Raw genomic sequence first — 922,746 nt, 5'->3', positions numbered from 1 at the left:
TCGTAGTACCCGGCCCGGTCGCAGCCCTCGTGGACGGTCGCGCCGAACAGCCAGGTCGGGCGCAGCTTGTCGTCCAGCGGGATCATCGGCGCGGCGCCGCTGAGCTGGTGGAGCAGGTAGACCAGGGTCTCGGAGAAGTTGTCGGGCTGGATCGGGCAGCCCGGCACGCAGACGATCGGCAGACCGGCCTTGGAGGTCCAGTCCCAGCCGAGGTAGTCGGGCACGCCCATCGCGCCGGTCGGGTTGCCGGCCATCGCGTGGATGCCGCCGTAGGTGGCGCAGGTGCCGATGGCGACGACGGCGGTCGCCTTCGGGGCGAGCCGGTCGAGCCACTCGCTGGTGGTGATGGGCTGGCCGGTGGCCGGGTCGTCGCCGAACCCGCACCAGTAACCCTCGGGCTTGATGGACTCGTTGGGGATGGACCCCTCGACCACCAGCACGAAGGGTTCGAGTTCGCCGCGGGCCGCCTTGAAGAACCACTCGACGAAGTTGTCCGCGCCCTGGACGGGCCCGCACTCGAAGTCGATCAGCGGCCAGTGCACCGCGACGGGCGGCAGACCGGGGATCTCGCCGGTGACGATCTGCTCGATGCTGGGCTGCATGGCTGCGGTCAGCGACACGGAGTCGCCGTCGCAGCTCAGGCCCGCGTTGATCCACAGGATGTGTACCGGCGCCGGTTCCTGGCCGGGCTGCGACGCACCGCTCCCGGCGGCGTCGGAGGTGACTGCTGTTGCACCCATGAGGATGCCTCCTCAAGAAACTGGGACGAGCCCGACATAACAGGCCCAGAATCTTCATACCAGCGATCCCGCGAGCCGGTTCGGCAAGCGCGGCCGGACACACCCCCGCAGCGCCCCTCTCCCACCGGTCGGCCGAACCGCCACGGGCCCCGGGAGGCCGGGGAAACCCACGGCCACCGGGCAGCCCGATCGGGTGACCGGCGGGCAGGGGCCGGCTACCCCGGCGCCGTCCAGCGGGTGTGCTCGCCCGCCAGGTGGGGCGGGGTGCCGACGGCGGGGGTCTTGCAGACGAAGGCCGAGCGCAGCGCGTGGTACGGCGCGCCCGGGGCGAAGTCGCGTCGCATCAGGGCGAGTTCGGCCGCGCGGTGGTCGGCGAGCGGGCGGTGCGCCTCGTCGCGTTCGCGGGCGGCCTTCTTCTCGCCGATGCGGCGTCGCAGCCCCTGGGCAGTGGCCAGCTGCCCGGCCAGCCGGGCGACCTCCGCCGGGAAGGCGCCGGGGGCCGCCGTGACCACCCGGTCGACCAGCCCTGCCCGCTCGGCCCGCGCGGCGGTGACCGGGAGGGCCTGCCCGGTGAGCCGGGCGGCCATCGCGGGGCCGACCCGGCGCGGCAGGGTGTAGGTCCAGTACTCCGAGCCGTGCAGGCCCATCAGGCGGTAGTGCGGGTTGAGCACCGCACCGTCGCGGCACCAGACCTCGTCGGCGGCCAGCGCCAGCATCGCCCCGCCCGCCGCCGCGTTGCCGCCGAGGGCGGCCACCACCAGGCGGTCGGTGGTGGTGAGGACGGCCTCCACCAGGTCGTTCATCGCGTTGATGTTGGCCCAGGACTCCGCCGACGCGTCGGCGGCGGCCTCGATCACGTTCAGGTGGATGCCGTTGGAGAAGAAGTCCCGGCCGCCGCCGAGCACCAGCACACCGGTCGGGCGGGCGCAGGCGTACCGGTAGGCCGCCAGCAGGCGGCGGCAGTGCTCGGTGCTCATCGCCCCGCCGGGGAAGGAGAACCGGAGGAAGCCGACCGGGCCGTCCTCGCGGTAGCGCAGGTCCGTCCAGGTGCGGCGCTGCCCCGGCAGCTCCAGCGGAGCGGGCACCTCGGGCAGTTCGGGCAGCGGCGGCAGTCCGGACGGGCGGCTGCCGAGGGCGAGGGTCGCGGGCAGCTTGAACGTCGCCGGGCCGTCCGGGCGGCGGCGCTCGCGCAGCTCGGGCAGCCAGACCGCGCCGTCCACCGTCGCCCGGCAGACCGCTCCGGCCCGGGTGGCCAGCAACTCGCCGGGCTCTCCACGGAGTTCGTCCTCCGGGTGGCCGCCGTGCAGGTACCACTCGCCGTCGAGCAGCTCGTCGAGCACACCGGGCTGCGAATCGGCCGCCCGGAGCCTGCGCAGCACCGTCGCGGTCGGGTCGGCGGCCCAGTCGATCCGCCGCACCGGCTGGCGCAGGTAGGGCCTGGTCCGCTCGGTGACCGGCCACTGCGGGCCGGCCTGGCGGCGCGGGCGGAACCGGCCCGAGGCAAAGCGCTCCACGGCGAGCCGGACGGCGCGCAGCGCGGCGTCCGAGACCTCGTTGCGGTAGAGGTCGCTCTTGCCGACGGGCGGCACGGTGAGGTGCGCGGTGGCCCAAACGTCGCCGCCGTCCATCACCTCACCGGCCTGGAGCACCGTCACTCCCCAGCGGCCCGCGCCGTCGTGGATCGCCCAGTCCAGCGAGGACGGCCCCCGGTCGCCGAGCGGGCCCGGGTGGACGATCAGGCAGGTGTGCGCCGACCAGACGTCGCGCGGCAGCGCCGTCCTGAGCATCGGGGCGACGACCAGCTCCGGCGCGAACGCCCGGACGGCCGCCCGGAGCGGGTCGTCCTCGCCGTGCAGGTGGACGGCCAGGGTGTGGCCGTGTTCGCGCAGTTCGGCGAACACACGCTGGGTCAGGCTGTTGAACGCGCTCGCGACGAGCAGGATCCGCATCGCACCCTCCCGGACGGCGCGGGCCTGCGCAGGCGTGCCGGCCCGCCGGTGCCGCGATCCTCCCCCCGCCGCCGGGCAGACCGGGCGCAGGCACTCCGACGGGTCACCCGGTCGGCCCGGTATGACCGCGATCACACTCCTCCGGTGGGTCGCCGGTGCAGCCCCGACGCGTCTGTGTGTACGAAGGGATCTGCCCCACAAGCGAATCGGAGACCGGACTGTGCGAGCTCACGAGAGTGACGGGGCCGAGGCGGAGAAGCCCGGACGGCGCCGGTGGCGTCCGTGGCAGCGCGTCGACTACCCGCGGAAGGGGCGGCGCGGGCTCCGCCGCTGGCTCCCGTCCTGGCGGCAGCTGCTCCTGGTGGCGAGTGCCGGGGCGCTGGTGCTGACGGGGTGGCTGACCTGGTTCTTCGTCACCACCCACGTCCCGGACGACCTGAACGCCTTCGCCACCCAGCAGAACAACGTCTACTACTGGGCGGACGGCACCGAGATGGCCCGGGTCGGCGAGATCAACCGGCAGGAGGTGTCGCTCGACCGGGTGCCGCAGTCGGTGCAGTGGGCCGTGCTGGCCGCCGAGAACGAGACCTTCTACTCCGACCCGGGGATCTCCTTCACGGGCATCACCCGGGCGGTCTACCGGATGGGCTCGGGCGGCGACACCCAGGGTGGTTCGACCATCACTCAGCAGTACGTCAAGAACAGCTATCTGAACCAGCGTCAGGACGTCTCCCGCAAGCTGCGCGAGATCGTCATAGCGGTCAAACTGGACCATCGGATGACCAAGCAGGACATCCTGGCCGGGTATCTGAACACCAGTTGGTTCGGGCGGGGCAGTTACGGCATCGAACGCGCTGCGGCGGCGTACTACGGCAAGGACGTCTCGCAGCTCAACCCGAGCGAAGGGGCCTTCCTGGCCGCCCTGTTGAACGGGGCCGGGCAGTTCGACCCGGCGCTCGGCCCGGAGAACCACAAGCGGGCCGAGGACCGGTGGTCCTGGATCCTCAACCGGATGGTGAAGGTCGGCAAGCTCTCCGCCGCCGAGCGCGCCACCTACACGGTGTTCCCCGAGCCGAAGCCCCAGCCGAAGGGGGTGGGGCTGAGCGGCCAGGTCGGGTACCTGGTGGACATGGCCAGGAACTACGTGGAGAGCCACACCGACATCACACCGGCCCGCTTCGACCTCGGCGGTCACCAGATCTGGACCACCTTCGAGAAGCCGAGGGTCAACGCCCTGGCCGCCGCCGTGCAGGACGCCACCAAGGACATCGACCCGCACAGCCGCGATGCCGACAAGCTCCTGCACGTCGGCGCAGCGTCGGTGGCCCCCGACGGGAGACTCCTCGCGCTCTACGGCGGCCCCGACTACCTGAAGCAGGGCTTCGACAACGCCAACACCTCGACGGTGCCGGTCGGTTCGGCGTTCACCCCGCTGGTGTACGCAGCGGGGCTCAGCCAGGGCGTGCAGCACAAGCGGGGCGGCGCCCGTACGCCGGTCCTGCCCAGCACCAGCTACGACGGCGACAACGGCGTGAACGTGATGACCCCGGAAGGACCGTACTGGGGGCGGGACGGGAAGATCGTGAAGACCGCCAACGACGGCAGGCGGAGCCTGGGCAGCGTCACCCTGCGGAGCGCGGTGGAGGACTCGGTCAACGGGCCGATGATGCAGCTCGGCATGGACGTCGGCCTGGACCGGGTGGTGAAGACCGCCACGGACCTGGGCCTGCTCCCCAGCAGCATGGGCGAGTTGGTGCCCGCCTTCGGGGTCGGGAACTCCACGCCGAGCGCGATCAGGACGGCCGACGCGTACGCCGCCTTCGCCGCGGGCGGCCGCCACACGGACCCGTACTCGGTGCTCAGGATCACCCGGAACGGCGCGCCGCTCGCGCTGCGGCTGCCGGCCACCGTGCAGGCACTGCCCGCAGCTGCCGCCGGGGAGGTGGACGCGGCGCTCAAGGGCGCCGTCCGCACCGGGAGCGCCACCTCGGCGGCGGAGGCCGGCCCCGGCCTGGCCGGGAAGCCCGGCACCACCACGGACCGTACGGCGGGCTGGTTCGTCGGCTACAGCGGGCAGGTGTCCACGGCCGTGACGGTCTTCCGGGCGGACCTGAAGGACCTGAAGCTGCTCTCGCTGGAGGGGCTGGGCGGCGCCGCCCCGGATGCTCCGGACTCCGCTCTGCCCACCCGGATCTGGACCTCGTACATGAAGACGGCCGGCGGCCAGGACAGGTGAGATCCGTCGGGGGTCGAGAGGCTGCGGGGGCCGCAGCCTCTCGGCCCTCGGTCACTTGACCAGGCGTGACCAGTCGGCGGGCTGGGCCGGGTCCAGCCCGCGCAGCTGGTCGAGGACCTTCGGGTCCTGGGCGTCCAGCCAGTCGGCGACCTGGCGGAAGGAGACGCAGCGGACGCCGTCCCGCTTGCACACGCTCTTCATCACGTCCTCGATGGCCTGCATGTAGATGCCGCCGTTCCAGGTCTCGAAGTGATTCCCGATGAACAGCGGGGCCCGACTTCCGTTGTAGACCCGCTCGAAACCGCTGAGATAGCTTTCGCGGGTCTGCTTCTCCCATTCTGCGTACTTCTTCGGATTGCCCTCGGTGCTGTCCCCGGACTGCCCTGCGAGGAAGTTGAAGTCCATCGAAAGGCCCTGGGTCGACTTGCCCGGAAAGGGCAGCAGTTGGAGCGGGAAGTTCCAGATACCGCCCTTCTTGCCGGGCCAGACCTGGAATTCACCCGGTGAACTGGCGTCGTACCGGAAGCCGTCCGCCTTCTCGGCCGGGAGCAGGTTCTTCTGCCCTTCCAGGCAGGGGGCACGGCCCCCGACGAGCTCCTTGGTGTAGTCGAAGGGCAGCGGCGGGAGGTCCTTGAAGCCGGTGTTGGTCTTCCAGTGGGTGACGAAGGAGACCGCCTGGTCGAGCTCGCTCTTCCACTCCTCGGTGCTCCAGTCGCCGCCGCCCTTGGCGCCGCAGAAGTGCCCGTTGAAGTGGGTGCCGATCTCGTTCCCGGCCTGCCAGGCCAGCCGCAGCTGCTCCAGGGTGTCCTTGACGTGGGCATCGGTGGGGAAGTCGATGGCGGCGGAGCCGACGTCGTGCTGCGGCGGGTGGTAGAGCGTGCGCTTGGACTTGGGCACGGTGTAGATGCCGCTCAGGAAGAACGTCATCTGGGCGTTGTTCTCCTCGCCCAGCTCGCGGAAGCGCGAGAACAGGCCGTCGTCGTTCTCCAGCGCCCCGTCCCACGAGAACACCACGAACTGCGGCGGCTTCTCACCGGGCTTCAGCTTCTCGGCCCTGGACTGCTTGGGCTGCGGGCCGGTGTCGGAGGTGGAGCCGTCGCCGAGCGCCTTCACCTGGCCGTCCCAGGTCGGCGACGGGCTGGGGCTGGGGCTCGCACTGGGGCTGCCGGACGGTGTGCCGCTCCGGCCGGCCGAGGAGCTGGCCGGAGCGGCCGCGGCCGGCCCGCTCTTCGAACCGGGGACTTCGGTGGCCAGGGCGAAGGCCGCGACGACCCCCACTGACAACAGGACGGTCACGCCGCGAGCAACCCGCACGATTCCACCGTTTCTCCGACATTCAGTCAGAACTCGTTCGAACACCAAGTCCTACCGCGACTTTATGAGAGAAATATGATCGGTTCGTGTGCTCGCACTGGGCCGGATGGGGGCAGTCTGAGCCCTTTCGGCGCAGCCTGCCTCGTGGTGGGGGCTTCCGGTTCGCAGACTCTAAGCCGGGGGCGGACCGACACTGGAGGCATCCTGATGAATGTGGTTCTGCGCCGTACCGTCCTGGCGACGGCCGTGACCGCCCTTGCCCTGGGCGCCGCCGCCTGTGGCAGCGCCAAGCAGTCGAGCGGCGGTGGGAGCAGCGCCAGCGGCTCGACCACCGCGCTCAAGATCGGGCTGCTGCTGCCGGAGTCAAAGACCACCCGGTACGAGCAGTTCGACCGGCCGCTGATCGAGGCGAAGATCAAGGCACTGGCCCCGAACGCCACGATCGACTACTACAACGCCAACCAGGACGCGACGCAGCAGCAGACCCAGGTCGACACCGCGCTCACCAAGGGCGACAAGGTGCTGATCCTGGACGCGGTGGACGCCAAGGCGATCCAGTCCTCCGTCCAGAAGGCGCACGACGCGGGCGTCAAGGTGGTCGCGTACGACCGCCTGGCCCAGGGGCCGGTGGACGCGTACGTGTCGTTCGACAACAACAAGGTCGGGCAGCTCCAGGGCCAGGCGCTGGTCACGGCGGTCGGGAGCAAGGCGGCGAGCGGGCAGATCATCATGATCAACGGCTCGCCCACCGACCCGAACGCCGCCCAGTTCAAGGCCGGTGCGCACAGCGCGATCGACGGCAAGCTCAAGATCGGCAAGGAGTACGACACCCCGGCCTGGGACCCGAACACCGCCAACCAGGAGGCCAGCGCCGCGATCACGGCGATCGGCGCGCCCAACGTCGTCGGGGTCTACTCGGCGAACGACGGCATGGCCGCCGGTATCGCCACCGCCCTCAAGGCCGCCGGGCTGAGCGTGCCGCTGACCGGTCAGGACGCGCAGCTGGACGCGGTGCAGCGGATCGTCGCGGGGACCCAGACCATGTCCATCTACAAGCCGTACAAGCCGGAGGCGGAGACCGCCGCCACCATGGCCGTCAACCTCGGCCTGGGCAAGGAGATCGACTCCTCGGTGGCCCCGACCACCGCGACCAGCGGCAGCGGCACCGCCGTCAAGTCGAACCTGATCACCCCGATCGTGCTGAACAAGGACAACATCAAGACCACCGTGGTGGCCGACGGCCTCTACACCGTGGCGCAGATCTGCACCCCGGACTTCGCCGCCGCCTGCACCGCCGCAGGCCTCCAGTAGCCGGGGGCGCGCGATGACATCCGGTCCGGTCCTGGCCCTGCGCGGGGTCTCCAAGCGGTTCGGCGCCGTCCAGGCGCTGACCGACATCGAGTTGGAGGTGAACGCCGGCGAAGTCGTCGCCCTGGTGGGCGACAACGGCGCGGGCAAGTCGACCCTGGTCAAGTCGATCGCCGGGGTCAATCAGCCGGACGAGGGTGTCATCGAGTGGCAGGGCAAGCCGGTCAGCATCCACCGGCCGCAGGACGCCCAGCACTTGGGCGTGGCCACGGTCTACCAGGACCTGGCGCTCTGCGACAACCTCGACGTCGTCGGCAACCTCTTCCTCGGCCGGGAGATCAAGCGCTTCGGCGTGCTGAACGAGGTCGAGATGGAGAAGCGCTCCCGGGCGCTGCTCGACACCCTGTCGATCCGCATCCCGAGCGTGCGCATCCCGATCGCCTCGCTCTCCGGCGGCCAGCGGCAAGTGGTCGCCATCGCCCGGTCGCTGATCGGCTCGCCCAAGGTGGTCATCCTGGACGAGCCGACGGCGGCGCTCGGCGTGGAGCAGACGGCCCAGGTGCTCGACCTGGTCGAGCGGCTCCGCGGCCAGGGCCTCGGCGTCATCCTGATCAGCCACAACATGGCCGACGTGATGGCGGTCGCGGACCGGATCGCGGTGCTGCGGCTCGGCCGCAACAACGGGGTCTTCGACCGCCGCTCCACCAGCCAGGAGGAGATCATCTCGGCCATCACCGGCGCCACGGACAACGCCGTGACCCGCCGCAAGGCCCGTGGCACGGAGGACACCCAGTGACCGACGACCCCGACTCCCCGCGCACCGAAGGCCGCTTCGACGACGGCTCCCGGCCGCACCACCTGCCGGAGGACTCGATGCCCACCGGCGGCGTCAACGCGCCGGTGCCGGTCGCCGCCGAGGCCACCCCGGCGGTGGACCCGCGCCTGATCGTCCGCCAGGAGGGCGTCAAGGGCTACCTCGGCGAGTTCAAGCGCCGGATCAGCAGCGGCGAGCTCGGCTCGCTGCCGGTGGTGCTGGCGCTGATCGTGATCTGGGCCGTCTTCGGGAGCCTGAACAGCAGCTTCCTGTCGGCCCAGAACCTCTCCAACCTGTCCCAGCAGATCGTCGGCACCGGGATGATCGCGATCGGCGTGGTCTTCGTCCTCCTGCTCGGCGAGATCGACCTCTCGGTCGGCTCGGTCAGCGGGCTGTGCGCCGCGATCTTCGCGGTGATGGACGTGACCCACGGCGTCAACCAGTGGGTGGCCCTCGTCTGCGCCATCCTCGGCGGCACCCTGGTCGGCCTGGTGCACGGCTTCTTCTTCGCCCGGATCGGCGTGCCGGCCTTCGTCGTCACCCTGGCGGGCAACCTGGGCTGGAACGGCCTGATGCTCCAGGTGCTCGGCGCCAGCGGCACCGTCAACCTGAGCGGCAAGGACATCGTCTCGCGGCTCTACAGCACCATCTACGGCCAACAGGCCGCCGCGTACGGGCTGGCCACGGCCGGTGTCGCGCTGTTCCTCGGCGCGGCGCTGTTGGACACCCGACGGCGGCGGGCCGCCGGGGTGCCCTCCCGGCCGGCCACCGACATCGCGCTGCGCACGGCGGTGCTGGCCGTGGTCGCGTACCTGGCCGCGTACACCCTCAACCAGTACAAGGGGCTGCCGCTGGCGCTGCTGGTCTTCCTCGTCTTCATCGTGGTGTTGGACTTCGTGCTGCGCCGCACCGGCTACGGGCGGAAGGTCTTCGCCCTCGGCGGGAACATCGAGGGGGCCCGGCGCGCCGGCATCAACGTGCCGTGGACCCGGACGACGGTCTTCATGATCTGCTCCACCATGGCCGCCGTCGGTGGGCTCTTCCTGGCCGCCCAGATCCAGTCCGCCAGTCAGACCTCCGGCGGCGGCAACCTGCTGATGAACGCGATCGCCGCCGCCGTCATCGGCGGCACCAGCCTCTTCGGCGGGCGCGGCTCGACCTGGTCGGCGCTGCTCGGCGCGCTGGTGATCAGCTCGATCCAGTCGGGCATGAACATCCAGGGCCTGAGCAACGCCATCCAGTTCATGATCACCGGCGCGGTCCTGCTCGCCGCCGTGGTCATCGACTCCCTCGCCCGCCGCACCCAGAAGGCCGCCGGCCGCGCCTGACGCAGCCGTCGCGCACGCGGCCCCGCCGGTCTCCGGCGGGGCCGCTCAGCAGTTGGTGGTGAGGACGAGGCAGACCACGCTGCCGTCGGGGGCGTACAGCTCCACCCCGTCCGCGTCACAGGCGCCCCAGACCCGGAAGGCGAGCAGGTTGGCGCCGGTCTCCTGGTCGGCCACGACCTCGACCACGTTCGGCACCCGCCCGGCCGCCTCGCCCTCGGCGAGTGCCGCCTCCAGCGCGTCGAGGTCGTGCCGGGAGCCGGCGCCCTCGCCCCACAGCACACCGATCTCCGGCCCGAACGGCTGGTAGTCCTGGTAGACCTCCTCGTACCGCCCGGCCTCCAGTGCCTCGGCGATCACCTCGGGCTCGGCCAGCGGAACGACCGTCAGACTCGTCCAGGACGGCGGGCGCCCCGCCGCACCACCCGGCTCCGGCTCCTCGACCACGCCCATGAACACCGGGTACCGGCCCCGGGGCACCGTGTCGTGCTCGTGCCACTCCGGTGGCGACGGAGCCGTGAAGGCCAGACTGCCCGTCACCGTGATGTCGCCCACCCGCCGGAAGCGGTGCCGCTCCCGGCTGCACGAGTGCTCCGCCAACTCGCCCCAGCCTCGCGCCAACTCGGTGATGCCGTCGAGTACGTCCTGTATCTCCATGTCCGGGGATTCTGCCTGCTCCCACCGACACACCCGCACCCGCCCGGCCGCCGGAGGCTCCGACGGCCGGGCGGGGTGACGCCTTACGGCGCGGTGATCTCGCGGGTCAGCTTCGAGTGCCAGGGGCACCAGGTCGACTTCGGCAGCAGGGCGCCGCCGACCTCGCCCAGGTGGGTGTTGACGTAGGAGATGCTCGCGTCGCAGACCTCCATGGCCATGCCGAAGAACTTCACCGAGTTCGGCGCGAGCTGGTAGCTCCACGGCTGGTTGTACGGGGCGGGCTGCTTGACGACCGTACCCATGACGCCGACGTTCTCGGTCTCCACGCCGCTCAGGATGTCCCGAGCCTGCTGGATCCTGACGGAGTCGGTGAGCTGGAAGACGAAGGTGTTCTTGCCGTCGGTGAACTCGAAGTAGGCCGCCGGCGCGGCCACGGAGATCGCCGCCTGGTCGGTGTTCTGCACCGCCTGCGCGGCCTGCGCGGGCTGGGCGAGGGCCAGCGCGACTATCGAGACCGCCGCGAGACTGCTGAGCTTGGTGATGGTACGTCGCATGTCCGGAACCTCCAGTGCCTGTCGGGCCGCGTCCACGGCCCGTCTGCAACGAACGCTAGCCAGAAAGCTAACGAAATGGTCTCCGGTACGCCAAGGGTGCCCCAAAGATCTCCCATGACATCACCAAGCCTGCCCCATAGGGCCGTTGTGGACCCGATGACCAGCGGAAACGCCGCACACGAGCTGACGGGCGGTCAGTTCGAGGTTTGCGGCGATCCTCCCAGGTCAGCGCCTCGAGTGCCCTTCCGGACCAAGATCGGCCCGGCCTGGCGGCGGCGCGGCCGGGCCCGATTCGTCGGATCCGCCCCTCGTCGGAAAAAATGTCCGCGACGAGTGCCTCCGGACCGGGTTGCTGGTCCGTGTAGAGGTGCAGAGCCCCGCCGATCGAGCGGGTCCGCATGGCCGGCGTGCGGTTGACATCAAGAGGACATCAAGTGTCGTCAGAGGACAACACCATGATCGACGAGTTCCGATCCGTACTGGATGACGAGCTGTCGTTGCTCAGCCAGCCGCCGTTGGGTGACCTGGTCGGGACGGCGGCCCGCCGTGGCCGCCGCGTCCGGCACTTCCGGATGGCCGCCGGGGCAGCCGCCTCGGTGGCCGCGCTGAGCCTGGTCACCGCACTGGTGACCGGCTCGGGTAACTCCCCGACCCAGCCGGAGCCGCTCGGGGTCGCCGCCGCACCGAGCGCCGCGGCCGGTGCGACGTCGGGCGCCAGCCAGGCTCCGGCCGACCGTGCGCCTGCCGTGGCGTCCGCCAGCGCCGGGGCCCAGGTGGACACCACCTCGGCCGCGCTGCTCGCCGCCGTGCTCGACGCCCTGCCAGGCCAACCGAAGACGGACCACTACGGCGTCGTCTCCGGCACCCGACCCGGGGCCCAGGCCTATCTGAACAGCTCGCGGGGCACCGGGATGCTCCGGGTCTTCCTGGCCGGCAAGTCCGGCAAGCCGCTGTCCTGCGATCCGCAGCCACTGCCCGGCAAGCTGGTGCCCGTCTGCTCCACCGACGCCCGCGGCCAGCAGGTCGTCGTCGTCACCATCCCGGACAACTGCGTCGAGAACGTCTCGGTGGAGGTCCGGCACACCGACGGCACCATCGTCCAGGCCGTCCTGAGCAGCTGCCTGGAGTGGGACGGCCGGACCAACCCCCCGGGCGTCCGCCCGCTCACCACCGAACAGGCGATCGCCCTGGCCGGTGACCCGTCGATCAGCACCCGGATGGACTCCGACTACGTCCAGGCGGCGGCACAACGCTTCCCGGCCCTGGCGACCTTCCACTGATCCACCACCATCGCCGCGGCCCCGTCGACACGGGGCCGCGGCTCCCCTCGTCACCGCCCAGCAACGACCAGCACAGACCGGGAGCACCACGGGTGCGCAACGAAGCAGACTTCACGGCGTTCGCCGAGGCATCCGCCACACGCCTGCGCCAGATCGCCTATCTGATGTGCCGCGATTGGCACCTGGCACAGGACCTGACCCAGACGACCCTCACCAAGATGTACGTGGCCTGGAACCGGATCACCCGCCGCCAGGACCACGACCCGTTCGTCTACGCCCGCAAGGTGCTGCTCAACTCCCTGCTCGACCACCGCCGGCTCCGCCGCAACACCGAGACGGCCGTCGACCGCTTCCCGGACATCCGGGCCGACGACGACCCGACTGCCGTCCGCATGACGCTGCTCGACACCCTCGCGCTGCTCGCCGAGCGCGACCGCGCGATCGTCCTGATGCGCTACTGGGAGGACCACAGCGTGGAGACCACCGCCGAGATCCTCGGCATCACCACCGCCGTGGTGAAGTCACAGAGCAAGCGCGCCCTGGCCGTGCTCCGCGCCCACCTCGGCGAACACCGCGAACTCCTCCTCCAGTCGGCGGACGGCCGGGCCCGGGAGTACTGAGGCACGGACGCCACTCACAACGGCAGCGTCGGCTCGGGCGTCGGCTCGGGTGCCGGTTCGGGTGCCGGTTCGGGGAGTGCCTCGGACAGGCCGAGGGCCTCCAGCAGCAACCGGCAGTCGTCACGGTCCCTGGCGTGGGCGGCGACCACCCGCTGGACGCGGGCACGGAGCGCTGCCGGAGCAGGCTCGGCCGCCGACTCGACGATGTTCCCGAGGGTGAGCAAGTCCCGGGAGGCGGATGCCATGGAGAACAACTCCCGACGCAGTCGCGAAATCCAACCGGACCGTCCAGGATACGTCCGCACCGGAGGACCGGTCCACAACCGGCCTCAGCCCGCACCTTCACCGAGGTAGGCGGCCCGGACCCGGGGGTCGTCGATCAGCGCGGCGGCGGTGTCGGTCATCACGATGACGCCCGTCTCCAGGACGTAGCCCCGGTCGGCGAGCCGCAGGGCCTGGGCGGCGTTCTGCTCGACCAGCAGCACCGTCGTGCCCTGCTGGTTGATCTCCCGGACGATGGCGAAGATCTGGGCGACGATCAGCGGCGCGAGGCCCATCGAGGGCTCGTCCAGCAGCAGCAGCCGGGGGCGGCCCATCAGGGCCCGGCCGATCGCCAGCATCTGCTGTTCCCCGCCGGAGAGGGTGCCCGCCTGCTGGCTCCGCCGCTGCGCCAGCACGGGGAACAGGTTGAGGACGCGCTCGAGTTCGCCCTTCGGGACGCGCCGGAAGCGGTAGGCGCCCATCTCCAGGTTCTCCAGCACCGTCATGTCGGGGAAGACCCGGCGCCCCTCGGGCACGTGGCCGAGCCCCAGGCCGACCACCTCGTGCGGGGGCACGCCGTCGATCCGGCGGCCGTCGAAGAGCACCTCCCCCTGGCGGGGGGTCAGCAGGCCCGAGATCGCCCGGAGCGTGGTCGTCTTCCCGGCGCCGTTGGCCCCGAGCAGCGTGACCACCTCGCCCTCCCGGACGACCAGGTCGATGCCCTTGAGGGCCTCGATCGCGCCGTAGCCGACGTGCAGGGCCCGCAGTTCGAGCAGCGGGGACGCGGACGGCGAGGCGGACGGGGATGCGGACGGGGACGCTGTTTCGCCGGTCACTGCTCGCTCCCGTCGTCCGGCGCGCCGAGGTAGGCCTCGATCACCGCCGGGTCGCGTTGGACCTCCGCCGGGCGGCCCCCGGCGATCACCTTGCCGAAGTTGAGCACCGTCACGCGGTCCGCCACCGACATCACCAGCTTCATGTCGTGTTCGATCAGCAGCACCGTCACCCCGAGCTCGGCGTTGATCCGTCGGATCAGCGCCTCCAGTTCGTGCTTCTCGGTCGGGTTGGTCCCGGCTGCGGGTTCGTCCAGCAGGAGCAGCCGGGGGCCGGTGGCCAGCGCGCGGGCGATCTCCAGGCGGCGCTGCACCCCGTACGCGAGCGAGGAGGCGAGTTCGTCCCCGACCCGGCCGAGCCCGACGAAGTCCAGGAGTTCGTCCGCCCGCTTGTCGCTCTCCCGGTCGTTGCGCCGGGCGTTGGGGGTGCCGAGCATGGCGCCGATGGGGCCGGTGCGCTGCCGGGTCTCGGCCGCGATCTTCACGTTCTCGAAGGCCGTGAGCGCCGCGAACAGCCGGATGTTCTGGAAGGTGCGGGCGATGCCGGCCCGGTTGACGTCGTGCGGTTTGCGGCTGCGGCGGCGCCGCCCCGAGCCGTGCACCAGCTGGGTGGTCGCGCCGTCCGCCGTGACCAGGCCGATGGTGCCCAGCTGCGGGACGTACACGCCGGTCAGGCAGTTGAACAGCGAGGTCTTGCCGGCGCCGTTCGGGCCGATCACGGCCATGATCTCGCCCTGGCGCACCGTCAGGTCGATCTGGTCGAGGCTGGTCAGGCCGCCGAAGCGCAGCGTGAGTCGCTCGACGGTGAGCAGCGTGCCGCCGGGGACGGGTGAGGTGATCGGGTCAGTCACTGGGCCCGCCCTTCGGCCGGGCCGGAGACGGCGTCCGCTCCGGCGATGCCGGCGGCGGCCAGCTTCAGCTCCCGCTTGCGGCGGCGGGACGGGATCAGGCCCTGCGAGCGGAAGATCATCATCACCACCAGGATCGCGCCGGTCCACATGGTGATGTCCTGCTGGTTGACGATCTCCTGCTCCTGGAACACGGCAGGGAGGAACGTCAGCACGGCCGCGCCGACCATGACGCCGATCAGTGAGCCCATCCCGCCGAAGATCACGTACGAGACGACGCTGATCGACAGCACGACGGGGAAGCTCGCCGGGTTGATGTAGCCGATCCGGGAGGCGTAGAGCACGCCGGCCATCCCCGAGGTGGAGGCGCCGATCGAGAACGCCATCAGCTTGTACTTGACGGTCGGCACGCCGTTGGCGGCGGCCGCGACCTCGTCCTCCCGGACGGCCGCCCACGTCCGGCCGACCTTGGAGTTCTCCAGGCGGCCGAAGAGGAACACGACCACCGCGAGCAGCACCAGGAAGAGGTACCAGTACGGCAGCGAGGAGAGCGTCCAGGTGTAGTGCACGCCGAAGAGGTCGATCGAGAAGTGCGGGATGCCGAAGGCGCCCTGGTTGCCGCCCGTCCAGTTGTCCTTGTTGACCAGGAAGAGCTGGACGATCTCGTGGAAGCCGAGGGTGACGATCGCCAGGTAGTCGCCGCGCAGGCGCAGCGTCGGCGCGCCGAGGAGCAGACCGGCGATCAGGCAGACCACCACCGCGACGGGCAGGATGACGAAGGGGTTGAGCGCGAACGGCGGCTTCACGGGCAGCACCCGGGTGAAGTAGCCGGTGGTGTAGGCGCCGATCGCGAAGAAGGCGACGTAGCCGAGGTCGAGCAGGCCGGCCCAGCCGACCACGACGTTCAGCCCGACCGCGAGCAGGATGAAGATCGCCACCTGGTCGACCAGGACCCGCTGGTAGAACTCGCTGAGCAGCGGCGGCACGGCGACGGCCAGCGCGACCACCACCAGGACGAGCGCCCGGCGGGCGAGCGGCCGCTGTGCGACGTCACTCCCCCGCCGCCGGACGGGGGCCGTGCGGGTGGCGATCAGCTCGCCCACGCCGCGTGCCCGGTAGGCCTCCAGCAGCGCCCAGACGGCGGCCCCGGCCGCGAGCCACCCCAGCAGGGCGGCCGAGCCGAGGGCCTGCCGGAGCACCAGGGTGTGGTCGGTGGGGGTGCCCTCGACGGTCGAGGTCATCACGCAGAGCAGCGCGGCGAGCACCAGCCAGCCGGCGAGCCTGGCCCAGGGGCCGCCGAGCCGCCGTCGGCGCGGCTTCCCGGGGGTGGTCGGGTCCTGCGGGTCGGTGCTCATGCCGCCCGCCCGAGCTTCTGCCCGAGGATGCCCGTCGGCCGGAACATCAGCACGAGGACGAGCACCACGAAGGCGACCACGTCGATCCACTGGCTGGACAGGCAGGACTGGCTGAGGCTCTCGACCACGCCGAGCAGCAGGCCGCCGACCATCGCGCCCCGGATGTTGCCGATGCCGCCGAGCACGGCAGCCGCGAACGCCTTGATGCCGGGCAGGAAGCCCATCAGATAGTGCACGTTGAGGTAGGAGCCGAAGAGGAATCCGGCCGCACCGCCGAGCAGCCCGCCGATGACGAAGGTCTGCGAGATGACCCGGTTGATGTTCACGCCCATCAGGCTCGCGGTCTGCGCGTCCTGCGCGACCGCGCGGATGCCCGCGCCGAGCCTGGTCCGCGACACCACCCGGTCCAGCACCACCATCATCACCAGCGCGGTGCCGATCAGGACCAGCTGCTGGACGCGCACCTGTGCCCCGAAGAGGGTGAACACCACGCTGTCCTGGTAGAGCGTCGGGATGTTGGTCCGGTCCCGGCCGAACAGCTTCCCGGCCAGGTTGTAGAGGAAGAGGGACGCGCCGATCGCGGTGATCAGGTACACCAGCTTGGGTGCGTTGCGGCGGCGCAGCGGCCGGTAGGCGACCCGCTCCAGCAGGAATGCCACGCACGCGCCGATCACGGCGCCGCCGACGAGCCCGAGCAGCCAGTAGAGCACCGAGCTCGCGCCGTGCGGCGTGGTGCCGGTGGCGACCAGGGCCTGGGCAACGAAGAGCCCGGCGAACCCGCCGGACATGAAGACCTCGCTGTGCGCGAAGTTGATCAGCTGGAGCACGCCGTAGACCAGGGTGTAGCCGATGGCGACGAGTGCGTAGAGCGAGCCGAGGGTGAGCCCGGGGACCAGGAACTGCCAGAAGTGCTGGGTGAGACACATGCGGCGGGGAGTCCTCCTCTGCGGGAGCGGTGTACGGCTGCGGGGGCCGCACGCTCCCGCAGAGGGGGGCCTGCGGCCGCCGTCCGGAGCGTCGGGTCAGCCGGAGATCAGCTTGTCCACCGTGCCGAGCTCGGCGATCTGGCCGTTCTTGACCTCGTAGACGAAGATCCCCTTCTCGGTGACCTCGCCGTTCGGCTGGAACTTGATCTCCTTGGTGAGGCCCTTGTAGTCGACCGTCCGCAGGCCGTCGACGACCTTGGCCCGGGTGACGTCCTTGCCGATCGACTTCATCACCGAGATGATCGTGTTGGCGGTGTCGAAGCCCTCGGGCGAGTAGGTGCCGGGCGGCTGGTTCGCCAGCTTGGTGTACGCGGAGACGAAGTCCTTGGCCGCCTGGTCGGTCGAGGCGGCCGCCGACAGGCACGGGCAGGTGAACTGCCAGCCCTCGGCCGCCGCACCGGCCAGCTGGACGAACTTCGGGTCGTTGGTGCCGTCGTCGGACATCATCTTGCCCGCGTACGAGGTCTGCTTCAGGGACTTGGCCAGCGGCGCGGCGTCGGCGTAGTAGCCCGCGTAGTAGAGCGCTTGGGCACCGGAGTTGGCAACCTTGGTGGCCACCGCCGAGTAGTCGTTGGTGCCCGCGGCGACGCTGTCGGTCACGACGGTCGCGCCGTCGGCCGCCAGCTGCGCCTTGATGTTCCCCGCCAGGCCCACCCCGTAGTCCGACTTGTCGTCGATGAGGTAGACGGTCTTGGCGCCGAGCTTCTTGACCAGGTAGTCGGCGGCGGAGGTGCCCTGCGCGGAGTCGGGCGGCACGATCCGGAAGAAGGTCTTGAAGCCGTTGGCCGGGTCGGTCAGCGAGGTGTTCGTCGCCGAGGCGCTCACGGACGCCAGCCCGGCCTGGGTGAACAGCGGTTCGGCGGCCTTGGTGGCGCCGGAGAAGGTCGGGCCGACCACGCCGACGACGCTGCTGTCGCCGATCAGCTGCTGGGCCGCCGTGGGCCCCTTGGACGGGTCGCCCTGGTCGTCGGCCTCCTTGACCGCCAGCGTGAACGGCAGGTCGCCCTTGTCGTTGGCCTGCTTGACGGCGAGCTTCAGACCCCAGTCGATGTTGATCCCGAGCTGGGCGTTCGGCCCGGTCAGCGGGCCCTGGAAGGCGATCGTGTAGGTCGGCTTCCCACTGCTGCCGCCACTGGACTTGCTGCTGCTGCACCCTGCGATCACCAGAGCTCCGGCGACCACCGGCAGACCGGCCCTGAGAACGGTTCGACTGAGCACGGCGATCCCCTCGGCGTTGACGGCACAGCCCGGCCTGCTGGGACGGGCGCCGCCCACTGAAACACCTCCGCCCGCTGCCGCTCGCCCCGCCACGCTCCGGCCGCCGCACGGTCCACCCGTACGGCCCCGTAAGGCCCCGTAAGGCCCCGTTGGCGCTACTCCGCTGCGGCGTCCACCCCGGCATCCACCGCAGCCACTGCGGCCTCGACGGTCGGGAAGATCTGGAAGACGCCGGCGGCGCCGGTGATCTCCAGCATCCTGGTGACGATCGGCGAGGGCTCCACCAGAACGGTCCGGCCGTCGGCCAGCTCGGCGGCCTCCCGGGCCCGGAGCAGCAGGTTGAGGCCGGTGGAGTCGCAGAAGCCGAGGCCCGAGCAGTCGACCACGAGCTGGGGGGCGGGCCCGGCCAGCACCGCGTCCACCGCCTCGCGCAGCGGGCCCACGCTGTCGTGGTCGAGTTCGCCCTCGGGTCTGACCACCGCCAGCTGCCCGAAGAGGCGGGTGGTGACGGTGAGTTGGGCCTCGGTGTCCATCGGTAGTGCTCCTCCCGTGCGGCCCGCGTCCTCCACGATAGATCGGCGCCGGACGGGCTGCCCGAGCGGGCCCGTCGGGCCTCACCCCAGGCGCAGGCCCACCAGGCAGGTGTCGTCGGCCGGGTTCGGTGCGCCCAGCCGCCGGAGCAGGTGGTCGAGCAGGCCCTGGAGGTCGGGTGCGCGGTACTCCTCGGCGGCCCGGAGCAGCCGGGCGACGCCGTGGTCGAGGTCGTCGCCCCGCCGCTCGACCAGCCCGTCGGTGTAGAGCAGGAGGGTCTCGCCGGGCGCCAGCCGGAGTTCGGCGGGGCCGTAGGCGGCGCCGGCGGTGGCACCGAGCACCTGGCCGGCGGGGAGGCCGGCCGTGCGGGCGGTGCCATCGTGGGTGAGCACCGGCGGGAGGTGCCCGGCGCGGGCCCAACTGAGCCTGCCGGTGCGGGGGTCGAGCAGCCCGCAGATGGCGGTGGCGATGTAGTCGCTGCGCTCGTGGCAGAGCATCCGGTTGAGCCTCCGCAGGATTTCCGCGGGCGCCAGCCCGGTGTACGCCATGCCGCGCAGGGAGTGCCGGAGTTGGGCCATCCCGGCGGCGGCGCGCAGGCCGTGGCCGGAGACGTCGCCGACGACGACCAGCACCGGGCCGTCCGGCAGGGCCAGGATGTCGTACCAGTCGCCGCCGACCTTGTTGGCGCGCTCGGCGGGCAGGTAGCGGACGGCGCAGTCCAGCCCGGCGACCTCGGGGCCGCCGGGGACGTCGGTCAGGGCGTGCTGGAGGGCCTGGGCGGCGCGGTGCTCGGCGGCGGTCCGGCGGCGCTCCTCGGCGAGCCGGTCACGGGCGCTGGAGAGCTGCTCCTCGGTGCGGCGCCAGGCGGTGACGTCCTGGACGACGCCGCGCACGGCGAGGACCGAGCCGGGGGTCAGGCCCGGGACGGTCTCGGCCATCGCCCGCAGGGTGCGGCGGTTGCCGCCGGGGCCGGTGAGGCGGAACTCGGCGGTGGTCGAGCTGCGCCCGGCGAGCAGCAGGGCGGCGGCGGCCCGTACGGCGGGGCGGTCCTCGGGGGTGATCGCCGCGAGGGCGACCTCCAGCTCAAGGCCGGTCGGCTCCTCGGGCAGGCCGAGCAGCCTGCGCAGCCCGGACGAGCACTCGACCTGCCCGGAGCCCGCCTCCCAGCTCCAGAGGCCGAGCCGGGCCAGCCGCTGGGCCTGCGCCAGCTGGGTCTCACGCTGTTCCTGCTGGTCGTGGGCGCGCCAGCTGACCATCACGCCGTCCAGGAACGGCGTCGCGTGCAGGGTCATCGCGGAGGCGCGCACGGTGCCGCCGACGACCTCGATGAACTGCTCGACCTGCCCCTCGTACGGGACTCCGGTGGCGGCCACGTCCAGCAGCTGCTGGAAGGTGCCGGAGAGCACCATGCCCGGGTAGAGCTCGGTGACGCGGCGGCCGACCAGCTCCGGGCCGGTGCGCCCGGCGAGGTCGACCGTCGCCGCGTTGGCGTGCTCCACCCGCAGGTCGGTGACTTTGCCGCCGCTCTCGCGGACGGCGGCGAGGATGACGACCGGGTCGAGCAGTGCGTCGAGCACCGCGCGGAACCAGGGCTCGGTCACCGGCTCCAGCACGCCGAAACCCTCGCCACCGGCCGAGACGATCCGGAGCAGCTGGGCGGCGGTGAGGCGGGCGAGTGCGGACAGGTAGCGTTCGGCGGCCGGGTCGAGGTGGTGGTCGTCGGCCCAGCCGAGCTTCATGCCGCCGATCAGCCGTCGGCCGGTGCGCAGCGGGAGGGCGCAGACGGTGCGGCCGGGGATCAGGTCCTCGCCCGTCAGGTCGGGGTAGCGGACGGCGAACTCCGCCCGGCTGTGCACCCAGACGGTGGTGCCGAGTTGGGCGGCCTCGGTGAGGGGCACGGCGGTCTGCGGGGGGATGCGCTGCCACTGGCTCAGTTGATGGGCCGGGACGCCGTGGCTGCCGACCAGGCGCAGGGCGCCGTCGGGTTCGAGCAGGGCGAGCACGACCGCGCCGACGCCGAGCGGCCGCAGGGCGTACCGGTGCAGCAGACGGGCCAGGTCGTCGGCGGTGTCGGCGGAGGCGAGGGCGGAGGCGGCGAGGTGGTAGCGGGCGGCGAAGCCTTCGGCAGGGGCCTTCGCCACCTCGCCGGGCACGCCGGTCGGGCGGGCTGCGGCTGCGGACGCGGACGCCTGGTGCTCGGGCGCCGGGCCGCTGGGGAGGAGCGGTTCGTCGGCCTCGGCCGGTGCTGCGGCGGCGATCAACTCGGCGGCGATGTCGACAAGTTTGCGGTTGTCCTGCTGGGAGCGGCGGACCAGCTCGTCGAATGCGCGCTCTGGTGTGCAGACGAGCCGCTCGACCAGCAGGCCCTTGGCCTGTTCGATCAGGCCCCGGGTGTGCATGGCCGTGCGCAGCCCCTCGACCTCGGCCCGCAGGCGGTCGACCGCCTGCTGGAGCACCGCGCGTTCTGTCAGGCCTTCGCTCATCGACCGATCGCCCTCCGGGGCGCCGAGCCCCGTCGCGTTCAGAGACTGGCACCAGGGTAGGACGGATTCCTCCACCCGGGCGAGCGGCCGGACGGTCGCTCCGCCACGACGGCCTGCACGATCTTGCCCCGGGCGGTGCGGACCACGTGGACGGCCTCGCTCAACCGGGCGACGACGAGCAGCCCGTAGCCGCCCGGACCACCGGGCGGGGGCGCCCGGAGCAGCGCACGGCTGGTGTCCTCGACGCTGACCTCGACGCCTTCGCGGCTCGCCGACACGACGAGCGCGCACGGTCCGGGCGCGTGCCGGCAGGCGTTGGCGACGAGCTCGGAGACGATCAGTACGATGTCGCGGCAGGTCGCCTGCCGGTACCTGGGACCGCCTGTGGAGTCCAGGTCACGGAGGAACCTCTCGACCTCGCTGCGTGCCGCTCGGACCGAGCCGACGCGGCCGTCCAGGTCGAGGGCGATGGTGGGGTTCTGGCTCACCGCTGCACACCGTCCCGGCTGGGGATCAATCGGGTGGTAGTAGGTGCCTGCCCGGTCCTGCGCGGCTCAATCACCCGCCGCCGCGCTGCCCGCGACCTGCTCGCGGAGGCGGCCCAGCGTCCCCGAGAGGATGCGGGAGACGTGCATCTGGGAGACGCCGATCCTGGCCGCGATGTCCGACTGCGTGCAACCGCCCCAGAAGCGGAGCAGCAGCACCCGGCGCTCGCGGGCGGTGAGGGTGGTCAGGAACGGCCGGACGGCCTCGCGCATCTCGACCAGCTCCAGCCCCGGTTCGCGGGCGCCGAGCCGGTCGAGCAGGGCCCGGCCGGGTTCGACCGTGCCGTCGTCGCGCAGCGAGTCGAGCGAGTCCGGGTGGTGGACCCGCCCGACGGCCAGCCCGGCGGTGGCCTCCTCCCGGCTCAGCCCCAGGCCCTCGGCGAGTTCGTCGAGGGTGGGGCGCCGGCCCAGCTGCTGTTCGAGCCGGTCGGAGCCGCGCGCCACCAGCAGGTACAGCTCCTGGAGGCTGCGCGGCACCCGCAGCGGCCAGGAGGTGTCCCGGAAGAACCGCTTGATCTCACCGCTGACGGTGGGGATCGCATAGGTCACGAACTCGACCCCGCGCCCCAGGTCGTAGCCGTCGACGGCCTTGATCAGACCGATGGTGCCGACCTGGAGGATGTCCTCCATCTCCTCCGGACGGTGCCGGAAGCCTCCGGCCACGAACCGGACCAGCGGCATGTTGAGCTCGACCAGGGTGCCTCGGACGTAGCTGAACGCCTCGGTGCCGGGCTCCAGCTCGGCGAGGCGGCGGAACAGGGCGTCACTGAGCGCGCGCGCCTCCGTCTTCCCCATCGCCCGCATCTCGCGCGGACTCGGGGCCGGTGGCACAGCTGTGGACGAGGAGGGGTACGAGGACGGGGAAGCGTGGGCCGAGCATGCTGAACGGGCGGTCGAGGTGGCCACGAGGTCATCTCCCTGAGCGTTCCGACTGTCGCACCGGTACGACACACGCGTCGATCGGACACACGCACGCGTCGTCGTACACCGGTGGGAGGTGGGAGACCGCTCGGCCCGACTGCTTCAGGCGACGGTTCCCGGCACAGGCCGTGCCGTGAAATCGAGGGCGGCCGACAGAGCCGCCGGAGTGGGCCCGGCCCGGCGGGCGGCGGGGCACTCCGCAGCCTTTGTACCCACCCGTCCGTCTTTCAACCGTTCCTGCCGGTACAGACCTGTCCATCCCGATGCCTTGCCTGCCTACACTGCTCGGAGTCCACCACCCGACCATCCGCGTACCGGAGGCCATGTTGACCCCGACCACAGCACCCGGTTTGCTCGCCCACCTGGACGAGCTGGTCAGGGCGGCCGCCGCGACCGACGGCGGTGCGCTGTGGCGGCTGTCGGCGGAGGGTCGTCAGCTGGACGCGAACGTGATCCGGGTGCTGCCCGGCGCGCGGGTCGCCGAGCATGTCGAGCCGGACGTGGACGTGCTCCTCCACGTGGTCAGCGGCAGCGGCCGGCTGGAGACGGCGAGCGGGCTGCAGGAGCTGACGCCCGGCAGCGTGGCCTGGCTGCCGCGCGGGGCACGGCGGAGTCTGTCCGCGAACGCGGACGGTCTCGTCTACCTCACCGCCCACCGACGCCGCGCGGGGCTGGCCATCCGATCAGCCGCAGTCGGGCTGGAGGGCGGCGAACCGGCCTGCCTGCTGGACCGGGTCTGCGTCAACTGCGGTCGCCTCGCGCAGGAGAGCGACGCACGCTTCTGCAGCAGGTGCGGTGTCCCGCTGCCGAGCGCGAGTTGAGCCCCTGAGGGGGCGTTAGGCGCCGGGGTAGGATCGACAGATGGCACTGGAATGGGAACAGGTAATCGTCGAGTCGGTGGATCCGGCGGCGTTGGGGCAGTGGTGGGCCGAGGCTCTCGGCTGGGTCGTGGTCCACTCCTCCGCCGACGAGTTCGAGATCCGCCCGGCGCCGGATCGCATGCCGGGGTTGGACTTCATCCGGGTCGACGAGGGCAGGACCGTGAAGAGCCGGCTGCATCTCGACTTCAGGCCCGATGATCAGGACGCCGAGGTGGCCCGTCTGGTGGCCCACGGCGCCAAGCACGTCGACATCGGCCAGGGCGATCAGTCGTGGGTCGTCCTGGCGGACCCCGAAGGCAACGAGTTCTGCATCCTCGGCCGACGGCGTCCGTAGCAGGTCAGCCGAGTGGGGCCGCGAGGCCCCAGCCGGTGACCAGCAGGCGGTCGACTGCCGCGAGGGCCTGGCCGAGGCGGTCGGTGCGGTCGCCGGTCAGTTCCAGCCACGGGGTGCGGCCGGTGGTGAGGACCTCGCGGAAGCGGTCGGTCATCCACGGGCGGAGGTGCTCGCCGTCGCGGAGGCCGTCGTCGTCGAAGGGCACGCCCTGGTCGGAGGTCAGCAGGTAGAGGGCGCGCGGCGGGAGGGCGGCCGCCAGCTCGTGGACGGCTGCGGTGGTGGCACCCCGGTAGCGCTCCTGCCAGACCGTGGTGGCGAGCGCGTCGGTGTCGCACACCAGCACCGGGCCGCCGGCTCGGGCCGCCCGGTCCTCGTCGGCGGTCTGCCGCCGGGCGACCAGCTCGAAGTCCTCGTCCGTCCACTCCAGGTCGAAGACGGTCGGGGCGGGGCCTGCCGGGTCGGCGACGGCGCGTGCCACGGCGAGCTTGGCGATCGTCAACTCCCTGCCGTACTCGGGCACCCAGCCGGTCGGTGCGTGCGGGCCGCCGCGCGCCCGGAGGGCCTCGGCGAGATCCCGGGAGAGGGTCGTGGTGCCGGTCGACTCGGCGCCGAGGACGACCACCCGGCGGCTGAACCAGGCCCGGACGGGCGGCTCCAGCGCCGCCCAGTGCGCCACCGGGTCGGCCCGGACGGCCGTGCCCGACACCGCGAACGTCTCGCGGGCCTGGTCCAGCACCACGGGTGCGGCGTCGAAGCGCCGGGCGAGCTCGACGCCGTACGGCTCGGAGCTGAACACCGCGTCGACGGGCGGGGCGGTCGGCGCGGCGGCGGTCACCCCCTGCCGCATCAGCGCGACGTGGCCCGCCCAGACCTCCGCACTGTCGTAGTCCACCTCCAGGTTGTCCGTCACCCCGGCCACCCGGACGTGCGGGTGGCCGGCCCAGGCCTCGGTGAGCCACTGCACCCGGCTCGCCAGCGGCACCGACTCGACGTCGGCGGCCATCGCCACCACAGTCACCCGCTCGCAGGCGTCGGCGGCCGTACGGATCAGGAAGTGGTGGCCCGCGTGCGGCGGGTAGAACTTGCCGATCACCAGCCCGTGCCGGAACCGCGCGCTCACAGCGCCACCGCCGGGGAGGCTGCGGACCGGCCGGACAGCTCGCGGCGCCAGGCCCGCAGACCGACCAGGCAGAGCGCGAGGAACAGCACGTAGACCAGGCCGGTGAGATCCAGCCGCTTGGAGAAGTACAGCGGGATGTAGACCAGATCGGCCGCGATCCAGAAGTACCAGTTCTCGTACTGCTTGGTGTTGAGCAGCCACTGGGCCGCGAGCGACAGCGCCGTGGTGAGCGCGTCCCAGAACGGCGAGCTGTCGTGGGCGCGGCCGAGCACGACCGTGAGCCCCCACGTCACGGGGACGATCAGCAGCGCGAGGGCGGTGAGCGTACGGCCGTCGGCGCGGCGCAGGGTGCGGGCGGAGTGCTTGTCGCCGCCGCGCAGCCACTGCCACCAGCCGTGGACGCCGAGGGCGAGGAAGACGACTTGGAGCGCGGCGTCGGCGTAGAGCCGGGCGCCCCAGAACAGGACCAGGAAGAAGACGTTGTTCGCGATGCCGACCGGGAAGTTCCAGACCTTCGCCCGGACGGTGAGCCAGACCCCGACCGCCCCGGTCGCGAAACCCAGCAGCTCGGCCCAGCTGACGGCGTCCTGCCCGAGCTGGAACAGCACGGTGTTGAGCGGCTCGGTCAGCCCGCTCAGGAAGTCACTGACGGCCATGGGCCACCCCTCATCGCTTAATGTCAGAGTGACGATAACGAGGAAGGCCCCCGAGCGCAATGCCCTGACCTGGGCGGGGGTCGGATGTGGACGCGCGCGGCCCAGCCTGCGGACGGGGCGAGGACCACCGGCCGGGCTTTGGCATGATGGCCGGGTGACTGATCGGGTGATGAGCGAGCCGCCCTGAGCGGCCGAGGATCGGAGCGTGCGCGGCCCACGGGGGCTCACGGGACACCGGGCGGGATGGCACGCCGTGGTCCGGACGCAGGTGACCGAGGAGTGCGCGCAGCACGGCAGCCAGGCCGCCATGCTGCGCGAACACCTCTACGGAGCCTCCGGGGAGTAGCCCGGAGACATCCACCGGCGAGGCCCGCCCCCGTCAGACACTGTCTGCTTTTCGGGCCCCGCCGCTTGAGCACAATCTTGGCCGATTCCGAGCGGCCGCTCCATGGCGTTCGTATGGCGTTGCCTTGTCGTTTCGGAGGTCGCGGACCCGCTACGGTCTGCGCAGGTGGTCCGGTCGTCGGTCCGGGGAGAGTGAGTGGCTGTGGGTTTCGGTGCGCTGCTGCGGGAGTTCCGGTTGAAGGCCGGGTGGACGCAGGAGGAGCTGGCCGAGCAGTCCGGGGTCTCGATGCACGCCATCAGCGTGCTGGAGGCCGGACGGCGTACGCCACGGCTGTCCTCGGTGAACCGGCTCGCCGCCGCTCTCGGCCTGGACGCCGACGCCCGCGAGCAGCTGGTCGCGGCCGTCCGGGCGGAACCGGCCACCGATCGGGCGGCGGACCAGGAGGCTGCCGAGCCCGCCGCCGACGAGGCCCCCGCGCCGGTGGTGCCGCGCCTGCTCCCGTACGACGTCGCGGACTTCACCGGGCGGGACGCCGCGCTGACCGACCTCACCGAGCTCATGGTCGGCGGCTCGCGGCCGGGCATGGTGGTGATCTCCACCATCGCCGGGATGGGCGGCATCGGGAAGAGCACGCTGGCGGTGCACGTCGCGCACCGGTGCGAGACCGAGTTCCCCGACGGCCAGCTGTACGTCGAGCTGCGCGGCACCACCGCCCCGCGCGACCCGGGCGAGGTGCTGGCCGACCTGCTGCGCGACCTGGGTGTGCCGCCGGGTGCGGTGCCCGTCCAGGCCGAGGCCCGTGCCGCGCTCTACCGCAGCACGCTGGCCGGGCGGCGGGTGCTGATCGTGCTGGACGACGCGCGGGACGCGGCGCAGGTGCGGCCGCTGCTGCCCGGCGCCCAGGGCTGCGGTGTGCTGATCACCAGCCGCTCGCGGCTCGCCACGCTGGCCGGGGCCACCCGGCTCGACCTCGACGTGTTCGAGCACGACGAGGCGCTGGCCCTGCTGACCGCGCTGGTGGGAGCGGAGCGGACGGCGGCCGAACCGGCCGCCGCCGCGCAGATCCTGGTGCACTGCGCCGGGCTGCCGCTGGCGATCAGGATCGCCGGAGCCCGGCTCGCGGCCCGGCCCGCCTGGACGCTGAGCTCCTTCGCGGAACGCCTGGCGGGCGCCCGCCCGCTGGACGAGCTGGCGATCGAGGACGCGGCGGTCCGCGCGAGCTTCCAGGTCAGCTACGACGCGCTCAAGAGCTCGACGGCCGCGACGGACCGGGACGCCGCCCGCGCCTTCCGGCTGCTGGGCCTCTGGCCCGGCCCCGACCTCGGGCTGGGCGCCGCCGCCGAACTGCTCGGCGCGACCCCGGGCGAGGCCGAACGGGCCCTGGAGAGCCTGGTCGACGCCCACCTGCTGGAGAGCCCCGCATTCGGCCGGTACCGGCTGCACGACCTGCTGCGCGCGTACGCGGGCGAGTGCGCCGAGGCCGAGGAGACGCCGGACAAGCGCCGGGCCGCCGCCGACCGGGTGGTCACCTGGTACCTCTTCTCCGTCAGGTCGGCGGCCGACTGGTTCAACCGCGAGCGGGTGCAGCTCGACGTCTCCGGCCTGCCGGCCTGCACCACGGCGCCGGTCTTCTCCGGCCGGGACGCCGCCCGGGAGTGGTGCCGCCAGGAACGGCCGAACCTGACCGCCGCCGTCTCCCTGGCAGCCGGTCAGCCCGAGCCGGTCGCGGCCTGGATGCTGCCCGCCGAGCTGTTCCACATCTTCACCCAGACCAGCTACTGGACGGACCTCCGGGTCTGCAACACCCTCGGCCTGGAGGCGGCCCGCCGGCTCGGCGACCGCGTCGCGCAGACCCGGATGCTCACCGGCCTGAGCGCTGCCCAGCGGAGCCTCGGTGAGCTGCCCGAGACCCTGGAGACGGCCCGTCAGGCACTGGAGCTGGCCGAGAGCTTCGAGGGCCACCCGCACACCCACTTCACCGCGATGAGCCACTACGCCTCCACCCTGCACGTGCTCCAGCGCTTCGAGGAGGCCATCGCCGCCTACGAGCATGCGCTCGCGAACAGGCGCGGCCCGATCACGACCGGCGTCCTGGCGGGCATGATGAACAACCTCGGCTTCGCCTACCACGCGCTCAAGCGCTACCCCGAGGCCATCGAGCGCTACCTCCCCGCCCTCGAACTCGCTCGCGAGACCGCAGCGCACTACGTCGAGGCCGCTCTCCTCGACGGTCTCGGCCAGGCCCACCACGGCAACGGTGACACCGGACGCGCCGTCACCTGCCTGACCGAGGCGATCACCCTGCGCACCACCCTCGCCGACCGCGCCGGTCTCGGCTCCAGCCTCGACCACCTCGGCGACGCCCACCTCACCGCCGGACGCCCCGCCGAGGCCCGCGAGGCCTGGCAGCACGCCCTGGTGGAGCTCGAAGCCGTCCGTCACCCGGCGGCAGCGGCCGTCCGAAGCAAGCTGGCCCAGCCGGCTACGGGTGCCTCAGGACGGTGATGCCGTCCTGCTCGGCGACGGTCCGGTAGCCCGCCGCGCGGTAGGCGTCGAGCATGGCGGCCGTGGTGGCCGCGGCGCAGGGGGTCTTGACGGTCGGGTCGGTGCGGTCCGCGACCACCCAGACCGGCGCGGTGGCGGTGGCGGGGCCGCCCTCGCAGACCAGGCTGACGGTGGTGCGGGCGACGAGCAGCGGGGCCAGCCGGTTGCTCGCGGCGACGGTGACGCCGTCGGGTATCGCGTCGAGCAGGCGGTGGGCGGTGCGGACGTGCGGGGAGGTCTGCCAGGTGTAGGGCATCGCCAGCTCCCGCAGCGGGTACACCAGCGTCGTCACGGCGGCGAAGGCCGCGCAGCAGGTGAGCACGCGCTTCAGCGCCCGGGGTGAGCGCAGCTGCGGGCTGCGGTCGAGGGTGTCGAGCAGCCCGGCGAAGAGGATCGGCATCAGGATCGCGCTGTAGTGGTAACTCGGCTGCCAGTAGTGCACGTTGTCGGCGAGCAGCCGCCAGCCGAGGGTCGGGACGCAGAGCAGGACGAGCGGCGAGCGCAGGCCGACGAAGGCGACGGGCGCGGCGAGCATGAGGAGCAGCAGCCACTTCACCGGCGGCCAGCCCAGCTTGGCGAGCATCGCCAGCGCGCCGCCGACCGAGGGTGCCGGCCCGGCTGCGGCGCCGGGCATCTGGTGCCAGTAGTCGAAGACGCCGTGCGGGTTGGCCATCGGCAGCAGGACGGCGGTCTCCAGCGTGGTCGCGGCCAGGCCGAGGACGAGCACGGCGAGCCCGAGCCGGCGGACCCGTCGGGCGGCGCCGTACCGGGCGAGGTAGGCGCCGACGGCGGCGACGGTCAGGCCGAGATCCTCCTTGACCAGGACCAGCGGCAGGCTCCAGAGCACGGCGGCGTGCCAGCGCCGGGCGGCGAGTGCCTCGGCGCCGAAGGCGAGCAGCGGGACGGCGAAGCAGATCTCGTGGAAGTCGAAGGCGACCGCCGAGACGATGCCCCAGGAGCTGCCGACGGCGAGGCCGACCACGAGTGCGGCGCGCGGACCTGCCGTCCGGTGCGCCCAGCGGGTGAGCGGGTAGCAGGCGAGAGCCATCAGGGCGGCCTGGGCGACCAGCAGGGTGGCCGGGCCGGGGAAGAGCCGGTAGGCGGGGGCGAGCAGGACGAGCACGGGGTGGAAGTGGTCGCCGAGCAGGTTGAAGCCGGGGCCCTTCAGGTCGACGACCGGCGCGCGGCCGTGGGCGTAGGCGCGGACGGCCTGTTCGAAGATGCCCAGGTCGTACGCGGCGCTCTGCATCCGCTCGTGCCGACGGACCGACAGGACGGTGTACAGCGTGAAGAACAGCCCGGTGAGGGCGAGGGCGAGCCGGTCCGGGCCCGGCCAGGCACGCGGGGGGCGGGGGGCGGCCGGCAGGTGGGGTTCGGCGGCCGAGGGCCGGAGGCCCGGGAGGGCCTGGGGGCTCTCCACCAGGTTGTCGATCATCTGCACACCATTCCACTAGTTAACTAGTGGAATGGTGTGCAGTCGCTCCGTCCCATGTCAAGGCCGGGGCTTGACGCGGGCACAGCTGACTGGGCAGGATTTACCTAGATAACTAGTGGAATGGTGGTGAGCATGGTCGAGTACCTCATCGACCGGCACAGCGGCCTCTCCCCGTACCTCCAGATCATCGAGCAGACCAAACGCGCCCTGCGGCTCGGCGTCCTGCGCCCCGGAGACCAACTCCCCACCGCACGCGAGGTGGTGGAGGCCACCGCGATCAACCCCAACACCGTGCTCAAGGCGTACCGCGAGCTGGAGCGGGAGGGGCTGGTCGACAGCCGCCGTGGGGTCGGCACCTTCGTGCGGCGTTCGCTGGCCAAACCGCAGACCGTCGCGGACTCCGCCCTGCACACCGAACTGGCCGCCTGGGTCCGCCGGGCCCGCGAGGCCGGGTTGGACCGCGAGGACGCCGCCGCGCTCATCACGACGGCCCTGGACAAAGGGTTCTCCGCCCCGGCCGCCACCGACACCATCAGCACAGCCGACGAGGAGCCCGGGTGAGCCACCCCATATCTGCCCCCGCCCCCAGCCCCGAGGAGGCCCCCGCACTGGAGGCGGTCGGCCTGGGGCTGAAGTACCGCAAGGCCTGGGCCCTGCGCGACTGCGACTTCCGCCTGCCGGCCGGCCGGATCTGCGGGCTGGTCGGCCCGAACGGCGCCGGGAAGAGCACCCTGCTGGCCCTCGCCGCCGATCTGCTCACCCCGACCACCGGCACCGTCCGGGTGTTCGGCGGCTCCCCCGGTGCCCCCGCGACCCGCCCGCGCGTCGCCCTGCTCTCCCAGGACAAGCCGCTCTACCCCCGGCTCACCGTCGCCGAGACGCTGCGCGCGGGCTACGAACTCAACCCGGGCTGGGACCAGGCCGCCGCCGAGCAGATCGTCGCCCAGGGCGACCTGCGGCTGTCGGACCGTGTCGCCGGGCTGACCGGCGGCCAGCGCACCCGAGTCGCCCTCGCCCTAGCCCTCGGCAAGCGCCCCGACCTGCTGCTGCTCGACGAGCCGCTCTCCGACGTCGACCCGGTCTCCCGCCAGGAGCTCACCGGTCTGCTGCTCGCCGAGGCGGTCGAGCGCGGCATCACCGTGCTGATCTCCTCGCACGTGCTCGCCGAACTCGACGGCGTCTGCGACTACGTCCTGCTGCTGGGCGACGGGCGGGTCCGCCTGGCCGGGGACGTCGACGAACTCCTCGACGCCCACCGCCTGATCGTCGGCGCCCACGAGGGCGACGGACCACCGCCCGAGCTCGCCCGGCACGAGCTCGTCGAGCTCCGCCGCACGGGCCGCCAGGCCACCGCACTGATCCGCCCCTCGGCGGAGATCGACCCGTCCTGGGACGTGGTCGAACCCACCCTGGAGGAAGTCCTGCTCGCCTACCTGCGCACCCCCCAGGCCCCGCCGCTGCTCACCCCGAGCGCGCGCCCCGCCGTGGCGGTGGCCGCCTGATGGCCGCTCTGCTCACCCCCTCCGCCTCCGCCTCCGTTTCCCTGCCGCGCCGCCGCTGGCTGCGCGGCGTCAGCTGGCTCAGCGGGCGCCAGGAGCGGACGGCCTTCGCCGTCGCCGGAGCCGTCCTGCTCGTCGTCTGCGGATGGCTGCTCTTCCTCGGCGGCGTGATCGGCGACTACGTGACCACGAACCATCTGGAGCACTGCAACATCGTCTACTTCCCGCCCGAGTGCCAGAGCGTGAACGCCATGGCCGCGGGGCTGGACATGCGCTGGCAGCTCGCGGTGGAGATCACCGGCTGGCTGCTGCTGGCCCTGCCCCCGGCGCTCGGCCTCTTCCTCGGGGCACCGCTGCTGGCGCGGGAGTTCGAGACCGGCACCTACCGGCTGGCCTGGACGCAGTCCGTCTCCCGGCGGCGCTGGCTCGCCGCCCGGCTCGGCGTGCCGCTGGCCGTGACGCTGGCCGGGTCGACGGTGCTGGCCGCCGTCTCCACCTGGTGGGTCAGCACCGTCGAGGGCCGCCTCGCCGTGCCCGGCTACTACCACTGGTTCACCTGGCTGAGCCGGACCACCTCCGGCCCCGCCGTGGTCGGCTTCTGCCTGGTCGGGCTCGCCCTGGGCGCGGCCGTCGGCCTGGTGGTGCGGCGGGTGGTGGCCTCGATGGCGGTGACCGCCGCCCTGACCCTGGTGCTGCGGCTGCTGATCGACAACTTCCGCTTCCTGCTGACGCCCGCGAAGGAGTCGGTGGGCGCCGCCCACGTCGCCGTCATCCGGCCGAACGCGGAGATGCTGCACATCTTCGCCGGCACCTTCCCCACCAGCACGCCGCTGGAGTCCCTGCTCCTCGGCGACAGCTACATCACCACCGACGGGACGCGCATCCCCTCCGAGTACGGCTCGGCCGGGTTCCTCTCCGACGGCCGCATCCTCTGTCAGAGCCCGGAGTGCCTGGCCCACCCGGACATCGTCCAGGTGGTCACCCGGTACCAGCCGCCGTCGGCGCACTGGCCGATGCTGTGGACGGAGACCGGGCTCTGCCTGGCCGCGACGGTGGTGCTGGTCGCGTTCTGCTTCCTCTGGATCCGCCGGGTGCGCTGACGCACCGTCGGCCTCATTCGGTGACGAGGGCGAGGGTGCCGTCCAGGAAGCGGCGGACGACGGCCAGCTCGGCCGGGTCGAAGGTCTCGGCATGAGCGAGCATGGCGGCGATCAGCGGGCCGAAGAACGACTGACCGAGGTCGACCGCCGCCGGGGTGACGCTGAGCAGCACCCGGCGGCGGTCGGCGGTGTCCCGGTCGCGGCGGACGTGACCGAGCCGTTCGAGCCGGTCGACGAGGGCGGTGGTGCCCGCCGAGTTCAGGCCCAGCCGGGTGGCGAGCAGCCCCGGTGTCGCGGGGGTGTCCGCGCGGGCGGCGTCGAGCAGGCAGATCAGCGCGCGCAGATCGGTCGGGTGCAGGCCGTTGCGCCGGGCGAAGGTGCCCGCGAGGGCGTCGAGTTCGACGGTGATCGCGCGGAGCCGGTGCACCAGGACCATGGGGGGTTCGTCGGCTTCGTCGTGCGGATCGTCGTTGGGTTCGTCGTGGACGGATTGCATGACATGAGTCTATTCTCTCGCTGAACGAGATACTTGCCGAGTGAGAGACTCTGGACCGGAGGCTCCAATGCCAAGCTCATTCTCGGGCGTCGACGCCGCGTTCCTCGCCGCGTACGACGCCGTGCTGGCCCGCTGGCCGGCGCCCGTCGAGCCGGTCGACCTCCGCTAGGAGTTCGGCACCACCCGGGTCAACGTCACCGGCCCGGTGGGCGCGCCGCCGCTGGTCCTGCTGCACGGCGGCTCGGCGACGGCGGCGGTCTGGTACGCCAACATCGCGGCGCTCAGCCGCACCCACCGCGTGCACGCGGTGGACCGGATCGGCGAGGCGGGCCGCAGCCTGCCCGGCCCGCGCCAGATCCGGCGCGTCGCGGATCTGACGGCGTGGCTGGACGGCGTCCTCGACGGCCTCGGCCTGGACGACACCGACCTGTGCGCCCACTCGTACGGCGCCTGGATCGCCCTGACGTACGCGCTCCGCTCACCGGAGCGGGTGCGGCGGCTGGTCCTGCTCGACCCGACGCAGTGCTTCGCCGGGTTCCGCCCCGGCTACCTGCTGCGCGCGCTCCCGATGCTGGCCCGGCCGACCGCCGCCCGTGCGCTGGCCTTCCTGGACTGGGAGACCGGCGGCGCCGTGACCGACCCCGCCCACCACACCCTGCACGGCCTCGCCGCCGAGTACCCGGCTGCCAAGGTGGTGACCGGGCGTCGGCCCCGGGGGCGGGACCTGACGGTGCCGACGCTGGTGCTGCTCGCCGAGCAGAGCCGCACGCACGACAGCCGCCGGGTTGCGGCGGCGGTCGAACGGCTCGGGGTGGCGGAGGTCGGGCTGCTGCCCGGGGTCTCGCACCACGGGCTGCCGTTCACGGGGGCGGCGGAGCTGGACCGGCGGATCACCGCGTTCCTCGGCGCCGCTCAGGGCGGGGTCACCGGGAGGGTGGCCGTCACGCGGAAGCCGGAGCGGTAGGGCGCGGCGGTCAGTTCGCCGCCGAAGACCGCGATGCGTTCGGCGAGCCCGAGCAGCCCGTGGCCGGTGGAGAGCTCCTGGCGGGCGGCCAGGCTGCGCCCGGCGCCGTCGTCGACGACCTCCAGGTGCAGCCGGTCGGACCAGCGGATGCGGACGGCCGCGTGGCTACCCGGCCCGGCGTGCTTGGTGATGTTGGTGACGGCCTCCTGCACGAGGCGGTAGGCGGTCAGGTCGACGCTGGCGTCCAGCCGGGCGGGGGTGCCGGTGACCTCCAGGTCGACCAGGATGCCCGCGCGCCGGACGCCGTCCAGCAGCGGCTGGAGATCGGCCAGGCCGTGCCGTCCGGTGGCGAAGACCGGTGCGTCGGCGCGCAGCAGGCGGAGCATCCGGCGCAGCTCGGCCATCGCGTCCCGGCCGAGGTCCTCGATGTGCGCGAGCGCCTCGGTGGTGCCGACCGGGTCGAGGTGCTTGGCGGTCTCCGCCCGCATGACCATGACGGCAACGGCGTTGGCGACGATGTCGTGCAGTTCGCGGGCGATCTGGGTGCGCTCGAGGACGACCCGCTCGCGGGCCGCCGCGAGCTCGCGGCGGTCGTGCTCGGCGGCCGCTCGGGCTGCTCTGCCCCAGCGGGCCAGCCCCCAGGCGGCAGCGGTGATCGACAGCATGAAGGCGAGGGTGGAGACCAGCGCGGCCGTCCGGAAGGGGTCGACCGCGACCTTCCCCGCCACGTAGTAGGTCTTCAGCCCCGCCGGGACGAGGGTCAGCGCCAGGGCTGCGAGCGCGGTGGGGAGGCGGCCGCGCTCGGCCGCCGTGTAGAGCGCGATCAGCAGGCCGAAGTACGGGGTGAAGGCGAGCACGCCGGCCAGCGTCAGCGCGACGGCGGCCGTGGCCGCCGCCCAGACGACGGCGAAGACGAGTATCGGCCGCCGCCGCCGGAGGACCAGGGCGACGGCCTGGGGCATGACGAGCGCGAGCACCTGGAGGTGGCTCGACCAGGGGGTGCCGGGGACGGTCGGGTTGCCGTAGAAGAACACGTCCGAGACCGTGACGGCCGCCGACAGGGCGAGATCCTGCAGCCACTCGGACTGCACCCGCCGCCGCTGGCCCTCCTGACCCGCTGGGCCTGCTGGGCCTGCTGGCTCTGCTGGCTCTGCTGCGATGTCCACCGGAGCACCCCTGCTCTCCTCGTCGTGCCGTCCCGGTCGGTCACCCCGTGCAGGCGCAGGTGTGCGGGACGGTCTGGCAGCAGATGTCGCTGACAAAGTACCCGAGCGACTTGGTGGCGGAGCCGAGCCACCAGGTGTCGACGGGCGGAAGACCATCCGGCCGGGTGATGGGGAAGCCGAGCTCGGCGTACGCGTTCCAGAGGTCGCCCTCGTTGCGCCGGACGCTGTCGGTGAGCGCGCGCCGGGTGGTCGGCGGCACGGCGTCGGTGTGGCGGCTGGGCCCGGTGAGGGTCAGCAGGGCGAAGGCGCTGGTGAGGCCGTCACCGTCGAGCGCCGAAAGGCTGATCCCCGAGACGGCGATCGTCTCCGGTCCGCCGTCGAGATCGGGGTCCTGGACGATGCGGACGACCAGCCGCGGCCACGGGTCGGCCAGCAGCTGCGTCGGCAGTGGCACCATCACGCTCTGCAGGCTGGCCAGGAACCCCTGGGCGACAGACTCCTCGAACGGTACGGGAGTGCCCGCGCGGTAGACGATGGCACCGATCGTCGGTACGGAGGTGGTCGGTACGGAGGTGGTGGGTTGGGCGGTCATATCAGATCCTCGTGAGGCAGAGGTGTCGAACCGTGCTGGTCCGTCCCTTCCGGAGTCCGGGCGCCCGGCCCGTCCGCGCGGGCGCCTCTGAACCTCACCGTCCTCCGTGGACCGTCCCGGTCACATGAGCCTCAGGTCCCGCTCCCGTCCCACACTCCCGGGAGTGACGTGCCTACATGCCTACGCGCCTACGCTCCCGTGAAGGTGGTGGTCGGGGAGCCGGCCTCGCGCGGGTAGGAGCCGGTGCCGTCGCAGGTGCGGCAGATCTCCTCGCGCAGGAGGGTCTGGTTGCCGACCGCGTCGATCCGGTAGCGCTTGTAGACGCCCGTCCCGTCGCACAGCATGCAGTTGCCGCCCGCGTCGATGCTGCGCGTACCGGTGCCGCTGCACAGCGTGCACTGGAGGCCGCCGACTCTGCCCGTGCCGACCCTGCCGGTACCCGAACAGATCTGGCAGACCACCGTAGCCATGACTCTCCCTCGTTGACTCAGGTACCGGGCTGCTTGCCGGTGCCGCCGCAGCTCTGACACTGCTGGCCGTTGTAGATGCCGGACCCTGCACAGAGGGTGCACGGCCAGGCCCGCTCGATCCATCGCACGATGCGCCTTGCAGTTGTCATCTTGCCCGTTCCTCCATCTTGAGTATGTCGGAGCCGTCCGGTGACCGGACCCGGCCGGTGGCTTCGCCCGGGGGCCAGGAGCCTAGCCCGGAGGCCGACGGCGGGTCGAGGAGCGCGGGGCGGCGGACCGCTCCTGACGGAGAACGCCGGTGATCGGTCATTTTCTGTCATGACTCTTTCAATACCGGAAGTTTACTGTCAGGCTTCCTCCTGGCCTCAGGGGTGGGAGCGCCTCTCTGCGGTCGACCCGCCAACCGGCTTCCGCGCCAGGTGACCTGACGGTCCGGTGCTTGACGGGCCATCCGGCGCTCCGTGACCTCGGAGGGAACGATGAGAAGAAGAATCCCCGCGCTCGTCACCGCCGCCGCCGCGCTGCTCGCGGCCGCCGGTGCGACGGGCCTGGCCACCACTCCAGCCGTGGCAGCCACCCCGGCTGCGATACCGGCGGCGGCTGCGGCCTGCACCCCGACGGAGGTGGTCACCGACGGCGGGTTCGAGAACGGCAGCACCGCCTGGACCGGGTCGAGCGGGGTGGTCGGCAGCGCCTCAGGCCAGTCGGCGCACTCCGGCAGCAAGTACGCCTGGCTCGACGGGTACGGCTCGGCCCACACCGACACCCTGTCGCAGTCCCTCACCGTGCCGAGCGGCTGCACCACCGCGACCCTGACCTTCTGGCTGCATGTCGACACCGCCGAGACCACGACCTCGACCGCGTACGACAAGCTGACCGCGAAGCTCGGCAGCACGACCCTGGCGACGTACTCCAACCTGGACGCCAAGACCGGCTACGTGCAGAAGTCGTTCGACGTGTCGTCGTTCGCCGGCCAGACCGTGCCGCTGTCGTTCAGCGGGGTCGAGGACAGCAGCCTGCAGACCAGCTTCGTGCTCGACGACGTCTCCCTCGCCACTTCGGGCGGCGGCACTCCCCCGCCGCCCACGGACACCACCCGGACACCGGTCTCCCCCGCCTACACCGTCAATCTGACCAGCGACGCCACCGGCGGCGTCTGGAACGGGCACGAGAGCGTGAGCTTCAGCAACGCCTCGCCGACCCCGCTGACCGAGGTGTACCTGCGACTGTGGGACAACTGGCACGGCAGCTGCCCGACCACCCCGATCACCGTCAGCAAGGTGACCGGCGGCACCCCGGCGGCCCTGTCCGTCGCCTGCACCGCGCTCAAGATCACCCTGCCCGCCCCGCTCAACCAGGGACAGAGCGGCACGGTCGCCTTCGACCTCGGCATCACCGTGCCGAGCGGCGCGGACCGCTTCGGCCGCGACGGGTCCTTCAACTTCATCGGCAACGCCCTGCCGGTGCTGGCCGTCCGCGACGGCTCGGGCTGGCACCTCGACCCCTACACCAACAACGGTGAGTCGTTCTACTCGCTGATCTCGGACTTCGACGTCACGCTCGACCACCCCACCGGCGTGCTCGTGCCCGCGACCGGTACCTCGGTCGACTCCCCCGGCACCAGCGGACGGACCGTCACCCGGGCGACTGCGGCCAAGGTCCGTGACTTCGCCTGGGCGGCCGGGCCGTTCAGCAAGATCTCCGGCACCTCCAGCTCCGGCGTGGCCGTCAACATCTACTCGGTGAGCGGCATCAGCGCCGCCAACTCCCAGTCGATGCTGACCACCGCCAAGTCCGCGATCGACGCGCACGCCCAGCGGTTCGGCGCCTACCCGTACGGCGAGATCGACGCCGTCATCGACAACAACTTCTGGTTCGGCGGCATGGAGTACCCCGGCTTCGTGCTCGACCTCGTCAGCACCACCGCTCTCACCCACGAGCTCGGCCACCAGTACTACTACGGCATCGTGGGCGACGACGAGTACAACAGCCCCTGGCTGGACGAGGCGTTCACCGACTACGCGACCGACCTCGCCCTCGGCAGCACCGGCTCCGGATGCTGGAACAGCGTCTCCTGGGCCTCCACCGCCGAGAAGATCACCAACTCGATGGCCTACTGGGACGCCAACTCCAGCCGGTACTCCACCGTCGTCTACGGCTACGGCAAGTGCGCCCTGCACGACCTCCAGCGTCTGCTCGGCGACACCGCGATGGCCAAGCTGATGCACGACTACACGCAGGCACACTGGTACGGCGTCTCGACCACCGCCGAGTTCAAGGCCGCCGCCCAGGCCGCCACCAGCACCGACCTGACCTCCTTCTGGAGCCAGCACCGGATCGAGGGCTGAGCCCCGGCCCGCACCTCGTGACGCCCCGCCGCTGCATCGGCGGGGCGTCACCCCACCGTGAGCGTCCGCCTGGTGGCGACCACCGCGTCACCGACCACGTCCTGGCGCCTCGGACGGGTGGTCAGCGCGGCCCGGATGTCGACCGGCTCGCCCGCCACCCACGCACGCTGCTCGGCCCCGTTCCCGCCGGGGACACCCCACGTACCCGTGTGCGGGCGCCCGTCACAGGTCACCGGGAGGTCGGGCCTGAGGCCCTCCGTCGCCTTCCCGTCCTGCTCCGCCCGGATGAACCCCGTCCGCACGGTGCTGTTGGCCGGGCAGCTGTAGGTCAGGCTGACCTCCAGGCTCGACCCCGACGGAGCGGCCACCGCCTTCGCGGAGTCGACGGAGATCGACCCCGGGGAGCCGGCTGCGGATGCGGGCACCGGCAGCGCCGCACCCCCGAGGACGAAGGCGGCGGCGCCGGCCGCGGCCGCCGCGAGAAACGCGCGAGGAGTAGTCACACCCAGGTCAACGACCCGACGGCCGGGAGGGTGCTGCCGACATCTGGCAGGCTGGCGGTCATGAAGTACATGGTGCTGATGTACGCCGACCCCGCGGCCACCGCGGCGATGTCCGCCGACGACCGCGCCGACGTCTTCCGCAGACACGAGGCCCTGCACCAGGACCTGGCAGGCACCGGCGAGATGCTGAACGGCGCCGGGCTGTCCTACCCGAACGAGACCACGACCATCCGGCGGCCCGACGGCCGCCCGGAGAGGACGGACGGGCCGCTCACCGGAGCCACCGAACAGCTGACGGCCTACTACGTGATCGACTGCCCCGACCTCGAGCGCGCCTGCGCGATCGCCGAACGCGTCGTCGACTTCCACGTCGTGGCAGTCGAGGTGCGGCGCATCCACGACTCGTTCGGCATGGGCGAGACCTGACCTATCGGCCCCCTCCCCCGGTCGAACCGACGCCCTCGGTGCGCGTCGGGTTCTGGGTGATCCAGGCGATGTGCTGAGTCATCCGGAGTCGGTCCTCGGGGAACCAGCCCTGCCAGTCCGCATCCAGCGGGAGCCAGGCGGCCGGCTGGCCGTCCTCCGGGGTGAGGGGTGTCGAGCGGCCGACGACTGCCACGAAGGTGAGGCCCAACGTGGCCGACAGGTCGGGGCCGTAGGAGCGGACTGTGACGGCCGCCGGTACGGCGAGGAGCTCCGCCCGGACTCCGGTCTCCTCGAAGAGTTCCCGGGAGGCTCCCTCCCGGGGTGTCTCGCCCGGCTCGACCGCGCCGCCCGGGGAGACCCACCCTCGCCACCGGTGGCTGACCATGAGGACGTGGGTCAGTTCGGTGTCGAACACCCAGACCTCGGTCGCCAGCGGCTCGGCCTCCGACGCTTCGGCAGTGCGAAGCCACTCTCGGGCGTTGTCGAACTCCGCCACCGCCTGGTGAGCGTCCGCGACGGCGGCTTCCCAGGTGCGTGGCGTGATCATGTGATGCGTCATCCGCGCAACGTACGCCGGGCCACTGACAAGTCTCGGCGACTGCGTACGTGCCGTGATCGGTCAGGGTGGGGCGAAGGCCAGGACGGTGTTGTGGCCGCCGAAACCCGCGGAGTTGCTCAGGGCCAGCCGGACGGGGTGCCGACGGGCGGTGCCGGTGACGAGGTCGAGGGCGGCGGCCTCCGGGGACGGATGGCGCAGCCCGGCGGTGGGCGGGGCGAGACCGTGCTCGACGGTCAGGACGGTGAGGGCGGCTTCGATGGCCCCGGCTGCGCCCATGGTGTGGCCGAGCGCGCCCTTGGCGGAGGTCACCGAGGGCGGCACCCCGTCGAAGAGCCGGCTGAGCAGCCCGGCCTCGGCCCGGTCGCCCGGTGGTGTGCTGGTGCCGTGGGTGTTGACGTGGTCGACGTCGGCGGGGGTGGCTCCGGCCGCGAGCACCGCTTGGCGGGTGGCCTCGCCGAGCCCGCGAGCGCCCGGGTGCGGGGCGACGGCGTGGTGGGCGTCCGTCGCCGTGCCGTGACCGACCAGGAGGGCGTGCGGCCGGGCGTTGCGGGCGCGGGCGTCCGCGTGGCGTTCGAGGACGAGCAGGGCGGCGCCCTCGCCGATGACGAACCCGTCCCGGGCGGCGTCGAACGGCCGGGAGGCGGCGGCCGGATCGCGGCTCCGCGACAGCGCGCCCATCTGGGCGAACCCCGCCACGCAGAGCGGCGTGATCATCGCGTCGGTGCCCCCGGCGATCGCCACGTCGCAGGCGTGGGTGTGCAGGAGCAGCGCGGCGAGCAGCAACGCCGTCGCGCCGGACGCGCAGGCGGTGGCGGTGTGCAGGACCGGGCCTCGGGCGTTCAGGTCGATCGCGAGCTGACCGGCCGCCATGTTCGGCAGATAGGCGGGGAGCAGCGTCGGCGAAACGGCGGCGGCGCCTTTGTGCTGGAGCACCGCTGCCTGTTCCTCGAAGCTGCCCACTCCCCCGGCGGCCGACCCGAGGAGGACGGCGACTCTGCCCCTCGCCCAGGCCGAGCTGTCCAGCCCGGCGTCGGCAACGGCCTCGCGCGCGGCGGTGAGGGCGAACTGCGTCGCCCGGTCGTACTGCCAGGGCCGACGGCCGCCGAGGTGCCGGCGGGGGTCGTAGCCGGGGACGCGGCAGGAGAGTTCGACCGGGAGCCCTGCCAGGACGGGGTCTCGGGCGGCCGTTGGACGGCCGGCGAGGACGCCCTCCCAGGTCGGGCCGACCCCGATGCCTGCCGGGGTCACCAGGCCGATGCCGGTGACGGCGATGGGCGGGTAGCCGTGGGCGGGGGCGTGGACGGGGGCGGGCGGTGTGTTCACTACGGGCTTTCGGGGCTGGTGGCGGCGATGAGAGTGCAGAGCGTGTCGGCGAGCTGGGACAGCGTCAGCTCGGCGGAGGAGTCGTCGTCGGTGAGCGGGATGTTCCAGTGCTCCTGAAGGGTGAGGAACAGCTCGACACGGGCGAGGGAGTCGAGATCCAGGGCGCTGAGGGTCGCGTCGGGCTTGAGTTCGGCGGGCGGGACGTCGAACTTGCCGCTGAGGACGGTCATCAGGTGCTGGTGGACCGCTGCTCGGTGGGCGGTGTCGTCCATGGGGATCTCCTGGGTCAGCTGGTGCGGTCGTCAGCGCGGTCCGGAGCGCGGTCGCGCGTGCGGTCCGGCGTGCGGCGGGGGCCGGGGAGTGCCGTACGGGCGGCGGCCTCGGGCCAGTTGAGGGTGACGGAGGCCCAGGTCAGGCCGCCGCCGAAGGCGGTGAGCAGCGTGCGGGCGCCTGGCCTGACGGAGGCTTGGGCGACGGCGTCGGCCAGGGCGATGGGGATGGACGCACCGGCGGTGTTGCCCACCTCTCGGATGTTGCCGATGCGGCTGCGGACCGGGACGTCCAGGCGGTCGGCGACGGCGTCGAGGATGCGCTGGTTGGCCTGGTGGCCGATGAACGCCTCGACCTCGCTCCCGGGCCAGCCGGTGGCGGCGAGCACGGCCCGGGAGGACTCGGTCATTCGCACCACCGCCTCCAGGTAGACCTCGCGGCCCCGCATCCGGAAGAAGCGTTCGCTGCGGGGTGGGGACGATTCGTCGAGGTTCGGCGCGCGGGCTCCCCCGGCGGCGACGGCGATCAGGTCTGCGCCGTCGCCGTCGCTGCCCCAGTCGGTGCGCAGGATCGCCCCTGGCTCGGCCGTGCTGCCGGGGGTGAGGAGCACCGCCCCGGCTCCGTCGCCGAACAGGGCGGCGGTGTCGCGGTCGTACGGGTCGATGATGGCCGAGTACTTCTCGGCGGCGACGACGAGGGGGGCCGCGCAACTGCCGACGCGCAGCAGGGCGGTCGCCGTGATCAGCGCGTAGAGGAAGCCGGAGCAGACCGCCGACAGGTCGAAGGCCGGTACGGTGCCCAGCCCGAGCCGGTGGGCCACCTCGGGAGCGGTGGCCGGGCATCTGCGGTCAGGGGTGGTGGTGGCGAGCAGAAGCAGATCCGGCCGCACGTGTGGGGCGGCGGCCAGTGCGGCGGTGCACGCGGCGACCGCGAGATCGCTCGGGTCGACCTCGGCGGCGGCTCGGCGACGGCGGCTGATGCCGGTGCGGCTGACGATCCAGTCGTCGGTGGTGGTCAGTCCGCCGAGCGCGATGACGTCCTGGTTGGTGACGACCTTGGGTGGCAGGGCGGCTCCGATGCCTCGGATGACGGCGGTGGCAGGGCCAGGGGTGGAGGGGTCGGCGGAGTGCGGGGTCATGGTGGCTGCCTCCGCTCTGGCGGGAGGAGGGGGCGAGGGTGGGGGCGAGGGTGGGAGGGGGTCAGGCCGGGGCGAAGGGGGAGGGCGGTTTGGGGATGCCGGCCAGGCCGCCGTCGGGGACGGAGACTCCGCCGTCGACCAGGAGCGTCTGGCCGGTCAGGTAGGCGGAGGCCGGGGAGGCGAGGAAGAGCGCGGCTGCGGCGATCTCCTCGGGGGTGGCCCAGCGGCCGAGCGGGACGTGGGCGAGCAGCCAGTCGCTGAGCGGGCCGTTGTGGTGGGCGAAGGCCGTCATGTCGGTGCGGGTCCACCCCGGGCAGAGGGCGTTGACCCGGATGCCCTGGCGGGCCCAGCCGGCGGCGAGACTGCGGGCCAGGGATATCTGGGCGGCTTTGGAGGCGGCGTACGACTCCATCATCGGAGTGCCGATCACCCCCGCCACGGAGGACATCAGCACCAGGCTCGGGCTGCGCGAGGCGGCGAGGTAGGGGTGAGCGTGCCTGCACAGCGCGGCCGTCGCGTTGAGGTTGACCGAGATGACCGACTCCCAGTCGGGCTGCGGCAGGTGCTGCAGCGGCAGCAGGATCGGGCTGCCGTCGGGCTGGGAGGGCAGCACACCCGCGTTGTGGACCACGACGTCGAGACCGCCGAGTGCCTCGGCCGCCTGGTCGACCACCTGGCCGGCCCGGCCGGGCTCGCCGAGATCCCCCGGCACCGCGATCACCGTGCGGCCGAACTCGGCCACCTGCTCGACGGTGCTCTTGAGCGCCTCGCTGGTGCGGGCCGAGAGCACCAGATCGGCTCCGGCCTCGGCGAGGGCCAGCGCGACGGCGCGGCCGATGCCGCGCGAGGCTCCGGTGACGAGGGCTCGGGAGCCGTCGAGCCGGAAGGAGGCGAGGGTGCTGGAGGTGGGAGTGTTGGTGGCGGGGGTCGTGGTGGCGGGGGTCGTGGCGGCGGGGGTCGTGGCGGCGGCGGGGGTGCTCACGGTTGTGCTCCTCGGCTGGTGGTCGGCGGCGGATGGTGGGCAGCAGAGTCGGCGAGGCCGCCGACGAGTTGGACGGCCGGTGCCCCCGACCAGGTGAGCAGTGCGCTGCCCCAGGTCAGCCCGGCGCCGAAGACGCAGAGCAGGACCCGCCCCTTGACCGGGAGCAGCCCGCGGGCGGCGGCGTCGGTGAGGGCGAACGGCGTGGAGGCGGCGCCGATGTTGCCGACCTGGTCGCCGGTGATGTGGAGGCGCTCGGGCGGTATGCCCAGCTCCTGGCCGAGGCGGCGCAGGAGGACCGGGTTCGGCTGGTGGGTGATGAAGAAGTCGATGTCGAGCAGGTCGAGGTGGTGGCGGGTGAGGCTCTGGCGGACGAGCTCGGGGAAGATCTCGACGATGAAGTCGCGGACCGCGCGGCCGTCCATCCGGATGCGGTGGCCGCCGTCGGCCAGTGTCTCGGCGCTCGCCGGGCGTCGGCTGCCACCGGACGGGATGAGGACGTGGTGCGCCCCTCGGCCGTTCGAGCCGAGCTGGATGTCGGCGAAGCCCGTCCCGTTCTCGACCGGCCCGAGGATGGTGGCCGCCGCGCCGTCCGCGAAGAGCACCGCCGTCGAGCGGTCCGCCGGGTCGACGAACTTGGAGTACGCCTCCACTCCGACCACGGCGGCGTAGCGGGTGCTCGGTGTGCAGCGCAGCCAGTCGTGGGCGACTCGGGTGGCGAAGAGCCAGCCGGAGCAAGCGGCGCTGACGTCGAGGGCGACGGCGTTGGCCGCGCCCACGGCGGCCTGTACGCGGCAGGCCGTGGAGGGGCCCAGTTCGTCAGGGGTGGAGGTGGCGAGGACGAGCAGGCCGAGTTGGTCGGGAGTGAGACCGGCGGCCGTGCAGGCGGCCCGGACCGCGCCCGCGGCGAGGTCGGAGGCGGCCTCGGTGGGGGCGGCCGCATGGCGGCGGACGACACCGGTGCGCTCGGTGATCCACTGCGCCGTCACCCCCGCTGCCGGGGCGACGACGTCGTTGCCCCGTACGGCGCCGGGTAGGTAGCTGCCCAGCCCGAGGACTCCGATGGCCGACGGCGGTGCAGGCGGTGAGGGTGGCGGCGGCGGGAGGTGAGTGGTCATCCCGGGCCTCGGCGCCAGGTGAGGGTGCTGGTGAGGGCACGGGCGTAGTCCGGGGCGTCCATGGGGGTGGGGTTGTGGCCGGTGTCCGGGTCGAGGGCGTCCGCGAGCATCGGGAGGTCGGGGCCGAGTGCGTCGCAGAGGCTGTCGAGGTGGGTGGGCAGCCTGCGGACTGCGGCCGGGTCGAGCAGCCCGGTGCGCAGCAGGAGACCGGCGTGCCGACGGGCCTGGACGAGGCCGTGGAGTGCGGCGAGGGTGCGCAGGGCCTGCTGGAGCTGCGGGTCGGTGATGCCCTTGAGGGTCTCGGTGACACTGTCGGCAGCCAGCCGGTGGGCGTAGCTCTCGCCGAGTTCGAGCGTCTGGGCGAGGAGTGGGTTCCACAGGTCTAGCCCGGTGGTGGCGGCCTGGGAGCGCTCGTCCAGGGCGGCCCGGAGCTCCTGGGTGAGGCGGTGTTGGAGGGCCTGTGCCATGAGCGGCCACCACGCCGGGTCGGTCGGCGCGACGCCCGGGAGGAGGGCTGGGGGCTCGGACGGCTTGTCGGTGGCGAGGCCCCTCCCGGCATCGAGGAGGATCAGCGTGTTGTCGCCGCCCGCGTTGTCGAAGGCGTGGGCGAGGCCGTGGTACGCCTGGAGACGGTGCAGCCGGTAGAAGCCGGCGACTCCGCAGCGGTGCTGACACTCTGCCAGCAGATCGGCGGTGGCACGTGTGCTGAGCGCCTTGTGGACGGCGAGCGGCCGGTCGACCGCCGCCCAGGGCGAAAAGGCCATCTCGGTCGGGCCCTGCCGTGCGGCGTCGGTGCGGAGCCTGGCGGCGTGCCAGGTGCGGCGGGCCTCGGCGGCGGCGCAGGTGAGGGCGAAGGCCTCGGCGAGGGCGCCGAGGACGGCGTGCTGCTGGGTGCGGTACGCGAGGACGGACCTGCCCGGTGCCAGGCGGCCGTGGGAGCGGCGCTGGGCGCAGTAGCGCCAGGTGAGGACGGCGCTGCGGCTCGCCACGGCGGCCATGGCGGAGGGCAGGGTCGCCCAGAGGGTCTGACCGACGCTCAGGGTGCGTTGGAGGCGGGCCTCGTGGCTGCCGAGCGGGTCGTGGAAGCTGCCGTCGGCGTCGATCCGGGCGGAGTCGCCCAGCCAGGCACTACGGGCCAGCCGGACCTGGTCGAAGCGGACCACGGCGTACGGCAGGGGCACCGCGTCGACCGCGACCGGGCTGGAGATGGCCACTCCCTGGGCCGGGCGGCCGCGCTCGTCGGTGATGTCGACGAGGAAGGAGAACACGCCGTGGTCCGCACCGCCGGTGATCAGCCGAGCCAGGGCGACGGCTTTCTGCGGCAGGCCCTGGGCACCGATGCTGGAGAACTTCGAAGCTCGCTCGTCCGGCGTGTGCAGGACGAAGCCGCCGTCGGCCGGATCGAAGGTGGCGGTGGTGCGGGTGCCCAGATGACTGCTCGCATCGCCGATCTCCGTGACCATGAAGACGCCCTTGGCGTGGGCGTGGGCGAGCTCGGCGCTCGCCGGCGGGAGGTCGGTGCCGTGCCCGCCGAGGGTGACGACCGAACCGACGCAGAGGATGTAGTGGGAGAGGAAGCTCTGGTAGAGCGAGGGGTCGGCGAGGGCGGTCGCCGCGCTGAGGGCGGCGAGGAGGTCCGTGTCGGCGAAGACCTCGCCCGCTGGCGGGAGATGCTCGGCGAGGCGGCGCAGCGCTCGGTGGTCACGGTGGTCACGAGTGAGCGCATCCGGCTCGGCGGGGAAGGGGCGGTTCGCGAGCACGGCGGCGAGCCGGTGGCGCAGGGCGGGCGGGCAGGTGCCGTGGCGGAGGTGGTCGAGTGCCGGTACGGGCGCGGCGGGCCCGTCGGGCATGGCGGAGGCGTCGGGCACGGCGGAGGCGGGTGACCTGGGCGACCTGGGCGACCTGGGCGACGGCTTGGGTGTGGGCGTCATGTCGTGCCTCCTGACGGTCGCGGGCGCGGCTGGGGCGAGCTGAGGCCCGCGCTCCAGGGGAAGCCTCGGGTGCCCGGGGTGGCGGGGGAGCCCGGAGAGGTGAAGGGTGCTCGGGCGTTCACCGTCGGGAGGGTGCGCCGAGCGTTGTCGGTCAGGGCATGACCGGTGCCGGCCTCCCACAGGGCGACCTCCGACGCAGTGGCCCGGCCGACTGCCTGACGCAGGGCCGGTGGGAAGTCCGCCGGGTCGGTGAGGCAGGCCGCAAGGGCCCGGGGCAGGTCGGTGTCCGCGGTGTGCATCGACCCGGCGACGGCCGAGTGGACCGGCAGCCGGGGCGGAGCGGTGGGCAGGGTGCGGGCGTAGGAAGCGAAGGCCTGGGCCTGCGCGGAGAGCTTCGGGTGGTGGGAGAGGAAGGGCAGGCGCAGCCGGTGTGCCACCATGCCTCGCGCCTGGGCGGCCAGCTCGACGTCGAGGAGCTCGGCGATCGGGCCGGAGAGCACTCGCTCGCCAGGGTCGTTGACACAGGCGATCACCACGTCTTCGTGGCCCACCTCCTGGAGGAGTCGGTCGCTCTGCCCCTCGGAGGCCCGGAGCAAGGTCAGGCCGCCGTCGGCACTGTGCAGCAGCTGGGCGAGGCGACAGGCAAGGCGGGCGCCGTCGGCGACGGTGAAGCAGCCGGCCGCGACGAGGGCGGGAATCTCGCCGAAGCTGACGGCGATCAGGCGATCCGGCGGCGCACCGGATCGCGCCATGGCACGGTGGATCGCCAGGCAGACTCCGTACAGGGCGAGTTGGGTGGTGCCGACGGGCTCGGCGGCCAGCGCACGGGCGCTGGGCGGGGCCCTGCCGAGCAGCCGGGGGCCGAGGGCGGTCAAGCCGAACTCGACTCCGGCGCGATCTGCCTCCGTGAACACCTCGGCGAGAGCTGACCGCAGCGCGGGAACCGTTCCGACGGCGGAGATGAGCGGGCTGAGCGCGAAATCTCCCTGGCCGGGAAAGAGATGGACGATCATGGCGGGGTACCTCCCCAGGCGGAGAAGCCTACTGAGGATGAATGAAGGAAATGGGAGGCTGGTGGTCAGTCCACCGCCGAATTCCTATGAATATCCACTGGTCAGAGAATCACAGAAGGCCGAGCCAGAGCGCAGTCCCGGGAACGGACACCGGGATGACAGGCACAATTCTCGAACGCCCACCACCCCTTGTCAATGGGAATTTGAAATCCCTTTCGAGCGACAGGGAAAGAAATATGTATGAATATCAATCGGGGGCCGGTACAGGAGCAGACACCGGAGGCACCACAATGGAGGCATGTCACGACGCCCCGCCAAGCCGCGCCTCTCGCCCACCGCCGCCTGTCCGTGCGGGCTGCCCGGCACCTACGCCGCCTGCTGCGGTCGCCTGCACCAGGGCCAGGCCGAGGCCACCAGCGCCGAGCAGCTGATGCGCTCGCGCTTCAGCGCGTTCGCCGCCCACGACGAGGCGTACCTGCTGCGCAGCTGGCACCCGGACACCCGGCCGGCCGCTGTCGAGTTCGACGACGGGCTGGTCTGGCAGCGCCTGGAAGTACTCGGATCCACCGAGGGCGGGCCGTTCCACTCCGAAGGCACGGTGGAGTTCCGGGCGCACTACCTCGACGGCAGGGAGACGGGCGCCATGCAGGAGAACAGTCGCTTTCTCCGGTACGAAGGCGCCTGGGTCTACCTCGACTCGCTCTCCCTCGACTGATCCGAGCCCAAGCACCCCCGACCCGGCCCCCGGCGGTCCGGAGCCGACCCGGCGGGCGGTGGAGCTAGGCTCAGGGGATGGTGGCGAGCGAAGAGACGGTGCGGGTGGACAGCTGGATCTGGTCCGTCCGGCTGACCAAGACCCGGGCCCTCGCGGCGACGGCCTGCCGGGCCGGACACGTCCGGGTGAACGGTGAGCGGGTCAAGCCCGCGCACTCCGTGCGCCCCGGCGACGAGGTGCGGCTCCAACAGGGCGGCTACGAACGGATCGTCGTGGTGCGGCAGACGGTGCGCAAGCGCGTCGGAGCCGGACCGGCGGCGGAGTGCTACGTCGACAACAGCCCGCCGCCGCCCGAGCACGGGGCGGTGGCGCCGCTTGCCCAGCGGGATCGCGGCACCGGCCGCCCGACTAAGCGCGACCGGCGCGAGGTCGAGCGCCTGCGCGGTGCCTGAGCCACCGGCACCGCCACCGCCGCCCGCGGATTCACCTGTCGACCTACCGGCGCACCGCCGTGCAGACCACGTACCCCTTGGGGTCGCGCCAGGGCCCGGAGTTGGCCGCGAACCACGCCCGGACCTGCTGGTCGATCCCCGCCGCTATGGCTGCGCGCTCCGGGAAGGCGCTGTCCACGCCATAGCTGCTCATCAGGGCCTGGCCGAAGGCGATGACCGGCTCGGGCGCGTCGAAGACCAGAGCATTGTCGTGCGAGACGATCACCACCTCGGGGGATGCCGGACGGGAGGGCCGGCCCGGCTGTTCGCCGAAGACCCGGGCGAGTTGCGCGGGGAGCGTGCCGGAGTGCACGCCGCTGTCGACCGACACGGGCACGGCGACTCCGTGGCGCTCGGCCTGTTCCCGGACGACGGCCCCGACCCTCGGCACCGGGTCAGGGTGGTTGACCACGGCGACCAGACGGCCGCCGGGGCGCAGCACCCGCCGGGCCTCGCGTAGGGCCGCCGGTACGTCGGACACGTGATACAGCATGTGCCGAGCCGTGACGGCGTCGAACCGGCCGTCGTGGAAGGGCAGTTGCACGGCGTCGGCGACCACCGTTCCGACTTCGGGCAGTTGGGCGCAGGCCAGGGCGGCGGCGGGCGAGGAGTCGAGGCCGATGAGCGTGCCCTGGTGACCCTCGGCCCGCAGCCGGGCCAGGAACGAGCCGGTGCCGCTGCCGATGTCGAGCAGGGACTCGCCTGCCCGGAGGCGCAGTTGGGCGATCGCGGCCTGTTCGACGTCGTCCGGGTGCTGGCTGTGACGTCGGTGGGTGTCGATCCGGGTCTGCAACGGGTCGAGCCTCAGGTACTCGTCGAGTGCGACAGCCATGGTCACCGTCCTGATGAGTGCGGTCGGAACATCCCCGCAGCCTACGTCCCGTCAGCCCGGTCCGGTCCGGTCCGGTCCGGTCAGACCAGTCCGGTCGGCGCGGGCTGCACGCGGCTCCGGAGGCACACGTACCTGCCGAGGCGCAGACTGGAGGTACTACAGGTGGGGGTCGGACGCAACCGGTGCCGACCCCGACACCGGTGGTGGCCGACGGCGAAGGTCGACGGATGTCGATGCTGCCCGCTGTGGGTCGTCGCCGTTCGGACCCCGAGGAGCAGCACATGTCCGGCCTTGTCCGTAAGAGTCTCGACACTCCGGAGGAAACCCGTCCGTTCGAGGACGGCAAGGGGAGGTTGGACATCGTCAACCTCGAAGGCAGCGGGGTGGGACGGTCCACCTTCGAGCCCGGCTGGCAGTGGTCGAAGCACGTCAAGCCCATTGCGGGGACGGACAGTTGCCAGGCGTCGCACGTCGGGTACGTCGTCTCCGGCCGGATCCGGGTGGTCATGAACGACGGCGACCAGGCGGACTTCGGCACAGGTGACTTCATGATCATCCCGCCTGGCCACGACGCCTGGGTCCTCGGTGACGAGCCCTGCGTGACCCTCGACTGGCAGGCGTACGCGGACTACGCGAGGAAGTGAGACGACCGCGACCGAGCGCCCGGGGTGATCGAAATAGCGGTGACCGAGAGAGCGTCGAACGGGTCCGAAATCCTTCGGGTTCCCAGTCTAGCCTCTGACGCGGAATCGGCCGGGAACCTCGAAGTCGTGGGCATGTCGTCCCGGGAACGGCACTACTCTCACCCCTCGAGGTCGGGAGCGCCGACCTCTCCCTGACTCCCGGAGGCTCACCGCCATGCCCACGCCCGACGACCGGCCGCCACTCCCCCACGACTTCCTGAGGCCCGTGCCGTCCTTCTCGCTCTCCAGCGAGGACGTGCCTGACGGCGGCACTCTCTCCCAGGCGCAGGTCCACGCCGGTGGCAACGTCTCACCCCAGCTGCGGTGGGCCGGCTTCCCCGCCGGGACGAAGAGCTTCGCCGTCACCTGCTTCGACCCGGACGCACCGACCGGCAGCGGCTGGTGGCACTGGCTGCTCTTCGACCTCCCGGTCGGGACCACCGAGCTTCCGGCGGGGGCGGGCAGCGGCGACTTCCCGGGCCTGCCCGACGGCGCCGTCCACGGCCGGAACGACTACGGCACGAAGGACTTCGGTGGCGCCGCCCCGCCGCCCGGCCACGGCCCGCACCGGTACGTGTTCACCGTGCACGCACTCGGTGTCGACAAGCTCGGGCTGGACTCCGACACCTCGGCCGCCGCGATCGGCGGCACCCTCGGCTTCCACGCCCTCGCGCGGGCGAGCGTGATCGCGGAGTACGAGAACAGCTGACCGCAGCACCAGCAGGACGCCGCGTGCGGCCCCGGGGCGATCATTCCGGGGCCGCACGCAGATCGACCGGCTCAGGCACAGATCGGCCGACCCGACTCAGGCACAGATCGGCCGGCCCGGCTCAGGCCAGCGTGCGCGGGCCGGTCGGACGGACGGCCCGGAGGGCGTGCCGTCCCCCGGTACGGCTATGTCGGCGGAGCACGCCGGGTCCGGCGCCGCGATGGGTGCGCTCGGCGCTTTCTTCGGCTTCGGAGTTGGAGTGCGCCAGGGCTGCGGCCAGTAGCGGCGGAGTGGTCAGCAGGACCAGGGTGAGCATCATGGGCGAGAACCTCTCCGTGAACGGACGATCCTCAGCCAGTCTCGCCAGATCGGCGGCGGGGAAACCACGAGCACGGCCGTCCGGCACGCAGCGTCACCCGCAGGAATGGTGACGCTGCGTCACTCGGCGTACCGCGCTGGGCCGTCCGGATGAAGCAGCGGTCGGTCGGCCTCAGTCGGGCAGCCCGGCGCGGCGGCGGGCGGTGAGTGCCACGGCCGACCAGTCGAGGTCGGCGCCGCCGTGGGCGATTTCCCGGCGGCGAGGATGTTGAGCCGTCCGGCCGCTGCCACCGCGGGTGACGGCGTGGTCGTCGGCGAGCACGGAGACGACGGTGTCCTGCTGGAACACCTCGGTGAGATCGGCTGCCCGACGGTACGTCAGCTCCGGTGGTCAGGCACTCAGCCCGCCGGGCGGGTCAGCCGCCGGCCGGGCCGTGGACGGCGTGGTGGGCGCTCTCGCGCAGGCTGGCCAGGACGTCGAGGAGGGCGGCGAGCGGCTGGTACTCGGGGCGGACGGCGGGCCGCTGGCCCTGGAGCTTGAGGGTGTCCCAGATCTGTTCGAGGTAGTCGTGCAGCGTCTCGCGGGCGAGCAGCTGGGCGTTGGTGGCGTCGGCGCCGAGGCGGGCGAGCGTGGCTCGGTCGAGGCGTTCCACGGCGTCGGCGATCGTCAACGCGGCGTGGCGGATGTGTGGTTCGTCCGTGGACATCGAAGACGCCCTCCCCCTGGTGTCGGTGTCGCCGTCGTGCCAGTTGTCCGCGCCGGTCATGGACGGGCTTCCGGCCGATGTCCGCCGCAGGTGCTTGTCATGGACCGGCTCGGGGACGATCTTAGAGCCCCCGTGCTCGCCCCGGGGCAAAGTTCGGGAAGGTCGGCACCAGCAGGCCCAGCACGGCCGACGAGCCGTCGGACTGGTGTCCGACGGCTCGTCCCGCACTGGTGCGACGGAGCGTCAGGAGACGTTCAGCGCGGTGTCGTCGATGACGAACGAGGTCTGCTTGGTGTAGTCCTCGGTGCCGGTGAACTTCACCGTGACGGTCTGCCCGGCGTAGGCCGAGAGGTCGAAGGAGTGTTGGGCGTAGCCGGCGGCCGCGTTGACGTTGGAGTAGGTGGCGAGGGTGGAGAGCACGGTGCCGGAGCTGTTCAGCACCTGCACCTTGAGGGTGTCGAAGGCGGTGGTGGTCGACGCGGCGGAGTCGACGTGCAGCCAGAAGCTGAAGGAGGCGCTGGTGCAGCCGGCCGGGATGGCGACCGACTGGGCGAGGGTGTCGGTGTTGGCGCTGCCGTAGCCGTCCAGCCAGGCGTCGTAGCTGCCGGAGCGGGCGGGCTCGCTGCTGCTGTTGCTGATGGCGCTGCTGCCGCTGGTGTCGGTCTCCGTCCAGGGGGAGGCCGTGCCGGTCTCGAAGCCGGGGTTGCCGAGCAGCTGGGCGGGGGTGCAGCCGGTGCCGCCGGAGCCGGAGACCGTCCAGGTGAAGGTGGCGGAGCCCGAGGGGCCGGTGGAGTCGGTCGCCTTCACCGTGACGCTGTACGTCCCGGCGGTGGTCGGGGTGCCGCCGACCAGGCCGGTCGCGGAGTTGAGGGTGAGGCCGGCGGGCAGGCCGGTCGCGGACCAGCTGAGGGTGCCGCCGGCGGTGTCGGTGGCGGCCAGCTGGAGGCTGGTGGCGGTGCCGACGGTGGCGGTGCGGTTGCCGGGCGCGGTGACGGAGACGCTGCCGGTGGTGCCGCCGCCGGTGCCGGTGGCGAGCCACTCGGTGGCGTTGAGGGCGAGCGCGGCGTCGGTGCCGGCCGGGTCGTCCCAGCCGTCGAAGAGGGTGTTGCTGGGCTGTCCGGTGCCGTCGTCGATGGTCGAGCTGTCGCCCCAGATGGCGACCTTGCCCTTGCCGAAGGTACTGGTGACGAAGAAGGCGTTGGTGTTGCCGCCGCTCGGGCCGGTGCTGAGGTAGAGCAGGCCCTTGACGGCCGGGTTGTCGGCCGGCTTGAGGGTGAAGGTGGTGCCGTTGCGCAGGATGCTGCCGGTGACGGTGCCGAACGGGCCGTTCAGGACGGGGTCGGCGGAGTCGCTGACGGCGCGCGGGTTGTCGGTGGTGATGTTCTTGAGGTCGACCGAGAAACCGAACGGGTCGTTGTTGTTGACGCCGTTGCTGGTCAGCAGGTCGTTGATGATGGCCGGGGAGTCCCAGCCGTCGTTGTTGCGGTCGCTCTGGGTGTGGTCGGAGATCAGGAAGAGACCGCCGCCGTTCTGCACGAAGGTCATCACCGCGGCCTTCTCGGCGCTGGAGAGCCGGATGTTGGGCTCGGGCAGCACGAACGTGTCGAAGTTCGACAGGTCGAGCGGGTTGCCGGTGTTGCCGTAGGTGATGGTGCCGGTGCTCGGCAGCGTCTTCAGGCTGTACCGGCCGGTCTTCTGCAGCGCCACGCCCCAGGCGGAGAGGGCGCCCGTCCAGGACGACTCAGTGCTCGGGTTGGCGTTCTGGCCGAGCGGGTCGGGCTGGCTGGTGCTGATGATCCAGTCGGCGTTGCCGGCCGTCTCGGCCTTGCTGTTGTCGAAGAGCACGCGGTGCTGCGCGGTGGCGGCGGCCTGACTGCCCGCGACGTCGGCACGCTGCGGGGCGGCGAGGGCCGGGTGGCCCGCGCCGAGCAGGGCGACGGCGGCGAGAGTGGCGGCGGCGAGGGCCGCGCGGCCGCGCCGGGGGGTCGTACGGGGTGCGGACACCTGGTTCGTGATCATCCGTCAAACTCCTCGGGTCGTGGGGAACTGAGGTTGCTACGCGCGTAGGCGTACTGCCGTGAAGCAGCATGGGGGCGCCCTGCGTCGTATGCACCCATGGTCGGGCAACGATCACTTGAACGGAACACGTCGAACTGATTCCATGCCTCAGCCGCCGGACCTCCCCACAAGCCCCACCGCGACCCGCCGATTGTTTGCCTCCTCTTGACGCCCTGCAGAGCCATCGCACACCTACCGTTGTCAGCACGCAGTCAAAGTGTCTGGCATCGCCACGGTCTGATGACACGTCTGCACACGCCAGGCACTCCCCCGCACCCCCACCCTCGGAGTAGCCCATGTCAGCAGCACCCCGTCGCCGTCTCCTCGCCGTCTCCGCCGCTGCCGTCACGGTGCTCACCAGCGCCGCACCGGCCCTCGCCGCCCCCGTGCTCCCGGCCCTGGTCCAGGCGCCGATGATCACCACGGGCACCGCGCCGCACCTGGCCGGGCAGCCCGCCGACGCGCGCAACAGCACCAGCAGCAACTGGTCCGGCTACGCCGCGACGGGAGCCCGCTTCACCAGCGTCAGCGCGAGTTGGGTCCAGCCCAGTGCGAGCTGCACGGGCACCGACACCTGGTCCAGCTTCTGGATCGGCCTCGACGGCGACGGCAGCAACTCGGTCGAGCAGACCGGCAGCGAGGTCGACTGCTCCAGCGGCTCGCCGCAGTACTACGCCTGGTACGAGATGTACCCGGCCTACCCCGTCAACTTCAGCAACACCGTCCGCCCCGGCGACCACTTCACCTCCACCGTCAGCACCAACGGCAGCGGCACCTTCACCCTCCAGCTCTCCGACACCACCCAGGGCTGGACCAGGGCGGTCAACAAGACCCTCCGCAACGCGGCCCTCGCCTCCGCCGAGGTGATCGCCGAGGCGCCGTCCAGCTCCTCCGGCCCACTGCCGCTGACCAACTTCGGCAAGGTGAGCTTCAGCAACGCCACCGCGAACGGCCAGCCCATCGGCAGCTACTCCCCCGACAACATCACCATGGCCGCCGGCTCCACCACCAAGGCGACCACCTCCGGCCTCTCCGGCGGCAACGCCTTCTCGGTGACCTGGAAGCACACCTGACAGACCCTCCGGACGGGCGGCCGGGCCCGGTGGCCCGCAGCATGGGAGGCGTGACACCTTCCCTGAACCGGCGTGCACTGCTGGCCGGGCTCGGCAGCGCCTGTGGTCTCGCTGCCGCCGGGTGCTCCGGCCGCTCCTCCGGCGGCGGGACGCCCTCACCCGCCGCGTCACCTGCCTCTGCCTCCACGTCGGCCTCCGCCCCTGCCTCCGTTCCGGTCTCCCCTCCTGCCACCGTTTCGGCATCCGTCTCCGCTTCCGAATCCGCATCCGCCGTGCCCTCGGCCGCCGCACTGCCGACGACGACGGTGTGGGCACCCGGTCCCGGCGAGCTCGAACCGGACGTGAAGCTGCGGGCCGTCCAGCTCGTCGAGGCGCTCGGCTCCTGGCCCTCGGGGGGCGGCGGGGACGCCGCCAGCCGGGCCCGGGTCGAGGCGCTCGGCCTCGACCCGGCGCTCACCGCGCAGGCCGGAGGCCTGCGCCCGCCGGGCAACCGGGCCACGATCCGGATCGTCGACGCCCAGTACGGCGGTCTGCTGGCCGACTCCGCCAGCGTGCTGGTCGTCGCCGAACAGTGGACGGCGACGGGGGCGGCCGTCACCGCAGGGGGCACCACCGTCGACGTCCGGCTGAGCCGGGCCCAGCCACGGTGGACGGTCACCGAGCTGCACCCCGCCACGCCCGGCCCGGCCACCGACCGGCCCAGCTCGGCGGCCCGGCAGGTGCTGACGGGCGGCCGCATCCAGCTCCCGCCCGCCGCGCGGGCCGACATCGCGAGCGGCGCCGTCCACGACACCGTGCTGCAGGCGATGCTGAGCCTCGCCGGCACCTACGCGTTCGCCGTCAGCGTGGTCCGCTCCGGGCACCCGTTGGACGTCTTCGGGACGACCCGCCCGAGCGACCACCCGCTGGGGCGGGCCTTCGACGTCTGGCAGATCGACGGGCACGCGGTCGTCGACCCGGCGACACCGACCACGCTGGTCGACGGCTTCATGCGGGCAGCCGCCGCTGCCGGCTCGTACAACGTCGGCGGGCCGCGCCAGCTCTCCGGCGGCGCGACCGCGAACCAGTACTTCTCCGACGACACACATCATGATCATGTCCATGTTGGATTCCGGAGCTGACCTCGGGATATTCCCTGGACAGCGGGTGCGGCCCGTCCCCACCATGAGGCTGTGCCAAGTACTCTTCTCACCTTCCTCGGCGCCTGTGCTCTGATCGCTGCCTCACCCGGCCCCAGCACCATGCTGATCATCCGACAGTCTCTGCACAGCCGGCGGTCCGGCTTCCTGACCGTGCTCGGCAACGAGACCGGCGTCTTCGTCTGGGGCGTCGTCGCCGCCTGCGGGCTGACGGCCCTGCTCGCGGCCTCGCAGCTGGCGTACGACGTGATGCGGATCGTCGGCGCGGTGACCCTGATCGTCTTCGGCGTGCGGACGCTGCTGGCGGCCCGGCGCAGCCACGGGCCGGACGGCGTCGAGGCGGCGGCCGCCGTCCGCTCCGGCTGGTCGTCCTACCGCGCGGGCCTGCTGATCAACCTCGCCAACCCCAAGGCAGCCGTCTTCGCCATGTCCTTCCTCCCGCAGTTCGTGCCCACGGGCGCGCCGAAGCTGGCCACCATGATCGGGCTGGCGGCCGTGTGGGCGGTCTTCGAGATCGGCTACTACGGGATGTACGTGTGGTTCGTCGCCCGGATGAAGGCGGTCGTCTCGCGGGCCGAGGTGCGCAGGCGCCTGGAGCAGGTCTCCGGTGGGGTGCTGCTCCTGCTCGGCATCCGGATGGCCGTCGAGAGCTGACCGTCCGGCCCCCGAGACCGTCCGGACCGCGCGCTCAGGCCAACGTGATCGGGCGGGCAATGGTGACGATCTCGCGGCTCGCTCCGGTCACCGGGCCGCAGTGCCAGTCGCCGTACTGGGCCTCGATCGCGAAGCCGGCTTCGTTGAGGAAGGTGTTCAGGGCCGGGACGTCCAGGAACCGCAGGCTGGAGCGGTCGACGCGTCGGACGGTGCCGGCCGGGTCGGTGGTGGTCTCGGTCAGCGTCACGACGTCGTCGACCACCGAGTCGAGGTGGTACGTGGTGCGGAGTGTGCGGCCGGCCGCGTCCACGACCTCGGAGGGTTCGGCTGCCGCCCAGCTCTCCCAGGCGCGGGCCCGGGGGTGGCGGGTCTCGAAGGCAAACCGGCCGCCCTCGCGCAGCGCCGCCCGGATCGCCGTGAGCGACGCCCGCAGCTCGTCGTCGCCGACCAGGCACTGGAACGCGTGGCTGACCATCGTCACGAGGTCGAACTCCCCGGCCCAGGAGGCCTCGGCCGCCACTCCGGCCACCCACTCGACATCGGTCCGGCGCCGTGCCCGGTCGAGCGCCGCCCGGTCGGGGTCGAGGCCGACGAGCCGGCCGGTGTGCCCGGTCTCGCGCGCGTGGCGCAGCATGCTGCCCGTGCCGCAGCCGACGTCCAGGACGTCGCTCGCGGCCCGTACGAGTCCGTCGTAGAACGCGTCACTCGGGTAGCTCGCGGCGTCCCAGGGGTTCAGCAGGTCGTACAGGGCGGCCGCGTCGGCGTCGGACAGCATGGCGTCAGTCTCCCCGGGCCGCCGCTGCCGTCCAACCGATTTTCGAATCGGCCGCCAACCGGCGGATCAGTGCGGGATGGTGTCGATCAGTTCGCGGGCGCCCTGGCGCAGGAGGGCAACGGCCACGGAGGTGCCGAGGGTCGCCGGGTCGAGCGGGCCGGCCCACTCGTGGGCGTCGAGCACGGTCTTACCGTCCGGGGTGAACACCCGGGCCCGGAGGGAGAGTCGGCCGTCGCGCTCGGCGCGGGCGTAGCCGGCGATCGGGGAGTTGCAGTGGCCTTGCAGGACGTGCAGGAACATCCGTTCGGCCGTGGTCTCGCGCCAGGCGTCGGCGTCACCGAGGCCGGTGACGGCCGCGATGGTCTCGTTGTCGTCCTCGCGGCACTGGAGCGCGAGCACCCCGGCCCCGATCGGCGGGCACATCGCCTCGACCGAGAGGATCTCCGAGATCCGCTCGCGCTGGTCGATCCGCTCCAGCCCCGAGACGGCGAGCAGCAGGGCGTCCGCCTCGCCGGCTGCCAGCTTCTCCAGGCGGCGGTTCGCGTTGCCACGCATCGGCACGCAGACCAGATCCGGGTGCGAGACCGCGAGTTGGGCGATCCGGCGGACGGACGAGGTGCCGATCCGGGCCCCGGGCGGGAGCTCGTCCAGCGTACGGCCCTCGGGGTGCACGACCGCGTCCCGGACGTCGTCGCGCTTGAGGAAGGCGGCGAAGACCGTACCGGCGGGCAGCGGGCGGTCGGCGGGCACGTCCTTGACGCAGTGCACCGCGAGGTCGGCCTCGCCCGCGAGCAGCGCCGCGTCGACCTCCTTGGTGAAGGCCCCCTTGCCGCCGAGCTTGGCGAGGTCACCCATCCAGCGGTCGCCCGAGGTGGTGACGGGCACCACCTCCGTCCTGATCCCGGGGTGCAGGGCGGCGAGTTCGGCGCGTACGCGCTCGACCTGGGCGAGTGCCATCGGGGAGGAACGGGAGACGATCCGGATCAGCTCGGTGGAGGCCATGACGAAACGATAGACCGTCAGTTGCGTTCCCTCCCAACCGCCCTGGAGTGTTCGCGAGGTGTCGGGGCTCCAGGCAGGCCGAACCGGACCGGCACCCCGGGCGAGTACAGGACGCTCACCGGCGCGGCGGCGGGCGTGGCCAGCCCGGCGGCGACCAGCAGGTCCTCCTCGCAGTCGACCAGTTCGGCCCGGTGCAGCGGCCAGCGCGGATGCGTGTTCGGGAGGTACAGCTCGCGCCCGAAGTACCCGGCATGAAGACCCCAGCGGGCGGTCAGGAAGTGTTCCAACTCGGTCGGTTCGTCGATCGGCTCGCCGATCCGCACTGTGATCCGGCTCCGCGCCCCACGCGGGCCGGGCCAACGGCGGGTGCTGGCGTATCTGATGGTGTCGCCCGCCCGCCGGACGTCCATCCGCGACCAGACGTACGGCAGCCGGAAGCCCGCCCGCGCGACCAGCACGGGCAGCAGACGGGTGGCGTCGAGGGAGCGGAAGACCACGCCGCGCCGTCCGGACGAATCCACCGAGTACAGCCGAACGTTGGTCTCGGGGAAGCTGCCCAGGTAGGGCAGGCCGGGTAGGCCGAGCCAGCCGATCCGGTGCATCCGGAAGGCGACCAGACCGACGTAGCTGACCCCGTCGACGGTGTCCGGGCGGGTGCCGGGCGGCAGCAGCGGGGCGACGGCGGCCGGGTCGACGGGCCAGTGCAGGAAGGCGAGGTCCAACCAGGACTGCGTGAGCAGCGGGTACGGAGTGGCCCTGGGCGCGTCCGGGGTGACCGGCTCGGCCGGCTCGGCCGGCTCGGGATTCTGGGGCTGGGGCTGGGGCTGCGGCGGCGGCACGCCCGTCAGGATGGCAGGCGGCGGGCGCGGCGCCAAGGGCCCGGCGGGGTGGCGGCTCCCGGCGGGCCCTCGACGGGTCGGGGGGAGGTCAGAGACCGAGGCGGGCGACGGCCGTGGTCCAGTCCGTCACGAGTGCGTTCTGGGCAGCGGCGAGGGTCACCTTGTGGGCGCACACGGCGTACTTGAGCTTGGTCTCGACGCCGTCCTTCTGCGAGGAGGTGGCGGTGCCGCTGTGCGGCTCGGGCCACAGGTTGGCCGGGTCCGTGGGGTTGCCGCCCAGCTCCAGCGGGATGAAGTGGTCCTCTTCGTAGTCCGAGAGGTTGGTGTCGCTGTAGCCGTAGGCGATGATCTGCTGCGCCTTGAGCTTGTTGGTGTACGAGGTCGACGGGCGGACGGTCGCCGTCCAACCGGACACGCATATCGTCGAGCCGATCGTGCTCTGGGTGACGCTCGGGTTGAGCGTGCCCGGCGTACAGGCTGGGTCGGGCAGCGGCAGGTACGCCTGCGAGCAGGACGAGAGGAGGGCGGTGGCTGCCGGGTGCGCGGCAGCCTGGGCACCGGCGGAGAGGGCATTGGCCGTACCGGCGACGAGACCGCCGCTGGCGAGGACGAGCGCGGTGGCGGTGACGGCGATGCGCTGGTGCACGGATCTCATCTGGCACTCCAGGGAGTTGGTCCGGCGGGGTGTGGCCGGGCGAGTGCGTCCATGACAGCACCGGATGCGGATCGCCCAGAAGTACTGTGCGGTGAACATCTCGTGACGCGCGTAGACACAATCGTGGCGAGGCGCCGGTTCGGTCGGCCGGGCCCGGCGGTCCGTCAGAATGAACCTCATGAACACGAGCGATCCGAGCGAGCCGACCGGGCGACCCGTCCTCCAGGAGCCCGCCTGGCGCAGCGTCACCGAGGGTGAGCAGCGGTGGGCCGCGATGGCGGCGGTCCTGACCGCCGTCGGGTTGCAGATCTTCCTCCCGCCCCGGCTGACGGTGCATCCGCACTGGATGCTGCCCGCCCTCGAACTCCTGCTGCTCGCCGCGCTCTTCGTCTTCAACCCGCACCGGCGGCTCGACCGCAGCTCACGCCTGCTGCGGGCGCTCAGCCTGAGCCTGGCCGCCGCGATCAGCCTCGCGAACGGCTGGTCGGCGGTGAAGCTCGTCCGCGAGCTGCTGCACAGCACGGGCGCGCCCAACGCGCTCGGCCTGCTCGGCACGGCCGGCGCGGTCTGGGCGACCAACGTCATCGCGTTCGCGCTCTGGTACTGGGAGTGGGACAGGGGCGGCCCGGCCGCGCGCGCGGCAGGCGTCGAGGACTACCCGGACTTCCTCTTCCCGCAGATGCAGACCGAGGGGATCGCCCCTCCCGAGTGGGAGCCCGGCTTCCTCGACTACCTGTACGTCGCGTTCACGAACGCCACCGCCTTCAGCCCGACCGACACCATGCCGCTCTCGGCCTGGGCGAAGCTGCTGATGACCCTCCAGTCGGCGGTGTCCCTGCTGACGGTGCTCCTGGTGGTGGCCCGAGCGGTCAACATCCTGCACTGACGGCCGAGCGGCGGATCAGCCCAAGTAGCCGAAGAACAGAGCCCGTTGCCGCGCCAGGTAGGCGATGTCGGCGAGGTAGCGAAGATCGTGCCCCGCCGCGAGGTGGCGGGCGAAGGCCGCGTCGCCGGCTGCGGCCTGTGTGCGCATGAAGGCTACGAGCGCGTGCAGGCGGGTGGCGACGGTGTCGACCAGTTCGGCGCGTTCGGCCGGGTCGAGCCCGTAGTGGTCGCAGAAGACCCGGGCTCGGCGGCCCTGTTCCTCGACCGTGCCGAAGCCGTCGGGGTTGCCGGGTGCTGTGAGGGGCGCCCAGCGGTAGACGGCGTACGCGACGTCCCAGAGTCGGGGGCCCGGGTGGGCTGTGTCGAAGTCGATGATCCCGACCGCCGTGGTGCCGTCGAGTACGCAGTTGTGCGGGCCGAAGTCGCCGTGGCAGACGACCTCGGCGGGCGTCCGGGCAGGCAGCAGCCAGCCGTCGGTGACGTGCAGCAGCGCGCTGCCGAGCGTGCTGTCGTGGTACGCCCTGAGCAGCCGGGCCGCGCTCTCCAAGGCCTCCGGGGACGCGGCGGCGGGCGTCGCCGGGTAGCCGCTGACCCCACCCGGGAGGTAGTCCAGGATCTCGAAGCCGTCCTGCGTCACCCCGTCCTGCGCCACCCCGTGCACGGCGGGCGTGGCCGTGCAGCCCTGCGCCCGCAGCTGCCGCAGCAGCTCGTGCACCAGCGGCGACCACGAGCCGGTCGGCCGCCGCACGGTCGCGCCGACTCGCACCACCTCGTTCACGCCGCCGCCGAGGAGCTTGACCTCCATGGCGGGCGCCTGGTCAGGCCGGGTCGCCGGGCGGGCGGTGGCCGGCGGGAAGGGCCTTGGCGTGGACGGTGGAGCTGCGGCGGACGGTCATGCCGACCCGTTCGTAGAGCGAGAGTGCGCCCGTCCCGGAGTGCGTCCACAGGGTGCAGGCCTGCCTGCCCTGCTGGTGGAAGCCGTCGAAGGTGCGACGCAGCAGGGCCCGTGCGATGCCCCGGTTGCGGTGGTCGCCTCGTACGGCGACCCGTTCGATGTACCCGTCGCCGGTGCCCGGGACGTCCAGGGCCAGCGCTGCACCGACCATGAGGTCACCGTCGAAGGCGACGGAGGAGACGGCCGGGGCGAAGGTGGCGCGCTCGACCGTGAGCAACGCCCACTCCTCGTACGACTTCCGGCGCTGCTGCCACTCGTCGAAGGCGTCCTCGGTGAGCTGGTGCGCCGCGTGTTCGTCACCGGGCCGGAACGGCCGGATCACGATGCCTGCGGGCAGCTCCGGCTGGACCGGTTCGGCGGGCAGGGCGATCTCCAGCAACCAGGCGATGGCGTACGCCCCGTAGCCACGGGACCGCAGCAGTGCGACGGCCGCCAGGTCGTTGTCCGACACCGTCTGGACGAGCCGCTCGGTGCCCGCCTGCTGGGCGCGGGCCTCCACCCAGTCGAGCAGCGAGGCGCCCAGCCCGAGCCCCCGGTGGCCGGGGTGGACGTCGACCTCGCTGCGCCGGTCGACCCAGGCCCACGCGACCGGCTGCCCCGCCGGGTCGAGCACCAGCCGGGTGTCCGAGGCGAGTTGGAGGCCGGGCCGGGCGAGGTCGGCGGCGACGGTGTCGAGGTCGGTGTCCACGCAGCCGAGCAGGTCCCGTTCGCAGTCCGCGACGAGGCGGTGGATCGCGGGGACGTCCGCGGGAGTCGCGGGCCTGCTGCGGTATCCGGCCGGCACGCGTGGCGGAGGAAGATCGGTCATGCCCCGAACCTTCCCCCGGCCACCTGGGCGGTGTCCAGCCGTATTCCTTTCCGGCCGGCCGACTCCCGCATCGCTCGTTCCGGTGATCATCGACCGGATACCTGGCGTGGCGGCCGAGGACGCATCAAGGATGGGTGGTCGGCCGCAGCTTCGGCTCGAAGGGAGCCCCCCGATGACGCATCCCCCCACCGCCACACCCGACGTCAACACCGACCGCACCGCCTCCCCTGCCCAGTTCGGTGAGGACATCCCGGTCGACTGGATCTACCTCCGGGACACCATCCGGGTCAATGACGCCCTCCTCCAGGAGATCCGCGCCGAGGTCACGGTCCGCAGGCTCGCCCCGACGGCGACACTCGCCCTCGTCGCCCGCGAGATCGTCCACGACCCTGGTTTCGTCCTCACCGGCCTTCTCGGTCACCCCCTCGTCCTAGTCGCCGAGACCTACCGGGGCAACAACGGCGCCGTGGACGCCAGTGCCCCCGTCGGCGGGACCGGCTTCAGGGGCGACGCCGGTGCCGCCGGACAGGGGCAGTCCGGTCAGTCCGGCGGTGCCGGCAGGCACGGCGGGGACGGCGATCCGGGGAGCGCTGCGTCCACCGTCACCGTCCTCGCGCACCGGATCAGCGACCTCACCATCGCCGCACGCGGCGGCCGGGGAGGCAGGGGCGGCGCCGGGGGATCCGGCGGACATGGCTACGACGCGGCCCGCGGACCGAACAAGCCGGGCGAAGACCGCCCGGAGCCGGGCCAGGGGGGTCCGGGCGGTCCTGGCGGCAACGGCGCGGTCGGCGGCCCGGCCGCCCTGATCATCGTGGACACCACCGCCTGGACCAACCTCACTCTCGACGGTGCGGGCGGCCTGCCCGGCGACGCCGGAGCCGCCGGCCAGGGCGGCCGCGGCGGCATGGTCGGCGGGGTCGGCCCGGTCGGTGACCCCGGCCCCGACGGGACGCCGGGCGTGGCCGGCCCCGGCCCCGGCCCGGCCGTGCAGCCGGTTCTCGCCGTCCACGGCAACGACGACTGGTGGGCCCTGGTCCGGCTCCGGCTCGGCGGGCATGCGAAGGAATGGGCCGCGTACCGTACGCGCGTCGGCGAATTCCTCTTCCGCTCCTACGCCCCCGGGCTCGCCGACCGGAAGGGCCTGCGCGAGACGGCGTCCCTGGAGTTCCTCCGCGCGCTCGATCTCGACGCCGGGCAGGACCGCGCCGGCGAGCTCTCCCGCTGGATCGCCACCAACCTCTCCCCGATCGGGCAGCCCTACAACCTCGATCTGATGCCGGACTTCCCGCACTTCGAGCAGGTGGTCACCGACTACGACAACATCGTCAAGAGCCTATTCGACAACGCGCTGAGCCTGCTGCTGGCCTCCGTCGACACCGGCCAGAAGAACGACCGGCTGACCGCCGACGTCAACCGGGTCAACGACATGCGGCCGGTACTGAACCTGGAGGACCGAGCGGCCCAGCTGGCACTGGAGGAGGCCAAGGGCCGGGCCAAGGTGATCGACCAGCAGATGGAGGAGGTCAAGGCACAACTCTCCGCGGTCCAGGACGAGATGACCCTGGAGCGGATGGAGTTCCCGCCGGGGAACGACCTCGGCCCGCTCATCGGGGCGGCCATTGCCGTCGCCGCCGCAGTCTCCGCCGTCTACACCGGCGGGGCGAGCATCGTCGCATTCCTCGCCGCCGCCCAGCTGATGGCGAAGACCGGAGACGCCCTGGGGGCCTTCAACGCCACCACCGGTGAGAGCAAGGACGGCGGCAAACTCATCGAGTGGTGGGACTGGTCGGATGCCGGCAACCCCAGACTGAAGGAAGAGGACAAGGGCAAGGCAGGCGGATTCAAGGAACTCGTCGAAACCGGCGGCAAGCTCATCGACGCGGGCCGGGCGGTCGCCGAGCTCTTCCAGACGAAGATCGACGGCAAGCTGCAGAACCGCCAGCGCGATCTGGTCGCCCGGCAACTCGACCTCACCCGCCAGCGCGGCCTCCAGATCCTGGACGTCAACCAGAAGGGCGCGCTGCAGGTCGCGACCACGGCGAAGATCGCGGCCAACCAGCGCGATCTAGACCGGCTGCGCAACCTCCAGGCCGACTGGGCCTCCGACATCGCCGCCCTCGGCATGATCTCCCGCACCCTGATCGACCAGACCCAGGCCTACGTGGACGTCCTCATCCGGTACGCCTTCTACGCCTACCGGGCCCTGGATCTCTTCACCGTCAGCAGCGACCGGTCCGCCGGGTTCAGCTTCGACCTCGGCCACCTGCACCCCGACGAGGTCGAGAACGCCTATCTCGCGCTCTCCCGCGGCGAGGACTCCCGCGTCATCCCGCTGCTCCAGAGCTACCTGTCCTCCTGGGGCCGGATGCCCGAACTGCTCGGCCTACGAAGCTTCTACGACCAGTACCAGTCCGAACTCCAGCACGCCGTCTCCTTCATCACCCTCACCTCGCCCGACGTCCTGGACGGCCTGCGCAGCAGCGGCACTGCGACCTTCGCCGTCCCGCTGACCGAGTTCCCCGAGGCATGGTCGGAGCTGAAGACCGAGGAGGTGTACGTCGCCCTCCTCGGCGCCCGCGCCGACGAACCGGCCGTCAACGTCTTCGTCCAGCACGGCGGTCAGGCCACGAACCGGCTGCGGAACGGGACCCTGCGGGACACCGGCGGCCAGCCGGTGTCGACCACGGCCGAGGCCGTCTTCGACAAGCGCACGCCCGGCAGCACCCCCGCCAACCGCCCCGCCTTCTGGGGCCGCAGCCCCGTCACCACCTGGCGGGTCAGCATCGAACCGCTCTCCGCCCAGCAGACCGGTCTCGACCTGACCGGGCTCACCGAGCTCCACCTCACCCTCCGGTACGCCTTCTACGCGGTGCCGTCCGTTGCCGCGCCTGCCGTCCCGTCCATGCCGGTACACGCCGACTACGACGGCGACAACCTGCCCGACGCCGCCACCTGGGACTCCGTCACCGGCGCCTGGACCGTCCAGCCGTCCTCCGGCGCCCCAGCCCGGACCGTACCGTTCGGGCAGGCCGGGGACATCCCCGTGCCCAGCGACTACGACGGCGACGGCCAGGCCGACCTCGCCGTGTTCCGCCCCGCCGGCCGCACTCTCTACTCCCGTCCGTACGCGGGCGGCCCGACAGCGGTCCACCTCTGGCGCACCCCGGACTACGATCCCGTTCCCGAGGACTACCCGGGCATGGACCGGCTCGCCAACGCCTTCGACGTCCGCGCTGCGGATCTGACCAATGCCGGCCGGCACGAAGAGGCCGTCGACGTGCAGCTCCAGGCCCGTGACGCGTACGCGCAACTCGCCGACAAGGCACCCGTGTACCGCTCCGCGCTCGCCCAGACCCTGGTGATGCTGGGCGTCTACTGCACCCGCGCCGGCCACCACGACGACGCGGTGGCAGCCTCCCGCGAGGCCACGAACCTCTACCGGACCATCGGCGACAAGCCACAGTGGGCCTGGGCACTCGGCAACCTCTCCGCAGTACTCACCGCCGCCGGTCGGCAGGACGAGGCGGTCGCCACCCAGAACCAGAGTGTCTCCGTGTACCGGGAGCTGGCGTCGGCCGATCCCGCGTACCGCTCCGCGCTCGCCCAGACCCTGGTGATGCTGGGCGTCTACTGCACCCGCGCCGGCCGCCACGACGACGCGGTGGCGGCCTCCCGCGAAGGCGCGAACCTCTACCAGGCCATCGGCGACAAGCCACAGTGGGCCTGGGCACTCGGCAACCTCGCCGCAGCGTTCAGCGCAGCCGGACGCCCGTCCGACGCCGCCGACAGCCAGCGTCAGGCATGCGACCTCTACCGCGAACTCGCCGCGGCGGACTCCGCGTACCGACCCCTGCTCGCCCAGACCGCGTTTCAGCTCGCCCAGTACCTCGTGAGCGCGGGGCGTCGCCCCGAGGCGCTGACAGCCGCACAGGAGGCGGCGGCGGTCTACACCCAGTTGAACGCCGCCGAATCCGGCAAGTACGCCGCGCAGTTGGACGCGGCGGTGAGGCTCCGGGACTCGCTCGCCGGAAGCTAGCCGGTGACTTCGGGCGGCGCCGCCGAGCCGGCGAAGGCCGGGTAGAGCGGGAGCGGGTCGGCGCGCCAGCCGGTGGCGACCGCGTCGAGGAGCAGCCGCATCGTCCGGGCGAAGGCCGGGAGTTCGGTCAGGGTGGCGGCCATCGTCCAGCGGTGGGTGAGGAGTTCGCGTCTGGTCGGGACGGGTCGGCGGGTGGGGTGCATCGGTGCGTCCTCGGCGAGGGCCCGGGGCAGGTGGCGGATGGTGACGTCCACCGTCCAGACCGCCATCGCCTGCTGCATCCCCGCCTGCCAGACCTCGTCCTGGGCGAGCGCCGGGTAGAGCGGCACGACCTCCGCCCGGTAGGTCTGCTCGACCTGGTGCGCGAGGTCGGCCGGGAGGCTGAAGGTGCACCAGCAGGTGGAGAACGGCATCCGGCAGTACGCGGCGGTGAGGAAGACCGACCAGAAGCAGGCCTCCTCGAAGTCGATCAGCCGGAGGCCGTCGGGGGTCAGCAGGTTGTTGTCGGGGCAGGTGTCGCCGGGGGTGAAGGTCGGGAAGTCCTCCCCGCCGGCCGTACCGATCCGGGCCAGTTCGGCGGCCAGTCCGTCGGGGGCGGTGACGCCGACGGTGGGGAGGAGGGCGAGCAGCTCCGTGGCGTTCCGCTCGCACCAGGGGTCGTCCTGGGACGGCATGACGCCCGGCCCGAAGTGGGCCAGCTGCCGGTCGAGGTCGGCGCGCTGGTGAATCGAGTCGGCGGCCAGCCTGCCGAGCCCCCTGGCCCAGGCGAGCAGACCGTGGGCGGCAGCCTCCGGGTCGGCCCCGAGCAGGGTGTCGGCGAGCGTCGGCGCAGCGCCGAGGTCGGCCATCACCAGCAACCGGGCACCCACGTCCACCCCCAGGAGTTCCGGGCCGCCCGCGCCGAGGGAGAGCCCGGCCGCCTCGGTGGCGAAGGCCCGCCGGGCTTCGGGCTCGTCGGCGAACGCCTTGACGATCACGCTGCCGCCGGTGGCGACCCGGCAGCGCAGCACGGTGCTGCGGGTACTGCCCGCCAGGTCCACCGGCTCGAGGAGGTCGGCGCCCAGCAGCGCCCCGGCAGCCCGCATGATCGATTCCATTCGGGCATCCTGTCGAGAACTGCGCCGGTCCGCATCCGAATTGACGCTGCTACGTGCCGGCGTACGAGGTGACAGCAGCGGCGCCGACGCTGCGCCGTCATGTGCGAAGGCCGTCGGTGCTACTGTCCCGCCATGTCCAAGAGCGAAATTGACGCGGTGACGGCCGAGTTCTTCGGCGCCTTCGACAACCGGGGCGGCAAGCCCGCCGACGTGGCCCGGATACGTCGGCTGCTCCTGCCGAGCGGTGTGATCGTCTGCACCCGGCCGGAGCTGACCGTGTACACGGTCGAGGAGTTCGTCGAGCCTCGGGAGAAGCTGCTGAACGAGGGCCGGCTGGTGGAGTTCTCCGAGTGGGAGACCTCCGAGCGGACCGAGATCGCGGGTGACATCGCCTCACGCTTCGGCGAGTACGCGAAGTCCGGTCTCCTGGACGGTGAGCCGTACGAGGGCCGTGGGACCAAGACCATCCAGTTCGTCCGTACCTCGGAGGGCTGGCGGATCACCGCGTTCTCCTGGCACGACCAGGACTGAGCTCCGACGGGCCACGCGGCCCGGAGTGGCGAGCAGTGCGTTACGGTGTGGCCATGCAGCTTTCCTCGTGCCTGAACTGGTGGCGCTCCTCCTAGGAGCGGCCACCTCTCATGCACGACCGGGCCGTTCGAACGAACGGCCCTTCTGCGTTTCCTGGATCAGGGTCGTGTCGTCCGACGGCGGTACTGACCACCCACCAGGAGACCCTCATGAACAGCATTCCTCCGGGCATCGACACCGCCCTCACCGACACTGCCCCCACCGACACCGCCCCCACCGCCTCCGACTCCGCCGCCGACACGCTCGGGATGTCTGCCGCGCAGGCCCGCAGCGCGGAGTTGGAGAAGCTGATCCAGGCGGATCCGGGCCGGTTCCGCGTGCTGACCGGCGACCGCCCCACCGGCCGGCTGCACCTGGGCCACTACTTCGGCACGCTCCACAACCGAGTCCGCCTGCAAGGCCTCGGGGTCGAGATGTACGTGATCATCCCGGACTACCAGGTGCTGACCGACCGTGACGTCGCGGACAACCTGACCGGCCACGTCGAGGACCTGGTCCTGGACTACCTCGCGACCGGCGTGGACCCGGCCCGCAGCACGATCTTCACCCACAGCTCCGTCCCCGCCCTCAACCAGCTCCTGCTGCCCTTCCTGAGCCTCGTCTCCGTCGCCGAGCTGAGCCGCAACCCTACGGTCAAGGACGAGATCGCCCACTCCCGCCAGTCCTTCGTCAGCGGTCTGATGTTCACCTACCCGGCGCACCAGGCCGCCGACATCCTCTTCTGCAAGGCCGACCTCGTCCCGGTCGGCCAGGACCAGCTCCCCCACCTGGAACTCACCCGCACCATCGCCCGCCGCTTCAACGACCGTTACGGGAACGGCACTCCGGTGTTCCCCCAGCCCGATGCCCTGCTGTCGAGCGCACCCCTCATCCTGGGCACGGACGGCACCAAGATGAGCAAGAGCCGGGGCAACGCAATCGCGCTGTCCGCCGACGCCGACGAGACCGCCCGGCTGCTCAAGGGCGCCAAGACCGACTCCGAACGCCACATCACCTACGACCCGGCCGGCCGCCCCGAGGTCTCGTCCCTCCTCCTGCTGGCCGCGCTCTGCCTGGACCGGACCCCGCAGCAGGTCGCCGCCGACATCGGCTCCGCCGGAGCCGCCGCGCTGAAGAAGACCGTGACCGAGGCCGTCAACGAGTACCTGGCACCGATCCGGGCCCGCCGCGCCGAGTACGCGCAGGACCGCGCCTATCTGCGCCAGATCCTGCGGGACGGCAACGAGCGGGCCAGGGCCGTCGCCGACACCACGCTGGCCGAGGTCCGCGCAGCGATGAACAGCCACTACTGACCCGCCGCCCCCCGCTGCCCGCGAACGCGCCGGTACGGTGGGCGGAGGTTGAGCGTCGGGCAGTACGGCGGGAACCGCGGGAACGGCTGGGGAGGCACAGTGGGGCTGCGAGCGGCAGGACTTGGGACGGTGGTTCATCCCAGGGCACCGGCGTTCGCGCTGTGTGCTTCGGGTGCCCGTCCGCGTGCCTGGGCCAGCTGCGCAGCCCGGGATCAAATGTCCTCTGGTCACAAATTCATCAGCTCCGCCAACGAGGCGATCACCCGGATTCCGGCGTCCACGGCCCCGGAATCTCCGGAGGCCGAGCGGTCCAGCCAGATGGCCTGCAACCCAGCGTCCCGCGCCCCGACCGCGTCCTTCTCGTAGTCATCACCCACGTAGGCCACTTCGGCGGGCGCCAACTCCAGGGCCTCGCAGCCCGCCAGGAAGATGCTCGCCGCCGGCTTGGCGGAACCGTGTTCCTGGGAGCAGACCAACGGCTCCGTGAAGTAGCCGAGCAGCCCGATCGCATCCAGCTTCGCGCGCTGGTGTGCGGTCACCGAGTTCGACACGACGCCGAGTCGGAATCGACCCGCCAACGCGCCCAGCGCCGGCTGGGCATCGTCGAACGCCCGTCGGCCCACATCCCTCCGCAGCGCATAGCTCGCGAACCACGCCGTAGCCGCCTCGTCCGTCAACTCACGTGCGCCGACCACCCCGGCCTGTGCGAGAAACCGCCGTATCCGCGCGGCCTTCTGGGCGGCGAACGTCAACTCGCCGCTCAGGAACCGCGGGTACTCCTCCTCCCTGACCGCCCGCCACACACGCAGCGCCTCCGCCGGCGATGCGAACCGGTCGGAGAGCCCTTCGGCCACCAAATGCTCGTGAAGACCGGCCTCCTCGGCCGCCTCGTACGCGTACAGGGTTCCATCGACGTCGAACAGCACTCCACGGATCGTCATGCCGATGATTCTGGCGGGCAACGCAGATCCGGAACAGTTCCTTGATCAAAAGCGGTTCGAGAGAGCGCACGGACCCCTGGAAGCTCTGCACCACCGGCCCGGCTCGGCCGCCCGAGGCCACCACCTCCCCTCACCCCGCCGTGACGGCGGATACGACGTTGCGATGCCGAGCGGCGCCGTGTGCGAAATCGGGTACGTGTGACGTGCCCTCGCGCAGGTAGTCCAGGAACTGCCGGTAGGCGTGGACAACTGCATAGGCCGACGCGTCGGCTCGTGGGTCCAGTCGCGGGACGCGGAGGTACCATTCCGGCACCATCAGGGGAGCGAGTGCGGTGGACGTGCCTCGGCCGCCTTCCAGGGTGACCAGGCTGAGCTGCGGGTGGCAGATCGGGGCGGTGAGGACGAGAAGCCTCCGGAGCACGATTCAGCGGGTCTGTCCGAGGCGGGCCGCGAGTTCGTCGATGTCGGCGACGAACCAGACGTGGCGCCCTTCGTTCGACTCTCGGACCAGGTCGGGCAGGGCCGCACTGGCGCGCAGCTGCTCCGTGAGGTCACCCATGACGACCAGGTGCAGGCGGTAGTTGACGAACTTCTGCATGATCGCACCGGCCAGGCCGCTGCTGAGGTCGAAGAAGCTCGGGTCCAGCCGGGCCGCCGGGACGGCGACGACCTCTGCGTCCTGGAAGGCTCCGCCGATCAGTTGGTCGAGGGCGTCCTGCACGGTGGCGACCGGCGGGCCGTCGGCCGCGCAGACCAGGACCGGGACGCCGTGGTGCTCGGCGAGCAGGTCAGGCATCGTGGCCCTCCCGCCCGGCGCCCGGCAGGAGCAGGTCGTTGCCCGGCCCCAGGACGTCATGGACCAGCCTCAGCAGGTCGGCGGTGGCGGCAGCGTCGCCGAGGATCACGATCTTCATACGGGCTCGCTCCTTGTCGTGGACGGTCTGGATGCGCAACGGCTCCGGGGTGTCCCGCGCGAACTGTGCGGCGGCGGTGACGAGGGTGCTCAACCGGCTCGCCGCAGCGGGGCCGATCGAGTCGATCTGGACGATGCTCGACACCTCTACCAGCCCGCGCGGAGCCGCCGAGGGCGGCGGGGTCGCCGGGGACGGTGAGACCGCCGCGCCCCGAGCAGCGGTCAGCGCCTCGAAGTCCTCCCGGCTGATCCGGTACTGCTTGCCGATCCGGACGGCCTTGAGCCGCCCGTCGCGGACGTAGTTCCGGACGGTCCGTACGTGCAGCCCCAGCCGTTCGGCCACCTCGCCGACCGAGTACAGCTCACGGTCTTCGCTCTCCATGACTCCGTATCCTACCCTTAATGGTCCTAGGGAGGGAGTGATAGGGAAGTTTACGGCAGTCACCGAGCCGCGCAGCGGCGGACCGACCCGAGTTGTCAGTGGGAGCTGAGAGCCTGTCAGGCATGGGGAACTCTGCTGCCATCACCGAGTACTGGGACGCTGCGGCCGCGTCCTTCGACGACGAGCCCGATCACGGTCTGCGGTCCGTGGCCGTCCGGGCGGCCTGGGTGCGACGGCTGGCCGGGTGGCTGCCGCCCGCCGGGGAGCGGCCGTTGAGCGTGTTGGACGTCGGCTGCGGCACGGGGTCGCTGTCGCTGCTGATGGCCCAGGCCGGGCACCGCGTCGTCGGGGTCGACCTCGCACCCGAGATGGTGGCGCGGGCCCGGGGGAAGCTGGGCGCGGCGGCACAGCCCGCGTGGTTCCTGGTCGGCGACGCCGCCGCGCCGCCGACCAGGGCCGGGCGCTTCGACGTCGTGATTGCACGTCATCTGCTGTGGACCCTGCCCGATCCGGCCGCCGCACTCGAAACGTGGGTAGGGATGCTGCGGCCGGGCGGGCGGCTGGTGCTGGTCGAGGGGCGCTGGCGGGAGAGCGGGCAGGCCGCGACGCCGTACGTCGCCGGTGCCGAGCAGCTGCCCTGGCACGGCGGGGTCGGCGCCGAGGCGCTGGCCGAGGCCGTCCGCCCGCTGGTCGCCGAGCTGCGGGTCGAGTCCCTGAGCGACGAGCCCGCGCTCTGGGGGCGCAGCGTGGACGATGAGCGCTACGCCTTGGTGGCGATGGTCGCCTGACGGCGCCTCGGACGGCCGTCTTCCCGGCGCCGGGGGGCGCCGGGAAGACGCAGCCTCACAGAGGGAAGGTCGGTCAGTCGGTGAGCAGGTGGGCGTGCAGGGCGGTGACCAGGGCGGCGTCGGCGCCGAGCCGGTCGGTGGCGTAGGTGGCGGCGGAGCCGTACCGGGTGGTCAGGTCGGCGAGGAACCGGCGCATCAGGTCGGCGGGGGCCTGCCCGAAGCCGGGCCAGTGGGGTGCGCGGCCGTTGACCCGCCCCCAGTCGGCGACGAAGCGGTCGGTGGCGAGGCCGGTGAGGGCGAAGTCCTCGATGATGGCCTCCTCGTCGACGCCGAGCAGGCTGAGGACGAGGGCGGCGACGATGCCGGTGCGGTCCTTGCCTGCGGCACAGTGGAAGACCAGCGGCGCGGCGTCGGCCTCCGCTATCAGCCGCAGCACCTGCCGGAGTTCGGCGACGCCGTCCTCGGCGACCTCGGCGAACTTCCCGGCCAGGAAGGGCGCGACCTCGATGTCCGTGCCGAGGGCCTCCTGATCGTACGGGCGGTGCTCGATGCTGAGGTTGTGGTAGTCGACGGCGTGCCGTTCGGGGACGCGGCCCTTCGCCTCGATCTCCCACGGGTAGCGCAGGTCGACGACGGTGCGGATGCCCAGCTTCTCGAAGGCCTGCTGGTCCGCCTCGGGCGCCCCGACCAGCTTGCCGAGGGAGTCCGAGCGGTAGAGGCGGCCCCAGCGGACCGACCGGCCGTCAGCCGCACGGTAGCCGCCCAGGTCTCGGAAGTTGTGCAGCTTCTGGAACTCGATGTGACGGATCATGGCCCGACCCTAAGGGATCGTGTGCTGCGCGGTCACGGGGTGGTCGGCGCCGACTGTGCGGATCGGCGAAGAGTGAGTACGGATACTCAGGACGGGCGGCCGGTGGGGCGGGATGCTTCTCGTACGTGACGGGGAGCGGGACGGACGGGGGTACGTGATGGCGGGGTGGCCGGGACGGCTGGGGCGGCCGGAGGTGTGGGTGCCGGGTGGCTACCTGCTCCTGGTGGCGGCGGTGCAGGTGTGGGTGGAGATCGTCAGCCGGACGGTCACGGACGGGGGCTTCGCCGCGATCTGGTCGTTGCTGGTCACGGCTCCGGGCAGCATGCTGGCGCTGGTCCTCGCCGCGGTGCCGGGGCCGGACGGCGGGGTTGGCGCGCTCCTGGGCTTCTACGCTGCCCTGGTGTTCGGGGCCTCGGTGAACGCGGCGCTGCTCTGGGGGCTCGTCCGGGCCGTCCGCAAGCTGGCCCGCTACTTGAGCGTGGGTGGGACGGTCCGTTCGTAGCTGGTCCTGCCGGGAACGAACCAGCCCGCCTTCTTCCCGAACGGCCGGGGAAGTCCGACCGCTACGGGGCCTGGGGGCTGGGTTCCAGTCTGCTCGGGCTGGGGGCCGGCTCGATGCTGCGGCGGCGGGCGAGCAGCACGATGATGAGGCTGACCTGCAGCAGGATGAGCAGGACCATGCCGACGGAGGCCGCGGCCTTCGTGCCTGGGTACCCTGGCCGATGGCGTTGCTGATGTGGGGCAGGCCGAAGACCACCGATGACCACAGGGCGACCTTGCCCTTGCTGAACCCGGCGCGCTTGAACACGTGTACGCCGGTGCCGCGGAGCATCAGCTCCTCGCCCACGCCGACGAACACGCCGAGCAGCAGCAGACACGCCACCAGCACGGCGCTCTGGTCGGAGAGGTGTCCGTAGTTGAGGCCGACCAGGGCGGCGAGCAGCATGGAGACCGGCACCCAGCGCACCCAGCGCCGCGCCGGCGCCCGGTAGCGCAGGACCAATCCCCACCAGCCCAGCCAGGTCACCACGGCCGCGACGAAGAGGATCGAAGCGCCGATCGGGACCAGCGCGTTGCGCACGATCGACTCGGTGGTCGGGGACTGGCTGTCCGAGGTCATAAGGGCGACTTGTCCAGATTTACGACACGCGCTCGACGGCAACCGTCGCGACGCCGCCGACCCGGATCTGCGGGCTTGCTGCCCCGGGCGTGCCGGGGCGGGCGACGGCGGTGATGGTGGCGGGGCTGCCCAGCGAGTCGCCCATGTCGACGGTGACGTCTCCGAGGTGGGCGGCCAGGCAGGCGGTGCTGTTGGCGTTGGCGATGTCCTCCGGGACGCCGATCGACGGCGCGAACATCCGTGCTGCGGTGCGCCCTTCGGCCGTCGGCACCGAGTACACGTAGCACCCCAGCAGCCCGAGGCGGTCGCAGGCTGCCTCGAGTGCCCCGAGATCCGGGGTGAGGGCGGCGAGCATCGGCCGGGTGGTGACGGGGAGAAGCAGTCTCGGCCGCCCCAGCGAGGCGACGCGGGCACCGTCGGCGACTTCGTCCGGCTGCAGGCCCAGAGCTCCGAGCAGGAGGGCGAGTTCACCCGCCGAGGGTTCGCGAAGGTCCACCGTGCCCGGGTCGAAATCCGCCGCGTACCCGGCGCCCTGCCGGACGGCCCGGCCGGTGAAGACCCGCTCTGCCGCCCGGAGCGTGACCTCGCAGTCGGACACCCCGGCCTGCTCGGCCAGGTAGGCGAGGGCCGCGACCGTCCCGTGGCCGCAGGCGGGCAGTTCACCCTCGGCGGTGAAGAAGCGCAGCGACGCGTCGAGGACGCCGGGCCAGCTGTCGTGCACCGATACGAAGACGGCGTGCGAGGCCCCCGTCCGTCCCGGCACACTCCGGCGCTCGTCGTCGCTGAGCGCCGTCTCGGGCAGGACGGCGGTCGGGCTGCCGCCACGGCCGTCACGGAGGCAGGCGTTCACCAGGACAGCACCGGGCCGGGCAGTTGTCTCGGACACGCACCGATCGTAGTACGGCCGAAACCCGAGCCGAACCCCGAGCCGAACCCCGGGCCGGAGGGCGACTCGGAGGCCAACGGCCCGGACGTTACAACGACTTGGCGTCTCCTACCCCAGCCGGCCGACCAGGGTGCCGAACAGGCCGGGCAAGCGGGCGGCGGTCGGGACGATGCGGGTGGCCGTCCGGGGGTGGGTGCGCAGGTGGAGCAGGGCCTCGGTGAGCAGGCGGTGGCGGCGGGTGGCCCGGAGCCAGGCCCGTTCGTAGCCGGCCGGGCGGCCCGCGCGCAGCGCCTGGACGAGGGCCGCGGCGGTGCTGAGCGCCAGCGAGATGCCCTCGCCGGTGAGGGCATCGACGTAGCCCGCCGCGTCGCCGACCAGCAGCACCCGGCCCGCCACCCGGGCCCGGACGCGCTGGCGCAGCGGCCCCGCGCCGCGCACGGCGGAGCTCGGCGGGGTGGTGAGCCGCTCGCGGAGGGCGGGGAAGTCGGCGAGCTGGTCCTCGTACGGGGCGCGGCGGTCGGTGAGCACGGCGACGCCCAGCTGGCGCGGTCCGAGCGGGGTGACGTAGGCCTCCGAGTGGGTCGACCAGTGGACCTCGACGCAGTCCGTCCACGGTGCGAGGGTGTAGTGGCGGCGCAGCCCGTAGCGGGGCGGGCGAGGGTCGGGGAGGTCGAGGCCGAGCTGGCGGCGGACGGGTGAGTGGAGGCCGTCGGCGGCGGCGAGGTAGCGGGCCGTCAGCCCGGCGGCGCTGACGTGGTCGGCATACTGGCTGACGGTGGTGGCCTTGACGGGGTGGACGGGCACGCCCAGCGCGGCGGCCTGGGCGGCGAGGGCCTGGTGCAGGTCGGTGCGGCGGACGCCGAGGCCCGGGTGGGTGCGGAAGAGCGCCTCGGCTCGGTGGTGGGCGTCGAGGTAGCGGATGCCGTGGATGGGACGGCCGGGCGCGGTGATGCCGAGGGCTGCGAGTTCGCGGACGGCGGTGGGCATCAGGCCCTCGCCGCAGGCCTTGTCGATGGGTGCGGGCCGGGGTTCCAGGACGGCGACCTCGAGCCCGGCGCGGGCGGCGTGGATCGCAGTGGCGAGCCCCGCCGGGCCGCCGCCGACCACGAGCAGGTCGAGCCGGGAGCGGCTCACCCCGGCACGCTCCGCCCGAGCGCGGCGTCCTCGCAGCGCAGCCGGACGCCCAACAGCGGCAGGTTGAGCAGCGTGAAGGCGGTGGCGGTGAGCCAGGCGGAGTGCACCAGCGGCAGGGCCACCCCTTCGGCGAGCACGGCGACGTAGTTCGGGTGCGCCAGCCACCGGTACGGTCCGGCGGCGACCAGCGGCAGGCCGGGGACGACGATCACCCGGGTGTTCCAGCGCGGCCCGAGGGTGCGGATGCACCACCACCGCAGGCCCTGCGCGGCGAGCACGAGAGCGAGCATCGGCCAGCCGAGCTCGGGCACGAACGGCCTTGTGGCGAGCAGTGGTTCGGCCAGGCAGCCGAGCAGCAGGGCGGTGTGCAGCAGGACCATCGCGGGGTAGTGGCCGGTGCCGTGCTCGACGCCGCCCCGGGCCAGGCTCCAGGCGGCGTTGCGGCGGGCGACCCGGAGTTCGGCCAGCCGCTCCACGGCGGTCAGCAGTACCAGCAGGGTGTACGGGGTCATGGTGACTACCAGCGCAGGAGGACTAGTTCGGAGCAGAAGCCGGGCCCGAGCGCGATCATCAGGCCGGGTGCTCCCGGGGGCGGTGGGCGGAGCGCCAGGGTGTCGCGCAGGATGTGCAGGACGGAGGACGAGGAGAGGTTGCCGACCTGGGCGAGTGAACTGCGGGACGGGGCGAGGTCGTCGGCGGTGAGCCCGAGGCTCTGCTGGAGCGCGTCCAGCACCTTGGGGCCGCCGGGGTGGCAGATCCAGGCGGCGACGTCTGGGGGCTTGAGGTCGTGCTCGGCGAGGAAGGAGCGGGTCTCCTCGCCGACGTGCAGGCTCACCAGCTCCGGGAGTTCGGCGCCGAGCACGATCCGGAAGCCGGTGTCGCCGATCCGCCAACCGAGCGCGTCCTCGGTGCCGGGGTAGAGGCGGCTGCGGGCGGCGACCACCTCGGGGCCGGGCTGCGGCCGGCCGGCGCCGACGGCGACCAGGACGGCGGCGCCGTCGCCGAACAGGGCGCTCGCGATCAGGCCCTGGGTGGTGCGGTCGGCGCGTTGCAGGGTGAGCGAGCAGAGCTCGACGGAGAGCAGCACGGCCGTGTCGTCGGGGTGCCCGGCCAGGTGGTCGTGCAGCCGGGCCAGCCCGGCGGCCCCGGCGGCGCAGCCGAGGCCGAAGAGCGGCAGGCGCTTCACGTCCGGGCGCAGGCCGACGCGGGCGGCGAGGCGGGCCTCCAGTGAGGGCGCGGCGATGCCGGTGACGGAGGTGGTGATGATCAGGTCGACCTCGTGCGGTGCGATGCCTGCCGCGTCGAGGGCGCCGGTCAGGGCCTGTTCGGCGAGCAGCAGGCCGTGTTCGAGGAAGAGGTCGTTGGCCTGGCCGAAGCCGCGCACCTTCGGGTAGGCGTCCAGCGGCAGCACGAGGTGGCGGGTGGACACCCCGGCGGCGGCGTGCAGGCGTTCGAGCAGCGCGCGGTCGCCGGGGGCCGGGTCGGAGTCGGGGCCGGGACCGCTGCCGTCGGGGAGGCAGAGGGCCGCGAGCGCTTCGGTGATCTCGTACTGCTGGTAGCGGTGCGGCGGCAGGACTCCGTGGACAGCGGCGATTCGCGTCATTCGGGCAGAATACGGGTGGATTGGGCAAGTATCGGTTCATGGCGACTACCCGGCATTTCGTACGAACCGGCGGACTCGGCGCACTGCGGGGCCTGCTGGCCGCCGCGCACCCGGCCCCGGCGGCGGCCGTGACGGTGGTGATGACGGCGCTGGCGGCGGGTTCGGGCCGCGGGGCGGCGGGCAGCGCGCTGACCGGATGTGCGGTGCTGGCAGGCCAGTTGTCGGTCGGCTGGTGCAACGACCGGGTCGACCTGCGGCGGGACCTGGCCACCGGGCGGGCCGACAAGCCCCTGGTCACGGGCGCGGTGCGGCCCGGCACGGTGGCGCTGGCGGCCGGGTGTGCGCTGGCGGTGTGCGGGCCGCTCTCGCTGGCGGCCGGGGCGGGTGCGGGCGCGGCGCACCTGGCCGGGGTCGCGGCGGCGTGGGCGTACAACCTGGGCGTGAAGCGCACGGTGTGGTCCTGGCTGCCGTACGCGGTGGCCTTCGGCCTGCTGCCCGCCTTCGTGACGCTGGCGCTGCCCGGCAGCCCGTGGCCCGCGCCCTGGGTGACGGCCGGGGGCGCGCTGCTCGGGGTGGGCGCGCACGCGGCCAACGTGCTGCCCGACATCGCGGACGATCTCGGTACGGGCGTGCGCGGCCTGCCGCAGCGGCTGGGGGCGGGCGGGGCGCGGGTGCTGGCCGCCGGTGCGCTGCTCGCCGCCTCGGCGGCCCTGCTGCTCGGTCCGGCGGGGATGGCGGGGACGTCCGGCGGGCCGGGGGCGGCGGGGGCGGTAGGGGCGGCGGGCTGGTCGGTGCTCGCGCTGCCGGGCGGGCTGGCGCTCGCAGTCGCCCTGCCGTCCGGCGGGCGGCGGCCCTTCCTGGCGGCGCTGGCGCTGGCGCTGCTGGACGTCGCACTGCTGCTGGCCCGGGGCGGTTCCCTGACCGGAAGCTGAGTGGCCCCTGACATTTCCTCAGGGTTGGTTCGGGGACGGACCAGGGTGTTTCCCGATCGCGGGCGAACCGCTCCGGCAGCCACGATGGACCGGAAAGCCGACGAACAGAGACCGGAGCACGGAAACATGAGCAAGCGTCACCTCCGCCCCCTCGGCCTGGCCACCGCCGCCGCACTCGCCGCCGCACTCGGCGCCTCGCTGGCGGTCGCCGCCCCGGCGGGCGCCGTCGGCGGCCACCCGGCCTCGACCGTGCCGCCACTGAACCCCGAGGCACTCAGCGCCGCCATCGCCCTCCGGCCGACGGACCCGGCCGCCGGGGTGGTCGCCCGGGTGACCCGCGACGGCGAGGTGTGGCGCGGCGCATCGGGCGACGTCGTCACCGGCACGCCCACCCCCGCCGACGGGAGCTTCCACATCGGCAGCATCGCCAAGACCTTCGAGGCGACGGTGCTGCTCCAGCTGGAGGCCGAGCACCGCGTCGACCTGGACGGCACCGTCCAGCACTACCTGCCCGGCCTGCTGCCCGACGGCTACCCGCCGGTGACGGTGCGGCAGCTGCTCGACCACACCAGCGGCCTGCCGCAGATCGGCGGTGACGGCCCCGAACTCCCGGTCGACGAGCTGATCGCGCACCGCTTCGACTACCGGACGTTCGACGAGATCATCCAGGCCACCCTCCGCCCGCCCGGCGGCACCCCCGCGATGCACTTCACCCCCGGCACCCGGCAGGAGTACAACTCGCTGGGCTACCGGATCGCCGGGCGGGTCATCGAGCAGGTGACCGGCCACTCGTTCAAGCAGGAGGTCACCGCCCGCGTGCTCGCCCCGCTGCGGCTGGCGCACACCACCGTGCCCGAGAGCGACACCCGGATGCCGCGCCGGCACCTGCACGGCTACCTGACCGACAGCACCGGCCGGCCCGTCGACGTCAGCGAACAGGGCGGCAACCCCTCCAACATGATCTCCACCCCCGCCGACCTGGACCACTTCATCACCGCCCTGGTCTCCGGCCGCCTGCTCCCCCCGGCCCAGCAGACCGAACTGTTCGCCCTCCCACAGGTGCCCTATTTCGACGGCACCAACTGCTCAGCAGGCCCCGACCACGGCAAGGCCTGCTTCAGCGCCGGCCTGATGAAGATCCCGCTCCCCGACGGCTCCGCCCTCTGGGGCAAGACCGGCCACGACTTCGGCTACGCGAGCGGCGTCTTCACCACCCGCGACACCACCCTCCGCGCCGTCTACTCCGTCGGCACCACCACCCTCGACGACGGTCAGGCCCCGGCCGTCGCCAACCGCCTGGAGCAGGCCATCCTCACCGGTCACTGACCGCCGGAGACGGCCCGCCCCAGCGGGAGAGACCGGCCTCGGCGACCAGGACGGTGCCGAAGTCCTCACAGCGGATCCGCCGGTCGACGTACAGCAGCCCGTGCGCCAGCGGGGTGAGCGGCATGGCGAGCGCCAGGCCGAGGGTGACGCCGAGGCCGGTGACGGCCACGAAGAGGACCGGGCCGACCAGGCTCGCCTGCCCGCCGCCGTCGGTCACCGAGGCCGTGAGGAACACCAACCCGACCAGGGCGAAGGGGAAGGCCAGCAGCTGCGCCGCCGTGGACCCGACCAGGCCGATCACGTACGGGATGCCCAGGCTGCGCCACCAGGCACCCTCGTTGAGGGACCAGGCCCGCCGGATCGCGCCGACCGGTGAGAGGTTCTCCAGGACCAGGACGGGGATCAGCAGCGCCAGCCGCACCTGCACGTACCCGGCCGCCAGCAGCCCGGGGACGGCGAGCAGGGCGGCCACCCCGGCGACCGCTGTGCCGCCGGTCACCGCCGCGAGGACGGCGGCGGGGAGCAGCGACACCACCAGTACGGCCACGCCGGCCAGCCCGGCGAGGAGGTGCGCGCCGAGTACCCGCCAGAGGAACGGCCTGGCCTCCTGCCAGATCTGACCGGGCGTCACCTCCCGGCCGACGACGGCGTGCCGCACGACGGTGGTGGCCGTGGCGCAGGCGACGGTGTGGAGCGCGGCCAGGCAGAGCAGTGCGAGCAGGGCGGTGACGGTGACCGCAGTGACGAAGTCGGTCACCTCACTGTCCGTCAGGCGGTACTCGTGGGCCTGGCTCTGGAAGTCCGCGTACTCGTCGCGCAGTGACACGGCCGCTCCCATGAGTACGAGGCTCAGCAGCCCGACCGCTCCCCCGGCCACCGCGAGCAGCGGCAGGTAGACCGCCTTCGTGCATCTGCTGACCGTACTGAACACCGCGCCGATGATGTCGGTGACTCCGAGCGGGCGCAGTGGTATCACCCCCGGTTTGATGTCCGGCACCCGGAGGGGCGTGGGCCCCCACCCTGCCCCCGGCAACTGCCATCCCCCGTCGACACTCATGTCCGTTCGCGCCTTCCGTTCCTGGGCTCCGCACCGGAGCCTCCAGAGCGTACGCGAGGGGCGCCGGGCGATCCGCGCTGGCCGGGGCCTGTTCGACCGGTTCGGACCGCGCGGCCGCCACCGCCTGCTGCGGTGGCGGCCCCGGATGGTCAGGCGCCGATGGCGGCGAGCACCTCCCCCGCCGTGCGGATGCCCTCGGTGGCACCGCCGTTCATGTAGCCCTGGTAGTCGTAGGAGGTGTGCTCACCCGCGAAGTGCAGGTTCCCCTGGGCGGTGCCCTCGTAGCCGGCGTAGGTGGTGAGGTAGCCGACGGGCCAGTAGGAGTAGGCGCCGTAGGAGTACGGGTTGAGGTGCCAGGCCGAGAGGGTGGCGCGGCCGTTCCAGACGGCCTTGGTGCCGGGCCAGAGCTGGTCGATCTGGGTGAGGTAGCGGCCGACCAGGTCGCGGGTGTACGGGGCGGTGGCGTCGGTGAAGGCGGTCGGGGGCTTCAGGCCGCCCGCCAGCGAGCCGCCACCGTACTGGACCAGGATGCCGTTGCCGCCGGCCTGGCCCCGGGTGACGTCCCAGGCCTGCTGGAAGGGCAGGTCGGCGAAGCACTCGCTGTTGGAGACGCCGGGCCAGGGGCCGGTGCCCTGCCAGGGGCGGGTGGTGAACTGCATGTTGAGCTTGGTGCAGTAGCCCATCGTCATGTGGGCGAGCACCCCGCGCATCATCGGGTCGAGGCCCGCGCGGGTGAGGTCGATCCGCCGTTGCAGGATCGGCAGCGGCACGGCGAGGATGGTGTGGTCGGCGGTGACCGTCCTGGTGCCGCCGCCGTCGAGGTCGAAGCTGAGGGTCTGGGTGCCGTCGGCGTTGCGGACGACGGCGGTGAGCGTGCAGCCCTGTTGGACGGTGCCGGGCGGGAGTGCGGCCGCGACGGCGTGCGGGAGTTGGTCGTTGCCGCCGGTGATGTGGAAGCGCTCGTCGGAGCCGCCCCAGATGTTGAAGCTGCCCGGGTTGGCCTGCGAGGAGATCATCTGCAGGAAGGCGTACGAGGACTGCGCGGTGGTGTCGGCGCCGTACTCGACGTTGTAGGCGACGTCGAGGAAGGCGCCGAGCCTGCTGGAGACCCCGCCGGGCACCCGGGAGTTGATCCAGTCGCGGATCGACATGTTGTCCAGGGCCACGGCGGCGGCGTTGTGACTGTTCCAGGTCGGCGCGGAGCCGCCCGCCTGCACGTCGTTCTTGATCAGCTGCCAGATCCCCTTGAAGTCGGCGTCCGCAGCCGCGCGCGGGTAGTAGCAGCCCTGGAACAGCAGCGTCTGGTCGGCGCCCGCCGGGGTGTCGGCGTACACGTCGGTGGTGCCGATGCCGAAGCGTTGGCAGAGCTGGCGCACGGCGTGGTGCCCGGTGTCGATCAGCTCGCCGCCGTACTCGGACACCTGGCCCTGTGCCCAGAGCCCGGGGTTGGACGGGCTGCCGCCGGAGTACATCCGGCCGCCGATCCGGTGGGGGTTGGCCTCGTAGACGGTGGAGCTGATGCCCTTGTCGGCGAGGGTGAGGGCGGCGGTGAGGCCCGAGATCCCGGCGCCGATGATCGCCACCCGGGGCATCGGGCCGGTGAAGCGGGTGACGGTCGCGGCGCGGGCGCTCGGGGCCCGGACGGCGGTGGCCGCGAGGCCGAGGCCGAGGGCGGCGGCGCGGCCGAGCAGGGCCCGGCGGGAGGGGCCGTCCGGGTCCTTCCGGGCGTCGTCGCGCAGGCCCCGGTACTCGTCGGCGGGCAGGCCGAGTCGGTCCGCGGTCGCCTGGTCGGTGAACAACTGCTTTATCTGCCAAGCCTGCTGGGAGCGTGCCATGTGGGGGATTCCTCTCAGGCAGAACGGATGGAGAAGGAGGTCAGGCGTCGGCGCGTTCCTGGGCGTCCTCGACGACCAGGCGGCCCATCACCTCGTACTTCTCGGGGTGGCGGGCCCGCATGTAGAGCGCGAGGGCGATGCCCCCGGCGAAGACCAGGCCGACGATCCAGGGGATGAGCTTGAAGAAGAAGATCTTCGAGGCCGCGCCCGCCGCCGTGTCCAGGTTGACCACCAGCAGCACGATCGCGGCGAGCATCCCGAGCCCGCCGAGCAGTGGCGCGGTGAACGTCCGGAACCAGTGCCGGGATTCGGGGTGGTTGCGGCGGAAGTACACGATCACGGCGAACGAGCAGAGCGTCTGCACGACCAGCAGTGCGAGGGTGCCGAGGATCGCGGTCAGGGTGTAGAGGCTGACGTACGGGTCCTGGCCCGCCGCCCAGAAGCCGCCGACGACGGCGAGGGCGACGGCGGTCTGGGCGAAGGAGGCGATGTGCGGGGAGCCGTGCCGGGGGTGGGTGCGGCCGAGCGCCGGGTGCAGGAAGCCCTCGCGGCCGATCGCGTAGAGGTAGCGGGCGGCGCACTGGTGGAAGGCCAGGCCGCAGGCGAAGGCGCTGGTGCACATCAGCCATTGAAAAGCGGTCACGGCCCAGTGGCCGAGGTAGGTCTCGGCCGGCCCGAGGAAGAGGTCGAGCGGGCTGCTGCCGGTCGCGATGCCTATCGAGGCCTCGGGCCCGTTGGCGGAGAGCACCATCCAGGTGACGAAGGTGTAGAGCACGCCGAGGATGAGCACGGCGAGCAGCGTGGCGCGCGGGATGATCCGCTTGGGGTTGCGGGACTCCTCGCCGTACATCGCGGTGGACTCGAAGCCGATCCAGGACCAGAAGCAGAAGAACAGCCCGACGCCCGCGTTGACCCCGGCGAACGCGCCGGTGGGGTTGAGCGTGCCCACGTGCAGCCCGCCGGGGCCGCCGCCGTGGGCGAGCACCGCGCCGCCGAGCAGCGTCAGCATCACCACCTCGCCGACCAGGAAGACGCCGAGCACCTTGGAGGCGACCTCCAGGTCGAAGTACGACAGGATCGCGGTGATCGCGAGCATCGCCAGGGCGAACACCTGCCAGGCCCAGTGCAGGCCGAACTGGGCGGCGAAGGCCTGCTGGGCGAAGTACGCGAAGATGCCGACGATGGACGCCTCGAAGACGACGTACGCGAGCACGGCGAGCAGGCCGGAGGCCATGCCGACGACCCGGCCGAGGCCGTGCGAGACGAAGCCGTAGAACGCCCCGGCGGTGGTGATGTGCCGGGCCATCGAGACGTACCCGATGGTGAAGACCGTGAGCACCACGGTGACGAAGAGGAAGCCGGCGGGTGCGTGCACGCCGTTGCCGCCGCCGATGATCACCGGCAGGTTGCCCGTCATCGCGGTGATCGGTGCGGCGGTGGCCAGCGCCATGAAGACCACCCCGGCCAGGCCGACCGAATTCGCCTTCAGACGCTGGACGGTGGGCGGAGCGGAGCCGGCGGGGGCGACCTCGACGGAGGACGGCGGGACGGGCATGGGTGAGCTCCCCTGAGCACTGGGCGACACTGGGACGCTCTGCCATCGCAGAGTTGGCCCAGTGTGGGGCCCATCACACCGCCCGGGGCAGGACCATGCTGTAGCACGGCCCGTTAAAGGATTGACGGCCTGTCACCCGTGCGCGTACCGGTCGTGGCCGAATTGCGCCGCTATGACGGGAGTTGACCCGCCATACCCGCCATACCCGCCATGCCCGCCATGCCCGCCAACTGGCCGGCCACCTGCGCCTCGGCCTCGGCCGCCGCCTTCTCGACCGCCGCCCGGTCGGCGGCCAGCGAGCTGACCAGCCGGTCGAGCAGCAGGTGGAAGTGCGCTCTGTCGGCGGGGCTGAGCGGGCGGGGCGAGGCACTGTGCGACATGGTCTGCTTTCGGCGGCGGGCGGGTCGTCCGGAACAGCGCCATCCTGGCCACCCCCGCTCAACGCTCGATAAACGCCCGGCGCCGGCCGCCGGCCAGTTACGCGCGGCCGAGGGCCCGGTCGACGGCGATCTCGATGACCACGCGCTCCGGGTTGACCCGGGGCTCGCGGTAGCGCTCGGTGTAACGCCGGACCCCTTCGGCGACCGCTTCGGCGTCGTCGCGGACCACGGCGACGCCTTCCAGGGTGGCCCAGCGGGCCCGGTCGACCTGACAGAGTGCCACCCGCAGCCCGCCCGGCCCGGCGGCCAGCACGTTGCGCACCTTCCGGCTCGCGCCGTGGCTGATCACCCGCGCCGTCCGGGTCTCGGGGTCGTACGTCGCCCCCACGGGCACCACGTGCGGGGTGCCGTCGGGCCGCAGCGTGGTGAAGGTGCAGAGGTGGTACTCCCGCCAGAAGGCGAGGTACCCGTCGTCGAGCGCGCTGAGATCGTTAGCCATGGCGGCAGCCTATGTCGGCGGCCGCCGACGGTAGCGTGCAGCCTGGGACGATGTGCGGCGGAAGGGGCCGGGGATGGCTGGTCGTCGGGAGTTCGGAGTGCCGGGGTTCGCGGTGCCGGGGTTCGCGCCCTGGCCGAGGGAGGGCGGGGAGCGGCGGCGGGGCAAGCTGCTGCGGTCGAAGGTGCCGCGCGAGACGCACGCCGCCTTCGAGCCGCCCGCGGACCGGCCCGACGTGGTGCGGGCGGTGGAGGAGACGAACGCCGGGCGGCTGCCCGAGCTGGTACCGATCCGGGTGGGCCGGATGACGGCCTCGCCGTTCGCCTTCCTGCGCGGCACCGCCGGGCTGATGGCCTGCGACCTGGCGGCGACGCCGGTGAGCGGGGTGACGGCGCAGCTCTGCGGCGATGCGCACGCCGCGAACTTCGGCCTCTACGGCGATGCCCGGGGCCGGCTGGTGATGGACATCAACGACTTCGACGAGACCGTGCCGGGCCCGTGGGAGTGGGACGTGAAGCGGCTGGCCGCCAGCCTGGTGCTGGCCGGACGCGAGGGCGGCGCGGGCGAGACGGCCTGCCGGCAGGCGGCGTTCGACGCGGTGGGTTCGTACCGGCGGACGCTGCGGGTGCTGGCCCGGATGCCCGCCTCGGAGGCCTGGCACGCGGTGCCGGATGCGGAGCTGGTGACCTTCGCGGACGCGCACGAGCTGACGGAGGTGCTGCGCGGGGTGGCGGCGAAGGCGCTGCGCAACACCGGCGCCCGGTTCGCCGCGAAGTCCACAGCGCGGGCACCGGACGGGAGTTGGCGGTTCACGGCGGCCCCGCCGGTGCTGCGCGAGGTGAGCGACGTGCAGGCGCGGGCGGTGGCGGCCTCGCTGGCGGCGTACCGGGACACCGTGCCGGCGGACCTGCATCCGTTGCTGGCCCGGCACAGCGTGCACGACGTGGCGTTCCGGGTGGTCGGCACCGGCAGTGTGGGCACCCGGAGTTACGTGGTGCTGCTGCTCGACCGGCGGGAGGAGCCGTTGGTGCTCCAGGTGAAGGAGGCCAGGCCCTCGGCGTTGCTTCCGCACCTGGCGCGGGCCGGGTTCGCCGGGCCGGGGCCGGTCGCACACGAGGGGCGGCGGGTGGTGCTCGGGCAGCAGCGGATGCAGGTGGTCAGCGACATCCTGATGGGCTGGACGACGGTGGACGGACTCCCCTACCAGGTACGGCAGTTCCGCAACCGCAAGGGCAGCGTCGACCCGGCCGCACTGCTGCCGGGCCAGCTCGACGACTACGGCAGGCTGGCGGGCGCGCTGCTGGCGCGGGCGCACGCGCGCACCGCCGACGCGGCGCTGCTGTCCGGCTACTGCGGCCGGAGCGAGGCGCTGGACGAGGCGCTGGCGGCCTTCGCGGTGACGTACGCCGACCGGAGCGAGGCCGACCACGCGCAGTTGTTGGCGGCGGTGCGGCGCGGGCGGCTGCCCGCCGAGACGGGGGTCTGACCGCGGAGACGGCCGTCCGGCCGGAGGAGCGCGCGCGACTGACCGGTACGCGCCCTCTGATGGCCGGTTCGCGCCCTTCCTACCGGCAGCGACCGGGCCTACGGTCGGGTACGGGCCCTGCCGTCGCGGGGCGCTCCCGGCCGAACACGAGGAGTGGCAGATGACCACCGAGCAGAGCCAGGCACCAGCCGGCGGCCCGCTCATCCCCCTGCACTGCCTGCGCCAGGCCGAACCCGGGCCGCCCCGGCTCGCCGTCCTCCAGACCGGCACCCCCGTCTGGGTCGCCACCCGGCACGCCGACGTCCGGCAGGTGCTGACCCATCCGCAGATCAACCGTGCCTCGCTCTACGCCGAGGACGCCCCGCCGCTGACGCTCATCCCGAACATCCTCGACGACCCCTCCGCGCTGCTCAACCTCGACGGCGCCGAGCACCAGCGACTGCGGCGCACCGTGCAGCGCGCCTTCACCCCGCGAGCTATCGCCCGCTGGCGGCCGTGGGTCGCCTCGGCGGTGGAGGACCTGCTCGACGGGCTGGAGGCGTCGGGCTCCCCCGCTGACATCGTCTCCGCCTTCACCCGCCCGCTGCCGGTCGCGGTGATCAGCCGTCTGATGCGCCTGGAGGGGCTCGACCTGGAGCGGCTCGGTCACTGGAGCGACCACGCGCTGTCGGCCACCGCCTACACCGCCGAGGAGATCCAGCAGGCGATGCTGGAGTTCGGCACCTTCGCGTACGAGCTGGTCTGCGAGCGGCGCAAGAATCCGGGCGACGACCTGGTCAGCAGCCTGATCCTGGCCTGCGACGAGACGGACGGCGTCACCGAGCTGCAACTCACCACGCTGGTCCTCGGGTTGGTGGTGGCCGGGCACGAGACGACGATGACCACGCTCGGCAACGCACTGGTCTACCTGCTGGACGAGGCGCCCGAGGCGTGGGCCCGGATCGGCGCCGACGAGGCGAGCGCGCAGCACGCCACGGAGCAGGCCCTGCGGCGGATACCGCTCGGTGACGCCAGTACGGCGCCCGGGATGCTGCGGCGGGCGGTGGCCGACGTGGAGATCGGCGGCGTCACCATCCCGGCAGGCAGCATCATCGCCGCCGACGCGGCGGCCGCCAACCAGGACCCGGGCGTCTACCCGCCCGGGATCGACCTCTTCGCCCCACTGGAGACGCCGGGGCTGGCCTTCGGCGCGGGCCCGCACCACTGCCTCGGCGCCTGGCTGGCCCGGATGGAGCTGGAGCTCGGCCTGCACGCCCTGGCCCGGCGCTTCCCCGGCCTCCAGCTGACCGACTCGGTCGAGGCGATCTCCTGGCGCACCGGCCTGCTCACCCGCAGCCCGCTCACCCTGCGGGTCGCCTGGTGAGCGCCGAAGACCTGGTCGTCCGCGTCGACCAGACCCGCTGCATCGGCTCCGGCCACTGCACGAACACCGCCCCCGACGACCTCGCCCTCGGCCCCAACGGCCGGGCCCGCCCGCTCCGTCCGATCTCCACCGACCGCGACCTCCTCACCGACGCAGCCGACCTCTGCCCGGTCGAGGCCCTCACCGTCCACCTCGCCACCACCGGCGAACAGATCGCCCCGGCGGACTGACCCTCCGGGGGCCACAGGGGGCGCGGGGAACTGCGCGAGACCGGAGGATTCGGCGCTGTCGCTTGGAATGCTCACCGAACTTGCACTGCCCAGGGGCGTGGTCCCGCTGTCCGTAGCGGGACCACAGGAAGTCTCTGAGCTCCCCGACAGGTAAACACCTGCTTTTGAGAGCCGGCTGGGCAGCGAGAACGAGAGCCACCGGTTTCGACAGTGTTGGCTCCTGTCATCGACGGAGGCTGAAACCGCCCTGGATGACCCAGGTGTCGGGCTCGGTGGGCCGGCACTTGGTGGCCTTGGCCGGGGCGCTGTAGTCCAGGGCGTTGGCGCCGGCCAAGCCGACCCGGCGCCCGCCGTTCCCGTCGGCGGGGTAGAAGGTGAGGCCGGTCTCGGGGTGCCAGGTGCTCGGCGCCGCGGGCGGCGGGGTCTCTCCCGCGGGGACGGTGAAGTGGATCGAGTCAATCGGTCCGGTCACGGTGACGGCGCCGCCGTCGGCGGTGAGGCAGTCGATGCTGAACTCGACCCGCACGATGTGGTTTCCCGGGAAGACGTGCTGGACGGTGGCGTGACCGCGCGCGCGGCCGTCGGTGTTGCGGGCGTCGACCAGTGCGGTGAGCCGTTCGCCGGGGTTGGGGCCCGGACCGTTCTCGTTGAGGAGGGTCCAGGCGTGCAGGTTCTGATGCCGGGTGGTTTCGGCGGCCGGGGCCGCTGAGGCCGCGGTGGTGGTAGCGGCGGTCACGGCGGTCGTGAGCGCGATGGCGGCGATGAGCTTTCGCATGGTTGTTCCTCGGGTGGGCCGATGTGGAGGTGGAGACGGCGGGTGTGCGCCTTCCGCTGCCTCAAAGATCGCAGTCAGCTGAGGTCCGGACGTCCGCCGCAAGGAGGGACCGGCTCTCCCCCGCGCGGGGGAGAGCCGGTCCAGCCAGGGTCGGATACCGCACGCCGGCACGTGTGTGAGCTGGAAGCAAGGGCCGGCGTGCTGCCAGAACTCGGCAACACGGTTCAGCCGCGCCGGAGAGTGCTCTCGCCGACAAAGCCAGTGAGCCTGGACGTCACACTCCTGCCGTGAGTCCGTTGATCATGCGGTCGAGGAGACGGTCGAAGACGGCTTGGGGGCCAGGAGCGTTGGCCGTGGCCGTCAGGACCTGAGCGAGTTGGGGATGCCGGCCGCTGGCAGCGACGGCCCGAAGGTAGCGGTCCTGTGCTTCAAGGAGTTCGTCGGAGGCGCGGCAGGCGGCCTCGGTCGCCTGTTGCTGGGCGATTTCGTACGAGACGTGGCTGGCGACGAAGCCGGTGAGCAGGGTGAAGCTCTCCAGCCGTGCCTGGGCGTCCAGGCCGGTGGGTTCGAGGACGGCGAGTGCGTACTCCAGAACGGCGAGCGTGTTCGGACCGAGCGTCTGCCGTGCGGGCAGCGCTGCGGGCAGCCAGGGGTGGTTCCGCATGATCGCGCGTTGTGCGTGGGCCAGCTGCCGCAGGTCGGCGCGCCAGTCACCGGAGGGCTCGGGCGGCAGCCGGTGGTCACCGCTCACCTGGTCGACCATGAGTTCCAACAGTGTCTCCTTGTTGGAGACGTAGGTGTAGAGGGACATCGTTCCGGCTCCGATACGGGCCGCGATCGCGCGCATCGTGACGGCGGTGAGCCCCTCGGCGTCAGCGATGGCGACAGCCTCCGCGGTGATCGCGGCGCGGCTGTGTGCCGGCGGCCGCCCCCGTCGCGGGCGTTCGGCCAGCAACCAGAGCAGCTCCGGATCCACGCCGGTATCGCGACCGGACGGGCCTGTGCGGGCCACGGCAACCCTCCCTCTCTCCTGGTGTCCATCCAACCATCCGCTATTCTCGTACAACGTACGGAAAGTACGGAGGATCCCGCTCCAGGAATCGAGGCACCGTGACGACGGCGACGCACCACTCACCCGCGATGAAGCCGCCCCTGCACGCCCGGGTCATGAGGCGCTCCCTGCGGGGAGTGCCCCCCAAGCTCCACGACATCGCCTACGAACCCGGCCTCGTGGTAACCGCCGCCGACGGCAGTGCCTTGCTGACCGATCACTACTTCCCCCTGGCCGACGGTGACTTCCCCACCCTCCTGGTCCGCTCGCCGTACGGCCGGGGCTTTCCCTGGGCGCCGATGTACGGCGTACTCCTGGCCGAGCAGGGCTTCCATGTCGTCCTGCAGAGCTGCCGCGGCACCGGCGGATCGGGCGGCGAGTTCGCGCTGTGGCACAACGAGGCCGCCGACGGCCAGGCCACCGTCGCCTGGCTGCGCGAGCAGCCCTGGTTCTCCGGCGTGCTGGGGACGATCGGTGCCAGCTACCTCGGCTACGTCCAGTGGGCGCTGGCGCTCGACGCGCCGCCGGAGCTGCGCGCGATGGTGGTCCAGGTCGGCCTGCACGACCCGTACCCCTTCTTCTACCGCCAAGGCGCGTTCTGTCTGGAGGACGCCCTTGTGGTCGCCATGGGCCTGACGAGCCAGCACCGAGGCGTTCCGCGCTTCCTGCGGGCCGCCCTGCGGCTGCAACGCCACCTCCGGAAGATCACACGGACCCTCCCCCTCGGCGAGGCGTACGTACCCGGGCTGGGCACACGGGTGCCGTTCCTGGAGGAGGCGATCGCTCATCCCGACGCGGACGACGCGCACTGGCAGGGGTCCGACGCAGGCATTTCCGCTGAACGCCTTGCGGTGCCGACCTGCCTGATCACCGGCTGGAGCGACGTGAACCTCGACCAGACCCTGCAGCAGTACGACAGACTGCGACGCGCCGACTGCGACTCCGCCCTGCTCGTCGGTCCTTGGTCACACAACTCCGCACTGCAGCAAGGCTGGCCCGAGGTCTTCGCCGAGAGCCTGGCCTGGCTCCGGGCCCATCTGTGCGATGACCCGTCCGGCCTGCGGAAGACGAGGGTGCGGGCCCACCTGGGCGGCCGACGGACGTGGCACGACCTCCCCGACTGGCCCCCGGCCACGACAGGCCACCGCTGGTACCTCGACAGTGGCGGCGCATTGAGCACCCAGGCCCCCGAAGACACGTCGGCGCCGCTGTCCTTCCGCTACGCCCCGGCTGATCCGACCCCCTCGGTCGGTGGACCCTTGCTGTCCCACAAGGCCGGGGCGCGGGACAACACCGCTCTGGAGGCCAGGGACGACGTGCTGACCTTCACCACGGCCCCGCTCACCGAGCCGATCCGCATCCTCGGGCCGGTCAGCGTGGACCTACGGGTCAGCACGGGCACCGGCCACGCCGACGTCTTCGCCCGACTCTGCGACGTCGACGACCGGGGCCGCTCGACCAACGTCTGCGATGGGCTGCGACGACTGGAAGCCACCGGAGCCGCCCAGGCCACCGTCACGGTGGCGATGAGCTCAACCGCCTACCACTTCCCGGCCGGACACCGGATCCGACTGCAGGTCAGCGGCGGCGCACACCCCCGCTTCGCCCGCAACGTCGGCACCGGCGAACCCCAGGCCACAACCACCCGACTCATACCGGTCGAAGTCTCGCTCCACCACCCGTCCGCGCTCCTTCTCCCCACAGCCGACGAGGAACCCGCAAACCCGGACACCGCGCAATAGCGTGTTCGGTCAGCGCTTCAGATGACGCCGAACTCTGTGCTGCCATCACCGGCCAGACCGGCTCGTCAGTTGACCGGGATGACATAGACGTTCACGAAATACGGACCTCCGACCTCGGCTGCTGCAAGGTGGCCGGACAAGGCTGTACCACCGTCCAAGCCGCAGGTGACGTGGATGTTCGGAACACCGCCAACGATCTCCCCGTTGCCGGACAGCTCTGCCAGGCGGCCGGAGGTGAGGACCGGCTCACGCGGGTTGTCAGCTTTCATGTTCGAGAGCGTGAACAACCGGACCGCACCGACCACTGACTCGACAGCGGCGTTGGAGATGCCGCGCGCCTCGGCCTCTGCCGTCAGGGCTTCGATCATGTCGCCCTTGGCGGTGATCTCGATCAGTTCCACGGTCGCTCTCCGTTCAGTGCCAACCCGATAGCCCGGAGGTTCTCCCGGCTGCTCTCCGTCCGCAGAGCCTCCGCCAGCAGAGTCCGTGCGGGCCGAGAGCCGCCTTCGACAGCTTCCCCCAGGTACACGGCAGAGCACCAGCGATTCGAGGCATCCGCTGGGTCACGGAGTAGCGTGCCCAACGCCTTGATTTGATCTGCTGGTGCTTGGACGGCTGAGTAGGTTCACGCTTTCGGCCATGCCAGCCCGAACGTACGGCGGGTGAAGCATCGTAGACACCGGGCTCGGGTCTCCTCGTCATGTCGCATGGACAGCTCCGCCCGCTCCACCAGGGCAGCATCCTGCGTCTTGAACAGGGTTGCCTGACGTTACCCCTGAGCAGCGACGTGGACCCGTTATCGAGCCAACGGGAAAGCCTCCGCCTCGTGCCTTGATCACGGTTCGTCAGGTTGGCCAGGGTCATACCCAAGTCGTACGGACTGATGTTGTGGGACAGCCAGCGCTCATCACCCCCAGCGACCGCCGAGAGCATGTCCAGCAGCTCTGCCCGACGTGGCCCGGCAATGGCCACGCCCGTCGCGGCGAGGAAGGTTCGGCGTTGCGCCGTGGCTGTGCGTGCCGCCGCGTCAAGTTCGGCTCGTGTCAGGTCCAGCACAGCAGCGAGCCCGCCTCGCCAGTACGGGCCAGGAGTTACCTTGCCGGACTCCCACCGCTTCACCTCGTCGCGGGTGGGCTTCCCGTCCGGATTACCGGATTCCAGAGCGAGCAGGGCGGCGAGCTGCGCTTGTGTGAGCCCGAGGTCTACACGTCGGGCACGGATGAGCGAGCCAATGTCCACATCGCCAGAATGCCCCCTGCGCTGCCCCTCCGTGGCCGGATTCCAGTCGGTACACCTGTACCAGCGACGGAAGCGTGCAGTTGCAGGAGACAGGAGGCCACCATGCCGACGCTACTGAGCGGGGCCAACACCAAGGCTCTGCCGACCAGTAAGACGATGCGGTACGAGGTGGTCGAGGCGGCGGGCTCTCACGTCCTCAGAGATGTGCTTCTGGACGAGTTCTGCACCCTGCCCGACCAGGCCGGCCGCAGTGTGCTTGGCCTTCCCGAGCGCCTACCAGGCCCGTCTGTGGCTGATGATGGCGGACACCCACAGGGCCCACGCGGCGTCCGAGGTTCGGATCAGGGCGGAGCGGCGGAAGCGGCCGACGAAGGTGCAGGCCGCGCTCTTGCTGTTCGAGCTGTACATGCCGCAGGAGACCACCGCTACGTGAGTGAGCAGCGAAGCTACGAAGAGGCCCGGGAGATGGCGCGGCTGATCGCCGACCGTCTGAGTCGGCTCACGGGAAACCGGGCGTCGATCACGTGGGCCGAGCAGCCGAGTATGAGGGTGTCGGTACAGCTGAGTCCGACACAGGCGCGCTCTGTCCTGGGCCTGGCGGTGCTTGATCTGCTGAGTACCGGTGACCGGTTCGAGCACCGGTACTCGGACCTTTCCGAGCGGCCCAACTGGGTAGCACTGGAGATCGACTACGTGATGCCGGAAGGCCCGAAGCAGAAGAAGGGCAGGAAGCGTTGAGCGTGCTGGAGTTCTTCCCCCGCAGGTACCGGGGAGCACACTGGGAGGCTGCGGCTGGGCCGGAGGTCGAGGTGCCGCAGGGTTTCGTCATGGCGGAGCTGGAGCCCGGTCGGGTGGCCGTGGCCAAGGCCAACAATCCGAGGACGGTACTGGTTGGCACTCCCGCCGATCTGGCGGAGCTGAAGAAGGCGTTCGCCGACGGCCGGTTCGACTTCCTGATCGCTCGGGAAGTACCGGAGGAAGCGGGCTAACAGTGCGGGGGTAACGCTCCCGGGGCGTGGCCGTAGCTTCTGAGGAGCAACCACATGACTCACGCCTAGGCCTCTGCTTGGGCCATCGCCCTGTTCCTGGCTGCCGCGCTGGCGTGGGAGATCCCTGCCCCAAAGCAGCCTCAGGGGCACCACCGCGCTGCCCAAGTCGAACCGAGCAAGATGGAGCTGGCCGGGCTGCACATACCCCGAGCTGCCGGGTGGCCGGACCCCGGGTACACCTACCGCGGCGCACACGCTCGCCAGCTGGCCCCGCTCAGTACATCACCTCACGATCACTACGTTTAAGGGGAGCACCCAGGGGCGCGAGGAACTGCGCGATTGCGGAAGGCACCGGACCGCTGCTCCCGACTTCGCGCAGTTCCCCGCGCCCCCATGGCTGATGCCCGATCACACCTGTCGGGACGTCACGGCGACGTACGCGACCCGCATCGGGTGTCCCGGTTCGGGCGTCGGTGCGGCCGGGGCGCCGTAGGCGGTGGGGAGGCCGCCGCCTACGGCGAGGTTGAGCAGCAGGAAGTACCCGTGGTGCAGCGCCTGGGCCCAGCTCGCCGGGTCGGTGCGGTCGGCGGTGACGCGGTGGTACTCGCGGCCGTCGAGGGACCAGCGGATCTGTTCGGGGCTGGTGGAGCGGTCGACCTCCACGGTGTAGGTGTGGAAGGCGCCCTGGCAGTCGGGGCAGGGGTGTTCGCCGGAGCCGAGGCCGGTGGGCTCCTGGCAGGGGCCGCCGGTGGCGGTGCCGCAGTGCAGGGTGCCGAAGACGGTGCCCCGGCCGTTGACGGACTCCATCGCGTCGATCTCGCCGGCTGCGGGCCAGCCGGCCGAGCCGTCCCGGACGCCGGAGCCGAGGGCCCAGAACGCGGGCCAGTACCCGGCCGCCTTCGGGCCGGTGACGTCGGGCAGCGCGATCGACGCCTCGATCCGCAGCACGCCGCCGGGCGGGGGCGTGAAGTCGGCCCGGCGTGACTCGATCCGGCCGGAGCTCCAGCGGCCGTCGGTGAGGGTGGGCAGGATCTCCAGGCTGCCGTGGCCGTCGAGGCGGACGTTGGCGGTGGAGTCGGTCATCGTCTCGATCTCGCCGGTGCCCCACTGCGCGGCCGGGCAGCCGGGGTAGCAGGTGCCCAGGTCGTACTGCCAGAGCGCGGCCGAGGGCCGGGCGCCGGCCGGGCCGTCGAAGTCGTCGCGCAGCAGCGTGTTCCAGCCGCCGGGCGCGGTGAGCAGTTCAGCCGCACCGAGCAGGTGCTCCAGGCGGGGTGCGAGGACGACGACGGCGGTGTTGGTGAGGTGGGCGTCGTCGCGGTAGAGCAGGATGCGTTCGAGCACCGCGGGGCAGCTGCGGCCAGAGCCGGGGCAGAGTACGGAGTTCAACTCGACGGCGCTGACGCCGGGTTCGCGTCCGGCGGCGATGGCGTCGGCAAGCGGGTCGGGCCACTGGGCGGCGGCTCGGGGGAAGTCGCAGGCGGCCGGGTCGTCGGGGTGGCCGGAGACACAGGCGGGAGTGTCGGTGCCGGGAATCGGCGTGTCCTTGAGGTAGACGATCGGCGCCCCGATCGGCCGCAGCTGGGCGAGGGTCTTCTCCCAGGCCCGGGTGAGGAGTTCACGGTCGTCGGTGTAGCGGTTGAGGGAGGCGATCACGATCAGCCGGGGCCTGGCCTCCTGCTTCAGCCGGTTCAGGCTGTCGGCGCGCCAGGTGTCGCACTCGCGGTAGGTGCGGCCCAACTGGGGGTTGTCTACCGTGAGTTCCGGCAGTGGGCAGCCCTGCTTGACAAGCTCCTCCAGGCCGAGGTGGCGCGCTGCGGCGATGCCGAGCAGGGCGGAGTACCACTGCCCGGCGTGCGAGTCGCCGAGCAGCACGATCCGGTCCGCGCCGCTGCCGGGGCCGCTGAGGCAGGGCGGGCTGGTGACGGTGGTGGGCGCGACCTCGCAGGCGCCGTCGGGCGGGAAGTCCTTCCGGGCCTGCACCGGATCGGGCACCACCGGGCCGCCCTGGGTGAATGCGGCGCCGTGCACCAGCAGCGAGGTGCCGTCGGGTGAGCCGGGCGGCAGACCGGCCAGGTCGACGGGGGCGGACGGGCCGAGCAGTCGCAGGGTGCCGGTGCCGACCAGGAGCGCGATCACCACCGGGAGGACGATCGCGCCGAAGCCCAGCGAGAGCCCGCGCCTGGGCAGTTCGGCGACGGTGTGATTGCTGCGCAGCGGCCGTTCGACCAGCCGCATCGCGGCGTACGCGGGCAGGGCGGCGGCGGCCGTGAGCGCGGCCTTCGCGGGCCAGCCCAGGGTGCCGAGCCGGGCCTCGGCGAGGACCAGCACCGGCCAGTGCCAGAGGTAGAGGCTGTAGGAGAGCCGGCCGATCGCCCGTGGCACCTTCAGGCTGAGCAACCTGCCTGCTCCGAACCGGAGTTCGGGTGCGTCCGCCAGGATGACCGCCGCTGTGCCGAGCGTGGGCAGCAGGGCCGCGTACCCGGGGTAGGGGGTGGTGGCGTCGTAGCGCAGCACGGCCCAGCCGATCGCGGCCAGCCCGGCCCAGCCGCAGAGCCGGCGCAGTGCCCGGAGCCATGGCTGCGCCTGGAGCCTTGGCTGTGCCCGGAGCTGCCGGGGCAGCACGGCGACGAGTGCCCCGACGGCGAACTGCCAGACCCTGGAGGGGGTGCCGAGGTAGGCGAGGGAGACCGAGCCGTGCGTCCAGCGCAGCGCGAGGGCGAAGGAGGCGAGCCCGGCGACGGCGGCCAGGGCGGTGACGGCGAGCCGGACGGCGCGGCCGCGCCGCAGGGCGCGGCAGGCCAGGTAGGCGAGCAGGGCGACGACCGGGCCCCAGACCAGGTAGAACTGCTCCTCGACGGCGAGCGACCAGAAGTGCAGCAGCGGGCTGGGGTCGCGCCCGGCCGCCAGGTAGTCGGTCTGCTGGGATATGAAGCGCCAGTTGGCGAGCGAGAGGGCCGCGGCGAGGACGTCGTACTCGACGTCGGTGCGGTGCAGCGGGGCGGTGAGCCAGACTCCGGCGAGTGCGGTGACGGCGAGGACGAGGCCCGCCGAGGGCAGCAGCCGCCGGGCGCGGCGGGAGAAGAACTCGCTGAGCCGGATGCGGCCGGTGCTGACGGCCTCGCGCAGCAGTTGACCGGTGATGAGGTAGCCGGAGACGACGAAGAAGACGTCGACGCCGACGAATCCGCCCGCGAGGCCGGGGACGGCGGCGTGGAAGCCGAGCACGGCGAGCAGCGCGACGGCGCGCAGGCCCTCGATGTCGGGCCGGAAGGACGGGGCACGGCGGACCGCCGGTTCGGCGTTCACCTGTATGTCGGACGGGGACAGTTCGGACGGGCGCAGTTCGGTGGTCACGGTCATCTCTCAGCCCAGCCAGGGCAGCATCGGGCTGACCCACCCGGAGGCGAGCAGCGCGGTGAGGACGAGCAGCGCGGTGACGGCGAGGCCTTCGGGCCAGCGCCGGGGCAGCATCCCGGCCGGGCGGGCGGCGGGGCGGCGGGCCCGGCCGCGCAGTTCGGCGGTCAGGTCGCGGACCAGTGGCAGGCCGATCTGGCACTGCACCAGCAGGTAGAGGGCGAGCCCCCAGTTCGGGCCCCAGCCCTGGGAGTTGATGTCCAGGGCGAGGCCTGCGGCGGCGGCGCCGAGGGAGAGGCAGAGCCAGCCGAGGGCGACTTGGACGACTCTCCGGGCGAGGCCGCCGGGCTTGGCGCGGCCCGCGCCGGTGGGCACCCAGGCGGCGCTGTGTCCGCGCAGGGTGTGCAGGAAGGCGGCTCCGGCGGCGATGCTCATCAGGACGTTGGCGCGGATGACCTCGACCCGCCAGCGGGTGCGGCTGATCCGGGGCAGCAGGACGTGCCAGAGCCAGAGCGGGGCGAGCAGCGGCAGTACGTGCCAGGGCCGGATCTGCTCCGGGTAGCAGTACATCATCACCAGCGGCGGCAGCGGCGCGGCGAAGATGTTGACGGCCATCGTGAGGTATCCGACGACGCCCTCGTAGAAGCACAGGCGCATCCGCCAGGGCGCGCGCATCCGCTTGAGGTCGGGGCTGCCGAGCAGGTGCAGGTTGCCCATCGCCCAGCGGTACTGCTGGTTGACGAAGGAGGCGAGGCTGTCGGGCGAGGTGCCCTTGGCGACCAGGATCGGTACGTAGAGGGTGCGTTGGCCGTGCTCGTGGAGGGCGAGGCCGGTGTACATGTCCTCGCTGTGGTCGAGCCGGGCGAAGCCTCCGGCGGCGTCGAGTGCGCTGCGGCGGTAGACGGCGTTGCTGCCGCAGCAGATGGCGGCGTCGCTGGCGTCCCGGGAGGGCTGTATCCAGCGGAAGAACCACTCCTGGGAGGCTCCGGCGGCGCGCTCGATCCAGCCCATGGTCTCGTCGGTGTCGAAGCACTGCGGGCTCTGCACGATGCCGATCCCGGGGTCGGCGAAGTACGGCACCAGGTGGTGCAGGAAGTCGGCCCGGGGTGCGAAGTCGGCGTCCAGGATGGCGAGGTACTCGGCGCTGCTCAGGGTCAGTGCGTGGTTGAGGTTGCCGGCCTTCTTGAGGTGGCCCCGGTCGGGGCGCACCACGTACTCGAAGCCGTAGCGGGCGGCGAGTTCGGCGACCTCGGTGCGGTCGGCGTCGTCGAGCACCCAGACGGTGAGTTCGCCGGGCCATTGGACGCGGGCGGCGTAGGAGTAGGCGTTGTCGAGGAGTTCGAGCGGTTCACCACAGGTCGGCAGGTAGAGGTCGACGCTCGGGGCCTCGGCGGGTTGCCAGGCGTTGACCAGCACCTCGTGCGACTGGCGGGTGAGGCGGCGGGTGCGCAGGCTGTTGACCGAGGAGAGCACCAGGGCGCCGAGATTGAGCGCGAGGACGGCGAGGAAGGCCCAGAGGGCGGGAGTTCGCAGGGCGAAGGTGAGCATCGTCACTGCGGTGAAGGAGAAGGCCAGCGAGGTGCAGACGAGGACCCAGCGTCGTTGCGGTCCGAAGTACCAGTAGAGCTCCTGGTCGTTGGGTGGTGCAGGCAGGTGATCGGCAGTCATATGGCCCCCACAGCCGTGTCCGACAGCTTCCGGGCTCACCGTACCGCAAGTGGTATAGACCATTCACCAGTGGTCCAACCACTGGTTGGACCACTCTGTCCGGGAAGGCCGACCTACTGGGGAGTTGGCAGGTCACCCGGGGTGAACAGTGATCCAACTCCGGGGATCGGGAGACGCCGGGGGCCGGGAGATGCCGCAGGCGGGCCGGGCTCACGCGTAGCAGCGCCGGGCCAGCCGATCCCGCGCGGCAGGGGCGACGGCGAGGCCGAATCCCCAGCGCTCGGCCTCCCGGCGCACCTGCTCCGCCGGGAGCGAACCGTGCCGCTCCAGCACCAGCCGGGGGCGGCCCACCTCGTCTGCGCCCTCGGTGCGGTCGAAGGCGAGCACGCTCGTCGACATCGGTTCGTGCAGCGGGTAGTTGCGGCGCGCGGCCTCCTCGTCCGGGTGCTCCAGCAGGTGGACGCCGTCGGCCGGGCCGAATTCCGCGCGCAACGCCGAGGCCTGCCAGTGGGCGGGCTCCTCCGGCGCGCCGGCCCCGGGCCGGGAGCGGCTGGCCGAGGTGATGAAGAGCACGTCCGATTCGACCAGCGCCATGCTGTGCGAGAGGAACTCGTTCGACGGGCAGGAGTACCCGGGGGCGATCACCTGCACGACCGGCGGGCCGCCCGCCGTAGCCGTCGTCGCCGTCGCCGTCGTCAGGTGGGCCGGCACCGAGGCGGCGGCCGGGCCACGAAAGCCGAACGGGCCCAGCGTGTACAACCCGTCGATCAGTGCGGTCAGTTCGCGGTGGCCGACCCCTGCGGGCAGCGCCGCCCAGTCGAAGACCAGCGGGATCCGCGCCGGGGTGGTCGTCACGCTCCCGACCTGCCCGGCCGGGCGGCCCTTCAACAGGTTCACCCGGCGCACCACCGGCTCCTCCGGACGGGCCGTCAGTGCGTAGAAGTTCCCGAACCCGTGCGCCACCGCCAGCCCTTCGGCCACGGCGGAAGCCGCCCGGCGGACGTCCTCCCCCCGGCCCAGACAGGCCCGCCCGCCGCCACCGACACACCCGTTCGCGATCATCCCGACCTCCGTACGCAGCACACACCCCGTCAACGCCCCGGAGCCCGGGAGGTCACCCCCGGGCATCGGCGGATGCCCGGGGGTGCGGAGCCGGTCAGCGCGGGTGGACCTCCAGGAATGCCCGGACGGCCGACTCCAGCGCCCCTTCGATCCAGGCGGGCTTCAGGCTGGTGTGCTCACCGGCGAAGTGCACCCGGCCCTCGACCGTGCGCGCCGCCGGGTGCAGCTCGTGCAGCTGCCCTGGGGTGAACATCACGGCCTCGCCCAGCGCGTACCGCGCCCGCGCCCACGACTGCGTCGCGCCGACACCGGTGAACTCGGCCCGCACCCGGGGCCCGAAGAGCCGCTCCATGTCGTTGAGGGCGAAGGCGTACCGCTCGCCCGGTGTCAGCGAGTCCCAGCGCATCGCGTCGTCCGACCAGGTGTACGCGGCCAGCACCACGCCGCCGGGCGAGCCGTCCGGCGCGTGCGAGGGGAAGTAGGTGAAGCGGCTGGCGCTGTCCGAGACGCAGCCTCCGCCGGTGAAGCCGTTCGGCCCCTCCTCCCAGAACCGGGTCTTGAACTCCAGCAGCACCTTCGTCGCCGAGTCGTAGTGCAGCTCGGTGACGGCGCGCCGCTTCGCGTACGACATCTGCGGCTCGACCTGGCAGAACCGCAGCGCGCTGAACGGGATGGTGACGATCGCGTAGTCGCCCTCGAACACCTCGACCGGGTCGGTCGGCGCGCCGTCGAAGGACTCCTCGTCGCCCGTCTCGGCGGTGGTCTCGATCCGCACCCCGCCCGCGGTCTGGGTCAGCTTCGTCATCCGGCGGCCCATCCGCAGCTCGCCCTTGAGCGGCCCGGCGAGCGCCTCGGTCAGCACGTCGGTGCCGCCCTCCAGCTCCCAGTACCGGTTGGTCGGGCTGATCACCGCGTGGTCGATCAGCGTCGGCACCAGCGAGTAGTGCAGCCGGGAGGTCATGTTCTCCAGCGTGCCCGCGGCCTGGATGCGGTTCAGGTCCCAGCCCGCCTCCTCCACCAGGTAGCGGTGGGTGGAGTAGCCGTCGTACTTCTGGAAGATCTTCGACCAGGCGGCCAGCCGGTCGGCGATCGGCCCGTCCGGCACGGTCACCTTCTCGAAGGCCTTGGTCACGGCCGCCGAGACGGTGGTGTCGAGGTCGCAGCCGAAGCTGCTGTTGATCGCCCTGGGCGACTGGGCGTAGGCGGCCCGGGAGGACTGCGCGCCGTTGACGGCGATCTTCGTCCGGAAGTTCGCCGTCGGGGCCTGGAACGGCCCGCCGTCCGACCCGTTGCTCCAGCTCTCCCCCGTGAAGGAGTGGTGCACCACGGGCGGCAGCGCACCGGTCGGCATGGCCTGCGGCGTCACGTCGGCGTTGTAGAAGAGCTGACGCTTGAGACCCAGTTTGTCGGCCAGCGCCAGCACCATCGGGTGGAAGTCGGGAAGCCGCATCGCGCCCGCCTCCGCGTGCAGCTGCTTGTCCTCGAAGATGCCCCGGAAGGTCTTGACCCGGCCCCCGACCCGGCTGCCGTTGGCCTCGATCACCAGCACGTCGTGCCCCGCCTGCTTGAGCAGCCGGGCCGCCGTCAGGCCCGCCACACCCGCGCCGACGACCAGCACCTTCTTGCGCGGCGCCCGGGGCGGCAGCTTGCCGTCGATCAGGATCCGCAGGTACTCCAACGTCAGGTCGGTCTTCTCGTCCTCCCCGACCATCAGCATCTTGCGGGCCAGATCCCGGCCCTCGGCCTCGTCGGCGCCCCCGCCATGGGTGGCGGCGGGCACGGAGATGGCCGACCGCCCGGCGAACCCGGCGGCGCCGGCCACCGCCGTGACGGCGGCCACCGAGCTGATCAGCGTCCGACGGGCGACCTTCGGCCGCTCCTCGTTCGGCTCAACGGCCGTGTTCTCACTGGTAGGCAGATCCACAAGTACTCCCTGACATATGTGCTCGGACAACATGTCAGGCAACTGACCTGCTCCGCCGAGGACACGTTCCGGCCGATCACTCCACCTGGACGAGCGATGACGGACCGACAGGTTGACGGAGCCGACCGGTCAGGACGGGTGAGCCCGGCGGCGCAGTTGCCGTGCGCGCACGCCCCCGGTCGCTAGTGTGCTGATCATGCCCACCCCCTCCCCCAGCCACGAGGCGCGGCTGCGCCGCCTCACCGAGAGCCTCGGCGCACGGCACCGGATGACGATCGAGCTGCTGCACGATCCCGAGCGGCGCCACTGGACGCTCCGCTGGTACGACGGCCCGACGGTCGCCACCGTGCGGGCGGCACTGGACCGCGAAGGCCCGGCGGGCACCGCGACCGCCGCCCGCCGCGACCTGAGCACCCGGGCCCTCGCCCTCGCTGCCATCCGGGAGACCCGGGCCGGGGCGATGCGGCGCTGGGTCGGCAGCTGGGGCCAGCGCTACCATCTCGAACAGCTGCTGCACGACCGGCCGCACCCCGAGCGGACGGCCGACGCGCGCGAAGCCGCGATGCTGGACCGCCTGCTGCGGACGGCCACCACCGGCGCCGGACGCTGGGCCGTGCCCGACGAGAGTCGGGCCTTCGAACTCGTCGCCCGCGACGGCATCGCCTGGCTGCTCCCGCAGCCCGCCCTCCCGCAGCACCGCCTCGCCGCACCCGGCGACACGGACGGCCTGGCCCTGGACCCACTGGAGTTCCTGACCGCCCGCTACGCCACCGGCGTCCACCGCACGGCCTGGGAGACCGCCCTCACCACCATGCCGCTGCGCGCCGCGATCGAAGCCGCCCGTGCCGACCCGCACCCCACCCGGGAGACCGCCGAAGCCGCCCTCACCCTGCTGCCCGCGCTGCACGAGCAGCTCACCGGCGAGCTGGACGCCACCCGGACCGCACTCACCAAAGCGGCCGCGCAGACACGTTGACACTCTCTCAGGGACGTACTTGACGCCGTCGCGGGCCCGGCCTGTGATGAGACCGGGCCGCACCGCGGGGGCAGGCGGCCGACGGAGCAGAGGGGGGCTGATCCGCGATGAACCGCGATGAAGCAAGCTGGCTGACCGTACGTCAGGTGAGCACACTCTGGCCGGGGGTGACCTCGGTCGACGCGACCGCCCGAGCCAACGGCGTCCGGCGGCGCCGACACGACCCGGCCAGGCCGACGCAGTACCACGCCGACGACGTACGCCGCCTGGCCCCCGTCGTCACCGCCGCCACCGAAGACCCACCCGGCCGCCCCGGCCTCGCCGCCGTCCTCCTCGTGCTGGCCGTCCTGGTGGGGCTGGCGGCGGCGCTGGCCCTCTGGTGCTGGTGCCAGGGGCCGGACGGCCAGTACTGGCACTAGGGATTGCCGACCGGCATCAAGTCCGGTCGGCCGCAGGTAGACCAGCCAAGGGCTGTCCAGAACGGCCCCGCCATGCGCGTCGCTGAGCAGCATCCACCGGGTCTCGCTCGACCGGCACCGCGACCATCCGATGACCCCGTCGGCCGTCTTGACCTTGCCGTTGGCGGCAGGGTCCGAGGATCCCTCCCATGAACGATTCTCTACAAGACCGAGTGGTTGTCGTCACGGGCGCTGGTACGGGCATCGGTCGTGCGACAGCGCGCATGTTCGCAGGACAAGGTGTGCGGGTGGTGGCAGTGGGGCGGCGCCCCGAACCGCTGGCGGAGACTGCCCTCGGCCATGACAACGTCTGTCCGCTGGTCGCCGACGTCACCTCCGAGGGCGCCCCGGAGAAGATCGTGGATGCCGTCATCGCGTCACACGGTCGGCTGGACGTGCTGGTCAACAATGCTGGGATCGTCCGGACCGGGGCGCTCGGGACGCTTACCCGAGACCTGATCGAGCAGCAGGTGGAGACGAACCTGCTCGCCCCGATCCTGCTCGCCCAGGCCGCATTGTCGGCCCTGGAGACCACTGGTGGGGTGATCGTGAACGTGAGCACGTCGGTCGGGCAGCGTGCCTGGCCAGGCAGCTCGGTGTATGCAGCAACGAAGGTCGCCCTGGAGCTCCTGACCCGCAGTTGGGCGGTGGAGCTGGCACCCCGTGGGATCCGGGTCGTTGCGGTGGCGCCAGGCGCGATCGACACCCCGATCGGCGAGCACCAGGGACTGACACCTGCTCGGATGGCGGCGGTCCGGGAGTGGCAACTGGCCCACACGCCGCTGAGGCGCATCGGCCGGCCCGAGGAGGTGGCATGGGCGATCACGCAACTGGCTTCACCGCAGGCATCGTTCGTGACCGGGATAGTGTTCCCGGTGGACGGCGGCGCCGTGGTCGCGTGATTAGGACTGGCACCGGAGGTGAAGCGGTTGCGGATAGGCGAGTTGGCACAGGCCACGGACACGACTGCCCGTGCTCTGCGGCACTACGAGCACGAGGGCCTGCTCACCTCCCGGCGGGCGCACAACGGTTATCGGATCTACGACGAGCACGCGGTCGTGCGGGTCCGCAACATCCGCTATCTGCTGGCCGCCGGTCTCACCCTGGAAGACGTCCGCTCGTTCCTGCCCTGTCTGGACGGCGACCTGGCCGCCACACCACCGTCCGACAAGGGCATCCGGATCGCACTTGAGCGACTTGCAGTCCTCGATGAGCGCATCGCCGCCCAGACCGAGGCACGTGACCGTCTGGCGGAGGCACTGCGCCCGGTGATCGGGCGAAAGATCCATCCGGTGGCCTGACCCCGCAATGCGACCGTCGTGGGACAGCGTGCGCAGCGAGGCCGGGTGTATCGGCGGCGTAGTTGCTCGGAGGGGAACAGGAGGCAGTTGGGTCCGTGGTGTCCGCGGCTGGCCGGGGATGTCCGGCATGGGACGTGGACGTATGCGGTCGACGTCGCGAAGGATGAGGGCCGGCGGCGGGTCCGGCGCCGGGGTGGTTTCGCGAGCCGTGCGGAGGCGATGCGGGAGATGAAGGCGGTGTTGGACGGTGAGCTGCGCGGGGTGTACGAGAACCGCTGCACCACGGTCGCCAGTTACCTGCGCGAGTGGCTGGTCACCAGGCAGGTTCACCTGTCTGCGAACACCTGCGCCGGCTACGCGGCGTGCGTCGAACGCGACCTCATCCCAGCCTTCGGTCGCCTACGGCTGCTCGACCTTCGGCCCAAGCACATCTACGAGTGGATCGTCGCCCAGCTGGAAGCCGGGCAGGGCCGGGTCACCGTCTACAAGGCCGCATCCACCCTGCGCAACGCGCTGAACGCCGCCGTCCGCCCGGGGCGGCTCCGCTACAACCCGGCCAAACACTCCGTCCCGCCCAAGCCCCGCGCCGCCGACCGCACCTGCTGGACCCCGGAAGAGGCCGCGACGTTCCTGCGGCACAACGCCGAGAAAGTACGCCGACCAGCTCACCCCCTGGATCAGCCTCTCCCCCAGAGAACGGGAATTTCGGGGCCACGCCGCCCGACAGCCTATGATCGCTTCCTGGGCCTGCGGACCTGATCCCCGGCTCACCAGGTACGGAGAGGCGTCACCCGGCCTGCTGCCGATGCGTACCCGAGGAAACACGTGAGCACCGTACAGTCAATCCCCGTTCCGCAGGTCCTTCATGAGGCCGGCCGCCGTCGGACCTTCGCTGTGATCAGCCATCCGGACGCGGGCAAGTCCACGCTCACCGAGGCTCTGGCGCTGCACGCGCGGGCGATCACTTCTGCCGGTGCGGTGCACGCCAAGGGTGACCGACGCGGTGTGACCAGCGACTGGATGGAATTGGAACGCGAGCGCGGTATCTCGGTGACCTCGGCCGCATTGCAGTTCGGCTATCGCGGCCACGTGATGAACCTGGTCGACACTCCCGGCCACGCCGACTTCTCCGAGGACACCTACCGGGTGCTGGCCGCCGTCGACTGCGCGATCATGCTGGTCGACGCGGCCAAGGGCCTGGAGGAGCAGACCCGCAAGCTTTTCGCGGTCTGCCGCCATCGCGGCGTCCCCGTGATCACCTTCATCAACAAGTGGGACCGGCGCGGCCAGGATGCACTCACCCTGCTCGAGGACATCGAGACGCACCTCGGGATCACCCCCGTCCCGGTCGTCTGGCCGGTGGGCAGCGCGGGCAACCTGCGCGGCCTGGTCGAAGCGGGGAACACCGAGCAGATGCTGCGCTACACCAAGGTGCCGGCCGGCACGCACGCCGCCCTCGAGGAGCAGCTCACCTCCGAGCAGGCCGCCGAGCAGGAGGGCGAAGCCTGGACGACCGCACTGGAGGAGCTGGAGCTGGTGCTCTCGTCCGGCCCCGGCTACGACCAGGAGGCCTTCGAGGCCGGCAAGATCAGCCCGGTCTTCTTCGGCGCCGCGCTGACCAACATCGGTGTGAAGCTCCTGCTGGACGCCGTGGTCGACCTCGCTCCGGCTCCCGGGCCCCGCCCGCTGGCCAAGGGCGGCAGCCGCGAGGTCGGCGAGGAGTTCTCCGGCCTGGTGTTCAAGATCCAGGCGAACATGGACCCGGCCCATCGCGACCGGATCGCCTTCGTCCGAGTCTGCTCCGGCGTCTTCGAGCGCGGCATGCACGTCACCCGGGCGGCCAGCGGCCGCTCGTTCGCAACCAAGTACGCGCACACCGTCTTCGGAGCCGAGCGCACCGTGGTCGACACCGCGTACCCCGGCGATGTGGTCGGCCTGATCAACGCGAGCGCGCTGCGGGTCGGCGACACCCTCTTCACCGGCAAGAAGACCGAGTTTCCCCCGCTGCCCGCCTTCGCCCCCGAGTACTTCGCGGTGGCACGGCCCAAGGACATCAGCCGGTCCAAGCAGTTCCGCAAGGGCGTCGCCCAACTCGATGAGGAAGGCGTGATCCAGGTGCTGGTCTCCGACCGGCGTGGCGACCAGGCGCCGGTCATGGCCGCGGTCGGCCCGATGCAGTTCGATGTGATCCTGCACCGGATGGAGCACGAGTTTTCTTCCCCAATCGCCCTCGACCAGCTCTCCTACCGCGTGGCCCGGATCACTGACGCCGACGGCGCCGCTGCCCTGGCCAAAGCCCGCCTGATCAACGGCGAGGTGCTCACCCGCCGCTCGGATGACGTGCTGCTGGCCTTGTTCGCCGACAAGTGGCAGCTGAACGCCTTCCAGCGCGCCCAACCCGACATACTGCTCCAGCCGCTCATCGCCACGGCGGACTGATCGCGGACCTCTCGGCCCGGCGGCGCCGCTTGGCACGACGGACGACGGACGGCGCACGTGCGGCCCCTGCCGGGGGTCTTTCGGCGGGCACCGCCCCTGTGGGTGCCGACAAGTCTGTCCGTACAGGTCATGCCGCATGTCGGTGCTCGTGGAGGGTGCAGCCGAGACGGTCGCGTCCGCAGACGTCCAGCCGGGCGATCCGCCCAGTGCCGGTGATCGGGGCGGGCCGTGGTGTCAGCGACGTGTCCTGGTGGAGTGCGTGATGTGGGCGTTGGGTGTTTTAGTGATCCTCGAACTCCCGCAGTACGTGCAGGAGATGGCGCTGGTTCCAGATCAGTGTCCGGTCGAGGAGTTCACGTCGGCAGGTGAGTGCCCGGCGTTCCACTAACAGTGTTAGGTGCCAGAAAAACGTCCGTGCTGGTCAGTTGACGTATGGGCACTGTCGCGAGGCCGGCCGGTCGAGTGACGGCGGAGGTCCCGCTCGGTGATTGCCAGCTGGCTCCGGTCGGCTCCAGGATGGTCCGGTGTTCCTGCGACTGCCCTACCTGGCCCTGACAAGTGTGTTCACCTTGATACGGCAGACCCGCCTAGCCCTGGTCACGGCGTTCGCCGATCCAAACCGGGCCATCGAGGAGATCGAGCTCGCCCGCCAGCTCCTGGAGCGGCTCGACCAGCGCGCCACCGTGCTGCTCACCCACGTCGCCGCCCTGGTCGCCGTCGCCGGTACCGACGACCGTGAGATCGCCGACCGCGTCGCCGTCCTGCGCACTCAGATCGATGTCGCCGGCCTGCCCTGGCTCACCCCGCTGCGGGAGACCGCCGTCGCCCTCCACCACGCCGTCTGCGACGACCAGGACGGCCTGGCCGCCGCCCTCGACCGCCTGCGCGAAGCCACCGCGAACGGCGACTTCGCCTACTACCTGGACGTCGCCCACTACATGGCCGACCTGCCACTGCCCGTCCCGTCCACCACCCACTGGCTCGGTGACGAGGCAGCAACCCGCTCACGCTGGCGCTCCGTAGTCACCACCCGCCAGAACCTCGCACCCTGAACGGAGCCCGATGACCCTGCGACCCCGACCTCTGGAATGGCGGTCGCGGTGATGGTGCTGGGTGGGTCTGATGAATCGGGTCTCGATCACAGTGGTGGCGTCCTTCGATGCAAGGTGCGTGATCAGCGGTAGCCGTTGCGGCGGTTCTCGTTGTGGATCATCACGGCGTACACCGCGTTCCCGATGCCCGCCGTGAGCAGGAACAGGAAGACGTGGACGGCTACGGACTGGTGGCGGTAGTGGTGCCCGTGGCAGTACCCGCCACCCGATCGCGCCGAGGAGCTGGCGGACGACGAGTTGTTGATGACGATCGGGGGAAGCGGGTACTGCTGGTGGGATGGGTTGGGCTGGCTCACGGTGGCGTCCTTGCGGGTGGTGGCTGTGCTGGGCCGGTGGCGTGGCGCCACCGGCCCAGCCGGTCAGAAGTGCCGGTCAGTACGCGAGGACCTGGCCGCTCAGGTCCTCGGGTGCCAGTACGCACCCGGTGGTGTGGTCGCTGATGTACGCCTCCATGCCCAGCTGGGTCGGCAGGCCGGTCAGGGAGGCGGGGCCTCCGGTGTGCGCGCTGTCGTGCGCGTCGGCTTCCGCCTTCGCACCGGGGGCGAGCTTGAAGTCGTAGCCGACGTACGCGGAGGCGTCACGGGCCCGGAACTTGCCGCCCTTGGCGTTCACCAGGTTCGGGTAGGCGCTGGGGGCCAGCACGGTCTTGCCGCTCAGGTTGGTGTAGACCACGTGCACGGACCAGACCTCGAACATGTCGGTGACGTTGCGGTCCGGTCCCTGGTCCACGCACGTGGTGATCTTCGCGTACAGGCCGGGAACGTCCTTGGACTCCGTACCGAGATCCCTGCGGCCCGTCTGCAGCGCGGTGGACGGGGTGGGGGTCGGCTGGCCCGGCAGCACAGGGGCGGGGCAGCCCTGGCCCGTCTTGACCACGCCCAGCACGGCCTTGACACCCTTGCCGGGGTTGACCGGCACACCCGCGGCCGGTTCCTGGGTGCAGACCTTCCAGCTGTCGTAGTCCCACACGTACACCCCGCGCGGACCGGCGGCGCCCGGCAGCAGATCGGTGAGCTTGTCGTCGTTGCCGTCGGCTATGTACGCCCCGCCGCTGTGCTTCTTGTCCTCCAGGACGTCGTTGGCCTTGCTGACGGTCAGCCCGGCCAGGTTGGGCATCGGGGTGCCGTCGGGGGCGGCCTTGCAGCCGGTGAGCACCAGGGCGGCGCCCAGGGCGGCCGGGATGATGAGCGTGGAGCGCTTCACAAGGGGTCCTTCGGGGTTGGCGTCCGTCGTTGTGCTGTCGTGATCAAGGGTCTTGGCGGGACCGCTGGTCAGGCACGGTGCGGGCAAGGTGGCCGCAGCACCTGGAAGGCCAGCCGGGAGTGTGGTGCTCCCGGCCGGCCTCTGGTGGGGTGTCAGGACGCCATGGGACTGGGGGGCGCGGTGGTGGGTTTGCACAGGAACTGGGCGATCGCCTGGTGGCGGAACTGCCAGAACGCGTCGGCCGCCCCAGCGCCGCCTATGTCCTTGAAATCCAGGCGGCCCTGGTCGAGCGTGGCCCCGCTGGGCATATCGTCGCCGGTTCCGCACTGCTTGCGGCGCAGGGCGATGGAGGCGGCCAGCTCGTCCGGGGTCTCGTTGCCCATCTGGGTGACCAGGGTGGTCAGGCCGTTCTTGACCACGTAGTCAAGCAGCGCGGCGGCGTACGCCTTGCCGTCGGCGTCGAGCCGCTCCACGTGCATGCCCCCGGTGTACGGGGCCACAGGCGGCATGGACGCGGTGGGGACGGTGGTGCTGACGGTCGGCGCGGGCACCGAGGCGGACGCGGTGCTCCTGGCCGGGGCCGCGCCGGAACAGGCGGTGAGCAAGGCGGCGGCCAGGGCCAGGCCGACCGGGATCGTCAGACATGAGCGAGTCATGCGGGTTAGCGTCCTTCGGGGTCGTGATCGTGCCAGGGGCAGTGTGCCGGGGCATGCAGGGTCAGGGCTGTGGTGTCCGCCCGTTGGTCGGGTGGGTGGCCCCACCCGCGTGGCGTGGGGCCACTCGTGGGCCCGTCAGAGGTCATAGGCGTCGCGGTTCGAGAGCGTGCGGGCTGCTCCGGGGTGAGCGCAGGGCGGTCGTGGTCCCAGCAAAACGGGCAACAGCAGTCCTCACACACGGGCGGTCTCCCCCGCGTCGATCAGCTCGACCCTGGCCCAGTGAGTTGAGTTCAACCTGAGGTTGCAGGTCATGGGGCTGGCGTGGGTCGCGTCTGGGGTGCTCGGGCTGGTCGGGAGTGTGATCGGTAGCAGGTGATCGTCCGTCGTGTGGCCGGTTCGTCGGAATCGCGGCGCCGGTCGTCGCCGCCCGGATCGAGGACCTGGTCCAGCGCGACCCGGCTGCGCCGATCTGGCACCCGCTCAGCCCTTGGCAGGGGAGCGGCGGCGGCTTCACCGGCGTGGATGAGGCACCCGCTCAGCGTCGCGCCCTGGCGGCGCCCGGTGGCGCGAGCGACACGACCGGATCAAGGGTGGGCCCCAAGAAGGGCACCTCCGCCCAGGCCGAACCTGACGCACCGCTCGCAGATGTCCAAGGAGGAGCTCCAGGACGCTCGAGCACGTCGGCAGCGGTCGCGGCCAGCGCCGCAGCGCCAGAGCATGGCTTGGCCGCCGCACGGCCAGGCCTGTTGTGCGGCGACCTGAGTAGAGCAGGGGTCAGGAGAGGCCCCGGCCGGTGACGAAGTCGCGGGGGGATCGACCAGGCCGACGCCGGGGGCCAGAAGCTTGTTGGCGGGCGGGGCGGCGGCGTTGATGGCCGTCTCGTCCCAGATGATCGTGAAGCTCAAGCGGCGGGTCCCAGACCGAGCTGGGCGCAGACCTGCTCGTGCGGCGCGGCAGCCCGTGGCCTCGCCGGCGGCCTGCCGGACTCGGTACTGGGCCAGGGCCAGGGCGAGGGCCTCCTCGAGGTCGGCCAGCTCCTGGGGGTTGTGGGAGGCACGCCGGACCAGCGAGCCGAGGCAGGCCCACTCCGTTCAAGTTCGTACCAGGGCCTCAACAGCCACGGTGACTGGTGCGGACGAAGTCCGGGCGGGCATGGTGGTGCGATGTCCGAACGCCGCAACCGCCGCCGCCTGCAAGCACGAGCTCTCGCTCTCGGGGTCCCCATCGAACACGTCCCCCGTCGAGGCACCCCGAAGGGGTGGTCGGGTCGCTCGCTCTCCGGTTCTTCCGAAGGCGTGCCGCAGTGGCGGGAAGCCGAGACCCCGGACCGGGACGTACAGGTCCTTCAGGATGATTCGGACGACCCACGCGTCTGGAACAGCCTCGAACCCCGTCGGTCCCCGACCGCAAACTGCTGCGACGTCGTCCTCACGCGCAAGGTCATGGACGGCGGCACGGTCATCATGCTCAGCACCCACAGCACCTACTGCCCGATCTGGTCGTCACGCCCGTAACGGTGGCTGCGGCAACAGCCCGGTGACCCGGTCAGACTGGTGGGTGCGCCGCGACAGGTCAGCGGTGACGAAACAGCTGCTGGAGCCGGAGGATCTCCTGCTGCCACTGCGCACGAGCCGCCGCGTCGTCAGGAGGCACCCCCCGCCCAAGGCGCGCGGCCAGAACCCGGTACATGGCCAGGGACCTGGCGCCATCCGCGGCCAACAGCGAGGACAGCAACGGTTCGCTCGCCGAGGTGTTCCTCTCCACCCGCAGCAGCACCTCCACCCGGTCGTCCGGGTGCAAGGCGGGCAACGCGCTGCCCAGTTGGCGGCGCAGCTGCGACCAGGAGGTGATGGAGCGCTCCCGGGCGGCCTTCTTCAACGCTTCGCCCACCGCAGCCGCTACCTGGTCCACCGATCCGGCCGGCAGCCGGGGCGGGCCCGTTGGCACCATCTTCTGCTTTGTCTGTCCCTGCGGCTCGGCAGACGTGCTACGCCGGGCGGCGGGCACCGCCTCCGCCTTCCCCTTGCTCGTGCCCTCCCCGGCCTGGACGGACCGGCGCTAAACCTCCCTGGCCTGCGGACTGCGCGGTGAGGCCGGAACGCCGGCCGCCTTCCTGGGCGCTGCCGCAGCTTGGGTGGCGGTCGCGCCGCGCAGCCGCCGGCCGCGCGAGAGCCACAGCTCGGCCTCCTCACGCTGCGCGGGGGTCACCCGGTTCCCCGCGCTTTTCAGCGCCGTGGCCAGCGCGTCCAGCAGGTACAGCAGGTACAGCAGGTACAGCAGGTACAGCATGGTGCGGGGTCCCGTCCGGTCCCCGAGCCGCCGCAGGTCGCCGAGGATGCCCCCCAGCCGCTGGTGCGCGACCTCCGTCGGATCAGCCCTCACCTTGCGGGGCTCAGGGGTCGGGGCGGGCTGCGCCCGGCGGGACCTGGTGCTGACGCGTGCACCCTTCGCCGCGGCTGCTTGAAGGGCCCGCTGGGCTTCACGAGCCTGGCGCTTCTGGTCTTTGAGGAACGCCGCGGCCCGGGAGGCTATCTCGTGCTGCGTGGCGGTGCGGTCGCGGGCGGCTTTGAAGTTCACCTGGACGAGCAGGGAGTGGACCGCCTCGGCCTCGCCTTCGCGCAGTGCATGCGCAAGACGCCCGAACAGGTCCTCACTCAGTTGCTCCTGCTGGTTCAGCCACAGATGTGCGCGCTCCAGCATTCCGGCCACGGCCTGCGCTTCGGGTTCCTCGTACGGTCCGCCGGCCTCGACCGTGCGGCACTCGGACCGCACGATCTCCAGGGAGCCGAACTTCAGGGCCCCCTCCAGGCGCTGCAGGACGGTCGGTTGCCGGTTGTACGTCGGTGCTGGGGGCCGCCAGGTGGTGCGCTGCGCGGAGAGGATCTCCTCGACGGCCGGTGTCCGGAAGCCGTCCGCAGACATGTGGCACTCGTCAAGGCCGAACCACTCGGTCTCCCGGGAGGGCGCCTGGGTGCAGATGCGGACCTTGCGGGAGGTTCCGACGCCGTCCAGACGGACCCAGTGCACGTACCGGCGCCGAACCAGCGTGTCGGGATCGACCGGTACCGCCGTGCCGAGGACCGGTTCGACCAGGTCGTTGTCCCAAGCCGGGAGCACCGCGTCGTCCAGGTGCAGGCGCAGCCCGCGGGTCCCGTGCTCCCAGGCGATGTCGACGACGGATCCGAGCGGCTCGCGTAGGTGGATGGCGCCCTGCTCCTCCTCGTCGAGCTCGTCACCGGTGTCCCAGCAGGAGTGGGTGAGGGCGCCGACCGGGTTGGACCGCGTTGCGGCGAACGGTCCCAGTTCCTCGCGGGTGAACGGGGCGCCCTCCATAACGGTGCCCATGAGCAGCAGCATCGTCATCGTGGGACGGATCCTCGATCAGCCTCCCCGTGCGGTGCGGCGCAGCTGCTCCCCGCGCATCTCGTCCGACCAGTCCGTCAGCGAGGCCGTCTCGGCCATGGTTCCCCACAAGATCGTTGGTATGCTGCTTTGCCCGTAGGCTACGCCGCTTCCGACGTCGGCCGCCTCACCGGTTGATGGTGCTGGTGGAGCGGGTGTGTGTGGCGGGCGGGGTGGTCCGAGGCCGCCGCAGTCGGAGGCAACTTCACACACTGCCCTCGACGTGAACAGGGCCAGGTGGTTGGTCAGTCGCAGTCCTGGCAGATGGGCTTGCCGTCCTTGAGGCGCGCGAGCCGGGTGCGGTGGTGGACGAGGAAGCAGCTCGAGCAGGTGAATTCGTCGGTCTGCACGGGTTGGACGGCGATGGTGAGTTCCTCGCCCGAGAGGTCAGCCCCAGGCAGTTCCACACCGTCGATGGACTCGAGCTGATCGACAGCGTCGATGGCGGAGGATGAGGTGTCGGTGCGCCGGGTCTTCAGCTCTTCGATGCTGTCGTGCGCCCCGTCCTCATCAGTTTTGCGCGGTGCGTCGTAGTCAGTTGCCATGGGTTTCCTTGTCATCAGTGGGTTGTGCGTCTACCGGCCGCTAGGTAATGCCGGGGCGGTCTGCCGCGCCGAAAGGGCTGCGCTGTCTTCGGCAGCACTGAAGGCTACGTCCCGCGCGGCGTGGTTCGACTCGCAGCGGCGTGAGCGGCGCTCGTGCCTGGCTCACTCGTGCTGGGGTTGGCGTAGTGGTGCGGCGCTTTCGTCAGCGCCGTCGGCCCGGCGCCCTCCATCGGTTCGGCGGGGCCCCACACGCCCGGCGCCCGTTGCGGCCCGATCCCGGCCAGGACGAGCCGCTCGCACTCGGAGGGAGGTGTGGTTCAGCCGGCGCAACGGGGTGTCGACCTCGGGGCGAGCTGGCCGGGGTAGCCGAGTCTGCGTGCTCCACCGCGAGCAGCGCGGCCGCGCACACGACCGGTCGCGCACCCACGCCTCCTCCTCCAGCGGGCCGCCCGGCGCAGCTGCAGCCCGCGAGGTGCGGGGGTGATCCCGGCGGGTGCCCGTCGCGCGGTTGCTCGACGGCGAGCCCGAGGGTGCGGAGCAGCAGGCGGTCGTGGCCTGCGGTGGTGGCCACGACCGAATCGAACGAGGTTCAGGGCGACTGCGGCCCGAGGAGCAGTCGGCAGCGGATACCGTGGTGTCGAAGAGCCAGGAGGTCCAGCAGATGAGCGTCCACCCCGTGTACCAGCAGCCGCAGCCCCGCGTGCCGCGCACTCTGGACGGCATCGCCGCCGCGCTGCAGGGCGGCCGCCGAATGGAGTTCTACCGCGAACTCGGCCAGGCCTCCATCGACCAGGCCGAGCAGGTTCTCAACCGCTGGTGGTGCGAAGCCGAGATGGACACCGACCCCGAGCAGGACCGCATCATCGCGGCCGCCCGCACCGGCGCCCTGCCCACCGTCACCATGGCCGACGTCGTACGACTGCGCCGTGAGCGGGGCGGAGACCTGCCGGAGTGAGCGAGGAAGAGCCGGATGACCTGTGGCCGGTCGAGCCGTCCGAGTCCGTCCAGGACGCCTTGGCCGATCCGAAGCTGCCGGTCGACTTGTTCAGCGCGATCGTCGCACTCACCGTCGCCATCGCCGAAGACCCGTGGCTCGAGGCCAGCACCGCCCGCGATAGTGCCGGCGACTGGCGCAGACTCCCTATCCCGCACGGACGCGGCCTGGTCGAGTACGTCATCGACACGAACAATCACGTCGTGAGGCTCACCCGCATCATCCCCCTCTGAGCCCCGCCACGCCCCGTCGGCAGCGACCGGTCAGCAGCTGCACGCATCATGCGGCTCCGCATCTCTGGGGGACGGATGCGGGGGCGACCGCCATTTCCAAGTCGGTCACCGGACCGGTGACGTTGTGCCCATTGTCGGCGGCCAGCTTTGCCTGGCGCAGCCGCTCGAGGAACGGCGCCGGATCATGACTGGCCTGCCCCAGCTCTATGTCCTGGATGCCGTTCCCGGGTACATCGCCGAACGGGACGCCGAGGTGGTGCTGCACGCCCTCAGCGAGGAGATCCGCAGCACCACCCAGGTGGCAGCGCATCAGGTTCTAGGCCTCGACGAGCAGCGGGCGGTCGACGATGGCGATCGACCGGAGGGCAGGAGCGGCGGGTAGGCGATCTTGAGGTGGTGCAGGGCGTCGCCGAGCGGGGTGAGGTCGGTGTCCCAGAGGGCAAGGTTATAGCCGCGCAGTTGGGCAGCGGCGCTCGCCCGCATCGGTCTCGGCCTGCTTGACCCAGGCCCGCGCCGCCGTCTCGGTCAGGTCGAAGTCCTTGGCCACCTGGCCGACCGTGCGGTCGCCCTGGCAGCACAACGCGACGATCTCGGACTTGAACTCCGGTGTGAACGACCGGCGAGGCCGAGGCTTCTACTTCGCCATGCTTCCCACGATGGACATCCTCCCCGGGGGACCAAGGCCCCCGATCTCAGGTGTCCGTTCAAAGCGGGGCAGGGCCAGTTCCCCCTGCTCCGCCACCGCATCCTCCTCCAGTGATCACCACACAGCGCCACCACCGATTTCGGGACAGGGCCGCCGCGGCATGGATTCGGCCGATACCGAAGAGGTGCTGGCGCCGTACCAGACGCCATCCTCACCAAGGACCCGCTGGCGTGCCGCTCCATACGATGGTTGAGGTTCCGTCCGTCCTGCCCCCGAGGGCCGTGGCTGGCGCTAGGGGCGGGACGGGACCGGTCGGCACCGTCCGGACGGAATCTAGCTGCCGGTACCGGGTCGCAGCATCAGGGCGAGCCACGCCGCGACGATGCGCATGGAGTTGAAGGTGACCCCGTTGAAGGTGACAGGGTTGGCGGGGTGGTGCTCAGCCTGTGCCACCCCGTAGGCGGAGATCGATCCCCACTCGTTCTCCATGCTGACCTGCCGCGGCGTCAGGGTGGCCGGGTGGTGGTTGTTGATCGCCGTGCCGATGACAACCTCGATGGGGTTGAACCGGGCCGCCTCGGATGTGGCCGAGATCAACCGCAGGAGCGCCCTGGCCGCCTGTGCGTTGTTGCCGCCCGGGGCGAATCCAGTCAGCGTCCGGAGGTCCTGCTGGAGGGACTCGGTGCCGTAGACAAAGCCCGCGCGGTTGGTGCCGGCGGTGTGCTGGAGATCGATGTAGGAACTGCCGAAGGAGAGCGGTGTGTAGCCGGGCACGTCGATGTGGTTCTGCAGCGGCCAGTCGTTGAACCCGTAGACCATGTCGCCGTTGGTCAGGCCGAACCCTCGCAGGTAGAGGTTGTTCCGGGTGAAGTAGAGCGTGAGCTCTCGGCCGACACCCGTGATGTTGACGGCGATGAGGCCCTCGTCGGTGCGGGGGTAGGTGACGGCCACGCCGCCCTCGGTCCCCTCGGTAGCGGCCTGGCGCAGGTTGATGATCATCGTCCCGTATGACTGGGGATTGTCGAGGTCCCAGTTGACGGTGCTGCTGACGGCCCGGCTGACCGACTGGACGGCCGCCACGGCGTGGCTTTGGGACGGGGTGGCGGCTGAGGCTGAGGCCAGCGGCGTCAGCAGGCTGACGGCGGTGGCGAGGGTGACGACGGATGCGGCGAGTTTGCGGCTCATCGGCTGTGCTGCTCTCTGTGGGTGGGCGCGGGTGGCGGACGGCTCGGTGAAGTCGGCAGCGATTAGTAGATGTTGAAGGTGACGCGGGCGTTGTTGTGGTTGTCGCCGCTGATCGAGCAGGAGTGGCCGCCCGGCGGGGTGCAGGTGTAGCCGTTGTGGCCGGAGTAGGGGTTGTCCCACGTGATCGTGACCGGGCCGACGCCGGCCATGAAGTAGTCCGCAGAGCCCTCGGTGCCGGTCATGAAGCCGGCGGACTCGCTCGACCAGACCGCCCTGGTACCGGGGTTGATCAGCGAGGGCGGCAGCTGGCTGCCGGACCAGATGCCGTGGTCGAGCCCCACGCTGGTCCGGCCAAGGATGTGCCCGCTGTTGTTGTACACGGTGACCTGGGTGCTGCGGGCCGGGGAGCCATCGGATACGGGGATGACTGCGCTCGCGTTGCGGACCGCGTTGGCGGGGCCGGTGAGCGTGAGGGTAAGGGTGGCGTCCTTGCCGTCGCCGCCGCTCGGGGTGCACTTGTAGGCGCTGTTTGAGGAGGTGCAGGTGTTGTGGTTGGCGCCGGAGTAAGGGTTGTCCCAGCCGATGCTGAGTTGGGTGACGGCGTTGCCGGTGTTGACGTCCACCGCCGTGAAGGTGGCCTGCCCCTGAGTTCCCGTCAGGAACCCGCAGGAGTGGCTTCCCCAGCCCCCGGTGTGGCCAGGGGGGATGGAGCCGGGCGGCAGGTTGTTGTTGTCCCAACAGCCGTGCGAGAGCGAGGCCTGGTTGTAGTCCAGGCGCACGCCGGAGAGCTTGTTGACGAGGTAGACCTGGGTCGTGCGGGCGGAGGCCAGCTGCTTGGGAGGCTGGGCCGTCGCCGCGGCGGGCGTGTCGGCGGCCTGCGCGAGGGGGGCCGCGGCGAGCGCGGTGCCGCCGAGCAGGATGGTACTGACGAGCGCGCCGGCGAGCCGGGCCGCGGCGCGGCCCCGGGTCCGGGCAGGCTTGGTGGTGGGCATGGTGTTCGCGGTCATGCGGAAGTCCTGATCTCTCGTGGGCCGATGAGGGGCCCGCGGCCGTGGCTGAGCCGGTGTCGGCTAGCGGTAGTAGAGGTTGTAGTTGGCGCCGCCGGGGATCGGGTCGCACTCGTAGTGGGAGTACAGACCCATGCCGAGGCCGAGCGAACCGGAGCTGACGCAGTCGTTGTAGCTGGCGTACCTGCCGCCGAAGACTCCCCGGTAGTCGCTGACCGAGCGGGGAGTGGCGGCGAAGGCGGCCGAACCGGTGCCCAGTAGGGCTGCGGTGATCAGGGCCGTGCCGATGATGTGGTGACGCAAGGCGGTCCTCCTGGAAAAGGGCAGGGCGAAGCCCTGGAGCGGGTTGGTGTGGGGCTGGGGTCGTCCGCCGCCGCGGGGCTGCGGACAGGGCCACCGGCCGTGGCGGGCCCGTCGGCAGGCGCCCAGGGCCGGCTCACTCGGCTGGCGAGCGGTCGTGGCAGGTGGCGCCCGAGCTGTGCTCAGGGGCGCGGCGACGACCGCGGCCGAACTGGCCGTGGGTCGGCCGGACGGGGCCCGGGGCCGAGCAGGGCCGGCCATGGGGGCGCGGGTGTCCCGTCGGCGCGGCGGCACCCCGGCGCCGCACGACGTTCTCCGTTCTCAGTCCTGGGTGTGGGTCCGCATCCACCCACCCGGCAGCGGATGGATCCCGCTGCCCCCGCACCCGGCACTGCTCCCGGGGGGTCTACAGGGACCGCTGCCAGCTGCAGGGCCAGTGGTGGCGGTGGTCACCGCCCCAGGCTGTGGTGTCGGCCGGAGGGCAGAGGAGGCCGGAAGCGGAGCTCTGCCCCGAGTCCCAGGCGGTCGTGCGGTCTCCCGCAGCCGCAGCCGCAGCCCCGGCCCCGACCACCGCGCCTCCGGCGGCCACGACCAACCCCAGTACGACGGCGGCCATCCGCCGTGCGAACCTCTTCTTCACGGGATCTCCCTCCCTGACAGCCCGGCACCGACCAGGTCCCGGGTGCCGCATCTGCGGCGTTCCCACTGAGAGAACAGTGGCAGCAGCGAGCAGGTCGGCGCGAGCGTCCCCATGCCTCATCTGCGCGCCATGCACGTTTAGGAGGTAATCGTTGGCCTACGAGCTGCCGCTGCCGGTCCTGGGTGAGCAGGCCCAGACCCTCTACCGCTGGACCCTCGTCAACGGCCCCTTGGCCGAGGCAGCCGTGGCGCGGGCCGCCGACGAGAGCCAGTTGTCCGAGGCCGAGTGCCGCTCGGCGATCGAGACCCTGGTTGCCGCCCGTCTCCTCCAACCTCTCGGCACCCCGGCCGCCGCCGACCGGGCCTGGCAGGCGCAGAGCCCCCAGACCGCAGGCGCGCAACTGCTGTCCGAACGTGAAACCAGGCTGCAGCACCAGGAGGCGGAGCAGCGGCGTGAACGCGAGCAGCTCCAGTCGCTGCGCGAGGCGTTTGCCGCGCTGATGCCGCTCTACCTGGACGGCCGGCGGCTGGCCCATCCGCACGGCGCGGTCGACCTGCTCACCGACAAGTTCGCGGTCCGGGCCATTCTCACCGAGGCGGTCGGGGCCAGCCGCAGGGAGCTGCTGATATCCAAACCGGGTGGTTCGTTCCCCCCTGGGGCGATGCGCGAGGCGCTGCCGCGCGACCTGGAACTCCTGGCCTCGGGTGTACGGATGCGCAACCTCTACCAGCACGTCACACGCTTCGACCAGGCCACCCGGGCCAACGCCGAGCAGCTCATCGCGGCCGGCGCCGAGATCCGGACCCTCACCGACGTGCTGCCCCAGATGATCGTCATCGACGCAGAGCTGGCCTTCCTGCCCGCCGGCCCCGACGGCGCCCTGCTGGTGCGCGAACCATCCCTCCTGGCCTTCCTGACCAGAACGTTCGAACGCGACTGGGAGAACGCCACCCCGTTCACCCTCGGCCCACAGGCCGCCCACGACATCTCCGAGGACCTCAAACAGAACATCCTCCTCCTGCTCTCCAACGGGCTCAAAGACGAAGCCATCGCCCGCCGCCTGGGCATCTCACTGCGCACCTGCCGACGGCACATCTCCGAACTCCTCGAAGCCCTTGGCGCCGACAGCCGCTTCCAGGCCGGTGTCATCACTGAACGCCTGCGCGCTGCCGCACCCCACGCCGCCGACGAGGAGCCCATCCAACCGGCCGACGACCCGACACCTCAGGCTTGTTGCACCCACTGCGGCGACCCGATGCCTCCAGCCAGCCCCACTGGCAGGCGCCGCCTCCACTGCTCAGCACGCTGCCGCCTACGTGCCCACCGCGCCCGTCAGCAGTCCCACACCGGAGCACCGTCGGAAACGAATCCTGCGGCCCCTGAAACGGAAGGAGGGGGCCACTCCGACCAACAGAAGTTGGCATATCCGTCTAAGTCATGACAAGCGAGTCTGTGAACTGAAACGAAAGGACACGTTTCTGCGCCTGCGGGCTTGGCTGGCAGCCATGGAGCCTCCAGGCGGCTGATCGGCGGTACCGGTCCGAGGCCAAGCGTTACGGGCCGTGACGTTTCCGAGTCGTCAGAGCGCACTCGACCTGTAAGCCGCCTGGCACCGGTCGCAGGCGGCGGCGCAGCGCTCGCCGTAGCGGCGGATCAGGGTGGAGCAGAGGTCGCAGGTGGAGCTACCCCGTGATCCTGGACACTCGTTCTTATGCTGCGAGGGTGTGTCGTTGTCGGGTCTCGTGTGGGGTGAGGTAGCCCCATGTGGGGTGTTTCCGTAGGCGTTGGCGGTTGTAGAAGGTCTCGACGAAGGCGAAGACGTCGGCGCGGGCGGCGGCCCTGTTCGGCCATGTCCGGGTGCCGATCTCGGCCTTCAGTAGCGCCCAGAAGCTCTCGGCTGCGGCGTTGTCATAGCACGATCCGGTGCGTCCGGTGCTCGCCCGGACGCCCAATTTGGCTGCTGTGGTGCGGAATTGGGTGGACGTGTATTCGCTGCCGCGGTCGCTGTGCGCGATGCAGCCCGGTTCCAGTCGGCCTCGCCCGTGGGCCATGTGCAGGGCGTCGACGACCAGGTCGGCGCGGTAATGGTCGGCCATCGCGTAGCCGACGACCTCGCGGGTGGCCAGGTCCAGCCAGTAGGCGAGGTAGAGCCAGCCCTCTCCGGTGGGCAGGTACGTGATGTCACCGACCAGGCGGGTTCCGGGCCGGGTGGCGGTGAAGTCACGGCCGATCAGGTCCGGCGCGGGGCGGGACTGCCGGTCCGGGCGGGTCAGCGAGCGGCGTCGGCGTCGGGTGACCCCGGCGATGCCGTGTTCGCGCATCAGGCGCTCCACCCGCTTGTGGTTCACCGCATGGCCCAGCCGCCGCAGTTCGGCGTGCACGCGGGGCACGCCGTAGGCGCCCCTGGACGCGAGATGCACCACGGTGATCTCGTGGGTGAGCGCGGCATCGGCCCGTGCCCGCTCGCGCCGGGCCTGCTGCCCGTCGGCCCAGGCGTAGAAGGAGGAGCGGGGAACGCCCAGGACGCGGCACAGAAAGGTGACCGGGTAGGTGGCCTTCTCCGCCGCGATGAACCGGTAGACCTCGCTCACCGGTCGCTCTCCCGCGCGAAGAAGGCCGTGGTGAACTCAACCGGTCAGCGCAACAGTGCTGTGAGCCTATCGGCTGGGGTGTCGTAGTCGAGGGTCTTGCGGGGTCGGGTGTTCAGTCGTTCGGCGATCCGGTCGAGGTCTTGCTGGGTGTGTCCGGCCATGGTGGTGCGTTTGGGGAAGTACTGGCGCAGGAGGCGGTTGGTGTTCTCGTTCGTGCCGCGTTGCCAGGGGCTTTGCGGGTCGGCGAAGTAGACGGCCAGGCCGGTGGCCGCGGTGACGTCCTTGTGGGCGGCCAGTTCCATGCCCCGGTCCCAGGTCAGGGTCTTGCGCAGGTGGGCGGGCAGAGCGAGCATCGCCGCCGAGATGCGGGCGGTGACGGTGGCCGTGTCCCGCCCGTCGAGCTGGACGAGCAGGGTGAAGCGGGTGGTGCGCTCGACCAGGGTTGCCATCTGGGTGACGCCACTGCCCATGACGAGGTCTCCCTCCCAGTGTCCGGGCACCAGGCGGTCGCGGACCTCGGTGGGGCGCTCGTGGATCGGAACGGCTTCCTTGATCTGCGAACGCCACTGGCCGGTAACGGTGTTGTGGACGTTGCGCCGCGTCGGACGCCCCGAGCGCAGGTGTTGCTGCAGGGTCTTCGCCAGTACGCCGCGGGCCTGCATGAACAGGGACTTGTAGATGGTCTCGTGGCTGACCCGCATCCCGGGCTCGCCGGGGTGGGTCTTGGCGAGGTGGCCGGCTATCTGCTCAGGCGACCAGTCCTCGGCCAGGCGGGCGGCGACCAGGTCCCGCAGCGGCTCGTTCAGAGCCAGCAGGCAGGTTTTGCGCCGTCGCGCCCGCTCCCAGGCCCGGTCCTCCGCATCGAGGGCCCGGTAGTGCCGAGGTCCCTTGTTCCGTGCGATCTCCCGGCTGATAGTCGACGCGGCCCGCCCCAGCGACCGGGCAATCGCACGCATCGAATCGCCCCGGGCCAGACCCCGGGAAATCGACTCGCGTTCGCCATCGCTCAGGAACCCCGGCCGACGCGACCGAACGGCGGGGACGTAGCCCCCGTTCGACTTGAGGATCGTGAAGACCGACCCCGGCGGCCTGCCCAGGGCCCGGGAGATCACGCTGATCGACTCGCCAGCCTTCCACCGGTCCCACAACTCACGCTTCTGCGCGTCCGACATCCCGGGACGACCCATCCTTGCCATACGCCACACCCTCTCCTACCTCGGGTGTTGCGCTGACCGGTTGAGTTCACCGTCGCTTTTTTCAGGACCTCGATGGTCTTCTGCTGTTCGAGGTTCCGCCGGCGCAGGCCACGAAGTTCCTCGCGCTCGGCGCTGGTCAGCTCACCCGAACTACCCTCGCCACGGTCGGCCTGGTCCTTCTTGACCCAGCTCCGCAGACCCTCGGGGCTCACTCCGAGGTCCCGGGCCACCTCCGTGACCGTCTTACTGGAGGAACGGACCAACGTCACGGCGTCCCGCTTGAACTCGTCCGAGTACCGCTTGCCCTGCTTGTTGCTCACCTGGCTCTACTTCCTCTGGGACCTCACGTCCCAGTCTCCAGGTGTCCAGGTCTACGGGGAAGCTTCACAACTTCCCCTCCACCGTCTACGTGTACAGCGTGACAATCCTCAACGGCTAGAGCCCGCCCTGGTGATGACCCGAGGACGAGCCTGGCGCTGCCACGGGCAGCGCCAGGCAGCCCCGCGACCTGATGCGCTGCCCACTCCCGCCTGCTTCTGCCCAGGTGTCAGAGCTGTAGCGGGCGGAGCTGGGCGGGGTCGAGGGCCGTCAGCAGCTCGACCAGGCGCCGGTTCTCATCCTCGATGCGGGTCAGCCGCTCCTTGAGCCTTCCCCGGGACGACTCTGCTGGCCAGTTCATAGGGACTGCTGCAGCGATCGTTCGGGCCGTGGGACTGTGTTGATACGTGCGCGTCCTGAGTTCGGTTGCGGTGGTCCGTGGTGTGAGGTTGCCCCGCTTTGACGGACAGGTTCGGTGCGGTGGTCAGGCTACTTGAAGGGCTTCGTATTCGGCGGGGCTGCGGTAGTCGAGGCTGCTGTGGAGCCGGCGGAGGTTGAACCAGGACTCGATGAACTCGAAGATCGCGGCGTGGGCGGCAGCCCGGGTCGGCCAGGTCCGGTGGCCGATGAGCTCGCCCTTGAGGGTGGCGAAGAACGACTCCGCGAGGGCATTGTCCCAGCACTGACCGGTGCGTCCGACCGACAGTCGAATACCGAACTCGCTTGCCAGATCAGCGAATTGGCGGCTGGTGTACTGGCAGCCGCGATCCGAGTGGAACACCACCCCGGGCGCTGGGCGCCGCCGGTGGCAGGCCTGGCGCAGGGCGTCGGCGACCAAGTCGGTGCGCAGATGGTCAGCGGTGGCCCAGCCGACGACCCGGCGGGAGGCGATGTCGATGACGGTGGCCAGGTAGAGCCAGCCCTCGCCGGTGGCGATATACGTAATGTCGCCGCACCAACGGCGGTCGGTGGCATCGCTGTTGGGCGTGAAGTCGCGCCGCACGAGGTCGGGGCGCGAGGGTGCACCGGGGTCGGCGACCGTGGTGACCTGCCGGCGCTTTGGGCAGCGGCCCTTAAGGCCGGCGACGCGCATAAGGCGGGCTATGCGCTTGCGTCCGCAGGCAGCGCCGTCACGCCGAAGGGCAGCGTGGACGCGCGGTGCCCCGTAGGTGCCGCGCGAGTCCTGGTGCACCCGGGCGATCTGGTCACCGAGTTCCAGATCGCGGGCCCGTCGGGGGCCGACAGTGCCGGTGCGACGGGTGTAGAAGGCGGCACGGGAGACCTGCAGCAGCTCGCACGCGCGCTTGACGCTGTGTCCGCCCACTTTCTCCGCCTCGATGAACGGGTGCACGTTCACCGGGTCTCCTTCGCGAAGAAAATTGTCGCGCGCTTGAGGATCTCCACGTCTTCGCGCAGGCGCCGGTTCTCCCGGCGCAACGCCGCCAGCTCCTCGCGCTCGATACTGCTCAGGCCGGCCCGGTCACCGGCGTCGACCTCGGCCTGCCTGACCCACTCCCGCACCGCCGTCACCGTCAGGTCGAAGTCCTTGGCCACCTGGCCGACCGAGCGGTCGCCCTGGCGACACAACGCGACGATCTCGGCCTTGAACTCCGGCGTGAACGACCGGCGAGGCCGAGGCCTCTTCTTCCCCATGCTCTCCATGATGGACATCCTCCCGGGGGACACAAATCCCCTGAGCTCAGGTGTCCGTCGAAGCGGGGCAGGGCCAGGTGTCGATGTGGCCGAGGTCGGGCGGCGAGGTGCCGCCGCTGACAGCTCAGGTGGCGCACGCCGTGTTCCCCAAGGGGTGCTTGGCGATCCGGGTGCGGGAGGAACTTGGGGAGGTGTTCATCGACGCACAGTTCGCCGAGTACTTCGCGGTGCGTGGGCACCCGTCGATCTCGCCGGCGCGGCTGGCCATGGTGCTGGTGCTGCAGTTCGCCGAGGGGATGACGGACCGCCAGGCGGCCGACGCGGTGCGGGCGCGGGTGGACTGGAAGTACTGCCTGGCCATGGAGTTGACCGATCCGGGCTTGACGCCTCGGTGCTCAGCGAGTTCCGCGCCCGGCTGGCGCAGGGCAACCGAGCCGAGCTGCTCCTCGCGCGGCTGCTCGATGTCTTGCGGGAGCACGACCTTCTGGCCAAGGGAGGCCGTCAACGCACCGATGCCACACACGTCCTGGCAAGTGTACGGATACTGAACCGCCTCGAGCTTGCCGTGGAGACGATGCGCGCGGCGCTGGAGGCCTTGTCCGTGGTGGCCCCGGGATGGCTGGTCGGCCACGCGCCGTCGCCTGGTGGGAGCGGTATGCCCAGCGGGCGAGTGACTACCGTCTGCCGCGGGGGGAGAGCGCTCGTGCCGTGTTGGCGGTCACGGTCGGTACGGACGGGTACGAGCTGCTGGAAGCGGTCCATGCCGCCGGTGCGCCCGCGTGGCTGCGGGAGATTCCCGCGCTTGAGGTCCTGCGGATGGTCTGGGTCCAGCAGTACTACCGCGATCACGACGGACCGCGCCTGCGCGGGAAGGGGGAGCTGCCGCCCGGGGCGGTGGCGATCAGGAGCCCGTACGACACCGATGCCGGCTACGGGGTCAAGCCCGGTGTGGGCTGGAGCGGATACAAGGGCCACTTCACCGAGACCTGCGAAACGAGCCGCCCGCACGTCATCGTCCACGTCGCCACCACGCCGGCGACAACCTCCGACGTGGAGACCGTCGCCGCCCGGCACGCCGACCTCGCTGCCGCGGACCTGTTGCCCGAGCAGGAATATGTCGACGCCGGCTACGTGAGCGTGGACCACATTCTCGATGCCCGCACACAGTACGGACTCGAACTGATCGGTCCGCTGCCGCCGGACTCGGCCTGGCAGGCCCGCGATCCCGAGGCGTTCGACCTCACCCGGTTCACCATCAACAAGCTCCCGGGCTGCGTCCGGGCGGTGTCGGCGGGCAGTATGGCGGGGTGCCGGATCTGCTGTGGGACGACGTCAAGGACTTCTTCGACCCCGACCTGATGGGTGCTCTGCCGGACGTGTGCGTGGCGGGTACCTCGGTCGAGGGCTGGCAGGCGGTGTTCGATCTGGTCCGGTCGAGCGGATGGACGTGGGAGTACTCGGAGGGTGGCGTCCCCGGAGCGTTGCCGTCTGCCGCGGAGGTGCTGTCGCATCCCGCCGGTGCGGAGACGGTCGATCTGCGGGTCTGGCCGGTCCCGGGCATGTTGGCGATCTTCCGTCCGATGTCTGCCGACGAGATCGACTTCGCCGTCGACCTTCGCGAGTTGCAGGGCCAGACGGGTGTGGACAACCTGTGCGGCTTTCTGTGCGCGGTCGGCCGCCGACTGGGCAAGCCGGTGGCCATGACCGCCGAAGGCGACTACGGGAATCCGGTGCTCGGGTTCGACCCCGCCGCCGACTGCGTGGTGCTGCTGGCGGAGCCACGGCTCAGCTGACCGCATCGGCCGGGCGGGAGGGGCGCTCACCGGGTACGCCCCCCAGCGCAGGGGGGCGCTGTCCCAGTTGCTGTCCCAGTTGCTGTCCGAGGAGTCGCCCCCGGATGGTGCCACCGGGCGGCTCGGGAGGGACGGGATTCGTTCGGTTTCGTTGCCCAACTGGTCCGGATTCTTCAGGTTTAGTCGGGTAGATCTGTTTTTTCTGATTCGTGCGGCGGTGAGGTTTCGTCTCCCCGGCCGGCAGGTTTCGTTGCGGTCGGTGTCGGGGTGGGCCGCCCTGGAGGTCCGGCAGGGTTGCTCCGTCGCCCAGGGATTGCCTCCTAAACGTGCATGGCGCGTAGCTGAGTCCTGTGGGCCCTCCCAGCGGCGAGCCGCTGCTGCCACTGTTCTTTCATGCCTTCATGTGGCAGTAAGTCGGGCGGGGGGAGACTTGATGGCAATTCAATTGCCGGACGAAGTAGCGCAGTTCCTGCAGTTCATCGGAGTGAACTGGCCTCAGGTGAATGAAGACTCGGTGCGGACATTCGCATCCCACGTGCGCGACTTCGCAACGAACATCGACGACACCCACCAAGAGGCCAGCGGTACGATCCGGGCGATGGGCGCCTCGTACCAGGCGAACTCCTACGAGCTGCTGGTGTCCAAGTGGGCCCACCTCTCGCAGGGTCATATGCACGGCCTGCTGGACGCCTGCCACCTGCTCGCCACGGCCCTGGACGCGGCGGCCGAATACATCGTCGCGATGAAGCTCGAGTGCATCGCCGAGCTGATCGCGATGGCGGTCGCCTTCGTCGCCGACCAGGCCGCCGCCGTGGCCACCCTGGGCCTGGCCGAGGCTGCCATGGCCCTCATCGTCAAAGCCGCCGAAACAGCCGTCGACTTCCTGGTGCAGCAGCTGGTCCAGTACATCATCTCCAAGGTCGTCGAAGCCGCTCTCACCCCGCTCCTCGCCCTCATCGAGAAGGCGGTGGCCGGGATGACCTACTCGGCGCTGGAGGACATGCTCGGTGTCTCCGGGAGTGACGCGGGCGGCGGGTTCATGATCCATCCCGACGAACTGCTCGCCCACGCCGAGGTGCTGGCCCGGCACGCCGACACCGTCGAGCAGCATGCCCAGACCTTCGCGGCGAACATCGAGGGGTTGAACTTCGCATGACCAAGCAGGTCGCCCATGCCCTCACGAATGTCGCCAAGAAGTCCGGAAAAGCACTGTCAGAGGACTTGGCGGGTTCCTACAGGGGTGTCCTCAACGAGACCGAGCACGGCGCCCGCCAGATCGCCAAGAACACGGCGAAGAACGAATCCGAGACGGCCGAGATGCTCGGCTCCGTCAAGAAACCCCCGCCCAACGCCTGGAACAAGCCCCTGCCCGGCACCTCGGCCCCTCCCCGTGTCCCGGCCCCACCCGCGACCCCGCACGGGGCCGGGAACAAGCCGTTCGAGAGCAGGTCGGACGGTGGCAGCTCCAGCTCCGCGCCTCCCAAGCCCGCGCTCGCGCCAACACCCCCGCCCAACGCCTGGAACAAGCCCCTGCCCGGCACATCAGGCGCTCCCGGTGCCCCCAGGCCGACCTCATCCAACCTGCGGGAGGGCGCGACCAAACCCAAGGAGACCTCCACCCCCGCGCACAACCGCAACACCAAGAGCGATCCGGTCGACGTCGCGTCAGGGGACATGGTGCTCACCGCCACGGACCTTGAGCTGCCGGGCGTGCTCGCACTGATACTGTCCCGGACCCACGTGTCGTCCTACCGCTGCGGCGGCTGGTTCGGCCGCTCCTGGGCCTCCACCCTGGACCAGCGGCTGGAAGTCGACGACCAGGGCGCCGTGTTCGCCACCGCGGACGGCATGCTGCTCAGCTACCCCGTCCCCCGGCTGGACGAGGAAGTCACCCCGGTCGAGGGCCCGCGCTGGTCGCTGCGCTGGGACGGGGAGCCGGGTGGAGCCATGCGGATCACCGACCCGCACACCGGCACGTCCTGGTACTTCGCGGCGGCGGTCGGCCCGCACGCGCAGGAGGAGGGCGCGCTGCAACTGCCGCTGATCGCCGTCACCGACCGCAGCGGCAACTGGATCGAGGTCGTCCGCACCGCCGACGGCGCGCCGTCCGAGGTGCGGCACAGTGCCGGCTACCGGGTGGCGGTCACGACCGCGGACGGCCGGATCACCGGCCTGCGGCTGCTCGGCACGGCCGACGAGAGCGGCAACACCGAGGGGATCCCGCTGGTGGCCTTCGGCTACGACGGCAACGGCAATCTCGACGCCGTCACCGACTCCTCCGGCCTGCCGTTGCGCTATACCTACGACTCCGCTGCCCGGATCACCGGCTGGACCAACCGGACCGGACACCAGTACCGCTACGTCTACGACCGCGCCGGACGTTGCGTCCAGACCCGTGGTGACGGCGGCTTCCTGGACGCCGTCTTCTCCTACGACACCGAGCACGGCACCACGACGGTGACCGACTCACTCGGCCATTCCACCGTGTTCCACCTCGACGACCGCGGCCGGACGGTCCGCGAGAGCGCCTCCACCGGCGCGGTGGCAACGACCACCTGGGACCGGTACGGCCGACTGCTGTCCCGGACCGACCCGCTCGGTGCCGTCACCGCCTTCGAGTACGACACCGACGGCAACCCGACCCGCAGCACGCTGCCCGACGGCACCGCCAGCAGCATGGCGTACGACGACGCGCACCGCATGGTCGAGGTCGTGGCCCTGGACGGCACCCGATGGGAGTACGAGTACGACCACCACGGAAACCTGACGGCCACCGTGGACCCTCTCGGCGCCCGGACCACCTACACCCACGGCGAGCGGGGCGAACCGCAATCCGTCACGAGCCCGCTCGGCCACCGCACCGAGGTGACCACGGACTGGGCGGGCCTGATCCTGACGATCACCGACCCGCTGGGCGCCGTCACCCACTGCACCCGCGACGTCTTCGGCCGGGTGACGTCGCTCACCGATCCGCTCGGCGGCGTCACCCGCTACGGATGGACGGTCGAGGGCCGCCCGGCCTGGCAGGTGGGCCCCGACGGCGCCCGCCAGGAGTGGGCGTACGACGCCGACGGGCATCTGATCGAACACCTTGACCCTGTCGGTGCCCGCACCCGCTACGAGTACACGTACTTCGGCCGGCTCGCCGCCAGGACCGAATCCGACGGTGCACGTTACACCTTCACCTACGACACCCAACTGCAGCTGGTGGCGGTCACCAACCCGGCAGGCGCGCAGTGGACCTACCGCTACGACGCCGTCGGCGGGCTGGTCGGCGAAACCGACTTCGGCGGACGCACCGTCGCCTACACCCGAGACCTGACGGGCCAACTGGTGGCACGCACCAACGGCGCCGGTCAGACCCTGACCTTCAGCCGGGACGCGCGCGGACAGACCGTCGAACTGGCTGCGGCCGAGCAGACCATCCGCTTCGGCTACGACCCGGCGGGCCGACTCCTGGAAGCGACCGACGGCACCAGCCTGCTGCGCTACCGCTACGACGCCACCGGCAGGCAACTGGCAGAGGAGTACGACGGCGCCGAGCTCACCCACACGTACGACCCGAACGGCCGGCGCGTGCTGCGCCGCACACCGGCCGGGGTGGAGAGCCGGTGGACCTACGACGCGGCCGGTCAGCCGACCAGCCTGGACACCGCGTCGGACACGCTGACCTTCGAGTACGACCACCGGGGACGGGAGACGGTGCGCCGCTTCGGTCCGACCGCCCTGCACCGCAGCTGGGACGCCGTCGACCGACTGACCGGTCTGTCCGTGCTGGCCGACGGACAGCCAGTGCTGCAGCGGTCCTTCGGCTACCGGGCCGACGGAGCACCCACCAGCAGCATCGACCCCGCCCGCGGCCCGCTGGAGTACCAACTCGACTCCCGTGCCAGGGTCACCGCCGTGACCGGTGCGAACTGGTCCGAGCACTACGCGTACGACCACCTGGGCAACGTCAGCATCGGGTCGGGCGCCGGCCGGCCGACCCCGCCGACCGACCCGGACGTGCGGGGCCTGCCCCGCGCCGACCGGCGGGTCTCGTACGGGTACGACGGCCAGGGCCGGGTCGTCCGCCGGACCCGCCGACTGCTCTCCGGCGGGCGCCTCACCTGGCAGTACCGCTGGGACAGCCACGACCAGCTGACCCAGGTCACGCTGCCCGACGGTACGCACTGGCGCTACAGCTACGACCCGCTCGGCCGCCGCACGGCCAAACGCCACCTCGCCGCCGACGGCGCCACCGCCCTCGAGGAGACCACCTTCACCTGGGACGGCGCCCACCTCGCCGAGCAGCGGCACACCCGGGCAGGCGCGGCCGAGTACCGCACGACGACCTGGGAATGGAGCATCGGCGGTCAGCTCCCGCTCACCCAGCTCGACCGGACCGTGCCCATGACGGCCGAGCTCTCGCAGGACGAGGTCGACCGGCGCTTCCACGCCATCGTGACCGACCTGGCCGGCGCACCGACCGAGCTGGTCGACCGGACCGGTGCCATCTCCTGGCGCCGCTGGGGCACCATCTGGGGACAGGACGCGACCGACCCCACCGGCCAGGACGACTGCCCGCTGCGGTTCCCGGGCCAGTACCTGGACCGCGAAACAGGCCTGCACTACAACGTGCTCCGCTACTACGACCCACAGAGCGGCCGCTATCTCAGCCCCGACCCGCTGGGCCTGTCACCGGCGGACAATCCCTACGGCTACGTGCCCAACCCGCTGGTCGAGGCCGACCCGCTCGGCCTCGATCCGGAGATGGTCGACCTCTACCACGGGACGAACCGGAGCGGTGCGGACGGGATTATAAAGGGCGGCATCAATTCCAACTATTCCAATCGTGCTATGGATTTCGGAAAGGGTGGCTTCTATGTCACCAAGTATCTCAAGCAGGCAGAGGACTGGGCAGCCAAGAAAACCGCCCCGGCGGTCCTGCACTTCAAGGCACCGAAGAACGAACTCGACTCCCTATCGGTGCGACGGTTCGGCCCGGACGACGACGCGGCACTCGAGAATTTCATCCGCCACCACCGGGGCGGCGGCAAGATGCACGACTATGATCTGGTCGAAGGAAAGATGCTGAGGAATATGCCTAGTCTCGAAAATCCGAATGTAAGGATGCGTCTGAGCGGTCATCAGATCTCGATCCACACAGAGGCCGGCGCCAAGGCGCTCGGCAAAGGACACATTCTTCAAGGAACGTAATGGTCAGCGAATTCATCATGCCCGCGGACGCAGCGATGCAGATGTTCTTCTCGGAGGTCGCCGAGTTCATGCAGGCCCACTTCTCGATGGACCGGGCGGAGGCGGTCGCGCGGGTCAACGGGTTCTGGGGCGATGTCGCCTTTTCCCCGTACCCCGATCTGGTCTGCCACGAGTCGAGCGAGTACTGGGCGTACAGCATCGTCTACGGCGACGTGCCGTTCTGGGACGACACCGCCGACCGCACGAGCTGGCAGGCGCGCGCGGCTCCGCCGACCGACTCGCCCGCCTGGACGCTTCCCGGAGCGGGATCGAATTAGGGGGCCGTGCGGTAGTCAGGACACCTGGCCGCGCAGCGAGGTGAGCAGGAGGGCGACGTCGTCGGCGCGGTGGGCGAGGTGGCGGGCGCCGCCGAGGAGGCGGTCGGCGAGGGATTCGAGGGTGGGTTCGACGGCGTGGGCGAGGGTGGCGCGGAGGTGGTCGATGCCCGCGTCGATGGAGCTGCCGGGCTCCTCGACCAAGCCGTCGGTGTAGAGGGCGAGGACGGCGCCGGGGGCCAACCGTAGGTCGGTGACGGGGTACTCGCTGCGGTGGTCGACGCCGAGCAGTGGGCCGCCGGGGAGGTCGAGGGCCTCGGTGCGGCCGTCGGGGTGCCGGACGAGTGGGGGCAGGTGCCCGGCGCGGGCGGCCTGGAGCGAGCCGTCGGACGGGTCGAGGCGCAGCAGGCAGCAGCTGGCGAGCAGGCCGGGGTCGAGGTCGACGAGCAGCTCGTTGGTGCGGGCGAGCACCTCTCCGGGCGGCCTGCCGGTGGTGGCAAAGGCGCGGACCGCGCTGCGCAGCTGGCCCATGATGGCGGCGGCGCCGACGCTGTGGCCCTCGACGTCGCCGATCACCAGGTAGACGCCCTCGGGGGTGACGACGGCGTCGTACCAGTCGCCGCCGATCTCCATGCCCTGGGTGCCGGGCAGGTAGCGGGCGGCGATGGTCAGGTCGGGGATGTCGGGCAGCCGGTGCGGGAGCAGCGCCTGCTGGAGGCCCCGGGCGAGGGTGAACTCGGCGTCGTAGAGGCGGGCGCGCTCCAGCGCTTGGGCGATGAGGCCGCCAAGGCCGGTGAGCACGGCGCGCTCCTCGACCCCGAAGGCGTGGTTCTCGTCGAAGCCGAGGATGCAGCTGCCGACGGGGTGGCCGGAGGCGATCAGCGGGAGGAAGGCCCAGGCGCGCATCTCGTCGAGCGGGATGCCGGGGTAGGCGGCGAGCAGTTCGTGTTCGGTCTCGAAGAAGATCGGCGCGCCGTTGCTGAGCGCCTGGGTGCCGGGCAGCCGGGCCCGCAGCGAGGCGCCCTCGAAGCCGTCGAGGAAGCCCTCGGGGTAGCCGTGCTGGGCGACGAGGTACATCCGGCCGTCCCGGGAGAGGTAGATCGCCAGCTCCTGGCCGCCGAAGCCGGGCAGGATCTGGTCGGCGACGGCGTCGCAGACCTCGCGGACGGAGACGGCCTCGCCGAGGGCACTGGCGAGCTGGAGCAGGTGGTACATCGCGCCGGGGCCGGTGCGCAGCAGGGCGGAGGTCTCGGCGGTCGGCTCCGCCTCGGGCTGCGGGGTGCGGCGTTCACGTGGCGGGCCGGTGGGGGCGACCCGGCCGGTGAGGCCGTTGGCGTCGGGGTAGAGCGAGAAGCTGAGCCACTGGTCGGGCGGGCGGCAGGCCAGGAAGGCGGTGGGCCGCTGGGAGAGCATCGCGGCGCGGTAGCGGTCCTCGTACTCGGGGTCGGCGAGCCAGGGCAGCACCGTCCAGGGGTGGTGGCCGAGCAGGCGTTCGCGGGGGGTGTCCAGCAGGAGTTCGAGGCTTCGGTTGGCGTAGTCGACGCGGCCCTCAGGGTCGAGGGCGAAGACGCCGTCACGCAGCCGTTCGACGGCGGCGACGGCGGCCGCGCCGTGGCCGGTGTCGAGCACGGCGCCGATCAGGTGCGTCCGCGCGGGCCCGCCGGGGCAGCGGCCCCAGATCCGGACGGGCCGCAGGCGGCCCTGGCCGTCGGCGACCCGGACGGTGCGGGCGGGCAGTACGCCGGTGCGGGCGGCGGCCAGCACGGCGGCGCGCAGCGGTTGGACGTCCGCGGGGGCGACCAGCGGGGTGAGGGAGGCCGCGCGCCCGTCGAAGGTCTCGGGGGCGAGGCCGAACAGCTCGCAGAACCCTTCGTCGGGGCTGATCTCGCCGGTGACCAGATCCCAGTCGAAGAAGCCGACCTGGACGGCGGGCCCGGACGGGCCGGGCAGGTCGACCTCGACCGGCGGGCCGCTGCCCTCGACGGCGTGTCCGGCGGCGGCGAGCGCGGCGAGGGCCGCGCCGAGCCGGTGTGCGGCGGTTCGCAGGTGGCGGCGGGTGGCCGGGGGGATGGCGATGCCGGTGCTCGGCCAGAGGGTGGCGAGCACGCCGTACGACTCGCCGCCCTGGGCGGCGGGGGCGACGACGGGCACGCTGGCGGAGGCGAAGGCGTACGGAAGCCCGACGGCGAGCCGGGGGAAGCGCCGCATCGTCTCCTCGGCGCCGGCCAGCGAGACGGTCCGGCCGGTGCGGTACGCCACCGAGGCGGGCAGCTGCCCGGCGACGGGGACCCGCCGGAAGCCGCTGAGCAGGGGCAGCGGCACCCCGGCGACGGCGCTGAGCACCAGGGAACGGCGGTCGGGCGAGCGCAGGTAGACGGTGCCGCCGTAGGCCGCGACGTGCTGCACGGCGCGGCGCAGGCCGGTGGCGAGCACCTCGTCCCTGCTGGTGACCGGCTCGGTGACCCCGTCGGTGACCGCCTCGGCGCCCGGGTCGGTGCCCGGACGGGCGGCCGTGCTCCGCGTCGCCTTCGTACCGCTGGTCACGTGCGGGCCGCGTCGGCCCGTCGGCACACCCTGCCGCATTCTCTCTCTGTACGCCCGCCCCGGAGGGCCTGTCAACCTGGGCCGGACGGGTGAACCCTGCGGCATGGCTCGGGCATTCCCGCAAGCGCGGCGCGGATGATCAGCCGATATGCAGGTGCGACGAACAGGCCGCCGTCTCATCGCCCTGGACATCGCCCTGGACATCTCCCTTGCCGTCGTCACCGTCAGCGTCATCGCGGCAGTCGGGGGCTGCGCCGGCCCGGCCGCCGAGCACGAGACGCCGGCCCCGCCCGTCGCAACCGCTCCCGCCACAGTGCACGCCACCGCCCCCGCCGCCGTGCACGCCGCCGAGCCCGCCGTGGCCGAGGCGGAGCGCACGGCCGCTGAAGCCGACCGTAAGGGCTGCCGAGGCCGCCCGGCTGGCCCTCGAGACCGCCCGGCGCTGGGGGCTCGACGCAATGCCGCCGGCCGCCCCCGCGCCGCCGGCCGACCGGCCCGAGCTCACGGCGCAGCCGGGCGTCACGGTGCGGGGCTCGCTGCCGCCGCTGGTCCAGCGGGTGCCGACCACCGACCAGGTGGTCTTCCTGACCGTCGACGACGGCGCCGTGAACGACCGCGACTTCAGCCGGATGACCCGCGAACTCGGCGTCCCCTTCAGCGCGTTCGTCTCCGACTACCTCTGACCCGGCGGCCCGGCCGCCGGGTCAGGGCCGGTGGGTTCCAGGCTGCGGAACCGACTGCCGTGGAAAACCAGTGGCGCCACTGCAGGGTCGGCATCGAGCCCGTGGACCCGGAGCAGCACGATGTCGTGGTCGCCCGCCGGGATGTGCCGCTCAATGCCGCAGTCGAACCTGGCGACCGCGTCCTCGACCAGGACCGCCCCGCCCGGGGTGGCCCGCCAGTCGAGGCCCGCGAACCGGTCGCCGTCGCGTGCGGCGAGCCGACGGCAGGCGTCCTCCTGGTGGGCGCCGAGCACGCTGACGCCGATCCGGGCCCGGTCGCGCAGCAGGGGCCAGGTCTCGGAGGTGTGGGCCACGCAGACCGAGACCAGCGGCGGGTCGAGGGACACCGACGTGAACGAGCTGAGGGCCAGGCCGACCGGCCTCCCGTCCACCAGCGCGGCGACCGCCGTGACGCCGGTCGGGAACCCGCCGAACGCCCGCCGCAGCTCCCCCGGCTGCAACCCGGAGGACGGCAGCGCCTCGGCAGAACGGCTCCGGGGCACGGTCGCGGTCGCGGTCGCGGTCATGACGCTGCCCTCTCGTTGTGGGCGTCGACGCCGGGGTGGGCCAGGCCGAGGTGGTCGCGCAGAGTGCTGCCCTCGTACTCGCTGCGGAAGACGCCGCGCTCCTGGAGCAGGGGGACGACGGTGTCGGCGAAGTCGTCCAGGCCGCGGGGCGTGATGTGCGGGACGAGGACGAACCCGTCGGCGGCGTCCGTCTGGACGAGGGAGTTGACGGTCTCCGCCACGGTGGCCGGGGAGCCGACGAACGACGCCTGGCTGCCGGTCTCGATGACCAGCTCCCGGATCGACCACTTGTTGGCCGCCGCGAGCTCCCGCCACTCCCGGGCGGTGGCCAAGGGGTCACGGTACAACCGTAGTTGGGCGCGTCCTCGGGCGATGGAGTGCTCGCCGGGGGCCGGGTCGACGTCGGGGAGCGGGCCGTCCGGGTCGTAGCCGGAGAGGTCGCGGTTCCAGACGAACTCGAGGTGCTTGATGGCGGTGGCGCCGCTGACCTGGCGGCGGCGCACCTCGCGGGCCAGCTCCTGGGCGTCGGCGTCCGTGTCGGCGAGGACGAAGGTCGCGCTGGGCAGGATCAGCAGCTGGTCGGGGGCACGGCCGTGCCGGGCGAGGCGGCCCTTGACGTCCGCGTGGAACGCCCGGCCTTCGTCGGGGGTGCGGGGGCGGCTGAAGATGGCGTCCGCGCTCGATGCGGCGAACTCACGCCCCTCCTCGGAGTCGCCGGCCTGGAGGATCACCGGCCGCCCCTGCGGGCCGCGCGGCGTGTCGAACTGCCCGGCTATGTCGAAGTGCCGCCCCCGATGGGTGAACGCACCGGCCCGTGCATCCCGCAGGAACGTGCCGGACTCCTTGTCGGCCACCACCTCGTCACCGCGCCAGGAGTCGAACAACTCGGTGGCGGTGGAGAGGAATTCCTCCGCCCGCGAGTAGCGCTCGTGCTCCGGAAGGAAGCCGCCCCGGCGGAAGTTCTCACCCGTGAAGGCGTCCCAGGAGGTGACGACGTTCCAGCCCGCGCGGCCGTCCGACAGGTGGTCGAGGGTGGCGAACTGCCGGGCCACCTCGTAGGGCTCGTTGAAGGTGGAGTTGATCGTGCCGGTCAGGCCGATGCGTTCCGTGACGGCCGCCAGGGCGGCCAGCACGGCGAAGGTGTCGGGCCGCCCGACGACGTCCAAGTCGTATATCTCGCCGCCCTGTTCGCGCAGCCGCAGTCCTTCGGCGAGGAAGAGGAAGTCGAACTTGGCCCGCTCGGCGGTCTGCGCGAAGTGCACGAACGAGCTGAAGTCGATCTGGCTGCCCGCCTCGGGGTCGCTCCAGACGGTGGTGTTGTTGACGCCGGGGAAGTGGGCGGCGAGACGGATCTGCTTGAGTGGCTTGCTCATGGTCGTGACGTCCTTCGGCCCGGTTCAGACTGCGGCGGCGTAGCGGTTGGCGGGGCGGGGCAGGCCGAGCAGCCCGCGCAGGGTGGCCGCACCGTAGCTGGTGCGGAAGGCGCCCCGGCGTCGGAGTTCGGGTACGAGGTGGCGGGTGATCTGCTCCAGGTCGTGCGGCAGAGCGGCGGGCCGCAGCCGGAAGCCGGACAGCCCGGCCACCTGCAACTCCTGTAGCAGATCCGCGAGTTGCCCGGGAGTCCCGGTGAAGACCGGTGCGTCGCCGGTGTACTCGGCGCCCGCGAGTTCGTCCAGGCGGGAGCGCCGCCGGGCGGCGGTGCCGGAGTCGGCGTCGAGCAGGACCAGCAGGTCGCCGAAGACGTGCACCGTCTCGTCGGCCCGGCCCGCAGCAGCCTGCTCGGCCCGGATCTCGGCGACGACCGACCGGGCCTGCGCGGCGTCGTGCGGGGTGACGAAGCCGAGGTCGGCCGAGCGGGCGACCAGCCGGTACGGCACGGTGTCGTGCGCCAGCGCGGTGACCAGGGGCTGGCCCTGCGGCGGGCGCGGCGTGACGGACGGCCCGCGCACGCTGAACCGGCTGCCCTCGAAGTCGATGTGGTGCAGCTTCCGCCGGTCGACGAAGCGGCCGGTGGCAACGTCGCGGATCTCCGCGCCGTCCTCCCAGCTGTCCCACAGCCGCCGCAGCACCTCGACGTAGTCACCGGCCTCGTCGAAGAGTTCCCCGGCGGCCGACTGCGGGACGGTACGCCGCCCGAAGTGTGCGGCCTCGTCGGCGCGGCCGGAGACCTTCACCCGGACTCCGGCCCGCCCGCTGCTCACGAAATCCAGGGTCGCGATCGCCTTCGAGAGGTGGAAAGGCTCGGTGTGGGTGACCACGGCCGTCGGGACGAGCCCGATGTGCCTGGTCAGCGGTGCCACCCGGGCGGCGATCAGCACCGCGTCCAGCCGGCCCCGGACCTGGTCGGTCCGGCCGTCCGACCCGGCGAGGAGGGAGGACTGCGGGCTGAGCGAGTCCTCGATGGTCACGAAGTCCAGCAGGCCGCGCTCGGCCTCGGCGACCAGCCCGGCCCAGTACCGCGCGGTGAACAGTTCGTCGGGGCGGGCGCCGGGCTCCCGCCAGGCAGCCGGGTGCCAGCCGGCGCCGTCGAGGGCGACGGCGAGGTGGAGAGGTGCGTGCTGAGGTCCGGGCATGGGCGTACTGCTCCCTGTGGGCGTGCCGAACCGCGTCCGCACCCGCACATCGGTCGGGTCGGGAGGCTCGGCGTGAGGGACGGACGGGGCGGGACGAGCGAGCGGAGCGACGAGGCGGGCGGCGAACCGCAGTTACGCCGGACAGAGGTCGGCGGCGACGCGCTGCAGATCGATGTGCCGCCGCGAGTACGTGACGGCGGCGCAGCCCTGCGCCATGGCGGCAGCGGCGGCCCTGGAGCGCTCAGCAGCTCCCCGCACTGTCACCACCTCCGCCCCCGATCGGCTCTCGCCTCTTCGAGCTCGCGCTTGCGGTGCCGTCTTCGACTCCGCCCGGTCCTCACCTGGAGCACCCCACCGCGCAGGAGGGTTGCCGTGCAGCAAGCCAGGGCTTTTCGCTGACACTCGTGACCTGGCCTCACCGTAGCCCGGCACCGCCGTCGAACACAATCCCCGTCCGGCCCGGCCCGTGCCGGGAGCCTGGGGCCGGACAGTGCTCAGCCGAAGTCGGGGATGGGGTGGTCGGGGGTCAGGGCTGCGGCGATCCGCTGGGTGATCGTCTGCGCGGTGTGGCCGTCCGGGGTGTTGGGGCCCTTGGTGGTGGAGACCGCGATCGCCAGGTGCTCGCACGGGAGGTAGGCCTGGGCGGCGGTGTAGCCGAAGAAGAGCGGGTGCTGGGAGATCCAGCCGTTCAGGACGAGCAGGCCCATTCCGTAGTGGGTGGCCTCGGTCTGCGCGATGCAGATCGTCTCCGGGCAGGTCTTGGTCGGCGTGCCCAGGCCGACCGTGCCCGGGTTCAGCATCTCCTGGTAGGCGGACGGGGAGAGCAGCTCGCCCGAGCCGATGCCGACGGCGGAGGTGGCGAGGTCGCAGATGTCGGTGGTCTGCACCGCGCCGGGGGCGGTGCTCCACGACGGGTTCCAGAAGCTGGACTCCTCGTACGTCCCGCGTTCGGCGGTGAAGGCGTGCAGGACGGGTGTCGGGATGTCGGGCGTGAAGCTGTTGCGGGTCTCGCTCAGGCCGAGCGGGCCCATGACCTTCTGCTGGAGCAGGGCGTCCAGCGGCTTCCCGGTGATCTTCTCCAAGGCGGCGCCGAGCAGGACGAAGTTGGCGTGCGAGTAACTCCAGTTGGTCCCCGGCTCGTACAGGAGATCCGCACCGAGGGAGATGGCCAGCAGCTCGTCCGCCGTCCACTGGCGGAACGGGTCCGCGTAGATGGAGGGGCCGAAGGCGGGGGATTTGACGTAGTCGATCAGGCCGGTGGTGGAGGCGCCGAGCATGCGCAGGGTGATCCGGTCGCCCAGGCCGTTCGGGAGGTCCGGCAGCCAGCGCGAGACGGGGTCGTCCAGACCGACCACGCCCTCGTCGACGAGGCGCAGGAGCGCCGTGCCCATGTAGGCGATCGCGATGTTGCCGTTCCGGAAGTGCATGGCCGGTTCGGCGGGGACTCCGGTCATCGACTCGCCCAGTGCGGTCGTGATGACCTCGCGGCCGTCGACGGTGACCCGCAGGATCACCGACTTGAGGTCCATCTCGGTCTTGGCCTGCTCGGCGATCCGCAGGATGTCGAGGGCGGGGCCGCCGTCGGGGTGCGGCGAACTGACGCAGGGTCGGTGGCGAGGGCCGTCGACCGCCGCACCGCTGGCGGTCGTGACCGGAACGCTGAGGGTCATGAGGGCGGCGAGCACGGTGACTGCGGCCCGGCGCGACAGTGAGGAGGAGCACGTGGGTCTCATGGCCGCAGTATCGGCCGGGTGCGCCCGGCCCTTGGCCCGCGAGAGCGCCGACCCGCACAACATCACCCGTCGGGCCCGCACCCCCGGTAGGGTCGTCGCGCCGGACAAGCTCCGGGCCCCCGGCCGACCTCACGTGACGTGCCCTGACGAGGAGAAAGCACCACCCCATGACGGACCTGACCACCCTGCTCTCCCGCAACCCGTACCCCGGGCGCGGCGTGCTCTGCGCCCGTACCCTCGGCGGAGCCGTCCTCGGCGGGTACTTCCTCACCGGCCGCAGCGCCGCCTCCAAGGACCGTGCGCTGCGCCTGGCCGGCGACGAACTGATGGTGGGGCCGGTGGCGCCGACCGAGCACGACCCGCTGCGCCACTACGCCGCCGCACTCGGCACCCCGGACTGGCTGGTGTTCGGCAACGGCGAGCAGGTCTCCGAGGTGACCGCGCGGCTGCTCGCGGGGGCCTCCGCCGCCGACTCGCTGGGCGGCCTGGAGTACGAGCCCGACCCGCCCATCCGCACCTCGCGGATCACGGCGCTGCTCAGCCGGGACGGCAGTGGCACGGCGGTGCTCGGCGCGGCCCGACCGAGCACCGGCACCCGGCTGACGACCAACGTCATGACGCTCGCCCTGCACGGTCTGGAGCCGGGCGAGGCCGTCCTGCTGACCACCTACCGCTCGGACGGGCAGACCGTCGCGGTCGCCCCGCCGTACCAGGAGACCTCCGTCGGCGCCGCCGACGGCGACGAGCTGCTGGAGGAGATCTGGGCCGCCCTCGACCCCACATACCGGGTCGCCGCCGCCGTCCTCGACCCGGTGCTCGGCCCGAGCTCGGCGATCCGCCGCGCGGCCTGACACGCCGCCCGCCAGGCGTGAAGCTACCCCGTGACCCGGACCGTGACGGTGAAGGTCCGCTGGTCGGCGGCGCAGGGCCGGGCCTCGCCGCAGCTCGTCCGCTCGGCGGTCAGCTGGGCCGGGCCGGGCGCGGCGGCCCGGAAGGCGGAACTGACGGTGCCGCAGCCGCCGCCGGGGTGGCAGCCGGGCGAGGGTGAGGTCGAGGGGGCGCCGACCGGCTGGAGCAGCTGGGGGGCGGAGCTGGTGACCCCGGACCAGTAGGTGCTGTGCAGGTCGATCCGGACCACCGTGCCGACGGCGACGTCGACGGTGGTCCGGTCGGCGTGCTCGTCGAGCGTGACCACCGCCGGGGCGGACGTGCCGCCCGAGGCAGTGACGCCCGAGGGCGTGGGCCCCTGGGGTGTGGCGGTCGAGCCGCAGCCGGCCAGGGCCAGCAGGGTGAGGGCCACTGCAGCGGTTCTTCTCATGCTCATGATTGTCTCCGTCTTCTCCCGGCGGATCGCCCGCAACGCGCCCGCGTGGTTGGGACGCAGCAGGGCGCCGTCCGGATCCCCGGACGACGACACCGGGGCGGGCGCTCGGCCCACCCCGGTGCTCAGTGCGTGGATCGTCAGGAGACGGTCACGTCGTCGTAGTAGGTGTAGGTGGCGTCACCCGCGTAGTTGTCGTCCACGTTGGTGAGGGTGAGGGTGTAGTTGTGGCCCGCGACGAGGGTGCCGGTGGCGGTCTTCCAGCCGGCGTTCAGGGTGCAGGTCTTGGCGAGGACGGTCACCGTGGTGCCGGTGGTGTTGTCCTTGAGGGTGGCGGTGGCCCAGTCGTACGTCACGGTGTCGTTGCAGGTGACGTTGTAGCCGAACGAGACCTTGGTGGCGCCGGTGGGGGCGGTGAAGGTCTGGGCGACGGAGGAGCTGGTGGTCGGGTTGGCCGAGCCGACCATCGCGCCGTAGCTGCCGGTGTGGGCGGCGGCCGTGGCGGCGGAGGTCGTGCCGGTGGCCGTCCAGCTGCTCAGGCTGCCGGTCTCGAAGCCGCCGTTGACGACGCCGCCGGTGACGGTCGAGGAGACCGTCCAGCTGAAGGTGGCGCTGCCGGTCGCGTTGGTGGTGTCCTTCGCCGTCACGGTGACCGAGGAGGTGCCGGTGGCGGTCGGGGTGCCGGTGATCAGGCCGCTCGCGGAGATCGACAGACCGGCGGGAAGGCCGGTCGCCGAGTACGTGAGGGTCTGGCCGGAGGCCGAGTCGGAGCCGCTGATCTGCAGGCTCACCGCCGTGTTGACGACGGTGGACTTGGCGCCCGGGTTGGTGACCGTGACGGTGTTCTGGCCGCCGTGGTTGACGATCGGGTGCGAGATGGCACAGGAGTTGGTGTCGTTCGACCAGCTGGCCTGCTCGGCGTAGGTGCCGAAGCTGCCGAAGTTGATGTTGGCCGCGCCGCCGGTGGTGCCGGGCTTCAGCCAGGCGCACTCGTCGGAGTTCTCCTGACCGTTGTAGGAGCTGCCCGAGACGTGGTTGGTCCAGCCGCCCGCCGGGTTCTGGTCGGACATCATCTCGTGCCACTCGTGGCCGAGCGTCATGGTGTAACCGTCGAGGGTGCCGGGCGAGTTGACGAAGCCGACGCCGCAGTTCGCGCCCTGGTCGACGTTGTACGGCTGGTTGCTGAACGCGAGGTCACCGTACGGCGAGGAGGCCGCGCCGCCCGTGAGGGTGGTGTCACCGTTCCAGTCGTGCCACGCGCAGTACCCGGTGGAGGGGTTCTGGTAGTCGTCCGGGTTGGTGCCGTGGGGCGAGAGGATCACGTAGTAGGCGTCGCGGTTGTCGGCGGCCGTCGTGTTGCCGAAGTGGGCGGCCGCGTTGACGGCCTCCACGCCGAGCTGGTGACCCGTGGCGGCGCTGGGGGAGGCGGCCGCGTTGTCGTACCAGACACCGGAGAGCACGCCGCCGGCCTGGTACGGGATGAAGTTGGCGTTCGCGGGGCAGCTGGTCGCGCCGGCTACCACGTTCGGGCCGTCGCACCACTGGGTCAGCTCGGCGGACCACAGCTCGTTGTTGGTGCCGATGCCCTTGAACATCTGCTGCGTGGCGCCCGCGGCGCCCGCCGAGTCGCCCGAGAACTTCGCGTTCCCGTTGGCGTCGGTGGTCTGGGTGCCCCACTGGGTGCCGTAGAACACCAGGTAGACCTTGGAGTGACCGCTCTGGACGCCGATGCCGTCGACGCCGCCGCCGTAGGACAGCGTCTGCTGGCCGGTGGCCGCCGCCGTCGCCTGGTGCGCGATGCGGTCCCGCTTCATGGCCTCGTACTGCTGGATGCCCGGGATCGTGCTGCGGGTGAGCTTCGGGCTGAAGGGGTTGAACTCGTTCGTTATGCCGGAACCGGACAGGGCGGCACCGTGGTGGGCCTGGCCGGAGACCGCCGGGGCGGCGGGCGTCGCGGCCTGCGCCGGACCGACCAGCAGGCCGGCGGCTGCGACCGCGACGGAGACCGCGCCGGTGAGCACGGCTCGCTTCGCGTGGCGGGTGGTGGGGGAACTACCCATGGTGTGGGGGTACCTCTCTCATGCTGACCGCCCGGACGCCGATGGGCGACGGGTGGTCACTTGCGTGGACAGGAGCAGGCGGAGACGTCACCCGGGAATTCAGGAGAATCCGCGGGACGACTCGGCTGAATTCATTTCCGCCCCTTGGCACAAGGGGCGGGCCCGACTGTGGGCGGGCCGGTGATATTGACATCCCGTCATCAGGAGTGGCTGGTCAGCCGCCTGCCGTGCTGAAGCAAAGCAGAAGCGGTGAACAGCGGTCAACGGGTAAGACTCAGGAAATTTTCAGGTAACTCTCTTCACCGCCCGAGCACGCTGGTAAAGAGAAAACCAACACGTCCGGGTATTCACTGAATACGCGGTGAGAACTGTTTCGGGGCCGCTCGGCGGCAATTCCGGGTATTCCGGCGGGCCCTCCGTGCACGGCATGCACATGTTGACCGTGCGAAGGCGCTCTCCCTATGCTCGGTCTCCGCTCTGTCCTGGCCGGGAAGGAACCCCGCTCATCAGTACTTCTGCCTCCCCACGGCCGGTCGGCCGGCGGCGGTTCCTCACCTACCTGGTCGCGGCGCCCACACTCGCCGTCGGCGTCCGGCTCGCCACCGACGTGCCTGCGGCCGAGGCGCTGCCGGGGGTCACCGACATCGTCGACCTCGGCGACGCGCTGATCCTCGCCGGGCTGCCGACCTCGCACCTGCTCGTGCTGGAGGTCACCGAGGCGGGCCGGGTGGTGCTGCAACTGCCCCGGGTGGAGGTCGGCCAGGGGCTCACCACCGCGATGGCGATGATCGTCGCGGACGAGCTGGACTCGCGACTGGAGGACGTCGACGTGCCGCTCTCCCCCGCCCGGCCCGAGCTGCTCTTCAACCAGCTGACCGGCGCCTCGAACTCCGTCCGGTCGCTCTACGACCCCGTCCGGGCCGCCGCCGCGGCGGCCCGCGCCCGGCTGGTGACCGTCGCGGCCCGCCGCTGGGCCCTGCCCGCCGACGGCCTGCGGACGCAGGGCAGCGCCGTCCTGGCACCCGACGGCCGCAGCGCCTCGTACGCCTCGCTCGCCGTCGAGGCCGCCGCCGTGCTGCTCCCCGCCGTCCCCGGCACGCCCAAACTCCCAGCCCAGCAGAGCCTGGTGGGCCGCCCGACGAACCGGATCGACGCCCGCGACATCGTCACCGGCCGGGCCAGGTACGCGGGCGACCTCGACGTGCCGGGCGCGGTGCCGACGGTGGTCTCCCGGCCGCCGACCGTCAACGGCACCGTCCGTGACTACGACGCGACCGCCGCGCTGGCGATGCCCGGCGTGCTCGGTGTCGTCCCGATCCCGACCGGCGTCGCGGTGCTGGCCGAGACCTTCGACCAGGCGATCAAGGCCAAGGCCGCGCTGAAGGTCGACTGGCGCCCGGGGCCGATCGACACGCTCTCCGACGCGGACATCCGCACCAAGCTCCGCAACGCCCAACCGCCCTTCCTCATCCCGCCGTTGCTGACGCTGCACCTGGACGCCGAGTTCGACTTCGCGTTCGTCAGCCACGCGCCGATGGAGGTGCTGACGGCGGTCGCGGACGTCCGGCCCGACCGCGCCGAGCTGTGGTTCGCCGCGCAGTCACCGATCGTCGCGCAGCAGACCATCGCCGCGACGCTGGGGCTGCCGCAGAGCGCCGTGACCGTCCATGTGGTGCGCGGCGGCGGCTCGTTCGGCCGTCGGCTGTTCTTCGACGCCGCCCTGGAGGCGGCCCAGGTCTCGCAGGCTGCCGGGCGGCCGGTCAAGCTGATGTGGACCCGCAACGACGACATCCGGCACGGCCGGATGCGCCCGGCCAGCCACCACCGCATCCGCGCCACCCACCTCCTGGGCCAGGTGCTGACCTACGAGCACCGGGTGTCGACGGTGCAGACCGACTTCCGGCACGGCGTCGGCGAGGCGCTGACCGCCGCCGGGGTGTCGCTGCCGGTCGGCGGCGCGGTCTTCTCGCAGGCCTTCTTCGCCCTCACCCAGAAGCTGCCCTACGACCTCGGGCTGAGCACCCAACTGCTCGCCGAGGTGCCGCTGGAGATGCACACCGGCAGCTGGCGCTCGGTCTACTCCGGGCTGGTCCGGACGGCCGACGAGATCATGGTCGACGAGCTGGCCCGCGCCCTCGGGCAGGACGAGGTCGCCTTCCGCCGGGGCCGCCTGTCGAGCGCCGCCGCGCGGGCCGTGCTCGACCAGGCCGCGCAGTCCGGCCGGTGGGGGCGGCCGATGCCCGCCGGGCAGGCCCAGGGCTTCGCCTTCCACGAAGAGCACCGCTCCAGCGTCGCCTGCCTGGTCGAGATCGACTGCACCGACCGCGCCAACCCGCGCGTCACCAAGGCCGTGGTCGCGGCCGACGTCGGTCTGCCGGTCAACCCCCGTGGCCTGGAGGCGCAGCTGATGGGCGCGGTGATGGACGGCATCTCGGTGACCCTGCAGGCCGGGCTGCACATCGACCACGGCGCCGTCCGCGAGGGCAGCTACGCCGACTTCCGGTACGGCCGCCAACGGCACAGCCCGCCCGCCTTCGAGGTGCACCTGATGCCGCCGACCGGCGACCCGGGCGGCGCCGGCGAGCTCGGCGTCCCCGCGGCGGCCGCCGCCGTGGCCAACGCCTACGCCCGCGCCACGGGCACCTCGCCGCGCAGCTTCCCGATCTCCTTCCAGCCCTGAGATCTCCGCTCCTGACGCTCTTCCAACCCTAGGGACGACCCGGCTCATGCCCAGTTACACCTTCGTGCTCAACGGCCGGTCCGTGCAGGTCGACGCCCCGGTGGACATGCCGCTGCTCTGGGTGCTGCGCGACAAGCTCGGCGTCACCGGCCCCAAGTACGGCTGCGGCGTCGGCGTCTGCCGGGCCTGCACCAGCCACCTCGACGGCGCCGAGATCCAGCCGTGCACCGTGCCCGTCCAGGACTGCGCCGGGCGCAGCGTCACCACCATCGAGGGCCTGGCCGACGGCGAGCAGCTGCACCCCGTCCAACAGGCCTGGCTGGACTGCGACGTGGCGCAGTGCGGCTTCTGCCAGCCGGGCCAGATCATGGCCGCCGTCGCCCTGCTGCGGCGGACCCCGAACCCGACCGATGCGGACATCGACCGGATCGAGAACGTCTGCCGCTGCGGCACGTACTTCCGCATCCGCGAGGCGATCAAGCAGGCGGCGGCCGCAGGGGGCTGAGGTGGGCTGAGGGGCCGGTAAAATCAGCACGTGAAAGAACACCTGACGACAGTGAACCCGAGCATCCTCCTCCTCCCCGGCTACCAGAACTCCGGCCCGGAGCACTGGCAGAGCGCATGGGAGCGGGAGGACGCCACCCTGCTCCGGGTCGAGCAGGCCGACTGGGACAACCCCCGGCTGGACGAGTGGGTCGCCGCCTTGGACGCGGCGGTCGCCGCGCAGCCCGGCCCGGTGGTGCTGGCGGCGCACAGCCTCGGGTGCATCACCGTCGCGCACTGGGCCGCGACGCACGACCGCCCGGTGCTGGGCGCGCTGCTGGTCGCGCCCGCCGACATCGACACCGCCGACGTCGCGGAGTTGAGAAACTTCCGCCCGGTGCCGCTGAGCGCACTGCCCTTCCCGAGCACGGTGGTCGCCAGCAGTGACGACCCGTGGTGCTCCCCGGAGCGCTCCCGGCAGTTCGCTGCCGCCTGGGGCTCACGGTTCGTCGAGATCGGGGCTCACGGGCACATCAACAGTGCTTCCGGCATGGGGAGCTGGCCCGAAGGGCGGGCCCTGCTCGACGAGTTGGCCGAGGTGCGCTGACCGACCGCGCTGCACCAACTGCCGGGCCCGGCGGGTGACCGGGCTCGGTCAAAGCCTGCGTAAAACCCTGTCCGCTCCGTTGACCCTTCTTCGCCACGCCTGCTTTGCTTCAGCGCAGCGAACGGGCGTGGCGACCGCTCTCGACTCTCCTCTCGCCAACTCCTCCGTGTACCACGGCAGTTGATCCCCCATCAGCTCACTGTTCGTAGTACCCGGCGTGCCCGTACGCCCCCTGTCCAGGCGAACGACCACCCGCAGCGGACCAGCATGCGGGTGGTCGGCATGAGAGAGGAACCCTCACCCATGGGTAACCCCCACAGCAGAGGCACGGCTCGGACGGCCCTGGCCGGTCTCGCGTCGCTCGCCCTGGCGACCGGCGCCCTGATCGGTGCCGCCGCTCCCCAGGCGTCGGCCGCGCAGGCGGCGGACCACGCGCCGAGCAGCTCGGTGGCCAACTCGGTGGCCAACCCGTTCAGCCCGGCGTACCAGCACCCGTACCGGCACGGGGTGCTGCCGACCATCGCACAGACCAGCAAGATGAAGGCCTGGGCCGACGCCCAGCCGGCACCGCAGGTCGCGACCGGGCCGGAGACGCTCTCGTACGGCGGCGGGATCGACGGCATCGGTGTGCAGAGCGGGCACTCGAAGGTCTACCTGGTCTTCTACGGCAGCCAGTGGGGCACCCAGACGACCGACGCCAACGGGAACGCGAAGTTCTCGAACGACTCGGCGGGTGGCGCGGGCGCCGCGCAGCAGATGTTCAAGGGCATCGGCACCGGCAACGAGCTGTGGTCGGCCGACCTGACCCAGTGGTGCGACGGGCCGAACGTGGCGACGGGCGCGACGAGCTGCCCCTCGAACGCCAGCTTCATCCCGTACCAGGCCGGCGGTGTGCTCTCCGGCGTCTGGTACGACAACGCGGCCGCCTCCCCGCAGACCGCGAGCGGCCACCAGCTGGGCGTGGAGGCCGTCAACGCGGCCGCCCACTTCGGCAACACCACGGCCGCCGCCAACCGCGACGCCTACTACGTGATCCTCTCGCCGCACGGCACCAACCCGGACAGCTACCAGAACCAGTACTGCGCCTGGCACGACTACAACGGCGACACCACGCTGACCGGTGGCGCGGTGAACTCGCCCTACGGTGACATCGCGTTCAGCAACCAGCCGTACAACATGGACTCGGGCGCAGGCTGCGGCGTCGGCTTCGTCAACTCCCCTGGTACGCTCGACGGTTGGACGATGACGCTCGGCCACGAGTGGCACGAGATGATGTCCGACCAGAACCCGGCCGGTGGCTGGACGAACAACACCGGCAGCTCGTACAACGGTCAGGAGAACTCCGACGAGTGCGCCTGGCTCAACCCGGGCACCTCGGGCGGCGCGGCCAACATCACCTTCGGCAGCTTCGGCACCTACGCCGAGCAGGCCAGCTGGTCGAACGACACCAACTCCTGCGCCATCTCGCACCCGATCGTCGGCGGCCAGCAGGGCAACACCGTGACGGTGAACAACCCCGGCAGCCAGAGCACGATCGTCAACACGGCGGTGAGCCTGCAGATCAGCGGCTCCGACTCGGCCTCCGGCCAGACCCTCACCTACTCGGCCACCGGCCTCCCCGCCGGTCTGTCGATCTCCGCGAGCGGCCTGATCACCGGCACCCCGACCGCCACCGGCACCTCCTCGGTCACCGTGACGGCCAAGGACACCACCAACGCGACCGGCAGCGCCACCTTCAGCTGGACGGTCAGCACCTCCGGCGGTGGCGGCGGCGTCGTCAACGGCGGCTTCGAGACCGGCAGCCTGAGCAGCTGGACGGCCACCGGCACGGCGAGCGCGAGCACCGCCGCCAAGCACACCGGCAGCTACGGCGCGATGGTCGGCTCGGCCAACCCGAGCGCCACCTCCTCCATCGCCCAGACCTTCACCGCCCCCACCGGCGCCACCAAGGTCTCCTTCGGCTACAACGTCACCTGCAACGACACCGTGACGTACGACTGGGCCACCGCCACCCTCAAGGACAACACCACCGGCACCACGGTGACCGTCCTCGCCAAGACCTGCACCCTGAACGCCGGCTGGAAGACCGCCACCGGCACCCTCGTCGCGGGCCACAACTACACCCTCACCCTCACCAGCAAGGACGACAACTACCCGGGTGACCCGACCTACACCTACTACGACGACGTGACCGTCTCCTGACGATCCACCACCGTCGCTGACCGCGAAGGCCGTCCCTCTCCGGAGGGGCGGCCTTCGCCGTCGGCATCTGCACCGGGGTACCGCGCTACGGCTTGAGCACCCCGCCCGTGCTCGTCTCGATGCACTTGCTGTCGTCGCCCGTGTGCACGGCGACATTGGTCGGGACGGCGGTGGGCACGGACGCGGGTGCGGGCACGGCCGGGGAGCCGGTGGTGGCGGGGTGGAAGTCGGCGCCGAGCGTGACGACCAGCGCGCGGCCTGAGCCGGCGGCGGCGGCCGTGACGGCCGAGTCGGGCAGGCCGAGAGCCCTGGCGACGGCCTCGGCGGCGCTCTTCCGGTCCGCCTGCCCGTACTTCACCGTGCTGACGGCGACGTTCGTGGGGGCACCGCTGCCCGGCGAGGCCAGGTACTTGAGACCCTGGAGCGTCTCGGCCGTGGTGGTGGCGAGCTTCGGCTGCTTCGTGCCGTTGAGCACCGTCACGACGACCGAGGCCGGATCGACGGCCGGTGCCGGTGGAGTGGCCGGAGCCGCCGGGACGGCCGGTGCCGGTGGGGTGGCGGGCGCAGTAGGAGCGGGCGTGCCCTGGTCCGCGCCGCCGGTGAGCGACTTGTCCGCGAGGATCAGCGCGAACAGGTCGTCGGCGCCGGGCTGGACGAAGCGGTCCTTGGACTGGAGCTCCTTGGTCGGCTCGTCCTGGGTGTATTCGGTCGGCGGCTGGACGAAGGCGATCTCGGCCGGCTTGATGTTCTTCAGCTCGGTGGCCAGACCGACCAGGCCGGTGGTACCGGAGATCGGGTCGTCGACCGTGATCGACTTGGTGGCGGCCTCGATCACCGGGAACGCCTTGGTGGGGTCGAGGAGGGTGCCCTGGGCGGTCAGCTTCCGCACCAGCGCCGACAGGAAGGCCCGCTGCATCGAGAACCGGCCCACCGCGCTGCCGTCCTGGACGGCGTGTCGGGTGCGGACGAACGCCAGGCCCTCCTCACCGTTGAGGGTGTGCGGCCCGGCGGGCAGGTCGAGGTGGGAGTCCTTGTCCTTGACGGCCGTGCAGAGGTTCACGGGCACGCCGCCGACCGCGTCCGTCAGGTCCTTCACCCCCTGGAAGTTGACGACCGCGAAGTGGTCGATCCGCAGCTTGGTGACGGCCTGCACGGTGTCCTGGACGCACCCCGGGCCGCCGCGTCCCATCGCCTCGTTGAGCGGCCGGTGGCTCCTGGCCTGGTACACCTTCCCCGTCACCGGGTCCTTGCACTGCGGCAGGTCGATCAGGGTGTCCCTGGGCAGGTCGAGGGCCACGGCGGTGTGCCGGTCCGGGTAGACGTGGAGCACGATGTTGACGTCGTTGTTGCCCTCCCCGACGTTGTCCCGGTCGCCGTACCCGCCGTCCAGGCCCTTCCTGCTGTCGGTGCCGATGATCAGGATGTTCATCGCGACCCGGCCCGAGGCGTCGGCCCCGCCCGCAGGCGGCGGGGCGTTGCCCGCGCCGAGCGGGGCGTGCTTGATGTTCGAATCCAGGTGCCTGATGTAGAGATAGGCGCCGGAGCACCCCGCCAGCACCACGAGCCCGGTGGTCAGCGCGACGGGCCGGGCCCAGCGCCGGACGCCGGTCCGTCTCCGCCGACGTCGGCCGCTCGCCTTCGCGGCCTGCCGGACGGCGGCGCGGCCGGCGCCACGTCCTTGATCCACGAAGTCGTCGACCGGATCGCCTGTCACTGTCATACCTTTCAGGACGCACCGGAGAGCCCAATGGGTGGCACGACAGCGAAAGCGTGACGTCGATCACAGCACGGCCGCTGTGACCACCCCCGGCCGCACCACCCCCGGCCCGCTCGGCTACGCTCCCCCGGCCGATCGCTTCCGCCGGAAACTCTCCGACGGATTTCTGTTATCCGCCGCCGACCGCCGGATCTCCCATCAGGACAGGGCAGACGGGCAGGCCGACGGAGAAGGTGGACCACGATGGACAGGGACTGCGGCGCAGCAGTGGTGGCACGGGCGCAGACCGGCGACCAGCACGCAACGAACGAGCTGATCAGGGGCCATCTCCCATTGGTCTACAACATCGTCGGCCGGGCCCTCTCGGGGCACCCGGACACCGACGACGTGGTGCAGGAGACCATGCTCCGCGCGGTGCACAGCCTGCCCTCGCTGCGTGACCCGGCCAGCTTCCGGTCCTGGCTGGTGGCGATAGCGATGAACCAGATCCGGCAGCGCCACCAGGCGCAGCAGCTCCGGTACGACCAGGGCGGCCCGCTCCACGAGGGCACCGAGGCGGCCGACCCGGGCGCGGACTTCGTCGGTCTGACGATCATCCGGCTCGGTCTGGCCGGGCAGCGCCGGGAGGTCGCGGAGGCGACGCGCTGGCTGGACGAGGACGACCGCGAGCTGCTCTCGCTCTGGTGGCTGGAGGCGGCGGGCGAACTGGGCCGGGCCGAGCTGGCCGCCGCGATGGAGCTCTCGCCGCAGCACGCGGCGGTGCGGGTGCAGCGGATGAAGACCCAGCTGGAGACCGCCCGGGTGGTGGTGCGGGCGCTCGCCACCACGCCGCTCTGCCCGCAGCTGGACGAGCTGACGGCGGCCTGGGACGGGCAGCCGAGCGCGCTCTGGCGCAAGCGGCTCGCCCGGCACGCCCGCGACTGTGCGCACTGCTCGCGGCACTGGAACGGCCTGGTCCCCGCCGAGGGCCTGCTCGCCGGGCTGGCACTGCTGCCGCTGCCCAGGACCTACTCGGGCCTGCCTGCCATGCATCACACCGCTGCCGAGCAGGCCGCACCCGGCCCGGCCTCCGGCTCCGGCTCCGGCTCCGCGCCGGGCTCTGTTCAGGGCTCAGCCCAGGGCTCTCAGGGCTCTGCGCAGGCCGTCGCGCGGCACCGGGCCGGGAACGGCGGGCACCGGCGGCGGGTCAAGCCTGCCCGGCGGCGGGTCGTGGGGGCGGCGGTCGGCGCGGCCGTGCTGTCCCTGGCGGCGGGCGGCCTGGTGATGGCCGAGCAGGAGACGCCCGGCCCGTCGGCCGTCCGCGCCGACACGGCGGCGGTGCCGCCGCCGGTCGCGGTCGTGGCGGTCTCCAGTGCGCCTGCCGCTCCCGTGAGCGCACCGAGCACGCCGGCCGGATCGGTGTCCCCCTCGCCGTCCGCCTCCCTCTCCGCCTCGCCGTCACCGTCGCCGAAGGTCACGCCCTCGGCGAGCCCCAGCCGGAGTCCGCGCCCCACCGTCAGCTCGGCCGCGCCACGGCCGGCGACCGCTGCCGCGACGGGCGAGGTGCAGCAGGTGATCGATCTGGTCAACACCGAGCGGTCCAAGGCCGGTTGCGCCCCGGTGAAGTCCAACGCCCTCCTCCAGAAGGCGGCACAGGGGCACTCCGACGACATGGCGGCCCGCAACTTCTTCGACCACACCAACCCGGACGGTCAGGGCCCGCAGGCCCGGATCGACGCGACCGGCTACCGCTGGAGCACCTGGGGCGAGAACATCGCGCAGGGCCAGGGCGACCCGGCCGCCGTGATGGACAGCTGGATGAACAGCTCCGGCCACCGGGCCAACATCCTCAACTGCGCGTTCACCGAGCTCGGTGTCGGCATCCACCACGGCTCGGGCGGCCCGTGGTGGACGCAGGACTTCGGCGCCCCGAGCTGACGGCCGACCGGCCCGCCGTGGAGCTCTGGTCAGAAGATCAGATAGGCGGGCCGGTGCCCCTCGTCCGCGAGCTCGCCGTCGGCCTGCGCCCGCAGCCTGGCCGAGAGGTCGTCGAGGGCCCGGGAGGCAGCCATCTCCTCACCGATCCGGGCCAACGGCCGGTCCGCCACGCTGCGCACCGACTCACCGTGCCCGGCCAGGCCGGGCGCCCGCGCGCCGGCCAGGCGGGCGTCGCACGAGGTGTGCACGCCGTCCTCCTCGAAGGTCAGCTGCACGTCCCACTGGTTCTGCATCACGCACCTCCAGGTGCCCGGATCCCGCTCCCACCAGCGTGCTCCCGGCCGGGCCGGGCGGCAAGGGCGGCCGGTGCCGCCGGCCGGTCGTTCAAACTGTTGATCTGATGGGGTGAAAGCACGACCGGCTCGCGCGTCCGAGCGTCTCAGCGCCGCCACTCCGAGTGACCGTGGCAGGTACCGACCACACTGCCGCACAGCCCCGGAGGCCCACCCGTGCCAGCCAACGACCAGACCACTGCCGCGTTCCCCGTCGGCGGGAGATTCCCCGACCGCACCGAGCTGCTGCGCCTCCAGGACAGCTGGGGCGTGTCCCCGCTGCTCGACCCGGAGGTGGTGGCCGTCCGCTTCGACCGGCACATCGCCGCCCTGCCGCCCCGGCCCGCCGGGGCCGACCCGGGCCTGGTGCCGGTCGGGGCCGCCCGGGAGTTCGTCGTCCAGCTCGCGGCCAGCCTCGCCCGCGTCCGCGCCGACCATCGCACCCTCGACTCTGCGGCCAAGGACCGCTTCAACGAGGCCCTCCAGGCGGCACACGCGAGCGGCGCGTACGGGAAGCTGGCCGCAGCCCACGCCGACATGAGCCACCGGATGCACTCGATGAGCGGCCCGATCGGCGCCCAGCGCTTCCTGCCCTGGCATCGGCGCTACCTGCTGGAGCTGGAGAACCTGCTGCGGGCCGGCACCCCCACCCTGACGGTGCCCTACTGGGACTACGCCAACGACCACGCCCGGCCCGACTGGGTCTGGCAGCCGCCGCAGGTCGTCCGCGACACCCCCGGTGCGAATGGCGGCTCGCTGCCGGACCAGTCCGTCATCGACGGCCTGCTGGCCCGCTCCCGCTACACCCCCTTCACCAGCCACCTGGAGACGGACGCCCACAACCAGGTGCACAACTGGTGCAACGGCACGATCAGCGACATCATGGCCTCGCCGCACGACCCGATCTTCTGGCTGCTGCACGCCAACGTCGACCGCATCTGGGACCGTTGGCAGCTCAACCACTCCGGCCACCCCAGCCTGACCGGCAAGGACGCCACCCTCGACCCGTGGACCAGCACCGCGACGGACGAGCGCAGCATCACCACGCTCGGCTACTCCTACGCCTGATTTGCCGTCACAGCCGCGCCACCACAGGACTATTGACCTGGACAGTGCACGAGTGAATACTCGTGCCTGCCTCATTCATTTCAGCTGGTATCAGGCGGAGTGCAGGGCTGTACGGCGGCGGAGCCCGTGGTCGGTTGTGGGGCCGATCAAGGGCTCCGCCGCGTTCGAATCGGCTCCGTCTGCCGGGCGCCTCCCGTATCGTCGCGGAGTGACCAGGACACTGCGGTTGGCCGTCGCACAGAGCACCGTCCCCACGGACCCGTCCGACGTGGCGGCGCTGCGGGCGAGCGGCGCGGAGATACGGGCGCTGGTGCGCCGGGCGAGCGAGGCCGGGGCACGGCTCGTGCAGTTCACGGAGGGGGCGTTGGTCTACCCGGACAAGCGGGTGATGTCCTCCGGCAGGCCCGGCGGACTCGGTGGGCCCGGCGAGCTGCTCGAGGCGGACTGGGGCCGGGCCGCCTGGGACGCGCTGCGCGAGGAGGCCGAGGCGGTGGCCGAGTTGGCGGGGCAGCTGGGGATATGGGTGGCGTTCGGCTCGGTCCACCCGCTCACGCCGCCGCACCGCCCGCACAACAGCCTCTACGTCGTCTCCGACCGGGGCCGGCTCGTCGCCCGCTACGACAAGCGCTTCCTCTCGCACGCGGAGGTGTCCCTGCTCTACACGCCGGGGACGGAGCCGGTGGTCTTCGAGGTGGACGGCTTCCGCTTCGGGGTCGCGCTGTGCATCGAGGCCAACTTCCCCGAGCTGTTCGCCGAGTACGAACGCCTGGGCGTCGACTGCGTGCTGCTGTCGGTGATGGCCGACGACGCGCCGCGTGCCGTGCTCGGCCAGGCCTACGCGACGCTGCACGGCTACTGGGTCGGCTATGCGATCCCGGCGCAGTTCAGCGCCACCGTGCCCTCCGGCATCGTCGCGCCGGGCGGCCGGTGGCTCGCCCGCTGCCCCGGCGACGGGCAGCCCGCGCTGGCCGTCGTGGACCTCGATCTGGACTCGCCGGACCCGGACATCGACGTGATGCTCCGGCTCGCCCGGCCGTGGCGACGGTCCGCCCGAGCCGGGCTCTACGAGGACAGGATCGTCCGGGGCGACCCGAGGAGCGACGCCCGGACGGCCTTCTGAGCCGGGAGCGGCCCGCTACGCCAGGGTGCGGGCCCGTTCCAGCACCTCGGCCGGGGCCTTGGCCACCGAGCCGGTGTCGTACGGGGGCTGCGGGTCGTACTCGGTGTAGAGCTGGATCGCCTGGGCGGTGGTGTCGTCGCTGAGCAGGGCGGCCAGCCGGATCGCCATGTCGATGCCCGAGGACACCCCGGCCGAGGTGATGATCCGGTCTTCCCGGACGACCCGTTCCGGGGTGTATACGGCGCCGTACGCCTCCAGCTCGTCGATCACGCCCCAGTGGCTGGTGGCGGTCAGGCCGTCCAGCAGGCCGGCCGCTCCGAGCACCAGGGCCCCGGTGCAGACCGAGGTGGTGAACCGGGTGCCCGCGTGGATGCGGCGGACCCAGTCGAGGAAGTCGGGGTCGGCCGCCAGGGTCCAGGCGCCTCCCCCGCCGGGGATCAGCAGGACGTCGCAGTGCTCCACCTCGGAGTACCTGGTCGGGACGTGCACCGGCAGGGCGCCCAGCACGTCCTGCACCAGGCCGGGTTCGGGCGCGACGAAGCGCACGGTGGCGCCGGGCACGTGCGCCAGGATCTCGTACGGGCCGATCGCGTCGAGCGGCTCGAAGCGGTCGAAGAGCGGGATCACGATGTCCATGCGCCGTATCCTAGCCAGAAGTTGATCAACCATCTCGGGGCAGGCCCAGAGGGTCGGTGAGGGCGGACGCTAACCCTCCCGGCCCTGCCAGGTCGTCACGCAGGCCTCGTTGCCCTCGGCGTCCGCGAGCACCCAGAAGGCCGGCGCCCGGAGTGCGGACAGCAGACGGCCACCGGCGACCAGCGCGGCGGCGATCCGCCGGGGAGCCTCGTCGTGCGGGACGCTGACGTCGAAGTGGATGCGGTTGCGGTCCGGCCGGGGCCGGTCCATCTGCTGGAACCAGACCGCCGGGCCCTGGCCGAGCGGGTCGACCAGCGGGTCCGTCGGCCCGTCGGCGCCCGCCTCGTCGGCGTAGCCCAGCACCGCCTGCCAGAACGGCCGGATCGCCGCGATGTCGAGCGCGTCGATCGCGATCTCCAGGAGTTGGACCGACCGTGGTGCGTCCGCGCCGAACCCGGGCTCCGTCCGGGCCCCGGCCTCGCGCACAACGCCGGAGATCCGCTCCGCGAGGTCGACATCGCGGGTGGTCACGGCGGCATGGTCCAGCGACTGGAGGGTGAACACGACCTGCTCGGGCCGGAGATCGACCCGCAGGTGCCGGTCGGCGTGCTCCCCGCACACCGCCACCGCCCTCGTCGCCAGCGCGGCCCCCTCCGCCAGCGACCCGACCGGGACGGAGGTCCGTACCGTGCCCACCAGGAAGCGCCAGCCCAGCTCACCGACCGCGTCCGAGGCTGCCGGTCCGTTCAACGTCTGCTGTTCCATGCCGACATCCTCGCAGCCCCCGCCCGGAAAGGTCCTCAGACCGGCGGCCCCGCCGGGGCCGGGCCGAGCGTCGTGGTGCCGGGGGTGGCGCGGTGGGCGAGGCCGGTGCGGTAGGTGTCGAGGGCGTCCTCGGGGCGGCCGGTGCGGCGCAGCAGGTCGCCGAGGAGGCGGCAGAGGTCGGCCAGGTCGGCTGCGGCGCCTGCGTGTTCGAGCAGGGTGAGGGCGGAGCGGTAGTGGTGTTCGGCGGCGGGGAGGTCGCCGCGTTCCTCGGCGATCAGGCCGAGCAGGCGGTGGGCGCCGCCGCCGTGGACGGCGCCGCGCTCGGGGGTGAGCTCGTCGAGGAGGTCGGTGAGCAGCTGTTCGGCCTCCTCGGGGCGGCCGCCGCGCCGCAGTACGTCGGCGAGTTCGACGTCGATCTGGCGGGTGTAGAGGGTGGCCCGGCGGTGGGCCAGGATGCCGCGTGCGGTGCGCAGTTCGTGCTCGGCGCGGTCCAGGTCGCCTTCCTGGGCGCGGAGGTAGCCGCGCATCCAGTGGCAGTGGGCGAGCTCGGTGCGGATCTGCAGCTGCTGGTAGAGCTCCTGAGCGCGGGCGAGCGAGGCGTCGGCCTCGGCGGCCCGGCCCTCGGCGAGCAGGGTGCGGGCGACACCCCGGTGCATCCGGGCGACGAGGGCGGGGTCGGCGACCTGCGGGGCCAGGGCGAGGGCGAGTTCGGCGGCGCGGGCGGCGCGGGGCTGGGCGCCGAGGTCCATGTACGGGGCGATCACGGCGGAGTAGAGCAGCAGCAGCGCGTGCGGATCGTGCAGGCCGCTCGCGTTGAGCTGGTCGATCGCGGTCTCCAGCAGGTAGCAGGCGTACCGCAGGTCTCCGGCGAGCAGGTGGGCGACGGCCCGGCCGCGCAGCGCGGGCACCCGCTGCGGGAGGGGCTGGTCGGCGAGCAGCCCCTCGGCGGCCTCGAAGTGGCCGATGGCCTCGGTGAGTTCGCCGGTCTCCAGGGCGCAGTCGCCGAGGCCGGTACGGGCTGCCGCCTCCTCGGCGGGCAGGGCGAGCTGTCCGGCCTCCTCGGCGAGGGCGGCGTACTGGGCGGCGGCCTCGGCGGGCTCTCCGGCGGCCAGCGTCTGGCGGGCGTCGGTGAGCCGCAGCCGCAGGCCGGTCGCCAGGTGGGCGGGTCTGCCGGTGGACAGCTCCTCGAAGCTGACGCCGAGCCGGTCGGCCAGGTAGCGGAGCGCGGCCTCGGAGGGGCTGACCTTGCCGGCCTCCAGGGTGGAGATGTAGGCGGCGGTGTAGCCGGGCTCGGCGAGGGCGCGCTGGGTGAGGCCACGGTCGGTGCGCAGCCGCAGCACCCGGGCCCCGATCTCGGTGCCCGCACCGCGCGTGGTCCGCTCCGCCATGGCTCTCCTCCTGCTGCTCACCCCGCCGACGGTCGCTCAGCGTAGCGGCTCCGGGCTCTTGTGCCGTCGGGTACGGCAGGACTAGCTTAACCCTCGCCATAAACGGAGTTACACCCCCACTCAACTCGTCTCCCGGGAGCCCCCACATGCGGATAGGCCGCACGATCCTCAGTGGCACCACCACCCTGCTCGCCGCCCTCGGCCTCCTGACGGCCACCACCCCGGCCCAGGCCGCCACCCTGGCGCCCCGGCCCCCGGCCGCCACCGCGGGCACCGGCCCGGTCTGCTGGTTCGGCGCGTGCTACGACTACGTGTCCGGCCGTCAGATCACCGACACGGCGGGCGCGAGCGTGCGGATGCTGCAGAGCGCCCCCGAGATCAAGCCCGGCGACACCGAGTCGCACTCGCTCCAGGAGCTGGCCCTGCAGTCCGCCGACCGCAAGTCCACCGTCGAGATCGGCTGGACGGTGGACCTCGGCCTGAACGGCGACACCCGCCCGCACCTCTTCGTCTACCACTGGGTCGACGGCGCCGAGAGCTGCTACAACGGCTGCGGCTTCGTGCAGGTCTCCCGGTCGGCGAAGGCCGGGATGACGGTCGGGGCCGGGTCCTCCGCGCGGTTCGCGATCCAGAACGTCAAGGGCGACTGGTGGGTCTTCTACAACGACCAGGCCGTCGGCTACTTCCCCGGCTCGCTCTGGAACGGGGCGTACAACCGCGCCCAGGTCGTCACCGCCTTCGGCGAGGTCGCCCACGCCGCCGGCGCGACCTGCGAGGACATGGGCGACGGCTGGGCCGCCGACTCCCGGCGCTCCTCCTGGATCGACTCCTACTACCTGGTCGGCGCCACCGACTCCCCCGCTCTGACGGTCAGCGCCACCAGCCCCGAGCTCTACTCCTCGGCGAGCCCCACGGCGACCTCCTTCCACCTCGGCGGCGCGGGCTCCGGCAGCTGCTGACCCCTCATCGGGCCGACCTGACCCTCCGTCGGCCGCTGCCACCGCGCCGTCGGCGCGCGCTCCTGCCACCGTGGGAGGGAGCACCCCCACAGCTCTCCCACGGTGGAAGGAACACGCATGGCAGCGGCAGGCGGTTGGCACGTCCCGGAGGCGGCAGGAAAGTCGGCGGAGTGGCTGCCGACGCTCGACATCCCCGAACCCACACCGCAGCGCAGGCTCACGGTGCTGCTGCGCTGGCTCCTGCTGCTGCCGCACTTCCTGGTGCTGCTGGTGCTCTCGGTGGTGGCGACAGTCACGGTCGTGCTCGGCTGGTTCGCCGCCCTGGTGCTGGGCCGGCTGCCCGATCCGTTCGCCCGCCTCCTTACCGGCTACGTCGGCTACGTCACCCGGCTCGGCGCGAGCGCGATGCTGCTCGTCGACACCTACCCGCCGTTCGCGCTGCACGCCCCGGGCTACCCCGTGCAGATCGAGCTGCGTCCCGGCCCGCTCAACCGGCTCGCCGTGTTCTTCCGGATCATCCTGATCTTCCCGGCGGCGGTCATCCAGAGCCTGGCCACCACCGGCTGGGGCGTCCTGGCAGTGCTGAGCTGGCTGGTGGTGCTGATCACCGGGCGGGCACCCCGGCCGCTGTTCGAGGCGACCGCCGCCACCCTGCGGTACTCGATGCGGTACAACGCGTACGGGCTGCTGCTCACCCCCGCCTACCCGAAGCGGCTGTTCGGCGACACCGAGCCGTACGCCCCCGAGGAGATCCGCTCGGCAACCCGCCCGCTGCGGATGAGCACGTGGGGCACCGCCCTGCTCGTCGTCTACCTGGTGGCGGGGGTCATGGGCAACATCAGCTACTCGTTCACCACGGACGAGAGCGACCACGGCTACTCGGCGCACCCGGCCCCGGCCGCACGGCGCTGACCCGCCCGACTGCCGCTGCCTCCTTCCCCGGTGACGGTCGGTCGGGCAGCTGAGATGGATTCGGTACTAGCTCCATCCGCGGCAGCTGACATAGTCTGAGCCCCGACACCGTACGGCCCCTGACGGGAGGCCCCGGTCCGACCGCCGGTGAACCCCGGCAGGCCGGTCCACCCGGCGCCTCCACTCGGCCCGCCCCGCCCCGGCGATCCCACCCGGGCAGGGCGGGCCGCTCCCACTGCTTGCGCAGGCTACGACCGCAGCTCCGCGCGGACTCGGCGGCGCACCTCCGCCACGGCGGTCGAGCCGGTGAACGCCGCGGCGATGAGCAGCAGCCTCGCGGTCTCCTCGGCCAGTTCGGCGCGGACCTCGGGCGCCCGGTAGCCGGCCCCCGGGAAGCGGTGCCCGGCGGTGGCGGCCTCCACTGCGGCCGCTATCACCGCGGCCTCCACCTCGGCCGAGCGGGCTTCGCCACCGGCCCACTCCACCGCTCTCGGGTGCACGTAGGAGCGGAGGGCGAGCTGCCCGTCGCGGATCTCTATCACCCGGCGGTAGAGCGCGAACTGGACGCTGCGGCCCCAGGGTGAGGCCTCGCCGTCCAGTGCGATCTCCGGGCGGACGGCGTGCAGTGCCGCCCAGAGCGGCCCGAGCCGCCGGTAGCTGTGCCAGGCCCGCAGCCAGCGCACCGGCGCGGCCGCCTGCCGCCCCCAGGCCGTCAGCGTCGCACCGCCGAGCCCGAGCGTCAGGGTCAGCACCGCGAGTGGCGCCGACAACACGTCCTCGGCGGTGTTCTGACGGCCCGTCATGACCAGCCCACTGAGCTGGATGAGCTCGGCCAGGGCCCACAGCAGCCCGCTCGTGCCGCCCGCCGCGACCAGCCGCAGGCCCGTCCGCAGCAGCCCCGGCGGCACCTGCCGGGCGGAGCGGCGGACCACCAGCGTGAACAGGCCGACGCACCAGAGGGTGTAGGAGACGAAGGCCCCGTCGTACGCCACCAGCGCCGCCCGCCCGGCCGGCCCGTGCGCGATCAGCACGCTCCCTGCCTGCGACGCACCCGACGCCAGGTAGCAACCCGCCTCGAACGTCAGCAGCCCGGCAAGCAGCGCCAGTTGGGGCCTGGTCGCGCCACCGCCCCGGATGTCGTACGCCATCGCGGCCAGGCAGGCGACCGCGATCAGCCGGGACTCCGTGCCGAGCAGCGGCAGGGCCCGCCAGAGCGGCGGCCAGTCGGCGGCCGCCGCGACCGTGGCCGGGGCGAGCAGCGCGGCCGAGGTGCCCATGCTGGCGGCGAAGCCGACCACAAGCCCGCCCCGGGAGCCCCCACTGCCGGAGAGCCCGCCGCCGGACCAGAGCCGGCAGAGCACGGCCAGCAGGGCGACCAGGCTGGTCAGCAGCCCGGCGACGTCGATCACGCGCCGTGCCGGGGCACGTCGAAGAACGAGCCAAGCCGGGCCACCGTGTCCGCCTCCCCGCCCGGTTGGGCGACCGGCAGCTCGGCGACCGGCCCGCCACCGAGGCTCACCCGGTGCATCACCAGCGAGGCGAACAGCTCCGCCTCGCGCTCCTGCACCTCGGTGTACGCGTCGCGACCGAGCACCCGGCGCACCAACTGCCCGGACAGGTGCGGCAGCAGAGTCTCCGTCACACCAGGCCCCAGACCCGCGCCGCCTTGGTGGCCGCAGAGCAGATGGCCGACCTCGTGCAGCACGATGTGCCGCTGGTGCAGCGGCGTGGTGTCGGCCGGGTACCCGATGTACTCAGCCTGGTCGGTACTCACCAGCACCCCGCACGGGCCGAACGACCCGGCGGGCAGCGGGATGAACTCGACCGGGCGGCCCATCCGTTCGGAGAGCGCCCGCGTCAGCTCCGCCAGCTCGAACGGCTCCGGCAGCGTCAAGGTCGCCGCCATCCGGCGGCACCGCCGCCACAGCGCGTTCCGGCCCCACCCCACACCCCACCACCTCGAACGTCGACCGATCTGCCGCCATCACTCCGCGCGCCGGGCCGCCGCCTCCCGCTCACGGCGCGCGATCGCCTCGATCATGTCGGTGATCGTGCCCAGGCCGTCCGGCGAGAGCGTCACCGCGCGGAGCGCGACCTCCCGGACGCCGGCGTCGCGCAGGGCGCCCAGCAGCGTCAGCTCCTCGGCGATCCTGGCACCCTGCTCGTCCTCGAAGAAGTACGCCGGCGGCACCTCGAAGAACTGGGCCAGCGCCTCCAGATGACGCTTCGTCGGGTTGTCCCGGCGGCCGGTGCGCAGCTGCCACAGGTAGGTGGTCGAGAAGCTCTCGCCGCTCGCCTCCCGACAGGACCGGGCCACCTCCTCGTTGCTGAAGGAGTCACCGCCCGGCCGCCGCACGATCCGGAACAGCCGGTCGATCCGCTCGGCGAGCGAATCCCCCTCGGTCACCTCGGTCACCACCACTCTTCTCCCCGCTTCCTGTTGCCCTCATCGTAGTCCGCCAGGGCACCCCGGACTGCCCTCACGGACCTGCTCTGCGCCGTAGCCTACGGCCCCCGGCGCCGGTGCCGACAGGCCGGTCCGGCCCCGGCCTCAGCTCTCGTACGGGACGGCCGTGCCCGTGACGGCGATGCCGGTGCCCGGGGCCTGCGGGATCGTCACGGTGATGGTGCTGGGGCGGCCGAGGTCGTACCCCTGGTGGACGGTCAGCACGGCCGGGGCGAGCCCGAGTTCGCGGAGGTAGCCGCCGAGGGCCGCTGCGGCGGCGCCCGTCGCCGGGTCCTCGACGACGCCGCCGGGCGGGAAGGGGTTGCGGGCGTGGAACAGCGTCGGCGACTCACGGTGGACGAGGTCCACGGTCGTCCAGCCGTGGCGCTGCATCAGGGTGGCGAGCGCGTCGTAGTCGTAGTCCAGCTCTGCCAGCCGGGCCCGGGTGGCGGCCGCGACGACAGGGTGCCAGGCCCCCGCGTACGCGACGCGCGGCGGCAGCTCCGGGTCGAGGTCGGCGGCCGACCAGCGGAGGGCGGCGAGGAGTTCGGCGAGGTCCCCGTCGGCGAGCGGCTCGGTGCGCGGCGGCACGCTGACCAGCGTCGCGCCGACGGTGCCGTCCGGGGAGGCGCTGGTGGAGACGGCGATCTCGCCGGCCAGGGTGTTCAGCAGCAGCTCGCCGACGCCGTGGCGGTGGGCGTGGGCGACGGCCGTCGCGATGGTCGCGTGCCCGCAGAACGGCACCTCGGCCAGCGGGCTGAAGTAGCGGACGTCCAGGCGCCCGCCGCCGCGCGGCACCACGAAGGCGGTCTCCGAGAAGCCGACCTCGGCGGCCGTCGCCTGCATCGTCGGCTCGTCGAGGTGCTCGGCGTCGAGCACCACCCCGGCCGGATTCCCGCCGGACGGGTCGTCGGTGAAGGCCACGTAGCGCAAAAGATCCATTCCAGGACGCTACCGGGGCGGCCGACGGGGCGTCAAAGCCCCGCCGACCGCCCCGCACGGCCTCACCGGCCGGCGCCGGTCAGCCGTGGTCGTCGGAGTGGTCGTCGGGGTGCACGGCGATGTGGTCGGCCGCCAGGTCGACGGCGACCCGGTGCTCCATCCCCAGCGCCGCCAGGAACTTGGCGGGCAGCTGGACCCGGCCGGTGCGGTCCAGCATCACGTACTCGCGCTCGCTCACCGACTCCTCGCCGTGCTCGTCGGTGACGGTGCGGCGCAGCACCTCGCTGCTGGTGCGGCCGTCGCGGATGGCGACGGTGCGGCGGACCTCGCCCGCGACCATCGGGTCGTGGGTGACGATCACGACGGTGGCGCCCATCTCGCGGTTGACGGTGCGGAAGGCGTCGAAGACGCCCGCCGCGGTCTCCGAGTCGAGCTCGCCGGTGGGTTCGTCGGCGAGCACGACGGCCGGGTTGTTGGCCATCGCCACGGCGATCGCCACCCGCTGCTGCTGGCCGCCGGAGAGCTGGGCGGGGCGGCGGTCGGCGAGGTCGCCGATGTCGAGGGCCTCGAGGAGTTCGGCGACCCGGGCCGTCTGCCTGGCGGCGGCGCCCCGGCTGCGGCGGTCCCCGCGCAACTGCATCGGGAGGGCGATGTTCTGACTGGCCGTCAGGAATGGGAACAGGTTGCGGGCGGTCTGCTGCCAGATGAAGCCGACCACGTCGCGGCGGTAGCGCAGGCGCTCCTTGGCGGTCATCGCGAGCAGGTCCGCCCCGGCGACGGTGGCCCGTCCGGCGGTGGGGCTGTCGAGGCCGGCCAGGATGTTCAGCAGGGTCGACTTGCCGCTGCCGGAGGCGCCGACCAGTGCGACCAGGTCGCCCGGGTCGACCAGCAGGTCGAGGCCCTGGAGGGCCTGCACCTCGATCCGCTCGGCGGTGAAGATCCGCACCAGGCGGTCGCAGGCGATGACGGCGTCGGCGCCGTAGGCGCGCGGCGCGGCGGCGGCGAGCGCCCGGTCCTGGAGCTCCGCCAGGGTGGGGGTGGCAGTGGGGGTGGCGGTCGGGGCCGTGACGGCGCCCTCGGGCTGGCTGTTCAACGGCTGTCTCCCGCTCTCAACTCGGTGGTGATCTGTCGTCGGCCGAAGACGGCGGCTTCGGCGAGCACGCCCAGGGCGATCAGCGCGGCGAGGCCGAGCGCCTGGGTGAGCACGGGGAGGGCTGCGGGTGACAGCCCGGTGGCCACGGCGGTGCCGACCATCGCGGAGAGGTCGACGGCGGGCCCGAGCAGGGCCACCGAGCCCGCCGCGACCAGTGCGCCCACGGCGGTGGCGGTGAAGGCCTGTGGCAGCGCCTCGACCAGGATCAGGGCCAGGCCCTCGCGGGGCCGCAGGCCCATGGTGCGCAGCCTGGCCAGCAGCGCGGCGCGGTCGGGCGCGGCGCGGACGAGGGCGAGCAGGACGGCCAGCAGGGCGAATCCGGCAGCCGCGAGGACGGCGGACCAGAAGAGCCGCTCGGCGTTGTGCTGGAGCGGGTCGCGTCCGAGCTCGGCCGCCTCGGCGCCGCTGGTGCGCAGCTGTGCCTGGGTCTTGCCGAGCAGCGCGCGCAGCCGGTCCACGTCGGGGTTGCCGAGTGCGAACCACTGGGTGGGCTTGCCGACTTCGGCGAGCTGGGCGGTGGCCGGACCGGCCGGGACCATCACGACGGGGGTCTTGGAGCCCACCACGGTGGGCGTGTCGGCGATCGTCCCGGCCATCCGGGCCCGGAGTTCGCCGCCGTCGTTGAGCTGGAGCTTGAGGGTGCCGGTGAAGCTCGCGGCGACGTCCGGGGTGACGAGGGCGGGCAGCACGCCGTCGGCGCCGGGGGCGCCGCCGAGCACGGCCGGGTCGATGGCCGCGTGGCCGGTCGAGCGGGCGATCGCGGCGTAGCGGACGGGGTCGACGGCGAGCACCGTGATGCGACCGTTCGCCAGGTTCTCGGAGCCGGTGGCGAGGACCTCGTCCTGCGTCCAGACGGCGGTGGCGTCGTGGGCGCCGGGCAGTGCGGCGGCCGCGGCGGCGAAGCCGTCGGGCAGTGGCAGGCCGTCCTTGGTGACCACGGAGACGTCGGCGCCGACACCGTGACGGGCCGCCTGGTGGCGGGCGGTGGTGATGGCGCCGAGTGCGGTGGCGCCGAATCCGGCGGTGGTGACGGCGAGCACCAGGGCGAACAGCGGTAGTACGGAAGGCCGGGGGTTGGTGCCGGTGCCCCGGGCGGCGCGGGCGAGGCCGAGGAAGCCGATCAGGCCGGGGCGGCGGCCCGTCCAGCGGGCGAGACCGCCGACCAGCGCCGGTTGGATCCGGGCCAGTGCGAGCGCTCCGGTGAGGGCGAGCAGCAGTGGGGCGCAGACCAGCAGGAGGTCCAGGCCCTGCCCGGCGGGGGCGACGCCTCGGCGCCGGAGCTCGAACACGGCTGCCGAGGTGGCGGCCAGGACGAGGAGCTCGGCGACCGGTCGGCGGCGCCCGGCGGCGCGGCCCGACAGGAACTTCGGGACGGTGACCCGCAGCGGGAAGGCGCACAGGGCGAACAGGCCGGTCGCGGTGGCCGCCAGGGCGGCGGCGCCCCAGCGTGGCGTGGGCAGCAGCAGGAGGGCGAGCGCGGCGGCTCCGAGGGCGGCGGGGAGGGTGGTGACGGCGCTCTCGGCGAGGAGTCTGCGCAGGACGCCGGTGCGTGAGCCGCCTCGGGCGGAGAGCAGCTCCAGCTCCGCCTTCCGTCGGTCGGCGGCGAGCGCGGCGGCCAGGCAGAGCACCACGACGGCGACGCCGATGGCCCCGGCGGGGCCGATCGCGGCGAGCGGGGCCGCGGCGGCCTGCCGGGCCCTGGCCTGGCCGAACAGTTCGGGGAGTTGGGAGGTGATCCGCAGGTCGGCGCGGCCGGTGGCGACGACCAGCGCACTGGCGTCCGGCCCGGCGATCAGCCCGGCCGCCTCGTGCTCGGTGTCGGCGAGCTGGTCGGCGCGCAGGGCGTCGGTGTCCACGGGCAGGCGCCAGAAGTCCTCCGCCTGTTCGCCCCAGGAGGCCAGGGCGGCGAGCGAACCGGGGCCGACGACTCCGGCGGTGCGCCAGTAGAAGAGCGGGGGCTCGCCCTTCTTGGGGTCGGTGTGGGCCGCGCAGGCTCTGGCGAGGCAGGGCAGGTCCGCCCAGAACGGGTCCGCCGTGTCGTTCACGGTGTAGAGGCCGACGATGGTGACGCGCTGCGGGCCGTGCAGCCCCGAGCCGCCGTCGAGCACCGCGCCGAGCTTGGTGCCCAGGGTCCGGGCGGCGGCGTCGGAGATCGCGATCGGCACCGTGCCGTCGCTGACGCTGCCGGTCGGCCACTGCCCGGCGACCAGCCGGGCATGGGCGGCGACGTCGTGCAGGTAGAGCAGGTCGAGCTTGGGTGACACGAATTCGGGGCGGGCGAGTTCGGGGTTGCCGAGGTCGCGGGCCTTCATCGCCCGGGTGCCGTAGACGGGGCCGCCGGGTGCCAGCCGCAGGGTGCCGTGGACGCGGTCGACGAGTTGGCCCGCGATGTGGTCCAGGTCGGCGGCCTTCGGATCCCAGAACGACGGGGCGGTCGCCAACAGGCTGCCGGCTGCCGGGCCGCTGTCCCGCAGGTACTGGCGCAACGCCTGGTCGGCGCCACGGTCCAGGGCCCGGGGCAGCGCGGCGGCGAAGAAGACCAGGCCGAAGGCGAGTGCGGCGGCCAGCAGCGCTGCGGCGCGAGCCGAGCGCAGTCTCGTCCGGACCCAGGGGGCGGTGGGGCTCGGGCTGGTCACATCTCCTCCACGTACCGCAGGCGGGCGACGAGGTCACGGCTTCGGCGGCCGCCGAAGAAGGCGGACAGCAGGGGGACCGTGGCGGTCGCGGCGGTGAGCGCGAGCGCCTGGCCGAGCGGGAGGGTGATGACGGCCTCCGGGACGGGCCGCTGAGCGGCGGAGGTGAGCATGACCAAGGGGATCACCAGGTGGACGAGGAGGGCGCCGAGCCCGAGCCCGACGGCCGAACCGAGGCCGACCAGCAGGCTCTGTTCGAGGGCGACGGTGCGGGTGAGTTGGCGCCGTGGGGCGCCCAGGGCCAGCAGCACGGCGAACTCGGCGGCCCGTTCGGCGCGGGCGGCGGCCGAGGCGGCGGCGAAGCCGATCGCGGCGAGCAGCCCGGCGACGGCGGTCAGCGCGGCGAGGGCGCTCTGCGGCGCTGCGCTCAGCGGGTCGTCGAGCAGTGCGGTGGCGGTCTCGTCGCGCAGTTGCAGGCTCTGCGAGGCGGCCGAGGCGCGCAGGGCGTCGGCCGCCTTGCCGGGCACGGGGTCGGTCGGGGAGTCGGCGGGCAGCCACCACTCGCCGGGGGTGGGGCCGTCCTGCCCGGCTGCCGTGAGCAGTCGCCCGACGGTGGCGTAGTCGACGACCAGTGCGGTCGTCCCGGCGACCGGCAGGGCGTCGACGGCGGCAGTGATCCGGGCCTTCAGGAGGCCGTTGCCGAGCGGGAGTTTGACGGTGTCGCCGATTGAGGCGCCGATCGCCGCCAGATAGCTCCGGGTGGCGAGGGCGGGCACCACGGTGTCCTCGTTCGCCGTGGGGGTGATGGTCGAGCTGACGCTGGCCGAGATCATCGCGTCGGCCTGGTAGCGGACCTTGAGCAGCCGCTGCTGGTCGGCCGGGGCCGGGTCGACGTCGACGGCCTCCGTGGATCCACCGCGACCGGCCTGGGCGGTGCCCTGCCAGGTGAGCCCGGTGGGCGGGTTGGCGGGCGTGCCTGCGCCGTCGGGTGTGTCGGAGACGGTGATCCGGCCGAGCGTCAGTTCACCGCCGATGGTCTCGCCGTTGTCGCCGCCGGCCGCGACCACGACTCCGGTCAGAGTGAGCGGGAATGCGGCCGAGCCGAGCGGTGCGTCGGTCAGCGAGCCGAGGTCGACGGAGACCTTGCCGACCCCCTCGTCGGCCGGTGGCGGGGCGAGCACCCGGTAGTTGACGCCGTACCGGTCACGCAGCAGGAAGGCGAGCGAGGGGGCGGGCGCCGGGCCGGGCAGCGGCACCGGCCCGCCGGGGAAGGTGAGCACGCTGTGCATGGTGGTGTGCACGCCGACCTCGGCGTCCAGCCGGACGGGGTGGCCGGGCAGCGGGATCCCGGCCTTGCCTGCGACGGGCCGGGCGAGCGGGCCGAAGAGCTCCCGGGCGGTACGGCCGCCGATGAGGTCGCCCCGGATGGAGAGGTGGTCGGCGGCAGCGGCCGCGTCCAGTGCCATGACCTGTCCGGTGGTGCCACCGGGCAGCACTTCCGGGGCTTTCGTCACCGGTATCAGCCGGTCGCCGCCGGGCAGCGCGCCGAAGAGCCCGCCCTGCCCCATCGGGGCGACGGAGGAGCCGGAGATCCGCAGGCCGCCGGCGGTCGCGAAGTCGGCCTGGTCGTGCTGCGAGGCGGTCCAGGCGGAGCGTTGGCCGAGCGCGAGCACGCCGGTGGCGACGGCCAGCACCAGCAGCAGGACGGGGCCCGAGGCCCTCCCCGGGCGGCGGGCCAGCTGCCAGCCGACCAGAGCGCCGGTCAGGCCCCGGCCCCGGGCGGCGAGCAGCCCGCCGAGCCTGGCCGCGTACGGGAGGACCCGCAGCAGCAGGACAGTGCCCGCGCAGAGCGCGAGGGTGGGGGCGGCGATCAGTACGGGGTCGACACCGAGCTCTCCGGAGGCGTCCGCCGAGAGGCCGCCGCCGCCGTAGTGGGCGAGTTGCTGGTAGGCGAGGACCGCCAGCACGAGCAGCGCGAGGTCGGCGCCGGAGCGCGCTGCGCCGGCGACCAGCGCTTGGCGCCGGCCGGCCCGGCGCAGGGTGGCGGTGCCCGCGTTGCGCAGCAGTGGGGGCACCACGGTGAGGATGACGCAGGCCAGGGCGCAGGCCGCTGCGACCGGCCAGGCGACGGCGGGCAGCGAGGTGTCGAGCGGCACCTGGGCGAGCGGCCCGAGGCTGCCGAGCAGCCGGATCAGCAGTGGGGTGAGCAGCGGCGCGAGCACGGCGGCGGGCAGGGCGAGCAGCACGGCCTCGGTCGCGGTGAAGGCGCCGAGCCTGCGGCGGGCGGCGCCGCGTGCGGTGAGCAGCGCGTTCTCGCCCGCCTGACGGTCCGTCATCAGGTGGACGACGAGCAGCAGGGCGGCGGCGGCGAGCACGGCGAGCTGGAGTGCGCCGATCAGCAGGGCGGAGCGGGCGACCAGCGCGCCCGACTTGAGGTCGCCGAGCGCGCCGGCGATCTCGCTGCGGACCTGGAGGCCGGTGCTGCCCTGGAAGGCGTGTTCCTCGGCGGTGTCCTGGGCGCGGAGTGCGTCCGCCTGGTCGGCGGTGACGGTGGCGAAGTCCGTGTCGACCAGCCAGCTCCGGCCGCCCTGCGGCAGGCGGCCGGTGGTGAAGGCGGTGTCGTCCACCAGCATCGGGCCATAGGTGGTGAAGCCCATCACCTGGACGCCGTGCCCGCCGAGCGGGTCGAGCCGCCAGTAGTCGGCGGCCCGGTCGGCGGGTCGGTAGACGCCGGTGATCCTGACGGTCACGGGGGCGCCGCCGTAGCGGTCGTCGAGGCGCAGTTCGGCGGGCAGGGAGGTGGCGGTGAGGCCGAGTCGGCCCAGGGTGCTCTGCGGTACGGCGACCTCGACCGGCGCTCCGGGGGCTCCGGCGGCTCCTCCGACGGTCTGCGGCCAGGCGCCTGCGGCGAGCCGGACGCGGCTGTGGTCGAGGGAGGCCAGGATGGTCAGGTCGGCGCTCTTGCCCGGCTTCTTCGGGTCGGCGGGCAGGCCGTAGGAGTGGCTGCGGGCGACGCTCTGGACGGTGTGCGGCAGGCGCCCGAAAAGACCGTCGGCGAATTGTGCGACTGCTTCGTCGTCCTTCGGACGGGCCCCGAACTCGTGGTCACCACTGATCAGCACGGTGGTGCGCGAATGGCTGGAACCTTGCAGTGCCTGGCGCAAACCCGCCTGACCCACCGTCCGGTTGAACGCCACCAGTGCGGTCAGTACGGCCGTCGTGATCAAGGCTGTGAGCAGCACGGACGCAGCCAACGGCAGCCGTCCGCGTAGGCGGCGCAGCACAAAGCCGAGCATCCGACACCTCCCCCGTTCCGGTCTTCTGTGACCGAATATCGGACGATCCTGTCAGAACCGATCAGGTCACGGAAGACTCTTGCGCTCACCCTGTACGAGGTGAGCAAATCTGAATTGCTCAATACACGCCGCTCGGCAACAGGGGGTTGCACCATGACTCAGACCAGTTCCACCGCACCTTCCACCACACCGTCACCGATGGTCGTCGTCGAGGACGTCCGGCGTACCTTCGGCGACGGTCCGCGTGCCGTCCACGCCCTGCGCGGCGTCTCCTTCACCGCCCGCCGGGGGGAGCTCACCGCCCTCAAGGGCCGGTCCGGCTCCGGCAAGACGACGCTGCTCAACCTCGTCGGCGGGCTCGACACCCCGACCGGCGGCAGCGTCACCATCGACGGCACCACCCTCGCCGAGCTGGACGAGGGCGGGCGGCTGGCCCTGCGGCGGGAGCGGCTCGGGTTCGTCTTCCAGTCCTTCGGGCTGATCCCCGTGCTCACGGCCGCCGAGAACGTCGGCGTGCCGATGCGGCTGCGGCACGTCCCCGGGAAGGAGCGCGAGGAGCGCGCCCGCGCCCTGCTCGCGCTGGTCGGCCTGGCCGACCACGCCGATCAGCGCCCCGGCGAACTCTCCGGCGGACAGCAGCAGCGCGTCGCCATCGCCCGCGCGCTGGCCAACCGGCCCGCACTGATCATCGCGGACGAGCCCACCGGCCAGCTCGACTCCGAGACCGGACGCTCCGTCATGGAGCTGCTCCGCGCAGTGGTCCGCAGCGAGGGCGTCACCGCCCTGGTCGCCACCCATGACCCAGCCCTGATGGAACTCGCCGACCAGATCGTCGAGTTGCACGACGGGCAGACGGTGAGCGCGGAGAACTGACCCGTCCGGGAACCGTGCGAGGGCGGAAGGTGCACCACCTCCCGCCCCTTCGCGCAGCCCCCTGTTCCCCTCCGGTCAGTGGTCCGCGACCAGCGGGAGCAGCAGCGCCGCCGACCAGCTGAAGTTGGTCGAGTTGAGTGCCTGCCCGGTGACCGGGTCGTAGTTCTCCATGATCGGGCCGCTCCCGGCCAGACCCCCGGCGTCGGCCAGCAGCCGGTCGGTGAGCGTCGCCGCCTGCCGGTCGTAGCCGTAGCGCCTCAGGCCCGCCAGGGCGAAGTACGCCTGGTCGAGCCAGACCGGCCCGCGCCAGTAGGCCTGCGCGGAGAAGTAGGGCGAGCTCTTCGCGACGGTCGGGAAGGGCACCGGAGTGCCGAACTCCGCCGGGTCGGCGAGCCGTGAACTCACCGCCGCCGCCTGCTCCTTGGAGGCGACGCCGGTCCAGAGCGGGATGACGCCCTCGATGCCGCGCCCGCGCCCGGTCAGCGGGGCGCCGGTGCCGAGGGCGGTGTCGTAGAACCACTCCGTCGCCGGGTCGTACATCCTCGTCCGCACCGCCGAGGCCAGCTGCTCGGCGGCCGCGCCCCAGCGGGCGGCGTCGGCGTGCAGGCCGAGCCGGTCGGCGATCTTCGCCAGGTAGCGCCGGTCGGCCGCCAGGTAGGAGTTCAGGTCGACCGACTCCTGACCGAGCGAGTACCCGACCAGGGCACCGCTCGCGTCGTGGTTCTGCACCGTCGCCGCACCGAGCGCTGCGTCGAAGCGCGGCGCGTTGTCCATGCCGCTCTCCCAGGCGGCGGCCTGCCGGACGTCCTCCGGGCTGCCGTTGGCCGGGTCGACCGTCGCGCCGTACTCGGCCAGGCCGTTGCCGTCGTGGTCCCGGGCCCTCCCCCACCACTGCTGGTAGGCCACCAACTCGGGGTAGAGCTCCCGCAGGAAGCCGGTGTCCCCGCTGCGCTGGAAGACCTGCCAGACCGACCAGGCGGCCAGCGGCGGCTTGGAGTTGCGCTCGTTCCAGTTGCCGCCGCCGTGCTCGGGGTCGTTGTAGAAGACGCAGTCCGGGATCATCCCGGCGTCCTGCGGCCGGTCGGCCGCACCGGGTCGCACCTGGTGGTCGAAGACGGACCGGATCTGCGACTGGGCGAGGGCGGGGTCGAACCGGGCCGTGCCGACGGCCTGCTTCCAGGTGTCCCAGGCCCAGAACCCCCCGGTGAACCACTTGTACGAGATCGACGGTGTGATCCCGTCGTGCTTCAACTCCCCCGCTGCACTCCGCCAGTTGGTGACGAGCGTCTGCACCGCCTTGACGGCGAGCCGCCGCCGGGCGGCGGGCACCCCGTCGGTCGCGGCGACGACGTACCCGCGCCAGCGCCGGTCGGTGGCGGCGACCGCCTGCTGCGGGTGGCGCAGCAGCTCGGCGACGGCCGCGCGCTCCCGGGCCTGCTCGGCGGCGGTGAAGGTGTAGGACTCGGCCCAGCCGAGAGTCTGCCCGCCGCCGGGCCGGAGGGCGAGCGGCGCCGCCAGGTCGGTGCGGTAGCTGTCGCCGTCGACGCTGGTGCGCACGGGCTGGTCGTGGGCGACCTCGAAGTGCTCGGTGCCGTCGGTCAGGTAATCCCAGGTGCTGCGGACCTTCGCGAAGCCGACCGCGACGCCCCGGTCGGTCGCGGAGAGCGCGGGGGCGCTGTGCATCGGTTCGGCGTCGGGCCGCAGCAGAGTGCCCGTCCAGCTGACGGCCAGTTCGCGGCGCTCGGAGCCGTGGTTCTCCACGGTGGCCTGGACGAGTGAGGTCCGGTTGTCGGTGAACCTCAGCTCCAGCGTCAGCCGCAGCCCGCCACCGAGTCGGTAGCGCTGGCGCAACAGGCCCGGCAGCGACGTCAGTTCGGGCACTCCGCCGGCCGCGAGGTCGAGCGGGCGGCCGTGGTCGGTGAGCTGGATGCGGCTGAACTCGCGGCTCAGCCACCAGGGGTACTCCTGGGCGATGTGGAGCGGGCCGGTGAACCCGCCGTAGCTGCTGGGGTCGTTCGCGGCGGGCAGGGCGTAGGCGTGCCAGGCGCCCTGGTCGGCGAAGACGTTGATCCGGTTGAGGTCGCCGGGGTCGGCAGCGCCGGGCACGCCGTGCAGGTCGAGCACGTCGGCGTAGGAGACGACCGGCTCCGCCGCGCGGGCGGCGGGGGCGCCGGTGACGGCTGTGGCGAGGAGCAGCACGGCGGCTGCGGCGCGCAGGGGTTTGGGCACGGGATCCTCTACTCGGTCGGGGGTGTCGGGCGTTGCAGGACGGCCACGCCGAGCGGGCCGAGGGTGAGCGCCGGGCCGGGGGTGCGGGCCGGGTCCAGCAGGTCGGTGGCGGTGGCCCACTCCTCGGGGAGGTCGATCTCGGCGGGGTGGTCGCCGTGGTTGAGCAGGAAGAGGTGGCCCGGCCCCCGGCGGGTGGCCTCGACGCCCTCGGGGGTGTCGAGCACGGGCCTGACCCTGGCCTCGGCGAGCACGGTGTCGAGCACCGCGCCGGTGTCCGGGCCCAGGTCGCAGCCGAGGTACCAGGCGGTGCCCCGGCGGGTGACGGCGGGGAGCCCGGTGAGCGGGCCGGAGGCGTAGCGGGCGACGGGCTGGGCGTCGATGGTCTCCAGCCACTCCGTCCAGCGGGAGGCGGTGAGTTCGCGGCCGTCGGCCAGCGTCACGGTGGTGGTGGCGCCCTCGGGCAGCGGCCAGTACTCGTCCACGACGACCCCGAGGGTCTCGCGCAGCGGCGCGGGGTAGCCGCCGAGGTGGATGTGGTCGTGCTCGTCGACGACTCCGCTGAACGGGCCGCAGACCAGGTGGCCGCCGGTCGCCGCGTAGGCGCCGAGCCAGTCGGCGGTGGTCTGTCGCAGCAGATAGAGGTTGGGGGCCAGCACCACGCGGTACTGGGCGAGTTCGGCCCCGGGCGGGACGAAGTCGACGGCGATCGAGCGCCGGTGCAGGGCGGCGTACCAGGGGCGGAGCAGCTCCGGCCAGCGCATCCGGGCCGAGGGGCGGTCGTCCAGCTCCAGCGCCCACCAGGAGTCCCAGTCGAGCACGATGGCGGTCTCGGCGCGTGTACGGCCGCCGGCGACGGCCGCCAACTGCCGCAGCTCGGCGCCGAACCGGACGCTCTCGCGCCAGCCGCGCGAGTCGGTGCCCCGGTGCGGCAGCATCGCGCTGTGGAACTTCTCCGCTCCGGCCCGGGAGGCCCGCCACTGGAAGTACATCACCGCGTCGGCGCCCCGGGAGACCGCCTGGAGTGACCAGAGTCGTTGCAGGCCAGGGAGCTTGGGTACGTTGACGGGCCGCCAGCTGACGGCGGAGGGGGCCTGCTCCAGCAGCAGCCAGGGGGCGCCGCCCTTGAGCGAGCGCATCAGGTCGTAGTTCAGCGCGGCGCCGACGTACGCCTGCGGATCGGCCGGGTCCGGGTAGGCGTCGTCGGAGACGACGTCCTCCTCCGCCGCCCACTTCCAGTAGTCGAGCGCCTTGAACATCGACATGAAGTTGGTGGTGACGGGTGTGCCCGGCGCGAGCTCGGCCAGCACGGCCCGCTCGGCGCGGTAGCACTCCAGCAGGGCGTCGGAGCAGAACCGCCGCCAGTCCAGCAGCTGGGTCGGGTTGACCGGGCCGGGGGCGGTCCGGGGTGGCTCGACCTCGTCCAGCGTGCGGTAGTGCTGCGACCAGAAGCCGGTGCCCCAGGCGGCGTTGAGCCCGTCGGCGTCGCCGTACCGGCGGCCGAGCCAGCGGCGGAAGTCGGCGGCGGATTCGGGGCAGAAGCACTCGGTGACGTGGTCGCCGTACTCGTTGTGGACGTGCCAGAGGGCGACGGCGGGGTGCCCGGCGTAGCGCGCGGCGAGGGCGCGGGTGAGCCGGACGGCGGCGGCGCGGTAGACCGGCGAGGAGGGGCAGTAGTGCTGGCGGGAGCCGAACTCCAGCCGTACGCCGTCGGCGGTGACGGGCAGCAGCTCGGGGTGGGCGCGCACCAGCCAGGCCGGCGGGGAGGCGGTGGCGGTGGCCAGGTCGACGGCGACGCCGTGCGCGTCCAGCAGCTCCAGCAGCCGGTCGAGCCAGCCGAAGTCCCACTCCTCGGGCCCGGGTTGGAGCCTGGCCCAGGCGAAGACGCCGACGGTCGCCATGGTGACCCCGGCCTCCCGCATCAGCTTGGCGTCCTCGGCCCAGACCTCCTCTGGCCACTGCTCGGGGTTGTAGTCGCCGCCGTACAGCAGGCCGGGGACGCGGGTGAGGTGCTGCCGCTCGCCGCTCACCCCTTCACCGCCCCGCCGAGCAGGCCGGCGACGAACTGCCGCTGGAAGAGGGCGAAGAGCAGGATCAGCGGCAGGGTCGCGAGCAGCGAGCCGAGCATCAGCCCGGAGTAGTCGACCCGGCTGAGGCCGGTCAGGGTGTTGAGCGCCACGGGCACGGTGTACTTGTCCTCGGTGTTGAGCATGAGCAGCGGCCAGATGAAGCTGTTCCACTGACCCATGAAGGTGAAGATGACGAGTGCGCCCAACTGCGGTCGGACGCACGGCAGTACCACACCGTAGAAGATGCGGAGATCCCCCGCGCCGTCGATCCGGGCGGATTCGATCAGTTCGTCGGGGAAGTCGAGGAAGGCCTGCCGCATCAGCAGCACGCCGAAGGAGTTCGCGAGGAAGGGCACCACGATCGCCTGGTAGCTGTCGATCCAGCCGAGGCTGGCCATCATCTGGAAGAGCGGCACCAGCAGCACCTGGAAGGGGATCATCATGGTCGCCAGCACCGCGCCGAGCAGCAGACCCCGGCCCCGGAAGCGGTACTTGGCGAGCCCGTAGCCGCACATCGCGGAGATCAGCGAGCTCCCGGCGGTGTAGACGAGACCGGTGCCGAGGCTGTTGAGCAGCACCCGGCCGATCCCGACGGTGCGTTGCAGCCCGGCGAGGTTGTGCAGCAGGCGGCCGCCGGGGAGGAACGGCGGTGGGGAGCGGAAGAGTTCGGAGGTGTCGTGGGTGGCGGCGACGGCCATCCAGAGGAACGGCAGCAGGCTGGCGGCGGCGCCCAGCGCGAGCAGCAGCAGGACGAGCGCACGAAGGACGGTGGCACGCGGGGGGACAGCGTGCGGGGGGACGGCGCGCCGCATCAGCTGCGCCCCCGTCCGAACAGCCGGAACTGGGCGAGCGAGATCAGCCCGGTGAGCGCGACGACCACCCAGGCGATCGCGGCGGCGTAGCCGAAGTCGCTCTGCTGGAAGCCGACCTTGTAGAGGTAGAGCACCGGGGTGAGGGTGGCGTCCGCCGGGCCGCCCCGGGTGAGGGTGTAGTTCTCGTCGAAGAGCTGGAGGGTGCCGATGGTGGAGGTGATCACGCAGAACAGCAGCACCGGCCGCAACTGCGGCAGCACGACCGAGAGATGGGTGCGGACGGCGCCCGCGCCGTCGACGGCGGCGGCCTCGTACTGCTCCCGGCTGATCGCCTGGAGCCCGGCGAGCAGGATGACGGAGTTGTAGCCCGTCCAGCGCCAGGTGATCGAGGCGATCAGCGCGACCCGGGCCCAGACCGGGTCGTTCAGCCAGTCGACGGGGTGCAGGCCGAGGGCGCCCAGGGCCTGGTTGGCGAGGCCGCCGTCGGTCTTGAGCAGCACCTGGAAGACCACGGCGTACGCGACCAGGGTGGTGACGGCGGGCAGGAAGTACACGGCCCGCCAGGTGCCCCGGAAGCGCAGCCAGGACTGGTTCAGCAGGAAGGCGAGGGCCAGCGCCAGACCGGTCATCACCGGCACCTGGACGGCGAGGACGAGTGCGGTGTTGGTGAGCGAGCGCAGGAAGGCGGGGTCGCCCGCCAGCCGGCGGTACTGGGCGAGGCCGACCCAGCTGGTGACGCCGTCGGCCTGGGTGGTGAAGCTCTGGTAGAGGCTGGCGACCAGCGGGTAGGCGAAGAAGGCGGTGAGGAGCGCGGCGGCCGGGCCGGCGAAGACCCAGGCGCGCGCGGTGCGTCGGGCCACCGCGTCAGCCGAGGGTCGGGCGGCCGGTGGCGGCGGCGATCTGCCGGGCGGCCGAGCCGAGGGCCTTGGCCGGGTCGTCGCCGTGCAGCAGCACCCCGGAGACGGTGGTGTTCATGATGTCGGCGGCCTTGGCGCCGTCCTTGGTGTACTCCACCGCCGGGATGGACTTGGCGAGTTCGGCGAAGACCCGGAAAGCCGCCTGGCCGCCGTAGTACTCCTGCGGGGAGCCGAGGAAGGGGTCGTCGAGGGCGGGCAGGTAGGCGGGGAAGAGGCCCTCGGTCTTCAGCATGGAGACCTGGTTGGCCCGGTCGGCGAGCAGGAACTCGGTGAACGCCCAGGCGAGTTGCGGGTTCCTGCTCTGTGCGGTGACGGCGAGGGTGGAGCCGCCGTCGTTGGAGGTGCGGGGGCCGCCGGGCTCGAAGGCGGGCAGCGGCATGACACCGAACCTGCCTTTCAGCTCCGGCATCTCGCCGGTCAGGGTGCCGGACCACCAGGCTGCGGTGGGCGCGGTGGCGGCCTTGCCCGCCTTGGTGGCGGTGACCAGGCCGTCCCAACCCTTCTCGTAGTCGACCAGCCCCTTGTCGGCGAGGGTCTTGAGCAGGGTGAGCGCCTTGACGGCCTGCGGGGTGTCGACGGCGACTTTTCCGCCGCCCGCGAAGTAGGACTGCCCCTGCTGCTGGAGCAGCATCGCCATCGTGCTGTCCTTGACGGAGTCCATGACAAGCAGCGGGCGGCCGGTCGCGCTCTTCAGCCGCACTCCCGCGTCGACGTAGTCGTCCCAGGTCAGCAGGGTGGCCGGGTCGATCCCGGCCTGCCGGAAGAGGTCGGTGCGGTAGAACAGCCCGCAGGGGCCGAGATCCCACGGCAGTGCTCGCACCCGGCCCCGGGTGTCGGTGACGGTGCCCCAGGCGGCCGGGGCGAACTCGCCCTGGTGAGGCCCGGCGAGGGTGGTGAGGTCGTAGAACCCGGCGGGGAAGTTGCCGAGGTAGCCGGGCAGCCGGGAGCCCTCGACGGTGAGCAGGTCGGGCAGGCCCGTTCCGGCCTGGAGCCCGACGGTGATCTTGTCGTAGGCGCTGTCGTACCCGATGTCGACCACCTGCACGGTGGTGCCGGGGTGCTGCTGCTGGAAGGCGGGCGCGAGGCGCTTCATGGCCTGCGCGGCGACGTCCCAGGACCAGACGGTGACGGTGCCGGCCAGCGGCGCCGAGGGGGTCCGGGCGAGACTGCGCACCGGCTCGGCTGCGCCGCCGGTGGCGCAGCCTCCCAGTGCCAACACGCCTGCGGTGGCGGCGAGTCCGGTGGTGAGGAGCGAGCGGCGGGTGGGTCCGGTGAGCACTCTTGCCTCCGGGGGTCGTGATACTGAATGCTGTATACAGCACACTGAATCCCGACCTTGGCCGTCAAGAGTTGTGCGCCAAGAAGCTTGAGAAGGCGGGAAGATGACACCGACGGACCCGACCGTCCACCCGTACATCCCGAACTCCGTCCCGGCCGTGCGAGCGGCGATGCTCGGCGCCCTCGGCGCCCAGGGCGTCGAGGACTTCTACGCCGACATCCCGGCCGCGCTGCGGCTGGGGCGCCCGCTCGACCTGCCCGCACCGCTCCGCTCCGAGGCCGAACTCGTCCGGCACATGCGGCAGTTGCTCGGACGGAGCACCACCACCCGGCAGGCCCTGAGCTTCCTCGGCGCGGGCTGCTACCAGCACCACGTACCGGCCGTGGTGGACGAGATCGTCAACCGCAGCGAGTTCCTGACCGCGTACGCCGGCGAGCCCTACGAGGACCACGGCCGCTTCCAGGCGCTCTGGGAGTACCAGTCGCTGATGGCCGAGCTGCTGGAGACCGACATCGTCAACGTGCCGGTCTACGACGGCTACCAGGCCGCCGCCACCGCGCTGCGGATGGCCGGGCGGATCACCGGGCGGCGGCGGCTGGTGGTCGCCACTGCCGTCGACCCGGACAAGCTCTCCAAGATCCTCGACTACGTCCGCCCCGACCACGAGCTCACCGTCGTGCCCGTCGACCCGGCGACCGGCCGGGCCGACCTGGCAGCCGTCCGCGCCGCGCTCGACGACGGCACCGCCGCGCTCTACGCCGAGAGCCCCTCCTACCTCGGCATCGTCGACCCGGCCCTGCCCGAGCTGGGCCGACTCGCCCACGCCGCCGGTGCGTTGTACGTGGTCGGCTGCAACCCGGCCTCGCTCGGCGCGCTCACCCCGCCGAGCGGCTACGGCGCCGACCTCACCTGCGGCGACATCCAGCCGCTCGGCCTACCGATGAGCTTCGGCGGCAGCAACGCCGGGTTCATCGCCTCCCGGGACGAGGAGCACCTCGTCGCCGAGTACCCGTCCCGGCTGTTCGGCCTGGTGCCGACGGAGGTGCCGGGCGAGCTGGGCTTCGGTGACGTCGCGTACGAGCGCACCTCCTTCGCCGTCCGCGAGCAGGGCAAGGAGTGGGTCGGCACCGCCGCCGCCCTGCATGGCATCGCCGCCGGGGTCTACCTCGCCCTGATGGGCCCCGCCGGGATGCGCGAGCTCGCCGACGCGGTGCTCACCAACACCGCGTACGCGATGCAGCGCCTGGCCGGGGTGCCCGGCGTCGAGACGCCCTACGCCGGTTCGGTGCACTTCGCCGACTTCATGCTGCGCTACACCGGCGCGCTCGGCGCCGCCGAGATCGACGAACTGCTGCTCGCCCGGGGCATCTTCGGCGGCAGGCCGCTCAACGCGACGGACGCCCTCTACTGCGTCACCGAGCTGCACGCCAAGGCCGAGATCGACCGGCTCGCCGAGACCCTCCAGGAGATCGTCAAGTGACCATCCGTCACGTGCCCGCAGCCCCGGGCCGGATCGCCTCCAAACCGACGCTGCGCCGCTTCCAGCAGGCCCGCTGGGACGAGCCCGCCGTCTTCGACCTGCACACCCCCGGCAGCCGTGGCGTGCTCGTGCCGCTGCCCGAGCCCGAGACGGCCGCCACCGTCGGCGACCCGCTCGCCGGGCTGCCCGCCGCACTCCGCCGGGCCACGCCCCCCGAGCTGCCCGAGATCTCCCAACTGCACGTGCTGCGGCACTACCTGCGGCTCTCGCAGGAGAACCTCGGGGTCGACCTCAACATCGACGTCGGCCAGGGCACCTGCACCATGAAGTACAGCCCCAAGGTCAACGACACCTTCGTCCGCGACCCGGCCGTCGCCGACCTGCACCCGCTCCAGCACGAGTCCACCGTGCAGGGCGTGCTGGAGCTGGTGCACCGGCTGGAGCAACTCCTCAAGGAGATCTCCGGCATGGACCGGGTGTCGCTCCAGCCCGGCGCCGGCTCGGCGGCGATCTGGACGAACGTCGCGATGATCCGCGCCTACTTCGCCGCCCGGGGCGAGCTGGAGCAGCGCGACGAGATCATCACCACCGTGTTCTCCCACCCCTCCAACGCGGCCTGCGCCGCCACCGCCGGTTTCAAGGTCGTCACGCTGTACCCGGACGCCGACGGCTACCCCGACATCGAGGCGCTGCGGGCCGCCGTCGGCCCGCGAACCGCCGCCCTGCTCATCACCAACCCCGAGGACACCGGGATCTACAACCCCCGGATCGCGGAGTTCGTCGCGCTCGTCCACGAGGCCGGCGGCCTCGCCGCCTACGACCAGGCGAACGCCAACGGCATCCTCGGCATCACCCGGGCCCGCGAGGCGGGCTTCGACCTCTGCCACTTCAACCTGCACAAGACCTTCTCCACCCCGCACGCCTGCGGCGGCCCGGCGGCCGGAGCCTGCGCCGTCACCGAGGCACTCGCGCCCTACCTGCCGCGCCCCACCGTCGAGTTCGACGGCGAGCGGTACCGCCTGGACGACGACCGGCCCGAGTCGGTCGGCAAGATCCGCCCGTACTACGGCGTGGTGCCGAACCTCGTCCGCGCCTACGCCTGGATCATGACGATGGGCGCCGAGGGCCTGCGCACCGCCGCCGAGACGGCCGTGCTGAACAACAACTACCTGATGCACCAGGTGCTCCGCATCCAGGGCGTCTCGGTGCCGTACGCCGAGGGCCGCCCCCGGCTCGAACAGGTCCGCTACAGCTGGCAGCGGCTGAATGCCGACACCGGCCTGCACAGCGAGGAACTCGGCTACCGGGCCGCCGACTTCGGCACCCACTACTGGACCAGCCACCACCCGTACGTCGTCCCCGAGCCGATGACGCTGGAGCCGACCGAGTCCTACTCCCGGGCCGACCTGGACGAGTACGCGGCGATCCTCGCCGAGATCGCCCGCGAGGCGTACGAGGACCCGGAGACCGTCCGCACCGCGCCGCACCGCGCCGCCGTCCACCGCATCCGCCCGGAGACCCTGGACGACCCGGCGCGCTGGGCCGTCACCTGGCGGGCCTACCGCCGCAAGATCCTCGGCGAGGAGGTGTGACGACTCCCCGGGTCGGGCTGGTGGTCAACCCCGTCGCCGGGGTGGGCGGCGCGGTCGGCCTCAAGGGCAGCGACGGCCCGGCGGTGCAGGCCCTGGCCGCACAGCTCGGCGCCCGGCCGCACGCCGTGGAGCGCGCCGCGCTGGCCCTCGCCGAGCTGACCGCCCGCCACCCCGGCGGGTTCCAACTCCTCACCGCCGGCGGGCCGATGGGCGCCGACTCGGCCACCGCCGCCGGGCTGCACCCGCAGCTCGTGCACGACCCGGGCCGGCCCACCACCCCGGCGGACACCCGCGCCACCGTCCGGGCGCTGCGCCGGGCCGGGGTGCGGCTGCTGCTCTTCGCCGGGGGCGACGGCACCGCCCGCGACGTCCACGATGCCGAGCCCGGCTGCCCGGTGCTCGGGGTGCCGACCGGCGTCAAGATGCACTCCGCTGTGTTCGCCGTGCACCCCCGGGCCGCCGGTGAGGCCGCCGCCGCCCATCTCCGCGGCGCCGGCCTGCCCGTGCACGACCGCGAGGTGCTGGACCTCGACGAACAGGCCCTGCGCGAGGGCCGGTTGGGGGCCAGGCTGCACGGCCACCTGCCCGTCCCGGAGCTGCCGCTGCGCCTCCAGCAGCGCAAGACCGGCAGCACCGCCCTCGACCCCGCCGCCGTCGGCGGCATCGCCGCCGAGCTGCGCTCCCGCCTCGCCGAGGGCGAACTGCTGGTGCTCGGCCCCGGCACCACCACCCGGGCGGCCGCCGCCGCGCTGGGCGCCGGGACCACCCTGCTGGGCGTCGACCTGCTCACCCGCAGCGGCGACGGCCTGCGGCTGCTCGCGGCCGACCTCGGCGCCGCCGAGCTGCACACCCACCTGCGCGGCCGGGTGCCCTGGGTGGCGCTCTCCCCCACCGGCGGGCAGGGCTTCCTGCTCGGCCGGGGCAACCAGCAGCTCTCCCCCGCACTGCTCCGCGCCGCCGGGCGGGGGCGGCTGCTGGTCCTGTGCACCGAGGCGAAGCTCGCCGCGCTGGGCGGGCGGCCGCTGTTGCTCGACACCGGCGACGAGTCGCTCGACCATGACCTCGCCGGCCACCTCCCGGTGATCACCGGCCACGGCCGCCTGGCGCTCTACCGCGCCGTCCACTGACCCCACAGGAGCTCACGTGATCAACCTCGAAGGCAAGCGGGCCGTCGTCACCGGCGGAGCCTCCGGCATCGGCCGGGCCACCGCCGCCCTGCTGGCCGAGCTCGGCGCCGTCGTCGTCATCGCCGACCTCGACCGCGAGCGCGGCGAGGAGGCCGCGAAGGAGACCGGCGGGGTGTTCGTCCGGTGCGACGTCTCCCGCCGGGAGGACTGCGCCCGGGTGGTCGACACCGCCGTCGCCCTGCACGGCGGGGTCGACGTGCTGTTCAACAACGCGGGCATCATCCGCCGTTCGACGGTCTGCGAGATCACCGACGACGACTGGGATCTGGTGATGGCCGTCAACGTCCGCTCGGTGATGCTGCTCAGCGGCCTGGTGGTCCCGCTGATGGCCGCGAGCGGCGGCGGCAGCATCGTCAACACCGGCTCCGGCTGGGGCATCAAGGGCGGGGCGCGGGCCGTCTCGTACTGCGCCTCCAAGGGCGCGGTGGTCAACCTGACCCGGGCGATGGCGATCGACCACGGGCCGGCCAACATCCGGGTCAACTGCGTCTGTCCGGGCGACACCGCGACCGGCATGCTGGCCGAGGAGGCCCGCCAACTCGGCGAGAGCGTCGAGTCCTTCTACGCCGACGCCGCCGACCGCCCGCTCGGCCGGATCGGCCAGCCGCAAGACATCGCCCGCACTGTCGCCTTCCTGGCCAGCGACGCCGCCGCGTTCGTCAGCGGCGCCGTGATAGCCGTCGACGGCGCCGGCACCGCCTGACGCCTGCCCGCCGAGTCCACCACCCGAGCCCCCTGGGATACTCAGCTCAACGAACGAGGAGAGGGCCGCACCATGCCGATCGAGCGTCGTCCCCTGCGCGAGCAGGTCAAGGACGAACTCCTGGAGCGCCTTGCCAGGGGCGAGTTCGTCGCCGGTGAGCCGGTCAACGAAGTCCACCTCGCGGCCGAACTCGGCGTCAGCCGTACGCCGTTGCGGGAGGCGATGATCACCCTCGAACGGGAGGGCATCATCACCAGCGAGCGCGGCAAGGGCTTCCGCTTCGCCCTGCTCAGCGCCCAGGAGTTCCGCGATCTGACCACCATCGTGGCCGCCATGGAGTCGCTGGCGCTGGAGCTCTCCGACCCGGGGCACCTGCGCGACATCGCCCCCCGCCTGCTCGCCGAGGCCCGCGCCTTCAACGCACCGCAGGCGCCGTACGACGTGATAGAGCGCTACGACGACGCCTGGCACGACCTACTGCTCTCCGGCTGTCGCAACGAGCGGCTGATGGATCTGATCACCAGCCTCAAGCTCACCATGCACCGCTACGAACGCCTCGCCGTCGGCGATCAGGACGTGCTGGAGCGCACCGCCGAGGAGCACGAGCGGATCGCCGAGTGCCTCCTCGGCGGCAGCGTCGAGGAGGCCGCCGTCGCGCTCCGGCACAACTGGACCAGCGGGATGGAGCGCATCCTGGAGCGCCTCCAGGCCTGATCGGACAGGGCCGGGCGGGGAGGGGCGTTCACTCGCAGAGCCCGGCGATCGAGTGCTCCAGGGCAGCCTGCCGCTGCTCGTAGTGCCGGGCCCAGCCCACCCAGGACGGGTGCTCCAGCAGCAGCGCGAGCACCTCGCGCGGGCCATGCCGCTCACGGCCCAGCAGCTCGCGCACCACCACGACGGCGGGCAGCAGCGGCGCCTCCGCACGGGCCAGCGCCGCCAGCACCGCGGGCAGACCGGCCTGCTCCAGGAGCGCGCGGTAGCGGGCCACCAGCGGCGCGACCAGGCGAGCCTTCCGCTCGTACTCGCTCCCCTGGGCCGAGCTGCCCACCGGCCCCCGGAAGGTCGGCTCCAGCGCCACCATCAGCCGGAGCACGTACTCCTGCGCGTCGCCGGTGACGGACGGGTACTCGGCCGCGAAGTGGTCCCATTCCACCTCCGCCGCCAGCTGCTCCAGGCCGTCCAGCCCGTAGGGGAGCGTCGCCGCCCGCAGGTCGGCCTCCAGGTACGCGGCGTGGAAGACCTCCGGGCGCAGCGGGTAGCGCTCGGCGAGGAGCACGGCGTCGTAGAGGTCCTTGCCCTGGGCGTGCAGGTCGGTCAGCAGCCAGCAGAGCTTCCAGGCGAGGGACAGTTCGGGGGTGGCGGCGTTCAGGGTGACGCCCTCGGCGACGGTGGTCGGCTCGGGGTCGGTGTGCAGGTACTCGTTGAAGACGAAGTCGAGCTGGACGGTGCCGCCGGCCGTGCCGGGGGCCGTCCAGGGGAGCACCAGGCGGCAGCCGGGCACCCGGTCGTACGTCCAGATCTCCTCGCTCACAGCCTCCGCCGCGCTGATCCGGATCTCACCACCGAGGCTCAACTCCTCTGCTGCCAAGGCGATCTCGGTCAGCATCCGGGCCGTCCGGGGCTCCGGCATCGCCCAGCTCTCGGGGACGACGACGAAATCCAGATCGCCCGGCTCGCGGGCCTCGGCGCCGATCCAGGCGGCGAGGGCGACGCTGCCGCGCAGCACGAGGTGTGCGGCCCAGGGCGTGCCGGCGAGGGCGGTGAGCACCAGCTCCATGGCGGCCCGCCGGGCGGTGTGCCAGGCGCGCTCCACGGCCGGGTCGGCGTACTGCGGGTCGCCGGCCCGGTAGGCGTTCCGCAGGTGCTTCAGCGCGGGCTCGAAGACCGGGCGCTGCACGGCGAGTTCGTCGGCCACCGGGCGCAGCGTGAGCGGCACGCCCAGGCCGGGCCGCCGCTCGTCGGGCAGTGGGGTGCGGGGCACCTCCGTGCTGTACGGGCCGAAGCTCTCCCAGCTGCCGGTCATCCTCGGTTCTCCTCCGCCATTACCGCCGGTGATCTCTTCTGCCGCATTCTCGCACTGTTCCGGGCCGGAACGCATCGATTAAAGGCTGCTTCCACCCCATATCCAGGGATCGGGTTTGTTGCTAGGCTCCAAGCCGCTCGATCCCCAACACCCCCGTCAATTACCAGGGTTGGAGGTGAAGGAACATGTTGAGCTTCTCGAGCCAGATCGGCAGCACCGCCACTGGCGGCGCGTTCGTCCAGGTCGCCCCGGGCGCCAGCACGACGTGCGGCGGCGGCAACTGCTGTTGCAGCTCCTGCTGTTCCTGGTAGGTGCAACTGCCGGGCGGGGCTTCTTCCGCCCGCCCGGTGGCCGTCGTCAACCACCGGGACGCCGACGAAAGGCACTCAGGCAGAAGATGTCGTTGAAGGATTCCGAGGAAGCCGTCTCCGGCTATCTCGACAGGCACCCCTATCTCGCTTCGGTGGCCGGCTTCAGCCAGCAGCACACCTCCATCTCCACGTACAGCGCGACGACGGTGGTCCGGGCCCCGGAGGCCGTGGTGCGCGGGCGCTGGAGCCCTGCGGTCGAGGGCTTCGCGGGCGAGGAGCTGCTGCTCAACCACCGCCGCAGCAACCGGGATCTGGGCATGCAGCTCGGGGTGTCCCGGTACTACGCGCACGACGCGGTGCTCTCCACCGCGCACAGCGACCTGCGTGAGCGCCTCGACGCCGCGATCGCCCTGCCGGAGCACCGCCGGCTCAAGACCGGCCTGAGCTCCACCGTCATGTCCCGCCGCAGCGGCCGGGGCTTCTCCGGGAAACCCGCCACCCTCGACGAGCTGGCCACCGTCCTCTGGCACGGCCAGGGCATCTCCGGCAGCCTGCCCGTGCCGACCGCCCAGGACCCGGACGCGGCGGTTCCGCTGCGCAACTCCCCCTCCGGCGGCGGTCTCTACCCGATCCGCCTAGGTGTCCTCGCCCAGCACGTCAAGGGCCTGGCCCCGGGCGCGTACGAGTACCAGCCGCACAGCCACACCCTGCACCCGGTGCGCCCGACGCCGACCCCGGTCGGCCTCGCCGATCACCTGTGGACGGCGGACGTGGAGCTGGACAAGGTCGCCTTCGCGCTCGTCTACCTCTACGACATGTACGTCAACACCCAGAAGTACGGCGACAGCGGCCTGGTGTACGCGCTGATCGAGGTCGGCGGCATCTCGCAGAACGTGCACCTGGCCCGGACGGCGCTCGGCATGATCGCCTGCGACCAGGGCGGGTACGACAAGCAGCAGCTCGAAAAGACCATGGGGTACGACGGCACCTCCCGCCATGTCGTGCACTTCACCCTCGTCGGACACGGAGAGGTCTAGCCGTTCATGACCGTTGCACCGACCGAGCCCCGGCTCGGGCTGGCCACTTCGGTGCGCCTGCTCGCCGTGGAGCCGCACGTCATCCGACTCCGCTGGGGCATCTGGAACTTCCAGGAGGTGACGATCGACCTGCGGGCCGAATCACCGGCCGTGCAGGGCGCGATGACCTCCTTCTTCGCCACCCTCGCCTCCGGTGGGACGGCCGACGGATCGTTCGAGGGCGCCGACGGGCTCTCCCCCGTCGAGCGGGCCAACCTCGGCATGGTCCTCACCGAGCTGCGCCAGGCCGGCTTCCTGGCCTTCGACCGCGCCTTCGAGCGCGGCGCGGACATGGCCCGGGTGCTGCTGGGCAATCTCGACCTCTACGGCTCGGCCGAGTCCGCCGAGGCGGGTGTCGGCTTCGCCGCCGACTCCCCCTCGGCGACGGCCTACGTCGCCGGGCAGGCCGAGGCGCTCGGCGCCGAAATAGAGCTGCTGCCATCGGAGTTCATGCGCGAGCTGCACGGCGCCGACCTCACCTCCGGCATGGGCGGCCTGGGCGCCGCCGACGCCCTCAAGCGGCTCGGCGGCTACGTCGAGCACTGCGACTCGCTGGTCGTCAGCATCAGCCAGGCGTCGATCCTCACCCTGCGCAATCTCAACCGGCTGGCCTGCAGCCTGGAGAAGCCCGTCGTGGTGGGCCTGGTCGACGGCCCGTTCGCGACGGTGGTCGGCACCCAGAGCCCGCGCACCGGCTGCCTGGAGTGCTTCGAGCAGCGCTCGCTGGCCCGCCTGGAGGACCACGTCGGCTACCACGCCTTCACCGGCGCGGGCGCACCGGCAACTGCCCACCGCGCCAACGGCGTCGAGGCGATGCTCTGCGCCTTCCTGGTCAACGAGGCGGTGCTGCTGCGCTCGCTCGGCACCTCGCGCTTCCTCGGCCGGGCGTTGAGCATCTACCTGCCGACGTACGAGATGCAGGCGCAGGACGTGCAGCGGATCGCCACCTGCCCGGCCTGCGGGCACGTCTCGCGGGACATCGTGCAGGAGGTCAACTTCAACAGCCGGGTGGTCGTGGACCGCCACGTCCGGGGCGCCCTCGGGGAGCCGCGATGAGCGGCCTGCCGATGCGCGGCTACCCGGGCATGACGGCCGCGCTCGGCCGGTACGCGAAGCTCGGCGGCAACCAGGGCGGCATCCTGCCGGGCATGCTGGTCTCCGTCGCCGCGGTGGAGGGCGAACCCTTCCTGCGCTCGGCGACGGCGGCGATGCCGCAGTACCACCGGCTCGCGATGGCCGACCCGCACATGAAGATGCAGTACCACCTGGCGGGTTACGGCCCGACCAACGAGGAGGCCGTCACCCGGCTCACCGGTGAGGCGGTCGAGCGGTACGCCGCGATCATGGCGATGACGCTCTTCGAGCACCGGGTGGAGTACGCCTCCTACAAGGCCCTCTCCTCCCGGAACGCCTGCATGCCGCTGGAGCTGCTCGGCATCTTCACCGCCCGGCAGCAACAGCAGCTGGCCCGGATGATGCACCGCTACTCCCCCGAACTGCCCACCGAGGACGACGTCATCGCGTGGATCGCCTGCCCGTCCCTGACCCGGCCGGGCCAGGACGTCTACGTGCCCGCCCAGTTGATGTTCCTGGGCTTTCGCAGCAGCACGACGTACCAGGACAAGATGTTCACCCCGTCCTTCTCCACCGGCACGGCGGCCCACGTCTCGCTCGACAAGGCCCTGCTCGGGGCGCTGGTGGAGGCCGTGCAGATCGACGGCTTCGTCCTCAACTGGTACACCGACGCCAAGGCGCCGGTCGTCGAACTCGGCCCGGCCGAGCACGAGTTGCTGGCCGTCTCGGGCCTGGCGCCGGACGGCCCGTACGAGGTGCGGGTCACCCAGCTCAGCCGGCCCGAGCTGCCGCTGCCGAACATGGGCGTCACCCTGGTGCGCCGCGACCGCAAGCTGCCGTACATCGCCTTCGGCCTCCAGGCCGACCCGGACCCGCGCTACGCGCTGCTGCGCGGCTCGGCCGAGGCGACGGCGATCCTCGGCATCGGCATGTTCAGTACCGTCTTCGACCTCCCGAGCGTGCACTTCGCCCAGAACGGCTCCGCCTACACCGATCTCGACACCAACGTGCTGTACTTCGCGGCCCCGCACGACGCCGAGCGCAAACTCGCCGCCGTGGAGAGCCGCACCTCGGGCCGGATCGGCTTCGGGTCGGTGCCCGCCTACGCGGACGACGACCAGGCGGCGATCCGGCGGCTGATCGGTGATCTCGCGCAGGTCAGCGAGTGGGCGAGCTATCTCGACATCACCCCGCCGGAGCTCGCGGACACGCCCTGGAAGGTCGTCCGGGTGCTCATCCCGGAGCTGCTCAGCATGTGCCTGCCCGGGTTCCCGGCGAGCGGCCACCCCCGGATGCGAGGCTACGGGGGCGTGACCAATGTGGTCCCACACCCGCTACCTTGAGTGCCTGACGGTGGCGGCGACCATCGCCCCCGCCGAACTCGTCCGGGTGGCCACCTCGTTCGCCACCTCGGTAGCCACCCGGGGCGCCGCTGCGGCGCGGGCCCGGCTCGGCGTCCCGGCGGCCTACCTGGCCGTCGGGGCGCTGGCCCTGGCCGTGGCGGCGGCCGGGCACTTCACCCCCGGCTACCTCACGGCCTGGCGGGCGGACCCGCGCTGGCTCGCGCTCGCCGTCGCCGCCGGAACCGCCCTGGTGGCGGTGGAGTTCGCCGTCGGCGCGGTGCCGAAGCTGCTGCGCGGGCAGCGTGGCCTGCGGCTCGCCGTCACGGCCGTCACACCGCTCGGCGCCGCCTACCTCGGCTCCATCGCGGTGACGGCCGTCGCCGAGGAGGTCCTCTACCGGGGGTTGTGGATCGGGGTCCTGCACGAGCGCCTGCTACTGCCCTCCGGCGTGGCGATCGCCTTCGCGGCGGTCGCGTACGCGCTCGGGCACCTCTTCTTCGGCGGCCCGGCGGTCGCCCAGAAGGCGGTGTCCGGGGCGGTGTTCGGCCTCGCCCTCGTCGCGTCCGGCAGCCTGCTCGTGCCGCTGGTCGCCCATCTGAGCCAGAATCTGGCCGTGTTCGCGCTCGGGACACGCGGGTCGAGGCAGGCCGCCGCCACGTGAACCCGCTCGCGTACGCCGCCGCCTGCACCGGAGCCGTCGCCGTCTGGCTGGCGCTCTACCGGCTGCCCTTCGGCGACCCTGCCGTCCGCCGACGCCTGGCGCTCCACCTGGGCGACCTCACCGGCGGGCACCCCGACCGGGCGTTCGCGGTCTTCGCAACCGCGCTCTACCTCGCCCTCGGCGGCGCGGTGCTGCTCGCGCTCACGCCTCTGACAGATCTGACGCTCAGTCAGATTCTGGGCACGCCCTCCCTCGCGGGCGGCTTCGCGCTGCTCCTCGCGATGGCCGGCACGTCCAGCCTCAACACCCTGTGCGTCTCCCTGCTCTACCGCTGGAAGCCGGGCGTCGACGTACCTGGCGAGATCGCCCGCATCCAGTGGATCTCCTCGATCCTGACCCTCCCCCGCCACTACCGCTGGGCCGTCCCGGCGGTCGCCGCACTGGTGGAGGAGGTGGTCTTCCGAGGCATCGTCTTCCTGGGCATCGGCTCACTCGGCGGCGGATTCCTGCTCGCCGCCGGAGCCAGCACCCTGATCTTCGCCCTCGGCCAGGTCGTCCTGGTAACGACTCCCGTACAGGCGTACGTGATGGGGACGTCGAGCGTGATCCTCGGAGCGGCGGGCACCACCCTGATCGCGGCCACCGGCAGCATCGTGCCCGCCGTGCTCCTGCACATGTCGTTCGCCGGGTTCTACACCACCATGAGCGCCGCCTCCGCCACCAGCCAACCCAGGAGGGTCAACCTATGACGGTGGTCCTTGACGTCGACCGACTCACCATCACCTACGGCTCGTTGACCGCCGCGCGGGAGATCTCCTTCCAGGTCGCCGCCGGGGAGATCGTCGGGCTGGTCGGGCCGAACGGCGCGGGCAAGACCTCGATCGTCGAATCGGTCGGCGGCCTCCGACGGGCCGTCACCGGCGGGTCGATATCGCTCTGCGGCGTCGATCCGCAGCGCGACCGCAAGGCGGTCGGCCACCTCGTCGGCATGCAGCTCCAGGAGTCGCTCTTCCCCAGCCGGGCCCGGGTCGGCGAGCTCTGCGACCTGTACGAGGCGATCTACCGCGCACCCGGCGCCGCGCACGCCCTGCTGGAGACCTTCGGCCTGGCCGACCGGCGGCGCAGCCTGATCTCGACCCTCTCCGGCGGCCAACGCCAGCGGCTGGCACTGGCATTGGCTCAGACCGGTGACGTCCGGCTGGTCGTCCTGGACGAGCTGACCACCGGCCTCGACCCGCGAGGGCGCCGGGACACCTGGAGCTGCGTCCTCGACCTGGCCGCGCGCGGCGTGGCCGTGCTGCTCACCTCGCACGACATGGAGGAGGTCGAGACGCTGTGCGCCCGGGTCGGCGTGCTGCGCTCGGGCGAGCTGCTCGCCTTCGACACCCCCGCCCGGCTGACCGCGGCGCACGGCGGCCAGGCGGCCTTCCGGGTCGATCTGGACAGCACCGGCCCGGACGCCGACCTCGCGCACCAACTGGACTGCCTCGGTCTCGCCAAGCGGCCCAGCACCGTGCCCCGGCGGCTGAACTACACCGGCCGCTTCCCCGAGGACTTCAACCGGCTCACCGACCTGGTGCGGGCCGCCGGGCTGCCCGCCTCTGCCGTCCAGCACCGTTCACCGGCCTTCGAGGACGCCTACCTCGGGCTGGTCGAGGGTGCACCCAGCCCGGAGAGGAGCCGTTGACGTGACACTGCTGTTGCGGGTGGTCCGGTTCGAGAGCCTGCGGATGGCGCGGAACTTCGCGCCGGTGTTCTTCGCGCTCGCCTTCCCCGTCCTGCTGCTCTGCATGTTCGGCGGCATCTACGGCAACAAGCCGTCGAGCCAGTTCGACGGCCGGGGCACGGTCGACATGTCCGTCCCGGCGTACCTGGTGCTGGTGGTCGCCGTCACCGGGCTGATGAGCTTCCCGCTCGGGCTCGCGGAGTACCGGGACCGCAAGATCCTCAAGCGCTTCCGGGCGACCCCGGTCGACGCCTCGGCCTTCCTGCTCGCCCAGGGGCTGGTCAACGTGGTGCTCAGTGCGCTCGGCGCGCTGCTGCTGGTCGTGGTCGGCTACGCCGCGTTCGGCCTGCACGCCCCGCAGGCGGCGCTCGCGGCGGTCGGCGCGCTGGCGCTGGCCACGCTCGCGCTCTACGCGATCGGCGGGGTGATCGCGGCCGTCGCCCCGTCCGAGCGTGCGGCGGTGGCGATCGCGAACCTGGTCTACTTCCCGATGATCTTCCTCTCCGGGGCGACCATCCCGCTCCAGATCTTCCCCCCGGCGATGCGCGCGATCGCCGACGTCCTGCCCGCGACGTACGCCGTCCGGCTGCTCCAACACGCCTGGCTCGGCAGCCCCACCGATGTCGCCCTGGACGTCAGCGTGCTGGCCGCCGTCGTACTGGCCGGAGCGGTCGCCGCCGTACGCCTGTTCCGCTGGGAGTGACCTCCATGGACAGCCCGACCACCGACGCCCACGCCCACGCCCACCTCCCGGCCACCGCCTACCTCACCGCGCTCGCCCGCGCCGAGGCCGGCCCGGCGCTGGACGACCCGTACGCGCGCCGCTTCGCCGAGCGCTGCCCGGACTCCGTCCGGGGCATCACCCACCACACCGCCGGGCCCTCGGTCGTGGTGGCCCGCACCCTCCTCCTGGACCGGCTGCTCACCGAACTCCTGCACGAGGGCTCGGCGGAGGTCTGCGTCAACCTCGGGGCAGGCTTCGACTCCCGCCCCTACCGGCTCGACTGGCCCACCGGATGCCGGGCCGTCGAGGTCGACACCGCACCGGTGCTCGACGTCAAGGACGCCCTGCTCCCGGTCGGTGATGCCCCCGTCGAACGGCTGCGCTGTGACGTGACCGACCTCGCCACGCTCACGGCGCTGCTCACCCCGCGTACCGCCGGGCGCCGGGTCACCGTCCTGGCCGAGGGCCTGCTCACCTACCTACCACCACGCCAACTCCAGGCGCTGGCCCGTACCTTGGCCCCTCTCGGCAGCTCAGTCAGCTGGCTCTGCGACGTCGTCTCCGTCGACTCCGCCCGGCTGCTCACCGCCACCGCACGGGCCGCCGGCGCGCCGCTGGAGCTGCACGGCCTCGCCGACCTGACCCCGCTCGAAGCCGCCGGCTGGCGCTGCGAACGGCTCGAACTCCTCCCCTCCGCCCGCCCCGCACGCGGTACCTCCGCCGTACCGGACAGCGTCCTCCTACTACGCCGTGCCTCCCCGCTAGGCTGAAACTCCCGGGCGGGCGCGCGGCCCCGCACCGGCCGTCAGTGGATCGGAGATGCACGGGGTATGACCAGTCAACTGTTCGCGATCTGCTTCAACGCGACCCGGCCTTCGGGCCTGGCCCGGTTCTGGTCCGGGCTCCTGGGCTGGGAGTTGGCGGACGGCACCGATCAGGGCACCGTGATCCTGCCGCCGGATGCCGCCGGGTTCCGCATCCGCTTCCTGCCGAGCCAGGAGCCGAAGACCCGTCAGAACCAGGCGCACTTCGACCTGACGAGCGCCACCCCGGAGGACCAGCAGCAGACGGTCGCCAGGGCGCTCGGACTCGGCGGGAAGCACCTCGACGTGGGCCAACTCCCGGAGGAGGGGCACGTGGTGCTCGCCGATCCGGACGGCAACGAGTTCTGCGTCATCGGGGCGGGCAACAACTTCCTCGCCGACACCGGCTCCATCGGTGCGCTGGCCTGCGACGGCACGCAGCAGGTCGGCTACTTCTGGAGCGAGGCGCTGGGGTGGCCACTGGTCTGGGACCAGGACGAGGAGACCGCGATCCAGTCGCCGAACGGCGGCACCAAGATCACCTGGGGCGGCCCTCCGGTGGCACCGAAGACCGGCCCGAACAGGCTGTACCTCGAACTGGCACTCCCCGCCGACGCCGACCGGGAGGCGGAGATCGCCCGCCTGGTCGCCCTCGGCGCGACCCGCACCGACGTCGGCGACAGTGACCGGGCGCTGATGCTCGACCCCGACGGCAACGAGTTCTCCCTACGGCGCCCCCGGTAGCTCAGCCGCTGTCAGCCGTGCTGTGCTTTCGCGGCGAACGTCTGTGAACCTGCCGTGACTGCCGCCGCCGTGCGGTCGGCTTCGCGGGTGGCCGGGCGGGGCCAGGCACGGGCCGCCAGGACGGCGGCGGCCAGGGCGAGCGCGCCCAACGCGGCGTCGGCCGCGCCGAGCCCGGCAGTCGCGCCGAGCCAGCCGGCCAAGGGGTAGGTGAGCAACCAGCAGCCGTGCGAGAGGGAGAACTGCGCGGCGAAGACGGCGGGCAGGTCGTCGTCGGCCACGGCTTCGCGCAGGACCCGGCCGGTCGGGGTGAGGACGAGCGAGCTGACCGCACCGAAGGCCGCCCAGAGGGCCAGCAGTACGGGCCAGCGCCAACCGGCGGGGCCTGCCACGGTGACGACGCCGAGCGCCGCGAACAGCGGGGCGACGGCGAAGCCCGCCGGGATCATGATCGTCCGGTCCGGGCGTCGGTCGCTGAGCCGGGGCAGCAGCAGTGCCACGGCGATCGATCCGGCGCCGTAGGCGCCGAGGGCGACGGCGACGTCCCCGGCGGGGCGGCCGAGTTGGTCGCGGACGTAGACGACGGTGTTGACGATCACCATCGCCCCGGCGGCGGCGACCGCCAGGTCGAGCGCGAGCAGGGCGCGCAGCCGTGGCACGGCGAGGAAGAGCCTGCTGCCTCGCGCCGCGCGGGCCGCGACGCGCCCGTCATGCTGGGCTGCACCTGGCCTGGGCAGGACGACCGAGACGACCAACGTCGCCGAAGCGAGGAACCCGACGGTGGTGCCCCAGAACAGCCAGTGGTAGCCGACCACGGTGAGCAGCGCGGCCGCGAGCAGCGGGCTGGCCAGGCTCTCCAGGTCGTAGGCGAGCCGGGAGAGCGAGAGCGCCCGGGTGTAGTCGCGCTCGGCGGGCAGCACCTCGGGGATCACGGACTGGAAGGCCGGGGTGAAGGCCGCCGACGCGGACTGCAGGACGAAGATCAGCGCGTAGACCTGCCAGACCTGGCCGACGAAGGGCAGCAGCAGCGCGACGCCCGCCCGCGTCAGGTCGGCGGCCACCATCAGCGTGCGGCGCGGGATGCGGTGGGCGAGTGCGGTGACGAGGGGGGCGATGCCGACGTACGCGATCATCTTGACGGCGAGCGCGGTGCCGAGGACGGACCCGGCGTGGCCGCCCGCCAGGTCGTACGCGAGCAGGCTGAGGGCGACGGTCGCCAGGCCGGTGCCGATCAGGGCGACGACTTGGGCGGCGAAGAGGTGCAGGTAGGTGCGGTCGCGCAGGACGGACAGCATTGCGGTACCCCCGCTCAGGTGCCGTGGACGCGACCATCATAGGACGACACGTGCATACGTGTGCACATGTCGGCAGAACTGCTCCCCCGCCCAGGTACCCACGGGGGATCAGTCGTGCGGGGGCAGCGCGCCGATCTGGTGGTCGGCGACGCTGAGCGCCTCCTGGACGAGGCGGCGCAGATGGCCGTGGCGCAGCGCGTAGACGACGTGCCGGCCGTCCTTGCGGGTGGTGACCAGCCCGGCGAGGCGGAGCTTGCTCAGGTGCTGGCTGACAGAGGTACGGGCGGCGCCGCAGGCCTCGGTGAGCGTGGTGACGTCCGCCTCGCCCTCGCCGAGGCGTTCGAGCAGGGCGAGGCGGGTGCGGTCGGCGAGCAGCGTGAGGATGCCGGCCGCGATCTCCAGCCGCTCGCCACCCTCGCGCTCCTGCACATGATGGGCACCTGAGACCTCGACGCTGGCAGTCATGGCCTCATCGTAGAGCGCGCCGCCGCCCGCCCCCGCCCGGCGGTTCAGCCGACGTGCACGCGCGGGCGGCGCCGCCGGTCCGGCTCGGCCTCGCGCAGCACCTCGCGGGTGACCGGCGCGACCTCGCCCTGACCGAACAGGAAGAACCGCAGGAACTGCGCGAAGGGGTTGCCCTCCGTCCACTCGAAGTAGATGTGCGGCTGCTGGCCGCTGCTGTCCCGGATGTGCAGCAGCAGCGCGGCGAGGGCGTTGGGGATGCTGGAGTGCTCCAGCGTGAGCACCCGGTAGCGGTCGTGCAGGACCTCGCCCCGGACTTTCAGCCCGGCCTCGAAGTCCGAGGCGTCCAGGACGGTGACCTCGACGAAGACCAGGTCGTCCTCGGTCGGGATGTCGTTGTCGGCCCGGATCTGCTTCACCTTGTCGCGGTACTCGGCGAGATCGCGGCTGTTGGGCTCGTTGGCGATGAGGCGGATCGTCCGGTGCGAGGTGTCCCGGACGAAGCGCTCGGCGACGTTGTCGAGCTGCACGTCGGTGACCCGCAGCTCGAAGGCGCGGGCGAGGCGGGAGAGCAGCGAGATCAGCACGATCCCGGCGATGAAGCAGGCCCCGATCTTGACGCCGTCGGGGCGCTCGGCGACGTTGATCACCGTCGTGTAGAGGAAGACCACCGAGATCGTCGCGAAGCCCAGCCGCCAGCCGCGCTGCCCGGCCTTGTGGGCGGCGATGGTCACGGCGATCGCCGCCGAGCTGATCAGCACCAGCACGCCGGTCGCGTACGCGCCGCCCTGGGCGTCGACCGAGGCGTCGAAGAGCCACGTCACCAGGAAGGCGATCGCGGTGAGCACCAGCACCATCGGGCGGACGGCGCGGGCCCAGTGCGGTGCCATGCCGTAGCGCGGGAGGTAACGCGGCATCAGGTTGAGCAGCCCGGCCATCGCGGAGGCCCCGGCGAACCAGAGGATGGCGATGGTGGAGAGGTCGTAGACGCTGCCGAAGGCGCCGCCGAGGTACTGGTGCGCGAGGTAGGCGAGCGCGCGGCCGTTGGCGGCGCCGCCGGGCTTGAACTCGTCGGCGGGGATGAGCAGCGTGGTGATGAAGCTGGTGGTGATCAGGAAGACGCTCATGATCGCCGCCGCCGTGGTGAGCAGCTTGCGCGCACCTCGGATGCGCCCGGTGGGGCGCTCCTCGGTGTCGTCGGGGTCGCCCTCGATGTGCGGCATGACGGCGACGCCGGTCTCGAAGCCGGAGAGGCCGAGCGCCAGCTTGGGGAAGACCACCAGGGCGACGGCGATCATCGCGACAGGGTTGCCGTGCTCGGCGGTAAGCGCGTGCGACCAGTCGGTGATCACCTGAGGGGCGGTCAGCACGTGCCACAGGCCGTCGGCGACGACGACCACGTTCAGCGCGAGGTAGACGGCGACCAGGAAGACGGCGAGGCCCATCGCCTCGCTGAAGCCCTTGAGGAAGACCCCGCCGAGCAGTGCGACCAGCAGCAGGGTGATCAGCACCTGGTGGCCGCCCAGGGCGCCGGTGAGGTGCGGGTTCTCCACCAGGTGGGCAGTGGCGTCGGCGGCCGAGAGCGTGATGGTGATCAGGAAGTCGGTCGCGGCGAAGCCCAGCAGGGCCAGCACGAAGAGCTTGCCCTTCCAGAACGACAGCAGCCGTTCCAGCATCGCGATCGACCCCTCGCCGTGCGGGCTCTCCTGCGCGACCCGCCGGTAGACCGGCAGCGCACCGAGGAGGGTGACCAGCACCAGCACGATGGTCGCGACCGGTGAGAGCAGCCCGGCGGCCAGCGCGGCGATGCCCGGCTGGTAGCCGAGCGTGGAGAAGTAGTCCAGGCCGGTCAGACACATGACCTTCCACCAGCGCTGCCCCGAGTGCGCGGCGGGGGTCTGGGCGTGCGGCCCGGGGTGCTGCTTGGCCATGTCCGACAGACCTTCGAGCAGCCACGCCCGGAACCGCTGCCGCGTCGTGCCGGCACCGGCCGGTGCCGCACCCGAAGCAGGGGCCGGAGCTGAACCAACCACCGTCGTACTCCCGTCGCGATCACGCTGATTCTCCTGACCGTCAGCGAGACGGCCACGTCAGACTATGTGACAAGCCGTCTCCTCCCCTGGAGGCCGGGGCCGTGATCACCTCGTACGGCGGAGGGTGTAGGTTCTCGGGCCGCCACCGCCTCAGCTCCTGCCGTGCACTGTTCAGAAGCGCGGTCTTGATGTTCACCTCCGGGCAGCGTTTCATCGTCGGAGGCGTCGGCGCGGCAGCCGCCAGGGCTGCCCACGGCGGCTTCCCCGCTTCCCTGCCTCGCACCTCACCCTCCGAGGGAGACCCCCGTGACACCCAGGCCCCGCCGGTACCTACCGGTCGCCGCCGCCCTCGCCGCCCTGCTCCTCGGAGCGGGCGGCGGAGCCGTCGCCGCCACCCCACTGCCCACCGCCGCCGGTCCCGTAGCCGTGCCGCTGACGGGCCCCCAGCTCGCCGCGTCCTGGACGGGGCCGTTGAGCACCCGTGGCCGGTACGTGGTCGACGCGAACGGCAACCGGTTCAAGCTCCAGTCGGGCAACTGGGAGGGCGCCCAAGGCACTTGGCTCGGCAGCGGCAGCGCCGACGACCCCGCGAACAACGAGCACGGGTCGCCCTCGTACAACCTGCCGCTCGGCCTCGACCGGGTGCCGATGGCGCAGATCATGGCCGGGTTCCACAGCCTCGGGATCAACAGCATCCGGCTGCCGTTCTCCGACGAGCTGATCCACAACACCACCCCGGTGCCGGACGTCGCCGTGACCGCCAACCCACAGCTGCGCGGCCGGACCCCGCTCCAGGTGTACGACGCTGCGGTCGCGGCGCTGACCGCCGACGGCTTCGCGGTGATCCTCAACAACCACACCACCACGGCCCGTTGGTGCTGCGGCCTGGACGGCAACGAGCGCTGGAACAGCGGCCAGAGCGCCGAGCAGTGGGTGGCCGACTGGGTGTTCATGGTGCACCGCTACCAGGCCGACAAGCGCGTGGTCGGCGCCGACCTGCGCAACGAGGTCCGCCGCGACGTCCTGGACAACCCGAACTGGGGCTGGGGCGACTCGCACGACGAGAACGCGGCCTTCGAGACGGCGGGCAACCAGATCCTCCAGGCCGACCCGGACATGCTGGTCATCATGGAGGGCATCAACTGGTCCGGCATACCGCTCGCCGGGTTCGACCACGGCCGCCCGATGCTCACACCGGTGCAGAACCTCTCCAACACCCTGATCCGCTCCGACAAGCTGGTCTACTCCGCCCACTTCTACGCCTACACCGGCCCCGCCAACAGCGGCGCGGGCAGCGGCCTGGGCGCCACCTCCGACCCGCGGTACGAGGACTTCACCCCCGCCCAACTCGCCCAGGTGGTCGACCAGGAGGCGCTGTTCGTCACCGCCTCCGGCCAGCACTTCACCGCGCCGGTCTGGGTCAGCGAGTTCGGCGCCGCCGGGCGCGGCTCCACCGACGCCAAGGAACAGGCCTGGTTCCACGCCTTCACCGACATCCTGGTCGCGAACGACACCGACTTCGCGATCTGGCCGCTGATCGGCTGGACGCAGAACGGCGCCCAGCTCGACAACTGGGCCCTGCTCTCGTACGACTCCGCCGGGCAGCGCCAGAGCGTCAACGACCCCGGCGACTGGCGGGCCGCCGACTGGAACCGGCTGGTCGGCTCGCCGGGCCGCACCGGACAGGTCGCGCCCACCACCCGGTGGAACATGCTCAACCTCGACCACGCCGACTACGACGTCTCGGCCCGGATGCTCGTCCTCCCCGACTGGGACGCCGGCGCCCGCAAGGGCAACTGCCCCGACGGCCAGCGCCTGACCGGCCTGGGCCGCAGCGACAGCCGGGGCCTGTGCACCGACGCGGCCGAGCCCGCCACCACCGGCGGCCCGTACCTGGCGGTCACCGACGAGCGCTACGTCACGGACGGCGACTGGGCCCCCGGCTACAACAAGCTCCAGTGCCCGGCGGGCCGCCTCGCGGTCGGCTACAGCGTGCGCGGCAACGCGATGTCCGCCCTGCTCTGCGCCCCCGCCACCGGCGCCCTCCCCACCGGCGGCCGCAACGTCTGGTTCGACCACGCCGACAACCGCCCCACGACCGGCGGCGCCACCGCCGCGGACTGGGCCCCCGGCTACTACAAGGGCCAGTGTGGCGACAACGAGTACCTCGCCGGCGTCGCCTTCACCTGGCGCTGGAACCACGGCGGCGTCCCCGACGCCCTGCTCTGCCGCCCGCTGGGGTAGCGAGCAGCGGTATGTAAGGTGCGGGGGGTGGAGACCGAACCCTTTGTGCCCGAGGACAGTGACCAGGACGTGTGCTGGTTCTGCCCCGCGCTGCGGGTCGGCGCGGGCGGCTTCGACGTGGTGGAGCGGCCGAGCAGCGAGTGGCCGTTCGACCCCGCCGACGGGTTCCGGTACACGGCGGCCGGGGTGCCGGTCTGCGTGCACCCGTACAAGGTGGGCCTGCCGCCCGGCCGCTACGGCAGCGACGGCCTGCCGGCCCCCGCCCGGGAGGCGCTGCCCGCCCGCGCGGCGACGCCGGGCGCGAGCACCGGCCCCAGGGCCGAGCCCGTCCGGCGCCTGCTCCGCGCCGAGCGCCCCCGGCGGCGGAAGGCTCCGCCGCCGACAGTGCGGACGGCGGTGCTGCCGCCCGGCCTGCCGGAGGAGCCGGCCGGGCTGGGGCCGTGGGTGCACGGCCTGGCCGGCGGCGCGGCTCCGGAGGAGCTGGCGGAGGTGCTGGCCGGGGCCGAGGCCGCCGCGCTGACGAGATTCCCTGCGGAGCAGGTGCTCGCCGTGCTGCGCGACGTACTGTCCGCCGGATCGGCCTTCAGCGGCTGATCGCCGCCGGAGGCCGATCCGGCGGGTGCGTCTCAGGACGTGGTGGCCGAGCCTTCGGGCTTCGCCTCCGGCGGGCACAGGTAGGAGCGGAGGTACTCGGCCGTCGGCGTGCCGACCCCGGTGACGTCGTCGTAGCCGGTGGTCGCGGAGAGGGACGAGTCCTTGCCCAGGGTCCGCAGCGACGTGGTGGTGCCGTCTGCGGCGTCCACCCCGTTGACGAAGTCCACCCGCACCTCGGCGAGTTCGCTGCCCGCCCCGAACGGGTGGTCGGTGACGTCGTGGTAGGCGGCGGTGCCGTAGCGGGCGTAGACCGCCGGGTTGGCGAAGCCGAGCGGGAAGCCCTGGGCCTGCTGCGCCAGCGCCTGGATGCCGGCCGTCACCGGGCAGGCCAGGCTGGTGCCGCCGATCCGGTACTCGCTGTAGCGGACCGTGCCGTCCGGGAAGGCCTGGGTCTGCCCGACCAGGAAGCCGGTGTTCGGGTCGGCCACGGCGGCGATGTCCGGGACCACCCGCTTGTGGCCGCCGTTGGCCGTCGCCAGAGCCTTCGGCACGACGCCCTTCTGGTACGCGGGCTGCGCGCTGCGGGCGCTGGTGCCGCCACCGGCTCCGCTGGTGAACGGGCCGGGGAAGTTCGTCCAGCTCTTCCCGTCCGCCGACAGGGGCGCCTTCTCGGTGCCCCAGCCGGTCTCGAAGCGGTACGCGTCGGCCGGGTCCAGCCCGAGCGAGGTGCCGCCGACGGCCGTCACCCACGGCAGCGAGGCCGGCATGTCGGTCTGCTTGGTCTTGGTGTTGGCCAGCTCGTCGCCGTCGTCGCCACTGGAGAAGTAGAAGCCGATGCCCTCGCTGGCGCCACGCTTGAAGAGGTCGGTGTACACCGCGTCCAGCGCCGGGTCGCTCGCGTTCTCCGGCGTGCCCCAGGAGTTGGAGACGATGTCGGCCAGGTGCTCGTCGACGACCCGGTCCAGCGAGTCCAGCAGGTCCGGGTCGTTGCAGGAGGCCGCCCCCACGTACGCGATGCCGGCCTCGGGCGCCAGGCCGTGGACGGCCTCCACGTCGAGGGTCTGCTCCCCGTACCAGCCCCGCGCGCCGCAGCCGCTCGGGTCGGCGTCGGACGGGTCGGCGGTGTTGGTCCACTCCGGCGCGTCGTAGTGCCGCAACTGGCCTGCGGTGTACGGCGCGTCGCCGTGCGCGGCGGCGTAGCGGGCCACGTCCGCGTCGAGGGTCGGCGAGTCGAAGGCGTCGACGACCGCGACGGTGACGCCCTTGCCGGTCAGCCCGCTCGCCGCTGCGCCGTACGCGGAGCGCAGCTGGCTGCCGGTGTAGCCCTCGAGGGCGTAGGGCTGCACGGCGCCGTACGCCTCGGGGGTGCCGGTGGCCGGGTTGGAACCGTAGTAGCTGGAGAACGGGCCGGAGTTGACGAAGGCCGGGGCCGGGCCGGGGAGGGTGTCCTTCGGGGCGGCCGTGCCGGGACGGACATGGCTGGGGGCGGTGCTCAGGCCACTGACGCTGAGCACGTCCGCGGCGACGTCGGCCGGCACGGTCACCTCGGAGACCGGGGCCTGGTAGGTGTGGCCGTTCTTGGCGAAGGCGTGCAGCTCGGTGCCGAACGCCCGCTGGGCAGCCGCGACATCGCCCCGGGCGGTCACGTAGTGGTCGTTGCCCCCGGTGACCTCCAGGCCGGCCGAGGCCAGCCACTGGCGGACCCGGCCGCGCTGCTCCTCGGTGGTGCCGAAGCGCTCCGCCAGCTGCTGCGGGGTCAGGTAGTGGCCGTAGGAGGCCGACTGGGGGTCGGACACCTCGGTGGCGAGGGCGGTGAGCCCGGCGCGGTCCCGGCCTGCCAGGTAGATCCGGGCGGTGACCTTCGCGGAGTCGGCGGCCGGTCCTCGGTCGGCGTCCGGCACGGCCCAGGCAGGCTTGGTGCCGGTGATGACCGACCGGCCCTGACGGGGGGTCGGGGTCTCGGCCCTGGCCTGACCGCCCGCCGCGACCGCCGCGAGCAGCGGCAGTACGGCGGCCAGCGCGAGTGCGCTCCGCCCAGGTGATCCGTTGATGCGCATACAAGCCCTTCCGGAACGAGCCGGGCGACCGGCCCTGAGTAGAGGTCCGGGGCGACGCTACGTTCGACGGGGTACGAACCGGCGTCGCCACCGCCGCGCCCCGGGGAGCTTCACCCGGCGGACGGTACGCATCCCCGCCGGATGGGCTCGTGAGCTAAGGTTAGGCTTGCCTTACTCAACCGGGAGGCCTGATGCACCGTCCGCTGGAGCCGACGCTCCCACCCACCCCCGCCGAACGCGCCCGGACCTTGCTGGCGCACGCGTCCTCGGCCGTGCTCGACGTACCGGGGCTGGACCTCACCGCGCGGCCCGCACCCTGGCCGCCGCTGACCAGGGTCGTCCTGCCGGACGGCACCCTGGTGATCCTGCTGCCCGACTCCTCCCCCGTGCTCCGCTGCGTCCAACTCGCCCACCGGCAGGCCGACAACCTCCGGGCCGTGGTCGAGGCCACCGACGTGGCACCGGTCGCCGTCCGCCACCGCATCCGGGGCCGGGCCTGGGCCGCCGGGTGGCTCACCCCGGCGCCCGCCGCCGACCGGAGCCGGTACCTTTCGCTGCTCGCCGCCCACCTGCCGGCCGGCGTCGAGGCGCCGGGCACACCGGTGCTCCTGGAGGTGGCGGACGCCGTCACCGACGACCTCTGGGGCTCCGCGTACGTCGAGGCGGACGCCTTCGCCGCCGCCCGGCCCGACCCGATCGCCCCGCACGAGGCCGAGCTGCTGCAGCACCTCGCCGCCGACCACCCCGCCCAACTCGAGCTGCTGACCGACCTGATCGCCGAACGGCTCGGCGACCTCCCCACCGGACCTTCCGCCACCACCCCTGGGGTGACCGCCGTACCGGTCGCCCTCGACCGCTTCGGCCTGCGGGTCCGCTTCCTCGCGGGCGAGCGCGTCGCCGACGCCCGCTTCGACTTCGCCCGCCCGGTCGACGGCCCGGAGCAGCTCCGCACGGCGATGCACCTGCTCTTCCACCGCGCCGCGCACCGCAGCCACTGACGGGGAGCCGATGACGGCGCTCCTGACGGCGCTCCTGATGGCGCTCCTGATGGCGCCAACCATCCTCGTACGCACGGTCCTTCGGAAAATCCATAGCACGTACGGGGGCTTCTCCTCTTGATCCCCGGCTGTCAGGCTGGCCGGGTTTGCAACGACCGAGGAGGCTCCTTGTTACGCATACCGACCCTGGCCGCAGCACTCGCCGGCGCGTTCGCCCTGCTGACCGGCACCGCCGTCACAGCGTCCGCCGCACCACTGACCCCACTGACCGCACTGACCGCACTGACCACAACCAGTGCCACCGCCGACCTCAAGGTCGACCCGGTCTCCTGGACTCCGTGCAACCCGGACCCGACCAAGCCGGACCCGAAGATCTACGACTGCGCCGTCTACCCGGTGCCGCTGGACTACGCCCACCCCTCCGGCGCGAAGATCGGCATCGCCATGATGCGCCGCCGCGCGGGCGACCCGGCCCGGCGGATCGGCTCGCTCTTCCTCAACCCCGGCGGTCCCGGCGGCAGCGGGTACCTGTGGGCGACCACCACCCGCTTCGACCCCGAGGTGCAGGCGCGCTTCGACCTGGTCGGCTTCGACCCGCGCGGCGTAGCCCGGAGCAACCCGCTCCAGTGCTTCACCAGCAACGAGGACGCCGACGCCGTCTTCAACCGGATGACCGGAGTGCCCGTCACACCCGCCGAGATCACCGGGACGCTGGCCGCCACCAAGGACTACACCGACGCCTGCGCCCGTAACGCGGGCGCGCTGCTGCCGCACATGTCGACCATGAATGTGGTCCGCGACCTCGACCGGATGCGCCGGGCCGTCGGCGACGCCAAGCTCACCTTCGCCGGGTTCTCCTACGGCACGCTGATCGGCGCCACCTACGCCAACATGTACCCGGACAAGGTCCGCGCGGTGATCGTCGACGGCAACGTCGACCCCCAACTGCGGCTGAGCAACGGCCTGGAGTACGACCGGCAGCGCGCCACCGGCGGCTTCGAGGTCTCCCTCGCCGAGTACCTGAAGCGCTGCTCGGCGGCGGGCGCACCGCGCTGCGCCTTCGCCGGCGGCGACACCCGGGCCCGGTTCGACGCCATCCGCGACCACCTGCGCACCAGCCCGGTCACCCTCCCGGACGGCTCGACCGTCACCCTGAGCACCTTCACCAGCCAGGTCTCCAACGCCCTGTACTCGCAGAGCCGGCAGGCGCCGCTGGCCAGGTCGCTGCAGGCCCTCGACCAGGTGATCCACCCGCAGCAGTCCGTGAGCCCCTCCGTCGCGCCGCTCTCCCCCTCCGAGGCGAGCGCCCTGGCCGTCGCCGCACCTGCCGCCCTGCGGGAGGCCCCGGCCGACACCCCGTACACCGCCGACGACTCGTACTACGGCGTGAACTGCGAGGACAAGCCGTACCCGTCCAACCCGCTGGTCTTCGCGTTCGCCGCCCGCGCCTGGGAGTTGACCGCCCCGACCTTCGGCCGCTACCAGGCCTTCGACGCCCCCGCCTGCGCCACCTGGCCGGCCCCCGCCCGTCAGGTCGAGCGCTACACCGGCCCGTGGAACAGGCACACCGCGAACCCGGTCATGGTGATCGGCAACACCTTCGACCCGGCCACCCAGTACAAGTTCGCCCAGAACATGCAGCGTGAACTCGGCAGCGCCGTCCTGGTCACCGTCGACATGATCGAGCACTGCGCGGTCGGCAAGAGCAAGGCCCTCAACGCCCTGGTCACCTCCTACCTGGTCGACCAGACCGCCCCCGCCCCGGGCCAGCTCCTCAAGCCCGACGCCGACCCCTTCCCCGCCACCTCCTGACCCCTCCTGCCCGACCCAGCGCGGCTCACCCGGGCCCCGGAAGACCTTCACGGTCCTCCGGGGCCCGTTTCGCTCTCCGCCTACTCCCCGTCGCCCTGCCCCAGCGCGCCAACTCGCCGACGCCGAACGGGATTCGCCCTGATCGAGTGAGACCCGCCGGGACACGTCGAGCGGGCCTCCCACACGGTGCCAGGATCGGCCCACACCCCGCCCGACCCGAGGGAGCAATGTGACCGAACAGAGCGTGCAACCGGACCAGCAACCCGCACCGCAGGCGGAGCAGGAACAGCAGCAGCACGACGAGGAGTTCCGAGCCCGCTTCCCCGGCGACAAGCGGGCCACCGTCGCCGAGTCGATGTCCACCCTCGCCATGGTGCGGCGGCTGCCCCAACTCGTCCGCCGCGCCCTCTCCCTGGCCTGGTCCGCCGACCCCGCCGCCACCGCGCTGCTGCTCGCCTGCCAGGCACTCTCCGGGGTGTTCGGCGCACTCGCGCTGTACGCCACCACCGGCACCCTCGCCGCGCTGCTCGCGCCCGGCGCCCTCGGCCCGCACCTCAGGACGGCCGCGCCCTCGCTGACCGTGCTGGCCGTCTCCGTCGGGCTGCGCGCCGTCCTCGCCATCACCGTGACCAGCCTCTCCACCAGGGTCGCGCCGAGGATCAACCGGGAGGCCGACCTCGCGCTGATCGCCGCCGGGTGTGCCGCCGAGCTGGCCGCGTACGACGAACCCGCCTACAACGAGCGCTGGGAGGCCGCCGACCGGGGCGCGGCCACCACCCCCGACCTGCTGTCGAACGCCCAGGACGTCATCGCCTCCACCGTCTCCCTGCTCGCGGCGGCCGGGGTCCTGGCCGGCTTGCACCCCTGGCTCGTCCCGCCCCTCCTGCTCGGCTCGGTCCCGACCGGCATCGCCGCCGTCCGCACTGCCCGAATCCACTACCTCGCCTCCGTCGCCACCAACGAGGAGCGCCAGGCGCTGCGGATCTACCGCTGGTTCCTGATCGACAAGGGCCGCGCCGACCAGGTCCGCTCGGACCAGGTGCCCCCGTTCATGATGGCCAAGTACCGGCAGACCGAGGCCCGGATCGTCGCGGCCACCGACACCGCGAGCCGTCGGGCCGCCCGGGTGTCGCTCGCCGCAGCCCTGGGCACCGGCGTCGGCAGCGCGCTGGTCTGGGGCACCCTGCTCTATCTGGTCGCCAGCCGCCGCATCGACCTCGCCGCCGCCGGATCGGCGACGTTCGCGCTCCGCACCGCCTCCGGCGGCGTGCAGGGCGTGATCGGCAACGGCGCCCGGCTCTACCGGATGGGCCTCTACCTGGACGACTTCTTCACCTTCCTGGACGAGGCAGGCGGCCACCGCATCCGACGGGGTGAACTCGTCCCCGAAGCCCCCGCCATGGTCGAGGTCACCGGCCTCACCCACACCTACCCGGGCGACCAGCAGCAACCAGCACTCCAGGACGTCCACTTGACACTGCGGCGGGGCGAGATCGTCGCCGTCATCGGCCAGAACGGCTCCGGCAAGTCGACCCTGCTGCGGCTGGTCTCGGGCCTCTACCTCCCGCAGGCCGGGCGGATCACCTGGGACGGCGTACCCGTCGAGCAGCTGGACGCCGACGCCATGTGGGACAGAGTCGCCCGCGTGCCGCAGGAGTTCGCCCGCTGGCCGCTCAACGCGGCCGAGAACGTCCACCTGGGCCACCTCACCGACGACCTGATGGCCGACGTGCAGCGCGCCGCCGAGCAGACCGGATTCGACGAGATCGTCGACCGGCTGCGTTCCGGTTGGCGCACCCTGCTCGCCCAGGGCTGGCTCGGCGGCGCCGAACTGTCCGGCGGGGGCTGGCAGCGCGCCGCCGTCGCCCGCGCCCTCTACCGCACCGCCCGCCACCCGGGCCTGCTGATCCTCGACGAGCCGACCTCCGACCTCGACCCCCGCGCCGAGCACCGCATCCTGCACTCCCTACGCGCACTCGCCCCGGGACGGATCACCCTCCTGGTCACCCACAACATCGCCAACGCCGCCGTCGCCGACCGGATCGTCGTCATGGACCAGGGCCGCATCACCCAGACCGGGACCTGGGCCGAACTCGCCGCCCAGAAAGGCCTGTTCCGCGAGCTCCTGGAGCTCCAACGCGACCGCCCGATCCCGGCGCCACGGGCCGGGACACCGTAGCCGACCGCACGCGTCCCGACGGATTCAACACCGCCGCGCTTTCAACACCCGCGCTCGGGCGGCGGGTTCCGGGTGCGGTGCGGGCGGGGTTGCACTGGACCGGTAAACCGGCGGTGAGCCTGTAGGTACGCAGGGATCAGGGATCAAGAATCAGGGATGGAGCGACACCGATGTCCCCGTTCGACAGCGCCCTTGCCAACAACCTTCCACCGGAGGCCGTCCGACGGCTGCTCTCCGGGCCGACCGGCCTCGGCACCTCGGCGGCCCGTCCGGGCCCTCCGACCCGACCGGAGGTCTCCTCCCCCGTCCGGGTGCCGCCGCTGTACTGCCCCGACGCCGTCCGTGACGATCCCGTACTCGGGGAGGTGGTCAACGACCGGCTGGTCGCGTGGGCGGAGGAGATGGGGCTGTTCACCGGGCGGCTGGAGCGGCTGCGGTCGCACCAGTTCGGGCGGCTCTTCATGCTCGCCCACCCCGACTGCGACGACCCCGACCGGCTGCTGGCGGCGGCGCGGTGCGGTCTGGCCGAGTGGGCGGTCGACGACCACTGGGTAGACGAGGGCGAGGACACCACGCCGGAGCTGCTCGGCCCGCGCCTGGCCCTGGCCCACGCCGTGGTCGACCCCGTCCGCCTCCCCACCCGCTACCTCCCCGAGTTCGAGCGCGTCGTCCGGCGCGAGCCCGTGCTGCGGGCCTTCCGCTCCTGCCTCGACCACCTCTCCCGGATCGCCAGCCCGACCCAAGTCGCCCGGCTCCGGCACGAGCTGGCGGTGATGTTCGTGGGCTACTCCCAGGAGGCCCAGTGGCGCGCCTCCGGGCGGACGCCGGCGGTCTGGGAGTACCTCCTGCACCGGTACGAGAACGGCTTCTTCCCCTGCATGGTCCTGACCGACCCGGTCGGCGGATACGAGCTGCCCGTCGCCGAGTTCGCCGACCCCCGGGTGCGGCGCACCTACCTGTACGCGGGCACCGCGAACGTCCTGCTGAACGACCTGTACTCGATGGGCAAGGAGGACCCGACCGACACCAACCTCCCCAACGTGATCGCCGCCGAGGAGGGCTGCACCCTCCAGGAGGCCGTCGACCGCGCCGCCCTGATCCACAACGAACTCATGCACACCATCGAGGCCGAGGCAGCCCTGCTGAGCGCCGCCGGCTCCCCCCAGTTGAAGCGCTTCCTCACCGCCCTGTGGGGCTGGATGGGCGGCAGCAAGGAGTGGCACGCCACCAGCTCCCGCTACCAGGAGAGCGCCCCGGGATGAAGCCCCCGGGATAAAGGCCCCCACCTCCGCCGTCCGTGCACCAGAATGCCCGGACGGGCGGACGGCGACCCGGCCCGCGCCGCCCAACTGGCCCTGAACGCTGCGTCAGAGGCTCGGTAGCGGTGTCGGACGAAGGACCATGAGCGAGTCCTCCAGGGTCGCGACCATGGCGAAGGGGAACCGGTCGAGCTCAAGACAGAGTGCGACGTCGTCAGGGTGGACTCCCTGACGTACACCCTCCGCCAGCTCGGCGGCGGCACGCGACTCGCCGGCACGGCGGAGGAACTCAGCCGCATCCGTTCCGTCCTCGGTGGCCCGGCGAGCGATGTACTGAGCGCACGCCAGATCTTCGTCGGCGCGACCGTCCTCGCCGGTGACCACGAATGTGACGCTGTCGCACTCCCGCGTCCGCAGGAGCCGAGCCGTCGCCTCCGCCACCACGAAGCCGGCACACAGCACCAGCGACGCCTCCTTGACCGCGAGGGCGCCGACCGTCCCTGCCGTGGTCTTCTGCACGACGGTCCGCCCCCCGAGGTCGACAGACCGCAACATGCCCGGCGAGTTGACGGCGTCGAACCCGGGCGCGGGCGGACCGTCCTTGAGCGCCACCCACCCCCGGTGGCGAGTCTTGAGTGCCAGGGCCTCGTCCAGCGACTCAGCAAGAACGATCTTCTCCGCCCCCTGGGCGAAGGCCCAGGCAGCCACGGTGAAGGCACGCATGACGTCGACCACCACCGCCACGGACGGGGCTTCGACCAGATCAGCAATGCCAAGGAATCGAGTGTCCATCCGATCATGATCGCAGAACCCCCTGCCTTGACTCATCCCCACCCAGCACCCGCACCAAGAAGCAGAGTTCGCCCTACACTGCGTCCACAGCACGCTGAGATCAGCGTCACCAGGGGGGTTCAGATGAAGGACGCTCTCCATCGATTCCTGGCCAGATACCTGCGCAGATTCCGGTCGGCCAACGGGCTGGACCAGGACCCCGACCGCTTCTCCCACCCCGACGCCCACCTCAAGACCCCGGAACGCGACCCCCGAACCTGGAAGCACCCCGGCGCCAGCCGAGGCCCTTTCGGCACCGGCGGGAGGAACTGACAGGTCGGATGTGCGGTCCTCTGGGGCGGACGGCCCTGCGCCACGCCGCCTCAAGCCCTCAGAGCGATGACTGCACGAAGACCTGCTCACCCTCTCCCTTCGGTTCCTCGAAGTTCGCCAGATAGCGAAGGAACAGCTTCCCGTCCACGGTGACGGAGTTGGCGCCTTCCTCGCCGTTCCGGGCCTTGAGGCGACGCTCCAACGTGCTCCGGTCGGCCCTGAGGTGGACCAGCTCCCACCGGCAGCCGTGGCGCTCAATAAGCGCCTTGTAGTCATCGCGGGCAGCGCGGCTCCAGAAGCTGTAGTCCACCACCACGTCACGCCCGGCCAGCATCAGCTCGACCAGCTCCTGCCGCTGCTCGCGGCGAACCTCCTCCTTGAGCTGGTCGAACGCCTCCGCCTCCAACACCAGGCCGGCATCCCGCCGCCCGAGCCGTTGCCACACCGCCTCGTCGATCGAGAGCCGAACGTAACCGCGTCGCACCAGTTCCATCGCGTAGGTGGTCTTGCCCGCTCCCGGAAGACCGCACATCAGCACCACCGTGCCCATTTGCTTCGCCACGGAGCCAGATTAGCCTCGGGCTTTCCTGACGGTCGTCTGCGCCGGCCGGCCGACCGGCCAGCGGGTGGCCGACATCCCCCACAACGAACTCGTCGAGATCGTCAGCGAGGCACTCGGCTGTCGCGCGATCGCACTCTGAGGGAGCCGGGAAGGACGGTCGCCGTTACCCGGATCGACGACGCGCGAGATGGACGATGATGTCGGCGTCGATCTCGACTGTCTCGGGCAGGACCCGCGTGATCGCGTCGTACACCTGCCGGCGCCTCGACTGCGGCAGTTGAAGGTATGCCGAGACGGTCGACAGGTGGCCGACGTAGTCGGGAGCGCTCATCGTCAGGCGCCGACTGATGACGGCCTGCTGGACGTCGACGAACAGCGCAGACCGCTGCAGCTCCGTGCCCGGCCACCGCATCTCCTCAGCCGGAGCAGTCCCGTCGGGAGACGGCATCTCGTCGCTCTCCAGGAACGGCGCCCGCGCCGCACGCACGGACTCCTCGACAGCTGGGTCAGCCAGCTGAACCGGACCACCGAACGAGGCGAACACACCCTCCGGCTCCAGCAGCGCGGCCACCCTCGACCACCGGTCCTCCGAGCATGTCCAGTGCAGGGCTGCCGCCGCATAGACAAGCCCGTAGGTTTCACCTGGCCGCAGGTCCTCGAACGCGGCCCGCACGGTCGTCACGTTCGCGGGCACTGCCTTCTTCAGCTCGGCGAGCATGGCGGCGTCGGGCTCCGTCGCCGTGACCGTGACCCCGTGCTCGGCGAACAGGCGGGTTGCCTTGCCCGTCCCCGCACCGATCTCCAAGGCCGTCCGAACCGGTCGGCCCGCGTACGTCATCACCAGGTCGAAGAGCTCCTTGGGATATCCCGGCCGGAACCTCTCGTAGGCTTCCGCGATTGCGCCGAAGCTCAGAGCGCGAGCAGACATGCCGAGCATTCTGGCACGACCGGGGGCTGAACGGAGCACCCGCCCGCCACCCGGGAGGGGCGACGGGGGCGGTGCTCCCGACATGCGCAAACACCCTACCGATGATGGACTTTGGGGCATCTGGCCGAATGCGCCGATGGAGCGGCGTGTGCTCCGGCGGTTCTCGGCCCCTACCCGATACGGGCGCGAAGCGCTCGTGAGCGAGGAGCCCACCATGTCCAGCGCAGCGCCCGGCAGCAGCCGCCCGACCTCCGCCCGATCCTCCCGCAGCAGTGGCCTGGCTGCCGGTGGGACGGTCTTCGCCGGCGTGATGATGCTGGTCGACGGTGTGCTCGGCGTACTCCAGGGCATCATGGGCCTCGCCAAGAACCACGTGTACGTCAGCACCCCGAGCTACGTCTTCCGGTTCAGCCTGACCACCTGGGGCTGGATCCACCTGCTGCTCGGCGCGCTCGTCGCCCTGATCGGTCTGGCGGTCCTGACCGGTGCTGCCTGGGCCCGGTGGACGGCCGTCGGGCTGACCGCGCTGTCGGTGGTCGCGCAGTTCATGTTCCTGCCGTACTACCCGCTCTGGTCCCTGGTGACCCTGGCCATCGACGTCTTCGTGATCTGGGCGCTCAGCAGATACCGCGACTGATCGGGCGCCGTCCGGACGGGCCGTCACTCGTACGGGCTGCCGCCGTTTGGCCCAGCGGATCTTGGGGAGGATGCTCCTGCTTCGGGCGCCGTCAGGTGTGCTCGATCCGATCGCCGGAGGTCGTCATGGCGCAGGGCACCGTGAAGTGGTTCAACGGGGAGAAGGGCTTCGGCTTCATCAGCCCGGACGAGGGCGGCCCAGACGTGTTCGTCCACTTCAGTGCGATCCAGGGCAGCGGCTTCCGGAACCTGGAGGAGAACCAGCGAGTGGAGTTCGACGTCACGCAGGGTCAGCGAGGGCCGCAGGCCGAAGGCGTACGCGGTATCTGACCAGCTCCGGTCGGGCCTGCCGTGACAGCGGCGCGGCAGGCCGTAGGCATGTCCACCCTTGTTCTTGAATGGCCATTCATATACATTGGCGGCATGCCACGACCACGGGAGTTCGAGCCTGAGCAGGTCCTGGACGCGGCCATGCTGCGCTTCTGGGAGCGGGGGTACCGAGCGACGTCCATCGAGGATCTGGTGAAGGCCACCGGAGTGAAGCCCGGCAGCATCTACAGCGCGTTCCCCGGGGGCAAGCACGCCCTGTTCCTGAAGTCGCTGGAGCGCTACGCCAAGCTCGTCGTCCCGCAGAAGTTGGGCGAACTGGACGCCCCCACCGCCTCGGTGGGCGAGATCCGTGGCTACTTCGACGGGCTCGTCCGGGACCTGATGAGCCCCGAGGGCCGCCAGGGCTGCCTGCTCGTCAACACCGCGATCGAGAACGCCGCCGAGGACGACGAGGCTGCCGCCGTGGTCCGCGGCCACCTTGCCAGACTCGAACGGTGCATGACCCGGGCGCTGGAGACCGCACTCCGGCACGGCGAGGTCCGCCCCGGACTGGACCCGGTCGGCGGTGCCCGACTGCTGGTCGCCACCGCACAGGGGCTGATGGTCGTGGGGAAGGCCAATCCGGACGAGACCCTGCTGCGCGCGATCGTCGAGAACGCCTTCGCGGGCCTCGCCCCACCGCAGTCCTGACGCACTTTTCCGGGTCGCCGCGAGCAGCGGCGGCCCTTTTTTCGGCCCATTAGTTGAATCACCATTCAAGAATGGAGGATGGCCATGCGCGCCATCGTCATCTCGGCCTTCGGCGGCCCCGAGGTCCTCACCGTCACCGAGCTTCCCGATCCGCGGCCCGCCGAGGGCGAAGTGCTGATCCGGGTCATGGCGTTCGGCCTCAACCACGCCGAGACCTACATGCGCAGCGGCGCCTGGGGCGAGGTCGCCCAGGTGACCGGGATCGAGTGCGCCGGTGTCGTCGCGGAGGACCCGAGCGGCCAACTGGCCGAAGGGACAACCGTCGTGGCGATCCTCGGCGGCATGGGCCGGACCAGGAACGGTAGTTACGCCGAGCTGGTGACCGTCCCGGCGACCAACGTCGTTCCCGTCCGGGCGGCACTGCCGTGGGGCGAGCTGACTGCCGTCCCGGAGGTATACGCGACCGCGTGGAGCGGCCTGCACGGCAACCTCGCCCTTCAGCCCAGCGAGACCGTCCTGGTGCGGGGGGCCACCTCCTCGCTCGGCCAGGCTGCGGTCAATCTGGCGGCCGACCACGGTGCGACCGTGGTCGCCACCACCCGTGACCCGGACCGGGCCGGGCTGCTGAGGGAGATCGGGGCCCACGAGGTCCTCGTCGACGACGGCCGGCTCGCCGAGCAGGTCCGGGCGCGGCGGATCGAGGTGGACGCCGTCCTCGACATCGTGGGCAACAGCGTGCTGCGCGACTCGCTGGCCACCGTCCGGCCGCGCGGCCGGGTGTGCCAGCTCGGGTTCCTCGGCGGCCTCGCCCCGGTCCAGGACTTCGCTCCGCTCGCCGACCTGCCCAGCGGTGTCCAACTCAGCTTCTTCGGCAGCGCCTTCGTCCTGGGTACGGCTGAATTCCCGCTCTCCGCAATCCCGTTCGAGGCCATCTACGCGAAGGTCGCCGACGGGACCTACCGGGCCCGGCCCACCCGGCAGTTCGCCTTCGACGAAATCGTCGAGGCGCACCGGGTCATGGCGGCCGGCCAGGCCGTGGGCAAGATGGTCGTCACGCTGGACTGACCACCCACCACCGGCCAGGCTGGTGATCCAGCCCGGCCGGTGGACACATCAACGCCCCTGGAGGGACTTGACGTTGTCGCCGAAGGTCCAGCCCTTCGAGCCGTCCCAGTTGACCGACCACGTCATGAGCCCCTTCAGCGCACCCCCGAAGGCGTTCCACGACTGGCCGACCAGGCTCGGCGCCATGTAGCCGCCGCCCGCTCCGGCCTGGGCCGGCAGGCCGGGCACCTGCTTGTCGTACGGCACCTTGACGGTGGTGCCCTGGATGGTCAGGCCGTTGTTGAGGCACGTGGTCTGCACGGTGAACCCCTGCACGGCGCCGGCCTGGTAGGAGTCGCCGGAGCAGCCGTACATGCTGCCGTTGTAGTACTGCATGTTCAGCCACCACAGTTGCCCGTTGTCGGCGTACTTCTTGATGATCGGCAGGTAGGCACCCCAGATCGACCCGTAGGTGACGCTGCCACCGGTCACGTACGCGGTCTCCGGCGCCATCGTCAGGCCGAAGCCCGCGGGCATCTGGGCCAGCACGCCGTCGATGATGCGCACCAGGTTGGCCTGGGAGGCGGACAGCGTGCCGATGTTGCCGCTGCCGGCCAGGCCGGTCTCGATGTCGATGTCGATCCCGTCGAAGTTGTACTTCTTGAGGATCGGGACGACGGTCGCCACGAACCGGTCGGCGACCGTACTGGAGCTCAGGTCGATGCCGGCGGCGGCACCGCCGATCGACATCAGGATCGTCGCCCCGGCCGCCTTGGCCTGGCACATCTCGGCGGGAGTCGAGACCTTGACGTTGGCGTCCATGCCGTCCTGCCACAGGACGGTGCCGTCCGAGAGGATCACCGGGAAGGCGGCGTTGATGACGTTGTAACCGTGCGCAGCGATCCGGCTGTCCGTGACGGGCACCCAGCCCATGCCGGGGTGGACACCGTTGGCGGCGCCGTCCCAGTTCTCCCAGTAGCCCTGCAGGACCTTGCCCGACGGCCTCCGCTTCGTGGGGCAGCTGTCGCCGCCCGGCGGGGGGCTGGTGGACGGGCTGCTGGACGGGCTCGTGGAGGGACTCGTCGAAGGACTGCTGGACGGGCTCGTCGAAGGGCTCGTCGAGGGGCTCACGGAGGGACTTGCGGACGGGCTGGGGCTACTGCCGCCGGGGCCGGTGAGCGACACGTCGTCCGCGTAGTACGTGGGCTGCCCGTACCAGCCGTGCAGGTAGACCGTCACCGAGGTGGTGGTCGATCCGGTGGTGAAGCCGACGCTGAGCTGGCCGTACGACGGGCTGTTCGGCGTCCAGGTGGACGGGGCGCTGCTGAGGCCAGTGCCGGTGGCGCCCAGGTAGACGTAGCTGCCCTGGACGTAGGCGCTCAGCGTGTACTGGGAGTTGGGCTGCACGCTGATGGTCTGGGCGCACTGGGCGTTGTCCTGGCCGGTCGGCGTCGCCTTGAGTGCGGAGGCGCCGGAGTGCACCGGGCTGCTGACGGCCGTGCCGGAGCCGCCGGAGCAGGTCCAGCCGGAAAGTCCGTTCTCGAAGCCGGGGTTGGCCACCAGATTGGTGGTGACGGCCCCTGCCGTGACGGAGCCGGCCACCGCGAGACCGGCGGCGATGACGGCGGCGGCACCCACCCCGGCGAGGGAGCGGCTCAGGACGGTCGGTCCGGGCTCGGCGTGGGTGGTCCGGTTCGGTTGCGCCGCGCGTTCGACGGTCGCCCGTTGCGGGCGAGGGGAGTGCGACCTCCGACGGAACATGCTGTGCTCCCTTCCCGCCGGACGCCGTGGACAGGACCGGCGCGTGGGGGCGTGACGCCCGGCTCTGGGGTGAGGTGGGGGGACAAAATCGAGGCTGTGCCGGTCCGGATCGTAGGAGGGGCGGCGAGGCCCGTCAATAGGTCTGGACCAATTGCAAGGGGTGCCGCCGGGCCGGGCAAGGGTGCAGGTCCCTGGAGACCCGAGCCGTTGCGAATATGATCGACAGCGGTCGAAAGGGGGGCCGGATGGACCGGACCGTACGCACCGTCGAGGATCTTCAGGACCCGGCGTTCTTCCAGAATCCGTACCCCACGTACGCGGCGCTTCGAAGCGCGTCCCCGGTCCAGAAGGTGCCCGCAGGGGGAGGCCGGTCCAGCTACCTGGTGACCGGATACACCGAAGCCCGACAGGCGTTCACCGACCCGCGGCTGTCCAAGGACACGGCTCGCTTCTTCGCCGGCAAGGACACCGGGCGCAACCTGCATCCGGCGGTGTCCCGGAGCATGCTGGCCACCGATCCGCCGCAGCACACCCGGCTGCGGAGTCTGGTCACCAAGGCATTCACCCCGGGAGCCGTCCGACGCCTCCGCCCCTACATCGAGAGCCTGGCCGGCGAGCTGCTCGATCAGTGGGCCCCCGGCGAGCAGACCGACGTCATCGAGAGCCTCGCCGTCCCGCTCCCCGTCACCGTGATCTGCCAGCTGCTGGGGGTGCCCGAGGCGGACCGCTCCTCGCTACGCGCCTGGTCGAACGAGCTGTTCGCGGCCGGGCAGCCCGAACGGATCGACGCCGCGTCACATGCCGTCGCCGGCTACCTGGCCGACCTCGTCGCCGCCAAGCGCCGTGTGCCCGACGACAACCTGCTCAGCGACCTGATCCGCGCCCGCGACGGCGAGGACAAGCTCAGCGAGGACGAACTCGTCTCGCTCGCGGTGCTCCTTCTCGTCGCCGGGCACGAGACCACCACCAACCTGATCGGCAACGGCCTCCTGGCCATGCTCCAGGAGCCGGACGCGCTTCGCCGCATCCGCGAGCACCCCGTCCTGGCCGACGTGGCCGTCGACGAGCTGCTGCGGCTCGACTCCCCCGTCAGCATGGCCACCTTCCGATTCACCACCGAGGCCATCACCCTCGGCGGCACCGACATTCCCGCAGGCTCACCCGTCGTGATCGCGCCGGGAGCCGCGAACCGCGACCCCGCCCGCTTCGTCGAGCCGGACCGGCTCGACCTCGACCGGGACACCAAGGGGCACCTCGCCTTCGGGCACGGCATCCACCGGTGCCTCGGGGCACCGCTGGCGCGCGTCGAGGGCGAGATCGCCTTTCGCTCCGTCGCCGAGCGTTTCCCCCGGCTTCGGCTCGCTGTGCCCAGTACCGAACTGCGATGGCGGCACACGCGGCTGATGCGGGGTCTTGAGTCGCTACCCGTCCTGCCGTAGCCGTCGATCACCCGGCCGGGCCCCGCCGTGCTTTTCGTGGCGGATCCCTGCGCGCCCTACCGCCGACGACCCGTCTGACGTGGGAAGCTGCCCGTCATGGCGCCCCAACCCGCTTGACCGACCAGGAGGGCTGTCCGGGCATGAGCATCACATGGCGCGGCGTGGAGCTGGACCAGTCCACGGTCGACAAGCTGAAGTTGGCCGAGGCATGGCTGGAGTTCCAGCTGGAGTTCCCGCAGGGGTCGTATTCAACCGCCGTCGCTGCATCCGGGGGCACGCATTCGGGCGGCGGCGCGGTGGACGTGCACTGCAACGACTACCCGAGAGCGAAAGCCGTCAACGTCGTCCACTGGCTCCGTGCGGTCGGCTTCGCAGCCTGGCACCGCCCACCCAACTGGGACGGCGCCGGCGGCAGCGAGCACGTCCACGCCATCGAAATCGGCAACCCGAACCTGGCGGACGCCGCCGCGGATCAGGTCACCCAGTGGAACCTCGAGGAGAACGGCCTGGCGGGTCACGACGCCGACACCGGGGAACTGGACAAGCTCGCCGGGCGCCCCGCCCTCGTCACGACCTTCCCGACCCCTGCCGCGGACGGACGACGGCGTGACGAAGAGGTGCAATGACCGGAAAGAAGCTGAGGGTTGACGGCCGGGAAGGTGTTCTTCAGCGTGTCGATGTCGCTGGACGGGTTCACCGCGCCCGAGCCAGCGCCCGTTGAGGACCTCTTCGGCCCGAGATGTCGGCAATCATCCTGGAGCACCTGAACGTCGGCCTGGTCGACGAGTTCTCGATCACGCTGGCACCCGTGCTGTTCGCCTCCGGCACCCGCCCCTTCGAGGGCGTGGACGCGTCCAGGGTCGCGCTGGAGCCGACCCGTTCGGAGCCGTCGTCGCGGGTGACACGCCTGACGTACGTCGTGAACCCCCGGAAGTCGAGCCTCTGCCCGACGACTCGCAGGCCGGGGCGGCCGAACGGACGTCCCGCGCCCGCTACTTCGGGCAGGACGGCCGGACGTACCACGTACTGCTCGGCGAGCAGGCCCTGCTGACCGGGATCAGCGGCGGGCCCGAGCTGATGCGCGCTCAGCTTGACCCTGTCGGCGATCTTGGGGTTCCCCGAGTTGAGCAGCGTGATCAGTGGGCAGATTCGTGACTGTGGTGCAGGCCGACCCAGTGGCGAGGTGCGCGTTGTCCGTCCGTCCCCGTTCCGGTGAGCAGGTTCCCGCTTTGACTGTGCAGCCGCGCCGCGTTGGAGCTCAGCGTTCCCCAGCGGGTGACCGCCAGGCCGCCCACACCGTGGAAGACCAAGGCGAAGCAGCTGGTGTGGACGGAGTCAGGTACCCCGTGCCGCGCGCTGAGCGCCGCGACGGCCCGCCGGCGTGAGCCGGCGGGCCGTCAGAGGAACGTCGATCAAACGTTCTGGATCGGGGCGCTCGCGCCGAAGACAACGCCCATGTTGTAAACGACGAGCAGGTCCATCCGGTACTGCCCGCTGCTCTTGGCGACCGGGACTGCGACCGGGTGCGTATTGGTACAGGAACCAGTGGTCTGCTTGACGATGCTCCAGCCGGTGGTAGGCGTCTTGTGATAGAGGTTCAATTCGATGAAGCATCCGGGCCACGACCCGCCGTACTTCAGCTGGTAGGCGTCTCCACGGACCATTCCGCCGCCCGTGGATACGCAGACTCGGTACTGGTAATTGTTCTGAGGTGCGGCGGTCGCGCAACCGCCGCCGGTGTCCATCGGGGTGACCGTGGCGGCCCCGGCGGGAGTTGTAGCACCAAGGGCGAGGACAGCAACCCCGAGCGCGGTTGCCGACCTTCCTATGAGTCGAACGGGAAGACGGTCGAATCGGGTCATGAGATTCCCTTTATTTTATGATGGCATGTTAAATCGCTGATCATTCTTGCGGGCCACGCACGAGCCGTGTGGGCCTGGCCATCCATGAGCCGCGAGTGTGCACAGGGGGAAAAATCGGACACGATGCCCGAACTACCCCTTTTCACATATGAGTTGCCTGCTCGGCGGACACTATAGCTGGATTAAGTCACCGAGACGGAGCGCCGACCCAGAAGGCACCGGTCCGCCAGATCAGATACAGGGCCACCGACGCCGTGGTCCCGTCGGACAGATTGACGCCCAGGACAGGACCGGAGCACCGCCGCTCACGCGGTTGCGTCCGGTTGATGGGACATCAGGCGGCTGGCAGGATCGATGACGGCTCGAAGCCAACCCCGGACCCCGCCACCGCACTCGAACCAGCACCGGCAGAGCTGTCGGAATTCGTCCGCAGCTGGGACTTCCGCCACGGCGGCTGGCCACAACCTCCCGCCGACTACGGGTGCGGGCCGATCACCAGCACGGTGACGACCCCGCGGTCCCCACAGTCCTGGTCGTCGGTCTCGGCCGGGCCCCACGTCCAGAACAGGCGCCAGGCGCCCGTGCCCCGGTCGACATAGGAGTCGAAGACCCGCTCGCCGAGGTGGCCGGGCCGGGCGTGGTAGCGGTGAAAGAACCGTCCACCGCGCTGGGATGACCCGGAACCGCAGGCCATCTCACCCAGCTGTTCGAGGCCGGGCGTTAAATGGCAAGCTCAGCTGGAACACCTGCTCGGCGCCCTCGACACGCCGGGCCTGCGCCTGGGGATCATCCCGGCCCGAGCCCGCCTGCGCGTCCATCCCGGGGACGGCTTCGGGATCCACGACGGCACCCGGGTGGAGGTGGAGGGCTACCGCGACTGCGAGACCATCACCGACCCCGACCGTGTCGCCCTCTTCCGCCGGGCGTTCGGGCTGCTCCAGGAATCCGCCGTCTACGAGCAGGACGCCCGCGCTCTGATCGTCGAGGCGCTGCGCGGCTGGTGACCGACCCCCGCGGCGATGGTCACGCGGCTCGGTTCACGGGAAGAACACTGCCCACCTCGGTGAGCCGAGGCGGGCAGTGTGCGGCGGGGGTCAGCCTTGGGCGACGGACCACTGCTGTGCGGCGCTGCCGTTGCAGCCCCAGAGCTGGAGCCGTACGCCCTGATTGCGGCTGCCGTTGGGGACGTCGAGGCACAGGCCTGACTGCGGGTTGTAGAGGGCGCCGTTCCTGAACTGCCACTCCTGCGAGCCGGTGCCGTTGCAGTCGTACAGGTCGACGGTGGCGCCCTGGGCCTTGCTGCCCTGCCAGACGTCCAGGCACTTGTTCAGGGCCGAGTAGCTGTTGCCGTTGCGCGTCCACCACTGCGAGGCGGTGCCGGTGCAGCCCCAGGTCTGGATCGGGTTGCCGTTGGCCGTGCTGCCATTGCTGGAGTCCACGCAGACGCCGAGGCCGTTGTTGATGATCGGGCCGCCGGCCGGGTTGCTGAAGTCCACGTACCCGCCGTTGCGGTTGAACCAGCCCGCGAACGCCCAGGGCGATATCACAGGCGTGCTTCCTGCCGCAGTACCGTTGATCGGTGGTGGCGGTGCGCGCCTGGCGTTCCGGTGGCCAGCAGGCGGCATTCGCCTGGCGTACACGCTGTTTCAAGGTTGTGTCACCAGACTTCGGCCTCGTGCCTACCTCACACTCGCGCGCCGGCGTCGCCTCCGTATGCGCCGCAGCTCTGTCGTTCTCAGGACTCGTCGTCACCGGGATACTTGCCGCGCAGCCTGCGGCCGCCGCGGACCCGGCCGGCTACCAGAACATCCGGATCAACGAGGTCACCTCGTCGAACAACGACACGGTGGAGCTGTACAACACCGGCTCGACCGCGGTGAGCATCAGCGGCTGGAAGATGTCCGACGACAGCTTCTCACCGCAGGCGTTCAGCCCGTCCTCCGGCACGATCGCGGCCGGCGGCTTCGTCACCTTCAACTCGCCCAAGGGGCTGGGTGACTCGGACAAGGTGGTGATCTACACCGCCGACGGCACCGTGGTCGACCGGGTCGAATGGGCGACCACCGGGGCGAAGCCGGCGATGGCGCGCTGCGGCGGCGACGGCACCGGGGCGTGGGTGACCACGACCGTGGCGACGACGTTCGGCGCGGCGAACGCCGGGGGCTGCCCGACGTCGCTCCCGGCCGCGAGCCGGGTGCGGATCAACGAGGTCACCTCGGACGGCGCGGACACCGTCGAGCTGTACAACGGCGGCACGAGCGCGGTCGGCATCGGGTCGTGGAAGTACGTCGACGGCGACACCACGCACGCCCCGGTGTCGGTCTCGTCCTCCTCGCCGAGCGCGACGAGCATCCCCGCGGGCGGCTACGTCACGTTCAACTCCACCCTCGGGCTGGGCGACGGCGACTCGGTCTTCCTCCTCGACGGCAACGGCAGCACCGTCGACTCGGTGACCTGGGCGACCAACGGCGCCAAGCCGTCGGACGAGCGCTGCGCGAACGGCACCGGCTGGTTCCAGACCTCCGTGACCGCGACGCCCGGCAGCGCCAACTCCTGCTCGGGCAGCGGCGGTGGCGGCGGCCAGGCGGGTCACCTGCTCGGTGGCGGCGGCTCGCTGACCAGCGGCTGCACCCCGGAGGCGCCCGGCGGTACGGGTTCCGCCCCGGCGGGCACCCTGGCGTGGCCGGGCGGGCTGGACGTCACCATCGCCGACAACGTCTGCGCGTTCACCACGTCGACCGGCCCGGAGGGCCGAGACGTGAGCGGCCTGGCGTTCGACCCGGCGAACCCGTCGGTGCTGTGGGCCGCCAAGAACAAGAACTGGCTCTACAAGCTGGTCAAGAGCAGCGGCAAGTGGATCCCGGACGCGACGTGGAGCGCGACCGGCAGGCAGATCCACTTCGCGGGCGGCTCCGGCCAGCCGGACTCCGAGGGCCTGACGGTCGGCGGCAACGGCCACCTCTACGTGACCTCCGAGCGCGACAACGCCAACAACACGGCGCCCAAGGACACGATCATGGAGTTCGACCCGGCCGCGACCGGCTCGACGCTCACGCCGATCCACCAGTGGGACATGACCTCGCAGTTCCCGCAGCTGAACACCGGCAGCAAGGACGACGCCAACCTCGGCTTCGAAGGCGCCGCCTACGTCCCGGACAGCTGGCTGACCGCCAACGGCTGGGTCGATCCGCTCACCGGCGCCGCCTACAACCCGGCGAACTACCCGCTGCACGGCTCGGGCCTGTTCTTCGCCGGCCTGGAGTGGGACGGCACGCTGCACGTGTACGGCCTGAACTCCGACGGCAGCTTCACCACGTTCGGCACGATCGCGACCGGCAAGGTCTCCGTGATGGACGTGACCTTCGACGCCGGGACGCAGCGCATCATCGCGACCTGCGACAACACCTGCGGCGAGACGCACACCCTCATGAAGGTCAACGCCGCCGGCGCGATCGTGCCGGACGTGACCTACACGAACCCGGCCGTCATGCCGGTCGACAACCTGGAGGGCTTCGCGGTCGCGCCGACCTCCACCTGCGTCAACGGCTTCCGCGAGGCGGTCTGGAGTGACGACGGCATCTACGGCTTCGGCTCCGGCAGCTCCTCCTACGGCCACTCCCTCTACAGCGGCACCTTCCCCTGCTGATCCCTCCGACCGCCCGTCTCCCTGTCGGTGGGTCTCGCTACTGTTCCTCACCTGATCAACCGTTCGGGGAGAGGGCAGAGCTGTGCAGCGCTGGAAGTTCGCCGACGAGGACGTCTTCGTTCTGGCGAACGCCTGGCGGGGCTCCCTGATCCCCCGCCGGGGTGGCGTTCCCCGTCCTCCGGCCGCTCCGGCGGAGGACGCGGTGGGCGAGTACCACGCGTCGCTGCGGTCCATGGACGCCTGGCTGGAGCAGGCCCTCACCTCGGACCGCAGCGACGCGAGTCTGGTCGCGGCCGCTCGCGCCCACCACTCCGGCCGCCCGGACCCGCTCGGTGCGGCAGTGCTGGCCGCCGCGTTCGCCCGCTCCGGCGACAACGAGATCCGGATGGCCTGGACGCCTGGGTGGCGGAGTTCGGCCTCCCGTTCGCCGCCAAGGCCGTCGCCGAGCTCTCCACTCTCGTCGTCGAGACCGACTGGCAGGGCTCACACACCGTCAACCCGCGCATCCGGCGCCCGCCCGGCCGACCGGAGGTCACCGCGCACCGCCCCGCCGCGGATCGAGTGCGGTCCCTGCTCGCGGTCTGCGACGACGACACCCATCGAGCCGTGGTCGAGGCGCTCTCACCCTGCCGCTCGGACCTGCCCCGCCGCATCGTGACCTGCTATCTGGTGCCCTCCGAGACCGACTGGGCGGAGCAGTGCCTGGAGAGCGAGGCGTGGCTGACCTCGACCGAATGGTCGTTGCTGCTGTGCTCGCTCTCCTCGGCCGAACCGCTGCGGCAGCTGAAGACCGTCCCGGACGTGGGCTGGAGCGGCTGGTCCACCGAGCTGATCGCCACCGTCGCCGAGGGCCTCGGCGGCGGCGCCGCGCCGCTGCTGCTGCTCGCCCTGGACCGCACCCGGGCTCGCACCGGAGCACGGCATCGCGGTCGGCATGCACGACGTCCATCCCGAGCAGCGGGTGGAGACGGTGTGGCTCGACAGGCGCCCGGGTGACTACTGGACCCACCACCGGACCTTCCCGACCTTCGCGGAGCTCGACCCGGTGACCGCCTCCGAGCTGATCGCCGACCTCACCGAACTGACCACGCCGACCGCGCCGTGACGACGTACCACCGCACCGACAGCCACACGTACGACCCGGCCGAGCGAGCGGCCGAGCCTATCCGGTCACCGGCTCTGCCCGTAGGCGGTGGCGATGACGTCCAGCAGACCCGGGAAGCGGGCTTCGAGATCGGTGGTGCGCAGGGTGGTCAGCCGGCGGTTGGCCTCTTCGCGTTGGTGGATCACCCCGGACTCGCGCAGGACCTTGAAGTGGTGGCTGAGGGTGGAGGGGGCGACGTCGACGGGGAAGGTGCCGCAGGCGCGTTCGGGGTCGGCCCGCAGGGTGCGGACGATCGTCATCCGGGTCGGGTCGGCGAGCGCGTGCAGGACGTCGAGCAGGTCGATCTCCTCCCGGTCCGGGTGGGTGAGCGGTGCGCGGCCGTGGCGTGAGCGCGGCATGACGGGTCCTCCACGTGCCATGTTCGACATTCGTCGAAATAGGGTGTATGAATTTCGATGTTCGTAGAACATCGTAGGTCGTTGGAGGGGGAGAAGGACATGCGCGCACTGCAGATGGCCCGGCCCGGGGGCGCCGAGCACACCACCGTCCAGAACATCGCCGTACCCGAGCCCGGACCGGGCGAGCTGACGATCGACGTCAGCCACGCCGGGGTGAACTTCGTCGACGTGATGGCCCGCCGCGGCGACGCCGGCTATGTGCCGGCCTGGCCGTACCGGCCGGGCAAGGAGGTGGCGGGGACCGTCCGGGCACTCGGCCCCGGCGTCACCGGCTTCGCGATCGGTGACCGGGTCGCCGCCGCCACCGTCGACGGGGGCTTCGCCGAGGTCGCGGTGGCGAGCACTGCCGCCACCGTCCCGGTGCCCGAGGGCGTGCCGTCGGTGCAGGCCGCCGCAGTGCCGCTCGGCCTGGCCACCGCACTGCTCCTGCTGACCGACGCGGGCCGATTCGAGCCCGGCGACACCGTGCTCGTCCACTCGGCGGGCGGCGGGATCGGAGGCGCGCTGGCCCGGCTCGTCCCGCTGCTCGGCAGCGGCACCCTGATAGGCACGGTCGGCCGGCCCGACCGGGTGGCCGCAGCCCAGCAGGCCGGCTACCCACTGGCCTTCGCCCGCAGCACCGACCTGGCCGAACAGATCCGCACCGCGACCGGCGGCCGCGGCGTCGACCTGGTCCTCGACCCGCTCGGGACCAGGACGCTCGACCTCGATCTCGAAGTGACCGCCCCCGGCGGCCGGGTGGTCCTGTTCGGCAACGCCGACGGCGGACCGCTCGACGCCCTGCCCCCGGTCGGCCGGCTCCTCGGCGGCAACCTCACCGTCACCGGCTTCAGCCACCGAGGCCTGCTGGCCGCCGCCCCCGCCCGGGTGGCCCGCGCCCAGCAGCGGGCCCTCGACCTGCTCGCCGAGGGCAAACTCGACGCCCCGGTGGTCGAACTGGACTCCCTGGAGGACGTCGCCGCCGCCCACGACCTGCTGGCGGCAGGCCGAGGCGCCGGCAAGTACGTGGTCAGGGTCACCGGCTGACGGAAGGCAGCCGCGCCCGCGCCTCCTACCCGGTCAGCCCTGTTCGGGGTTCTCCCTCAGTGCGCGGAGTTCCGCCTCGAGCTCGGCAATGCGGCCTTCGAGCTGCTGCAGGTCGCGGGTGGCATCGGCGTACGCGTCCTTGTGGCGCTTGGCGATGTGACTGAGGGTGTCGACGCGGTCGGCGAAGGCGTCCCGTTCCGCCGTGATCGGCTGCACGATCGTCTGCGCGACCGCTTCGGCGATCCAGTCAGCCCACTCGTTGATGCGCTGGGTGCCGACAGGGCCGTGGAGCTCGGCGTCCTGCAAGCCGTTGAGCATGGCGGGGCGGATGGTGGCGGCGATCTGCTGCGCGTGGGTGGGTGGCGTGGTCATTGCTGTTGCTCTCCTGCGGCGAGGTCCCATGGCGGCGGCGAGCGCCATCGCCGCGTACTCGCCGCCGGACAGGGCCACCGTCGCCCCATGATCCATCATCGCCCGGCTGCTTCAGGCCTGCGGAGCGTCCCACGCGTAACCGAAGGTGTACGGCACCGAGGGCTCACCGTGCCTGGCGACGTAGCTGCCCGTGCCGGTCAGCCCGGCCAGCTCGCCGGAGCCCGAGCCGGGGACGACGGTGAACGCGCAGTGCACGGTGCCGTCCTGGTGGAAGGTGCCGCGCTGCTCAACGGCGAAGGAACCCTTGCGGCCGCCGACGGTGGCGGTGAGCAGCTCGTAGCCGGCGAAGGCTCCGGTGTGCTCGGTGACGTAGGTGAAGGCGTACTCGCAGGTGGTGGCGGTGGCCTCGATGCCCCCGGTGAAGTTGTTGACGACCGTGGCGCGGGCGAGCCGGGGGTGGCCGGCCTCCGGGCCGACGGGGGTCTCCTGCCAGTCGGTGAAGGTGAACTCGCCGGTGGTACGGGTGACGGGCATGACTGTCTTCCTTTCGTGGTGGTGCGCGGGCCGGTGGTCAGCCTGGCGGGTATTCATGCCATCTGCTGTCAGGTACGGCAGACACAATGGCGGGCATGCGCGCCGACCGACTCCTCTCGCTGCTCCTGCTGCTCCAGAACCGCGGCCCGATGACGGCCCGGGAGCTGGCGGCCGAGCTGGAGGTGTCGGTGCGGACCGTCCACCGGGACGTGGCTGCGCTGGGCACGGCCGGGGTGCCGGTGCTCGCCGACCGGGGCCCGGCCGGCGGCTTCCGGCTGCTCGACGGCTACCGCACCCGCCTCACCGGCCTGACCGCCGCCGAGGCCCGCTCGCTCGCCCTGGCCGGGATGCCGGGCCCGGCCGGTGAACTGGGTCTGGGCGCCGGCCTTGCCACCGCCCGGCTGAAGCTGGCGGCCGCCCTGCCACCCGCGCTCGCCGAGCGCACCCGCGAGCTGGAGGGCCGCTTCCACCTGGACGCCCCCGCCTGGTTCCGGGAGGCCGATCCGGTGCCGCACCTGGCAGCGGTGGCCGGGGCGGTGTGGGAGCAGCGGGTGCTGCGGGTGCACTACCGCCGCTGGAGCGGGGAGGTGCGGCGGGAGCTGCATCCGCTCGGGGTCGTGCTCAAGGGCGGCATCTGGTACCTGGTCGCGGAGGTGGGCGGGGAGGTGGGCGGGGAGCTGCGGACGTACCGGATCGCGCGGCTGCTGGAGGTCTCGGTGCTGGAGGCCGGGTTCGAGCGGCCGCCGGGGTTCGAGCTGGCGGCGTACTGGGCGCAGAGCTCGCGGCGGTTGGAGGAGATGCGGCGCCAGGGGGTGGCGCGGGTGCGGCTGTCGCCCGCGGCGCAGCGGCTGCTCCCGGCCCGCTTCGGTGCCGAGGGCACCCGGGCGCTCGCGGTGGCGGGCACGCCGGACGCGGCGGGCTGGGTGGAGACCGACCTGAGCGTGGAGTCCCTCCCGGTAGCGGTCGGTGACCTGCTCGCCTTCGGACCGGAGGCCGAAGTCCTCGGCCCGCCCGAGCTGCGGGCGGCCGTGGTCGCGGCGGTCGCTGCCCTGGCGGGGGTCTACGGCGGGGCCTTTCGGGCAGGGTGAGCGGATCGGTGCGACCCGGGAGCGGGGGCGGGACGTCAGTGAGGGGTGGGTGGCCGGTGGGCCGCCCGATTCTGCTGATCGTTTGACGGAGGGTGGGACCTTGGACCGCCAGTACTTTCCGGTGGCCGTAGCTGCGGCCGCACTGGTCGTGACGGGTGTGGTGGCACCGGCTGCCGAGGCGGCGAGCCCGGCGCGTACCGCGTTGGCCTCGCCTGTGCCCGGATGGATGACGGCCACGGGCGGACCGGCGGACACCGGGCCGGCGCCGGGCAACTGGGGCCTTTCGCTGCGGGTGTACCTGGCGAACCAGGACCCGGCGGGGATGGCCGCGGCGGCACGGCGGGTCTCGGACCCGGCAGACCGGGACTACGCGCACTACCTGACGCCCGCCCAGTTCGCCAAGCGCTACGGGTCGACAGCGGCCCAGGCGGCGAAGGTGAAGGGGTGGCTGACCGGTCTCGGGATGCATGTCACCGGCGGCGACGCGCACTACGTGGCGGTCACGGCCACGGTGGCCCAGGTGCAGCAGGCGTTCGGCACCACGCTGCACGCCTACACCCGGCAGGCCGACTTCCCGCCCAGCCTGCTCGCCCCGGTGGGCGGCATCTCCGTGCCCGCCGCGCTCGGCCATGACGTCAGCACGGTGCTCGGCCTCGACAGCATGAACCCTGACATCCCGTACGACCAGTCCGGGGCGCCCGCACTCAAGGCTGCCGCCCCCAAGGCCCCCGCGTCCAGGGTCACCGCGCCCAAGGCTGCTGCGCCCAAGGACGGTGCCGCGACCCCGCCGTGTTCGAAGTGGTGGGGCGAGAGCAGCTCCGCGATCCCGCCGGTCGACGGCCGCACCAGTGCCGTAAACGGCGTCTGCGGCTACACCCCGCAGCAGCTGCGCGACGCCTACGGGGTGACGAACAGCCCGTACACCGGCAAGGGCCGCACCGTGGCCGTGGTGCTGGACGGGGCGCTGCCGACGATGGAGACCGACGCCAACCGGTTCTTCGCCGCGCACGGCCTCCCGGGATTCGCGCCGGGTCAGTACAGCGAGAACTTCGGGCCCAACTTCGCCGCCACCTGCCGGGGTTACGCCAACGCGCCGGAGGAGCCGCTGGATGTGGAGACGCTCCACATCGCCGCGCCGGACGCCAAGGTGGTGTACGTCGGGGCCGACTGCGACACGGGCGCGGGCGGCTCGGTGGCGTACCTGGACGCCCACACCCGGATCGTGGACCAGCACCTGGCCGACGTGGTGACCGACTCGTTCCCCACCCGGGAGGATTCGGACTCGCCCGCCACGGTGGTGGCCTGGGACCAGGTGTTCCAGCAGGGCGCACTGGAGGGCATCGGCTTCAACTACGCCTCCGGCGACGAGGGTGACGGCGCGGACGGCGGCGGCGCGGGCCTGGCGATCTTCCCGGCCTCCGACCAGTGGGCGACTGCGGTCGGCGGCACCACGCTGGAGATCGGCAAGACCGGCAAGGTGGTCGGCGAACTCGGCTGGGGTGCGAACGCGGCGCAGATCAACCCGGAGGGCACCGGCTACCTGACCCCGCCGCCCGGGTCCTTCTTCATGGGCTCCGGCGGCGGTCGCAGCAGCCTGATCGCCCAGCCCTGGTACCAGAAGGGCGTCGTCCCCTCGAAGTTGGCGACGGCCGGTGGCAGCGGTCCGGCGCACCGGATGCTGCCGGACGTCGCCGCCAACGGCGACCGCCTCACCGGCTGGCTGGTCGGATTCACCACTCCGAAGGGCGAGTACCACGAGGAGCTGGGCGCCGGCACCAGCGGCTCCTCCCCGCTGATCACCGGCCTGGAGGCGGACGCCGCCCAGGCCGCGGGCCACGCGCTCGGCTTCGCCAACCCGCTGCTCTACAAGATCCGGAACACCCCGGCGATCCACGACGTGCTACCCGTGCCGCCCGGCCAGGCGCCCACGGCGCTGAGCTACCTGCCGAGTTGGAGGACGAAGGGCACGTTCGACGCCTACCTGGCCCAACTCGACCAGGACAGCAGCCTGAAGACGGCGCCCGGCTACGACGACGTCACCGGCGTCGGCTCGGCCACGCCGGACTTCGTCCGGTACTTCGCCCGCAAGTGACGGATGCCGGGCTGCTCCCGCCTGGTGGCGGGAGCAGCCCGGCGGGAGCAGGTAGGCGGCGCTCAGCCGAGGCTGAGCGCGTCGGCTGCCTGGGCGGCCATGGCGGCTTCGCCGAGCGCGTTGGGGTGGACGGGGACGTAGTTGGTGCCGAACAGGACCGGCTCGATCCAGCGGGTGCCGATCGGCTGGCAGGCGTCGTGGCCGTCGGAGGCGGCGGACATGTCGACGTAGGTGGCACCGGTGTCGGCGGCGGCGCGCTGGACGGCCGAGTTGAGGTGGGTCTGCAGGTCGCGCAGGTACGGGATGTCGCCGGAGGCGATCGGCATCTTGGCGAAGCAGCCGGGCACGGCCTGGCTCGGCACGATCCAGGGGTAGCCGAGGATGGCCACCTTGGCGTCGGGGGCCTTGGCCCGGACGGCGGCGAGGGCCGACTTCAGCGCCGGGTAGGTGGTGTTGTCGATGGTGTTGTCGAAGCTGGAGCCGTAGATGCTCCGGCAGGGGTGACCGAAGCCGAGGGTGGCGACCCCGGCGGAGCCGCAGGCGAGGATCGCGTCGATGAAGGTGCTGCTGTCGTTGCCGCCGATGGTCATGGTGACCAGGCCGGTGCTCGGGCTCAGAGCGGCCAACTGCGGTGAGACGCCCGGGTACTGGGAGCCCGCGAAGTCCTTCGTCTGGGCGCCGCCGCAGGTGACGTCGGTCAGGTTCAGCCCGGCCTGCGCGGCCAGGTCGTGCGGGTAGTTCACGCTGGAGCGGGCGCACAGCAGCGGTGCGCCCAGGTCGAGCGGCAGCACGCCCGAGCCGGCGCTGTAACTGTCGCCGAGGGCAACGTAGTTGACCGGCGAGCCGGCCTGCGCCTGGGCCGGGAGGGCGAGGCCGATCCCGGCGAGGGTGGCGGCGGCGGTGACGAGGGATGCCAGGCGGCGGGTGCGGAGCGACATGCGGGGACTCCTTGCAACCAGGGGTGGGGGGCGTGCCAGAGCGGGCCCTGGGCCGTGGGGGTGGCCGGGCCGTGTTTCCGCGAAGTTACTCGCCGGGAAGTTACCCACTGGTCAGTGCCCGGTCAACGACTCCGGCACGATCTGTCACAGAGCCGGAGCCGGTGAGTATGAGGAGGCTGGTCAGGAGTCGTAGGGCCAGGTGAACCGAGCTCCTCTGCGCGTCCCAGCGGCTCAACAGTTCGGTCGCCGCCCGGCCCGGTCCCCTACCCCTGCCCCTGCCCCTGCCCCGGTGGCGGATGATGGGGGCAGAAGACGTGAGGGGCGGCGCCGTGACAGACAGTGCATTCATCGGGTCGGAGGCAGACCTCCGACCGGACCATGAGGTGGAGATTCCGGAGGAGCGGGCGAGGCGCGGGCGGCCTCGGTGGCGGCGGCTGGCGGTGGTCCTGCTGGTGCTCGCGGTGCTGTTCCTCCCGCCGTGGTGGATGCTGTTCGCCTCCGGGGTCGACTGGCCGTTCCCGGTCTTCGTGGGCGGGACGGTGGTCTTCGGCGGCTGGCTCGTGTCGTTCCCGTTCCTGATGATCGCGGGGCACGGGCGACGGCAGGACGACCGGGCCGCTCGGGTCGCGGACACCAGCCTCGGGGTGATCTGGGTGCTGTTCACCTGGTCGGTGCTGGGCGGGTTGGTGGATCTGGTCCTGATCGGGCTGGACGTCGGCGGGAGCGGCCGGGCCAGGGCGGTGGCCGGAGCCGTCGCGGTGGTCTCGGCCGGGCTGCTGGCCTGGGGGCACCACGAGGCGATGCGGGTGCCCCGGGTCAAGCGGATGGAGGTCCACGTGCTGCGGCTCGGCCCCGGCCTGGACGGAACCAGGGTCGTGGTGATGGCCGACACCCACTACGGGCCGATCGACCGGGCCGACTGGTCGGCGCGGGTCACCGAGGTGGTCAACGCGCTCGACCCGGACGTGGTGGTCCATGCCGGGGACATCGCCGACGGCACCCCGGGCCGGCGGCGGGAGCAGTCCGCGCCGCTGGGTACGGTCCGGGCCCGGCTGGCCAAGGTGTACGTCACGGGGAACCACGAGTACGGCGGGGAGGCCCAGGGCTGGCTGGACCGGATGGCCGAACTGGGCTGGGAGCCGCTGCACAACCGCCACGTCGTGGTGGAGCGCGGTGGCGACGCCCTGGTGCTCGCGGGCGTGGACGACGTGACCGCGGAGCACTCCGGTCTCGCCGGGCACCGCGCCGACCTGGGCGGCGCGCTGACGGGGGCGGACCCGGACCAGCCGGTGCTGCTCGTCGCCCACCAGCCCAAGTACGTGCCCCAGGCCGCTGCCGCCGGCATCGACCTGCAGATCTCCGGGCACACCCACGGCGGGCAGATCTGGCCGTTCAACTTCCTCGTCCGGGTCGACCAGCCGGTGGTGCACGGGCTGAGCCGGCACGGCGAGCGGACCCAGCTCTACACCAGCCGGGGCACCGGCTTCTGGGGCCCGCCCTTCCGGATCTTCGCCCCGAGCGAGATCACGCTGCTCACTCTGCGCTCAAGTGGCACGACGGCCAGGTCGTGATCAGGCAGCTGCCGACGCGACCGTAATTGGTGCGAGGGCCGTGTTGGTGTACACGGCCCTCGCACCGGATGCGGGGCGCCCCGTTCCCGCCCTCGTCGTCCGGATCTGCACGTGGTAGTGAGCTGTGCGATGTGCTCTGTCACCTGTACGCGGTGCTGAGCTGCACTGTCGGTGAGGAATTGAACCCCTGCGTTGCTCTTCACGCGCCGTGGGCCGGATAAACCGCCGGCCCGCGGTGTGTGCACGCCTCCGTGACGACTACCTGCTCCCCGCACCCAGCTTGTGAGGGTCAGTCCTCCATCAGGTCGATCTCCCAGTTGGTGCGCTGGATCAGGGTGTCCACCTCGCGGACCTCCTTGGCCACGACGTCCGCCTGGGCACGCAGCTCGGCGACCGGCAGGGCGGAGAGGATCCGCAGTTCGGACCGCATCTGCCGGACGGCTCCGCGCTGGTCACGTCCGGAGGCGGCGTCTGCGGCCGCGGTGAGCACCGAGTGGCGCAGCCGTAGGACGTCCCGGCGGGCGAGGGCGTCGGTCAGGGTGCCGCCGCCCTCGATGACCACGGTGGAGTTGGTCCGGTTGATCTGACGGATCAGCCGCTCCAGCTCGTCCAGCACCTCTCCGGCCTGGGCCAGGACCTCCGCCGCGTTCTCCGCCGGCTCCTCGCCCTCCTGGTAGCGGGCGCTACCGACGACGCGCGCCCGCAACTGCTCCACCCGCCGCACCGCAGCCGCGCGCTGCGCGAGCGCTTCAGCCAGTTTCACCGCGTCATCACCTCTACGTCCCACTGATCGTCCGGCAAGTATGCACGTCGGTGCCTGACGGCACGGTGCATGACGCGGAGCACGGCGCGGAGCCGGCCGGACCGACCTCTCCGGGCCGAGTGCCGAACATATTGACGCGTGCAGATCATCGTAGGAGGCTGTGGCCCGCCCCACCCGGCACCCCCACCGCGCACAGTCACAGGGAGACCCCCATGGCACGAGCCACCTCCGTCTGCGTACTCGCGATCGCCGCCAACATAGCCCTCCTGGCGAGCCCCGCCGCCCATGCAGCAAGCCCGCTGTCCGGCGCCACCTCCCTCGCCCGCCAGGGAGCCGACTCACCGTCACCCGTACTTCACCACCGCGTGGTCCGTCACGCGGGGGCGGACAGCAACTGGGGCGGCTACGCCGTCACCGGCGGCACCTACCACTCCGTCACCGGCAACTGGACGATCCCGGCTCTGAACTGCTCGGCCACCGCCGGCAACGTCTCCTTCTGGTCCGGCCTCGACGGCTGGTCCAGCAGCTCGGTCGAGCAGATCGGGCTGGACGCGGTGTGCACCAAGTCCGGCCAGGTGCAGTACAACCCGTGGGTCGAGATGTACCCGGCCAACTCCATCTACTTCTCCGAGCCGGTCAAGGCAGGGGACACGATGACCTCGAGCGTCACCACCACCGGCAACGGCACCTTCACCCTGGTACTGGCCGACCCAACCCAGGGCTGGACGAAGACCTACACCAAGACCCTGAAGTCCGCCCCGCTGAGCTCGGCCGAGGTGATCGTCGAGGCGATAGGCAGCCAGAACATCCCACCCTGCCCGAACTTCAGCACGGTCAAGTTCAGCAACGTCACCGCCAACGCCACCTCGTTCGCCACCGCAGGCAGCCTCCAGACCACCAACCTCGAACGCAACGGGGTGCAGTTGACCCAGGACGGGCCACTGACCGGTACCTCGTTCGCGGTCAACTGGCTGCACGCCTGACAACAGAGCTGCGCACCTTCCGAGTACAGGCTTCCGCCCCCGCGCCCGCCGTCCCTTCGGCGGGCACGGGGGCGTCCACGCGGGTTGAAGGTAGCCCCGGGAGTGCCTGGGCGCCGAGCAATGTCAGTGCCGAGCACTAGGGTCCGAGACGCGACCGTCACCCCGCCCTCCGGTGGGCACGTCGGACACCTCGTCAGGGCACCCCAGGAAGGCAAGGCCGTGAAAGCTCTCCTCACATCGTCCGGGATCCAGAACCGCAGCATCCGGGACGCGTTGGAGGATCTGCTGGGCAAACCGATCGCCGAATCCAACGCCCTGTTCATCCCCACCGCCGTCTATCCCTTCCCCGGCGGCCCCGGCATGGCCTGGCGAGCGCTGGGCGGCCGGAGTTCGTCCCTGCTGGCCGATCTGGGCTGGAAGTCGTTGGGGGTCCTGGAGCTGTCCGTGCTGCCGAGCATCGAGGAGGCCGCCTGGGTGCCGACGGTGCGGGACGCCGACGCGCTGCTGGTGTGGGGCGGCGACCCGCTGTTCCTGGCCGACTGGATGCGCCGCTCCGGGCTGACCGGCCTGCTGCCGTCGCTGCGCCCCGAGGCGGTCTACGTGGGGGTGAGCGCCGGGAGCATCGCCGCCGCCACCACGTTCGTCGAGACCTACTCCGAACCGCCCCGCGGGAACGAAGCGCCGGTGAGTTCGCAGGAGGTCGTCTTCGCCACGCCCGACGGCGACGTGGACAGACTCCTCGTCACGGGCCGGGGAGCGGGGCTCGTCGACTTCGCGGTGATCCCGCACCTGGAGCACCCTGACCATCCCGACGCCTCCCTGGCCAACGCCGAGAAGTGGGCGGCACACATTCCTGTCCCGACGTACGCGATCGACGATCAGAGCGCTGTCAAGGTGGTCGACGGCACCGTCGAGGTCGTCTCCGAGGGCCGGTGGAGGCTGTTTCAGCCCTGAGGGCGGGTCAGGCGCCGACGCCTGATCCCGGGCTGCTCATGCGGTTCGGCCCTGGCGGTCGGGGATGTTCCGGGAGAGGGCTGCGGTGAGAGCTGCGAGGACCGGGATGGCACAGAGCACGCTCAGGCTGCCGGTGTCCGTGGCGACCCGCGCGGCGGCGGCCGCGCCGAGCGCGGAGCCGCCCTGCATGACACTGCTCAGCCACCCCTGGGTCTCGGTGGCGCAACCCTCGGGTGCGAGGTCTCCGCCTGCGGTGAACAGCGCGCCGAAGGTCGATCCGTAGGCGAGGCCGGCGACCGGACAGGCCGACGCCAAGGCCAGCGGGGACAGTTGGGAGGCTGCGGCAAGTACTGCCGTGCCCGCCGCGAATGTCCCCATCAGGACGGCGATCTTGGGACCGCGAGCCAGGAGGCGGGGCGCCGCGCCCAGGGCGAGGCTGCCGACGATGCTGCCGACCGAGAGCGCTGCGATGTCGAGACCGTTGTACGCACCCGTGCCGCGGTGCGCGTTGAGGACGGGGATGACCACGTCGACCGCGGTGATCATCGAGCTGAACGCCGCGTGGACGACCAGCAGTCGGCGCAGCGCCGGGGAGCGCAGCGGGCCCGCCCAGTGCCGGGCTCCGGATCGGCGGGCAGGCAGCGGCACCGGCGGGAGGCTGAGGACCAGCAGGACGGCGGTGATCATCAGCAGCCCGAACAGGACGAACGGCATGACGTCCCAGACGTTCAGGAACAGCCAGGCGGCCACGGCCGGGCCGGTGATGAAGGAGATGTCGCTCACCGCCGACTCGAGCGCCATCGCGGTGACCAGCCGGCGCTCGCCGGCCACCGATCGCCACAGCGTCCGCATCATGATTCCCACCGGTGGCATGGTGATCCCGCTCAGCGCTGCCAGCACCAGAAGCAGCACCGGCCTGCGAGAGCCGGCCGCCGCCACCAGCGCGGCGAGCACGAGGAGGTATGCCGCAAGACAGCCGGTCACGATCAGCCGGGAGGAGCAGCGGTCCATCAGGCGGCCACGGATGGGGGCGGACAGGCCCTGGCCGATCGCCATGCAGCTGACCGCCAGGCCTGCCGTCGCGTAGGAGTGGCGCGCCCCGATGAAGAGCAGCAGGCTCAGCCCGATCATGCTGAGCGGGAGCTTGGACAGCAGACTGACGATCACCATCCGGCTGACGCCCGGGAGTGCCAGCAGTTCACGGTAGTCGGACAGTAGGCGCCGGGGCGGCGAGTCTGTGTCCGCTTCGACGGTGATCACTGTCCGGACCGGCGGAGGGCTTCGAGTGACCAGTCGAGCATCGGCGCCAGACTCTCGGGAACGGGCCGGCCGTTGATCACCGCGAGCAGTTGCAGATACCGGTCCTTGCGGGGGTCGTCCATGCTCTCCAGCCGGGCCACCAGCCGTCGGTGGACCTCGGCGTCACCGGACCGGCCGAGGACGCCCGCGTAGTAAGCCGTGATCGCCTCGACGACCGGCCCGGCCGCCGATGAGGCCGGGTCGATGCCGGCTTCCAGGGCGGGGACGACCTGCATCCGGACACAGTCCGCAAGGACACGGGGCAGCCCCGTGGCATCACCCGGAGCGCGGTCGGCTGCCATCTCCATCGCAAGTCCCCGGGTGCTGGACCGGAATTCGGGGTCCTGGAACAGCTCGGCCAGCTCCACCCACGCCTCGACCTGCCCGGTGGTGGGATCGTCGGGCAGGCAGGGGGTCATCGACCGCGTGACCGCCGCGAATGCGGGATGGTCGTGCAGGCCGTCGAAAACGGTGCCGAGAAAGTCGTCGGTCATGCGTCGGCGTTCGTCGTGGGAGAGCTTGGCGAGCCTGTGCAGGAGATCCATCTCCTCGGGGGTGGACCCGCGCCGGGCCACCGCCGTCAGCACCGCGCGCCGCTGGCGAAGCGCGCGGATCTGCACGTCCAGTGCTTCGGCGTGCGCTGCGGCGACCTCGGGAAGCGAGACCTCCCGGTCCACGACCCTGCGGATCGTGGGGAGGTCAAGTCCCAGGTCGCGCAGAGTCCGCACGAGGTCCAGCCGTGCCACGGCGTCGATGCCGTACCGGCGGTAGCCGGCCGGGCTGCGATCGGTCGGCGGCACGATCCCGGAGTCGGAGTAGAAGCGGATGGCCTTGACCGTCAGCCCGGTCCGCCGTGCAAGGTCGCCGATAGAGAAGAGCGTGTCGCCGTTCATGCCCCCACCTTCACGTCTCCCCTTACGGGAGACTCAAGCCCGTTCGCCTGCCGGTGGCAGACCCCCCGAGAAACCGCTGTCGTACCGATCCTGGCGGACGCGGGCGCGAGTGGATCGCGTCGGGTGGGTGATCTCGCCGCGTGCGGGCAGGTACGCCATCGCGGATCCGGCGCAGCTGGTCACGGGCCTGACGGTGGAGTCGGGTATCGGTACTGTCCGAATGCGTCAGCCACAGCGGACCCAAGCGGTGAAGGCGCCGGCGAGCACGGGCGGATTGGTCGGTGAGTTCGGCCAGGATTCGGTGGAACTCGGAGTTCAGTTCATCCGTGCTGTGGTGAGCCGGTGGGTCGCCGACGCGGCGATGGCGACTGAGCCGCCCGCGAGCCATCTCAGGCCAGAGCATCCGGAAGGCTTCCGCGAAAGAGCACGCGCCAGTGCATGTGCTTCGACTCCTGGTACGCGCCCTCGTTGGTCACCACGCAGGCCGCCCTGTGCTTCTCGCGCACGCTCGCTGCGACCCCGCGGACCACCCGAAGGGCCTCCATCAGTAGGTCATCACCCCCCTCGCCCATATCCACCAGCGAGGGGATGTGCAGCTTCGGGACGACGACGATATGGACCGGATCGTCGGATGAGCGGCCGGCTGGCCAGGTTGGCCCACTGCAGATCTCCGTGGCTGGTGATCCGCTCGACCTTGGCAGGGCCCGGAGTGGGGACGCGGCGGGCCCCGCACGAAACGGGAGGTCAGTTCACGTGCGGGGCCGCGCTCGCGGGGTGTGGGCCGTCAGACTCCGGTCAGGGTGTACGTACCCGTGCCGTCCTGCCTGCCGCTGGAGTACTGGCGGATCAACTCACCGTCCGCGTAGCGGTCGTGGCCCATCATGGAGCCGGTGTACTTGTTCTGCACACCGATCTTCGAGCTGCCGGGTACGTCACGGTAGATGTAGAACCGCTGGAGGTCGTCCTCCCCGCAGGTGGCCGTCGTCAGGTAGGCCTGCTCCAGGTTGGCGATGTTCGCCGGGATGGTCGCGCATCCGCCGTTGCCCCAGTTCCACAGGGACGCCTCAAGGACTCCGTTGTTCTCCGTCACGTTGCACAGCCGCCAGTTGTCCAGGTGGGCGCTGAAGAACGTCGATTCGCGCAGGCGGATGCCGTCGTTGGCCAGGAGCGGTGCGCTCCAGTTCAGGGGCCTTCCGGGGACGTCGATCCGGTAGGCGCCGGGCTGGCAGTTGAGCGCGGCCAACGCGCTACGCCCGGTGGCCTTGGGCTGTTCGGCGGACGTGCCGGTGGTGGTGGCCGGGTGCTGCCCGAGGCGGTCCTGCGTCTGCTTCGCTGTCGGCGCTACCGCACCGGCCGGGTGCTCGGCCCTCACGGCGGGTGAGCCGCAGTCGAGGAGGCCTTTTGCCTTGGCCATGATGCTGTTGGCGGGCACCGTGTCCTCGCAGCGCACCGCACCTTCCTCAAGGGTGGTGTAGGTGGTGAAACTGCCGCTGCCAGGCCCCTCGATCCACTTCAACGCCCAACTGCCGTCGCCCTGTTGGGTGCGGTTGCAGTTGAGGCTTCCGTACGTGCCGGTGACCTCCTTGGTGCCCTTGTAGACGCCGTAGTAGCCGGGCCGGCCGAAGTTCCACGTGACCGTGTTCGACTCACTGCTGGTGGAGGTGTAGTTGACCTGGACGCTCAGGCCCAGCATCGCGCCGACGGTGCCGAGGGTCTGGACGGCGAAACTGCCCTGGACACTGCCGTTCAGGCCCACGGAGACCGAGATGGTGTCCTGGGTGCTGGTGGTGACGCTCTGGTAGCCGGTGGTGCCCTGGGTGACGTACCAGCCCTTGAAGTGGGTGATCGCCGGGGAAACCTCGGTCGTCTTGATGTACGGGTGGCGGGTGCCGAGGTCGGCCGCCGTGCAGGTGTCGCCGGGCGCGGGCGTCTGCGCCGTCGTGGCGGTCGGTGCTGCAGCAGCCGGTGAGACGGCGAGGCCCATGACAGTGACCGCCACGGTGGCCGCCGTAGCGGTCACCGCCATGAGTGATTTGCCGATGTGGCCGACGGGTCGTACGGGGCGCATCATTATCTATTTCCCCCTTGCCATGTATATGCCAGGTCAAGAGTGAATTTAGCGGCCGCGAGGCCGTGGCGTGAGACCGGAACCGGCCAAAGAAGTTCGTGGAGGGGCCTATTCCGCCCTCTTGTGCACTCCGCTGCCGGGCCGGTTCGATCCTCGGTGGACCGTACGTCATCGAACAGGGGGACCATTCTTTGAAATGCGCCAGGCACCCGCTAGCGGCCTTAGCCGCACTCGCCCTGACCACAGCCCTCCTCGCCGTGGGGGCGTCACCGGCCGCCGCCGCACCGCCGACGGCCGGCCGGGCGGGCCCAACGGGCCACGGCACCTGCACGCCCACCACCCCCGGCTCCGGGGCGCAACGACAGGGCGCGGCATGGACCTGTACCCGACAGGCCCCCGTCTCCGCCCAAGGTCTCGCCCGCATCCGCGCCACCGCCACCGCCACCGCCCGCGATACCCGCGCCGTCCCGCCCGGGTACGAGGGTGCGGCGGCCCTGTGCGCCTCCGACAAACACCAAGACGTCGTCTCCAACCGCCACGCGTACTGCGTGCGGCACAACATCATCTACGCGCTCATCGACCCCAAGGGCGACGTGATCGGCACCGCCCCGCTCACGGTCACCGCCGCGTCCGAGCCGAGCCCCACGAGTACGCAGTGGCAGGAGAGCATCTCCGTCTACGCCGGAGCGTTCTCAGAGACCATTCCCAGCTTGCAACTCTCCCTGGCATCGGACTGCACCCAGTGCACAGCGGGCCCGCCCGCCTGGGGCGGCGGGAGCATCGAGCTGGTCCAGGACGGGGAAGACCACACCGGCACCCTCTCCTACGACTCCACCGTCCGGGGTGGCGGGATGCAGCAGCGCACACAGATCGCCTACCGCAGCCAGACGCTGAGCACCGACGCCGACCCCGTCATCGCCCAGGGCACCTGGGCCGGGCCCTCGCTGCGCTGTGACGGGCAGGTCGGCGGGAACCCCGGCTGCATAGTCACCGAAGACCTGGCAAAGGTGACCATCAGCAAGGCCGCCTACGGGGCCGCCGCGGTGGCCTACGAGTGGGCGCAGAAAAACCTGAGCGACAACAACAGCATGGGCACCGAAAAAAGGCCGCTCACGCGGGACGCCGACGACAAAAGGGCGGACAGCAGGCGTTACTACAGCTGTGACGCGCCCCCTATGCCCTTCGTGAAGGACCCTACCGTCCAGGACGATTCCTGCGACGAGTTCCCGTTCGCCAAAACCCGCCAGGGCGGCACACTCGGCTCCCTCTGCACCGAGATCACCCCCCGCAACGTGGGCGGCGTATGGAGCGTGCAGGTCGTGCGTGACGAACCGGTCGCGCCCTGCATCAGGGCCCATGTCCCCAAGGGCGAGAACACGGGCGCCGGGGGGAAACTGGGGCGTGACGTCCAGTCCGAGCGCATCCTCGACGGCGAGGCGTACCAGGTTGTCATCACCCCCTAGCTAGACGGCGGGCCTCCCTGACCGGCAGCGCCTTCGAGTGACCCGAGGACGCTGCCCGGACGCCGCGAAGCCTCAGCCGACCGTCAGGACGATCTTGCCGATGGCGCCGCCGTTCTCGCCGTGCTGGTGGGCGTCGGCTGCTTTCTCGAGGGGGAAGGTGGGGCCGACCTGCGGGCGCAGCATGCCGGATTCCACGAGCTCGGTGAGGTGGAGCAGGCCGGTGCGGTCCGGCTGGACGAGCATGAAGCCGGCCCGGATGCCTCGCTCGGCGGCCTCGGGGATGACGGCGTTCTCGTCCGGGCCGGGCAGCGAGACGAGTGTTCCGCCGTCCTTCAGGGTGGCAAGGGCCTCGAAGGTGTTCCGGCCGCCGAGCGAGTCGAGGACGAAGTCGACCTCCCGGGCGGTGCTGTTGACGTCCACCTCGGTGTAGTCGATCAGTTCGTCGGCGCCGAGCCCGCGCAGCGTCTCGTGGTGGACGGCGCGGGCGGTGCCGATGACGTGGGCGCCCAGGGACTTGGCGATCTGGACGGCGAGGCGGCCGACACCGCCTGCGGCGGCGTGGATCAGCACGCGCTGTCCCGGCTGGACGTTCCCGGTGTCGACCAGGGCCTGGCGGGCCGTCAGGCCGGCCAGCGGGAGGGAGGCGGCCTCGACGTGAGTGAGGCCGGCCGGCTTGGGGGCGAAGTCGCGGGCCGGGGCGGTGACGTACTCCGAGTAGGCACCGGCGGCCTCGGGGAAGAGCGGCATCCCGTAGACCTCGTCGCCGGGCTCGAACAGGCGCACGCCGAGACCGACGCCCTCGACCACACCCGAGACGTCCCAGCCGAGGACGAACGGCGGCTCGCCGAGGAAGACACCGTGCTCACGGGTCTTCCAGTCGATCGGGTTGACGCCGGCCGCGTGCACGCGCACCAGGATCTCGCCGACGCCCGGCTCGGGCCGCGCGGTCTCGGTGACCCGCAGGTTCTCGGGGCCGCCGAGGGTGTCCTGGGTGATCGCTCGCATGGTGTTCTCGCTCATCTGTCACTCCTCCAAGGAGAGGTCGATCGGGTGCAACGAGATCCAATCTCGGACAAGTCGGACCCGATTCCTACTGGCCGGGGAGCCATGATGTGAAAGGATCGGGCCATGCACCGCGTAGCCGTCCTCATCCTGGACAGGGTCTATCCGTTCGAGCTGGGTATCCCCCTGCGGGTGTTCCAGATGGCCGCCCACCCGGACGGCACCCCCGCCTACGAGCTCCTGACCTGCACCATCGACGGCGAGCCGGTGCAGACCAACACCGCGCTCCGGGTCGCGGGCGACCATGCCGCCGACATCCTGGCCACCGCGGACACCGTGGTCATCCCGCCCTTCGCGCCGCCCCACTCGATCTACCAGGACGGCCTGCTGCCCGCCGAGATCCGGGAGGCGCTCGCCCATGTCCGGCCGGGTACCCGGCTGGTCACCATCTGCGCCGGCACCTACGTGCTGGCCGCCGCCGGTCTCCTCGACGGCCGCCCGGCCACCACCCACTGGGCGTTCACCCGGGACTTCGCGATCCTCTTCCCGCGCGTCCGGCTCGACCCGAAGGTCCTCTTCGTGGACGACGGCGACATCCTCACCTCCGCCGGCGCGGCGGCCGGCATGGACCTGTGCCTGCACATCGTCCGTCGCGACCTGGGCAGCGACGAGGCCAACCGCGTCGCCCGCCGCTGTGTCGTGCCCCCGTGGCGCGACGGCGGCCAGGCGCAGTACATCGAGCGGCCCGTCCCGACGCCGTCGGTCGCCAGCACCGAGCCCGCGCGGGCCTGGGCCATGACACAGCTCGATCAGCAGCTCTCCCTGGCCGATCTGGCCGAACGGTCCGCCATGAGCGTCCGTTCGTTCACCCGGCGCTTCCGTGAGGAGGCCGGGCTCAGCCCGGGGCAGTGGATCGCCCAGCAGCGCCTGGATCTTGCCCGATCCCTGCTGGAGAGCACCGATCTGTCGGTGGACGCGGTGGCCCGCCGGTGCGGATTCGGCACCGGTGCCTCGCTGCGCCAGCACTTCCAGGCGTCGGTCGGCGTCGCTCCCGCCGCCTACCGGCGCACGTTCCGCGCGACGGCCCAAGCTGCGCCGCCCCGCTAGGCTCGGGGCTCTTCGACCGACCGATCAGGAGTTCTCCGATGAAGGTGGCCCGACTGCGTGGGCAGTGTGCTGCGGGGGCGTTCCGGCGAGGGGCGGGGCTCCTCGTGCTGGCGGCCGTCGTCGTAGGGGGTGCGGCCGGGTGCGGGCCGAACTCGGACGCCTACGTCAACCTGCAGAACGCGATGAAGTCCCAGCTGGCCGACGTGGACCACCGGCCGGTCACCTCGGTGGCCTGCACCCCGCACGTTCACGGCACGGTGCGCGGCGCGACCGCCCGCCTGCGCTGCTCGGTGGCCTTCGAGGACGGGACGTCCTACACGGCCGACGCGCAGATCCAGAACCAGAACTCCGGGGGAAGGCACAACATGCCCGACCGCTACAGCTGGGACAGCCCGCCCCCGAAGTGACAGGTCAGCGGCGGAGCCAACCGGCCAGTGCGGTCCACCAGCTGCGGCGCTGCCGGGGGACGGTGGCAGCGACGGGCTCGGCGGGCGGTGGTGCGGGGGTGGCGGCCGGGCCGTACGGGGGCTCCGGCTCGGGGTTCGTCCGTGGGGTGAAGCGCACCGGCAGCTCCACCAGGTGCCGGGAGATCCAGGCCGATGTCCAGCTCAACTCGTCCTCGGGAACGGCGAGATGGAGGTCGGGCAGCCGGGTCAGCAGGATGTCGATGCTGGTCTCCGCGATGGCCCGGCCGATGTCCTGGCCGGGGCACTCGTGCGGGCCGCTGCCGAAGGCGAGGTGGGAGCGGTTGCCGTGCAACGGCTTCGCCAGGTCGGGGCGGACGGCCGGGTCGACGTTGCCGGCCGCGAGGCCGAGCAGCAGCATGTCGCCGGTCCTGATCTGCTTGCCGCCGAGTTCGGTGTCGCCGGTGGCCCAGCGCCCCGCGACCAGTGACATCGGTGCGGAGTCCCAGAGCACCTGGTCCAGGGCGTCGGGCAGGGTCATGTGGCCGCCGGACAGGTGGGCGCGGAAGCGGTGGTCGGTGAGGACCATCTTCAGGGTGTCCGCGATCAGGTTGACGGTCGTCTCGTTCGCCGCGAGCAGCACCACCCGCAGGTGCTCCAGCACCTCGTCGTCGGTGAGCCCGGCCTCGTGCTGCATCAGCCAGGAGACCAGATCGGCGCCGGGCTCGACCCGCTTGCGTTCCATCATCCGGCGCAGCGTCGCCACCACGTAGTCGTTGCTCGCGACGGCGGTCTCGGTGCCCTTCATCAGATCGCGAGCGGCGTTGACGAGTTGGGGCCCGTACTCCTCGGGCATTCCGACCACCTGGGTCATCACCAGCATCGGAAGGTGCTCGGCGAACTGGGCCACCAGCTCGGCCTGGCCGGTGGGGCCGAACTCCTGGATCAGCTGATCGGTGAAGCGGGTGACGTAGCGGCGGATACCGCGCCGGTCGAAGCGGTTGAGACTGTCGGTGACGGCTCCGCGCAGGCGCCTGTGCTCCTCACCGTCCGCGAACACGCAGAGCGGCTGCCAGGCGATGACCGGCATGAGCGGGGAGTCGGGGGTGACCAGACCCTCCTGGAACGCGGACCAGCGGCGGGAGTCCCGGGAGAACCGGGAGGGCGTACGCATGGCAGTGAGATTCGCGGAGTGACCGAGGATCAGCCAGGCCGGGAGGTCTCCGTGGAGCAGCACGGGTGCCACCTCGCCGTGCTCGGCGCGTAGCTTCTCGTAGAGGCCCGCCGGGTCGGGCTCCGCCTCCGGGCCGTAGAGCCGCCGAAGGCCGACGGCGTCGAGGCCGGGTGAGCCGGGCCCCTGATCGCTGCGCCGGTGCGTGCCGAGCCCGTGGGCGGGGCAGCCGGGCGGCGGGGTGGGTGAGGCGTCGTCAGGGTACGGGGCGGTCACGGTGTCTCCGGGGTGGTCGTCGGGAGAGAGGGAGAGCGGCGGATCACTGGGACGGTGCACTCGGCCGGTTCACTGCGCGGCGGGGGTCGAGAGCCGGTACAGGTAGCGCATCAGGGCCATCAGGACGTCCCGGCTGGACTCGCGGGTCCGGGCGTCACAGGTGACGATCGGCACCTCGGGCGGCAGGTCCAGGGCGGCGCGCAGTTCCTCGGTCGGGTAGGTCGGCGATTCGGGGAAGGTGTTGGCCGCGACGACGAAGGGCACGCCGCGTTCCTCCAGCCGCCCGATGACGTCGAAGCTCACTTCGAGCCGACGGGTGTCGACCAGCACGACCGCGCCGAGGGCCCCCTCGAACAGGCCGCTCCAGAGGAACCAGAACCGTTGCTGCCCGGGGGTGCCGAACACGTACAGCACCAGTTGGTCGCTGATGCTGATCCGGCCGAAGTCCATCGCGACCGTGGTGGAGGTCTTGCGTTCGATCCCGGCGATGTCGTCGACGCCGGCTCCGGCCTGCGTCATCGTCTCCTCGGTGGTCAGTGGGCGGATCTCGCTCACCGAGCCGACCAGGGTCGTCTTGCCGACACCGAAGCCGCCCACGATCACGACCTTGACCGCCATGGCGGCCGAGTCCGGGAGCAGGTCCGCCTGCTGCGGTCCCACCATCGGCTCAGAGCTTCTGAAGTCCACTGATCACCGCCTCCAAGAGGGCACGGTCGGGAAGTAACGCCTTCGGAACGGCGGCGCGGGCCTCGATCCGGCCTTCGGCGAGGAGGTCCGCCAGCAACACGGTGATCACGCTCACCGGCAGCCGTAGGTAGGCGGAGATCTCGGCCACGGACAGCGGAGAATCACAGATCCGCAGGATCGCCGCGAGTTCCGGCTGCATCGATGGTGCGGGTTCCGAGCGGGAGACGATGAGGGTGACCAGGCCGAAGGTGTCCCGCTCGGAACTGCGACCGCGCGTGATCACGTAGAGACGTTCCGGGCTGTCCTCGCCCCAGCCTTGGTCGGCTGCGCTCACGCGACCTGCCCGCCACTGCGCGGAGGAGTGCTGAGGTGCTCGCCGATTCTGGCCACCAGGTCCCGCATCCGCTGGCCGATCAGCCCGGCGTCGACGCCCTCGTCGGCGAGTACCGCGAGGTAGGCGTGGCTGCCGGCCGCCATCAGGTAGAAGAAGCCGCCGCCCATCTCGATCACCACCAGCCGCATCCGGGTGTCACTGTGCGGGAACTCCTGCCCCACCGCGGCGGCCAGGCTCTGCAGGCCGGCGCAGGCGGCGGCGAGCCGGTCGGCGGTGTCGGTGTCGGTGCCGAACTGGGCCATCCGCAGGCCGTCGGCGGAGAGCACGACGACGTGGCGGGTGTGCGGGACGCTCTCCGCCAGCTCCTTGAGCATCCAGTCCATGTTGGTCCGCTGCTGAATCACTGCTCGCCCTTCCCGGCCGACTGTTCGTTGGTGTGGCCGACCGCAGCTGTGGACGGCGCGTGGCCGTTCACCCCCTCGGTGAACGCAGCCAGCCACATACCGGGCTGGACCGGCGCCGGGGCCGGCTCGGGGGCCTGGGCAGGACTCGGAGCCCTGGGCGGCTCGGGAGCCTCCACCCGGTACGGGGTGGCGTGGCGGCGCCGCTGCGGCAGGCCGTTCGGGGTCCGCTCGCTCACCACCGGGGCCTCATCGTCCGCCGCAACCGCCGTTGCCGGGCTCGGGAACGAGGTCGCGGAGTACGCGGGCACCGCCCCCGACCTCCAGGGTTGAGCGCCGGCCGGTGGCGAGGCGTCGGCTCGGGCGGACCGGGGGCCGGAGGCGATCCCGATGCCGTGGGCCAGGCCGGTGGCGGGCGCGGTCGTGATGAGTTCCTGCGGCACGATCAGCACTGCCCGGACGCCGCCGTAGGCGGAGGGCCGCAGCGAGACCTGGAAGCCGTACGCCCGCGCGAGCCGGCCGACCACGGCGAGGCCGAGGCGGGGGGTCTCGCCGAGGTCGTTGAGGTCGATGCCCGCCTGGGCGTCCTTGAGCATCCGCTCGGCGCGGGCCCGGCCCTCCTCGCTCAGACTGAGGCCGCCGTCCTCGATCTCGATGGCGATGCCGGTCTGCACCTCGACGGCGGTCAGGTGGACCCGGGTCTGCGGTGGGGAGTAGCGGGTGGCGTTGTCGAGCAGTTCGGCCAGCGCGTGGATCAGCGGCTCGGCGGCGGGGCCGACGACGGCGACCTCCGAGACCGGGTGCAGTTCGACCCGCCGGTAGTCCAGAATCCGGGACATGCCGCCGCGCAGCACGCTGTAGAGCGGCACCGCGCGGCTCCACTGGCGGCCGGGGCGGGCACCGCCGAGGACGGCGATCGAGTCGGCGAGGCGGCCGACGAGCGCGTTGCCGTGGTCCAGGCGGAGCAGGTCGTCGAAGACGGCGGGGTCGTTGCCGTGCCGGTCCTCCATCTCGCGCAGGTCCTGGGCCTGGCGGTGGACGATCGCCTGCACCCGGCGGGCGATGTTCACGAAGGCCCGCTGGGCGGACTCGCGCATCCCCTCCTCGTTCTCGACGGCCTCCAGCACGGTGCGCAGCACGTCCTGGCGGGCGGCCCGGTACGCCGGCCCGAGGACGCCGTCGTGGGACTCGTACGCCTTCAGCACGTCCTGGATGAACTCACCGCGCTGGAGCCGGTCGACCGCCTCGGGCAGCGCGGTCCTGGCCAGTTGGACGGTCGCCTCCTCCTGCCTGGTCAGCTGACGGCGCAGCGCCCGGTCCTGCTGCGCACTCTGCTCGCGCAGCGCCACCAGTGCCTGCCCCCGTTGCACCGCCACGGCGGCCACCGCCAGGGTGCTCACGACACCGCACCAGGCGAGTCCCACCCAGGCGCCGGCCGTGGCCAGCACTGCCGCGGCGACCGCGGTCACGACCGTGGGCAGGAGCCATCCGAGAACTGGAACGGAGGGCCGACCTCCGGGTGACGATCCATCACGAAGCATCAGCATCCTCAAACGATCGAAGTACGGAAGGGCGGACAGGTACTGCGGCCGGCCGATGTCGTTCTGATGCAGCCTCAGCAGTGCTGTGTTGTCGGCACCTTGGGTGGTGCTGGCCCCCGATTTTCGTCGCAACCGGCATATGGCATGGGCATCCCGGGTCCCGTTCACTCATGAGAAGGCAACCCCGGGGAACCCCCGCGTGGTGCGGCGATTCGTGGTAGGTCGAAGGCCGTCGGCGCTGCGGAAGGCCGCGCCCCGATCGCTCAGCCGCCGGCCTGGTTGCGGTGCAGCAGGTAGGCGCCGGCGGCGGCCGCCAGTACGCTCATGCAGGCGGTGAAGACGAGGCCGGCGTGGGCGAGGCCGAGTGGTCCGCTGAGCAGCCCGACGCCGATGACCGGGATCGAGATGCCGAAGTAGGCGACCACGAAGAGCGCGGAGAGGGCGCCGCCGCGACGTTCGGCGGGAGCGGCGTCGGTGACCTCGCCCACCGCACCGCGCAGGCCCATGCCCTGGCCCGCGCCGCCGACGAGGGCGCTGAGCACCAGCGGTGGCAGGGCGGTCCACGCGAGCGCGGCGGCGAGCAGGGCCAGTCCGGCGATCAGGACCAGGCAGCCCAGCGGGACGGCCCGCGCAGTGCCGAGCCGGGGCACCAGGAGCTGGCCGAGGGTCGAGGCGAAGAAGGCCGCGAAGACGATGAGACCGACGACCGCGTGACTGTGGACGCCCAGGCTCCCGGCGAGGAACGCCGGACTGACCGAGGTGAGGACACCCAGCAGGGAGAACCCGGCGAAGGCGGCGATCCCCGCCGGGACGAACACACCCCGCACCTCGGGTGGCAGGGCGGGCCGCTGCGGGCGGGCGGTGCGTAGCGGGCGGGGCCCGGGGACCGTCTCCGGCAGGTACCAGGTGACGGCGAACGATGCGGTGAGCAGGAGCAGGTGCACGACGAAGGGCAGGACGAGGGGGCCGGGTGCGTACTCGGCGAGCAGGCCGGACAGCAGCGGTCCGCAACCCAGGCCGCCCATGTTGGCGGCGATCGCGACGAAGCCGGCACGGGCCCGGTGCCGGGGTGGGGCGAGCTCCAGGACGTACGCGGTGGCGGTGCCGGTGAAGAGCCCTGCGGACAGCCCCGACAGCAGGCGGCCCAGGCAGAGCAGCGGCAGGCCCTGCTCGGCGAGGAAGGCGACGGCGCTGCCGGCCGCGAGAGCCAGCCCGCAGAGCAGCACGGGTCGGCGTCCGACGGAGTCGGAGACACTGCCGACGAGCAGGAGGACACCGATCACGCCGAAGGCGTAGATGGCGAAGACGACGGTCAACGTCAGTTCGGAGAAGCCGATCTCCTCCTGGTACAGGCCGTAGAGCGGGGTGGGCAGGGTGGTGCCCGCCATGCAGACGGCGAAGGCGGCGGCAGCCCCGAGGTAGCCCGGGTGCCCTGTGGCAGGACGACCGGTCCGGCGATCCGTCATCCGGCCACGGTAGAGGACCGGCCCGGTGGGCCCGGCCAGGCAGGGCCGGAAGCCTACCGAACGGCTGTACAGTCCGTGTCCTGCTCCGCCACGCTGTCATCCGGATTCTGACGGATCAACAGGGGTTGCTCAGCGGTGCTCGGGGTTCTCGAAGTCGAAGCGGCAGCCGGCATCCCACTCCGAGCGCTGGTTGCCGTGGGCGGGGATGCCGCCGGCGTCCTTCAGCATCCGGGCCAGGTGCAGCTGGTTCCAGGTCATGAAGGTGGTGTTGCGGTTGGTGAAGTCGTTCTCCGGACCGCCGGATCCGGGGTCGAGGTAGGACGGTCCCGGGCCGGCCGGGCCGACCCAGCCCGCGTCGGCCTGCGGCGGGATCACGTACCCGAGGTGCTGGAGGCTGTAGAGGACGTTCATCGCGCAGTGCTTCGCACCGTCCTCGTTGCCGGTGATCAGGCAGCCGCCGACCCGGCCGTAATAGGCGTACTGACCACGCTCGTTGAGGATCGACGAACAGGCGTACAGCCGCTCGATCACCGTCTTCATGACTGACGAGTTGTCTCCCAGCCACACGGGCCCGGCCAAGGTGAGAATGTCCGCGGCCATCACCTGCGAGTAGATGACCGGCCACTCGTCGGTCTCCCATCCGTGCTCCGTCATGTCCGGCCACACACCTGTCGCGATGTCGAGATCCACAGCCCGCAGCACGTCGACCGCTACGCCCTGGCGCTCCATGATCCCGGTGCTGATGTCGATCAGCCCCTGCGTGTGGCTTCGCTCCGGCGAGCGCTTGAGGGTGCAGTTGATCACCAGGGCACGGAGATCACGGTAGGAGGAGTCGGCGTCGGTCATCGATGCGTCCCTTGCGAACGAGTGGGCGGTGGGCGGCGCAACACGCCCGGCTGCCGACGTCGATACGGCCCCGGGTTGGTCCGGCCGAAAATCCCGTCCACTGTCTCGCCTCGTTGAGCGGAATGACCGAACGCCACGCCAACGGCAGTAAGGTCGCCTCCCTATCACCCTCATGGCCTGCAGCGATGACAGAGGTCAAGGGTGCCGATGGCAGAGCACCGAGGTCGTTCAGCACCTCGAAGTCCTGGCCGAGTCCAGCCGGCCCTACCACGGCAGCCGGCTCCGCTGCTCCTCGGTGGCAGCGGCCCCGACGCCCACGCCGTCGAGGACGTGATGCGCAGAGTTGCCGACGCGACGGCGTCCGCTGCGTCTCCTTCCGCCAACTCACCGAATGACTCGCCGCCCAGGCGGTCCAGGCGACTTGTGGGCCACGTCCGCTCAGGCATGGCCCCGCTCTGCCGCGAAGTGGCAAGCCGAGCGGTGCAGCGCCTCCCCCGCCATCCCCTCGGGGTTGGCGAGCAGGGGTTCCTCCTCACCGCACCGCGTCTGGGCCTTCCAGCATCGCGTACGGAACCGGCAGCCGGACGGCGGGTTGGCGGGAGAGGGGAGTTCGCCGGAGAGGATGATCCGCTGCCGGTCCTCCCGTCCGGTCGGGTCCGGGACGGGGACGGCGGACAGCAGGGCCTGGGTGTAGGGGTGGGTCGGGTGCTCGTAGATCTGTTCCTCGGTGCCGATCTCGACCATCTTGCCGAGGTACATCACGCCGACCCGGTCGGAGATGTGCCGCACGATCGAGAGGTCGTGCGCGATGAAGACGTAACTGAGGTTGAACTCGCTCTGCAGCTGATCCAGCAGGTTGATCACCTGGGCCTGGACCGAGACGTCCAACGCGGAGACCGGCTCGTCGCAGATGATGATCTCCGGTCTGAGCGCCAACCCCCGGGCGATGCCGATGCGTTGGCGCTGCCCGCCGGAGAACTGGTGCGGATAGCGGTTGATGTACTCGGGGTTGAGACCGACCACCTCCAGCAGGTCCTGAACCGCCTTGCGACGACTCCCCTTCGGCGCCACCTCCGGGTGGATCTCGAACGGTTCGCCGATGATGTCGCCGACCGTCATCCGGGGGTTGAGCGAGGTGTAAGGGTCCTGGAAGACCAGCTGAATGTTGCGGCGCACCGCTTTGAGCGCCTTGCCGCTCATGCAGGTGATGTCCTGGCCCTTGTAGTGCACCTGCCCGGCGGTCGCCCGCTCCAGGTTCATCAGGACCTTGGCGACGGTGGACTTCCCGCAGCCCGACTCGCCGACGATGCCGAGCGTCTCGCCCTTGTGCAGTTCGAAGGAGATCCCGTCGACCGCCTGCACCGCGCCGATCCGGCGCTTGAGGACGATGCCCTGAGTCAGCGGGAAGTGCTTGACCAGGCCGTCGACCTTCAGAATGGGCTCAGCCACTGTGGGTCTCCTTCCAGAAATGGCAGGCGCTGTGCCGACCGGGCAAGTCGTTGCCGTCCTCGTCCAACACCCGCTGGAGCAGCGGGAGTTCGTCCCGGCATCGATCGGTGGCCTGCTCGCAGCGCGGGTTGAACGCGCAGCCAGCAGGGATCTGCAGCAGGCTCGGCGGCAGCCCCTTGATGGCGTACAGGTCCTGGCCGCGCTGGTCGAGCCGGGGGATCGAGCGGAGCAGGCCCTTGGTGTACGGGTGCGCGGGCCGGGCGTACAGCTCGTACACCGGGGCGGTCTCGACGATCCGTCCGGCATACATCACGGCGATCTTGTCCGCGACGTCCGCGACCACGCCGAGGTCGTGGGTGATCAGGATCAGACCCATCCGGTACTCGGACTGCAACTCTGCCAACAGGTCCATCACCTGGGCCTGGACGGTGACGTCGAGCGCCGTGGTGGGCTCGTCCGCGATGATCAGGTCCGGCCCGAGGGCGAGCGCCATGGCGATCATGATGCGCTGGCGCATGCCGCCGGAGAACTGATGCGGGTAGTCACCCACACGCTGCCTGGCCGCCGGGATCCGGACCCGGTCCATCAGCTCGACCGCCTTGGCGAGGGAGTCCCGCTTCGACATCCCCTCGTGCACGCGGAAGACCTCGCCAAGCTGCCAACCCACCGAGAAGACCGGGTTGAGCGCGGAGAGCGCGTCCTGGAAGATCATGGCGATCTTCCGGCCCCGGACGGACCGGCGCTGCTCCTCCGGCATGGTGAGCAGGTCCTCTCCCCGGTAGAGCACCCGGCCGCCGGTGATCCGCCCCGGCGGGGTGTCCAGGATGCCCATGATGGCCTGCGCGGTGACCGACTTCCCCGAGCCGGACTCACCGAGCACCGCCAGCGTCTCACCCGCGTCGACGCTGTAGCTGACCCCGTTGACGGCCCTGGCGATGCCGTCTCGAGTCTTGAACTCCACCTGCAGGCCGTCGACTTCGAGCAGCGGCCGCTCATCCCGACCTGACGGGCGCAGCTCGACAACCGAACCGTTCTGCACTGACTTGCTCATCGCCCGCCCTCTTCCGCCGTCGCTGCCACAACCGTCAACTCCATCCCGGTCACCGGAGCTTGGGGTCGAGGGCGTCGCGCACCCCGTCGCCGACGAAGATGAAGCCGAGCGTGGTCAGCACCACCGCGAGCGAGGGGAGCATCCACATGTAGTCGTCCACGCCGATGAACCCGCGCCCGGCCGCGAGCATGTTGCCCCACTCCGGCACCTCGGGACTCACGCCGACGCCGAGGAAGGACAGCGAGGCCTCCGCGACGACCGCCGTGCCGACGTTGAAGGTGCCGTAGATGATCACCGGGGCGATCGAGTTCGGCAGGATGTGCCGGACGATCACCCGCAGGTGCCCGGCCCCGAGCGCCCGCGCCGCGTGCACGTAGTCCATCTCCCGGGCGGAGAGCACCGAACTGCGCAGCAGGCGCGCGACGGTGGCCCAGCCGAAGACCGCGAGCGAGAGCACCACCGGCCAGATGCCACGGCCGGTCACGGTGATGATGATGATCGCGCCGATCAGCAGCGGGAAGGCGAAGAAGATGTCCGCACCCCGCATCACCACGGTGTCGTAGAACCGACCGAAGTACCCGGCCACCGCGCCGAGCGCGATGCCGATGATCAGGGTCAGCAGGATGGACACCAGGCCGACGATCACCGCGATCCGAGTCCCGTAGACGACCCGGGAGAGCTGGTCACGCCCCAGCGCGTCGGTGCCGAACAGGTGCGCACCGCTGGGGGGTTCGATCGTGTGCATGAGGTCCTGCTTGAGCGGGTCGTACGGTGCTATCCAGGGCGCGAAGGCCGCCGTCACCAGCAGGGCGACCACCAGGACCAGACCGAGCAGCGCCAGCCGGTTGGCGGCGAAGCGGTGCCAGACCTCCTGCCACTCCCGGACCACACGGATCGCGGGCTCGCCGGAGGCTTCCGTACTTCCCGTGCGGTGCCGCGCAGTTGTCGTCTCATCAGTCATGTCTGCGCGCCCTCAGCTCAGCCGGATTCGGGGGTCGAGCATCGCGTACATCAGGTCGACCACCAGGTTGAGCACCACGAAGATGCCGACACCCCAGGTGGCCACCCCGACCACGATCGGATTGTTCTGCTGCTGGATCGCGGTGGACATCGCCATCCCGACGCCGTCCCAGTTGAAGATGGTCTCGGTGATGATGGCGCCGCCCAGCAGGCCGCCGAACGAGATTCCGATGTAAGTGACCACCGGGATCACCGAGTTGCGTAGTACATGCTTGAGCAGCACCTGCCTGCGCGGCACGCCCTTGGCGATGGCGGTCTTCACGTAGTCGGCCCGCAGGACCTCCAGCATCGTTCCGCGCATCAACCGGGCGACGAGCGCCGCGTCGATGATGGCCAGCGTGATCGCGGGCAGGATCACCTGCACCGGATCACTCGCGTCGCCGATCACCGGCACCCATTTGAGCTGCACGGCAAAGAGGTTGAGCAGCAGCATCCCGATCACGAAGGTCGGGAAGCCGACCAGGATGGTGGTGACGAGCGTGACGGCGGTGTCCCAGATCGAGTACCGCCGCAGGGCCGCGAGCGCACCGACCCCCGCGCCGATCAGGACATCGAAGACGATCGCCGCGACGGCCAGCTTGGAGGTGTTGACCAGTTTCGGGCCGAGGATCTCGGAGACCGGGCGGCGCTGGATGTAGTCCTCACCCATGTCGCCCTGGACGAGATGCCCGATGTACGTGACGTACTGCACGGCCAGCGGCTTGTCGAGCCCGTAGTGCTCGCGCAACTGCTTGACCACGGCGGGGTCGCGGGCGCGCTCACTGCCGGCCAGCGAGCCGACCGGGTCGCCCGGGATGACGAACAGACAGGCGAAGAGGATCAACGTTGCGCCGAGGAGCACGACAATCATCTGGCCGAGCCTTCGCAGCAGGTACCTTCCCATCTCTCTCCTTGCTTGGGTATCCCCGGCTTCAGCCGGGGAGGAAAAAGCATCTTTGTGCCCGGAGCCGCAAAGCGGCGTAGTACGGCTCCGCATCTACTTCGGTAGCGGTCAGGGCTTGGCCGTCATGAGGGTCTTCGGACCCAAGTGAGAAGCCCCTTCGTTCACGAGGGGGAGGAGTCACGGTTGTGCCCTCTCTGTGGGTCACGACAGAGTGGCGTCGTCCGCCCCGGCCACGCCGCCGTTTCCGTGGTCGCCCCGGGGGCGACCGGCCCTGCCTGGTCGAGGCAGGGCCGGCAGCGAGGTTGCGTCTGGGGGCCAACCAACCGGCAGACTGAGCCAGTTGCAAAGGCGCGCTATCTCTGCGAGACCGTCGCCAGGGTCGGGTTCTCGCTGAAGTCGTAGCTCAGGTTGGCCCACTTCTCGTTGTTGGCGACGCGTTGCTGGCTGCGGTTCCAGAGCGGGATGAGCGCCAGGTCGTCGCCGATCGCGATCTTCTCGGCCTGCTGGTAGAGCTTGGTGCGCGCGGCCAGGTCCTTGGTGGCGGTGGCCTGGTGGAGCAGCGCGTCGAAGGCCGGGTTGCTGTAGCGGCCTCGGTTGTCACCCTGGACCTTGTGGGTGGCCGGGTCCTCACCGATCGAGCTGGCGGCCAGCAGCGGGTTCAGGAAGTTGCCGGGGGTCGGGTAGTCGGCGCCCCAGGCAGCCCGGTAGATCCCGGTGGCGTCCGGGGTCTTCTCCTTGTCCAGGAGCTGCGAGAACGGAATGCCGTCGATCTGCACGTCGAGGCCGAGTACGTCCTTGAGCTGCGCCGCCACGGCCTGCACCCAGGCCTCGTGCCCGCCACCGGTGTTGTAGCCGAAGTAGAGCTTGGTGCCCGGGGTCAGCCCGGCCTGGGCGGCGAGCTGCTTGGCCTTGTCCTTGTCCTGCTTGCCACAGCTGGCGCAGACCCCCTTCTGGTAGGCGCCGGTGAAGACCGGTGGCACCAGCGAGTCGGCCGAGGTGCGGAAGCCCTTGAAGACACCCTTCGCGATGGCGTCGCGGTCGATCGCGTAGGAGATCGCCTCTCGCGCCTCCTTGCTCTTCATCGGGCCGTTGAAGACCATCGGCAGCAGGTAGTTCATGCCGTTGGCGTCCCACTGGTACCAGTCACCCTTGGGGTTGTACGTCGCCTTGGCCGCCGTCAGCTGCTCGGTGGGCATCCGGGCCCAGTCGAACTGGCCCGCCTGGAAGCCCTGGTACTCCAACTGGTCGGCGTTGGCCGCGTTGAGGATGGAGATCTCGATCCGATCCAGGTGGGCCTTGGTCAGACCGTAGCTGTCGTTGCGGACCAGCGTGATCTTGCTGTTGTGCTGCCAGGAGCCCTCCATCTTGAACGGGCCGTTGCCGATCGGCTGGTCGTTGTACGCCTTGTTGGAGGCCGCGCCCGCCACCTCCGGCACCGGGCTGAACACTGTGTGGAACGTCCGGACGTCGAACTCGCAGTCAGGGATGGCCATCTTGACCACCAGAGTGGTGGCGTCGGGCGCCGAGAGACCCCGGAACGTGGTGGCGGTGCCCGTGTTGAGCTCCTTGAACCCGTCGATCTCACCCAGGTGGTAGGCCACGTCGGAGGCCGAGACCTTGGCCGCCGCCCGGGTCCAGCCTCGGATGAAGGCCGCCGCGTCCACCGGATCGCCGTTGCTGAAGGTGGTGCCACCCTTGATCTTGAACGTCCACTGCGAGCAGTCGTCGTTCGGCGTGCGGCTCTCCGCCAACGCGTTGGAGATCTTGCCGTCGGCGGAGACGCTGGTGAGCCCGGTGAACAGGTTCTGGGTGACGAGGGTACCCTCGGACTCCTGGGTGTTGTACGGGTCGATGGCCGTGGGCTCGACGATGCCCAGCCGGAACGTTCCGCCGTCCTTGGCGGCCGCGCTGAGGTTGGGCTTGGTGCCGTGGCCGGCACTGCCGCTGCTGCAGGCGGACACGGCCAGGGCGGTGGCCGCTGCCACCGCCGTCCACTGCAGAGCCTTGGTGAGCTTCATTCAGCTGCCTCTCGATTCGGGGCGTGGGAACGAAGTGGCAACCCCGCAGTCCGGCGTTCCGGGCACACAGGGATGGCAACGTCAGGGCACACCCGCAGAGTTGGCGTTGTGGCCACTGGCCCGCGCAGAGCCACTATCGATCCGTCGACCCCTCCCGTGGAATCACCTGGTTCATCTCTTTTCAGTTACGCGCGTCGGCCGACCGGGACAATGCTTGCCAAATTCCGGCATTCCGGCCGCGGAATTCGACAATCCATTTCCCCGATATCAGATGATCACTTTCGCAGGATCGGCATTCGCCCGGCGAAACCTGCAGCTGGAACTGGTTCCCCGATCGTTACTCGGAGAATTGTCACTGCTCAAACAATATGCCGGCCCAGAGGTGGGGTGATGGGGCCTTCACCCTGACTGGTGGACACGCTGATACTGGATCTGCTTGATCCGGAGGAAGCGAGAACACCGCCGATGGCGATGAAGGACTGCGACCAGGACGACGTGTCAATGATCTGCAAGTCCTTGGCGCACCGCTGAGGCACACACCCCAATTCAGCAACCCCGGACGGCCCTGCACGGCCGACTGCACCAATAGCCGGTTCGGGCAGGCCCGGTGACCTCCGAGGCTGGGGCGGCAAGGCCGGCAGGGTGACGCCGAGCTGTGATCAGCGGGTCCAGGGGGTTGGGGTGGAGTACCGCGCGCTCGTCGTGGGGGTCGAGGGGAAGGCCACAGACCCGGCCGCCGGCCACGCCGACGAACCCGCCGACGACGGACGACTCAGCCTCGCCGTGCACCAGGTGCTGCGCGGCTTCGCCGACGGCCGGTTGCCGCTGGACGGGACCTGGGAGTACCTGCCGATCGAGCGCTTCTGCCGCGAAGTGGCCGGGCGGGTCGCGCAGTTAGGTGCGGGCAAGGCCCAGCAGCAGGTGCCGCTGCCGCTGGCCGCGCTCGGCCGCGAGCTGACCGGCCTGCTGCTGGACGCCCTGGACGAGGCCGAACGCCCCGCCCCTGACACTCGTCCGCAAAGGGTTACCGGGCCTGGCGACCCTCGTCCCGGCACACCCCTCGAACCGTCACGGCGTGCAGTGGGCGAGCACCAGAGTGTTCCCCCAACCCAGACCGGCCCCGCCAGGACGAGGATGTCGGCGGCGATCACCTTCGATTAGATGACCGGCCGCTCGTCGGTCTCCCAGCCGTGCTCGGTCATGTCGGGCCAGACGCCCGTCGCGATGTCGATGTCCGCCGCCCGCAAGACCTCGACCGCCACTCCTTGGCACTCCATGATGCCGGTGCTGAGGTCGATCAGCCCCTGGGTGTGGCTGCGTTCGGGTGAGCGCTCGAGGGTGCAGTTGTCACCAGGGCGCTCAGGTCTGGTGGGACGCGGGGGTTTCCGGCATGTCGGGCTCCTCCTGTGAGGTGAGGTCCGTCGTCCAGCTCATCAGGGGCTGGGGGGCGCTGCCTCCTGGGCTGGGCCGCCGGGCTGGGAACACCCGGGGGCTCGCCGCCGTTGTGGGGCTCGGTGACACCCACCGCCCGACTCCTTCCGAAGGGGAACCCTCCGTGAGCCTGTACGACATCCCGCTCCGCACCCTGAGCGGCGAGCCCGCCTCGCTGGCCGACCACAAGGGCAAGGCCCTGCTGATCGTCAACGTCGCGTCGAAGTGCGGCCTGACGCCGCAGTACGCGGGCCTGGAGCGCCTGCAGCAGCAGTACGCCGATCGCGGCTTCACCGTGCTGGGCTTCCCCTGCAACCAGTTCATGGGCCAGGAGCCGGGCAGCTCGGAGGAGATCCAGACCTTCTGCTCGACCACGTACGGCGTCTCCTTCCCGCTGTTCGAGAAGATCGACGTGAACGGTGACGACCGTCACCCGCTCTACGCGGCGCTGACCGAGACCGCCGACGCCGAGGGCGCGGCGGGCGACGTGCAGTGGAACTTCGAAAAGTTTGTCATTCGTGCCGACGGGACGGTCGCCGGTCGCTTCCGCCCCGGCACCGAGCCGGAGGCCCCCGAGCTGGTCGCCGCCATCGAGACGCTGCTGGCCGCCTGAACCGGTGGGCCGGCCCGGTAGCATCCGGGCCATGACCGACACTCCGAGTGAGCTGGCCGAGCTCCGGCAGCTGCTGCGTACCCGTCCGCCGATGGCGCGTGAGCTGCCGGGCTTCGACACCGGCACGGCGCCGGAGGACCCGGCCGCGCTGCACGTGAGCTGGCTGCTGGAGGCGCTCCGGGCCGGGGTGCCGGACGCTCAGGTGGTGACGGTCGGGACGGTGGACGGCGAAGGGCGGCCGGATGCTCGGGTGCTCACGCTGCGTGACATCGAGCCGGGGCGTGGGGTGTGGGCATTCCACGCCGATGCCCGCAGCCCGAAGGGGCGCCAGCTCGCGGCCCGGCCGTGGGCGGCGCTGACCTCGTACTGGCCCGCGCTCGGCCGCCAGGTGCGGCTGCGCGGGCCGGTCGAGTGGTCTGATCTCTCGGGGGCCGCACCGGGCGACCGCGCGCTGAGCCCGGCCGGGCAGCTGGCGACGCTGGTCGGCCGACAGAGCCTGCCGCTCACCGGCGACGGGGAGTACGGGCAGGCGTGGCGGGCGGCGGAGCAGGCACAGCGGGCGGGCTCCACCGAGGCTCCCGGCCACACCCGCTACTCGGTGGTCGCCGAGGAGGTCGAGTTCTGGCAGGGCGACGCGGGCCGGCGACACGTCCGGCTCGCCTACCGCCGCGAGAACGGCGGAACCTGGCGGCGGACGCTGCTCTGGCCCTGACAGCTCACTGACGCCATGTCGGCTGGTGGCGGCTCAGGCCTCGCCGGGGTGCCAGGCGGGCCACTCCCAGGGGCGGTCGGCCCAGTGCACCGCGACGGGGTCGTGCGGGTCGACGTCGGGGAAGAGCTGCTTGATCCGGGGTTCCAACTCCTCGGGGGCCAGCGGCTCCCAGCCGGTACCCCGGAAGTGGACGAGCCGGTACCGGCTGTCGGTGCGGTACTCGGCGATCTCGACGGGAGGCTTGGTCCCGGGCTTGCTCTCAGCGGTGGTGTCCATGGTTCTCAGCATGTGGCGCGCGCTTCGGGGCCGCACCCCACGACGGCCGTGCGGAGGCGTTCCGCACCCGGGCGGTGGCTCGTTGAGCACCGGGGCCCGCCGCACTCGCGGGCCCGGAGTGCGCGGGAGGACGAGCGTGGACGAGCAGTGGCAGGCGCCGTGGCAGTACGGCTGGGAGCAGCAGGCGCCGCCCCCGACCCCCTGGGAGCCGCCGGTCACGCCGCTGCCGTCGCCGCGTGCGCGGCGGCGCCGCCGCTGGGCCTGGGCGGCGACGGCGATCGGCGGGGCGGTGGTGCTGGGCGGGTTGTTGGCCACCTGCGGGGCCTCCGAGGGTGACCCGGCCGCGCCCGTGGCCGCGCCGTCCTCGGCCGGCCCGACAGCGTCGCCGTCGCCGTCACCCTCGGTGTCGCTCTCGATGTCGGCCTCGGCCACGCCCTCGCCCGGCCTGTCGTACGACCCGTCAGCCGTGGCCGCCGCACCGGCGGACAGCCCGGCCCCGCGTCAGAGCAGCCGCAGCGGCGGCTCCGGGAGCCGCAGCCCCCGGCCACACGCAGCGCCCTCGCACCGGGGCGAGAGCGGCACGGCGGCTCCGCAGCCGGGTGGCCCGAGCGAGCTGGTGCCGTCGATCAAGGTCTGTTCGGAGGCGGAGCGGCTCGGGCAGTTCGCGCCGGGCTCGGAGCAGGCCAAGCTCTGCCACAGCCTGTACGGCGGCTGATCGTGGCAGCCGCCCCGGGTGTCAGGCCCGCTCGTCGGCGAGGAGGCCGAGCACGACCTCGTCGACGAACGCACCGTTGACCCAGGCGGCGCGCCGCAGGGTGCCCTCCAGGGTGAAGCCGGCCCGGCGGGCGGCGGCGATCATCGGGGCGTTGTCGGTGAGCGTCTCCAACTGGAGGCGGTGCAGGCCCCGGGTGGTGAAGCCGTAGTCGCAGAGCGCCCGGACGACCTCCGTCCCGAGACCTCGGCCACGGAAGGCCGGGCGCAGCGAGATGCCCAGGTGCGCGAGGCGGTTGTGGGTGTCGATACCCCAGAGCAGGGCCTCGCCGACCAGCTCGCCGGTCGCCAGCTCGACCACGGAGAAGCAGGCGGCCTCGTCGGACGGGCCGCTGACGACGTAGGGCGAGTCCGAGGAATCGGGCGAGATCGGCCGCCAGGGTCGGGAGTCGGCAGCCGATCGCGTCACCACGTCGTCGTACAGCTCTGCTTGAAGGATCGGGACATCGTCCGTGTGCCGGGCCCGTAGCCCGATCGTCTGACTTTTGATCACGCGGCATTGGTATCGGAGCCGGTCTCCCCCGGGCAACCGAATTAGACCGACCGGCAATTGGGGGGTGGGTGAAGGAGCGGGGTGAGGGCCGAGTCTGGGCGGTGCCGACGAGGGAGTGGCAGCGGAGCTGCGGCGACTGAGGAGAAGCCGTCCAGGGGAGAGCCATCGGCACGCGACGCCGCCCCCCAATTGCCGGTCGGTCTCAGCCCTCCGGCGGCATCGGGGTGACGAGGCCGAGCTCCCCGAGCAGTTCAGCGATCAGCGGGTAGGGGTCGCGGAGGGTGCCCTGAGCGATCAGCCGCTGCTGGCGGAGGCTGCCGGAGCGGGCGAGGGAGCCGGGGGTGGCGATCGTCGGTCGGTAGTGCCGCCAGGTGACGGGCTTGGCCTTGGCGGGGTAAGTGATCTCGACCAGCTCGGGCCTGCGCCAGAGCAGCAGTGCCCAGGCTCCGTCCGGTCCGATCGCCCAGGCGCCGGCCGTCGGTTCGGCACCTCCCCGGGTGGACCGCAGTTGGCCGACGGCCCTGAGCGCGGACGGGCCGAGGCCCGCCCCTCGTGCCTCGACCGAGAGCAGCCGGGGCCCGTACCGCCTGGCGGTCCATCCCTCCTCCTCGAGCTGCTCGACGGCGTCGGCCGCGGCGTCGTCCTGCACCAGCCGCTCGCTCAGCTCGAGGACGTGGCCGGGCTCGCAGGCCGGGCCGAATGCTGCGTGCAGCTCGGGCGAGCCGTACCCGGCTATCCGTTCGGGGGTGGCGGCGGCCAGCAGGTGTTCGACCGCCTTGGCCGTCCGCGCCTGGGAGAGTCGGTCGGCCTCGTCGGTGCCTTCGGCCGCCGTGACGGCCAGCGCCAGCGCGGCGAGGCTTCCGGCCGACTCCTCCAGCTCGGCGGGGAAGTCGGTCTCGCCGAGGGCGGCGGTGAGGCTGTGCAGGTCGCGCAGCCAGCTGCGGTCGTCGAACCGCCAGACCCGACGCGCGACCATGTCGAGCAGCATCCTGGTCCGCAGCAGCTGGGATTCGGGCGGCAGGCCCTCCATCCGCAGCAGCTTCGCCGCATGCGCCCGTGCGTGCTTGCGCCAGGCTGCCCGCCGCACGGCGTCGTCCAACGCCGGTTCGGGTTCGGGCTCCTCCACGGCGGCGGCCTCGTCGACGGACTCGGCACTGTCACCGTCCAGGCCGGTGCTCTCCTCGTCCTCACCGAAGGACTCGAACCAGGGCCGCTCCTCCGCTCCCCCACCGGTGTCCGGCCGGGGCGCCTGCTCATGCTCCTGTTCGTGTTCCTGCGGCTCGGCCGGTTGCCCGAGTGCGTAGCGTCCCATCGGCAGGCCGAAGCGCTGGTACACCTCCTTTTCGACGCGACGCCCGCCCGCCGGGCCTCCCGCTCCGGTAGCGGCTGGGGTGACGGCTGGAGAGCCTTCGCCCAGGGACCGGAGGAAGTCCGCCAGCAGGCCCTGGTCGGCGAACAGGTCGGTGGGGGTGACAGCCCGCCTGGCCCGGGTCTGTGCCGCTGGTCGGTCCGTCACGGCCGTCAGGTCGGTCACCGGCACCGGCCCACCCGCGCCCCGGCCGGTGTCGGCGAGCCGGACCCGGTCACCACCGCCGAGCTGCCGGGCGAACGCCGCGGTGGCCTCGCCCGCCGGGACGGTGCCGAGCGGCTCCCACCGCTCCGGCGGCCACGCGTACTCCGAGCACTCCACCGCCAGGTCCTGCCCGGCCGCCCGCGCGAGCCAGACCCGGACCCCACCCCCGGCAGCGGGCAACGCGGTCGCGCCGAGCAGCATCGGCGGCGTCGGGCCGTCGGTCGGGGTGTCGGCGGAGCGGCGCGGCGGGGTGAGGTGCAGGATCGCCGACGGGTCGACCGGCGTGCCTTCGGGGGCGAGTGAGTGATCGATCGGGGCGATGACGCCGATCTCGCAGTTGCCTCCGCCGCCGACCCGGCGCAGCAGTGCGGCGGCCGAGAGGTTGGGGCTGCCGGTGAGCGCCCAGCGGCGGCCGCCGACGGACCATTCGACGAGCTTGCCGTGCCGGTAGCGCTCACTCGCGGGCTCCTGGCGCAGTTCGGCGTCGGGCAGTTCGGCCAGCAGGGCGGCCACGGCGGGGCCGTCGAGTTCGGTGTGCTCCGGCTGGTGGCAGACCGTCAGTCGGCCTGGCCGCAGCCTGCGGACGAGGGCGGCGAGGGCGGTGGCGCCGGGGTCGTGGAAGGGCGCGGAGACGAGGAGTTCGTCCACGGGCCCGTCCGGGAGCTGCTCGATCAGCGGCTGGTGGAGCGAGGAGACGAAGCGGGCCTCGGGTTCGGTGGCGGGGGCGGCAGCCACCCGGTGGTCGAGCAGGTCGGCGGTGCGGTGGAGCGCCTTCGCCACGTCCGGTACGAGGCCGACGGCGCTGTCGGGCAGGGCGCGCAGCCACCGGGCCAGCTCACCGAAGAGTGCGGGGGTGCCGTCGGCGTCCGAGCGCAGCACCGTCCAGAGCTCGTGGTTGGCCTGCCAGCCGGCCAGGGTGGCGTTGCCGGAGCCGATCGCCACGGTGGCGCGCTCGGGCCCGGCCAGTACGAAGAGCTTGGGGTGGAAGGCCCGGTCCAGGGCGGCCAGCCCGGTGAGGTAGGTCCGCCCCGGGCCGCGTACCGAGCGGGGGTCGAAGACGACCATGCCCGCGTCGCCGACGAGCGTCACCCGGGCGCCGGCCGCCCGCGCCGGGCCGACGGCGTAGCGCTCCAGGAAGCCGAGATCGGCCGTGTAGCTGAGCAGCAGCAGTTCCTGGGCCTGCCGGTCACCGTGGCTCTCCTCCTGGTGGACGAGCTCCAGCGGCGAGGCGATCGTCTCGGACAGGTGGTCGGGCACGTGGTCGGTCACGGTGTTCCCCTCGGGCGGATGGTCGGTCACGGTGTTCCCCTCAGGCGTGCGGACGGTGACGGCACCGCCCTCAGGCGCTCGGTCGGCCACAGAGCTCCCTGCCGAGGTCGGTGGGCTTCCAGCCCGTCTCGCCGTACGCGAGGACGCCGCAGCCGGCCAGCACCCCGGCCAGGTTGTCGAGCCGCAGGGCGACGTCACCCGAGCCCTCGGACCCGCCCTTGGTGAAGAGGTAGGAGTCGCGCTGCTGGAGTCGGGAGGGCAGGCGTACGGTGCCGTCCTTGCGCCGCTCGGACTTGGCGAGCGCGACGTCGTGGGCGCGGCGCAGCAGCACGGCGGCGAGTTCGCGGGCGAAGTCGCGCAGCGGGCGGGCGTGGTGGTCGTCGAGGCGGTCGGCGAGCCAGCGCGGGTGCAGGCGCTCGTGCTCGCCGTGGCCGGGGCCGTTGAAGGCGGCGGCGACCGGGCCGGTGAGCTCGCGGGCGCGGACGGCGCCGAGGGCCAGTGTCCGGAAGGCGCGGGCGGGTGGCGGTTCCTCGCTGCCGCGCCGCCGGAGCTCCGGTTCGACGGCGCTGGGGGTGCCGTCGGGCTCGGTGGTCCGGGGCAGTTCGGCGACGTAGTGGCCGACGGTGGTGTCGTCGAGCGCCTCGGCGAAGCGGTCGGCCCAGTCGTCGGCGTGGATGCCCTCCCGGGCCTGTTCGACCAGCCAGGACCAGAGCCGCCGCCAGGCGCCCACCGAGTAGTTCCGCAGCGCCAGGCCGCGCCATTCGGCGCTCGGCCCGTTGCCGGCCGACAGCGCGGGGCTGAAGGCGAGGGCCTGCCAGACGTCCCGCTCGACGTGGTGGACGGTGTGCCGGTCGAGGACGTTGAGCAGCAGCCGGACGGTCTCCCGGCGCTCCTGGGCCGCGCCCGGCCCGCACAGCAGCCCGGCCAACCACTTGCCGTCGGGCTGCGCGGCGCCCCGGCAGACGCACAGCTGGTCGGCGGCGGCAGCAGCGTCCTCGATGCGCAACTCCGGTTGCCGGGCCAGCTCCAGTACGGGCCCGAGGCCGGCCCGGACGGCGGCCCGGTCGTAGTGGGGGCCGGGGGCGGGTAGCCGCGCGCCGCGCCCGACGATGCCGAGTTCGCGCTCGGAGGCCTGGTACGGCCCCCAGAAGCCCCGGTTGTCGACGGCGTAGTCCTCGGCGGCGGCGCGGAGGTCCAGGCTGGGCCCGGCCAACCGGCCGGCGAGCTTCTGTTCGCCGTGCGCGAGCGAGAGCCTGGCCAGGGTGTGCGGGCGGTGCTGGTGCGAGGCGGCGGCGAGCACGACCTCGCTGCGCCGCAGCAGGGCGCGTCCGTCGGCGGCGTCGAGCCCGAGGCGGTCGATCTCGTCCGCGACCAGCCCGTGCAGGGCGTAGTAGCGGGCGTGCGGCGTCACCGTCGTCACGCCGGGCACCAGCTCGCCGACCCGTCGCATCGCGTACCGCTCGACGGCGAGCGGGAAGCGGCTCGTCCCCAGCCTGAGCCCGCTCGCCGACCAGCCCGGTCCTGTCCTCACGCCGCCCCCGTTCTCCGTGCTTCCGGTCTTCGGCCGCCCCCGCGGCCTGGCGTCAGAGCGCCTTGGTTCAGAGCGCCTTGGTGAGCTTCTCGAAGTAGAGGTCGGCCTGGCGCGGCACGCCGAAGCGCTCCTCGCCGTAGGGGAACGGCGAGCGGACGCCGGTGCGGCGGTAGCCCCGGCGGACGTACCAGGCGATCAGGTCCTCGCGCTGGCCGATGACGGTCATCTCGACCTCGGCGGCGCTCCACCGCTCGCGGGCGACCAGCTCGGCGTGGGCGAGCACGGCCCGGCCGAGGCCGCCGCCCTGGCGCTCGGGGCGGACGGAGAACATGCCGAAGTACGCCGCCGTGCCGCGCCGCTCCAGCAGGCAGCAGGCGAGCAGTTCGCCCGCCGCCTCGGCGAGCAGGACGAGGGTGTCGGGCCGGGTGAGGGACTCGGCGACGGCCTCGGCGTCCGTCCGCTGCCCGTCCAGCAGGTCGGCCTCGGTGGTCCAGCCGACCCGGCTGGCGTCGCCCCGGTAGGCGGACTCGACCAGGGCGACGAGCGCGGGGACGTCCGCCTCGGCAGCCGGGCGGAAGGTCAGCTCAGGGGTCTCTGACACCATGCGGGTTCGCTCCAGTTCTCTCCGGCCGGTCAACACCTGAATCGTGCCACAGGCCGATCCCCGCCCGCCGCTATGGTGCTGTCCCACACTCCTGGGGCCCGACTGATGTGGAGTCAACACCGTGGCGGCGCTGTCGGGTTCATGACTAGCCTCCTCCGTACACGGCTCCGCCGACCGGCGGCAGCCGTACCGGATCAAGGAGCGCACATGCCAGGCACCGCACCGTCGTTCCACCTCGGATCTCTGCACACCGTCCGCCGGGCCGCCCTGGCCCTCGCCGCGAGCGCCCTGCTGCTCGGCGGCGCCGCCGTCCCCGCCTCAGCCTCAGCCGCTCCGAAGGCGTTCCACCCCGAGCGGGACTTCGCCGGTTCCACCGTCGCCGCCCACGAGGGCAGACACGGCACCCCCGCCCTCCAGCCGCTCGTCGCGCAGACCCTCGGTAACGACGTGTCCAGCTGGCAGGGCAGCGTGAACTGGAGCAGCGCCGCCGCCAACGGCGCCAGGTTCGCCTACGTCAAGGCGACCGAGGGCACCGGCTACACCAACCCGTCGTTCGGCCAGCAGTACAACGGGTCCTACAACGCGGGTCTGATCCGGGGGGCGTACCACTTCGCCCTCCCGGACAACTCCAGCGGTGCCACCCAGGCCAACTACTTCGTCAACCACGGCGGCGGCTGGTCCGCCGACGGCAAGACCCTGCCGCCCGCCCTCGACATCGAGTACAACCCGTACGGCGCGACCTGCTACGGGCTCAGCCAGAGCTCGATGGTCAGCTGGATCCGCGACTTCAGCAACACCGTGCACAGCCGCACCGGCCGGTACCCCGTCATCTACACCACCACCAACTGGTGGAGCAGCTGCACGGGCAACAACGGCAGCTTCGGCGGCACCAACCCGCTCTGGATAGCCCGCTACTCGAGCAGCGTCGGCACCCTCCCGGCGGGCTGGAGCTACCAGACCATCTGGCAGTACGCCGACTCGGGCACCCTGCCCGGCGACCAGAACCTCTTCAACGGCGCGTACGACCGCGTCCAGGCCCTCGCCAAGGGCTGACCCGCCCGACCCGGCGGCCCGTCCACACCGGTGGGCGGGCCGTCGGGCCACAATGGGCGCCATGAAGTGGATCTACACCCTGGCCGGCGCCCTGCTGCTGATCGTCACCATCGGCAGCATCCTGCGGACGCTGGTCGTTCCGCGCGGCCTCTACTCCGCGCTGGTCGCCCGGCTCTGGCGCATCCTGCGGTCGGTGCTGCGGCACCTCGCGCCCGCCTCCGGCGGCTACCACGCGCAGGACAGGGCGCAGACCTGGCTCGCGCCGCTGATCCTGGTCGGCATGCTCGGCACCTGGCTGGCCGCCATGCTCGCCGCCTACACGCTGCTGCTGCGCGGCACCTCCGACCTCGGCTGGGCGATCGCCTTCCGGGAGGCCGGGTCCAGCCTCTTCACCCTGGGCTTCGCCTCCGGCGACCGGCTGCACCTCTCGGCCCTGGACTTCCTGGCCGCCGCCACCGGCCCGCTGATCACCGCGCTGCTGATCGCCTACCTGCCGACCCTCTACGGCGCCTACAACCGCCGCGAGGTGGAGGTGACACTGCTGCAGACCCGCGCCGGGGAGCCCGCCTGGGGGCCCGAACTGCTCGCGAGGCAGTCCCTCGTCGACACCACGACCGCGCTGCCGCAGCTCTACCGGGACTGGGAGCGGCTGGCCGCCGACATCGGCGAGGGGCACTCCAACTACCCGGTGCTGCTCTCCTTCCGCTCACCCCGGCCGAACCGCAGCTGGGTGGTCGGCCTGCTCGCGGTGCTGGACGCGGCCGCCATCCAGCTCGCCGTCAGCCCGCGCACCGCGCCGCCCGAGGCCCGCCTGGTGCTGCGGGCCGGCTTCACCGCCCTGCGGGACATCGCCCGCACCCTGAAGCTCGACTTCGACACCGACCCCGAGCCGGACAGCCCGATCCGCCTGACCTTCGAGGAGTTCGACGCCGCCGTGGCGATGGTCTCCGCGAGCGGTTTCATCATCGAGCGCCCGATCGCCGAGGCCTGGCGGCACTTCCGGGGCTGGCGGGTCAACTACGAGGCGCTCGCGTACGAGATCGCCCGCCGCACCGACGCCGTCCCCGCGCTCTGGACCGGCCCCCGCGACTTCCCCGCCACGCCCATCCCCCCGAGCCGCCCCGCCGACCGCCGGCCGAAGACCGGCTGACCCGGGCCTTACCGGCCTCAGCTGCTGGAGACCTTCTCCCCGGCGACCTCGGGGTGCTGCTCGGCATGCTTGGCCGCGCGCCGCTTCATGATCCAGGCGGAGCCCGCGCCACCGAGGGCGGCGAGGATCAGGCCGATCCAGGAGAAGCTCTTCAGCCACTGCTCGGCGACCTTGCCGACCTGGTAGACCAGCAGCGTGGTGCCACCGGCCCAGCAGACGCCGCCGAGCACGTTGGCGATCAGGAACTTCCAGTACGGCATCCGCAGCGCACCCGCGAGCGGGCCCGCGAAGATCCGCAGCAGGGCGATGAACCGGCCGAAGAAGACAGCCCACATGCCCCACTTCTGGAACGACCGCTCGGCGCCCGCCAGGTGGTCCGGCCCGAAGTGCTTGGGGAACTTCCGCCCGAGCTTCTCGAAGAGCGGCTTACCGCCCTTGCGGCCGATCGAGTAGCCGATCGAGTCGCCGATGATCGCCCCGGCGATCGCGCAGAGCGCGACCGTCCACGGGTTCACGGCACCGGTGGTGGCGGCCATCACGGCGGCGGTGACCAGGGCGATCTCACCGGGCAGCGGGATGCCGAGGCTCTCCACACCGATGATCAGCCCGACCAGCACGTAGACCAGGGCCGGGGGGACGCTCTCGATCCAGACGTCGATGTGCAAGGCCGGTAACCTCCGGGGCAGTAGGGAAGGCGGGCGGCAACCACCCTCAGGGCAGCCTAACCCGCCCCCGTAACGGCCCGTGCCCGCCGGAGGTTCCTCAGACCAGCCGGGGTGCGGCGAACCTCACGGCCACCACCGAGGGCCGCCGGGGCAGGCGCGCGAAGTACGGAAGGATCGCCTTCACCAGCCCCCGCCCGCCGACCGGCGCGACATCGCGGACCTCGGCGATGCCGGGGTGGGCGGTGGCGAGCTTCGGCTGCTCGGCTCCGTTCATGCCGAAGTGCATCGCGGGGACCTGGTAGCCGCGACTGTGCAGCTTGCCCGCGGCGGCCTTGCGGGCCAGCCAGCGCGGCACGGTGTCGAAGACCAGCGAGCCGCCCGGGAAGTGCTCGGCGCAGGCGGCGAGCAGGTCACGGACCTCCCCCGGCCGCAGGTACATGAGCAGCCCCTGCGCGGTGATGAGCACGCCCTGCGCGGGGTCGACCTCGTCCATCCAGCGCGGGTCGGTGGCCGAACAGGCGAACAGGCGCTGGCGCGGACCGGTGGGCAGCAGCCGCTCCCGCACCGCGACGGACTCCGGCAGGTCGACGGTCAGCCAGCGCACCCGGCCGTTGTCGACCCGCCAGAACTGGGTCTCCAGCCCCTCGCCGAGCGCGACCACCTGCCCGCGCGGGCAGCGCGCGAGGAAGTCCTCGACCTCCCGGTCGAAGCACCCGGAGCGCAGCGCCTGGAACTGCCCCTGCGCGCCGTCGCCCGGCCCGAACCGCTCCGCGAACGGGTAGTCGATCCGCTCCACCAGCTCGACGGCCATCGGGTCGGGCAGCAGGGTGTCGGGGCGGCTCGCCTCCGCCGCCCGGTGGTACAGCGTCCACAGCGCGGTCTCGGGGACGTCGTCGAGCTGGACAGGTACCTTCTCGTTGCTCACCACCGCATTCTGACACCCCACCAGCCGCACGGCCCGCAACCGCACCAGGCGGCACCAGTCTGCTCAGCCGAGGCTGAACGCACCGGCGGGCGGCGGCGGCGAGTCCTCGGCGGAGGCGTCCAGCACCGGCGCGACCCCGCGCACCAGGGCGGCGAGCTCGTCCGGGTCGCAGAGCCGGGCCGGGAAGGGATCGGCGGCGAGGCGGCGGCTGAGCTGCTCGACCGGCAGCGGCCGGTCCGAGCCGATCAACAGGACGTTCCCGTACCGGCGGCCCCGCAGCACCGAGGGCTCCGCCGCGAGGCAGACCTCGGGGAAGACCGCGCGCAGCGTCGCCGCCTGGGCCTTGGCGAAGGCCAGCGGCGGGCCGTCGGCGATGTTGGCGGCGTAGCAGCCGCCGGGCCGCAGAGCGGCGGCCGCCAGGCGCAGGAACTCGACGGAGGTGAGGTGCGCCGGGGTGCGCGAGCCGTGGAAGACGTCCGCGACCAGCACGTCCACCGAGCCGGGCGCGGCCTCGGCGAGCGCCGCCCGCGCGTCGCCGACGCCGACCTCGATGCCCTCGGGCCAGGGCAGCTGTTCGGCGATCAGCTCGGTCAGCGGCCCGTCGATCTCGACCACCCGCTGCCGCGAGCCGGGCCGGGTCGCGGCGAGGTAGCGCGGCACGGAGAGCGCGCCGCCGCCCAGGTGCAGCGCCTCCAGCGGCTGCCCCTCCGGCGCGAGGGTGTCGAGCAGGTGGGCGATCCGCCGGGTGTACTCGAACTCCAGGTACGTGGGGTCGGCGAGGTCGACGTACGACTGCGGCGTCCCGTCGAGGGTGAGCAGCCAGCCGTGGTCGTTGTCGAGATCGGGCATCAGCTTCGCCGTGCCGAGCGCCACCCCCCGCTCCACCGGCCGCCGCTCCTCGGCGCTCACCGGGCGGCCGGGCGGCGTGGCGGGCAGGGGGCGGCGGCAGGGGTTCTGGGCATGGCAGCAGCTTAGACGGGCGGCGGCGGTGCCCCGGATGGAGCTCCGTCAGGACGGTACGTCGTCGAAGCGCGGGGTGAGCCTGCCGAACATCGACCTATCGACTCCCCCGAGCCCCCAGGGTCGTTCGCGACAAGGCTACTGACCGGTATGGTCGGAGGCCCTGAGGCCGTGCAGCCTGTCACTGCAGGTCACGGCAGGTCTGAGAGCTCCGAGAGCAGAGAGTGGGAACGCCGGGCATGGAGTACCGCGAAGACATCCTGGGTGCGCCGTACGAGGCGGCCGAACTGCCGCTGGCCGCCGACGAGGAGGGCGCTGTCAGCGCGACGCTGGTCCGGCGGCCGGTGCCCGGAGCGCGGCAGGCGGTGCTCTACCTGCACGGGTACACCGACTACTTCTTCCAGACCAACCTGGCCGACCACTTCACCGCCGCCGGGTTCTCGTTCTACGCGCTCGACCTCCGCAAGTACGGCCGCTCGCTGCGCCCGCACCAGTCACCGAACTTCGTCCGCGACCTCGCGACCTACGACGAGGAGATCGACGAGGCCGTCCGGATCATCCGCGAGGTGGACGGCCACACCCGGCTGTTGGTCAACGGGCACTCCACCGGCGGTCTGGTCGCGGCGCTCTGGGCCTCCCGGCGGGCCGGGCGCGGCCTGGTCGACGGGCTGTTCCTCAACAGCCCGTTCCTCTCCATGCCGACCAGCCCCGCCCTACGGACCCTGGGCGCACCCGCCGTCCAGGCCCTCGGCCGCCTCGCCGCCACCCGCAAGCTCCCGGCGCCGCTCAACCCGCACTACGTGCACAGCCTCCACCGCGCCCACAAGGGCTCCTGGGACTTCGACCTGGTCCTCAAGCCCGCCGAGGGCTTCCCCCTGTACGCCGGCTGGCTCGCCGCCATCCAGCGGGGCCACCGTCAGGTCCGGCACGGCCTGCGGGTGGACTGCCCGGTCCTGCTTATGGCCTCCACCGCGAGCACCACCACCGACAAGTGGACCCCCGCGCTGCACCACACCGACGCCATCCTGCGAGCCGACGACATCGCCGCCCTGGCCCCGCGCCTCGGCCCGCACGTCACCACCGTCCGGATCGAGGGCGGCATGCACGACCTCGTACTCTCCGGAGAACAGGCCCGCACCCAGCTCTTCACCGAACTGGACCGCTGGCTGGCCGCCTACTTCCCCCCGCCGGCCGCCTGAGCGAGCCGCACCCCGGCGAGCCGCACCCCCGGCCGCAGCAGCGGGTACGGGTCGAGGTCCTTGAGGCGCATCGCGGGCCGCTCCACCACGTGCCAGGAGAGCGCCGCCGCCACACCCGTACCGATCACCGCCAGCGCCAGGTAGACCGGCAGGCCCCACCGTGTCCACCCGGCCACGGCGAGGGCCTGCTGCACCACGAAGCCGTAGATGTAGACGCCGTAGGAGTAGTCGTGCGTGCGGCCGATCCGACGCAGCGGCGCGGGCAGGCGGATCGCCAGCCAGACCAGCAGGTAGGCGAGCGCCGGGAGCCCGACCACGTAGAAGTAGCCGAAGTGCAGGCCGCAGACCAGGACGGCGGCGGAGAGTGCCGCCAGTGCGCCGTCGACCGGCACGCTGTCCCGGTAGATCTCGATGGTGGCGCCGAGGGCGAAGGCGAAGCCGAGGTAGAGCACCCAAGCCACCGCGAAGCTGCCCGTCAGCGGGCGTTCCTGGGTGCCCTGCAGCGCCGTCGAGTAGACCCCTGACCCGTAGCGGTGGGGCAGCGCGTCGGTGATCACCAGCCAGCCGAGCGCCACGGTGACCACGGCGACCGCACGCCGGGCCCGAGTCAGCACACCCGTCGCGCCGAGCAGGGCGACGGCGAAGTAGCAGAGCACCTCGAACCGCAGCGACCAGAGGGAGCCGTCGAAGCTGCCGTTGTGCGCCCGGTGGGCGCGCCCGGCGTCGGCCATCACCCCGGAGACGTCCCACTGGCTCATGTCCAGTGCCCAGTCGGCGCGCAGGTAGGCCACCGGCCCGGCCGGGTGATGCCAGAATCCGGCGGTGGTGCCGTGCCGGGCCAGATACAGCCCCGGCGCGACCACGAAGGCGGTGACCAGGAGGCAGACCCAGAACCCGGGGAGCAGCCGCAGCGCTCGGTGCCACAGGAAGCGGCCCAGCCCGAGCCGGGCACCGCTGCGGGTCACCAGCACCCCGGACAGGACGAAGAACCCGTACACCGCGATCGTGCCGATCGCGGTCTGACCGTGGCTGAACCCGAGCCCGACGTCCTTGGTGCCGTACCCGAGCACGGTGGAGTGCGAGACCATCACGGCGGCGGCCATCCCCAGCCGCAGCGCCCCGAGGCTGTTGTCCCGCCCCGAGAGCAGGCTCCCGACCGTGCCGCCGACACCCCGCGCCCCACCCCGCACACCTCGCATGCCGGGCACAACGACCCATCCGGCCCACGGGAAACGGCCACCGCCCGACGATCCCCCAGGGCCCTCCGCCGTCCACGAGTGGGCCCTGTACATGTCCCACCTGAGCACGGGTCCGGCGCGGATCTCGTCGTCACCTCTCAGCGCCGAGGCGATCGCCGCCCTGCTCGGCTGGGCACCCTGTATACGCAGACCGCTCGACCCGAGCAGGCGCTCCGGCACCTGCGGGGCGCGCTGGACATTCGGCGGCGGGTCGGCGACGGCCGGGCCGAGGCGCTCACCCTGACCAGCATCGGAGCGACGCTCGGCACCTTCGGCGACTCCAAGGGAGCGGTCGAGTCGCAAACGCTGGCTGCGGAGGCGGCCCGACGGGTGGGCGACCAGTACGTGGAGGGCACCGCGCTCAGCAAACTGGGCGAGGAGCTGAGGAGGCCGGGCCGTCTCGACGAGGCGGCCGACCGCCAGCACCAGGCGTTGGCGATCTTCCGGACGATCGGGGACCGCAACGGAGAGGCGCACGGCCTGGACATGCTCGGCGAGGTGGCCCGGAACCAGGGTCGCCACCACGAGGCGCTTGAGCTGTACGACCGGTCGCTCACCCTGCGCCAGGAGCTGGGCGACCGGCACGGCCAGGGTCTTGTACAGAACAATGTCGGCCTGACCTGGTCAGCACTGGGCGACGCTGAGCGGGCGACGAAGCACTGGCACCAGGCGCTGGACATCTTCGAACAGCTCGGTGCACCCGAGGCCGCCCAGGTACGCAGGCACCTCGGCGCTCCGGCCTGACCCGGCGGCAGAGACGGGCCGGGTCAGGCCGGAGCGCCAGGCAGGCCGTGGAGCCCTCGGTCAGCTGGCGGGTGAGGTGTAGGGCTGCACAGTGACGCAGTGATTGCCGAGGCTGGCCTCGGTCGCGCAGACCGTGACGGAGCCACCGCCGGGGCGGCTCTTCGTGATCTGCTGGCCGGGCCAGATGAGGAACGAGGGGTTGGACGGCACAGTGACCCGGAAGTCGGTCGAGGCGCCACCGTACTGGATCCAGACCGTGATGGAGGTGTGGCCGTCGATGTGGGGGTAGTACGTGGCGCTGGCGCAGACCTGGTAGCTCCCGCCGCTGCTGCAGGGGCTAGACGCGTGGGCCGGGGCCGCGATGGCGATAGCGCTGGCGGCCATCGCAGTGGCCAGCAGGGACGCCCGTACCGCTCGTGCTGTGCGCAAGTGACTCTCCTGGGTACCGAAGCCTCCGAGGAGGCGGCCGATCCGTTCGGCTGATCGCCACTCTGGCAGCGGCGGCTTTCAGCGGGCTTTCACCCGCCATTCACCGCCGACAGCCCCAAAAAGGGAAATTGAATTTCGAATTCAGGGCACCCTGATGAGTTCGGGCGCGAAAGCGGATAATCGGGGCGGTGTCGGCGCAGCGGCCAGGGCCTCGGCGATGAACGGGCCGGCACCGCGCACGTCGGCGGCCTTGCCCCTGCGCAGCCTCACCGCCGCGACAACCGGCCGGGCGATCGGTGTCGACACAGTGGCCAGGATCGGGTGCAGCGTGCGCTGACCCTTGAGCCGGCCCACCTCGGCGCCCTGCGTCTGTCGTGACCGCGCTCCGTTCTTCGCGAGGGCGCCAGCCTCGGGGCGCCCTTCGCCGCCTACCCGCCCTGGGACCCAGCGCAGAACCTCGGCCTCTACACCGACATGGTCACCGGCGAGTGGCGCACGCACTTCAGCGCGTTCTCCATGGGCGAGTCCACCACCCGCACCACCCTCGGCAACCCCAACACCACACCCGACTCGACCATCGCCGCACTGCACTTCTCCACCGGCATCACCCGCGAGTTCCCCAGCCCCCTGCTCGACCGCCTGATCCCCCTGATCGTCATCACCCTGCTGGTCTTCGCCTCCCTGTTCGTCGTCACCATCGACTCCGACCGCCGCTCCCTGGCCGGCTTCTCCACCTGGACGGTCATCGGCCTCTGCGGCGCCATGATGCTCGTCGTCGCCGTCCAGCACAGCTCACTGCGCTCCACCACCGGCTCCACCGGCGTGGTCTACGCCGAGTACTTCTACTTCATCCTCTACCTGGTCATCGCCCTGGTCGCCTTCAACGTCGTCGAGCACACCTCCACCAAGCGGTTCCGGCTCCTCGACTGGAACGGCAACATGGCCGCCCGACTCCGCTACTGGCTCGTCGTCACCACGCTTCTGCTTGCCACCACCGGCGTCGTCTTCCTGCGCTGACCCCTACCGACCCCGGCACCCCGCCACGACGGAGCCCCTGCTCCGGCCTTCTCGGGCCGGAACAGGGGCTCCGTACTGTCCGTACCGCCGGTCGAGGTCAGTTGGCGAGGCTGAAGTCTCCGCCGACAGGGGCGGCGATCTTGTCGACGCCGGTCAGCGCGGTGAGGCTGGTGACCGGCGTGGAGCTGTCGGTGGTGGTGCCGTTGGCGAGCTGGCCGGAGCCGTTGGCGCCCCAGGAGCGGACGGTGTTGTCGCCGAGCAGGGCGAGGGTGTGCTCGCGACCGCCGGCCACCAACTGGACGCCCTTGATGCCAGGGACGGTGACGGGGGTGATGCGGTAGTCGGTGGTGCCGTCACCGATCTGGCCCGAGGTGTTCTGGCCCCAGGACTTGAGCTTGTTGTCGCTGTCGGTCACGGCCATGCTGTGGTTGCAGCCGGCCGCGATCTGGGAGACCCCACCGAGCCAGATGCCCTGGGTGTCGACCGGGGCGTAGCGGTTGATCGTGCTGTTGTCGCCCAGCTGGCCGGTGGCGTTGTAGCCCCAGGACTTCAGCGAGTTTCCGCTGGTGGGCTTGGTGCCCCCGCTCGGCGGGCCGACCAGGGCGAGGTTGTGGTTGCACCCGGCCGCGATCCGGGTGACCCCGGTCAGATTGGTGACCGGGGAGGGGACGTTCCGGCTGGCCGAAGTGCCGTCGCCCAGCTGGCCGTTGATGTTGTAGCCCCAAGCCCAGACCGTGCCGTCCTCGCGGAGCGCGATGCTGTGGTTGAGCCCGGCGGCGATCGCGATCACCTTGTTGAGGCCCTCGACCCGGACGGGCACGCTGCTGTCCATGTTGGTGCCGTTGCCGAGCTGGCCGTAGTTGTTCTTGCCCCAGGAGACAACGGTCTGGTCGTCCAGCAGGGCCAGGCTGTGCGCGCCGCCAGCCGCGATGTCGGCGGCGTTGGAGAGGTTGACGACCTGTCCGGGCGCGTTGTGGCCGAACACCGAGCCGTCGCCGAGCTGACCGGACCCGTTGGCACCCCAGGACTGCACCGTACGGTCCGTCAGCAGCGCCAGCCCGTGGCCGTTGGTGGGCCCGCCGCCACCGGCGGCGATCTTCACCACCTCGGCGCTGGTCAGCCCGAGCACGGTGGTGGCCGTCGTGCGGAAGTCGGTCCAGGTGCCGTCGCCGAGCTGGCCCGAGCGATTGTTGCCCCAGGACTTGAGCCGCTTCTCCTGCGCATGTGCGGTGCCGACCGGCACGGCGGCCAGGCCGAAGGCGGTCAGCGCGGCCACGGCGGTGGCGAGCACCGGGCGCAGGCGCGCGGTACGGGAGTTCGTCATGTGGTGCCTTCCTGCGGGAGGGTTGGAGGGTCAGCGCGCCAGGATTCGGCGCGCGGGGCTTCAGCGGGCAAGGCTGAAGTTGCCGTTGGAAGGCGCCGCGACCGTGGAGACGTTGCCGGACTTGGCAAGCACCTGGACCGGGTTGTTGCGCTGGAGGAGGGTGCCGTCGCCGAGCTGGCCCTTGTCGTTCAGGCCCCAGGCCTGGACGGTGCCGTCGGCCAGCACGGCCAGGTTGTGCGAGGCACCGGAGGCGATGCCGACCACACCGGTCAGACCCGGCAGCGGCACGCTTGTGGTGCGCTGGGTGACGGTGCCGTCGCCGACCTGTCCCTTGTCGTTGGCACCCCAGCCGCGCACGGTGCGGTCCTGGAGGAGGGCGATGGTGTGTCCGGCACCCGCCGAGAGCTCGGTGACGTTCTTCAGCTCCTGGACCAGCACCGGGTAGGGCTTGTTGGCCGTGGTGTCGTCGCCCAGCTGGCCCTTGTCGTTGAGACCCCAGGACATCACGGTGCCGTCCGCGAGGATCGCGAGGGCGTGCGAGGCTCCGGCGGCGATGCCCTTGACGGTGGTCAGCTCGGGGATCGCCATGGCGGTGGTGCGGGTGGCCGGGGTCGCGGCGGGCACGGCAGCGGTCGAGCTGGCCGGCTTCGCGGTGACGCCGAGCTGGCCCTTGTCGTTGTTGCCCCAGGTCTTCACCGTGCCGTCCTTCAGCAGGGCCATGCTGAAGGCATCACCGGCCGCGATCGCCTTGACGTCGTCCAGCCCGGCCACCGTCACCGGCAGCGAGGTGGCGGCCGCATTGGTGGTGCCGTCGCCGAGCTGCCCCTTGTCGTTGGCACCCCAGGCCTTGACCGTGCCGTCCTTCAGCAGGGCCAGCGCGTGCGCGCCACCCGCCGCGATCGCGTCCACCGCGCCCAGACCGGCCACCAGGCTCGGTACGGCGAAGTCGTCGGTGGCGCTGCTGGTGCCGTTGCCGAGCTGGCCCTTGTCGTTGCGGCCCCACGCCTCGACGGTGCCGTTGGCGAGCAGGGCCAGCGCGAAGCCGGTCGTCCCGCTGCCTCCGGCGACGACCGTGTTGAGCTCGGCCCCCGACAGGCCGACCACGGAGACCGGGGTCTGCCGCTGGGTCTTGGTGCCGTCGCCTAGCTGGCCGTTGGTGTTCAGGCCCCAGGCGCGTACCCGCAGGTCGTACGCGGAGGCGACGGAGGTGGGCAGTGCGACGGAGCCGAGCAGGGCCAGGCTCGCCACCAGGGCGGGGGCGGCAGCGGCGGGCAGGCGACGGAGCTTGCGGTGCAGCAGGTGCATCTCTGTCCTCAGGTAGGGGGTGTCCAGCGGCGGACGGGCTCACCGTGGGCGTAGCCCGGGTGCAGTGGCGCGGAGTGGTGGGGTGTGGTGATGACGGCCGGTCGGTGCTGGGCCGAGGCGGGCTGGGCGGTGCCCAGTGCGGTCAGGGCCGCGAGGAGCAGCCCGGAACAGGGGCGGAAGAGCGGTGGCATGGCGTCCCTCGGGACCGGGCCGCACGACGCCGGCCGCGCGGCCGCAGCTGGAAATGAAAGTCGGTTCGAACGGATTCATGCCCTACGACCAGAACGACTGTGCGTTTTCGAACGGCTTTCCACACCGTTGGCCCACCTTGATCGTTCACCTTCGCCCCATTGGACTGCCAGCGGTTGCAGATAGTGACCAGGGTCCGAAGCATGGGCGAATGAGGTGACTTCCACTCAGCTCACAAGTTCACAAGTTCCGCAGTTCTGAGCCGACTTCAGCAGGAGAGACCGTGCTGCGAGCACAGCGAGCCAGACTTCTCGTCGTAACCCTCAGTTGCACCATCGCCCTGACGGCCCCGACGTCGGCGGGGGCCGAGGACACCGATCCGGTGGTCGTGGCGAACGGGACGTTCTCCTCCCCCACGGTGTCCAACGGCAAGTCATTCGAACAAGGGATCGACAACTGGACCGGCGGTGGGCGTGCCACGGCCACCCGCGCCGCCCACCCCCAGGGCTTGCAGGCGGCCGGGCTCGGCTGGAACGGTGCGATCAGCACCCGGCTGCGGGGCGTGCGGTCAGGCGCCACCGTCACGCTCAGCTGGGACGACAACCCGGACGGCTGCGTGGCCGAGGGCAGCGCCAAACGGCAGTACACCGTGACCGTCGCGGGCGCGGCCAACCAGCCGGGCCTGCTCGCCACCAACACCCCCACCGGGAAGACGAACTGGTTCATCGGCCGGAGCTACTCGTTCACCGCTGCGGAGGACTCCCCGCAGCTCACCTTCACGGCAGGCTCCGGCGAGAACATCTCCGGCTGCCCCGTACTGATCACCAATGTCTCGGCCAGGCAGACCGCCCCACCGCCGAAACAGAACGACCCCTGCGCGGGCGAGTCCGCGAGCAGCCCGGCCTGCAAGGACGTCGCCGCCGACAAGGAGAAGATCGACAAGTGCCCACCCACCGACCGGGACTGCCTGGCCGGCGTGGCGGGTGACGGCAAGGCGGAGAAGGACGGCATCGCCAAGGAGACCCAGGCCGTCGACGACTTCGGCAAAGTCCCCCGCGAGCAGGACCCGAACACGGCCGCCTCCGAACTCTGCACCCTCCCCAACGCGTTGACCTCCGGGCTCAAACCCGGCGACGCCGTCGTGCCGCCGAGCGAGTGGTGGTTCTGCTGATGAAGCGCCAACTCCTGCGCCGTATCGGCTGCTCCGCCGTGACGATCGGTCTGGCTCTTGCCGCCGCGCCGCCCGCGCGGGCCGCCGACACCGTGGACGTCCAGGTGCCCAACGGCACCTTCGCCCAGCCCGTCGCGCCCGACAACGGCACCGCAGCCGGGCACACCGACTGGGCGCCGGACAACAACACCGGCGCCGTCTTCGGCAAGTCCCTCGCCCAGCACCCCCTCGGCTACCAGGCCGCCACCCTCAACTGGAACGGCGCGGCGCTCTCGCTGCGCACCCGCCTCTGGGGCGTGAAGGCCGGCTCGGCCGTCACCCTCAGCTGGGACGACAGTCCGGGCGTCTACCGCCAGTGCACCCCCGAGCAGCTCAAGGACGGCCAGACCTACAACGTCTCGCTCGTCACCACCGGCCCCGCGCCCGATCCGGTGGTCACCACCAAGGGAACCGACACCGTCGGCACCGCCAACTGGACCACCGGCCGCAGCTTCGAGTTCACCGCGACCGAGGACAACCCGATGGTCTCCTTCGACTCGCGGGAGAAGCGCGCCTCGCTCTCCTGCGGTCCGCTGATCACCAACATGACCGCCAAGCAGACACCCGCCCCGGTGGACCAGAAGGTCACCAGGGAGCAGCTGCCCGGCCCCAAGGCCTACCGGGGCAACGACCCGCTGGAGCCCGGTGTGGCGGTGGACGACTGCGAAGGGTCCGCGACCAACTGCACGTTCACCGTGGACAACCGGTACTCCTACCGGTACTACGGCCGGACCAGGGTCGTCGGCGAGGCGTACGTCAACTGCAGCCGCAACGCGGTGGTCGACGACCGGCGGATCGAGGTCACCGAGCCGCCGTACGACAACCTCACCCAGTACTACGCGCTCAAGGGCGCCCCGCTGGTCCCCAGCCGTTCCGACATCTCGCAGAGCCGCCCCAACCTGGCCGCCCAGGCAGCCGCCGGGTACGCCGCCGGCGGCGGCAACGCGGCGGCCGTCTCCACCAGCAACCCGCTCACCTGGAGCCGGACCACCACCAAGGCGCTCAACCCCACCATCCAGCCGGGCGAGGTGAGTTGGATCGAGGTGCAGCCCGCCCGCGAGCGGGTGGTCGGCAGCTTCACCAACCCCCGCAACAAGTACCGCCTCGACGCCACCTTCGACGTCCCGGCCGTCGCCCTCCCGGACCGGTACTTCCAGCGCACCGGACCGCTCACCGAGGCCGAGCTCCAGCGGTGCGGCACCGCCCGGCCCACGGCGGGCACTCCGGACAACGGCGCGAACCCGGACAAGCGGCTGCTCACCTTCGACACCCCGCCCGCCGGGGTGCAGACCAGGACGGTGCCGCTCAAACCATAGCCCGCCAACACCCTTCCAGGGCAATCTAGTTGGCCATGATCGCGGCCCCCGCCTTCGAGGCGGGGGCCGCGATCATGGCCCATCGGCGTGGGCACCGGCGTGGGCACCGTCTCTGCGGCCGGCGTTGCCGGGGCCTGCGCGATGTCGCCGCCCACCATGCCCGTCCTCGACCGCGAGGCCCCCGGGGCCCCGGACCGGCCGTACGCACCCCCGACCGGTACCTGGACCACGTCCGGGCCACCTACTGCTGGACCCAGCGCCCCTCGGCCCCCAGCTGGTACCGCTCGACCGGACCGGCCGGGGCAGCGCTCGGCGCCACCTCGATGAGACCACCGGAAGCTGCCGAGCGGCCCGGTGGGCGGAGCGACAGGCAACGATCCGAGGCGCTGAAGGTCTGCGCGACGACCGAGCTGACGTTGACGGTCGAGGGGCTGTCCACCACGACGTTCTTGATGAGCTTTCCGGTGCCGTCCACGCCCAGCACACCCACGGTGCGGGTCATCGCGTTCAGCACGCCGAACTGCAGCTCGTCGTTCGACTTCACGGTGAACCTCACCGCAGTGGTCTCGGTGCTGGTCCGCTTCCACTCGTGCGAGAAACTGGCCCGGAACGCCAGGGCGAAGGTCGCCTTGGCGCTGAGCTTCAGCTGGGCGGCCCCCGTCACCGCGCCGGCGACGGTCACGGAACCGCCGTTGGCGATGGACGTGTTGGGGCCCTTGTCGCTCGGCGCGGTGATGTCGGTGTGGGTGCCGGTGGTCGTGTTGCTGATCCCGGCACTCCCGGAGACGTCCGTGGTGTTGTCGATCGTGCCCTCCAGCGTGGCGCTGCCGGAGATCTCCCCCGCGATGTTGTCGGTGGTGCTCGACTCCAGTGCCACCGTGCGCTCGATCGTGATCGGCTTGTTGGTGCAGTTGACCGCCGCGTTGCCGAGCGAGACCACTGCGGTGGTGAACTCCCGGGACAGGCCGGGCAGCACGCGGAAGCTGCACCCGTACTCCTGCCCGCAGCCTCGCGCGAGCGCGGGGGCGTCGGCGAGCGGGGCGTCCCCGTCGAAGGCCTGCGCGGCCACCGGGTTCACCGATCCGTCCTCGGCCAGGGCGGGCCCGGTGGACAGCAGCAGGGCGACGGCCACGGCGGCGGGCAGCACCGCCCGGCGCTTCACTTCCGCTCCCAGGTGCCCAGCGCGGTGCGGACGTACACCGCGTCCGGCGCCCGGCCGGAGCGCTCCGGCGCGAGCTCGATCAGCCCGCCGCCGAGTGAGCCGCCCAGCGAGCGGCCCGGTGGGCGCAGCGAGAGGCACTTGTCCCGGGCGGCGAAGGTCTGCGCGACGATCGAGCTGGCCGTGACCGAGGAGGGGCTGTCCACCGTCACGTTCTTGATCAGCTTGCCGGTGTCGTTCACCTTCAGCTCGCCGGCGGCGCGCGACATCGCGTTCACCAGGCCGAACTGGATCTCGTCACCGGAGCTCACGGTGAAGGTCACCTTGGTCGACTCGGTGCTCTGCGCCTGCCAGGTGCGGGCGAAGGACGCCTTGAAGGCCAGCTCGAAGGTGGCCTTGACCCCGAGGTGCAGCGCGTTCGAGCCCGCGACCGTCACCGGGGCCGTAAAGGCGTTCGACACCAGGTCCTCGGTGGTCGGGCCCTTGTCCTTGTTCGGCCCGTACTGGGTCACGCTGTTGGTCATGCCCGGCGTCAGGGTGCCCGTGGCCGAGGCGGTCACCGTGGTGTCCACCCCGCCCTCCAGCGCCGCGCGCCCGGAGATCTCGCCACCGATGTTGTCGGTACTGCTGGTCACGAAGGTGACAGTGCGATCGATCTCCATCTCCCCGTCCGTGCAGTTGATCGCCGCGTTGCCCACCGAGAGCACCCCGCTGCTGAACTCCCGTGGCGCCCGGTCGTACATCCGGAAGCCGCAGGCCGCAGCCTTGGCGCACTGGCTGGTGACCTCCCGGATCGAGGCCAGCGGCTGCTCCCCGTCGAGAGCCTGAGCAACCGGCGGGCGCGGCATCGAGGTGTCCTCGGCCGCGCTGCCCAGGGTGGCGAGCGGGCCCAGCAGGGCTATCACGGCCCCGGGGGCCAGCAGGGCGTACCGGGCGGTGCGCCGCCATCGCGGCGGGCAGGGGTGAACGACCACGGGTGCTCTCCTCGTGCGTCAGGTGCGGTGTTCTCCCATCCTCAGCGAACGACGCATCGCGGGCGAACCGTCGTCTCCTGACAGTGCGCCATTCGGCGAGCGCCGCCTTGCCTACGGACCGGGCAGCTCCCACGCTTGGCCCATACCCCGGGACGAACACGCAGCGCCCACCATCAGCCCCACAGCACGGGAGCGCGACCTCCCCGTCACCACCCCGTACTTCGAGATGCCGTCGTACAGCTCGATGACCTCCTGGTAGAGGTCCTGCTCCCGGTCCGTGGTCAGCTCACCTCGGCCCCACGCCTCGAGGTCGCGGGTGCAGTCGTCCCGGCTCCGGGAATCGAGCACACACGCGAGCCTGCCAATGCGCTCGAGGCGAGCACGCAGGGACTTTCGAAGGACCGTCGTCTCCCACACGGTCACTCCGAGAGTGCGCCGGCACTCCCCGCATTGCGCAGAGGTCGACCTCGGGGCGGTGGCCATTGGTACAGCCTTCTTCTCCCGGCTTCGCACCACCGGAGTCTTGAGTTCGCGGTCATGGGCACGGCACAGTCGTGCGAGTCGGTGTCGAGGATCAGGCCGAGGCCGGCGCGGGTGTCGTTCAACGCCTGGGCAATGCGGGGGTCGTGGACCGGCTGGCCCGCTCGTTGCGGCGCTACAGGTACCAGTCCTCCGCGGTCGGCCTCACGTACTTCGGTGCGGCGACCACGTCGCGGAGTCCGAGGGCCGGCCCGGCCGCCGGGCACTGACCTGCGACGAGCTCCGGACGGTCTTCGACGCCACCGACGACCTGGTCGAGGTCAGACTCAAGCGCCGCGGGGAGGCGTCCTGGGCGTTCCCGGAGGTGGCGACGGGGTCTCGGGGCGGCTGTTTCTGACCAAAGCCTTGACACAGGGGTGGACGGAGCCGTTCGATGTCACTCGCCGTGTTCGATATCGTCGAGTTCTGGCTACTAATGTTTGTTTTTGGTACCTGCTGGTGCCTCACTTCCTGTTCGCCATAAGAGGTCCGGGAGGTTCGGTGGGCCGGCGTCAGGGATTGGGGAAGCGGATGGCAACAGGGACGAAGCGGTCTTCGCGGCTGCGGCGGGCAGCCGTGGCGGCGGGGGTTCTGGTGGCAGGGGTCGGCGCGGTCCCGACCGCGGTCGCCGCCACTCCGACGCCGCTGCTCCAGGTACCGCCGATGGGTTGGAACGCGTGGAACACCTACGGGTGCGGCGCGACCCAGTCGCTGATCGAGTCGGTGGCGGACAGCCTGGTCGCGAACGGCATGCGGGACGCCGGGTACCGGTACGTCAACGTCGACGACTGCTGGATGACCCGGGACGCGAACGGCAACCTGACCGGCAACTCCCACTACCCCGACCTGAAGGCCCTCGGCGACTACCTGCACGCGCGCGGCCTCAAGTTCGGCATCTACGAGTCGCCGGGGGCCAAGACCTGCGCGGGATACTCCGGTAGCGCCGGGCACGAGGTCAACGACGCCGACACGTTCGCGTCCTGGGGCGTCGACTACCTCAAGTACGACTACTGCGAGAGCGCCTCCTCGCTGTCCGCCCAGGTCACCGACTTCACCAAGATGCGCAGCGCGCTGAAAGCCACCGGCCGACCGATCGTCTTCAGCATCAACCCGAACAGCGGCACCAACACCGGTGCGGGCGTCACTCGGGACTGGGGCGACGTCTCCGACCAGGCGCGCAGCACCGAGGACATCGGGAACCAGTGGTGGGGCCAGAGCTGGCCCAACGGCATCGCCAACATCGTCACCGAGAACGCCACGCTGGCCTGGCGGGCCAAGCCGGGCTCGTTCAACGATGCGGACATGCTGGAGGTCGGCAACGGCGGGCTCAGCACGATCGAGGAGCAGACCCACTTCGCCATGTGGGCGATGATGGCCTCGCCCCTGATCGCGAGCGCCAACCCGGCCAGCGTGAACGCGACCTCACTGGCCCTGCTGAAGAACCCGCGACTCATCGCGATCGACCAGGACACCCTGGGTCTCCAGGCGCGGGTCATCGGCGGGAGCCGGCTGATCAACTCCTCGGGCTCGCTCGTCCTCGCGAAGCCGCTCAGCAACGGGGACGTCGCGCTCGCGCTCTACAACGGGTCGGACAACGCGCAGACCATGAGCACCTCCCTGGCCGCGGTGGGCATCCCCGGCACGGGGACCTGGACCGACCAGTACACGGGCGCCGTCGCGCAGAGCGGCGCCGCCGCCATCACCACCCAGGTCCCGGCCCACGGCACCGCGGTGTACCGGGTCACGGCGCCCAGCGCGCCGGCCTCCTGGTACGCCGCGTTGATCAACCCCAGTGCGGGCGCCCAGAGTTACGAGGCCGAGGACCCCGCCCACTCGGTCGTGGCGGGCCGCTGGACCAACAACTCCGGCGCGGTCTTCGCGGCCTGCTCGGCCTGCTCGGGCAGCGAGAAGGTCAGCTGGGTCGGGGGGACGAACAAGCTCTACCTCAACGGTGTCTACGCCCGGAACGCCGGCACCTACCCGGTCACCGTCCAGTACGTGAACGGGAGCGGCGATCGCTACGCCTCGATCTGGACCAACGGCGGGAACCTGCAGAAGGTCTCGTTCCACGGGAACGGCAACTGGAACTCGACCCAGACGGCGACCGTGGCGCTGACGCTGAACGCGGGCTACAACGTGATCACCTTCGGCAACGAGTACGGCGGTTGGGGCCCCGACATCGACAAGATCTCGGTGCCCGCCACCGGCTGACCGCGGCACGAGGCGGGCACGACTCGCGCCCGACTGGCCGTACCCGTGTGCGAGCCCCTAGGCTCGCCCACCATGCCGATCTTTGGACGACGTCGAAGTGCCGCCCCGCGGCTGGCTCCTGAGCTGGACGATGCCGAGCTGGGCCGGGTGTGCCGTCAGTTGACGGCTCCTCGGGTGCAGGGGCAGCTGGATCTGTCGGCGGGGCTGGTCGAGCAGGTGCTGAAGGGGGCGGGGCAGGACTGGGACCGCCGTACGCACCGGTTCGGGGTGTTGGCGGGGGCGGGCTCGGTCGCGCTGGCGAAGGTGTGGCGCAGGCAGCGCCCGCAGGATGCGGACGCGCTGCTCTTCCACGCCTGGACCGAGCTGGCCCACGGCATACCCGACGGCCCGGCCGGGACGGTCGAGAAGCTGCGCCGGGCGGCCGACCTGCTGCCGGGCGACCCGCTGCCGTGGCTGGGCCTGCTCCGGCTGGGGCGGCTGCTCGCGCTGCCGGAGCGGGAGATCTACCCGCTCTGCCGGGAGATCGGCGCCCGGGACGCCTGGAACCGGACTGCGCACCTGGAGCTGCTCGGCTACCTCTCACCCGAGGAGTGCGGGTCACACGCGCAGGTGCTGGAGTTCGTCGAGTCGGTCCGCGTCTCGGCCCCGGCCGACTCCCCGGTCGCCGGGCTGGAGCTGACCATGCTGGTCGAGCGCTACCGTGCGGCGGTGGCCGCCGGCGGCGTGACCGCGATCGGTGCCCGGCACCGCTGGACCCGCCCCGATGCCGAATCCGCCCTGGCCCGCGCCGTCGCCGACTGGCCCCGGCCCGGGTACCTCACCCACTCCGCCGCCGTCGCCGACCTCAATCTCCTCGCCTACGCCCTCGTCCAGGCCAACCGCGCTCCCGAGGCCGCCGAGGCGTTCGCCGCCATCGGCACCACCGTCACCACCTGGCCCTGGACCCTCCAGGGCGACCCGCTCCAGGAGTTCGGCTACTGGCGCGACCAGGCACTCTGACCACTCACCTGCGCTGGCCGGCACCACTCACCCACGCCGGCCGGTGCCGGCTGCCCGCAGGACGGAGACCACCCCGAGCCCTGCCGCGCAGACCGGTACGGCCAGCAACGCACCGAGGATGCCCGCGATCCCGGCACCTGCGACGACGGCGAACATGATGGTGGCGGGGTGGAGTTCGACGGTGCGGCTCTGGATGACGGGCTGGAGGATGTTGCCCTCGACGGCCTGGACGGCGAGCACCACGCCGAGGGTCCAGAGGGCGGTGCTGAGCCCGCCGTCGGCGAGCGCGACCAGGACGGCGACCGTGCCCGACAGGAAGGCGCCGATGAAGGGGATGAACGCACCGAGGAAGACCAGCGCCCCCAGCCCCGCCGCGCCCGGCACCCCGAGGACGACCAGCCCGACGGTGATGAAGGTCGCGTCGATCAGCGCGATCAGCGTGGTGCCGCGCATGAAGCCCGCCATCGCGGTGAACGCCTGTTGCCCGCAGGCGACGACCGTCTCGCCGTGCCCGCCGGGGACCACCGAGCGGACGAGGTCGCCGGTGCGGTTGCCGTCCCGCAGGAAGAAGAAGACCAGGGCGAGCGCGAGCACCCCGCCCGTGACCAGCTGGGTGATGATGCCGAGCCCGGAGAGCACACCGCTGGCGAGCGAACCGACCAGCGAGCCCACGGCGGAACCGCCGGAGCCCGCCGTGTCGGAGAGGGCGTGCTGGATCTTGGCACCCGCCGGGCCGAGCCAGTCGCTGAGCTGCTGACCGGCCTGCTGCAGCGACGCGGCGATCTGCGGGGCGCTGTGCACGAGCGAGTTGGTGAGCACGGCGAGCACCCCGCAGACCACGGCGACCAGCACCACGCAGGTCAGCCCGGCAGCCAGCCCGCGCTTCAGGCCGCGCCGGACGAGCCAGGGCATCACGGGGTGCAGCAGGGCGGTGCCGAGCAGGGCCAGGACCATCGGGATGGTCGCGGCGCGCAGCGCGACGAAGGCGTAGACGACGAGCGTGGCGACGCCGATGAAGAGGATCACCGCCGCCGACCAGGCGGCGGCGGCCCGGACGGACGGTGGCAGCATCAGGTGCGGTGGCCTGCGGTCCTCGGGAGCGGCCGGCTCCGTGGGCTCCACCGACATGCCGCCTCCCGCCGCGACCGGATCACTCCTGACTGATCATTATCACCATAAATCTAACGATCTGTCCGTTCTGCACGGAAGGTGACCCCGAGGAAGCGCGCCAGCCGCTCCCCCTCCTCCGCGATCTCCTCCTCGATCCCGCCCACCACCGCCCGGTCCCCCGTCCCGGCGAACCGACGTACCGTCAGCACGCCGCCGTCCGCCGTCGCCGAGGTCCGCCACACCCCCGCCACCAGCCCGTCGACCAGCAGCGTGCCCGGCACCAGCCCGTTGGGCGTCATGACCTCGTGGCGGTACTCCTCCGGCAGTACGCGCGAGCGGTCGGCGTAGGAGAGCAGCAGGTTGTCGAACGGCGCGAGCAGCCGTACGGGCGCCGGGGTGTCGCCACCGGGGCGCGGGGCGTCGGGCAGGTCGTAGAGGGTGCGGCCCTGCTCGTCGCGGAAGACTGCCAGCTCCGGCGCCAGCCGGGCGAGCACCTTGCCGAGGCCGGTCAGACCGCACCACTTCTGCACGTCGGCCGCACTGGCCGGCCCGAACGCGCCGAGGTAGCGCAGCACCAGGTCGTCCAGGGAGGGCGCGGCCTCGGGCTCGCGGCCGAGCCAGTGTTCGGCGGTGGTGTGGGCGGCGGGGCCGCTGCGCCCCCAGAGCCCGCGCGGCGGCACCTGCACCAGCGTCAGCACGGCCCGGACGGCCTGCGCCAGGGAGGCAGGGTCGTGCTCGGGCCAGTGCGGGCCGAGCCGCTCACCGAGCTGCTGGAAGGTCATCGGCTGCCGCTCGACCAGCTCCCGCCCGCGCGCCGCGACCTCGGCCACGTCCAGGCCCGCCAGCTGCCTGCCGTACGAGCCGCGCAGGCCCCGGTCCAGCACGGGCTGGAGCAGCGGGCGCAGGGCCAGGCAGTCGGCGGCCGTCACGAGGTGGATCGTGCCGCGCTGGAGTGCGACCCGGACGACCCGGCGCTGCTCCAGCAGCTCCGTCAGCTGCTCGGGGCGGAAGTCGGCCAGCCGCGACCAGAGCCCGAGGTAGGGCGGTTCGGGGGCAGCCTGGGCCTGGAGGCCGACCAGTCGGCCGATCATCTCGTCCGCCGGGCCGGCGCCGCGTACGAGCAGCTGCTGGCGGGCCAGCACCGCCCGGCCGAGCTCACGGCGGGTCAGGACAGCCGTCACGGCCTGGCGTCCACGGTCTTCCGCAGCAGGGAGATGCGGTTGCTGGTGAGGGAGTCGACCCCGGCGGCGAGCATCCTGGCCATGGTGCGGCGGCGGTCGACCGTCCAGGTGCTGACGGCGAGTCCGGACTCGTGCGCGGCGGCCGTGTACGCGGCGTCGACCAGCCCGAACGGCGGGTTGACGAAGCGTGGCCGCAGGTCGTCGAGCAGGGCCCGGCCGGGCAGCTGCGGCAGCTTCCAGGTCAGCGACAGCTCGGCCTCGGGTGCCAGCGCACGGACGGCGAGCATGGCGCCGACCGGGCCGCAGAAGGCGACCAGGTGCTCGGCGCCGAGGCCGGTGACGGCCTGCCAGGTGGCGGCGGCCGGGCCGGGCGTGTCGAGGTCGATCAGCAGCCTGGCGGCCGGGCCGACGGGGCGTTCGGCGACGGCCTTGAGCGCCTCGGCGAGGGTCGGCACCCGTACTCCCGGGCTGCCGACGGCGCTCAGCTGCTCGACGGTGAGGGCGCCGACCGGGCGCGGGTCGCGCCAGAGCCGGTTCAGCGTCAGGTCGTGCAGCAGCACGGGCACGCCGTCCCGGGTCAGCTGGACGTCGACCTCGACGGCGTCGGCCCCGGCCGCGAGCGCGGACTCGACCGAGGCCAGGGTGTTCTCCCGGTACCGGTACGGGTCACCACGGTGGGCGACCGCGAGCACGGGCCGGAGCAGGGCGGGGCTGGACACGGACATCCTCACATTTCGTTTCGGCGACGCTTCGGTGCGTCAGCTCCGCTCGATCACCACGTTGGTCGACTTGATCACGGCCGTCGCCGGAGCACCGGGGACGAGACCGAGCTCCTCCGCCGAGTCCCGGCTGATCAGCGAGACCACCCGGAACGGCCCGGCCTGGATCTCGACCTGCGCGGCGACGTCGCCGAGCACCACGTCGGTGACGATGCCGGGGAAGCGGTTGCGGGCGGAGGACGGGCGGCCCTCGGCCTCGGCGTTCTCGGGCCTGGCCAGCTCCCGGGCGAAGGCGGCCAGCTTGGCGCCCGCGATGATCCGGTGACCGTGCTCGTCGCGCTCGGCGGCGAGCCGCCCGGCGTCGACCCAGCGGCGCATGGTGTCGGCACTCACGCCGAGCATCGCCGCCGCCTCCCCGATGCGGTAACGGTTGACCGACCGGTCGGGCTGGCCCATGGGACGCTCCTGGCGGGTTGGCTCCTGATGTTGTCGCGGCCATCCTGCCGTACGGCGGGGCGCCGGGGCGAAGCGGACCGGCCGGGCTGACGCGAACTCAGAAAATCGTTCGACTGAATCGGGCGGAACCGGGCATGCTCGGGCGAGTCGGTACGATTCATGCCGAGTACCCGCACGTACCCCCACCTTCCGGTTGAGCAAGGAGCAGTCAGATGGCCCACGGGGCAGAGTCCGTCCCGTTCGCGTTCGTCGCCGAGGCGGAGCGCTACCAGAGCAACGTCACCCCGCCGGAGCGGCCGGTCTCGGTCAGAGGCGTCTGCACCGGCCTGCTGATCACCGCCCTGCTGGCCGCGGGCCTGGCCACCGCTGTCGTCCTCGGCACCCCGGCGCTCAGCTCGGCGGCGTAGGCCGGTCAACGCGGGTCGGCAAGGTCGGAGCGGCCCAGCAGGTCAGAGCGGATCGCCGAAGAGCTCCCGCCGCACCGCGTCCCCGGCCGTCAGCACCGCACCCGCCAGCACCGCGCCGCCCCCGGCCGTACCGGCCCGGACCTCGGTGCGCAGCGGTGAGAGGGGCGCCAGCCGCCGGGCCACCAGCCCGGCCAGCACCTCGCCGCCGGCCCGGCCGATCTCGCCGCCGAGCACCAGGCAGCCGGGGTCGATGACGACGCAGACGGCGGCCGCGCCGATCGCGATCCGCCCGGCGAGATCGTCCAGGAAGGCCAGCCCTGCGGGCCCGGCGGCCAGGGCCTCCCGGACGACGGCCTTGGCCGCCGGCGCGGGGCCGGGCTCGGGCGCCGGGTCGGGGAGTCCGTGGTGGCGGGCGAGTGCGCAGATCGCCTCGCTGCCGACCAGGGAGTGGAAGCCGCCGTCGTAGCTGCTGGAGCTGGGCATGTCGCCGGTGCCGGGCACGGGTAGGAAGCAGATCTCGCCGACGCCGCCGGAGACCCCCCGGCGGAGTCGGCCGTCCAGCACCAGGGCGGCGCCGACGCTGTGGCTGAGCCACATCAGTACGAAGGTGTCCTGGTCGCGGGCGGCGCCGAGGCGGTGCTCGGCGATGCCGGCGAGGTTGACCTCGTTCTCCAGGATGACGTCGGTGCCGGGGGTGGCCCGCAGGGCGGCGAGCAGGTCGGCGTGCCAGTGCGGCAGGCCGTCGGAGCTCTGCCGTTCGCCGGTGCGCGGGTCGACCATGCCGGGGGCGCCGACGGCGACGGTGTGCAGCTGCTCGGCCCCGGCGGCTCGGGCGGTGGCGTGCAGGGCCTGCACCGTACGGTCGACGAGGCCCTCCTCGCCGGGTTCGGCGACCAGTTCGGCGGCGGCCAGCGTACGGCCCGTCAGGTCGGCGATGACGATGCTGACGCCGGTGGAGCGGACGTCGATGCCGGCCAGGTGCGCACGGTCGGCGACGAGGGCGTAGAGCTTGGCGTTCGGGCCACGGCGCTGTTCGCCGCTCTCCCCCGCGATCCGGACCAGGCCGCCCCGCTGGAGGCGTTCCAGTAGGTCGGCGACGGTCGGGCGGGAGAGGCCCGTCAGGTCGCGCAGCTCGGGCGCAGTGAGGGGCCCACGGCTGAGCAGCAGGTCGAGCGCCAGGCGGTCGTTGATGGCGCGGGCGGTGCTCGGGGTGGCCGGGCGCGCGGTGGTCATGGTGGGGCGTCCTCCTGGGCTTCTCCTGCCGGAGTGTATCGGTGCTGTATCTATCAGGGTTCCTTCCTGATAATTTATTGCCACGACATACCGGTGACACACTGCCCAGGAGGGGACGCCACCGCATGCCCACATCCACCGCATCCAACGCCTCCGCCGCCGATCGGCACCGGCCCGTCCGCAGGGCGCGGATCGCCGTCTCGCTGGTCTTCGCCGTGCACGGCTCGGTGACCGGTACGTTCGTCACCCGCATCCCCTGGCTCCAGCACCACCTCCAGCTGAGCCCGGCCCAGCTCGGCCTGGCGCTGCTCTGCCCGGCCGTCGGCGCCTCCCTCGCGATGCCGCTGGCCAGCAGGGTCGTCCACCGATATGGGGGACGGCTCGCCGTCCGGGGGCTGCTCACCCTCTGGTGCCTCTCGCTGGCCCTGCCCGCGCTCGCCAGCAACCTCGGCGTCCTGATCCTCGCGCTGCTGGTCTACGGCGCGACGGCCGGGATGGCCGACGTCGCGATGAACGCCCAGGGCGTGGACGTCGAGCAGCGGCTCGGCCGCTCGATCATGTCCGGGCTGCACGGAATGTGGAGCGTCGGCGTACTGGCCGCCTCGGGCTTCGGCGTGCTCGCCGCGCAGCAGCAGTTCGACCCCCGGATCCAACTCCCGCTCACCGCGCTCGTCCTGGCCCTGCTCGCGCAGACCGTCTGCGGCGGCCTGCTGGAGCTCTGTCCGGCGGAGGCCCGGGAGGCGGCCCCGCCGCGCTTCGCCCTGCCGCCGCGCTCGGCGCTCGCGCTCGGGCTGGTGGGCTTCTGCGGGGTCTTCGCCGAGGGGGCCAGCCTCGACTGGAGCGGCGTCTACCTGCGCGACATCACCGGCGCCTCGGCCGGCACGGCCGCCGCCAGCTCCACCGTGTTCGCCGCCACCATGACCATCGCCCGGCTCACCGGCGACCTGGTGATCCGCCGCTTCGGGCCCGTCGCGACCGTCCGGGCGGGCGGCGGCGTCGCCACCCTCGGCTGCGCCCTGGTCGTCCTCGCCCGCACCCCCTACCTGGCCATCCCCGGCTTCGCCCTGATCGGGATCGGCATCGCGACGGTCGTGCCGGTCGCCTTCGCCGCTGCGGGCCACAGCGGCTCCAACCCCAGCCAGGCCATCGCGGGCGTCGCGACCATCACGTACATCTCCGGCCTGGTCGCCCCCGCCGCGATCGGCGCCATCGCCCAGGCCACCTCGCTCTCGGTCTCGTTCGCCGTCGCCGGTGTCCTCGCCGCTTTCCTCGTTCCCACCGCCGTCGCCCTCCGCCGCAAGTCTTCTCCCACCCCGGCCGCCGACTTCGCGCCGCTGCTGACCCGGGACTTCCCCCGCTGACACCCCGCCGCCCGGCGGCAGACCGCCCGCCGTCCGCAACTCCCTCAGCCCGGACCCGTGCGGCTCGGGGCGTTACGCCGGAACGGCGCGGGCCCCGGGCCTGCCCGAAGGCTGGTCCGGGGCCGTGTCACCCTGGGGCAGGTGCGGTCAGCTGCCGTCCTCTATCCACCAGCTCTGCATGGCGTACGGGTAGCAGTCGATGCCGAAGCGCCAGTAGCCGACGCCCACCCAGGACCCGGGGTGGACGTTGCCGTCTCCACAGGCCGCCATGGCACGGGAGTGACCGCTGGTCACGCGGCAGTTGGCCCACCAGCTGAAGCTGTTGGAGCCGAAGCCGTCACAGCTGGCCACGTGCGGGGTGACGACCTGGGCGGTGGCCGTCCGCACCGCCGGTGTCACGGCGCCGGCCGGGCCTGCGGTGGCGACGCCGCCGGCCACGGCGAGGCCGATCGCGGCCAGTGAGACGGCCATGCGGCTGGTCCTACCGATGATGCTCATGTGCTTCCTTCCGTCGGATGTCCCGTGGGATGTCCGGGATGTCCCGTGGGATGTTTCGCAGGCGGAGCAAGCATGTGACGGGGCTTCACTGGAGGCAATGACTCCGTTACGCAGAGAAACGATCCGGCCATAGCATTGTCATGCCTCAATCCATCAGGACACGAACCAGCCGGACGCCCCAGCTCCGCCATGAACCGTGAGGTCTACACCACTGGACGTCCTCAAACCTCCACTCCGTCGCCGCCCCGCACGCCCACCGCGCCCTTCGCCGCACGACCGCCCCGACCTGCGCAGCTGGACACCGTCGACGCCCACGAACTAAGGCCGGATCGGCCCCCTCCCCCTGGCCCTCCCTTGCCCTGGCCCTGGCCCGCAGCGCGCCGCATGGCATCCTCGGTGCCATGAATGCCGCAGCTCAGCCCACCTCCCCCGACCTCCGCAACCCCGTCGGCGCGCACGTGCCGGTCGCCGGGCGTGGGCTGGTGGGCACCGGGCTGGCGTACGCCCGGCGGGTCGGGGCGGAGGCGGTGCAGGTCTTCGTCGCCAACCCGCGCGGCTGGGCGACTCCGGAGGGCGACCCGGCCCGGGACGCCGAGTTCCGCGAGGCGTGCGCGGCCGAGGGCATCCCGGCGTACGTCCACGCGCCGTACCTGATCAACTTCGGCTCGGACAGCGACGCGACGCGGGAGCGCTCCGCCGAGTCACTGCGGCACTCGCTGCTGCGGGCGCACCGGATCGGCGCGCTCGGCGTCGTCGTGCACACCGGTTCGGCGGTGGGCCGGGCACCTGACGGGGGCTCCCGGTACGCGGCCGCGATGGCCCAGGTCCGCGAGGACGTCCGGCCGCTGCTGGACGAGTTGGACGCGCTCGGCGACGGCGCGCCCTGGCTGCTGCTGGAGCCGACCGCCGGTCAGGGCAGCTCGCTCTGCTCCCGGATGGAGGACCTCGCCGCCTACGCGGACGCCCTCGACCACCACCCACGGGTCGGCGTCTGCCTCGACACCTGCCATGCCTTCGCCGCCGGTCACGACCTCGCCGAGCCCGGCGGCGCGACGGCCGCCCTCGACCTCCTGACGGCGGCGGTCGGGCCGGGCCGGCTGCGGCTGATCCACGCCAACGACTCGATGGACGTGGTGGGCGCCCGCAAGGACCGGCACGCCAACATCGGCGCCGGTCACATCGGCGCGGCCGCCTTCGCCGAACTCCTCACCCACCCCGAGGCCGCCGGGGTGCCGCTGATCATCGAGACCCCCGACGGCCGCCACGACCCGCACCGCGTCGAGGGCGCCCGGCACGCCGCCGACATCACCCTCCTCAAGAGCCTGCGCCCCTGAGAACCTGAACCCCTGACCGGGCCCCGCCTTCCGCCGCAGGCACGCCGTGCGGAGAATGGGCAGCTCAGATCATCTCCACGGGAGGTCAGGTGTTCCACCGCTGGTGGTTCGTCAGGCTGCTGCGCAGCGCCGAGGCCGAGCCGCGCAAGCCGCGTCGTCGACTGTCGAAGGAGCAGCAGGAGCTCGTCCTCCGGGAGTGGGAGGTGCTGCGCGAGCGCCTGTCGGGGTACGCCGCCGGGCGGGTGACGGCGGCGGGTGAGCTGTTCCGTGCGGCCGAGCTGGAGTTGGTGCCCGAGGAGGCCGCCGCCCGGCGGGACTACCTGTGGGCGCTGGAGGCGTACGAGGCTGCCGGTCGCCTGCTCGACGAGGCTGCGGACCTGCCCGATCTGGCGGCTGCCGTGGTGCTCGCCGAGCGGGCCGTCGAACGGCTCGCCGCCGCCCACGCCGAGCACGCGGGCCACCGCCCCGGGCCGGCCGCCGTCCGCTGCTTCTACAACCCGCTGCACCCGCCCGTCCCCCGTACCGCGACCCGTGGCCAGCAGAAGGCCCGGCAGAAGGCGCAGCAGCGGCCACACCTCGGCGCCCGCGAGGCGGCCGCCGACCGGCGGCCCGCCTGCCCGGACTGCCGGAAGGCCATCCTGGCGGGCCAGCAACCCGACATCCTGCCCGCCCTGCTCCCGGCCGGTGCCGCCGGACGCCGCTCGCCCCAAGTCCTGGTCCCGTACTACTCCGTGCCCCAGCAGTGGTCCCCCTGGGCGGCCACCACCTGCGGCTCCTACGACGACGAGGCCCCCGCCCTGGTCCTGCGCGGCGAACACCGCCGCCGCAACGCCAACCGCCCCTGAACGGGCACCGCCTGATGCCATCAGTTGCCGGCGCCGTTTGATGACACCGCCTTCGGGGGTCGTTGGAGCCTGTGGTTGGCGCTGAGACAGATCTTGGCTGTCTTGCGCTGGGCCGGGATGCCGCGTCCGGCGGCGGTCAGCGCAGGTCGAGCAGCATCACGTCATGGAGGTCCGCGCCCGTCCCCCACGGCCGCGCCTCGCCGATCTTGCGGTACCCCCAAGCCCGGTAGGCAGCCGACGCTGCCTTGCCGCCCGGGTGGACGTTCAACAACACCCGCTCGGCTTCAAGGCTTTCGAGCAGCGTCTCGTGCAGCCGCCGCGCGATGCCCTGCCCGCGCCACGGTCCGCGCACGGCGAGTTCCATCAGCCCGAAGGTGCGGTGTCCGTCCTCGCTCCGCATGTCGTCGGGCACCGGCTCGGTCAACTCGTCCCACCAACCCGTGTCAGGGCCGAGCGGGAAGCCGTACGCCATACCGACCGGCTCGCCGTCCTCGGTACGGGCCAAGGCGGCGCGGAAGGTGTGCCTACGCGTCTGGGATGGGAAGCGGCGGAAGGCGGCGGCGACGTCGTCCTCGGTCTCGTTGTAGGGAGGCTCCGCGAACGCGTCGGCATAGATCAGCCTGAAGGCGTCCTCGGCCTGTGCTGCTGCTGATCCGTCCATGCCCTCTGTCGCGATGGCCCCCTGCTGCGTCATGTGATGTCCCCCCGGTCCGCCTCGCCGATGTGTTCGCCACACTCTAGAGAGGACCGAGCCGCCGGCAAGATCAATTTCAGCGCCAGGCACCGTCCCATTGCTCCAGGTGCTCGGCTGCGGCCAAGCGGGCCGGCCGCTACGAAGGCAGGTCCACGGCGATGTGCGGGGCGAGCGCGCGGAGGAAGTCGGGTGCGTCGAAGATCTCGCCGGCGGAGGCGACGCCGGTCGTCGTGGTCCGTCCGGTGAGGATGCGGTCGAGGGCCTCCACGACGAGGGGCGCGGTGACGGCGTAGATGTCCTGGCCCCTGGCCACGGCGCGCCGTTCCACACCGCCGGAGCGGACCAGGACGTCGACCAGGAAGGTCTGCACGGACCGCCCGCGCTCGTCGGCTGCGGCCGGGGCAGGTGCGTCCGGGGCCGACAGGTCTTCGGCCGCCTCGGCCGTCATGTAGGTGCGCACCTCGGGGATGGCCAGATGGCTGGGGACGGTGACGACGTCGGCCATCGTGAACTCCCCGATGACGGCCCGCGTGCCCATCGGCTCGGGGAAGGTCCAGTCCAGGGTCGGCGGGGCGTCCGTGCGGTACTCCAACTGCCCGTTCGCGAAGCGGACGCGGCGGCCGCCCCGCCGCTCCCGCGAGACCGCGCCGGCCAGCCGTGTCCCGGCGGTGGGGTGCCAGCTGTTCAACCCGTATGCGATGTGCGCCTCGTCGGCTTCCTTCCAGTCGCCCATCGCGGCCGTGGTCAGCAGGTCGCCGAGGCCGCCGTAGAAGGCCATCGCGGGGACGATCACCGCTCCTGCGGCGCGGGCGCGGTCCGCGAAACTCGCGAAGGTGTCGAGGTTCGCCTCGATCTCGGCTGCCACGTCCAGGTACGGCACGCCGGCCCGCAGCGCCGCCTCGATCAGCGGGGCGGCCGTGACGGCGAAGGGGCCGGCGCAGTTGATCACGGCTGCCGCACCGGCCAGTGCGCGGTCGAGCGAGGCCGGGTCGTCGACCGACGCCGGTCGGGCGTCGAGTCCGGGCTCGGCTGCCGCCATGGCTTGCAGCTTGGCGGCGTCACGCCCGGAGAGCACCGGGACGAACCCGCGCTCCCTGAGCTCTGCCACCACGAACCGCCCCGTGTGTCCGTACGCCCCGAATACCGTCACCGTCTGGCCCGATTCCATGAGTCTCTCCCCGTCTTTCGAACATCTCTCGCGCGGCTTCCGCACGTCTTTCGGCGTCTCTCGAAGATCCGTTGTGGAACATCCTGACAAGGGCGGCCGCCCGGCCGTGAGTGGCTGGAACGCCACGGTGCGTACAATTCCGGACATGGGATCTGTCGCACTGGCCGTCACCGACGGGATGCTGCATTTCGAGCTGTCCGTCGCGTACGAGATCTTCGCCGCCGCCCCGGCTGCCGTGGCGGGCCCCTGGTACGACGTCACCGTCTGCGGGGCCGACGCCGTGCAGGTCGGACGGTTCCGACTGGAGCCCGATCACGGGCTCGACCAGCTGCGGCATGCAGACACCGTGATCGTCCCCGGCTGGGCCGACGTCGACCAGGCCCCGCCCGCCGAGCTCGTCGACGCGGTACGCGCGGCCCACGACGCGGGCGCGCGGGTCGCCTCGCTCTGCACGGGCGCGTTCGTGCTGGCCGCGGCCGGACTCCTGGACGGGCGGCGCGCGACCACGCACTGGGCCCACACGGAGGCTCTCGCCAGTCGCTTCCCGCACATCGAGGTCGACCCGGACGTGCTCTACGTGGACAACGGCACCGTGCTCACCTCCGCCGGCAAGGCCGCCGCACTGGACCTGTGCCTGCACCTCGTACGCCTCGACCACGGCTCGGCGGTCGCCAACACCGTCGCACGCCGCCTGGTCGTGCCGCCGCACCGGGACGGCGGCCAGGCCCAGTACGTCACCACGCCCGTCCCCGCCCCGGACAACCACCCGCTCGCCTACCTCCTCCCCTGGGCGATCGAACGGCTAGACCACCCCCTGACCGTGGAGGACCTGGCCCGCCAGGCACGGATGAGCTCGCGGAACCTGGGCCGCCACTTCAGGTCCGTCACCGGCACCACGCCGCTGCAGTGGCTGCTGACCCAACGCATCCGCCATGCGCAGGAGTTGCTGGAGACCACCGACGACAGCATCGACGCGATCGCGACGGCCACCGGCATGGGCACCGCCGCCACGCTGCGCCGACACTTCAACCGCACCGTCGCCGTGCCACCGGACACCTACCGCCGAACCTTCCGCACCCGGACCCGCCCGGCCGGCTCAGCTGACCCCGTCGGCTCAGTCAGCTCAGTCGGCCGGAGCGTCTAAGCTCACCGGGTGTCCGTGTTCTCCCGTAGCCCCGACGAGTCGGCCGTCGCCCGTGCGGCGTGGCCGCGTCTCGCGCTGCTGGTGGTGATCCTCGCGGCTGCGGCCGGATCGCTGCTGCTCTGGGACCCGGCCTCACTGCTGGCCGCCGGGGGCTCCGGCCCGTGGCGGCTGCCCGCGTTCCTCGCGGTCTACGCACTGGGGACGCTCGCCTTCGTACCGAAGCCCGCGCTCAACGCGGCGGCCGGGCTGCTGCTGGGTGTGGCGCTCGGGCTGCCGCTCGCGGTGCTGGGGACGACGCTCGGCGCACTGCTCGCCTTCGTCCTCGGGCGGGTCCTCGGCCGGGAGGCCCTGCGGCCGTTCCTCAAGGCCAAGGCGTTCACCGCCCTGGACCGCCGCCTCACCGACCAGGGATTCCGCAGCGTCCTGCTGCTGCGCCTGATCCCCGGCGTCCCCTTCCAGGCTGCCAACTACTGCGCGGCCTTCTCCGGCGTCCGCCCCGCACCCTTCACCGCCGCCACGGCCCTGGGCGTCGTCCCCGGCACCGCCGCCTACGTCGTCGCAGGCGCCAACGCGACCTCGCCCGGCTCGCCCGCCTTCCTCCTCTCCAGCGCGGTGATCGCACTGATGGGCGGCCTCAGCCTGTTCTCCCTCTGGCGCGCCTCGCGCCGCTCCGCCCCGCGCGTTCCGGCCCTCGCGCAGCGCCAGTAGTCGGTCACGGCCTGAGTCCGCACGAATGGTGAGCACGAGCTGTACCTCCTGGTGGGCAGGGTTGTGGTGGCCCGACCGCGTGGCTTCGGGTTGCGGGGGCGGTGTCGGCTAGCCTCCTGACCAGCCGAGTCGGGCGGTCTGCCCGGCGTCCGGCCGAGCTGTCCCCTTACGAGGAGTTGCCCGGTGCGCACTGGTATCTGCCCCGCTTGGGACTCCGGCGGTTGGGGCTCGTGCGGCCAGGGCACAAGGGGCCGGGTCTCCGGTGGCCGGGTGGCTGCCGGGCGGTGCAGCTGATGCGGGGCGGGGTGCTCCTGGAGGCCGACTGGCGGCGCGAGACGCTGCGGACGAATCTGTGGCTGCTCCCAGGGGTCGAGGCGCTCGGGGCCATCGCGCTCTTCGTCCTGACCCTCCGGCTGGACCGGGCCGCCTACGACGGCCGGTTCCAGTTCGTCGCCTGGGTGCTGAGTGGCACGGCCGACGCGGCACGGCAGATCCTGACCACCATCGCGGCGGCGATCATCACCGTGGTCGGCCTGGTCTTCTCCATCACGATCCTCGCCCTGACGCTCACCTCCACCCAGTTCGGCCCCCGGATGCTGCGGAACTTCATCCGCGACCGTGGCACCCAGCTGACTCTGGGCACCTTCGTGGCCACCTTCTTCTACACCGTGCTGGCCCTGGTGTCGGTCAGCCCTGGGCCGCACGGGGACTTCGTCCCGCACCTGTCGATCACCGTCGCTCTCGGCCTGACTGTGGTCGACCTGGGCGTGCTGATCTACTTCATCAACCACATCGCCACGATGATCCAGCTCCCCCAGGTCATCGCAGGCATCGCCCGTGACCTCGCCCGAGCCATCGAGGACCAGGGCGGCGCCGACACCGAGGCACCTCCCGGGCAGGATGTCGGCCCCGGCCGGGACGAGTTGCTCCGCCGGATCGGCGAGTCCGGCGCAGCTATCCGGACCCCAGCCAGCGGGTACCTCCAGTACATCCGGCACGAGCGACTGGTCCGGATCGCCGCCGAGTCCGACGCCGTCCTCCACCTCCCGTACCGACCGGGCCACTTCCTCGTCCAGGGGCAGCCGCTGGCAGTGGTCTGGCCGCCCGAGGCCGCACCGCACGTCGCCCATCATCTGGCCCGCAGTCAGGTCACCGGCCCTTACCGGACGCTGACCCAGGACGTCTCGTTCGGCGTCGACCAGCTCGTCGAGATCGCCCTCCGCGCGCTCTCGACCGCCGTCACCGACACCTTCACGGCGATGACCTGTGTCGACTGGCTCGGCGACTGCCTGTGCCGGATCACCACGGGTTGGCACCCGCAGCGCGTCCGCCGAGACCCCCACGGCCACATCCGGGTGATCGCCTACCAGCCCGACTACGAGCGGCTGGTGCAGCGTGCATTCGAGAAGATCCGCCAGTCCGCAGCCGGCATGCCCGCCGTGATGATCCGCCAGTTGGACGCGCTCTACAAGATCATGGCGCAGACCTCGATGCCGGACCGCCGCCAAGTGCTCCTGGACCAGGCCGCCATGATCCAACGATCGTGCGAAGCCACCGTCCCCGAGGAGGCCGACCGGCAGGACGTGCTGCGCCGCTGTCGCGCACTCCTCGCCCTCCACGAGGGCACCGACCAGGCGGCAGCCGACCTCGAAGCGGACGACTGAGCCGAAGTGCCGGGGCGTCCCGCTCCCGATCCGCCGGGCGGGCAGGTGACGGCCCGACGCAGCACCGATGTGACGCGTCATCAGCCCTCCTGTCAGTCCTCGCCGGCAGCGATGATCGCCACGGCGTGGCCGTTTCCGATGCCCACCACCGCCGCGTCGAAGGTGGCTTCCGTGACCGGGGCCCAGGAGACGTTGCGGCCGCCTCGCCCCTCCCGGTAGGCGGCGTAGCCGTTCGCCCGCCAGTCCGCGTCCGGCCCGAGGAGGGCCACCAGCTCCTCGCCGAGGGCGTCGGCGACGGGTCTCATCGGCCCGTCGCCACCGGTGCGGTACACCAGGTCACGGACGAGGGTGGCCGCGATCCACGGCGGTGCCTCGGCGGGTGGAATCCGTCGGGCCAGCGCAGCTTCGGTCTGCGCGGGGCTCCGGGGCCCGCCGTGCCCGTGCCTGCAGTGCCCGCAGCCCGGCGCGAGCAGCCCGGTGGGCACCAGCACGTCCCAGCACAGCTGCCCATGGCTCCGGCCGTCGTCCGGACCCAGGTGGACGATCCGGTCCGCGTACTCGCCGAACTCCGCCAGCCATGCACCGAGGTCCGGCTCCGGCCCGAGGCTGTACGGCGGTGGAGCCTTGAAGGAGAGAATCATGGTGTGCCACCTCTCCAGGTCGGTCGCCACAATGGTCGCGCTGCGCTGCGTCACCGCAACAGCGTGCCAGCACCACTCTTCTGCACCCTTTCTGGGTCGTGGTAGCCACACCTCGGACGAAAATCCCTGTCACCGGCTACCGAACTGCGCCAGGATGGCGGGCCATGACGACTTCTCGGATCGACCCCGCCCAGTCCGCCGACGAGACCACGATGCTGAAGCAGTGGCTCGACTACCACCGTGACACCCTCGCGCTGAAGTGCGAGGGCCTCGGCGTGGAGCAGCTGCGGCTGCGCTCGGTGGCACCCTCGAACCTCTCGCTGCTCGGCCTGGTCCGGCACATGGCGGAGGTCGAGCGGTTCTGGTTCCTGCAGATCCTCGACGGCCAGGAGCTGGGCGAGGACGGCCTGTACTGGACGAAGGACGACGAGGACGGCGACTTCGACAACGTCGACGACGCGAGCGCCGACGAGGCGTTCGCGACCTGGCGGACGCAGATCGCGCTGGCCGACGCGGTGGCGGCCGGGGTGCCGCTGGAGACGGCGGGCCGGAAGCAGCGCAGGGGCGTGGATGTGACGCTGCGCTGGATCATGGTGCACATGATCGAGGAGTACGCGCGGCACAACGGGCACGCCGATTTGCTCCGGGAGAAGATCGACGGCGCCACGGGCGAGTGAATCTGTTACATGCTCGTTGACCAATCGTCAACTCCTCCCTGACGTACGCCGATAGTGTCTACGCGCGGAACCGTCCACCGACCTGCGACGTCCCAGCCAACACCCCGGACAGCCCGGGGAGGCGGCTCGCCACAACTCGTACGGGGGTCGCGAGCGGGCACCGGAGCGGTGATCAATGCGATACTCGGACAGTTCCGACGAGTGGATGACGTGTCAAAAGGACACCAACACCCGGCAGAACGAGTACGGGACGAGGCAGGGAGGCGCGGCATGGGAGCACTTCGCGACGAGCACCACAACGGGTGGCTGATGCCCTCCGGAAACTACCCAGCCGCGGTGTACGACGATCCGTGGGCGACTCAGGCGACGGCCCCGGCCGTCCAGGCCGCCCCCGCTCCGGCGAAGATCGTCTCCCTGAAGCCCACCGGCTTCGAGGCGGCCCGCGCGGTCGGCGAGCACATCCGGGCCGCCACTCCGGTGGTCATGGATCTCACCGAGATGACGGACGCCGAGGCCAAGCGGATGGTCGACTTCGCCTCCGGGCTGGTCTTCGGCACCTGTGGCGGTATCGAGCGGATCGCCCGACGGGTGTTCCTGCTCACTCCGGCCGATGTCGAGGTGACGGTCATCGACCGTCCGCTCGACGACACGGGTTTCTACAACCAGAGCTGAGCAACACCGGAGCAGCGACACCGGAGCAGCGACACCGGAGCAGCAGGGCCGGGAAGGCAGAACCGGTCACGACCGGGGACGACACCGTCGTCCCCGGTTTTTTGCTGCCCGGAACCCCGACGCGGCGTCTCGAATGAGAAACAGAGAAAAAGATTGAGACACCAGTGTCTCATCTGATCTACACTCGACCCATGGCTACTGACCGCGACTCCGTCCTCAATGCCGCCGTCGGGGTGCTCTCCCGCCGTCCGACGGCGCACCTCGACGAGATCGCCCGCGCGGCGGGCATCAGCCGCGCGACGCTGCACCGGATCTTCCCCGGCCGCGACGCCCTCATCCGGGAGGTCGGTGCGACCGGCCTGCGCCGCTTCGCCACCGCCCTGGACACCGCCGAGATCGAGAGCGGCGACGCGCAGGCCGCGCTGCGCCGCCTGATCGACGCCGTCGTGCCGGACGCCGCGCTCTGCGCCTTCCTGGCCGGCGAGAACCAGCTCTACGACGACCCGGAGATCAACGAGCTGTGGGAGTTCCAGGACGCCCGCGTCCGCGCGCTCTTCCTCCGTGGTCAGCAACAGGGCGTCTTCCGGGTCGAGCTCTCCGCGGGCTGGCTCAGCGAAGCCTTCTTCGACCTCGTCGCAGGTGTCGGCTGGGCCGTCCAGGACGGACGCCTCGCCCCCCGTGACAGTGCCTACTCACTTGCCGAGCTCTTCCTCGGCGGTGCCCTCAGGAGCCCCGACCAATCGTGAGCACCACCAGCACCACCCTCACCCGGCCCACCGACTCCCGTCGGTGGATCGGGCTCGCTGTCCTCGTCCTCGCCGTCAGTCTGGTCGCCATCGACGCGACCGTGCTCTCGCTCGCCCTCCCGTCGATCAGCGAGACCCTGCACCCCAGCGGCACCCAGCTGCTCTGGATCGGCGACAGCTACTCGTTCGTCCTCGCCGGACTGCTCGTCAGCATGGGCGCGCTCAGCGACCGGATCGGCCGCAAGAAGCTGCTGCTGCTGGGCTCCACCGCCTTCGGCGCCGCCTCCCTGCTCGCCGCGTACGCCCCCGGGCCGGGCTGGTTGATCATGGCCCGTGCGCTGCTCGGCGTCGCCGGGGCGACGATCATGCCGTCCACCCTGTCGCTGATCCGCAGCCTCTTCCCCGACGACCGTGAGCGGGCGACCGCGATCGGCATCTGGGGCGCCGGGGCGACCGCCGGGGCGGCGCTCGGCCCGCTGGTCGGCGGTGTGCTGCTGGAGCACTTCTGGTGGGGCTCGGTCTTCCTGCTCAACTTGCCGGTGCTCGCCCTGCTGCTGGTGCTCGGTGCCTGGCTGCTGCCCGAGTCGAAGGACCCGAACCCGGGCAGCTGGGACGTGCTCAGCGTCGTCCTCTCGTTGGCCGGGGTGATCGGTGTCGTCTACGCGATCAAGGAGGCCGCCGCCGGACACCTGGGGCACTGGTACGTCCCCGCCGCGTTCGTGCTCGGCGCGGCCGCACTGACCGCCTTCGTCCACCGCCAGCTGCGGCTGCCGACACCGCTGCTCGACGTCCGGCTCTTCCGCAACCCCCGCTTCACCGCCGCCGCGCTCGGCTCGCTCACCGCGCTGATCGGGCTCTCCGGCGTGATCTTCTTCATGTCGCAGTACCTCCAGCTGGTCCGTGGCTACGCGCCGCTGGCCGCCGGGATCGCCGAGCTGCCCGCCTTCGCCGGCGCGGTGGTCGGCGGCCTGCTCACCGCCCGGCTCGCCCGTAGTGCCGGTGCGCGGGCGACCCTGACGGGTGGTCTGCTCGCGATGGGCGCCGGCATCGCCCTGCTCGGCTGGGTGCACGAGGACAGCGGGTACCTGCTGCTCGGCATCGCCTTCCTCGCCGTCGGCACCGCCGAGGGCGTCGTCTACACGCTCGCCGCCGACCTGGTGCTCACCGCCGCACCCGCCGACAAGGCCGGCGCCGCCTCGGCGGTCTCCGAGACGGCGTACGAGCTCGGCACCGCCCTCGGCATCGCCCTGGTCGGCTCGGTCGTCACCTCGATCTACGCCGGTACGCTCGCCGTCCCCGCCGGGACGGACCCGGCCGTGGCCGCCCAGGCCAAGGAGTCGATCGGCGGCGCGGTCGAGGCCGCGGGCGCCCTGCCGCCGCAGCTCGGCGAGCAACTGCTGGCCGGGGCCCGGGACGCCTTCGTGCACGGCATGAACATCGCCGCGGTGCTGGCCGCCGCGCTGCTCCTCGCCTCGGCGGGCGCGGCGTACTACCTGCTGCGCAGGCGCTGACTCGCGTTTCCCGGACCTGCCCCCGGTGGCAGGTCCGGGGCAGGTCCCGGGGAACGCTAGGTGCCGAGCGGGAGCTCCAGCTCGGCCCAGACGACCTTGCCGTCCCGGGTCGGGCGGGTGCCCCAGCGGTGGGCGAGTTCGCTCACCAGGTGCATGCCCCGGCCGCCCTCGTCCTGCTCGGCCGAGCTGCGCAGCCGGGGTGCCTGGGCGCCCGAGTCGGCGACCTCGACCGTGAGCGTCCGGTCGCGGAAGAGCCGCAGCCGGCGCGGTGCTCCGGCGTGCAGCAGGGCGTTGGTGACGAGTTCACTGACCATCAGCTCGGCGAGGTCAGAGAGCCCTGGCAGACCCCAGGCCTTCAGGGTGCTGCGGGTGAAGCGGCGCGCCAGGCCGGGCAGCGATCCCTCACCCTCCAGGGGGAGGGTGGCGATCCGGTCCCCCGGCACCGGCAGGGCCCGCGCCATGATCATCGCTATGTCGTCCTCGGTGCCGTCCGTGACGAGAACGGCCAGCGCCGCGTCACAGCTCTCCTCCAACGTGCGGGAGCGGCCCGCAACGGTCTGGCGGAGCAGCCCGATGCCCTGGTCGATGTCCTGACCGCGACGCTCGACCAGGCCGTCGGTGTAGAGGGCGACGATGGCCCCCTCGGGGAGCGTGAACTCGGTGCTCTCGAAGGCCACCCCGCCGACGCCCAGCGGCACGCCGGGCGGCACGTCGACGATCCGCGAGGTGCCGTCGGCGGCGACCAGGATCGGCGGCAGGTGCCCGGCGGCGGCGACCGTGCAGGTACGGTCGACCGGGTCGTAGACCGCGCAGATACAGGTCGCGAACTGGCCCTCGCCGATGCCCATGGCCGTCTCGTCCAGCCTGGTCAGCACCTGCTCCGGCGGCAGGTCGAGCGTCGCCAGCGTCCGCGCCACGGTACGCAGCTGACCCATCGTGGCGGCGGCCCGGATGCCGTGGCCCATGACGTCTCCGACCAGCAGGGCGACCCGTCCGCAGGAGAGCGGCACCACGTCGAACCAGTCGCCGCCGACCTCGCTGACCACGCTGCTCGGAAGGTAGCGGTAGGCGATCTCCAGGCCGAGGGTGCGGTGGATCTCCTGCGGCAGGAGGCTGCGCTGGAGCGTCAGCGCGGTCTCCCGCTCGCGGCGGTAGAGCCGGGCGTTGTCGAGCGCGATGGCCGTGCGGGCCACGAGCTCCTCGGCCAGGGCCACGTCGGCGGTGCTGAACGGCTCGGGGTTACGCGTCCGGACGAACTCGGCGCCGCCGAGCACCATGCCCCGGGCCATGATCGGGACCATCAGGTACGAGTGGATGCCCGCATCGATCCCCGGTTTGACCCGGGTCTCGTCGGAGACCAGGGCGCTGAGGATCTGCTCGTCCACGTGGCTGCGCACCAGCGGGCGGCCGCTGCGCAGGCACTCGGTGTAGACCCGGCGGGAGTCGTACTCGGTGGTCTCCCCCACGCTGTCGGCCGCTGAGGAGAGCCCCGACTCGTACGCCTCGCCGACCGCCACCGCGCGCAGCTTGACGCCCCGGTCGGGGGCCAGCTCGGCGGGCTCCTCGCCGCGCAGGACGGGCTCCAGCAGGTCGACGGTGGCGAAGTCGGCGAACCGCGGGACGACGGCCTCCATCAGCTCCTCCGCGGTGCGCTGGAGGTCGAGGGTGGTGCCGATCCGGGCCGTGGCCTCGGCCAGCAGGGCGAGCCGCTCCTGCGCCCGGGAGGCGCGGGCCTCGGCCTGGAAGCGCTCGGAGACGTCGATGATCGAGGAGCTCACGCCGAGGACCCGGCCGGCCGGGTCCTCCAGGCGGAAGTACGAGGCGGACCAGGCGCGGTCGCGGCGTGGGTCGCCCGGGGTGCGGCCGTGCGACCGGGCGTCGACCACGGGCCGCCCGGTGGCCAGCACCTGACGCATCACCGCCTCGATCTCGGCGCTGTTGATGCCGGGCAGCACGGCGCTGATCCGGCGTCCGATGTGGTCGGCGACGGGCACGCCGTTGATCCGGGCGAGGGCGTTGTTGAGCCGGACGTAGCGCAGCTCGGTGTCGTACACGGCCATGCCGATCGGCGACTGGGTGAAGAAGCCGTCCAGAACGGCGAGATCGCCCTCCACCTGACGGACCGCCTGCACGTCGGAGGCGGTGGCGAGCAGCATGGGCGCGTCACCCGGACCGGTGATCGGGTAGGTGCGGAACTCCAGCTCGACACGGTGCCCGTCACGGTGCTGGACGGCGAAGACCCCGGACCAGCGGCGGCCGGCCATGATCTTCGCGAACATGCCGATCACCTCGGCCCGCTCGGCCTCGGGCACCAGCAGTTGCGCCGCGTAGGCGCCGACGGCCTCCTCTGCGGTGTAACCGGTCAGCGCCTCGGCGTCCTCGCTCCAGTGCAGGATGCGGCCCGCGCCGTCGACCAGGGCGGTCGCGAGCGGGACGAGCCGATGGCCCTCCAGGCGCGGCGGGGCCGCCTGGCGGGCTGTGTCGGCGGCATGGGACCGCTGAAATCTGTGCATGATCAGGACATCACCTGCCGGTTACCTTCCCGGTCCGGGCCGGGCGAAATCCGGCTCCCCCAAGACTGCACGGAGCAGCCTTGCACGGCTACTCCTTGCGTCCGATCACTTTCCGATCTCTTTCCCGTCCGGTGTCCACTCCGTTGCAGACGGCGGGGCTGTTGCTGACGGGTCGGGGGCGACTGGTGGGTCCAGGTCTAGGCCGATGTCGGCGTGGACAGGGTGAGGTCGAGGATCTGGGCCCACTGGCGGACGACGTGGGAACGCCGCGGGCCGTCGTCGGTGAGGAGGTTGGCGAGGCCCAGGCCACGGGCCATGTCCAGCGTGGCCTGGACGGTCTCCCGGACGCCTGGGGTGGTCTCGTCGGCGCCGAGGAACTCGACAGCGGCGCGGTGCGACTCGCGCCCGACGTGGTTCTCCAGGGCGACGATCCGCTCGCGCAGCACCTCTTCCGTCGCGGCGGCCACCCACAGGTGCAGGGCGGCGCGGAAGAGCGGGCCGGTGTAGAGGCGGACGATCAGCTCGACGACGGCCTCCGTCCTGGCGGGCCCGGCGGGTGGCAGCTCCTCGGCGGCTGCCTGGACGGCCGCCAGCCGCTCGGCGGCCACGTGCTCCACGGCGGCCGTGAAGAGATCCTCCCGGGTCGGGAAGTGGTACTGGGCCGCTCCCCGAGTCACCCCCGCGCGCTCGGCCACCACCGCGACGGTGCTTCCGTTCCAGCCGAGCTCGGCCAGGCACTCCACGGCCGCCTCCAGCAGCCTGCGGTGGGTGGCGCGGCTGCGGCTCTGCTGCGGGGTGCGGGCTGTGCCGTGGGGGACGGCACGGTCGGCGGCCCGGTCCTTGGCAGGGTCTGCGGCAGGGTCTGCGGCGGGGTCGGAGGCGTGGTCGGCGGCGTGGGTGGTCATGGCTGCTTTCGGGTGGTGGTGCTGGGGTCGTCAGATCTCGCCCGACGGGTTAGATCCTCCCAGACTGCGGTCGGGCACCGTTCCGAAGCTCCCGGCGGAGGATCTTGCCGCTGGCCGACTTGGGGACGGCCGCCAGGAACTCGACCAAGCGGATCTTCTTGTACGGGGCGACCAGAGCCGCGACGTGGTCCATCACCTCCTGTTCGGTCAGCTCGCTGCCGGGTGCCCGCACGACGTACGCCTTCGGCCGCTCGACGCCGTCGTCGCCGGTGACTCCGACGACGGCGGCGTCGGATATCAGTGGGTGGGCGAGCAGCAGGGCCTCCAACTCGGCGGGCGCGACCTGGTACCCCTTGTACTTGATCAGCTCCTTGACCCGGTCGACGACGAAGAGATAGCCCCGCTCGTCGACGTACCCGATGTCGCCGGTGTGCAGCCAGCCGTCCTCGTCGACCATGGCGGCGGTCTCGGACGAACGGGCGAAGTACCCCTGCATCACCTGCGGCCCCCGGAAGAGCAGCTCGCCCCGCTCGCCGACGCCGAGCTCCCGGCCGGGCTCGTCGAAGGAGGTGATGCGGAGCTCGGTGGAGGCGACCAGACGTCCGACGGTGCCACGCGGCGGGTCGACGTCCTCCAGCGGAAGGACGTGGGTGGTGGGCGAGAGCTCGGTCATGCCGTAGCCCTGATGGACCCGGGGCAGGCCCAGGCGGCGGGCGCAGGCGTCGGCGAGGTCCGCGTCCAGCGGCGCGGCGGCGCTGAGCAGGTACCGGATGGACGAGAGGTCGTACTGCTCCACCAAGGGGTGTTTGGCCAGGGCGAGCACCATCGGCGGGGCTGCGAAGACCCCCTCGATGCGCTGCTCCTGGATGGTGCGCAGGAACTGCTCCAGGTCGAAGCGGGGCAGCACGACGACCGTCGCGCCGCAGCGCAGGGGCTGGTTGAGCAGGGCAGTCAGGCCGTAGATGTGAAAGAAGGGCAGAACGGCGAGAATGCGCTCGCCGATCGCGGGCCGGCGTACCGAGTCCGTCTGGAGGAGATTGCTGGCGATGTTGCTGTGGCTGAGCATGACCCCTTTGGGCAGCCCTGTCGTGCCGCTGGAGTACGGGAGCACGGCGATGTCGACGGTGGGATCGAAGGCAGGGGTGGGCTCGGGGGCCGTGGAGGAGAGCAGGTCGGCGAGGGAGCGGTGCTGCGGGCTCCGGTCGCAGACCAGGATCTCGCGCAGCGGGCTGCCCTCGGCGGCGAGGGCAGCGGCGGCCGCCGTGGCGACCGGCAGGAACGGGGAGACCGTGATGAGCCAACGGGCGCCGCTGTCCCGGAGTTGGGCCGTCAGCTCCCCTGCGGTCGCCATGGAGCTGACGGTCGTCACAGTCGCCCCGGCGCGGGTGGCTCCGTAGAACGCGACCGGGTAGCCGATGGTGTTGGGGCTGTGCAGCGCGAGCACGTCCCCCTTGGTGAGGCCGGCCTCGGCGAGGCCGGCGGCCACCCGGCGGCTGGCTGCGTCGAGCTGCGCGTAACTGAGGCTCTCGCCTGTGACGCCGTCGATGAGCGCAGGGATGTCCGGATGGCTGCCCGCCGCGCCGAGCACCGCCTCGTGGATCGGCAGGTCGAGCGGCGTGATGTCGGGGAAGTCGCTGCGGAACACCATGGATGCCTCCGGCTCGGGGTCAGGTACCAAGAGTGGCGGTTGTGACCGGCTGGGGACAGGGGGCCAGCACGAGAGTGCTGGCACGAACTCTTCCGGCTGCTCCGGCTCGTCCGGCTCGTCCGGCTGTTCAGACGCTCCCCGATGCCGCCTCGCTGCTCGGCCCCCTGCGGGCGGGCCCTCTCAGTACGACTTCGGCAGGCCCAGGGTGTGCTGGGCGACATAGTTGAGGATCATCTCCCGGCTGACCGGCGCGACCCGGCCCACCCGGGTGGCGGTGAGCAGCGCGGCGAGGCCGTACTCCTGGGTCAGGCCGTTGCCGCCGAGGGTGTGCACGGCCTGGTCGACGGTGCGGCAGGCGGCCTCCCCCGCCGCGTACTTGGCCATGTTGGCGGCCTCCCCGGCGGCCACGTCGTCGCCTGAGTCGTACAGGTGGGCGGCCTTCTGCATCATCAGGCGGGCCAGTTCGACCTCGATCGCGCACTGGGCGAGCGGGTGGGCGAGCCCCTGGTGGGCGCCGATGGCGGTGCCCCACACGGTGCGGGTCTTCGCGTACTCGACGGCGGTGCCGAGGGCTTGGCGCGCCATGCCGAGGGAGAAGGCGGCGGTCATGATGCGTTCGGGGTTGAGCCCCGCGAAGAGTTGGAGCAGCCCGGCGTTCTCGTCGCCGACCAGGGCCTCGGCGGGCAGTCGGACGTCGTCCAGGAAGACCTGGAACTGCCGTTCCGCGGTGATGAGTTCCATCGGGATGGCCCGGTACTCGAAGCCCGGGGTGTCGCGCGGGACGACGAAGAGGGCGGGCTTGAGCTTGCCGGTGGCGGCGTCCTCGGTGCGGGCGACGAAGAGGGTGGCGTCCGCCCGGTCGACGCCCGAGATGAAGACCTTGCGGCCGGAGAGCAGCCAGTCGTCGCCGTCGCGGCGGGCGACGGTGGTGATGCGGTGGGAGTTGGAGCCCGCGTCCGGTTCGGTGATGCCGAAGGCCATGGTGCGGGTGCCGTCGGCGAGTCCGGGCAGCCACTGCTGCTTCTGCTGGTCGGTGCCGAAGCGGGCGATCACGGTGCCGCAGATCGCCGGGGAGACGATGAGCATCAGCAACGGGCAGCCTGCGGTGCCGAGTTCCTCCAGCACGATGGCGAGTTCGGCGATTCCGGCGCCGCCGCCGCCGTACTCGGTCGGGAGGTTGACGCCGAGGTAGCCGAGCTTGCCCGCGTCGGCCCACAGTTCGTCGGTCGCCTCCCCCGCACGGGCCTTGGCCTGGAAGTAGGCGGGGCCGTAGCGGCGGGCGAGGTCGCCGACGGCGCGGCGCAGCGCCTGGCGTTCCGGGGTTTCGACCAGGGGGCTGGTGGTGCTCGGTGCGGACATGAGGGTGGTCCTTTCCGTGCGGGGCGGTGAGATGCGCGGCGGTGGGAGTCGGCGGGTGGTGGGCGGGCGTCGGCGTGGACCAGCCACGGCATCGCGCCCGCGTTACGGGCCGGGTTGGACGACGGCGAGGAGGGTGCCCAGGTCGACCTGCTGGCCGGGGGCGACGCGGAGTTCGGTGAGCAGGCCGTCGGCGGGGGCGCAGACCTTGTGCTCCATCTTCATCGCCTCCAGCCAGAGCAGCGGTTGGCCGGCCGTGACGGTGTCGCCGGGGGCTGCGGCGGTGCGGACGACCGTGCCGGGCATCGGCGCGAGCAGGGCGCCCGGGTCGGTGTGGACGGTCGGGTCGGGGAAGCGGTCGACGACGGTCAGGGCGACTGCGCCGAGCGGCGAGTCGACGTGCACCAGGTTCCCGTAGCAGGCGAGTTGGAACGTGCGGGTGAGGCCGTCGGTGCGCAGGGTGACGCGTTCGGCGGTGGCAGCGAGCAGTTCCGTGCCCGGGTGGCCCTCGGCGACCAGGCCGTCGCGGGTGAGGCGGTAGCGGACTTCGTGCTCGGTGCCCTCCGAGTCGCGGTAGCGCTTGATCTGGGGCTGCGACGGCAGGTTGCGCCAGCCGGACGGGACGCCGCCCCGCCGGGTGGCGGAGTCGGCGAGGGCGGCGGCGAGGGCCGACTGCGGGGCGTGTTTGACCGGCCCGGGTGCGCCGATCTCGGCGAGCAGGCCGGTGTGCAACTCGGCTGTCAGGAAGGCTGGGTGGCGGAGTGCGGCGATGAGCTCGGGGCGGTTGGTGGTGAGACCGTGGATCCGAGCCTTGGTCAGGGCATCGGCCAGCCGCCGGACGGCTGCGGCCCGGGTGGGCGCCCATGCGATGACCTTGGCGAGCATCGCGTCGTAGTGGATACCGACGGTGCTGCCCGCGTCGACGCCGGAGTCCAGCCGCAGGCCCTGCGAAGGGGTGAACTCGGCTTCTGTCCCCGGGATTTCGAGCAGGTGCAGAGTGCCGGTCTGCGGCTGCCAGTGCTGGTCCTCGGCGTAGAGCCGGGCCTCGACGGCGTGGCCGTGGATCTCCGGCTGCCGGTCGGGCAGTCGGCCGCCTTCGGCGACGTGCAGTTGGAGGGCGACGAGGTCGAGGCCCGTGACGGCCTCGGTGACGGGGTGCTCCACCTGGAGGCGGGTGTTCATCTCCAGGAAGTGGAACCGGCCGTCCGGCCCGAGCAGGAACTCGGCCGTACCGGCGCCGGTGTAGCCGATGGCGCGGGCGGCGGCGACTGCGGCGCGGTGCAGCTCGGCGCGCAGCGCTTCGTCGAGGCCGGGTGCCGGGGCCTCCTCGATGACCTTCTGGTGGCGGCGCTGCAACGAGCAGTCACGCTCGCCGAGCGCCCAGACCGTACCGTGCGTGTCCGCCATCAGCTGGACCTCGACGTGCCGCCCGGTGGGCAGGTACGGCTCGCAGAAGACCTCGTCCGATCCGAAGGCCTTCGCCGCCTCGGCGCGGGCTGACGCCAACGCACCTGGGAGTTCGGCGAGTTCACGGACCACGCGCATACCTCGACCGCCGCCACCGGCGGCCGCCTTGACCAGTAGCGGCAGGTCCGTCTCGGTCGGCTCGGCGGGCGCCGTGAGGACGGGCACTCCGGCGGCTGCCATCAGGCGCTTCGCCTCGGTCTTCGAGCCCATCGCGGCGATGGCCGCCGGCGGCGGCCCGACCCAGACGAGCCCGGCGGCCAGGACGGCCTCGGCGAACTCCGCGTTCTCGGACAGGAATCCGTACCCGGGGTGGACGGCGTCGGCCCCGGCCTCCAGGGCTGCCCGGACGATCAGATCGGTCCGCAGGTAGGTGTCCGCAGGGGCCGCCCCGGGGAGGCGGACGGCGGTGTCGGCCTCCCGCACGTGCGGGGCGTCGGCATCCGGGTCGGAGTGCACGGCGACGGTGGCGATGCCGAGTTGGCGGCAGGTGCGGAACACCCGGCGGGCGATCTCGCCCCGGTTCGCGACCAACAGTGTCGTGATCATCAGTCAGTACCCCTACATCCGGAAGACGCCGTAGCCGCGCGCGCCCTCGACCGGGGCGCTGTGGATCGCGGAGAGGCAGATACCCAGCACGGTGCGGGTGTCACGGGGGTCGATGACACCGTCGTCGTAGAGCCGGCCGGAGAGGAAGACCGGCAGCGACTCCGCCTCGATCTGCTGCTCGACCATGGCCCGGATCGCGGCGTCGGCGTCCTCGTCGTACGGCTGCCCCTTGGCGGCGGCCGACTGGCGGGCGACGATCGAGAGCACTCCGGCGAGTTGCTGCGGGCCCATCACGGCCGACTTGGCGCTCGGCCAGGCGAACAGGAAGCGCGGGTCGAAGGCCCGTCCGCACATACCGTAGTGCCCCGCACCGTACGACGCGCCCATCAGTACGGACAGGTGCGGCACGGTGCTGTTGGCCACCGCGTTGATCATCATCGCGCCGTGCTTGATGATGCCGCCCTGCTCGTAGGCCTGGCCGACCATATAGCCGGTGGTGTTGTGCAGGAAGACCAGCGGGATGTCGCGCTGGTTGGCCAACTGGATGAACTGGGCAGCCTTCTGGGACTCGGCGCTGAACAGCACTCCCTGGGCGTTGGCGAGGATGCCGACGGGGTAACCGTGCAGATTCGCCCAGCCGGTGACCAGGCTCGGGCCGTAGCGGGGCTTGAACTCGTCGAAGTCGGAGCCGTCGACCACCCGGGCGATCACCTCTCGCGGGTCGAACGGCACCTTGAGATCGCCGGGCACCACGCCGAGCAGCTCCTCCTCGGCGTACTTGGGCGGCTCCGAAATGCCCGGCGTCGGGCCGGACTTGCGCCAGTGCAGCCGATGCACGACCCGCCGGGCGATCCGCAGCGCGTCGGGCTCGTCCAGCGCGAAGTGGTCGGCCAGACCGGAGACCCGGGCGTGCATGTCCGCACCGCCGAGCGACTCGTCGTCGGACTCCTCGCCGGTGGCCATCTTGACCAACGGCGGACCCCCGAGGAAGACCTTGGCCCGCTCCTTGACCATCACGGTGTGGTCCGACATGCCGGGCACGTACGCGCCGCCGGCGGTGGAGTTGCCGAACACCACGGCGACAGTGGGGATTCCGGCGGCCGAGAGCCGGGTGAGGTCGCGGAAGAGCGCGCCGCCGGGGATGAAGATCTCCTTCTGGCTGGGCAGGTCGGCGCCGCCGGACTCGACCAGGTTGACCAGCGGGAGCCGATTGCGCAGGGCTATCTCGTTGGCTCGCAGGGCCTTGCGCAGCGTCCACGGATTGCTCGCCCCGCCGCGCACGGTCGGGTCGTTGGCGGTGATCACGCACTCGGCGCCCTCGATCACGCCGATGCCGGTGACCAGCGCGGCTCCGACGGGGTGGTCACTGCCCCAGGCGGCCAGCGGGGAGAGTTCGAGGAACGGCGAATCCGGGTCGATCAGCAGCTCGATCCGCTCCCGGGCCAGCAGCTTGCCCCGACTGCGGTGGCGCTCCACGTACTTGGGGCCGCCGCCGGCCAGGGCCTTGGCGTGTTCGGCGTCCAGCTCGGCGAGCCTGGCGAGCATCGCGGCCCGATGGCCCGCGTACTCGGCCCCGGAGACGTCGAGTTGGGTGGGCAGCAGCGTCACAGCAGGGCCTCCGGTAGGTCGAGATGGCGGGCGCGCAGCCACTCCCCCAGGGCCTTGGCCTGTGGGTCGAAGCGCTCCTGGGCGGCGACGCCCCGGCCGAGCAGGCCGGTGAGAGTGAAGTTGACCGCGCGCAGACCGGGGAGAAGTTGCCTGCTGATCTCCAACCCTGCTGCTTCCGGCAGGAGTTCGCGGATCAGGTCGACGGTGAGGGTGTGCGCGAGCCAGCGCCAGCCCGCCTCGGTGCGGGCCCAGACCCCGAGATTGGCGTCACCGCCCTTGTCGCCGCTGCGGGCACCGACCACCCGGCCGAGCGGGGCCCGCCTGGTCGGTCCCGGCTCCAAGGGCGTTGGCAGTGGCGGCTGTTCGGCCTCGGCCAGGACCCTCGTGGTGGCGGGCGCTGGGATCAACCGGGTGCTGCCGTCGGGCAGGGCAGCCGTGTGAGCGACCAACTCGGCTTCGACGTATGCGGCTTCGAAGACCCCGTACGGGGCCCCCGGACCCGGCAGTGCGGCGAGGTGAAAGCCCGGGTAGCTGGCCAGGCCGAGTTCGACGGCGGCGGCGCCGACCGCCCGGCCGACGGTCTGCTGGTCGACATCACGGACGGCCAGGTGCAGCAGCGCGGACGCAGTCTCCTCGGTGGGGGCGTCGGAGTGGTCGGTGCGGGCGAGCGTCCAGCGGACGTCGGCGGGCGCCGGGTCGAGGGCGGCCGTGAGCTGCGCCTGCACCAGCTCGGCCTTGGCCTCGATGTCCAATCCGGTGAGCACGAAGACGAGTTCGTTCCGCCAACCGCCGAGCCGGTTGAGCCCGACCTTCAGCGTGGGCGGCGGGGCCTCACCGCGTACGCCGTCGATCCTGACCCGGTCGGGCCCCTCCTGGGCGAGGCGGACGGTGTCGAGGCGCGCCGTCACGTCGGGCCCGGCGTAGCGGGCCGGGCCGGTCTCGTACAGGAGCTGCGCGGTGACGGTCTCGGTGGTGACGGCTCCGCCGGTGCCGGGGTGCTTGGTGATCACGCTGCTGCCGTCGGCGTGGAGTTCCGCGATCGGGAAGCCTGGGCGGCGTACGTCGTGCTCGCCGAAGAAGGCGTAGTTGCCGCCGGTCGCCTGCGCCCCGCACTCCAGCACGTGCCCGGCGACGACCGCACCTGCGAGGGCGTCCAGATCGCCGGCGCCCCAGCCGAAGTGGGCGATCGCGGGGCCCGCCACGAGCGCGGCATCGGTGACCCTGCCGGTCACCACGATGTCGGCGCCGCCACGCAGGCACTCGGCGATCCCGAACGCCCCGAGGTAGGCGTTCGCGGCGAGCAGCCCTCCCGGGAAGCCCAACTGCTCTGCGCGAGACAGCAGATCGTCCCCCTTGACGTGCCCGACAGCAACGGCGATGCCCTGCTTGTCCGCCAACTCGCCGATCGCAGTGGCCAACCGCTCGGGGTTGAGACCCCCTGCGTTCACCACGACCCGGACACCGCGCTCGACCACGAGCCCGAGGCTCTCCTCCAGCTGCCTCAGGAACGTTTTGGCGTACCCGAGTTGGGGGTCCTTGAGCCTGTCCCGGGCGAGGATCAGCATGGTGAGTTCGGCGAGATAGTCCCCGGTGAGGACGTCCAGCGGCCCGCCGGTCAACATCTCCCTGAACGCGGAGAACCTGTCCCCGTAGAACCCCGAAGCATTGCCGATCCGCAACACCGCACGCCTCCCCAGCCGCCCGCCTTCGGGCAGCAGCCTGGCACCGGCCCACGAATAAAGCAAGCATGCATGCTTGTTTCTTCCAGAAGGCGGACTGGCGCCTTCTGCGCATGGCTGTGACCGGAATCGATAGTTGGCCCTTGGAAGAGCTTGTTGGCCACTGCGAGGGTCGGACTACAGCGGGTAGTCAACGTGAGGCCGGCCCCAAGGGGTGACGGCGGGGAGCTGGGGCCCTTGCAGTGCCCTACCAAGCCCGCCCGGAGTCCGCACCGAGTTCCGGAAGTCTGCCGTACGTTTCCTGACGGCATGTCATGATCGCTCCACGCTGGCCTCCGGGCCGTGACACCCACGATCATCGCCAGAGAGATGGAGCCGACCATGGCAGACCCGACCGCCGGCAAGGAATACGTCGCACTCTCCAACGCGGTCCCGGTGAGCGTTCCCGGCAAGATCGAGGTCGTGGAGCTGTTCTGGTACGGCGCCCCCCACTGCTACCACTTCGAGCCCACCATCAACCCCTGGGCGGACAAGCTCGCCAAGGACGTGAACTTCAAGAGGGTGCCGGCAATGTTCGGCGGCCCGTGGGACGCGCACGGGCAGATGTTCCTGACCCTCGAAGCCATGGGAGTGGAGCACAAGGTCCACGCCGCCGTCTTCGACGCGATCCAGAACCAGCGCAAGCAGCTCGTCAAGCCCGAGGACCAGGCCGACTTCCTCGCCACCCAGGGCGTCGACAGGGACAAGTACCTCGCCACCTTCAACTCCTTCACCATCAACGGCCAGGTGCGGCAGGCCAAGGAGCTGGCGAAGAAGTACGAGATCACGGGCGTCCCCTCCATGGTCGTCAACGGGAAGTACCGCTTCGACCTCGGCACGGCCGGCGGCCCGGAAGGTGTTCTGAACGTGGCAGATGCTCTGATCGCCAAGGAGCGCGCCGCCAAGGCATGACACCCGACTCCGGAGGCAGCGGGTAGTCGGCCTGCCTCCGGCTTGCCGGGCCCCGGCAGGGTGCAGGCGGCAGCGCCCTCGAACCGGACCGCTTCGCAGTCGGCGGGGCCCGGCCGCACCGTCCGACACTTCGCCCGATCTTCACTCGAACGGGTGAAGATCGGGCTTCTCGGCCAGCTCATGTCAGCGGGGATGCTGGGCTTGTCGCATGAGCGTGTGGACCGGGCCCGGCATTCGTTCGGACCAGTGCGATCTCACCGCGCTGGCCGAAGGCTTCACCCTCGGTGACGACCACCGCGCCCGGCTGCTGCTGGGCGAGGACTGGCCCCGGCGCTGGGCGACGACCTGGCTGTTCGACGGCAGCTCGGTCGTCTGGCCGGTCAGGGACCTGGGCTCGGTGCCGGTGCTGGATTCGCAGCCTTGCCGCCGGTTCACCTGGCGGGCCCGGCAGCGGCACCGGCCGGGGTTGGAGTTCATGGTCTCCACCGGCCGGCAGCACGGTTTTGAGTCGTTGGAGGAGCGCGAGCTGCTGCGGGCCTTGGACTTCGTGCGGGTCCGGGAGGTGCTGCCGCAGCCGTTCCGCCTGGATTTCGAGCACAGCGGCGGCCGCTCGGCCCACGTCCCGGACTTCCTGGCGCTGATGCCGGACGGCATCTGGCTGTTCGACGTCCGCCCGGCCGACTTGGTCCGCGACGACGACGTGCTGAAGTTCGCCGCGACTCGGGAGGCCGCCGCGGCTGCGGGCTGGCGCTACACCGTGGTCACCGGCTGGCACCCGCACGTCCAGGGAGTGCTGGACGCATTGTCGGCCCGGCGGCGCCCGCGCAAGGACCCTCTCGGCCTGCGCGCCGAGCTCCTGGCGGCCGCCGGGAAGGGGCCGTTGCCGTTCGGGGAACTGGTACAGGCCACTGCTTGGCCGGAGCTGGCGCGGACCGAGGCGGTCCATCTGCTCTGGCACCGCCGGCTCGGCCTGGACCTGGCATCTCCGCTCGGTGACCGTTCCCTGGTCTGGCCGGCCGGGCGGCGGTCGTGAGCCGCGGCGTCCTGGTGCTGGCGCCCGGGGTCGCTCTGGAGCTCGGCGGCGTCCGCTTCACCGTCGAGGAGCTGGAGCCGCACCTTGGCCGGGTGACCCTGAAGGACGCCGACGGAACGCTCAGCCGACGGTCGCTTCGGTGGCTGGCCGCCCGCACCGACGTCCGTCCGCTCGCACCGGAAGGCGGCGCCGGGCGGCCGTCCCGGGACCGGCGGGGCACGGTGGGCTCCGACCTGACGCCCGAGCAACTGCGGCGGGCCCGGATCCGGGCCGAGCACGTGCTGGAGACCGAGACCGGGTTCCGGGCCGGGCATCCCGAGCGGGCCCTGCCCGGAGAGCCCCGGCCGGGCTTCGATCCGCGGACGACCACCGTCACCGAGCGGCGCCGGGCCAAGGCCGCCGAACTGAAGGCGATGCCGGCGCTCGAAGCGGAAACGCTGGGGCTGCGGTTCATGAGCGAGCGCACGCTGCGGCGCCTGGCCGTCCGCGACGGGGAGGACCTGGTGCTGGCCTGCGCGGACGGCCGCTGGCTGCGCGAGGGCGGCGGCCGACCCAGCGTCACGGCGGAGATCCGGGAGGGGATCTTCGCGGTCCGCGAGGAGTTCCTGCGCCGCTCGCGGATGACCATGGCGGCCCGGCACCGGCTGCTGCACCAGTGCGTCCACGAGGTGTTCCCGGACTTCCCGGCCGAGAAGGTGCCGTGCGGCAAGACGCTGGCGGCGGTCTGGCGGGAGTGGTTCGGCCCGGACGGCTCCCGCCAGCGCTACGTCCGCACTGCCGAGATCGCCGAGGCCGGGCGGCGCCTGGTGGTCCACCGGCCCGGCCAGGTCGTCGCGCTGGACTCGACACCGCTGCCGGTGAAGGTCCGCGAGCACGTCTTCGGCGAGCCGGTGTCCGTGGTGCTGTCGCTGGCGCTGGACCTCTACACCCACTCGATCGTGGCGTTTCGCCTCACCCTGGTGTCGGACACGTCGGTGGACATCGCGATGCTGCTGCGGGACGTGATGATGCCGCTGCCGATGCGCGCGGGCTGGGGCGAGGACATGGAGTGGCCCTACCCCGGCGCCCCGGCCACGCTGGTCGCCCAGTTCGCCGGGCACAAGGTCGCGGCCCTGCCGTTCTTCGCCCCGGAGACGGTCACCACCGACCACGGCGGCCCCTACAAGAGCCACGAGATCGTCGCGGCTGAGCGGGCGATCGGTTGCTCGATCCTGCCCGCCCGCACCCTGCGGGCGCACGACAAGTTCGCCGTCGAGCGGGCGTTCTCCTCCGTCAAGACCCTGCTGCTGGAGCACCTGCTCGGCTTCACCGGCACGGACGTCGCCGACCGCGGCGAGGACCCGGAAGCGGACGCGGTGCTGACGATCGAGCAGATGGAGCACCTCGTCGCGACCTGGGTCGTGAGGGTCTGGCAGCGGCGCGAGCTGGGCGAGTACGCGCCGGCCTGGGCACCGGGAGAGAAGCACAGCCCGAACTCGCTGTTCGCGGCCGCCGCCACGCAGGGCGGCCTCGACCTGGAGATCCCCTCCCCCGAGCTCTACTACAAGCTGCTGCGGAGCCACCACGTCAAGATCCACCCGGCCCGGGGAGTGAAGATCCTCGGGCTCTACTACCACCACCCGGTGCTGGAGGAGGAACGATTCCGCGGCCGTTCCTCCCGCGGCGGGCAGCACAAGGGCGAGTGGGTGGTCCGCAGTGACCGAAGGGACCGGCGCCAGGTGTTCTTCCAAGATCCTGACCGCCCCGACGACTGGCACACCCTGCGCTGGAACGGGCTGCCGCCCGAGGGCGAGGTTCCGGCGTTCTCCGACGTCAACGCCCAGGCTCTGCTCGCCGAGGTCCGCCGCCGCGGGCTCGCCCCGCGCACGGACGCCGAGCTGCTGCCGGTGCTGCTGGACATCCTCGGCTCCGTGATCCCCGTCTCCCAGTGGCCCTCACAGATGCCGAAGCGGGAGAAGACCGCACGCTCGCGTCAGGCCGCGCAGGCCGCGCAAGCCGTCGCCGACCGGCCCCGCCCTCCCGCATCCGCACCGGTCGAGGAGGCGAAGGTGGTCGCCTGGCCCCGGCAGGCGGAAGGCGTCCGGGACGCGGTGGACGCCGAGCGACGCCGCCGGCGCGAGGCCGCCGTCACCGGGCGGCCCACGCCGCCGCCCCGCCTCGGCGAGGGCCTGCGGCGGCGGAACCTGTTCCTGCTGCCGGACGAGGAAACCGACGCCGGGACGAACCGGGAGGAGAACGCGTGAGCGAGCCTCTCAGCTCGGTCGAGGTGCTGGCCAGGCTGATGCGCAAGCCTCCCAGGCGGGACACCTTCCCGGGCTGGCAGCACTTCCGCACCACCCGGCGCGACTTCGTGCCCGCACCGAGGATCACGATCGACCAGTGGCGCACGATGAGCCCCGCCGACAGGGCGTTTCACGACATGCACCGCACCGCGACCCACGTGAACCTGCCCTTGCAGGAGACGCCGATGGCACTGAAGGTCTCGCGCCTGGTCAACCGCAGGATCAACAACAACACCTGGAAGCAGACCTCCCCGACCCTGTCCGGGGTGATGGTCAACGGCCTGGGCTATCACGGCAAGACCGAGACGATCTGCGAGGTCACCGCCGCGTTCGAGGACCAGTGGCTGGCCCTGCACGACCGCGTCAACCCCAGCGCCCGGCCCGGCAGCCGGGACCTGCACGCCCCCGTCGCCCATGTCCAGACCCCCGTCACCGCGAAACCGAAGAGCACCTGCGAAGCGATCCTGAACTTCTTCGGCGCCCCCACCAAGGGCCTGACGCTGCCGCAGCTCGTCAAGACGGTCGCCGACTCGCTGGACGACCACGGAGTGCGGGCCCTGGTCCTGGACGACATCACCCGCCTGCGCATGCACCGCCTCGACGACCAGGACGTCCTCGACCTCATCCGGGCGTTCATGAGCATGAACGTCACCCTGATCCTGGTCGGCGTCGACATCCCGGGCTCCGGCCCGCTGCGGGAGGCCAGCTGGGACGCCGAGCACCGGCAGTGGGTGATGCCGCCCGCGACCCGCGCCCGCAGCTTCGGCCGGGAGCCCACCCAGACCGAGCACCGCTTCGACCTGGTCGACCTCGACCGCTTCCGCTACACCACCCCCCAGCAGATCCAGGCGTTCCAGGACCACCTCGTCGGCATCGAGGACGGCCTTCGCCTCTTCCGAGCCGAGCCCGGCATGCTCACCACCGGCTCCATGCCCGAATACCTGATGCGCCGCACCGGCGGCGTCGTCGGCCTGCTCGCCCGCCTCATCGAGGACGGCGCCCAGGAAGCCATCGACAGCGGCCACGAACGGATCGACGAGTCCCTGCTGGACGAGATCGTCCTCAGCCTCGACGACCCCACCCGCGACCCGGGCGCCGGTGAGATTCCCGCCATCGACGGCCTCGACCACCAACCCGCTCCCGCCGGCCGCAAGAAGAGCCAATGGCGCCCGCGCAACACCGTCTTCGACGACGCGGGCCCGGCCGCAGCCGGAGCGGGGGCCTGATGGCGGCCGGTGACGACTGGCCGGACGTGCTGCCGCGCAGTCTCGTCCCGCTGTCGGCGTACGGCTGGAGGTGGCTCTGGCGAGATTTTCGTAGCTGGAGATCATCCAGGGTCATTAGCAGGTCGGGTCGCGTACCGGCGGCGTAGGCGGGCGAGCAGGACGACCCGATGTCGGAGCAGTGGGACGCCCGCGCGGCCTCCCATCATGCGTTTCTGGAGCTTCACGTCGGTGATCCGACCCTCGTTGACCCCGGAGTTGTGTGGGGTGGTGATGCCTTGGGCAACGGCGTGCTGGTCTTCGCGTAGGGCTGCGGCGATGCCGGTGAGGGGCGCCAGCCCGCTACTGGCAAGTCGCTCGAGCCAGTCCGGCAGTGGTGTGGCATCGCGGGTGTCGAGCATGGCGGCGAACTCGCGGACCAGGCCGTGGGTGAGCCGGAGTTCCGGGCAGTGTTCGAGCAGTCGATGCAGACGTTCGGCGGTCTGGAGGCCGTGCCGGTCGGGACCGGTGATGATCCAGCGCGCGGCTTCGCGTGGGGAAGGCGGTCGTTCGCGGGGCTCGTCCAGGGGCAGGCCGCGCCTGAGGGGTGCGAGGGCCATCTTCACGCGCTGGTAGTGGCCCAGGTAGCCCTTGCCCACGAGTTCCTGATGAAGGATCACCGCGTTGCGCTCGCCCTCGTCCCAGCGTTGCTGCAGGTAGTCAAGGTAGGGGTCAAGAGTGGACGGGCGCCGGGGAGCCCGCCGAATGATCTCCTGCCAGGTACGGGCCCGGACGTACTTGCGCACCGTGCGGCGGTCCAGACCGAGCTCACGGGCCACGGAGCTGTGGGAGCGACCGGTGCCGGCGAGTGCCTGCACGGCTTCGAACAGCCGCCGCGCGTGTTGCACGGCCGGACCGTCCACCTCCCCAGCACCGACCTCCCCCGTTCCAGTGGGCTCCGGCCCGGCGGAATCAGGCGCGGGCAGCGCGGCGGTCAGGCAGCCGCGGTGAGCGGCGGCGATGTCCTGGACGCGCCGGGACAGGCCCTGCCAGAGATGGAAACGGTCGCTGACCTGGACCGCGTCGGGGGCGCCGGCGGCGATTCCCTGCCGGTAGGTTAGCGATCCGTCCCGGCAGGCGACCTCGACACCGGGATGCTCGCGCAGCCACCGGCTCAGCTGTTCGGCGTCCCTGCCCTCCCAGAGCGTCAGCGGGAGCCGTGTCGTTGCGTCGACCAGGAGGGTGCCGTAGGTGTCGCCGTAGAGCGCGAAGTCGTCCACCCCCAGCACCCGAGGCGTGACCAGCGGTGGCAGCGGCACCCGCATCAGCTGGGAGAGCACGGCGGACCGCGAGAGTGCGATGCCCAGGATGCTCAGCATCCGGGCCCCGCCCCGGCCGGCCAGCACCACGCCGACCGCCTCGACCAGCTCCTGCAGCAGCGGGGTCCGCCGCTGGTAGCGCATCGTCAGCCCCGGCACCTGCTCGGCGAAGGTCACCTTCGAGCAGGCCGGGTTCTGGCAGTACAGACGCCGCACGCCCAAGTCGATCCGAACCGGCCTACCGCCGACCGTCGTGTCGGCCAGGTGTCGCACGTACCGGCTGTGAACCCACTCGCTCACCGCCCCGCATCCCGTACACGGCACCGGGTTCCGGGACCGGGTACGGGCCTGGACCAGCACGACGGGACCAGAAGTATCGACCGAGACCACCGACACCCCGGCCAAGTGCGGCAACAACGCCGCAAGTTCAACGGAACACCATCACAGGCTGCCCGCCGCCAAGACGAAACGATCTCCGGCTACGAAAATCTTGCCAGAGCCACTCTGACGGGTACGCCGACACCCGCTGCCCGACGAGAGCCTGCCCGGCTTCGTCCTTCGGCTCTCCCACCGCCTGGACCTGGTCCCGGGCCGGCTGCTGCGCAAGGCCCGGCTGACCGGCCTCGGCGTCGTCTCCTCGAACGGGGCGCCGACCAGGCACCTGCTGGTGCTGGAGCCCGGCCCGCTGGAGGCATTCGCCCGCCTCACCCGCCTGAGTACCGAGGAAGCGCAGGCACTGACCCTGGCGAAGTTCGCCGGCCGCCACCCGGCCGTCGGCGAGGCACTCGCCCGCCCCGGCGCCGTCCGGCGTCCCGTCACGACCGTCAGGCCGGGGCTCTGGCTGGCCTCAAGCCGCTACTGCCCGCGCTGCCTGGCGGGCGACGGCAGCCAGGTCCAGCAGCGCCACGGCGGGCCCTGGAAGCTCCACTGGCGGCTCGCGACGGTCTTCGCCTGCTCGACCACCAGGTCCTTCTGGAGCACCTCTGCCCCGACTGCGGGCAGCACGCCTTCGGCGCGGGCCGCTGGTCGAACACGCAGCGCCTGCTGCCCGCCCTGGGAACACCCGGCATGCACCCGGCCCAGTGCCGGGCGGGCCTGGACCGCGACGGGGCCATCGCCGTCTGCGGCAGGCGCCTGGACACCGTCACCTCTCGCCCGCTCACCGGCCCTCTCGCCGCGTTGCAGCGCAAGATCCTCGGCTTCACCACGCCGGAAGGCGGCCCCGCCCGGCCCGATGCGATCGGCGACTTGCAGATCATGGCCGCGATCGCCGCCGGAACCTGGCCCCTCGCCGCCGTCCGCTCGCCCGTTGATCTCCCGCCGGGCCTGGACCAGCTGCTGAACCCTCCCGACACCGCCGAGGGCGCCACCCGATGCGACGAACTGCCGGCCGACGCCGAGGCGACCGCAGCACTGCTGGCCATCGCCGACGCCATCCTGGACCAGCCCCGCGCCGTCGTCCGGCAGGACCTCGACCACCTGCTGCGGACAGCCGGCCCTCGCAGTGACCGGCAGTGGGGCACGACCTGGACCCGCCTGCCGACCCGGTGCTCGAACGCGGTCCGCCAGGACGTCCTGCTGGTCACCGACCACCTCCGCCAGCCTCCCCGAAAGCAGTATCCCGAGCCGCCCGCGGCCCCTGTCCTCGCAGTCGCCCAACGCGGCTACCTGCCCGAACACATCCCCCAGCGCATCCCCGGCAGCTGGGTGAACATCCTGTTCGAACACGGCGCGCAGAGATCCTTGCGGGCCTGCCAGGACCGGAGGTTCCGCCGCGCGGTCTCCGTCCAGCTCGTCCAAGCCGCCACCGGCCTGTCCTTCGAGAAGGCCACCAGATTCCTGGGCATCCCCGCCGCCTGGCTCCCCCAGAACGACCTCATGCTGTCGGCGACCGCCTACCAAAGCGGCCAGAAGGCCCGCCGGACAGCACTCGCCAACGCCTTCGAGGCACTCGCACGACATGTCTCCCGCACTCCCGCCCCCACCGACTACCACCGGCGCAGGACCAGCTTCTCGTTCTGGCACCTGCGCGCGAACGAGTGGCAGACCGTCCTGGAGCACCTCCCACCGCCCCCTGAAGAGCTCCCGGTCCACCCCGGCAGCCCGCTCCATCTCGGCGCGTCAGCACACATCTGGTCAGCGCTCACCGGCAGCGAATGGGACCTCGCCCCCTGCTTCAGGCCCCCGTTCTCCTCCGAGCGGCCCCTGCCGCTGAACAAGGCTGATCGGCCGCAGCAGGCCATCCTCGAACTCATTCACGACCCCGCCGACGACGCCTTCTGGACCCGCCTGCGGCAGGCACTCAACGAGTGCACCCGCAGCCATCTCCAGCAGGCCGACCAGGCGCACGCAGGCCCAGCCACTGACTCTGCGTGATGAATCAGGGCCGGACTGGCCAACTACGGACTCCCAGGATGGCCAACTAGCTATTCCAGGTCGGTCACGACCGGCCCGGAGCAGCAGCTCTGCGGCCAACTATAGATTCCGGTCACAATGGCAGCCGAGCAGCCGAGCGCCCAACTCCCTGTACCTCGAGCTCACGTCGTGATGAGCGTGCCCAACACATCCTGAGCGCAGGCGGTCGCGGCGGCTTCGGCGGTCGCAACCGGGACGTCTTTCAGGGTGTAGCCCGACCTGGTGAGAGCGTCGTAGCGGATGGTGATGAGCGCGTTGCGCTGGAGCACCAGGAGATCGACGTGCCCGAAGCCGCTCACGGTGGTGTAGAGCAGAGTCGCCTGGTCACCGAGGCCGGGAACGACCCGGTCGTCAGTGATCTTCATGCCGGTGGTGGTGGCCATCGTCCGGTCAGTGGTCAGCATCTGCTGGTAGACGCCTTCCGCGAGCGGGGAGAGTATGACGCTGACCCTCATGTCGGTCGAGCCGGAGCCCCTGCTCACCCAGTTCCCACCCGAAATGGTCGTACCTCCGACCGTCGTCTGCTCGAGGCAGGTGGCGCCCTTGGCGTAGCGGTCGACCGTCTCCGGGCGCAGCAGCGCACAGCCTTTGACCAGAGTGGTGTAGGCCGCCGTGGCAGGGCTCTCCGGACCGGAGGACGACGGCGCGGCCGAGACGGTCGGCGTGACGCTCGCCGTGGCGGTCGGTGCGGCCGTCGCCGGGTGGACGAGGTTGGCGACCAGGCTCAGTGCGAGCGCTGCGGTGCCCGCGCCGGCCGTGATGCCTCCGAGCAGCCAGGTCCACCGCCGGGCGGGACCGGCCGGGCGCAGGTCCGCCGGGTCGGGGAGGGTGGCCGGAGTGGCCTGTCCCGGCAGGAAGCGGGTTGCCGCGACGGTCGGCAGTGGCTCTGTTGCGGGCGGGGTGTCCTCGATGTCGGCCATCTCGTGGTGAACCCTTCGAAGAGTGTCAGCTGCTGGGCAGGTGGTAGGCGGTCAGAGTGCTCCCGTAGCCGACCAGTAGGGCCGAGTCCTGGGCGAGGACCTGTGGGTCTCCTGGCTGCCGGGCGAAGGTCTGGTGCCACTGCGGGGTACCGGCGGCGGCGGTGAGCGCCTGCAGGGTGATACCGCCGGTGGCGGTGGGCACGGTGGCGAGGACCAGCTTTCCGGCGGCGCCCCGCACCGTGGCGGTGCCCTGGGCCGGCCGCCAGGTCCATGCGGTGCGCCCGGTGCGCAGGTTGACACCGGAGGCGCCCTGCGGCCCGCCGGTCACGACCACCCCTCCTGCGTCCGTGCACCCGGTGATGGAGCCGGTGTGTGAGCCGCTCCAGAGTCGGGTGCCCTGGACTGTGTCGAAGGCCGCCGTGGCGACCCTCCCGTCCGTGGCCGTCGTCGAGACGACCGGAAGGCAGGTGACCACTCCTTGGCGGAGCGAGAGCGAACCGTTGTACCCACCGGAGAGCATGGTCGCGGAGGCCGACGGAAGACCGGTGGGACGGCTCCAGAGGGTGGCCCCGTCCCGGCCGTCCACGGCCAGGAGGGCGAGATCCGCCGCCAAGGCGTACAGGCGGGTACCGGTCGGCGGCGCGTACAGGTCCTGGGCGTCGAGCGACCAGCGCCGCCGCCCGGTCCCGCTGTCGAGCGCCACGAAGTGGAACGCGCCGTTCGCGGTCCCGGTCGGGCCGTTGAGGAGCATGACGACCAGCAGTCCGGCCGAGGCCATGCCCTGGAGACGGTAGGAGGTACCGAGCGCGGCTCCGGTCCACAGCTGGCCCCCGGTGGCCGCGTCGTAGGCGCGCGGTGCTCCGTCCTCCCCGGTGACCAGCAGCAGGCCGGGCATCGGCAGTGCGACGGACTGCGCGCCGGGAACGGTGTCGGTCGAACGCCAGAGCGTGCCGCCGCTGCGCGCATCGCGCGCCTGCACCGAGCCGTCGGAGTCCACGGTCCATACCCGGGTGCCGTCGCCGACCGGGAGGATTCCGGTCTCTGCGGTGCTGCTCCACAGCGTCCGACCGTCGGTGCGGGCGTAGCCGACCAGGCCCGTGCGGTCCGCGCACACCACTGCTGCCGGTCCACAGGCGACAGGGGCCATTCCGGCCCGCGGAGGCGTGACCGACCAGACCGTCGGGGGCGTGCCTCCGGCCGGGCCGGGCCACAGTGCCCGGGTGACACCGCCCGCAGCAGCCGTGGCCAGCAGGGCTCCGCCGAGGACGACCAGCCGACGCCGGGTGCCGTTCGGATCGTTCAGCACCCGGGTCAGTTCGCGCTCGCGTCGGCGTACGGTCAGCTCGGCCCCGCCCATCCAGTCGGTGCCGACCGCCGGACCGTACCGGAAGGCTGCGGCGAGTTCGGCCGGGGCGGGCCGCCGGGCCGGGTCCCGGTCCAGGCAGCGCACCAGCAGTCCCATCAGTTCCGGCGGTACTCCGTCGAGGTCCGGGGGTTCCTCGGACGCGCGGTAGACCAGCACCGCCGGTGGTCCGTCGCCGAAGGGTGCGCGGCCGGTTGCCGCGAACGCCAGTACCGCGCCGAGCGAGAACAGGTCGCTGGCAGGGGTGAGATCCTGGCCCGCCGCGTGTTCGGGTGACATGAACCCGGGTGTGCCGATGATCTCGCCGCTCGCGGTGGGCAGCACGTCGGCCATCGGTTTGCTGATGCCGAAGTCGATGACCCTCGGGCCGTCCCGGGTGACCAGGATGTTCGAGGGCTTCAGGTCCCGGTGGATGATCCGGGCGCGATGGATCGCGGCGAGTGCCTCCACCAGCCCCGCCCCCAGCGCCTGCAGCGCGGGCCCGGCGAGTGCGCCGTGCCGTGCGACGGCTTCGTGCAGCGACGGACCGGCGACGAACTCGGTCGCCAGCCAGGGGAGTTCCGCTTCGGTGTCGGCATCCACCACCGCCACGGTGTAGGCCCCGTTGACCGCCCTGGCCGCCGCCACCTCCTGGGTGAACCTGCGGCGGAACTCGGCGTCGGCCGCGTACTGGTGTTGCACGGTCTTCACCGCGACGGGGCGTCCGCTGTCGGTGGCGGCCAGGTAGACGTCGCCCATGCCCCCTGCACCGATCCGTCGCAGGATGCGGTACGGACCGACCGTCTGCGTGCTCATGCTCCGCCGGCCCGGAAGGCGCGCAGTGTGGTGGCCGAGGCACAGTAGAGCGTCCCGTCTGCGGCCGCAGTGGTCCACTGGCCCTCGTCGGAGGCCGCTCGCGCCACCCAGCGGATCGCGCCGTCCGCGGCATCCAGCACGGCCGCTCCTGACGGTCTGGCCATCAGGGGGACGCCGAAGAAGCCGTCTCCTGCGGACGGTGCCCGGAAGTCCATGCCTGTCCCCGGATCGGTCGTCGTCTCCACGACGGTGTGCCACAGCCCCTTGCCGGTCGTGACATCCAGGCAGAAGGCGGTACCCAGGGCCCCGGACAACAGCAGCTTGCCGGTACCGAGCGCGCAGCCGAAGACCACCTGCGGAACGGACGGAGACGTCCAGCGTTGCTGGCCGGTGGCCGGGTCCAGGGCGACGACCGCCTGGCCGTGGACGACCAGCAGCAGTCCACCCGTGCGTAGCAGCCGCGCGGGCACCCCGGTGTTTCCGGAGGTGACGCCGGTGGCCTGCCATTGGGACGCGCCGGTTCGCAGGTCCACAGCATGTACGGCGCCGCTGACCTCGTAGTAGCAGCGGCTGTCGGCGACCAGACCCATCGAGCTGCCGGAGCCGCTCAGCAGCGACTCCATGTCGCGGGCCGTGTTCATCGCCATGTCCTGGGCGACCTCGTGCTGCCACAGCACGTTCCCACTGCCCAGGTCGGCCCCGACGACGACTCCGCCGCCGGTGAGGGACGTCTGGTGGGCGAGTACCACCGTCCGGCTGTCCGCACCGAACACCCGCATGCTCATCGCGGCGTAGGTGCGTTGCGCGGTGGGCACGGTGAGCGGGCTCCGATGGCCCTCGTCCTTGGCGTTCAGCCACACCAGGCTTCCGAAGTCCATGGACGTCCCGTAGATCAGGTCGTTCTGCACCTGGAAGAACTGGATGTCCTGCTGGGACCAGACCTGACGCCCCGTCGAACCGTCGAAGCCGAGCGCGCCCATCCCCTGCGTCCACCACACCGGGGTGGACCCGAGAAGGGACAGCTGGTGATCCAGCGTCAGACCACTGACCGGATGGCTCCACAGCGGCGCCGGCGCGACGGGCGACGAGCTCGCAGCTCCCGCTTCAACTCCCCACGCGCTCAACGGCTTTCCTACCGTCGCCGCGCCACCGGCCACCTGTGCCCGACGGGTGAGCAGCAGCGGCACGCCGATCGCGGCAGCCACCCCCACGCCAAGCCCGGCGCCGAGGCCGAACAGGCTGCGGCGGTTGAGCGACTGCCACGTCCGCACCGGCAGCGCGGGCGGATCGGCGGGCGGAGCAGCCAGGTCGACATCGGCCTGCCTCTCCCGGGCATCGAGGTCGGCGAGCAGCCCCGGGCTCAGCATCGCCGCCGGATCGGCCGGGGCCAGGGCGCCCAACACGGTCGTCGCGGTGGGTCGTCGGGCGGGATCCTTGTCCAGGCACGCGGCCACCACGGGGCGCAGCGTGGCGGGCACTCCGGAGAGGTCGGGCTCCTCGTACACGACCCGCCAGTTGATCTGCGCGGGCTCGCCGCCACCGAACGGGGTGCGGCCGGTAAGTGCGTACACCAACAGGCAGCCGAGCGAGAACATGTCCGCTGCCGCTGAGGTCACGGAGGCGGAGACGATGCGCTCGGGGGCGATGTATCCGGGTGTGCCGCACACCATGCCGGTCCGGGTCAGGTGGGTGGCCTCGAAGGCGCGGCTGATCCCGAAGTCGATGACGCGCGGCCCGTCCCGTGCGATGAGCACGTTGCCCGGCTTGAGGTCGCGGTGCACCACTCCCGCCGCGTGGATCGCCGCCAACGCCTCGGCGAGAGCGGCTCCCAACGACCGTGCCCCCGCCTCGCCCAGGGTGCCGAACCGCATGACCACCTCGCTGAGCGTCGGCGCAGGTAGGTAGGACGTGGCCATCCAGGGCCGACGGCCGCGCGGCTCCGCATCCACCACAGGTGGCGTATGAAAACCGGTCACCCGCCTGGCGGCCTCGACCTCTTGCTGGAATCGACGCTGGAACTGCGGGTCTTCGGCGTACTCGCGCCGGATGACCTTCACCGCGAGCAGCCTCAGACCCGGCGAGCGGGCGAGGTACACCTCCCCCATCCCGCCCTCGCCCAAGGGCCGCAGCAACTGATGCGGGCCGACGAACACAGCCTGCCGCCCCCGCGTGCCCTCGGCGTCCCCGTCGGCAGCCACCAAGCCTCCCCAAGTGTGTTGCCATCACCGCAGACAGACACAGTGACACGTACAACTCATCTGGCGGTCGCCTTTCACACAATGGTCCGGCCTTCAAGCGATTCCGGTTTCATTTAGCGGTGGTGCACCGCGACGCAGGCCGGACCGGCTCGTCCGGACCTCCTACTCGTAGCGCAGACCCGCCGGCTTGGTCCGGCGCCAGAGCACCGGCAGGCTCAGGGCCGTGATCAGCAGCACCACTGCCGCGCCCGCGCCGGTCATCAGGGCGATGTCGCCCCAGCCGAAGGCGATCGGCAGCTTGGCCAGGAAGAGCAGTGCGGTGCCGAGCGCCAGGCCGGAGGCCACGGCGAGCGCGAGGCCGAGGGCGACCGGGACGATGCTCTGGCAGAGCAGGGCGCAGGCCAGTGTGCGGGTGCGGGTGCCGAAGGCGGTGAGTATCGCCAGGGTGCGCCTGCGCTCGCGCAGTTGCTCCAGGAGGCCGACCAGCATGCTGGCGCCGATCAGGGTCAGGATCGTCACCGTGCCGGCCGTCAGGGCGTTGCGTACGCCGACGAACTGCGGGTCCGGCAGGCCGCTCGTGGGGTTGTGCACGCTGCTCTCCACGCTGATCAGCGCCGCGTCCGTGCGGATCCGGTCCTCGGCGTCGGGCGTGCCGGGCAGCGGGTGCACCTCGACTCGGGCGTTCTGGGAGCGCAGCAGGGCGGCCGGAAGCACGGACGGTGTGGCCAGGACGGTGTCGGAGTAGTGCGGGCGGCCGTCGCCCGTGGACCGTTCGACCGTGGCGCGGGAGGCCGGCAGCTGCCAGGTGCTCTCCGGTTGGCCGAAGGACTCCAGGTGTACCTGTCCGCCGGCCGCGAGCGGGCTGTGGCCGGCCGCGGCGGACTGCAGGCCCAGGGTGGTGAACACGTCACCGTCGGCGCAGTCGGTGATGTGGTTCGTGGCTTTCAGGGTCGCGCAGTCGGCCACCCGGATGGTGAACAACTGGTCGCCCGCGCTGGCGTAGATGTCGGTGTAGCCGGTTGCGTCGGCGACTCCGGGGCTGTGGCGCAGCCGGTCGGCGAGTTGCCCGGCACGGTCGCCGGCTGCTTCGAAGCTGACGGACAGCAGTGTGCGGTCCATGGTGGCGAGTTCGGCCGGAGCCGGGCTGCGCGCGGCGGCGAGCGAGCCGAGCAGGGTCTGCAGGGCGATCGCGCCGGCCACCGTCACCACGATGCCGGTCACCGGCCGGGCCGCGCTCTCCGGGCTGAACCGCAGTCGGCCGAGCGCCAGTTGCCAGGCCGGCGGCCCGCTGACCCGGCGCAGCGCGCGGGAGGCCAGCGCGACCAGCGGCGGCAGCAGCAGGGTCGCACCGACCAGGAGCAGGAGCAGGCCGACGATCAGGATGGCCAGGGCCTGGTTGCTGTCGAGCGAGACGAGCTTGCCGCGCTGGGTGAAGAGCAGGCCGAGGCCGAGCAGTGGCAGCAGCACGCGCCACCAGGTCGCCGGTCGCCGGGTCTCGGCGCCGCGCAGCACGCCGAGCGGTTCGGCGGCGATCCGGCGCATGGTCAGCATGGTGACGGCGACGGCCAGCAGCGGGACGGCGACGAGTACCAGGGCCGCCAGCACCGGCTGCGGTCGGATGTCGTCGGCGAAGATGCTCAGCCCCGCGATGGTCACCTTCGCCACCAGCTGACGGCCGACCAGGAAGAATACGGTGCCCAGCCCCAGACCGATCAGCGCGCCGGCCAGCGACTCGCCGGCCGAGATCCGCGCGGTGGTGGAGCGGTCGGCGCCCGCCAGCCGCAGGGCGGCCAGCCGGCGGTCGCGCGCCTCGCTGCCGAATCGGGCTGCGGCGGCGACGAACACGGCCACCGGGCTGAGCAGGATCACCAGGCCGGCCACGGTGAGCAGCAGCAGAATCGGGTCGGTCGGCTTGGGCGGCAGCTCGTCCTCGAAGTGGTCGATCCGCAGCGTCGACGGATCGGTGTCGGCCAGCTTGTCGCTGCCCAGGTAGAAGGCGTAGTCGCCGGGCCCGGCCAGGCCGGCGGGGCCGATCGTGCCGGTGATCGGCTGGGGGTAGCGCTCGCGCAGCAGCGCTGCGCCGGGCGAGCGCAGCAGCTCGGCGAGGGCCGGCGAGACGGCGATCGTGCCGGGGGCCGGGTAGGCGCTCAGGCCCGGCGGGAGCGGGGAGTTCGGCCCTTCGGGCTGGACGATCCGGCCGAAGAAGTCCTGGCCGTGGTATCGGCCGCGGGCGTTGTGGATCAGCAGGCTGTGGTCGGAGCGCGGTGCGATGTCGGCGGAGACCACCGCGCCGCTCTGGGTGCGCAGCTTGTCGTCACGGTGCTCGCGGACGGTGGGGAAGGAGGCGGCCAGCAGCAGCGTCGCCACACCGAGGCCGACGCCTATCGCGGTCAGCGCGGTGCGCAGCCGGCTGTCCCGGCCGCCGGTGAACGCCAGTCGCAGGCCGAGCGCCAGGTCGGTGACCAGACGGGAGAGCGGACGATCGGTCATCGGTTGTCCCCCAGCTCACGACTGCCCCCAGGCTCACGGGTGCACCCGTCGCGCACCACGATCTCGCGGTCCGCGTAGGCGGCCACCCGCATGTCGTGGGTGACCAGCAGCACGGCCGCACCGGACTCCCGGGCGGCGGCCATGAGCAGCGCCATCACCTGCTCGCTGCGCAGCGAGTCGAGCGCGCCGGTCGGCTCGTCGGCGAAGATCACCGCCGGCTCGGTGACCAGCGCGCGGGCGATCGCGGCCCGCTGGCCCTGGCCGCCGGACAGCTCGCCCGGCCGCTTGTCGGCCAGGTCGGCCACGTCCAGCCGCTCCAGCCACTCCCTGGCCCGCTCCTCGGCGGGGCGCCGACGCATGCCGTTCAGCCGCAGCGGGAGTGCCGTGTTCTCCAGGCAGGAGAGTTCGGGCACCAGCTGGCCGAACTGGAAGACGAAGCCGAAGTCGGCCCGGCGCAGGGCGCTGCGGGCGCCGTCGGAGAGGGTGGCCAGATCCTGGCCGCGGTAGCTGACGGTGCCGGCGTCGGGCCGGATCAGGCCGGCCAGGCAGTGCAGCAGGGTGGACTTGCCGGAGCCGGAGCTGCCCAGTACGGCGACCAGCTCGCCGGGGCCGATCTCCAGCGAGGCGCCGTTCAGGGCCTGGGTGAGTCCGAAGCTCTTCCGGATGTCGGTGGCGGCCAGCAGCGCGCCTTGGGCAAGCGGTCCGGCGCTGCAGGCGGTGGCGGCGGCGGTAGCAGCAGGGGTGGACATCAGGTGCGCACCTTCCTGGCCAGGTCGTCGAGCCGGGCCGCGGTCAGCTCCAGCCAGCGGAGGTCGGCCTCCAGGTGGAACAGCGCGTGGTCGCAGAGCAGTTGGTCGGCCAGGTCGCCGGCCAGCTTGCGGCGGGTCAGGTCGCGCATGTGGCGCAGGTGTTCGGTGCGCTGGGTCTCCAGCACCTCCTGGGCCGGGCGCCCGGTCAGCAGGGCCAGCACCACCTTGGTGTAGAGGGTGCTCTGCAGGTAGGAGGCGGGGCTCTCGGGCTCGGCCAGCCAACGGGCGACGTCGGTGATCCCGGCCTCGGTGATCACGTACCGCTTGCGCTCGGGGCCCTCGCCCTGCTCGGGGTCGCACGCCTCGACCAGGCCGTTCTTCAGCAGCCGGGAGAGCGTCGCGTACACCTGGCCGTAGGGCAGCGAGCGGGCCTGGCCGAACTGCTCGTCGTAGGCGCGCTTGAGGTCGTAGCCGTGGCTCGGACGGGACTCCAGGAGCCCCAGGATGGTGTGACCTAGTGACATACGGGTCACTATACACACGGTGTATACACCGAAGGCAGAGTGGGGCGACCCCGACTGACGCCATGTCCGGTGCGGTGGCGAGGGGCTGCGGTTACCGTCGGACTCAGGCAGGCTGTTGCTGCTGCCGCAGCTGCGGAGGCACGGCCGATGATCGGCGCAGGCCTGGTGTGGTGGCTCCCACCAGGGCGACGGCGCAGATGCAGAGCAGGCCACCGGTGACCAGGGCGACGGCACCTGACGTGGCGTCCGCGAGGAGGCCGCCGCGCATGTTGCCGATGTCGGGGCCGGCCTGCCCGACGATCTGTTCGGCGGCGCTGACGCGGCCGAGCAGGTCGCCGGGGGTCTGGGTCAGGACGATCGTGCTCCGGGACACCACGGCAACGGTGTCGGCGGCGCCGGCCAGGGCCAGGAGGGCCAGCCCGACCCACGGGCTGGGCGTCAGGCCGAACAGGGCGAGGGCCGCTCCCCAGGTGGCCGATCCGCCGAGCATGACCAGCCCGGGGCGGGGAAGCCGGGCAAACGTCCCGGAGAGGAGGGACGCGGCGACGCCGCCGACCGCGAGCGCGGTGAGGAACAGCCCGAGGGTGCGTGGGTCGCCGCCGAACCGCTCGGCGTTGACCAGGGGGAACAGGCTGATCGGCATCGACAGCACGGTGGCGGCCAGGTCGGTGAGCAGGGCTCCGCGAATGACGGGGGTGCGGACCAGGAAGGCCAGGCCGTCCGCGACTCCTCGCAGGCCGGGCCGGGCGGGCTCGCCTCCGGGGCTCAGCCGGGGCAGGCCGAACGCGCCGTAGAACGCGGCGGCGAAGCTGAGCGCATCGATCAGGTAGCAGCTGCCGACGCCGAACCGGCCCGCGATCAGCCCGCCCAGTGCGGGGCCCAGGAGCATGGAGCCCTGAAAGGCGATCCGCCTCAGCACCAGCCCGGCGGCCAGCTGATGTTCGGGCAGCAGGTGCGGGATGAAGGTGCGGGAGGCCGGAGCGCCGCCGGCCGCGAAGCAGGACTGTGCGGCGACCAGCGCCAGCACTCCCACGGTCGGAAGGCCACCGAGCAAGCCCTGAAGGGCGAGCAGCAGCGAACACGCCGCCTGCCCACCGGTCGTGACGAGGTAGCACATCCGCCGGTCCACCCGGTCGACCAGCGATCCGGCGAACAGCCCGAGCACGACGAGGGGAATGGCCTGGGCCAGGCCGACAGCGCCGGTCCACGCGGTGCTCCTCGTCTCCTGCCAGACCTGGAACATCACGCCGACGAGCGTCATCTGGCTGCCGAACCCGGAGAGCCCCTGGCCGATCCACAGCCGCCGGAAGGCGGGCGACGAACGCAGCGGAGCGACGTCCAGCAGCGCACCCCTCAGCCCCATTCGGGGTCCTCCGCCAGCTTCTCGGCGATCCGGTCGTGGAAGCCCTTGCGCTCCAGGGCCCGCTCGATGTCGGCGGTGACCCGGCTCAGCGGGTACGGGATCTCGGCCTCGATGTCGGCGAGGGCGGCCTCCGTCGCCCGCCACTCCGCCGCCAGGCGGCCGACGATGCCGCGGGCCTCGTCCGTGAGCGCCACCTTCTTGCTCCGCGCGTCATCCCCGGCGACGGTGTGGACCCAGCCGGCCGCGCGCATCGCGGCCACCTTCTGGCTGAGCGCCGAGTGCGTCCGCTCGACCGACTCGGCCAGCTCGGTGATGCTCATCGGCCCGCAGGCGTGCAGCCGGAGCAACTCCATGACGAAGCTCGGCTTCAGCCCGGGGATCGGCGCATTCGCGTAGATCCGGCCGATATCCGCGTCCATCGACGCCTGGAGCAGCCGCAGGGGCCGCCAGAGGCTCTGCCGGGTGGGATCGAGGGCGGGGTCCGGGGCGGGGTCTTCGGCCATGGCCGTATCGTAACAGGGCTTATATAAGCACTGTTACGATACGGGCCATCGTGGCCGGGTCACGGCCGGTAGTACTCGTCGATCGGGATGCGCGCCTCGGCGAACAGGGCCGGGCCGTCCTGGGTGGGCGTCGGCCAGGCGCCCGACTGCGGGTTGAGCTCGACGAGTTGCTCGGTGGAGAGCGCGTGGACGACGCGGCCGAGGCCGGAGCGGAGGATGCCGCCCGCGCACATGCCGCACGGCTGGCAGCTGGTGTACATGGTGGTGCGGGCGGCGGTGTCGGCGTCGAGTTCGCGGGCCGCCCAGCGGGCGAGCTTCAGTTCGGGGTGGGAGGTGATGTCGTCGTCGCGCCGCACGGTGTTGTGCGCCTCGGCGAGGATCGCGCCGTCCGGGCCGACCAGCAGGGAGCCGTACGGTGCATCCCCGAGGGTGACGGCGTGGGCGGCGATCTCGATCGCGCGTCGCAGCAGAGCCTCGTCGGCAGCGGTGATCACGGCGTTGTCCTCCAGTGGGTGGCCACGGCGGTGAGCGCCTGCCAGGCCGCTTGCGGCCGACGGGTCTCCTCCGGGTCTCCGTGGTACGGGTCGAGTACGACGGTTTCGGCACCGAGGGCCCGCAGTTGGCCGAGATCGCCGAGGATCTGCTCGAGGCTGCCGGTGCCGAGGGCCCGCTCGGGGTCGTCGATCGGTGCGGCGGTCAGCCTGAGGGCGATGCGGGGCGCCAGCGCTGGAAGCGCGTGATCCACCACGGCCGCGCGCAGCCTCGGGAGGGTGACCCGCAGCGGGTGCCAGGCGTCGCCGTACCTGAGGGTGCGTCGGATCGCGGCGTCGCTGTTGCCGCCGACCCAGACCGGAATCGAACCGGCCTGGTCACCCGACTCCTCGCGCCAGGCCTCCCGCAGGGTGGCGAGGTACTCGTCGGTGAGCCTGCCGCGTGCGGTGAACGGCACGCCGAGCGCCTCGTACTCCTGGCGCGCCCAGCCGACCCCCACGCCGAGCACGAGCCGACCACCGCTGAGCCGGTTGAGACTGACGGCCATCCGTGCGACCAGCAGCGGGTGCCGGTACGGCAGGATGAGCACGGTGGTGCCCAGCCGCACCTTCGTGGTGAGGCCGGCCAGCCAGGAGAGCGTGGTGAACGGGTCGTAGAACGGCGCCGGGTACCGCTCCGCCACGTCCGGGGTGTTGACCACGTGGTCCGACACCATGAGGAGGTCGAAGCCGAGCCCCTCCACCGTCCGCGCCCACTCGCGCAGCACGCCGGGATCTGTCCCGGGCCCGAAGTTCGGTACGTTGACGCCAAGTTGCATGCCTTGAGGCTATCCCGGCGATCAAGGAGACCGGAACAGCATTCTCCCGGTACTCACCGCCTCCTACCGTGGTTCTGCCGGTAGAATCGCGTCATGACCGCGAATCTTGACGACGTCGACTGGGCGATCATCGACCAGCTCCAGCAGGAGGCGCGCATCTCCCTCAGCGAGCTGGGCCGGCGCGTCAGCCTCAGCTCCTCGGCCACCACCGAACGCGTCCGCCAGTTGGAGGCGGCCGGGGTCATCTCCGGCTACCACGCCGTGATCGACCTGTCCAAGGTCGGCTACCCCGTCCTGGCGGTCGTCCGGCTGAAGTACCCGGGGAACCACCACCAACCGCTGCGCCGCCTGCTCGCCGAACGGCGCGAAGTACTGGAGTGCCTGCGCACCACCGGCGACGACTGCTACACCCTGAAGGTGGCCGCGACCTCCATGGAGCACCTGGAGACGCTCATGGACGAGCTGGCCGGCTTCGGCAGCACGACCACCAGCGTCGTCTACAGCCAGACCCTCCCCTACCGCGGGCCCACCAGGCCCTGACCCGGCCGGTCTAAGCCACCCCGACCTTGCGGCGCGCGCGGGCGAGGGCACGTGCCGCCAGGGTGAGGGCGGCGGCCACCAGGAGCGCTGCGAGGGCGAAGGTGGCCCGCATGCCGGTGGCGACGGCAGCGGGGCGGGCCGTGGTGATGTCCGTCGTCGCCGAGGCGAAGGCGAAGACCGCGCCCATGACCGCCGTGCCGGTGATGAGGCCGAGATTGCGGGACAGGTTGAGCATGCCGGAGACCACGCCGCGCTGCTCCGTTCCGACATCCGCCATGACGGCCGTGTTGTTGGCGGTCTGGAACACCGCGTACCCGGCGGTGACGACGACGATCGGGCCGAGGTAGCCGACCAGGCCGAGACCGATCGGCAGTACGGCCAGACCTGCCGCACCGGCCGCCATCGCGGCGAGGCCGCCGACGGCCATCCGGTGGACCCCGTACCGGTCCGCGACCCGGCCCGCCGGGACGCTGGTCAGTGCGGCGACCACCGGGCCGACCGACAGGGCGAGGCCGACCCCGGCCGGGGCGAGCCCGAGTGCCCGGGAGAGGTAGAACGGCCCGACGACCAGCGTCGCCATCATCACCGTCGAGACGAGCGCACTCGTCGCAAGGCCCGAACTCAGCACCGGATCACGGAACATGGCCGGTCGCACCAGCGGCGACACCGCCCGCGCCTCCGCCCGGACGAAGAGGCCGACCCCGACGGCGGCCGCGGCCAGCAGGGCGAGGTTGAGCGGGCCGAGACGCCCGTGCCCGAGCGTCATGGCGAGCGCGTACGCCGCCAGCGTCAGCGCGAGCAGCAGGGTGCCGACGTGGTCGAAGCGAGTCCGGCCGGGGCTCGAACCCGAACGGTCGGCGGGCAGGTGGCGGTGCGCGAGCAGCAGAGTCAGCACGCCCAGTGGTGCGTTGACGAGGAACAGCGCCCGCCAGCCGAAGCCGGAGATCAGCACCCCGCCGAGCGAGGGGCCGAGAGCGGTGCCGATCGCGGACATCGTCCCGAGCAGCCCCATCGCACTACCGGTCCGCGACTTCGGCACCGCCTCACCGGCGAACGCCATGGTGAGGGACATCATCACCGCCGCCCCCAGGCCCTGCGCGGCGCGGGCGGCGATCAGCAGCCAGAGCGTCGGTGCGAGACCGCAGAGCACCGAGGCCGCCGTGAACAGCGAGATCCCGGCCAGCAGCAGCCGCCGACGGCCGGTCAGATCACCGAGCCTGCCGACGCTGACGATCAGTGCGGTGATCGCGAGGAGGTAGGCGAGCACGATCCACTGCACCTCCTGGAAGGAGGCGTCGAAGGCCCGCGCCATGGTCGGCAGGCCGACGTTGGCGATGCTGGTGCCGAGCGAGGAGAGCATCATCGAGAGTGCGAGGCCCGCGAGCACCCAACGCACCGACGGTGGGCCCTCCGAGCTGTCCGCCGTTCTCCGGCCGGGTTCTGCTGCTGTCGATTTCACCGGTCACTCCACTTCTCTGGTCCCGCCCCTCCCGTCGTCGGAGCGTTCATGCCTCAGAGCGTGGACCGGCTGCACAGGTCCGGCAAAGTCTTGTTGCTGTTTCCGGGACGGCGCAGTGGAATGCCCCCATGGACGAATCCCTGCCCCACCAGACGGTCCTCGACGAGGTCGGCCCCCGGCTGAAGCGGCTGCGTACCAAGCGCGGCCTCACCCTGGCCGCATTGTCGGAGTCGACCGGCATCTCCAAGAGCACCCTTTCCCGGCTGGAGTCCGGGCAGCGCCGTCCCAGCCTCGAGCTCCTGCTGCCGCTCGCCTCGGCCTACCGGGTGCCGCTGGACGACCTGGTCGGCGCACCCGAGGTGGGTGACCCCCGGGTGCGGCTGAGCCCTCGCAGTCTGCCGAACGGGGGGACGTTCGTGCCGCTGACGCGGACTCCGGGCCCGCTCCAGGCCTACAAGCTGGTCATCCCGGACCGGGGCGCCGAGCCGGCCCTGCGCACCCACGAGGGCTACGAGTGGCTGTACGTGCTGGACGGCCGCCTGCGCATCGTCCTCGCCGAGCACGACTTCGTCCTCGGTGCCGGCGAGGTCGCCGAGTGGGACACCCGGGTGCCGCACTGGTTCGGCAGTGCCGACGGGCGGCCGGTGGAAGTCCTCAGCCTCTTCGGCCGGCAGGGCGAGCGCATGCACGTCCGCGCGAAGTCCCGTACCTGACCGGCCGGAGGGGCTGAGGCGTCAGGGCGCGTCCGCCGGGTCGGCGGCGCTGACGGGCACGTCGGGGTGACGGAACCAGGAGCCCTGCACCGCCCACTGGATCAGCATCAGCACAGCGCCGAGCAGCAGGGCTCCCAGCCCGATCACGGTCACGCCGCCGGTGCGGCCGAAGACCGGGAGGTCGATCGAGGTGGCGCCGTAGTCGGGCTGGGCGTAGACGTCGAAGGCGCCGTAGCAGAAGAAGTAGAGCAGGCTGAGCCCGCCGAGCAGCGGCAGCAGGCCCTTGAAGAGGAAGTCGCGCGGGCTGCGGGTGAGGACACGGCGGTAGTACCAGACGCAGGCGAAGCCCGTCAGGCCGTAGTAGAACGCAATGCCCAGGCCCACCGATGCGATCGAGTCGGTGAGCACGTTGCCGCTGATCGCGGTGAGCAGCACGTAGAAGGCGATCGAGGCGATCCCCATCCCGATGGTCGACCAGGTCGGGGTCTGGTGGCGCGGGTGCACCCGGCCGAACTGCTCGGGCAGGGCCCGGTGGACGGCCATCGAGAAGGAGGTGCGGGCGGTGGGCAGGATGGTGGTCTGGGTGGAGGCGGCGGAGGAGGTCAGCACCAGGAAGATCAGCAGTTTGGTGAGGAACCAGCCGAGCCCGGTGCTGCCGAAGACCGCGCCGCCGAGGCCGGAGAGCACGTCGCCGGAGTTGTCGGGGTTGGCCAGGCCGATGCCGTCGGTGCCGACCCCCGCGAAGCTCTGCGCCGAGGTCGAGACCAGGGCGTAGATGACCAGCAGCAGGACGGTGGACATCACGGCGGCCCGGCCGGGGGTGCGGGCGCTGTCAGCGGTCTCCTCGTTGACGGAGACGGCGGTGTCCCAGCCCCAGTAGATGAAGACGGCGGAGAGGATGCCCGCCGTCAGCGCGCTCGCCGACGGCACGTCGAAGGGGTTGAACCAGGAGCCGGTGATGTGGATCGCGGTGGGCGGCGGGTGGCTGCCGTAGGCCTTGACCAGGGCCGTCACGGAGAACAGCAGGAGCACCGCGATCTCGATGCAGAGCAGCCAGCGCTGGAGGGCGGCGGAGATCTCGATCCCGACGTAGCAGATGAGGGTCATGACGACGATCCACAGCACCCCGGCGATCGTCGTCCAGGTGCTGTTCGCGGCCAGCGACTCCAGGCCGACCAGCCGGAAGCCGTAGATGCCGGCGATCTGGGCCAGGTTGGCCATCACGATGATGTCCGCGACGATGATGCCCCAGCCGCCCATCCAGCCCGTCCGTGGGCCGAACGCGCGCGCCGCCCAGGTGAAGGTGGTGCCGCAGTCCGGGTCGGAGGCGTTCAACTCCTTGTAGGCGTAGGCGATCAGCAGCATCGGGATGAACGCCAGGATGGTGACGATCGGCGCCTGGAGGCCGACCCCGGCCACGATCAGGCCGAGCGTCGCCGCGAGGCTGTAGGCGGGCGCCGTGGAGGCCAGCCCGATCGCCACCGAGGAGAACAGGCCCAGGGCGCCGCCCTTGAGGCCCTTCTCCCCCGCGCCGGAGCTGATCACCGTCGGCGCGGCCGGTACCGGTCTCTTCGACGGGGACACTTCCGCCACCCCGCTCTCTCCCGCACATCCCGGCACGCCCGGGTCTGCCCAGGTCCGCTCGGAGCCCGTCCCTGGTCCGCGGACTCCCGAGCTGCCGAGTCTGCAAGATCCCGGGCGCCCGGGGCGGTCAACACCCGAACTCCTGCGACAAATAGCACCTTTCAGCCTACCGCTTAGCGCCGATGGCGGAAGATCGGCGCCGCAGACGCCTCCGGGCGGGTGAAACCTCGGTGCGCCGACGCGCCGCGCGGCGGGTCGTGAGCCAAAACTTGCTCCGTGGTCACCTCGGGTGCCTTCCGGCACGAGGTGACCGCTGCATGACCAGGCACCATCCCCCTCAGGAATGGAGAAGACCATGAAGGACATCCGCAAGGCCATCGCGCTCGCTGTGGCCGCCGGAGCGCTCGTCCTCGGCTCTGCGGGCGCCGCCAGCGCCGACGCGACCGCCGAGGCCGTCGTCACCGGATCGCCGGGAGTCCTCTCGGGCAACAACATCCAGATCCCGATCCACATCCCGATCAACGTGTGCGGCAACAGCATCAACGTGATCGCCCTGCTCAACCCGGCGTTCGGCAACACCTGCGTCAACGCCTGACGTTCCAGCTGAGAGGGGCCGGCGCGACGCGTCGGCCCCGTGGCTTGTCACGGCCTCCGCTTGTCATGGCCTTTCTTAGATTTCCCTGACACGGCTGTGGTGCTCCTGTGAAGCTGCGCCCCTTTCATCCGGTTTCCTCCGGTTCGGGCCGCAAGTTCTCATGTCGAGGGGCAGCTTCCACTCGAACGGCATTGCTACGGTGACCCGGCCCGAATGTCGTTGCCCCACGAAGGAAGCGCCAGCGTGAGCCGTCTGTCACCCTCGGCCGAGGTCCATCGCACCGCCGCCACCCCCGCCACCACCAACATCAGCACCGCGACCGGCAGACCCACCGCCGTGTCCCGGCTGCGCCTGCTGGCCTGGCCCGCGTACGCCGCCGCCCTGGTCTGGTACCTGCAGACCAACGGCCTGCCCTACGCCAACGACATCGTCTTCTGCTGGCTGATCGGCGCGCTGATCGCGATGGCCGTGCACAGCGGCCACCGGGGCGGCTGGCTGCGGGTGCTGCGGGACTGGGTGCCGGTGATGGCCGCCGTCTGGACGTACTCGCTGCTGCGCGGCTACGGCGCCCACACGCCGTGGCCGGTGAAGTACCGGCCGCAGCTGGTCCTGGACCAGTGGCTCGGCGCGGGGCAGACCTGGACGGTGCGGCTCCAGCACTGGCTCTGGCAGCCCGGCCATCCGCACTGGTACGACTACGCGGCGACCACCGTCTACATGTCGCACTTCTTCGTGGTCTTCGTGCTGCTCGCGGTCTTCTGGAAGCGCCAGGACAAGCGCTTCCACCGCCTGCTCGCGCTCTACCTGGCCGTCACCTTCGCGGGCTTCGCCACGTACGTGCTCTACCCGGCCGACCCGCCGTGGCTCACCGCGCTGGACGGGCACATGCCGGCGGTCAGCCGGATCGTGCAGGAGGTCTTCGAGCACAGCGGCCTGCACCGGGCCGGGTCGGTCTTCGAGAACGGCAGCCGCTTCGACAACGACGTGGCCGCGATGCCCTCGCTGCACGCCGCCTACCCGATGCTGCTCGCCTTCTTCCTCTGGCCCACCGCCGGGCGGCGGCTGCGCGTGCTGCTCGCCGCGTACCCGCTGGCGATGGGCTTCACCCTGGTCTACGGGGGCGAGCACTTCGTCACCGACGTGCTGGTCGGCTGGCTGTACGCGGCGGTGATCCACCGGCTGCTCACCCGCTACCTGGACGCCAGGGCCGCCCGGACCCGCTGAGCACGGGCATCGGCGCACACGGGCGGCCGCACCGGAATCCCGGTGCGGCCGCCCGCCGAGCAGAGACGTCAGGTCAGCCCGAGATGCCTCCGGCGCCGGCCAGCAGCATCGAGAAGCCGCTCGCGGTCGGCAGTTGCGCGGTCTTGACGTGCACGACGCCCGCGGCGGCGTCGTAGCTCCAGCCCGCCGACGCCGCGTCCAGCTGCGCCTGGGAGGCGTAGCCGCTCAGCGGCCGCTGGTTCAGCAGCACCGTGGCCGGAGCCGCGCCGACGTGCACGGTGAACTCGTACGACCGCGCCGCCGGCTTCCCGGTGTAGCTGCCGACGCTCGGGCCGACCGTCACGAAGGTCGCGCCGTGGCCCTGGCCCACGGACCGGACGGAGACCTGCTGGGTGGCGCTGGCCCCCTGCTGGTAGGCGCGGGTGGTGCCGTCGTCCTCGTAGAGGGTGTAGTCGTGCTGCCCCTGGGCGTAGATGTCGTAGTCCAGCCGGGCGGTGTCCCGAGTCTGCCAGGAGAGCGTGCCCTTGGGCCACATCGGCACGATGGCGCCCGCCTTCACGAAGAGCGGCAGGGTGTCCAGCGGGGCGTGGTAGCCGTTGACGGTGGTCGGGCCCTGGTAGGTCTTGCCCGTCCAGTAGTCCACCCAGGTGCCCTTGGGCAGGTAGATGCCGTTGCGGGTCTCGGAGTTGTCGTAGACCGGGGCGACCAGGAAGTCGCTGCCGCTGAGGAACTCGTACTTGGCCGCGTCACCCCAGGTGTTGGGGTCGTCCGGGTACTCCAGCACCAGCGGCCGGACGGCGCCGACGCCGTCCTTGTGGGCCTGCGCCGCCAGCGTGTAGAGGTAGGGCAGCAGGCGCTCCTTGAGCTGCAGGTAGCGGTTGTTGACCGAGGTGTACGGCTCGCCGGAGGCCCACGGCTGCTTGTCGCTCTTGGCCCAGCCGTCCATCGTCATGATGGTCGGGATGAAGGTCTTCGCCTCCAGGTCGCGGGTCTCCACCTTGGGGTCGCTGCCGAAGATCCCGCCGACGTCCCCGGTGTTGTAGGCGATGCCGGACATGGTCGACCCGGCGTAGGTGGGGATCTGCCAGCGGACGTAGTCGTAGGTACCGGTCTGGTCACCGCTCCAGAGCACGCCGCAGCGCTGGGCACCGGCCCAGGAGACCGGCAGCCAGACGAAGCTGCGGGCGTCGCTGTTGTTCTCGATGCCCGCCTTGGCCTGGTCGCAGGCGTCGAGCGCGAACTGGTAGCCGGGGCCGACCCAGCCGACGTCCAGCTTGCGCACCCGCACGCCTGCCTTGACCTCCTCGTCCTGGTTCGGCAGGCCGGTCGAAGTCCACAGGCCCAGCTGCATGTTGTGGTTCCGCAGGGCCTGGCCGGTCTGCTGGAGGTCCTCGTAGCCGCAGCCGTAGCCGTCGTTGACCAGCATCCAGCCGAGCGGCGTCTGGTTGGCGGTGTAGTTGTCGGCGACCTTCAGCGAGTCGGCGGTGTGCCGCTCGCCCCGGTTGGCGTTGTGCAGGTAGCAGTCGGAGTCACCGGGCTCCAGGCCGTAGACGGGCGGCATGAAGGGCTTGCCGACGAGGCCGGTGTACTGGCCGATGACCTTCTTGAGGTCACCGTAGAAGTAGTAGCCGTCGAAGCGCCGCTCCTGTGCGGAAGTGTGCACCGGAGCACCGAAGTTGTAGACGCCGGGTGCGAAGGTGTTGCGCAGCACGCCGTAGCCCGCGGTGGAGAGGTAGAACGGCTGGGAGTTGTTGTAGCCGCCCTCGTTCCAGTTGAAGCTGTTGGCGACGTGGACGGTCTTGTCACGGTGCGAGAAGCTGCCGTTCTGTTCACCGGCGCCGAAGAACTGCTCCTGCGGGCCGCGCTGCAGCGACTGCGACATGGCGTCCTGCGTCCAGGTCAGCCCCCTGGTCTCCTGCCAGACGGCGGTGCGGTTGTCCGCGGTGTAGAGCGCGAAGCGCAGCGGGGTCTTGTAGGCGCGCAGCACCAGGCTCTTGGAGGCGATGGCGAAGTAGTCGCCGGCGTCGAACTCCCTGACGTCCGCGATGGTTGACGGTGCGTCATGGATGATCTCGCGCCCGGCCGGGTCGGTGAAGGTCCCGTCGGGTGCGAGCTGGAGCCGGAAGACGTCCTGCGAGGTGAAGTCGACCCGGGCGCGTGCGGCGCCGGCCTCGATGAGGTAGCCGTTCCCGGAGCGGGAGATCGCGGTGGCGTTGCCCACCGTGCTGGTCTCGGGGATCTGGGCGGTGGCGGTGTAGCCGGAGTTGGTGACCGCGTACGGCACGACCAGCACGTGGTAGGTGCCGGAGGCGTTCGGGATGACGGTCGCCTCGGGGTCGGTGGAGCCGGCGCTCTCGGCGACCTCGTGGCCGGTGCTGTCGTAGATGTAGAGGTCGAAGTCGTTCGACGGGTCGGGCCAGTTGATGGATACCGGCACTCCGCCGTCGGGGTTGTCCTGCCAGTAGTCGGCCGGGACGTCGACGGTGAGATCGAAGTGGTCGCAGGTGAGGCCCTGCGGGTCGTTCGCCTGGGTGGGGCAGTGCGCCGGATCGGCGACCGAGCCGGCGGCGTAGGTCTGGCCCTGCCAGGTCAGTGACCGGTTGCCGGTCAGGGAGAGGGTGCCGGCCGACGGTGTCGCCGCGTGTGCGGCGGGCTGTCCGGCGATCAGGGCACAGAGCACCGCAGCGACTGCGGTGACGGCGGAGCTACGGGCGCGCCAAAGGCGCGACCCGGCGATGCGCGGGGTCCTTCTCATGCTGCCGCCCAACTGATGAGGGGTGAGTGACGGTCGCGCAGCCGGTGCGACCGTCACCCGGATGCCTCGGGCATGACAAGGCACAATCCGGGACAACAGGCGCACCTAGCGTGACTCTTGAGGACCCTAGCAGTCCATTTCTGCGCGCTCAATGGCTAGTTGAGGCATGAATGAGCATTATCGCGCAGGATTTCCGTACAGGTATCGGCACATGGCAAAGCAGAGGCGGCCCCCGCGCGGGGCCGCCTCTGCGGGAGGGGCAGGGTCAGCTGTTGGCGAAGCCGAGGGGGGCGAGTTCGGCCGCGCTGGTCCAGGGGCCCCGGTTGCCGGCTTCGGTCAGGGCCCGCAGGCGCAGGTAGCGGGCCGTGGTGGGCCAGCACCGGGTGGTCTGGCGCGCTGCCGTGTCGGCGAAGGTGCCGGTGGCGACCGGTGTGCCCCAGGTGGTGCCGTCGGTGCTGAGGTACAGCTCGTACTGGCCGATCCGGCCGTTGAGGCCGCCGTCCTGCCGGGGGAGGTACGACAGGCCGGTGACGGTCCGGAGGCCGCCCAGGTCGAGCTGGATCTCGTGCGGGAGCGCGTCCGTCCCGGTCGACCACCTGGTGTGCCAGATGGTGCCGGGGTTGCCGTCGACGGCGTTGACGGCGGCCCCGTTCTCGGCGGTTATCTCCTGACTGTCGAAGTACTTGACGGTGACGGCGAGTTGACCGGAGCCCATGACGGGGTCGCTGATGCTCTCGGAGCCGTTCTCCAGGTGCCCGGCGAAGCGGCGCAGGAAGCCGTCGCGGGTGTCCGCGGTGGCCGTCAGGTCGTACCAGCCGCCGAGGCCGTAGGCGGTGGAGAAGTAGTCGCTCGCGGTGCCGCCGGGGGCGAGCGGGTAGGTCCAGGGGCCGTCGCCACGGTTGTTGGGGCGGACGGTGAGGGTGCACGCGGCGGTGCCGGTGTTGCGCATGTCGAGCCAGACCCGGTTGGCGGCGGGGTCGTGGCGCAGGGTGACCTCGGGGTTGGCGTTGCCGGAGGTGGTGGCCGTGACGCGGTTGCCGGTGAAGCGGCGGACGAAGCCGTTGGGGCCGATCGCGGTCAGGTCGTAGGCGCCGGTGGGGGTACCGCCCTGCCAGGTGTCGCCGAGGGTCTTGCCCGACTCGACGGTGTACCGCCAGGGGCCGTCGGTGCGGAAGGCGTTGGCGTAGACGTAGAAGTGCGCTCCGGCACTGCCGTTGCTGGCGAAGGTGAGGCCGAAGGAGCCCGCGGTGACGCTGCCGGAGACGGCCAGGTCGTACGGAAGCGGGCGGGCCGGGCGGGTGCCGGGCTCCTGGACCGGCATGGTCTGGACCGTCGGCGGGGCGGGGTTGGTGCTTCGCGGGCCACCGGTGAGCACGGGCGGCGGCAGGGTGGGGTAACTGACGTTCGCCGTGGTGGTGTCCAGCGCGGCGGTCAGGTCCCCGCACACCGCGCGGCGCCAGGGCGAGATGTTCGGCTCGGCGACGCCGGTCCACTTCTCCAGGAACTGCAGGACGGAGGTGTGGTCGAACACCTGGGAACAGACCTTGCCGCCCCGGCTCCAGGGGGAGACCACCAGCAGCGGCACGCGCATGCCCAGGCCGATCATCTCGTTCTGGTAGACGTCCTCGGTGGTGGCCGCCGTGGAGAGGCCGTCGGCGGCGCTGACCGGCGGGGCGGGCGGCGGCATGTGGTCGAAGAAGCCGTCGTTCTCGTCGTAGTTCAGCAGGAAGAGGGTCTTGTTCCACACCGCCGTGTTGGAGGCCAGCGTGTCCAGGACCTGCTTGACGAGGTCGGCCCCGGTGTTCGGTCCCCAGTCCGGGTGTTCGGACTGGTTCTCGGGAGCCACGATCCAGGTCACGGCCGGGAGCTTGCCGGCGGCGACGTCGGCGCGGAAGGTGGTGGCGAGCTGACCGGGCTGCACGCGGGCCAGGCCCCGGTCGTAGAGGCTGCGTTCGGCCGCGCTGAGGGTGGCCAGGCCCTGGTTCAGCTGACCGAGCAGCTGCGTCTGGCGGGCGGCGGTGGCCGCCTGCACCGCGTAGTAGAAGTACTCCAGCTTCGGGAAGGGGTTGCCCTTGTCGTCCCGGGCGTAGGCCAGTGCCTTGTTGCCCACAGCGAGGAAGGAGGTGAAGAAGTCGAGGCTGTTGTCGCCGTAGTTGTCCCACTCCTGGTAGACCTTCCAGCTGCGGCCCGCGCCCTCCAGGCGCTCCGCGTAGCTCGTCCAGGTGTAGCCCGGGTGGCTGGGGTTGCCCCACGCGTCGTTGCCGATCGCGCGGACGGTGGTGCTGCCGGGCTCGTAGCCGAGCTTGCCGGACCACAGGTACAGCCGGTTGGGGTTGGTGGGCCCCAACTCCGAGCAGTGGTAGGCGTCGCAGATCGTGAAGGCGTCGGCGAGCGCGTGGTAGAAGGGCAGGGCGGAGCGGTCGAAGTGGGCCATCGTCTGGGTGCCCTTCTTCGGCACCCACTGGTCGCTGCGGCCGCCGTTCCAGGCGGCGTGGCCGGAGGTCCAGTCGTGGGCGGTGCCGGAGAGGAACTGGTCGTCGACCCGGAATGGCAGCACGTACCCGGAGCCGTTCGGCTGCTTGAAGACCGGGTCGCCGTTCGGCAGCTTGACGGCCGCCGGGTCGTTGAAGCCCCGGACCCCACGCAGGGTGCCGTAGTAGTGGTCGAACGACCGGTTCTCCTGCATGAAGATGACGACGTGTTCGATGGTTCCGAGATCGCCGGTCGGCGCGTCCAACGCCAGGGCGTTGCGCACGCTCAGCGGCAGCAGGGCGAACCCGGACGCCAGAGCGCCCGCTCTGAGCAGGTCACGACGCTTCATGGATGACTCCTCGTCAGATGGGGAATTCGGCAGGCAGTGCGTCGGTGCGGAGGTGCTACGGAGCGGGCGGGGTGTCGAAGGGGGCGGTCCAGGTCTGGTTGGGTTGGTGGGTGCCGCAGGCGTAGGTGTCGACGACGGCGTTGGGGTCGGCGAAGTTGCTGCCGGTGATGTCGATGCAGGCGCCGCTGTCCTGGCGGAGCTGGCCCTGCCGGTTGTAGGTCCACCTCTGCTTGCCGTCGGCGCTGTTATCGACACCGGCGGTGGCGGAGGCGCCTGTCCGGGAGGCCAGGGGATGCCGCCACTGTCATTCCAGCGGCGGCCAGAGCGGTGGCGGACACGAGCCCGGCCAGCCGTCGGTGCAGTCTCATAGGGGCTCCGAACAGAGTGTGGGGGTGTTTAAAACTGCTTGATAGAGCCGCTATCAATGCAGATTTGCGCAAACCGTGCCAGCTTGACCGGACGGAGTCAAGAGGTTGGGAGCCGTAGCCTCACGCGGACTCGATGCCCATGGCCACTCGGACTTCACGACCCCACGGCCCCTGCCGGATCTGTACCGAGGCGGCGAGGCAGTCCACGATGGCGAGCCCACGGCCGCACTCCTCCTCGGCCCGGCCGTCGCCCGCGCCGGAAGCCGGGAGTGCGGGATCCCCGTGGTCGGCCACCACTATCCGCAGGACCGGGCCGTCGAGGGCGAGCCCGACCGTCATGGTGTGCCGCCCGTGCACAGCGGCGTTGGCGGCGAGTTCGCCGACGACGAGCACCGCCGAATCCCGGTCGGCCTCGGCGACACCCCAGAGCGCGAGAAGGCGTTCGACGAAGTGCCGGGCCTCTCGGACGTACGCCGCCTTCGCGGGCATGGCCGCTTCGGCGCGCCGCACCGGCACCCCGCCGGACGCGGGCAGCGCGGCGGTGCGGACAGCGGGAAGAGAGGGGGTGATCGTCATGGCGCGGCCCTCGGGGTTCTCCGGACGGAGTCCGGCTCGCCCCCCTTGGCAGGCTTGCAGGTGAAGTCTGATGCTTCAAGCTGCAGCTTCCTGGACACTTTGGTGCTTGTTCCGTCATCGGTCAACATCTACCGAGCGGTACTCTTCAGCACCGACAGAGACGTGAGGAGTGGCCATGGGGACGCACGAGAGGTGGACACGACTGCTCGAGATCCTGGGCGATCAGGGCCGGATCGAGGTGGGCGAGGCCGCCGAGCTGCTGAAGGTCTCCTCCGCGACCGTCCGGCGCGACATGGACGAACTCGCAAGCCAGCAGCTGCTGGTGCGCACCCGCGGCGGCGCCGTACTGAGCGGTGTCGCCTACGACCTGCCCCTTCGCTACAAGACCGCGCGCCAGGCCGACGAGAAGCACCGGATCGCCAGGGCCGCCGCCGCGATGATCCCGCCGGGGGCGGTGGTCGGCCTCAACGGCGGGACCACCACCTCGGAAGTCGCCCGCGAGCTCGCGACCCGCGCCGACCTCGCCCAGCACAGCGGCGGCACGGCCCTGACCATCGTCACCAACGCGATCAACATCGCCAACGAGTTGGCGGTGCGGCCGTACGTGAAGACCGTGGTGACCGGCGGCGTGGCCCGCCCGAACTCCTACGAACTTACCGGCCCGTTGGCCACCATGGTGCTCCAGGGGATCTCGCTCGACTACGCGATCCTCGGCGTGAACGCCGTCGACCCCAAGTCCGGCGCAGCCACCCACGACGAGGGCGAGGCCAGCGCGAACCGCGCGATCGCCGAGCGGGCGGACAGGGTGATCGTGGTGGCGGACTCCACCAAGATCGGCCGTCGCGCCTTCGCCCAGGTCTGCGCGATCCACGAGATCGCGGTGCTGATCACGGACAAGGGAGCCCCGGAGGAGATCGTCGAGCAGCTCGTCGCCCAGGGCATGGACGTGATCTGCGTCTGACCCTTCGCAGGTACACCTGCACGCCAGGACCCATGTCGGCGGTGACCGAGGCAGCCCCTCGGTCACCGCCGAAGTCATGCCCGGCCGCAGCAACCGTTGCAACATACTGTTGTTGACTGCGCAAAGATGCTTGAATATGCGTCATACAGATCAGCTTTCATCATGTGATCATGAGAGGGACGAGCGAATGACGCACGTAGAGACGACGCACGTGGAGACAGAGATCGCCAGCCAGCCGGAGTGCTGGGGCCGGGCGGCGGAACTCGCCACAGCCGGGCACAGCGCCCTGCCCCAGACAGGCGAGCGGGTCGCCATCGTCGGGTGCGGGACCTCGTACTTCATGGGTCAGGCGTACGCCTCGCTGCGCGAGTCGAGCGGGCAGGGGGTGACGGACGCCTTCGCCGCATCCGAGTTCCCCGGCGTCCGCTCCTACGACCGCGTGATCGGGCTGACCAGGTCGGGGACCACGACCGAGGTGCTGGACCTGCTCGAAAGGCTGCGCGGCAAGGTCCGGACCGCCGCCATCACGGCGGACCCGAACACACCCGTGATGTCGGCGGCCGACGACGTCGCCGTCCTGGCCTTCGCCGACGAGCAGTCCGTCGTCCAGACCCGGTTCGCCACCACGGCGCTCACCTTCCTGCGCGCGCACCTGGGCCTGCACACCGCGTCCGTGGAACGGGACGCGCACCGCGCGCTGAAGGAGCCGCTGCCCGAAGGCCTGGTCACCTCCTCGCAGTTCACCTTCCTGGGCCTCGGCTGGACGGTCGGCCTGGCCAACGAAGCCGCCCTGAAGATGCGCGAGGCCACTCTCGCCTGGGCCGAGGCGTACCCGGCGATGGAGTACCGCCACGGCCCCATCAGCATCGCCGCCCCCTCCACCGTGACCTGGATGCTCGGCGACGCGCCGGGCGGCCTCGCCCAGCAGGTGGAGGCGACCGGCGCCGCCTGGATCGAGGGCGGGCTCGACCCGCTGGCCGAGCTGGTGCGCGTCCACCGTCTCGCCGTGGCGCTGGCGGCGGCCAAGGGCCTGGACCCGGACCGGCCGCGCAACCTGACGCGCTCCGTGATCCTCGCCGACGCCTGACCCCCATCAGCCGGCACCCACCACCCAGTACCCACCTCACCTACGTGTCCCCTACCCACCACCTACGACCGGTGCGCTCCGTTATCTCGCCGTGATGCCCCGGGCGCCCGCCGGGGAGCCTCCGGAAGGCCTGATGGAAAGGACGAATCGGACACGGTCGAGGCCGAGGAAGACCGGCCCCCTCCCCCGAGAAGTTCGAGGAGGCCCTCTTGTACGCCATCGCCACCCCGCTCGCCGAGGCATCCGCCGGCCCGATCCTCCCCCGCCAGGCCCAGGTCTCCCACGTCTGGCGGCTGCCGCACCGCCCCGAGTCCGCCGGCGTCGCCCGCCGCGTGACCCATGCGGCTCTCGGCGCCTGGGGTGTCGGTGGCGACACCGTGGAACAGGCCGTACTCGTCGTGTCCGAACTCGTCACCAACGCAGTCGAGCACGCTCTGCCGCCGGTCGCCCTCCACCTTTCGCGCCCCCTCCCCGGCGGCACCCTCCACATCGAGGTCGACGACGGCGGCCCCGCCCCGCAGGAGGGCGCCTGGGCCTCCAGCTGCGCGCCGGAGGAGCGCGGCCGCGGCAACACCATCGTGGCCATGGTCGCCGCCACCCACGGCCACCGCCCGCTGCCGGGCGGCGCCGCGCACTGGGCCGACCTGGCCACCGGCTGAACGCCGCGCGGCCGCCCTCCACACACATTCACAACAGTCTGGCAACGAGGGCTGGACCAGCGCGGGCGCCTGATGAACACTGATGCGTGAAGTTGATTCAAACCTGCTAGCTTTGCGCATCTTCGCTCACTACTCTCCGGCGTCGACCGGGAGTCCAAGGAGGTCCTTGCCATGAAGAAGCGAATGATCACTCTGCTGTCGATCGGCACGATCGGCGCGCTCTCGCTCACCGCCTGCGGCAGCAGCGGTGGCAGTGGCAGCACCTCCGCGGACGGCCCGGTGACCCTGAAGCTGGTCGCGGCCGATTACGGTGACAAGGCGGCCAACAGCTCGAAGGCGTACTGGGACGGTGTCGCCCAGGCCTTCCAGGCGGCGAACCCGAACATCAAGGTCGATGTCCAGGTCGTGAACTGGAATGACATCGACAAGCAGGTCAAGACGATGATCCAGAGCGGCAACCAGCCGGACATCCTGCAGACCGGCGGCTACGCCGACAAGGTCGCCGACGACCTGCTCTACAAGGCCGGTGACGTGCTGTCGATCGGCGTGCAGGCCAACTTCATCAACACCTTCGCCAAGGCCGGCCAGGTCGACGGCACCCAGTACGGCATCCCGTTCGTCTCCTCCGCCCGCGCGTTCTTCTACAACAAGGCGATCTTCGCGCAGGCCGGCATCGCCGACGCCCCCAAGACCTGGGACGACGTCAAGACCGACGCCGCACTCATCAAGGCCAAGGTCCCCGGCGTCACCCCCTACGCACTGCCGCTCGGCCCCGAGGAGGCCCAGGGCGAGTCGATGATGTGGGAGCTCGGCAACGGCGGCGGCTTCACCGACGCCAACGGCAAGTACAGCCTCGACAGCCAGGCCAACACCGACACCTTCAACTGGCTCAAGACCAACCTCGTCGACCCCGGCCTCACCTACCCCAACCCCGCCACCACCGACCGCAAGACCGCCTTCGCGGACTTCGCCGCCGGCAAGGCCGCCATGCTCAACGGCCACCCCTCACTGATCCAGATGTCCAAGGACGGCAAGGTCGACTACGGCGTCACCGCCATCCCCGGCAAGGCCGGCGCCCTCAAGAACACCCTCGGCGTCGCCGACTGGGTCATGGCGTTCAAGAAGAACGGCCACCGCGAACAGGTCAAGAAGTTCCTCGACTTCGCGTACTCCAAGGAGAACACCCTCAAGTTCGACGAGCTCTACAACCTGATGCCCGTCACCCAGGACACCCTCCGCGACATGACCGGCAACCCCGCCCACAAGGACCTCGCCCCGTTCTTCGCCCTCCTGCCCAGCGCCTCCTTCTACCCCCTCGGCGACACCAGCTGGGACGCTGTCTCCGCCGAGATCAAGAAGAGCGGCGGCAGCGCCGTCAAGGACGACCCCGCCAAGGTCCTCGGCGACCTCCAGAAGAAGGCCCAGGCCGCAGCCGCCAACAAGTAACACCCGCTCCTCCTCCCCCACCACGCCGTCGTACCCGTACGGAAGGCACCACCGGTGTCCCTCACCTCCTCCCGCACCAAGGCCACCCGCTCGCGCGGCCTCGATCGGCTCGGCCCGCTCCCGTGGATCGGCCCGGCCGTCCTGCTGATCGTCCTCGTCGTGCTGTGGCCGGTCTACGAGATGATCCACACCTCGTTCCAGCGGATCAGCACCAGCGGCTTCGTCCGTGGCTCGGCCGGCCTCGACAAGTACCGCAAGCTCCTCGACGAGGCCGACCTCGGGCACGTCCTGACCGCCACCGTCGTCTGGACGGTCGTCGTCGTCAGCGTCACGATGATCGCCTCGCTGGCCCTCGCCCAGCTGTTCAACCAGCAGTTCCCCGGCCGTCGGCTCACCCGCTGGGCGCTGATCGCCCCCTGGGCGGCCTCCGTCCTGATGACCGCCATCGGCTTCAAGTGGATGCTCAACCAGACCGCCGGCGTCCTCAACACCGCCATGGTCGACCTCGGCGTCATCGACAACCCGAAGGACTGGCTCGGCGACCCGTCCACCGCCTGGCCGTGGATGATGTTCGTCGCGGTCTTCGTCTCCCTGCCCTTCACCACCTACACCCTGCTGGCCGGTCTCCAGACCGTCCCTGCCGAGCTCTACGAGGCGGCCGAGGTCGACGGTGCGGGCACCTGGCGCACCTACCGCCTGATCACCCTGCCGCTGCTGCGCCCCGCCTTCCTCGTCGGCGTGGTCATCAACCTGATCAACGTCTTCAACTCCTTCCCCGTCATCTGGGGCATGACGCAGGGCGGGCCCAGCAGCGACACCGCCACCACCACAGTCTTCATGTACCAGCTGAAGGACACCGACATCGGTGAGAGCGCGGCCATGTCCGTCCTCAACTTCGCCCTGGTCGTCATCATGGTGCTGCTCTTCCTCAAGGTCAGCCGCTGGAACGAGGAGGACAACTGATGACCCAGCAGACGCTCGACCGGCCCCGGGCCCGGCAGGGCCGGCACCGGCCGGTCACCACGGCCCGGCCCGCCACCCGCCGCCCGAACCCCCGCCGCCTGAGCCCCCGCACCCTGGTGATCACCGCCGTCGCCTGGCTGCTGGCCGCCGTCTTCCTCCTCCCCTACGCGCAGATGGTGATCACCGCCCTGCGCCCGGCCGACGAGCTGCGCGACGCGACCTTCCTGCCCAGGCACTTCGCCTGGTCCAACTTCATCGACGTCTGGCGCGAGTCCAGCCTCGGCGGCAACCTCCGCGTCACCCTGCTGGTCGCCACCGGCTCCACCCTGCTGGTGCTGGTGGTGGCCCTGCCCGCCGCCTACTACACGGCCCGGATGAAGTTCCGCGGGCGCAAGCTCTTCCTGCTGCTCGTCCTGGTCACCCAGATGTTCCAGCCGACCTCCCTACTGGTGGGCCTCTACCGCGAGTTCTACCAGCTGGACATGCTCAACTCGGTCTGGACGCTGGTGCTCTGCAACGCCGCCTTCAACCTGGCGTTCGCGATCTGGATCCTCAGCGCCTACATCGGCTCCATTCCCGTGGCGCTGGAGGAGGCCGCGATGATCGACGGGCTGAGCCGGTTCCAGGCCCTGATCCGCGTAACGCTCCCGCTCGCACTGCCCGGGGTGGTCACGGCCGTCATCTTCACCTTCATCGCGGCCTGGAACGAGTTCGTGATGGGCCTGACGCTCTCCACCGTGCCCGACAGCCAGCCGCTCACCGTCGGCATCAACAACTTCATCGGCAACTACACCGTCCAGTGGAACTACCTCTTCGCCGGGTCGATCGTCGCCATCCTCCCGGTGGTGGTCCTCTTCGCCTTCATCGAACGCCAGGTCGTCTCCGGTCTGACCGCCGGCTCCGTCAAGTAACCCGCCGCCGCACCCGAGGATCCCCGTGCCGATCGACACCCACCCGGCCGCCCGGCGGCCGGACCGCAACCTCGCCCTCGAACTGGTCCGGATCACCGAAGCCGCCGCGCTGGCCGCCGGCCGGTTCGTCGGGCGCGGTGACAAGAACGGCGCCGACGGCGCCGCGGTCGCGGCGATGCGCTCGCTGTTCTCCACCGTCGCGATGGACGGCGTCGTCGTCATCGGGGAGGGCGAGAAGGACCAGGCCCCGATGCTGTTCAACGGGGAGCGCGTCGGCGACGGCACCGGCCCGCGCTGCGACGTCGCGGTCGACCCGGTCGACGGCACCACGCTCACCGCCAAGGGCATGGACGACGCGATCGCCGTGCTGGCCGTCGCCGAGGCCGGCACGATGTTCGACCCCAGCTCCGTCTTCTACATGGACAAGCTCGTGGCCGGCGCCGAGGCCGCCACGGCGGTGGACATCACCGCGCCGCCCGAGGTGAACGTACGGGCGGTGGCCAGGGCCAAGGGCGTCGCGGTCGGCGACATCACGGTGGTCGTCGTCGACCGCCCCCGGCACGCCCAGCTGGTGGCCGCAGTCCGCGCGGCGGGCGCGCGGATCAGGCTCATCTCGGACGGGGACGTCGCCGGTGCGATCATGGCCGCCCGGGACGGCAGCGGCGTCGACCTGCTCCTGGGCATCGGGGGGACTCCGGAGGGCGTCATCGCCGCCTGCGCCGTGCGCTGCACCGGCGGCGTCATCCAGGGACGGCTCCGGCCGAGGGACGACACCGAACGACGCCGGGCCCTGGACGCCGGACTCGACCCCGACCGGGTGCTCACCACCCACGACCTCGTACGCGGCGACGACGTCTTCTTCGCCGCGACCGGCATCACCAACGGCGAACTCCTCCCCGGCGTCCGCTACCACGGCGCGACCGCCACCACCAGCTCACTGGTGATGCGCTCCCGCACCGGCACGATCCGCCGGATCGACTCCGAGCACCGCCTGCCACGGACGAGCCCGACCCCGTGACCAGACGCCTCGCCTGCGCCTACCTGCTGAGCTGCCTCGCCCCCGTGGCCGCCTGCGGCGCGCTCGGCCGCTCCCAGGCTCCCCGGCCCCGGCTGGGGCGGAACCGGGGCCGGAGCCGGCCGCCGCAGGCCGCGCCGGACACCCGACGGGAGCCCTGAACCCGCAGGAGAGAGGAGACACCGTGCACCAGGCGCAGACCCCGGCGTACGTGATCGGGTTGGAGGTCGGCGGTGCGCGGATCAGGGGCGTCGCGATGGACTCGGACGGCACCCTCGTGCACACCGGGTACCGGCAGACCCGGGTCGGGCGCGGCCCCGACGCCGTCCTGGAGACCGTGCTGGAGTACGCCGCCGACCTCGCCCGCCGCTACCCGCCGGCCGCGGCGGGCATCGCCGTACCCGGCCTGGTCGAGGAGGCGGCCGGGCTGTCCGTCTTCTCCGCCCACCTCGGCTGGCGCCAGATGCCGGTACGCCGCTGGCTCGCGGAGGAGCTCGGCGTGCCGGTCGCCTTCGGCCACGACGCCCGCGTCGGCGCCCTCGCCGAGGCCCGGCTCGGCGCGGGCCGCAAGAGCCGCTCCTTCCTCTTCGTCCCGGTCGGCACCGGCATCGGCGCCTCGATGGTGCACCAGGGACACGCCCTGGCCGACCCGGACGGCCGCACCGGCGAGCTCGGCCACGCACTGGTCCGGCCGGGCGGCGACCCGTGCCCCTGCGGCAGCCGGGGCTGCCTGGAGACCGTCGCCTCGGCCGCCGCCATCGCCCGCCGCTACCGCCTGCTCACGGGCGGGACGGGCATCACCGCCCGCGAGGTCCAACGCCGGGCCGAAGCCGGTGACCCGGCCGCCGCGCGGATCTGGCGCGAGGCCGTCGAGGCGCTCGCCGACGGGCTGAGCCCCGTGGTCGACCTCCTCGGCCCCGAGCGCATCGTCATCGGCGGCGCCCTGGCCCAGGCCGGGAAGAGCTACTTCGACGCGCTCCGGACCGCCCTGGCCACCCGGCTCGCGCTGCGCAGACCGCCCCGGCTCGTCGCCGCCCGCTTCGGCCGACAGGCCGGTGTCATGGGCGCCGCCCTGCTCGCCCGGCAGCTACGACCGTCTCGGCCCGGCCCGCCCAGGCCGCAGCTCAGTTGACCGTCCAGTGCTGCAACGCCGAGTTGGTGTCGGGCTGTTGGGTGACCAGGGCGCCGTCGGCCGTCGAGGCGGTGGTCAGGAGCAGCCCGCTCCGCACCGAGGCGAGGGTGTAGCCGCCACCGGGGAGGGCGGTGGCTCGCCAGCGCTGGTTGGGGGTGGCGGCGCAGGTGTACTGGATGACGGTGGCGCCGGCCGAGGTCGAGCCGCCGTTCACGTCGAGGCAGAGGTGGGAGGCTCCGTTGGTGAGGGTGTAGGAGCCGTCGGTCTGCTGGGCGAAGGTCCACTGCTGGTTGCTGCCGCCGTGCAGGGCCCAGGTGTCCAGCTGGGTGAGGGTGGCCGTGGAACTCGCCGGGTCGTCCAGGGCCTGGCTGCCGGTGGTCACGGTGTGAACGCCGTTGAGGGAGCCGGGAGTTCCGCCGGCGGGCCAGGTGATGTCGGGGGCGGCGTAGAAGCCGATGCCCGCGGCCGTCCAGCGCGGCCCCTGGGTGGCGAGGCGGCGGCTGAAGTCCGTCCAGTCGTGGGTGGACCGGGGCGACCAGCCGATCTCGGCGATGGCGGGCAGACGGGGGAAGCTCATGTGGTCGGCGTAGACGGACGGTTCGGGGAACTGGCCGGTGGAGGTGGGCAAGCTGGTGCTCCCGGCGTAGGCCCGGTCGGCCCAGAGGGCGGCCTCGACACCGGCGATCCGGTCGGCCGGGACGACGGGCGAGCTGCCGTCCGTCGCGGCGACGGTGGTGGCCGGGTCCCAGTCGTAGGCCTTCCGGACCGGGACGTAGCCCTCCCAGGACAGGCCGTACGGGGTACCGGCGTCGTACTTCATGTCCAGGTAGGCGTGGTCGCCGGGGGACATCACGAACGCCGCCCCCTGCGCGACGCCGGAGCGGGCCTGCCGGATGCCGGCGGACTCCTGCGCGGTGCCGACGGTGGATTGGTCGCTCGCGTCGCCCCAGTACTGGAGCAGGCTGTTCGCCGGGAGGGTGCCCTGGCCGAGCTGGTGCCAGCCCATCACCCTCTTGCCCTGCGCGGTGACCGCCGTGGTGGCCGCCGAGACGTAGGCGGCGTACTCGGCGGCCGTCGCCTGGGGCGTCTCGTCGCCGCCGATGTGGAGGTAGGGGCCGGGGGTGAGTGCCGCCACGGCGCTGATCACGGTGTTCAGGAAGGTGCTGACGTTGCCGACGTGCTGCGGGTCGCCGAGGCAGTACAGGCTGATGCCCACGTCGAAGCCGGAGTACGGCGCCCTCGCCCGGTCGTCGCAGTTCAGGTCGGCTGCCGAGGCGAGCGCGGCGGAGGAGTGGCCGGGGCCGTCGATCTCCGGGACGACGGTCATGTAGCGCGACTTCGCGTACGCCACGAGGTCCTGGTACTCGGCGGCGGAGTAGTACCAGGACGTGCCGCCGGTGAAGCCGCTCTGCGTGCTCGCGCCCACGGCGGTCAGGTTCGGCAGAGCGCCGACGGCTATCCGCCAGCCCTGGTCGTCGGTCAGGTGCAGGTGGAGCGTGTTGATCTTGTAGGCAGCCGACTCGTCGATGTAGCGCTTCACTTCGGCCACGGGGTAGAAGCGGCGCGCCACGTCGAGCATCACGCCCCGGTAGGAGTACCGGGGAGAGTCGGCTATCCGGACGGGGGCGACCGTCCACGGCCCCGGCATGACGGTGCCGGACTCCACGGCTGCCGGGAGCAGTTGGCGCAGGGTCTGGACGCCCCGGAACAGCCCTTCGGCCCCGTGCGCAGTCACCGTCACGCCACCGCTTCCCGAGCTGAGGGTGTAGCCCTCGGCCCCGAGCGAGGACGGGCCGGTGGGGTCGAGGACGACGGCGCCACTCCGGGGTTGGGTGGAGCTGACGACCGGCAGCGCGTAGCCGGTGGCCGGGGCCAGCAGGCCGGCCAGGTACCCGGCGACGCCGAGCGCGGCGGGGTCGGTCGACAGCACGTCGACCGGAGTCCGGGCGGCCAGGGTGAACCCAGCGCCCGTGACGGCGGATTCGGACACCGGCTGGGGCACGATCGCCGGCAGGCCCGGGGCCACCGGAGCGGCGGTGACGACCGTCGCTCCCGACAGCAGGGGGACTGCGACGGCGAGAGTGGCGAGAAGGGCGAGACCACGGCCCCGCTGATGGAACAGACGCATCGGTGACTCCATTCAGGTGAACAAGTCCGCGCCCGGCCGATGCGCAATTCTGCATGCTAGTGCGGGAAATGGAACAAGTACAAGCATCCACCGCCTACGCGGACTCCCGGTAGAGGAACGCCACGGAGCCGGCCAGCACCGCCGCGGCCACCAGAGCCCAGACGGTCTGCCCGTGCAGCACCAGGAACGCGCCCGGTGCGGCACCCGCCACCATGGCGGCGACCGCGAGGATCCTGCGCCGCTGGCGCAGCCCGGTGCCGCCGCCCGGCCGGGAGTCGGCCGCCATGCCGGCCAGGGTGAGGGTGAGCACGGTGGTGGTGAGGTCCGGCACGCCGAAGCTGCGCACGGTGCCGTTGCGCAGCCCCATCGCCACGGCCACCAGCGCGATCGCGGCGAAGCGCGCGCCCCCTTCCGTCCCCCCGGCGATGACGACGGCAGCGGCCACCCCGTGCAGCACGACCTCCAGGAGCAGGGCTCTCCGCAGCCGCCGACCCCGGCGGGCGACATCGCGCTTTCCCACGAGGCGACCGGCCAGCGTCGCACCGAACAGGAAGGCGCCGAGCGAGGTCGCCGAGCCGAGGACGGAGAAGCCGGGGGCTCCCGCCAGGGCGAACCCGATCACGACGACGTTGCCGGTCATGTTCGCCACGAAGACGTGCCCGAGGCCGAGGTAACTCACGGCGTCGACCAGGCCGCTGACCGCCGTGAGGGCGAACAGCGCCAGTGCCAGCGGATGGCTGTCACGGACCTTCGGCCCGGGGACCAGTGGCACGGCGTCAGCCGGGGGTTCCGCTGCCGGCGTGGTCACGCTGCCTCCTCGTGGCGCGGCGGGAACACGGCAACGAGCACCACTCCCGCACAGCGGCGGCCCACTGCTCCTGACACCGTGCCAGAAGAAGCAGCCGTCCGCCGGAGCCGCGCCCTGGCCGACGGGAACCGGGTCAGCCGTGGGCGAGTTCCAGGACGGCGATCCCGGTGAGCACGGTGGCGCTGGCGGCCAGGCGGACGTGGCCGAGTCGCTCACGGAGAAGCAGGACGCCGATGAGGGCGGCGATCACGATGCGAGATGAGCCCGCCGGTCAGCGCGGTCAGGGTGCCCTGCCGCAGCTGGCCGCCCAGCACGGGCGCCCCTGACGGGCCAGCGCGCCGAATCCTAGAATGAACAGGTAGCGCTGCGAGGGCGAGCCGCCGGTGGATCGGAGCACGCGATGGCCTTGGATCTCAGGAACCGGCGGAAACCCCCCGGCCCGCACCGGCTGGTCTTCGCCGGCCGGGACCGCGAGCTGCAGACCCTGCTCGGCGCGGCCCGCCTGCGGCCCGCCGTGGTCCTGGTCGAGGGCGAGGCCGGCATCGGGAAGTCGCGCCTGGTGGCGGAGGCTGCGACGGTGCTGCGCGCCGACGGCATCCGGGTGGTCACCGGGGGCTGCCACCCGCTGCGCGAACCCCTCCCGTACGGCCCGGTGACCGACGCGCTGCGCGCGGTGGGCCCCTGGCTGCCACCGGCCGACCGGATCGGCCGGCCGGTGGGGGTGCTCGCACCGCTGCTGCCCGGCCTCGCCGACCGCCTGCCCGCGCCGCCCGCCGAGGAGATCGCCCCCGGCGAGCTGCGGCACCGGATCGTGCAGGGCGTACGGGAGTTGCTCACCGTGATCGCCCCGGCGGTGCTGGTGGTCGAGGACCTGCACTGGGCGGACGAGGCCACCCTGGAACTGCTCCTGCTGCTCGCCCGGGACCTGCCGTCCGACACCGCGCTGGTGCTCACCTACCGAGGCGAGGACCTGCCCGGACAGCGGCCGGTGCTCGGTGCCGCCTACCGCCGCCCGGCGGGCACCGGGGGCGCCGAGCTGAGCCTGGGCCCGCTCGGCGAGCACGACCTGCGGGAGATGGCCGACGCCGTCCTGGGCGACCAGGTCACCACGGAGCTGACCCGGACCCTGCTGGCCCGCAGCGGCGGCCTCCCGCTGGTCGTCGAGGAGGACCTGATCACCCTCGAAGGCCGCTCGGTCCGTTCGGTCCACCGCCGGGGCGCCGGGCCCGGCGGCATCGAGCGCCGCAGCCTGGCCCGCCAGGCGGCGGGCCTCGCGGTGCCGCGCAGCCTGCGGGAGTCCATGACGGAGCGGATCGGCCGGCTCGCCCCGCCCGCCGCCGCGGTGGCGTACGGCGCAGCCGTCCTGGCCGTGCCCGCGAGCGAGGAGCTGCTCGCCGCCGCAGCGGACCTGGACGAGGACACCTGCAGCCAGGCCCTGACCGAGGCCCTGGCCGTCGGAGTCCTGCGCGAGACGTCCTCCGACCGCTACGGTTTCGCGCACACGCTGGCCCGCCAGGCGGTGTACGACGCGATGCCCGGCCCGCTGCGGACGCGCGGCCACCGCCGCGCCCTGCGGGTGCTGCGCGCCCTGCCGGTGCCGCCCCTGGTGCAGATCGCCCACCACACCCGCGCGCTGGGCGACACCGAGGCCTGGCTGCGGCAGGCCGAGGCCGCCGCCGAGCAGGCCAAGGCGGTCGGGGATCTGGGCACTGCGGCCACCCTGCTGCGCGAGGCGCTGGACGTGCCGGGCCTGCCGCCCGACGAGTTGGGGCAGGTCGCCCTCGCCCTGGCCAGGATCGCCCGGCTCAGCGCCGAACCGGCCGGGATCGTCGCCACGCTGCGGCGGATCCTGGCCACCCCCGGCCTGCCCGGTGCGGCGGGCGGGGAGATCCGCTACCTGCTCGGCCTCGTGCGGGTCGACCTGCTGGGCGACGTGGGCGGCTACGAGGAGGTGGAGGCGGCGCTGCCGGACCTCCTGCGGTACCGTCCCGCCCTGGCGGCGCGGGCCATGTCGATCTTCGCGGTCTGGGGCGGCGAAGGCTGTCCGGCGGTCAGGCAGCGGGCCTGGATAGCGAGCGCCCGAGCCCTGGCCGCACAGCTGGACGACGCGGGGGCCCGCGCCATGGTCCACTGCAACCACATCACCGCCCTGGCGATCTGGGCCGACCCGGCGGTCCCCGGCCTGATCGACGAGCTCGTCCGCGACGGCCCCGACCCCGACGTGGTCAGGGCCGCGGCCATCGTGCTCAACAACACGGCCGAGACGGCGCTGTGCGTCGGCCTGGACGAGCGCTGCGCGCGGTACGCCGACGAGGCCCTGGCCGTCGGCGCCAGGGCACACATGCCCCTGCTGGCCGTCTACACCGACTCCTACCGGATGCTGCTGGACTGGGCGGCAGGCCACTGGAACGACTTCGACACCGACCTCGCCGCCTACCGCAGCCGCTACCCCGACAGCCCACTGACCGACGCCGGGCTGCTCGGCACCGTCCAAGGCGTGATCGCCGCCGCCCGGGGGCAGGTGTCCAGGGCTGCGGAGCACTTCGACCGCGCCTTCGACCCGGAAGCCCTCGACGCCAACGCCCTCGGCGCCGCCGCCGGGCTGGCCGGGCTGCACCTCACCCGCGGCGACACCCGCGCCGCCTGGCAGATCGTCACCAGGCCGCTGGAGTTCGTCCGGCTCAAGGACACCTGGCCGTACGCCTGGGGTCTGCTCCCCGTCGCGGTGGAGACGGCGATGCTGCGCGGGGACCGGGCCGGTGCCGAGCGGCTCGCCGACGAGCACGCGGCGGGGATCGGCCCCTGCGAGGCCCCCGGCGCGGTCGCCGAGCAGTACCTGTGCCGTGGCCTGGTGCTGCGTGAGGACGATCCCGTGGCGGCCCGCGACCAGTTCGAGCGCGCCCGCGACCAGTGGCTGGGCATCGGCCGCCCGCACCACGCCGCACTGGCCGCCGAACGCGCCGCCCTCATCGACCCTGCGGGCGCCGCCGGTCAACTCGCCGAGGCCGCCGACGTGTTCGAGCGCCTCGGTGCGACCTTCGACGCCGCCCGCTGCCACCGGGTGCTGCGCGAGCTGCACCTGCTGCGGCCGGCTCCGCGCGGCCGGCGCAGCTGGGGCGAGGAGTTGTCGCCGCGCGAGACGCAGGTCGCCCGGCTCGTCGGCGAGGGCGCCACGAACAAGGAGATCGCACAGTCGCTGTTCCTGTCACCGCGGACCGTCGAGCACCACGTGGCCCGCATCCTCAAGAAGCTCGGCGCCTCCCGCTCGGCGGTCGGCGCCGCTCTCGAGGGGCGCGGCCCCTGAGCGGCGCGACCGGGGGCGGCTCAGGCGGACTCGATCCGTTCGACGATCTGCTCGCACAGCTCGTGGGTGCGCAGCGCGTCCCGGGCGTCGACCGTCCGCCCGGAGCGGACGGCGTCCAGGAAGTGCAGGACGACCTGCTCGATGCCGCGCTGGCGGGCGACGGAGACCCAGTCGCCGCGCCGCCGCACGGTCGGCTGGCCCTTGTGGTCGATGACCTCGGCGAGGTTGACGACGACGCGCTTGGAGTCGGCGCCGGAGACCTCGAGGATCTCCTCGGTCGAGCCGCTGCACCGGTTCATCACGCCGAGCGCCGTGAAGCCCTCGCCCGCCAGGGTCAGCACCAGGTGCTCCACCAGCCCTCCGCGCGTGCGGGAGCGGACGTCGACGTGCTGGATCTCGCCGGGCACCAGGAAGCGGAGCGAGTCGACGACGTGGATGAAGTCGTCGTAGACGAGCGTCCGGGCGGCCTCGGGCAGGCCCTCGCGGTTCTTCTGCAGCAGGATCAGATCGCGCGGGCGCTCCTTGGCCAGCAGGTAGCCGGGAGCGTGGCGGCGGTTGAAGCCGACCAGCAGCGATCGGCCGGTGCGCTCGGCGAGGTCGACCAGGCGCCGGGCACCGTCGAGGGTGTGGTCGAGCGGCTTGTCCACGTACACGTCGACCCCGGCGGTGAGCAGCTGCTCCACGATCGGGACGTGCTGGTCGGTGGCCGCGTGCACGAAGGCGGCGCGCAGGCCGCTGTCGATCAGTTCGCCGAGGTCGGTGTAGCGGTGCTGGAGGCGGTACTGCTCGCCGATCCGGTCGAGCTTGGCCTTGTCCCTGGTCATCAGGCGGAGGTCGAGGCCCGGCTGGGCGGTGAGGACGGGCAGGTACGCCTTCTGCGCGATGTCCCCGAGGCCGATCACGCCTACCGGGATCGTCTCGGTACGGAGGTCGGGGTCGTGGTCGGTCATCGGGCCGCTCCTGCCGGGTCTGGGGGCCGCCCCGCTCCGTTGCGGGGCTCGGCCGCGTCAGCAGCATATGCCAGAAAGGCTGCTGATCAGTCAGAATGCGCGCACCCTCGGCACGGTACGGCCGGCCGGGCACAATGGGCGCATGGCCACTGCGCGATGGAACGGCGAGACCCTCGCCGAGAGCCCGGACACCACGATCGTCGAAGGCAACCACTACTTCCCGCCCGAGTCGGTGCGGATGGCCTTCCTGCGGTCCTCGTCGACGGTGACGCGCTGCCCGTGGAAGGGCAGTGCCTCGTACTACACCGTCCGCGTCGCCGGGGAGGAGAACCCGGACGCCGCCTGGTACTACGCCGACCCGCTGCCCGAGGCTGCGCACCTGGCCGGGCACGTGGCCTTCTGGCGGGGCGTCGAGATCACCGCCTGACCGCCGTACGGCCGTGGTCTACTCCGAGACACCGCTCGCGGCCTGCGTCAGGGCCTCCAGAACGGGCCTGATCAGCGGGTGCTGCTCGGCCCCGGTGCGGACGGCGGCGAACACCTTGCGAGTGGCGAGTTCGCTGTCGACCGGGCGGACGGCCACGGCGGAGAGGTCGGCTCCGCGCAGCGCCGAGCGCGGTACGAGGGCGACTCCGGCGCCGGCCGAGGCGAGGGCGACGACGGCACGGAAGTCGTCGGAGGAGTGCACCAGGCTGGGCTGGAAGCCCGCGTGCTCGCAGGCGAGCAGCACCACGTCGTGGCAGGGGTTGCCGGGGTAGGGGCCGATCCACGGCTCGGCGGCGAGATCTGCGACGGCGACCGGGCCCTCGGCGGCGGCCAGCGGGTGGCTGAGCGGCAGCACGGCCTGGAACGGCTCGGCGTAGAGGGGCACCCGGGTCAGCCGCCGGTCGTCTGCGCGGGGCGCGCCCCGGTACTCGACGGCCACGGCGATGTCGGCCCGGCTGTCGAGCAGCATCGGGAGGCTGGCGTCGCCCTCCGCGTCCAGCACCTTGAGCCGCAGGCCGGGCGCGGTGGAGGCGAGGGCGGTGATCGCCGGGGCGAGCACCAGGGTGATGCCGGTCGCGAAGGCCGCGACCGTCACTTCGCCCGCCGCACCGGCGCCGTACGCGGCGAGATCCGCCTCGGCGCGCTCCAGCTGGGCGAGCACGGTGTCGGCGTGACCGAGCAGGATCTCCCCGGCGGCCGTCAGGCGGACGCCGCGGCCGTCCCGGGTGAGCAGGTGGTGGCCGGTCTCCAGCTCCAGGGCGGCGAGCTGCTGGGAGACGGCGGAGGGGGTCAGGTAGAGCGCCGCCGCCGCGGCCGTCACCGTCCTGTGGTCGGCCACGGCCCGCAGGGTCCGCAACCGTCTTGCATCGATCACCAGCCCATTCTGCCAGCCCCACGGGGGCCGGACGGACGGTTTGCGAGGCACGCCGGTTGCGCCCGGTCGCGGCCCGTCAGGGTCTGACGGGCCGTGCGGTCAGAGCTTGACGAGCTTGGGGAAGGGGCTAGCGCAGCGGAGCCGCTGGGCGCCGAAGTCGACGATCACGGCGGCCTCGCCCTCGACACCGGTGATCCGGCCGAGGCCGTAGCGGTCGTGGTTCACTCGGTCGCCGACTTCGTACGTCTCGATCGGGGCCACCGGCTGGGCCTTGAAGGGACTGGTGGGCAGGGTGTGCCGGGCTGCGGCTGTCCTGGTCATTGAGTCAAGTATGCGCCCGAAAGCCGCCCATGAGACCGGTCGTTCCGATACCGACTCTGTATCGGATCGGTCTACGACCGGCCTCCGAGCTGTTTCCGAGGCCGCAAAACGCCTGGGATTACTCGCCGAGAGCGGCCCGTGCGTCGACGAACGCTGCGATCGCGCGCTCGACATCCTCGGTCGAGTGGGCCGCCGAAAGCTGCACCCGAATGCGCGCCGCACCGTGCGGGACGACCGGGAAGGAGAAACCGATCACATAGACGCCGCGCTCCAGCAGCAGCTCGGCCAGCCGCCCGGCCTTCGCCGCGTCGCCGATCATGACGGGCGCGATCGGGTGCTCGCCGGGCAGGATCTCGAAGCCCTCGGCCGTCATCCGGGAGCGGAACAGCGCGGTGTTGGCGGCGAGGCGCTCGCGCAGCTCGTTCGACTGCTCGACCAGGTCGAGCACCTTGAGCGAGGCGGCGGCGATCACCGGGGCGAGCGAGTTGGAGAACAGGTACGGGCGCGAGCGCTGGCGCAGCAGGGCGACGATCTCGCGGCGGGCGGCGACGTAGCCGCCGGAGGCGCCGCCGAGGGCCTTGCCGAGGGTGCCGGTGATGATGTCGACCCGGTCCATCACGCCGTGCAGCTCGGGGGTGCCGCGGCCGCCGGCGCCGACGAAGCCGACGGCGTGCGAGTCGTCGACCATGACCATCGCGTCGTAGCGGTCGGCGAGGTCGCAGATCTCGCGCAGCGGGGCGATGTAGCCGTCCATCGAGAACACGCCGTCGGTGACGATCAGCCGGCGGCGGGCGTCCTGGGTGTCCTGGAGCTGCTTCTCCAGGTCGGCGAGGTCGCGGTTGGCGTAGCGGTGGCGGCGGGCCTTGGAGAGCCGGATGCCGTCGATGATGCTGGCGTGGTTGAGGGCGTCGGAGATGACGGCGTCCCGCTCGTCCAGCAGGGTCTCGAAGACGCCGCCGTTCGCGTCGAAGCAGGACGAGTAGAGGATCGTGTCCTCCTGGCCGAGGAACGACGAGAGCCGGTCCTCCAGCTGCTTGTGCACGTCCTGGGTGCCGCAGATGAAGCGGACGGACGCCATGCCGTAGCCCCAGCGGTCGAGCGCGTCCTTGGCGGCGGCGAGCACCTCGGGGTGGTCGGCGAGGCCGAGGTAGTTGTTGGCGCAGAAGTTCAGCACCTCCCCCGGGCGGCCGCCGCCGGTGACGGTCACGGCGGCGTTCTGCGGGGTGCCGATCACGCGCTCGGGCTTGAACAGCCCGGCCTCGGTGATCTCGACGAGGGTGGCGGCAACATCGTCACGGACGGATTCGAACATCGCGGGAGGCTCCTTGCTGGGGTGTCGGGAGGAAGGCGGGCTCAGGCGTCCGGACTCAGGCGGTCCAGTCCAGGATGATCTTGCCGCAGCGGCCGCTCGCAGCCTCGTCGAACGCGGCGTCGAAGTCGTCGGCGGCGTACCGGCCGGTGATCACCGGGCTGAGGTCGAGGCCGCCCTCCAGCAGCACCGACATCGCGTACCAGGTCTCGAACATCTCGCGGCCGTAGATGCCCTTGAGGGTGATCATCGAGGTGACGATCCGGGCCCAGTCGACCGGGAAGTCCTCGGCGGGCAGGCCGAGCATGGCGATCTTCCCGCCGTGCGTCATGTTGGCGATCATCGACTGGAGGGCCTCGGGGCGGCCGGACATCTCCAGGCCGACGTCGAAGCCCTCGCGCAGGCCCAGCTTCTGCTGGCCCTCCTCGATGGTGTGGGTGGAGACGTCCAGGGCGAGCGAGACGCCGACCTGGCGGGCCAGGTCGAGGCGGTACTCGCTGACGTCGGTGATCATCACGTGCCGGGCGCCCGCGTGCTTGGCGACGGCGGCGGCCATGATGCCGATCGGGCCGGCCCCGGTGACCAGCACGTCCTCGCCGACCATCGGGAAGGAGAGCGCCGTGTGCACGGCGTTGCCGAACGGGTCGAAGATCGCGGCGACGTCGAGGTCGACCGGCACCCGGTGCACCCAGACGTTCGAGGCGGGCAGCGCGACGTACTCGGCGAAGGCGCCGTCCCGGTTGACGCCGAGGCCGATGGTGTTGCGGCAGAGGTGGCGGCGGCCGGCCAGGCAGTTGCGGCACTTGCCGCAGACCAGGTGGCCCTCGCCGCTGACCAGGTCGCCGATGTTGATGTCGGCGACGGCCGCGCCGATCTCGGCGACCTCGCCGACGAACTCGTGACCGAGCGTCAGCGGGGTCTTGATCGCCTGCTGCGCCCAGCCGTCCCACTTGCGGATGTGCAGGTCCGTGCCGCAGATACCGGTGCGGAGCACCTTGATCAGCACCTCGCCCGGCCCGATCTCGGGCTTCGGGACGTCCATCAGCCAGAGGCCGGGCTCGGCCTTCTTCTTGACGAGTGCCTTCACGGCGATGGCTCCTGACGCATGGTGGGGCCGCCGGTCCGGTGCGGGGAGTCGGCGGCCGAAGGAGGGCAAGCAGGCATCCCGGCCGTACGACGCTGGTCGCACGGCCGGGGCACTGTGCAATCTGCCTGGTGGGAGGGGGTGCGGTCCATCGAGGAATTCTTAACGGCGGCCACAGCTTGGCTTCACGATCCTGCCCGACCTGCACCGGGCGTCGCGCGCGCCGTGCCGACCGTCACCCGTTCGGGCGGCGCCGCCGGGCCACTTCGTCAGGACGGAAATCGGGTTGCCCGGCCGGAGGCCGCCCGAGCAGGATCACCGGATGGAGCGACCACTGCACGTCATCGACCTCGGCGACCTCACCCTGCGACGCTGGGAGCCCGAGCAGGACCTCGACGAACTCGTCCGCGTCATCGACGAGTCGGTGGAGCACCTGCGCCCGTTCATGCCCTGGGCGGCCGAGCACAGCCGGGAGGCGACCGCCGAGTACCTGGCCGGCACCGTCACGGGCTGGGCGTCCGGCGAGGCCCACAACTACGCGATCGTCTCGGGCGGCCGGGTCGTCGGGAACTCCTCCTTCTTCCGCCGCGACCCCGCCGACGACCCGGCCCGCCGCGAGATCGGCTACTGGCTGCACCCCGCCGCGACCGGCCGGGGCCTGGCCACCCGCGCCGCGGAGGGCCTCGTCCGGGAGGCCTTCGCCCTGCCGGGCGTCACGTACGTCGAGATCGTCCACGACGAGGCCAACACCGCGAGCGGCGCGGTGCCGCGGCGGCTGGGCTTCACCGAACACCGGCGGCGCGCCTGCGAACCGGCCGCGCCGGGCGAGTCCGGGACGGACGTGATCTGGCGGCTCACGCGTCAAGGCGGCTGACCGTCAGAACTGTGGAGGGACACGGCAGTTACTGGACAGATCTGCCGACCGCCGGGCACTCGCCCTCCACCCCGGGCCGGGCCATGATGGCGGCGAGCCGCCGCAGCGGCGGCCGTACCGACCCGACCCGGGAGGACCTCATGATCCCCGCACGCCGTACCGCCGCAGCCGCGCTCCTCGCCGCCGGCCTGCTCACCGCCGGTGCCACCACCGCCTCGGCGGCCACCGCCCCGGCCGAGCGGATCAGCACCACGGCCCAGCTCCAGGCGCACCTGGCCAAGGCCGTCGCGCTCGACGCCCACAAGATCGTCGTGGGCACCGACACCCGGACGGCCGGCAAGGCGGCGGACGTCATCGCCGCCACCGACGGGGTGAACACCGCCGCCTGCTGACAACCGGCTGAATCCGGCTGAATCCGGCTGAGCCCGGTCGAAGGAGAACCATGGACACCGAGGACGTACTCGACGCCCCGTCCGCTGCCGTACCCGCACCGCTGTGGTGCCCGAGCGGAGAAGCCGAACAACCGGAGTCGGTCGTCCTCGGCGTCCGCTCCCAGGACGACGGCGGGCTCACCTACCTCGCCGAACCACTGCCCGCCGCCGAGGTGCTGCCGCTGGTACCCGAGGGCATCCTGCCGACCCGGGTGCTGCGCTTCGCCTCGCACTGCGTCAGCGACTGCGCCCACCGCGCGGGCAACGAGTGCACCCTGATCTCCAAGATCAGCCAACTCCCGCCCGTCGACGAGGCCAAGCTGCCGCACTGCCACCTGCGCGCCCGCTGCAAGTGGTGGCAGCAGAGCGGCGCCGACGCCTGCGGCCGCTGCCCCGCCGTCTCCACCACCCTGCTCGCCACCGACACCCTCGGCGGCCGCGCCGCCGACCCGACCGTCACCCCCGCCCAGCTCCAGGAGTGGATCACCGCCAACCCCGACGGCCCGGGGGTCACTCCGGCAGCAGCTCCGTGAGGTCGTAGCCGACCGGCTCCTCCAGCTGCTCGTAGGTGCAGGTGTCCGGAGTCCGGTCGGGGCGCCAGCGGCGGAACTGCGTGGTGTGGCGGAAGCGGGTGCCCTCCATGTGGTCGTACCCGACCTCGCAGACCAGCTCGGGCCTCAGCGGCACCCAGGAGAGGTCCTTGCCGCCCGTCCAGCGGCTCTGCGCGCCGGGGAGCCGGGCGGTGGCGTGGGCGCTCTCCTCCGCCCAGGCGGCCCAGGGGTGGCCGGAGGCGTCGGCCAGGCGCAGCGGCTGGAGCTGCTCGGCGAGTTCCCGGCGGCGGGCCATCGGGAAGGACGCGCAGACCCCGACGTGCTGGAGCTGCCCGGCGGCGTCGTGGAGGCCGAGCAGCAGCGAGCCGACGACCGGCCCGCTCTTGTGCTCGCGGTACCCGGCCAGCACGCAGTCGGCCGTCCGGGCGTGCTTGATCTTGAACATGGTCCGCTGCCCGGCCCGGTACGGATGGTCGAGGGGCTTGGCGACCACCCCGTCCAGGCCCGCGCCCTCGAACTGGTCGAACCACTGCCGGGCGAGCGCGAGATCGGTGGTGGCGGGCGCGGTGAAGACCGGCGGCCGGGCCGAGGCGAGCGCCTCGACCAGGGCGACGCGGCGTTCGGCCAGCGGGCGCGGCGCGTACGCGGTGTCCCCGAGCGCCAGCAGGTCGAAGGCCACGAAGGAGGCCGGGGTGCGCTCCGCGAGCGTGCGGACCCGGGAGGCGGCCGGGTGGATGCGCTCCAGCAGCTCCTCGAAGTGCAGCCGCCCGTCGTGGGCGATCACGATCTCGCCGTCCAGCACGCACCGCTCCGGCAGCTCGGCCAGGAAGGCTGCGACGAGTTCGGGGAAGTACCGGGTGAGCGGCTTGCCCGTCCGGCTCCCGATCTCGATCTCGGGCCCGTCGCGGAACACCACGGCCCGGAAGCCGTCCCATTTCGCCTCGTAGTGCAGGCCCGGCGGGATCTCGGGCACGGCCTTGGCGAGCATCGGTTCGACCGGCGGCATGACGGGCAGCTCCATGCCTCCACGCTAGGGCTGACCGGGCCCGCGCGCCGGGCGGCGTCGGGCGGGGCGGCCTAGCGTGAGGGGTATGGCTGGAGCTATCGAGCTGGACGTGGACGGCCGGGCGGTGCGGCTGTCGAACCCGGACAAGGTGTACTTCCCGGCGCGGGGGATCACCAAGCGCGAGGTGGCCGAGTACTACCTCGCGGTGGCACCCGGCGTGCTGCGGGCGCTGCGGGACAGGCCGACCACGCTGCAGCGCTTCCCCGACGGCATCGACGGCGAGTGGTTCTACCAGAAGCGCGCGCCCAAGAACCTGCCCGACTGGCTGCCGACCGCCCGGATCGCCTTCCCCAGCGGCCGGACGGCCGACGAGATCTGCCCCTCCGAGGCCGCCGCCGTCCTGTGGGCCGTCAATCTCGGCTGCCTGACCTTCCACCCCTGGCCCGTCCGCCGCACCGACACCGAGCACCCGGACGAGCTGCGGATCGACCTCGACCCGCAGCCCGGCACCGACTTCCGGGACGCCGTCCGCGTCGCCCACGAGCTGCGCGAGCTGCTGGACTCGTACGGGCTGCGCGGCTGGCCCAAGACCTCCGGCGGGCGGGGGCTGCACGTGTACGTGCCGGTCGAGCCGCGCTGGACGTTCACCGACGGGCGGCACGCGGTGATCGCGCTCGGGCGGGAGCTGGAGCGGCGGCTGCCCGGCAAGGTCACCACGGCATGGTGGAAGGAGGAGCGCGGCGAGCGGATCTTCGTGGACTACAACCAGATGGCGCGCGACCGCACCATCGCCGCCGCGTACTCGCTGCGCGCGCGCCCGGAGGCCACCGCCTCCACGCCGCTGCGCTGGGAGGAGCTGGACGAGGCCACGCCGACCGACTTCGACATCCGGACGGTGCCGGCCCGCTACGCCGAACTCGGCGACGTGCACGCGGACATGGAGCAGCACGCGTTCAGCCTGGAGCCGCTGCTGGAGCTGGCGGAGCAGCAGGCCAGGGACCACGGCGTCGGCGACCTGCCCTACCCGCCGGACCACCCGAAGATGCCGGGCGAGCCGGCCCGCGTCCAGCCGAGCCGGGCCCGGAAGGCCTGAGGCCCTGGTGCCGCGCAACTAGGCTGGGGCCATGCTCGCGAAGATCTTGGAACAGGCAGCCGTCGGAGTGTTCCCGCCCGCCGACGGTTCGGTGACGGTGGTGCCGCAGGTGTCCGGCCGGGAGGTGGGCGTGCTGTCGTTCACCGCGCACGCCGTGGTGTTCACCGACGAGGACCCGGCGTGGGTGCGGGCGGCGATCGCCGGCGCGCACAGCGACCCGTACTCGGCGCCGCTCTCGCCGCCGTTCCTGACGGCCCTCGCCGAGCGCACCGGCCGGGTGGTCAACAACATCGATCTGCTCACCGTCACCACCCGGCTGCCGGGCGGCCCGCCGCTCCCCCTGGAGCCCGTCACCGACCGCGAGCACCCCCGCATCCAGCGGGCGCTGCGCTACCGCGACGACGTCCGGGCCTGGACGGCGCCCGGCGGGGTGGTCATCCTCGGGCGGGGCGTGGCCGGGCGGTGGGAGGCCGCCATCGAGGTCTCCCCCGAGGCCCGGGGCCGGGGCCTCGGCCGGGCGCTGGCCACGGCCGCCCGGCACCTGCTCCCCGAGGGCGACACCCTCTGGGCGCAGCAGGCGCCCGGCAACGCGACCAGCGTCCGGGTCTTCCAGGCCGCCGGTTACCGGCCGGTCGGCGCGGAGGCGCTGCTCGTCCTGGGGTGAGCGCGGCCGATCCGGGTGACGATGAGGGTGGGGACAGGCTCGGGGGGCCCAGCCGGGAGGAGGCCGGTGTGCAGCGGAGCGGCCTTTTCTGGCTGGTCGTCGGCGCCTACCTGCTGATCGCGGTGGCGGTGCTGGTCGACCTGGTCACCGGGCCCGGTTCGACCGTCTCCCCGGTGCTGGCGAGCGTGCCGGTGCTGGCGGCGCCGGGCACCCGGCGCGTCCGGGTGCCGCTCGTCGCGGGGGCGCTGGCGCTGGCGACGGCCGCGCTGCTCTCGGTGACCAACACGGGCCTGCCGCCCTCCGTCCATCTGGCGGCGTTCGCCGCGATCGCCTCGACCACCCTGGCGAGCGCCGCGCACGTCGTGGTGGTGACGGCCCGCGAGCAGGAGCTGCGGGAGGTGCGGTCCGTCGCCGAGGCGGCCCAGCTGGCGCTGCTGCGGCCGGTGCCGCCGAGGCTCGGGCCGCTGCGGATCGCCGTCCGCTACCAGGCGGCCGCGCCGGAGGCCAGCATCGGCGGGGATCTGTACGAGGCGCTGGAGACCCCGTACGGGGTGCGGGTGCTGCTCGCGGACGTCGAGGGCAAGGGGCTGGGGGCGGTGGACACGGCCGCCGAGGTGCTCGGCGCCTTCCGTGAGGCGGCGCGAGCCGAGCCGGAGCTGGCGAAGGTCGCCGAGCGGCTGGACGCGGCGGTGCAGCGGCGCGGCGCGGACGAGCGGTTCGCCACCGCCGTGCTGCTCGGCGTGCCGCCGGAGGGCGAGACGGCGGAGCTGGTGACCTGCGGGCATCCGCCGCCGCTGCTGCTGGACCGCTCCGGCCACGTCCGGGCCCTGGACCCCGACGGCTACGCACCGCCGCTCGGCCTGCTGGCCCTGACCGGGTCCGGCTACCGCTCCGAGCCCTTTGAACTGCGGCGCGGCGATCTGCTGCTGCTCTACACCGACGGCCTGTCGGAGTCCCGGAACGCCGAGGACCGCTTCTACCCCGTCGCCGAACGCCTCGCCGGCTCGCCGGCACGCAGCCCCGACGCCCTCCTCGACCACCTGCTGACCGACGTCGACCACTGGACCGGCGGGCGGCCGACCGACGACTCGGCACTGCTGGCGATCCGCCGCGACGGCTGACGCGACGGCTGAGCGGTCACCGTGGGGTGATGATGCGCGGGTCCGGGTCGGGGTCGGCCGGGGGTTCGGGGAAGGGCGGGGCGGGCGGACGGCTGAGGCGGCGGGTGGGGCCTCGGGTGCCGCGGCTGCCGCCCGGCCAGGAGGGGGCGGGGGTGCCCGGTGGGGGTTTCGCACTCATCTGCGACGCCTTCCTGAGAGTGCGGCCGATGCTACGCCCCGGCGGGGGCGGTGGCGGCGATGACGCGTACGGCTTCGGTGATCTGGCTGTCGGTCAGATCGCCGCGCGCGGTGAGGCGCAGGCGGGAGATGCCGTCCGGGACGGACGGCGGGCGGAAGCAGCCGACGGCCAGGCCGGCGGTACGGCAGTCGGCCGCCCAGCGGACGGCGGCCTCGGGGCCGGGGGCTCGGACGGAGACCACGGCGGCGTCGGGGGCGCTGGCGTGCAGACCGGCGGCGGTGAGCCGGGCCGAGAGCGTCAGGGCGACCTCGCGGGCTCGGTCGGCGCGCTGCGGTTCGGCCCGCAGCAGGCGCAGGGCGCCGAGGGCGGCGCCGACTGCAGCGGGGGCGAGGCCGGTGTCGAAGATGAAGGTGCGGGCGGTCTCGGTGAGGTGGCGGATCACCCGGCGGGGGCCGAGGACGGCGCCGCCCTGGGAGCCGAGGGACTTGGAGAGCGTGATGGTCGCAACGACGTCCGGCTCCCCCGCCAGCCCGGCAGCGGCCAACGCGCCGCTGCCGCCCGGCCCGAGCACCCCGAGGCCGTGGGCGTCGTCGACCAGCAGCGCGGCGCCGTGGGCGCGGGCGGCAGCGGAGAGTTCGGGCAGCCGGGCGGCGTTGCCGTCGACGGAGAAGACGGTGTCGCTGACGACCAGCGCCCGGCGGTGCACCCGGGTGCCGAGCACCTCGCGGACGGCCTCCGGGTCGTCGTGCGGGGCCCGGTGGACGTCGCTGCGGGAGAGGCGGCAGCCGTCGATCAGCGAGGCGTGGTTGTAGGCGTCGGAGACGATCAGGGTGTCCGGGTCGGTCAGCGCGGTGAGGGCGGCGAGGTTGGCCGCGTACCCGGAGGAGAACACCAGTGCGGCCTCGACGCCGCAGAACTCGGCGAGCTCGTCCTCGAGTTCGGTGTGCAGCGCGGTGGTGCCGGTGACCAGGCGGGAGCCGGTGGCGCCGCCGCCCCAGCGCAGCGCGGCGTCGGCGGCGGCGCAGGTGACGGCGGGGTGGTGGACCAGCCCGAGGTAGTCGTTGCTCGCCAGGTCGAGGACGGGATCGTCGGCCGGGCGGCTGCGCAGCGTCCGGGTGAGACCGGCCCGGGAGCGGAGTTCGGCCGCTTCGTCGAGCCAGTCGAAGACGGCACCGGGGGCGGGGGTCTGCTCGGCGGGGAGCGCGGGGAGCGCAGAGGGCTGGACCATGCCCGAACTCTGTCACCTGCGGCGCGGGCCGGGCAATGTGCCTCTGGGCACACCGGCCGCCCGGTCCGTGGGGGGGATTCTCGGGTGTCAGCGGGCCGTCCGTGGGGCGAGGCGGCGCTGCGAGCGGGAGGTGTCGGCGAGCTTGGCGGTCTTCTTCCACTCGGGGTAGACCTCGCCGAAGTGCTGCTGCTCCTTGCCCTCCGTCCGGACGACCACGTAGCCGCCCTTGGTCATCTGGAACGGGGCGGTCACCTTGCCGAGCCAGTCGAACCTGTCGGTCAGGTCGGCCTGCGGGTCGAACCAGTGCGGGGTGACGAAGCTGGACACCGCCACCGGGCCCACGCCGTGGACGGTGATCTCGTAGGAGTCGGATTCGACCGGGTCGCCGACCTCGTACGCGTACGCGTGCCCGCGGAGGTCGTCGGCCCAGAGGTTGATGTGCGGGTCGACCAGGGTCTCCAGCACCTCGTGGCTCAGCACGGCCGAGACCGAGAGCGAGCCGCTGAGCACCGTGCCCTGGTGGTCGAGCACCGGGGCGGCGAAGACCCGGCCGAAGATGAGGTCGCCCTGCGACTGGGTGTGCCAGCCGAGCGCGCCGGCCTGGTCGGAGTCGTCGAGGACGGCGATCACCCAGCTCCCGGGGGGCGCCGTGCTCTCGTCCGCCGCGTAGACCACGGGGATCGGTAGCTGGCCCCAGACCGGGGCGGCGTGCAGCTGCACCTGGGTGGCGCAGGCCCGGGTCATCGTCCTGACGTCGGCATCCGTGACGCGTGTCGATTTGTTGACAACTGTGATCACTTGATTCACTTCCCAACGCTGGCCTGCACGGCCGCGCACCGGTGCAACGGCCGCGCACCTTCCATCCTCCCGGCACCGCGCCGCCCTGGCTCGCCGAGATGGGACGCGAGGCGTTACGCCTGCTGGGAGCGCAGCCGGTCGGGTATCCAGGAGCCGTGGATCATCGCCGGGACGCGCCGGGGCAGGTGGACAGTGGCGATCGGCCCGGCGGAGAAGTCGGCGGCGTCCAGCACCAGCAGCTTCGAAGCGTCGGAGACGCTCGGGCAGGCGCGGGCGGCACTGGGCCCGTTCCTGCCGGTCTTCGAGGCGGCGCAGCCCAGCCCGGCCGTGCTGCCACTGCGCGAGCAGCTCACCGACTGGGCGCGCCGGACGAGGCGGTCGCCGCCTGGGTCGCCGAGTACATCAGCGCCGACACCGGCAGCAGCACCGGCACGGGCACGGGCACAGCGGGAGACCCGGAGCGGGCGGGCGGCGCGCTGGCCGGGGCCGTCATGGCGTGGTCACGGCTGCACGGCGTGGTGAGCCTGGAGGCCGAGGGGCACTACAACGGCATGCACACGCTCGCCGACACCTTCGGCCTCGGCTGAGCCGCCCCTCGACCGCCCTTCCGGGTCAGTTCAGCCGGGGGATGATCTCGGCGCCGTAGGCGTCGATGGTCGGCTCGATGGCGTCGTGCATGGCGTAGACGGCGAACTGGTCGACGCCGAGGGCCCGGAGCTGGGCGAGCTTGGCGAGGTGGGCCTCCGGAGGGCCGATCAGGCAGAAGCGGTCGACGATCTCGTCGGGGACGAAGGTGGTGTCGGGGTTGCCCGCGCGGCCGTGGTGGGAGTAGTCGTACCCCTCGCGGCCCTTGATGTAGTCGGTCAGGGCCTCGGGGACGAGGCCGGAGTGCTCGCCATAGCGGGACACCAGGTCGGCGACGTGGTTGCCGACCATGCCGCCGAACCAGCGGCACTGCTCACGGGCGTGGGCGAGCGCGGCGGGCGAGTCGTCGGCGGTGACGTACGCCGGGGCGGCGACGCAGACGGTCACCGAGTCGGGGTCGCGCCCGGCGTCGGCGGCGGCGCTGCGGACGGCCTTGACCATCCACTCGGTGAGGAAGGGGTCGGCGAGCTGGAGGATGAAGCCGTCGGCCTGGCGCCCGGCCAGCGCGAGCGCCTTCGGGCCGTACGCGCCCATCCAGACCGGGAGTCGAGCGCCGGGCCGGACCCAGGGGATCTGCATCGTGGTGCCGTCGATCTCGGCCTCGCGGCCCTCGGCGAGCTCCTTGACGGCGTGCATGGCGGCGGAGAGCCGGTCGAGGGTGGCCGGGCGGCGACCGGCGACCCGCTGCGCCGAGTCGCCGCGCCCGATGCCGCAGATCGTGCGGTTGCCGAACATGTCGTTCAGGGTGGCGAAGAGGGAGGCGGTGACCTCCCAGGTACGGGTGGCGGGGTTGGTGACCATCGGGCCGACGGTCAGCGTGCTGGTCTGCGCCAGGATCTGGCTGTAGATGACGAAGGGCTCCTGCCAGAGCACCGCCGAGTCGAAGGTCCACCCGTGGGTGAACCCGGCCTGTTCGGCGCGCTGCATCCGCTCCACCAGGAGCCGCGCGGGCGGGTCGGTCTGGAGCACGAGGCCGATGTCCAAGGCTGGCTACTTTCCTGTTGGTGGGTCAGCTGAGGTACTGGCAGGTGGCGCGCGGCTGGAAGCGCCCGTGGCCGGGCCGCCCGAGGTACTGCCCGGCGTCCACGACGACGGTGCCCCGGGAGAGCACGGTGCGGGCCTTGCCGGTGAGCTGCCTGCCCTCGTACGCCGAGTAGTCGACGTTCATGTGGTGGGTGGCGGCGGAGACGGTCTGCGTCGCCGTCGGGTCGTAGACGACGAGGTCGGCGTCGGCGCCGGGGGCGATGGTGCCCTTGCGGGGGTAGAGGCCGAACATCCGGGCCGGGGTGGCGCAGGCGATCTCGATCCAGCGGCGGCGGGTGATGCGGCCGTCGACGACGGCCTGGTGCAGCAGGTCCATCCGGTTCTCGACGCCGGGCAGGCCGTTGGGGATCTTGGAGAAGTCGCCCCGGCCCAGCTCCTTCTGCCCGCTGAAACAGAACGGGCAGTGGTCGGTGGAGACCACCTGGAGGTCGTTGGTGCGCAGCCCGCGCCAGAGCGCCTCCTGGTGCTCGCGCGGGCGCAGCGGTGTGGAGCAGACGTACTTGGCGCCCTCGAAGCCGTCGGCCCCGCGCTCGGCGAGGTTGTCGGTGGAGAGGAAGAGGTACTGCGGGCAGGTCTCGCCGAAGACGTTCAGCCCCTGGTCGCGGGCGGTGGCCAGCTCGGCGAGCGCCGAGGCGGCGGAGACGTGCACGACGTAGAGCGGCGCGCCGGCGACCTGGGCGAGCTTGATCGCGCGGTGCGTCGCCTCCGCCTCCAGCAGCTCGCGGCGGACTTCGCCGTGGTAGCGCGGGTCGGTCTTCCCGGCGGCGAGGGCCTGTTCGACCAGGACGTCGATGGCGATGCCGTTCTCGGCGTGCATCATGATCAGGCCGCCGTTGTCGGCGCCGCGCTGCATGGCGCGCAGGATGCGGCCGTCGTCGCTGTAGAAGACGCCGGGGTAGGCCATGAAGAGCTTGAAGGAGGTCACGCCCTCCCCCACCAGCTGGTCCATCTCCTTGAGGCTGCCCTCGGTGACGTCGCCGAGGATCATGTGGAAGCCGTAGTCGATCGCGCAGTTGCCCTGGGCCTTGGCGTGCCAGGTGTCCAGGCCCTCGCGGAGGCTTCGGCCGACCGACTGGACGGCGAAGTCGACGATGGTGGTGGTGCCGCCCCAGGCGGCGGCGCGGGTGCCGGTCTCGAAGGTGTCGGAGGCCGAGGTGCCGCCGAACGGCAGCTCCATGTGGGTGTGTGCGTCGACCCCGCCGGGGATGACGTAGTGGCCGCTCGCGTCGATGGTGCGGTCGGCTGTCCATGCCTCGGCGGCGCTGCTGCCGGTGGCGGCCAGTGCGACGACCTGCTCGCCCTCGATCAGGATGTCGGCGGCCAGCTCCTCGGCGGCGGTGATCACCAGGCCGCCGCGAATTACCGTACGGTTCACGGGGGTTCTCCCTTACGCCTCGGTCATTCCTCGGTCATGCCTCGGTCAGCGGGCCATAGGCCTCCGGGCGGCGGTCGCGGTAGAAGGCCCACTGCTGGCGGACCTCCTCGATCCGCCCGAGGTCGAGGTCCCGGACGAGCAGTTCCTCGTCCTTGTCGGAGGCGACCTCGCCGACGAACTGGCCGCGCGGGTCGACGAAGTAGCTGGTGCCGTAGAAGTCGTTGTCGCCGTACTCCTCGACGCCGACGCGGTTGATCGCGGCGACGAAGTACTCGTTGGCGACGGCGGCGGCGGGCTGCTCCAGCTGCCAGAGGTAGGAGGACAGGCCCCGGCTGGTCGCCGAGGGGTTGTAGACGATCTCGGCCCCGGCCAGGCCGAGCGCGCGCCAGCCCTCGGGGAAGTGCCGGTCGTAGCAGATGTAGACGCCGACCTTACCGACGGCGGTGTCGAAGACCGGCCAGCCGAGGTTTCCGGGCTTGAAGTAGTACTTCTCCCAGAATCCCTTCACTTGCGGGATGTGGTGCTTGCGGTACTTGCCGAGATAGGAGCCGTCGGCGTCGATCACGGCGGCGGTGTTGTAGTAGAAGCCGGACTGTTCGACCTCGTACACCGGTACGACGATCACCAGGTGGAGTTCACGGGCGAGATCCTGCATCCGCCGCACCGTCGGGCCGTCCGGCACGGGCTCGGCCCAGGCGTAGTGCTCGGGCTCCTGCACCTGGCAGAAGTACGGCGCGTTGAACACCTCCTGGAAGCCGATGACCTGCGCCCCTTGGGCGGCGGCGTCCCGGGCGGCCTGCTCGTGAGCCTCGATCATCGACTCCTTGTCGCCCGTCCACGAGGTCTGGAAGAGGGCTGCGCGCACGACTCGGCTCATCGGTCTTCTCCTTCGGTGAAGGCAGTCCAGACCGTCGAGAGTAGGAGTTCGGAGCCGTTAGGAGTAGTACTACGCGCGGATATCGGCCGCTCTGTTTTAAATGCCCTCCGGGGTGTTAGATCATCATTTCTTGCGGGAATAACACCTCGCCACCATGACTCACCACCATGGACGGAATGCCTCGACCGCCGCGCGGTCGTTGCCGCCGTCCCGGTTGATGCCGAAGGTGAGGGCGGTGCCGCGCGCCATCCAGCGGGCCTCGGGCGGCCGGCCGGTGAAGTCCCCGAGCTCCGCCGCGTCCAGGGCCGCCTGTCGCCGACCGCCTCCGGCTGTCGAACAGCCGGTCCAGCTCCATGCTCCCCCTCGTCCGCGCCCCGCTCTGTGCCGTCCTTCCCGATCGCCCCGGCCGCAAACGCCACGCCACGCCACGCCACGCCACGCCACGCCACGCCACGCCGTGTCAACTGCCGGTCGGCTCCTGAGAGTTCCGGATCAGGACGTCGACCTCCTGGGCCATGTTGTTGCCCATGCCCTGCCGGTTCCACGCCTGCCCGGTCGGCTGGGTGCGGCCGCTCGCGTCGCTCGCCCGGACGGCGAGGTGGTGCAGCCCCTCGGCCGGGGCCGGCCAGCGGTAGCGCCAGGCGCGCCAGCCGTACGTGTCGGCGGGCGGGCCGAGCTCGGCGCGCTGCCAGCTCACGCCGCCGTCGGTGCTCACCTCGACGGCCGTGACGGGCGGGCGGCCCGTCCAGGCCCGGCCGGTGAGCAGCTGGTCGCCGGGGGCGGCCACCCGGGCGCGGCTCATGAAGTCCGGGAAGCCCGGCGGGATCATCAGCGCGCGCGGCCCGATCCGGGTGACGGGCTCGCCGGGGTCGTCCGCCTGCTGCTTGTAGCGGTAGGCGGTGGTCTGCTGGAAGCCGTCGTACGGCTCGGTGAGCACAGTGACGCGGCTGAGCCACTTGACCTGGGCCATGCCGTACCAGCCCGGGACGAGCAGGCGCAGCGGGGCGCCGTGCTGCGGGGGCAGCGGGCCGCCGTTCATGGTGTCGGCGAGCAGCACGTCCGGGCGCAGGGCCTCGGCGAGCGGGAGGCTGCGGGCATAGGTCTGCTCGACGCCGCGTTCGAGGCCGTGGTCGGCGCCGGTGAAGAGCACCTCGACGGCGCCGGGCCGCAGCCCGGCCTCGCGCAGCAGCGGGGCGAGCGGGGTGCCGCCCCAGCGGGCGGTGCCGACCGCGCCGTCCAGCCAGGGCTGGCTGAGCGGGCGCGGCTCCAGCAGGGCGCGGCCGTTGCCCGCGCACTCCAGGGTGACGGTGTGGGCGGCCCGGGGGCGGACCCGCAGAGCCTTCGCGTCGAGGGTGAGCGGGTGGTCGACCGCGCCGTCGACGGCCAGCCGCCAGGCTGCCGGGTCGTGGTCGGGGATGTCGTAGTGCACCAGCAGGTAGTGCAGGCCGACGGGGGTGATCTCGTAGCGCAGGGCCTCCAGCGGCATGGCGTGGTTGCGGGCGGCGAGCCGGAGTTCGTCGAGGGTGATGCCCTCCCCGGGCTCGGCGATCCGCGCCGGGAGGCTGACCTGGTCGGTCGAGCCGTTCATGTCTCCAGTCTGCGGCGACTTGCGGTCGGGCACGACTCACCGGTGTCAGTCCGCTCGCCGGCGCGGGGGCGCTGGAAGACTCGACCGCATGATCGTCGAGATCCGCAGGTGGACCACCTTCATGCCCGTGCTCGCGGCCGTCCTGCTGGCGCTGACCTGGGGCAGATCCCTGCCCACGGCGCTGGTCGCCCTGGTCGCGGTGTTCCTGGCGGGGGCCGTGCTGGCGGCCGTCCACCACGCCGAGGTGATCGCGCACCGGGTCGGCGAACCGTTCGGCTCGCTGGTGCTGGCGGTGGCGGTGACCGTGATCGAGGTGGCTCTCATCGTCACGCTGATGGCCGACGGCAGCGCGAAGAACGCCACGCTGGCCCGGGACACCGTCTTCGCCGCCGTCATGATCACCTGCAACGGGATCGTGGGCGTCTGCATCCTGGTCGGCGCGCTGCGCCACCGCGTCGCGGTGTTCAACCCGGAGGGGACGGGGGCCGCGTTCGGCGCGATCGCCACCCTGGCGGTGCTCAGCCTCGTCCTGCCCACCTTCACCACCAGCAAGCCCGGACCGCAGTTCTCCTCGACCCAGCTGGTCTTCGCGGCCACCGCCTCGCTGATCGTGTACGGGCTGTTCGTCGCGACGCTGACGGTGCGCCACCGGGAGTACTTCCTCGCCCCGGCGCCCGGCGCGGCGCGGCCGGTCGCCGCTCCCGCCGGCGGGAGCTCCTATCCGACCCCCGACGCCTACCCCGACCCGGCCACCCCCCGGCCGGCCCCCGCCGAGGACGCCCACGCCGCACCGCCGTCCGCCCGGGAGGCCTGGCTGAGCCTGGCCCTGCTCGGCGTCGCGCTGATCGCGGTGGTCGGGCTGGCCAAGGGCGTCTCCCCGACCATCGAGCGGACGGTGGCCGACGCCGGGCTCCCGGCCTCCGTGGTCGGCGTGGTGATCGCGATGCTGGTGCTGCTCCCGGAGACCATCGCGGCCGTCCGCTGCGCCGCGCGCGACCGGATGCAGACCAGCCTCAACCTCGCCCACGGCTCCGCGCTGGCCTCCATCGGCCTGACCATCCCGGCCGTCGCCGTCGCCTCCACCTGGCTCTCCGGCCCGCTGGTGCTCGGCCTCGACCCCACCCACATGGTGCTGCTGGCCCTCTCCATCGCCGTCGGCACCCTCACCGTCATGCCCGGCCGCGCCACCCCGCTCCAGGGCGGCGTGCACCTCACCGTGATGGCCGCCTACCTCGTCCTGGCCGTCAGCCCCTGACCAGCTCCCCTCTCCGCCGACGGCCGCCGCGCGGCTCCGCCCGTACAACAGCTTTGCCCCCACTCCGTCCGAACAGGCAAGATAGCCCGGTGACCCTCCTGGACCTGATGCCGAAGCCCGCCACACCCGACTCGCTGTTCGAGACTTTCGCCGAGTGGGCGATGGAGCGCGGCATCACGCTGTACCCCGCCCAGGAGGAGGCGCTGATCGAGCTCGTCTCGGGCAACAACGTCATCCTGGCGACGCCGACCGGGTCGGGGAAGAGCCTGGTCGCGGCCGGTGCGCACTTCGCCGCACTGGCCGAGGGCAAGCGGACCTTCTACACCGCGCCGATCAAGGCGCTGGTGTCGGAGAAGTTCTTCGACCTGTGCAAGATCTTCGGCACCGAGCAGGTCGGCATGATGACGGGTGACGCCAGCGTCAACCCGACCGCGCCGATCATCTGCTGCACGGCCGAGGTGCTCGCCAACATCGCGCTGCGCGACGGCGAGCAGGCCGACATCGGCCAGGTCGTGATGGACGAGTTCCACTTCTACGCCGAGCCGGACCGGGGCTGGGCCTGGCAGATCCCGATTCTCGAACTGCCGCACGCGCAGTTCCTGTTGATGTCGGCCACGCTCGGCGACATGCGCCGCTTCGAGGAGGACCTGAAGCGCCGGACGGGCCGTCCGACGACGGTCGTCCGCTCGGTGACGCGGCCCGTCCCGCTGTTCTACGAGTACCGCCGCACCACCATGCACGACACCCTGGAGGAGCTGCTGACGACCGGTCAGGCGCCGGTCTACGTCGTGCACTTCACCCAGAAGGAGGCGGTGGAGCGGGCGCAGTCGCTGATGAGCATCAACATGTGCTCGAAGGCGGAGAAGGATGCCATCGCCGACCTGATCGGCCGCTTCCGCTTCACCACCAAGTTCGGCCGCAACCTCTCCCGGTACGTCCGGCACGGCATCGGCGTGCACCACGCGGGCATGCTGCCGAAGTACCGCCGCCTGGTCGAGCGCCTGGCGCAGGCCGGCCTGCTGAAGGTCATCTGCGGCACCGACACGCTGGGCGTCGGCGTCAACGTGCCGATCCGCACGGTGCTGTTCACCGCGCTGTCGAAGTACGACGGCATCCGGGTGCGGACCCTGCGGGCCCGGGAGTTCCACCAGATCGCCGGGCGCGCCGGGCGGGCCGGGTACGACACCGTCGGGCAGGTCGTCGCGCAGGCGCCCGAGCACGTGATCGAGAACGAGAAGGCCGTCGCCAAGGCCGGTGACGACCCGAAGAAGAAGCGCAAGGTGGTGCGCAAGAAGGCGCCGGAAGGTTTCGTCAGCTGGACGGAGGAGGGCTTCGAGAAGCTCATCGGCGCCGACCCTGAGCCGCTGGTCTCCCGCTTCAAGGTCAGCCACGCGATGCTGCTCTCGGTGATCGGGCGGCCCGGCAACGCCTTCGAGGCCATGCGCAAGCTGCTGACGGACAACCACGAGGAGCGCTCGGCGCAGCGCCGCCACATCCGCAGCGCCATCGCCATCTACCGCTCGCTGCTGGACGGCGGCGTGGTCGAGCGGTTGCCGGAGCCGGACGCCGAGGGCCGGATCGTCCGCCTCACGATGGACCTCCAGGAGAACTTCGCGCTCAACCAGCCGCTCTCCACCTTCGCGCTGGCCGCCTTCGAGCTGCTCGACCCGGCCTCGCCGAGCTACGCGATGGACGTCGTCTCAGTGGTCGAGGCGACGCTCGACGACCCGCGCCAGATCCTCGCCTCGCAGCAGAACAAAGCGCGCGGCGAGGCGATCGGCGAGATGAAGCGGGACGGCATCGAGTACGAGGAGCGGATGGAGCGGCTCCAGGACATCACGTACCCGAAGCCGCTGGAGGAGCTGCTCAACCACGCGTACGACGTCTACAGCCGGGCGCACCCGTGGATCGGCGACCACGCGCTGGCGCCGAAGTCGGTGGTGCGTGACCTGTACGAGCGGGCGATGACCTTCACCGACTACGTCGGGCACTACGACCTGGCGCGGACGGAGGGGATCGTCCTGCGGTACCTCGCCGGGGCGTACAAGGCGCTGGAGCAGACCGTCCGCGAGGAGATCAAGACCGACGACCTGAAGGACGTCATCGCCTGGCTCGGCGAGCTCGTCCGCCAGGTCGACTCCAGCCTGCTGGACGAGTGGGAGCAGCTGGCCAACCCGACCGATCCCGAGTCCCCCGAGATCACGCTGGACGACCGCCCGACGCCGGTCACCGCCAACGAGCGGGCCTTCCGGGTGCTGGTGCGCAACGAGATGTTCCGCCGGGTCGAGCTGGCCGCGCTGGAGAACCACCACGCGCTCGGCGAGCTGGACGGCGAGTACGGTTGGGACGCCGACCGCTGGGCCGACGCGATGGACGCGTACTGGGACGAGCACGACGACCTGGGCACCGGGCCGGACGCGCGCGGGCCGAAGATGCTGCTCATCGAGCAGGATGAGGACTCCTGGCAGGTCCGGCAGATCTTCGACGACCCGGCGGGCGACCACGACTGGGGCATCTCCGCCGAGGTCGACCTGCACGGCTCCAACGAGGAGGGCCGGGCCGTCCTGCGGGTCACGGCGGTCAACCGCCTCGACGGCTAGCACGTACTGGCGCGTCAACCCAGGGGCGCGGGGAACTGCGCGAGATCGGAAGGTGCGGCGCCGCCTCTCCCCTTTCGCGCACGCAGTTAATGAGTAGGGCCCCGCGCCCCTGTCCGTGGCTGGCGCTTTACGGGTTACATCCAGGCGAAGGGGGCGCCCGCGACGTAGGAGACGGCGCGGGTGGCGGCGTCGAGGTCGGGGTCGGTGGTGCGCTGGTCGGCGAAGTGGAGGACGGTGACGGTCAGGTAGTGGCCGACCGTCTCGATCCGGGTGCCGGCCAGGGCGTGGGGGTTGGGGGCTGCGGCGGCCGGGTCCGCCGTCAGGAAGACGAGCGCGGAGGGGTCGACGGCGCGCTTGGCCTTCTCGGCGGTGGCGGCGTCGGCAAAGCGGAACACCGTGACACTGGCCAGGAGTTGGTTGTCGCTGCGGGTGAAGCCGACCTCGACGTACCCCTGGCAGCCGGTCTGCTTCAGGATGTCGTGGGCGCGGTCGCGGAGCGTCTCCGCGCAGTCCGGGCCCTGCTTGCCGACGGTGCGGCGGCCCTTGAAGTCGTCCTGGTCGACGGCGCGCAGGGCGGGGAAGTACCGGTCGGCGGTGAAGCCCTGGGCCTCGGTGGCCGGCTGTGCGGGGGTGGCACCGATCACGGGGGCCGTGTCGACGGGGTGCGTGCTGGAGGGGCCGAGGCCGGGCATCCAGTCGCCGGGGTGCGGGCTCTTGACGACCCAGCCGACGCCGACGGCCAGTACGGCGATGGCGCAGCCGGCCAGCACCCGGCGCGGGCGGCGGCGGGCCCGATGGGCGGCTGTGGGCGCGGCGTTCGGCGCGGCCGCGGGTGCGGCGGTGTGCGGGTGGCCTGCCGGGCGCGGGTCGCGCTCCCCCTGCGTGGTCATGGCGCAGATTGTATGCACATCTGCTGATCATCAATTGCTCGGGATTGATGATCATCCACTTGACCAGCAGTCGGACCTCCGCGCTACAGTCAGCGCCGGGACTGTGACAACTCGCACACCCTCGGGCCGATCTTCTGGCGGGTTCCCTCTAGCCGTGGTCGAGGTCGCCCAGGCAGGATCAGGCTCATGGATCTGCTCGACACCCTCACTGCCAAGGGCCTCCGCCGGGAACTCCCCACCCGCGAGGAAGCGCTCGCCGTACTCGCCACCACCGACGACGAGCTGCTGGACGTCGTCGCGGCCGCCGGGCGGGTGCGCCGGCAGTGGTTCGGCCGCCGGGTCAAGCTCAACTACCTGGTGAACCTCAAGAGCGGGCTCTGCCCCGAGGACTGCTCGTACTGCTCGCAGCGGCTCGGGTCCAAGGCCGAGATCCTCAAGTACACCTGGCTGAAGCCCGAGCAGGCCGCCGAGGCCGCCGCCGCCGGGCTCGCGGGCGGCGCGAAGCGCGTCTGCCTGGTCGCCAGCGGGCGCGGCCCGACGGACCGTGACATCGACCGCGTCGCCGACACCATCGCCGCGATCAAGGACGCCAACGAGCAGGTCGAGGTCTGCGCCTGTCTCGGGCTGCTCTCCGGCGACCAGGCCGAGCGGCTGCGCGCGGCCGGCGCCGACGCCTACAACCACAACCTCAACACCTCCGAGGGCACCTACGGGGGCATCACCACCACCCACACCTACGCGGACCGCGTGGACACCGTGAACAAGGCGCACGGCGCGGGCCTCTCGGCCTGCTCCGGCCTGATCGCGGGCATGGGCGAGAGCGACGAGGACCTCGTCGACGTGGTCTTCGCGCTGCGCGACCTGGGCTCCGACTCGGTGCCGGTCAACTTCCTGATCCCGTTCGAGGGCACCCCGCTGGCCAAGGAGTGGAACCTCACCCCGCAGCGCTGCCTGCGCATCCTGGCGATGGTCCGCTTCGTCAACCCGGACGTCGAGGTACGGATCGCGGGTGGCCGCGAGGTGCACCTGCGGTCGATGCAGCCGCTCGGCCTGCACATCGCCAACTCGATCTTCCTGGGCGACTACCTGACCAGCGAGGGCCAGGCCGGGCAGACCGACCTCGACATGATCAAGGACGCCGGCTTCGAGGTCGAGGGCGCCGGCGAGGCGACCCTCCCGCGTCACCGCGCGGAGCTGGCCGAGAGCGCGGGTGGTTGCGGCGGCGGCAGCTGCGGCCCCTGCGGCGAGCCCGCAGCGGCCCCCGAGAGCGCCCCCGAAGCAGCCCGCGAGGCCGCTCCGGTCGAGGACGGGCTCCGCAGTGATCTGGTGAAGGTCCGCAGGCGTGGCGCCGGCACCGAGCTGGCCCCGAACGCCTGATGGACTCGCAGGCCCTGCTCACGCTCGACCGGGCGCACGTCTGGCACCCGTACGGCCCGATGCCCGGCACCGTCACCCCGTACGTGGTCGAGTCCGCCTCCGGCGTCCGGCTGCGGCTCGGCTCGGAGGCCGGTGGCCACCGGGAGCTGATCGACGGCATGTCGTCCTGGTGGGCGGCGATCCACGGCTACCGGCACCCGGTGCTGGACGAGGCCGTCCGCGACCAGCTCGGGCGGATGAGCCACGTGATGTTCGGCGGGCTCACCCACGAGCCCGCCGTCCGGCTCGCCGCCCGCCTGGTCGAGATCACCCCCGAGCCGCTGCGGCACGTCTTCCTCAGCGACTCGGGCTCGGTCGCCGTCGAGGTCGCGCTGAAGATGTGCCTGCAGTACTGGCAGTCCGTCGGGCGGCCCGCCAAGCGGCGCGTGCTGACCTGGCGCGGCGGCTACCACGGCGACACCTTCCACCCGATGTCGGTCTGCGACCCCGAGGGCGGGATGCACCAACTCTGGGGCGGGGTACTGCCCCGGCAGCTCTTCGCCGCCGAGCCCCCCGCCGGGTTCGACGCCCCGGTCGACGAGGCGTACGCGGCCTCGCTCGCCGACCTGGTCGAGCAGCACGCTGACGAGCTGGCCGCCGTCATCGTCGAGCCGGTCGTGCAGGGGGCGGGCGGCATGCGCTTCCACTCCCCCGCCTACCTGCGGCTGCTGCGCGAACTCTGCGACCGGTACGGCGTACTGCTCGTCTTCGACGAGATCGCCACCGGCTTCGGCCGCAGCGGCTCTCTCTTCGCCGCCGACCACGCCCAGGTCTCGCCGGACGTGATGTGCCTGGGCAAGGCCCTGACGGGTGGTTACCTGACGATGGCCGCCACCCTGTGCACCGGCGAGATCGCCGACGGCATCAGCCGGGGCGAGGTGCCGGTGCTGGCCCACGGCCCGACCTTCATGGGCAACCCGTTGGCCGCCGCCGTCGCCAACGCCTCGATCGACCTACTGCTCGAACAGGACTGGCAGTCCGAGGTCAAGCGGATCGAGACCGGCCTGCGGGCCGGGCTGGCCGGGGCGCTCGAGGTGCCGGGCGTCGCGGACGTGCGGGTGCTCGGCGCGATCGGCGTCGTCCAGCTCGACCACCCCGTCGACATGCGGGCCGCGACCGAGGCCGCCGCCCGGGAGGGCGTCTGGCTGCGGCCGTTCCGCGACCTCGTCTACACCATGCCGCCGTACGTGACCGGCGACGACGACCTCGCCCGGATCGGCGCGGCCGTGACCGCTGCGGCGGTGGCCGGATGACCGTCCTCTTCGTCACCGGCACCGGCACCGAGGTCGGCAAGACGGTCGTCACGGCGGCCGTCGCCGCCCTCGCCACCGGCCCCGTCGCCGTCCTGAAGCCCGGTCAGACCGGCGTCGCCCCCGGCGAGGCCGGGGACGTCGCGGAGATCCGGCGGCTCACCGGCCGTGAGCTCACCACCGTCGAACTGGCCCGCTACCCCGAGCCGCTCGCCCCCGACACCGCCGCCGCGCGCGCCGGGATGCCGACGGTGGCACCCGACCAGGTCGCGACGGCCGTCGCCGAACTCGCCGCACGGCACGACCTGGTGCTGGTCGAGGGTGCGGGCGGCCTGCTCGTCCGCTACGACGCGGCCGGGCGCACCCTCGCCGACATGGCCCTCGCCACGGTGGCCCTCGGTGTCCCGGTCTCCGTCCTGCTGGTCGCGACCGCCGGGCTCGGCACCCTCAACACCACCGCCCTCACCGCCGAGGCCCTCCGCCACCGCGGCCTCCCCCTGCACGGCGTCGTCGTCGGCTCCTGGCCGCAGCACCCCGGCCTCGCCGACCGCTGCAACCTCACCGACCTCCCGTCGGTCGCGGGCGCACCCCTGCTCGGGGCCCTGCCGCACGGCGCAGCGGCCTCCGGCGGCCCGCAGTTCCGGGCCGTCGCCCGCAGCGGTCTCGCCCCGGCCCTGGGCGGCGACTGGGACGTCACCCGCTTCACCGCCCAGTGGTCGGCCTGACGCCTGTTCAGGCCGACTCGGGCCGGCTCGGGCCGACTCAGGACGGCTCGGGCCGACTCAGGACAGCTCGGGCCGACTCAGGACGTCTGGCCCGCCGTGTCCCGGACCAGGCAGAACGGATGCCCGGCCGGGTCGGTGAGCACCCGCCACCTCGCCTCGTCCAGCTGGTGGTCCGGCCTGCCCGCGCCCAGCAGCAGCAACTCGGCCTCGGCCGCATCCAGGTCGGCGACCGCGAAGTCGAGGTGCAGCTGCTGCGGCACGGTCTGATCGGGCCAGCTCGGGGCCCGGTAGCCGTCGACCCGTTGGAAGCCGATGAACAGCCCGTCCCCACGCGTGAGACCGGCGAATTCGGCGTCCGACTTCGGGTGCGGTTCGAGGCCGGTGGCCTGTTGGTAGAACGCGGCCAGCGCGAGCGGGTCGGCGCAGTCGAGCGTTATCGCGGCCAGCTTCATCTTCAGGGGCACAGCGTCTCTCCCTCTCGGCGGTCCGGTTCTTGCCGGTCTGGTTCTCGGCAGTCCCTCAGAGCGGCTTGACCCAGCGGGTCCACTGGGGCTCGGGGCCGTAGCCTGCGGCCTGCTAGGTGTGTTGGCCGAGCTGGTTGTGGTCGAGGACCATCGCGTCGGCGCGGCGCCCGCCGAGGGTGCCGAAGCGGGATTCGGCGGCGGCGAGGAGGGCGGTGCCGATGCCCTGGCGGCGGTGGGCGGGGTCGACCGCGAGGCGGTAGAGGTGGCAGCGCCAGCCGTCGAATCCGGCGATGACCGTGCCGACGATCGTGTCGTCGCGGGTCGCGACGATCAGGGCGTCGGGGTCACGGTCGATCAGGCGGACCAGGCCGTCGGGGTCGTCCGTGATGCTGGTGCCCTCGGCCGCGCGGGCCCAGAAGGCGAGCAGGCCGGGTATCTCGTCCACGGTGGCGGGGCGGGTCTCGATGTCCGTCATGGCATCTGTCTACAACGGGTCCGCCTGCGGAGACAGCGAATTTCACCCCTCGGACGGCGCCGGGACGAGCCGCCAGACGGTGGTGGTCTTCAGGGCGGTGTCCTCCAGGTCGGCGACGACCGGCACCTCGTACGCGGCGAGGGCGGTGAACCGCTCGCGCGGGAGGTAGGCGCGGCCCGGATCCCCGACGATCACCAGAGCGCCCCGCGCCTGGGCCCGCTCCAGGAATGGGAGGAAGCGGGCGGCCATCGCGCGCTCGTAGAAGACGTCCCCCGCGAGCACCACCTCGGCCGGGCCGCCGTCACCGTCGAGCAGGTCCGCCACGGCGGCGTCGACCCGGACGCCGTTCGCCTCGGCGTTGATTTCGATCGCGGCGACGGCGAAGGCGTCGATCTCGGCGGCCCGGACGGCGGCCGCGCCGCAGAGGCCCGCCGCGATCCCGATCAGCCCCGAGCCCGCCGCCAGGTCGAGGACCGTCCGGCCCCGGACCAGCTCGGGGTGGTCCAGCACGTACCGGGCGACGGCGACCCCGCCCGCCCAGGCGAAGGCCCAGAACGGCGGCGGCAGCCCGATCTCGCCCCGTGCCGACTCGGTCGTCTCCCAGAGCGCGATGGCGTCCTCGGCCATGTGCAGCCGGATCTCGGGGACGAAGGGGACGGGTGTGAGGCTGGTCTCCTCCCGGACAAATGCCTGATCGGACAGTGCCGTTGTGGCCGGCGGGAGGGTGTGGGTCATGCCCGCAGCATAGAGGCCCGGGGGCGCGCCCAGGCACCACCCGCGACTCCGCCGGTACGTACCGTTTCGATACCGATGGCGTTTTGAGCTGCGGAAACGCTCGCAGGCCGACAGGCCCCCGAGTACGATCCGGCTCATCGCCCGTCGGCGCGTTACCCCTGTGCCGCGACCCCCGGTGGGCCCATCTCGCGGGGGCATCGGAGAGGTCGCCGCGCACTCGGCACCGCGCGCCAAGGCTGTCGCGCGATCTCGGAAGGGCAGCGTCTTGGCGGATCGGCTCACCGGAGGGGACTCCTCGCTGCTGCGGCGGATCAACGCCGCCGTCACGCTGCGCGCGCTGCGCGACGGTCAGTCGCTCACGCTCACTCAGCTCGTCGGCGACACCGGGCTCTCCCGGCCGACGGTCGAGGGCGTGATCGAGGGCCTGATGGAGGCCGGGCTGGTCGCCGAGGTCGAGCAGAGCCAGGAGAGCAGCCGGCAGCGCGGGCGCCCGGCGCGCTGGTTCCGCTTCCGCGCCGAGGCCGGGCACATCCTCGGCATCGAGATCGGCGTGCACGAGATCCGGGTGACGCTGGCCGACCTGGCGGGCCGCATTCTCGGCGTCGACGCCAAGCCGGTCGAGGAGACCCGGGAGGCCGAGGCTCGGCTCGGCTGCGTACGGGCCACCGTCGCCGAGGTGCTGCGCAAGGCCGGGGTCTCCCGCGACAGCCTCTGGTCGGTCGCCGTCGGCACCCCCGGCATCGTCGACCGGGACGGCACCGTGCGGCTCAGCACCGCGATGCCCGGCTGGACGGGCCTGGACCTGGGCGCCCGGCTGCGCCGCTCGTTCCGCTGCCCGGTGGTGATCGAGAACGACGCCAACCTGGCCGCCATCGCGGAGCACTGGCAGGGCGCGGCCGTCGGCAAGGGCGATGTCGTCTTCGTGATGGCCGGGTTGAGCCCCGGCGCGGGCTCACTGATCAACGGACGACTGCACCGGGGGTTCGGCGGCGCGGCGGGCGAGATCGGCGCGCTGCACCTGCTCGGTCAGGAGGCCACCCCCGAGCGGCTGCTCTCCACCACCGGCAAGCCGCTCGACCCGCTGGACGAGGCGGCCGTCGCCCGGGTGCTCCGGCTCGCCCGCGAGGGCGACGAGGTCGCCCAGGGTGCGACCGACCGCTTCCTGCGCCGGCTGGTGCACGACGTCGCGGCGCTCGTGCTGGCCCTCGACCCCGAACTCGTGGTGGTCGGCGGCTGGGCGGCCGGGCTGGACGGCGTCCTGGAGCCGCTGCGTGAGCAGTTGGCGCAGTTCTGCCTGCGTGCCCCCGAGGTGGCCCTCGCCGCGCTCGGCGAGGAGGTCGTCTCGATGGGCGCCCTGCGGGTCGCCCTCGACCACGTCGAGGAGCAGCTCTTCGCCGTCGACTCCCCCGGGGCGGGCAACCGCCCGTAGCCCCCTCCGCGCCCCGGGGCGCGGAGGGGGCTAGGAGGCGGAGCGTCAGGAGGCCGCGCTGCGGGCCTCGACCGGGGTCACCTCGACCAGACCGGTGTCGCCGAAGGTGAGCTTGCAGGTGTCGGCGCGGTAGGTGGAGACCGCGAGGGCGACCAGGCGGCCGGTGGCGGCGTACTGGGTGGTGACGACCAGGACCGGCGTGCCCGGGGGGCGCTCCAGCAGGGCGGCCTCGCCGGCCTCGGCGACGCCGAGCTCGACGGCCCGGGATTCGCCGTCGACGCCGAGGCGCTCCAGCTGCCGCAGCACCGAGCGGGCCCGGTCAGGCTCGGCGGAGCCGCCGATCAGCTGCGGGAGGGCGGGCAGGTGCGGCACGGCGGAGTCGGGCACGTGCAGCGACTCGACGGCCATGATCTGGCCCTGCACCAGGCGCAGCCGGCGGACGGTGTGCACGGTCTCGCCCTCGGGGATGCCGAGCGCCTGGGCGAGTTGCGCGGTGGCGGGCGCGCTCACGCAGTCGACGCTGCGCCAGGACTGGGTGCGGCTGGTGCTGCCGGGCCAGCCCTCGTCACGGCGGCCGACCGGGACGCCGACCCGAGGCGCGGCGATCAGCGTGCCGATGCCACGGCGGCGGACGAGCCTGCCCTCCAGCTCCAGCTGGTCGAGCGCCTGCCGGAGGGTGGCGCGGGCGACGCCGAAGCGGGCGGCGAGCTCACGCTCGTTCGGAAGCACCTGGCCGGTGGAGAACTCCCGGTCGATGGTGCGGACCAGCACCGTGCGCAGGTGCCAGTACTTCGGCTCCTGCGGCGTTGCGGGGGAGGCCGTGGTCGTCACCGGCACCGCCATGAGCTGTCCTTGTCCCACCGGGTCCTCCACCCTGAAGGACTGCGGGCCGACCCCGTGCCCCGGTCTTGCGGCAGGTGGGAGGGGCGGGCTTTATCCGTCCTTCTTTATTAAAGGTCTTTGCAGTAACGGACACTAGGGGGTGCCGCCAGAGATGGTCAAGACCAATGACCCGGCCCGGTCGTTGGCCCGTGCGACGCCGCGCCGGTTAGGCTGCCCCGGTGATCGTGACGACGGTGAATGTGAACGGAATCCGGGCCGCTGCCAAGAAGGGCTTCATCGAGTGGCTGGCCGCCACCGAGGCGGACGTCGTCTGCCTCCAGGAAGTCCGCTCGGAGCCGGAGCAGCTCCCGGCCGAGCTGCGCGAGCTGCCGGGCTGGCACGCCGTCTGGGCTCCGGCGGCGACGAAGGGCCGGGCCGGGGTGGCCGTGCTGTCACGGAACGCGCCCGAGCGGACGGTGATCGGATTCGGGTCGGACGAATTCGACAATTCCGGCAGGTACGCCGAAATCGACCTCCCCGGGCTGACGGTCGCCAGCCTCTACCTCCCCTCGGGCGAGGTCGGCACCGAGCGCCAGGACGAGAAGGAACGCTTCATGGCGGAGTTCCTCGTCCACCTCACCGAGCTCCGCACCCGCGCCGCCACCGAAGGCCGCGAGGTCGTCGTCTGCGGCGACTGGAACATCGCCCACCACCCGGCCGACCTCAAGAACTGGAAGGCCAACCAGAAGTCCGCCGGCTTCCTCCCCGAGGAGCGCGCCTGGCTCACCCAGGTCCTCGACGAGGCCGGCTACGTCGACGTCGTCCGCCGCCTCCACCCCGACCAGGAGGGCCCCTACTCCTGGTGGTCCTACCGGGGCCGCGCCTTCGACAACGACAGCGGCTGGCGGATCGACATGGCTCTCACAAGCCCCGCCATCGCACAAAAGGCCACGTCAGCGGTAGTGGAGCGGGCCGCCACGCACGCGGAGCGCTGGAGCGACCACGCGCCCGTCACCGTGGCGTTCGACTTCCCGTAGCCCCGCCGCAGCAACGTCGATCCCCCGCCGCAGTGTCCACGGCGGGGGCCCGTGTGACGATCAGGGACGCAGCGCTCACCTAGGCAGGGATCGCCTCTAGCAGCTCACGGATCTCGGCTTCCTTAGTCCACATCCGATGGAAGCCAAGCCGATCGACGGTCAGGTGGTCCGCTTCGGACACTTCTCCGGAGATGGTGAGTACCTGGGCGAGAACTTCACCTGGGACCAGTCGGTTGCAGCCCTGTGTGCAGGCGCCTTCGAAGCCGTGTGGGCTCGCGCTACCCCGCATGAGAAGTACTCCGTCTGACGCCTCGAACAACCGGATAGCCACCCATGTCCCTCTCCCCGTCATCAAGTGCTCAGGCCGCCCGTGAGGCCGTCGCAAAGAGACTCCGGGAGCTGCAACTTGATGCCGACTTTCTGGGCATGCGGTGGCTATCCGCACCGGCTGGAGCGAGTCGAAGGTGTCGCGTATCGCGCATGCCAAGACGCCGCCGGCTGACTCAGACATTCGAGTGTGGTGTGCCGCCTGCGGAGCGGACGACCAGGCTGCCGACATCATCGCGGCGAGCCGGGCAGCCGACTCCATGTACATGGAGTGGAAGAAGGTACACCGGCACGGAATGCGCCGGTCTCAGGACGACTTCATGACCCTGTTGAAGCGCACTGGCCTGTGCCGGGTCTACGTCTCGAACGTCGCCCCCGGCATCCTCCAGACCCGTGAGTACGCGATGGCCCTCATGGGCACCATCACGGACTTCCAAGGCACTCCGAACGACGTTGCTGAAGCCGTTGACTCAAGGCTTGAGCGTGGCAGTCTCCTCACCGAAGGCACCACCAGGTTCGCCATCGTGATTGAAGAGACCGTTCTGCGCTACCCGATCGGCGATCGAGACGCCATGAAGACACAACTGGCGCGCATCGTAGAGGTTATGAAGCTCCCTCATGTGAGCGTGGGCGTCATCCCCTTCTCAGCCCCTCGGAAGATGTGGCCGCTGGAAGCGTTCACCATGCTTGACGACACCCAGGTCACGGCCGAAACGCTCTCGGCGATCCTCAACATCACGGCTCCTGGTGAGATCGCCGTCTACGACAAGGCGTTCAAGATCCTCTCTTCAATGGCTGTCTATGGACCTTCCGCCGGTGAGCTGGTCAGTGAGGCTCTCGCCACTTTCGGCTGAATCTGTGCAAGACCATGCAAGACGCTGGAGAGCGCTTGCGTGCAGCTTCTACGGTCTAGTCCGCACCCCGCCGCATCGGCGAACGGAGGACGGACCGATGGCGACCAACGACACACCGCTGCAAAGCCCCATCACGCCCGCTGCCCACTCGGACAGGCTCACCGGGCCGCGAGAGGATCGACCCCCGGGTCTCTCTGCCAAAGGCGCCAAGCGAGCGAACCGCGCCGAGTTCGCGCCGATGAGGGCCGACTACCTCCGAGGCGAGGAGGAGCGGCGCAAGAGGGGCGTGCGCTACGTGGACCCGGGCGCATCGGGGGTGACTCATGTCCTCGCCTGACCCCAACCTGCCGGAGTGTCCGGAGTGCGACTGGCACGACGCGATGGAACAGGCGATCGCCGCCGGCACCACCAGCGTGGCGACGCCTGAGATGGTGGCCAAGTTCCGGAAGCAGCACACTTTTTGTGCACGGGCCCGCCGGGAAGAGCTGAAGCCGGTGTTGGAATCGGACACCCTCCGCCTCCTCCGGGAGCGGAACCGGGCCATCATCCACCGTCCGGCGTGGACTCGGCGGGATGCCGGGTGATCGAGGACCCGATGGCCGAGTATCGCGAGGCCGCAGAGCGGCGCGCGGAAGGCAGTACGACCCGAGTGGAGACCTGGGCGCACATAGTCGCCGGAGCGGCGGCTGTGGGCGTGCTCCTGGGTCTGCTGTGGGCCCGCTGAGCCCAACCCCATGAGAGTCCGCCCGAGTGTAGGCCGGGCGGATCAGCCGGAGCTGAACCGGCGCACAGGGGCCCCGAGGAGCAGAGCCTCGGGGCCCCACCCAAGAGGAACGGAGCGTCAGGCACTTGGCTGGCAAACAGCGAAACCCGCGCACCCCGAAACTGCTGCGCGCAGTGGCCGAGGCGCACATCGAGTACGCGCACATCAAGCACGACCGAGGCGAGAGCGCACACAAGCAGATCGGGACAGCCAACCGCGCTAACCAGTGGGCCGCCGACACCGAGCGATCCGGCGCGGCCGAGCCCGACCCCGACCCCTTCGCACTGTAGCCCCCAAAGCTCCCTCGCGGGCCCCGGACGGGTCAACAAGGGCCGCACCACCGCAAGTTGCAAAGCCCCGCACCACGGTGGCCGGGGAAGCATCGAGAGGTGAGCACATGTCCAAGATCGACCTGTACAAGTCCGAGGTGGAGGGGCCGTACAAGCTCCTGTGCGGCGGCGGCGACAACTCCAGCGGAACCATGGAGGACTGCCTCTCCATCGCCCCGCTGGTCGGCGGCGGCTTCTCCGTGAAGGACAGCAAGCTCGCAGCGGCACCAAGGTTCACGTCACCGTCGTACTCTGTCCGTTCCGCTGGCCGGACGACGACGAACCCATGCCGTGCCCGCAGCCCCCACGCTGATCGCCGCCAGGGCCCCTCTCCCCTACTCTTCGACCAACCAGACTCGGTGCGTCGAAGCTCTGCTCCTCGGGCTCGGCCTGGTACGTCCGCCACACACGGACTCCGTAGCGGCTGGCGGCTAGTGCGGACGTTCGATAGTCGGATGGATGTGCAGGTGTGGGATCTCGATGGAGTGAGGCTCCGGCGGTTCGTCCGTATACGGCTGGGCTGGCGACGGTTGAATACGACTCGCCCCGTAGTGCGCGGCGCCCTGGCGGTGCCGCCTACCAGAGTGGAGTCGACCGTGGCATCCGTACCGAACGGCGTTTACGCCATCACCAAGCGCAACGAGCAGATGATCACGCTCATTGACCCGAAGGACCTCGCGACGCTGCTGCCGCCCACCGGGGAGTCCGGCCAGCAGGAGTGGCAGGTGGAGGGCCGCGCCGACGGCAACGTGACCATCAAGAACCTCGCGCACGGAACGTACCTGACCTACGACAGCGACCCGAACGTCAACGAGATGATCATGGGGAGCACCGAGCCCCGCCCGTGGGCGCTCTACCAGGCGGCGGAGCCTTTCGCCTTCCACGTCGTCGTCCCTGGCGGCCCTATCGAGGGGGACGAGCTGGCGCTGGACCTCAGCCTGCTGCGGATCTTCCCGCCTCGGCTTGCTCTGCGGCCGCTGGAGGTTAACGACCAGCGGCAGGTGTGGAGGTTCGAGAGCCACGAGTAGGCAGCCGGGGCCAAGAGCACCTGGCCGCCGTCGCCGCCGAACTCAACGGCCGCCCACGCAAAACGCTCGGCTGGGAAACCCAGCCGAGCGCCTGCACAAACTGCTCGCGGCCTGATCAAACCGACCACGTGTTGCGACGACCCCTAGAAACCGCCGTGAGGCCGATGGGGGTCTTCTGCTGTCTGGTCAGATCTCGCTGGGCTCCAACTTGCCAGCCACCTTCGCGGCGTTGTACTGGTCCACGATGGCCGCCGGGACAGCCGGGACACCAGGTGTTCGTCGCCGTGTGGACGTCGAACGAAACTCATCCCTACCTGGTTGACAGCGGGGCCCGGGTCGGGCCGGGCTCCTCCCCTCCTCGGGCGACCTGTCGGCCTTCAAGGCCGAGCGATCCGGCTTGTAGGCTGCCGGGAAACAGTTCTGACTCTTTGGGGATGGCCCGGGTGCGTGTCGGTCGGTTGATAAGTGTGGCTGCTGGAGTCGTCGCTCTGAGCAGCCCGGCTGTCGCGTATGCCCGTGGTGGGGGCGGTAGTCACGGGTTCAGCGGGGGTGGGGGCGGGGGCAGCCATGGTGGCGGCTCCCACGGATCGACCGGTGGGGGCTTCGGCCACGGTTTCGGAGCCGGCTTCGGCGGCGGCTTCGGCGGCGGTGGGATCCTGGCGTTGGTGATCGTGGCGGCCGTGCTGCTCCTGATCTTGTGGCTCTGGTCCCGTCGCCGGAAGGCGGCACGGGCAGGCGGTCTGAACACAGCGTCGGACGGTGTGGCGCACCGCGCGGACGCGCAGGCACGCGAACGCGCCGCCCAGGTCGGGGCCCGGGTCGATGCGCTGGCCGACACCGATGCGAGCTTCGATCGCGCGGCGCTCGAGCGCCGCGCGGTCCAGCTGTACGTGACGGCCCAACGTGCCTGGACGGAACACGACCACGCCGCTCTGCAGGACATCATGTCCCCGGTGCTCTACGGCAAGTGGGCCGACGAGTTGCGCGACTACGAGTCACGTGGCGAGGTCAACGTCGTGGAGATCGTCTCGGGCCCGGTGGTCGAGTTGGTCGACGTCGCCAATCGTGCGGGCGAGGTGAACGACACCGTCACCTTCCGCGTCACTGCGACGCTCAATGACTACGTGCGCCACGGCGATGGCCGGGACACCGCGCGGAAGGACCGATCGACGCACCCGGTCGAGTACTGGACGCTGCGCAAGAGCGCGGCTGGAGAGTGGATCGTGTCGTCGGTGGAGCAGGCGGCCGAGGGGGCACACCACCTGACCAACGCCGTCGAGACGGACGGCTGGGACCAGAAGGAGGTCGCTCGAGAGGCGGTGCTCGAGGTCGCCGGGAAGACCGCGGTCACAGGTGCGAGCGACATTCTGTCGCTCACCAACATCTCCTGGAGCACGGATGCCGACGCCGCCGTCGGCGATCTGAGCGTGCTCGACGGCCGGTTCGACAGATCAGTTCTCGAGGTCGCCGTCGAGCGGTTCCTCGAGGAGTGGGTCATGAACGACGGCAGCCTGGACTTCACGGCTGTACGCACGGTCGATCGAACCGTCATGCGTAACGCCGTCGTCACGTCGGTCAAGGTTCGCTCACTGGTCGCGCGCGACCCGATCGTCTTCCGTATCGCGGCCGACGCAGAGGGTGTCTACTACGAGGTCGACCGCCGAACCGAACAGGTGCTCCAGGGTGACGCGCACCAGCGCAGGCCGATCACCCTCGCGTTCGATCTGCGGCTGGACGACACGTCGTCCGGAACGTGGACCGTGATTGCCGCCAAGGTGGAGTAGCGGCGCCGGTCGGAACCAGTACCGCTCGCCGCAGAGCCCAGCCGTGCCTGAAGGCCTGCCAGTCCGACATCCACACGCGTGGGTATGACCCGCGTCAGCGGTCGGCAGGAGTGCCACTCGTAGTTGCGTGGTCGCGGATGTCCTGCCGCAGGCCGTCCGCGAGGGACTGGACGATCGGGTAGCGCAGGAACGAGTGGTGGTCGCCCGGGGTGCTGCGCAGTTCGAGGGCGGGCGCGAACGGGAGCCAGGTCTCCTTGACCGTCCCCACGACCCAGTCCGGCAGCACCCGGTCCACCGCCTCGTACAGGGTGACGGGGAAGCCCACCGGCGAGGGGACGTAGGCCCTGATCGCCGTGCCGATCCCCCGCATCACGGTCAGATGCTGCACCAGGTCGTCCCCGGCGACCTCGTAGAGCTCCGGGGGGATGTTCAGCGAACGCAGCTCGGCCAGCACGTCGTCCGGCAGGGTGCGGGCAGGGTCTTGGCCGGCGGTCAGATGGGCGAGGATGCCGTCGATGGTCGCGGTGGTCCCACCTGAGGCGGCTCGGTACTCCGCGCCGGGGAAGAGGGTGTCCAGCGCGATGACCCGCACGGGCTGCCCGGCCGACTCGAGGATCCGGGCCGTCTCCGTCGCCAGGACGCCGCCGAACGACCATCCCACCAGCAGGTAGGGGCCCTCGGGCCGGCTGCCGCGGATCGCCTCCGCGCAGCTGCGGGCCATGGTCGGGATGTCCCACTCGACCGCGTCCGGCCTGTCCCACCACGAGAGTTCGACGCCCAGCACCCTGGCATCGGCGCTCAGCGCGCGAGCCAGCGGGACGTAGCCGGTGACGTTCCCGGCGATCACCGGGAAGCAGAAGACGGAGCTCTCGGCGGTGCTCTCGTTCAGTGGCGAGAGGACAGCGCGGCCCGCCTCGAGGGGTATGCCGTCGGGGACGTCCCGCCCGAGGTGAGCGGTGAGCTGCGCGATGGTCTGGTGACGGAACATCATCTTGGGCGTGAGGTGGATACCCAGGCGGCCGGCCCGGAAGACGGCCTGGATGCTGAGGATCGAGTCGCCACCGATCTCGAAGAAGTTGTCCTCGGCCCCGACCCGGTCCACGCCCAGCACCTGCCCCCAGACCCGCGCGATCGCCCGCTGCACCGGCCCCACCGGCGCCACGTACGCCGCACCCGTGACCGGCCGCGACCCGTCCGGCACCGGCAACGCGCCCCGGTCCACCTTCCCGTTCACCGTCAGTGGCAGCGCATCGACCACCACCACCAGCGACGGCACCATGTACTCCGGCAACCGCTCCCCCACCCGCCGCCGCAGGAGCGCCACATCCACCCCCGCACCAGGCACCACCGGCACCACGTACCCCACCAACCGCTGATCCCCCGGCACATCCTCACGCGCCATCACCACCGCATCCCCCACCAATGAACTCCCCCGCAACGCCACCTCCACCTCCCCCAACTCCACTCGGAACCCCCGCACCTTCACCTGATCATCCGTACGCCCCAGAAACTCCAACACCCCGTCCACCCGCCAACGCCCCAGATCCCCCGTCCGGTACATCCGCTCCCCCGAACCACCGAACGGACACGCCACAAACCGACCCGCCGTCAAACCCGCCCGCCCCCAATACCCACGAGCCAACCCCACACCCGCGACATACACCTCCCCCGGCACCCCCACCGGCACCGGATTCAACCAACCGTCCAACACATGGATCCGCTTGTTCGGCACCGGGCGGCCGACCAGGTCCTCGGCCCGGTCCGCCCAGTCCGCGTCGGCGGGCCAGAAGGTGCAGGTCATGGTGGATTCGGTGGGGCCGTACTGGTTCACCAGGCTGCCGCGCAGCGCGTCGTGGCCGCGCAGTCCGGCGAGGCGCAGGCTCTCCCCGCTGACCGCCGTCAGCCGCACGGACTCCAGGTAGTGCTCCGCGCCGGGGACGGACATGATCTCCCGCAGCTGCGACGGGACGGCGCTGAGCAGCACCTCGACCTGGTGCCGGGCGATGCACGTGACGATGGCGACGGGGTCGAACGGCCCCTCCTGCTGGAACAGCACGGCCGTGGCGCCGCAGGTCAGCGGCCCGAGCAGATCCCGGACCGAGGCGTCGAAGCCGATGGAGGCCAGCTGGAGCACCCGCGTGCCGGGGGTGATCCGGTACTGGGAGGCGACGAACCAGAGGTACGCCGAGACGCCTCCGTGCTGGATGGAGACGCCCTTGGGGCCGCCGGTGGACCCCGAGGTGTACATCACGTAGGCGAGGTTGGCGGGCCCGGCCAGTGGCGCCGGGTTGTCGCCGGGCCGGGCGGCGACGGCCTGCTGGTCCTGGTCGTGGTCCAGGCAGAGGGCGGGGATGCCGGCGGCGAGCCGGTCCCGCAGGTGCTGCTGGGTGACGAGCAGGGGTGCCCCGGTGTCGGCGAGGATGTGCAGCAGCCGCTGGGTGGGGTGGGCGGGGTCGAGGGGCACGTAGGCGGCACCGGACTTGAGGATGCCGAGCAGTCCGACGACCATCTCCGCCGACCGCTCGACACAGAGCGCGACCGGCGTCTCGGGGCCGGCGCCACGGGCCCTGAGGTGGTGGGCGAGCTGGTTGGCCCGTCGGTTGAGCTCGCCGTAGGTCAGCACGGTGTCGCCGATGACCACCGCGAGGGCATCCGGCGTGCGGGCCGCGTGGTCCTCGAACAGCTCGTGCACGCAGCGGTCGCTCGGCGCGGGCGCGGCGGTGTCGGTCCAGCGGCCCAGCAACTCCTGCCGCTCGGGCCCGGTGAGGACGGGCAGCCCGGAGAGCCTGCGGTCCGGGTCGGCCGCGATCCCGGTGAGCAGAGTGGTGAGGTGTCCCGCCAGCCGCGCGACGGTGCCGGGCTCGAACAGGTCCGTGCTGTACTCGATCAGGCAGTCCAGCTGCCCGCCCCGCTCCCGCACCGACAGCGTGAGGTCGAACTTCGCCACCGGCGCCTGCCAGTCCACCGGCGTCACCGTGGCACCCGTGAGCTCGAAGGGCACCACGGGGGTGTTCTGGAAGATGAACATCACCTGGAACAGCGGGTTGCGGCTCAGGTCGCGCTCCGGGCGCAGCTCCTCCACCAGTCGCTCGAACGGCAGGTCCTGGTGGTCGTAGGCGGCCAGCGCGGTCTCCCGGACCTGCGCCAGCAACTCGGTGAACATCGGGTCGCCGACCAGGTCCGCACGCATGACCAGGGTGTTCACGAAGAAGCCGACGAGCCCCTCCGTGTCGGCGTGGTTGCGGTTGGCGATCGGGGTGCCCACCGCGATGTCCTGCTGACCGCAGTAACGGGCGAGCAGCACCTGGAAGGCGGCCAGCAAGGTCATGAACATGGTGGCGCCGACCCGGCGGGAGAGCTCGGCCAGCACCGAGGCCACCTCGGGGGGCACCGTGAACTCGTACTCGGCGCCCCGGCCGGAGCGCACCGCCGGCCGCGGGTGGTCGGCGGGCAGCTCCAACGCCGCCAGGCCGCCCAACTGCTGTCGCCAGTAGCCCAGTTGCCCGTCGAGCACGTCGTCCCGCAGCCACTCCCGCTGCCGCACCGCGAAGTCGGCGTACTGGATCGGCAGCGGTGCGAGCGGCGACGGCCGACCCTGGCGCTGCGCGGCGTACAGCGCGGCGAGCTCCCGGGTGATCACGCCCATCGACCAGCCGTCGGCGGCGATGTGGTGCACCACCAGGACCAGGACGTGCTCACCGCCCGGCAGTCGCAGCAGCCGGGCCCGCAGCAGCGGTGCCGTGCCCAGGTCGAACGGCCGGGTGCCTTCGGCCGTCACGGCTGCCGCCAGCTCCGCGGCCGCCTGCTCGGCCGGCAGCCCGCTCAGGTCGGTCACCGCCAGCACCAACCCGGTCGGCGGCTCGATCACCTGCACCGGGGCGCCGGCCACGGCCTCGAACCTGGTGCGCAGCACCTCGTGCCGGGCGAGGAGCTCCGTCAGTGCCCGCTCCAGTGCACCCGCGTCCAGCTCCCCGGTCAGCCGCAGCGCCCGCATGAGCAGGTACTCGGTGCTGTCGGGGGTGAGCTGCTCCAGGATCCAGAGCCGTTCCTGCGCGAAGGACGGCCGGAGCGCACCCTGCCGGGGCACCGGCCGGATGTCCGGCATGCCCGGTGCGACGGTGCCGCCCGCCCGCACGGCGTCCGCCAGTCCGGCCACGGTCGGGGCCGCGAACACGCTGTGGACCCCGAGCCCGGCGCCGAACTCCTTCCGCAGTCGGGAGATCACCCTGGTCGCCAGCAGGGAGTGGCCGCCGATCTCGAAGAAGTTGTCCTCGGCCCCGACCCGGTCCACGCCCAGCACCTGCCCCCAGACCCGCGCGATCGCCCGCTGCACCGGCCCCACCGGCGCCACGTACGCCGCACCCGTGACCGGCCGCGACCCGTCCGGCACCGGCAACGCGCCCCGGTCCACCTTCCCGTTCGACTTCAACGGCAGCGCATCGACCACCACCACCAGCGACGGCACCATGTACTCCGGCAACCGCTCCCCCACCCGCCGCCGCAGGAGCGCCACATCCACCCCCGCACCAGGCACCACCGGCACCACGTACCCCACCAACCGCTGATCCCCCGGCACATCCTCACGCGCCATCACCACCGCATCCCCCACCAACGAACTCCCCCGCAACGCCACCTCCACCTCCCCCAACTCCACCCGGAACCCCCGCACCTTCACCTGATCATCCGTACGCCCCAAAAACTCCAACACCCCGTCCACCCGCCAACGCCCCAGATCCCCCGTCCGGTACATCCGCTCCCCCGAACCACCGAACGGACACGCCACAAACCGACCCGCCGTCAAACCCGCCCGACCCCAATACCCACGAGCCAACCCCACACCCGCGACATACACCTCCCCCGGCACCCCCACCGGCACCGGATTCAACCAACCGTCCAACAGATAGACCTGGGCGTTGGCGAGCGGGCGGCCGATCGGCACCACCGCGGCCGGGGCGTCCCCCGGTTCGAGCTCCGTCCCGAGCACCCAGATCGTCGTCTCCGTCGGCCCGTACACGTTGTTGAGCCGCCGGACGAGCGGGCGGGTGGCGGCGGCGAGATCCGGGTCGAGGGCTTCGCCGCCGAGCAGGAGGTGGAGGCGGTCGGACAGGTCGGGGATCTCCTCGACCACCAGCCTCCACAGCGAAGGCGTGGCTTGCAGGACGGTGATGCCGTCGTCGGCGAGGATCGCGGCGAGCCGGGTCGGCGAGGTGACCTCGGCGTGGGTGGCGAGGTGGATCCGCGCGCCCTGGATCAGTGGCAGCAGCAGGTCCACGGTGGAGATGTCGAAGGTGTACGGGGCGAGGGCCAGCAGCCGGTCCTCGGCGCTCAGCCCCATCAGCTCCTGCATGGCGAGCAGACCGTTGGTGAGGTTGTCGTGCCGGGTCTGGACGCCCTTGGGGGAACCCGTGGAGCCCGAGGTGTAGATGAGGTACGCGAGGTTGCCGGGGGCGGCCCGCCGCGGCGGGGCGGTGACCGGCTCTCCGAGGTGGCCGTCGTCGTCCAGGCACAGCACGCTCCGGCCGTCCCCGGCGGGGATCCGGTCGGCCAGCCGGCGCTGGGTGAGGACGACCGGGGCCGCGACGTCGTCCAGCACGAACGTCAGCCGTTCGCGCGGGTGGGCCGGGTCCAGCGGCACGTAGGCGCCGCCGGCCTTGAGGATGCCCAGCAGTCCGGTGAGCAGCTCGGGGCCACGCTCCACGCAGAGGCCGACCAGGGTCTCCGGCCCCACCCCGGCCCGGATCAGCCGGTGCGCGACCTGGTTGGCCTGCTCCTCCAGCTCACGGTAGGACAGCCGGCGGCCGTCGCAGACCACCGCGGTCCGCTCCGGCGTCGCGGTGGCCTGCCGGGAGACCAGCTCGTGCACGCAGGCGGCCGGGACGGGCACCTGCGTCCGGTTCCAGTCGGTGACCAGCCGGTGCTGCTCGGCGGCGGTGAGCAGCGGGAGCCGCGACACCCTGGCTGCCGGGTCCGCCACCACGCCGGCGAGCAGGGTCAGGAAGTGAGCGGCCATCCGCTCGACGCTCGCCCGGTCGAACAGCTCGGTGGCGTACTCGAGGACGCCGGTGAACCCCGTCCCGGTCTCGGCGAGGTCCATGGACAGGTCGAACTTGGCCACCTCCCCGGCCGTGGGCCGGGCGTCGACCCGGATCCCGGGCAGCTCCCAGCCGACGGCGCCGGACCGGCTGTCCCGCAGGTTGAACATGATCTGGAACAGGGGGGTGCGGGACAGGTCGCGGGCCGGGGCCAGGTGCTCGACGAGCCGCTCGAACGGCAGCTCCTGGTGGTCGTAGGCGGCCAGCGCGGTCTCCCGGACCTGCGCCAGCAGCTCGGTGAACGTCGGGTCGCCGGTCAGGTCCGCACGCATGACCAGGGTGTTCACGAACAGCCCGACCAGTGCCTCGGTCTCGTCCTGGCTGCGGCCCGCCACCGGGGTGCCCACCGCGATGTCCCGCTGCCCGCAGTACTTGGCCAGCAGCAGCTGGAACGCCGCCAGCAATCCCATGAACGGCGTGACCCGATGGGCGGTGAACAGGTCCTTCAGCTGCCCCGACAGGGCCGCCGGGATCTCGAAGGACAGGGTCGCACCGCGCACGGACCGGATCGCCGGCCGGGGCCGGTCGGCGGGCAGTTCCGTGGGCTCCAGACCTTCCAGTTGCCCGATCCAGTAGGCGAGTTGCTCCGCCAGGACCGGCCCGTCCAGCCAGCTCCGCTGCCAGATGGCGAAGTCGGGGTACTGGATGGGCAGTTCCGGGAGCTCTGGCTTCCCGCCGGCGCATCGGGCGGCGTAGCACCTGCCCAGCTCCGCGGCGATGATGTCCATCGACCAGCCGTCGCAGACGATGTGATGGATCGTCAGGACGAGCAGGTGCTCGTCCGGCCCCTGGCGGTGGAGCGAGGCCCGGAACAGCGGACCGCACTCGAGGTCCATCGGTGCCATCGCAGCCGCAGCCGCCCGCGCCGGATCAGCCGGCCCGTCGACCACCCGCAGCACCTCCGGGTCGGCCTCCCGCACCAGCTGGACCGGTCGGCCGTCGCGCTCGCCGAACACCGTCCGCAGCGACTCGTGCCGGGCGGTCAGATCCGCCACCGCGGCGGACAGCGCCGCGAAGTCCAGGGCGCCGGTCAATCGCAGCACGACGGGGATCAGGTACTCCGTGCTCCCCGGCGAGAGCTGGTCCAGGAACCAGAGCCGCTGCTGGGCGAACGAGACCGGCAGCAGGACATCGTCTGACATCTGTTACCCCTGATGCTAGGAGGAGGATCCTGTCTCGGTGCGGCTGCCGAGGAGCGCGGCCTGTGCGGCGATCGTCCGGTGCCGCAGGAGGTCCGCGATGCTGATCTCCGCGCCGGTCCGGTCGAGCAGGGCCCGCTGCAGCTTGATGGCCCGGATGGAGTTGCCGCCGCAGGCGAAGAAGTCCTGCTCGGGATCGGGTGGGAGAGCCCCGAAGACGTCCTCCCAGGCCGCCCGTACCTGCTCCGGTGTCCGACGGTTCAAAGCGAGCCCTGCCAAGCACGCCACAGCCCCGCGTAGGCGCCGTCCTTCGCGAGCAGTTCGTCATGGGTGCCGAACTCGATGATCCGGCCGTCGTCGAGGACCGCGATCCGGTCGGCGTCCTTGGCGGTGTGCAGCCGGTGCACCACGGCGACCACGGTGCGGCCCGTCGTGACGGCGGCCAGCGACCGCTCCAGCTGCCGGGCGGCCTGGGGGTTCAGCAGCGAGGTCGCCTCGTCCAGGACGAGCACGTCCGGATTCGCGAGGATCAGCCGGGCCAGGGCCAACTGCTGCACCTTCGCCGGGTCCAGCGCCGCGCCCCCGCTGCCGACCACGCTGTCCAGCCCGGTGGCCTGGGCCCAGTCCCACGCGCCGACGGCGGTCAGCGCGGCGGCTATCTCCTCGTCCCCGGCGTCCGGTCGCCCGATGGTCAGGTTGTCGCGCAGCGTGCCGCGGAAGACGTGGTGCTCCTGGGTCACGAGCGCAACCGTGCCGCGCCGCTCGGCGGTCGGCAGGTCGCCGAGGTCCCGGCCGCCGATGGCTATGCCGCCGGTGTGCGGCTGGTAGATCCCGGCCAGCAGCTTGGCGAGGGTCGACTTGCCGGCGCCCGAGGGCCCGACGACGGCGAGCCACTCGCCCTGCCGGACGGTCAGGTCGATGCCGCGCAGCACGTCCTGTCCCGGTTGGTAGGCGTAGTGCACGTCCCGGACCTCGATGTCCCGCACCCGCGACCCGGTCGCGACGGCGGGCCGGGCGGACGGCGCCGGGTCGGCCGCCCGGAACCGCGCGAGGCCCAGCAGGCGGGCCAGCGCGGCCCCCGCCGACTGGAGCTCGTCCATCCAGGAGACCAACTGGTCCAGCGGATTGAGCAGTTGCGAGGCATACAGGGTGCCGGCCGTGACGGCGGCCAGGGACACCACGCCGTGCAGGTAGAGCGTGCCCCCGATGACGAGCATCGCGGCCACCGGCAAGGAGTAGCTGGCGTCGCACAGCGGGAGGAGGACGTTGCGCAGCCGCAGCGTGTGGCGCTCGGCGGCGTAGGAGTTGTCGATGTCCTCGTTCAGCCGGTCCAGCCGGCGGTCGGTCAACCGCAGCGCCTCGACGGTGCGGGCGCCCTCGACGGTCTCGGCCAGGCTCTCCGTCAGCCGGGAGTAGGAGGCGGCCTGGCGCAGGTAGCCCTCGTGCGCCCGGCGCAGGTACCAGCGGGCCGTGGCGAACAGCACCGGCACCGAGAGCAGGCCCGGCAGCAGCAGAACCGGGCTGACCAGCAGCAGGGCACCGAAGGTGAAGCCGACCACCGCGAGCGAGGTCATGGTCGTCGGGATCGCGGCGCGCACGGCGTTGGACATCAGGGAGACGTCGCGGGTGGTCCGGGTGATCAGGTCACCGCCGTCCGCGTCCTCGACGACCTCCGGTTGCAGCGCCAGCAGGTCCGCGACGAACTCCTCGCGCAGCCGGGCCAGGATCTTCTCGCCGACCGAGGCCGCCGCGTACCCGGCCAGCCGGACCAGGACGGCCTGGGCGGTCAGGCACACGAGGATCAGCAGGACCGCGCGCAGCACCGTGTCGTGGCCCCGGGCCACGTCCGCGACCAGGTTGCCGAGCAGCCACGGGGCGAACAGTCCGACGACCGCCGAGAGCGCCTGGAGACCGACCACCAGGGCGAACTCGGCGCGGTGCATCCGGACGGTGCGCCACGCGTAGGCGCGCAGCTCGCGGTTGGTGGCGACGGGCAGCGCGCTCATGCGGCGGCCGTCCAGCGCTCGACCAGGGACCGGTAGCGCGGATCCGCCAGCAAGGACTCGTGGGAGCCCTCGGCCGCGACCGCCCCGTCGAGCACCAGGGCCACCCGGTCCGCCTGGTTCAGCAGCAGGACGCTGGTGGTGAAGACGACGGTGGCGCGCTCCCGGCGCAGCCTCGCTATTCCCTCGGCCATCCGGCTCTCCGTGTTCGCGTCGACGGCACTGGTCGGGTCGATCAGGATCAGCACCTCCGGATCGGCCCGCAGGGCGCGCGCCAGCCGCAGGCGCTGCTGCTGGCCGCCGGAGAACTCCCGGCCGCCGGCGGCCATGCCGGTGTCCAGCCCGCCCGGCAGTGCCTCGACGATGTCCCGGGCGGCGGCCGCGTCGATGGCTGCCCACAGCCGGTCGTCCTGGTCCGGGCCGCCCGGCCGGTCCGCCGGGCCGAGCTCGCGGCGCAGCGGCCCGGCGAACAGGTGCGCGTCGGCGGGGGTGACGAGGATGCGCTCGCGGACTTCGTCGGGCGGCAGGTCGGCCAGCGGCAGGCCGGCGTACGTCGCGGCGGAGTCGGCGTAGCGTCCCAGCCGGTCGGCCAGCGCGATCGCGTCGGCCGCGGAGCAGACGACGGCGGTGAGCCCGTGGGCGGGCACCAGCAGGCCCGACCCGGGGTCGGCCAGCACGCCGGGGCCGGGGGGCAGCACACCCGTCGCCGGGGCCGGTGTCTCCCGGCCCGGTGCGCCGTCGGGTTCGGTGCCGAGCAGCCGGGTGACGTTCGCGGCGGCCACGTGGCCCTGCATGGCGGTGGAGACGGCGAAGGTCATCTGGCCGAGCGGGATCGTCAGGTAGCTGGCGTATCCGTAGAAGGCCACCATCTGTCCGGCGCTCAGGTGGTCGGTCAGCACCAGTTCCGCGGCGAGGGCGACCACGCCGGCGAGCAGCAGGCTCGGCAGGAAGGTCCTGGTCGCGCCCAGCATCGCCGAGGCCACGGCCTGGCGCAGTGCGGTGGACCGGAGCCGCTGCGACCCCTCGCGGTAGCGGGCGGCGAACAGCTCCTCGCCGCCGATCCCCCGCAGCACCCGCAGCCCACGGACGATGTCGACCGCCTGGTCGGTGAGTTCGCGCTGCTGCGTGCGGAGCCGGCCCTGCCGGGTGCGCAGCACCCGGGACAGCCGGGTGGTGACGACCAGGATGACCGGCACGGCGATCAGCACCAGCAGGCCGACCTGCCAGGACCCGACCAGCATGAGTACGGCGACGAAGCCGAAGCCGACCAGCCCGCCCACGCCGCGAGCTCCGAACTGGAGCGTCTCGCCGATCAGGTCGATGTCGGAGACGCCGACGGTGACCAGATCACCGGCCGAGACCCGCCGGTCGACCGCCGAGCCCAGCTCGCAGGTCCGCCGGGTGACGAACTGCATGGTCCGGTAGCCGGGTTCGACCTTGACCCTGAGTTCGAGGCGCTCCACGGCCATGGCGGAGAGCGCCGTGACGACGCCCAGCCCGAGCACCGCCAGGCCCCAGCCGACCAGGGCCGTCTGATCCCTCGCCACCAGGCCGTGGTTGATGGTCTGCCCGATCACGGCCGGGGTCAGCGCCAGACCGCCCGCCCACATCATGTTGAAGACGCAGTCGAGGACGAGGACGCGCCGGTGCCCCGCCGCCAGCCACAGCAGATATCGCCACGGGCCGCGAATGTCCGGCACCCCGGGATCCGTATCGGAGAAGTTCCGCGCCACTCAGTCCTCGACCTCCGTTGAATCCCGCGTCAGTTTCGGCAGCGTAATTAACCGTGGAGAGCGCACGATCTGTCCATCCCCGGACCTGCGCGCAGACATCCGCCGTCATCATGACACACCGTCAGTTGTCCGTACTCCCACAGCTTCCCGGCCCCGGAGGCACCGGCCCGCGTGCAACTGTCAGAGCTTGCCGGTTGCACGGCCACGGCCACGGCCGGCTCGGGTCGGTTCGGCTCGGGTCGGGTCGGCTCGGGTCGGGTCGGTTCGGGTCGGTTCGGGTCGGGCGTCGGATACCCGCCCTCCTCACCGGCCGATCCACGGCCGCCACAGCTCGTCGTCGAACAACTGCGGCCGCCGCTCGGCCTGCTGCCGCCAGTACCGGCGGGCCCCGGAGCGGGCGGTCGGCGCGGCCGGGTCGGCACCCGCCGCGCCCGCGGCGGGCAGCGCCACGGAGGCGAGCGGGCTGATCCGGGCTCCACGGCCGCCCTTGGCATCGTGGGACCCGGTGCCCAGGTGGAGACCTCGCAGACCGGCCTCGTAGCAGTGCCGGAGCAACTCGTAGATCACCACGTTGAAGTACGCGTAGGCACGGGCCGGCACGGCCTGGTCGAACCCGGCCATCCGCACGTGCAGCCAGTCCCCCCAGCGGTAACCGAGCGCCACCCCCAGGACCGTCCGCCCCCGTCGGCCCTCGACCAGCACGCCCTGCCCGCCGAACACCGCGCACTGCCGCTCGAACCGCGTCCGCAGCCCGGCCTCGCTCTCCACGATCCCGTACTTCTCGTTACCGAGCCGGGCGAACTCCACCACCAGGTCGAGCCGGTCCCGCGGATCGGTCCGGACGGTGTGCAGACCCTCCTCGGCGAAGCACCGGATCTCCTTCCGTACGGTCCAGCGCCGGCCGGCGCTGAGCGCGGCGAGGTAGTCGTCGAAGACCCGGCCGGGAGCGTCGAGCCAGGCGTCGGCGCTGTAGCCGAGCACCGGGGCGACGTCCTCCGCGTAGCCCGTGACCTGGCTCAGTCCACGCTGGTTGAGGTAGAGGAGGAAGGCGTGCTCCTGCCCCTGCGCAGCGGCCAGCGCGGCGAGTTCGTCGAGCAGCGCTGCGGCCGTGGCCCGCTGCCCGGCCTCGCCGAGCCGGTCGGCAAGCAGCAGCTCGTTGCTGTAGCCGCTGCGGCTGCCGGCCACGCAGTACCGCCCGTGCCGGCCCGGCACGGCGGCGCGGAACACCGACTGCGGGTCGTAGTACGGGTTGGGCTCGTCGGCGGCCAGGTAGACCGGCAGGGCGCCCACCAGCCCGGCGTCGTCGTGGGCCAGCAGGTAGCGGCAGAGCCCGGGGGTCTCCTGCTCCACGAGCGTCAGCCACTCGTGGGAGGAGTACAGCCCGGCCCCGGCCGCCACCGGCGCCCAGCTCGCCGCCGGCACCGCCGCGAGCGTCTCGCACACCTGCACGGTGGGCCGCTGCCTCGGCAGCGGCCCGGATGTCGGTTCGGTCATGGACCCGCACCTCCCTGACGGAATTCCGCGGAAATCGCTTTGCACACCTCGTACATGGCGCAGTCGGCAATCCGTGCCGCTTGCACGCCGGACCGTTTGTGGCATCATCCCGCAGGGCGGGTTTCGAGCTGACTGGTCCTCACCCGCCATGGTTTCCAAGGAGGGGCTGAGATGGCAAGAGTCCTCATAGGCAACGACTGGGACGGCAATCTGGGCGGCCACAGCGAAGGAGCCGTCTGGTGGGTGAACCATTTCGTCTGGTTCGCCCGCGACCATGACGTCCTGGTGCTCCCGGAGGTGCCCGAGGAGTCGTTCCTGCGGTACGTGACCGAACACACCGGCGTCGACCGGCGCACCCTGAGCATCGTCGTGCCGCCCGCCGCCGGGTCGTCGACGTCGGGCATGCTCACTCCGGACCAGGTCGCCGATCCGCGCCTGGCCACCGAGGTGCTGGCCGCGCTCGGCGGCCGCCCGCCGACGGAGCTCGTCCCGCTCTGGCCGGACGTCTCGGTGGCAGTGCTCGCCGAGCAGTTGGGCGCGCTGCCCGCACTGGCCGGGCACACCTTCATCAGCCAGCGCGGCGGCGCCGTGGTCAGCAGCAAGGCGGTCTTCCGTGCCGCGGCGGGCGGAGCGGGCGCTCCGCTCTCCCCCGGGGCGGTGTGCGCCGACGCCCGAGCCGCCGAGGAGGCGGTCACCAAGCTGATCGAGCAGGGCCACAGCGTGATGGTGAAGCTCGAGTACGGCGCCGGCGGCGCGGGCAACGAGGTGCTCAGCCCGGTGGCGGGGATGCGGCCGGTCGGGGCCCGGCGGACGGTGCACCTGACGGACCGCGCGGCGGTGCGCGACTACCTGGCCGCGAACTGGCACTGGCTCACCGACGGCGGGGCGCACCTGGTGGTGGTCGAGCGGTACTTCAACGACAGCCGCGCCTACTACGCCGAGTTCCACATCGAGGACGACGCAATCGTGTTCGGCGGCATCGGCGAGCTGATGCACGCGCCGCGCTACGTCAACGAGTTGACGCCCCCCGGGCTCGACGCCGACCTCCAGGCCGAGCTGATCGAGGGCGGACGGAAGGTGTGCGCACCGCTGCACGCGATGGGCTACCGGGGCTGGCTCAGCGCCGACGCGATCATCACCCCGGACCGCCAGGTCCTCTTCACCGAGTGGAACGGCCGGATCACCAGCTCCACGCACTCCTACCACGTGCTCGGCGAGGTCGTGGTGGGTCCGGGCTACGACAAGGACCGGGTGCTGCTCACCAACGTGTGGCCGCGGGGCTGGGCCACCCCATCCTTCGAGGCGATGCGTGCGGCCGTCGCGGGCGCGGGGCTGGCGTACGACCCGGCCACCCGGACCGGGGTGCTGATCGTGAGCGGCTACGACGCCGTCCGGCAGGGGGCGACGTACTGCACCGTGGCACCCGATCTCGACGAGGCCTGGGAGGTCAACCAGCAGCTCGGCGAGCTGTTCATCCCCGCCTGACGGAAGCCCACCACGAGCAGGAGAGCAGCATGACGCGCAATCCGACCGACCCCGGGCCGCCGGTCCCCTCCGAGGAGACACCCGTCCGGCGGTTCCGCGCGGTCGTCGCCCGGTCCGGCGACCGGCTCGCCGTGCACGGCCCCACGGGCAGCTGGACGTACCGCGAGCTGGACGCCGTCTCCGATGCGCTGGCCACCCGGCTCCGGGCGGCGGCCGCTCCCGGGGCGCGGATCGCGCTCATGTACGGCCCCGGCATCGAGCTGGTGGCGGCCGTGCTCGCGGTGCTGAAGGCCGGCTCCGCCTACCTGCTGCTGGATCCGCAGCAGTCCCCCGCCCAGCTGTCCGCCACCGTGGCCGCGACCGGTCCGGCCCTGGTCCTGGCCGATGCCGCGCACGCCGGGGCGGCCGAGCGGCCGGCCGACGGACGCCCCGTGCTGGCGGCCGACGACGACGGGCCCGCCCCACCGTCGCGCGAGCCGTCACGCGAGCCTGCGGACTCGCCCGACGCGCTCGCCTGCCTCCGCCCGCCCGGCGGGGCCGGCGGTGCGCCGCAGGGCCGGACCAACCGGGACGTGCTCGCCCAGGCGCTGCGGTTCGCCGACCGGCTGGGCCTCACCCCCGAGGACCGGGTGCCGCTGCTCACGCGCGCCGCCTTCGACGGCCCGGCGCCGGAGCTGTTCGGCGCGCTGCTCAGCGGTGCGAGCCTGCACGTCGTCAACCCCCGGGCGGCCCCGCAGGCCACCATGCTGGGCGAGCTCGTCCGGCACCGGGCGACCGTACTGCCCTGCACCCCCGCCCTGCTGCGGCTCTTCCTGGTCCAGTCGGCGGCCGGCGCACCGGTGCCCGAGCTGCGGGCCGTCGTGCTCGGCGGGGAGGAGCCGACGGAGCGTGACATGGCGGGCGTGGCCCAGCACTTCGCCGGGGCCGACCTGGTCAACACGTTCGGCAGCGAGGCGTCCGGCACCGAGTCCGGCCCCGACGAGGGAGCGCCGGCCGAGGCGGAGGTGCTGCTGCGCGCCCACCCGACGGTCCGTCACGCCGCCGTGCTGGCCGACCCGGACGGTCCGCCCGGCCACCGCCTGATCGGGTACCTCACCTCGCCGGGGCCGCAGGCCGCCGCCCCCGAGGAGCTGCTCCGATACCTGCACTCACTGCTTCCCGAGTACGCGGTGCCGACCCGGCTCGTCGTGCTGCCCAGGCTGCCGCTCGACCCGGCCGGCCGGCTCGACCGCGCGCGCCTGCCCGCACCTGTCCAGGCGGAGCACGACGGCACCCCGCGGACCGCGCGGGAACGCCGGCTCGCCGCACTCTGGTGCGAGGTCCTGGACTGCCGGACCGCCACGCTCCGGGACCACTTCTTCGCCGGCGGAGGCGATTCGGTCAGGGTCATGAAACTGCTGGAGCGGGTCAGGACGGAGTACGGCGTGGCCGTCCCGCTCCCGGCCTTCCTGACCGATCCCACCCTGGCGACCCTGGCACGGCTGGCCGCCGGGCCGGCCGCGCCGCAGCGTCCGTACACCACAGAGGAGGCAGGCTCATGCGCCTGAACAGCTATGACGGTTGGTCACCCCTCCAGGAAGTGATCGTCGGGTCGGCCGAGAACTACACGACGCACGAACAGGAACTGTCGTTCCGGCTGTTCTTCTACGACAACCTCGCCACCCAGCGGTCGTTCTACGACCAGCAGTACTACCCGGTGGTGTCCGCGCCCGGCGAAGGCAGCCGCCCGGCGGCGGGCCCGCAGTCGCCGATCAAGAAGCGGTACGTCGAGGAGCTCAACGAGGACGTCGAGGGCATCGTGCAGACCCTCGAATCCCTCTCGGTCACGGTGCACCGGCCCATGCCGCTGGCCGAGGCGACCCGGGTCGAGACCCTCGCCTGGCCCGCCGCGGTCCTGCCGCCGCTGAACATCCGGGACAACACCCTCATCCTGGGCGACGAGATCGTCGAGACCCCGCCGCAGGTCCGCTCCCGGTACTTCGAGACGCAGCTCCTGAAGAAGGTGTTCCAGGGGTACTTCCAGCAGGGCGCCCGGTGGACGGTGATGCCCCGGCCGGTGATGACGGACGCCTCCTTCGACCCGTCCTACGCCGAGCGGTCGCCCGGGAGTCCGGCGGAGTTCATCACCGAGCCGAAGTCGTCGCCCTACGACCTGGGCTTCGAGATGATGATCGACGGCGCTCAGTGCCTGCGCCTCGGCAAGGACCTGATGGTCAACGTCTCGACCGCGAACCACGCCCTGGGGTGCGACTGGCTGGAGCGCCACCTGGAGGGCCGGTTCAGGATCCACCGGGTCGCGCTGACGGACAACCACATCGACAGCATGGTGCTCGCGCTCCGGCCGGGGACACTCCTGGTGCGGACCCCGCAGGTGGCGGAGCTGCTGCCCGAGCCGCTGCGCAAGTGGGACATGATCTTCGCGCCCGAGCCGGAGGTCAACGCCTTCCCGACCTACGACGACGACGATCTGGTGCTGACCAGCCCGTACATCGACCTCAACGTCCTGTCGATCGACCAGGAGACGGTCCTGGTGAACGAGGCGTGCCCCGAGCTCCGGCGCACCCTGGAGCGGCACGGCTTCACCACCGTCCCGGTCCGCCACCGGCACCGGCGGCTGTTCGGCGGCGGGCTGCACTGCTTCACCCTGGACACCGTCCGCCGCGGCTCCGGCCCGGAGGACTACCTCAGCTGACCAAGGTGGCGCCCGGTCCGAGGACCGGGCGCCACCTTGCTCCGCACCACCGCCGGGCCGGGCTCAGCGCGGTTCGTCCTGCCGGTCGCCCAGCGGCGCCAGGCAGCGGACGGGTTCGTGCCCGCGCGGGATGTGCGGCACCCGTTCCAGCCCCGACCGGATCCGCAGCCACGCCCACAGGTCGAGGTGCGGCTTGCGGCTGCGGTGCCGGAAGGTCTCCCCCGCGTCCTCCTGCACGACGGTGCGCAAGGCCGCCTGCCCGCCCTCCAAGGCCGTGAGGATCTCGACAAGGCGGTCGATCGCCAGGTGCACCGACCGGTCGTAGAGATGCTCGTCGTTGTCCTGCGGCCGGATCTCCGGGTGCACGACCTCCAGCAGGTCGCCGCCGTCCAGCTTGGCGGCGACCAGGTGCAGGCTCGCGCCGATCCGCTGGTAGTCCTTGCGCAGGAAGGCGAAGAAGACGCAGTGGTTGCCCTTGTAGTGCGGCAGGTGGCCACCGTGGATGTTGATCATCAGCCCGCCGGCCGCGATGGTCGCGGACCTGAGGTAGGTGGTCCCGCAGACCACGGTCACGTCCGGGCGCAGCTGCTCCAGGTGCGCCGTGGCCGCCGCCGAGTTGATCCAGTCGACCCGCCGCACCCGCTCCGCCGGCGGGGTCACCCCGGCGGTCAGCGCGGCGAAGTACCGTCGCCGGTAGGCGGACCGGCCGGTGAGCCGCTGGCGCCGGACCTGGTAGGCGCGGGCGACCGCGTCGACCCAGGCGCGCCTGGCCCAGAGCCGCCGCTGCTGCGCGGCACCCGGCTCGACGACGACCCCCACCAGGTCCAGCTCGCGGGCGAGGCGGGACACCAGGTAGGTGTGGTGCGGGTCGTCCGAGCAGAGCACGGCCACCCGCAGGCGCTCGCCGGGTGCGGCAGGCCCGGCGTGCCACTCGTTCCCGTTCCGCCGGATCAGGTTCATCGCGGCACCCCGCTGCCGGAGCAGGCCGCGAGGGCGGGGCGGGACGGCTCGGTGCCGCGCTCCGCGGCGGGCCGGAGGAAGCGGTCCAGGCGCTGGGGGTCGTAGAGCTCGTGCATCGGGTGCGGCCGGCCCGCGAGGGCCGCGACCACGGCCTCGGCCACGCTCGGCGCCTGGGCGAAGCCGCCCGTGTTGTGGCCGCCGGTGATCACCCCGACGCCGCCCGCCGTGGTCGGCAGTGCCTCGAAGATCCCGAGGTTGGCCGGTGTCCAGGGCCGGACGCAGACCCGGCGGCTGCGCTCCAGCGAGCCGTCTCCGGACGCCTGGGCGTACGCCTTGGGGAAGAACTGCCGACAGGTGTCCTCGACCGCGGCGAACATCTTCGCCAGTTCGGCCGGATCGGCCCCGGCCCCCTCCGCACCCAGGTACCCGTAACCGGAGCCCACGACGAGGGTGGGGCGACCGCGGTCGTCCGTCCCCAGGGTCACGTTGGCGTCCTCGGTCAGGTGGCCGCGGCGGGCGATCTTGAGCGAGTGCCGCAGCTCCGGCCCGAGGTTCGGCAGGGTGAGCCACACGCCCAGCACGCCATGGATCTTGTCGGCGGAGCGCGTGCCGGCCAGCAGCTCCCGGCCGTGTGTCCCCGGGGAGAGGACGTAGTGATCGGCCGTCACCAGCTCGCCCGCGACCCGCAGGCCCTGCAGCCGGCCGTCGTCGGCCCGCTCCAGCCGCTCGACGGGCGTGGACCAGCCGAACACCGCCCCGGCCTGCTGCAACCGGGAGATCAGCCGCGCGATGAAGGCGTGCACGTTGACCGTGAACCCGGGCACCTCCAGACCGCCGGCCAGCTCGTCGGTCGCGTCGGCGAGCCCGGGGTGGCGTCGGCGCAGCTCCTCCGGGTCGAGCACGCGTTGCAGGGCGCCGAGGCCGGTGTGGCGCAGCACCGACTGCTCGAACTGCTGCCGGTGCGTGTAGAGCCGCAGGATTCCCGGCCGGTGGCCGACGTCCTCGAACAGCTCCGGGCACTCCTCGATCAGGGATGCCCAGAGCCCGCGGCTCTCGCGGTTGAAGGAGAGGATGTCCTCGTCGTAGATCCGGGCCAGCCAGCACGGCACGCTCTCGAAGTCCGACACCCAGCGCTCCTCCGCGCCGGTGAAGGGCGCCGACCTGACGTTCCAGCCCCCGTCGTCGAGCGAGCGGCGCAGGACTCCGTTGACGGTGAACCGGTCGCCGGCGACCTTGGCGTGGTAGTCGTCCGCCTCGGTCAGGGTGAACATCCGGGCGTCGCCGCCGGCCCGGCTGCAGCCGTAGGCGGACCAGTGCAGGGCCGTCCTCGGGTCGGGCCGGGCGTCCAGGATCCGCAGCCGGTGGCCGGCGCGGGCCAGGTACCAGGCGGTGACGAGGTTGACGATCCCCGCGCCGACCAGCACCACGTCCCGGCCGGCGGACTGCGGCAGCGGCACCCGCGGGCCGCTCGCGCGGCACCGTTCCTCGGCGTGGCGCAACGCCGTCAGGAACCCCCGGGCGGGCGGCCCGACGACCTCGACGAGGGGCTTCGAGACCGCGATCAGGCCGAGCGCGGTCCTCCGCGCCCGGTGCGCCCGCACGGTCACCGTGTCCTGACCGGCGCGGGGGTGCTCCCGGCCGTGGAGCGAGTGGTCGTCGGCGACGACCACGGCCCGCCGGGGATCGGTCACGAACCCGGCGGGGCCGGGTGGCCCCGTCCCGTCCGCGACGAGGTCCAGTACCTCCCGGTCCACCGGACCGGTGACGACGATGGGCATGGCAGGTCCCCCAGTTGGTTCGGGCGGTCAGCCGAGCCGCTCGACCGCGAGCGAGGTCCAGGAGTTCGGGCCGTCCCCGAACGCCAGTACGTGGTCTCCCGGCCGGATCTGCCCGGTGTCCGCGCAGTGCGCCAGGGACACCAGGACGTCTGCGGAGAAGCAGTGCCCGAACTCGGCCACCGGGCCGACCAGCAGCCGGTCGACGGGCACGCCCATCGCCGAGCAGAGGAACTGCTGGCTGATGGTCCGGTAGTTCGGGAAGAGCAGGTGGTCGAAGTCGGCCGGCTCGCGTCCGGTCCGCCGGGTGACCGCCCCGGTGGCCGTGCCGGAGAGCGCCACCGTGCCCAGGATCCGGTCACCCTCCTCACCCGCTGCGGCGGTGGAGTCGGTGGCGGTCGACACCGCGTGCACGGCGTACCGGGCACCGGCCACGTCGAGCGCCTCGGCGGTGACCAGACAGGCCGCGGCGCCGTCGCTGACCACGGAGAGCGTGTCGGCCTGGCTCCGGTCACCGTCCAGCACCCGATCGGCCAGCAGGACCAGCACCCGGCGGTGCTCGCCGGCGGCGATGGCCTGCTCGGCGAGCAGCAGGGCGGGGCCGAGGTTTCCGCAGTCGTGCCCGGACACCCGCAGGTACGCGGTGGCGGGGAGGTCGAGCGAACTCACCAGGCGCACCAGGGAGTCGCTGCTCCCGTGGTCGTTCTCGGTCACGTAGACGAGCAGGTCGGGCGGCTCCGGGCAGTCCGCGAGGGTACGGGCGGCGGCCGCCCGCGCGAGCTCCCAGATCTCCCGGTCGCTGGCCCGGTACCAGCACAGGCCGGTGTCCGGGCCGAGCAGTTCCGCGTCCAGCTGTCCGGACAGTTCGGCGATGCTTCGTCGTTCACCGTGCTCGTACGCCACGGCAGAGAGGTGGAGCTCAGTCATGTCGGGAAGGCTCTCCGTCAGCGGTCAGCGGTCAGCGGTCAGGTCCAGCTGACGACGGTGCGGTCGTCGATGAACCCCATCAGGAAGGACAGGTTGGTGCGGTTGCCCGTGCTGGCGTCCACGGCGTGCACGTAGGAGCCGTTGAACACGTAGACGTCGCCGGGCCGGACGTCGATGCGCAGCTCGTCGAAGCCGTCGAGGGCGTCCGCCGGGTAGGAGAATCCGGTGTGCTCGATCCCCAGCCGTCGCCGGCTGGCGGCGTCGGGGCGGATGTTCCAGATGACCAGCCGCCCGCCCTCCTCGTGCTCGACACACATGTTGACGGCGCAGACCTCGTGGTCCAGCACGGCCTGGATCTCGAAGCCGGCCTGTCGCGGGTCCGTGCACTGTGCCGCGTCCTCGTGGGGTTCGAGGGCGAACCTGCCCGCCTTGTCCCAGGCCCGGATCAACGCCGGGCAGGCCTGGGCGCCCTGGTGCTCCGCGATCCGGATCACGGCGTCCTGCCGGGCGAGCTCCTCGGCCAGCTGCGACCTGAACGACCGCCACGGCGAATCCGGTACGTCGAGCACGCCCCGGACGTGCGCCACCACCTCCGCGGTCTCACCGAGATAGGTCTCGGTCGACTTGTTCCAGTGGTAGGAGCCGACGTAGTGGGAGGGTTCCCCCTCACGGTGCCGGCGGGCGGGGCTGGCCCAGAACCTGGCCACCGACTCCTTGCGGGCCGCCTCCGGGATCACGTCCCGGAAGATCACGCCGAGCCGCCTGCCGTGCAGCACGTCCACCACCAACTCGGGGGCGAACTCGGCCCGTTCCTCGAGGCGGAAGAAGTCGGGAGCCGCCCGGGTGCCGGCGAGCGGTCGCCGCTGGTCCGGCCTCACGCGGCCGGCTCCCGCCGCACCGCGAACGTGTCACCCACGACGTAGCCGTCCAGGCCGTGCTCCTCGCCGTACTTGATCAGGTCGCTCGTCCGGTTGATGAATCCGCGCCCGGAGAAGTTGAGCGAGGTGTTGCACAGCACGCTGAAGCCGGTGTTCTCGCGGAACGCCGTGAGCAGGCGGGCCATCTGCGGGTTCTGTTCCGCCGTCACCGTCTGCGCCCGAGCCGTGCCGTCGACGTGCGTGACGGCCTGGAGATCCTCGGACACCACCTGGCTGAAGTAGAGCATGTAGGGGTCGGGGATCGAGCCTCGGAACCAGCGGTCGGCGTCCTCCTCGAGGCAGATCGGCGCGATCGGCCGGTAGCCTTCACGCTGCTTGATCCGGTTCAGCCGGGCCGTGGTCTCCGGGCTGAAGGGCGCCGCCAGGACGGATCGGTTGCCGAGCGCACGCGGGCCCATCTCGCAGCGCCCCTGCGCCCAGCCGAGCACCTTGCCGTCGGCGAGGCAGGCGGCCACCTCGGCGTAGTCCAGCGGTCGCACGTCGTACGCCACCGGGTCGAAGCCGGCGTCCTCGACGAAGGCGTCCCCGGCGTAGACGTCCCAGGAGACCGCGGCCGAGCCGGTGTAGTGCAGCTGGGCGTCGATCGCCGTGCCCAGGGCCGAGCCGCTGTCGTTCGGGCAGGGCGGCACGAACACCTCGGGGAAGAGCCCGCACTCGCGCCAGCGCCGGTTCCACTCGCAGTTGAGCGCGCAGCCGCCCGAGATCAGCAGCGGGTAGCCCTCGGTGAGCGCCCCCTTGGCGTACTGGTAGAAGCGGTCGAAGACGGCGTCGGACAGCTTCGCCGCCAGGTTCCGGTACTCCTGGGAGTCCACGCCGATGTTGTGGAACGGCGTCCAGGTCATCTCGTCCTTCGCCAGGCGGAGGATGATCTCCTCCTGGTCCAGGATGAAGTCGATGAGCCGCTGCTCGTCCCCGGTCATCGCGGTCTGCTGCGCGAAGCCGGTCAGGGCCATCTGCTTCCCGGCGTCCTGCAGCCGGAGCAGGCCCTTGTTCGCCGGGAAGTGCGGATCGGCGAGCGCGAACAGGTACGCGTACTTGTTCCCCGGGTCGGCCAGGACGTGGCGCAGGTGGGTGACCGCGCCGACTTCGTCGATCAGGTAGAACGACCCGATGTTCCCCTCCCAGACCAGGCAGTAGCAGGGCTGCCCGGGTGGGAACGGGGAGAGGCCGAACGCGGACATGATGTGCGACCGCTCGTGCGTCGAGGAGAAGACCCGGACGTCCCGGCCGAAGAACCGTGCGGCCTCGTCGGAGACCGCCCCCGGCCCCACCCCGAAGTAGCCGGTCCGGGAGGGGGGCTCCACGGAGTGGTTGCCCTTGACCCACCCCCCGACCGCCAGGGCGTCGGGTAACCGCCCCAGCCGTTCCGCCGCGACCAGCAGCACTTCGGCGGTCAGCCGGTCGTAGCGCGGGAACGAGTCCTTCTCCGCCTCCAGGGAGAAGAGGAGCCGCCCGTCCTCGATCGCGGCGATCGCGCCGTCGTGACCTTCTTTGAATCCGAGTATCAGCATTCCTGCCCACCTCCGAGCGGCCGGCCCGCTTCGCAGCTGACCAGGGCCGTGCGATCGAGCTTGCCATTGTGCGTCAGGGGGAACTCGTCCAGCAGGACGAACCGGGAGGGCACCATGAACTCCGGCAGCCGCCCGGCCGCATGGGCCCGGAGGTCCTGCCCGGTGGCTGCGCCGCCCGGTTCCCGGTGCGTCGTCAGATAGGCGATCAGGTGCCGGTCCGCCGGATCGTCGCCGGTGGCGACGACGACTGCCCTGCCGACCGCCGGATGTGCCGCCAACGCGGCTTCCACCTCGGCGAGTTCGACCCGGACGCCGCGGATCTTCACCTGCCCGTCCGCCCGGCCGACGAACTCCAGGGGCTCGTCGGCGTGCCACCGCACCAGGTCGCCGGTACGGTACATCCGCCCGCCCGGACTGCCGAAGGGGTCGGCGACGAACCGCTCGGCGGTGGCCCCGGGCCGGCCGAGGTATCCGTGGGCCAACCCCTCCCCGGCGGCGTACAGCTCGCCCACCTCCCCGTCGGGCACCGGTCGCAGGCGCCCGTCCAGCACCCGGACGTGCTTGCCGCCCAGGGCGCGGCCGATCGGCACCGAGGCCCGCGCCGCGCTGTCCGGGGTGACCCGGTGCGTGGTCACGAAGATCATGCACTCGACCGGTCCGTACCCGTTGACGAACCGCAGTCGCGGGAAGGCCCGGACCACCTGCGCGGCGTGCTCGGGCGAGAGTCGCTCACCGCCGACGAGCAGGTCGGTGAGGCCCGCGAAGGCGGCCGGGTACGCGTCCGCGATCACGTGGAAGAGGACGGTCGGGAGGTTCATGGTGGTGATGCCGTGCCGCTCGACGAGCTGCGCCATGCGGATCGGATCGGGGCTGCCCGGGTGGAGGACGCAGGCGCCGCCGGAGAGCAGCGGGCCCCAGAGTTCCAGGGCGAACGCGTCCCAGGAGACCGGCGCGCACTGCAGCCAGACCGTTTCGGGGCCGAAGCGGGTGTAGCTCTGTCCCTCGATGGTGGCGACGATCGCCCGGTGCGGAGCGGCCACGCCCTTCGGCCGCCCGGTGGAGCCGGAGGTGAAGATGACGCAGGCCGGGTCGGCGGGCCGGGCGCCCACGGTGCCCCGGGGCAGCGCCCGGCCGTCGCCGCCGGTCGGCGCGACGAAGCGCGCCGAGGTGCCGAGCCGCCGCACCTGCGCCGCGTCCTCGGCCACCACGACCGCAGGGCGGGTGTCCTCGACCATGCCGCGCAGCCGGTGCTCCGGGAAGTCCCGGTCCAGCATCACGTAGCCGGCCCCGGCCTTCAGCGTGGCGAGGATCGCCACCACCATCCCCGGCCCGCGCTCCAGGTGGATGCCCACCAGGGAGCCGCGCCGCACCCCCGCGTCGACGAGCCGCTGGGCCAGTCGGTCGGCGCGGAGGTCCAGCTCGCCGTAGCTCAGTTGCTCGTCCTCGGCGGCCACCGCCGGCGCACCGGGCGCGGCGGCGGCGCGGTCCTCGAAGATCTCGTGCAGGCACCGCATGAGCGGCTCCGGATCACCCGGACCCATGGCGACTCCCCCGTCGGCTAGACATCCTGACCTGCCGTCACGACGCCACCGTCCGGCCCCGCGGGCCGGCGGGAGATCGGCGGCAGCGGATTTGGCCGGGCGACCGCGCCGATCCTGCGGGCGACTCCCGCCGCGGTGGGTTCGTCGAAGAACTCCCGGATCCCGAGCCTGACGCCGAGCACCGAGCGGATCCGGCTGACCAGTCGGGTCGCCGCCAGCGAATGCCCGCCGAGCATGAAGAAGTCGTCCTCGGGCCGCACCGAGGTCCGCTTGAGGACCTCGGAGAACAACTCGCACAGTGTCTCCTCGAGCGGCGTGCGCACCCCCGGCTCCACCGGCGGGGACACCTCGCCCCGGGGCGCCTTCGCCGCGCTCACGGCGGTGCCGTGGTGCGGCAGCGGCCTGGTCCGGTCGAGGGGGAAGCCGATGTCGGCCCGGTCGAGCGGCGCGTCGGGCAGCTCGACCACGGCTTCGAGGAGCCGCACCAGACTCCTGGTCAGCAGGGCCGCGGTCTCCGGGTCGAACAGGTCCACGGCGAAGGCCAGGGTGCCCTCGATGCCACCCGGCCCGCCCTCCGCCGTGTGGGTCTCGTTCAGGTCGAAGATCAGGTCCAGCACCCCGGCGTTGGTGTCGATGCTCTCGTGCCGGGCCTGGACGTCCTTGAGCCGCAGCTCGTTCGCGAGCCCGTCGTAGCAGGCGATCGCGACCTGGCAGAGCGGGTGCCGGTCGAGCGAGCGCTCCGGGTTGAGCGCGTGCACGACCTTCTCGAAGGGGAGCTCCTGGTGCTCGTAGGCGGCCAGGTCGGTGTCCCGGACGCGGCCGAGCAGCCGACGGAAGCTCGGGGCACCGGCGGTGTCGACCCGTAGCACCACGGTGTTCACGAAGAAGCCGACCAGCTCGCCCAGGGCGTCGTCGGGGCGGTCGGCCACCGTGGTGCGCACCGGGATGTCCGTCCCCGCCCCCAACCGGGTCAGCAGGGCGACGACTGCCGCGTGCAGCACCATGAACATGGTGGCCTCGCTGCTCAGGGCCAGCTCACCCAGCCTGCGGTGCAGTTCGGCCGCCACCCGGAACGGTGCCGTGCCGAGCACCAGGCTGGGCGCCGGCAGCCTCGGACGGTCCGTCGGCAGCGCCAACTCCTCCGGCATTCCGGTGAGTTCGGATCGCCAGTAGGCCAGGTGCCGGGACATCGCACTCTCCGGGTCGTCCTCGTCCCCGAGCACCGCGCGCTGCCAGACCGCGTACTGCGCGTACTGCACCGGCAGCGGGTCCCACTGCGGTTCGGCGCCGGCGAGCCGGGCTTCGTAGGCCAGGGACAGGCCCTGCCAGAACGGCCCGGCCGACCAGGCGTCCCACGCGATGTGGTGGAGCACCACGACCAGCAGGTGCTCCGCCGGCCCGACGACGAACAGCCAGGCGCGCAAGGGCGGATCCACCGTCAGGTCGAACCCGCGCCCGGCGGCCTCGGCCACCGCCGCACCCAACTCCCGCTCGCCCGGCTCGACCACCACCAGCTCCGGCCGGCCCTGCGCCGGGGCGAGCACCTGCTGGTGCGGGCCGGCGTCGCCCATCGGGAAGACCGTGCGCAGGACCTCGTGCCGGACCGCCACGTCACCGAGCGCCGCCTCCAGCGCCCCGGCGTCCAGCGGACCGGACAGCCGGAACGTCTCGGCCGAATTGTGGGCCGCCGACAGCCCCTCCACCTGGTTCAGGAACCACAACCGCTCCTGTGCGAACGACAGCGGTGCCGCAGCCACGTCCCCTCCATTTCCTGCTTCCGATGTCGGGCGGGACGACTAGGGTGCGGTGGTTCGGGCAGCTCGCACGAGACTCGCCGGCCTCATGTCCGTCCAATTCCCCTCGATGAACTCGATGCAGGTCGCACGGGCCGCTGCCCGATGGGCAATCCGCCAACCGTCCGGGACCTCGGCGAACTCGGGCCACAGGGAGAACTGCCCCTCGTCGTTGACCAGCACCACATAAACGGCTCCAGGGTCATCGAACGGATTCATCGTCCACCTTCCCGAACTCCCAGCTATCCAGGCCACTAGAACCGACCGACCCGGGCGTGCACAAGCGGTGTTCAACCGCCAGGATCTGTCAGTTGCACATCGCCGTCGGGAAGGACGGTGCAAGCGACCGGAGTTGACCCCGGGGCGCGCAGGCTACGATCGGGGAATTCGATCCGGGCCTCGGGGCCGTTCCGGAACTTCCGTGCGCACCCGGCCATGTCCAGTCGAGGATTGGGGACGATGGTGATCAGGATCGGCCTCGTGAACATGCCCTTCGCCGATTGGCGGCGGCCGTCCTTCGCACTCAGCCAGCTGGCTGCGCTGACCCGACAGGAATTCCAGGACGAGGTAGACGTCAGCGTCCGCTACCTCAATCAGGACTTCGTCAGCTACTTCGGCGCCGAGGCCTACGCCGAGCTGTCGCAGGACGTCGAGCACTTCACCAGCGGCGTGGGTGGCTGGCTGTTCCGGGATGTTGCCTTCCCGGATTCACCGGACAACACCGAGGAATACTTCCGCCGCTACCACCGCCGGGACCACTGGCAGGATTTCCGGGAATACCTGGTGGACCGGCGGCGCGGCATCGCGGACTTCTGCGCCCAGCTGGTGGAGCGCCATCACCTCGATGCGATGGACGTCGTCGGGTTCACCTCGAGGTTCACCCGGAACACCGCCAGCATCGCACTGGCACGGCTGGTCAGGCTTCCCCGGCGAACCCGCCTCGGTGTACGAGAAGTACGAGCAGGACATTCCACTGCTCGCCCACCTGCCGCCGCCGTCGGGCGCCCACCTGATCCGCTTCGACCGCTACAGCCCCTATTTCATGGACCCGGACGGGTTCGGCCTGCAGCTCCAGCCGCTGGACTTCTACCAGCTCGTCTAAGGGCTGTCCCGTAAGTGATCTTGCTGTGCGATGATCTTGGTCGTGGCTGGTGTGATCACGGCGTCCGTGCCGTCCTGGATAGAGCCGTTTACCGGGCTGAGCCCGCGCACCTTCGGCAAGTTGGTGACCCAACTCCGCCGCGAGGGCGCCGACGCTCCGGGCCGGGGCCGGCCGTGGAAGCTGCCGCTGGAGGACCGGGTGCTGCTGGTCGCCGCCTACTGGCGGACCAACCTGACGCTGCGCCAACTGGCCCCGCTGTTCGGGGTGTCGAAGTCCCCGCCGACCGCGTCATCGACCATCTCGGGCCGAAGCTGGCGCTGCTGCCCCGTAAGCGGTTCGCGAAGGACACGGTGCTGATCGTGGACGGCACCTTGGTGCCGACCCGCGACCATAAGGTGGCCGAGCAGTCGAAGAACTACCGCTACTCCACCAACCACCAGGTCGTCATCGAAGCCGACACCCGCATGGTCGTCGTGGTCGGCCGGCCGCTGCCGGGCAACCGCCACGACTGCCGGGCGTGGGCCGAGTCCGGCGCCAAGGCCGCCGTCGGCAAGACCACCACGATCGCCGACGGCGGCTACCCGGGCACCGGGCTGGTCATGCCGCACCGCCGCCGCAGGGGCGAGGAACTGCCCGACTGGAAAACAGGCCCACAACAAGTCCCACAAGCAGGTGCGCGCCCGCGTCGAGCACACTTTCGCCCGCATGAAGACCTACAAGATCCTGCGTGACTGCCGCCTGCGCGGCGACGGCGTCCACCACGCCATGCTCGGCATCGCCCGCCTGCACAACCTCAACCTCGCGGATAGGCGAGCAGACCGAACCTCAGCCGACCACATCCTCACCAGCCCCAAGATCATCTACGGGACAGCCCTTAGAAGCGAAAGCTCCTTCTCTGGCAGGCGCCCGCGCGTTGAGCGGGTCATCGTGACGGCACCCCAGTACGGGACCCAGGTATCCCGGCCGTGTCACCCAGCGGAACCCTGCATCAGCTGCGCGTCCCCTCGCGGTATCCAATAACGGCTGCATCCGGTACAACGAGCAGCTTGCCGGTGGTACGCCGAGCCTCCAGATCGCTGTGGGCCTGGGCGGCCTCGGACAATGCGTAGCGGCCCGTTACGGTGACCTCGAGCGCCTTGGAGCGCACCCACTCGAACACATCGGCAGCCCGTCGGAGCAGTTCGGACCGATCGGCGATGAAGTCCCCGAGGCTGGGCCGGATCAGGGTCAGCGAACCGCCCTGGGCGAGCCGAATCGGATCAAACGGCGGCACGACACCACTTGCCGCGCCGAAGAGCACGAGATGGCCGCGGGTTCGCAGGCTGGCGAGGCTCGCATCGAAGGTGTGCGCGCCGACGCCGTCGAAGACAACCGGCAGTCCCTGACCGCCGTTGAGCCGCCTCACCTCGGCTGCGAGATCGTCGACTGCGGAGGAAAGGATCACCTCAGCGGCCCCGGCACGCTTCGCCACCTCGGCCTTCGCCGCGGTCGACGTCGTGCCGATCACCCTGCCGCCGAGGTGGGTGATGAGCTGGGTCAAAAGGAGCCCCATGCCACCAGCAGCCGCATGCACGAGTACCGTGTCGCCCCGCTGGACCGGGTAAGCGTCTGTGACGAGATAGTGCGCGGTCATCCCTTGCAGGAGCACGGCGGCGGCGGTCTCGAAGCCGATATCGTCGGGCAGCGGCACCAGCCGCGAGGAGTCCACGACGGCCCGCTCGGCATAGGTGCCGGGAATCTCCACCCAACCGACCCGGTCCCCCACGGCGACGTCAGCCACGTCCGGTCCAACTTCGACGACCGTGCCAGCGCCCTCAGTGCCCGGGGTGAAAGGCAGCGGGAGGACATATCGACCCTCGCGGTGGTAGACGTCGAGGAAGTTGACCCCGGATGCGGCGACCTCCACGACCGCCTCGCCCGGACCCGGCCGCGGCTGGTCCACATCGGCCTCCTGCAGCACCTCGGGACCGCCCACTTCGTACACCTGAATCGCTCGCATGACCCTCCAATAACGGCTCTCATCCGCCACCAACTCCGTTGATGGGGGTCCGATTCCCGGCATGCAGATCAACGCCCGTCGGCGCCACACGCCACGACCAAGATCATCGCACAGCAAGATCACTTACGGGACAGCCCTTAGCCGTTCGGCGATGACAGCATCGCGAAGCTCGCCTACTTCTTCTCGGACGAGAACCTCTCGCCCTACATGCTGGACGCGATCGAATGGCTGGAGCCGATCAACCGGCTGATCGACAGGTGGCAGGAGCAGTGGAACGGCGACGGACCGGTGCCGCAGCTCTCACTGTCGACCGGCCCGCACGGCGCACCGGAGGTGCTCGACACGCGCACGGGCACGCCGCGGACCTACGAGCTCGACGACCCGGCCGCGTCGGTCCTGCGCAGGCTCTCGTCGCCGATGCGCACGGTCCGCCTCGCCGCGGCACTGGGCAGCGAGGCGGACCGACGCATGGCGTTCCTGCGGGAGCGGGGCCTCCTCTTCGAGGAGGGGGACCGGGCGATGAGCCTGGTGGCCGTCGAGCCCGTCGGACGAGCAGGCGGCGGCCGGGCTGGACGTCATCAACTGAGCCGAACACCCCTCAGGTCTGCGGCCGGACCGCCACCGGCCGGGCCGCGCAGTGCACCTGCCCGGCGGCCACCACGAACCCCCGGACGACGTGCTCGTGGTGGGCGAAGGCCTGCTCGGTGATTGTGACCTCGACCCGCAGCCGGGCCTGGCTCCCCGGCCGGAGCCGCACCCGCTGCGGCTCCGGCCCGATCAGGCCGTGTGCCGCGGCCTTGGCGACCTGCACCACCACCGCCGCCGTGCCGCACTCCGCGTCTTCCGCCGCCGTGACCGTCAGTTCGACGGCCACCGTGCCCGGACGCGGCCAGACCTCCGGGCAGTCGATCGTGATCATCCGGATCGGTGAACCGGCGGGCAGGTCGAGCACCGGCCCACACCGGTGGCAGGCCAGGACCTCCCGCTCCAGCCGGGGATGGGCCGGGTGACGGCCGGTCACCACGGCCGTCGGCCCACCGCAGTAGGGGCAGTGCCCGCTGCCCGGCACGGCCGTGGTCTCCAGGATGTCCTCCCAGACCTCGCTCGGCGGCGACTCGCTGACCTGCGCGAAGTCGTGGAGGTCGAGCGCCACGTCGAACTCCGCGTCCGCCACCAGCTCCAGCAGCCGCTCGACCGGGGCACCGTCGGCAGCCGTACCGGCGCCGGACGGATCCCGCCGGAGACCGGCCACCACCTCGCCGACCCGGGTGTCGAGGTCGGCCAGGCCGCCGACCGGCAGGAACCCGGCCAATGGCAGGTCCCGCAGCCCCTGGATCGCCCGGCCGGCCTGCCGCAGCCGGGCCCGGACGCCGTTCTCCCCACCCGGCTCGGCCCCGGCGAGCAGCGGAGCGAGCCGGTCGAGCCCGACCGGCCCGACCGCCGGCACGGGTGCCACCCACGGCAGGCCGAGCAGCAGGTGGTGCGGCACTTCACGTCCGGCGGCCTGCTGGTTCAGCAGGACGCAGAGCTGACCCACCGTGGCGCCGGCCGCCGCTGCCCGGTGGGCCAGCCGGTTGAGCCGGACGTCGGGGACCATCTGGTGCACGGCGCCGATGAAGGCCGCGGCGATGCCGTTCCGGAAGGCGTTGGTCAGCTGGTGGTCGGCGGCCACCAGGCCGTGTCCGGGCCGCCAGGCCATGCAGCTGTTGGCGAAGACGGCATCGGCCCGGATGTCCCGGGCCAGGAGGACGTCGGCCGAAGCGACCCCCGCCCGGAAGCACTGCCCCGAGAACGTGCAGCCGGGCGCACCGGCGGACGGCACCGCGGGCCCGGCCGGGTCCGGGTCGGCTCCGCAGACCACGGTGTCCCGGAGGATCAGGCCGTGCTCCCGGCCCGCGGTGGCGAACGACACCAGGCCGTGCCGCTCGGAGAGCAGCGGTGCGATCACCTCGGCCCGAGCGTCGTCGCCCACCACCCAGCGGGTGCCGGGCGGGTCCGCCTGCTCCCGGCCGCCCCACGGGGCGACACACAGCTGCGGGTGGGCAGGCGGCTCCCGCAGGGCGCAGCCGAGCCCCTTGGCGATCAGCCAGCTCAGTTCGGCCGCGTCCCGGCCGAGCAGGACGCCGAGGGCGGCCGTGCCGCGACCCTCCCGGCGCAGTGCGGCCGTCGCCGCGAGGGTCGCGAGCACCAGCTCCAGCGACAACTCGTCGGCGAGACCTGCCAGTACGACGTGCTCCGCCTCGGCCGCGCCCGCGCGGACCTCGCGGGGCCCGCCCGCCAGGAACCTCCCGCCGACCCGCTCCGCGAGCGCCGCGCCCACCGGCGCGGCGGCGGAACCGAGCGGTACCACCACCAGCACCCCGCCCGCCGGCCCCGGCGGCGCCCCGGCCGGCCCCTCCCCCAACAGCTCGCGGAGTTCGCCGACCCGGCCGGCCGCCGCCCCCAGCAGCGGGATCCGGGCCGGGTCGCGCAGCGCGTCCAGGTAGTCGGGCAGGTGCTCGTGGGTCGAGAACGGCCCGGCGGCCGTCATCGCGGCACCGGGACCGGGGCCGGGTCGATCGTGAAGCCTCCCGGCCGCCCGACCCGGGAGGCGATCCGCCGCACCTCGAGGTGGTCGGCCCGGACCTGGGCCGGATCGGTGTGGCCGAGCACCGCCACGCCGAGCTTGTGGGAGTCCATCAGGTCGAGGGTCTCGGGCACCTCGTCGCCGTCCGCGACGTTGATCTTGAGATGGCAGCAGGACGGCAGCTCGGTGATGGCGTTCAGGCCGTCGATCCCGCTGATCCGCCCGGCCGAGCCGACCGCGAAGAAGACCACCAGGACGGTCATCTCCAGGTCGTAGTCGGGGCGGATCGCGGCCTCCCCGCTCAGGTGCCGCACCGTGCGGTCGATGAGGTTGTCGCCGGTGGCCAGCTGGCAGGCCCACGGCTGCGCGCCGCCCGGCGGCCGGGCGTTCACCTCCATCAGCAGCGGCCCACGATCGGTGAGCATGACCTCGGTGTGCGCGACGCCGAACCGCACGCCGAGCGCGTCGAGCACCCGCTCGGTGTACCGCAGCAGTTCGGCGTGCCCGGGGGCGTCGAACGGCACGAACTCCATGCTCTCGTAGATCGCCATCCGGCCGCCGGTGGACCGCTTGCGGTACCGGACGATGTCGGTCACGGAGTGCACACCGTCGTGGCTGAAGGTGTCCACCGCGTACTCGACGCCGGCGACGTGCTCCTGCACGACCACGTCGGTGAGCCGGATCCCGTGCCGGCTGACCGAGCCGGCCAGGCCGGTGACGGCCTCCCGCCAGCCGGCCCCGCCCGGGTGCCGGGTGACGCCGTCGGTGCCGGAGGCGTTGGCGGGCTTGACCACGAGGTCGCGCCCGGTCAGGCCCTTGGCGCGCAGCCAGTCGGCGACCTGGTCCGGATCGCGGGTGCACAGGCCCTCGACCACCGGCAGCCCGGCGGCGGCCACGGCGGCGTACATCGCCCCCTTGTGCCAGCGCGCTGCCGCGAGCGCGGGCAGGTTCGCGCGGTCCGGGGTGAGCTCCGCGGCCAGGCGGTCGGCGAGCCGCACGCCGTGCTGCTCGCCGGGGAGGATCGCGACCGGCGCCAGCTCGCGCAGCCGGTCCAGTACCGGGTCGAGCAGGTGCGGGGTGATCGGTACGGAGTCGTCGGCGCCGTACTCGAGGTGGTGGTCGAAGTCCGCGGCCCGGAAGGAGGCGGCCAGCGGGGCGGCCGACCGCAGCGTGACCCCGCAGGTCGAGAACCCGGCCCGGCGGAGCGCCGGTGCGTACATGTTGCCCGAGGAGTAGGGCTCGACGACGACCACGACCGGCCTGCTCATTTCGCCCCCCGCAGCGCCGCCCGGCCGGTCGACTCGTCGATCCGGGCCGCGAGCAGCTCGATCGTCGGGCACTCGAAGATGTCGCCGATCAGGACCCGCCTCCCCAGCTCGGTCCGGACCTTGGCGATCACCCGGGTGGCCAGCAGTGAGTGCCCGCCGAGCTCGAAGAAGTCGTCCGTGAGCCCGATCCGGGGCACCGCGAGGACCTCCCGCCAGATGCCGAGCAGCAGGGTGGCCGTCGCTGACGGCGGCTCGGTTGGCGGTGCCTCGACCGACGGCCCGGCATCGGCGGAGGCCGGCCCCGGCACGCCGAGCGCGGCCCGGTCGAGCTTCCCGGTCGGGGTGAGCGGCAGTGCGGGCAGCGGCACGAACCGGGCGGGCACCATGTGCTCGGGCAGCAGGCGGGCGGCGTGCTCGCGCAGCGCCCGGTCGGTCGGCGGCCGCGCGGCGTCCCGGGCGACGACGTACCCGACCAGGCTCCGCCCGGTGGCGTCCTCGTACGGGGTGACCGCCGCTTCGGCCAGCTGCGGGTGCTCCAGCAGCTTCGCCTCGACCTCGCCGAGCTCGACCCGGTGCCCGCGGATCTTCACCTGGTGGTCGGCCCGGCCCAGGAACTCCAGCACCCCGTCCGGCCGGTGGCGGGCCAGGTCACCGGTGCGGTACATGCGGCTGCCGGCGACCGGGCTGAACGGGTCGGCGACGAACCGGTCGGCGGTCTGCCCGGGACGGCCGGCGTAGCTTCGGGCGAGGATGTCACCGCCCACGTAGACCTCCCCGGTCACGCCGATCGGAGTCGGCTGCAGCGCCTCGTCGAGGAGGTGGACCAGGGCGTCGGTGATGGGGCGTCCGATGGGCGGCAGCTGCGGCCAGTCGGCCGGGTCCCCGCGCAGCCAGTGCGTGGTGGCCACGCTGGTCTCCGACGGGCCGTAGCCGTTGCGCAGCGCGCAGCCGGGCAGCTGCGCCAGCCAGCGCACCAGGTCGGGCGCCATCAGCAGCTGTTCGCCGCCGGTGACGAGGGTGCGCAGCCGCAGATCCCGGGGCCGATCCTGCCGCACCGCCCAGTGCGCGATGTTCAGCAGGCCGGAGTAGGGGGCCTCCAGATGGTCGATCCCTTCGGACTCCAGCAGGTCGAGCAGCGCCTCCGGGTCACGCCGTACCCCCTCGTCGGGCAGGAGGACCACCCGGGCGCCGGCGTGCCAGCCGCCGAAGATCTCGCAGAACGAGGCGTCGAAGCTGAGTGCGCTGAACTGCAGCACGTTCGCCTCGGGCGCGATCGCGGTCTCGGTCGCGTACCAGTCGGTGATCCGGACCAGGGCGCGGTGCGGCATGGCCACGCCCTTCGGGCGGCCGGTGGAGCCGGAGGTGTGCATCAGGTAGGCCAGGTTCTCCCCGTGCACCGCCGTGTCGGGGTTGCCGGCGGGCCGGTGCGCGAGGTCGCAGGCCGCCAGGTCGTACACCTCCCACCCGCCGCCGGGCAGCTCCGCCAGCCGGTCCGTGAAGGCGCCCTCGGTGAGCACCAGTCGGGGGGCGCAGTCGGTGAGCACCTCGGCGGTCCGCGCCGGCGGCGCGGTGACGTCCAGCGGCACGTAGTACCCGCCGGCCTTGAGCACGGCCAGCATGGCGGTGAGCATGGCGATGGTGGAGCCGCCGTAGAGTGCCACCGCGACCTCCGGCCCGACCTGCCGCTCGCGCAGCCAGTGGGCCAGCCGGTTGGCGTCGGCGTTCAGTTCCGCGTAGCCGAGCGTGGTCCCGCCCTGGGTCAGGGCGGCTGCCTCCGGGGTCCGCCGGGCCCAGGTCTCCACCATCCGGTGCACCAGTGCGACGGTGGGGACGGAGGCCGAGGTCCGGGACCAGTCGCCGAGCAGCAGGGCTCGTTCGGCGGGCGGCAGGACGGCGAACCGACCGACCCGGGTGGCCGGTGCGGCGACGACGGCGGCGAGCAGGGTGTGCCACCGCGCCGTCCAGCGGTCGGCCTCCTCCGGCTGCCGGCCGCCCGGGGCCAGCTCGTCGATGCGGGTGTGCAGGCCGTCGGCCGCCTGAACGATCGTCAGGACCGGTCCGTGGCCCGGAACATCGGGCTGCGGTTCGCCCGGCGCTTGCCGCCGCAGCCGCGCCAACAGCTCGGCGAACGGCGGGTCGTCGGTCAACTCGCAGTGGAACTCCCGGATCCGGGCCGGGTCCCCCGCCGTCACGGTCAGCGTCCGCTCGCGCTCACCGCCGTGCCGGACCGCCAGCACCGCGCAGGCGGCGAGGAGCGTCAGCTCCAGCGGCACGTCGTGCGCACGGCTCAGCCGGGCCAGCCCGTCGGCCAACTCCTCGGGCAGTCGGACCGTGTTCCTGGGCGTCGTGGGATCCGGGCCAGCGGCCATGTCGCTCCTTCACGTGTGGCGTCGAGGGTTCCTGACGAGAAGTCGAGAGTTCCCGGCGAGGACCGGACCCCGAATCCCGCCCGTCCATCAGCCAGAAGCCAGTAACGGCCAGGGCCTGAGCATCCGTCAAGGTACTTCGGGAGCAGCCGACTTCGCTCGTACGACTGAGAACATCTGACAGTTGCACACCTCGCCCGAGCAGCACCGGCCGACCGGCATCCGTGCACCTTGACAGGGCCTCGCCGGGCCATGAGCCTGGGCACAATGACCATGCCAATGTTTTCGTTCGGCAATGTGCGCGAAGATCTGCACTGGAACTGCGACGACGACTGGGAAGGCTTCGGCCGACTCTGGGAGAGCCTCCCCCTGGACCCGCACATGGGGGACGGGGGAACCTACCGGCGCCGGAAGCACTCCGCGATTTCCTACACGTTCGACAGCGGCGCCATCCACCTGCTCGACCACGAAGGGTTCCTGCAGAGCAGGGAGATCAACCGCCTCAACGGCGGCGTGGTGCGCCGGTTCGAACCGGTCGACCCGGCCCTGCTGGACACGTCGGTGATGCACCGGCTGCTGGCCCACTTCACCGGACACATCGCCGACACCGCTCGGCCCACCCGATCCGGGGCGCCCGGCGGCAGGGTGAACATCCACCAGCACCGCATCACCGCCAGCGGGAGGCAGCCCGGCAATCCGACCCCGGAAGGGATCCACCGGGACGGCGTCGCACACATCGTCATGATGCTGGTCGCGCGGGAGGACATCTCCGGCGGCTCCAGCACGCTCCACGACAACACCGGAACGCCGGTGTTCACCCGCACCCTGACCGAGCCCGGCGACTACATCTTCCTCGACGACCGCACCTGCCTGCACTCCACCACCCCGGTGACGGTGGCCGCACCGGCCGCGCAGGGATACCGCGACATGCTCTTCCTCGAGTTCTGCTGACGGAGACCAGATCCCATGAGCCCGGCCCACCCGACCCCCACCCCCGAACTCCTGCGCGAGATCTGGCGCGAGATCCTCGAGCTGGACCAGGTCGACGACGAGGCGAGCTTCTTCGCGCACGGCGGCAGGTCGATCGACGCCCTCCGCCTGATCAACCGGATCCGGAGCGTCTTCGGGCTGGAGATCACCGTACGGACCGTGATCGAGGCACCGACGGTGACCCGGCTGACCCTGGCCCTCCGTCAGGCTCCACCGACCGCTCCCCGGCCGAGCCTGACGGGGGAAGCGGGGTGACCACGCGTCAGCAGTCCCGGCCGGCCGCGCCCGCGCGTTCCGGCCTCGGTCTCGCCTACCGCGAGCAGTTGGCGCGGGACGCGGTCCGGATCGAGGACCTCAACCGGGACGCGGCGGCGGACCGGCTGCTGCGGATCGCCTACCCCGGGGACTTCCTCCCGACGCCGGTGTTCATCTCCGCCGCCGAGCGGGCCGCACTGCTGCGGGACTGCGGGACGGTCTACCGCCTGCTGACCGAACTGCCGCAACGGCTGTTCGACGGCGATCCGGGCGCCTTCGCCGAGGCCCTCGGCCTGACACCGGTCCAGGCGCGGCTCGCATGCCGCGCCACGGCCGGCCCCCCGATGATCCGCCTGGCCCGCGCGGACGTCTACCGCGACACCGAGGGCTTCAAGCTCCTCGAGATGAACATCTCCAGCTCCATCGGCGGCGGGGAGATCGCCACGCTCAACCGCGCCATGCTCGGTCACCCGGCGCTGGCCCGCTTCACCGCGACGCACGGGCTCGGCTACGTCGACACCATGCAGCACTACGCCGCGACCGTCCGCGCCGCCTGCGGGGGCCTACGCGACAACCCGGTCGTGGCACTGGCCGAGTGGCCGGAGACCTTCCCGGACTTCGAGCTCTGGCTGCACGTCACCGCGTCGCTGCTGGAGGACATGGGGATCGAAGGCGTGCCCTGCCACGTCGGGGAGTTGGTCGTGCACCCGGACCGGGTGGAGGTGCAGGGCCGCCCGGTCGACGCCGTCGTCCGGTTCTTCCTGCTCGACGAGATCCGCACCCCGGAGCAGGCGGCCCTGCTCGAACCGCTGCTGCGCGCCGTCGAGTCGGGCACCGTCCGGCTGCTCAGCCGGATGGACACCGAACTCTACGGCAACAAGGGGGCGTTGGCCCTGCTGTCGGACGACCGCCACCGCGCCACCTGCACCCAGGACGAACGGGCCTGTCTCGACCGCTTCCTGCCCTGGACGCACTTCGTGCGACCGGCCCTGCGCCTGCCGGACGGCGCGGTGGTCGAGCTGGAGCAGTACGCACGGGCCGAACAGCGGGGCCTCATCCTCAAGCCGGTGCTGTCCCACCGGGGCATCGGCGCCGTGCCCGGGTGGACCGTCCCGGCAGAGCGGTGGCTCGACGAGGTCCGGCGCGCCGTGGGCGGCCCGTACGTGCTCCAGCGGCGCGTCGTTCCCACCCCCGAGGTCTTCCCGGCACCGGAGGGCAGCGAGCACGAGCTTTACCTCAACTGGGGCGTGTTCGTCACCGATCCCTCGATCACCGACTCGGACGGCTACGGCGGGTGCTACATCCGGGCGAGTGACGACCCACAGATCGGTCTGCTCAGGACGGGCACGGACACGAAGTACGCATGCGCCTTTCACGAAAAAAATGTCGCACCCGAAGTTTGAAAGAGATCCGTCCGCGATATACCCGACCGGCTGGATCGTCCGCCTCCCTGAACCCACGAGTACCCACGGGTATCACTCTTGACATGATCCAGTCGACAAAATACGCTCACCGGTTGTGGCGGCCAATCGCACACTGATCAACCGCTTCGAATCGCTCCCGCTCCACCACATATTGCACGAATTTGCCACCGGCCAATTGTCGGACAGGCAACCACCCCAGCCTCATCCTGGGGTTTCCATTCGTCCTGTGAAGGTGAACTTGCCCAGCGAAGAGCGCTCGACCTCCCCCACAGACAGTGCCACACAGGTCGCTCGTCGTTCCTGGAACATGACGGTGGACACCGTCCCGATCGTCTTGCTGAGACCCGCCGACTCCCCCCGCCTGCACGGCGAGGACGCCGACCACGTCCAGGTCCTCGCCGAATCCGACGCCACCCTGCCGCCGATCCTGGTCCACCGCGGGTCGATGCGCATCGTCGACGGGATGCACCGGCTGCGGGTCGCCCAGCTGCGCGGCGACACCGAAGTCCGGGTCCAGTACTTCGACGGCACCGAGTCCGAAGCCTTCATCCGCGCCGTCCAGCTGAACGTGACCCACGGACTGCCGCTCAGTCTCGCCGACCGGGAGGCCGCGGCCGCCCGGATCGTCGTGTCCAACGACAGCTGGTCGGACCGGTCCATCGCCCGGATGACCGGGCTGAGCGCACCAACGATCGGCCGGATCAGGGCTCGCTCACTGCCCGACCATGCCGCCGAAGCCCAGGCCAGGATCGGCCGCGACGGCCGGATACGGCCCCTGAACAGCGTGGCGGGTCGCCGGCGCGCCGGCGAACTCATCGGCACCGAACCCGGTCTCAGCCTTCGCGAGTTAGCCAGACGCGCAGGGATCTCCGTGGGCACCGCGCGCGATGTCCGCAATCGCCTGAGCCGTGGCGAGGACCCCGTCCCGGACAGGTTCCTCCACGGACCCGCCACCGCTCCGGCCGTGGCCGGCGGACTGCACGGCCACGCCCTGGGCGCCGCCGCCCCGCCCGCCCACGCCATGACCGGGACGTACGCCTCGGATCTCGACAGCCTGAAGAGCGACCCCTCGCTCCGCCTGACCAGCACCGGCCGGTTCCTTCTCCGCTGGCTCAGCCTGCACTCGCTCAGCCAGGAGAAACGGGATGTCCTCATCAAATCCCTGCCGCCGCACAGCAGGGCCCGAATTGCCTACATGGCGAAATACTGCAGCCGCTGGTGGGCCGAATTCGCAGAGAACCTGGAAGAGGAGAAGGAATACCTGGAAATCCCGAGGACCGGCTGACTTCCGGTCGGTTATCGTCGTCCGGCTGGACGAGGTATGAGAGCGGAGCAAGGAGCGAGGGGAGACGGCTGATGATCGTGGTCACGGGTGCGACGGGGAATGTCGGCGGCGAGCTGGTGTCGGCGCTGGCTGCTCAGGGGCGGCCGGTCCGGGCGGTGGCCCGCGAGCCGGAGCGGGTCACGCGGCGGGCGGGGGTGGAGGTCGTTGCGGGTGATCTCAACCGGCCGGACAGCCTGAAGGAGGCGCTCACCGGGGCTCGCTCCCTGTTCCTGCTGGGTGGATTCCCGGACATGCCAGGGGTGTTGGCGCAGGCCAGGGCGGCCGGGGTGGCGCATGTGGTGCTGCTCTCGTCCCGCTCGGTGGTCGGCGGCCGCCCGGACAACGCCGTGGTCGCGATGCACCTGACCGGCGAGGCGGCACTCCGTGAGTCCGGTCCGGGCTGGACGGTGCTGCGGCCCAGCGGGTTCATGTCCAACACGTTCGAATGGCGCGAGCCGCTGCTGCGCGGGGACGTGACCATCCGGTCGCCCTTCGCCGACGTCCCGATCGCGGCCATCGATCCGTTCGACATCGCCGCGGCCGCGGCGGCGGTGCTCGGCGACGAGGAGCACTTCGGCCGGGCGTACTCGTTGAGCGGGCCCGCCGCACTGCTCCCCGCGGACCGGTTGGCGGTGCTGGCCGAGCTGCTCGGCCGGCCGCTCCGGCTGGAGGCCGTCCCCGACGACGTGGCCAGGGAGGAGATGAGCCGGACCACCCCCGCCCGCTACGTGGACGCCTTCTTCCGCTTCTTCTCCGACGGGGAGTTCGACGACACCGCCGTCCTGCCCACGGTGGCCGAGCTGACCGGTCGGCCGCCGCGCAGCTTCCGAGGCTGGGCGCGGGAGCACCTGGCGGAGTTCCGGCGCTGAACCGGCAGTAGCGGTGGCTCACCAGCGGAGGAGGTGGCGGGCCAGCGGCGCGCTCTCCGGGGGCATGTCACGGGCCCGGCTGCCCATCTGGTCCCAGAACCGGCGCAGTTCCGCGATCGGGGTCCGGCGCTGCCAGCGCGCCTTTCGCCGGAAGCGAAGTTGCAGCCACGAGTAGGGCTGCCAACGCCGGAGCAGGCTGCGCTGGTTCATGCAGAAGACCTCGCCGAGCTCCACCCGCAGATCGGGGATCTTGGGCGGGTGCGGGCAGAGCTCGAACCGGCAGCCGTCCGCGCAGTTCGAGCCCGGCTGCGAGGACAGGGCCTGGGTGATCCGCCTGGTCGGGTCCAGACTCGACCGGTCGCGGGTGAGGCAGGGCGGCAGCTCGGGCGGGACGTTGTCACGGTCCCGATCCAGCCGACGGAAGAGCTCGCGCGGGCGGTCCGCCCGTTCGGCGAGCACCATCAACAGGGTGACGTCGGCGAGGAGTTGCTGCGCGTCCGGGTCCAGCGTGCTCCAGCCGGTGGAGTGCGAGATCCAGAGGTTGTGCTCACGCGGTTCGCCGAGCCAGCCCGTCTCGGATCCGACCTGCGAGGCGACTCGCGCCTCGTCCAGCCAGAGGAACCGCTCGGGGCGACGGGTCTGCAGCGCCCGGACGGCGAGCCTCCCGGCCGCGCTCACGAACGGGTGGTCCACCTCACCGGGCGGCAGTTGCAGCCACCGCCGTACCTGCTCCTTCGGATCGGCCCCGTGCCCGTGCTCCGGCTGCGCCTGCGTCACGTCGTCCGGCAGGGCCCAGAGGGTCAGCGCGTGCAGCAGAGTCAGCCGGGTGAACCAGAAGCGGGTGGACTTGAGCAGCTCCCAGGCCTGTTCGGCCAGGAACTCCCGGGCCTGCCCCCGGGCTCCCGGGAGGGGCCGGCGGTTGGCGGCGTGCTTGAAGCCGTGCGCCAGGGCGACCTCCAGACCCTGCCGGCCGAGCCGGTCCTGCTCCTCGCCACCGGCCGGGGCCGTGCCGAGGATCTTCATCCACTTCTCCAGGTCCTCGTACGGGGTGCCCTGATGACGCGTCAGCGAGACCGAGTCCACCAGCAGCGGGATGAGCCGCGCACAGATCGTGTTCCGGTACCACTCGCGCTGCTCGGCGGTCGACTCCTCGCGCTCCAGGTCCTGCTCGCACTTCTCCTGCCGGACCCGCAGGGCCCGCTCCTGCTGACGGCGCTCCCGCTCACCGTCCGGCTCGGGGGACGACGGGCTCGCGACCGGCCCGGCACCGGCGAGCGCCGCCGGCCCGGAGGCGGTGAGCGTGTCGGTGGGCCGCCGCAGCTCCTCGCAGAGCGCGCCGTACGCCGGGTCGCCGCCGGCCCCGATCTCCTGGGCGATCGCCGTCCTGATCCGGTAGCTGTTCTCCTGGCGGCCGATCTCGAACAACTCCCGGTACGCCGGGTGGCCACCGCAGAGCGTGGCCCGGCGGGAGGCTGCGCCGATGCGCAGCACGAGCGCCAGCTTGGCGGCCTTGAGCTGCTGCGGATCGCGCTCGCGCAGCTTGGCCCAGCCGGCGCAGATCTCCCTGGTGATGGCCGCCGGGTCCGGATGCCGATCGGCGCTGTCGATGTCCAGCGCGGCGCCGTACATCTCGAGCACCTTGGAGTGCATGCTGCGGACCTCGATGCCGACCGGTCGGTGCTCCCCGGTGTCCAGGGCCAGCGCGGCCTTGGCCTCCCCGACGACGAGCCTGCGCATGGCCCCGATCGGGCAGGCCGGGTCCGTGCCCGCCGCCCTCGGGCAGGTGCACCTCGCGGCCTCGTGCAGCGAGCGCGAGTGGAAGACCAGCGCCATCAGGATCTCGCGCCCGGGGTTGCGCAGCGCCGCCGGGAAGAACGCGGTGTCGGGGAGGGCGGTGTCCAGGAAGCGGGAGCCGAGGAAGGCCTGCATGATGCTGTGCTGGAAGCGCACGTAGTCGCCGCACTCCTCGACCAGTCCCATCCGGGTGCCCCAGGTGGCGGCGAGCCTGACGTCGAGGGAGGTCGCCCCCCGGCCCTTCTCGACCCACAGCCGCTCGGAGACGTGTGGGAACGGCTCGGCAACCGCCTTCCCGCTCTCGCCACCGTCCGCATCCGCGCTGGCCTGCTGGGGCTCGATCCTGCTGAAGCTCACCTGTGCGCTGTCGAACTTCAGACCGATGCAGGCCAGTGCGGACATGTACTCGACCGTCATCTGCCGATCGTCGCGGTCCAGCGGCAGCTCGGGGTGCAGGACGTCGTCGACGAGTGCGTCCGTCCAGGCCGTCAGCAGGTCGAACTTCAGCTCCCAGCTGTCCAGTTCCGCCGAGCTGCCGTTGTCGCCGACCCAGACCTGGTCGAGCAGGCCCTTCCGGTGCAGATCCCGCGCGATCTGGAGGTAGAGCGGCGAGTCGGTCACGTTGGCGATCTCCACGATCCGGTCCAGGCGCCGCTTGTCCGCGCGCCAGTCGCCGTCCGTGGAGATGTACTCGAGGGCGGACTCCTCGCTCAGCGGCTCGAGTTCGGTGACCGCCGCCTCCATCGCCCGCAGCGGGTCGTGCGGCCGGGAGGTGATGACCAGCGGAAGCCGCCGTTCACCGGCTGCGCGGATGGCCTGGCGGATCATGTTGTCCCGGTCGGCCACCATCCTCTTGCCGCTCAGGGCCTCCTCGAGGCCGTCGGCGAGCACGACGACCTTGTCCTGACGCCGGAGCCGCCGCCAGATCTTGTCGGCCTCGGCGGCGGTCCTGGTCCGGGGCTCGACGACGGCGCAGAAGCGTCGGTAGGCCATCGCGGCGAAGTCCAGCTCCTGCTGTGCGTCCCGCAGCCGGATCGGCACCGGGAAGGCTCCCCGCCTGGCCAGCAGCTCCGTCAGCCGGACCACCAGCGCCGTCTTGCCCGTGCCGATCGCACCGACGACGACGTGCGGGCGCCGGGCCGAGCTGTCCCGCAGGTTGTCCATGAGCGCGATGCAGAGCTGGTCGCGCCCGACGACCCGGCCCATGATGCTGCCGGCCGTCTCGACCAGCGCGCGGGGCTCGTGCCGCGCCCTGCGGAGGTAGTACCGGCGGACGGACGTCATCCAGACGCTCAGGAAGACCACGGTGGTCAGGGCGGCGGTGAGCACCGGCAGCACCGCGCTGTTCACCACGCCGCAGGAGTAGCCGGTCGATCTGCAGGCACTGTCCGGGTCCACGCCCCAGGGCCAGGCCTGGGCCTCGCCCCGCACGATCTCGTACACGGCCCGGCCCAGCCAGAACAGCAGCCCGGCGGCCAGTACCCAGGTGACGACCATGAGGACCGAGCTGAACAGCGGTGGCCGCCAGCGTCTCGCCGGGGTGACACCACGGCGTAACAGCCAACGCAGCCTGGCGCGGCGCACCACCGACAGGACGGGCCGCCGCACCCGCGCCGCTGCCCGCCGGAACACTCCGGCGGCAGGCAGTTCGGGCGGTCGCACCACGATCCGTTGTCGCGGCGAGCTGGTTGCGCGACGCATGGTCTGCTCCCTCCACCGACGGTGGACGGACGCAGGAAACCGCAACCTGCCCTGTCTGACCTGGGAACCGTCAGTCCCGTCGCATGCCGGTGCTGTCCACGGTTGCTTTCAGGCTAGGCACCTCGCGGTGGTCGTCGCCAGTCGATGAGGTCCACCGCCCGCTCGGTTCGACGCGGTGGTGTCCAGATGTCGGTGGCGCCGAGTTCGGTGCCCATTCAGGCCGACGCCACTGCCCGTACAGAAGCTTTCGGGGACGTTGCCGCTCGGTTAATGTCCGGAGTAGTTCAACTCGTTCGGCTTTCGGAGTGGAAGCCGAATTACCGGAATGGAGTGACCATGAAGATGATCAAGGCTCTCGTGAACAAGTTCAAGCGCGACGAGGACCTCGCCAACCACGCGTGGATCCTGCACGTTATCTGATGCACCATCAGTGGGCGGAGGAGGCGGCCTTGCCGCTTCCTCCGCCCGCTGCGGAGAAAGCATCCGATCGCTATGCCAGTGGAGGCGGGATTATCGTGGAAGAAATGGCACCGGCAGCGGTCCGCGACAATTCCGTCGTGTTCGCCCCGCGAATTCAGGAACTGCTGGCCAGGGAAGAGAAAGTATTCCGGATCGACGCGACCACGGTCGGCGTCTCCGACAGTCGCCTGGTCGCCGAAATCGTCGCGGCACGCCCCGTGCTCTCCACGGAGCGCTCGGTCTTCAAACCCGCCGCAGGCGCCGAGATCCACCACGACAGCGCGACCCGGACGATCCGCGCACTCGGGCAGGACGTCATGGCGGGCATCCGGACTCCGCCGCCCCCGGCCCGCGGGCTGTCCGGCGCCTGGCCCTACGCGGCCACCTCCTACCTGCGCCGATGGCTCTTCTCGTCCGACCCGCTGCCGGTCTCCCTGCTGTCGAAGCGCGGCGTCACGCGCTCCGACGCGCTCTCCCGGATCGCCGACCGCACCGTCGCCGGCTGGCCGGGACTGGGCGGTGGCGAGGGCCGGTCCACCGCGCTGGCCGGGCAGATCCACGGCGCCTCCGGGGCCCAGGAGAGGATGCAGGCCATCGCGCTGTACCGGCGGGCGACCGCCACGCTCTGCGACGGCGTCGCCGCACTGGCCGGGAACGCCCTGTGGCTCATGGGGCCGGGCCGTCCGCCGGAGGACGTCCGCACCGACCTCACCGCGGCCCTGTGGGAGACGCTGCGACTGCTCCCGCCCGCGTGGATGCTGTTCCGCATGAGCGGCGACGCGTACACCGCACTGCACCCCGAGATCCGTCCCGAGGACCGCATCGCGCTTCTCCCACTCCTGATGCACCGCCATCCGGACTACTGGCCGGACCCGTTGGAGTTCCGGCCCGAACGGTGGGCCGGGGTGGCGGACCCGGAGAACGCGCCAGCGTTCATGCCGTACGGGTTCGACGGTGCCCGCTGCTGGGCCAAGCACCTGATCGTGCCGCTGGCCGAGCGCCTGCTGACCGCCGCCTTCGACCACCGGCTCGTCATCCGCAGCCCGCAGCAGCAGGCACACGTCCCCCTGCGCTCCCTGCTCTCCGTACGGTTCGACGCGCAGACCGGGGCATGACCGCCGCCGCCACACCAGGACGCCGCCCACCGCCCACCTGACCCCCTGACCTCACGGGAACCGCCATGGAATCGCCCACGCTGGCCGGCTGGGTCGGCGACGTCGAGAGCTTCACCGGCCACCAGTGGCAGCGCGAGCCCGCGGTCTTCAGGCCGGAGACACTCGTGTCGCCGTTCGACCTCGACGAGTTGGACGCCGCCTTCGACCGGGGCCTGCTGCGCACCCCCTACCTGGAGATGGTCCGCTCCGACAAGGTCGTCGTCCCGCCCGACGCCTACACCACGTCACGCGTGGTCAACGGTACGACGCACCACGGCTTCGCCGACCGCGCGAAGGTCGTCGCGCTCCTGCACGGCGGGGCGACGCTGCTCCTGCGGTACGTCGACCAGTGGCACGGCCCGACGGCCGAGCTGGCGGCGCGGCTTTCCGAGGAGATCGACCGGCGCGTGGAGGCGTTCTTCTTCCTCACGCCCGCCGGCCGTCAGGGTCTCGCGGTGCACCGGGACGACGCCGACGTGTTCGTCCTCCAAGTGGCCGGACGCAAGACCTGGTACGTCCACGACGCGCCGACGGTGACCGACTGGTCACTGGGAGAGCTCCCCGACGACGAGCACTCGCCGCAACTCCTGCAGAGTGTCCTCGAACCCGGCAGCGTGCTCTACGTCCCGCGCGGTTTCGCCCACCGCGCGGTGGGCGAGACCGGACTCTCCGCCCACCTGTCGCTCACGGTCCGCGACATCTCCCTGGAGGACCTGCGGACCGCCCTGGCACAGCGCCTCGCCGACGGGCTGGACCTCCCCGCACGCCCCCTGGGCGAGGCCGCGATCGCCGACGCCTCCGCCCTGCTGCTCGATCACGTCCGGGCGAAGCTCGACACCATCGCACCGGCGGACCTGCGGCTCGCCGCACGGGCCGCACAGACGCGGCAGCCCGCCACGGCGCAGCCGGAGACCTTCGCCGAGACGGCCCGGAACTGGGAGACCGCCGGCCCCCGCGCCAGGCTCACCGGGCTCGCGTCCGTCGGCCGTACCTGGCGCAGACTGCGCGACGTCACGGGCACCCCGCGCTGAGGCCGAAGGGGTAGGTGTCGCGCGACGCGCGAGAATGGGTGGGAGACAGAAGCACGGCGACATCCGAGGTCGACGGATGAACTCCCTCACACAGTGGCTGGCAGGCCTGTCCGGCCCGCTCGTCTACGCGGTCGTCACAGCGCTGGTCTTCGTCGAGGACGGGTTCCTGGTGGGGCTCGTCCTACCCGGGGAGAGCGCGGTGGTGGTCGGGGGTGTCATCGCGCGCGAAGGGGCGGTCTCGGTCTACTGGCTGTCCGCGCTGGTCGTGCTCGCTGCCATCGCGGGCGACTTCGTCGGCTACGAGATAGGCCGGCGCAGCGGCCCGTTGATCACCAGGTCGCGGTTCCTGCGGCGCCGCACCGATCAGGTCGAAGCCGCCCAGGATCTCCTGCGGCGGCGCGGACCGGCAGCGGTGTTCTTCGGGCGGTTCATCGCCTTCGCCCGCACGCTCGTCCCCGGGCTGGCCGGGATGGCCCGGATGCCGTACCGCCGCTTCGTCCGCTACAACGCCCTCGGCGCGCTCCTCTGGGGCGTCGGCTTCACGCTGCTGGGTTACTACCTGGGCGACGCGTACGTCCGGATCGAGCAGGCGTGGGGGCCGTACATCGCCGTCGGGCTCCTCGGCATCCTGCTCGTCGGCCTGCTCGGCCGGCGCGCACTGCGCCGCCTCGGCCGTCGTCACGCAGCGCACGCCGCCCAGGCTGACGACGCCCGGCCCGAGGAACGCGAGGCCCGCTCCGACGCCCACACCGAAAGCGGGCCGTAGCACGAAGGTGCGGGTCGGGGTTGTCCTCGACCCGCACCTTCGGTGTGCCCGGTGATACGTCCGCCCGAAGGTCAGACGGCGATCTGCTGGCCGGTCAGGCCCGGCACGAACTGGTCGAGCTCGGCACGCCAGTAGCGGCCGATGTTGAGCCGGGTCGGCTTCTCGTCGCCGGGGAACTGGAAGCGCAGCGAGCTCCAGAGGGTGGCGCGCTTGACCTGGGTCACCAGGCCGCGGGCCTGCTCCAGCGGGATGGCGTGGACGAGCTCCTTCGGGCGGTTGGCCAGGCGGCCGGCGCGGTGGACCACCACGGCCTGCTCGGTCAGGGTGACGAAGTAGTACTTCACGAACAGCTGGCCGATCAGGCCGAGTTCGTTCATGATCCACGGGCTCGGGCCGCTGATCGTGTGGAAGGTCACGATCGGCCGGTCACCGGGGTTGATCGCGGCGATCGCCTGGGCGACCTGCTCCTGCATCGTGGACTTGAGGATCGCCATCTGACGTGTGCTCCTGCGCTGTTCGAGTGTCGGACGAGAGTCCTGGAGCGCGGACCGTATCGGCGATCGAGTAGTCGATCCAACGCCCAAAGCGGGCATCTCGACATATTGTCAGGAATCTTCATCCGATCGAGACGCACCCCCGGTCGGTAACGGAGGAGGGTCGGCGAGGCTCGGGGGGCCGCTGAGACCGTGTCACTTCAGCGACCAGACCTGGTTGGGCTGGGTTCCGCTGCCGTAGCAGTCCCAGATCTGCAGCAGGGCGCCGTTGCCGGAACCGCCGGCGTCGAGGCACTTGCCCGACTGCGAGTTGGTGACGGTGCCGTTGGGGTGGGTCTGCCATTGCTGGGCGCCGGTGCCGTTGCACGTCCACAGCCGCACGTGGGTGCCGTTCGCCGTACTGCCGCCCGCCACGTCGAGGCACTTGCCGGTCTGCGGGTTGACGACGGTGCCGTTGGCCGTCTTCCAGGCCTGGTTCCACGCGCCGGAGCAGTCCCACAGCTGGACGGGGGTGCCGTCCGTCGTGCCGAATCCGCTGATGTCCAGGCAGCGCCCGCTGCCCTGCCCGACGATCGGGCCGGACGTGCCACCACCGCCGCCCCCGCCCCCGCCACCGCCGTCGGAGGTGTAGGAGAAGGAGTTCACCGCCAGGCCCGGACCGCCGACCCAGGGCTCGAAGCCGAACTGCACGCTGGTCAGGTACCAGGCGGGTTGCAGATAGCCACGGCCGATCGAGTCGTCGGTGAAGTCCTTGATGTCCACCGTGATCGCGTTGGTGGGCTGCTCGCGGACGTAGGAGACGGTGTTCCACGAGGGGTTGCTGCCCTGGGAGCCGTACCACACGGCCCAGTTGGCGCCCTCCAGCCAGACGGTGCCGACCTGCTTGCCGTACGGCGTCGGAGGACCGGAGTGGTTGGCCCAGATCATCAGCTCCTCCCCGTTGTTCTGGCCGCTGGGGTGGGGGCTGGTGTCGAACCAGATGTCGTACGAGGCGTCCCACTGGCCGCCGTTGGTGGTGAAGTCCACGCTGGACCGGGGATCGGTGAACGACGAGACCTGCTGCGGCAGCCCGTTGCCGGTGGAGCAGTTGCCCCAGTGGCAGCCCGCGTAGATCGACGGGTAGGCCGCCGGTGCGGGGTGGCCCGCCAGGTTGTGGTAGCCCGTGGTGACGTTGAAGCCGTCGTCGGAGACGTCGAGGCACTGCTGGATCGAGTCGCCCCACTCGTTGTTCTGGACGACGTACTTTCCGCCCGAGACCGCCATGCTGCCGTACTTGTCGCAGACGGTGGTGCCGGCCGACGCCGACGGCGCCACCACCAGCGACAGCGTGCTCAGCAGCAGGGTGACGAGCAGGATGAGGAAGCGTTTCACCGGTAGTCCTTTCAGCACCCGGACACGAGCCGTCGCATCCGGATCGTCGAAACTTTCGGAAACTTACTGTACTTATGGAGACGGTAAGAGCTCCGGCAGTCGCCGTCAACAGGTCCGGCGGAGATTCCCCGAGTCCCCACCGGGCCTGTTGACGCACGCTCAGAACTGGCTCTACCGTCCGGTTAATCCTACGGAAACAGCCTCAGAAAGTTTCCGTCCCAGAGAAGGGACCACAGGTGACTCGTTCCGCTCGTACATCACTGATCGCATCGCTGCTGTGCGCCACCGCGCTCAGCCTCCTTCCCGCCGCCGCAGGCCCGGCCGCGGCCGACACCACGTCGCTGAAGTCGGCGGCGGAGGCGAAGGGCATCTACTTCGGCGGGGAGATCACGCAGGATCTGCTGTCCAACTCGGCGGCCACCTCGCTGGCCGCCGCCCAGTTCGACATGATCACCCCGGGCAACGAGATGAAGTGGGACACCACCGAGGCCTCGCAGGGGAACTTCAACTTCGGCCCCGGCGACGCGATCGTGGGCTTCGCTGGGGCCCACGGCATGCGGGTGCGCGGCCACAACCTGGTCTGGTACAGCCAACTCCCGGGCTGGGTGGGGAACCTGCCGACGAGCCAGGTCAAGGCGGCGATGGAGAACCACATCACCACCGAGGCGTCCCACTACCGGGGCCAGGTCTACGCCTGGGACGTCGTCAACGAGCCCTTCGACGACGGCGGCAACTGGCGCAGCGACCCGTTCCACAACGCGATGGGCGACGGCTTCATCGCCGACGCCCTGACCACCGCGCACGCGGCCGACCCCAACGCCAAGCTGTACATCAACGACTACAACATCGAGGGCGTCAACGCGAAGAGCAACGCCCTGTACAACCTGGCCAAGTCGCTCAAGAGCCAGGGCGTGCCACTGGACGGCATCGGCTTCGAGAGCCACTTCGTGGTCGGCCAGGTGCCGGCCGACCTCCAGGCGAACATGGCGCGCTTCACCGCACTCGGCCTGAACGTCGCCGTCACCGAGCTCGACGACCGCATGCGGGTGCCGGCCGGCAGCGGCGACCTGGCGCAGCAGGCCACCGACGACGCGAACATCGTGCACGCCTGTCTCGACACGAGCGGCTGCGTCGGGATCAGCCAGTGGGCCGTCGCCGACCCCGACTCCTGGGTCAGCTCCCCGTACGCCCCAGCGGAGTTCCACGGCTTCGGCAGCGCGACCCTGTTCGACCTGAACTACCAGCCCAAGGCCTCGTACAACTCCGTCGTCACCGCGCTCGGCGGATCGGGCGGCGGTGGCGGGGGCACGCCGGTCGGCGGCTCGACCTCGTTGGGCGCCGGGACGTGGCTGGTCGGCGCCGGCTCCGGCCGGTGCCTGGACGGCCCGGCCGGTGTCGGCGACGGCGCCCAGATGCAGATCTGGGACTGCTCGGGGGCGGCGAACCAGGCGTTCGTGCTGGGCGCCGACGGCACCGCCCGCACCCAGAACAACGAGTGCCTGGACGCCCCGAACGGCGCCGGGAACGGCGCCCGGGTGCAGCTCTGGTCCTGCTGGGGCGGGGCCAACCAGAAGTGGAGCCTCAACCTCGACGGTTCGCTGGTGAACACGTCGTCCGGGCTGTGCGCGAGCACCTCGGGCTCGGGCACCGGCAACGGCACCGCCGTCATCCTGTGGCAGTGCTGGGGCGGGTCCGGTCAGCACTGGGGGTTCAACGCGCACCCCCTCGTCGGGGCCGGTTCGGGCCGCTGCCTGGACGAGCCGTCAGGCGCCGGGAACGGCACGAAGCTCCAGATCTGGGACTGCTGGGGCGGCGCCAACCAGAACTTCACGCTGGCGGCCGACGGCACGGTCCGTGACCGGAGCGGCCGGTGCCTCGACGCCCCGACCGGCGCCGGGAACGGCGCCCGGCTCCAGATCTGGGACTGCTCGGGTGCGGCCAACCAGAAGTGGGTCCTCGGCGCCTCCGGCGCGGTCACCAACCCGGCCTCGGGGCTGTCCCTCGATGTCACCGGCAACGCGACCGCCAACGGAAGCCCGGTCCAGCTGTGGGCCTCCTCCGGCGCCGTCCAGCAGAAGTGGAGCATGCGGTAGCCGCATTCCTGCCCCGCCTGCCTGAGCCGGGTGCCGGTGCGCCGGCGCCCGGCTCAGGTGCGCTGCTCAGGTGCGCGGCCGGTCGGGCGCGGGCCCGGTGCTCTCCCGGACGACCAGCCGGGTGGCCAGCTCCATCCGCTGCGTCCCCATCGGGAGCACCGCCTGAGCGCCCTGAAGGACGATCCGGGTGGCCATCGCCGCCATCTCGCGCAGCGGCTGGTGCACGGTGGTCAGCGGCGGCGAGGCCCAGGCCGCGCTCGGTACGTCGTCGAAGCCGACGATGCTGACGTCATACCCGACCCGCAGCCCGGCCTGGCGGACCGCCTCGTACGCTCCGAGGGCCATCAGGTCGCTGCTGGCGAACACCGCTGTGGGCGGCTCGGGGAGTGCCAGCAGGTCGCGCATGCCGGAGTAGCCGGTCGTGTAGTAGAAGTCGCCGGGCCGGATCAGCGCCGGATCGATCGCGATGCCGGCCGCCTCCAGGGCGGAGCGGTACCCGTCCAGGCGGGCTCGCGCGCAGAGGGCTTCCTCCAGGCCCTGGAGGATCGCGATCCTGCGGTGCCCGAGCTCGATCAGGTGCTGGGTCGCGGTCATGCCGCCCTGCCAGTTGGTCGCGCCCACCGACGGGATGCCGGGGTCGTGGCTGCCGACCGGGTCGACCACGGCCAGCGGGATGCCCAGCGGCGCGACCCGCTTGCGCTGCGCCGGCGTCAGATCGGTGACCGCGAGGATGATGCCGTCCGATCCCCGGCGGGTCACGTTGTCCAGCCAGCGCAGGGTGTCGGCCGCGGACCCGTGGGTGGCCCACACGACCACGCCGAGACCGTGCTCGGCCGCCTCGCGCTGCACGCCCTGGACCACCTCGGCCGACCAGAGGTTGTCCACCTCCCGGATCGCCAGGTCCACCAGCCCGACGGTCTCCTTCGGCCGGGCGCGGCGGCGCAGGTAGTTGTGGCTCTGCAGGAGTTCCTCGACCCGGGCGCGGGTCTCCGGTGCCACCTGGCTGTGGCCGTTGAGGACCTTGGAGACCGTGGGCGTGGACACGCCGGCCTCGCGCGCGATGTCGGCGATGGTGATCCGCGAGGCGTCGCCTGGCATACACACTCCGTCTCTCTGCCGACGTCTCGTGCCGTCGGATTGGTTGAACACTCTAGCAAAGAGTTTCGATCAGTTTCGGCCCTGTTTCCGGCCCATGACTCCCGTAGTCATTGACGCAGTCGCACCCAGCCTCTAGGTTCGCTCCGAAACATCCTACCGCAACAGACAGAAAGTTTCCGTCGCCCGAAAGAGGACCACTCGATGAGATCTGGCACAGCATCGCGTTGCGCCGCAGCCGCCGTAGCCTCGGTGCTGGCTCTGACCCTGACCGGCTGCGGCGGGTCCGGGGGCCCCGGCTCCGCGTCCGGCTCGGCGGCGATGCAAGTATGGGTACTGCAGGACGACACCCTCGCCCCGGTCCTGCACGGCGTCGCCGACGCCTACAACGCCGGGAAGCCCGCGGCGAGGGTGTCCGTCCAGGCCTTCGCGAACGACCCGTACAAGCAGAAGCTGCAGACCGCGCTCGGCTCCCCGAACGCTCCGGATGTGTTCCTCAACTGGGGCGGCGGCAACCTGAACACCTACGTCAAGGCCGGCGGCGTGGTCGACCTGACCGCCGCGCTGGACGCGAACGCGGCGTTCAGGGACTCGTTCCTGCCCAGCGTCCTGGACGGCGGGAAGATCGACGGGAAGTACTACGGCGTGCCGATGGAGGGCGTGCAGCCGGTCGTCCTCTACGTCAACAAGGACGCCCTCGCCAAGGCCGGCGTCCCCGCCACCCCCGCCACCTGGCACGACATGCTGGCCGACGTCGACCGGCTCAAGGCCGCCGGCGTCACCCCGATCGCGCTGGCCGGCTCACAGTCCTGGACCGAGCTGATGTGGATGGAGTACCTGCTCGACCGCGTCGGCGGCCCGCAGGTGATCGCCGACATCGAGCAAGGCAAGCCCGGCGCGTGGGCCCACCCGGCGGTGCTCACCGCCCTGAGCATGATCCGGGACCTGGTCGACCGAGGCGCGTTCGGCTCCAACTACGGCTCGGTCTCCCAGGATTCCGGCGGCGCCGACGCCCTGCTGGCCAAGGGCCGGGCCGGGATGATGCTGATGGGCTCCTGGGAGTACGCCGGGCAGCTGTCCTCCGCGCCGGACTTCGTCAAGAACGGCAAGCTGGGCTGGGCACTGTTCCCGACCGTCGAAGGCGGCAAGGGCGATGCCAGGAACGTCGTCGGCAACCCCTCCAACTTCTTCTCCGTCACCGCGAAGTCCGCGCACGCGAACGACGCGATCGACTTCATCGAGAAGACCGTCACCGCCCCGGACTACGTCAGCAAGCTGATCAAGATCGGCCAGGTCCCGGCCGTGGCCGGACTGCAGAGCCAACTCGCCGCCGGGCCGAACGCCGACTACACCACCTTCGTCTACGGCATGGTCCGGAACGCCCCGTCGTTCACCCAGTCCTGGGACCAGGCCGTCGATCCGGCGACCGCGCAGAAGATCCTCACCAACCTCCAGCAGGTCTTCAACAAGCAGATCACCCCGCAGCAGTTCGTCTCGGCGATGGGCTCGTCGTGAGCACAGCATCCCTCCGCCTCACCACGTCCGGCGGCGACGGGCGGCCGGGCCTGAGCTGGGCCGCGCCGGCCGTGCTGTACTTCGCCGTCCTCGCCGTCTTCCCCATGGTCCTGGTGGTCGCCCTGAGCTTCTGCTCGTGGAACGGCCTGGGCGACCCGCACTGGATCGGCCTGGGTAACTGGCACCGCCTCGCGGACGACCCGCAGCTCCTCTCCTCGCTGCGGCTCTCCCTGGAACTGTCCGTGGTGACCTGGCTGGTGCAGACGCTGATCTGCCTGCCGCTGGGCGTGTGGTGCGCGGGCCCGCAGCGCTCCCGGGCTGTGCTGTCGACGCTGTTCTTCGTCCCGCTGCTGATGTCCAGCGCCGCGATCGCCCTGGTGTTCAGCGCGCTGCTGGACCCCAACTTCGGCCTGGCCGGCCTGGTCGGCCCCTGGCTCGGCGTCGACGACGGCAACTTCATCGGCCGCCCCGATCTCGCGATCTGGGCGGTGACGGCCGTCGCCACCTGGCAGTTCGTGCCGTTCCACACCCTGCTGTACCAGGCCGCGACCCGGCAGATCCCGACCGTCCTGTACGAGGCAGCGACCGTGGACGGGGCCGGGCGGTGGCGGCAGTTCCGCTCCATCACCGTGCCGCAGCTGCGCAACAGCATCATCACCTCCTCGGTGCTGATGCTGGTCGGGTCGCTCACCTACTTCGACATCGTGCTGCTGCTCACCAACGGCGGGCCCGGCACCGCGACCCGCACCCTGCCGCTGCACATGTACCTGACCGGCTTCAGCAGCTTCGACATGGGCTACGCCAGCGTGCTCGCCACGCTGCTGCTGATCGCCGGAACCGCCTTGTCCCTGCTGGTCGTCCGGGTCACCGGCTTCCGGCGGATGGCCAGCGAACGGGAGGGCCTTTGACCACCGACACGCGCGCCCCCACCCCGGCCCGGCGCCGGTCCGACACCACCACCCGGCACCCGCACAGCACCGGCCCGCGCAGCCGACGGACCGTCACGCGGCGGACCGTCCGGCGCCGCCCGAACCTCGCCGGTGGCACGGCCGCAGCCGTCTGGCTGGTCGTGGTCGTGGTCCCGCTCTACTACGTGGTCGGCTCCAGCCTGCGCACCCGCAGCGACTACCTGGACGCGGGCCCGCTGGCGCCGCCCACCCACCCGGTGGCGGCCAACTACGGCACCGTCTTCGCCTCCGGCTTCGGCCACTACCTGGTCAACAACGTCCTGGTCACCGCCGCGATCGTGACGATGGTGCTCGGCCTGGCGACGCCTGCGGCCTACGCCGTCGTCCGCTCCCGCAGCCGCCTGGTCTCCGCCGGGTTCTCGGTGATGCTGATGGGCCTGGCCATCCCCGCGCAGGCGACGATCATCCCGGTGTACCTGATCATCACGCGGCTGCACCTCTACGACAGCCTCGCCGCGATCGTGCTGCCCTCGGTCGCGTTCGCCCTGCCGATGGCGATCCTCGTACTCTCCTCGACCCTGCGCGACATCCCCACCGAGCTCTACGAGGCGATGACCGTCGACGGCGCCGGGGCGGCCCGCATCTTCCGCACCCTCGTCCTGCCGCTCACCCGGCCCGGACTCGTCACCGTCGGCATCTACACAGCGCTCGGGGCCTGGAACGGCTTCCTCTTCCCGCTGGTGCTCACCCAGTCCGACGCCGAGCGCACGCTCACCCTGGGCCTGTGGAACTTCCAGGGCCAGCACGGGGTCGACGTGCCGGCCACCATGGCCGCCGTCCTGCTCTCCATGCTGCCGCTGCTCGGCGCCTACCTGGTCGGCCGACGCCACCTGCTGTCCGGCCTGACCGCCGGATTCGGCAAGTAGCGCCGTGGCCCTGCGAATTGACATGACAACCACCCCGTCGACCCGAGAGGCCGCCATGACCACCGAGCGGATCCGCAATCCGGTCCTGCCCGGATTCCACCCCGATCCGTCCGTCCTGCGCGTCGGCGAGGACTACTACCTGGCCACCTCCACCTTCGAGTGGTACCCCGGCGTTCGGCTGCACCACTCCCGCGATCTGGTCAACTGGCGGCCGCTGCACGGCATCCTGGACGGGACGCGGCTGCTGGACCTGTCCGGTGTCCCCGACTCCGGCGGCGTCTGGGCGCCGTGCCTGTCGTACGCACACGGCCTGTTCCACCTCGTGTTCACCCGCGTCGACAACCACCACGGCGGCTGGTGGGACTCGCAGAACTACCTCACCACCGCCGCCGACCCGGCCGGGCCCTGGAACGATCCCGTCCCGCTGCACGCCCGCGGCTTCGACGCCTCGCTGTTCCACGACGAGGACGGTGAGCCCGGAGCCTGCTGGCTGCTGTCGCTGACCGCCGACTGGCGGCCCGGCCACGACCCGTTCGGCGGCATCCAGGCCCAACGCTTCGACTGCGCGACCGGCACCCTGACCGGCGACACCCACCAGATCTACTCCGGCACCAGCATCGGCGTCACCGAGGGCCCGCACCTCTACCGGCGCCACGGCTGGTACTACCTGGTCACCGCCGAGGGCGGCACCGTCTGGGACCACCAGGTCACCGTCGCCCGCTCGCGCACCGTGCTCGGGCCGTACGAGACCGACCCGGCCGGGCCCACCCTCACCTCGCGCCACCGGCCCGACCTGGAGCTGCAGAAGGCCGGACACGGCAGCCTGGTCGAGACCACCACCGGTCAGTGGTACCTGGCGCACCTCGTCGGCCGCCCCACCACCGAGCGCGGGCGCTGCATGCTCGGCCGTGAGACCGCGCTCCAGCCCGTCAGCTGGACCGACGACGGCTGGCCCCGCGTCGAGGGCGGCACACCCGCCGCCGACGTCCCCGCTCCCGCTCTGCCGCCGCACCCCTGGCCCGCCGAACCGGCCACCGACACCTTCACCGCCACACGGCTCGGCCCGCACTGGAGCACCCTGCGCCGACCCGCCGACCCCGGCTGGGTCGATCTCGGCACGCCGGGACGGCTGCGCATCCGGGGCGGACAGTCCCCGCGCGGCAAGCGCGCCCCCAGCCTGGTCGCCCGCCGGGCCACCAGCCTGCGCTGCGCCCTGGACACCACCGTCGACTTCACCCCGGCCACCCCGCACCAGTTCGCCGGTGTCACCGCCTACTACGACACACTGAACTGGCACTACGCCCAGCTCCGCCCGCACCCCGACGGCCGGGCCCTTGCCGTGCTCACCTGCGACAGCGGCGACCTCGTCGACCACCCGGACGCGCAGGTCGTCCTGCCCGCCACCGGCCCGGTCCACCTGCGGGTCGCCCTCGACGGCGACCGCGTCCACTTCTCCTACTCCCTCACCCCGGAACGGAGTTGGACCGAGCTGGACGCCGTCTGCGACGCGACGATCCTCTCCGACGAGTACGCGGGCGAGCGGAACCCGCCGGACGGCCGGGCCGGCAGCCCCGCCTTCACCGGCACGTTCCTCGGCCTCTGGGTCCACGACCTCGGCGCCGACGGCGGCCACGCCGACTTCAGCCGGGCCACCTATACCGCCATCACGAACTAACCGTACAGGAGCTCAAGTTGACCACCGCTGCTCTGACGCCGACCCCGGCGGACAAGTTCACCTTCGGTCTGTGGACGGTGGGTTGGCAGGCCCGCGACCCCTTCGGCGACCCGACCCGGCCCGCGCTGGACCCGGTCGAGACCGTGCACCGGCTCGCCGAACTCGGCGCCCACGGTGTCACCTTCCACGACGACGACCTCATCCCCTTCGGCGCCGCCGAGCCCGATCGCACCAAGCACATCGAGCGCTTCCGCACCGCGCTGGTCGAGACCGGCCTCGAAGTCCCGATGGCGACCACCAACCTGTTCACCCACCCGGTGTTCAAGGACGGCGCCTTCACCGCCAACGACCGCGCCGTCCGCCGCTACGCGCTGCGCAAGGTGATGCGCAACCTCGACCTCGCCGCCGAACTCGGCGCCCACACCTACGTGTTCTGGGGCGGCCGGGAGGGCGCCGAGTCCGACGCCGCCAAGGACATCCGGGCCGCCCTCGACCGCTACCGCGAGGGTCTGGACACGCTCGCCCAGTACGTCACCGACCGCGGCTACGACCTCCGCTTCGCCATCGAGCCCAAGCCCAACGAGCCGCGCGGCGACATCCTGCTGCCGACCATCGGGCACGCGCTGGCGTTCATCAACACCCTCGAACACGCCGACCTGGTCGGCGTGAACCCCGAGGTGGGCCACGAGCAGATGGCCGGGCTGAACTTCGTCCACGGCATCGCACAGGCACTGTGGCACGGCAAGCTGTTCCACCTCGACCTCAACGGACAGCGCGGGCCGAAGTTCGACCAGGACCTGGTGTTCGGGCACGGCGACCTGCTGAACGCGTTCTTCCTCGTCGACCTGCTGGAGAACGGCCCGGACGGCGCACCGGCCTACGACGGCCCGCGCCACTTCGACTACAAGCCCGCCCGCACCGAGGACATCGCCGGGGTCTGGCACTCCGCCGCCGCGAACATGCGCACCTACCTGCTGCTCAAGGAGCGCGCCGCAGCCTTCCGTGCCGACCCGGAGGTGCGCGAGGCGCTGGCCGGGGCCCGGACCGCCGAACTCGCGGCGCCCACGCTGGCCGACGGCGAGACCTACGCGGGTCTGCTCGCCGACCGCTCGGCCTTCGAGGACTTCGACCCCGACGCGGCCGCCGAGCGGGGCTGCGGCTACGTGCGCCTCAACCAGCTGGCCGTCGAGCACCTGATGGGGGCCCGGTGAGGCTGGTCGCGGGCGTCGACTCCTCGACGCAGTCGTGCAAGGTCGTGATCCGGGACGCCGCGACCGGAGCCCTGGTGCGCCAGGGCTCCGCCCCGCACCCGGCCGGGACGGAGGTGGACCCCGAGGCGTGGTGGGACGCGCTGGGCGCAGCGGTGTCGGCGGCCGGAGGGCTGGGCGACGTGTCGGCCGTCTCCGTCGCCGCCCAGCAGCACGGGATGGTGTGCCTGGACGAGGACGGCCGGGTGGTCCGCCCCGCGCTGCTGTGGAACGACACCCGCTCGGCGCCGTCCGCGCGGCACCTGGTCGCCGAACTCGGCGCCCAGGCCTGGGCGGAGGCGGTCGGCAGCGTACCGGTCGCCTCGTTCACGGTGACCAAGCTGCGCTGGCTGGCCGAGCACGAACCGGCGCACGCGGCGCGGGTCGCGGCGGTGTGCCTGCCGCACGACTGGCTGACCTGGCGCCTCACCGGCAGCCGTGACATCGGCACGCTGACCACCGACCGCAGCGACGCCTCCGGGACGGGCTACTGGTCGCCCGCGACCGGCCGCTACCGGCCCGATCTGCTGGAGCGGGCCTTCGGCCGGACGCCGGCCGTGCCGCAGCTGATCTCCCCGTCCCAGTGCGCCGGTTGGCTGCCGCCCGGCGTGTTCGCCCCGGCCGGGCCGCCGGGCGCCGCCGCCGGGAGGCCGCCGATGCTCGGGCCCGGAGCGGGCGACAACGCGGCCGCCGCGCTCGGCCTGGGCGTCCGGCGCGGGGATGTCGTGGTGTCGCTCGGCACCTCCGGCACGGTCTTCGCCGCGGCCGACGCGCCGAGCGCGGACCCGTCCGGGGCGGTCGCCGGGTTCGCCGACGCGACCGGGCAGTTCCTGCCGCTGGTCTGCACGCTCAACGCCGCGCGAGTCCTGGATGCCGCCGCCGGGATGCTCCGCATCGGCCTCGGCGAACTCTCCGACCTGGCCCTCGCCTGCCCGCCGGGTGCCGACGGCCTCACCCTCGTCCCGTACCTCGAAGGCGAACGCACCCCCGACCGGCCCGACGCGACCGGATCGATCCACGGCCTCCGGCTCGCCAACGCCACCGCCGCGCACCTGGCGCGCGCAGCGGTCGAGGGCATGCTCTGCGGCCTGGCCGACGCCCTCGACGCGCTCACCACGGCGGGTGTGCCGGCCGAGCGGGTGCTGCTCGTCGGCGGCGGTGCCCGCTCCGAGGCCGTCCGCGCCATCGCCCCGGCGATCCTCGGCCGCCCGGTGTGCGCACCCCCACCGGGCGAGTACGTCGCCGACGGAGCGGCGGTCCAGGCCGCGTGGGTCCTCGGCGGCGGTGAGGAACCGCCGAGGTGGGGCGAGGGTGACGTCCGGCGGTACGAGGCCGAGCCGACGCCCTGGCTCCGGGAGCGGTACCGCGAACACGCGAGGCCGACGGACAGGCGGCCGACAGACGGGCGGCCGACAGACGGCTGACAGACGTTCGCCTGTACGAAAGCTCCCCTTGGTCGGCTGCACGCCCCGCCCGGGAACAACGGTGGCATGCGTGTCGTCATCGTCACCGAATCCTTCCCTCCTGAGGTCAACGGCGTCGCCCACAGCGTGCTGCGGACGGCCGAACACCTGGTCCGCCGTGGCCACCAGCCACTGGTCATCACCCCGGCTCCGGCCCGGGGTGCCCACTGCCCTCCGCACTCCTTCGGGCCCGCCGACGCGTCGGCGGGCGGGGCTCCGTTGCCGGTGGTGCGGATACCCTCCGTGCCGCTGCCCGGCTACCCGCAGGTGCGGATCGCCCTGCCCAGCCGTCGGCTGGCCTCGGCGATCGCCGCCCACCGCCCCCAACTCGTGCATCTGGCCAGCCCGTTCGTACTCGGCGCACGGGCGGCGCAGATCGCCGGACAGCTCGGCCTCCCCACCGTCGCCGTCTACCAGACCGACCTGGCCGGGTACGCCCAGGCGTACCGGGCGGGCCGGGGGCTGGGCGAGGCCGTCGCCTGGCACCGCATCCGCTCGATCCACCGCGCGGCCGCCCGCACGCTCGCCCCCTCGACCACCGCCGCCCACGACCTGACCGCGCACGGCGTGCCACGGGTGAGCCTCTGGCCACGCGGGGTGGACTCCGTCCGCTTCCACCCGCGCCACCGGGACGAGGCACTGCACCGCACGCTCGCCCCCGGCGGGGAGGTGCTGGTCGGTTACGTCGGCCGCCTCGCGCCCGAGAAGCGGGTCGACCTGCTCGCCGGGGCCGCCGCGCTACCAGGGGTGCGGGTGGTGGTGATCGGGGACGGCCCGAGCGGGCCGGCCCTGCGCAGGGCGATGCCGGGCGCCCAGTTCCTGGGCCGCCGCACCGGCGCGGAGCTCGCCCGGTACTTCGCCACCCTCGACCTCTTCGTGCACACCGGCCCGTTGGAGACCTTCTGCCAGACCATCCAGGAGGCGATGGCCAGCGGCGTCCCGGTCGTCGCCCCGGCCGTCGGCGGCCCGCTCGACCTGGTCGGCCACCTGCGGACCGGCCTGCTCGTGCCGCCCCGCGACGGCGCAGCCGTCACCCGGGCCGTCTCCGCCCTCGCGGCCGACCCCGCCCTGCGTGGCGCGTACGGCGGCGCGGGCCGGGCCGACGTGACGGCGCGGACCTGGGAGGCCGTCGGCGACCTGCTGCTGCGGCACTACCAGGAGGTCCTGGCCGGGCACCACGGCACTCCCCTGCCCACACCGGTCACGCCCGAGGCGGTGCCCGCCCCGGCCAAGGTCGAGGAGCAGCCGGTATGACCGCCTCAGCCGCCTCCACCGCCTCAGCTCCGTCCCTGTGCATCGTGCGGATCGCCAACTTCGTGACCCCGGTCTCTGGCGGTCTGCGCACCGCGCTGCACCACCTGGGGGCGGGCTACCTCGCTGCCGGGCACCGGCCGGTGCTGGTGGTGCCCGGCAGCGGGTACCACGACGAACTGACGCCCCAGGGCCGGGTCGTGACGCTGCCGGGCCGGCTCGTGCCGGGCAGCGGCGGGTACCGGGTGCTCACCGACCGACGGGCGGTCGCCCGGCAGCTCGCCGCGCTCGCCCCCGACCGGCTGGAGGTCTCGGATCGGACCACGCTGCGCTGGACGGGAGCCTGGGCACGGGCGCACGGAGTCGGCTCGGCGATGGTCTCGCACGAGAGCGCGACCGGCGTGCTCGGCACCTGGGGGCTCCCCGGGCCCGCCGCGCGCGTGCTCGCCGACCGGCTCAACTCCCGTACCGCCGCCGCGTACGACACGGTGGTGTGCACGACGGCCTGGGCCGCCGCCGAGTTCGAGCGGATCGGGGCGCCGCGCCTGGCGCTCGCCCCACTGGGGGTGGACCTGGCTCTGCTGCACCCGAGCCGGCACGATCCCGCCGTACGAGCCAGGTACTGCGCCCCCGACGAGGTGCTGTTGGTGCTCTGCTCCCGGCTGTCCGCCGAGAAGCGGCCGGAGCGGGCGCTCGAAGCCCTGGCCGAGCTGCGCGGGCGGCACGGCGTACCGGCGGTGCTGGCCGTCGCCGGGGCCGGGCCGCTGCGGCAGCGCCTGACGGAGCTGGCCCGGCGGCAGGGGCTGCCGGTGCACTTCCTCGGGCACCTGGCCGGGCGGGAGGAGGTCGCCGCGCTGCTCGCGAGCGCCGACGCCGTGCTCGCCCCCGGGCCGGTCGAGACCTTCGGGCTGGCCGCTCTGGAGGCGCTGGCCTGCGGCACGCCGGTCGCGGTGAGCCGCTCCTCCGCGCTGCCCCGGATCATCGGTGCGGCGGGGGCGGTGGCTGCCGACAGCGGGGCCGGATTCGCCGATGCCGTACGGGAGTTGCTGGATCGGCCGCCCGAGGAGCGACGGGCTGCTGCGCGGGCTCGGGCGGAGGGGTTCGGCTGGGGCGCGGCCGTCACGGCGTTCCTCGCCGCGCAGGGCGTCCCGGCCACGGCTGGGCGGTCCTGATGCGCGCCCACCGGGAAGCCCTGCTGCCGGTGCGCTTCGCCGCGCTCGGCGACTCGCTCACCGAGGGGGTGGGCGATGCGGTGCCGGGCGGCTGGCGGGGGTGGGCGGCGCTGCTCGCCCCCGCGCTGGCCGACGGCCCGGTGGAGTTCCGGAACCTCGGCCGGAGCGGTGCCCTCAGCGGCAGCCTGACGGCGGAGCAGCTGCCCGTTGCCGTGGCTCTGCGGCCGCACTTCGCGGCGGTCGTGGTCGGCGGCAACGACACCCTCCGGGCCGGCTTCGACATCGGCCGGACGGCGGAGCACCTCGACACCGCCATGCGCGCGCTGGACGCGGCGGGAGCGGTGCTGCTGACGGCCTGCCTGCCGGACGCCGGGCAAATGCTGCGCCTCCCCCAGCCGCTTGCCCGCCCACTGGCCCGGCGGACGGCGGCGGTCAACTCCGTGGTGCACGCGCTCTCCGAGCGCCACCGGGCCGTCCACCTTCATCTGACCGGCCTGCCCTGGCTGGCGGAACGCCCACTGCTGAGCGTGGACCGGCTGCACCCGAGCCCGGCGGGCCACCACCGGATCGCCCACGAGTTCCACCGCCTGCTCGCCGAGGCGCAGCACCCCGTCGGCCCGGCGCCGGTCGCCGAGGACTCGGCCCCCGCGCCGGGCCGGGCCGCCGACCTCCGGTGGATGGCGACCCAGGGCACCCGCTGGCTGGTCGCGCGCTGCACCGACCTGCTCCCGGGCCTGCTCGCCCTCGCCGCCGTCGAGACCCGGCACCGTCTGCGCGGCACCACCGCGCTCCTCGACGCCCGGTCGGCCGACGCGACGTCCGCCGCCCTGCACCGGCTCGGCCTCGACGCGCCGCCGTCCGCTGCCGCTCAGCGCGCGTCGCCGTGCCCGTTGCCGGGCCCGCCACGGTGTCGGGCGATCAGCTCGGCGTAGCGGCGGCCGCTGGACTTCACCGTCCGCCGCTGGGTCGCGTAGTCGACGTGGACGAGGCCGAAGCGCTTGTCGTAGCCGTACGCCCACTCGAAGTTGTCGAGCAGCGACCAGGCGAAGTACCCGGCGAGCGGCGCGCCGCGTCCGACGGCGCGGGCGCACGCGGCGAGGTGGTCCTCCAGGTAGGCGGTGCGCTCGGGGTCGTGCACCTCGCCGTTCGCGCCGACGGTGTCCTGGTAGGCGGAGCCGTTCTCGGTGACGTAGAGCCGCTGCGCGCCGTACTCCTCGGTGACCCGGAGCAGCAGTTGTTCGAGCCCGGGGGCGTGCACCTCCCAGTCCATCGCGGTGTGGCCGCCGTTGGGGCCAGGCACCTGGCGGGCGTAGGGGGCCGGGCCCGAGGGGTCGTCGGTGACGATCTGGCGGAAGTAGTAGTTGACGCCGAGCCAGTCGAGCGGCGCGGCGATCAGCTCCTGGTCGCCGTCGCGGACGGGGAGGTCGACGCCGTAGAGCTCGACCATGTCCTCGGGGTAGCCGCGGCCGTGGATCGGGTCGAGCCACCAGCGGTTGGTGTGGCCGTCCGCGCGGCGGGCGGCGGCGTGGTCGGCCTCGCTGTCGGTCGCGGGCTCGACGGGGCTGAGGTTGTTGACGATGCCGATCCTGGCGCCCGGCGCGGCGGCCCGCAGGGCCTGGACGGCGAGGCCGTGGCCGAGGTGCAGGTGGTAGGAGGCGCGGACGGCGGCCGTCAGATCGGTGACGCCTGGCGCCATCGTGCCGTCGAGGTGGCCGATCCAGGCGGAGCAGAGCGGTTCGTTGAGCGTCGCCCAGTCGGTGATCCGGTCGCCGAGGCGCTCGGCGACGGCGGCGGCGTACTCGCCGAAGCGCTCGGCGGTCGACCGCTCCGGCCAGCCGCCGCGGTCCTGCTGGGCCTGCGGGAGATCCCAGTGGTAGAGGGTCGGGAAGGGCCTGATGCCGGCCTCCAGCAGCCGGTCGGTGAGCCGGTCGTAGAAGGCGAGGCCGGCCTGGTTGACCCGCCCGTCGGCCTGCGGCACCACCCGGGGCCAGGCGATCGAGAACCGGTAGGCGTCCAGGCCGAGTTGTCCGGCGAGGGTGAGGTCCTCGGGCCAGCGGCGGTAGTGGTCGCAGGCCACGTCGCCGGTGTCGCCGCCCGCGACCCTGCCCGGGGTGTGGGAGAAGGTGTCCCAGATGGACGGTGCACGGCCGTCCTCCGTCACGGAGCCCTCGATCTGGTAGGCGGCGGTGGCCGCACCCCAGAGGAAGTCGTCGGGGAAGGCGCTGAGTTCGGTCACGCTGGCGGCCTTTCGGGGAGACGGGCGGTGTTGTTCCATCCTGACGGTGCGTCACTTGACGGCGCCGGCGGTGAGCCCGGCGACGAGGTACCGCTGGAGGAGGAGGAACCCGGCCACCACGGGCACGCTCACGACGAGTGAGGCGGCCATGACCTGGTTCCAGTAGACGTCGTTCTGGGTCGCGTAGCCCTGGAGGCCGACGGCGAGGGTGCGGGTGGTCGCGTTGGTCATCACCGAGGCGAACAGCACCTCGCCCCAGGCGGTTATGAAGGCGTAGACGCCGACCGCGACGATGCCGGGGACGGCGGCCGGGACGATGATCCGTACGAGGGTGTGCAGCGGGCCGCAGCCGTCCACCGACGCCGCCTCGTCCAGGTCGCGCGGGATGGAGTCGAAGTACCCGGCCAGCATCCAGATCGAGAACGGGAGCGAGAAGGTGAGGTAGGTGAGGATCAGACCACCCCGGCTGCCGAGCAGTGCGACGCCGGTGCTGTTGCCGATGTTGACGAAGAGCAGGAAGAGCGGCAGCAGGAAGAGGATGCCCGGGAACATCTGGGTGGACAGCACCGTGACGGTGAACGCCTTGCGGCCCCGGAAGCGGTAGCGGCTCACGGCGTACGCGGCGAAGATCGCGATCAGCACCGAGAGGGCGGTGGCGCCGACCGAGACGATCAGCGAGTTGGTGAAGTACTTCGCGAGCGGGACGGTCGTCCAGATGTCGAGGTAGGGCTGGAGGGTGAGCGTGCTCGGTATCCAGTGGAACGGGCCCTGGACGTCCTGGAGCGGCTTCAGCGAGGAGCTGACCATGACGAACAGCGGCGTGAGCGTGAAGACCGAGAGCAGGGTCAGGAAGATCCGTCGGGCCCACCGGAAGGAGCGTCCGGGGCTAGGCATCTGCGTCCCTCCGGCGTGAGGTGAGGAAGAGGTAGACGGCCGTCACCACGAGCAGGAACAGCAGCAGCAGGACCGACATCGCCGAGCCCGCGCCGAAGTTCCAGGTGACGAAGGAGGACTGGTAGATGTGGATGGAGATCAGGTCGGCCGCCTGCGGGGCCGACTTGCCGAACAGCACGTACGGCGTGTTGAAGTCGTTGAACGTCCAGAGGAAGAGCACCAGCACCAGCACCTGGTTGACCGGGCGCAGCGCCGGCAGGGTGATCCGGCGGATCTGCTGCCAGACCCCGGCGCCGTCCATCGCGGCCGCCTCGTAGAGGTCGCGGGGGATGTTCTGCAGGCCGGCCGTCACGGTCAGGAAGGCGAACGGCCAGGACTTCCAGACCGAGACGGTGACCAGCGCGGTGAAGCTGTTGTCCCCGAGCAGCCAGAACGGCCTGCCGGAGGTGAGGTGGAGCTGGTCGTGCAGCACGTGGTTGATCAGCCCGGTGTCGTGCTGGAACATGAACGACCAGGTGATGACGGCGGTGTAGACCGGCAGGGCGTACGGGACGAGGAAGACCGCGCGCAGCACGCCCCGGCCCCGGAAGTTCTCCTGCATGAAGATCGCGGCGGCCGTGCCCAGCAGCCAGGAGATGCCCACCGACAGCGCGGTGAAGCGGCAGGTCGTCCAGAACGAGTTCAGCAGCGACTGGCCGACGGGGGCGCTGAAGTCGACCGCCAGGCGGTAGTTCCCGAGGCCGGTCCAGGGTGCGGCCGACCAGTCCCGGATGAAGAACTGGGTGAGCTGTCTGAAGCTCATCACGGTGCCGACCGCCATCGGGACGAGGTGGATCAGCAGCTCCAGCGCGAGGGCGGGCAGCAGGAGCAGGTACGGCAGCCCTGCGCGGCGCAGGCGCGGGGGCACGCGGCTCGATCGCTCTCGCACGTCAGGAGGCCGGCATCTGCTGCTGGGCCTTGGCCAGTTCGGCCTTGACGCTCTCGTCGGTGACGGGCTTTCCGGCGGCGGCCGCGGCGAAGAGGTTCTTCACGGCGGTGCCGACGAGGGTCTCGAACTGGCTCTCGTTCGGGACCTGCGGGAGCGGGGCGGCGCTGGTGCCGAGCACGCCGGAGAGCATCTTGAGCTCGGGGGTGGAGAACGCCGTGTCGCTCTGCGCGTCCTTGACCGGCGGGATGGAGCCGTAGGCCTTGTTGAGAACGACCGACTCCTCCTTGCCGGTCATGAACTTCACGAAGTCCAGCGCGCCGTCGAGGTTCCTGGTGTTCCTGAAGACGGAGAGGTTGATGCCCGCGACCATCGAGCTGGTGGCGGTGTCACCGGCCGCGCCGGCGGGCACCGGGACGGGGGCGACGCCGTAGTCGTCCTGGCTCATGCCGTGCGACTTCAGGGTGGCACCGGCGGCCTGCCACATCAGCATCGCGGCCTTGCCGGTGGCGAAGTCGGTGACGGACTGGTTGTTGGCGTACTCGGCGTTGCCGGGTGCGGCGATCCTGTCCTGCGCGATGAGGTCGACGTACTGCTTGACGGCGGCGACCGCGCCGGGGCTCTCGAAGGTGGGCTTCCCGGCGGCGTCGAAGAAGTCGGCGCCGTGCTGCTTGCCGAGGGTGAAGACGTGGTGCACGTTCTCGGAGACGTTGCCGCCCTCGACGGCGATGCCGTACGTGCTGCCGGTGGTGAGCTTGCGGCCGTCGGCGAGCAGTTCGTCCCAGGTGGCGGGCGGGTTGGCGAGGCCGGCCTGCTGGAAGAGCTTCTTGTTGTAGTAGAGGCCGTACGCCATCGAGTAGAGCGGCACGGCGGCCGGGTCCTTCCCGGCGGCGCCGGCCGAGGCGATGGCGGAGGGGAGGAAGCGCTCCTTGCCGCCGATTTTGGCGAAGGCGGCGGAGTCGAACGGCAGCAGTGCGCCGGTGGCCTGGAGCGAGGCGGACCAGGTGTTGCCGATGTTGAGCACGTCCGGCCCCTGGCCGGAGGCGGTGGCCGCGAGGATGCGGTTGAGCAGGTCGGACCAGGGCACCACCTCGAGTTCGACCTTGATGCCGGTCTGCTGCTCGAACTTCTTCAACTCGGGCTCCAGCACCTGCCGGTCGTTGTCGAGGCTGGTGCCCTGGTTGCTCGCCCAGTACGTCAGCGTCCTCGGGCTCGTGTTGCTGCCGCCTCCGGAGCCGGTGGAGGAGCCGCCGCCGCAGGCGGTGGCGGTGAGGGCCAGGGTGGCGATGAGTGACGTGGCGGCGGCGATCCGGTTGATGCGCATGACCGGGCCCCTCTCAGGGGTGTGCTGGAGCATCGACGTGGGGGGAAGTCGGCATCCGCAGTGCTTACTTCAGGCCGTGATTTAACTGGTGGGAAAAGCTGGCGTCAAGACCTCGCGGCGGGATAGATTCCGAAGTAGCCGAGGGAGGCCCATGTCGGAGCGAAGTGTCCAGACGGTCCGTGACCTGCGCCGCAGCAGCAGGTCGACGCTGCTGCGGCGGCTGTATTTCGAGGGCCGGACGAGCAGGCAACAACTGGGCCACGCCACCGGGCTCAGCGCCGGGTCGATCAGCAACGTCATCGGCGAGCTGATCGCCGACGGCGTGGTGGAGGAGGCCGGTTCGGTCGACTCCGCCGGGGGCCGCCCGCGCATCCTGCTCCAGGTGAACCCCGGCAGCGGGTACCTGGTGGGCGTCGACGTCGGCGAGACCCAGGTCAGAGTCGGTCTCTTCGACCTGACCCTGACCGAGCTGGCCGCCCGCGACCAGCCGCTCTCCGACCACGGCCACGACGTGGACCACGTCGTGCGGCTGATCCTCACCGGGCTGGCCGAGGTGCTCGCCGAGACCGGGACGGACCGCGCGAGCGTGCTCGGCGTCGGGGTGGGCGTACCCGGCATCGTCGAGCAGGGCGACCCGGCCGCCAACGGCCACGGCATCGTCGTGCACGGCCCGACCGTCGGCTGGGACGGGGTGCCGCTGGGCCGGCTGCTACGGGCCGGCACCGACCTGCCGCTGTACGTCGACAACGGCGCCAAGACGCTCGGCCAGGCCGAGATGTGGTTCGGCGCCGGGCGCGGGGCGGACCACGCGGTGGTCGCGCTCTTCGGCTCCGGCGTCGGCGCCTGCGTCATCGCCAACGGCGTGCCCTTCCGCGGCGCCACCAGCAGCGCCGGCGAGTGGGGGCACACCAAGGTGCACGTCGGCGGGCGGCTCTGCCGCTGCGGCGCCCGGGGCTGCCTGGAGGCCTACGTCGGCGCCGAGGCACTGGTCGAGCGCTGGGGCGGGGCGGCGGCCGGCTCCACCTCCAGCGCGGACGAGAAGGCCGGACTCGCTGCCCTGCTCGCCGCCGCCGACCACGACCCGGCCGCCGCCGAGCTGCTCCGCGAGACCGCCGACTACCTCGGCGCCGCCATCGCCGACCTGGTCAACCTCTTCAACCCCGAACGCATCATCATCGGCGGCTGGGCCGGACTCCTCCTCGGCCCGCACCTGCTGCCCGCCATCCGCGAGTCCGCCGCCGCCCACGCACTGCGCTTCCCCTACGCCCAGACCTCGATCGAGCTCGGCCTGCTCGGCCCCGACGCCGTCACGGTCGGCGCCGCCACCCTGCCACTGGCCCGCTTCCTGGACTCCGGCGGCGAGGCTCCGCAGCTGACCTGACGTACCGTCAGATCAGTTGCGGAGCAGCCGGGATCAGGCGGGAGACCGCAGCCGGGCGGGGTAGGCCGTAGTGCTCGCGTAGGGTGCGGCCGGTGTAGTCGGTGCGGAAGAGGCCGCGATCCTGGAGGATCGGGACGACCTGGTCGGCGAAGGTCTCCAAGCCGGACGGGAGGACGGCGGGCATGATGTTGAAGCCGTCCGCCGCTCCGGCCCGGAACCACTGCTCGATGGTGTCGGCCACCTGCACCGCCGTCCCCGCGAAGGTCCGGTGGCCGCGCCCGCCGCCGAGCCGGGCGATCAGCTGACGAACCGTCAAGCTCTCGCGGCGGGCCAGCTCCACGACCAGGGTGTACCGGCTCTTGGAGCCCTCGACCTCGTCCTCCTCGGGCAGGTCGGCGGGCAGCTGGCCGTCCAGCGCGAGGCGCTCCGGGTCGACCCCGAGCAGCACGGCGAGCTGGCGCTGCGCGTACTCGGGCTGGATCAGCCGGTCGAGCTCCGCTTCCAACTCGCGTGCCTCGGCGGCTGTTTCGCCGATCACCGGGACGATCCCGGGGAGGATCTTCAGCCCGTCGGGGTCGCGCCCGAGCGCGGCCGCGCGCCGCTTGAGGTCGGTGTAGAACGCCTGTCCTTCGGCCAGCGTGGGCTGCGCCGTGAACACGGCCTCCGCGTACCGGGCGGCGAAGCTCCGGCCGCTCTCGCTCGAACCGGCCTGCACCAGCAGCGGGTGCCCCTGCGGCGAGCGCGGCACGTTCAACGGCCCCTCCACCCGGAAGTACCGGCCGACGTGGTCGATCGGGCGGACCAGCCCCTCCACCGCGTGAACGCCCCGGGCCTTGTCGCCGACGACGGCGTCGTCCGCCCAGCTGTCCCACAGCAGCGCGGACACCTCCAGGAACTCGGCCGCGCGCTCGTAGCGGTCCAGGTGCGCGGGCTGGCCCGCCAGCCCGAAGTTGCGGGCGGCGGCGTCCCCGGCCGTGGTGACGATGTTCCACCCGGCGCGGCCGCCGGAGAGGTGGTCAAGCGAGGCGAACCGGCGCGCAAGGTTGTAGGGCTCGTTGTAGCTGGTGGAGGCGGTGGCGATCAGGCCGATCCTGCTGGTGGCCCCGGCCAGCGCGGCGAGCAGCAGGGTCGGCTCCAGCCGCCCGCTCGGCCGACGCCCCGGATCGCCCCAGAGCGAGGGGCTGTCCGCGAGGAACACCGAGTCGAACTTCGCCTCCTCCGCGCGGCGGGCCAGCCGCTGGTGGTGGGCGAGGTCGATGTGGGCCGCCGGGTCGGACTCCGGCAGCCGCCAGGACGCCTCGTGGTGACCGGTGTCGTGGATGAAGAGGTTGAGGTGCAGTTGGCGCCGATCCGTGGTCATGTGCAGCTCCTTCGTGAGGGATGGCGGGTAGTCAGGGCCGGGGCGGGAGGGCGTGGTAGCGGCCGTCGTGGTGCACGAGCGGCCGGTGGCTCCGGGCGAGCCAGGACTCCTCGACCCGGGCGACGACGATCCGGTGGTCACCGGCCGTCACCCGCTGCTCCAGCCGCACCCGGAGCCAGGCCGGTGCCTCCTCCAGGACGGGCGCACCGTCGGCGAGCCGCCGCCAGCGGGTCGGCGGGGCGAACCGGTCGATCCCCCGAGCCGCGAACTGCCGGGCCAGCAGCTCGTGTTCGGCGCCGAGGAAGTTGACCACCGCCGTCGAGGCGTCCCGGACGTGCGGCCAGCTGGACGAGGTGGCCGAGACGGCGAAGGACACCAGCGGAGGGTCCAGCGAGAGCGACGTGAGCGAGGTCGCGGTGAAGCCGGCCGGGCCGCGCCCGGCGTCCACCGTGATCACGACCACGCCGGCCGGGTGCCGTCGGAACACCTCGCGGAACCGGTCCGCCGAGACCGGCGCGGGGCGCGCGGGGAAGGTGGGGAGATCAGGCAGCAGGTCGGTCATGGTCGGCTCTCTCGGTGGGTGTGGGCTGCTCGGTGGCGTCCGGGTCGTCCGTCACACCGAGCTCGGCCAGCAGGGCAGTCCGGAGGGCGGTGAAGCCCGGGTGGGTACGGGGCCTGGCGTCGGGCAGGTCGATCTCGTGGTCGGGGCCGAGCCGCCCGTCGGTGAGCACCACGACGCGGTCGGCGAGCAGGACCGCCTCGTCGACGTCGTGGGTCACGAGCAGCACGGCGGGCCGGTGGCGGCGGCAGAGCTCACGCAGCAGGGCGTGCATCCTGATCCGGGTGAGTGCATCCAGGGCGCCGAACGGCTCGTCCAGCAGCAGGAGTTCGGGCTCACGGACGAGCGCCCTGGCGAGCGCCACCCGCTGGGCCTCGCCGCCCGAGAGGGTGACCGGCCAGTCCTCGGCGTGCGCGCGCAGGCCGACCTCCGCCAGCGCAGCCAGCCCCCGGGCGCGGGCCGCCGGGCGCGGCCCGGGTAGGCCGAGGACGACGTTGTCCAGGACGCGCTTCCACGGTTGGAGCCGAGGGTCCTGGAAGACCACCGAGCGGCGGCCGGGCACCAGCAGCTGTCCTCGGAAGTCCGGGTCGAGCCCGGCCATGGCGCGCAGCAGGGTGCTCTTCCCGGAGCCGCTGCGGCCCAGCAGGGCGAGGAACTCCCCTTGGCGGAGCCGTAGATCGACTCCGGCGAGCACCTCGCGGCCTTCGAAGGTGCGGTGCAGGTCGACGGCCAGGACGGCGGTGTCGGGCGCAGCGACGGCAGCGGTAGCGGTAGCGGTCATGACGGGTTCCCTCCTTCGGGCACGGCAGGTCTCAGGCGCCGTCGAAGCCGCGCCGCCAGACCAGCAGGCGGCGTTCGAGCAGGCGGACCAGGGCGTCGGCGGCGAGGCCGAGCAGCCCGTAGACGAGCAGGCCGAGCACGATGATGTCGGTGCGGTACCAGGCCTGGGCCTGGTTCATCAGGTAGCCGATGCCGCTGGTGGCGTTGAGCTGCTCGGCGATGATCATCACCAACCAGGCGCTGGTCAGTGCGAACCGGAGGCCGACCAGGAAGCCGGGCACCGCGCCGGGCAGGACGACGTGCCGGATCAGACCGGCCCGGCCCAGGCCGAGCACCCGGGCCGACTCCACCAGGCGGTGTTCGACCCCCCGGATGCCGGCATAGGTGTTGACGTAGACCGGGAAGACCGTGGCGAAGACGACCAGGGCGATCTTCGGCTCCTCGCCGACGCCGAACCAGATGATCACCAGGGGCAGCAGGCCGAGCGCGGGCAGCGCCCGGAGGATCTGCAGGGTGGAGTCGAGCAGTTCCTCGGCGAGCCGGAACAGCCCGGCAAGCACGGCCAGCACGACGCCCAGGCTGACGCCGATCGCCAGGCCCTCGACGACCCGCTGCAGCGAGGCCAGCAGGTTGCTCGCCAACTCACCGTTGCGGCCCAGCTCCAGAGCCGCCGAGAGCACCTGGCCGGGGGTGGCCAGCACCCGGGGGTTGACGGCGCCGAGGCTGCCGAGCAGCTGCCAGAGCAGGACGAGCAGTGCGGGCCCGGCCAGCCGCCGGAGCGGTCGCGGGAGCGCCACTCGCACCCGGCGCGGGCGGCTCAGCCCGGCCGCGTCCACCAGCACGAGGGGTGGCGGGTCGGCGGGGGCCCGTACGGCTTCGGGCGGTGGCTGGTCGACGGTGACGGCGGCGACGGTGACGGTGCTCGCCATGCCGGGCTCCTTCCAGGGGGCGGCGGCCCGCCGCGATCGGGCGGGCCACCGGGGTTGGACAGACTGGGACGGACGGGACGGAGCGTCAGGACGCCACGGACACCCGGTGCTCGGACGTGAACGGGCGCCCGGCGATCAGTTCGGACTGCTGCCCGTCGGTGCCGACCGGGATGTCGCCGATCAGGGTGACGCGGTGCAGTCGGCGCTCGACGTCGAGGTGGTCCAGGTCGCGCGGGGCGAGGTGGGCGGTGGCGCGGTTGTCCCAGAAGGCGACGTGCCCGGCCTCCCAGCGGAAGCGGACGGTGTACTCGGGCCGGGTGATCTCGGCGTGGAGCAGGTCGAGCAGCCGCCGGCTCTCGCTCGCCGACAGGCCCACCAGGTGGCTGGTGAAACCCGGGTTGACGAACAGTGCGCGCTCCCCCGTCACGGGGTGCACCCGGACCACCGGGTGGACCGCGACCAGGAGGTTGTCGTTGACGCGCTTGGCGTAGTCGGTGCCCGCCTCGACGGGTCGGCTGCCGCCGTAGCGGTGCTCGGCCCGCAGCGTGTCCACGAACGCCCGGAGCGGAGCGGACAGGCCCTCGTACGCGGCGACCAGGTTGGTCCACTGGGTGTCGCCGCCGATCTCCGGCGCGGTCTCGGCCCGCAGGATCGACCCGGCGGGCGGGTTCACGGCGGCGGTGACGTCGGTGTGCCAGCCGTCGAAGTAGCTGTACTGGCGCTTGCGGTACTCGTCGAGGAAGCCCGCGCCGTACCGCTCCTCGAAGCGGCGCGGGTCGATGGTGAAGATCTCCGGGTGGTCCTCCGGCGGGGTGTCGTCGTGCGGGTGCGCGTACGTCAACTCACCGAACTGGCGGGCGAAGGCGATCTGCGTCGTGTGGTCGAGGGTCTGTCCTCGGAAGAAGACCACCTTGTAGCGGTGCAGGGCCTCCCGGATCTGCCGGACGGTGTCGGCAGGCAGCGGCGCGGCCAGGTCGACACCGTCGATGTCGGCGCCGATGTACCCGGCGACGGGGCGGATCGTGAGGGCGGGGCCGGTCGGGCTCATGAGTGGGTCCTTTCGAGGGGTGGCGGTGCGAACTGGAGGGGGTTCAGCTCTGGTTGGCGGCGACGACGGCGCTGAACGCCGCCCGCACGTCGGCCGGGAACTCGCCCGACACGTCGGCCCGGCCCGGGAGTTGGCCGTTGCCGAGGAAGAGGTCGGCCTGCCGCTGCTGCGCCGCGACGATCCGGTCGTCCAGCGGCGCGTACGAGGTCTCCCCGGCGGCCTGCCAGATCAGCTTGCCGACCTCGGGGCGCTGCTTGTTGACCTTGACGTAGTAGGCGTCGATCCAGGCGTCGGGGTGGGCCCGGTTCCAGCTGTTCGCCTTGACGACCCGGCCGACCAGATCCAGCAGCGCGCTGCGCCGCGCCGGGTCGCCGAGCGCCTTCCGGGTCGCCAGCAGGAAGCTGTAACCCGAGGACACCTGCTGGCCGTTGATGAGCTGCCCGGCGCCGGGGTGCGCCCCGGTGTAGGTGACCAGATCCTGGGCGGAGGCCGTGGCGGCGTCCACGGTGCCGGATTCCAGCACCTGGCCGATGTTCTGCAACGGCACGTCGACCGGTGTCACGTCCTGCTGCCGGAGGTTCACCGTCGCCAGTGCCTGGATCAGGAAGCCCTGGTTCGCGGTGCCCTTGGAGTAGCCGATCTTGCGCCCCTTGAGATCGGCCAAGCTGTGCACGCCGGAGCCGGCCCGCACCACCAGGGTGTAACCCGGCCCGACGGTGTGGCTGGCGGCGACCACATCGACCGGGATGTTCGCGGCGGCGGCGAAGATCGCGGGGGTGTCGCCCATCACCCCGAAGTCGACCGCCTCGGCGGCGAACGCCTGGTTGACCAGCGGCCCGCTGTTGAACTGGTCGAAGACCACCTGGTAGCCGAGCCCCTCCAGCTGGCCGGAGGTCTGCAACAGCGTCTGGAGGTACTTGCCCTGGTCACCGACGTGCAGGGTGACGGGCCGGGCGGCGCCAGGGGTGTCGGCCTTGGCGGTGGCCCCGCAGGCGGTGGCCAGCGGCAGCAGCGCCGCCAGGGCGAGGAGGGCGATCGGACGGGGCCTGCTCGGTCTCATGGGATTCCTCGGGTACGGGGGGTGGCAGGGCGTGGCGACGCGCCGGGGCTGCGGGCTCGGTCCGCCCGGGAAGGGGCGACGGCAGGCAGGGGGCGCGGAAGGCAGGACAGGCAGCAGCGACGACGTCAGCGGCTGCGGCGGGCGGCCGAACAGCGCAGGCCCGCGAAGTGGTGCACGCGGAAGGCGTTCACGAGGTGCCGACCGGCGGCTCCTCGGATCGTGGCCCTGCGCTGTGCGTCCATGACTGGAGTCTGCCGAGTACGACCCCGGCGGGCAATGGTTTGTGACGGTATGGAAGAAATGCCCCTCACCTGGAACACCCTCACCGAAGCGCGCCGACCGTGCGCAGCGAGAGCGGGTCCTGGTGCACCGCGCCGAGCACGGGAGCCCCGGCGGCGACAGCCAGCGCCTCCCGGCCGAACGAGCTCGGCCGCACCAGGCCCCCGGGCTCCCGCCGGGTGTGCCGGGCGACCTCGTCGCGCAGGACGGGGAACAGCTCGGGCAGGTGCAGGGTGACGGCCTCGGTCACCACCAGGACATGAGGGCTCATCATGTCCAGCAGCAGGGCCACGGCGTGCGCGACCAGCCGCAGCCGGGTGCGGCACAGCTCCAACGCGGCGGGGTCGCCGCTGCGCGCGGCGGCGAGCAGCAGCCCGAGCTCCGGGCGCGGGGTGATCCCCTCGGCGGCGGCGCGCTCGGCGAAGGCCCGGTCGGAGACGGTCGCCTCCAGGCAGCCGGTGCCGCCGCAGGGGCAGCGCAGCGTGGAGGACGGCACGGGCAGGTGGGCGATGCCCCCGGCGCCGCTGCGCCGTCCGCGCAGCAGCGTGCCACCGGCGACGATCGCCGCGTCCACCACGTTGCCCACGACGAGATGGACGAGGTCTCCGCTGCGGCCGGCGCCGAACAGCACCTCCGCCCGCGCCAGGGCCCGCGCGTGGCTCTCGACGTGCACGGGCAACCGGGTGGTCTCCTGGAGCACCTGCCGGAGCGGCACGTCGGCCCAGCCGAGGGCGCTGTTCTCCACCACCGTCCCGAGCACCGGGTCGACCCAGCCGCCGGTCACCGCGCCGAGGCCGAGCACCGAACGGCCCTGGGCGTGCCGGCGCAGGAAGCCCGGCAGCCGGTCGGCGATCTCCGCGACGTCCCGGTACGCGTCGCGCTGCGGCTGCCGTCTGGGCAGCTGCTCCTGGGCGACCACCCGGCCGCGCAGGTCGGTGAGCGAGAACGTGAGCCTCGGTACGGCGATGTGGACCCCGGCGGCCAGGTGGTACCGGGTGTCGATGTCCAGAGGGATGCTCGGGCGGCCGGGCCCCGCCCCGGCCTTCGGCCCAGGGGGCTCGTGCACCAGGCCGAGGGCCAGCAGCTCGGTGGTGTGGCGGGAGACGGCGGCCGGGCTGAGCCCGGTCTCCCGGCTGATGCTTCCCCGGCCGAGCGGGCCCCGGTGCAGCGCGGCCCGCAGCACGGCTGCGGCGCCGTCGGGCTTCTCGGGGGCGGGTGGTGGTACCGGTGTGGCGACCAACGCGAGCGGCATCGGCGGTCCTCGCTGGGAGCGGCCCGACCAAGGGCCTGAGCTGGTCAGGGGCAGCGGCGCACCGGCAGCCCGGGGAGGGGCTACCGGTGGCGAGGACAGACCGCTGGGGTCGCTGAGGTCATGCGCCGATGGTCGCAAGGCCCGTCGGGCCGGTCAATGGACGGGTGTTGCACGCGTGTGGCAGTTCCGCTACGCCCGGTCGGCCGCAGATCCGTCCAGGCCGAGCCAGGGCTGTGCGGCGGACCGGCCGGTGCCGACACCGTCGGCGCGGAACAGCCGGCCGGAGGCGGGGGCGTCGGCTGACGTCGCGGTGGTGACGTACAGGGTCGTCAGGTCGGGGCCGCCGAAGGTGCAGCTGGTGACGCGGGGCACCGGAAGGTCGAGGGTGGCCAGGCGGACGCCTGCCGGGGAGAGGCAGTGCACGGCGGCGCCGTCCCAGAAGGCGATCCAGAGGTTGCCGTCGTCGTCGAGGGTCATGCCGTCGGGGACGCCCGGAAGGCCCGAGACGTCGAGGGAGCGGATCCGGCGGCCGACCGGGCCGTGTTCGGGGTACTCGTAGAGGTCGACGCGGCGGGTCGGGGTGTCGATGTGCCAGAGGCGGTCCGGCTCGGGCCAGGCGAGGCCGTTGGGGATGCTGAGGCCGTCGAGCACGGGGTGCACGGTGCCGTCGGCTTCGAGCCGGTGGAGCGGGCCGGGCTGCCGGGGTTCGGTGAGCTGCATGGTGCCGGCCACCAGGCGGCCGTACGGGTCGCACTTGCCGTCGTTCATCCGCCGGTCCGGCCGGTCGGCCTCCACCGGGGCGATCAGGGTGGTGGTCTCCCGTGCGGTGTCGAGGAGTTCGAAGCCGCGCTGGGTGGCGAGCACCACCTGACCGTCCCGGTGGGGCGCCAAGGTGCCCGGCATGGTGTCGAGTTGGCAGGAGCCGGAGCGGCCGGTCGCCGGGTCCAGCCACTCGACCCGGCGGTCGGGGATGCCGATCCAGTGGAGGCGCTGGGCGGCGGCGTCCCAACTGACGCCTTCCCCGAGAGTCAGGCGGGTGTCGGTGACGGGTTCCGCGCGCAAGAGTGACTCCTTCAGCTGAGTGACTGGACCAGGACGTCGTCGGCGGCGAAGTCGGCGGGGGTGGCGCCGCTGCGGGCGAGCAGCCTGAGCTGGGTCGCCGCGCCCGCTCCGGCGGTGAGCCGCCCGCTGCCCTGCGGTACGTCGTCCACCGACACATCGTAGGTGCCGGTGGAGGGGTGCAGCACCAGCGAGACGCGCAGCCAGACCCCGGCCGGGTAGGCGAACGCGCTGTCCGTCCAACTGCCGTTGTCGCTGTACGCGGCGTAGCCGTCGGCCGCCAGGCTGAACTGGGCCACCGCGGTGCCCGAGGCGTCGAGCAAGTGCAGCCCGAGCGGCGCGGTGGTCTGCCCGGCCCGGAGCCGGGCGTCGACCCGCAGGTCCCCGGTCGCGGCGGTGAAGGGGCGGACGGCGCTCACGTCGGCGGTGCTCTGCCGGGGCAGCAGCAGGGCGGAGCCGTAGCCGCCCGCCGGGTCGACGCCGACGGCCGCCGGGGCACCCGCGCCGAGGGCGGAGGAGACCCCCCTGGGAGAGCTACGCTCCGGGCGCCCACAGCAGTTCCGCAAGTCAGTCGGGCCGCCGTCGGCCGACACACGCCGACACATTCGCGCAACACCCGCTCCCACCAGGCGAGATGGCGATTGACAGCGGGAGGTGGGAGTCCCCACGATGATCGAGTACCCGACGGCGACCGGAAGAAGGGATGTCGACCGCCATGCGCTCTGTCCACCTCCCTGGCTGTCGCCCCCGCTGCCGCTGTCGCGGCTGCTGACGCGCGCTCTGCCGCGTCCGCACCACCCGCCTCACCCCGCACCGACCGCACCACACACGCACGACCGCACGGTGCCCGGCCGCGCTTGAGCCCCGCTTCGGCGGCCCTTCGGCAGACCCGTCCGCGCCGCCCGCGAAACCCGATCCCCAGAATCTGAGGTCCCCTCATGTCTGCTGTCCCCACTCAGCTCCGCACCACCCCGGCCGCCGGGCGGATCGGCGCGGTCGTCCACGACGTCCGGCTCAGTGGCGAGTTGCCCACCGCGGCCGTCACGGCGATCGAGTCGGCGCTGCACCGGCACAAGGTGCTCTTCTTCCGTGGCCAGCAGCACCTGGACGACGCAGGGCACGAGGCGTTCGCCCAACTGCTGGGCCACCCGGTCGGCCACCCGACCGTGCCGAGCGCGGACGGCCGGTACGTCTTCGAGCTGGACGCCACCAAGGGCGTCCGCGCCAACAACTGGCACACCGACGTGACGTTCGTGCCCTCGTACCCGAAGGCCTCCATCCTCCGGGCGCTGGAGGTGCCCCCGGCGGGCGGCAGTACGGTGTGGGCCAACACCGCTGCGGCGTACCAGGATCTGCCCGAGCCGCTGAAGGTGCTCGCCGAGCAGCTGCGGGCGGTGCACACCAACGACTACGACTACGCGGCGAGCCTGGCGCTGCGTCCGGAGCTGGCGGACAACAAGGAGGTCGCCGAGCTGTTCCGGCAGGTCTTCGTCTCCACCGCGTTCAAGACCGAGCACCCGGTGGTGCGGGTGCACCCGGCGACGGGTGAGAAGAACCTGCTGCTCGGCGCGTTCGCGCAGCGCATCGTAGGCGTGTCGGGTGCTGACAGCCGGGCGCTGATCGAGCTCTTCCAGCGGTACGTCGAGCGGCTGGAGAACACCGTCCGCTGGGACTGGCAGGTCGGCGACGTGGCGATCTGGGACAACCGCGCCACCCAGCACTACGCGGTGAACGACTACGGCGACGAGCCGCGCCTGGTGCGGCGGATCACCCTGGACGGCGACCTGCCGGTCGGCGTCGACGGCGAGCCCAGCCGCCTGCTGGAGCCGGCCGAGCCCCCGGCCGTGCCGGGCCTGGTGCCCGCCGAGCAGCTCGCCGTCGCCGCCCGCTGACCCGCCCGCGCGCCCCTCTCAAGATCTCAGCACTCCTCGAAAAGGCAAGCCATGACTGCGTTCAACTCACCCATCTCCGCTGGCGTCTCCCGTCGCTCCCTGCTTCGCGCCGGTCTCGCCGGAGCCGGTCTGCTGACGCTCGCGGCCTGCCGTTCGGCCGCCGACACGACGGCCTCCGCCGCCGGGGCGGCCACCCCGCGCCGGGGCGGGACACTGACCGTGGCGGCCGGGATCGACTTCACCCCGAGCCTGCTCTTCGCGCAGAGCGCCAACACGCTGGTGCAGCGGCTGGTCTTCAACACCCTGACCCGGTACGACGACCAGCTGAAGCCGCAGCCCGAGCTGGCCACCTCCTGGCAGCTCGGGCCGGACGGGAAGAGCATCACCTTCAAGCTCCGCGAGGACGTGCTCTTCCACAGCGGGCGGAGGTTCACCGCCGACGACGTCGTCTTCGCCGTCAGGAACCTCCAGAACCCGTCCCGGTCCTCTCAGTTGAGGTCGACGGCGGCCACCGTCACCGACTTCCGGAAGAACGGCGACCACGAGCTGACGCTCGTCCTCGCCCACCCGGTGAGCAATCTCTTCGACCTCTTCGAGTTCATGATCATCGCCGACCCGGCCACCGTCGAGGACGCACTGGCGGGCCGGCAGCTGATCGGCACCGGCCCGTTCACCTTCACCCGGCGCAACCCCGGCTCCTCGATCAGCCTCGGCCGCAACGACAAGTACTGGGCCCCCGGCCGCCCTTACCTGGACGGCGTGGAGATCCGCATCATCTCCCAGGCCGACGCCCTGCTCTCCTCCCTGAAGACCGGGCAGAGCCAACTCTCCTACGGCGTCCAGGGCAAGGACGTGGCCGCGCTCAAGGCCGACCCGCAGTACCGGATCACGCCGTACGACACCGGCGCGGGCGCCTACTACATCGGCGTCAACGTCACCGCCGAGCACGTGGGCGACAAGCGCGTCCGGCAGGCGATCGCCTGGGCCGTCGACCGTGACCGGCTGGTGCAGCAGGCCCTCGGCGGCTACGGCCTGCCGACCTCCGCGCCCTGGCCGAAGTCCTCCCCCGCCTACTCCGACGCGAACGCCGCGCACTACACCCACAACCCCGACAAGGCACGGGAGTTGCTCAAGCAGGCCGGGGTGGACAGGCTCACCCTGCCGTTCGCGCACTCCTCCGACCCGGGCAACACCGCCGTCGCCCAGATCCTCCAGTACGACCTCAAGCAGGTCGGCATCGAGACCGTGCTGCAGCCGACCGACTCGCCGACCATGCAGAAGCAGCTCATCGCCCAGTCCATGCCGGCGCTGTGGACGCTCAGCCACGGCTTCGCCCAACTCCACCCCGCCACCCTGGCGGTGAGCGCCTACCCGTTCAACGAGGCGAAGAACAGCTCGCGCTTCACCTCCCCCGCCTACACGCAGATCGTCCAGCAGGCCTGGCAGCGACCGGACAGCGACAGCGCCGAGGCCAAGGTGCTCTACCAGCAGATCACCGACGTGCTGCTGGACGAGGAGTTCGTGATCGACCTCGCCATCGCCGGGGAGGTCGAGGTCGCGGCGGCCAAGGTGCGCGGCGCGACCCTCAACAAGTTCAACTACCTGAATCTCGACGACGCCTACCTGACGGCCTGACACCATGCGGACCTTCCTGACGAGACGACTCCCGTCCGCACTGCTGGTGCTGGTGCTGGCGTCCTTCCTGATCTTCCTGATCCTCCGGCTGATCCCCGGCGACCCTGCCACCAGCCTGGCCGGGCCGGACGCCGGGCCAGGCGCCGTCGCCGCGCTCCGGGCCACGCTCGGCCTGGACCAGCCGGTGCTCACCCAGTACCTGCACTGGCTGGGCGATCTCCTCGGCGGCCACCTCGGCGCCAGCTACGCCATCGGCGGCCAGGTCTCCGACCTGATCGGCAACGGCCTCGGCAACACCCTCGAACTCACCCTCGGCGCCCTGCTGCTGGTCGTCGTGCTCGCCCTGCCACTCGGCGTGCTCGGCGCGACCGCCCGGCGCGGGCCGGTGGCGGCGGCCGTCCGGGCGCTCACCACGACGGTGCTCGCCGTGCCGCCGTTCGTGACCGGGGTGCTCCTGGTGCTGGTCTTCGCCGTCACCCTCCGGCTACTGCCCTCCGGCGGCCACGAGTCGATCCTCGACCAGCCCGACATAGGCGTGCAGTACCTGCTGCTGCCCGCCGTCTGCCTCGCCCTCCCCAGCGCCGCCGTCCTGGCCCGCTACCTGGAGGACAGCCTCGCCCGAGCGCTGAGCGAGGACTACGTCCGCACCGCGACCGCGCTGGGCGTCTCACGCCGCCGGATCACCTGGCGGCACGCCCTGCCCAACGCGCTGCCCTCGGCGATCACCGTGCTTGGCCTCCAGACCGGCCAGCTCCTCGGCGGGGCCGTCCTGGTGGAGGCCATCTTCGCCTGGCCGGGCCTCGGCCAGCTCGCCGAGCAGGGCGTCGTCCGCCGCGACTACCCCGTGGTGCAGGACCTCCTCCTGCTGCTCGTCACCGTCCACGTCGCCGTCCAGCTGCTCACCGACCTGGTGTACGCATGGCTGGACCCCCGGATCAGGTGGGAGTGACCCCTGTGACCGTCACCGCAACGGCCCGACCGGGCACCGCGCCCGCCCGCCCCCGCAACCCCTACCTCACCGGCCTGCTCACCCCGCGCGGCCTGACCGGGCTGGCCCTGGTCACCCTCGTGGCGCTGGCCGGGCTGCTGGCACCCGTGCTCAGCGGCGACCCGACGGCGCAGAGCGCCGAGGCACTGGCCGGCCCGAGCGCCGCGCACCCGTTCGGCACCGACGACCTCGGGCGGGACCTCCTCAGCCGGGTGCTGCACGGCATCGGCACCGACCTGCTGATCAGCCTCACCGCCGTACCGGTGGGCGCCCTGCTGGGCTGCTCGCTGGCCGTGCTGGCGGCCTCCTCGCGCTGGGCCGACCTCGCCGTGCAGCGGGTCTTCGACCTGGTGCTGGCCTTCCCGGGCCTGATCCTCGCGCTCGCCGTCACCGCCGTGCTCGGGCCGGGCCGGTGGCCGGTGGTCATCGTCATCGCGCTGGCCGAGGTCCCCGGCTTCGGGCGGCAGTTGCGCGCCGGCATCCTCGTCCAGCGCGAGCGCGAGTACGCCGTCGCCGCCCGGGTCGGCGGGGCCTCCCGGCTGCGGGTGCTGCTGCGGCACGTCCTGCCCAACGCCGTCGACCCGCTGATCGTGCAGAGTGCGATCGCGCTCTCGCTCGCCGTCTTCATCGAGGGCGCGATGAGCTTCCTCGGCGTGGGCGTGCGGCCGCCGGAGCCCTCGCTCGGCGGCATTCTCAGCCAGTCGATGGCCTACCTCGCCACCCACCCCACCTTCGCGGCCGCTCCGCTGGTCGCCGTCACCGCGCTGGTGCTCGGCTTCTCGCTGATCGCCGAGGCACTGAACCGGGGGATCCGCCGATGAGCGCCACCGCGAACGCCGCCGAAGCTGCACAGACCGTCCTCGAAGTCCGGGATCTCACCGTGCAGTTCGGGAGCCGCACGGCCGTCGCCGGAGTGAGCTTCGAACTCGCCGCCGGGGAGACGCTCGGCGTGGTCGGCGAATCCGGCTCCGGCAAGTCCACCACCGCACTCGCCCTGCTGCGGATGCTGCCCGCCGGGGGCCGGATCACCGGGGGCTCGGTACTGCTGGACGGCCAGGATCTCGCCGCCCTGCCCGAGTCCGCCCTGCGGGCCGTCCGGGGGCGGCGGATCGCGATGATCTTCCAGGACCCGATGTCCTCGCTCAACCCGGTGCTGACCGTCGGCACCCACCTGGACGAGGCGCTGCGGGCGCACGGCAGCCGAAGCAAGGCCGAACGCCGCCTGCGGGCCGTCGAGTTGCTCGACCTGGTCGGCATCCCGGACGCCGCCGCCCGGCTGCGCGACCACCCGCACCAGTTCTCCGGCGGCCAGCGTCAGCGCATCATGATCGCGCTCGCCCTCTCCGCCGACCCCGAGGTACTGGTGGCCGACGAGCCGACCACCGCGCTCGATCCGACCGTCCAGCAGCAGATCCTCACCCTGCTCAGCCGGATCAACCGGCAGACCGGCACCGCCCTGGTGCTGATCAGCCACGACCTCGGGGTGATCTCCCGCACCTGCGCCCGCCTGCTGGTGATGCGCGGCGGCGAGGTGGTCGAGCAGGGACGCACCGAGGACATCCTCTCCACACCCGAACACCCCTACACCCGTGCCCTGTTGGCGGCGGTGCCGCTGCTCTCCGAGCCCTCGCGGGCCGCCGCCAACAGCACCCCCGGCCCCGAGCCGGTGCTCACCGTCACCGGCCTGCGCAAGACCTACGGCCCGCGCCGCCGCCAGGTCACCGCGCTGCACGGCGTCGACCTGGTGCTGCACCCCGGCGAGACACTGGGCCTGGTCGGCGAATCCGGCTCCGGCAAGTCCACCCTCGCCAGGACGTTGGCCCGGGTGCACCCGCCCACCGGCGGCAGCGTCCGCTTCCACGGCGCCGACGCCCGCCGGGAGATCCAGATGGTCTTCCAGGACCCGTACTCCTCCCTCAACCCCCGGATGACCGTCGGCCGGATCCTCGCGGAGCCGATGATCGCCCACGGTCTGGACGACCGGGAGGCCCGGACCGCCCGGCTGCTCCGGCAGGTCGGGCTGGAGCCGGAGGCGGCCACCCGCACCCCACGCGAGTTCTCCGGCGGGCAGCGCCAGCGCATCGGCATCGCACGGGCACTGGCGCCCGAGCCGAGCGTGCTGATCTGCGACGAGCCGGTCTCCGCACTGGACGTCTCGGTGCAGGCCCAGATCGTCGAACTGCTCGCCGGGCTCCAGCGCGAACTCGGCCTGGCGATCCTCTTCATCGCCCACGACCTCGCCGTCGTGCGGCAGGTGAGCCACCGGATCGCCGTCATGCACCAGGGCCGGATCGTCGAGACCGGGCCCGCCGACCAGCTGGTCACCGACCCCCGGCACCCCTACACGGCCGAACTCCTCGCCGCCGTACCGCACCTCACCCTCCGGAGCACCGTATGACCACCCGCCGTGACCCGTACGAGGGCTTCGCCGGCACCGTCGGCCGCACCTTCCGCGAGTCCACCGCCGCCTGGCCCGCCCGGCAGCGCCCACGCGAGGGCGCGCCCAACATCGTCGTCGTGCTGATCGACGACATGGGCTACAGCGACATCGGGCCGTTCGGCTCCGAGATCCCCACCCCGACCCTCGACCGCCTCGCGGCGAACGGCGTCCGGCTCGCCAACTACCACACCATGCCGCTCTGCTCACCCGCCCGCGCCGCACTGCTGACCGGGCTCAACCCGCACCGCGTCGGGTACTCCTTCGTCGCCAACGCCGACCCCGGCTTCCCCGGCTACGGCATGGAGGTCGCGGGCGACATCCCGACCCTCGCCGAGCTGCTGCACGACAACGGCTACGCCACGTACGCCGTCGGCAAGTGGCACCTGACCCGCGACTCGGCCTCCAACCCGGCCGACAACCGCGTCAACTGGCCGCTGCAGAAGGGCTTCGACCAGTACTACGGCGTACTGGAGGGGCTGACCAGCCTCTTCCACCCGCACCAACTGGTGCGCGACAACAGCCCGCTGGCGATCGACGAGTTCCCCGACGACTACTACTACACCGACGACATCACCGACCAGGCGATCGCCATGGTCAAGTCGCTGCGCGCGCACGACGCCGACAAGCCCTTCTTCCTCTACCTGGCGCACAACGCCGTGCACGGCCCGCTCCAGGCCAAGCCCGCCGACCTGGCCCGGCACCGGGGTCGCTACGACCAGGGATGGGACGAGCTGCGCCGCACCCGCTTCGCCCGCCAGCTGGCGGCCGGGCACTTCCCCGAGGGCACCCGGCTGCCGGAGCGCAACTCCGAGGCCGGGTACGACGTCGAGCCGTGGGAGACCCTCACCGAGGGCCAACAGCGGCTCTACGCCCGCTACATGGAGGTCTACGCCGCGATGGTCGACAACGTCGACCAGAATCTCGGCCGACTCACCGACACTCTCGCCGCGCTCGGCGAACTCGACAACACCATCATCGTCTTCACCTCCGACAACGGCGGCACCGGCGAGGGCGGCCCCGAGGGCACCCGCAGCTACTTCAGCCGCTTCGTCCACCACCCGGGCCTGCCCGCCGACTGGGACCCGGACGTGGCCCGGGAGATCGAACTGATCGGCGGCCCGCAGAGCCTGGTGCACTACCCGCGCGGCTGGGGCATGGCCTCCAACACGCCCTTCCGGTTCTACAAGGGCCAGACCTACGCGGGCGGCGTCCGCGTCCCGTTCGTGCTCTCCTGGCCGGCCGGGCTGCCCCGCGCCGAGGGCGACACCGGAGTGCGCCCGCAGTACCAGTACGTCACCGACATCCTGCCCACCCTGCTCGAACTCGCAAGCCTGGAAAGGCCGGAGACCCGCCACGGGAAGCCCGTCCAGGAGCCCGACGGCATCGGCTTCGCCGACGTGCTGCGCGACCCGGGCAGCGACAGCACGCACCCCGAGCAGTACTGCGAGATGACCGGAAACCGCAGCTGCTACCGGGACGGCTGGAAGCTCGTCACGCTGCACCGCCCCGGCTCGCCCTACGACGACGGCGAGTGGGCGCTGTACGACCTGAGCGCCGACCCCACCGAGATCGACGACGTGTCAGCGCAACACCCGGCCCTGGTCAAGGAGTTGTCGGAGGCGTGGGAGAACGCCGCCTGGCGCAACGGCGTCTTCCCGCTGGCCGACGGCAGCGGCGCGCTCGCGCTGCGCCACCCCGAGGACGCCCGGCTGCGCCGCCCCGTGACGCTGCTGGCCGGCACCCCCGAGCTGGAGCGCTACCGCTCCTCCCGGCTGATCTCCTTCCGCTCCTTCGACATCGTCGCCGAACTGGCCGAGCACGGCGCAGCCGACCAGGGCGTGCTGGTCTCGCACGGCGACCAGGGCGGCGGCTACAGCCTCTACGTCGAGGAGGGCAGGCTCCGCTTCGTCTACAACGAGTACGGCAAGCTGTACGAGGCGGACGGCGGCCCGCTCGCTCCCGGTGCCCGGACGGTGACCGTGGAGGCCACCGCCGTCGCCGACCTCAAGTGGGAGTTCCGGCTCCTCGTCGACGGCGCCGAGACCGGCCGCCTCGGGCCCGTCCACCAACTCATCGGCATGGCACCGTTCCAGGGCATCAGCGTCGGCATCGACCGCAAGTCGCCGGTCTCCTGGCCGCTCTTCGAGCGCCACCGCAGCTTCCGCTACACCGGCACGCTGCACGCGGTGACGTACGTCCCCGGTGAGCCCGCGCCGTACGACCCCGAGACGGTCGTGCAGGCGCTGCGCGAGGCTGCGGCGGCGTTCGAGTAACGGAGGCGGCGGAGGCGGCAGAGGCGGCGGAGGGCGCCGGGCCCTCACCGCCCGCCGGCCGCCCAGCTCTGCCAGCCGCCGCCGATCACCAGCTCGGCCAGCCTCCCGAAGCCGCCGGCGCCGGGGTGCGCGCCGTCGCCCGCCGAGGCCTCGGCGACCCAGACCGGGTCGGCGGCGAGGGCGGCGGTCACGTCGACGAACGGCACGCCCTGCGCGGCGCAGACCGCCGTCATCTCCTCGGCGAGCTTCAGCAGGCGGTCCAGGTGCCCCCGGCCCCCGATCACCACGGGGGGCGGCCCGACCACCAGGGCGCCGATGCCCCGCCGGGCGCTCTCCGCCAGTAGTGCGGCGAGGTTGTCCAGGCAGCGGGCGGGCTCGACCCGGACGGCGCCGTCCTCCACCACGGCGTCGTTGCTCCCGAAGGAGAGGACGAGCCGGTTGTCGGCCTCGGGCAGGGTGCGCGGCACCACCTCCTGCCAGCAGCGCCGCGCGACGTCCTCGGAGGTGTTCCGGCGGATGCCCAGGTTGAAGGCGGTGATGTCCGCCACCGCCGTCGCCTGGAGCACCCGGCCGACCCAGCCCCGGTACTCCGGGTCGCCGATCCCCTGAGTGAAGGAGTCACCGATGAAACTGACACGCAGGTTGTTGGCCATCGCGCCACCCTAGGGGTACCGGCGGGCCGGGCAGCTGCGCGTCTCATTCCTCGGGCCGCCGCTGCCGCAGCCGCCGAAGTCGCCCTCTCTGCAAGCGGCCTGACCACCGCTACCGTGGTGCGGTGACCACTGCGCGTACCGAACTCGACGACCAGGGGACGCCCGTGCGGCTCGCCGCCGTGCACCGGGTGGTGTCCCTGGTGCCCTCGCTGACCGAGGCGATCGCCGCCACCGCGCCCGAGCTGCTGGTCGGGGCCACCGACTGGTGCTCGCACCCGGCGGAGCTGCCGGTGACCCGGGTCGGTGGCACCAAGAATCCCGATCTGGGCCGGATCGCCGCGCTCGCCCCCGATCTGGTGGTGGCGAACGAGGAGGAGAACCGCGCGGTCGATCTGGCGGCCCTGCGGGCGGCCGGGGTGCCGGTCTGGGTGACGGAGATCCGCTCCCTCCCGCAGGCGCTGCGCTCGCTGGAGCGGCTGCTCGGCGCGGCCTGCGCGCTCGCCCCGCCGCCGTGGCTGGCCGCCGCCGAGCTGGCCTGGCGGTTCACCACCACCGCGACGCCGGTCCGGGCGGTGGCACCGATCTGGCGGCGGCCGTGGATGGTGCTGGGCCGCGACACCTTCGCCGGTGACCTGCTGGCCCGCCTGGGCGTCGAGCTGATCCACGCCGACCACAGCGAGCGCTACCCCGTCGTCCCGCTCCCCGACCTGCTCGCCACCCGGCCCGGCCTGGTGGTCCTCCCCGACGAGCCGTACCGCTTGCCCGGAGGCCTTCCCCGACCTGCCCTGTGCCCTGGTCAGCGGCCGTCACCTGACCTGGTACGGCCCCTCCCTGGCCGAGGCCCCCGCCGTCCTGGCCGGGCAGCTGGCTGCCGCCGGCTGACGCGTCCTCGACCTGCATCAGACGACGTACGTCAACTACCGTAAGGCGGGCCGAAATCAAGAGAAATCTGGGTATCACGGGCTGAAAGCCGCCCTATGATGACATAAGGGACACCTAAGTCCCCGTTCGCACTACACGCACCTGTGAGGTATCAGGTGACGATCACTCGCGCCACCATCATCCAGCGCGCGCGGACCTGGGTCGACATCGGCCTGAAGTACAACCAGGCGGGCTCGCACGCCGGCTACCGGACCGACTGTTCGGGCTATGTCTCCATGTGCTGGCAACTCGACCGCTCCGACGACACGACCGGCTTCGTACCGAGCGGCGAGGCCGTGTTCATCACCAAGGCCGCACTGCGGGCGGGGGACGCGCTCCTGAACGACGCACCGGGGAACGACGGCCACATCGCGCTCTTCGAGAGCTGGGACGACTCCAGCCAGGACAGTTACACGGGGTACGAGTTCAGCGGCTCGGGCGTGCACCACCGGTCCATCCCCTATCCGTACTTCTCCGGCCACGGCACCTTCCTCCCGGTGCGTGGCACCAAGACGGTCGACTCTCCGGAAGGCGGTCCCGTACCGCCACCGCCGAACCGACGGAAACTCGAGGAAGAGGTGGTCTGATCATGGCCTACGCAGTGGGTCAACTCCCGGCCGGTTTCGGGGCGAACGATGCCGGCGACGCCACCGACCTGGCCAAAACGGTGGTCGTGCCGGTCCCCGAGTACCCCGGCCCCAACCAGATCCCCTGGGCCCGCACCTGGTTCTCGCTGGCCGCCGAACACGGCTCCGCGAAGATCCGGTACGCGATCTACAACGAGACGACGCACGGCTGGAAGGTCGGCTTCACCTCCGTGGACAACAAGCAGGGCATGGTGGGCATCGACATCGCCCCCGCCGACAGCATCATCTCGCTCGCCCGCATGCCGCAGGCACCCGGTGACACGGCCGACCAGACGCCCGTCGCGTGGATCGTCCAGGCGGTGCTTCAGGCATGATCTGGGCGCGCGACGAGGAAGTCCTGCGGCCCGTCCGCACGTTCGACCCCTCGGCGACAGCGGGCCGACTCGACCCGTCCGAGGTCGACTTCTCCGGCGCCGGCCAGTCACCCAGCGGCAAGAGCGCCTGCACGGCGTACATCACCACTGCCTGCGAGGCGGTGGGCGTCCCGGTGGACGGCTGGATGCCGGGCATGCTGACGATCGCGCTGCGCGAGTCGAGCTACAACTCCCCCGCCTCGCAGATCAACCTGGACGACAGCAACTCCCGCATCGGAGCGCCCGTCCCGGGCGACTCGGCCCACCCGGGTGCCCGCTTCGGCTGCTCCCGTGGCGGCTGGCAGTGCATCCCGACTACCTTCGCCGGCTTCCACGCCGCCGGCACGTCCACCAGCATCTACGATCCGGTGGCCAACTGCGCCGCGGCGATCAACTACATCATCCACGACTACAAGGTCAGCCGTGACGGCCACGACCTGATGGCCAAGGTCGCCCAGGCGGACCCGAACGGCCCCGGAGGTGGCTACTGACACCGGCTCACCCCGCCGCTACGGGTAGCGGTCGGCGTCGCGGTACCAGAACATCAACAGATCTTCGCTGTCAGGATGTTGCAACGACCCGCACCCGTCGGCCCCTACCCGTCGCGATCTCTCGCTGACACCCTGGTCGGCGTCGGGACACCTGGACAGTGGGTGTCCGGCCGAGCTAGTGGAGGGTGCGGCGGATGCTCCTGGTGCAACAGTGACCCGGACGGAGACCCAGGCCGGGAGCACCGGCCCGGCGCCCTCAGCGACCCGGCGGGATCTGGCGGTGTTCCTCACCGCCAAGACCGTCTCGGACGTCGGGTACGCGCTGGACTTCATCTGCCTCTCCGTCTTCGTCTGGGAGCGAAGTCACTCCGCCCTGGCCACCGGCCTGTTGAGCACCGCGCTCTACGCGGGCGCGATCGCGGGCGGGCGGCTGGGCCACCGGTACGGAGACCGGTGGGACCGACGCCGCGTCATGATCGGCGCCGACCTGGTGCGGATGCTGATGCTCGGCCTGCTCGCCCTGCTGCCGGACTCGGCACAGACCTGGTGGCTGTACGCCGCGGTTGCCCTGGTCGGCATGGGCCGCTCGGTCTTCGAGGCGACGCTCTCCGCCGCCACCCCGGTGCTCGCCGGGGGGCGGACGCAGGCGGTCAACAGCGTGCTGGCCGGGCTCAAGGGCGTCGCCTTCATGGTCGGCATGGGCCTGGCCACCGTGATGGTGCCGCTGATCGGCTACCGGGGGGTCTTCGCGCTGGACGCGAGCACGTACGCGCTCTCCGCGTTGGTGCTCACCGGCCTGCGGCTGCGGATGCGCGAACCGGGTGCGGCGGGCGCAGCCTCCCGTGACCGCACCGGCGCCTGGCCGCTGCTGGTCGGGGCGGGGCTGGCGATGCTGGTCGTGCTGCGCGGCCTGGACGCCTTCGGCAGTGCCTCCCAGCACGTCGGGCTGCCGATCCTGGGCGGCCAGTTGCGGCCGGATTCGCCGACCTTCGTCTCCGGCGCGGTCTGGGGCTGCTGGGCGGCGGGGCTGCTGCTGGCGAGCTTCGTGCTCCGGCCGGTCGCCAAGCGGATCATCGAGCACAACCCGATGGTGGTCTTCTGCCTGGCCACCATGGTCATGTCAGCCGGTTTCATCGGGATCTTCTGGCTCTCCGGCTGGTGGCCCCGGCTGCTCTGCGCGGTCGTCGCCGGGCTCGGCGACGCGCTGAGCGAGATCACCTTCAAGCAGGCCATGCAGCGCCTGCCGGACGACCGGCGCGGCCGGGCGTTCGGCCTCGGCCAGATCGTCGTCAACGGCGGTTTCATGGCGGGCCTGCTCGTCACCAGCCTGGTGCTGAAGCCCGACTGGGTGCCCCAGTGGGTGCTGCTGCTGCACGGCGTCCCGCTGGCGGTCGCCGCCTGGACGGCGGCCACGGCACGGACCAAGGGCGTCCCCGTCCCCGCACGCTGAGACCGGAGGAGACCGTCGGATGACGGAGAGCGCGTATCTGGACCATGCCGGGTTCGGCCGGCTGCGGCCCGCCGCGGTGAGCGCGATGTGCGCGACGCTGCAGGAGGTGATGCCGCACGGGAGCACCGTGTTGAGCCAGATCTTCGGGGCCCGGAACGCCGCCCGCAGGTCGATGGCGGGGCTGCTCTCCTGCGCCCCGGAGGAGCTGGCCTTCGTCCCGAACACCTCGACGGGCGTGCACCTCGTCGCCGACGGGCTGGACTGGCGGCCGGGCGACGAGGTGGTGGTGTTCGATCGGGACTTCCCCGCCAACGTGCGCCCCTGGCAGCGGCTGGCGCGGCACGGCGTGAAGCTCTCCTGGGTGCCGATGCGCGGGGGCGGCTACCGCACCGAGGACATCGCGGCGGCGATCGGCCCGGCGACGCGGCTGGTCGCCGTCAGCCACGTCAACTTCGCCACCGGCTTCCGGGTCGATCTGGACGTGATCTGCGCCCTCGCGGCGGAGGTGGGAGCGCTGGTCAGCGTCGACGCGGTGCAGAGCCTCGGCGCCCTGCCGCTCTCACTCGCCGACACGCCCGTCGACTTCCTGGCGGCGGGCGCGCACAAGTGGCTCAGCGGCCCTCCGGGCACGGGCGTCTTCTACTGCCGGGCCGAGCGGCTGGAGCTGCTGCGGGCGACCCCGACCGGCTGGTTCGGCTTCGACGGCGCGGCGGGGCTGATGAAGGGGCCCGGCCCGTTGAGCTACGACCTGCCCGAGAAGGCCGGCACCGCCCGGGTCGAGGGCGGCATGTTCGACCTGGTCGGCATGGTGGGGATGGCCGCGACCCTGACCGAGCTGGAGACGGTGGGCATCGACGCGGTCTCGGCCCGGGTGCTCGCGCTGGCGGAGCGGATCAGGGCGGGGATATCCGATATCGGTTTCACCCAGGCGACCAGGCCGGACACCGCCGCAAACTCCGGGATTGTCAGTTTCTCCTGTCCACAAGTGGACAGCTCGGAACTGGTCGACGCGCTTGTCGGATCGGGGGTCCAGGTATCCGTTCCGGCGGGCCTGGTACGCGTTTCTCCGCACTATTGGACAACGGACGAAGAGGTCGACCTCTTCCTGTCGAAGATTGCCGAACTGAAGCCTTGACGCTGCTGACGCAGTGTCATAACTTCCATTTCAGCGGACCTGGCAATCAGGGCCCGCATTCGACGAAGGGAGTGCGAAATGTCGTACGAGTCCTGGGAGACCCTGGCGGACGAGGCCGAGATCACGACGGGCGAGGCCGACTGCTGGACCTGCCTGATCGACACCAACGTCTGATCCGGCGTTTCCCTGCCACGCCCTGCGGCCCTTGGCCGCAGGGCGTGGTTCGATTTCCCTTTTCTGCATTTCCGGGGCCATCGCACATTCGTCCGTGAATTCTCCGGAGGGCCTTGACGGTGCGAGACCGACTGCCATAACTTTCCATTCACCAGCACCGGCCGAATATAGCGGCCGGTCATTCGGTGAAGGGAGTGCGAAATGTCGTACGAGTCCTGGGAGTCCCTGGCGGACGAGGTCGAGATCACGACGGGTGCAGCTGACTGCTGGACCTGCCTGTTCGACGACGCTGCCTGATCCGTCCCACTGGTGATGCGCTCTGCGGCCCACGGGTCGCAGGGCGCATCTCCGCTCCCCGAGAGCACTTCGAGAACGATGGGAATGACGCCGTGGACCGCTGGGAGTTCAGTCACGGAACAGTCGGGGTGAACGCCCCGAGCTGGTTGACGTTCGAGGTGCACCGACCGTACTTCGACGGTGCCGAGACCCCGTCGACCGTCATCCAGGCCAGGGCCGCCGTCCTCGCGGCCCGGCGGTTCGAGAAGCGCTCCCCGGGCGCGCTGCGCTTCGGCATGACGATGCCCGCCAGCTACCGGCAGCTGCTGGTCGAGGAGTCCCGGCTGCACTCCTACCGGGCGGCGAACCCGGCGGAGCTGCCCGAGGAGCTGGCCTCCCCCGCCTGGCGGCGGATGACGGAGGCCTACCGGCACCGGGCCGATCTGGACACCGTGGACCGCGCCGGGCTGGCACACTGGCTGGTCGCCGCCTGTCTCTTCCCCGCCGTGCTCGACGTGGTGCCGGAGGACCTGCCCGAGTCCTCCTGCCAGGACGGCGTGACGGCCGGCCTCCAAGCGGCCCGCGCGATCGCCCTGTTCGGCCTCGAGGGCCTCACCGAGCGGACGACGGCCGCCTACCGGCCGCTGGTCGAGCACCTCGCCCCCACCGTCACCCACGTGCAGTCGGTCGCGGGCTGGGGCTACCTGCTGGCCCGCCACGGCAACGACGACTCGGCCGTCCCGCACCACCTCGGCCAGGCCCGTGCCCTGCTCGCCGACGTCGCCCCCGGGCTGACCGGCTTCGAGCGGACGATCCTGGACGCCCGCCTCGCGATCCGCGAGGCCATGTACGCCGAGCGGCAGAAGGACTTCGCCGGGGCGGCCGCCCGGCTGGCGGAGGCGCAGCAGGCCGTCGTCGAGCTGACCGCGCCGGACGAGGACGATGCGATGGTGCTGCTGGAGACCAGGCGGCGGCTGATCGACCGCCGGGTGGAGATGGCCGTCCGGCTCGGCGACACCGCGGCCGAGCAGCAGGCCATCGGCGAGGGCGTGGCCATCGACCCGACCTGCGTGAAGATCCGGATGCAGGCCGCCCAGGCGCACCAGCGCGCGGGCGAGACCGAGCAGGCCCTCGCGGGCTACCTGCACGCGGCCCGGCTCGGCCCGTACGGCACCGCCTACGCACTACTGGCTGCGGCCGACTGCGCGAAGGAGCTCAAGCAGGGCGAGTTCGCCCGGGTGCTCACCGAGCGGGCCTTCCGCGCCGCGCCACGGGCGAGCACCACCCGGGACAGGCTGGTGGCCAGCTGCCTGGACGCCGGTGACGAGCCGCTGGCCGAGGTCGTCCGGCTGGCCGCCGCGCGCGATCCGCAGCGGCCGTACGAGAACAACTGGCACTACCGGATGCACGCCGCGTACTTCAACCTCGGCGAGTCGAAGTCCCCCGGGCTGTACGCCAATCTGCCCACGATGGCCTTCGAGTTCGCCGAGCGGGGCACGCCGCCCGAGGTGAACTGGCAGCGGCTGATGCCGCCCGCCTTCCGGACCAACCTGATCCGCGAGTCCGGCCTGCGCGAGTTCGCCGTCTCGCACCCCGCCGAGCTGCCCGCACACCTGCGCACGCCCGCCTGGGACACCCTGTGCGGGTGGGTGGAGGACTTCGCCTCGTACGACGCGGAGCGGCAGCACCAGGTCGCCGGGGTGCTGTTCCGGCTCGGATTCATCAAGCTGGTACAGGAGTTGCTGCCGTACACCCCGGCCGCCGAGCTGAGCACCCCGGCCGAGCTGCGGATGCACCACTGGCTCGACGTGGTCCGCTGGGTCGGCTCGGTGGGCCGGGCCAACGTCGCGGCGCCGGCGAACTCGCGGGCGATCGTGGAGCACCCGGCCTGTCCGACCCAACTGCGGTTCCACGTCGCGGTCTTCTCGGTCATCTTCGAGGCCCGCGAGACGCGTGCGCTGGAGACGGCGCTCGCCTGGCGGGAGATCGGTGAGAAGGCGCTGGCCGAGCTGCTGGCCGATCCGCAGCACTCGGAGTTCGAGAAGATCATGTGGGAGAGCCGGTTCTACCGTAGCGTCAGCTACGTGCCGTTCCTTCAGAAGGACACCGTGCAGCTGGCCGCCGACATGGACCGCGCCGAGGAGTTGGCCCGTGCGGTGCCGGCCGTCGGCGAGTACCAGGAGTTCCTGAAGCGGGAGAACCTGCGGGCCTGCGTCGAGAGCCGCTCGAAGGAGTTCTACGCCTTCGGCGAGAACGAGCGGGCGCACCGGCTGGTCGCCGAGGCGCTAGCGATCGACCCGTACGAGCCCAAGACCCACATCGAGGTCGCGGAGGGCCTGATGAAGGAGGGCAAGCCCGAGGAGGCCGCCCGCAGTTACCTGCGCACGGCCCGGCTGGGCCCGGTCTCGACGGCCTTCGGCTACGCGGCGGCGGGCGACTGCTTCGCGCGGGCCGGGCAGCCGCTGCTCGCGGAGGACTGCTTCTTCCAGGCGCTGCGGATCGACCCGCACGCGATCTCGGCGGCCCGGGGCTGGGCCTCCGTCGGCGCGGCCGGCGGCATGGGCGAGCTGGCCGGGCAGTACCTGGACGACCTCGAGGCGTGGGGGGCGGCCCGCCGCGCCGCCCGCGCGTCATGAGCGCCGAGTGGCGGCTGACGCCGCAACGGGCCTCGGACGTCGACGCGGTGGTGGTGCCGGTCTGGGCCGGTGAGCTGCCCGCCGAGCTCTCCCCCGCCTTCCTCGCGGGCAGCGGCTTCTCCGGCGCGGCAGGGCAGACCCTGCACCTGCCGGGCGATCCGGTCACCGTGCTGCTGGGCTGCGGCCCGCGCGCCGCGTACGGGCCCGACACCGCCCGCACGGCGGCGGCCCGCCTCGCCCGGGGCGTCGGGGGCTACCGGCGGCTCGCCGTGCAGGCCCCGGACGCCGACCTGCGGCCGCTGGTCGAGGGCTACCTGCTCGGTGGGTACCGCTTCAGCGGGTACTTCACCGCCGCGCCCCGGGTCGACCAGCGGATCGACCTGGTGGCCGAGGACACGCCGGAGGCCCGCGCCGCGCTCGCCACCGGTCTGCGGGTCGGCGGGGCGGTGCTGCTGGCCCGTGACCTGGTCAACGAGCCGGGCGAGGCGCTCACCCCGCCGGAGTTCGCCGAGCGGGCGTTGAAGATCTCCTCCGACTCCGGCCTGGAGTGCGAGGTCTGGGACGCCAAGCGGATCTCGCACGAGCGGCTCGGCGGGCTGCTCGGGGTGAGCCGGGGCTCCCTGGTGCCGCCCCGGCTGGTCCGGCTGCGCTACCGGCCGGCCGAGCCGGCCGCCCGGCGGATCGCCCTGGTCGGCAAGGGCGTCACCTACGACGCGGGCGGTCTCGCGCTCAAGCCGAACGCCGAACTCGCCACCATGAAGGCAGACATGGCCGGGGCCGCCACCGTGCTCGCCACGATGTCCACCCTCGGCGCACTGAACTGCCCGATCGCGGTGGACGGTTGGCTCCCGCTGACCGAGAACATGCCGAACGCCGACCCGATCCGGGTAGGTGACGTGCTGCGGATGCGCAGCGGCGCCACCGTCGAGGTCCGCCACCCGGACGCCGAGGGCCGCCTCATCCTGGCCGACGCGCTGGCGCTGGCCGGGGAGACCGGACCGGACGCGATCATCGATCTCGCCACCCTGACGGACGCGGCGGCCGTCGCACTCGGCCGCCGGATCACCGCCGTGATGGGCACCGACGAGGCCCTCTCGGAGGCCGTCCGGGCGGCCGGGCGGCGGGCCGGTGAGCAGTTCTGGCCGCTGCCGCTGCCCGAGGAGTACCGCACTCAGCTCACCTCCCGGGTCGCCGACCTCGTCAACTACACCATCGGCGTCCGGCACGGCACCGCGCTGCTCGCGGGGCTCTTCCTCCGCGAGTTCGTACCACCGGGCATCCCGTGGGCGCACCTGGACATCCAGGGCACGGCGCTCTCCGACACCGACGACGGCGAGTGGGTGCCGGGCGGCACGGGCGTCGGTGTGCGGACGCTGGTGGAGCTGCTGGTCTCCGGAGGTCACTGACCCGGCCCGGTTGCCGACGTACGATCAGGAAGTATGAGCGGGAAGCGGCGGTACTGGCGGACGGCAGGGGCCCTACTGGCGGTCGGGCTGCTGGGGTGCGGCTGCAAGGCCATCCCCCGGTCGTCCGAGGCCACCACCCCGGCGGCCGCCCCTTCGCCGAGCGCCTCACCCAGCAGTTCACCCAGCAGTTCGCCCTCCCCGGGCAGCGTGGGGAGCAGCTCGTACGACCCCGCCCACTACGCGCCGCAGGTGCGCGAGCAGGCCGGGCGGGCCGGGGTGAGCCCCCGGCTGCTGATGGCGATCCTCTACAACGAGGCGTACAAGCCGCACGACCCCGAGCTGGAGCGGGCCTGGCAGCGACTCAAGCCGGACTCCGCGTTCGGGATCGCCAACATGCACCGGGCCGCCTTCGACGAGACCAAGCCGGGGCACTTCGCGGACCGTCGGTGGGAGGAGCTGCCGGACGACCCGGGGCTCGCCGTCCAGGCCGCCGCCTGGTACCTGAACGGGCTGGCCGACCAGCTGCCGGGCAAGTTGTCGGGCTCGTACACGAAGGACGAACTTCTCGCGCTCGGCTACAACACGGGCCCGGGGAACATGCTGGCCTTCGCCCGTGGCGCCCGGCCGGGGTCGCAGGCGCAGGCGTACCTGGATCATCTGCATGCCAACCTGCCGAAGGCCGACCAGGCGCTGGCCGCGCACGGCTGAGCCGAGGGGCCGACGAGGCTCGTGATGATTGTGTGATGTTCGGGTTGCCGGGTTGTTATCGAGCTGATCCTCCCTCTAGTCTCCGAGCAGCCCGCCAGCGCGGGCCCCGGACGCGGCACGCCGAACCCTGCCCACCGCTCCCCCGGGACGACACAGCTGACCCCTGGGCAGGGACGGGGGAACCAGGTACCTCGCCGTGGCCCCCACGGCTCGGGGTGAAGCCGCACCAGCGGCCGGGCCACCTCTCGGTCCGAACCCGACAGCTCACCTCGCAGGCGTGCGGAGAGGGACAACTGATGGTCTTCTCGGGCCCCGGACGACACCGCCGCCCCACCCAGGCCGACCGCGCGGTCGCCGCCGCCACCGTCACGGGCGTCGGCCTGGCGCTCCCGCTGCTCACCGCAGCCGCAGCACACGCCGCCCCCGTCACCGCCTGGGACACCGTCGCCCAGTGCACCAGCGGCGGCAACTGGACGCAGAACACCGGCGACGGCACTTACGGCGGCCTGGGCATCACGCTGCGCGACTGGGTCTGGTACGGCGGCGACCTGTACGCCGCGCAGCCCAGCCACGCCAGCAAGGACCAGCAGATCACCGTCGCCGAACGGATGCTCGCCGACCGCGGCCCCGACCGCTGGGCCAGCTGCAACAGCGCCCTCCAGCCCCCCAGCGCGCCCGCCACCACGCCCGGCACGCCCGGCACCCCCACCCCGGCGGCCTCGACGGCCACCGACCCGGCCACGACCGCCCCCGCGCCGCTCACCCCGCCGGCCGCCACCCCCACCACCGCGCCCGTCACGTCACCCGTCACCCCGACGGCGCCCCAGTCGGCACCCCCGGTCGCCGGCCTGCCGAGCACCACGCCGAGCAGCACGCCGAGCACCGCACCCGCCACCCCCGCAGTGCCCCAGCCGACGGCCCCGGTCACCACGCCCACCGCGATGCCCACCACGGCGCCCACCACGGCGCCCACCACCGCACCGTCGCAGCCCGCACCCGACGGGACGGCCACCGGCCAGGCACCGACCCAGCAGGTGCCCGCCCAGCAGGCACCGAGCCCGCAGGCCCCCGGCAGCTACACGGTCGCCCCCGGCGACACCCTGTCGGGGATCTCCGACGCGTACCACCTCGGCGGCTGGCAGCACGTCTACGACCACAACCTCGGTGTGGTCGGCACCAACCCCGACCTGATCCACCCCGGCGAGGTGCTCCACCTGTCCTGAGCCGGACCTGAGCCGGAGCGGCCAACTACCTCTGCCGGGACGGGCGCTAGAGTCAGCCCTGTGACGGACATCCGTGAATTCGACCGCCGGGCACTGAAGATCACCGAGTCGATCGTGAACCAGGTCGAGGTCGGGCAGCTCGGCCGGCCGAGCCCCTGTGCGGGCTGGGACCTCGGCCGGCTGCTGGCCCACATGGTGGGGCAGAACCGCGGCTTCGCGGCTTCGGCCCTCGGGGAGACCAGCGACCTCGGGGTGTGGGCCGACCGGCCGGTGGGGGACGACCCCGCCGCCGAGTTCGCCGCGTCGGCGGCGGCCGTGACGGCCGCCTTCGGCGCGGACGGCCTGCTGGACCGAGGGCTGTGGCTGCCGGAGATCCGCAGCGACCGGCTCTTCCCCGCCGGCCTGGCCGTCGGCTTCCACTTCATCGACTACGTGGTCCACGGGTGGGACGTGGCCGCCACCATCGGCGTCCCGGCCGAGTTCGACGCCGACCTGCTCGACGCCGCGCTGCCGATCGCCGAGCAGGTCCCCGACGGCGCGAACCGCCTGCGCGAGGGCGCGTCGTTCCGCCCGGGGCTCGCCGCGACGGGTGGAGGCGGCACCCTCGACCGGATCCTCCGCGTCCTGGGCCGCTCGCCGCACTGGCCGAACTGACGGCGGGCCGCCGACCTGCTCGGCTGCCGACCTGCTCGGCTGCCGACCTGCTCAGTCGAGCAGCTGCTCCGCCCAGATCACCTTTCCCGCCGCCGTGTACCGCGTGCCCCAGCGCTCCGAGCACTGGGCGACCAGGAACAGCCCGCGCCCGCCCTCGTCCATGGCGGCGGCGTAGCGCAGGTGCGGTGAGGTGCCGCTGGTGTCCGACACCTCGCAGATCAGGTGGCGGTCACGCAGCAGCCGGACTCGGATCGGCTCGCTGCCGTAGCGGATCGCGTTGGTCACCAGCTCGCTCAGGATCAGCTCGGTGGTGAACGCCAACTCCTCGATGCCCCAGCGCTCGAGCTGTGCGCTGACGGCCGCCCGGACGGTCCCGACGGCCGCCGCCTCGGCCGGGACCTCCCACTCGACCACGTTCCCGCCCGGCAGCGCCCGCGTCCGGGCGACGAGCAGTGCGACGTCGTCGCCCGATCCCTCCGGGAGCAGCGCGCCGAGCACCGCCTCGCAGGTCTCCTCGGGCCCCGGCCCGGCCTGCCGGAGGGCGTCGGCGAGGAGTCCGAGGCCCTCCTCGATGTCCCGGCCGCGATCCTCGATCAGGCCGTCCGTGTAGAGCACCAGCCGGGCGCCCTCGGGGAGGGTCAACTCGCCCGAGGTGAAGGGGAGTCCGCCGACGCCGAGCGGCGGCCCGACCGGGAGGTCGGGGAAGCCGACGGTGCCGTCGGGGTGGACGACGGCGGGGGGCGGGTGCCCGGCTCGGGCGATGGTGCAGCGCAGCGAGACGGGGTCGTAGACGGCGTACAGGCAGCTGGCGCCGGTGATGCCGGCGCCTCGGCCGTCGTCGCCCTGTTCCTGGTCCATGCGCATGACCAGGTCGTCGAGGTGGCCGAGGAGCTCGTCGGGCGGCAGGTCGAGGGTCGAGAAGTTGTGGACGGCGGTGCGCAGTCGGCCCATGGTGGCGGCGGCGTGCAGGCCGTGGCCGACGACGTCGCCGACGACCAGGGCGACGCGGGCGCCGGGCAGCGGGATGACGTCGAACCAGTCGCCGCCGACCCCGGCCTGGGCGGGCAGGTAGCGGTAGGCGGCCTCGACGGCGTTCTGCGGGGGCAGGGCGCCGGGGAGCAGGCTGTGCTGGAGAGCGACGGCGGTGCTGTGTTCGCGCGTCCAGCGGCGGGCGTTGTCGATGCAGACGGCGGCCCGCGCGGTCAGCTCCTCGGCGAGGGTGACGTCGTCATGGTCGAAGGGATCGGGCCGCCGGGAGCGCCAGAACTTGGCGATGCCCAGCTGCACGCCCCGGGCCAGCAGCGGGACGCGGACGACGGAGTGGATGCCGTGCTCGAGCACCTGCTCGGCGCGTTCCGGGTCCTGGGCCCGCCAGACGGCGGAGGAGCCGAGGTCGGTGTCGAGGACGGCCTGCCCGGTGCCGAGGCTCCAGGCCTGCGGGGTGGCGGCCCGGACGGTGATGCGCTCGCCGACGGGGTAGAGCGGTGGGTCCGGGTCGATGCCGCCCCGGGCGACCCGCCGCATCGGGGTCTCGTGGCCGGGCGGGGGTTCCTCGCCGCGCAGGACGGGCTCGGCGAGGTCGACGGTGACGAAGTCGGCGAAGCCTGGGACGGCGACCTCGGTGAGCTCCTCGGCCGTCCTGGTGATGTCGAGGGTGGTGCCGATGGCGACGCTGGCGCCGTAGAGCAGAGTGAGCCGCCGGCGGGCGGCGACGGCCTTCCCGGTGAGGGCGTGCAGTTCAGTGGAGTCACGCAGGGTGGCGACCAGGCCGGGCGGGCCGCCGTGCCGGTCGGTGTGCCGGGTGCTGACGACGAGCAGCCGGTCGCCGGCGGGGAGCACCTCGTCGCTGAGGACCCGGCCGGCGGCGAGCAGCTCGGCGGCCTGCGGGTCGATGCCGAGGTCGGTGACGGCGCGCCCTTCGGAGTCCGGCGGCAGGCCGAGCAGGCGGCGGGCCTCGTCGTTGGCGAGCAGCAGACGGTTCTCGGGGCCGAGGATCAGGACGCCTTCGCGGACGGCGTGCAGCACGGCGTCGTGGTGCTCGTACATCCGCGTCATCTCGGCCGGGCCGAGGCCGTGGGTCTGGCGCAGCAGGCGGCGGCTGGCGAGCGCGGTGCCGACGGTGGCGAGGGCGAGGGCAACGGCGGCGGCGCCGAGCAGCAGCGGCAGTTGGCGTTCGACGACGCCGCTGACCTTGCTGATGGTGATGCCCGCCGAGACCATCCCGACGACGGTGCCGGTGGGGTCGCGGACGGGCACGATGGCCTGCACCAGCGGGCCGATGGTGCCGTTCACCTGCTCGGTGACGACCTGGCCCTGAAGGGCGGGCTGGTAGTTTCCGACGAATTTCTTGCCGATCCGGTCGGGCAGCGGATGGGTGTAGCGGATGCCGTCGGTGTTCAGCACGACGACGAAGTCCACCCCGGAGGCCTTGCGGGCGGCCTCGGCGGCGGGCTGGAGCACGGCGGTCGGGTCGGGCGAGTGCAGGGCCGCGACGATGCCGGGCGAGTCGGCGAAGGTCTGGGCGACGGCGACCGAGCGGTTGCGGGCCTCCTGGGTGCTGTCCCGGCGGGACTGCAGGACGAGGGCGAGCACGGCCGAGACCACGAGCAGCACCACGACGAGCACTTGCAGGGCAAACACCTGGCCCGCGACGCTGCGGGCTGTCGAGGAGCGGACCGTCTTACGGGCCATGTGGCCATCGTCTCCCGGCGGGCCCCCGGGTGGCCAGTGGTGTACCAACCGCGCAAAGCATTGACAAAATCAAACAGAAACAAATAATTCTCAACATGGCACCCCACATGCTCGATTCCCGACCCACCGGGCCGCGCGGGCCGCTACGGCGCCTCGGCACGGTCGCGGCGACCGCGCTCCTGCTCGCGGTCACGGCGGCCCCGTTCAGCAGCACCGCCGTCCAGGCGGCGACCCCCACCCCGCAGCTGAACAACGGCCAGGCGCTCACCCCGCCGATGGGCTGGAACTCCTGGAACAGCCTCGGCACCGGTGTCACCCAGCAGCAGGTCGTCGACACCATCGACTACATGTCGGCGAACGGCCTGGTCGCCGTCGGCTACGACACCGTCACGATCGACGACGGCTGGTCGCTCAACCACCGCTCGGGCCAGACCGGCGGCATCGTCAAGAACTCCGACTGGGCCATGCAGCTCTACAACGCCGCCGGGCAGCCCGTCAACGGCCTCGACGGCACCGGCAACGACCCGACCAGCGGCAACCTGGTGCCGGACGCGTCGCACTTCCCCGACCGGACGGTCAACGGCCAGAGCGTCAACGGCATCCAGTACCTGAGCTGGTACGCGCACAGCAAGGGCATGAAGTTCGGCCTGTACGCCACCGACACCTACACCACCTGCCAGGGCCACCCCGGCAGCCTCGGCCACGAGGCGACCGACGCGAACGACTTCGTCGCCTGGGGCGTCGACTTCGTGAAGTACGACGACTGCCCGTACGGCGGCCAGGTCACCGGCCCGGACGGCCACAACTACGGCACGCAGGGCGAGGGCAAGGAGCTCACCCAGTCCATCTACGCCCGCGTCCAGGCCTTCCAGCAGCAGCTGGACGCCGCCTCCGCCCGGTACGGCCGGCCCAAGGTCGCGATGAGCGTCTCGGCGCAGCCCGTCCACAGCGGCGTGCCGTACCTGCTCGGCGCCAACGACCCGGCGCGCAGCGACTCCGTCATCGCGGCGGCGGGCACCCCGCAGTACTCGGCGCCCGGCTACGCACCGACCGGCGTCTGGTGCGGGCAGGTGGCGAACCTGTGCCGGATCGGCGGCGACCGCAACAGCGACCTGAACGGCGTGCTCTACGACGGCGCGCTGCGGACGGCCCTCCAGTACCCGGCGAACGCCAAGCCGGGCAGCTGGAACGACATGGACATGATGTTCGCCGGCTGGCAGGACGTCTACGGGCAGTGGGGTGTGACCGACACCTGCACCTGCCACCAGCCGTTCACCGACACCGAGTCGGCCACCGAGCTCTCCATCCTCTCGATGATGGCCTCGCCGCTGATCACGGGCGCCGACCTGCGCACCGCCGCCCAGTCGCAGCACACCGACCAGGGGCACACCTGGTCCTCCGGCCTGACCGGCGCGAGCCTCGCGCTCTACAAGAACACCGACGTCATCGCCGTCGACCAGGACTCCCTGGGCAGGCCCGCCACCCTGGTCGGCTCCGCGCCGAACCCCAGCGGCAGCGCCCCCGTCGTGCTCGAGCGCCGACTCGCGAACGGTGACACCGCCGTCCTGCTGGTCAACCAGAGCGCCACCGCGTACCGGACCGTCGGCACCAGCCTGAGCGCCCTCGGCCTCTCCGGCGCCTCCTACCAGTCCAAGGACCTCTGGACGAAGGCCCTCGGCACCGTCAACGGCACCCTGAGCGCCAACCTCGCCCCGCACGCCGTCGCGATGTACCGGCTCAGCGCACCCCCCGCCACCGTCACCCCGGCGATCGTCGGCGACGGCAAGTACCACGGCATGACCAACGGCGGCTCCGGCGGCCTCGCCCTCGAGGTCACGGGCACCTGCAGCGCCCCCGCCGGCGGCACCGCCGACATCAACACCTGGGACTCCACCCACACCTCCGAGCAGTGGCAGTTCGCCCCCAACGCCGACGGCACCGTCCGGATCTTCGACCGTTGCTACACCGGCACCCAGATCGCCGGCACCCTGACCGCTCCCACCGGCGCGGGCCAGGCCGTCACCGTGCAGAACACCTTCGACCCCACCTCCGCCCAGCAGAAGTGGACCGTCACCCAGAACACCGCGACCGGCGCCATCACCATCCTCAACAAGGCCACCGGCCACGCCCTCGACACCACCGCCACCACCCGAACCGCCACCGTCACCCAGAACCCCGCCGCCGGCACCCCGACCCAGTCCTGGACTCCCCTGAACTAGTGGGGCGTTGACCACAGGGGCGCGGGGCTCTGCTTATCAACTGCGTGCGCGAAACCGGAAGGCACCTCTGCCGCACCTTCCGCCCCGCGCAGTTCCCCGCGCCCCTTCAGTCCGTAAATGGCCGACGCCCCGGCGATGCCACCTCACATCTCCCCGCTCCCCCGCACCACCAGCCGCGTGGCCAACGAGATCCGCTGCGGCTGCCCCACTTCCCCACCAATCCGGCGGAACAACAGCTCGGCCGCCGTCCGCCCCAGCCGGACGGCGTCCTGGGCGACCACCGTGACCGGCACCGCCAGCAGATCGGCCAGCTCGAAGTCGTCGAAGCCGACCAGCGCCGGGCTGCCGCCCCGGGCCCCGAGCTCCCGCAGCACCGCCACACTCGTCCGGTTGTTGCCACACATCAGCGCCGTGACCGGCCACCGCCCGGCCAGCATCCGGTCGAGCGCCAGCCGGATGCCGACCGCGTCGGGCCGCGCCATCGACACCCATGACGGCCGCACCTCGCACCCGGCCGCCGCCATCGCCTCCTGGTAGCCCGCCAGCCGCTCGACCGCCGTGAAGATGCCCGGCGAGTCGCCGAGATAGCCGACCCGCCGGTGGCCCTGCCGCAGCAGGTGCTCGACCCCCGCCCGGCTGCCGCCCCGGTTGTCGCTGAGGACGGTGTCGGCGGCCAGCCCCGGCACCGGCCGGTCGACGGCGACCACCGCTGTGCCCGCCGCCATCTCGGGTGCCAGGTAGCCGTGGTCGGCGGCGGTCGGAACGATGATCAGGCCGTCCGCCCGCCGGGCGCAGAAGGCCGTCGCCAACTCCCGCTCCCGTTCCGGGTCCTGTGCCGACGAGCCGGTGAGCAGCAGGGCGCCGTGCGCCCGCGCCACCTCCTCCACCGCCCGGTTGAGCGTGGAGTAGAACGGGTCGGAGACGTCCTCGACGATCAGGCCGATGCTGCAGGTGCGCCGCCCCTGCCGGAGCAGCCGCGCGCTGTCGTTGGGGCGGAAGCCCAGCTGCTCGACGGCCCGGCGGACCCGCTCGGCCGTCGCGGTGCGGACGCCGGGCTCACCGTTCACCACCCGGGACACGGTCTTGAGGGCGACTCCGGCGACGGCGGCCACGTCCTTCATCGTGGGTCTGCCCTCGGTCATCTGTGGCCCCCTTCGGCTGACAACGTTGTCGGGAGTGTAGTCCGGCCGATGCAGATGTCCGGTCAAAAACCTTCTACTCAAGTGCACTTGAGCAACAGAAGTTACGGCCGGGAGCCTTGACAGCAGCCAACCTTGCATGAGTACATGCCAACCGCGACAACGTTGTCCTTCCACGAGGCCCCGCGAGGCGAGGAGGAGCACTGTGCCCGAACCCCTGCTGGAAGCCCGTGGGTTGGTCAAGACCTACGGCCACGTCCAGGCGCTCGACGGCGCCGACTTCGCCGTGCACGCGGGCGAAGTGGTCGCCCTGGTCGGCGACAACGGCGCGGGCAAGTCGACGCTGGTCAAGACCCTGGTCGGCGCCGTCGCCCCGGACGGCGGGGAGATCCTGCTCGCCGGCCGCCCCGTCAGCTTCGCCGGGCCCAGGGATGCCCAGGCGGCCGGGATAGAGACCGTCTACCAGGATCTCGCACTCGCCGCTGATCTCGACGCCGCCGCCAATCTCTTCCTCGGCCGCGAGCAGCTGCGCGGCGGCCTGCTCGGCGCGCTCGGCGTGCTGGACAAGCCGGCGATGCGCCGCCGCGCCGTCACCGCCTTCGCCGAGCTCGGCGTCGAACTCAAGGAGTTGGACGCGCCAGTGGCCACCCTCTCCGGTGGTCAGCGGCAGAGCGTGGCGATCGCCCGCTCCGTCGCCTGGGCCTCCCGGGTGGTGTTCATGGACGAACCGACGGCCGCGCTCGGCGTGGTGCAGCGCGAACGCGTGCTGGAGCTGATCCGCCGGGTCCGCGAACGCGGGGTGGCCGTGGTGCTGATCAGCCACAACATGCCCGAGGTGCTCTCGGTGGCCGACCGCGTCGAGGTGCTGCGGCTCGGACGCCGGGTGGCCCGCTTCGAGGCCGCGCAGACCTCACTGGAGGAGCTGGTGGCCGCCATGACCGGCGCACTCGACCAGACCGCACCCGCCACCGACACGCCCCACCCCGAGGAGGACTCGCAGTGAACGGCATCCGGGCCCTGCCCGCCCGCCAGTTCGCCCGCCTGCGCGGACAGAACACAGTCTGGACCTTCCTCGTCCTGCTCGCCCTCGTGCTGGTGTTCTCGATCCTGCGGCCCAACGCCTTCGCGACCGTCTTCGAACTCCGCAGCATCACCACCGAGTCGGCGATCCTGGTGCTGCTGGCCGTCGGGCAGACCTTCGTCATCGTCACCGCCGGGATCGACCTCTCGGTCGGCTCGGTGCTGATCTTCTCCGGCGTGGTCGCGGTGAAGACGATGAACGCGCTGGACAGCGGCCCGCACGCGGGCTGGGGCGTGATCGCCGCCGGTGCCGCCGCCGGTGTCGCGGCGGGGCTCGGCTGGGGCACGCTGAACGGCCTGCTCATCGCCAAGGCGAAGGTGCCGCCGCTGATCGTCACCCTCGGCACGCTCGGCATGGCGCTGGGCACCGCGCAGATCCTCACCCACGGCGTCGACACCGGCAACGTGCCGACGGCGCTCGCCGACAGCCTCGGCAGCGGCACCCTCTTCGGCGTGCCCTGGCTGATCGTGATCGCCGTGCTGGTGGTCGCCGCCGCCACCGCCGGGCTGGGGCTGACCCGCTTCGGCCGCTACACCCTCGCCATCGGCTCCAACGTCGAGGCCGCCCAGCGGGTCGGCATCCGGGTCGACCGTCACCTCGTCAAGGTGTACGCGCTGTCGGGCCTGCTCGCCGGGCTCGCCGGGGTGTTGAACCTCGCGCACTTCAGCAGCACCACCCTCACCAGCGGCACCCAGGACAACCTGACCGCGATCGCCGCCGTCGTGCTCGGCGGTACCAGCCTCTTCGGCGGCAGCGGCTCGGTGATCGGCAGCGTCATCGGGGTGTTCATCCCAGCCGTCCTGCAGAGCGGATTCACCATCCTCCAGGTGCAGTCCTTCTGGCAGACCGTCGCCGTCGGCGGGGTGCTGGTGGTCGCCGTCTGGTCCGACCAACTCCGCCGCCGCAGACGGCAGCGCTGACTCACTCCGGCTCGTAGACAAGGACTCCCGATGCACCCTCGCCTGCTCCTCACGGCCACCGCCCTCGGCCTCGCCGTCCTCGCCACCGGCTGCGACAGCACCGGCGGCTCCGGCTCGGCCACCAGCATCGCGTTCGTCGCCGGAAAGACCGGCGATCCGTTCTACATCACGATGAAGTGCGGGGCCGCCGCCGAGGCGAAGAAGCTCGGCTTCAGCTTCACCGCCACCGGCTCCGCCAACTGGAGCGTCCCCGAGCAGGTCAGCTCGGTCAACAGCGTGACCGCAAACCGGCCCAGCGGGGTGCTGATCTCCCCCGTCGACCCCAACTCGCTGGCGACGCCCGTCAAGACGCTGCAGAGCGCCGGGGCGAAGGTCGCGATCGTCGACACCTCACTGGCCGACACCTCGCTCGGTGTCACCCACATCTCCTCCAACAACGCCCAGGGCGGCCAGCAGGCCGCCGACACGATGGGCCAACTGCTCGGCGGCACCGGCGAGATCGCCGTCCTCACGCCGGATCTCACCACGACCACCACCAACTCCCGGATCGAAGGCTTCAAGCAGGAGCTGACGGCCAAGTACCCGGGCATCAAGCTCGTCGACGTCCGCCAGGTCGGCGACACCGCCCAGGGCGCTGCCTCCGCCGTCGGCGACGAGCTCGCCGCGCACCCGGGCCTGACCGGCATCTTCACCGCCAACTCCCAGACCGGCGAAGGCGTCGGCACCGGCCTCAAGAACGCCGGACACCAGGGCAAGGTCAAGGTCGTCTCCTTCGACGCGGGCCCGCAGCAGGTGCAGGCGCTGGAGAACGGCGCCGTCGACGCACTCATCTCCCAGGACCCGTACGGGATCGGTCAGCAGGCCGTCGACCAGCTCGCCAACGCCATCGGCAAGAAGCCGGTCACCGATCTCATCCAGACCAACCTGGCGAGCATCACCCGCGACAACCTGCACGACCCCGCCGTCGCCCACTTCCTCTACCGCGCCGACTGCACCTCCTGACCTCCTGTTACCGATGTCGTTGCCGGAAGGGGTAGTTGCTTGTCCCGCCTCCCGATTCGCGTACGAGCCCTGGTGCTCGCGGGCGCCGTCACCGCAGCAGTCGCGCTCGCGCCGGCCGTCCAGGCCGCCGAACTCCCGGCTGCCGCACCCCAGACCGTTGCCGACCCGGCCGCCCTGGTCGACCCGTTCGCCGGGACGGGCAGCGGCGGGGGTGTGGTCGGCCAGGTGGACACCTTCCCCGGTGCGGACGTGCCGTTCGGCATGCTCCAGTGGAGCCCCGACACACCGTCGAAGCCGCCCGGCGGCGGGTACGACATCGGCGACACCTCGATCACCGGCTTCAGTCTGACCCACCTCTCCGGGCCGGGCTGCGCCGTTGCGGGTGACTTCCCCGTGCTCCCGTTCACCGGCGCGCTGCCGGCCGACCCGAGCGCGGCGACGGTGCCGTTCGACCACACCTCGGAGAGCGCCCACCCGGGCTCGTACGCCGTCACCGCCGGGGGCGTCCGCACCGAGCTCGCCGTCACCCGCCGCACCGGCCTCGCCCGGTTCAGCTACCCGCCGACCGACCAGGCCCGGCTGCTGGTCAAGACCGCCGCCAGCCAGAACGGCGGCTCCGGCGCCGCCTTCCACACCGTCGGCGACCGCGAGATCACCGGCTCGGTCACCAGCGGCCACTTCTGCGGCCAGTCCGACACCTACACCGTGCACTTCGCGGCCCGCTTCGACCGCCCGTTCACCACCTCGGGCTCCTGGGCGCAGGGCGGCTGGGTCGGCTTCGACACCCGTACGGCCGCGAGCGTCGGCATGCAGGTCGCCGTCAGCTACGTGAGCGTCCAGGGCGCGGAGGCCAACCTCGCTGCCGAGGCCCGAAGTTGGAACGTCGGCGAGGTCGCCGAGCACGCCCGGCGGCTCTGGAACGACTACCTGCGCCGGATCGGCGTCGCCGGCGGCACCCGGGCCCAGCAGGCGACCTTCTACACCGCGCTCTACCACTGCCTGCTGCACCCGAACCTGTTCAGCGACGCCGACGGCCGCTACCCGGGCTTCGACGGCGCCGTGCACACCGCCCCGCCGAGCCACGCCCAATACGCCAACATCTCCGGCTGGGACATCTACCGTTCGCAGATCCCGCTGCTCGCGCTGATCGCCCCCGACGAGACCAGCGACATCGCCACCTCGCTGCTCAACGACTCCGACCAGGGCGGCTGGCTGCCCAAGTGGCCCGTGGCCAACGGCTACACGGGCGTCATGAACGGCGACGCGGCCGATCCGATCCTGGCGAGCGCCTACGCCTTCGGCGCCCGGGGCTTCGACACCGCCCACGCGGTCCGGGCGATGGTGCACGGCGCCGAGAGCAGCACCGGAGCCCCCGGCCAGGGCTGGTACGTCGAACGGCCGCACGGGGCCGACTACCTGAAGCTCGGGTACGTGCCCAACACCGGCTCGGACTCGATCAGCCCCGTCCCCAACGGCGCCTCGGAGACGCTGGAGTACGCGCTCGCCGACTTCGCCGTCCACCGGCTCGCCCTCGCCACCGGCCAACAGGCCGTCGCCGACCGCTTCCTGAGCCGCTCGCAGAACTGGGCGAACCTCTTCGACACCGCGACGGGCTACATCCGCCCGCGCGACGCCGACGGCGCCTTCCCGCCCGGCCAACCCGTGCAGACCACCGGCGGGTTCGGCCAGAGCGGCTTCCAGGAGGGCAACGCCGCCCAGTACACCTGGATGGTGCCGCAGGACTTGCGCGGCCTGGCCGACGGCCTCGGCGGCGACCGCGCCGCCGCCGCCCGTCTCGACTCGTACTTCGGCCAACTCAACGCGGGCCCCAACCTGCCCTACCACTGGCAGGGCAACGAGCCCGCCTTCGGGGCGCCCTGGGCGTACGACAGCCTCGGGCGGCCGTGGCAGACGCAGGCCACCGTCCGGAAGATCATGGACACGCTGTACGTCCTCGGGCCCGGCGGCGAGCCGGGCAACGACGACCTCGGGGCGATGAGCTCCTGGTACGTCTGGGCCGCGCTCGGCCTCTACCCGCAGACGCCCGGCGTGCCGATGCTGGTGGTCGGCAGCCCGCTCTTCCCGCACGCCACCCTGCACGCGCCGCACGGACGGGAGTTGACGGTCGACGCGGCGGGCGCCGGGCAGCCGTACGTGCACGGCCTGCGCGTCGACGGGCGCGCCACCACCCGCACCTGGGTCGACCTCGACCACGTCCACCGGCTCGACTTCACCCTCGGCGCCACTCCGGATCTCGGCTGGGGCACCGGCCGCGCCGACGCCCCGCCCTCCTTCGGCGCCGGGCGGCCCGCCTTCCCGCCCACCACCCGCGCCTCGGTGGGCACCGACCCGGCGCAGACCCGGCTCGCCCCGGGCGCCAGCACGACCGTCACCGTCCGGGTGGACAACTCCCTCGGCAGCGGCCCGGCCACCGTCAGCTGGCAGTCCCAGGCCCCGGCCGGGCTGACGGCCGAGCCGCCCGGCGCGACCGTCACCGCCCCGGCGGGCGGCGTCGCCACCACCAGCGTCACGCTCACCGCGGGCGCCGGCACCGCGACCGGCTACCACCAGCTCGGCATCACCGCACGCGAAGCATCCGGGGCCGCCATCGCCCGTAGCCACCTGCTGGTGACGGTGGCCCGGCCCGGCGAGTCCATTCCCACCGCGTATGTCTCCAACTACAGTGACAACACTGTCACTCCGGTGGACACCAGGACCCACAACGCCGGTCCACCGATTACTGTCGGCAGTGGTCCCGACGGCATGACCACCGCCGCCGGGCACCTGTTCGTCGCGAACAACAACAGCAACGATGTCACCGTCGTCGACCTGACCAGCAACGCCGTCACCGCGACGGTGAAGACCGGCAGCGTCGCCGCCGACGTCGCCGCCACGCCCGACCAACGGACGGTCTGGGTCAGCGACTTCGGCGACGGCACGGTACATCCCATCGACACGTCGACCTTGACCGTGGGGGCTCCGGTCAAGGTCGGCGGCCAACCCGAGCGGCTGCGCGTCAACCCCGCCGGGACGGAGCTGTGGGTCGCCGACCAAGGCGACGGCACGGTCAGCGTGGTAGACCTCGCCACCCGCACGGTCAGCCACACCGTCGCTGTCGGCGCGGCACCCTTCGGCGTCGCGTTCACACCGGACGGCAGCCGGGCCTACGTCAGCAACAACGGCTCCGGCACGGTCTCGGTCGTCGACACCGCCGGCTACCGGGTCACCGGCACCGTGCCGGTCGGCACCGGCCCCGAGTACGTCACCGTCGCACCCGACGGGCGGACGGCCTACGTCGCGGCGAACGGCGCGGGCGGCGTCACCCCGATCGACACCGCGACCGGCGCCGCCGGGCCGCTGATCCCCACCGGCGGCGGCACCTACGCGCTCGCCTTCTCCCCAGACGGCCGCACCCTGTGGGCGGTCGACTCCAACACCAACGACATCCGCCCGGTCGACCCGGCCACCGGCACCGCCGGAGCGCCCGTCACCGTCGGCAACGTACCGGACGGCATCGCCGTCACCGGCTGACCACACCCACCCCAGGAGCCCCCCCGTGAAACCCCTCAGGCACCTGAGTGCCGCCGCCCTGCTGGCACTTGCCGCCACCGTCCTGCCCGCCGTCCCGGCCGTCGCGAGCGTCCGCACCCCGGCACCGCACACCCTCAGCGCGGACAGCCTCAGGGCGGACGCCCAGCCGTCCGGCCGGGTCGAGACCAACTACGCCGACCCCGTCACCGCCCTCCCGCCCGTCACCCGGCCGAACACCCCGCACTGCACGGTGACGGCGATGCAGCACGACTTCGCCAACAGCTACGGTCAGCCCTTCACCGGCACCCTCACGCCGCCGCCGGACTGCCCCGGCCCTTGGTCCAAGGTCGTGCTCGACTGGTCCGGCAACGTCGCGGGCCGCCAGTACGACCGGCTGGCGGGCGTCTGGATCGGCGGCTCCGAGGTACTGCGCACCAGCACCCCCGAGCCCGACCCCGACGGCATCAAGTGGCACGTCGACACCGACATCACCGCCTTCACCCCGCTGCTGCGCACCCCGCAGCCGGTCGTCGTGGACCTCGGCAACCTCGTCAACGACACCTACACCGGCGTCTTCCACATGACGATGACGGTCACCTACTACCAGGCCGACCGCGCCAACCCGCCCGCCGACACCGCCGACCAGGTGCTCCCGGTCTCCCAGTCCAGCACCGCCCCCGGCTGGTGGAACCTCGGCAAGGGCCAGAGCGCCACCTCGACCCTCACCTTCCCCCGGAACCTGACGCAGGCCCACCTCCAGGTCTACGCCCGGGGCGGCGGCTGCGAGGAGTTCTGGTACGCCAACGTGCCGGACGCCTACGCCGCCGCGCACCCCGACTTCGGCCTCTGCGGCGGCGGCACCTACCGCGAGATTCAGGTCCAGGTGGACGGCCGCACGGCCGGCACCGTCCAGCCCTTCCCCGCCATCTACACCGGCGGCATCAGCCCGCTGATGTGGCGGCCCATCCCCGGCATCGACGCCTTCCGCACCCTCCCGTACGACGTCGACCTCACCCCCTTCGCGGGCACCCTCACCGACGGCAGGCCGCACACCGTCACCCTCCTGCCGCCCGCCGGGATCAGCGACCTCTGGACGCTCGACGGCAGCCTCTTCCTCACCACCGACCCCTGGCGGCAGCAGACTTCGGGCGCCGTCACCACCGACACCGTGCAGCCCGCCCCCGAGCTCGCCACCGCCACGACCACCCGCGCGGACGGCAGCGACGTGATCGCCGCGACCGCCGGCCGGGACTGGACGGTCGCCGGGTACGTCGACACCTCACGCGGCCGGATCAGCACCCGGATCGACCGCCACGGCAGCTACACCAACCAGGACGTCATCAGCAACAGCGCGCAGCAGCAGACGAGTTCGCAGACCGACGAGGGCTGGACGCAGACCACCACCACCCGGGGCAACGGCCACCCCGACGTCACCCGCAGCACCTGGTCCTACCCGATCGACATCACCAGCACCTACGTGCCCGGCAGCGCGGCGGACAGCTACCTGGTCAAGGGCCAGGCCACCGTGGCCCGCCACCTGACCGACTCCGCCCAGCAGGGCCGGCACTGGCGCCTCCTGGACTCCACCGACGACCGGCTGACCGCCGAGGGCGTGCTCGAACGGCAGTCCGGCGTCCTCGTCCAGGCCGACGGCAGCGCAACCGAGCACTACACCGGCCGCTCCACCGACGGCAGTTGCTACGACCACGAGCTCGCCGCCGACCACGGCTACGTCACCCTGGACCGCCTGAACAGCTGCCGCTAGGCAGCCCCAGGGGCGCGGGGAACTGCGCGAAACGGGAGAGACGGACCTGTGCCTCCCGCAGCGCGCAGTTCCCCGCGCCCCCGAAGCAACGCTTCACCGCGGCGGCCGCCCACCGACCACGCCCACCGCCGCCGCACCCGCCTCGCACCCGGCGATCGCCGCCTCGGCCGGCTCCGCCCCGGCCAGCCGCGCCGCGAGATAGGCCCCGGTGAACGCGTCCCCCGCCCCGGTGCTGTCCACGGCCTCGACCACGGCCCCGGACACCTGCGCGACCACCCGGCCGCCCCGGGCGACCAGCGCCCCTTGCGCGCCGAGCGTCACCACGACCTCACCGTGCACCGTGCTCAACCTCGCCGCTGCAGCCCTCACCTCGTCCACCCCGGCCAGCAACCGGGCCTCGGCGAGGTTCGGCAGCAGCAGCCCGACCCGCCCGACCGCCGACCGGAAGGCCGGGACACCCATCCGCCGGATGAACCCGGTGGACGCCGGGTCGACGCTCACCGGCACCCCCGCCTCCCGGGCCGCCGCCACCACGACCGCCGCCAACTCCCGTCCGGACTCCCAGAAGTAGAGGTAGCCGGAGAGGTGCACCCGGGCCACCCCGGCGAGCAGTTCCGGCGCCCAGTCCGCAGGCCCCAGCGCCGCCGAGGCTCCGCTGTCGGTGACGAAGGTGCGCTCGGCCTCCTCGTCGACCAGGCAGATCACCACGGCCGTGGCCCGCCGGGCGTCGACCACCAGCCGGGCCCGCACCCCGTCGGCCCGCAGCGCGGCCCGGTGCCACTCGGCAGAGTCGGCGCCGACCCGCGCGAGCAGCCGCACCTCGGCGCCCGAACGCGCCGCCCAGGCGGCGGCGTTGGCCGCCGACCCGCCCGGCAGCACCGCAGTCCGGGCCGCGTTGTCGGTCTGCGGCGCCAGCGGCCCCCGATGCCGGGCGACGATGTCCGTGACGACGTCCCCGACCACCAGCAACCCCCCGGCCCCCGTCACCGCCCGGTCCACCGCGTGGCGATCTCCGCCGCGAGCCGGACATTGCCACGCACGGCCGCCAGATTGGCCTCCAGTGAGGCACCCCGGGTGTGTTCGACGAGATGGGTGAGCAGGAAGGGGGTGATCGCCTGCCCGGTGACGCCCTCGCGTGCGGCGGCGGCCAGCGCCTCGGCGAGCACCCGGTCGTGCAGCGCCGGGTCCAACTGCTCTGCCTCCGGTACGGGGTTGGCCACGATCAGCGCCGACTCCGGCCCACCGAGGGCGTCCTGGGCCCGCATCACGGCCGCCACCTCCTCGGCGTCCCGGAGCGTCCAGTCGACCGGGCAGCCCGAACTCGCCAGGTAGAAGCCGGGGAAGTCGGCCGTCCGGTAGCCGGCCACGGCGACCCCTAGGGTCTCCAGCCGCTCCAAGGTCGCGGGTACGTCCAGGATCGACTTGACCCCGGCGCAGACCACCGTGATCCGCGTCCGGGCCAGCAGCGCGAGATCGGCCGACTCGTCCTGCGTGCTCGCGTACTCCCGGTGGACCCCGCCGAGCCCGCCGGTGGCGAACACCCGCAGCCCCGCCCGCGCCGCCAGGAAGGCCGTCCCCGAGACGGTGGTCGCGCCGCTGGCGCCCGTCGCCAACGCGGGTGCCAGATCGCGGAAGCCGAGCTTGCGCAGCGACTCGTCGGTGGCGATCCGCTCCAACCCGTCCTTGCCCAGCCCCACCCGGGCCACCCCGTCCAGCACCGCGACCGTCGCGGGCACCGCCCCCGCCGCCCGGACGGCATCCTCCAACTCCCCCGCCACCACCAGGTTCCGTGGTCTCGGCAGACCGTGCGCGATGATCGTCGACTCCAGCGCGACGACCGGCAACCCGTCCGCCAGCGCCGCACGCACCTCCTCGGCGACCACGACCGCCGAGGGACCAAACCGCGAAGAGTCCGTCATCCTCCATGTCTGGCCCGCCGCACCCGGCACCCAAACATCTCCCGCCCGGAGCCTCAGCCTTCCAGCCATCAGGCACGCGGCCCCCGCACCTCCAACTGGGCCTGGCGCGGGAACAGCGCGGCGGCCGCCAGCGGGAAGAGCGCCGCCACCGCGAAGGCCGGGGTGTAACCGGCCGCGGCTATCAGGGCTCCGGTCAGGGCGGGGACGAGGACGATCGCGCCGTGCTGCGCCACGCCGTGGACTCCGAGCGCCCTCCCTGCCCAGTGGTGGCCCGCGTACTCGGCGACGGCGGTGTTGTGCAGGCCGTTGGTGCTGACGGTCAGAGCGGACGCGGCCAGCAGGGCCGTCGCGGCCAGCACCACGCCCGAGGAGGCGCCGACGGCCAGCAGCCCCAGGTCGACGACGGTGGCCAGCGCCAGTACGCGGGCCGGGCGGACCCGGCTGCCGACCTGGTCGGACCACCAGCCGGCCAGCAGCCGGACACCCGCACCGGCCAGATTCGCCCCCGCGAGCACCGCGCCGGCGACCCCGGCCGACCAGCCCTCGTGTTCGACCAGGAAGACCAGGGCGAAGCCCGTCACCACGAACTGCGGCACGCACAGCAGCGCGGCGGCGGCGTGCAGCCGCCACAGCTGCGGCCCCCGGTAGGGGTTCGCGTCCGCGCTGCCCGCCGCGCGGGCGGGCCGTGGCGGGTCGACCGCGAAGGCAGCGAAGGCCAGCCCGGCCAGGGCGCACAGCACGGCGCAGCACGCCAACCCGGCCCCCGCGCCGTGTGCCTTGGCGACCGGCGGCAGCAGGGCCGCCGCCAGCCCGACACCGAGCGGCTGGGCGGCCTGCCGTACGCCCATCGCGACGCCGCGCCGGCCCGGCGGGAACCAGCCGAGCACGAGCCGCCCGGAGGCGGAGATCGACGCGGCGGCGGCGCCCCCGGCGACCGCCAGCAGCACGCCCAGCAGCCGCACGCCGTCGGCCGTGGCCGCCCAGCCCAGGACGGCGGCGGCGGGCAGCGCCCCGGAGACCAGGGCCGTCCGCTCGCCGTACCGGTCGGCGACGATGCCCCACCCGGCCAGGGTGAGCAGCGCGCCGAACACCGGGCAGGACACCAGCAGCCCGGCGGCGGCCAGCGAGAGGCCGTACTGCGCGCGGACGGCGGGGATCAGGTAGGAGAGGCCGTAGAGCACGGTGGAGCTGGCGGTCTGCCCTGCCGCGCCGAGCGCGAGCATGGTCCAACGACGGTGGGCCGGTACGACTGCTGACTCCCCTGTGATCATGGGCGAGACCGTAACACCGTATCGACATACGAGACGAAAATATCCAGATCCCGAGACGCCCTCCGGTCGACCGAGCCCTCCGTCCCCGACAGCTTCCGTCGGATTCCGGTGACCGGCCGGTCACCGCGCGCCGAACCGGCCGCACGGTTCCTGTGAGGCCGCCCACACCGCTTCGCCCGACTACTGCCCTCGATAGTCGACGCCGCCCGAGGGCGAGTGGCGCACCCGGGCCCCGGGGGTCGCCTCCCGCCGGAGTCGGCCTGAACGGCGCAGGTCAGGCCAGCGATCCCGGCGAATCGACGGCCCGAGGTTTGCCGGGTGCACGGCGGGGGTAGACCAGGTCGAAGCGCCTGGCTGAGTACCGGGCGCTCTGCCGTGCCTACGACCGGCAGTAGTACCAGGGCTCATTGCCCCCGCCGCGCCCGTCTGCCAATGATGTCCAGGTCGCAAGGCAGCGTGGCGTCGTCCGCGCTCTCCCGCCCTCCCCGCTCCACAGCCGGGGTGCCATGGCCGTCCGACACGGTCGCGGGCCTGTTCTCCCCCGAACACGCTTCGCGATACCCGTGTGCCCAGTGCACGGCCCCGCCCGACGGAAGAGGTTGTCCCACTCCATGCAGCTGCTCAAGAACCGACGCAACGCAATCATCACCGGTGTCGCCGCCCTCGCCGTCGCCGGCTCCGCGACCTTCGCGCTGGCCCTTCCGCAGGACACCCCCTCCGCCGTGGCCGCCGTGCCGCAGTCGATCGCCACCAGCTCGGCCGGCTCGGTCGCCGACGAGGCGCAGAAGGCCGCGACCGACCAGGCCAAGGCCGCCGCCGACGCCAAGACTGCGGCTGACGCGAAGGCCGCCGCCGACGCCAAGGCCGCTGCCGATGCCAAGGCGGCTGCGGATGCCAAGTCCGCCGCCGACGCGAAGGCTGCAGCTGACGCCAAGGCCGCCGCGGATGCCAAGGCCGCTGCCGACGCGAAGGCCGCCGCCGACGCCAAGGCGAAGGCCGCTGCGGCCTCCCGTTCGCAGCAGCGCGCCCCGCTGGCGACCCCCGCCCCGGCCAAGCCCGCCGCGCCGAGCGGCACCCCGCAGCAGATCGCCGCGCAGATCGTCCCGGCGAGCCAGCTCCAGTGCTTCAACAACATCATTCAGCACGAGAGCGGCTGGAACGTGACGGCCACCAACCCGTCCTCCGGCGCGTACGGCCTGGTCCAGGCTCTGCCGGGCAACAAGATGGCCTCGGCCGGTGCCGACTGGCGCACCAACCCGGCGACCCAGATCAAGTGGGGCCTGAGCTACATGAACGCCACCTACGGCAGCCCGTGCGGCGCCTGGGCGTTCTGGCAGACCCACAGCGCCTACTGAGCCGACCATCGGTTCGAATGACGCAACGCACGGCCACGCACCTCCTGGTGCGTGGCCGTTCTGCGTTCCGGGACGAGCCCCTCAGTCACCAAGCCGTGACTGACCGGTGAAGATATCGCGCACACCTGCATCGGTCTGTCCGGAATTAGGCATTTCCTGGCAGTTCGCGGCTTTGCTCGGACGTGTACACGCCTTTTAGCCTCCCGCCCATGCCCTCGCCTGCAAGCCCGCTGAACCCGCCGCTCATCAGCGTCGTCCTGCCCGCCTACGATCGACAGGACCAGCTCAAGGAGTGCCTGGATTCGCTCCTCGCCCAGTCATTCCGCGACTTCGAGATCCTGCTGGTGGTCGACCGCTCCCCGGACAGCCCGGAGCGGATGGCCGAGGCGTACGAGATGCGTGACCCGCGCATCCACGTGCTGCGGCTGAACGCCGCCGTGGGCATCGGACGGGCCCGGAACGCCGGCGCCGCCCGTGCCACCGGCGAGTACCTGCTCTTCCTCGACAGTGACCACCTGCTCGACCCGGACGCCCTGCAGGCGATGGCCGACCGGCTGGCGGAGACCGGCGAGGTGGACGTCCTGCTGTTCGGGCACAGCCGCGAGCACGGCGGCCGCAGCTGGCCCGGCGGGGCGGCCGGTCTGCTGGCCGAGGCCGGGCCGGAGGTGCGCCGGGCCACCGAGTGGCCGGAGCTGTTCGGCGCCCCGCCGCTGGTCTGGGACAGACTGCTGCGGCGCGCGGGCGTGCCGGAGTTCCCGGACGGCCACTACGAGGAGGTCCCGGTCGTGCACGGCACGCTCTTCGCGGCGCAGCGCCTGGCGGTGCTCGACCGCGAGTGCGTGCGCATCCGCCGCCGTCACACACTGCACCCGACGGGCTCGCCGGGCTGCAGCCACTTCGACGTCTTCGAGCAGTACGAGCGGAGCATGGAGCTGGCCACCGAGGCCACGCTGCCGTTCCTCTTCACCCGGATGATCCGGCACTACCTCTTCGTCTTCGACCTCGCCGGCTGCGTGCCGCGCTCCGCGCGCCCCCAGTTCTTCCACCGCGCCGCCGAGCACTACCGCACCTACCTGCCGGACGGCTACCGGCGCCCGGAAGGCCGGGAGGGCGTCAAGTTCTCGCTGCTGGCGAGCGGCGCGTACGCCGCCTTCGAGCTGGCCAAGCTCTCCCACATCGCCCGCGGCGCAGTGGGCCGCCGAGCGGCCTGACGCCCCGGCGGGGCTGACCTCGACCCCGACCAGCAGCGGCGGGGCCGCTCAGCGCTCAGGTCGCCCGACCAGGGCCGCGTCGTCCCGTACCAGGGTGCCCGCCTGGTCCACCGTCAGAGGTTCGGCGAAGAGGTATCCCTGGCCCAGCGGGCAGCCCATGGCGGCCAGCAGGTCGCGCTGGGCGGCGGTCTCGATGCCCTCGGCGATCACCTGGACGCCGAGCGTGTCGGCGATCCGGGTGATCCCCTCGACCAGCGCGTACTGCTGCGGCGAGACCCCGAGCCCGTCGATGAAGGACTTGTCGATCTTCAGGATCGAGATCGGGAACTCCCGCAGGTAGCTGAGCGAGGAGTACCCCGTGCCGAAGTCGTCGATGGCCAGCCGGATGCCCAGGTCGCTGAGGGTGGCCATGTCGGTACGGACCCGGTCGTCGCGGCGCATCAGGACGCTCTCGGTCAGCTCCAGGATGAGCGAGCCGGGCTGGATGCCCGAACTGTCCAGCACCTCGCGGACGATGTCGACGAAGCCGGCGTCCCGGAACTGGCGGGCCGAGACGTTCACGCTGACGTACAGCGGCGGGCGGCCCCGGGTGGCGCGCGGCGCCAGGCTGGTGCGCTGCCATCGGGTCACCTCGGCGGCGGCCCGCTCCAGCACCCAGGCGCCGAGCGGCACGATCTGGCCGCTCTCCTCCGCGAGCGCGATGAACTCCTCCGGCGGCACCATCCCACGGCGCTCGTGCGGCCAGCGCACGAGCGCCTCGAAAGCCACCAGCCCACCGCCCGCGAGGTCGACGATGGGCTGGTAGCGCAGGGAGAAGGCAGACTCGGAGATCGCCGAGTCCAGGCTCTCGTTGAGTTCGTGCCGCTCGACCAGGTTGGCCTGCAGGGCAGGCTGGTACTGGCACCACTGGCGCTTGCCGGAGGCCTTCGCCGAGTAGAGCGCGAGGTCGGCGTGGCTGAGCAGCTCCGCCGAGTCGGCGCTGTCCTCGGTGGTCGCGACCCCGACGCTCGCGGACACCCGGACCGCTCCGGCGCTGAGCTTGAACGGCTCCGCGAACGCCGCGAGCACGCTGTCGGCGATCCCGCCGACGTCGGCGGGCGAGCGGGCGTCCTCGACCAGCACCGCGAACTCGTCGCCGCCGAGCCGGGCCGCGGTGTCGGAGGTCCGCAGCGCGGTGGAGACCCGCAGCGACACCGCCACCAGCAGCTCGTCCCCCACGCCGTGGCCCTGGGTGTCGTTGACCACCTTGAAGTCGTCCACGTCGATGAACAGCACCCCGGTCACCGTCCCGAGCCGTTCGCTCCGGCTGAGCGCGTGGCCCACCCTGTCCTGGAAGAGCACCCGGTTGGCCAGCCCGGTCAGCGCGTCGTGGAAGGCCCGGTGGGTCAGCTCGCGCTCCATCTGGCGCTGCTCCGTGACGTCCCGCAGGGTGAGCACCAGGCCACCCACGGTCGGGTCGTCGCGCAGGTCGTTGCAGCGCACCTCGACCTCGATGCTCCGGCGGTCACCGCGCAGCAGCCGCCAGTGGTCGCCCTGCTCGGGGTGGTCCCCCCGGCGCATCTTGACCAGCGCCAGCACCACCGCGTGACTGTCCTCCACCGGGACGAGATCGGTCAGCAGGGCGCCGTCCAGTCCGGACCGCCCGAGCACCCGGTCCGCCGAGGAGCTGGCGTACCGGATGCTGTCGTCCTCGTTGAGGATCAGGATCACGTCGGAGGCGCTCTGCACGAGGGTGCGGAAGTAGGCCTCGCTGTTGCGTACGTTGATCTCGTGGCTGAGCATCACCCGCTCGACGGCCAGTGCCGACTGGGCGGCCAGGATCTCCAGCGAACTCTGTAACGCAGTGAGCTCCTGGTCCGTCCCGCCCACCGCCAGCACGCCGACCAGCGAGTCGCCGGACGGTCGCTCCTGAAGCGCCAGCGGGCAGAGCAGCGCGGTGGGCGTGCCGTCGAGCCGGTCCGCCAGGTCGCCACTGAGCTCGTCGGCCGGCACCAGCCGGGCCCCCCGGGCAGGCGACAGGGGGGCCGGCAGCAGCTCGTGCTCGCCGAGGGCCAGCATCGCGACGTGGTGCGGCGCGTCCGGCATCAGCGTCGACACGGCCGTCCGTACGGCGGCCGCCACCTCCTCCACCGTCACCGCCGAGGTCAGCTCGGCGCCGGCCACCCGCAGGGCGCGTTCGCGGGCGACCGCGTGCCGGTGGATCATCACCACCCCGGACAGCCGGGCCAGCACCAGCAGGAAGAGCACCGCCGAGAACGTGCCGATCACCCCGGCGTGGCTGGAGTCCCCCAGGTTCACCTCCACCAGCAGCACCCCGGGGGCGATCAGCGAGGCGAGGGCCAGCAGGGCGATCCGCCCGCGGGTGATGTGCGGCGGCTGGGCCGGGATCGGCCGGGTGAGCTCGACCATCGACGGGTGCAGGGCGGCGGCGCCCCAGGCGCAGTAGAAGGCGGCCCATCCCAGGTCGACCGGCGTGCCGATGTGCCAGACGCCGTGCAGCTGGATCAGCCCGTAGAGGATGTCGGAGACCAGGATGCCGAGGGTGCCGACGGCGAGCAGCTGCAACGACCTGCTCTTCCCGCCTCGTGGGACGAGCAGCCGCAGCAGCATCGCCATCACCAGGACGTCCCCGAGCGGGTAGGCGATCGAGATCGCCTTCTGCAGCCAGCTCAGGTCGGGGTCGTGCACGTACGGGATGATCAGATAGATCCAGACGAGCAGCGCAAGGCCGACCGTCAGCGTAAGCCCGTCGATCACGCTGCCGCGGTCCTGATGGGCCGTCCGCCAGCGGATGAACCCCAGGACGCCTGCGGCGTAGAGCAGATACTCCGCCAGGTAGAAGCCGTCGGCCACCGACGGGAAGTTCGTCTGGTGCAGATAGTTGGTCTCGACGACCTGGAGCACCTCACCCACCGTGAAGCTGAAATTCGCGAAGGCGAGCAGATACCACGGGAGCGCGTGCGCAGGACGGTTGAGCCGTGCCCCGACGATGATGGCGGCGACTCCGCTGAGTCCGATACCAGCCCACCAGATGATGCGTCCGGCAGGATTCTGGTAATAGACCACGGTGAGAAATACCATCCAGCCGAAATAACAGGCCATCAGGCGTCGTCTGCGAGAGGTCAACTCAGCCTCTCCCTTCGCGACATCACGGGCGTGGGAGGGTCCAGATGTTTTTTATCATCATACATTCATCCATCCGAGTGGATATAGTCGAGAAGTGCGGAGCCGCCCGTTACCGACCGCAACCAGAATGATCGGTAACGCACTGTCATCACTCTCTTGCAGCATCTCGAGGTCAGGCCAGTGGACACATCGGACGCTCCATCGGTGCGGAATTCCGGACCCAATGCCGTACTGGTGAACGGCGAAGGGCAGTACGCGATCTGGCCAGGTGACTTTGCGGTCCCCAACGGTTGGCGCAGCGTGTACGGGCCGGCCCCGCTCGACCGCTGCCGCGGCGAGGTGCGGGCCCGCTGGGCGGCCTCGGTTCCGGCCGCCCGCCGCAGCGCTCCGTCCCCGCCCGTGCACGAGCTGTTCCGGCGCCAGGCGGCCCGGCGGCCCGCCGCCACGGCGCTGGTCGACCAGGACGACGTGCTCAGCTACGGCGAGTTGGACAGCCGCAGCGACCGGCTGGCCGCGAGGCTCAGGGCGCTGGGCGTCCGGGCGGAGGTGATCGTCCCGGTCTGCCTGGACCGGGGCCTGCCGATGGTGGTCGCGCTGCTCGCGGTGCTCAAGGCGGGCGGCGCCTTCCTCCCGCTCGACCCGGCCCACCCGGACCGCCGGCTGTGGCAGTTGGCCGAGGACGCGGGCGCCCGGCAGGTGGTGACCAGCGGCGACCAGGTGTGGCGGTTCCGGACCTGCGGCGTCGTACCCGTGCTGGTGGAGGAGGCTCGGGAGCCGGGCCCCGACGCTCCGCCGCCGGAGACCGGCTCTCCCGACGATCTCGCCTACCTGATGTACACCTCGGGCACCACTGGCGTACCCAAAGGCGTCCTGGTCGACCACCGCTCGCTGGCGTCCTCGGTCACCAGGGCCGCCGCCGCCTACGGCCTGACCGAGGCGGACCGGGTGCTCCAGCTCGCCGCGCTCGGCTTCGACACCTCGCTGGAGCAGATCTTCACCCCGCTGCTCAGCGGGGCCGTGCTGGTCCTCGGCGGCCGCCGCACCTGGGCACCGACCGAGCTGCTCGACCGGCTGCCCGGCCTCGGCATCACCGTGGCGGATCTGACGCCCGCCTACTGGCACGAGTTCCTGCGCCTGGTGGACGGCGGTGGTCCACCGGAGACGGCCCTGCGGCTGCTGCTGGTCGGTGGGGACACCGTGCGCAGCGAGGACTGTCGGCTCTCCCTGCGCCTGCTGCCGGGCATCCGCCTGGTCAACGCCTACGGTCTGACCGAGACCGTGATCACCTCGACGCTCGGCGAGATCTCCGGCGATCTGCTGCGCCGGCCGCCCGCCCCCGTGCCGATCGGCACGCCGCTGCCGGGGACCAGCGTGTACGTACTGGACGCCGCGCTGCGCCCGGTGGCGCCGGGCGAGCCGGGCGAGGTCTACATCGGCGGCCGGACGCTGGCCCGGGGCTACTGGCGGCGGCCCGAGCTGACGGCCGAGCTGTTCCTGCCCGACCCGTTCGCGGCGGTCCCGGGCGCCCGGATGTACCGGACGGGGGACACCGGGCGGCTGCGTCCCGACGGTCGGCTGGAGCTGGCCGGGCGGATCGACCAACAGGTCAAGGTGCTGGGCTTCCGCGTCGACCCGGCGGAGGTGGAGTCCGCGCTCGCCACCCATCCCGCCGTCGACCAGGCCCAGGTGGTCGCCATCAGCCCGCCCAAAGGCGGCAAGGTGCTGACGGCCTACTTCACGCTGCGCGCGCCGGCCCGAGCCGAGACCTTCGACCGGGGCGTCCGGGCCTATCTGTCCGCGCGGCTGCCCGAGCACATGGTCCCGTCGGCGTTCGTCCACGTCGAGCACCTGCCGGTGGGACCGGAAGAACAGGCCGCCAAGGAGCCGCTCCCGCGCCCCGGACCGGCCGCGTCCGGCGGCGGGACGGCGGTGGAGGCCGCACTGGCGCAGCTCTGGTGCGAGCTGCTGGGGGTCGAACGGGTCGGCCCGGACGACGACTTCTTCGCGCTCGGCGGCAACTCGCTCATCGCGATGGAGATGCTGGCACGGGCCCGGATCATGTTCGGGATCGGCGTCACCCAGATCCGCTTCCTGACCCGCTCCCTGCTGCATCACCCGACCCTGCGGGCGTTCTCCGAGGTGGTCAGGTCCGCTCGGGCGGGCACGCCCGGCGAGGCCTCCCAGCCGGTGGACTTCGCAGCCGAGGCTGCGCTCGGCGTCCCCGTCCGGCGGGGCGGCGGCCGGGAGCCGCGCTGGCAGCAGCCTGCCGAGATCCTGCTCACCGGCGCCACCGGCTTCTGCGGGGCCCACCTGCTGCACACCCTGCTGGAGACCACCAGCGCCCGGGTGCACTGCCTGGTCCGGGCCCCGGACGAGCGGCGGGGGCTGGAGCGGATCCGCGCGGCGCACCACCGGTTCCTGCACCGCGAACCGGCGGCGGACCGGATCACCGCGCTGCCGGGGGACCTCACCGAACCGCTGCTGGGCCTGGCACCCGAACGGTTCGAGGAGCTGGCGTCGAGCCTGGACGTCATCCACCACTGCGGCGGGCAGGTCAACTTCATCTATCCGTACCAGGACCTGCGGGCGGCGAACGTGGACGGCACCCGGGAGGTACTCCGGCTGGCGGGCCGCTCCCGGGCGATACCGGTCCACTACCTGTCCAGCATGGCCGTCCTGGCCGGCTTCGGACCGGCCGGGGTCGAGTGCGTCACCGAGGAGACCCCGCTCGGGTACCCCGAGCTCCTGTCGGTCGGCTACGTGGAGAGCAAGTGGGTCGCCGAGGCCCTCCTGCAGAACGCGGCGACGGCGGGGCTGCCGGTCGCGATCCACCGGGTCAACGACGTCACGGGGGATCTGGCCACCGGCACGATGAACACCGGCACCGAGATCTGCGCCCTCGTCAAGTTCCTGGCGGAGAGCGGGGTCTGCCCCGACGTGGAACTGCGGCTCGACTTCGTGCCGGCCGACCGGCTCACCCGGGCCGTCGCCCACATCGCCACCGGCATCCCGGCCGCCGGGGAGGTCTACCACCTCACCAACCCGCGGTACGCGCTGCTCGGCGAGCTGGCCGACCGGCTGCGGGCCAGGGGCTACCCGATCGAGCAACTCCCCTACCACGCCTGGGTCCAGCGGCTGGTGCGGTTCGCTGCCCGGCATCCGACCCACCCGATGACACCGTTCGTCCCGCTGTTCGTCGACCAGTGCGCCGGGTCGGACCTCTCGATCAGCGAGATGTACTTCCGGCCCACCTTCCCGCTGTTCTCCCGTACTCGGGCCGAACGGGCGCTGCGCGGCAGCGGGATCGAGTTCCCCCCGGTCGACGCCCGGCTGCTCGACCTCTACCTCGACGACCTGCTGGCCGGCGCCTTCCTGGAGCCGCCGCAGGCGGCGGCCTGAGGGCGGCGGAGCCGGTGGAGGCCCGGCACCGGTCGTGGAGTTCGGTCGACCTCTCGACGGCACCCGGCGACACCCCGGCCGTGTTCTGCGCCGACCTCAGCCCGGCCGGGCTGCTGGCGGGCTACCAGGCCGGCGCGTTCCCGCTGCCCACGCCGGACGACTACGCCCGGTACCTCACCGAGGCCCGCTGTGAGGAGGACGTCGCGGCGGGGCGGATCGCCGTCGTCGGGACGGCCGTCGAGGTGCCGTACGAGGTGGCCTGGTGGTCGCCGGACCCCCGGCCGGTGATCGCCCCGTCCGGGGGCATACTGGGGCGGCGGCTGGCCCGGCGGCTGCGGAACACGGTGCGGTGGTCCACCACCGTGGACCGGGAGTTCGCCCGGGTGGTCGAGGAGTGCCGGGCGGGCCGCAGCCCGCGCTGGCTGACGGACCAGCTGAAGCAGGGCCTGTGCGGGCTGCACGAGGAGGGGCACGCGCACAGCGTCGAGGTCTGGGAGGACGGCGAGTTGATCGGCGGGGCGTTCGGCGTCCAGATCGGCGCGGTCCTCAGCCTGGACTCGATGTTCCATCGCCGCTCCGACGCCGCCCGGGTCGCGATCGCCGACCTGGCCACCCGCTTCACCGAGGCAGGCGGCCAACTCCTCGACGTCCAGTGGGACGGCCCGGCCGTCCGCGCCCTCGGCAGCACCCTCACTCCGAGAGCCGCCTACCTCGACCTGCTCCACTCCCCCCACGACTCACCCACCCTCCCACTCGGCCTTCGGCCGGCGGGCCGCACCTGTGCCACTCACCAGTAGACCGTCAGACGTGCGCCGTGCCGCCCTCGGCGACCATCGCGGCCGCGATCCGGCGGCCGCTCTCCTGCCACTCGGCCTCGGGCACCTTCGGCAGCACGTCGTCCCAGAGCGGCAGGCAGGTGCCCAGCATCTGCAGCATGCCCTCGGGCCGGGCGATCAGCCAGACGTGCAGGTGCGCGGCGCCGTCACCCCACTTGTTGACGTGCACCCGGGCGATGCCGCCGAGCGACATGACGGCCCGCTCGACGCGCTGGAGCATCGGGCCGAGTTCGGCGGCCCGCTCCGGCGGGAGGTCGATCAGGTCGTAGTGGCCGCGCGGCTGGAGCAGCACCATCGCGGGCAGGGCGGCCGGTTCCTTCATGGTGGTGAGCCGCCAGTGCTCGTCCGTCCAGAGGAAGGAGGAGTCCGGGCGGGCGCACTGGTGGCAGCTCTCCGGGCCCTCCTCGCCGTGCCGGGGCGGTTCGGGCAGCTGCGGGGCATCGAGGATCTTGACCTGGATGTCGCCCTCGAAGGGGAAGATGTCCCAGTTCGGGATGGAACCCTCGGGCAGGGCTATCCGCTCACCGATCGGCAGGCGCGCGACGTAGGGGCTGGGTGCGGCTTGAAGATCATCGCTCATGCCCCCAGAGACTGCCATATGACACCTCATCACTGCCTCGCCGGGGTGGCCCGTCCCACACCCCGGCCGCCCCTGCGATGATCTGACGCATGGCCGACGACCTCGCCCACGCCCTCGCCCACGCCCTCCGCGCAGCGCTCCGAGGGGAGGTCCGCTTCGGCACCGCCGAGCGTGCCGTCTACAGCCAGGACGCCTCCAACTACCGCCACCCGCCGCTCGGTGTGGTCAAACCCGCCGACCTGGACGACGTCCGCGCCGCCCTCGCCCTCTGCCGCGAGCACGGGGTGCCCGTCGTGCCGCGCGGCGCGGGGACGAGCGTCGGCGGGCAGGCGATCGGGCCAGGGGCGGTGGTGCTGGACTTCCGACGGCACCTCGACCGGGTGCTCTCGGTCGACCCGGACACCCGCACCGCCCGGGTCGAGCCGGGCGCGGTGCTCGACGACCTCCAGCGCGCCGCCCGCCCGTACGGGCTGCGCTTCGGACCCGACCCGTCCACGCACAGCCGCTGCACGCTCGGCGGCATGATCGGCAACGACTCCTGCGGCGCCCACTCGGTCGCCTGGGGCCGCACCTCGGACAACCTGCACGCCCTCGACCTGCTGCTCGCGGACGGCACCGAGCTGACCCTCACCGGCCCGCTCACCCCCGCCGAACGTGACCGTCTGCGTGCTCGCCCCGGCCGCGAGGGCGAGCTGCACCGCGCCCTCCAGGGCCTCACCACGGCCCACCTCACCGAGCTGCGCCAGGGCATGCCCGCCCTGCCCCGCCGCACCTCCGGCTACGCCCTCGACGCCCTGCTGCCCGAGCGCGGCCACGACCTGGCCCGCGCCTTCACCGGGACGGAGGGCACCTGCGCCGTGCTGCTCGGTGCGACCGTCCGCCTCGTCGAGGCCCCGGCGGCGCGCGCCCTGGTGGTCGCGGGCTACCCGGACGAGACGGCGGCCGCCGACGCCGTACCGGCTCTGCTGCCACTGCGGCCGCTCACCGTCGAGGGCATGGCCGCCGACCTGATCGAGGCGCTGCTCGCGGCGGGCCACCGGCCGCCCGCGCTGCGCAGGCTGCCCGAGGGCGGCTGCTGGCTGTTCCTGGAGGCCGGCGGCGCCACCCCGGCCGAGGCCCTGGACGCCGCCCGCGCCCTCACCGCCGCCGTGCACCGCGAGCCGTCGGCCACCAGCACCCTGGTCACCGACCCGGAGGAGCAGCGCCAGCTCTGGTCCGTCCGGGAGGCCGGCGCCGGGATCGTCACCCGGCTCCCGGACGGCCGGCAGGCCTGGCCGGGCTGGGAGGACTCGGCCGTGCCGGTCGAGCGCCTCGGCGACTACCTCCGCGAGCTGCGCTCCCTGCTCGCGCGGCACGGCCTGCGCGGCGTCCCGTACGGGCACTTCGGCGAGGGCTGCGTCCATCTGCGGCTCGACTTCCCGCTCACGGACGGTCAACGGCTGCCGGAGTTCCGCGCGTTCATGACCGAGGCGGCCGATCTGGTGGTGGCGCACGGGGGTTCGCTCTCGGGTGAGCACGGCGACGGGCAGGCCCGGGGCGAGCTGCTGCCCCGGATGTACCCGCCGGAGATCATCGAGCTCTTCGGCCGGTTCAAACAGATCTGGGACCCTGCCAACCTGCTCAACCCCGGCGCCGTCGTCGACCCCCGTCCGCTCGACGCCGACCTGCGCTTCCCCGGCCGCGACCTGCTGCCGCTCGCACTCCCGTACGAGCAGGACGGCGGCAGCCTGCTCACCGCCGTGCACCGCTGCGTCGGCGTCGGCAAATGCGTCGACACCAGCACCGGCGTGATGTGCCCCAGCTACATGGCCACCCACGAGGAGCGGCACTCCACCCGGGGCCGCGCCCGGCTGCTCGCCGAGATGCTGCGCGGCGAGCTGATCACCGACGGCTGGCGCTCCGAGGAGGTCCGCGAGGCACTCGACCTCTGCCTCGGCTGCAAGGGCTGCGCGAGCGACTGCCCCGTCCAGGTCGACATGGCGGCCTACCGCACCGAGTTCCTGCACCAGCACTACCGCCGCAGGCTGCGCCCCCGCTCGCACTACTCGATGGGCTGGCTCCCGCTCTGGCTGCGCGCCGCCGCATACGCCCCCGGCGTGGCGACCCGCCTCGCACGCTCCCGCCCGCTCAAATGGCTGGGCAGCATCGAACCCCGCCGTGAGGTGCCCGCCCTCCCCGCCGAGACCTTCCAGCGCTGGTTCCGCCGGTACCGCGCCGAGCACCCCGAGCAGCCGGGCGCCCGGCCCGTGCTGCTCTGGCCCGACACCCTGGGCAACCTGCTCGACCCGGCGCCCGCCCGCGCCGCCGTCGAGGTGCTGGAGCGGCTCGGCTTCGCCGTCCGGCTGCCCGACGGCCCGGTCTGCTGCGGGCTGACCTGGATCTCCACCGGCCAGCTCGGCACCGCCCGCCGGGTGCTGCGGCGCAGCCTGCGCGCCGTCCCGCCGGGCCTGCCCGTGATCGGCCTCGAACCGAGCTGCACGGCAGCCCTCCGCGAGGAACTGCCCCGCCTGCTGCCCGACCCCGGCGACCTGCCCGGCCGGGTCCGCACCTTCGCCGAGTTCCTGGACGAATCCGGCGCGGAGCTGCCGCAGCTGACGGCCACCGCCCTCACCCAGACCCACTGCCACCAGCACGCCGTGCTCGGCACCGCCGCCGACCGCCGCGTCGAGGCCCGGCTCGGCATCACCAACACCGTGCTGGACTCCGGCTGTTGCGGCCTGGCCGGGAACTTCGGCTTCGAACGCGGTCACTACGAGGTCTCCGTCGCCGCCGCCGAACGCGTCCTGCTCCCCGCCGTCCGCGCCGCGGCCGCCGGCACCGTCCTCCTCGCCGACGGCTTCAGCTGCCGCACCCAGATCACCGACCTCACCGACGGCACCCGCCCCCTCCACCTGGCCGAGCTGATCCGCAACGCGCTCCGCTGAGGCCTTGCCCCCAGGGGCGCGGGGCCCGACTGATCAACTGCGTGCGCGAGCACGGAAGGCTACGGCTCCGTCTCTCCCGTTTCGCGCAGTTCCCCGCGCCCCTGGGGGCTGGCCAGTTGCGTGCGCCCTGGGTCGCTGCCCGGCGGGCCCGAGCGCATGGTGGAGAGGAAGGCCCAGCTCTCCACCCAGGGACGCGCCATGACGACGGCCGACCACCCCCACCCGGGCGGCTTCTGCGCGGTCAGCCCCGCGCTCCACCCCGGCGTGCCGCCGGAGGTGCGGGACAAGGTCGTCCGGGTGCTGCCGGACAGCCGCAGCCCGGTGCTGGTCGAGATGGACCTCGCCCGTGACCCCTCGACCGAGCAGACCCGGCAGGACTTCCTGGCCGGCTACCACGCCGCCCTCGACTCCACCGCCGACCCGCCGCCCCCGCCGCAGCCGCTCGCCGACAGCTACGTCCGCTGCGTGCTGCGCCCGGACGAGATCCAGCGGCTGCTGGCTGCCGACCGGGGCCCGGACGGCCACGGCCCGCACACCGTCTTCCGGATCTGGCCCGACTACACGCTGCGGGCCCACATCGACCGCTCGGTCTCCACGATCAAGGCGGACGCCGTCCGTCGGGCCTATGCAGCGGGCGGCGAGGGGGTGGTCTGGGGCGTGCTGGACAGCGGGATCGACGCCGGGCACCCGCACTTCGAGGCCGGCACGCTGACCGGGCGGGTGGCCCGGCTGCACCGCGACTTCACGGCGCTCGTGCCGCCCGCGTCCGCGCCGGGCACCCCGTCACCCGATTCGCCGCTCACCGACGAGGCCGGTCACGGCACGCACGTCGCGGGCATCATCGCCGGCGCGCTGCCCGAGAAGTACGACCCGGTGATCGGCAGCGTCGAGACGGTCGCGGACGGCCTGCCGAGCTGGGTGGCCCGGCGGCTCGGCACCGGGCGCTCGCTGGCCGGGATGGCACCGCAGGCGCAGCTGGTGAGCCTGAAGGTGCTGGCCGAGCGCGACGGCGAGTTGGTGACCTCGTCCAGCGCGGTGATCGAGGCGCTCTACTACGTCCGGGAGACGCTCAACACTGGCGGGCGGATGCTGCTGGTGCACGGCGTGAACCTGAGCTTCGGCTGCCCGTGGGATCCGCGTGACTACGCCTGCGGGCTGAGCCCGCTGTGCCGCGAGGTGAACCTGCTGGTGGCGAGCGGCGTGGTGGTCGTGGTGAGCGCAGGCAACGGCGGCTTCGGCGGCGAGTCCCTCCCGGGCGAGGGCAGTTCGGACGCCCGCGCGGTGCTGGCCACCATCACCGACCCGGGCAACGCCGAGTCCGCGATCACCGTCGGCTCCACCCACCGCGACCGGCCGCACGAGTTCGGCGTCACCTACAGCTCGTCCAAGGGCCCGACGCTGGACGGGCGCCTCAAACCGGACCTGCTGGCGCCCGGCGAGCACATCACCTCCTGCGCCTCGGGTGCACTCCGCGCCCAACTCGCCTCGCTCCTCCCGCCCGTGAGTGATCCAGCAGGCCCCGCCCCGGCAGGTCTCGCGGCGTACGTCGAGGAGAGCGGCACCTCGATGGCGGCGCCGCACGTCTCGGGCGCCGTCGCGGCCTTCCTCTCCGCCCGCCCGGAGTACATGGGACGGCCCGGGGAGGTGAAACAGCTCTTCTGCGCCAACGCCACCTCGCTCGGCCGCGACCGCTATCTGGAGGGGCACGGCCTGCTCGACCTGATGCGCGTCATGTCGAGCGTCTGAGTCCGTCCGAGAACGTCCGAACCCGCCCGCGCCCTCACCGGGAAGTGATCTCCATGGCAGACCCGATCGCCGGACTCCCGTACTGGCTGGTCACCTTCGGTGCCGACGGCGCCCTGCTGGACGACGGCGGGCTGCTCGCCGCGCTCCCCACCTCCGGGGTGCGCGAACTCTTCGTGCTCTCGCACGGCTGGAAGACCTCCACGGGCGATGCCGAGCAGCTCCACCGGGACATGTTCACCGAACTCTCCCGGCAGATCACCGAGTTCGCACCCGGCCTGAACGGCACCGTCGGCGTGGTGGGGGTGCTCTGGCCGTCCCTGCTCTTCCCCGAGGACGCCCCGGCGGGCCCGGCCGTGCCCTCGACCGGCGCGCAGCTGGCGGCCGCCCTCGCCCCGGCCTTCGCGCCCGCCCAGCAGGCGAGCCTCCAGCAGGTCACCGCCCTGCTGGACCAGCAGCCGCAGGACGCGGCGAGTCTCCAGAAGGCGCACGCCCTGATCGCCTCGCTGGTGACCGCTCCGGCGCTGGCGGCCGAGGACTCCGGTGAGCAGGCGGTGCTGACCGGGCCGACCGCCCAGGTCTTCGGCACCCTCTCGGGCCTGTCGAAGACCCGGTCGGACGCGGAGGGCCTGCCGAACCCGTTCACCACGCTCTGGCACGGCGCTCGCGAGGCGCTGCGCACGGCGAGCTACTTCGAGATGAAGAACCGCGCCGGGGTGGTGGGCCGGGACGGCCTCGGGCCGCTGGTCGGGAAGATCGGCACCCTGGGCGTGCGGGTGCACCTGCTGGGCCACAGCTTCGGCGCCCGGCTGGTCTCGTTCGCGCTCACCGGCCTCCCGGCGGGCGGGCCCTCGCCGGTCGGCTCGCTGCTGCTGATCCAGGGCGCGTTCTCGCACTTCAGCTTCGCTGCGGCGCTGCCGGTCGACGCCTCCCGCAGCGGCTTCCTGGCCGGTGCGGGCGGGCTGGTCGCGGGGCCGCTGCTGTCCACCTTCTCGGCGGCCGACCGCGCGGTGGGCTGGTGGTACCCGGCGGCCTCGATGCTGAGCCACAGCGACTCGGAGAGCGCCACCGACCTGACCTACCGCTGGGGCGGCATGGGCCACGACGGCTTCCAGCAGGCCGACGCCCAGCAGCTGGATCTCCAGGAGGCGGGCACCGCCTACGACTTCCACCTCGGCGGGTTCTACCGCCTGCACAGCGACGCGGTGATCGCCGCCGACCAGTCCCTCTTCTCCGGTGCCCACAGCGACATCCGCCACCCGCAGGTGCTCTGGGCCGCCCTCGCGGCCGCCACCACCGGCCAGGCCCACCAGTGATCTTGTAGTGTCCTGGCGTGACCAACGAGAACAGCACGAGCATCCGGCACGCGGAGGCGTCGGACGCCGCAGAGATAGCGCGCATCCACATGGCCTCCCGGGCGGCCACGATGCCGTACCTGCCCCCGCAGAAGCGCAGTCACGAGCAGGTGAGCCGATGGGTCGAGGACGTCCTGCTCAAGGAGGCCCGCGCCTGGGTCGCCGTGCACGACTCCGAACTCCTCGGCTACGCCGCTCTTGAGGGCGACGTGCTCGAACACCTCTACCTGCGCCCGGATGCCCGCCGCCAGGGCGTCGGCACCCTGCTCCTCGACGAGGTCAAGCGGCACAGCTCCGGCGAGGTGTCCCTGATGGTGTTCCAACAGAACACCGGAGCCCGCGCGTTCTACGAGCACCACGGCTTCACCGTCCTCGACACCAACGACGGCGACCGCAACATGGAGAACCTGCCCGACATGACCCTTCGCTGGGCCCGCGTGGGTCAGGAGTCCGGCCGCCAGACCACCTGAAGGTGCTTCAGGCCGTTCTGGAAGTTCGACACCAGCCGTACGGGCGCAGCCTCTTGGGCCAGTTCCAGGCCGGGCAGTTCGGCGAGGACGTGCCGGAGCATCGCCGTCATCTGGAGCCGCGCCAGCTGGGCCCCGAGGCAGAAGTGCGGGCCGTAGCCGAAGCTGACGTGGTCGTTCGGGGTCCGGGTGATGTCGAAGCGGTCGGGCTCCGCGAAGACGGTCTCGTCCCGGTTGGCGGAGGCGTGGTAGACCACCACCTTCTCGCCGCGCCGGTCCGCTGCCCGCCCAACTCGACGTCCCGGGCAGCTTCGGTTCGTCGTTCACCGGGATTCCCTGCGAAGATCAAGGGATGGACTACGGCCTCCTGCCGTACCGGCCGGGCGTGCTGACACTGCAGCGCTAGCCGGTGGCGTGACAGAGGGCCGGCTCCGGTGTTCCTGCCGTTCGCGGGCAACGACGTACGCCGAACCGGGTGAGCGTCACAGTGAGCGCTCAGGAACGGGTGGAGTTGGAGCGGCGGGCTCGGTGCAAGGCCGAGCCCGCCGTGCACGTGGAGAACCCGAATGGTGGCGGCCTCGTCCTGTCTCCCTGTTGAGGGCCCAGGACACCGGCGTGAGGGAGATCGCCCGCAGGCTGGGGCGTTCTCCGTCGACGATCTCCCGTGAGCTGCGACGCAACGCGGCCACTCGGTGCGGGCAACTCGACTACCGGGCCTCGATCCCGCAGTCCTGGGCGCCCTGCTGTTCGGCTTCGGCTACCTCATGCGCAACTCGATCATCGGCCGGCACACCTATGCCATCGGTGGCAACGAAGCAGCCACCAGGCTCTCCGGCGTGAAGAGCCGGCGGGCGGTCTTCCTGGCTTTCGTCAACATGGGCGTCCTCGCCACACTGGCCGGCCTGGTCTTCGCCGCCCGGCTCAACGCCGGCACCCCCAGGCCGGCATCAACTTCGAACTGGAAGCCATCGCCGCCGCCTTCATCGGCGGCGCCATCATCGGCGGCCTGGTCCTCGGCGTCCTCGACAACGGCATGTCCCTGGTCGGCATCGGCACCGACTACCCACAGGTCATCAAGGGCCTGGTGCTCCTCGCCGCCGTCGGCTTCGACGTCTGGAACAAGCGCAAGAGCGGTTCCTGAGGCCTGGACTACGCCTGGCCGCGTCCGGGTGCGGCCGCCGTGCTCAGGCGGACCACCAGCTCCGGGGCCACCAGGACGCTGCTGGGGGCGCCCGAGCGGTCGACCGGGGCGTCGTCCAGCTGCGCGACGAGGAGTTCGAGCCCACGTCGGCCGAGCCCGCCGAAGTCCTGGCTGACCGTGGTCAGGGGCGGCACCAGGTAGGACGCCTCCGGAATGTCGTCGAAGCCGACCACGCTGATGTCCTCGGGCACCCGGCGGCCTGCCTCGTGCAGCGCCCAGAGCAGGCCGAGCGCCATGTGGTCGTTCGCGCAGAACACCGCGGTGACGTCCCGGTCCACTGCCAGCCGCCGGCCGGCCTCGTACCCCGAACGGGAGCTCCAGTCGCCGGGAAGCGGGCGGGGTGCGGCCACGCCGGCTTCGGCGAGCGTGGCGGACCAGCTCTCGGCGCGGTGCCGGGCCTCCAGCCATCTCGGCGGGCCCGAGATGTGATGCACCGTGCGGTGCCCGAGATCGAGCAGGAACCGCGTCGCCATCCGGGCGCCCGCGACGTTGTCCACGGCCACCGTGGGGACTCGGCCCTGGCCGGACGTGCCGAGGCGGACGACCGGCACGCTCACCGAGATGTGGGCCAGCGGGTCCGCCGCGGAGGTCTGCGGCGCGATCAGCACGACGCCCTCGACACCCTGGTCGCGCAGCCGGTCGACGGCCTCCTGCACCGACCGGGCGTCGAGGGCGAGCGGCGAGACGATACTGATGTAGTAGCCCGCCGCGCGGGCGGCCCGCTCGATTCCGTAGAGCATCGAGGACGGGCCGAACAGCGTGGAGTCGAAGCTCACCACGCCGAGCGTCTTCGACCTGCGGGTGACGAGCGCGCGGGCCGCCGAGTTCGGGCGGTAGCCCAGCTCCCGGATCGCCGAAAGCACCCGGTCGCGGGTGGCCGAGCGCACGTTCGGGTGATCGTTGAGCACCCGGGAGACAGTCTGGTGCGAGACGCCGGCCAGCGCCGCGACGTCGGCCATCACCGGCTGACGGGGCCCGGCGGCGGTATCCTCCTCGGGCCCGCCCAGTCGACCTGCGGCGGTGCTCATGCTCTCCGCTCCGTCCTGAGTCCGTGGATCACTCTCGTGAGCCTACCGAGAGCGCGGGCGCACTCCGGTTGCATCCAGATATCGGCGTCGCCGACCACAGCAGCCGACCCAACGGTTCGGCAGCGCCCCCACACCTGGTGGGTGACGGGAGCGCTGCCGCGGTCGTCAGCATGGAGTTGGTGTCCGACGGCAAGGTGGAGGCCAGGGTGACCGCCGTGCCGCTGGACGGGAGGGGGCCGGCGCCGGTCAGGTCGACCGTGACGTTCTGCTTGTTGCCGCCGGGGTTGACCACCGTGACGTAGTACTTGCCGGTGCTCGAGTCCTTGGTGACCACGGATTTGACGGTGCTGGTGCCCGCGTACGAGGAGGTCAGCACCTGGTCGCCGTGGTTGGCCGCGAGCATCTGCCGGACGTACGCACTGGGCGAGTTGTAGCTGCTGGAGGCGTCGAAGGCGATCAGATTGGTGCTCCACTGGACGCTGTCGACGTTCGCCAGCAGCGGCGCGTACGCCTCCTGGCCGACCAGGTCGGAGGTCGGCCTGCCCTCCTGTGAGGCCCACTCGCCCGAGAAGATCTTCGGGCCGGTGCGCGAGCGGTTGTCGTATTCCCCGAGTCGTCGGTGGCCGTGCTGCCACCGGACTCGTCCAGGGACCAGTGAGCCGCGAGGGTCGCGGCGGCGGCTGCGGGGGTGGCGGTGAGGGTGGCCAGGCCGGTCGTCAGCAGGGCGGCGGCGGCCGCCGGCGCCGGGCGGATTCTGACGCGGTGGTGCATGGGGCTCCCGTGCTGGTGGGTGGTGAAGGGAAGGTGCCTTGGTCCCCCGTGTGCTCCCCCGGTGAGCCCGCCGCCGTCCGTCAGGAGCGGCGACGGGCCGTCATGATGCGCTGCAGCAGGACGAAGACGAAGAGCAGCGCGCCGACCGCGATCTTCGTCCACCAGGAGCTGAGCGTGCCCTCGAAGGTGATGATGGTCTGGATCACGCCGAGCACCAGGACGCCCAGCACCGTGCCCAGGACGTATCCCGAGCCACCGGTGAGCAGCGTCCCGCCGATCACCACGGCTGCGATGGCGTCCAGTTCGGTGCCGACCAGGTGCAGGCTGTAGCCCGACAGCGTGTACAGCGTGAAGAGCACGCCGCCGAGCGCGGAGCAGAGCCCGCTGACGGTGTAGGCCCGGATGACGGTCCGTCCGACCGGCACGCCCATGAGCAGCGCCGACTGCGGGTTGCCGCCGACGGCGTACACCGCTCTGCCGAACCGGGTGTAGTGCAGCACGAGGAACGCGGCCGCGACCACCGACACGGCGATCACCACCGACCACGAGACGAACACCCCGCCGGGCAGCGTCACATGGCTCTGCGCCAGGGTGGTGAACAGGTGGTCGGAGATCGGGATGGAGTCGGTGCTGATCAGATAGCAGAGGCCCCGGGCGAAGAACATGCCCGCCAAGGTGGCGATGAACGGCTGCACTTCGAAGTGGTGGATGGCGTACCCCATCCCGGCGCCGAACAGGCCGCCGACGACCAGGACCAGCGGGATCACCAACAGCGGTGGCCAGCCCTGCCGCTGGACCAGGTCGGCACAGAGCATCGTACTGAGCGCCGCGACCGCGCCGACCGAGAGGTCGATGCCGCCGGTCAGGATCACGAAGGTCATGCCGACCGCGATGACCAGCAGGTAGGCGTTGTCGACGAAGAGGTTGGCCAGGACCTGGCCGGAGAGGAAGCCGTAGTAGCGGTAGTTGCCGGCCGCCAGGGTGAGCGCGAAGAGCGCGGTGGTGGCGAGGACCGGGAGGTAGCCTCGGCGTTGCGCGGCGAACTCCCGCAGGGACGTCGTACTCATGCCGCCGTGGCCTCCTTCTTCCTTGGCTTGGCTTCGACGACGGCGCCGCTGCGGCGCGCCCGCCCGGGGAGGACCTTGGCGCGGAAGGCCGGGGACTGCAGCAGGCACACTGCGGTGACCACCAGGGCCTTGAACACCAGAGTGGTCTCCGGCGGGACGCCGATCGTGTAGACGGTCGTGGAGAGGGTCTGGATGACGAGCGCTCCGACGGCAGTGCCGCCGAGGTGGAAGCGGCCTCCGGAGAGCGAGGTCCCGCCGATCACGACGGCCAGGATGGCGTCGAGTTCGATCCACAGGCCGGCGTTGTTGCCGTCCGCCGAGGCGACGTTGGAGCTGATCATCAGCCCGGCACCGGCCGCGCACAGGGCGCAGAACGCGTACACCGTGACGGTGAGGCCGCGCGCCCGGATGCCGACCAGCCGACTGGCCTCGCGGTTCCCGCCGACCGACTCGAGCAGCAGGCCGAGCGCGCTGCGCCGTACCGTGAGACCGGTCAGCACCAGCACCACGGCCGCAATCAGTACCGAGAGCGGCAGGCCGAGTTCGTACCCGCCGCCGATCAGGTGGTACGGCTCGCTGTTGACGGTGATGATCTGTCCGCCGGTGATCATCTGGGCGACGCCGCGACCGGCGACCATCAGTACCAGGGTGGCGATGATCGGCTGCATCCCGGCGCCCGCCACCAGCAGGCCGTTCCAGATCCCGAGGGCGACGCAGACCGCCAGCGCGAGCAGCACGGCCAGCACGACCGCCCCGCTGTCCTTCTGGTCCGTCAGGTGACTGATGTTCAGGCAGGCGACGGCGCCGGAGATGGCCACCAGGGCGCCGACCGAGAGGTCGATGCCGCCGGTGGCGATGACCAGCGTCATCCCGAGGGCGACCAGCAGCAGCGGCGAGCCGAGGCGCAGGATGTCGATCAGGCTGCCGTAGAGGTGGCCGTCACGGACCCGGATGCTGAGGAAGTCCGGCGAGTAGATCACGTTGGTGATGAGCAGTGCGGCCAGCAGGGCCACCGGCCAGAACAGTCGGTGGCTGAGAAGTTGCCTCATCACTGGGCACCTCCGCTCGCGATGGTCTCCATGAGCCGGTCCAGGGTGAGTTCGGGAGTGTTGGGGAGCGTCGCCACGAGTTCGTGGTCGCGCAGCACGCCGACGGTGTCGGAGAGCCGCAGGACCTCCTCGAGTTCAGCGGAGATGTAGAGGACTGCCATGCCGTCCTCGGCCAGCGAGGCGACCAGCTTCTGGATCTCGGTCTTGGCGCCGATGTCGATGCCACGGGTGGGCTCGTCCAGGATCAGCAGCTTGGGATCGGTGATCAGCCAGCGCGCGAGCAGGACCTTCTGCTGGTTGCCGCCGCTGAGGTTGCGGACCAGGGCCGAGGGGTCGGCGGGGTGGACGTGCAGCGCCTTGATCCACTTGTCGACCAGTTCGTCGGCCCGGCGGGTCGGCAGCGGCCTGGTCCAGCCTCGGGAGGCCTGCAGGGCCAGCAGGATGTTCTCCCGGACGGTGAGGTCCGGGACGATGCCCTCGGTGCGGCGGTTCTCCGAGCAGAACGCGATGCCGTGCCGGATCGCGGCCCGGGGGCTGCGCAGGCTGACGCTCTGTCCGCCGACGGAGATCTTGCCGGTGTCCGCGTGGTCGGCCCCCGCGATCAGCCGGGCCGCCTCGGAGCGCCCGGCGCCGAGCAGACCGGCCAGGCCGACCACCTCGCCCGGGTGCAGGGCCAGGTCGAACGGCTCCACCGCGCCCTTGCGCCCGAGGCCGTTCGCGACCACGTACGGCTCGGTGTCGGCGCCGGGCTCCCGGCCGGTCCGCTGCTGTTCGGAGACGTCCAGCTCGCCGAGTTCCTGGCCCAGCATCGCGGCGACCAGCTCCAGTTGGGGCAGCTCGGCGGTCAGGTACTCGCCCACCAGCTGCCCGTCGCGCAGGACGGTGATCCGGTCGCAGACCTCGTAGACCTGGTCGAGGAAGTGCGTGACGAAGAGGATCGCCACGCCCTCCTCGCGCAGCCGGCGGATGACCGTGAAGAGCCGCGCGACCTCGTCGCGGTCGAGGCTGGAGGTGGGCTCGTCCAGGATCAGCACCTTCAGCCCGCCGACGCCGCCCTCCTCGGTGTCCACGGCTCGGGCGATGGCGACCATCTGCTGCAACGCCAGTGGCAGGGTGCCGACTTCGGCCCGTACGTCGATGTCTAGGTCCAGGCCGGCCAGCAGCTCGGCTGCCTTGCGGCGCAGCGCGGACCAGTGGATGCCGCCGAGGCGGCGCGGTTCACGTCCGAGGAAGAGGTTCTCCGCGACCGACAGGTTCGGGCAGAGGTTCACCTCCTGGTAGACGGTGCTGACACCGGCTCCCTGAGCCTGCAGCGGTCCGCCGAAACGGACCGGCGCGCCGGCGAGCACGATCTCGCCGGCCTCCGCGGTGTGGACTCCGGTGAGTACCTTGATCAGGGTCGACTTCCCGGCGCCGTTCTCGCCCATCAGGGCGTGCACCTCGCCGGCGAAGAGCCGGAGGTGGACGCCGGACAGAGCCTGGAATCCGGCGAACTCCTTGCTGATACCGGTCATTTCGAGGACCGGGCGGGCGGACTGCGGCGCCGGCATGGTTGCTCCTCTCCTCGCCTGGTGGCCGGAGCCCTGTGCGGGCCCCGGCGGGGTGGTCAGTACTGGCGGTTGGGGAGCTCGGCGGCGGCCTGGTCCTTGGTGAAGACGCCCTCCTTGGAGAGGACCCGGTCGGGCACGTCCTGCTTGTCGTGGATCTTCTGGACCAGGTCCATGATCTGCGGGCCGATCAGCGGGTTGCACTCGACGACCTCTTCGATCTTGCCGTCGGCCATCGCCTGGAAGGCGTCCTTGATGCCGTCGATCGAGACGATCTTGATGTCCTTGCCCGGCTTGAGGCCGGCCTCCTCGATCGCCTGGATGGCGCCGACGGCCATGTCGTCGTTGTGGGCGAAGAGGATGTTGATGTCCTTGTGCGCCTTGAGGAAGGCCTCCATGACCTCCTTGCCCTTGGCACGGGTGAAGTCACCGGACTGGTCGGCGATGACCTTGAACTTCGGGTCCTTGAGGACGACGTCGTCGAAGCCCTTCTTGCGGTCGATCGCCGGAGCCGAGCCGGTGGTGCCCTCGAGCTCGGCGATGTTCACCGGTCCGGTCGCGTTCTTCTCGGCGTCCACCAGCCACTGACCCGCGCTGTTGCCCTCCTTGACGAAGTCCGACCCGATGAAGGTCTTGTAGAGCGTCTTGTCCTGGGTGTCGACGGCCCGGTCGGTGAGGAGGACCGGGATGCCGGCGGCCTTCGCCTCCTTCAGGACGGTGTCCCAGCCGGTGGTGACCACCGGCGAGAAACCGATGACGTCCACCTTCTGCTGGATGAAGGACCGGATCGCGGCGATCTGGTTCTCCTGCTTCTGCTGGGCGTCGGAGAACTTCAGCTCGAAGCCGGCCGCCTTCGCCGCGTCCTGGATCGACTTGGAGTTCGCGGAGCGCCAGCCACTCTCGGCGCCGACCTGCGAGAAGCCGAAGACCAGCTTGTGCTGACCGCCCGCGTCGGCGGACCCCGCCGGGGCCTTCTTGCCGTCGCAGGCGGCCAGCGAGACGGTCAACGCGGCGGCGACGGCAACAGCGCCGAGGGTTCTGCTGATGGAACGGGACATCGTGCTCTCCTTGATGATGGTGAATCAGTGAGCGGTGTCTGACGTGAATTCGGCGAGGTGCTGGCCCGGGAGGGCGAATGCCGGCCTTCGGCGTCGGCGGGTACGCGCCGCTCGGGCGGCGGGCGAGCGAGCGGCCGCCGGGCGGGGCGGGTACGGCACGAGCGGATCTCCAGACCCTCACCGGTGGCGCCGAGAGGGGCTGCGGCCACCACGGGGCCACCCGTGGAAGCGGTGGGACGGGCGGTCCCGGGTGGCCGCAGCCGTGCGGAGCAGCGGGCCCGGCCGGTCGACTGTTTGACCGTGAGGGCCCTACCGCCAGGCCAGGACTCCAATAGCGGCTTTTGGCAGTTGGCGCTAACAGAAAATCGTCGAGGAAGCGGCGCCGACAGGTTACGGAAGCGGCCCCTTAAAGCTGCCACAATTGAGCCCCTGCAAGTGTCCGGATTACTACCGACGTGTGAATTGTTATCGCTAACATTCTGTCCGTCAATGCCCTGTGCAGGTCACATTCAGGTCTCGCCGGAACACTCTGCTCCGACGACGCGTCACATTGCCGAGAAGCGATAGCGGGTGGTGCTGCGGTACTCCTCGCCGGGGCGCAGCACCGTGGACGGATAGTCGGGGTGGTGCGGCGAGTCGGGGAAGTGCTGGGTCTCTAGCGCGACACCCGCGAATGCTCCGTACGGTCGGCCGCCGAGGCCACTGCTGGTCCCGTCGAAGTGGTTGGCGGTGTAGATCTGAATGCCCGGCTCGGTGGTCAGGCACTCGAGCCGCCGCCCGCTTCCGGGGTGGCTCAGGACGGCGGCGCGGCGCAGCGAAGTGGCCTCCCGCAGGACCCAGTTGTGGTCGTATCCGCCGCCTGCGAGCCTCAGCTGGGCGTGGTCCGCCGCGATGGCCTCACCGATGACGCAGGTATCGGTGAGGTCGAACGGCGTGCCCTCGACCGGGGCCGGCGAGCCGAGTGGCAGCAGGTCCGGGTCCACCGGCGAGTAGGCGTCGGCGTCGACCTGGAGCAGGTGGTCCAGCACGGTCTCGCCGCTGTTCTCCCCCGCCAGGTTGAAGTACGCGTGGTTGGTGAGGTTGACCACCGTGGCGGCGTCGGTGGTGGCCCGGTACTCGATGGTCAACTCGCCTGCACTGTCGAGCAGATAGTCGACGGTGACGTCGAGTGCACCGGGGAACCCCTGGTCGCCGTCCGGGCTGTGCAGCTCGAACCGGGCGCCGACCCGGCCCGGTTCCCGGATCTCCTGGGCCTGCCAGAGCCGGTTGTCGAAGCCGTCGGCGCCGCCGTGCAGGGTCGGGCCCACGGGGTGGCCGGCGAGCCGGTGGACAGCCTTGTCGATCGGCAGTTCCGCGCGTGCGATCCGGTTGGCGTACCGGCCCACGGTGGCGCCGAAGTACCGCGCCGGGCCGAGCAGATCGGCTACCTTCGCGGCGCCCAGGACGACGTTGGCCCGCCGCCCGTCCCGGTCGGGAGCGCGCAGCGTGTGCAGGGTCGCGCCGAGGTCGAGCATCTCCACCGTGACCGCGCTGTCGCAGCCGAACGTCCAGCGGCGGACGGTCCGCCCGTCCGGGAGGAAGGCGTACGGCTCGTGCCAGATGGACAGTGCGGCGGTCATGCTGCTCCGGTTCGCTGGTGGGGAGGGTGCTGTGACGGCGCCCCGCCGGCGCCGGGCGCCGCCACGCCGGGGTGTCAGAAACCCTGGGCCAGGCGGTGGTAGGCCTGGTTCCAGCGGATCTCCTTGGTGAACTGGCGCATCGTGGTGTCCGCGTCGATCAGCAGGAGCTCGGTGCCGACCATGTCCGCGAGGTCGGTCAGCTCCTCGGCGCCGATCGCGCTGGAGAGCACGGTGTGGTGCGGGGCTCCGGCGGTCAGCCAGGCCTCGGCGGAGGTCCGCAGGTTCGGCCGCGGCTTCCAGACGGCGCGGGCGACCGGCAGGTTGGGCAGTGGCTCGGCGGGCTCGACGACGTCGATCTCGTTGGCCACCAGCCGGAACCGGTCGCCCATGTCAGCCATGCCCACCACGACCGCCGGTCCCGGCTGCGCGTCGAAGACCATGCGGACCGGGTCCTCGCGGCCGCCGATGCCCAGCGGGTGGATCTCGAGCATGGGCACCTCGGACGCGATGCTCGGGCAGACCTCCAGCATGTGGGCGCCGAGGATGACCTCCTGCCCCGGCTCCAGGTGGTACGTGTAGTCCTCCATGAAGGACGTGCCGCCGGGCAGCCCGGCCGCCGCCGCCTTGAGCGTGCGCAGCAGGACGGAGGTCTTCCAGTCGCCCTCGCCGCCGAAGCCGTAGCCGTCCGCCATCAGGCGCTGCACGGCAAGGCCGGGCAGCTGGCGCAGACCACCGAGGTCCTCGAAGTTGGTGGTGAAGGCCTTGAAGCCGCCGTCTTCCAGGAACCCGCGCAGGCCGAGCTCGATCCGCGCCGCGTAGCGCAGCGACTCGTGGCGGTCGGCTCCGTGGCGGAGCTCGGCCGACACCCGGTAGGTGTCCTCGTACTCCTTCACCAGCTCGGTGATCGCGTCGTCCGCGACCGCGTCGACCGCGTCGACCAGGTCGTTGACGCCGTAGGTGTTGACCGAGACGCCGAACCGCCGCTGCGCCTCGACCTTGTCGCCCTCGGTGACTGCGACGTCGCGCATGTTGTCGCCGAACCGGGCGAGCTTCAGGGTGCTCAGCTCGGCGCGGCCGGCGGCCGCGCGGACCCAGGAGCCGATCCTGGCGGCCACCGACGAGTCACTCACGTGGCCGGCGACGGTCTTGCGGGCCACGCCGAGCCGGGACTGGATGTAGCCGAACTCACGGTCGCCGTGGGCCGCCTGGTTCAGGTTCATGAAGTCCATGTCGATGGACGCCCACGGCAGCGCGACGTTCGCCTGGGTGTGCAGGTGCAGCAGCGGCTTGCGCAGCGCGTCGAGTCCGGCGATCCACATCTTCGCCGGGGAGAAGGTGTGCATCCAGGCGATCAGCCCGACACAGTCGTCGGAGGCGTTGGCTTCCAGACAGACCCGGCGGATGGCGGAGGCTTCGGTCAGCACGGGCATCCACCGGACCTTGACCGGCAGGCTGGGCCCGTCGCCCAGCGCGTCGGCGATCTGCCGGGACTGCTCGGCGACCTGCCGCAGGGTGTCCTCGCCGTAGAGCCCCTGGCTTCCGGTGAGGAACCAGACCTCGCGGCCTTCGAGTGACGTCACTTCAGGACTCCTTAGCCGGCCACGGACTGCTGGCCGTACACGTTCTGGTAGCGGTAGTTGAGGCTGTCGATGTCCGCCTGGGCGATCGGCAGCGGTTCGCCGAGCTGGCGGGAGATGTGGACCGTGCGGGCGACGTCCTCGCACATCACGGCCGCCTTGACCGCCGCCTTGGCGTCCTTGCCGATGGTGAAGACACCGTGGCTCTTCATCAGCACGGCCGGCGAGCGGTGACCGCTGAGCGTCTCGACGATGCCCTTGCCGATCGAATCGTCGCCGATCAGGGCGAACGGGCCGACCGGGATCTCGGCGCCGAACTCGTCGGCCATCGCGGTCAGTACGCAGGGCACGGCCTCGCCGCGCGCCGCCCAGGCGCAGGCGTACGTCGAGTGGGTGTGCACCACTCCCCCGACCTCGGGCATGTGCCGGTAGACGTACGCGTGGGCGGCGGTGTCGGAGGACGGCGAGTAGCCGCCCTCGACGACCTTGCCGTCCAGATCGCAGAGGATCATGTTCTCCGGCGACAGCTCGTCGTACGAGACACCGCTCGGCTTGATCACCAGCAGGTCGTAGCCGGGCACCCGGGCGGAGACGTTGCCGGCGGTCCACACGACCAGGCCGTACCGCACCAACTCAAGGTGCAGATCACTGACTTGGCGGCGCAGCAGAGCCACGAGTTCGGGCAGGGTGCTCACAGGGTCAGACCTCGCTGTTCGGGGAGGCGGCGGCTGCCGTGGTGGCGGTGGCGGTCAGAGCGGCGTTGCGGATCGAACGCAGGCGGTGCAGGGCCTTGTCGGGCCCGGTGCCGAAGTGGTCGTGCAGCAGCCGGTACTCGGCGTACAGGGCGTCGTACGCGTCGGCCCGGTCGGGGTCGGGCTGGTAGGCGGCGCGCTCGACGCGGCCCATCGCGGCGGCGCCCGCGCGGACGTCCGGGTAGGCTCCCGCCGCGACGGCGGCGTGGATGGCGGAGCCCAGCGCGGGGCCCTGGGTGGAGACCGCGAGCGAGACCGGGCGGCGCAGCACGTCCGCGTAGATCTGCATCAGCAGGGCGTTCTTCTTCAGCCCGCCGGTGACGATGAACTCGGTCACCGGGACGCCGCCCTGCTCCAGGGCGTCGACGATGGCGCGGGTACCGAAAGCGGTGGCTTCCAGCAGAGCGCGGTAGATCTCCTCCGGACGGGTGGCCAGCGTGAGGCCGACGATGACGCCGGAGAGGTGGTGGTCGACCAGGGTGGAGCGGTTGCCGTTCATCCAGTCCAGTGCCACCAGGCCGTGGCCGCCGACCGGCTGGTCGGCCGCCTTGCGGGTGAGCAACTGGTGGCTGTCCTCGCCGAGTTCGGCCGCCTCCGCGAGGTAGTCGGCCGGTACACCCTGGCCGGTCCACCACGCGAAGATGTCGCCCACCGCGCTCTGCCCGGCCTCGTAGCCGTAGCTGCCGGCGATGATGCCGCCGTCGACCACACCGCAGATCCCGGGGACGTCCGCCAGGGTGGCTCCGTTGACGACGTGGCAGGTGGAGGTGCCCATGATGGCGAGGAGTTGGCCGTTCTCGACGGCCTGGGCCGCAGGCGCGGCGACGTGCGCGTCGACGTTGCCGGCGGCCACGGCGATGCCCTCGGGCAGGCCGGTCCAGGCGGCGGCCTGCCCGGTCAGCGAACCGACCCGGGAGCCGAGCTGGGAGAGCGGGCGGTCGAGCCGGGTGGCGGCGAAGTCCGCGAAGTCGGGGTGCAGAGCGGCGAGGTAGTCGGCGCTCGGGTACTGGCCGTCCTGGAAGATGCCCTTGTACCCGGCGGTGCAGGTGTTCCGGGTCTCGGTGCCGCAGAGCTGCCAGACGATCCAGTCGGCCGCCTCGATCCAGCGCTCGATGGCGGTATAGGTCCGCGGGTCCTCCTCCAGCACCTGGAGCGCCTTGGCGTACTGCCACTCGGCGGAGATCTTCCCGCCGTAGCGGGAGATCCACTTCTCGCCGCGCTGGTGGGCCAGTTCGTTGATCCGGTCGGCCTGGTGCTGCGCCGCATGGTGCTTCCACAGCTTCGGCCAGGCGTGCGGCCGGGCGGAGAACTCCTCGACCTCGGCGAGCGGGGTGCCGTCGGCCAGCACGGGCAGCACGGTGCAGGCGGTGAAGTCGGTGGCGATGCCGATGACCTCGGCCGGGTCGATGCCGGCTTCGGCGACGGCGGCCGGGACGGCGGTGCGCAGCACCTCGCGCCAGTCGTCGGGGTGCTGGAGGGCCCAGTCGGGCGGCAGCGTGGCCCCGCCGACCGGCAGGGTCCGGTCGATGACGGCGTGGGCGTAGTCGTGGACGGCGGAGGCGAGTTCCTCACCGTCGGCGACCCGCACCACCACGGCGCGCCCGGAGAGCGTGCCGAAGTCGATTCCGACGACGTACCGCTGCGGGTCGTCGGGCGCGGGAGTCACGGTCACGTCATCAGTCCTTCGTCCGGTGCGGCGGTGGGAGCCGGGCCGGCCGAGTCACCCACACTGGGTTGTGGGGCTCGGCGGCCCGGCAGGCCCGTTCCGCACCTACCCTCAGAGTTGCGGAAACGGGGTCCTGGGAGCGCGCACCGCCGCCATCGCCGTCGCCGCCGGGGGCAGGAAGCTCCGGTGTTGTGGCGCGGGGCGCTCCGGGAATTGTGAGCGTTAACAATTTGCCTGTCAAGACATGGCTCCGTAACCCGCCGTCCATGGCCACGAAACACGGTCGCGGCCCGACCCGCCGCCTCCGGAGGCACGACGGCCGTCGGCGGCACGAGAGGGGGCCTGGCCTGCGGCGGAGCCCGTCGTCCTGCCACGGACCGCCCTCGGCAACGGCGCCCCACACCACGCCGGTCGGCAGGCCGTAGATCACCCCAGGGGAGCACCCCCACAGCCGGTGTGGTCCAGGACGTGCGGCTCGGGCAGGTGACGCCGGCCTTGGATGACCGGGCCCGCCGGACCGAGCGCTCCCCGTCTGAGCTGGCGATCCACTGCCTGTCGCACCAGTTCGACCCGGACCTGGAGGGACACTCTCAAGCCGTCGCGGGTCGAGCCGAGGCCGCTTTCCGGCAGCCGTCCTCATCCTGCTGCGTGTGCGCGCGGCTATCAGGTCGGGAATGCACAAGCCTTGACTGGGCTTCTGCGCCTACTTGATAGTGATGGCCACAACGCACTCCTGACGCGGCGACAGCGCTGAAACGCCGGGCCTTCCTGGCGGCGTAATTGTTAGCGCTAACACTACTTGGGAGTACGAGGCCGGATCGGACCGCCCTCCGGGGGCAGGCGCGGCGCCGATTCAGGCAAGACGAGGCTTCAGGCACCGCATCGAACAAGGGAGTCCAGATATGCCGCCGCCCGCCCTCCGCGCTGATCGCCGACCTCTGCGGGGACTGCTCACCGCACTCGTCACTGTCGCACTCGCCTTGACCGGCATCCTCGCCCTGGCCGGCCCCTCCCGGGCCGCCACGCAGGAGCCATGTGACATCTACGCCGCGGGCGGCACGCCGTGCGTCGCGGCGCACAGCACCACCCGCGCGCTGTTCGCCTCCTACAACGGCCCGCTCTACCAGGTGCAGCGGATCTCGGACAGCGCGTCGCAGAACATCGGGGTGCAGTCCGCCGGCGGCGTCGCCGACGCCGCCGCCCAGGACTCGTTCTGCGCGGGCACCACCTGCACCATCACCCGCGTCTACGACCAGACAGGCAACAGCGGCAACACCCTGGTCTACCAGGGACCGGGCGGGACCGGGGGTGCCGACACGGCCGCCACCGCGACCACCGAGGCGTTGACCGTGGGCGGCCAGAAGGCCTACGCGCTCTACATCAACCCCGGCAACAGCTACTGGGCCAACGGCTCGGGTGTGCCGACCGGAAGCTCGCCCGAGGGCGAGTACATGGTCACCAGCGGCACCCACGTCAACAGCGGCTGCTGCTTCGACTACGGCAACACCGAGACCGACCACAAGGCCGACGGCAACGGCGCCATGGACGCGATCAACTTCGGCACGTCGTGCTGGTTCGGCGGTTGCAGCGGAACCGGGCCGTGGGTGCAGGCGGACCTCGAGGACGGCCTGTTCCCCGGCGGCAGCACGGCCTGGAACACCAACCAGGTCTCCGAGACCAGCCGCTTCGCCACCGCGATGCTCAAGAACAACGGCACCACCCAGATGGCGCTGCAGGGCGCCAACGCCCAGTCCGGGAGCCTGACCAGGCTCTACAGCGGCTCACTGCCCAGCGGCTACAACCCGATGCACAAGCAGGGCGCCATCATCCTCGGCAGCGGCGGCGACTGCTGCCAGACCAACCACAACGACAGCGCGGGCACCTTCTACGAGGGCGCGATGGTCAAGGGCTACCCCACCGACGCCACCGACGCCGCTGTCCAGGCCAACATCGCCGCAGCGGGCTACACGACCGCCACCACCCCCTTCACTCCGGGCGCGAGGATCTCGCTGCAAGCCACCACCTCCTGCTGCACCGCCGACTACCTGCGGCACGACGCGAGCGACGACAAGGTCGTGATCGCGCCGGTGGCCTCAAGCAGTTCCGCCACGGACAAGGGCGACGCCACCTGGATCGTCCGCGCAGGCCTGGCCAACAGCAACTGCGTCTCCTTCGAGTCGGCCGACACGTCCGGCAGCTACCTGAGGCACTACGCGTTCCAGCTCCACCTCCAGCCCAATGACAACACCACCCAGTTCGCCGCCGACGCCACCTTCTGCCCCAAGTCGGGTAACAGCGGCACGGGTTACTCCCTCCAGCCCTTCAACTACCCGGCCAAGTACATCCGCCACTACGCCTTCACCGCCTACATCGCGAGCAACGGCGGCTCCAACGCCTGGGACTCCGCGTCCTCGTGGGCCCAGGACACCAGCTGGCTCGCCGCCGCCCCCTGGAGCTGACGAGCAGCCCGCCCCGGGTCCCCCACCGAAGACGGCCGGACCCGCACCGGCCCCGGAGGCGTCCCCCCGACCCGCGCCGCCGGCACAGCCAGGCACCGGAGTTCGCCGGCGGTCACCTCACACCCCACCCAGTGAAAGAGGCCTTCATGACCAAGCAACCGTGGATCCGCCGCGCCAGGCGCGCGCTCCTCTCGGCAGGCACAACCGCCGTGCTCGCCGCCGGCCTGCTCACCGCCACGGCCGGCAACTCGCAGGCCGCCACCCAGCAGCCGTGCGACATCTACGCCGCGGGCGGCACCCCCTGCGTCGCGGCGCACAGCACCACCCGGGCCCTGTACGCGGGGTACGGCGGCCCGCTGTACCAGGTCAGGCGCGCCTCCGACAGCGCGACCAGGGACATCGGCGTCCTGAGCACCGGCGGATACGCCGACGCCGCCGCGCAGGATGCCTTCTGCGCGAACACCAGCTGCGTCATCACCGTCATCTACGACGAGTCCGGCAAGGGCAACAGCCTCACCCAGGCACCCGCGGGCGGAGCCGCCGGGGGGCCGGACAACCTCGCCAACGCCTTCGAGGCGCCGGTCACCGTCGGCGGCCACAAGGCGTACGGCGTCTACGTGGCCCCCGGCACCGGCTACCGCAACGACCACACCAACGGCATCGCCACCGGCGACCAGTCCGAGGGCATGTACGCGATCTTCAACGGCAAGCACTTCAACGGTGGCTGCTGCTTCGACTACGGCAACGCCGAGACCAACGACCACGACACCGGCAACGGCCACATGGAGGCCGTCTACTTCGGCAACAACAATGTCTGGGGCTCCGGCAGCGGCAACGGCCCCTGGGTGATGGCCGACCTGGAGAACGGCCTGTTCTCCGGCGTGAACACCCGCTTCAACGCCGGCGACCCCACCGTCACCAACCGGTTTCTGAGCGCCATGGTCAAGGGCGCCCCGAACCAGTGGGCCATCCGCGGCGGCGACGCGCAGTCGGGCAGCCTGTCCACCTTCTACAGCGGCGTGCGCCCCAACGCCTCCGGCTACAACCCGATGCACAAGGAAGGTTCGATCATCCTGGGCATCGGCGGCGACAACAGCAAGGGCGCCCAGGGCACCTTCTACGAAGGCGTGATGACCTCGGGCTACCCGTCGGACGCCACCGAGAACGCCGTACAGGCCAACATCACCGCCGCCGGCTACAGCAGCGCCTCGACCAGCACCGGCTCCCTGACGCCCGGCTCCCGGATCTCCCTGCAGGCCACCACCGCCCCCTGCTGCACCGCTGACTACCTGCGCCACGACGACGCCGACAACAAGGTCGTCATCTCCAACATCAACTCCGCCAGCTCGGCCACCGACAAGGCCGACGCCACCTGGATCGCCCGCGCCGGCCTGGCCAACAGCTCCTGCCTGTCCTTCGAGTCCGTCGACAACCCCGGCCAGTTCCTGCACCACTACAACTACGAGCTCTACCTGAGCGCCGACACCGGCAGCGGCTCCTTCGCGCAGGACGCCACCTTCTGCCCCACCACGGGCAACAGCGGGGTCGGCCGCTCCTTCCAGTCCGTCAACTTCCCGACGAAGTACCTCCGCCACTACAACTTCACGGCCTACATCGGGAGCAACGGCGGCTCCAACGCCTGGGACTCCACGTCCTCATGGGCCCAGGACACCAGCTGGCTCACCGCCTCTCCCTGGAGCTGACGAAACACAGTCCCGGCGCGGCCGGTGTGATGACGGTGCCGGCGGCGTCGAGCAGCTACTGCTGGTCGACGCCGCCGGCACCGTTCCGAATCCCAGCCCCCTTCATGCCGAGGGAGCACCGAATGAGCACCGTGGCCCTGACCTTCGACGACGGCCCACACCCTGAGAGCACGCCTGCCCTGCTCGACGCGCTGACCCGGGCCGGCGTCCGGGCCACCTTCTTCGTCTGTGGCGAACAGGTCGTCCGTCACCCGGAGTTGCTGCGCGCCCTGCACGAGGCCGGGATGTGGCTGGGCAACCGCAGTCACACCCACCCGCACCTGCCGGGCCTCGATGACCACGCGCTGCGGCGTGAACTCCAGTTGCCACAGCGGCTGTTGCACCGGATGACCGGCAGCTACCCGACCCTCTTCCGCCCACCCTACTGCGACACCGACACCCGGGTGCGCGGCGCCGCGGCGGCACTCGGACTCACCGAGGTGCTGTGCACCACCGACACCCGCGACTGGGCGGGCGCCGACGCCGAGGCCATCGTGCACGCCGCCCGGGACGAACCGCCGGGCGGCGTGGTGCTGATGCACGACCACGGCCGTCGGACCACCGTCGAGGCCGTACCGCACCTGCTGGCGGCCTGGGCCGAACGGGGACTGCGGCCGGGACCGGTCCCGCCTCGATGAGGAGGAAGGAGGAGCCACCTCGCCCTACAGCATCCGCGCGGGCGGTCTGGAACGGCACACCGCCGCAGAGGTCCTGCGCGTCGAGCCCTGGGCGCCGGACGCCGTCCGGGTACGGGCCTCGGCCGGGACCGATCAGCTCGACCAGCAGACCACGTGATCATGGTTGCAGGCTCCTTGCCGGCCGCGTCGGCCGGTACGCCGATCTGAGGGCCCCCTCCGGGCGCCTCGCCCGGCCCGCACAGTCGGCCCCAACCGACCCGGTCCGCTCGTGCACCAGCACTGGAGGGAGTCCGGACATGCCCGAACACCCCGCCCCCGCCCTTGTCACCGCCCTCCTCCCACCCATCGGTGATATCGCCCTGCCCGGCCTGGTCGTACGGCTCGCCCCCGGTGACGCGGGCTGGTGCCGGGCCGTCACCGGTGAGATCGACCACGCCGGCGCGCCCGCGCTGGAACGGGCGCTGACCGCAGCCCTGCGGTCGCGCCCGCCGGGCTGGAGGTCGTCGTGACTCCTCCCCTGGCTGAAGGACTCCGTTGGGAAATCCGTAAACCGGTTGTCTTGATCGCACTTCAGGCTGCGAGTTCGAGGCGGGCGAGGTGAGAGGTTCTGGTCTGGCCGAGTGGGGTCTCGGTGAACCAGGCGTCGAAGCGGATGATGTTGATCGCGGTGGCGGCCAGGACGTTGCCGAGGTGGGTCTTGGCCAGGCCGATGCAGCGGGTGTGGCGGATGCCGGTGCGGCGGACGGCCTGCGAGATGGTGCCTTCGACGCCCGCGCGGATGTCGTAGCGCTTCTTCCACTCCTCGGTCTGCTGTTCCTCGCGGCGTTGAGCGAGGACTTCTTGCTGTTCACGGGGCAGGAGGGTCAGGCTGCGGCCCCACTTGCCGTTCGTGGCCGTGGTGCACTTGGCCCGAAGCGGGCAGGCCGCGCAGTCGGTGACGGCGAAGTGGATGCGGGCCAGCGGGGTGCCGCTCGCCTTTCGCTGGTCGGACCAGCTGATGCTCGTCGCGCCCTGGGGACAGGTGACCTGCCGGCGCTCCCAGTCGATGGTGAAGGCGCTCTGGGCGAAGTGCTCGCCCGGATGGTTCGCGTGGCAGGTGTCGGGCCCGACCGGCCCCAGCAGATCGACACCGTGCTCATCGCGCGCGGTGACGATGTGGGCTGCGGTGACGTAGCCGGCGTCCACGGCGTGTTCGCCGGGCAACAACTCCCGTGCTGCCAGGCCCTGATGGATCTTTTCGGTCATCTCGGTGTCGGTGACCGTGGCGTCGGTGGTGGCCACGTGGGTGATCAGGTGCGGAGCGGCAGGTCCGCCCCGCGGGTCGGCGCCACGCCCCCGTGGTCCAGGGTCACCCACGGGTCGGTCAGCCCGTTGTCGGCGGTGAAGGCGGCGATGGTGTCGTCGGCGCGCGTGTAGCGGGTGTTGGTGTCACCCATCACCATGACGGCGTTCCTGGCCGAGTGGGTCTTGATGTACCCGGTGAGCTGGGCCAGGTTGGCTGCCCGAGCGGCTTCATCTCCGGCCGCCGTGCCCGCGTTCGCGTGCAGGTTGTAGAAGTCCACGTACACGCCCTCGGCCAGCCGGGTGCGCATGAAGGTGAAGCCCTTGGGCGTGAGGCAGTCACCGGAGTCCAGCTGGCAGTCGTTCCACTTGACCCGCTCGAAGTCGTCGGTGTCGTACGGGAGATCGGACACGGTGTTGAGGCCGCTGCCGATGGCTGCCCCGCCGCTGGTCGCCGTGCGGTAGGGGTGGGAGTCGGCGGCGTACAGCGCGGCGTGGTAGTTGAAGTCCTCCTGGACGTTCACGATGTCGTACGGCGCCAGCCGGCTCCCGATGGCGGTGGTGCTGCTCTGCCGGTCGGTCGAGGCACTGGACAGCACCTGCGGAAGGCCGGCCACGTTGTACGTCAGCACCGAGAACGATCCGCCCCTGGTAACGGCTTGCGCGGCCGGCGCGCTGATCACGCCGCCCAGCATCGCGGTTGCGCTCAGCGCGCACCCGAGGACGGCACGGACAAGGGAATGGCGGGGGCGAGGCTTGGACATCGGCGCTCCGATCGGAGGACACGGGATTCCGGTGCCCGAAGCGTATGAAGGTTTCGTCGAGCCATGCCATGCCTCGCTCAAAAGCTTGTTAGCGTTCACAATCTGTTCCCCGAGCAAGACCCGGGAAACCCCGCCCACCGCCTCAGCGACGGCCGACCGGGCCCACACTGCGCCGCAGCACCATTTCCGGGGAGATCTGAACCTGAGCCGGGGAGGGCGCCCCGCCCGCCAGCGCCTCGACCAGCAGCTCGAGGGCGCGGCGGCCGAGCTCGCCGAAGTCCTGTCGCACGGTCGTCAGGGGCGGGCTGAAGTACGCCGCCTCCGGGATGTCGTCGAAGCCGATCACGCTGATGTCACCGGGCACGGCCCGGCGGGCCTCGTGCAGCGCGCGCAGCAGACCGAGGGCCATGTGGTCGTTGGCGCAGAAGACGGCGGTGACCTCGGCCAGTTCGGCGATCCGCAGCCCCGCCTGGTAGCCCGAGCGGGCACTCCAGTCACCACGCTCCACCTCCGGCACGGGAGCACCGGCCGCCTCCAGCGTCAGGCGCCAGCCTTCCTCGCGGTCCCGGCTCTCCAGCCAGTTGGCCGGCCCGCCCAGGTGGCGCACCGTCCGGTGGCCGAGGTCGAGCAGATACCTGGTCGCCGCCTCGGCACCGGAGCGGTTGCCCACCGACACCATGGGCACCCGGGTCTGGTCACCCGAGCCGACCGCGACCAGCGGCACCGAACTGGACAGCCGGGCCACCGCGCTGACGGCGGAGACCTGCGGCGCGATCACGACCACGCCTTCCACGCCCTGGTCGCGCAGCCGGTCGACCGCCTCCTGGACGGACCGGCCGTCCAGCGAGCGCAGGCTGGTCACGCTCACGAAGTACCCCGCACTGCGGGCTGCCCGCTCGATGCCGTCCAGCATCGACGCCGGACCGTAGAGGGTCGAGTCGAAGCTGACCACGCCCAGGGTCTGCGAGCGCCGGGTCACCAGAGCCCGCGCCGCCGAGTTCGGCCGGTAGTCCAACTCCCGGATGGCGGCCAACACCCGGTCCCGGGTGTCCGGCCGGACGTGCGGCGCGCCGTTGAGCACCCGGGACACCGTCTGGTGGGACACCCCCGCCAGCTTCGCCACATCCGCCATCACGGGTTGACGCTGGTCCGCCCCGGCACCGTCGGTACCCACTCCCGCTCCCGTCCTCGGTTTCGGACCACAGTACGCGACCGGGCCCGTGGAGCCGAGACCCGCTCGGCCGGGTGCCATGTCCGCCACTCCGGTGAACGCTCACGGGCGACCTCGACCCCACCCTCAGCACGGTCGCGCAGGCGCGCCGGCTCCAGATCCAGGGCGGCACACCGGCCGACCCGCTCAACCGGCAGCTGCTCGGCGACCGCTACTCCTTCGCCACCCTGCGCTGCTCCGTCGACAACCAGCGTGCCGACAACGTCGACCGGGCCGCCTACCCGACCGGGCCGACCCACGTCTTCTGCTACTACTACGCGGTGGCGCAGCCGCCCGCGCCCGGGACGATCGTCATCCGCAAGCACGTGGTCAACAGCACGACACCGGCCCGGTTGTTCTCCTTCACCGGGAACGTCTCCTACGCCCCGGGCGGGACGTTCGCGCTGACCTCCGGGCCGGACCAGGACGGTACGGAGTCCTTCCGCCGCAACGCCTCGTGTAACCGGTGTAGGCGTAGTGCCGCAGGTACTTCGTCGGATAGTTGGCGGATCGGAAGGAGAAGCCCTGCCCGCTGCTGCCGGACGTCGGGCAGAAGGTGGCGTCCTGGGCGAACGGGCTGCCACCGTCGTCCGGGTCCAGGTCGAGCTCGTAGTTGTAGTGGCGGAGGAACTGACCCGAGTGGTCGGCGGATTCGAAGGACAGGCAGGAGCTGTCGGCCAGCCCGGCCCGGACGGTCCAGCCCGCGTTCGCCTTGCCGGTGGCCGAACTCGCGGCGCTGACCGGTGAGATGACGACCTTGCTGTCCGCGGCGTCGTGCCGGAGGTAGTCCCCGGTGCAGCACGCGGTGGTGGCCTGGAGCGAGACCCGGGAGCCGGGAGCCGGGAGTCAGCGTTCCGGTGCCGGTGGCGGCGGAGCTGCAGCCGACGGCGATGATGTTGGCCTGGACGGCGTTCTCGCTGGCGTCCGACGGGTAGCCCGAGGTCGTCACCCCCTCGTAGAAGGTACCGGCCGCCCCCTTGCTGTTGTCACCGCCGATGCCGAGGAGCTCCCGGTCCGTCCCAGGCCTGGGACGGACCTCACCGGGCCGGACTGAACCCGCCCCGGACCGAGGCCGGGCCGCCCGCCCCCTGCGCGTCCACCCGGTAGGTGTCTCCCGCGGCGCTGCGCCCTCCGGCGGTGTGGTTGAACTGGCCGGCGAACTCGTGCTCCCCGGTCGGCACCGTACGGCCTGGCTTGAGCACCCAGCGGTAGACCAGCGTGCCACCGCTCTGCCGGACCGTGACGGTGAAGTCGTCGGGCGGCAAGGTCCGCCAGTTGCCGGTGTCCTGCACACCGCCGGTCAGCGCGAAGCGCAGTTCCACGGTGAGGGAGGTGAGCGGCTGGGTGGTCCGCAGGAGCAGGTCCTCCTGGGACCAGTAGACGGTGCTGTGCGCATCCACGGAGCCGGCCGACCTGAGCGGGCCGTCCTCGGCCTGGACCGCGGCCGAGGCGCTCGGGCGCGGGCTGCTCGGGGTGGTGACCGGAGCCGGCACCACGTGGGTGGGGCGGGCTGACGGCGTCCCGGGCGAGGCGGCCCGCGACGACGCGGACGGGGACGGCGTGGGCGGCGCCGTCACGGTGTCCGAGGACGACGAGGTCACGGCGATGCCGGCCACCGCGAGGCCGCCCGTCGCCAGGACGCCTGCGGCCGCCAGCCCGGCGAGCGCGGCCCTGGGCAGGGACCGCAGGCCGGGCCGCGCCCGGTGGCGGACGGCGGGGCCGGCGGCGGCGCCGCGCTGGACCCTCGCCAGCATCCTCGCGCGGTCGGGCTGATGGGCCTGCGCGGCCTCACGCAGCCGCCGGGCGATCTCCTCGTTCACCGGGTCCTCCTCCCTGCCACCAGTACTCCGGCCACTCGGGCACCGAGTATCCCTTCCAGTTCGGCCATCCCCTTGGAGGTCTGGCTCTTCACCGTGCCGACCGATATGCCGAGCGCCAGCGCGGTGTCCTTCTCCGACAGGTCGAAGGCGTGGCGCAGCACCACGCAGGCGCGTTTGCGGAACGGCAGCCGGCCGAGCGCCGAGCGCACGTCCAGTACGGCCGCCACGTCCGGTCCGTCTGTCCGGTCCGGGGCACGAGTCCAGAACAGCGCGATCCGGCGTCGCTCGCGGACCGCGCTGCGGATCCGTTCCCGTGCCATGTTGGCCACCACCCCGCGAGCGTAGGCCACCGGGTGATCAGCAGCACGCAGCCGGTCCCAGCGCTGCCACAGGGCGACCAGCGCGTCGGCGGCGAGGTCGTCGGCCGCATCGCTCTCCCCGGTCAACAGGTGGGCCAGACGGGCCAGTTCAGCGTAGTGGCGTTCGAAGAAATCGTGGAACTCCGCGGACGCGTCATCGAGGAGCATCTTCCTCGGTCGCCCTCTCCTCAGTACAGGTCAAAGCCATGTGCACGTTAACAAGGGGGTGCAGCATAACAGCGCCCGATGGACGGCCAGCGCGCCAGGGCTCAGTGCCGGGCGAACTGAACTCCGGCCGGTTGCACCACGTCCGGCCGGACGGTCATCCCGTCGACGGTCAGCTGCTGGCCGTAGACGTCGGTGATCCTGATCTCGCCGCCGCAGCCTGTGCCGTCGGCGGAGACGAAGTAGTTGTAGTCGGTACGCGGCAACTGCCGCCAGCCACCCGCGCCGCGGACCTCCAGCTCGGCCACCGGGTTCCGATGGCCGAGCACCTGGATACCGCACCACCACTTGGTGGACCCGGTCTTGTAGCGGATCGAGATGGTTCCCGCGTTCTCGGGGCTCAGCAGTGTCCAGGTGATCGCGAGCCGGCCGACCGACAGATCGGCGAGCTTGGCGAACGCCTGCTGGCTGAGGTCGAGTTGGCCGGGCGCGCAGGGCGGCGGACACTCGTTCACGATCCGCACCGTCAGGGTGGCGCCGCTCGCGGTGCGCAGCGAGACGTAGGCACCGCAGGCCTTGGCCGACTCATAGTCGGCGTGGTTCATCGCCGCGACCATCATGTCGTCGGTGGGGCCGTACAGGCAGGAGCCGTTGCCGTCGGCCGCGGCGTAGGCGGTGGCGACGCCCTGTCTCGCGACGCCGGGCTTGATCCGGCCTGCCAGGGTGGCTGTCCCGGCGGCCGCGCCCGCGCTGCCGCTCGCCGTGACGGTCGGCGCGGCCGAGGGCGAGGGTGACGGTGGGGGTGACGGTGGGGGCGGCGCCGGGCTCGTACTGGAGGGAGCCGCGCTCACACTCGCGCCGCCGCCGCTTGCCGGAGTGCCGACAGCGGGCGACACCGCCGGTACGGCAGGGGCGGCCGAGCCCGCGACGGGCCGCCCGGCACCGGCTCCGCCACCGGTACCAGACGTCAGGGCCAGGCAGGTCAGGACGCCGGCGGCCAGCGTGGCAAGGGCGACGCCCCTGACCGGTCCGCGCCCGTGCCACCGGCGCGGGGCGGCGTGCTTCGTTGCCTTCATGGCCATCCGTTCGGTCGGTCGACTCGGTGTCACGCTGCCTGGTTGCCGCCGGAACTCGAAAGGTTGCCGCTCGATCAGGATTCGTTTCCGGCCGCGCCGTCGTCAGCCCCCGCCGCCTACATCGCCTTGCGGAGCCACTCCACCACGCCACTGACGTGCACCGTGGCCCGAGCCTTGGCGGTCTCCACGTCGTGCGCGGCCAGCGCGTCGGCAGGCCCCGGTGCTCGGCCATGGTGCGCTCCACCGCCTGCTCCTGCGTCATCCCGGGCCAGATCCGGGCCCGCGCGGTGCGGTGCGCCAGCGCCAGCACGGTGTTGCCGCCCGCCCTGGCGATCAGGCGGTGGAACTCCAGGTCGTTCGCCACCAGCTCCTCGACCGTCGGGTCCGGCCCGAGGCCGTCGAGCAGCTCGGCCATCTCCGCCAGCTGCTCCTCGCTCACCCACTGGGCGGCCGGCCCGGAGGCGGTCGACTCCAGTACGGTCCGCACCTGGAAGAGCTCCACCACCGACTCGTCCTGGTGCAGCTCCAGGATGAAGGTGAGCGCCTCCAGGAGCCGCGACGGCTCCAGCCTGCTCACGTAGGTGCCGTCGCGCTGTCGCACGTCCAGGGCGTTGAGCAGCGACAGCGCCTTCACCGCCTCCCGCAGCGAGTTGCGCGACAGGCCCAGCTGCGCGGCCAGATTGGGCTCCTTGGGCAGCCAGTCACCGGGCTTGAGCTCGCCGGAGAGGATCATCGCCTTGATCTTCTCGATGGCCTCGTCCGTCACGGCCACGTCAGTGGCTCCCGCTGCTCCGATGTCCGACCGGCCATTATGCCGTCCACCGGGCCGCGGCGGCGGGCCGCCGTGTCCCATCGCCCTGAAGCCGGATCGGCTGCGCCGGTCCGGTCAGTCCACCGGCAGCCGGGTCGGGTCCGCGATGATCTGCCGAGTCGTCAGCAGGGCCGCGCCGAGCAGAGCGCCGCGCCTGCCCAGCACCGAACAGCGCAGGGCTTCGGGGGGCCAGGGCCGCGCCCTGACCCGGGCGGCCAGCTCCGCGCGTACCGCGGGCAGCAGCCACTCGGCGAGCTCGGCGTAGGCGCCGCCAAGCACCAGGCTGTCCGGGTCGATCAGGTTCACCGCCGAAACGAGAGCGAGGCCCAGGGCGCGCCCGGCGCGCTCCAGGGCCCGCAGGGTCGCCTGGTCCCCGGCGGCCGCCCGCTCAGCCAGCCGGGCGACCGGGTCGCCAGCCGCCGCCAGCCCGGCCTCGCGCAGCACGGCCGCCTCGCCCGCGTACTGCTCCAGGCACCCCCGCGCGCCGCAGGGACAGGGCACGCCCTCCGGGTCGACCGGGATGTGGCCGAGCTCGCCGGCGAAGCCCCGGGAGCCCCGGGAGCCCCGGAACAACTGCCCGTCGACGATCAGGGCGGCGCCGATCCCGGCCTCGGCGGAGATGTGCACAAAGGTCTCGGCGCCGTGCTCGGCCTGCCAGTACTCGGCCAGCGCGCCGAGGTTGGCCTCGTTCTCCGGTACCGGCACGGTGCCTGGGTCGGGCCAGTGGTCGGCGGGCCGGACGGCGTGCCAGCCGAGGTTCGGGGCGTGCTCGATCAGGCCCTGCCCCGCGTGCGGGACCACCCCGGGCACGGCCAGCACCCGGCCCTCGACGCGTAGCCCGAGCCCGGCTGCCTCGGCCTGCGCCTCGGCGCCCAGCGCCGCGACCTCCGCCAGCACCTGCCCGGCCGGCCGGCCGGCTCTCAGGTCCGGGGGCTCAGGTCCGGAGCTCAGGGCTGGGGCTCAGGTCCGCGTGACCGGCAGCCACCGGGCCGCGTCGACGGGTGACTGGGTCACCATCGACCGGTTCGACGTCGACAACCAGCCGGTGGCGGGTACCGACTACCGCTTCGTCAACCGAGTCAGCGGCAAGCCGCTCGCCGTGGCGGGCGGGTCGACGGCCGACGGCGCGCAGGTCGTCCAGCAGACCGGCGGCGCCTGGACCGTCAAGGCCGCGCCCGGGGGCTCGTACACCCTGAGTTACACCGGGAGCGGCAAGCTGCTCGACGTCAACGGGCACTCCTCGGCCGATTGCACTGCTGCGTCGATCTGGGCATGCGCTGTAGTGTGAGCGCTAACAGAATCCCGACCCGGCCGTCCGACAAGGGAGCAGTGAGTGGCTACCGAGACCGTCGAAACGGTACAGCGCCAGCCGGTGATGGCGGACGTGGCGAAGCTGGCGGGGGTGTCCCACCAGACGGTGTCCCGGGTGCTCAACGGCGCGCCGCACGTCCGGCCGGACACCCGGGACCGGGTGTTGGCCGCCATCCGGGAGTTGGACTACCGGCCGAACTCGGCGGCGCGGGCTCTGGTGACCCGGCGCTCGCAGACCCTGGGCGTGGTCAGCTTCGAGTCGACCCTCTTCGGTCCGGCGTCGATGCTGGACGGCATCGAGCGGGCAGCCCGCAGTGCGGGGTACTTCGTGAGCGTGACCAGCCTGCGCTCGCTGGACGGCCGGTCCGTCCAGGAGGCGGTCGACCGGCTGCGCGACCAGGGCGTGGAAGGCGTGGTCGTGATCGCGCCGCAGGTCTCCGCCGTCAGCGCGGTGGCCCGGCTGTCCAGCCCGGTGCCCGTGGTCGCGGTCGGCCCGGGGACGCAGTCGCTGGTCGCGACGGTCGCCGTCGACAACCGCACCGGCGCCGAGGCGGCGACCAGGTATCTGCTCGACCTCGGCCACCGGACGGTGCACCACTTGGGCGGACCGTCCGGGTGGCTGGAGAGCCGGCACCGCCAGGACGGCTGGCGCCGGACGCTGGAGGCGGCCGGCGCCCCGGTGCCGCGCGTGGAGAGCGGCGACTGGAGCGCCCGCTCCGGCTACGAGGCGGGTCGGCGGATCGTCGGACTCGCCGAGGTCAGCGCGGTGTTCTGCGCCAACGACCACATGGCCCTCGGCCTGCTGCGCGCCCTGCACGAGGCCCGCCGGGCCGTGCCCGGTGACATCAGCGTGATCGGCTTCGACGACATCCCGGAGGCGGCGTACTTCAGCCCGCCCCTGACCACGGTGCGACAGGACTTCGGCGAGCTCGGCCGCCGCGCCCTCGAGCTGCTGGTCGAGGAGCTGGCCGGGGTCGCACACCCGCGCAGCCACGTTCTCGTCCCCGCGGAGCTGGTGCTGCGCGCCAGCGCCGGCCCGACGGCCGCCCGCGGCTGAGCCGGATCCTCGGAGCGCCTTGACGTGAATCCTGTTAGCGTTAACAATCGAGTAGGGCTGCTTCCCCCGATCCGCCACTCGGGCGAACAGAACTCGCTGTGGTTCGCCCGAGTGGTGGTCCGTTCCGCGCTCCTGAAGGTGAGGCAGCAGGAGCCGAGATCCTGCCCCGCAGGATCAGCTCGCCTTGGCCGCGTCCACTGCCCAGCAGGACGTTCGGGGCGGCGGTCACCGCCTCGTCAACGAGCAGTGGCCACACAGCCGGCAGGCCGACGCCGCTGCCGCTGCCGCTGCCCGCAGCGAAGTCGGTACCGGCGCTGGCCGCCAACATCCACCGCGAGCCCTCGCGCGGGGACCGACAGCGGCGAGCGAATCCGGTTGCGTCCGTCGGTCCGGCGCTGCCACGATGACGGCTCCGGGCCCGGAGCGGGCCCTGAACCATCTGACTTCTGGAGTGAGCCTGTGCCTGTCCGCGCCTTCACCGTTTAGGGCCGCCGACAGTTCCCTGCGGCTGACGTTCACGCTGATTCCCAGCAGGCGACGTTCAGCCGAGCAGTACCACCTGCCGAAGCGACCGCAGTCGCGTGAGCGGGGTCGGCGGCATGTCCGAGTACATACATGCCAACCTCAGAGGATCACCGAAGTGGACTTCGACGTCCAGCACTACACCCGTACCCTGGCTCTGCGCTCCCCCGGTAGCTTCCGCGTCGGCCCGTTCGTCGTGCGCTACGACAAGGGCTGGTCGAACCCGTACGGCAGCTACGCCATCCCCGACGACGGCGCCGAGCCGACCGAGCAGGACGTACGTGCGCTGATCGAGGCCTTCCGCGACCGGGACCGCAAGCCCCGGCTCGAGTTTCAGCCGTCCCGCATGCCGAAGGTGGAGGCCGTGCTCCTCGAGTGCGGGTTCGAGATCGAGGGCCGTCCCCCGATCATGGCGTGCCCGCCGGAGAATCTCGCCGTTCCGAAGCCCGTGCCGGGCCTCGAACTCTCCGAGCCGCGCACCGACGAGGAACTGCTCGCGCTCGCCTCGATCCAGCACCACGCCTACGGCGAGCAGGGTGAGCCCACGATGGACTCGATCTCCGGCCTACGCCGCACGATCCTCAACGGCGGCATCGCCGTACTGGCGTGCCTCGACGGCGAGCCCGCCGGCGGCGGCTCCTGTTCCTCCCCCGTGGACGGCCTCACCGAGATCGGAGGCGTCGCCGTCGACGCACGCTTCCGCCGTCGCGGCATCGGCGCGGCCGTCTCCGCCCACCTGACCGCCCTCGCGTACCGGCGCGGCCTCCGGTTCGTGTGGCTGGAGCCGGCCGACGAGACGGTGGAACGCATCTACGCGAGCATCGGCTACCGCCGCGCCACCGAGAAGCTCGACATCTCCGTGCCGGCGAACGCGTAAGGCGGCTGATTCCGGCCCGAGGACCGCTCCGAACGCCCTGACGTGTCACCAGGGCGAACCACCTGTTCCGGCTCAGGCCGGAGCGGTCCTCGGGCCAGCACCTGTGCAACAGGGGCGCGGTGGATCGCAGGGAAGGTGCCGAACGGGCACTGCCCGAACTCGCTCACGGGAGCGACTCCACCGATGCCGTGCAGATCTGCGGTACCGCCCCCTGCCACCGCAACAGGTGGGCCCGACCGCGCAGTCGCGGCCGGGCCCACCTGTTGTCGCTGCCGTCAGGAGCCGGCCTTGCGCTTGTTGTAGACGTCGAAGCCGACCGCCGCGAGCAGCACCAGGCCCTTGATGACCTGCTGGTAGTCGGTGCCGACGCCCACCAGCGACATGCCGTTGTTGAGCACGCCGAGCACCAGACCGCCGATGATCGCGCCGAGCACCGTGCCGACGCCGCCGGTCGCCGAGGCGCCGCCGATGAAAGCCGCCGCGATCGCCTCCAGCTCGAAGTTGATCCCGGCCTGCGGGGTGCCCGCGTTGAGCCGCGCCGCGAAGACCAGACCGGCCAGCGCCGCGAGCACGCCCATGTTGACGAAGGCCAGGAAGACCACCCGCTTGCTCTTCACGCCGGAGAGCTTCGCCGCCGCCTCGTTGCCACCGATGGCATAGGTGTGCCGGCCGATGATCGAGTTGCGCATGAGGTAGCCGAAGCCGAACAGCAGCGTGCCCAGGATCAGCAGCACGATCGGGAAGCCGTGGTAGCTGGCGAGCAGCATGGTGAAAACCAGCACGGCGGCGGCGATGACCGCGAGCTTGGCCAGGAACAGCCCGAACGGCAGGAGGTCGAGACCGTAGGAGGCGGCCTGCCGGCGCCCCCTCAGCTCCTGGAGCACGGCGACCACGAGCACGGCGAGACCGAGCAGCAGCGTCAGGTTGTGGTAGTTGGTGTGCGGGCCGACCTCGGGCAGGAAGCCACTGCCGATCTTCTGGAAGCCCTTGGGGAAGGGCGCGATCGACTGGCCCTGGAGCATGATCTGCGTTCCACCGCGGAACAGCAGCATGCCGGCCAGAGTGACGATGAAGGACGGGATCCCGATGTAGGCGATCCAGAAGCCCTGCCAGGCGCCCGCCGCCGCGCCGATCAGCAGCGCGAGGACCAGCGCGAGCGGCCAGGGCACGGCGTGCTTGACCATCATCACCGCCGCGGCGGCACCGACGAAGGCGGCCAGCGAGCCGACCGAGAGGTCGATGTGCCCGGCGATGATGACGATCATCATGCCGATGGCCAGGATCAGGATGTAGCTGTTCTGCTGCACCAGGTTGGTGACGTTGAGCGGCTGGAGCAGAATGCCGTCCGTCCAGATCTGGAACAGCACCACGATCAGTGCCAGCGCGACCAGCATGCCGTACTGGCGCACGTTGCCGCGCACTGCCCGCGCCAGCACGGCGCCGAGGGGCGCGCGCTCGGCCACGGCGGGCGAGGGCTCACTGAGCTGCGGAGTCTGGGTCTGGGCCATGCCTTACACCTGCTCGTTCGTGGTGGCCGCGCTCACGGTCATGAGGCGCATGAGTGATTCCTGCGTGGCGTCCGCCCGCTCGACCTCGCCGGTGAGCCGGCCCTCGGCCATGGTGTAGATGCGGTCGCAGAGCCCCAGCAGTTCGGGCAGTTCGGAGGAGATCACCAGCACCGCTTTGCCCTGGGCCGCGAGGTCGGCGATCACGGTGTAGATCTCCGCCTTGGCGCCGATGTCGATGCCCCGGGTCGGCTCGTCCAGGATCAGCACCTCCGGCTCGGAGAAGATCCACTTGCTGAGCACGACCTTCTGCTGGTTGCCGCCGCTGAGCTTGCCGGTCTCCGCGAACACCGAAGGGGCCTTGATGTTCAGGGACTTCCGGAACCGCTCGGCGACCCGGTGCTCCTCGTGCCGGTTGACCCAGCCGCGCCGGGCGACCTTGCCGAGCGCGCTCAGCGAGATGTTGCGGCTGATGTCGTCCATCAGGTTGAGCCCGAGCTGCTTGCGGTCCTCGGTGACGTACGCCAGCCCGTGTCCGATCGCCTCGGGGACGGTGCGGGTGCGGATCTCCTGGCCCCGCAGCAGGACCCGGCCGCCGGCGTAACGGCCGTAGCTGCGGCCGAAGACGCTCATCGCGAGCTCGGTGCGGCCCGCGCCCATCAGCCCGGCGATGCCGACGATCTCACCGCTGCGGACCTCCAGCGAGACGCCGTCGACCACCTTGCGCTGCGGGTCGATCGGGTGGTGTACCGTCCAGTCCTCGATGGCGAGCGCGACCTCACCGATCTCCGGGGTGCGCTCGGGGTAGCGGTGTTCGAGGTCCCGCCCGACCATGCCCCGGATGATCTGGTCCTCCGAGACGCCGTCGGGGCCCACCGCGAGGGTCTCGATGGTCTGCCCGTCGCGCAGGATGGTCACGGAGTCGGCGACCCGGGCGATCTCGTTGAGCTTGTGCGAGATGATGATGCAGGAGATGCCCTGGTCCTTGAGCTCCAGGATGAGGTCGAGCAGCTTCCGGCTGTCCTCGTCGTTCAGCGAAGCGGTCGGCTCGTCCAGGATCAGCAGCTTGACCTCCTTGGCCAGGGCCTTGGCGATCTCCACCAACTGCTGCTTCCCGACGCCGATGTCGGCGATCCGGGTCTGCGGGTTCTCGTGCAGGCCGACCCGGTGCAGCAGATCGGTGGCGTGGGTGAGCGTCCGGTTCCAGCTGATGATCCCCCGGGCGGCGTGCTCGTTGCCGAGGAAGATGTTCTCCGCGATGGAGAGGTACGGCACCAGGGCAAGCTCCTGGTGGATGATGACGATCCCGCGTGCCTCGCTGGCCCGGATGTCCTTGAAGTGGCACGGCCCGCCCTGGAAGAGGATCTCGCCCTCGTAGGAGCCGTGCGGGTAGACGCCGCTGAGTACCTTCATCAGCGTGGACTTGCCGGCGCCGTTCTCGCCGCAGATCGCATGGACCTCACCGGCGGCCACGCTGAGGTTGACGTCGGACAGCGCCTTGACGCCGGGGAACGACTTGGTGATCGAACGCATCTCGAGGACAGGTCCGGCCATGGTGGTGCATCCGTTTCGACTGGGGGGAGGTACGGGCCGGGCGGGCCGGTCAGGGGTGGCTCGCCCGGCCCGCACCTCCCTGCTGAGGGCGGGCCCTTGGGGCTGTCGGACAGCCCCAAGGCTCCGATGGGCTACTTGAGCTTGTCCGCGGTGTACTGCCCGCCGTCGACCAGCACCTTCTGGTAGTTCTCCTTGTCCACGCTGACCGGCTGGAGCAGGTAGGCCGGCACGGTCTTGGCCCCGTTGTTGTACTGCGTGGTGTCGTTGGTCTCCGGCTTGCCACCGGTGAGCAGCGCGTCGCCCATCTGCACCGCGACCTTGGCCAGCTCACGGGTGTCCTTGTAGACCGTCTGGGTCTGCTCACCCGCGATGATCGACTTCACCGAGGCCAGCTCGGCGTCCTGGCCGGTCACGATCGGCAGCGGCTTGCCCGAGCCGCCGTAGCCCACGGCCTTGAGGGAGGACAGGATGCCGATGGAGATGCCGTCGTACGGGGAGAGCACCGCGTCGACCCGCGCGGAGGTGTAGGACTTGCTCAGCAGGTTGTCCATCCGGGACTGGGCGAGAGCGCCGTCCCAGCGGAGCGTGGCGACCTGGTTGAAGCTGGTCTGACCGCTCGCCACGACCAGCTTCTTGCTGTCGAGGTACGGCTTGAGGACGCTCATCGCACCGTTGAAGAAGAACTGGGCGTTGTTGTCGTCCGGCGAGCCCGCGAACAGCTCGACGTTGAACGGGCCCTTGCCGTCCTTCAGTTCGAGCTTGTCGGCGATGTACGTGCCCTGCAGGACGCCGACCTTGAAGTTGTCGAAGGTGGCGTAGTAGTCGACGTTCTGGGTGCCGCGGATCAGCCGGTCGTAGGAGATCACCGGGATGTGCGCGTCGGCGGCCTTCTGCAGGACGTCGGTGAGCGAGGAGCCGTCGATGGCCGCGACCACCAGCAGCTTCGCGCCCTTGGTGATCATGTTCTCGAGCTGCGAGACCTGGTTCTCCACGACGTTGTCGCCGTACTGCAGGTCGGTCTTGTAGCCCTTGGCCTGGAACTGCTTGACCATGTTGTCGCCGTCGTTGATCCAACGCTCGGAGGACTTGGTGGGCATCGCGATGCCCACCAGGCCGCCCTTGGCGTCGGCGGCCTTGGTCGCGCCGTCGCCGACGCCGTTGGAGCTCTGGCCGCACGCGGCGAGCGTGAGGGACAGGGCTGCGGCGGCGAGGGACGCCAGAAGCTTCCGCATGGTTGGTTCCTCCAGGTGGTCTGCCGGGATCGACCCGACCTGGCAGGAGCCTTGGATCGGTCGAGCAGCGGTCTGACGTGCTGTGGGCGGGTGGGCCCAGGCGGGGGGACTGGCCTGGTGTCCAGAATGTTAACGCTCACAGAATTGACGTCAAGGGTCCTTTTGTCACCGTTGGGTATCGCGTACCCCCGTGATCGCACGGTGCACCGCGAACGTCCCGGCCAGTCGGGCCGGAGGTCCGCGAGACCGGCCAGGGGCCGAGCCCGGCAGGTCCGTCAGGCTAGGGCCGCGCCGTGAACCGGGCGTTGCGGTCGCATGCCTGGACACAGTCCGGAAACCGAGGCTATACATGGCGAACCAGCCCGCCGACGGACTTCCCACCCCGCCTCCGCGCTCGGCCCGCCCCTCCACCCGCTCCGCGACCACTCCTCGGTGCCAATTGTTAGCGCTAACAGACCGAGCGCCAACAGACCAAGTTGGTCTCCTCCCCACCCCGGAAGGAACAGATCCCCCGATGTCGCCCTCCCCCCTGAGCCGTCGCAGCCTGCTCAAGGCAACTGGCGCGCTGGCCCTCTCACCGGCCGCCGCCCTCGCCTCGACGACAGCCGCCGAGGCGGCCGCCGTCGGGGTCTCCGCGTCGCCGTTCGACCTCGGCGAGGTCCGGCTCACCGCCGGCCGGTGGCTCGACAACCAAGACCGCACCGTGGCGTACCTGCGCTTCGTCGACGCCGACCGCCTGCTGTACAACTTCCGCGCGAACCATCGGCTTTCCACCAACGCCGCTGCCGCGAACGGTGGTTGGGACGCCCCGTCGTTCCCCTTCCGGTCCCACGTGCAGGGGCACTTCCTCAGCGCCTTGGCCCAGGCCTACGCGGGGGTGGGCGACACCGCCTGCCGCGACAAGGCCGCCTTCATGGTCGCCGAACTGGCCAAGTGCCAAGCCAACAACGCCGCTGCAGGGTTCTCCCCCGGCTACCTCTCGGGCTTCCCCGAGGCCGACTTCGCCCAGCTCGAGGCCGGGACGCTCAAGAACGGCAACGTCCCCTACTACTGCCTCCACAAGACCATGGCCGGCCTGCTCGACGTGTGGCGCCTGATGGGCAGCACCCTGGCCCGGGACGTACTCCTGGCGCTGGCCGGCTGGGTCGACCAGCGCACGGGCCGGCTCAGCCAGAGCCAGATGCAGGCACTGCTGGGCACCGAGTTCGGCGGTATGAACGAGGTACTGGCCGACCTGCACCTGCGGACCGGCGACCCGCGCTGGCTCACGGTCGCCCAACGCTTCGACCACGCCGCCGTGTTCGACCCGCTGGCGGCCGGCCAGGACCAGCTGAACGGTCTGCACGCCAACACCCAGGTGCCCAAGTGGATCGGCGCCGCCCGCGAGTACCTGGCCACCGGCACGACGCGCTACCGCGACATCGCCTCGCACGCCTGGGCGATCTCCACCACCTCGCACAGTTACGCCATCGGCGGGAACAGCCAGGCCGAGCACTTCCGCGCCCCCGACGCGATCGCCGGCTACCTGACCAACGACACCTGCGAGCTCTGCAACTCGTACAACATGCTCAAGCTCACCCGTGAGCTCTGGCAGTTGGACCCCGGACAGCCCGCGTTCTTCGACTTCTACGAACGCACCCTCCTCAACCACGTCGTCGGCGCGCAGAACCCCGCCGACCCGCACGGGCACGTCACCTACTTCACCCCGCTCAGGCCCGGCGGCCGGCGTGGCGTCGGCCCGGCCTGGGGAGGCGGCACCTGGAGCACCGACTACGACTCCTTCTGGTGCTGCCAGGGCACCGGGATGGAGTCCCAGACCAAGCTGGCGGACTCCGTCTACTTCAACGACGGCACCACGCTCATCGTGAACCTGTTCGTGCCCACCGTCCTCACCTGGACCGAACGGGGCATCACGGTCACCCAGACCACCGCCTACCCCGCGGAGGACACCACCACGATCAAGGTCACCGGAAGCGTCGGCGGCACCTGGTCGATGCGTATCCGCATTCCCGCCTGGACCTCCGGTGCCACGGTGAGCGTCAACGGCACGGCGCAGAGCATCGCCACGACGCCGAGCAGCTACGCCACCCTCACTCGCTCCTGGACCTCCGGCGACACGGTGACCGTCAAGCTGCCCATGCGGACGGTCCTGCGGGCCGCCAACGACAACCCGGACGTCGCCGCGGTCACCTACGGCCCGGTCGTGCTCTGCGGAAACTACGGCAGCACCGCCCTGTCCGCCCTCCCGACGCTCGACCCGGCGTCGGTCACCCGGACCAGCACGACCGGCCTCGCCTTCACCGCGACCGCCGACGGATCCTCCGTCGGACTCGTGCCGTTCCACGACGCCCAGGGCTTCAACTACACCGTCTACTGGAACACCGGGCACAGCGGATTCCGGCTGCTCAACGCGGGCAGCGGGCAGGTGCTCGGCATCAAGGACATGTCCACGGCCGACGGCGCCCCCGCCCTGCAGTGGGGCGACACCGGCACCGCCGACCACGACTGGGTGCCCGTGGTGGACGGCACCGCGCTGCGCCTGCGCAACGCCAACAGCGGCAAGGTCCTGGGCGTCCAGAGCATGTCCACAGCCGACAACGCCCAGGTGCTCCAGTGGTCGGACAACGGCACCGCCGACCACCGCTGGTCCGTCGTCGAGACGGCCGACGGCTCGCACGGTCTGCGCAATGCCGACAGCGGCAAGTTCCTCGGTGTCGCCGGCGCCTCCACCACCCAGGGCGCCCTGGCCGTACAGGCCCCGGACACCGGTTCGGCGACCAGCCGGTGGTGGTTCGTGCCGACCGGCACCCGGCGCATCCAGAACGTGAACAACGGGCTGCTGCTCGGCGTGCAGACCATGTCGACCAGCGACGGCGCCCTGGTGATCCAGTGGGGCGACAACGGCACCGCCGACCACCTGTGGACCGCGGTGGTCGACTCCGGCGGCTACCTGCGGCTCAGGAACTCCAACAGTGGCAAGGTCCTCGCCACAGAGGGCGGCGGCACCGCGACCGGTACCAGGATGGTCCAGTGGACCGACGACGGAGCCGCCGGCCACCAGTGGCGACTGCGGCACGGCGGCGGCGACACCTTCCGCATCCAGTCCGCCGACGGCCGCGTCGTCGGCGTCTCCGGAGCCTCCACCTCCCAAGGGGCGCAGATCGTCCTGTGGGACGACAACGGCACCTTCGACCACCTCTGGCGCTTCATCTGAGCATCCGGGTGCGCGCGGCGCGGTGACACCGCCGCCGCGCGCACCACCTGACGGCCGATCGGCTCGCCGGTCGGCTGTGAGCCGGTAGGCGGTGGGTCAGTAGGCGGTGGGTCAGTAGGCGGTGGCTCGTGAACCGGTGGGCCGGGGACCGGGTGGGTCCCACCCATCGAGGGAGCATCAACTGCCGCTCTTTTAACGCATCTTGACGCGCCAGGTGGTCAGCTGGCTTCATGGGGATCTGGGAGCGCTCCCGCCCCGTCCACGGGCGTGACGGCGGCGACCTTCACCGCCACCGAGGCTGACGACGACCCCGTGCCACCGGCGGCCTCGTGCTCGATGGCGTACCAGGTCAGCAACTCGTGGGGCACCGGCTTCACCGCGACGGTGACCGTCCGGAACACCGGGACCTCGGCCGTGTCCGGCTGGACGCTCCGCTGGAGCTTCTCCGGCGACCAGCGGATCTCCAACGCGTGGAAATGCGACAGTGACCCAGTCCGGCGCCACCGTGACCGCGCAGGATGCCGGCTGGAACGGCTCCCTGGCAGCCGGAGCGAGTACGAGCTTCGGCTTCCAGGCGACGCACTCCGGCGCCTACCCGGCACCGGCCCGGTTCACCCTGAACGGCGCCGCCTGCGCCTGCGCGCCGCTGCGCACTTCTGCCCACCGCACCCTGACGGTGCGGCGGGCAGACGGTAGCGCCGCGAGCTGCGCAGACCCGGTCCGGTCACCGCGACCAGGGTGCACGTGGTGTCATCCCAGCGTCCACTGCTGGTTGCTGCCGCCGCTGCAGCTCCACAGCTGGACGGGCGACCCGTCGGCGGTGGCCAGGCCGGCTACATCCAGGCAGAGCCCCGCCTGCACCCCGGTGACGGTACCGTCCGAATTCAGCTGCCACTGCTGGTTGGCCTGGCCGTTGCAGGACCAGACGACCACCTTGGTTCCGTTGACGGTGCCCTTCGCGGTGGCGTCCAGGCACAGCGTGCTGCCACCGACGGTCACGGTCAGCTCGTTCGACGCGGTACGGGTCCAGGTCTGGTTCGCGCCCCCGTTGCAGGCGTAGATCTGCTGCTGAGTGCCCAGCGTCGTGTTGTTGGCGTCGGTCAGGCACTTGCCCGCACCCACCGCGCGCAGCGCCCCGGTCGAATCGCTACCGGACGACCCGGCGTCCAGGCCCATGAAGTGGACGGCCTGGGCGGCCATCGTGGTGCCCTGCACCGGCAGTTGGTGGCCGGCCCCGGCGATGCTGTACGCCTCGACCTGGGTGGCACCGGCGCTGGTGTTGTACCGAGTACGGGTCCAGCCGGCCGCAGGGGTGTCCGTGGCCGACGGGGTCTGGGCCACGCCGAGGACGTCGGTCCACTGCTTGACCTCTTCGCCGAGGTTGTCGGGGCTCAGGATGGTGTCGGCGGTCCCGTGCCACAGCTGCACGCGCGGACGCGGACCGCTGTAGCCGGGGTAAGCGCCCCGGACCAGGCTGCCCCACTGCTGCGGGGTCATCGAGACCTTGCCCTGGGCGCAGGCCGAGTTCCAGCCGCGCACCGAGCCGCGTGGGGCCAGTGGCCGTTCATCTACCGCACGTCGAGCGACCCGACCAACCCCAACGGCTGGTCCGCGCCACAGCCGCTGTTCACCGGCAGCATCCCGGGCGCAGCCCCGATCGACCAGACCCTGATCGCCGACGGCCAGAACATGTACCTGTTCTTCGCCGGTGACAACGGCAACATCTACCGGGCGAGCATGCCGATCGGGAACTTCCCCGGCAACTTCAGCTCCTCCTACACGACCGTCATGAGCGACACGGTGAAGAACCTGTTCGAGGCACCACAGGTCTACAAGGTCCAGGGCCAGAACCAGTACCTCATGATCGTCGAGGCCCGGGGCGCGAACGAGCAGCGCTACTTCCGCTCGTTCACCGCCACCAGCCTGAACGGCTCGTGGACCCCGCAGGCCGCCACCGAGAGCAACCCCTTCGCGGGCAAGGCCAACAGCGGCGCCACCTGGACCAACGACATCAGCCACGGCGACCTGGTCCGCAACAACCCCGACCAGACCATGACCATCGACCCCTGCAACCTGCAGTTCCTCTACCAGGGCAAGTCCCCCACCGCGAGCGGCCCCTACGACCAACTCCCGTGGCGACCGGGAGTCCTCACCCTGCAGCACTGACCCGCCCGATCTGGGCCGACCTGCCCCAGCAGCTGACCGACAACCGCCGTCCCGAGAACCCCCGGCCGTACCTCGGCTGGGGGTTCTTCCCTCTCACCCAGCCGTCCAGACACCCGTCAGAAGCTGACCTCTCTCCGATGCCCGGGTTATGGCGCGGCCGCCTCCCGGGCATCCTGCCGTGCCGGTCTCCCCGGGGTCGAGGACCCGAAAGCTGCGGGACTATCAGGATTCATGACACGCCCCCGCAGGGCGGCGTCGTTCAGGAGATCTGTCCGTGTTGCTACCTCTCCAGGTCTTGGCAGTGGCCAAGACTTCAAGGCGTTGAGGTATCCGGCAAACGCGCGGCATCACGGCCCGCAAGCGGTATCCGCGGTGGCGTCGTAGTGCTTCGGTCCGTACCCGCGATGAAAGTCCACGAAAGAGGGGAACCCCAGCCGACGCACGGCTGGGGTTCCTCGAGGCGGGAGTGTCGGTCAGCAGGTGGAGTTGCCCACGCCGTAGACCGCTCGTCCATGTGCCGGCAGACTGCACCTGATCGCGATCACTGTTGATCGGGCGGGTCAGTGCTGCAGGGTGAGGACTCCCGGTCGCCACGGGAGTTGGTCGTAGGGGCCGCTCGCGGTGGGGGACTTGCCCTGGTAGAGGAACTGCAGGTTGCAGGGGTCGATGGTCATGGTCTGGTCGGGGTTGTTGCGGACCAGGTCGCCGTGGCTGATGTCGTTGGTCCAGGTGGCGCCGCTGTTGGCCTTGCCCGCGAAGGGGTTGCTCTCGGTGGCGGCCTGCGGGGTCCACGAGCCGTTCAGGCTGGTGGCGGTGAACGAGCGGAAGTAGCGCTGCTCGTTCGCGCCCCGGGCCTCGACGATCATGAGGTACTGGTTCTGGCCCTGGACCTTGTAGACCTGTGGTGCCTCGAACAGGTTCTTCACCGTGTCGCTCATGACGGTCGTGTAGGAGGAGCTGAAGTTGCCGGGGAAGTTCCCGATCGGCATGCTCGCCCGGTAGATGTTGCCGTTGTCACCGGCGAAGAACAGGTACATGTTCTGGCCGTCGGCGATCAGGGTCTGGTCGATCGGGGCTGCGCCCGGGATGCTGCCGGTGAACAGCGGCTGTGGCGCGGACCAGCCGTTGGGGTTGGTCGGGTCGCTCGACGTGCGGTAGATGAACGGCCACTGGCCCCACTGGTAGGCCAGCACCCAGATGTTCTTGGGCGCGAAGTAGAACAGCGTCGGCGCCACCGCGGCCTGGCCCATCCCGCTCTGCCCGGCCGACGCCATGTCCGACCAGTTGGTGAAGGGGCTGAACATCATCGAGCCGTACGAGGACCCCGACACGTTCGACGCGTAGACCAGGTGCTCGCCGTTGTAGACCACGTCGGTGAAGTCCTTCACCGCGCCCCACCCGTTCGCCGGCTGCGCCAACGAACCCGTCGACGACCAACGGTACGAGGAGGGCAGGGCACACGTGCCGCCCCTCGACGTCGGCGACGGTGTCGGCGACCCGGACAGGGTGAAGTTCCAGTGCTGGTTGGCAGCGCCCCAGGCGTCCCAGATCTGGACGGTGGTGCCGTTGGCGGTCTGGTTGCCGGGGGTCTCCAGGGCTCGGCCGCTGGCGGCGTTGGTGAGGGTGTAGGAGCCGTCGCTGTTCCGGGCGGCCTTCCAGTGTTGGTTAACGCCGTTGTTGGCGTCCCTGACCTGTATCTTCGTGCCGTTGGCCGTCTGTCCGCCCGGCTCGTCCAGGACGCGGCCGCTGGCGATGTTGGTGAGGGTGTAGGAGCTGTCGCTGTTCCGGTCGGCGCGCCACTGCTGGTTGGTGGCGCCGCTGGCATCCCACACCTGGAGCTGGGTGCCGTTGCCGTTCTGCCCGGCGGGCTCGTCGAGGACACGTCCGGCGGCCGCGTCGGTGAGCGTGTAGATGCTGCCGGAGGTGATGCCTCCGCCGGGAGTCTTGCCGGAGCCTCCCAGGGCGGTGAGTACCGCGTTGTAGGCGGGCTTCTTGTTTCCGTTGCTGTCGAACAGCAGCGGGCTGTCGCCGGTGCGCCAGGAGTCGCTGTCGCGGATGCCCCACACCGTGATGCCGGTGCACCGGGCCACGGCGAGGCAGGCGTTGACCGTGTTGGCGTAGTTGGTGGGCGAGGCCTGGGCGATGTCGAGTTCGGTGATCTGGACGTCGACGCCGAGCGCGGCGAAGTTGGACAGGGTGGTCCGGAAGCTCGCCGGGGGGCCGCCCGCGCCGAAGTGGCTCTGGAAGCCGACGCAGTCGATGGGCACGCCACGGGACTTGAAGTCCTTGACCATGTTGTAGACGCCCTGGGTCTTGGCGTCGGACCAGTTCTCGATGTTGTAGTCGTTGTAGCAGAGCTTGGCCGAGGAGTCGGTGTTCCGGGCGGTTCGGAAGGCCTCCTCGATGAAGCCGTTGCCCAGCACGTTCTGGAACACCGAGCTGCGGTGCTGGCCACTGCCGCCGTCGGCGAAGGCCTCGTTGACCACGTCCCAGGCGTAGATCTTGCCCTTGTAGTGGCTCATCTGGGTGGTGATGTGGTTGTCCATCACGCCGCGCAGCGTGTTCGCGTCGCCGATGGAGCTGACCCAGGACGGCAGCTGCGAGTGCCAGACCAGGGTGTGGCCGCGCATCTTCTGGCCGTGCGCCGAGGCGTGGTTGACGATCTGGTCGGCGGGGCCGAAGTTGAACGACCCCCGGGAGGGTTCGGTGGTGTCCCACTTCATCTCGTTCTCCGGGGTGACCATCTTGAATTCCCGGTCGAGAATGCTGGAGTACGTCGAGTCCCCGAGCCTACCCGCGGCCACTGCCGCACCGAAGTAGCGGCCGCTGCCCGCCGCTGCATCCCCGACCGTGGTCGGCGTGCCGGCGTTCGGCGTGAATGCGGCCTGGGCGACCAGCGGTATGGCAGCACCCGCGGCGGCGAGCACCACGGCGGCGGCGATCAGACGGCGGGTTGCCGGACGGCGGCGATGAGAGCGGTTCTGATCTGGCAAGGGCTTGTCCTTCTGGCGCAGTGGGCCTTGGTCTCGGCCCGGATACCTGTCAGTTGGCGCCGCGCGCAAAAGGGTTGCCGTGATCGGGGAGAAATTTTTTGTCGAGCCGGAGATTGGCGCGGCCTCATCCCGGCGGGGCGGAGCCGCCCCGGAGCGCGAGGACAGCTGCGGCGGTCCCGGCGTCGGCGCGGTAGGTGTCGTCCCTGGCGTCCCGTCCGCCGGTGGCGTGGTTGAACTGGCCGGCGAAGACGTGCTGTCCGGGCGGCACCATACGGCCCGGCTTGAGGACCAGCGCTGGACCAGCGCGCCGCTTTCCTCCTACAGGCGATGGTGGTCGTCCGTGGACAGGGTCTGCCAGCTGCCGGTGCTCTGCACGCCGCCGCTCTGGCCGATGCGCACAGTTCGGGGTCAGTGCGGTGAGCGGCTGGGTGGTCTTGAGCCTGATGTTGCTCTGCGCCCAGTAGATGGTGCTGTGCGGGTCGACCAAGCAGTCCGCCCACAGCGTCCGCGGTATGGGGGCGCTGGGCGGCACCGGGCTCGGCCGGGAGGGCGGCGCTGTGGCGTTCGACGGCGCAACCGCGGCAGTCCCGGTGGACGTGACCGCGGCCGCAGCGGCAGCGGCGTTCGGCCCGCAGGCTCCCGGACGACAGCGGTCACCGCGAAGCCGGCCGCCACCAGCATGCCGGTGAAGACGAAGCGCCTTCCGTCGGCCAGGGCGGGGCCGCGGGCCGTTGTGCCTGCGGCCCCGCTCGGGCGTCGGGGTCAGGAAGGGTCGCCGTACTGGAGACCGCGTCCGTTGGTGCCGATGTAGACGCGACCGTAGGTGTCGGGGTCGCCGGTGATGATGCCGCGGCTGGCGAAGTTGCCCCATTGGTGGGCGTCGTCGTTGATGCGGAGCCAGGTGGCGCCCTTGTCGGTGGAGCGGAAGACTCCGGTGACGTCCTTGACGGTACCGATCAGGTACAGGGCCTGGTAGGAGGTGCCCGGTGCGGCCTTGCCGTATCCGACGGCGGAGGCGGACTGCACCGTTGAGAGCGTGGTGAAGCTGCGGCCGCCGTCGGTGGAGTGCAGCAGGCCCTTGCCGCCGCCGGCGATCCACAGGTCCCCGGCGCCGCCGGGGAGGGCGCTGAGCCTGCCGGTGGGCAGGTTGGTGGCGCGGGCGGTGAAGGTCGCGCCGCCGTCGGTGCTGGCGTAGAGCGTGCCGCCGGCCAGTGAGTAGAAGGTGTTGGCCGAGGACCGGTCGGCGACGACCGCGGCGTCGATGCCGAGGCCGTTGACCTTCGACCAGCTCGCCCCCTTGTCGGTCGAGCGGTACGGGGCCTGGCCGGCCTCGGTCCAGACGATGCTGGAGCCGTCCGCCGCGATGGCGATGTGGCCGCTGTTGGCGCTGGGCACCGGCTTCGCCTTGAAGCCGTTCCAGTTGTGACCGCCGTCGGTGGAGTAGGCGCCGTCCTGCTCGCCGCCACGGCCGACCCGCACCATCACCGAGGGGTTGGACTGGGCGAAGTCGAGGCTGGTGCTGTTGTAGATCGTCGGGTTGGTCAGCCGCGCGGAGGGCTCCTTGGTCAGGTCGTCGTACAGGAAACCGCCTTGGTCGCCCATGGAGGTGATGAGGGCGGCGCCGCCGGGCGGGGCGATCGCATCAAAGAGCGCGGTCTCCTCCAGCCCGCGGGCTCCGATGGTCCAGTGGCTGGTGCCGCCGCTGTCGGTCGCGTTGGCGTCCTTGCTGGCCCAGATGCCGTTGCCGGTGCCGTACATCACGTGCCCGGAGTCGAAGGGGTCGATGGACAGGGCGGTCATCCAGTGCCCGATGCCGGTACCGAGGTACGGGGCGGCGGAGGCGTCCCGCGCCGACTTCGCGGCCTGGGCAGTCCAGGTCGCACCGCCGTCGGTGGAGCGGTAGAGCTCGTCCTGGGGCCACCAGCGGTCCAGGGTGGTGACCATCACCGTGGACGGCCTCTGCGGGTCGACAGCCAGACCGGCGAACCCGTAGGTGCCCTGGGAGGGGGAGATGTTCTTCCACACCCCGCCGGACGGCGTGTACTTCCACACCGAACCCGCCGTCACACCGTTGGGACCGAGCACGTTGGTGTACGTCAGGTACAGCGAGCCGTCACCGGAGAGCACGCCGTGCTGCGGCACCTGGCCGGTGGGCTGCCCGGAGACGGCCTGCCAGGTGCTGCCGCCGTCGGTGGAGCGGTACAGCGAGGTGGACTTGTCGGCGACGCCCACGTAGACCGTCCCGCTGCCGGACGGGCCGTACGTCACGAAGGAGATGCCCCCGCCGCTGCTCGCCCCGTCCTTGACGGGGAACGAGGAGACCTGACTCCAGGTCATGCCGGCGTCGGTGCTGCGCCACAGGCCGTTCTTGCGGGTGCCCAGCAGCAGGGTGTCATGGTTCGCGGGATCGATCACCAGCCGCTCGCCCGCCCCGCGGCCGTCCTCGTTGCCACCCAGCTTGAACGGCAGATCGGTGCGCTGAAAGGTGCGGCCACGGTCGGTGGAGCGCAGGATCGCGCCGTTACCGGCCCAGTCGTTGGTGTAGGTGCCCGCCGCGAGGTAGAGCCGGCTGGGGTCGACGGGATCGGTGGCCAGAGACTCGATGCCCAGCAGGTTCCAGTCCTTCTCGCCGACCCAGTCGGTCAGCGGGATCCACTGCTCGGCCCCGGTGTCCCAGCGGTACGCGCCACCCATGTCGGTGCGCGCGTACAGCAGACCCTTCTCCCGCTGGTTGAAGACCAGCCCCGTGACGTAACCGCCGCCCGCCACCGGGGCGTTCTGCCACACATACGGTCCGGCCGCACCCGTGGTCTGCGCGCCGCCGGCCCCGGACGCCTGGGTCTCGGCCGTTCTCACCAGCTTCCACTGCTGGTTGGTGCTGCCCTTGCCGGGCCACTGGATGACCTGCGCGCCCCGGTCCGTGGAGCTTCCGGAGACGTCCAGCACCTGACCGCTCCTGCGGGAGGTGAAAGTGACGGCCTCGGAACCGCTCACATCGCTGATCCGCCACTGCTGGGAGGCGGCCGAGCGGTCCGTCTGCTGCTCGGCGGGAACCGCCTGGGCGGTCGAGTCGCCCGCGATGCCCAGCACCTTGCCGCTGTTGCGGTTCACCAGCTCGTAGTAGCCGTCCCCGGTGGACCGCAGCTTCCACTGCTGGTTGGCGGTGTTCTGATCGGTCCACTGCTGGATCCGGGTACCGTCGGCGGTGGAGAAGGCGTTGACATCCAGCACCTGGCCGCTGCGCACCGAGACCAGCCGGTAGTAGGCACCGCCGTCGACCGTCGCGGCCTGGGAGTCCTCGTGAACGAACACGAAGTACGACCCGACGCTGACGGACACGCCGAGCAGCAGAGCGGTGGCGCTCAAGCGACGGCGGTGACGCCCGCGGCGCCCGCCGTTCGGGGGATTGCTCATGGGTAGACGTTCTCCTTGCGAACAGAGGCACGAGAGAGGGGATCCGGACACCGGAACTGACCGGATCCACCCCCTAGTGGTCACAGGCTCCGCAAAGGGTTGCCGCGAGCCGGGAAGTTTTTCAGGTCACCTCGTGGTCGGGTAGGCGTTGATCAGCGTCCGAGGTGACGTTGGCACCGTCGGCGTCGACGGTTCACGCGCGCGTGCCCAGAAGGGTCGGCGTCCTCACCAGCGGCTCAAGAACACGGCTGAGCAGTCACACGGATGCGGCGGCGCTGAAGAGCGCCGCACACGTTGGTTGGACGGCTCCTGCCGACGCGACGCCGGCGCGGACCAGGCCGTCCAGCCATGCCCGGTGGCGGGTGAGCACGGGACGGTTGGCATTTGAGCCGCTCCGGGGGTCATGCCATCTGGGACCGACGGCACGGGGCGAAGCTGACCGCCCCCCGGGGGGCGGTCAGTGGTCATTCCTCCAACGGATCGGCAGATGCTTCAGCCCGTTCTGGAAATTGGACACGAGTCGGGTCGGTGCAACACCGGGGGCCAGATCCAGTCCGGGCAGGTCGGCGACGACCCGCCCCAGCATCGCTCTCATCTGGACGCGGGCCAGTTGCGCCCCGAGGCAGAAGTGCGGACCGTAACCGAAGCTGACGTGGTCGTTATGGGATCGAGTGACGTCGAAGCGATCAGGGTTCGGAAAAACGCTCTCGTCGCGGTTCGCCGAGGCGTGGTAGACGACGACCTTCTCGCCGCGCCGGATCTTCTTGCCAGCCAATTCGATCTCCCGCGTGGCAGTTCGCCGGAACGATACGACTGGAGGCCAAAAGCGCAGGATCTCCTCCACAGCTGAAGCGATCAACTCGGATCGCTGTTCCCGCAGCAGCCGATACTGATCGGGATGAGAGAGCAGCGTATGCAGGCCCCCGGGCAACGCATTACGTACCGTCTCATTACCAGCGACCGCGAAGAGAAAGAACGAGGTCTCGAACTCCTCGGTGCTCAGCCCGGCCTCCCGCATCCGTGCCAGCACGCTGCCGGACCGCGGCCGTTCGGCCAGTCCGTGCGCGTACGCGAACATGTCGGCAAGGGCGGCACGCGATCGCGGGTTGACCGGTCGGCCGTCCTGGGTGGTCATGATCGTAGGACGGTGCGCGAGAGCCGCCCGACCAAGGTCGGTAAGTCGGTCCGGGTCGACGATCCTGGAGCTGGCGAGGTCGGTGTCCTGATAGCCGATCACGCGGTTCGCCCAGTCGACGAGCAACTGCCGGTCCTGCTCAGGAACACCCATGATCCAGGCCAGCGTCCGCACCGGCAGGTCGGCCGCCAACTGCACGAAGTCCGCCTCACCCGCCGCATGAACGGAGTCGATCAGCTCCCGCGAACAATCCTCAATCGCCTCCGTCAGCTCACCCAAAGCGCGGGGGGTGAAGGCCCCGGCGACGATCCGCCGCAACCGGGACTGGTCCGGAGGGTCCTGGTTCAGCATCATCGTGCGCGCGAACTCCAGGTCGGCCAGGGAGTCGGGGTCCCGGATCTGCGTCGCACCCAGGTACGAGGAGAACACCTCCGGCGTGCGCAACACGTACTTGACGTCCGCGTGCCGCAGGACGGCCCAGTACCCGGGCCCGGCAGGCCAGTTGCCGACGGGGGTCTCCTCGACCCAGCAGACCGGCGTGGCCGCCCGCAGCTCGCGGAAGACCTCGTACGGGACGCCCTCGGCGTAGGTGTCGGGGTTGAAGATCGAGGCGGGCCGGCCCGCTGCGGAGTCCACCGTGCAGACGGTATGCCGGGGTGTGGCGGTGACGTCAAGCCGACCGGCACAATGGGCCGGTGACTCTCTCCACCGCCGAGGCGGACAAGATCCTCGCCGACAACTTCGCCCCCTGGGTGCTGGAGCTCGGCCTCACCGTGACGGAGACCGGCGAGCAGCACGCCGTACTGCTGCTGCCCTGGTCCGACCGGCTGGCCCGCGAGGGCGGCGCACTCTCCGGCCAGGCGATGATGGCGGCGGCGGACACCGCGTGCGTGATCGCCCTCTCGGCGGCGCGCGGCGGCTTCGCCCCGATGGCGACCGTCCAGCAGTCGACCAGCTTCCAGCGCGCGGTGGTCGGCGCGGACGTGCTGGTCACCGCGCGGATCACCAAGCTGGGCCGCCGCCTGGCCTTCCTGGACATCACCCTCACCGACGGCGCCGCCACCCCGGCCGCGCACGCCACCTCCGTCTACGCCCTCTGACCGGCAGCCCGCCCCAAACTGGGGCTGCGCACCCCCTACTCCCCCGCCCTACCGCACAGTAGCCTCGCGGTGCCCGTCTTCCGGACCCGCTGGAGAGCTCATGCGCGTGCCCCTGCTCAGATCCGCCCGTCTGCTGACCGTCTCGGCGCTCGCCGCCGCCACGGCGCTGCTCGGCCTCGCCGCTCCGGCCTCCGCCGCTCCGGCGGCCAAGGACCTCCCGCGCCACTACCTCGCGCTGGGCGACTCGTTGGCCGCCGGCTACCAGTCGCTGCCCGGTGGCGGTCACGTCACCGGCCGGGGCTACGCGCAGGACATCGCGCGCACCCTGGGCGCCCGCGCGGCCGCCGCCGGGCGGGCCTTCGACTTCACCGACCTCGGCTGCCCGGGAGAGACCACCGGCAGCATGATCAACGGCGGCTGCCCCTACCCGCACCCGTACCAGAGCTCGCAACTCACCGCCGCCGTCGCCTACCTGCGCGCCCACCACGGCGACCGCACGGTGGTGACGCTGGACATCGGCGCCAACGACGTGGACGGCTGCCTCACCGGCGGCACCGTCGACCTGCCCTGCGCGCTGACCGGTGTGGGCAAGGTCGCCAAGGGCCTCGACACCGTGCTCACCCAGCTCAAGGCAGCGGCCGGCCCGCACACCCGGATCATCGGCATGAATCTCTACGACCCGTTCCTGGCCGTCTGGTTGACCGGCCCGCAGGGCCGCACCCAGGCCGGGCTCTCCGTCCCGCTCGCCGACCTCCTCAACGCCACCATCGGTCTCACCGACGCCGGCCACGGCGTCCCGACCGCCGACGTGGGCGCGGCCTTCTCGACCAACGCCTTCCTCCCGCTCGTCCCGTTCGGCGGACAGCAGATCCCGCTGAACGTCGCACGCATCATGCAGTGGACCAACATGGCACGCGGCGACATCCACGCCAACGACACCGGCTACCAGGTCATCGCGGACACCTTCCTCGCGAAGATCTGACCCCGCCCGGACCGGCCGTGAGCGGGTGGCCCCACGAGGTGCTCTCCTCCTCCTGGGGCCACCCGAGCGTCGCCGGGCCGCTACTCCGCGCAGATCGCGCTGACGAACTCCGCCAGCCGCTCCTGCGGCAGGCCACGGGCGATGTCGGCCTCGCTGATCATGCCGACCAGCTTGTGGTCGGGGTGGTTGATCACCGGCAACCGCCGGACGCGGTACTGCTCCATCACCCGCAGCACCTGCTCGGCGTCCTCGTCCGCCTCCACCACCATGGGCCGCCCCAGCGCGATCTCCCCAGCAGTCAGGGTGCTCGCGTCACGCCCTTCGGCAACGCACCTGAGCACGATGTCGCGGTCGGTGAGGATGCCGAGCAGCTTGTCGTCCTCCCCGCAGATCGGCAGCGCGCCGACGTCCCTGTCCCGCATGATCCGCGCCGCGTCGGCAAGCGTCTGACGGGCTCGTACGCACTCGGCACCGGGGTGCATGATCTCCTTCGCGGTGGTCATCGCCGCACCTCCCTCTCGATAGCTCCCTACTCATCGTGGTCCGCCCCGAACGGCTGCGCCACACGGGCGCCTTGTACCGGGCCCGCTCGCCCCGGTCAGGGCTCCGGCGGATCGGCGACCTCGACCGGGTGCTTCAGCACCTCCTCCAGCGGCGGGAACTCCAGCTGCTCGATCCCGCGCTGCTCGGGCCCGCTCTCGACCTCCTGCCCAGGCGTCGTACCGGACGCCATGGCAGCCTCCGTCGATCGGGTCGCGGTGTCCAGGAAGCGCAGCAGCTCGACCGGGAAGGGCAGCACCAGCGTCGAGTTCTTCTCCGCCGCGACCTCCACCACCGTCTGCAGCAGCCGGAGTTGGAGCGCGGCCGGGGCGGAGCTCATGATCGTGGCGGCCTCCGAGAGCCGGGTCGAGGCCTGGTACTCGCCGTCCGCCGTGATGATCCGGGCCCGCCGCTCCCGCTCGGCCTCCGCCTGCCGCGACATCGAGCGCTTCATCGACTCGGGCAGCGCGACGTCCTTGATCTCCACCCGGTCGATCTGCACGCCCCAGCCCAGCGCCGGGCTGTCGAGCATCAGCTCCAGCCCCTGGTTGATCGGCTCCCGGTTGGCGAGCAGGTCGTCCAGCTCGCTCTTGCCGATGATCGAACGCAGCGAGGTCTGCGCGACCTGCGAGATGGCGAACTGGTAGTCCTGCACGTTGACCGTCGCCAGCACCGGGTCGACGACCTTGAAGTAGACCACCGCGTCCACCCGCACGGTGACGTTGTCCCGGGTGATCCCCTCCTGCGCGGGGATGGGCATCGTGATGATCTGCACGTTCACCCGGCGGATCCGGTCCGCGACCGGCATCAGCATCACCAACCCGGGCTGCCGCAGCTCGTCCCGGACCCGCCCGAACCGGAAGACAACGCCCCGCTGGAACTGCTGCACGACCCGGATGCTCATCGCACCCACCACCCCGAGGACACCGAGAGCCCCCAGTACCGCGTCAAGAACGATCATCGCCGCCACCTCGGGAGACTGGCATCCGCCACTCCACGCTACTCCGCCCGGCCGCCCGGCTCCGCCTCTACGATCGGCCCATGGACCCAGCAGCTCCGCCGCTCACCCTCGCCGAGCTGGACGAGGCGGTCACCCACTGCCGCGCCTGCCCCCGGCTGGTGAGCTGGCGCGAGGAGGCGGCCCGGGTCAAGCGCCGCGCGTACCAGGACTGGGACTACTGGGCCCGCCCGATCCCCGGCTTCGGGCCCGAGGACGCGGCCCTCGTCCTGGTCGGACTGGCCCCCGCCGCGCACGGCGCCAACCGCACCGGGCGGATCTTCACCGGTGACCCGAGCGGCGATCTCCTCTACGCCACCCTGCACAGCCTCGGCCTCGCCAACCGCCCCACCTCCGTCCGCGCCGGCGACGGCCTCGCCCTGCACGGTGTGCGGATCACCGACCCCGTCCGCTGCGCGCCGCCCGACAACAAGCCGAGCACCTCCGAGCGCGACACCTGCCGCCCGTGGCTGGTACGCGAGTTGGAGTTCATGCGGCCGACCGTCCGGTCCGTCGTCGCCCTCGGCGGCTTCGCCTGGCAGGCCCTGCTGCCCGTCCTCGCCGCCGCCGGGTACGAGATCCCCCGGCCCCGCCCCGCCTTCGGCCACGCCGCCCACGTCGAACTGCCCGCCACCGACGGCGGCCCGCCCCTCCACCTCTACGGCTGCTACCACGTCAGCCCACGCAACACCTTCACCGGCCGCCTGACCCCGGAGATGCTCAGCGACCTCCTCGCCACCGCCGCCCGGACCGCAGGTCTGCCGGTCGGCTAGAGCTTCGGGCCATCCGTCGCGAGCTGTCGGCGGATCTCGTCGGCGACGGCGAGCCGACGGCCGTACAGGACGCCGAGCCCGAAGGCCGGGCCGTCACCGAGGGCCAGCCCGCGCAGGGCGGTGCGGGCGACGACCGAGTCCTGGTGGGCCCCGAGGAGGTCCTGCAGCGACTTCATCCGGGCGGTGAAGCTCCGGGCGCCGGGGCCTGCCGTCTCGCCGAGGTAGCGGGCCCACTTCGCGGCCTTCCGCGCCTCGTGCAGCAGTCCGTCGGCCTCCGGCCCGTCGGCGGCGGCCGCAGCGCGCAACCGCCGCCGGGCCTTCCGCCGCTCGCGGTGCGCGAGCCCGCGCAGGGTGTCCGAGGGCTCGGCCGCGCCGGGCAGGGCGGCGAGCGAGGCGAGCAGGGCCGCGTACCGGGGGCTGTCGAGCGCCGCCAGCAGGGCGGGCCGGGCCAGCGCGGACCGGTCCTCCGCCCACTGGGCGAGCCGGGCCGCCAACTCCTCCGGCTCGCACTCGGAGGGCAGCTCACGGGCGTCCGCCACCAGCAGTTCGCCGAGCACCTCGCTGTCCCGGGCCGGCCCGAGCACCGAGCCCAGCCACCGCAGCTCACCCGCCACCCGGGCGTGCTGCGGGCCGTACGCCCGCAGCACGCCCCGCAGCCTGCGGCAGCCGATTCGCATCCGGTGCACCGCGTCGGGCCGGTCCGCCCGGACCTCCGGTTCGAGGGCGAGCAGCACGGCCCGCTGCTCCGCCAGCCGGGCGGCGAGCAGCGCGCCCGTGGTCGGACCGGTCCCGCGCGGGATGCCTGCCATGGCGACCAGGCTAGTGCGCGCGGGAGGTCAGGGCCGCAGCTGGACGGCCATCGACATCGTGTATCCGATCAGACAGCCGAAGAAGGCGACAGCCGTGGCGTGCCGGGCGTTGAACGGCAGTCCGGCCAGCGCCGGGTAGAGGAGCACGGCGCACCCGGCGGCGGCGTCCGCCGCGTACAGGCCGGTCGGCGGGACCACCCGGGTGGTGTGGGCGGCCCATCCGGTCGCGACCAGGAAGCCGGTCAGCAGGACGAAGCCGGAGAGCAGCCCGGCGCCGATGGTGGAGAGCGCGGCGTGCGGCGCGGGTGCCTCCTCCCCCGGATCCACGGCCGGACGCAGGCGGTGGGCGGTGGCCAGGCTGCCGACGGCGATGCTGGCGGCGAAGGCTGCACCGAGAAGCGGGACGGGGTTCAACTGTGACTCCGGGTGGTGGGGATGGGGTGGATGAGCGCGGCGAGCGCCGCGGGGACCAGGACGGTGACGAGCAGCACGACGGACCAGACCACCGGGTCCAGGGTGGGTGGCAGCGGCGGCGCGGCGGGGGCGGGCGGGGGCACGGCGACGGCGGTGCCGATGACGGGGTGGGGCTTGGGTACGGCGGCGACGACGGCGGGGGCGGGCTGCGGCGCCGGTGCGCTGTGGGTGGGCGTCGCCTTCGGCTTCGGCGGCACGACCACCGCATGGGTCGGGGCCGCCTTCGGCACCGGGGTGGGCTGCACGGGGGTGGGAGTGGGGGTGGGGGTGGGGTGCGGCGGTGACGGGTGCGGGGCGGGTACGGGTGGCGGCGTGGGCGTCGGCTGGCAGGGCATGTCTGGCGGGTCCGGCGGGTCGGGGTGCGGCGGATGCGGGTGCGGGGGGTGAGGGGGATGCGGAGGGTGGACGGGATGAGGTGGGTGGGGCGGATGCGCGTGGGGAGGGTCGGGGGCTTCGGGCGGGCGGCCGGGGTCGTCGTCCATCAGCCGATTGTCCGACCGGCCACCGTGGCGAAGGCCACAGAAAACGGCGGATACTGCGGATGCCCGCCAGGACCGTCCTTCTGAGTGATCAACTCGGAACTCCAGTGCGACTGCCGGGCCTTGGCGCAGAACAGTCATTCGATCTTCCGCAGGCCCCTCGTGCCCGGCTGCCACCCCGTGCGATACTCCGAGGCGATGACTGACAACCAGGCGACCAGGGCTCTGCGGGCAGCGGTGTTCACCGCGCTCGCCGTTCCGCTGTCCGCACTCGGGCATGTCGTCGTCACGGGCCGGGCGCTCCCGCTCGCCCTGGTGGCCGCCGCGACGGTGGTCGTCTTCCTGGTCGCGTACACCGCCTCCGGCAGCCGGCGGCGCTTCCTGCACATCTCCGCCGTGCTGGTGCCGGTCGAACTGCTGCTGAACACGGCGTTCAACCTCGGCCAGGACACCTGTGCCACGGCCGCCCAGTCCCACGGCGTAGACCTGCTGGTCTGCGGCGGCGGCTCGGTGAACGGGTCGTTCCTCACCAGCAGCGCCCCGGGCACCACCCAGGCGCTCGTCCTGGTGCTGCACCTGGCCCTCGCCCTGACAGCCGCGCTCTGGCTGAGCCTCGGCGAGGCGGCACTCGGCGGGCTCGCCGAGGCCGTCCGGGCGATCGCCCCGCTCCGGGTGCTGCGCCTGCTGCTCGCACCGCTGCCGAGCTGCCCGTCGGTGCTCGCCCCCGTACCGGATGCCGGGCAGGCCCTGCCGCCCCGCACCGAGGTGGTGCTCAGCCCGGCGCCCCGGCGCGGGCCGCCCGCGCTCGCGCTCGCCTGCTGACAGCCAGCGTCCGCCGTACCCGTCTGACGCTCCGTCGGCTCGCCATCAGCCCGTAGCCGGTATCCCCGAGGCACGCCCCCCGCGCCGAGCGCGGCCGCGCGGCATGCCCACACCCCAGGAGCATCTCCATGAGCACGTCCCAGCAGCCCACCGCCCAGCCGAAGCAGACCGCGCGCGAGCGCCTGGCGGAGGCCCACCGCGTCGAGGCCCACGCCGCCGCACGCCGCCGCCGGGTCACCATCGCCGTGTCGGCGGCCGCCGTCCTCGCCCTGGTGGGCGGCACGGCGGTGGCCATCTCCACCGCGAGCGACAACACCGGCAGCGGCTCCGACCGGGCGGCGGTCTCGTCCGCCCCCGTCGTGACGCCGGCGAACGCCTCCGGCACCGACGGCACGGTCGTCGTCTACGGCCGCGCCGACGCCCCGCACACGCTCAAGGTGTACGAGGACTTCCGCTGCCCGGTCTGCCGTGTCCTGGAGGAGTCGGCCGGCAAGACCATGCAGCAGCTCGCCGACAACGGCACGTACAAGATCGAGTACCACCTCGCGGCCTTCCTCGACAACGGCCTCGGCGGCAAGGGCTCGATGACGGCACTGGCCGCCGCCGGCGCAGCACTCAACGAGGGCCCCGACAAGTTCAAGCAGTTCCACGACGTGCTCTACGCGAACCAGCCGGAGGAGCGGGTCGACGGCTTCGGCGACGTCAACCACCTGCTCGACCTCGCGGGCAAGGTCCCGGGCCTGAAGACCGACGCCTTCACCAAGGCCGTCACCGAGGGCACCTACCGCCCCTGGGCCGCCAAGGTCGCCGAGAGCTTCAACTCAAGCGGCGTCCGCGGCACCCCGACGGTGCTGCTCGACGGCAAGCAGCTCGACGTCTTCGACGGCCAGGGCAAGCCCGTCACCGCCGACCAGTACACCGCCCTGATCCGCCAGCACACCGGCGGCTGACCACCATGACGACGACGTCCCCGACCACCACGGCGGCCCCAGCCGTCTCGACGGCCTCGCGGCCGTTCGCCTGGTTGGTGCTGATCTGCGGCGCGCTGGGCCTGGCCGCCTCCGCCGTCCTGACGGTGGACAAGATCCGCCTGCTCCAGGACCCCGCCTACACCCCGAGCTGCAACATCAACCCGGTGATCAGCTGCGGTTCGGTCATGCGCACCGACCAGGCCTCCGCCTTCGGCTTCCCCAACTCACTGATCGGCCTGGCGGCCTTCGGCGCCGTCCTGGCCGTCGGAGCGGGGCTGCTGGCGGGGGCCACCTACCGGCGGTGGTTCTGGCTGGGCCTGCAGCTCGGCACGGTGCTCGGCCTCGGCTTCACCTGCTGGCTGATCCACCAGGCCCTGTACGAGATCGGCGCGCTCTGCCCGTACTGCATGGTGGTCTGGGCCGTCGTCCTCCCCCTCTGCTGGTACACCACCCTCCACAACCTCGGCCGCAGACCCCGCTACCACTGGGTCGTCCCGGCCCTCTGGTACGTCGGGACAGCCCTGCTGATCCTCAACCGTTTCTGGTACTTCTGGAGGACGCTGATCTGACCCACGCCGACCTGCGTCAATGGGATTGCCCTGCTTCATCGGGCGTCCTTCGGGCACATCGTCGCGTCTTACGCCACGCGGCCGGCGAGACCCCGCCGGCCGCTGCGTGCTCCACCGACGACAGAGCCGCTCTGGCACCTCCACAAGACTCGTTGCTTCTCAGCGCCGTGAAGCGCCGCTTCGGCGCCCCGCGGTGATCCCGTCCAGCATCGCCGTCAGGAGCCGCGCCAGCCGCGGCTCGACGTCCACGATCGCGTGCGCCAGCCGCAGATCGGCGCGATAGAGCGCAGCGACCTCGGGCCCCGGTGTCGCGATCTGCCAGAACGAGCCGGCCATCGACGTCGCGGCAGCCATCAGGTCCACGCCGTCGGCCTCGGTCAGCTCCGGCAGCCGCGCGCGGACCGCGGTGACGATCGCGTCGACTGCGGCCAGGGTCACCAGCTTGAACTCGCGCACCGCTTCGACCGAGACGTTGCGCTCGAGGTTCATCGGCGCCTGCGCGAGCAGGTCGCAGAACATGCCGCGGGCCGAGAGGGTGCGGGCGAAGGCGGCGGCCACGCCGGCCGTGTCGCCGTCGGCGGCGTGGTCGATCTCGGCGCACAGGGCCGGCGTCCACTCCTGCCAGTCGGCCGCGGTCAGGCGCAGGAAGATCTCCTCCCGCGTCTCGAAGTACCGCAGCAGCGCGGACTTGTGCATGCCTACGGCCGCAGCGATGTCGGTCAGCGTGACCTGCCGGATGCCGTGCTCGGCGCCCAGGGTCCGGGCGGCGTCCAGGATGGCGGCCTCCCGCTGTTGCTTGGCCTGCGGGGACCGGGCGCGCTGGAAGTCGGTGGTGTCCACGGACTCACCTTAGCGCAACAGGGTTGCACTATTAACGAAACAGTGTTTTGCTAAGCGCATGACCGAAGACACGACCGCGAACACGACCGGCGCCACGCAGCAGACCTGGTTCATCACCGGCTCCTCCCGCGGCTTCGGCCGCGCCCTCGTACGCGCCGCCCTGGAAGCGGGCGACACCGTGGCGGCGACGGCCCGCAGGCCCGAGCAACTCGGCGACCTGGTCGCCGAGTTCGGCGACCGGATCGCCCTGATCGCGCTCGACGTGACCGACCCCGGAGCCGCGCAGGCGGCGCTGGAGGAGACCCGGAAGCGCTTCGGGCGGATCGACGTGCTCGTCAACAACGCCGGTTACGCCAACGTCTCCCCGATCGAGACCACCGACGACGAGGACTTCCGCACCCAGTTCGAGACCAACTTCTGGGGCGTCTACAACGTCACCAAGGCGGCGATCCCCCTACTGCGCGAGCAGGGCGGCGGGCTGGTCGTCCAGTTCTCCTCCATGGGCGGCCGCGTCGGCGGCTCCCCGGGCATCGCCTCCTACCAGGCCGCGAAGTTCGCGATCGACGGCTTCAGCCGGGTGCTGCGCACGGAGACCGAGCCGTTCGGGGTCCGGGTCCTGGTCGTCGAGCCGAGCGGATTCCGCACCGACTGGGCCGGCTCCTCGATGACCGTGCACGACGTGCCCGAGGGCTACGAGAGCACTGTCGGCACGATCAACCGGCGCATCCGGCAGAGCACCGAAGGCCCGGCCGGGGACCCGGTGCGCGCCGCGGAGATCCTGGTGCGGATGGCAAAGCGCCGCGACATCCCGACCAACCTCGCGCTCGGCGTGACGGCCTCGGAGGGGTCCATCGCCCAAGACCGGCGGTTGCTGGCGCAGGACGAGAAGTGGAGCACCGTCGGGCGGTCCGCAGACTTCGCCGAGGCCTACCCGGCGAACTTCCCGGCGGACGCGACCGCCTAGCAGGCGGGCTCTCGGCTGCGGCAATGCCGGCGAAGGCGCCGAAGTGATCGGCCTTGCGTTCGTAGCGGCGGTGCAGCCGACCTAAGCCGCCGAGCCCGGCGGTTGACCACCCGTCGGTGGCGGCCGAGGCGCTGGGAGGAGGCGCTGGTCCACTTCTGGCCGCGTGCGCCTTTGGCCTTCCGGCTAGGCGGACATCGCCGTCCGTCCCCTAGGTCCGCTCAGGTCCGCTCCAACTGCACGGTCCATGGCAACGTGATCCGGCTGGCCGCCTTGCCCTCGCCGGAGAAACGACTTGCCCGTGCGGTGGATGGTGCGGCAGGGTCCGCCCCATGCTTGAAATGCGAACTCTTCGGTCCGACGACTGGCAGCTCTGGCGCGAGCTCCGCCTCACCGCCCTTGCCGGGGCTCCCTATGCTTTCGGCTCCACTCTCGCGGACTGGCAGGGCGCGGGCGACCGCGAGGACCGGTGGCGCTCCCGCCTGGAGATTACCGGCGCCCTCGACCTGGTCGCCGTCCTCGACGGCACCCCCGTCGCCATGGCCAGCGGTGTCCCCTCGGACGGGGACCCGGTCGCCGCCGAGCTGATCTCCATGTGGGTCGCCCCCCAGGCCCGCGGCCGGGGCGTCGGCGACGGTCTGATCACCGAGATCGCCCGGTGGGCCGCAGAGGAGGGCTACGCCACCCTGAAGCTCGCCGTCATGCCCCACAACGACGCGGCCATCGCCCTCTACCGTCGCCACGGCTTCACCGACACCGACGAACCCGGCGACCTCCTCGACGACGGCGTCAGCCGGGAGCTCGTCCTGGCGAAGCCCCTGTCCCGCTAGTACTTCAGTGGTGGAGCGCGACCTGCCGCAGCGTCACCTGCATCGAACCGGCATACTGCCGCCCCTGGCCGTGCCGGCCCGCGCCGTGGACCAGCACGTCCTCGGCGCCGAGCTCTTCGAGCTCGGCGACCTGCTTCGTCTCGAACACACGAAGGTAGCGGTGGACGACCTCGACGTCGCGCTTGCTGACGGCTTCGGTTGAGTCGGGCATGGAAGGACCGTACCCATCGGCCGAGCGGGCTCGCCGGATGACGACGAGGGCGGAAGGCGTCAGATGGTGGCGGTGTCGATGACGAAGCGGTACCGGACGTCGCTGGCGAGGACGCGCTCGTAGGCCTCGTTGACCTGGTCCGCGCGGATCAGTTCGATCTCGGACGCGACGCCGTGCTCGGCGCAGAAGTCCAGCATCTCCTGGGTCTCGGCGATGCCGCCGATGCCCGAGCTGCTCATGCTGCGGCGGTTCCCGTTCAGCGACTGGAGGGTGATCTGCACCGGCTCCTCGGGAAGGCCGACGTTGACCATGGCGCCGTCGGTGCGAAGCAGCGCGAAGTAGGCCGCGAAGTCGAGCGGGGCGGAGACGGTGTTGATGATGAGGTCGAAGCGGCCCTTGAGCTGCTCGAAGGTCGCCGGGTCGGCGGTGGCGTGGTAGTCGTCGGCGCCGAGGCGCAGGCCGTCGTCCTTCTTGCGCAGGGACTGGGAGAGCACGGTCACCTCGGCGCCGAGCGCGTGGGCGAGCTGCACGCCCATGTGCCCGAGCCCGCCGAGGCCGACGACCGCGACCCGCCGCCCAGGGCCGGCGTTCCAGTGCCGCAGAGGCGAGTACGTGGTGATGCCCGCGCAGAGCAGCGGGGCCGCCACGTCGAGGGCGAGGGCGTCGGGGATCCGGACGACGAAGTGCTGGTCCACCACGACCTGCTGCGAGTAGCCGCCGTACGTGGGCTGCCCGTCCTTGCCGATGGCGTTGTACGTCCAGACCGGGCCGCCCCCGGTGCAGTACTGCTCCAGGCCGGCCTGGCAGTTGTCGCACGCGCGGCAGGAGTCGACCATGCAGCCGACGCCGACCCGGTCGCCGACCGCGTGCGCCGTGACGCCGGTGCCGACCTCGGACACGACCCCGGTGATCTCGTGGCCGGGGACCATCGGGAAGACCGCCGCGCCCCAGCCGGCCCTGGCCTGGTGGATGTCGGAGTGGCAGATGCCGACGAAGGCGATGTCGATCAGGACGTCGTGCTCGCCGACGGGGCGGCGCTCGATGGTGGTGCGCTCGAGCGGAGCCCCGGCGGCGGGTGCGGCGTAGGCGGCGACGGTGATGGTCATGCGGCTTCGCTTCCTTCGGGGTGGAGTGCTGTCAGCAGTTCGACAGTACTCGGCGACCGGCCCGGTGGACGGTCAGCCCGGTGGACGGTCACCCCGCCTGGCCACGGGCGGCTGCCAGCTGGTGGGCGGCCAGCGCCTGGAGGACGAAGAAGTTGGGGACGGAGCTGACGGTGGTGCCGGCGAGGCTGCTCCACCGTCCGGCCACCCGGACGTGGAAGGCGCCGTCCTTCACCTGGACCTCCTCGACCTGCGTCCACGGCACGGAGTTCTTCCGGGCGCCGATCTCCTCCCGGGTCAGCCAGAGCGGGCCGAACTCCACCCGCTCACCGGCCCGGAGCCGGGCGAGGGCCTCCGGGAGGCGGGCGTCGGTGACGGCCTGCTGGATCGCCGGGCCCCACTCCGGGGCGCCGGCGAAGTCCCGGGCGAGCTCCGGCTTCGGCATGGTGGCCAGGGCGAGGGCGTCCATCCGGCCGCCGACGCCGTCGCGCAGCACCACGCACTTCCCGTTGGTGTCGGTCAGCAGGTACGCGTAGGTGGTGCGCAGGGTCTGCCCGTGCTGGGTGTGGCGGACGAGGTGCTGCAGCACGGTGGCCTCGGTGTACCGGACGGCCCAGGTCCGCTCGGGGGTGGCCACGGTGAGCCCGCGCTCGAACAGGTCGAGGCGGGCGCCCTCGTTGAGGTCGGCGGTGCGGCTGCCGACCGCGAGGGAGAACAGGCACATCAGCAACGGCAGGCCGGTCACCGCCGCCAGCAGCGGTGCACTGCTCACGGCGCCCAGCACCGTCAGGACCGCCAGCACCGCCGCCGCGATGCCGATGCCGCGCAGATTGCGCTTCTGGGTGGCGGCCATCGACTGGTACGCCGCTCGGTGTGCCCCCAGCCCCTCCCGCGCCGCCGCGTCCACGTTCTGCTCGTTCACTGTGCCCCCCGACCGACCACCACCGGACCCTGACTTCTTGTCAGACGCCGGACAAGTGAGAACGGTTCGCCGCGTCGGCCAGGTGGCCGACGCGGCGAACCGGGTCAGGAAGGACGGGTCAGGACAGCACGGTCCAGCTCTGGCCGGCGGCCGAGGAGTTGGCCGGTTCGGTCATGCCGTTGGAGCCGACCGAGGTACCGGCCACGTCCAGGGTCAGGCCGTTGCCCACGTTGGTGATGGTGAGGGCGCCCGCGGCGTTCTGGGCGACCTTCCACTTCTGCCAGGGGTTGTTGGCGCCCGGGTTGAGCAGGTACGCGGTGCCGACCCCGCCACCGGCGGCGAGCACGGTGTGGCTCTGCGCGGCGGTGTAGCAGTTGGTGCTGATCGTCACGGTGCCGTCGGCGTTCGGCGCGAAGAGCCACTGCTGGGCGGCGTTGCCGCTCTGGTAGGCGTTGATGTCGGAGTTGCCGCCGGCGTTCGCGTAGCAGCCGCCCTGGATCTCCAGGGCCTGGCCGCCGGTGCCGCCCGCGCTGATCGCGTGGTACCTGCCGTCACCGACGATGCCCGGCTGGGTGGTGCCGCCGCCAGTTCCGCCGCCGGAGCCGGCGCCGCTGATCCGCAGCAGCGTGGTGCCGTGGGCGGGTATCCAGCTGCCGCCGATGGTGCCGGTGGTGGTCCCGGTGGCGCCGGTCCAGACGTCCTTGTAGCTGTACGAGGAGCCGGTCAGGCCGAGCTGACCGAGGGTCACGCTGGGCATCGCCCAGTTGCCCGGGTCCTGGTTGATCAGCGCGACGGCGAGGTCACCGTTGGCGAGGGTGCGCTTGAGGATCACCGGGGCGGTCTGCGAGGCGGGGTAGTTCGGCATGGTGCCGACCAGGGTGGCAGGCTTGGCCAGCGAGTCCTGGTCGATGGAGATCACGTCGGGGTTCTTCATGATCGCCAGCGCCGAGGAGTTGATCCCGGTGGACCAGGTGTAGCCGTTCGCGCTGTGCTGGGCGTCGGCGGCGGCCCGCAGGTCGGCGCCGGAGATGAGCGGGGCGGCCATCATCGACAGCACGGACAGCTCGGTGCGCGACTCGTCGTCGGTGAACGGCTTGTTGCCCTTGTAGGTGTCGGTGACACCCCAGACGCCGTTCACGTCCTGCCAGCCGGCGAACATCATGTCCAGGTCGTTCCAGCTGCCGGGGTGCACGTTGCCCGGGTACTGGAGGGCGGTGCGCAGCTGGCCGTTGTACAGCACGCCGTCGAGCTCGCTGTCGCGGTCACCGCCGATGCGGCACATGTTGGCGACCTGGCCGCACCAGACGCCGGTCGGGGAGTAGCCCGGGGCCTGGTGGGCCGGGGTGGGGCCCGCCGCGAGGATCACCGGGTCGGTGCGGGCCGGGTCGTTGGCGTTCAGCAGGTACGGGATGCCGGTGTGCGCGGGCTGGGCCGAGAGGCTCAGGGTGACCTTCGGCTTGCCCTGGGCGGCGGTCGCCGCGTCGAGGGCACGCTGGAAGGTCTGGGTGCGGGCGTAGATGGACTGGGTGAGCTCCTTGCCCTGGCCCTGCGGGTAGTACGCGTAGCCGTCGGGCCCGTAGATGGTGGGGCCGTAGGGGCAGTCGTCGTACTTCACGAAGTCGACGCCCCAGTTGATGAAGTCCGTGGCGTCGACCGACTCGTGGCCCAGGCTGCCGGGGTGGCCCTGGCAGGTGGTGTAGGTGTCGGTGGCGTACAGGCCGAACTTCATGCCCTTGCTGTGCGCGTACCAGCTCAGGTACTGGATGCCGTTGAGCGTCTGGCCGTTCACGACCTGGTTCGGGAAGTTGCGCGGGTCGGGCACCAGGTGGCCGCTGGTGGTGTCGTTGCCGTTGCCGTCGGTGCCGGAGACCGGGTTGCCGTTGTTGTCGTAGAGCTGCATCGCGCCTTCGCCGGTCTTGGCGAAGTCCGTGGTCTGGCCGTCGCGGTGGCGGTTCGACCAGCCGTCGTCGATGGTGACGGTGTTGTACCCGGCGTGGACCAGGCCGTTGGCGGACATGAAGTCGATGGTCTGCTTGACCTGCTGCTGGTTGACCTGGGTGCCGAGGCTGTTCCAGGAGTTCCAGCCCATCGGCGGGGTGAGGGCGTTGCCGTTGCCGAGGGCGGCGGCGGGGGTGGCCGCGCCCAGGGTCAGGGCACCGAGACCCGAGGCGGCCAGCGCCAGGGTGGCGAGCGCGCCGGTCAGGCGGCGGTGGAGAGAGGGCATGGGGGCTCCAACGTGGGGGGACCGCCGTCCCGGCGGTGGTGCCATACGATATTGCACCCATCAAGACCAAACAAGAGTCAACACAATCGATCGTCAGAAGAGCGGACGGTCGGACCCGCGGCGTGACCGCACCACGAACGGGCATGAAGTCTCTGTTTCGAACACACCCGCACACCCGGTGCGTTGTTGACGCCATGCCACTCGGACGGCTGGGATGAACAGCCGTCGGCCCCGGCCGCGAGTGCCCGCAGCTGACAGGGGAGGACGACGAGATGCCCAGCACCGTGACGGACGAGCCACAGCACAGAGGCGGTTCTCTCCGGCTCTCCCCCAGCCGGGAGGCCCTCCTGCGCAGCGCAGCAGAGCGGCTCGCACGGCACGGCTCGCTGCTGCTGCACGGGCCGGGCGGGATCGGCCGCACCACCCTCGTCCGGGCGCTGGCCGCCCGCACCGGCTGGGCCGTACTGCACTGCACGCCCGACGCGACCGAACGCCACCTGCCCTTCGTCGGCCTGGTCGACCTCCTCGACCACCTCCCCCGGGCCGGCACCGACCTCGACACCGCCCTCGCCGCGCTGCCCCCGCAGCCCCGCGCGGCACTGCGCACCGCCCTGCTGCGCGGCGAACCGGCCACCGACCCGCACGATCTGCTCTCGCTCCACCTGGCCGTGTCGGGCGTGCTCCGGGCCGCCGCCGAAACCCGGCCGCTCCTGCTGCTCGTGGACGGCCTGCAGTGGCTGGACGCGCCCACCGCCGAGCTGCTGGCCTTCCTCGCCCGACGCACCGAGGGCACGGGCCTGCGGTTGCTGGCGACCGAGCGCACACCCTGGTCCACCGCGCCGCGTCACCTCGGGCTCTGCCCGCCCGGCACCCACGCCCTGGCGGTGCCGCCGCTCGACCCGGCCGACCTCGCCGACCTGCTCGCCACAGACCCCGAAGCAGCCCACGCCGGGTCGACCCGGGCCGCCCTCCACGAGCTCCACCGTCTCGCCGGTGGCAACCCGCTCCATGCTCTCGAACTGGCCCGGTCCGGCCACCGGCAGTCACCCGGCTCGCTGCCGGCCGTGCCCGAGCGGCTCCGCACGCTGCTGCTGGAGCCACTCACCGCCGTCTCCCCGGCGGCCCGGCACGCCCTGCTCCTCGTCAGCGCCGCCTCGCACCCGACCCTCGACCTGCTCCGGGCGGCCGGGGTGCCGTCCCCCGGGCCCGCCCTCGCCGAACCCCTCCGCCTCGGCGCCCTGACGCACGCCCCGGACGCCACCCTCCGGTTCGGCCACCCGTTGCTCCGCGCCGCCGTACTCGCCGACGCCGCACCGTCCGACCGGCTCGCCGCCCACGCGGCCCTGGCCGCCGCCACCCAGGACCCGTTCGAACGCGCCCGCCAGCTGGCCCAGGCGAACCCCGACCCGGACGAAGCCCTCGCCCAGGCCCTCAGTGCGGCCGCCGACCGGGCACCGGACCTGCGGACGGCGTACGAGCTCACCGCCCTCGCCGCCGCCCGCACACCCCGCTCCACCCCTGCAGCCGCCTCGGCCCGCTGGGGCCGCCTCCTCAACGCCGCCGAGCGGGCGGCGGGCGCGGGCCTCCCCGGCGAGACCCGCACACTCGCCCTCCAGGTCCTGCACGCCCCCCGACCCGCCGAGGCCCACCCGGCCTCCACCGGCGCGCCCACTCTCCAGCAGCGCACCGAGGCCCGGCTGCTCCTGCTGCGCACGTTCGCCGAGGCCCTCACCACCACCGCCCCCGCCGAGTTGATCGAACAGGGCCTCGCCGAGAGCGCCCCGCACCCCACCCTGCACGCTGCCCTCCGCCACTGGGCGGCCGCGCGGGCCCTCCAGGCCGGGCAGACCTCCCTGGCAGTCGACCATGCGGAGTTCGCCGCCCGAGCCGGGGACCGCCCCACCCGGGTGGCCGCGCTCGGGCTGCTCACCACCGCCCACTCGCTGCGCGGTGAACCCCACCAGGCCGGACAGGCGCTCGACCAGGCCCGGACGCTGGCCGTCGACCTCCCGCCGACCCACCGGCTCCACCACGACCTGCTGCGCCTGGGCGCCCAGCTCTCCCTCGAAACCGGCCGGCTCCCGACCGCCCGCCGACAGCTCGACCGCCTGGCCGACCTCCCCGGCGCCACCTTCGCGGGCCGGGCCGAGGCACACCTCCCCCTCCTTCGGCTCCACATCGCCACCGGGGCCTGCGAGCCCGCACTCACCACGGCACGCTCCTACCTGCGGCTCACCGCCGACGGCCCGCCGACGGACGGCAACACCGCCCTGGACGAGCCCTCGGCCCCCGAGCCGGGCACCCCGGCCGCCGCCCTGTACGCCATCGCCCTCGCCCAACTCGTCGGCGGCCGCCTCGACCAGGCGATCCGCTTCGCCACCGCCGCCGTGCACAGCTGCACCACCGACGGCCACCAGCTGCTCCTCGTGCACGCACTGGACGTCCTCGCCCGGTCCCACCTCCTCGAAACCGGCCCGGTCGGCGCCGCCACGGCCGTCGAGGCGCTCCAACTCGCGCGCGGTCTGGGCCAGTCGATGGAGGCCGCCGACACCGCGGCGGTCCTCCGCCTGGCCGCCCTCGTCGAGGGCCTGGTCACGCTGGGCGAACATCCCGAGGCCGCCCAGGTGTTGGCCGAGGCCCGAGCGCTGCTCGCCCTGCACCCCGCTGACTCCCCCGCCGACTCCGCCGACGACTCCCCTGCCCTGGCGGCCGTCCGCCGCGCCGAGGCGCTGCTGCTGGCCGCCACCGGCCACACCACCGAGGCGGCCGGGCTGCTCCGTACGGCGCTCTCCCGACTCACCGCTCCTCAGCACCCGTTGGAGCGCGTTGCCACCCTGGTCGCCCTCGGCTCCGTGGAGCGCCGCGCCCGGCGCCGGGCCGCCGCGCGGGCGGCCCTGACCGAGGCCCGGGAGATCTGCGTCCAGCACCGCGCCCTCCCGCTCCTGTACCGCGTCGAGCGCGAGCTCGACCGGGCCGGTGACCGTACGGGCCCGGACGCGGCCGAACTCACCACCGGAGAACGGCGGGTGGCCGGTCTGGTCGCCGACGGGGCGACCAACCGGGAGGTCGCCGCCGCGCTGTTCATGAGCGTGAAGACCGTCGAGGGCACGCTCTCCCGGGTCTACCGCAAGCTCGGGGTCCGCTCCCGCACCGCGCTCGCGCGCACGCTCTGATGGACACCCCGGGTTCACAGGACAGGCAAGGGTAACCCCGCTTTTGACGGCGGCTCGCCATTCCTAGAGTTGTCCGCATCGAGTCAAGAAGTACACAACTCACCGACGCGGCACGGCTACCGCCGTCCCCGGCCGCGTCTCCCACCCCGTCCCAGGAGGACCCGTGAAGCCCCGCCTTCGCCCCATCGTCGGTCTGCTCGCCGCCCCGCTGCCGATCATCGCCCTCGCTGCCTCCCCGGTCTTCGCCGCGACCTCGGCCGACTCCTCGGGCTCCCCCGCCGCCGACCGCTCGGCCTCCGCCGGCCTGCGCGGTGACCTGCTCCCGGCGGTGAGCCACTCCATCCGCACCGGCCAGGTGGCGGCCGACCGCCGGATATCCGTGGCGGTCAGCCTCAACCAGCGGGACGCGGCCGGCCTCGACACCTTCCTGGCCAAGGTCACCGACCCCAAGTCGGCCCAGTACCAGCACTACCTGACGGTGGACCAGTTCGCCGAGCGCTTCGGCGCCGCCCCGGCCACCGTGGCCAAGGTCTCCGACTACCTCGAAACCCAGGGCCTGACGGTCGGCCCGGTCACCGCCAACCGCCTCACCATCGAGGCCACCGGCACCGCCGCCCAGATCCAGCGGGCCTTCGGCACCAGCCTGGCCACCTTCCACGACCCGTCCGCCGGGCAGGACTTCTTCGCCAACACCACCGCCCCGGTGCTGCCCGCCGAGATCGCCTCCGTGGTGAGCGACGTCTCGGGCCTCAACAACTACGCCAAATACAGCCACCACGCCTCCGCCAAGAAGGCCGACCCGGACGCCGTCACCCGCGCCCCCAGCGGCCTCAGCCCGACCAAGGCCCGCTCGGCCTACAACCTGACCTCCACGCTCGGCGCCGGCTACACCGGCAAGGGCACCACCGTCGCCCTGCTGGAGTTCTCCGCCTTCAAGCAGTCCAACATCGCCGCCTACGACAAGTACAACTCGCTGACCCCCTCGACCCCGGTGGTGGTCGGCGCGGGCGGCGGCACCACCGACCTCTCCGGCGAGGACGAGGTGGAGCTCGACATCGAGGTCGTCCAGGCGCTCGCTCCGGGTGCCGCGATCAAGGTGTACGAGGCGCCGAACAGCGACGCCGGCGAGGCCGCGGTCTACGCCAAGCTGGTCAGCGACAACGTCCCGGTTATCTCGATCAGTTGGGGCATCTACGAGACGGGCGAGACGGCGAGCAACCGCGTCGCGGTCGACACCGACCTCAAGGAGGCGGCCGCCCAGGGGCAGTCCGTCTACGCGGCCTCGGGCGACAGCGGCTCCGACGACGCGGGCAACGGCGGCACCTCCGTCGACTTCCCGGCAGCCGACCCGTGGGTGACGGGCACCGGCGGCACCAACCTCAAGACGTCCTCCTCGGGCGCCTGGAGCAGCGAGACCGGCTGGTCCGGCAGTGGTGGCGGCGTCTCCTCCGTCTTCGCCACCCCCAGCTACCAGACCGGCGTCAACACCACCGGCCACCGCGCCGTGCCGGACGTCGCCGCCGTCGCCGACCCGGCCACCGGCTGGGCGATCTACACCCAGGGCGCCTGGTACACCTTCGGCGGCACCAGCGCCGCCGCCCCGAACTGGGCGGCCTTCACCGCCGTCTACAACAGCGAGGCGGCCGCAAAGGGCAAGCCCGCCTTCGGCTTCGCCAACGGCACCATCTACTCCCTGGGCGGCTCCTCCTCCTACGCCTCGGCCTTCCACGACGTCACCAGCGGCAGCAACGGCGCCTACAAGGCCGCCGCCGGCTTCGACAAGGTGACCGGCTGGGGCTCGTACAACGGCGCCAACCTCCTCAAGGCCAAGCTCGGCTGACCTCGCACCGCCTCGCCGGCAATCCCGGATCGCCCCCCGCGATCCGGGGCTGCCGTGCTGCCGGGCGCTCGCACCTGCGCGGCGCCGCCCTGCTGGTCGGGTCACCTGCACCTCTGCCGCTCGGCCGAGGCCGGGCCACTGGCAGCGGCGGCCGGCGAGGTCCTCGCCCTGGCCGGCGGGCCGCTCCGGGAGGGCTACCACCGGAGCTGGCACGGCGTCATCGAGTCGCTCGCCCGATGAGGCCCGACGAGCCGGGCGCGCCGGGTTCAGCGGGCCGGTTCGGCTACCGGGTTCTGGTGTGCACCGGACACGAAAGCGCGGATGTCGCCTGTCGCGTCCCGCAGGCCGGCGAAGTGCCGGTGCGCGCCGCCGACGGGAGCCGGGGCGTTGACACTCCACACGGTCATGCCGGCGTACAGCCCGGCCTGCACGCCGGAGGGGGCGTCCTCGTCCTCGAGTTCGTGCAGCGCGACCAGGCAGGCGTGCGGGCCCTGCCCGGCGCGACGATGGCGAACGTCTCCGTCGGCCGCGTCCGTAGTGACCTGCGTCGACGGTCAGGACCTCTTCAGCGCCCACGGCAGTACGAACCACAGGCCGGCGAACAGCAGGGCAGTGGCCGCCGTGATGGCGACGGCCGCGGTGCGGCCGAGCACGACGTCCATCAGGAGCAGGACGGCTCCGTTGAGAGCCAGGGCGAGGAAGAGCAGGCCGGTCTGGGTGAGCTTGGTGGACAGGGCCACGATCCGGCGCTTGGCGCCCCGGTGGAACAGGCCGCGATGCAGGGCCACCGGGGTGGCGAGGACGGCGGAGGACACGATGGTGAGCAGCAGGGTGGCGACGTAGATGTCCTGCTGGGTGCCGTCCAGCTGCGTGAAACGGGGTGTGAACGCCACACCGAGGAGGAAGGCGAAGACGATCTGCACGCCGGTCTGCAGGACCCGCAGCTCCTGGAGGAGCTCGACCAGGTTCCGGTCGGCTCGCTCGTCGGGTGTTTCGTGGCGTTCTGGATGTGGGGCGCGCTCGGGTTGTCCGGCCATGGATCTCACTCTCGGGCCGCAGCCGACCGGGCGCGAGCCGCGCTGGCCGTTCAGGTCCAGGCGGCGCTCAGCTGGTCGCGGTGGGTGGCGAGCCAGGCCGCGAACGACTGGAGCTCTGGGTTGAGGTCCCGGACGGCTTCGAGGTCGCGGGCGCTGGTGAAGTGGTCCTCGCAGTCGGCGTAGTACTGGAACATGTTCCCGGCCTCCTCCGCGCCGGGGAAGTCGAGCATGCGGAAGGCGTCCGGGCTCATGGGGAGGTACTTCATGGGGATGCCGGTGGCCTCGGTGATGGCTACGGCCATGTCGGCGACCCGCAGGTGTTCACCGGCGATGCTGACGGTGGCGCCGATGAGGTCGGTGCCGCGCCTGAGGATGGCGAGCGCGGTCTTGCCGATGTCGTCGACGGCGATGCCCGACAGCCGGCTCGTCCCCATCGGGATGGTGAGCAGCAGGGCACCGTCCGGGTCTCTGGTGGGGGAGAACATGCCGAGGAGGTTCTCCCAGTAGAAGGTGGAGCGCAGAAAGGTTGTGGGCACCGCGGCGTCGGCGAAGTAGTGGTCGGCTTCGGCCTTCGCGTCGAAGTGCGGGACGTTGTAGTTGCCCTGGAGCGTGGGCATGCGCGGGTCGTCGAGCGGGATGCACTCCCGGGTGTCCTCGAGGGTGGACCAGATGGCGTGCTGGATGCCGGCGTGTCCCGCCGCCTGGGCCAGGGCGGCTGCCTGGGCCTTCTCGCGCTCGGCGGACATGTGCTCCCAGAAGTTGGTCACCAGGTAGGCGCCGTACGCGCCCGCGAAGGCCGGGCCGAGGCTGGACGGGTCGTCCAGGTCCGCCCGGACGACTTCGGCTCCGCGCTGTTCGAGTTCCTTGGCGGTCTCGGAGTCGGGCGTGCGGGTGACGGCGCGCACGGTGAAGTCGGCGGCTTCGTCGGCGAGAATCGCTCTGGCCAGCGCGCCGCCTTGGGAGCCGGTCGCGCCGAAGACCGTGATGATTTTCTTGTGGGGCGTCATGTCCCTCTCCTTGTCGGTACTCGACGGGGAGTCGATATGTGGCGGGTTCCCCGGGCCTGACGGCTCTAACTTCATGCCGGGGTGGGATCGGCGCAACCGGACCCCAGGAACCGCCACCGGGCCTACCGGGAGCCTGCCGACCGTCCGTCGAGGTGTGAACCGGCGGACGGCGGGCATCTGCCAGACATCGGGGCTGCCTGCCGATCTGGGGGTGAAGCCCATGGTTGTGGCAGCACGGTGCGCCTGGCCCGACGGGCAGGTGCGCCGCTTGGACGTGTCCCGGGTGGAGCATCCGGTCACCGTTGCTCGGGCCTTCGCCGGGGACGTGCTCGCCGCCTGGCGCATCGGCGGGGCGGCGCGGGAGGACATCCTGCTGGTCGTCAGCGAGCTGGTCGCCAACGCCCGACTGCACGCCGACCGTCCCCATCGGGTCAGCCTGAGCCGGCGCGAGGGAGCGGTGCGGGTCGAGGTCACCGACCCCAGCCGCGCCCGGCCCGTGCGGCGCACGGCGACCCCGGGCCGCCCCGGCGGCTACGGCCTGCTCGTCGTCGAGCGGCTGGCCACCAGGTGGGGCAGCGACCTCGCGCCGTCCGGCAAGTCCGTCTGGGCCGAGTGCCCACTGCGGTGATTCCCCTCCCCGCACGCACCGGCCCGCGCACCGACGGTTTCAGCGCGGCGCCAGCGGTTAGCCGCCCTCCATGGACCCCCGGCACCCCGAGGTGTCACGACCACGCAGTGGAGGAGTTCGGTGATGAAGGTTTCCGACTACGTGCTGGAGCGCCTGCGCGACTGGGAGGTCGAGTACGTCTTCGCCTACCCGGGCGACGGCATCAACGGCCTGCTCGCCGCCTGGGGCCGCGCCGACGACCGCCCGAGGTTCATCCAGGCCAGACACGAGGAGATGGCCGCCTTCCAGGCCGTCGGCTACGCGAAGTTCTCCGGCCGCACCGGAGTGTGCGCGGCCACCTCCGGCCCCGGCGCCATCCACCTGCTGAACGGCCTCTACGACGCCAAACTCGACCACGTCCCGGTGGTCGCGATCGTCGGGCAGACCGACCGCAGCGCGATGGGCGGCTCCTACCAGCAGGAAGTCGACCTGCTCACCCTGTACAAGGACGTGGCCTCGGAGTACTGCGAGATGGTCACCGTCCCCGCCCAACTGCCCAACGTCCTGGACCGGGCCATGCGGATCGCCGCCGCCCGGCGGACGGTGACGGCGGTGATCATCCCGGCCGACGTGCAGGAGCTCGACCACGAGCCGCCCGCGCACGCGTTCAAGCAGGTCCCCTCCAGCCTCGGCGTCTCCCGGTACGCCCCCGTCCCGGCCGAGGAGGACCTCGCGCGGGCTGCGGAGATCCTCAACGCGGGCGAGCGGGTGGCGATGCTGATCGGGCAGGGCGCCCGCTCGGCCCGCCCGGAGGTCGAGCAGGTCGCCGAGCTGCTCGGCGCCGGGGTCGCGAAGGCGCTGCTCGGCAAGGACGCGCTGCCCGACACCCTGCCGTACGTGACCGGCTCGGTCGGGCTGCTCGGCACGAGGGCGTCGTACGAGATGATGCGCGACTGCGACACCCTCCTGGTGGTGGGGTCGAGCTTCCCGTACACGCAGTTCCTGCCCGAGTTCGACCAGGCACGGGCGGTGCAGATCGATCTCGACCCGTCGATGGTCGGAATGCGCTACCCGTTCGAGGTCAACCTGGTCGGGGACGCCGGCGAGGCACTGCGCCGGCTGATCCCACTGCTGGAGCACAAGGCCGACCGCGCCTGGCGCAAGACGGTCGAGGAGAACGCCGCTCGCTGGTGGGAGGTGATGCAGCGCCGCGCCGAGGTGTCGGCCGACCCGCTCAACCCCGAGTACGTCGTCCACGCGCTGGACGCGCTGCTGCCCGAGAACGCCATCGTGGCCGCCGACTCCGGATCGGCCGCCAACTGGTACGCCCGCCACCTGCGCTTCCGCGGCACCATGCGCGGCTCGCTCTCGGGGACGCTGGCGACCATGGGGCCCGGGGTGCCGTACGTGATCGGCGCGAAGTTCGCCCATCCGGACCGCCCGGCGATCGCGATCGTCGGCGACGGCGCCATGCAGATGAACGGCCTGGCCGAGCTGATCACCGCGGCGAAGTACTACCAGGAGTGGTCCGACCCGCGCCTGGTGGTGGCGGTGCTGAACAACCACGACCTGAACCAGGTCACCTGGGAGATGCGGGCGATGCAGGGCGCCCCGCAGTTCGAGCCCTCGCAGAGCGTGCCGGATGTGCGCTATGCCGACGTCGCCCAGCTGTTCGGCCTGCACGGGCGTCGGGTGGAGCGCCCGGAGGACGTGGGGCCGGCGTGGAGTCAGGCGCTCACGGCGGACCGCCCGTTCGTCATCGACTTCCGCACCGACCCGGCGGTGCCGCCGATCCCGCCGCACGCCTCCTGGGACCAGATCAAGGCCGCCGCCCTGTCCGTGCTGCACGGCGACAGCGACCGGGTGTCGGTGATCCAGCAGGGTGTGAAGGCGAAGATCCAGGAGATCCTGCCCGGCAGCGGGCGGAGCTGACGATGTCCGGCACTCAGCAGGTGGATCTCGCCGCACTCGGGCGGGCACTGCGCGCCGAGGTGGACGGCGAGGTCCGGTTCGACGCCGGCAGCCGTGGCGCCTACGCCACCGACGGCTCCAACTACCGCCAGGTCCCGATCGGCGTGGTGCTGCCGCGCACGGTGGAGGCGGGCGCGGCGGCGGTGGGTGTGTGCTCGCGGTTCGCCGCTCCGGTGCTGTCGCGCGGCGGCGGCACCAGTCTGGGCGGGCAGTGCACGAACGAGGCTGTGGTCGTCGACTGGACCAAGTACTGCGACCGGCTGCTGTCGGTCGATCCGCAGGCGCGGACCTGTGTGGTCGAGCCGGGCATCGTCCTGGACGATCTCAACCGTCAACTGGCGCCGCACAGGCTGAAGTTCGGACCGAAGCCGTCCACGCACAGCCACTGCTCGCTGGGCGGGATGATCGGCAACAACAGCTGCGGGGCGTCCGCCCAGGCCTACGGCAAGACGGCCGACAACGTCCGCCGGCTGGAGGTCCTCACGTACGAGGGCACGCGCTTCTGGGCCGGCGCCACCGACGAGGACGAGTTCGCGCGGATCGCGGCCGAGGAGGGACCGCAGGCCCGGCTCTACCAGGGGCTGCGCGACGTCACCGGCCGCCATCTGGCCGAGATCCGGCGCGGCTACCCGAAGATCCCGCGCCGGGTCTCGGGCTACAACCTGGACGCCCTGCTGCCGGAGAACGGCTTCGACCTGGCCCGCGCCCTGGTCGGCAGCGAGGGCACCCTGGTGACCGTGCTGCGGGCGGAGCTGGAGCTGGTCGACGTGCCGGCCGCCGAGGCGCTGCTGGTCCTGGGCTTCGACGACATCTACGCCGCAGCGGACGCCGTTCCCGGCTTGCTGGAGCACAGCCGCCCCTCCCAGCTGGAGGCCGTCGACGGGCGGATGGCTCAGCTGATGCGGGAGGAGCACGCCTACCTCGATTCACTGGCGCGCCTGCCCGAGGGCGACAGCTGGCTGCTGCTCCAGTTCACCGGCGACACGAAGGAGGCGGCCGACGCGCAGGCGTACGAGCTGCTGCGGGCATTGGGCCGCCGTGAGGACGATGCGACGGTGGCGCTCTCGGACGATCCGGCGCGGGAGCAGGAGATGCTCAAGGCCCGGGAGGCGGGTCTGGGTGTGACCGCCCGTCCGCCGGACGGCCGCGAGACCTGGGAGGGCTGGGAGGACTCCGCCGTCGCGCCGGAGAAGCTCGGTGCTTACCTACGGGACCTGGAGCGGCTGTTCGACCGGTACGACTACCAACAGGCTTCCCTGTACGGGCACTTCGGGCAGGGCTGCGTGCACACGCGGATCCCGTTCGAGCTGCGCGAGGGCAAGGGCATCGAGGCGTTCCGGGCGTTCCTGTTCGACGCGGCCGATCTGGTGGCCTCCTACGGCGGGTCGCTGTCGGGCGAGCACGGGGACGGTCAGGCCCGTGGCGAGCTGCTGCCGCGCATGTTCGGACAGCCGCTCGTGGACGCAATGGGCGAGGTGAAGGCGCTGTTCGACCCGGGCAACCGGATGAACCCCGGCAAGGTCGTCCACCCCCGTCGCGTGGACGACAACCTGCGCCTGGGCGCCGACTGGCGACCCCGGCCCCACCGGACGCATTTCGGGTATCCCGACGACGACCACGACTTCTCCCGCGCGGTCCTGCGCTGCGTGGGCGTCGGCAACTGCCGTACCCAGCAGGGCGGGGTGATGTGCCCCTCCTACCGCGCCACCGGCGAGGAGGAGCACTCCACCCGTGGCCGGGCGCGGCTGCTGTTCGAGATGCTGAGCGGCCACGACGACTCACCCGTGACCGGCGGGTGGCGCTCCCCCGAGGTCCGTGACGCACTCGACCTGTGCCTGGCCTGCAAGGGCTGCAAGTCCGACTGCCCGGTCGGGGTCGACATGGCCACGTACAAGGCCGAGTTTCTGGCCCACCACTACCAGGGGCGGCTGCGCCCGCCCGCCCACTACGCCATGGGGTGGCTCCCACTGTGGGCCCAACTCGCCCGCAGGGCGCCGGGGATGGCCAATGCCGCCCTGCACGCGCCCGGTCTCGGGCGGGCGGGGAAGCTGCTGGCCGGGATCGACCCGCGCCGCGCGGCACCCCTCTTCGCGCCGGAGTCGTTCCAGGAGTCCTGGCGCCGGGCCGGGCGACCGCAGCCCGATCCGCGCGATCCGCGCACCGTGCTGCTGTGGCCGGACACCTTCACCAACCACTTCCACCCCCACATCGCGGACGCCGCCGTCCGCGTGCTCGAAGACGCCGGTTTCCAGGTCGCCGTCCCGGGCAGCCCCGTGTGCTGCGGCCTGACGTGGATCTCCACCGGGCAGCTCGCCACCGCCCGCCGCGTCCTGCAACGGACCACCCGGGTCCTGCGGCCGTGGCTGGAGGCCGGCACACCCGTCATCGGGCTCGAACCCTCGTGTGCCGCCGTCTTCCGCGCCGACGCCCCGGAGCTGCTCGTCGGCGACCAGGACATCGCCCGCCTCGCCGCGCAGACGCGCACCTTCGCCGAACAACTCGTCAACCACGCCCCGGGCGGCTGGCAGCCGCCGCGAACCGAACGGGCGGCGACCGTGCAGACGCACTGCCACCAGCACGCCGTCCTCGGCACCGATCCGGACCGGGAACTGCTGCGCCGTACCGGCACCGACGCGAACGTGCTCGACGAGGGCTGCTGCGGGCTGGCAGGCAACTTCGGCTTCGAGCAAGGCCATTACGACCTCTCTCAGGCCATCGCCGAGCAGGGTGTCCTGCCTGCCGTACGCGACACCGCCCCCAGCGCCTTCGTCCTGGCCGACGGCTTCAGCTGCCGCACCCAGATCGACCAGGCCGCCACCGGCCGCCGCGCCCTGCACCTGGCCGAAGCCCTCGCCCTGGCGCTGGACGGGCCGCCACCTGCCGACCACCCCGAGAAGGCTGTCCCGCGCCCGCAGCCGAGGCGTACGCCGGCCCGTCTGCTGACCGTGGGTGTCGCGGGCGTTCCGGCCGCCGCTGCTCTTCTGGCCGCCCGACACCGCGCCAGGAGGACACCGTGACGGCCGCCGACGCCCCGACCATCGGGGGCCTGGAGGTGCAGGTCCTCGACTTCCCCACCGACGCGCCGGAGGCGGATGGCACCCTCGCCTGGGACCACACCACCATGACCCTGGTACGGGCCCACTGCGGGGGCACCACCGGTCTCGGGTGGACCTACGGTGACCCCGCCACCGCCGACGTGATCACCGGTCAGCTCGCCGACACGGTGACCGGGCGGCCGGCGTTCGACGTCCCGGCCGCCAACGAGGCGATGAGCCGCGCCGTGCGCAACTCCGGGCGGCCCGGCCTGGTCGCCGGCGCGATCTCCGCGGTCGACATCGCCCTGTGGGACCTCAAGGCCCGCCTGCTCGGCCTCCCGCTGATCGACCTGCTCGGCGCTGCCCGCACCGAGGTCCCCGTCTACGGCAGCGGCGGCTTCACCACCTACGACCACCACCGGCTCGCCGAGCAGCTCGGCAGCTGGACCGAGCAGGGCATCACCGCATTCAAGATCAAGATCGGCGAATCCTGGGGCACTTCGGAGCGGCGGGACCTGGAGCGCACCGAGCAGGCCCGCCGCCTGGTCGGCGAGGACGCCGAACTGTACGTCGACGCGAACGGCGCCTACACCCGGAAACAGGCCGTCCGGGTCGGACGCACCCTCGCAGGCTTCGGCGTGAGCTGGTTCGAGGAACCGGTCTCCTCCGACGACCTCACCGGCCTCGCCCTAGTCCGCGATGCGGTCACCGCCGACGTCGCCGCCGGCGAGTACGGCTACGACCTGCCGTACTTCGCCCGTATGGTCCCGGTGGTGGACTGCCTACAGGCCGACGCGACCCGCTGCGGCGGCATCACCGTCTGGCTGCGCGCCGCCGCCCTCGCCCAGGCCCACGGCCTCCAACTGTCCGGGCACTGCGCCCCGCACGTTCACGCCCACGCCGCAGCCGCCGTCCCGAACCTGCGCCACCTGGAGTGGTTCCACGACCACGTCCGCATCGAGCACCTCCTCTTCGACGGCGCCCTCGACCCCCGCGGCGGCGCCCTCAACCCCGGTGCCTCGGGCGCCCCCGGCCTCGGCCTGACCCTCAGACCGCAGGAGGCCGATCGCGCCCGCACCTCCTGACCCGATCCGCTGCGAAGGAGCAGAATCCCGTGACCTCAACCGGCGACGCCCCGGCCCCGCACGCACTGCGCGACTACGCCCTGCTCGCCGACGGCCGACGCGGTGCCCTGGTCGGACCACGCGGCGACATCGTGTGGATGTGCGCACCCGCCTGGGACAGCGACGCCGTCTTCTCCGCCCTCATCGGCGGCCCCGGCTGGTACACCGTCACCCCCGCCGGGCCGTTCGTCCGGGGTGGCTACTACGAGCAGGGCAGCCTCATCTGGCGCAGCCGCTGGGTCACCACCACGGGCATCGTCGAATGCCGCGAGGCCCTCGCCCACCCCGGCGATCCTCACCGCGCGGTGGTACTGCGCCGGATCCTGGCCGTAGACGGCGACAGCGAGGTCGACGTGCGGCTGCACCTGGCTGCGGGCTTCGGGCAGCACCCGCTGCACGACCTGCGCCGTGACGAGCACGGACGGTGGGCGGGCCGCGCCGGTGAGCTGTACGTCCGGTGGACCGGCGCGCCCGACGCCCGCCCCGGCAGGACGCGGCACCCCGGCCTGCACGCCGCGCTGCCTCTGGAGGCAGGTACCCACCACGACCTCGTCCTGGAGGTCTCCGACCGTCCGCTGCCCGGCCCGGTCGCCGCAGGCGAGCTGTGGCGAGCGACCGAGACGAGCTGGGCGACGTGCGTGCCCGACCTGCCCGGGGTGCTGGGCAGACGCGACGCACAGCAGGCATACGCCGTGCTCACCGGGATGACCGGCCCCGGCGGCGGCACGGTGGCCGCAGCCACCACCAGCCTGCCGGAGCGCGCCGAGCAGGGCCGCAACTACGACTACCGCTACGTGTGGATCCGCGACCAGTGCTACATCGGCCAGGCCGTCGCCGCCGCCGGCCCGCACGCCCTGCTGGACGACTCGGTACGGTTCGTCACCGCTCGACTCCTCGAACACGGGCCCCACCTGGCGCCCGCCTACACAGCCGGCGGGACGGCGGTGCCCGACCAGCGCACCCTGGACCTGCCCGGCTATCCGGGTGGCTTCGACGTCGTCGGCAACCACGTCAACCGCCAGTTCCAGCTCGACGTGTTCGGCGAGAGCCTGCTGCTGCTCGCGGCCGCCGCCCGGCACGGCCGACTCGACGCCGACGGCTGGCGCGCCGCCCTCGGCGCAGCCGAGGCGATCACGGCCCGCCACCGCGAGCCCGACGCCGGGATCTGGGAACTGCACGACGACCGCTGGGCGCACAGCCGGCTGATCTGCGCCGCCGGCCTACGCGCGATCGCCGCAGCCGCGCCCCGCGGGAGCAGCGGCCGCGCGGCCACCTGGGAGGCGCTGGCGGACGCGATCGTCGCCGAGACATCGGCCGACTGCCTTCACCCGACCGGCCGCTGGCAGCGCTCCCCGACCGACACCGGTGTGGACGCCGCGCTGCTGCTGCCCGCCCTGCGCGGCGCCCTTCCGGCCGATGACCCCCGCAGCACCGCGACCCTGCGCGCCGTACGAGCGGATCTCGCCCAGGACCACTACGTCTACCGGTTCCGCCACGACCAGCGGCCCCTGGCGGACGCCGAAGGCGCGTTCCTGCTGTGCGGCTTCGTCATGGCCCTGGCCGAGCACCAGCAACACCACGACGTCGAGGCGGTGCGCTGGTTCGAACGTAACCGCGCCTCCTGCGGACCGTCCGGCCTCTATGCGGAGGAGTTCGACGTCGCGCAACGCCAGCTGCGCGGCAACCTCCCGCAGGCCTTCGTCCACGCACTGATGCTCGAAGCCGCAGTCCGGCTCGTACGGCGTCACTGACCCGCCGTCCACGCGCGTCGGCGGGCGCTGACGAGGGAGTGATCAGCCGTAGAAGCGGCCGTAGTAGTCGCCGACCAGTGCACGGTAGCCCTGGTCACCGCGGTTCCGGTTGGGGTCGTACTGCGGGGATTGCTTGATCTCGTCCTTCGTGCGGTTGACGTGGACGCTCTCCTCGTCGGGGTCGACGCGGGTGACGGTGCCGGCAGGCAGCAGGACGTGCTTGCCGAAGATCCACGGCCCGGTGTCGACGACGATGTAGGCAGCGCCGACCTCATTGGTGGCCTCGTCGACCTTGCCGATGTGGCCGTCGATCGCCTCGACCGTAGGTCATCGGTCCTCCTTGGTCGGGCGGGTGGCGGCGAGGGGCTCCTCCTTCCGGACCGGCCGTCGGTGCCTCCCGACGGCTCACCGCGCGTGTGCCCCCGGCGGCAGATTCGAACCGCTCGCGCCGACCGTCGTTGTGCGGTCCGGACCACGGTCTCGCAACGGCGCCGCAGAGCGCTGCGGATGTGTGACGGGCGTCCGTCGGGGCACACGCCGTCTGCGGTCCTCCATGTGTTCCACCGAAGGAGACATCATGATCGTCATCATCGGTCTCGTCATTCTCATCGCGGCGGTCGTCGTCGCGGTGGCCGGTGTCGTGACCAACACCGGCTCGGCTCACTCCCTCGTCAACGACTTCTCGGTGTTCGGCTACCACGTGACCGGGTCCAGCGGGGCGCTGTTCCTTTACGGGATCGTGGTCGGCGCACTCGCCGTCCTGGGGCTGGGCATGCTGCTCAACGGTGCCCGCCGCGCCTCACGGGTCGGTCATGAGGCACGCAGCGGCCTCAGGGAGTCCCGCCGCCAGGCAGCGGCGGTCCGCCAGGAGCGCGACGCCCTCGCCGAGAAGCACGAGGATGCGCAGGCCAAGGTTGCGGATGCTCAGGCCCAGGCGGCGCAGGCCCGCGTCGAGGCGGCCGACGCGCGCGCCGAAGCTGCCAAGGCCCAGGCAGCAGCGGGCCGGGCCGCCCCCGCATCCGCGAACCGGCAGAACGACACCGCCGGCGTCGAGCCCGAAGCTGTCCCACCCGATGCCGAGTTCGGCAGCCACCGCCACGGTTTCCACCGCTGGGGCCGGGTTCCCGCCCACCACGCCCCCGGCGACCAGGGCCAAGACCGCTGAACCCAGCCTGGCCGGTCAGGGCAGCGGCACCGCATGCAACGGTTGGTGGTCGTCGTACCCGGCGGGCGCGGTGATCACGGTCGCCACCTCGCCCTCGATCCGCACCCGCCACTCGCCCCCGGAGTCCGTCCAGATATGGCCGCCGCCGGGGGCTGCCTCGTCGGTCAAGTGCATGACGACGACCGTCGGTGGGCCGTGCGCGCCGACGGGGCCGGGCAGAGTCACCGCGTAGCGTCGGTTCACGGCCATGACTACGGCCTCCTCATGGGGCAAGGCACCGCCCGGGGCCCGCACCCGCGCGCCTGCCCGGTCCTGCCTCTCATAGGCGATGGTGTGCCAATAACTGGTATCCAGCAACGTCCCGTCGGCATCGAAACCTCCCTCACCCGTGCGGATCGCTCACCTCCCTTCGCCGCTACGGCCCGCCCGCCCGAGCCGCACCAGCTCCCAGCCCGCCGTTTGCCGCCGCCGATCGGGGAAAGCCGCACAGGTATGACACCTCAGGAGCAAACCCGCCGGACAGTGGTGATCACCGGGGCCAGCGGCGGTATCGGCCGCGCCTGCGCGGTGGCGTTCGCCGCCCGGGGGGACCGGCTCGCGCTGATCGCGCGCGGCCGGGCCGGCCTGGAGGCGGCGGTGGGCGAGGCCGAGCAGGCCGGCGCGGCGACGGTGATCGCCATCGAGGCGGACACCGCCGACCCGCAGGCGGTGGAGGCCGCCGCCGCGCGCGCCGAGGAGGAACTCGGCCCGATCGACGTATGGGTGAACGACGCGTTCGCCTCGGTCTTCGCCCCCTTCACCGAGATCACCGCCGACGAGTTCCGGCGCGTCACCGAGGTCACCTACCTCGGGTACGTCTACGGCACCTCGGCCGCGCTGCGGCGGATGCTGCCGCGCGACCACGGGGTGATCGTGCAGGTCGGCTCGGCCATCGCCTACCGGGGCATCCCGCTGCAGAGCGCGTACAGCGGCGCCAAGCATGCCATCCAGGGCTGGCACGAAGCGCTGCGGTGCGAGCTGCTGGCCACCGGGACGCAGGTGCGGACCACGATGGTGCAGATGCCGGCCGTCAACACCCCGCAGTTCGACTGGGTCCGCTCCCGGCTGCCCGAGCGCGCGCAGCCGGTGCCGCCGATCTATCAGCCGGAGGTGGCCGCCCGCGCGGTGCTGTTCGCCGCCGACCATCCGCGTCGGCGGGAGTACTGGGTCGGCGCCAGCACGGTGGCGACGCTGGTGGCGAACGCGGTCGCCCCGGGGCTGCTGGACCGCTATCTGGCCAGGACCGGGTTCGCCTCCCAGCAGGACGGACAGCGTCGGAGCGCCGGGGATCCGGACAACCTGTTCGAGCCGGTGGATGCCGGAGCGGACTTCGGCGCGCACGGCCGGTTCGACGACCGGGCCATTGCCCGCAGCATCCAACAGCAGGCCGCGCACGTTCTCGGCGCCCTTCCCGACAGGGCGCGGTCGGTGGTCGGACGGTTGGGAACGGGTCTGCGCCGCCCCGGCGCCGGGTTCGTCTCACGGCTGCGGGGTGCACCGACAGCCTTCCTGCGCTACGCCGGGTGGGTGGAGCACACCCCACGGCTCGGCGCGCGGGCCGCGCCGACCCGCCACACGCGGTACATCTGACGGCCGGCACTACACGATCCGGCACTACACGACGGGGAGGAGCCTCGTGGTGGAGGCGGCGCTCTGGTGGGTCCTGCTGATGGCGCTGAACGCCGTGTTCATCAGCACGGTCAGCGTCCTGGAGGTTCTGGTCGGCGCCGGGCTCGCGCTGCTCGGCGCCGTCGCCGCGCCCGTGGCCCGGCGTGCGGCGGGCGCCCGGGTGGGCCGGACGGCGGGCTGGGCGGCGGCGCTCTGGAAGCTCCCCCGCACCATGCTGACCGACCTGGGCCGACTGGTCGTCCTGGTGGCACGGCCCCGAGCGGCCGAGCCGCTCTTCCGGACCATCGAGCTCGGCACCGGCGCGGCCTGGTCCTGCGCGCTGCTCTCCGCCACGCCCGGCGCGTTCGTGGCGGAGGTGTCACCCGCCGGGTCGGCGCCACGGCGGGTGCTGCTGCACAGCCTGGACGACCGGCCCTCGCCGTTGGAGCGCGCGGTGCGGGCCCGGTGAACGCCTGGCTGCTCGCCGCCGCCGTGCTGCTGGTGGGCGGGCTCGGACCCTCGCTGGCCGTCGCACTGCACGGCCCCGCGCATCGCCGGCTGGCGGGTGTGAACCTGGCCGGAACGGTCGTCACGGTGGTTCTCCTGCTGCTGTCCCAGGGCTTCTCACGCAGCTCGTACGTGGACCTGGCGCTGGTCCTGGCGGTGCTGGCACCCGCCGGGACGCTGGTCTTCACCCGCTTCCTGGCCGGGGAGGACACCTGATGAGGCATCATGCCGCTCTCGTGCTGCTGATCGCGGGCACCGGCGTCCTGCTGCTGTCCGGCCTCGCACTGCTGCGCCTGCCCGCCCCGTACCTGCGGCTGCACGCGCTCTCCCCCGCCGCCTCGCTGGGCGCGCCACTGGTCGCACTCGCCCTCGCCGTGGACAACGGGCCAGGGCGCGGCGCGGTGAAACTGCTCGTCATCGGGGCGCTGCTCGTGGTCGGCGGCACGGTGACCACCATGGCGATCGGGCGGACCACCGTACGCAACGAGCACCCCGAGCTGGCGGAGCCCTACCGATGACCGACACCCTGATCGTCCTCGCGCTGCTCGCGGTGGCCTGCTGCGCCACCGCCGCCGCGCTGACCCGGGATCCGTCCCGTCAGGCCGTGGTGCTGGCCGCGCTCGGGCTGAGCCTCGCCGTGCTCTTCACCGTCCTTCAGGCGCCGGACGTGGCACTCTCCCAGCTCGGGGTGGGCACGGCCGTGACGCCGCTGCTGATCCTGCTGACCGTCCGTAAGGTGCGGCGCGGCGGCCGGCCCGGGAGCGAGGAGGAGGGCGAGTGAGCCGCCGCGCGCGGCTCTGGCTGCTCGGCTGCGCCGGCCTGGTGATCGCCGCCGTGTTCGCCGTCTCCTGCACCGAGCTGCCCGGTTTCGGGGGCGCCGTCCACCCGTACGGCGAGCGGGCGGTCGCGGCGGCGCTCCAGCAGCACACCGCCAACGTGATCTCCTCGGTCAACTTCGACCAACGCGGCTTCGACACCCTGGGCGAGGAGTCCATCCTGTTCGCCTCGGTGCTGGGAGCCGGCATGGTGCTGCGGCTGGCCAGGGATGAGCGCAAGGAGCAGCCCCGGCCCGCCCGGGTGCTCCCCACGACCCGGTTGTTCGGCGCGGTGCTGCTGCCGGTGACGCTGCTGACCGGCGGCTACCTGGTGGCGCACGGGCAGCTCAGCCCGGGAGGCGGCTTCCAGGGCGGGGTGGTGCTGGCCACCGGGCTCCATCTGGCCTACGTCGCGGCGGACTACCGCGCCCTGCACCAGGTCCGGCCGCTGGCGGTGCTGGACGTGGCGGACGCCTTGGCGGCGGGGGCCTTCAGTGTGCTCGGCCTGGTCGGTCTGGTCGCTGCCGGGTCCTTCCTGAAGAACACGCTGCCGCTGGGGACCTTCAACCAGCTGGCCTCGGGCGGCCTGGTGCCGGTGATCAACGCGGTGGTGGGTGTGGAGGTGGCCGGCGGGGTGATCGTGCTGCTGGCGCAGTTCCTGGACCAGGCCGTCGAGATCACGGGGGTGGAGCAGCAGTGAGCGTCTTTCCGTACCTGGTCGCCGGGTGGATCCTGCTGGTCGGCGGCTATGGGCTGGTGACCAGCCGCAACCTGATCCACGCGGTCGGCTGCCTGGCGGTCTGCCAGTCCTCCACCTACGTGCTGCTGCTCTCGGTCGGCTACCGCCGAGGCGCCACCGCGCCGGTCTTCAGCGACCTGCCCGTGGGCAGGCCCGTGGTGGACCCGGTGGTGCAGGCACTCGCGCTGACCGATGTGGTGGTCGGCGCCACCGTCACCGCGCTGCTGCTGGCCCTCGTCATCCAACTGCGCAAACGGCACGGCACGGTGGACCCCGAGCAGCTCACCGGCCTGAAGGGCTGACGGGTGCCGAGCACCGCGAACCTCCTGCCGCTCGCCGTCGCGATCCCCCTGCTGGGCGCCGTGCTCCTGACCGTCGCCGGGCGTCGGCTGCCCAGGGCCGCGACGGACGTGCTGACCACCGGGTGCGCTGCGCTGGAGGCCGCCTGCCTGGCGCTGCTCCGGGCCCGCACCGGCGACGGCCGCGCGGTCGACTGGGTCGCCGGCTGGGGGCCGCCCGACGGCAACCCCGCCCAGGGCGGACGGAGTGTGGGCGTCGTGCTGGTCGCCGACCGGCTCGGCAGCGGCGTCGCGCTGCTCGCCGCGCTGCTGGTCCTGGCCGTGGTGGTCTACTCCTGGCGCTACTTCGACGAACCGACGGGCGAGCACGGGGGCATGTTCCCGGCGCTGCTGCTGCTCTTCGAAGCCGGAATGGTCGGCTTCGCGCTCACCGGCGACCTCTTCGACGCCTTCGTCTTCTTCGAGCTGATGGGCGCCTGCGCCTACGCGTTGACCGGCTACCGGATCGAGGACCCGCGCCCCCTGCACGGCGCGCTCACCTTCGGGATCGTCAACTCACTGGCCGCGTACTGCTCGCTGCTCGGCATCGGGCTGCTCTACGCCCGCACCGGGCAGCTGGGCCTCGCCCAGCTCGGACAGGCCCTGGACGGCCGACGACCCGACCTGCTGGTGGTCTGCGCCTTCGTCCTCGTGCTGACCGGGCCCCTGGTCAAGGCGGCCGCCGTGCCGTTCCACTTCTGGCTGCCCGACGCGCACGCGGTGGCGCCGTCGCCGGTCTGCATGCTGCTCTCCGGCGCCATGGTGGAACTCGGCGTGTACGGCGTGGCGCGGATCTACTGGACGGTGTTCGCCGGGCCCGGCGGAGTACCGCAACCCGCCTTCCGGGCCACGATGCTGGTCGTCGGGTCACTCACGGCTCTGGTCGGGGCGGTGCTCTGCTGGCAGCAGCGGCATCTGAAGCGTCTGCTGGCCTTCTCCACGATCGGCCACATCGGGCTCTTCCTGATCGGTGTCGCGCTGCTGGACCCGGCGGGGCTGGCCGGCACCGCCGTGTACGTCGCCGGGCACGCCGGCGCCAAGGCGGCGCTGTTCGGGCTGGCGGGCGTACTGCTGGACCGCTACGGCTCGGTCGACGAGCACGGGCTGCACGGGAAAGCCCGCGAACTGGTCCTGCCCGGTGTGCTGTTCGGCGTCGGCGGGCTTGCGCTGGCCGGCCTGCCGCCGTTCGGCACCGCCCTGGGCAAGGCCCTCAGCGAGGCAGCCGCCGGTGAACGGCTGCCGGTGCTGCTGCCCGCCCTGTACGTGGTGGTCTCCGCGATCACCGGGGGCGCGGTCCTGCGGGCCGGGCTGCGGGTCTTCGCCGGAGCGGGGCAGACCCCTCGGGAGCGTCCCGGCGGACCGGAGACCAGCGGGGAGGGTGAGGAGCCGGAGATCCGCGACCCCACCCGGCAGCCGCCCTGGCCGATGACCGTCGTCCCGGGGGTCCTCCTGCTGGCGAGCCTGGCCGTCGGCGTACTGCCCGGCATCGGGCGCGAACTTGCGTACGCGGCACGGCTCTTCACCGACCACGGCGGCTACCTCGCGGCCGCCTACCAGGCCGCGCCACCCCCGCCCGCGCCGGTGCCGCCGAGCGACTGGACCACGGAGGGCGTCCTACTGGGACTGCTCTCCGCCCTGCTGGCCGCAGGGCTTGCAGCGGCGGCGGTACAGCCGCCACACCCTGGACTTGGCGCAGCCCTCAACAGAAGGCTGGTGGTACCACTGCGCCGCCTCCACTCGGGGCGACTGGGCGACTACGTGACCTGGCTCGCGGTGGGGCTGGCGGCGCTGCTACTCGCTTTCGCCGGCCAGCGATGAGTGCCGGACACCGGCGCGGCGCGTTCAGGAGGTCGAGGGCGGGAAGGTGGCCGACAGCACGATCAGCAGCACCAGCACTGCTACGGCGAGCAGCAGGATCAGCAGGGCGGGCCAGCGGTGCTCGAGGCGGTGGACGAGGTCGGTTCTGGTCATGGCGGCTTGCCTCCTTCGGACGACCGGTGGACGACCGGTGGATCAGTGCGGCGGTGCGCAGCCCTGCCCGGTCAGGCCGGCCCGCAGGCCTTCGAGGCTGCGGGTGAGCAGGCGGGAGACGTGCATCTGGGAGATGCCGAGCCGACGCCCGATCTCGGCCTGGGTCAGGCCCTCGGTGAACCGCAGGGCCAGGATCGTCCGCTCGCGCTCCGGCAGCGCGGCGATCAGCGGTTTGAGCGACTGCACGTACTCCACCACTTCCAGTGCCGGATCACAGCAGCCCAGACGGCACTCCAAGGCCCCCTCGGCGTTGCCGTCCGAGAACGGCGCGTCCAGCGACAGCGTGGTCCGCGCCTGCGCGGCCTGCATCGCCTCGTCCAACTCGGCGGGCTGGAGGGCGACGTACTCGGCGAGTTCGCCCACCGTGGGCGCCCGCCCCAACTCCTGCTCGAGCTCGTCGGCGCCCTTGACGACGGCGAGCCGCGCTTCTTGTAGCCGCCGGGGCACGTGGACCGCCCAGGTGGTGTCCCGGAAGAACCGCCGGATCTCACCGATCACCGTCGGCAGCGCGAATGTCGCGAACTCCACGCCACGATCGGGATCGAACCGGTCGACGGCCTTGACCAGCCCCACCGTCCCGGCCTGGACGATGTCGTCCATCGATTCGTGACTCCCTCCGAACCGGCGCGCCGCGAACCTGACCAGCGACACGTTCAGCTCGATCAGCGTGCCCCGCACGTAGGAGTACTCCTCGCTCCCGGGCTCCAGCTTTCGCAGGCGCCACAGCAGGACTCTGGACAGCTCCCGTGCGTCGCCGGTGCTTGCAGCGAGCGGATGATCGATCACCGGCAGTTCGTCCGCCGTTGCGGTCATGGTGCGTTCACGCTCCCTCCGGGTTCTTCGGGCTCTCGGGGGCGGCCTCCGCTCCGAGCAGAGCGATCAGCGCGCCTACGGTGTGGCGCGCTTCGGCAGGATGGCGCAGCCTGCCCTCGGAAGCGATCTCGTAGCGGTTGCGGCGCCCTTCACGCGATCGCCGCAGATAGCCTCCGGCCTCCAGATCCGCGACGATGGCCTGCACCGCGCGCTCGGTCAGCTGACAGGTTTCGGCGACGTCACGCAGCCGCATCCCCGGATCGCGGGCGAGAATCCACAGCACGCGGGCGTGGCTGGTGAGGAACGTCCACTTCGTCCGGGGGTCGGACTTCTCTTCCATGACTCCATCATACGAACAGCGATTCGCGTTTTCCAACCGACGCAGCTTTTTTCGTGTATCTACTGACAGGTCTCCGACCCGGGCGCGCCGGGTTCAGCGGGCCGGTTCGGCTACCGGGTTCTGGTGTGCACCGGACACGAAAGCGCGGATGTCGCCTGTCGCGTCCCGCAGACTGGCGAAGTGCCGGTGCGCGCCGCCGACGGGAGCCGGGGCGTTGACACTCCACACGGTCATGCCGGCGTACAGCCCGGCCTGCACGCCGGAGGGGGCGTCCTCGATGACGAGGCAGTGTTCCGGCGCGGCGCCGAGCCGCTCGGCGGCCAGCAGGTAGGGGGCGGGCGACGGCTTGCCGTGTGCGACCGCCGCCGCGTCCACGATCACGTCCGGGACGGGCAGCCGGGTACGGGCGAAACGTCCGCGGACCCGGTGGTCGTAGTTCGAGGTCACCAACGCCCACGAGCCCGGCGGCAGGCCGTGCAGCAGCTCCGACGCGCCGTCGAAGGCCGCGTACACGCCCGATCGGACGTCCTCGTCCTCGAGCTCGTGCAGCGCAACCAGGCAGGCGTGCGGGTCCCTGCCCGGCGCGACGATGGCGAACGTCTCCATCGGCCGCGTTCGTAGCGCCACCCGGTAGACCTCGTCGGGATCCAGCCCGTGCCGCACCGCCCACGTGCCCCAGACCCGGCGCTGGTTGTCCAGAGCGTCGATCAGAGTGCCGTCGACATCGAAGAAGACGTACTTTCGGGGCCTCGGCGGCCGGCGTTCATCGGTCACGGTTCGATCATGCCAGCCGTCCCGGTGGCCGGGCGGCGGGAGAGACCGTCGGAGACCCGGGCCGTGATGTAGAGCGAGGCGGCCAGGGTGAGGGCGAGCGCGGCACCGACGGCGAAGATGCTGCCGGTCGCGACGGGGGGCGGGCTGCCTGCCTGGGAGCGGGCGGAGCCGCCGAGGAAGGGGACGATCCCCAGGACTCCGGCGCCGAGGGCGACTTCGGCCCAGACCACCCGGGGGAAGTGGCGCAGCGTGAGGTGCAGCAGGGAGGAGGTCGCGTCCTCGGCGCGGGCCCGGACGATGCGCGGCATCAGCCAGAACTGGTTGACGCCACCGGCGGCGACCATGCCGAGCACGAGCAGGATCTTGACGAACAGGAAGAGGCCGTAGGTCGTCGTCCAGAGCTGTCCGATGCTGCCGACGTGCTTCCAGGACATCCACAGACCGGAGACCAGCACCGCGCCGACGCAGACCAGGGCGACGAGGCTGAACCGCCGCCAGATGTCCGCCCACAGCAGCCCGGCGTGGGCGCCGAGCCGGCGGTGGGCGCCGGCGAGGACGGCGAGCAGGGCGAGGCCGCCGACCCACACCACCCCGCCGACGATGTGGGTCTGGTCGATGACGGGATCGAGAGCGTGGTCGAGGTCCGCGGGGCGGGTGGCGGGTATCGCGCCGATCAGGCTGACCGCGAGTGCGAGCGGCAGGGCGATCAGGGCGAGGGCGTCGAGGTGGCGGCGCGCGGCGGGGGTGAAGAGCGCGATCAGGGTGGCGGCGGCCAGCACCAGCACGGCGTTCTGGATCAGGTGGATCGTGCCCTGGGCGACCCAGGCACCCTTCGCTGCGGGCGCGGTGAGGAAGGTCAAGATCCGGCCCGGCGCCAGGGCGTCACCGAACGGCATGCCCTTCCCGGCGCGGGCGACCCGGGCGGCGAGCTGGAAGTAGCCCGCGACCAGCAGGACGGCTCCGGCCCAGGCCAGGTACGTCGCGGTGCGCCGCCGCACGATCTCGGCGTCGCACCGCTCGGTGCCCGGCGCGCGGAGCGCCGGGCGGAGCACCGCCGCGTAGGTGACCGTGGAGCCGATGGCCCCACAGAGACCGACGAAGTAGGCGGACTTGGTGAGCACCCGCCAGAGCGGAGGCATGACGTAGGCCGTGGTTGCGGCAAGGTGCGCGGAACTCATGAAGGTAAGGCTAACCTAAATATCCCGCACTCTGTCCAGCCCCCGCTCGGACCGACCTGCTACTGAGGGCCCCTCAACTCAGGGCGGTCGATGATCCGCAGCCAGCTGCCGTCGGGCTGACGCCGGGCGACCTGCACCCGGTCGCCCGTGCCGTCGGCGCCCGCCGTCGAGGTGAGCGCGAGGTCTCCGTACCGGACGGTCGGCAGCGCCTCCTCGAACGGGAAGGGCCGGGGCGCGTGTTCGAGCATCTTCTCGCAGACCGCCCGGATGGCCTCGCGGCCGACGGTCACCGAGCCGACCGGGTACGCGAGCACCGCGTCGGGTGCGTACAGCTCGGCGAGGCCCTCGGCGTCACCGGCGTTGGCCCGCTCGACGAAGAGGCGCGCGAGGTCCTCAGGGGTCGAGGCGGTGGTGCGGGCTTCGGTGCGGGCGGTGTCGGTCATGGCGGGCTCCTCTGCGTTGTTTCCCTGGGCTTCGATGTCTCCAACTCTCCCGCTGTGCTGACCAGAAGTCCAAGAGATGGTTGCTCTCGCTACTAGAATCAGCAGTTATGGAACTTCGCCAGCTGGAGTACTTCGTCGCCGTGGCCGAGGAGCGGAACTTCACCCGGGCCGCCGATCGGGTGCACGTCGCCCAACCCGGCGTCAGCGCCCAGATCCGCAAGTTGGAGAGGGAGTTGGGGCAGGAGCTGCTGGACCGCTCCGGCCGCACGGTGCGGCTGACGGAGGCGGGCGAGGCCGTCCTCCCGTACGCGCGGGCCGCGCTGGCGGCCGTCGCCGGAGCCCGGCAGGCCGTCGACGAGCTGACCGGGCTGCTCCGTGGGCGGGTCGCGATCGGGGCGGTGACCTCGCACAACGTCGACCTGCCCGCGCTGCTGGCCGCCTTCCACCGCGATCACCCCGAGGTGGAGATCACCCTCACCGAGGCCACCTCGGACGAGCTCACCGACCGCCTCCGCTCGGGCCTGCTGGACACGGCTGTCATCAGCGTCGGCAAGGCCACCCCGCCCGGCCTTGAGCTGCACGTCGTCGACTCGCAGGAGCTGGTCGTCGCCGTCAGCCCGGACCACGAACTCGCCGCCCACCGGGCCGTCACCCTCGACACCCTGCGCGACCGCCCGCTGATCAGCCTCCCCCGGGGCACCGGCCTGCGCGCCCGTCTCGACGAAGCCTGCACCGCCGCCGGGTTCATCCCCCGGATCGCCTTCGAATCCGGCACCCCCGAATCCCTGGCACGGCTGGCCGCCCACGGCCTGGGCGCCGCCGTCCTCCCCCGCGCCTTCGCCGAATCCCGCTCCCCCGAGCTCCACTCCATCGCCGTCACCCACCCGGCGCTGCACGGCCGCCTCGCCCTCGCCTGGCGTGCCGAGGGCCCCGCCAACCCGGCCGGCCGGGCCCTGCTGGCCCGCGCCCGAGCGTTCCTCGCGGAGGACTGAGGCGCCCGCGCAAGTAGGGGCTTGACGATCCGTCAGGAGTCTTGGACCTCCAGCCACTTGGCCATGCAGACGCACTCCGGGGCATCCCGGTAGACGCCGAAGCCGGAGATGTGGTGGTACCCCTCGGAGGCGTAGAGGGCGAGCGCCTCGGGCTGCTCGGTGCCGCTCTCCAGGACGAGGCGGCTGCGCCCGGCGGCCTCGGCGCTCTGCTCCAGATGGCGCAGCACCGCGCGGGCGAGGCCGCGGCCCCGGGCGGCGGGGGCCACGTACATCCGCTTGAGTTCGGCGTCGCCCTCGACCAGGCCGAAGTCGTTGGGCTCCTTCGCGCGCCAGCCGCCGCAGGCGACGGGTGCGCCGTCGAGGTAGGCGACCACGAAGTGGCCGGCCGGCGGGTCGAAGTGGTCGGGGTGCAGCACCGTCACGTCGACGTCGCCGTACCGGCGGACGTACTCCTGCTGGACTTCGGCGGCCAGCTTCTGGGCATCAGGATGGCCGTACCCGGTTGTGCGTATCTCCATGACGGCCAAGCCTACGACCTGCTGGTCAGCGGCCCTCGAAGCGGGCGACCAGATCGTCCTTGCCGAACATCCGGGCGGTCTCGACGGCGGAGGGGGTGCCCGCCTTCGGGTCGGCGCCGCCGGTGAGCAGGGCGGTGATGACCGCCTCCTCGCCCTTGAAGACGGCACCGGCCAGGGGGGTCTGGCCCCGGTCGTTGACGCGGTCCGGGTCGGCGCCGCGCTCGATCAGGAGCTCCACCGTCTCGGCGTGGCCGTGGTAGGCGGCCAGCATGACGAGGGTGTCGCCCCGGTCGTTGGCCAGGTTCGCGGGCGCCCCCGCGTCCAGGTAGGCGCCGAGCAGCGCCGTGCCGCCGGTGCGGGCGGCGTCGAAGAGCTTCCCGGCCAGTTCGATGACCTCGGCGTCGATCCCGGAGGGGTCGGCGGGGTTCTGCGGGACGTCGGACATGGGGCGGGCCCTCCCTGGTCGGGTCTGCTGGGTGACGTACCGCACCGTAGCGGACGACACGCTGGTCCGGTGGTAACGCATCCGTTCGAGCGAATTTATCCGCTCACCGGAACTGTCCGAGCTGCCCCCTGGGGACCTGACAGAGCGGCAGACAGGCGGCAGACACGCGGCAGCCAGGCCGAAGACGGGCCGCCGACCGGCTGCAAAAAGGATCAGCTCGTATACGGCCGGGCCGGGCCTCCGGGACAGAAACACCCGTTTGCCACATTCCATCATCTATTACTTTTTGTCACGATTAGGACACTTTCCGTAACACCCCTTTCCGAGTCGTCCCTGTCCCCCCTCTCCGAGGAGCAGACGCGTGATCCTCTCCATCTCCGGCATCGTCCTGTTCGGCACCATCGCATTCCTGTTCTTCCGGCGGGACGGCCTCAAGGTCTCGCATGCGATCGTCTGCGCCCTCCTCGGCTTCTACATCGCGGGGTCATCGATCGCGCCCAGCATCCAGGCAGGCGGCGCGAGCCTGGCCAGCCTGCTCGGCGGCCTCAAGTTCTGACCTGCTGAGCGCTGCTCCTGCCTCACCGGCCCGGGTGCGGACCCCACCGCCCCGGGCCTTCTGCCACTCCCGCAGCACCGCACGACCCACGCCGTCCCACCGTCCGGGGAGCCCAGGTATGTCCCTCAACCGCCATCTCAGCCGCGGCCGCGACTTCGCCCGCAGCGCGGGCGACCACGCCGCCGACATGTTCGCCCCGCTCACCGTCATCGGGCGCGGCCTGCGCAGCCACGCCGACTGGGCGAAGAGCCGCTGGGCCACCACCCCGAAGGAACGCCGGGGCCCGACGCTCTTCCTGACCGCCGCCGCCCTGCTCGGCATCGCACTGCTGCCGCACGGCCCGCTGCTCGCCCTGGTCGCGCTGATGGCCAGCGCCGCCTGGGCCGGGCGCCGACCGAAGGCCCCGGCGACGCCCGCGCCGGACGTCGCCGACCTCAAACTGACCGCCCTGTACGCGGCGCTGACGCCCTACCTGGGCGGCTTCGACGACGCCGCGCCGCTCTACGGCCCGGACGGCGCGTACAAGACGGCCTTCGACTCCTGGACGTTCGACGACGAGGGCAGGCTCACCGCCCTCGACCTGCGCTACCCGCCCTACTTCACCGACACCGAGCCGGGCGCCCGTGCCCGGATCGAGCAGGTCGTGCAGGGCAAGGCCGGGCGCTCCCGGGAGTACAGCTTCGACTGGGACGAGGAGTCCAACCGGCTGCGGGTGAGCGCGCTGGCGCCGCTGCCGACCGACATCACGGCACAGACCTTCGTGACGGCGCCGGGCGAGATCGTGCTCGGCTTCACGGACGGCCTCGGCAGCCGCCGGACCATCCCCGTCAGCCAGGGCGGGGCCACCACGCAGCAGCCGCCGGTGGTGTGGCGGACGGGCGCCCGCGCGGCCGAGCCGCACCTGCTGGCCCTCGGGGCGGCCGGGTACGGGACGTCCACGCTGATCCGTTCGATCGCGCTCCAGGCACTGCCGCACGGCGACCTGGTGGTGATCGACGGCGCGGGCACGGGCGAGCACGCCTGCCTGGTGAACCGGCCCGGCGTGCACACCGTGGAGACCAGCCTGCACGGCGCACTGGCCGCCCTGGAGTGGGCGGCCCAGGAGACCGAGCGCCGGCTCTCCGCACTGAACGCGGCCCGCCAGCACGGGGTGCCCGCCCCGCCGGACGTCACCCGTCCGCTCTGGCTGCTGCTCGACCACCCCACCGAGCTGAGCGAGCTGGCCCACGCCGAGGGCCGCCCCGACCCGCAGGACCTGCTGGAGACCCCGCTGCGGCACGGCCGGGCCGCGCGCGTGACGGTGGTGATCGCCGACGACCTGGAGGCCCGCGACCGGATCTCCCCCAGCGTCCGCGCCACCACCCGGGCCCGGGTCGTGCTCGGCCCCGTCCACGCCGAGCTGGCCCAGGAGGCACTGGGCGTGCCGCTGGACATCGCCCCGGCCGCCCACACCCCCGCCGGTCGCGGCTACGCCCGGCTCGGCTCGGCCGTGCCCGTCCGGCTCCAGGTGCCGGTGACCGTGGACCCGCTGGACGACGAGGCCCCGGCGGCGCAGCGCGACGCCGTGATCGCCCTGCTGCCGCACCGGGACACCCGGACGGAGGCCGCCGCGCCGTCGGTCGCGCCAGCTGTTGCACCGGCCGCCGCACCCTCCGTACAGCTCGACAAGGAGCCTGCGCGGCCGCGCCCGGTGTGGTGAATGCGGGACCGTTCCGCCGAACTGCGGACAGGCGGCGCGCGGCGGGCCCGCGCGCCGATAAGCTGGGGCGCCTTCGCAGCAGATTTCGATCACCGTGTGCATAATTTGTGATACTCAGGGTGATAATTAGGCTCAGATGTGACAAATCGGGCGGCGATGGGTACAAACAGGGGCGGCACGACAGGCGACGCATATCCCGGGACGGGAATCTTCGTCGAAGGCCGAGCGTTGACCGAACGACGATGACAGCGACCACTAGTCCTGTGGGCCATAAGCCCGGGAGGCACGATTCATGAGCGAGCGAGCTCTCCGCGGCACGCGACTCGGGGCCACTAGCTACGAGACCGACCGTGGAATCGATCTGGCTCCCCGCCAGACCGTCGAGTACGCATGTCAGAACGGACACCGATTCGAGGTGCCTTTCTCCGTGGAAGCGGAGATCCCCTCGGCGTGGGAATGCCGTTTCTGCGGCCAGGAGGCAGTACTGCTCGACGGCGACGAGCCGGAGGAGAAGAAGACCAAGCCGACGCGCACCCATTGGGACATGCTGATGGAGCGCCGTACGCGTGAGGAGCTGGAGGAGGTGCTGGCCGAGCGGCTGGCCGTGCTCCGCTCCGGCGGGATGAACCTTGCGGTCCACCCGCGGGACACTCGTAAGAGCGCCTGACGCAGAAGTAGACATGACGAAGGGCCCCGGGCTTCACCGCCCGGGGCCCTTCGTCATGTCTACTTCTGCCGGGTCAGCCGGTGATCGGCGGGCGGTGGTCAACGCCGGGGTCGGACGGACCGGCGGGGCTGCCGGGCTCGACGACCTCGCCCTGGATGACCTTGCCGTCGGGGCGGTGGATGCGCAGCTGCTCCTGGAGCCGGACGGCGTCCGCGAACGGCTCGGTGCCGGCGGGTGTGGTGGAGCGCAGCGCGGAGCGGGTCAGCCTGCGGCCGAGGGCCCGCCAGAGGGCGCGGGTCGGCGGGAGCAGCAGGGTGAGGCCGAGCAGGTCGGAGAGGAAGCCCGGCAGGATCAGCAGCACGCCCGCCAGCACCGTCAGGCTGGTGCCGGTCTGCGGCTGCTGCGACTGCGGGTCACGGCTCTGCTCCACGGCGGCCGAGAACGCCTTCAGCCCGGCCCGCTTGATCAGCGAACCGCCGAGGAAGACGCCGCCGACCAGCAGCACCAGCACGGTGAACCAGCCGACTGCGGAGGCGACGACCGTCAGCAGCCAGATCTCCAGCACCAGCCAGGCGGTGATCAGCAGTGGCAGCACCCGCCGCAGACGGCTGCGCGGGGCCGGACGGGCGGGGGTAGCTTGCTGGCTCACGGTACGAATCCACTCCATCGCGGTGCTCACGGCATCACCGCCCGGGTTGGTCCGGGCCGGCTACGGCACCACCGGTGACAACGATTCGGCCTCGGCCGGTGTTCCGCTGCGGCGGCGGCGCAGGCCGCCGACGATCGCCGCGCCGCAGGCCAGCAGGCCCGCCAGGGCGAGCGTCCACTCGGGGGCGGCGCCCAGGCGGTCGGCGAGGGTCTTGCCGTCGCGCAGCGGCACGGTGGCGCTGAGCTCGGCGGCGGTCAGCTCCTGGGTGTGCTGGGAGACGGTGCCGTCGGGCTCGATCACCGCGCTGATGCCGCTGGTGGCGGCGATCAGGACGGCCCGGCCGTGCTCGACGGCCCGCAGGCGGGACATCGCGAGCTGCTGCTCGGGCTGGCCGCTCTCTGCGTAGGTGGCGTTGTTGGTCTGGACGACGATCACCCGCCCGCCCTGGTTGACGGTGTCGCGGACGATCTCGTCGTAGGCGACCTCGAAGCAGATCACGTCGCCGATCCGGGCCGGGCCGAGCTGCATGACGCCGTTGCCCTTGCCCGGGTAGAAGTCGCGGGCGACGCGCTGGAGGCGGGTGATCACCTTGGAGAGCTCGGCCCGGAAGGGCACGTACTCGCCGAACGGGACGGGGTGCTGCTTGGTGTAGGAGGCGCCGGGGCCGGTGGTGGGGCTCCAGACGATGCCCTCGTTCTGCACGTGCTGGCTGTCCGGGCCGTCGATCAGGGCACCGACCAGCGTCGGCACGCCGATGGTCTGGACGGCGCGGTCGATCCGGACGTAGGCGGCCGGGTCGAGGAAGGGGTTGAGGTCGGAGGAGTTCTCCGGCCAGATCACCACGTCCGGGCGGGGCACCTTGCCGGCGGCGACGTCGGCGGCGAGGCGCTCGGTCGCGGCGGCGTGGTTGTTGAGGACCATCATCGGGCGGCCGAGGAAGTCCATGCCGGGCTGCGCGACGTTGCCCTGGACGAGGGCGACCTTGACGGTGTCGTCGGCCTTCGTCGGCACCGGCACGGCGTACCCGGCGAGGATCGCGGCGACGGCCCCGAGGCCCGCCAGGGCGGCCGCGCGCGGGGCCCTGACGGGGCCGCGCAGCCGCGGGGCGGCCCAGGCCAGCAGGGCGCCCGACAGGGCGACGGCGAAGGTCACCAGCGGGGCGCCACCGAGGGCGGCCAGCGGGGTGAAGGGGCTGCCGGTGTTGGCGAAGGCCAGCCGCCCCCAGGGGAAGCCGCCGAAGGGCAGCCTGTCCCGGGCCCACTCCTGGGCGACCCAGAGGCAGGCCACCCAGAGCGGCCAGCCACGCAGCCGGGAGGTCAGCGCCAGGCCCGCGCCGAGTGCGGCGACGAACAGCGCCTCGAGCGCCGAGAGGCCGATCATCGCGTCGGTGCCGACCACCCGCAGCCAGTCGAGCAGCAGCAGGAAGAAGGGGAAGCCGAAGGCGAAGCCCGTCCAGGCGCCCTGGCGGGCCGTGCGGCCCCGGGTGAGCACGGAGAGCAGCGCGACGCCGGCCACGGAGAGCGGCCAGAGGTCGTACGGCGGGAAGGCCAGGCCGAGCAGCAGGCCGCCGAGGACGGCGAGACCCGTCCTGGGGAGTCCGGCCCGGAGGCGGCGCCACCGTGGGGCGGGGGCTTCCCGCTTGGGCTCCGGCTCCGCGAGCGGTCGTTCCTGCTGCATGGGCAGTGCCACCTTCGCACCACCTCTCTGGCTGCGCTGTGTCTCTCCCGCCGCCCGGGTCCGGGCACCGTGCGAAGACGGTACCCCGACTGATCGCGGCAACGGAAAGAGGGGCGTGCGAAGTCAGGCCTGGTGGACGGTGCGGCCCCGGACGACGGTGCGCAGGCAGGTGGGCAGGGGGTGGCCCGGGGTCAGGTCGGGCAGGCCGGGGGTGCCCGAGCGGGGGTCGGTCGACCAGCCGGCCACCCGGGAGTCGGGGGCCTGGACGACCAGCTCGTCGGCCGCCCAGACGGCGTAGCTGGCGACGGCGCCCGGGACGAGCACGCCGTCCTGGTCGCGGCCGAGGGCGCGCCAGCCGCCCCGGGTGTGGGCGGCGAAGGCGGCCCGGACGGAGATCCGGTGCTCCAGCGTCCGGTGGAACGCGGCGGCGCGGACGGTGCCCCAGGGGTCGAGCGGGGTCACGGGCGCGTCGGAGCCGAAGGCCAGCGGCACCCCGGCCCGGAGCATCGCGGCGAACGGGTTGAGCCCAGCCGCGCGCTCGGCACCCAGGCGCTGGGCGTACATGCCGTCCGGGCCGCCCCAGGCGGCGTCGAAGGCGGGCTGGACGGAGGCGGTCAGGCCCAGCTCGGCGAAGGCGGCGACGGCCTTGTCGTCCAGCGCCTCGGCGTGCTCGACCCGGTGGCGCAGCGCCCTGACCCGGGCGATCCCGAGCCGGTCGGCGGCGAGCCGGACGCCCTCGACGACGGCGCTCAGCGCGGCGTCGCCGATCGCGTGGAAGCCCGCCTGGAGGCCCGCCTCGGTGCAGGCCGCGACGTGGTCGGCGACCTGCTGGGCCGTCAGGTAGGCGGCGCCGGTGTGTGCGGCGTCCTCGTACGGGGTGTGCAGGCAGGCGGTGTGCGAGCCGAGCGCGCCGTCGACGAAGAGGTCGCCGCCCGCGCCGACAGCACCCAGGCGGCGGGCGGTCTCGACGCCACCGGCTTCGGCGAGCTGGCCCCAGTAGCCGAACACCTCCGGCCCGTCGGTCTCGGCCGCCAGCGCGAGCAGCTCGGCGAGGTCCTGCTCGGAGGAGATCTCCGGCCCGGCACACTCGTGCAGCGCGGCGATGCCGAGCTCGCCGGCGCGGGTCAGGGTGGCCAGCTGGGCGGCGCGGCGCTGCTCCGGCCTCAGATGGGCCAGGGCGGTGCGGCGGACGGCGTGGTGGGCGTCCCGGGTGAGGGGGCCGCTCGGGTGGTGGCCGGGCAGCCCGGCGAGGCCGCCGGTGAGCTCGCGCAGCGCCGTGGAGGCGAGCGCGGAGTGCACGTCCGTGCGGGAGAGGTAGAGCGGTGCGCCGTTCGCGGCCGCGTCCAGCTCCTCCAGCGTCGGCGGGCGCTGCTCGGGCCAGCGGGTCTCGTCCCAGCCGTGGCCGATCAGCACGCCGCCGTTGTGGCCGGCGTACCCCGCGATCCGCCCCAGGGCCTGGCTCAGCGAGCGGCAGTCGGTGAGGTCGAGCCCGGTGAGCGCCAGGCCCGTCGAGGTGGCGTGCACATGGGCGTCGACGAAGGCGGGCGTGACCAGCGCACCGGCCAGCTCGACCACCTCGTCGGCGCTCGCCGCGTACGACTCGGCGGCGCCGTCGCTGCCGACCCAGGCGATCTGCTCTCCCTCCACCAGCATCGCGGTGGCGAACGGGTCGGCGGGGCTGTGGACGTTGCCACCGCGGAGGAGGACGGTACGGCTGGTGCGTTCGGTCATGCCGCTAAGCCTAAAGTCTGTCCCGGCGCCCGAATCTCAGCCGTGGCGTTTCAGCTCTGGAGCCTCGGCGGCCGGGCCTCGTACGGGGTGGAGAGCACGACGGTGGTGCGGGTGGAGACCCCGGCGGCGCTGCGGATGCGGGCGAGCAGGTCCTCCAGGTCGCCCGGGGCGGAGACCCGGACCTTGAGGATGTAGTTCTCCTCGCCCGCGACGCTGTGGCAGGCCTCGATCTCCGGGAGCGGGGCGAGGCGCTCGGGGGTGTCGTCGGGCGAGCTCGGGTCGAAGGGTTTGACCGAGATGAACGCGGTCAGCGCCAGGTCGACGGCGTCGGGGTCGATGATGGCGGTGTACCCGCGGATCACCCCGCGCTGCTCCAGGCGCCGCACCCGCTGGTGCACCGCCGAGGTGGACAGGCCGGTGGCCTTGCCCAGGTCCGTGTAGCTCATCCGGCCGTCTTCCAGCAGTAGCTGGACGATGCGCTGATCGAGGTCCTCCATGACGGGCAAACCTACTGCCCCGCAGACCCTGCCGGTGACCACCCCGGCCGGAGCGCTCTCTGTCACATCCGGCGTGCGCCCGGGGCATGTGCCGGTGGAATGTGGCCAAGGACACACCGGATGCATCGGAGTACGGCCGGGCGCAGGGTTATGACGGTCCGTCGGAGGGAAGTGCTGCATTTGGCTGTATCCGGAGCGGGTGCGGCCCGATCCGAGGGGGATCACATGCCTGCCACTGACCAGCGCGCCCGCGGCGCGGAGGACGAACGCCTCGACACCGCGGACGGGGGCGCCGAGGCCCAGTACCCCGGCGTCGACCCGGGCGAGATGGACACCTGGGAGATCGTCCGGGTGCACTGCCCCACCTGCGACCGGCCGATCGCCCTGATCGGCGACGAGGAGCGGCTCCCGCAGCACGCGGCCGTGCCGACCGCCTGGCACCCCTTCTCCGCCGCCCTCTGCCCGGGGTCGGGCGTCAACGCCGACGACCTCGCGGAGTGCGACTCCCCCGCCCACCCGGGCGACCCCGAGGCACTGCTCGTGCTGCCGGTGGCACTTGACTGGCGCACCCAGCCGTTCTCGCACGCGGAGCTCTGCCGCTAGGGCCGCCCGGCCAGGAGCGACCCGGCAACGCCGAAGGGGCGCGGGGAACTGCGCGACATCGGGAGGCGACAGCTCGCACTCTTCCGACTCGCGCAGTTCCTCGCGCCCCTTCGGCGCGCGTGAGCGCGGGCCTTACTTGCCGGAGAGGTGACGGCCGATCACGAGGCGCTGGATCTGGTTGGTGCCCTCGACGATCTGGAGCACCTTGGCCTCGCGCATGTAGCGCTCGGCCGGGTAGTCCTGGGTGTAGCCGTAGCCGCCGAGCACCTGGACTGCGTCGGTGGTGACCCGCATCGCCGCGTCGGTGCAGAAGAGCTTGGCCATCGCCGCCTCCTTGGAGAAGGCGAGCCCGGCATCACGGCGGCGGGCGGCGGCCAGGTAGAGGGAGCGCCCGGCCTCGATCTGGGTGGCCATGTCGGCGAGCATGAAGGACAGGCCCTGGAAGTCGGCGATCGGGCGGCCGAACTGCTGCCGGGTCCCCGCGTAGTCGACCGCCAGGTCGAGTGCGGCCTGGGCGACGCCGACGGCGCAGGCGGCGATCCCGAGCCGGCCCGAGTCGAGGGCGGAGAGGGCGATCTGGAAGCCCTGGCCCTCCTCGCCGATCAGGCGCTCCCGGTCGACCCGGACGCCGTCGAAGTGCAGCTGTGCGGTCGGCGAGCTGGTCATGCCCATCTTGTGCTCCGGCGGCGCCGCCGAGAAGCCCGTCGCCCCGGCCGGGACGAGCAGGCAGCTGATGCCGCGCGAGCCGTCGTCGCTGGTGCGCACCATCGAGCTGTAGAAGTCGGCGTGCCCGCCGTGGGTGATCCACGCCTTGGTGCCGCTGACGACGTACTCGTCGCCGTCCAGCTCGGCCCGGGTCCGCAGGGCCGCCGCGTCGGAGCCGGACTGCGGCTCGGAGAGGCAGTACGCGCCGAGCTGCTCGCCGCTCAGCATGCCGGGCAGCCAGCGGTCCCGCTGCTCGTCGCTGCCGAAGCTGGCGAGGGCGTGGCAGGAGAGGGTGTGCACGCTCACGCCGAGGCCGACGGCCAGCCAGCCGGCCGCCAGCTCCTCCAGCACCTGGAGGTACACCTCGTACGGCTGCTCGCCGCCGCCGTACTGCTCGCCGTAGGGGAGCGAGAGCAGACCGGCCTCGCCGATGGTGCGGAAGACCTCACGGGGGAAGCGCCCGGCCGCCTCGTCCTCGGCGGCGTGCGGCAGGAGCTCGCGCTGGACGAGGTCGCGGGTGAGCGCGAGCAGCTCACGGGCCTCATCACTGGGCAGCTGACGGTCGACGGGCTTGGCGGGGGCGGGGCTCATGAGGGCAGGGGCCTCCTCGATCGGGCGCCGCGCCCCGGGGTGGGCAGACGCGGCACGGCAGAATCGCCCGACCGGCACCGGGTTGCGGTGAACGGCCGTTCACAGGCGTGGCGGATGCGAGTATGCCCGATCCCGGCCGCCCCGTCACTGCCTCGCCCCGGACCAGGCCAGGTCAACGACCTGGTCGGGCCTAGAGTGAGGCCATGATCGACCGGTACCTGGCGTTGGCGGCCCAGCTGCGGGCCCTGCCGCCGTCCTGCGGCCCCGTACGGCTGGTCGCCGTGGACGGGCACGCCGGGTCGGGGAAGACGACGTTCGCCGGGCGGCTGGCCGCCGAGCTGGGTGGTGCGCCGGTCGTCCACCTGGACGACCTGGCGACGCACGCGGAGCCGTTCGGCTGGGTCGACCGGCTGCGGACGCAGGTGCTGGAGCCGCTGGCGGGCGGTGTCGAGGCCCGGCACGAGGTCTACGACTGGACGCTCGGGCGGTTCGCGGGCGAGCGGCGGCTGATACCGGCCGCCGGGGTGGTGCTGGTCGAGGGCGTCGGCGCCGGGCGGCGTGCGGTGCGGCCCTGGCTGGCCCGGCTGATCTGGATGGAGCTGCCCGCACCCGAGGCGCGGGCCCGTGGCGAGCTGCGGGACGGGCCGGAGCTGGCCGAGTTCTGGGCGGGCTGGGCGGCGGCCGAGCAGGAGCACTTCCGCGCCGACCCGAGCCGGGGCCGGGCGGACCTGCTGGTGGATGGCCGAACGGGCAGCATACTGCCGACCTCTTGACCAGCCGGGCCGCCGGAAATATGTTCTCCCCGTGGCGAGAATTTGTTGATCTCGCAACATCAGTCGCGGCGCCTTCGACTCCTTCCCCCGTGGGTCGAAGGCGCCGCACTGCGTCCGCCCCACGGCCCCGCCGACTCCACTCGGGGCCAACCGCCCGGCGCCCGTTCCGTTTTGGGCTTGCACGGCACCCTTCCGGATCAGCCTCGCGCCGGTACGATTCGGGTGGGGTCAGACAGGCCCCAGCAGGCGCGGATGCGTCTCGGGGGCGTCACCAGTGACGGGTCCGGCACTGGCCACGCCCGGTATCGGCCCTCGAAACACACACCGGGGGGCGTGAGTTGACTGTGGAGAGTTCCGTCGAGTCCGGGGCGAACAGACTCGCCGACCGGGCCTGGCTGCGCGCGATGGATGCCTACGCCGCAGGCGCGTACGCGCGCGCCGAGGAGGAGTTCCGGGCAGCCGTACTGCTCGACCCGGGGATGGCCGACGCCTGGCTCGGCCTGCACGCACTGCGCTGCGACACCTCGGGCGCCCTGCTGGCGATGCACCGCCACCGGGACCGTTTCGGCGAGCAGCGGTCCCGGCACCGACGACCGCTCAGTTCCTGGTACTGGCTGGGCTGGTGGGTGCAGCCCGTCCTGGAGGACGCCAGGGATCTCACCCTGGCGCACGCCTCGCACTGGCTGGACGGCCGCCACCTCACCGAGCTGGACCGCGCCCTCGCCGAGTGCCCGGCGGTCGACCAGGACGCCTGCGTGCGCTTCCTGCACGCCTGCCGCTCCTACCTGTTGAAGGACTGGGAGCAGCTCATCCGGGACACCGACCGGCTGCTCGACGACCCGCTGCTGGGCATCGAGGCGGGCCTGTTCGGCGGCATGGCCCGCGTCCGGCTGGACATGTGCACCCAGGCGCAGCGGCCGCTCGCCGCCTCGCTGGCCCGCTGCCGCTCGGAGCAGCCGCAGCGCAAGGAGCTGCGCTACTGGCTCGCCCGCTCGTACGAGGGCGCCGGGCGCAGCGCCGCCGCACTGCCGCTCTACCGGGCGGTGCACCGGGCCGATCCGGCCTTCATGGACACCGCGGCCCGGCTGGCGGCGATCTCCACCGAGGACGGGCTCGCCGACGGGCTGCTGCCGGACGATGAGCCGGTCGAACTGCTGCTCCCGGAGGGGGACTTCGAGCCGGGGTACGGCGTCGAGGAGGAGCGCGCCGAGCCGGGGTACGACACCCCGACGGGCCCGGCCGACTCGGCGGCGCCCAGGGCCGCGCCCGAGCGGTCGGGGGCCGGGCAGGCGCCGGCCTCGCCCGGGGCGGCGCTGCGGGCTGCCGGGCTCCCGGCGGCGGCCACGGCGCAGGCGGGCGGGACGGAGGGGCGGGAGCGCAGCAGCCAGGGGCTGGAGGCGGCGCTGTCGGCGCTGGAGCAGATGGTCGGGCTCGACCCGGTCAAGCGGCAGGTCCGGGCGCTGTCGGCGCAGTTGCGGATGTCCCGGCTGCGGGCCGACCAGGGCCTGCCCGTCCAGCCGCCGAAACGTCACTTCGTCTTCTCCGGGCCCTCCGGGACGGGCAAGACCACCGTCGCCCGCATCCTCGGGCAGGTCTTCCACGCCCTCGGGCTGCTCTCCGGCGACCACCTGGTGGAGGCCCAGCGGGCGGACCTCGTCGGCGAGTTCCTCGGCCAGACGGCGGTGAAGGCCAACGAGCTGATCGACTCCGCGCTGGACGGCGTGCTCTTCATCGACGAGGCGTACAGCCTCTCCAACTCCGGCTACAGCAAGGGCGACGCGTACGGCGACGAGGCCCTCCAGGTGCTGCTGAAGCGGGCCGAGGACAACCGGGACCGGCTGGTGGTGATCCTGGCCGGCTACCCGGAGGGGATGAACCGACTGCTGGCCACCAACCCCGGGCTGAACTCCCGCTTCACCACCCGGGTCGACTTCCCCAGCTACCGCCCCACCGAGCTCACCGCCATCGGCCACACCCTGGCCTCCGGCGGCGGCGACGACTGGGACGCCGACGCGGCGGAGGAGCTGGCCAGCATCACCGCCCACGTGGTCGGCGAGGGCTGGATAGACGATCTCGGCAACGCCCGTTTCATCCGCACCCTGTACGAGAAGTCCTGCGCCTACCGCGATCTCCGGCTCTCCACCCTGCGGGAGCTCCCCACCCGGGAGGACCTGGCGACCCTGCGGCTGCCGGATCTCGTCCAGGCATACGGGGAGCTGATCGACGGGCGCGCGGTCTGAGGCTGCACCGATCCGCTGGCCTTGACGTCGGCGTCAAGGTCTAACGTCGTTCCCGGCGGTGCGAACGGGCACCTGGAGGGACGGGTCATGCGGATCGGTGAGCTGGCGGAGCGGGCGGGGACGACGACCCGGACGCTGCGGTACTACGAGCAGTTGGGGCTGCTGCCCGCCCGGCGGGCGGGCAACGGCTACCGGGCGTACGGCGAGGAGGACCTGCGGCTGCTGCGGCAGATCCGGTCCCTCCAGGACTTCGGGTTCGGCCTGGAGGAGACCCGGCCGTTCGTGGAGTGCCTCCAGGCGGGGCACCCCGAGGGTGACTCCTGCCCGGCCTCGCTGGACGTCTACCGGAGCAAGCTCACGGAGCTGGACGAGTGCATCGCCCGGCTCCAGGAGGTGCGCGCCCAGGTCTCGGCCCAGCTGGACCGGGCCCGGATCGAACGGACGGCCGAGGCCGCACCGCCGCCGCGCTGCGAACTGTCGCGCGGCTCGACTGTCGGACAGGAAGCGGGGTAGGGGAACGATGGTGCAGATCACAGGTGTGGCAGCGGTGACGGACGAGACCTTCGCGACGGAGGTGCTGGCGGCCGCCGGGCCGGTGCTGGTGGAGTTCACCGCCGACTGGTGCCCGCCGTGCCGGATGATGGCGCCGGTGCTGGCGGACGTAGCCCGCGAGGAGGCGCACCGGCTGACGGTGGTGCAGCTGGACGTGGACCGCAACCCGGAGACCCAGGCCGCCTACGGGGTGCTCTCGATGCCGACGATGATCGTCTTCCGGGACGGCGAGCCGGTGAAGTCGGTGGTCGGCGCCCGTGCGAAGGCCCGCCTGCTGCGGGACTTCGCCGACGTGCTGTGACCCCCTCCACCGCGCCCCGCGTCAGTTCGCGGCCGGGGCCGCGCGGTGGTCCGGGTCGTGCATCTCGCCGACCAGCTCCTCCAGGACGTCCTCCAGGGTGACCACGCCCAGCTGCCGGCCGGCCGGGTCGGTGACGACCGCGAGGTGGGAGGCGGCGCGGCGCATCGCGGCGAGGGCGTCGTCGAGCGGGAGACCGGCCCGCAGGACGGTGACGGGCCGCCAGAGGCGGGCGGGGACGGGCGCGTCCGGGTCGTCCGCCTCCAGGGTGTCCTTGACGTGCAGGTAGCCGAGGACGGTGCTGTCGGGGCCGAGCAGCGGGAAGCGGGAGAAGCCGGTGCGGACGGCCAGCTGCTCGATGTCCCGGGCGGTGGCGGTGCGGTCGACGGTGACCAGCCGGCCCGGTTCGAGCAGCACGTCGGTGACCGGGCGGTGGCCGAGCTCGAGGGCGTCCTCCAGCCGCTCCTGGCGGCCGTCGTCGAGCAGCCCGGCCTCGTTCGAGTCCGTGAGCAGGTGGAGCAGCTGCTCGGTGGTGAAGACCGACTCGACCTCGTCCTTGGGTTCGACGCCGAAGCGCCTCAGCACGCCGTTGGCGAAGGCGTTCAGCGCCCGGATGACGGGCGCCAGCACCCGGGCCAACCGGGCCAGCGGGGGGCCCAGCCAGAGGGCGGCCTTCTCGGGGCCGGCCAGCGCGATGTTCTTCGGGACCATCTCGCCGATCACCATGTGCAGGTAGACGACCAGCGCGAGCGCCAGCGCGTACCCGAGCGGGTGGATCAGGCTCTCCGGCAGGCCGACGGCCTGGAAGGGGCCCTCCAGCAGGTGGGCGATGGTCGGCTCGGCGAGCGCGCCGAGCAGCAGCGAGCAGACGGTGATGCCGAGCTGGGCGGCGGCGAGCAGCGCGGAGACGTTGGAGAGCGCGTCGAGCACCGTCCTGGCCCGGCGGTTGCCCGCCTCGGCGAGCGGCTCGATCTGGCTGCGCCGTACCGAGATCACCGCGAACTCCGCGCCGACGAAGAAGCCGTTGCCGAGCAGGAGGAGCAGCGAGGCGGCGAGCTGGAACGCGGCGGTCATCGGGTCTCGTCCTGGTCGTGCGCGGCGGAGCGCTCGGGGTGGGGGTCGCGCTGGATGCGGACCCGGCTGGTGCGGTGGCGTTCGACGGCGAGCACGGTGAAGTGCCAGCCCGGCACGTCGGCCTGCTCGCCGGGGGCGGGGAGCTTGCCGAGCAGGTCGGCGAGCAGCCCGGCCAGCGTCTCGTAGGGGCCGTCGGGAGCGTGCAGGCCGATGGTCTCCAGCTGGTCGACGCGGGTGCGGCCGTCGGCCTCCCAGGTGGGGTGACCGTCGACGGGGGGCAGCGGGCGCAGCTCGGGCAGGTCGGCGGGGTCGTGCTCGTCCTGCACCTCGCCGACGATCTCCTCGACGATGTCCTCCAGCGTGACGACCCCGGCGGTGCCGCCGTACTCGTCGACCACGATGGCCATCGGCTGCTCGCTGCGCAGCCGGTCGAGGAGGCGCTCGGCGGGGAGGGTCTCGGGGACGAGCAGCGGGGCTGCGCTGATCTCGGAGACGCGGACCGCGGTGCGGCGCTCGGCGGGGACGGCGAGGGCGTCCTTGAGGGTGACGGTGCCGGTGACCTCGTCGAGGCTGTGCGCGTAGACGGGGAAGCGGGAGAGGCCGGTCGCGCGGGTGAGGTTGAGGACGTCGGCCGCGCTGGCGTCGCGCTGGAGGGCGGCGACGTCGACCCGGGGGGTCATCACGCTCTCGGCGGTCAGCTCACCGAGCCCGAGCGTGCGGACGAAGAGCGTCGCGGACTCCTCGTCTATCGCCCCGGCCCTGGCGGAGTGCCGGGCGAGCGAGACGAGTTCGGCGGGGGTTCGGGCGTGGCCGAGCTCCTCGGTGGGCTCCATACCGAGGGCCCGCACCAGGCGGTCGGCGCTGCCGTTGAGGAAGGTGATCAGCGGGCGGCAGGCTGCGGAGAAGGCACGCTGCGGGCCGACCACGGCGCGGGCGACCTGGAGCGGACGGGAGATCGCCCAGTTCTTCGGGACGAGCTCGCCGATCACCATCTGGAGCACGGTGGCGAGCGTCATGCCGACGGCGACGGCCAGGCCGGTCGCGGCGGAGGCGGGCACCCCGAGGCCGGTGAAGACCGGGGAGAGCAGCACCGAGAGGGCCGGCTCGGCGAGCATGCCGACCACCAGCGAGGTGACGGTGATGCCGAGCTGGGCGCCGGAGAGCTGGAAGGAGAGCTTGCGCAGTGCCTTGCCGACACTGGCCGCCTTGCGGTCCCCGGCGGCTGCGGCGCGCCGGACGGCGCCGCGCTCGACGGTCACGAGGGCGAATTCGGCGGCCACGAAGAGGCCGTTGGCGAGGATGAGCAGCAGGGCCGCGAGCAGCAGGAGCCAGGCGGTGGTCACTGGGCCGCCTGCCTTCCGGTACGGGCAAGGGAGACGGCGCTGGTACTACCGGACGGATCGTCCATCGAGGGGAGGTGTCACTCCTCTAATCGCGGGCGGGCAGGGCCGGGGGCCTTTGCCCCGGCTTTACCAGCCTAGACGATAGACGTACGAGTCCGGAGCAGCCGTTCGACGTGTCACCTCCGGGCGGGCACCTCCGGGCACTCGGCCCGGCTGCGGCAGGCCGGGCCCGGCGCGGCCGCCGGGGTAGCGCAGGCGCAGCTCGTCCTCCCGGTAGCGGCCGACGTCGTGGTGCCACTTCCAGATGCCGGTCATCCAGTTCTGCAGCATCTCGGCGTACTCCCGCAGGCTGTCGCAGACCTCCGGGGCGAGATCCGCGCAGAGCACCGGCAGTTCGACGGCCCGGATGTGCTCGAACTGCTTCATCCGCGAGGTGACCAGGTCGTTGACGACGCTGACGGCATGCTCCTTGTCGGTGTCGAAGAAGCTCCGCACCACGGTGACCATGTTGTGCAGCTCGCCCTCGAACTCGGTCTCCTTCTGGTAGGAGTAAAGGTCGTTCATCAGCATCGAGTAGTCCATCGCGCTGGCCTCCAGCGACTTCACCGTCGAGCTCCGGAAGACCTCGGGCGGCACCCTGGCGCCCTGGGCGATCTGGGCCAGCGCCGTGGTCATGTCGGCCCCGAAGCTCTTCCGGCGCATCTCCAGGTAGTCGACCGGGTCGGGGACGCGGCGGGCGACGGAGTTGCCGAACTCCCACCACCAGCTCTCGACCAGCTGGTCGCAGGCCCAGCGGAACTTCGCCCGGTCGGCCCGGCTCAGGTGGGCCGTGGTCCGCCGCCAGAGGTCCGCGATGCCCTTCTCGGACGCGCCGACCGGCGCCTCGCCGGGGCTGCCGCCGAGCGGAGCACCTCCCGGCAGGTCGACCGGCATGAAGAGCTTCATCCGGTCGATGAAGCGCTTCATGCCGACGGCGTCGCCCCGCGCCGCGAAGGTCGGCGCGTAGTCGTCCACGTAGGTGCCCCAGGTCAGCCAGCCGGTGCTGAGATCCAGCTGCTCCTGGGTGGCGGCCGGGTCCAGACCGGCCGAGCAGAGTGCGAAGTCGAAGGTCCGCAGGGCGTGTTCGGTCCAGAAGCCGTCGTCGACGGCGGGCCCGGGGGTGAGCATCCCCATCCGGTGGCACCAGCCTATGATCTCCTCGCGTGACTGCTCCAGGTGCCGGTTGGTGCGCGCCGGGTACGGCAGGTAGAAGTCCGGCAGCCTGGTCGGGCCCACCTTCTCGTACGGCTCGAAGCGGTACGAGCGCTCCCTCGGCCCGCCGCGCCGGGTCAGCTCGCGCAGGATGCTCGCCGCCGCCGTCCCGAAGCCGGTGGCGCCGGGCGGCGCCCAGGCGTCGGCGGGGCCCTTCATGTACCGGCTGGAGCGCAGGTGCCACTCGTGGCCGCCGCTCTGCCAGTCCGTCAGGCCCTGCGCGTAGGCCAGCACCCGGGCGCGGGCGAGCGGGTCGAGGGCGTACTCCTCGAAGAGCGGCGGGAGTTCGGTGACGGCGGTGTGCTCGAACTGCTGGAGGCGGGAGGTCAGCAGGTCGTTGACGGTGTCGGCGGCGCGCTGGGTGTCGTAGTCGAAGAAGGTCTCCAGCACCAGGACGCCGTTGCTGAGCTCACCCTCGTCCAGCACCTCGCGCTGGTAGCTGAAGAGGTCGTTGCGCAGGTGCACACCGTCCGAGAAGGTCTCCTTCAGCACCCGCAGCGGCCGCAACCGGGCGACTTCGGGCGGGAGTTCGCTGCCGAGCGAGTACTCGACCAGATCCGCCGACCAGGGCGCGCCGCCGACCTTGCGGCGCATCTCGATGTACTCCACCGGGTTGGCCACCCGGCCGGCGTCGATGTTGTGCAGCTCCCACATCGACTCCTGGAGCAGGTTGGACGTCGACTCGTGGAACCGCTCGCGCCAGTGCCGGGACATCTGCGGCGCCGTCCGCTGCCAGAGGTCCGCGAGGCCGGCCTCGACGGGGTTGGCCGGCTCGGGCGGCCGCGAGCCGTCCAGTGGCATGAAGAGCTGCAGCCGCGCCAGGTACGCCTTCGCGCCCTCGATGTCGCCGGTGCGCTTGTAGAACTCCAGGAAGTGGTCGTCGAAGAAGAACACCCACACGTACCAGTCGGTGACGGTCTCCAGCGCCTCCGGGCTCGCGTCGGGGTGCGTGTAGGCGCACATCAGCGGGTAGTCGTGGCCGTCCAGATCGGCCTCGCTCCAGACGCCGGAGCCCTCCAGCATGCCCATGCTGCGGGCCCACGGGGTGGTGTGCGCGCGAGCCCTGGCGAGAGCAGGGTTGAGCCGGGCCTGGTACGGCATGTAGAAGTCCGGCAGTACGAAGGGCTGCTGCATGGGCCCGGCTCCCGTCTCAGGCCTCGGAGGCGTGCGAGATGCCGACGTTCTCCAGGATGCCGATCGCGTCCGGCACCAGGATCGCCGCCGAGTAGTAGGCGCTCACCAGGTAGGAGATCACCGCCTGGTCGTTGATCCCCATGAAGCGGACGTTCATGCCGGGCAGGTACTCGTCCGGCAGGCCGGTCTGGTGCAGGCCCACCACGCCCTCGTTGTCCTCCCCCGTGCGGAGCACGATGACCGAGCTGGTGCACTCCTTGGAGATCGGGATCTTGTCGCACGGGAAGACCGGCACCCCGCGCCAGGAGACGATCTTGTGGCCCTGCACGTCCAGCGGCTCCGGGTAGACCCCGCGCTTCGTGCACTCCCGGCCGAAGGCGGCGATGGTGCGCGGGTGGGCGAGGAAGAACTGCGAGCCCCGGCGGCGGCAGAGCAGCTCGTCGAAGTCGTCCGGTGTCGGCGGGCCGCTGTAGGGGTGGATGCGCTGGTCGTAGTCGGCGTTGTGGAGCAGCCCGAAATCCCGGTTGTTGATCAGCTCGTGCTCCTGGCGCTCCTTCAACGCCTCCATGGTGAGCCGGAGTTGCTGTTCGGTCTGGTTCATCGGGTGGTTGTAGAGATCCGCCACCCGGGAGTGGATGCGCAGCACCGTCTGGGCGACGGAGAGCTCGTACTCGCGCGGGTCCAGCTCGTAGTCGACGTACGTGCCGGGGAGTTGGTGCTCGCCGCTGTGGCCGGCCGCCAGCTTGATCTCGGCGGTGCCGCGCCGCTCGGCGTCCAGGTACTGCTCGATGTGCGCCTGGAGGGCTTCATTGCGGGCCACCACCTGGTCGAACCGGGCCCTGGTGAGGGTCATCAGCACGCACGGCACCTCCGCCCGGGTGGTCTCCCGCCAGACGCTCTCCGGCGAGACCTCGTGGCCGAAGTGGTCACCGTCGGAGAGCATGCCGAGCGCCGTCATCTCGCCGTACTGGCCGAGCCCCAGGCGCTGCACCCGGCCGTGCGCGATCAGGAAGATCCGGTCCACCGGCGTGCCCGCACGGGCGATCACCTCGCCCGTGTCGAACTCCACCTGGTCGAAGAGCCCGGCGAGTTCGTCCAGCAACGCGTCGTCACCGAAGTCGCGCAGCAGCCCCAGCCCGCGCAAGCCCTGCGGGATCACCCGGACCTGCGAGCCGGTCTTCACGAAGCCGATCCGGTCGTCGCCGTCGCTGTAGGAGAGCTTGCGGTTCACCCGGTAGGTGCCGCCCGAGATCTGCACCCACGGCAGCATCCGGAGCAGCCACCGGGCGGTGATGCCCTGCATCTGCGGCGGGGTCTTGGTGGTCGTCGCGAGATTCCGGGCAACGGCCGTGCTCAGGCTCTGCTGCTGGGGGGTGGCCGGGGTCGTCTCTGCGGACATCGCCTCTACGGACATGGGTCGGATCCCCTCTGTCGTGCCGGGTGGTGCGAGTGGCCTTCGGGGCAGGCCGGGAGCGAGTCCAAGTCTTTCGTGGGCGTCGGATGCCGTCGACTCCCGGCCTCGGACGGTGTGTTGAAAGCCGTCCGGCGTTGAACGCCGTAGCCTGTGCACGGGCTCCGGCACGGAGTCGTCGCTCTCACCCGGCCGGAGCCACCGCGTGAAACGCACGTGCAGGACGGACACCTGGCAGGCCGTCCACCCGGCGGGGCCCGGCGAGATCCTGGTCGCCACCGAGTACCGGCACCCCGCGCGCGGCCAGGTCTCCTGCCCTGCCTGGGAGTTGCTCGCCGGGAGCATCACCAGGCGCGGCTTCGCCGCCCGCCGGGTGGACGGCAGCTGGGCTGCCACCCCCGGCACGGGGGTGCCGAAACCGGCCGGGCCGGTCGAGGTGCACGCGGTGTCCTTCGAGTTGCGCGACGGCCGGTTGCTCGGCCTCGCGGCCGCGGCCGCCCCCGGACCAGCTGCGGCGGCAGCCCGCGCGGCCGTCGCCGAGTGGACCGCGGTGCTGCGCACCCGGCGGTTGGTGACCGGCGGCGACCCGCTCTGCGCGGGCGAACGCGGCGCGCGCGCAGGCGGACCGGCCGCTGGGGTGTCGGCCGCTGGGGGGCCGGCCGCCACCTGCCCGCTCGCGGTGGCCTTCCGGGCCGAGGTGCGGTCGCTCGCCGGGCAGGGCCTGCACGTCCTGCTGGTCGGCCGCGCCGGGCACGCCGCTGTGACGGCCCTGCGCGGAGTCGCCGACGGCGCCGTGACCTTGGTCGAGGACGCGGCCCAGGCCCGGACGGTGCCGGTGCCCGACCCCGCCCGGGTCGCCGTCGCGCTCCAACCAGGCCTGCCGGTCGAGGAGTCCGAGCTGGTCGCCGAGCGACTGCGGGCCCGCTTCGGCCACGTCGTCCCGCAGCACCCCGAGACGTACTGCTACGCCGCCGGCGACCGCCGGGCCGACCTGCATCAGCTCGCCCACTCCTGCCAACTCCTGCTCGTGGTGAGCCCCGAGGACGACCCGGACACCGCCCACGCCCTCGCCCTGGCGGACGGCCCGGCCGTCGTACGCCGCGTCTCCACCGCCGCCGACCTTGCCCCGCACTGGCTCGCGGGCGTCGCCAGCATCGGGCTGACCAGGACGGCCCGCTCCCCCGAGGACGCGGTCACCCGGCTGCTCCCGGCCCTCGCGGGCCTCGGCCCGACGGCCGTCGTCACGACTCGGGCCGGTCGCACGTCACGGCTCGAACCGACCTCGATCGGGTGAAACTCGGTGGTGTCGCTGGCCAGTTGGGAGGCCCGGCCGGGACGATGTCCGTGCGTACGCGAAACGTACGGCAGCCCCGCCGACCCCGGAGTACTCCATGAAGCTGCGTTCCTGGTCCCTCGCCGCCGCCCTCTCCCTCACCGCCCTGCTGCTCCCCGCCACCAACGCGGCCGCCGACAACCCGCCACCCTGCAACGGCGGCTCGATCTGCTTCTACAGCGAGGAGGGCTTCTCCGGCGAAAGCTGGGAGTGGCCGTCCGGCGCCGGCTACCGGGACATGCCGTCCGGCCTGCACGACCACGTCGGCTCGTTCGTCGCCAACACCCGGGCCTGCTTCATCAACTGGGACCCGGTGGAGAAGCGGGACGTCGTCAGCGGCGACTGGCGCTCGCAGTACCTCGACGACTTCGGTGGCCGTATCGACGGCGTGGGCCCCGGCGGCTGCTGACGGCAGCCGCTGCTTCGGTGCCGGCGCCGGCTACCCGCACTCCGGCGCCGGCATCGCCTCCAGGTGCCGCCGGTAGGGCGCCGTCACCGGAGTGCTCAGGAACCACCCGGCGAAGAGGGCGGCGGGTGTGCCGAGAACGGCCAGGGCGAACCACCCGGCGCTGTCCGAGACGACCCCCAGGGTCAGCGTCTCGGCGAGAAAGACCCCGGCCGCCGCAACACCGGCCGGCACGCTCCGCTGCGCACCGCGAGCCCGTACGGTCGGCGGCGACAGAGCCAGCGCGGCTCCCATCGCCGCACCGGGCAGGAGCCCTCCGGCCATCCCCCAGGCGACGAGCGCCGCAGCCCGGCTCGGAGAGTCGATCCCCACCACCACGACCACGAAGTACACAGCAGCGAGCGCCGGAACGGCACCTGCCAGTACCCCCAGCGCAACACCCCGCGCCACAACTCTGGATCGAACTCCCACATTTCCCCCTCATCCGGAACCACGACGATAACCCAGCTTCGTTCGGGGCCGGAGGACCGCCCGCTACCCGAGGCCGTCACCCGACCCCGGTCACCGCACCAGCAGGCCCGGCGAGCCGGTGGCACGCCGCAGCAGGCGTCGCGCCACCGGCTCGCGCTGGTAGCTGCGCAGGCTGGACCGGAGGCGGCGCAGGCACTCGTCGGCACGCACCGAGCGGACGTACGGGTGGTCGTCGAGGAAGGCGTCCCACGCCACGCAGGCGAGCTCCAGGTGCCCCTGGCGGAGTTGGAGCTCGGCGAGGCGGGCGGTGGTCAGCACCCGGGCCCGGCGTTCGCCGGGCGGGCGGTGGCGCAGCGAGGCTGCGAGGGCTCCGCAGGCGCCCGGGAGATCGCCCGCCGCCGCGAGCACCTCGGCCTGCTGGTGGGCCAGCGCCGCCTCGTGGTACCCGCCGAGCACCGGGCCGGCGGAGCGGTTCCGCTCCAGCAGCCGCTGCGCCCGGGACAGCTCCGCCAGCGCCGCCCTCCGCTCGCCCACGGCCGCCAGCGCGACCGCCAGCTGGCCGCTGACGAAGGCCGCCGACTCGGCCGGCGCCGTGCCGACACCCCGGGCGGCGGCCTGCGCGAACTGGAGCGACTGCTGCCGGTTGCCCAGGTAGTACGCCTGCACGCTCATCTGGCGCTGGATCACCGCCAGCCGCGCCGGGTCCTCCGCCGCCAGCTCGGCCGCCGTCCGGTAGTACGCCTGGGCGGCGCCGTGCAGTTGGGCGTCGAAGCACATGAACCCGGCCAGGTAGGCGAGATCGGCCGCCGTCTCCCGCAGCCGGCGCCCGACGGCGAGCGAGGCCGGCGCCGCGAGCTGGGCGGCGATGTCGGTGGCGAGGTAGGCGCTCAGCACGGGCCGGAGTTCGGCGCCGCCGAAGGTGTCGTCGGCGGCCGCGAACAGCCCCGCCATCAGCCGGGCGGAGCGCACGTGTGCGGCGGAGGTCCTGGCCGGGGTGGCCCGGCCGCGCGGCACGGCAGCCGACGGCTCGGCGGCCGTGCCCGGCTCCGCCACCGAGGAGTAGGCGAGCAGCCGGAGCGTCCGCGCGCCCACCAGCGAGGCGGTGCCCAGGTGTTGGAGCCGCTCGTGGGCCGCGCGCTCCGCCCACGGGTCGGCCGGGCGGCCGGCCAGCCCGGCGGCCTCCGGGGTGATCTCGCGGCCGAGCGCCCGGCCGAGCACCCGGCAGATGATCTCGGTGACCTGCGGCCGGGGCCGGGAGCCGCCGAGCCAGTGCGCGACGGCCGTCCGGTCGTAGCGCAGGGCCAGCGCGCAGCGGGCGCCCTCGGAGTTGACGGCGCGGGCGAGCTGCTGGCCCGTCCACGCCGTCTCGTCGAGCAGTGCACGGAGCTGGGAGTTAGGGGTCCTGGTATCGGTCACCGTGAACTCCGTCGTGGCGAGGAGCAGCGGAACTGGGAGCAGGGCGGGCAGGGGTCGGTGCCAGGGGGAGTTTCAACGCCTCCGGGGATTCAACAGCCGCCTGGCCAGGACGGGTTATGCAGCGCCACCCGCGAAGGGCGTACTGGAACTGTGGACGCCCGGTAATCACCGTGGCAAGAGTTTCCAGGCGCGTACCCAGTGGCGTGCGCCCCCGAGTGTTGACCGGGTGAAAGGGGCAAGGGCATGGCGGTCACCGCGTCCGAGCACGGCGAACGCAGGACGGGGCTGCTCCTGGAGGAGGCGCGCGGGGTCGTCGACGCCCTCCTGCGCCGGGCCTTCCGGGAGCTGCCCCCCACCATGCGACTGGTCTGCGGGTACCAGCTCGGCTGGTGGGAGGCGGACGGCCGGGAGGCGGCCGGGGCCTCCGGCAAGGCGCTGCGCCCGGCGCTCGCGCTGGCCGCCGCCGAGGCGGCGGGTGCGCACCGGAGCGCGGCCGTCCCGGCCGGGGCCGTGGTCGAACTGGTGCACAACTTCTCGCTGTTGCACGACGACGTGCTGGACCGCGACGAGACGCGCCGGCACCGCGCCACCGGCTGGAAGGCCTTCGGCACGCCCGCCGCCATCCTCGCGGGCGACGCGATGCTGGCGCTGGCCCCGCAGCTGCTCGCCTCCCCCGGGTACGGCTACCGGCACCCCGGCCCGGCGCTGGCGGAGTCCCTCCGGCGGCTCGGCCTCGCCGTGGCCGAACTGTGCGAGGCCCAGCAGCTGGACTGCGCCTTCGAGACCCGGACGGACGTCGGGCTCGCCGAGTGCCTGGCCATGGCGGAGGGCAAGACCGGCGCGCTGCTCGGGCTCTCCTGTGCGCTCGGCGCACTCGCGGCGGGCGCCCCGCCCGGGGTGGTGCGCACCATGGACTCTTTCGGCAGGCAGCTCGGCCTGGTCTTCCAGCTGACCGACGACCTGCTCGGCATCTGGGGCGATCCGAAGGTGACGGGCAAACCGGTGGGGGCGGATCTGCTGGCCCGGAAGAAGTCGCTGCCGGTGGTCGCCGCACTCGGCTCCGACTGCGCCGCCGCCCGCGAGCTGCGGGCCCGCTACGCCTCGGCGGGCCCGCTCACCGACGCCGAACTGGCCCGTACCGCCGAGCTGGTGGAGCTGGCCGGCGGCCGCAGCTGGGCCGTCGAGCAGGCCCGGCGCTGCACCGCCTCGGCCCTCGCCCTGCTCGACCCCGTCGGCCCAGGACCGGCACCACCCGCGACCGTCGGCGCGCTCCCCGACAGCTCGGCCCTGCGCACCCTCGCCGCTTCGATCGCCCGGAGGACACTTTGACCACCCCCGCCGAGCCCGGTCCGGCGCGGCCGTCCGAGCCCCGTACCGTGCTGCTCGCCGCGCCGCGCTCGTTCTGCGCCGGGGTCGAGCGCACCATCGACGCCGTCGAGCGGCTGCTGGACGCGCCGGGGCGCAGCGAACCCGTCTACGTGCGCAAGCAGATCGTCCACAACACCCACGTGGTCGCCGGCTGGCGGGGCGCGGCGCGGTCTTCGTCGAGGAGTTGGACGAGGTGCCCGAGGGGGCGACGGTGGTCTTCTCCGCGCACGGGGTCTCGCCGGAGGTCCGGCGGCAGGCCGCCGCGCGGCAGCTCACCGTGGTCGACGCGACCTGCCCGCTGGTGACGAAGGTGCACTCCGAGGCGAAACGATTCGCCGCACGCGGCGACACGGTCGTCCTGATCGGCCACGCCGGACATGAGGAGGTCGAGGGCACCCTAGGCGAGGCCCCGGAGGTCACCGTCCTGATCGACTCCGCCGCCGGGGCCGCCGCGCTCCGGCTGCCGGACGGGAGCCGGGTCTCCTACCTCACCCAGACCACCCTGGCGCTGGACGAGACCGAGGAGGTGGTCGACGCCCTCCGGCGGCGCTTCCCGCTGCTCCAGGGCCCGGCCGGGGCGGACATCTGCTACGCCACCACCAACCGGCAGCTGGCCGTCGAGGCCGTCGCCGACCGCTCCGACCTGCTGCTCGTGGTCGGCTCGCCGAACTCCTCCAACTCCGTCCGGATGGTCGAGGTCGCGCGGCGGCGCGGCCGGGCGGCCCACCTGATCGAGGACGCCGCCGCCATCGACCCGGCCTGGCTGACGGGCGCCCGCACCATCGGCCTGTCGGCGGGTGCCTCGGCTCCCCCGGCGCTCGTCGACGGGGTGGTCGAGGCGCTGCGCCGCCTCGGCCCGGTCACTGTCGAGGAGCACACCACGACGGTGGAGACCATCGCCTTCGCACCGCCCGCACCAGTGAGGGACCAGCCATGACCACCGCCGTCACCAGTCCGATCCTTGCAGAGCTGACCGGCCCCGAGCAGCTCAGGCAGCTGCCCGCCGCCGCACTGCCCGCGCTCGCCGAGCAGATCCGCACCCTGCTGATCGAGAAGGTCAGCGCGGCGGGCGGGCACCTCGGCCCGAACCTCGGCGTGGTCGAGCTCACCCTCGCCCTGCACCGGGTCTTCCACTCCCCCCGCGACACCCTGCTCTTCGACACCGGCCACCAGGCCTACGTGCACAAGATGCTGACGGGCCGCCAGCACGAGTTCGACGGTCTCCGCCGCTCGGGCGGCCTCTCCGGCTACCCGTGCGCCGCCGAGTCCGTCCACGACGTGATCGAGAACAGTCACGCCTCCAGCGCCCTCGCCCACGCCGACGGCCTGGCCAAGGCGTACGAGCTGACCGGCAGCGCCGACCGGGCGGTCGTCGCCCTGGTCGGTGACGGCGCGCTGACCGGCGGCATGGCGTACGAGGCGCTGAACAACATCGGGGCCGCGCCGCACCGGCCGGTGATCGTGCTGCTCAACGACAACGGCCGCTCGTACGCACCCACGGCGGGCGCCGTCGCCGCGCACCTCGCCGCGCTGCGGGCGGGCCCGCCGGGCGGCCCGAACCTGTTCGAGCAGTTGGGCCTCGCCTATCTCGGCCCGGTCGACGGCCACGACCTGCCCGCGCTGGAGCAGGCGCTGCGCCGCGCCCGCGAGCTGGGCAGACCGGTGCTGGTGCACGCGGTCACCGTCAAGGGCCGGGGCTACCGGCCCGCCGAGCAGGACGAGGCGGAGCGGATGCACGCCGTCGGCGTCATCGACCCGGCCACCGGACGGGCCCCCGGCGCCCCCGCGCCGACCTGGACGGACGTGTTCGGCGCCGAGCTGGCGGCCCAGGGCGAGCGCCGCCCCGACCTGGTCGCGATCACCGCCGCGATGCCCGGCCCGACCGGGCTGGCCGCCTTCGCCGAGCGCTTCCCCCACCGCTTCCACGACGTCGGCATCGCCGAGCAGCACGCCGTCGCCAGCGCCGCAGGGCTGGCCCGCGCGGGCGCCCGGCCGGTGGTGGCGGTGTACTCGACCTTCCTGAACCGCGCCTACGACCAGCTGCTGATGGACGTCGCCCTGCACCGGCTGCCCGTCACCTTCGTCCTGGACCGGGCCGGGATCACCGGCCCCGACGGGCCCAGCCACCACGGCATGTGGGACGTCTCGCTGCTCGCGAGTGTCCCCGGCCTGCGGCTCGCCGTGCCGCGCGACCCGGCCGGGCTGCGGGCGCTGCTCGGCGAGGCCCTGGACGAGACCGCCGGGCCGACGGCACTGCGCTTCCCCAAGGCCGCCGCCGGGCCCGACCTGCCCGCGCTGGAGCGCACCGGGCCGGTGGACGTGCTCGTCCGCTCGGCCGCCCGGGAGGTGCTGCTGGTGCCGGTCGGGCCGCTCGCCGCCGAGTGCGTCGAGGCCGCCCACCACCTCGCGGGCACCGGCGTCGGCGTGACCGTCGCGGATCCGCGCTGGGTGCTGCCGGTGCCACGGGAGATCGTCTCGCTCGCCGCCCGGCACCGGCTGGTGGTCACCGCCGAGGACGGCCTGCGCAGCGGCGGCGTCGGCGCCGCGATCGCCCGGACGCTGGCCGACGCCGCCGTCACCACACCCGTCGTCTCGCTCGGCCTGCCCGCACGGTTCGTCGGACACGGCACCCGGGCCGAACTGCTGGCCGCCGCCGGGCTGACCGCGAAGGGCATCGTGCACGCGACCCTGTGCGCCCGCGCCGGCTACCCGAGCCCGCAGCACGCCCCGCACCAACACCGTCCCGAGGGGCCACGATGAGCGCCGTACCCGTCCAGCTCGGCCCGCCGGGGCCCGCCCGCCGTCCGACCCGCCGCATCCAGGTCGGCTCCGTCGCCGTCGGCGGCGGCGCCCCGATCTCGGTGCAGACCATGACCACCACCGTCACCGCCGACGTGGACGCGACCCTCCAGCAGATCGCCGAGATCACGGCGGCGGGCTGCGAGATCGTCCGGGTCGCCGTCCCCTCGCAGGACGACGCCGAGGCGCTGGCGGAGATCGCCCGCAAGTCGCCCATCCCGGTGATCGCGGACATCCACTTCCAGCCCCGGTACGTCTTCGCCGCGATCGACGCGGGCTGTGCGGCGGTCCGGGTCAACCCGGGCAACATCAAGGCCTTCGACGACAAGGTCCGGGAGATCGCCCAGGCCGCGGCAGCCGCCGGGGTGCCGATCCGGATCGGCGTCAACGCGGGCTCGCTGGACCGTCGGCTGCTCGCCAAGTACGGCCGGGCGACCCCGGAGGCCCTGGTCGAGTCGGCGCTCTGGGAGTGCTCGCTCTTCGAGGAGCACGGCTTCCGGGAGCTCAAGATCGCGGTGAAGCACCACGACCCGCGCGTGATGATCGCCGCGTACCGGCTGCTCGCCGAGCGGTGCGACTACCCGCTGCACCTGGGGGTGACCGAGGCGGGCCCGGCCTTCCAGGGCGCGATCAAGTCCGCCGTCGCCTTCGGCATCCTGCTGCACGCCGGCATCGGCGACACCATCCGGGTCTCGCTCTCCGCCTCGCCCGTCGAGCAGGTCAAGGCGGGCAACCACATCCTCCAGTCGCTGGGGCTGCGCCCGCGCCGTCTGGAGATCGTCTCCTGCCCCGGCTGCGGCCGGCTCCAGGTCGACATCCACCGGCTGGCCCAGCAGGTCGAGGCGGCCTTCGAGGGCTTCCCGATCCCGCTGCGGGTCGCGGTGATGGGCTGCGTCGTCAACGGCCCCGGCGAATCCCGCGAGGCCGATCTCGGCGTCTCCTCCGGCAACGGGAAGGGGCAGATCTTCGTCCGGGGCGAGGTCGTCCGGACCGTCCCGGAGGGCCGCATCGTCGAGGCGCTGCTGGAGGAGGCCCTCCGGCTCACCGAACCGGGGTAGCCCGCCGGGCGGGCCCGCCGACGGCGACGCCGGGGTGCACGAAACCCGGCCGGGCGGCCAGCAGGCCGGAGACGGTCTCCGGCACCACCAGGGCGAGCAGGAGCAGCAGCGCGGCCGTCCAGCCGCCGGTGGCGGTGTGCACCAGGCCGACCGTCAACGGGCCGACACCGGCCAGCAGGTAGCCGGTGGTCTGGGCCAGGCCGGAGAGCCGGGCGGCGACCGAGGGGTCGGGCGAGCGCAGGCTCAGCAGGGTGACGGCCAGGGGGAAGGAGCTGCCGGTGGAGAGCCCGAGTACGGCGACCCAGAGCCACCCGGCCTGCGGCGCGAGCAGGATGCCGCCCAGGCCCACCGCCATCGCGGCGGTCACCGCGACGACCAGCGGCCGCTGGTCGCGCAGCCGGGCGGCGAGCACCGGGACGACGAAGCCCAGCGGGATGCCGGTGGTCATCATGACCGAGACCATCGTCCCGGCCTCGGCCGCGCTGTATCCGTGGGCCCGCATGATCTCGGGCAGCCAGGCCGTCAGCACGTAGAACAGCAGCGAGACCACGCCCAGGAAGCCCGCCACCGACCAGGCGCGCCGCGACCGACGCAGCGACACCTGGGCGGGCGCGGCCGGGCGAGCCCCGGGTGCCCGCCGCCGGCGGCCGCGGAGCGCGAGCGGGCCCCACAGCAGCGTCGCGGCCAGCGAGGGGACGGCCCACACCGCGAGCGCGACCCGCCACCCGGCGGCGTCGGCCAGCGGGACGGCGACCCCGGCGGCGAGCGCGCCGCTCGCCGCCATCACCGTCATCGCCAACCCGGTGACGAGCCCGACGCGTTCGGCGAAGTGCTCCTTGACGAACGCCGGGACGAGCACGTTGCCGACGGCGAGGCCCGCCCCCGCCAGCACCGTGCCGCCGAACAGCGCCGCCGTGCCGGGGACGACCCGCAGCAGCAGGCCCGCCGTGATCACGCCGAGCGCGGCCGTGACGGTCGCCTCCGTGCCCAACCGGCAGGCCAGCACCGGCGCGAGGGAGGCGAAGACGCCCAGGCAGAGCACCGGCAGCGTGCTCAGTACGCTCACCGCCACCCCGCCCAGGCCGGTGGCGGCCCGCACCTCGTCGAGCACGGGTGAGAGGGAGGTGATCGCCGTCCGCAGATTGGCCGTCAGCAGGACGAGGCCGACGAGCAGCCACGACCTGGTCGCCAGGCTCATCCCGGGCCCGCCTACGCCTGCGCGCGCGCAGCGGCCCGCACGGCCGCCCTCTTGTCCTGGAAGGGGCAGGCCAGTTGCTCCTGGATCGCCTCCGAGAGCAGGTCCTGCTTGCCCTTGAGCGCGTCCGCGATCTCCTGGTCGACAGGGAACACCAGCTCCGCCGCGACGTTGTCCTGCACGATCCGCGCGAGGTTGTCGAGCGCCGTGCCGACGGGGTCGGCGGGCAGCTCGGCGGTCGGCAGGTCGATCAGGTGGCTGTCCACGGCCGACGGGTCCATGAACTGCCTGATGATGATGGTGTTCTGGTTCAGTACCGACGTCGTCCAGATCGACAGCACGACGGTGTAGAGGCCCTTCCAGTCCTCCTCACCGACCTTCTCCCGCCACCGCCGCATGATCGCCTCCACCCCGGCGATCTGGGCCTTGGCCGCGTGGTCCATGTTGGTCCGGATGTCGCGGTACACGCTGCCCGTGAAGTCCGTGAACGACTCGATGCCGAACGAGCCGCGCTCGACGGACTCCCCGATGAAGGCCAGCGCCGCATCGAGGATCCGGCCGGAGGAGGCCACCAGCTCGGCCGGCAGGTCCGCCGCGCCGAGCTGCCGACGGGCGGCGCACAGCGTCCCCGCGAAGTCCTGCAGCGGCCCGATCCAGCCGCCGCCCTCGGGCCCCTTCAGGTACGGCGCGAGGATCGCGAAAGTCCCCAGCGGCACATGGGCGATCGACTTCGCGAGCTCGAACTCCTCGGCGACGGGCTCCAGTTCCTCCCGCTCCCCGTTGTGGATCAGCGTGTACCGGCCGCCCAGCGAGTCGTTCTGCACCACGATCACCGGGCTGAGGTGGTCGATCAGATCGACCTTGAGCGCGGCGTAGTTGCGCCGCATGTCCACGTTGACCGCGAAGACCGCCTCCCGAGCCCGCCGCACCGGGTCGGACCGGAACGCGACCATCTGCTCGTCGTGCGGATCGATGTCCCGGGCGTGGTCGTTCGCGGTATCCGGCTCGGGGGTCCAGGTGTTCTGCGAGGTACCCATCATGCTCCTAGGTCACTGGAACGGACGGGCCTCACACTCCCCGTCCCGACGTCCCAGCCGTAAGGGCCGCTCGTCCCGGACCGGACCGACGGGGCAGGACAGGGCACGGCGGACCGGGCGCGGCGGGAGTACCTTGATGCGGTGGACGAACCGACAGTGCCCACGGCGGGTATGACGATCAGTGTCCGGACGCGGCAGGACGTGGTGGTCGTCGATCCGGAGCGCTTCCTCGCCACGGCCCGCGAGGCCTTCCGCGAGCTCTACCCCGACATCCCCGAGGCGGACGTGGCCGAGCACGTCCGCGATGTCCCCGACGCCGTCTTCGTCCTGCTGGAGCGCTTCGGCGAGCTTGCGGGCGAGGCCCCGGACGGGCTCTCGTCGGCGGGTGAGCTGAAGCGGGTCGTGTTCGACGACCCGCTTCAGCTGAAGGATTACGGCTGTTTCCTGCCGGCGGACCCGTTCGCCCTGCCACCGGACACGTCCGAGCGTCCGTGACCGGGTCAGGCGGCCCGGGGGGCGTCGACCAGGTCGCGCAGGGTGCGGGCGGCGGCGATGGCCTGCTCCCGGCCGCCTGCGGTCTGGATGCCGACGGCGGCGAGGGCGGTGCCGTCGGAGAGGTCGAGGACCACCCACGGGTCGCCCTGGCGGAAGTTGACGTGGACGATCTCCGCCCAGGCCAGGCGGCGGGTGCGGACGAAGTTGACGACCGTCACGCCCTCGGCGTCGGCGCTCACCCGGGGACGGGCCAGCATCAGGCCGACGGAGGCGAAGACCGCGCCGCAGAAGACCATCGCGATGCGGTCGTTGAGCTGCCAGTTGGAGGGCAGGGCGAAGGCGATCACGACGAAGACCGTCAGCAGCACGCCGCAGAGCGACAGCAGGACGGCCCGGTTGCGGCGCGGGGCCCAGGTGACGGGGAGGTCGGACACGACGGGCGGTACTCCAGGAGAAAGCCCGGACGGGAGCCGCGAAGGCTCCCGCCCGGTAGGTCGGTCAAGCGGTCGATCAAGTGTCGATCAGGAGGTCAGAGACGGCAGGCGTGGATGTTGGTGACCAGGATGGCCCGCGCACCGATGCCCCACAGGTCGTCCATGATCCGCTGGGCCTCCTTGCGGAGCACCATCGAGCGGACGGCGACCCAGCCCTCGGTGTGCAGCGGCGAGACGGTCGGCGACTCCAGGCCGGGGGTGAGCGCGACGGCGGCGGTCACGTTCTCGGCCCGGATGTCGTAGTCCATCAGCACGTAGCGGCGGGCGACCAGCACGCCCTGGAGGCGCCGGAGGAAGCCGTCCACCGCCGCGTCCTCGCCCGCACCCTTGGGGCGGATGACGACGGCGTCGGAGATCATGATCGGCTCGCCGAAGATCTCCAGACCGGCGTTGCGCAGGCTGGTGCCGGTCTCCACCACGTCCGCGATCACGTCGGCGACGCCGAGCTGCACGGCCGTCTCCACGGCGCCGTCCAGCTTGGTGACCGTCGCCTTGACGCCCTGCTCGGCCAGGTGCTGCTCGACCAGGCCGGTGTAGGAGGTGGCGATCCGCAGCCCCTCCAGGCCCTGGACGTCCGAGACCTGGGTGCCGAGCGGGCGGGCGAAGCGGAAGGTCGAGCCGCCGAAGCCGAGCGCGAGCACCTCCTCGGCGTCCGAGGCCGAGTCCAGCAGCAGGTCGCGGCCGGTGATGCCGATGTCGAGTCGGCCGGAGCCGACGTACACGGCGATGTCGCGCGGGCGGAGGAAGAAGAACTCGACCTGGTTCTCCGGGTCGACGAGGACGAGCTCCTTCGGGTCCTTGCGCTGCCGGTAGCCGGCCTCATGGAGCATCTCCGCCGCAGGACCCGAGAGCGAACCCTTGTTGGGAACGGCGATGCGCAGCATGAGAGATGAGTCCTTCGGGTCGGTGGTGGGAGAGAACGGAGCGGAGGCGGGCTCAGAGATGGGAGTACACGTCGTCGAGGGTCAGGCCCTTGGCGACCATCATCACCTGAAGGTGGTAGAGGAGCTGCGAGATCTCCTCCGCCGTCTCCTGGTCGGACTGGTACTCGGCGGCCATCCAGACCTCGGCGGCCTCCTCGACGACCTTCTTGCCGATCGCATGGACGCCCTGCTGGACGAGCTGCGCGGTGCGGGAGGACGAGGGGTCGCCGGTGGCGGCCTTCTGCTGGAGCTCGGTGAACAGCTCCTCGAATGTCTTCGAAGCCATGATGTGCCCACCTTACGGGGTGCCGGCTGACCGGCGGTAAACAGTCCCGGACCGTGGACGGTCGTCTGGACAACGGTCAGCCGGACAACTGGCTACCGCCAGGGCTCGGAGACGGCCCGCAGGGTCGCGGCGGTGGCGACGGCGGCGGTGACGGCCTCGTGGCCCTTGTCCTCGGCCGAGCCGGGCAGGCCTGCGCGGTCGAGCGCCTGCTCCTCGTTGTCGCAGGTCAGCACGCCGAAGCCGACCGGCACGCCGGTGCTGACGCTGACCTCGGTGAGGCCGATGGTCGCCGCCTGGCAGACGTAGTCGAAGTGCGGCGTGCCGCCCCGGATGACGACGCCGAGCGCCACCACGGCGTCGTAGCCGCGCGCGGCCAGCACCTTGGCGGCGACGGGGAGCTCGAAGGTGCCGGGGACGCGCACGATCGTCGGCTCGTCGATGCCGAGTTCCTTCAGGGCGCGCTCGGCGCCGTTCAACAGGCCGTCCATCACCTGGTCGTGCCACTGCGCGGCGATCACCGCGACCCGCAGGTCGGCGCAGTTCTTGACGGTCAGCTCGGGGGCTCCGTGGCCGCTCACGTCGGTGTTTCCTCTCGCAGAAGGGTGATCAGGAGTTGGTGGTGTCGTCGAGCCAGGGCAGCTCGTGGCCCATCCGGTCGCGCTTGGTGCGCAGGTACGCGGCGTTGTGCTCGCCGGGTGCGACGGCGACGGCGCGGCGGCCGTGGACGTGCAGGCCGTGCTCGGTGAGCGCGGCGAGCTTGTCCGGGTTGTTGGTCAGCAGCGTCAGCGAGCGGACGCCGAGGTCGGTGAGCATCTGGGCGCCGATGCTGTAGTCGCGGGCGTCGGCCGGCAGCCCGAGTTCGAGGTTGGCGTCGACGGTGTCGCGGCCCTGCTCCTGGAGCTCGTACGCGCGGAGCTTGTGGCTGAGGCCGATGCCGCGCCCCTCGTGGCCGCGCAGGTAGAGCACCACGCCGCGACCGGCGGCGGTGACCTCGGCGAGCGAGGCCTGCAGCTGCGGGCCGCAGTCGCAGCGCAGCGAGCCGAAGACGTCGCCGGTGAGGCACTCGGAGTGGACCCGGACGAGGACGTCCTCGCCGTCGGGCAGGCGGCCGGCGTCGTCGAGGCCGCCCGCGATCAGCGCGAGGTGCTCGACGCCGTCGATGGTGCCCTTGTAGCCGACGGCGGTGAAAGCGCCGTGGGCGGTGGGCAGGGTGGTGACGGCGGCGCGGGCGACGTGCAGCTCGGTGCGGCGGCGGTAGGCGATCAGGTCCTCGATCGAGATGATCGCCAGGCCGTGCTCACGGGCGAAGGCGACCAGCTCGGGCAGCCGGGCCATGGTGCCGTCGTCGTTGACGACCTCGGCGATCGCCCCGGCGGGCGCGAGCCCGGCGAGCCGGGCCAGGTCGACGGCGGCCTCGGTGTGGCCGGGGCGCACCAGCACGCCGCCCTCGACGGCACGCAGCGGGAAGACGTGGCCGGGGCGGGTCAGGTCGCCGGGCTCGGTCGCCTCGGTGGCGAGCAGCCGGACGGTGCGGGCCCGGTCGGCGGCCGAGATGCCGGTGTCGACACCGTCGCGGGCGTCGACCGAGACGGCGTACGCGGTGCCCTTGCGGTCCTCGTTGACGGCCGTCATCGGGGGCAGCTTGAGGCGGTCGAGCTCGTCGCCGGTCATCGGCACGCAGATCACGCCGGAGCTGTAGCGGATGGTGAAGGCCATCAGCTCGGCGGTGGCGGCGGAGGCGGCGAAGACGATGTCGCCCTCGTTCTCGCGGTCCTCGTCGTCGACGACGATCACCGGGCGGCCGAGCGCGATGTCGGTGATGGCGTGCTCGACGGGGTCGAGGGCGAGCGCGTCGCCGGGGAGGCCTTCGCTGACGTCATGGACGGGCTGGATGGTCATGCCGTGGCTCCCTGCAGGACGGTGTCGGTCGCGGGACGGGCGGTGCGGGTGCGCAGGTACCAGGAGCGCATCCCGAGCAGCACCAGGACGAAGTAGATGACGTACGTGAGGCCGGAGAAGCTGTAGCCGCTGCTGAAGGCGAGCGGCACGCCGACCACGTCGACGGCGATCCAGGCGAACCAGAACTCGATCCAGCCCTTGCCCTGGGCGAACATCGCGGCCAGCGTGCCGACGAAGATGTAGGCGTCGGCCCAGGGGTTCCAGGAGAGCTCGGGGACGGCCAGGAAGAGCCCCGCGACGGCGGCGGTGCCGAGCGCGGTGGCGGCGGCCAGCAGACCGCGCTCGCGCCAGGTCGCGAAGCGGACGGCGATCTCGCCGGTCTCCCTGCGGCTGTGCTGCCAGCGGCTCCAGCCCCACAGGGCGGCGGCGATCACGATCAGCTGCTTGCCGATCAGGCCGGGCACGTGGCCGGAGAAGTACGCGGCGATCAGCACCAGACCGGAGAGCAGCTGGACGGGCCAGCTGACCACCGAGCGGCGCCAGCCGAGGGCGAGGGCGCCGAGGCCGAGCAGGTTGCCGATCATGTCGGCCCACTTCACCTGCTCGCCGAAGGCGGTGAAGGCTATGCCGGAGAGCCAGTTCACTCGGTGCCCCCGGTGGTGTTCGCCGCGACGGCGGTGAGGTCGGTCGGCAGCGTACGGCTGTCGAGCAGGCGCTCGACGTACTTCGCGAGGACGTCGACCTCCAGGTTGACGGGCTCGCCGACGGCCTTGGCACCGAGCGTGGTCATCGCCAGGGTGGCCGGGATGAGGCTGACGGAGAAGCTGTCGGCAGCGGCGTCGACGACGGTGAGGCTGACCCCGTCGATGGTGATCGAGCCCTTCTCGACCAGGTACCGGCTGATGCTCGCGGGGAGGCTGAAGCGCAGCACCTCCCAGCGCGGCACCCCGTCGGAGTCGAGATCCCCGGGGGCGCGGGAGAGCAGGCTGCCGGTGGCGTCGACGTGGCCCTGCACGAGGTGGCCGCCGAGCCGGGCGCCGAGCGCCATCGCGCGCTCCAGGTTGACCCGGGAGCCGGGGGCGAGGGCGCCGAGGCTGGAGCGGTGCAGCGTCTCGGCCATCACGTCGGCGCTGAACTCGCCGCTCTGCCGGGCGAGTTGGTCGGCACTGTCGAGGACGGTGAGGCAGACGCCGTTGACCGCGATCGAGTCGCCGTGGCGCGCGTCGGAACAGACCAGCGGGCCACGCAGGCGGATACGGGAGGACTCGCCGATCTCCTCGATGGAGACGACCTCGCCGAGCTCTTCGATGATGCCGGTGAACACCCGGGTTCTCCTCGCGCTTGGGGCGCGGACTCCGGGGATGGCATGGGATGAGGACACGGGACGGCGGACGCCGGGAGCACGGCTCAGGACCACCCCCCGGACAACGGCTACGCCGAGACCGGAAAAGAGAGCTCTCCCTACCGCACACACCTGCGACACGACTCCGGAGAGCCGTGGACACTGCCGAACCGCCCGCGCACGCCTCCCATCCGGACTTTAACCGTCGGTCCAGGAATTTCACCTGGTCAACCGGCCGCTGGCTGCGGACGGGTCGCGGACTGTAACCGCCGGTTCGGATTTTCACCGACCCCGGAGTGCGCTGAACGTCACTGCTACTGCCGTCATCATGCCACGGCCCGGGGTGTTCCCGGGAGGGGTGATCGGCTGTGTCCTGCTTCACTCCCCGGCACGGAATACCTCCGCACCGTCGACGGCACGGAAATCCCCATGTCGCGGGGGCTGCCGGTGGGCTAGATTGCGGCCACGTGACCACTGCATCGCCTGAAATCCCCAGCACCGCGCGCCTCTTCGACGCCCTCGCCGCCAACGCCCTTCGTACCCCCGCCGATCTGCGCGAGGTCTACGAGCAGCCGGGCGAGAACGCCCGGCGCAAACAAGTCGACCACATCAACGACACCGCACGGCAGTTGATCGCCTGCTCGGCCCTGGTGATGGTCGCCACCGTAGACGCCGAGGGCCGCTGCGACGTCTCTCCGCGCGGCGGCCCCGCCGGCCTGGTCAGCGTGCTGGACGAGCACACCCTGGCGATCCCGGACGCGACGGGCAACAAGCGGCTCGACTCGCTCCAGAACATCGTCGAGACCGGCCGGGCCGGGCTGCTCTTCGTGATCCCCGGCCGCGACACCACCCTGCGGGTCAACGGGCGGGCCTGCGTCTCCACCGACCCCGAGCTGCTCCGCCAGCTCCAGGCCGTCGGCAAGCCGCCGCGCAGCGCGATCGTGCTGCACGTCGAGGAGGTCTACGGCCACTGCCCGAAGGCCTTCCTGCGCGCCTCCGCCTGGAAGCCCGAGCAGTGGCTCGCCCGCGACGCCGCCCCCAGCTCCGCCCAGGTCACCCTCTCCCACCTCGCCCTCCCCGGGCTGACGGTCGAGATGATCGAGCAGGACGAACGGGACGCGCTCCTCCACCGCTACGAGTGACCCTGGGCGGCCCGCACCGCCTCGACGATGTCCGGGTCCAGGACGGTGGCGGGGCCGACCCCCTCGAAGGCCTCGGACACCGCGAGGCTCACCAGGTAGCCCTCGTCCAGGGTGTGGCTGGCGAACTGCCACTCCGTCCCCGCCCTCGGCCGGCCGTCCGGCCACCGCAGGCGGGGTCGGTCGCCGTCGAGGTCGAAGCCGAACTGGGTGAACGGGAAGCGCATGCCCTGCCCGATCGCCTTGCTGTACGCCTCCTTGAGCGTCCAGAGCCGCAGCAGCGCCGGGCCCCGAGCCGGCTCCGGCAGCTCCTTCAGGGCAGCCCGCTCGGCCGGGCTGCACACCACCACGGCCGTGGCCTCGTGCACCTCCCGGGTGGCGCTCTCGACGTCCGTGCCGACCGCCCCGCGCCGGGAGACGCCGACCACCACGAGGTCCTCGGTGTGGCTCAGGCTGATGCCCAGCCGCCCGACGCCCCTGATGTACACCCCGCCGTGCGGGCGGTGGGCGAGCTCCAGCTCCTCCGGCACCGCGCCGACCACCGCACCGGCGACGTGCTTGAGGAAACGCCGGGAGGCCGCGAAGCCCAGGCGCGCCGCCTTGCTGTCGAAGGCCAGGTACCGGGCGGTCTCGCGGCCGAGCAGCCGCTCCAGGCTGCCCTCCCCCGGGCCCGGGGCCTGCCAGTCGGCGACCGTGCCGTAGGCGACGGCGGTGCCGTCGAGCCGCACCGCGTCGAACAGCGGCTCCCACGGGCCGCCGGGGCCCGCGATCCTGACCGGTCCGGAGGCCATCTCAGGCCCCCAGCGGCTGGCCGTGCAGGTCATGGGCACGGCCTTGGTGGAAGCGGTCCAGCGCCTCGGCGGCGACGCGCTCGACTGCCTCGCCGTCCGCGAGCCGTACCGGGTGCTCCAGACGGCTGAGCAGCCTGGACAGCGCCAGCGCCACCCAGTGCGGCTCGGCGACGAAGCCGCCCGGCAGCTGCCGCCAGACGCCCAGGCAGGCCGCCGCCGTCTGGAGCAGCGCGAACCGCTCCCCCAGCGCGAAGGCGGGGGTGCCGCTCTCCTCCTCGGGCAGCGCCGCGCAGTCCTTCTGCAGGGCCCGCAGCTCGTCCGCCAGTGCCCCGGCCAGGGGGGCGAGCGGGCCGTCGGCCAGCTCGGCCTCCGCCCGCAGCAGCTGGCCGCCGACCGGGTCCTCGTCGGCGGCGAGCGCCAGGCGGTCGAAGACCAGCGGCGGCAGCTCGCCGTCGAGCCGGAACAGCTCCTGCGGCGGCGCGGCCGGGCTGTCGCGCCGGGCCAGCATCGGCAGCTGCGGCACGATGGTGGCCAGGCAGCACGGGGTGCCCGGGTAGGTGGGGTGCACCAGGCGCAGGTCACGCTGCGCCTTCCCGAACATGCCGTACGGGCCCCAGGTGCAGAAGGACTCCGCGCCGAGCACCGCCGAGAGGTCCTGGAGCGCGTCGAGCATCAGCTGCGGGGCGATGTACTTGGCGGCGGCGGCGAGCAGGCTGGTCCGCTCCGGCAGCAGGTGCAGCGCCCGGTTGGCGACGGTCAGCACGCAGTCGGCCGCCAGCAGGTCGGCGAAGGCCCCGGCGACGGCGTCGCGGCGGCGGTTGTCGCCGAGCGGGCGGCCGTTGCGGGCGGGCGAGTCGACGGTGAAGGCGAGCGCGGTGCGCAGCGCCGCCTCGGCGGTGCCCAGCGCCATCGCGGGCAGCGCGCTGCGGGTGATCTGGAGCGCGCCGAGCAGGGCCCGGGTGCCGTCGCCGAGGGCCGCGTCGGCGGGCACCCGGAGCTGGTCGAGGTGCAGCCCGCCGGTCTCGCCGCCCCTGGCGCCCTCGCTGAGCACCCGGGGCAGTCGGCGGGCCGCCCGGTCGGCGAGCAGGCCGGGCCCGAGCAGCTGGGCGGTGAGCCCGGTGCTGGTGAGCCCGTCGCCGGTGCGCGCGTACGCCACGACGGTGTCCGCCCGGCCGATGCCGTGGACGCCGCGCCTGGTGCCGTCGAGCAGCAGGCCGCCGTCGGCCTCGGGGATGGCGGTGAACTCGGCGGCCCGGCCGTCCTCCTCGTCGAGCTCAAGGTCGAAGTCGGGCTCGAAGTCCGGCTCCGCGACGGCGAGCCGACCGCCGCGCAGCAGCGTCTCGGCGACAGCGAGCCGCTGCGACTCACTGCCCTGCAGCCAGACCGGCAGGGCGGCGGCGAAGGAGCCCGCCGCCGTGCCGTACCCGAGTGCGAAGTCCCGCCGGAAGACCGGGCGCAGCACCCTGACCAGCCCGTCGACCCCGGCGAGGCGCCCGCCGAGGGCGGTCGGCACGAACTCCGCCGTCACCCCGAAGGCGGTCAGCAACTCCTCGCCACCGGCCGGGAGTTCGTACTTCTCATCGGCGCCCAGCACGGCGCTGTCGCCCAGCGGGTTGGCGCGGTCGGCGGGCGCGCCGAGCAGCCGTTCCAACTCGGCGGCCCGGAGGGACGGTGCGGATGCGAAGGGCTGCTGGGTCACCATGGACCGAACCTAGGTCACCCGGGGTGACGATACCGAGCTTTTCGCTCACACTTCGTCACCTCCGGCTAGCCGGGCGGGCCCTCGCGCCCGTCAACGCCCCATGGGCAAACTGGTGTTGGCGGTCCAGACTGGACGGACGCCCGGGGGCGCGGCAGGGAGCCGGGCGAGGGCGCAGGGGAGCGCCGGTGGAGCCGTACTTCTTCCTCAGCTACGCGAGGGCCGACGACGACGGCGAGGCGATCGCCCGATTCCACCACGACCCGGGCAGCAGCAGCCTCACGGCACGCTCGAACCTCGCCCTGGACCTGGACGGAGCCACCACCCTGCGCGACCGGTGCGCCCGGGAGGCTCCGGCCACCCTCGGCCCGGACCACCCGATCTCCCGCGCCGCCCGGTCGGGCCTCCGGCTGGAGGTACAGGTCGAGCCCCTGATGACCTGACCGGGAACCGAGGTGAGCACCGCACCGTCCGATCGCCACTGACCACCGGAACGGGGAGAGAGATGACAGGACGACAGCTGTACGCAAGAGGCGCACTGGTAGTGGCGCTGGGCCTGGCCATGGCCGGGTGCGGCGGGCCGGACACGCAGCCGCAGCCGCTGCCCCCGACCGTCGGGGTCACCGACGCTGCCTGCCCGGCCGCTCCGGTGCGGACGCCGGTCTCGACCGGGCTCCTGGACCTGGACCGGGAGCTCGTGCCGCTGGAGGCCGACCACCTGCACCTGTGCGCGTACGGGCCCACAAACGTCACCGACGCCGTGCACGTGGCGCTGATGGGCCAGGCCGACTTCTCCGACCGGGCCGCCGTCGAGCCGCTGCGCTCGGCGCTGAACGAGCTGCCTCGGCTTCAGAAGGGGGCGTACAACTGCCCGGCCGACCGTGGCTTGGTCGTCGTGCTGACCTTCTCCCGGGCGGCCACGGGACAGGCGGTCGAGGTGGCCGAAAACGCCACGGGCTGCGGCGGTTTCAGCAACGGCCACTTCTCGACCGCCACCTCCGCCGAGGCCGAGCGGCTGCTCCGGCCCATGCTCCCCGCCGCCTACGTCGCGTTGATCCCGCACTGAGAGCCGCTCAGTAGGGCCGGAAGCTCGCCAGGATCTGTTCGGCGGCCAGCGTCGCGGTGAGCGTGCCCTCGCGGACCTGGGACTCCAACTCGGGGGTGAGGCGGCGCACTTCGGGGTCGGCGTGCAGCCGGGCGAGCAGCTGGTCGTGCACCGTCGCCCAGAGCCAGTCGACCTGCTGGTCGCGCCGCTTGGCGGCCAGCGCGCCGGTGGCGTCGAGGATTTGGCGGTGCTGCTGGAGTCGCTCCCAGAGCACGTCCAGGCCCACGCCGCCCAGGCCGCTGCAGGTCAGGACGGGCGGGGTCCAGGCCGCGTCGGGGGCCTGGAGCAGGCGCAGCGCTCCGGTGAGTTCGCGGGCGGCGGCGCGGGCGTCCAGCTCGTGCGGGCCGTCGGCCTTGTTAACGGCGACGATGTCGGCGAGCTCCAGGACGCCCTTCTTGATGCCCTGGAGCTGGTCGCCGGTGCGGGCCAGGGTGAGCAGCAGGAAGGTGTCGACCATCTGCGCGACGGTCGTCTCGGACTGGCCGACACCGACGGTCTCGACCAGCACCACGTCGTACCCGGCGGCCTCCATCACGACCATGCTCTCGCGGGTCGCCTTCGCCACCCCGCCGAGGGTGCCGGAGGTCGGCGAGGGCCGGACGAACGCCGCCGGGTCGACGGCCAGGCGCTCCATCCGGGTCTTGTCACCGAGGATGGAGCCGCCGGTACGGGTCGAGGTCGGGTCGACGGCGAGCACCGCGACGCGGTGGCCGAGGCCGGTGAGCATCGAGCCGAAGGTGTCGATGAAGGTCGACTTGCCGACGCCGGGCACGCCGGTGATGCCGACCCGGACGGCTCGGCCCGCGTGCGGGAGCAGCGCGACCAGCAGCTGCTGGGCGAGCGCCCGGTGGTCGGGCCGGGTGGATTCGACCAGGGTGACGGCCCGCGCGATGTAAGCGCGCGAGCCGTCCAGCACTCCCTGGACGTAGGCGTCCAGATCGATCGTGCGGGCCATCGGCTACAGCTCGTGGCCGAGAGTGGCGGCGAGCGTCGTCAGCAGGTCGTACGCCGCGTCCGGGATGACCGTGCCGGGCGGGAAGACGGCTGCGGCACCGGCCTCGCGAAGGGCCTCGAAGTCCTGCGGGGGGATGACCCCGCCGACCACGATGGTGATGTCCTCCCGTCCGGCGGCGGCGAGTTCGGCGCGCAGCGCGGGCACCAGGGTGAGGTGACCGGCCGCCAGCGAGTTGACGCCGACGATGTGCACGTCCGCCTCGACGGCCTGCCGGGCGACCTCGGCGGGGGTCTGGAAGAGCGGGCCGACGTCGACGGTGAAGCCGAGGTCGGCGAAGGCGGTGGCGATCACCTTCTGCCCCCGGTCGTGCCCGTCCTGGCCCATCTTGGCGACCAGGATGCGCGGGCGGCGGCCCTCCGCCTCCTCGAAGCGTTCGACCAGTTCGCGGGTGCGCTCCAGGGCGCCGGAGGGGCCTGCCTCGTCTCGGTACACACCGGAGATGGTACGGATCTGGCCGGAGTGCCGCCCGTACACCTTCTCCAGGGCGTCCGAGATCTCGCCGACGGTCGCCTTGGCGCGGGCCGCGTCGACGGCCAGCGCGAGCAGGTTGCCGTCCAGGCTGCCGTGCTGCGCGCCGGCCTCGGCGGAGGCGGTCAGGGCGCTCAGGGCGGCCTGGCAGGCGGCCTCGTCGCGCTCGGCGCGCAGGCGGCGGAGCTTCTCGACCTGCTGGGTGCGCACCGAGGAGTTGTCGACCTTGAGCACGTCGATCTGCTCGTCGGTCTCCACCCGGTACTTGTTGACGCCGATCACCGGCTGGCGGCCGGAGTCGATCCGCGCCTGGGTGCGGGCGGCGGCCTCCTCGACGCGCAGCTTCGGGATGCCCGCGTCGATGGCCTTGGCCATGCCGCCGGCCGCCTCGACCTCCTGGATGTGCTGCCAGGCCCGCGTCGCGAGGTCGTGGGTGAGCTTCTCGACGTAGGCGCTGCCGCCCCACGGGTCGATGACGCGGCAGGTGCCGGACTCCTGCTGGAGCAGCAGCTGCGTGTTGCGGGCGATCCGGGCGGAGAAGTCGGTCGGCAGCGCGAGCGCCTCGTCGAGGGCGTTGGTGTGCAGCGACTGGGTGTGGCCCTGGGTCGCGGCCATCGCCTCGACGCAGGTGCGGGTGACGTTGTTGAAGACGTCCTGCGCGGTGAGCGACCAGCCGGAGGTCTGCGAATGGGTGCGCAGCGACAGCGACTTGGGGTTCTTGGGGTCGAACTGCTTGACCAGCTTGGCCCAGAGCAGCCGGGCCGCGCGCAGCTTGGCGATCTCCATGAAGTAGTTCATGCCGATCGCCCAGAAGAAGGAGAGCCGGGGCGCGAAGGCGTCCACGTCCATCCCGGCGGCGATCCCGGCCCGCAGGTACTCCACGCCGTCGGCGAGGGTGTACGCGAGCTCCAGGTCGGCCGTGGCTCCGGCCTCCTGGATGTGGTAGCCGGAGATGGAGATGGAGTTGTAGCGCGGCATCTTCTGCGAGGTGTACGCGAAGATGTCGGAGATGATCCGCATCGAGGGCTGCGGCGGGTAGATGTAGGTGTTGCGGACCATGAACTCCTTGAGGATGTCGTTCTGGATCGTCCCCGCGAGCTGCTCCGGCTTCACCCCCTGCTCCTCGGCCGCGACGATGTAGAGCGCCAGGATCGGCAGCACCGCGCCGTTCATGGTCATCGACACCGACATCTTGTCCAGCGGGATGCCGTCGAAGAGCTGGCGCATGTCGTAGATCGAGTCGATCGCCACGCCCGCCATGCCGACGTCGCCGGTGACGCGCGGGTGGTCGCTGTCGTAGCCCCGGTGGGTGGGCAGGTCGAAGGCGACGGAGAGGCCCTTCTGACCGGCCGCCAGGTTACGGCGGTAGAAGGCGTTGGACTCCTCGGCGGTGGAGAAGCCCGCGTACTGGCGGACCGTCCACGGCTGGTTGACGTACATCGTCGGGTAGGGCCCGCGCAGGTACGGGGCGATGCCCGGGTAGGTGCCCAGGAAGTCGACGTCGGCGAGGTCATCGCCGGTGTAGAGCGGCTTGACGGCGATGCCCTCGGGGGTGTCCCAGCGCAGCTCGTCCGGCTCCTTGCCGGTGGCCTGCTGCCAGCCGGCCTGCCACTGCTGCTCGGTGGCCCCGGCGCCGGTGGCGCCGTCGAGGCCGATCTCGGTGAAGTCCGGGATCATCACGGTGCTCCGATCTCGTCGAGGACGGCGGTGAGGGTGGCGACGGCGTCGCTGCCCACGTGGACGAAGTCGTCCACCCCGGCCCGCTGGTACGCCTCCCGGTGCTCGCCGGGCTGCCCGGCGAGCAGGACGCGCCGGGCTCCGGCGGCCTTCAGGACGGCGGCGAACGTCTCCGCGTGCTCCACGTACAGCTTGTCACTGGAGCAGAGGCAGACGACGACGGCGCCACTGGCGGTGAAGGCCTCGGCGAGCGCGGCCGCGTCCGTCCCCTCGGCGGACGTGGTCGCGACGCCGCCGGCCTGGAGCAGGTTGGCGGCGAAGCTGGAGCGGCCGGTGTGGGCGGCCGCCGGGCCGATCGCGGCGAGGAACGCCTTGGGGCGCTCGCCGGTGGCCGCGAGGTGGGCGTCCGAGCGGGTGCGCAGTGCCTCGAAGGCGTCGGAGCGCCGGACCTTCGGCAGGCCGCCGCGGGGGGCCGCGGGGGCGGCCTCGCGGGTCAGCGGCTGCTCGGCGAGGTTCGGGAACTCGCTGACGCCGGTGATGGGTTCGCGGCGGTGCGCCAGCTCGGCGGAGCGCTCGGCCCAGGTCTCGGCGATCCGTGCCCCGACCAGCCCGGAGCGCAGTGCTGCGGCCTGGCCGCCCGCCTTCTCGATCTCCTGGAACCAGGCCCAGGCGGCCTGGGCGAGCTCCTCGGTGAGCTGCTCGACGTACCAGGAGCCGCCCGCCGGGTCGATCACCTTGGCGAGGTGGGACTCCTCCAGCAGGATCGCCTGGGTGTTGCGGGCGATCCGCCGGGCGAAGGCGTCGGGGAGGCCGACGGCGTCGTCGAAGGGCAGCACGGTGACGGCGTCGGCGCCGCCGAGGCCGGCCGCGAGGCAGGCGACGGTGGTGCGCAGCATGTTCACCCACGGGTCACGCGCGGTCATCATCACCGAGGAGGTGACGGCGTGCTGACACTGCGCCGCCTGAGGGCCCGTCACTCCGGAGACCTCGCCGACGCGGGCCCAGAGCCTGCGGGCGGCGCGCAGCTTGGCGATGGTGAGGAACTGGTCGGCGGTGGCGGCGTAGCGGAACTCCAGCTGCCCGGCGGCGTCGTCGACGCTCAGCCCGGCGGCGGTCAGCTCGCGCAGGTAGGCGACGCCGGTGGCCAGGGCGCAGCCCAGCTCCTGGGCGGTGGAGGCACCGGCCTCGTGGTACGGCAGGGCGTCGACGGTGAGGGCGCGCAGGCCCGGGTGCCCGTCGGCGGTGCGGCGGGCGAGCGCGGCGGCCTCGGTGAGCAGCCGGGCGGTGCGGCTGTCGTCGCCGGTGCGGGCGAGCAGGCCGAGCGGGTCGGCGCCGAGGGTGCCGGTGGGCTGCTCGTGCAGGGCGAGCAGCTGCTCGGCGGCGGCGGTGAACTCCTCGCCCGCGTCGAGGGCGACGGCGGCGAGGTCGAGGTAGACGCCGTCCAGCACCTGCGGGAGGGCCTCGACCGGGGTGCCGGTGGCGCCGACGTTCAGCCAGAGGCTGGTGACGCCGTTCTCCAGGTCGGCGAGCACGGCCTCGTTGGCGCGGCGCGGGTCGGGCTGGGCGTGGCGCTGGCGCACGTCCCAGCCGTCGACGGCCGAGCCCTGCGGGCGGCTGCCCCGGACGTACGGCGCGAAGCCGGGGTAGCCGGGGTCGGCGGCCGAGTCCGTCGCGGTGTACAGCGGGCGGACGCGGAGGCCGTCCGGGAGGCCGGTGCTGAGCGCGTCCTCGGCGTCGGTACCGGTTACGTCTGCGCCTGACTTGCGCAGGACGCCTTCGACGAGGCGCTGCCACTGCTCCCGGCTTGCATCCGGGAACTCGGCGGCCAGGGAGAGCCCTTCGGGCGGGACCGTCATGAGGGAAGGTTAGAGCCAGTTAACCTCCGCGCCACAGATCAAATCGGTGTGACCTTTCCCTCGCTGCACTCCCGGCGGTGCGGAGTGCCGCAGGTGGGAGGCCCTGCCGGGGCCGAGCGGGCGGCTCGGCCCCGGCAGCGGCCGGGTCGTCAGACCGCGTCCGGGTCGCCGCCGAAGCGCTCGCGGTAGCCGTCCAGGTCCTCGTCCGTGATCCGCGCGAAGAGCACCGGCGGGACGGTGAAGCCCACCCCGGCCGGGACGAAGTCCAGCGCCGCCGCCTGCTCCGGGCTCACCCAGGCCAGGCCCGTCGCCGGGGCGTCCGCCGCCAGGGCGAAGGAGCCGCGCATCGCCCGGCTGGTCGCCGGGATGAACGGCTCGGAGACCACCGAGTACAGGTAGATCAGGTTCATCGCGGTGCGCAGCGTGAGCGCCGCGCCCTCGGGGTCGGTCTTCACCTGCGTCCAGGGGGCCTTCTCGTCCAGGTACGAGTTGCCCGCGCTCCACAGCGCCCGCAGGCTCTGCGCCGACTTGCGGAAGTTGAGCGCCTCCAGGTGGCCCTCGTACTCCGCGAGCAGCTCGGCGATCTGCGCGCCGAGCCGCTCCTCCGCCTCGCCCGGGGCGCTGCCGACCGGGACGTCGTCGCCGAAACGCTTACGGCTGAACGTGAGCACCCGGTTGACGAAGTTCCCGAGGGTGTTGCCGAGGTCCTTGTTGACGACCGAGGCGAACAGCTCCCAGCTGAAGCTGGAGTCGTCCGACTCGGGGGCGTTCGCCATCAGGAAGTAGCGCCAGTAGTCGGCGGGCAGCAGTTCGAGCGCGACGTCGGTGAAGATGCCCCGGCGCTGGCTGGTGGAGAACTTGCCGCCGTAGTACGTCAGCCAGTTGAAGGCCTTGACGTAGTCGACCTTCTTCCACGGCTGGCGCGAGCCGATGATGGTGGCCGGGAACATCACCGTGTGGAAGGGGACGTTGTCCTTGGCCATGAACTCGGTGTAGCGGACGCTCTCGTCGGCCTCGTACCACCAGGACTTCCAGTCCCGCAGCTCGCCGGCCGGGGCGGCGTCCGACCACTCCTTGGTCGCGCCGATGTACTCGATCGGGGCGTCGAACCAGACGTAGAAGACCTTGCCCTCGGCGGCCAGCTCCGGCCAGACGTCGGCCGGGACGGGCACGCCCCACTCCAGGTCACGGGTGATCGCCCGGTCCTGGAGGCCCTCCGTCAGCCACTTGCGGGCGATCGAGGAGGCCAGCACCGGCCAGCTGTCGCCGTTCGCGGAGATCCACTCCTCGACCTCGCCGGTCAGCTTGGCCTGGAGCAGGAAGAGGTGCTTCGTGTCCCGCACCTCCAGGTCGGCGCTGCCGCTGATCGCCGAGCGGGCGTCGATCAGGTCGGTCGGGTCGAGCACGCGGGTGCAGTTCTCGCACTGGTCGCCGCGCGCCTTGTCGTAGCCGCAGTGCGGGCAGGTGCCGACGATGTAGCGGTCGGGCAGGAAGCGCTCGTCCGCGTTCGAGTACACCTGGCGGACGGCCCGCTCCTCGATGAAGCCGTTGGCCTGGAGCTCGCGGGCGATCTCCTGGGTGATCTCGCGGTTCTGCGGCGAGGAGCTGCGGCCGAAGTGGTCGAAGGAGAGCTCGAAGCCGTCGTACACGGCCTTCTGAGCGTCGTGCGCGGCGGCGCAGAACTCGGCGACGGGCAGCCCCGCCTCCTTGGCGGCCAACTCGGCCGGGGTGCCGTGCTCGTCGGTCGCACAGATGTACAGCACCTCGTGGCCGCGCTGGCGGAGGTAGCGGGAGTACACGTCGGCGGGGAGCATCGACCCGACCATGTTCCCCAGGTGCTTGATCCCGTTGATGTAGGGGAGGGCGCTGGTGATCAGGTGACGAGCCATCCTCGGATGCTCCTATGGGTCCAAGCGACGCCTCCACGCAGGAGCGCCGCGACGGGGCAGCTGGTTCTGCTGTGGGCAGGCCCATCCTACTCACCCCCACAGGCGTGACCGGCTGTTTTCCGGGGGCGTCCACCGGCTGTCCGACTGGCGGACACCGCCGTCCGGCCGGACGTGTAGGCTGCCCCGATGCCCAAGGTGACGCGTAACGAAGTGGCCCGCCGAGCGAACGTCTCGACGGCCGTCGTCAGCTATGTCATCAACAACGGCCCCCGGCCGGTCGCCCCCGCCACCCGCGAGCGGGTGCTGGCGGTCATCGAGGAGCTGGGCTACCGGCCCGACAGCATGGCGCAGGCGATGGCCCGCCGCCGGACCAACCTGATCGGGATGGTGCTGCCCGACGCGCGGCAGCCGTTCTTCGCCGAACTCGCGCACGCCGTCGAGCAGGCCGCGACCGAGCACGGCCGGCTCGTCCTGATCGGCAACTCCGACTACTCGGACGCCCGCGAGGACCACTACGTCCGCGAGTTCCTCGGCATGCGGGTCGACGGCCTGATCCTGATCAGCCAGATCCCGTCCAGCCGGGTCGCCGCCGAGATCGCCGACGACACCACCCGGGTCGTCCTGCTGCACCACCGCTCGGAGATCGCCGACAACGCCGCCGTCGTCACCGACGACTCCGGCGGCGCCGCCCTCGCCGTCCGCCACCTGCTCGGCCACGGCCACACCGCCGTCGCCTGCCTCGGCCGCACCCCCGGCGCGCTCGGCGTCCTCGACCCGGTGGCCGGCCGAGTCGCCGGCTGGGCCGCCACCATGGCCGACGCCGGGCTGCCGACCGACGGCCTGCTGGTCGACGCCCCCTACGGCCGGTCCGGTGCCTACGGCGTCGCGCTGGAGCTGCTGCGCCGCGCCGACCGCCCGAGCGCCGTCTTCTGCGCGACCGACGACCAGGCCATCGGCGTCCTGCGGGCCGCCCGCACGCTGGGCCTGCGCGTCCCGGAGCAGTTGGCCGTCGCCGCCTTCGACGACATCAAGCAGTCCGCCCTGGCCGACCCGCCGCTCACCACCGTCGCCGCCGACCGCGACGCGATGGCCCGCGCCGCGGTCGATCTCGCACTCGGCCTGGCCACCGGCTCCGAGCCGCTCTGGCGGTTCCCCGCCGAGCTGGTCGTCCGCCGCTCCTGCGGCTGCGGCGGCTGACGGGTCAGCTGTTGAGGTGACTGCGGATGCGCAGCGCCGTGAAGACCTCGACCAGGCCGACCGCGATCAGCCAGCAGCCGGTCAGGACGGTCAGCACGGTGACCGAGGTGAGCGGGGCGACCATCAGGACGACACCCGCCAGCACACCGACGACGCCCGCGAAGATCTGCCAGCCCCGGGCCGGCATGGCCGGGTCGGAGACGGCCGCCACGGTCTGGGTGATGCCGCGGAACAGCCAGCCGATGCCGATCCACAGGGCGAGTAGCAACACCGACTCCAGGGCGCTGCGGAAGCAGAGCAGGCCCAGCAGCACGCAGAGCCCGCCGGAGATGAACGCCATCACCCTCAGCGCCGTGGACACGTGGGTGCCGAACGCCGCGACGAGTTGCAGCACCCCGCTGACCAACAGGTAGAGCCCGAAGGCGATACCGACGACGAACAGCGTCGCCTTCGGCCAGACGAGGATCACCACGCCGAGCGCGAGAGCCGCCAGACCGGCGGCGAGGACCGCCTGCCAGGCGCTGCGCGCGAGCAGCGCGAAGTAGTCCCCGGGCTCGGGCTCGGGGTCGGGGTCGATCGGGCGGTGGCCGGGCTGCAGTCCAGAACTCATGCACCCATCCTTCGAGCGCCCGGTGGCGCCCGCCACTCGTACGCCCCGGGCAGGGGCCAGCAGGGCGTACGAGTGACGGGTGCCGGTGCCGGCTACCGCAGGGCGGCGAGGCCGGCCTGGGCGAACTGCTCGTCCAGATCGCCGCTGGGCGCGCCCGCGACACCGACGGCCGCGATCGGGGCACCCTTGGCCTGGACGGGGGCGCCGCCCGCGAGGAAGAGCGTGCCGGGGATGTCCTTCAGGTTCGGTGCCTGGGCGAGCCGCTTGGCCAGCTCGGAGGTCGGCGCGTTCCAGGAGACCGCCGTGTACGCCTTGCGCTCGGCCGACTCGGGCGACTGCGGGCCCGCGCCGTCGCCCTTCAGCAGCACCCGGGTGATGCCGTTGCGGTCGACGACGGCGACGCTCACGTGCTGGCCGCCCTTCTCGGCGGCGGCGAGTGCGGCCTGCGCGGCCTTGGTCGCGGCCTCGATGGTCAGCCCGGTGGTCTCCGTCAGCCCGGTGCCCCGGATCTCCGTCGCGCTCTTGGCCGCCGGGCTCGGCTGGTCCGCGTTGGCGGTGACGGCGCCGAAGGTGCCCGCCCCGAGCGCGGCCACGGCCACGGCTCCGGTCAGCACCCGGGTCCGCAGGGTCGTCTTCTTCATGGTCCAGCTCCTTGTCGTCGGCCCCGCGTCGGCGGCCTGCGTTGCGGTCTCTGCTTCGATCCTCGGCCCGCCGCAGCCGCCCGAGGGTCGGTGATCAAGCCCGACCCGGCGCCCCGGACGGCTGACGCCGGGGTCAGCCGATCGGCCGATGCGCAGCCCGCCCGAACCGGTACGGTGGCAGAGAAGCCGCAGGTCAGGAGAGGGAGAACGAAGTGCCGCAGGCCCGCCTCCCCGCCGCCGACCCCGATGCGCGCTGGCTCGGCGCCGTCATGCACGGCGCCTTCCTGCTGCTGCTCGCCGCCTCGCTCACCCGCTTCCTCGCCCACCACTCCGGCGCCGCCCGGGAGCCCTGGGTGATCGGCCTCGGCCTCGCCCTGGCCGCCGCGCAGCTGGCCCCGGCTCGCGGCCGGCTGGCCACCCGGCCGGGCCGGCTCGCCCGGCTGGCCGTGGTGACGGTGCTCTGGGTGGTGCTGGTGCTCCTCGCGCCGAGCTTCGCCTGGTGCGCGGTGCCGCTGATCTACACGGCACTGCGCACGGTGCCCGCGCGGGCCGCCATCCCGCTGGTGGCGGCGCTCACCGCGCTGGTGGTGAGCGCCGAGATCCGGCTCTCGGGCGGACTCGACCCCAATCTGGTACTGCTGCCGCCCGCCGTGGCGGGCCTGGCCATCGCCGTCTTCCTGCACATGGAGCGGCAGGCCGGGCGCCAGCGCGCGCTGATCGACGACCTGCGCCGCACCCGCCGCGAGCTCGCCGCGACGGAGCGCCGCGAGGGCACGCTGGCGGAGCGCGAGCGGCTCGCCGTCGAGATCCACGACACCCTGGCGCAGGGCCTCTCCAGCCAGCAGATGCTGTTGCAGGCCGCCGACCGCACCTGGGAGCGCGATCCGGAGACCGCCCGCGCGCACATGCGGACGGCCGCCGGGGTGGCTGCCCGCAACCTCGCCGAGGCCCGCCGCTTCGTCCACGACCTCGCCCCCGTCGAGCTGGCCGACGGCGGCACCCTCGACCAGGCCCTGCGGGCCGTCGCCGACCGCGAGTCGGCCGAGAGCGGCCTGCCCGTCCGCCTGCACCTCGACGGCACCCCCGTCCCGCTGCCGAGCGCCACCCAGGCCGCACTGCTGCGGATCGCCCAGGGCGCGCTGGCCAACATCCGCGAGCACGCCGACGCCTCGGCCGCCGCCCTCACGCTCTCCTACCTCGGCGACCAGGTCGTCCTGGACATCGCCGACGACGGTACGGGCTTCGCCCCCGGCGAACCGGCCGGCTCTGCCACTCATAGGCGCGGGCACGGACTGGCCGCGATGCGGGCCCGGCTGCGGCAGCTCGGCGGCCACCTGACCGTCGAGTCCGCACCCGGCGAGGGCACCGTGATCTCCGCCGCCGTCCCCCTGGAGCACCAGTGACCGCCGGACCGTCCCCCGCGCCCGCGCCCGCGCCCGTCCGCATCCTGGTCTGCGACGACCACGCCGTCGTCCGGGCCGGGCTGCTCGCCCTGCTGGCGAGTGCCGAGAACATCGAGGTGGTCGGCGAGGCGAGCAGCGGCGAGGAGGCCGTCGCGCTGGCGGCGCGGCTGCAGCCGCAGGTGGTGCTGATGGATCTCCAGCTCGGCCCCGGGATCGACGGCGTCGCGGCGACCGGGCGGATCGTCGCGGAGTCCGGCGGCGGGGTGCACGTCCTGGTGCTGACCACCTACGACACCGACACCGACGTGACCCGGGCGATCGCCGCCGGGGCCACCGGCTACCTCCTGAAGGCGGAGCGGCCGGAGGAGCTGTTCGCCGCCATCCACGCGGCCGCGCAGGGCCGCAGCACCCTCTCGCCGCCGATCGCCAGCCGGGTGATGGCCCAGCTCAGATCGCCCGCACCGCAGCTCACCGACCGCGAGCAGGACATCCTCGTCCAGCTCGGCCAGGGCCTGGGCAACCGGGAGATCGCCCGCGCGCTCTTCATCAGCGAGGCGACCGTCAAGACCCACCTGAGCCGGATCTACGACAAGCTCGGCGTCGACACCCGCACCGGCGCGGTGGCCGTCGCCAAGGAGCGCCGCCTGTTGCGCTGAGCCCCGTCCGAAGGCGTGCGGAAGCCCCCGCGAGGACACTCACGGGGGCTTCCGGGGGCCTGCGAATCAGTTGGCCGGTGGCTGGGCCTCGTCGGGGGGCGCCTGGGTGCCGAGCTGCTCGTTCATCTTCTGCTGGGCCGTGTCGACCTGGCCGCTGTACTTGCCGTCGGTCTTGGCGTCGATCGTGTCACCGGCCTTTTCGACTCCCTCGCGGGCGACGTCCTCGTGGCCCTTCATCATGCCTTTGAGCTTGTCCAACATCGACATGGGTCGTCCTCCCTGTCCGGGCTTCAGACCTCCAGCATCTCCGTGGCCGCCGGTTTCCGCATCCGCAGGCCGATCCGGGTCAGCGCTTCTTCCAGACCGTCACGTGCGCCTCGAAGTAGTCGTACTCGCGCGGGTTCTGCCGCAGCACTCCGGGCTGGTCCGCCTCCTCGACCAGGTCGAAGTGGGCCGACAGCAGGTGCTTCAGCGCCTGCTCGCTCGGGATGCGGTCCTGCGCGGAGCCCAGCCAGACGCCCGGGTGGCTGAACTCCGGGTACCAGGACCACGGGCAGGCGATCATCAGCAGACCGCCGGCCGCGAGCACGTCGGTGGAGGTCGAGAACTGCTCCAGGCAGGCGACCGGGTCGTCCACCCGGTCCAGGACGTTGGAGAGCAGCACGGCGTCGTACCCGCCCTCGCTACCACGAAGCGCGTTGGCGTCACCGACCTCGAACTCGACGGTCGCCCTGCCGTCGGGGGCGGGCAGGTTGAGCTCGATGTCCCGGGTGAACGGGCCGAGTTCGGCGATGCTGAAGCGGCCGCAGCCGCTGCGGGTCAGGGTCTGGGCGATCTCGACCGAGCGCGGGCTGATGTCGATGCCGAGGACGAGCTCCTCCACCCACTCGCTGAGCGCGTGCGACACCCCGCCGACGTTGCAGCCGACGTCCAGCATCCGGCGCACCCGGGTGCCGCTCGCCGCCGCGCTGGCCTCCAGCATCTGCGCGAGCCGGACGGGGAAGCCGTGGGCCGGGGCCAGCGGGTGCTGCGGGCGGTCGAAGACGTCCTTCAGCTCGCCGTAGTGCATCAGCAGGTAGCGGGAGATCTCCCGGGATTTGTCGTAGAGCGTGTCGGAGCGGTCCTCCCCGAACAGCTCGTCGCTCTTGAGAAGGACAGGCGTAGCCGTAACCGTCATGTCGTCACTCCAGTGATAGTAGCGATGGCTGAACTCGGGTTCTTTCAGCGGGCCTTGGGACGAAGCTTGGGTCGTGCACGCCGGCCGGACGCCAGATTCGGCGCCAGTCCGGCCACGGTCGGGGCCTCGAAAACCGTGCGTACGGTCACCTCGACGCCGAGACTGACGCGGATGCGGTTGACCAGGCGGGTCGCGAGGAGGGAGTGGCCGCCGAGGTCGAAGAAGCTGTCGTCGATGCCGACTTCGGGCAGGCCGAGCACCTCGGCGAAGAGCGCGCAGAGCGCTTCCTCCTGCGGGTTGCGCGGGGCACGGCCGGTGGAGACGGCTGCGTAGTCGGGCGCGGGCAGGGCCTCCCGGTCGAGCTTGCCGTTGATCGTCAGCGGCAGGGCCTCCAGGACGGCGAAGGCGGAGGGGACCATGTAGTCGGGCAGACGGTCGGAAAGATAGCTGACGACCGTGTCGACGTCCAGCTCGGCGCCGGGTTCGGGGACGAGGTAGCCGACCAGGCGCTTGTCACCCGGACGGTCCTCCCGGACGATGACCGCCGCCTGACCGACACCCGGCACAGCCGCCAACACGGCCTCCACCTCACCCAGTTCGATCCGGAAACCACGGATCTTCACCTGGCCGTCACCACGCCCCGCGAAGAGCAGCTCACCGCCCGGCGTCCAGCGCACCGTGTCACCGGTGCGGTACATCCGCTCCCCCGGACCACCGAACGGATCCGCAACAAACCGCTCCGCCGTCAACCCCGCCCGACCCACATACCCCCGCGCAAGACCCGACCCGGAGATGTACAACTCCCCCGCCACACCCGGCGCAACCGGCCGCAACCGCTCGTCCAGGACCAACAGCCGCGTCCCCTCCATCGCACTGCCGAGCGGCACCAGAGCACCCAGCTCGTCACCGGCACGCCAACCATGCTCCGTCACACACAGCGTCGCCTCCGTCGGACCGTACGTCGTCCGCACAATCGTCGACGGCGCAGCCTCCAGCACCCGAGCCACAGCATGCGCCGAGATCACATCACCACCGGTCGTCACCTCCACCAGATGAGCGAACGCCCCCGGATCATCCTCCGCGATCACCCGGAACAGACCCGCCGTCACACTCAGATGAGTCACCGACCCGAGCCCACGCAGCACACCCGCATCCAGCTCACCCGCCGGCGCCACCACCACCCGCCCACCCGAGAGCAGCGCCGCCCAGATCTCGTACGTCGAACCGTCGAACGCATGCGGCGCATGGAACAACACCGACGACCCCGGACCCACACCCCAACTGCCGTCCTGTGCAAGGTCGATCACACCCTGCTGAGTGACACCGATACCCTTCGGCTCACCCGTCGACCCGGACGTGAACATCACATACGCCAACTCGCCAGGATCCACCATCGGCCACTCGACCGGCTCACCCACAGCCTTCGCCGACACCACCCGGCGGCCGCTCAACACCTCGTGCCCGGCCCACGTCCCGTCCGCGACCACCAGCGCAGCGTCACCCAGCACCGCCGCCATCCGCGCCACCGGATACCGCGTGTGCACCGGCAGATACGCACCACCCGCACGCAACACCGCCAACAACGCCACCACCACATCGGCAGAGCGCTCCATCAACACCGGCACGAGAGTTTCGCGCCCCACCCCGGCAGCCACCAACGCACCCGCCAGCGCATCAACTCGCTCCGACAACCCCCGGTAGCTCAGCGACAGTTCACCCGCAGACACCGCCACCGCGTCAGGCGACTCCGCCACCCGCGCGTCGAACACCGACAGCAGACCACCGAGCGCAGCAGGCACCACCGAACCACACCCCTGCGCCACCAACTCCGCACACTCCTCCGCCGACACCACCTCCAGCGAGCTGAGCGGGAGTTCAGCGGTCTCGGTGACCTGGGCGAGGAGGCGGAGCAAGCGGCCGCCGAGGGTCTCGGCCGTGCTGCGGTCGAAGAGGTCGTCCGCGTAGCCGACCACCAGGGCCAGGCTGCCGTCGAGGTTCTCGGCGAAGCCGAACTCCAGGTCGAACTTGGCCGCGTCGAGGACGGCCGCACCGGCCCTGGTCGTCAGGCCGGGGAGGGCGAGGGCCGTGTCGTCGCCGGTCTCCCAGGCCACGGCGACCTGGAAGAGCGGGTGACGGGCGAGCGAGCGGCTGGGCTGGAGCTCCTCGATCAGGCGGTCGAAGGGGAGGTCCTGGCGCTCGAACGCTGCCAGGTCGGCCGTGCGGACGCGGGCCAGCAGCTCCGCGAAGGACGGGTCTCCGGCGGTGTCGATGCGCAGCACCAGCGTGTTGACGAAGAAGCCCACCAGGTCGGAGAGGGCGTCGTCGGCGCGGCCGGCGACCACCGTGCCGAGGGGGATGTCCGTACCGGCGCCTAGCCTGGTCAGCAGAGCCGCCACTGCGGCCTGGGCGACCATGAAGACCGTCACGTCGTTCGTCCGGGCCAGTTCGCGCAGCCCGCCCGCGATCTCGGTCTCCACCGGCAGCTGGATGCGGCCGCCCCGGTAGGAGGCGCGCAGCGGGCGCGGCCGGTCGGCGGGGAGCGCCAGCTCCTCCGGGGCGCCAGCCAGGGTCTTGCTCCAGTGGGCGAGTTGGCGACCGAGTTCACTGTCGGGCTCGCCGACCGCGTCGAGCAGGTCGCGCTGCCAGAGCGCGTAGTCGGTGTACTGCACGGGCAGCGGCTCCCAGGCCGGTGCGGCACCGCCGAGCCGGGCTTCGTACGCCGCCGCGAGGTCGGCCGCGAACGGGCCCATCGACCAGCCGTCGGTGGCGATGTGGTGCATCACCAGGACGAGGGTGGTCTCTTCGGCTCCGGAGTCGACCAACTCGGCGTAGAGCGGGAGATCGGCCTCCAGGTCGAAGACGTGGCCGCAGGCGGCGGCGATCGCCGCCTCGGCGTCCACCGGCTCGCAGCGGGTCTCCGTCAGACCGATCACGGCCTGGTCGGCCGGGACGACGATCTGGCCCGGCGTGCCGTCGCTCTCCGCGAAGACCGTCCGCAGCGCCTCGTGCCGCCCGACCACGTCGCCGAGGGCGGCTGCCAGTGCTTCACGGTCGACGGCGCCCCGGAGGTGGGTCACCACCGGCACGTTGTACGTGGCGCTCGGGCCGTCCAGGCGGTACATGAACCACAGCCGACGCTGCGCCGAGGACAACGGCACCACAGCCGGACGAGACGTCACTGCCACCACTCCCATTCGAGCACCACGGGCGGCCGCTGCGATGCGCGGCACCAGGCCGGCCACCGTCGGGGCCTCGAACACGGATCGGACCGTCAACTCCGCGCCCAGCACGGCCCGTACCCGGTTGACCAGCTTCGTCGCGAGCAGCGAGTGGCCGCCGAGGTCGAAGAAGCTGTCGTCGATGCCGACCTCGGGTGCACCGAGCAGTCCGGCGAACAGTCCGCAGAGGATCTCCTCCTGCGGGGTGCGCGGCGCGCGCCGCACGGCGGAGGAGGCGTAGTCGGGTGCGGGGAGCGCTGCCCGGTCCAACTTGCCGTTGACGGTGAGCGGGAGGGACTCCAGCGTCGCAAAGGCCGCGGGTACGAGATAGTCCGGCAGCCGGTCGGCGAGGCCCGCGCGGAGGGCGGGAAGATCGAGCTGCGCGCCGGGCTCGGGCACCAGATAGGCGACCAGCTGGCGGTCACCCGGACGGTCCTCGCGGACCACGACGGCGACCTGGCGGACGCCCTCGGCCGGGGCCAACGCTGTCTCGATCTCGCCGAGTTCGATCCGGAAGCCCCGGATCTTGACCTGGTCGTCGGCCCGGCCCTGGTAGCTGAGCCGTCCGTCGGCCGTCCAGCGGACGACGTCGCCGGTGCGGTACATCCGCTCGCCGGGGGCGCCGTACGGGTTGGCGGTGAAACGGCTCGCGGTGAGGCCCGTTCGGCCGAGGTAGCCGCGTGCCAGGCCGCTGCCCGCGAGGTACAACTCCCCTGCGACGCCCGGAGGTACCGGGTTGAGCGAGTCGTCGAGGACATAGGCCCGGGTGCCGGCGATCGGGACGCCGATGGTGACCGGCTCGCCCGGGGTGAGGAAGGTGCCGGTCGAGCAGACGGTGACCTCGGTCGGGCCGTACAGGTTGACCAGCCGATGGTCCACCGACCAGAGATCGACCAGCGCGTCCGGGCAGGCTTCACCGGCCGTGATGATGACGGCGCCCTTCGGCAGGGCGTGTTCGGGCAGCGCCCCGAGCAGTGACGGCGGCACCGTCACGTGCGTCACCCCGGCCACCATCGGTTCGTCCGGGCCCGCCACCGGGAGTGCCACCGGGTCGCCGATCCGGAGCACGGCGCCTGCCAGCAGCGCCATCAGGATCTCCGCCACCGAGGAGTCGAAGCCGATCGAGGCGAGCTGGAGGACCCGGCTCCCCGGGCCGACCCCGAGCGCGTCGATGTGCGAACTCACCAGGCGTGACAGGCCGGTGTGCGGGACGGCGGTGCCCTTGGGGGTGCCGGTGGAGCCGGAGGTGTAGATCAGGTAGCAGGTGTTGCCGTGGTGGATGCGGGCGTCGGGCGCGGTGTCGGGGTGTGCGGTGAGGTCGAGGTCGCCGGCGGTGTCGTCGAGGGTCAGCAGCGGCACCGTGTCGGCGATCATGAACGCCTTGCGGGCGGCGGGGTAGGCCGGGTCGACCGGGAAGTAGACGCCGCCCGCCTTCAGCACGGCCAGCAGGGCGGTGACCAGCCCGGTGCCGCGGGCCATCGACACCGCGACCGGTATCTCCGGGCCGACGCCGCACGCGACGAGGTGATGGGCCAGGCGGTTGGCGCGGGCGTCGAGCTGCGCGTAGGTGAGGCTCTCGCCGTCGTGCTCGACCGCCGTCGCGGCGGGGTCGCGGGCCACCTGCTGGGCGAACAGCGCGCCGAAGGTGGCCGGTTCGACGTCCGGGCCGCTGCTCCAGGCGCCGAGGAGCTGCCGCTCGTCGCCCGAGAGGATCTCCAGCCCGCTCAGCCGTACCTGCGCCGAGGCACCGACCTGGGAGAGGACCCGGACCAGGCGCTCGCCCAGCAACTGGACCGTCGGGGCGTCGAACAGGTCGTCCGCGTACCCGATCCGCAGGCGCAGCCCGGTCGAGTCCTCGGCGAACTCGAAATCGAGATCGAACTTGGCCGCGCCGAGCGAGACGGCCTCGTGCTGGTGCTCGCAGACCGCACCGGGAAGGTCCAGGGGCGGCAGCGAGCCGCTCTGCCAGGCCAGGGCGATCTGGAAGAGGGGGTGGCGGGCGAGCGAGCGGGTGGGGTGCAGCTCCTCGACGAGGCGGTCGAAGGGCAGCGCCTGGTGCTCGAACGCGGCGAGATCCGCCTCCCGCACCCGCCCGAGCAGCTCGGCGAAAGCCGGGTCACCACTGGTGTCCGTCCGCAGCACCACCGTGTTGACGAAGAAGCCGATCAGGTCGGTGAGTGCGTCGTCGTCGCGGCCGGCCACCGGTGTGCCGAGGGGGATGTCCGTGCCCGCGCCGAGGCGGGTCAACAGGGCCGCGACGGCTGCCTGGGCGACCATGAACGAGGTCACGTCGTGGGCGCGGGCCAGCTCGCGCAGGCCCTCGGCCGTGGCGGTGTCGACCGGGATGTCCACCCGGCCACCCCGGTACGAGGCCTGCGCCGGGCGCGGGCGATCCGTCGGCAGTACCAGCTCCTCCGGTGCACCGGCGAGAGCGCGGCGCCAGTACGCCAACTCCCCCTCGGTGTCCTGGCCCTGCTGCCAGAGCGCATAGTCGGCGTACTGCACCGGCAGCGGCTCCCACACCGGCGCGTTGCCGCCCAGCCGGGCCGCGTACGCAGCCGACAGGTCCGCCATGAACGGCACCATCGACCAGCCGTCGGTCGCGATGTGGTGCGTCACCACCACCAACGTATCCCCGACGACCTCCGCCCGGATCGGCAACTCCGCTGCCAGGTCGAAGAGATGACCACACGCCGCCGCGACGCTCACACCCTCGAAGACCGGCAGCGGCCCCGCCGGACGGACCAGCTGCACCGGCTCGCCGTCCACCTCGGCGAACACCGTCCGCAGCACCTCGTGCCGGCCCACCACATCACCCAGCGCCGCCGACAGCACCTCACGGTCCAACGCACCCCGCACCCGCACCACCACCGGCACGTTGTACGTCGTACTCGGCCCGTCCAAGCGGTACATGAACCACAGCCGCCGCTGCGCCGCCGACAACGGCACCACCACCGGACGCGGCACCACCGGCACCACACCGGATCGTCCCGTGTCGGAGCTCTCCTGTGCGAGCAGGACGAGTTGGGCGACGGTCGGGGCCTCGAAGACGGCCCGGACGATCAACTCCGCCCCCATCACCGCCCGGACCCGGTTGACCAGGCGGGTCGCGAGCAGGGAGTGGCCGCCGAGTTCGAAGAAGCTGTCGTCGATGCCGACTTCGGGCAGGCCGAGCACCTCGGCGAAGAGCGCGCAGAGCGCTTCTTCCTTCGGGTTGCGCGGGGCACGCCCGGTGGAGGCCACGGAGTAGTCGGGCGCGGGCAGGGCCTCCCGGTCGAGCTTGCCGTTGATCGTCAGCGGCAGGGCCTCCAGCGCCGCGAAGGCGGAGGGGACCATGTAGTCGGGCAGACGGTCGGAGAGATAGCTGACGACCGTGTCGACGTCCAGCATCGCACCAGCCTCGGGGACGAGGTAGCCGACCAGGCGCTTGTCGCCCGGACGGTCCTCCCGGACGATGACGGCCGCCTGGCCGATACCCGGCACGGCCGCCAACACGGCTTCCACCTCGCCGAGTTCGATCCGGAAGCCCCGGATCTTGACCTGGCCGTCGCCGCGCCCGGCGAAGAGCAGCTCACCGCCCGGCGTCCAGCGGACGGTGTCACCGGTGCGGTACATCCGCTCCCCCGGGCCGCCGTACGGATCCGCGACGAACCGCTCCGCCGTCAACCCCGCCCGACCCACATACCCCCGCGCGAGACCCGAACCGGAGATGTACAACTCCCCCGCCACACCCGGCGCAACAGGCCGCAACCGCTCGTCCAGGACCAGCAACCGCGTCCCCTCCATCGCACTGCCGAGCGGCACCAGAGCACCCAGCTCGTCACCGGCCCGCCAGCCGTGCTCCGTCACACACAGCGTCGCCTCCGTCGGCCCGTACGTCGTCCGCACAACCAGGCCCGGCGCAGCCTCAAGCGCCCGGGTGACCGCATGGGCGGAGATCACGTCACCACCCGTGGTGACCTCAGCCAGACCGGCCAGCGCAGCCGGGTCGTCCTCGGCGATCACCCGAAACAGGCCTGCCGTCACGCTCAGATGGGTCACCCCGCGCACAGTGACCAGGCGGCGTACGCCGGCGGCGTCCAACTCACCCGGAGGGCCGACGACGATTCGTCCGCCCGAGAGCAGCGCCGCCCAGATCTCGTACGTCGACCCGTCGAACGCGTGCGGCGACTGGAAGAGGACGGAGCAGCCCGGACCGACGCCCCAACTGGCGTCCTGTGCGAGGTCGATCACGCCCTGCTGGGTGATGCCGATGCCCTTCGGCTCACCCGTCGACCCGGACGTGAACATCACGTACGCCAACTCGGCAGGATCGACCACCGGCCACTCGACGGGCTCACCCACGGCCTTCGCGGACACCACCCGGTGGCCGTTCAGCACCTCGTGCCCGGCCCAGGTCTCGTCAGCGATCACCAACGGAGCACCAGCGAGCACCACCGCCATCCGCGCCACCGGATACCGCGTGTGCACCGGCAGATAGGCACCACCCGCCCGCAGCACCGCCAGCAGCGCCACCACCACATCGGCAGAGCGCTCCATCAACACCGGCACGAGAGTTTCGCGCCCCACCCCGGCAGCCACCAACGCACCCGCCAGGGCGTCAACCCGGCCCGACAACTCCCGGTAGCTCAGAGAGAGTTCACCCGCCGAAAGAGCCACCGCGTCAGGAGCCTCCGCCACCCGCGCGTCGAACACCGACAGCAGACCGCCGAGTGCAGCAGGCACCACCGAACCACACCCCCACGCCACCAGCTCCGCACACTCCTCCGCCGACACCACCTCGACCTCGGAGAGCCGCAGCCCGGCCGACAGCTGACCCAGCACCCGCACCAGCCGCTCACCGAGCAGCGCCGCCGAACCACGGTCGAAGAGGTCGTCCGCGTACTCGACCTGGAGGCTCAGCCCCTGCTCGGGGCGTTCGACGAACTCGAAGTCGAGGTCGAACTTGGCCACGTCAAGGGCGATCGCACCGGGGCTGCACTCCACCCCGGGCAGCCGCAGCTCAGGGCCCGCGCCGCTCTGCCAGCCGATGGCCACCTGGAAGAGCGGGTGGCGAGCCAGCGACCGCGCCGGCTGAAGGTCCTCGACCAGCCGGTCGAAGGGCAGCTCCTGGTGCGCGAACGCGGCCAGGTCAGCAGCCCGCACTCGGGCCAGCAGCTCCCCGATCGTCGGGTCACCAGCGGTGTCCGTCCGCAGCACCACGGTGTTGACGAAGAAGCCAACCAGCTCGGACAGCGCCTCGTCACCACGACCGGCCACCACCGTCCCGAGCGGCAGATCCGTCCCGGCACCGAGCCTGGTCAGCAAAGCCGCAACCGCAGCCTGCCCCACCATGAACGGCGTCACGTCATGAAGACGCGCCAGCTCCCGTACCCTGTCGGCCGTCTCGGCGTCCAGCGCGAGCTCGATCCGGCCACCCCGGTAGGACGCGCGCATCGGGCGCGGACGGTCCGTCGGGAGCGACAGCTCCTCGGGCAGGCCTGCGAGCGTGTCCCGCCAGTGGGCCGACTCCCCCTCAGTGTCCTGGTCCTGCTGCCAGAGGGCGTAGTCGGCGTACTGCACCGGCAGCGGCTCCCACACCGGCGCACCGCCGCCCAACCGCGCCGCGTACGCAGCCGACAGGTCGGCCGTGAACGGGGCCATCGACCAGCCGTCGGTGGCGATGTGGTGCATCACCACGACCAGGACGGAAGCCTCGGTGCCGGAGTCGATCAACTCGGCGTGGAGCGGGAGATCGGTCTCCAGGTCGAAGACGTGGCCGCACGCGGCGGCGACGGCGGCCTCGACGTCGGCCTGTGCGCAGCGGGTCAGCCGCACGGGCACCCGGGCCTGGTCCGCCGGGATCACGCGCTGGACGGGCTCGCTGTCGATCTCCCCGTACACCGTGCGGAGCGACTCGTGGCGGCCCGTCACGTCGGTGAGGGCGGCTGCGAGCGCGTCGGTGTCGAGCGCGCCCCGGATGTGGGTCACGAGCGGGGCGTTGTAGGTGGCGCTGGGGCCGTTCAGGCGGTGCAGGAACCAGAGGCGGCGCTGCGCCGAGGAGAGCGGCAGCTGCTCCGGGCGTGGCTGGACGGCCACCACGGGTGTGCGGGAGGCGCGGGCGTCGGCGAGGCGGGCGGCCAGGCCGGCGACGGTCGGGGCCTCGAAGAGGGTGCGCAGGTCGATGTCGACGGCGAAGGCCGTGCGGATGGAGTTGACCAGGCGGGTGGCGAGCAGGGAGTGCCCGCCGAGGTCGAAGAAGCTGTCGTCGATGCCGACCTGGGCTGCTCCGAGCAGCTCGCCGAAGAGGCCGCAGAGGATCTCCTCCTGCGGCGTGCGCGGGGTGCGGGAGCCGGCCGCGAGGGCGTAGTCGGGGGCAGGCAGCCGGGCGCGGTCCAGCTTGGCGTTGGGCGTCATCGGGATGGCGTCGAGCGCGACGAACGCCGACGGAGCCATGTACTCGGGGAGGCGGTCGGCGAGCGCCGTGCGCAGGGCGGCGGCCTCGACCTCGGTACGGGCCTCGGGGACGAGGTAGGCGACCAGGCGCTTGTCGCCGGGCTGGTCCTCGCGGACCACGACGGCGACCTGCCGGATGCCCGGGAGGGCGGCCAACGCGGCCTCCACCTCGCCGAGTTCGATCCGGAAGCCACGGATCTTGACCTGGTCGTCGGCCCGGCCGGCGAAGATCAGCCGGCCGTCGGGCGTCCAGCGCACCACGTCGCCCGTCCGGTACATCCGCTCGCCGGGCGCGCCGAAGGGGTTGGCGGTGAACCGGCTCGCGGTCAGGTCGGGCCGGGCGACGTAGCCGCGCGCCAACCCGATGCCGGCGACGTAGAGTTCGCCGGCGACTCCGGGGACGACGGGCCGCAGGGCCTCGTCCAGGACGTAGACCTGGGTGGCGGCGACCGGGCCGCCGATGCTGACGGGCTCGCCCGGCCTCAGGAAGGTGCCGGTGGCGCAGACGGTGGTCTCCGTCGGGCCGTAGGAGTTGACCAGGGTGTGATGGGCGGTCCAGTTCTCCACCAGGCCGTCCGGGCAGGCCTCGCTCGCGGTGATGATGACGGCGCCGTGCGGCAGCGCGTCGGCCGGGAGGGCGGCCAACAGCGAGGGCGTCACCGTGACATGGGTGACCCCGGCGGCGCGGGTGGCGCCGGTGAGCAGCTCCTCCGGGTCGCCGACGACGAGCGTGCCACCGGTGAGCAGGGCCATGGCCATCTCCCAGACCGACCCGTCGAAGCCGATCGAGGCGAGCTGGAGCACCCGGTTGCCGGGGCCGCGCACGTAGTCGCCGTGGCGGCGGGCCATCCTGGCTATGCCGGTGTGGGCGACACAGACGCCCTTGGGCACGCCGGTGGAGCCGGAGGTGTAGATGACGTAGCAGGTGTTGGCGGTGCGCAGCGGGCTCAGCCGGTCGGCGTCGGTGACGGGGGCCGGGGAGTGGTCGTCGAGCGCGATGTCGGCGAGCAGCGTCGCCTCGGCGGTGAGACCGTCGAGGTGGGCCGGGTCGTCGATCAGCATCACGCCGGGCCGGGTGTTGTCGAGCATGAACTGCCGCCGGGCGGGCGGGTAGGCCGGGTCGACCGGGAAGTAGGCGCCACCGGCCTTGTTGGCCGCGAGCTGGGCGACCACCAGGTCGGAGCTGCGCCGCATCGAGACGGCGACGGGCACGTCGGGGCCGACGCCGCGCCCGATCAGGTAGCGGGCCAGCCGGTTGGCCTGCTCGTCGAGTTGACTGTACGTCAGCTTGTCTTCGCCGTGTTCGACGGCGAGGGTGTCGGGTGCTGCGGCGGCCCAGGCTTCGAACAGCTCGGGCCAGGTGCGGGGTTCGGCCTCGGCGGTGGCGTTCCAGGCGCCGAGGACGCGCTCCCGCTCGGGCTCCGACATCAGCTCGACGGCGCTGAGCCTGGCCTGCGGGTCGGCGGCGGCCCGGGTGAGCAGCCGGGCGAGCCGCCCGGTGAGGGCCTCGGCCGTCCCGTGGTCGAACAGGTCGGTGGCGTAGGTGACCTTGAGGTCGAGCTGCCCGCCGCGCTCCTTGAGCACCACCAGCAGGTCGAACTGGGAGGTCTCGACGGGTGCGGCGAGCAGTTCGGTGCACAGCCCCTCTGCGTGCAGCGGCGCGAACTCCTCCTCGACGCCGAACGCGACCTGGTAGAGCGGGTTGCGGGAGAGCGAACGGACGGGCTGGAGCTCCTCGACGAGCAGGTCGAAGGGGAGGTCCTGGTGGTCCATCGCCGCGAGGGCGTCGGTGCGGACGCGGGCGAGCAGACCGGCGAAGGTCGGGTCGCCGGAGGTGTCGGTGCGCAGGACCAGGGTGTTGACGAAGAAGCCGACCAGCTCCGAGAGCGCCTCGTCGGCGCGGCCGGAGACGACGGTGCCGAGGGGGATGTCGGTGCCGGCGCCGAGCCGGGTGAGCAGGGCGGCTACGGCGGCCTGGGCGACCATGAAGACGGTGGCGTTCTGCTCGGCCGCCAGCTCGCGCAGGGCCAGGGTGGTGTCCGCGCCGAGGGGGTGGCTGACCTGCCCGCCCCGGTAGGAGGAGCGGACGGGGCGCGGGCGGTCGGCGGGGAGCACCAGCTCCTCGGGCAGGGCGGCCAGCTTCTCGCGCCAGTAGCCGAGTTGGCGGTCGAGCTCGGCGCTGCCGAGCTGCTCGCGCTGCCAGAGGGCGTAGTCGGCGTACTGCACGGGCAGCGGCTGCCACTGCGGGGCCCGGCCCTGGGCACGGGCGGCGTACGCGGCCGAGAGGTCGGCCGCCAGCGGGGCCATCGACCAGCCGTCGGTGGCGATGTGGTGCATGACCAGGACCAGGACGGCTTCGTCCGGGCCCTGGTGGAGCAGCTCGGCGTGCAGCGGCAGGTCGGTGGCGAGGTCGAAGGTGTGCCCGCAGGCGGCGGCGATCGCGGCGGCGGGGTCGGCCGGGTGGCTGACGTGCAGCGGCAGCCCGGCCTGATCGACCGGGAGGATGCGCTGCACCGGCTCGCCGTCCTGCTCGGCGAGGACGGTGCGCAGGGCCTCGTGCCGGGCGAGCAGGTCACCGAGGGCGGCCGTGAGCGCCGGGACGTCGAGCGGGCCAGCGAGGCGGGTCACCACCGGGACGTTGTAGGTGGCGCTCGCGCCGAGCAGCCGGTGCAGGAACCAGAGCCGGCGCTGGGCGGCGGAGGCCGGGAGGTCGGCCGGGCGGGGTGTCACCGCGGTGACCGGGGTGCGGCGGGCGGCCGGGGCGCTGCTGTCGAGCGCGGCGGCGAGCTTGGCCGGGGTGGGCGCCTCGAAGACGGTCAGGGCCGCTGCCTCCAGGCCGAGTTCGGCGCGGATGCGGTTGACCAGGCGGGTCGCCAGCAGCGAGTGGCCGCCGAAGTCGAAGAAGCTGTCGTCGGGCTCGATGCCCGGGACGCCCAGGATGTCGGAGAAGAGCTCGCAGAGCGTGGCTTCCAGGTCAGAAAAGGACACGGAGAGCCCCTCCACAGATTCGATTCCGGCCATTGCCGTCCACCTGCCAGTCTTCTTCGGAGAGCGGCTGTCACATTCAAAGGGAAGTCGCGGCACGGCGGTTGGAGCCTGCTCGGACTCGCTCATCCTAGGAACTGACGGCCCTTCCGGTACTGGTCACAGCGGTGGCTGTCCGCTACCTGACAGAGTCCCGCCACCGTGGACGAGCGGCCGGACCACTTGCTGCCAGCGCAACGCACGGCACCCCGGCCCCGCAGAGCGGGACCGGGGTGCCGTGGAACAGCAGCGGAGGGGGCCCTACTCCTCGGGCCAGGCGGCGACGCGCAGCGAGCGGCTGGTCCAGCCTGCGGCGGCGAGCAGCGTGAGGATGCCCGCCAGCGCCAGGATGGCGACGGTCGGGGTGAGGAACTGGAGCAGCATCCCGGAGCCGAAGACGCCGATCGAGGCGCCGACGCCGAAGACGGTCATGCAGGCGCTGATCGCCCGGCCGCGCTGCTCGTCCGGCACCTGGCGGAAGATCAGGACGTCGACCAGGACACGGACCGAGGGGCCGCTGAGGCCGAGCACGAAGAGCACGGCGGCCAGCCACCACGGGCCCCACGGGAGCGCGAGCAGCGCGGTGAGCACGGCCTCGGCCGCCGCGACGCTCAGGATCAGGATGCCGGGCCGCAGCAGCCGGTGCAGCGGCCCGACCAGCGCGGCGCCCGCCAGACCGCCGACGGCGAGGCCGATGGTGGCGAGGCCGATGGCGCCGGAGGAGACGCCCTGGTGCCGGAGTTGGACGACGGTGACCAGCATGATCGGGGCGCCGGCGAGGTTCATCGCGGCGGCGAAGAGCATCCCCGCGCGAAGGGTCGGATCGCTCCACAGGGCGTTCAGGCCGACCAGCATCCGCCGCAGCACCGGCAGGCCGTCGGCGGGCCGCTTGGGTGCGGCGGCCCCGGCGGGCACCCGGACGAAGAAGGTGCAGAGGAAGGCCGTGACGAATCCGGCGGCCGTGACCAGGAAGGGCACCACGTGGCCGACGGCGTAGAGGAAGCCGCCGAGCGGCGGCCCGGCCAGGGCGGCGCTGTTGCTGCGCACCTCCTCCTGGGTGAGGGCGGCGGTGAGCTGGCTCTTCGGGACGAGGGTGCGCACCAGCAGCGTCCGGGTGGAGCCGCCGAGCGGCTGGGCGGCTCCGATCACGACCGCGACGGCGAGCAGGTGCCCGAGGGTGAGCGAGTCGAGCAGGACGGCCACCACCACGCTGGTGGCTACCAGCGCGCGGACGGCCTCGACGGTGAGCAGCAGCCGCCGGTGGTCGTAGCGGTCGGCCAACTCCCCCGCGGGTATGCCGAAGAGCAGCGAGGTGAAGATCTGCACGCCGCCGAAGGCGCCCGCCCAGCCGGGCGAGCCGGTGATGGCGAGCACCACCAGCGGGTAGACCAGGTCGGTCATCTGGCGGCCGAGGAAGGCGGGCACCGAACCGGCCCAGAGGAGTTGGAACCCCCGGTTGCGGCGCAGCGGCACCTCCTGCTGGGGGGTGTCGAGTGCCGTGTCGGTTCCGCTCATCGGGTGGGCCTCCTGGTTCAGGGTGACGGCTGGTCCGTCGGTTCGGCTCCGGCGAGCATCAGGTAGAGCTCGCGGCGGGTGCGGGCCAGGGTGCGGCCCGCCTGCTCGATCTGTGCGGGTTCGGCGGCGGTCGCCACCTGCTCCACGGCTGCGACCAGTTGGGCGAGTTGGCCGCGCAGCTCGGTCAGCTGCTGGTCGGGGCCGCTGATCCACTCCTCCCAGGGGGTGCCGAGGGCGGCGCGGTTGGCCTCGACGTACTGCTCGCCGTCCTCCGTGAGGTGGAAGGTGCGGGAGCCCTTGGCGCCGCTGGCCTGCGCCAGACCCTCGTCCTCGAGGAGTTGGAGGGCCGGGTAGACGGAGCCCGCGCTGGGCCGCCACATGCCCTGGCTGCGGCGGTCCAGCTCGCGGACGATCTGGTAGCCGCTGACGGGCCGTTCGGCGAGCAGCAGCAGCGCGGCGGCCCGGACGTCGGGGGTTCTGGTGCGGTGCCGGTGGGCGCCGCCGTGGCTCCAGGGTTCGGGTGGCGGCGGGGGCAGGGGCGGCGGTGGCGGGTAGGGCGGGTACATGGTCGTTCCTCCTTCGCCGATCGTCAGCAACATATCGCTGAAGCTCGGCGAACACCAGGAGTGCGAAGGAATCAAGCCAACCCGGTACGCAGGAAGGGGCGCGGGGAACGGCGCGAAGCCGGAAGGCACCGGTGCAGCCTTCCGACCTCGCGCGGTTCCCCGCGCCCCTGGGTGGTGCAACTGCCCGTGCGGCTACCTGTTCAGCGGCCCTGCCAGCGCGGTGGGCGTTTCTCGGCGAAGGCGCGCGGGCCCTCGACGGCGTCCTGACTGTGCATCCGCCGCTCCTCCCAGACGTACCGGGTGGCGAAGGCCTGCTCCAGCGGCAGGTCGACCGAGCGCATCACCGCCTCCTTGATCGCCCGCACCGCGAGCGGGGCCGCCGCGACCAGATCGGCCACCCAGCCCGCCACGCAGGCGTCCAGCTCGGCGGCGGGCACCACCTCGTTGAGCAGGCCCAGCTCGAAGGCGCGGGCCGCCGTCAGCTGCCGACCGGTCATCAGATGGCCGAGAGCCGTCTTGAGCGGCAGCTGCCGGGCCAGCCGGAAGGCACCGCCCGCACCGGGGACCAGGCCGAGGCGGGCCTCCGGGAGGGCGAAGACGGAGCGCTCCGAGGCGACCACCAGATCGCAGGCGAGAGCCAGTTCGAAGCCACCGCCGAGCGCGAAGCCGTCCACCCGGGCGAGCACCGGCTTGGAGAGCGCGAACCGCTCGGTCAGCCGGGGCCAGCCGAGCAGGCCCCGGCTGCCGAAGGTGGTCGGGGCGGTGCCCGCCGCGTTGAGGCGGGCCCGCTCCTTCAGGTCCTGGCCGACCGAGAAGGCCCGCTCCCCCGCGCCGGTCAGCACCACCGCCCGGATCTCGTCGTCCGCCTCGACGTCGTCCCAGACGGCCGCGAGCTCCTGGTGCATCCGCAGGTCCATCGCGTTCAGCACCTCGGGGCGGTCCATCGTCACGTACGCGACGTGGTCCTTCTTCTCGTACGCCACCCGGGGCCGGTCGTCCTCCGTCACGCGGAGCTCCGCCCGGCCGAGAAGCGGCCGACCTTGCCGATCACGTCCTCGCTGTAGAGGCGCAGCACCTGCTGGAGCGCGAACTCCGCCATGTAGTGGCGGAACGCCTCCGGCGGGTCCTCGGCGAGGTTGACCATCCGGCGGTTGGTCACCACGGCCGGACTGTCGAGGCGGCGCACCGCCTCCTCGACCGCCTCGTCCAGCTCGGCGGGCTCGACGACCTGGTCGAAGAGCAGCGCCGCGTCCGGCTCGGTGGCCCAGATCCGGCGGCCCCAGAGGATCACCTGACGGGAGATCCGGCCGCCGGTGAGCCGGGCCAGGCGCAGGTTACCGGCACCGGGCACGATGCCCTCCTGCGCGGCGGGCAGGCTGAAGTAGGCGTCGGCGCCGGCGATGACCCGGTCGAAGACCATGATCAACTGGGCGCCGCCGCCGATCGCGAAGGTGTCGACGGCCGCCACCCACGGCTTCTCGACGGTGCGGGAGCGCCAGGAGCCCGCGTGGTCGGCCAGCACACCCCGGACGAGCTTGCTGATGTAGCCGAGCTCGCGGCGCAGCAGGAAGTCGACCAGCGAGATCTGGCCGCCGTGCAGGCTCTTGAGGTTGATCCCGGCACTGAACACCCGGCGACCCTTGTACCGGGGGTGGGTCTGGACGCCGCCCCGGAAGACCCCGACGTGCACCTGCGGGTCGAGCAGCGCGAGGTCGACGGCCGTCTCGACGTCCTCGACCTGCTGGTTGTCCTCGGCGTTCAGGCAGTCGTCGCGGCAGAACGTCAGGTGGGCGGCGGTGCCACGCCGCTCCAGCCGGACGGAGTGCAGCTGGACGACACCGGTGCGCTCGAACTCGGGCAGCAGCTCCAAGGCGCGTTCGGTCGGCCGGAGCATCGCGTCCATCAGGTGCGGCCCGCTCACCGGGGAGCGGAGCACGGCGCTGAGGAAGATGCCGTGGTCGATCTCGTGGCCGTCCTTGTCGGCCTGCTGGCGGGTGCGCTCCTCGGCCGTCCGCTCGGCGGTGGGGACGAGCCCGGGGTACGCCTCGGCGGCGGCCCCGACCAGCTCGGGGAGCCGCAGCCACCGGGTGCGGCCCTCGGTCAGCCGGTCGTAGACGGCCTCGGCGTGCACCGCGAGGAAGCGGCTGCGGAGATCACGGGCCGCGTGCTTGGCCTCGGCCGCCCGAGCCTGCTGCTCGGGGGTGCGCGCGGCGGGCAGCGGGAGGGAGTCGAGCAGCTCGTTCGCGCCCGCCGAGACTTCCGCCAACTGCTTGGCGGCGGCCGACAGTTCGCTGTCGACGGCCTCGGGGGCGGCCCCCGCCTGACCGGCGGGGACCGCGGGGCTCACGAGTGCGCCTCGGCCGGCTCCCGGCGAAGCACGCGGTCGCAGGCGGCGAGGTGGCTGCCAAGGGCGGTCTCGAAGCTGGTCGTGGCGGCGTCCAGCATCAGCTGACGGCGCATGCCCGTCCAGCGTCCGGCGCTGGCCGCGACGGCCTCGACCGCCTTGGCCTGGCCGGCCTCCTCGACCAGCTCGTCGACGAGGCCCAGCTCCAGCGCCCGCAGGGCCGGGATCGGCGCGCCGAAGAGCACGGCACGGCGGGCGCCGGCGATGCCGACCTGGTTGGCCAGCCGGTAGACCGACATCCCGGGCCAGACACCGCTGTCGTCGGCGGGCAGCGTGAAGCTGGTGCCGCCGGTGGCGATCCGGTGGTCGGTCGCGAGCAGCAGCTCGAAGGCGGTGCCACCGACCTCCCCCGTCGCCACCGCGACGGTGGCGGTGTCCAGGCGCTCCAGGCGGCGCAGGGCGCGCTCCCACTTGTTGACCAGCGGCACGGGCAGGCCGGCCGACCAGCCCTCGGCCGGAGCGCCGCTGACGTGCAGGACGGCGACGGCGGTGCCGTCGGAGTCCTCGGCCTGCTCGCACAGGGCGTTGACGAGGGCGACGATCTCGGCGCTGAGCGGCTTGCTGCCGTCGATCCGGGCCACCAGCGCGGCTGCCTCGGTGGTGGTGGAGGGGGTCACGTTCTTCTCTGCCTCTCGGTTCGTACGGTCATGGGAAGGCTGCTGGTCCGCGGTGCGGTGCTGCTCGGTCACCAGCGCACCAGCGCGGTCTCGATGGTCGAGCCGGGGCCCATCGTCATCAGCACGCAGTACTCGCCGGGGTTGGCGACGCCCTCCTCGCACAGCCGCTCGTACGAGAACAGGAACGAGCCGCTGGAGACGTTGCCGTAGTCGCGCAGCACGCCGGTGGTGTGGCGGACGTCGTGCCTGGTCAGCCCGAGGTTGACCATGACGGAGTCGATGACCTTCTTGCCGCCGGAGTGCACCAGCCAGTGGCCGATGTCGCTGCGGCGCAGGCCGGTGCCCTCCAGCAGACGGTCGACCACCCGCTCGGCGTGGGCGCCGACCACGTACGGGACCTGGGGGTCGAGGTAGAAGCTGAACCGCTCCTGGTCCATGTCCCAGTCGTAGCGCATCGCGTCGAGCGCCTCGGTGATGATGTAGCTGGAGAACTTGAGCACCCGGGGGCCCTGGGCCGTGCCGAGCAGGCTCTGCTGCGCGCCGGAGGTGCCGTCGCCGGACATCACGGCGATCGCGGCGGAGCCGTCGCCGAAGAGGCTGTTCACGACGGAGGTGCGCATGGTGCCGTCGAAGACGTAGGCGGCGGAGCAGGCCTCGGCGCAGACCATCACGGCCAGCTGCCCGGGGTGGGCGCGGCTCCAACCGGCCACTGCGTTCAGCGCGTTGAGGCCGGCGTTGCAGCCCATGCCGACGACGTCCAGGCGGCTGGCGCGCGGGTCGATGCCGAGCTCGCGGATGATCAGGGCGCTCAGGCCGGGGGTGAGGAAGCCGGTGGAGGTGACACAGGTGAGGTAGCCGATGTCCTCCAGGTTCGCCCCGGCGTTCTTCAGGCACTCCTGCACGGCGCGGGCGCCGATCTCGACGGCGTTCTTCTTGTGCTTGGCCAGGAGCTCACCCTGGATCTCCAGGTGGCGGCCGCCCTCCGGGGTCTCCGGCGGCAGCGTGAGGTGACGGCGGTCGATCGCGCAGTTCATGAAGACCGAGCGGATGCGCTGGTCCTCGATGCCGAAGACGTCGAGGAGTTCGGCCTGCGAGTACGAGGTGGCGGGCACCGCGGTGCCGACCCCGATGATCCGGGCGACGTCGGTGGTGTCCAGGGCGATCGGCGGAGCGGCGGCCAGCACTCCGGCGTGCTCCAGGTTGAGGTCGAGTGTCAGTGTCATCGGAAGGTCCATCCCCACATTCGGACCTTGCTCCGACGGAGCGGGGTGCAGTGTTCCATGGCTGCGTACGCTTCCTTTCGGCGGAAGGTGAGTTCGGGACAACAGGGGCTGTGCGGAGAGCGGTGCGTCAGAGCTGGGCCCGGACGAACTCGGCGAGCCGGTCGAGCCCCTCGTCGATCTCCTCCGGGCTCAGGTGGCTGAAGGAGAGCCGGAGTTGGCGGCGCGGTTCGGTCTCGGCGTAGAAGTGGTGCACCGGGGTCCACAGCACGCGGTGGCGCCGGGCACTGGTCTCCAGCAGGTCGTCGCCGGCCGCGAAGGGCACGGTGAGCAGGCAGAAGAACCCGCCGACGGGGGTGTTCCAGGAGACGCCGGGGGTGTCCGAGAAGCGGGCCGCCAGCCCGCGCTGCACGTGGTGCAGGTTGTCCAGGTAGACCTGGATCTCGCGCTTGTTGGCAGCCTTCAGGCTGTAGCCGTTCTCCAGCAGCTTGCCGCCGATCACGGCCTGCGCGATCGGCGAGGTGTTGACGGTCAACATGCTCTTGATCCGGGCCAGTTGGTCGGCCAGCGTCTCGGCCCGGCCGTCCCGGCCACTGACCGGCTGGTCGGCGACGACGTAGCCGACCCGGGCGCCCGGCACCCCCGTCTTGGCGAACGAGCCCAGGTAGACCACCCGGTGGTGCTCGTCCAGGGCCTTCATGGTGGGCGGCCCGGAGCCGTCGCCGAGCAGCCCGTACGGGTTGTCCTCGATCACCAGGAAGTCGTGCTCCTCCGCGAGCCGGAGCAGCTCCCGGCGGGTCTCCAGGCCGAGGCTGGCGCCGCTGGGGTTGGCGAAGTCCGGGACGAGGTAGCAGGCGCGCGGCCGCAGCCCGGCCGCCTTCGCGGAGCGCACCACCTCGACCAGGTCGGCGAGGTCGATGCCCTCCGGCGAGTCCTGCACCGGCAGCACCGGCAGATCGGCCAACTGGGCTGCGCCGTGCGCCCCGACGTAACTGGGGACGACCGCGAGCAGTGCGTCCTTGTCGTCGCGGCGCAGCGCGCGCAGCGTCAGGTAGAGCGCCTCCTGGCAGCCGACGGTGACGACGACGGACTCCGGGTCGACCACGATGCCCTCGTCCACCCGGAGGTGTTCGGCGACGATCTCGTGAATGATGCCCTTCGTCCGGCCGTACTGGAGCATCGTCCGCCGGACGGCGATCTGGTCGCCGTTCAGACGGTCCGTCAGGTGCTCCTCGTAGGTGGCCAGATAGCGGTGGATCAGATCGAGGTCGAAGAAACCCTCGTACGGCCTTCCGGCCGCGAAGGAAATGGCGTCCGGGTAGTGGTGCGCCACTTCGTTGAGGAAATTCATGGATTCACTGACCGGCGAGGCCAGTGAGTCGTGCAACTCCAGGATGTCCAGCCGCGGGGCCGACAGACCGGTCATGGGAGCCCCCCAGGGCCTCAGGCGGACGCCTGCGCGTCGGCGTTCATGGCCGCGACCAGGCTGGCCGGGCGCATGTCCGTCCAGTTCTCCTCGATGTAGGCCAGGCAGTCGGCACGGCTGGAGTCGTCCTTGCGGATCTCCCAGCCGTCCGGCACCTCGGCGAAGAGCGGCCAGAGCGAGTACTGCTCCTCGGCGTTGACCAGAACGCGGAACCGGCCGCTCTCGTCGTCGAACGGATTCGCCATGTGAAAACCTCCCCAACGCGCCATGCGGACAAGGGCGGCGGATATCCGTGATGGCCGCAGACCGGCCTGGGAGATATCTCTACCGGCCCGCTGAACAAGCTAGAAGCCACCCGCCTGCAGCTACAAGGCTCTTCCTCCGGCAAACCCGGCAAGAACCTGCCAAGGCGGGCGGCCCACCCCGGGATTCAGTGCCCGAGCACTCCCGAGATCACCTGACCGATCGTCAGAAGTGCTTCCTGGGACATCATTCGGGGGTGCCCGCAGGCGACGGGGGTGTCCACCACGGTGCCGTCCACGAAGGGCTCCCAGTGCGCCGCCGTGGGCGCACCTTCGGGCCGGTCCTCGGTGGCGGTGAAGAAGTGCAGGGGCCCCCGGTACCGCTGCGGCCGGTAGGTCCGGCGCAGCTGCCGGTGGTGCTGGAGCGAGCGCAGCACGCGCGGCAGCTCGTCGGCCTCCAGGCCGCCGAGGCCGCCGACGGCCTCGTCCAGCTGGTCGACGTCGCCCTGCTCGGCCCAGTCGGCGAGCAGCTGGTCCGCCTCCTCCTCGTCGCCGGGGAGCGTCAGCCGCTCGCCGGCGGCGCCGAAGGCCGGGTAGGCGTCGAGCAGGGCCAGCAGCTCCACCTGCTCGCCCTCGGCCTGGAGCTGGACGGCGATGGCGTGGGCGACCACCCCGCCGAAGGACCAGCCCAGCAGCCGGTACGGCCCGGCGGGCTGGACGGTGCGGATCTGGGCCAGGTAGTCGGCGGCCATCTCCTCGACGCTGTCCGGCCGTGCGGCGCCGTGGGAGAGGCCGCGTGCCTGGAGCCCGTAGAGCGGGGTCTCCGCGTCGAGGTGGCGCAGCAGGCCGGTGTAGCACCAGCTGATGCCCCCGCCGGGGTGCAGGCAGAAGACCGGGGTACCGGTACCTCCTGCCCGAAGGGGCAGCAGCACCTCGAAGGTCTCGCGGTCGTGCTCGGCCTCCAGCCGCCGGGCCAGGCCGGCCACGGTCGGCTCCTCGAAGAGGTCACGCAGCCGCAGCTCGACGCCGAGCGCGTCGGCGATCCGGCGGACCAGCCGGGCGGCGAGCAGCGAGTGACCGCCCAGTTCGAAGAAGCCGTCCTCGACGCCGATCCGCTCCAGCCCGAGGGCCTCGGCGAACAGCCCGCAGAGCAGCGCCTCGACGGGTGTGCGCGGCTCGCGCGAGGTGCGGGCCCCGGTGTGGCCGGGGGCGGGCAGCGCGGCCCGGTCGAGCTTGCCGTTCGGGGTCAGCGGCAGGGCGGGCAGCACCTGCACGAAGGCGGGCACCAGATAGTCGGGGAGCACCTTGCGGGCCTGCTCGCGCAGCGTGTCGCCGTCGAGTTCGGCGCCGCTCACCGGGACGACATAGGCGACCAGGCGGCGGTCACCGGGCGCGTCCTCGCGGACGATCACGCAGACCTGGCCGACGGCCGGGTCCGCCGCGAGCACGGCCTCGACCTCGCCGGGTTCGATCCGGAAGCCGCGGATCTTGACCTGCTGGTCGGCCCGGCCGATGAACTCCAGCTGCCCGTCGGGGCGCCAGCGGGCGAGGTCGCCCGAACGGTACATCCGGTCGCCGGGCGGGCCGTACGGGCAGGCGACGAAGCGCTCGGCGGTCAGGCCGCGCCGCTCCAGGTAGCCCCGGGCCAGGCCGGCGCCCGCCAGGTAGAGGTCGCCGACGACGCCGGGCGGGCAGGGGGCGAGCGCGGCGTCCAGCACGTAGAGCCGGGCACCGGCCTGCGGGCGGCCGATCGGGACGGGCCCGTCGGGGAGTTCCGCGCCCGGGGGGATGCGGTACTCGGCGCAGTTGACCGTCGCCTCGGTCGGTCCGTACACGTTGAGCACCGTCGCGTCCGGGTGCCGGCGCCGCCAGCTGCGGACCGCCTCGGCCGTCAACGCCTCGCCACCGAGCAACAGTTGCCCGGTGGGCGAGTACTCCTCCGGGGCCTCGGTGAGCAGCGCCAGGTGGCTGGGGGTGGCCTTCAGGAAGGTGCACGGGGTCGCCCGGAGCAGCTGCTGCTCGGCCGGGTCGGGGTCGGTGAGGGAGGCGAGGACGACCCGGCCGCCGACGGTGAGCGGGGTCCAGAGCGCGGTCACGGTGAGGTCGAAGGAGAGCGAGGAGTGCAGCAGCGCCGTGCCTGCGGCGCCCGGGTAGGCGCTGCCGCAGTAGGCCAGGTAGTCGGCCAGCGCGGCGTGTTCGACGACGACGCCCTTGGGGCGGCCGGTGGAGCCGGAGGTGTAGATGACGTACGCCGGGTGGCGTGGGGCGATCCGGACCTGGGCCTCGGGGGTGGTGTCCGGCATCGCCGCCAGCTCCCGGGCGGTCTCGGGGCTGTCCAGCAGGAGCGCGTCGGCCAGGAGAGCGTCGGGCAGTAGGCCCTCGGTGGAGACGACCAGCGCCGGGCGGGAGTCCTCGACCATGTGGGCGAGCCGCTCCGGCGGGTAGCCCGGGTCGAGCGGCACGTAGGCGCCGCCCGCCTTCAGCACGGCCAGCAGCGCCGTCACCGCCTGCGCGGAGCGCGGCAGCGCGACGGCGACCAGCTGGTCGGGGCCGATGCCGCGCCCGGCGAGCAGGTGGGCCAGTCGGTTGGCGGCGGTCTCCAGCTCGCCGTACGTCAGGGTGAGCGCGCCGTCGACCAGCGCGGGGGCGTCCGGGGTGCGGGAGGCGGCCGCGCTGACCAGCGCCGGGAGGGTGGCGCCGGTGGGGAGTGCGACGGGGCCGTTCCACTCGGTCAGCAGCTGGCGGCGCTCGTCGGCGCCGAGGATGTCGATCCGGCCGATCGGGGTGGCTGGGTCGGCGACGACGGCGGCCAGGATGCGCTGCAGCTGGGCGGTCATCCGCTCGGCCGTGGCGCGGTCGAACAGGTCGGTGGCGTAGCGCAGGGTGCCGATCAGCCCGGCCGGGGCGCCCTCGGGGTCGACGGTCTCGATCACGGTGAGGGTCAGGTCGAACTTCGAGACGGCCGTCTCGACGTGCTCGAACCCCGCTTTCAAGCCGTCCAGTTCGACGGCGTGCCCACCGCTGTCACGCTGGAACGCCAGCATCACCTGGAAGAGCGGGTGCCGGGCGAGCGAGCGAGCGGGGTTGGCGATCTCCACCACCCGCTCGAAGGGCAGGTCCTGATTGGCGTACGCGGCCAGGGTGGTGGTGCGGACGCGGGTGAGCAGCTCGCGGAAGCCCGGGTCGCCGGAGGCGTCGGCGCGCAGGACGAGGGTGTTGACGAAGAAGCCGCAGAGGTCTTCGAGCGCCTCGTCGTCGCGGCCGGCCGTCGGGGTGCCGATCGGCAGGTCGGTGCCCGCGCCGAGGCGGTGCAGCAGGGTGGCGAACGCAGCCTGGAACACCATGAAGACGCTGGCCTGGCCCTCCCGCGCGATCCCGGCCAGGCCGCGGTGCAGGGCGATGTCGATCTCGAACGGCACGCCGTCGCCCCGGTGGCTCGCCTCGGCGGGCCGGGGCCGGTCGGTGGGGAGGATCAACTGGTCGGGCAGATTGGCGAGTTCCTGCCGCCAGAAGGCGGACTGGAGGCTGATCTCGCTCTCCGGGTCACTCTCCTCGCCGAGCACCTCCTGCTGCCACAGCACGTAGTCGCTGTACTGGACGGGCAGCGGCTCCCAGCCCGGCTCGCGCCCCTCGCGGCGGGCCCGGTAGGCGGCCTGGAGGTCACTGAAGAGCGGCCCGCTGGACCCGCCGTCGGTGGCGATGTGGTGGATCACCCAGGCGAGCACCGCCTCCTGCGGGCCGAGCTCGAAGAGCGCCGCCCGGATCGGCAGGTCGGCCGCCAGGTCGAAGGTCGCCGTGCCGAACTCCTCCAGCAGGGCCGGGAGTTCCTGCTCGGTGACGGGCCGTACGGTGAACGGCACCCGGCGCGCGCCGGGCTCCATGATCTCCTGCCAGGGCACTCCCCCGGCCTCCGGATAGCGGGTGCGGAGGGTCTCGTGCCTGGTGACCAGGTCGTTCAGGGCCTCCTCCAGCGCCCCACGGTCGAGCTGCCCCGTGAGCCGGAGGCCCATGGGGATGTTGTAGACCGGGCTGGGGCCCTCCATCCGGTCGATGAGCCACAGTCGCTGCTGTGCGAACGACAACGGAACCACGCCGACTCCTCTGCCTCACTGGCCCGTCCCGTCCGGGACGCCGCCGTACGGGACGGCGCGCCCGCCCGGCGTTCTCCGGGACAGCGCCTAGGGCGCGCCGTGGTGCTGCTGCTCCTGCTGGTGTTGCTGTTGCTGCTGGTGTTGCTGCTGTGGGCCTCGGTACTGCTGCCCGTGCGGCCCGCTCGGATCGACGTCGCGGGCCTGCGGTGCGGCGACCGCTGCCGCGAAAGCCAGCCAGTCCGCGGCGAACCGGCGGGCCAGCCGGGCGACCTGCTCGCCGCAGTGCGCCGGGATGCCGTCGGCGAAGCCCTGCCAGGCCTCCGCCCCCAGTGGCTGGGCGCCGATCAACCGGAGGAACTCCCGGCCGACCTCGTTGAAGCGCAGCGAAGGGTCCCGCCGCAGCAGGTACTGCACCGCCGCGATCTCCCGGGCGTCCGACCGAAGATCCGCCCGCAGCTCCGGACGCAGCTCCGGACGGGTGTCCGACCGGGCATCCGACCGGGTGTCCGGCTCACTGTCCGGCCGGAGTTGGGGTTCGGCACGGCTCCGCTCGCGCGAGTCCGGCTGGCTGTCCGTCCGGGCCGCCGTACGGGGCTCCGTACGCTGCTCGGGCAGACCTCGGGCCGGGCGGGCGGCGAGGGTGTGCTTCTCGGGTGTCTCCTCCTCGGTGCGGCGGCCCAGCGGGACGACGTCCCGGCCGTGGCGCATCCGCTCCTTGACGTCCCGGGCCGTCCCGACGGAGACCCCGGCCTCCTTCGCGACCGTCCGGAGGGAGGCGGCGGGCCGGTCGGAGATGATCAGGGCCGCCCGCTGCCTGCCTTCGGCAGCACTCAGCGGCCTGCTCCGCCCGTCCTTTCCCACCCTGGTGTTCGACTGTGTCAGGTCGTCAGTTGAACACCGTATCGCCGCGACCCGCTTCGCGGCCAGACCGGTCGCCGAGGCGATCCGGCGATCCGACCAGTGCGGGTGCGTCCGGATGATCCGCAGCGCCGCCGCGGACCGGTCGGCACGCGAAAGCGGAAGCCCGTGACTGGAGTTGAGACTGACCGCGAGGACGAAGGCATCCTCCTCGTCGCCGTCGAAGAAGCAGACGTCGATGTGCTGGTCACCCCGGAGGATGGCGGCCCGCAGCCGGTGCCGGCCGTCCACCACCCTCATGGTGGGGCGGTGCACGACGATCGGCGGCAGCGCGGCCTCGGTGTCCGCCAGTGCCCGTACGTGCTCGCGGTCCTCCCCCTCGGCCCTCGGCGAGCCCGAGATGACGAGCACGCCGATCGGCGTCCGGACGACCTCTCGGCACGGCACGGCACGCCGGTCCACCAGTGCGGCCTCCTGCGGCCGGACGACCGACAATGCGACGCGCGCGGTACGCGCTTCGAGCACTGTGGCTACTGCCGGAAGGCCAGGCTGCGACGAATTCTCTGCCACCGATACATCCACTGCGCCCGATGCATCCGAAACCATCTCCGGTCCACCCCCCACTTCAGGTCGTCCCCGGATACCCGGAGCCAAACCATCCGCGATGCTGCCAGCCCGAACCGGTCATCGCAAGGCCGGTAAGTGGCCGGGAAGGCAAAATCGCTTTACGTCGTTTCCCACCCTGTCCAGCGGGGCAAGCTGGCCGCCCGTCCACGGGCCGACGCGGGTCCGCTCGGCGACGACCCGTAGCCTCTGACCCCACGTCAGCAGGTGTCGGACGGGCCGTCGGTGCCCGAGCCACCGGCCGACGGCACTCGACGGCCACCCGGGTTCGCGCTTACTCTTCAGCCCGGGGACGGTTCCGCACCAGCGCGATCCGCCGGGTGCGCCCCACCAGGGAATCCGCAGCTTGGCGAACTTTTCGAGAGGTCTTCCGTGTATCACACCGTGGACGGAAATCGAATAAATCCGACCGCCGGTTTTGCCAGCGACGAAGCGATAAGCCGCGCGCAGGAAATCATCGGCGAGGCGCTCAACTCTTATCGCCGACAATCATCGCAACTCGTCGCGACGATAGATCCCGTCACCACGCCGACGGTATTGCGGGAGGCGGTCGACCGACGCCAGGGAACCCCGCTCACGCTCCACGTCGTGGGGAGCCCGGTGGCGGAGCTCACCGACCAGGCGACGGCCGAATTTCCCGATTTCGTCCGTCGCGAGATCCTCGGACGGGGTCACACGCTGCAGGTGCTCCAGCACCGCACGGCGGCCCTCGACTGGCGGCACCGGCAGCAACTGGGCCGACTGGCCGCCGAAGGCGTCCAGGTCAGGGTCTCCCCCGGGCACCTGCCCAGCATGGTCGCCCTCGATGCCGATCTGGCGATCCTCCAGATCGTCGGCGGCGACGGCCGGCCGCAGATGCTGGTCGCCCGGGGCGAGGCGGCGGGGGCGCTGTACCAATTCCACCGTGCACTGTGGGAACAGGCATTGGAACTGACGCGCATTCATCGAACACCTGCCGCAGTCGTCTTGGACGAGACCCAGTCCAAGGTGCTGAACAAGCTCTGCGCGGGCATGAAGGACGAGACCGCCGCACGGCAGCTGAACGTCTCGGTGCGGACGTACCGTAGGCATGTTGCGACGATTTTGAAAAGCCTGTCGGTGGGCTCCCGCTTCGAGGCCGGTCTCAAGGTGGCCGAGCTCGGCCTGGTGAATTTCCGGCATATGCACGACCTGGAGGCGAGCGCCCCCGGCTGAGCCACGCCGAGCCCGGCTCCCCCTGGTCAGGCGGCGGTGCCCTCCGGCCACTCGGCCGTCCGCAGTGAGCGGCTGACGGTCGCGGGTATCAGGCCGACCGCCAGCAGCACCGACAGCAGCGTCAGCACGAAGCCGGGCGAGAAGTGGTCGAGCAACAGACCGCTGCTCATCATCCCGGCGGGCATCCCCAGCATGAACGCCGTCATGGTCGCGGCGATCACCCGGCCCCGCAGCTCGTCCGGGACGCGCTGGAAGATCAGCACGTCCACCATCACCCGGAGCGCGGGCACGCCGATCATCGTGATCAGCAGGGCGAGGAAGACGATCACCGGGCCGCCCGGGAGCAGCGGCGCGAGCAGGAACGGCACCACCAGCCAGGTCACGGCGAGCAGCAGCTTCCCGGGGCCCATCAGCCGGTGCAGACGGGAGACCAGGAAGGCTCCGACGATCCCGCCGACGGCCTCGCCCGAAAGGGCCAGGCCGATGCCGGTGCTGCTCGTCCCGCCGGAGCGCATCAGCACGATGACCGGCAGCAGCATGGCGGCCCCGGCGATGTTGATCGCCGAGGCGACCAGCAGGGTGGAGCGCAGCATCGGGTTCTTCAGCATCACCCGGAAGCCCTCCAACGCCCCGCCGCGCGCCCGCGCGGCGGTGGCGTCCGGCCGTCCGTCGAACTTGACCAGGCAGGCGGCGGCGAAGGAGAGCATCGAGCCCAGTGCCGTCCCGATGAACGGTGCGATCCGGCCGACGCTGAGCAGCCAGCCCGCCAGCGGCGGCCCGAGCAGCCCGGCGCCGCTGGAGCGCGCCTCGTCCTGGGAGAGCGCGAGGCGCAGCTGCTCCTTCGGTACCACCGATCGCAGCGCGAGGACGCGCACCGGCCCGCCGTACGCGATCGCGCCGCCGACCGCGACGGCGGCCAGCAGGGTGTGCAGCACCGTCAGGTGGTGCGTCGCGAGGGCGATCAGCACCGAGACGGTGACCAGGCAGCGGAAGCCGTCGGCGAGCATCAGGACGTGCCTCCGGTTGTGCCGGTCCGCCACGGCTCCGCCGTGGATGCCGAAGACCACCGTCGCCGCGAGTTGCAAGGCACTGAACGCGCCGGCGACGGTGGAGGAGCCCGTCATCGCCAGCAGCATCAGGGGGTAGGCGGTGTCGGCGACCCGTGCGCCGAGCATCGAGGCGGCCGAACCGCTCCAGAGCACCTGGAAGCGCCAGTTGCGACGCAGCGGCACCACCGGCCCGGCCGAGACCTGCTCTACTCCGACGGCCGTCACCTGATGTCTCCCCTACTATTCACGCTTCCGTCAATGGTTGCAGAACTGCGATTGATTGCACAAGAGTTGATGGTATGGCTGAATGGCACGATGCACGAGAAGGACAAGGAACGCGAGGTCAACGACGTCGAGACGCTCAAGGCGCTCGCCGATCCGCTGCGTCTGGCGATCCTCAACACCCTCACCGGACAGGGCACTGAGCCTCTCTCGGTCAAACAGATCGCGGCCGAGCTCGGCGAACCGCCCTCCAAGCTGTACCGGCACGTCCGGCAGTTGGAGAAGGTCGGGCTGATCAGCGTCGCCTGCACCCGGCTGGTCTCCGGCATCGTGGAGAGCCGGTACGTGGCGGCGCAACGCTCGCTGCGCCTCTCGCGCCAGATCCTGGCCGGGCCGCCGGTCGACCACCCCGAGGCGCTCGACGCGCTGCTCGCCGCGATCGAGATCACCCGCGGCGACCTGCGCGACAACTTCCTCGCCGGGCGGATCGATCTCGGCGCCCCGAAGGACGGCTCGGCCGGGCCGCCCAGCGCCTTCGGGCACTTCACCATGCTGCTCACCCCCGAGCGCCACCTCTGGCTCTGCCGACAGGTCGCCGGGCTGCTCGACCAGCTCAAGACCGAGGAGGACAGCACGGACGAGAACGCCGTCACCGTCACGCTGTTCAGCCTCCTGTACGCGGTCGGGCCGACGCCCGGGGACGCCCCGCCGCCCGCCTGACCGGGCTCGGCCTCCCACCTGGTTGACCGTGTCAGCACCGACCGCGTCAGCACCGACCGTGTCACCACCGACACCGGCCGATCCGTCACCAGCGTCGCCGTGCAGCCGTCCGGGGCCGGGAGCGGACGGCTCACCCAACCCCGGCTCTCCGGCGGCAGCGCGCCGCCGAGGCCGAGCCCGGCTGCCTTGAGCCGCGCCTCGTACTCCGTCCAGCCGCGCAGGAAGGCGGCCTCCCGTAGCTCCGGGGCGAGCCCGGCCAGGTCCAGCCCCGGCAGGAAGCGCCGGGCGAGCGCCGGGAGGTCGAGCCGCTCGTCGCCGCACTCCAGGTCCACCCCGAGCGGCCCGCCGGCGCCGACGGCGAGCAGCGCCCACTCCCCCGTGCGGGAGAGCGAGAAGGCGGGTGCCCCCGGCGCCTCCGGCCGTCCGGCCGGGCCGTGGCGGAAGGTCAGCTCGCCGGGCGCCACACCCGCGTACTCCGCGAGGATGCTGCGCAGCGCGCCGCGCCGGCGGGCGAACGCCGCCCGCGCCGCAGGGTCGGCGAGCCGCCCGAGCCGTTCGCGCTCGTCGGGCGAGAGGCAGTCGGAGCCGGGCCATTCCGAGCCCGGCCCGATCCACCACAGCTCGACCGTACCCGCTCGGGGTGGCGGCATCTCAGAACTCCGACCGCAGGTCGAGATGGGCGGGCAGCGGCGGTGCGGTCGCCGAGCGGTGCTCCAGCACAGTGACTCCCGCCCGCTCCTCGGCGGTCGCGAAGCCGGCGAAGCGGTACGCGACCTGCATCGGCCGGTTCCGGTCTGTGGGGACGAACTCGCCCTGGAGGCGTACGCCTTCCTCCTTCGAGCGGGCGATCACGTGGCCCAGCAGCACGGTGCCGGTGCCACGGCTCATCACCCGGCAGGAGACCAGCAGCAGCTTCAGCGTCCAGATCTCCGGCGTGTGCTCGACCAGGACGAGCCCGATCGTGCCGTAGTCGCCGAAGCGGTCGGCCAGCTCGGCGACCAGCAGGGAGTGCGTGGCCGAGCCACGCAGCTCGTCCAGCTCGGCCATCGAGTAGGTGTAGCCGGTCGCGTTGAGCTGGTGGGTGCGCACCGTCAGCTCCTCGGCGCGGCGCAGGTCGCCCGGCTGGGCGTGGCGCACCACCAGGCGCATGTCGAGGGTGGCCAGGAACTCGTCGGGGGTGCCGGTGAACTCCTGCTCGGCGTCGGCCCGTTGCAGGTCGGTCCGGTACTGCCTGCGCCGCCAGGAGCCGTCGGGCGAGCCGGGCGGCTGGGTCAGGTCGGGCCGGGCGAGCAGGGCGAGGGCACCCTCGTACTCGGCGGTGCGCACCTGCGGGTGGGCCCGGGTGACCTCGGCGTGCTCGAAGCCGTCGTCGTCGAGGAAGAGGAAGGCGTCGAGACCGAGGTTCAGTGCCTCGGCGATCCGGCGGACGGACTCCGACTTCGCGCCCCAGCCGATCTGCGGGGCCAGGAAGTAGTCGTCCAGGCCGAGTTCGGCGAGCTTGGCGAGCGCGGTGGGCTCGTCGTTGCGGCTGGCGACCGACTGCACGACACCCCGGGCGTCCAGCTCACGGACGGCCTCCGCGACGCCGTCGCGCAGCTTCACGTCGTCGCCGTCCTCCAGCAGGACTCCCTGCCAGAAGGTGTTGTCCAGGTCCCAGACCACGACCTTGACCGGCTTGCTGTTCATCCCGCTCATCCCTTTCCCGTCCCGCCCACGGCACCGGAGTGCCCGAAGCGGCCGATCATCGTCTGGCTGATCTCGTTGCTGCCCTCGATGACCTCCATGACCTTGGCGTCACGGAAGTAGCGGGCGACCGGGCTGTCCGCCGAGCAGCCGGTCGCGCCGAGCACCTGCACCGCGTCCCGGGCGGCGTCCCCCGCCGCGACACCCGCGAAGTACTTCGCCTCGGTCGCCGCCATCGGGGCGTCCGGGCTGTTCGCGCCGATCAACTCCCCGGCGCGCAGGGTCAGCAGCCGCCCGGCGCGGGCGGAGACCACCATGTCGGCGATCAGCCGCTGCACCAGCTGGTGGGCGATCACCCCGCGCCGCCCGGCGTGCGCGGCGGCGGCGTCCAGGCAGCCCTGGACGATGCCGATGCTGCCGCTGGCGACGCTGTACCGGCCGAGGGTAAGGGCGGAGACCGTGATGTACGGGTGCGCCCGTCCATCGGGCCCGACCAGGTTGGCGGCGGGCACCTCGCAGTGGTCGAAGCGCAGCTCGCCGAGCATCGCCCCCCGGGTGCCGAGCATCCCGTTGATCGGGACGACCTCCAGGCCGGGGGTGCCGCGTTCGACCAGCAGCGCCGAGAGCCCGCGCGGGGTGCGGGCGAACACCAGGTAGACGTCGGCGAGTTGGCCGAAGCTGATCCACCGCTTGGTGCCGGTCACCGCGTACCCGGTGGCGGTCGGCTCGGCCGTGGTGGTGACGGCGCCCGCGTCGCTGCCCGCCTCCGGCTCGCTCAGCGCGAACGCGGCGAGGCTGCGGCCCGCGACCAGCTCCGGCAGCCAGTGCCCGCGCTGCTCGGGGGTGCCCCAGCGGCGCAGCGTGTCGGCGACCATGTCGTGCACGGTGAGCAGGCTGCGGGTCGAGGAGCAGGCCCGGCCGATCTCCTCGTGCAGCAGCCCGTACGCGATCGGGTCGAGGCCCCGGCCGCCGAACTCCTCGGGGGTCAGCGGCGCGAGGCAGCCCTCACTTGCCAGCTGCTCGAAGAGGGCGCGGTCGATCCGCTCCGCCGTGTCGTGGCCGGCCGCCAGCGGGGCGACCAGCTCGTCCGCCAGTTTGCGGAAGCCGGCGTGCAGTTCACGCTGCGCCGGGTCGAGTGTCAGCCGCACGGCTACCGGGCCCGGTCGGTCTTGGCCGCGACGAAGTCCGTCACCGCGTTGACGGAGCTGAAGTACGCCAGCTCCAGTTCGTCGTTCTCCACGGTGATGCCGAAGCGCTCCTCGACGAACATCACCAGCTGGGCGGCGAACAGGGAGTTGACGAATCCGGCCGCGAAGATGTCCTCGTCGTCGCCGAGCTCCCGGGCGAGGCTGGTGGTCAGGTACTGGCGGGTGCGCTCGCGGATCTCGTCCGGGCCCAGGGTTGCGGTCATGACTGGCCTTCTTCCAGAGGGAGTTAGCGGTAGGTGTAGAAGCCCTGGCCGCTCTTCTTGCCGAGGTGGCCCTTGGCCACCATCTCGCGCAGCAGCGGGCAGGGGCGGTACTTGCTGTCGGCGAAGCTCTCTTCGAGCATCTCGATGCTCAGCAGCACGGTGTCGATGCCGATCAGGTCGGCGGTCTCCAGCATCCCCATCGGGTGGCCGAGGCAGTTCCGGAAGATCTGGTCGACGTCGGCCGGCTCGGCGACGCCCTCCTGCACGAGGAAGGCGGCCTCGTTGACGGCGAGCATCAGCACCCGGTTGGTGACGAAGCCCGGCGAGTCGTTGACCAGCACGCCCTGCTTGCCCATCCCGGCGAGCAGTTCGCGCGCCCTGGTGACGGTCTCCTCGGCGGTCTGCTCGCCACGGATCATCTCGACCACGGGCTTGTGCGGCACCGGGTTCATGAAGTGCATACCGAGCACCAGCTCCGGCCGGGCCGTCTCGGCGGCTATCCGGGCGATCGGGATGCAGGAGGTGTTGGCGGCGAAGACCACGCCGGGGCGGCAGGCCTTCTCCAGGCGGTGGTAGACCGCGCGCTTGGTCTCCCAGTCCTCGGTGGTGTTCTCGATCACGAAGTCGACCTCCGCCAGCGGCCCGAGGTCGGTGGTCGGGGTGATCCGGGCCAGCGCGCCCGCGTCGTCCTGGGCGGCGTCCGCCGTCAGGAAGCGGGCGAAGCGCAGTTCGCGCCGGATGCGGCCGAGCGCGTCGTCCAGGATCTCCTTGCTGGTGTCGACCAGCACCACGCGGTGGCCGGTGACGGCCAGGCTGTGTGCGACCGAGCGACCGATGGTGCCGGCCCCGATCACCCCGACGGACGGGTTCGTCATGGTCAATCCCTATCGATCGTTGTCAGTTGACGCCGAGCGCGGCGGCTATCCCGCCCAGCACGGCCGTGGAGTGCTCGAAGAGGTAGAAGTGGCCGCCCGGGTGCAGCGTGATGCTGAGGTCGGGGCCCTCGTACTCCGCCCACTCCTCCAGCTCGGCCGGGGTCACCACCGGGTCCTCCCGGCCGCCCAGCACGTGCAGCGGGAAGGGCAGCGCCCTGGGCCCGTCCCAGCGGAACTCCTCGGCCAGCCGCAGGTCGGCCCGGATGGTGCTGAGCACCTGCCGGACGTACTCGGTGTGACGCAGCAGCACCTCGGGGATGCCCCCGGTGCGCAGCAGCCAGCCGAGCAGCTGCTCGTCGTCCTCGTCCCCCTCGGGCCGCTCCCGCACCACGTGCGGCGGCCGGGCCGCCGAGACCAGCAGCGCGCGCGGGCCCGGCAGGCCCCGGCGGCCGATCTCCAGCGCGAGTTCGAGTGCCAGCAGCGCCCCGAAGCTGTGCCCGAACAGCGCGTACGGGGAGGCCAGTTCGCCCTCCAGCGCGTCGGCCAGCTCGGCCACCAGGGCCGGCACCGAGGCGGCGTACGGCACCGCGGCCCGGGTGCCGTGCCCCGGCAGCTCGACCGGCACCATCTCGAACGCCCCGGGCAGCACCGGCCGCCACGCGGCGTACGCACCGGCCGAACCGCCCGCGTGCGGGAGGCAGAGCAGCCGCGCCCGGGGTGCCCCGGAGGCGAGCCTGCCGACAATCCACGGATTTCCCGGGATTGTCCCGGGCAGAGGTACGACACTCATTGTGCAACATCTTTCGAATCGGCGGGAATACTCGGCCGGTACGCTTTCCGGATATCTGGACGCCCGCCGCACCAGCGTGCGACGATAGCAGCCGATCGACGAAAGGAGTGCACAGTGGTCGGCATTTCCGAAATTGTCACGATCCTGCCGGAGAAGCAGGTGGGGGCGCTCGAGACGGCCGAACGGGAGAATCTCCCCGAGCTCGACCGGGAGATCCTGGAGCGGCTCGGCATCGAGTCCGTGCGCGACGCCGAGGGGCGCAGCGCGACGGAGCTGGCGACGGAGGCGGCCCGGCAGCTGGTCGAGGGGGCGAGCCGCGAATCCGACGCCTTCCTGCTGGTCGGCGGCCGCTTCCCCGAGCTGCTGACGGCCTCCGAGGCGACTCGGGCGCAGCGCGCCGCCGGGCTGAGGAGCGGCCTGGCGATGGGGGTTTCGGAGCTTGGGTGCGTCTCGGTCTCCGCCGCACTGATGGTCGGCCGGGGCCTGCTGGCCGCCGATCCGACTCTGCCCGGGGTGGTGCTGGCGCACGGCAACCGGCCGCCCGGCCTGCGCCGGTACCGGCGACCGGTGACGGTGAACGGGGACGGGGCGATGGCCATGCACCTCTCTCCGGACGGCGCGCTACGCATTGTCGACATCACATTGGAGACCAACGGGGATTACTGGGACCTGTTCAAGGTGGAATATCTCGACAGGCCTTTCGAGGAGTGGGCGGAGGTCTGTTCCGATCTGCGCCGGTACTCCTTCTCGCTGGCCGTCGAAAGCCGTAAGCGATTCTCCCGGATGAACGAGGAAATGCTCGCCCGGCAGGGCCTCGCGATGGAGGACGTGGATCATTTCGTCACCCAGAACCTCTCCCTTGGGGCCTTCGACTTCTACGAGCAGGCCTTCGACATCTCGATCGCCCGCGCCTGCCGGTCGAACCTGCGCGCCTACGGCCACGTCGGCTCGACCGACATCGCCCTCAACCTCCAGGCCGGGATGGTCTCGGGCGAGTTCCAGGCCGGTGACCTCGTGCTGGTGATGAACAACTCACCGGTCGCGGCCTGGAGCAGCATGCTGATCGAGGTGACCGGGCCGCTGCGCAGCTCGACGCAGCGGCCCTGACCTCGACCGGCCGGTTCGGTCAGCTCTCCGGGGCCTGCGCCGCCATCAGGCGGCGCAGGCTCAACGGGCGCATGTCCCGCCAGAGTTCGTCCACGTGTGCCAGGCAGGCCGCGCGCGGGCCGGTGAAGCCAGTGGCCCGCCAGCCGGCCGGCACCTCCTTCACCTCCGGCCAGATCGAGTACTGCTCCTCATCGTTGACCACGACCTGGAAGTCGCGGCGGGGTGCGCTGTCGTTCACGTCGGGCTCCTCGGGTCTCAGCTGGTCAGTGCGCGGCGGTCGAGCTTGCCGCTCGGGCCGAGCGGCAGGGTGTCGCGCCAGACGAAGCCGCTCGGCACCATGTGGGCGGGCAGCCGCCCGGCCAGCAGGGTGCGCAGCTCGCCCTCGGTCTCCGGGCTCCGGCTGCCGGTCAGGTGGGCCACCAGCCGCTGGTCCTCGGCCCGGACCTGCTCCAGGACGACGGCCGCGGCGGTCACGGCGGAGTGCTCGGCGAGCACCGCCTCGATCTCGCCCAGCTCGACCCGGAAGCCGCGCAGCTTGATCTGGTCGTCCAGCCGGCCGAGGTACTCGACCACGCCGCCGTCGAGCATCCGGCAGCGGTCGCCGGTGCGGTAGAGCCGCGAACCGGCCGGACCGAACGGGGAGGCGGTGAAGCGTCCCGCCGTCAGCCCCGGGCGGCCCAGGTAGCCACGGGCCAGGCCGGCGCCGCCGATGTAGAGCTCACCGGGCACCCCGACCGGGCAGGGCCGCAGGCGGTCGTCCAGCACGTACAGCGCCAGGTTGGCGATCGGGCGGCCGATCGGCACGCTCGCGCCGTCGTGCTCCTGACGGCAGTCCCAGACGCTGACGTCGACGGCGGCCTCGGTCGGCCCGTAGAGGTTGAGCAGGTCGGCCGAGCTGACGGCGAGCAGCGCCCGCCGGGTCTCCGGCGGCAGCGCCTCGCCGCTGCACACCACCCGGCGCAGGCTGCGCAGTTGGTCGGCGCCGACGGCGGGCAGGAAGACCCGCAGCATCGACGGCACGAAGTGCACGGTGGTGACGGCCTCGCGCTCGATCAGGTCGGCGAGCCGGAAGGCGTCCCGGTGCACGCCTGGTTCGGCGAGCACCAGCACCGCACCGGCCGTCAGCGGCCAGAAGAACTCCCAGACCGACACGTCGAAGCTGGCGGCCGTCTTCTGGAGCACCCGGTCGTCGGCGCCGAGCGGGTCGTGTGCCTGCGCCCAGCGCAGCCGGTTGACGATCGCCCGGTGCGACACGGCGACGCCCTTGGGCTGCCCGGTCGACCCGGAGGTGTAGATGACGTACGCGGTGTTGTCCGGCTGCGCGGGCGCCGGTGCAGTGTCCGACCCGGTGACCAGGGCGGTCAGCTCGTCGAGCACCACGGGCAGGCCCGGGACGTCGGCCAGTGGCGCCGCGCCGGGGCCGGTGAGCAGCAGCTGCGCGCCGCTGTCGGCGAGCATGTACGAGAGCCGGGCGGCGGGGTAGTCCGGGTCGAGCGGCAGGTAGGCCGCGCCCGCGTGGAGCACGCCCAGCAGCGCGACGACCAGCTCGGGCGAGCGCTCGGCGCAGATGCCGACCACCGTCTCGGGCCCGGCGCCGCGCTCGCGCAGCCGCGCGCCCAGGGCTGCCGCCATGGTGTCCAACTCGCGGTAACTGAAGTGCTGTTCGCCGAAGGTGAGGGCCGTCCGGTCGGGCGTCGCGGCGGCCTGGCGGCGGATCAGCTCGGGCAGCGTCGCCGGGTCACCGAGGTCGGTGGCGGTGTCGTTCCAGCCGTGCACCAGGCTCTGCCGCTCGCTGTCGTCGAGCAGCTCCGGCAGGGTCAGCTCGACCCCGGGCGTCATAGCCTCCAGCAGGCGCCGCCAACGCGCCACCAGCCGCTTGGCGCTGCGCGGTTGGAACCGCTCGGCGTCGGCCAGCAGCGCGCCGCTCAGGCCCTGCTCGGTGCTGCGCACCCGCCAGACCACGTCCAGCCGGCCCTGCGGGGTGTCGAGATCGCCACCGCCGGGCGCGGCGGCCTCCGCCAGGTCGACGGCGACGGAGAGCAGCGGGTGCCGCCCGGCGCCCGACGCGGCCGTCGGCGCCGGGGCACCGGCCGTCCGGGCCGCCGCGAGGGCGGTCTCGGTGCGGCGGACGAGCGTCCCCAGATCCGGCGAGCCACCCGTGTCCACCCGGACCGGAAGGCAGTCGTCGGAGCCCGCCTCGCGCAGGCCGAGCACGATGTCCCGCTCGCCGGTCAGCCGGGCCAGCAGCGCGGCGACGGCTGCCAGCACCCCGGCGGCGGGCACCGGCCCCTCGGGGCGCCAGCCGAGCGCGGCGGCGGTCTCCGGGGCCAGCTTGAAGGGGCGCACCGTCGCGGCGCCGCCCGGGGCGCCCCCGGCGAAGGTGTCGGGGTGCAGCTCGGTCCGGGGCGCGGACGCCTCCGGCCCGGCGGTGGCCAGCTCGGCCAGCGTCGCCAGGACGGCGGTCGCCAGCCCGGCGGCGTGGTCGCGCAGGGGGGCGCCGAGGTCGGCCTCGACGGGCACCACCGTCGCCGCGACGCCTGCCGACTCCGGGTCGCTCGTGAAGAGCTGGGCCCGTGCGGTGGTGCGCAGCGCGCGCTCGGTGTCCGGGCCGTCGACCAGGCCGAGCAGGCCGACCTGCTCGCCGAGGGCGGTCAGCCGCTCGGCGATCCGGGTGGCGAGCAGGGCGCCGTACTCCCAGCCGAGCAGGTGGTACGGGCCCTCCGGGCGGACGCCGCGCAGCACCGCGACGCACTCCTCGGCCCGGCGGTCCAGCTGCGCCCGGAGGGCGTCGGCGGGCAGCGTCGGGTCGGGCCGCTCGGCCTTCAGCCCGTACAGCGGCGTGTCGGGGGCGAAGCGGCGCGCGAAGGCGTGGAAGGCGAGCACGTTCTCGCCGTTGGGGTGCAGGCAGAAGACCGGCGCGGCCTCGCCGCGCGGCTGGAGGGCCGCCGCCGGGGCGCGCCTGGTCCGGCCGCCGGCCGCCCGGACAGCCTGGGCGAAGGAGGCGACCGTCGGGTTGTCGAACAGCGCGGTGACGGGCAGCCGGACACCGTGCTCGGCATAGACCTTGCTGAGCAGGGTCATCGCCAGCAGCGAGTGCCCGCCGAGGTCGAAGAAGTTCTCACCCCGGGCGGCCTCGCGGCCGAGCAGCGCCGCCCAGATGTGCATCAGGGAGGCTTCGAGCTCGTCGGCGGGCGTGGTCTCGCGCGGCCCGGCGGGCACGGCGGCGGGCCGGGGCGCGACGGGTGCGGGGCGGCGGAGCTCCAGCACGCCGTCGGGGCTGATCCGGGCCGGGCGGCCGGTGCGGTGCAGCCGGGCGCCGGGGGTGTACGGGTCGGGGACGAAATCCCGGGCGGTGGCGGCGGGGTCGTCCCGGTAGCCGAGGGCGGCGAGCGGGCCGCCGACGTACAGCTCACCGGTGACGGTGGCCGGCACCGGGCCGAGCACGGCGTCCAGCACCTGGAGCCGGGTGCCGGGGGCGGTGCGGCCGAGCGCGAGCCACTCCGGGTCGGCGCTCTCGGCCAGGCCCTCGGCGATCGGGACGGGCAGGCCGGGGAGGACGAACGGGCCTTCCACGGGCGCGAGTTCGGTGGCACCGGCGAGACGGAGCAACTCGGCGAGCGGCTGCCCGGCCAGTGCGTCGGCCTCGACCAGCAGGCCGCGTTCGGGGCCCGCGTAGAGGGCGAGGCTGCCCGGCCCGACCGGGGTCGGGGTTACGTCTGCCGCTGTGTCTGCCGCTGTGTCTGCCGCTGTGTCTGTCCCTGTGCCGAGGCGCAGCACGGCGCCCGGCCAGGGCAGCGGCCCGTCCTGGTCGGTGACCAGCAGAGCGGGCGCGGCCCGCTCCAGGATCGCGGCCTGCCGGGCGAACGCACCCTCGGTGTCCCAGGGCACGTGGACGGCGCCGACGGCGAGCACCGCCGCTGCGACCGTCGCCGCGTGCAGTCCGTGCGCCGGGCCGGCCACCGCGTCCCCGGGCCGTACGCCGTGCTCGGTGAGCCGTGCGGCCAGGACCGTCACGGCGGCGGGCCGGGCGGTGCGGTCGGCGGTGCGGTCGAGCGCTGCGCCCTGCCCGGCGACGAGCTGGGCGAGCCGCTGCGGGCCGTCCAGCAGCGGGAGTTCGGCGAGGCGGGCGTCCGGGTCGGCGACGATCCCCGCCAGCAGGGTGAGGAAGTCGGCGGAGAGCCGCTCCATCATCGGCTGGTCGAAGAGGTCGAGGCTGTACTCGAAGGAGGCCTCAAGCTCCTGGTGGGTGTCGATCTCCACCACGGCGAGGCTGAGGTCCCACTTGGCGGTGCCAGGCGGCAGGCCGCCGAAGAGCTGCGGGCGGTCGGTGCGGTAGGTCAGGCCGGGGCTCAGGTCGGCCGTGTGGTCCTCGATCGTCTGGTGGATGTACGAGACCTGGAAGATCGGATGCCGGGCCGGGTCGCGGACGGGCTGGAGGTCGGCGACGAGCATCGCGAACGGCAGGTCGTCGTGGTCGAGCCCGTCGATCACCGTCCGCCGCACCAGGGCGAGCGCCTCACGGAAGGTCAGGTCGCCGGTCAGCTTCGTCCGCAGCGGGACGGCGTTGTTGAAGTACCCGATCAGATGGAGGACATCGGGGTGGGAGCGCCCGGCAGTGGTGGTGGCGACGGTGACGTCGCCCTCGCCGCTGTAGCGCATCAGCAGGGTCTTGAGCGCCGCCAGCATGGTCATGAAGAGGGAGCCGCGCTGGGCCGAGCTGAGCTGCTTGAGGCCCCGCATGGTCTCCGACGGGATGACGAAGCGGTACGAGTCGCCGAGCCCGCTCAGCCGCTCCGGCCGGGGGCGGACGGTGGGCAGCGCGGACGGCGTCACACCGGACAGCGCGGAGCGCCAGTAGCGGAGCAGCTGCTCGCGGCGCTCACCCGCCAGCCGGTCGCGCTGCCAGGCGGCGAAGTCCAGGTAGCTGATCGGGAGTTCGGGCAGCTCGGGGGCGCGCTGCTGGAGCTCGGCGGAGTAGAACTCCCAGAGGTCGCGGTCGAGCACGGCCGGAGTCCAGCCGTCGTAGACGCTGTGGTGCGCGACGAGCAGCAGGGTGTGGTCGTCCTCGGCCAGCTTGACCAGCAGCTTGCGGTAGAGCGGGCCGGTGCCGAGCACCATCGGCGCGGCGGCGGCGGCCCGCAGCCGGGTCGCGGCGGCGGCCATCCGCTGCTCCTCGTCGGCGATGCCGGAGAGGTCGACGACCTCCAACCCCTCCTCGTCGACCGGGCGCAGGACGACGAACGGCTCGCCGTCGCGCTCGACGTAGGTGGTGCGCAGCACCGCGTGCCGGCGCTCGAAGGCGGCCAGCGCCCTGCGCAGCGCGGGGACGTCGACGGGGCCACGCAGCTGCATGTCGTGCGGCACGTTGTAGATCGCCACGTCGGGGTTGAGCTGCTCCAGGAACCAGAGCGCCTCCTGCCCGTGGCTCGGCAGGTAGGTGGTGTTCTCCGCGACGTGGGCTATGCCGTCGGCGGCCCGGCCGTCCGGCTTCGCCTGCGCGCGGACGAGCGCGGCGAGCGCCGAGACGGTGCTGTGCTCGTACAGCACCGGGAGGGTGAGCCGCAGCCCGTAGCGGCGGTTCAGCCGGTCGAGCACGGAGAGGCCGAGGATGGAGTTGCCACCGAGGTCGAAGTAGTCGGAGTCGGCGTCGATGCCGTCGATCCGCAGCACCCCGCCGAAGACGGCGGCGACCTCCTCCTCGATGTCGCCACCCGTGAGCGGGGCCGGTTCGGCGGCCTGCCGGGCACCGGATGCTCCGGGGGTGGCCGGGCGGACGTCGGGCCAGCAGCGGGTCGGCTCGAAGGAGTAGCCGGGCAGCTCGATCCGGCGGTGTCCGAGGCCCGCGTAGCGGCGGTCCCAGTCGACGGTCACACCGGCGCGGTAGAGGGCGGCCAACTGCTGGGGCAGCGTGGCCGGTTCGGCGGCGTGCCACTCGGTGTACTCGTGCGGCGCGGTCAGCGCGCGGAAGGCCGGGTCGACCTCGCCGAGCACGAGGAAGGCCGAGGGCTCGGCCTCCGCCAGGCGGTCAACGACCGCGCGGGTCCGGGCGGCCAGGTCGGCTCCGGCCTCGGCGACGGGCTGAGCCCAGGCAGCGGCGAGCGGCAGTTCGCCGCGCAGCGCGCGGGCGACGGCGCGGCCCCGGCCGGTGCCGAGCACCACGGCCGCGTCCAGGCCCTGGGCGCGCAGGAGTTCGACCAGCGCGTACTGGTGCCGGGGGGCTGCGGGCACCTCGGCGCCGACCCGCTCCCAGGCGGCGGCGTAGGCGGGGTGGGCCGCGGCCCAGGCGTCGGTGTCCGCCGTGGTGGCGCCCGGATCGCCCAGTACCAGCACCAGGCGGCGTGCGGCGGCCTCCGGCCCCGCGCCCTTCTCCAGGGCTTCGCCGAGCTCCCGCAGGCCCTCGCGCAGGCCGTCCAGGCCGGCGACGGGGAAGGCGGCGCGGTGCGGGTGGTCGTCACGACCGGCGTTGAGCACGAACAGCGCGTCGGGCAGCTGCTCCCCGTCCAGGCCGGGCAGCCACTCCTCCAGGGTCCGCACCTGGCGCAGCAGCGCGGCGGGGGACTTGGCGGAGAGCGTGGCGATCTCGTACGGCTGCGCGACCGGCCGGGCCGGGGGCGCGGCGGGCGCCTCCTCGACGACGGCGTGCGCGTTGGTGCCGATCAGGGTGAAGGAGCTGACGCCCGCGACGCGCGGCTGCCCGTCGGCGGTCTCCCACGGGGTGGACTCGGTGTTGACGTACACCGGCTCGCCGTGGGCGGCGAGTTGCGGGTTCGGCTGCTCGAAGTTGATCGACGGGTACACGGTGCGGTGGCGCAGCTCCAGCACGGCCTTGATCAGCCCGGCGATGCCCGCCGCGTTGCCGAGGTGGCCGAGGTTGGTCTTGATCGAGCCGATCGCGCAGGCGTGCCGCCCGGCGCCCGCAGCGACGAGTGCGCGCTGCGCCGCCTCGATCTCGATCATGTCGCCGAGGCGGGTGCCCGAGCCGTGCGCCTCCAGCACGCCGAGCCGCCCGAGGTCGACCCCGGCCTGCGCCCAGGCCTGCTCGATCACCTCCACCTGGGCGGTCAGGCCGGGGGCCGAGAAGCCGTTGGAGCGCGCGCCGTTGTGGTTGACGGCCAGGCCGCGCAGCACCGCGTGCACCGTGTCGCCGTCGGCCAGCGCGCGGTCGAGCCGCTTCAGCAGCAGCAGACCGCCGCCCTCGCCGGGCGAGGTGCCGGCCGCCGAGGCGTCGAAGGCCCGGCAGATGCCGTCGGTGGCCACCACCTCGGGGAAGGCGTCCGCACCGGACTGCTCGAACAGCACGGGGTACAGGCTGACGCCTCCGGCGAGCGCGAAGTCCAGGGTGCCCTTGGCCAGTTCACGGCAGGCGTAGTGCAGCGCGATCAGTGCGCTGGAGCAGCCGGTGTCGATCACGACGGCCGGGCCCTGGAGCCCGAGCAGGTAGGAGACCCGCCCGGCCAGCGCCGAGGGCGTGGTGCCGAGCATGGTGAGCAGGTCGGCGTCGCCGACCAGCTGGGTGTAGTCGGTGCGCGGGGCGCCGACGTACACGCCGCACGCACCGCCGCGCACCGCGGAGAGGCGGTAGCCGGCGTTCTCCACGGCGGCAGAGGCGAGTTGGAGCAGCAGCCGCTGGTGCGGGTCCATCGCCACCGCCTCGGCGGGGGTGATCCCGAAGAACTCGCGGTCGAACTCCTCGATCCCCGCGATCGCGGCCATCTTCGGGTACTGCCCGGCCGGGTCGAAGCCGGCGAGGGCGAGCCGCTCCTCGGGCATCTCGCCCACCGCGCCGACCCCGGCCGACAGCAGGTGGTGCAGCGCATCGACCGAATCGGCCTGCGGCATGCGGACGGCCATGCCGACGATGGCGATCGGGGTGAACGTCTCCTCGGTCGAGGACGGCGCTGGGGACTCGGGGGACGACATGCGAGGTGGCCCTCTCTTCGGTGGTGGACTGGCCCTGCGGCCTAGAGGTCGTACTCGGCGCCGGCTGCGGCGTTCACGCCCGCCGGAGCGGCCGGGCTGCGCCGGTCCAGCACGGCGCCGAGCTCCGCGCAGGTGGTGTACTCGAACAACTCCACGAGGGAGAGCGGGGTTTCGGGGAAGAGCTCCTTGAGCTTCTCCAGCAGACTGACGAGCAGCAGCGAGTTGCCGCCGACGTCGAAGAACTTGTCGTCGCGGCCGAGCTCCTCGACGCCCAGCAGTTGCTCCCAGGCGGCGAGCACCCGGGCCTCGCTCTCGGTGCGCGGCCGGTCCGCCGCCGCGCCGCCGCGCCCGCCGAACTGCGGTGCGGGCAGCGCCCGTCGGTCGACCTTGCCGTTGCCGTTGAGCGGAATCTCGTCCAGCCAGACCAGCGCGCCGGGGAACATGTACGAGGGCAGGGCCCCGGCCAGCAGCGCCCGCAGCTCCTCGTCCGGCACCGGCTCCCGATGCGGCACCAGATACCCGACCAGGGCCCGGCCGCCGGGCAGGTCGTCCCGGGCGATCACGGTCGCGGAGCGCACCGCCGGGTGCCGCAACAGCACGGTCTCGACCTCGCCGGTCTCGATCCGGTAGCCGCGCACCTTCACCTGGCCGTCGATACGGCTGATGAAGTCCAGTCTGCCGTCGGGCAGTCGGCGCACCAGGTCACCCGTGCGGTAGAGCCGGGCGCCGGGCGGGCCGAACGGGTCGGGCACGAATCGGTCCGCCGTCAGGCCGGGCTGTCCGACGTAGCCGCGGGCCACCCCCGGCCCGCCGAGCCAGAGTTCACCGGGGACACCGACGGGCACCAGGCTGAAGGTCTCGTCCATCACATGGGCCGTCGTGTCGGGCACGGGCAGCCCGATCGGCACCGACGAACGGGTCTCGTCCACCTCCAGCAGCACCTCGGCGGTGGCGAAGATCGTGCACTCCGTCGGGCCGTAACTGTTGATCAGCACCCCGCCCTCGGGCAGTTGCTCCAATGCCTTCCGGGCGTGGCTGGGCGAGAGCACGTCCCCGCCGGTGGTCACCCAGGGCACCGTCCCCAGCAGTTCGGGGAAGGTGTCGACGGCCAGCGCCAGCTGCGCGGACATCAGGATCAGCCGGTCGACCCGGTAGCGCTTCAACGCGTCGCCCAGCACGTCGGGGTAGGGCAGCGCGGGGTCGGGCAGGGCCAGCGTGCCGCCGTTCAGCAGCGTCGACCACAGCTCCCAGACCGAGCCGTCGAAGGAGAGCGGCGCGACCAGCAGGCAGACACCACCGTGCGCCAGATCGGGGTGGCTGGCCTCGTGCACCCGGTGCAGCACCGACCGGTGCGACACCCCGATGCCCTTGGGCGTGCCGGTGGAGCCGGAGGTGTAGATGACGTACATGAGGTTGTCGGCGACCGCCAGCGGCGGCAGGTCGGTGACCGGGTGGGCGGCGTCCTCCACACCGTCCAGCAGCACCGCCTGCGGGCCGCCCTCGTACCCGAGCCGGTCGGCGTAGCCGGAGACGGTGAGCACGATCGGCACCTCGGCGGCCCGCACCACCTGGCGCAGCCTGTCCTGCGGGTGGCTCGGCACCAGCGGCACGTACACCCCGCCGGCCTTAAGTACGGCCAGCACCGCGACGACCATCTCCGCCGAGGTCGGCAGCAGCACGCCGACCGGCCGCTCCGGGCCGGTGCCGAGTGCCCGCAGCCGGTGCGCCAGGCGGTTGGCCCGCTCGTTCAACTCCCGGTAGCTGATGGCCGATCCGTCCGGCGAGAGCACGGCCGGGGCGTCCGGGGTGGTGGCGGCCCAGTGCTCGACATAGGGGGCTGCGGTGGGGTGGGTGAGCTCGGCCGCACCGGGGCTGTTCCACAGCTCCAGGAGCTCGCGCCGCTCGCTCGCGGGGACGGCGTCGAGCGCGGAGAGCCTGGCCTCCGGCGCGCGGACGGCCGCCGCCGCGAGACTCACGTAGTGCTCGGCCATCCGGACGATGGCGGCCTCGTCGAAGAGTTCGGTGTCGTACTCCAGGATGCCGACCAGCTCGTCGCCTTCGTCCTGGATCGCCAGGCCCAGGTCGAACTTCGAGATGCCCAGGTAGAGATCGGTGTGGCTGAGCCTGGCGCCGGTCAGCTGCACGCCCTCGGTGAGCGAGCGGTCCAGCGAGAACGAGGTCTGGAAGAGCGGGTTGCGGCTCAGGTCCCGGGTCGGGCTGAGCCGCTCGACCAGCCAGGAGAACGGCAGCGCGGCGTGGTCGACGGTGTCGAGGAACTCGGCCTGCGCCCGGACGGCCAGCTCACGGAAGCTCGGGTCGTCGGCCGTCGGTACCCGGAACACCACCAGGTTGACGAACATCCCGACGATGTCCTGGAGTTCGGGAGTGCTGCGGGTGCTGACGGTGACCCCGACGCACACGTCGTCGGTCCGGGTGTACCTGCACATCAGCGCCTGGTGCACGGCCAGCAGCGTGGCGAACAGCGTCACCCGCTCGCGCCGGGCCAGCTCGCGCAGCTCGCCGCTCAACCCGGCGGGTATGACGAACCGGTGCACCTCACCCCGGTGGGCCTGCTGCGCCGCCCGCGGCCGGTCGGTGACCAGTTCGAGCACCGGCGCGTCGGCGAGCCGCTCGCGCCAGTACTCGACGTCCGTCGTGATCGCCGCCTCGGTGAGCTGCTCCATCTGCCACTGGGCGAAGTCGCCGTACTGGAGCTCCGGTTCGGGCAGCTCCACCTCGGTGCCCGCCAGCTCGGCGTTGTAGCAGGCCGCGAACTCCCGCAGCAGCACCGAGTACGAGGCGCCGTCCACCACGATGTGGTGCGCGGTGAGGACGAGCAGGTGCTCGCGCTCGTTCGCGGTGAGCACCCGGGCCCGGATCAGCGGGCCCCGCCCGAGATCGAACGGACGGCTCGCCTCGGCCCGAGCGCGGGCCTGCCACTCCTCGACCGGGACGTCGAGGGCCGCCCAGTCGACCGGCATCTCCTCGTCCTCGTCCGGGTCCGCGACGAGCTGCGTCAACTCGCCCTCGCGCCAGCTGAAGCAGGTCCGCAGGCTCTCGTGCCGGGCGACCAGCCGCTCGAAGGCCCGCCGGGCAGCAGCCCGGTCGAACTCCCCGTCCACCCGCAGCGCGCACGGCACCGCGTACGAGGCGGCATGGCCGCCGAACTGGTCGATCACCCACAGGGCGTGCTGGGCGGGCGAGGCCGGCAGTTCCACGAACTGCCTCACCGAGTCGATCATTCCACTCCTCCCGAGCGGGCAGCAGGTGTAGTTCCGTCCGACGGCCTGCGGACGGTGCGCCGCTCCCGGGCCACCCGGACCGGGGCCTGGGTCTTCTGCACGGCCGACGGATGCTGCGGGGCCTTCGCCAGGCGCGCCGCGAGCTCCCGGATGGTGCGCGCCTCGAAGACGTCCCGCACCGCGAGCGCCCCCAGCCCGCGTGCCTCGATCTCGGCGATCAGCCGGATCGCGAGCAGGGAGTGGCCGCCGAGGTCGAAGAAGCTGTCGTCGACACCGACTTCCGGCAGCGCCAGGATCTCGGCGAAGAGCCCGCAGAGCGTCTCCTCGACCGCCGTCCCCGGCCGGCTGCGACCGCCGCCCGCCCGGCCGTAGTCGGGCGCGGGCAGCGCCCGCCGGTCGAGCTTGCCGTTGACGGTGAGCGGCAGCGACTCCAGTGCCACGAAGGCGCTCGGCACCATGTGCTCGGGCAGGCGCGCGCCCAACCACTTCCTGAGCGCCGCCAGTTCGGCGGCCACTTGGTCGCCGACCACGTAGGCGACCAGTCTGCGGTCGCCGGGCTGGTCCTCACGCACCAGGACGGCCGCCTGGGCCACCCCGGACGCACTCGTCAACGCGCTCTCGATCTCGCCGAGTTCGATCCGGAACCCCCGGATCTTGACCTGGTCGTCGGCCCGGCCCTGGTAGCTGACCCTGCCGTCGCCGGTCCAGCGGACGACGTCGCCGGTGCGGTACATCCGCTCGCCGGGGGAGCCGTACGGGTTGGCGGTGAAGCGGGCGGCGGTGAGCGCCGTGCGGCCACGGTAGCCGCGCGCCAGGCCGGGCCCGGCGACGTACAACTCCCCTGTCACGCCGGGCGGTACGGGCCTCAGGTACTCGTCCAGCACCAGCAGCGAGGTGCCGGGCACCGGCCCGCCGATCGCCACCTCCTCGCCCGGCCGTAGCGGGCCCGCCGCCGCGTACACGGTCGTCTCGGTCGGCCCGTAGAAGTTCACCAGGCGGTGCTCGGCGGACCACTGGGCCACCACCGACTCCGGACACGCCTCCCCGCCGGTGGAGACCACGGCGCCCGGCGGCAGCACGGCGGGCGACCAGGCCGCCAGGAACGACGGCGTCGCGATCAGGTGCGTCACCCCCGCGACCAGCGGTGAGCCCGCCCGTGCGGTCAGCAGCTCCTCCGGCCGTCGGACCACCAGTGTGCCGCCGGACAGCAGCGCCATCACCACCTCGGCCACCGACATGTCGAAGCCGATCGAGGCGAGTTGCAGCACCCGGCTGCCCACGTCGATACCGAGGTGCTCGTCGTGCGCCACCACCATCCGGGTCAGGCCCGTGTGCGGGACGGCGGTGCCCTTGGGCGTGCCGGTGGAGCCGGAGGTGTAGATCAGGTAGCAGGTGTTGCTGTGGTGGGCGCGGTCGGGCGGGGTGTCGGGCCGGCCGCTGAGGTCGAGCCGGGCGGGGTCGGTGCCGACCAGGTCGGTGGTGTCGTCGACGAGGGTCAGCAGCGGCACCGTGTCGGCGAGCATGAACGCCTTGCGGGCGGAGGGGTAGGCCGGGTCGACCGGGAAGTAGACGCCGCCCGCTTTCACCACGGCGAGCAGGGCGATGACCAGTCCGGTGCCGCGAGCCATCGACACCGCGACCGGTATCTCAGGGCCGACGCCGCACGCGACGAGGTGATGGGCTAGGCGGTTGGCGCGGGCGTCGAGCTGCGCGTAGGTCAGGCCCTCGCCGTCGTGTTCAACCGCCGCCGAGTCGGGATGGCGGGCCACCTCCTCGGCGAAGAGCGCGCCGAAGGTCGCCGGTTCGACGTGGGGGCTGCTGCTCCAGGCACCGAGGATCTGCCGCCGCTCCTCGCCCGAGAGGATCTCCAGCTCGCTCAGCCGCACCTGCGCCGAGGCGCCGACCTGGGCGAGGACCCGCACCAGGCGCTCGCCCAGCAACTGGACCGTCGGGGCGTCGAACAGGTCGTCCGCATACCCGATCAGCAGCCGCAGGCCCTGCTCGGGGTGCTCGACGAACTCCAGGTCCAGGTCGAACTTCGCCGCCCCGAGCACCGCCCTGACGGGCTCGCACTCCGCACCCGGCAGCGCCAGGGCCGGCTCGGCACCGGACTGCCAGGCCAGCGCCACCTGGAAGAGGGGGTGGCGGGCGAGCGAGCGGGTGGGATGCAGCTCCTCCACCAGCCGGTCGAAGGGCAGCGCCTGATGCTCGAACGCCGCCAGATCCGTCGCACGGACCCTCCCCAGCAACTCGGCGAACACCGGATCGCCGCCGGTGTCCGTCCGCAGCACCAGAGTGTTGACGAAGAACCCGACGAGATCCGTGAGGGCCTCGTCGTCGCGGCCCGCCACGACCGTGCCCAGGGGGATGTCCGTGCCCGCGCCGAGACGGGTCAGCAGGGCAGCCACTGCGGCCTGCGCGACCATGAACGACGTCACGTCGTGCGTGCGGGCCAGCTCGCGCAGGCCCTCGGCCGTGGCGGTGTCGACCGGGATGTCCACCCGGCCACCCCGGTAGGACGCCTGCGCCGGGCGCGGCCGGTCGGCCGGGAGTACCAGCTCCTCCGGAGCCCCCGCCAGAGCACGTCGCCAGTACGCCAACTCCACGTCGGTGTCCTGGTCCTGCTGCCACAGGGCGTAGTCGGCGTACTGCACCGGGAGCGGCTCCCAGACCGGCGCGGTGCCGTCGAGGCGGGCCGCGTACGCAGCCGACAGGTCGGCCATGAACGGGCCCATCGACCAGCCGTCGGTCGCGATGTGGTGCACCACCAGCACCAGCACGTCCCCGACCACCTCCACCCGCACCGGCAACTCCGCTGCCAGATCGAAGAGATGACCGCACGCGGCGGCGACGCTCGCGCCCTCGAAGACCGGCAGCGGCCCCGCCGGACGGACCAGCTGCACCGGCTCGCCGTCCAGCTCCGCGAACACCGTCCGCAGCACCTCGTGCCGGCCCACCACATCACCCAGCGCCGCCGACAGCACCTCACGGTCCAATACACCCCGTACCCGCAACACCACCGGCACGTTGTACGTCACACTCGGCCCGTCCAGCCGGAACATGAACCACAACCGCCGCTGCGCCGCCGACAACGGCACGACGGCCGGACGCGGCAGCACCGCCACCACACCCGCGCGCACACCCGTCGAACTCTCCCCCGCCAGCGCCACCAGCCGGGCCACCGTCGGCGCCTCGAACACCGACCGGACACCCAGCTCCACGCCCAGGGTGACCCGGATGCGGTTCACCAGACGCGTGGCGAGCAACGAGTGGCCACCCAGCTCGAAGAAGCTGTCGTCGATACCCATCTCGGGCAGACCGAGCACCTCCGCAAACAGCCCGCACAGCACGCTCTCCCGGGCGTCACGCGGCCCCCGCCCGGTCGAGACGGCCGCATAGTCCGGCGCGGGCAGAGCCTCCCGGTCCAGCTTCCCGTTGATCGTCAGGGGCAGCTCGTCCAGCGCCAACAGCGCCGAGGGCACCATGTATTCGGGGAGGCGATCGGCGAGGTGCGCCTTGACCACGGCCAGGTCCAGCTGCTCCGGCTGCTCCATCGGGACGAGGTAGCCGACCAGGCGCTTGTCACCAGGACGGTCCTCCCGGACGATGACCGCCGCCTGACCGACACCCGGGACGGCCGCCAACACGGCCTCCACCTCTCCGAGTTCGATCCGGAAGCCACGGATCTTGACCTGGCCGTCACCACGCCCCGCGAAGAGCAGCTCCCCGCCCGGCGTCCAGCGGACCGTGTCACCGGTGCGGTACATCCGCTCTCCCGGACCACCGTACGGATCGGCGACAAACCGCTCCGCCGTCAACCCCGCCCGGCCGACATACCCCCGCGCAAGACCCGACCCGGAGATGTACAACTCCCCCGCCACACCAGGCGCAACAGGCCGCAACCACTCGTCCAGGACCAGCAGCCGCGTCCCCTCCATCGCACCGCCGAGCGGCACCAGCGCACCCAGCTCGTCACCCGCCCGCCAACCGCGCTCCGTCACACACAGCGTCGCCTCCGTCGGCCCGTACGTCGTCCGCACAATCGCCGACGGCGCAGCCTCGAGCACCCGAGCCACCGCATGCGCGGAGATCACATCACCGCCCGTCGTCACCTCCACCAGATGAGCGAACGCCCCCGGATCATCCTCCGCGATCACCCGGAACAGACCCGCCGTCACACTCAGATGAGTCACCGACCGGAGCCCGCGCAGCACACCCGCATCCAGCTCACCAGCAGGCGCCACGACAACCCGCCCACCGGAGAGCAGCGCCGCCCAGATCTCGTACGTCGACCCGTCGAATGCATGCGGCGCATGGAAGAGGACAGAGCAGCCCGGACCGACGCCCCAACTGGCGTCCTGTGCAAGGTCGATCACGCCCTGGTGGGTGACCCCGATACCCTTCGGCTCACCCGTCGACCCCGACGTGAACATCACATACGCCAACTCGGCAGGATCGACCACCGGCCACTCGGCGGGCTCGCCCACAGCCTTCGCCGACACCACCCGCCGACCGTTCAGCACCTCGTGCCCGGCCCACGTCTCGTCAGCGACCACCAGCCCGGCGTCACCGAGCACCGCCGCCATCCGCGCCACCGGATAGCGCGTGTGCACCGGCAGATACGCACCACCCGCACGCAACACCGCCAGCAACGCCACCACCAGATCGGCAGAGCGCTCCATCAGCACCGGCACCACCGAACCACGCCGCACCCCAGCCGCCACCAACGCACCCGCCAGAGCATCAACCCGCTCCGACAACTCCCGGTAGCTCAGAGACAGTTCACCCGCCGAAACCGCCACCGCGCCCGGCGCCTCAACCACCCGCGCATCGAACACCGACAGCAGACCACCGAGCGCAGCAGGCACCACCGAACCACACCCCTGCGCCACCAACTCCGCACACTCCTCCGCCGACACCACCTCCAGCTCGGAGAGCCGCAGCCCGGCCGACAGCTGACCCAGCACCCGCACCAGCCGCTCACCCAACAGCACCGCCGTACCACGATCGAACAGATCGTCCGCGTAGCCGAGCAGCACCCGCAGCTCACCGTCCGGCCGCTCGACGAAACTGAACTCCAGGTCGAACTTGGAGACATCGAGCTTCATCTCGCCCAGCGAGGTCTCCGCGCCGGCGAACTCGGGCACGGCATCCGGGGGCTGCCAGGCCACCACCGTCTGCACCAGCGGGTGGCGGGCCAGCGACCGGGTCGGCTGAAGGTCCTCGACCAGCCGGTCGAAAGGGAGGTCCTGGTGCTCGAACGCTGCAAGATCGGTGGCCCGCACCCGCGCCAGCAGCTCCCCGATCGTCGGGTCACCAGCGGTGTCCGTCCGCAGCACCACGGTGTTGACGAAGAAGCCCACCAGCTCGGACAGCGCCTCGTCACCACGACCGGCCACCACCGTCCCGAGCGGCAGATCCGTCCCCGCACCCAACCGGGTCAGCAGGGCCGCAACCGCCGCCTGCCCCACCATGAACGGCGTCACGTCACACGCCCGTGCCAGCTCCCGGAGCCCGCCGAACACCTGGCCCGCCACCGGCAGTTCGATCCGGCCACCCCGGTAGGACGCCCGCAACGGACGCGGCCGGTCCACCGGCAACGGCAACTCCTCCGGCAGACCGGCCAGCGCGCCACGCCAGTAGGTCAGATGGGCGTCGGTCTCCTCCGTCCGGGCGAGCTGCCAGAGCGCGTAGTCGGCGTACTGCACCGGCAGCGGCTCCCACACCGGCGCACTGCCGCCCAGCCGGGCCGCGTACGCAGCCGACAGGTCGGCCGCGAGCGGAGCCATCGACCAGCCGTCAGTAGCAATGTGGTGCATCACCACGACCAGGGTCGCGTCCAGCTCACTGGCCCGGATCAGCTCCACATGGACCGGCAACTCGATTGCCAGGTCAAAGACATGGGCGCAGGCTGCGGCGACGGCCGACCCGAGGGCGTCGCTCCAGGAGACCGCGACCGGCACCAGGGCCGAGGCAGCGGGGACGATCCGCTGCACCGGTTCGCCGTCCAGCTCCACGAAGACCGTGCGCAGCGCCTCGTGCCGCCCGACCACGTCGCCGAGCGCCGCCGTCAGCGCGCCGACGTCCAGCGCGCCGCGCACCTGCACCACCACAGGCACGTTGTAGGTCGCGCTCGGGCCCTCCAGCCGGTGCAGGAACCAGAGTCGGCGCTGCGCCGAGGAGAGCGGCAGCCGCTCCGGGCGCGGCCGGACCGCGACCACGGCCGTGCGTGAGGTGTCCGCGGCGCCTAGTGCGGCGGCCAGTTCGGCCGGGGTCGGGGCCTGGAAGACGGCCAGGGCCGTTGCTTCGATCCCCAGCTCCGCCCGGATCCGGTTCGCCAGCCTGGTCGCCAGCAGCGAGTCCCCGCCGAAGTCGAAGAAGCTGTCATCGCCTTCGATGCCCGGTACGCCGAGGATCTCACCGAACATTTCGCACAGCGCCTGTTCCAGTGCGGGACTCGCAGCGCCGCCGACCGGGGCGGAGTCTTCCGGGATCGCACGCACAGAAAGGACCTCCCCATGGGTCACTGCGAGATTCACTGGATCGCTGCGGAATACCGGATGTGCCGTGCGGGATACGGCAGTCGGCGCTCTCCGACCCTATGAACCGCCCGTCCCGGGTGTCCACGGCCGCCGGGCAGGCTGTCAGCAAGGTGACAGAGTCCCCGCCCCGGCCGCCGCACCGGTCACACCCCTGACCGGCTTTCCAACCCCGGGCTCAGGATTCGGGGTTGGTGTAGAGCTTGCCCTCCGACCAGACGTACTTCGTGCGGCCCCACTTCGCGGCCGAGGCCACGTCGGGGAAGAACCCGCTGCCGTTGTGGTTGGCGCTGGTGTTGCAGAGCACCGGGACGCCGCTGATCCGGTGGTACTCGGTCAGGATGCGGGCCGCTGCGGCGTCGACGGAGGCGTCGATCGTCTGCAGGCGTGCGGAGTTGTCGAGGTGCACGATGGCCGGCACCCGCTCGGCCCAGCCCGGCCGCATCTGGTGGTCGAACAGCATGTAGCGGTCCGGCGTACCGGGGTCGAAGATCTCGGCGGCGTGCTCGGTCAGGCAGAGCGGGGCGACCGGGCGGTAGCTCTCGCGGTGCTTGACGTCGTTGAGCCGCTCCTTCATCTTCGGGTCCACGGCGGGGGCGATGATGCTGCGGTTGCCCAGGGCGCGCGGGCCGATCTCGGCGCGGCCGGAGAGCACCACGACGGGCTCGTTCTCGTTGTGCAGCAGCTCAGCCAACTGGCGCTCGTCGCACGGACGGGAAGTCCAGCCGGCCGGGAGATCGCCCTCGGTGACCTGTGGGCCGGTGTAGACGCTCCAGTCGAGGGCCGTCTCGCCCTGCTTGAACATCTCGCAGGCGGCGGTGCCGAGCGCGGCGCCGGCGTCGTTGGGGAACGGCGGGATCCAGACGTCGCGGAAGAGACCGCTGTTGCGCAGCACGCTGTTCCACTTGATGTTGAGTGCGCAGCCGCCGCCCAGGCTCAGGTTGAGCTTCTGGCCCATGTACTGCTTCTTGACCACGACCGCGATGCGGTCGAGCAGCAGCTCGCCCATGTACCCCTGGAAGGTGGCGATCAGGTCGGCGTTGGTGAGCCCGGGGAAGAGTTCCTCGCGCTCCGCGACGACCCGGCGGCCGAGCACGCCCGCGTTGTCGGTCGAGATGGAGGGCAGTTCGGCGAAGAGCCGGTCGAAGACCGGGTACGCCGACTTCTCGCAGTTGCCGAGTGCCGCGTACGCCATGGCCTTTCCGGCGATGGACAGGTAGCGGGTGCTGTTCGGGTCACCGGCCGCCGAGTCGTCGCGGAACGGCTCGAAGTGCTCGCAGAAGTCCGAGAAGATGTTGCCGGTCACCGGGAAGAGCGGCGCAACTGCCTTGACCGTGAGGTTCTTGGCACTGACCTGGTAGAGACGCGGCGAGATGCCGCCGTCCCAGACCAGCACCAGCGAGTCCTCGCCCCGGGCGGCGAACGGGCTGGAGACGTACGAGCCGAGCGCGTGGTTGCTCGCGTGGTGGTAACTCACGTAGCCGGGGCGGCGGGAGTTGAAGTCGTACGCCGAGAAGGCGTAGCGCTCCAGCGGGTCACGCGTGCCGACGCCGTCCACGTAGGGGGCGACGGGCAGCACCAGGGCCTCGCCCCGGCTCGCGGTGCGCACGCTCGGTGCGTCAGCTCCTTGCTCCGGCCACCAGCCGTCCACCACGAACTGGTCCACGTCCTCGGGGTCCACCCCCTGCGCGCGCAGGATCTCCGCGACCTGTTCGAGGTCGCGGAGCTTGGAATAGCGGGGGTTGTTTCCGAGCTTTTCAATCTCGATACTGAAGACCAGGCGGTTGCCGTCGATAAGCGCGACTCCGCCGTCATGCGAAGCCTTCACGCCAGCAATGAGCATTAGCGACTACCTCCGTATGTCGAAACTCAAGCCTCAACATAGAAGGCTTTTTCGCTGGCCAGCAAGGCTCTGCCCCCGCCAACGTCGACAGCATCCTGCCAGCCGCCCTGCCTGGGCACCGAAGCCCATCCCTGCGCCACCACCGCCGACTTGGCGCCGACCAGCCACCGGCGGCGATGGCAGGTTGCTGTCGATGTTGGGCTCCGTGAAGCCTTGCTGGCCTGCAAATCCCGACACCAGAATTGATTTCTGCGACTCGCTGACCTCGATTTACCAGCTAAGGACCCGAGATGCACCCTCTTTCCTCGGCGCAGCGCCGCCTGTGGTTCCTGCACCGCTTGGAGGGGCCGAGCGCCGCCTACAACGTGCCGGTCGTGACACAGGTGCGCGGCGCCCTGGACACCGAGGTGCTCGCGGCCGCGCTCGGCGACGTGATCGGCCGTCACGAGACGCTGCGGACGGTGTACCCGGAGACCGACGGCGAGCCGTGGCAGGAGGTGCTGCCCGCCGACCGGGCCCGGGTCGAGGTCACGCTCACCAGTTGCCCGCCCGCCGGGCTCGCCGCGGCGGTCACGGCCGCCTGCGGGCATCTCTTCGAGATCGCCACCGACCTGCCGGTGTACGCCGAGCTGATCAGCGACGGCACCGAAGTCGCCACGCTGGTGCTGGTGTTGCACCACATCGCCACCGACGGCTGGTCGATGGGCCCGCTGACGGCCGACCTCTCCACCGCGTACGCGGCCAGGCTCGCGGGTGCCGCACCCGGCTGGGAGCCGCTGCCGGTGCAGTACGCCGACTACGCCCTCTGGCAGCGCGACCTGCTCGACTCCGCCGCCGACCAGGACGGCGAGCTCAACAGCCAACTGCGGTACTGGCGCGAGGCGCTGGCCGGCCTGCCGGCCGAGGTCCGGCTGCCCGCCGACCGGCCGCGCCCGGCCCACGCCTCCTACCACGGCGGGCGGGTGGAGCTGCCGGTCGACGCGGGAACCTGGGCGGCGCTGCGGGAGATCGCCCGCGCCCATGACGTGACGCCGTTCATGCTCGCCCAGGCCGCCGTGGCAGCGCTGCTCACCCGGCTCGGGGCCGGGGCGGACGTGCCGCTCGGCACCGTCGTCGCCGGGCGGACGGACGACGCGCTCGCCGGGCTGATCGGCTTCTTCGTCAACACCCTCGTGCTGCGCACCGACACCTCCGGCGACCCGGCCTTCGGTGAGTTGCTGGCCCGGATCCGCACCTCGGCGCTCGGGGCCTTCGCGCACCAGGAGTTGCCCTTCGACCGCCTGGTCGAGGAGCTCCAACCGGCCCGCTCACTCGCCCGGCATCCGCTCTTCCAGGTGCTGCTCGCCTGGGAGTCCGGCGACGAGCCGACCTTCGACCTGCCGGGTGTCAGCTGCCGCCCCGCCAACGCCCAGCTGGACGTGGTCAAGTTCGACCTGGAGTTCGGGTTCGGCGAGCAGTCCGACGGCAGCCTCCACCTGCTGCTCAGCTACGCAGGGGACCTCTTCGACCGGCCGACGGCGCTCGCCCTGGCCGAGCGCCTGGCCCGCGTCCTCGCCCAACTCGCCGACGGCGTGGGGCTGCGCATCAGCGAGCTGGACGTACTGTCGGCCGAGGAACGCGAGCTGGTCACCGAGCGCTGGAGCGACGGCTCCCGGGTCGAACCGGCCTTCTACGAAGCTCTGCTTGCCGAGCACGGGACGACCGTGGAGACCGGCGCCGGACGCGCGCTGCTCACCCCGGACGGGCCACCGCCGGGCGTCCGCCTCCTCGTCCTGGACGAGCAGCGGAACGCCGTGCCACCCAGCATCCCCGGTCAGCTGCACCTCGCGGACGGCGAGCAGCTCCACCCCACCGGCGATCTGGTCAGCTGGACGACGGACGGCGGGCTGCGCCTCCACCTGGCGAGCGCCCCGCAGGCCCCGGCGACGACCGAGCCCCGCAGCCCGAGCAGCGCGGAGGAGGAGGCGCTCTGCGAGCTGTTCTCCGAGGTGCTCGGTGTGCCCGGGGTGTGCGTCGACGACAGCTTCTTCGATCTCGGCGGCCACTCCCTGCTCGCCTCCCAGCTGGCGAACCGCATCCGGGCGACGCTCGGCCGCCAGGTCTCGGTGCGGACGGTCTTCGAGCAGCCCACCCCCGCCGGGCTGGCCCAGGCGCTCACCGAGCGGCCCCGGGCCCGGCCCGCCCTGCGATCCAAGTCATCCACCTTCCAGGCAAGTTGATCCAGAGGAGACCCACGCACCATGTCCACGACCGCACTCACCCTCACCCAGATCCAGGCCACCGTCCGGAAGATCACGGCGGAGATCCTGGAGCTGCCGGAGGTCACCCTCGACGACAACCTGCTGGAGTTGGGCGTCGACTCACTGGTGGCCACCCGCATCGTCGCGGCGCTGCGCACCGAGTTCAAGGTCGACATCCCGCTGCTGAACGTCTTCGAGAGCCCGGAGATCGGCGAGTTCTCCGAGTCGATCTTCGACCTCACCAGCGACGCAGGAGTCTGACCCGTGGCGGGCGTACCGGGGCAGTTCCCCTACGATGCCGGAATCCACCCGACGGGATACACCTCCCGGCTCTGGACCATGCGCCAGCTGGCCGGTCTCCAGAGTGCCACGTCCACCAACGAGCGCTTCAAGTACCTGCTCGACATGGGCGAGACCGGCCTCTCGCTCGCCTTCGACCTCCCCACCCAGCTCGGCCTGGACCCGGACGCACCCCTGGCGGACGGGGAGGTCGGGGGCACCGGAGTGTCGATCGCCGACGTGGACGACCTGGGGGCCGTCTTCGCGGGCATCCCGCTCGACCAGGTCTCCGTCTCGTTCACCATCAACGCGACCGCACCGATGCTGCTGGCGATGTGGATCGTGGTGGCCGAGGAGCAGGGCGTCGACCCGGCCGAGCTGCGCGGCACGCTCCAGAACGAGATGCTCAAGGAGTTCCTCGCCCGCAAGGCGTTCATCTACGACCTGCCGACCAGCGTGCGCTACGCGCTGGACGTGATCGAGTACTGCGTACGGGAGTTGCCGCGCGTCAACCCGGTCTCCGTCTCCGGTGGGCACGCCCGGGAGGCCGGGGCCGACGCCGCCCTGGAGGTCGCCTGCGCGCTCGGGAGCGTCGACGAGTACCTGCGCGGGATGACCGAGCGCGGGTACTCGGCGCAGGAGGTGGCCGCGCGGTTCAGCTTCATCTTCGGCACCGACATGGAACTCCTCAAGGAGGCAGCCAAGTTGCGGGTCGCGCGCCGCCGGTACGCCGAGCGGATGCGGGACCGCTGGGGCGCGACGGACCCGCGGGCGATGAAGCTGCGCACCCAGGTCAACACCTTCGGCTCCGCGCTCGCCTACCAGGAGCCGCTGAACAACATCGTCCGGGCGACCGTCCAGGCGATCGCCGCCGTGCTCGGCGGCACCCAGTCGCTGCACGTGTGCAGCTTCGACGAGGCGGTGCAGACCCCGGGGCCGCTGGGCGCCCGGATCGCGCTGCGGACGCAGCAGATCATCGCCGAGGAGACCGATCTCGCCCGCTACGTCGACCCGTTGGGCGGTTCGCTGGTCATCGAGCAGCTGGTCGAGGAGCTCGGCGCCGAGGTCGACGAGTGGCTGCGGCGGATCGACGACCGCGGCGGGATGGCGGAGTGCATCCGCACCGGCTGGCTGGAGGGCGAGATCGACGAGCTCGCCTACCAGGACCCGGGGCCGACCGTCGGCGTCAGGCACACCGCGCCGTCCGACTCCGAGCGCCGACTGCTGCTCGCCGAGCGGCACACCGCGCTCGGCAGCCGCCGTGACGTGAAGCGCCTGCCGTGGGGGCCCGAGCTGGACCGGCTGCGCGCCGACGCGGCCGCCGGGCGCAACGTGATGCCCGCACTGATCGAGGCGGTCCGGGCCCGCGCCACCATCGGCCAACTCTGCGAAGCCATGCGCCCGTCGGCGGGGCAAGGCACCGAAAACCCACGAACGGCGGAGTGATAACCCATGGAGAGTCTCATCACAGCGGTGCGCAGCGGCGCCGGCCCGGCCGAGCTGCTGGCCTGCGAGGTGCCGGAGTCCTATCGCGCGGTGCACCTGCGGCGCGGTGACGAGAAGTTGTTCGACGGCGAGAGCGACCGGGACGTGCGCCGGACGCTGCACGTCGGCGAGGTGCCGATGCCGGAGCTGGCGCCGGACGAGGTGCTGGTCGCGGTGATGGCGTCGGCGGTGAACTACAACACCGTGTGGTCGGCGATGTACCGGCCGGTGTCGACCTTCCGCTTCCTCGACCAGTTCGCCCAGCAGGGCGGTTGGGCCGAGCGGCACAGGCAGGACCACCAGGTGGTGGGCTCGGACGCCGCGGGCGTGGTCGTCCGGGTCGGCAGCGCGGTGCGGCACTGGAAGCCGGGCGACAAGGTCGTGGTGAATCCGCCGTACATCGACGAGCAGGACCCGGTGGCGCAGCAGGACGGCATGATGACCACGGGCATGCTCGCCTGGGGCTTCGAGACCAACTTCGGCGCGTTCGGGGACTTCGCGGTCGCCCGCGCCACGCAGCTGGTGCCGAAGCCGCCGCACCTCTCCTGGGAGGAGGCCGCCTGCAACACCTTGTGCCTGGGCACCGCGTACCGCATGCTGATCAGCGATCGTGGGGCGCGGATCAAGATGGGCGACGTGGTGCTGATCTGGGGAGCGGCCGGCGGACTCGGCTCGTACGCCGTCCAGTTGGTGCGGCAGGCGGGCGGGATAGCGGTCGGGGTGGTCGGCTCGGACGAGAAGGCCGACCTGCTGGACAGGCTAGGCTGTCATGTCGTCATCAACCGTAACAGCGTCGGCCTGGGGGCCGACGGCGAGGAGAAGCCGGGGGCCGCGTGGAAGGCACTCGGCTCCGCCATCCGCAAGGAAATCGGCGAGGACCCGCACGTCGTCTTCGAGCACGTCGGCAAGGCGACCTTCGAAACCTCGGTGAACGTGGTGCGGCGCGGCGGGCTGGTCGTGACCTGCGGCTCCAGCAGCGGTTACCAGCACAGTTACGACAACCGCTACCTCTGGATGAAGCTCAAGCGGATCATCGGCAGCCACGGCGCCAGCGCCCACGAGGCCTGGGAGGCCAACCGCCTGCTCAAGCTGGGCATGGTCGTCCCGACGCTCTCCAAGGTCTTCCCGCTCGAACAGGCCCCAGAGGCCACCCGCTCGGTGCAACTCAACGAGCACGAGGGCAAGGTGGGCCTGCTCGGTCTGGCCACCGAGGAGGGGCAGGGCATCGAGGACTGGGCGCTGCGCAAGCGGATCGGGGAAGACCGCCTGCGGCTCTTCCGCGACCACGCCGCCACGGCGGTGAGCAAGTGAGCACCCCGCACTCCGTCCCCGCCGCTTTCCGGCGCCAGGCCGCCCGCACCCCGGACGCCGTCGCACTCGCCGACGGCACCCGGCAGCTGAGCTACGCCGAACTCGACTCCCGCGCCGACGCGCTGGCACGGCTGCTGGCCGAGGAGGGCGTCCGGCCGGGGGACCGCGTCGCGGTCTGCCTGGAGCGCTCCGTCGATCTCGTGGTGGCGCTGCTCGGCGTGCTCAAGGCCGGCGCCGCCTACCTGCCACTCACGCTCACCGAAGCACCTGCCCGCCTCTCCGGCATGCTGACCGACGCCGGGGTCGAGCTCGCGGTCTGCGACGCCGCCGGAGCCCGGCAGCTGGCCGGGCAGAGCGTCCGGACGGTCTCCGAGCTGCCCGGCCCCACCCCGGCCGCAGCCGGCCTGCCTGCGCCCGGCGCGGAGGACCTCGCCTGCCTGATGTACACATCCGGCTCCACCGGCCGCCCCAAGGGCGTCATGGTGCCGCACCGCTCCGTCGTCAACCTCGTCACCGAGCCCAACTACGTGACGCTGGGCCCCGGCGACCGCATCCTCCAGCTCGCGCCCGTCGCCTTCGACGCGGCGACCTTCGAGATCTGGGGCGCACTGCTGAACGGCGCCCGGGTCGAGGTCCCGCCGCACGGGCCCGTCGGACCCGCCGAACTGACGGAGCTGCTGCTCGAGCGCGGCATCACCGTCCTCTGGCTGACAGCGGCGCTGTTTCACCGTCAGATCGATTCCGACGCAGCCTCGTTGGGCACCCTGCGGACCGTCCTCGCGGGCGGGGACGTGCTCTCCACCGACCACGTCCGCCGCCTGCGCGCGGCCGCGCCCGCCCTCGAAATCGTCAACGGCTACGGCCCGACCGAGGCCACCACCTTCTCGCTCTGCCACCGCATCGCTCCCGACGAGGAGTTCACCCACTCGGTGCCGATCGGCACCCCGCTCCAGGGGGCCGTCGTCGAACTGCGGGCGGCCGACGGTACACCTGCCGCCGACGGCGACGAGGGCGAACTGTGGGTCGGCGGGGCCGGGGTGTCGCTCGGCTACTGGCAGCGCCCCGAGCTGACGGCCGAGCGCTTCGTCGCCGACGCCGACGGCCGGCTCTGGTACCGCACCGGTGACCTCGTCCGGCGACGGGCCGACGGCGCCGTGGAGTTCCTCGGCCGGATCGACGGCCAGTTCAAGCTGCACGGCCAGCGGGTCGAGCCCGGTGAGATCGAGAACGTCCTCGCCGAGCACCCCGAGGTGCGCCAGGCGGCCGTCGCCGTCCGCACCAACCACCTCGGCGATCTCCGGCTGGTGGCCTGGCTGACCACCGTCGAGGAGACGCTGAACCGACGCGCGCTGCGGGCCTTCCTGCGGGAGCGGCTGCCGGACCACATGGTCCCGGCCCTGTTCGCGACCGTCGACGAACTTCCGGTCACCACCAACGGGAAGGTGGACCGCAAGGCTCTGCCCGACCCCGACTGGAAGTCGAAGGCCCTGTACCTCTGACGGGCCGCCCGCCACCCGCCCACCGGGCGGCGGGCACCCGCCACCACCGTGAAATTGGAGAAAGCCCTTGTTGTCCGTGTCTGACGCGGCGCCTGCCCGCACGCCCCGCAAGCGGGATGTCCGGCTCTGGATCACCGGCACCAGCGTCTCGCTGTTCGGGGACGCCGCGCTGTGGATCGCCCTCGGTGTCTGGGTCCACGACCTCACCGGCTCCAACGGTGCAGCGGGTCTGGCGTTCGCCGCGTACGTCGTGCCCCGGCTCGGCGCGCCCTTCCTCGGGCTGATCGTCGACCGCTTCCGCCGCCGCTCACTGATCGCCCTGCTCAACTTCGTCCTGTCGGGCTGGGTCTGCCTGGCCTTCCTGGTGCACGACCAGCACCAGGTCTGGCTGCTCTACCTGGTGCTCTTCGGCGTCGGCCTCGGGGTCGGCATGCACAACGCGGCGGGCAGCGCGCTGCTCACCAGCCTGGTGCACCCGGACGAACTCGGGCGCACCAACGCCCTGCTGCGCACCGTCCAGGAGGGCGGGATGCTGGTCTCGCCCGCCGTCGGCTCCGCGCTGTACGTCGCGGCCGGGCCGCGCGCGGTGGCCGGCCTGGAGGCCGTCACCTTCCTGGTCTGCTGCCTGTGCGTGCTCGCCGTCCGGGTGGACGAGCCCAAGCCCGAGCCGCCGAGCGGCACCATCGCCCGTGAACTCGCCGCCGGTGTCATGCACTTGGTCCGCACCCCACGGCTGCGGGCGGTCTCCGTCGCGATGGGCGGCGGCCTGCTCGGCTTCGGCTTCATCGAGACCGTCATCTACGCCGTCGCCGACCAGGGCCTGCACCGCCCCGCCGCCTTCGTCGGCGCACTCACCGTCGGCAAGGGCGTCGGTTCGGTCATCGGTGGCATCATCGGCATGCGGGTGCTCAAGCGACTCGGCAACGGCCGTGAATCGATGCTCACCGTCTACGGGTTGAGCCTGATGGCGGCCGGCTGCGCGATCCTGATGCTGCCCGGTGTCGTGCTGGCCATGGTCGGCGTGTTCGTCATCGGCCTCGGCATCCCCGGCGCCGTCGTCGGCCTCTACACCTCGATGCAGCGCTACTCCCCCGCCCACCTCCAGGGCCGGGTCGCGTCCGCCGCCAGCATGCTCGCCACCACCCCGCAGGTGCTCGCCGTCGCCACCAGCGCCGCGCTGATCGCCACCGTCGACTACCGCGTGCTGCTCGGGGTGCAGGTCGTCCTCATCGCCCTCAGCGCCGGATACCTCGCCGTCCGCGCCCGCAGCTTCCCGGACACCGGTGAGTCCGCACTGGCGCCCACCGCCCCGGCCCAGGCCGCCTCGGCCCCTTCGACTTCGACTTCGACCACCGAACTGGAGAGTCCGTCATGAGTGCGCCCGGCCGATCCGGACTCCCGGTGATACCACTGACGCCGCAGCAGCGCGGGGTCTACTTCCTGCACTGCCTGGCGCCGGACAGCGCCGTCTACAACGTGCCGATCATGCTCCGGGTGCTGGGCGGCATCGACCTCGGCCGCTTCCAACTCGCCGTCGACCTCCTGCAGTCCCGCCACCAGGCGCTGCGGCTGACGGTCGAGGAGCGCGAAGGCGAGATCCTCCAGCTGATCCACCCGGCCGAGACCGCCGCCCCCGTCAAGGTCGAGACGGCCCCGCAGCCCGACCTCGTCACGGCGACGGCGGAGGCCGTGCGCCGCGCGGCCGAGCCGTTCGACATCGCGCAGGGCCCGCTCTGGCGGGCCGCCGTGCTCGAACTCGCCGCCGACGAGCACGTGGTGATGCTCAGCTTCCACCACATCATCATCGACGAGATCTCGGCGACCGCGCTGGCCGCCGAGCTGCACCGGGCCTACGACGACCCGGCCGCCCTCGACCCGGCCGGGTCCGAGCACCGCTACGCCGACTTCTGCACCGACCTGGCAGCCGAGCCCGACCCGAAGATGCTGGACTTCTGGCGCACCCAGCTCGACGGCCTCGGCACGCTCCGCCTGCCGGAGGAGCACATCGCGCAGGACCACGGCCTGTTCACCGGCGACCGGGTCGGCTTCACCGTGCCGGCCAAGATCTCCGAGCAGCTCACGGCCGTCTGCCGCGCGCACCGCGTCTCGGAGTTCATGGTCTTCCACTCCGCACTGCTGGTGCTGCTCCAGCGCTGGACGGGCGCGGCCGACATCGCCGTCGGCACCCCGATGGCGGGCCGCACCGACGCGCGGTACGCCGACACCATCGGCTTCTTCCAGAACACCGTGGTGCTGCGCAACCGCCTCGACCCCGAACTCACCTTCGCCGGGCTGCTGAAGGCCTCCCGCCGGACGGTGCTGGAGGCCCTCCAGCGGGAGGCGACCCCCTTCGAGCGAGTGGTCGAGGCCGTCCGCCCGGCCCGGGACGCGGGCCGCAACCCGCTCTTCCAGGTCGCCCTGGTCTTCAACCGCCGCAAGGTGGAGCAGGACTGGACGCTGCCCGGCCTCACCGTCGAGCCGCTGCCGTTCAGCTGGAAGACCTCGCACTTCGACCTGACGCTGACCATGCTGCACGAGTACGGCGTCCTGAAGGGCGACTTCGCGTTCAGCGCGCAACGGCTCTCCCGCGAGACGGCCGGCCATCTGGTCAGCGCCTTCCAGACCCTGCTGGCCGCTCTGCTCGCCGACCCGGCCGCCCCGCTGGTCGACGCCGAGCTGCAGAGCCCGGCCGAGCGGGAGGCCGTCCTCGCCCTCGGCGCGGCGGCCGGGCGTTACGTACTGGACGAGCGGCAACGGCCGCTCCCACTCGGCTTCTTCGGCGCCGTCCACACGGGCAGGTTCCCGTCCGACGATTACACGTCCGAGGACGGCACCGGGCTCCGGGCGACCGGCGAGCGCGGCCGCTTCACCGGCGAGGGCCGGTTCGAGCTCTGGCGTGACCCGGTCGAGGCGGCCCTCGCCGCGCACCCCGCCGTACTGCGGGCCGCCGTGCTGGACCTCGACGGCGAGAGCGTCGGCGTCGCCGTCCGGCGGCCGGGCGTCACCCTGCCGGGGCCGCGCGAGCTGCTCGCCCACCTCCAGGCCCGGGTGCCCGGCTACCTGCTGCCGCAGCGCCTGGTCGAGCTCCCCGACGGGCCACTCGACCCGGCCGCCCTGCGGGCTGCCCTGGAGGCCGCCCCGAGCGAGCCTGCGGCGGCGGACTCCGAGGAGCCGCAGGGTGAGCTGGAGGAGCGGCTCGCGGCGCTGTTCGAGGAGCTGCTCGGCATCCCCGGTCTCGGCCGCTACGACAACTTCTTCGACTACGGCGGGCACTCCCTGCTGGCGGTCCGCCTGATCGGCCGGATCACCGAGGAGCTCGGACTCACCGTCAGCGTCGGCGCGTTCATGAACAGCCCGACGGTGAGCGCGCTCGCCACCGCGATGTCCGACGGCTCCGCGACGGCCCTGCCGTCCGGTGTGGTCCGGCTCCGCACCGCCGCCGAGCCGGACGGCCGGCCCGCGCTGGCGCTGCTCCACCCGGTCGGCGGCACGCTGATGTGCTACGGCGAGCTGGTCCGCCTGCTCCCGGACAACCTCGACGTCGTCGGGCTCGAACGGGTCGCGGGCGCGCACCCGGCGGACGCGTCGTACCGGGCGCTGACCGACCGGTACGCCACCGCGCTCGCCGAGGCCCTGCCGGGCCGGCCGATCGCGCTCTGCGGCTGGTCGCTCGGCGGTGTGCTGGCGCACTCGGTGGCCGCCCGGCTCACCGAACTCGGCCACCAGGTGGTCCTGGTGTCGCTGCTCGACTCGCTCGCCCAGCGCACCGCCTGGGACGCGGACCGGATGGCCACCACCGGCGCCGAGCTGGCCGCACTGGCCGCACTGGCCGCCGACGTCCGGCTGCACGGCACCGGAGTGCTCGGCGTGACGCCCGAGCAGCAGCTGCTGATGCGCCGCTTCGGCGTCGACCTGGACGCCCTGCGGGAGACCCCGCCGGAGCAGGCCGCGCGGATGCTGGAGGACTGGGGGCAGCTGCTCGCCCTGGTCGCCGAGTGCGAGCCCGAACAGGCCGGCTTGCCTGTGCAGTTGGTGCTCTGCGCCGACAACCCGGCCGGCTACCCCGAGGCGCTGGCGGCCAGCTGGGAGGGCCTGCACGGCTCGCTGCAGCAGCTCTCGGTGCCCGGCTCGCACACCGAGGTGCTCTCCTCCCCGGCGGTCGAGCTGGTGGCGGCGGCGCTCACCGAGCGGATCACCCGGTCATGAGCCGGGTCGCCGAGGACTGGTACGACAGCGCGAGCGTGCGCACCCGGCCGCGCCGCATGCTGGACGAGGACCGGGAAGCCGGGCTGCTGGTCTTCCCGGAGCACCTGGTGCCCCACCTGCGGCACGAGGGGGTGACAGGGCTCGGCACCGACGCGCGCCGGGCCCTGCTCGCCCAACACTTCTACCAGTACATGTACTTCACCACCCACCTGGAGACCCGGGTGGTCAACCGGGGCACCTCGCTGATCGCGCACGGGCAGGTCGACCTCACGCTCGACGCCCGCACCCGGCTGGACGCGTTCAAGATCTACTGCGACGAGGGCTACCACGCCCTGTTCAGCCTCGACGTGGTGCAGCAGGTCGAGAAGTCCCTCGGCATCCCCGCGCTGCCGTTCGACTTCGAACCACGGCTGGCCCGCCTGGAGCGGACGGCCGCCACCTTCCTCCCCGACCACGGCTCACTCGCCCAACTGCTCCAGGTGGTGGCGTTCGAGACGGTGGTGACGCGCTTCCTCGCGCAGATCCCGCGCGACCCGACGGTGTTCCGGGTGGTCCGCGAGGCCGTCGACGACCACGTCAAGGACGAGATCCACCACCACGCGTACTTCGTGAAGTTCTTCAAGGAGATCTGGGCAAGCCTCTCCCCCGCCCTGCGGGTCCAGGTCGCCTGTGCGATGCCGCACTTCGTCAACGACTGCCTGCGCCCCGATCTCGGGCCCGTCCACTCGGCCCTGCTGTCGGTCGGCCTGTCCCCCGAGCTGACGCCCGCCATCCTGGAGGACTGCTACCGCGAGGAGGTCCTGACCGCGACCGTCCGCGAGAGCGGCCGCCACACCCTCCGCCTGTGCGAGTCCGTCGGCGCCTTCGACCTCCCCCAGGCCCGCGAACAGCTCGACCTCCTGGGCCTCTAGGGCACCCACGCCCCCGGGCTCAGGCGAGCTTCGCGACATCCACCTCGCCGGACGCCAGCCGAGGCAGCCGCTCCACCAGCCGGACCTCGCCCGGCTGCGGCCACCCCGAGGGCCAGACCCGCCGCACCGCCCGCCGCCAGACCCGCCCGTCCTGCCCCTCCAGGCCGGCCACCGGCGCCACCACGACCACCGCCCGCAACGCCCCGCCCTCCGACGCCAGCACCACCGCAGCCTCCCGCACCCCGGCCAGCGCGGCGACCCGCGCCTCGGCCTCGGCCCGGTCCAGCCGCCGCCCGACCCAGTCGTGCAGCTGCTCCGCCGTGCCGAGCACCCGCACCCGGCCGTCCGCGTCGATCCAGGCCCGGTAGCTGCTCGGCCGGGGGTCGTCCGCGAGGCCCAGCAACCCGGGCACCCCGTACGGCAGCGGCCGCCCCTCGGCGGTGGTCACCCGGTACGAGCGGCCGGCCAGGCCCCGGGTCAGCACCAGGCCCTCGGCGCCCCACCCGCAGCACCCCAGCCACCCGAGGGCCGCGTCCCGCAGCTCCAACTCCACCACCCCGCCGGCCCGGACGTACTCCGTGACCGCCGGGGTCGGCAGGAACTGCTCCACCGGACAGCGCCCGCCGCCGGTCGTCAGGCCCGGGAAGCCGCCGCGCTCGCCCGGCCCGCCGTCCACCGGCACCCGGACGGCCGGGCCAGCCGACAGCAGCTCGGCCAGCGGCCGGTCGGGCTCGGCGGTCGCCGCAGCCAGCAGCCGCGCGTACCCCGCCGCGAACCGGCCCGCGGCAGCGGCGTCCAGGATCAGCGTCGAGTGGTCGAGCCGCCCGTACGCGCCGTCGCCCTCGCGCCGCAGCTGGAGCGTCAGATCGAACGACTGCGTCGAGTTGGGGGCGAAGAAGTCCCAGTCGAAGTCCAGCCCGCGCACCTCGCCCAGGCCGGTGACGACCGTCGGGTACGAGATGCCGACCCCGTCGAACGCGCCCTGGCTGACGTCCACGCCGTGCCGCTTGCGCAGGTGCCGCAGCACCCAGGAGAACGGCACCCGCCGGTAGCGCTGGACCAGCCCCACGGCCCGCCCGCTCACCGCCAGCAGCTCGTTGAAGGTCGCACCGGGCGGCACCTCGATCAGGCAGGGCACCACGTTGACCTGGAGCCCGATCTGCTCACGGGTGCCGGGCAGGCTGGTGTCCACCGGGATACCCAGCACGAAGCGGGAGTTGCCGTACTCGTACAGCCGCAGCGCCGCGCCCGCGACCAGCCCGGTGAAGAAGCTCACCCCGGCCGCCTTCGCCAGCCCGGCCAGCCGGGCACAGGTGCTGCCCGGCAGGTCGAACCGGGCGGTCGGCTCGACCGACCGTCCACCGGCGGGCGGGCCGCCCTCCCGCCGGGGCAGCACCAGCCCTGGCAGCCCCGGCAGGTCGGCGGCCAGCCAGTGCCCGACGACCTCCTCCAACTCCTGGTCGATCGAGGGGTGTTCGGGAATGTCGTACGGGATTCGAGGCTTCAGGCCGCCCTGCTCGCACAACTCCCCCAGCGCGGCGAGGAACTGGCGGGCGAAGACGAACTTCGACCGCCCGTCGAAGGCGATGTGATGGACCCCGACCACCAGCGTGCACCGGCCCTCGCCGTGCACCAGCAGCGAGAACGCGATCGGCGCCCGCCCGGTCAGGTCCCACGGCTGCAACCGGTGCGCCCGGTACCAGCCCCGGGCCGCCGCCAGCTCCTCACCGTCTCCCGCCGCGAGCTCCAACTCCTCGAACCGGAGAACCGCTTCGGCCCGGTGCACGGCGATCCGCGCCGTCTCCCCCGCACCGGCGGTGACCAGCCCGCGCAGCTGCGGATTGTCCTCGCACACCGCCGCACAGGCGGCCCGTACCTGCGCCGCTGTCACCCCGCCCCGGATCAGGACGGAGAAGAAGCCCCCGTTGATGCTCTCCGGATGGAGCAACTGCTCCAGCCACATCGACTCCTGCGCGGGCGACAGCGGGACGAGCACGGGGCCCGGCTCAGTCGATGGGCGAGCCGGTGTCGTCGAGTTCACGTCTTGCGACCTTTCCGCTCGTGGTGAGCGGGAGTTCGGACACCCGCAGGAAGCGGGCGGGGACCATGTAGTCGGGCAGCTCGGCCGCGCAGGCCGCCCGCAGCAGCGCCGCGTCGATCCCGGCCGCCTCCTCCGGGTCGAGCACCAGGTAGCCGCGCAGCGTGGTGGACCCGGCCAGGCTGCGGCCGACCACGGCGGCCCGCCGGACACCTGGCACCTGGCTGAGCACCGCCTCGATCTCCCCGGGCTCCACCCGGTAGCCGCGCACCTTCAGCTGGTCGTCGGCGCGCCCGACGAAGTGCAGCACCCCGCCCTCCTGACGGACCAGGTCACCGGTGCGGTACACCCGCTTCACCGTGCCGTCGGCCTGCGGCAATTCGCGGAACTTCTCGGCCGTCAGCAGCTCGTCACCGAGGTAGCCGACGGCCAGGCAGCGGCCCGCGACGACGAGTTCGGCCTCGTCCCCCTCGCCGAACGGCACGAGCTGCCCGTCGGCCTCCCGCAGCAGCTCGGCGCCGACCGCCGGGCCGCCCAGCGCCGGGTGCACCGGCCAGTCGGCGGCGTCACCCCGCAGCCGGTGCTCGGTGACCACGTGCGTCTCGCTCGGGCCGTACTGGTTCACCAACTCGGCGTCCAGGCCGGCGAACAGGGCACGCACCTCGTGGTTCACCACCAGCCGTTCACCGGCGACGACCACCTCCCGCAGTGCGGGCAGCAGGTGCCCGGTGGCGCCGACCGCGATGGCCAGCGCGTGCAGGCTGGTGACCGGCAGGAAGGCCCGCACCACGGCGTGCTCGTGCAGCAGCTTCGAGAGCAGGAAGGGGTCACGGCGCTGCTCATCGTCGGCCACCACCAGGGCCGCCCCGACCGACCAGGCCGTCACCAACTCCTGGTAGCCGACGTCGAATCCGACGGCGGCGGCGTGCGCGGTGCATGGCACCTCCTGAGCCGTCCAGCCGTCCCGGTGCCAGTCGACGATGTCGGCCAGCACCACGGACGGCACCGCGACGCACTTGGGCACCCCGGTCGAGCCGGAGGTGCTGATCACGTACCCCAGCGGGCCCGGGACGCACAACCCGGCGTCACTGACCCGCAGTTCGTCCAACCACAGCTCGGCGGCATCGACCGGCGGACCGGCCGCCCCCGGGGCACGAAGCACCAGCACCGTCTCCGACACCTTGAGCACGTGCGCCGTCCGGGCCTGGGGAAGGCCCGGATCGAGGGAGTTGACCGCCGCGCCCGCCCGCCAGATGCCGAGTACGGCGGCACAGCGCCACCACCCGCGCGGCGCGAGCAGCCCGACCACCTCCCCCGGCCGGACGCCGTGCTCCACCAGGGCGGCGGCGATCGCGGCGGAGCGGGCGTCCAGCTGGGCGAAGGTGTACTCGTCGCCACCCTCGATCACCGCCACACGGTCCGCGTACGCGGCGCAGGCAGCGACGAGACTCTCGACGAGCTGCATCACAGTTCCACGGTGACGCCGGAGGAGAGCCAGTGGTGCAGCTGAACGGCGGCCTCCACGCTCATCCGCGTCACGCCCGCCCGCAGGCCGAACGACTTGTCGGTCAGGGCGGATTCGACCCGCTTGGCGTCCAGCAGCTCGTTGACGTCGTTGTTGCGGTCGGCCCGGATGGCCCGCAGCTGCTCGCGCAGCGCGACCCGGTAGGCCGGGTCCTGGACGCTCGGGTACGGCGACTTCTTGCGCTCCAGCACGGAGGTGGGCAGCAGGTCGCGGACGGCGGCGCGCAGCAGGCTCTTCTCCCGCCCGTCGGCGATCTTCATGTGCCACGGCACGTTGTAGACGTACTCGGCGAGTTCGTGGTCGCAGAACGGCACCCGGCCCTCGATCGAGGCGGCCATGCCGAGCCGGTCCTTGCGGTCGAGGACGACCCGGAGGTAGCGGGTCATGTTCAGGTAGGTGATCTCGCGCATCCGCCGCTCGTGCGGGTCCTCCGAGCCGGTGAGCGGCACCTCGGCGATCGCCTCCCGGTAGCGGTCCCGGACGTAGCCGGGGAAGTCCAGCTCGGCGTACAGCTCGCGGTCGAGCAGGCCGGAGAGGAACTCCATCTGGTGCGAGGCACCGAGCCAGGGAAAGGTGTCGGACTCCACGTAGAACGGGTCGTGGAACCAGACGTAGCCACCGAAGAGTTCGTCCGACCCGTCGCCGGTCAGGGTGACGGTGGAGAACCGCCGGACTTCCTGCGAGAGCCGGTACAGCGAGACGTACATGTCGAGCCCGGCGGCCGGGCGGTCCATCGCCCGCACCACGGCGGCCTGCCCCTCCGGGTCCACCAGGTGGTCCCGGTTGATCAGCAACTCGCGGTGGTCGCTGCCCAGATGGGCGGCCATCTTGGCGACGTACGGGCTGTCCGGCGAGTCGTGCACCTCGTCGGGGCGGAAGTTCTCCAGGTGGTAGGCGAACTCCATCGAGAAGGTCTTGAGCGGCTTCTCGCCGCCGACCACGCGGTTGACGAGTGCGCAGATCGCGGAGGAGTCGAGCCCGCCGGAGAGCATCGAGGAGATCGGCACGTCGGCCGCCACCTGGCGCCGGACGATGTCCTCCAGCAGCTCCCGGACGCGGCGCTCGGTGGTGGGCAGGTCGTCGGTGTGCTCGGCCGGGGTGAACTGCCAGTAGCGGTGCCGGGTCACGCCGTTGCGGCCGTAACGCACCACCTCGCCCGGTACGACCTCACGGGTGTCCTTGAAGACCGAGTAACCCGGGCTCGGCGTGAACGAGAACGCCTCCAGCAGGCCGGCCCGGTCGACCACTGGCTTGACCAACCCGGTGGTGAACAGCGCCTTCGGCTCGGAGCCGAAGGCGAAGCCCTTCGGCGTCTCGGCGTAGAACAGCGGGTAGATCCCGAACCGGTCGCGGACGAGCACAAGCTCCTCGCGCTGCACGTCCCACACCGCGAAGGCGAACATCCCGCGCAGCCGCTCGGCGCAGGCGGCGCCCCACTCCTGGTACGCGCGCAGCACCACCTCGGTGTCACTGCGGTCCCTGAACTGGTGACCACGGCTGCGGAGTTCGTCGCGCAGCTCGACGAAGTTGAAGACCTCGCCGGTGTAGCTCAGCACGACCGTCTCGCGGCCCTCGTCGTCGGTGGCAATGGCCGGCTGGTGCCCGCCCTCCAGGTCCACGACGGCCAGCCGCCGCGGCACGAACAGCGCCTGCGGGGAGGACCACTCACTCACCGCGTCCGGCCCACGGAGGGCGAGCGCCCCCCGCATCGCCGTGGCGAGATCCGGCCGCCGGGAGAGGTCGTCGACAAATGAGACCAGGCCAACAATGCCGCACATAGAATGGATCTCCCCGCCGCCATGACTATTTGTCACATGTCCAGTTGGTCGATGATCGATTCAACATTTCCGGCCATGGAGCGTCAAGAGATTCCGGTCGCGGCCGCCCTTCATCAACCTGCCATCTTTCGTGGGGACTTAACCACCGGTCGGTGCTTTGCGGACTGACCGGACCGACCCGGTGACATGCACGGGCGGCTCTGGCAGGCTCCGTGACCGTGGCACACCATCGGCCACCGGCGGGACCGGCGTGCGATCCCCGGCCCGCACCACCGCAGGGAGTTGACCGTGCCGAAGCGCACTGACATCAAGTCCGTTCTGGTGATCGGCTCCGGCCCGATCGTGATCGGCCAGGCTGCTGAGTTCGACTACTCGGGCACGCAGGCGTGCCGGGTGCTGCGGGCGGAGGGCCTGCGGGTCGTCCTGGTGAACTCCAACCCCGCCACGATCATGACCGACCCGGAGATCGCCGACGCGACATACGTCGAGCCGATCACCCCCGAGTTGCTGGAACGGGTCATCACCCGGGAACAGCCGGATGCACTACTGGCCACCCTCGGCGGCCAGACCGCATTGAACGTGGCGATAGCTCTCCACGAGAGCGGAGTGCTGGCGCGGCACGGGGTGGAACTCATCGGCGCCAACGTCGAGGCGATTCACAAGGGTGAGGATCGGCAGCTGTTCAAGGGTGTCGTGGAGGCGGTGAACGCGAAGATCGGGCATGGTGAGTCGGCGCGTTCGGTGATCTGTCACACGATGGACGAGATCATGGCGGGGGTGGAGACCCTCGGGGGTTACCCGGTGGTGGTGCGGCCGTCGTTCACGATGGGTGGTGCGGGGTCGGGTTTCGCGCATGACGAGGAGGATCTGCGGCGTATCGCGGGTCAGGGTCTGGCGTTGTCCCCGACCACGGAGGTGCTGCTGGAGGAGTCCATTCTCGGGTGGAAGGAGTACGAGCTGGAGTTGATGCGCGACCGCAACGACAACGTCGTGGTGGTGTGCTCGATCGAGAACTTCGACCCGATGGGTGTCCACACCGGTGACTCGATCACCGTCGCCCCGTCGATGACGCTCACCGACCGGGAGTACCAGACGCTGCGGGACATCGGCATCGCGATCATCCGCGAGGTCGGTGTCGACACCGGCGGCTGCAACATCCAGTTCGCGATCAACCCGGTCGACGGCCGGATCATCGTGATCGAGATGAACCCCCGGGTGTCCCGCTCCTCCGCGCTGGCCTCCAAGGCCACCGGCTTCCCGATCGCCAAGATCGCCGCGAAGCTCGCCGTCGGCTACACGCTCGACGAGATCCCCAACGACATCACCGAGAAGACCCCGGCCTCCTTCGAGCCGTCGCTGGACTACGTTGTCGTGAAGGTCCCGCGGTTCGCGTTCGAGAAGTTCCCGAGCGCCGACGCCACCCTGACGACCACCATGAAGTCCGTCGGCGAGGCGATGGCGATGGGCCGCAACTTCCCCGAGGCGCTGAACAAGGCGCTGCGCTCGCTGGAGAAGAAGGGCTCGCAGTTCACCTGGACCGGCGACCCGGGCGACAAGGCCGAGCTGCTGACGCTGGCGCAGGTCCCGACCGACGGCCGGATCAACACCGTCATGCAGGCGATCCGGGCGGGCGCCACCCCCGGGGAGGTGTTCGAGTCCACGAAGATCGACCCGTGGTTCGTCGACCAGCTGTTCCTGATCGACGAGATCGCCACCGAACTCGCCGACGCCGAGCGCCTGGACCCGGAGCTGCTGCGCCACGCCAAGCGGCACGGCTTCTCCGACCTGCAGATCGGTGAGATCCGCGGCCTGAAGGCCGACGTCGTCCGTGAGGTCCGCCACGCGCTCGGCATCCGGCCGGTGTTCAAGACCGTCGACACCTGCGCCGCGGAGTTCGCCGCCAAGACCCCGTACTTCTACTCGTCCTACGACGAGGAGTCGGAGGTCGCGCCGCGTTCGAAGCCCGCCGTGATCATCCTCGGGTCGGGGCCGAACCGGATCGGGCAGGGCATCGAGTTCGACTACTCGTGCGTGCACGCCTCCTTCGCGCTCTCCGAGGCCGGGTACGAGACCGTCATGGTCAACTGCAACCCGGAGACCGTCTCCACCGACTACGACACCTCCGACCGGCTCTACTTCGAGCCGCTCACGCTGGAGGACGTGCTGGAGATCGTGCACGCCGAGAAGGCGGCCGGGCCGCTCGCCGGTGTCATCGTGCAGCTGGGCGGGCAGACCCCGCTGGGTCTCGCGCAGGCGCTCAAGGACAACGGCGTGCCGATCGTCGGCACCCAGCCCGAGGCGATCGACCTGGCGGAGGAGCGCGGCGCGTTCGGCCGGGTGCTGCGCGACGCCGGGCTGCCGGCGCCCAAGCACGGCACCGCGTTCTCCTTCGACGAGGCCAAGGCCATCGCGGACGAGATCGGCTACCCGGTGCTGGCCCGGCCGTCCTACGTCCTCGGCGGACGCGGGATGGAGATCGTCTACGACGAGCCGTCCCTCGCCTCCTACCTGGAGCGGCACGCCGGCCTGATCTCCGAACACCCCGTCCTCATCGACCGGTTCCTCGACGACGCGGTCGAGATCGACGTCGACGCGCTCTACGACGGCACCGAGCTCTACCTCGGCGGCGTCATGGAACACATCGAAGAAGCCGGCATCCACTCCGGCGACTCCGCGTGCGCCCTGCCCCCCATCACCCTGGGCGGCTACGACATCAAGCGGCTGCGCACCTCCACCGAGGCGATCGCGCGTGGTGTCGGGGTGCTCGGTCTGATCAACATCCAGTTCGCGATGTCCGGGGACATCCTCTACGTGCTGGAGGCCAACCCCCGCGCCTCGCGGACCGTGCCGTTCACGTCCAAGGCCACCGCCGTGCCGCTCGCCAAGGCCGCCGCCCGCATCTCCCTGGGTGCGACCATCGCCGAGCTGCGCGCGGAGGGGATGCTCCCGGCGGAGGGCGACGGCGGGACGCTGCCGGCGGACTGCCCGATCTCGGTGAAGGAGGCGGTGATGCCGTGGTCCCGGTTCCGGGACATCCACGGGCGTGGTGTGGACACGGTGCTGGGGCCGGAGATGCGGTCCACCGGTGAGGTGATGGGCATCGACACCGTCTTCGGGACCGCGTATGCGAAGGCGCAGTCGGGTGCGTACGGGGCGCTGCCGACCAAGGGCAAGGTGTTCGTGTCCGTCGCCAACCGCGACAAGCGCAACCTGGTGTTCCCGGCGCGGGCGCTGGTCGAGCTGGGCTTCGAGATCCTCGCGACCTCCGGCACCGCCGAGGTGCTGCAGCGCGGCGGTATCCCGTCGACGGTGGTGCGCAAGCACTCCGAGGGCCCCGGCCCCAGCGGTGAGCGCACCATCGTGCAGCTGATCCACGACGGCGACGTCGACCTGATCATCAACACCCCGTACGGCACCGGCGGACGCCTGGACGGCTACGAGATCCGCACCGCCGCCGTCTCCCGCGGCGTCCCCTGCCTCACCACCGTCCAAGCCATGGGCGCCGCCGTCCAAGGCATCCATGCCCTCAACTACCGGGATTTCAGCCTTCGTTCACTCCAGGAGCATGCAGCCTTGCTCGCAACTCTCAGGCAGCGCAGGCCCGCAAGTACTGGCCTGAAACGGAGGCTCCCGTCCGATACCACTGCCCTGCTTCTACCGGGCTGACTTGGCCGCGGTGTCGGGAATGTGGACGTGCTGCGTGAGGAAGAGGGCTGCGCGGTCCAGCGCCTGGTCGGCCTTGTCGAGCACACCGGCGAAGGACTGGAACACGTGGGGTACGTCAGCGGTGATGTCGAGGATCACGTCCACTCCGGCTGCGCGGGCGCGGGCGGCCATGCGGGTGGAGTCGTCCAGGTGCACTTCGTCGGTACCCGCCTGGAGGAGCATCGGCGGGAAGCCTGTCGGGTCGGCGAGGACGGCGGGGCTGAGCATGGGCTGGTGCGGGTCGGCTCCCGCCAGGTACATGGCCCCGGTGTGTCCCAGGCTCTCGCGGGTGAAGAACGGGTCGATGCCTGCCTTGGTGTCCATGCTCTGGCCCGTCCGGGTCGCGTCGAGGCCTGGGGAGAAGGCCACGATCGCGGCGGGCATCGGGAGACCGGCATCGCGGGCGGCGAGGCAGGTGGTGAAGGTGAGGCCGCCGCCGGCGGAGTCCCCGGCGAACGCGATGGTCGAAGGGTCTTCGCCGCTGTCGAGGAGGGCGCGGTAAGCGCTCAGCGTGTCCTCGATCGCGGCCGGGAACGGGTACTCGGGGGCGAGCCGGTAGTCCAGCGAGTACGCCGTGAGCCCGGTCCTGGCCACGAGGTTCCCCGTGAGCGACAGCGCGGTCTCGGGGGAGCCGAACACCCAGCCGCCGCCATGGAAGTACAGGATCGTCCCGGTGCGCGCCTCGGTGCCCGGCTCGACGTACAGCGCCGGTCGGTCGCCGAGCGTCGTCCTGGTGATGCGGAGGCTGTCCGGGACGACCATCTGGGCCATCATCGCCTTGAATCCGGCTCGGAGCGCCTCGATCGACTGGGGGCCGTCGGGCCGGGGCTGCCGCAGCATCGCGCTGACCTGCGTGCGCTGTTCCCTGCTCATGATGCATGGTCCTGTCGTAGGTAGCTTCTTCCGCACTATATGCCGCGGCATCTAACGTAGACTATATGCCATGGCATCCAAAGTGAGCGTTGAGACGGTCGACCTCCCGAGCTTCTTCGCCGACCTCGTCCGATGCGAGACGCGTCTGTACAACGCCCTCAACGACCGTCTTCGCGAGCGGCACGGGATCGTCACGTCACAATTCGAGTTCCTGCGCCACCTCCGCCACCACCCCGGGGCCCGGGTGGCGGATCTGGCAGCCGAGTTCGCCGTCGGCATCGGGGCCACCAGCAAGGGCGTCGACCGCCTGGAGCGGCAGGGATGGGTCACCCGCACGCCGAACCCGTCGGACCGCCGGTCGTCACTGCTGGAACTGACCGACGACGGCCTGCAGTTGGTCGACGCGGCAGAAGCGACCTTCACCGAGCGGTTGGCCGAGCTGATCGCAGATGCACTCAAGGCATCCCCCATGACAGCCGCCGCGCAGGCCCTCTCGGAGCTGCGTTCCGTCCTGGAACGCGACCAGATCGGCACGCCCACGGGGTGACGCGTTTTCGCAACCCCGGCAAAGAGGGCGGCCTGGCCGCCTCAGCCTGCGCGGCGATCTCCCGCTCCCGCTCCCCCAGCGCCACCCCAGGACGCCCTCGACTCGGCCGAGGCGGGCCATTGCTCGTAGTCGCGCACCAGCCTGCGGTGCAGCACCAAGACCCCGTTCGTCTGCTCCACCACCCATCTCCTGGACTGCGGAACGAACCCCGCGTCACCGGGGTTGCGCTTCACGACTTCGACCTCGATGCCCACCTGAGCCCCTTGGTCCTTCACGGCTGCACGGCGCCCGGCTCCGTGGCGGCGACCACCCTGTCCAGCAGTGCGGTGCCGACGGCACTGTCGTGGACGGAGGCGGCCGGCACCACCACAGTTCAGCACCGCCGGGCCTCCTGGCCAGCGGAGATGCTGCGGTCCCAGAAGGCATTGTCTTCGCACGACCGCCCACCCCGCGTCGCTCGTGTCCGAGGGGCACCTCGGACGCCTGTGCGGCCGGCCCCCGGCGTTCCCGAACCAATGAGCGAGACAATCACACGACAGGGATTCGAAGTTGGACCGCAACGGCACGGACAACTGCGACACCGGGAGCCTCCCATTGCTCAGCTGGACTCGATACCCACGAGCTGCGCGGGAGGCCCAGCTTTCATCCCTGCCGACCAGAAGATCACCCGACCGAGCCGGCAGGATCGAACTCACGATCGCCAATCCCGATTTGGCAACGGCTGGTCACACGTTCCAGTGACGAAAGATGCGACATAACGTCACATACCACCCCCTGCAGACTGGTAGCTCGGCGAGCAGATAACCGGTTGTCTGCAGGCGACGGCAGTGGATGCAATGTCCGGCATGGTCACTGAGGTCCGCCCGCCGCGGCGAGACGAGATGAACGCGTACTACCGGGCGTTGCCTTTCGCAAACGGGCTGCCGAACTGGGAGCCGGCGGACGCCGCGTGGCACGGCGGTCCGGGCCCGTGGCCGCCGCCGCGCACTCCGGCGACCGCCGAGCAGCTCGACGCGTGGGCCGAAGCCGACGCCAAGGACGAGTCCTTCCATCCGATTGCGACCTTCGCCGACGGCGCGTGCGTCGGCGCCTCGGCCACCATCTCCTTCGATGTGACGGTCCCCGGCGGGGGCACGGTCAAGATGGCCGGCGTCACTGCTACCGCAGTGATCGCCACACACCGCCGACGTGGGTACCTACGGCGGATGATGCAGGCCATGTTCGAGGCGGCCTTGGCCCGGGGCGAGCCGTTGGCGATGCTCAGCGCGAGCGAAGGCGGCATCTACGGCCGATTCGGCTTCTCGCCGGCAACCTACCGCGTGCGGTGGGAGCTGGACCGTCACGAAGCCGCTCTGCTCCCGGCAGCGCCCGATCCGGGGTCGCTGGAGCTGGTCGACGCCGCACAGGCAAGGCAGTTCTGGCCCATGGTGCACGCGAACGTACGTGCAAACCGCATCGGCGAGCTCACCCCTTTGCCCGGACGCTGGGACGGGCTGTCCGACGACGCGGACGGCACGAACGGACCGCTGCGGTATCTCATCCACCGCGACCAGCACGGCTTGGTGGACGGCATGGCCAACTTCCGACTGCCATGGTCCTCGACCGTGGGCAGCGCGGGAACGCTCGTCGTCGAGGCGATGGAGGCGACCAACCCGGTGGCCTGTCGCGCCCTGTGGAGCGTGCTGGTCGACTTCGACCTCACCAAGACCATTGTGGCGCCCGGCCGTCCGCGCGACGAACCGCTGCGGTGGATGCTCGCCAACCCCCGGGCGATGCGCATCACCCGCCAGTCGGACAACCTGTGGGCGCGCATTCTCGATGTCCCCCTCGCCCTGACACAACGTTCGTACGACACGGCCGGCGAGTTGGCGTTCACCGTCGACGGCGACCGCATGTGCCCGGCAAACAACCGGACCTGGCTTCTCCGCGCAGGCGGTACCTCGGTGACCTGCACGGCCACCGACCAGGCGGCTGACCTCACCGTCACGGTCCCGGCGCTCAGTTCGCTCTACTTCGGCGGCATGTCAGCGCACGACCTGACGTACGCGGGCCACATCACCCCGCACTCCGAAGGCGTGATCGGGCAGCTGGCCCGGATGTTCCGCACAGACCCCGAACCGCACAACTCCTTCGGCTTCTAGGGCAGGTACACGGCCGACCACACCTTGGCCGGGCCGCCCGTCCGGTCGCCCCCGGCCAGGCCGAGAGCGGCGCGCACTGCTCCGACCGGCGCTCCGGTGACCTTCCGCAGGCCGGAGCCGAGCTGCGCCTTGCGGGCGTCGGCGCCGAACGAACTGAGCCCGGCGTTCAAGTCCGCCACCGCGCCGTGCAGTTCGGCGCTGAGCGCGGCGATGGCCGGTGCGGCCTCCGGGGCCCAGGTCCCGTTGTCCAGGCTGGACACCATTGCCCGGGTTCGACATAATTCGGCAGCCTGGAGTGGCGAATCCGGGGTCTGACCTGGGCGGACATGCTTGTAACCGCCTGGAGGGCGTTTCTCTAGGCGGTCACGTTTCTGCTGGTCAGCGGGTTGCGGGCTGAAGCGCGACGACCTGCTTGGGGACGGGGATCTGCAGCTTCGCGAGCAGGTCTCGCTGGGGCTTCGTCAGGGCGGTGACCTGCTGGAAGGTTCCGGCAGGGCCGGCGAAGGTGCCCAGGTGGAGGCGGTCGAGCTCGCGTCGGATGTGCGGCCAGGTGTCGCCGGTGGTGGTCTCGGTGATCCGGATCAACAGGAGTGCGAGCCAGCACAGGATGACGTGGGCTCGGATGCGTTCTTCGAGGCGGTGGTAGACGGGCCGCAGGTCGATGATCTGCTTCATGTCGCGCCAGCCGCGCTCGACTTCCAGCAGCTGCTTGTAGCCGAGCGCGATGTCCTCGGCGGTCAGGTGGGGGTCCGAGCAGCGCAGGAGGTACTTCCCGTCGAGGTTCTCCTCGGCCTTGGTCTTCGCCTGGTCGATGCGGAGCTTGCCGGCCGGGGTGGCACGCAGGTAGCGGTTCAGGCCGGGCTTGTCGGCGATCCTCCCGCGCAGTTCACCCCGCTTGAAGTCGCTGAGCTTGTCGGTGCCGGCGATCAAGTCGCCTAGTTGGGCGACGAGTTGTTCACGCATGTGCCGGTCACGCTCGGCCGCTTCGGGGTTGTGGCAGATCACGAACCGGTCGGTGTCGGATATCCGCACTTCCTTGACGCGCATGTTCTCGCCGACGTCCTGGTAGCGGCCCTGCCGGGACAGCGCGGCCTGCACCTCGGGGCTCCCGGAACGGAGCTTCTCGCCGATGATGTAGGCGTGGTCGCCCTTGCGCAGGTAGCGGCGGTTCTCGGCCGAGGAGAAGCCGCGGTCGGCCACCCACACGATCTTGGAGAGGGTCCAGTCCCGCATCTCGTCCTTGACCTGCCGGATCAGTGCCTGGTCGGAGGCGTTGCCCGGCCAGCACCAGCAGCGCACGGGGATGCCGTCCCTGGTGACGGCCATGCCGATCACGATCTGCGGCAGGTCGTCGCGGGAGTCCTTCGACTTGCCGTAGGTGCGGAACCCGACCGGCTTCGCGTCGTCGTCTGCCTGGCCGTCGCCCTCCAGCCTGCGGCCGGTGTTGTCGCGGGCGACCGGTTCGTCAGGCTCCTCGAGCTCGAAGTAGGTGCTGGTGGTGTCGAAGAACAGCAGGTCCACCTCCAGGTTCAGCAGGTTCGCGACCTCGTCGAACACCTGCTTCTCCAGGTCGTCCTTCACCTCGTGCAGCCAGTCCATCGCCCGGTAGCAGGCCTGTTCGCCGGCCTCAGCCAGGCCGTCGATGTGCACGTCGTTCGTGACCCACTCCGCCGCCGCGAGCTTGGAGGACGGGGCCAGCGCGCGGTTGGCGACCAGGGCGAACAGCACCCGCTCGGTCGCGGTCATGTCCCGGCGCCGGCCCCGCTTGGGCTGCCCGACCCGGGCCACAATCTGGTCGATCCTCAGTCGGCGCCACAGGTGGTCGAGCACGTAGGCGCCGCCGAACGGCACCGAGGAGATGAACTCCAGGTCCGACGCGGCAGTCGCGGCCAGGGCGTCCCCCGGTTCCAGCAGCCTCGATAGAGACGCGACCAGGCGCTTGACCGCGTCGCGGTCCAGGTCGTCCTCGCGGCCGAAGGTGAACAGCACCTTCGGCACCGCCCGCCCCTTCGCCGGATCCCACTCGTTGTGGGCGAGGTGCAGGTACCGGACCGTCCCGGACTTGTTCTCTCGCTTCGTCGTCTTCACGTACACGACTCCAGACGATAGGTCGAAGCCACAGGCCAGCGCAGGCGAATCATAAAAATCGCGTCTCTAGGCACTCTTGGGCTTCAGGGCCCACCGCAGCCCGATGACCTGCGTGTTCAACCCGGCAGGACCTCTAGAAACCACGAATTACGTCGAACCCGGGCATTGCGGTGACGGCACTGCTGAGCATGGCGTTCCATACCGGGTCGGTCGCCCCCGCGTCCTCGTCGGTGTCGCCACTCAGGTCGAGCTCACGCAACAGGCCGTTGACGTGGTTCTCGGCGTCCAGGTAGGCGCGTTGCTGCCCGGTCAGCCGGCTCGGGTCCTGGCGCAGCGTCCCGGTACGGGGGCCGTCGGAGTCGGTGAGGACGCAGACAGCCTCACGGCCCGCTGGACGGTGCCAGCCGAGCAGGTCGGGGTAGGCGTAGGAGACTCGTACGCTCAACGGCACGGCCCGGCCGTCGATCGCGTACCTGCTGAACTCGGCGGAGCACTCCGTCTCCGCCGTCCCCTCCAGCTCGCTCTCGGCCGGGAGGTCATTGGACGGGAAGTCGGCAGTGCTGAACCGTGCCCGGCCGAAGACCTCACCGTCGTGTCGCTGCCCACAGTCCACCCGTCGGACGGCGCCGTATCCCGGCTCCGTACCGGTGAAGCAGGCCCCGAGCCCCAGATCGCCGACCCTTACCGTCGACGGCGCCGCGGCCCGGTCGGCGGGACGAGCGGACCCGCCCGGATCGCCGGAGCCACCCGCCCCGAAGAACACGGTGCCGGTCAGCACGGTACCGCCCAGCATCACGCCGATCCCCGCCAGCACGCCACCTCTCATCGGTGACACTCCCCGCCCATTCAGATCGAACACGATCGTTCGAAGACGGCGTGACTATACCGAACGCACTCTTCACCAAATCACCCACCTCCCGGTGGCACTCGGTGGCTCCCGGGCAGCATTTCCGGAAACCCGCTTCGAAGCCACAGCGCCCCGGGTCACACTTGAGCGACAAGCGTCAAACGCGCCCCGACCACCGGCCCGATCCGTCCAGGAGCTCCGATGTCCGATCACAGCCCTGCCCCGGCGCCGCCCCCGGGCCCGCCCCGGAAGCAGTCGGGCTCGGCCGGGTGCTTGATCCCGATCATCGCCCTCATGCTCCTGGTGGGCTGCTTGATGATCTACTTCAATCTGCCCGGCACCAAGGAAGTCCTTGTCTTCGGCGACCGCGTCGTGAAGACCACCGACAAGTGCTACGAGCTGGGCGGGCAGGGCCGTCACGGCTCCTGCGGCGACCTCGCCCACTCCGAAGTCCGCCACGTCGACGGCGACACCGGATCGATCGTCAGCGGGTGCGTCTTCATCGCCTTCTCGATCGGGCTCACGATCCTGGCCCTCACCAGCCGCGCCAAGAAGCCCCCGGTCACCCCGACCGGCCCCTGAGCCTGCATCAGCCTCACGGTGCCCGGACTCCGTCATGGGCGATCAGCGCGAGGGCCCGAGTGGGGCCCTCGCGCGCGGCCGTTACTTCGGGCAGGTGTCCAGGGTCACCTTGCCGCCGGCGGTGGACGCGGTGGCCGGGTCCACCGACAGGCACAGGCCCGTCCACTGGTTGATGAACTTGTACGCCCCGGTGTCCTTGCCGCCGACCCGGATCGGAGTCGGGATGATGTTCCACAGTTGGCTGCCGGAGAACCAGCGGGTCTCGCAGCCCCACCAGAACAGCTGGGTGCCGGCAGGCGGCGGCGTGCCGTTGTTGTAGGGGGCCGTCAGGCAGGTGCCGTTGCTGGCCTTGATCCAGTAGTAGCCCTTGCCGTCATAGGTCGACGGGCGCTCGGCACCCCACTGGTGGCTGCTGGGCGCCGTCGACTGGCAGGCGCGCTGGGTGACCAGGCCACCGGTCTTGGAACTGTCGAACTCCGGCCCCCGCACCATGCACCGGCCGTACTTGGTGTCGACATAGGTCTTGTCGGCGTTGACCTGCCAGATCGCCTGGTGGCCCCCCGTGACGACGTATCCGTCGTTGCGGGCGATGATGTCCTCCACCAGGGCCCAGCCGGGGTAGTCCATCATGATGATGCCGAGGTGCCCGTTTCCCCCGCCGCCGTTGAGGTAGCGCATCAACCGGGGGTTGATGCCCAGGACGGAGGGTTCCTTCCGGGTCGGGTCCCACCCGCTGCCGCCTGCGTAGGCGAACGGGGAGGCCCCGATGCCACTGGCGGACGTGTATGTCACGAACATGTGGCCGCCGCGATCGGCGACCGCCTGACCGATGTTCGCCTGGACCTCGTCCCACTTCTTGTTGACGCCCGGGTCGGACCAGTCGTCCTCGGTCCGGTCGTTGAAGCCGGAGATGCCGTACTGGTCGTCGACATTGTCGAAGCTGCCCAGGACGATCTTCCCGCGCACGCTCGAGAGAACAGGAACGGCAGCCCGCGTCCCCTTCGCCACCGACGCATCGTAGAAGAGATTGGAATACCTCGAGGCGTACCCGTCGAAGATGCTTTCGATGTTCTTGCTGTTCACCGTCGAAGGATCGTTGGTGCAGTCGGTGACGCCACCCGTCGGACGCGGGCACTCGGCCCGCAGTCGCATCACGATGGTTTCGCTCGGGTGCTGCCTGAGGAAGGCCTGCGCCTTGGTCAGGACGTCATCAAAGTTTGCATTCTGGTACTGCGGCCCGTGATGAATCGCGAAGTACTGGTTCTGGGTGACGCGCACCCTGATGTCGACGGCGCGAATCCCTCGCTCCAGCTGCGCCGCCAGCGTGCCGGCGCTGTCACCGAAGTCCTCCTGGGTCTTCGATATCTCGATGCCGTGGGTGGCGAGCGTTTCGTGGGTGCCCGGCAGCGACAGCGCCGCCAGTGACGTCGTCCCCGAAATGTTCTTCATCCAGTCCGCCCGGGTCGTGGACCCGAGTTGGGTGGCGTCCGTGAACACGCTTCCAGCCGCAGTCGCGGGGCCCGGCACGAGCAGTGTCGCGCTCACGGCGACACTGAGCGCCAGCAGGCGCGTCAGTCGGCGACGCCATTCCCGTGGCCCGCCGTGGGCACGAGAAGAGGAACGAAGCATGGTACTCCCTGTCCAAGATCGAAAAGACGGCCAAGTCCCGCAAGGCCGAACTGACTGCTGGTCATCCAGCGATCAGCCCGGCGCGAGGCGCCCTGTCCCGGGTGTGGGTCCGCATCCACCCACCCGGCAGCGGATGGATCCCGCCGCCCCCGCACCCGGGAGTGTTCCCGAGCGGGTCTACCGGGGGTGGTACAGGTCGCAGTCGTCGCCCCAGGCCGTGGTGCCGGTCGGGCAGATGACGGCAGTCGCCTCCGAGCGCGACCCGGAGTCCCAGGCGGTCGTGCCGCCCGCCAGAGTGCCTGCCCCGGCACCCGCCGCCACAGCCAGCCCCAGTGCGATGGCGGCCATCCGCCGTGCGAACCTCTTCTTCACGGAATCTCCCTTGCCAGCTGCCCGACACCGGGTCGCATCCCGGCTGCCGCGACTGCAACGTTCCTGCTGAAAGAACAGTGACAGCAGTGAGCGGGCGTCGGGAGGGCCGGTGAGGATCATCTACGCGCCATGCACGTTTAGGAGGCAATCCATGGCCGACGGAGCACCCCGCCGGATCCTGGACGAACACGCCCAGACCCTCTACCGGTGGACCCTCGTCAACAGCCCCCTGGCCGAGGCCGCCGTGGCGCGGGCCGCCGACGAGACGAACCTGACCGAAGCCCAGTGCCGGGCAGCGATCGAATGCCTCGACGCCGCCCGACTCCTCAAACCGATCGACCCCCCGCCCGCCACCGGGCCGGCCTGGCAGCCGCAGAGCCCACAGGCCGCAGGCGCACAACTCCTCACCGAACGCGAGAACGCCCTCCGCCACCAGGAGAGCCGGCTACGCCACGAACGCGAGCAGATCCAGTCCCTGCGGGACGAGTTCGCCGCACTGATGCCGGTCTACCTCCAGGGCCGCCAACTGGCCCACCCGCACGGCGCGATCGACCTGCTCACCGACAAGTTCGCCGTCCGGGCGATGCTCGCCGAGGCGGTCGGGGCCTGCCGCAGCGAGCTCCTGGTCTCGAAGCCGGGCGGCGCGTTCCCGCCAGGCTCGATGCGCGAGGCACTGCCCCGCGACCTGGAACTCCTGGCCTCCGGCGTACGGATGCGCAACCTCTACCAGCACGTGACCCGCTTCGACCAGGCGACCCGGGCCAATGCCGAACAGCTCATCGCCGCCGGCGCCGAGATCCGCACCCTCACCGACGTGCTCCCCCAAATGATCGTCATCGACGGCGAACTGGCCTTCCTCCCCGCCCGCGGCTGCGGCGCGCTACTCGTACGCGAACCCTCCCTGCTCGCCTTCCTGACCACCACGTTCGAACGCGACTGGGGCAACGCCACCCCCTTCACCCTCGGCCCGCAGGCCGCCCGCGACATCTCCGAAGACCTCAAGCAGAACATCCAACTGCTGCTCTCCAACGGCCTCAAGGACGAGGCGATCGCCCGCCGGCTCGGCATCTCACTCCGCACCTGCCGCCGCCACGTCTCCGAACTCCTCGAGTCCCTCGGCGCCGACAGCCGCTTCCAGGCCGGCGTCATCACCGAACGCCTGCGCATCGCAGACCCCCGACCCACCGCCGACGCGCCCGCCGTACCCGCCAACGACCCGGCACCTCAGCCATGCTGCACCTACTGCGCCGAACCGCTGCCACCCGCCAGCGCCACCGGCCGCCGCCGCCTCCACTGCTCCCCACGCTGCCGCGCACGCGCCCACCGCGCCCGCCGCCAGCCCCCCGCCCCTGCGCCGAACGCGACGAAACCTGCCGGCTCATGAAACAGAACACCACGACCGTCCTGCAAGGAGCGGCGGACATCAGGCATCAAATGGTCAGAAGCAGGACCCACGGTGCAACGAAACAGAACGCAACTCGGCGATCGGGGGCCTGCCCTCGGTGTGACTTCGGTCGATAGGTTGCGAATCCGAGCTGTGGTTTGCGAGCTGCGGTCCCGGAGGAATCTGTCGCCCATCTCCAGGAGCCGTTGCTCTTCGGGATGACTCCAGCGGACGGGGGCTGAGGCGCTGCTCGTTTCCGAGCCGGAGTCACGGGTTGGTGGCCCGTACGGTCAGGAGGACTTCTCGGACGGGGTGAAGGCGTCCTACGAGGCCGGCCGGCTTGCATGCGTGGCGGGGACTGGAACGTCTCCTCGACCCGCCACCTTGATCCAGCGACCTTCGCCAGGGTTGTCAGCGGCGCAGGCTGGGGCGAGTAGCAGCGGTAGTAGGCGTCGTAGAAGCGCTGCCCCTTGGCGCCGGCCCCGGCGGGGGGCTTCTGCCAGGCCCGCTTGGGGAGCTTCTTGGCCAGGGTGTCCGCACGGAACTTGGCTGCCTGGGTGATGACTTCGTGGTTGCAGGCCACTGCGAGCACGTAGCCGGTGCCGCGGTGTTCCAGCGCGGTGCGCAGTTTGGGGTTGCCGCCGTAGACCTCGTCGCCGGCCACCCAGGAGGCGTGGTGATCCGGCGTCCAGGAAACGGGCGATCATGCGCGTGGCCAGTTCGGGCTTGGTCGCGAACGCGGTGTCCGGGTCGAGCCCGGCTGCCTGGCAGCGGCCGGGCTGATCGGTCCACGAGCGCGGGATGTACAGCTCGTGATCCACCGCGGCGTGACCCCGCCGGCCTGCGTAGCCCAGGTAGACGGCGACCTGGGAGTTCTCGATCCTGCCTGCTGTACCGGCGTACTGGCGCTGGACTCCGACGGTGTGCGTGCCCTTCTTCACGTCGCACACCGATGATCAGTGGTGGCCGTACCCATCTCTCGACCGACCCCACTGTCAAGATCACTATCTGACGCAGAGTCACGCGCCGAGGGCGAGGCGCATGCGTTGGTGGTGACATCGCATCAGGCTGAGTGGAACCCGGAGTGAGCGCGGCGCCGTGGTGGCGCGCCGCTCAGGTAAACCGATAGCATCGTCAGCGGCTCGGTGCAGCCGGCCGCTCGCGCCTTTCAAGGTTGGGTGAATGCACCGTGGGTCGCTCGCCTCGGCTCACTGAACGCGGCGCCAGCCGACAACGCGAGCATCGGCAGGATGTGCCGCGTGGAAAGCCGACGCGATGACGTCCACTACCACTGACCATGCCAAGAAGCTCGCCAAACTCCTGCGCGAGGACCTCGCCGCAGCGGGGATCGAGATCCCGCACAGCCTCGCGCTCGAACTGATCGCCCACCAGCTCGGCACCAAGGACTGGAACGTGCTCGCCGCCCTGGCGAGCCGCGCAGGGAGCCCTGGCGAGCCAGGTATCAGCCCAGGCGTGCCGGTCCTGCGCGTCATGTCCGTCGCACAGGCACTGCCGTTCTACCTTGACTTCCTTGGCTTCGCCTTGGACTGGGAGCACCGGTTCGAGCCAGGGCTGCCACTGTACGTGCAGGTATCGCGCTCGGCAGCCGTGCTGCACCTCTCCGAGCACCACGGCGATGGCGCCCCCAACAGCGTGGTCTGGATCCCGCTGCGCGATGTGTCCGCGCTGCACAAGGAATTGCTCGCCCGACCGAACGCGCCGGTACGTCCCGGAATCGACCCGGACGCGCCCGGAGGGCCGACGCTGCAGGTCATCGACCCGTACGGCAATATCCTGAGATTCGCGCAGTTGCCATCCGCGCAATAGCTGACCCCGGCAGAGTGCGCTGCAGCACGCGGTGCGCTCTGCCAACATGATCCTCCACTCGGACACTCCACAGAGAGACCACAGCGAGTGCTTCAAAGTACCGTCGGATTTTTGGCCGGTGGGCTACGCTCTGTGGCCATGACTCCCGGGACGGCGTTGCGCCACACACGGATTGGTGACCCGGTGCCCTTCTGAGCGCCGTACGGGTCGCTGCGGGCCCACTGTTCAATCGAGGGTCTTGCGCTGCTGCGCGGGCTCCACCTCCTGTCGTGTTGATCACAGGCTCGACACGTCAACCACGACAGGAAAATTCATGCCCACGAAGACGTTACAGATTCCCACTGCGGACGGCCACGCCGACGCTTTCGCCGCCTTCCCTGACCACGGCGAGCGGCACCCAGGGGTGCTGATGTACGCGGACGCCTTCGGCATCCGGCCCGTGCTGCGGGAGATGGCCTGCGAACTGGCCGGGCACGGGTACTACGTACTCGTCCCCAACTTCTTCTACCGGCACGGCCTGGCACCGCTGATCGAACTTCCCGAGCACATCGGAGAAGAGGTTCGGCCCGCGGTTGTCGCTCAGCTGATGCCCTTGATCGAGGCGCACAACGCCGAACGTGTCCTGAGCGACGCCGACGCCTACCTCAGGTTCCTCACCACCCAGCCCGAGGTCGGCGCCGGACCGGTCGCGGTTACCGGCTACTGCATAGGCGGCCTCTACGCGATGCGCACCGCTGCGGCCCACCCCGGCCAGGTGGCCGCCGTCGCCGGATTCCACGGCCCTGTGGGCGCCGACGGGCCCGACAGCCTGCACCGCCTCACCGCCGAGGTCCACCTCGGCCACGCCGAAACCGACATGACGCCCGAGGCTCTCGGCGAGCTCAACCAGATCCTGGATGCCGCGGGTGTCGGCTACTCCTCCGAGATCTACCCCGGCACCATCCACGGCTTCACCATGTCCGACACCGACGCCTTCAACCCCGCCGCACTGCAGCGCCATTGGGACCGCCTGCTCCCCCTCCTCGGCCGCACCCTGAAACAGACGGCTCGGTAAGACGCAACCTGGTGCCGTCGAAGGTGCGACCCTCGTGCTTGCGGTCCGCGACCGTGTTGCTGCGCTTCAGCCGGTGCTCCTCCACTGCGCCCCTCGGCCTGGAGTCGATGCCCTCGGTGGGCACCTGCCAGTCGGCACGTAATCCCGGTTTTCCCTGGACGAGCAATGAATCAATCTGCATGATCAACTGGTGACCACCCCGGAGACCGTCGTCGACCGCCAGCTCGCCGCCTACAACAGCCATGACCTCGAAGCCTTCGCGGCGACGTATGCCCCCGACGTCTGCATCAACCGCCGCAGCGGCGACCGCCTGCTCGGGCGCGACGCCGTGCGGGAGGCGTACGCCGAGATGTTCGCCAACGGGCGCTGCCGGGCCGAGATCGTCGGCCGACTCACCGAGGGCGACTGGGTGGTGGACCACGAGATCGCCCACGGCATCACGGACGAACCTCTCCGCGTGCTCGTCGCCTACCGGGTCCGCGACGGCCTGATCGACCACGTCGACTTCCTCGGCTGACTACCGGACCTGAGCTACTGACACTTGATGACACGACGCAGGTGGCCGACGTCGGCGAGCCGTCCCGCACCCGGGCTGCGGTGGCTCTTGATGCCGCGACTGATCTCATCGAGTACCCGCAGTCCGCGCTCGGCGCCGCGCAGGGCCAGCCCGGCTGCGGCCTCGATCCTGGCGTCGAAGTGCGGGTCCGCCAGGTGTGCCGCCATGACGGCGCGCAGCTCGGGGGTGTCGACGGGGCCGCGGTGAACGCGTGGAGCGCGGTCGCCTGGGTCTCGGGGACGGGATCTGCGGCCAGGCGTACGAGGGCTGCGAGGACTTCCTGCTGCTCGGCCGTGACGACGGCCGTGTTGACGAAGAGGTTCGCGGCAACGCACCGCCGGACGTCCGGGTGACTGTGGTCGGCGTGGACGCGGATCGTAGGGGCATCCTCGGTGGAGCAGTAGGCGGTGTAGGCGGCAATGACGGTGCGCAGGGCGTACGGGTCCTGCTCGGTGTCCAGCATCCGGCGGAGGAACTCGGCCGCCTCTCGGCGAACGGCAGCTCTTCGTCGCCACTTCGACGCCGTCCTCGACGAGCCGCCAGACCACCTCGTCACGGCCGGCATACGCAGCGGTGGCCAGCAGACTCACGGCGTCGTCGCCGACCAGTTCGTCCCCCGGCAGGTAGTCGAGGAGGTCGAACACCGCAGTGTCGTCGCCGCATTTGACGGCAGCCAGCAACGGAGAAAGGTCCACCGGGTGATGGTGCCCGCACCAACGACGGCGGAGCCAACAGCACCCAGCGAGCTAGAGCTGTTCGAAGTGGAAGGAGCGAATGAAGCAGTCGCGTGGCTGGCCGATGGCGAAGAGCACGCAGTCGGCGACGGACCGGGCTGTCAGCGGCTGGTCGGCGCTGCGCGGAGCGTGGTCCCAGGTGGGGTCGAGGGGGTCGCCGTCGGAGAAGTCCGGTGGGTAGAGGGAGATGACGCGGATGCCTTCCGGGCGCAGTCGGTGGGACAGGATGTCGGCGAAGCCCGCTTGGGCGGCTTTGGCGGCGTAGAACGCGGGGTGCGCCTGCGAGCGGTGGTTGCGCGGCTCGGCTGCGGAGGAGACGAGGTTGACCACGTCGGCGGCGGCCGAGCCGCGCAGCAGCGGGAGGAGGTGCTTGAGCATCAGGAGCGTGCCGGTGGCGCCGGAGGCGATCGTGTCGGTGATCTCCTCGTCCTCCGCGTCCCAGAGATCCGGGCCCTCCAGATAGCGGGCACCATTGTTGACCAGCACGTCCACGCGGTCGGTGTGAGCGGCCACCTCGGCGGCGAACGCCCGCACGGAGGCTGGATCGGCGAGGTCGCAGGCCGAGGCATGGACACTGATGCCACTGTCGGCGGCCACCTCAGCGGCCACCTTCTCGGCTGCCGCCAGGCCGCGCGCGGACACGAACAGTCGGGCACCGGACCGCCCTGCCTCCAGGGCCAGCGCGCGTCCGAATCCGCGCCCCGCTCCAGTGATGACCATCGTGCGCCCCGAAAGATCCACAGCCCCGCCTCTCCCCTCGTCCGTTGTTCATCACCGTCACTGCGAGAGCAGGAGGTTCACGTCCCCGAACTCGTGCCACAAGTACCGCCCTGCGATTGCCTCTTGGTAGCAGAGGTCGAGCAACGCCCGCCCCGCAACGGCTTCCAGCATCAGGAGGTGGGAGGCCCGGGGTTCGTGCCAGCCGGTGAGGAGGCCGTCGACTGCTCCGACGCCACGCTCCGGAGTGACGACCAGATCGGTCCAGCCTTCGAGCGTGCCGGTGGCGGCGGATTCCAGGGCACGGACGGCTGTTGTGCCGACGGCGATGACCCGGCCGCCGTGGGAGCGGACGTGGGCGGCCAGCCGGGAGGTGGTCTCCGGCACCCGGTACCACTCGGGGTAGGGCTGTTCGTGAGCCTCCGGGGAGGCCACGCCGGTGTGCAGGGTGATCGGGGCCGTCAGAATGCCTCGGGCTGCCAGCCGGGCCAGCACGTCCGCAGTGAACGGGCGTGCAGCACTGGGCATTTCGCTGCTGCCAGGCTCGCTGCCGAAGATGCTCTGGTACGCCGCCAGCGGCCACTCCCGGTCGACGTAGCCGTACCGGATCGGCTTGCCGTGCCGCAGCAGGTACGGGACCAGCTCGCCCGGCAGGACGAGCCGGGCGTACCAGAGCCGCGCCGTGTACGGCTCGGTGAGCACGGCCGTAGCCCCCGCCGGGAGGTCAACCCGCAGTCCGGGCAGGGCCGGTGAGGTGCCGGGCGGGTAGTACTCGGCCGCTCCGGCGGTCGGTCGGCGGAGTTCGACCAGGTGGGTGCCGCGCGGGCCGGGGCGGACGGCGGAGAGGTGCAGAGCGACGGGCGTGCCGTCGGGGAGCCGGCCGGGCAGTGCGGCGGGCACGGTCGCGGAGTTGTTGACCACCAACAGATCACCGGGAAGCAGCACTTGGGGCAGGTCGGCGAACCGGTGGTGGCCGACGGCCACATCGCCCCGCCGCCCGACCAGCATCCGCACCTGGTCGCGGGCCAGCCCTCGGGCCTCGGCCGGTTCGCGGGCGTCGAGGTCGGACGGGACGACGAAGTCGAAGCCGGTGTCCAGCACGTCAGTTCACCAACTCTGCGGCCTGGTAACGACCGGAGGCGGGACGTTCGCGGAGCAGCGTACGGAGGGCGGGGACGACGGTGGCGGGCAGCGGCCGGTCGGAGATGTCCTCGCCGGGGAAGGCCTCCTGGTGCATCCTGGTGCGCATGTCGCCCGGGTCGACGGCCCAGATCCGCAGGGCCGGCTCCTCGACGGCGAGGACGGCGGAGGCGTGGTCGAGCGCGGCCTTGCTGGCACCGTAGCCTCCCCAGCCGGCGTATGCCTCGACGGCGGCGTCGGAGCTGATGTTGAGGACGGCGCCGCCGTCGGCGGCCCGGAGCTGCGGCAGCAGCAGTTGGGTGAGTGCGATCGGCCCGAGGACGTTGACCTCGAAGGTCTCCAGCAAGCCCGGGAGCGGGAAGTCGGCGAGCGACGGCATGGGCGCGCCGACGAGGTCGTAGCCGGTGAGGGTGGACGCGTTGTTGACCAGCAGGGTGGCACCGCCGAGCCCGGCGGCGGCCTGGGCGAGCCGCTCACGATGGCCGTCGTCGACGACCGACCCGGCGAGGGCCACCGTCTCGGTGCGGGCCTTCAGCTCGGCCTCGGCGGCGGCGAGCTCGTCGGCACCACGGGCGGTGAGGACGAGCCGCCAGCCGTTCGCGGCGAGATCACGGGCGAGTTCCAGTCCGAGGCCCCGGGAGGCCCCGGTGATCACGGCGACCCGGTGGAGCGAGTCGGGCTGGTGACGCGATTCGGTGTTCATGGGACGACTCTCGCCCCACCGACCCCGGCAGCGGATCAGCCACCGGCCCCACCACCGGGCCGACCTTCGGCCTAGGGCCACCGACCAGCACCGCTAGGACTCGGGCCGGCCGGGCGCCCGCATGATCGGCTTACCGCATCCGCGTCCGGAACAGCCAGATCGTGCATGTCCGCGACTGCGTGACTCCTCCCCCGGCTGAAGCCGAGGGCTTCTCGCTAGCCCTGCTGGGCATTGCGACGGACCAGCCCGGCCCGTAGAAGGTTGACGGCTGCCACTGTGTCGGCGTGCGCGGTGCGCCCGGCGCTCTCAGCCTTGGCACGGAGGATCGTGAGGAACACCCCTCAACCGGCATCCGAGATCGAACGGTTGAGTCCGGTCTTCGCTGCCGCGCCGTTGGGCAGGAACGCGCCCGGCCGGCCCGGGTCCGGCCTGGGTGCGGCGGTTCGGACCATGGTGCGGATCGTCAGGTTCTCGTGCGCGATGAAGTCGTGCTCACGGACCAGGGTGAGGGCGGTCTTGATGGACCGCCCGACCACTGTGGTCGCCGACCTCAGCAACCGCCACTGAGCCGCTTGCATCGGTCTCATTCATCCGGAGTCTAGCGCCGCTAGTAGATCTAGCGGCGCTAGACGTCATAGCAATGCTAGAATCTCTAGCAGCGGGCGAAGCTACCCATCGACGAGTCGCCGCCGTTCGCGTAGTTGTGCCAGCTCGACGTGATGTACGCGCCGTTGCAGGCCCCGGTGACGATCTTCGCGTTCGCGGTGAACGTCTTGTCGTACTGGTTGGGCACGGCGTCGATGCTCATGGGCGGCCCGTCCAGGTACCGGGCGCCGGTCCAGCCGGACCACTGCGTGCCGGACGGCCCGGCGACGTAGACGTCGACGCTGAACCAGGCGTTCGAGCTGCCATCGGCGACCCAACGCGCGTGCACCGTACGGGAGCCGGAGCAGTAGATCTGGTAGACGTCCCCGAGGATCGTCCCACCCACGGAGACGGTGCCGGACACGCCGATGGTGCTGCAGCTGTCGGCGGCTGCGGGCGTCGCTGCGGCGGCGCCCATGGTGACGGTGCCGAGTACGAGTGCGGCGGACGTGACTACGGCTCGGAGCTTGGACAACGGAGCCTCCCCCTGGCTGTTGGTACCGACCTGCTGTCGGTACTGCCCAGCGAGGCTAGCGGACGGCCTGTCAACGCGGAAGCTTCACTGCCGGGCCGGCGAACCGTTCGACCGCCTCCTGCACGTACCGGACCTTGGTCTCGCTGTCGAGGTGCCCGGCGTCCTCGGCGACCCGCAGTTCGGCGTCGGGCCAGGCCTGGGCGAGCTCCCAGGCGGCTTCGAGCGGCCCGTTCATGTCGAGTCGGCCGTGCACCAGCACCCCGGGGATACCGGCCAGTCGGCCGGCCTCGCGGATGAGTACGCCGTCCTCCAGGAACAGGCCCTGGGAGAAGTAGTGTGCACAGATCCGGACCAGGGCCTGCCGGGCCGCCGAGGGCCTGCCGCCGTAGACCGCAAGCTTCCCCTGCGACTCGTGGGACAGCATCGCGTCCTCCCAGGCCGACCAGTCGGCGGCGGCCTTCTCCCGGACGGCCGGGTCCGGGTCCTCCATCAGCCGGGCGTAGGCCGCGGGGAGGTCGCCGTCGCGCGGCGTGCCCGGCGCCCCGGCGAGGAACCGTTCCCACGCCTCGGGGTAGAACCGCCCGGCCCCTCGGTAGAGCCAGTCGATGTCGCGCCGGCGGCCGCCCAGGACGGCGGCCAGGATGATCTCGGACACCCGCTCCGGGTGCTGCTCGGCGTAGGCGAGGCTGAGCACCGAGCCCCAGGAGTAGCCGTACAGCAGCCAGCGCTCGATGCCCAGGTGCTCCCGCAGCCGCTCCATGTCGGCGATCAGGTGTTGGGTGGTGTTGTGCCGCATGTCGGTGGCGGGGTCACTGGCGTGCGGGGTGCTGCTGCCGCAGCCACGCTGGTCGAACATGACCAGCTGGTAGCCCGCCCGGTCGAAGCGCCGGTACCCGCCACGGTGGAAGCCCCCGCCCGGCCCCCCGTGCACGACGACCGCAGGCTTGCCGCCGGGGGTCCCCCGGACCTGCCAGTACACCTGGTTGCCGTCGCCGACATCGAGCATGCCCTCGTCGTAGGGCTGGGGCACCGCATCCGTACCGGTCATGCGCACTCCTTGGGTGAGGTCGCGCTTCACGCCCAGGCCGCCGACTCGGGGGTCACTCCGAGCGCGCGCCCGGAGAACCGTACAGATGCCGGTACGACGGCGCCATCGGATATACGCCCCCACAGCCGCTCCTGACGGAACGCCAGGCACCTAGCCGAGGGTGTACGCCTCGTAGTGGACAGCCTCGGCGGTGCGGGCGGCCGAAGCCACGGCCAGCGTGCGGTTGAGCCACTGATAGCGCTCGTCCCCGGTCTCGAAGCGGCAGAAGAGCCGGAAGTAGTACTCGCCGGGGTCAACCTGCTCTCCGGCGGCCAGCCTCCGGAGGACTTCGGGCGGGCCGTGGCGCAAGCCGTTGGTGGAGAGGTAGAGGTGTGCGCCGTCGTGGGTGTGCAGCGTGTAGCGGGTGTCGATGCTGGCCATGCCGTCGGCGTGCAGGACCTGCCAGTCCGCGCCGCCGGGCAGGATGACGCCGGAGAGCCTCGGCCCTTCGAAGGTCCCGCCGATGATGTTGATCACCCGGCGGCGCCCCCAGTGGGTCTCGCCGAGGTCGAGGACCGGGTCGAGTCTCACCTCGAAGGCGGCGAGGGCCTCCAGGCTCAGGGGACGGTCCAGGTTCACCGCACGCTCCGGGTTCACCGCACGCTCCACGACTCGCGCTCGTTGAGCAGGGCCGGGTCGAAGCCTGCGGTGCGCTTGTACGCGGCGGCGATCTCCTCGCGCTCCGCGAGCGGTACGACGTCCTCGATGTCGGCGTAGCCGCCGGGGGCCCGCTCGTGGGCGAGCTTCATGACGACCTCGGGGCCCTGGCGCCGGTTGGCGAGTTGGAGTGCGGTGGTGGCGGGCCTGCGGAGTTCCTCGTACGCGGCGGCGGATCCGGTGGTGGCGAGCGAGTGGGCGAGCACCCGGGCGTCGATGATCGCCTGGGAGGCGCCGTTGGAGCCGACGGGGTACATGGCGTGGGCGGCGTCGCCGAGGAGGACGACGTCCTCCCTGGTCCAGTACGGCAGGGGTTCGCGGTCCACCATGGGGTACTCGAAGGCGGCCTCGGCTGCGGTGATGACGGCCGGCACGTCGAGCCAGTCGAACGTCCAGTCGGCGAAGTGCTCGGCGACGGTGGCCAGGTCGGCGGGGCGGTTCCAGTTGCCGCGCTCGGGCGGTTCGCCGTCCAGCGGCTGTTCGGCGATCCAGTTGATCAGCCGTCCGTCGCCGATCGGGTAGGCGACGAACTTCTGGGTGCCGTCCCCGGCCATGACCATGGACCGCCCGGTCAGGAACGGCGGGGCGTAGGTGGTGCCCCGCCACAGCACGAGCCCGTTCCACGGCGGCGCCCCCTCCTCCGGGAAGAGCGCGGCCCGGACGGCCGAGTGGATGCCGTCGGCGCCGACGAGCAGGTCCGAGTCGTGCTCCAGGCCGGTGATCCGGCTGCCGGTGCGGACGGCGTCCGCACCCAGGCGCTCGCGGACGGCGTCCAGCAGCAGCATCTGCAGCCTGCCCCGGTGCACCGAGTACTGCGGCCACCGGTACCCGGCGTCGAGCCCGCGCGGTTCGGACCAGACGGGCTGGCCGTACCGGTTGAAGTAGGCCAGTTCGGCGGTGCGGACGGCGATCGCCGCCAGTCGGTCGGCCAATCCGAGTTCGGTCAACTCCCTTACGGCGTGCGGGAGAAGGTTGATGCCGACGCCGAGCGGACGGATCTCCGGGCTCGCCTCGTGCACGACGACGTCGTCGAATCCTGCCGCATGCAGGCTGAGGGCGGTGGCGAGTCCGCCGATGCCGCTTCCTGCGATGGTGATCTGCACTGCACCCTCCCACGGGGATGATTGTTACGGCCGTAACAATCTCCTACCGCGCCGCCATGCGCAAGACTCTGTCCCGTGGACCGACCAGATCTCAGATACGCCGCCTACGCCCGCGACCGGCTGGCGGGCATGCCGTCACCGGCCGACCCGGAGTCGTTCGCGCTCGCCTACCACCTGCTGCACCTGTCCTACCTGGTCGTCGCCGACCTGGAGAGCCACATCCACCGCCCGCGCGGCTGGACCCTCCCCGGCTTCCGGCTGATGTTCAAGCTCTGGCTGCTGGGCCCCACCCAGCCGGCGCGGCTCGCCGAGATCTCGGCGATGTCCCGCTCGGCGGTCACCAACGCGGTCAACACCCTCGAACGGGACGGCCTGGTCGAGCGCCGACCGCTCCCCGACGACCGGCGCGCCGTCGCCGTAGCCCTCACCGCAGCCGGCGAGACCGCCGTACGGGAGGCGTTCGCCGAGCAGACCCGGCGCGAGCAGCAGTGGTTCGCCGTCCTCGACCCGGCGGAGCGGGCGGTCTTCACCGACCTGCTCACTCGGGTCCTCGCCGCACGCCCCGAGGACTCCGACCCCGGCCCGACCTGAGCCCCCGCAGCCGGCGGGCGCCCCCACGGTCGCCCGCTCGGCGGCTTCCCCGCCGCCCGCCCGCGTGACAGGCTGGGCGGCCCCGGCGGAGGTGCGAGGGAGAGGCGGCCATGCCCACGAGCAGCGAGCTGACGGTTGATCAAGTCGTGGACCGGCTCACCCAGTTGCAGGGTACGCTGCCCGCCGCCGACGGCGTCCGGGTCTTCAACGGGATGTACCTGACGGTCACCGAGCTGATCCGGGACAGGCTCGCCACCGGCTACTTCGACGACCGGCCGGGCGTCGCCCGGCTGGACTCGGTCTTCGCCGGCCGCTACCTGGCCGCCGTCGACGCGGTGGCCTCCGGCCGCGCGCCGAACCCCTGCTGGCGCCCGCTCTTCGAGCTGCGCGGCCACCCGGGCATCCACCCGCTGCAGTTCGCCCTGGCGGGCATGAACGCCCACATCGAGTTCGACCTGCCGCTCTCCGTGCTGCAGGTCTGCCGCGAGTCGGACCGCACCCCGCAGCAGGTCGAGGCGGACTACAACCGGATCAACGACCTGCTCGCCCAGGTCGAGGCCCGGGTGCGGGAGGAGCTGCTGCCCGAGCCCGTCGAGCTGCGGGTCGCCGACCCGCTGCTGCACGTGGTCGGCGTCTGGAGCATCGACCGGGCCCGCGAGGCAGCTTGGGCGACGGTGCTCGGGATCTGGGAGCTGGCCGGGGTGCCGTTCGCCGCCCAGGCGGTGACCTCCGCGCTGGACGGCTCGGTGGGCATGGTCAGCCGGGCACTGCTGACGCCGCTCGACGGCAGCGGCACCCGGCCGACCACGTAGCCACCACGTAGGGACTACGCCCAGCTGGAGTGCAGCGGCTTGCCCTCGGCGTAGCCGGCCGCGCTCTGGACGCCCACGATCGCCTGCTCGTGGAACTCCTCCAGGCTGTTGGCACCGGCGTAGGTGCAGGAGCTGCGCACGCCCGCGACGATCGAGTCGATCAGGTCCTCGACGCCCGGACGGGACGGGTCGAGGAACATCCGCGAGTGCGAGATGCCCTCCTCGAACAGCGCCTTGCGGGCCCGGTCGTAGGCGGACTCGGCGGAGGTCCGGTTGCTCACGGCGCGCGCCGAGGCCATGCCGAAGCTCTCCTTGTACTGGCGGCCGTCGGCGGTGGCCTGGAGGTCACCGGGCGACTCGTACGTCCCGGCGAACCAGGAGCCGATCATCACGTTGGAGGCACCGGCGGCCAGCGCCATGGCGACGTCGCGCGGGTGGCGCACACCGCCGTCGGCCCAGACGTGCTTGCCGAGCTTGCGGGCCTCGGCGGCACACTCCAGGACGGCGGAGAACTGCGGGCGGCCGACACCGGTCATCATCCGGGTGGTGCACATGGCGCCGGGGCCGACACCGACCTTGAGGATGTCGGCGCCCGCCGCGACCAGGTCGCGGACACCGGCGGCGGAGACGACGTTGCCCGCGACGATCGGGATCTGCGGGTCGAGGGAGCGGACCGCGCGCAGCGCGCTGATCATCGACTCCTGGTGGCCGTGCGCGGTGTCGACCACGAGCACGTCGGCGCCCGCCTCGATCAGCGCCTTGGCCTTGCCGGCGACATCGCCGTTGATGCCGACGGTCGCGGCGATCCGCAGCTTGCCCGCGCCGTCGACGGCGGGGGTGTAGAGGGTGGCGCGCAGCGCGTTCTTGCGGGTCAGCAGGCCGACCAGCTTGCCGTCCGCGTCGATGACGGGGGCGAGCTTGCGGTGGGCCTCGTTGAGCCGGTCGAACGCGGCGCGCGGCTCGATGTCCTGGTCCAGCAGGAGCAGGTCGCGGGACATCACGTCGGCGAGGCTGGTGAAGCGGTCGACGCCCTGGCAGTCGGAGTCGGTGACGACACCGACGGGCCTGCCGCCGTCGACGATCACGACGGCGTTGTGGGCGCGCTTGGGGAGCAGCGAGAGGGCATCCGCGACGGTGTCGCCGGGGCTGAGGGTGAGCGCGGTGTCGTGCACCAGGTGGCGCTGCTTGACCCAGCCGATCACGTCGGCGATGACCTCGGTCGGGATGTCCTGCGGGATGGCGACCAGGCCGCCACGGCGGGCGACGGTCTCGGCCATCCGGCGGCCGGCGATCGCGGTCATGTTGGCGACGACCAGCGGGATGGTGGTGCCGGTGCCGTCGTTCGAGGAGAGGTCGACACCCTGCCGGGAGCCCACGGCGGAGCGGCTGGGGACCATGAAGACGTCGTCGTACGTGAGGTCGTACGCGGGCTTGAGGTCGTTCAGGAAGCGCATGAAAAGGGCTCTCTGGCTGGGAGAAGGTATACCTCGGGTGCGATTGCGGCTCGGCCGCAGGGCGCACTCGGGCGCCCCGCACCCAACCGTCAATACTTACGGATACCCAGGTCGAAGGCCAGTTCACGCGCAATCATTGAAGATCCACACAATGGCGGTCACCTCGCCGCTGCGTAGTCCTGTAGGAACCTACGAAGCAACGGTCAGACTGAACCTCAGTTTCGCCTTCGCCACCGCCCCGAGCCGCCCGTAGAAGCGGACGGCGCCCTCGTTCCACTCCGGCGTCTGCCACTGCACCTCGGCCAGGCCGAGCACCCTCGCTTCCGCGGCCACCGCCGCCACCAGCTGCGCGCCGAGACCGAGGCCCCGCGTGCCGTCGCGCAGGAAGAGGCAGTCCATGTGCAGGTACTCGCGGCCCTCCCAGGTCGAGAGCTCGGGCGCGGCGGTGGCGTAGCCGACGACCTCGCCACCCGGCAGCTCCGCGACCAGACAGCGCAGCCGGGGCTCCGGCGCGTCGAACAGCAGCGCGGCGAGGCGCGCGGCGAGGTCCGGGACGGGCGGCGCGGCCCGCTCGTACGCGGCGTGCTCGGCGGCCAGCTCGGCGACGCGGGCCAGGTCCTCGCGGCGCGCGTGCCGCACCAGCGCGGCGCCGGTCGGCAGGGCATTCGTCAGGTCATCCATTCGGCCATCCTTTATCTCGTACAGTTGTTCGATTCATGGGGGTACGCTGGCCCCATGGCCCTCCTCCACCCGCAGAGCACCCTCTTCGACAGCGTCGAGGAGATCGGACTGCGCCCGCTGGACGGCATCCGCCGGACACCGCTCGGGCGGGGCGCCTGGATCGACGTACTCCCCGGCTGGCTGACGGCGGCCGACGAACTGTTCGAACACCTCGCCGCCGAGGTGCCCTGGCGGGCCGAGCACCGCCCGATGTACGAACGCGTGGTCGCCGTCCCCCGGCTGCTGGCCCACTACCCGCAGGGCGCCCCGCTGCCGCACCCGGTGCTGGACCAGGCACGAGCCGCCCTCGGCTCCCACTACGCCGCCGAACTCGGCGAGCCGTTCACCACCGCCGGGCTCTGCTACTACCGCGACGGCCGCGACAGCGTCGCCTGGCACGGCGACCGCACCGGGCGCGGCAGCACCGAGGACACCATGGTGGCGATCCTCTCCGTCGGCGAGCCGCGCAGCCTGCTGCTGCGCCCCCGCCACGGGCCCGGCCCCACTCACCGGTACGCCCTCGGCCACGGCGACCTCGCCGTCATGGGCGGCTCCTGCCAGCGCACCTGGGAGCACGCCGTCCCCAAGACCGCCCGGCCCGTCGGCCCCCGGATCAGCATCCAGTTCCGCCCGCGCGGCGTCACATAGCTCCGCACCTGGACGGGAATGCGACCGCGGGCCCGGTGTTTGATGATCACGGAACACCGGACCGGAGGAGCAACAGCTGATGGATGACACGCGCATGGAGTCCTACCTGGCCAGGATCGGTGCGCAGCGGCCGGACAGGCCGGATCTGGCAGGGCTGCGGCGGCTGCAACAGGCCCACCTGTCGGCCGTGCCGTTCGAGAGTCTCAGCATCCACCTCGGCGAGCCGGTTCAGCTGGACGCGCAGTCGCTGCTCGCGAAGATCGTCGACCGGCGGCGCGGCGGCTTCTGCTACGAACTGAACGGCGCGTTCGCGCTGCTGCTGACCGCGCTCGGGTACCGGGTCGAGCTGCTCGGCGCCCGGGTCTTCAACGGCCCGCAGCCGGGGCCGCCGTTCGACCACCTGGCGCTGCGGGTCCTCCTGGACGAGCCCTGGCTGGTCGACGTCGGCTTCGGCCGCTTCAGCCGGCAGCCGCTGCGCCTGGACTCCCGCGAGCCGCAGACCGACCCGGGCGGGGTGTTCACCCTCACCACCACCGACGGGCCGGACCTGGACGTGCTGATGGACGGCGAACCGCAGTATCGGCTGGACCAACGCCCGTACGCCATCGAGGACTTCACTCCGACCTGCTGGTGGCAGACCACCTCCCCCGACTCGGCCTTCACCCGCTCCCCCACCTGCTCGCTGCCGACCGTCACCGGCCGGATCACCCTGAGCGGCACCCGCCTGATCACCACCGCCGCCGACGGCACCCGTGCCGAGCGGGAGCTGACCGGGCCCGAGGCGCTCGACGCCTACCGGACGCACTTCGGTATCGCTCTCGATCGGCTCCCGGTTGCTAACGCATCCCTTACCGGTTCTGGGTAGGAGAACCAGTGGGCCTTCACCGTCCCCGGCGCCGTCCGGGCACCGGGGCTGCGGAGGCCGCTGGCAGGTGAGACAGGAATGAGGCATTACCCACACTTCGAGCACCACGTCGGCTGGGGCTGGGTCTTCCCCGGCATCCTGATGCTGCTGCTCTTCCTGGTGCTGGTCGCCGTCCTGGTGGCCCTCTGGCGGACGTGGTCGCACCGCACGACGCCGACCGCAGCGGCCTGGCACGGGCCGGGCCACCCGGCGCCGCCGCCACCGCCCTCCCCCGAGCAGGTCCTCGCCGACCGGCTCGCCCGTGGGGAGATCGACGTCGACGACTACCACCAGCGGCTCGCCGCGCTCCGCGCCGGGCCACCACCGGGTGCGCAGCCACCGCAGACCGGCCCCCAGCCGTAAGAGATCACCGGGCCGTAACAGATCACCGAGCCCTCCGTCCGGCGCCCGCTCGAACGGGGTTTGGCGGCCCGCGCGGCACTCCGTAGAGTTCACCCTTGGACCAGTGGGCCCAGGCAGGGCGGACGAGGAAGCAGTTGCGGGCGATGACGGCGGGCGAAGACAAGCAGAACGACCACCAGCACACCGAGCAGGTCGACACCGAGGAGATCGAGTACGGGCCGGGCATCGCGCCCGAGCGCCTGGAACTCCTGCTCGAGGTGCTCGCCGAGCTGGACGAGCTGGAGGTGGACCACCCGGACGCGATCAAGGTCCGGATGGCCGTCGGCGGCATCTTCCGTACGCTCAAGCAGCGTCGCCGCCAGGACATGCGCGCCCGCAAGACCGCCAACGACCGCGCGGTGACCGCCGCCACGGCCACCGGCGCACCGGGCCGGATCGACGACGAGACGGAGGGCGCCTTCGGGCTGACCACCGTCACGACGACCGAGATCGCCGGCATCCTGGAGCGGCCGCGCTCCTGCTACACCTGCAAGACCCGCTACGTGCAGGTGGACGCGTTCTACCACCAGCTCTGCCCGCCGTGCGCCAAGGAGAACCGCAGCCGCCGCGACGCCAAGGCCGACCTGAGCGGGCGCCGGGCGCTGCTCACCGGTGGCCGGGCGAAGATCGGGATGTACATCGCGCTGCGGCTGCTGCGCGACGGCGCCCACACGACCGTCACCACCCGCTTCCCGAACGACGCGATCCGCCGCTTCAAGGCGATGCCGGACAGCGCCGACTGGCTGCACCGCCTGAAGATCGTCGGAATAGACCTGCGCGACCCGGCGCAGGTCGTCGCGCTGGCCGACTCGGTCGCCGCCGAGGGCCCGCTCGACATCCTGATCAACAACGCCGCGCAGACCGTCCGCCGCTCGCCGAAGGCGTACAGCGAGCTGATCGCCGCCGAGTCGGCGCCGCTGCCCGCCGGTGAGCTGCCCGCCTCCGTCGTGTTCGGCAGCTTCGGCAGTGGCAGCGTCGAGCGCCCGGCCCTGCCCGGCCAGTCCTCCGGCGCCCACGAGGCCCTCACCGCCGACGACGTGACGGCCCTCGCCCTGGTCACCGGCTCCGCCTCCCCCGCCCGGATCGAGGCCGGCACGGCGATCGACGCGGGCGGGCTGGTGCCCGACCTGGACGCCTCCAACACCTGGGTGCAGACCGTCGGCGAGGTCGACCCGGTCGAGCTGCTCGAAGTCCAGCTCTGCAACGTCACCGCGCCATTCGTGCTGGTCAGCCGCCTGCGCCCGGCCATGGCGGCGGCGAAGGCCCGCCGCAAGTACGTGGTCAACGTGTCCGCGATGGAGGGCCAGTTCAGCCGCGCGTACAAGGGCCCCGGCCACCCGCACACCAACATGGCCAAGGCCGCGCTCAACATGCTCACGCGCACCAGCGCCAAGGAGATGCTGGAGTCGGACGGCATCCTGATGACGGCCGTCGACACCGGCTGGATCACCGACGAGCGCCCGCACCCGGACAAGATGCGCCTCGCCGAGGAGGGCTTCCACGCCCCGCTCGACCTGGTCGACGGCGCGGCGCGGGTCTACGACCCGATCGTCCGCGGCGAGCTGGGCGAGGACCTGTACGGCTGCTTCCTGAAGGACTTCGCGCCCTCCCCCTGGTAGTTCCCGGCGAAAGGTACGGACATGACGGTCGCCCCCATGCTCGGAGCGGGCGTCATCGTGCCGTCCACCGACGGGCGTCACGTGCTCCTCGGTCGGCGGATCACCGCAGGTGAACCGCCGACCTGGAGCCTGCCCGGCGGCAAGGTCGAGGCCCCCGGCGAGTCCTTCGAGGAGGCCGCCGCCCGCGAACTCGCCGAGGAGACCGGCCTGTTCCTCCCCGCCGAGCGGATGCGGGTGCTGGCCGTCCTGCTCGACCACGAGCTCGGCCGCCCCCGCCTCACCGCCGCCGTCCTCGCCCCACCCAGCGACGCCCCGGCCCTGGTCACCGAGCCGCACGCCTGCGGCGGCTGGGAGCGCTTCCCCCTGGACGCCCTCCCCACCCCGATGTTCCTCCCCTCGGGCCTCGTCCTCGCCTCCTGGCTCCCCGACGCCCCCTTCCCCCTGGGCAACGCCCACCGGTACGTACTGGGGCGTTGACCACCGGGCGCGCTGCTCAGGGTGCGGCGGGCGCGAAGGCGACGGCTGCCGCCATCCACTGATAGGCACAGGTCCCGGTCGCCGGGTAGCTGCCGGTGGCGCTGACCGTCCGGTAGCCGGTGGCCAGCTGGTCATGGGAGACGAACAGCGTCGGCAGGGCAGTGAATCTGCTCGACCAGGTCGCCGCAGGGCCGCCCTGAACGCCCGCGACTCCGTAGATCAGCTCGGAGTCGGCGGTGGTGGTCGGCGTTGGACCGGAGTCGAAATCGATACCTGCGGCGCCGGTCGCGGCGGCGTGCTGGTCGACTGCCTTGACGTTGGTCAACTCGTCCACCGCCAGGTGCTGTTCACCGGTGGAGGGATAGCCGACGGTGATCGTGTCCGAGCTCGACAGCGCTCTGACCGCGGTCGCGGTGAGCACCAGGACGCGGTCGCCGGCGTCGTCGCTCTGGTCCGCTGCCGTGGTGTAGGTGTTGCCCTGGCTGTCGGTCGCGCCGACCGTCCCGGCGTGGGTGTTGGTGAGCATGATCGGCACCACGAGAGTGTCACCGGCGGCGACCGCCCGCCGGACCGGCAGTCTCGTGGACGTCGCGTACGCATTCCCGGTCACCGACGCGACACGGGCGACGTAGCCGGGCGCGCCCGGTGCCGGAAGTGTCGCGGCCGGGAGGGTCGTGGCCGAGTCGGTGACCGGGGCCTCCGCCTCGTAGGTGGCGCGCACCACTGCGGCTCCGATCGCGACGCCGACTGCCAGCACGACCAGATAGGTGAGGACGCGGAAGCGCCGTGGCACGCCCGAGCCGGCCGCCCCGCCGACCGGGTCCGGCTCCTGGTCTCCCGTCAACTCGGCTGCCTCGAAGGAGACCTGGGGGACCTGCGTTCCCTCCTCCTCGGCCGTGCTCCCTGCTCCGCACGGCTCCTCAGGTACCGGATCCAGCAGAATTCTGGCCCAGGCGGCCTTCCATTCCGGCAGGTCACTCTCGGACACGCCACAGGCTCGAAGCAGCACCAGCACCCGGTCCCACTGCGGCAGCGATGCCCGCTTGCCGTCGAGCATGTTGGCGATGGTGCTGCGAGGCAGTCCGCTGCTCCGCTGCAACTCGCGCAGGGACAGCCCCGACACCGCCTTTCGGGCCCGCAGGACTCCGACGAAGTCGGCAGCCGTGGTCACCGCTCGCAGATCCAGGCGGTCGTGTGGCCCGAAGTCCGATTTGTTCGAATCCACTCCAAGCACAGCTCTCCCCCGAACTCCGCGCCCTGAACCGGCCATGGACATGGCGTCCGAGAGTGTCCCACAACGTCCGACAAGGGCCAAGGGCTTCCGAGTTGGTCCGAGGTCGTCCGGACCCCTGTATCCGGACCCGGGCGAGCCTGCACGATCGTCCCCGGCGAGCCAACGGGAACCCGTCCTCGCAGCTTTCATCCGGATCACCCAACACAACGGGGAGAACCACATGCGGGTAGTACGAGCGGCACTGCTGACCGGAGTGATGCTCGCGGCGACGGTGGGAGTCGCGGGCCAGGCCCAGGCTTCCTCCCGCTGCAGCGCACGGAACGGCTACGGCGAGCAGATCTGCATCAACAGCGTGTCCTACAACCGTGCGGACGACTCCAGCACCGTCTTCTTCACGCTCTACGGGCCCAACACGGACTACCGGGTCTCCATGAACGGTGACTCCGCGCTCTACAACCCCGGCTCCCACGCGTTCGGCATAGCCGGCCACCTGAGCACCCAGGTCTGCGCGACCGAGTCCACCTACGGGCGGGTCTGCGTGAGCTAGTCGGCGAGTCCCACCGTCGGCCACACCTGACAGCTGGGCTGGGGACCTACCGGGCCCCGGCCCTTCTCAGTTCATCCCGAGGAGACCTTCTTGTTGCCCATCGCACTGCGCAGGACTTCGGTGGCCGCCGCCGCCACCACCCTCGCCCTGGCCGGCCTCGTCGTCGACGCCGGGGTCGCCAACGCCAGTGGCCCCGGCGACGGCTGCAACTACAGCACCATCGTCGGGCATGCCCAGTACCTCTACGGTGGGGACACGTACATCGGCCGGGTCGACCTGGCGTACTCCCCCACGTGCCGGAAGGTCGCGGCCCACTTCAAGGGAGCCACCGCCTGGATGAACTCCAGCGGTGCGTCGGTCGAACTCCAGGTCATCGACCACGCGCCCGACGGGTCGGCACTGAGTCTGCAGGGCGACCGCGTCTCCTCCAACGCCCACAGCGACAACTACTCCAACGGTGTGAGCATCGATCAGGACTACCGGCTCTTCAGCGCAACGGCCGGGGTCAGTGGTGGCTGTGTGATCTACAGCGACATACACAACTTCAACACCGGAGCCGACTCCGGCACCGGCAACTCCACCTACCACTGCTGAGCTGCCGCCCCGCGGCCCGGCGCCCATAGGCCCAACGCACGAAGAGGTCCCCCGGCCGGTGGCCGGGGGACCTCTCACGTGGCGGTGCCGGAGTGCGTCAGCTCAGGGTGGCCAGGGCCTCGTTGAGCGTCTGCGACGGCCGCATGACGGCGGCGGCCTTCGCCACGACGGGCTGGTAGTAGCCACCGAGGTCGACCGGGGAGCCCTGGACGGCGATGAGCTCGCCGACGATGGTCTCCTCCTGATCGGTCAGGGTCTTGGCCAGGGCGGCGAACGCCTCGGCCAGCTGGGCGTCGTCGGTCTGCTTGGCCAGCTCCTGGGCCCAGTACATGGCCAGGTAGAAGTGGCTGCCGCGGTTGTCGATGCCACCGAGGCGACGGCTCGGCGACTTGTCCTCCTCCAGGAAGGTGCCGGTCGCGCGGTCGAGGGTGTCGGCCAGGACCTGGGCGCGGGCGTTGCCCGTGGTCTGCGCCAGGTGCTCGAAGCTCGCCGCGAGGGCGAAGAACTCGCCCAGGCTGTCCCAGCGGAGGTAGTTCTCCTTGACCAGCTGCTGCACGTGCTTGGGGGCCGAGCCGCCCGCGCCCGTCTCGAACAGCCCGCCGCCGTTGATCAGCGGGACGACCGACAGCATCTTGGCGCTCGTGCCGAGCTCCAGGATCGGGAAGAGGTCGGTCAGGTAGTCACGCAGCACGTTGCCGGTGACCGAGATGGTGTCCTCGCCACGGCGGATGCGCTCCAGCGAGAACTCCGTCGCCTTCTCCGGCGTCATGATCTCGATCTGCAGGCCCTCGGTGTCGTGCTCGGGGAGGTACGCACGGACCTTGGCGATCAGGTTGGCGTCGTGCGCCCGGCCCTCGTCCAGCCAGAAGACGGCCGGGACGCCGGTCGCGCGGGCGCGGTTGACGGCCAGCTTGACCCAGTCGCGGATCGGCACGTCCTTGGTCTGGCACATCCGGAAGATGTCACCGGCGCCGACCGCCTGCTCCAGCACGACGTTGCCGGCCGCGTCGACGGCCCGGACGGTGCCCTCGGCCTGGATCTCGAAGGTCTTGTCGTGGCTGCCGTACTCCTCGGCCGCCTGCGCCATCAGGCCGACGTTCGGGACGGAGCCCATGGTCGACGGGTCGAAGGCGCCGTGCGCGCGGCAGTTGTCGATGACGACCTGGTAGACGCCCGCGTAGCAGCTGTCGGGGATGACGGCGAGGGTGTCGGCCTCCTTGCCGTCCGGGCCCCACATGTGGCCGGAGGTGCGGATCATGGCCGGCATCGAGGCGTCGACGATGACGTCGGACGGCACGTGCAGGTTGGTGATACCACGGTCGGAGTCGACCATCGCCAGGGCCGGGCCCTCGGCGATCTCGGCGTCGAAGGAGGCCTTGATGGCCGCTCCGTCGGCGAGCGCGTCCAGACCGCCCAGGATGCCGCCGAGGCCGTTGTTCGGGTTCAGGCCGGCGGCCGCGAGCACCTCGCCGTACTGGGCGAAGGTCTTCGGGAAGAAGGCGCGCACGACGTGGCCGAAGATGATCGGGTCGGAGACCTTCATCATGGTGGCCTTGAGGTGCACCGAGAACAGCACGTCCTCCGCCTTGGCACGGGCGACCTGGGCGGTGAGGAACTCGCGCAGCGCGGCGACGTGCAGGACGGACGCGTCCACGACCTCACCGGCGAGCACCGGGACGGACTCGCGCAGCACCGTGACGGTGCCGTCGGCGGCGGTCAGCTCGATGCGCAGCGCACCGGCCTCGGCGATGACGGCGGACTTCTCGGTCGAGCGGAAGTCGTCGGCGCTCATGTGCGCGACGTTGGTCTTCGAGTCGGCCGTCCAGGCGCCCATGCGGTGCGGGTGCTTCTTGGCGTAGTTCTTGACCGAGAGCGGCGCGCGGCGGTCGGAGTTGCCCTCGCGCAGCACCGGGTTGACGGCGCTGCCCTTGATCTTGTCGTAGCGGGCGCGGACGTCGCGGTCCTCGTCCGACTTCGCCTCGTCCGGGTAGTCCGGCAGCGCGTAGCCCTGCTCCTGGAGCTCGGCGATGGCGGCCTTGAGCTGCGGGACGGAGGCCGACACGTTCGGCAGCTTGATGATGTTGGCCTCGGGCGTCTTCGCCAGCTCACCGAGCTCGGCGAGGGCGTCGTGGATGCGCTGGCCCTCCTCGAGACGCTCGGGGAAGCTCGCGATGATGCGCCCGGCCAGGGAGATGTCGCGGGTCTCCACACTGACGCCCGCCGTCGAGGCGTACGCCTGCACCACCGGCAGGAACGAATACGTCGCCAGGGCCGGGGCCTCGTCGGTGTGCGTATAGATGATGGTCGAGTCAGTCACCGGTACTCCGCCTTCACGTCTACAACGTCTTGATATCAAGATATCTCGTGATGGACCCTCCTCGACACCAACCCCCCGCGTCAAGCGGCTTCAATGTCAGGCCGGTGCCCCGTCCAGCCCTCGCCCGTGCCGCAGCCGCGCCGAGTTCTGCGCCGGGTCGACCAGCGGCGCCGGGTAGCCGGGGCGGCCACCGAGCGCCCAGGGGCGGTGAACCGCCCGCCCGGGTACGTCGGCCAGCTCGGGCACCCAGCGGCGGACGTACGCCCCGTCCGGGTCGAAGCGGTCGGCCTGGACGAGCGGGTTGAGCACCCGGTTGGGGCGGGTGTCGGTGCCGGTGCCCGCGACCCACTGCCAGTTGAGCTGGTTGTTGGCGAGGTCACCGTCGACCAGCAGTGAGAGGAAGTGCCGGGCGCCGATCCGCCAGTCCTGGTACAGCGTCTTGGTGAGGAAGGAGGCGGTCAGCAGCCGGGCCCGGTTGTGCATCCAGCCCTCGTGCGCGAGCTGGCGCATCCCGGCGTCGACCACGGGGTAGCCGGTCAGGCCGCGCCGCCAGGCCTCGACCTCCTGCTCGCTGACGTGCCAGCCGTCACCCCTGCTCCGGTAGTCCTCCCGGGCGGCCTGCGGCCGGGCCGCCAGCACCTGGTGGTGGAAGTCCCGCCAGGCCAGCTGCCGGACGAAGGCCGCGTCGCCCGCCTGTGCGGCCAGCTCGGTGGCGGAGAGGCAGCCGAAGTGCAGGTAGGGCGAGAGCCGCGAGGTGCCGTCCCCGGCCAGGTCGTCGTGCACCTGCTCGTAGCCCTCGGCCGACCAGCCGCGCAGGCGGCGGCGCCCGGCCGTCTCGCCGCCCGGCGGCAGCCCCGGCGAGTCCGGTGCGGTCTTCGGCACGGCCAGGCCGGTGACCTCCTCGGGGGTGCGCAGCCGCCGGGGCGCGGGCAGCACGCTGCGGTGCCCGGCCTGCTGCCAGGCGCGGAAGTACGGGGTGAAGACGGCGTAGTGGTCCTTGCCCGCCGGGGTGACGGCGCCGGGCGCGACGACCGTCAGCGAGGCGTCGTGCACGTGCAGCCGGGCGCCGAAGTGCTCGCGCAGCCGGGCCTCGCGCTGCCGGGCGTACGTGCTGACGCCTCCGGCCAGGTGCACCGAGCGGGCACCGGTCTGCTCGGCGAGCCGGGCCAGTTCGGTGACGACCGGGCCCTGCCGGACGACCAGCCGGCCGCCGATCCGGCGCAGCGAGCCGTCCAGGTCGGCCAGGCAGTCGCCGAGGAAGGCCAGCCGGTTGGGCACCGCGAAGCCGGTGGCGGCCAGCTCGGGGTCGAGCACGAACAGCGGCACGACCTGCTCGGCGTCGGCGAGGGCGGCGTGCAGGACCGGGTTGTCGTGCAGGCGCAGGTCCTGGGTGAAGAGGGCGATCGAGACGGTCAAGGAGTGCTCCGGGGTGGGGTCCGTCGGGGTGGCAGCGGGAGGAAGGCGCTGGTCCGGGCGGCGTACTCGGCCCAGCCGGGTTTCTCGGCGCCGAGCTGTCGCTCCAGCATCGGCTTCCCGCTGCCGAAGGCCAGCAGCCATGTCATCAGCAGCGGGCTCGGCAGGAAGGCCCAGCCGACCGGCGTGTCGGCCACGAGCAGGAAGAGGCCCCACCAGACGCAGGCGTCGCCGAAGTAGTTGGGGTGGCGGCTCCACCGCCGGAGCCCGGTCACCAGCAGCCGGCCCTGGTTGGCGGGGTCGGCCTTGAAGCGGCTCAACTGCCGGTCGCCGACGGCCTCGAAGGCGAGCCCCACGCCCCACAGGGCCGCACCCGCCCAGGCGAGCGGCCCGAGCGGGTGCGGCAGGTACTGCGCGGCCTGCACCGGCAGCGAGACCAGCCAGACGATGGCCGCCTGGAGCAGGTAGACGACCCGCAGGGCGTAGCCCGTACGGCGGTGCGCCGGGGCGCGGGACAGCATCCGCCGGTAGCGCGGGTCCTCCTGCGCGCCCCGCGCGCGCAGGCCCAGGTGCACCGCCAACCGCAAGCCCCAGAGCGTCACCAGCGCCGTGGCCAGCAGCCGTCGGCCCGGGTCGCCGTGCCCGGCCGAGAGCCCGTAGCCGGTGAGCGCGACGGCGGTGAAGGCCAGGCCCCAGGCGACGTCCACGCCCCGGTGCTTCCCGGTCCGGACGCCGACCGCGAAGGCGCCGAGCATCACGGCCAGTGCGACCCCCAGGGTGGCGGCCAGGTTGACGGCGAAGGCTCCACCGTTCACTGCCGCCCCTCCCCGGTCAGCAGGATCTGCTGCACGTCCAGGTACCCGGTGCGGAACCCGGCCTCGGAGTACGCCAGGTAGAGCTCCCACATCCGCCGGAAGACCGGGTCGAAGCCGAGCGCCGCGACCTCGCCGGCGCGGGCGGTGAAGCGCTCCCGCCACAGGCGCAGCGTCTCCGCGTAGTGCGGGCCGTAGCCCTGGTGCTCGGTGAGGCGGAGCCGGGTGTGCCGGGCGGTGGTCTCGGCGATGGCCTGGACGGAGGGGATCAGGCCGCCGGGGAAGATGTACTTGAGGATCCAGGTGTAGGTGCGGCTGCTGGCCAGCATCCGGTCGTGCGGCATGGTGATCGCCTGGAGGGCGGCCCGGCCGCCGGGGGCCAGCACCCGGTCGACGGTGGCGAAGTACTCGGGCCAGAACGGCCGCCCGACGGCCTCGATCATCTCCACGCTGAGCACCGCGTCGTAGCTGCCCTCGGCGGAGCGGTAGTCGCACAGCCGCACCTCGGCCCGGTCGGCGAGCCCGGCCGCCGCGATCCGGCGGCGGGCGAGCGCGAGCTGCTGCTCGGAGAGCGTCAGGCTGACCACCTCGGCCCCCCGTGCCGCGGCGCGTACGGCGAGTTCGCCCCAGCCGGTGCCGATCTCCAGCACCCGGCTGCCGGGCCCGACCCGGGCCAGGTCGAGCAGTTGGTCGATCTTGCGGTGCTGGGCCCCGGCGAGCCCGCCCCAGCTCGCCAGCGGGCGGCCCGCCGGGCCGGTCGGGAAGACCGCCGAGGAGTACGTCATGGTCGGGTCGAGGAAGAGCGCGAACAGCTCGTTCGAGAGGTCGTAGTGGTGCCGGATGTTGCGGCCCGCATTGGCGGCGGTGCTCAGTTCGGCGTCCGGCGGCTGCTGCACGTAGAGGCGGCGCAGCCACTGCGCGGCGGTCGGTACGAGGGTCTCGGGGGCGGTGGCGAGCACGGTGAGCAGCGCGACCAGATCCGGCGAGTCCCAGTCACCGGCTTGGTAGGACTCGCCGAAGCCGATCAGCCCGGTGGCGCCGATGCGGTGCAGGAAGGCCTCGGGCCGCCGCAGGCGCAGCACGGGGCTGCCCGGCGGGGCGGGGACGAGCGGGCGGCCGCCGGGCAGTTCGACCCGCAGGCCGCGCTCGCGGGCGACGCGGCGCAGCAGCCGCTCGGCGACGGCGGCCCGCAGCGGCACGTGCGGCACCCGGGCGATGTCGGGCCAGCGCAGCGGGTCGACGGCGGGGCGGGTGGGGGCGGTGGTCGGGCGGGCCGGGAGCGTCACGGGACGGGCACCTCTTCCTGGGTTTCTTTGGTGCTGTGCGGGCTCCGGGGCTGGACGGGCAGGCCGCGCAGCAGCAGCCGGATGCCCTGGAGGCGGATGTGCAGGGCGACGGCGAGGGTCGGCAGGGGGTGGCGCAGGACGGCCCGGAGCAGCCCGGCGGGGTCGGCCGGGCTGCGGGTGCCGTGCACGGTCGCGGTGAACGCCCGGCCGCCGGGGCGGTCCAGGTGGATCGTCAGGGCGAGCCGCTCCCCGGGCTCGGGCAGCCGCATCCGGTAGTCGCCGTCGACGGGGAAGAACGGTGAGACGTAGAGCTCCTTGGCGGTGCTCGCCCGGCCCGCCGCGTCCGGGCGGAGCAGGTAACGGTGGTGTCCGCCATAGGTGTTGTGGACTTCGGCGACGGTGCAGACCGGCTGCCCGTCGGGGCCGTGGCACCAGTAGACGGTGAGCGGGTTGAAGACGTACCCGAGGCAGCGTGCCTGGGTGAGCATCAGGACGCGGCCGCCTTCGAGGTCGATCCGCTCACCCGCGAGGTAGCGGTCGAGGTTCTGCCGGAGGGTCAGCCGGGGGTCGCCGGGGTGGTCGGCGGCGCGGAACCGGGCGAGCGGGCGCAGCGGCGCGGACAGCCGGGGCAGCGCGTCCAGGTCGACCAGCCAGAGGTGGGTGCGGTGCCGGAAGGCGTGCCGTAGCGGGGTGGTCCGGGCGTGGGCGATCCGGCAGTCGTAGAGCGCTGCGCCCCACGGGCCGGGCAGTTCGGCGGTCATGGCACGGCCACCCCCACCCGGGTAAGCGCCTGGGCGGCCTGGACGCCGGAGCGGCAGCCGTCCTCGTGGAAGCCCCAGCCGTGGTACGCACCGGCGAACGCGGTGCGGCCGGTGGAGAGTTCGGCCAGCCGGCGCTGGGCGGCGACCGCCTCGGCGGTGTAGACGGGGTGCTCGTAGACCGTCCGGGAGACGACGTGCTCCTCGGCGACGGGCTCCCGGCGGTCCTCGTTGAGGGTGACGAGGTAGTCCTCGGCGGTGCCGAGGCCGAGCAGGCGGTTCAGGTGGTAGCTGACCTGCACGCCGTCGGCCGCGCCGTGGCAGCTGGGCATCAGGTAGTTCCAGGAGGCGCGGGCCCAGGTCGCGCGCGGCAGCCGGGAGGGGTCGCGGTGAAGCACCGTGGGGTTGCGGGAGTACCGGAAGGCGCCGAGCACCTCGCGCTCGGCGCGGCTCGGGTCGGCGAGCAGCCGCAGCGCCTGGTCGGCGTGGGTGGCGACGACCACGGCGTCGGCCTCGGTGCGGCGGCCGTCCTCGGTGACGACCTCGACGCCGTCGGGGTGCCGGTGGACGGCCCGGACGGGCGCCGCGCGGTGGACGGCGTCGAGCCGCCCGGCGATCCGCTCGACGTACGTCCGGGAGCCGCCGACGACGGTGCGCCAGCGGGGCGAGCCGGTGACGCTCAGCATGCCGTGGTTGTCGAGGAAGGCGAACAGGTACCGGGCGGGGTACTCACCCGCCACGTCCGGCGCGCAGGACCAGACGGCGGAGACCACCGGCGTCATGAAGTGGTTGACGAAGTACGCGGAGAAGCCGCCCTCGGCGAGGAACTCGCCCAGCGAGGGGTCACCCGCCCCCGGGTCGGCGAGCAGCCGGCGGGCCCGGCGGTGGAACAGCGGGACCTGCGCCAGCATCCGCAGGTAGCGCCCGCGCAGCGCGGCCGAGGGCTGCGCCAGCAGGCCCGCCGGGCCGCGCGAGCCCGCGTACTCCAGGCCGCAGCCCCGGCAGCGCACCGACATGCTCATCTCGCTCTCCCGGGTCTCGACGCCGAGCTCGGCGAAGAGGCGTACGAGCTGCGGGTAGGTCCGCTCGTTGTGCACCAGGAAGGCGGTGTCCAGCGGCACCGCCCTGCCGTCCGCCCCGACCACGTCCTGCGTGTGGGCGTGCCCTCCGAGCCGGGCCTGCGCCTCGAACAGCTCGACCCGCGCCCCCGCCCGCCGCAGCTCGTACGCGGCCGTCAGGCCCGCGACACCACTGCCCACCACCGCGACCCGGCGTCCGGTTCCGGACATCAGGCCTCCCTTCGCTCCCACGCGCCACTGCTTCCACCCCCCATTCGGAGCGCATCCGCACCTGGATTGGCCGCACCTACCGGGGCTCCGCGCCCCCGGAAGGTGCAGGTCGGGCAGACTCGACAGGTGCACGAGGAGGTGCCCATGTCCGAGCCGGAGCGGGTGACGTTGGTGACGGGCGCGACCGGCTACATCGGTGGTCGGCTGGTGCCGGAGCTGCTTGCGGGCGGGCACCGCGTCCGCTGCCTGGTCCGTGATCCTGGGCGGCTGCGGGACCATCCGTGGCGGGCCCGGGTGGAGACGGTGACAGGGGACGTGACCCGGCCGGAGACGCTGGCCGGGGCCTTCGACGGCGTCGGGGTCGCCTACTACCTCGTGCACGCGCTCGGCACCGGGCCCGGCTTCGAGGCCCGCGACCGGGCCGCCGCGCGGGCCTTCGGTGCGGCCGCGGCCCGCGCGGGAGTGCGACGGATCGTCTACCTGGGCGGTCTGCGGCCCGCCGAGGTGCCGGAGGCGGACCTCTCGCCGCACCTGCGCTCCCGGGCGGAGGTCGGCCGCATCCTGCGGCGGAGCGGGGTGCCGACCGCCGAGCTGCGCGCGGCGGTGATCATCGGCTCCGGATCGGCCTCGTTCGAGATGCTCCGCCACCTGACCGAACGGCTCCCGGTGATGGTGACGCCGAGCTGGGTCGGCACCCGCGTGCAACCGATCGCCGTCCGGGACGTGCTGCGCCTGCTGCTGGCCGCCGCCGAGCTGCCGCCCGAGGCGAACCGCACGTACGACATCGGCGGGCCCGACGTACTGACGTACGAGCAGATGATGCGACGTTACGCGCGGGTCGCCGGGCTGCCGCGGCGGGTGATCGTGCCGGTGCCGGTGCTGACGCCCCGCCTCTCCAGCCACTGGGTGGGGCTGGTGACGCCGGTGCCGAACTCGATCGCCCGCCCGCTGGTCGAGTCGCTGCGCAACGAGGTGGTCTGCACCGAGCACGACCTGGAGCCGGACGGGCCGGAGCCGCTGATCGGCTTCGACGAGGCCGTCCGGCTCGCGCTGACCCGGATCCGGGACGCCGAGGTGACCACCCGCTGGTCCTCGGCCTCGCTGCCCGGCGCACCGAGCGACCCGCTGCCGACGGACCCGGACTGGGCGGGCGGCAGCCTCTACCAGGACGTCCGCGAACGCGCGGTCGCCGTGCCGCCCGCCGACGTCTGGCGGGTGATCGAGGGCATCGGCGGCGAGAACGGCTGGTACTCCTTCCCCCTCGCCTGGGCGCTGCGCGGGTGGCTCGACCGGCTGGTCGGCGGTGTCGGCCTGCGGCGCGGGCGGCGTGACCCGGCCCGGCTGCGGGTGGGTGACTCGCTCGACTTCTGGCGGGTGGAGGAGATCGACCCCGGGCGGCTGCTGCGGCTGCGCGCGGAGATGCGGCTGCCCGGCCTGGCCTGGCTCGAACTCTCCGTCACCCCGGACCCGGACGCCGACGGTGGCGCGGTCTACCGCCAGCGGGCGCTGTTCCACCCACACGGGCTGGCCGGGCACGCGTACTGGTGGTCGGTGGCGCCCTTCCACTCGGTGGTCTTCGGCGGCATGGCCCGCAACATCACCGAGCGGGCCGCCCCCCGCGCGGCCGCAGCGCCGCCACCATCCCCGGGGCGTTGACCAGCTGCCAGAGCGTCGCGGCCACCAGCGCCCAGACCAGCCCGCCCGGCCCGATCCCGTCGGCGAAGGCGCCGAGCCCGAGCGGCAGCAGCAGGCACGGCGCAGCCCAGCGGAGGGTGGCCGGCCAACCGGCCCGGGTCAGCAGCGCGACGAGGGCGCTGACGGCGAAGTACCCGGAGAGGCCGCCGCAGAGCAGCCAGCGGGTGCCGCCCTCGACGGCGCCGTGCGGGTGCTCGATCGCCAGGCCCAGCCCGGCCGCCAGCAGCGCGATCGCGCAGGTAAGCACACCGTGCAGGCCGAGCGCCGCCCGTACCGGAAGGTCGCCGGGGCCCAGCTTCGGGATGCCGCCGAAGCCGTGCAGCAGTGACATCGTCCAGAGCCCGATCAGCAGTACGAACGCGCCCGTGGCGGCCGCCGTCAGGGCGTGGTCCCACGGCACCTCGGCGGCGGCGGAGGTGATCTGGATGACGCCCTCGCCGAGCACGATGATGACGAACAGGCCCAGCCGCTCGGCCAGATGGGGCACGTCGGTGCGGGCCGCCACGACCACCGGGGTGCGGTCGGAGCGCCCGCGCCGGGCCACGCCCCGGGTCACCCGCTCCTGCGCCGCGCGGAGCACCCGGTACCCGGAGGCGGTGAGCATCACGAGCAGGTCGAAGGCCAGCCCGCCCGCCCAGAGCCAGTACCGGCCCGGCGCGTCGACCCAGATCGACACCAGCCACGGCACCGTCCCGCCCCCGACCTGCGCCACCGGCCAGTCCACCACGACCCGCCCGCGGGGCCAGACCTGCCCGCCCAGCCAGCGGAGGAGGACGTACGCGATCGCGAACCCCCGGGCGTGCTCCGTCCGGATGCCCGGCACGGCGGCGACCATCACGGCGAGCCCCAGCATGGCGACCACCAGGCTCGGCGCCCACTCCTGCCGGCCCTCGATGTTCCCGTAGACGGTGAAGCACACCCAGGTCGTCCAGAACGCGAGGTAGACCAGCACGTAGAGCCCGAGGTCCGCCGCCGTCGGTCCGGCGTGCAGCAGATGCGAGATCTGCAGCACGCCGGCCACCACGACCAGGTCGAAGAACAGTTCGGTCCAGGACGCATGCCGTTCGCCACTCATGCCGCCGATCCTCCCCCAGCGGGCCCGGATCGGGGCGGCAACCACGCGGGCGGGCCGCCCGGTCAGGCCCCCGGATCAGGCCTGGTACGGGCTGGTGGTCCGGCCCTCGCGCAGGGTCCGGCCCCACCACAGCAGTTGGTCCAGCAGCTTCTTCGCCGCACCGTCCGCCGCGGCGTCGCGCGGGCGCCCGGTCTCGTCGAAGCGCTCCCACGCCGCGTGGAAGCTGACGGTGTCCCGGACGGTGACGGAGTGCACCTCGGCGAAGACCTGCCGCAGGTGCTCGACCGCCCGCAGGCCGCCGCTCAGCCCGCCGTACGAGACGAAGCCGACCGGCTTGGCGTGCCACTGGCTGTGGTGCCAGTCGATGACCGCCTTCAGCGAGGCCGGGTAGGAGTGGTTGTACTCGGGGGTGACGACCACGAACGCATCGGCCTCGGCGAGCCGCGAACTGACCGCCGCCAGCTCGGCGGTGGACTCGCCGCCCAGCACGTACGGGATGTCGACCTCGGCCAGGTCGATGACGTCCACCTTCACCTCACCGTGCGAGCGGGCCTGCTCGGTGAACCAGTTCGCGACGACCGGTGCGAACCGGCCCTCCCTGGTGGAGGCGACGATGACGACCAGATTCAGCGGAGTGCTCTCCATGACGGGGCCTTTCCTTCTTGTCCTGCTGCTTTCCGACGAGGAAGACGTTACGGATCACCCCGGGCCCGCCACATCTGTCGCAAGGCCGGGGTGCGCCTAGGTCTGCCGACCTAGTACGAGGGGTGCAGGCCCCCGCCGCGCGGGGTAGGGATCGTCGCCGGGGCATCTGACGCGAACGCGTAATCCAGGCGCCACACCGTGGTTACCGCCCGGTAGCCGCCGCGCCGTCCGGAGCGGACACGGTTCGGGCGTACGGGACTCCGAGGAAAGGCAGGCCACCTCACCATGCCGACCGCTCAGCGCCGCAGGCGCAGTTGGAGCGACCAGGCGCTCGCCTGGGCGTTCCTGCTGCCCTCGCTGGTGGTGTTCGCGCTCTTCATCGGCTATCCGCTCTGGCGGACGTTCTATCTGAGCGCGCACGCCAACGACCTGTTCGGGGCGCCTTCGCGCTACGTCGGGCTCCGGCACTACACCGACCTGCTCGGCTCCGCGGAGTTCCACAAGACGCTGGTGACCACCGCGTTCTTCGTGCTGCTCACCGTCGTCCCCGGGGTGCTCGGGGCGCTGGCCCTGGTGCTGCTGCTGGAGAGCCGGATCAAGGGGGTGCGGCTCTTCCGGTCCGCCTTCGCGCTGCCCTTCGCCTTCTCGGTGGCCAGTGCCTCGGTCGTCTTCTCGGTGCTCTACAACCCGGCCAGCGGCGTGCTCAACGGCCTGCTCTCGCACCTCGGCGTCACCCCGACGGGCTGGCTGACCGACCAGCGGTACGCGCTGCTCTCGGTCGCGGCGAGCACGATCTGGATGACGCTCGGCTACAACGTGCTGGTGCTCTCGGCCGGTGTCGGCTCGATCCCGCAGGAGATCACCGAGGCGGCCCGGCTGGACGGCGCGGGCAGCCTGCGGCTCGCCCGCTCGGTGACCGTCCCGCTGCTCGGCCCGCACCTGTTCTTCCTGGTCGTGGTGTCGACCATCAACGCCCTGCAGAGCTTCGGGCAGATCCACATCCTCACCAAGGGCGGCCCCGACGGCGCGACCCGCACCCTCGTCTACTCGGTCTACGAGAAGGCATTCGCCTACGGCTCCAGCGACTTCGGGACGGCGAGCGCCCAGGCCGTGGTGCTGCTGGTGGTCGTGCTCGGCTGCGCGGCCGTGCAGTTCGGTGTCCTCGAACGGAAGGTGCACTACGCATGAGCGCCGCAGCAAGCCGCGTCGCCGTCTACACCCTGCTGGTGCTGGCCCTGCTGACGGTCGCCTTCCCGGTGTACTACGCGTTCGCCGGAGCCCTGATGGGCCCGTCCGAACTGGCAAGCTACCCACCCGCGTTGGTTCCGCACGCGGCCACCGGGCGGAACTTCGCCGGAGCCGTCCACGCCATCCCGCTCGGCCGCCAGTACCTCAACTCGGCCGTCACCGCCGGGCTCATCACGCTGGCCCAGCTGCTCACCTCGGTGCTCGCCGCGTACGCGCTGGTCTTCCTCCCGGTGCGGCTGCGGGCGGTCGTCTTCGCGGTCTTCCTGGCGACGCTGATGGTCCCGTGGGAGGCCATCATCATCCCCAACTACCTGACGATCACCGGCTGGGGGCTCGGCAACACTTACCTCGGCCTGGTGCTGCCGTTCCTCGCCTCGGGCTTCGGCACCTTCATGCTGCGTCAGTCCTTCCGGCAGTTCCCGGCCGAACTGCGGGACGCCGCCCGGATCGACGGCGCGGGCCACTGGCGGTTCCTCTGGCGAATACTCGTGCCGCTCAGCAAGCCCTCGCTCGCCGCCATCGCGGTCTACGTCTTCCTGTCGTCCTGGAACCAGTACTTCTGGCCGCTGATCATCACCCGCACCGCGCAGATGCAGACCCTGCAGATCGGCCTGGAGAGCCTGCGCGACGCCGAAGTGGCCGACCCCGGACTGGTCCTGGCCGGCGTGGTGCTCACCCTGCTCCCGACCCTGGCGCTGGTGGTGCTCGGCCAGCGCTTCATCGTCCGGGGCCTCACCGCCGGCGCCGTCCGCTGAACGGCGCCGTCCGCTGAAGATCGACCCGCCTTCCCGACCCCCCCAGAAGGAGAATGGACATGCGCAAGCAGATACGGGCAGCCAGAGCGGCAGCCGCACTGGTCGCCACCGGGTTGTTGCTGACGGCCTGTACGTCCAGCAGCAGCCCGGCGAGCGGCCCGGCCGCCGCCGCAGCACCGGGGGCCGAGGCCCTGGACAACGCCCAGGGCGTGACCACGGTGGAGTTCTGGCACTCGATGACCGGCAAGAACGCCGACACCCTGACCGCGCTGGTCACCGCGTTCAACACCGCGCACAAGGGAAAGATCGAGGTCAAGCCGCTCTTCCAGGGCACCTACGACGACGTGATCGCCAAGTACAAGGCCTCGGTGCAGCAGAAGGGCACGCCCTCGCTCGTCCAGGTCTACGACATCGGCACCCGCTTCATGATCGACTCCCGGCAGACCGTCCCGGCGCAGGCCTTCGTCGACAAGGACAAGTACTCCCTCAGCGACATCGAGCCGAACATCCGCAACTACTACACGGCGAACGGCAGTCTGGCCTCGATGCCGTTCAACTCCTCGATGCCGCTGCTCTACCTCAACACCGACGCCTTCAAGGAGGCCGGTCTCGACCCGCTCAAGCCCCCGCAGACCCTCGACGAACTCGGCGAGGCCGCCAAGAAGTTGACCAAGAAGGACGCCAACGGCCAGACCGTCCGGTACGGCTTCGGCGCCGCCATCTACGGCTGGTTCGTCGAGCAGCTGATCGCCGAGTCCGGCACGCTCTACTGCGACCAGGGCAACGGCCGGACGGGCAAGGCGACGAAGGCACTGTTCGACTCCGCCCAGGGCGCCCAGGCCGTCCAGTGGTGGGCCGACCTGGTCAAGGGCGGGTACGCGGCCAACACCGGCCGGGTGCCGGCCGACGCGCAGGCCGCCTTCAAGTCGGGCAAGGTCGCGATGCACCTGGAGTCCACCGGCGTGCTGCGCGGGTACACCGAGGCCGCCAAGTTCACCGTCGGCACGGCGCCCTTCCCGAAGATCAGCGCCACCGACACCGGCGGCCCGGCGATCGGCGGCGCCTCGCTCTGGATCGACGGCCCGGGGCACTCGGACGCCGAGCAGCGGGCCTCCTGGGAGCTCGTCAAGTACCTCAGCGCACCCGAGCAGCAGGCCGTCTGGCACACCGGCACCGGCTACTTCCCGGTCAACAGCAAGGCCCTGGACGACCCCAAGGACAAGGAGTGGGTGGCCAAGTACCCCCAGTTCCGCACCGCGATCGACGTCCTGCACGGCACCAAGCCCACCCCCGCCACCGCAGGCTGCCTGCTCGGTGTGATGCCGCAGGCCCGCAAGGGGGTCGAGACCGCGATCGAGCAGACCATCAGCGGCGCCAAGACCGCTCAGCAGGCCCTGACGGACGCCGCCAAGGAGCTCCAGCCCGCCCTGGACAGCTACAACACCTCGGTCGGCTGATTCGGACCGGCGGCTCGGGCCGGCAGCTCGGGCCGGCAGCTCGGGCCGGCAGCTCGGGCCGAAAGCTGGCCCGAGCCCCGGCCTCCCAACGGTTCCCTATCCGCAACCCGTCACCCGCGTGGGACAGTTGACGGTGGGCATACTGCCTGGGGGCTGATCTGAGGGGGCCAGATGGTACGAGAGGACCCGCCCGGCGTCGACGAGGCGGAGCTGCTGCCGGAGCCGTTCTGGACGGCCGACCGGGCGTCGGTACGGGGGCAGCGGCTCACCGTGCGCTGGTACCGGGGGCAGATCGGGCTGCTGGTGCTGGCCGCGGTGATCGCCGCCGTCCCCGGCCCCGAGCACCGCGGCGACAGCGACGTCACGCCGCTGCTCTCCGTCGCCGCCTTCCTGGCGGCCGGCTACTGCTGGTACCGGCTACGGCAGAACAACCCGCAGCGGGTCTGGCACGAGGCGCGGGCCGCCGCCGAGTCGGTGAAGGCGCTGGCCTGGAAGTACACCATCCGCGCGCGGCCCTTCGACGGCGCGGCGCTCTCCCCCGACGCGGACCACGACTACCTGCGCCAGGTCGGCGAGGTACTGCTCGCCTTCGAGGGCACCACCTCCCTGCCGCCGGACACCGCCCCCGACATCACCCCGGAGATGCGCCGCCTGCGCGCCGCCGGGCTGCCCGCCCGCCGCGCCCTCTACCTCCGCTCCCGCGTCCAGGGCCAGCGCAACTGGTACCGCGACCGAGCAGCGGCGTTCGAGTCGCAGTCGGCGTCCTGGGGGCTCGCCACGGCGGCGCTGATCATCGTCGGCGGCGCGGCCGCCGTCGCCCAGGCCACCGGGGCACTCTCCGTCCACCTCTTCGGCACCTGCGCCGCAGCAGCGGCCGCCGTCATCGCCTGGACGCAGTTGAAGCAGCTCCGCCCGCTGGCCTCCACCTACCTGCTGGCCGCGAAGGAGCTCGACCTCGTCGAGCGCCGCCTCTCCGACCTCGACCTCAGCACCCCCGACGCCGAGGCCCGCTGGGCCGGACTCGCAGGCGAGGCCGAGGACACCGTCTCCCGCGAACACACCACCTGGCGCGCCCGCCGGGCCTTCCCGCGCTGACCGTTCCGCCCCTCCTGCCTCAATCGGAGCCGGCAGGGCCCGACTTCGGGTCGCAGGCGCACCGCCGCCTATACTCCCCCTGCCCTGTCGACGGCACGAGGGGGAGCTCATGGCAGCGCAGTACGCGGGGACACCGATCGGTCTGGCGGTCCTGGCCTTGGTCGCCGCCGCACGGCCGCCGCCGTTGCCGTTGCCGTTGCGCCTCAGAACGCACCCGTTCGCCGCGACCAGCCCGGGTGCGGTGATCCGCCGCATCGTGGACACCGGCCCCGGCCCCACCGCCATGGCCACCCTCCAGGCCCTCGACCCGGCCCTCGCCGCCACCGTCGCCCACGCCCTCACCATGGACCCGGCCTCCCGCCCCGCCGACGGCGCCGCCCTCCTCGACCTCCTGACGGCCCACCCGGGCCCGCTCGCCGTCAACGACCAGATCACCCAGAGCTGGCACTCGCTGCACGTGTCCTGAGCGGGCGGTCCCACCACCGAGACGGTTACGCGCCGCTGCCCTGACGCGGCGGTCGTCGCGCACCGGCCATCGCCAGCACGCTCAGACCGAACATCACGACACCCAGGGGCACGTGGAAGGCCGGTATGTGAGCGACGCCGAGCACCACCTGCACCGAGGCGAGCACCAGGAAGCCGGACGCGTACAGGACCGGGCGCGGCGACCCACCACCCGGCCGCCACGCCAGCACGGCGGCGAGCACGTACAGCATCGACGCCGCGTACATCACCCGCGCACCGACGCTGTGCAGCACTTCGCCGTGCGAGGAGGACAGCAGCAGTCCGGCGGTGACCGCCTGCCAGAAGATGGCCAAGGTCTGCAAGGCCACCGCCGTCCGCAGGAACGTGACCCTCCTCCCTGCTGTCGTCTGCCCTGCCGTCGCCTGCCCTGCTGCCAGCTGTGCGGCCATGGTGCGGCCCCCTCTTTCTGCCTCGCGGCGGAAGATCGATACTGTCTCGGTAGTCCGACGAAATGGACCCGCGAAGTGTGAGGCCGAGTGCCGAAGAGGCCGTCGCGGACGAGCAGAAGCGGGGAGCGGTCGCCACCATGGGTACGCCGTCGGAGTCAGGGCACGACCGGTCCGAGCCAAGCCCGAGCGTGGCGGTCGGCGAGCGCCGTCGGCTGATCAACATCTGCTACCGGCTGCTCGGTTCGCTGACCGAGGCCGAGGACGCCGTCCAGGAGACGTACGCCCGCTGGTACGCGATGCCGCAGCCGCAGCAGGAGGCCGTCGAGTCCCCCGCCGCCTGGCTGACGACGGTGGCCGGCCGCATCTGCCTGGATCTGCTCGGCTCGGCACGAGTCCGGCGTGAGCGTTACGTCGGCGAGTGGGTGCCCGAACCGCTGCCGAAGCGTACGGAGTGGATCGACGGGTGGACGGGCGGCGGCAGGGCCGACCCCGCCGACCGGGTCACGCTGGACGAGTCGGTGAACATGGCCTTCCTCGTCGTGCTGGAGTCGATGACACCGGCCGAGCGCGTCGCCTTCGTCCTGCACGACGTCTTCCGCTACCCCTTCCCCGAGATCGCCGAGATCGCCGGCCGGACACCGGCCGCCTGTCGACAGCTGGCGTCCTCGGCCCGCCGCCGCGTCGGCGCCACGCAGGCCCCGACCGTACCGGCGGTCGGTCAGGCCGAACAGGCCGGTCTGGTACGGGACTTCAAGGAGGCGTGGGAGGCCAGGAACATCAGGGCCCTCGTCGGCCTCCTCGACCCGGACGCCACGATGACCGCCGACGGCGGCGGACTGGTCGGCGCCGTCCTGCGCCCGGTCGAGGGCAGCGCACGCATCGCCCAGTACCTCGTCCACATCGCCGACAAGGCCCCCGGGCTGACGCTTCTGGAGCGCACGGTCAACGGCCGCCCCGGCCTGGTCGCCCAGCACACCGGCATCACCGTGACGGTCGCGGCGTTCAACCTCACCGGCAACCGCATCACCCACATCTGGGCAGTCCGCAACCCGGAGAAGCTCCGCGCGTGGACCGAGACCGGTCGGAGCTGATGCCGCATCGGACGACGTCCACCCGGTAGGTCAGTCGTCGGTGGCCTGGTGGAGCGTGGTCCAGAAGTCGTGGATGAGGCGTGCCGAGTCCGGGGTGGACATCCCGACCTGGGTGAGCAGGATGCCGGTGACCCGGCTGTCCGGGTCGGCGTAGGCGGTGGTGCCGGTGCCGCCGTCCCAGCCGAACTGGCCGACGGGTGAGTAGTCGCAACGGTGGGTGCGTACCGCCATCCCGAACCCCCAGCCGCCCTGCTGCCCCTGGCCGACCGCGAGGTGGGCGATGTTCCGGTACATGGCGTCCCGGGCGGCCTGTTGCTCGGGCGTGAGGCGGTTCGTGGTCATCAGCTCGACGGCGGCCCGGGACAGGATCCGTTCGCTCCCGTGCATCCCGTGGTCGAGCAGCATCCGGAAGTAGGCGTGGTAGTCGTCGACGGTGGAGACCAGCCCACCACCGGCGCCCTGGAACGCCGGAGGCCGGCTGCTCCTTCCACCTGTCGCCTCGTCCCACACGAGGAACTCCCCGGTCTGCGGGTCCGGCCCGTACAGCGGCGGCAGCCGGTCGATGCTGTCGGCGGGCACGTGGAATCCGGTGTCCTTCATCCCCAGCGGATCGAGGACGCGTTCGCGCAGGAACGTCTCCAACGGCCGGCCCGCGACCCGGGCGACCAGCACGCCGAGCACCTCGCTGCTGAGGTCGTACTGCCACCGCTCCCCGGGCTGGTACGACAGCGGCAGCTCACCCAGGCGGCGCATCCACTCGTCCGGCTCGGGCGCCGGCCCGGATGCCACGCTGTAGTCGAGACGCTCGAAGGTCGCCGCCCTGATCGGGGAGTTCATCAACCTGAAGTCCACGCCGAGCCCGAACGTGGAGGTCAGCAGGTCCCGTACGGTGATCGGCCGGCGGGCCGGCACGGTGTCGTCCAGCGGGCCGTCGGGCCGCTTCAGCACCTGCCGGTCGGCGAGCTCGGGCAGCCACGGGTCCACCGGTTCGTCGAGGCGCAGCCTGCACTCGTCGAGCAGGATCATCGCCGCCGCCACCGTGACCGGCTTGGACGTGGACGCCATCCGGAAGATCGTGTCCCGCCGCATCGGCGCGCCACCGTCATGACGCATCGTCCCGATCGCCTCGACATGCGCCTGGCCGCCCCGGCTGACCAGGGCTACCAACCCGGGAATCCGCTTCGACTCGACGTGCCGTGCCAGCACCTCGCGCAGCCTGCGCAGCCCTGCCTCGGAGAAGCCGTTGCCCGTATCCATCATGAATCCCCTTGCCCACAGCGCTCGATCCCCTGCCGACCCCTCTTCGAGGCGGCCATGCGATGAGCGTGCACCTTGACCCAAGGTCAAGGTCAACCACTGTGGGTGACAGGAGAGGACCCGGGACAGCGCCGGCCCCGGCCTGCCTCAGCCCCCGAGTACCACCGCGCCGCCACCGCGCCCCTGCCAGGCATCAGCGGTGGCCCGCGCGAACCCGTCGGCGGACTCGAACCTGCCCTCCCACAGCGAACTGTCGGCGACGGCCTGGGCGTAGGCGTACTGGTACGCCTCCTGCCAGGTTGTGGCGTGCGCGGCAGGGGTCTCGTAGCCAAAGCTCACGACTGGTCTCCTTCGGAAGGAAGTGGATCTTCAGCGTCAAGCTATGCGGCCCCGGCGCATCCTGTCCCGGAAACACGGGGATCGAGGGCGCGCAGGCTCCAGCCCCCGTCGGTCCGTACAGCTGCGCGCTACCCTCGAGGCCGCAGCCGCCCACGATCCGAAGGTGCACTGAGCCGATGGCAGATGGGCTGACGATCGGTCAGGCGGCGGAGTTCGTCGGCGTCACGATCAAGACCGTGCGGCACTATCACCGGCTCGGCCTGCTCGCCGAGCCGGCGCGTGACGCTTCCGGCTACCGGCGTTACGGGTCGGCCGACCTCCTCCGGCTGGTCCAGGCCCGGACCTTGGCCGGAGCGGGTGTGCCGCTGGCCGAGGTCGGTGAGCTGCTCGACTCCGATCCCGAGCAGTTCACCGCCGCCCTGGACGACGTCCACCATCGGCTCACCGAGCAGATCGAGGACCTCACCGCGCGGCGCGACACCCTGCACCGGCTCGCCCACGGCGACCGGGCCCTGCTGCCCGACCGGGCCTGCGCGGTCCTGGACCAACTCGCCGCTCTCGACTTCAGCCCCGACTACGTGGCCACGCAACGGGAGGCCCTGGTGCTGACCCGGGCACTGGTCCCGGAGGTCCTCGACACCTTCCTGACCAGGCTCGAACACGGGCTCGACGACCCCGAGTTCGTAGAGCTGACCAAGCGCGGCCTGGACGCGAGGTCCTGGGCCCCCGGCGACCCACGGATCGACGAACTGGCCACCGCATTCGCCGACAGACTGCTGGCCGACGGCGCACTGCCGACGCTGCCCACCGCTACCCGGAACCGGCCCAGCACCGCCACCCGCTACGGCCTGGTCAACCACCACCGGGAAGACCAGGAGCCATCCATCGCCCGGTTGAACACCCTGGTCGAGGCACACCTGCGCGCAGCGGGCATCGACATCCCCCACCGGTGACGGCCGCCCGGCAGGAGCCAGGCGTTTCGCAGGGCACTATCGGCTGCAGCGCGCGCAGTGACAAGATCGTCTGATGCTACAACTCTTGGGTTTCATCATCGACTGCCCGGACCCGATGGAGCTGGCCACCTTCTACTCCCAGGTGACAGGCCACGCCATCATGGAGGGCAGCGGCGACAGCTGGGCCGGCATCACCTTCGGCGAGGTCGATCTGGCCTTTCAGCGGGTCGAAGACCATCGACCACCACGCTGGCCCGACGACGAACATCCCAAGCAGTACCACCTCGACTTCGAAGTGGACGAAATCGAGCCCGAGCAGCGCCGCGTAGTCGCTCTCGGCGCGACACTGCAGCAGGACTTCATCGGCCCCGACGGCTACGGCTGGCAGGTCTACACCGACCCGGTCGGACATCCCTTCTGCCTGTGCCGCCACCAAGGGGTCACCTGGACCGACAAGAGGGTGGTGTGGCCCTGACCCACTCGGCCGGCCGAAGAGCGCAGCAGCGACGACTCCGGCGGTGTGGGGACGGTGTCGACCTCTTCCTCAGGTGAGACGTTGGGCTATGCCCTCAGCACCGGGAGCGGTTGGCGGGAGTCGCGGGCGAGGAGAGTGAGCAGGTCGACGTAGCGTCCGGCCCAGCTGCTGACCGTCGCGTGGTCGAGGATGTCGGTCGAGTACTCGACATCCAGCCGCATCGCGCCTTCTGCGGCACGGGAGACGATCCAGGTCATGTCCGCCCTGGCTCCCGCGAGTGGTCCAGCGGACGCACGGCCGGGATCTCGCAGATGCGAAGCCAGCGGGCGACCGCGAGCTCCCGGACTACGGCGTTCCACTGCCCGGGGCGGCCAACGCGGACGACGACCTGGTGGTGGAGCCGCCTCAGGGCGTTCTCTCCGACGCGCATGGGCTCGGCTCGGTCTGCTGACAAACCTGCGGCAGCGCATGCCTTCAGCAGCAGTGCGCGGGAGTCATCAACGCTGATCACACCGCCACCCTAGAGGTGATCTGCTCTCGCAAGTCCCGCATGAGCATCAGCGCCGACTGGGCGACGTGCTGCGGGACCCGGTCGACCCACACCCCGTCCGGGGTCGGTGTAGTCGTGGGCGGTGCACCACTGGTCGGCGACCTGCTGCGCGTGCGGGACTTCACGGATGGCCCGGCGAATCGCGGCGACCAGCTGGGTGACGGTGTCCTGGGTGGCGACCGCGTCGTCCAGCACGGTGGAGTCCAGCGCCCGCCGCTGTCGGCCTTTGAGGACGCCGGTGGCCGCGACGACTTCCCTGACCGTGCGGAACAGCCGGTTCGGGTCCGCGGAACGCTGCAGGCGCCGACGGAAGTACGTCAGCAGCGAGGGGTCGAACCCGGTGTCGTGCAGCCCGAGCCCGCACGCCGCTTTCCACCGCAGGTCACAGCGCAGTTCCTGCACCGTCTCGAAGTCGGAGAGCCCGTGCAGGCTCTGCAGCACCACCGTGGCGGCCAGGACCTGCGGCGGCATCGACGGGCGCCCGTTGGCCGAGGGGTACATGTCCACGAACATCGCCTTCGGGAACAGCACCTCGCGATGCTCGGCCAGGAACGCGAACACGCTCCCCGCCGGAATCAACTCCCGGCACGTCTCCCAGACGTCCTCGCCGACGCTCTCCCCGCCCCATTCCCCCTGCATGAACACAAGACTGGCCCCGCTCCACCCGGAGCGGGGCCAGAACCCATGATTTTCAGGAGCGTTCTAGGGTCCAGAACGTCGCCGAGCAAGAGACACCTTTCAAGTGAAGAAGCCCCCCGGTAGCGCGGTGAAGAGCGGGCCGGAGGGACCGGTGACCGTCCAGGGGTGCTCGTCGGTGTCCGGCGGGACGGTGAGCGTCAGCGCGCAGTCGAAGACGAGGCGGAGGCCGCCCGCAGCGGTGGCGGCCGCCTCGGCGATCCGGGCCCCGGGCAGCCGGAGCAGCCCACCCGTCGGGTGCAGGGCCAGGCCGGGGAAGAAGTGTTCCACCCCCGAGGAGCCGCTCAGCCGGTAGTCGCTCGCCACCGTGACGGCCAGCCGCCCGGACAGGCCGAGCACCAACTCCGTCCCGTACCGGAGCGTCTCCACCCGGCGGCCGCCGAGGGTGGTGGTGAGTGCGTCGATCATAGTTGCTCCCGCAGGTCTGCGGCCGGTCACTCCCATTGTGGCCCGCTGACCTGCGCGCGTCAGGGCCCTGGCCGGTTCCGTGCGTCGCGGGGGATGAGGGAACTCAGGAACCGGGTCGCGGCGGGCAGCGTGGCGAACCCGTCGTGGGCGACGTCCGGGACGACCTCCAGCGTCGCCGTCAGCCCGCGCTCGAGCAGGTGCTCGTACAGGAGTGTGGTCAGGGCGAGGCGGGTTGCGCGCGAAGGATCCCTGCGTGGCTTTGAGTCCTGTGCGCCGACGGTCAGGTGGACCGGCACGGAACGCAGCACGTCCAGTCGGGGCGTCACGCCGAACGTGTCGGCCACGTCGATGATCCCGGCGGGCCAGGGCAGGGAGGTGTCGAGTCTCGTGATGTTGCCCGGGGCGCAGACGGACAGACCGGCCAAGCGCTCCGAGTGCAGGTAGAAGAACCGGAGCGCGAACTGGGCGCCGCCGCTGAAGCCGTGCAGGTAGAAACGCTCCACGTCGACCGGCCACCGAGCGGCGGCCTCCTCGACCATCCGCAGCAGCACCACGTCGAACCGCACGTCCCCCTGGCGGAGCCGCCTGTAGCCGAACGTGCTGTCCGGGGCCGGAACACCGACGGGGAACAGCGGTGCCAGGACCACGCAGCCGTGCGTCTCACCGAAGCCCGCGAGTGCGTCCCGGTACTTCTCGGCGGTGCGCCGGTCCCCGTGCACAACGACGAGCAACGGCCTCCGGTCGGCCGACGCGATGCCCTTCGGCACGTACAGGCAGTACGCGAACCGGGGGTCTGCCTGGCAGGCGAAGAACGGGGTCCGCCCGAGGGACATCCGGCCGTGATGCGTGTCCGGCGGCCAGGACGCTTCAGCGGCGGCGGAGAGTCGGCCGACGCTCATTCGACCTCCATACGGTCCCCGGGTACGACAGCTACCTGCACATCCTTGCGCCGATGCGGCGCCCGTACGACGGCATTCAGGTGAGCATCACCCGTTCAGGCCAAGGAAATTGATCTTCCGTCAATTGCGTGCAGACTGATCCTGGCAACCGACCGAGGGTGGAGTGTGATGGGCCGAGAAACTGGGACGACACTGCCGGGGCCGGCGCTGGCGGCAGCGGTCGAGAAGGCCCTCGTCGACCATCCGGGCGTCCTCCACTCGGCCGTTGTGCCGGGGGCCGCAGGTTCGGACGGCAGTGCGGTGGGCGTCGTGGTGGTGCTCGGCGAGATGTACGGCGTGCTCGACGTGCGCGAGGACCTGCGCGCTGCGCTCGGCCTGGCCGGGCACCTGGCTGAGCCCGCCGTGCTGGCGGTGGCTCGGATGCCGGAGGGCCCACTCGCCCCGGTCGAGGAGCTCGCGGGCCCGTCCGGCGCCTCCCGCTACGAACCGCCCGGCTCCGCTCTCGAGACGGACCTGGCAGTCCGCCTCGCCCGGCTGCTGGGCCAGCCGCGGGTCGGCGTGCTCGACGACTTCGTCGAGCTCGGTGGTGACTCGCTGACTGCGGTGAGCTTCCTCAACACCGTCCAGGAGGCCTACGACGTACCGGTGAGCCTGGTCGAACTGTTCACCGCCGGCAGCGTACGCGAGATCGCCCGGCTGATGGCCGACCGATTCGAGTCCTCGCAAGGGCCCGGGTGACATGCACTCCCTGCGTCTTGCCGGAGACCCGGCCTTCGTCGACGGCGTCCACGCCGTCCCCCCCAACTGCACCGCCGCCGGGCTGGACGCCGCCAAGCGCGGCCTCAGCTGCCCGGACAAGGCACTGGTGGCCGTCTTCACCGGGCGCGACCTGGCCGGCCTGCTCGCCTACCTGGCCGCGCTCGACCTCGGCCACGCCGTCCTGGTCAAGGAGCATCCGGACGCCGCCGAGCGCGCGGCCCTGCTCGCCACGTACCAGCCCGAGTTCGTGGTCGATGCCGCCGACGGTCCCGTCCCGGTGGGCTACCGGGTGACCGGTGAGCTGTGCGGGGCCCGGGTGCTCGGCCGCGACACCCGGGTCGGGTCGGCTGTCCATCCCGAACTCGCGGTGCTCATCACCACCTCGGGCTCGCTGGGCCGCCCCAAGGCTGTGCGGCTGTCGTACGCGAACCTGGCGGCCAACGCCGAATCGATCGTCGCCGCACTGGGAATCCGGCCGACCGACATCGGAATCACCTCGCTCCCGGTCGACTACAGTTTCGGCCTCTCCGTCGTGAACACCCATCTGGCCGCCGGTGCACCGCTGGTGCTGTCCCGACTCAGCCCCACGTCGCGGCGGTTCTGGCAGGTCTGCGGCCACCAGGGCGTAACCAACCTGGGCGCGGTCCCGATCACGTACCGCCTGCTGCACGGCACGAAGTGGCAGCCGGCCGGCCATCGTGCGCTGCGCCTCCTCTACCAGGCCGGTGGCGCGCTGGAACCGGCCCTCGTCGAGCACTTCGGCCGGCTGATGGCCGACCACGGCGGCGGCTTCTGCTCGATGTACGGGGCGGCGGAGGCCACCGCTCGGATGTGCGTCCTCCCCCCGGACCTCCTCCTCGACCACCTCGGCTCGGTCGGCCACCCGGTGCCCGGCGGTCGGGTCCGGCTGAGCGACGTCACCGATGACGGTGTCGGAGAGATCGTCTACCAGGGCCCGAACGTGATGATGGGCTACGCGTCCTCGCGCGGCGACCTGACGGCCGGCGACACCGTCGGCGACGTGCTGCACACCGGTGACCTGGGCCGGCTGGAGCGCGGCATGCTGTACGTGCTCGGCCGTAAGGACCGGCAGCTCAAGCTGCACGGCAAGCGGATCCTGCCGGACGAGATCGAACGGCGCCTGGCCGGCGTCGGCTCGGCCGCCGTGGTGCCGACCGCAGACGCCACCGGCGCCGTCGTCTGCGTCGAGGGCAGCAGCGAGCCGTTCCGCGATGCCTGGCTGGACGTGCTGCACACCCTCCGGCTGCCGGCCGACTGCCTGCCCCTGCGCTCGGTGGTCAGCCTGCCACGCACCAGCTCGGGAAAGATCGACTTGAACACCCTGCGAACGCTCGTCGGAACCCTCTGAGGTGGGTACCGACCGGCTCGTCGTGGAGACCGGGTCCGGCCGGGTGCGCGGCCTGCCCACCGGAGGTGCGTACGCGTTCCTCGGCGTGCCGTACGCCGGGACAACCACGGGTGACCGGCGGTTCCGGCCGCCACGCCCGCACCCCGGTTGGGCCGGCGTCCGGGACGCGACCTCGTACGGTCCGGCCTCCCCGCAGCGGCCGCTGACCGAGGCGCTCGGCGCTCGGCCGGCCGTGGTCTCGCTGCTACCACTGTTCGGCATCCCCACCAGCGCGGCCAACCAGGGCGAGGACTGCCTGGTGCTCAACCTGTGGACGCCCGGCGCCGACCCGCAGGCCCGCCGCCCGGTGCTGGTCTGGCTCCACGGCGGCACCGACTTCGGCGCGGGTGACTGGCCCCGGTTCGACGGCGCCACCCTCGCCCGCGACGGCGACCTGGTCGTGGCCACCGTCAACCACCGCCTCGGCATCCTCGGCCATCTCGACCTGTCCTGGACCGGCCTGCCGGAGTACGCGGAGTCCGGCCGGGCCGGGCTGCTGGACCTGCGGGCGGCGCTCGACTGGCTGCGGCACAACGTGGAGTGCTTCGGCGGGGATCCGGCGAACATCACCCTGGCCGGCGGGTCACGGGGTGCCTCCCGGGTCGCCGCCCTGCTGGCCACCACCGCACCCGAACCCCCGTTCCGGCGCGCCGTCCTGGCCAGCCCGCCGCCACCCCGCCCGGCCACCGCGCTCCAACCGGAGGACTCGGCCCGGAGCGTGCTGAGCCACCTCGGGATTCCGGCCGCCCGACCGCACCTGTTGGCCGACCTGCCGGTGGGCCGGCTGCTCGACGCCCAGGCCGCGCTGCGCGTCACCCACCGGTACGCCTTCGAGCCCTCGGTCGGCGGCGGCCCTGTCGAGCAGCGCTGCTACGCCGACCTGGCTGCCGGTGCGGCCCCGCACGTGCCGGTGATGATCGGCACCACCCTCAACGAGACCACCCGCACCATCGACACCGACCCAGCCTCCTGGGACGGCCTCAGCGCGGCCGAACTCGCCCGCCGGTGCTCACGGTTCGCCCGCTGCGACGTGACCGACCTGATCGCGGAGTACCGCCGAGAACGCCCCCGGGATCCCGCGCGCAAGATCGCGGTCGCCGTCACCACCGACGCGCTGTACCGCTTCCCGGCCTTCGCCCTGGCCTCGGCTCGCAGCGCCGCGGCGACCGCCCCGACCTACACGTACGTCTTCGCGGGCGGCACCGGCAGCCACGGCGAGGACGTCCTGTTCTTCTTCGGCAACCTGCGCTGCGCAGCCCTGGTCTCCCGCAACCTGGCCAACGCCGCGCTGGCGCAGGCCGCGAGCGCCGCCTGGATCACCTTCTGCCGCACCGGGAGACCCGACACCCCCGGGGCCGGACCCTGGCCCGCGTACACCGATGTCCGCCGGGATGCCATGTTCTTCGGCCACCCCACCCGGGTGGTCGCCGACCCCTTCGCCGCCCGCCGCGCAGCCTGGGCCAGGAGCTGCCCGCCGTCCTGGTAGCCCGGCCCGTGCCTGGCAGGCAGGCAGGCAGGCAGGCAGGCAGCGACATCGGACCATGACCTGATCGAGGATGTCTTGGGAAAAATCTCGGCGCCGGAGATGACGTCGCGTGAGATGGCAGGGGACTCGGGTGACACCGAGCCCGCACCCGCCACAGTGAGCGGCGCACTGGCCGCGAAGCCCCAGTGGAAGGTCACCTCGCAGGCCGCCACCGTCAGCCTGCGGCAGCTCCTCGCTCGCCTGCCGAGGCTGCTCCGTCAGATCCTCGCCCTCGCCTGGGAGGCGAGCCCGACCGCGACCGCCGCCGTGTTCGGGCTGAGGATCATCGCGGGCTGCGCCGCGACCTTCGGCCTGCTCGCCACCCGCAACGTACTGGTCCAGCTGCTGGTGGCCGGACCAGCACCCGACCGCGTCCGCGCCATGCTGCCGGCGTTGGCCGTCGTGGCGGTGGCGTACGCCCTCCAGGGCGCTCTGGACGCCGGGGTCGCCCAGGCAGAGGCGGTGCTCGTCCCGGGGGTGAAGCGCCTGGTCGAGGAACGCCTGTACCGCAGCACCCTGGAGGTCGAGCTGGCTGCCTTCGACGACGCCGCGTGGCACGACGTCCTGGGCCAGGCCAAGGAACGTGGCATCACCTCGGCGCCCGTGGCGGTCGAGGAACTCGCCGAGCTCGTCAGCTCCGTCGGCAGGCTCCTCGGCGCCGGCGTCGTCCTGGTCGTCCTGCATCCGCTGCTGCTCCCGCTGCTGATCCTGTCGATGGCGCCGCAGGGCTGGGCCACCCTGTGGTCCGCCCGCCTGGGGTATGCGGGAAACCTCGCGATCTGGGCGGCACGCAGGCGGCTGCGGATGTTCGCCGACCTGCTCGCCGAACGCGACCACGCTCCGGAGATCCGGGCCTGCGGGGCACGAGAGGCACTGCTCGGTGAGTACCGGCGCCTCGCGGCCGTCGGCGAACGGGAGGAGATCGGGGTCGACCGCGCACAGGCCAGGGTCACCGCCGTCGGCCGGGCCCTGGGAGGTGTCGGCACTGTCGTCTCCTACCTTGCGTTGGGCGGTCTCCTGGCAGCTGGGGTCATGCCCCTCGCGGCGGCCGGTGCCGCCGTCCTCGCGATCAAGGCCGGGCAGTCGGCCCTCAACCAGACCATGGCAGGGCTGACCCGGGTCTTCCTGCGCGGTCTGCACGTGGACGAGTACACCGACTTCGTCCGGCAGTCGGCCGCCCGGAGCTACCTGCGCGGCGGGCTGCCCGGCCCGGATGGCTTCCGCGAGATCCAAGTCAGTGACCTGACGTTCTCCTACCCGGGACAGGACTGCACCCCTGCGGTGCGCGGCGTGTCACTCACGATCCGCCACGGAGAGGTCGTCGCCCTGGTCGGTGAGAACGGCTCGGGCAAGAGCACCCTGGCGAAGCTGCTCGCCGGCCAGTACCAGCCCCAGCAGGGGACGATCTGCTGGGACGGGGTGAACATCGCGGACCTGGATCGACGTGCCCTGCACGAGCGCATCTCGGTCGTCATGCAGGCTCCCGTCCGCTGGCCGATGAGCGCCCTCGACAACATCACCATCGGCCGCCGGGAGCGGATCGGCTCGCACCGCGACCTCGCAGTGCGGGCTGCCCGCGACGCCGACGCACACACGATGATCGAGAGCTTCCGTCACGGCTACAACACCCTGCTCTCCAAGAAGTTCGTCGAAGGCTGCGATCCGTCCGGCGGCCAGTGGCAGCGGATCGCTCTCGCCCGCGGCTACTTCCGCGATGCCCCGCTGCTGCTCTTCGACGAGCCGACCTCGGCGCTGGACGCCCGCGCCGAAGCCCGGGTGTTCGCCAACATCCGGCGCATCGCCACCGGCCGCACGGTCGTGCTCATCACCCACCGGCTGGCCAGCGTCCGGCGCTGCGACCGCGTCTTCGTCCTCCGTAAGGGCCACCTGATCGAGGAGGGCACCCATGAGGAGCTGATCGACCTGGGTCAGGAGTACGCGGCGATGTTCGAGTTGCAGCGCCAGGCCTACGCCTGACGCACCTCATCCGGGGCAGTCCGGGGCAGGGCGGACGCGGGGACGTACGGACACGCGGCGGGCCGGCGCCTCGAAGCGAGGAGACCGGCCCGTGCGGTGGCGGTGCTGCTACGCCGGGGCGTTCGCGTTCTCCTGGACCTGGGCGTACGTCGCGATCTTCTTGATCGACTCGATGCTCTTCAGGCACAGCTCCTTCGACTCGTGCGCGTCGCCGGTGACCGTACAGACCCCGAGAACGCCGTCCCCCGCGCCATGGCGACCCCTGCGCATCAGGGGTCCAGTACCGCCTCGACGATCCCCGCCGTCTTCGACCTCGGCAGCTGACGCTCCGTCAGAAAAGCGTCAGCATTGGAATCACTGGCCCCTGCTACACATGACCAAACCCCAGAACCGCGATACGCCTCCGAAGCCACTCCCAGCCGGCCCCCACGGACCCTCCGGGCGCCGAGCTACGGGCAGCGCCAGCCGCTTGTCGTGGCGCCCGCCCCCCATCACGTAAGCCCAGGTCAGCGTGCCCGTCCACGCGGTTTCATTGGCACGGCGGGGAGTTGGGGAGCGGCCAGCCGAGCACCGTCGTAGCCGTGCACGTCGCCGAACCGAGACCCTTCCATCCAGTCCTCCCGGGCCTGTACGATCTCCTCGCTGGATCGACCTACGTAGTTCCACCACATATCACTGATTCAGCGTTTTCACCCAGGTCAGAGGCCTGATGGACCATCCCCGGTCAGCAAAGAGTCAGCATTGGTACGCGGGGAGTCGATCAGGATGGCCACCAAGGCTTTGGCCCACGGCATGGGCACTTTCTTCAAAGAGTGCGAGCACCCTCAGGCGAGGTGGTCCAAGTGCCCGCACGAGTACAAGATCCGCTACCGCGAGGCAACCGGGAGGCAGGTCGAGGAGTCCGGGTTCAGCACCCAGGACAAGGCCATCACCCGACTGTCCGACATCTACAAGGCCAAGCGAGAGACCCCGCGCAACCAGAGCAAGGCCGAACGCATCCAGACGTATGGGGTGATGCAGTTCGGTGACTATGTCGCGCAGTGGAAGCCCGGCCAGCGTCACCTGAGTCCCGCGTCGATACAACACCTCGACTCGCTGCTGGAGCACCACCTCTACCCGGCCTTCCGCAGCCGCCGGATGGGCACGTTCGACCACAAGGTCGTCGACACCTTCATCCAGAACATGGAGCGCAACAGCGTCGGCCTCGCCACCCAGGCCAACGCCTTCGACAAGCTCAAGACGATCCTCCTCGACGCCCATCGGCTCGGCATCTACGACGAGAACCCACTGACCGGCGTCAAGCCACCCCAGTACGACCCGAAGCGCGCCGTCATTCCCTCGCTGGCACAGCTCCACGCCATCCGCACCGCAGGCGATGACACCCTGCTCCTCGTCGCCGACCTCATGAGCGGATGCGGCCTGCGCAACGGCGAGGCATTCGCGGTCAACATCAACAACATCGTCGCCGATGACGTCTACCGCATCACCGAACAGGTCAATCACACCACCAAGACCTACGGCCCGCTCAAGCACCGCAAGCCCGACGACTACCGCGACGTCCCCCTACCGGCCCGCGTCAAGCACACCATCGAGTGGTACGCCGACAAGTACGGCACCGTCGACGGCTACCTCCTCCGCCACCCGAACGACCTCAGCAAGGCCTTCCCGCACTACTACCTCAGCAACCACTGGGCCCGGCTCAAGAAGGCCGGCACCCTCGACATCCCCGACGGCATGGTCCTCTACGGCCTCCGCCACTTCTTCGCCTCGAACTGCCTCAGCCACAACATCCCCATCACCGACGTCGCCGAATGGATGGGCCACCGAAGCGTCGACGTCACCTTCAAGACCTACCGCCACCTCATGCCCGGCTCCATCAGCCGCGCCGCGCAGGTCCTCGACCTCGGCCTGGCCGCCTGAATACGTGGGGGGCTGCCCACTCGGGCAGCCCCCCACGACTACCGCGGACTCACGCAGCGGACAGACGCTGCTGCCTCACCCACGCCTCAACCTCAGACACCTTGAACTGCAGCTTCGCGTTCCGCCCACTCCCGAACCTGTACGGCAGAAGCCCCACGCGAGGCGCATCACGGTACACCCAGGCTACGGACATGTTCAGATACGACGCCGTCTGCTTGACACTCATGAACTGCTCGGGCACGGGCTCCTCCTGTGTGGCGGCCAAATCTAAACGGCGCCCAAAGCTCACCGGATCTCGACGGCTTGGTCGGACCGTCACGGTGTGTTAGGGCCCTGGCGAGGGACACAGCAGGCGCCGCCGAAGAGTCATTTCCGCGCAAGCGGAGGTCAGCCGCCAGTCGGACAGGTCGATTGGCGTGATGGGCGGTCCTGCGGAGGGCAGCCGACTCTCAGCCCGGATCCACCGGGTGATCGCTGTCGGGGAGATTCCGCAGAACGAAGAGATGCCTTGCGACCTGCGATGATGGGAGTTCTCTAGGCTCCACCACGCACAATCAGCAAGGCATCTCGTAAGTGCAATCCTCTCACGCCGTCTCGGCCGTCTCCGTCGTGTTCGACGAGCCGAATCTGATCGCGGACGCCGGACTGGTCCCGGTGGTCCGCCTGGCCGAACGCGTCGGCCTGCCCGCCCTTGTCGAAGACAGGCTGCGCATCGAAGGCACCGGCAACAGCGCCGGAGCCAATCGGGCGGCGAAGGTGATGACGCTGGTCGCGGCGATGTGCGCCGGGGCCGACTCCATCGACGACACCGACCGGCTGCGGCACGGCGCGATGGGCCGGCTGTTCGGCGGGGTGCGAGCGCCGTCCACCCTGGGCACCTTCCTGCGCGCCTTCACGCACGGGCACAACCGGCAACTCCACTCGGTGCACCGGGACTTCCTCGCCCGCCTGGCCCGGACCACCCCACTGCTGCCCGACGTTGACCAGGTGCCTTCGTGGACATCGACCCCACCCACCGCCGCGTCTACGGACGCGCCAAGCAGGGCGCCGAGGTCGGCCGGTTCAAGGGCGTGCGCACCTTGCACCCGATCCTGGCCACCCTCAGCACACCGCCGGCCCGCCCGGTGATCGCGGCCGTTCGCCTGCGGCGGGGCAAGGCCGCCAATGCCCGCGGAGCCGGGCCCTTCGCCGCCGAGGCCCTGGCCGCCGCCCGTCAGGCCGGCGCGAGCGGGACCGTGATCGTCCGCGCGGACAGCCAGTTCTACAACGCCGACGTCGTGGCCGCCTGCCGCCGAGCCAATGCGCGCTTCTCCCTGACCGTTCGGATGAACCCCCACATCGCCGCCGCGATCAGCACGATCGGCGAGGACTCTTGGACACCGATCCGCTACCCCGAGGCGTTCGTGGACCCGGACACCGGCGAGCTGGTCTCCGACGCCGAGGTCGCCGAGACCACCTACACCGCGTTCACCGGACGCAAGAAAGCCGAACAGGCAACCGCCCGCCTGATCGTGCGCCGGGTCCGCCGACTGAACGCCGAAGCAGCGGCCGGACAGGGCGAGTTGTTCACCGCCTGGCGCTACCACGCGCTGTTCACCGACAGCCCCTTCACCATGCTCCAGGCCGAGCTCCACCACCGGCAGCACGCCACGATCGAGCAGGTCATCGCGGACGGCAAGGGATCAGCACTGGCCCACCTGCCCTCCGGCAGTTTTCAGGCGAACAACGCGTGGCTGACCCTGTGGGCCATCTCCCACAACCTGCTACGGGCCGCCGGAGCCCTCGCCGGGACCTTCCACGCGAGGGCCACCACCGGGACCCTTCGCGACCACCTGATCCACATTCCGGCCCGCATCGCCCGCTCGGCCCGGCGGCTGACGCTCCATCTGCCCGACCACTGGCCCTGGCAGCACGCGTTCACCGACCTCTTCGACGCCGCCCACCCACCACCGGTCTGATCAACAACCCGACCACCCACCCGACAGGGCCCGACCGGAGCAGACGTGGAAGAGCTGGACAGACCAGCGGACACCCCACGCCCTCTACCCAGTCACCCCGACCAGACCCCGAACGCGATCATTCTCGAATCACCTCGGTGGATTCGGGCTCAGTGCTGGGCCCTCGTACCTCTGCGTCTCAGCACCTGGAATGAGTCGCCCGCGAGCACCAGGTCTCCGTCAGCGGGCCGCTTCCCGGCAACCCCACCCAGCAGCATCGCCGGGACGAGGGCTTCGACCGGGACGACTTCCACATCGACTTCGACCGCCGGCAGGTGACCTGCCCCCGCGGCCAGGTCAGCCAGGGCTGGCACGGCCCCTACCCGACCTCCTCGCCCACCGCGGCACCCCTGATCGTGGCGCGGTTCACCAAGACCCAGTGCCAGCCATGTCCGGACCGCCCCCGGTGCACCACATCCAAGGACGGTGCCCGGAACGTGGGCTTTCCTCCACGAGAACTCCGCGACCTGGAAGCCGTCCGCGCCAAGCAGCAGACACCCGGCTGGAAGGCCCGCTACGCGGTCCGCTCCGGAGTGGAGGGCACCATCAACGAGTTCGCCCACGGACACGGCATACGCCGTTGCCGCTACCGAGGACAGCCGATAGCCCACCTGAAGCACGTACTCACGGCCATCGCCGTGAACATCGAGCGCCTCAGCGGCCAGCTGGCAACCGAGGAAGCCCCCACGCCGAGGCAGCCAACCGCCTTCCAGATCTTCCTGGACCAGCAGACGATCCCCCGGTCGAAGTCCTGGCGCACCCTCGGCAGCTGACCGTCACCACCAAGATCACAGACAGAGTCAAGCTAAGGCTTTCAGGGCGTGGTCGGCGGCGGGGTGAAGACCCTCTGGTTGGCGTTCAACTGGTTCCGTGCGCCGTCTTCGTCCGTGGACCACAGGGCGGCCAGCCGTGGCAGGAGAGCGGGGAGGTCGGATGGGCGGCTTGGCCTGCCGTGGTGGCGGGTGAACGGGCCGTCGGTTTCCAGGAGTACGCGATCGGGTGGGATTTCCTGCAGCAGTCGTTGAGCCCGTGCTGAGGCGGTCATGGTGGGGTTGACAGAGAACCAGAGGCCGGCGTTGACGGCTTCCTCCAGCAGCCCCGGCGGACCGGTGTACCAGTGCAGGATCGCGCGTGAGGCGCCGGCCTGTGTCAGGTGTTCGATGGTCTCGCGTTCGGCGCCGCGGCTGTGGATCGTCAGCGGGAGTGCGCTCGCGCGTGGGTCGGACAGGATCGCCTCGAAGATGCGGAGTTGGGCGCGTCGCGACGGCCGGCCAGCGGGGGAAAAGTCCAGGCCGATCTCGCCGATCCAGGGAGCGTCGGGAAGTAGGCGCAGGAACCGGGCGAGGTCGGCGGGGGTGAACGAGGCGGCATGCAGGGGGTGCATACCGAGGGCGGGCACGACCCCGGGACGGCGGCCGAGGCGCGTGCGCAACATCCGATACTGGCCGGGGTCTTCGGACACGGCGACGATGGTGACACCCGCCTCGGCTGCCTCGGCCATGACGTCGGTCGGCCGGTCGTATCCCGTCAGGTGGCAGTGCGTGTCCCAGAGGGCGCTCACGCGGTCCTCTCCAACTGCTCGGCGAGAGCCCCGGTCGCCCCGGTGGTGAGCCATGACCGTACTTCGGTGGTGCCGCGCCGCCACACGTCCAGGAACGCCAGCCGCTCGCCGGCGGGTAGCGGCCCGTTGCGCAGGACGTCCCGGTCCGGGCGTCCCGGCCGGGTGCCGATGGCGACGGCGCGAAGGTCGGCGCTGCGCTCCGAAGCCGTATCAAGCAGGGCAGGGTCACTCAACGCGTCCCACGAGTAGTCGTCAGCGCTGTCCCATCCGGCGCGGGCCATGGCCGCCCTGCGGATCAGACAGGGGAAGCAGTAACCGCAGTTGCCCTGTGGGCGGCGGGCGTAGCGGGCGACTTCCGGGTGGGAACAGGAGACGCTCATGGGCGCCAGGTCGCGCAGCAGTTCGGGGTTGCGGCTGGACGCCAGCATCTCGCCCTTGGTCGTCAGCCGGTAGGGGTTGACCAGCGGGTTGTCGACGCCGACGGCATGGGCGGTCTGCTCGAGCAGGGCCAGGAAGTGGGGGTGGGTAGTGCGGGTGCTGAAGCTCCCCGACCGTGCCGGGGTGAGCGGGACGTTGACCCCGATGTAGCCGTTCTCGGGAAGGTAGACCGGGACGCTGGGGCCCAGGGACGACGCCAGGGCCAGTGCGGAGGTCAGGAAGAGCAGCGACCGCGAGCGGCTGGTGGCCTCACGGTCCGGGGGCAGCGGCTGCTCCTGGGCGGGATCGTGCGGAGCCGGCCGCAGGAAAAGCGGCTGGCGGCGTACCCTGGGCCCGTAGTGCGCATGAAGCCGTTGGAACAACCGGGCCTGTGCGATGGGCGTCTGCCCGCCCTCGTAGTGGGACAGCAGTAGGAGTCGCCGTTCGGAGTCCTCCTCGAGGAGGTCGACGACCCCGCACAGCGAGTCCAGCCCGCCGGAGAACAGGCACACGGCGTCAGCTTGCAGCGACTCGCGCTCCACCGGGCCGCGGGGGGTGTCCGTACGCGTCCCAGAACGGTGGTGCGCGCGGATGTCCCACCGGTCACCGGTCAGGAAGCCCAGCGCTCTCTCGGCTTCCTCGTGCGGCCACGCAGCGGGGGCGTGGACGGGAAGGCGCAGGCCGATGTCCCGCGTCCACGCGTCGTCGGTCTCCCGTCGTGTGGTGACGCGGTCGGCGCAGTAGGCGGCAACGCCCAGCAGCAGCAGGTCGGCCGCCGGGGGCAGGGGAGCGACGTTGGAGAAGAAGCTGGCGTTCGCCTGCACGGTGGCCGCAGCCGAGCCGGGCGCGAAGTCCAGGACCACCTCCCCGGGCGCCAGGGCGTCGGCAGACGGCAGGAGGCGTATATGAAACACGCTCATGCGAGGCTCTCCAGTGTGCTGTAGGCGACCTGCATGGCCTGGTCGGCGATGTCGCGGCCTTCCGGGCCGTTCCAGTTGACGGACAGCGGGTCAGGCGGCAGGTTGATGACGACGCAGTCCTCGATGACCTGACGCATCTGTCGGTCGGCGCGGCGCGCGGCTGCCGGGTCGGTGATGCGCCCGAGCCGTTCGGCAATCACCGGGATGCGGTTGTAGAGGTAGTTCGTCAGGAACAGGTGCAGCAACCGTTCGATGTCGTCGCGAGTTGCCCTGGTCCGCTGGAGTTCCTCCCACGTGTCGGCGTCGCCAAACAGTTCCTCCAGCACGTCGCACATCGCGTCGCGGGCCGCCGCGGCGTCCAGGCCGCTGCCGTCACCGGACAGTGCGGTGACCAGCTCGTCGACGATCTCGAACCGGTCGCGGCCGACCAGGTCGTCGAGCGACGCCTCGCGAAGCGCCTGGTCCAGCCCGTTCGCGCCAATGCCGGCGAGCAGGCCGCCGAGTCGTTGGACACTGCTGCGGCCGGCTGTGGCACCTGCGGCCGCGGCGGCCGCTCCGCCGAGGACCGGGACGTGCCGAGCCAGCAGCAGCTTGGCGGATCCGGGGCTTGCGCTTCCTTGGCCGGTGCTGCGGAAGTACGAGGTGGCGGCGTACTTGAGGTCAGTCCATGCGCCGCCGGTGCCGCTGGTGCGGTCGGTCGAGGTCCCCACCTACATCGACCGCCCTCTCCCGGGGGTGCGCAGCCCGGCGACGACGGTGCTGATGCCGTGGCCGCTATTCTGCCAGCCGTCGAGAAGGGCCGTGACCTCCTGGCGGTCGCGGGGGAGCCTGCGCACGGCGGACGGCACCTTCGCCACAGGGATCCCGTCCAACGGGATCCTGCCCAGCGTGTGACACACCGCGGCCACCGTGTCCGGGACCTTCTCGGCGACCTCCACCGCGCTGTCCCATGCGTCGCTGTCGGGATCGCGCAGTAGACGTGCGAGCAACTGTTCCATCAGCAGCGGCAGATCCTCGGCCTGAACCGTTTCGGCGACTGACTTCACGGCGGTGCGCCGAACGGCGACGATCTCGGACTGCAGTCGGACCAGAAGGTCCTGCAACGCGGCCGGGAGCCGTGCAGCGCCGGCAGTGACGGTCAGCTTCGCGCGCGCGTAGGTGAAGTACGGGCCCAGATCGGTCCCGCCCAGCGCAGGCTCCAGCCGCAGCCATCGGGCGATGTGCGGCTGGGTGGCCCAGGATGCGACCCCCGGATCCAGTGGCGAGCTCTCCTCAGTCGGCCCGGTCTCCTCGGCGCGGTCGCCACCGCGGCCCGGCGCCGGGGAAGCGCGCCGCTGCCCCCGCGCGGGGGCGGGGCGAGGGGAGGCCGCGGCGAGTGCGTGCTGCTCCGCCCCCACCAGCTCGGCGACCGTGCCGCCCTCGGTCCGCACCTGCCAATCGAACAGACGTTGGAAGTCCGTCAGGTGCAGCTCCTCCAGGACCATGAGCTTGGCCAGCACGGCGGCGTCCAGGTCGGTTCCCCGTCGCTGCGCGCTTCCCTGCCGCATGATCACCGAGTTCATGAAGCGCTTCAGCTGGCGCGGGTTGCCGCGCAGGGCGGTACCGAGGAGCGGCGCGATGGAGCCAGCCCAGCCCATGTCGGTGAACAGGGGCGACGGCATGCGCTCGCGACCCAGGCTGTCCACGGCCAGCCCCTGGTTGAGCGAGACGGCCAGGGCACTGCGCATCCGGCGCTGCGTCACGCCGTTCAGGACGGTCGTGAAGTCTGCTTCTCCCAGGTGTAGCTGGGCGAGAAGGAGCTGCATGTAGGTCTCCGCCTCCGGGGCGGAGAGTGCAGGGATCGTGATTTTGACCTGCAGCATCTTCTCCAGGTACTCGGCGCCCAGACCGGTCGCGCCGGGCCGGTCCGTGGTGGGATAGAGCCTGTCGATCGCCGCCTCGACCACTCGAGGGTGCGCGGCGATGACGTAGGCGGTCTTCTTCGTGTGGAGGAAGACCCGGATGCCCTCGAAGGTGTCGACGATCGTGCCCGGAAGGCAGCGGTCGAGGTCATCGACGAGGACGATGACCGCCGTCACGTCCTCCAGCGTCTCCACGAGCGACTCGAAGCGGGACCTGAAAGATGCGACATCGGCCAGGACATCGCCGTCAGCCGCCGGGGCGGCAGCTACCGCGGACGTCGGCTGCTCCGCACGATCGAGAGCCGCGTTTCCCATGGCGGTTGCCTGTTGGGCAACGGCCTGGGCGAGGGGACCCAGATCCGGTTGGTAATGGGTCGCGGCCAGCTCGGCGGCGGACCCCACTCCCACGAGGGCGGCCCGTCCCGCGAAAACCGCCGGACGCCGAAGCCGGTTGAGGGACCTTCGCAGGAACCCGATCTCCGCGGCGGCCGGGGCATTGGACGCAGCCTCGGCCTGAAGCCGTGTCAGGACGGCGTCCATCAACGCGATCTTGATGTCGTCATAGCCCTCGAACTGCCACGGGCTGAACGGCACCACCACATAGCGCCCGCCGTCCGCAGGCCGCTCCGCTTCGAGGCGCGCCGCTACGATCTTGAGCAGGCTGCTCTTGCCTGACCCCCATTCACCGAGCAGACCCACCGTCAGAGGCAGCAACCGAGGCCGCGTGAGCGGCACCATCAACTCGTCGACGAGGAAGTCGAAACCGAGGAGATCCACATCGGCTTCGTTGTCCGACCACATGCCGCGCTACCTCAACTCCCGGCCGCTCCCGGCCCCGGGCACGCCACTGTGCCAGGGGCCCCGGGCGAGACCCTTGGCGTTGAGCATACGAGCTACCACCGACACACTCCCCTCACCGAACGCATATTTCCTCTCAGAGCACGCACGCCCTGACGGGTCCGGTTGTCCGCCGCCAGGTGCGCACGGCACGGCAACACCGGACGCGTGCCGGCACCGGGCGTCGCAAACCGCTGGGCAGCGCCCCGAGCCAGCACACCCTCGCCGCGCCGACCCCGATGGGATTGGCCGCGTACGGGCGGCGTGGCAACTCGCTGAGAGTTGTGGCTGGCCCGCGTCTGCTCGTATTGAGCCCTGCTGCGCTTCGGGCGTTCGCTGAGACTCGGCTGGCGGGTCGGTCAGGCGCGGCGGTCGAGGGTCCAGCCGCCTCCGGCGGAGGTCGGGGCGGTGGTGAGGAGCTCGCCCGGCTGCCAGGTCAGGTGGGGGCGTTCGCCAGCACGATGAGTCTGCAGACCTACCTGCGTGGCCACACGACCGAGGCCGTCGACATGGCGAAAGTCGCCTACGAGCGAGGCCGACACGCGGCGGCTCCGAGGGTCCGCGCCCACGCCCGCGCGGGCGATCAGGTCACTGCCAGAGCGGCACTCGGCAGGTCAGAGGATCTTCTGGCCCAGGTCCGGCCGGGTGGCCGCGATCCCGATTGGATGCACAGCAGCCTCGGCTACCGCAGTCCCGCCGAGTACGAGACCGTACTGGCGGCCTGACCACCACAACAATGGTGTCCGTCAAAGCGGAGCAAGCTCACAGGTCAGGCCGCTTGGCGGCGTTCGGGTCGGGGATCGTGGTGCGCTGTCGCCGTCTGCGGTTCACGCCCTCCAGGCCGGCCCGGCGCATGAGCCGTGCGACCCGGCGCCGGCCGCAGGCAGCGCCCTCACGCCGCAGTGCGGCGTGGACACGCCGGGCTCCGTAGCTGCCGCGCGAGGTCTCATGGACCTCTGTGATCCTCTCGGTCAGCTCCGCGTCGCGCACCGCACGCGGACCGGGCACTGCGGTGCGGCGGGCGTAGAAGGCGGCACGGGAGACCTGCAGCAGCTCACACGCCCGTTTGACGTTGTGGCCGCCCTGCCTCTCCGCCTCGATGAACGGCTGCACCGTCACCGGGTCTCCTGCGCGAAGAAAGCTGTGGCGCACGCTTGAGGATGTCCACGTCCTCCCGCAGGCGGCGGTTCTCCCGCCGCAGCCGGGCAAGTTCTTCGCGCTCGTCGCTGGTCAGGCCCTCGCGCTCGCCGGCGTCGACCTCGGCCTGCTTCACCCAGTCACGCACCGCAGTCTCGGTCAGGTCGAAGTCCTTGGCGACTTGACCGACCGTACGGTCACTGCGTCGACACAGCTCGACGATCTCGGCCTTGAACTCCGGCGTGAACGAGCGGCGAGGGCGCGGCTTCTTCTTCCCCATGCTCTCCATGATGGACATCATCCTTCCGGGGCCAAAGCCCCTGATCAGGAGTGTCCGTCAAAGCGGATCAAGCCCAGGTACGCATCGCCTTTGGTCTGCGCGCAGCCAGGTGTTGTGGGCAGGTGACGGACGGTAGGGTTAGTGGCCGGTCTGCAGATCACACGGCGCTGACCCGCGACGCCAAGCAGGATAGGTACGGAGGGCTGACGTGACTCAAGAGCCGAGCAAGCTCAAGAGTCTGTTCACAGGCCTGGCGGCTACTTCTGCCAATTTCGGGTTCCTCCTCCCCTACGAGCCACTCCTAGTGTTCTACGGTGCTTCAGCTGAGGCCCAAATGTTCACCGCCCCGGCCGGTTCTACGCTGTCGGCACGCCAGTTCGGAGAGGTTCTGGCCACCGAGCTCGGCCGTGTTGCCGGTGTGCAGCCGCCGACAGCTGACCAGCGAGCCCGTCTGCAGGTACTGACCCGTGCAGGACTGCTCCCCGCGCGTGTGCTCGCCGCATTCGAGGACCTCTGCCGGCTCCCAGGTGGCGGTTCCGATCGGATCGAGGAGTCGGTGGCCACGCATCTCGTAGAGCGCTGCTTCGAGTTGGCTGTCTGGTTCTTCCGGCTCCGGACCTCTGACCACGAGCCGCTCACCTTCGTCCACACCGACGCACCCGAGCTTCGTAATCTGGCGGAACGGACAGACCCACTGGAACCAGCGATGTCCCGGTTGCGGCGGGAGTTCGACCTCCGTGCACTGCCGGCACCGATGCCGGCTTCAAAGCGCGAGCGGCTGATCGTCGGTGCCCATGACGCTGCCCTAGAGCCGCTAGAAGGGTCGGCGATCGCGCTTGAGGTGGAACGCAGGCTCGTCGGGGCGGGATGGGTCGTCCTGGGTACTCACCAGAACGAGGACATGAACCGCTCACACGGGTGCGCGGTGCCGAACCCACGCCTAACTGATGGCCGCCGGGTCGACTACCTACTCCTGGTCGGTGGGCAAGTGGTGGGGCTCATCGAGTGCCAGCGCAACGGCGCGGATCTCGGCGCGGCCATGGAGCAGGCCGACACACTTGCGAGGGCGGCGACAGACGCGTCGCCGTGGCCGGTCTGGCGCTCGCCGCTGCCCTATCGGTATGTCAGCGATGGCCAGCGACTGCTGTTCCGCGACGAGAACGATCCCGAGGCACGGACCCGGCTGGTCAGCGGATTCCACCAACCCGCAACCCTAGCCCGCTGGCGGCGCGAGGCAGAAGCGGACGGCGAAGCACCAACCTACCAAGCCAGGCTGGCCACCCGACTGCCATACCTTGCAGAGGATTCGCCGTCGGCCGGACCGCTCCATCCGCCGCAACTCAGTGCGGTTCGAGCGATCGAGCAGGCGCTCCAAGCCGGACAGCGCCGTGCCCTGGTGCAGATGGCCACCGGTACGGGCAAGACTGTCACCGGAGTCTTCACCGCCTATCGTCAACTCAAGTACGCCAAGGCCAATCGCATCCTGTTCGTAACAGACCGTACAGAGCTGGCGCATCAAGTTCTCGCTCAGTTCCACCAGTTCAACGCCCCCGACGACGGGCGAGCTTTTACTGACCTGTACAACGTCGAAGAACTGACCTCTGCAGGCCCAGCGCCGTCCACGAGGGTTGTTGTGACGGCCACACAGCAGCTCGCGAACCTGCTGAGGGGAATGCCGGGGCTAAAGGACGAATCCGACCGGGTATCCGCTTATGAGACGGCCGAGCAGGTCACGCAGTCCAACATCGCTCCGCTCGAGGTCACTTACTCTGCGGTACTTCCTCCCGATTCGTTCGATCTCGTCGTCGTCAATGAGTGCCACCAGTGGATCTATGGAGCTGGCCGCGGCATCCTCGAGTACTTCGATGCTCCCATCCTGGGACTCACCGCTACTCCAGTCGCACCGGTCTTCGGCTTCTTCAACGGCAATCTGATCAGTGAATACCCCTATGAACAGGCCATTGCCGACGGTCTCGTCGTGGACTACTCCGTCTACCAAGCGCGGATGGAATCACCCCAGCGGGCAGTGCTTGTACCACTGGACGAGCACACCGCCCTCGAAGACAAGCGTCCGCGCCGCGACTGGTACGAGCAGCTGGATGAGGACTTTACCCACGCCGGGCCAAGCAGCGCCCCGCGGACCGTAAGGTCCAAGGCGCTAGCGGCAGTTCTGACGGCATATCGGGACAGCCTGCCCACGCTGTTCCCTGGAAGGGCAACCCGCGGCGGCTCGGTCCCCAAGACAGTTGTCTTCGCACTCAGCGACCTGCATGCCGACGAGGTCGTGGATAGCGTTCACGCCGTGTTCGGCGCCAGCCCAGTATTCTGCCAGAAAATCACCCTCAGGTGCGACGACCCGGATCAGCTTCTGAGGGACTTCAGGACGACACCGGAGTTTCGGATCGCTGTGGTGGTGGACCTGATCTCCGGTTCGACCGACATGCGGGCGGTCGAGTGTGTGCTGCTCCTCCGCGCTGTGCGGTCCACCGCCTACTACGAACAGCTACTGGGACGAGGAGCCCAACGCATCGCACCTGCGGAACTCCGTGCCGTCACTCCAGGAGCGTCCGCGAAGACCCAGTTCGTGGTGATCGACGCGGCAGGAGCCACGCGTAACCACCGCCGACAACTCGTCAATGTGACCGACGCGGCGGGCTCCGCCGGGCGCGTCGCCCTGGCAGGCCTGCTCCACCGCACAGTAGAGGACAGCCTGAGCCCGGATGAGACGGCTGAACTCGGTCTGCGGCTAGCCAGGCTCATCCCCCTGCTGACCGAGGCCGACGATGCCGCCGTCCGGACGTTGGCCGGCGTGTCCCTGCAGAAGCTGGTGGGTCAGCTCCTCGCCGCTGTTGACGCGGATCACTTGGCGAGCGTCCACGCGGCCGGCGGCAAGACGGCCGTCAGTACGATCGCGCGAGAGGCCAGCGCTCCGCTCTCCCAGCTGCCTGCTCTCCGGGAGGCGTTGCTGCGCATATATGACCGGTCGACAGGCTCGGGCTCGGAGGCACCCGGCCTGCGGGCTCCAACTGTCGAGACTGTGTATAGCCGTCTCGCTGCGTTCAAGGAGCGCCATGGCAAGCGCTTCAATCCAGCCCAGCTGTGGTGGATCGAGAACATCGCCGAGTCGGCTGCCGCCGGTCGCCGATTCGATCCCGCCGACCTCGACGGCGTGCCCTTCTCCGGGCGTGGTGGGACCGACGGCTTCCTCCATGTGTTCGGGGCCGACCGCGCCATCGGCCTGTTGGACGAACTGAATCGGGAACTCGCTTGAGGAATGAGCTTCCAATGGACTGGACGACGGTCCGACTGGCTGACGTACTGAGCGAGCGGCTTGTTAATGGCCGCTCAGTGCGCACCCGGGAAGACGGCTTCCCGGTGCTGCGACTGACCGCTCTTCGCTCGGTGACTGTGAACTTCACCGCGGTGAAAGATGGGGACTGGACAGCTCAGGAGGCTGCTCCACACCTGGTCGAACCCAATGACCTGCTGGTCAGCCGGGCCAGCGGCTCGCTCTCCCTCGTCGGCGAGGGCGCTCTGGTGCACGAGCCCCCTGCTCCCACCGCCTTTCCGGACACCATGATCCGGGTCCGGGTGCTCCACTCTGCGGTCAACCCCCGCTACCTCGCGCACCTGTGGAACTCCCCGGTCGTGCGTCGACAGCTCGAGGCCTGCACCCGGAAGGTTGGCGGGGGCATGTACCGGATCACTCAGAGCGATCTGGCGAAGATCCTGCTACCGCTCCCGAAGCCGGATGAGCAGCACCGGATCGTCGGCCTGTTGGAGGAGTACCTCGCCAGGATCGACGCCGCAGCAGCCCAGGCCCGAACGGCCGCCAGCCGGGCTGCCGAGCTGAGCCGCCTCATGACCGCCCAGGCCAGCTTGGGACGGCTCTCTGGTGGGGCCCTCGCTCCCCGGGAACTACCTCCCGCCGGAACCCGTGACGGCATGGTGCCACAGCTCCCCGCAGACTGGCGATGGACACGACTCGAGACCATCGCCGACGTGGCACGCGGGGTCACCAAGGACGCCAGGGGGCAATGGGATCCCACGGCCATCGAGGTTCCCTACCTGCGGGTTTCTAACGTGCAGCGCGGTCGGCTAGCACTGGACGACGTGCCCACCATGCGGCTGCCCGCGGACCGGGCGAAGAACTTCCGGCTGCAGCCCGGTGATGTGCTCCTCACCGGCGGCGGGGACCGCGACAAGCTTGGCCGGGGTTGGATCTGGGAGGAGCAGCTGTCCGACTGCGTCCACCAGAACCACGTCTTCCGAGTCCGGGTCAAGGATCAGCTGCTGCACCCGAAGCTACTTACCTGGCATGCCAACGGCTTCGGCCGCCAGTGGTGCGAGCGCAACGCGACGCAGAGCACGGGCCTGGCGTCCATCGGTCTGGGCGTGATCCGGCTGATGCCCATGCCCGTTCCCCCGCCTTCGGAGCAGCAGCGGCTGGTCGAACTAGTCGAGGCGCGGACGGCGGCGCTCGAGAGCGCCACTGCTTCCGCCGAACGAGCCCTCGTCCTGGCCGACCGGCTGCGACTCACCGTCCTTCAACACGCCTTCACTGGCCGGCTGACGCACGCCAATGGACCGCTCGGTCACCAGGAGTCCCTTCTGTGAACCAACCCGCTTCCTCCCCCGCTGCTCAGGACTGGGACCCGGTTAAGGCCCTCTGGTCCTTCTGCAATCTCCTGCGCGAGGACGGGGTCTCAGCGACCGAGTACGTCGAGCAGCTGACATTCCTGCTCTTCATCAGGCTGGCCCACGAACAGCGCCGCCGCCCGCTCAACCCCCTGGACGTCATCGGCTTCGACGCGTGGGAGGAGCTCCGTGATGCCAGCGGCCAGGACCAACAATGGCGCTACGGGCAAATCCTCGACTCCCTCGGGCATCGGCCGGGCACCGTTGGCCTGATCTTCCGGAAGGCACAGAACCGTGTGCAGGACCCGGCGAAGCTCAGCCGGCTGATCGACCTGGTCGACCGCCACCACTGGTCGGGGGGTGGCAGCACGGACCGTGGCGCTGTCTTCGAAGCACTGCTGGCGCGCATGGCTTCTGACAGAAAGACAGGTGCTGGGCAGTACTTCACTCCTCGACCGCTGGTCGAGGCGATCGTCCGGTGTGTTCAGCCGACCGTCGACGACACGATCATGGACCCCGCCTGCGGCACGGGTGGCTTCCTGATCAAGTCCTTCGACTACCTAGTCGAGCACTTCCCGCGAGGTGTCACTCCGGAGCAGCGTGCGCGACTCACTGAAGGTGCCTTTTCCGGTAATGAGCTGGTCGACGGTGCGGCTCGGCTAGCGACAATGAACCTCGTGCTGCATGGCGTGGTACGGGCCGACGGTACAGACTCCCGCATCAATGTCGGCGACGCGCTCGCCCGCACACCTACACAGCGTGCCTCTCTGGTGCTCACAGCGCCGCCGTTCGGCAGGCGGTCCGTGATCACTGTCGATGCTGCGGACTCCCGGTCTGTTGGCGGGTTCGCGCACTATCGGCCAGACTTCTGGGCCACGACCGGGAACAGGCAGCTGAACTTTCTGCAGCACGTCTACACCCTGCTGGAAACCAACGGTCGGGCAGCTGTCGTCATCCCTGACAATGTGTTGTTCGAGGGAGGAGCCGGAGAAACCATCCGTCGACGCCTACTGGCGTCCTGTGACCTTCACACCCTGCTCCGGCTCCCCACAGGCGTCTTCTACGCCGGCGGTGTCAAGGCCAACGTTCTGTTCTTCGAAAAGCCCGCTCCACTGCCGGATGGAAGCCCGTCGACCAAGCAGCTCTGGGTCTACGACATGCGTTCCAGTCGGCATTCTTCCGCTAGGACCATGCCGCTGGTCGACGCCGACTTTGCAGGCTTCGTGGCCGCGTACCGACCAGGGCGTTCACGCGACGAGCGGGTCGAATCGAGCACCTTCCGGTCCTTCGGCGTGACGGAGCTGCTCAGCCGGGATGGAGGCAATCTCGACCTAGTGGTCAGCCCACAGGACGAGGCCCTGCCGGCCACCGAACCGGAAGTCGATCTGTACCGCATGGCCGAAGAGATCACCGAGGAACTCCGATCAGCGCTGGCGGAGTTCAATGCGATCGCTGATGAGCTCCGGCCGTTCGGCATGCGCGGTGACCATCTTGATCGGGGCTCTGCAGAGTGAGCGCGTCCACGACTATTACGGCTGGGGGGATCTGATGCAGCTGTTGGAACTGAGACTCCCCTTCTACCGGGGTCTGCGCGACTTCAAGCTGGATCTCACCGACGCAGTTGACGGCGGCCATGCGATCGCCGCACTGATCGGCCCCAACGGTGGCGGGAAGTCCCGAGCTCTGCACGCGCTCGCCGAGATCTTTGGGGCTCTCCATCGGTCCGGACGCAGTGCGGCGTTCGCTTTCGACGTCTGCTACATGCTGCGTGGCAAGACCGTCCGAGTCCGACAGACATCTCCTGAGGCGTCGCCCGAACTGACCATGGCTGAAGCGGGCTGCGAGGCCACGGTGGTGCATCGGGCGGACTGGTCCAGCTATCTTCCCAATCACGTCTTTGGATACCAGGCGCACCCGCGCGCTCCGTGGACGGCGGAGTTTGATCGGCACCGCCGCCTCGCCGCGCGCCACCTCAACGCCTGGAGGCGGGAATGGCGAGCGAGGTTGGAGCAGTGGCTTGCCAACCGATCCCCCGAGGACCTCTGGCCGGAGCAGCTCACCCTTCCGATCAGCTGTCCCCTCTACGCAGCCACCTTTCTCTGCACCCCCGCCCACCTACCCTTACTACTCCTTTCGCAGACCACACACTGGTCCGACGCCTTCGGTACTTATCTCCGTGAGCACTCCCACATCCAGGGCGTGGCTTCCGCAGTCCTTCGGATCAGGGCCCCCCGTGCCGCACGGGAGACCTGGTCCGCACTCCCGTACTGGGGGCTGGGTGGCCCCGCCCGCACGCTCTTCGCTGCAGCGGCCGAGTCCGGTCGCTTCGGGCTGGTCCCCGACTCCGACCCGGTGGACGGAGCCGGAAGCCCCGCCGATGGGTTCAGGATCGTGCTAGGCAGTCCCGAGGACGTCAGGGCCTTCCGCAACCTCTTCGACCGTGACTTGTCGATGTTCGGGCTGCTCGCGACCCTGCTCGACGCCGGCTATCTCACCGTCGACGTCCAGCTGCAGGCGACCGGTGGAGTGCCGTTGGGTCTCGACGACCTGAGCTCAGGAGAGCAGCAACTCCTCACGATTCTGGGACTGCTCCGACTTCAGCGCGCCCAGGAGTCGCTTTTCCTACTCGACGAGCCCGACTCTCACTTTCACCCCGAGTGGAGCCGGCGCTGGTACAGCTCTGTTCGAACCGTACTGGGAGAAGGGCAAGAATCGCAGCTCATTGCGGCTACCCACGAGCCGCTCCTTGTATCAAATATGACTCGCCATCAGATTCGCGTGGTCACTGCCGACCGGGATGGACATACCAGCATCGTGACGCCCCGAACCGAACCCCGCGGACAGGGAGCTGGCGGCCTGCTGACCACGGATCTCTTTGGTTTACGGACTCAACTGGACGAGCACACACAGGATCTGATTGATCAGCAGTATTCTCTTGTGCCTGGTGCGGCGCACGATCCGGGAAAACAAGCGGAGCTGCGAGATGTCACGGCGAAGCTCGACGCGCTCGGCTTCTCCACGGCGAACCGGGATCCGCTCGTCGCGGCCTTCCTAGCTGAACTCCATCGCAGGCGCCGTGATCTCATCGCAGCTGCCAACAGCGTCAACCCGCCGCCTCCGGAGGAGTTGGAGACCCTGGTCGCTCAACTCTTCAACGAACACTTCTCATCGGTGATCTGACGCCGATGAGACTTGTCGACATGAACGGCCTCAGTGCCCCGACAACGTGGACCGAGAAAGCCCAGCGCACCCTCAACGAGGTGCGGGCCGCAATTGCCAGAGGCGAAAAGCCCGACTTCAAGTCACACTGGACTGACGACGATGTGCGCGAACCACTTCTCGCGCTCGTCGGCAGGAAATGCTGGTACTGCGAGACCACGATCCAGCGCGCGGATGTCCACGTCGACCACTTCCGACCCAAGTCCGAGGTATCGGGTGTAGTCGGCCACCCTGGCTACTGGTGGCTCGCATACAAGCTCGCGAACTACCGCATCGCGTGCAAACACTGCAACAGCAGCGGAGCCAGGTTCAATGATGTCCCGGAAGGCCGTGCCAAGGGCAGCCGCTTCCCGCTCCTAGCCGGCCTTCGCGCCTGGCAGCCGCTGGACAGGCTCAGCCTGGAGCAGCCCCTGCTCCTTGACCCGACCCAGCCCGGCGACCCCGAGCTGATCGGGTTCGACCCCTCTGGCTACGCCCACCGGTCGGCCGACGCCCCATACTCAGCCACCGAGGAGGCAAGCGGGCTGTGCCGCGCCGACGAGACCATCCGGATCTTGGCACTCAATGCCACCGAGCTGATCGAGAAGCGGCATGAACTTATGGAGGAGATCAAGGAACTCGGTGAGATACCGGGCCTTCCAAGCGTGGCGGCACGGATTGCGAAGAAGGTCGGCCCTCAGGCGCAGTGGAGTGCAGCAGCCTTAGCGGCCTTGACGCTGCAGCGCGCCTGCACGCTACCGTTGCCGCAGCCCAATCAGCCCACAGCAGCGGCAGCCAGCCAACCAACCATCACCCCCACGCGATCGAAGGTCGACCTGCTGGACCTGATCGTGCACCTCGACCCGGTCGAGCTCGCAAGCGGCATTCCGCTGACCGGCCGTCACGCCAATGAGCTGTGCCATGCACTCCTGAAGCGAGACGGCCGAATCAGCGTTCTGGGCCGTCCCTGGGGCACGCCAACCACCGCGGCCCGAGTGGCCACCGGTAGCGATGGGATCGATGGCTGGGACTTCTGGCGACTGACCGTGGGCGGCGTGGAGCAGTCACTCGCCCAGCTCCGCGCCTCCCACTCCGCTCCTGGCGCCTGACAGACCCGCGTCAATGCGGACGAGAGGGGTGTGGGGGGCTTGGAAGACCAACAGTAGGGAGTGTCGCTTCATGCCTTCTTGGTCTCGTGAAACTCCGTCACTCTGCGGTTGGCACGGAGAATCGCAATCGCATGGACGTGCTCACCACCTGATACCCAGCGAGTCCGGGTGCGCTGAAGGGGTTCGGGAGCGGAGTGAGACGGCGACGGTCGCGATCCATGACGTGGGAGACGTAGACGATGATGTACTCCTCGTTCGGCCCAAGGTGACTGGCTCGCTCGACCTCGGACTCGCCGAGGAGGATCTCACCGCTCGACTGGGTGGACGCTTTGACCTCGAACAGCAGGATGCGGTCGCCATCACGAATCAGGAAGTCGTAGCCAAGGGAGTCGTCGCCGTTCCCGTCCGCGAAGACATGCCGTCGCATCCTCGACTTCCACGACTCCTGAGGTGGCACCCCGAATTTCTCTTGCAGCCAGGCGCCGACGGTCACCTCGCCTGCCAGTCCGATCGCGATGAGCTTGTGGGGATCGGCGGCCTCACGGTTCCCGCCTTCACCTCGCGCCGCCGCGCCAGAGGTGCCACGTTGGCGTGGGATGACGGAAACCGGCGCGGCAGCAGGAGCCCGGGGGACTGCTAGCGCTGCCGAGGTGGCGAGTTGTTCCTGCGTCAGGTCCAAGGCCACTCTCCGGGCCAGTTCACGCAGGTCGTCGCTGCCAACGGGCAATGACTCGCCATTGAGCTCCAGGAGCGGGCCCCGGACGGGCATCGGGGGTCGGCCCGCCTGGACTCCCGTCTGGCCGGTGTTCGGCCCTGGAGGCGCCAGCGGTTGCCTGTCCAGTCCGAGATCGGCGGCACGCGCCGAGGCCGGCATCCCGACAGGCCAGTAACCGCGCGACTGCAACCAAGCGATCAGCGCCCGGCTGTTCAACGGCTCGAAGTCCAGGATGCCTTCAGCATCCATCTCCCGCGCCACCTCCGTGGCGCCGGGACAGGTGGTCGTCCCGGCGGTCTCGTGCTGGGCCAGCCAGCGCTCGATCAGACCGCGCAGTCCGGGCAGCCGAGCGTGGACGAAGTCAACGCATACTTCGCGGACCTCTGCCACTGGGCGCAGCTTGTCGGCCCGTTTCCCGTCCTGCTCCGCCGACGTCGGGAGGCGGTTGGTCAGCCATCGGTCCGCCTCCTCGGCAAGCAGCTCGGCAGGTAGGTCCCAGAGTGTCCAGTGCCACTCGGGGTCGGGACCAAGCTCGGGCAGAGCGCGAAGCCGCACGTACGTGCCGAGATCCTGCCGGGCCCGGTAGGCGCCGACGAATGCGTCACGCACCTGGTCGACCAGAAGCGGTCGGTTGTGCTGCAGCCAGGCCTCGAACTGACGCGCATGGGCAGTGGTGTTGTCGATAGTGGGCAGCCCGAGCGCCTGCCAGGAACGGTTGGCACGCTCCAGCGGGACGCCGAGCAGAGTGAGCCGACGCTGCCAGTCCTCCTCCGGGAGTGAGAGGAGAAGCTCTGCGCGTTCGGAGCCCAGACGGTCGGTCAGCCAGGCCTGCAGTTCGCCCCGGTCGTTGAAGCTTTCCTGGTGCTGTTGCAGTTCCTCGGCCAGGGCGAGGTCTTCGCACGCGAGCACGGGGACGAGGCGGGCGCTGCCGGAGCGGGTGGAGGCGCGATCGGCAAGCACCGCCTCGATCTGCTGGACGGACAGGCCGAGCACGGCCGCGATCTCGGCGTCCCCCACCTCGTCAAGGCGCTGGACGGCCGGGTGGCGCTCCAGCTTCATCAGGGCGAGTTGCAGCGGCGTGGCCAGATAGGGCGCACCGACCAGTTCGGCGATGGCTGTCGCGGCCGTCTGCAGCACCCGCCAGTCGGAGTGCGGCGGGGCGTGGACGACCACCAGGCAGGGCCGCTCGGGATCGTCGTGCAGCAGCGACCGTTCGGTGCCCGGATCATCGATCACCTGGCCGGCGACCCGGGTGAGTGCCTCGGAGGCCAGCACCAGGGCGCAGGAGCGCAAGCGCCGGTTGAGGTGGGCGATCGAGACCGGGCCAGGCCGCGTGGAGCGCTCCTCGTCGAACTCGACTACTGCGGCGACCAGGGTGCGCAGCCACTGACCGGTGAACTCCAGCAGCGGAGTACTCGGTGCCATCGGGGCGGGCACCCGGTCCGCCACGACCTGCACGGTGGCTCCACTGATCCTGCGCACGGAGAAGCCGTCCTGCGTGGACAGGTAGTCGTGGACGCGGCTGCCCAGCGCCCTGTCGTCAAGCGCCAGCACGGGCACCGGGATCTGGTCGAGCAGTTTGCGCTGCTGGCCGCTGCGCGGGTCCGGCACGTAGACGGGCTCCGTGTCCGCGTCCTTCGTCGCCTTCGCCGCGGGGAGCACCTCCAGAACACTGGCCCGGGACACGAGCAACTGGGATAGCGCACCGACCCGGTCACTCGCCTGCCGGGTGTCCCGTTGCTGGTAGGGCGGCAGCAGATCCGACCACGCCTGCTCGTAGGCCCGGTAAAGAGCGACCGCGAGCGGTCCGTACCGCAGCTGGGGCGAACGGGACAGCAACTCGGGCAGGTGGCGCAGCCGGTCCCGAGCAGTCTGCGGGTCGGCCCAGCGGCGGACACGCAGCAGGCGAAGCCGGTCGAGGACCCTGTCGGAGGTCAACTGCCTCAGCACCGCCGACACCACCGCGAGATACGCAGGCGGCGGGTCGCTCTCGGCCCACCACCATGCGGTCGATGCCGATGCGAATCCGCTCTGGCCCTGGTACTCGGCGGTCTGGGGAATCCAGGGCGCCTGGGAGAGGAACGCGGCCAGAGGAGTCGGCCACAGAGTACCTGACCTGTCGGAACCCCCGATGAAGCGGACCTCCAGTGCGCTGTCCGGCCAGGTGCCCAGGCCATGGACGATCAACTCGGCGTAGAGGCGACGGCTGTCCTCGTCGAAGGCCGCGTAGGCGCCCTGACCCGGGAGCGTCGCCAGGATGTTGGTCGGCCGGTACGCCACAGTCGCGAAACGGACGTCGTGTCGGTTCGGCCAGCGTGCGGCCGTCATACGCCACTGTTGGCGCGCCTCAGTAGTCGGGGTGTGGGACCAGTAGCCGACGAACTGGCTCGGATAGTTGAGCTGATCGCCCTTGACGGTCTCCTTGCCACCCAGATAACGCGGTCGCAAGCCGTGGCGGACTCCCTGCTGCTCCAGGAACCGCTTCAACAGGGTCGGTTCGACCTCGCTCCCAGCACACAGTTCGACTGCCGGCCGCACAAGGGCGTTGTCGGCGGCGGTGAGGTCGCCGGCGAGTGAGCGGGTCCGGGTCAGAAAGCGGGCGAGGGTGTCGTCGATTCCCGCTGTCCGGCCCTCCCAGCCCGGACCGAACATCGCCTTCCAGGTGGGAGACCAGCCGCCGCGGGTGGGTACGATCAGGCCGTCGATCGCCGGCGCGCGACCGTTGTTGCGAGCCGCCAGCCCGCTCCACAGTCGGCACGCCAGAAGCAGGCAGTGTCGCAGCGCCTCCTCGCTCTGCCCGTCCTGCTGCATCACCTTCGCCAGAACGGTCAGCAGGGTTGCTGGTCCGTACTCCTGGACGAGCCTCTGCTGCTCCAGCCAGCGGCGGCCGTGCGCCCGCCGCTGGCCCCGCTTTCCCCTGCCGGCGAGCCACGGGATCTCGTCATGGACGAACGAGAGGTACTCCCCAAGGCCGGCCGGCAACTCGACTCCCTGCAGCAGAGGGTCGCCAGCGTCCGGGAAGAAGACGGAGTCGTCACCGGCCGGGACAAGGTCGCCGGTGGACGAAAAGATGACCTTCTTGCCGCGCAGTGGGCCGCCATCGGGGAAGTACAGCGAGAGGTCGTGGTAGAAGTCGGCCCACCGATCGTGATCGACTTCACCGGAGTTCGTTCGCGAGGCCATGACCTCGGCAACGGCTTCGGCCCACTGAGACAGCCGTTCCCTGCCGGGTTCCAGCGACAGCCCGCGCAGGCGCCCCATCGCTCGCAACCGGTTGGCCCGCACGGCATGCAGACCGGGGTCGATGATCTCGGCGACCCCGGTCTGCCCGATCGCGTGCGGGGTGAAGACCGCGACGCTGTCCGGTTGGTCCCAGAGGAAGCCCGCGCTGAAGGAGGTCCGGCCGCCGACCGGATGAACCGCCGGGATGAACGACACCTCGTCGAGGTCACCGTCCAGCTTCCGGAACGCCTCGTCCAGGCGGGGCAGTTCGTTCGCCTGGCGGCAGAGCAGATCGACCAGGGCGTTGCCCGGAAGCTCCACCCGGCCTTCGTCGGCCAGAACGGCCGCCCGAGCGCAGGCGGCGGCCACCTCGTCCAGCAGCAGGCTGTTCCACGGAACGTCCGCTGCGAACGTGCGTCGACTGACGTGGGAGAAGAACGGGGCGTTCACATAGCCGTTGACCGGACAGGGTGTCTCGGTGCTCATCGGCAGGAAGGTGTACAGGCGCCCGCGAGTGAGTGGCTCGTCCACCGGGACGGCGACTGCCACCTCGGCCGCACCCTGCCATGCTTTCCAGGCCGCGCCCATGGTCCCGCTGACGGCGATGACCTCTTGAGCCCGCTCCGCTGCGACCTTGCTCCGGACCACGATCAACCGCAGACCTCGACGGAGCGCCACCTCCTGGATCTTGAGGTCGCGCGAGCTGTAGAGCGAGGTCACCTGCCTCCGATAGACCGTGCGCTTCGTGCTGCCCACCGCCGTGTGTACCACCGACACTACTGCCAGCCGGTCCAGAAAAAGCTCGAACGGTGCACTGTCGTCCGTGAGTTCGCTGAACTGGTCGACAGCTGCCTGTCGCGCCTCGGCGTCCTGGAGTGGCAGGCGAACCACCGTCACGATCCCACGACGGCGGAACCGCTGCACCGACTCGGGCACCTCATCGAGGGCCGCTGGAACCTTCAAGGTAGAGAGATTTTCCCGCAGCTGCTCTGCTGCATTGGTGTCGTCAGGAGCGACCTGCTCGGCCAGCCAGTCGAAGTCCGCAGACCGGGCGAACCGAAAACAGAAGCCGTCGAACGCCTTGGCCTCCGGGCCCGAGACGCTGTACAGCTCGGGCGCCTCGGTCAGCTGACGCACGCTCTTGAAGCCCACGCCCTTGTGCCCGATGCCCTCGTCCGGACGCTTGCTGGACAGTGCGACACGGCACAGCGCCTGGAAGTCCTTCGGCTTCAGCGCTCGACCGCCATTGGCGACGTAGAGGACGCCATGCTCGCCTTCGTCCTCGTCGAGCAGGATCTCGACTCGCCCGTCACTACGCGTGGCCGGGTGCGCGTCATGGGCGTTCTGCAACAGCTCAACCAGGACCCGCCCCTGGTACTCAGGAGAAAGCAGGTCCTCGATCACCGCCTTCATCTCCCGGAACGTGGTATCCCCTTCAGCGAGGTTCGCCAGGCAGAGCCTCGCCACCTTCAGGGCCTGCGTCGTGACCTGCTTACGCCGGGAACCCGTCGTCCCTGAGCTCTTCAACTGCTGCCCCTTGCGAACCAAGGCCGTCAACCCGGCCCATGAAATCGTCCAACGACACGGTATCCGGGACCACTGACATCAGAGTTCGCGCGGCATCGCGTCAGGACGCCGGTGCCATGGACGCAGAGGCCCCTTGCCAGCCCGATCTGACAGACTGCGAACGACGGTTACGCTGCGGAACCAGGAGCAAGGAGCCCCATGAACAACCCTGCCGGCGACAGTGCTCTTCGTGAGGCCCGCAGGCTCCGGGCGCCCAGAGAACGGACCGTCAGGGGCGGAGAGAGCTCCCGGCCGTGGACCGCGCCTCGGATCGTCGCCCTCGTGCTCGTGGTCGGCTTCGTGGCACTGTTCCACTACTACGTCCTGGCCGTCGCTCTCGCGCTGGCCGCCGCCGTCCTAGCCAGGAAGCGGCCGCACCTGAGCGTGGGCCCCGACCGCACCGAGCGTTTCCCGCCCGGCGAGGACGACTTGGCGAAGGCCGAGCGCCTGGAGCTGGGTGCCGCCGGCGAGAAGACCACCGCCGAACTCCTGGCACCGCTGGAAGCGGAGGGCTGGCGCATCCTGCACGACCGCGGCATCCCCGGGAAGACCGCGAACCTCGACCACATCGCCATCGGCCCGAGGAACCAGCTGGTCGTCATCGACTCCAAGAACTGGACACCCGTGCCCGGCGCCGAGGTCCGCCTGCTCAACGACGGCCGCCTGATGTACGGACGGCACGACCGAACCGAGCAGGTGGACACGTTCCTCTGGGAGTTGAAGTTCGTTCGGGAGGACCTTCCGGTGACTCCGAAGGCGATCATGGTGATCCACGGGCCGCCCGTACACCGCGGCCGCCTCCCGCTGCCCAACCTCCACATCGTCGGCGCCGACGACCTGCTCAACGCGGTTCGCACCGCGCAGAGCACCGGCAAGCAGGACCTGCTGGCACACTGCCTGATCAGGTTCAAGCCCTACCACGAGCAGGAGCAGGAGGTCGCGCGAGCTGCTCTACCGCGTAGGTAGCGACCCTGCCGAGGGGGCACCGTGCCCGCGACGGCCAGACCTCATCCCCCAGCACCCCCGGCGGGGCGGCCTGTGGGTGGTGTGGTGTAGATGTTGGGGGTCTCAGCAGCCCCTGCTGTGCACCCGGGCCTGCCCGGCAGCCTGGCAGGGGCGGCATCACAGAACTCCGTTCCGGAGTCGCATCGTGAAGGAGGCCGGCAGTGCCCACTGCCCTGGTCTACGTGCCCGCGCCCTCGCAGGCCAACCTGAAGATCGGTATCCAGCGCTCCCTGTGGGGATGGCGCGCGGAAACTGTCGCCCGAGGCCGCACCGACGAGGTCCTGGCCGGCCTCACCGCAGGGGACTTCCTGCTGCTCGGCCACCGCGGTCCCAATGCCCGGGTCGCGCCCGGCGGATGGGCCGAGGCCTCGCTGAAGCAGCTGGTGGTAGCGCGGATCGCCGGTGAGGCGTTCGTCGACACCGAGCCGGTCTGGCTCGACGACACCTACCCGCACCGAATCCGGCTGGACGTCCTCGACATCCAGACGGACATCGACGGCTCGCTGCTCGGCGAGCAGGCCATGGAAGCCCTGCGCCTGTCGGCCAACAAGCAGGGCGCACCCGTCCTGCAGGACCTCACCGCCATCGATAACGTCATCAATGCCCCGACCCAGTGCACCTCCACAGACCCGACCGATCCGGGCGAGGGCAACCCGGACCGGTACCTGGACATCGACGGCGAACTCGACCAGCGCGCCCGGACTCTGGTCCGCCGCGAGCAGCAGCGCCTGCGGCGCGCCAAGTTCGGGACCGCCGAACGCATCACCTGCGCGCTGTGCGGTACGTCGCTGCCGGACCGTGTCGTGCACACCGCTCACATCAAGCGGCGCCGCGACTGCGACATCTACGAGCGCCGGGACCTGGCCAACGTGATGGGCGCCTGCGTGCTGGGCTGCGACGTCCTGTTCGAACACGGCTACCTGTACGTCTCCGAGCAGGGAGTCGTCACCCCCGCGGCCGGCGCGATCGACGATCCGGGCCTGGCACCCGCACTCACCGCGCTCACCGGCCGGCGCTGCGCCGAGTTCACCGAGGACAGCCGGCCGTACTTCGCCTGGCACCGCAGCAACATCGCACTGGTGGCGGCATGACAACCGCCACCGGGCAGTTGCCCGCAACCGACCGCACGGCGGACAGTGCTAGGAAGCCCTGGGTGTGGGCCGGAGGAGTAGCCGAGCTGGCCGAGCTCATGAGGGAGCCATCCTTCGTCGCAGAGTGCGTTCGCCGCTACGAGACCGGCATCCGCCGCTCGGTCGGCGAGGCCGAGCGGCGCAGTTGGGAGCGCAGCTGGCCGCACCTCGTCGACGCGCTCGTCCGCGCTGGCCTGGGTCGACTGCGGATCTACCTCGAGTACACGACTCCGGGCGGTGCCAACCGCTTCGACGCGCTGCTGCTGGGCCGCACCGAGCGGGGCGTCCCGGCGCTCGTCGTCGTGGAGCTGAAACAGTGGACCCGTTTCACCGTCCTGTCCGACACCGAGGTGAAGCTCGCGGACGGAGACGAACCCACCCATCCAGTCGTCCAGGTCGCCGGCTACACCGCCTTCCTCCAACAGTGGTTCGAGGCGGGAGACACCGGGGTCGAGGTGCGCGGCCTGGTCTACCTGCACAACGCGAGCACCGCCCAGGCCCAGCCCCTTCGGGAGCACCACAGCACCGGCCACGGCAGTGGCATCCCCGTGCTGTGCCGCGACGACCTGGCAGCGGACCTCGACGCACGCGAGGCGGCACGACTCCTGCTGGCGGCCGACCTGGCCGCACCGGATGACGAGCACGTGCGGGCCTTCCAGAGCATGCGGTGGACGCCGTCGCAGACCCTGCTGGAGAGCGTCGGTGACCTGCTGCTCTCGCCTCGCTCCTCCATCAAGCTGATCGGCGACCAGCAGGATGCGCTACTGAGCGTCCGACGCCTCGTCACCGCCGCGAAGGACAAGGGGACACGGCTCGTGGTAGCCGTCACCGGCGGCCCGGGCAGCGGCAAAACCCTCATCGCGAGCCGACTGATGGGGCACTACCTGCGCAATGAGGCGACCCTTCAACCGCGCTACGTCAGTCCATCCGGCACCCTGGTCGCTCAGTTGCGCGACGCCACCTCAGCCATTCGCGGCGCCCGGGACCTGTTCATGCTGCCTGGTGACGTCCCGGCGGCAGCGCTGAAGGGCTCTCGGATCACCATCCTGGATGAAGCGCAGCGCCTGCACCGGCCGACCAATGGATACGGGCTGGTGCAGCAGATCGTCGACCGCGTCCCCATCGTGGTCATGTTCCTGGACGAGCGACAGATCGTCTGCCCCAACGAGGGCCTCACGCTGCGGGAGATCCAGGAGCTGGCCGCCCGCAGTGGGGCGGCGTTCAAGCACCACAGCCTCGCCGGCTGCTTCCGCACCAGCTCGTCCGCCGGCTACATGGGCTGGGTCACCGATCTGCTCTACGGAACCCCGACCCACTGGGAGGACACCGATTACGACCTGCGGCTGAGCGCGAACCCGGAGGACCTGCAGGCCTGGATCGACCACCACACCGCGCAGGGGCGCCGCGCCCGTACCGCGGCCGGCTTCTGCTGGCCCTGGGCCCGCGACACCTCCCAGCTCCGGCCCGAGGTCGCCATCCCCTGGAGCGACGCCGCCGGGACCGAACACCTCTGGCAGGCACCGTGGAACGCGTTCCAGGAGATCCGCTCGGCCTCCGCCCCACACCGCAACTTCTGGGCCACCGCCCCCGGCGGCCACCGTCAGATCGGCTGCGTCTACACCGCCCAGGGCCTGGAGTACGCCTACAGCGGGGTCATCATCGGCCCCGACCTCGTACGCCGCGACGACACCTGGCTGCCAAGGCCCCAGTACAGTCGCGACCGGGCCATGCGGGACGTGCTGCCCGACGACTACCTGCGCCTGGCGCTGAACATCTACCACGTCCTGCTCACCCGCGGCATCCGTGCCACCCGCCTCTACTCCACCGACCCCGAGACCCAAGCCTTCCTCAACACCCTCATGCCACAGCTGTAGACGCTCTCTTCCTCCGTGTGAACACCGCGGCCAAGAGGCGGGCGGACAACTACCTCGACAAGCTCCGAACAGACGTGTCGCGCAGCGAGGAGACGAAACAGGTCGAAGGCGAGATTGCCAGGTTGGAGGATCCTCGGCGCCGAGACTGCCTCCGCACCGCCATCCTGCTCGTTCGACTCGGCAACCGCGAGATCGCAGGAGTTGTCACCCAAGAATTCCTTGCGAACACCCCAACAACAGCGACTCATGCCCCGGACGCTGAGGAGCCATTCGCACAGCAGGTAGCCGCTCCAGCGGAGTGACGGCACCCCCACACAGAGCACCCAGAGATCGCATTTCCGCCGACCGGTGAATCCAGCAGCGAGTTGGCCACGCATCAGGGGCGGCGACTGCACCATCAACTTGGCGCAGTCGCCGCCCCGCTGTCTTTCGATCAACCAACGCACACTCGCCGTTCACGCCTCTGGCCCGGCCAAGCCGAAATCACCCTGGGTCAGCTCTACATGAGGTGGCGTCGAGGCAGGTTCGCTCGCTGGGCTTGCCGGTCGGGGCGGATTACAGGCGCCCGGCTCGGGCAGGGTGGGGACGTCATCTCGGTATTCGTTGCAGCTCATGGCGGGGTCTCTCCTGAGTACGACGGAGCCTGACCCGCCCCGAGTGAATGCACGGTCGGCCCCTCGGGGCGGGGATGAGGCGGACGTTAGCCGCGATTTCCGGTCGCACCAAATGAGCAGACAGCCCGATGAAAGATCAATTTCTCGGCCGTTTGGTGCGACCGGAATCTCCGTCTAATGTCTCGCCATGTCACCGAGGAAGGGCCTTCACCCCGCTCGTGGCGACCTGTGCTGCCGTGTCCCAACGGGACTTCTGAGCAGCTTATTCACCCGCCTCATAACTGGCTTGCTGTGAGGACTTCTGTGTACAACCTGAGATTACGAGCGCGGCTGGCTGCCGCGCGATATCAGAGACCGGCGTCCGGGAGCTACCAACTCCTCTGACCCGGGGCCGCCCTTCACGGGCGGGTTCACAACAGGGCGGTGCCGGCGGCTTTCGACGAGGAGCCGGCACCGCGCTTCCTACGACCGACGAGGAGCGGCTGCGATGCAGCATGCCCTGATACACCCACGCCCTGGCCCAACCCCGCTGACCGGAGCGGCTGTTCGCCTCACTGAACGGCGGTGGCGATGAAGAAGTCCGCAGGAGCCGTCGTCGGACTGATGGCCTCCGGGCCGCTGCTACTGGCCGTTCCGATCCTGGCCCTCTCGGCTGGCAGTGCCTCGGCCGCGTGCTCCGCCGACGGTGCGAAGGCGGTGGATAGCGGCGTCGTCGCCACCCAGGTGACGTCGATTCTGAGCGGCGGCGCCACGGGCGCGGTCTCCGTTCCGGGCCTGGACGATCCGACCGAGCAGGTGCCGAACGCCAAGACCATCCAGGCCACCGGGGTGGCGATGAACATCCCGGCGCGCGGGCAGATCGTGGCCCTGGCGACCGCGCTGCAGGAGAGCGGCCTGCGGAACCTGACCTATGGCGACCGTGACTCGCTGGGTCTGTTCCAGCAGCGGCCGTCGCAGGGCTGGGGCACCGCGACCGAGATCCTCGATCCGGTGCACGCCAGCACCGAGTTCTACTCGGCGCTCCAGCAGGTCCCGGGTTGGCAGTCGATGACCGTCACCCAGGCCGCTCAGGCCGTGCAGAGGTCGGGCCTGCCGGACGCCTACGCGAAGTGGGAGCCGCTGGCCACGGCGCTGCAGAAGGCGATCGAGCCACTGCTGACGAAGGCCGGCACTGCGTCGCCCAGCCCTTCCCCATTCGGGCCCAGCGGAACCGGCAGCACCGCGCCGAGTACCGCCCCTGGCTGTACGAGCGGCGGGAGCGGCACGGACTTCGGGACCATCCCACCCGGTTCGGTTCCGGCCGGGTACACCATCCCGACCAGCGCCCCGCCGCAGGTCCAGACCGCGATCCGCTGGGCCATGGGCCAGCTCGGCACCCAGTACCAGTGGGGCGGCTCCTGTACGGACTCCCACGGCCCGGATCCGATGGGGCGCTGCGACTGCTCCTCACTGATGCAGATGTCCTACAAGGCGGCCGGGATACCCCTGACCCGGACCACCTTCACCCAGGTCGCAGAGGGCAAGCCGGTCGCGGTCGACGCCCTGCAGCCGGGAGATCTCGTGTTCACGGCCGGAAGCGACGGCAGTGCCGCGAGCCCCGGTCACGTGGGCATGTTCATGGGCTCGGGGTTGATCATCAACGCCCCGCACACAGGCGCGGTCGTCTCCGTCGACACGCTCGCCTCTTGGCAGTCGCAGATCGTCGCTGCCCGCCGAGTCGTCTGACCGGCGCTCTCCCCTCCCCCTCCCTTTTCTTCTCGGCGCACCTCTGCGTGCTCATAATCGAACTGGAGTTCGCAGTGTTTCTCGCTGACAAGGCCGTACAGCTCGCGTACGACCCGGGGATCAGCCCGAACGAAGGCGGCCTGCCGGGCCTGGCGGTGCTCAAGGAGGTGATGGGCAGCATCAACTTGTTCGGGATCATCGCGGTGGTCGGAGCACTCGCGGTCAGCGCGGCCGTGTGGGCCTGGGGTCACTTCTCGGGTGGCCACCAGGCCGAGGCCAACGGCAAGAAGGGCGTGCTGGTCAGCGCCGGCGCCGCGCTCCTGTTGGGGGCCGGCAACGGGATCGTCGCCTTCTTCAGCACGCTGGGGACGCAGGTCCACTGATGTCTGCCCGTAGCAACAACCCCGGCGGCGCACCTCGCGCGCGCCGCCGGGCGCTGCTCGGCACCGCCGTCCTGGTGGTGCTCGTCGCCCTCGCCGGCCTGGCCGCCTACTTCACCCGCGATGGCAGGACCACGTCCAAAGCTCCTGCCCCGCATTCGAGTTCGGCTTCCCCGTCTTCCTTTTCGCCTCCTTCGGCCGTTCCTTCCGCGTCCGCTCTGCCGGGGGGATCCAGCGCGCTGCCGGTTCCGCCCTCCACGCACGACCCGGTGGCCTTCGGGAAGGCGGCGGCCGTGGCGCTGTGGTCCTACGACACCCGGGCCTACTCCCAGCCGGAGCTGCTGGCCGCTCTACACGGGTGGCTGACCGCCGAGTCCAGGTACGCGGATGCGGCATCGGTCGACGCCCTCGTCCCCTCGCCCACGCTGTGGCAGGAGATGGCCGCCAACGGCCAGTTCGCCACCGCGGCTGCAGCCGAAGGGCACTTCCCGGCCTCCTTCACCCAGGCCCTGCAGGCGGATCCGGGCGCGCTCACCACCGCGTACGTCTACGCCGTCACCGTCTCCGGCAAGCAGTCGATCGCCTGGAACGGCTCGCCCGCCGGCGGTGCCGAGGACCGGGTGACCACCCTGGCGGTCCAGTGCCGCCCCTCCGAGCCGTGCTCCCTGGTCGGTGTCCTGCCGGCCGTCGCGCCCTGACCCCCGACCGAGAAAGGAGGTCTCCCCATGGGAGTCTGCGACCTTCCGCTGATGAGCACCGTGTGCGACGCGGTCGACTTCGCCAACAATCCAGCGGGTGCTGTCACCGACGGCATCGGGGCGTGGATCGCCAAGTCCGCAGGTGAGCTTGCCGCCAGCGCGGCCGACCTCGCCGCCAAGGCCGTCAACGAGACCACCGCGATCGACCTCAATGCCTCGTGGTTCCGGTCGAACTACGAGCTGCTGCTGCCCATCGGCCTGGCGCTCACGATCGGGTTCTTCTGCATCCAGTTGATGTTCGCGGCTTGGCGGCGGGACGAACGCGCCCTCGCTCAAGCGGCGATCGGCACGATGAGCGGTGTCCTCTTCTCGTTCTGCGCCGTCTCCTTCACCGCCGTCGCGATCACGGTCGTCGACGCGCTCTCCAACGGGCTGTTCCAAGCGGCCAACACGAGCGTGGCCGACGCGATCCGGCGCGTCATCAAGGTCAACGAACTGGGCCCGATGTACGGACTCGGCTGGGGCGTACCGTCGCTGGTCGCCCTGGGCTGCGCGATCGGCGCGTTCATGTACTGGGGCGTGATGGTCGCCCGGAAGGTCGGCGTACTGATCATGGTCGCGCTCGCCGTCTTCGCGGGCAGCGGCGGCGGCTGGGAGGTCGCCAAGCGCTGGCGGCGCGGCTGGACCGAGGCCACCGCCACCCTGGTCGTCAGCAAAATGCTGATGACCGTAGTCTTCCTGATCGGCGTCTCCGCGATGGGCAAGTCGGATGCCAAGGACGGCATGTCCGCCCTGTCCGACGCCATGGCCGGACTCGTCGTCATGATCCTGGTCCTCCTGTGCCCTTACGCCACCTACAAGTTCATCCACTGGGCGACCGACAGCGGCGGTCACGACGACCTGCACCGCACCGGCGTCGCCGGGGTGGCGGTCGCCGCGGGAGCCGCGAAGACCGCGGCGAGCCTGGCGATGCAGGCCGGGACCGGCGCCCCGGCGCCGCAGGGCCCCAGTCAGGTACCGGGCATGGGCAAGGACGGCGTCGCCTCCGGGATCGACCCCTCGGGGCGGTTCAGCAAGGAGGGCATCGACGCCGGCGCTTCGCCGCAGCAGAGTAGTTTCCGCTTCGGCGAGGATCCGTCGGCCTCGGGTGACAAGGGCCGGGCCCTGGTCCAGCGCCCCGGCATCCCGGCGCTGATCACCCGGTCGGCCGGAACCGGCCCCGGGGGCGGTTCCGCGTCCAGCGACGCGCCCGCCGACAGCGGGTCCGCCGGGCAGGTCCCAGCGGTCGCGACAGCCCCGTCCGCCCCGGAACCGCTCTCCGCCGCAGGCACAGGCTCGTCCACCGGATGGGCACCCAGTGGCTCCCCGGCCACCGGGACGGTACCGACACCCGCGGCGGGTGGTCCTGGCACCAGTCGCTCCGCCCCGCTGCCGCCGCTCAGCGCACCGTCCCCGACGGGCTCGCCGACCCCGGCGCGCTGGGTCTTCCCCACCCAGCCGCCCACCTCCGGCACCTGACCACCCAACACCAGGGGCGGGCTGCGGCTCCACACGCGTCCGCAGCCCGCCCCGCCACCCCCAACTCACTGAATCGAACGGGAGTTTGACCATGACCTCCAGAAGAGCGCCGCGTCCCCCGCCCCTCCTCGACCGCTCGCGCCACCTGGATCCCTGTTGTCTGACACCACCGAGGCCACGGCCACCGTAAAATTCCCCCACCGCAGCCGACGCGGCATCCTCCTGGGCCTGTCCGCCTCCCAGTTGGCCGTCGCCGCCCTCACCGGTCTGCTCCTGCTCGCCGTGATCCTCACCCGAGGCATCGCCGGCGCTCTCGAACTCATCCCCGCCTGGGCCGCCATCGCCCTGCTCGTCCTCGTCCGCCACCGGGGCCGACCACTGGCCGACTGGGCCCCGATCGTCACCCGGTTCACGCTGCGCCGCATGCGCGGTCAGCTGATCTGGCTGGCCCGCCCCTCCCGCCGACCGGTGCGCGCGGGACTGCTCCACCTGCCCGGCACCGCCGCCAGCCTGCGCGTCGTCACCGCTCCCGACCGCCGGTACGGAGCCGTCCACGACCCGCACGCCGGAACGCTGACCGCCGTCGTCAAGGTCTCCTCCCGCGCCTACGCGCTGCTGGACCCCGGCACCCAGAACGCCAACGTCGCGGGGTGGGGGCGTGCACTCGCCGCCCTGGCCAGGACCGGGCAGGTCGCCCGGATCCAGGTGATCGAGAGGACGGTGCCCGACTCCGGTGACGCGCTGCGCCGCTACTGGGAGGAGCACGCCAACCCCGACGCGCAGCTCGCGGGCGAGATCTACAGCGAGCTGATCGAAAGCGCCGGGCCGGCCGCCGCCCCGCACGAGGCTTACGTGGCCATCGCATTGGACGTCAAGGCCGCCAAGCGGCTGATCAACCAGGCCGGCGGTGGCCTGACGGGCAGCTTCGCCGTCCTCGCCCAGCTCACCAGCACCTTCGACCAGGCCGCCCGGACCGCCGGGCTCAATCCGACCGGCTGGCTGTCCGCCACCGAGATCGCGGCCGTGGTCCGCACCGCTTACGATCCCAAGTCCCTTGCGGCACTGGACCGCTGGTCCTCAACCGGCCGACCTGAGGCCGACCCCGCCGCTGCCGGCCCGGTGGTGGTGGTCGAGCAGGCGGATCACATCGCCACCGACAGCGCGGTCCACGCCACGTACTGGGTCGAGAACTGGCCCCGGACCGAGACGTCGCCCGGCTTCCTGCACCAGCTGCTGTTCACGGCCGGGGTCCGCCGCACCCTCTCCCTGTCCTACGAGCCCAAGGGACTGGACGCCGCCCTGCGCGATGTCCAGCGCAAGAAGTCGTCCGTGATCGCGGACGCAGCCGAACGCTCCCGCCGGGGCCAGGTCGACTCCGAGGCCGACTCGATCGAATACCAGGACATCAAGACCCGCGAGCGCCAGCTGATCGCTGGGCACGCGGACGTGGCCCTGACCGGCCTGCTGACCGTCTCGGCCGACACCGAGGAGGAACTGCGCTCCGCTGCCGCCGCCGTGGAGACCGCGGCCGTCGCCGCCCAGCTCGACCTCCGCCCGCTCACCTGGCAGCAGAGTTCCGCCTTCACCGCCGCCGCCATGCCGCTCGCCCTCGCCGCCTCAGCCGGCCCCTCCCTCCCGAAAGAGCACCGCCATGCCGCACGCCACCACCCCCACCGCGCAGGACTTCGTCCCGTACGCGACTGCCGCGATCGACTTCCATTGCGCGCTCAACCTGCCGGGCGGCGCGCTCGTCGCCGGCCGCGGCGAACTGGACTCCCTGCACGCCCATCTCGTCGCGCTCCACGGGCTGTTCGACGCGCATACCGCTCGGACCGCGCCGCTGATCGAGATCGAGGGCGACCACCTCAAGGCCGCGCGCACCCGCCTGTGGCAGGCCGCCGACCACGTCCACGCCGCCTACCACGCTGCGCCCCGTCCGGGCACCGGCGAGGTGCCCACTCGCGAAGCGTGCCGGGCCGGCCTTCTTGAAGGCGCACCGCAGCTGACGATCTGCCAGCGCCACCAGCGTGCCGCCCGCCTCGTGCGCCGCCAGAGCACCCCGGCCGAGCTGCACCACCCGTTCACCGGCCTCGTCCGCCACTGACCCCGCTGCTGCGACCGGAGAAACGTTCATGCCCAGGACCCGCGCCAGCGCCACCGCGCTGTTCGTCCCCCGTAAGACCAGCCGTGCCCAGCAGCGTTCCGCTCGAAGCGAGTTCGCCGAAGCCCGCCGGCAGGCGCGCCTCGCCGAGGCCCCGGCCGAGCGGGGCGAGCAGGACGGCTTCGACCCCGAGCTGCGGGCAACCTACCCGCCGTCCGGGCGGCCCGGCCCGGCCTCGGCGCGCGGCGGCAAGCTCAGCCTGCCCAAGCACCGGATGACCACCGCCACCGCCTCCGGCGCCTATCCCTTCCTCGCAGAGGGCGGGCTGGGTGCCGACGGCATCTTCATCGGCCGGGACGTGCACTCGGAAGGCTCGTTCTGCTTCGACCCGTTCAGCCTCTACAGCAGCGGCCGGATCGAGGGCTTCACGAATCCGAACGCGATCTTGGCCGGGATCATCGGCATGGGCAAGTCGGCCTTGGCCAAGTCCCTTGCCACCAGGGCGATTGCGCACGGGTACAGGACGTACATCCCGTGCGATCCCAAGGGTGAGTGGACAGCTGTCGCCCAAGCTCTCGGCGGCTACACGATCGCTCTCGGCCCGGGTCTTCCGGGCAGGTTGAACCCACTGGACGCTCCGGCTCGGCCCACCTCAGTGAGCGCGGACGACTGGGCGAATGAGGTCCGCAAGCGCCGCCTCCTGCTACTGGCGGGCCTGGCGCGGACGGTGCTGAAGCGGGACCTGCACCCGATGGAGCACACCGCGCTCGACCTCTCCCTGGATCTGGCGGTCGCCGAGTCCGAGGCGCGCGGCAGCGTTCCACTGCTCGGCGACATCGCGCACACGCTCGGCTCGCCGGAGCGTCTCGACGCCGCCCTCGGTGACCAGGGCGGTCGCATGGGGCCGGCCGCCGAGGATCTCGCCCACGCCCTGCGCCGCCTGGTGCACGGCGACCTCAGCGGGATGTTCGATGCGCCGTCCACGGTCGCCTTCGACCCGAAGGCCCCGATGCTGTCGATCGACCTCTCCCGGCTCGGCGGCGCGGGTGACGACACCGCGCTGGTGCTGGCGATGACCTGTGCGAGCGCCTGGATGGAATCCGCGCTCGCCGACCCGACAGGCGGAAGGCGGTGGGTGATCTACGACGAGGCATGGCGGGTGATGCGCCACGTCGGCCTGCTGGAACGCATGCAGAGCCAGTGGAAGCTGTCCCGGGGCCTGGGCATCGCCAACCTGATGGTGATCCACCGCCTGTCCGACCTGCTGTCCGCCGGTGACGCGGGCTCGCGCGGGCGCGTGCTGGCCGAGGGCCTGCTGGCGGACTGCTCCACCCGGATCATCTACCGCCAGGAGCCCGACCAGCTTGCCACCGCCACCTCCCTGCTCGGCCTCACCGGCGTCGAGGCGCAGGCCGTGGCCGCCCTGACCAAGGGCAGGGGGCTGTGGAAAGTCGCAGGTCGGAGCTTCATCACGCAGCATCTCCTCCACCCGGCCGAGCGCGCGCTCTTCGACACCGACGCCCGCATGGTGCTGGCCGCCTGAGCCCGGTGCGCCGAGTCCCACTCACCTCCCTGGGAGCACTCCATGACTACCACTGACCACCAGCCGCAGATACCGACTCCCGCCGAAGCGGACCCGTCCTATTTCCCGTATGCGGCGACCACGGCGGTGATCGCCATCGCCGAGGCCCGCTCCGCCCTGGCCGGTCCCCTCGGCTCCACCGCCGGCGATGCCCGCGATCTGCACCAGCACATCGCTAACCAGGACCTCGTGATTTACGCCCGCACCTTCGATGATGAGGGGCACCAGCGCGCCATCGGCGTCTACCGGCCCACCGGCCAGCACTTCCTCCTGTCGGGCTCCGGAGCCGACCGCTACGTCCAGGCGGAGTTCGCCAGCGCCGCCAAAGCCCGCCAGTACTTCCGCGCCGAAGTCCTGCGCGAAACGCCCGTGCCCACGGTTCAGCGGGCCGACCTCCTGGAATTTTCCAGGACGCTCACCGCCCACCTACCCGGCTGGACGGGCCGCACCCACGACATCACCCTCGGTGAGCACCACGCGGAACTGCACCAAGAAGTATGGGACTTGGGCATCATGGACGATGCCTTCGAGCAGTTCGTGCTGCATGAGGCGGCTGTGCTCACCGGCCCCAACGGCGCGCGGGCGGTCGTGGTCCACCGCCCCGACCATCGCGACCGGTTCCTGGTCGGCGCCCTTCAGCCGACCGGCATCCCGGTACAGCTTCTGGGGCCGCCCGCGCCCATGGCCATCTCCGTCAGTCGCGATCCGGTGCGGGCCGCCGCCGAGGTGCGCCAGCGCTTCCTGCCCCGGTTCGAGCAGGCCACGCTCACCTCCCGGGTCCGGATCCTCGAATCGGCAACCGAGGGGATCAACGAGGCCCTGGCCAGCTGGGACGCCGTCTCCGACTCGCTGTGCGACGAGGACGGCTGGCCCCTCGACCAGGTCGCCTATGAGGACAGGCTGGTGGCCCGCGACGCGGCAGCCTGGGAGCACGCCGAGGTGTTCCTCCTCCACGCCCCGTCCGTCGTCGATGCCGCCCGCGAGAACCTGCGCGCCGCCGACCCCAGCGGGGCACTCCATCCGAACCTCTGGCGCAACGTCCGGGAGACCGAGAAGGCACTGGCCCAAGCGGCCGAACTCGGCCGCGAGTGCGAACAGTCCGAGGCCCTGGCCGAGCCGCCGGGTGTTCCCCGCACGCTCTACGTCGAGCGGGCAAGGGAGTTGCGCAACTCCGAGGGCTGGCACTACACCCTCGAACTGGCCACCCACGCCGGCGGGCTGGGCTACGCGGCTGAGGCAATCCGCCCGGCGCCCGCCGCCGAGCACTCCCCTCAGAACCAGGCTGCCCTCGCCCGCTCCGCCCCCTCCACAGCGGCAGCCCTCGTCCCCGGCCTGCCTGCGACCCGGGTCGCTGCGGCCCCGAGCCCGCGCCACAGCCGGTGACCTACCACCGATTCCCGGCGCCGCCAAACAGCACTTCCCGCCGATCCTGATCACCAACGACCCACTCGACGGAGAGTGCCGTGCCGATCCGCCACAGAACCTGCCCGCCCAACCGTCCTCCTCCTTCACGCCCGCACCAGGAACTCCGCCATGGACACCACTGACATCGCCGTCACCCGCCACCCCGAGCACGGCATCGTCGCCACCAACCCTCGTGACCTGCCCGCCGGCCACTGGATGCTCGAACGCCTGGGCTTCCACCCCGTCCCCGACCAGCTAAAGCTGTTCGCGCTCACCGACCAGCCCCGTTCCGGCCGGGACCACGCCGCCCAGGCCGTACGCATGCTGCGCTCGGCCGGGTACTCGGTCGCTGCCGACACAGAGTTCGAACCCAACGCACCGATACAGCCGCGCCCCTTGCACCGCCTTGCCGAGCCGGATGTCGCCTTCGCCGAGCACCCCCGGCTCGGTGTCGTCGCCGCCACCGCCGGCACCGCCAGCGCTGCGGTCCGCGGCGGCCAGGTGCTCGAACAGCACGGCTGGCGGCACAACGCCCAGTTGGACATCTACACCCTGCCCATCACCACCGACCGCGGTGAGGCGCTCGGCCTCGTCGCCCAGGCCACGACGGCCATGCGGCGCGCCGATCTGCTCGTCGCCGTCGAGCCCCGGCTCGCCCAGGACGCGGCGACTGGTCGGGCACCTGGCCCGGCGGCAGCGGACCGGCGCGAGGACAGCCGAGGTCTGAGCAGCGGCAGGTTCCCGCTCAGCGCCGCCGCGCTCTCCGCGAGCCCCGCCACTGCCGGCCTACCAGGCAAGGCGCCCGTCCCGGTTCCCGCGCCGGCCGCCGCGTCGCCCCGGCCCCTCGATCCGCGCATCGCGATGGCTCGCACCCGCTGACACCCAACTCGACCGAGGAGCAGAGCACATGGCCGTGAAGAAGGTCTGGACGATCACACACTCCTGCGGGCACGAGGTCGAGCGCGACCTGTCCGACCGCCCCGCTGACCGCCGCGCCGGCTTCGCCGACTGGCTCGCCAAGCAGGAGTGCACCGACTGCTGGAAGGCCGCCAGGGACGGCGACGAGCAGGACAAGGCTGCCTGGCTGGAGGCCAAGCGCGCCCAGGAGCAGGCCGAGTCCGACGCCTGGTCCGAGCAGTACCGGATGCCGCCGCTGGAGGGCACCGACCGCGTGATCGCCTGGGGCGTTCGCTGCCGCCACCAGGTCCTGTCCGCCGCCTACACCGCGCTCGTCCTCGAAGGCGACACGGAGGAGGCTGCCTGGGAGCGGATCGAGGACGCCGCCCGCACGATCACCCGGGCCGGGTGGTGGGTCGACCAGCGCGCCTCCGAGCCCGACGACCTCGCCGAACTGCTCGAAGCCGCAACGGAGCGCGATCGGCCCACCGAGAACCCCCATTTCTGACCCGAGCCGCGGTGGCGGCGCCCCAGCTGTCCCGGGCACCGCCACCGCACCGATCGCACCCACAGCCCCGAACAGGAGTCTCGCCATGACGTCCAGAAGAGCACCGCGCGCCCCGCCCCCGGCCCGCCCCTCCACTCCTCCTGGATCTCCCATGCCCGCCCCTCGCACCAGCGCACCCTCGACCAACACCGGGAGCGACGCCCTCCTCTACCTTCTCTTCGGCATAGTCGGCGCCGCCCTCGGCTTCGGCACCCTCGCCTGGCTGATCGGCAATACCACCAACAGCCTGGTCGGCGCCGACCCCTGGGCCCCATTCAAGCCCGCCGACGCCCTCCTCCACCCGGGCGCGCTCTGGCCGCACCTCACGCCCGTCGCCCTGCTGATCGGCGCCCGGATCATCCCCGGCCTGCTGACCGTCACCGGCACGGCCACCGGCCTCACCGTCTGGCTGCGGCTGCGCGGCGGCTCGAAGACAGGGCTCGCCCGCAAGCAGGATCTCGCCCCGCTCACGGACCCGGAGATCACCGCCAAGGCGAAGAGCCTGCGGCCGAGCCTGAACAGCCGGGAGTGTAAAGAGGTCGCTCCGACCGACCGCGGGATCCTCGTCGGCACGCTGTCGCCCGGCCGCACCGAGGTCCGCGCGTCCTGGGAGGACGTGATCGTGGCGATCATGGCGCCCAGGTCCGGCAAGACCTCCGGGCTCGCGATCCCCGCCATCCTCGCCGCCCCTGGCCCGGTGCTGCTGACCAGTAACAAGGCGGCTGGCGACGCGTTCACCGCCACGGTGGACGCCCGCGCGAAGGTCGGTACGATCTGGACGCTCGACCCGCAGCAGATCGCCCACCACCCGCGCGAAATGTGGTGGGACATCCTGGCCGATGCCCGCGATCTCGCCGGGAGCAAGCGCCTGGCCGGGCACTTCGTCGCCGCCAGCGTGGACGAGTCCAACGGCTCCGATTTCTGGAGCACGGCCGCGAGCAACACGCTCGGCGCGCTGTTCCTGGCCGCCGCCAGCTCGCGCCGTCCGGTCACGGACGTGCTGACCTGGCTCTCCTCCCCGGCCGACCGCACCCCGGTCGACCTACTGGCCGACGCCGGGCACCAGGCGGTCGCCGCCCAGCTCCAGGGCACCGTCTCGGGCGCGACTGAGACCCGGGACGGCATTTTTGAGACCGCCCGCCAGTACGCGAGCTGCCTGCTCGACCCGGAGATCGCTGCCTGGGTCACCCCGACCGAGGACGTCGCGGAGTTCAAGCCCGCCGACTTCGCGACCTCCCGCGACACCCTGTACCTGCTCAGCAAGGACGGCGGCGGCAACGCGGGGGCGATCATCGCAGCGGCTGCCGACGCGGTGATGCGCGCGGCCGTCATCGTCGCCGAGCGCTCCGGCGGCCGGCTCGACCCGCCCGCCCTGTGCGTCCTGGACGAGGCCGCGAACGTCTGCCGGATCAGCGACCTTCCGGACCTCTACTCCCACCTGGGCAGCCGGGGCGTCATCCCGATCACGATCCTGCAGTCCTACCGGCAGGGGCAGCGGTGCTGGGGTGAGGCCGGCATGGACTCGCTGTGGAGCGCGGCCACCGTGAAGGTCATCGGCAGCGGCATAGACGACAGCGACTTCGCCGACCGCCTCTCGCGGCTGATCGGCGATCACGACGTACAGACCACCTCGGTCTCCACCAGCGACGGCGGCAAGTCCACCTCGGTGAGCATGCGCACCGAGCGGATCCTGCCCCCGGACGCCATCCGCGCCCTGCCCAAGGGCCGGGCCCTGTTGTTCGCCACCGGTCTGCGCGCGGCGATGCTCGACCTGCGGCCCTGGTACAAGGAGCCCTCCGCCAAGGAGATCGGGGCGGCCTCCGCGCGCGCGACGAAGGCCATCACCGAGCGCGCCATCGCAAAGACGCTTTCCCGTGACGACTTTGGGCTGTCGGCATGAGCGCCCCCACTCTGCGCGTACTGTCGCTCGGTGCCGGCGTGCAGTCCACTTCGCTGCTGCTCATGGCGGCCGAGGGCCACCTGCCCGGCCTGGACGCGGCCATCTTTGCGGACACCGGCTGGGAGCCGAGGAGCGTCTACGAGCACCTCGACCGGATCGAGCGGGAGATCGCGGAGCCCGCAGGCATCCCGGTGCTTCGGGTCTCATCCGGCAACATCCGCGATGACGCCCTGGATCCCTCGAAGCACTTCGCTTCGATGCCGCTACACATCCTCAACCCCCAAGGCACAGAGGGGATGTCACGGCGCCAGTGCACGGGCCAGTACAAGATCAAGCCGATCAAGGAGAAGGTCCGCGAACTGCTCGGCTACCCGCACCCACAGCGCATCCCCGCCGGGATGCACGTCGAGCAGTGGATCGGGATCAGCACCGATGAGTTCCAACGGGCGAAGGACGCGGACGTCGCCTACATGAAGAACCGCTTCCCGCTGATCGAGCACGGCTTCACCCGCTCGGACTGCCAACGGCTGCTGCGCTCACGCAGCTTCGGTGAGACGCCCAAGTCGGCCTGCCTGGGCTGCCCGTACCACGGCAACGCCCAGTGGCGGGCGCTGCGGGACAACTCACCGCGCGAGTGGGAAGACGTCGTGTCGTTCGACCTCGCCATCCGACGGGGCAACGCCAGGGCGACCGCCGAGGGCACCCCGCTGCTCGGCCAGGCATACCTGCACCGCAGCCGCCGGCCACTCGACGAGGCGCCGATCGACCGGGTCACCGCGCACGAGTGGTCAAGCCGCCAGGGCGATGTCTTCGACGCCATCGCGGATGCCGAGCTGGAGTCCGGCGAGCCGGACGGCTGCTCACCCTGATCGTGCCGCTCCGGCGCGCCTGCCGCCGCCGACTACAGCCTCGCCATCTGAATTCCCCTCCCCTTCAGATGCTTTCAGGAGCACCTCGATGTCCTCTCGTACTCCTTCATCTCCCGTTCCCGGCGCCGCTCCGCTGGCCGGCTCCCCCGTTGTCCAGCGCGGCGGCCAGTGGTGGCTGATCACCAGCAGCGGGGCGATCCTGTCCACCGACCCGGTGTTCACCGGTGAGCTGGACCGGTTCGCGGCAGCGATGGCCGCCGCCGATCAGGCGGTCGCCGAACTGCGCTCCGAGCAGTCCGCATCGCTCGGCGAGGGGCGGGGATGATTCCCCTTCTGCAGGCCGAGCAGGCCGTGCTCGGCGGCGTCCTCGTCGACCCGAGCCAGCTCGACCGCCTGGCCTGGCTCACCCCGGAGGACTTCTACCGTCCGGTGCACCGGGCGCTGTTCGCCGCGATGCGCCGACTCCAGGCCGACCAGCACCCCGCGCTCGAGGCCGGGCGAAAGGTGCCGCTGGCCTGGGTGACCGACACCGTCGCCGAGGCCGAGCGCAACGTCCGGGGGCTGACCGCCTCCTACGCGCACACCCTGGTCGCGGCCTGCCCGCGCCCTGGGAACGCTCCGGTCTACGGGCGCATGGTGCTGGAGGGCGCGATCCACCGCGCCGTCACCCGGCACGCCGTCCGCCTGCACCAGGCAGCCCGCGCGGACGCCCTGCAGGGCGAGGTCGAGAGCAGTCTGCAGCAAGCCGACGTCCTGGCCGACGTCCTCGCGGATCTCGCCCGGCGTTGGGGGACCGAGCCAAGGCCGACCGCGCCCGCCCACTCCACGGCACCGGCCGCCGCGCCCGCGCTAACTGGTGCTCAGGCTGCCGAGGACGAGGAGTTCCTGCTCCGCGTGCTCGTGGACCAGCCGGACGGGATGAACGATGTCGTCGCCTGGCTGCGTCCTTCCGACTTCGCCGACTACGGGCACGGCCAGCTCTACCGCTGCCTGGGCACCCTGCACCACCGAGGCGAGCCGATCGACCAACTCACCGCGCTCTGGGAAGCCCAGCGGCGCGGGCTGCTCGCCGACGGCACGCTCACGGTGGACCGCTTTCAGCAGATCTGCGGCGGACTCGGAGCCGGGTCCGCCGAGCACCTCGGCGAACGGGTCATGCGCTCCACCATCGTCCGCACCGCCGCCGCCTCGGCCCGGACGATCGGCGACCTGGCAGGCAACGAAGCGTTGGCCCCCGGGCAGCTCATCAACCACGTACTGCACGCTCTCGGCCCGCTCGACGAGGTCAGGGCCCGGTGGCGAAACGCCACAGCACCACCGGTCCCGCTCTCGCCCCCGGATCCGCCGACCGGGACGAAGCGGGCCGTGGCAGCACTCGCCCGCAGCCGAACCCGGCCACCGGCTCCCTTCCCATCCGCCGGAGCCTGGCCTGGCTGGACGCCCGGCGTCCGACCCGCGCTGCGGAGCCACTCGTGATAGCACCGCCGCTCCTCGGCTGCCCGCGCTGCACCTCAACACAGCGCGGCCTTCTACCGGTATCTCCCGGCCGTGCCAAATCGCGGTTCCTCCGGATTCTCTTCCCCAGCAGCCGCATCACCAAAGGGGCTGCCATGCCCGACCGTTCGCGCGCTCCGCCGTCCCCTCCACCATCGAAGGACTTCCTCCTTGAGCCCGTCCGACACCCTCCCGGGCTCCGCCCAGGGCAGCGGCTATCACGCTGTCCTGGGCGCCCGCCACGTGGCCCGCCTTCTGGTCGGGACCCTGGTCGGCCGCCTGCCGACCGGCATGGCGCCGATCGCGATCCTGCTCCTCGTGCGCGCCGAGGGCGGCTCGCTGGCCGCGGCCGGTCTGCTGGCCACCGTCTACGGGCTGGCCTGCGCCGTAGGCCAACCCGTGCTCGGGCGGCTGGTGGACCGGCTCGGCCAGACCCGGGTGCTCGTCGGCGCCGTCACCGCGGCGACGACCGCCTTCCTGCTGCTGCCCTGTGTCAGTACCCACCGCCACCCGCTGCTGGCAGCCATGCTCGTGGCCGCCGCCGGGCTCGGTACTCCGCCGCTGGAGGCGGGGCTGCGGGCGCTGTGGCCGACGCTGCTGCCCGACCCCGAGCAGCAACGGGCCGCGCTCGCCCTGGACTCCAGCACCCAGGGGCTCGTCTTCATCGCCGGTCCGCTTGCCGCGACCAGCATCGCCCAGGTCGCCGGCGCGCACGCCGCGATCACGGCGACCGCCGCGCTCGGGCTGCTCGGCGCCGGTCTGATCGTCTCCGCTGCCCCGCCCCGGGCCTGGTCGCCCGCCGGTCAGCCGGTGCACTGGCTCGGACCGGTGCGGCAGCCGGGCCTGCGGGTGCTGTTCACCGCGCTCATCGGTATCGGTATCGCGCTCGGCGCGGTCAACGTCCTGGCGGTCGGGGCAGCCGAGCGCCACCACGCGGGGTGGCTAGCCGGAGCTATTCCGGCCGCGCTGTCGATCGGCAGCACCGCCGGCGGGCTCGTGTACGGGCGGCGGACCTGGCCCGGCTCCCCGACCACGCACCTGCTCACCGCCACCACCGGGTTCGCCCTCGGCTGGCTCCCCCTCCTGCCGGGCCCCGCGCCCGCCGTCGCCGTGGCGTGCGCCGCACTCCCGGGCCTGTTCCTCGCACCGCTGCTGACCGCCGGCTTCCTCACCGTCGACGCCCTCGCCCCCGAGGGCGAGAGCACCGAGGCGTTCGCCTGGCTGATCGCCTGCATCGGCGTCGGCCAGAGCGTCGGCACCGCCCTCGACTCACTCGCCTCCGCAGCGGGCCCGCTCGCCTGCGCCGCGATCCCCCTCGCCGGAGCAACCGCGGCCCTCACCCTGCTGCACCGCTCCCGCCAGCGCCTCAGCCGCTGACCGACCCACTCCCACAGAAAAGGCAGCACCACCGTGAACACCACCACCCTCCTGCCCGGCACAACCACCCGCCCCCGCCTGCACGTTGTCTGGGACTGGAACGGCACGCTCAAGGACGACCTGGACGACCACGTCAGCGCGCTGAACGCCACTCTGCCCGCGCTCGGCGGCCAGCTCGTCGACCAGGACACCTACCGGGCCCAGCACACCGTGCCCATCACGGACTTCTACGCCCGCCTGCTTGGGCGCCGGATCACCGATGCAGAGTGGCAGAGCAGCGACGCCGCGTTTCTGGCCCACATCAATGCCCAGCCGGTCCATCTGCGCGACGGTGTGCGCCAGCTTCTGACGGCGCTTCGCGAGGCCGGCCACACCCAGTCGCTGCTGTCACTGTGCCCGCACGCCACCCTGCTGCGTGAGGTCGACGAGGCGGGCATCGGTCACTTCTTCGGGCAGGTCGACGGACGCACCGGTCCTTCTGGTGGCACCAAGGCCGCCGCGCTGGCCGCCCATCTCGACGCTCTCGGTCTGAGTGGGGATCCGCGGCGCGTGCTGCTGATCGGCGACGCGGTCGACGACGGCGACGCCGCCCGTGCCAACGGCGCCCTCGCGGTCCTGCACACCGGCGGCCTGCACCACCCCGACAAGCTCGCCGCCTCCGGCTACCCCCTCGCCAGCAGCCTCGACCGGGCCGTCGACCTCGGCCTGCTCCTGGCCCGCGAATCGGCCACCGCGCGATGAGAGCCGCCGGCCCCAGCACCCCTGCGGCGAGCGGCGAGCCCTCCCGCCGCGCCGCCCCGCTCCGCCCTCCCTTCGAAAGACGCCACCCCATGTCCGAAATCGCCCAGGGCCCCTCCCAGGACCCGATCCGCATACCCGACGAAGACCTCAACGATCTCGCCTCCGCGCTCGCCCGGACCATCGCCGAAGTCCGCCAGCACGGCGTCATCCTCGACCACCTCGCAGCCGAGGAAACCCCCTCCGCACCCGCCCCGGCAGCCGAAGCCCCGCCCAGCACCGAGCAGGCAGACACCGCCGAACCGGAGAAGCCAGCCTCCGTGTTCATCCTCGCGCTCACCGGCGAGGCGTCCGACGCCGAACTGGCCGCGCTGCGCTTCTGGGTCGATCACCTCCTCCTGCCGGTCTACGGACGCGAGATCAGCACCACCCGCCCCTGGTGCGGCCAGTGGGCCGAACACCTGGAAGCCGTCGCCCGTCTGCACGGCCTCTGGCTCGCCTGGCAACAGCTGACCGACGCCGAGGCCGGGCTGGCCGGGCCCTCCACCTGGCACCGCGACCACCTCGCTCCAGCCCTCCTCGAACTGCGGGCACCCGACGGCCCGTTCGCCGCCTGCACCATCAGCCCGACCCGCCCCAACCACCGCCTCCTCGCCACCCCGGCGCCCACGGACCTCGGGCTCGCCGCGTGATCGCCCGCCACCGTCCTCCTGTCGAAACGCCGGCCCACAGCGGCCTTTCGGGCTCAGCATGGCCGACGGTCAGGCCGAACTCCGCTGTTCCCACTCCGCCAGCCGCCGACCGGCGCCAGGCTTTCCGGGGGCACCTGTGAGCCGTGCCCGCTTCGCGTTCGCCGCGCACCCGGAGTCCATCGCTGACCTGCGTCAGCTCCCGCCCGACATCAGGGACCTGGCCCTTCTCGAACTGCAGAACCTCATGCACGGCAGCGACGACTGCGTCCCGTTGAAGGGCCGCCTCGCCGGCTTCCACAAGGTCTACGTCGACCCCGCCGTCGCCTACCGGCTCGTCATCCAGTTCCGCCCGGCACCGCCGTCCTCGACGCACAGGCGCGAGGTCTACCTGGTCGCCGCCGGCCCCCGCGAGGACTACGCGGTCTACCGCACTGCCCAGCAGCGCACCAACGGCGCCGGCCTCAACCAGCCGACCACCGAACCGGCAGACGAGTCCATGGCGACGGCCGCCCAATCCCGCTCCACCGCGGCACCACCCGCCGCGGCCAGCCGACAGCCCACCACCTCGTCCTCGTACCAAGCCGCCGACCAGGAACGACCCCACGAGCGACGAGGCCGCTGATCATCCCCGCAACCCTCGGAGGAGCATGACCGAGAACACCGCCTTGGCCCAAGCCGACTCGATGATCGCAACCGCTTGGAACCGCCCCATCGAAGAACTGGAAGCGGACGCTGGCCGCCAGCAGTCCGGGGACCTGCTGCTGAAGTCGGTGATGCGCATCCGCTCATCCCTCGTGATCTGGAACACCGCCGTGGCCGTCCACCGAGAACGGCTGCATGCTCTCACGAGGCCGGGTTTCGTACCGGACTTCCACGACCTCCAGCGGATCACCGACTCGGCGGGCAGCCTTCGCACGGCCTACGCCGAGAGCCAGGCAGCCCTGCAATCCATCCGGCACGTGGTCGAGGCCCGTGAATCAGCTCCGCCCGCGAGCGGCACACCGACCGCCAGCCGCTCGCTCAGCCAAGCCGCCGTCACTCGATCAGCGAACGCACCGGCCGACGGCACCCAGTTGCCGTCCCCTGCCGCCAGCAGGCCCACGGCCGCCGCGACCGTGCTCCGCCGGTAGAGGCTCAGCCCTCGTACCCGTCGCGGTGGGCTTCCTCGGACCGAGGAGCCCACCCCGCGAGCCAGCTTCTCCACCGTCAGCTCAACGCTGTAGCTGTCCACCACGCGGCTCTCCCAAACAGCCTGCGTGGTCTCCAGCAGGCACCCGCGAGCACGCCGCCCGCCACCACGGAGCCTGGCGCGACGTCCTGCTGATCGAACACCGGGGTACCGTGGTCAGGTAGTCGGCGGCGGGGGCGTGACGGTCTTGCGCCAGGGAGCAGCCGGGTCGCGGAGAGTGTCGAGCATCAGCTCGCACCAGGTGATCGCCGCGTTGGCCGCCAGGTGCGCGTGCCGGAGGCCCAGGCCCGCCGGGGCGCTGGCCTGACCGTGGCCAGTGCCGTAGCCACGGTTGCGCAGTTCGGCGATCCCGACCGCGATCGCCGCCGCTCCCCCGAGGATCTTCTTCACCGCGTCCGTCCCGTCCGGGCCCGGCGTGATGGCGGAGGCGTCCAAAGACAGGGCCTGCTGAGCCTGCTTGACGAGGGCCGGGACCTTTGTGTTCTCGGCGACGGAGATGCCGCGTTCGCGCAGGACGGTCTTGGCGGTGGCCTCGATCAGCTGCTTGGCGCTGCCGATGGCGCTCGCAGGGTCGTCCGAAAGGTAGCGGTGGACGCGGTCGAGCTCGGCGAGGATCCCCGAGGGGTCGGAGAGTCCGCTCAGGTCGTGGGTGCGAACTGCGGGCTTGGGCCACAGGATCCGGCCACGCGCGTCGACCGTGAGGCCGTCCCGCTCCAACGGGACCACGAGTTCCTCCAGCCACTCGCCCTCCCACTTTTCGTGCCGGGCGATCCGCATCAGATCTTCGAAGACCAGCAGGGCCCGGTCAACGTGGGAGCGGCTGGCCCAGTCGGCCGCCTGCGCGTAGGACTGGAACAAGGTGCGCCGCTCGCTCGAGTCCTGGTACGTGAACTCCTCCGGCGCGACGGGCGCGAAGCCCTGCCCCTCCCACACCGTACTGATGTAGCGCAGGGTGATGCTGGTGCAGTGCGATCGGAAGGCAGCCCGGGTTACGGGGCTGATCAGTTCGGACCTGGCGGCAGCGACCATGCAAGGACGGTACTCGGCTGCACGGCACCGGGTCTGGGATTTTTCAGATCGGGCGGACCCCGCCGGTGTCGGGCCGGACCGTGAGCTCCCGGATCTATTCGACAGCCGTGCGGGCGGAGCGGCCGACGCCGATGAGGGTTGGCGGAGGCGGGACGAGTCCAGTCGCCGTAGCCGAGCAGGTGGATGCACTCGTCCTCGACCGCGCGGGAGCCGTCCACGGGGACACGGCCGTGATCGCGCCGCAGGCCGGTCGGGAGGAGGGCCGGGCGGAAGCCGACTGCACCAGATCACCCTGTCGGCTGGCCAGGCGGTGCCGTTCGCCCAGACCGGGCCGAACTCGGTGAGGCGAGCGAACATCGACTGCGCCGTGAGCCCGACGGTGCGGGCGGTGCGCACGCCTTCGGTGGCGATGATGTCGCCGAGGTCGGAGATCCGTGGGCCCTCGCCCTGGACGCGGCGGGTGGCGATCTCGAACAGGGTGCGGCCGTCGATGCTGTCGGGCAGGAAGCAGGCCGGGAGCTGAGTCACCCGGCGGACGGTGGCGACCACATGGAGGTCGGCGCGATCTGGGCGCCGGAGTTGCCACCGCCGACCATACGACGCGCTGCCCCACGAAGTCGACCGCGCTGCGGCAGCCGTGGGTGTGCAGCTGACGGCCCCTAAACTCGTCCTGGCCGGGGATGGCGGGTGCGAACGGCCGCCCAGGGTAACGCTCGCTATACCGGCAGAGATCATTATTCCGCCTGTGCCGTATTCCCCACACCCTTGAGGCCGGGAAGCCTGACTCCGGAGGCCGAGTGCAACGGGTACAGCCCGACCGGCTCGTTCCCCCAAAACGGCTGCTGCGGAGGCGGATCTCTGGCCCGGGTTCGACGTAATTCGTGGTTTCTAGAGGTCCTGCCGGGTTGAACACGCAGGTCATCGGGCTGCGGTGGGCCCTGAAGCCCAAGAGTACCTAGAGACGCGATTTTTATGATTCGCCTGCGCTGGCCTGTGGCTTCGACCTATCGTCTGGAGTCGTGTACGTGAAGACGACGAAGCGAGAGAACAAGTCCGGGACGGTCCGGTACCTGCACCTCGCCCACAACGAGTGGGATCCGGCGAAGGGGCGGGCGGTGCCGAAGGTGCTGTTCACCTTCGGCCGCGAGGACGACCTGGACCGCGACGCGGTCAAGCGCCTGGTCGCGTCTCTATCGAGGCTGCTGGAACCGGGGGACGCCCTGGCCGCGACTGCCGCGTCGGACCTGGAGTTCATCTCCTCGGTGCCGTTCGGCGGCGCCTACGTGCTCGACCACCTGTGGCGCCGACTGAGGATCGACCAGATTGTGGCCCGGGTCGGGCAGCCCAAGCGGGGCCGGCGCCGGGACATGACCGCGACCGAGCGGGTGCTGTTCGCCCTGGTCGCCAACCGCGCGCTGGCCCCGTCCTCCAAGCTCGCGGCGGCGGAGTGGGTCACGAACGACGTGCACATCGACGGCCTGGCTGAGGCCGGCGAACAGGCCTGCTACCGGGCGATGGACTGGCTGCACGAGGTGAAGGACGACCTGGAGAAGCAGGTGTTCGACGAGGTCGCGAACCTGCTGAACCTGGAGGTGGACCTGCTGTTCTTCGACACCACCAGCACCTACTTCGAGCTCGAGGAGCCTGACGAACCGGTCGCCCGCGACAACACCGGCCGCAGGCTGGAGGGCGACGGCCAGGCAGACGACGACGCGAAGCCGGTCGGGTTCCGCACCTACGGCAAGTCGAAGGACTCCCGCGACGACCTGCCGCAGATCGTGATCGGCATGGCCGTCACCAGGGACGGCATCCCCGTGCGCTGCTGGTGCTGGCCGGGCAACGCCTCCGACCAGGCACTGATCCGGCAGGTCAAGGACGAGATGCGGGACTGGACCCTCTCCAAGATCGTGTGGGTGGCCGACCGCGGCTTCTCCTCGGCCGAGAACCGCCGCTACCTGCGCAAGGGCGACCACGCCTACATCATCGGCGAGAAGCTCCGTTCCGGGAGCCCCGAGGTGCAGGCCGCGCTGTCCCGGCAGGGCCGCTACCAGGACGTCGGCGAGAACATGCGCGTCAAGGAAGTGCGGATATCCGACACCGACCGGTTCGTGATCTGCCACAACCCCGAAGCGGCCGAGCGTGACCGGCACATGCGTGAACAACTCGTCGCCCAACTAGGCGACTTGATCGCCGGCACCGACAAGCTCAGCGACTTCAAGCGGGGTGAACTGCGCGGGAGGATCGCCGACAAGCCCGGCCTGAACCGCTACCTGCGTGCCACCCCGGCCGGCAAGCTCCGCATCGACCAGGCGAAGACCAAGGCCGAGGAGAACCTCGACGGGAAGTACCTCCTGCGCTGCTCGGACCCCCACCTGACCGCCGAGGACATCGCGCTCGGCTACAAGCAGCTGCTGGAAGTCGAGCGCGGCTGGCGCGACATGAAGCAGATCATCGACCTGCGGCCCGTCTACCACCGCCTCGAAGAACGCATCCGAGCCCACGTCATCCTGTGCTGGCTCGCACTCCTGTTGATCCGGATCACCGAGACCACCACCGGCGACACCTGGCCGCACATCCGACGCGAGCTCGACCGCCTCCACCTGGGCACCTTCGCCGGCCCTGCCGGAACCTTCCAGCAGGTCACCGCCCTGACGAAGCCCCAGCGAGACCTGCTCGCGAAGCTGCAGATCCCCGTCCCCAAGCAGGTCGTCGCGCTTCAGCCCGCAACCCGCTGACCAGCAGAAACGTGACCGCCTAGAGAAACGCCCTCCAGGCGGTTACAAGCATGTCCGCCCAGGTCAGACCCCGGATTCGCCACTCCAGGCTGCCGAATTATGTCGAACCCGGGTCTGGAAGAGTGAACCTATGGGGGGTTCTCCGACGAAGGCATGGGCGCAGTTCAAGGCCCGAATAGAAGCTCTGGGCGGTGAAGTGCTGGAGCCGAAATGGCTAGGCAGCGCGGCAAAGCACCAGATTCGCTGCCCCAAGGGGCACGAGACGACAGCGATTCCGAACGCCGTGCAACGAGGCCAGGGTATGTGCCGAGCTTGCTCCGGTAGCGATCCGGCTACGGCATGGGCAGCCTTCAAAGCTCGGGTGGAAGAACTCGGCGGGACAGTCGTCGAGCCGGAGTGGCTGGGGAAGGACAAGCGTCACCGGGTGATTTGCAGGAACGGCCACCCCAGCAAGCCCCGGCCCGGCTACGTGCGCAGTGGTGGGGGCATCTGTTCAGTGTGCTCCGGGAATGATCCGGCCACAGCATGGGCAGCGTTCAAGGCCCGGGTAGAAGAACTCGGCGGGACAGTCGTCGAGACAAAATGGCTGGGGAAGGCAGCACAGCACCGCGTCATCTGTAAGAACGGCCACCCCTTCACACCCACGCCGAACAACATGCGCAGCGGCACCGGCCGATGCCTCAAGTGTGTCGGCATTGATCCCGGCGCATGTTGGGCGTGGTTCAAGGCGCGGGTGGAAGAACTCGGCGGGACAGTCGTCGAGCCGGCATGGCGAGGAGACGGAGTTGAGCATCGGCTGATCTGCCGTGCTGGTCACCAGGGCAAGACCATCCCCAGCGGTGTCAAGCAGGGGCAAGGCATCTGCCGACGATGCGCCGGCAAGGTGTGGGACGTGTTCTACATCGTGCAGGACACGGAACGTGTGAAGTTCGGAATCACCTCCGGTGACCCACGTCCCCGCCTGCGAGCCCACGCCGCAGACGGGTACACGACACAGGTGCTTGTCGCCCCCAACCTTCCCGGCGACTTCGCACCCAACTTGGAATCCTTCATACGCTTCGCCCTCGCCGACGAGGATGTGAAGGCAGTGCGAGGACGGGAGTACTTCCCGATCTCCGCCACTCCGCTGATCCTCTCCATCGTCGAACAGCAGCTCCGTGAAATCGGGCGCTGAGTAAATGCCGGAGGGCCTTCGCTTGCAGGGTCGAGCGCTCGGCCGTCGTCCACCATCGTGCAGTGAAGGCCCGGGGCCGGTACGGACGCCATGTGCCCGTCGGCATTCTGGTCGCTACAGCCAGCTTCGAATCAGTGGCAGCGCTACTGCGGGCTTTCGACCGTAGTCTGGACGTTGGTCGTTATACCGGCGGAGATGCCTTATTCCTCGCGTGTCGTATTCCTCGACCACCGAGTGGCCGACCCTGGACGGTTAGTGGCGGGCGCTTACAGGTCCGAGGAGATGTCGACCTTGCCGGTACTCCCGGGGTTGCGGCATGAACAAGTCACCGTCGCCCCGCTGCCAGCACCCGCCCCGCACCCGTCTCTCCGCCCGGCCTCGTTGCTCTCGCCGTCCTCGTGTCGACCACAACAGAGGCGAAGCTTGGGCTGCCCGTCCGGACCGGCCCCCGTCATGGCGGTCGCCACCGCCGCGGTGTGGTGATAAGTCAGGCCCATGGGGCTCCGGGCCTTCGGGCGCGGAGAGTGTCCGGCCGCCGGCCGGCCTCCCCGGAACCACTCCTTATTCGTTGGTGAGCATGCTGGTCAGGATGCTCATGGTGACGGGGTCGATAGTGCCCTCACCACCCCTTCTCGCCCCGATCCACCGGTGGAAGGCCTGTGTTCTGCGGGTTGCCACTGCGTCGGCGGTCACCCCTTCAGGGAGAAGTTGCTCGTCCTCGGGGGCGATCAGCCGATAGGGGCTGCTCTTGAGGACCGTGAGGTCGCCGTCCTGGTCGGCCGAACTCACCAGAACGCGGGTCTCCCAGCTGTAGGCGCCGTCACGGCCTTGCAGCTCGAACAGTGACAGCGAGGTCTGCCCGGCGCTGTCGGTCTCAGTGTTGCTCAGCTCCTCGTCCACGAGCAGCCAGCGGGCCGTCGCGGTGTACCAGGTGTGCCCGTCGATCTCGTAGGCCCTCGGGTCCTCGACCCGGGCGAGGATGGCGCTGAACTGGACGCCGTGCCGCAGGCCGCGCTCGCTGCCTGGCTTGTCGGCCAACAGCTCGTCCGAGATCCGGCTCTGCAGGCTGGCTATCCGCCCCCGGCGGGCGATGTTGGCGAGGCGCTCGGGGGTGCTCAGCATGGCCCTGATCTGCTTGTCGGTGATGTCGGTTTTCCGTGCGAACCTGGCGAGGACGCCGTCGAGGGAGGTGTAAAGGGTGAACCGGCCACCCAAGTCCTTTATGTCCTCGGCTAGTTGCGCTGGCCAATTCGTCCCGTCGCCGAAGTCCTCGGTGTTGTTGCTGACGAAGTAGACGTGCTCGGTGGGGTTGGCCTTGGCATACTCGATCGCGGTCAGCCAGATCAGGGCGTCCCTGCTGCCGGTCTTGTGCTTGCCGCTGTTCACAGTCTTGCAGGGTGCGATGAGGTTGGCTTCGCGGAACATCGCCTGCTTGTGGGTGTCCGTACTGGTCTCGATGGTCTCGGCGAGGGCGGAGTACTGGTACCGCCAGTACTCGCGGACCTTCTCCGGCGCCGTGGGGACGGGGGCTGGCACGGGAGCCCAAGGGGTGGCCTTGCGCAGCGCCTCCATCGAGGCGGCGGCGGCCTTGAACTTTGCGTCGTGGAGGAGGAACTGCTGGGCGGCCAGCTCTTCCAGAACGATCCAGGGCGCTGCGACGCGTTCGACCTTGGACTTGGTGAGCACGCGCAGGAGTTCGGCGTCCGGCCCCCGGAGTGACACGCCCTTGAGGATATTGGAGTCCAAGATGATCAACGCGGTTCTCCTGCTTAACTCCGGCTGTTCGTAGGGGAGATCATATTGCGCTGCCATCAAGGACAGCGCGGGCATCCCGGATGCCTGGGCGAAGGCGCCCTCGACGGCGTCCCGTTCCGCGCTGCGGGCGGTGAGTTCGACCGAGCCGAGCTGACTCCCTCCCCCGGGACGCTGGCGCCAGATGGGCAACTCACGGTAGATGCAGTGCTCCAAGTTGCTTCCAGCGCAACATCGTTGCATCGGTCTCGGCCGCCCTGTCAGGAACGCCCACCGGGGGACCGGCCTTGGCCGGTCCCGATGCAAGCGCCACTCACGGTCATGCGCAGCGCATGTCGGACGTTGTGACCGGTGCAATACTCCTCGTTACATGAGATAGATGCCAGCGAACGACCCGTCGAATCCCAAGGCCGTGAGACCCTCGTCGGTGGTGGTGTAGTTGGTCCACTGCGGGTTGTCGAGCATGGCGTCGAAGTCCGCCCGGGTGATCTCGGGCTCTGGCCACTGGTTTCCGCAGCGGCAGCGGATATGCACGTGGCGACCCTTGTTGATGAGGAGCCAGTCGCGGCGGCCCTGGCAAGCCGAGCAGATGACGGGGATGCCGCCGAGGGCCAGTTCGTCCGGGTGGTTGAGGCAGCGGGCAGCGCTCGGCCCCGTCGGGGGCTGTGTCTGGAGTTCCAATTGGAGCAGCGGGTCGGTTCCGGTGGTGGCGGTCGGCGCGGGTGCCGGCTGTGTCTGGTTGTCGGTCGTTCTGAGCACGAGCGTCATCTCCCGAGTGGGCTCCGGCTGTCCATGCGTAACAGCTGGTGGAAAGGGTTGTCCAGGGTTTTGATCCGGTCCGGCAGGCCGGTGGTCGGCCTGCCGGACCGGAGGTCAGCGTCGTGGGGCGCGGCGCTGCTCGGGTGCGGTTGGGCGGGTGGTGGCCGGCGGGGTGGGCCTGGCGGCGGGTTGTCCTGGTGAGGTCTTGGTGCGGCTGGTGGCGAGCGGTGTGCTGCGGGGTGCGTCGGGGTGAGCGGGGAGCTTGGCGAGTCGGCGTATTCGCCAGACGAGGACGTCGGGAACGTCCTGGGCGGTTGCCAGTTCGCGCAGGACGATGGCCTCGTTGAGCAGGGCCTGGGGGTCGTGGCCGGCCTGCTCGGCTTGGGCGAGGGCGGCGGCCAGGGCATCCCAGGTCGGTTCGTGGCCGGTCTGCGCGGTGGTGGGCAGTGCGGCTCGGATGGTGGCGTCGTGGCGGCGGCGCTCGGGATCGGTCAGGGCTCGGCCTTGCTCTCGCATGGTCTGCAGGGGTGTGGTGGCGGCTTGGCGGTAGGCAGCGCGCAGGTGTTGGGCGGTCTGGCGGGAGGCTGCGGCCTGCTGGGCGTGGCCTCGGGCGGAGTGCCAGCGGGCGGCGGCCAGGGCGACGAGGACCAGGGTCGACAGGAGCATCGCGGTGGTGCCGCCGTCTTCGCCTCGGCCGAGCGCTCCGCCGGCCTGAATGATGCCCCGGGCGGCCGAGCGCAGGGCTCGGCTGTCGCTCCCTTCGGCCCGGACGTGGGACCGGGTGGCGCGTTCGAAGGTACGGGCGGCGGCTGCCAGTTCGGCGCGGGTGCCAACGGGCGAGGTCTGGGCGACGGCATCGACCAGCTCTCCGATGCCGACGAGCTGAGCCGACCCTTCGTCGTCGTCCGCGTCGAGGCGGGTGGCGGCGTATTCGGCAGCCTGGGTGGCGTTGCGGCGGGCGTTCGCTGGCGGAGACCAGCGCCGTGGTGTTCCGGGGGCCGGGTCCGGGTCTGCCGTGGCGGGACCAGCGGCCAGCCGCTGACGGATCTTTGGTAGGGAGAGGTCGGGGGCGAGGGTGGAGCCCGCGAACCAGATCGGCGCCGCCTCCTTGTTGCGGTCACCGGGCAAGGCGACGGTGTAGCCGAGCACGTCGCCGGACGGTGCGTGCCGCATCTTGACCCGCAGGCCCGCCTCCCGCAGACGGGTGAAGAACTCCTCCTCGCTCGCGGCTCCGGCCATGGCCTGGCGGACGGCTGCGTGGAGTGTCTCGCGCGGGGTCTCGGTGCGGCCGACCCGTTCGGCCTTGAACCACTCAGCGCTGGTCGGCTTCTTGGCGGCGGTGCCGTCGCCGGGGTTGAGCTGACGCAGGCCCATCTCCTTCTCGATGAGGCGGCATTCGGCCTGGGCCTTCTTCTTGTCGTAGTTCACGCGGGGGCGGCGCAGGTCGCCTTTGACCATGGTGGCGAGGATGTGGATGTGGTCGTCGGCGTGACGGACGGCGACCCAGCGGCAGCCGTCCGGGTCGCCTTCGGGTGCGAGGTTGACAGCGTGGACCAGGCGGCGGGCGATGGTGCCCCACTCGGTGTCGGTGAGGTGGCGGTCGCCGGGGTCGGTGCGGACCGAGCAGTGCCAGACATGTTCGGCCGGGGCTTGGGATCCCGCTTGCTTGACGCGCAGGTCGAGGGCGGCGGCGAGGCGGGTGAGGGTGGCTTGGGGGTCGCGGCCGGGGTCGGGGGCGAAGTCGCCGTCCCAGGATCCGACGAGGTGGGGGTCGGTGTGTTCGTCGCGTTTGCCGGGGCCGTAGAGGTAGGCGAGCAGTCCGCGGGTGTTGGAGCCTCGTCGGATCTTGGGGACCATCAGGTGCGCTTCTTCACGAGGGCCTCGGCCGCGTCGTCGATACGGACCAGGGTGCGGGTCAGGGCGGTCAGAGTGTGGTCGAGTTCGCCGGGGCGGGCCTGGCCGCCGGCGTTGTAGATGTAGGCGATCTGGTTGACGTTGGTGCCGACGCGGGAAATCTGGGTACGCAGGGCGGCCAGCTCGTCGATGGCGGCGTCGAGTTGCTCGTTGGGCTTGAGACCGGCGGATCCGCGGGCGGCAGCGAGGCCAGCGGCGGCGAGGTAGCCGGAGGGGTACAGGCCGACGCTTTTGGCGGCGGCGGTGATCTCGGCTTTCTCGTCGGCGGTCAGGCGGGAAGCGATGACGTCTTCGCGGTGGGTGGGCTGGTAGGCGCGGCGGCGCGGGGTGCGGTCGGGGAACGCGGCCTCGCTGGCGGGCGACGCGTCGGGATCGGCGACTGCTTCTCCCTTCCGTGGCACCCCCTGGTGCCCCTGGTTCTGCTGGTCCCCGGGCGCCCTCGCCTGGGGACCAGCAGAGCCGTCCTCACCCCCCTGGGTGAGGACGCCCGCATTGGATGGCCCGTAGGGGTATCCAATGCGACAACTTGCTCCGCCAGGAGCTGTCATGGGGTCACGGTCCGGTCCAGCCGTGGTGCCCACCTGGTCCTCGACGGTCACTGGCTCGTCTCGGCTTCCTTCTGGTGGATGTCGCGCAGGACCTCCTCGATCCAGTCCATGGCCAGAACCGGGTGAAGGAGGGTCCACGGGTGGCTGTGTCGGCGTCGTTGCACCGTCCAGGTGGCATCGGAACCGGATTCGGCGTGGTGGAGGTGTCCGTGCTGGTGCAGAACGGCGAGCCAGGTGTCCACCTCGGCCGGGGTTGCGGGGGTCGTACGCATGACGGTGCTCTCCGGTTGACTGGAGGAGGTCGTGGGAGTGGGGGTCCGGGGCGGGTGACCGACCAGGGTGTCCGGTTCGGTCACCCGCCCGTCCGGGGTGTCCGGTCAGGGTCGGGGGCCGATGACCGGCTGTCCGTGCTGCTCACGGAGCTGGGCCATCAGCTGGCTGAGGGTGTCGTTGGACAGCGGGATCTTCTGACCGCGGATCGCCTGGGCGACCACTTTGCGGGTCAGCTTGTCCTCCGCCCTGACCGCTGTCCGGGCGATCTCCAGCAGTTCCTCGGTATCCGGGTCACCCTCCCGGTCACTGACCGACCGGGTGCCCGAATCACTGACCGGCGACGAGGTGACTGGCCGGTCAGTGACCGGCGCGGCGCTGACCGGGCGGGCGCTGTCCGACTGTCCGCCCAGCTCGGGGGCCTGGGACACCTCTTCGCGGTGACCGGTCGGAGCAGTGGTGTCCGGGCCGTAGTTGGCCGTCGGCGTGCCGGCCCCCGGCGCTGTCCGGGTGTCCGGCTGCTGCTTGTCCAGCGGCAGTCGGGGCCGGTCGCTGTCCTGGCCGGCTGACCGGGTCAGCGCGGTGACCGGCTGACCGGTGCTGACCTGATCGGGCTGCGGCTGGTGCTGTCCGGCTCGGTCGGTCCGGGGGACCGCGATGTACTCCGGCTGACCGGAGTTGCTGGGCTGTCCGAGGCCGCCCCGGTCACTGTCATTGACCGGGCCCCGGGCGATGAGGATGTAGAGGTGGACGGCTCCGGCCAGGGCTAGCGGGGCGAGGGTGGACAGGACGGCGACGACCGTGTCGCCGAGCCGCAGTCCGGCGACCGAGGTGCTCTGCTCGTTGAGCCGGACCGCGTGCAGGGCGTTGGCCCAGATGCTGGCGGCGGTGGCCACCGCGAAGAGCGCCCACACGTAGAAGCGGGCGCGCAGCGGGGCGGCGCGCAGGACGAGCAGGGCCCGGACGCCGTAGGCGATGAATCCGTCGATTACCAGGGGGAAGAGGTAGGTCAAGGGGCCCCGGACGTGGATGGCGACGGCCATCTGCTGGAGGGCGTCGTACGACAGGGCGCACCCCGCCCCGCCGAGGAGGATGACGACCGCGCGGTCCCAGCCGGTGATCTGCGCCGTGTGCGGCGCTGCCGCGGTGCTCACGCCGCCGTCCCGAAGTCGTCGCGGCCGAGGTGCTCGGCCCCGGTCCCTGGGAGCGCGGTGGCGTTCCCCGCGGCCTGCTGCCGGTCCCGGTTGCGGATGGCGCGGCGGATCTCGCGGTACAGCTTCTGGGCGTGCTCCTCGCTGAACTTCAGGAGCCAGGCGAGTCGCTCGGCGCTGAGGCCGTGGTGGTAAGCGGCCAGGACGACCGCTTCCCGCTCGGCGCCGGTGAGGTGGACGTCGCGCCCGGCGATGGTCGCGTTGACGCGGGAGTACTCCAGGCGGCGGGCCGACTTCTTGTGCAGCGGCGCGCGCTCTTCCTCGGTCAGCCCGCCCCGGATGCCGTCGGTGTCGCCGCTCTCCAGGGCGGCGTCCAGGCAGTTCTGGCTGACCGGGCACTGGCCGCACAGCGACTTGGCGGCGGCGATCGCCTCGGTCTCATCGGGTTCCGGGAAGAAGATCTCCGGATCGACCGGGTTGTGCTCGGTCGGCAGGCAGACGGACCGGTCCTGCCAGGTGTGGTCACCGAGCGAGCGGTGGCGGGCAGGGGTGATCGTCGTGGTGGTCATGCGGGGTTGCTCCGATCGCTCTCCGCGCGCAGTGGGCGTCGGCGGAGGGGTGCGCTGGGTCGGGAGGTGCGGGTCGGCGCGCTGGGGGCGCGGCCCGGCGGGGCGGCCTGCGGCAGGTCAGGCTGCGGTACGGAAGCGTCTGCGGTCGACGGGCTCGAAGGTGACCTGGGTGGTCATCTGCCGAAGCCTGGAGGTGACGCGGTCGCCGAGGTAGTTCCGGAGGTCTTCGATCGCCAGGTTGGTGGTGATCAGCGTCGGGAGCATGTGGTTGTACCGGCGGTCGATCAGCCGGTAGGTCTGCTCCTCGGTCCACTCCGTCGCCTTCGCCGCGCCGAGGTCGTCGAGGATCAGCAGCGGGCAACGGCCGTGGGCCTCCAGCACGCGTTCGCTGTCCGTGTCGGAGCCGGGCCGGAGCTTGGCGTAGAGGTCGGCGGCGGTGGTCGCGCGCCAGCGGACCCCGATGCCGGCCTCGACGAGGTGCCGGACCGCGCCGTACGCCTGGTGCGTTTTGCCGGCGCCGACGACCCCGGCCATCAGCAGGCTGGGGCCGGTGGCGACCTGCCGCCGGGCTCCCCTGCTGGGGGCGACGGCCTCGCGGGCGACCTGGCTGGTCCAGGCCAGGACCTTCGGGTGGTCGGCCACCGCGTCCTGGTAACGCGGGGGCATTCCGGCGGACAGGGCTGCCAGGGCCGAGTACGGCTCGGGCTCGTCCGCTACGGCGGCGACGGCGGCCGGGGAGATGCCCCGGGCGGCCAGGATCCGGGCCATCCGGTCGAGGGTGCCCTCGCCGAGCCGCTGCGGTTCGCGGTTGCGGGTGCGCATCACAGCTCCTCGGCGTAGGCGGCGACGGCGTTGACCGGGTTGGTCCATGCCTGGTGAGCGGGCACGTTAGGCCGAAATCCCGGCCGCGCCAAACCGGCAGAGCGTGAGTTCATGGCCTCGTTGACCATGCTGGTCAGCACGCTCGGGTGCTTGGGGTTGGCGGCGAAGTTCTGCAGCCCGGCCCGGATGTGCTCCGGGCCGATGCCCTCGGCCAGGAGGTTCTTGACGGTCCGGCCCAGGTGGCCGATCACGTCGTTCGGCGGCCGTTCCCCGCAGGCCGCGACGTACTCGCCGATCAGCTGGTTGGCCGAGACGGGGGCGTCGGGCGCTGTGCGCCCCGTAGGGAAAGAAGATCCAGGATCCAAGATCCTAGATCCAGGCGCCGAGCCCTCGCCGAGGGTTCGGGGAGGAGTCGGGGAGCCCTCGGCGAAAACCTTCTGACCTGCCGTTTTGCTGGGCTTCTGCGCGGGTCCTGCATCGATGGTGACCAGGGTGTCCTGCACCGCGGCGGCCTGCTCGGTGGTGGGTGCGGAATGGGCCGGAGAGGGCTGCGAGGGCAGATCGAGGACTCCCCGAGGGTTCGGCGAAGCCTCGGGGATTGCTCCGGAAGGAGTCGCCGAGAGCTCCTCGCGGCGGGTGCACGGCCCCTTGCAGGTGCCGCAGCGCTCGGGTGCGTGATGCGGGCAGGCGGGCAGTCTGGACAGGCTCGGCTTGTCGATCTTCTGGTGCTTGAACCAGTTGGGGTAGTGGAAGTACCGCTTCCCGTCGCAGCCCGTGTACCGGCAGATTCCCCCCTCGGCCTCGAGCTGCTGGAGGTGGTCCTCGACGTGCACCGGCGTGATCTCGCCCCGCATCGGCCAGATAAGCCCGCAGGCAATCGCCGCGTTGTCCTTGTGGCGGCCGTGGTCGTCGGCGTGGTTCGTCATGGCGAGAAAGGTGACCATGGCCGGGATGCTCACCGCGTTGAGCGTGTCGGAGGTCCAGGTCTCTGGCTTGACCGGTCGGATGCGCGACATGTCAGCGCCCCCGACCGGCTGCGGCGAGGTCGCTGCTGGGGGTGAGGGTCACGGTGGCGATGTCGAGGGTGTGGGCCTGGCTCCAGTCGGTGGTCGGCCAGACCCGCAGGACCCAGCGGGCCGCGATCTTGGCCCTGGTCCGACTCAGCACTATCGCCTCCCCGGTCGCGTCGGTCGCCCGTGGGTGCACCGCGGGCCACCGCTTGGCCGGGTCCGCACAGCTGACGCGGACGGTGGCCGCACCGGGGATCATGTCGGTGAGCGGGGCGGCAAGGCGGTGCTGGCGGTCGGTGTCCGGGCAGGCCGGGGTTCCGCTCGGCATGGCGAGCATGCGAAACTCCTTGTTTGTAGGAGCGCGGTGCGGCGGTTCTCGTCGAAAAGCCCCGCCGCCCGCGAGTTGTGAATTGGCCCCTTCGGGGTGCCGACCCCGGTGTCCAGGAGTTGGTAGCTCCTGGACACCGGTCTCATTTCGCCCGTGCGCGTGCCGGGCAGTCTCCGCGATAGCTCCCTCCCGCGCCTTCCGCGCAGATCCTTCCTTGATCGTCGGTCGGCCGGATGGCCATATGCAGACGGGTCAGGAAAGGCAACGCCGTAGTAGGGCAGCGTCCGGCTCGAATGAGATGGTTCGCCACCTGCCCAAAATGGCCAAATGCAGCGGGCAGCAGGCCGTCGTTCAGCGCAACGCCTCCACGTAGCATCCGGAAGCCAGCTCACGGGTCACCAAATTCCCCATCATGAGGGCTCATTGCGGTTCGGACAGGCGAAAGCGGCCCCGAGAGAGGACTCCCTCCCCCTTAGGGGAATCTCGCCGAGCAGCGGAGTCAGCACTAATCGGACACGCTTCCCACCTTTACCGTCACGCTAAATCCTCCGCCGGTCATTCGATGCCGAGGGCCGGGGCCCGAGCGCCGGAGGATTCATCGTAGGCCACATCAACCGCCCTGCGAGTGTTAGGCGTATCACCGGAAGGCGCCTGCCGGAACATCTGTTCCGGCAGGCACTTTCCGGCTAGATCTCTCGGCTTGAATGTCTAACCTGGATATAAATCAACGAATTCTCGGAGGTGATCTCCTATGGCGCTCAGAGCCGCGGAAGATGCGGTGAGCACACCGGCAGGAGAGCTCATGGGTCTGGCCGGGCTTCTCCGCGCCTGGCGCGTGGGAGCGGGCGAGATGCTCGGCCTGGGAAAGGCCGTATCGCAGGCAGAGGTGGCGCATGCGGCGGGGATGAGTGAGCGCTGGTATCGGGAGTTGGAGCGGGGAGCCACCCCCCGGCTCGACCGGGACACGCTGGAACGCCTCGCAGAAGCACTTCGTCTGGGATCGGACGAGAGGCTGACGCTCTTCTACTACACCGTCGGCGGTGTGCCGCTGGCCCGGAGCAGCCCGATCGGCGACACCCCCGCGAACCGCGCGCTCCACCTGCTCGTGGAGCAGCAGATGCCGCGCCCGGCCTACCTCAGCGATGCCGCATGGAGCATCGTCGGTTACAACCAGGCGATGGCGGACTGGTTTCCGTGGGTTCTCGAGCCAGGGGCGAACCTCATCCGTTGGGCCCTGCTGAATCCCGACGCGCGCCGACAGCTGGTGGGCTGGGAAGGCCATGCGCGCATCTACCTGGCGATGATGCGCCAGGCCCTCGCACGGCTCCCCCAAGACCTGGCCCTCACAGCGCTGTTGAACGAAGCCCTGACGGATCCGGATTGCCACCGCTACTGGCACGAAGGACCCGCCGTTGTGACCTATCGCGACGGCCACCACTTCCGGCTGAGCATCCCGCAGTTCGCCCCGGCCGAGATCAACGTCGTCTCTCAGGTGCTCATCCCCTCCAGCTACCCGGACCTGCGCTTCGTCGTCATCTCCTGGCTCAGCAGTGAACACGAACCAGGCAACGAGGCCCCACCGGCCTAACCCGCGCCGCCCAAGAGAAACCGGAGGCGACATCATGCGCTTTCTCCCGGCCCCAACGCCGCCACCCTACGGAACCGTATCGAATCTCGATGAGGCCATCGCCCTGGCCGGCCCCGACGCAATCGAACTGACCGAGCTCAGCGCCAGCGCAGGTCAGCGCTTTCACCTGACTCTCGCCCCGGACACTGGGACGGTGATCTGGGCCAACCGCCAGGCTGACGGCAGCTGGGTGACGGCGGAAGTGACCGCCGAAGAGGCCATCACCTGTCTACCGCCACCGGTCTCCCAAGAGGAAACCCGGGAATACCTCCTCCTATTGCATTCATCGCTCTCAACCGGCAAGGGGTCAATTCCCGCTCGTATCGACGAGACCATTGACATCTATCAACGCCGAATAGCCAACCTCAGCGCTTTGAAAGATGCCCTCACTATCGATGAACAAGGGCTCTGATCCCCGACTCGGACTGCACACGGGAATCCAAATCCGGAGGCCTGGCGTTGCGCCGACCGGCATGGAGAGGCAGGCTGATTCGGGTGAGGACCCGCAGCGTACTCATCGTCCTTTTCGAAGGACTCGCGTCACTCGACGTCTCCGGCCCGTTGAACGTCTTCGCCGGGGCGAACCGCCTGATGCAGAGCCCATCCGGCCGGACCCCCTACTCGATCGTGACCGCGGGGCCAGGGGGCAAGCCGGTGCGCACGGCCTGGGGCCTCCACCTGACACCCGACATCGACCTCGACTCTGCGGAGGCACCGCACACCCTCCTGGTCCCCGGGGGCTTGCCCGATCCGCAGGGAGAGGTCGCCCTCGACACAGACGTCGTCGCCTGGCTTCGCCAGTACGCACCCGGAGCGAAGCGGGTCGTCTCGATCTGCAGCGGGACCTTCCTGCTCGCCGAAGCCGGGCTCCTGACCGACCGACACGTCACCGCGCACTGGGCCCAGGCCGCCAAGCTCGCGGCAGAACAGCCCTCGACCCGCGTGAGCCCCGATCCCATCTTCATCCGGGACGGCCACATCTCCACATCGGCCGGCGCACTCAGCGGCATCGACCTCGCTCTCAACATCGTCGAGGAAGACCTCGGACGGGACGTGGCCCAGACCATCGCCCGATACTTGGTCGTCTTCCTACGCCGCCCCGGGAACCAGAACCAGCTCAGCACTCAACTCCTGACACAACTCGCGAGCCGACCCTCCGTACGCGAGGTACAGCACTGGATCGCCGATCACCCCACCGAAGACCTCTCCGTAGAGGCACTCGCGAAGCGCGCCCACCTCTCCCCCAGACAGTTCACCCGCGCCTTCACCGCGGAGACCGGCACGTCCCCCGGCCGGTTCGTCGACCAGACCCGGCTGGAGACCGCACGCCGCCTACTGGATGAGACGGACGAGAGCATCGAACACGTCGCCCGAGCAAGCGGGTACCCCAGCTCAGAGGCCATGCGCCGAGCCTTTCAACGGACCCTCAGTCTCTCCCCGGCGCGATACCGGCGCGCGGGTGAGGTTCGACGAGTGTGATTGCACGTCACCATGCCGTGCACCGGGTCGTCTCGGCGACCCGACCGACGCTGCTGCTGCTGCTGCCGACGGTCGAGACCCGGACAACCGGGCGCGTTACGACCTGCGCCAGGCCGAGTGCGAGGCCGACGCCGCCCGACGCCACGGCGCTCACTTACAGACCCTCGCCCGTGCCGCCTGCGGGAAGGTGCCAAGAGCAAACGCGTCAGCCTGGCTAGGTATGCTCAACCGGATGTCGTTTCGAGAAGTGGCTTCCCTGGGGCAGGCCCGCGCGCCCCGACCCTCAGAACGGGCTTCCTGACCACGCGGTGAGAACAGCGCCGCAGCGAAGCAGTCGTGACTGCAGCTCAACCCGCCCCTCCCCGGCCCACGGGGGCTCGGCCATAGCCGACCGGGGCCAGTGCGCGGAACCCCCGTCCACGACAGTGGCGTCGTCATGAGGCATCACGCATCGCTCGGGCCTGTTCCCCGATACGGTGTGCCTCCTCGACCGAGGCTGCAGCACGCTGGGCTCGCAAGCGGGCTTCATCCGAGCCGCGCGATGCCTCACCACCAGTGGCGAGCCCGCCGAGAAAGTCAACCAAGGCGTCGATCTGACGGACGACACCGCCTGTCAGAAAGGACCTCCGGTCTTCAGGGATCACTTCATCGACACGGGCTCGAATCTTCCGGAGTGAGTTAAGCGCCGCGTCCTGGTCGGTCGGCGCGAGTTCAGCGCAGCGCTTGTGAACATCGGCCAGCGGAGCGGTGATGCAGGTCGCTTCGTCGCGGGAGCTAAGTGTTCCGGTGCTTTCCAGGAGCCATCGTGCCGTGACGAGCCCGAGTTTCGCTCCGGCGTCTGGTAGATCGCTCGGATCAAGGCCGTCACCGAACTCTCGTAGAGTAAAAGTCACCGGATGACGGCCAACCAGGTTCAGCGTGACGCGGCCCGGGGCGGGCACGAGGCCGAACGAGGCGGGAACCAGGCTGAGCACGTTGGTCTCTAGACGATCAGCCGTCGCGGCGGGTGGGGTTGCCGTGATCGTCAACTGATCTCCGTCGACCGCTACGGTGACGTCACTCATCCCAGCGACTCCGGCGATCAGGGAGAGAGTCTGATCGCGCTGGCGCGCTGACGGAACAGTCGTGGCAACTGCGGCAGCCATACGGCTGTCGCTGTGACCGGAGATCCACGGCAGGAGCGCAAGCTGGACTGCGAGGAGCAGCTCGTGCAGGGCGAGAAGCTCCTCGCCGAACTCTTCGCCTGACAGCGAGACGGTCTTACGTGACACCACACGGCCGTCGCGGATCTCTCGTCGAGTTGCCGTGATGCCCTGGTCGCCGACAACCACGGAGGCGTGAGCACTGGCGTTCCGGTAGAGCATGTCAACAGTCTCGCCGCTTGGCGGCCCGAGCCTGACGAACTCATTCACGATGTCGCCAGACTTGAATCCCTCAACCACGGCCTCCTCGTAGACGCCGTCCGGCGCTCGTCGGCTTGCTCGCGCGGCAGTCAGGATCACGCCGCCGAGGTCACACAGTGCACCTTCAACGAGCTCCCGGTAGACCTCTGTCAGTGTCCGCATCACGTGCCGCCGGGGCAGGCCATACCGCCATTCGCGGCCGAGTCGTTCGACTTCGTCGGTTATCCGCTCCAAGCCCAACCACACTCGCCCCACAAGCAGGGCGTGATCGGTGATCCAGGGGCCCGAAGCATCGGCCGCGTCGAGCACCGCCCTCAGCTGTTGGGCCCGCGATACGAGAAGCTCGTGGTCGACAGCTCGCGCGCTCATAGCCAAGATCGGTAGCAACCCGAAGATGTGCTCGTCAGTTGCGTTGCTTATGCCGGGGATGTCAACGAGGGCCTTGCGCACAATGCTCGCGGCTTCTGCGATCGACGTTCCGGTACGCCCCACGCTCGTCCACGCTGCGGTCACGAAGTCGAGTGATCCGTCCGGACGGATCGGCCCGTCGGCAGGCGAGTCCTTGATGAGCTTGATCTGTGCGGCAAGCCGATGAGCGTGCCCTGCCCCCGCATCGAACCAGCGCTCGCCCTCCGCCTGCAGCTGCATCGCAGCGTCCAGGTCGGTGGACGCGATCGTTGCGGCCATGGCTGCCTGACCACGGACCAGAGCCATGGCAGCCCTCACGAGTTCACGATGTACTGCTCGCCAGGCCATTGGCGGCATGGTGTCCCGCAGGGACTCCACCCAGGCCAGTCCGCTGTCGATTTCCTTGATCAGCTCACTGAAGGCAGCGACGGTGCCCGTCTCCTCTGGGTCCCACACGCGGCTCTCGAGCAGCTGCTTCACCTTGGGAGCCGGGTCCTCCAGCCTGGTCAACGCCGGCATGATCACCTGGTCCAGGTGATCATGCTCTTCGAGCGGAATGCCGCGCGTCGCGAACGCAGACAAGGTCTCAGCCGTCGTGGCAACGCGCTGGGCGAGCCGCTGCAGAGCGACCTTGAAGACCGTGCGGCGGGCGCTGACAGCAGCCCGGACCTGCCGAACCTCGTCATCTGGCAGGGGACGGCCACATGCAGGGCACTTCCCTGCCCCCTTCACCGCACGAGGCACACCACAGACTATGCAGTTCGCGGCGATGGCAAGCCTCACCCGGTACGAGTTGTCAACCGTCGTCATTCAACCAGGATCTCAGGTCCGGCACCCCTAGGGTGAACGTCATCGGTGTGGGTGGTACGGAACCTCACCGGGCCCTTCTCCGGCTTTGCTGTTGCCGAGCCACTTACGCTGTGCCGATGCACATGAGCCTCGCGTTCCGCACCGCGCAAGCCCTTCTGGCCGATCGGCCACGGCGGTGGGTGCACTCCCGGCTCTCTTCCCATACGCCCCCGACCCCGCCCCGGGACCGTGAGCCGCCGGTGCGCGGTCAGCAAGCAGTCGGGCCGCGCGGGGCGCGCCGCCCACCATCAAGGATCGGCCTGACGACCGGCAACTCATGGCGTCTGAAGCACGAATCGCACAGGTTCTGACAGGGCCTTCTCCGCAGAGTCGAGGTCGGCGAGCCGGGTGGCGAGAGTGGCCATCGCGAGGCGTTCCGGGAGTGCCTCGTGGAACTTCAGGCCGCGCATGGCCTTGACGTCGACGTCCGGCAGGCAGAGGTGAGTTGCGGCGTCGGCGGTGCCGGCCTTCCAGATCTGCGGAGTGAGATCAGTCCGCAGACGCACGTACTCGTCGGAGAAACGTTGGCGCTCGTCGGTGAGTCCGGCGAGCGTGGCGGTGAGGGTGGCGTTGGCCCGGTAGCCGGCCCAGGTCCACCAGCGGACGTCCTCGCCGACTCGGGTGATGACGGTGCCACCGGGGTGGACCGTGTCGACGTTCTTGTCCCGAACGACCGCAAGCTGCTGGGTTGCTCGCCGGGTGAGCTTGACCTGCGGGTCGGCGCCGAGCAGTACGTCTCGAGCCGCTCGGTTGAGGGCGTAGGAGGTTCCGGTGTAGCCGGTCCCGAACCATCGGGCGCGGCCGTTCAGGTCGGAGGCTTCGACGAAGCAGCGGCGCCGGGTCCAGTCGATCCAGGTCACCTTCCAGCTTCTGCCGCCCAGCAGCAGGACCCGCGGGCCGTCGATCTTCTCGGTGAGGAGCATGGGGTCGGTGCGGCCGATCTCCTGCCGGCCTGCGAAGACGGTGAACTCCGGTGGGGCGGTGAAGACCGCGGTGAGGCCCATGAAATGGCGGCGGCCGAACTTCTCCTCGGCGGCCGGGCCGATGAACAGCAACTCGCCGTCCTGGTCGAGGAATCCGTGGTCGACCAGGTGCCGCAGGATGGGTTCGGCACTGCGGTCGAAAGGCGGGAGACCGTTCCACCCCTGGCTCCACAGGTTTTGACCGATCTTGTGCTCCTGCAGGTTCAGGGCGAGGAGCTGTTGGGCGACGATGTGGCGGGGTTCCGGCGGAGCGGTGACGGGTTCGATGTAGCCGCGGCCCCAGAGCACGAGGAGGGCTGAGGCGCCGAGAAGCGCTTCATGGCTTCGGGTAAGGAAGAGGCAATTGCGGGTGGAGCCGGCGCGGCGACCGGTGCGGCCGATGCGTTGGAGGAAAGAGGCGACAGTCGTCGGCGAGTCGATCTGGATCACCCGGTCCAGGTCACCGACGTCGATGCCGAGTTCGAGGGTGCTGGTGGAGACGATGACGCAGTCGCGGGCCTCGGCGAACGCTGCTTCCGCGCGGCGCCGTTCGTCCAGCGAGAGCGAGGCATGGGAGAGGAAGGTGGTCACGCCAGCTGCCCGCAAGGCAGCGCCGAGTTCCTCCACCAACTGCCGGGAGTCGCAGAAGACGAGGCGCTTCTCGCCCCGGTGCAGAGCGGCGATCACCTTGGCCGCATTGGAGGTCGAGCCGACATAGTCGAGCTCGATGTCGCCCGGCGGCGGCGCGGTGGCCTCTCCCCCGGTCCGGGGGACGAGGTCGACGCCCGGCGCCACGACCCGGGCGGCACGAGCCCCTCGCCCCGAGCCTTGGAGCCAGCGGAGCAGCGACTCGGGGTTGCCGACCGTAGCGGACAGGCCAACCCGCTGGATGGGCCGCCCGGAGAGGCGCTGGAGGCGCTCCAGCACGGCGAGCAGGTGCCAGCCCCGGTCGTCGCCGGCGAAGGCGTGCACCTCGTCGATGACGATGGTGCGCACTCCGGCGAAGAGGCGGTGCTGGTCGACCTTGGTGCTGACCAGCATCGCCTCGAGGGACTCCGGCGTGGTGAGCAGGATGTCGGGCGGGTCGGTGAGGATGCGACGCCGGGCGGTCTGCGGGATGTCGCCGTGCCAGAGCGCCACGCGGCGGCCCAGCCAGCCCGCGTACGTTTCGAGGCGCGGCAGGAGGTTGTTGAGCAGGGCCTTCAGCGGACAGACGTACAGCACCGACAGGCCGGTCCAACGGCCCTGTTCCATCGCGGACAGCAGGGGGAAGGTGGCCGCCTCGGTCTTGCCGCCGGCAGTCGGGGCGAGCAGGACGGCGTCCTCGCCGTCCAGCAGCGGGGCGATGGACTCCTGCTGGAGGGGACGGAGGTCGCGCCAGCCCAAGGAGTTGACGATGTGGTGGACGAGCGCGGGCTGAAGCCTGCTCATCGCGGCCGCCCTTCCCCCTCCCGGGCCGGCCGGTGCGCTGGTGTCGTTCACAGGTCGAGCTCGACGTCGCCTGCGGAAGCTGCGCTCCGTTCAGCCTCGCTCAGTTCGGCAGCGGACAGGGTGAGCGCGTAGTGCTGCCGCGGGTCGAAGTCCTCGAACTCGTCGACCCGGTCGAGGACGTCGGCGACGAGCTTGCGCAGGAAGACGCGCGGGGCGATGCCGACCTGCCCGCCGAGGCCGCCGGTGACGGCGGTGGCGAGTTGGGCGATGTACGCGTTGTCGACCCGGTCGGCGATCCGCTCGGGATTGCGGGCGGCTGCGGCGTAGAGGTCCCGGACGGCGCGACCGAGTTCGCCGAGGCGGTCCAGGTCGAATCCGGTGAGTCTGAGTTGGACGGCGCGCGGGGAGTCGAAGCGCGGGTCGGTGGTGAAGTCGGTGGCGAGACGCTGGGCGAGCGGGGGCAACCGCTGGACACCCTGCTGCCCGTCGTAGAACGCGGGCGTGCCGGTGATCACGAGGAAGAGGCCGGGGAAGCGGCCGGCGTCGATCTCGTCCAGGAGCTGCCGCAGCGCGTTGAGGCCCTTTTCGCGGACGTCTCCGCGCACACGCTGGAGCGTCTCGATCTCATCCAGAACGAGCAGCAGGCCCGGGTGGCCGCAGTCCCGCAGGACCGTCAGCAGGCCCTGAAGGAAGCCGAGGGCCGCGAAGTGGTCGAGGTCGCCTCGGACGCCGGCGGTCCGGCGTGCTGCCGCGGCGACGGATTTCTGGCCGCCGAGCCACGCGATGAGCGCTTCGGCGGTGGCTGCGTCGCCGGCCGCCTTGGCGTTGCGGTAGCCGCGCAGGGCGGCGGCGAAGGCCGGGGTGGTCCGGGCGACATCGGCAAGACGTGACTCCATCAGCGCGTCCACGGCCTTGCCGAGTGCCTCGCTGTCCTCCTCGGAGACGTCTCCGGTGGCGAGGACCTCCTCCTCCAGTGTGTAGAACCAGGAGTCGACGACGGCGCGTAGGGCGCTGGGCGTGTGGGTGGCGGTGGAGAGGCGTTCGGTGAGTCGCCGGTAGACCGTCTCCAGGCGGTGTAGCGGGGTCTCGGTCTCCGAGATCTGGATCTCGGCTGTCGCCAGGCCCATGCGCTTGGCCCGCTCGGCCAGCCAGCGGGCGAAGAAGGTCTTGCCGGAGCCGTAGTCGCCCCGGACGGCGTGGAAGGCCGCTCCACCGCGCGCGACCACGGCGAGGTCGTCGTCGAGGGCGCGCTCGAAGCGCTCCAGGCCGACGGCGAACAGGTCGAGTCCGGACTGGGGCACGGTGCCGCGTCGCAGTGCGTCGATCACCTCCCGGCGCCGCGCCGGGCTGATGTGCCCACCGCCGCCCGTTGCGGAGCCGCGGGTACTCATTGGTCCTCCAGCTGGAACTGCTCGCGTGCGAGCTGTGCGTTGAACCGCAGGCGCGTGCCGTTGTCGGTGAATTCCAGCACGGGGTAGCTCTCCACGTTCAGGAGTCGTTGCAGCAGAGCGGCGAAGCCGTCCACGCTTCGTCCGGTCTTTCCTGCCGCCTTGGCGACCGCGACGAGCGACAGCACGCCGTCTGCGGCGACGAGCGCGTCGACCACGGCGGCAACGGCGGTTGCATCCGGGGCAGCCCGCACATACAGCCGCTGCGAAGACAGCACATCAGAGGCTGCAAGGAGTTGACCGAACGTCGGGGCACTCTTCACCGTCTCGGGCGGCAGCGCCTCTGCGGGCGCCTGCTGCTTGGGGGCCTTCGTGCGGCGCCCCAGGCTTGTCGACCCAGCAGGGACGGGACCCGCGGCGGCCTGATCGGCGGCCGGCTCGTGGGCGTTCCACCAGCGCGGGGTCACCTGCTCCGGAGCGATCAGCGACCAGCCCTTCGGCAGTTGCGCCTCGGACGGAAGCAGCACCAGCACCGGCACGGTCATCTCCGCGAGTGATGCTCCGCCGTGGTAGCCGGCCTTGCGCGGTGTGTAGCGGATGTCCTCGCGCCAGGGTGCGACGACCCGGCCGCCCCCCTCCAGCACGCGAGGTCCGGCGAGCAGGACCTCCCCGTCCTCCGGCTCACCGGTGCGCCAACGGGCGGCACCGATGCCGCCTCCGGCAGCCGGGGCGTCGAGTCCCTCCCCGCGCTCCAGTACGTGGCCGTGGTCGGCGACGAGCACCACCGGGCGTCCGTACAGCCGTGCGGCACTGAGAAGTTCCTCCAGGTACGTCACATCGGCGAGCCGCCACCTGGTGCGGTCGCCCTGTGCCGCGTGGTCGAGCGAGTCGTCCACCGTGTTGAGAACGACACCGACGGCAGCCTGATCGGCCAGCTCCCGCTGCAGCGCCTCCGAAAGACGCTGCGCGGCGGCGCCTCCTATGTCTGCCTTGTGGAACAGCACGCCGGAGCGCCGTTGGCGGTCCCAGAACGCGGCGAAGCCGGGCTTCTCCACCGACTGGCCACCACTGGTGAGTTTCCCGGTGAGCAGGGAGGCCCGGCTGATCCGTGTGAGCGAGGGGATCGCCGCGACGGCGGCGCTGCGTGTCCCGGCCATCGGTCCGGCTTCGAGCCAGCCGCGTCGGGACAGCTCGGCGCCGAACCCGACGGCGACCTCACTGCTCATGCCGTCCAGCAGCAGGACCAGCGGCGCGCGCTTCTCCTTGCCTGCGAGCTTGAACGCGATCGTGGCGAGCACGTCCTCGACGAGCAGCGCACCGGCCGGCGAGTTGCTGCCGGCCGTGCGGGTCCAGTCGCGCAGATGCCCGGCGAAGGCCTCGTCGATCGCGGCGCGGCGCTCGCGCGCCGCCAGGTACACGCTGCGGTAGGCGGCACTTATGGCGGGACTGGCCTCGGCGTCGCCGGCCCACAAGATGGTCAGTGCGGCGTCGACCCAGCCCCAGTCGGCGAGGTGACGCTGAACGGCGTCGGCGACCGAGGTGACGCTGGGCTTCGGCTCCGCCAGCCAACGGACCAGCCGCACCGCGGCCTCGGCGGTACGAACCCGCCCCCGCAGGAACGTCGCGAGCTGGTGGTGCCGCAGCTGCTCCAGGGCCTCGGCCGCACGGCGCGGGTCACGGCCGGCTCGGGGGTCTTTGGGGTCCAGCGACTCGGCGAGCATGCCCAGTCGCGCCTGGAACCCCGAGGGCAGGTAGGCGTTCTGGGCGAGCCCGGCGCTGAGCCCGGCCTCCTCGGCGAGCCGGTCGGCCTGCCGCAGCACCTGAAGAGCACGGTCCCGCGCGGCGTACTGGTGGGCTCCGGCTTGTTCGGCCTGGAGCAGCCAGCGGGTTAGCGTCCCCTCCACCGCGGCGGTGAAGGCCTGCAGTTCGGAGGGCTTGAGGCGCACGGCTCCGAACAGGCCGCCGAGCGCGAGCCCCGCTTCCGCTGCGGGCGCGGGGCCGGTGAGCACCGAGCCGACGACGCCCAGCGCCATCGCTTCGTGGCCCCGGCCGGCTGCGCAGAGGTTCAGGAGCAGGGGGGCAGCCTCGCCGACGACCTTCGCCAGCCAGGCGCTGATGCCTTGGCGCTCCTCCTCGGCCAGTACGGCATACCCGGCCGGTCCGGCAGGGCTGCGGGACCAGGAGAGCAGGGTGTCGGCGTCGAGCGGAGTCTCCCGCTGCACCGGGTCACGGCGGCCGCCGGCCATCTCCTGGGCGGAGTTACCGATCGACAGGCGTGCCTCGACCAGAGCGCGCATCGCCGCGTCCAGGGTCAGTACGGAGCCGGCGCGGGGCCAGCCGCTGTGCGGTTCGGCGTCCAGCAGCGCGTTCACCAGCCAGGACTCCGCCCGGATGCGCGGGTCGAGGTCGGTGGCGCCGAAGCGGAGCCGGACGATCTCCGCGCGGTCCACGCTGAGCACCTGGCGGCGCAGCGCATGCCCGAGCAGATCCCAGCCGAGCTGCCCGTCCGCGACCGCGGTGGCCACCACCAGCACGGAGCTGTCACCCGGAGCCTCCTCAAGGTGGCGGTGCCACGCATCGGAGATGCCTAGCACCGAGTGGTCCTCCACCACCTCGACCCTGCGCTTCTCCTCGCCCAGCGCGGCCGTGAAGCTGGTGGCCGCACCGGGTTCGTAGCGCCCGTGGACCAGGACAAGTCGGCGGTCCGGCTGCTCCGACAACTCCAGCCGCAGCAAAGCTTCGAGGACCCTACGGTTGACCAGCGGTGGCAGAGTCGGCATCAGGCGTCCGTTCCCTCGGTTGCTCCCGGCTCGCCGGCCGGCTTCCAGCCGATCTCGATCTCCGAACCCGGGTTGGCGACAGCGAAAGCACGCACTTCACCGAGCAGGTCGGCCAGCACACGCTCCAGCACCGAGTCGCCCGCGCTGGCGACAACCCTGCGGGTCGACGCCCCCGGCTTGGCGACCGCCGGCGGCTGCGAGGACGGCAGCGGGGGCTGGCCGTGGAAGGTCAGGCTGACCTGCTCCGCCTCAGTCGGCGCGGCCTGCGGGACAGGCGCGGGCGGGAACGACTGCGGCTCAGCGGGGACGGGCTGAACAGGTGCGGCGACCACTGCCAGTCGGGCCGCGTCCCTGATCAACGCCAGCGCCTGCGAGGTGAGCCCGTCCAGGACGGGCGCAAGCTTCCGCTCGCCCTCGTCCTCCCGGGCAGCGCGGGCCACTTCGGCGAGCAGCCGCTGTGCCCGGTCTCCGATCCCGTCCGGGCGCCCGGCGTACTCCCGGACGCTCTCCAGCAGGTCCCACTGGACGCGGTCGAGAGCAGCGAGCACCGTCTTGGCAGAACCGAGTGCGGCGCCCAGCCCGTCGTCAGTGATGTCGTAGGCAACGGCAGCGAGTTCCCGTACGAGCCCGGTGTCGTCCTGCTGCCGGGTCAGACGCTGCACGAGATCGGCGGCGTGCCGGGCCGCCAGCAGCCGCGGCGAGGCCGGGTCGGTGAGGCCCAGCGCCTGGGCATGCCGCGGCTTGCCCAGTGAACTCCACACGCCCTCTACCGCGGATTCCAGCGTCGCGACCTTCGCACGGACGGCGGCGGCCAGCTTGGCCACGTTCCGCGCGAACAGCACCGGCGGCACCCCGGCAACCCCGAGCAGCGCCCCCGCCCGGTCGCGTGCGGTGGCGAACTCACCTTCGCTTGGCATCTCCTGGGCGTGCAGGGTGTAGCCGGTGCCGATGGCGGCGAGCGGGGGCGCGGTCGGCTCGGGCTTGCCGTGGAACAGCCAGGCGCGGTCGGCCAGCAGCGCGTAGGTGGCGATCAGCAGGCTGCTGACCTGCTTGTCGAGCCCGGTCCAGCCGAGCTTGCCGATCCACTTGCGGATGTCCTCAACCTTGTAGTCGCCGGTGATTTGCTGCTGGGCGGCGTACTGGTCGATCCGGCGGCGCCATTCGGTACTGAGGGTGAGGGGTCCGTCGTGGACCTCGCCGAGTTCCAGCGGGTGGACGACCTTCTTCACCACGGCCATCTGGCCCCGGTCGAGTTCGACACGGCGGGAGCCGTCGTCCATGGCCTTGGTGATCCACTCGAGCACGGTCTTCAGCTCGCCGGGGGTGATCGCCTTGCGGTTGTTGGCGGTGTCGAAGTTCGGGTGCTTGGGGTAAAGCACCTGGAAGACCGAGTCGGACAGCCTGAGCAGGTTGCCCTCGAACCCTGCTGCCGCCTCCAGCCGGGGGCGGTGCCCGGGCAGCAGGGACATCACGTGGCCGTCCTCACCGATCGGCGCACCGGCGTTGGACTCGTCCAGCCGACTGATCCCGTACAACTGCCCGAGCACGGCGGTGAGCTGGGACTCCAGGTTGTCGCGCTGAGCCTGGAGCTGGTGGCGCATGCGGATGCGGTCCTCGGCCGAGTAGTTGACCGCCAGGTCGTCGAGCCGCTCCCGCTCCAGCAGATAGTTGATCTTCAGTAGGCGCCCGAGCTGGCCCGCACGCTGGCGCGACAGGTGGGCCGGGAGCCAGACGATGGTGGGCTGATGGTGGCGCTCGTCGCGCTGCAACTGCCGTACTCGAGCGGCGTCGTCGCTCGGGTACTGGTTGGGGACGTCGAAGGGATAGTCCAGGACGAACCGCACCCGACCGTCCACGGACGGGATGAAGTGGTCGTCCGGGATCTCCTGCGGGTCACGGACGTTGCCGAAGACGAACTCCGCGGTCCGCTTGGTACCCCGCCAGACCACCTCGCGCTCGCAGACGAAGCCCTCGACGTCCTTGATCTTGAGAGCCCGCCACAGCGCCTCCTTGATCCAGATGCGACGCGCGCTCATCCGGTCCTGCTCGCCGACGGCGTCCAGCAGCGGCTCAACGTCGAGGTCAGACAGGTGCAGCGCGAACACCGGGTCGTCCCCGCCGTCCGAGCGCAGCTCCCCGCCGAACTCGCCCTGCAGCTCCTCCAGTCGGGCCAGCGCCACCCGGTCGTCGGTGATCGTGCGGGTGCGGCGGACGGAGCCGTGGTTGAGGTCCGCCAGTCGGCGCGCGGTCAGCCGGGCGAGGGCAGGAACTTCGGGGGTGAGGTAGGCGAGCAGCAGCGTCTTGACGAGCCGGTCGGTGGACCGGAAGTCGGGGTCGTCCTCGGTGCGGTACTTCTCCAGCAGCGAGGCCCGGACCTTGTCGTAGAACCGGGACGCCTGCTCGCCCTCCTTGCGGAGCTTGTCGGTGAAGGCGTCGCCCATACCGCCCGACAGGACGTCCCACAGGTCGCCGAGGGGAATGACCTGACCGACCTTCATGTCCTCGCGACGCCGCCAAAGCAGGTCCTGGAGAAGCTTGAGACCAGTGCGCTCACGCTGCAGCGCGCCCGAAAGCGCGACCAGGACGTTCAGCAGCGCCGGGGTCAGCGGGTAGACGTCCCGGAAGTCCGACCAGTCGGCCTGGGTCGCGCCCTGCGAGTCGAGCAACGCGTCCTTCACGCGGGGGTTGGACTGCTCGAAGTCAGCGAACGCCGCGTCGAGCGCCGCCCGGGCCTCCGGTGAGCGCGGCTTGAGCACACGCTCCTTGATGATCGCGGGGAGGTTGCGGTCCTCCAGGTTGATCACGTCGAAGCGCTCGGCGAGGTAGCCCACCTGGGATTCGAGGTTCTTCACCTCGGCGCCCGTGACGTCCTCGCCGACCAGCTGGGAGAGGTTCCGCTGCCGGGAGACGAAGGAGATGATCGGGACCGGTCGGTCGGCGACGCCCGATTCGATGATCTTGACGAGTTTGCCGACCTCGGTCTTCACGAAGTCCTGGTCGCTCATCTTCGCCTGCAGCCAGAGGATCAGCTCGTCGATGAACAGCACGATGCCGTCGTAGCCGAGGGACTTGGCGTGCCGGCTGATCACCGACAGGCCGTCCTCCAACGGCAGGAACGCCGCCGCGTCACCGCTGGCGCCGCGCACGTACGACTTCATCGGCCCACTGAGGAGGGCAGAGACCAGTGCCTCCCGCAGCGGGTCACCCTGCGGGGCGACGAAGGCCCGGTCGAGATCCGCGCTGGTCCAGCCAGTGGCGGGGGCGGCGCCGGCCTCCAGCGGGACAAGGTCGTCCTCGACCTCTCCAGGGTGCACGCTGCCCGAGCCTTCGGTGGAGGGCTCGCCGAGCTTACGGATGAACAGCTCGTCGCCTTCGATGTCCCGGTTGTAGCGGGCATCGTCCAGCATCGCGTCCGCCCGGTAGACGGGGGGCGTCGGAGCATTCGGGTCGAGCAAGCGAACCGCCCGGACATAGCCGCCGAGCAGCGCGGAGTCCAGGTCAGCCGCGCCGACGAGGTGGTACGGCACCATCAGGAACCGGCGGTCGCGCAGCCAGTCGTCGTGCTCAGCGATCACCTCCTGCAGACGCAGCTTCGCGCGGGCGGCCGGCTCGTTGTTGAGCACTGCGTGCAGCACCGACATGAAGTGGCTCTTACCGGAGCCGAACGACCCGTGCAGGTAGGCGGCGTTCGACGAGCCGTCCCGCGCCGAGCTGCGGACCAGGGTCAGCGCCTGACCGAAGGCCTTCTTCAGCTGGTCGGTGACGACGTACTCGTCGACCAGCCGCTGGGTCTCCTCGAAGCCGCCGGACAGCTCCACCTTGAACTTGCCGGCGTGCACCGCATCGGGGATGTCCAGGACGTCCCGGAGGTAGAGCTCAGAGCTGGACATCGCGGGTCGCGGTTCCCTTCGTCACGGTCTTCTGGTCGTCGTCTGTGGGGTGACGGTCTATCACTTGGCAGCGGTCTTACCACGCTTGGGCGGCACCGGACGCCAGTCCTGAAGGGCGGCGGCGGTGATGTGGTTGTCGCGCTGCTCGGCGTCCAGCCACTCCTGGCAGTCTGCGGCGGGGTTCCCGTCCCACTCGGGGTCGAACTCGCCGTGCCACTGCCGCAGCCAGGGCAGCAGCTCCTGCATACCGGCAAGGAGCGGGATGAGCTGCTCGCCCTGCCAGTTGTCCCGCTCTACCCGATCGGCGACCAGGTTGATGATCACCTGCGCCTGGTCCCGGTGGTCCCAGCCCGCCCAGCCGAGGACGAGCTTGGGGTCAGCTTCGGGGCCGGCGTCCGGGTAGGAGATGAACCGCTCCTTGGGGACGTCCAGCTTGCCGCGGTTCGACCAGTAGGACTGCTTACGGAAGTCCGCACTGGCGTACTTCGGCGGCACCGCAATATCGAGGCGCTCACCGATCCGGTCCTCCTCGCGCTGCTGCTCCCATACCTGCTCCCACTGCTCGCGCTTGCGCAGACCGGAGTCCTTGTAACGAAGGGCGGCCAGGTACGGGACGTGCTCATCAGCGAACACCTCGCGCAGCACATCGGCGAGGCGGAGGTCGGGCTTGCCGAGATGGTCGGCGGCGTAGAGCTCGGCGACGGCGTGGATGTCGGTGTCGTCGTTAAACAGGTCAGCGAGCTGGGCGGGCGTCAGCGTACGGGGCTGGCGCATGCCGTCGCGGGTATGGAACCAAAGGTCCTCACGCTCGCAGCGGTCGAGCAGCCAGGTGCGCAGGGCGGCGGCTTCCTTCTTCTCCCAAGTCGGCGACGACCAGCGGCGCTTGCACTCCGGCCGCTCGATCAGCGCGAGATCACGGCGATTCTCGATGGTGTCGATGCGGCGCTGGACAATTGCGCGGTACCACTCGGGCCAGTGAGCGGGGATCTCCGTAACCGGAGTGGAGCCATGACGGACGAACCATGCGGTCTTCGCGTCGCCTGCCGCCACTCTGCGCGCAAGCACGATTTCGAAAGCACGCTCACCGAGCGCAACCCCAGGGGCCTCATCGGGGTCATTGACAACAAGCAACCTAGCCTCGGCCTCGGTAAGCAGACCGTAGGAGTAGTACACCTGCCAGTCCAGTTCCTCCTGCAGCGCAATCATGCGGCGGCGGGTGGAGGTGTGAACAGCCCGGGCGGCATCGAGGTCGGCGCGCGCGGGCCCAGCGCACGCGACGGCGGCAGGCTCATAAGTGGCGAGTACTTGACCAAGAACATCAAGTGCCCGACCCACACCGAGGGGTGTGACACCGGAAAGTGGGAAATCCTGCAACTTTGTTCCAGTGAACTCGTAACGCTCCTCCCATTCCTCGTCCTGTACGCCACGCCCAAGCCCGCTGCCACCCTTGCCCTGACTCACCTGCTTCAACCAGAAGCACGCTGTCGACGAGTTCAGCACCCCCAGTAGCCCAAGGTGATCATCCTCCGACGCTGCCTTCGGAAGCTTAATCACAGGCGCGGACTGCTTGAATACCTTCCCGCCGCGGTCGAGCACGAAATGATTATGCGTTGCCACAAATGCGAATGTGATCGCCAGGGGAGTCCGCAGCTTGCTTGCGGTCAACCGCCCGTATTCTGACCACTTGAGGCCGCCTTCGATCTTGGTTTGGTGACCAAAGAGGAAGTTATTTGAGATCGTCGTTCGGGACGGCCACATGCGTCGACCAAGGGGAGAATCGTAGTCGACGTCCAGTGGTTCAAACTCCCTTGAGTAGGGAAACAATGCTACGTCGAAGTCCCCGCCGTTCCAATCACGCAGAAGATCACCAGTGACCATGGGCCTCAACAATTGCGCCGAGATGCCAACTCGATCCGCACTGCGCTGCGAGGACAGATATAGATCATCCTCCAATGTGAAGCACGTAATCCCAATCGAGTCAGCAGTGGAACTGAGCTTTCCAGTCCCCGCACGCTCAAGTGCCTCTAGCAGGTCACCTGCACCGCCACCACTAAGAGACCACGGGTGCATGGAATACGACTCGCGCGACGCATCCATAGAGGTGATATATCCCGACTCGCTTCCCGGCTTCACCACCTGCTCTACGATCGCACGCCACACCTCGCCATCGGCAGCCACCTCCGGCTGCCCAGGCTCTCCCTTGACACCAAGCACGGCACGCACGGGATCCGCCCAGCCCCGTTCTGTATTACGGCCAACTAGGATCACTGTCGGTGTACCGTGTCCAGGAATGAACGCCCCGGATGTGTCGATGATGTGAGTCAGCTTTACAGTACGGAAGAACTCCTCAACGAGCTTCTTCCCGAACTCTCGCTTCATGAAGGAGTTCGAGGTAATCTGCCCCGTGAATCCATGCTGATCCCGAGTTGCCAAGTCGAAGATCCGCTGCGCAAAGGGCACCGACAGTGCATACTTCCCGGAGCATGCATCGTAGGCGTCCCGGTAGTTCTCGTTCTCCTGCTTATCCTTGACCGTGATGTATGGCGGGTTCCCCACCACGACGTGATACGAGTGCCTCCCCAGCAGGTCACAGCTTCGGACGAATGCGTTCACGTCCTCCGTGGCGTAGGCAAAATTACCCTCGTCCTCGCCGTCGTATTCCTGAACGCCCAGTGCCGAGAAGAGGTCGTCCTCGCTCTTGCCCTTGAGCTTGCGCTTGCCGACACCGCGTCCGTGCAGCAGTGAGTCGCCGACCGCGATGTTGATCGGGAAGGTCGGTGCCTGATCCAACCGCTCCACGTCCGCTGCCTTGAGCGCAGCGACGAGCAGCCGGAACCGGGCCACACTGACCGCAAACGGGTTCTTGTCGCACCCATGCACCGCGTCAAGGGCGGCACACACGTTCTCCCACTTATCGACGCCCGGCCCGGCCAACTCCTCGTGCTTGGCCAGCAGCCGGTGGAACAGCCCGAGCAGGAAGTGCCCACTGCCGCAGGCCGGGTCAATCGTCCGCAGGCCCCGACGCACGACTTCCCGCGACTCACCCTCACGGATCGTCAGCTCAGGCCAGAGTCCGAACTCCTCAACCGCCGGCTCCAACGTCAGATCGAGGATGAACTCCTCCACGAACTCCGGCGTCTGCAACAGCGCGTACGTCTTCCGCGCATGCTCGCTCAGATTCTGGTACAGATCACCGAGGAAACGCGTGTCCCAGTCCTCACTCTCGAAGAGGTGCACCGCCTCCCCGTCCTCGCCACGCCGCCGCCAGAACGCCAGCAGCCCCCGCGCCGCCTCGAAGCTCGGCGTCAGCCCCCACAGCGCATTGTGGTTGCGGTCGAACAGGCCGCCCGCCGTCTCGTTCGCCGCCGCCAGGTGATCAAAGGAAGCAACCAGCCAGTCGCGGTCGTTCTGCTCCGGGTTCTCGCGGAAATACGCCTCATGGCGCTCCTCCGCAACAGCCAGCCGCTCCCCCGGGCCGGCGATCCACGGCCACTCGATCAGCCCGTTGTCCTCGCAGAAGCGCACGAAGACCGTGCCGAGCACCCAGGCCACCGCCGCCTGCGTGATCCGCTCCTCACGCCAGCTCTCGTACGTCGCCGCCGTGCGCTCGGCATCACGCGCCCGCCGATACTCGTCGTCCAACCGCTCCGCGAACTCGGGTACCTCCTGGCTGCGCTCCCGCAGGTCGTCCTCCAGGGCCGCCACCTGCTTGCGCAGGTCCTTCAGCAGCTCGTTCTGGTCCACTCCCCGACCCGCCACAGCGCCCATCCTTCTGCCCTCGTCCACGTCCGCCGGCCCTACGGGCCGTGCGTCCCCATCTTGCCAGCTCACCGCACCCGAACGAGTGGCTGATCAACATTCCGTCCGCCCCTGGGCGGGAGTCACGCCACGCTTTGCTCCCGCAGCCCGTCCAGGAAGTCCTTGCGCAGCACGGCACGCTCCGACTCGCCCAGCACCTCGACGATCACCCCGTCCAGCTGCGGCGTCTCCTGCGGTGCCTCCGACGGGCAGAGCAGCCAGAGCCCATGCGGGGCGTCCCTCTCCCGCCGAGCCGCGTTCTGCAGGGAAACGAGCAGCTCGCGCCCACCCGCATCGTGGTAGCGGGCCACCAGTCCGGCGTCGTGGAGCAGCAGCACGGTGTCCGGCCCCAGCTCCTCCAGACGCTCGTGCAGCCGCTGTGCCACCCGCGTCCAGGCACCGTTGACGTAGGAGCGCAGGCCACGCGACAGGTCACCAGAGGCAGTGAACTTCGTGTCGATGCTCAATACCCGATCCCATGCGGTGCCCTGCTCAGCGGCGAGCAATCGGAGCTCGGAGAGGAACAGGGAGCCCAGGGCGAGCGGCTCGACCCCGTACGCCCCGGCAATCTCCTCCGCCGCTCCGGGCAGGTACATTCCGCGCAAGGTCAGCGCGAGGAAGCCACCCCGGCGCCGCGCATCCTCCAGCTTCGCGCCGAGCAGCACCCGGGGCTCCCGGCCGGCCGCCGCCGAGGCGGCGGCCACGCCGACCGCCCCAAGGAAGAGGTTGGTGGAGGTCGGCGAGGTGGTCATTCCCCGAGCGCTCTCCGGGACCGGCGGACGGAACCGCTCGGCTTCCCGGTCGTACTCGAGGGTGAAGCCGGCCTCCTTCAGGGCCTCCGTCATCTCCACCTGGGTCGGCTCGCTCAGGCCCAGGTCGGGGAAGCGCAGCCGAACCTTCGCGAGCAGTTCCTCCACCGTGGCACCGCGGTCGCGCCGGATACCGGCGGCGGCCTGGGAGACCGCCATCGCCCGGGCGAGCGAGAGGCCGCTGGGATACAGCTCCAGCCGCGGGGAGGACAGCGCGTCCTGGGCCGCCGCGGAGGCCAGCGAAACCAACCGGGCGTCAGCAAGTGCGGCCATCCCTGCCGGAATCGCCACAGCACGCAGCTCGCGGATGACGACGGCGCGGTCCGGCAGCGGGTCGGCCGAGGCGAGTCGGTCCGCCTGCTGGCCGAGGGACCTCGCGTAGTCGGCAAGGTCCGGCGCGCTGGGGTGGTTGGTGCCCGGCAGGGACTCGCCGGCGACGAACATCCGGCCGCCGCGCCGGAGGACAGCCAGTCGCGGCTGGTCGTCCTCGTCCTTGTCGTGCGGCCAGGCCTCTGCGTCCAGGGCTGCCCTGACCACCGCGAAGGTGAGCGCATTCGCCCGGTCCGGGTCCGGCTCGCTGATCCCCTTGCGGATCCGCATCTCCGTGGCCAGCTCCTGGACGGTGACCACCCGCCCGGACGCCTCGACGAATGCGGCGATCTCCTCGCGCAGATCAACGATCACCGGGTCCGCGATCCACTCCTGGATCGCAGCGACGTGGCTGCGCGAGACGCTCGGCTGCTTGATGTCCAGCCTCTTGGCAATCTCCGTCTGGGAACACCAGACGGGCAGCGGCGACGGCTCCCCCTCGGCAGTGGGCAGGCCAAGGGTCAGCCGAATCGCGTCGTTGCGCTTCGAGCCCCCGCGCGCAGGCCCCGGGTCGAGGTGGGCGGCAAGGTCGTCGATACTGGCCCTGGCCACGAACTGGGTGGGAAGCCCGGACTGGTCAACAGCCGGACCCTCGGGAGTCGCGCCGGAGCGCACCGCGCGCTTCGGTTCAGCGGTTGCCGGACGGAGCCTGGCCGACCACTGCTTGTGCCGACGGTTCAGCTCCTTACGGATCACCGCGCCGGCACCGCGCGCCCGCGCAATCTGGTGCAGCGGTACATTGAGCAGTTCCCCGACCGTGGTGGCGCCGAAGGCGTTTGCCACCGACTCCGCCCGTGGGGACAGGCCGGCCGGATTCAGCAAAGTCTCCAACGCGGCCTGGTCGGCGTACCGGTCGCGGGTGGCCTCCAGATCCTCCCTCTCGTCGGCATCATCCTCGGTGTCCTCGGCGCCGGACGGCACAGCGGCATCGGCCTTGGTGAAGACCGCCTGCCAGGCATCCCGCATCTGGCGCAGGGTGTCGAAGCGACGGTCCGCGTCACGGTGCAGGGCACGCTGGAAGAACGCGGTAAGTCCCGCCGCCAAAGCGGGTTCGAAGACCTGCTCGGCGAGCGCCGGGTACTCGTCGTCGGTGGTCCGGGGATCGGTCATCTCGTCGCCCCAGCGGGGGCGCTCCCCCGACGCCATCTCGTGCAACGTCACCGCGGCGGCGTAGTACTCAGCGTGGTCGTCAAAGACCGGCCGGCGCGGGGTGTCCAGGAACGGGTCCAGGTAGCCGCGGGTGCCGGCCTGCACGTCCAGGTCCGAGGCGTCCGCAAGGGAGAAGTCGAAGAGCATGAGCTGCCACGACCGGTCGGCACGCTGCAGCACGCCGAAGTTGTCGGGCTTCAGGTCGCGGTGGCGCACACCCTTGCCGGCCAGCTGGTCGAGTGCGGTGAAGAGGTCGCCGCCGAAGCGCGCCAGCTCGTGATACGTCAGCCGACCTTCGCCCCGCAGTCGGGTGCCGAGGGAGCGCTCGCCCGCGTACTCGAGGTCCAGGACAGTGCGGTCGTGCACGTCACGGGGCCCTCCGAGGAGCCGCACGACAGAGCCGCCGCCGACCGTACCCAGTGCCGTGGCCTCCGCTCGCAGCCGGCCGGCGCGCGTCTCGTCCAGCGCCACCTTGAGCACACGCTGCTCGACCTGCGTCTCCCCGCCGAAGTCCTCCGACTCCCGGCGCACCAGCAGGGCCCGGGCCGTCGCGCCCGTACCGAGCACGCGCTCGACCGTCCAGTCGCCGTCGACGTTCTGGCCGGGGGCCGCGGTCAAGGGGTCGACACCGACAGACGTCGACACCTCGGCGGCCACCGCCTGCTCGAGCCGGTCCAGGTCGTCGAGGAAGCGGTCGACCGAGTCCAGTCGGTCCGCTACATCGGCACGGGTGGCCTGGTAGACGAGGTTGTCGAGCTCCTCCGACACCGCGTCCGACACCGCGGAAGGGTGTAGCCCGCCCTCCGCCGTCAGCCGCTCGATCAGCATGCTGCGCCGCTCGGCCGGCCGCTGACCGCTCAGGATCAGGTGTGCCAACGCGCCGAGCCCGAAGATGTCGAGGTCGACCGGATCGGCGAACTCCATCTCGAACTCGGGCGCGAGATAGGCCTGAGCGGAGTTCTCGACATGGTCTCCGCCGGCGCTGGGGTCACCGATCGACGAGTACGACGTCGTGTCGAAGTCCCGTGCGGCGACCTGCCAGTCGATGATGCGCAGGACCGGCGAGGAGCCGTCCGGCTTGCAGGAGACGTAGACGGAACGGGCCGCGAGCGCCCGGTGGTAGAGCGAGCGACGGTGCGCGTAGCGCAGTGCCTCGGCCAGCTGGCGTACCAGCTCCAAGCGGGCCTCAGGAGTCAACGACGGGCCGTGCGTGGCGAGATAGGCGTCGAGCCGCAGGTCCGAGGCGCGGTGGTTGAACAGGATCGCCGGGCCGCCCTGGTGGTCACGGAAGTCCCGTGCCTGGGCGATGCCCCGGTGGTTGATGCCCTGAAGGACCTGGTACTCGCGTCGCGCCGCGCGCTCCACCGAGCTGCGGTTCTCCGCTGTGGCCTGCTGGCTGACCAGGTAGACCCGGACCCGGCCCTCCTCGCGGATCGGCTGCTCCCGGACGGCGAGGCGGTCCTCCCAGGTGGGTCCGCCGTCCAGGGGGCGGCCGTCGAGCTGCCAGCCGTCCCCGAAGTTCAGGTGGGCAGTGGAGGCCCGGACGCCGATCATCTTCATCAAGTCCGGCAGGGCCTCGGCGAGCTTCAACCGCTCCTGGCGAGCGTTCTCCGAGTCACGCTGTGGGGGCAGCCCGAGGAAGTCCTTCCAGATGCGGGGCAGACCGCTGGCGCCGTCCTCGCGTCCGAAGACGTCAATCTGCTGGACCGCGTCGAGCTCGGAGCGCAGGTCGGGGGCAGAGAGAAACACCGCCGGGGAGATCCGGGGGATCTGCACGCCGGAGGAGTGCTTCCCAGCGGCCCAGAGCAGCTTGCTCTTGAGCTCCTTGGACTTCAGGTCGGTCAGGTGCAACGGGTTGTTGATCGTCCGCACCCGGTCCGGACCACGGAAGTTCCAAGTGCTGCCGTTGTTGACGAGTCGCCCGGGGTGCCCCTTCAACTCCACGAGGAACAATCCACGCGGCACCAGTACCAGCAGGTCACACTCGTTGACGCGGCCGGAGGAGGCAGTGAACGAGAACGTCGCCCAAGCCCGGAACGGCTCGGTCTGCGGCATCAGCGCCTTGATGTGGTCCAGAGCGTCCTGCTCGTGCGGGAACGGCGAGGGCCGCTCCTGGAACCAGCGCTGCTTCCGCGGCGGCGCCGGCTTCGGTACCCGCGCCCCTGCTGTGCCCTTGTCTCCCGCTGCCGACACCGCTTCGCCCTCCACGCCACCACCCGGCCGCCGACGAACCAGCGCCGCTCCATGTGCGCCCGACCCTATCGGTCACGGCTGACAGATGGCGACGCTGCGTCGACCTCAACTCACAAGCAGACCCGAATTACTCAATGGCTGGCGGCCTTTCCACCATCAGAGCGGACCATGAGGACGTCCTCGGACCGAATCCTGTTGGCTTTGCTGCGCACGTGCTCGCGGTGCATCGTCCACGCGTCGCCCTCCCACGTGAGGTCGGGACCAGGGTCACGCTGTCCACTCAGTCCAGTTAACCGACGGCAGACCAACCCCAGGGGCGCGGCCCGGCCTGTCCTCTCAGGCATGCGAGTCGGTGGTGAGCTTCTCTCCCGTGGCGGCGCGGGTCGGCAGCTGCGTGCTGGAGGGCAAAGCAGGTGACCCGGAGCTCGCGGATGTCACGCAGGATCGGGTAGCCGGCCCAGGTGGTCACGTCGGCGCCGTACGCCTCGCAGAATTGCGCGTACTGCTTGTCGGAAACCGTACCGAAGGTGCCGTGTCCGACGGCGGTGGCGGTGAGGTCCCACTCGGGCGGCCCCTGGGAAGTGCGTTCGAAGTCCAGGAGATAGACGGTCGTCGGGGTGACCGCGACGTTGCCGCCCCAGGCATCACCGTGGATCACGTTCGCCGGGTAGCCGGCGGGGAGGCTCGACCAGGCCGACTGAAGGTCGCTGAGGCGACCGCGAAGCCATTGCCGCTGTTCGTCGTCGAGTGTGGTCGCGCCGTCGATCCGCGCGGCAAGGCGAACGAATGGGTCGAGCCACCCCAACGGGAACGATGGGATGGGGAGTTCGTGGAGGCGTCGGAGGAGCGGCGCGATGTCGGCGGCGGTGCCGGGACGGTGCTCGGGCAGCTCGTGCCAGAAGGTCACCGGGCTGCCCTCGACGTCCAGGGGCTCCCGCAGGTGGTCGAGCGGACGCACGGCCGGGATCTCGCATGTGCGCAGCCAGCGGGCGACCGCGAGCTCCCGGACGGCGGCGTTCCACTGCCCGGGGCGCCCAATGCGAACGACGACCTGGTGGCGAAGCCGCCACAGGCCGTTCTCCCCGATGCGGATGGGCGCGGCCTGGTCGGCTGAGAGGCCTGCGGCATCGCATGCCTTCAGCAGCAGTGCGTGAGATTCGTCAACACTGGTCACACCGCCACCGTAGAGGTGATCTGCTCTCCCAAGTCCCGGATGTCGGGAATCGTGCGGTGGCGGTGAGCGACGCGGCCCAACTCGCCGAGTTCGTGGTTGGCTCGCAGCGAGCGAAGCTGGCTCACTTCGGCGAGCGCACGTCGCCCGTCCGCCAGAGCCTGTTCGGGATCGCTTGCGGCCATCCGGAGGGTGGCCAGCTTGGTTCGGGAGAAGGTGCGCGACCTGGCGAACCCGTCGCCATGGCTATCGACGGCGGTTTGCAGCCTGCAGAGGGCCTCCTTGGGAGGGTGGCCCGCAAGCGCGAGGTCGAAGAGAGCGTGGCCGGTGTCGCCGTGGTGCTGCGCGCTGTCGTAGTAGGCCATCCATGGCCCCTCGTCGGCAGCGACGATCGAGGCGAAGGAGTCGTCGGACCTGCCGATCGAGGTCAGTGTCTGCTGGGTGCGGCCCATCTTCGCCAGCGCCCTGGCACGGGCGTTGTAAAGCATGGATCGTTCGGCGGAGGAGAGACGGTCCGCTCGGGCGAGGCCGAGTTCGGCGAGGGTGAGTCCGGAGTCCGGATCGCCTCGCCAGGTGGCCTGCCGGGAGCGCAGGTTGTAGGAGATGGCGCGCAGCGGCCAGTTGTCCACTTCCTCGGCGCACGACGTGGCGAAGGAGAAAAGCCGGTGGGCGTCGTCGTGCGCGAAGGCGTCGAAGGCCGAGGCTCCGACTACCGTGGCCAGGCGGCTGACAGCACTGAACAGGTCGGCTTTGAGTGAGGCAGGGCAACTGCTGCCCAGAAGGTTCGCCGCCCAGCGGAGTTGGGCGAGCGCAGTGTCACGGACGACACCGGCACCACCATAGAGGTTGTCCCAACTGCGCAGGGTGGTCGCGGCTGTGCGGATCTGCTCGACATCGGCGGGCCGCACCACGGAAGGCGCGGCGGCAGACGGCGCGGCGTTCATCAGCTGGAGGAGGGGACCTGCTGCGAGAGCTGCGCTGGTCGCGGCAAGGAAGTTCCGTCGTTCCATGGGAATGGACTCGTTCCACTCGGGGGCGGACAGCGGTCCCTCCAGCGTGCCTCCGACCCCGGCCCGTCGGCGAGGGATTGTGGCCCTGCCGGGCGAGTTGTCCATTTCCCGGGAGCGGTTGTCCATTTCAGCCTCAGCGAGCGCGACGCTTCGCGATAGGACGCCGCCGGTGTCCAACGCGGCGTCAAGCGCCATGGTGTGCCGGAGCTTACAGGGGCGTTCGGCCCGCTCGAACTTGCTGATCAGGTCGCCACTGAGGTGGACCAGCGCGCCGAGTTCATCCTGGCTCAGCTTGCGTAACTCTCGCCAATGCCGGAGTTCGGCGCCGAGCCAGTGCGCTGCCGACCGGGTCGGGTCCAAAGGCTTTGGCGGTCGCGGCATCTGGTCCTCCGAGGCGTCTCTTGTGGACAGCGACCGGTGTCCGATTGCCGGTACTGGTCAGGCGGTCTATGGCAAGGCTGAATGGCTCTCAAGCGTTCGCGCTCCATTACACACCGCTACGGATGCGATGTGTGAGAGTTCGGCGCTATCCACGCGATCAGATCAGGACCGGCTGGGGTCATCCAGTAGCCGGCCGCAGCTGGCGAGGTGAGCTCGTGCGAAAAGTCGGTACTGCTTCTGCAGCAAGCGGTGTGATGACCGGTGACGAGGGCTGCTCAACGAGCTTGGCAGCGGTGGCCGGAAGGTCGGCAACCGCAACGCTCAGGTGCGAGATCAGGCCTGACGGAAGAGCAGCCCAGCGGGCACGCCGATGCGCCAGACGACAGTTCGTCGGGCGCCTGCCCGTCGGCGTGCTGTGCGACCTCGAGCTCGTCCTCGGCGAGTTGGTGGCGAACGCGGTCGCTGCCTCGGGGCCGACAGACCGGGTCGACGTCAACCTGGGCTTGGTCGCGCGCGGACTGCTCGTCGAAGTCGCCGATCGGTCGTTGAAAGCCCCAGTGCCACGGCAGGTTCAGGCAGGCGATGAGGGCGGCCGGGGCCTGCTGATCGTGGACGCCCTCACCAAGAGGTGGGGATGGCGGTCCAGCCCGGACGGAAAGGTCGTTTGGGGCCTGCTGCCGTTCGCGTCGCCTGATTGTCATTCAGGAAACGCGCTGAGCTGACTCACTCACCACCTCTCTCCACCCCTGGCGGCCCTCTCACGCCTCGGACCGGGGCTAATTCCGCACGTACCGGCCCCAGGGCCATGGCCTACTCGACCCCGACGAGGAGTACGTCTTGGAACACCTCAGCACAGCTGTCCAGAACAGCGGCATCACCATCGAGACCGGAACCCTTCACCCCACCGATCTCGTCCTGCCGAAACGCAAGGGACTGGGCCAACACGGACACCCTGACCGACCATCTCGCGGAGGCGATCTCCCACGAGTACAACCGGAACAGCTGCCAGCCGCAGCCGCGAAGTCTTCCACGGTGCGGCCCACCGCTGTGGTCCTCGACCTCTTCGGCACGCTGGTCCCCGCCCCGGACAGCTGCGAGCGCGCTCAGGCCGTGCGGGAGATCGCTGCCGCGCTGCGCGTGCCGGAGCCGCAAGCCGATCAGGCGCTCGGGGGGAGTTGGCAGGCCCGGCATGACGGGACGCTCCGCACAACCAGCGAAATAGCCGCGCACCTCGCTGAGCGCTGTGGGGCACCGGCCAGGTACGTGCCGCAGGTGGAGTCGGTACTTCGGCGATTGGCTCCCCAACGACTCTGCACCGACGCGTCGATGATGGAGAGTCTCGAGGCGTTGCGGCGATCCGGGCTACGGCTGGGGCTGTTGAGCGACGCGGCCCCCGATGTCGCCGAGGCGTGGGACCGCTCGGTGCTCGCCCCACAGTTCGACGTGGCGCTGTTCAGTTGCCGCGAGGGAGCGCTGAAGCCGGCCCGGCATCTGTACACGGGGATTCTGGAGCGCCTCGGGAGTACAGCGGAGTCGGTGCTGTACTGCGGCGACGGCGGCGGTTCAGAGCTGGTCGGGGCGCTGCGCTGCGGGATGCGGGCGGTCCGCGTGGAACGGCGGGGCGGCATCGCAGCGCTGGCTTTCGATGACCAGGCGAAGTCCTGGCAAGGGGTCACGCTGCGGTCCATCGAGGACTTGCCGACCTGGCTGGGCGTCACGGGGCCGAGTCGGAGCTACGTCCGGTGACCGGCGTCTCCACGCTCGTCTGGGAGGCTCGGTCAGACGGAGCTGGCCGTTCGCCTCGCCTCGCACCTGTACGCCGCACCGCGTTGCCGGCGGATGCCGGGACGACAGAGGTCCGGGTGCGGTTCTCGGGCCTGTGCGGAAGCGACACCAGCAAGCTCTGTTCGGATTCCTGGAGCGGGCCGCTGCCCGAAGGATGGGTTCCCGGCCATGAGGTCGTCGGCATTGACACCCGTAGCGGGACCTGGGTCGCGGTCAACCCGCTGGCCGGCTGCGAAGATTGTGCCGATTGTACCCGGGGTCGTATCCACTTGTGTCCCGGCCTGCGCCGGGTCGGCTGGGAGCTGCCCGGTGGTCTGGCCGAATCTGTCCGTGTCCCGGTGCGGAGCACCGTACCGCTGCCTTCCGGCGTGGCGGACCTGGCGTTATTCGTCCTTGCCGATCCGGTGGCGGTCGCCCTGCACGGCGTGCGGTGTGGCCTGCCCGCACCAGCCTCCGGCACCGCAGGCCGCCTCGGGGTCATCGGCGCGGGCACCCTTGGTATCTGCACCGCCGTCAGTGCGGCCCGAGCTGGGTGGAGCGTCCTCCTCGCCACCCGCGGGCCGGATCAGGAAGGGCGGCTTCGCACCCTACTCGCTGGCACCGGCGTCACCGTCTACCCGGGGCCTGGGCTTCCGGCAGGTGCGTGTGACGCGGTAGTCGACGCCGCCTCCGGCCACTCGCCCGGCCCGCTCCTCCAAGCCCTGGCGGCGGTACGGGACGGCGGGACGATCCTCGTCCAGAACGCCTACGCCCCGGAGGTGAAGCTTTCCACTCCGTTGCGCGAAGTGTTCCGACGCTCGCTCACCGTCCGGGGCTCGTACTCCCACTGCCGCGCGAACAGCTGTGACGACTTCCAGGACGCCGTCCAGTTCCTCGCCCAAGAGGCAGACAGCGCGTGGGCCACGGCTCTCACTTCCACTCGCTACCCGCTCGCCCGGCTGCCCGACGCCTTGGCTGCGCTCCACCCCGCTTCTGCGCACCGCCCGTCGAAAGTCCTGCTCACCTCCAGCCGCTGACTACGACCCAGGAGCTCCGCCATGCAGTCATCACCCGTCCCCGCTCCGCCGCCAGTGTCCATCCCCGCTCTCGTGCACCAGGTCAACTCTCCCGCCGACATCGCCCCAGCCGATGTCCACAGCGGCCTGTTGCACCTGCTCGGACTGCCCGCCGGCCCGACCCGTGACGTGATGCTCGGCAGTGTGCTGACCGGCCTGCTCCTGCGCGGGCCCCGTCCGGCCGAGGTGGAGGCGGCGATCCGGGCCGCCAGCGCGCTGGACAGCGGGTCCTGGGAGGTCCTGGCGCCGCCGCCCAACGTGCGGCTGATCGGCTACACCGGCAGTGGGAAGAAGACGTACAAAACGATCAATCTCAGCTCGGCCGCGGCGCTGGTTGCTGCGGCCGGCGGTGCGCACATCGCGAAGCTCGGCTCGCGCAGCGCCTCCTCCAAGACCGGCTCCCGGGACTTCATCGACGTGGTGGGCGCGCGTTGCGAGACCATCCCGGCCCCGACCATGGTGGACATCGCGGGTGAGTGCGGCTTCGGGTTCTTCTCCATCGAGCACCAGGTACCGGAGTTCGACCGGCGTTATGGCGGCCGTTTCCAGGCCGTGCATGCCCTGAGCCTCGGTTTCCCTGCTCTGCTGAGCCCGGTGGCCTGCCATGGCTTCGTCTACGGCCTGTCCCATCCGGCCGTCGGGGTGTCCGCGCGGCTGCTGTATCGGTTCGGCCTCGGCGATGTCACCGTGGTCAACTCCTCTCCAGTGCCAGGCAGCCAGGTCGACGAACTGATCCCCGGCGGCACCATCCGCGTCTGCCATCTGACAGCCGGCCAGGAAGACCCGGAGTTCGGGTGCGCCGTCGCCAGGGCCGCAGGTGCCGTGGCCCCGGTCGTCGACCTTGGATCCCTCGCGCAGCGCGCCGATCCGCGCGCCAATGTCGCCGCCGTCGTCCGCCTTCTCGCCGGCCGTGCCCCGGCAGTGGCCCAGCGCACGGTCGCCCTGAACGCGGCTGTACTCATGGTCACCGCCCGCGCCGTCCCCAACCTGCAGGCCGGGCTGGACACCGCGCATGCAGTCCTGGGTGACGGTGCCGCCCTGGACACTGTGCGCCGCTTCGTATCCCTCACCGGCGGTGACCCGCGCACGGTCGATGCCCTCCTGCGACTCCCCGACGAACAGCGGGCCGCCCTGACCGTGCCCGCCCCGCGCCGCCCGCCCCAGAACGCCCCCGCCTCCGGGGCTCTCGCCGTTCCACCCTCCGACAGGGAGACAACCGCATGCTGACTCGCGACGAACTCGGCATCGTGCACCTGGTCCTCAACACCGACTGCAACGCCTGGGACCTACCCAAGACACCTGGCTCGCCTGGCGTATGCCGCTTCTGCTATCGCGAACGCAATCGCGTGCACACCGATGAAACCACCGTCCGCCGCGTCATCGACCGTGTCCGCGCCGAGTCGGACGCCCACCGGGTCGTCTTCACCGGCGGCGACCCGGTCATGCCCTACGACAACCATCTGGAACCCGCCCTCCAGCACGCCCAAGCCGCAGGCTTCGAGACCAACCTGCACACCAACGGTCTCCTGCTCGCCGACCGTTACGCGGCCCTGCGCGACCACGTCACCCTCTACTCCCTGGCCGTCGACGGCCCGGACGAGCAGAGCGCCGACTGGTTCCGCGGCAGCGGCTACTTCGCCGCCTTCCAGGCCAACACCGCCCTGCTCACTGCCGACCGGCGGCGCCTCGCCTTCAACACCTTCACTACGGCCGCCTCCCTGGCTGCCCTTCCCACCCTCGCTGGGACGATCACCGGCCTCGCCGCCCGTACGGCGGTGGAGTACTGGCTGATCTCCCAGTACCGGCCGATCGGCCGCGCGAACTCCCGCAAGGCCGACCTCTACGCCTACGACTGCGAGGCGTTCACCGAGGCCGTCGCCCACGTCCGCGACCTGCTGTCCGGCACGGGCATCCAGGTATACGACCAGCCGACCCGCGCTGCTGAGGACCCCTATCCCTTCCGGGTCTGGGTCCTGGCCGACGGCACTGTCACCGCCGATCTCGGCAGCGTCGCGGCGCCCAGTAACACCGTTCTCGGCAACCTCCTCACCGACGGCTTCGAGCCCCTCGTCCGCCGCGCCTTCACAGCACGCTCCACCGCCGGCACCTCCACCACGACCACCCCGGAGAAGGAAGTGACCACACCATGAAGTTCGACTCCGCGTACTACGACGACGTCATCGCCCGCCACAACTACGAGCGCCTCGCCCCCGAGATCGCCACTACCTCCAGCGGCAGCGTCACCCCGGAGGCCGACGCCGAACCCGCCCTCGGTGCCATCGACTTCCCGCTCGCCGACCTGAGCCCGGACGACCTGCGCACCAAGTGGATGTGCCACACCGGAGCCCGGGACTTCGCAACCGCCGTCGCCAGCGGAAGGCCGGCCACCGTGACCACCGGCGTCGGCCTCGGCGGCCCGCCGCACGCCGGCACCGTCTTCCAACTCCTGCGCGCCGTCACGCTCCAGCGGCACGGGCTGCACGTCCAGATCGTGCTCGGCGACCTCGACTCCTACAACGCCCGCCGCACCCCGCTGGCCGAGGTCCGCCGACTGGCCGACCAATACGAGGAGTTCGTACGCCGGCTCGGCTTCGACGAGCAGCGTGGAGTGCTGCGTCGCCAGGAGGGCAACACCGACGTCCTGGCCACGGCTTTCCTGCTCTCCCGCCACCTGGACGACGCTGACTTCAGCTGGGCCGAGGAGGACCTCTCCGGCCTCTACCGCAGCCACGGTGTCTTCGACCACCTCACCTACGGCATGAAGCAGGCCACCCTCCTCATGGCCGCCGACTTCGTCCACCTGCTCGCCCAGGACCGCCACGTCCTGGTCTCCCTCGGCGTCGACGAGCACAAGTACGTGGCACTCGCCCGGCGCGGAGCCGAACGCTGGGGTCTGGCCGCCGACCGCCTCTCCGGCATCTACACCAAGATGATCCCTGGCCTCGGCGGCCTGCCCAAGATGAGCAAGAGCATCCCCGGCTCCGGCATCACAGCCGCCCTGCCGGCCGACGACATCCGCGCTCTGCTCGCAGCCGACACCGACTCCGGACCGGACGACGACACCTCCGCTCTGCTCCAGATGTTCGCCTGCCTGCCCGAGACCGGCGGCCACGCCTACGACTTGGCCGCCGAAGCCCGCCGCACCGGCGGTCACCGATGGCGCGAACTCCGCGAGGATCTCACCGAGCGCCTGGTCGGCATCTTCTCGCTCTGGCCCCAGCTGTGACACGACCGAAGGAGTCCACCATGTCCGCCGCTCCGGCACTGCCCCGCGCGTCAGCCCCGGCGCCGTACCCCGTTCTCTCCCGTCAGCCCCTCGGCGACGCCACCACCCACCACATCCGGGCCGGCTACCGCCACCGGACCACCGTGGAGTACTTCGCCGACACCACCGACGACGACGTCACCTGGCAGCCCGACGTCTACCCGTACGTCGCCACCCTCGCCGAGCACTCCGGTTTCGACACCCTCATCGACCTCGGCTGTGGCCGCGCCGGCAAACTCGCCGCCCTGGCCGCCGAACGCCCCGACTGGACGTACATCGGCGTCGACTTCGGCGACAACCTCGCCTGGAGCCGCGACAACCACGCCTTCGGCCAGTGGATCGACGCCGACCTGGAGAAGACCGAACTCCTTCCCCTTGCTCCCGATCTCCTACGGCGCTCCGTCGTCGTCTGCTCCGACGTCATCGAACACCTCCTCGACCCGCTCCCGCTCCTCGCGCTCACCCGCAACCTCCTGTCGGACGGCTGCTCCGTCGCCGTGCTCTCCACGCCCGCCCGCGAGTTCCGCAGCGGCTACGACGCCCCCGGTCCGCCCCGCAACCCCAGCCACGTCCGCGAATGGGCCAGCGACGAGTTCCAAGCCCTCCTGCGTGCCTGCGGCTTCGAGATCCACTACGCCGGCGTCACCCGAAGCGACGACGCCTCCCACGGCTTGTCCACCCAGCTCGTCACCGTCGGCCTGCCCGAGGTCCGCCGATGACCGCCGCCATCGCTTCCTCGGCCGCTGGCCTTCGGGTCGTCCACCTGCCTGCCCGCACCCCCTACGCCCGTAAGCTCCACGGCCCCGGCATCCACACCCTGAACACCACCACCGAGCCCACCGAGATCCGCCCCGGCCATGCCGTCCCCGCCGACGTCACCGCTTCCTGGATCCTCGACCACACCCCGTTGGACTGGCTCGACGTCCTCCACCTCCACCACATCGACCTCGAGCCCCCCGCCATCCTGGAGCGACTCCTCGACGCCTGCGCCCGCGCCCGAGTCCGCGTGGTCTTCACCGCCCACGACACCCGCCCCATGCTCGGCGGCGACAGCAACGGGGCCGACGCCTTCACCACGCGCCTGCGCCTGCTCCTCGCCGCCGACGTCCCCTGGATCTGCCTCACCGAAGGCTCCCGCGCTGACCTCGCCGCCCTCCTGGGTACCGAGCCTCCCACCACCGTCATCCCGCACGGCTACGTCGTACCGCCCGACACCCTCCGCCATCGCGAACGCCTCCCCGGCACCGGCGTCCGCACCCTCCTGTACGGGGCCACCCGCACCAACCGCGACCAGATCTCACCCGTCGTCAACTGGTCACTCGCCACCAGCAACCCCACCCACACCCTCCATCTCCTCCTGCGCGCCGCCAGCCCCGCCGACTTCACCCGCACTACCCCCAGCCCCCTGCCCGTGATCCTGGACATCGCCCGTCACGACCCACGCATCCGGATCACCATGCGCCCGTACCCCACCGACACCGCCGTGCTGGACGCCGCCCTCGCCAGCGACCTCCTGCTGCTCCCCTACCTCTGGGGCACCCACTCCGGCCAACTGGAACTCGCCTTCGACCTCGGCCTCATCCCGGTCTGCGCCCGCGTCGGCCATCTCCCCGAACAGCACCGCCTCCACCAGCGGCACGACCAGGCCGTCCCCGAACCCGAATGGTTCGACTGGACCACAGGCCACCCCAACCTCTTCGGCGAACGCTTCCTCACCGCCCTGGAGTCCGCGACCGCCCGCACGGCCGCCGCCCCGCGCCGCCTCGATCACGACTTCCTCGATTACCGCACCCAGGAGCACAAGGACGTCCTCGCCGCCCACCTCGCCCTCTACGAAGGCGGCCACCGATGACAAACACCCCGCTGCCGTTGCCCCGGATCTCCTGCGTGATCCTCTGCCACAACTACGGCCGTTACCTCGACCGCGCCATCACCAGCTGCCTGGAGCAGGAGCCCGGCAACTACACCCTTCACGAGATCCTCGTCATCGACGACGGCTCCACCGACGACACCCCCGAAATCTGCCGCCGTCACCAGGAGTACGTCCGCGTCGTGCGCCGCCCCCGGCGAGGGTTCGCCCAGACACTCACCGACGCTGTACTCCTCGCCGAGGGCGACTGGATCGCGCCCCTCGACGCCGACGACTGGTTCCACCCCGCCAAACTCCGCACCTGCTCCAACGCCATTACCCCCGACCGCCTCCTGATCGACCATTGGGAGACCGTCGTCGGCACCGACGGCCACCCACTGCTGCCGGAGCCCCATCCCGGCGGCAACACCAGCACCCTCCTCGTCCGCCGCGACGCCGCCCGGACCCTTCTCCCCGTCACCAACGAGATCCACTTCCACGCGCTGCGCGACGCCGGCCACGGCCACACGCTGCCCGAACCCCTTGTGAACTACCGGCTCCACCCGGCGAGCATGACCGACCGGACCCTCAACGGCTCCTCCCAGCACTACCGCGCCGACGTCTGCACAGACCTGGCCCACCGTCTCATCACCCTCACGGCCGCCCCGCCCACCTGGGCTACCGCTGCCGCTCTGCGTCGTATCGCCCGCCACTACCGCGCCCGCTCCGCCGGCCACCGTGTGGAAGCCCACCTCCAGCAGTGCCGCCGCCTCCTTGCCCTTCGCCCCCTCACAGCGATGCTCTACCACTCCCTCCGCGGCCGTGCCCCAGTTACGGCCTGGCTCCGCACGCTCGCCAGCTTTGCTCGCAACCGCCCGCTCGCCCCACATCCGCCGCCCCCGTCTACCGTCCCGACGCCGACAATTCCTCCGTCGCTCCGCCAAAGCGGAGTGTGATTAAGCAAATGCGGATCCGTATACCGCGATGCTAAAATCGCGTGTTTTCCCCATACTTGCTGGCCATGCCAGCCGACAGACCAGGAGCGTAACGACGCCATGAGCCGTCTCAGCGAGTCCGTAGTCCGCGCCATGGAGATCCTCAAGGGATCGGACCTGGCCGCGGACTATACGGTCGCCCGGCTCCTGGAAGAGACCTATAGTCGCCGCTCGCTGGACCTGTCCGACCTTCCCCCAGCCGAACAGGCCGCGCTGATCGAAGGTCGCGCGATCAACGTCATCCCCTCAGCGTCCGTACTCGCGGGGAAGATCACTGCTGCCCAGGCAGAGGGCCGGCCGCTCGTAATCAAGTACGGCATCGACCCGACGTCCCCGGACGTCCACCTGGGTCACTCCGTGCCGATCATCATCGCGTCCCGCTTCCAGCGCATGGGCCACCACGTCGTCTTCATCATCGGCGACGTCACCGCCAAGATCGGCGACCCGTCCGGCCGCTCCTCCGAGCGGCCGGCACTCACCGACGCCGACATCGCCCACAACCTCAGCGGTTACCAGCAGCAGGTCACCCCGTTCATCGACTTCACGCGCGCCGACCTCCGCTTCAACGGTGAGTGGCTGAACAAGGTCAGCCTCCCCGAACTGGTGGGCATCCTGGCCCATGTCCCGGTCTCGATGACCCTCCAGCGCGAGGACTTCCGCAGCCGCCTCGCCGCCGGCGACGGCCTGTCGGTCGCCGAGTTCGTGTACTCCGTCGTCATGGCCCTCGACTCCGTGGCCATCACCGCAGACGTCGAACTCGGCGGCGTTGACCAGCTCCTGAACCTGCAGATGTGCCGCAAGGTTATGGAGATCCGCCAGCAGACTCCTGAGGTCATCATCACCACCCCGCTCATCGAGGGCACTGACGGCACCGGCGCCAAGATGAGCAAGTCCAAGGGCAACTACGTCGGACTCTCCTCCTCCCCGGACGAGATCTTCGGCCGCGTGATGTCCATCCCCGATCACCTCATCGAGCCCTACCTCACGCAGCTCACCGAGTGGACCGACGAGGAGATCGCCACCGTCACCGCGCGCGTGGCCAACGGCACCGCGCACCCCATGGCCGTCAAGCGCATCCTCGCCGGCGAGGTCACCGCCACCCTCCACGGCCTGAAGGCCGCCGAGGGGGCCCGTGCCGAGTTCACCGCCCGCTTCTCCAAGCGGACCTTCGGAGAAGCGCAGAACCTCCCGGCCATCTCCCTCAAGGAGCACGCCGAGACCCCCGTGGTCACCCTGCTCACCCAGATCCTGGGTTTCGCCCCCAGCAACTCCGCAGCCCGCCGCGTCGCCGCCCAGAACGGCCTCCGTCTCATCGCCGAAACGGCGGACGGCGAACAGCGCACCACCCAGCTCGACCAGGACACCACCCAGCTGCTGCTGTCCGCCCTCGTCAGCGAGTCGGACATCACCGGGGCAGCGACCTTCTACCTCAAGGCAGGCCGAAAGATCGCTCGCATCGACGCGTGACGAAACGTGGCGTGGTGGTGGGGACCGGGCTTGCCCCACCACCACGCCAGTTTTGGTCGTCGACGCCTTGATCGTGTGTGCTCCCCCCTTCTAGAGCGCGTGGGCGCATGCAGCTGGGACCAGCGAACAGGGCCGACAGGCCGTCTTCTCGGTGAATCTGCGGGGTGTCGCTGCGACACTCACGACGACATAGCGGGGGAAAGCGCATCCTGGCGGCGTCGCTGTGCCCGACTCGCTCCTTCCTGAGACTCGTGGCCGATGCGCTCAACGGGTTTCGAGGTATGGACGGAGACGAATGGCACAGACGCCCGGCGGCGCGCCGAGCAGCGACGAGTCGGTCGAGGCTGTGCGCCGCTATTACGACGACTTCGCCGGGGCCGAGCACGAACGCCTGACGCAGGACATCGCTGGAAGAGTCTCCTTCGAGATCCACCGTCAATTCCTAGAACCGCACCTGAAAGATAATCAGAGAATCCTGGAGCTCGGGGCGGGGACCGGCCGCTTCACCATCCTGCTCACGGAGCGGAGCTCACGCGTGATGGTCACCGACATCTCGCCAGTCCAGCTCCATCTGAACGAGGCCAACGTCACCGCCGCCGGCACGGAGCACGCTGTCGAGGCACGCCACACGCTCGACATCCGCGACACCAGCTGCTTCCCCGACGGATCGTTCGACCTGATCGTGGCCTACGGGGGCCCGCTCTCCTACGCCTTCGACGATGCGCAACAGGCCCTCGCCGGCCTCCTCCGAATCGTGAAGCCCGATGGCGTGATCGTCGCCTCGGTCATGTCCCTCTGGGGCAGCTGGCGAGCCCGCCTTCCCGGAGCCATGCAGCTCGCCGCCCGTTTCGGCACTGACGTCACCGACGCCGTGATCCGCACCGGCGATCTGCGGCATGTTCCGGGCGTGGTTCACGTCTGCCGGATATTCACCTGGGAACAGCTCGCGACGCTCGTTCACGAGTGCGGAGGAGAGATCCTGGCGGGCTCGGCGAGCAACTGGGCAAGCCTCGAAGACCCAGCCATCCTGGCCGAACTCGAACGCACCCCACAGCTCTGGGAGCGGTTCCTCACCTACGAGACGGCCGCCTGCTCCAGCCTCGGCACCCGCGACGGCGGCACTCACATCCTGTTCGCAGCGCGCCGGAACCCGGTGTGACAAGCCAGACCGACAGCACCACGGGATCATCGAGAAGCCTCCCGGACGGGCTACAGCCACCGCAATGAGCCTCCGAAGCGCGCGGCCGTCGACGCCAGCCTACCTCCCCACATCACAACGGCCGGATCGAGGACGCCAACACCCGCGCCAAACGGATCATGAGGAAGATGCACTGCCGCGCCAGCTTCGCACCCCTTCGCCACCAATCCTCCTGCATTACCCCACACAGCGTTACCGCCGATTACGGGACAGGGCCCACGCAGGTTTCGTTTCGATGTTGTGCACTGCCCCGCGATCGGAATCGCCATTGTCCGGCATGGCTACCCCTCTCGCCGCAGTCGGTTGATCTCCGCATCAATACCGTCTGCGATCTTCCCGTCTCGTTCGTGTGTGGCATGCTGATAGATGAGTGCAGCTTGAACTGAGGCATGTCCCATTCGGACCATCAGTTCCTTCAGGCTAGCACCAGTGCTAGCGGCCAGAGTATTGCCGGTGTGCCGCAGATCATAAAAGCGAAAGTCGGGCATGCCTGCCTTGACACGAGCCTTTCGCCAGATCCGGCCGAAGCTAGTCCGTCGAAATGGAGCGCCCTTCTCGCCAATGAAGACGAGGCCTTGCGGCCCGCTTTCTGCGAAAAATTTCAGGTGGACGCGGACGTCGGAGACGATGGCCGCTGGCATAGTAATGGTCCGCCTGCCCGCTTCAGTCTTGGTACCGCCAGGGGCTCGCCGACCAGTATTCAGTTCAGGAGTGGCATGGTGGACGCGAACCGTACTGGCTTCAAGGTCGATGTCTGATCGCCGCAGCTCGGCCAGTTCCTCTGGGCGGAGCGTCGTGAAGGCCGCCAGTAGGACCATAGCCCGCCATCGTGCCCCAACTAGTTCAGCCAACTCGTAGACTTGCTCGATGGTTGCGATGCCCCGCTCTTTGGGTGACTCCTTACCGCCTCCCTCGATCCGGCATGGGTTCCGACGGATCAGCTCGTCGTCACTAGCGGTCGCCATGATGGCCCTGAGCAGCCGGTACGCCTTTGCTGCAGTGCTCACTTTCCCGGTTGCCAGCAGCTGAGCCCGCCAAGCCCGGACATGGGGTGGCGTGATCTGGTCCAGGTCCCAGCCACCGAATGCCGGAACTAGGCACGTCCGCAGCAGGCGACGGTACAGCTCGAGGGTTGTCGGCATAAGGCCGCGCTCGCTGATCCAAGCATCAGCATAGGAGGAGAAATTGACCGCACCAGCACTCGGATCACGCCAGTTATCATTGTTGATCTCGCCCTGCGTTACGGCTAACCATGCATCTGCCTCCGTGTCACTTTCGAAGGTCTGCGGGCCCGGTCGAACGATACCGTTCGGATCAAGATACCGGGCCTGATAGCGGCCCGACGGGAGCCTACGAACCGACCCAAACTGCCGGCGCCTACCAGTCACCGGAGCAGTATTCTCCCTTCGCCGCCGCGAGATGTTCTGGCGCGTGGAGACATCCGGCTTGACGGTATTCGCGACGATGTAATCCGCAATAGCACGGGCGGGGATGCGGACGTGATGCCCTACTTTAACGAAGGCGATTCGGCGCTCGGTGATGAGGCGACGCGGGAAGCGTTCACCGCTCGTCTCCCAGGTACCGAGTAGCTTGGCTGCCTCCTCCACGGTCAGTAGCTGGTCCATTGGGATCCTCCGCACTTACGAGTTGCGGTATCGGAGTCTGATCGACGAGCAGTGGTGCGGCGTGCGTCTGCCTGGCGCAGTTTCGGCGGCTGGCACCGAGCCGCCAGGCGAGAGTCCGACCCGGACCACGCTCAGCAAGGGTGCCGTCGTCCAGGATGTACTCCGAGTCGGCCTCGCGCAGGACCGGGTCAGACCGCGCCCCTTCCGAGCGAGCAAATGACCTGGTGGACGTATGCGTGGGCGGTGCCAACGCTGGACGAGGGCCCCACACAGCGGCGCCGCCTGGTCCTGCCGATCCTTTTGACCGGGTGGTCGCGACGCCACCACGCGGGACCTGCACTCGGAATGCGTCAGGGCGCGGTCCACGGAGAGGTCCCCGTCTCTGCCATCTCGGGGCGCACGGATTGTAGGTACCTTACAACTGCTCCCATACGGCACCAGCCAGCCTCATCTGCACATCGTCCATCGCGTGCGGCTCGGCAGCAGCAGTCCTCCCGAGCTTGTGTCAGCCGGCGCCCACCTCGACCAAGACGACGCTGCGGCGAGCGCGTGATCGTCGTTGATATCTGATGGACCATCAGCTAAGTCAGCATTGAGTCAGCATTGGTCTGACTAAACCCAGCTACAGATGCCCACACCTGAGACTCGCGGCCGACCGCCAGAGCCATCGTTCAGCAGCACAAGCGTCCTTCCGGACCAGTGGATCGCGAACCACCCGGACCACGATCCACCTCGACTCGGCGCATCGCCTCATGGGACCATCATCCCAGGTCAGCGCACCCTTCCCCGTGGCTTGAGGGGCAGTTGGGGCACCTCGGGAGCGGCCAGCCGCTCGCCGTCGTAGCCGTGCACCTCGCCGAAGCGGGTGCCGGTCATCCACTCCTCCCTCGCCTGCCTGATATCCTCGTCAGTCCGGGCGATGAAGTTCCACCACATGACGATCTTCTCGTCGAAGGGCTCGCCGCCGAGCAGCAGCACGGCGCTGTCCGTCCGGGCGAGGAGCGGGAGTTCGCGGCGGCCGCAGCCGAGGTAGAGCAGCGACCCGGGCTCGACCCGGACGCCGTCGACGTCGACGCTGCCGCTCATGGCGAGGACGGCGTACTCGAACTCCGGCTCCAGCGGGAGGCGTTGCTCGGTGCCCTCGCGGAGCGCGAGGTCGGCGCCGACGAGGGGGGTGTACGCGGTGCCGGGCGAGGCGGCGCCGTCCAGGGCGCCCATGATCACCGTGGCGCGCAGGCCGGGTGCGGTGACGACCGGCAGGGTGGCGTGGTGCTCGAAGGTCGGGGCGGTGTGGCGGTGGGCCTCCGGGAGGGCGACCCAGAGCTGGGCGCCGTGCAGCAGCCGGGCGTGTGCGCGGGGGGACTGTTCGGCGTGCGAGATGCCGTGACCGGAGGTCATCAGGCCCAGCTCGTACGGGCGGACGGTCTGCAGGCTGCCGAGGCTGTCCCGGTGCAGGACCTCGCCGTCGTGCAGCCAGCTGACGGTCTGCAGACCCATGTGCGGGTGCGGCGGCACGGCCATCCCGGGCTCGTGCTCGATGTCGTCGGGCCCGTAGTGGTCGACGAAGCACCAGGCGCCGACCATCCGGCGGCCGAGGTTCGGCAGCAGCCTGCGGACTTCGGTCGACTCGCCGAGCTGCACCTGACGGCCGGTCAGCAGGTCCTTGACCGGCCCGGTGGTGGCCTCGCAGCCGCAGGCGGTCGGGGTGGGCTTGAGGTCGAGGTTGCTCACGCGTAACTCCATCCATCGGCGGGCCGTCCGCACGATCATCCGTCAGATTCCCGCCGAGGACGAAGCCG

Annotated in this window: 780 protein-coding genes, 24 pseudogenes and 3 riboswitches (1 of these 807 only partly in view); of the genes and pseudogenes, 378 read left to right on the top strand and 426 right to left on the bottom strand. The window is 71.7% G+C overall.

Annotated features, from left to right (window positions below; genetic code table 11):
* Positions 1-740, bottom strand: partial view of a hydrogenase expression protein HypE gene (locus tag ACR68M_RS34275; RefSeq protein ID WP_441248067.1) — the 5' portion only. Its footprint begins 349 nt before the window's first position; 740 of the gene's 1,089 nt are visible here — the first part of the coding sequence; its start codon is at positions 738-740; the stop codon falls past the left edge of the window.
* 215 nt (positions 741-955) lie between these two features.
* Positions 956-2,689: an enoyl-CoA hydratase-related protein gene (locus tag ACR68M_RS34270; protein ID WP_441248066.1), complete on the bottom strand. Its 1,734-nt coding sequence runs from the start codon at positions 2,687-2,689 to the stop codon at positions 956-958.
* 220 nt (positions 2,690-2,909) lie between these two features.
* Here ACR68M_RS34270 and ACR68M_RS34265 point away from each other — a divergent pair, with 220 nt between their 5' ends.
* Complete coding sequence (locus tag ACR68M_RS34265; RefSeq protein WP_441248065.1) at positions 2,910-4,925, top strand: transglycosylase domain-containing protein; 2,016 nt, start codon at positions 2,910-2,912, stop codon at positions 4,923-4,925.
* A gap of 51 nt (positions 4,926-4,976) precedes the next feature.
* Here the strand turns inward: ACR68M_RS34265 and ACR68M_RS34260 are convergent, their stop codons facing one another.
* Entirely contained in the window at positions 4,977-6,239 is a 1,263-nt protein-coding gene (locus ACR68M_RS34260; RefSeq protein ID WP_441248064.1) for a hypothetical protein, read from the bottom strand.
* Between the two features lie 207 nt (positions 6,240-6,446).
* Here ACR68M_RS34260 and ACR68M_RS34255 point away from each other — a divergent pair, with 207 nt between their 5' ends.
* The 3 genes from ACR68M_RS34255 (at position 6,447) to ACR68M_RS34245 (ending at position 9,689) form a co-directional block, all read left to right on the top strand.
* On the top strand, positions 6,447-7,550 hold the full coding sequence (locus ACR68M_RS34255; RefSeq protein WP_441248063.1) for a sugar ABC transporter substrate-binding protein: 1,104 nt from the start codon (positions 6,447-6,449) through the stop codon (positions 7,548-7,550).
* 13 nt (positions 7,551-7,563) lie between these two features.
* On the top strand, positions 7,564-8,343 hold the full coding sequence (locus ACR68M_RS34250; RefSeq protein WP_441248062.1) for an ATP-binding cassette domain-containing protein: 780 nt from the start codon (positions 7,564-7,566) through the stop codon (positions 8,341-8,343).
* Between the two features lie 77 nt (positions 8,344-8,420).
* Positions 8,421-9,689 (top strand): sugar ABC transporter permease, encoded by a 1,269-nt coding sequence (locus ACR68M_RS34245; RefSeq protein ID WP_441251790.1) that lies wholly within the window; start codon positions 8,421-8,423, stop codon positions 9,687-9,689.
* A gap of 45 nt (positions 9,690-9,734) precedes the next feature.
* Here the strand turns inward: ACR68M_RS34245 and ACR68M_RS34240 are convergent, their stop codons facing one another.
* Positions 9,735-10,343, bottom strand: coding sequence for a hypothetical protein (locus ACR68M_RS34240; RefSeq protein WP_441248061.1), 609 nt, complete (start codon positions 10,341-10,343; stop codon positions 9,735-9,737).
* Positions 10,344-10,426: 83 nt separating this feature from the next.
* Entirely contained in the window at positions 10,427-10,897 is a 471-nt protein-coding gene (locus ACR68M_RS34235) for a BP74-related protein (protein WP_441248060.1), read from the bottom strand.
* 455 nt (positions 10,898-11,352) lie between these two features.
* Here ACR68M_RS34235 and ACR68M_RS34230 point away from each other — a divergent pair, with 455 nt between their 5' ends.
* Positions 11,353-12,177 carry a hypothetical protein gene (locus ACR68M_RS34230; protein WP_441248059.1) on the top strand — a complete coding sequence of 275 codons (825 nt, stop codon included), beginning with the start codon at positions 11,353-11,355 and terminating at the stop codon, positions 12,175-12,177.
* 92 nt (positions 12,178-12,269) lie between these two features.
* Positions 12,270-12,797, top strand: a complete 528-nt coding sequence (locus ACR68M_RS34225) for a sigma-70 family RNA polymerase sigma factor (RefSeq protein ID WP_441248058.1) — start codon at positions 12,270-12,272, stop codon at positions 12,795-12,797.
* A 14-nt stretch (positions 12,798-12,811) separates the two neighbouring features.
* Here the strand turns inward: ACR68M_RS34225 and ACR68M_RS34220 are convergent, their stop codons facing one another.
* The 10 genes from ACR68M_RS34220 to ACR68M_RS34175 form a co-directional block, all read right to left on the bottom strand.
* Positions 12,812-13,042, bottom strand: coding sequence for a hypothetical protein (locus ACR68M_RS34220; protein WP_441248057.1), 231 nt, complete (start codon positions 13,040-13,042; stop codon positions 12,812-12,814).
* A gap of 84 nt (positions 13,043-13,126) precedes the next feature.
* Entirely contained in the window at positions 13,127-13,894 is a 768-nt protein-coding gene (locus ACR68M_RS34215; protein WP_441248056.1) for an ABC transporter ATP-binding protein, read from the bottom strand.
* Positions 13,891-14,742: an ABC transporter ATP-binding protein gene (locus tag ACR68M_RS34210; RefSeq protein WP_441248055.1), complete on the bottom strand. Its 852-nt coding sequence runs from the start codon at positions 14,740-14,742 to the stop codon at positions 13,891-13,893. Before ACR68M_RS34210 ends, ACR68M_RS34215 begins: the two co-directional genes overlap by 4 nt.
* Positions 14,739-16,094: a branched-chain amino acid ABC transporter permease gene (locus ACR68M_RS34205; RefSeq protein ID WP_441248054.1), complete on the bottom strand. Its 1,356-nt coding sequence runs from the start codon at positions 16,092-16,094 to the stop codon at positions 14,739-14,741. The genes ACR68M_RS34210 and ACR68M_RS34205 overlap by 4 nt, the downstream gene beginning before the upstream one ends.
* Positions 16,091-17,020 carry a branched-chain amino acid ABC transporter permease gene (locus ACR68M_RS34200; RefSeq protein WP_441248053.1) on the bottom strand — a complete coding sequence of 310 codons (930 nt, stop codon included), beginning with the start codon at positions 17,018-17,020 and terminating at the stop codon, positions 16,091-16,093. The genes ACR68M_RS34205 and ACR68M_RS34200 overlap by 4 nt, the downstream gene beginning before the upstream one ends.
* A 96-nt stretch (positions 17,021-17,116) precedes the next feature.
* Entirely contained in the window at positions 17,117-18,298 is a 1,182-nt protein-coding gene (locus ACR68M_RS34195) for a branched-chain amino acid ABC transporter substrate-binding protein (RefSeq protein WP_441248052.1), read from the bottom strand.
* A gap of 155 nt (positions 18,299-18,453) precedes the next feature.
* Positions 18,454-18,831, bottom strand: coding sequence for an STAS domain-containing protein (locus ACR68M_RS34190; protein ID WP_441248051.1), 378 nt, complete (start codon positions 18,829-18,831; stop codon positions 18,454-18,456).
* 81 nt (positions 18,832-18,912) lie between these two features.
* A complete protein-coding gene (locus ACR68M_RS34185) occupies positions 18,913-21,312 on the bottom strand; it encodes a SpoIIE family protein phosphatase (protein WP_441248050.1) in 2,400 nt (799 codons plus the stop codon).
* Between the two features lie 38 nt (positions 21,313-21,350).
* Positions 21,351-21,800 carry an ATP-binding protein gene (locus ACR68M_RS34180; RefSeq protein WP_441248049.1) on the bottom strand — a complete coding sequence of 150 codons (450 nt, stop codon included), beginning with the start codon at positions 21,798-21,800 and terminating at the stop codon, positions 21,351-21,353.
* A 66-nt stretch (positions 21,801-21,866) separates the two neighbouring features.
* On the bottom strand, positions 21,867-22,652 hold the full coding sequence (locus ACR68M_RS34175; RefSeq protein WP_441248048.1) for a SigB/SigF/SigG family RNA polymerase sigma factor: 786 nt from the start codon (positions 22,650-22,652) through the stop codon (positions 21,867-21,869).
* A 449-nt stretch (positions 22,653-23,101) separates the two neighbouring features.
* On the opposite strand from ACR68M_RS34175, the gene ACR68M_RS34170 reads away from it, so the two are divergent.
* Positions 23,102-23,599: a hypothetical protein gene (locus ACR68M_RS34170; RefSeq protein ID WP_441248047.1), complete on the top strand. Its 498-nt coding sequence runs from the start codon at positions 23,102-23,104 to the stop codon at positions 23,597-23,599.
* 40 nt (positions 23,600-23,639) lie between these two features.
* Positions 23,640-23,993 carry a VOC family protein gene (locus ACR68M_RS34165; protein ID WP_441248046.1) on the top strand — a complete coding sequence of 118 codons (354 nt, stop codon included), beginning with the start codon at positions 23,640-23,642 and terminating at the stop codon, positions 23,991-23,993.
* A gap of 4 nt (positions 23,994-23,997) precedes the next feature.
* Here ACR68M_RS34165 and ACR68M_RS34160 read toward each other — a convergent pair whose 3' ends face one another.
* A complete protein-coding gene (locus ACR68M_RS34160; protein WP_441248045.1) occupies positions 23,998-25,113 on the bottom strand; it encodes an AAA family ATPase in 1,116 nt (371 codons plus the stop codon).
* Positions 25,110-25,769 (bottom strand): nicotinamide riboside transporter PnuC, encoded by a 660-nt coding sequence (gene pnuC, locus ACR68M_RS34155; protein WP_441248044.1) that lies wholly within the window; start codon positions 25,767-25,769, stop codon positions 25,110-25,112. The genes ACR68M_RS34160 and pnuC overlap by 4 nt, the downstream gene beginning before the upstream one ends.
* A gap of 541 nt (positions 25,770-26,310) precedes the next feature.
* Between pnuC and ACR68M_RS34150 the strand changes: the two genes are divergently transcribed.
* The gene (locus ACR68M_RS34150; RefSeq protein ID WP_441248043.1) at positions 26,311-28,620 is read left to right on the top strand and encodes an ATP-binding protein; all 2,310 of its coding nucleotides are present in this window, start codon (positions 26,311-26,313) and stop codon (positions 28,618-28,620) included.
* Here ACR68M_RS34150 and ACR68M_RS34145 read toward each other — a convergent pair.
* Positions 28,598-30,094: a DUF2079 domain-containing protein gene (locus ACR68M_RS34145; RefSeq protein ID WP_441248042.1), complete on the bottom strand. Its 1,497-nt coding sequence runs from the start codon at positions 30,092-30,094 to the stop codon at positions 28,598-28,600. The two genes, ACR68M_RS34150 and ACR68M_RS34145, sit on opposite strands and share 23 nt — an antisense overlap.
* A 132-nt stretch (positions 30,095-30,226) precedes the next feature.
* On the opposite strand from ACR68M_RS34145, the gene ACR68M_RS34140 reads away from it, so the two are divergent.
* Genes ACR68M_RS34140 through ACR68M_RS34130 form a run of 3 tightly spaced genes read left to right on the top strand, consistent with a single transcriptional unit; the run spans position 30,227 to position 32,693 of the window.
* Positions 30,227-30,655, top strand: coding sequence for a GntR family transcriptional regulator (locus ACR68M_RS34140; RefSeq protein WP_441248041.1), 429 nt, complete (start codon positions 30,227-30,229; stop codon positions 30,653-30,655).
* Positions 30,652-31,596, top strand: coding sequence for an ATP-binding cassette domain-containing protein (locus ACR68M_RS34135; protein WP_441248040.1), 945 nt, complete (start codon positions 30,652-30,654; stop codon positions 31,594-31,596). The genes ACR68M_RS34140 and ACR68M_RS34135 overlap by 4 nt, the downstream gene beginning before the upstream one ends.
* Positions 31,596-32,693 carry a hypothetical protein gene (locus ACR68M_RS34130; protein WP_441248039.1) on the top strand — a complete coding sequence of 366 codons (1,098 nt, stop codon included), beginning with the start codon at positions 31,596-31,598 and terminating at the stop codon, positions 32,691-32,693. The genes ACR68M_RS34135 and ACR68M_RS34130 overlap by 1 nt, the downstream gene beginning before the upstream one ends.
* 13 nt (positions 32,694-32,706) lie before the next feature.
* Here the strand turns inward: ACR68M_RS34130 and ACR68M_RS34125 are convergent, their stop codons facing one another.
* Positions 32,707-33,189, bottom strand: coding sequence for a MarR family winged helix-turn-helix transcriptional regulator (locus ACR68M_RS34125; protein ID WP_441248038.1), 483 nt, complete (start codon positions 33,187-33,189; stop codon positions 32,707-32,709).
* Positions 33,190-33,394: 205 nt separating this feature from the next.
* Here ACR68M_RS34125 and ACR68M_RS34120 point away from each other — a divergent pair, with 205 nt between their 5' ends.
* The gene (locus ACR68M_RS34120; protein ID WP_441248037.1) at positions 33,395-34,153 is read left to right on the top strand and encodes an alpha/beta fold hydrolase; all 759 of its coding nucleotides are present in this window, start codon (positions 33,395-33,397) and stop codon (positions 34,151-34,153) included.
* Here the strand turns inward: ACR68M_RS34120 and ACR68M_RS34115 are convergent.
* The 3 genes from ACR68M_RS34115 to ACR68M_RS34105 all read right to left on the bottom strand — a co-directional run bounded on the left by ACR68M_RS34115 (position 34,102) and on the right by ACR68M_RS34105 (position 36,381).
* The gene (locus ACR68M_RS34115) at positions 34,102-35,244 is read right to left on the bottom strand and encodes a sensor histidine kinase (protein ID WP_441248036.1); all 1,143 of its coding nucleotides are present in this window, start codon (positions 35,242-35,244) and stop codon (positions 34,102-34,104) included. The two genes, ACR68M_RS34120 and ACR68M_RS34115, sit on opposite strands and share 52 nt — an antisense overlap.
* Positions 35,245-35,359: 115 nt before the next feature.
* Entirely contained in the window at positions 35,360-35,911 is a 552-nt protein-coding gene (locus ACR68M_RS34110; protein ID WP_441248035.1) for a hypothetical protein, read from the bottom strand.
* 188 nt (positions 35,912-36,099) lie between these two features.
* A complete protein-coding gene (locus ACR68M_RS34105) occupies positions 36,100-36,381 on the bottom strand; it encodes a hypothetical protein (RefSeq protein WP_441248034.1) in 282 nt (93 codons plus the stop codon).
* A gap of 479 nt (positions 36,382-36,860) precedes the next feature.
* Here ACR68M_RS34105 and ACR68M_RS34100 point away from each other — a divergent pair, with 479 nt between their 5' ends.
* Positions 36,861-38,729, top strand: a complete 1,869-nt coding sequence (locus ACR68M_RS34100) for a M1 family aminopeptidase (protein ID WP_441248033.1) — start codon at positions 36,861-36,863, stop codon at positions 38,727-38,729.
* Positions 38,730-38,776: 47 nt separating this feature from the next.
* Here the strand turns inward: ACR68M_RS34100 and ACR68M_RS34095 are convergent, their stop codons facing one another.
* The gene (locus tag ACR68M_RS34095) at positions 38,777-39,232 is read right to left on the bottom strand and encodes a hypothetical protein (RefSeq protein WP_441248032.1); all 456 of its coding nucleotides are present in this window, start codon (positions 39,230-39,232) and stop codon (positions 38,777-38,779) included.
* Positions 39,233-39,292: 60 nt separating this feature from the next.
* On the opposite strand from ACR68M_RS34095, the gene ACR68M_RS34090 reads away from it, so the two are divergent.
* Entirely contained in the window at positions 39,293-39,658 is a 366-nt protein-coding gene (locus ACR68M_RS34090; RefSeq protein ID WP_441248031.1) for a YciI family protein, read from the top strand.
* Position 39,659: 1 nt separating this feature from the next.
* On the opposite strand, the gene ACR68M_RS34085 is transcribed toward ACR68M_RS34090, so the two are convergent.
* From ACR68M_RS34085 to ACR68M_RS34050, 8 genes are all read right to left on the bottom strand, one after another.
* On the bottom strand, positions 39,660-40,217 hold the full coding sequence (locus tag ACR68M_RS34085; protein WP_441248030.1) for an NUDIX hydrolase: 558 nt from the start codon (positions 40,215-40,217) through the stop codon (positions 39,660-39,662).
* Positions 40,218-40,277: 60 nt separating this feature from the next.
* Positions 40,278-41,540 carry a beta-ketoacyl-[acyl-carrier-protein] synthase family protein gene (locus ACR68M_RS34080; RefSeq protein WP_441248029.1) on the bottom strand — a complete coding sequence of 421 codons (1,263 nt, stop codon included), beginning with the start codon at positions 41,538-41,540 and terminating at the stop codon, positions 40,278-40,280.
* Positions 41,540-41,812 carry an acyl carrier protein gene (locus ACR68M_RS34075; RefSeq protein ID WP_441248028.1) on the bottom strand — a complete coding sequence of 91 codons (273 nt, stop codon included), beginning with the start codon at positions 41,810-41,812 and terminating at the stop codon, positions 41,540-41,542. Before ACR68M_RS34075 ends, ACR68M_RS34080 begins: the two co-directional genes overlap by 1 nt.
* Positions 41,813-41,826: 14 nt before the next feature.
* Positions 41,827-42,948 carry a beta-ketoacyl-ACP synthase 3 gene (locus ACR68M_RS34070; RefSeq protein ID WP_441248027.1) on the bottom strand — a complete coding sequence of 374 codons (1,122 nt, stop codon included), beginning with the start codon at positions 42,946-42,948 and terminating at the stop codon, positions 41,827-41,829.
* Positions 42,949-43,009: 61 nt separating this feature from the next.
* Positions 43,010-43,930 (bottom strand): SDR family NAD(P)-dependent oxidoreductase, encoded by a 921-nt coding sequence (locus tag ACR68M_RS34065; RefSeq protein ID WP_441248026.1) that lies wholly within the window; start codon positions 43,928-43,930, stop codon positions 43,010-43,012.
* Complete coding sequence (locus tag ACR68M_RS34060; RefSeq protein ID WP_441248025.1) at positions 43,927-45,045, bottom strand: 3-oxoacyl-ACP synthase III family protein; 1,119 nt, start codon at positions 45,043-45,045, stop codon at positions 43,927-43,929. Before ACR68M_RS34060 ends, ACR68M_RS34065 begins: the two co-directional genes overlap by 4 nt.
* Positions 45,042-46,976, bottom strand: coding sequence for an acyl-CoA dehydrogenase family protein (locus ACR68M_RS34055; RefSeq protein ID WP_441248024.1), 1,935 nt, complete (start codon positions 46,974-46,976; stop codon positions 45,042-45,044). Before ACR68M_RS34055 ends, ACR68M_RS34060 begins: the two co-directional genes overlap by 4 nt.
* Positions 46,973-47,989 carry an ACP S-malonyltransferase gene (locus ACR68M_RS34050; RefSeq protein ID WP_441248023.1) on the bottom strand — a complete coding sequence of 339 codons (1,017 nt, stop codon included), beginning with the start codon at positions 47,987-47,989 and terminating at the stop codon, positions 46,973-46,975. The genes ACR68M_RS34055 and ACR68M_RS34050 overlap by 4 nt, the downstream gene beginning before the upstream one ends.
* 298 nt (positions 47,990-48,287) lie before the next feature.
* On the opposite strand from ACR68M_RS34050, the gene ACR68M_RS34045 reads away from it, so the two are divergent.
* Complete coding sequence (locus ACR68M_RS34045; RefSeq protein ID WP_441248022.1) at positions 48,288-48,704, top strand: YchJ family protein; 417 nt, start codon at positions 48,288-48,290, stop codon at positions 48,702-48,704.
* A gap of 77 nt (positions 48,705-48,781) precedes the next feature.
* On the top strand, positions 48,782-49,156 hold the full coding sequence (locus tag ACR68M_RS34040; protein ID WP_441248021.1) for an RNA-binding S4 domain-containing protein: 375 nt from the start codon (positions 48,782-48,784) through the stop codon (positions 49,154-49,156).
* A gap of 43 nt (positions 49,157-49,199) precedes the next feature.
* Here the strand turns inward: ACR68M_RS34040 and ACR68M_RS34035 are convergent, their stop codons facing one another.
* Positions 49,200-50,027, bottom strand: coding sequence for a class I SAM-dependent methyltransferase (locus ACR68M_RS34035; RefSeq protein ID WP_441248020.1), 828 nt, complete (start codon positions 50,025-50,027; stop codon positions 49,200-49,202).
* Between the two features lie 281 nt (positions 50,028-50,308).
* On the opposite strand from ACR68M_RS34035, the gene ACR68M_RS34030 reads away from it, so the two are divergent.
* Positions 50,309-50,671, top strand: a complete 363-nt coding sequence (locus ACR68M_RS34030; RefSeq protein ID WP_441248019.1) for a cupin domain-containing protein — start codon at positions 50,309-50,311, stop codon at positions 50,669-50,671.
* 214 nt (positions 50,672-50,885) lie between these two features.
* The gene (locus ACR68M_RS34025) at positions 50,886-51,419 is read left to right on the top strand and encodes a YbhB/YbcL family Raf kinase inhibitor-like protein (RefSeq protein ID WP_441248018.1); all 534 of its coding nucleotides are present in this window, start codon (positions 50,886-50,888) and stop codon (positions 51,417-51,419) included.
* A 121-nt stretch (positions 51,420-51,540) separates the two neighbouring features.
* Here ACR68M_RS34025 and ACR68M_RS34020 read toward each other — a convergent pair whose 3' ends face one another.
* The 4 genes from ACR68M_RS34020 to ACR68M_RS34005 form a co-directional block, all read right to left on the bottom strand.
* Positions 51,541-51,738: a hypothetical protein gene (locus ACR68M_RS34020; RefSeq protein ID WP_441248017.1), complete on the bottom strand. Its 198-nt coding sequence runs from the start codon at positions 51,736-51,738 to the stop codon at positions 51,541-51,543.
* A 171-nt stretch (positions 51,739-51,909) separates the two neighbouring features.
* The gene (locus tag ACR68M_RS34015) at positions 51,910-52,086 is read right to left on the bottom strand and encodes a hypothetical protein (RefSeq protein WP_441248016.1); all 177 of its coding nucleotides are present in this window, start codon (positions 52,084-52,086) and stop codon (positions 51,910-51,912) included.
* A gap of 67 nt (positions 52,087-52,153) precedes the next feature.
* On the bottom strand, positions 52,154-52,444 hold the full coding sequence (locus ACR68M_RS34010) for a hypothetical protein (protein ID WP_441248015.1): 291 nt from the start codon (positions 52,442-52,444) through the stop codon (positions 52,154-52,156).
* Between the two features lie 243 nt (positions 52,445-52,687).
* Positions 52,688-54,463: a putative Ig domain-containing protein gene (locus ACR68M_RS34005; protein ID WP_441248014.1), complete on the bottom strand. Its 1,776-nt coding sequence runs from the start codon at positions 54,461-54,463 to the stop codon at positions 52,688-52,690.
* 335 nt (positions 54,464-54,798) lie between these two features.
* Between ACR68M_RS34005 and ACR68M_RS34000 the strand changes: the two genes are divergently transcribed.
* The 3 genes from ACR68M_RS34000 to ACR68M_RS33990 all read left to right on the top strand — a co-directional run bounded on the left by ACR68M_RS34000 (position 54,799) and on the right by ACR68M_RS33990 (position 57,368).
* Positions 54,799-55,575: a G1 family glutamic endopeptidase gene (locus tag ACR68M_RS34000; RefSeq protein WP_441248013.1), complete on the top strand. Its 777-nt coding sequence runs from the start codon at positions 54,799-54,801 to the stop codon at positions 55,573-55,575.
* Between the two features lie 272 nt (positions 55,576-55,847).
* Positions 55,848-56,696 (top strand): hypothetical protein, encoded by an 849-nt coding sequence (locus ACR68M_RS33995; protein WP_441248012.1) that lies wholly within the window; start codon positions 55,848-55,850, stop codon positions 56,694-56,696.
* Between the two features lie 51 nt (positions 56,697-56,747).
* Positions 56,748-57,368, top strand: a complete 621-nt coding sequence (locus ACR68M_RS33990; RefSeq protein ID WP_441248011.1) for a LysE family translocator — start codon at positions 56,748-56,750, stop codon at positions 57,366-57,368.
* A gap of 34 nt (positions 57,369-57,402) precedes the next feature.
* Here ACR68M_RS33990 and ACR68M_RS33985 read toward each other — a convergent pair whose 3' ends face one another.
* The 4 genes from ACR68M_RS33985 to ACR68M_RS33970 all read right to left on the bottom strand — a co-directional run bounded on the left by ACR68M_RS33985 (position 57,403) and on the right by ACR68M_RS33970 (position 60,639).
* On the bottom strand, positions 57,403-58,143 hold the full coding sequence (locus ACR68M_RS33985; protein WP_441248010.1) for a class I SAM-dependent methyltransferase: 741 nt from the start codon (positions 58,141-58,143) through the stop codon (positions 57,403-57,405).
* 66 nt (positions 58,144-58,209) lie between these two features.
* Positions 58,210-59,145 carry a hydroxymethylbilane synthase gene (gene hemC, locus ACR68M_RS33980; protein ID WP_441248009.1) on the bottom strand — a complete coding sequence of 312 codons (936 nt, stop codon included), beginning with the start codon at positions 59,143-59,145 and terminating at the stop codon, positions 58,210-58,212.
* 17 nt (positions 59,146-59,162) lie between these two features.
* The gene (locus ACR68M_RS33975) at positions 59,163-59,984 is read right to left on the bottom strand and encodes a YqjF family protein (RefSeq protein WP_441248008.1); all 822 of its coding nucleotides are present in this window, start codon (positions 59,982-59,984) and stop codon (positions 59,163-59,165) included.
* Positions 59,985-60,072: 88 nt separating this feature from the next.
* Positions 60,073-60,639: a hypothetical protein gene (locus ACR68M_RS33970; protein WP_441248007.1), complete on the bottom strand. Its 567-nt coding sequence runs from the start codon at positions 60,637-60,639 to the stop codon at positions 60,073-60,075.
* A 178-nt stretch (positions 60,640-60,817) separates the two neighbouring features.
* Here ACR68M_RS33970 and ACR68M_RS33965 point away from each other — a divergent pair, with 178 nt between their 5' ends.
* Positions 60,818-61,525 (top strand): hypothetical protein, encoded by a 708-nt coding sequence (locus ACR68M_RS33965; RefSeq protein ID WP_441248006.1) that lies wholly within the window; start codon positions 60,818-60,820, stop codon positions 61,523-61,525.
* A gap of 15 nt (positions 61,526-61,540) precedes the next feature.
* On the opposite strand, the gene ACR68M_RS33960 is transcribed toward ACR68M_RS33965, so the two are convergent.
* Positions 61,541-62,329 carry a phosphotransferase enzyme family protein gene (locus ACR68M_RS33960; RefSeq protein WP_441248005.1) on the bottom strand — a complete coding sequence of 263 codons (789 nt, stop codon included), beginning with the start codon at positions 62,327-62,329 and terminating at the stop codon, positions 61,541-61,543.
* A gap of 13 nt (positions 62,330-62,342) precedes the next feature.
* The gene (locus ACR68M_RS33955) at positions 62,343-63,287 is read right to left on the bottom strand and encodes a GNAT family N-acetyltransferase (protein ID WP_441248004.1); all 945 of its coding nucleotides are present in this window, start codon (positions 63,285-63,287) and stop codon (positions 62,343-62,345) included.
* Positions 63,288-63,459: 172 nt separating this feature from the next.
* Here ACR68M_RS33955 and ACR68M_RS33950 point away from each other — a divergent pair, with 172 nt between their 5' ends.
* Entirely contained in the window at positions 63,460-67,326 is a 3,867-nt protein-coding gene (locus tag ACR68M_RS33950) for a tetratricopeptide repeat protein (RefSeq protein WP_441248003.1), read from the top strand.
* Here the strand turns inward: ACR68M_RS33950 and ACR68M_RS33945 are convergent.
* Entirely contained in the window at positions 67,323-68,423 is a 1,101-nt protein-coding gene (locus ACR68M_RS33945) for a hypothetical protein (protein ID WP_441248002.1), read from the bottom strand. The two genes, ACR68M_RS33950 and ACR68M_RS33945, sit on opposite strands and share 4 nt — an antisense overlap.
* Positions 68,424-68,555: 132 nt before the next feature.
* Between ACR68M_RS33945 and ACR68M_RS33940 the strand changes: the two genes are divergently transcribed.
* Positions 68,556-68,954: a DUF4440 domain-containing protein gene (locus ACR68M_RS33940; RefSeq protein ID WP_441248001.1), complete on the top strand. Its 399-nt coding sequence runs from the start codon at positions 68,556-68,558 to the stop codon at positions 68,952-68,954.
* Positions 68,955-69,262: 308 nt separating this feature from the next.
* On the top strand, positions 69,263-70,306 hold the full coding sequence (gene trpS / locus ACR68M_RS33935) for a tryptophan--tRNA ligase (protein ID WP_441251789.1): 1,044 nt from the start codon (positions 69,263-69,265) through the stop codon (positions 70,304-70,306).
* Between the two features lie 227 nt (positions 70,307-70,533).
* Here trpS and ACR68M_RS33930 read toward each other — a convergent pair whose 3' ends face one another.
* From ACR68M_RS33930 to ACR68M_RS33920, 3 genes are all read right to left on the bottom strand, one after another.
* On the bottom strand, positions 70,534-71,247 hold the full coding sequence (locus ACR68M_RS33930; RefSeq protein WP_441248000.1) for an HAD family hydrolase: 714 nt from the start codon (positions 71,245-71,247) through the stop codon (positions 70,534-70,536).
* 424 nt (positions 71,248-71,671) lie between these two features.
* A complete protein-coding gene (locus tag ACR68M_RS33925; protein ID WP_441247999.1) occupies positions 71,672-72,043 on the bottom strand; it encodes a DUF4180 domain-containing protein in 372 nt (123 codons plus the stop codon).
* Positions 72,036-72,542, bottom strand: a complete 507-nt coding sequence (locus tag ACR68M_RS33920; protein ID WP_441247998.1) for a helix-turn-helix domain-containing protein — start codon at positions 72,540-72,542, stop codon at positions 72,036-72,038. Before ACR68M_RS33920 ends, ACR68M_RS33925 begins: the two co-directional genes overlap by 8 nt.
* Positions 72,543-72,664: 122 nt before the next feature.
* Here ACR68M_RS33920 and ACR68M_RS33915 point away from each other — a divergent pair, with 122 nt between their 5' ends.
* Positions 72,665-73,330 (top strand): class I SAM-dependent methyltransferase, encoded by a 666-nt coding sequence (locus tag ACR68M_RS33915; protein WP_441247997.1) that lies wholly within the window; start codon positions 72,665-72,667, stop codon positions 73,328-73,330.
* Between the two features lie 73 nt (positions 73,331-73,403).
* Here the strand turns inward: ACR68M_RS33915 and ACR68M_RS33910 are convergent, their stop codons facing one another.
* Positions 73,404-74,141: a tyrosine-protein phosphatase gene (locus tag ACR68M_RS33910; RefSeq protein WP_441247996.1), complete on the bottom strand. Its 738-nt coding sequence runs from the start codon at positions 74,139-74,141 to the stop codon at positions 73,404-73,406.
* A 112-nt stretch (positions 74,142-74,253) separates the two neighbouring features.
* On the opposite strand from ACR68M_RS33910, the gene ACR68M_RS33905 reads away from it, so the two are divergent.
* The gene (locus ACR68M_RS33905) at positions 74,254-74,643 is read left to right on the top strand and encodes an SCO4225 family membrane protein (protein WP_441247995.1); all 390 of its coding nucleotides are present in this window, start codon (positions 74,254-74,256) and stop codon (positions 74,641-74,643) included.
* 282 nt (positions 74,644-74,925) lie between these two features.
* On the opposite strand, the pseudogene ACR68M_RS33900 reads toward ACR68M_RS33905, so the two are convergent.
* From ACR68M_RS33900 to ACR68M_RS33880, 5 genes and pseudogenes are all read right to left on the bottom strand, one after another.
* Positions 74,926-74,973, bottom strand: a pseudogene (locus ACR68M_RS33900) (hypothetical protein); the annotation flags it as partial.
* Between the two features lie 307 nt (positions 74,974-75,280).
* Positions 75,281-76,147 (bottom strand): PhzF family phenazine biosynthesis protein, encoded by an 867-nt coding sequence (locus tag ACR68M_RS33895; RefSeq protein WP_441247994.1) that lies wholly within the window; start codon positions 76,145-76,147, stop codon positions 75,281-75,283.
* Between the two features lie 108 nt (positions 76,148-76,255).
* A complete protein-coding gene (locus tag ACR68M_RS33890; protein WP_441247993.1) occupies positions 76,256-77,281 on the bottom strand; it encodes an NAD(P)/FAD-dependent oxidoreductase in 1,026 nt (341 codons plus the stop codon).
* Positions 77,278-77,793, bottom strand: coding sequence for an isoprenylcysteine carboxyl methyltransferase family protein (locus ACR68M_RS33885; protein WP_441247992.1), 516 nt, complete (start codon positions 77,791-77,793; stop codon positions 77,278-77,280). Before ACR68M_RS33885 ends, ACR68M_RS33890 begins: the two co-directional genes overlap by 4 nt.
* Positions 77,794-77,798: 5 nt before the next feature.
* A complete protein-coding gene (locus ACR68M_RS33880; protein ID WP_441247991.1) occupies positions 77,799-78,884 on the bottom strand; it encodes a type III polyketide synthase in 1,086 nt (361 codons plus the stop codon).
* A 38-nt stretch (positions 78,885-78,922) separates the two neighbouring features.
* Between ACR68M_RS33880 and ACR68M_RS33875 the strand changes: the two genes are divergently transcribed.
* Together ACR68M_RS33875 and ACR68M_RS33870 are read left to right on the top strand one after the other, a co-directional pair.
* The gene (locus ACR68M_RS33875) at positions 78,923-79,816 is read left to right on the top strand and encodes a UbiA family prenyltransferase (RefSeq protein WP_441247990.1); all 894 of its coding nucleotides are present in this window, start codon (positions 78,923-78,925) and stop codon (positions 79,814-79,816) included.
* A 126-nt stretch (positions 79,817-79,942) separates the two neighbouring features.
* Positions 79,943-81,142, top strand: coding sequence for a serine hydrolase domain-containing protein (locus tag ACR68M_RS33870; RefSeq protein WP_441247989.1), 1,200 nt, complete (start codon positions 79,943-79,945; stop codon positions 81,140-81,142).
* Here the strand turns inward: ACR68M_RS33870 and ACR68M_RS33865 are convergent.
* The 5 genes from ACR68M_RS33865 to ACR68M_RS33845 form a co-directional block, all read right to left on the bottom strand.
* Positions 81,129-82,139, bottom strand: coding sequence for a hypothetical protein (locus ACR68M_RS33865; protein WP_441247988.1), 1,011 nt, complete (start codon positions 82,137-82,139; stop codon positions 81,129-81,131). The genes ACR68M_RS33870 and ACR68M_RS33865 overlap by 14 nt on opposite strands.
* A 209-nt stretch (positions 82,140-82,348) precedes the next feature.
* Complete coding sequence (locus tag ACR68M_RS33860; RefSeq protein ID WP_441247987.1) at positions 82,349-84,034, bottom strand: flavin monoamine oxidase family protein; 1,686 nt, start codon at positions 84,032-84,034, stop codon at positions 82,349-82,351.
* 40 nt (positions 84,035-84,074) lie between these two features.
* Positions 84,075-85,589 (bottom strand): APC family permease, encoded by a 1,515-nt coding sequence (locus ACR68M_RS33855; RefSeq protein WP_441247986.1) that lies wholly within the window; start codon positions 85,587-85,589, stop codon positions 84,075-84,077.
* A 170-nt stretch (positions 85,590-85,759) separates the two neighbouring features.
* Positions 85,760-85,969, bottom strand: coding sequence for a hypothetical protein (locus tag ACR68M_RS33850; RefSeq protein WP_441247985.1), 210 nt, complete (start codon positions 85,967-85,969; stop codon positions 85,760-85,762).
* 97 nt (positions 85,970-86,066) lie between these two features.
* Positions 86,067-86,468 carry a pyridoxamine 5'-phosphate oxidase family protein gene (locus ACR68M_RS33845; protein WP_441247984.1) on the bottom strand — a complete coding sequence of 134 codons (402 nt, stop codon included), beginning with the start codon at positions 86,466-86,468 and terminating at the stop codon, positions 86,067-86,069.
* Positions 86,469-86,541: 73 nt separating this feature from the next.
* On the opposite strand from ACR68M_RS33845, the gene ACR68M_RS33840 reads away from it, so the two are divergent.
* The 3 genes from ACR68M_RS33840 to ACR68M_RS33830 all read left to right on the top strand — a co-directional run bounded on the left by ACR68M_RS33840 (position 86,542) and on the right by ACR68M_RS33830 (position 89,544).
* Positions 86,542-87,951 carry a DUF2252 domain-containing protein gene (locus ACR68M_RS33840; RefSeq protein WP_441247983.1) on the top strand — a complete coding sequence of 470 codons (1,410 nt, stop codon included), beginning with the start codon at positions 86,542-86,544 and terminating at the stop codon, positions 87,949-87,951.
* A gap of 160 nt (positions 87,952-88,111) precedes the next feature.
* Positions 88,112-89,314 carry a cytochrome P450 gene (locus ACR68M_RS33835; protein ID WP_441247982.1) on the top strand — a complete coding sequence of 401 codons (1,203 nt, stop codon included), beginning with the start codon at positions 88,112-88,114 and terminating at the stop codon, positions 89,312-89,314.
* Entirely contained in the window at positions 89,311-89,544 is a 234-nt protein-coding gene (locus ACR68M_RS33830) for a ferredoxin (protein WP_441247981.1), read from the top strand. The genes ACR68M_RS33835 and ACR68M_RS33830 overlap by 4 nt, the downstream gene beginning before the upstream one ends.
* A gap of 223 nt (positions 89,545-89,767) precedes the next feature.
* Here the strand turns inward: ACR68M_RS33830 and ACR68M_RS33825 are convergent, their stop codons facing one another.
* Positions 89,768-90,319: a hypothetical protein gene (locus tag ACR68M_RS33825; RefSeq protein WP_441247980.1), complete on the bottom strand. Its 552-nt coding sequence runs from the start codon at positions 90,317-90,319 to the stop codon at positions 89,768-89,770.
* Between the two features lie 274 nt (positions 90,320-90,593).
* On the bottom strand, positions 90,594-91,331 hold the full coding sequence (locus ACR68M_RS33820; RefSeq protein WP_441247979.1) for a TetR/AcrR family transcriptional regulator: 738 nt from the start codon (positions 91,329-91,331) through the stop codon (positions 90,594-90,596).
* A gap of 155 nt (positions 91,332-91,486) precedes the next feature.
* Between ACR68M_RS33820 and ACR68M_RS33815 the strand changes: the two genes are divergently transcribed.
* Positions 91,487-93,112 (top strand): CocE/NonD family hydrolase, encoded by a 1,626-nt coding sequence (locus tag ACR68M_RS33815; protein ID WP_441247978.1) that lies wholly within the window; start codon positions 91,487-91,489, stop codon positions 93,110-93,112.
* Between the two features lie 65 nt (positions 93,113-93,177).
* Here ACR68M_RS33815 and ACR68M_RS33810 read toward each other — a convergent pair whose 3' ends face one another.
* On the bottom strand, positions 93,178-93,513 hold the full coding sequence (locus ACR68M_RS33810; RefSeq protein ID WP_441247977.1) for a PCC domain-containing protein: 336 nt from the start codon (positions 93,511-93,513) through the stop codon (positions 93,178-93,180).
* Between the two features lie 940 nt (positions 93,514-94,453).
* Between ACR68M_RS33810 and ACR68M_RS33805 the strand changes: the two genes are divergently transcribed.
* Both ACR68M_RS33805 and ACR68M_RS33800 read left to right on the top strand, forming a co-directional pair.
* The gene (locus tag ACR68M_RS33805; protein ID WP_441247976.1) at positions 94,454-95,089 is read left to right on the top strand and encodes a hypothetical protein; all 636 of its coding nucleotides are present in this window, start codon (positions 94,454-94,456) and stop codon (positions 95,087-95,089) included.
* Positions 95,090-95,178: 89 nt separating this feature from the next.
* A complete protein-coding gene (locus ACR68M_RS33800; protein ID WP_441247975.1) occupies positions 95,179-95,340 on the top strand; it encodes a hypothetical protein in 162 nt (53 codons plus the stop codon).
* Between the two features lie 408 nt (positions 95,341-95,748).
* Here ACR68M_RS33800 and ACR68M_RS33795 read toward each other — a convergent pair whose 3' ends face one another.
* The 4 genes from ACR68M_RS33795 to ACR68M_RS33780 form a co-directional block, all read right to left on the bottom strand.
* Positions 95,749-98,694: an acyltransferase family protein gene (locus tag ACR68M_RS33795; RefSeq protein ID WP_441247974.1), complete on the bottom strand. Its 2,946-nt coding sequence runs from the start codon at positions 98,692-98,694 to the stop codon at positions 95,749-95,751.
* Positions 98,695-98,703: 9 nt separating this feature from the next.
* Positions 98,704-100,362, bottom strand: coding sequence for a glycosyltransferase family 2 protein (locus ACR68M_RS33790; protein WP_441247973.1), 1,659 nt, complete (start codon positions 100,360-100,362; stop codon positions 98,704-98,706).
* A gap of 210 nt (positions 100,363-100,572) precedes the next feature.
* Positions 100,573-101,424, bottom strand: a complete 852-nt coding sequence (locus ACR68M_RS33785) for a hypothetical protein (protein WP_441247972.1) — start codon at positions 101,422-101,424, stop codon at positions 100,573-100,575.
* A gap of 94 nt (positions 101,425-101,518) precedes the next feature.
* On the bottom strand, positions 101,519-103,348 hold the full coding sequence (locus tag ACR68M_RS33780) for a flavin monoamine oxidase family protein (protein ID WP_441247971.1): 1,830 nt from the start codon (positions 103,346-103,348) through the stop codon (positions 101,519-101,521).
* Between the two features lie 196 nt (positions 103,349-103,544).
* On the opposite strand from ACR68M_RS33780, the gene ACR68M_RS33775 reads away from it, so the two are divergent.
* The 7 genes from ACR68M_RS33775 to ACR68M_RS33745 all read left to right on the top strand — a co-directional run bounded on the left by ACR68M_RS33775 (position 103,545) and on the right by ACR68M_RS33745 (position 109,574).
* Positions 103,545-104,324 (top strand): hypothetical protein, encoded by a 780-nt coding sequence (locus tag ACR68M_RS33775; RefSeq protein ID WP_441247970.1) that lies wholly within the window; start codon positions 103,545-103,547, stop codon positions 104,322-104,324.
* Between the two features lie 146 nt (positions 104,325-104,470).
* Positions 104,471-104,743, top strand: coding sequence for a hypothetical protein (locus ACR68M_RS33770; RefSeq protein ID WP_441247969.1), 273 nt, complete (start codon positions 104,471-104,473; stop codon positions 104,741-104,743).
* A 188-nt stretch (positions 104,744-104,931) separates the two neighbouring features.
* Entirely contained in the window at positions 104,932-105,684 is a 753-nt protein-coding gene (locus ACR68M_RS33765; protein WP_441247968.1) for an SDR family NAD(P)-dependent oxidoreductase, read from the top strand.
* A gap of 27 nt (positions 105,685-105,711) precedes the next feature.
* Positions 105,712-106,083 carry a MerR family transcriptional regulator gene (locus ACR68M_RS33760; RefSeq protein WP_441247967.1) on the top strand — a complete coding sequence of 124 codons (372 nt, stop codon included), beginning with the start codon at positions 105,712-105,714 and terminating at the stop codon, positions 106,081-106,083.
* Positions 106,084-106,302: 219 nt separating this feature from the next.
* Positions 106,303-106,842 (top strand): hypothetical protein, encoded by a 540-nt coding sequence (locus ACR68M_RS33755; protein WP_441247966.1) that lies wholly within the window; start codon positions 106,303-106,305, stop codon positions 106,840-106,842.
* A gap of 135 nt (positions 106,843-106,977) precedes the next feature.
* Complete coding sequence (locus ACR68M_RS33750; RefSeq protein ID WP_441247965.1) at positions 106,978-108,522, top strand: peptide chain release factor 3; 1,545 nt, start codon at positions 106,978-106,980, stop codon at positions 108,520-108,522.
* 524 nt (positions 108,523-109,046) lie between these two features.
* On the top strand, positions 109,047-109,574 hold the full coding sequence (locus ACR68M_RS33745; protein WP_441247964.1) for a hypothetical protein: 528 nt from the start codon (positions 109,047-109,049) through the stop codon (positions 109,572-109,574).
* Positions 109,575-109,696: 122 nt separating this feature from the next.
* Here ACR68M_RS33745 and ACR68M_RS33740 read toward each other — a convergent pair whose 3' ends face one another.
* The 3 genes from ACR68M_RS33740 to ACR68M_RS33730 all read right to left on the bottom strand — a co-directional run bounded on the left by ACR68M_RS33740 (position 109,697) and on the right by ACR68M_RS33730 (position 111,493).
* Positions 109,697-109,930, bottom strand: coding sequence for a hypothetical protein (locus ACR68M_RS33740; RefSeq protein WP_441247963.1), 234 nt, complete (start codon positions 109,928-109,930; stop codon positions 109,697-109,699).
* Positions 109,931-110,006: 76 nt separating this feature from the next.
* Complete coding sequence (locus ACR68M_RS33735; protein ID WP_441247962.1) at positions 110,007-110,837, bottom strand: hypothetical protein; 831 nt, start codon at positions 110,835-110,837, stop codon at positions 110,007-110,009.
* Positions 110,838-110,989: 152 nt separating this feature from the next.
* Positions 110,990-111,493 carry a hypothetical protein gene (locus ACR68M_RS33730; RefSeq protein ID WP_441247961.1) on the bottom strand — a complete coding sequence of 168 codons (504 nt, stop codon included), beginning with the start codon at positions 111,491-111,493 and terminating at the stop codon, positions 110,990-110,992.
* A gap of 1,687 nt (positions 111,494-113,180) precedes the next feature.
* Here ACR68M_RS33730 and ACR68M_RS33725 point away from each other — a divergent pair.
* A complete protein-coding gene (locus tag ACR68M_RS33725; RefSeq protein ID WP_441247960.1) occupies positions 113,181-113,555 on the top strand; it encodes a hypothetical protein in 375 nt (124 codons plus the stop codon).
* Here ACR68M_RS33725 and ACR68M_RS33720 read toward each other — a convergent pair.
* Together ACR68M_RS33720 and ACR68M_RS33715 are read right to left on the bottom strand one after the other, a co-directional pair.
* On the bottom strand, positions 113,552-114,856 hold the full coding sequence (locus ACR68M_RS33720) for a hypothetical protein (protein WP_441247959.1): 1,305 nt from the start codon (positions 114,854-114,856) through the stop codon (positions 113,552-113,554). The two genes, ACR68M_RS33725 and ACR68M_RS33720, sit on opposite strands and share 4 nt — an antisense overlap.
* Before the next feature lie 284 nt (positions 114,857-115,140).
* Positions 115,141-115,440 (bottom strand): DUF4193 domain-containing protein, encoded by a 300-nt coding sequence (locus tag ACR68M_RS33715; RefSeq protein WP_441247958.1) that lies wholly within the window; start codon positions 115,438-115,440, stop codon positions 115,141-115,143.
* 661 nt (positions 115,441-116,101) lie between these two features.
* Here ACR68M_RS33715 and ACR68M_RS33710 point away from each other — a divergent pair.
* From ACR68M_RS33710 to ACR68M_RS33700, 3 genes are all read left to right on the top strand, one after another.
* A complete protein-coding gene (locus ACR68M_RS33710) occupies positions 116,102-116,395 on the top strand; it encodes a hypothetical protein (protein WP_441247957.1) in 294 nt (97 codons plus the stop codon).
* Positions 116,392-116,667, top strand: a complete 276-nt coding sequence (locus tag ACR68M_RS33705) for a hypothetical protein (RefSeq protein WP_441247956.1) — start codon at positions 116,392-116,394, stop codon at positions 116,665-116,667. Before ACR68M_RS33710 ends, ACR68M_RS33705 begins: the two co-directional genes overlap by 4 nt.
* 124 nt (positions 116,668-116,791) lie before the next feature.
* On the top strand, positions 116,792-117,049 hold the full coding sequence (locus tag ACR68M_RS33700) for a hypothetical protein (protein WP_441247955.1): 258 nt from the start codon (positions 116,792-116,794) through the stop codon (positions 117,047-117,049).
* Between the two features lie 63 nt (positions 117,050-117,112).
* Here ACR68M_RS33700 and ACR68M_RS33695 read toward each other — a convergent pair whose 3' ends face one another.
* The 5 genes from ACR68M_RS33695 to ACR68M_RS33675 all read right to left on the bottom strand — a co-directional run bounded on the left by ACR68M_RS33695 (position 117,113) and on the right by ACR68M_RS33675 (position 120,445).
* Positions 117,113-117,247, bottom strand: a complete 135-nt coding sequence (locus ACR68M_RS33695; protein WP_441247954.1) for a hypothetical protein — start codon at positions 117,245-117,247, stop codon at positions 117,113-117,115.
* A gap of 399 nt (positions 117,248-117,646) precedes the next feature.
* Positions 117,647-118,498, bottom strand: coding sequence for a ribosome-inactivating family protein (locus ACR68M_RS33690; protein ID WP_441247953.1), 852 nt, complete (start codon positions 118,496-118,498; stop codon positions 117,647-117,649).
* 62 nt (positions 118,499-118,560) lie between these two features.
* Positions 118,561-119,505, bottom strand: coding sequence for a Crystal protein ET79 (locus ACR68M_RS33685; RefSeq protein ID WP_441247952.1), 945 nt, complete (start codon positions 119,503-119,505; stop codon positions 118,561-118,563).
* A gap of 63 nt (positions 119,506-119,568) precedes the next feature.
* Positions 119,569-119,808: a hypothetical protein gene (locus ACR68M_RS33680; RefSeq protein WP_441247951.1), complete on the bottom strand. Its 240-nt coding sequence runs from the start codon at positions 119,806-119,808 to the stop codon at positions 119,569-119,571.
* A 403-nt stretch (positions 119,809-120,211) separates the two neighbouring features.
* A complete protein-coding gene (locus ACR68M_RS33675) occupies positions 120,212-120,445 on the bottom strand; it encodes a hypothetical protein (RefSeq protein ID WP_441247950.1) in 234 nt (77 codons plus the stop codon).
* A 151-nt stretch (positions 120,446-120,596) separates the two neighbouring features.
* Here ACR68M_RS33675 and ACR68M_RS33670 point away from each other — a divergent pair, with 151 nt between their 5' ends.
* The gene (locus ACR68M_RS33670; RefSeq protein ID WP_441247949.1) at positions 120,597-121,886 is read left to right on the top strand and encodes a helix-turn-helix domain-containing protein; all 1,290 of its coding nucleotides are present in this window, start codon (positions 120,597-120,599) and stop codon (positions 121,884-121,886) included.
* Positions 121,887-122,154: 268 nt separating this feature from the next.
* On the opposite strand, the gene ACR68M_RS33665 is transcribed toward ACR68M_RS33670, so the two are convergent.
* The 6 genes from ACR68M_RS33665 to ACR68M_RS33640 all read right to left on the bottom strand — a co-directional run bounded on the left by ACR68M_RS33665 (position 122,155) and on the right by ACR68M_RS33640 (position 126,203).
* Entirely contained in the window at positions 122,155-123,036 is an 882-nt protein-coding gene (locus ACR68M_RS33665) for an IS3 family transposase (protein WP_441247948.1), read from the bottom strand.
* A 44-nt stretch (positions 123,037-123,080) separates the two neighbouring features.
* The gene (locus ACR68M_RS33660; protein ID WP_441247947.1) at positions 123,081-124,232 is read right to left on the bottom strand and encodes an IS30 family transposase; all 1,152 of its coding nucleotides are present in this window, start codon (positions 124,230-124,232) and stop codon (positions 123,081-123,083) included.
* Positions 124,145-124,552: a transposase gene (locus tag ACR68M_RS33655; RefSeq protein ID WP_441247946.1), complete on the bottom strand. Its 408-nt coding sequence runs from the start codon at positions 124,550-124,552 to the stop codon at positions 124,145-124,147. The genes ACR68M_RS33660 and ACR68M_RS33655 overlap by 88 nt, the downstream gene beginning before the upstream one ends.
* A gap of 227 nt (positions 124,553-124,779) precedes the next feature.
* Positions 124,780-124,911, bottom strand: a complete 132-nt coding sequence (locus ACR68M_RS33650) for a hypothetical protein (protein ID WP_441247945.1) — start codon at positions 124,909-124,911, stop codon at positions 124,780-124,782.
* 123 nt (positions 124,912-125,034) lie between these two features.
* Complete coding sequence (locus tag ACR68M_RS33645; RefSeq protein WP_441247944.1) at positions 125,035-125,907, bottom strand: IS3 family transposase; 873 nt, start codon at positions 125,905-125,907, stop codon at positions 125,035-125,037.
* Positions 125,904-126,203 (bottom strand): transposase, encoded by a 300-nt coding sequence (locus ACR68M_RS33640; protein WP_441247943.1) that lies wholly within the window; start codon positions 126,201-126,203, stop codon positions 125,904-125,906. Before ACR68M_RS33640 ends, ACR68M_RS33645 begins: the two co-directional genes overlap by 4 nt.
* 83 nt (positions 126,204-126,286) lie before the next feature.
* Here ACR68M_RS33640 and ACR68M_RS33635 point away from each other — a divergent pair, with 83 nt between their 5' ends.
* From ACR68M_RS33635 to ACR68M_RS33610, 6 genes are all read left to right on the top strand, one after another.
* Positions 126,287-126,751 carry a transposase gene (locus tag ACR68M_RS33635; RefSeq protein WP_441251788.1) on the top strand — a complete coding sequence of 155 codons (465 nt, stop codon included), beginning with the start codon at positions 126,287-126,289 and terminating at the stop codon, positions 126,749-126,751.
* 163 nt (positions 126,752-126,914) lie between these two features.
* Entirely contained in the window at positions 126,915-127,562 is a 648-nt protein-coding gene (locus ACR68M_RS33630) for a hypothetical protein (RefSeq protein ID WP_441247942.1), read from the top strand.
* Positions 127,511-127,996 carry a hypothetical protein gene (locus ACR68M_RS33625; protein ID WP_441247941.1) on the top strand — a complete coding sequence of 162 codons (486 nt, stop codon included), beginning with the start codon at positions 127,511-127,513 and terminating at the stop codon, positions 127,994-127,996. The genes ACR68M_RS33630 and ACR68M_RS33625 overlap by 52 nt, the downstream gene beginning before the upstream one ends.
* Before the next feature lie 535 nt (positions 127,997-128,531).
* Positions 128,532-129,152, top strand: coding sequence for a hypothetical protein (locus ACR68M_RS33620; RefSeq protein WP_441247940.1), 621 nt, complete (start codon positions 128,532-128,534; stop codon positions 129,150-129,152).
* Positions 129,149-133,195 (top strand): DUF6531 domain-containing protein, encoded by a 4,047-nt coding sequence (locus tag ACR68M_RS33615; RefSeq protein ID WP_441247939.1) that lies wholly within the window; start codon positions 129,149-129,151, stop codon positions 133,193-133,195. Before ACR68M_RS33620 ends, ACR68M_RS33615 begins: the two co-directional genes overlap by 4 nt.
* 17 nt (positions 133,196-133,212) lie before the next feature.
* Entirely contained in the window at positions 133,213-133,512 is a 300-nt protein-coding gene (locus ACR68M_RS33610) for a hypothetical protein (protein ID WP_441247938.1), read from the top strand.
* 15 nt (positions 133,513-133,527) lie between these two features.
* Here the strand turns inward: ACR68M_RS33610 and ACR68M_RS33605 are convergent, their stop codons facing one another.
* Positions 133,528-136,092, bottom strand: a complete 2,565-nt coding sequence (locus ACR68M_RS33605; RefSeq protein WP_441247937.1) for a SpoIIE family protein phosphatase — start codon at positions 136,090-136,092, stop codon at positions 133,528-133,530.
* Positions 136,093-136,511: 419 nt separating this feature from the next.
* On the opposite strand from ACR68M_RS33605, the gene ACR68M_RS33600 reads away from it, so the two are divergent.
* Positions 136,512-136,736 (top strand): hypothetical protein, encoded by a 225-nt coding sequence (locus ACR68M_RS33600; protein ID WP_441247936.1) that lies wholly within the window; start codon positions 136,512-136,514, stop codon positions 136,734-136,736.
* Here the strand turns inward: ACR68M_RS33600 and ACR68M_RS33595 are convergent.
* The 5 genes from ACR68M_RS33595 to ACR68M_RS33575 form a co-directional block, all read right to left on the bottom strand.
* Positions 136,727-137,302 carry a flavin reductase family protein gene (locus ACR68M_RS33595; protein ID WP_441247935.1) on the bottom strand — a complete coding sequence of 192 codons (576 nt, stop codon included), beginning with the start codon at positions 137,300-137,302 and terminating at the stop codon, positions 136,727-136,729. The two genes, ACR68M_RS33600 and ACR68M_RS33595, sit on opposite strands and share 10 nt — an antisense overlap.
* Positions 137,299-138,675 carry an NtaA/DmoA family FMN-dependent monooxygenase gene (locus tag ACR68M_RS33590; RefSeq protein WP_441247934.1) on the bottom strand — a complete coding sequence of 459 codons (1,377 nt, stop codon included), beginning with the start codon at positions 138,673-138,675 and terminating at the stop codon, positions 137,299-137,301. Before ACR68M_RS33590 ends, ACR68M_RS33595 begins: the two co-directional genes overlap by 4 nt.
* Before the next feature lie 24 nt (positions 138,676-138,699).
* On the bottom strand, positions 138,700-139,875 hold the full coding sequence (locus tag ACR68M_RS33585; RefSeq protein WP_441247933.1) for an LLM class flavin-dependent oxidoreductase: 1,176 nt from the start codon (positions 139,873-139,875) through the stop codon (positions 138,700-138,702).
* 132 nt (positions 139,876-140,007) lie between these two features.
* Positions 140,008-140,133, bottom strand: a complete 126-nt coding sequence (locus ACR68M_RS33580; protein ID WP_441247932.1) for a hypothetical protein — start codon at positions 140,131-140,133, stop codon at positions 140,008-140,010.
* A 39-nt stretch (positions 140,134-140,172) separates the two neighbouring features.
* Positions 140,173-140,285, bottom strand: a riboswitch (SAM riboswitch).
* A gap of 84 nt (positions 140,286-140,369) precedes the next feature.
* Positions 140,370-141,608 carry a serine hydrolase domain-containing protein gene (locus ACR68M_RS33575; RefSeq protein ID WP_441247931.1) on the bottom strand — a complete coding sequence of 413 codons (1,239 nt, stop codon included), beginning with the start codon at positions 141,606-141,608 and terminating at the stop codon, positions 140,370-140,372.
* 167 nt (positions 141,609-141,775) lie between these two features.
* Between ACR68M_RS33575 and ACR68M_RS33570 the strand changes: the two genes are divergently transcribed.
* Positions 141,776-142,459, top strand: a complete 684-nt coding sequence (locus tag ACR68M_RS33570; RefSeq protein ID WP_441247930.1) for an IMP cyclohydrolase — start codon at positions 141,776-141,778, stop codon at positions 142,457-142,459.
* Positions 142,460-142,482: 23 nt separating this feature from the next.
* Here ACR68M_RS33570 and ACR68M_RS33565 read toward each other — a convergent pair whose 3' ends face one another.
* Together ACR68M_RS33565 and ACR68M_RS33560 are read right to left on the bottom strand one after the other, a co-directional pair.
* Entirely contained in the window at positions 142,483-142,926 is a 444-nt protein-coding gene (locus ACR68M_RS33565) for a hypothetical protein (protein ID WP_441247929.1), read from the bottom strand.
* A 143-nt stretch (positions 142,927-143,069) separates the two neighbouring features.
* On the bottom strand, positions 143,070-144,989 hold the full coding sequence (locus ACR68M_RS33560) for a putative Ig domain-containing protein (RefSeq protein ID WP_441247928.1): 1,920 nt from the start codon (positions 144,987-144,989) through the stop codon (positions 143,070-143,072).
* A gap of 607 nt (positions 144,990-145,596) precedes the next feature.
* On the opposite strand from ACR68M_RS33560, the gene ACR68M_RS33555 reads away from it, so the two are divergent.
* The 4 genes from ACR68M_RS33555 to ACR68M_RS33540 all read left to right on the top strand — a co-directional run bounded on the left by ACR68M_RS33555 (position 145,597) and on the right by ACR68M_RS33540 (position 150,961).
* Complete coding sequence (locus tag ACR68M_RS33555; protein ID WP_441247927.1) at positions 145,597-147,669, top strand: molybdopterin cofactor-binding domain-containing protein; 2,073 nt, start codon at positions 145,597-145,599, stop codon at positions 147,667-147,669.
* A gap of 46 nt (positions 147,670-147,715) precedes the next feature.
* Positions 147,716-148,174, top strand: coding sequence for a (2Fe-2S)-binding protein (locus tag ACR68M_RS33550; protein WP_441247926.1), 459 nt, complete (start codon positions 147,716-147,718; stop codon positions 148,172-148,174).
* Positions 148,175-148,204: 30 nt separating this feature from the next.
* Positions 148,205-148,759 carry an RBBP9/YdeN family alpha/beta hydrolase gene (locus tag ACR68M_RS33545; RefSeq protein ID WP_441247925.1) on the top strand — a complete coding sequence of 185 codons (555 nt, stop codon included), beginning with the start codon at positions 148,205-148,207 and terminating at the stop codon, positions 148,757-148,759.
* 303 nt (positions 148,760-149,062) lie between these two features.
* Positions 149,063-150,961 carry a putative Ig domain-containing protein gene (locus tag ACR68M_RS33540; RefSeq protein WP_441247924.1) on the top strand — a complete coding sequence of 633 codons (1,899 nt, stop codon included), beginning with the start codon at positions 149,063-149,065 and terminating at the stop codon, positions 150,959-150,961.
* Positions 150,962-151,046: 85 nt separating this feature from the next.
* Here ACR68M_RS33540 and ACR68M_RS33535 read toward each other — a convergent pair whose 3' ends face one another.
* The gene (locus ACR68M_RS33535) at positions 151,047-152,675 is read right to left on the bottom strand and encodes an LCP family protein (protein WP_441247923.1); all 1,629 of its coding nucleotides are present in this window, start codon (positions 152,673-152,675) and stop codon (positions 151,047-151,049) included.
* Positions 152,676-152,921: 246 nt separating this feature from the next.
* Between ACR68M_RS33535 and ACR68M_RS33530 the strand changes: the two genes are divergently transcribed.
* On the top strand, positions 152,922-154,595 hold the full coding sequence (locus ACR68M_RS33530) for a sigma-70 family RNA polymerase sigma factor (protein WP_441247922.1): 1,674 nt from the start codon (positions 152,922-152,924) through the stop codon (positions 154,593-154,595).
* 29 nt (positions 154,596-154,624) lie between these two features.
* On the opposite strand, the gene ACR68M_RS33525 is transcribed toward ACR68M_RS33530, so the two are convergent.
* Positions 154,625-154,888, bottom strand: a complete 264-nt coding sequence (locus tag ACR68M_RS33525; protein ID WP_441247921.1) for a dsRBD fold-containing protein — start codon at positions 154,886-154,888, stop codon at positions 154,625-154,627.
* Between the two features lie 216 nt (positions 154,889-155,104).
* On the opposite strand from ACR68M_RS33525, the gene ACR68M_RS33520 reads away from it, so the two are divergent.
* Together ACR68M_RS33520 and ACR68M_RS33515 are read left to right on the top strand one after the other, a co-directional pair.
* Positions 155,105-155,995 (top strand): tyrosinase family protein, encoded by an 891-nt coding sequence (locus tag ACR68M_RS33520; RefSeq protein WP_441247920.1) that lies wholly within the window; start codon positions 155,105-155,107, stop codon positions 155,993-155,995.
* A 208-nt stretch (positions 155,996-156,203) separates the two neighbouring features.
* Positions 156,204-157,115: a carbon-nitrogen hydrolase family protein gene (locus ACR68M_RS33515; protein WP_441247919.1), complete on the top strand. Its 912-nt coding sequence runs from the start codon at positions 156,204-156,206 to the stop codon at positions 157,113-157,115.
* Between the two features lie 15 nt (positions 157,116-157,130).
* Here ACR68M_RS33515 and ACR68M_RS33510 read toward each other — a convergent pair whose 3' ends face one another.
* From ACR68M_RS33510 to ACR68M_RS33500, 3 genes are all read right to left on the bottom strand, one after another.
* Positions 157,131-157,751: a DJ-1/PfpI family protein gene (locus tag ACR68M_RS33510; RefSeq protein ID WP_441247918.1), complete on the bottom strand. Its 621-nt coding sequence runs from the start codon at positions 157,749-157,751 to the stop codon at positions 157,131-157,133.
* A 69-nt stretch (positions 157,752-157,820) separates the two neighbouring features.
* Complete coding sequence (locus ACR68M_RS33505) at positions 157,821-158,516, bottom strand: VOC family protein (RefSeq protein ID WP_441247917.1); 696 nt, start codon at positions 158,514-158,516, stop codon at positions 157,821-157,823.
* A 35-nt stretch (positions 158,517-158,551) separates the two neighbouring features.
* The gene (locus ACR68M_RS33500) at positions 158,552-159,904 is read right to left on the bottom strand and encodes a tetratricopeptide repeat protein (protein WP_441247916.1); all 1,353 of its coding nucleotides are present in this window, start codon (positions 159,902-159,904) and stop codon (positions 158,552-158,554) included.
* A 146-nt stretch (positions 159,905-160,050) separates the two neighbouring features.
* On the opposite strand from ACR68M_RS33500, the gene ACR68M_RS33495 reads away from it, so the two are divergent.
* Together ACR68M_RS33495 and ACR68M_RS33490 are read left to right on the top strand one after the other, a co-directional pair.
* Positions 160,051-160,863 (top strand): neprosin family prolyl endopeptidase, encoded by an 813-nt coding sequence (locus ACR68M_RS33495; protein ID WP_441247915.1) that lies wholly within the window; start codon positions 160,051-160,053, stop codon positions 160,861-160,863.
* Positions 160,864-160,980: 117 nt separating this feature from the next.
* Positions 160,981-161,775 (top strand): DUF4389 domain-containing protein, encoded by a 795-nt coding sequence (locus ACR68M_RS33490; protein ID WP_441247914.1) that lies wholly within the window; start codon positions 160,981-160,983, stop codon positions 161,773-161,775.
* Positions 161,776-162,023: 248 nt separating this feature from the next.
* On the opposite strand, the gene ACR68M_RS33485 is transcribed toward ACR68M_RS33490, so the two are convergent.
* The 7 genes from ACR68M_RS33485 to ACR68M_RS33455 all read right to left on the bottom strand — a co-directional run bounded on the left by ACR68M_RS33485 (position 162,024) and on the right by ACR68M_RS33455 (position 172,245).
* On the bottom strand, positions 162,024-163,184 hold the full coding sequence (locus ACR68M_RS33485) for an MAB_1171c family putative transporter (RefSeq protein ID WP_441247913.1): 1,161 nt from the start codon (positions 163,182-163,184) through the stop codon (positions 162,024-162,026).
* Positions 163,181-163,681, bottom strand: a complete 501-nt coding sequence (locus ACR68M_RS33480) for a ParH-like protein (protein ID WP_441247912.1) — start codon at positions 163,679-163,681, stop codon at positions 163,181-163,183. The genes ACR68M_RS33485 and ACR68M_RS33480 overlap by 4 nt, the downstream gene beginning before the upstream one ends.
* A 78-nt stretch (positions 163,682-163,759) precedes the next feature.
* Positions 163,760-164,191: an XRE family transcriptional regulator gene (locus ACR68M_RS33475; protein WP_441247911.1), complete on the bottom strand. Its 432-nt coding sequence runs from the start codon at positions 164,189-164,191 to the stop codon at positions 163,760-163,762.
* A 135-nt stretch (positions 164,192-164,326) separates the two neighbouring features.
* Positions 164,327-165,163, bottom strand: coding sequence for a PhzF family phenazine biosynthesis protein (locus ACR68M_RS33470; protein WP_441247910.1), 837 nt, complete (start codon positions 165,161-165,163; stop codon positions 164,327-164,329).
* A gap of 79 nt (positions 165,164-165,242) precedes the next feature.
* Positions 165,243-166,256: an ABC transporter ATP-binding protein gene (locus ACR68M_RS33465; RefSeq protein WP_441247909.1), complete on the bottom strand. Its 1,014-nt coding sequence runs from the start codon at positions 166,254-166,256 to the stop codon at positions 165,243-165,245.
* Positions 166,253-168,952: a hypothetical protein gene (locus tag ACR68M_RS33460; protein WP_441247908.1), complete on the bottom strand. Its 2,700-nt coding sequence runs from the start codon at positions 168,950-168,952 to the stop codon at positions 166,253-166,255. The genes ACR68M_RS33465 and ACR68M_RS33460 overlap by 4 nt, the downstream gene beginning before the upstream one ends.
* Positions 168,949-172,245 (bottom strand): FtsX-like permease family protein, encoded by a 3,297-nt coding sequence (locus tag ACR68M_RS33455; RefSeq protein ID WP_441247907.1) that lies wholly within the window; start codon positions 172,243-172,245, stop codon positions 168,949-168,951. The genes ACR68M_RS33460 and ACR68M_RS33455 overlap by 4 nt, the downstream gene beginning before the upstream one ends.
* Positions 172,246-172,398: 153 nt before the next feature.
* Between ACR68M_RS33455 and ACR68M_RS33450 the strand changes: the two genes are divergently transcribed.
* Complete coding sequence (locus ACR68M_RS33450; protein WP_441247906.1) at positions 172,399-173,118, top strand: ABC transporter ATP-binding protein; 720 nt, start codon at positions 172,399-172,401, stop codon at positions 173,116-173,118.
* Positions 173,119-173,193: 75 nt separating this feature from the next.
* Here the strand turns inward: ACR68M_RS33450 and ACR68M_RS33445 are convergent, their stop codons facing one another.
* The 5 genes from ACR68M_RS33445 to ACR68M_RS33425 are packed head-to-tail and all read right to left on the bottom strand — an operon-like array spanning position 173,194 to position 180,421.
* Positions 173,194-175,347, bottom strand: a complete 2,154-nt coding sequence (locus ACR68M_RS33445) for an MGH1-like glycoside hydrolase domain-containing protein (protein WP_441247905.1) — start codon at positions 175,345-175,347, stop codon at positions 173,194-173,196.
* An 8-nt stretch (positions 175,348-175,355) separates the two neighbouring features.
* On the bottom strand, positions 175,356-177,374 hold the full coding sequence (locus tag ACR68M_RS33440; RefSeq protein WP_441247904.1) for a beta-galactosidase: 2,019 nt from the start codon (positions 177,372-177,374) through the stop codon (positions 175,356-175,358).
* Complete coding sequence (locus tag ACR68M_RS33435) at positions 177,371-178,225, bottom strand: carbohydrate ABC transporter permease (RefSeq protein ID WP_441247903.1); 855 nt, start codon at positions 178,223-178,225, stop codon at positions 177,371-177,373. Before ACR68M_RS33435 ends, ACR68M_RS33440 begins: the two co-directional genes overlap by 4 nt.
* Positions 178,225-179,085: a carbohydrate ABC transporter permease gene (locus tag ACR68M_RS33430; RefSeq protein ID WP_441247902.1), complete on the bottom strand. Its 861-nt coding sequence runs from the start codon at positions 179,083-179,085 to the stop codon at positions 178,225-178,227. The genes ACR68M_RS33435 and ACR68M_RS33430 overlap by 1 nt, the downstream gene beginning before the upstream one ends.
* A 4-nt stretch (positions 179,086-179,089) precedes the next feature.
* Complete coding sequence (locus ACR68M_RS33425; protein ID WP_441247901.1) at positions 179,090-180,421, bottom strand: ABC transporter substrate-binding protein; 1,332 nt, start codon at positions 180,419-180,421, stop codon at positions 179,090-179,092.
* 103 nt (positions 180,422-180,524) lie between these two features.
* Between ACR68M_RS33425 and gcvPA the strand changes: the two genes are divergently transcribed.
* The 5 genes from gcvPA to ACR68M_RS33400 all read left to right on the top strand — a co-directional run bounded on the left by gcvPA (position 180,525) and on the right by ACR68M_RS33400 (position 186,097).
* Positions 180,525-181,901 carry an aminomethyl-transferring glycine dehydrogenase subunit GcvPA gene (gcvPA, locus tag ACR68M_RS33420; RefSeq protein ID WP_441247900.1) on the top strand — a complete coding sequence of 459 codons (1,377 nt, stop codon included), beginning with the start codon at positions 180,525-180,527 and terminating at the stop codon, positions 181,899-181,901.
* Entirely contained in the window at positions 181,898-183,493 is a 1,596-nt protein-coding gene (gcvPB, locus tag ACR68M_RS33415; RefSeq protein WP_441247899.1) for an aminomethyl-transferring glycine dehydrogenase subunit GcvPB, read from the top strand. The genes gcvPA and gcvPB overlap by 4 nt, the downstream gene beginning before the upstream one ends.
* Complete coding sequence (locus ACR68M_RS33410) at positions 183,490-184,620, top strand: ATP-NAD kinase family protein (RefSeq protein ID WP_441247898.1); 1,131 nt, start codon at positions 183,490-183,492, stop codon at positions 184,618-184,620. The genes gcvPB and ACR68M_RS33410 overlap by 4 nt, the downstream gene beginning before the upstream one ends.
* A gap of 16 nt (positions 184,621-184,636) precedes the next feature.
* Positions 184,637-185,383, top strand: coding sequence for an SDR family NAD(P)-dependent oxidoreductase (locus ACR68M_RS33405; protein WP_441247897.1), 747 nt, complete (start codon positions 184,637-184,639; stop codon positions 185,381-185,383).
* A gap of 72 nt (positions 185,384-185,455) precedes the next feature.
* The gene (locus tag ACR68M_RS33400) at positions 185,456-186,097 is read left to right on the top strand and encodes a GntR family transcriptional regulator (RefSeq protein ID WP_441247896.1); all 642 of its coding nucleotides are present in this window, start codon (positions 185,456-185,458) and stop codon (positions 186,095-186,097) included.
* A 28-nt stretch (positions 186,098-186,125) separates the two neighbouring features.
* Here the strand turns inward: ACR68M_RS33400 and ACR68M_RS33395 are convergent, their stop codons facing one another.
* Together ACR68M_RS33395 and ACR68M_RS33390 are read right to left on the bottom strand one after the other, a co-directional pair.
* The gene (locus ACR68M_RS33395; protein WP_441247895.1) at positions 186,126-187,406 is read right to left on the bottom strand and encodes a nucleotidyl transferase AbiEii/AbiGii toxin family protein; all 1,281 of its coding nucleotides are present in this window, start codon (positions 187,404-187,406) and stop codon (positions 186,126-186,128) included.
* Between the two features lie 160 nt (positions 187,407-187,566).
* Entirely contained in the window at positions 187,567-187,767 is a 201-nt protein-coding gene (locus ACR68M_RS33390) for a hypothetical protein (protein ID WP_441247894.1), read from the bottom strand.
* Between the two features lie 42 nt (positions 187,768-187,809).
* On the opposite strand from ACR68M_RS33390, the gene ACR68M_RS33385 reads away from it, so the two are divergent.
* Genes ACR68M_RS33385 through ACR68M_RS33345 form a run of 9 tightly spaced genes read left to right on the top strand, consistent with a single transcriptional unit; the run spans position 187,810 to position 195,868 of the window.
* Positions 187,810-188,754 (top strand): SagB/ThcOx family dehydrogenase, encoded by a 945-nt coding sequence (locus ACR68M_RS33385; RefSeq protein ID WP_441247893.1) that lies wholly within the window; start codon positions 187,810-187,812, stop codon positions 188,752-188,754.
* A gap of 6 nt (positions 188,755-188,760) precedes the next feature.
* Complete coding sequence (locus ACR68M_RS33380; RefSeq protein WP_441247892.1) at positions 188,761-189,849, top strand: hypothetical protein; 1,089 nt, start codon at positions 188,761-188,763, stop codon at positions 189,847-189,849.
* Positions 189,846-191,210, top strand: a complete 1,365-nt coding sequence (locus ACR68M_RS33375) for a YcaO-like family protein (RefSeq protein WP_441247891.1) — start codon at positions 189,846-189,848, stop codon at positions 191,208-191,210. Before ACR68M_RS33380 ends, ACR68M_RS33375 begins: the two co-directional genes overlap by 4 nt.
* Positions 191,185-191,871, top strand: coding sequence for a CPBP family glutamic-type intramembrane protease (locus ACR68M_RS33370; RefSeq protein WP_441247890.1), 687 nt, complete (start codon positions 191,185-191,187; stop codon positions 191,869-191,871). Before ACR68M_RS33375 ends, ACR68M_RS33370 begins: the two co-directional genes overlap by 26 nt.
* Positions 191,868-192,620, top strand: a complete 753-nt coding sequence (locus ACR68M_RS33365) for a CPBP family glutamic-type intramembrane protease (RefSeq protein WP_441247889.1) — start codon at positions 191,868-191,870, stop codon at positions 192,618-192,620. The genes ACR68M_RS33370 and ACR68M_RS33365 overlap by 4 nt, the downstream gene beginning before the upstream one ends.
* Positions 192,617-193,558 (top strand): ABC transporter ATP-binding protein, encoded by a 942-nt coding sequence (locus tag ACR68M_RS33360; RefSeq protein WP_441247888.1) that lies wholly within the window; start codon positions 192,617-192,619, stop codon positions 193,556-193,558. The genes ACR68M_RS33365 and ACR68M_RS33360 overlap by 4 nt, the downstream gene beginning before the upstream one ends.
* 1 nt (position 193,559) lies before the next feature.
* Positions 193,560-194,300, top strand: coding sequence for an ABC transporter permease (locus ACR68M_RS33355; protein WP_441247887.1), 741 nt, complete (start codon positions 193,560-193,562; stop codon positions 194,298-194,300).
* Between the two features lie 5 nt (positions 194,301-194,305).
* Positions 194,306-195,091 (top strand): class I SAM-dependent methyltransferase, encoded by a 786-nt coding sequence (locus tag ACR68M_RS33350; protein ID WP_441247886.1) that lies wholly within the window; start codon positions 194,306-194,308, stop codon positions 195,089-195,091.
* A gap of 60 nt (positions 195,092-195,151) precedes the next feature.
* Positions 195,152-195,868: a VOC family protein gene (locus ACR68M_RS33345; protein ID WP_441247885.1), complete on the top strand. Its 717-nt coding sequence runs from the start codon at positions 195,152-195,154 to the stop codon at positions 195,866-195,868.
* 11 nt (positions 195,869-195,879) lie between these two features.
* Here the strand turns inward: ACR68M_RS33345 and ACR68M_RS33340 are convergent, their stop codons facing one another.
* The 3 genes from ACR68M_RS33340 to ACR68M_RS33330 all read right to left on the bottom strand — a co-directional run bounded on the left by ACR68M_RS33340 (position 195,880) and on the right by ACR68M_RS33330 (position 199,553).
* Positions 195,880-197,160: an MFS transporter gene (locus ACR68M_RS33340; protein ID WP_441247884.1), complete on the bottom strand. Its 1,281-nt coding sequence runs from the start codon at positions 197,158-197,160 to the stop codon at positions 195,880-195,882.
* Positions 197,161-197,268: 108 nt separating this feature from the next.
* Positions 197,269-197,625: an ArsR/SmtB family transcription factor gene (locus ACR68M_RS33335; RefSeq protein WP_441247883.1), complete on the bottom strand. Its 357-nt coding sequence runs from the start codon at positions 197,623-197,625 to the stop codon at positions 197,269-197,271.
* 44 nt (positions 197,626-197,669) lie between these two features.
* Positions 197,670-199,553, bottom strand: a complete 1,884-nt coding sequence (locus ACR68M_RS33330; protein ID WP_441247882.1) for an amino acid transporter — start codon at positions 199,551-199,553, stop codon at positions 197,670-197,672.
* 408 nt (positions 199,554-199,961) lie between these two features.
* On the opposite strand from ACR68M_RS33330, the gene ACR68M_RS33325 reads away from it, so the two are divergent.
* Together ACR68M_RS33325 and ACR68M_RS33320 are read left to right on the top strand one after the other, a co-directional pair.
* Complete coding sequence (locus ACR68M_RS33325) at positions 199,962-201,899, top strand: glycoside hydrolase family 5 protein (protein WP_441247881.1); 1,938 nt, start codon at positions 199,962-199,964, stop codon at positions 201,897-201,899.
* Positions 201,900-201,926: 27 nt separating this feature from the next.
* Positions 201,927-202,493 carry a hypothetical protein gene (locus tag ACR68M_RS33320; RefSeq protein WP_441247880.1) on the top strand — a complete coding sequence of 189 codons (567 nt, stop codon included), beginning with the start codon at positions 201,927-201,929 and terminating at the stop codon, positions 202,491-202,493.
* A gap of 32 nt (positions 202,494-202,525) precedes the next feature.
* On the opposite strand, the gene ACR68M_RS33315 is transcribed toward ACR68M_RS33320, so the two are convergent.
* Positions 202,526-204,550, bottom strand: coding sequence for a S53 family peptidase (locus ACR68M_RS33315; protein ID WP_441247879.1), 2,025 nt, complete (start codon positions 204,548-204,550; stop codon positions 202,526-202,528).
* A gap of 191 nt (positions 204,551-204,741) precedes the next feature.
* Here ACR68M_RS33315 and ACR68M_RS33310 point away from each other — a divergent pair, with 191 nt between their 5' ends.
* The 4 genes from ACR68M_RS33310 (at position 204,742) to ACR68M_RS33295 (ending at position 210,801) form a co-directional block, all read left to right on the top strand.
* Positions 204,742-205,548, top strand: coding sequence for a DUF2470 domain-containing protein (locus ACR68M_RS33310; protein ID WP_441247878.1), 807 nt, complete (start codon positions 204,742-204,744; stop codon positions 205,546-205,548).
* A gap of 168 nt (positions 205,549-205,716) precedes the next feature.
* Positions 205,717-207,360: an alpha/beta hydrolase gene (locus ACR68M_RS33305; RefSeq protein ID WP_441247877.1), complete on the top strand. Its 1,644-nt coding sequence runs from the start codon at positions 205,717-205,719 to the stop codon at positions 207,358-207,360.
* Between the two features lie 229 nt (positions 207,361-207,589).
* Positions 207,590-209,539 carry an ATP-binding cassette domain-containing protein gene (locus ACR68M_RS33300; protein WP_441247876.1) on the top strand — a complete coding sequence of 650 codons (1,950 nt, stop codon included), beginning with the start codon at positions 207,590-207,592 and terminating at the stop codon, positions 209,537-209,539.
* 170 nt (positions 209,540-209,709) lie between these two features.
* Positions 209,710-210,801 (top strand): family 2 encapsulin nanocompartment cargo protein terpene cyclase, encoded by a 1,092-nt coding sequence (locus ACR68M_RS33295; protein WP_441247875.1) that lies wholly within the window; start codon positions 209,710-209,712, stop codon positions 210,799-210,801.
* 105 nt (positions 210,802-210,906) lie between these two features.
* On the opposite strand, the gene ACR68M_RS33290 is transcribed toward ACR68M_RS33295, so the two are convergent.
* On the bottom strand, positions 210,907-211,590 hold the full coding sequence (locus ACR68M_RS33290; protein WP_441247874.1) for a 2-phosphosulfolactate phosphatase: 684 nt from the start codon (positions 211,588-211,590) through the stop codon (positions 210,907-210,909).
* 123 nt (positions 211,591-211,713) lie between these two features.
* Here ACR68M_RS33290 and ACR68M_RS33285 point away from each other — a divergent pair, with 123 nt between their 5' ends.
* Positions 211,714-211,902: a hypothetical protein gene (locus ACR68M_RS33285; RefSeq protein ID WP_441247873.1), complete on the top strand. Its 189-nt coding sequence runs from the start codon at positions 211,714-211,716 to the stop codon at positions 211,900-211,902.
* Between the two features lie 58 nt (positions 211,903-211,960).
* Here ACR68M_RS33285 and ACR68M_RS33280 read toward each other — a convergent pair whose 3' ends face one another.
* Positions 211,961-212,464, bottom strand: coding sequence for an AAA family ATPase (locus tag ACR68M_RS33280; protein WP_441247872.1), 504 nt, complete (start codon positions 212,462-212,464; stop codon positions 211,961-211,963).
* A 163-nt stretch (positions 212,465-212,627) separates the two neighbouring features.
* Positions 212,628-213,392, bottom strand: coding sequence for a class I SAM-dependent methyltransferase (locus ACR68M_RS33275; RefSeq protein ID WP_441247871.1), 765 nt, complete (start codon positions 213,390-213,392; stop codon positions 212,628-212,630).
* Between the two features lie 214 nt (positions 213,393-213,606).
* On the opposite strand from ACR68M_RS33275, the gene ACR68M_RS33270 reads away from it, so the two are divergent.
* From ACR68M_RS33270 to ACR68M_RS33255, 4 genes are all read left to right on the top strand, one after another.
* The gene (locus ACR68M_RS33270) at positions 213,607-214,029 is read left to right on the top strand and encodes a DUF7144 family membrane protein (RefSeq protein WP_441247870.1); all 423 of its coding nucleotides are present in this window, start codon (positions 213,607-213,609) and stop codon (positions 214,027-214,029) included.
* 125 nt (positions 214,030-214,154) lie between these two features.
* A complete protein-coding gene (locus tag ACR68M_RS33265; protein WP_441247869.1) occupies positions 214,155-214,358 on the top strand; it encodes a cold-shock protein in 204 nt (67 codons plus the stop codon).
* Positions 214,359-214,451: 93 nt separating this feature from the next.
* Positions 214,452-215,048, top strand: a complete 597-nt coding sequence (locus tag ACR68M_RS33260; RefSeq protein ID WP_441247868.1) for a TetR/AcrR family transcriptional regulator — start codon at positions 214,452-214,454, stop codon at positions 215,046-215,048.
* Between the two features lie 84 nt (positions 215,049-215,132).
* On the top strand, positions 215,133-216,113 hold the full coding sequence (locus ACR68M_RS33255; RefSeq protein ID WP_441247867.1) for a zinc-binding dehydrogenase: 981 nt from the start codon (positions 215,133-215,135) through the stop codon (positions 216,111-216,113).
* 48 nt (positions 216,114-216,161) lie between these two features.
* Here the strand turns inward: ACR68M_RS33255 and ACR68M_RS33250 are convergent, their stop codons facing one another.
* Complete coding sequence (locus ACR68M_RS33250; protein WP_441251787.1) at positions 216,162-217,277, bottom strand: chitinase; 1,116 nt, start codon at positions 217,275-217,277, stop codon at positions 216,162-216,164.
* 90 nt (positions 217,278-217,367) lie between these two features.
* Positions 217,368-217,853 (bottom strand): annotated as a pseudogene (locus ACR68M_RS33245) (carbohydrate binding domain-containing protein); the annotation flags it as partial.
* A gap of 245 nt (positions 217,854-218,098) precedes the next feature.
* Between ACR68M_RS33245 and ACR68M_RS33240 the strand changes: the two are divergent.
* The 3 genes from ACR68M_RS33240 (at position 218,099) to ACR68M_RS33230 (ending at position 220,447) form a co-directional block, all read left to right on the top strand.
* Positions 218,099-219,292 carry a cytochrome P450 family protein gene (locus ACR68M_RS33240; RefSeq protein WP_441247866.1) on the top strand — a complete coding sequence of 398 codons (1,194 nt, stop codon included), beginning with the start codon at positions 218,099-218,101 and terminating at the stop codon, positions 219,290-219,292.
* 113 nt (positions 219,293-219,405) lie between these two features.
* The gene (locus ACR68M_RS33235; RefSeq protein ID WP_441247865.1) at positions 219,406-219,918 is read left to right on the top strand and encodes a hypothetical protein; all 513 of its coding nucleotides are present in this window, start codon (positions 219,406-219,408) and stop codon (positions 219,916-219,918) included.
* Between the two features lie 91 nt (positions 219,919-220,009).
* Entirely contained in the window at positions 220,010-220,447 is a 438-nt protein-coding gene (locus ACR68M_RS33230) for a Scr1 family TA system antitoxin-like transcriptional regulator (protein ID WP_441247864.1), read from the top strand.
* A 257-nt stretch (positions 220,448-220,704) separates the two neighbouring features.
* On the opposite strand, the gene ACR68M_RS33225 is transcribed toward ACR68M_RS33230, so the two are convergent.
* Positions 220,705-221,037, bottom strand: coding sequence for a hypothetical protein (locus ACR68M_RS33225; RefSeq protein ID WP_441247863.1), 333 nt, complete (start codon positions 221,035-221,037; stop codon positions 220,705-220,707).
* 592 nt (positions 221,038-221,629) lie between these two features.
* Positions 221,630-221,848, bottom strand: a complete 219-nt coding sequence (locus ACR68M_RS33220) for a hypothetical protein (protein ID WP_441247862.1) — start codon at positions 221,846-221,848, stop codon at positions 221,630-221,632.
* Here ACR68M_RS33220 and ACR68M_RS33215 point away from each other — a divergent pair.
* Positions 221,847-222,158, top strand: a complete 312-nt coding sequence (locus ACR68M_RS33215; RefSeq protein ID WP_441251786.1) for a Scr1 family TA system antitoxin-like transcriptional regulator — start codon at positions 221,847-221,849, stop codon at positions 222,156-222,158. The genes ACR68M_RS33220 and ACR68M_RS33215 overlap by 2 nt on opposite strands.
* Before the next feature lie 90 nt (positions 222,159-222,248).
* Here ACR68M_RS33215 and ACR68M_RS33210 read toward each other — a convergent pair whose 3' ends face one another.
* Complete coding sequence (locus tag ACR68M_RS33210) at positions 222,249-222,701, bottom strand: ricin-type beta-trefoil lectin domain protein (protein ID WP_441247861.1); 453 nt, start codon at positions 222,699-222,701, stop codon at positions 222,249-222,251.
* 128 nt (positions 222,702-222,829) lie between these two features.
* Between ACR68M_RS33210 and ACR68M_RS33205 the strand changes: the two genes are divergently transcribed.
* The 3 genes from ACR68M_RS33205 (at position 222,830) to ACR68M_RS33195 (ending at position 225,905) form a co-directional block, all read left to right on the top strand.
* Positions 222,830-224,800, top strand: coding sequence for a lamin tail domain-containing protein (locus ACR68M_RS33205; protein WP_441247860.1), 1,971 nt, complete (start codon positions 222,830-222,832; stop codon positions 224,798-224,800).
* A gap of 402 nt (positions 224,801-225,202) precedes the next feature.
* Positions 225,203-225,796 carry a hypothetical protein gene (locus ACR68M_RS33200; protein WP_441247859.1) on the top strand — a complete coding sequence of 198 codons (594 nt, stop codon included), beginning with the start codon at positions 225,203-225,205 and terminating at the stop codon, positions 225,794-225,796.
* Positions 225,771-225,905, top strand: a complete 135-nt coding sequence (locus ACR68M_RS33195) for a hypothetical protein (protein ID WP_441247858.1) — start codon at positions 225,771-225,773, stop codon at positions 225,903-225,905. Before ACR68M_RS33200 ends, ACR68M_RS33195 begins: the two co-directional genes overlap by 26 nt.
* Positions 225,906-225,970: 65 nt before the next feature.
* Here the strand turns inward: ACR68M_RS33195 and ACR68M_RS33190 are convergent, their stop codons facing one another.
* Positions 225,971-226,303 (bottom strand): ArsR/SmtB family transcription factor, encoded by a 333-nt coding sequence (locus ACR68M_RS33190; protein ID WP_441247857.1) that lies wholly within the window; start codon positions 226,301-226,303, stop codon positions 225,971-225,973.
* Between the two features lie 99 nt (positions 226,304-226,402).
* Here ACR68M_RS33190 and ACR68M_RS33185 point away from each other — a divergent pair, with 99 nt between their 5' ends.
* Positions 226,403-227,389 carry a quinone oxidoreductase family protein gene (locus ACR68M_RS33185; protein WP_441247856.1) on the top strand — a complete coding sequence of 329 codons (987 nt, stop codon included), beginning with the start codon at positions 226,403-226,405 and terminating at the stop codon, positions 227,387-227,389.
* A 33-nt stretch (positions 227,390-227,422) separates the two neighbouring features.
* Here ACR68M_RS33185 and ACR68M_RS33180 read toward each other — a convergent pair whose 3' ends face one another.
* Positions 227,423-227,761, bottom strand: a complete 339-nt coding sequence (locus tag ACR68M_RS33180; protein WP_441247855.1) for a hypothetical protein — start codon at positions 227,759-227,761, stop codon at positions 227,423-227,425.
* A 111-nt stretch (positions 227,762-227,872) separates the two neighbouring features.
* On the bottom strand, positions 227,873-228,295 hold the full coding sequence (locus ACR68M_RS33175) for a DUF3224 domain-containing protein (protein WP_441247854.1): 423 nt from the start codon (positions 228,293-228,295) through the stop codon (positions 227,873-227,875).
* Positions 228,296-228,390: 95 nt separating this feature from the next.
* Here ACR68M_RS33175 and ACR68M_RS33170 point away from each other — a divergent pair, with 95 nt between their 5' ends.
* Both ACR68M_RS33170 and ACR68M_RS33165 read left to right on the top strand, forming a co-directional pair.
* Positions 228,391-229,383 carry a helix-turn-helix transcriptional regulator gene (locus ACR68M_RS33170; protein ID WP_441247853.1) on the top strand — a complete coding sequence of 331 codons (993 nt, stop codon included), beginning with the start codon at positions 228,391-228,393 and terminating at the stop codon, positions 229,381-229,383.
* Between the two features lie 100 nt (positions 229,384-229,483).
* Positions 229,484-231,475 (top strand): S53 family peptidase, encoded by a 1,992-nt coding sequence (locus tag ACR68M_RS33165; protein WP_441247852.1) that lies wholly within the window; start codon positions 229,484-229,486, stop codon positions 231,473-231,475.
* Positions 231,476-231,537: 62 nt separating this feature from the next.
* Here the strand turns inward: ACR68M_RS33165 and ACR68M_RS33160 are convergent, their stop codons facing one another.
* Positions 231,538-232,413 (bottom strand): SGNH/GDSL hydrolase family protein, encoded by an 876-nt coding sequence (locus ACR68M_RS33160; RefSeq protein ID WP_441247851.1) that lies wholly within the window; start codon positions 232,411-232,413, stop codon positions 231,538-231,540.
* 383 nt (positions 232,414-232,796) lie between these two features.
* Here ACR68M_RS33160 and ACR68M_RS33155 point away from each other — a divergent pair, with 383 nt between their 5' ends.
* Positions 232,797-233,984: a metallophosphoesterase gene (locus ACR68M_RS33155; protein ID WP_441247850.1), complete on the top strand. Its 1,188-nt coding sequence runs from the start codon at positions 232,797-232,799 to the stop codon at positions 233,982-233,984.
* 289 nt (positions 233,985-234,273) lie between these two features.
* On the opposite strand, the gene ACR68M_RS33150 is transcribed toward ACR68M_RS33155, so the two are convergent.
* On the bottom strand, positions 234,274-234,747 hold the full coding sequence (locus ACR68M_RS33150; RefSeq protein WP_441247849.1) for a DIP1984 family protein: 474 nt from the start codon (positions 234,745-234,747) through the stop codon (positions 234,274-234,276).
* A 212-nt stretch (positions 234,748-234,959) separates the two neighbouring features.
* Here ACR68M_RS33150 and ACR68M_RS33145 point away from each other — a divergent pair, with 212 nt between their 5' ends.
* Positions 234,960-235,730, top strand: coding sequence for a G1 family glutamic endopeptidase (locus ACR68M_RS33145; protein WP_441247848.1), 771 nt, complete (start codon positions 234,960-234,962; stop codon positions 235,728-235,730).
* A 219-nt stretch (positions 235,731-235,949) separates the two neighbouring features.
* The gene (locus ACR68M_RS33140; protein WP_441247847.1) at positions 235,950-236,684 is read left to right on the top strand and encodes a Type 1 glutamine amidotransferase-like domain-containing protein; all 735 of its coding nucleotides are present in this window, start codon (positions 235,950-235,952) and stop codon (positions 236,682-236,684) included.
* Between the two features lie 36 nt (positions 236,685-236,720).
* Here the strand turns inward: ACR68M_RS33140 and ACR68M_RS33135 are convergent, their stop codons facing one another.
* From ACR68M_RS33135 to ACR68M_RS33120, 4 genes are all read right to left on the bottom strand, one after another.
* Positions 236,721-237,944, bottom strand: a complete 1,224-nt coding sequence (locus tag ACR68M_RS33135; protein WP_441247846.1) for an MFS transporter — start codon at positions 237,942-237,944, stop codon at positions 236,721-236,723.
* Positions 237,941-238,876, bottom strand: coding sequence for a MerR family transcriptional regulator (locus ACR68M_RS33130; RefSeq protein ID WP_441247845.1), 936 nt, complete (start codon positions 238,874-238,876; stop codon positions 237,941-237,943). The genes ACR68M_RS33135 and ACR68M_RS33130 overlap by 4 nt, the downstream gene beginning before the upstream one ends.
* Before the next feature lie 389 nt (positions 238,877-239,265).
* Positions 239,266-239,544, bottom strand: coding sequence for an HIT domain-containing protein (locus ACR68M_RS33125; protein WP_441251785.1), 279 nt, complete (start codon positions 239,542-239,544; stop codon positions 239,266-239,268).
* A gap of 116 nt (positions 239,545-239,660) precedes the next feature.
* The gene (locus tag ACR68M_RS33120) at positions 239,661-240,902 is read right to left on the bottom strand and encodes a hypothetical protein (protein WP_441247844.1); all 1,242 of its coding nucleotides are present in this window, start codon (positions 240,900-240,902) and stop codon (positions 239,661-239,663) included.
* A gap of 299 nt (positions 240,903-241,201) precedes the next feature.
* On the opposite strand from ACR68M_RS33120, the gene ACR68M_RS33115 reads away from it, so the two are divergent.
* Positions 241,202-242,407: a NucA/NucB deoxyribonuclease domain-containing protein gene (locus ACR68M_RS33115; RefSeq protein WP_441247843.1), complete on the top strand. Its 1,206-nt coding sequence runs from the start codon at positions 241,202-241,204 to the stop codon at positions 242,405-242,407.
* A gap of 72 nt (positions 242,408-242,479) precedes the next feature.
* Here ACR68M_RS33115 and ACR68M_RS33110 read toward each other — a convergent pair whose 3' ends face one another.
* Complete coding sequence (locus ACR68M_RS33110; protein WP_441247842.1) at positions 242,480-243,427, bottom strand: NADP-dependent oxidoreductase; 948 nt, start codon at positions 243,425-243,427, stop codon at positions 242,480-242,482.
* 108 nt (positions 243,428-243,535) lie between these two features.
* Between ACR68M_RS33110 and ACR68M_RS33105 the strand changes: the two genes are divergently transcribed.
* Both ACR68M_RS33105 and ACR68M_RS33100 read left to right on the top strand, forming a co-directional pair.
* On the top strand, positions 243,536-244,516 hold the full coding sequence (locus ACR68M_RS33105; RefSeq protein WP_441247841.1) for a GlxA family transcriptional regulator: 981 nt from the start codon (positions 243,536-243,538) through the stop codon (positions 244,514-244,516).
* Positions 244,517-244,554: 38 nt separating this feature from the next.
* A complete protein-coding gene (locus ACR68M_RS33100) occupies positions 244,555-244,923 on the top strand; it encodes a hypothetical protein (protein ID WP_441247840.1) in 369 nt (122 codons plus the stop codon).
* A 4-nt stretch (positions 244,924-244,927) separates the two neighbouring features.
* On the opposite strand, the gene ACR68M_RS33095 is transcribed toward ACR68M_RS33100, so the two are convergent.
* The 12 genes from ACR68M_RS33095 to ACR68M_RS33040 form a co-directional block, all read right to left on the bottom strand.
* Positions 244,928-246,367, bottom strand: a complete 1,440-nt coding sequence (locus tag ACR68M_RS33095; protein WP_441247839.1) for a cytochrome P450 — start codon at positions 246,365-246,367, stop codon at positions 244,928-244,930.
* 69 nt (positions 246,368-246,436) lie between these two features.
* On the bottom strand, positions 246,437-247,054 hold the full coding sequence (locus ACR68M_RS33090; RefSeq protein WP_441247838.1) for a GTP-binding protein: 618 nt from the start codon (positions 247,052-247,054) through the stop codon (positions 246,437-246,439).
* Positions 247,035-247,388, bottom strand: coding sequence for a DUF742 domain-containing protein (locus ACR68M_RS33085; protein WP_441247837.1), 354 nt, complete (start codon positions 247,386-247,388; stop codon positions 247,035-247,037). The genes ACR68M_RS33090 and ACR68M_RS33085 overlap by 20 nt, the downstream gene beginning before the upstream one ends.
* Entirely contained in the window at positions 247,385-247,771 is a 387-nt protein-coding gene (locus ACR68M_RS33080; RefSeq protein ID WP_441251784.1) for a roadblock/LC7 domain-containing protein, read from the bottom strand. The genes ACR68M_RS33085 and ACR68M_RS33080 overlap by 4 nt, the downstream gene beginning before the upstream one ends.
* A gap of 17 nt (positions 247,772-247,788) precedes the next feature.
* Complete coding sequence (locus ACR68M_RS33075) at positions 247,789-249,336, bottom strand: sensor histidine kinase (RefSeq protein WP_441247836.1); 1,548 nt, start codon at positions 249,334-249,336, stop codon at positions 247,789-247,791.
* A gap of 257 nt (positions 249,337-249,593) precedes the next feature.
* Positions 249,594-250,796 carry an MFS transporter gene (locus tag ACR68M_RS33070; protein WP_441247835.1) on the bottom strand — a complete coding sequence of 401 codons (1,203 nt, stop codon included), beginning with the start codon at positions 250,794-250,796 and terminating at the stop codon, positions 249,594-249,596.
* 129 nt (positions 250,797-250,925) lie between these two features.
* A complete protein-coding gene (locus ACR68M_RS33065; protein WP_441247834.1) occupies positions 250,926-251,642 on the bottom strand; it encodes a flavodoxin family protein in 717 nt (238 codons plus the stop codon).
* Between the two features lie 438 nt (positions 251,643-252,080).
* Positions 252,081-253,091: an ABC transporter ATP-binding protein gene (locus ACR68M_RS33060; RefSeq protein ID WP_441247833.1), complete on the bottom strand. Its 1,011-nt coding sequence runs from the start codon at positions 253,089-253,091 to the stop codon at positions 252,081-252,083.
* Complete coding sequence (locus tag ACR68M_RS33055) at positions 253,084-254,142, bottom strand: ABC transporter ATP-binding protein (RefSeq protein ID WP_441247832.1); 1,059 nt, start codon at positions 254,140-254,142, stop codon at positions 253,084-253,086. The genes ACR68M_RS33060 and ACR68M_RS33055 overlap by 8 nt, the downstream gene beginning before the upstream one ends.
* Positions 254,143-254,191: 49 nt before the next feature.
* Positions 254,192-255,103, bottom strand: coding sequence for an ABC transporter permease (locus ACR68M_RS33050; RefSeq protein WP_441247831.1), 912 nt, complete (start codon positions 255,101-255,103; stop codon positions 254,192-254,194).
* A 12-nt stretch (positions 255,104-255,115) separates the two neighbouring features.
* Positions 255,116-256,045: an ABC transporter permease gene (locus tag ACR68M_RS33045; RefSeq protein ID WP_441247830.1), complete on the bottom strand. Its 930-nt coding sequence runs from the start codon at positions 256,043-256,045 to the stop codon at positions 255,116-255,118.
* 353 nt (positions 256,046-256,398) lie between these two features.
* Positions 256,399-258,063, bottom strand: coding sequence for a peptide ABC transporter substrate-binding protein (locus ACR68M_RS33040; RefSeq protein ID WP_441247829.1), 1,665 nt, complete (start codon positions 258,061-258,063; stop codon positions 256,399-256,401).
* Between the two features lie 681 nt (positions 258,064-258,744).
* Between ACR68M_RS33040 and ACR68M_RS33035 the strand changes: the two genes are divergently transcribed.
* Positions 258,745-259,224: a hypothetical protein gene (locus tag ACR68M_RS33035; protein WP_441247828.1), complete on the top strand. Its 480-nt coding sequence runs from the start codon at positions 258,745-258,747 to the stop codon at positions 259,222-259,224.
* Here the strand turns inward: ACR68M_RS33035 and ACR68M_RS33030 are convergent.
* Positions 259,224-259,409: pseudogene (locus ACR68M_RS33030) on the bottom strand (flavodoxin family protein); the annotation flags it as partial. The gene ACR68M_RS33035 and the pseudogene ACR68M_RS33030 sit on opposite strands and share 1 nt — an antisense overlap.
* Positions 259,410-259,618: 209 nt before the next feature.
* Between ACR68M_RS33030 and ACR68M_RS33025 the strand changes: the two are divergent.
* Positions 259,619-260,107: a glutathione peroxidase gene (locus ACR68M_RS33025; RefSeq protein WP_441247827.1), complete on the top strand. Its 489-nt coding sequence runs from the start codon at positions 259,619-259,621 to the stop codon at positions 260,105-260,107.
* Positions 260,108-260,138: 31 nt separating this feature from the next.
* Positions 260,139-260,819 carry a pyridoxine/pyridoxamine 5'-phosphate oxidase gene (locus ACR68M_RS33020; protein WP_441247826.1) on the top strand — a complete coding sequence of 227 codons (681 nt, stop codon included), beginning with the start codon at positions 260,139-260,141 and terminating at the stop codon, positions 260,817-260,819.
* 33 nt (positions 260,820-260,852) lie between these two features.
* On the opposite strand, the gene ACR68M_RS33015 is transcribed toward ACR68M_RS33020, so the two are convergent.
* Positions 260,853-261,095, bottom strand: a complete 243-nt coding sequence (locus ACR68M_RS33015) for a hypothetical protein (protein WP_441247825.1) — start codon at positions 261,093-261,095, stop codon at positions 260,853-260,855.
* 136 nt (positions 261,096-261,231) lie between these two features.
* On the opposite strand from ACR68M_RS33015, the gene ACR68M_RS33010 reads away from it, so the two are divergent.
* Complete coding sequence (locus tag ACR68M_RS33010; RefSeq protein ID WP_441247824.1) at positions 261,232-261,810, top strand: hypothetical protein; 579 nt, start codon at positions 261,232-261,234, stop codon at positions 261,808-261,810.
* Positions 261,811-261,831: 21 nt separating this feature from the next.
* Here the strand turns inward: ACR68M_RS33010 and ACR68M_RS33005 are convergent, their stop codons facing one another.
* The 4 genes from ACR68M_RS33005 to ACR68M_RS32990 form a co-directional block, all read right to left on the bottom strand.
* On the bottom strand, positions 261,832-262,359 hold the full coding sequence (locus ACR68M_RS33005; RefSeq protein ID WP_441247823.1) for a GNAT family N-acetyltransferase: 528 nt from the start codon (positions 262,357-262,359) through the stop codon (positions 261,832-261,834).
* A 202-nt stretch (positions 262,360-262,561) separates the two neighbouring features.
* A complete protein-coding gene (locus ACR68M_RS33000) occupies positions 262,562-265,231 on the bottom strand; it encodes a hypothetical protein (protein ID WP_441247822.1) in 2,670 nt (889 codons plus the stop codon).
* Positions 265,232-265,271: 40 nt separating this feature from the next.
* A complete protein-coding gene (locus ACR68M_RS32995) occupies positions 265,272-266,732 on the bottom strand; it encodes a hypothetical protein (protein ID WP_441247821.1) in 1,461 nt (486 codons plus the stop codon).
* Positions 266,733-266,799: 67 nt separating this feature from the next.
* Entirely contained in the window at positions 266,800-267,336 is a 537-nt protein-coding gene (locus ACR68M_RS32990) for a GNAT family N-acetyltransferase (RefSeq protein WP_441247820.1), read from the bottom strand.
* Positions 267,337-267,543: 207 nt separating this feature from the next.
* Between ACR68M_RS32990 and ACR68M_RS32985 the strand changes: the two genes are divergently transcribed.
* Both ACR68M_RS32985 and ACR68M_RS32980 read left to right on the top strand, forming a co-directional pair.
* Positions 267,544-268,389 (top strand): lysozyme, encoded by an 846-nt coding sequence (locus ACR68M_RS32985; RefSeq protein ID WP_441247819.1) that lies wholly within the window; start codon positions 267,544-267,546, stop codon positions 268,387-268,389.
* 61 nt (positions 268,390-268,450) lie between these two features.
* Positions 268,451-269,539, top strand: a complete 1,089-nt coding sequence (locus ACR68M_RS32980) for a hypothetical protein (protein ID WP_441247818.1) — start codon at positions 268,451-268,453, stop codon at positions 269,537-269,539.
* A 17-nt stretch (positions 269,540-269,556) separates the two neighbouring features.
* Here the strand turns inward: ACR68M_RS32980 and ACR68M_RS32975 are convergent, their stop codons facing one another.
* The 3 genes from ACR68M_RS32975 to ACR68M_RS32965 form a co-directional block, all read right to left on the bottom strand.
* On the bottom strand, positions 269,557-270,204 hold the full coding sequence (locus ACR68M_RS32975) for a DedA family protein (RefSeq protein WP_441247817.1): 648 nt from the start codon (positions 270,202-270,204) through the stop codon (positions 269,557-269,559).
* 97 nt (positions 270,205-270,301) lie between these two features.
* Positions 270,302-271,129, bottom strand: a complete 828-nt coding sequence (locus tag ACR68M_RS32970) for a class I SAM-dependent methyltransferase (RefSeq protein WP_441247816.1) — start codon at positions 271,127-271,129, stop codon at positions 270,302-270,304.
* A gap of 63 nt (positions 271,130-271,192) precedes the next feature.
* Complete coding sequence (locus ACR68M_RS32965; RefSeq protein WP_441251783.1) at positions 271,193-271,978, bottom strand: spermidine synthase; 786 nt, start codon at positions 271,976-271,978, stop codon at positions 271,193-271,195.
* Between the two features lie 350 nt (positions 271,979-272,328).
* Here ACR68M_RS32965 and ACR68M_RS32960 point away from each other — a divergent pair, with 350 nt between their 5' ends.
* On the top strand, positions 272,329-273,288 hold the full coding sequence (locus tag ACR68M_RS32960) for an alpha/beta hydrolase (RefSeq protein WP_441247815.1): 960 nt from the start codon (positions 272,329-272,331) through the stop codon (positions 273,286-273,288).
* On the opposite strand, the gene ACR68M_RS32955 is transcribed toward ACR68M_RS32960, so the two are convergent.
* Positions 273,264-274,487, bottom strand: a complete 1,224-nt coding sequence (locus ACR68M_RS32955; protein ID WP_441247814.1) for an acyltransferase family protein — start codon at positions 274,485-274,487, stop codon at positions 273,264-273,266. The genes ACR68M_RS32960 and ACR68M_RS32955 overlap by 25 nt on opposite strands.
* Before the next feature lie 78 nt (positions 274,488-274,565).
* On the opposite strand from ACR68M_RS32955, the gene ACR68M_RS32950 reads away from it, so the two are divergent.
* Entirely contained in the window at positions 274,566-275,270 is a 705-nt protein-coding gene (locus tag ACR68M_RS32950; RefSeq protein WP_441247813.1) for a tetratricopeptide repeat protein, read from the top strand.
* 60 nt (positions 275,271-275,330) lie between these two features.
* On the opposite strand, the gene ACR68M_RS32945 is transcribed toward ACR68M_RS32950, so the two are convergent.
* Positions 275,331-275,699, bottom strand: coding sequence for a hypothetical protein (locus ACR68M_RS32945; protein WP_441247812.1), 369 nt, complete (start codon positions 275,697-275,699; stop codon positions 275,331-275,333).
* Positions 275,700-275,840: 141 nt separating this feature from the next.
* Positions 275,841-276,053: a hypothetical protein gene (locus ACR68M_RS32940; RefSeq protein WP_441247811.1), complete on the bottom strand. Its 213-nt coding sequence runs from the start codon at positions 276,051-276,053 to the stop codon at positions 275,841-275,843.
* 120 nt (positions 276,054-276,173) lie between these two features.
* On the opposite strand from ACR68M_RS32940, the gene ACR68M_RS32935 reads away from it, so the two are divergent.
* A complete protein-coding gene (locus ACR68M_RS32935) occupies positions 276,174-276,716 on the top strand; it encodes a hypothetical protein (RefSeq protein ID WP_441247810.1) in 543 nt (180 codons plus the stop codon).
* A gap of 97 nt (positions 276,717-276,813) precedes the next feature.
* Here ACR68M_RS32935 and ACR68M_RS32930 read toward each other — a convergent pair whose 3' ends face one another.
* The 3 genes from ACR68M_RS32930 to ACR68M_RS32920 are packed head-to-tail and all read right to left on the bottom strand — an operon-like array spanning position 276,814 to position 279,536.
* Positions 276,814-278,040 (bottom strand): RCC1 domain-containing protein, encoded by a 1,227-nt coding sequence (locus ACR68M_RS32930; protein WP_441247809.1) that lies wholly within the window; start codon positions 278,038-278,040, stop codon positions 276,814-276,816.
* A 60-nt stretch (positions 278,041-278,100) separates the two neighbouring features.
* Positions 278,101-279,345, bottom strand: coding sequence for an RCC1 domain-containing protein (locus ACR68M_RS32925; protein ID WP_441247808.1), 1,245 nt, complete (start codon positions 279,343-279,345; stop codon positions 278,101-278,103).
* An 8-nt stretch (positions 279,346-279,353) separates the two neighbouring features.
* Positions 279,354-279,536, bottom strand: coding sequence for a hypothetical protein (locus ACR68M_RS32920; protein ID WP_441247807.1), 183 nt, complete (start codon positions 279,534-279,536; stop codon positions 279,354-279,356).
* Positions 279,537-279,817: 281 nt separating this feature from the next.
* Here ACR68M_RS32920 and ACR68M_RS32915 point away from each other — a divergent pair, with 281 nt between their 5' ends.
* Both ACR68M_RS32915 and ACR68M_RS32910 read left to right on the top strand, forming a co-directional pair.
* Positions 279,818-280,705, top strand: a complete 888-nt coding sequence (locus ACR68M_RS32915) for a hypothetical protein (protein ID WP_441247806.1) — start codon at positions 279,818-279,820, stop codon at positions 280,703-280,705.
* Positions 280,705-282,060: a hypothetical protein gene (locus tag ACR68M_RS32910; protein WP_441247805.1), complete on the top strand. Its 1,356-nt coding sequence runs from the start codon at positions 280,705-280,707 to the stop codon at positions 282,058-282,060. The genes ACR68M_RS32915 and ACR68M_RS32910 overlap by 1 nt, the downstream gene beginning before the upstream one ends.
* Positions 282,061-282,301: 241 nt before the next feature.
* On the opposite strand, the gene ACR68M_RS32905 is transcribed toward ACR68M_RS32910, so the two are convergent.
* The 3 genes from ACR68M_RS32905 to ACR68M_RS32895 all read right to left on the bottom strand — a co-directional run bounded on the left by ACR68M_RS32905 (position 282,302) and on the right by ACR68M_RS32895 (position 284,541).
* Entirely contained in the window at positions 282,302-283,222 is a 921-nt protein-coding gene (locus ACR68M_RS32905; protein ID WP_441247804.1) for a hypothetical protein, read from the bottom strand.
* Positions 283,219-284,193: a hypothetical protein gene (locus ACR68M_RS32900; protein ID WP_441247803.1), complete on the bottom strand. Its 975-nt coding sequence runs from the start codon at positions 284,191-284,193 to the stop codon at positions 283,219-283,221. The genes ACR68M_RS32905 and ACR68M_RS32900 overlap by 4 nt, the downstream gene beginning before the upstream one ends.
* 111 nt (positions 284,194-284,304) lie before the next feature.
* The gene (locus ACR68M_RS32895; protein ID WP_441247802.1) at positions 284,305-284,541 is read right to left on the bottom strand and encodes a hypothetical protein; all 237 of its coding nucleotides are present in this window, start codon (positions 284,539-284,541) and stop codon (positions 284,305-284,307) included.
* Positions 284,542-285,243: 702 nt separating this feature from the next.
* Here ACR68M_RS32895 and ACR68M_RS32890 point away from each other — a divergent pair.
* Together ACR68M_RS32890 and ACR68M_RS32885 are read left to right on the top strand one after the other, a co-directional pair.
* Positions 285,244-286,923, top strand: coding sequence for an alpha-galactosidase D (locus ACR68M_RS32890; protein ID WP_441247801.1), 1,680 nt, complete (start codon positions 285,244-285,246; stop codon positions 286,921-286,923).
* Between the two features lie 72 nt (positions 286,924-286,995).
* Positions 286,996-287,922: a hypothetical protein gene (locus tag ACR68M_RS32885; RefSeq protein WP_441247800.1), complete on the top strand. Its 927-nt coding sequence runs from the start codon at positions 286,996-286,998 to the stop codon at positions 287,920-287,922.
* Positions 287,923-287,949: 27 nt separating this feature from the next.
* Here the strand turns inward: ACR68M_RS32885 and ACR68M_RS32880 are convergent, their stop codons facing one another.
* From ACR68M_RS32880 to ACR68M_RS32865, 4 genes are read right to left on the bottom strand one after another with little or no spacing between them, the layout of a single operon-like run.
* Positions 287,950-289,050, bottom strand: coding sequence for an AI-2E family transporter (locus ACR68M_RS32880; RefSeq protein ID WP_441247799.1), 1,101 nt, complete (start codon positions 289,048-289,050; stop codon positions 287,950-287,952).
* Positions 289,051-289,103: 53 nt separating this feature from the next.
* A complete protein-coding gene (locus ACR68M_RS32875; RefSeq protein ID WP_441247798.1) occupies positions 289,104-290,213 on the bottom strand; it encodes a winged helix DNA-binding domain-containing protein in 1,110 nt (369 codons plus the stop codon).
* Positions 290,210-290,938, bottom strand: a complete 729-nt coding sequence (locus ACR68M_RS32870; RefSeq protein WP_441247797.1) for a glycerophosphodiester phosphodiesterase — start codon at positions 290,936-290,938, stop codon at positions 290,210-290,212. Before ACR68M_RS32870 ends, ACR68M_RS32875 begins: the two co-directional genes overlap by 4 nt.
* A gap of 33 nt (positions 290,939-290,971) precedes the next feature.
* Positions 290,972-291,388, bottom strand: a complete 417-nt coding sequence (locus tag ACR68M_RS32865; RefSeq protein ID WP_441247796.1) for a TOBE domain-containing protein — start codon at positions 291,386-291,388, stop codon at positions 290,972-290,974.
* Positions 291,389-291,600: 212 nt separating this feature from the next.
* On the opposite strand from ACR68M_RS32865, the gene ACR68M_RS32860 reads away from it, so the two are divergent.
* Positions 291,601-291,795 (top strand): hypothetical protein, encoded by a 195-nt coding sequence (locus ACR68M_RS32860; protein WP_441247795.1) that lies wholly within the window; start codon positions 291,601-291,603, stop codon positions 291,793-291,795.
* 42 nt (positions 291,796-291,837) lie between these two features.
* Here ACR68M_RS32860 and ACR68M_RS32855 read toward each other — a convergent pair whose 3' ends face one another.
* A complete protein-coding gene (locus ACR68M_RS32855; protein WP_441247794.1) occupies positions 291,838-293,028 on the bottom strand; it encodes an ROK family transcriptional regulator in 1,191 nt (396 codons plus the stop codon).
* A 125-nt stretch (positions 293,029-293,153) separates the two neighbouring features.
* On the opposite strand from ACR68M_RS32855, the gene ACR68M_RS32850 reads away from it, so the two are divergent.
* Positions 293,154-294,389, top strand: a complete 1,236-nt coding sequence (locus tag ACR68M_RS32850; protein WP_441247793.1) for an MFS transporter — start codon at positions 293,154-293,156, stop codon at positions 294,387-294,389.
* Positions 294,390-294,536: 147 nt separating this feature from the next.
* On the opposite strand, the gene ACR68M_RS32845 is transcribed toward ACR68M_RS32850, so the two are convergent.
* Positions 294,537-294,887, bottom strand: a complete 351-nt coding sequence (locus tag ACR68M_RS32845) for a hypothetical protein (protein ID WP_441247792.1) — start codon at positions 294,885-294,887, stop codon at positions 294,537-294,539.
* A 401-nt stretch (positions 294,888-295,288) separates the two neighbouring features.
* On the opposite strand from ACR68M_RS32845, the gene ACR68M_RS32840 reads away from it, so the two are divergent.
* Together ACR68M_RS32840 and ACR68M_RS32835 are read left to right on the top strand one after the other, a co-directional pair.
* Positions 295,289-296,221 (top strand): deoxyribonuclease IV, encoded by a 933-nt coding sequence (locus ACR68M_RS32840; protein ID WP_441247791.1) that lies wholly within the window; start codon positions 295,289-295,291, stop codon positions 296,219-296,221.
* A gap of 89 nt (positions 296,222-296,310) precedes the next feature.
* A complete protein-coding gene (locus ACR68M_RS32835; protein WP_441247790.1) occupies positions 296,311-297,066 on the top strand; it encodes a hypothetical protein in 756 nt (251 codons plus the stop codon).
* Between the two features lie 136 nt (positions 297,067-297,202).
* Here ACR68M_RS32835 and ACR68M_RS32830 read toward each other — a convergent pair whose 3' ends face one another.
* Both ACR68M_RS32830 and ACR68M_RS32825 read right to left on the bottom strand, forming a co-directional pair.
* Positions 297,203-297,760 (bottom strand): N-acetyltransferase family protein, encoded by a 558-nt coding sequence (locus tag ACR68M_RS32830; protein WP_441247789.1) that lies wholly within the window; start codon positions 297,758-297,760, stop codon positions 297,203-297,205.
* A 136-nt stretch (positions 297,761-297,896) separates the two neighbouring features.
* A complete protein-coding gene (locus ACR68M_RS32825) occupies positions 297,897-298,928 on the bottom strand; it encodes a saccharopine dehydrogenase family protein (RefSeq protein WP_441247788.1) in 1,032 nt (343 codons plus the stop codon).
* A 145-nt stretch (positions 298,929-299,073) separates the two neighbouring features.
* Between ACR68M_RS32825 and ACR68M_RS32820 the strand changes: the two genes are divergently transcribed.
* The 3 genes from ACR68M_RS32820 (at position 299,074) to ACR68M_RS32810 (ending at position 302,444) form a co-directional block, all read left to right on the top strand.
* The gene (locus ACR68M_RS32820; RefSeq protein WP_441247787.1) at positions 299,074-300,072 is read left to right on the top strand and encodes a helix-turn-helix domain-containing protein; all 999 of its coding nucleotides are present in this window, start codon (positions 299,074-299,076) and stop codon (positions 300,070-300,072) included.
* Between the two features lie 9 nt (positions 300,073-300,081).
* The gene (locus ACR68M_RS32815) at positions 300,082-300,780 is read left to right on the top strand and encodes a TVP38/TMEM64 family protein (RefSeq protein ID WP_441247786.1); all 699 of its coding nucleotides are present in this window, start codon (positions 300,082-300,084) and stop codon (positions 300,778-300,780) included.
* 293 nt (positions 300,781-301,073) lie between these two features.
* On the top strand, positions 301,074-302,444 hold the full coding sequence (locus ACR68M_RS32810; protein WP_441251782.1) for a DUF2254 domain-containing protein: 1,371 nt from the start codon (positions 301,074-301,076) through the stop codon (positions 302,442-302,444).
* A 92-nt stretch (positions 302,445-302,536) separates the two neighbouring features.
* Here ACR68M_RS32810 and ACR68M_RS32805 read toward each other — a convergent pair whose 3' ends face one another.
* The gene (locus ACR68M_RS32805) at positions 302,537-303,139 is read right to left on the bottom strand and encodes a hypothetical protein (RefSeq protein ID WP_441247785.1); all 603 of its coding nucleotides are present in this window, start codon (positions 303,137-303,139) and stop codon (positions 302,537-302,539) included.
* Between the two features lie 110 nt (positions 303,140-303,249).
* On the opposite strand from ACR68M_RS32805, the gene ACR68M_RS32800 reads away from it, so the two are divergent.
* The 4 genes from ACR68M_RS32800 (at position 303,250) to ACR68M_RS32785 (ending at position 306,691) form a co-directional block, all read left to right on the top strand.
* Positions 303,250-303,762 carry a DinB family protein gene (locus ACR68M_RS32800; protein WP_441247784.1) on the top strand — a complete coding sequence of 171 codons (513 nt, stop codon included), beginning with the start codon at positions 303,250-303,252 and terminating at the stop codon, positions 303,760-303,762.
* Positions 303,763-304,032: 270 nt separating this feature from the next.
* Positions 304,033-304,434, top strand: coding sequence for a cell division protein SepF (locus tag ACR68M_RS32795; RefSeq protein WP_441247783.1), 402 nt, complete (start codon positions 304,033-304,035; stop codon positions 304,432-304,434).
* Positions 304,435-304,625: 191 nt separating this feature from the next.
* Positions 304,626-305,180 carry a TetR/AcrR family transcriptional regulator gene (locus ACR68M_RS32790; protein WP_441247782.1) on the top strand — a complete coding sequence of 185 codons (555 nt, stop codon included), beginning with the start codon at positions 304,626-304,628 and terminating at the stop codon, positions 305,178-305,180.
* Positions 305,177-306,691, top strand: a complete 1,515-nt coding sequence (locus ACR68M_RS32785; RefSeq protein WP_441247781.1) for an MFS transporter — start codon at positions 305,177-305,179, stop codon at positions 306,689-306,691. The genes ACR68M_RS32790 and ACR68M_RS32785 overlap by 4 nt, the downstream gene beginning before the upstream one ends.
* A gap of 56 nt (positions 306,692-306,747) precedes the next feature.
* Here ACR68M_RS32785 and ACR68M_RS32780 read toward each other — a convergent pair whose 3' ends face one another.
* The 7 genes from ACR68M_RS32780 to ACR68M_RS32750 all read right to left on the bottom strand — a co-directional run bounded on the left by ACR68M_RS32780 (position 306,748) and on the right by ACR68M_RS32750 (position 318,356).
* On the bottom strand, positions 306,748-309,204 hold the full coding sequence (locus tag ACR68M_RS32780; RefSeq protein WP_441247780.1) for a SpoIIE family protein phosphatase: 2,457 nt from the start codon (positions 309,202-309,204) through the stop codon (positions 306,748-306,750).
* Positions 309,205-309,401: 197 nt separating this feature from the next.
* Positions 309,402-310,109: a TetR/AcrR family transcriptional regulator gene (locus tag ACR68M_RS32775; RefSeq protein WP_441247779.1), complete on the bottom strand. Its 708-nt coding sequence runs from the start codon at positions 310,107-310,109 to the stop codon at positions 309,402-309,404.
* A 49-nt stretch (positions 310,110-310,158) separates the two neighbouring features.
* Positions 310,159-311,757, bottom strand: coding sequence for an AMP-binding protein (locus ACR68M_RS32770; RefSeq protein ID WP_441247778.1), 1,599 nt, complete (start codon positions 311,755-311,757; stop codon positions 310,159-310,161).
* A gap of 180 nt (positions 311,758-311,937) precedes the next feature.
* On the bottom strand, positions 311,938-313,116 hold the full coding sequence (locus ACR68M_RS32765) for an acyl-CoA dehydrogenase family protein (RefSeq protein WP_441247777.1): 1,179 nt from the start codon (positions 313,114-313,116) through the stop codon (positions 311,938-311,940).
* A gap of 102 nt (positions 313,117-313,218) precedes the next feature.
* Positions 313,219-315,126, bottom strand: coding sequence for an acetyl/propionyl/methylcrotonyl-CoA carboxylase subunit alpha (locus ACR68M_RS32760; protein ID WP_441247776.1), 1,908 nt, complete (start codon positions 315,124-315,126; stop codon positions 313,219-313,221).
* Between the two features lie 12 nt (positions 315,127-315,138).
* Positions 315,139-316,734: an acyl-CoA carboxylase subunit beta gene (locus tag ACR68M_RS32755; protein WP_441247775.1), complete on the bottom strand. Its 1,596-nt coding sequence runs from the start codon at positions 316,732-316,734 to the stop codon at positions 315,139-315,141.
* A complete protein-coding gene (locus ACR68M_RS32750) occupies positions 316,731-318,356 on the bottom strand; it encodes an acyclic terpene utilization AtuA family protein (RefSeq protein WP_441247774.1) in 1,626 nt (541 codons plus the stop codon). The genes ACR68M_RS32755 and ACR68M_RS32750 overlap by 4 nt, the downstream gene beginning before the upstream one ends.
* Before the next feature lie 441 nt (positions 318,357-318,797).
* Here ACR68M_RS32750 and dsbA point away from each other — a divergent pair.
* The 4 genes and pseudogenes from dsbA to ACR68M_RS32730 form a co-directional block, all read left to right on the top strand.
* Positions 318,798-319,364 (top strand): annotated as a pseudogene (gene dsbA, locus ACR68M_RS32745) (thiol:disulfide interchange protein DsbA); the annotation flags it as partial.
* 208 nt (positions 319,365-319,572) lie between these two features.
* A complete protein-coding gene (locus ACR68M_RS32740; RefSeq protein ID WP_441247773.1) occupies positions 319,573-320,397 on the top strand; it encodes a TnsA-like heteromeric transposase endonuclease subunit in 825 nt (274 codons plus the stop codon).
* The gene (locus ACR68M_RS32735; protein WP_441247772.1) at positions 320,394-322,640 is read left to right on the top strand and encodes a transposase; all 2,247 of its coding nucleotides are present in this window, start codon (positions 320,394-320,396) and stop codon (positions 322,638-322,640) included. The genes ACR68M_RS32740 and ACR68M_RS32735 overlap by 4 nt, the downstream gene beginning before the upstream one ends.
* Positions 322,637-323,905, top strand: a complete 1,269-nt coding sequence (locus tag ACR68M_RS32730; protein ID WP_441247771.1) for an AAA family ATPase — start codon at positions 322,637-322,639, stop codon at positions 323,903-323,905. Before ACR68M_RS32735 ends, ACR68M_RS32730 begins: the two co-directional genes overlap by 4 nt.
* Before the next feature lie 101 nt (positions 323,906-324,006).
* On the opposite strand, the gene ACR68M_RS32725 is transcribed toward ACR68M_RS32730, so the two are convergent.
* Positions 324,007-325,500: an ISL3 family transposase gene (locus ACR68M_RS32725; RefSeq protein ID WP_441247770.1), complete on the bottom strand. Its 1,494-nt coding sequence runs from the start codon at positions 325,498-325,500 to the stop codon at positions 324,007-324,009.
* 226 nt (positions 325,501-325,726) lie between these two features.
* Here ACR68M_RS32725 and ACR68M_RS32720 point away from each other — a divergent pair.
* A pseudogene (locus ACR68M_RS32720) lies at positions 325,727-326,098 on the top strand (TniQ family protein); the annotation flags it as partial.
* On the opposite strand, the gene ACR68M_RS32715 reads toward ACR68M_RS32720, so the two are convergent.
* Entirely contained in the window at positions 326,056-326,205 is a 150-nt protein-coding gene (locus ACR68M_RS32715) for a hypothetical protein (protein ID WP_441247769.1), read from the bottom strand. The pseudogene ACR68M_RS32720 and the gene ACR68M_RS32715 overlap by 43 nt on opposite strands.
* 63 nt (positions 326,206-326,268) lie before the next feature.
* On the opposite strand from ACR68M_RS32715, the gene ACR68M_RS32710 reads away from it, so the two are divergent.
* Positions 326,269-327,576, top strand: coding sequence for a hypothetical protein (locus tag ACR68M_RS32710; RefSeq protein ID WP_441247768.1), 1,308 nt, complete (start codon positions 326,269-326,271; stop codon positions 327,574-327,576).
* A 161-nt stretch (positions 327,577-327,737) separates the two neighbouring features.
* On the opposite strand, the gene ACR68M_RS32705 is transcribed toward ACR68M_RS32710, so the two are convergent.
* From ACR68M_RS32705 to ACR68M_RS32660, 10 genes are all read right to left on the bottom strand, one after another.
* On the bottom strand, positions 327,738-328,535 hold the full coding sequence (locus tag ACR68M_RS32705; RefSeq protein ID WP_441247767.1) for a hypothetical protein: 798 nt from the start codon (positions 328,533-328,535) through the stop codon (positions 327,738-327,740).
* Between the two features lie 25 nt (positions 328,536-328,560).
* A complete protein-coding gene (locus ACR68M_RS32700) occupies positions 328,561-330,693 on the bottom strand; it encodes a protein kinase domain-containing protein (RefSeq protein WP_441247766.1) in 2,133 nt (710 codons plus the stop codon).
* The gene (locus ACR68M_RS32695) at positions 330,690-332,891 is read right to left on the bottom strand and encodes a protein kinase domain-containing protein (RefSeq protein WP_441247765.1); all 2,202 of its coding nucleotides are present in this window, start codon (positions 332,889-332,891) and stop codon (positions 330,690-330,692) included. Before ACR68M_RS32695 ends, ACR68M_RS32700 begins: the two co-directional genes overlap by 4 nt.
* A 162-nt stretch (positions 332,892-333,053) precedes the next feature.
* Positions 333,054-335,381, bottom strand: a complete 2,328-nt coding sequence (locus ACR68M_RS32690) for an FtsX-like permease family protein (protein ID WP_441247764.1) — start codon at positions 335,379-335,381, stop codon at positions 333,054-333,056.
* Positions 335,378-336,130 carry an ABC transporter ATP-binding protein gene (locus tag ACR68M_RS32685; RefSeq protein WP_441247763.1) on the bottom strand — a complete coding sequence of 251 codons (753 nt, stop codon included), beginning with the start codon at positions 336,128-336,130 and terminating at the stop codon, positions 335,378-335,380. Before ACR68M_RS32685 ends, ACR68M_RS32690 begins: the two co-directional genes overlap by 4 nt.
* On the bottom strand, positions 336,130-336,654 hold the full coding sequence (locus tag ACR68M_RS32680) for a PadR family transcriptional regulator (protein ID WP_441247762.1): 525 nt from the start codon (positions 336,652-336,654) through the stop codon (positions 336,130-336,132). The genes ACR68M_RS32685 and ACR68M_RS32680 overlap by 1 nt, the downstream gene beginning before the upstream one ends.
* A 103-nt stretch (positions 336,655-336,757) precedes the next feature.
* A complete protein-coding gene (locus ACR68M_RS32675) occupies positions 336,758-338,017 on the bottom strand; it encodes an MFS transporter (RefSeq protein WP_441247761.1) in 1,260 nt (419 codons plus the stop codon).
* Positions 338,008-338,520, bottom strand: a complete 513-nt coding sequence (locus ACR68M_RS32670; protein ID WP_441247760.1) for a MarR family winged helix-turn-helix transcriptional regulator — start codon at positions 338,518-338,520, stop codon at positions 338,008-338,010. The genes ACR68M_RS32675 and ACR68M_RS32670 overlap by 10 nt, the downstream gene beginning before the upstream one ends.
* Positions 338,521-338,579: 59 nt before the next feature.
* Positions 338,580-339,014: a nucleoside deaminase gene (locus ACR68M_RS32665; RefSeq protein ID WP_441247759.1), complete on the bottom strand. Its 435-nt coding sequence runs from the start codon at positions 339,012-339,014 to the stop codon at positions 338,580-338,582.
* Positions 339,011-339,829 (bottom strand): LLM class flavin-dependent oxidoreductase, encoded by an 819-nt coding sequence (locus ACR68M_RS32660; RefSeq protein WP_441247758.1) that lies wholly within the window; start codon positions 339,827-339,829, stop codon positions 339,011-339,013. The genes ACR68M_RS32665 and ACR68M_RS32660 overlap by 4 nt, the downstream gene beginning before the upstream one ends.
* Positions 339,830-339,922: 93 nt before the next feature.
* Between ACR68M_RS32660 and ACR68M_RS32655 the strand changes: the two genes are divergently transcribed.
* Positions 339,923-340,369, top strand: coding sequence for an Lrp/AsnC family transcriptional regulator (locus tag ACR68M_RS32655; protein WP_441247757.1), 447 nt, complete (start codon positions 339,923-339,925; stop codon positions 340,367-340,369).
* A gap of 10 nt (positions 340,370-340,379) precedes the next feature.
* On the opposite strand, the gene ACR68M_RS32650 is transcribed toward ACR68M_RS32655, so the two are convergent.
* Positions 340,380-341,765 carry an MFS transporter gene (locus ACR68M_RS32650; RefSeq protein WP_441247756.1) on the bottom strand — a complete coding sequence of 462 codons (1,386 nt, stop codon included), beginning with the start codon at positions 341,763-341,765 and terminating at the stop codon, positions 340,380-340,382.
* 191 nt (positions 341,766-341,956) lie between these two features.
* Here ACR68M_RS32650 and ACR68M_RS32645 point away from each other — a divergent pair, with 191 nt between their 5' ends.
* A complete protein-coding gene (locus tag ACR68M_RS32645; protein WP_441247755.1) occupies positions 341,957-342,541 on the top strand; it encodes a helix-turn-helix domain-containing protein in 585 nt (194 codons plus the stop codon).
* 21 nt (positions 342,542-342,562) lie between these two features.
* Here ACR68M_RS32645 and ACR68M_RS32640 read toward each other — a convergent pair whose 3' ends face one another.
* Entirely contained in the window at positions 342,563-344,134 is a 1,572-nt protein-coding gene (locus ACR68M_RS32640; protein ID WP_441247754.1) for an APC family permease, read from the bottom strand.
* A 346-nt stretch (positions 344,135-344,480) separates the two neighbouring features.
* Here ACR68M_RS32640 and ACR68M_RS32635 point away from each other — a divergent pair, with 346 nt between their 5' ends.
* Together ACR68M_RS32635 and ACR68M_RS32630 are read left to right on the top strand one after the other, a co-directional pair.
* Positions 344,481-344,720 (top strand): chaplin, encoded by a 240-nt coding sequence (locus tag ACR68M_RS32635; RefSeq protein ID WP_441251781.1) that lies wholly within the window; start codon positions 344,481-344,483, stop codon positions 344,718-344,720.
* Positions 344,721-344,963: 243 nt separating this feature from the next.
* Positions 344,964-345,944 carry a phosphatase PAP2 family protein gene (locus tag ACR68M_RS32630; protein WP_441247753.1) on the top strand — a complete coding sequence of 327 codons (981 nt, stop codon included), beginning with the start codon at positions 344,964-344,966 and terminating at the stop codon, positions 345,942-345,944.
* 73 nt (positions 345,945-346,017) lie between these two features.
* Here the strand turns inward: ACR68M_RS32630 and ACR68M_RS32625 are convergent, their stop codons facing one another.
* The 4 genes from ACR68M_RS32625 to ACR68M_RS32610 all read right to left on the bottom strand — a co-directional run bounded on the left by ACR68M_RS32625 (position 346,018) and on the right by ACR68M_RS32610 (position 352,464).
* Entirely contained in the window at positions 346,018-348,699 is a 2,682-nt protein-coding gene (locus ACR68M_RS32625) for a TIM-barrel domain-containing protein (RefSeq protein WP_441247752.1), read from the bottom strand.
* A gap of 265 nt (positions 348,700-348,964) precedes the next feature.
* Positions 348,965-351,520: a phosphocholine-specific phospholipase C gene (locus tag ACR68M_RS32620; protein WP_441247751.1), complete on the bottom strand. Its 2,556-nt coding sequence runs from the start codon at positions 351,518-351,520 to the stop codon at positions 348,965-348,967.
* Positions 351,521-351,575: 55 nt separating this feature from the next.
* Positions 351,576-351,809, bottom strand: a complete 234-nt coding sequence (locus ACR68M_RS32615) for a ricin-type beta-trefoil lectin domain protein (RefSeq protein ID WP_441251780.1) — start codon at positions 351,807-351,809, stop codon at positions 351,576-351,578.
* 199 nt (positions 351,810-352,008) lie between these two features.
* Positions 352,009-352,464, bottom strand: coding sequence for an ATP-binding protein (locus ACR68M_RS32610; protein ID WP_441247750.1), 456 nt, complete (start codon positions 352,462-352,464; stop codon positions 352,009-352,011).
* A gap of 175 nt (positions 352,465-352,639) precedes the next feature.
* Between ACR68M_RS32610 and ACR68M_RS32605 the strand changes: the two genes are divergently transcribed.
* The 9 genes from ACR68M_RS32605 (at position 352,640) to ACR68M_RS32565 (ending at position 360,638) form a co-directional block, all read left to right on the top strand.
* The gene (locus ACR68M_RS32605) at positions 352,640-353,425 is read left to right on the top strand and encodes a DeoR/GlpR family DNA-binding transcription regulator (protein WP_441247749.1); all 786 of its coding nucleotides are present in this window, start codon (positions 352,640-352,642) and stop codon (positions 353,423-353,425) included.
* Between the two features lie 187 nt (positions 353,426-353,612).
* Positions 353,613-354,512: an SIS domain-containing protein gene (locus ACR68M_RS32600; protein WP_441247748.1), complete on the top strand. Its 900-nt coding sequence runs from the start codon at positions 353,613-353,615 to the stop codon at positions 354,510-354,512.
* 209 nt (positions 354,513-354,721) lie between these two features.
* Entirely contained in the window at positions 354,722-355,171 is a 450-nt protein-coding gene (locus tag ACR68M_RS32595) for an ATP-binding protein (RefSeq protein WP_441247747.1), read from the top strand.
* A gap of 171 nt (positions 355,172-355,342) precedes the next feature.
* Positions 355,343-356,617 (top strand): extracellular solute-binding protein, encoded by a 1,275-nt coding sequence (locus ACR68M_RS32590; protein ID WP_441247746.1) that lies wholly within the window; start codon positions 355,343-355,345, stop codon positions 356,615-356,617.
* A 54-nt stretch (positions 356,618-356,671) separates the two neighbouring features.
* Complete coding sequence (locus ACR68M_RS32585) at positions 356,672-357,580, top strand: carbohydrate ABC transporter permease (protein ID WP_441247745.1); 909 nt, start codon at positions 356,672-356,674, stop codon at positions 357,578-357,580.
* The gene (locus ACR68M_RS32580; RefSeq protein WP_441247744.1) at positions 357,580-358,491 is read left to right on the top strand and encodes a carbohydrate ABC transporter permease; all 912 of its coding nucleotides are present in this window, start codon (positions 357,580-357,582) and stop codon (positions 358,489-358,491) included. The genes ACR68M_RS32585 and ACR68M_RS32580 overlap by 1 nt, the downstream gene beginning before the upstream one ends.
* A gap of 19 nt (positions 358,492-358,510) precedes the next feature.
* The gene (glpX, locus tag ACR68M_RS32575) at positions 358,511-359,509 is read left to right on the top strand and encodes a class II fructose-bisphosphatase (protein WP_441251779.1); all 999 of its coding nucleotides are present in this window, start codon (positions 358,511-358,513) and stop codon (positions 359,507-359,509) included.
* Entirely contained in the window at positions 359,506-359,667 is a 162-nt protein-coding gene (locus ACR68M_RS32570) for a hypothetical protein (protein WP_441247743.1), read from the top strand. The genes glpX and ACR68M_RS32570 overlap by 4 nt, the downstream gene beginning before the upstream one ends.
* Before the next feature lie 23 nt (positions 359,668-359,690).
* Positions 359,691-360,638, top strand: a complete 948-nt coding sequence (locus ACR68M_RS32565; protein WP_441247742.1) for an ROK family protein — start codon at positions 359,691-359,693, stop codon at positions 360,636-360,638.
* On the opposite strand, the gene ACR68M_RS32560 is transcribed toward ACR68M_RS32565, so the two are convergent.
* Positions 360,631-362,766 (bottom strand): family 20 glycosylhydrolase, encoded by a 2,136-nt coding sequence (locus tag ACR68M_RS32560; protein ID WP_441247741.1) that lies wholly within the window; start codon positions 362,764-362,766, stop codon positions 360,631-360,633. The genes ACR68M_RS32565 and ACR68M_RS32560 overlap by 8 nt on opposite strands.
* Positions 362,767-362,860: 94 nt before the next feature.
* Positions 362,861-363,574, bottom strand: a complete 714-nt coding sequence (locus tag ACR68M_RS32555) for a YoaK family protein (protein ID WP_441247740.1) — start codon at positions 363,572-363,574, stop codon at positions 362,861-362,863.
* A gap of 400 nt (positions 363,575-363,974) precedes the next feature.
* Between ACR68M_RS32555 and ACR68M_RS32550 the strand changes: the two genes are divergently transcribed.
* Complete coding sequence (locus ACR68M_RS32550) at positions 363,975-366,878, top strand: helix-turn-helix transcriptional regulator (protein ID WP_441247739.1); 2,904 nt, start codon at positions 363,975-363,977, stop codon at positions 366,876-366,878.
* Positions 366,879-366,898: 20 nt separating this feature from the next.
* Here the strand turns inward: ACR68M_RS32550 and ACR68M_RS32545 are convergent, their stop codons facing one another.
* Positions 366,899-367,792, bottom strand: a complete 894-nt coding sequence (locus ACR68M_RS32545; RefSeq protein WP_441251778.1) for a Gfo/Idh/MocA family protein — start codon at positions 367,790-367,792, stop codon at positions 366,899-366,901.
* Between the two features lie 178 nt (positions 367,793-367,970).
* On the opposite strand from ACR68M_RS32545, the gene ACR68M_RS32540 reads away from it, so the two are divergent.
* The gene (locus ACR68M_RS32540; RefSeq protein WP_441247738.1) at positions 367,971-368,255 is read left to right on the top strand and encodes a DUF427 domain-containing protein; all 285 of its coding nucleotides are present in this window, start codon (positions 367,971-367,973) and stop codon (positions 368,253-368,255) included.
* 18 nt (positions 368,256-368,273) lie between these two features.
* Here the strand turns inward: ACR68M_RS32540 and ACR68M_RS32535 are convergent, their stop codons facing one another.
* The 4 genes from ACR68M_RS32535 to tdh all read right to left on the bottom strand — a co-directional run bounded on the left by ACR68M_RS32535 (position 368,274) and on the right by tdh (position 371,905).
* A complete protein-coding gene (locus ACR68M_RS32535; protein WP_441247737.1) occupies positions 368,274-369,188 on the bottom strand; it encodes a LysR family transcriptional regulator in 915 nt (304 codons plus the stop codon).
* 99 nt (positions 369,189-369,287) lie between these two features.
* A complete protein-coding gene (locus ACR68M_RS32530; protein ID WP_441247736.1) occupies positions 369,288-369,509 on the bottom strand; it encodes a hypothetical protein in 222 nt (73 codons plus the stop codon).
* A 118-nt stretch (positions 369,510-369,627) separates the two neighbouring features.
* Complete coding sequence (locus ACR68M_RS32525; RefSeq protein ID WP_441247735.1) at positions 369,628-370,821, bottom strand: glycine C-acetyltransferase; 1,194 nt, start codon at positions 370,819-370,821, stop codon at positions 369,628-369,630.
* A gap of 55 nt (positions 370,822-370,876) precedes the next feature.
* A complete protein-coding gene (gene tdh, locus ACR68M_RS32520; protein ID WP_441247734.1) occupies positions 370,877-371,905 on the bottom strand; it encodes an L-threonine 3-dehydrogenase in 1,029 nt (342 codons plus the stop codon).
* A gap of 319 nt (positions 371,906-372,224) precedes the next feature.
* Here tdh and ACR68M_RS32515 point away from each other — a divergent pair, with 319 nt between their 5' ends.
* The 3 genes from ACR68M_RS32515 to ACR68M_RS32505 are packed head-to-tail and all read left to right on the top strand — an operon-like array spanning position 372,225 to position 373,740.
* The gene (locus ACR68M_RS32515; RefSeq protein WP_441247733.1) at positions 372,225-372,776 is read left to right on the top strand and encodes a GNAT family N-acetyltransferase; all 552 of its coding nucleotides are present in this window, start codon (positions 372,225-372,227) and stop codon (positions 372,774-372,776) included.
* 11 nt (positions 372,777-372,787) lie between these two features.
* The gene (locus ACR68M_RS32510; protein WP_441247732.1) at positions 372,788-373,168 is read left to right on the top strand and encodes a hypothetical protein; all 381 of its coding nucleotides are present in this window, start codon (positions 372,788-372,790) and stop codon (positions 373,166-373,168) included.
* Between the two features lie 50 nt (positions 373,169-373,218).
* A complete protein-coding gene (locus ACR68M_RS32505) occupies positions 373,219-373,740 on the top strand; it encodes a hypothetical protein (RefSeq protein ID WP_441247731.1) in 522 nt (173 codons plus the stop codon).
* On the opposite strand, the gene ACR68M_RS32500 is transcribed toward ACR68M_RS32505, so the two are convergent.
* A complete protein-coding gene (locus ACR68M_RS32500; protein ID WP_441247730.1) occupies positions 373,718-374,779 on the bottom strand; it encodes an ATP-dependent DNA ligase in 1,062 nt (353 codons plus the stop codon). The two genes, ACR68M_RS32505 and ACR68M_RS32500, sit on opposite strands and share 23 nt — an antisense overlap.
* A gap of 82 nt (positions 374,780-374,861) precedes the next feature.
* Here ACR68M_RS32500 and ligD point away from each other — a divergent pair, with 82 nt between their 5' ends.
* The 3 genes from ligD to ACR68M_RS32485 all read left to right on the top strand — a co-directional run bounded on the left by ligD (position 374,862) and on the right by ACR68M_RS32485 (position 377,642).
* Positions 374,862-375,857, top strand: a complete 996-nt coding sequence (gene ligD / locus ACR68M_RS32495; RefSeq protein WP_441251777.1) for a non-homologous end-joining DNA ligase — start codon at positions 374,862-374,864, stop codon at positions 375,855-375,857.
* Positions 375,858-375,888: 31 nt separating this feature from the next.
* On the top strand, positions 375,889-376,521 hold the full coding sequence (locus ACR68M_RS32490) for a GNAT family N-acetyltransferase (RefSeq protein WP_441247729.1): 633 nt from the start codon (positions 375,889-375,891) through the stop codon (positions 376,519-376,521).
* Positions 376,522-376,589: 68 nt separating this feature from the next.
* Positions 376,590-377,642, top strand: a complete 1,053-nt coding sequence (locus tag ACR68M_RS32485) for a PP2C family protein-serine/threonine phosphatase (RefSeq protein WP_441247728.1) — start codon at positions 376,590-376,592, stop codon at positions 377,640-377,642.
* A gap of 16 nt (positions 377,643-377,658) precedes the next feature.
* Here the strand turns inward: ACR68M_RS32485 and ACR68M_RS32480 are convergent, their stop codons facing one another.
* The 4 genes from ACR68M_RS32480 to ACR68M_RS32465 all read right to left on the bottom strand — a co-directional run bounded on the left by ACR68M_RS32480 (position 377,659) and on the right by ACR68M_RS32465 (position 380,199).
* Positions 377,659-377,820 (bottom strand): hypothetical protein, encoded by a 162-nt coding sequence (locus ACR68M_RS32480; RefSeq protein ID WP_441247727.1) that lies wholly within the window; start codon positions 377,818-377,820, stop codon positions 377,659-377,661.
* Positions 377,821-377,851: 31 nt separating this feature from the next.
* Complete coding sequence (locus tag ACR68M_RS32475) at positions 377,852-379,048, bottom strand: 8-amino-7-oxononanoate synthase (protein WP_441247726.1); 1,197 nt, start codon at positions 379,046-379,048, stop codon at positions 377,852-377,854.
* An 87-nt stretch (positions 379,049-379,135) separates the two neighbouring features.
* The gene (locus ACR68M_RS32470; RefSeq protein WP_441247725.1) at positions 379,136-379,846 is read right to left on the bottom strand and encodes a hypothetical protein; all 711 of its coding nucleotides are present in this window, start codon (positions 379,844-379,846) and stop codon (positions 379,136-379,138) included.
* 113 nt (positions 379,847-379,959) lie between these two features.
* Positions 379,960-380,199, bottom strand: coding sequence for a carotenoid oxygenase family protein (locus ACR68M_RS32465; protein ID WP_441251776.1), 240 nt, complete (start codon positions 380,197-380,199; stop codon positions 379,960-379,962).
* Between the two features lie 3 nt (positions 380,200-380,202).
* On the opposite strand from ACR68M_RS32465, the gene ACR68M_RS32460 reads away from it, so the two are divergent.
* Entirely contained in the window at positions 380,203-380,433 is a 231-nt protein-coding gene (locus ACR68M_RS32460; protein WP_441251775.1) for a WHG domain-containing protein, read from the top strand.
* Positions 380,434-380,458: 25 nt separating this feature from the next.
* Here the strand turns inward: ACR68M_RS32460 and ACR68M_RS32455 are convergent, their stop codons facing one another.
* From ACR68M_RS32455 to ACR68M_RS32440, 4 genes are all read right to left on the bottom strand, one after another.
* Positions 380,459-381,475 (bottom strand): TIGR03842 family LLM class F420-dependent oxidoreductase, encoded by a 1,017-nt coding sequence (locus ACR68M_RS32455; protein WP_441247724.1) that lies wholly within the window; start codon positions 381,473-381,475, stop codon positions 380,459-380,461.
* 25 nt (positions 381,476-381,500) lie between these two features.
* Entirely contained in the window at positions 381,501-382,910 is a 1,410-nt protein-coding gene (gene hydA / locus ACR68M_RS32450; protein ID WP_441247723.1) for a dihydropyrimidinase, read from the bottom strand.
* 34 nt (positions 382,911-382,944) lie between these two features.
* A complete protein-coding gene (locus tag ACR68M_RS32445) occupies positions 382,945-383,787 on the bottom strand; it encodes a nitrilase-related carbon-nitrogen hydrolase (protein ID WP_441247722.1) in 843 nt (280 codons plus the stop codon).
* Positions 383,788-384,247: 460 nt separating this feature from the next.
* A complete protein-coding gene (locus ACR68M_RS32440) occupies positions 384,248-385,375 on the bottom strand; it encodes a sulfite oxidase (RefSeq protein WP_441247721.1) in 1,128 nt (375 codons plus the stop codon).
* Between the two features lie 88 nt (positions 385,376-385,463).
* Here ACR68M_RS32440 and ACR68M_RS32435 point away from each other — a divergent pair, with 88 nt between their 5' ends.
* Together ACR68M_RS32435 and ACR68M_RS32430 are read left to right on the top strand one after the other, a co-directional pair.
* Positions 385,464-386,630, top strand: a complete 1,167-nt coding sequence (locus ACR68M_RS32435; protein WP_441247720.1) for a calcium:proton antiporter — start codon at positions 385,464-385,466, stop codon at positions 386,628-386,630.
* A gap of 107 nt (positions 386,631-386,737) precedes the next feature.
* Entirely contained in the window at positions 386,738-389,230 is a 2,493-nt protein-coding gene (locus ACR68M_RS32430) for a DEAD/DEAH box helicase (protein ID WP_441251774.1), read from the top strand.
* A gap of 134 nt (positions 389,231-389,364) precedes the next feature.
* Here the strand turns inward: ACR68M_RS32430 and ACR68M_RS32425 are convergent, their stop codons facing one another.
* Complete coding sequence (locus tag ACR68M_RS32425; protein ID WP_441247719.1) at positions 389,365-390,120, bottom strand: hypothetical protein; 756 nt, start codon at positions 390,118-390,120, stop codon at positions 389,365-389,367.
* 186 nt (positions 390,121-390,306) lie between these two features.
* On the opposite strand from ACR68M_RS32425, the gene bioB reads away from it, so the two are divergent.
* The 3 genes from bioB to bioD are packed head-to-tail and all read left to right on the top strand — an operon-like array spanning position 390,307 to position 393,511.
* Positions 390,307-391,497 carry a biotin synthase BioB gene (bioB, locus tag ACR68M_RS32420; protein WP_441247718.1) on the top strand — a complete coding sequence of 397 codons (1,191 nt, stop codon included), beginning with the start codon at positions 390,307-390,309 and terminating at the stop codon, positions 391,495-391,497.
* Positions 391,497-392,789, top strand: a complete 1,293-nt coding sequence (locus tag ACR68M_RS32415; RefSeq protein ID WP_441247717.1) for an adenosylmethionine--8-amino-7-oxononanoate transaminase — start codon at positions 391,497-391,499, stop codon at positions 392,787-392,789. Before bioB ends, ACR68M_RS32415 begins: the two co-directional genes overlap by 1 nt.
* On the top strand, positions 392,786-393,511 hold the full coding sequence (gene bioD / locus ACR68M_RS32410; RefSeq protein WP_441247716.1) for a dethiobiotin synthase: 726 nt from the start codon (positions 392,786-392,788) through the stop codon (positions 393,509-393,511). Before ACR68M_RS32415 ends, bioD begins: the two co-directional genes overlap by 4 nt.
* A 77-nt stretch (positions 393,512-393,588) precedes the next feature.
* Here bioD and ACR68M_RS32405 read toward each other — a convergent pair whose 3' ends face one another.
* The 3 genes from ACR68M_RS32405 to ACR68M_RS32395 all read right to left on the bottom strand — a co-directional run bounded on the left by ACR68M_RS32405 (position 393,589) and on the right by ACR68M_RS32395 (position 395,185).
* Positions 393,589-393,963 carry a VOC family protein gene (locus ACR68M_RS32405; RefSeq protein WP_441251773.1) on the bottom strand — a complete coding sequence of 125 codons (375 nt, stop codon included), beginning with the start codon at positions 393,961-393,963 and terminating at the stop codon, positions 393,589-393,591.
* Positions 393,964-394,087: 124 nt separating this feature from the next.
* Positions 394,088-394,450, bottom strand: a complete 363-nt coding sequence (locus tag ACR68M_RS32400) for a GNAT family N-acetyltransferase (RefSeq protein ID WP_441247715.1) — start codon at positions 394,448-394,450, stop codon at positions 394,088-394,090.
* A 42-nt stretch (positions 394,451-394,492) separates the two neighbouring features.
* A complete protein-coding gene (locus ACR68M_RS32395; protein WP_441247714.1) occupies positions 394,493-395,185 on the bottom strand; it encodes a class I SAM-dependent methyltransferase in 693 nt (230 codons plus the stop codon).
* A 265-nt stretch (positions 395,186-395,450) separates the two neighbouring features.
* Here ACR68M_RS32395 and ACR68M_RS32390 point away from each other — a divergent pair, with 265 nt between their 5' ends.
* Positions 395,451-396,614, top strand: coding sequence for an ROK family protein (locus ACR68M_RS32390; protein WP_441247713.1), 1,164 nt, complete (start codon positions 395,451-395,453; stop codon positions 396,612-396,614).
* 45 nt (positions 396,615-396,659) lie between these two features.
* Here ACR68M_RS32390 and ACR68M_RS32385 read toward each other — a convergent pair whose 3' ends face one another.
* Positions 396,660-397,457, bottom strand: a complete 798-nt coding sequence (locus ACR68M_RS32385) for a GntR family transcriptional regulator (protein WP_441247712.1) — start codon at positions 397,455-397,457, stop codon at positions 396,660-396,662.
* A 224-nt stretch (positions 397,458-397,681) separates the two neighbouring features.
* On the opposite strand from ACR68M_RS32385, the gene ACR68M_RS32380 reads away from it, so the two are divergent.
* The 7 genes from ACR68M_RS32380 to ACR68M_RS32350 all read left to right on the top strand — a co-directional run bounded on the left by ACR68M_RS32380 (position 397,682) and on the right by ACR68M_RS32350 (position 403,558).
* Positions 397,682-398,473: an exodeoxyribonuclease III gene (locus ACR68M_RS32380; RefSeq protein WP_441251772.1), complete on the top strand. Its 792-nt coding sequence runs from the start codon at positions 397,682-397,684 to the stop codon at positions 398,471-398,473.
* Between the two features lie 136 nt (positions 398,474-398,609).
* Positions 398,610-398,780: a DUF6879 family protein gene (locus ACR68M_RS32375; protein ID WP_441247711.1), complete on the top strand. Its 171-nt coding sequence runs from the start codon at positions 398,610-398,612 to the stop codon at positions 398,778-398,780.
* 124 nt (positions 398,781-398,904) lie between these two features.
* On the top strand, positions 398,905-399,654 hold the full coding sequence (locus tag ACR68M_RS32370; RefSeq protein ID WP_441247710.1) for a DUF5753 domain-containing protein: 750 nt from the start codon (positions 398,905-398,907) through the stop codon (positions 399,652-399,654).
* A gap of 323 nt (positions 399,655-399,977) precedes the next feature.
* The gene (locus tag ACR68M_RS32365; protein WP_441247709.1) at positions 399,978-400,238 is read left to right on the top strand and encodes a hypothetical protein; all 261 of its coding nucleotides are present in this window, start codon (positions 399,978-399,980) and stop codon (positions 400,236-400,238) included.
* Positions 400,239-400,503: 265 nt separating this feature from the next.
* Complete coding sequence (locus ACR68M_RS32360) at positions 400,504-400,707, top strand: hypothetical protein (protein ID WP_441247708.1); 204 nt, start codon at positions 400,504-400,506, stop codon at positions 400,705-400,707.
* 635 nt (positions 400,708-401,342) lie between these two features.
* Positions 401,343-401,774 carry a hypothetical protein gene (locus ACR68M_RS32355; protein ID WP_441247707.1) on the top strand — a complete coding sequence of 144 codons (432 nt, stop codon included), beginning with the start codon at positions 401,343-401,345 and terminating at the stop codon, positions 401,772-401,774.
* Between the two features lie 665 nt (positions 401,775-402,439).
* Entirely contained in the window at positions 402,440-403,558 is a 1,119-nt protein-coding gene (locus tag ACR68M_RS32350; RefSeq protein WP_441247706.1) for a TIM44-like domain-containing protein, read from the top strand.
* A gap of 94 nt (positions 403,559-403,652) precedes the next feature.
* On the opposite strand, the gene ACR68M_RS32345 is transcribed toward ACR68M_RS32350, so the two are convergent.
* The 5 genes from ACR68M_RS32345 to ACR68M_RS32325 form a co-directional block, all read right to left on the bottom strand.
* A complete protein-coding gene (locus ACR68M_RS32345) occupies positions 403,653-410,792 on the bottom strand; it encodes an amino acid adenylation domain-containing protein (RefSeq protein WP_441247705.1) in 7,140 nt (2,379 codons plus the stop codon).
* A 15-nt stretch (positions 410,793-410,807) separates the two neighbouring features.
* The gene (locus ACR68M_RS32340) at positions 410,808-411,053 is read right to left on the bottom strand and encodes an acyl carrier protein (protein WP_441247704.1); all 246 of its coding nucleotides are present in this window, start codon (positions 411,051-411,053) and stop codon (positions 410,808-410,810) included.
* Entirely contained in the window at positions 411,050-412,795 is a 1,746-nt protein-coding gene (locus ACR68M_RS32335; protein ID WP_441247703.1) for an ABC transporter ATP-binding protein, read from the bottom strand. The genes ACR68M_RS32340 and ACR68M_RS32335 overlap by 4 nt, the downstream gene beginning before the upstream one ends.
* Positions 412,792-414,492 carry an ABC transporter transmembrane domain-containing protein gene (locus ACR68M_RS32330; RefSeq protein ID WP_441247702.1) on the bottom strand — a complete coding sequence of 567 codons (1,701 nt, stop codon included), beginning with the start codon at positions 414,490-414,492 and terminating at the stop codon, positions 412,792-412,794. The genes ACR68M_RS32335 and ACR68M_RS32330 overlap by 4 nt, the downstream gene beginning before the upstream one ends.
* A gap of 336 nt (positions 414,493-414,828) precedes the next feature.
* On the bottom strand, positions 414,829-416,019 hold the full coding sequence (locus tag ACR68M_RS32325; protein ID WP_441247701.1) for a GNAT family N-acetyltransferase: 1,191 nt from the start codon (positions 416,017-416,019) through the stop codon (positions 414,829-414,831).
* Positions 416,020-416,190: 171 nt separating this feature from the next.
* Between ACR68M_RS32325 and ACR68M_RS32320 the strand changes: the two genes are divergently transcribed.
* Genes ACR68M_RS32320 through ACR68M_RS32310 form a run of 3 tightly spaced genes read left to right on the top strand, consistent with a single transcriptional unit; the run spans position 416,191 to position 420,196 of the window.
* Positions 416,191-417,504, top strand: coding sequence for a peptide ligase PGM1-related protein (locus tag ACR68M_RS32320; RefSeq protein WP_441247700.1), 1,314 nt, complete (start codon positions 416,191-416,193; stop codon positions 417,502-417,504).
* Between the two features lie 29 nt (positions 417,505-417,533).
* Entirely contained in the window at positions 417,534-419,051 is a 1,518-nt protein-coding gene (locus ACR68M_RS32315) for an AMP-binding protein (RefSeq protein WP_441247699.1), read from the top strand.
* Complete coding sequence (locus ACR68M_RS32310) at positions 419,042-420,196, top strand: glycine amidinotransferase (RefSeq protein WP_441247698.1); 1,155 nt, start codon at positions 419,042-419,044, stop codon at positions 420,194-420,196. Before ACR68M_RS32315 ends, ACR68M_RS32310 begins: the two co-directional genes overlap by 10 nt.
* Positions 420,197-420,259: 63 nt before the next feature.
* On the opposite strand, the gene ACR68M_RS32305 is transcribed toward ACR68M_RS32310, so the two are convergent.
* From ACR68M_RS32305 to ACR68M_RS32270, 8 genes are read right to left on the bottom strand one after another with little or no spacing between them, the layout of a single operon-like run.
* Complete coding sequence (locus ACR68M_RS32305) at positions 420,260-421,156, bottom strand: formyl transferase (protein WP_441247697.1); 897 nt, start codon at positions 421,154-421,156, stop codon at positions 420,260-420,262.
* Positions 421,153-422,934, bottom strand: a complete 1,782-nt coding sequence (locus tag ACR68M_RS32300; RefSeq protein WP_441247696.1) for an FAD-dependent oxidoreductase — start codon at positions 422,932-422,934, stop codon at positions 421,153-421,155. Before ACR68M_RS32300 ends, ACR68M_RS32305 begins: the two co-directional genes overlap by 4 nt.
* Positions 422,935-422,961: 27 nt before the next feature.
* Complete coding sequence (locus tag ACR68M_RS32295; RefSeq protein WP_441247695.1) at positions 422,962-423,858, bottom strand: 3-oxoacyl-[acyl-carrier-protein] synthase III C-terminal domain-containing protein; 897 nt, start codon at positions 423,856-423,858, stop codon at positions 422,962-422,964.
* Positions 423,859-423,896: 38 nt separating this feature from the next.
* Positions 423,897-424,736, bottom strand: a complete 840-nt coding sequence (locus tag ACR68M_RS32290) for a hypothetical protein (RefSeq protein ID WP_441247694.1) — start codon at positions 424,734-424,736, stop codon at positions 423,897-423,899.
* Positions 424,733-426,307 carry a carbamoyltransferase C-terminal domain-containing protein gene (locus tag ACR68M_RS32285; RefSeq protein WP_441247693.1) on the bottom strand — a complete coding sequence of 525 codons (1,575 nt, stop codon included), beginning with the start codon at positions 426,305-426,307 and terminating at the stop codon, positions 424,733-424,735. Before ACR68M_RS32285 ends, ACR68M_RS32290 begins: the two co-directional genes overlap by 4 nt.
* Complete coding sequence (locus tag ACR68M_RS32280) at positions 426,301-427,821, bottom strand: amino acid adenylation domain-containing protein (protein WP_441247692.1); 1,521 nt, start codon at positions 427,819-427,821, stop codon at positions 426,301-426,303. Before ACR68M_RS32280 ends, ACR68M_RS32285 begins: the two co-directional genes overlap by 7 nt.
* A gap of 44 nt (positions 427,822-427,865) precedes the next feature.
* Complete coding sequence (locus ACR68M_RS32275; RefSeq protein ID WP_441247691.1) at positions 427,866-429,605, bottom strand: condensation domain-containing protein; 1,740 nt, start codon at positions 429,603-429,605, stop codon at positions 427,866-427,868.
* Positions 429,606-429,644: 39 nt separating this feature from the next.
* Positions 429,645-429,860, bottom strand: a complete 216-nt coding sequence (locus tag ACR68M_RS32270) for an MbtH family protein (RefSeq protein WP_441247690.1) — start codon at positions 429,858-429,860, stop codon at positions 429,645-429,647.
* Positions 429,861-430,100: 240 nt separating this feature from the next.
* Between ACR68M_RS32270 and ACR68M_RS32265 the strand changes: the two genes are divergently transcribed.
* Positions 430,101-430,757 (top strand): hypothetical protein, encoded by a 657-nt coding sequence (locus tag ACR68M_RS32265; RefSeq protein ID WP_441247689.1) that lies wholly within the window; start codon positions 430,101-430,103, stop codon positions 430,755-430,757.
* A gap of 28 nt (positions 430,758-430,785) precedes the next feature.
* Positions 430,786-431,547 (top strand): annotated as a pseudogene (locus ACR68M_RS32260) (transposase); the annotation flags it as partial.
* A gap of 184 nt (positions 431,548-431,731) precedes the next feature.
* On the opposite strand, the gene ACR68M_RS32255 reads toward ACR68M_RS32260, so the two are convergent.
* The 4 genes from ACR68M_RS32255 to ACR68M_RS32240 form a co-directional block, all read right to left on the bottom strand.
* Positions 431,732-432,742: a quinone oxidoreductase family protein gene (locus ACR68M_RS32255; RefSeq protein ID WP_441247688.1), complete on the bottom strand. Its 1,011-nt coding sequence runs from the start codon at positions 432,740-432,742 to the stop codon at positions 431,732-431,734.
* Between the two features lie 598 nt (positions 432,743-433,340).
* Positions 433,341-435,272, bottom strand: coding sequence for a hypothetical protein (locus tag ACR68M_RS32250; protein ID WP_441247687.1), 1,932 nt, complete (start codon positions 435,270-435,272; stop codon positions 433,341-433,343).
* A complete protein-coding gene (locus ACR68M_RS32245; RefSeq protein ID WP_441247686.1) occupies positions 435,269-436,576 on the bottom strand; it encodes an ATP-grasp domain-containing protein in 1,308 nt (435 codons plus the stop codon). The genes ACR68M_RS32250 and ACR68M_RS32245 overlap by 4 nt, the downstream gene beginning before the upstream one ends.
* A complete protein-coding gene (locus tag ACR68M_RS32240; protein ID WP_441247685.1) occupies positions 436,573-438,945 on the bottom strand; it encodes a non-ribosomal peptide synthetase in 2,373 nt (790 codons plus the stop codon). The genes ACR68M_RS32245 and ACR68M_RS32240 overlap by 4 nt, the downstream gene beginning before the upstream one ends.
* 294 nt (positions 438,946-439,239) lie before the next feature.
* On the opposite strand from ACR68M_RS32240, the gene ACR68M_RS32235 reads away from it, so the two are divergent.
* From ACR68M_RS32235 to ACR68M_RS32215, 5 genes are all read left to right on the top strand, one after another.
* Positions 439,240-439,893, top strand: a complete 654-nt coding sequence (locus ACR68M_RS32235) for a 2OG-Fe dioxygenase family protein (RefSeq protein ID WP_441247684.1) — start codon at positions 439,240-439,242, stop codon at positions 439,891-439,893.
* A gap of 15 nt (positions 439,894-439,908) precedes the next feature.
* Positions 439,909-440,187, top strand: coding sequence for an acyl carrier protein (locus ACR68M_RS32230; RefSeq protein WP_441247683.1), 279 nt, complete (start codon positions 439,909-439,911; stop codon positions 440,185-440,187).
* Complete coding sequence (locus tag ACR68M_RS32225; RefSeq protein WP_441247682.1) at positions 440,184-441,590, top strand: hypothetical protein; 1,407 nt, start codon at positions 440,184-440,186, stop codon at positions 441,588-441,590. The genes ACR68M_RS32230 and ACR68M_RS32225 overlap by 4 nt, the downstream gene beginning before the upstream one ends.
* Before the next feature lie 334 nt (positions 441,591-441,924).
* A complete protein-coding gene (locus ACR68M_RS32220; RefSeq protein WP_441247681.1) occupies positions 441,925-442,896 on the top strand; it encodes a ParB/RepB/Spo0J family partition protein in 972 nt (323 codons plus the stop codon).
* 71 nt (positions 442,897-442,967) lie between these two features.
* Positions 442,968-443,804, top strand: a complete 837-nt coding sequence (locus tag ACR68M_RS32215; RefSeq protein ID WP_441247680.1) for an NAD(P)H-binding protein — start codon at positions 442,968-442,970, stop codon at positions 443,802-443,804.
* Between the two features lie 18 nt (positions 443,805-443,822).
* On the opposite strand, the gene ACR68M_RS32210 is transcribed toward ACR68M_RS32215, so the two are convergent.
* Complete coding sequence (locus tag ACR68M_RS32210; protein ID WP_441247679.1) at positions 443,823-447,299, bottom strand: NACHT domain-containing protein; 3,477 nt, start codon at positions 447,297-447,299, stop codon at positions 443,823-443,825.
* A gap of 524 nt (positions 447,300-447,823) precedes the next feature.
* Here ACR68M_RS32210 and ACR68M_RS32205 point away from each other — a divergent pair.
* From ACR68M_RS32205 to ACR68M_RS32195, 3 genes are all read left to right on the top strand, one after another.
* Positions 447,824-448,873, top strand: a complete 1,050-nt coding sequence (locus ACR68M_RS32205; protein ID WP_441247678.1) for a cytochrome P450 — start codon at positions 447,824-447,826, stop codon at positions 448,871-448,873.
* Positions 448,874-448,938: 65 nt separating this feature from the next.
* Positions 448,939-449,943, top strand: a complete 1,005-nt coding sequence (locus tag ACR68M_RS32200; protein WP_441247677.1) for a JmjC domain-containing protein — start codon at positions 448,939-448,941, stop codon at positions 449,941-449,943.
* A gap of 76 nt (positions 449,944-450,019) precedes the next feature.
* On the top strand, positions 450,020-450,709 hold the full coding sequence (locus ACR68M_RS32195; protein ID WP_441247676.1) for a DedA family protein: 690 nt from the start codon (positions 450,020-450,022) through the stop codon (positions 450,707-450,709).
* Positions 450,710-450,780: 71 nt separating this feature from the next.
* On the opposite strand, the gene ACR68M_RS32190 is transcribed toward ACR68M_RS32195, so the two are convergent.
* Positions 450,781-451,203: a hypothetical protein gene (locus ACR68M_RS32190; RefSeq protein ID WP_441247675.1), complete on the bottom strand. Its 423-nt coding sequence runs from the start codon at positions 451,201-451,203 to the stop codon at positions 450,781-450,783.
* Positions 451,204-451,398: 195 nt separating this feature from the next.
* Positions 451,399-452,574 (bottom strand): GH12 family glycosyl hydrolase domain-containing protein, encoded by a 1,176-nt coding sequence (locus ACR68M_RS32185; RefSeq protein WP_441247674.1) that lies wholly within the window; start codon positions 452,572-452,574, stop codon positions 451,399-451,401.
* Positions 452,575-452,810: 236 nt separating this feature from the next.
* Between ACR68M_RS32185 and ACR68M_RS32180 the strand changes: the two genes are divergently transcribed.
* Complete coding sequence (locus tag ACR68M_RS32180) at positions 452,811-454,667, top strand: endo-1,4-beta-xylanase (RefSeq protein WP_441247673.1); 1,857 nt, start codon at positions 452,811-452,813, stop codon at positions 454,665-454,667.
* Positions 454,668-454,733: 66 nt separating this feature from the next.
* Here the strand turns inward: ACR68M_RS32180 and ACR68M_RS32175 are convergent, their stop codons facing one another.
* A complete protein-coding gene (locus ACR68M_RS32175) occupies positions 454,734-455,765 on the bottom strand; it encodes a LacI family DNA-binding transcriptional regulator (protein ID WP_441247672.1) in 1,032 nt (343 codons plus the stop codon).
* A 249-nt stretch (positions 455,766-456,014) separates the two neighbouring features.
* On the opposite strand from ACR68M_RS32175, the gene ACR68M_RS32170 reads away from it, so the two are divergent.
* The 9 genes from ACR68M_RS32170 (at position 456,015) to ACR68M_RS32130 (ending at position 466,851) form a co-directional block, all read left to right on the top strand.
* Entirely contained in the window at positions 456,015-457,277 is a 1,263-nt protein-coding gene (locus ACR68M_RS32170) for an extracellular solute-binding protein (RefSeq protein ID WP_441247671.1), read from the top strand.
* Positions 457,274-458,185 (top strand): carbohydrate ABC transporter permease, encoded by a 912-nt coding sequence (locus ACR68M_RS32165; RefSeq protein WP_441247670.1) that lies wholly within the window; start codon positions 457,274-457,276, stop codon positions 458,183-458,185. Before ACR68M_RS32170 ends, ACR68M_RS32165 begins: the two co-directional genes overlap by 4 nt.
* Positions 458,182-459,111: a carbohydrate ABC transporter permease gene (locus ACR68M_RS32160; protein ID WP_441247669.1), complete on the top strand. Its 930-nt coding sequence runs from the start codon at positions 458,182-458,184 to the stop codon at positions 459,109-459,111. Before ACR68M_RS32165 ends, ACR68M_RS32160 begins: the two co-directional genes overlap by 4 nt.
* Before the next feature lie 55 nt (positions 459,112-459,166).
* The gene (locus ACR68M_RS32155) at positions 459,167-460,786 is read left to right on the top strand and encodes a glycoside hydrolase family 43 protein (RefSeq protein WP_441247668.1); all 1,620 of its coding nucleotides are present in this window, start codon (positions 459,167-459,169) and stop codon (positions 460,784-460,786) included.
* Positions 460,787-460,803: 17 nt separating this feature from the next.
* A complete protein-coding gene (gene xylA, locus ACR68M_RS32150) occupies positions 460,804-461,997 on the top strand; it encodes a xylose isomerase (protein WP_441247667.1) in 1,194 nt (397 codons plus the stop codon).
* A complete protein-coding gene (xylB, locus tag ACR68M_RS32145; protein WP_441247666.1) occupies positions 461,994-463,457 on the top strand; it encodes a xylulokinase in 1,464 nt (487 codons plus the stop codon). The genes xylA and xylB overlap by 4 nt, the downstream gene beginning before the upstream one ends.
* Positions 463,458-463,523: 66 nt before the next feature.
* Positions 463,524-464,750 (top strand): glycosyltransferase family 4 protein, encoded by a 1,227-nt coding sequence (locus tag ACR68M_RS32140; RefSeq protein ID WP_441247665.1) that lies wholly within the window; start codon positions 463,524-463,526, stop codon positions 464,748-464,750.
* Entirely contained in the window at positions 464,747-465,919 is a 1,173-nt protein-coding gene (locus tag ACR68M_RS32135) for a glycosyltransferase (protein WP_441247664.1), read from the top strand. The genes ACR68M_RS32140 and ACR68M_RS32135 overlap by 4 nt, the downstream gene beginning before the upstream one ends.
* Positions 465,919-466,851 (top strand): SGNH/GDSL hydrolase family protein, encoded by a 933-nt coding sequence (locus tag ACR68M_RS32130; RefSeq protein ID WP_441247663.1) that lies wholly within the window; start codon positions 465,919-465,921, stop codon positions 466,849-466,851. The genes ACR68M_RS32135 and ACR68M_RS32130 overlap by 1 nt, the downstream gene beginning before the upstream one ends.
* Here the strand turns inward: ACR68M_RS32130 and ACR68M_RS32125 are convergent.
* Genes ACR68M_RS32125 through ACR68M_RS32110 form a run of 4 tightly spaced genes read right to left on the bottom strand, consistent with a single transcriptional unit; the run spans position 466,788 to position 471,298 of the window.
* On the bottom strand, positions 466,788-468,155 hold the full coding sequence (locus ACR68M_RS32125; protein WP_441247662.1) for a GH1 family beta-glucosidase: 1,368 nt from the start codon (positions 468,153-468,155) through the stop codon (positions 466,788-466,790). The genes ACR68M_RS32130 and ACR68M_RS32125 overlap by 64 nt on opposite strands.
* A 51-nt stretch (positions 468,156-468,206) precedes the next feature.
* A complete protein-coding gene (locus tag ACR68M_RS32120) occupies positions 468,207-469,049 on the bottom strand; it encodes a carbohydrate ABC transporter permease (RefSeq protein ID WP_441247661.1) in 843 nt (280 codons plus the stop codon).
* Positions 469,042-469,977 (bottom strand): carbohydrate ABC transporter permease, encoded by a 936-nt coding sequence (locus ACR68M_RS32115; RefSeq protein WP_441247660.1) that lies wholly within the window; start codon positions 469,975-469,977, stop codon positions 469,042-469,044. The genes ACR68M_RS32120 and ACR68M_RS32115 overlap by 8 nt, the downstream gene beginning before the upstream one ends.
* Before the next feature lies 1 nt (position 469,978).
* Positions 469,979-471,298 carry an ABC transporter substrate-binding protein gene (locus ACR68M_RS32110; RefSeq protein ID WP_441247659.1) on the bottom strand — a complete coding sequence of 440 codons (1,320 nt, stop codon included), beginning with the start codon at positions 471,296-471,298 and terminating at the stop codon, positions 469,979-469,981.
* Positions 471,299-471,449: 151 nt separating this feature from the next.
* On the opposite strand from ACR68M_RS32110, the gene ACR68M_RS32105 reads away from it, so the two are divergent.
* A complete protein-coding gene (locus ACR68M_RS32105; protein ID WP_441247658.1) occupies positions 471,450-472,679 on the top strand; it encodes an ROK family transcriptional regulator in 1,230 nt (409 codons plus the stop codon).
* Between the two features lie 7 nt (positions 472,680-472,686).
* On the opposite strand, the gene ACR68M_RS32100 is transcribed toward ACR68M_RS32105, so the two are convergent.
* The 9 genes from ACR68M_RS32100 to ACR68M_RS32060 form a co-directional block, all read right to left on the bottom strand.
* Positions 472,687-474,039 (bottom strand): LLM class flavin-dependent oxidoreductase, encoded by a 1,353-nt coding sequence (locus ACR68M_RS32100; RefSeq protein WP_441247657.1) that lies wholly within the window; start codon positions 474,037-474,039, stop codon positions 472,687-472,689.
* Positions 474,040-474,070: 31 nt separating this feature from the next.
* Positions 474,071-474,601 (bottom strand): flavin reductase family protein, encoded by a 531-nt coding sequence (locus ACR68M_RS32095; RefSeq protein ID WP_441247656.1) that lies wholly within the window; start codon positions 474,599-474,601, stop codon positions 474,071-474,073.
* Complete coding sequence (locus ACR68M_RS32090) at positions 474,582-475,379, bottom strand: ABC transporter ATP-binding protein (protein ID WP_441247655.1); 798 nt, start codon at positions 475,377-475,379, stop codon at positions 474,582-474,584. Before ACR68M_RS32090 ends, ACR68M_RS32095 begins: the two co-directional genes overlap by 20 nt.
* 31 nt (positions 475,380-475,410) lie before the next feature.
* On the bottom strand, positions 475,411-476,307 hold the full coding sequence (locus ACR68M_RS32085; RefSeq protein WP_441247654.1) for an ABC transporter permease: 897 nt from the start codon (positions 476,305-476,307) through the stop codon (positions 475,411-475,413).
* 85 nt (positions 476,308-476,392) lie between these two features.
* Positions 476,393-477,355 (bottom strand): TauD/TfdA dioxygenase family protein, encoded by a 963-nt coding sequence (locus tag ACR68M_RS32080; RefSeq protein ID WP_441247653.1) that lies wholly within the window; start codon positions 477,353-477,355, stop codon positions 476,393-476,395.
* Positions 477,356-477,398: 43 nt separating this feature from the next.
* The gene (locus tag ACR68M_RS32075; RefSeq protein ID WP_441247652.1) at positions 477,399-478,415 is read right to left on the bottom strand and encodes an ABC transporter substrate-binding protein; all 1,017 of its coding nucleotides are present in this window, start codon (positions 478,413-478,415) and stop codon (positions 477,399-477,401) included.
* 322 nt (positions 478,416-478,737) lie between these two features.
* Positions 478,738-479,946, bottom strand: a complete 1,209-nt coding sequence (locus ACR68M_RS32070) for an ROK family protein (RefSeq protein WP_441247651.1) — start codon at positions 479,944-479,946, stop codon at positions 478,738-478,740.
* 189 nt (positions 479,947-480,135) lie between these two features.
* Entirely contained in the window at positions 480,136-481,008 is an 873-nt protein-coding gene (locus ACR68M_RS32065; protein WP_441247650.1) for an SMP-30/gluconolactonase/LRE family protein, read from the bottom strand.
* An 11-nt stretch (positions 481,009-481,019) separates the two neighbouring features.
* Complete coding sequence (locus ACR68M_RS32060) at positions 481,020-481,571, bottom strand: hypothetical protein (protein ID WP_441247649.1); 552 nt, start codon at positions 481,569-481,571, stop codon at positions 481,020-481,022.
* A 372-nt stretch (positions 481,572-481,943) separates the two neighbouring features.
* On the opposite strand from ACR68M_RS32060, the gene ACR68M_RS32055 reads away from it, so the two are divergent.
* The 6 genes from ACR68M_RS32055 to ACR68M_RS32030 are packed head-to-tail and all read left to right on the top strand — an operon-like array spanning position 481,944 to position 490,233.
* The gene (locus tag ACR68M_RS32055) at positions 481,944-482,897 is read left to right on the top strand and encodes a TauD/TfdA dioxygenase family protein (RefSeq protein ID WP_441247648.1); all 954 of its coding nucleotides are present in this window, start codon (positions 481,944-481,946) and stop codon (positions 482,895-482,897) included.
* Positions 482,898-482,948: 51 nt separating this feature from the next.
* Complete coding sequence (locus tag ACR68M_RS32050) at positions 482,949-484,532, top strand: ABC transporter substrate-binding protein (protein WP_441247647.1); 1,584 nt, start codon at positions 482,949-482,951, stop codon at positions 484,530-484,532.
* Positions 484,533-484,536: 4 nt separating this feature from the next.
* On the top strand, positions 484,537-485,481 hold the full coding sequence (locus ACR68M_RS32045) for an ABC transporter permease (protein WP_441247646.1): 945 nt from the start codon (positions 484,537-484,539) through the stop codon (positions 485,479-485,481).
* On the top strand, positions 485,451-486,341 hold the full coding sequence (locus tag ACR68M_RS32040; RefSeq protein WP_441247645.1) for an ABC transporter permease: 891 nt from the start codon (positions 485,451-485,453) through the stop codon (positions 486,339-486,341). Before ACR68M_RS32045 ends, ACR68M_RS32040 begins: the two co-directional genes overlap by 31 nt.
* Positions 486,338-487,918, top strand: a complete 1,581-nt coding sequence (locus ACR68M_RS32035) for an ABC transporter ATP-binding protein (RefSeq protein ID WP_441247644.1) — start codon at positions 486,338-486,340, stop codon at positions 487,916-487,918. The genes ACR68M_RS32040 and ACR68M_RS32035 overlap by 4 nt, the downstream gene beginning before the upstream one ends.
* The gene (locus tag ACR68M_RS32030) at positions 487,915-490,233 is read left to right on the top strand and encodes a sulfatase-like hydrolase/transferase (protein ID WP_441247643.1); all 2,319 of its coding nucleotides are present in this window, start codon (positions 487,915-487,917) and stop codon (positions 490,231-490,233) included. Before ACR68M_RS32035 ends, ACR68M_RS32030 begins: the two co-directional genes overlap by 4 nt.
* A 44-nt stretch (positions 490,234-490,277) precedes the next feature.
* Here the strand turns inward: ACR68M_RS32030 and ACR68M_RS32025 are convergent, their stop codons facing one another.
* Positions 490,278-490,886, bottom strand: a complete 609-nt coding sequence (locus ACR68M_RS32025; RefSeq protein WP_441247642.1) for a GDSL-type esterase/lipase family protein — start codon at positions 490,884-490,886, stop codon at positions 490,278-490,280.
* A 164-nt stretch (positions 490,887-491,050) separates the two neighbouring features.
* Between ACR68M_RS32025 and ACR68M_RS32020 the strand changes: the two are divergent.
* The 11 genes and pseudogenes from ACR68M_RS32020 (at position 491,051) to ACR68M_RS31970 (ending at position 502,960) form a co-directional block, all read left to right on the top strand.
* Positions 491,051-491,768, top strand: a pseudogene (locus tag ACR68M_RS32020) (helical backbone metal receptor).
* A gap of 155 nt (positions 491,769-491,923) precedes the next feature.
* Positions 491,924-492,394, top strand: coding sequence for a hypothetical protein (locus ACR68M_RS32015; RefSeq protein WP_441247641.1), 471 nt, complete (start codon positions 491,924-491,926; stop codon positions 492,392-492,394).
* Positions 492,395-492,396: 2 nt separating this feature from the next.
* Positions 492,397-492,768, top strand: a complete 372-nt coding sequence (locus ACR68M_RS32010; RefSeq protein ID WP_441247640.1) for a hypothetical protein — start codon at positions 492,397-492,399, stop codon at positions 492,766-492,768.
* On the top strand, positions 492,765-493,298 hold the full coding sequence (locus tag ACR68M_RS32005) for a hypothetical protein (protein ID WP_441247639.1): 534 nt from the start codon (positions 492,765-492,767) through the stop codon (positions 493,296-493,298). Before ACR68M_RS32010 ends, ACR68M_RS32005 begins: the two co-directional genes overlap by 4 nt.
* 211 nt (positions 493,299-493,509) lie before the next feature.
* Positions 493,510-494,748 carry an MFS transporter gene (locus ACR68M_RS32000; protein ID WP_441247638.1) on the top strand — a complete coding sequence of 413 codons (1,239 nt, stop codon included), beginning with the start codon at positions 493,510-493,512 and terminating at the stop codon, positions 494,746-494,748.
* A 19-nt stretch (positions 494,749-494,767) separates the two neighbouring features.
* Positions 494,768-495,883 carry an aminotransferase class V-fold PLP-dependent enzyme gene (locus tag ACR68M_RS31995; RefSeq protein ID WP_441247637.1) on the top strand — a complete coding sequence of 372 codons (1,116 nt, stop codon included), beginning with the start codon at positions 494,768-494,770 and terminating at the stop codon, positions 495,881-495,883.
* A 599-nt stretch (positions 495,884-496,482) separates the two neighbouring features.
* On the top strand, positions 496,483-498,969 hold the full coding sequence (locus ACR68M_RS31990) for a hypothetical protein (protein ID WP_441247636.1): 2,487 nt from the start codon (positions 496,483-496,485) through the stop codon (positions 498,967-498,969).
* Positions 498,966-500,375 (top strand): leucyl aminopeptidase, encoded by a 1,410-nt coding sequence (locus ACR68M_RS31985; RefSeq protein ID WP_441247635.1) that lies wholly within the window; start codon positions 498,966-498,968, stop codon positions 500,373-500,375. The genes ACR68M_RS31990 and ACR68M_RS31985 overlap by 4 nt, the downstream gene beginning before the upstream one ends.
* A 33-nt stretch (positions 500,376-500,408) precedes the next feature.
* The gene (locus tag ACR68M_RS31980; RefSeq protein ID WP_441247634.1) at positions 500,409-501,083 is read left to right on the top strand and encodes a transglycosylase SLT domain-containing protein; all 675 of its coding nucleotides are present in this window, start codon (positions 500,409-500,411) and stop codon (positions 501,081-501,083) included.
* 145 nt (positions 501,084-501,228) lie between these two features.
* Positions 501,229-501,375, top strand: a riboswitch (cyclic di-AMP (ydaO/yuaA leader).
* 4 nt (positions 501,376-501,379) lie between these two features.
* Positions 501,380-502,306: a LysM peptidoglycan-binding domain-containing protein gene (locus ACR68M_RS31975; RefSeq protein ID WP_441247633.1), complete on the top strand. Its 927-nt coding sequence runs from the start codon at positions 501,380-501,382 to the stop codon at positions 502,304-502,306.
* Positions 502,307-502,366: 60 nt separating this feature from the next.
* Positions 502,367-502,960, top strand: coding sequence for a TIGR03086 family metal-binding protein (locus tag ACR68M_RS31970; protein ID WP_441247632.1), 594 nt, complete (start codon positions 502,367-502,369; stop codon positions 502,958-502,960).
* A gap of 51 nt (positions 502,961-503,011) precedes the next feature.
* On the opposite strand, the gene ACR68M_RS31965 is transcribed toward ACR68M_RS31970, so the two are convergent.
* Positions 503,012-505,651: a SpoIIE family protein phosphatase gene (locus ACR68M_RS31965; protein ID WP_441247631.1), complete on the bottom strand. Its 2,640-nt coding sequence runs from the start codon at positions 505,649-505,651 to the stop codon at positions 503,012-503,014.
* A gap of 107 nt (positions 505,652-505,758) precedes the next feature.
* Here ACR68M_RS31965 and ACR68M_RS31960 point away from each other — a divergent pair, with 107 nt between their 5' ends.
* Entirely contained in the window at positions 505,759-507,870 is a 2,112-nt protein-coding gene (locus ACR68M_RS31960) for an alpha-galactosidase (RefSeq protein WP_441247630.1), read from the top strand.
* A gap of 143 nt (positions 507,871-508,013) precedes the next feature.
* Here the strand turns inward: ACR68M_RS31960 and ACR68M_RS31955 are convergent, their stop codons facing one another.
* Positions 508,014-509,012 carry a LacI family DNA-binding transcriptional regulator gene (locus ACR68M_RS31955; RefSeq protein WP_441247629.1) on the bottom strand — a complete coding sequence of 333 codons (999 nt, stop codon included), beginning with the start codon at positions 509,010-509,012 and terminating at the stop codon, positions 508,014-508,016.
* A gap of 232 nt (positions 509,013-509,244) precedes the next feature.
* Between ACR68M_RS31955 and ACR68M_RS31950 the strand changes: the two genes are divergently transcribed.
* From ACR68M_RS31950 to ACR68M_RS31930, 5 genes are read left to right on the top strand one after another with little or no spacing between them, the layout of a single operon-like run.
* Positions 509,245-510,012 (top strand): ATP-binding cassette domain-containing protein, encoded by a 768-nt coding sequence (locus ACR68M_RS31950; RefSeq protein ID WP_441251771.1) that lies wholly within the window; start codon positions 509,245-509,247, stop codon positions 510,010-510,012.
* On the top strand, positions 510,009-511,010 hold the full coding sequence (locus ACR68M_RS31945; protein ID WP_441247628.1) for an ABC transporter permease: 1,002 nt from the start codon (positions 510,009-510,011) through the stop codon (positions 511,008-511,010). Before ACR68M_RS31950 ends, ACR68M_RS31945 begins: the two co-directional genes overlap by 4 nt.
* A 30-nt stretch (positions 511,011-511,040) precedes the next feature.
* Positions 511,041-512,012, top strand: a complete 972-nt coding sequence (locus ACR68M_RS31940; RefSeq protein WP_441247627.1) for an ABC transporter substrate-binding protein — start codon at positions 511,041-511,043, stop codon at positions 512,010-512,012.
* 39 nt (positions 512,013-512,051) lie between these two features.
* A complete protein-coding gene (locus ACR68M_RS31935; protein ID WP_441247626.1) occupies positions 512,052-515,543 on the top strand; it encodes a GH92 family glycosyl hydrolase in 3,492 nt (1,163 codons plus the stop codon).
* Positions 515,544-515,568: 25 nt separating this feature from the next.
* The gene (locus ACR68M_RS31930) at positions 515,569-517,308 is read left to right on the top strand and encodes a peptide-N4-asparagine amidase (RefSeq protein ID WP_441247625.1); all 1,740 of its coding nucleotides are present in this window, start codon (positions 515,569-515,571) and stop codon (positions 517,306-517,308) included.
* Positions 517,309-517,401: 93 nt separating this feature from the next.
* Here ACR68M_RS31930 and ACR68M_RS31925 read toward each other — a convergent pair whose 3' ends face one another.
* The 3 genes from ACR68M_RS31925 to ACR68M_RS31915 form a co-directional block, all read right to left on the bottom strand.
* Complete coding sequence (locus tag ACR68M_RS31925; RefSeq protein ID WP_441247624.1) at positions 517,402-518,295, bottom strand: carbohydrate kinase family protein; 894 nt, start codon at positions 518,293-518,295, stop codon at positions 517,402-517,404.
* Entirely contained in the window at positions 518,292-519,227 is a 936-nt protein-coding gene (locus ACR68M_RS31920; protein WP_441247623.1) for a pseudouridine-5'-phosphate glycosidase, read from the bottom strand. Before ACR68M_RS31920 ends, ACR68M_RS31925 begins: the two co-directional genes overlap by 4 nt.
* Before the next feature lie 68 nt (positions 519,228-519,295).
* The gene (locus ACR68M_RS31915) at positions 519,296-520,498 is read right to left on the bottom strand and encodes an MFS transporter (protein ID WP_441247622.1); all 1,203 of its coding nucleotides are present in this window, start codon (positions 520,496-520,498) and stop codon (positions 519,296-519,298) included.
* A 611-nt stretch (positions 520,499-521,109) separates the two neighbouring features.
* Here ACR68M_RS31915 and ACR68M_RS31910 point away from each other — a divergent pair.
* On the top strand, positions 521,110-521,853 hold the full coding sequence (locus tag ACR68M_RS31910) for a transglycosylase SLT domain-containing protein (RefSeq protein WP_441247621.1): 744 nt from the start codon (positions 521,110-521,112) through the stop codon (positions 521,851-521,853).
* Positions 521,854-522,062: 209 nt separating this feature from the next.
* Positions 522,063-523,064, top strand: coding sequence for a glycosyltransferase family 2 protein (locus ACR68M_RS31905; RefSeq protein ID WP_441247620.1), 1,002 nt, complete (start codon positions 522,063-522,065; stop codon positions 523,062-523,064).
* Positions 523,065-523,112: 48 nt separating this feature from the next.
* Here the strand turns inward: ACR68M_RS31905 and ACR68M_RS31900 are convergent, their stop codons facing one another.
* Complete coding sequence (locus ACR68M_RS31900) at positions 523,113-524,846, bottom strand: putative bifunctional diguanylate cyclase/phosphodiesterase (protein ID WP_441251770.1); 1,734 nt, start codon at positions 524,844-524,846, stop codon at positions 523,113-523,115.
* A gap of 1,548 nt (positions 524,847-526,394) precedes the next feature.
* Here ACR68M_RS31900 and ACR68M_RS31895 point away from each other — a divergent pair.
* The gene (locus ACR68M_RS31895; protein ID WP_441247619.1) at positions 526,395-529,589 is read left to right on the top strand and encodes an amino acid adenylation domain-containing protein; all 3,195 of its coding nucleotides are present in this window, start codon (positions 526,395-526,397) and stop codon (positions 529,587-529,589) included.
* 14 nt (positions 529,590-529,603) lie between these two features.
* Positions 529,604-530,386 (top strand): leucyl/phenylalanyl-tRNA--protein transferase, encoded by a 783-nt coding sequence (locus tag ACR68M_RS31890; protein WP_441247618.1) that lies wholly within the window; start codon positions 529,604-529,606, stop codon positions 530,384-530,386.
* Between the two features lie 4 nt (positions 530,387-530,390).
* Here the strand turns inward: ACR68M_RS31890 and ACR68M_RS31885 are convergent, their stop codons facing one another.
* Positions 530,391-531,005, bottom strand: coding sequence for a hypothetical protein (locus ACR68M_RS31885; RefSeq protein WP_441247617.1), 615 nt, complete (start codon positions 531,003-531,005; stop codon positions 530,391-530,393).
* An 89-nt stretch (positions 531,006-531,094) separates the two neighbouring features.
* Here ACR68M_RS31885 and ACR68M_RS31880 point away from each other — a divergent pair, with 89 nt between their 5' ends.
* From ACR68M_RS31880 to ACR68M_RS31865, 4 genes are all read left to right on the top strand, one after another.
* A complete protein-coding gene (locus ACR68M_RS31880; protein WP_441247616.1) occupies positions 531,095-533,929 on the top strand; it encodes an FAD-binding and (Fe-S)-binding domain-containing protein in 2,835 nt (944 codons plus the stop codon).
* Between the two features lie 156 nt (positions 533,930-534,085).
* A complete protein-coding gene (locus tag ACR68M_RS31875) occupies positions 534,086-535,675 on the top strand; it encodes a S8 family serine peptidase (RefSeq protein WP_441247615.1) in 1,590 nt (529 codons plus the stop codon).
* 53 nt (positions 535,676-535,728) lie between these two features.
* Positions 535,729-536,988: a hypothetical protein gene (locus tag ACR68M_RS31870; RefSeq protein WP_441247614.1), complete on the top strand. Its 1,260-nt coding sequence runs from the start codon at positions 535,729-535,731 to the stop codon at positions 536,986-536,988.
* An 89-nt stretch (positions 536,989-537,077) separates the two neighbouring features.
* Positions 537,078-537,497 carry an N-acetyltransferase family protein gene (locus ACR68M_RS31865; protein ID WP_441251769.1) on the top strand — a complete coding sequence of 140 codons (420 nt, stop codon included), beginning with the start codon at positions 537,078-537,080 and terminating at the stop codon, positions 537,495-537,497.
* On the opposite strand, the gene ACR68M_RS31860 is transcribed toward ACR68M_RS31865, so the two are convergent.
* Positions 537,470-537,754, bottom strand: coding sequence for a cytochrome P450 (locus ACR68M_RS31860; RefSeq protein WP_441247613.1), 285 nt, complete (start codon positions 537,752-537,754; stop codon positions 537,470-537,472). The two genes, ACR68M_RS31865 and ACR68M_RS31860, sit on opposite strands and share 28 nt — an antisense overlap.
* A gap of 325 nt (positions 537,755-538,079) precedes the next feature.
* Here ACR68M_RS31860 and ACR68M_RS31855 point away from each other — a divergent pair.
* Positions 538,080-538,223, top strand: a pseudogene (locus ACR68M_RS31855) (helix-turn-helix domain-containing protein); the annotation flags it as partial.
* Positions 538,223-538,635: pseudogene (locus ACR68M_RS31850) on the top strand (ABC transporter permease subunit); the annotation flags it as partial. The pseudogenes ACR68M_RS31855 and ACR68M_RS31850, both read left to right, overlap by 1 nt.
* A gap of 8 nt (positions 538,636-538,643) precedes the next feature.
* Here ACR68M_RS31850 and ACR68M_RS31845 read toward each other — a convergent pair.
* The 10 genes from ACR68M_RS31845 to ACR68M_RS31800 all read right to left on the bottom strand — a co-directional run bounded on the left by ACR68M_RS31845 (position 538,644) and on the right by ACR68M_RS31800 (position 550,829).
* Complete coding sequence (locus ACR68M_RS31845; protein ID WP_441247612.1) at positions 538,644-539,723, bottom strand: LacI family DNA-binding transcriptional regulator; 1,080 nt, start codon at positions 539,721-539,723, stop codon at positions 538,644-538,646.
* A 28-nt stretch (positions 539,724-539,751) separates the two neighbouring features.
* Positions 539,752-540,249 carry an alpha-L-arabinofuranosidase C-terminal domain-containing protein gene (locus tag ACR68M_RS31840; RefSeq protein WP_441251768.1) on the bottom strand — a complete coding sequence of 166 codons (498 nt, stop codon included), beginning with the start codon at positions 540,247-540,249 and terminating at the stop codon, positions 539,752-539,754.
* A gap of 325 nt (positions 540,250-540,574) precedes the next feature.
* A complete protein-coding gene (gene yjfF / locus ACR68M_RS31835) occupies positions 540,575-541,561 on the bottom strand; it encodes a galactofuranose ABC transporter, permease protein YjfF (RefSeq protein ID WP_441247611.1) in 987 nt (328 codons plus the stop codon).
* On the bottom strand, positions 541,558-542,610 hold the full coding sequence (locus tag ACR68M_RS31830) for an ABC transporter permease (RefSeq protein WP_441247610.1): 1,053 nt from the start codon (positions 542,608-542,610) through the stop codon (positions 541,558-541,560). Before ACR68M_RS31830 ends, yjfF begins: the two co-directional genes overlap by 4 nt.
* Positions 542,610-544,160, bottom strand: coding sequence for a sugar ABC transporter ATP-binding protein (locus tag ACR68M_RS31825; protein ID WP_441247609.1), 1,551 nt, complete (start codon positions 544,158-544,160; stop codon positions 542,610-542,612). Before ACR68M_RS31825 ends, ACR68M_RS31830 begins: the two co-directional genes overlap by 1 nt.
* A 56-nt stretch (positions 544,161-544,216) precedes the next feature.
* Entirely contained in the window at positions 544,217-545,215 is a 999-nt protein-coding gene (locus ACR68M_RS31820) for an ABC transporter substrate-binding protein (RefSeq protein ID WP_441247608.1), read from the bottom strand.
* A gap of 545 nt (positions 545,216-545,760) precedes the next feature.
* Positions 545,761-546,834, bottom strand: coding sequence for an aldose epimerase family protein (locus ACR68M_RS31815; RefSeq protein WP_441247607.1), 1,074 nt, complete (start codon positions 546,832-546,834; stop codon positions 545,761-545,763).
* Between the two features lie 74 nt (positions 546,835-546,908).
* Positions 546,909-548,414: an L-arabinose isomerase gene (gene araA / locus ACR68M_RS31810; protein WP_441247606.1), complete on the bottom strand. Its 1,506-nt coding sequence runs from the start codon at positions 548,412-548,414 to the stop codon at positions 546,909-546,911.
* 11 nt (positions 548,415-548,425) lie between these two features.
* Entirely contained in the window at positions 548,426-549,106 is a 681-nt protein-coding gene (locus ACR68M_RS31805; protein ID WP_441247605.1) for an L-ribulose-5-phosphate 4-epimerase, read from the bottom strand.
* Positions 549,107-549,110: 4 nt separating this feature from the next.
* Positions 549,111-550,829, bottom strand: a complete 1,719-nt coding sequence (locus tag ACR68M_RS31800; RefSeq protein WP_441251767.1) for a ribulokinase — start codon at positions 550,827-550,829, stop codon at positions 549,111-549,113.
* Positions 550,830-551,731: 902 nt separating this feature from the next.
* Between ACR68M_RS31800 and ACR68M_RS31795 the strand changes: the two genes are divergently transcribed.
* From ACR68M_RS31795 to ACR68M_RS31780, 4 genes are all read left to right on the top strand, one after another.
* Positions 551,732-553,288 (top strand): alpha-L-arabinofuranosidase B, encoded by a 1,557-nt coding sequence (locus tag ACR68M_RS31795; protein ID WP_441247604.1) that lies wholly within the window; start codon positions 551,732-551,734, stop codon positions 553,286-553,288.
* Positions 553,289-553,434: 146 nt separating this feature from the next.
* The gene (locus ACR68M_RS31790; RefSeq protein ID WP_441247603.1) at positions 553,435-554,991 is read left to right on the top strand and encodes an alpha-L-arabinofuranosidase B; all 1,557 of its coding nucleotides are present in this window, start codon (positions 553,435-553,437) and stop codon (positions 554,989-554,991) included.
* Between the two features lie 122 nt (positions 554,992-555,113).
* Positions 555,114-555,668, top strand: coding sequence for a polysaccharide deacetylase family protein (locus tag ACR68M_RS31785; protein ID WP_441247602.1), 555 nt, complete (start codon positions 555,114-555,116; stop codon positions 555,666-555,668).
* 296 nt (positions 555,669-555,964) lie between these two features.
* Entirely contained in the window at positions 555,965-556,177 is a 213-nt protein-coding gene (locus ACR68M_RS31780) for a hypothetical protein (protein ID WP_441247601.1), read from the top strand.
* Between the two features lie 61 nt (positions 556,178-556,238).
* On the opposite strand, the gene ACR68M_RS31775 is transcribed toward ACR68M_RS31780, so the two are convergent.
* From ACR68M_RS31775 to ACR68M_RS31735, 9 genes and pseudogenes are all read right to left on the bottom strand, one after another.
* Positions 556,239-556,949 (bottom strand): transposase, encoded by a 711-nt coding sequence (locus ACR68M_RS31775; protein ID WP_441247600.1) that lies wholly within the window; start codon positions 556,947-556,949, stop codon positions 556,239-556,241.
* A 26-nt stretch (positions 556,950-556,975) separates the two neighbouring features.
* Positions 556,976-557,644: pseudogene (locus tag ACR68M_RS31770) on the bottom strand (jacalin-like lectin); the annotation flags it as partial.
* 211 nt (positions 557,645-557,855) lie between these two features.
* Positions 557,856-558,845, bottom strand: coding sequence for a LacI family DNA-binding transcriptional regulator (locus ACR68M_RS31765; RefSeq protein ID WP_441251766.1), 990 nt, complete (start codon positions 558,843-558,845; stop codon positions 557,856-557,858).
* Positions 558,846-559,286: 441 nt separating this feature from the next.
* Positions 559,287-559,679: pseudogene (locus ACR68M_RS31760) on the bottom strand (AbfB domain-containing protein); the annotation flags it as partial.
* A gap of 281 nt (positions 559,680-559,960) precedes the next feature.
* The gene (locus tag ACR68M_RS31755) at positions 559,961-560,743 is read right to left on the bottom strand and encodes a hypothetical protein (protein ID WP_441247599.1); all 783 of its coding nucleotides are present in this window, start codon (positions 560,741-560,743) and stop codon (positions 559,961-559,963) included.
* Positions 560,740-561,270 carry a SigE family RNA polymerase sigma factor gene (locus ACR68M_RS31750; RefSeq protein WP_441247598.1) on the bottom strand — a complete coding sequence of 177 codons (531 nt, stop codon included), beginning with the start codon at positions 561,268-561,270 and terminating at the stop codon, positions 560,740-560,742. The genes ACR68M_RS31755 and ACR68M_RS31750 overlap by 4 nt, the downstream gene beginning before the upstream one ends.
* A 101-nt stretch (positions 561,271-561,371) precedes the next feature.
* Positions 561,372-562,343 (bottom strand): expansin EXLX1 family cellulose-binding protein, encoded by a 972-nt coding sequence (locus tag ACR68M_RS31745; protein ID WP_441247597.1) that lies wholly within the window; start codon positions 562,341-562,343, stop codon positions 561,372-561,374.
* Between the two features lie 116 nt (positions 562,344-562,459).
* Positions 562,460-563,115 (bottom strand): annotated as a pseudogene (locus ACR68M_RS31740) (FadR/GntR family transcriptional regulator).
* A gap of 114 nt (positions 563,116-563,229) precedes the next feature.
* Complete coding sequence (locus tag ACR68M_RS31735) at positions 563,230-564,051, bottom strand: ROK family protein (RefSeq protein WP_441247596.1); 822 nt, start codon at positions 564,049-564,051, stop codon at positions 563,230-563,232.
* A 73-nt stretch (positions 564,052-564,124) separates the two neighbouring features.
* On the opposite strand from ACR68M_RS31735, the gene ACR68M_RS31730 reads away from it, so the two are divergent.
* From ACR68M_RS31730 to ACR68M_RS31720, 3 genes are all read left to right on the top strand, one after another.
* Positions 564,125-564,442, top strand: coding sequence for an RICIN domain-containing protein (locus ACR68M_RS31730; RefSeq protein WP_441247595.1), 318 nt, complete (start codon positions 564,125-564,127; stop codon positions 564,440-564,442).
* 87 nt (positions 564,443-564,529) lie between these two features.
* Positions 564,530-565,522, top strand: coding sequence for a LacI family DNA-binding transcriptional regulator (locus ACR68M_RS31725; protein WP_441251765.1), 993 nt, complete (start codon positions 564,530-564,532; stop codon positions 565,520-565,522).
* 640 nt (positions 565,523-566,162) lie between these two features.
* Positions 566,163-566,921, top strand: a complete 759-nt coding sequence (locus ACR68M_RS31720; RefSeq protein WP_441247594.1) for a GNAT family N-acetyltransferase — start codon at positions 566,163-566,165, stop codon at positions 566,919-566,921.
* A gap of 275 nt (positions 566,922-567,196) precedes the next feature.
* Here the strand turns inward: ACR68M_RS31720 and mmsB are convergent, their stop codons facing one another.
* From mmsB to chvE, 3 genes are all read right to left on the bottom strand, one after another.
* Positions 567,197-568,429 (bottom strand): multiple monosaccharide ABC transporter permease, encoded by a 1,233-nt coding sequence (mmsB, locus tag ACR68M_RS31715; protein WP_441247593.1) that lies wholly within the window; start codon positions 568,427-568,429, stop codon positions 567,197-567,199.
* 3 nt (positions 568,430-568,432) lie between these two features.
* On the bottom strand, positions 568,433-569,980 hold the full coding sequence (mmsA, locus tag ACR68M_RS31710; protein WP_441247592.1) for a multiple monosaccharide ABC transporter ATP-binding protein: 1,548 nt from the start codon (positions 569,978-569,980) through the stop codon (positions 568,433-568,435).
* A gap of 131 nt (positions 569,981-570,111) precedes the next feature.
* Positions 570,112-571,212, bottom strand: a complete 1,101-nt coding sequence (chvE, locus tag ACR68M_RS31705) for a multiple monosaccharide ABC transporter substrate-binding protein (RefSeq protein WP_441247591.1) — start codon at positions 571,210-571,212, stop codon at positions 570,112-570,114.
* A 514-nt stretch (positions 571,213-571,726) separates the two neighbouring features.
* Here chvE and ACR68M_RS31700 point away from each other — a divergent pair.
* The 4 genes and pseudogenes from ACR68M_RS31700 to ACR68M_RS31685 all read left to right on the top strand — a co-directional run.
* Positions 571,727-574,066 (top strand): annotated as a pseudogene (locus ACR68M_RS31700) (beta-L-arabinofuranosidase domain-containing protein); the annotation flags it as partial.
* Positions 574,067-574,069: 3 nt separating this feature from the next.
* Complete coding sequence (locus ACR68M_RS31695; protein WP_441251764.1) at positions 574,070-574,426, top strand: RICIN domain-containing protein; 357 nt, start codon at positions 574,070-574,072, stop codon at positions 574,424-574,426.
* A gap of 336 nt (positions 574,427-574,762) precedes the next feature.
* Positions 574,763-574,846, top strand: a pseudogene (locus tag ACR68M_RS31690) (cellulose binding domain-containing protein); the annotation flags it as partial.
* A gap of 64 nt (positions 574,847-574,910) precedes the next feature.
* Positions 574,911-575,000, top strand: a pseudogene (locus tag ACR68M_RS31685) (cellulose binding domain-containing protein); the annotation flags it as partial.
* Positions 575,001-575,176: 176 nt separating this feature from the next.
* Here ACR68M_RS31685 and ACR68M_RS31680 read toward each other — a convergent pair.
* A complete protein-coding gene (locus ACR68M_RS31680) occupies positions 575,177-575,854 on the bottom strand; it encodes a ricin-type beta-trefoil lectin domain protein (RefSeq protein ID WP_441247590.1) in 678 nt (225 codons plus the stop codon).
* Between the two features lie 120 nt (positions 575,855-575,974).
* Here ACR68M_RS31680 and ACR68M_RS31675 point away from each other — a divergent pair.
* Positions 575,975-576,592 (top strand): annotated as a pseudogene (locus ACR68M_RS31675) (non-reducing end alpha-L-arabinofuranosidase family hydrolase); the annotation flags it as partial.
* Between the two features lie 560 nt (positions 576,593-577,152).
* On the opposite strand, the gene ACR68M_RS31670 reads toward ACR68M_RS31675, so the two are convergent.
* The 4 genes from ACR68M_RS31670 to ACR68M_RS31655 form a co-directional block, all read right to left on the bottom strand.
* Positions 577,153-579,585: a non-reducing end alpha-L-arabinofuranosidase family hydrolase gene (locus ACR68M_RS31670; RefSeq protein ID WP_441247589.1), complete on the bottom strand. Its 2,433-nt coding sequence runs from the start codon at positions 579,583-579,585 to the stop codon at positions 577,153-577,155.
* A 124-nt stretch (positions 579,586-579,709) separates the two neighbouring features.
* Positions 579,710-579,856, bottom strand: coding sequence for a hypothetical protein (locus ACR68M_RS31665; protein WP_441247588.1), 147 nt, complete (start codon positions 579,854-579,856; stop codon positions 579,710-579,712).
* Positions 579,857-580,347: 491 nt separating this feature from the next.
* Positions 580,348-582,999 (bottom strand): RICIN domain-containing protein, encoded by a 2,652-nt coding sequence (locus ACR68M_RS31660; RefSeq protein ID WP_441247587.1) that lies wholly within the window; start codon positions 582,997-582,999, stop codon positions 580,348-580,350.
* A gap of 457 nt (positions 583,000-583,456) precedes the next feature.
* Positions 583,457-584,770, bottom strand: a complete 1,314-nt coding sequence (locus ACR68M_RS31655) for a cytochrome P450 (RefSeq protein WP_441247586.1) — start codon at positions 584,768-584,770, stop codon at positions 583,457-583,459.
* A gap of 59 nt (positions 584,771-584,829) precedes the next feature.
* Between ACR68M_RS31655 and ACR68M_RS31650 the strand changes: the two genes are divergently transcribed.
* Positions 584,830-585,234, top strand: a complete 405-nt coding sequence (locus ACR68M_RS31650; protein WP_441247585.1) for a PaaI family thioesterase — start codon at positions 584,830-584,832, stop codon at positions 585,232-585,234.
* Positions 585,235-585,334: 100 nt separating this feature from the next.
* Positions 585,335-586,216 (top strand): SGNH/GDSL hydrolase family protein, encoded by an 882-nt coding sequence (locus tag ACR68M_RS31645; RefSeq protein ID WP_441247584.1) that lies wholly within the window; start codon positions 585,335-585,337, stop codon positions 586,214-586,216.
* 80 nt (positions 586,217-586,296) lie between these two features.
* Here ACR68M_RS31645 and ACR68M_RS31640 read toward each other — a convergent pair whose 3' ends face one another.
* Both ACR68M_RS31640 and ACR68M_RS31635 read right to left on the bottom strand, forming a co-directional pair.
* A complete protein-coding gene (locus ACR68M_RS31640) occupies positions 586,297-586,719 on the bottom strand; it encodes a CBS domain-containing protein (RefSeq protein ID WP_441247583.1) in 423 nt (140 codons plus the stop codon).
* A gap of 95 nt (positions 586,720-586,814) precedes the next feature.
* Positions 586,815-587,717 carry an SPFH domain-containing protein gene (locus ACR68M_RS31635; RefSeq protein ID WP_441247582.1) on the bottom strand — a complete coding sequence of 301 codons (903 nt, stop codon included), beginning with the start codon at positions 587,715-587,717 and terminating at the stop codon, positions 586,815-586,817.
* An 80-nt stretch (positions 587,718-587,797) separates the two neighbouring features.
* Here ACR68M_RS31635 and ACR68M_RS31630 point away from each other — a divergent pair, with 80 nt between their 5' ends.
* Entirely contained in the window at positions 587,798-588,526 is a 729-nt protein-coding gene (locus tag ACR68M_RS31630) for a uracil-DNA glycosylase (RefSeq protein WP_441247581.1), read from the top strand.
* Here the strand turns inward: ACR68M_RS31630 and ACR68M_RS31625 are convergent.
* From ACR68M_RS31625 to ACR68M_RS31615, 3 genes are read right to left on the bottom strand one after another with little or no spacing between them, the layout of a single operon-like run.
* A complete protein-coding gene (locus ACR68M_RS31625; RefSeq protein WP_441247580.1) occupies positions 588,523-589,335 on the bottom strand; it encodes a CHAD domain-containing protein in 813 nt (270 codons plus the stop codon). The two genes, ACR68M_RS31630 and ACR68M_RS31625, sit on opposite strands and share 4 nt — an antisense overlap.
* 27 nt (positions 589,336-589,362) lie before the next feature.
* Positions 589,363-589,749: a hypothetical protein gene (locus ACR68M_RS31620; RefSeq protein WP_441247579.1), complete on the bottom strand. Its 387-nt coding sequence runs from the start codon at positions 589,747-589,749 to the stop codon at positions 589,363-589,365.
* A complete protein-coding gene (locus ACR68M_RS31615) occupies positions 589,746-590,144 on the bottom strand; it encodes a hypothetical protein (RefSeq protein WP_441247578.1) in 399 nt (132 codons plus the stop codon). The genes ACR68M_RS31620 and ACR68M_RS31615 overlap by 4 nt, the downstream gene beginning before the upstream one ends.
* A gap of 342 nt (positions 590,145-590,486) precedes the next feature.
* Here ACR68M_RS31615 and ACR68M_RS31610 point away from each other — a divergent pair, with 342 nt between their 5' ends.
* The 3 genes from ACR68M_RS31610 (at position 590,487) to ACR68M_RS31600 (ending at position 592,650) form a co-directional block, all read left to right on the top strand.
* A complete protein-coding gene (locus ACR68M_RS31610) occupies positions 590,487-591,110 on the top strand; it encodes a hypothetical protein (RefSeq protein ID WP_441247577.1) in 624 nt (207 codons plus the stop codon).
* A 128-nt stretch (positions 591,111-591,238) separates the two neighbouring features.
* Positions 591,239-592,060, top strand: coding sequence for a thioredoxin domain-containing protein (locus ACR68M_RS31605; RefSeq protein WP_441247576.1), 822 nt, complete (start codon positions 591,239-591,241; stop codon positions 592,058-592,060).
* A 5-nt stretch (positions 592,061-592,065) separates the two neighbouring features.
* On the top strand, positions 592,066-592,650 hold the full coding sequence (locus tag ACR68M_RS31600; RefSeq protein WP_441247575.1) for a vitamin K epoxide reductase family protein: 585 nt from the start codon (positions 592,066-592,068) through the stop codon (positions 592,648-592,650).
* Positions 592,651-592,809: 159 nt separating this feature from the next.
* Here ACR68M_RS31600 and ACR68M_RS31595 read toward each other — a convergent pair whose 3' ends face one another.
* A complete protein-coding gene (locus tag ACR68M_RS31595; protein ID WP_441247574.1) occupies positions 592,810-593,490 on the bottom strand; it encodes a TetR family transcriptional regulator in 681 nt (226 codons plus the stop codon).
* A 58-nt stretch (positions 593,491-593,548) separates the two neighbouring features.
* Between ACR68M_RS31595 and ACR68M_RS31590 the strand changes: the two genes are divergently transcribed.
* Both ACR68M_RS31590 and ACR68M_RS31585 read left to right on the top strand, forming a co-directional pair.
* A complete protein-coding gene (locus tag ACR68M_RS31590) occupies positions 593,549-594,454 on the top strand; it encodes an SDR family NAD(P)-dependent oxidoreductase (RefSeq protein ID WP_441247573.1) in 906 nt (301 codons plus the stop codon).
* Positions 594,455-594,792: 338 nt separating this feature from the next.
* Positions 594,793-595,281 (top strand): N-acetyltransferase family protein, encoded by a 489-nt coding sequence (locus ACR68M_RS31585; RefSeq protein ID WP_441247572.1) that lies wholly within the window; start codon positions 594,793-594,795, stop codon positions 595,279-595,281.
* Between the two features lie 4 nt (positions 595,282-595,285).
* Here the strand turns inward: ACR68M_RS31585 and ACR68M_RS31580 are convergent, their stop codons facing one another.
* The 4 genes from ACR68M_RS31580 to ACR68M_RS31565 form a co-directional block, all read right to left on the bottom strand.
* Positions 595,286-595,492, bottom strand: a complete 207-nt coding sequence (locus ACR68M_RS31580; RefSeq protein ID WP_441247571.1) for a hypothetical protein — start codon at positions 595,490-595,492, stop codon at positions 595,286-595,288.
* Between the two features lie 59 nt (positions 595,493-595,551).
* Positions 595,552-596,598: an NAD(P)-dependent alcohol dehydrogenase gene (locus ACR68M_RS31575; protein ID WP_441247570.1), complete on the bottom strand. Its 1,047-nt coding sequence runs from the start codon at positions 596,596-596,598 to the stop codon at positions 595,552-595,554.
* An 88-nt stretch (positions 596,599-596,686) separates the two neighbouring features.
* Positions 596,687-597,517 (bottom strand): DUF6585 family protein, encoded by an 831-nt coding sequence (locus tag ACR68M_RS31570; RefSeq protein ID WP_441247569.1) that lies wholly within the window; start codon positions 597,515-597,517, stop codon positions 596,687-596,689.
* A 118-nt stretch (positions 597,518-597,635) separates the two neighbouring features.
* On the bottom strand, positions 597,636-599,741 hold the full coding sequence (locus tag ACR68M_RS31565; RefSeq protein WP_441247568.1) for an alpha-galactosidase: 2,106 nt from the start codon (positions 599,739-599,741) through the stop codon (positions 597,636-597,638).
* A 272-nt stretch (positions 599,742-600,013) separates the two neighbouring features.
* Here ACR68M_RS31565 and ACR68M_RS31560 point away from each other — a divergent pair, with 272 nt between their 5' ends.
* The 3 genes from ACR68M_RS31560 (at position 600,014) to ACR68M_RS31550 (ending at position 604,994) form a co-directional block, all read left to right on the top strand.
* On the top strand, positions 600,014-602,914 hold the full coding sequence (locus tag ACR68M_RS31560) for an AAA family ATPase (RefSeq protein ID WP_441247567.1): 2,901 nt from the start codon (positions 600,014-600,016) through the stop codon (positions 602,912-602,914).
* Between the two features lie 163 nt (positions 602,915-603,077).
* Positions 603,078-604,754, top strand: a complete 1,677-nt coding sequence (locus ACR68M_RS31555) for a S53 family peptidase (protein WP_441247566.1) — start codon at positions 603,078-603,080, stop codon at positions 604,752-604,754.
* A 54-nt stretch (positions 604,755-604,808) separates the two neighbouring features.
* Positions 604,809-604,994 (top strand): hypothetical protein, encoded by a 186-nt coding sequence (locus tag ACR68M_RS31550; RefSeq protein WP_441247565.1) that lies wholly within the window; start codon positions 604,809-604,811, stop codon positions 604,992-604,994.
* 314 nt (positions 604,995-605,308) lie between these two features.
* On the opposite strand, the gene ACR68M_RS31545 is transcribed toward ACR68M_RS31550, so the two are convergent.
* Both ACR68M_RS31545 and ACR68M_RS31540 read right to left on the bottom strand, forming a co-directional pair.
* Positions 605,309-605,791, bottom strand: coding sequence for a DUF6328 family protein (locus ACR68M_RS31545; protein ID WP_441247564.1), 483 nt, complete (start codon positions 605,789-605,791; stop codon positions 605,309-605,311).
* Positions 605,792-605,841: 50 nt separating this feature from the next.
* On the bottom strand, positions 605,842-606,798 hold the full coding sequence (locus tag ACR68M_RS31540) for an NmrA/HSCARG family protein (protein ID WP_441247563.1): 957 nt from the start codon (positions 606,796-606,798) through the stop codon (positions 605,842-605,844).
* A 274-nt stretch (positions 606,799-607,072) separates the two neighbouring features.
* Here ACR68M_RS31540 and ACR68M_RS31535 point away from each other — a divergent pair, with 274 nt between their 5' ends.
* The 6 genes from ACR68M_RS31535 to ACR68M_RS31510 all read left to right on the top strand — a co-directional run bounded on the left by ACR68M_RS31535 (position 607,073) and on the right by ACR68M_RS31510 (position 616,451).
* On the top strand, positions 607,073-607,426 hold the full coding sequence (locus tag ACR68M_RS31535; protein WP_441251763.1) for an ATP-binding protein: 354 nt from the start codon (positions 607,073-607,075) through the stop codon (positions 607,424-607,426).
* Positions 607,427-607,549: 123 nt separating this feature from the next.
* Positions 607,550-609,337: a thiamine pyrophosphate-requiring protein gene (locus ACR68M_RS31530; protein WP_441247562.1), complete on the top strand. Its 1,788-nt coding sequence runs from the start codon at positions 607,550-607,552 to the stop codon at positions 609,335-609,337.
* A 2-nt stretch (positions 609,338-609,339) separates the two neighbouring features.
* On the top strand, positions 609,340-612,393 hold the full coding sequence (locus tag ACR68M_RS31525) for an FAD-binding and (Fe-S)-binding domain-containing protein (RefSeq protein ID WP_441247561.1): 3,054 nt from the start codon (positions 609,340-609,342) through the stop codon (positions 612,391-612,393).
* Entirely contained in the window at positions 612,390-613,496 is a 1,107-nt protein-coding gene (locus tag ACR68M_RS31520; RefSeq protein WP_441247560.1) for an enolase C-terminal domain-like protein, read from the top strand. The genes ACR68M_RS31525 and ACR68M_RS31520 overlap by 4 nt, the downstream gene beginning before the upstream one ends.
* Positions 613,497-613,525: 29 nt before the next feature.
* Positions 613,526-615,286: a glycoside hydrolase family 15 protein gene (locus ACR68M_RS31515; protein WP_441247559.1), complete on the top strand. Its 1,761-nt coding sequence runs from the start codon at positions 613,526-613,528 to the stop codon at positions 615,284-615,286.
* Positions 615,287-615,863: 577 nt separating this feature from the next.
* Positions 615,864-616,451: a hypothetical protein gene (locus ACR68M_RS31510; protein WP_441247558.1), complete on the top strand. Its 588-nt coding sequence runs from the start codon at positions 615,864-615,866 to the stop codon at positions 616,449-616,451.
* Positions 616,452-616,466: 15 nt separating this feature from the next.
* Here the strand turns inward: ACR68M_RS31510 and ACR68M_RS31505 are convergent, their stop codons facing one another.
* Positions 616,467-616,700 carry a DUF6296 family protein gene (locus tag ACR68M_RS31505; protein WP_441247557.1) on the bottom strand — a complete coding sequence of 78 codons (234 nt, stop codon included), beginning with the start codon at positions 616,698-616,700 and terminating at the stop codon, positions 616,467-616,469.
* A gap of 243 nt (positions 616,701-616,943) precedes the next feature.
* On the opposite strand from ACR68M_RS31505, the gene ACR68M_RS31500 reads away from it, so the two are divergent.
* The 8 genes from ACR68M_RS31500 to ACR68M_RS31465 are packed head-to-tail and all read left to right on the top strand — an operon-like array spanning position 616,944 to position 622,315.
* Positions 616,944-618,080: an SDR family oxidoreductase gene (locus ACR68M_RS31500; RefSeq protein ID WP_441247556.1), complete on the top strand. Its 1,137-nt coding sequence runs from the start codon at positions 616,944-616,946 to the stop codon at positions 618,078-618,080.
* 49 nt (positions 618,081-618,129) lie between these two features.
* Positions 618,130-618,567 (top strand): hypothetical protein, encoded by a 438-nt coding sequence (locus ACR68M_RS31495; protein ID WP_441247555.1) that lies wholly within the window; start codon positions 618,130-618,132, stop codon positions 618,565-618,567.
* Positions 618,564-618,821 carry an MrpF/PhaF family protein gene (locus ACR68M_RS31490; protein ID WP_441247554.1) on the top strand — a complete coding sequence of 86 codons (258 nt, stop codon included), beginning with the start codon at positions 618,564-618,566 and terminating at the stop codon, positions 618,819-618,821. The genes ACR68M_RS31495 and ACR68M_RS31490 overlap by 4 nt, the downstream gene beginning before the upstream one ends.
* Positions 618,821-619,123, top strand: a complete 303-nt coding sequence (locus ACR68M_RS31485; RefSeq protein WP_441247553.1) for a monovalent cation/H(+) antiporter subunit G — start codon at positions 618,821-618,823, stop codon at positions 619,121-619,123. Before ACR68M_RS31490 ends, ACR68M_RS31485 begins: the two co-directional genes overlap by 1 nt.
* Positions 619,120-619,386, top strand: a complete 267-nt coding sequence (locus ACR68M_RS31480; protein ID WP_441247552.1) for a Na(+)/H(+) antiporter subunit B — start codon at positions 619,120-619,122, stop codon at positions 619,384-619,386. The genes ACR68M_RS31485 and ACR68M_RS31480 overlap by 4 nt, the downstream gene beginning before the upstream one ends.
* Positions 619,383-620,120 carry an MnhB domain-containing protein gene (locus tag ACR68M_RS31475; protein ID WP_441247551.1) on the top strand — a complete coding sequence of 246 codons (738 nt, stop codon included), beginning with the start codon at positions 619,383-619,385 and terminating at the stop codon, positions 620,118-620,120. Before ACR68M_RS31480 ends, ACR68M_RS31475 begins: the two co-directional genes overlap by 4 nt.
* Positions 620,117-620,461, top strand: a complete 345-nt coding sequence (locus ACR68M_RS31470; RefSeq protein WP_441247550.1) for a sodium:proton antiporter — start codon at positions 620,117-620,119, stop codon at positions 620,459-620,461. The genes ACR68M_RS31475 and ACR68M_RS31470 overlap by 4 nt, the downstream gene beginning before the upstream one ends.
* A 3-nt stretch (positions 620,462-620,464) precedes the next feature.
* Entirely contained in the window at positions 620,465-622,315 is a 1,851-nt protein-coding gene (locus tag ACR68M_RS31465; protein WP_441247549.1) for a complex I subunit 5 family protein, read from the top strand.
* Positions 622,316-622,339: 24 nt separating this feature from the next.
* On the opposite strand, the gene ACR68M_RS31460 is transcribed toward ACR68M_RS31465, so the two are convergent.
* The 6 genes from ACR68M_RS31460 to ACR68M_RS31435 all read right to left on the bottom strand — a co-directional run bounded on the left by ACR68M_RS31460 (position 622,340) and on the right by ACR68M_RS31435 (position 626,076).
* On the bottom strand, positions 622,340-622,468 hold the full coding sequence (locus tag ACR68M_RS31460) for a hypothetical protein (protein ID WP_441247548.1): 129 nt from the start codon (positions 622,466-622,468) through the stop codon (positions 622,340-622,342).
* Positions 622,469-622,510: 42 nt separating this feature from the next.
* Positions 622,511-623,341 (bottom strand): SigB/SigF/SigG family RNA polymerase sigma factor, encoded by an 831-nt coding sequence (locus tag ACR68M_RS31455; protein ID WP_441247547.1) that lies wholly within the window; start codon positions 623,339-623,341, stop codon positions 622,511-622,513.
* A 7-nt stretch (positions 623,342-623,348) separates the two neighbouring features.
* Positions 623,349-623,681 carry a MarR family transcriptional regulator gene (locus ACR68M_RS31450; RefSeq protein ID WP_441247546.1) on the bottom strand — a complete coding sequence of 111 codons (333 nt, stop codon included), beginning with the start codon at positions 623,679-623,681 and terminating at the stop codon, positions 623,349-623,351.
* A gap of 93 nt (positions 623,682-623,774) precedes the next feature.
* Complete coding sequence (locus tag ACR68M_RS31445; protein WP_441247545.1) at positions 623,775-624,455, bottom strand: HAD family hydrolase; 681 nt, start codon at positions 624,453-624,455, stop codon at positions 623,775-623,777.
* Positions 624,452-625,633: a copper resistance D family protein gene (locus ACR68M_RS31440; protein WP_441247544.1), complete on the bottom strand. Its 1,182-nt coding sequence runs from the start codon at positions 625,631-625,633 to the stop codon at positions 624,452-624,454. Before ACR68M_RS31440 ends, ACR68M_RS31445 begins: the two co-directional genes overlap by 4 nt.
* 59 nt (positions 625,634-625,692) lie before the next feature.
* Positions 625,693-626,076 (bottom strand): YybH family protein, encoded by a 384-nt coding sequence (locus ACR68M_RS31435; protein ID WP_441247543.1) that lies wholly within the window; start codon positions 626,074-626,076, stop codon positions 625,693-625,695.
* 107 nt (positions 626,077-626,183) lie between these two features.
* Here ACR68M_RS31435 and ACR68M_RS31430 point away from each other — a divergent pair, with 107 nt between their 5' ends.
* Positions 626,184-627,068 carry a LysR family transcriptional regulator gene (locus tag ACR68M_RS31430; protein WP_441247542.1) on the top strand — a complete coding sequence of 295 codons (885 nt, stop codon included), beginning with the start codon at positions 626,184-626,186 and terminating at the stop codon, positions 627,066-627,068.
* Between the two features lie 32 nt (positions 627,069-627,100).
* Here the strand turns inward: ACR68M_RS31430 and ACR68M_RS31425 are convergent, their stop codons facing one another.
* Entirely contained in the window at positions 627,101-627,586 is a 486-nt protein-coding gene (locus ACR68M_RS31425) for a GNAT family N-acetyltransferase (RefSeq protein ID WP_441247541.1), read from the bottom strand.
* A gap of 25 nt (positions 627,587-627,611) precedes the next feature.
* The gene (locus ACR68M_RS31420; RefSeq protein ID WP_441247540.1) at positions 627,612-628,031 is read right to left on the bottom strand and encodes an ankyrin repeat domain-containing protein; all 420 of its coding nucleotides are present in this window, start codon (positions 628,029-628,031) and stop codon (positions 627,612-627,614) included.
* A 361-nt stretch (positions 628,032-628,392) separates the two neighbouring features.
* Here ACR68M_RS31420 and ACR68M_RS31415 point away from each other — a divergent pair, with 361 nt between their 5' ends.
* The 3 genes from ACR68M_RS31415 (at position 628,393) to ACR68M_RS31405 (ending at position 630,953) form a co-directional block, all read left to right on the top strand.
* On the top strand, positions 628,393-628,587 hold the full coding sequence (locus ACR68M_RS31415; protein WP_280717270.1) for a hypothetical protein: 195 nt from the start codon (positions 628,393-628,395) through the stop codon (positions 628,585-628,587).
* A 118-nt stretch (positions 628,588-628,705) separates the two neighbouring features.
* A complete protein-coding gene (locus ACR68M_RS31410; protein WP_441247539.1) occupies positions 628,706-630,286 on the top strand; it encodes a hypothetical protein in 1,581 nt (526 codons plus the stop codon).
* 292 nt (positions 630,287-630,578) lie between these two features.
* Positions 630,579-630,953 (top strand): RNA polymerase-binding protein RbpA, encoded by a 375-nt coding sequence (locus ACR68M_RS31405; RefSeq protein WP_030396357.1) that lies wholly within the window; start codon positions 630,579-630,581, stop codon positions 630,951-630,953.
* Between the two features lie 73 nt (positions 630,954-631,026).
* On the opposite strand, the gene fxsA is transcribed toward ACR68M_RS31405, so the two are convergent.
* The 4 genes from fxsA to ACR68M_RS31385 all read right to left on the bottom strand — a co-directional run bounded on the left by fxsA (position 631,027) and on the right by ACR68M_RS31385 (position 635,507).
* Positions 631,027-631,602 (bottom strand): FxsA family membrane protein, encoded by a 576-nt coding sequence (gene fxsA / locus ACR68M_RS31400; protein WP_441247538.1) that lies wholly within the window; start codon positions 631,600-631,602, stop codon positions 631,027-631,029.
* 60 nt (positions 631,603-631,662) lie between these two features.
* Positions 631,663-633,279 (bottom strand): apolipoprotein N-acyltransferase, encoded by a 1,617-nt coding sequence (gene lnt, locus ACR68M_RS31395; protein WP_441247537.1) that lies wholly within the window; start codon positions 633,277-633,279, stop codon positions 631,663-631,665.
* A gap of 123 nt (positions 633,280-633,402) precedes the next feature.
* Positions 633,403-635,010: an amidohydrolase gene (locus tag ACR68M_RS31390; RefSeq protein WP_441247536.1), complete on the bottom strand. Its 1,608-nt coding sequence runs from the start codon at positions 635,008-635,010 to the stop codon at positions 633,403-633,405.
* Between the two features lie 50 nt (positions 635,011-635,060).
* Positions 635,061-635,507 (bottom strand): Lrp/AsnC family transcriptional regulator, encoded by a 447-nt coding sequence (locus tag ACR68M_RS31385; protein WP_441247535.1) that lies wholly within the window; start codon positions 635,505-635,507, stop codon positions 635,061-635,063.
* A 225-nt stretch (positions 635,508-635,732) separates the two neighbouring features.
* Between ACR68M_RS31385 and ACR68M_RS31380 the strand changes: the two genes are divergently transcribed.
* Positions 635,733-636,110 carry a hypothetical protein gene (locus tag ACR68M_RS31380; RefSeq protein ID WP_441247534.1) on the top strand — a complete coding sequence of 126 codons (378 nt, stop codon included), beginning with the start codon at positions 635,733-635,735 and terminating at the stop codon, positions 636,108-636,110.
* Between the two features lie 132 nt (positions 636,111-636,242).
* Here the strand turns inward: ACR68M_RS31380 and ACR68M_RS31375 are convergent, their stop codons facing one another.
* Positions 636,243-637,406, bottom strand: a complete 1,164-nt coding sequence (locus ACR68M_RS31375; protein WP_441247533.1) for an acyl-CoA dehydrogenase family protein — start codon at positions 637,404-637,406, stop codon at positions 636,243-636,245.
* Between the two features lie 203 nt (positions 637,407-637,609).
* Between ACR68M_RS31375 and ACR68M_RS31370 the strand changes: the two genes are divergently transcribed.
* The 4 genes from ACR68M_RS31370 (at position 637,610) to trxA (ending at position 641,272) form a co-directional block, all read left to right on the top strand.
* The gene (locus ACR68M_RS31370) at positions 637,610-638,179 is read left to right on the top strand and encodes a uridine kinase family protein (protein WP_441247532.1); all 570 of its coding nucleotides are present in this window, start codon (positions 637,610-637,612) and stop codon (positions 638,177-638,179) included.
* Between the two features lie 404 nt (positions 638,180-638,583).
* Positions 638,584-640,419 (top strand): AAA family ATPase, encoded by a 1,836-nt coding sequence (locus ACR68M_RS31365; RefSeq protein ID WP_441251762.1) that lies wholly within the window; start codon positions 638,584-638,586, stop codon positions 640,417-640,419.
* A gap of 87 nt (positions 640,420-640,506) precedes the next feature.
* A complete protein-coding gene (locus ACR68M_RS31360) occupies positions 640,507-640,932 on the top strand; it encodes a MerR family transcriptional regulator (RefSeq protein WP_441247531.1) in 426 nt (141 codons plus the stop codon).
* Positions 640,933-640,939: 7 nt separating this feature from the next.
* Positions 640,940-641,272, top strand: coding sequence for a thioredoxin (gene trxA, locus ACR68M_RS31355; protein WP_441247530.1), 333 nt, complete (start codon positions 640,940-640,942; stop codon positions 641,270-641,272).
* Between the two features lie 21 nt (positions 641,273-641,293).
* Here trxA and ACR68M_RS31350 read toward each other — a convergent pair whose 3' ends face one another.
* The 4 genes from ACR68M_RS31350 to ACR68M_RS31335 all read right to left on the bottom strand — a co-directional run bounded on the left by ACR68M_RS31350 (position 641,294) and on the right by ACR68M_RS31335 (position 647,485).
* On the bottom strand, positions 641,294-642,343 hold the full coding sequence (locus ACR68M_RS31350) for a hemolysin family protein (protein WP_441247529.1): 1,050 nt from the start codon (positions 642,341-642,343) through the stop codon (positions 641,294-641,296).
* Positions 642,340-643,686 carry a hemolysin family protein gene (locus ACR68M_RS31345; RefSeq protein WP_441247528.1) on the bottom strand — a complete coding sequence of 449 codons (1,347 nt, stop codon included), beginning with the start codon at positions 643,684-643,686 and terminating at the stop codon, positions 642,340-642,342. Before ACR68M_RS31345 ends, ACR68M_RS31350 begins: the two co-directional genes overlap by 4 nt.
* A gap of 126 nt (positions 643,687-643,812) precedes the next feature.
* Positions 643,813-646,071 (bottom strand): terpene synthase family protein, encoded by a 2,259-nt coding sequence (locus ACR68M_RS31340; protein WP_441247527.1) that lies wholly within the window; start codon positions 646,069-646,071, stop codon positions 643,813-643,815.
* 16 nt (positions 646,072-646,087) lie between these two features.
* Complete coding sequence (locus ACR68M_RS31335) at positions 646,088-647,485, bottom strand: family 2B encapsulin nanocompartment shell protein (protein WP_441247526.1); 1,398 nt, start codon at positions 647,483-647,485, stop codon at positions 646,088-646,090.
* 202 nt (positions 647,486-647,687) lie between these two features.
* Here ACR68M_RS31335 and ACR68M_RS31330 point away from each other — a divergent pair, with 202 nt between their 5' ends.
* Entirely contained in the window at positions 647,688-648,776 is a 1,089-nt protein-coding gene (locus tag ACR68M_RS31330) for a hypothetical protein (RefSeq protein ID WP_441247525.1), read from the top strand.
* A gap of 97 nt (positions 648,777-648,873) precedes the next feature.
* Positions 648,874-649,224: a peptidase inhibitor family I36 protein gene (locus ACR68M_RS31325; RefSeq protein WP_441247524.1), complete on the top strand. Its 351-nt coding sequence runs from the start codon at positions 648,874-648,876 to the stop codon at positions 649,222-649,224.
* A gap of 30 nt (positions 649,225-649,254) precedes the next feature.
* On the opposite strand, the gene ACR68M_RS31320 is transcribed toward ACR68M_RS31325, so the two are convergent.
* Both ACR68M_RS31320 and ACR68M_RS31315 read right to left on the bottom strand, forming a co-directional pair.
* Positions 649,255-649,614 carry a hypothetical protein gene (locus ACR68M_RS31320; protein ID WP_441247523.1) on the bottom strand — a complete coding sequence of 120 codons (360 nt, stop codon included), beginning with the start codon at positions 649,612-649,614 and terminating at the stop codon, positions 649,255-649,257.
* A 168-nt stretch (positions 649,615-649,782) separates the two neighbouring features.
* Positions 649,783-651,108 (bottom strand): hypothetical protein, encoded by a 1,326-nt coding sequence (locus ACR68M_RS31315; RefSeq protein WP_441247522.1) that lies wholly within the window; start codon positions 651,106-651,108, stop codon positions 649,783-649,785.
* Positions 651,109-651,351: 243 nt separating this feature from the next.
* Here ACR68M_RS31315 and ACR68M_RS31310 point away from each other — a divergent pair, with 243 nt between their 5' ends.
* The 4 genes and pseudogenes from ACR68M_RS31310 to ispG all read left to right on the top strand — a co-directional run bounded on the left by ACR68M_RS31310 (position 651,352) and on the right by ispG (position 656,333).
* A complete protein-coding gene (locus ACR68M_RS31310) occupies positions 651,352-652,437 on the top strand; it encodes a polyprenyl synthetase family protein (RefSeq protein WP_441247521.1) in 1,086 nt (361 codons plus the stop codon).
* Positions 652,438-652,484: 47 nt separating this feature from the next.
* Positions 652,485-653,413: pseudogene (gene ispH, locus ACR68M_RS31305) on the top strand (4-hydroxy-3-methylbut-2-enyl diphosphate reductase).
* Entirely contained in the window at positions 653,410-655,236 is a 1,827-nt protein-coding gene (locus ACR68M_RS31300) for a 1-deoxy-D-xylulose-5-phosphate synthase (RefSeq protein ID WP_441247520.1), read from the top strand. The pseudogene ispH and the gene ACR68M_RS31300 overlap by 4 nt, the downstream one beginning before the upstream one ends.
* The gene (ispG, locus tag ACR68M_RS31295) at positions 655,233-656,333 is read left to right on the top strand and encodes a flavodoxin-dependent (E)-4-hydroxy-3-methylbut-2-enyl-diphosphate synthase (protein WP_441247519.1); all 1,101 of its coding nucleotides are present in this window, start codon (positions 655,233-655,235) and stop codon (positions 656,331-656,333) included. Before ACR68M_RS31300 ends, ispG begins: the two co-directional genes overlap by 4 nt.
* On the opposite strand, the gene ACR68M_RS31290 is transcribed toward ispG, so the two are convergent.
* Entirely contained in the window at positions 656,317-657,531 is a 1,215-nt protein-coding gene (locus ACR68M_RS31290) for a CynX/NimT family MFS transporter (RefSeq protein ID WP_441247518.1), read from the bottom strand. The two genes, ispG and ACR68M_RS31290, sit on opposite strands and share 17 nt — an antisense overlap.
* A gap of 11 nt (positions 657,532-657,542) precedes the next feature.
* The gene (locus ACR68M_RS31285) at positions 657,543-658,565 is read right to left on the bottom strand and encodes a hypothetical protein (RefSeq protein WP_441247517.1); all 1,023 of its coding nucleotides are present in this window, start codon (positions 658,563-658,565) and stop codon (positions 657,543-657,545) included.
* Between the two features lie 141 nt (positions 658,566-658,706).
* Between ACR68M_RS31285 and ACR68M_RS31280 the strand changes: the two genes are divergently transcribed.
* A complete protein-coding gene (locus ACR68M_RS31280) occupies positions 658,707-659,060 on the top strand; it encodes a hypothetical protein (RefSeq protein ID WP_441247516.1) in 354 nt (117 codons plus the stop codon).
* Positions 659,061-659,065: 5 nt separating this feature from the next.
* Here ACR68M_RS31280 and ACR68M_RS31275 read toward each other — a convergent pair whose 3' ends face one another.
* The 7 genes from ACR68M_RS31275 to ACR68M_RS31245 all read right to left on the bottom strand — a co-directional run bounded on the left by ACR68M_RS31275 (position 659,066) and on the right by ACR68M_RS31245 (position 663,986).
* On the bottom strand, positions 659,066-659,494 hold the full coding sequence (locus ACR68M_RS31275) for a PH domain-containing protein (protein ID WP_441247515.1): 429 nt from the start codon (positions 659,492-659,494) through the stop codon (positions 659,066-659,068).
* 95 nt (positions 659,495-659,589) lie between these two features.
* The gene (gene hisG / locus ACR68M_RS31270; protein ID WP_441247514.1) at positions 659,590-660,438 is read right to left on the bottom strand and encodes an ATP phosphoribosyltransferase; all 849 of its coding nucleotides are present in this window, start codon (positions 660,436-660,438) and stop codon (positions 659,590-659,592) included.
* Between the two features lie 52 nt (positions 660,439-660,490).
* Positions 660,491-660,763: a phosphoribosyl-ATP diphosphatase gene (locus tag ACR68M_RS31265; protein WP_441247513.1), complete on the bottom strand. Its 273-nt coding sequence runs from the start codon at positions 660,761-660,763 to the stop codon at positions 660,491-660,493.
* 92 nt (positions 660,764-660,855) lie between these two features.
* Complete coding sequence (ribH, locus tag ACR68M_RS31260) at positions 660,856-661,341, bottom strand: 6,7-dimethyl-8-ribityllumazine synthase (protein ID WP_441247512.1); 486 nt, start codon at positions 661,339-661,341, stop codon at positions 660,856-660,858.
* Between the two features lie 28 nt (positions 661,342-661,369).
* The gene (locus tag ACR68M_RS31255) at positions 661,370-662,662 is read right to left on the bottom strand and encodes a bifunctional 3,4-dihydroxy-2-butanone-4-phosphate synthase/GTP cyclohydrolase II (protein ID WP_441247511.1); all 1,293 of its coding nucleotides are present in this window, start codon (positions 662,660-662,662) and stop codon (positions 661,370-661,372) included.
* Positions 662,659-663,246, bottom strand: coding sequence for a nicotinamide mononucleotide transporter family protein (locus ACR68M_RS31250; protein ID WP_441251761.1), 588 nt, complete (start codon positions 663,244-663,246; stop codon positions 662,659-662,661). Before ACR68M_RS31250 ends, ACR68M_RS31255 begins: the two co-directional genes overlap by 4 nt.
* A 56-nt stretch (positions 663,247-663,302) precedes the next feature.
* The gene (locus ACR68M_RS31245) at positions 663,303-663,986 is read right to left on the bottom strand and encodes a riboflavin synthase (protein ID WP_441247510.1); all 684 of its coding nucleotides are present in this window, start codon (positions 663,984-663,986) and stop codon (positions 663,303-663,305) included.
* A gap of 193 nt (positions 663,987-664,179) precedes the next feature.
* Positions 664,180-664,307: riboswitch (FMN riboswitch) on the bottom strand.
* A gap of 164 nt (positions 664,308-664,471) precedes the next feature.
* Between ACR68M_RS31245 and ACR68M_RS31240 the strand changes: the two genes are divergently transcribed.
* Positions 664,472-665,146, top strand: a complete 675-nt coding sequence (locus ACR68M_RS31240; protein ID WP_441247509.1) for an MSMEG_1061 family FMN-dependent PPOX-type flavoprotein — start codon at positions 664,472-664,474, stop codon at positions 665,144-665,146.
* Here ACR68M_RS31240 and ACR68M_RS31235 read toward each other — a convergent pair.
* Positions 665,137-665,934, bottom strand: a complete 798-nt coding sequence (locus ACR68M_RS31235) for a 4'-phosphopantetheinyl transferase family protein (protein WP_441247508.1) — start codon at positions 665,932-665,934, stop codon at positions 665,137-665,139. The two genes, ACR68M_RS31240 and ACR68M_RS31235, sit on opposite strands and share 10 nt — an antisense overlap.
* Before the next feature lies 1 nt (position 665,935).
* On the bottom strand, positions 665,936-667,636 hold the full coding sequence (locus ACR68M_RS31230; RefSeq protein WP_441247507.1) for an acyl-CoA dehydrogenase family protein: 1,701 nt from the start codon (positions 667,634-667,636) through the stop codon (positions 665,936-665,938).
* Between the two features lie 185 nt (positions 667,637-667,821).
* Between ACR68M_RS31230 and ACR68M_RS31225 the strand changes: the two genes are divergently transcribed.
* Both ACR68M_RS31225 and ACR68M_RS31220 read left to right on the top strand, forming a co-directional pair.
* Positions 667,822-668,076: a hypothetical protein gene (locus ACR68M_RS31225; protein ID WP_441247506.1), complete on the top strand. Its 255-nt coding sequence runs from the start codon at positions 667,822-667,824 to the stop codon at positions 668,074-668,076.
* A gap of 62 nt (positions 668,077-668,138) precedes the next feature.
* Entirely contained in the window at positions 668,139-668,699 is a 561-nt protein-coding gene (locus tag ACR68M_RS31220) for a hypothetical protein (RefSeq protein WP_441247505.1), read from the top strand.
* A gap of 7 nt (positions 668,700-668,706) precedes the next feature.
* Here ACR68M_RS31220 and meaB read toward each other — a convergent pair whose 3' ends face one another.
* The 4 genes from meaB to metG form a co-directional block, all read right to left on the bottom strand.
* On the bottom strand, positions 668,707-669,693 hold the full coding sequence (gene meaB / locus ACR68M_RS31215; protein WP_441247504.1) for a methylmalonyl Co-A mutase-associated GTPase MeaB: 987 nt from the start codon (positions 669,691-669,693) through the stop codon (positions 668,707-668,709).
* Positions 669,694-669,696: 3 nt separating this feature from the next.
* Positions 669,697-671,898, bottom strand: a complete 2,202-nt coding sequence (scpA, locus tag ACR68M_RS31210) for a methylmalonyl-CoA mutase (protein ID WP_441247503.1) — start codon at positions 671,896-671,898, stop codon at positions 669,697-669,699.
* Positions 671,898-673,754: a methylmalonyl-CoA mutase small subunit gene (gene mutA, locus ACR68M_RS31205; protein ID WP_441247502.1), complete on the bottom strand. Its 1,857-nt coding sequence runs from the start codon at positions 673,752-673,754 to the stop codon at positions 671,898-671,900. Before mutA ends, scpA begins: the two co-directional genes overlap by 1 nt.
* 149 nt (positions 673,755-673,903) lie before the next feature.
* The gene (gene metG, locus ACR68M_RS31200; RefSeq protein ID WP_441247501.1) at positions 673,904-675,643 is read right to left on the bottom strand and encodes a methionine--tRNA ligase; all 1,740 of its coding nucleotides are present in this window, start codon (positions 675,641-675,643) and stop codon (positions 673,904-673,906) included.
* A gap of 186 nt (positions 675,644-675,829) precedes the next feature.
* Here metG and ACR68M_RS31195 point away from each other — a divergent pair, with 186 nt between their 5' ends.
* Positions 675,830-676,840 (top strand): LacI family DNA-binding transcriptional regulator, encoded by a 1,011-nt coding sequence (locus tag ACR68M_RS31195; RefSeq protein WP_441247500.1) that lies wholly within the window; start codon positions 675,830-675,832, stop codon positions 676,838-676,840.
* 4 nt (positions 676,841-676,844) lie between these two features.
* Here ACR68M_RS31195 and ACR68M_RS31190 read toward each other — a convergent pair whose 3' ends face one another.
* Both ACR68M_RS31190 and ACR68M_RS31185 read right to left on the bottom strand, forming a co-directional pair.
* Positions 676,845-677,450 (bottom strand): HdeD family acid-resistance protein, encoded by a 606-nt coding sequence (locus ACR68M_RS31190; protein WP_441247499.1) that lies wholly within the window; start codon positions 677,448-677,450, stop codon positions 676,845-676,847.
* A gap of 92 nt (positions 677,451-677,542) precedes the next feature.
* Positions 677,543-678,091 (bottom strand): GlcG/HbpS family heme-binding protein, encoded by a 549-nt coding sequence (locus ACR68M_RS31185; RefSeq protein ID WP_441247498.1) that lies wholly within the window; start codon positions 678,089-678,091, stop codon positions 677,543-677,545.
* Between the two features lie 212 nt (positions 678,092-678,303).
* On the opposite strand from ACR68M_RS31185, the gene ACR68M_RS31180 reads away from it, so the two are divergent.
* Both ACR68M_RS31180 and ACR68M_RS31175 read left to right on the top strand, forming a co-directional pair.
* A complete protein-coding gene (locus tag ACR68M_RS31180; RefSeq protein ID WP_441247497.1) occupies positions 678,304-679,494 on the top strand; it encodes a sensor histidine kinase in 1,191 nt (396 codons plus the stop codon).
* Positions 679,491-680,150 carry a response regulator gene (locus tag ACR68M_RS31175; protein ID WP_441247496.1) on the top strand — a complete coding sequence of 220 codons (660 nt, stop codon included), beginning with the start codon at positions 679,491-679,493 and terminating at the stop codon, positions 680,148-680,150. Before ACR68M_RS31180 ends, ACR68M_RS31175 begins: the two co-directional genes overlap by 4 nt.
* A gap of 66 nt (positions 680,151-680,216) precedes the next feature.
* Here ACR68M_RS31175 and ACR68M_RS31170 read toward each other — a convergent pair whose 3' ends face one another.
* The 13 genes from ACR68M_RS31170 to ACR68M_RS31110 all read right to left on the bottom strand — a co-directional run bounded on the left by ACR68M_RS31170 (position 680,217) and on the right by ACR68M_RS31110 (position 707,468).
* Entirely contained in the window at positions 680,217-680,417 is a 201-nt protein-coding gene (locus ACR68M_RS31170) for an antitoxin (RefSeq protein WP_441247495.1), read from the bottom strand.
* Between the two features lie 79 nt (positions 680,418-680,496).
* Positions 680,497-681,327, bottom strand: a complete 831-nt coding sequence (locus ACR68M_RS31165) for a class I SAM-dependent methyltransferase (RefSeq protein ID WP_441247494.1) — start codon at positions 681,325-681,327, stop codon at positions 680,497-680,499.
* A gap of 44 nt (positions 681,328-681,371) precedes the next feature.
* Positions 681,372-693,968, bottom strand: a complete 12,597-nt coding sequence (locus ACR68M_RS31160) for an amino acid adenylation domain-containing protein (protein WP_441247493.1) — start codon at positions 693,966-693,968, stop codon at positions 681,372-681,374.
* A gap of 297 nt (positions 693,969-694,265) precedes the next feature.
* Positions 694,266-695,519, bottom strand: a complete 1,254-nt coding sequence (locus ACR68M_RS31155; protein WP_441247492.1) for an MFS transporter — start codon at positions 695,517-695,519, stop codon at positions 694,266-694,268.
* Between the two features lie 17 nt (positions 695,520-695,536).
* On the bottom strand, positions 695,537-696,085 hold the full coding sequence (locus ACR68M_RS31150; protein ID WP_441247491.1) for a PadR family transcriptional regulator: 549 nt from the start codon (positions 696,083-696,085) through the stop codon (positions 695,537-695,539).
* Positions 696,086-696,285: 200 nt separating this feature from the next.
* Entirely contained in the window at positions 696,286-697,092 is an 807-nt protein-coding gene (gene dpgD, locus ACR68M_RS31145; protein WP_441247490.1) for an enoyl-CoA-hydratase DpgD, read from the bottom strand.
* Positions 697,089-698,372, bottom strand: a complete 1,284-nt coding sequence (gene dpgC / locus ACR68M_RS31140) for a (3,5-dihydroxyphenyl)acetyl-CoA 1,2-dioxygenase DpgC (RefSeq protein ID WP_441251760.1) — start codon at positions 698,370-698,372, stop codon at positions 697,089-697,091. The genes dpgD and dpgC overlap by 4 nt, the downstream gene beginning before the upstream one ends.
* A 56-nt stretch (positions 698,373-698,428) precedes the next feature.
* Positions 698,429-699,106, bottom strand: coding sequence for an enoyl-CoA-hydratase DpgB (gene dpgB / locus ACR68M_RS31135; protein ID WP_441247489.1), 678 nt, complete (start codon positions 699,104-699,106; stop codon positions 698,429-698,431).
* Between the two features lie 68 nt (positions 699,107-699,174).
* Entirely contained in the window at positions 699,175-700,329 is a 1,155-nt protein-coding gene (gene dpgA, locus ACR68M_RS31130) for a 3,5-dihydroxyphenylacetyl-CoA synthase DpgA (protein ID WP_441247488.1), read from the bottom strand.
* 127 nt (positions 700,330-700,456) lie between these two features.
* Positions 700,457-701,752, bottom strand: coding sequence for a PLP-dependent aminotransferase family protein (locus ACR68M_RS31125; RefSeq protein WP_441247487.1), 1,296 nt, complete (start codon positions 701,750-701,752; stop codon positions 700,457-700,459).
* Between the two features lie 17 nt (positions 701,753-701,769).
* On the bottom strand, positions 701,770-701,997 hold the full coding sequence (locus tag ACR68M_RS31120; protein ID WP_441247486.1) for an MbtH family protein: 228 nt from the start codon (positions 701,995-701,997) through the stop codon (positions 701,770-701,772).
* A gap of 185 nt (positions 701,998-702,182) precedes the next feature.
* On the bottom strand, positions 702,183-706,076 hold the full coding sequence (locus ACR68M_RS31115; RefSeq protein ID WP_441247485.1) for a non-ribosomal peptide synthetase: 3,894 nt from the start codon (positions 706,074-706,076) through the stop codon (positions 702,183-702,185).
* A 96-nt stretch (positions 706,077-706,172) separates the two neighbouring features.
* Entirely contained in the window at positions 706,173-707,468 is a 1,296-nt protein-coding gene (locus tag ACR68M_RS31110) for a ParB/RepB/Spo0J family partition protein (RefSeq protein ID WP_441247484.1), read from the bottom strand.
* Positions 707,469-707,939: 471 nt separating this feature from the next.
* Between ACR68M_RS31110 and ACR68M_RS31105 the strand changes: the two genes are divergently transcribed.
* Complete coding sequence (locus ACR68M_RS31105) at positions 707,940-708,761, top strand: LuxR C-terminal-related transcriptional regulator (protein WP_441247483.1); 822 nt, start codon at positions 707,940-707,942, stop codon at positions 708,759-708,761.
* A gap of 26 nt (positions 708,762-708,787) precedes the next feature.
* Here the strand turns inward: ACR68M_RS31105 and ACR68M_RS31100 are convergent, their stop codons facing one another.
* Entirely contained in the window at positions 708,788-710,035 is a 1,248-nt protein-coding gene (locus ACR68M_RS31100) for an MFS transporter (protein ID WP_441247482.1), read from the bottom strand.
* Between the two features lie 69 nt (positions 710,036-710,104).
* Between ACR68M_RS31100 and ACR68M_RS31095 the strand changes: the two genes are divergently transcribed.
* The gene (locus tag ACR68M_RS31095; protein ID WP_441247481.1) at positions 710,105-710,752 is read left to right on the top strand and encodes an ArsR/SmtB family transcription factor; all 648 of its coding nucleotides are present in this window, start codon (positions 710,105-710,107) and stop codon (positions 710,750-710,752) included.
* 651 nt (positions 710,753-711,403) lie between these two features.
* On the opposite strand, the gene ACR68M_RS31090 is transcribed toward ACR68M_RS31095, so the two are convergent.
* Genes ACR68M_RS31090 through ACR68M_RS31070 form a run of 5 tightly spaced genes read right to left on the bottom strand, consistent with a single transcriptional unit; the run spans position 711,404 to position 715,511 of the window.
* Positions 711,404-712,438, bottom strand: a complete 1,035-nt coding sequence (locus ACR68M_RS31090) for an HAD-IIIC family phosphatase (RefSeq protein WP_441247480.1) — start codon at positions 712,436-712,438, stop codon at positions 711,404-711,406.
* Positions 712,439-712,443: 5 nt separating this feature from the next.
* On the bottom strand, positions 712,444-713,583 hold the full coding sequence (locus ACR68M_RS31085) for an acyl-CoA dehydrogenase family protein (protein WP_441247479.1): 1,140 nt from the start codon (positions 713,581-713,583) through the stop codon (positions 712,444-712,446).
* A 2-nt stretch (positions 713,584-713,585) separates the two neighbouring features.
* On the bottom strand, positions 713,586-713,846 hold the full coding sequence (locus tag ACR68M_RS31080) for an acyl carrier protein (RefSeq protein WP_441247478.1): 261 nt from the start codon (positions 713,844-713,846) through the stop codon (positions 713,586-713,588).
* A gap of 23 nt (positions 713,847-713,869) precedes the next feature.
* The gene (locus ACR68M_RS31075) at positions 713,870-714,721 is read right to left on the bottom strand and encodes a 3-hydroxyacyl-CoA dehydrogenase family protein (protein ID WP_441247477.1); all 852 of its coding nucleotides are present in this window, start codon (positions 714,719-714,721) and stop codon (positions 713,870-713,872) included.
* Positions 714,722-714,743: 22 nt separating this feature from the next.
* Positions 714,744-715,511 (bottom strand): thioesterase II family protein, encoded by a 768-nt coding sequence (locus ACR68M_RS31070; RefSeq protein ID WP_441247476.1) that lies wholly within the window; start codon positions 715,509-715,511, stop codon positions 714,744-714,746.
* Positions 715,512-715,625: 114 nt separating this feature from the next.
* Here ACR68M_RS31070 and ACR68M_RS31065 point away from each other — a divergent pair, with 114 nt between their 5' ends.
* The gene (locus tag ACR68M_RS31065; protein ID WP_441247475.1) at positions 715,626-716,618 is read left to right on the top strand and encodes a 3-oxoacyl-[acyl-carrier-protein] synthase III C-terminal domain-containing protein; all 993 of its coding nucleotides are present in this window, start codon (positions 715,626-715,628) and stop codon (positions 716,616-716,618) included.
* 19 nt (positions 716,619-716,637) lie between these two features.
* Here the strand turns inward: ACR68M_RS31065 and ACR68M_RS31060 are convergent, their stop codons facing one another.
* The 5 genes from ACR68M_RS31060 to ACR68M_RS31040 all read right to left on the bottom strand — a co-directional run bounded on the left by ACR68M_RS31060 (position 716,638) and on the right by ACR68M_RS31040 (position 736,147).
* Positions 716,638-716,856, bottom strand: a complete 219-nt coding sequence (locus ACR68M_RS31060; RefSeq protein WP_441247474.1) for an MbtH family protein — start codon at positions 716,854-716,856, stop codon at positions 716,638-716,640.
* Positions 716,857-716,873: 17 nt separating this feature from the next.
* Positions 716,874-724,538 (bottom strand): amino acid adenylation domain-containing protein, encoded by a 7,665-nt coding sequence (locus ACR68M_RS31055; protein ID WP_441247473.1) that lies wholly within the window; start codon positions 724,536-724,538, stop codon positions 716,874-716,876.
* 41 nt (positions 724,539-724,579) lie between these two features.
* Positions 724,580-727,780: a non-ribosomal peptide synthetase gene (locus tag ACR68M_RS31050; RefSeq protein ID WP_441247472.1), complete on the bottom strand. Its 3,201-nt coding sequence runs from the start codon at positions 727,778-727,780 to the stop codon at positions 724,580-724,582.
* The gene (locus ACR68M_RS31045; RefSeq protein ID WP_441247471.1) at positions 727,777-734,283 is read right to left on the bottom strand and encodes an amino acid adenylation domain-containing protein; all 6,507 of its coding nucleotides are present in this window, start codon (positions 734,281-734,283) and stop codon (positions 727,777-727,779) included. Before ACR68M_RS31045 ends, ACR68M_RS31050 begins: the two co-directional genes overlap by 4 nt.
* 214 nt (positions 734,284-734,497) lie before the next feature.
* Positions 734,498-736,147 (bottom strand): carbamoyltransferase N-terminal domain-containing protein, encoded by a 1,650-nt coding sequence (locus ACR68M_RS31040; protein WP_441247470.1) that lies wholly within the window; start codon positions 736,145-736,147, stop codon positions 734,498-734,500.
* A gap of 305 nt (positions 736,148-736,452) precedes the next feature.
* Here ACR68M_RS31040 and ACR68M_RS31035 point away from each other — a divergent pair, with 305 nt between their 5' ends.
* The 8 genes from ACR68M_RS31035 (at position 736,453) to ACR68M_RS31000 (ending at position 748,093) form a co-directional block, all read left to right on the top strand.
* On the top strand, positions 736,453-738,381 hold the full coding sequence (locus tag ACR68M_RS31035) for a condensation domain-containing protein (protein ID WP_441247469.1): 1,929 nt from the start codon (positions 736,453-736,455) through the stop codon (positions 738,379-738,381).
* A gap of 21 nt (positions 738,382-738,402) precedes the next feature.
* Complete coding sequence (locus tag ACR68M_RS31030; RefSeq protein ID WP_441247468.1) at positions 738,403-738,663, top strand: phosphopantetheine-binding protein; 261 nt, start codon at positions 738,403-738,405, stop codon at positions 738,661-738,663.
* Between the two features lie 3 nt (positions 738,664-738,666).
* Positions 738,667-740,127 (top strand): methylmalonyl-CoA mutase family protein, encoded by a 1,461-nt coding sequence (locus ACR68M_RS31025; RefSeq protein ID WP_441247467.1) that lies wholly within the window; start codon positions 738,667-738,669, stop codon positions 740,125-740,127.
* Positions 740,128-740,133: 6 nt separating this feature from the next.
* The gene (ccrA, locus tag ACR68M_RS31020) at positions 740,134-741,477 is read left to right on the top strand and encodes a crotonyl-CoA carboxylase/reductase (RefSeq protein WP_441247466.1); all 1,344 of its coding nucleotides are present in this window, start codon (positions 740,134-740,136) and stop codon (positions 741,475-741,477) included.
* Positions 741,474-742,976 carry an amino acid adenylation domain-containing protein gene (locus tag ACR68M_RS31015; RefSeq protein ID WP_441247465.1) on the top strand — a complete coding sequence of 501 codons (1,503 nt, stop codon included), beginning with the start codon at positions 741,474-741,476 and terminating at the stop codon, positions 742,974-742,976. Before ccrA ends, ACR68M_RS31015 begins: the two co-directional genes overlap by 4 nt.
* Before the next feature lie 76 nt (positions 742,977-743,052).
* Positions 743,053-744,351 carry an MFS transporter gene (locus tag ACR68M_RS31010; protein ID WP_441251759.1) on the top strand — a complete coding sequence of 433 codons (1,299 nt, stop codon included), beginning with the start codon at positions 743,053-743,055 and terminating at the stop codon, positions 744,349-744,351.
* Positions 744,348-747,182 (top strand): condensation domain-containing protein, encoded by a 2,835-nt coding sequence (locus ACR68M_RS31005; RefSeq protein WP_441247464.1) that lies wholly within the window; start codon positions 744,348-744,350, stop codon positions 747,180-747,182. Before ACR68M_RS31010 ends, ACR68M_RS31005 begins: the two co-directional genes overlap by 4 nt.
* On the top strand, positions 747,179-748,093 hold the full coding sequence (locus tag ACR68M_RS31000; RefSeq protein WP_441247463.1) for a diiron oxygenase: 915 nt from the start codon (positions 747,179-747,181) through the stop codon (positions 748,091-748,093). Before ACR68M_RS31005 ends, ACR68M_RS31000 begins: the two co-directional genes overlap by 4 nt.
* 19 nt (positions 748,094-748,112) lie before the next feature.
* Here the strand turns inward: ACR68M_RS31000 and ACR68M_RS30995 are convergent, their stop codons facing one another.
* The 3 genes from ACR68M_RS30995 to asnB are packed head-to-tail and all read right to left on the bottom strand — an operon-like array spanning position 748,113 to position 753,434.
* Positions 748,113-750,089: a condensation domain-containing protein gene (locus ACR68M_RS30995; protein WP_441247462.1), complete on the bottom strand. Its 1,977-nt coding sequence runs from the start codon at positions 750,087-750,089 to the stop codon at positions 748,113-748,115.
* A 10-nt stretch (positions 750,090-750,099) separates the two neighbouring features.
* Positions 750,100-751,596 carry an AMP-binding protein gene (locus tag ACR68M_RS30990; RefSeq protein ID WP_441247461.1) on the bottom strand — a complete coding sequence of 499 codons (1,497 nt, stop codon included), beginning with the start codon at positions 751,594-751,596 and terminating at the stop codon, positions 750,100-750,102.
* A complete protein-coding gene (gene asnB, locus ACR68M_RS30985; protein WP_441247460.1) occupies positions 751,596-753,434 on the bottom strand; it encodes an asparagine synthase (glutamine-hydrolyzing) in 1,839 nt (612 codons plus the stop codon). The genes ACR68M_RS30990 and asnB overlap by 1 nt, the downstream gene beginning before the upstream one ends.
* Before the next feature lie 288 nt (positions 753,435-753,722).
* Here asnB and carB point away from each other — a divergent pair, with 288 nt between their 5' ends.
* On the top strand, positions 753,723-757,100 hold the full coding sequence (carB, locus tag ACR68M_RS30980; protein ID WP_441247459.1) for a carbamoyl-phosphate synthase large subunit: 3,378 nt from the start codon (positions 753,723-753,725) through the stop codon (positions 757,098-757,100).
* Here carB and ACR68M_RS30975 read toward each other — a convergent pair.
* Complete coding sequence (locus tag ACR68M_RS30975) at positions 757,089-758,012, bottom strand: alpha/beta hydrolase (RefSeq protein WP_441247458.1); 924 nt, start codon at positions 758,010-758,012, stop codon at positions 757,089-757,091. The two genes, carB and ACR68M_RS30975, sit on opposite strands and share 12 nt — an antisense overlap.
* Before the next feature lie 70 nt (positions 758,013-758,082).
* Here ACR68M_RS30975 and ACR68M_RS30970 point away from each other — a divergent pair, with 70 nt between their 5' ends.
* Both ACR68M_RS30970 and ACR68M_RS30965 read left to right on the top strand, forming a co-directional pair.
* Entirely contained in the window at positions 758,083-758,559 is a 477-nt protein-coding gene (locus ACR68M_RS30970) for a MarR family winged helix-turn-helix transcriptional regulator (protein WP_441247457.1), read from the top strand.
* Positions 758,560-759,404: 845 nt separating this feature from the next.
* Positions 759,405-760,700, top strand: coding sequence for a GNAT family N-acetyltransferase (locus ACR68M_RS30965; RefSeq protein WP_441247456.1), 1,296 nt, complete (start codon positions 759,405-759,407; stop codon positions 760,698-760,700).
* On the opposite strand, the gene ACR68M_RS30960 is transcribed toward ACR68M_RS30965, so the two are convergent.
* The 3 genes from ACR68M_RS30960 to ACR68M_RS30950 all read right to left on the bottom strand — a co-directional run bounded on the left by ACR68M_RS30960 (position 760,697) and on the right by ACR68M_RS30950 (position 763,614).
* A complete protein-coding gene (locus tag ACR68M_RS30960; RefSeq protein WP_441247455.1) occupies positions 760,697-760,963 on the bottom strand; it encodes a hypothetical protein in 267 nt (88 codons plus the stop codon). The genes ACR68M_RS30965 and ACR68M_RS30960 overlap by 4 nt on opposite strands.
* A 115-nt stretch (positions 760,964-761,078) precedes the next feature.
* Positions 761,079-762,794 carry an IS1634 family transposase gene (locus ACR68M_RS30955; protein ID WP_441245129.1) on the bottom strand — a complete coding sequence of 572 codons (1,716 nt, stop codon included), beginning with the start codon at positions 762,792-762,794 and terminating at the stop codon, positions 761,079-761,081.
* Positions 762,795-762,921: 127 nt separating this feature from the next.
* Positions 762,922-763,614, bottom strand: coding sequence for a septum formation family protein (locus ACR68M_RS30950; RefSeq protein ID WP_441247454.1), 693 nt, complete (start codon positions 763,612-763,614; stop codon positions 762,922-762,924).
* Between the two features lie 336 nt (positions 763,615-763,950).
* Between ACR68M_RS30950 and ACR68M_RS30945 the strand changes: the two genes are divergently transcribed.
* Entirely contained in the window at positions 763,951-764,217 is a 267-nt protein-coding gene (locus ACR68M_RS30945) for a hypothetical protein (RefSeq protein WP_441247453.1), read from the top strand.
* Positions 764,218-764,298: 81 nt separating this feature from the next.
* Here the strand turns inward: ACR68M_RS30945 and ACR68M_RS30940 are convergent, their stop codons facing one another.
* Together ACR68M_RS30940 and ACR68M_RS30935 are read right to left on the bottom strand one after the other, a co-directional pair.
* Entirely contained in the window at positions 764,299-765,714 is a 1,416-nt protein-coding gene (locus ACR68M_RS30940; protein ID WP_441247452.1) for a phosphatidylinositol-specific phospholipase C domain-containing protein, read from the bottom strand.
* Between the two features lie 309 nt (positions 765,715-766,023).
* Positions 766,024-766,218, bottom strand: coding sequence for a hypothetical protein (locus ACR68M_RS30935; protein WP_441247451.1), 195 nt, complete (start codon positions 766,216-766,218; stop codon positions 766,024-766,026).
* A 151-nt stretch (positions 766,219-766,369) separates the two neighbouring features.
* Here ACR68M_RS30935 and ACR68M_RS30930 point away from each other — a divergent pair, with 151 nt between their 5' ends.
* On the top strand, positions 766,370-767,602 hold the full coding sequence (locus ACR68M_RS30930; protein ID WP_441247450.1) for a helix-turn-helix domain-containing protein: 1,233 nt from the start codon (positions 766,370-766,372) through the stop codon (positions 767,600-767,602).
* Positions 767,603-767,957: 355 nt separating this feature from the next.
* Here ACR68M_RS30930 and ACR68M_RS30925 read toward each other — a convergent pair.
* Positions 767,958-768,546 (bottom strand): annotated as a pseudogene (locus ACR68M_RS30925) (IS701 family transposase); the annotation flags it as partial.
* A 331-nt stretch (positions 768,547-768,877) separates the two neighbouring features.
* Between ACR68M_RS30925 and ACR68M_RS30920 the strand changes: the two are divergent.
* The 3 genes from ACR68M_RS30920 to ACR68M_RS30910 all read left to right on the top strand — a co-directional run bounded on the left by ACR68M_RS30920 (position 768,878) and on the right by ACR68M_RS30910 (position 771,000).
* Complete coding sequence (locus ACR68M_RS30920; protein WP_441247449.1) at positions 768,878-769,429, top strand: glyoxalase superfamily protein; 552 nt, start codon at positions 768,878-768,880, stop codon at positions 769,427-769,429.
* A 313-nt stretch (positions 769,430-769,742) separates the two neighbouring features.
* Entirely contained in the window at positions 769,743-770,483 is a 741-nt protein-coding gene (locus ACR68M_RS30915; RefSeq protein WP_441247448.1) for a dienelactone hydrolase family protein, read from the top strand.
* A 190-nt stretch (positions 770,484-770,673) separates the two neighbouring features.
* Positions 770,674-771,000 (top strand): nuclear transport factor 2 family protein, encoded by a 327-nt coding sequence (locus tag ACR68M_RS30910; protein WP_441247447.1) that lies wholly within the window; start codon positions 770,674-770,676, stop codon positions 770,998-771,000.
* A 14-nt stretch (positions 771,001-771,014) separates the two neighbouring features.
* Here ACR68M_RS30910 and ACR68M_RS30905 read toward each other — a convergent pair whose 3' ends face one another.
* From ACR68M_RS30905 to ACR68M_RS30865, 9 genes and pseudogenes are all read right to left on the bottom strand, one after another.
* A complete protein-coding gene (locus ACR68M_RS30905) occupies positions 771,015-771,206 on the bottom strand; it encodes a hypothetical protein (RefSeq protein ID WP_441247446.1) in 192 nt (63 codons plus the stop codon).
* Between the two features lie 579 nt (positions 771,207-771,785).
* Positions 771,786-772,514, bottom strand: coding sequence for an SDR family oxidoreductase (locus ACR68M_RS30900; protein ID WP_441247445.1), 729 nt, complete (start codon positions 772,512-772,514; stop codon positions 771,786-771,788).
* A 36-nt stretch (positions 772,515-772,550) separates the two neighbouring features.
* Positions 772,551-773,591 carry an S-adenosylmethionine:tRNA ribosyltransferase-isomerase gene (locus ACR68M_RS30895; protein WP_441247444.1) on the bottom strand — a complete coding sequence of 347 codons (1,041 nt, stop codon included), beginning with the start codon at positions 773,589-773,591 and terminating at the stop codon, positions 772,551-772,553.
* 1 nt (position 773,592) lies between these two features.
* Positions 773,593-774,333: an SDR family oxidoreductase gene (locus ACR68M_RS30890; RefSeq protein WP_441247443.1), complete on the bottom strand. Its 741-nt coding sequence runs from the start codon at positions 774,331-774,333 to the stop codon at positions 773,593-773,595.
* A 215-nt stretch (positions 774,334-774,548) separates the two neighbouring features.
* A pseudogene (locus ACR68M_RS30885) lies at positions 774,549-774,851 on the bottom strand (RNA-guided endonuclease TnpB family protein); the annotation flags it as partial.
* 134 nt (positions 774,852-774,985) lie between these two features.
* The gene (locus ACR68M_RS30880) at positions 774,986-775,453 is read right to left on the bottom strand and encodes a hypothetical protein (protein WP_441247442.1); all 468 of its coding nucleotides are present in this window, start codon (positions 775,451-775,453) and stop codon (positions 774,986-774,988) included.
* A gap of 70 nt (positions 775,454-775,523) precedes the next feature.
* On the bottom strand, positions 775,524-776,501 hold the full coding sequence (gene pip, locus ACR68M_RS30875; protein ID WP_441247441.1) for a prolyl aminopeptidase: 978 nt from the start codon (positions 776,499-776,501) through the stop codon (positions 775,524-775,526).
* A 150-nt stretch (positions 776,502-776,651) separates the two neighbouring features.
* Positions 776,652-777,137, bottom strand: coding sequence for a DUF3237 domain-containing protein (locus tag ACR68M_RS30870; RefSeq protein ID WP_441247440.1), 486 nt, complete (start codon positions 777,135-777,137; stop codon positions 776,652-776,654).
* Positions 777,134-778,300 carry a flavin-dependent oxidoreductase gene (locus ACR68M_RS30865; RefSeq protein ID WP_441247439.1) on the bottom strand — a complete coding sequence of 389 codons (1,167 nt, stop codon included), beginning with the start codon at positions 778,298-778,300 and terminating at the stop codon, positions 777,134-777,136. The genes ACR68M_RS30870 and ACR68M_RS30865 overlap by 4 nt, the downstream gene beginning before the upstream one ends.
* 75 nt (positions 778,301-778,375) lie before the next feature.
* Between ACR68M_RS30865 and ACR68M_RS30860 the strand changes: the two genes are divergently transcribed.
* Entirely contained in the window at positions 778,376-778,891 is a 516-nt protein-coding gene (locus ACR68M_RS30860; RefSeq protein ID WP_441247438.1) for a MarR family winged helix-turn-helix transcriptional regulator, read from the top strand.
* A gap of 110 nt (positions 778,892-779,001) precedes the next feature.
* Positions 779,002-779,703, top strand: a complete 702-nt coding sequence (locus tag ACR68M_RS30855; protein ID WP_441247437.1) for a DUF5995 family protein — start codon at positions 779,002-779,004, stop codon at positions 779,701-779,703.
* A 14-nt stretch (positions 779,704-779,717) separates the two neighbouring features.
* On the opposite strand, the gene ACR68M_RS30850 is transcribed toward ACR68M_RS30855, so the two are convergent.
* Both ACR68M_RS30850 and ACR68M_RS30845 read right to left on the bottom strand, forming a co-directional pair.
* Positions 779,718-781,157 (bottom strand): GuaB1 family IMP dehydrogenase-related protein, encoded by a 1,440-nt coding sequence (locus ACR68M_RS30850; RefSeq protein WP_441247436.1) that lies wholly within the window; start codon positions 781,155-781,157, stop codon positions 779,718-779,720.
* A 189-nt stretch (positions 781,158-781,346) separates the two neighbouring features.
* Complete coding sequence (locus ACR68M_RS30845) at positions 781,347-781,838, bottom strand: N-acetyltransferase family protein (RefSeq protein WP_441247435.1); 492 nt, start codon at positions 781,836-781,838, stop codon at positions 781,347-781,349.
* Between the two features lie 54 nt (positions 781,839-781,892).
* Here ACR68M_RS30845 and ACR68M_RS30840 point away from each other — a divergent pair, with 54 nt between their 5' ends.
* The 5 genes from ACR68M_RS30840 (at position 781,893) to ACR68M_RS30820 (ending at position 785,927) form a co-directional block, all read left to right on the top strand.
* Complete coding sequence (locus ACR68M_RS30840; protein WP_441247434.1) at positions 781,893-782,525, top strand: alpha-ketoglutarate-dependent dioxygenase AlkB family protein; 633 nt, start codon at positions 781,893-781,895, stop codon at positions 782,523-782,525.
* A 79-nt stretch (positions 782,526-782,604) separates the two neighbouring features.
* On the top strand, positions 782,605-783,390 hold the full coding sequence (locus tag ACR68M_RS30835; protein WP_441247433.1) for an arylamine N-acetyltransferase family protein: 786 nt from the start codon (positions 782,605-782,607) through the stop codon (positions 783,388-783,390).
* 78 nt (positions 783,391-783,468) lie between these two features.
* The gene (locus ACR68M_RS30830; protein WP_441247432.1) at positions 783,469-783,792 is read left to right on the top strand and encodes an SHOCT domain-containing protein; all 324 of its coding nucleotides are present in this window, start codon (positions 783,469-783,471) and stop codon (positions 783,790-783,792) included.
* A 143-nt stretch (positions 783,793-783,935) separates the two neighbouring features.
* The gene (locus ACR68M_RS30825) at positions 783,936-785,450 is read left to right on the top strand and encodes an SDR family NAD(P)-dependent oxidoreductase (protein ID WP_441251758.1); all 1,515 of its coding nucleotides are present in this window, start codon (positions 783,936-783,938) and stop codon (positions 785,448-785,450) included.
* 21 nt (positions 785,451-785,471) lie between these two features.
* Positions 785,472-785,927 carry an NUDIX domain-containing protein gene (locus tag ACR68M_RS30820; protein ID WP_441247431.1) on the top strand — a complete coding sequence of 152 codons (456 nt, stop codon included), beginning with the start codon at positions 785,472-785,474 and terminating at the stop codon, positions 785,925-785,927.
* Positions 785,928-785,943: 16 nt separating this feature from the next.
* Here the strand turns inward: ACR68M_RS30820 and ACR68M_RS30815 are convergent, their stop codons facing one another.
* Entirely contained in the window at positions 785,944-787,098 is a 1,155-nt protein-coding gene (locus ACR68M_RS30815) for a helix-turn-helix domain-containing protein (RefSeq protein WP_441247430.1), read from the bottom strand.
* A gap of 283 nt (positions 787,099-787,381) precedes the next feature.
* Here ACR68M_RS30815 and ACR68M_RS30810 point away from each other — a divergent pair, with 283 nt between their 5' ends.
* Together ACR68M_RS30810 and ACR68M_RS30805 are read left to right on the top strand one after the other, a co-directional pair.
* Positions 787,382-787,708 carry a hypothetical protein gene (locus tag ACR68M_RS30810; protein WP_441247429.1) on the top strand — a complete coding sequence of 109 codons (327 nt, stop codon included), beginning with the start codon at positions 787,382-787,384 and terminating at the stop codon, positions 787,706-787,708.
* 93 nt (positions 787,709-787,801) lie between these two features.
* Entirely contained in the window at positions 787,802-788,302 is a 501-nt protein-coding gene (locus tag ACR68M_RS30805; RefSeq protein WP_441247428.1) for a hypothetical protein, read from the top strand.
* A gap of 97 nt (positions 788,303-788,399) precedes the next feature.
* Here the strand turns inward: ACR68M_RS30805 and ACR68M_RS30800 are convergent, their stop codons facing one another.
* From ACR68M_RS30800 to ACR68M_RS30775, 6 genes are all read right to left on the bottom strand, one after another.
* Positions 788,400-790,619, bottom strand: coding sequence for an NADP-dependent isocitrate dehydrogenase (locus ACR68M_RS30800; RefSeq protein WP_441247427.1), 2,220 nt, complete (start codon positions 790,617-790,619; stop codon positions 788,400-788,402).
* A 96-nt stretch (positions 790,620-790,715) separates the two neighbouring features.
* The gene (locus ACR68M_RS30795) at positions 790,716-792,035 is read right to left on the bottom strand and encodes a cryptochrome/photolyase family protein (protein ID WP_441247426.1); all 1,320 of its coding nucleotides are present in this window, start codon (positions 792,033-792,035) and stop codon (positions 790,716-790,718) included.
* Entirely contained in the window at positions 792,032-792,787 is a 756-nt protein-coding gene (locus ACR68M_RS30790) for a DUF1295 domain-containing protein (RefSeq protein ID WP_441251757.1), read from the bottom strand. Before ACR68M_RS30790 ends, ACR68M_RS30795 begins: the two co-directional genes overlap by 4 nt.
* Positions 792,788-792,843: 56 nt before the next feature.
* On the bottom strand, positions 792,844-794,130 hold the full coding sequence (locus ACR68M_RS30785; protein ID WP_441247425.1) for a class I SAM-dependent methyltransferase: 1,287 nt from the start codon (positions 794,128-794,130) through the stop codon (positions 792,844-792,846).
* Complete coding sequence (locus ACR68M_RS30780) at positions 794,127-794,891, bottom strand: DUF1365 domain-containing protein (RefSeq protein WP_441247424.1); 765 nt, start codon at positions 794,889-794,891, stop codon at positions 794,127-794,129. Before ACR68M_RS30780 ends, ACR68M_RS30785 begins: the two co-directional genes overlap by 4 nt.
* Positions 794,888-796,177, bottom strand: coding sequence for an NAD(P)/FAD-dependent oxidoreductase (locus ACR68M_RS30775; RefSeq protein WP_441247423.1), 1,290 nt, complete (start codon positions 796,175-796,177; stop codon positions 794,888-794,890). The genes ACR68M_RS30780 and ACR68M_RS30775 overlap by 4 nt, the downstream gene beginning before the upstream one ends.
* A gap of 144 nt (positions 796,178-796,321) precedes the next feature.
* Between ACR68M_RS30775 and ACR68M_RS30770 the strand changes: the two genes are divergently transcribed.
* Positions 796,322-797,833 carry an SDR family oxidoreductase gene (locus ACR68M_RS30770; protein ID WP_441247422.1) on the top strand — a complete coding sequence of 504 codons (1,512 nt, stop codon included), beginning with the start codon at positions 796,322-796,324 and terminating at the stop codon, positions 797,831-797,833.
* Here the strand turns inward: ACR68M_RS30770 and ACR68M_RS30765 are convergent.
* Together ACR68M_RS30765 and ACR68M_RS30760 are read right to left on the bottom strand one after the other, a co-directional pair.
* The gene (locus ACR68M_RS30765; protein WP_441247421.1) at positions 797,775-798,947 is read right to left on the bottom strand and encodes a low temperature requirement protein A; all 1,173 of its coding nucleotides are present in this window, start codon (positions 798,945-798,947) and stop codon (positions 797,775-797,777) included. The genes ACR68M_RS30770 and ACR68M_RS30765 overlap by 59 nt on opposite strands.
* 75 nt (positions 798,948-799,022) lie before the next feature.
* Positions 799,023-799,592, bottom strand: a complete 570-nt coding sequence (locus ACR68M_RS30760; RefSeq protein ID WP_441247420.1) for an NADPH-dependent FMN reductase — start codon at positions 799,590-799,592, stop codon at positions 799,023-799,025.
* 285 nt (positions 799,593-799,877) lie between these two features.
* Here ACR68M_RS30760 and ACR68M_RS30755 point away from each other — a divergent pair, with 285 nt between their 5' ends.
* The 5 genes from ACR68M_RS30755 to ACR68M_RS30735 all read left to right on the top strand — a co-directional run bounded on the left by ACR68M_RS30755 (position 799,878) and on the right by ACR68M_RS30735 (position 804,613).
* Positions 799,878-800,780, top strand: a complete 903-nt coding sequence (locus tag ACR68M_RS30755) for a carbohydrate ABC transporter permease (RefSeq protein WP_441247419.1) — start codon at positions 799,878-799,880, stop codon at positions 800,778-800,780.
* Positions 800,777-801,595 carry a carbohydrate ABC transporter permease gene (locus tag ACR68M_RS30750; protein WP_441247418.1) on the top strand — a complete coding sequence of 273 codons (819 nt, stop codon included), beginning with the start codon at positions 800,777-800,779 and terminating at the stop codon, positions 801,593-801,595. Before ACR68M_RS30755 ends, ACR68M_RS30750 begins: the two co-directional genes overlap by 4 nt.
* A gap of 59 nt (positions 801,596-801,654) precedes the next feature.
* Positions 801,655-803,052 carry an ABC transporter substrate-binding protein gene (locus tag ACR68M_RS30745; RefSeq protein WP_441247417.1) on the top strand — a complete coding sequence of 466 codons (1,398 nt, stop codon included), beginning with the start codon at positions 801,655-801,657 and terminating at the stop codon, positions 803,050-803,052.
* A gap of 171 nt (positions 803,053-803,223) precedes the next feature.
* Positions 803,224-804,147, top strand: coding sequence for a DUF4231 domain-containing protein (locus ACR68M_RS30740; protein WP_441247416.1), 924 nt, complete (start codon positions 803,224-803,226; stop codon positions 804,145-804,147).
* A gap of 109 nt (positions 804,148-804,256) precedes the next feature.
* Positions 804,257-804,613: a hypothetical protein gene (locus ACR68M_RS30735; RefSeq protein ID WP_441247415.1), complete on the top strand. Its 357-nt coding sequence runs from the start codon at positions 804,257-804,259 to the stop codon at positions 804,611-804,613.
* 25 nt (positions 804,614-804,638) lie between these two features.
* Here ACR68M_RS30735 and ACR68M_RS30730 read toward each other — a convergent pair whose 3' ends face one another.
* Positions 804,639-805,061, bottom strand: a complete 423-nt coding sequence (locus ACR68M_RS30730; protein WP_441247414.1) for a hypothetical protein — start codon at positions 805,059-805,061, stop codon at positions 804,639-804,641.
* Between the two features lie 137 nt (positions 805,062-805,198).
* Here ACR68M_RS30730 and sigJ point away from each other — a divergent pair, with 137 nt between their 5' ends.
* A complete protein-coding gene (gene sigJ, locus ACR68M_RS30725; protein WP_441251756.1) occupies positions 805,199-806,152 on the top strand; it encodes an RNA polymerase sigma factor SigJ in 954 nt (317 codons plus the stop codon).
* Between the two features lie 30 nt (positions 806,153-806,182).
* On the opposite strand, the gene ACR68M_RS30720 is transcribed toward sigJ, so the two are convergent.
* Together ACR68M_RS30720 and ACR68M_RS30715 are read right to left on the bottom strand one after the other, a co-directional pair.
* Complete coding sequence (locus ACR68M_RS30720; RefSeq protein ID WP_441247413.1) at positions 806,183-807,409, bottom strand: serine hydrolase domain-containing protein; 1,227 nt, start codon at positions 807,407-807,409, stop codon at positions 806,183-806,185.
* Positions 807,410-807,556: 147 nt separating this feature from the next.
* Positions 807,557-807,748, bottom strand: a complete 192-nt coding sequence (locus tag ACR68M_RS30715; protein ID WP_441247412.1) for a hypothetical protein — start codon at positions 807,746-807,748, stop codon at positions 807,557-807,559.
* A gap of 176 nt (positions 807,749-807,924) precedes the next feature.
* Here ACR68M_RS30715 and ACR68M_RS30710 point away from each other — a divergent pair, with 176 nt between their 5' ends.
* Together ACR68M_RS30710 and ACR68M_RS30705 are read left to right on the top strand one after the other, a co-directional pair.
* Positions 807,925-808,701, top strand: coding sequence for a MerR family transcriptional regulator (locus tag ACR68M_RS30710; RefSeq protein WP_441247411.1), 777 nt, complete (start codon positions 807,925-807,927; stop codon positions 808,699-808,701).
* A 73-nt stretch (positions 808,702-808,774) separates the two neighbouring features.
* Complete coding sequence (locus ACR68M_RS30705) at positions 808,775-809,176, top strand: VOC family protein (protein WP_441247410.1); 402 nt, start codon at positions 808,775-808,777, stop codon at positions 809,174-809,176.
* 86 nt (positions 809,177-809,262) lie between these two features.
* Here the strand turns inward: ACR68M_RS30705 and ACR68M_RS30700 are convergent, their stop codons facing one another.
* The 4 genes and pseudogenes from ACR68M_RS30700 to ACR68M_RS30685 form a co-directional block, all read right to left on the bottom strand.
* On the bottom strand, positions 809,263-809,433 hold the full coding sequence (locus tag ACR68M_RS30700; protein ID WP_441247409.1) for a hypothetical protein: 171 nt from the start codon (positions 809,431-809,433) through the stop codon (positions 809,263-809,265).
* A gap of 347 nt (positions 809,434-809,780) precedes the next feature.
* Positions 809,781-810,365, bottom strand: a pseudogene (locus ACR68M_RS30695) (transposase); the annotation flags it as partial.
* A 99-nt stretch (positions 810,366-810,464) separates the two neighbouring features.
* Entirely contained in the window at positions 810,465-810,830 is a 366-nt protein-coding gene (locus ACR68M_RS30690; RefSeq protein ID WP_441247408.1) for a DUF6188 family protein, read from the bottom strand.
* A gap of 59 nt (positions 810,831-810,889) precedes the next feature.
* Positions 810,890-811,729: an alpha/beta hydrolase gene (locus tag ACR68M_RS30685; protein ID WP_441247407.1), complete on the bottom strand. Its 840-nt coding sequence runs from the start codon at positions 811,727-811,729 to the stop codon at positions 810,890-810,892.
* 168 nt (positions 811,730-811,897) lie between these two features.
* On the opposite strand from ACR68M_RS30685, the gene ACR68M_RS30680 reads away from it, so the two are divergent.
* The 4 genes from ACR68M_RS30680 (at position 811,898) to ACR68M_RS30665 (ending at position 817,398) form a co-directional block, all read left to right on the top strand.
* Positions 811,898-812,467, top strand: a complete 570-nt coding sequence (locus ACR68M_RS30680) for a phosphopantetheine-binding protein (RefSeq protein WP_441247406.1) — start codon at positions 811,898-811,900, stop codon at positions 812,465-812,467.
* A 1-nt stretch (position 812,468) separates the two neighbouring features.
* Complete coding sequence (locus tag ACR68M_RS30675) at positions 812,469-813,857, top strand: AMP-binding protein (protein WP_441247405.1); 1,389 nt, start codon at positions 812,469-812,471, stop codon at positions 813,855-813,857.
* Position 813,858: 1 nt separating this feature from the next.
* Entirely contained in the window at positions 813,859-815,382 is a 1,524-nt protein-coding gene (locus ACR68M_RS30670; protein WP_441247404.1) for a carboxylesterase family protein, read from the top strand.
* Positions 815,383-815,496: 114 nt separating this feature from the next.
* Positions 815,497-817,398 carry an ATP-binding cassette domain-containing protein gene (locus ACR68M_RS30665; RefSeq protein ID WP_441247403.1) on the top strand — a complete coding sequence of 634 codons (1,902 nt, stop codon included), beginning with the start codon at positions 815,497-815,499 and terminating at the stop codon, positions 817,396-817,398.
* A gap of 108 nt (positions 817,399-817,506) precedes the next feature.
* Here ACR68M_RS30665 and ACR68M_RS30660 read toward each other — a convergent pair whose 3' ends face one another.
* Complete coding sequence (locus ACR68M_RS30660; protein ID WP_441247402.1) at positions 817,507-817,668, bottom strand: hypothetical protein; 162 nt, start codon at positions 817,666-817,668, stop codon at positions 817,507-817,509.
* A 236-nt stretch (positions 817,669-817,904) separates the two neighbouring features.
* Positions 817,905-818,069 (bottom strand): annotated as a pseudogene (locus tag ACR68M_RS30655) (pirin family protein); the annotation flags it as partial.
* Positions 818,070-818,163: 94 nt separating this feature from the next.
* Between ACR68M_RS30655 and ACR68M_RS30650 the strand changes: the two are divergent.
* Positions 818,164-819,318: a tyrosine-type recombinase/integrase gene (locus ACR68M_RS30650; protein WP_441247401.1), complete on the top strand. Its 1,155-nt coding sequence runs from the start codon at positions 818,164-818,166 to the stop codon at positions 819,316-819,318.
* Between the two features lie 49 nt (positions 819,319-819,367).
* Here ACR68M_RS30650 and ACR68M_RS30645 read toward each other — a convergent pair whose 3' ends face one another.
* The gene (locus tag ACR68M_RS30645) at positions 819,368-819,559 is read right to left on the bottom strand and encodes a helix-turn-helix transcriptional regulator (RefSeq protein ID WP_441247400.1); all 192 of its coding nucleotides are present in this window, start codon (positions 819,557-819,559) and stop codon (positions 819,368-819,370) included.
* Between the two features lie 332 nt (positions 819,560-819,891).
* Between ACR68M_RS30645 and ACR68M_RS30640 the strand changes: the two are divergent.
* Positions 819,892-821,276 (top strand): annotated as a pseudogene (locus ACR68M_RS30640) (IS1380 family transposase).
* 314 nt (positions 821,277-821,590) lie between these two features.
* Complete coding sequence (locus tag ACR68M_RS30635; protein WP_441247399.1) at positions 821,591-822,088, top strand: transposase; 498 nt, start codon at positions 821,591-821,593, stop codon at positions 822,086-822,088.
* Positions 822,089-822,129: 41 nt separating this feature from the next.
* On the opposite strand, the gene ACR68M_RS30630 is transcribed toward ACR68M_RS30635, so the two are convergent.
* From ACR68M_RS30630 to ACR68M_RS30615, 4 genes are read right to left on the bottom strand one after another with little or no spacing between them, the layout of a single operon-like run.
* Positions 822,130-822,876 (bottom strand): TatD family hydrolase, encoded by a 747-nt coding sequence (locus ACR68M_RS30630; protein WP_441247398.1) that lies wholly within the window; start codon positions 822,874-822,876, stop codon positions 822,130-822,132.
* Entirely contained in the window at positions 822,873-824,213 is a 1,341-nt protein-coding gene (gene qatC, locus ACR68M_RS30625; protein ID WP_441247397.1) for a Qat anti-phage system QueC-like protein QatC, read from the bottom strand. The genes ACR68M_RS30630 and qatC overlap by 4 nt, the downstream gene beginning before the upstream one ends.
* A complete protein-coding gene (locus tag ACR68M_RS30620; RefSeq protein ID WP_441247396.1) occupies positions 824,210-824,923 on the bottom strand; it encodes a hypothetical protein in 714 nt (237 codons plus the stop codon). Before ACR68M_RS30620 ends, qatC begins: the two co-directional genes overlap by 4 nt.
* Positions 824,924-826,915 carry a P-loop NTPase fold protein gene (locus ACR68M_RS30615; protein WP_441247395.1) on the bottom strand — a complete coding sequence of 664 codons (1,992 nt, stop codon included), beginning with the start codon at positions 826,913-826,915 and terminating at the stop codon, positions 824,924-824,926.
* 497 nt (positions 826,916-827,412) lie between these two features.
* On the opposite strand from ACR68M_RS30615, the gene ACR68M_RS30610 reads away from it, so the two are divergent.
* Positions 827,413-827,676, top strand: coding sequence for a hypothetical protein (locus tag ACR68M_RS30610; RefSeq protein ID WP_441247394.1), 264 nt, complete (start codon positions 827,413-827,415; stop codon positions 827,674-827,676).
* 37 nt (positions 827,677-827,713) lie between these two features.
* On the opposite strand, the gene ACR68M_RS30605 is transcribed toward ACR68M_RS30610, so the two are convergent.
* Entirely contained in the window at positions 827,714-828,070 is a 357-nt protein-coding gene (locus tag ACR68M_RS30605; protein ID WP_441247393.1) for an IS3 family transposase, read from the bottom strand.
* The gene (locus tag ACR68M_RS30600; protein ID WP_441247392.1) at positions 828,006-828,368 is read right to left on the bottom strand and encodes a transposase; all 363 of its coding nucleotides are present in this window, start codon (positions 828,366-828,368) and stop codon (positions 828,006-828,008) included. The genes ACR68M_RS30605 and ACR68M_RS30600 overlap by 65 nt, the downstream gene beginning before the upstream one ends.
* Before the next feature lie 334 nt (positions 828,369-828,702).
* On the opposite strand from ACR68M_RS30600, the gene ACR68M_RS30595 reads away from it, so the two are divergent.
* The 5 genes from ACR68M_RS30595 to ACR68M_RS30575 are packed head-to-tail and all read left to right on the top strand — an operon-like array spanning position 828,703 to position 837,313.
* The gene (locus tag ACR68M_RS30595) at positions 828,703-831,639 is read left to right on the top strand and encodes a DEAD/DEAH box helicase family protein (protein WP_441247391.1); all 2,937 of its coding nucleotides are present in this window, start codon (positions 828,703-828,705) and stop codon (positions 831,637-831,639) included.
* 14 nt (positions 831,640-831,653) lie between these two features.
* The gene (locus ACR68M_RS30590; RefSeq protein WP_441247390.1) at positions 831,654-832,985 is read left to right on the top strand and encodes a restriction endonuclease subunit S; all 1,332 of its coding nucleotides are present in this window, start codon (positions 831,654-831,656) and stop codon (positions 832,983-832,985) included.
* A complete protein-coding gene (locus tag ACR68M_RS30585) occupies positions 832,982-834,520 on the top strand; it encodes an N-6 DNA methylase (protein ID WP_441247389.1) in 1,539 nt (512 codons plus the stop codon). The genes ACR68M_RS30590 and ACR68M_RS30585 overlap by 4 nt, the downstream gene beginning before the upstream one ends.
* Positions 834,489-836,186 (top strand): AAA family ATPase, encoded by a 1,698-nt coding sequence (locus ACR68M_RS30580; RefSeq protein ID WP_441247388.1) that lies wholly within the window; start codon positions 834,489-834,491, stop codon positions 836,184-836,186. The genes ACR68M_RS30585 and ACR68M_RS30580 overlap by 32 nt, the downstream gene beginning before the upstream one ends.
* Positions 836,187-836,206: 20 nt before the next feature.
* On the top strand, positions 836,207-837,313 hold the full coding sequence (locus tag ACR68M_RS30575) for an HNH endonuclease (protein WP_441247387.1): 1,107 nt from the start codon (positions 836,207-836,209) through the stop codon (positions 837,311-837,313).
* 97 nt (positions 837,314-837,410) lie between these two features.
* On the opposite strand, the gene ACR68M_RS30570 is transcribed toward ACR68M_RS30575, so the two are convergent.
* Positions 837,411-842,663, bottom strand: coding sequence for a sacsin N-terminal ATP-binding-like domain-containing protein (locus ACR68M_RS30570; RefSeq protein WP_441247386.1), 5,253 nt, complete (start codon positions 842,661-842,663; stop codon positions 837,411-837,413).
* A gap of 312 nt (positions 842,664-842,975) precedes the next feature.
* Here ACR68M_RS30570 and ACR68M_RS30565 point away from each other — a divergent pair, with 312 nt between their 5' ends.
* From ACR68M_RS30565 to ACR68M_RS30455, 23 genes and pseudogenes are all read left to right on the top strand, one after another.
* The gene (locus ACR68M_RS30565; RefSeq protein WP_441247385.1) at positions 842,976-843,782 is read left to right on the top strand and encodes a nuclease-related domain-containing protein; all 807 of its coding nucleotides are present in this window, start codon (positions 842,976-842,978) and stop codon (positions 843,780-843,782) included.
* Between the two features lie 200 nt (positions 843,783-843,982).
* On the top strand, positions 843,983-844,912 hold the full coding sequence (locus ACR68M_RS30560; RefSeq protein ID WP_441247384.1) for a hypothetical protein: 930 nt from the start codon (positions 843,983-843,985) through the stop codon (positions 844,910-844,912).
* 98 nt (positions 844,913-845,010) lie between these two features.
* Entirely contained in the window at positions 845,011-846,825 is a 1,815-nt protein-coding gene (locus ACR68M_RS30555; protein ID WP_441247383.1) for a DNA/RNA helicase domain-containing protein, read from the top strand.
* 17 nt (positions 846,826-846,842) lie between these two features.
* Complete coding sequence (locus tag ACR68M_RS30550; RefSeq protein ID WP_441247382.1) at positions 846,843-847,127, top strand: hypothetical protein; 285 nt, start codon at positions 846,843-846,845, stop codon at positions 847,125-847,127.
* Positions 847,128-848,009: 882 nt separating this feature from the next.
* Positions 848,010-849,164 carry a C40 family peptidase gene (locus ACR68M_RS30545; RefSeq protein WP_441247381.1) on the top strand — a complete coding sequence of 385 codons (1,155 nt, stop codon included), beginning with the start codon at positions 848,010-848,012 and terminating at the stop codon, positions 849,162-849,164.
* A 74-nt stretch (positions 849,165-849,238) separates the two neighbouring features.
* Positions 849,239-849,547: a DUF6112 family protein gene (locus ACR68M_RS30540; protein WP_441247380.1), complete on the top strand. Its 309-nt coding sequence runs from the start codon at positions 849,239-849,241 to the stop codon at positions 849,545-849,547.
* A complete protein-coding gene (locus tag ACR68M_RS30535; RefSeq protein ID WP_441247379.1) occupies positions 849,547-850,242 on the top strand; it encodes a hypothetical protein in 696 nt (231 codons plus the stop codon). The genes ACR68M_RS30540 and ACR68M_RS30535 overlap by 1 nt, the downstream gene beginning before the upstream one ends.
* Positions 850,243-850,269: 27 nt before the next feature.
* On the top strand, positions 850,270-851,760 hold the full coding sequence (locus tag ACR68M_RS30530) for an SCO6881 family protein (RefSeq protein ID WP_441247378.1): 1,491 nt from the start codon (positions 850,270-850,272) through the stop codon (positions 851,758-851,760).
* A 156-nt stretch (positions 851,761-851,916) separates the two neighbouring features.
* Positions 851,917-853,377, top strand: a pseudogene (locus tag ACR68M_RS30525) (SCO6880 family protein); the annotation flags it as partial.
* Positions 853,378-853,411: 34 nt separating this feature from the next.
* Positions 853,412-853,864 carry a DUF6238 family protein gene (locus ACR68M_RS30520; RefSeq protein WP_441247377.1) on the top strand — a complete coding sequence of 151 codons (453 nt, stop codon included), beginning with the start codon at positions 853,412-853,414 and terminating at the stop codon, positions 853,862-853,864.
* A gap of 28 nt (positions 853,865-853,892) precedes the next feature.
* A complete protein-coding gene (locus tag ACR68M_RS30515) occupies positions 853,893-855,404 on the top strand; it encodes an ATP-binding protein (protein WP_441247376.1) in 1,512 nt (503 codons plus the stop codon).
* 42 nt (positions 855,405-855,446) lie between these two features.
* Positions 855,447-856,826: a hypothetical protein gene (locus tag ACR68M_RS30510; protein ID WP_441247375.1), complete on the top strand. Its 1,380-nt coding sequence runs from the start codon at positions 855,447-855,449 to the stop codon at positions 856,824-856,826.
* A gap of 150 nt (positions 856,827-856,976) precedes the next feature.
* Positions 856,977-857,726: a hypothetical protein gene (locus ACR68M_RS30505; protein WP_441247374.1), complete on the top strand. Its 750-nt coding sequence runs from the start codon at positions 856,977-856,979 to the stop codon at positions 857,724-857,726.
* A gap of 28 nt (positions 857,727-857,754) precedes the next feature.
* Complete coding sequence (locus tag ACR68M_RS30500) at positions 857,755-858,252, top strand: hypothetical protein (RefSeq protein WP_441247373.1); 498 nt, start codon at positions 857,755-857,757, stop codon at positions 858,250-858,252.
* Positions 858,253-858,403: 151 nt separating this feature from the next.
* Positions 858,404-860,191, top strand: a complete 1,788-nt coding sequence (locus ACR68M_RS30495; protein ID WP_441247372.1) for a type IV secretory system conjugative DNA transfer family protein — start codon at positions 858,404-858,406, stop codon at positions 860,189-860,191.
* Complete coding sequence (locus tag ACR68M_RS30490) at positions 860,188-861,060, top strand: hypothetical protein (RefSeq protein ID WP_441247371.1); 873 nt, start codon at positions 860,188-860,190, stop codon at positions 861,058-861,060. The genes ACR68M_RS30495 and ACR68M_RS30490 overlap by 4 nt, the downstream gene beginning before the upstream one ends.
* Before the next feature lie 88 nt (positions 861,061-861,148).
* Positions 861,149-861,385, top strand: coding sequence for a hypothetical protein (locus tag ACR68M_RS30485; protein WP_441247370.1), 237 nt, complete (start codon positions 861,149-861,151; stop codon positions 861,383-861,385).
* On the top strand, positions 861,382-862,536 hold the full coding sequence (locus ACR68M_RS30480) for a DnaB-like helicase N-terminal domain-containing protein (protein ID WP_441247369.1): 1,155 nt from the start codon (positions 861,382-861,384) through the stop codon (positions 862,534-862,536). Before ACR68M_RS30485 ends, ACR68M_RS30480 begins: the two co-directional genes overlap by 4 nt.
* A 189-nt stretch (positions 862,537-862,725) precedes the next feature.
* The gene (locus ACR68M_RS30475; protein WP_441247368.1) at positions 862,726-863,931 is read left to right on the top strand and encodes an MFS transporter; all 1,206 of its coding nucleotides are present in this window, start codon (positions 862,726-862,728) and stop codon (positions 863,929-863,931) included.
* Between the two features lie 33 nt (positions 863,932-863,964).
* Complete coding sequence (locus ACR68M_RS30470; protein WP_441247367.1) at positions 863,965-864,672, top strand: HAD family hydrolase; 708 nt, start codon at positions 863,965-863,967, stop codon at positions 864,670-864,672.
* An 89-nt stretch (positions 864,673-864,761) separates the two neighbouring features.
* Positions 864,762-865,361 (top strand): DUF4913 domain-containing protein, encoded by a 600-nt coding sequence (locus ACR68M_RS30465; protein WP_441247366.1) that lies wholly within the window; start codon positions 864,762-864,764, stop codon positions 865,359-865,361.
* Between the two features lie 136 nt (positions 865,362-865,497).
* Complete coding sequence (locus ACR68M_RS30460; RefSeq protein ID WP_441247365.1) at positions 865,498-865,983, top strand: hypothetical protein; 486 nt, start codon at positions 865,498-865,500, stop codon at positions 865,981-865,983.
* A 25-nt stretch (positions 865,984-866,008) separates the two neighbouring features.
* Positions 866,009-866,491, top strand: coding sequence for a hypothetical protein (locus ACR68M_RS30455; protein ID WP_441247364.1), 483 nt, complete (start codon positions 866,009-866,011; stop codon positions 866,489-866,491).
* 215 nt (positions 866,492-866,706) lie between these two features.
* On the opposite strand, the gene ACR68M_RS30450 is transcribed toward ACR68M_RS30455, so the two are convergent.
* Positions 866,707-867,579 (bottom strand): abortive infection family protein, encoded by an 873-nt coding sequence (locus ACR68M_RS30450; RefSeq protein ID WP_441247363.1) that lies wholly within the window; start codon positions 867,577-867,579, stop codon positions 866,707-866,709.
* A 1,019-nt stretch (positions 867,580-868,598) separates the two neighbouring features.
* Here ACR68M_RS30450 and ACR68M_RS30445 point away from each other — a divergent pair.
* Both ACR68M_RS30445 and ACR68M_RS30440 read left to right on the top strand, forming a co-directional pair.
* Positions 868,599-870,314, top strand: coding sequence for an IS1634 family transposase (locus tag ACR68M_RS30445; RefSeq protein WP_441245129.1), 1,716 nt, complete (start codon positions 868,599-868,601; stop codon positions 870,312-870,314).
* Positions 870,315-870,675: 361 nt separating this feature from the next.
* On the top strand, positions 870,676-871,488 hold the full coding sequence (locus ACR68M_RS30440) for a hypothetical protein (RefSeq protein ID WP_441247362.1): 813 nt from the start codon (positions 870,676-870,678) through the stop codon (positions 871,486-871,488).
* Between the two features lie 561 nt (positions 871,489-872,049).
* Here the strand turns inward: ACR68M_RS30440 and ACR68M_RS30435 are convergent.
* The 10 genes from ACR68M_RS30435 to ACR68M_RS30390 form a co-directional block, all read right to left on the bottom strand.
* Positions 872,050-873,300 (bottom strand): PIN domain-containing protein, encoded by a 1,251-nt coding sequence (locus tag ACR68M_RS30435; RefSeq protein WP_441251755.1) that lies wholly within the window; start codon positions 873,298-873,300, stop codon positions 872,050-872,052.
* Between the two features lie 306 nt (positions 873,301-873,606).
* Positions 873,607-874,008 carry a hypothetical protein gene (locus ACR68M_RS30430; protein ID WP_441247361.1) on the bottom strand — a complete coding sequence of 134 codons (402 nt, stop codon included), beginning with the start codon at positions 874,006-874,008 and terminating at the stop codon, positions 873,607-873,609.
* 105 nt (positions 874,009-874,113) lie between these two features.
* Positions 874,114-875,856, bottom strand: coding sequence for a relaxase/mobilization nuclease domain-containing protein (locus ACR68M_RS30425; RefSeq protein ID WP_441247360.1), 1,743 nt, complete (start codon positions 875,854-875,856; stop codon positions 874,114-874,116).
* Positions 875,856-876,314 (bottom strand): plasmid mobilization protein, encoded by a 459-nt coding sequence (locus ACR68M_RS30420; protein ID WP_441247359.1) that lies wholly within the window; start codon positions 876,312-876,314, stop codon positions 875,856-875,858. Before ACR68M_RS30420 ends, ACR68M_RS30425 begins: the two co-directional genes overlap by 1 nt.
* Positions 876,315-876,508: 194 nt before the next feature.
* The gene (locus ACR68M_RS30415) at positions 876,509-876,733 is read right to left on the bottom strand and encodes a hypothetical protein (protein ID WP_441247358.1); all 225 of its coding nucleotides are present in this window, start codon (positions 876,731-876,733) and stop codon (positions 876,509-876,511) included.
* Positions 876,734-876,838: 105 nt separating this feature from the next.
* Positions 876,839-877,885: a DUF2637 domain-containing protein gene (locus ACR68M_RS30410; RefSeq protein ID WP_441247357.1), complete on the bottom strand. Its 1,047-nt coding sequence runs from the start codon at positions 877,883-877,885 to the stop codon at positions 876,839-876,841.
* Entirely contained in the window at positions 877,882-878,451 is a 570-nt protein-coding gene (locus ACR68M_RS30405; RefSeq protein ID WP_441247356.1) for a WhiB family transcriptional regulator, read from the bottom strand. Before ACR68M_RS30405 ends, ACR68M_RS30410 begins: the two co-directional genes overlap by 4 nt.
* 117 nt (positions 878,452-878,568) lie before the next feature.
* On the bottom strand, positions 878,569-879,273 hold the full coding sequence (locus ACR68M_RS30400) for an ATP-binding protein (RefSeq protein WP_441247355.1): 705 nt from the start codon (positions 879,271-879,273) through the stop codon (positions 878,569-878,571).
* Positions 879,273-880,289: a hypothetical protein gene (locus ACR68M_RS30395; RefSeq protein WP_441247354.1), complete on the bottom strand. Its 1,017-nt coding sequence runs from the start codon at positions 880,287-880,289 to the stop codon at positions 879,273-879,275. Before ACR68M_RS30395 ends, ACR68M_RS30400 begins: the two co-directional genes overlap by 1 nt.
* 1 nt (position 880,290) lies before the next feature.
* Complete coding sequence (locus ACR68M_RS30390) at positions 880,291-880,620, bottom strand: transcriptional regulator (RefSeq protein ID WP_441247353.1); 330 nt, start codon at positions 880,618-880,620, stop codon at positions 880,291-880,293.
* Between the two features lie 742 nt (positions 880,621-881,362).
* Between ACR68M_RS30390 and ACR68M_RS30385 the strand changes: the two genes are divergently transcribed.
* From ACR68M_RS30385 to ACR68M_RS30375, 3 genes are all read left to right on the top strand, one after another.
* Entirely contained in the window at positions 881,363-882,199 is an 837-nt protein-coding gene (locus ACR68M_RS30385) for a helix-turn-helix transcriptional regulator (RefSeq protein ID WP_441247352.1), read from the top strand.
* A gap of 34 nt (positions 882,200-882,233) precedes the next feature.
* On the top strand, positions 882,234-882,650 hold the full coding sequence (locus ACR68M_RS30380) for a hypothetical protein (protein WP_441247351.1): 417 nt from the start codon (positions 882,234-882,236) through the stop codon (positions 882,648-882,650).
* An 83-nt stretch (positions 882,651-882,733) separates the two neighbouring features.
* On the top strand, positions 882,734-883,717 hold the full coding sequence (locus ACR68M_RS30375) for a GlxA family transcriptional regulator (RefSeq protein WP_441251754.1): 984 nt from the start codon (positions 882,734-882,736) through the stop codon (positions 883,715-883,717).
* Between the two features lie 434 nt (positions 883,718-884,151).
* On the opposite strand, the gene ACR68M_RS30370 is transcribed toward ACR68M_RS30375, so the two are convergent.
* The 9 genes from ACR68M_RS30370 to ACR68M_RS30330 all read right to left on the bottom strand — a co-directional run bounded on the left by ACR68M_RS30370 (position 884,152) and on the right by ACR68M_RS30330 (position 907,708).
* On the bottom strand, positions 884,152-886,338 hold the full coding sequence (locus ACR68M_RS30370; RefSeq protein ID WP_441247350.1) for a hypothetical protein: 2,187 nt from the start codon (positions 886,336-886,338) through the stop codon (positions 884,152-884,154).
* A gap of 314 nt (positions 886,339-886,652) precedes the next feature.
* Positions 886,653-888,770 carry a DEAD/DEAH box helicase gene (locus ACR68M_RS30365; protein WP_441247349.1) on the bottom strand — a complete coding sequence of 706 codons (2,118 nt, stop codon included), beginning with the start codon at positions 888,768-888,770 and terminating at the stop codon, positions 886,653-886,655.
* Positions 888,771-888,817: 47 nt separating this feature from the next.
* Positions 888,818-890,161, bottom strand: coding sequence for a BREX system ATP-binding protein BrxD (gene brxD, locus ACR68M_RS30360; RefSeq protein WP_441247348.1), 1,344 nt, complete (start codon positions 890,159-890,161; stop codon positions 888,818-888,820).
* Positions 890,158-892,938: a BREX-2 system phosphatase PglZ gene (gene pglZ / locus ACR68M_RS30355; protein ID WP_441247347.1), complete on the bottom strand. Its 2,781-nt coding sequence runs from the start codon at positions 892,936-892,938 to the stop codon at positions 890,158-890,160. Before pglZ ends, brxD begins: the two co-directional genes overlap by 4 nt.
* Positions 892,938-896,828 (bottom strand): DUF6079 family protein, encoded by a 3,891-nt coding sequence (locus ACR68M_RS30350; protein ID WP_441247346.1) that lies wholly within the window; start codon positions 896,826-896,828, stop codon positions 892,938-892,940. Before ACR68M_RS30350 ends, pglZ begins: the two co-directional genes overlap by 1 nt.
* A 60-nt stretch (positions 896,829-896,888) precedes the next feature.
* Positions 896,889-900,572: a BREX-2 system adenine-specific DNA-methyltransferase PglX gene (gene pglX, locus ACR68M_RS30345; RefSeq protein ID WP_441247345.1), complete on the bottom strand. Its 3,684-nt coding sequence runs from the start codon at positions 900,570-900,572 to the stop codon at positions 896,889-896,891.
* Between the two features lie 137 nt (positions 900,573-900,709).
* A complete protein-coding gene (gene pglW / locus ACR68M_RS30340) occupies positions 900,710-905,146 on the bottom strand; it encodes a BREX system serine/threonine kinase PglW (RefSeq protein WP_441247344.1) in 4,437 nt (1,478 codons plus the stop codon).
* 289 nt (positions 905,147-905,435) lie between these two features.
* Positions 905,436-906,320, bottom strand: a complete 885-nt coding sequence (locus ACR68M_RS30335; protein ID WP_441247343.1) for a phosphotransferase enzyme family protein — start codon at positions 906,318-906,320, stop codon at positions 905,436-905,438.
* Positions 906,317-907,708 carry a helix-turn-helix domain-containing protein gene (locus tag ACR68M_RS30330; protein WP_441247342.1) on the bottom strand — a complete coding sequence of 464 codons (1,392 nt, stop codon included), beginning with the start codon at positions 907,706-907,708 and terminating at the stop codon, positions 906,317-906,319. Before ACR68M_RS30330 ends, ACR68M_RS30335 begins: the two co-directional genes overlap by 4 nt.
* A 410-nt stretch (positions 907,709-908,118) precedes the next feature.
* Here ACR68M_RS30330 and ACR68M_RS30325 point away from each other — a divergent pair, with 410 nt between their 5' ends.
* The 12 genes and pseudogenes from ACR68M_RS30325 (at position 908,119) to ACR68M_RS30270 (ending at position 919,283) form a co-directional block, all read left to right on the top strand.
* Positions 908,119-908,430: an ATP-binding protein gene (locus tag ACR68M_RS30325; protein ID WP_441247341.1), complete on the top strand. Its 312-nt coding sequence runs from the start codon at positions 908,119-908,121 to the stop codon at positions 908,428-908,430.
* 115 nt (positions 908,431-908,545) lie between these two features.
* A complete protein-coding gene (locus ACR68M_RS30320; protein ID WP_441247340.1) occupies positions 908,546-909,454 on the top strand; it encodes an HAD family hydrolase in 909 nt (302 codons plus the stop codon).
* Positions 909,451-909,795: pseudogene (locus ACR68M_RS30315) on the top strand (alcohol dehydrogenase catalytic domain-containing protein); the annotation flags it as partial. The gene ACR68M_RS30320 and the pseudogene ACR68M_RS30315, both read left to right, overlap by 4 nt.
* A gap of 36 nt (positions 909,796-909,831) precedes the next feature.
* Complete coding sequence (locus tag ACR68M_RS30310; RefSeq protein WP_441251812.1) at positions 909,832-910,509, top strand: hypothetical protein; 678 nt, start codon at positions 909,832-909,834, stop codon at positions 910,507-910,509.
* Between the two features lie 21 nt (positions 910,510-910,530).
* The gene (locus ACR68M_RS30305) at positions 910,531-911,775 is read left to right on the top strand and encodes a hypothetical protein (protein ID WP_441247339.1); all 1,245 of its coding nucleotides are present in this window, start codon (positions 910,531-910,533) and stop codon (positions 911,773-911,775) included.
* Positions 911,769-912,698 (top strand): radical SAM protein, encoded by a 930-nt coding sequence (locus ACR68M_RS30300; protein ID WP_441247338.1) that lies wholly within the window; start codon positions 911,769-911,771, stop codon positions 912,696-912,698. The genes ACR68M_RS30305 and ACR68M_RS30300 overlap by 7 nt, the downstream gene beginning before the upstream one ends.
* Positions 912,695-913,774, top strand: coding sequence for a hypothetical protein (locus ACR68M_RS30295; protein ID WP_441247337.1), 1,080 nt, complete (start codon positions 912,695-912,697; stop codon positions 913,772-913,774). The genes ACR68M_RS30300 and ACR68M_RS30295 overlap by 4 nt, the downstream gene beginning before the upstream one ends.
* Before the next feature lie 20 nt (positions 913,775-913,794).
* Positions 913,795-914,532 carry a class I SAM-dependent methyltransferase gene (locus ACR68M_RS30290; protein ID WP_441247336.1) on the top strand — a complete coding sequence of 246 codons (738 nt, stop codon included), beginning with the start codon at positions 913,795-913,797 and terminating at the stop codon, positions 914,530-914,532.
* The gene (locus ACR68M_RS30285) at positions 914,529-915,665 is read left to right on the top strand and encodes a hypothetical protein (protein ID WP_441247335.1); all 1,137 of its coding nucleotides are present in this window, start codon (positions 914,529-914,531) and stop codon (positions 915,663-915,665) included. Before ACR68M_RS30290 ends, ACR68M_RS30285 begins: the two co-directional genes overlap by 4 nt.
* Complete coding sequence (locus tag ACR68M_RS30280) at positions 915,662-916,618, top strand: glycosyltransferase family 2 protein (RefSeq protein ID WP_441247334.1); 957 nt, start codon at positions 915,662-915,664, stop codon at positions 916,616-916,618. Before ACR68M_RS30285 ends, ACR68M_RS30280 begins: the two co-directional genes overlap by 4 nt.
* A gap of 99 nt (positions 916,619-916,717) precedes the next feature.
* Entirely contained in the window at positions 916,718-918,124 is a 1,407-nt protein-coding gene (gene tyrS / locus ACR68M_RS30275; RefSeq protein ID WP_441247333.1) for a tyrosine--tRNA ligase, read from the top strand.
* Positions 918,125-918,419: 295 nt separating this feature from the next.
* On the top strand, positions 918,420-919,283 hold the full coding sequence (locus tag ACR68M_RS30270) for a class I SAM-dependent methyltransferase (protein ID WP_441247332.1): 864 nt from the start codon (positions 918,420-918,422) through the stop codon (positions 919,281-919,283).
* Between the two features lie 320 nt (positions 919,284-919,603).
* Here ACR68M_RS30270 and ACR68M_RS30265 read toward each other — a convergent pair whose 3' ends face one another.
* On the bottom strand, positions 919,604-920,947 hold the full coding sequence (locus ACR68M_RS30265; RefSeq protein ID WP_441247331.1) for a tyrosine-type recombinase/integrase: 1,344 nt from the start codon (positions 920,945-920,947) through the stop codon (positions 919,604-919,606).
* A gap of 771 nt (positions 920,948-921,718) precedes the next feature.
* On the bottom strand, positions 921,719-922,678 hold the full coding sequence (locus tag ACR68M_RS30260) for a pirin family protein (protein WP_441247330.1): 960 nt from the start codon (positions 922,676-922,678) through the stop codon (positions 921,719-921,721).
* Positions 922,679-922,746 lie beyond the last annotated feature (68 nt).

The sequence above is a fragment of the Kitasatospora sp. McL0602 genome (assembly GCF_052076145.1).
GTDB lineage: Bacteria > Actinomycetota > Actinomycetes > Streptomycetales > Streptomycetaceae > Kitasatospora.
This window is presented reverse-complemented; position numbering and strand designations above follow the sequence as displayed.

Excerpts from the sequence above, each read along its gene's own strand:
- ACR68M_RS34270 (WP_441248066.1), bottom strand. The coding sequence starts at position 2,689 with ATGCGGATCCTGCTCGTCGCGAGCGCGTTCAACAGCCTGACCCAGCGT.
- ACR68M_RS34255 (WP_441248063.1), top strand. The coding sequence starts at position 6,447 with ATGAATGTGGTTCTGCGCCGTACCGTCCTGGCGACGGCCGTGACCGCC.
- ACR68M_RS34250 (WP_441248062.1), top strand. The coding sequence starts at position 7,564 with ATGACATCCGGTCCGGTCCTGGCCCTGCGCGGGGTCTCCAAGCGGTTC.
- ACR68M_RS34245 (WP_441251790.1), top strand. The coding sequence starts at position 8,421 with ATGCCCACCGGCGGCGTCAACGCGCCGGTGCCGGTCGCCGCCGAGGCC.
- ACR68M_RS34240 (WP_441248061.1), bottom strand. The coding sequence starts at position 10,343 with ATGGAGATACAGGACGTACTCGACGGCATCACCGAGTTGGCGCGAGGC.
- ACR68M_RS34235 (WP_441248060.1), bottom strand. The coding sequence starts at position 10,897 with ATGCGACGTACCATCACCAAGCTCAGCAGTCTCGCGGCGGTCTCGATA.
- ACR68M_RS34230 (WP_441248059.1), top strand. The coding sequence starts at position 11,353 with ATGATCGACGAGTTCCGATCCGTACTGGATGACGAGCTGTCGTTGCTC.
- ACR68M_RS34220 (WP_441248057.1), bottom strand. The coding sequence starts at position 13,042 with ATGGCATCCGCCTCCCGGGACTTGCTCACCCTCGGGAACATCGTCGAG.
- ACR68M_RS34205 (WP_441248054.1), bottom strand. The coding sequence starts at position 16,094 with ATGAGCACCGACCCGCAGGACCCGACCACCCCCGGGAAGCCGCGCCGA.
- ACR68M_RS34200 (WP_441248053.1), bottom strand. The coding sequence starts at position 17,020 with ATGTGTCTCACCCAGCACTTCTGGCAGTTCCTGGTCCCCGGGCTCACC.
- ACR68M_RS34190 (WP_441248051.1), bottom strand. The coding sequence starts at position 18,831 with ATGGACACCGAGGCCCAACTCACCGTCACCACCCGCCTCTTCGGGCAG.
- ACR68M_RS34185 (WP_441248050.1), bottom strand. The coding sequence starts at position 21,312 with ATGAGCGAAGGCCTGACAGAACGCGCGGTGCTCCAGCAGGCGGTCGAC.
- ACR68M_RS34175 (WP_441248048.1), bottom strand. The coding sequence starts at position 22,652 with ATGGGGAAGACGGAGGCGCGCGCGCTCAGTGACGCCCTGTTCCGCCGC.
- ACR68M_RS34170 (WP_441248047.1), top strand. The coding sequence starts at position 23,102 with ATGTTGACCCCGACCACAGCACCCGGTTTGCTCGCCCACCTGGACGAG.
- ACR68M_RS34165 (WP_441248046.1), top strand. The coding sequence starts at position 23,640 with ATGGCACTGGAATGGGAACAGGTAATCGTCGAGTCGGTGGATCCGGCG.
- pnuC (WP_441248044.1), bottom strand. The coding sequence starts at position 25,769 with ATGGCCGTCAGTGACTTCCTGAGCGGGCTGACCGAGCCGCTCAACACC.
- ACR68M_RS34145 (WP_441248042.1), bottom strand. The coding sequence starts at position 30,094 with ATGATCGACAACCTGGTGGAGAGCCCCCAGGCCCTCCCGGGCCTCCGG.
- ACR68M_RS34140 (WP_441248041.1), top strand. The coding sequence starts at position 30,227 with ATGGTCGAGTACCTCATCGACCGGCACAGCGGCCTCTCCCCGTACCTC.
- ACR68M_RS34130 (WP_441248039.1), top strand. The coding sequence starts at position 31,596 with ATGGCCGCTCTGCTCACCCCCTCCGCCTCCGCCTCCGTTTCCCTGCCG.
- ACR68M_RS34125 (WP_441248038.1), bottom strand. The coding sequence starts at position 33,189 with ATGCAATCCGTCCACGACGAACCCAACGACGATCCGCACGACGAAGCC.
- ACR68M_RS34110 (WP_441248035.1), bottom strand. The coding sequence starts at position 35,911 with ATGACCGCCCAACCCACCACCTCCGTACCGACCACCTCCGTACCGACG.
- ACR68M_RS34105 (WP_441248034.1), bottom strand. The coding sequence starts at position 36,381 with ATGGCTACGGTGGTCTGCCAGATCTGTTCGGGTACCGGCAGGGTCGGC.
- ACR68M_RS34100 (WP_441248033.1), top strand. The coding sequence starts at position 36,861 with ATGAGAAGAAGAATCCCCGCGCTCGTCACCGCCGCCGCCGCGCTGCTC.
- ACR68M_RS34090 (WP_441248031.1), top strand. The coding sequence starts at position 39,293 with ATGAAGTACATGGTGCTGATGTACGCCGACCCCGCGGCCACCGCGGCG.
- ACR68M_RS34085 (WP_441248030.1), bottom strand. The coding sequence starts at position 40,217 with ATGACGCATCACATGATCACGCCACGCACCTGGGAAGCCGCCGTCGCG.
- ACR68M_RS34075 (WP_441248028.1), bottom strand. The coding sequence starts at position 41,812 with ATGGACGACACCGCCCACCGAGCAGCGGTCCACCAGCACCTGATGACC.
- ACR68M_RS34070 (WP_441248027.1), bottom strand. The coding sequence starts at position 42,948 with ATGACCCCGCACTCCGCCGACCCCTCCACCCCTGGCCCTGCCACCGCC.
- ACR68M_RS34060 (WP_441248025.1), bottom strand. The coding sequence starts at position 45,045 with ATGACCACTCACCTCCCGCCGCCGCCACCCTCACCGCCTGCACCGCCG.
- ACR68M_RS34055 (WP_441248024.1), bottom strand. The coding sequence starts at position 46,976 with ATGACGCCCACACCCAAGCCGTCGCCCAGGTCGCCCAGGTCGCCCAGG.
- ACR68M_RS34050 (WP_441248023.1), bottom strand. The coding sequence starts at position 47,989 with ATGATCGTCCATCTCTTTCCCGGCCAGGGAGATTTCGCGCTCAGCCCG.
- ACR68M_RS34045 (WP_441248022.1), top strand. The coding sequence starts at position 48,288 with ATGTCACGACGCCCCGCCAAGCCGCGCCTCTCGCCCACCGCCGCCTGT.
- ACR68M_RS34040 (WP_441248021.1), top strand. The coding sequence starts at position 48,782 with ATGGTGGCGAGCGAAGAGACGGTGCGGGTGGACAGCTGGATCTGGTCC.
- ACR68M_RS34035 (WP_441248020.1), bottom strand. The coding sequence starts at position 50,027 with ATGGCTGTCGCACTCGACGAGTACCTGAGGCTCGACCCGTTGCAGACC.
- ACR68M_RS34030 (WP_441248019.1), top strand. The coding sequence starts at position 50,309 with ATGTCCGGCCTTGTCCGTAAGAGTCTCGACACTCCGGAGGAAACCCGT.
- ACR68M_RS34025 (WP_441248018.1), top strand. The coding sequence starts at position 50,886 with ATGCCCACGCCCGACGACCGGCCGCCACTCCCCCACGACTTCCTGAGG.
- ACR68M_RS34020 (WP_441248017.1), bottom strand. The coding sequence starts at position 51,738 with ATGATGCTCACCCTGGTCCTGCTGACCACTCCGCCGCTACTGGCCGCA.
- ACR68M_RS34010 (WP_441248015.1), bottom strand. The coding sequence starts at position 52,444 with ATGTCCACGGACGAACCACACATCCGCCACGCCGCGTTGACGATCGCC.
- ACR68M_RS34005 (WP_441248014.1), bottom strand. The coding sequence starts at position 54,463 with ATGATCACGAACCAGGTGTCCGCACCCCGTACGACCCCCCGGCGCGGC.
- ACR68M_RS34000 (WP_441248013.1), top strand. The coding sequence starts at position 54,799 with ATGTCAGCAGCACCCCGTCGCCGTCTCCTCGCCGTCTCCGCCGCTGCC.
- ACR68M_RS33985 (WP_441248010.1), bottom strand. The coding sequence starts at position 58,143 with ATGCTGTCCGACGCCGACGCGGCCGCCCTGTACGACCTGCTGAACCCC.
- hemC (WP_441248009.1), bottom strand. The coding sequence starts at position 59,145 with ATGGCCTCCACCGAGCTGATCCGGATCGTCTCCCGTTCCTCCCCGATG.
- ACR68M_RS33970 (WP_441248007.1), bottom strand. The coding sequence starts at position 60,639 with ATGAGATCCGTGCACCAGCGCATCGCCGTCACCGCCACCGCGCTCGTC.
- ACR68M_RS33965 (WP_441248006.1), top strand. The coding sequence starts at position 60,818 with ATGAACACGAGCGATCCGAGCGAGCCGACCGGGCGACCCGTCCTCCAG.
- ACR68M_RS33960 (WP_441248005.1), bottom strand. The coding sequence starts at position 62,329 with ATGGAGGTCAAGCTCCTCGGCGGCGGCGTGAACGAGGTGGTGCGAGTC.
- ACR68M_RS33955 (WP_441248004.1), bottom strand. The coding sequence starts at position 63,287 with ATGACCGATCTTCCTCCGCCACGCGTGCCGGCCGGATACCGCAGCAGG.
- ACR68M_RS33950 (WP_441248003.1), top strand. The coding sequence starts at position 63,460 with ATGACGCATCCCCCCACCGCCACACCCGACGTCAACACCGACCGCACC.
- ACR68M_RS33945 (WP_441248002.1), bottom strand. The coding sequence starts at position 68,423 with ATGGAATCGATCATGCGGGCTGCCGGGGCGCTGCTGGGCGCCGACCTC.
- ACR68M_RS33940 (WP_441248001.1), top strand. The coding sequence starts at position 68,556 with ATGTCCAAGAGCGAAATTGACGCGGTGACGGCCGAGTTCTTCGGCGCC.
- trpS (WP_441251789.1), top strand. The coding sequence starts at position 69,263 with ATGTCTGCCGCGCAGGCCCGCAGCGCGGAGTTGGAGAAGCTGATCCAG.
- ACR68M_RS33930 (WP_441248000.1), bottom strand. The coding sequence starts at position 71,247 with ATGACGATCCGTGGAGTGCTGTTCGACGTCGATGGAACCCTGTACGCG.
- ACR68M_RS33925 (WP_441247999.1), bottom strand. The coding sequence starts at position 72,043 with ATGCCTGACCTGCTCGCCGAGCACCACGGCGTCCCGGTCCTGGTCTGC.
- ACR68M_RS33920 (WP_441247998.1), bottom strand. The coding sequence starts at position 72,542 with ATGGAGAGCGAAGACCGTGAGCTGTACTCGGTCGGCGAGGTGGCCGAA.
- ACR68M_RS33915 (WP_441247997.1), top strand. The coding sequence starts at position 72,665 with ATGGGGAACTCTGCTGCCATCACCGAGTACTGGGACGCTGCGGCCGCG.
- ACR68M_RS33910 (WP_441247996.1), bottom strand. The coding sequence starts at position 74,141 with ATGATCCGTCACATCGAGTTCCAGAAGCTGCACAACTTCCGAGACCTG.
- ACR68M_RS33905 (WP_441247995.1), top strand. The coding sequence starts at position 74,254 with ATGCTTCTCGTACGTGACGGGGAGCGGGACGGACGGGGGTACGTGATG.
- ACR68M_RS33885 (WP_441247992.1), bottom strand. The coding sequence starts at position 77,793 with ATGACCCCGTACACCCTGCTGGTACTGCTGACCGCCGTGGAGCGGCTG.
- ACR68M_RS33880 (WP_441247991.1), bottom strand. The coding sequence starts at position 78,884 with ATGACGCGAATCGCCGCTGTCCACGGAGTCCTGCCGCCGCACCGCTAC.
- ACR68M_RS33875 (WP_441247990.1), top strand. The coding sequence starts at position 78,923 with ATGGCGACTACCCGGCATTTCGTACGAACCGGCGGACTCGGCGCACTG.
- ACR68M_RS33870 (WP_441247989.1), top strand. The coding sequence starts at position 79,943 with ATGAGCAAGCGTCACCTCCGCCCCCTCGGCCTGGCCACCGCCGCCGCA.
- ACR68M_RS33860 (WP_441247987.1), bottom strand. The coding sequence starts at position 84,034 with ATGGCACGCTCCCAGCAGGCTTGGCAGATAAAGCAGTTGTTCACCGAC.
- ACR68M_RS33855 (WP_441247986.1), bottom strand. The coding sequence starts at position 85,589 with ATGCCCGTCCCGCCGTCCTCCGTCGAGGTCGCCCCCGCCGGCTCCGCT.
- ACR68M_RS33850 (WP_441247985.1), bottom strand. The coding sequence starts at position 85,969 with ATGTCGCACAGTGCCTCGCCCCGCCCGCTCAGCCCCGCCGACAGAGCG.
- ACR68M_RS33845 (WP_441247984.1), bottom strand. The coding sequence starts at position 86,468 with ATGGCTAACGATCTCAGCGCGCTCGACGACGGGTACCTCGCCTTCTGG.
- ACR68M_RS33840 (WP_441247983.1), top strand. The coding sequence starts at position 86,542 with ATGGCTGGTCGTCGGGAGTTCGGAGTGCCGGGGTTCGCGGTGCCGGGG.
- ACR68M_RS33835 (WP_441247982.1), top strand. The coding sequence starts at position 88,112 with ATGACCACCGAGCAGAGCCAGGCACCAGCCGGCGGCCCGCTCATCCCC.
- ACR68M_RS33825 (WP_441247980.1), bottom strand. The coding sequence starts at position 90,319 with ATGCGAAAGCTCATCGCCGCCATCGCGCTCACGACCGCCGTGACCGCC.
- ACR68M_RS33815 (WP_441247978.1), top strand. The coding sequence starts at position 91,487 with ATGAGGCGCTCCCTGCGGGGAGTGCCCCCCAAGCTCCACGACATCGCC.
- ACR68M_RS33805 (WP_441247976.1), top strand. The coding sequence starts at position 94,454 with ATGCCGACGCTACTGAGCGGGGCCAACACCAAGGCTCTGCCGACCAGT.
- ACR68M_RS33800 (WP_441247975.1), top strand. The coding sequence starts at position 95,179 with ATGGCGGAGCTGGAGCCCGGTCGGGTGGCCGTGGCCAAGGCCAACAAT.
- ACR68M_RS33790 (WP_441247973.1), bottom strand. The coding sequence starts at position 100,362 with ATGACTGCCGATCACCTGCCTGCACCACCCAACGACCAGGAGCTCTAC.
- ACR68M_RS33785 (WP_441247972.1), bottom strand. The coding sequence starts at position 101,424 with ATGATCGCGAACGGGTGTGTCGGTGGCGGCGGGCGGGCCTGTCTGGGC.
- ACR68M_RS33775 (WP_441247970.1), top strand. The coding sequence starts at position 103,545 with ATGCCCACCCCCTCCCCCAGCCACGAGGCGCGGCTGCGCCGCCTCACC.
- ACR68M_RS33765 (WP_441247968.1), top strand. The coding sequence starts at position 104,932 with ATGAACGATTCTCTACAAGACCGAGTGGTTGTCGTCACGGGCGCTGGT.
- ACR68M_RS33755 (WP_441247966.1), top strand. The coding sequence starts at position 106,303 with ATGCGGGAGATGAAGGCGGTGTTGGACGGTGAGCTGCGCGGGGTGTAC.
- ACR68M_RS33730 (WP_441247961.1), bottom strand. The coding sequence starts at position 111,493 with ATGACTCGCTCATGTCTGACGATCCCGGTCGGCCTGGCCCTGGCCGCC.
- ACR68M_RS33725 (WP_441247960.1), top strand. The coding sequence starts at position 113,181 with ATGGCCAGGGACCTGGCGCCATCCGCGGCCAACAGCGAGGACAGCAAC.
- ACR68M_RS33720 (WP_441247959.1), bottom strand. The coding sequence starts at position 114,856 with ATGACGATGCTGCTGCTCATGGGCACCGTTATGGAGGGCGCCCCGTTC.
- ACR68M_RS33715 (WP_441247958.1), bottom strand. The coding sequence starts at position 115,440 with ATGGCAACTGACTACGACGCACCGCGCAAAACTGATGAGGACGGGGCG.
- ACR68M_RS33710 (WP_441247957.1), top strand. The coding sequence starts at position 116,102 with ATGAGCGTCCACCCCGTGTACCAGCAGCCGCAGCCCCGCGTGCCGCGC.
- ACR68M_RS33690 (WP_441247953.1), bottom strand. The coding sequence starts at position 118,498 with ATGAGCCGCAAACTCGCCGCATCCGTCGTCACCCTCGCCACCGCCGTC.
- ACR68M_RS33685 (WP_441247952.1), bottom strand. The coding sequence starts at position 119,505 with ATGACCGCGAACACCATGCCCACCACCAAGCCTGCCCGGACCCGGGGC.
- ACR68M_RS33660 (WP_441247947.1), bottom strand. The coding sequence starts at position 124,232 with ATGGCAAGGATGGGTCGTCCCGGGATGTCGGACGCGCAGAAGCGTGAG.
- ACR68M_RS33650 (WP_441247945.1), bottom strand. The coding sequence starts at position 124,911 with ATGAACTGGCCAGCAGAGTCGTCCCGGGGAAGGCTCAAGGAGCGGCTG.
- ACR68M_RS33640 (WP_441247943.1), bottom strand. The coding sequence starts at position 126,203 with ATGGGGAAGAAGAGGCCTCGGCCTCGCCGGTCGTTCACGCCGGAGTTC.
- ACR68M_RS33635 (WP_441251788.1), top strand. The coding sequence starts at position 126,287 with ATGTGGCCGAGGTCGGGCGGCGAGGTGCCGCCGCTGACAGCTCAGGTG.
- ACR68M_RS33615 (WP_441247939.1), top strand. The coding sequence starts at position 129,149 with ATGACCAAGCAGGTCGCCCATGCCCTCACGAATGTCGCCAAGAAGTCC.
- ACR68M_RS33610 (WP_441247938.1), top strand. The coding sequence starts at position 133,213 with ATGCCCGCGGACGCAGCGATGCAGATGTTCTTCTCGGAGGTCGCCGAG.
- ACR68M_RS33605 (WP_441247937.1), bottom strand. The coding sequence starts at position 136,092 with ATGCGGCAGGGTGTGCCGACGGGCCGACGCGGCCCGCACGTGACCAGC.
- ACR68M_RS33600 (WP_441247936.1), top strand. The coding sequence starts at position 136,512 with ATGCCGCCGGCCGCCCCCGCGCCGCCGGCCGACCGGCCCGAGCTCACG.
- ACR68M_RS33595 (WP_441247935.1), bottom strand. The coding sequence starts at position 137,302 with ATGACCGCGACCGCGACCGCGACCGTGCCCCGGAGCCGTTCTGCCGAG.
- ACR68M_RS33590 (WP_441247934.1), bottom strand. The coding sequence starts at position 138,675 with ATGAGCAAGCCACTCAAGCAGATCCGTCTCGCCGCCCACTTCCCCGGC.
- ACR68M_RS33585 (WP_441247933.1), bottom strand. The coding sequence starts at position 139,875 with ATGCCCGGACCTCAGCACGCACCTCTCCACCTCGCCGTCGCCCTCGAC.
- ACR68M_RS33575 (WP_441247931.1), bottom strand. The coding sequence starts at position 141,608 with ATGAGACCCACGTGCTCCTCCTCACTGTCGCGCCGGGCCGCAGTCACC.
- ACR68M_RS33570 (WP_441247930.1), top strand. The coding sequence starts at position 141,776 with ATGACGGACCTGACCACCCTGCTCTCCCGCAACCCGTACCCCGGGCGC.
- ACR68M_RS33565 (WP_441247929.1), bottom strand. The coding sequence starts at position 142,926 with ATGAGAAGAACCGCTGCAGTGGCCCTCACCCTGCTGGCCCTGGCCGGC.
- ACR68M_RS33560 (WP_441247928.1), bottom strand. The coding sequence starts at position 144,989 with ATGGGTAGTTCCCCCACCACCCGCCACGCGAAGCGAGCCGTGCTCACC.
- ACR68M_RS33550 (WP_441247926.1), top strand. The coding sequence starts at position 147,716 with ATGCCCAGTTACACCTTCGTGCTCAACGGCCGGTCCGTGCAGGTCGAC.
- ACR68M_RS33540 (WP_441247924.1), top strand. The coding sequence starts at position 149,063 with ATGGGTAACCCCCACAGCAGAGGCACGGCTCGGACGGCCCTGGCCGGT.
- ACR68M_RS33530 (WP_441247922.1), top strand. The coding sequence starts at position 152,922 with ATGGACAGGGACTGCGGCGCAGCAGTGGTGGCACGGGCGCAGACCGGC.
- ACR68M_RS33525 (WP_441247921.1), bottom strand. The coding sequence starts at position 154,888 with ATGCAGAACCAGTGGGACGTGCAGCTGACCTTCGAGGAGGACGGCGTG.
- ACR68M_RS33510 (WP_441247918.1), bottom strand. The coding sequence starts at position 157,751 with ATGGACATCGTGATCCCGCTCTTCGACCGCTTCGAGCCGCTCGACGCG.
- ACR68M_RS33505 (WP_441247917.1), bottom strand. The coding sequence starts at position 158,516 with ATGGAACAGCAGACGTTGAACGGACCGGCAGCCTCGGACGCGGTCGGT.
- ACR68M_RS33500 (WP_441247916.1), bottom strand. The coding sequence starts at position 159,904 with ATGGCGGAGCGGACCACGCGCGGTGCGGGCACCGAGATCGGGGCCCGG.
- ACR68M_RS33495 (WP_441247915.1), top strand. The coding sequence starts at position 160,051 with ATGCGGATAGGCCGCACGATCCTCAGTGGCACCACCACCCTGCTCGCC.
- ACR68M_RS33490 (WP_441247914.1), top strand. The coding sequence starts at position 160,981 with ATGGCAGCGGCAGGCGGTTGGCACGTCCCGGAGGCGGCAGGAAAGTCG.
- ACR68M_RS33480 (WP_441247912.1), bottom strand. The coding sequence starts at position 163,681 with ATGGCGGCGACCTTGACGCTGCCGGAGCCGTTCGAGCTGGCGGAGCTG.
- ACR68M_RS33470 (WP_441247910.1), bottom strand. The coding sequence starts at position 165,163 with ATGGATCTTTTGCGCTACGTGGCCTTCACCGACGACCCGTCCGGCGGG.
- ACR68M_RS33455 (WP_441247907.1), bottom strand. The coding sequence starts at position 172,245 with ATGCTCGGCTTTGTGCTGCGCCGCCTACGCGGACGGCTGCCGTTGGCT.
- ACR68M_RS33450 (WP_441247906.1), top strand. The coding sequence starts at position 172,399 with ATGACTCAGACCAGTTCCACCGCACCTTCCACCACACCGTCACCGATG.
- ACR68M_RS33435 (WP_441247903.1), bottom strand. The coding sequence starts at position 178,225 with ATGCGGCGCGCCGTCCCCCCGCACGCTGTCCCCCCGCGTGCCACCGTC.
- gcvPA (WP_441247900.1), top strand. The coding sequence starts at position 180,525 with ATGACACCGACGGACCCGACCGTCCACCCGTACATCCCGAACTCCGTC.
- ACR68M_RS33400 (WP_441247896.1), top strand. The coding sequence starts at position 185,456 with ATGCCGATCGAGCGTCGTCCCCTGCGCGAGCAGGTCAAGGACGAACTC.
- ACR68M_RS33395 (WP_441247895.1), bottom strand. The coding sequence starts at position 187,406 with ATGACCGGCAGCTGGGAGAGCTTCGGCCCGTACAGCACGGAGGTGCCC.
- ACR68M_RS33380 (WP_441247892.1), top strand. The coding sequence starts at position 188,761 with ATGACCGTTGCACCGACCGAGCCCCGGCTCGGGCTGGCCACTTCGGTG.
- ACR68M_RS33375 (WP_441247891.1), top strand. The coding sequence starts at position 189,846 with ATGAGCGGCCTGCCGATGCGCGGCTACCCGGGCATGACGGCCGCGCTC.
- ACR68M_RS33370 (WP_441247890.1), top strand. The coding sequence starts at position 191,185 with ATGTGGTCCCACACCCGCTACCTTGAGTGCCTGACGGTGGCGGCGACC.
- ACR68M_RS33360 (WP_441247888.1), top strand. The coding sequence starts at position 192,617 with ATGACGGTGGTCCTTGACGTCGACCGACTCACCATCACCTACGGCTCG.
- ACR68M_RS33350 (WP_441247886.1), top strand. The coding sequence starts at position 194,306 with ATGGACAGCCCGACCACCGACGCCCACGCCCACGCCCACCTCCCGGCC.
- ACR68M_RS33345 (WP_441247885.1), top strand. The coding sequence starts at position 195,152 with ATGACCAGTCAACTGTTCGCGATCTGCTTCAACGCGACCCGGCCTTCG.
- ACR68M_RS33340 (WP_441247884.1), bottom strand. The coding sequence starts at position 197,160 with ATGCTGTCCGTCCTGCGCGACCGCACCTACCTGCACCTCTTCGCCGCC.
- ACR68M_RS33335 (WP_441247883.1), bottom strand. The coding sequence starts at position 197,625 with ATGACTGCCAGCGTCGAGGTCTCAGGTGCCCATCATGTGCAGGAGCGC.
- ACR68M_RS33330 (WP_441247882.1), bottom strand. The coding sequence starts at position 199,553 with ATGGCCAAGCAGCACCCCGGGCCGCACGCCCAGACCCCCGCCGCGCAC.
- ACR68M_RS33315 (WP_441247879.1), bottom strand. The coding sequence starts at position 204,550 with ATGCGCATCAACGGATCACCTGGGCGGAGCGCACTCGCGCTGGCCGCC.
- ACR68M_RS33310 (WP_441247878.1), top strand. The coding sequence starts at position 204,742 with ATGCACCGTCCGCTGGAGCCGACGCTCCCACCCACCCCCGCCGAACGC.
- ACR68M_RS33295 (WP_441247875.1), top strand. The coding sequence starts at position 209,710 with ATGTCCCCGTTCGACAGCGCCCTTGCCAACAACCTTCCACCGGAGGCC.
- ACR68M_RS33290 (WP_441247874.1), bottom strand. The coding sequence starts at position 211,590 with ATGGACACTCGATTCCTTGGCATTGCTGATCTGGTCGAAGCCCCGTCC.
- ACR68M_RS33285 (WP_441247873.1), top strand. The coding sequence starts at position 211,714 with ATGAAGGACGCTCTCCATCGATTCCTGGCCAGATACCTGCGCAGATTC.
- ACR68M_RS33275 (WP_441247871.1), bottom strand. The coding sequence starts at position 213,392 with ATGTCTGCTCGCGCTCTGAGCTTCGGCGCAATCGCGGAAGCCTACGAG.
- ACR68M_RS33270 (WP_441247870.1), top strand. The coding sequence starts at position 213,607 with ATGTCCAGCGCAGCGCCCGGCAGCAGCCGCCCGACCTCCGCCCGATCC.
- ACR68M_RS33265 (WP_441247869.1), top strand. The coding sequence starts at position 214,155 with ATGGCGCAGGGCACCGTGAAGTGGTTCAACGGGGAGAAGGGCTTCGGC.
- ACR68M_RS33260 (WP_441247868.1), top strand. The coding sequence starts at position 214,452 with ATGCCACGACCACGGGAGTTCGAGCCTGAGCAGGTCCTGGACGCGGCC.
- ACR68M_RS33255 (WP_441247867.1), top strand. The coding sequence starts at position 215,133 with ATGCGCGCCATCGTCATCTCGGCCTTCGGCGGCCCCGAGGTCCTCACC.
- ACR68M_RS33240 (WP_441247866.1), top strand. The coding sequence starts at position 218,099 with ATGGACCGGACCGTACGCACCGTCGAGGATCTTCAGGACCCGGCGTTC.
- ACR68M_RS33225 (WP_441247863.1), bottom strand. The coding sequence starts at position 221,037 with ATGGACACCGGCGGCGGTTGCGCGACCGCCGCACCTCAGAACAATTAC.
- ACR68M_RS33220 (WP_441247862.1), bottom strand. The coding sequence starts at position 221,848 with ATGGCCTGCGGTTCCGGGTCATCCCAGCGCGGTGGACGGTTCTTTCAC.
- ACR68M_RS33190 (WP_441247857.1), bottom strand. The coding sequence starts at position 226,303 with ATGCCGCGCTCACGCCACGGCCGCGCACCGCTCACCCACCCGGACCGG.
- ACR68M_RS33185 (WP_441247856.1), top strand. The coding sequence starts at position 226,403 with ATGCGCGCACTGCAGATGGCCCGGCCCGGGGGCGCCGAGCACACCACC.
- ACR68M_RS33180 (WP_441247855.1), bottom strand. The coding sequence starts at position 227,761 with ATGACCACGCCACCCACCCACGCGCAGCAGATCGCCGCCACCATCCGC.
- ACR68M_RS33175 (WP_441247854.1), bottom strand. The coding sequence starts at position 228,295 with ATGCCCGTCACCCGTACCACCGGCGAGTTCACCTTCACCGACTGGCAG.
- ACR68M_RS33170 (WP_441247853.1), top strand. The coding sequence starts at position 228,391 with ATGCGCGCCGACCGACTCCTCTCGCTGCTCCTGCTGCTCCAGAACCGC.
- ACR68M_RS33160 (WP_441247851.1), bottom strand. The coding sequence starts at position 232,413 with ATGTCGCTCCGCACCCGCCGCCTGGCATCCCTCGTCACCGCCGCCGCC.
- ACR68M_RS33145 (WP_441247848.1), top strand. The coding sequence starts at position 234,960 with ATGGCACGAGCCACCTCCGTCTGCGTACTCGCGATCGCCGCCAACATA.
- ACR68M_RS33130 (WP_441247845.1), bottom strand. The coding sequence starts at position 238,876 with ATGAACGGCGACACGCTCTTCTCTATCGGCGACCTTGCACGGCGGACC.
- ACR68M_RS33120 (WP_441247844.1), bottom strand. The coding sequence starts at position 240,902 with ATGGCGGTGACCGCTACGGCGGCCACCGTGGCGGTCACTGTCATGGGC.
- ACR68M_RS33110 (WP_441247842.1), bottom strand. The coding sequence starts at position 243,427 with ATGAGCGAGAACACCATGCGAGCGATCACCCAGGACACCCTCGGCGGC.
- ACR68M_RS33105 (WP_441247841.1), top strand. The coding sequence starts at position 243,536 with ATGCACCGCGTAGCCGTCCTCATCCTGGACAGGGTCTATCCGTTCGAG.
- ACR68M_RS33100 (WP_441247840.1), top strand. The coding sequence starts at position 244,555 with ATGAAGGTGGCCCGACTGCGTGGGCAGTGTGCTGCGGGGGCGTTCCGG.
- ACR68M_RS33080 (WP_441251784.1), bottom strand. The coding sequence starts at position 247,771 with ATGGACTGGATGCTCAAGGAGCTGGCGGAGAGCGTCCCGCACACCCGC.
- ACR68M_RS33075 (WP_441247836.1), bottom strand. The coding sequence starts at position 249,336 with ATGCTGATGCTTCGTGATGGATCGTCACCCGGAGGTCGGCCCTCCGTT.
- ACR68M_RS33070 (WP_441247835.1), bottom strand. The coding sequence starts at position 250,796 with ATGACGGATCGCCGGACCGGTCGTCCTGCCACAGGGCACCCGGGCTAC.
- ACR68M_RS33065 (WP_441247834.1), bottom strand. The coding sequence starts at position 251,642 with ATGACCGACGCCGACTCCTCCTACCGTGATCTCCGTGCCCTGGTGATC.
- ACR68M_RS33055 (WP_441247832.1), bottom strand. The coding sequence starts at position 254,142 with ATGAGCAAGTCAGTGCAGAACGGTTCGGTTGTCGAGCTGCGCCCGTCA.
- ACR68M_RS33050 (WP_441247831.1), bottom strand. The coding sequence starts at position 255,103 with ATGACTGATGAGACGACAACTGCGCGGCACCGCACGGGAAGTACGGAA.
- ACR68M_RS33045 (WP_441247830.1), bottom strand. The coding sequence starts at position 256,045 with ATGGGAAGGTACCTGCTGCGAAGGCTCGGCCAGATGATTGTCGTGCTC.
- ACR68M_RS33040 (WP_441247829.1), bottom strand. The coding sequence starts at position 258,063 with ATGAAGCTCACCAAGGCTCTGCAGTGGACGGCGGTGGCAGCGGCCACC.
- ACR68M_RS33020 (WP_441247826.1), top strand. The coding sequence starts at position 260,139 with ATGACCGACACTCCGAGTGAGCTGGCCGAGCTCCGGCAGCTGCTGCGT.
- ACR68M_RS33015 (WP_441247825.1), bottom strand. The coding sequence starts at position 261,095 with ATGGACACCACCGCTGAGAGCAAGCCCGGGACCAAGCCTCCCGTCGAG.
- ACR68M_RS32990 (WP_441247820.1), bottom strand. The coding sequence starts at position 267,336 with ATGGTGTCAGAGACCCCTGAGCTGACCTTCCGCCCGGCTGCCGAGGCG.
- ACR68M_RS32985 (WP_441247819.1), top strand. The coding sequence starts at position 267,544 with ATGCCAGGCACCGCACCGTCGTTCCACCTCGGATCTCTGCACACCGTC.
- ACR68M_RS32980 (WP_441247818.1), top strand. The coding sequence starts at position 268,451 with ATGAAGTGGATCTACACCCTGGCCGGCGCCCTGCTGCTGATCGTCACC.
- ACR68M_RS32965 (WP_441251783.1), bottom strand. The coding sequence starts at position 271,978 with ATGCCCGATCTCGACAACGACCACGGCTGGCTGCTCACCCTCGACGGG.
- ACR68M_RS32960 (WP_441247815.1), top strand. The coding sequence starts at position 272,329 with ATGGAGTACCGCGAAGACATCCTGGGTGCGCCGTACGAGGCGGCCGAA.
- ACR68M_RS32955 (WP_441247814.1), bottom strand. The coding sequence starts at position 274,487 with ATGCGAGGTGTGCGGGGTGGGGCGCGGGGTGTCGGCGGCACGGTCGGG.
- ACR68M_RS32935 (WP_441247810.1), top strand. The coding sequence starts at position 276,174 with ATGGTCACCGGCGAGTGGCGCACGCACTTCAGCGCGTTCTCCATGGGC.
- ACR68M_RS32930 (WP_441247809.1), bottom strand. The coding sequence starts at position 278,040 with ATGACGAACTCCCGTACCGCGCGCCTGCGCCCGGTGCTCGCCACCGCC.
- ACR68M_RS32925 (WP_441247808.1), bottom strand. The coding sequence starts at position 279,345 with ATGCACCTGCTGCACCGCAAGCTCCGTCGCCTGCCCGCCGCTGCCGCC.
- ACR68M_RS32920 (WP_441247807.1), bottom strand. The coding sequence starts at position 279,536 with ATGCCACCGCTCTTCCGCCCCTGTTCCGGGCTGCTCCTCGCGGCCCTG.
- ACR68M_RS32910 (WP_441247805.1), top strand. The coding sequence starts at position 280,705 with ATGAAGCGCCAACTCCTGCGCCGTATCGGCTGCTCCGCCGTGACGATC.
- ACR68M_RS32890 (WP_441247801.1), top strand. The coding sequence starts at position 285,244 with ATGGCAACAGGGACGAAGCGGTCTTCGCGGCTGCGGCGGGCAGCCGTG.
- ACR68M_RS32885 (WP_441247800.1), top strand. The coding sequence starts at position 286,996 with ATGCCGATCTTTGGACGACGTCGAAGTGCCGCCCCGCGGCTGGCTCCT.
- ACR68M_RS32880 (WP_441247799.1), bottom strand. The coding sequence starts at position 289,050 with ATGTCGGTGGAGCCCACGGAGCCGGCCGCTCCCGAGGACCGCAGGCCA.
- ACR68M_RS32870 (WP_441247797.1), bottom strand. The coding sequence starts at position 290,938 with ATGTCCGTGTCCAGCCCCGCCCTGCTCCGGCCCGTGCTCGCGGTCGCC.
- ACR68M_RS32865 (WP_441247796.1), bottom strand. The coding sequence starts at position 291,388 with ATGGGCCAGCCCGACCGGTCGGTCAACCGTTACCGCATCGGGGAGGCG.
- ACR68M_RS32860 (WP_441247795.1), top strand. The coding sequence starts at position 291,601 with ATGGCCCACGGGGCAGAGTCCGTCCCGTTCGCGTTCGTCGCCGAGGCG.
- ACR68M_RS32855 (WP_441247794.1), bottom strand. The coding sequence starts at position 293,028 with ATGACCACCGCGCGCCCGGCCACCCCGAGCACCGCCCGCGCCATCAAC.
- ACR68M_RS32850 (WP_441247793.1), top strand. The coding sequence starts at position 293,154 with ATGCCCACATCCACCGCATCCAACGCCTCCGCCGCCGATCGGCACCGG.
- ACR68M_RS32845 (WP_441247792.1), bottom strand. The coding sequence starts at position 294,887 with ATGAGCATCATCGGTAGGACCAGCCGCATGGCCGTCTCACTGGCCGCG.
- ACR68M_RS32840 (WP_441247791.1), top strand. The coding sequence starts at position 295,289 with ATGAATGCCGCAGCTCAGCCCACCTCCCCCGACCTCCGCAACCCCGTC.
- ACR68M_RS32830 (WP_441247789.1), bottom strand. The coding sequence starts at position 297,760 with ATGACGCAGCAGGGGGCCATCGCGACAGAGGGCATGGACGGATCAGCA.
- ACR68M_RS32825 (WP_441247788.1), bottom strand. The coding sequence starts at position 298,928 with ATGGAATCGGGCCAGACGGTGACGGTATTCGGGGCGTACGGACACACG.
- ACR68M_RS32820 (WP_441247787.1), top strand. The coding sequence starts at position 299,074 with ATGGGATCTGTCGCACTGGCCGTCACCGACGGGATGCTGCATTTCGAG.
- ACR68M_RS32810 (WP_441251782.1), top strand. The coding sequence starts at position 301,074 with ATGCGGGGCGGGGTGCTCCTGGAGGCCGACTGGCGGCGCGAGACGCTG.
- ACR68M_RS32800 (WP_441247784.1), top strand. The coding sequence starts at position 303,250 with ATGACGACTTCTCGGATCGACCCCGCCCAGTCCGCCGACGAGACCACG.
- ACR68M_RS32795 (WP_441247783.1), top strand. The coding sequence starts at position 304,033 with ATGGGAGCACTTCGCGACGAGCACCACAACGGGTGGCTGATGCCCTCC.
- ACR68M_RS32790 (WP_441247782.1), top strand. The coding sequence starts at position 304,626 with ATGGCTACTGACCGCGACTCCGTCCTCAATGCCGCCGTCGGGGTGCTC.
- ACR68M_RS32780 (WP_441247780.1), bottom strand. The coding sequence starts at position 309,204 with ATGCACAGATTTCAGCGGTCCCATGCCGCCGACACAGCCCGCCAGGCG.
- ACR68M_RS32775 (WP_441247779.1), bottom strand. The coding sequence starts at position 310,109 with ATGACCACCCACGCCGCCGACCACGCCTCCGACCCCGCCGCAGACCCT.
- ACR68M_RS32770 (WP_441247778.1), bottom strand. The coding sequence starts at position 311,757 with ATGGTGTTCCGCAGCGACTTCCCCGACATCACGCCGCTCGACCTGCCG.
- ACR68M_RS32765 (WP_441247777.1), bottom strand. The coding sequence starts at position 313,116 with ATGTCCGCACCGAGCACCACCAGCCCCCTGGTCGAAACCCCGGAACGC.
- ACR68M_RS32760 (WP_441247776.1), bottom strand. The coding sequence starts at position 315,126 with ATGATCACGACACTGTTGGTCGCGAACCGGGGCGAGATCGCCCGCCGG.
- ACR68M_RS32750 (WP_441247774.1), bottom strand. The coding sequence starts at position 318,356 with ATGTTGACCGGCGGGCCGCTGGACGTCCTCACCGGGGACTATCTCGCC.
- ACR68M_RS32740 (WP_441247773.1), top strand. The coding sequence starts at position 319,573 with ATGAGCGTGTGGACCGGGCCCGGCATTCGTTCGGACCAGTGCGATCTC.
- ACR68M_RS32710 (WP_441247768.1), top strand. The coding sequence starts at position 326,269 with ATGCACCCGGCCCAGTGCCGGGCGGGCCTGGACCGCGACGGGGCCATC.
- ACR68M_RS32705 (WP_441247767.1), bottom strand. The coding sequence starts at position 328,535 with ATGGCCGACATCGAGGACACCCCGCCCGCAACAGAGCCACTGCCGACC.
- ACR68M_RS32700 (WP_441247766.1), bottom strand. The coding sequence starts at position 330,693 with ATGAGCACGCAGACGGTCGGTCCGTACCGCATCCTGCGACGGATCGGT.
- ACR68M_RS32690 (WP_441247764.1), bottom strand. The coding sequence starts at position 335,381 with ATGACCGATCGTCCGCTCTCCCGTCTGGTCACCGACCTGGCGCTCGGC.
- ACR68M_RS32685 (WP_441247763.1), bottom strand. The coding sequence starts at position 336,130 with ATGTCCACCCCTGCTGCTACCGCCGCCGCCACCGCCTGCAGCGCCGGA.
- ACR68M_RS32680 (WP_441247762.1), bottom strand. The coding sequence starts at position 336,654 with ATGTCACTAGGTCACACCATCCTGGGGCTCCTGGAGTCCCGTCCGAGC.
- ACR68M_RS32675 (WP_441247761.1), bottom strand. The coding sequence starts at position 338,017 with ATGGGGCTGAGGGGTGCGCTGCTGGACGTCGCTCCGCTGCGTTCGTCG.
- ACR68M_RS32670 (WP_441247760.1), bottom strand. The coding sequence starts at position 338,520 with ATGGCCGAAGACCCCGCCCCGGACCCCGCCCTCGATCCCACCCGGCAG.
- ACR68M_RS32660 (WP_441247758.1), bottom strand. The coding sequence starts at position 339,829 with ATGCAACTTGGCGTCAACGTACCGAACTTCGGGCCCGGGACAGATCCC.
- ACR68M_RS32655 (WP_441247757.1), top strand. The coding sequence starts at position 339,923 with ATGACCGCGAATCTTGACGACGTCGACTGGGCGATCATCGACCAGCTC.
- ACR68M_RS32645 (WP_441247755.1), top strand. The coding sequence starts at position 341,957 with ATGGACGAATCCCTGCCCCACCAGACGGTCCTCGACGAGGTCGGCCCC.
- ACR68M_RS32635 (WP_441251781.1), top strand. The coding sequence starts at position 344,481 with ATGAAGGACATCCGCAAGGCCATCGCGCTCGCTGTGGCCGCCGGAGCG.
- ACR68M_RS32625 (WP_441247752.1), bottom strand. The coding sequence starts at position 348,699 with ATGAGAAGGACCCCGCGCATCGCCGGGTCGCGCCTTTGGCGCGCCCGT.
- ACR68M_RS32620 (WP_441247751.1), bottom strand. The coding sequence starts at position 351,520 with ATGAAGCGTCGTGACCTGCTCAGAGCGGGCGCTCTGGCGTCCGGGTTC.
- ACR68M_RS32610 (WP_441247750.1), bottom strand. The coding sequence starts at position 352,464 with ATGACGATCACCCCCTCTCTTCCCGCTGTCCGCACCGCCGCGCTGCCC.
- ACR68M_RS32605 (WP_441247749.1), top strand. The coding sequence starts at position 352,640 with ATGGGGACGCACGAGAGGTGGACACGACTGCTCGAGATCCTGGGCGAT.
- ACR68M_RS32600 (WP_441247748.1), top strand. The coding sequence starts at position 353,613 with ATGACGCACGTAGAGACGACGCACGTGGAGACAGAGATCGCCAGCCAG.
- ACR68M_RS32590 (WP_441247746.1), top strand. The coding sequence starts at position 355,343 with ATGAAGAAGCGAATGATCACTCTGCTGTCGATCGGCACGATCGGCGCG.
- ACR68M_RS32580 (WP_441247744.1), top strand. The coding sequence starts at position 357,580 with ATGACCCAGCAGACGCTCGACCGGCCCCGGGCCCGGCAGGGCCGGCAC.
- ACR68M_RS32560 (WP_441247741.1), bottom strand. The coding sequence starts at position 362,766 with ATGCGTCTGTTCCATCAGCGGGGCCGTGGTCTCGCCCTTCTCGCCACT.
- ACR68M_RS32550 (WP_441247739.1), top strand. The coding sequence starts at position 363,975 with ATGGCCTTGGATCTCAGGAACCGGCGGAAACCCCCCGGCCCGCACCGG.
- ACR68M_RS32540 (WP_441247738.1), top strand. The coding sequence starts at position 367,971 with ATGGCCACTGCGCGATGGAACGGCGAGACCCTCGCCGAGAGCCCGGAC.
- ACR68M_RS32530 (WP_441247736.1), bottom strand. The coding sequence starts at position 369,509 with ATGACCAGGACAGCCGCAGCCCGGCACACCCTGCCCACCAGTCCCTTC.
- ACR68M_RS32525 (WP_441247735.1), bottom strand. The coding sequence starts at position 370,821 with ATGTTCGAATCCGTCCGTGACGATGTTGCCGCCACCCTCGTCGAGATC.
- ACR68M_RS32515 (WP_441247733.1), top strand. The coding sequence starts at position 372,225 with ATGGAGCGACCACTGCACGTCATCGACCTCGGCGACCTCACCCTGCGA.
- ACR68M_RS32505 (WP_441247731.1), top strand. The coding sequence starts at position 373,219 with ATGGACACCGAGGACGTACTCGACGCCCCGTCCGCTGCCGTACCCGCA.
- ACR68M_RS32500 (WP_441247730.1), bottom strand. The coding sequence starts at position 374,779 with ATGGAGCTGCCCGTCATGCCGCCGGTCGAACCGATGCTCGCCAAGGCC.
- ACR68M_RS32490 (WP_441247729.1), top strand. The coding sequence starts at position 375,889 with ATGCTCGCGAAGATCTTGGAACAGGCAGCCGTCGGAGTGTTCCCGCCC.
- ACR68M_RS32480 (WP_441247727.1), bottom strand. The coding sequence starts at position 377,820 with ATGAGTGCGAAACCCCCACCGGGCACCCCCGCCCCCTCCTGGCCGGGC.
- ACR68M_RS32475 (WP_441247726.1), bottom strand. The coding sequence starts at position 379,048 with ATGGTCCAGCCCTCTGCGCTCCCCGCGCTCCCCGCCGAGCAGACCCCC.
- ACR68M_RS32445 (WP_441247722.1), bottom strand. The coding sequence starts at position 383,787 with ATGAGCCGAGTCGTGCGCGCAGCCCTCTTCCAGACCTCGTGGACGGGC.
- ACR68M_RS32440 (WP_441247721.1), bottom strand. The coding sequence starts at position 385,375 with ATGAACGGCTCGACCGACCAGGTCAGCCTCCCGGCGCGGATCGCCGAG.
- ACR68M_RS32435 (WP_441247720.1), top strand. The coding sequence starts at position 385,464 with ATGATCGTCGAGATCCGCAGGTGGACCACCTTCATGCCCGTGCTCGCG.
- ACR68M_RS32430 (WP_441251774.1), top strand. The coding sequence starts at position 386,738 with ATGCCGAAGCCCGCCACACCCGACTCGCTGTTCGAGACTTTCGCCGAG.
- ACR68M_RS32425 (WP_441247719.1), bottom strand. The coding sequence starts at position 390,120 with ATGACCACGCAGGGGGAGCGCGACCCGCGCCCGGCAGGCCACCCGCAC.
- bioB (WP_441247718.1), top strand. The coding sequence starts at position 390,307 with ATGGATCTGCTCGACACCCTCACTGCCAAGGGCCTCCGCCGGGAACTC.
- ACR68M_RS32415 (WP_441247717.1), top strand. The coding sequence starts at position 391,497 with ATGGACTCGCAGGCCCTGCTCACGCTCGACCGGGCGCACGTCTGGCAC.
- bioD (WP_441247716.1), top strand. The coding sequence starts at position 392,786 with ATGACCGTCCTCTTCGTCACCGGCACCGGCACCGAGGTCGGCAAGACG.
- ACR68M_RS32405 (WP_441251773.1), bottom strand. The coding sequence starts at position 393,963 with ATGAAGCTGGCCGCGATAACGCTCGACTGCGCCGACCCGCTCGCGCTG.
- ACR68M_RS32400 (WP_441247715.1), bottom strand. The coding sequence starts at position 394,450 with ATGACGGACATCGAGACCCGCCCCGCCACCGTGGACGAGATACCCGGC.
- ACR68M_RS32395 (WP_441247714.1), bottom strand. The coding sequence starts at position 395,185 with ATGACCCACACCCTCCCGCCGGCCACAACGGCACTGTCCGATCAGGCA.
- ACR68M_RS32385 (WP_441247712.1), bottom strand. The coding sequence starts at position 397,457 with ATGGCGGTGCCGGTGACGACCACGGCCTCCCCCGCAACGCCGCAGGAG.
- ACR68M_RS32375 (WP_441247711.1), top strand. The coding sequence starts at position 398,610 with ATGGAAGCCAAGCCGATCGACGGTCAGGTGGTCCGCTTCGGACACTTC.
- ACR68M_RS32365 (WP_441247709.1), top strand. The coding sequence starts at position 399,978 with ATGTCCTCGCCTGACCCCAACCTGCCGGAGTGTCCGGAGTGCGACTGG.
- ACR68M_RS32345 (WP_441247705.1), bottom strand. The coding sequence starts at position 410,792 with ATGTCAGACGATGTCCTGCTGCCGGTCTCGTTCGCCCAGCAGCGGCTC.
- ACR68M_RS32335 (WP_441247703.1), bottom strand. The coding sequence starts at position 412,795 with ATGAGCGCGCTGCCCGTCGCCACCAACCGCGAGCTGCGCGCCTACGCG.
- ACR68M_RS32325 (WP_441247701.1), bottom strand. The coding sequence starts at position 416,019 with ATGACCGAACCGACATCCGGGCCGCTGCCGAGGCAGCGGCCCACCGTG.
- ACR68M_RS32320 (WP_441247700.1), top strand. The coding sequence starts at position 416,191 with ATGGCAAGAGTCCTCATAGGCAACGACTGGGACGGCAATCTGGGCGGC.
- ACR68M_RS32315 (WP_441247699.1), top strand. The coding sequence starts at position 417,534 with ATGACGCGCAATCCGACCGACCCCGGGCCGCCGGTCCCCTCCGAGGAG.
- ACR68M_RS32310 (WP_441247698.1), top strand. The coding sequence starts at position 419,042 with ATGCGCCTGAACAGCTATGACGGTTGGTCACCCCTCCAGGAAGTGATC.
- ACR68M_RS32305 (WP_441247697.1), bottom strand. The coding sequence starts at position 421,156 with ATGAACCTGATCCGGCGGAACGGGAACGAGTGGCACGCCGGGCCTGCC.
- ACR68M_RS32300 (WP_441247696.1), bottom strand. The coding sequence starts at position 422,934 with ATGCCCATCGTCGTCACCGGTCCGGTGGACCGGGAGGTACTGGACCTC.
- ACR68M_RS32295 (WP_441247695.1), bottom strand. The coding sequence starts at position 423,858 with ATGACTGAGCTCCACCTCTCTGCCGTGGCGTACGAGCACGGTGAACGA.
- ACR68M_RS32285 (WP_441247693.1), bottom strand. The coding sequence starts at position 426,307 with ATGCTGATACTCGGATTCAAAGAAGGTCACGACGGCGCGATCGCCGCG.
- ACR68M_RS32280 (WP_441247692.1), bottom strand. The coding sequence starts at position 427,821 with ATGCGGTGCCTGCACGAGATCTTCGAGGACCGCGCCGCCGCCGCGCCC.
- ACR68M_RS32270 (WP_441247690.1), bottom strand. The coding sequence starts at position 429,860 with ATGAATCCGTTCGATGACCCTGGAGCCGTTTATGTGGTGCTGGTCAAC.
- ACR68M_RS32265 (WP_441247689.1), top strand. The coding sequence starts at position 430,101 with ATGGTGATCAGGATCGGCCTCGTGAACATGCCCTTCGCCGATTGGCGG.
- ACR68M_RS32255 (WP_441247688.1), bottom strand. The coding sequence starts at position 432,742 with ATGCGAGCGATTCAGGTGTACGAAGTGGGCGGTCCCGAGGTGCTGCAG.
- ACR68M_RS32250 (WP_441247687.1), bottom strand. The coding sequence starts at position 435,272 with ATGACGGCCGCCGGGCCGTTCTCGACCCACGAGCACCTGCCCGACTAC.
- ACR68M_RS32245 (WP_441247686.1), bottom strand. The coding sequence starts at position 436,576 with ATGAGCAGGCCGGTCGTGGTCGTCGTCGAGCCCTACTCCTCGGGCAAC.
- ACR68M_RS32240 (WP_441247685.1), bottom strand. The coding sequence starts at position 438,945 with ATGGCCGCTGGCCCGGATCCCACGACGCCCAGGAACACGGTCCGACTG.
- ACR68M_RS32230 (WP_441247683.1), top strand. The coding sequence starts at position 439,909 with ATGAGCCCGGCCCACCCGACCCCCACCCCCGAACTCCTGCGCGAGATC.
- ACR68M_RS32215 (WP_441247680.1), top strand. The coding sequence starts at position 442,968 with ATGATCGTGGTCACGGGTGCGACGGGGAATGTCGGCGGCGAGCTGGTG.
- ACR68M_RS32210 (WP_441247679.1), bottom strand. The coding sequence starts at position 447,299 with ATGCGTCGCGCAACCAGCTCGCCGCGACAACGGATCGTGGTGCGACCG.
- ACR68M_RS32205 (WP_441247678.1), top strand. The coding sequence starts at position 447,824 with ATGGCACCGGCAGCGGTCCGCGACAATTCCGTCGTGTTCGCCCCGCGA.
- ACR68M_RS32200 (WP_441247677.1), top strand. The coding sequence starts at position 448,939 with ATGGAATCGCCCACGCTGGCCGGCTGGGTCGGCGACGTCGAGAGCTTC.
- ACR68M_RS32195 (WP_441247676.1), top strand. The coding sequence starts at position 450,020 with ATGAACTCCCTCACACAGTGGCTGGCAGGCCTGTCCGGCCCGCTCGTC.
- ACR68M_RS32190 (WP_441247675.1), bottom strand. The coding sequence starts at position 451,203 with ATGGCGATCCTCAAGTCCACGATGCAGGAGCAGGTCGCCCAGGCGATC.
- ACR68M_RS32175 (WP_441247672.1), bottom strand. The coding sequence starts at position 455,765 with ATGCCAGGCGACGCCTCGCGGATCACCATCGCCGACATCGCGCGCGAG.
- ACR68M_RS32155 (WP_441247668.1), top strand. The coding sequence starts at position 459,167 with ATGACCACCGAGCGGATCCGCAATCCGGTCCTGCCCGGATTCCACCCC.
- ACR68M_RS32140 (WP_441247665.1), top strand. The coding sequence starts at position 463,524 with ATGCGTGTCGTCATCGTCACCGAATCCTTCCCTCCTGAGGTCAACGGC.
- ACR68M_RS32135 (WP_441247664.1), top strand. The coding sequence starts at position 464,747 with ATGACCGCCTCAGCCGCCTCCACCGCCTCAGCTCCGTCCCTGTGCATC.
- ACR68M_RS32130 (WP_441247663.1), top strand. The coding sequence starts at position 465,919 with ATGCGCGCCCACCGGGAAGCCCTGCTGCCGGTGCGCTTCGCCGCGCTC.
- ACR68M_RS32120 (WP_441247661.1), bottom strand. The coding sequence starts at position 469,049 with ATGCCTAGCCCCGGACGCTCCTTCCGGTGGGCCCGACGGATCTTCCTG.
- ACR68M_RS32110 (WP_441247659.1), bottom strand. The coding sequence starts at position 471,298 with ATGCGCATCAACCGGATCGCCGCCGCCACGTCACTCATCGCCACCCTG.
- ACR68M_RS32105 (WP_441247658.1), top strand. The coding sequence starts at position 471,450 with ATGTCGGAGCGAAGTGTCCAGACGGTCCGTGACCTGCGCCGCAGCAGC.
- ACR68M_RS32100 (WP_441247657.1), bottom strand. The coding sequence starts at position 474,039 with ATGACCACGGATCGGCGCCAACTGCACCTCAACCTCTTCATCCACGAC.
- ACR68M_RS32095 (WP_441247656.1), bottom strand. The coding sequence starts at position 474,601 with ATGACCGACCTGCTGCCTGATCTCCCCACCTTCCCCGCGCGCCCCGCG.
- ACR68M_RS32090 (WP_441247655.1), bottom strand. The coding sequence starts at position 475,379 with ATGACCGCTACCGCTACCGCTGCCGTCGCTGCGCCCGACACCGCCGTC.
- ACR68M_RS32085 (WP_441247654.1), bottom strand. The coding sequence starts at position 476,307 with ATGGCGAGCACCGTCACCGTCGCCGCCGTCACCGTCGACCAGCCACCG.
- ACR68M_RS32080 (WP_441247653.1), bottom strand. The coding sequence starts at position 477,355 with ATGAGCCCGACCGGCCCCGCCCTCACGATCCGCCCCGTCGCCGGGTAC.
- ACR68M_RS32075 (WP_441247652.1), bottom strand. The coding sequence starts at position 478,415 with ATGAGACCGAGCAGGCCCCGTCCGATCGCCCTCCTCGCCCTGGCGGCG.
- ACR68M_RS32070 (WP_441247651.1), bottom strand. The coding sequence starts at position 479,946 with ATGCCGCTCGCGTTGGTCGCCACACCGGTACCACCACCCGCCCCCGAG.
- ACR68M_RS32055 (WP_441247648.1), top strand. The coding sequence starts at position 481,944 with ATGTCTGCTGTCCCCACTCAGCTCCGCACCACCCCGGCCGCCGGGCGG.
- ACR68M_RS32050 (WP_441247647.1), top strand. The coding sequence starts at position 482,949 with ATGACTGCGTTCAACTCACCCATCTCCGCTGGCGTCTCCCGTCGCTCC.
- ACR68M_RS32045 (WP_441247646.1), top strand. The coding sequence starts at position 484,537 with ATGCGGACCTTCCTGACGAGACGACTCCCGTCCGCACTGCTGGTGCTG.
- ACR68M_RS32040 (WP_441247645.1), top strand. The coding sequence starts at position 485,451 with ATGGCTGGACCCCCGGATCAGGTGGGAGTGACCCCTGTGACCGTCACC.
- ACR68M_RS32035 (WP_441247644.1), top strand. The coding sequence starts at position 486,338 with ATGAGCGCCACCGCGAACGCCGCCGAAGCTGCACAGACCGTCCTCGAA.
- ACR68M_RS32030 (WP_441247643.1), top strand. The coding sequence starts at position 487,915 with ATGACCACCCGCCGTGACCCGTACGAGGGCTTCGCCGGCACCGTCGGC.
- ACR68M_RS32025 (WP_441247642.1), bottom strand. The coding sequence starts at position 490,886 with ATGGCCAACAACCTGCGTGTCAGTTTCATCGGTGACTCCTTCACTCAG.
- ACR68M_RS32010 (WP_441247640.1), top strand. The coding sequence starts at position 492,397 with ATGGCCTACGCAGTGGGTCAACTCCCGGCCGGTTTCGGGGCGAACGAT.
- ACR68M_RS32005 (WP_441247639.1), top strand. The coding sequence starts at position 492,765 with ATGATCTGGGCGCGCGACGAGGAAGTCCTGCGGCCCGTCCGCACGTTC.
- ACR68M_RS31995 (WP_441247637.1), top strand. The coding sequence starts at position 494,768 with ATGACGGAGAGCGCGTATCTGGACCATGCCGGGTTCGGCCGGCTGCGG.
- ACR68M_RS31985 (WP_441247635.1), top strand. The coding sequence starts at position 498,966 with ATGAGCGCCGAGTGGCGGCTGACGCCGCAACGGGCCTCGGACGTCGAC.
- ACR68M_RS31980 (WP_441247634.1), top strand. The coding sequence starts at position 500,409 with ATGAGCGGGAAGCGGCGGTACTGGCGGACGGCAGGGGCCCTACTGGCG.
- ACR68M_RS31975 (WP_441247633.1), top strand. The coding sequence starts at position 501,380 with ATGGTCTTCTCGGGCCCCGGACGACACCGCCGCCCCACCCAGGCCGAC.
- ACR68M_RS31965 (WP_441247631.1), bottom strand. The coding sequence starts at position 505,651 with ATGGCCCGTAAGACGGTCCGCTCCTCGACAGCCCGCAGCGTCGCGGGC.
- ACR68M_RS31960 (WP_441247630.1), top strand. The coding sequence starts at position 505,759 with ATGCTCGATTCCCGACCCACCGGGCCGCGCGGGCCGCTACGGCGCCTC.
- ACR68M_RS31955 (WP_441247629.1), bottom strand. The coding sequence starts at position 509,012 with ATGACCGAGGGCAGACCCACGATGAAGGACGTGGCCGCCGTCGCCGGA.
- ACR68M_RS31940 (WP_441247627.1), top strand. The coding sequence starts at position 511,041 with ATGCACCCTCGCCTGCTCCTCACGGCCACCGCCCTCGGCCTCGCCGTC.
- ACR68M_RS31920 (WP_441247623.1), bottom strand. The coding sequence starts at position 519,227 with ATGACGGACTCTTCGCGGTTTGGTCCCTCGGCGGTCGTGGTCGCCGAG.
- ACR68M_RS31915 (WP_441247622.1), bottom strand. The coding sequence starts at position 520,498 with ATGATCACAGGGGAGTCAGCAGTCGTACCGGCCCACCGTCGTTGGACC.
- ACR68M_RS31910 (WP_441247621.1), top strand. The coding sequence starts at position 521,110 with ATGCAGCTGCTCAAGAACCGACGCAACGCAATCATCACCGGTGTCGCC.
- ACR68M_RS31905 (WP_441247620.1), top strand. The coding sequence starts at position 522,063 with ATGCCCTCGCCTGCAAGCCCGCTGAACCCGCCGCTCATCAGCGTCGTC.
- ACR68M_RS31900 (WP_441251770.1), bottom strand. The coding sequence starts at position 524,846 with ATGCTCAGCCACGAGATCAACGTACGCAACAGCGAGGCCTACTTCCGC.
- ACR68M_RS31885 (WP_441247617.1), bottom strand. The coding sequence starts at position 531,005 with ATGAGCGATGATCTTCAAGCCGCACCCAGCCCCTACGTCGCGCGCCTG.
- ACR68M_RS31880 (WP_441247616.1), top strand. The coding sequence starts at position 531,095 with ATGGCCGACGACCTCGCCCACGCCCTCGCCCACGCCCTCCGCGCAGCG.
- ACR68M_RS31875 (WP_441247615.1), top strand. The coding sequence starts at position 534,086 with ATGGTGGAGAGGAAGGCCCAGCTCTCCACCCAGGGACGCGCCATGACG.
- ACR68M_RS31870 (WP_441247614.1), top strand. The coding sequence starts at position 535,729 with ATGGCAGACCCGATCGCCGGACTCCCGTACTGGCTGGTCACCTTCGGT.
- ACR68M_RS31865 (WP_441251769.1), top strand. The coding sequence starts at position 537,078 with ATGGCCTCCCGGGCGGCCACGATGCCGTACCTGCCCCCGCAGAAGCGC.
- ACR68M_RS31845 (WP_441247612.1), bottom strand. The coding sequence starts at position 539,723 with ATGAGCACCGCCGCAGGTCGACTGGGCGGGCCCGAGGAGGATACCGCC.
- yjfF (WP_441247611.1), bottom strand. The coding sequence starts at position 541,561 with ATGAGTACGACGTCCCTGCGGGAGTTCGCCGCGCAACGCCGAGGCTAC.
- ACR68M_RS31830 (WP_441247610.1), bottom strand. The coding sequence starts at position 542,610 with ATGAGGCAACTTCTCAGCCACCGACTGTTCTGGCCGGTGGCCCTGCTG.
- ACR68M_RS31825 (WP_441247609.1), bottom strand. The coding sequence starts at position 544,160 with ATGCCGGCGCCGCAGTCCGCCCGCCCGGTCCTCGAAATGACCGGTATC.
- ACR68M_RS31820 (WP_441247608.1), bottom strand. The coding sequence starts at position 545,215 with ATGTCCCGTTCCATCAGCAGAACCCTCGGCGCTGTTGCCGTCGCCGCC.
- ACR68M_RS31815 (WP_441247607.1), bottom strand. The coding sequence starts at position 546,834 with ATGACCGCCGCACTGTCCATCTGGCACGAGCCGTACGCCTTCCTCCCG.
- ACR68M_RS31795 (WP_441247604.1), top strand. The coding sequence starts at position 551,732 with ATGCCGCCGCCCGCCCTCCGCGCTGATCGCCGACCTCTGCGGGGACTG.
- ACR68M_RS31790 (WP_441247603.1), top strand. The coding sequence starts at position 553,435 with ATGACCAAGCAACCGTGGATCCGCCGCGCCAGGCGCGCGCTCCTCTCG.
- ACR68M_RS31785 (WP_441247602.1), top strand. The coding sequence starts at position 555,114 with ATGAGCACCGTGGCCCTGACCTTCGACGACGGCCCACACCCTGAGAGC.
- ACR68M_RS31780 (WP_441247601.1), top strand. The coding sequence starts at position 555,965 with ATGCCCGAACACCCCGCCCCCGCCCTTGTCACCGCCCTCCTCCCACCC.
- ACR68M_RS31765 (WP_441251766.1), bottom strand. The coding sequence starts at position 558,845 with ATGGCGGATGTGGCGAAGCTGGCGGGGGTGTCCCACCAGACGGTGTCC.
- ACR68M_RS31750 (WP_441247598.1), bottom strand. The coding sequence starts at position 561,270 with ATGCTCCTCGATGACGCGTCCGCGGAGTTCCACGATTTCTTCGAACGC.
- ACR68M_RS31745 (WP_441247597.1), bottom strand. The coding sequence starts at position 562,343 with ATGAAGGCAACGAAGCACGCCGCCCCGCGCCGGTGGCACGGGCGCGGA.
- ACR68M_RS31725 (WP_441251765.1), top strand. The coding sequence starts at position 564,530 with ATGGCGGACGTGGCGAAGCTGGCGGGGGTGTCCCACCAGACGGTGTCC.
- mmsB (WP_441247593.1), bottom strand. The coding sequence starts at position 568,429 with ATGGCCCAGACCCAGACTCCGCAGCTCAGTGAGCCCTCGCCCGCCGTG.
- mmsA (WP_441247592.1), bottom strand. The coding sequence starts at position 569,980 with ATGGCCGGACCTGTCCTCGAGATGCGTTCGATCACCAAGTCGTTCCCC.
- chvE (WP_441247591.1), bottom strand. The coding sequence starts at position 571,212 with ATGCGGAAGCTTCTGGCGTCCCTCGCCGCCGCAGCCCTGTCCCTCACG.
- ACR68M_RS31695 (WP_441251764.1), top strand. The coding sequence starts at position 574,070 with ATGTCGACCAGCGACGGCGCCCTGGTGATCCAGTGGGGCGACAACGGC.
- ACR68M_RS31665 (WP_441247588.1), bottom strand. The coding sequence starts at position 579,856 with ATGGTGCCGCCCGGACAGCACGTCTTCGCCGGCCAGTTCAACCACGCC.
- ACR68M_RS31660 (WP_441247587.1), bottom strand. The coding sequence starts at position 582,999 with ATGAGCAATCCCCCGAACGGCGGGCGCCGCGGGCGTCACCGCCGTCGC.
- ACR68M_RS31645 (WP_441247584.1), top strand. The coding sequence starts at position 585,335 with ATGCGCGTGCCCCTGCTCAGATCCGCCCGTCTGCTGACCGTCTCGGCG.
- ACR68M_RS31640 (WP_441247583.1), bottom strand. The coding sequence starts at position 586,719 with ATGACCACCGCGAAGGAGATCATGCACCCCGGTGCCGAGTGCGTACGA.
- ACR68M_RS31635 (WP_441247582.1), bottom strand. The coding sequence starts at position 587,717 with ATGATCGTTCTTGACGCGGTACTGGGGGCTCTCGGTGTCCTCGGGGTG.
- ACR68M_RS31630 (WP_441247581.1), top strand. The coding sequence starts at position 587,798 with ATGGACCCAGCAGCTCCGCCGCTCACCCTCGCCGAGCTGGACGAGGCG.
- ACR68M_RS31625 (WP_441247580.1), bottom strand. The coding sequence starts at position 589,335 with ATGGCAGGCATCCCGCGCGGGACCGGTCCGACCACGGGCGCGCTGCTC.
- ACR68M_RS31615 (WP_441247578.1), bottom strand. The coding sequence starts at position 590,144 with ATGCCCTGCCAGCCGACGCCCACGCCGCCACCCGTACCCGCCCCGCAC.
- ACR68M_RS31610 (WP_441247577.1), top strand. The coding sequence starts at position 590,487 with ATGACTGACAACCAGGCGACCAGGGCTCTGCGGGCAGCGGTGTTCACC.
- ACR68M_RS31605 (WP_441247576.1), top strand. The coding sequence starts at position 591,239 with ATGAGCACGTCCCAGCAGCCCACCGCCCAGCCGAAGCAGACCGCGCGC.
- ACR68M_RS31600 (WP_441247575.1), top strand. The coding sequence starts at position 592,066 with ATGACGACGACGTCCCCGACCACCACGGCGGCCCCAGCCGTCTCGACG.
- ACR68M_RS31590 (WP_441247573.1), top strand. The coding sequence starts at position 593,549 with ATGACCGAAGACACGACCGCGAACACGACCGGCGCCACGCAGCAGACC.
- ACR68M_RS31585 (WP_441247572.1), top strand. The coding sequence starts at position 594,793 with ATGCGAACTCTTCGGTCCGACGACTGGCAGCTCTGGCGCGAGCTCCGC.
- ACR68M_RS31580 (WP_441247571.1), bottom strand. The coding sequence starts at position 595,492 with ATGCCCGACTCAACCGAAGCCGTCAGCAAGCGCGACGTCGAGGTCGTC.
- ACR68M_RS31575 (WP_441247570.1), bottom strand. The coding sequence starts at position 596,598 with ATGACCATCACCGTCGCCGCCTACGCCGCACCCGCCGCCGGGGCTCCG.
- ACR68M_RS31565 (WP_441247568.1), bottom strand. The coding sequence starts at position 599,741 with ATGCCCTCTCTCCACCGCCGCCTGACCGGCGCGCTCGCCACCCTGGCG.
- ACR68M_RS31560 (WP_441247567.1), top strand. The coding sequence starts at position 600,014 with ATGCCCAGCACCGTGACGGACGAGCCACAGCACAGAGGCGGTTCTCTC.
- ACR68M_RS31545 (WP_441247564.1), bottom strand. The coding sequence starts at position 605,791 with ATGGCCGGACAACCCGAGCGCGCCCCACATCCAGAACGCCACGAAACA.
- ACR68M_RS31540 (WP_441247563.1), bottom strand. The coding sequence starts at position 606,798 with ATGACGCCCCACAAGAAAATCATCACGGTCTTCGGCGCGACCGGCTCC.
- ACR68M_RS31530 (WP_441247562.1), top strand. The coding sequence starts at position 607,550 with ATGAAGGTTTCCGACTACGTGCTGGAGCGCCTGCGCGACTGGGAGGTC.
- ACR68M_RS31525 (WP_441247561.1), top strand. The coding sequence starts at position 609,340 with ATGTCCGGCACTCAGCAGGTGGATCTCGCCGCACTCGGGCGGGCACTG.
- ACR68M_RS31510 (WP_441247558.1), top strand. The coding sequence starts at position 615,864 with ATGATCGTCATCATCGGTCTCGTCATTCTCATCGCGGCGGTCGTCGTC.
- ACR68M_RS31505 (WP_441247557.1), bottom strand. The coding sequence starts at position 616,700 with ATGGCCGTGAACCGACGCTACGCGGTGACTCTGCCCGGCCCCGTCGGC.
- ACR68M_RS31500 (WP_441247556.1), top strand. The coding sequence starts at position 616,944 with ATGACACCTCAGGAGCAAACCCGCCGGACAGTGGTGATCACCGGGGCC.
- ACR68M_RS31485 (WP_441247553.1), top strand. The coding sequence starts at position 618,821 with ATGAGGCATCATGCCGCTCTCGTGCTGCTGATCGCGGGCACCGGCGTC.
- ACR68M_RS31480 (WP_441247552.1), top strand. The coding sequence starts at position 619,120 with ATGACCGACACCCTGATCGTCCTCGCGCTGCTCGCGGTGGCCTGCTGC.
- ACR68M_RS31460 (WP_441247548.1), bottom strand. The coding sequence starts at position 622,468 with ATGACCAGAACCGACCTCGTCCACCGCCTCGAGCACCGCTGGCCCGCC.
- ACR68M_RS31455 (WP_441247547.1), bottom strand. The coding sequence starts at position 623,341 with ATGACCGCAACGGCGGACGAACTGCCGGTGATCGATCATCCGCTCGCT.
- ACR68M_RS31450 (WP_441247546.1), bottom strand. The coding sequence starts at position 623,681 with ATGGAAGAGAAGTCCGACCCCCGGACGAAGTGGACGTTCCTCACCAGC.
- ACR68M_RS31440 (WP_441247544.1), bottom strand. The coding sequence starts at position 625,633 with ATGAGTTCCGCGCACCTTGCCGCAACCACGGCCTACGTCATGCCTCCG.
- ACR68M_RS31435 (WP_441247543.1), bottom strand. The coding sequence starts at position 626,076 with ATGACCGACACCGCCCGCACCGAAGCCCGCACCACCGCCTCGACCCCT.
- ACR68M_RS31430 (WP_441247542.1), top strand. The coding sequence starts at position 626,184 with ATGGAACTTCGCCAGCTGGAGTACTTCGTCGCCGTGGCCGAGGAGCGG.
- ACR68M_RS31425 (WP_441247541.1), bottom strand. The coding sequence starts at position 627,586 with ATGGAGATACGCACAACCGGGTACGGCCATCCTGATGCCCAGAAGCTG.
- ACR68M_RS31420 (WP_441247540.1), bottom strand. The coding sequence starts at position 628,031 with ATGTCCGACGTCCCGCAGAACCCCGCCGACCCCTCCGGGATCGACGCC.
- ACR68M_RS31410 (WP_441247539.1), top strand. The coding sequence starts at position 628,706 with ATGTCCCTCAACCGCCATCTCAGCCGCGGCCGCGACTTCGCCCGCAGC.
- ACR68M_RS31405 (WP_030396357.1), top strand. The coding sequence starts at position 630,579 with ATGAGCGAGCGAGCTCTCCGCGGCACGCGACTCGGGGCCACTAGCTAC.
- lnt (WP_441247537.1), bottom strand. The coding sequence starts at position 633,279 with ATGCAGCAGGAACGACCGCTCGCGGAGCCGGAGCCCAAGCGGGAAGCC.
- ACR68M_RS31390 (WP_441247536.1), bottom strand. The coding sequence starts at position 635,010 with ATGACCGAACGCACCAGCCGTACCGTCCTCCTCCGCGGTGGCAACGTC.
- ACR68M_RS31385 (WP_441247535.1), bottom strand. The coding sequence starts at position 635,507 with ATGGAGGACCTCGATCAGCGCATCGTCCAGCTACTGCTGGAAGACGGC.
- ACR68M_RS31380 (WP_441247534.1), top strand. The coding sequence starts at position 635,733 with ATGCCTGCCACTGACCAGCGCGCCCGCGGCGCGGAGGACGAACGCCTC.
- ACR68M_RS31375 (WP_441247533.1), bottom strand. The coding sequence starts at position 637,406 with ATGAGCCCCGCCCCCGCCAAGCCCGTCGACCGTCAGCTGCCCAGTGAT.
- ACR68M_RS31370 (WP_441247532.1), top strand. The coding sequence starts at position 637,610 with ATGATCGACCGGTACCTGGCGTTGGCGGCCCAGCTGCGGGCCCTGCCG.
- ACR68M_RS31365 (WP_441251762.1), top strand. The coding sequence starts at position 638,584 with ATGGATGCCTACGCCGCAGGCGCGTACGCGCGCGCCGAGGAGGAGTTC.
- ACR68M_RS31360 (WP_441247531.1), top strand. The coding sequence starts at position 640,507 with ATGCGGATCGGTGAGCTGGCGGAGCGGGCGGGGACGACGACCCGGACG.
- trxA (WP_441247530.1), top strand. The coding sequence starts at position 640,940 with ATGGTGCAGATCACAGGTGTGGCAGCGGTGACGGACGAGACCTTCGCG.
- ACR68M_RS31350 (WP_441247529.1), bottom strand. The coding sequence starts at position 642,343 with ATGACCGCCGCGTTCCAGCTCGCCGCCTCGCTGCTCCTCCTGCTCGGC.
- ACR68M_RS31340 (WP_441247527.1), bottom strand. The coding sequence starts at position 646,071 with ATGCAGCAGCCCTTCGTACTGCCGGACTTCTACATGCCGTACCAGGCC.
- ACR68M_RS31335 (WP_441247526.1), bottom strand. The coding sequence starts at position 647,485 with ATGTCCGTAGAGGCGATGTCCGCAGAGACGACCCCGGCCACCCCCCAG.
- ACR68M_RS31325 (WP_441247524.1), top strand. The coding sequence starts at position 648,874 with ATGAAGCTGCGTTCCTGGTCCCTCGCCGCCGCCCTCTCCCTCACCGCC.
- ACR68M_RS31310 (WP_441247521.1), top strand. The coding sequence starts at position 651,352 with ATGGCGGTCACCGCGTCCGAGCACGGCGAACGCAGGACGGGGCTGCTC.
- ACR68M_RS31300 (WP_441247520.1), top strand. The coding sequence starts at position 653,410 with ATGACCACCGCCGTCACCAGTCCGATCCTTGCAGAGCTGACCGGCCCC.
- ispG (WP_441247519.1), top strand. The coding sequence starts at position 655,233 with ATGAGCGCCGTACCCGTCCAGCTCGGCCCGCCGGGGCCCGCCCGCCGT.
- ACR68M_RS31290 (WP_441247518.1), bottom strand. The coding sequence starts at position 657,531 with ATGAGCCTGGCGACCAGGTCGTGGCTGCTCGTCGGCCTCGTCCTGCTG.
- ACR68M_RS31285 (WP_441247517.1), bottom strand. The coding sequence starts at position 658,565 with ATGGGTACCTCGCAGAACACCTGGACCCCCGAGCCGGATACCGCGAAC.
- hisG (WP_441247514.1), bottom strand. The coding sequence starts at position 660,438 with ATGCTGCGCATCGCCGTTCCCAACAAGGGTTCGCTCTCGGGTCCTGCG.
- ACR68M_RS31265 (WP_441247513.1), bottom strand. The coding sequence starts at position 660,763 with ATGGCTTCGAAGACATTCGAGGAGCTGTTCACCGAGCTCCAGCAGAAG.
- ACR68M_RS31255 (WP_441247511.1), bottom strand. The coding sequence starts at position 662,662 with ATGACCATCCAGCCCGTCCATGACGTCAGCGAAGGCCTCCCCGGCGAC.
- ACR68M_RS31250 (WP_441251761.1), bottom strand. The coding sequence starts at position 663,246 with ATGATCGGCAACCTGCTCGGCCTCGGCGCCCTCGCCCTCGGCTGGCGC.
- ACR68M_RS31235 (WP_441247508.1), bottom strand. The coding sequence starts at position 665,934 with ATGGCCTCCGGACCGGTCAGGATCGCGGGCCCCGGCGGCCCGTGGGAG.
- ACR68M_RS31230 (WP_441247507.1), bottom strand. The coding sequence starts at position 667,636 with ATGGTGACCCAGCAGCCCTTCGCATCCGCACCGTCCCTCCGGGCCGCC.
- ACR68M_RS31220 (WP_441247505.1), top strand. The coding sequence starts at position 668,139 with ATGACAGGACGACAGCTGTACGCAAGAGGCGCACTGGTAGTGGCGCTG.
- meaB (WP_441247504.1), bottom strand. The coding sequence starts at position 669,693 with ATGGCCCGCACGATCGATCTGGACGCCTACGTCCAGGGAGTGCTGGAC.
- scpA (WP_441247503.1), bottom strand. The coding sequence starts at position 671,898 with ATGATCCCGGACTTCACCGAGATCGGCCTCGACGGCGCCACCGGCGCC.
- mutA (WP_441247502.1), bottom strand. The coding sequence starts at position 673,754 with ATGACGGTCCCGCCCGAAGGGCTCTCCCTGGCCGCCGAGTTCCCGGAT.
- metG (WP_441247501.1), bottom strand. The coding sequence starts at position 675,643 with ATGGCTCGTCACCTGATCACCAGCGCCCTCCCCTACATCAACGGGATC.
- ACR68M_RS31195 (WP_441247500.1), top strand. The coding sequence starts at position 675,830 with ATGCCCAAGGTGACGCGTAACGAAGTGGCCCGCCGAGCGAACGTCTCG.
- ACR68M_RS31190 (WP_441247499.1), bottom strand. The coding sequence starts at position 677,450 with ATGAGTTCTGGACTGCAGCCCGGCCACCGCCCGATCGACCCCGACCCC.
- ACR68M_RS31185 (WP_441247498.1), bottom strand. The coding sequence starts at position 678,091 with ATGAAGAAGACGACCCTGCGGACCCGGGTGCTGACCGGAGCCGTGGCC.
- ACR68M_RS31170 (WP_441247495.1), bottom strand. The coding sequence starts at position 680,417 with ATGTCGATGTTGGACAAGCTCAAAGGCATGATGAAGGGCCACGAGGAC.
- ACR68M_RS31165 (WP_441247494.1), bottom strand. The coding sequence starts at position 681,327 with ATGACGGTTACGGCTACGCCTGTCCTTCTCAAGAGCGACGAGCTGTTC.
- ACR68M_RS31155 (WP_441247492.1), bottom strand. The coding sequence starts at position 695,519 with ATGAGCGGAACCGACACGGCACTCGACACCCCCCAGCAGGAGGTGCCG.
- ACR68M_RS31150 (WP_441247491.1), bottom strand. The coding sequence starts at position 696,085 with ATGTACCCGCCCTACCCGCCACCGCCGCCCCTGCCCCCGCCGCCACCC.
- dpgA (WP_441247488.1), bottom strand. The coding sequence starts at position 700,329 with ATGACACTGACACTCGACCTCAACCTGGAGCACGCCGGAGTGCTGGCC.
- ACR68M_RS31125 (WP_441247487.1), bottom strand. The coding sequence starts at position 701,752 with ATGACCGGTCTGTCGGCCCCGCGGCTGGACATCCTGGAGTTGCACGAC.
- ACR68M_RS31120 (WP_441247486.1), bottom strand. The coding sequence starts at position 701,997 with ATGGCGAATCCGTTCGACGACGAGAGCGGCCGGTTCCGCGTTCTGGTC.
- ACR68M_RS31095 (WP_441247481.1), top strand. The coding sequence starts at position 710,105 with ATGGTATGGCTGAATGGCACGATGCACGAGAAGGACAAGGAACGCGAG.
- ACR68M_RS31090 (WP_441247480.1), bottom strand. The coding sequence starts at position 712,438 with ATGAACAGCAAGCCGGTCAAGGTCGTGGTCTGGGACCTGGACAACACC.
- ACR68M_RS31080 (WP_441247478.1), bottom strand. The coding sequence starts at position 713,846 with ATGACCGCAACCCTGGGCCCGGACGAGATCCGCGAGCGCACCCGCCAG.
- ACR68M_RS31075 (WP_441247477.1), bottom strand. The coding sequence starts at position 714,721 with ATGACGAACCCGTCCGTCGGGGTGATCGGGGCCGGCACCATCGGTCGC.
- ACR68M_RS31070 (WP_441247476.1), bottom strand. The coding sequence starts at position 715,511 with ATGAGTGTCGTACCTCTGCCCGGGACAATCCCGGGAAATCCGTGGATT.
- ACR68M_RS31055 (WP_441247473.1), bottom strand. The coding sequence starts at position 724,538 with ATGTCGTCCCCCGAGTCCCCAGCGCCGTCCTCGACCGAGGAGACGTTC.
- ACR68M_RS31050 (WP_441247472.1), bottom strand. The coding sequence starts at position 727,780 with ATGATCGACTCGGTGAGGCAGTTCGTGGAACTGCCGGCCTCGCCCGCC.
- ACR68M_RS31035 (WP_441247469.1), top strand. The coding sequence starts at position 736,453 with ATGCACCCTCTTTCCTCGGCGCAGCGCCGCCTGTGGTTCCTGCACCGC.
- ACR68M_RS31030 (WP_441247468.1), top strand. The coding sequence starts at position 738,403 with ATGTCCACGACCGCACTCACCCTCACCCAGATCCAGGCCACCGTCCGG.
- ccrA (WP_441247466.1), top strand. The coding sequence starts at position 740,134 with ATGGAGAGTCTCATCACAGCGGTGCGCAGCGGCGCCGGCCCGGCCGAG.
- ACR68M_RS31005 (WP_441247464.1), top strand. The coding sequence starts at position 744,348 with ATGAGTGCGCCCGGCCGATCCGGACTCCCGGTGATACCACTGACGCCG.
- ACR68M_RS31000 (WP_441247463.1), top strand. The coding sequence starts at position 747,179 with ATGAGCCGGGTCGCCGAGGACTGGTACGACAGCGCGAGCGTGCGCACC.
- ACR68M_RS30990 (WP_441247461.1), bottom strand. The coding sequence starts at position 751,596 with ATGCAGCTCGTCGAGAGTCTCGTCGCTGCCTGCGCCGCGTACGCGGAC.
- asnB (WP_441247460.1), bottom strand. The coding sequence starts at position 753,434 with ATGTGCGGCATTGTTGGCCTGGTCTCATTTGTCGACGACCTCTCCCGG.
- ACR68M_RS30975 (WP_441247458.1), bottom strand. The coding sequence starts at position 758,012 with ATGAGCAGGGAACAGCGCACGCAGGTCAGCGCGATGCTGCGGCAGCCC.
- ACR68M_RS30970 (WP_441247457.1), top strand. The coding sequence starts at position 758,083 with ATGGCATCCAAAGTGAGCGTTGAGACGGTCGACCTCCCGAGCTTCTTC.
- ACR68M_RS30965 (WP_441247456.1), top strand. The coding sequence starts at position 759,405 with ATGGTCACTGAGGTCCGCCCGCCGCGGCGAGACGAGATGAACGCGTAC.
- ACR68M_RS30960 (WP_441247455.1), bottom strand. The coding sequence starts at position 760,963 with ATGGTGTCCAGCCTGGACAACGGGACCTGGGCCCCGGAGGCCGCACCG.
- ACR68M_RS30950 (WP_441247454.1), bottom strand. The coding sequence starts at position 763,614 with ATGAGAGGTGGCGTGCTGGCGGGGATCGGCGTGATGCTGGGCGGTACC.
- ACR68M_RS30945 (WP_441247453.1), top strand. The coding sequence starts at position 763,951 with ATGATCTACTTCAATCTGCCCGGCACCAAGGAAGTCCTTGTCTTCGGC.
- ACR68M_RS30930 (WP_441247450.1), top strand. The coding sequence starts at position 766,370 with ATGGCCGACGGAGCACCCCGCCGGATCCTGGACGAACACGCCCAGACC.
- ACR68M_RS30920 (WP_441247449.1), top strand. The coding sequence starts at position 768,878 with ATGACGTCCACTACCACTGACCATGCCAAGAAGCTCGCCAAACTCCTG.
- ACR68M_RS30915 (WP_441247448.1), top strand. The coding sequence starts at position 769,743 with ATGCCCACGAAGACGTTACAGATTCCCACTGCGGACGGCCACGCCGAC.
- ACR68M_RS30905 (WP_441247446.1), bottom strand. The coding sequence starts at position 771,206 with ATGGCGGCACACCTGGCGGACCCGCACTTCGACGCCAGGATCGAGGCC.
- ACR68M_RS30890 (WP_441247443.1), bottom strand. The coding sequence starts at position 774,333 with ATGAACACCGAATCGCGTCACCAGCCCGACTCGCTCCACCGGGTCGCC.
- pip (WP_441247441.1), bottom strand. The coding sequence starts at position 776,501 with ATGACCGGTACGGATGCGGTGCCCCAGCCCTACGACGAGGGCATGCTC.
- ACR68M_RS30855 (WP_441247437.1), top strand. The coding sequence starts at position 779,002 with ATGCCCACGAGCAGCGAGCTGACGGTTGATCAAGTCGTGGACCGGCTC.
- ACR68M_RS30850 (WP_441247436.1), bottom strand. The coding sequence starts at position 781,157 with ATGCGCTTCCTGAACGACCTCAAGCCCGCGTACGACCTCACGTACGAC.
- ACR68M_RS30845 (WP_441247435.1), bottom strand. The coding sequence starts at position 781,838 with ATGGATGACCTGACGAATGCCCTGCCGACCGGCGCCGCGCTGGTGCGG.
- ACR68M_RS30840 (WP_441247434.1), top strand. The coding sequence starts at position 781,893 with ATGGCCCTCCTCCACCCGCAGAGCACCCTCTTCGACAGCGTCGAGGAG.
- ACR68M_RS30835 (WP_441247433.1), top strand. The coding sequence starts at position 782,605 with ATGGATGACACGCGCATGGAGTCCTACCTGGCCAGGATCGGTGCGCAG.
- ACR68M_RS30830 (WP_441247432.1), top strand. The coding sequence starts at position 783,469 with ATGAGGCATTACCCACACTTCGAGCACCACGTCGGCTGGGGCTGGGTC.
- ACR68M_RS30825 (WP_441251758.1), top strand. The coding sequence starts at position 783,936 with ATGACGGCGGGCGAAGACAAGCAGAACGACCACCAGCACACCGAGCAG.
- ACR68M_RS30820 (WP_441247431.1), top strand. The coding sequence starts at position 785,472 with ATGACGGTCGCCCCCATGCTCGGAGCGGGCGTCATCGTGCCGTCCACC.
- ACR68M_RS30810 (WP_441247429.1), top strand. The coding sequence starts at position 787,382 with ATGCGGGTAGTACGAGCGGCACTGCTGACCGGAGTGATGCTCGCGGCG.
- ACR68M_RS30790 (WP_441251757.1), bottom strand. The coding sequence starts at position 792,787 with ATGCTCGGCGCCTTCGCGGTCGGCGTCCGGACCGGGAAGCACCGGGGC.
- ACR68M_RS30780 (WP_441247424.1), bottom strand. The coding sequence starts at position 794,891 with ATGACCGCCGAACTGCCCGGCCCGTGGGGCGCAGCGCTCTACGACTGC.
- ACR68M_RS30775 (WP_441247423.1), bottom strand. The coding sequence starts at position 796,177 with ATGTCCGGAACCGGACGCCGGGTCGCGGTGGTGGGCAGTGGTGTCGCG.
- ACR68M_RS30770 (WP_441247422.1), top strand. The coding sequence starts at position 796,322 with ATGTCCGAGCCGGAGCGGGTGACGTTGGTGACGGGCGCGACCGGCTAC.
- ACR68M_RS30765 (WP_441247421.1), bottom strand. The coding sequence starts at position 798,947 with ATGAGTGGCGAACGGCATGCGTCCTGGACCGAACTGTTCTTCGACCTG.
- ACR68M_RS30760 (WP_441247420.1), bottom strand. The coding sequence starts at position 799,592 with ATGGAGAGCACTCCGCTGAATCTGGTCGTCATCGTCGCCTCCACCAGG.
- ACR68M_RS30755 (WP_441247419.1), top strand. The coding sequence starts at position 799,878 with ATGCCGACCGCTCAGCGCCGCAGGCGCAGTTGGAGCGACCAGGCGCTC.
- ACR68M_RS30750 (WP_441247418.1), top strand. The coding sequence starts at position 800,777 with ATGAGCGCCGCAGCAAGCCGCGTCGCCGTCTACACCCTGCTGGTGCTG.
- ACR68M_RS30745 (WP_441247417.1), top strand. The coding sequence starts at position 801,655 with ATGCGCAAGCAGATACGGGCAGCCAGAGCGGCAGCCGCACTGGTCGCC.
- ACR68M_RS30740 (WP_441247416.1), top strand. The coding sequence starts at position 803,224 with ATGGTACGAGAGGACCCGCCCGGCGTCGACGAGGCGGAGCTGCTGCCG.
- ACR68M_RS30735 (WP_441247415.1), top strand. The coding sequence starts at position 804,257 with ATGGCAGCGCAGTACGCGGGGACACCGATCGGTCTGGCGGTCCTGGCC.
- ACR68M_RS30730 (WP_441247414.1), bottom strand. The coding sequence starts at position 805,061 with ATGGCCGCACAGCTGGCAGCAGGGCAGGCGACGGCAGGGCAGACGACA.
- sigJ (WP_441251756.1), top strand. The coding sequence starts at position 805,199 with ATGGGTACGCCGTCGGAGTCAGGGCACGACCGGTCCGAGCCAAGCCCG.
- ACR68M_RS30720 (WP_441247413.1), bottom strand. The coding sequence starts at position 807,409 with ATGGATACGGGCAACGGCTTCTCCGAGGCAGGGCTGCGCAGGCTGCGC.
- ACR68M_RS30710 (WP_441247411.1), top strand. The coding sequence starts at position 807,925 with ATGGCAGATGGGCTGACGATCGGTCAGGCGGCGGAGTTCGTCGGCGTC.
- ACR68M_RS30705 (WP_441247410.1), top strand. The coding sequence starts at position 808,775 with ATGCTACAACTCTTGGGTTTCATCATCGACTGCCCGGACCCGATGGAG.
- ACR68M_RS30700 (WP_441247409.1), bottom strand. The coding sequence starts at position 809,433 with ATGACCTGGATCGTCTCCCGTGCCGCAGAAGGCGCGATGCGGCTGGAT.
- ACR68M_RS30690 (WP_441247408.1), bottom strand. The coding sequence starts at position 810,830 with ATGATCGACGCACTCACCACCACCCTCGGCGGCCGCCGGGTGGAGACG.
- ACR68M_RS30685 (WP_441247407.1), bottom strand. The coding sequence starts at position 811,729 with ATGAGCGTCGGCCGACTCTCCGCCGCCGCTGAAGCGTCCTGGCCGCCG.
- ACR68M_RS30680 (WP_441247406.1), top strand. The coding sequence starts at position 811,898 with ATGGGCCGAGAAACTGGGACGACACTGCCGGGGCCGGCGCTGGCGGCA.
- ACR68M_RS30675 (WP_441247405.1), top strand. The coding sequence starts at position 812,469 with ATGCACTCCCTGCGTCTTGCCGGAGACCCGGCCTTCGTCGACGGCGTC.
- ACR68M_RS30665 (WP_441247403.1), top strand. The coding sequence starts at position 815,497 with ATGGCAGGGGACTCGGGTGACACCGAGCCCGCACCCGCCACAGTGAGC.
- ACR68M_RS30660 (WP_441247402.1), bottom strand. The coding sequence starts at position 817,668 with ATGCGCAGGGGTCGCCATGGCGCGGGGGACGGCGTTCTCGGGGTCTGT.
- ACR68M_RS30650 (WP_441247401.1), top strand. The coding sequence starts at position 818,164 with ATGGCCACCAAGGCTTTGGCCCACGGCATGGGCACTTTCTTCAAAGAG.
- qatC (WP_441247397.1), bottom strand. The coding sequence starts at position 824,213 with ATGAGCGTGTTTCATATACGCCTCCTGCCGTCTGCCGACGCCCTGGCG.
- ACR68M_RS30615 (WP_441247395.1), bottom strand. The coding sequence starts at position 826,915 with ATGTGGTCGGACAACGAAGCCGATGTGGATCTCCTCGGTTTCGACTTC.
- ACR68M_RS30610 (WP_441247394.1), top strand. The coding sequence starts at position 827,413 with ATGAGTCTGCAGACCTACCTGCGTGGCCACACGACCGAGGCCGTCGAC.
- ACR68M_RS30600 (WP_441247392.1), bottom strand. The coding sequence starts at position 828,368 with ATGGGGAAGAAGAAGCCGCGCCCTCGCCGCTCGTTCACGCCGGAGTTC.
- ACR68M_RS30595 (WP_441247391.1), top strand. The coding sequence starts at position 828,703 with ATGTTCACCGCCCCGGCCGGTTCTACGCTGTCGGCACGCCAGTTCGGA.
- ACR68M_RS30590 (WP_441247390.1), top strand. The coding sequence starts at position 831,654 with ATGGACTGGACGACGGTCCGACTGGCTGACGTACTGAGCGAGCGGCTT.
- ACR68M_RS30575 (WP_441247387.1), top strand. The coding sequence starts at position 836,207 with ATGAACGGCCTCAGTGCCCCGACAACGTGGACCGAGAAAGCCCAGCGC.
- ACR68M_RS30570 (WP_441247386.1), bottom strand. The coding sequence starts at position 842,663 with ATGAAGGCGGTGATCGAGGACCTGCTTTCTCCTGAGTACCAGGGGCGG.
- ACR68M_RS30565 (WP_441247385.1), top strand. The coding sequence starts at position 842,976 with ATGAACAACCCTGCCGGCGACAGTGCTCTTCGTGAGGCCCGCAGGCTC.
- ACR68M_RS30555 (WP_441247383.1), top strand. The coding sequence starts at position 845,011 with ATGAGGGAGCCATCCTTCGTCGCAGAGTGCGTTCGCCGCTACGAGACC.
- ACR68M_RS30545 (WP_441247381.1), top strand. The coding sequence starts at position 848,010 with ATGAAGAAGTCCGCAGGAGCCGTCGTCGGACTGATGGCCTCCGGGCCG.
- ACR68M_RS30535 (WP_441247379.1), top strand. The coding sequence starts at position 849,547 with ATGTCTGCCCGTAGCAACAACCCCGGCGGCGCACCTCGCGCGCGCCGC.
- ACR68M_RS30530 (WP_441247378.1), top strand. The coding sequence starts at position 850,270 with ATGGGAGTCTGCGACCTTCCGCTGATGAGCACCGTGTGCGACGCGGTC.
- ACR68M_RS30520 (WP_441247377.1), top strand. The coding sequence starts at position 853,412 with ATGCCGCACGCCACCACCCCCACCGCGCAGGACTTCGTCCCGTACGCG.
- ACR68M_RS30515 (WP_441247376.1), top strand. The coding sequence starts at position 853,893 with ATGCCCAGGACCCGCGCCAGCGCCACCGCGCTGTTCGTCCCCCGTAAG.
- ACR68M_RS30510 (WP_441247375.1), top strand. The coding sequence starts at position 855,447 with ATGACTACCACTGACCACCAGCCGCAGATACCGACTCCCGCCGAAGCG.
- ACR68M_RS30505 (WP_441247374.1), top strand. The coding sequence starts at position 856,977 with ATGGACACCACTGACATCGCCGTCACCCGCCACCCCGAGCACGGCATC.
- ACR68M_RS30500 (WP_441247373.1), top strand. The coding sequence starts at position 857,755 with ATGGCCGTGAAGAAGGTCTGGACGATCACACACTCCTGCGGGCACGAG.
- ACR68M_RS30495 (WP_441247372.1), top strand. The coding sequence starts at position 858,404 with ATGCCCGCCCCTCGCACCAGCGCACCCTCGACCAACACCGGGAGCGAC.
- ACR68M_RS30490 (WP_441247371.1), top strand. The coding sequence starts at position 860,188 with ATGAGCGCCCCCACTCTGCGCGTACTGTCGCTCGGTGCCGGCGTGCAG.
- ACR68M_RS30485 (WP_441247370.1), top strand. The coding sequence starts at position 861,149 with ATGTCCTCTCGTACTCCTTCATCTCCCGTTCCCGGCGCCGCTCCGCTG.
- ACR68M_RS30480 (WP_441247369.1), top strand. The coding sequence starts at position 861,382 with ATGATTCCCCTTCTGCAGGCCGAGCAGGCCGTGCTCGGCGGCGTCCTC.
- ACR68M_RS30465 (WP_441247366.1), top strand. The coding sequence starts at position 864,762 with ATGTCCGAAATCGCCCAGGGCCCCTCCCAGGACCCGATCCGCATACCC.
- ACR68M_RS30455 (WP_441247364.1), top strand. The coding sequence starts at position 866,009 with ATGACCGAGAACACCGCCTTGGCCCAAGCCGACTCGATGATCGCAACC.
- ACR68M_RS30450 (WP_441247363.1), bottom strand. The coding sequence starts at position 867,579 with ATGGTCGCTGCCGCCAGGTCCGAACTGATCAGCCCCGTAACCCGGGCT.
- ACR68M_RS30435 (WP_441251755.1), bottom strand. The coding sequence starts at position 873,300 with ATGGCAGCGCAATATGATCTCCCCTACGAACAGCCGGAGTTAAGCAGG.
- ACR68M_RS30430 (WP_441247361.1), bottom strand. The coding sequence starts at position 874,008 with ATGACGCTCGTGCTCAGAACGACCGACAACCAGACACAGCCGGCACCC.
- ACR68M_RS30425 (WP_441247360.1), bottom strand. The coding sequence starts at position 875,856 with ATGGTCCCCAAGATCCGACGAGGCTCCAACACCCGCGGACTGCTCGCC.
- ACR68M_RS30415 (WP_441247358.1), bottom strand. The coding sequence starts at position 876,733 with ATGCGTACGACCCCCGCAACCCCGGCCGAGGTGGACACCTGGCTCGCC.
- ACR68M_RS30405 (WP_441247356.1), bottom strand. The coding sequence starts at position 878,451 with ATGACCACCACGACGATCACCCCTGCCCGCCACCGCTCGCTCGGTGAC.
- ACR68M_RS30400 (WP_441247355.1), bottom strand. The coding sequence starts at position 879,273 with ATGCGCACCCGCAACCGCGAACCGCAGCGGCTCGGCGAGGGCACCCTC.
- ACR68M_RS30395 (WP_441247354.1), bottom strand. The coding sequence starts at position 880,289 with ATGTCGCGCATCCGACCGGTCAAGCCAGAGACCTGGACCTCCGACACG.
- ACR68M_RS30390 (WP_441247353.1), bottom strand. The coding sequence starts at position 880,620 with ATGCTCGCCATGCCGAGCGGAACCCCGGCCTGCCCGGACACCGACCGC.
- ACR68M_RS30385 (WP_441247352.1), top strand. The coding sequence starts at position 881,363 with ATGGCGCTCAGAGCCGCGGAAGATGCGGTGAGCACACCGGCAGGAGAG.
- ACR68M_RS30380 (WP_441247351.1), top strand. The coding sequence starts at position 882,234 with ATGCGCTTTCTCCCGGCCCCAACGCCGCCACCCTACGGAACCGTATCG.
- ACR68M_RS30370 (WP_441247350.1), bottom strand. The coding sequence starts at position 886,338 with ATGACGACGGTTGACAACTCGTACCGGGTGAGGCTTGCCATCGCCGCG.
- ACR68M_RS30365 (WP_441247349.1), bottom strand. The coding sequence starts at position 888,770 with ATGAGCAGGCTTCAGCCCGCGCTCGTCCACCACATCGTCAACTCCTTG.
- brxD (WP_441247348.1), bottom strand. The coding sequence starts at position 890,161 with ATGAGTACCCGCGGCTCCGCAACGGGCGGCGGTGGGCACATCAGCCCG.
- pglZ (WP_441247347.1), bottom strand. The coding sequence starts at position 892,938 with ATGCCGACTCTGCCACCGCTGGTCAACCGTAGGGTCCTCGAAGCTTTG.
- ACR68M_RS30350 (WP_441247346.1), bottom strand. The coding sequence starts at position 896,828 with ATGTCCAGCTCTGAGCTCTACCTCCGGGACGTCCTGGACATCCCCGAT.
- ACR68M_RS30330 (WP_441247342.1), bottom strand. The coding sequence starts at position 907,708 with ATGCCGCGACCGCCAAAGCCTTTGGACCCGACCCGGTCGGCAGCGCAC.
- ACR68M_RS30305 (WP_441247339.1), top strand. The coding sequence starts at position 910,531 with ATGCAGTCATCACCCGTCCCCGCTCCGCCGCCAGTGTCCATCCCCGCT.
- ACR68M_RS30300 (WP_441247338.1), top strand. The coding sequence starts at position 911,769 with ATGCTGACTCGCGACGAACTCGGCATCGTGCACCTGGTCCTCAACACC.
- ACR68M_RS30295 (WP_441247337.1), top strand. The coding sequence starts at position 912,695 with ATGAAGTTCGACTCCGCGTACTACGACGACGTCATCGCCCGCCACAAC.
- ACR68M_RS30290 (WP_441247336.1), top strand. The coding sequence starts at position 913,795 with ATGTCCGCCGCTCCGGCACTGCCCCGCGCGTCAGCCCCGGCGCCGTAC.
- ACR68M_RS30285 (WP_441247335.1), top strand. The coding sequence starts at position 914,529 with ATGACCGCCGCCATCGCTTCCTCGGCCGCTGGCCTTCGGGTCGTCCAC.
- ACR68M_RS30280 (WP_441247334.1), top strand. The coding sequence starts at position 915,662 with ATGACAAACACCCCGCTGCCGTTGCCCCGGATCTCCTGCGTGATCCTC.
- tyrS (WP_441247333.1), top strand. The coding sequence starts at position 916,718 with ATGAGCCGTCTCAGCGAGTCCGTAGTCCGCGCCATGGAGATCCTCAAG.
- ACR68M_RS30270 (WP_441247332.1), top strand. The coding sequence starts at position 918,420 with ATGGCACAGACGCCCGGCGGCGCGCCGAGCAGCGACGAGTCGGTCGAG.
- ACR68M_RS30265 (WP_441247331.1), bottom strand. The coding sequence starts at position 920,947 with ATGGACCAGCTACTGACCGTGGAGGAGGCAGCCAAGCTACTCGGTACC.